The following is an 856,628-nucleotide window of genomic DNA, read 5'->3' on the forward strand; positions in this document are numbered from 1 at the left end:
CATGGTCGATTTTGCCGAGCGGCTGATGCTGCCCTGGCATGTCTCGCAGCGCTAGGGCCGGGACCCGAGCCAGGGAGCCCGAGGTTCGTCTCAGCCACGCCCGACATAGGGCATCTGGGTGGCCATCAGCGTCTGGAACAGCACATTGGCCGACAGGGGCAGTTCGGCCATCTGCATGACCGCGTCGGCGACATGTGCGATATCGAAGCTCGGCGGCTCCTTCTCGCCCTTCTGGCGCGCCTGGGCGGCGATATCGTCGAGCAGCGGTGTCAGGGCATTGCCGATGTCGATCTGGCCGCAGGCGATGTCGAACGGCCGGCCATCCAGCGCCAGCTGTCGGGTCAGGCCGGTAACACCGTGCTTCGTGGTGGTGTAGGTGACGGCGCCGGGACGCGGCGTGTGGGCCGAGATCGAGCCATTGTTGATGATGCGCCCGCCTTGCGGGGCCTGGCGGCGCATCTGTGCGAAGGCGGCGCGGGCGCAGTAAAACATTCCCGACAGATTGACGGCGAGCGCTTTCGACCAGTCCTCGATGGGAATCTCGTCGATTGGTCCGGCGGGCGTGAAAATGCCGGCATTGTTGAACAGGACGTCGAGCCGCCCAAAGGCCTCGACGTGGCGCGCGAAGGCCTGTTCGACAGCCGCCGCATCCGTGACGTCGCAGGCCAGGACAAGCGCCTCAGGATGGTCAGCGGCGATTTCTTCGAGCAGATCGGCGCGGCGCGCCAGCAATCCGACCTGCCAGCCTGCGCCGAGAAAGCGTTCGGCAATGGCCCTGCCGATGCCGGAACTGGCGCCGGTGACGAGAATGGACTTGGTCATGCGTTTCCTTTCCGTGCCTGCGGTCCGCATCGGGCCGTGACAGGCTCGCCCTGGCTGGGGTTTGGCGTCCTCTTAAATTTCCGTCGCGCTTGTGCCCGCATCGGGTGCGGCGCGCCATTGCGCTGCGCGCGCGCCGAGTGCGGCAGCGAGGATGCGATAATCCATGCCGACCAGCGCAAAGTCCACCGGCCCTTCGGGATCGCGCGTCAAGACAGCCGGAGACGAGGCGCCGGCAAGGCCGAAATATTTTCCGGCCGCACGCGTGGCGCAGCCGATGCGGGCGATGGCGTCGACCATCTGTGGCGCATCGCTGCGACCCATGACGCCGAGGTCGATCGACAGATCGACGCAGCCGATCAGGACGGCGTCGAGGCCGTGCACGCCGACAATGTCATCGATCGCGTCGATACCGCGCGCCGATTCGATCATCACGGCGGCGAGCGTGGCCGCGTTGCCAGCCTCCATCAATTCACCCGAGGGTTTTTGCGGATAGCCCAGTTGTGGCGAGGCCCCGCCCCAGGAGCGCTGGCCAAGGGGCGCATATTTACACAATTGCACCAGTTCGCGCGCTTCGTCCGAGGTCTCGACATGCGGGCGGATGATCCCACTGACGCCGCTGTCGAGCAGGCGGGCGACATCAAACAAGCCGTTTTTGGGAATGCGGGCGAGAGGGGTGATTTGCTGCAGAGCGAGCAGATGTGCAAGCGTGGCGACGGTCTCGGGACTGAGAAGCGTGTGCTCAAGGTCGATGAAAGCCCAGTCGAAACCCGACTGGCGGGCGAACATCGGGACCTGCGCGGCGGGCGGCAAGGTGACACCCAGACCGATGGCGGTCTCCCCTGCCCGCATTTTTGCAATCATCGGATTGTCAACGGTCATTGAACAGGCTCCTGGCGCTGCGGCATTACTGGAAAACGGTGCCCGGCAGCCATTGCGAGATTGCCGGCACGGCGGACAGGGCGAACAGACAGACAAGCATGACCGCATAAAACGGCAGGATCGAACGCAGGATCTCGCCAAGCTTGAGGCCGCTGACCGAGGCCACGGCGAAAATGCTGAGCCCGAAGGGCGGCGTCATCATGCCGATCATGGTGTTGAAGACCATGACGATGCCCAGTTGCTCGGGCTGGATGCCGAGCGACAGGGCGATCGGCATCAGGACCGGCGTCAGCAGGATGATGATCGTCAGGCCATCGATGAACATGCCGACGATGATCAGCAGCAGATTGATGATCAGGAAGAAGACCAGCGGATTGTCGCCGATATTGTCAAAGGCGGAAGCGGCAAGCTGGCTGATCCCCTCATTGACCATGATGGTCGAATAGAGCGAGCCGGCGGCCAGCAGGATGACGACGGCCGATGAACTGACGATCGCGGCGCGAAAGGCGAGCCACATCTTGCCCAGGGTGAAGCGGCCATAGGCGAAGGCCAGAACGAGAATATAGACCACCGCCGCGGCGCCGACCTCGGAGGGACTGAGGAGGCCGAAGATCATGCCGCCGGTGATGGCCGGAATGATCGACAATGTCGGCAGCGACAGCGCCAGATCGCGCCAGAACGGCGTTTGCGCCGCGCCGCCGATCTCACCGATTGCCGGCTCGGTCCCGGACGAGCCCGAGGTGTGCGTGTCCGTCTTGAGAGCTTGCGGCGTCGGAGTCGCATTGGTGTGGCGACGGCGCAGCATGGCGATGTAGATGCTGACGAAGATGTACAGGATGGCGGCGATGGCGATGGCGGGCACCACCCCGGCGATCAACATGCGCACGCTCGAGGTATTGGCAGCAATGGCGTAGACCAGGAGCGGGATGCTCGGCGGAAAGATCGGCCCGATGGTGGCGCTGGCCATGGTCAGGCCGGCGGCGAAAGGCTTACGGATGCCCTCGCGATCGGAGGCATTGATCAGCATGCGCCCGGTGGCGCCGATGTCGGCGATGGCCGAGCCGGACATTCCCGAAAAGATCAGGCTGAGAATTACGTTCAGCCGCAGCGAATAACCGAATTTCTCGCGAAACATGCGCCGCGTGATGCGAATGATGTCGGCGGCGAAGCCGAAACGCGACAGCAATTCCCCCATGAAGATGAACATCGGGATGGCGACGATGGTGAAGGTGTTGAGCGTCTTGTACATCGTGTAGGGCACGATGGTCAGGGGAAAACCGCTCACATAGAAGTAAGCGAAGGCGATGGCGATCAGAGCCAGCACGATGGGCACCTGAACAAGCATCAGGAGCACAAAGGCGAGAAGGATCGCGGCGCCGGTCATTGCGGTGCTCCGGCCTTGTCGGACTGGCCGGCCAGCAACTCGGCCCGCGCGGTCTCTAGACCTTTCGGATCATCCGCATCGGGGATGAAAAACTCGAGCAGCAGCAGGATGATCCAGCTGACGATGCCGTAAATCATCAGATAGTAGACATAGCGGACCGGGATCTGGGCGGCGGTCGAATAGGTGTTCATGACACTTTCGAGCATCCTGATCGCATAAAGGCCCAGCACGGCCAGGGTCGCCAGACCGACCAGACGGCTGACGACATCGAACCACTTTTCGGTGCGCCTGCCTACCAATCCCGCAATGTAGTCAATGCGGAAATGCTGCCTGTCGCGCGCCGCCGCGGCAGCGCCGATGAAGACCATGGCGATGACGGCGAATTGCGACAATTCGATCGACCAGAGGTTGGGATTGTTCTGGTAGCGCATGATAATCTGGACCACGACGCTGAAGGTGGCGATGAACAGCATGAAAGCCGCGACGATGGCAGCCGACATGCTGACGAATTGGCGCAACCGGTTCATGACCCCTCCTTCAACGTGGCATCTGCGTTATCGAACCGCTTTTCGCTCAGAGCAGGAGGCGCGGAAACAGCTCTCCCACGCCCCCTCTCAGACCCGGCCCTAGAGGCGTGCCACAACCTCTTTCAGTTCGCTTTCAGTCAGCCGGTTATAAGCTACCGCACCGAGATCCTTCTGGATATTGTCGATGGTCAGCAGGCGCGTCACATCATAGGGGCGCGGTTCGATGATCACGGACGGATCATATTCCCACTCGATCTCGAGCACCGTTTCAGGCTGCTGCAGCAGGAAGGTGATCTTCTTGTATTCGAAGTTCTCGCTGGTCAGGGCGCCTCCGACATCGCCGCGGAAGGTGATGTCAACGGCCCGATCGACGACCCAGCCGCGCTTGCGCAGGGCGGCCAGCCCGCGCTTGGCAACTTCTTCGGGATGAACGCCCATGCGGACCACCAGATGCCCGTGCTTGTTGCGCTGGACATTGTAGACCATCAATTCGAGAAGCCGGTGCCAGGCGGAGGATTCAAAGAAGTCATCGACCTCCTTTTCGGCCGCTTCATCAAATGGCCGGAACTCGAATTTCTTGTAGTAGTCGGCCATGTAGGCGTCGTCCCAGATGTCGATGTTCTTGCCGCCGATCGCCTCCTCGGGGGGCATCGGCTCGATGATCACTTCAGGATTGTAGCGCTGCATGATCTCGAAATGGCAGCGGGTTTCCGGCGCAATGTAATAGCAATTGGAAAACCCCGGCCCCTCGCTGGTCAGCCAGATCGAGCGCCGCAGCGGCTCGTTCTGCTTCTTGAAATAGGCCCGCGTCAGGTAGAGAAGATTGGCGGGATGGACCGAGGAATCCACGGACAGATGCGCGTGACGGACACCCTTCTTCAGTTCGATCTCATCGAGAAACGAGCGCCAGAAATCCGATTTGTAGAAATTCTCGAGCTCTCTCTGGATTACCTTTTTCATGTCTTCACTCCGTATTCCTGAACGATGGTCTGAATGGCTGTGGGCGCCGCGGCGTGATCAGAGATCGACATAGGCGCCGTTGTTGTTGATGCTCTGCTCGACCGCCATCGCCGCCTCGAGAGCGCACCGGCTGGCGTCAATCCCCGGCCCTTCCCTGGTTCCGGCGCGGATGTCGGCCACGAAGGCTTCGAGGCGCGGGAAATAGCCGTTCTGATGGAAGCTCTGATACTCGAGCAGACTGATATTGCTGTAGTTCGGCTCGTGATATTGCGCCGGCGCAGGGATTTCGACGCCGGACTGGTGCGAGGACGCATTGCCGCGCACCGACAGCGGCGGCTTCTGCCAGGTCAGCTCGCGCAGATTGACCAGAGTGATGAAATTCCGGTCGCCGCGGATCTCCATGGATTCGGCGCCCTTTGCCGACCACAGGCCCAGCGAGGAGAGGAAGAAGTTGCCGACGGCGCCGCTCTCGAACGCGACATTGACGGCGATGTGTGCCTGCCCGGGCTGCTTCTCGTAGGAAATCGCCGACAGGCGCGCCAAGGGACCGAAGAGGTAGCGGGCGAGATCGAAATAGTGGATGGCGCCGACACGCAACAGATCGGTGGCGCCATTGCGGTAGCCGCCGGCAAATTTCGCGAAGAAATAGGAGGGCTGTCCGAAATCTTCGCGGCCGATGATCGACTTGATTTCCTGGACATAAGGCGAATAGCGCTTGTTGAAGGTGACCGAGACGTTGAGGTCGGGCCGGGCGGCGGCGGCCTTTTCGACAGCAACCACCTCATCGGGCGTAACGAACATCGGCTTTTCAATGAAGACATGCAGACCGGCCTCGATGCACTGACGGGTCAGCTTAGCGTGCACGAAAGGCGGCGCGACGATGATCGCGGCCTCGGCATCGACCTTTTCAAGAAGTGCGGCGGGGTCGGTGAAGTGCGGACAGCTGCCGAAGCGGCGCGAAGCGCTCGCAGCACGCTGAGCGTCAAGATCGCAGACGGCCACGACCTCGATGCCTGGCATCAGGCTGGCCGAGGTGTGGATTACGACCGTGGCATGCTCGCCGCAGCCGATCAGGACAGTGCGGACCGGTTCAACGCTCTGGGTATTGATGGACTTCGACACGGGTTCACCGATGGTTTCGATCCGGCGGCCTGCGAGGATCCCGTGGGATCAGCGGACAGGCGCTGGCGCTTGCCGCCGGGAAAGTCCCGGCCGCCGGATCAGGTTCATAAGGGTTGATTGGTTGGTGAGAGGGTCGGGCCTTGAGGCCCGGCCGTCTTTATTTCATGTCTTTGATGGTCGTCACCCAGTCGCCCCAGGTGTCCTTGTAATCGACATAGAGCTGGTCGGCCTGATCGATGAAGGCCTGGCGGTCGAGCCCGTCCTCCTCGCGGACGATGGTCACGCCCTTGTCTTTCAGGAAGTCTTCATACTCGGCCAGCTTCTTCGGGTTGTACTCGGTCTGGAACCAGGTCTTGGCCTTGTCGAAGGCGTCGTTGAGCGCCGTCTGCTGGTCTTCCGACATGGAATTCCACTTGCCGGCATTCATCCAGACGCCGGCGAAGGTAACGACGTGCTCTGTCTTCATCAGGTACTTGTTGACGTCGTAAATGCCCTTGCCAATGATGTCATGCCACTGATTTTCCTGGCCTTCAATGACATTGGTGAGGATGGCTGAAACCGTCTCGGTGCTGGGCATCGGTACGGGCACGGCGCCGAAGTTCTTCCACATGTCGCTCCACAGCGGCGAGGGAATAACGCGCATGCGCTTGCCGGAAAGCTCGTCCGGATTGAGCACCGGTTCCTTCATGGTCAGATCGCGAACGCCGAAGTTGAAAAAGCCGAGCAACTTGATGTTGTCGCCCATCATCTTCTCTTCGATTTCCTTGAAGACGACGCTGTCACGCGCTGTGACATTGTCAAAATGCTCATCAGATTCAATCAGATAAGGCGCTTCAAGGAGCGAAATCCACGGCAGGACATCGGCGGCCAGGGTCGGCGAAACCTGCGTGATGTCGGCAATGCCGGCGCGAACCGGCTCCAGGCTGTAGCCGGCAAGCGTGCCGCCCGGATGCACGACGATCTTGATGGACCCGTCGGACATCTCGGCCGCATATTCCGAGAACTGCTTGGCAAATGCGATCTGCGCTTCGGCAGGACCGGCAGTGTCGGAGTAGTTGAGGGTGATCTGCTCATCGGCAGCATGTGCCGCGGTGACGGCGGTGAGTGCGAAAGCGCAGCTGCCGATCAGCAGGGCTGCAGCCTTGCCTTTCCAGGTGGTTGTTTCCATTCGAGCCATGTTCTCCTCCTTTATGGCGTTGAATTGGGTTGTCGCTGCTCCTCCAGCCGCGACACCTTGCTAGTCGTCGGTCTGTGATTTGTGGGCGACGATGTTTGCCAGCTTCTGCTCGGCCTCGAGCTTGCTGGAGAAATCGAAATGTTCGCGCAGCTTGCGCTCGGCGAGGTTCTCATCCCTGAGAATGATGGCCTTGTAGATGTCGCGGTGGCACTCGATGAGATCGGGGATCAGTTCCGGCTTGATCGTCGTGTTGCGGCGCCGGCTGAGATGGCTGTGACGCATCAGTTCCGAAATCGCGCGATAGACGGTGATCAGGGAGGCGCTGTGGCTGGCCTCGACCAGCGCGCAGTGAAAGCGGAAATCCGCTTCTGCACCCGATGTGGCGTCGAGCGCGGTGTCGTGCAGATCGGCCAGGCACCGTTCGATGACGGTGAGATCGCTGGAGGTCGAGAACGAGCAGGCCAGCCGGACAGCCTGCGACTCGATGGCGATGCGCGACTGGATGATGTCGGACAGGGCATCGCTGTTCTGAGCGAGGTAGAAGGTGAAATACTCGGAAAAGGACTCGATGCTGATGCGGCCGACATAGGTGCCGTCGCCCTGGCGCGTCTCGAGGATTCCAAGGATCGACAGCGAACGAATGACCTCACGCAGCAGCGGCCGGCCAACATCGAGCTGGCGCGCCAGTTCGCGCTCGTTGAGCAGGCGGTCTCCCGGTTTCAGCGCGCCGGTGATGATCGCATCGCGAATGCTGGCGATGATCTTTTCCGACTTGGATGTCTCGGTCACAGCTTTCATCATATTGCCCTTACCTTGGTAATACCAATTTATGGTCAGGCGCGCGGCGGTGTCAATCCCATCTCTGTAATCGGACAAATTCTCGTGTGGATGCAGATTCAGCGCCGAACCCGAAGTGGCTTTATCTGATTGTTTTTGTTTGCAATATTACATCCGCAACGCTCAGGCGTCTTGGGTAGCTGCCGAACCTGGCAAGGAAGCCGTTGCAATGTCAGCGCCGCCCGGCGCGCGCGCCGGCATCCGCCAATTTGGGATTTGGTGGTCCGCTGCCCGCCAGAGAAAGCGCGTGTGCAGACGGCGCAACCGGGCGTCGGTCGATGTGCGGCTGACTGGACATGAAGGTCGATCCGGCCCAAGCTGGAACGAAGTGGCAACCGGCGATTTATAGGACAGAGGAACCAAGCTGTCCTCTCTTCGCCCCCCACCTCGCGCCCTCATCTGGAGAAGCCCAATTTTTATTGCCGGCATCATTTTCGCCACCCTGTCATTGCTGTGCCTGCTGGCCACCGCCCTGCCGGCGGTGCGGCTGGCGCACGGCTTTTTCCGGACGCTGGAATTCCCGCGCAGCCAGCTGGCAACGTTGTCGCTGATTGCCGCTATTGGCTGTGGGCTGACCCTGACGGGCTGGCCACAAGTCGTGTTCACGCTGATGAGCGTCGTGGCGCTGGGCGTGCAACTCTTCCACATCATTCGCTTCACGCCACTGTGGTCGAAGCAGTCCCCGGATGCGCCAGTCCTGTCCGAAGGCGCGCCATCATGGACGGTTTCCATCCTGGCCTGCAACGTCAAGGAATCGAACCGGGAATTTGACCGCATGAAAGCCCGCATCACCGAAGCAGATGCGGATCTCGTCTTGTTGATGGAGACAACACCCGACTGGGTGGAGGCGATGCGGCCGGCGCTGGAGGCCTACAAGTACCGGGTCGAACGACCGCAGACCAACGGCTATGGAATGATGTTTGCCAGCCGGGAGGAGCCGCTCGAATGCGAAGTGCGGCATCTGCTCAACGAGGAAGTGCCCAGCATCCATTTGACGCTCGCCGGCCCGAAAGGCGGACCGGATGTGCGGGTGATCATGCTGCATCCGGAGCCGCCCATACCCGCCGACAACACCTATGGCCGCGATGCCGAGATTGCCAAGGTGGCGGAGATTGCCCGCGAAATCGATTCACCGATCATCGTCACCGGCGATCTCAACGACGTGGCCTGGTCGCTGACAACGCGCCGCTTCCTGCGCATTTCCAAGCTGCTTGATCCGCGCCAGGGCCGCGGCATGTTCAATTCGTTCGATGCCCGCTACCCGTTCCTGCGCTGGCCGCTCGATCATATCTTCCATTCGGCGCATTTCAGTGTGCTCAAACTTAAGCGCCTGAAGCATGTCGGATCGGACCATTTTCCGATGTTCTTCGCATTCGCCCTGACCGACCCTGGCGCCGTCGACGAGGACGAGGCGCGCCCCGAGGATCTTGAAGAGGCGGACGAGCTGATCTCCATCGAGAAAAAGCGCGACAGCCGGCCGCATGGGGTCGATTGGGAAATCTGACGCTCAGGCGTTGAGGGCAGCCAGCGGCTGTCCGGTCACCGCACCAGGAACGGCATCGATCAAGGCCGAGAAAATCCGCTGATGGCCAGAGGAGAACGGCAGGTACTCCGGATGCCACTGGACGCCGAGGACGAACTGCTCGTTGGTGGTGCTCTCGATTGCCTGGACGATGCCGAATTCATCGTGGGCGACGACGTGCAGCCCTTCGCCCAGGCGGTCGATGGCCTGGTGATGCAATGAGTTGACCTTCAACCGCTTCACTTCGAAGAGCCGGGCCAGCCGGCTCGGAGACTCAATAGTGACCATCTTGCGCGGCAGCAGCTGGCGTCCGGTCGGCGCTTCCGGCCATACGGTAGAGATCTCCTGGTGCAGGCCGCCGCCGCGATGCACATTGATCATCTGAGCGCCGCGGCAGATGCCCAGCACCGGTATGCCGCGTGCGTCGGCGCGGTCCAGCATGTCCTGCTCGAGTCGGTCGCGGTCAGCGTCAAAGCGCGCTTCAGGGACAATCTTGCCGTCATAGAGGGAAGCGGAAATATCATCGCCGCCGCCAACAATGAGCGCATCAAGCTGCGGGCGCTCGCGGCTGCTGGCTGTCAGGCGCAGCGGCTTGCCGCCCGCCCGCCAGACCGCCAGTGCATTGAACCACCAGGAGGTCAGACTGCCCTTGACGGAGGTGGTGACCCCGACGAGCGGCCGGCTCATTGCGGCAACCTTGTCTTGTCGAGGATTTCTTCAATGCGCGCCGCCCAGTTGTCCCTGGCGGCCGAGCGTCGCTCAATGCACAGCTTTTCCAGAAGCGCATCATCCTCGGCAAGGCGTTCCACCGCAACCCAGGCATTCCAGTTGCCCGTTACCAGACCGCCGGACCCGGAGAAATTGCTGTCGGGCAGGCGGTAGTGAAAGGTGGGACGCGCCTTGACCAGGTCACTCAGCTTGAAGTCTTGCAGCGCCGCCGGTTCGAACTCGGCGAACAGCGGCAACATGTCGAGATCGAAATCACGGCCACCGACATTTTCGACGTAGTCGGCCGCCAGACGTGCCCGGTCCGGCCAGTAGTCGGCGGCCAGCAACAGTTCCACATAGTCGGCCGGCCAGGCACCGATCCAGCCCATGCGCTGGCGCGTCTGATCGATCTCGCTGTGGCGGCGGATGACCGGCTGCAGCAGGGCAAACGCTTTCATGATCGCCGTGATGTGCGCCACATCGCTGCTGGCAACTTCCGGATTGAGATGCAGTCCGAAGGCGAACAGAACCGACTGATGGGTGTCGCGCGCACCGGCCTCGCCCAATCGCTCGGCGAGGTGATCGAGGCGCCCCAGTTCGTCCCATGGCACCGGTGCCGTGACGATTTCGAGAGGCGTCACCGGCTTGATCAAGGTGCCGACCGTCTCGCCGAACTTGCGCTTCAGCCGGCCGGCGGCATTTTTCTTCGAGCCGATATGCGCGATGCGCGCGTCAAGCATGATCTCGATGTCACCCAATTGCGTGTCGCGCAGTATGATGGCGTGGTCATCCTGCTTGTCCGGCGTGCCGCCCAGCACCTCGACGGTGAGTTCGGCGGCCCGCGCGGTCGGCAACCCGGCAAATTCGATCTCCACACCGACGCTGCGTGTTTCACCATCGGCGTTCTCGGGCCTTGGCGGGGCCAACGGTCCGTCGCGGATTTCGCGTTCCGGCATAAGACTCATGAGTGCTCCCCGCTGCAGGATTCGCCTGTTTTTCGAAAATCATTCGAAGGACTAACGTCGACCGTGCGGCTTCGTTCCGGGGCACTGTTCCGGGGCACAGGGGTGAGGTCCGCAACCGGCTCACACACCGAAATAGATCGGTGCGGCAATGGCGGCGGCGATGAACAGGACGGCGAAAGTGGCAAACAGCCCGTCGCGTGCCAGCAGGGCAATGGCCATCACCGACACGGCGGCCCCGAGAATCGATGATGAAAACGGCACGAGTTCGAGCATCGGCATCGCCAATCCGCAGCACAGACAGGCCAGATGCAGGATGGATGCCATGGGCCGATGAACGAGAACCGTCAGCCTGCGCGCAGTGATGCTGTCGAGGACTGCGACGGGCTTGTCCATCCAGTTGAGTGCCTTTTGATATTTGTGCCGCGAGACCTGTCGATGCATCAGCCAGCCGGGCAGCCAGAGATGCTTGCGTCCGATGAGAAGCTGGGCGGAAATCAGCGCGATGGCAATGCCCATTGCGGAAGACACACCGGGAACGCCTGACAAGGGCGTGACAACAAGCAGGGCCGGTATCAGGAGGACCGGCACCAGTGAATGTTCACCGGCCGTATCGAGGATTTCAGAGACACGAATGTCGTCCCCCTCGCCTGCGTCATGCAGCGCCTCGATGATCTTTCTGATGTCGCCCATGGACCTCGGGTTTCCCATTCGTTTGCTGCTGGCCGAGCAGCTTGAACGAACAGGCGCAGCTGCGGGTGGTGAAAGCCAAACGTATGAGCGGGTGCAGCGTTCCTTTACTGGCAAGCGGCAGCGCGGGGAACCGCACACCGTTCGGCACGTTGTTTCTCAGAACCCTGAAAGATTGAAGTGGAGCAAGCCCATGGCCGATGACAAACTCACCGAAACCGATCTCGCCAACCAGAAGATGGGTGACAACGATTTGCAGGGCAATGACCAATCGAATGTCCACAACCAGCGGCACGCCCAGCCCGACGCCAAGAAGAAGGCCGACGACGGCGTGGTCGACAGCCTGGAAAAGATGGATAAGGATCGCCGGGCTGAGGAGGAACTGGGCAAGGGCAATCGCAGCGGCGGCTGAATTTCAGCGGAGATTGGCGCCGGCGTTGGCGGTGAGCTAGGTTTTCCCTGACGTTGGCCTGCGGGAAGACCGGTGTCGGCCGCTTCGAGAAAGCCAGCGTTCCAGCACCTGCCTTTTCACCGGCAGACTGAGGGGTCTGGAGGTCACATGTGATCAAGGCGGGGACACGCCGGAAAACAAGGATCGGACGCATGCGTGCCGCCGTTGTGGCGGCGCTTTTGCCGTGGTTATCGGCCTGCAGCGCGCCGTCCTATCTTGGCGAATTCACCGAGGGCGTCACAGCCTTGTTTGACCTCGGCGACGTGATGCGGCCGGCGGGCCGCGAAGCGGAGCAGATCGCCCAACTCGCCTGGGTGCTGTTCATCGGCGCCGCCATATTGTGGCTCCTGGTGATGGCGCTGTTTGTCTATATCACCAAGCAGAATCCGCGCCCCCTGTCGCGCCGCTGGGCCGAGGCCCTGATCATCGGCGGCGGGGGCATTTTCCCCGTCATTGTGCTCGGTATCCTGCTTGTCTGGACATTGCCGCTGATGCCGGCCCAGCGGATGCCCGGCGACGGCCTGACCATTCGGGTGACGGGCAAGCAATGGTGGTGGAAGGTCGAATATCTCGATGCGAACGGCGATGAAGCGAACACGGTGGTCAGCGCCAACGAGATCCGGCTGCCGAAAGGGCGGCGCACGGAAATCGTACTGGCTGCAGATCGGGTGATCCACTCTTTCTGGATCCCGGCCCTGGCGGGCAAGACCGACATGATCCCGGGACAAACGACGCGCATGGCGCTGGAGCCGACGAAGACCGGCACGTTTCGCGGTGTCTGCGCCGAGTTTTGCGGTGAAAGCCACGCCCTGATGGCATTTGACGCCGTGGTACTGGAAGAACCGGCGTTCAAAGCCTGGCTCGCCGCCGAACGCGAGCCGGCGGATGCACCCAGGACCGCGGCTGAACGGCGCGGCGCGGAGGTGTTCTTGACGCAAGGCTGCGGGGCCTGCCATGCGGTGCGCGGTACGCCGGCGCAGGCGCAGATTGGCCCGGATCTCACGCATTTCGGCAGCCGCCTGACCCTCGGCGCCGGCTCATTTGATAACAGAAGCGCCGAACGGCAATCCTGGGTGGCGCATGCGGCGGCCATGAAACCGGGGGCCCGAATGCCGGCCTACGCCTCGCTGTCAGACGAGGATCTGGCGGCGCTCGACCGCTATCTCGAGGGGCTGAAATGATGCGGGACGCCGAAAAAACACCAAATTCCGACCGCGAGCCGCAGGGCCCCTACCCGCCCAGCGAGGCGATGCTCGCCGAGCAAGTCGAGCCGCGCGTGACCGCCGAAGGCGCCGCGCAGCTGCGCGCTGCATGGAAAACGCCGCAGGGCGTCAAATATCTCACCGCCGTGAACAATTCCGAAGTCGGCCTATGGTACGCGCTGACCTGTTTCTTCTTCATGATGGCCGCTGGCGTGCTCGCCTTGTTGATGCGCGTGCAGCTGGCATTTCCCGGCAATGATTTCCTGTCGGCCGACCGCTTCAACCAGTTCTTCACGATGCACGGTTCGGCCATGATGTTCCTGTTTGCCGTGCCGATGTTCGAGGCGATGGCGATCCTGTTGCTGCCGGCCTTTCTCGGAGCGCGCGACATGCCCTTTCCGCGGCTGTCAGCCTTCGGCTACTGGTGTTTTCTGATCGGCGGCGTGTTCGTCTTCGGATCAGTGCTGTTTGATGCGGCGCCGAGCTCGGGCTGGTTCATGTATCCGCCGCTCGCTACCCAGTCGGAGGGGGTCGGCTCGGATATCTGGCTGCTCGGCCTGTCCTTCATCGAGGTGGCGTCGATCGCGGCCGCGGTCGAACTGATCGTCGGTGTCCTGAAATGTCGGCCGCCGGGGATGCGCATCAATCTGATGCCGCTTTACGGCTGGTACGTTCTGGTGGTCGGCGGCATGATCCTGTTCGCCTTCCCGCCGCTGATTGCCGGCGATTTCCTGTTCGAACTGGAGCGCAGTTTTAACTGGCCGTTCTTCGATCCCGAGCGCGGCGGCAATCCGCTTTTGTGGCAGCACCTGTTCTGGATTTTCGGGCATCCGGAGGTCTACATCATCTTCCTGCCGTCGATCGCCATCGCGGCGATGATCGTGCCGACCGTGGCAAACCGGCCGATCGTCGGCTATTCGTGGATCGTGCTGTCAGCGGTCGGGACCGGCTTTCTGTCGTTCGGCCTGTGGGTGCACCACATGTTCACGACCGGCCTGCCCTCGCTATCCCTGGGCTTTTTCTCGGCCGCCTCGGAATCGGTGGTCATCCCCACCGGCATCCAGCTGTTCGCCTTTCTCGCAACGCTGATGGTGGGCCGGCTGACACTGTCGGTGCCGATGCTGTTCATTGCCGGCGCGCTGGCGATCTTCGTGTTCGGCGGGTTGACCGGCATCATGCTGGCGCTGGTGCCGTTCGACTGGCAGGTGCACGACAGCTATTTCATCGTCGCGCATCTGCACTACACGCTGTTTGGCGGTATGGTGTTTCCGGTGCTTGCCGGGGTCTATTACTTCTATCCGTTCCTGCGCAAGAAGATGCTGTCCGAGCGCATCGGCAAATGGGTGTTCTGGCTGATCTTCATCGGCTTCAATGTCACCTTCCTGCCGATGCATCTGAGCGGGCTGCGCGGCATGCCGCGGCGGGTATTCACCTATCCCGACGAGCCGGGGCTCAATCTTCTCAACCTGATCTCGACCGTCGGCGCGTTCATCATCGCCATCGGTTTCCTGCTGTTTGCCTGGGATCTACTGCGGCCGCGCCGAAAACACCCTCTGGCCCCGCTCAATCCCTGGAATGCGGGGACGCTGGAATGGTCCAACGATGTGCCGGCGGAAGCCTGGGGGTCGCGATCCATTCCCTACGTCACCAGCCGATATCCGCTGTGGGATCAGACCAAACTGGTGGAGCGGATGCATGCCGGCCGCTACTATCTCCCCGATGCCCCCGAGCACAAGCGCGAGACGCTGATCACCACGGTGCTCGACGCACGGCCGATCCAGTGCATGCGGGTCACGGGTCCGGCGTGGATCACGCTCGCCGCGGCCGGCTTTACCGGCGGCGCCTTCATTTTCCCGACCTTCCACGTCTACTGGCCGGCGATCGTCTGTGCGGCCTTCGCCATTGTCTGCATTCTCTACTGGCTATGGACCAGTACCGCGCCGATCCCGCCGAAGGAGATGCGCGACGTCGGACTGGGGCTGAAGCTGCCGATCTATGCCGCCGGCCCGGCATCTGCCGGCTGGTGGGGCGTGTGGATCACGATGCTTGGCGACACGACGGCCTTCGCCAGCCTCGTCTTCGGCTATTTCTTCTACTGGACGGCGAGCGCCGACTACCCGCCGGCAGACGCCGTGCATGCCAATGGACCGCTGATCTTTACGGCCTCGCTCGTGCTTCTTTGCAGCTGGGCGCTGACCGTGGCGGCGCGCGAGGTCAACAGGCGCGGCCGGGTGGCAATGGCCCGGGTTCTGCTGATCGCCGCGCCGCTTTGCGCCGTCGGCGGTATCGCCGCGCTGATCGCCTCGGTGCTGGTGGCCGGGCTGGATCCGGTCAGCCACGTCTATCCGGCCACGGTCTGGGCGTTCATGGTCTGGGCATGCGTGCATATGGGCGCCGGAATCATCATGCAGCTCTACTGCCTGGCGCGCAGCCTCGCCGGGCGCATGACGCCGACCCACGATGCTGATTTATGGAACGTGACGCTGTACTGGCACTTCATGGCGCTGACGGCGGCAGTGACGGGCCTGGTGATCGGCCTGTTTCCGAGGATGATGTGATGAACAGCCCGCAACAGGACGAGGAACGCCGGACTTTCCGAGAAGAAGCGAGCAGCCTCTGGCTGATCACGCTCGGCCCGGCTTTGTGGGCCGTACACTTCACCGTTGTCTACGCCGCCACCGCCGTTGTCTGCGCCAAGCTGGGCACCGCCTATCTGCCGTATCTGCGACTGGGCATTGCGGCGCTGACACTGATTGCCGTCGGCGCGATCGCGGTGATTGCCTGGCGATCCTGGCGGCAATGGAATTATATGACCAACCAGGAATACTCGCACGGTCAGCCGACGGGTGAGCATCGCCACGAATTTCTCGGCCATGCCGCCTTCCTGCTCGCGGTTCTCGCTGCCATCGCCACCTTGTATACGGCGCTGCCGGCTGTTTTCATCGCGGGGTGCGGTTGATGCCAGGACCGTCCATCCGCTCCCTGCTGGCGGTGGCGATCGCCGCCGGCGTATGGCTGTCGCCGCTTCGCAGCTTCGGCCTGGAGCCGTTCACGATCCACATGATCCGCCACATGGCGCTGATCGCCATTGTCGCGCCACTGGCGGCACCGGCCGCGGTTCGCCTTGCAGAACGGGCAGGACTTGCCGGAAGCGATCGCGACGCCTGGCCGGGCGGCCTGCTGCTTGCTGCGACGGTGCTCGAATTTCTGGTTGTGTGGGGCTGGCACCTGCCGGCGCTGCACGAATGGGCGGCGGTCAGCGTGTCGGGTTTTGTTCTCGAGCAGATAAGCTTCTTGCTGGCCGGGCTGCTGTTGTGGGTCTCGGTGTTGCGCGCCGAAAACGGCCTCGCGGCGGCGGGCGGGCTGCTTCTGACCTCAATGCACATGACCCTGCTCGGGGCGTTGCTGATCCTTGCCGGTCGGCCCCTTTATGCCGCAATTTGCTTCGGAGCGGCGCCCCTTGCCGATCAGCAGATGGGCGGCATGCTGATGCTGGCGATCGGCACGCCGATCTACCTGGCGGCCGGCGTTCTGCTGGTGCGGCGTGAGCTCGAAACGAGCGAGGAGGTGCAGCCATGATGCGTTACCTGCTGCCCATCGGCGTGCTGGCGGTGCTCGGCGCCCTCGGCGGCATCGCGGTGGTCGCGTTCGGCCTGTACAATGTTTCCGCTTCCAGCGGGCATTTGCCGGGCGTGTCCTGGGTGCTGAACACAACGTTTCGCAATTCGGTGCGGCTGCGGGCGCCGGAGCCCGAGAGCGTCCCGGATCTGTCGATCCCGGGCTATGCGGCGCTCGGGGCCCGCCATTACGACAGTGCCTGCAAGATGTGCCACGGAGCGCCCGGCGAGCCGCGCAGCGCCACGGTACTGAGCATGGTGCCGCAGCCGCCGCCGCTGGCATCCGCCGTGTCGCACTGGCAGCCGAACGAATTGTTCTGGATCGTGCGGCACGGCATCAAGATGAGCGGCATGCCGGCTTGGCCGGCGGAGCGCGACGATGACGTCTGGCCGGTGGTTGCCTTTCTGGCGCAGGCGGAAGATCTGTCCGTGGAGGGCTACCGGGAGCTGGCCGGTCTGCCCCAGTCACCCGGAATATCACCCGGAATGTCACCCGGAATGGCGCCCGGCACGGCCGACGCAGCGGATACCGGCGATCCCATCGCGTCGTTGGCTGCCAGCTGCGTTGCATGTCATGGCAGCGTCGATGAAGCCCCGGTCAGCCCGGCAGCGCCGCGGCTCGATATTCTTTCCGCCGAGTATATGGCTTCGTCCCTGCAAGCCTATCGCGAGGGACGCCGGTTCAGCGGCATGATGGAGCAGGCGGCAAGCGATCTCAGCGACCAGCAGATTACAGCGCTGGCAGACCATTTCACCGCGCCCGGCGGCGCACAGGCCGCCCGCACCCTTGCCGCACCGCCCGAGGACATCGCGGCGATCGTCCTGGGCGGGACCGGTGAAACGCAAACGCCGGCCTGTGCCGCCTGTCACGGACCCTGGCCGCAACCGCTGCCCGCCGGCAATCCGCCCCTTGCCGGGCAGAACCGCCTCTATCTCGCCGACCAGATGAAGGCGTTCAAGGCCAGCACCCGCGGCGGCACCGATCGCGCCTATCTGATGCACCGGATGATCGATGACCTCGACAGCGCAACGATCGAGGCGCTCGCCGCCTATTATGCGTCGGCACGTTAGCAAGAAGAGCAACTCCACCCTCAGGGCCGCGCTTGACTTTCATCGACCGGACCGTCGATCATCGGCGCGCATAAGGGGCATGACGACGAGACATGGTGATGCATTCGACAGGAATGGCGCCGCAGCCGGGCATGGTGCGAGGGCTCTGCGGCGCGGCCGGCCTGGCGCTAATGGTCCTGTTGGCTGCGCCGCAGCCGGTGCACGCGCAGGGCGCGGCTGCCGATAGAACCAGTGCCGAGCAGATCTGCGCACTGATCGGCAGCGAAGCGCGCCGCAATGGTCTTCCCGAAAGCTTCTTCGCGCGCCTGATCTGGAAAGAAAGCCGGTTCGACACCGGCGCCGTCTCGCCGGCGGGCGCTGAGGGCATTGCGCAGTTCATGCCGGCCACGGCGCGTTTGCGCGGCCTGAGCGACAGTTTCGACATTGCGCAGGCACTGCCCGCCTCGGCGCGCTATCTCGCCGAGCTGAAAAACCGGTTCGGCAATCTCGGACTGGCGGCGGCGGCCTACAATGCCGGCGAGCGCCGCGTCGAGCGCTGGCTGACGAGTGGCGGATTCCTGCCGCTGGAGACCGAAGACTATGTGCGCGATATCACCGGCGAGGCGGCCGATACCTTTGCCGATCGCGCCCGCCGCATCCGCCTGCGGCCGCTTGATGCCAAGCTGTCGTTCGACGAGGCCTGCCGCGCCCTGCCGGTGATCATGACGCGAACGACACCGATGGCGGAAGTGTCGCGCAAGCCCTGGGCGGTGCTGGTGGCCGGGCACTTCGACCGGGCGGTGGCGCTGAAGCAATGGCAGCGCATGCGGCAGGCGACGGGCGTGACAGTGGCGAGCGAGGATGTCTATGTCAGCCGAAAACGCACCGGAATGGCACGCAGCGGCGTGCATTCAGTGCGCATTGGCGTGCAAACGCGCGGCCGGGCCGAGGCGATCTGCTCGGAGCTGCGCGCCAAGGGCGGCGCCTGCGTCGTCTTGAAGAACAGCTGATCAGGAATCGGCGCCGCGGCAGTCGGCGCAAAGGCCGCGCAATTCGACGATCGAGCGGCTCGGACGAAAGCCGCTTTCGGCGGTCAGCTTGTGCAATCGGCTTTCCAGGCCCTGATCGGACAGTTCCGCCACCCGGCCACAGGTCTCGCAGATGGCAAAGACCGTCGCCGCATGCGTGGTGCAGGCGTGATCATTGCAGGCGACGAAGGCATTCATGCTTTCCAGGCGGTGGACCAGCCCCAGCTCCAACAGTTTGTCGAGGGCGCGGTAGACCTGCAGGGGGGCACGAAACCCCTCATCGCGCAGCCGGTCAAGAATGCGATAGGCCGAAAGCGGCCCCTCGGCGCCGGTCAGTTCACCGAGAACCAGCATCTGGTTGCGTGTCAGCGGCGTATCGGATGGCGCGGCAGCGTGCATCATTGCTCCTCCCCGGCATCGGCATGGTCAGGGATTTGCGGCGCGCGCCGGCGGGCCGGGTTCAGCCGGCCGGGCAGCGGGGTCAGGCTGATCAGGAACAGCGCCAGCGCTGCAACGACGATGGCCGGACCGGAGGGCGGATCCCACAAGCGCGAGGCCGCGAGCCCTGAACTCACTGCCAGCACGCCGAACACAGCTGCCAACAGCGCCATCTGTTCCGGACTGCGGGCAAAGCGGCGGGCGGTGGCCGCCGGTATGATCAACATCGCCGTGATCAGCAGAACACCGACGATCTTGATGGCAATGGCTATGACGACGGCCATCAGCAGCATGAACACCGTATTGACGCGGTCGGTCGACACCCCTTCGCCGGCCGCCAGTTCCGGGCTGACGGTGGTGGCAAACAGGCCGCGCCAGATCAGGGCCAGGACCGCCAGAACAGCCAGGCCGCCGGCCCATATCAGCGCGATGTCGAGGCGCGAGACCGAAAGGATATCGCCAAAAAGCAGCCCCATGAGATCAACGCGCAACCAGGTCATGGCGCTCATGACGATGATGCCGAGTGCCAGAGAGGAATGCGACAGAATCCCAAGCAGGGAATCGGCGGCCAAACCGGCGCGCCGTTCCATGGCCAGCAGCGCAACCGCAATGAGCGCGGCGACGGCAAACACGGCGAAAGTGACGTTGACTTCGAGCAGAAATGCAAGCGCAACCCCCAGCAGCGCGGCATGGGCCAGCGTTTCACCGAAATAGGCGAGCCGGCGCCAGACAATGAAGCAACCGAGTGGCCCGGCGACGAGCGCCATGCCGATGCCGGCAAGCAGAGCGCGGACGAGATAATCGTCAAGCATCGGGCTTGCCTCCCTTCACCTCGGGCGCAGCGGCAGATGTCGGCGCATGGTCATGGTCGTGGTCATGGTCGGGGCCATGAGCATGATCGGTGAGGCGGCCATCGGCGTCGAGAACGCTGCCGTCGGGCAGATGGGTGTGGTCATGGTGATGGCGATACAGCGCCAGCGCCGCCGTTCCGTTTCCGAAGAGCTGGCGATAGGCCCGGCTTTCCACGACGGCGGTCGGCGTGCCTTCGCAGCAGACATGGCCATTCAGGCAGATCACCCGGTCGGTGGCGGCCATCACAACATGCAGATCGTGCGAGATCAGCAAGACGGCGCAGCCAAGCTCGTCGCGAATGCGGCGGATCAGCTCGTACAGCGCCACTTCGCCGGCAAAATCGACCCCCTGGACCGGTTCATCGAGCACGAGAAAATCGGGCTTGCGGGCAATGGCACGGGCCAGCATGGCGCGCTGAAACTCGCCGCCCGACAAGTTGCGGACCTCGGCATCGCGTAGATGGGCGATACCAGTCGCCTCGAGGGCGGCGCGCATTTCCCCGTCGGTGAGTTTAGTGGTCAGGCGCATGAAGCGCTGCACGGTCAGCGGCAAGGTCCAGTCGATCTGGATCTTCTGCGGCACATAGCTGACCTTCAGACGGCGGCGGCGATGCACCGTACCGGCATGCGGCTTGAGAATGCCGAGCGCCAGTTTGGCCGTCGTCGACTTGCCGGAGCCGTTGGGTCCGATCAGCGTCACGATCTCGCCGGGAGCGATTGCGAGATCAACGCCGCGCACCAGCCAGCGGTCGGGACCGCGAAAGCCGACACCCCGCAGGTCCACCAGCGGCTCGTCTCGTAAAGATGCGGATGCTCCCGCCGCGCCGGTGCGCCGTGTACTGACGGATGCCCGGCCCGATGGCGCGTCCTTTTCAGGCAAGACCGACGTCGGACGCGCATTCTCCTGGCTCGATGGGTTCATGAATGCACCGTAAAATTTGCGATTGCGCAGCTATGGCACAGCCTGTATGACGTGGCAATGTAATATTATAACATGACACCTGGAGCCTGCCGATGCGTCACTCGATCCGATCTTCCTCCACCCCGGTGCACAAGAACCTGTTGGCTGCATCCGCCGCAGCGCTTGTCTTGCTTTCGGCTGTTTTCGCCGGTGGTTCAGCTCTCGCTGCGCCGCGCGTCGTGGCGACCATCAAGCCGCTGCATTCGCTGGTTGCGGCGGTGATGGATGGTGTTGCGGTCCCCGACCTGTTGATAGACGGGGGCGGCTCACCGCATGGATACCAGTTGAAGCCATCGCAGGCGGCGGCGCTGCAGGATGCCGATCTGGTCGTCTGGATCGGCCCCGAACTGGAAGGCTTCATGGTCAAGGCGCTGGGCACCATTGCCACCAATGCCGAGGCCCTAGCCATGCGCGACGTCGAGGGCGTCATTCTGCGCGCACCGCGCGCGGGCGGTGCATTCGAGCAGCATAGGGATGCCCATGACGACGCGACCGGTCATACGGATGATGATCACGGCAGTGACGATGACGATCATCGGTATGCCACATCCCATGCTGAAGAGCATGCGGGGCACGAAGGCGATGAAGATGACGGGCACGCTCATGACGATGACCATGCCGATGCCATCGACCCGCATCTCTGGCTTGATCCTGAAAACGGGCGCGAGCTGCTCGAGGCCGTGGCGGTGGCGCTTGCCAAGCTCGATCCGGACAATCGTGCGACCTACCAGGCCAATGCGGAGACGCAGAGCGAACGCCTTGCCGAAATCAGCGCCGACATCGGATCGAAACTGCGGCCCCTTGAGGGTCAGCCCTACATCGTCTTTCACGATGCGTATCATTATTTCGAAGCGCGATTCGGGCTGACTACAGCCGGGGCGATCACGATCAATCCGGAGCTGAAGCCCGGCGCCGAACGGATCGCCGAAATTCGCGATCTCATCCAGCGTTCGGATACAGTCTGCGTCTTTTCCGAGCCGCAATTTGCTCCTGGGGTCATCGAGCTCGTCACCGAGGGGACCGGTGCACGCCGCGGCGTCATTGATCCGCTCGGCGCCACGCTGTCTCCCGGCCCGGAAATGTATGGCGCCCTGCTCGAGGACATGGCCGCGACAATGGAGACATGCCTGTCCGACAGCTAGGTTTAAAAACGCGTTGCCGCATCAACGGCGATCACGTCGACCGCGTGGGTCGATTGCTGCTCGCCGGTGGTGCGGACGGCGCCGCGGATCGGAGCGACATCGGCATAATCGCGCCCGCGGGCGATGAAGATGTGCTCGGCATCGACCTGCACCGCGTTGGTTGGATCATAGTCGATCCAGCCAGCCGCGGCTCCGCACCAGGCTGACACCCAGGCATGCATGGCGTCGGCGCCTTCCAGACGGGGCTGGCCGGGCGGCGGCTGGGTGCGCAGGACACCGCTGACATAGCCGGCGGGGATGCCAAGGCTGCGCAGGGCGATGATCATGATATGGGTAAAATCCTGACACACGCCATGGCGGGCGCGAAAAGCTTCGGCGGCCGGGGTATCGACGGTCGTCGCCTCGGGATCGAACCGCATATCGCGGTGCAAGGCGCGCCCGAGGGCAAAGACCGCTTCGGCGCAATTGCCGGCCCCTCGTGTGACCTCAAGGGCATAGGCGGCGATTTCTGCCACCTCCGGGGTGCGCGGCGTCGGCGCGATGAAGTGCAGCGGTGAAGCTGGTCCGAGATCACGGCAGGCGGAAAGCTCGCGCGGCAGATCCTCAAGGGCGGCGGAAAGATCGATGGCCGACGCCGGTCCGGTGACTTCAACGCGCGCCGAGACCTTGAACAAGAGATCCTCCAGCGGCGCATCAAAGGCAACCGAGCTGTAGGCATTGCCAAAGAAATCGATGGCATCGCCGCGATGCGCGGGGGGCGGCGTGATGGTCAGGCCGGCGGCGATCAGGCGCTGATGTCCGGGCCGGGCGGCCGGCATGAGGCGCAACATCTGGCGCACGCCGACGGCGATGTGCGGATAGTGATGCGAGATGATCAGGCGGACATCGTAAAGCATGAAGACGGTTTGAAGCGCGGCATGTCCGACAGCGTTGACCACGGGCAAGGCGATGGTGGTGTTCAGGCCGGTGCGCTTGCTGCTCCTTTGTCTTCGGGGGCTTCAGATCTGGTGAAAATAAGTGGCTTCGATCTGTTCCGACAAGGCCGTGATCTGGTCAGCAACGACCGACAGGGCGGAAGGATCGAGACTGTCCGTGGTGTGGACGGCAAGATCGGTCGACAGGCGCAAGGCAGTGCGGGCCAGGGGTGAGAGCTGGCGGTTTTCGGCGGCACCCGGCAAGAGGCTGATCTGTTCGCGGATCTCTTCGGCGTGAAACGCCACCGAGCGCGGGTTGAGCGGGTCGAGGGCGATCAGGTCGACCAGCGATGCGCGGCTGGTATGCACGGAATAGCGGCGGCGGTGGGTCATGACGCTGTCGGCAACCTCGATGCACAGCTCATAGGCTTCGGGCGTTGTCGGTCCGGCCAGATCGAGCAGCAGGCGTGTCGTTGCCAGCGCCCGCTCGACCGACCGGCCGAGTGTGAGGAACCGCCAGCCGGAAAAACGGTACATGTTTTCATGCACCAGGCCGGTAAAGCCGGCGATCTTGCGCAGCAGCACGCCAAGCGCCAGCGCCGCGTCGTCGCCCGGCTGGACGACACCGCGCATCTTCTTGACGGTGTTTTGCAGATCGGCGAGCGCCGACCAGGCGTCGACGGAGAACCGGTCGCGCAGCCGCCCGGCGCTGCCGGTGGCGGCAGAGAGCATTTCGACCAGAGCATCGGGAATCCCCTTCCCCGTGCCCAGGTCGCGGGCGGCAAAGATCGTCTCGAGAAGGGTCAGGACATTCGCCGTGCCGTCGGGCATTTCATCAAGGCGACCATGATAGGCACGCAACAGACGCATGGTCCCCTCGGCACGCTCGATATAGCGGCCGAGCCAGAAAAGATTGTCGGCAGCGCGCCCCGGCAGCAGACCCGCGGATGGCCGATAGGGGCGTATCGGCGGGCTTTCAGTGACCGCCTCGGAGACCGACGCCTGTCCGGAAGCCACCCAGACATCGGCCACGGAGCCGCCGCGCCGCAGCGACACGGCCGAGGGATCAGCGCCAGCAGCAATGCGCGCATAGCCGCCGGGCATGGCCTGCCAGCCATCTTCAGTGCGGGCGAGAAAGACGCGCAGCGTCATGGCCCGCGGTTGCAGTCTGCCATCCGCCCATACCGGGGTCGTCGACAGGCGCACGACCTCCTGGCCGACCAGATCCGCACCGGAACTTTCAAGCCACTCGGCGAGCGGCTGATCGGCGGCACTGCGGTTCTCGCCGCCCAGGCTGATGCGGGGATCCGGCTCCAGCGTCATGTGCGCAGCGTTGGCCGGGCCGATCATCAACGAGGCCGCATTCTGGCTCACGTGATCGCGCTCGGCTTTCGAGCCGCACCACCAGGTGGCCACATTCGGCATGGCGAGCGGCGCGCCGAGCAGGATCTCGCTGAGACGCGGCAGAAAGGCGAGGAAGGCGCGCGCCTCCAGAACACCGGCGCCAAGGGAATTGACCATTGAAAGCTGGCCATTGCGCAGGGCGGCAACGAGGCCCGGCGTGCCGATCTGCGAGGCTTCCTCAAGCTCCTGCGGATCGGCCCAGTTGGCGTCCATGCGGCGCCACAGCACGCCAATCGGCTGCAGCCCGGAGATGGTGCGCACCATCAATTCGCCGTTGGAAACGGTGAGATCCTCGCCCTCGAGAAGCGGCAGGCCGAGATAGCGGGCGATGTAGGCATGCTCGAAATAGCCATCGTTCATCGGACCGGGCGTCAAGATGCCGGCGCGGTTGGCGCCGCTCAGCGCGTTCAGACTGTCGCGGAAGGCCTTGAAAAATTCCGCGATGCGCTGCACGCGGGCACTGCGGTAAAAGCCGGCGAAACTGTGCAGCGAGGCCATGCGGTTTTCCAGGGCATAGCCCGCCCCGGAGGGCGCCTGGGTGCGGTCGCCGAGCACCCACCAGCGGCCATCGCGACGGCGGCCGATGTCGAATGCGATGAAATGCAGGTGATGACCGGACGCCGGACGCACGCCGACCAGCGGACGCAGCCATTCCGGATTGGCGGCGATCAGCCGCGCCGGCAGGTGGCCCTCGCGGGTCAGCCGGTTCTCCCCGTACAGATCGGCGAGCACCGCTTCGAGAAGGTCGGCGCGTTGCTTGAGCGCGCTTTCGATGCCGCTCCACTCACTGGCCGAAAGCAGAACCGGTATCGGGTCCAGCGGCCAGTCGCGCTCGTCCTGGCCCGTGCCACCATATTGACGGTAGAACACGCCGGCCTCGCGCAGATAGCTGGCGCCGCGCGCAAATTGGGCCTCGAGTGCTTCGGGGCTGTGTCGCGCCAGATGGCTGATCAGATCGCGCCAGACGGGACGCATCTGCCCGTCGGCATCGAGCAGCTCATCCGGCAGGCCGTCAAGCGGCGTATAGTCGGCGAGCAGGCCCGCCGATGCGTCGGCGTTTGCCGGATGAAGAATATTTTCGCTCCAGGTCATCTCAAAGCATCGGCGGACGCCGCAGATCGAGCGTCATCGGAAATTCCGGATGGGCGGTTTCAACCGGCGGCGTGTAGGCTCCAGGCTGGTGGCCATGCGGTTCGAAACGCGCCAGCCGGCGGGCTTCCGCCTCGTTGTTGTTGACCGGAAACGTCTCGTAGCTGCGGCCGCCAGGATGGGCGACATGATATACGCAGCCGCCGATGGCGCGGCCCGACCAATTATCGTAGATATCGAAGGTCAGCGGGGCATGAACCGGGACCTTCGGGTGCAGGGCCATGGCCGGCTTCCACGCCTTGTAGCGCACCCCGGCGACGGCTACGCCGTTGGTCGCGGTTCTTGCCAGCGGCACGCGGCGCCCATTGCACGCCACGGAATAGCGTTCCGGGTCTGCGGTGGACAGGCGCACCTGCAGGCGCTCTGTGGAGCTGTCGGTGTAGCGCACCGTGCCGCCTATGGCACCGGTTTCACCGAGCACATGCCAGGGTTCTAGCGCCTGACGCAGTTCGAGCGCCACATCATCGAGCTCGACGGCGCCGCAAAAGGGAAAGCGGAATTCGGCCTGGGCTTCATACCAGTCGGGCCGCAGGCTGAAGCCGTTGAGCTCGAGATCTTCGAGCACATCGCGAAAATCCTCCCACAGGAAGTGCGGCAGCATGAAGCGGTCGTTGAGTGTGGTGCCCCAGCGCGTGAACTTGCCGCGCACCGGATTGTCCCACATGCGCGCGATGATGGCGCGCAGCAGCACCTGCTGTGCCAGGCTCATGCGCGCGTCCGGCGGCATCTCGAAGCCGCGGAACTCGACGAGACCGAGCCGGCCGGTCGGGCCGTCCGGTGAATAGAGCTTGTCGATGCAGATCTCGGCGCGATGGGTGTTGCCGGTGACATCGACGAGAAGGTTGCGCAACAGCCGGTCGACCAGCCAGGGCGACGGCGGCGGGCCATCGCCGGGTCGCGGTATCTGGCTGAGCGCGATCTCCAATTCGTACAGGCTGTCATGGCGGCCTTCATCGACACGCGGCGCCTGGCTGGTCGGGCCGATGAACATGCCGGAGAACAGATAGGACAGGCTCGGATGGCGTTGCCAATGCAGGATCAGGCTGGCGAGGAGATCGGGGCGGCGCAGGAAGGGGCTGTCGAGCGGCGTCGCGCCGCCAACAACCACGTGATTGCCGCCGCCGGTCCCGGTATGGCGGCCATCGATCATGAACTTGTCGGCACCGAGGCGGCACTGGCGGGCGTCCTCATAAACGCCCTCGGTGATCGCGACGCACTCTTCCCAGGAGGCGGCAGGATGGATGTTGACCTCGATCACGCCGGGATCCGGGGCAACACGAATGACATTCATGCGCGGATCGTGCGGCGGGGCATAACCTTCGATATGCAGCGGCAGATCAAGTTCGACGGCGGCCTGTTCGGCGGCGGCGATCAGTTCGAGATAGTCCTCAAGCTTGACCACCGGCGGCATGAAGACACACAGCCGGCCGTCGCGCGGCTCGACCGAGATGGCGGTGCGCACGGTGCCTTCCAGTTCACTCACTTCTTGCTCGACCCGCTCCTGCCCGGCCGGGGTGGCGGTGAAATGCGCGGCGGCCTGGGGGCGCTCGCGCCGGTCTGCGGCCGGTTCGCTCGCTTCGGAAGACCCTTCCAGGCCCGGCTGGCGCAGCGTCTCAGGATCGGGAAGCGTGCCGCGCGGTTCGGTCGGATCCTGCGGATTGATGAAGGGATAGTCGTTTTCCTCGACATGCGGCAAGGAGCCGAGCGGCAGGCGGTAGCCGACGGGACTGTCACCGGGGACGAGGAAAATGTGGTCGCGCCGCAGTTTCCATTTCTCCGACTGCCAGCGCGGCCCGGTGCTTTTCGCCTGCCAGCGCTGAACCGGCAGGACATATCCCGACGGCTTGCCCAATCCGCGGGCGAAGACGCTGATCATGCGATGGCGTTCCTCGGCATCGTCAATCTTCGGATTTTGCGGCGTCACATTGTCCGGCAACTCGCCTTCCTTGAGGATCCAGAGGGCGGGATCCTCGAAGGCCGGCTGCACGTTCTCGGTCTCGACGCCGAGACGGGCCGCGATGTTGACAAGCAGAGCCTCGGCATTGGCCGGGGTCGCGGCAGCATGTTCGCTGCCCTCCTCGGCGATCAGGGCGGGGTCCGACCAGATCGGCTTGCCATCGCGCCGCCAATAGAGCGAGAAGGTCCAGCGCGGCAGCGTTTCGCCCGGATACCACTTGCCCTGGCCGTAATGCAGAAACCCGCCCGGCGCGAAACGGTCGCGCAGGCGGCGTATCAGCTTGTCAGCCAGTTGCCGCTTTTGCGGACCGACCGCGGCGGTGTTCCATTCTTCGCTCTCAAAATCGTCGATCGACACGAAGGTCGGTTCGCCGCCCATGGTCAGCCGCACATCGCCAGCCTTCAGTTGCGCATCGACCTTGCGGCCGAGCGCATTGAGATCGGTCCAGGCATCGTCGCTGAACGGCCGGGTGATGCGCGGATGCTCGGCAATGCGCTCGACCTGCATGTCGAAGTCGAATTCGATCGCCGGCTCGCCAACCGCCGTGTAGCCCCCGGAGATGGGGGCGGCATTGCGATAATGCGGCGTTGCGGCCAGCGGGATGTGGCTTTCGCCGGTGAGCAGTCCGGAGGTCGGGTCGAGCCCGATCCAGCCGGCGCCAGGAAGATAGACCTCGCACCAGGCATGCAGGTCGGTGAAATCGTGATCCGTGCCGGAAGGACCGTCGAGCGCCTCGAGGTCAGGCTTGAGCTGGATGAGATATCCGGACACGAAACGGGCGGCCAGGCCAAGATTGCGCAGCACCTGGACGAGCAGCCAGCTGGTGTCGCGGCACGAGCCGGTTCCCGCCGTGAAAGTCTCTTCCGGCGTCTGTACGCCCGGCTCCATGCGGATCACATAGCCAATCTCGCTGGCCAGCCGGGCATTGAGGCCAACGACGAAATCGACGCTGCGCTGCGGGGCGCGCGATACGCTCTCGAGGAAGCTTTGCAATTGCGGGCCGACCGGTTCCGGCGTGCGGTAGATCGACAGATCGGCAAGAATGTCGTCGGCATAGGTGAATGGCCAGGTCTCACCGCTGTCCTCAACGAAGAAGTCGAACGGATTGTAGACGGTCATGTCGGCGACAAGATCGACCTCGATCTTCAACTCGCGCACCGGGTCGGGAAATACGAAGCGCGACTGCCAGTTGCCATAGGGGTCTTGCTGGTGATTGACGAAGTGCGTGTCGGGGAACACCTTCAAGGAATGGGAAATCACGCGCGTTCGACTGTGCGGCGCCGGGCGCAGACGAATGATCTGCGGACCGAGATTGACGGGCCGGTCGTATTGATAATGGGTGCGGTGATAAATGCTTGCAAGAATGGCCATGGAGGCTTCCGGTTGAGGTTCACGCGCAGGGGCCCGATATCGGACCGCCCGGACGGGTCTGTTCGCAGAGTGCGATCGCCGGAATCAGGATGCAACGGCGAAGCGGCGGGTGTCCACCGACATTTGCCCTTGCCGCGGAACACAAGTGAACGGTTTTTTAAGAGTTTGCGCTTGTCCATAGAGCATGGCCAATCGGGGTGGGCAAAAAGTTTATCGCGAGAGTATGGCGCCGTTGCGGCGGCATGCGCTGACCCAACTCGGTGATGGACTCGAGCGGCGGCAGTTTTTTCGCCGCGACGCCATCTGCCCGGTGCTGCTGTTCCTGGTCAGCCAGGACCGGCGCCAGAAACATGTGGTGGCGGCGCGACTGGTCAATCTTTCGGAAGGCGGGTGCATGGTCGCCGATGATGCATTCCCCTGGCGCGATGATGACCTTTCGGCGGCACGGCTCGCCGAGCGCAGCTTTCCGCGGCTTGGCGAAACCATCATCATGCGCGTGCCGTGGATCGACATGTCGTTTTCAGGCAGCATTCGGCGGCAGGGCAACTATACACTGAATATCGAATTTACCGAGCTGGTGCCGACGCCGCTTGTCGAACGCATGAGCGCAATGGAGTCAGCGGCATCGGGCGCTTCGTCCTGAGGGCGACGGAAAAAGCCGGCACGGGGACCGCGCCGGCTTGAATGAACGAGATGTTGCTGCGAATTCAGGCGGCGATCTGACCGATCTCCTCGAGGACCGCACCGAGATCGAGATGCGAGATCATCGCATCCTCCTGGGAGATAATCGCCGAGGTCATGGTCTGCACAGCGCTGGCGCCGACCTCCGGAACCGTTTGCATCTGTGCCGGATCGACGGTGATCATGTCGGAAACATATTCGACAAGCAGCCCGACAAGCTGACCGTGCGTATCGGCGACGATGATCGCCGAGCGTTCCGTGGGCTCGATGGGCGGCAGGCCAAGGCGGATGGCCATGTCGATCACCGGAATGACGGTACCACGCAGGTTGATGACGCCGAGCACGTGGTTCGGCGAATGCGCCAGCGGCGTCACCGGCGCCCAGCCGCGGATCTCGCGCACCGACATGATATTGACGCTGAATACCTGATCGCCAAGATGAAACGAAATGATTTCCAGTCCGTCGCCCTTGGTCGAATTCTGATAAAAACTCATGATGTACCCCGGTACCGTTCGTGTGTTGCAGACGGCGCTGTTGGCACGGCCGCCATCGGAATCCGCTTCATGCATCGGGCGGAAATGCCCGTTCCCTGCCGCATTGAACATCAAGGAGGTTAACAATGGTGTAAGTCGCAACAGGGCCTGCCGCGCTGGCAACTGGCTGCACATTGCAAATAATTAATTTGTGAATCCTGCCCTTTGCGCTGCACAATACGGGAAGAAAAATCAGCCTGACATCGCCGGCGCCGGCCGGCATCGTCTTCATCGAGCGGATATCCGCCAGGATCATTTATGTCCTTGTTGAAACAGCTTCTGGCGAGCATCGCCGTTCTCCTCGTCGCGGTCCTTGGCTGGATCATGCTCGATCCGCAGGCTGCGAGCCTTCTCGGCAAGGCCGGCGTGCCGGTGCCGGCAATGCTCGCTGCAGCTCCGGAAGCAAGCGAAGGCGATGCAAGGGCGGGCGCGGGACCGGGACGGCGCCGCGGCGGCGGCGCGGCGCTGGTGGTCACGGCACCAGTCACGGAAGCCACGATCAACGACCGGTTTTCGGCGATCGGCACCGGTGCGCCGGCGCGCACCGTCTCGGTGCAGCCACAGGTGGCCGGGCAGATTGCCGCCATCGAGGTGAGCTCGGGCAGCCGCGTTGCGGCCGGGGATGTCCTGGTGCGTCTTGACTCCACCGAAGAAGAAATTGCCCGTGACCAGGCGCAGCTGGCGCTGACCACCGCAGAGGAAAAACTCGAGCGGACCGAAAACCTGCTGCGCCAGAAGACCATCAGTTCGGTGGAGGCGGGAAATGCACGCAGCGAGGCGCAGAATGCCCGGCTGGTGCTGCGCCAGGCTGAACTCGATCTGGCGCGCCGGACGATCCACGCGCCGATCGACGGCACGATCGGCATCCTGAATGTCAGCCGGGGCGATTTCGTCACCAACCAGACGGTGATTTCGACGATCGATGACCGGGACCGGATCATTGTCGACTTCTATGTGCCGGAGCGGCTTGTCGCGTCCATCGCCATCGGTGCGCCAGTCGAAGCGCAGTCGATTGCCCGTCCGGGCGAGGTGTTTGACGGAACCGTCAGTGCCCTCGACAACCGCCTCGACGAGGCCAGCCGCACGCTGCGCGTGCGTGCCGAAATTGCCAATGACGAGGACCGGTTGCGGGCCGGGATGTCGTTCCAGGTGCGCATGCGCTTTGCCGGCGAGACCTATCCGGCGGTTGATCCCCTCGCCATCCAGTGGGGCGCGGATGGTGCCTATGTCTGGCGGGTCAAAGACGGCATTGCGGAAAAGGTCGCGGTCAGCATCATTCAGCGCAACGCCGAAGCGGTGCTGGTCGAGGCCGCGCTTGCTCCGGGCGAGGTCGTGGTCACCGAGGGTGTGCAAAGCGTGCGCGCCAACGGCCCGGTGCGGGAATTGTCACAGGACGGGGCGCAGGTTTCCCCCGGTGCCGGCCAGCGTCAGCCTTCCGCTGATGGTTCCGCGGATGGGCGCGATGGCGAACAGAACGGCGGACGACGGAGGGCCGGATGATGTCGGAGACTGTTCCTCCCGCGGCGGAGACGGCCAAGGCAAAGCCGGGTTCGGGCGGCCTCTTCGTAAGGCGCCCCGTGCTGGCGATCGTTGTCAGCCTGCTGATCGTGGTGGCCGGTCTCGCCGGTATCCTCGGCGGGGAAATCCGCGAGTTGCCGGATGTCGACCAACCGATCGTGTCGATCACAACGACCTATACCGGCGCCGCCCCGGAAACCATCGACCGGGAGGTGACCGCCATCGTCGAGGGCGCCGTGGCGCGCGTGTCGGGCGTCACCAATATTTCCTCCTCGTCGTCATTCGGCCGCAGCCGCGTGACGGTCGAACTGTCCGACAACACCGATCTGTCCGACGCCGCCGCGGATATCCGCGATGCGCTGGGCCAGGTACAGCGCAACATGCCCGACGGGGCCGACGAGCCACGCATCGTCAAGGCGGATGCCAATGCGGATCCGGTGATGCGTCTGGCCGTCACCTCCAACGAACTCTCGGTGCAGGACATGACCGTACTCGTCGAGGACGAGGTGGTCGACCGGCTGGCCTCCGTGCCCGGGGTCGCCGACGTGCAGGTATATGGCGACCGCGACAAGATATTTCGCGTCGATATCGATCCCATCCGCCTGGCGGCGCTCGGACTGACCGTCGGCAACATCAAGTCAACGCTCGACAATGTATCCTTCGACGTGCCGGCCGGGACATTGACGGCGGCGACGCAGGATATCGTCGTGCGGGCCACGGCGGATGTGTCGACGCCGGAGGATTTCGAGAGCCTGTACATCAACGACAGGGTTCGCCTTGGCGATGTGGCGGCGGTAACGCTTGGCGGTGATCCCGGCGATTCAACCTTGCGGGCGAATGGCCGTACCGGCATCGGGATGGGAATCATCCGGCAGGCCAAGTCAAACACACTGGAGATTTCGCAGGGCATCGAAGCGGCGGTGAGCGACCTGCGCGGCATCCTGCCCGAGACGGTCGATATCCGCGTGACGAGTGACGATGCGACATTCATCAGCGGCGCCATCGAAGAAGTGGTGTTCTCGCTGGGAATTGCCACCGGGGTGGTCATCCTCGTCATCTTCGTCTTTCTGCTCGACTGGCGCGCCACCCTGATTCCGGCGGTCACGCTGCCGGTGGCGCTGGTCGGCACTTTCGCGGCGATCTTCCTGATGGGCTTTTCCATCAACATCCTGACATTGCTGGCGCTGGTCCTGGCCACCGGAATGGTGGTCGATGATGCCATCGTCGTTTTGGAAAACATCGTGCGCAAACGCGATGAGGGGCTCGGAATCCGCGCCGCGGCGGTGGTCGGCACCGGCGAGGTCTTCTTCGCGGTGATCGCCACCACGGCGACGCTGGCAGCCGTGTTCGTGCCGCTGTCGTTCCTGCCCGGACAGGCGGGCAGCCTGTTCCAGGAGTTCGGCTTCGTGCTCGCCTTTGCCGTCTTGTTGTCGAGCGTGGTTGCCCTGACGCTGTGCCCGATGCTGGCCTCGCGGCTGATCAAGCCGAAACGACCGCCGGTCTCGTCGGCGCCGGCAGGGACCGACCCCGCCGCAATGAAGACCGCGGCGCCCGAGCGTCAGTCTCGCACCGGGCCGCTGGCGCGTTTCGGCAACCGGCTGAGCGCGCTCTATACGCGCCTGTTGCGACTGGCACTGGACCTGCCGCTGGTGGTGGCGCTGATTGCCGTGCTTGTCTGCGGTGCCGCCCTGGCCCTGCTGTCGAGCGTGGCGCAGGAGCTGACGCCGCGTGAGGACCGGGCCATCGCACTGATGCGCATTTCCGCGCCGCAGGGGGTGAGTCTCGATTTCACCTCGGCGCAGATGCGAGAACTGGAACGCCGTCTCGAGCCGCTCAGGGCTGGCGGTGAGGTGACGAACATGTTCTCGATGGCCGGGCGCGGGAGCAGCAATAGCGGCTTCATCGTGCTGACCCTGGCGCCGTGGGAGGACCGCGAGCGCTCGCAGGCGGAGATTGCCGGTGAGATCAACCGCATTGCGGCCGGCATTCCCGGCATTCGCGCCTTTGCCTTCCAGCCCAACAGCCTTGGCATCCGCGGTGCCGGCCAGGGGTTGCAGTTCGCCTTTGTCGGCAACAACTACCAGTCGCTGGGTGCGGCGGCGGCAGAGATGGTGACTGTCCTGGAAGACGATCCGCGCTTCGAGCAGGTGCGGCTGTCCTATGAGACAACACAGCCGCAACTGGCCGTGCAGATCGACCGCGAGCGGGCCAATGATCTCGGCATCGACATCAACGGGCTGGCGGAAGCCATGCAGGCGCTGCTTGACGGCAGCGAAGTCACGCAGGTCTTCATCAATGACCGCTCCTTCCCGGTGAAACTGATCTCGACCACCTCGCCGATCAACGATCCAACCGATCTCGAGAGCCTGTTTCTGAAAACCGGCGATGGCCGCATGGTGCCGATGTCGACAATTGCGACACTGACCGAAAAGGCCGTTTCGCCGTCCCTGAACCGCGAGGAGCAGTTGCGCGCGGTGTCGATCACCACGGCGCTGTCCGACGGGCTGGCGCTTGGCGATGCCTTTGCTGAAGTCGAACAGATGGCGGAGTCCCTGCTGCCGCCGGGCGCCCGGGTGATACCGCTGGCCGAGGCGGCGACCCTCGACCAGTCATCGCGCGACATGCTGGCGACCTTCGCGATTGCCATCGTCGTCGTGCTTCTGGTGCTGGCGGCGCAATTTGAAAGTTTCGTCTCGGCGCTGATCATCATGGCGACCGTGCCCCTCGGACTGGCCTGCGCGATCTTTGCAATTCTGCTGACCGGCGGCACGCTGAATGTCTACAGCCAGATCGGCCTGGTGCTGCTTGTCGGGGTAATGGCGAAAAACGGCATCCTGATCGTCGAATTTGCCAATCAGCTGCGCAATGAGGGACTGGGCGTGCGCCAGGCCATCGAGCAGGCCTCACTGATCCGGCTGCGGCCGGTGATGATGACGATGGTGTCGACCGTTCTCGGCGCTTTGCCGTTGGTCCTTGCCTTCGGCGCCGGGGCCGAAGCGCGTACCGCACTCGGCTGGGTGATTGTCGGCGGGCTGGGCCTTGCGACGCTGGCGACGCTGTTCGTCACGCCGGTCGCCTATCTGGCACTGGCGCGATTCTCACGGCCGACAGTCGAAGAAGAAGCCCGTTTGCGCCGGGAGCTGGCCGATGCGGGACAGCACCGCGCCTAGGCTCAGCGGATCGCCTGGTAGCGGTAGCGCACTCCGCCGGCGACAACGACTGCGAACACGGCGATGGAGTAAACCAGCGCGGCGCGCAGCGCCTCGATGAAGAGGGCCGGCGGCGCGGCGCTGGCCTGGCCGGCGAAATGCGCAAAGAAGATCTGCCCCATCACGGCAACGCCGAGTGCAGCCCCGGCCTGCTGAAACGCCTGCAGGCTGCCCGAGGCCGACCCGGCATCCTTTCCCTCGACATTGGCCAGCACGGTCTGGAACAGCGCCGGGATCGTCGTGCCGAGGCCAAGGCCGCCGATGAGCAGCGGCGGCAACAGCGTGATGGTGTTCAGTCCGCCGTCGATGGCACCGATGACATAGCGCAGATAGATCATGCCGATCACCTGCAGTGTCCCACCGATGATGACGCGGCGGCGCGGCCAGCGGCTGGCGAGGCGATTGGCCAGCAGCGAAGCCAGTAGAACGCCGACCGAGAAGGGAATCGTGGTCAGGCCCGACTGCAGCGGCGTCAGACCGAATCCAACCTGCAGAAAGATTGCGAGCACAAGAAACAGTCCCGGGATCGATGAGAACAGCAGCGTCGTCATGACGGCACCGGTCATGAATTGCGGATTGCGCAGCACGCTGGCGGGCATCAGTTGCGGCCGCCCGGCACCGGCACTGGCGATCTGCCAGCGGGCAAAGGCGTATGCCGAGGGCAGGCTGGCTGCCAGCATGGCGAAGATCCACAGCGGCCAGCCGAAATTGCGCCCCTCGACGAGCGGAAAGACGATGAGAACGACGGTCAGCATGGCGAGCATGATGCCGATGCCGTCGATCCCCACATCGCGGCGCCCGCGCCCCTTGGGCAGGTATCTCAAGGCCAGTCCCAGTGTAACAAGCCCGACGGGGATGTTGACGAGAAAGACCGGCCGCCACGTCAGATCGAAAATGTTCAGGCCGATCAGAACGCCGCCGAGCAGCGGTCCCGTCACCGTCGCCATGCCGGCGGTCAGGCCGAACATCGACAGGGCCGAGCCGCGCTCGCGCGGTGCAAAGATGATCTGGGCGATGGCCAGGGTCTGCGGCGTCATCATGGCGGCTGAAATACCCTGAAAAATACGCGCCACGACGAGCCATCCGATCGACGGCGCCAGACCACAGACGGCGGAAGCGATGGTGAAGCAGCTTACACCCGCCAGAAACATCGTGCGACGACCCAGCATGTCGCCAAGCCGTCCGAAGGGAAGCAGCCCGACGGCGTAAAACAGGATATAGGCGGCCGCCACCCATTCGATGGCCGTGTCGGAGGCGCCAAGATCCCGCTGCAGGCTGGGCAGGGCGACATTGACGATCGTGACATCGATCAGATTCATGAAATTGGCGGCGAGCATCACGTAAAGTGCAATCCAGCGCCCCGGATACGAAACTTCGGTGCCGGGATCGGAGCGCGGGCGGGATGCTGAGGCTGGCGGCTGGGACATCGGCTGATCCGATTGCAAGACCCCCGCGGGAATAGGCGGTTGCCTGGCCGGAGGCAAGCATGCTTGTGTTTCTGCCGGTCATGTCTATGAGGGAACATGGCTTTCGACTGGGATGACATCCGCGTGTTTCTGGCCGTGGCGCGCGCCGGGCAGATTCTGGCGGCGTCGCGGCGCCTGAAACTGAACCATGCCACCACGGCGCGGCGGATTTCGGCGCTCGAGAGCGCGCTTGACAGTCAGTTGCTGATCCGCCGCACCAATGGATGCGTGCTGACCGAGGCCGGCGAGGCGCTGCTGGCGCATGCGGAGCGGATGGAAGCGGAGATGCTGGCGGCGCAGGGCAGCCTGGGGCGCACCGACAGCACGATAGCCGGCACCGTGCGCATCGGCGCGCCGGACGGATTCGGCGTTTCCTTTCTTGCCAAGCGTCTGGGAGCCCTGACGGCGCGACATCCGGACCTCAAACTGCAACTGGTGCCGGTGCCGCGGTCCTTCTCTCTGCCGCAACGGGAAGCCGACATCGCCATCACCGTGGAACAGCCGGCAATGGGGCGACTGGTGTCACGAAAGCTCCTGGACTATTCGCTGTCGCTGTATGCCTCAAAGTCCTATCTGGAGGAAATGGGCCGTCCGAAGAGCGCCGACGATCTGCGCGCGCACCGGCTGATCAGCTATGTGGAAGATCTGATCTTCTCGCCCAGCCTGCATTTCACACGCGAGATCCTGCGCAACTGGTCGGCGCATTTCGAAATCTCCAGCGCCATAGGACAGGTCGAGGCCGTGCGCTCGGGCGCCGGCATTGCCGTATTGCATGACTTCATCGCGCCCGATCATCCGGAGCTCGAGCGGGTGTTGCCCGACTACCGCATCGAACGCAGCTATTACATGGTCTATCATGAGGCGGCGCGCGAGCTTGCGCGGCTGCGGACGGTCGCTGACTTCATCACCGAGGCCGCCGCGGCCGAGCGATTGCGATTTCTGCCGTCGGGACCGAAAGGTGGTTTGCAGAAATGAAAACACCCGCCCGGACAAGCCGGAGCGGGTGCTTCAGTTCGTCGCCCGAGCCAGTGAAGCGAGCCTGGAGGGAGAAGCCCGCATCGCTCAAAGGCGGCGTCTGCCGGGGGACCTTTGGGGGAGGAGGGAGAGTGCCCCCGGCGTTGAACTGGATATGGGAAACTTCCCTACGCGATGCAATAGGCAAGAGATATTTTTTGTGCCTGATACAGGGATAGCTTCTACCCCCCATCGCTGAAGGCGATCGGGCCGCCTTTACACCCACCACCCCTGCCCCATATGGCGGGGTAAAAGAGAGGCCAATTTGTCTGATCAATCCCCCCGAAGTGATGGGATACCAAACGCGCAAGATGCCGCCGCGGACGGGGCAAACAGTGCATCGGCGGTGACCACCGTGCGGCGCGGGGCGCGCGACGACCGATGCGCCACCTACCGTCCGGACGTTCGCCATACGCGGCTGGGCAATGCCTTTTACGATGTGGTCAAAGCGGCCGATTTCCCGCAGGCGCGGCTGCGGTTCCGCAATGATGACGCGGCAGCCCAGATCGGGCTTGACGGACTTGATGACGCAGCGTGGGTACAGCATTTCGCACGCTTTGAGCCCCTGCCCGACAATCTGCCGGAGCCTTTGGCGCTGCGCTATCACGGCCATCAGTTCCGGGTCTATAATCCGGATCTGGGCGACGGGCGCGGTTTTCTGTTCGCGCAGATGCGCGATGATCAGGGCCGGCTGATGGATCTTGGCACCAAGGGATCGGGGCGCACACCCTGGTCGCGCGGCGGCGATGGCCGGCTGACGCTGAAGGGCGGCGTGCGCGAAATTCTTGCCACCGAGATGCTGGAGGCGCTTGGCGTGACCACGTCGCGCACACTCAGCCTGGTCGAAACCGGCGAGGCGTTGCAGCGCGGCGATGAACCCTCCCCCACCCGCTCCAGCGTTCTGGTGCGGCTCAACCACAGCAATGTGCGCATCGGCACCTTCCAGCGGCTTTTGTACCAGGACAAGCATGAGGAAATGCAGCGGCTGGTCGATTACTGCATAGCCGAGTACTGGCCCGCCGCGGGCGGCGTCGACGGGTTTCTCGATGCCGTCACCGGGGCTGTTGCCCGGCTCGGGGCCGAGTGGTTCATGGCCGGCTTCGTGCATGGGGTCCTGAACACCGACAACATCACGATCACCGGCGAAAGCTTCGATTACGGACCATGGCGCTTTCTGCCGGTGCTCGATCCGCAGTTCACGGCCGCCTATTTCGATCACCAGGGCCTTTACGCCTTTGGCCGGCAGCCCGACACCTTGTTGTGGAATCTGGCGCGGCTGGCGGAATGCCTGGTGCCATTGTGCGACATCGAGGCGCTGCAAGCGGTGCTCGAGACCTATCCGGCGCGATTTGAAGCGGCCTTGGGCGAACGGTTCCTGTGGCGGCTCGGCTTACGCGCCAAAACGGCGGAGGATGGCTACCGCCTGGCCAGCCAGGTGTTCGGTGCGATGACCGAAAGCCGGCTTGCCTTCGCCCAGACGTTGCATGACCTGGCCGGCGGCGGCGGCGCCGGGCGGATTGCCGCCAGTCCGCAGGCCGCCGGGTATGATACGCCGCGGTGGCAGGAGGCGCTGGCCGCCCTGCGCCGGTGTGACCGCGCCGCGGGCGCCAGCGAGCCTGGATTGGAAGCGCTGGGGGCAGTGCCGCCGACCCTGTTGATCGACGAGGTGGAATCCCTATGGGCCGCGATCGTCAGGGACGACGACTGGCAGCCTCTGGCCGGCAAACTCGATGATGTGCAGCGCTATGGAGAGGCCTTGCGGCAGCTGGCCACCGGAGCGGGCGTGGAGACGCCGGCGGGATCCCGCTAGAACGTCGCCGCGCTCGCGCGGCGACCTGATGCAATTGCGTCCTGAATGCGATTAATCGATCCAGCCGTTGCGCAGGGCAAACGCCACCGTCTGGGTGCGGTTGACCGTCCCGCTCTTGCGGGTGGCATTGTTGAGATAGTGATTGACCGTGTGTTCCGACAGGCTGAGTATCTTGGCGATCTCGACGCTGGTCTTGCCAGCGGCTGTCCAGACCAGGCATTCCAGCTCGCGTTCGGTCAGGGGCGAGGCGATCGACTTCTCGGGTGCCGAAACCTGGGCGAGACGATCCTGAACCATCGACGCCAGCAAGCACAATTCAGCGAGTTTCGGAGTGCCGACGGGCCCACGGTCGCCCAGGAAGGAGATGATCGCGGCGCCCTGCCCGGGGGTAAAGACGGGAATCGCCAGCCAGCTCGAAATGTCGTACTCGCCAAGCACCTCGCGAATCTTGGCGAGATCGGGATCCTCCTCACCAGCGGCCGAGGTTCCGAAAACCCATTGCACGGGGGCACCGCTTTTTTGCGCCTTGGCAAGGACAGGATTCTTCGAAACCCGGTCATATTCGTCATGACGCATAACCAGATCAGACGGCGCTGAGGTGATGATCACCGAATCCGACAAACGCAGCCTGCCATCACGCGGCAAGGAGTTCACGGAAAAATACCGGTAGTTGTAGTGATCGGTGATTTCGCGAAGGGAGCGAAACACATCGAACTGCGAGGCGGACAGCTCGATTTGCTTGATCAGCCGTGCCGGCAAGCACGCTTCGATCGACCGATCATCCATACGATGTTCCGATAAGCACGACGATTCTCATGGAGAGCCCATTCTTTTTGTTGGTTTTCTTCCGCCGCATTCATTTTTTAGCATAAGTTTTTCCACAAGGCGACGTTGAACTGCATTTTTGTCGAATTCTTTTTTTGTTGTTGCAGACAGGACTCATTTTCTTGCCGATCAAGACGATGTTGTTCTGGAGTTCCAGCACACAACTGAAGCCTTCCGTTACGGCGCATTAGCTGTTGTGCGAACCCCGCCGATCACTAGAATGCGCGCCGGGAAACGCACGAAAACAGATGGAATCTAGATGCTTGGTTTGATGCAGGACTGGCCGTTGCTCGCGCATACGGTCATCGACCACGCCGCCCGTTCGCATGGGGATCGCGAAGTCATTTCACGCTCGGTCGAAGGACCGATTCACCGCACGACCTATCGGGAGGTGCGCCGCCGTTCGCTGCAGCTCGCCAAACGCCTGCAGGCGGATGGCGTTCAGATGGGCGATCGCGTCGCGACGATGGCCTGGAACACATGGCGCCACTTCGAGAGCTGGTACGGCATCATGGGGATCGGCGCCATCTATCATACGCTCAACCCCAGGCTGTTTCCCGAGCAGATTGCCTGGATCATGAATGATGCCGAGGACAGGCTGCTTTTCGTTGATCTGACCTTCGTGCCGTTGATGGAATCCATCGCGGCGAAGGTGCCGTCCTTGAAAAAAGTGGTCATCCTGACCGACGATGCCCACATGCCGGAGACCAGTCTGCCGGGCGCCGTCTCCTACGAGACCTATCTCGGTGAGGCCGACGACGACTTCGAATGGCTGAAGTTCGATGAAAACACGGCCGCCGGCATGTGCTACACGTCCGGCACGACGGGTGATCCCAAGGGTGTGCTCTACTCGCACCGTTCGAACGTGCTGCACGGCCTGACCACGGTCCAGCCGGACATGCTCAATGTCAGGGCGAGTGACCGGCTGATGCCGGTGGTGCCGCTGTTTCATGCCAATGGCTGGTCGACGGCCTTCGCGGTGCCGCTGGTCGGCGCGACGATGGTGTTCCCCGGCCCCGCGATGGACGGAAAATCGATCTACGAACTTCTGACCAGCGAGCGGGTGACGATCACGGCCGCCGTCCCGACGGTGTGGCTGATGCTCTTGCAGCATATGGAAGCAAATGGCGGCAGTCTCCCCGACCTCAGTCACGTGGTGATTGGCGGATCGGCATGTCCGCCAGCGATGATCCGCACATTCCAGGAGAAGTACGACGTCAATGTGATGCACGCCTGGGGCATGACGGAAATGAGCCCGGTCGGAACCGTCTGCTCGCTGAAGCCGGAATATGCCGAGCTTGAAGGCGATGCGCGGATTGCCGTGCAAAGCAAACAGGGACACGCGCCCTACATGGTGGAGATCAAGATCACCGATGACGACAATGAGGAGATGCCATGGGATGGCAAGACCTTCGGTCGTCTGAAAGTGAGGGGGCCGACGATCGCCCGCGCCTATTACAAGGAGCGCGGCGCCGATCAGTTTGACGATGATGGCTGGTTCGATACTGGCGATGTGGCGCATATGGATCGCTATGGCTACATGCAGATCACCGATCGATCGAAGGATGTCATCAAGTCGGGCGGGGAGTGGATTTCCTCAATCGACATCGAGAATCTGGCGGTCGGGCATCCGGACGTCGCCGAGGCGGCGGTGATTGGTATCGCGCACCCGAAATGGTCCGAGCGTCCGCTTCTGATCGTTGTGCGCAAGGAGGGCACAACGCCCACCAAGGAGGATGTGCTCGGCTTTCTCGATGGCAAGATTGCCAAGTGGTGGACACCTGACGATGTGGTGTTTGTCGAGGAAATCCCGCACACCGCGACCGGCAAAATTCAGAAGGTCGCGCTGCGCGAACAATTCGCCGATTATGCCTTTCCGACCGCGTAATCGAAGCGTAGCGGCGGCGCCGGGTGTCTTCACGCCGCGCCGCCGGTTCCTGAGCCCTTGATGGGTCCGGCAGCAAGCGTCGCGGCTGTCGCACTGGAGCGTTGGCGCCAGCGGATATGGGTGCTGAGCCGGGATGGCACCATCCTGGCTGAAATGGTCAGCGATCCGCCGGATGACCTGGATGCTCTGAATTTACGACTGGCGCAGATGCACGTGCCAGCGGATCTGCCGGCGATCATCTGCGGCGAGGCCGGCGGTTCACAGCATCTGCCTGACGCCGGCTATCAGGACCTTCCGTTAACGCTCGCCGCGCTTGCAGCGGCGCATCTTGAGGTGCGTGCGGGGGACCGGCAAATCCTGCTTCTTCCCGGCGTTGCCCGGCACAGCGACGACGAGCCGGATCTTCTCGATGGGCAGGCGACGGCCCTGCTCGGTGCGGCGCTGGAAGGCGGCGGCGAGCTGTACTGTCTGCCCGGATCGCCTTGCGCCTGGGCCACGGTTTCCGGCGCCAGCCTCATGCAATTTCGCAGCTATGCCACGCAGGATCTGGTGCATGGACTTGCCTCCCACAGGAGGCTGCAGGGCGCCGGTGCCTCGACGCAACCCGAAGCCATCGCCGCGCCGGAGGCGGCCCGCGCGCCGGCGTTTCTGACGGGTGTTCGCGACGGCTTTCTCGCCCCCGAACGTCTTACCCACCTGATCCAGGGGATCTCGGCGGCGTCCCGGCTTTATAAACGGACTCCTGTCGACAACGATCACCGGCTGGCCGGTTTGCTGATCGGTGCCGAGATCGCGGCCGCCGAGGGCGGCGCGCAACAGGTGACGCTGGTGGCGAGCGGTGATGCCGCGCAACTTTACGAGGCAGCGCTCTCGGCCTGCGGCAGCAAGGTGCGGCTGATCGACGAAGATCTCGCCATGCAACGTGGCTTGCTTGAATGCTGGCTGACAATCGACGCGGATCGGTGAGCGAGAGCGCCGGATGGCGGTCCTATCGCCTGGTCTGCAGGCGCCGTGTTTCGGCGGATTCGCTGCCATTGGCGCGTTCACGCGCGCGGATCAGGCGGTCCTGCTCTTCGCGGATCATCGCAAAGGATCTGTCGGCGCCGGCTGCCTTGCCAAACAGGTAACCCTGCCCGACGTCGCAGCCGAGTTCGAGCAATTTGGCGGCCTGTTCCGGCGTCTCGATGCCTTCGGCGATCGGCATCAGGTGCAACCCCTCACACATGGCGAGGACGGCCCGCACGATATGCTCGGCGGAGCGATCCACGGTGATCTCGCTGATGAACGAGCGGTCGATCTTGACCTTGTCAAAGGCGAAATCACGCAGGCGACCCAGGCTCGACTGGCCGGTGCCGAAATCGTCAAGCGCGATGCGGATGCCGACGGCGCGCAATTCGTTGATCACCTTGGCGGCGGTTTCGGGATCACTCATCACCGCCGTTTCGGTGATTTCAAGCTCGAGCCGGCGCGGGTCCAGCCCCACCGAATTCAGGATCGCCAGAACGTTCAAGCTTGTCGTCGGATCGGTCAGCTGTACCGAGGACAGGTTGAACGACAAAAACACGTTGGCCGGCCAGTCCTTCGCCGTCCGTGCGGCCTTGCGCAACAGGGTTTCCGTCAGGGAATCGATGAAGCCGCGCTCCTCGGCGAGCGGAATGAAGACGCCCGGAGAGACAAAGCCCAATTCGCGATCGGTCCAGCGCGCCAGCGCTTCGAAGCCGCGGATCGTGCCGTCCCTGATGCAGACGATCGGCTGGAAATGCACAGCCATCTCGTCGGCGATAATGGCGCGGCGCAGGGCCTGCTCGACCTCCGTGCCGAAGCGCATTTCCTCGGCGATCTCCTCGGAATAGACGGTTATCTGGCTGCGGCCGCGGCGTTTGGATCGATACAGCGCCGTATCGGCACTTTTCATCAGTTCGGCGAACTGTTCGCCGGCAAATGGATAGATGGCAAAACCGAAGGATGCTGACAGACGAACGTTGCGATCCCCCAGATCATAGGGCGCGGAAAGCACTTCCTTGAACATCCGGCCGATCTTCTCGGCGCCCTTCTTTTCGAAGACCAAGGGCAGCACGAAGCAGAATTCATCGCTGTCGATGCGCGCGACAAAGCCGCCATCAGGCAGACAGGCGCGCAGCCGGTGCGCGATCTGGCAGAGGATTTCATCACCAGCAGCGTGCCCGAACAGGTCGTTGATCGGCTTGAAGCCGTCGATATTGGCAATACCGATCGTGAAGGGCGCCGGATCTTCGGCCCGTTCGGCGGCCAGTTTGCGGATCTTGTCCATCAGGCGCCGCTTGTTGCCCAGGCCCGTCAGTGGATCGGTCATTCCGGAGACCAATAGGTCCTGCCCCCCCGCTTCTCCGAAATCGAATTCGGCTTCGCTCACAATCTCTTGCCCCAACTGCGTTTCGTGCACACAAAGTGCACGCAATTTCCTAACGTAGTCCTACTACGAAGTACTAATACGCATCGAAACTGAACAGCTTCAGTTTCAAGCGGGACTGTCACGATGTATCCGGCGACCCGCCCAAGTATCGATGGCCAGTTGCAGCTTTTCCGGACTGATCGGCTTGGTGAGATAGTCGTCCATCCCGGCTGCGAAGCACTCAGCACAATCACCAGCCAATGCATGCGCCGTTATGGCGAGTATCGGCACATGAAAATCTGCTTTTCCCTCGGCATTTTCCGCGGCGCGAATGGTACGCGTGGCGTCGTGGCCGCTCATTATCGGCATCGAGACGTCCATCAAGATGAGATCCGGCTTGTGATCGCGCCAGGCCACGACGGCATCGCGGCCATTGCCGACCAGACGGTAATCGACACCAATATCATCAAGGATCTGCTGGAAGACGACCTGGTTGATTTCATTGTCTTCGGCGACCAGCACCCGGGGGCGCTGGTCTGCGGCGTCAGTCCGCCGGCCTCTCAGGACCCCGGCACTTGCCGCGCGGGTTGCGGGCGCTGCAGTTGCGCCGTGAGAGGACCCGGACGGCTGCGACTGCGCCAGCGCCGGTCTGTCCGGGTGGATCCGACCGACGCCGACAATCGGCATTTCCTCGATCAAGGTCCCGGCGGCGCGCAGAGCAGTCAATGCGTCATTGACCGGCGCTTCCATGCCCGCGTCCAGTTGAGCCTGAATGTCCGGAGACAGTTCAAGACGATCAATGGTAATGGCCATGCGGTTGGCCATGGCGAGAAAAGAGGGTAACCGGGCGAGATCGGGAAGCGGCAGGGCGTCGTTGCCCTTGCGCCGCAAGTCATCGACGCGGGCGGCGGCACGCGCGGCATTGACGTCGACGACCAGAACCCGGCGTCCATCGATTGCTGATGCCGACGCGGATTGGCCTCCGTCCGGCCCGGTCATCGCACCGGAGGCACAGTCAGCTGGCTGGGGCTGCTCCGGCGCTGCCGCGGCTACGGGCTGGCTGGCGATCGGATTGATCGAGACCGTGATGAAGTAACTGAAAGCACTGCCGGTTCTCTGCTTGCGCGTCATCGACTGCAAGACGCTGCCATCCGCCTGCTGAATATCCTCGCGATATTCGACGGGCGTGCCGGTCACCAGCAGTTCCCGCTCATTGGCTTCGAAGCGCGCGGCAGCCTCCGGCCCGACAAGATCACTGGCGGTCCGGCCGATAATGGCATGGGAATCCAGCCCGAGCAGCCGGCAGAAAGCTTCGTTGACAAGAATGTAGCGCAGCCGCGAATCCTTGACGAGAATGGGGTTGGGCAATTTGTCGAGGATGTGCTGGGCAAGTTCGCTGCGCGCGCTCATGTGGCTGAGATGACGCTCGCGCTGCATTTGCTCGGTGATATCGACAACGTAGCTCAGCGCCACACCGCTTGGCAGCCGGCGCTTGCCCAGTTTGACCCAGCGTCCATCGACCAGTTGTTCCACCTGTTCGTGGCGCTCGCGCCAGTGCAGAGCGGTGCGTTCGGCTATCCAGTCATGGCGCGAGATCTCGCTGTCACTGCAATTCTGCATCCCCGGGCGCACGCCGCTGTCATAGACGGCTCCCAGAAAATCACGCAGACGAATGCCCGGCACCAGCGCAGCGTCGGGGATCGGATAGAAGCACTGCATATCGGCGGACGCATACAGCAAGACATCATTTCGGTCGAAAACGCACAAGGCCGCCCCGACAGCGCAACCCAGCGCCTGCAAGAGCGAGACATGATCCGTTTCGGAAAAAATATCGTGTGTGTTCAACACGAGGCCCCTGACGCTGAACATTCAAAAGTTTGCGCATCCGTGCTGCATCATGCGGCCAGGCCATCTTCGCCTGCAGGGGCGCAGGTCGATCATTTGATGTCCCGTCGTTCATGCCCCATGCAGACAATGGAGCAAGGGTGTTAAACGAAACTTAACCACACGCGCAATTGCGCGGTCTTGCCGCTTGCTACGGCAGGGAGAGAATGAGTCGGAGTTCCTTGATATCGGTGCAGGTGGAGGCAGAAACGCTTTCCGGCGGGGACGATGCAAGCCAGCTTGCGCATTTTCGCCGGTATTTCGTGGCGCGCACGTTGCGCGGCGACGCGAATCCGGGAACATGAGGCATGACCATCCAGCAGCTGCCCGAAACACTGATCAATCAGATTGCCGCCGGCGAGGTGATCGAGCGGCCCGCCAGTGTCGTCAAGGAACTGCTCGAAAACGCCATCGACGCCGGCGCCCGGCGGATCGAGATCGCAACGGCAGCGGGCGGCAAGGCGCTCGTGCGCGTCGTGGACGATGGGCATGGCATGTCGCCCGAAGACCTGCAACTGGCCATTCGCCGGCATTGCACGTCCAAGATGGCTGGCGGGCTGAACGCCATTCGCACGCTCGGCTTTCGCGGCGAGGCGCTTCCGTCGATCGGCTCGGTGTCCAAACTGACGATCACAAGCCGGGTGGCCGGCGCCGACAGCGGGTTCGAGGTGGGGCTCGACGGCGGTGCGGACCGACCGCTGCGCCCCGCTTCGGCCAATCCCGGCACGATGATCGAAGTGCGGGATCTGTTTTTCGCCACACCGGCGCGTCTGAAGTTCCTGAAGGGAGAGCGTGCCGAGGCGGGCGCGATCACCGAAGTCGTGCGGCGGATGGCGATCGCCTTTCCGGGCGTGCGCCTGGTGCTGTCGGGCAGCGACCGGATGACCAGCGAGTTTGCCGCCACCGACGATGCCCTCGAGCGGATCCGGCAGGTGCTCGGACGCGAGTTTGCCGACAATGCGATTGCTGTCGACGCCATGCGGGAGGGGGTGCGCCTGTGGGGGCATATCAGTGTTCCGACCTTCAATCGCGCCAACTCGCTGGGACAGTATGTGTTCGTCAATGGCCGGCCGGTTCAGGACAGGCAGATCCTTTCGGCGGTCAGAGCCGCCTATTCCGATCGGCTGCCGCGCGGGCGTTTCCCGGTGGTGGTGCTGCGTCTCGAGCTCGATCCCGTCCTGGTCGATGTCAATGTGCATCCGGCCAAGGCCGATGTGCGCTTCCGCGATGCCGGCCTGGTGCGGGGGCTGATCGTCGGCGCCCTGCGGCAGACGCTGGAGGCGGAAGGCGACCGGGCATCGACACTCGCCTCAAAGGGCCTGCAGCAGGCCTTTCGACCGATGCCCACCCACAGTTCCGGCAGCGGCGCGGCGCCGATCGGTCTGCGTGAGCCGCAGCGCCTTTGGACCGCGGAAACCTCGCCGTACCGACCGCAGGCCAGCGAGGCCGAACCGCAATTTTCGGATAAGGTGGCTCCTTCGGCGCGCAGCGAGCCGCAGGATGAGGTGCAAAGTGCGACAATCGCGCATCCGCTCGGCGCGGCGCGGGCGCAGGTGCACGAGAACTACATCGTCAGCCAAACCGAGGACGGACTGGTGATCGTCGATCAGCATGCCGCGCATGAGCGCCTGGTGTTTCAGCGTCTCAAGCAAGCCCTGCACAGCGGACCGGTGCCCTCGCAAATGCTGTTGCTGCCGGAGATCGTCGACCTGCCGGAAGATGATTGCGACCGGCTGGCAGAACAGGCCGACACATTCGCAACCCTCGGTCTGGCGCTCGAACGGTTCGGGCCCGGGGCGATCGCCGTGCGCGCGACGCCGGCCCTGCTGGGCGAGACCGATATTGCCGGATTGCTGCGCGATCTCGCGGAGGAATTGGCCGAATGGGGCGACAGCAGCGGCCTGCAGGAGCGTCTGGAAGCCGTCGCCTCAACGATGGCGTGCCACGGCTCGGTACGCTCCGGCCGGCGGCTTCAGGCGGAGGAAATGAATGCCCTGCTGCGGCAGATGGAGGCGACCCCGGGGTCGGGGCAGTGCAATCATGGCCGCCCCACCTATGTGACCTTGAAGCTTGCCGACATCGAGCGGCTTTTCGCGCGCCGCTAGAGTGCGGCGGCCTTGTTTTTCCGAACCGAGCGTGGGAAAATGACCTTATCACATCGCGCGCCCGATGATCGTGGCGCATCAAGCAACAGCGCTGACGGCGTTCTGCCGGCGGCCAGCAGATGATCTTCGCATGAACCGTTTTGAAGGACCCGGCTCGCACCCGGCACAGATCCGATATCTGGATGGAGACATCCAAGTTCTTTCGCCGGGCAATTTCGTTGTCTGCGCGGTGACCGAGGAGCGTATTCCCGTCGATGAACTGAAATATTGGAGCGTGGCGCGGCAGGAAGCCTATGTCGATGTCAATGCATCCTACGAAGCCGAGAAGAAGGCAGGTTCAACGCCTGCCTAATGCAGTGCGTTTCAGGTAACCGCCGCTTTTCTCGCGCTGCCGGCGGGTGATGACCACCTGCCCGTAGCGGTCGGTTCAGGTTGTCCGATATACCCGACAATTCAGGCCGACCGGCTGCGCCGTTCAAAACGCTTGAGCGCCTGCTTGACGATCGCCGCTGCGGCCTCGGGTTGATCAAACTCCAGGTCGATCTCCAGCACCTCGACTTTTTCTGCCAATTCGCCGACACGACCGAGGCCGCCGCGCAGCCGGACAAAATCCTTTGCCGTGGTGACAAGGCCAAGGCTCAGAGTTTCGGCTTCATCGAGCAATTCAGCCGCCTGTTCGCTGCTGAAATGGTGGTGATCCCCGAAACTGCGCGTGCGGGCCGCATCGACGGAGGCTTGCCGCAGGGTCTCGAAAAACTTCTGCGGATCACCGATGGCGGCGAAGGCCAGCCAATGGCGGCCATGCAAGCGCTCCGCCTGCAATGGCACCAGCCTGGCGCTGTAAACCGGCTTGGCGGCGCGGGCAGCAATACGGATGAGCGGATCGGCCCCCTCGCCCTTGCCGACGACGAGCAGCGAATCGGCCAGGCGCATCTGATCGATGATCGGTGCGCGGACCGGACCGGCAGGGAAGATCAGGCCGTTGCCAAGCCCGCGCCGGGCATCCACCACGAGCACGGCGTGATCGAATATCAGGCGGGCGCTCTGGAAGCCGTCATCCATGATGATCACGTCGACGCCCTCGCGCACCAGCAGTTCGGCACCCGCGGCCCGGTCCGGCGCGACCACGGTCGGGGCGCGGCGCGCCAGCAGCATGGATTCATCGCCAACCAGCCGGGCCAGATGCCGTTCCGGATCGACCAGCGTGGGGTGGCGAACCGCGCCGCCATAGCCGCGTGTGAGAAATCCCGGGCGCAGGCCCCGCGCCTCGACGGCAGAGGCCAGCGCAAGGGCGGTCGGCGTCTTGCCGGAACCGCCGACGGTCAGATTGCCGACGCAGATCACCGGGACGGGAACAGCATGCCGCTGCCGGCGCTCCATGATGCGGCGCGCGATGCGGCCATAGACAAAGCCGAAAGGCACCAGCGCCGCAGCCCTCAGGCCGGGCCGCTCCCACCAGAAGGGCGGCGCCTCGGTTACCATTGGCTGCGCCCGCGGTGGGCGCGATCATGCGGGCCGCGGGTCTGCAGCCGCGCCTTGACCGTCAGGGGGTTGAGATAGGGTTCAAGCGCACGAATGGTCGACTTCAATCCGCCGCGCAACTGCCTGATGGTCTTCTCGCCGCCGGCAGCCATCCGCGGGTGAGCGGCGGGATCGGAAAGGAGAAAATGAACTTCCTCGATCAATTCGGTGGTATCTGCGACGAAGCGTCCTCCGCCGTTCTCGATCAGGCGCGCATAGATGTCGCGAAAATTCTGCACATTGGGTCCGGAAACGATGGCGCAGCCCATCATGGCGGGTTCGAGCGGGTTCTGACCGCCTTCGCCGGTCAGCGACTTACCGATGAAGGCGATCGATGCAAGGCTGAGATACAGGCCCATTTCCCCGATCGTGTCGCCGAGAAACACATCGGTTTCCGGTGTGATGTCATCGTCATGCGATCGGCGGGCGACGGTCAATCCGCGTGCGGCTAGCATGGCCGCGATGGCGTCCCCACGTTCAGGATGCCGCGGAACGATGATGGTCAGCTGGCCATGATGCGGCTCCAGCGCGGCGTGGACATCAACGGCGATTTCATCTTCGCCTTCGAAGGTGGAAATGGCCGCCCAAACGGGACGCCGGCCAATCTGCCGTCGGTAGCGATCGCGGTCCTCGATGTTGCAGGGGGGCGCCTGGGTATCGACCTTGAGATTGCCGGACACCGCCACCTGCTGGGCGCCGAGATCGGCAAAGCGTTTGGCATCGACCTCGGATTGCGCAACGACCAGCGACAGATTCTCGAACAGGGCATCGGCGAGATGCGGGCTGCGCAGCCAGCGCTGATAGGAGCGATCCGACAGCCGGCCATTGACAAGGATCTGCGGCGTATGGCGGGCGCCCAGCTCGAGAATGGTCATCGGCCAGATCTCTGATTCAGCAATGATCGCCATGTCCGGACGCCAGTGATCGAGAAATCGCGAGACCGGTGTCTTGATGTCGATCGGCACATATTGGTGGATGATCGTCTCGTCGAGCCGCTCTCGCGCGATCGCTGCCGATGTCACGGTTCCGGTGGTCAGTACCACCTGGATGCCACGGCGCTGGACTTCCTTGATCAAAGGGACCACGGCGCTGGTCTCGCCGACACTGGCGGCATGGAACCAGATCAGCGGTCCCTCCGGACGGGCGACGGCGGTTCGGCCATAGCGCTCGCGGCGGCGCCCGCCCTCTTCCTTGCCGCGCGCGGTGCGGACGGCGAGATAGGGCCAGAGCAGAGGAAACAGGACTGCCCCAAGCCATCGATAGGAAAACAGCGCCGCGCGCGCCCAGCCGCTGCTCAAGAGGATTTCTCCACGGCGGCGTACACCTCTTCGGTCAGACGGTTGAGCGATGCGGTTACCGCCTCACGCGCCGCGTCCAGCGTCTGCTGCGCGCCGTCGGCGGCCACCTCGATCGGCGCACCGATCCGGACGCAGCGCTTGCCGAAGGGAAGATTGATCGTGGTCTTGTCCCAGCTCTTCTCGATTACATGGTACCGGCTGGTTGCGACCGCGACGGGCAGGATCGGGCGCCCGGACAGGCGGGCCAGGCGAACAATGCCTTCGCCGGCGCGGCGCGGTTCGCCCTTGGAAATGTCGGCGATCATCACAACGCTGGAGCCGGCGTTCAGAGCATTGCAGAGGGCCAGGGTGGCGCTCACTCCGCCCTTCTTCGCTGCCGAAGCCGACCGCTGGTGGCGGCCACCTGATCCGCGCACGACGGTGAAGCCCATGCGCTGCACGATGCGCGCATTGATCTCGGCATCGGCACTGCGCGAGAAGAGGCAGGCAAAGTCCTGCTCGGGGGGAGCCAGGAACGGCACCAGAAGCTGTTGGCCATGCCACAATGCGATGATGACAGGCCAGCGATCGCCGACCACGGCATTGAGATCGTCACTGCCGAGCATTTCAGGGTTGCTGGCGCAGGTGAAGCGGAACCAGCGCTCAACGAGCAAGGCGGCAGTGCTCTGGAAACTGTTCGATCTGAGAATCGTCCGTCCCAGGCGGCGGAGAACCCCTTTTCGCCGGGTTTTCGCCCTACCGACCGTCGTTGCTGATTTCATGTCGCTCATGATCCCCACCATGGCGATCAGGCGCCGGGCTTACCATCCTGGTCGGGATCCATCAGACGGTGCATGTGCACGATGAAATACCGCATATGCGCATTGTCCACCGTCATCTGCGCTTTCGCTTTCCAGGCTGCATGGGCGGCGGCATAGCTTGGAAAGATGCCGACGATGTCGAGTGCGTTGAGATCGCGAAACTCGGTTGACTGCAGGCTTTCGAGTTCGCCTCCGAAAACGAGATGCAGCAATTGCTTGGATTCGCCATCCGCCATGGGGGTGTTCTCCGATTTCATGCTGATGTCCCTGTGCGCGGTTTGCGGTAATTTGCCCAAAAGGTCAATGCCCCGGCCCCGAGCGGTCACCCGTCGAGAAACAGGCCAAGAGACGTCCGGTTTCGGCCGGCGCCGCGGCGACAAGGATGCCGCGCGAGGGATCGGCGGCGTTGTAGGTGACGCGCGTGCCGTGTTCATCGACGAGGCAACGGCCGGTTTCGCCGAGAAGCACATTGGCCGCGGCCAGATCCCATTCGTTCGATCGGGGGCGGACGAGCACCGCATCCAGTTCGCCGGACGCCACGCGCGCAATACGCAGCGCCAGCGAAGGTCCGCCCGGGGCGCGCTCGATGTCATCGCCAAACCGCGCAATGGCTTCGGGCGCGAGGGAATCGGGCATTGACACGACCAGCGGCACCGGCGGGGATGAAGGCGCCGCCTCGAGTGCCACGCCATTGCGCGTTGCCCCCTGGCCGAGCGCGGCGGCCCAGATCTCATCCCGGGCCGGGACCGCCAGGACACCGGCTACGGGAACACCTTGATGAACGATGGCGACCGAAATGCACCAGTCGCGTTTGCCGGCGATGAAACCGCGCGTGCCGTCAATCGGATCGACAACGAAGATCGTCTCGTTGGACAGGCGCGCCGGATCGTCGAGCGTTTCTTCGGAAAGCCAGCCGTAATTGGGGCGGGCGCCGAGCAAGGTGTCACGCAGGAGCTTGTCGACGGCGTAATCCGCCTCGCTGACCGGCGAGCGCTCCTGGCCCTTGTACCAGGTCTTGAGTTGCTGCCCGAAATAGCCATGCGCAATGGCGCCCGCCTGGCGCGCCACATCAAGCAGAAGAGGCAGATCGTCTTTGTGCCAGTTGGTCATGAGGCGATCCGCAGTCCCTTTTCGTGAGTGTCAGACATTCGGCAGACCAGGGTCAATCGCCCGCGAGGGTCATGCCTTCAACGGCGATGGTCGGTGCGGCAATGGCGTATTTCGGATCGATGTCATCGGCGAGTATCATATGCGCGAACATGTGGCGCAAGTTCGAAGCGATGGTCACCTCGGAGACCGGATAGGCAATCTCGCCGTCTTCAATCCAGAAACCGGATGCGCCACGGCTGTATTCCCCGGTCAGTAGATTGACCCCCTGGCCAATCAGTTCGGTGACATACAGACCCGTGCCAACCGAGCGGATCATTTCTTCGGGCGTGACCTCGCCCGGCGCGATGCGCACATTGGTCGGCGAGGGTGTTGCACCGCCGGCGCCGCGCGAGGCGCGGCCATTGGTGGTCAATCCCAGTTCGCGAGCTGTCGGCGATGCCAGATACCATTGCTGGAGAATGCCGTCCTCGATCATGGTCAGCGGTGCGGCCGCCACGCCCTCGCCGTCGAAGGGGCGTGAGGCGGAGCCACGGCGAACCCTGGGGTCGTCGCGCAAAGTCAATGCCGGCGTGGCCACCGATTTGCCGAGAGAATCGCGCAGGAAGGTCGACTTGCGCGCCACTGCGGCGCCGTTGATGGCACCCACCAGATGGCCGATCAGGCCGCGCGCAACGCGCGGGTCAAATACCACCGTGATGTCGGAGGCCGTCGACAACCGGCGCGGATTGACCCGTCTGGCGGCTCGTTCGCCCGCCATGCGGCCCAGCTGGGCAGCCGGATCGAGATCGTCGTAGAAGACCCGACTGTCAAAATCGTAATCGCGCTCCATGCGGGTGCCCTCGCCGGCAATCACGGCAACGGAACGGGAAAAGCCCGAGCGTTGATAGGCCCCGGCGAAACCGTGCGAGGTGGCGAGAACCAGTCCGGCCATGCCCGAGGACGCACCGGCGCCGACGGAGGCGGAAACGCCCTCGACCCCGAGCGCCACCTCCTCCATCTCCCGCGCTGTCTCGGTGAGGGCGTCCGCTCCCGGCTCGGTGGCGTCAAACAGGTCCAGGTCCGGCCAGTCGGTTGCCAGATATTCCTTGTCGGCAAGCCCGGCATAGGGGTCTTCGGGCGACACACGCGCCATGGCGACCGCCCGGGCGGCAAGAGCGTCCTCGTCGGCCCCCTCTCCCGCCGAGACGCTGCCGACCCGCTGGCCGACGAACACCCGCAGGCTGAAGTCATCGGCTTCGGCGGAATTTGTATTCTCGACCTGACCGTTGCGTACGGAGACCGATGTCGAACGATGCCGGACAACCACCGCATCGGCCTGATCGGCTCCCGCCGCAATCGCCCGGTCGATGAGTTTGCCAGCTTTTTCGAGAAGCGCTTCTGATGGGGTCAAAACTGCCATTCCATTTCGCGGATTGATCGGTCATCATGTATGGCTCGCACGGCCCGGCATCAACCCCGGAACCCGCCCTGTGGGCCGCCAGCACTTGTCGCGAGAGTACACGATGGTCGAAAGCAGCAGCGAACTGTATGTCGAGGGTTTGCTGCTGTTGGGCGGCGCGCTTATTGCCGCCCCGTTGTTCAAGCGGATCGGGCTCGGGACCATTCTCGGCTATCTGGCCGCCGGCGTGGTCATCGGGCCCGTGCTGCGGCTTATCCTCGATGGCGAGGAGATCCTGCACTTCGCCGAGCTCGGCGTTGTCCTGCTGCTGTTCCTGATCGGGCTGGAGCTGAAACCGCGACAACTCAAACAGATGCGCATGGACATTTTCGGGCTTGGCGCCTCGCAGGTGCTGGTCTCCGGCCTGCTGCTCGGCCTGATGGCCTATTTCCTGGCGCGCCAGGGCCTTGCCGCGTCGATCATCATCGGGTTGGGGCTGGCCCTGTCTTCGACGGCGTTCGCCCTGCAATTGCTTGATGAATATGGCGATCTGAACACAGGGTACGGCCAGAAATCGTTCTCGATCCTGTTGTTTCAGGATCTGGCCATCGTGCCGCTGCTGGCCCTGGTGTCCATCCTCGCACCCTTCAGCAGCGATGATGGCGGATCTGTTCTGACGGATACCGGCATCGCCATCGGCGCGATCGCCGCCTTGCTGCTGGTCGGGCGCTATCTGCTCAACCCCCTGTTCCAGATCATCGCCAATACCGGCGCGCACGAAGCGATGATCGCAGCGGCGCTGTTCGTCGTTCTGGCGGCGGCGACGCTGATGGAGCTGGCCGGACTGTCGATGGCGCTCGGCGCGTTTCTGGCCGGGGTTCTGCTGGCGGAATCCCGCTACCGGCACGAATTGCGCGCCGATATCGAACCGTTCCGCGGCATCTTGCTCGGCCTGTTCTTCATGGCGGTCGGCATGTCGCTGGATCTCGGCGTTCTCGGTGAGAACTGGCTGCTGATCGCGGTGGCGGTGCCGGCGATCATGCTGTCAAAATCCATCGTCCTGTACTGGCTGACGCGTGCCTTTGGCAGCCCGCACAACGATTCGGCGCGGGTGTCCGGACTGTTGCCGCAGGGCGGCGAATTCGGGTTCGTGATCTTCACCGCGGCGGCCAGCCAGGGGATCTTTTCCTCTGAAATGTCCTCGCTGCTGGTAGCGATCGTGACGCTGACCATGGCGTTGACGCCGGTGGTGGCCGCCGTTTCGCGCCGTCTGATGCGCAAGGCCGAGCGCGAACAGATGGACGAGACCTTCGAGGGGGCCGGGTCGGACGTGTTGATGGTCGGGTTTTCGCGTTTCGGCCAGATCGCCGCGCAGGTGCTTCTCGCCGGTGGCTCCGACGTGACCATCATCGACTATTCGGCCGATCGCATTCGCGCTGCCTCGAAGTTCGGCTTTCGCATCTATTTCGGCGATGGCACCCGCAAGGAAGTGCTGATTGCCGCCGGCATCGCGCGGGCCCGGGTGGTGGCGGTCTGCACGCAGAAAAAGGAAGCGACGGATCAGGTGGTGGACCTGATCCAGGCCGAATTTCCCAACACGAAACTGTATGTGCGGGCCTATGATCGCGCCCATACGCTCTCGCTGCGCGATCGCGGCGTGTCCTATGAGCTGCGCGAGACCCTCGAATCCGGTTTGAAGTTCGGCCGCAAGACACTGGAGGCGATCGGCGCTGCGGAGGACCGGGCGCGCGACGTCGAGGATCTGATCCGCCGGCTCGACGAGGAACGGCTGGAGATGCAGGCCGTCGATGGATTCCATGCCGGAAGCGAAAAGGTTCTGACCAAGCCGCTCACTCCCGAACCATTGATCCGCCCGGCCAACCGCGAGGATGCATCGGGGCGAAACCGAACCGATGCCTATGACGACCCGTCGGTGACGGAGCGGGAGACGAAAGAGGACGCGACCGCCAGTCCGACGGGCCTCAACTGACAAGACCGATCAGTATCAATCCGTGCCGGCACTGCGCCGGAAGGCGAAGGCGGCGTCGATGTCCCGCTTTAACTGCTCGCCGATTTCCTTCGACGCTTCAAGGATCTCGCGCGCCTTGAGGAAATCGAGAACCCGGAACTGGTGCACCTCGGGACGCAGGAATATGTGCGGCGGGGCCGCCTTGCGACGCAGTTCGATGATCGATTGCATCATCAGTTGGCTGGAGCCGAACATCAGATCGACGGTCGTCAGCTTTTCGCCGGGGCCGCCGGCGGGAAGTCCAACGACATCGATGCCGACCACGATATCGGCCAGCCCGGCGAGATGATCGAACGGCACCGGATTGTAGATGCCGCCGTCAACATAGATCCGGCCGTCCCGCTCGACCGGACGGAAGACCGCCGGGATCGCCGCCGAGGCGGCTATGGCGTTTTTCAGATCGCCGGTCTCGCAGACACATTCGCAGTGGTCGAAATAGTCGGTGATGATGATCTTGGTGGGGATCTGCAGATCCTCGAACCGGGCCGGCACCTGTTCGGGCAGAAAAGCGCCGACGATTCGCTCGATGTTGAACTGGCCGAGCCGCCAGCCGCCCTCGACCGCGGCACGCATGGTCTGTGGCCGGGCCTTCCAGAAATGGGCGATGGCCGTGGTCGGGCTTCCGAGCGTGGCAAGTGTATGTTCGCGGATCTCCTTGCCGCTCATGCCGGCAGCCATGCCGGCGCCCATCAGTGCCCCGATCGATGAGCCGGCGATGGCGCGCGGCTTGAGGCCGAGATCGTCAAGGGCTTCGATGACATGAATGTGGGCAAGGCCGCGGGCACCGCCGCCACCGAAGGCGACGGCAACCGTCGGATCACTGCCATCCCGCGCGGCCGGGATCTGCGGCGTGGGTGATTTCTCTCCGGTCACTGTTTCGGCGGCGGCCGCCGAGATGGCCGCATCCTGCTTGTCGACTGCGTTCATCGCTGTTCCTTTCGCCGCCTCGCCGTAACAAGCGCGTGCGGCGCGATTCAGGTTCCATCATAGCGGAAAAACCACAGGCGTGTATCACCGAAGTCGCGTGTCTCCAAAGGTGCAAAGGCGGGATCGCGGCCGGGCTGCACATTGGCGCGTTCCTCAAGGATGACGAGGGCGCCGGGCGCCAGCCAGTCACCGGCCGACAAGCTGGCCAGAGCACGTTCGCCCAGTCCCTTGCCATAGGGCGGATCGGCGAAAACGAAGTCAAATGGCGCGTCGATGCCGGCCTGTTGCCGCGCGCCGAGGCGCGTAGCATCGCGGCGCAATATGCTGGCCTTGGTGGTGAGGGACAGGGCCGCCAGGTTGCCGCCGATCAGGCCTTCTCCCTCGGCGCCGCGCTCGACGAACAACACGAAGGCGCAACCGCGCGACAAGGCTTCGCAGCCGACCGCACCGGTGCCCGCAAACAGATCGAGCATGCGCGCGCCGTCAAGCGCCTGTGGGTAGCCATGTTCGAGAATGTTGAACAGGCTTTCGCGGGTGCGGTCACTTGTGGGCCGGATGCTGCGTCCCTTGGGGGTCAAGAGGACGCGGCGGCGCAATTCACCGCCGACGATCCGCACCCGGGCCTCCCCGCCCCCGCGGTGCGCTGCGCGGGCCGCGCGCGGCATCGCCGGGCCGTCCGCCTGCCTTCGTGCCTGCCTTCGTGCTTGCCTTCGGGCCGCTCTTTGCGCCGCCTGCCGGCCCGGACTTGCCGTATCCCTGGCCCTGAGCCTTGCCCGGCCCCTTGCCATATCCCTGGCCCTGAGCCTTGCCAGGACCCTTTCCCTGTCCGGGCGGCCCGGCCTTGGCGGGGCTCCTGGAGCCGCTCTTGATGGCGGTCTTGGTGCGATCGCCGCGCGGGCCGCGCGATGGGCCCTCCCCGGCAGGGCCGCGCTCGGTCTTGTCGCGTTCCTTGCGCGCTTCCTGGGCAGCTGCCTTTTTGGCGCCGACCGGGCGCGCTCCCGGCGCCATCCAGACATTGGCGGAGCGGTTCTGGCGGACCGGAGCGCGTTTGCGTTCGCCGCCGGCAGCCTCGCGCTTGTCGTCGCGTCCGCCAGCAAACTTGTCATCGCGCCGGTTCGGACCGCGGTCATCACGACCGCCCGGCTTGCGGTCATCACGGCCACCTGGCTTGCGGTCATCACGGCCACCCGGCCTGCGTCCATCGCGCTTGGCAAAGGCATCGGGGCGGGTATCAAGGCGATCACGGGCCTTTTCGCGGCGCTCGGATGCGGAGATCCACTCGCGCTCTTCCTTCTTCGCCGGACGTTTCTCGTCGGATGCCGCCGGTTGCGCGGCAGCCTTGGCATGATCGATGAGGGGCGCATCGAAATTCAGCCCAGCCTCCTCGATCAGACGGGGACCAAGCTGGTCGCGCAGGGTCTTGCTCTTGATCTCGACCGCTTCGCCCTCCGGCAGGTCGCCAAGCTGGAACGGACCGAAGGACACGCGGATCAGGCGGTTGACGTCGAGCCCGAGGGCGCCGAGAACATTCTTGATCTCGCGGTTCTTGCCTTCGCGCAGGCCCATGGTCAGCCAGACATTGTGGCCCTGCTGGCGGTCCAGCGTCGCTTCGATCGCACCGTACAGCACGCCCTCGACCGCGATGCCGTCCTTGAGTTCATCAAGCCGTTCCTGGGTGATGGCGCCATGCGCGCGGACGCGGTAGCGACGCAACCAGCCGGTGCTCGGCAATTCGAGCGCGCGCGCCAGACCGCCATCATTGGTCAACAGCAACAGACCCTCGGTGTTGATGTCGAGACGCCCGATGGAGACGACGCGCGGCAAGATGGCCGGCAGATTGTCAAACACAGTGGCGCGGCCCTCGGGATCGCGGTTGGTGGTCACCAGTCCGGTCGGCTTGTGATAGATCCAGAGCCGCGTGCGCTCGATGGCCTGAACCGGCGCGCCATCGACCTCGATGCGGTCCGAAGCGGAGACGACAACCGCAGGTGTGTCGAGCAGCTTGCCGTTCACCTTGACGCGGCCTTCCAGGATCATCCGCTCGGCATCGCGCCGCGAGGCGACACCGGCGCGCGCCAGGAACTTGGAAATGCGCCCGGTACCGATGCCGTCAGCGTCATCGGCACCAGGGGCACCAGCGGCGCCAGGGGCACTAAAGGCGCTCGACGGCCCATCGGCGCGCGCGGCTTTTTTCGGCCGGGTTTTCTTGCCGCCCTTCGGCGGCTGATCGTGATCGCGCATTTTGTATTTGCCTGCTTTTGGCGCTATCGAGAACTCTAGTGCACCGGTTAAGGGAAATCATCTCACGTGTCGAGCAAATCCGGCTTCATGGACTTGGCGCTCAGCGAGGCGCATGCGGCCGCAAAGCGCGGCGAGGTTCCTGTCGGCGCCGTGCTGGTGCAGGATGGCGCGGTGATCGCCCGTGACGGCAACCGCACGCGCGAATACAACGATGTCACGGCGCATGCCGAGATACTGGTGATCCGCCAGGCCGCGAGCCGGCTTGGCAGCGAACGCCTGGGCGGAGCCGACCTGTACGTGACGCTCGAGCCCTGCACAATGTGTGCGGCGGCCATTTCATTCGCCAGGATCAGGCGGCTCTACTACGGCGCGGAGGATCCGAAAGGCGGCGGGGTGGCGCATGGCGCGCAGTTTTTCCGGCAACCGACCTGCCACCATGCGCCGGAGATCTACAGCGGTCTTGCGGAACGCGACGCGGCGCTGCTTCTGAAGGACTTTTTTCAGGCGCGGCGCTCGTCATGAGCAGTTGCCCGCAACAGGCCATTGATCCGGTGGTGCAGGGATCCGGCGGTGCAGAGCGCGTTTTCGCAACCGGGCCGGCGGGGTATTACCAGGGCAGCGGGATCTTGAACCAGCCGCCGCTTTTTTCCCTCTTTGCAGCAGCGATGCGTTCGCGTTCCTTCTCGCGCTCCGACTTGCCGACGTCACCGGCGGCGGCGGTCTGAGCCGGCTGGCGATAATCGACGGGCGGATCGGAGAGGAAGCGGCGGCGATCCGTATAGGCGCCCTTGTTGACCTTCAGATTCTCGCGAAAGCGATCTTCTTCCTGCTTGGCGCGCACCAGATCGACCGAGCTCGGGCCGGCCTCCTGCGCACGAATGCTGGCGCCGACCTTGCGCGGGCCCGACGATGAGACCGTCGACTTGCGCGCCAGCGGCGAGCGGTAGGTCTGCGATTGCGGGTTGGCATCGGCCTCGGCGACCAGGCGCGCACGGGTTTCCTCGGGGGCCTCGACCCAGGCCGGGTTGTCCTCCGAGACGCTGCGCTGCGGCTCCGGCAAGACGGCGGTTTCCGGCGGACGGACGATCGCCGGCCGCGGTGTGTAGGCGACGCCGGTATTCTTCGGACGCTTGATCGTCGCCATGTTGCTGACATCCTCGACAAGCTGCTCGGTGGCGGTCTTGTCGGTACCGTATGTCGGCCCGAGGCACGCCGTCACTGACATGGCCATGGCAACAAGCAGGGCCGCCCTGAGGGCGGCGCGTTGGCCTGTGTCGATCTGCATATGCTGTATCCCGTCCTGAACCCATACCGGAAGTCGCCTGTCATAGCGCACATTCGGGCCTTTTTCGGGCACCCTTCTACCGGATTGCGGTTTCCGGTGCAATTGGAGGGGTGCCGTGCTGACAGGGCGGCACCGGTTTTCCCCGGCGCCGCCCGGGAGCGTATCCTGTCAGCTTGCCACAGGCGTGACGCCGAGTTCGCGCAGGGCTGCGGCATCGCGCGCCGAGACATCGGGGAAGGCCGGATCGGTGCCGACATCATCGGTGATGCGCCAGGAGCGCGCGCATTTGCGGCCCCGGGCCTCGGCGGGGATCACGGCGACCGTGGCGATCTCGTCGAGGCTGAACGCACCTTCCGGCGCCGCATCGGCGCTGAGCGTGATTCCCGACGTGATGCAGACTTCCGCGAAATCCGTGTCTTTGACGGCGGCGAGCAGGTCCGGATCGGTGACATGCACCACCGGTGCCGCCTCCAGCGACGAGCCGATGCGTTTTTCCCGGCGTTCGACCTCCAGAGCGCCGGTGACGACGCGGCGAACGGTGCGCACCTTTTTCCACTTGGCGGTCAGCTGCGCATCGATCCAGGTTTCCGGCAGGTCGTCGAACTGCTCGAGATGCAGCGATTCGGCGTGCGGATGGCGCGACAGCCAGGCTTCCTCCATGGTGAAGGGCAGCATTGGCGCCAGCCATTTGACCAGGCAGTCAAAAGTCGTGCGGATGACCTGCAGGGCTGCGCGCCGGCGCAGGCTCGAGGGTGGATCGCAATACAGGGCATCCTTGCGGATATCGAAGTAAAAGGCGGACAGTTCGATATTGGCGAAATCGATCAGGCTGCGGGTGATGCGCTTGAAATCGAAATCATCGTAGCCCTTGCGCACGACGCGATCGAGTTCGGCCAGGCGCGACAGCATCAGCCGTTCGAGTTCCGGCATGTCGGCATGGGGAACCGTTTCGCCCTGATCATGCGCGAGGGTGCCGAGCATCCAGCGGATGGTGTTCCTGAGCTTGCGGTAGCTGTCGATGTTGGTCTGGATGATGGTCTGGCCGAGACGCTGGTCCTCCCAATAATCGGTGGTCATGACCCACAAGCGAAGGATATCGGCCCCGGATTTGGCCATGACGTCCTGGGGAACGACCGTGTTGCCCTTGGATTTGGACATTTTCTCGCCCTTTTCATCCATGGTGAAGCCATGGGTGATGACGGCGTCATAGGGCGCCCGGCCACGCGTGGCGCAGCTTTCAAGCAGCGACGAATGGAACCAGCCGCGATGCTGATCCGAGCCTTCGAGATAGACGTCGGCGGGCCACTTCAGGTCATCGCGATCCTCAAGGGTAAAAGTGTGGGTCGACCCGGAATCGAACCAGACGTCGAGAATGTCGCGCACCTGCTTCCAGTTTTCGCCGGCGCGCTCACCGAGAAAGCGCTCACGCGCGCCATCGGCGAACCAGGCGTCGGCACCTTCCGTCTCAAAGGCTTCGAGAATGCGGGCATTGACCGCATCGTCGACCAGCACAGCGCCGTCCTCGTCGACAAAGACACAGATCGGCACGCCCCAGGCGCGCTGGCGCGAAAGCACCCAGTCGGGCCGCGTTTCGATCATCGTGCGCAGGCGATGCTGGCCGGCGCCGGGGACGAAACGGGTCGAGTCGATGGCCTTGAGCGCACGCGACCGCAGGGTCGAGCCGTCGCCGAGATCCTTGTCCATATAGACAAACCATTGCGGCGTGTTGCGGAAGATGACCGGCTTTTTCGAGCGCCAGGAATGCGGATAGGTGTGCTTCAGGCGGCCGCGGGCAAACAGCTTGTCCGCCGCAATCAACTCGGCGATGACCGCCTTGTTGGCGTCGCCCTTTTTGCCCTTGTCGTCGATGACGCGGGCCGCACCGCCATCGCGGTCCGGACCGAAGCCGGGCGCGTCGCGGGTGAAAAAGCCGGCGTCGTCGACGGTGAACGGGATCTGCGCCGAGATGCCGCGGCTTTCCAGGTCGCGCGCATGGTCCATCCAGGCATCGAAGTCCTCGCGGCCGTGACCGGGCGCCGTGTGGACGAAACCGGTGCCGGCATCGTCGGTGACATGATCGCCCTCGATCAGCGGCACGCGGAAGTCATAGCCGCCGCCGAAGCCCTTGAGCGGATGGTCGCAGGTGAGGTTTTGCAGATCCTCGGCGCCGACATCGTGCAGTCGGGTAAATTCCAGTTTGGCCTTGGCAAAACTCTCTTCCGCAAGTGCATCGGCGAAGATCAGCTTCTCGCCGGGCTGCGGGCCGAAGTCATTCTCGGCGGCGGTCACCTCGTAGAGGCCATAGGCAATCCTCGAGGAATAGGAGATTGCCCGGTTGCCGGGGATGGTCCAGGGCGTGGTGGTCCAGATGACGATCGATGCCCCGGCCAGATCGGAGCCGGTCATCACTCCGGTTGCCGCCAGGGCATTGTCGCCGGCCTTCTCGGAGACCATGCCGCCTGAAGCGATTGGAAATTTCACCCAGATCGTGTCGCTTTCATAGTCGTGGTATTCGACCTCCGCCTCGGCGAGGGCCGTGCGTTCGACCACCGACCACATCACCGGCTTGGAGCCGCGATAAAGCTGGCCGGAGCGGGCGATCTTCAACAGTTCGCCAGCGATGCGCGCTTCGGCATGGAAGTTCATCGTGGTGTAGGGATTGTCGAAATCGCCCTCGATACCGAGCCGCTTGAACTCCTCGGATTGCACGCCGATCCAGTGAGCGGCGAAATCGCGGCATTCCTTGCGGAATTCGTTGATCGGCACATCGTCCTTGTTCTTGCCCTTGGCGCGGTAGGCTTCCTCGATCTTCCATTCGATCGGCAGGCCGTGGCAATCCCAACCGGGCACATAGTTGGAATCATAGCCGCGCATCTGGAACGAGCGGGTGATGACATCCTTGAGGATCTTGTTCAGCGCGTGGCCGATATGGATGTTGCCGTTGGCATAGGGCGGACCGTCATGCAGGACGTATTTCGGCCGGCCGGCGGCCGAGGCCCGAAGCTTCTTGTAAAGGTCCATCTGCTGCCAGCGGGCCACCAGTTCCGGTTCCTTTTTCGGCAGGCCGCCGCGCATCGGGAAGTCGGTCTGCGGCAGAAAAAGGGTCTTCGAGTAATCGATCTTTTCGCTCTGTTCGCTCATCAGGTCCTGTCTTTCAGGCATTCAGCCCGGGTCGAGCCGTGGCGCCACGCTAAGGGCGCCGTCACAATCTGAAGGATGGCGGCATTGCCGAAAGCCCGGCCCCCTGCCCGGCTCACGCCGAACGGGAGACCGGGTTGATAATTCGCATCGTATCCGCCCGACCAGCGTTGGCGGCAGGCGCGACATGGCGTTGCAAGGGATCAGTGGTCCACATGGGCGCGGTTCATACAGCGTTTCGCGCGGTGTGCAAAGCGGCCACAACGCAAGGATTTGGCAAGCCATCGCGCGTGAATACACCAGACGGCATCGCCAGACACGCAAAGGTGGTATTGGCGGGGAACCGAGCGCACCCCGGGGCGTTCATATGCATGACCTGGGTGCTGTTGTTCATCGCTGTCGCGGCCGTCGCCATTCTCGGCGTCATTCATCATTCCGGCATTCTGTTGTTGCGCAAATCAACGCCGCTGGCGCGCAATGCCCCGCACATTGCCGTTCTGTTTGCCTTTCAGGGCTTGTTGCTGCTGCACCTCGTCGAAATCGGGCTGTTTGCCGGGCTCTACGGGCTGCTTTTGAACTTTTCGGCAGCCGGCGGCTTCAGCGGCGAATGGACCGGGTCGCTGGTTGATCATATCGTTTTCTCGGGCGTGACCTTCGCGACATTGGGGATGACGGATATCAAGGTGGAAGGCCCGTTGCGTCTGGTGGTGTTCGCGCAAGCGCTGGGCGGTTTCATGGTCATCACCTGGTCGGCGACCTTTCTCTACTCCCTCTGGAGCCGGCCCTGGGACTAGAAGCGTGGCAATGACGTGTCCGGCGCGGCGCAATGGCTCAGAAGGTGAGCTGGCGGTCGAGCGGCGAGATGGGCGTCACGCCGGCAAGCAGAGCGCGGGCTTCCGCCTCATCGGTCTTCATCTGGGACTTCAGCGCTTCAAGATCGTCGAATTTCTCTTCACCGCGCAGATAGCCGAAGAACGATACGGTGCATGTCTCGCCGTACAGGTCGGGAGCGGCATCGAAGACAAAAGTCTCAAGCAACAGGGGCGCATCGGCATCGGCGACTGTCGGGCGGCGACCAAAACTGGCGACACCGTCAAACAGCGTGCCGTCCGCCCGTCGCAGGCGCACGGCGTAGATGCCGGGCTGCAGCGTGGTTTGCGGCGGCAGTGCCATATTCGCGGTCGGATATCCAAGGGTGCGGCCAAGCTTCTGGCCATGCATCACCTCGGCTTGCAGGGAAAAACGATAGCCGAGAAGGCCGGCAGCCGCGACGACATCGCCGCCGGAGAGCAATTCGCGGATCCGGCTTGAAGATATTGTCTTGCCGGCTTCGCCTTCGAAAGCACCGACGCGGGTGACCCCGAAACCGTGGCGCCGGCCGGCGTCAGCGAGGAAGGCCGCATCGCCCTGGCGGTTCTTGCCGAAGTGGAAATTGAATCCGGTGACGACATGCACGGCATCGAGATCGCGCCGCAGCACGGTTTCGATGAAGGTCTCGGCGTCGAGCGCCGCAAAGTTTTTGTCGAAGGCTTGCTCGTAGACCGCCGCGAAACCCATCAGCCCGAGAATGCGCGCGCGCATGGGGGCCGGCGTCAGACGGAACACCGGCTGCTCGGGGCGAAACAGAGTGCGCGGATGCGGCTCGAAGGTCAGGACGCTGGCTTTCGTGCCGGCCTGCTCGGCGGTCTCGAGGGCCTGCGCCAGCACAGCCTGGTGGCCGCGATGCACGCCATCGAAATTGCCGATCGCCACAACGCCAGCTGAAAGATTTGCCGGGATCCTGGTAAAATCTGTGAAGCGCCGCGCCACCTTTGCCCTCATTTGCCCCAGGACAACCCCTCCGACCAGTAGGTCGGCAGGGCAGATCGATGATGCTCGAAGAAGGTGGCCAGGCGGTCTTCATCGACCCGGTTGCCCTGGTAGTAGTCCGCGGCATGAATGCCGCGGGCGATGAACAGGGCGTCGAGGCCGGCATCGACAGCGCCGCGGATGTCGGTCCCCATGCCGTCGCCGACAGCCAGCATGCGCGCTTTCGCCGTCTCGCCGCGCAGAGCTTCGACCCGGCGTATGGCTTCATCGTAAATGGGGCGGTGCGGCTTGCCGGCGATGCGGGTGACGCCACCGATCGCCTCATAGGCCGAACCGAGGGCGCCGGCACAATAGATGATGCGCTCCCCGCGCTCGACGACCTGATCGGGGTTGGCGCAGTAGAAGGGCAGGTCGCGCGCCTTGAAGCGGGAGAGCATGGCGGCGTAGTCGTCCGGCGTCTCGGTCTCGTCATGGAACGGACCGGTGCACAGCACGGCTTCGGCCTGATCCTCATCGACCAATTCGACATCAAGCCCATCGACAAGGGCGCGGTCGCGCTCCGGGCCGATATAAAACAGCTTGCGCGGCGCGTTCTCCACCAGGCTTCGCGTCACATCGCCGGAGGTGACGATGTCGTCCCAGGCCTCAGCGTCGACGCCGATTGCGGCGAACTGACCGATGACTCCCTCGGCGGGGCGGGGGGAATTGGTGATCATCACCACGGTCTTGCCGGCGCGGCGCGCGGCGACAAGCGCCTCGATGGCTTGAGGAAAGGGATTGATACCGTTATGGACAACGCCCCAGACGTCGCAAAGAAGCACGTCGAAGGCGGAAGCGATCTCGTCCAGTCGGTCAATTTTGCGCGGCATGCCTGGTCTTTCCTGTGGGTTGCCCTCGGATCCTGCCCGGCGCGCGGCGCCGACAGCCTCGGCGACATAACCTTCCGCGCCGCTGCGAACAACGTCTAATTCTCTCAGCGCGTTCTTGACAGTCCGCCCCGCACCTCTTATCTCCGCCTTCGTTAGCACTCTCCATGGGTGAGTGCTAACAGCTGAATTCGGGGTCTCTGGCCCTTACATGTCATTCGATCAAGGGAAAAGACAATGGCACTCAACTTCCGTCCGCTGCACGACCGCGTGGTCGTACGCCGCGTCGAATCTGAAGAAAAAACCGCCGGTGGCATCATCATCCCCGACACCGCCAAGGAAAAGCCGCAGGAAGGCGAAGTCGTCGCCGTCGGTTCGGGCGCCCGCGACGAGAACGGCAAGGTTGTCGAACTCGACGTCAAGCAGGGCGACCGCGTCCTGTTCGGCAAATGGTCCGGCACCGAAGTCAAGCTCAATGGCGAGGATCTCCTGATCATGAAGGAATCCGACATCATGGGCATCGTCGGCTGATCTCATTCGCACCTATCAACCAGATCATGAGGGCCCGCGGGCCCGGGAGTTTTAAAACATGGCTGCTAAAGAAGTAAAATTCGGTCGCACCGCGCGTGAGAAGATGCTGAAAGGTGTCGATATTCTCGCTGATGCGGTCAAGGTGACCCTTGGCCCGAAAGGCCGCAATGTCGTCATTGACAAATCGTTCGGTGCACCGCGCATCACCAAGGACGGCGTGACGGTCGCCAAGGAAATCGAACTCGAAGACAAGTTCGAGAACATGGGCGCCCAGATGGTCCGCGAAGTCGCTTCGAAGACCAACGACACGGCCGGCGACGGCACGACCACTGCAACTGTCCTGGCCCAGTCGATTGTCAAGGAAGGCGCCAAGGCGGTTGCCGCCGGCATGAACCCGATGGACCTGAAGCGCGGCGTCGATCTTGCCGTCACCGAGGTTCTCGAAAACCTGCGGAAAAAGGCCAAGAAGATCGAAACCTCCGACGAGGTCGCTCAGGTCGGCACGATTTCAGCGAATGGCGAAAAGCAGATCGGCAAGGATATTGCCGAGGCGATGCAGAAGGTCGGCAACGAGGGTGTCATCACCGTCGAGGAAGCCAAGACTGCCGAAACCGAGCTGGAAGTCGTTGAAGGCATGCAGTTCGATCGCGGCTACCTGTCGCCGTATTTTGTCACCAATCCCGACAAGATGATCGCCGAGCTGGAAGACTGCTACATCCTCCTGCACGAGAAGAAGCTTTCCAATCTGCAGGCGATGCTGCCGGTGCTCGAATCGGTCGTTCAGTCGTCGAAGCCGCTTCTGATCATCGCGGAAGATGTCGAAGGCGAAGCGCTCGCAACGCTGGTGGTCAACAAGCTGCGTGGCGGCCTGAAGATTGCCGCCGTGAAGGCTCCGGGCTTCGGTGATCGCCGCAAGGCCATGCTCGAGGACATCGCCATCCTGACCGGTGGTCAGGTGATTTCCGAGGACATCGGCATCAAGCTCGAAAATGTCACCCTCGACATGCTCGGCACCGCCAAGAAGATTGCCATCACCAAGGAAACGACGACGATCGTCGACGGTGCCGGCAAGAAGGCCGAAATCGAAGGCCGCATCTCGCAGATCAAGGCGCAGATCGAGGAGACCTCCTCGGACTACGACCGTGAAAAGCTGCAGGAACGTCTTGCCAAGCTGGCCGGCGGTGTTGCCGTGATCCGCGTCGGCGGCGCCACCGAAGTGGAAGTCAAGGAACGCAAGGATCGCGTCGACGACGCGCTGAATGCGACCCGCGCTGCCGTTCAGGAAGGCATCGTCTCGGGCGGCGGCACCGCGCTGCTGCGCGCTTCCAGAGCCATCACGGTCAAGGGCGAGAATGCCGATCAGGACGCTGGCATCAACATCGTGCGGCGTGCGCTGGAAGCCCCGGCCCGCCAGATCGCCACGAATGCTGGTGACGAAGCTTCGATCATCGTCGGCAAGATCCTCGAGAACTCCGACGACAGCTTCGGCTACAACGCCCAGACCGGCGAATATGGCAACATGATCACGATGGGTATCGTCGATCCGGTCAAGGTTGTGCGCACTGCATTGCAGGATGCCGCTTCCGTTGCCGGTCTGCTGATCACCACCGAAGCCATGATCGCCGAATTGCCGAAGAAGGATGCTCCGGGCGGCGGCGGCATGCCCGACATGGGCGGCATGGGCGGCATGGGCGGCATGATGTAAGCCTGTCCCCATCGGACGATATGAAGGGCGGCCCAACGGGTCGCCCTTTTTTCATCTGATGCAGATGATTGCCGTCACCGTGCTGCCGCTGATGCCAGCCCCGACCACCCCTCCCCGAGCCGCGCCGCACGAGACAAAAAAACGCTCGCAACGGTTGTATTTCTGTTATACATAATACCGATTAATTTGCCATCGAGTACGAAGAGAGCCGCATGGAACCCGTGCGTCGGCTGTTTGTCGCTCAAATTTTATTAGCCTTAACCAAACGTAAAGGGTGGGTGCGGTCTTATCGTTGCACTGATTTGGTAGGACAGGACTCACTCCGCAGCTTGCAACATCGTGGCATCAGCAAATGACGGATGGGCCGGATCGACCGGTATGACCTGATACAAGCTTGGGGCCTTAAGCGCCGATGCCGCAAATTTCATAAACGCGACGATCGAATTTGGAGCGGGTTTTTGTTCAAGATTGCAAAGACGGACATTCAGGAGAACTGGACTTCATCGTTTGAAGTCCCCGCTGAATGCGATCAGCAAACAATGGCCCGGTTCTGCCATGCCGAGAGCTGGAGCGCTGATTTCAGCACCGGGCTGTTTGATATCGGACCATTTGCAAGGCAACAGCACGGCCTGGCCCCGGAGGGAATGTGCGGCCTGCTGTCGCTGGTGCGCAATTATCCCAATGAGGATCGCTGTCGCGTCCTGTCGCTGTTCGAAAAGGCAGCGCTGACCCCCTCCTCCTTCTGCTTTTCGACCAAGATTGTTCGCAGCGGCCGGGAGAGCTGGCCGATGATGTGCCTCGGGGAATCCACGCATGACGTGAAACCGGGGACAGGAAGCATCAGCGGTCTCTTCATCTTTCCGCGTATCGGTCCCAAGCACCTCGCCTGCTCGACCGTACAGTAGCCCGACTGCGTACCTGGCGCCGACTGAGCTAGGCGCGCCCGTTGCGATCCGCCGCGTCGCGCAATTGCGCCAGCAGCGCGGCAAGGTCTGCATCCGTATCGTGCGCCGGTTTGCGAGCGCGGACCAGGCACGCCTGCGACCGCAGAATGATGCCATCCTCAAGGATGCGCAGATGATTGGCCCTCAGCGTCGAGCCGGTGCTGGTGATGTCGATGATGATGTCGGCAGCGCCGGTCGCCGGTGCTCCTTCCGTCGCCCCGAGACTTTCGACAATGCGATAGAGCTGAATGCCGTGACGCGTCGAGAGGAAACCGCGCGTCAGCCGATGATATTTGGTTGCAACAGCAAGGCGGCGGCCATGCCGGGCGCGGAACTCGGCGGCGACGTCACCGAGATCGGCCATGGTGGTGACATCGAGCCAGATGTCGGGAACAGCGACGACGACATCGGCATGGCCAAAGCCCAGCCGCGCCTCGAAGGCGACGCGCTGATCGGCGTTTTCGAGGCCTTCGCGCACCAGATCCTCGCCGGTGACGCCGAGATCAATACCGCCGGTGCCGATCTCACGGGCGATTTCGGAGGCCGACAGGAAGGCGATGGCAAGGTCGTCGCGCCCTTCAATGCGGCCGCGATAGGACCGGTCGTCACCGTTCAGGCGCACCGGCAGACCCGCAGCGGCCATCACCGCCATCGCCTCTTCCTTCATGCGCCCCTTCGAGGGCAGCGCAATGGTCAGCGTCATGATCCGCTCCTGGCAGCTGCGATGCGATCGATCCAGAGCGCAAATCCGACGGCCGGGATCGGCTGCGCGGCACCAAGCAGGGTCATCATCCGGTCATAGCGACCGCCACCGGCCAGCACCGCGCCCTCCAGCCGCGAAGAGACTTCGAAGACAAGACCGGTGTAGTAATCAAGCGGCCGTCCGAAGGCGGCCCGCCAGGTCATCCCGTCGAGGTCGATGCCCTTCCCGGCGAGCCGGTCACAGCGGGCGGAAAAAGGCTCGAGCGCCGAGGTGATATCGAGCCCGACCTCGTCGGCAAACGCCTGCAGTCTTGCGGTGGCTTGGGACAACGGAGTCTCGAGCGCCAGAAATCTCTTCAATGCAGCCAGCGCCGGGGCGGACAGACGGGTGCGCTCGAGCAGCCGCTTGGCGAGCAGCCGGGCGGCGATCTCGTCGGGCGTGCGACCAGCCGACAGTGACAGGCCCTGGTCGGTCATCACGGCGGCGATGTGACGCGCCAGCGCCGCCTGGTCGCCGCGATCAACCAGAGCCGCCGCGGTTTTATCGCTTAGGCCCGTCTGCGGCGGCGAAGCGAGGCGAGCCATCGTCTGCTCAAGCGCGTCGGCATCGCCAAAGGCATGCACCAGCCGGGCCTGCCAGCCGGCGGGCACGCCGAGGCCGGCGACAACCGATTCGAAGATCGCCTGGTCGCCGAGCGTGACCGTCAGCTGCTCCGCCGGCACGACCGCGGCGAGCAGGTCGAGGGCTTCGGCAATGGCGCGCGCGTCTGCCGCCGGCCTGTCGGCATGGCCGAGATCCTCGATACCGCCCTGGTAGAAGGCGCTGTCGCCCTGACGTCTCTGGCGGAAGACCTGACCGAAATAGGCATAACGACGCGGCGTGCTGAAGGCCTGTTCAATGTGGCTGCGGCATACGGGAATGGTGAATTCGGGTCGCAGGCAGAGGCTGTCCCCCTGCTCATTCTCGGTGAGGAAGATGCGCCGGCGCAGATCTTCGCCGGCCATGTCGAGAAACGGCTCTGCGGGCTGGATCACCGCGATATCGATCAGCGACGCTTCCAGCGCGGCCATGCGGGCGAGCATGGTGTCGGCAAAATCCGGCCAGCTTGCGGCGCCAAGACCGGGCGCCAGCGCGGCACTTAATTGCTGCGGCATCGTGCGACTAGCCTCCGCGTCCAAGCAGGCCGTGACGGGCAAGGACCGAGCGCACCGTGGTGATCAGATCCGCTTCGTCCACGAGCTGTTCGCCGGCCTTGGCTTCCCGCCATTCGGCATTGTCGGTGATGGTCTCGGCGATCTTCTTGCCTTCGATCAGATCCTTGACGATCAGCTTGCCGGCTTCCTTTTCGTTGCCGCCCTGGATGACGGCGACGGGGGCGCCGCGCCGGTCGGCATAGCGCAATTGCTTGGCAAAGTCCTTCGGATTGCCCTGGAACAGTTCGACCGGGATGCCGGCCCCCATGACACGGCCATCCTCATCGACCGGGTTGAGAGCGCCGCGCAGTTTTTGCGCCAGGCGGGCATAGTCTTGCATGCGGTCACGATCCATGACGGTGACCAGCACCGGTCCGAAGTGATCCTGGGACGACAGTTTGCCAAGATTTTTCAAGGCGGTCATCAGACGCGATACGCCGATGGAAAAACCGGTCGCCGGCACCGGCTGGCCCATGAAGCGCGAGACAAGCCCATCGTAGCGACCGCCGCCGCCGACCGAGCCGAACTGCACTTTCTGCCCCTTCTCGTTGGTCACATCGAACAACAGCTCGGCCTCGTAAACCGGGCCGGTGTAATATTCGAGACCGCGAACGACAGAGGGATCGATCTTGATGCGGTCGGGACCATAGCCGGAGGCACGCACAATTGCCGAGATCGTCGCGAGTTCACTGGCGCCCTCGCCGGCATTGCGGTTGTCGGCAAACCGCTTCTGGATGGCTGCCAGGGTCGCATCGGAATCGGAGCCTTGATTGTCTGCCAAAAATCCGATCACCTGGTCGATGTTTTGCGGTGCCAGCCCCGCGCCGGGCGTGAAATCACCCTCCCCTTCGCGGCCACCATCCCAACGGCCCTCGCCGAGCAGCAATCGCACACCGTCGACGCCGAACTTGTCGAGCTTGTCGATGGCACGCAGCACCGTCAGCCGCTTTGCGGCATTGTCATCACCGCTCAGGCCGATGGCCTCGAGCACACCGTCCAGCACCTTGCGGTTGTTGACACGGATCACATACTGACCGCGCTGAATGCCGAGCGCTTCCATGGTGTCGGCCATCATCATGCACATTTCCGCATCGGCGGCGACGCCGGGCGCTCCCGCGATGTCGGCATCAAACTGCATGAACTGGCGGAAACGGCCCGGTCCCGGCTTTTCGTTGCGGAACACCCACCCTGCCCGATAGGTGCGGTAGGGCAACTGGATATCGTTGAAATTCTCGGCAATGTGGCGGGCCAGCGGCGCGGTCAGGTCGTAGCGCAGCGACAGCCATTGCTCGTCGTCGTCCTGAAAGGAAAACACGCCTTCGTTGGGACGATCGGAATCGGGCAGGAACTTGCCGAGGGCATCGGTGTATTCGACGAAGGGAGTCTCGATCGGCTGATAGCCGTAGCGTTCGTAGACCTGCCTAATCTGCGCCATCATCCTGTCGGTGGCGCGGATGTCGCCTGGCGAACGGTCGGGAAACCCGCGGGCCAGCCGAGGCTTCAGCTTTTGCGGTTTCTTCTTTTTTGCGGACATGGACGGGCCTGAGCGTGACGGGTGAATTCCGTCGCATCTCCTAAACGACCCTACCGGCCCCCGCAAGTCGCCCGGGCGGACGGAGCGGGGGCCGGCAGCATGTGGCTATGCGTTCAGCCCATCAATAGTAAGGCGAGCGGCACTGACGGCGCGGCCCATGATAAGGCTGGAAGGTGTTGTCCGAACGGCGATACGACCGGTAGCGGTCATAGCACCAGGACACATGGCTCGGGTTGCGGTAGCCGGGACGCACGCCGCCCGAATAGGTCTGCGAGCCTATGATGGCGCCCAGCGCAAAAGCAGCCGGCGGGAACCAGAAACCGTTGTGATAGCGGTAACCGGCGTGGCGCTGGCGATAGCCGCGATGACCGCGATACCAGCCCCGCTTGCCGTGGCGATGAAAGCTGCGGCGGTGACGCACCTCTGTCACGCCGTTCATTTGAGCATTGGAGCTCTCAGCTGTTATCGGCTTTTGCGGCATGACCGGCCCGGCGGCGACCGGCGCCATCATGGACAGCGTTATCGCTGCTGCGGCGCAACTCGAAGTGAAGAATTTCAGCATTGGCTTCTCCTTCAAAAACGGGTGAATAACGTGTTTTAATAATCAGTGGGGGTGTAACGGCCCAGGCGTAGGCCAAGTTCCGCGCCTCTCCCAGCTTTCCGGTAACATAATGTAACATACAGATTGCGACAGTGCGGCGCCTCGCCGTGCCCGGGTCAGGTCCGGGCTGCGGCCGGGCGGGCGAAAGCCTGGCGTTCCGCCTCGACAAGATCTCGATGTGCGCAGCCCTGAATATGGTCATTGACCAGTCCCATCGCCTGCATGAAAGCATAGACCGTTGTCGGCCCGACAAAGGTCCAGCCGCGCCTCTTGAGATCCTTGGACAGGCGCGTCGAAGCGGCCGTCGTCGGATTGGCCGTCAGCGTCTGATAGTCGACGATGTCGGGACGCTCGCGGACCGGCGGCTCGAAACTCCAGAAATAGGCGGCGAGCGAGCCGTGTTCCGCGGCCAGTTCTTTGGCGCGCGCGGCGTTGTTGATGGTGGAGACGATCTTGCCGCGATGACGCACGATGCCCTTGTCGGCCAACAGACGGGCAATGTCCGCCTCGCCAAAGCTCGCCACCTGACGGAAGTCAAAACCGGCAAAGGCGGCGCGAAAATTCTCGCGCTTGCGCAAAATCGTCAGCCAGGACAGACCGGCCTGGAACCCCTCGAGGCAGATCTTTTCAAACAGGCGCGCATCATCGCCCACGGGACGCCCCCACTCGCTGTCGTGATAGGCGATATAGTCGGGCAGCGCACCCGGCCAGGCACAGCGCGGAGTGTCGTCTTCGCCAATGATTATGCCCTCTGTCTGCGCCATACCGGCTCCCTCATGCGTTGTTTTTAGCTGCGCGGCGCTGGTTAACGGCGATTCCGCCCGGATTTACGCGGCGGTAACCTCACTTCTCAAGCGCGCGGTAACTCTACCGAAAGCTTTCGTCGGTGACGGGCATTTTATCAAGCCGGATTCATCATTTGGTTTGCCGGCTGCGCCACGGTTGAGAGCGACACGGCCGCGGTTGTGATGCCAATGCCGTCCGGTTCGACAAGTCTGGAGTTCGACACCATGCGTATCGCCTTATCTTTCGCCACAGCCGGCCTGTTGGCCGCGATGACCGTTTCCGCCTTCGCCGGTGAGCGCTACGGACAACGTCCGCCGGTGGTTCTCAGCCCCGATCTCTCCGCCCCGTGGGTGATGCAGCTTTCCAGTCCGGCGGCGCCGCGCGGCGGGGTTGTCTACCGCACCGCCCCGCGGGTGCAGAAGCGCGCCGTACACGTGCCGCGGCAACGCACCGTTGTTCGCCAGCGGCAAGTGCAGCCGGTGCAACGCGCCGCTTACAGTGCGCCCAAGCCAAAGCCGGCGGCAACGGCACAACTCAATTCCAGGTTCCTGCCGCAGACGATCGACTACCCGACCTCGGAAAAGGCCGGGACGATCGTCATCGATACCAATGCCCGGCATCTGTATCTGGTGCTCGGCAACGGCAAGGCCCGGCGCTACGGCGTCGGTGTCGGCAAACCGGGTTTCGAATGGGCGGGCACGCACCGCATCACGCAGAAGCGCGAGTGGCCGGGCTGGACGCCGCCCAAGGAAATGATCGAACGGGTGCGCGTCCAGGAGGGCCGCATTCTGCCCAAGCACATGAAGGGTGGCCCGGGCAATCCGCTCGGTGCACGCGCCATGTATCTGGGATCGACACTTTACCGGATTCACGGCACCAACCAGCCCTGGACCATCGGACAAGCGGTCTCATCGGGCTGTATCCGCATGCGTAACGAAGATGTGATCGACCTCTATGAACGGGCCAAGGTCGGCGCCAAAGTCATCGTCAGTTAAACCTCGGATTCGTATCTGAGCGTCTTTCTCGCCCGCCAATCCCATGATTTGGCGGGCGAATCTTGTCTGACCTGATCCTCCTTGCGAAGCCGGGCCATCGCAGCGCAGAAGCCAATGCCACCACGTCCCGCCCCTTTTCCGCCACTTTTTTTCCCGTCGCCGGAATGATAGCCTCGGCCAGGGTCCATCAAGCTGTTGGGAGTTTGTCCGTGTTTGTGAATCGCCTTTTCCTTGCCATCGGCGCCGTCATTCTGGCGCTCGCAGTGAGCATTTCCGCCCACGCCACTCCGATGACCAGCCGGGCCCCCGCGGTGCCGGAAAGCCAGCCTGTGCTGCCGGTTGTTGAAGTGGCTTCGAAAAAGCCGAAGGCCGAATTCTGGCGCAAGAAAGTGCGTTTCGAAACGCGTGAACGGCCCGGCACGATCATCATCAACACCAACACCAAGTATCTGTATTACGTGGAAGGCAACAATCGTGCGACGCGCTACGGCGTCGGTGTCGGGCGCGATGGCTTCGGCTGGTCAGGCACCGTCAAGGTCGGACGCAAGGCGCAATGGCCCGACTGGCGGCCGCCGGCGACGATGATCGCCCGCGAAGCGCGCAAGGGTCGCAAATTGCCGCGACTGGTCAAGGGCGGCATCAACAATCCGCTCGGGGCGCGTGCGCTGTATCTTTATCGCGGCGGTCGCGACACGATCTACCGCATCCACGGCACCAATCAGCCCTGGACGATCGGCCGCAACATGTCGTCGGGCTGCATCCGGATGATGAATGAAGACGTTAAGCATTTGTACAAGCGGGCGGGGATCGGCACCAAGGTCATCGTCATCGGGCCGAGCGGTCGTGGCGCGTCGAAGATCTACACCGAGCGCGGGATGGACTTTTTCGGCACCCTGTTTGGGGGCTGATCCGATTTCAACGGATCGATGAGGGGCGCCGCGGCGCCCCTTTTTTCGTTGCTACCTCAGCGTTCAGCCGTCTTGCGTGACAAGCTGAGGCTGACCATCCCGGCTTTCTGATCCCGCCGCAGCACCCAGCGCGCGTGGCGGCGGTCCGCCATGCGCCCAGTCGAGCAGTTCGACCGTGTGCACCACCGGAATTTTGGTGGCGCTGCCGATTTGCGTCATGCAGCCAATATTGCCGGCGGCGATCAGGTCGGGGCGGGTGCGTTCGATGTTCGCCATCTTGCGGTCGCGCAACTGTGCGCTGATTTCCGGCTGCATGATGTTGTAGGTGCCGGCGGATCCGCAGCACAGATGGCTCTCGGCGGGTTCCCGCACGGCAAAGCCGGCGGCACGCAACAGCGCCTTGGGCTGCAACGTGACCTTCTGGCCATGCTGCAGCGAACAGGCGGCATGATAGGCGATGGTCAGCGGCGGAATGTCCGCGACCGGCGGCAGGTCGATGGAGGCGAGATATTCCGTAATGTCCCTCGCCAGGGCAGAGACCCGCGCGGCCTTGCCGGCATAGGCGGCATCATGGCGCAGCATATGGCCATAGTCCTTGATGGTCGTGCCGCAGCCCGAGGTGGTGATCAGGATTGCATCAAGGCCGCCGGCTTCGATCTCACGCGTCCATGCATCGACATTGCGGCGGGCGGCTTCAAGCGAATCCGCCTCGCGCCCCATGTGGTGGACCAGCGCCCCGCAACAGCCCTCCCCCTCGGGAACGACGATCTCGACCCCGGACCGGCCGAGCAGCCGGCGGGCAGCGGCGTTGATGCCCGGGTCGAGCACCGACTGTGCGCATCCGGCGAGAATGGCAACGCGTCCCTGCGGCGCGGTGCCGGCCACAGGCGCCATGGATTGCGGCGTCTCGGCCGGCGGCACCTTTCGCGGCGCCAGCGCGATCATCGCCGCCAGCGGGCGCAGCGGCCGAATGGCGCGCATAAGCGGCACGAAGGGCCGGCCCAGCGCAGAGGCTTTCAGCGCCAGGCGGAAGCGGCGCGGATAAGGCAGGACATGGGCGAGCAGGGAACGGATCAGGCGGTCGGGCCAGGGGCGGGTGTAGGTGTTTTCGATATGGGCGCGCGCATGATCGACCAGATGCATGTAGTCGACCCCGGACGGACAGGTGGTGACACAGGACAGGCAGGACAGGCAGCGGTCGATATGGGTGACGACCTGCTTGTCGGCGGGCCGGTCGTTCTCGAGCATGTCCTTGATCAGGTAGATCCGGCCGCGCGGGCTGTCGAGCTCGTTGCCGAGCGTGACATAGGTCGGACAGGTTGCCGTGCAGAAGCCGCAATGGACGCATTTGCGCAGGATCTTTTCAGATTCGGCAACGGCCGGATCCTGCAATTGCGCGGCGGTGAAGTTGGTCTGCATGCGAAAGGTCCTGCTGTTGCCTTAGAGCGTGATGCGGCCAGGGTTGAAGATGTTGTGCGGATCGATCGCCGCCTTGATGCGCGCCGAGAGCATGGCAAGCGGCTTGGGCTGCGGTTCAAATACCGGCACACTGGCGCGCATATCCGCAGAGGCACGCACGAGTGTGGCATGACCACCACCCAGCTGGGCAATAGCGGCGCGCAGCAGGGTGGCTTCCGGATCCTGCTCCATGGCCAGCCAGACAAGACCGCCCTGCCAGTCGTAAAAGGCATCGACGCCCGTCTGCAGGCGCAATGCAGCAACCAGCACATGGCCGGCGGAGGGGGTGACGGATACGCGCCAGAGCGGCTTGTCGCGCCGGTCTGCAAAGGGGCGGACATTGCTGATGTCGCACCAGAGCTTCTCGCCCCGCTCTTGGTCGATCACCGTCACGGGACCCTTATCTGCCATGGCGGCGAGGAGTTTTTCGCGGCGCACATCGACGGACTCGGTCAATCCCTCCAGTCGCAGGCAGGTGGCCGGCGCATTGGCCAGATCGCCGTTCAGGACACGGCCAACGACACTTTCAGGCAAGTGAGCGGCGGCGGACACCTCGACCGGCAGCGCCATGGCTTCTGCCATCGCGGCCGCGGCTTCGGCATCGTTGAGCCCGGAAACGACGATGGTCGCCGCGGTTTCCGGTTTCGGCAGGACCTTGAAAGTGACTGTGGAGAACACGCCGAGCGTGCCATAGGAGCCGGCGAGCAGCTTGACGAGGTCAAGGCCGGTGACATTTTTCATCACGCGGCCGCCGCTTTGTATCACCTCGCCCATACCGTTGATGAAGCGCACCCCGAGCAGATTATCGCGCGCGGCCCCGGCGAGGATGCGGCGCGGACCAGATGCGTTGACGGCAAAGACTCCGCCGATGGTCGGTGTGCCGCTGCCGCCGTAGAGCGGCCGGTGATCCATCGGCTCGAAGGTCAGCATCTGCGCATTGGCGTCAAGCGCGGCCGTGATCTCGGCAAGCGGCGTTCCGGCCCGCGCGGTCATCACCAGTTCGGCAGGATTGTAGCTGACGATGCCGGTCAGCGCCGACAGATCGAGCTTGGCTTCGCAGGCAACCGGGTTTCCGAGACCGTCGCGCGTTCCGCCGCCGCGGATGTTCAGGGGCGTGGCGACGGCGGCGGCGTCCGCGATGCAGGCAATGAGCTCATCCTCATTGGCCGGCTGGTACATGTGCTCGCTCATGTGGCATTGCCGGCAGCGGAGCGGGGCCGGTTTTCGAGTGGGAAAACCTTGGACGGATTGAAAATCCAGCGGGGATCGAACGCGGCCCGGACGTGCATCTGCTGATCGAGATCGGCGCGGGAATATTGATGGGTCATCAGATCGCGCTTTTCGATACCGACGCCGTGTTCGCCGGTCAGGCAGCCCCCGGCGTCGACGCACAGGCGCAGAATGTCATTTCCGGCCAGTTCGGCCTTGCGCGCCTCCTCCGGATCATTGGCATCAAACAGGATCAGCGGATGCATGTTGCCGTCGCCGGCGTGAAACACATTGGCGACGCGCAGACCGTAGCGGGCGATGATGCGGCTGGTCTCAGACAGCACATAGGACAATTGCCCGAGCGGCACGGTTCCATCCATGCAGATGTAATCGGAGATGCGGCCCGTCGCGCCGAAGGCCGATTTGCGCCCCTTCCAGATCAGGGCGGCTTCGGTGGCCGACTGGCTTTCCTTGACCGTGCTGACGCCGTGCCGTTTGGCAATATCGATGATGCGCGCGAGCATCGCCTCCATTTCCTCGTCCGAGCCTTCGACCTCTACGATCAGCAGCGCCTCGACATCCATCGGGTAGCCGGCCTGTGCGAAGGCCTCGCAGATCTCGATCGCCGGTTTGTCCATATATTCGATGGCCACCGGGATGATGCCCGCACCGATGATTTCGGACACGCAGGCGCCGGCCGCTTCGGAGGTGGGGAACCCGAACAGAACCGGGCGGGCACCCTCGGGCTTGGCAATCAGCCGCACCGTGGCTTCGGTGACGATGCCGAGCTGACCTTCCGAACCGCAGACGAGGCCGAGCAGATCATATCCGGCGGCATCGAGCGCCTTGCCCCCGATCTCGACGATCTCACCATCGAACATCACCATGCGCACGCCGAGCAGGTTGTTGGTGGTAACCCCGTATTTCAAGCAATGGGCACCCCCGGAATTCATGCCGATATTGCCGCCGATGGTGCAGGCGAGCTGCGATGAAGGATCGGGCGCGTAGAAGAAGCCATCGGCATCGACGGCCTGTGAAATGGCAATGTTGGTGACGCCCGCCTCAACGCGCGCACAGCGATTGGGCAGGTCGACCTCGAGAATGCGGTTGAGCTTCGAGACCCCGATGACGAGAGCATCTTCCTGGGGGATGGCGCCGCCCGACAGGGAGGTGCCGGCGCCGCGCGGGATCACCGGGATATTGAAGCGATGACAGTAGCGCACCAGAGCCGCGACCTGTTCTGTGCTTTGCGGCAAGGCGACGGCAAGCGGCAGACGGCGGTAAGCGACAAAGGCGTCAGTCTCGAACGGCACCAGTTCGCGTTCTTCTGTCACGAGGCAATCGGCGGGCAGAAGGTCGGCAAGATCGGCAAGGATCTCCGTTCGGCGCTCGAGTATGGCCTGATCCGGTTCGCGGAATGCAATGATGTCGCTCATACACTCTCCCAATGCTGCGCCCGCTGCAGTGCAGGCGGCTGCGAGCGGCCTGCACTCACCGCGGCCCGGCCACGGCGTGCCATCGTACGTGGTAACTATTCTTGACCAATCCAGATTGCCGTTCAAGCCCTCTGTTCAAATTGGTTTGTACCGATAGCCGCTTGGTCGGCGGGAGTCGCGCTGATCCGTGCAGGGCTTGCGCCGCACAGGCGATTGCGTCCATAGCGTTCGCACGGGAACGCACTGACAGACGGAAGCGGCACGGTGGGCAGACTTGAAGACATGGAGATCTTTATGCGCGTCGTCGCCAATGGATCTCTTTCGGCGGCGGGACGGGAGGTCGGTCTGTCGCCGGCAGCCGTGTCGAAACGGTTGCGCCGGCTGGAGGAGACGCTTGGCGCGCGGCTGCTTGAGCGCACCACCCGGCAACTGGCGCTGACGGAAGCCGGGCAGGCGTTTCATGCGCGCATCGGGCCACTGCTGGCCGGCATCGAGGAAGCCGAAAATCTGGTGACCGAGCGCTCGGCCGACATGCGCGGTACGCTGAAAGTTTCTGCCCCGACCTCGTTCGGACGCATGCTAATCGCGCCGCATATGCAAGGCTTCATGGCCGCCCATCCGCAGCTTTCAATCAACCTGCAACTGAGCGACGAATTCGTTGACATTGTCGGCGAAGGTTTTGATTTGGCGATACGAATCGGCGAAATGCGAGATTCCAGCCTGATGTGCCGCAAGCTTGGACCGGTGCGGCGCGTTCTGTGTGCCTCGCCCGGCTATCTGGATCGGCACGGCACGCCGAAAGATCTCTCTGACCTTGGCCGGCACATCTGCTTGCCGCCCCACAACAACGACAGCTGGAACCTCGAGGGGCCGGACGGCACCATTTCGTATCGTCCCAGCGGGCCGCTGCGCTCCAATTCGAGCGAAGTCATCCGCGAGGCCGTGCTCGGCGGGGCGGGAATTGCCCTGCGCTCGACATGGGATGTGGGCGCAGAGCTCAATGATGGCCGACTGGTGCGGGTTCTGAACGCCTATGAGGGACGGCGCGGTCTCGGTATTTACGCCTTGTATCCCAGCCGGGAGTTCATGCCGGCGAAGGTGCGGTCCTTCATCGATTTCCTGCACGCCCTGTACGCTCCGTTGTTCGGAACGGACGCGCAAACTGGATAATATTATTGACCATGTTCTCCGGCGCTTGTTAGGGTCCGGCGATGGAGGATGGCATGAGCGATACCATTTTCGCCCGGGTCGAGCACGGGCGCACGGCCGACGAGGTGGTTCACCAGATCGAGATCCTGATTCTGGAAGGCATCTTGCGGGTCGGTGACCGGCTGCCCGGCGAACGGGAGCTGTCGCGGCGCTTCGAGGTTTCGCGGCCGATTCTGCGCGAAGCATTGAAGGTGCTCGAGACACGGGGCCTGCTGGTGGCGCGCCACGGCGGCGGCACCTTTGTCGCCGATGTCATTGGTCAGGTGTTTACCCGCCCGGTGATGGAACTGATCGCCCGGCACAGCAAGGCGACGCAGGATTACCTTGAATATCGCCGCGAGGTTGAAGGCGTGGCTGCGGAATTTGCGGCGCTGCGCGCCACAGACGATGACAAGGCGCTGCTGACGCGAATCATTACGGCAATGAAAGATGCACACGAGAAGGACGACTTCGCGGAAGAGGCGGCGATCGACGTCGAATTTCACAATGCGATCGGCGAATGCGCGCATAACATCATTCTGCTGCACACCTTGCGCTCCTGCTATCGGCTGTTGACCGAGGGCGTGTTTTACAACCGCGCCATGATCTACACTCTGGCCGGGGCACGGGCAAAGCTGCTGGCGCAACATATGGCGGTCTACGAAGCGGTGATGGAGGGCGATCCGGCGGCAGCGCGCCAGGCGGCGCAAGCGCACATGGATTTCGTCGTCAAGTCCATGGCGGAAGCCCAGCGCACCGGAGAATGGGAGCGGATCTCGCGGCTGCGCCTGCAGCAAAGGGTCCCCTCCCCCTCCAGCCGTCCGAAGGTCCGGCGCACGGCAGCCTCGGAGGCGGCGCATTGAGCGTGAAGAATTCTGAAAGCCTGGCGCCGACGCCCGAGGGCGCGGCGACACCGCAGGCAGATTCGGCGCGCCCGCCGCGCGTCGGGCTGTTTGCCACCTGTCTGGTCGACCTGTTTCGCCCGTCGATCGGCTTTTCGGCAGTAAAATTGCTGGAGAAGGCTGGATGCGAGGTGCATGTGCCCATCGCCCAGACCTGTTGCGGCCAGCCCGCCTACAATTCCGGTGATCGAGCCGACAGCCGCGCCATCGCCGAGCAGGTGATCGAAGCGTTCGAAGCTTTCGATTATGTTGTCGCACCGTCGGGATCCTGCGCTGCGATGCTGCGCAAGCACTATCCCGGTCTTTTTTCGCAGGATGGCGATCAGCAAACGGGCTGGGCGCAGCGGGCCACGGCATTTTCCGAGAAATGTTTCGAGCTGATTTCCTTTCTCAGCGACGTGATGAAGGTCGAGACGACCGGGGAGACGTTCAAGGGCACGGTCACCTACCACGATTCCTGTTCCGGACTGCGCGAACTGCAGATCCGGGATCAACCGCGCAAGCTTCTTGCCGGAATCGACGGACTGGCGATGACGGAAATGAAGGATCCGGATGTGTGTTGCGGTTTCGGCGGCACGTTCTGCGTCAAATATGCCGAGATCTCCAATGCGATCGTCAGCAAGAAGGTCAGTTCCATCGAGACGACGGGCGCCGACACGCTGCTGGCTGGTGATCTCGGCTGCCTGATGAACATGGCCGGCAAGTTGAAGCGGTCCGGCTCCGCCATGGAGGTCAGACATGTGGCTGAAGTGCTGGCAGGAATGACCGAGCAACCCCCGATCGCCGGTCGCAAGTAAGAGCGCCGCTGCCCGGTCGTCCACACCGGTGGGCAGGAGGGCAAGGCTTGGCGCTCAGGAGCAACGTGATGGAACTGAGTTCGCACAAGTTCAAGGAACAGGCCGGCCGGGCGCTGGGCAACGCGCAATTGCAGAAGGCGTTGCTGAATGTCGAAAAGGGGTTTGTCGCCAAGCGACAACTGGCTGTCGACGCGCTGCCGGAATTCGACGCGCTGCGCGACAATGCGCGCGACATCAAGAATCATGTTCTGGCGCATCTGGATCTGTATCTGGAAGCCTATGAGAAGAAGGTCGTTGCATCGGGCGGCGTCGTGCATTGGGCCGAGACGGCGGAGGATGCGCGACGCATCGTGCTGGAGATCTGCCGCAAGGCCAATGCCAGGACGGTGACCAAGGGCAAGTCGATGATCACCGAAGAGATCGCTCTGAATGATCATCTGACGGCGAACGGCATCGAGCCGGTGGAGACCGATCTCGGCGAATATATCATCCAGCTGCGCGGCGAGCACCCGAGCCACATCATTGCGCCGGCGGTGCATCTTAACAAATCGCAGGTCGAAGGTGACTTTCGCCGGGTCCACACGCATTTGCGGGAGGACCGCGACCTGTCGGAGCCGGTATCCCTGCTCGGCGAAGCGCGCGACGTGCTGCGCCAGCGCTATCTCTCCGCTGATGTCGGCATCACCGGCGCCAATTTTCTCGTGGCCGAGACCGGCAGTTCGGTGATCGTCACCAATGAGGGCAATGGCGACCTGACGCAGACGCTCGGCAAGGTGCACATCGTGATGGCATCGATCGAGAAGATCGTTCCGACACTCGAAGATACGGCGCAGATCCTGCGCGTGCTGGCGCGCTCGGCGACTGGACAGGACATGAGCGTGTATACGACGTTCTCGACCGGGCCGCGGCGTGCGGACGATCCGGACGGGCCGGAAGAGTATCATGTGGTTCTGCTCGACAACGGCCGCTCGTCAATGCTCGGCACCGAGTACCAGGACATGCTGCGCTGTATCCGGTGCGGCGCCTGCATGAACCACTGCCCGGTCTACCACGCGGTGGGCGGCCATGCCTATGGATCGGTTTATCCCGGGCCGATGGGTGCCGTGCTGACACCGTCGTTGAACGGCATCGAGAAGACAGGGCAATTGCCGAATGCCTCGACCTTTTGCGGGCGCTGCGAGTCCGTCTGCCCGATGCGCATTCCGCTGCCGAAAATGATGCGCCACTGGCGCGAACGCGAATTCGAACGCCACCTGACACCGGCCGCGCAGCGCTATGGTCTGAAATTCTGGGCATTTTTTGCGCGGCGCCCCAGGCTTTACCGCGCCGCGGTGGCCGTGGCGATGCCGATCCTTGCGCGGTTCGGCGGCTCAAAGCGCCGGTTTTCGCATCTGCCGCTGGCCGGCGGCTGGACGCGCCACCGCGATCTGCCGGCGCCTGAAGGCAAGACCTTCGTGCAGCAATGGCAACAGCGTGGCCATAGGCGGAGTGAGGTGGCGCAATGAGCGCGCGCGAGGCGATATTGCGGCGCATCCGCAGCGCCACTCTCGGGCCGGATGGCAGGTCTGCGGGCGAAAGGGCCGGTGACGAGCAAAGGAAAGCTGGCGTTCGCGCGCGGCTCGAGACCGCACCGCGCGGCGTCATTCCAGCACGCGGGCAATTGCCGAGGGCCGAACGGGTGGCCCTGTTCGAAGAGATGGCCAGCGCCGCCAGCGCGACGATCGCCCGGCTCTCCTCCTATGAGGAGGTCGCAGCCGAGGTGAGCAATTATCTGCGCGAGCGCAACCTGCCGGCCGCAATACGCATGGGTGAGGATGGACGGCTGGCGCGGGTGCCGTGGGCGCGGGAGAAAACTCTGGACGTACGCAAGGGCCCCTCGGAGGGAACGGATCTCGTCGGTGTCAGCCATGCCTTTGCGGCGATCGCCGAGACGGGCAGCGTGGTGCTGCACTCGGGTGCTGACAACCCGACGACCCTCAATTTCCTGCCCGAACATCATGTCGTGATCGTCGATGCGGACGCTATTGCCGGCGACATGGAAAGTGTCTGGAGCGCTCTTCGCAACGAAACGGATCGCGAGAACTTGGCGGGCGGCCGCTCTGCTGGCGGCGGGCAAGATGCGGCGAAGATGCCGCGAACGGTGAATGTCATCACCGGGCCCTCCCGCTCCGGCGACATCGAACAGACCATTCTGCTTGGCGCCCACGGCCCGCGCGCACTGCATCTGATCATCGTTGATACATGACGACCGGCATCTCGTTCGAGACGGCAGAGCCGCCGGCCGGCATGCGGATCGTGGCGATTGGCGATGTGCACGGCTGCCGCGAGCAACTGGCGCGGCTGCTCGACCGTGTCGAGGCGGAAATTGCCCGCGACGGGCCGGAAGAGTGGCGCATTGTCATGCTGGGTGACTATGTCGACCGCGGGCCGGAGTCGCGCGGCGTGCTCGACCTTTTGACCGAGCGCAGCAGGGATCCTCGGTTCATCTGCCTGGCCGGCAATCATGACGACCGCATGCTCGAATTCCTGCGCGACAGCGCGCAAAAAGACTTCTTTCTGCGCTTTGGCGGCCGGCAGACCGCTGAAAGCTACGGCGTCAATCTGGATGAGCGGTCCGAAGCCGCCTTTGCCGCCTCGCGGCAGGCCCTGGCAGCGACCGTACCGGCGCAGCATCTGCGCTTCCTCGAGGCTTTGCCCGCCAGCGCCGAGTTTGGCGATTTCTTCTTCTGCCATGCGGGCATTCGTCCCGGTGTTTCGCTGGCGCAGCAAAGCCGCAATGATCTGACCTGGATTCGCCGCGAGTTTCTGGACTTTGAGGGGCCGCACCCGCGGCTGATCGTGCATGGCCACACGCCGCATGCGGCGGTGCAACTGCGCCGCAATCGTGTCAATATCGACACCTGCGCATTCGACACCGGAGTGCTGACGGCACTGGTGGCCGAGGGGCGGCGCAAATGGCTGCTGCAGACCGGACCGGATGGTGCGCGAAGCGTGCCTATCCCGGGTCCTCGCAGTGCGGAGCAATGAGGTCATGGCTGTCAGACGGATCGTACGCAATGTTCAGGTGGCCGACCCGGCTGTGGCCCAGGCCTTTTATGGCGATGTGCTGGGCATGGAGCCGGCCATGGATATGGGCTGGATTGTCACCTTTTTCAGCCCGGCGGCTGCGTGCGAAGGCCCCTCGCCCGTGCAGATCAGCTTTGCCACGCAAGGCGGATCGGGCACCGGCGTGCCGGACCTTTCGATCGAGGTCGACGACTTTGATGCGGTCCTGGCGCGCGTGATGGAACGCGGCTACGAGGTGACCTATGGCCCCGTCGACGAGCCGTGGGGCGTGCGGCGTTTCTTCGTGCGCGATCCGGCCGGGCAAATTGTCAATATCCTGACGCACACATAGACTTGCCCTGACTTGCCCTGACTTGCCCTGACGGGCCGGGGCGGGCCGGCCGCGCGGACATCTTGACCATTCCCTTTTTTTGCGGCTTGGCTGTTGCAGCACGTTGGTGAACGCTCTGCGGAGGACAGGCCTTGGATATCTCGATTGCTCATTTCGGTGCCTTCGTCATCGCCAGCCTCCTCGTGCTTCTGGTTCCGGGGCCGACGGTGATGCTGGTGATCAGTCAGGCACTGGCCGATGGTCGCCGTGTGGCCTTCGCCAGCGTCGCCGGTGTGGCGGCCGGCGATCTTCTGGCCACCAGCCTGTCACTGGCCGGAGCCGGAGCCGTGCTCGCCACCTCGGCCAGCCTGTTCCAGGCTCTCAAACTGGCCGGCGCCGCCTATCTGATCTGGATCGGCATAAGGATGTGGCGCAATCCGCCGCGCCTCGGAGCCGATTTGGATGTCGCGGCTGCCGGCGACGGGCGGGCCCTGCGCACGGTGTTCCGCGATGCCTTTCTGGTCACGGCCCTCAACCCGAAGGGGATCTTGTTCTTCGTGGCCTTTGTGCCGCAATTTATCGATCCGGCGCTGGCATACGGGCCGCAGGCGGCACTCTACGTCATCACCTTCACGCTGCTCGGAGTGGTCAATGCCGGCGCCTATGGCCTGGCCGCTGCATCGGCGCGGCGCATGGTGCGACGGCCCGGAACCATGCGCGCCATCGGCCGGGGCGGCGGTGCGGTGCTGATCCTGGCTGGAGCGGCCACCGGAATGAGCCGGGCCGGCGCATAGGCATGCCGCTCGGCAACCGGTGCGATCCATCCGGGGCACTGCATGCGACGCCAGCGCGCGGCGAATGGACGGGCAATCGCGGCAGCATTCATGACCCGGTGACACGCAGCCGGCTCGGCCGGCGCTGGTCGACACACGCCTGGATCTGCTGCAGCCTGTCCTACAAGGGGCAACGGCGCGACGTCTGGGGTCGGAACGGCGGGCCTGGAAGCGCCGGCGCTGGCTGGAGCGAATTGTTCTTTCTTGATGAGGTGACAGCACTGGCGGCGGGTCACCGTCCATGTTTTCTCTGCCGGCGCGCTGCCGCACTCGATTTTCAAAGCGGCTGGCAAAGCGGCCTGATGGGTGGCCGTGCGGCCACGCCCGTCCGCGCGCCTGAGATGGACGCCGTGCTGCACCGGGAGCGGTGGCAATCGCGACGCGCAGCGCCGGAGATCCTTTCAACCGATGCGCTTGCCGACCTGCCGGATGGCACGGTGGTGGCAGCGGGATCGCGATGGCTGGCCCTGCGCGAAGGGGCTGCGCGCGCCTGGTCATTTTCGGGCTACGGGGCGCCCGAAGCGCTGAATGACCGTGCCGCGGGCTTCGATCTGCCGTTGCGGCTGGTGACGCCGAGAGCGATCATCGAAGTCCTGCGGGCCGGCTATCAACCGGGCTGGCACTCTTCAGCAGCATAGTTGCACCCACTTGACGGAGGCCACCAGGCTGGCCATTGCTTGCGGCCATGCGAGCCAATTACAAACTCAGGCGGCTTTTCGTCATGCAAAGCCTATCGGAAGATGTCCGTATCGCCGCGGACCGGGCGCAGAGCCACTATCTGCTGCATGTTTTGCGGATGGAGAGCGGCCGTGAACTGCTGGTGTTCAATGGTCGGGATGGCGAATGGCGGGCGCGGATCGAGATCCCGTCGCGCAAGGCGGTGACGCTGGTTCCTGTCCGGCGCGAACGGCCACAGCCGGAAGCTGCCGATCTCGTGTTCTGTTTTGCGCCGATCAAGGCGGGCCGACTGGACTGGCTTGTCGAAAAAGCCGTCGAGATGGGCGCCGGCGCGATCCAGCCGGTGATCACCGACTTCACCCAGAATGCGCGCCTCAATTCCGGCAAGATGGAGAGCTGGATCATCGAGGCGGCGACGCAATGCGGGGTGCTGGCAGTGCCCGAGCTGCGGCCGGTCGTCCGGCTCGACAGCTTGCTGGAGGGCTGGCCGGAAGATCGGGCGCTGATTTTCTGCGACGAGGATCGCGGCACAGACAATCCGGCACCGGCGCTGTCGGCGGTCCGGCACGACCATCTCGGTGTGCTGATCGGGCCGGAGGGCGGCTTTTCCGATGACGAACGCGAGCGCCTGCGCGCCCTGCCCTTCGTCACCGCCATTCCGCTCGGACCGCGCATCCTGCGCGCCGATACGGCAGCTGTCGCCGCATTGACGGCGGTACAGATGCTGCTCGGCGACTGGCAGCACCAAGGCCGCGGCGCAGCGTCTCTGTCTCGCAGCGAGGACCCGCCGCCCGGTGCCCCTTGACGGTTTGTGTCAAACACCTTTGAACGATGTTCAGCCCTTTTGACTTGCAGCAGGCGGAAAACCGGTCCAAGCAGGGGCCACAATCTTATTCCCGCCATGCGGCGGGGCAGCACGCCGTAGCGGCCCCTTACCAACGGAACCTTCATGGCACGCGACACGACTGATGAAACGCCGATCGGCTCGATCGACGAGTTGAGCGCCTATCTCGCCAGCGGCTGCAAACCGCGCTCGCAATGGCGGATTGGCACCGAGCACGAAAAATTCGCCTTTTTCGCCGAGGACAACACACCCGTTCCCTATGATGGCGAGCGTTCGATCCGCAGTCTGCTGGTCGGCATGTCGGAGATCCTCGGCTGGGAACCGATCGTCGATGAGGGCAACATCATCGGTCTTGTCGAACCGACCGGCCAGGGCGCCATCAGTCTTGAACCGGGCGGCCAGTTCGAGTTGTCAGGTGCGGCGCTGGAGACCATTCACCAGACCTGCCGCGAATCGAACGCGCATCTGGCGCAATTGCGCGAGATTGCTGATCCGCTCGGCATCCGCTTTCTCGGCATGGGCGGCAGTCCGAAATGGCGGCGGGACGAGACACCGCGGATGCCGAAATCGCGGTATGACATCATGACCCGCTACATGCCGAAGGTCGGCAGCCAGGGCCTCGACATGATGTACCGGACCTGCACGATCCAGGTGAATCTCGATTTCGCCACGGAAGCCGACATGCGACGCAAGATGCAGGTCGGCATGAAGCTGCAGCCCCTTTCGACAGCGCTGTTCGCCTCCTCGCCCTTCACCGACGGTCGGCCGAACGGGCTGGTGTCCTGGCGCGGCGATATCTGGCGCGATACGGACAACCAGCGGGCGGGCCTGCTGGACTTCACGTTCCGCGATGATTTCGGCTTTGCCGACTACACGCAATGGGCCCTCGACGTGCCGATGTATTTCATCATTCGCAATGGGCGTTATCACGATGCCACGCATGTCACCTTCCGGCAGTTCATGAATGGCGCGCTGAAAGGCGAAATCGACCAGCCGGAGCCGACACTGGGCGATTGGACCAACCACATCTCGACGCTGTTTCCCGATGTGCGACTGAAGCGTTTTCTCGAAATGCGCGGCGCCGATGGCGGGCCGTGGCGGCGCATCTGTGCGCTGCCGGCCTTCTGGGTCGGGCTGCTTTATGACGATGCGGCCCTTGATGCGATCTGCGATCTGACCGGCGACTGGAGCGTGGCCGAAGTGCAGGACATGCGCGATGTGGTGCCGCGCGACGGGCTGAAGACCGCCTTTCGCGGCCGCACGCTGCAGAACCTTGCCAAGGAGGTGCTGGCGATCTCCCGGCAGGGACTGGTCAACCGGGCCCGGCTGAACAGCGAAGGTCATGACGAGAGCCATTTCCTGGCGCCTCTCGAGGAAACGGTGGCGCGCGGCACGACGATCGCCGAGGAGATGCTGGCGCTGTATCACGGCCGCTGGAATGGATCGGTCGATCCGCTGTTTGGCGAATTCGCCTATTAGGCACCTGCTTCCGCCGGGTCTGCATCCGCTGCTGTTGCTCGCGCCATCGGGCTCGGCAAGAGCACGCTGCGTTCGGCGGAACCGCGTCGACGGTCAGACATTCTCCCATCTGAGTGGACGCGTTGCGGCACGTCGTGCCGAGGTATAAGCTTTCCGGTCTATGTTGCACTAAACCCGCGCTTATGGCGCACTAACTCCGCGCTTATGGCGCACAATTCCGCGCTTAGGCGCAGCAATGGGAGACGCCGCCGATGATGCCGCTGTACGAGATGATGACGCGGGCCCAGAATGGCGAGGCCATGCAATTGATGGCGCGTCAGTTCGGGCTGTCGCAAGCGCAGGTCACGCAGGCCATGGAAGCGCTGATGCCGGCTTTCTCCGCCGGGCTGAAGCGTAACGTGCAAAATCCCATGGATATGGGGCAATTCCTGCAGGCGCTGGCGAGTGGCAATCACGTGCAGTATTTCGATGATCTGCGCCGCGCCTTCACGCCGGCCGGCGCTGCCGAGGGCAACAATATACTCGGCCATCTGTTCGGGTCCAAGGATGTCAGCCGGGCGGTCGCTGCGCAGGCGGAAATGGTGACCGGCATCACGGAAACGATCTACAAGCAGATGTTGCCGGCGGTCGCCGCGGCGATCATGGGCGGTCTGTTCAAACAGGCGACCGGACAGATGGCCGGCGGCGGGATGGGTGCAACGGATACCGCAACCGGAAAATACGGCCAGGCGGTCAGCGATATCATCTCGGAGATGATGAAGGGTGACTTTGCCGCCGCCGGGCGGCGTCAGATGGAGGCGGGCCAGGCGGCGCTGGAGACGCCGTTCGGCCAAGCGATGAAGGGCATGGTCGATGGAGCGTTCGGACAGCCACAGACTTCGCGCGCCGCCGAGACGAAGCAGCCGGATTTCGCCGAAGCCTTGAACGCAAATCCCTTCATGCAGGCGTGGCGCGACATGCTGACGGCGGGCACTCAAGACAGCAGCAGTGCCGGTTCCGCGAAAAGCGGTGCGAAAACACGCAAGGGCAGCGCGGCGGGCGATGGCCAGGAAGGCAGCGCAAGCAGTGCGGCTTCGCCTGCCGATATTTTCGGCCCGATGTTCGAGGCGGGCCGCGAGGTGCAGCGTGGCTATCAAAAGCAGATCGAGACGATATTCGACCAATATATGAAAGGTATGGACCCGAAGCGCTGACGTCCAGGGTGCAAAAAGCCCGGCCGCCGCAGCGACCGGGCAAATGACGGGGTCAATACAGGGTCTGCACTTCCCCGCCGGGGACTTCGAAGGGCTAGCGAAGCCCCGATTGCGCGTTAAGTCGGGCCCGTCGCGCCAGTTCACGCGTAAAGTCACCCTGAGATTCAGCTCTGATGCTTGCTGCGAGATCGTGGCGGGTCAGCCCAATATCGGCCAGTTGCTCGGGGGTCATCTCCGCCAGTATTCGCGCCGCGCGTCGGTTGCGCGCGCGCAGCCGCATTGCTCCCACGCCAAGCACCAGGATCCGGGTTGCATATGAGGTCAATCCTGCCAGAGGGGACTTGGCCGCCGGGCTTCTCGAAACGGTCGCTGACTGTGCCATGGCGTTCTCCCTGATGTTGCGGCCACCTTTGGACGGGCACGCCGAGGCGCGCCTGCAAGGCACCGCCCGTCCGCCCGTTTTCGAGAGGAAATTGCCGCGAATGGATTGATCAGTCCAACGAATGTTTCTAATCATGTCCATCAATATTCTTGATGGGAGGCCCAGATGCCGGCACCGCTCGATATCGATCAACTGCAAACCTTCATCGCGATTGTGGATACCGGCAGTTTCACCCGGGCGGCTGACCGCGTCTGCAAGACCCAGTCGGCCGTTTCGATGCAGATGCGGCGGCTGGAAGAACGGCTCGGCAAAGATCTGTTCGTCAAGGATGGGCGGACCAACCGGCTCTCGGAGGAAGGGGAGCGGCTGATCGGCTATGCGCGGCGGATGATCAAGCTGAACAATGAGACGATGGTCGCCTTCGATGACAACAAGCTGGAAGGCGCGATGCGGGTCGGGACGCCGGACGACTATGCAGACCGCTACATGCCGGGGATCATCGCCCGCTTTGCCAAGACACATCCGGGTGTTGAACTCTACATCGAATGCGAGCCGTCCGTGGAACTGGCGGCGCGGCTGCAGCGCGGCGAACTGGATGTTGCTCTGGTGACCCACGATCCGAGCCTGCGCGGTTCGGAAGTGGTGCGCACCGAGCCGCTGTACTGGGTGTCATCGATGAGCCACGCGGTGCATGAAGAGGCCGTTGTGCCGCTGGCGGTCGGACGCCCGCATTGCCGCTGGCGCTCGCTAGCCTGCGCAGCGCTCGATTCGGCAGAGCGCGAGTACCAGATCCTGTTTACCAGCTGGTCGGCCACGGTGGTGGCTTCTGCGGTACTTTCGGGGCTTGCGGTGTCGTTGTTGCCCGAATGCGCCGTGCGACCGGGAATGCGCATTCTCTCGCAGGCCGACGGTTTTCCCGCTCTTATGCCGGCGCAAATCGGTCTGATGCGGCGCCAAGGTGCACCGGCGGCGCTGGTCAATGCCCTGTGCGGGCACATTGCCGCCAGCCTCGACAATATTTCCTCGCCGACGATCGAGGAGGCCGAGTCCAGTCCGGGAATCAAGCGTGAGCGCGGCTTGCAGGACGAGATCCCGTCCTTCGCGGCCTGGTAGGACGCGCTTGAAACAAAAAAACCGGGGCGCCGCGACGCCCCGGTCGATGACATTACGAACCTGCCTCAGGCGTGCAGATCGTAGCGGTCGGCGTTCATCACCTTGGTCCATGCGGCGATGAAATCGTCGACAAATTTGCCGCCGGCATCATCCGCGGCGTAGATCTCGCCAAGGGCGCGAAGCTGCGAATTCGATCCGAAGACGAGATCGACCCGGCTTGCCTGCCACTTCACTTCCTCGGTGGCACGATCGCGTCCCTCATAGACATGTTCATTGTCCTCGGACTGTTTCCAGGCCACGCCCATGTCGAGGAGATTGACAAAGAAGTCATTGCTCAGCGTGCCGGGCCGATCGGTGAAGACGCCGTAGGGGGTTGCTCCGTGATTGGCGCCGAGGACCCGCAATCCGCCGATCAACACGGTCATTTCCGGTGCCGACAGACCGAGCAGTTGCGACCGGTCGACCAGCAATTGTTCGGTCGGGATGGTCTTCTGGTCGGCATGGACATAATTGCGGAATCCATCGGCCTTCGGCTCGAGCGGTCCGAACGATTCCGTATCGGTCATTTCCGCTGTGGCGTCCGTGCGGCCCGGGGCGAACGGCACCGTGACGTCGTGTCCGGCGTCGCGCGCCGCCTTCTCGATCGCCGCCGCGCCGCCCAGGACGATCAGATCGGCCATGGACACTTTCTTGCCGCCCGATGCGGCGCTGTCAAAATCGTTCCGGATGCTCTCGAGAGCATCGAGGACGCCGGCGAGTTGCGCCGGTTCATTGACCTCCCAGTCCTTTTGCGGGGCCAGACGGATGCGGGCCCCGTTGGCACCGCCGCGCTTGTCGGAAATGCGAAAGGTGGCCGCTGAAGCCCAGGCGGCAGAAATCAGGGCGTGCGGGGCAACGCCCGAGGCGAGAATCTTTTCCTTCAGATCGGCAATGTCAGCCTCGTCGATCAGCGGATGATCGGCGGCCGGCACCGGATCCTGCCAGAGCAGATCTTCGGCTGGCACTTCCGGCCCGAGATAACGCACCTTCGGGCCCATGTCGCGATGGGTGAGCTTGAACCAGGCGCGGGCAAAAGCGTCGGCAAACTCCTCTGGGTTCTCGTAGAAGCGACGCGATATCTTCTCGTAGACGGGGTCGAAGCGCAGCGCCAGATCGGTGGTCAGCATGTTCGGCGTGCGGCGCTTGCCCGGCTCATGCGGGTCCTCGATGGTGTCATAAGCCTCGGAATTCTTTGGCTGCCACTGGTGGGCACCGGCCGGGCTTTTAGTCAGTTCCCACTCATAGGCGAACAGGTTGTGAAAGAAGCCATTGCCCCATTTGGTCGGGGTGTCGGTCCAGATCACCTCGAGGCCGGAGGTGAAGGCCTCGTTGCCCTTGCCGCCGGTGGTCCAGCCAAAGCCCTGCTCGGTGATATCGGCACCCTCCGGCTCAGCGCCGACTGTCGTGGGATCGCCATTGCCATGGGTCTTGCCGAAGGTATGGCCGCCGGCGATCAGCGCCACGGTCTCTTCGTCGTTCATCGCCATGCGGCCGAACGTCTCGCGGATGTCTTTTGCCGCGGCGACCGGATCCGGATTGCCGTTGGGCCCCTCCGGATTGACGTAGATCAAGCCCATCTGAACGGCGGCGAGCGGATTTTCCAGTGCCCTGCCCTCGCTGTAGCGCTTGTCGCCGAGCCATTCTTCCTCGGTGCCCCAGTACACGTCCTCCTGCGGCTCATAGACATCCTCGCGGCCGCCACCGAACCCGAAGGTCTTGAAGCCCATCGACTCCAGGGCGCAGTTGCCGGTCAGGATCATCAGATCGGCCCAGGAGAGCTTCTTGCCGTATTTCTTCTTGACCGGCCAGAGCAGGCGCCGCGCCTTGTCAAGATTGGCATTGTCCGGCCAGCTGTTGAGCGGCGCGAAACGTTGGCTGCCGGAGGACGAGCCGCCACGGCCATCGCCGATCCGATAGGTGCCGGCCGAATGCCAGGCCATGCGGATCATGAACGGGCCGTAGTGGCCCCAATCGGCCGGCCACCAGTCCTGGCTGTCGGTGAGCACCTGGAAGATGTCCTGCTTGACTGCATCGAGATCGAGCGACTTGAAAGCTTCGGCGTAGTCGAAGTCGGGATCCATCGGATTGCCGGCAGGCGCATTCTGGTGAAGGATCTTGAGATTGAGATGATTGGGCCACCAATCCTTGTTGCCGCGTCCCTTGAACGTGGTGTGCATGACTGGACATTTTTCGACCTTGGCGTCCATCTGTTCCTCCAACTGATGTTCTGAATGAAGCCCGTCACTGCGAGCCTTGTCCGGCAGAATGGGGGAGGTTCTCAATAGATTCCAATTGTATTTTCAGAAAGTTTCGATAGTTTTTCGTTATCGTGATCACGTTCAAGCAAATGCTCTATTTCGATGCACTGGCGCGGCGGCTGCATTTTGGCCAGGCTGCGGCCGAGGTGCATGTCTCCCAGCCGGCCCTGTCGACGCAGATTGCCGAACTGGAAAATCGGCTGGACTGCAAACTGGTGGAGCGCACGCGCGGCGCCGTCGTGCTGACCGATGCGGGGCGGCGTTTTCTGCCGGCATTCCGCCGCATCCTCGACGAAGTGCGGTCGATCGAGGAACAGGCGCGGCAGGTCGGCGGCCTGCTGCAGGGACCGTTGACGCTCGGCATGATCCCGACATTGGCACCCTACCTGCTGCCGGCTCTGGCACCTGAAATCGGGCGACGCTATCCGAGCCTGGAACTGCGCGTGCGCGAGACCATCACCGACACGCTGATCGAGCAATTGCAGACCGGAGGCATCGATGCGGCGATCGCCGCCTTGCCGATCACAGAACGGTGGCTTGGACACATCCCGCTGTTCACCGACCGCTTTTTCCTGGTCGCCGGTGCGTCCGACCCGGTCGGACGCGATGCGCCGCTGGCGCCGCGGGGCGCGGGTTTCGACCGGTTGCTGCTGCTCGAGGAGGGCCATTGCCTGCGCGATCAGGCGCTGGCCTTGTGCGACGGCGGAGCGGCCAGCGCGCTGGTCAATTTCGGCGCGACATCGCTGACAACGCTGTTGCAGATGGTCGCGAACGGCATGGGTCGGACCCTGGTCCCCGAGATTGCCATCCCCGCCGAGGCGGCAGAACGCAGCGATATCCGGGTGGTGGCGTTTGCCGCACCGGCTCCGCAACGTGAAATCGCGCTGCTGTACCGCAAGGGCAGTCATCGCCAGGCAGATTTCAATGTCCTGGCGGAGCTGTGCCGCACGACGGCCAAGAGCCTGCTGGCGCAATCGCGGCGGATGGTGGCGCGGGCGAGTTAACTTCGAGGCCACACGCTCGTTCGCCGGGAGATCGGATTGGCGATCGGCCCGGCTACGGCCCAGGCCCTTAAAGGCCGAGCCCGAGCAAATGCAAAGCGAGCAGCCCCCACAGGGCGAATACGGCGGCAAAACCGACAATGAACAGCGGCCGGCGATGGCGCAGCCGATTGCTGGTCAGATGCACATAGCTGTGCACATAGCGCGAAACGACGAACAGCCAGGCCAGCACGAGCGTCAGGATACTGACGCCGGCAGCCATCTGCAATGACAGGCAGGCGGCGAAGAACAGGACCGGCAACTCGAACTGGTTGATCAGGTTGCGCACCGCCGTCGCGCTCGGCTGCGGCTCGGTGAACGGCACATAGAAATCACCGGCCTTGGCCGCGCCACTGCGAACGGCACCGAAGCGCCGGCGCGACACCACGACATAAACCAGGAAAATCAGCAGGACCTGGGCGATCATCGGCCAGAAAATGGCGGTGCTCATGCAGCTTACTCCTCTAACACGTGGAGCCGTCAGGCGCCGCCTGGATAGTTCGGGCTTTCGCGGGTGATGGTGACATCGTGGGCGTGGCTTTCGCGCAAGCCGGCATTGGAAATGCGCACAAAGGTGGCGCGCTCGTGAAAGCTCGCAAGATCGGCCGCGCCGACATAGCCCATCGCGGCGCGCAGACCGCCGGCGAGCTGGTGCAACACGCCAGAGACCGGTCCCTTGTAGGGCACCTGGCCTTCGATGCCTTCCGGGACAAGTTTCAGCGTATCGCGCACCTCGGCCTGGAAATAGCGGTCGGCGGACCCGCGTGCCATGGCCCCGACGCTGCCCATGCCGCGATAGGCCTTGAAGGAGCGGCCCTGGTGCAGATAGACCTCGCCAGGGCTTTCATCGGTGCCGGCGAGCAGCGAGCCAACCATCGCCGCCGACGCACCGGCGGCAATGGCCTTGGCGAGATCACCGGAAAACTTGATGCCACCATCGGCGATCACCGGCACATCCTGTTTCTGCGCGGCCTCGACCGCCGACATGATGGCGGAAAGCTGCGGCACGCCGACACCGGCGACAATGCGCGTCGTGCAGATCGAGCCCGGGCCGATGCCGACCTTGACCGCGTCGGCGCCGGCATCGATCAGGGCTTTCGTCGCCTCGGCGGTCGCGACATTGCCGGCCATGATGCGCACGGAGTTCGAGAGCGTCTTGACGCGCGAGACGGCATCGAGAACACGCTGCGAATGGCCGTGCGCGGTATCGATGACAATCATGTCGATGCCGGCGTCAAGCAGCCGCTCGGCCCGCTCGTAGCCATCGTCGCCGACACTGATTGCCGCGGCGGCGCGCAGGCGGCCCTGGGCATCCTTGGATGCATTCGGGTTGAGCTGTGACTTTTCGATATCCTTGACGGTGATCAGCCCGACGCACAGCCCGTTGCCATCGACGACCAGCAGCTTTTCGATGCGGTGCGAGTGCAACAGCCGCTTGGCCTCGGCGAGATCGACTGTCTCGTTGACTGTCACCAGATTCTCGCGGGTCATCAACTCGCTGACCGGCTGCGCCGGATCCGAGGCAAAACGCACGTCGCGATGGGTCAGGATGCCGACAAGGCGGCCGGGGCCGTTGCGATCAAGGCCATGGTGTTCAACGACCGGGATGCCAGAAATACGGTGCATCTTCATCAATTCGAGCGCATCCGACAGGCGGGCATCCGGATGAATGGTCACCGGGTTGACGACCATGCCGCTCTCGAACTTCTTGACCTGGCGTACCTCTTCGGCCTGTTCGGCCGGCGTGAGGTTGCGGTGAATGACGCCGATGCCGCCGGCCTGGGCCATGGCGATCGCCAGATGACTTTCCGTCACCGTGTCCATGGCCGAGGACAGGATCGGTAGATTGAGATCGAAATCGCGGGCAATGCGGGTTGCGATATTTGTCTGACCGGGCATGATTTCCGAATGGCCGGGCTGAAGCAGCACGTCGTCGAAGGTCAGCGCCAGTGCGCCGGTCGAATATTCAATGATCTTTGCCATCGCTGTTGGTCCTGTCGGGAAATAGGGAGCCGAAAGCGGCATCCTGCGTTGGCAAGGGCTGGTACCATGGCTCTTGCCAATGCGGAAGGGCACGGGGGCGGCAAATGACAGAAAGTTGTTATCGAGGGGCCATGGGCGCCGCGGCGAGCGGCCCCTGAAGAGCGGGTTGAGCGCAGGCGCCCGGTACTACCGGCACGTCCGGCCCCGGCAGAAGCCGGAGCCGGGCCGAAGAATCAGCCGTACCAATCGCCCATGCGGACCTCGATCTCATCGCTCACCAGTTCGGCAAATTCCGCCGGGTCCTGGGTGCCACCGTCGCGGCCGCGGTAGTGGTAGGGATAGACATATTTCGGCTTGAATGCCGACACGGCATCGGCGGCCTGTTTGACATCCATGGTGAAAGGCAGGTTCATGCACAGGAAAGCCAGATCGATATCCTGCAGCGCCTTCATTTCCGGTGTGTTCTCGGTGTCACCGGAAATGTAGACGCGAAAGCCGTCGAAATTCAGCACATAGCCGTTGTCGCGGCCCTCGGGATGAAATTTCTGGCGCTCCTCGGTGATGTTGTAGGCGGGTATCGCCTCGATCTGCATGCCGCCAAACAGGATATTCTCGCCATTGGAGACCAGGCGCGCCCGTTCCTTCAGCGTCTGCGGCAGCATGGCGTGCACGGCCGGGTTGGCAATGATTTCGGTTTTGTCCCCAACCAGGGCGGCGAGCGTATCCGCATTGTAGTGGTCGCCATGCTCATGCGTGATGAGGATGAGATCCGGCGCCGGCAGGTCTGCGTATTGCGCGGGCTCGCCGACAGGGTCGACGTGAATGACGCCCAGCGGTGTTTCCATGACAAACGAGGCGTGACTGATCGGATGCACCGAAATGTCGCCAGCCCCGGTCTCGAAGGTATCGGTCGCGGCAGCGGCGTGATTGTCGGCTCGGGCCTGCCACGGCAGAAGCACGAGGGTCGCTCCGGCTGCGGCACTGTGGATGAGATGGCGGCGGGTGAGTGTCATCGAATTTCTCCTGCAGGGGTTGCATGGTGAACGACAGCACCGGACGATACCGTTCTGTGCGCCGGGACGGCCGCGCGGTCCTTGCGAGTATGTGGCACCGGATGCGGCAGTGGCAAGTTTTTAACCCGTGACGCCCCGCCTGCCGGCATGCGCGATCAGTCCGAACCATCCTCGGCGCCAGCAGAGCGGAGCGTGGCTCCGTTCTCCGTCCCGGCCTCTTCTTCGGCATCGTGTTCCGACGCACGCCGCCCCTTGAAGCCCTTGGCGAGGACGAACATTTCAACGGATTCGGAGCGGCTGGCGGGCGGCTTGACATGAATGACGGAGCGGAAATTCTGCTTGAGGAAGGTCAAGAGTTCGCGTTCGGTCCCGCCTTGAAATGTCTTGGCGAGGAAGTGCCCGCCGGGCCGCAACACATCGACCGCGAAATGTGCCGCGACTTCACACAGATACATGGTCCGCAGATGATCCGTGCTGGCATGGCCGGTGGTCGGCGCCGCCATGTCGGACAGGACGAGATCAGGCGCGCCGCCGAGTGCCTGCATCAACTTTTCCGGTGCTGCATCGTCGAGAAAGTCCATCTGCAGAAACCGCACGCCGGGCAGCGCGTCCATCTCGAGAAAATCGATTGCCGCAACACGCGGATGGTCCTCATCGGATCCCGTGACCCGCGCGGCAATCTGCGACCAGCCACCCGGTGCGGCGCCGAGATCAATGATCCTTCGGGCGCCCTTGAGGATCTGGTGCTTTTCGTCGATCTCGAGCAGCTTGTAGACGGCGCGGGAGCGATAGCCTTCCTGTTTGGACCGCTGCACATAGGGATCGTTGAGATGCCGCTCCAGCCAGCGGCGCGAAGAGGCTTTGAGCTTGCCCTTCTTGATCTTCTGACCGAGCTTGCGACCGCCCGGCTTGGAACGCGAAGGCGGCTGGCTCATGGCTTGGATCCCCCGTGCTGATACAGGGGTGCGGCGCGCAGCTTGGACCGGTAGCGGCGGCCGGCACGCCGCCACGCACCATCCTGTCCCATCATTTCGTTGAGCAGGCCTTCCCGCAAGCCGCGGTCGGCAACGCGCATGCGCTCGGACGGCCAGCGCTTGCGGATGGCCTCGAGAATGGCGCAGCCCGCCAGAACCAGATCGGCGCGGTCGGCGCCGATGCAGGGATTGGCGGCGCGCTGGTTGAAATCCCAGGTCAACAGACGTTCGAGCGTGCGATCGACATCGTCGCGAGACAGCCAGACGCCATCAACCTTGCGGCGATCATAGCGGGGCAGTTCCAGATGCAGGCCGGCGAGCGTCGTCACCGTTCCAGAGGTGCCAAGCAGATGAAAGCAGGCGGGATCGGCATCCGGCGCGAAGGCCGGCAGATCGGGCGGCATGAAGCGAGCCAGCATGGTCTCGACCTCGGCGACCATGGCCTCAAAGGACTGCCGGGTGACTGTGCTGCCGCCATGGCGTTCGGACAGCGTGACAACGCCGACCGGCAGCGAAGTCCAGGCGCGAATGTGATTGGCCAGACGATTGGAGCGGTTTTCACTCAGATCGATCATGGCGATCTCAGAAGACCCGCCGCCGATGTCGAACAGGACCAGCCCCTTGGTGTCGCGATCGATCAGCGAGGAACAGCCGGCGACGGCCAGGCGTGCCTCGGTTTCCCTGTCGACAACCTCCAGTTCAAGCGCCGTCTCGCGGCGCACCCGTTCGAGGAATTCCGCTCCATTGCCGGCGGCGCGACAGGCCTCGGTGGCAATCAGCCGCTTCATGCGCACGCGGCGGCTGCCCAGCTTGCCGGCGCATACCCGCAAAGCCTCGATCGAACGGTTCATGGCATCATCGGAAAGGCGGCCATTGGCGGCCAGCCCCTCGCCGAGGCGGACAATCCGCGAAAAGGCATCGACGACGCGAAACTGGCCGGGACGGGTTGGCTGCGCAACCAGCAGGCGGCAATTGTTGGTGCCGAGATCGAGAGCGGCATAAAGATCATCCGCATCGCGACGCGGCCGCGCGCCGCCGCGCGGTGGAAAGCGGGGTGCGGCGTGGCGCGCGGACCCTGGTTGATCGCCGGATACGGCCGTCGCGCCTTCGGCTTTGTCCTTGCGGGGGCCTCTTGGGTCGGACTGGTCGGCGGCGGGCACGGGTGCGGCCTCACCACAGCGCAACGGCGTGCCCTGCAGTTCGCGGGTCTGCTTGCGGGCCCGACCGCGACGGCGCTTGCGGCGTGACTTGCCGGACGGCGCGTCCTCGCCTGCAACTGCGTTTTCCTGCGAATGTCCGCCCGTGGCAGAACTTGCTTGGCCAGAGCGCGCGCTGGCAGAATTGCCGGCCGTGTCCCGCTTTTCATTGTGCTCGTGCGCTTCCGACTGCAAGGGAGCTGAAGAGTGTTCCGTATGCGATGATTGATTTTCCGCTTTGTGCCGAGATCCCTTGCCGCGCCGCTTGCGGCGGCGGCGGCGGCGTGAGGGCTCGTCCGTTCCCGGCGAGGACGGCGAAGCACCATTGGGAGAGAGGGGCGCACCAGACGTGGGTGCGGGCTCCGATTGAACGGTCTCGGGAGATCCGGTGGCATGGGGCCGGCCTGACGGAGTCCCGCTGTGGGCCGACCCTTGAGAGACACGGGTGGCGTCTCCCTTCTGCGCTGCCTCTGCCGCTGCCGCCTTTTCTGGTGCGGCGCCTGCGGAGGAGTGCCTGCCGTTCCGTATCTCCCCCTGCTGCGGCCTCAGGCCGTCGGGAGAGTCGGTCACGATGCGTCCTTTGCGCCAGCAGCGGCGAAGTATCCGGCGGCGCAGCTGTGTGTTGCGTTGCCGTCAGCCTAGCAAAGACGACGCTTTTCACAAAACGGTTTCTCAGCAGGAACCAGTTAACGCGGCGCTGCGGGCGGGCGCCAGACGCGCCTGCCGCACCCACAATGCGCTGTCAATCAAGGAGCCAGGTGGTCTGGGAGGCACCGCCCGCAAATGCGGGTCACTCGGCGACGGCGGGGCTGGGTGCGCCGGTGGCAACGCTTTCTTCGACTTCGGGCTCGAGGGCGGCATTGTAATAGACCTCGGCGGCAATCCAGACGATGGCGGCGGCGGCCAGCGAGCCGACGAGGACGAGAAGAATGCGGCCGGTGGGGCTTCCCTGACGGGCGGTCTTGCGGTCAAATTCACGGGTCATAGCGTTCATCCATCAAAGCGAGAAAATTGCCGAGCGATCGGCGTCATGCCGGGCTATCTACGCCCCTTGGTGGGCAGGCGGCTCCATGCGTCCGGACCGCTCTTTGGTGACGTGCATCGTCATCCCTGTCAGATGCAGAACCGCACGGCCGTCGAAAGGTTCCTTGGCCACGCCGCGTCCGGCCGGAGCGCGAGCATAAGCCGCGGCCGCACGAGCCGGGCGCCACCGGCATGCCCGATTGCCGCCAGAATGGGCGCTAAAATCACCCTCAGCGTACAACTAGGCCTTGATCATGGCACCTGATATGCTACAAGGCCGGCGCTTGCCGGCGTCCTGAGCGCGATGGCGGCGCCCGGTGATGGGGAATAGGTTAACGGTAGACCCACGGACTCTGACTCCGTTAGTCCTGGTTCGAATCCAGGTTCCCCAGCCACTCTTTCCATGCTTTTCAATGCCTTACGTTATCCTCCGGAATTGCGTCCATTTTTCAGCGACTTGTAAGCTTGCAGTTCCGACTGAGACCCGATGCGAGCCTTCATAACGGCTCGAAATCGCCGAGAGTCTCAGTCGGCCAATTCGGGGCTGACAGTTTGCCAAAAGCGGTTGCTCTGGAGCATCTGGTTCTTGAGCTTGTCGGTTGTCTGCAGCTGACTAGAGCGCAGCAATGATGCGGCGCTGGGCCTGCCAGTCGGATGGCAGCGGATTGATACCCAGCCATTTCGCGGTGAGACCCGCGGGCTGATCACCTTGGAGGATCTGCTTCACAATTTCGGGAGCGAGGAAGGCAAGCTCAATGACCTGCATGATCCGACGCTTGGACAGGCATTCGCTTTCGGCGATCTCTTCGAACGTCTGGCCGCTTTTGATCGCATCGTAATATGCATGCGCCTTGGCGATGTTGCGGATCAGGATGACGTCAACTTGCTGCGATGTCTCGGCGCCGATCACGAGCTTCGTTTCGACTCCACGCTTTCTGAACTGGAACGGCAGTTCGAATGTCCATACGTCCGGGTTCAGCTCATCCTCCGATATCTCAATTGCATCGGCGATCGCTTCCGGCGAGAGATTGATCTCGATCGCCCCCGGGCTGATCGTTGCCTGCTCTGTGCAGAACAAGATTGCGCTCGCATCCTTCGTGCGGGATTGGGCGTCGAGCAAATCGAGCTGGCTGCCGATCTTCGAGAATGCATCAGCTGTTGGATTGATCAGCAGATCCGTCGGGAGACGATCTCGTAGATGGGACAAGATTGCACCAGCGATCTGATCCTCAAGCGGCTTGGCAGGAAGACGCCAGCCGCCCGCCTTCTTTTGATTTTCGTTCTTGCGAGCCCCACCGATCAGCCGGCTGGAGATGTAATAGCGGTGGCGTGTGCCATTCTTGTTGGTATGGGTGGGTGTGAGCTTGTCGCCCATCTCATCGACAAGCTTGCCGGCAAGCAGGCTGATGGTTGCTCTTCCGCCCCTCCGCTTGCCCCGCTTTTTGGAACCAGCATCCTTTAGGTGCGCCTGGACCTGATCCCAAGCATCCGGATCGATGATTGGCGGATGTTGTCCTTCATGAATCGTCTGCTTGTGCCGGATCCGTCCGGCATAGACCGGGTTGGTCAGCAGGTAATGGAGTGCTGCGCGTTCGATGGAGGGTCCAGCGGCGCTCGGTGCACTGGCAGGCGCGGCGACGTCGGCTAAGAGTGTATAAGGTTCTCCGGCGCTCTTCTCCGATTTTCCGACCTTTGCCTTCCCACGTAACTTGAGCCGTTTCGCTTCGTTCACGACTGCCACTAGTGACCGGTGGTGGAGGTAGAGATTGAAGAGCGTTCTGACTGTCTCAGCTTCTTCCGGCACGATCTTTAGCGTTCGACCAACGGGCTCGTATCCCACGGGAACCGTGCCGCCCATCCAGAACCCCTTCTTCTTCGACGCTGCGATCTTGTCCCTGATCCGCTCAGCCGTGACTTCGCGTTCGAACTGAGCAAAGGAGAGAAGCACGTTGAGTGTCAATCGTCCCATGCTGGTCGCGGTGTTGAACGATTGGGTTACAGAAACAAAGGACGCATCAGCTGCGTCAAGCCGATCGACCAGCTTGGCAAAATCAGCGAGCGATCTCGTCAGCCGGTCGATTTTATAGACGACGATCTGATCGACCAATCCATCATCGACATGCTGGAGCAGTTTCCTGAGCCCTGCCCTTTCCAGCGTCCCACCTGAGATGCCGCCATCATCGTAGTGCTCAGACAAGGCTACCCATCCCTCATGCTTCTGACTTGAGATGTAGGCTGCGCAGGCTTCTCTCTGGGCGTGGAGGGAGTTGAACTGCTGATCCAACCCCTCCTCCGAGGATTTTCTGGTATAGATGGCACATCGGATCTTCTTCATGGTCGATCTACCCCAGTCCGAAGAACCGTGGCCCCGACCAGTGAGCGTCTGTAATCTTTTTGGCGATGGCGCTTAGCGAGCGATAGCGTTTGCCATCCATCCGGAAGCCATCCTCCAGAACCTCGACCTGATAGGTCCTGCCGTTCCATTCGCGAACAAGATGGGTTCCAGGCCTGAGAGACGATCGGAGCGCCAGCTTTGGTTGGCCTCCCGTTTCAGATGCTCTTTGAGAGGTCTTCAATGCAGCTTTGAGAGCCTTTCGAACCACGCTTGCATGGCCACCATTCGCTTTGATCTGCGCTTCATACGCGAGCGCACTCCGCATGAACTGCACCGATACGTATTTGAGCGACTGGTCGCCGATCGTTCGCCGCCATTCACCGATGCAGCCCTCCCGGGGCATGGTCTCAAAGCGAACGGTTTCGGCAAGCTCTCCTGCCCTTACCACCCGGCTCATGACGACGCTCCCACAGCATTAGTTTTGTCATCCTGCTGCTTCGCACTGATCGCATAGACGAGCTCACCGGACTTGGGTGACTTCGAGCTCACGACTGCATGGCCTTTTTTGCGCAGACTAGAGATTGCAGCCCGCACCGTATGGGACTGCCATCCCAGCCGGTCCGAGATCACCGAGATCCGCACGCCATTCGGCTTGGACAGAAGCGCGACCAACTGATCCTGCTTAGTTTTGGTTCTCGATTTGCCCGATTTTGCGGACTTGGTCGCGCGCGTCAGCTTACAGACCTTTTCCGGTGTACCATCGGCCACGGTGCTGACATCTGCAGTATTCTTGATTATTTGAACAGTCACTTTGTTCTCCACTCAGCTTCAACGACCAGAACATCTGGCCTCGCACTGAATGAAGCCCGCGCGGCGGGCAGGCAGCCGGTGACTGTTCTCGGCCGACCCGACAACAGCAATGCTTGCTTCAACGCTGAAGTCCACTCGGCAACACACGAGTTGGCGAATGGGGTATGCTGGCAAAAAGCGATGCTCGCGCTGCGGCGATCTATCCCTCAACAACCTAGTAGCTGATGACCGGACTGGGGCCGACCCCAGACTGTCTGGTTAAGGGGCGCGCGAGGCAGTAAGCTGCCGCCGGATCTGGGCGATTGGGAAGAGTTTAGCCGGCCAGATTGCGTACGTTGCTATGGGCGTGGCGGCAAAACAGACAGTTATGTATGACAGGGCATATGAAACGGTCTCAGCGGCATTGTAACTCGATAGCAGCCGGGTTTGGTGGGGATCGCATCAACACTGCCTCTAATGCGGTCCATTGGCTTCACGCGCACTTCGCTCTTCAGGGGGCCGCCGTGGCAGACGGCGTTAGGACCCCTTGTTGAAGCAGAAGCGGTTTCCCGTCTCCCCGTTCACGACACACAAGGTGTAGCTGGCCAGGGGCACGGCATAGGCCGGCTTGCCGTTGAGGGTGAGATTAGTCCCGTCCTTCAGGAGAACGGTCTTCGATCCAGACGGCCAAATGAACTCGTACCCTCCGATATCGTCTCCGGAACCGTTGCGCGCCGATATCGGCCTTGCTTCGCAAGGCTCCTGTTCGACCGTGCCCGTCGGCGCGATGACCACGCACGCTCCGCTGCCCGCAGTCATTGACTCAGTCCACCGCGGCGCATGGGCAGCAAGCATCCGGATCGGCGTAGAAGGCTTGAAAGCCGCCAACGGCGATACCCACTGGCTTCTCTCGTAGAAGTCCGCAAGGGTACACTGGCTCAGGCCAAGCGAGATATTGTACATGCCGTTGAAGCCGCAGCCGAGGAAATAGTCGTCCTTCTGGCCGATTAAGCACCCTGCCTCGGAATATCCCGCGTCGCCGCTGGTCACAGAGTAGATGGTGAGGCCTCCCTTGTCTTGGACGACCTTGGAGACAGGCTGGTAGGCGCCCAGCGACTGCACCAGATTGGCGTAGTCAGTATCTTTGCCGATGAGGCCGACCTTCCAGTGGAATGAGTTCTCGCAGGCGTAATAGGAGCGTTCCGCGGTCAATTCGGTCGGCCTGTCGTAGCCGAAGAGCTCGATCTCGAAACGGCCGGCCTTCTCGACAGTGTCGATGTAGTAGAAATCGTTCCCGACGTGCGTCAGCATCAACTGGATGAGGTCCGGGCGCATCATCGTGCTGGCCGACCACGGCACCTGGCTATTTGCGAGGATCATGAGTTCCATCATTGCCTCCATTGCCCAATCGTGAGCGACGGGAAGTGCCCTTGCGCTGACCAATTCGTCTGAATCGAGGGCCAGATACGGACGGTGGAAGCCGAGCGTGCCCGTGACATGGAGCCTGCGGTTCACGAAGTTGACTTCTGGACCCTGCGCAATACCCATCATGAACATGATCGCGCACATCGAATGGCATTCGGCTCCGGCTGGGATGACTGTTCCTACGCCCTGTTTGTAAAACTGCTTTGCAAGGTTCACGCCTTCAAGCACGCTGCCCCCAGGGCTGTTGAGGCAGATCGTGTCAGCCGAAGAGCTCTCGCCGTCGACCCCTTTGAACTCGGCGGCAGCTAGCTGCATGAACCGCGCGAAATCGCCCGCTATGATTTCACCCTCGAGTTTAAGAACGCAAACGTCGTTGTCCGATTTCGTTATCGTGGCGCCGTATGCGCAGCCAGTGAAACTGGCCGCTAGCGTCAGGGCAAAAGCGAAGAATGCAGTCGTCGATCTCAAAAGCTCCCCCATCAGTTCGGAGGACTGTAGCATATACGACGCTAGAAATCGGCGACGCCTAACGTCCGCAGTGCGCTCGCGTATAGCGTACTACTTGGAGATCGAGGACATTGTGAAGTTTTCGGTCTACAACTACCTGGAAAGCAAGCAGGGCTTCGAAACGCTGCCGGGGTTTCGGGCCGCGCAGAAGAAGGCCATGCTACCCTGGATTGTAACAAATGAGGGGCATCTATTCGGCGGCAGCATGCCGAAGCGGATCATCTACCCTGCGGTCGGGATCGAGTATCGTCCTCGGTCTTGAAGTTTGGCCAGTTCCATGCTTGATCTGGCTTCGAGGGAGGGTGCATGTCGAAGAGAGAGATCGAGGTGCCGGCCGAGCTTATCGAAGAGCTCGAAGAGAGCTTCTTTCAGGGTCCGATGCTCAATGAGAGCGGCATTCGGAACTTGAACGAGGAACAGGTCGCTCGTATCAAAAAGATGTCCGTCAAGATCTGGCCCGACGAGCACCCGCCGCCGCACTTCCACGTAAGGTTCGCTGGCGAGGATGCGAGCTTTGGCATTGCCGATTGCATGCGCCTCCCCGGTGTGAAAGGGCTTGAGAAGTTCGAGCACAACATCAAGGCTTGGTGGAAGGGTAACCGCTGCAGGCTAATCGACGTCTGGAATTCCACCAGGCCGGCAGACTGTCAGGTCGCCCGATCCCTGTTCCCCCGGAGTGTGCACCAAAGCCTCAGACCAGACCTTAGGCGAAGCGCCAGAAGGCAATCCGGCTCCAGCGGGGTGCCTGCCCATGCTGACATGGCGATGACCTCCACCTGGATGCCACCCTCAAGAGCGCAACTGCTCTATGGGTCGTGAACGGGTCCGGCAGTTTTTGTCCGCTTCGATGCACCTGTCGTCTAAAAGCAGACGGGCAGAAAGCCACCCCATGATGGCCGAAACAGCCCATCATCCCGCATTTCATGAGCGGCCATCCGCGCTGGGTTCGAATGGCCGCTCCAGGTCAGATCTCGGTTCCCTCGGCCAAGAGGAGCGGGTCCTCCGCGTCGACGCCCAGATAGCGCACCGTGTTTTCGATCTTGGAGTGATCAAGCAGGATCTGGATGGCACGGATGTTTCCTGTCGCTCGGTAGATCATCGACGCCTTCGTGCGTTGAAGCGAGTGTGTTCCATACTCGTCCGAACGTAGATCGATTGCGGTCACCCATTCATCGACCAGGCGCGCGTACTGCCTCGTGCTCATGTGGCGGGTATGATCAATCCGGCTCGGGAAGGCATAATCCCCGGCCGAGCCTCCACGTCGTTCGAGCCAGGCCAGAAGGCTGGCTCTCACGTCGCCGGTGATCTCGAACTGGGCGGGGCGACCAGTCTTCTGCTGAACGACGATCGCACGAGCCCTTATGTCCGCTCCGGCTACCACATCGCGTATCCTGATCTTAACCAGGTCGCAGCCCCGAAGCTTGCTGTCGATCGCTAGATCGAACAGGGCTCCGTCCCGAATGCGTCTCTCGCAGTCAAGGAAGAAGCGGATGGCCCAGATCTGCTTCTGGGTGAACGGACGCTTGGTGCCGACCTTTTTCCCGGCATTCCAAGCTGTGCGCTCGCGGCTAGCATCATCGAATTGAGAATGGCCCATGTGAGTTCTCCTCGGCCGTGATTGGCCGAGAGAGAAACGTTGCAGGGCACTACCGCTGGGGCCGATCGGGGGCCGAGAGCGGACTGTCCGGTTGTGGCTGCGAAATCGACAAAGTTGCCATTCGGCTCCCGACCCCGTTGTAGCCTTTTGGCGCGCTTCCATCATCACTCGAAATCGGTCGCGCGTTCCGCTCCGACCTGAAGACCCTGAGCGCAACCACACAACATAGCTCTTGCGAGAGTACAGCAAAGGGGATTTCAACCGCAAGGCACTTTGCTATTATCATACGCGAGGAGCAGGTATCGGGTTAGAATGTGCTGGGGGCGCATGGCTACAATCGAGACTATAAGGACACTAAGCGGCGTCGGCATCCTGGCTGACAAGGCTGCACGTGAAAACATCCCACCATTCCGCCGGTATAATCTTGTTTACGGTTTTAATGGATCCGGCAAGAGTACGTTATCGAGGGTATTTGCCTGTCTTGAGGCGGGCAAACATCACAAAGATCTTCCCACAAACTGTAGCTTCGAGATTGCGCTCGATGATGGCGCAACCTTCAAGGCACCAAACGCGCTGGAAGGCCTTGAGAGCCGCATCTGCGTATTTAATGAGGACTTCATCGCGCGGAATCTGTGGTGGCAGGAGGGCCGCGCCTCGTCGATATTCTATATCAGTGAAGAACAGTCTGACCTTGCGGCCGAACTCCGTGAATTCCGAACGACTCTCACGGAGAAAGTGCGGTTGCGGGAAACCGAAAAAAAAATTGTGGCCGAGCGCGAACGGACTTTGAAGAGCTACCGCACTGAACGGGCCAAGCTTGTTGCTGCTTCCCTGCATCTCGGCAACCGCAGGTACGAGGCCGGACAACTGGAGAAGGACTACGAGAAGTTGTCCTACAACAAGGGTTCACAGTTGGAGAAAGAAGACCTAGATCTGCTTGTCGACGTAGCCCGCCTCTCGGCGCCACCGCCCGCGCTGAAACCCATCGCGATTGACTTCGATGGCGTCCGCAAAACGATGGAAGGCGCACGGCACTTCGCTGAACTGAGTATCGGCACAATGGTGCTAGACGAAATGGAAAACCACCCCTCGATGGTCCCCTGGTTGAAGACCGGCCATGATTATCACAGCGTGAACGGCCTTGAGAGCTGCCTGCTTTGCGGCAGTTCAATAAGTGATGTACGGAAGAAAAAACTTGCTGAGGCACTGGACGATCGGCTCTCGATGCTCATTTCCGACCTACAAGAAGCTAATATGAAAGCGTCAGTACTTCTGAGCAGGATCATGTCTGCTGCTGGAGTTTGGCCCAAGACTGCCGAAATCGAACTGCAGCTTAGGGGGCGATACACAGCCGCTTGCCACAACACAGAAAACGCCTTGCTCGGCCTCATCTCTCTCCTTGAGGAAGCGTCTCGAATATTTACCGCCCGCTTGGAGCAGCCAACCACCGCCGTGGCGCACACACTGCCTGCCCGCGAGGAGATCGCAACGCTGTGCAAAGCCCTTGAAGACGCAATCGCTGTACAGAACGCCGTTGTTGGCGAACATAACGACACTTTTGAAAATTTTTCTAAACGTCAAGAAGACGCCCGGGAGGCCATTCGAAAGCACTATTTAGCCGAAGGGCACGACAAGTATAAGGAACTCATGCAATCGCTGGCGCGAGCGAACAAAACAGTCAGCTTCATCTCAGAAGAGATCAACAAGCTCGAAGGCGCTATTGCTGAACTCAGCGGCAAGGTGCGAACTCACGGCCCCGCTGCTGATCGAATCACCAAGCTCATACGCGCCTACCTGGGCCACGGTGAACTAACGATATTTGCGGCCGCCGAGGGGTATGAGTTGCGCCGTCGAGACAAGATCGTTAAAGGGGCGCCCAGCGAGGGCGAGAAGACTGCCATAGCGCTCTGCTACTTCATCTCATCGCTAGAAGCCGACGGGCGGTCGCTCACAGACCTGATCCTCGTAATCGACGATCCCATCTCAAGCCTTGACACCAAGGCGATGAACTTTGCTTGCTCACTTATCCGCTCGCGTCTGAGCTCGGCGGCCCAGCTATTTATCTTGACACATAATCAACACTGTATGAACGAATTCAAGAAAGGGTGGCGGAACCAGACTAAGGCCGAACCTCCGACAGCCACGCTGCTATACCTCGATGTTTCAATGCCCGATGGCTCGGAGGCTAGGAGTACCCGCATAATCGGCCTGCCGCCTCACTTATCCGCCTACGACTCTGAATACCACTTCCTGTGCCACAAAGTGCTTCAGTTCGAAGCCTCTGGCTCCGGCTACTCAGAGTATTGGTTTATGATGCCCAACGTGATGCGGCGGGTTCTTGAAATATTTCTCGCCTTCAAAGTTCCAGGAAGCCATCCCCTGCAGCAGAAGCTTGAATCGCTGGCGAAGAAATGCCTTGGCATCGACGAGGTCCGCATCAAGGCGCTGGAACGCCTCATCCAAGTAGAGTCACACTCCGACAGTCTCGATGATCTTATCTCGCATTCCTCGATGACGATCGAGGAGACGCGGGACGCGAATGCCGCCCTGCTCGAGCTGATGGCCGCTTCTGACGCCGATCATACCAAAGCGATCCGTAGGCAATGCAAGGCGATATCATAAATTGTGACACCTTGGTCACTGCGGCGGTCGCTCGGATGTCGAGTCAGACCGAAACGGAGCCTGTCCAACTGGATCGGGATCGCTCGTACCGGCGGTTCGCCGTGCTCGGCCACCCTAGCATCAGCGACGATCCCTTTGCGGCCATCGTCCGCCACGATGAGATTCCCGAACCGTGCTGGCGGGAGATCGGCAAGCGCGATCTCACGGCCAACAATACTTGGTTCTACCAGTGCTGGCGTGACGACATTCCCGTCATTTACGTCAGCAACGCGCGCAAGTACGTCCGTCTCGCATGTGACTGTATCTCGAACAACGGGAACGGTGACAAAAAGGCGACCGGGAAAGCCAGCAATGCACTTGGCAATGGGATGTTCGGCTCCTTCCAGCGCCTCGCCATTCATGACAGCGGAAAGGCGATGTATCGGGGATGGCCGTTCGGGGGCACGATCGAAGCGTTCGTCCCCTCAACTGCCTTCGCCATTGCCGACACGTTTTTCGCGACTCTGTTCCACCCGACGCGTGCTGCCTCGCCGAAGTCGGTCACTCAGGTCGACGGACAAACCTTCGGTGAGGTCGCCGATGGCGTATGACTTCACCACGCTTTCGCCAGCCGACTTCGAAGACCTCTGCCGCGACTTGGTCGGTCGCGAAATCGGTATCCAGTTTGAGGCATTCACGCCTGGACCTGATGGTGGGATCGACGGCCGACATGCACTGTCGACAAAAAGCACGATCCTGCAGGTCAAACACCTGGTCGGATCGCACTTCGCCAAACTCAAATCCACGATGAAAGGCGAACGGGCATCCATCGATAAGCTTGAACCCGACCGCTACATCTTGGCTACGTCGCGCGGTCTGACGCCGGCGAACAAGGAAGCACTCGCCGCCGAGATCGGGCCTGCTCTGCGCAACCAGGGCGACATCTATGGTGCGAGCGAGCTTAACGCGCTGCTTCGCAAGTTTCCTGATATCGAAAAGTCTCACATCAAGCTTTGGCTGTCCGGAACTGCCGTGCTTGAGCGAGTACTTTGGAGTGCAGCTCATACCTTCACCGAGCTCTCCAAATCCGAGATAGAGGGGAAGGTTCGGGTCTATGCGCACAACCCGAGCTTCCCAGCGGCGCAAAAGATTCTGGAGAGCCAGCACGTCCTTATTATTTCGGGGCCTCCTGGCGTCGGTAAAACCACCCTCGCCGAAATGCTGGTCTACACCTACCTTGCGGAAGGGTGGGAGCTTGTCGCGGTCCGAGCTTTGGAGGATGGTTTCGGCACCATCGATGATGCAAAAAAGCAAGTGTTCTTGTTCGACGACTTCCTCGGGAAGATTGCGCTCGACGAACAAGCTCTCGCCGCAAAAGATTCCGATTTGGCGCGCTTCATGCGGCGTGTTCGCACCTCGCCTAATGCGCGGTTCCTCCTCACCACTCGCGCCTATATCTTCGAGGAGGCGCGCCGAGCTTCCGAGTACCTTGCGGACCAGCGGCTGGACATCAGCCGCTACCTTCTGGATGTGGGCGTCTACACTCGCCGCATTCGCGCGAGGATTCTTTACAATCACCTACTCATCGCCGGCACCCCGATGCCGCTGGTTCGAGCGCTGATCGAAACCGGGGCCGTCAAATCCATCGTCGACCACCGGAACTACAATCCCCGGGTCATCGAATGGATGACGGACGCGGACCGCCTGCACGGCAAGACCCCCGAAGCCTATCCGGCATCCTTCATCACCGCGCTAGATAATCCGAGCCAGCTTTGGGATACGGCATTCCGCAAGCACATTCCGGATAAGTGCCGGCATCTGCTGCTCACCATGTACTTTTGTTCCGAGTACGGCGTGGAACTCGATGAACTTCGCACGCAGTACGAGGCGCTTCACCGCGATCTAAGCGCCAAGTACGGCACTGCTCGCGATCCGAAGGATTTCGAGGAAAGCGTCCGCATCTTAGAAGGAGGGTTTATCACTCTCCGTGGGACGCACGTCTCCTACGTGAACCCCTCGTTTCGCGATTACATGAGCGGCTACGTTAACGACGCCGCACTTCTCGCCGACTGTGCAGCCGCAGCGCAAACCGCAAATTGGGCCGATAAAGTCTGGAAATCTGTTCATTCCGCCCCCCTCCCTCCCAAGCAGCGGCGTCATGTGGCGACTTCGTTCCGCGAGATCTCGACGCAATTCTTAGATCTGCCCACATGGAAGAAAACAAGCAGGCACTCTTATTCGTGCGCCGACTTGGACAATGTCCGCCGCCTTCAGCTCTTGCTCGCATGGTGGACTGAAACAGGCGACCACCACTTCTCCGAATTGGTGATGAAACTCGCACAGCACCCGCCTGCGCCCAGAGGTTGGTCAGGCTACAGCGGGTGGCGGGAAGGCGCCGAACTCATCGATCTGACCGGCAAACTACGCGATGAGGACTACTTTTCGGACTTTCCGTTTGCTGATGACCTAGCAAACCTGCTCGAAGATGACATAGTCGAGCTGCTTGAACACGGAATGGCATTTGACGAGTTAGAGGGCATGCTGGAAGCGGTAGAGGATGCCTATCCGGCTGCGAGCCAGCGGATCCAAGAGGCTGCGCATGCAGCCATTCGCCGTGAAATCTACGAGGTCGAGGTTTCCATTTCCGACCTCGATTCAGAATCAGCTTTGGAGGATTACGCTGAGACGTTGGAGAAGTTTGCTTCGCGAGCTAGCGTCCCCCCAGATGCTTTGGTTCGTGCCCTGTCGAAGGTGAAGGACCGGATCGACGAGATTGCGGAATGGACGTCGGTTGCTAGTTCACCCTCGCCTCGTTCAACTCCCAGAGAGTCCGACAGTTTCGACGATGCAGCGCTGGCCAGTCTCTTTGTCTCCCTCTTGCGAAAGGGCTGACCGCTGCTCATCTCGCACGCTGGGCGGCTTTCACGGACTCTCCTGCCAAACTGCGGTGATGAATACCTAGCTCGCTTCCTTCACGTCGTAATTTGCACCCGAACCCACCTGTGGCGCTTGATGGGGGGCCTGTGTCCCACCCGCTGATGCGGTCCGCGGGACGCTTTGCTAGAACGCACAAAGTCCTTTGCGGCGATAGGTTGAAAAATTGCGCAATCGGCGTTGATGGGTCAAATCGCCTGGATTTCGAAGGCATACGTTCAAGCAACCGAGTGACGCCCAGCTGTTTCATAAGTAACGTCGGATATCGGGAAGTCGCCAGTGCCGCTCGAATGTCAGGAATGAGGGCGCAAAGCTGTCATTCCGGGTCTCGGTCGTAACGCCGCTCATCAGCTTGAGCAGTGCCAGCCTGTAAAACTGAAATTAAGGCGGATTTATGCCACTCACTTGTGTGGGACATACAGCTAGAAGCGCGTGTAACTGCACACACGGTCATCGCGCGGTTACCCTCGGGCGTTCGAGTCGCCTCGCCCGCTCCAGTTTCTTCAAAAAGGTTCGATAATCGCCAGGCCCCGGTTCCCGGGGCTTTCTTGCGTTTGGACACGAGAGCGCAAGAGCTAAGTCCAACAGGTCCGGTCGGCTCGGGTCTCCGCGCGGTCACCGCCGGGTTACACGCTTGCGATGTCGACGCGGCGTGAAGTCGCCGCGTCGCTGGGATTTGAAGCCGCTTCGGCATCTCCGTCAGCCGCAATCTCCGTTTAGCGGGCCACGCAGCGCCGTAGGCACGGATGACGTGGGCTTCTTCGGGATGAAGAGAACATCACGTTACGCCTGCACCTGCTTCTTCGGCGATGCACAATTAGGCTTTAGCCGAAGCGGGCAACCGCCGTCTGACTGGCCTGATCCGTTTCGATGATCGCGCCGTTCTTGGCCAGGAGATTGCGCAGCTCGGACACATCGAGCGCCGAGAGCTTGCTGTTTGAACGAACCGACATGGCTGCCGCTGTTCCCGCCGCCTCGCCGATCGCAAAGCAGGTGCTCATCGCACGGATCAAGCCGAGCGGATAGGGTTTGGCTGAAATGCACCGACCGCTGGCCAGTAGTCCGTCGATATTCTTGGAAACCAGGCAGCCGTAGGGAACGCCGATCGCATGCTCCGAAGGCTGCAGAACGATGCCGACGCCGGTGTGAATGTCGAGGTTGTAACCCGCCAGCGCGATGGTGTCTTCCGGGACGAGTGACTCGTTGACGGCATTGTCTTCCAGCGTCTTGATTCCGACGATGCGCCGACTTTCCCGGGCATAGGTGCCGGCAGCTATATTGGCAAGGAAGCAATTCTCGAACCCGGGGCAGTATTTCTTGAAGAAATTGATCAGCGTTGCCACCTGACGATGCGCGACGGCTTCGGCCTTGCTCATGCTGACTGGGTCGGTCGGATCGACGTCACTGACGCGCACGGCGTTGACGACCACTTCGTTGCTGTTGGGTTGCTTGGCAAAAATCACGCGATCGCGGGGAACATCGAACTCGCCGTTTTCCCGGGCCTTTGTGATGAATTCCTCAAAACCGGTGAAGTAGAACGAGCGAGAATCAAGGAAATAATCAAGCGTGTAGTGGACACCATAGGTCGGCGGGTTCGCGAACGTTTCCGGATGGCTCTTGATGTAGTCCAGCACCGCGTCGATATCGACATCTCCAAGCGAAAAAACCAGCGACACCGGCTGGACCCGTGTGTCCTCGCCCTGGCCCATTTCGTACTCTGCGCCGGCAAGGAATGCTGCCGTGCCGTCGCCGGTGGAATCGATAAGAACTTTCGTTCTGGCGGTGTAGTTTCGACCTCTAGAAAATAGCGAAACGCCAGTAACGCGTGAGTCCTCGACCGCAACATTCAGGACTTCCGTCGAGAACAGCAGGTCAACACCCGCTTCCTCGCACATCTTGGCGGCCTCGATCCGCAACCAGAATGGATTGACCGGTGTGATCGAATTGTGGATCGGGCAGGGAATGGCGCCATCGAAGGTTGCGCCCACTTGCCCCAGGCGGCGGACGAGTTCGTCGCCTATGCCGCCGACAACCTGGGTGCCGGTTCGATCATAGAAGGCGAGCAAGGGCAGCCCGGTGGCCGCAACGCCGCCGAGAAAGCCATTGCGCTCCACCAGCAGCGTTTTAGAGCCTTCGCGCGCTGCGGCGATTGCTGCGGGAAGGCCGCCGGGGCCTCCGCCTATGACAACTACGTCATATATTCCGAGATCATTACTATCCATCATTGGAGCTCTCCGTAGCAGATTTGTCTGTATCTTTCGCGGCGCGCGGGCCTCGGTCAGAATTTGATGACTGACGGCAAGTAGGTTGTAAGAAGCGGCACGAGTGAAATCAGGATGAGGGTGACAAACAGGGCCAGATAGAAGGGGATCATTTCTCTTGCGACCGCCATCATTGGCACGCGAGCGAGGTCGCTGACGATGTACAGACAAATGCCGACCGGCGGCGTGTTCAAGCCAATCATGCAGGCGAGAACCAACACCACGCCCATCTGTGTCAGATCGATGCCGAATGCGAGTGCGATCGGAACCACGACTGGCGTCATCATGATCAACAGGGACAAAGCGTCGATGAAGCAGCCCGCCAGTAACATCGCCAAGCCGATCAACAACAATGCGGTGTGCTTGTCGGCAGTTATCGAAAGAAGCATGTCGGCGACGAACCGCGGAAATCCGTAGCGGGTGAGGACCCAACCGAACAAACTTGCCGCGGCGACGATGAATGTGACCTGTGCGGTTGTCAGCAGGGCTTCGACGACCATGGCGCCGATGTTGTGCCAGCGTATCCCGCCGTAAATTACACCAAGGATGAGCGCGTACAGCGCCGCCACCGCCCCGGCTTCGGTCGGGGTGAACACGCCCGAGAAGATGCCGCCGAGGATGACCACGGGAGCAAGCAGCGCCCAGAAGGAACCGAGAAAACTCGACGCGATGTCACCGACCGAAGACCGGCCCTCGACGGGGTGCTTTTCTTTTCGCAGAACGATTGCGATGACCACCATGATGGCTACGCCCATCAGCAGTCCCGGCACGATCCCAGCAATAAACAGCTCCCCGACGGAAACCTGTGCCATCACGCCGTAAACGATCAGGGGAACGCTGGGGGGGACAATCGGTCCGATTGTCGAGGATGCGGCGGTGACTGCGGCAGCGAATTCTGGTCGGTAGCCGCTCTTTTTCATTGCTTCGATTTCGATTGCACCGAGACCCGCAGCATCGGCCGTCGCGGCACCGGACATGCCGGCGAAAACCACGCTTGCCATCACGTTGACATAGGCCAAACCGCCGCGGATGTGGCCGAGCAAGGTGAGGAAGAATTGGAAAATGGCTTCAGCGCCACCCCCGTGATTCATCAACACGCCGGCGAACACGAAAAAGGGGATCGCAAGCAGCGGGAAGCTTTCCAGCCCGCCCCACAGCCGTTGGGGGATGACGATCATGGGGACCGTTCCGTCGACCAGCAGGGTCAGGATCGATGCAATGATCATGGCGAGGGCGACAGGTACGCGAAGCGCCAGGAGAACCAGCAGGCAGACGCCGATAACGAGGTACAGGGTCATGCCTGGCCGTCCTGTTTCGCAAAGGATTGAATCGTGAAGACCATGCTCGACACCATCATCGCCGCAACCGAAATGATCAGCGGAATCATGATCAGCCAGCTCGGGACCGAAAGCGCCCCGCCCAGATTGTGGCCGAGCGCCTGCTGGCGCAGCATGAACTGCCACGAAAGGTTGAGGAGATAGCCAAGTGAAATCAGAACGATGAGACTGCTGGCCGCCTGGCAGACCCGCTGAGCCGGGGGCGGAAGAAGCGCAACTATGGTGTCAATGCTGATGAGGATCTTTCTCTCGTACAAAATGGCCGCGCCAAGAAATGTGATCCAGATGAACAAGAACACTGCCAGATCCTCGGCCCATTCCAACGGGCTGTGGAGAAACCTCCGCATGAAGACCTGTGTCAGCGTAGTGACGAAGATCACCACCAAGGCCAGCGCGCAGGCGGACGTCAGAAAACGGAAAAACTGCCGCTTGGTTTTGAGTAGAAGATTGACGGTCTGCATGAGAAATTGCTGGTAATCCGTGGCGAGGGAGGGTCACGACCACGCGGCCATGACCCTCAATGAGGCCTTTGTTTACTTGATCGCTTGAATCCGATCATACAAACCGGGAGTCCAGAACCCGGTATCCTCCGAGTCCTTGATCACCGGCTCCAGCATCTCCTGGAATGGACCGGTGTCGACTTCGCTGATCGTCGCTCCTTCGTCGATCATTTTCTGTCGGTCCTCACTGAACTGGGTCCGCACCAGTTCCTGGAAATGTTCGCCGGCTTCCACAGCGGCCTGGGCAAGAATGTCCTTGAGGTCGTCGGGAAGCCCCGCATAGACGTCTTCATTCACGGCCACACTGAAAGCCTGCTGCAGATGGTTTGTCAGCGTGATATTTGGCGCAGCCTCATAGAACTTGGTGGCGTACATCTGATCCAAGGGGCCTTCGGCGGCATCGACTGTACCGGTTTTCAGGGCAAGGTAGACTTCTGGCCAGGCAACGCGGGTGGGATTGGTTCCGAGACCGCGCCACACTTTCAGGTATGTCTCGATTTCAGGAACGCGCATGTTGATATTTGCGATGTCGTCCGGCGAACTCACCGGCGTCTTCGATACCAGCACCCGGGGAAGTCCGATCCAGTTGGCCGCTAGAACCCTGACGTTCATTTTCTCCAAGATCTGCTGCTTCATTTCATCGAACACGTCCGATTCGATGAAACTCGTGAAGTGGTCCGTGTCCCTGAAGGTGAACCCCATTCCATAGACGTTCAGATCTTTGACGAAAGGCGCGTACCATTCGAGCACCATCGACACCATATCCACGGTCCCGATGCTCACGCCTTCCATGATCTGCAGCCCATTTCCGAGCGTGCCACCCGGGTTGGGATTGATCTTCAGTCGGCCCTCACTTCGCTCGGCCACGAGATCCGCCATAAACTGCACCGTCTTGGTGCTGGGCGCCTCGACCGGCTCGAGGCTCGCGATGGCCAGTTCATATGTTTTCGATTCGGCGGCGATTGCAGTACCGCTCCAAACCAACATCAGCAGCCCAGCGGCAAGCCGGCCTACACTCGTTACTAATGTCATTTCGGGGCTCCTCCTCCTGATTGTACTAAACGCAAAATGTTCACGTGTACATTTAAGTTACAATTGAATTGCAAGCATTGTCAATTGAATTCCGATTAGCCGCAATCTCACGCATAACTTATTGTTTTTGCTATTATTTGTATATCTTCAGGACCAGTCGGGTTCCTAATTGCCGAGGCGTCAAAGGCGCGAAACATGAATCTCCGAACTTTCAAAATGTTCACGTGTACCTTTGACCCGTCCATATCAAAGTGCTTATGTCATGCTGCGCGAAAAGGGCACCTTTATCCGGCTGAAAAGTCGGTCGTGCTACATCACTTTAGGAACAATCGAGGCACCCATGCCCTATGCTAGGCCAAACCGGAACGGACCGACCATCAAGGATATTGCGGCAGCACTCGGCGTGTCGCATGTCACCGTATCTAGGGCGCTCAATGACTCCCCTTTGGTCACCGAAGAAACGAAGAAGCGGTTGCGGGAAGCAGCCGCCAGTATGGGCTACATCCCTGATGCGGCCGCAAAGCAGTTGCGCGGCGGTCGATCGAACATCGTTGGCTTTATTCTCCCCGACGTGGAGAATCATTTCTTCAGCGCGATAGCGAGGGTCATCGCGGAAACTCTCGCAGCGTCCGGAATGCAGCTCGTCCTGTCCATATCGGAAGACGATCCGGACCTCGAATTACGCCACGTACGCTCGCTCTGCGAGGCCCGCCCTAAGGGAATCATCATCACACCGGTGGTCAACATGCATCGGGAGACAGCGGATCTGCTTGCCAACATCCCGTGCAAGCAACTGGTGCGGCGCCATCCGCTCGTTGAATCTGACGTTATCGTCTCGGAGGACAAGACCGCGACCCGCCTCGCGGCACAACGATTGATTGATCTCGGCCACCGGCACATTGCCTATATCGGCAACGGAAGCGAGACCTTGTCGACCGGGGCGGACCGCGCCGAGGGCTTCTATCAGGCCGTATGGGCCGCCCCGGAGGTCAAGGCGACAATCAAGCTCGGGCCTCCTGGACCCGGCCACGGTTATGAAACTGCGATCGAACTTCTGACCGACCCGAAAAGGCCCACAGCGATTGTCCTGGGAAGCGCCCTCTTTACCATCGGCACCCTCCAGGCGATCCGTGAAACGGGCCTGGAGGTACCGCGCGACATCTCGCTCATCGGCTACGACGATCCCGATTGGTTCAAAGTTTGGGGAGCAGGTATTACCACGGTCGCGTTACCTATCCGGGAAATGGCGATGATGGCGGCCTCGCTGGTCGGTGAATCTGCTCTTGAACCAGCTCTTGAGCCCGCGATCACCTCCATAGACGGCACTTCGTGCAAAAGGCTGACCTTTCCCGTCAACCTCGTCCAGCGAGGCAGCGACCGGCAATTTCGAGATAGAAACCAAGAGGTCTAAACCTCAAAACTCTCCGCCGCCATAAATACGCGCGCGATTCTCGACGTTCGCACGCGACCGCCAGTCTGAATTGTCGGCACAGTTCCAAGCCACCGTCCGTCGAATTGAATCATTGTGATTCTCGTCAACAGGCCAGCTCATGGCTTTGCTCCGGCAATTTAGCGCTTTCCACTATCGTATACCTGCAGTGACTTGCCACTGAACTTTCATCCAGCGGCGATTAGAGCCTCGGCCGTTTCTGTTACGCCGTAGGGCGCGGGTTGAGCAACTGGTGCAGACGCGAAGCCCTTGTCGAGCGAATCGTCGTAGCCGGTTGCGGTGAGGGTTTCGGCGAATGTCGCCGGGGTCTGGTAGCCGAGGGAGGAGTGTGGCCTCGCGGTGTTGAAATCCTCTCTACTTTCGGCGATGGCGCTGCGCGCATGAGGTTCTGTCGGTGGATCGGTCGAGCGTTCGTTACTGCAGCGTGCGGCCTGATGATACATCCATTCGGGAAGCAGTGAGGAAGGTGGCGGCTGAGCGCCGCCGCTTCGCCTATCGCCGCATCCATGTCATGCTTGGCCGACAGGGGATCGTCATGAACCTGAAGAAGCTCAAGCGGCTTTACCGTGAAGAGAAACTGACCGTTCGCAAGCGCGGCGGCTGCAAGCGGGCCTTGGGGACGAGACGTCCTCTGGCTCTGCCGTCGCGTCCCAACGAGCGCTGGAGCCTGGATTTCGTCGGCGATGCCTTCACCGACGGCCGCCGCTTTCGGGTGCTGGCGGTCGTCGACGACTTCACCCGCGAATGCCTGTGCCTGATCGCCGACACATCCCTGTCAGGCGCAAGGCTTGCCCGCGAGCTGGACAGTCTCATAGCCAGGCGGGGAAAGCCGAGGACAATTGTCTCGGACAACGGCACGGAGATGACCAGTACGGCCATCCTCAAATGGTGCCAGGAGACGAAAGTCGAATGGCGCTACATCGCCCCCGGCAAGCCGATGCAAATTGGCTTCGTCGAAAGTTTCAACGGCGACGAGTGCCTCAACGAAACCCTGTTCTCGTCGCTTCCCCAAGCACGAGACGCAATCACCGCATGGAAGGAGGACTACAACTGAAACAGACCCCACTCATCGTTGGGCAACATCACGGCCAACGAGTTTGCAATAAAAGCGGCTATGGAAAAACAGGCCGCATGAGGCCAGATTAGAAACCCAAGATTCTCCCGAAAACTGGAGGGAACTCGGGTCACAGGTCAACAACGATTCTTTCAGGTAGGTTTCACACCCTCATGACTAAATAATAACAGTGGTGCGACATATTTTGAAGAAAACAAAACCCACGACCATTGAGTCAGAAACACTGCGTACTGCGGGGCGGCTCGGGCGTGTTGTCCGCAGTGAATTCGATGCAGACGCACTGATACGCTACGAGCGACTGAGGCGGCATTCTCTTCATGCGATACTACCCAAATTGTCGCGATTGGCGCAAAATCAAAGGTTGATTACGACAAAGAGCCTTAACGTCATTTATGGGCTATCAAGGGATCATCACTCCTTTGACGCGCCGACGTTGAATTGGGGCTTCGGCTTAACCGAACCGCAGTCGACAAAAGCAATGGCACATCTGCTGAATAGGGGCCCGACGCATGTTCGAGGTAAACGTATAACAGCTCTTTTGTGCGCAATGAACTCGCCCAACATTCCCACAGAGGGTGAAGCGCGAACTGCAATTGTTGAGGCGGAGATTAACCGAATTGATTTAGCGATTAAATATAGGAAAGAGGGTGCCGAAAAATACACTGCAGTAATTGTAGAGGCAAAATTTGGCCATGTCATTACACAGGGCCAACTAAAGAAATACCGTCAAATTGTTAACGCCGACCGGGGCATTGAGTTCGGACAAACTGATTGGGTGGTGTTGGGGATCGATGAAAGCGCAAGGTGGGGACTGAGGGGAAATCAATGGAACACTTGGCGGTTTGTTTCATGGCGGGAATTGTGGCTTCGTTTTGAAAAGTTGAGGCCTGTTGAGGATGATCCAAACCTGGCAGTTTTCCTGAAATTGCTTTGGAAGCGGATAGGATTGTACAGTTGAAGGAATATCTGAATGGCTGAATTTGAAGTTCCGGACAGCTTGGAAAACTATTTCTCAGACAAAAAAATTGCTACTGCGGTTGATGATCTGGTCGAAAAACTAGATGGCGACAACATGATTGAATGCGATTGGACTGAAGCAAGGAATTATAATCAAGCATTGCTTTTTGCCGCCCAGGTCCGAGCAGACCTTATAGAGCTACTTTTCAGAATTTGGGAAAATACGTTTGGAACATGCAGTCCGGAAACACTGGGAGAGGCATACTTCCTCAGCGAAAGCGCTACACCAGCATACTTGTGGGAAGAGCGGACGGTAGAGGTATCATACTATCGCGATAGTTCTCCTGACGATGGCGGCAGAAGCGAAGCCCTTTTAGTTATCCTATCAGATGCCCAGATATGTCTGTGGGTTTTCCGCTTTGAAAATGAAGAGCAATTTGCAGGGCTCGGTGGGGCACAGGGCGTTGAGGGGTGGCAGCTTGAAACTGAAGAACGTGGAAGTTATCTTTCCAACATCCCCGTGAAAATTGTTGATATGATTGCTGATCCCGACGCAATTATCACACGCTTTCGGGACGACGCCAAGCGGATGATTGAAGCGCTCTCTGCAAATTGAGAAGGACGGCTTAAACGCGACCAAGGGCTCACTCGACCTTAATCCAAGCGAAGCGAAAGTCCGCTCGCCGCCCACACTCGACCTTTGCCGTGTCGCAACGAACGGCTGCTTTCAGGATCCAAGACGTGAACTCTAGCGACTGGAATGGGGGCGCAAAGGCAAGGACGACAAGCAGATCGCCGATATCGACGACCTGCTCGCCAGCGACAAGTGCGACGTCCTCATGGTGACACCGAACACCACCGCCGCATTGACGCCGGCCGTGGAGCGGGCATGCGAGGAACTGCCGGTGATCGTGTTTTCCCGCGGCGTTGCAACCGAATGCCCGGTCACTTTCATCACGCCGATCGGCGGATACGCCTTTGGCGCCCAGGCGGCGCGCTTCGTGGTGGACGCACTTCCCGATGGCGGCAATGTGCTTGCGCTGCGCATCTCGCCGGGTGTCGACGTCTTGGAAACTCGATGGTCGGCTGCCGAGCGGATATTTGCCGAGAATGACAACATCAACGTGATCGGCTCCGAGTTCACCAATGATGACCGGGCGATCGCCAAGTCGATAGTCGAGGATTATCTGCAGCGCTTCGGAAAGATCGATGCGGTGTGGATGGACGCCGGCGCCACATCTGCCGCGGCAATCGAGGCCTTCGAGGATATCGGAGCGGAGATTCCGGTGTTCACAGGCGAAGATCAGCAGGATTTTCTGAAGAAGTGGAAAGAGGAGGGCCTGACCGCCATCGCTCCGACCTATCCCACCTTCCAGTGGCGTACCGCGATCATCGCGGCTGAAATGATCTTGAAGGGCGAGGATGTGCCGGGACCGATCTGGTATCTGCCGCAGCCGACGATTACCAACGAGAATCTGGATGAGTTCCTGCAGGCCGACATGCCGCCCCAGCATTATGCGCTGTGCGGCTGCCAGGACATGGAAGGATATCCGGAAAACTGGGGTGAGGAAGCGAACTGACCGGCGCGAGCTGAGAAATGGGCGGCGGTTGCGCCGCCCGTTTCTCGCATCAATACCGGTTGAACGAAGAGGCGGGGCACACCTTCAGATGACGCGAACGGCGACCACTTCGGACACGAGATTGGGCACCAATCTCGGCGATGCCAAGCTGCACAATCGGCGCGTCGTTCTCGAGACGATCCGCCAGAGGCGCGAGATTTCCCGTGCCGACATTCGTCGTGCGACCCAGCTGTCTCTACAGACGGTGTCCAACATCGTCGACGAGTTGCTCGCGGCAAAGATGCTCAACGAGGTGCAGTCCGTCCGCAAGCTTCAGGGCAAACCGCCCAAGATGCTGTCGATCAATGCCGACGGCGCCTATTCGATCGGTCTTCACCTGGACCACGGCAGACTGCGCGGCAACGTCCTCGACTTCGAAGGCAAGCTTCGGGCACGCGCAGAACGGACAGTCGACCGCCCGAACCCGCAGACCGGCCTGCCGCTTCTGGCGGAGATCACGGAAAAACTGATCGCTTCGGCCAACGTCTCGCGCCAACTGGTTTGCGGCGTCGGCGTCGTGATGCCCGGGCCGTTCGCGACTCATTCCACGCTCGCGCACGGTCCGACCGTGCTGCCCGGCTGGCAGGGTATCGATGTCGAGACCGTGCTGTCGGAAAAGTTCGCCCTGCCCGTCTATCTGGAGAACGACGCAACGGCCGCCGCTCTCGGTGAAAGCTATTTTGGCGTTGCACGCGAGTTCTCGGATGTCTGCTGCATATTCATCGGCACGGGGCTGGGCGGCGGCATCCTGATCAACGGTCAGCCGTTCCGTGGTCGCTATGGCAATTCGGGAGAAATCGGACACGTCCCGATCTATCCGTCCGGGCGGGCGTGCTATTGCGGCGGCCGCGGCTGTGCAGAGCAGTATCTTTCCGTATTTTCGGCTTTCGCGCAGCACTTCACTCAGGAAACGGATCGCAGCGCAGAACGGCTCGATGCAATCGTCGCAAGCGGAGATCCGCGCATAAAAGCGTGGCTCGATGAGGCGGCAGCCGCACTTAGGTTGTTGATTGCCACGCTCGAGAACATTCTCGACACCGAAGCGATCATTCTTTCCGGGCTCGTCAACAAGCAGGTCCTGCGTGCCCTTTTTAAGACCATGGACAGGCCGATCGTCACGGTGGCGCACCGGAACGATGGTGCCTCCCGCCTTCTGCTGGGCACGGCCGGGCCTGATGTGGTGGCACTGGGGGCCGCCGTCTACCCGTTCTACAACCTATTTGGCTCGACTGACCTCGCCCCACACTCGGCTGCGCGGGGAACCAGCAATGTGAAGACGCTCTAGAGGAGGAAGCATGCAATTCGGGATGAACACGGGCTTCGCCATGAAACGCTGGCCGGAGCCGGAACGCTGGAGCGATCTCCTGCGCCATCACATCGGGGCCGATCATGCCCAGCTTTCCCTCGACATGGTGTCCCTGGAAGGAGGATGGCTGGACATCCGCCGCCAGGCCGACCGCATTCGAAGCGCCTGTAGGCGGGCGGATCTTCCGCTCACCAGCGTGTTCTCGGGCCTCGTTGACTATTCCCAGAGCATGCTGCTCCACCCTGACAGAAGCATGCGCGAACAGGCGTTCGAGCGCTACAAGCGGGCAATCGATCTGACCGCGATGCTGGAAGCTCCCGTCTTCGGGGGGCACATGGGCGCGTGCAGCACATCCGATTTCGGCGATGAGGCGAGGCGAAAGACCGTCCGCGACGAGCAAATCGAACTCGTTTCGAAACTCGCAGGGATCGCCGGCGATTGCGGGCTAAAGCAGCTGCTGTGGGAACCGATGCCGGTGGCGCGAGAATGGCCGAGCTCGATCGAGGAATGCCTCGACTACGCGAAGGTGTTCGAGCAGATGGCCGGCGCCAAACTGGGATACTGCCTGGACGTTGGCCATTGCTGCAGGCCCGACCTTCCGGAAGCCGAGCGCGATCCCTATCTCTGGATCGAGAAGCTCGCTGTGTTCAGCCCGATCCTTCACCTGCAGCAGACCGACGGGCGTGGCGACCGCCACTGGTGCTTCACTGAGGAAACCAAAGCCGACGGCATCATTTCACCGGCAAAGGTTCTCGACGCCATTGCCGCCTCTGCAAGGCAGGACATGCCTCAGCTGGTGTTCGAGGTCTTCCCACCCTTTGAAGCCGAGGACGAAAAGGTGCTCGCCGATGTGACAGAGAGCGTCCGCTACTGGCGAGAGGGGACAGCCGCCAACGCATGAAACCGCTGCGCCGCGCAAAGTTGCAAAGATACGCGTCGATCCAAATCGGCACAGCGAATTCATCACGTCATTCGCGTTCCTTGTTGCCTGAACCATGATTGGCCCGTGGAACGAGAACTGCACCTCGTTCAAGAGTTCATCGCGAATGCGCCAGTTGCACCGCAGCACCCGCTCTCATCCATCACAGCAAGCGGTATTCGCGCAGTACCCCTGCCCCCGTCTTTTATTCAGCCCAGCGTAGAATCCGGGGTTGTTTTGGCCGTAGTGAGCCTGGTGGAAGACGGGAGTTTGGGTGGATCTGGCCCATGTTGTTTTGTGCAAAACGCGGCGGCAGCCATGCGCAAAGCTGTGCCACGCACGAGGTGTTCAGATGAATATCTTGTGAAGGTTGTTTTGGAGCAGGCGGTCCCGCACGGGCTCAACGTCGATTTGGATAGCGGCAACTCAGAGTTCCGGGGGATCAATTCACCGGATTAATATTACCGGTTTGGGACCCGGCTGTGAATTTCCGGAGGCTCGCGGCCGCCCATAAGCCTACATCCACGCACGAGAGTAGGATCGATTGGTCTCGGCAACACTGACCGGATGGTCAGCGACCGGTTTCCTGATCAAATCGACAAGGAACGATGCCGCACCGCCTCAATTCCGTTCTGGACCGACTGTCGTCAGACGCAAGCCAACCGTCTCATGTCCATGGAAACGGTAGGACCGCGCCATTCTTTCGAGATAAAGCTATCCCGCGCCAAAGAGGGTCTCTGGCGCCTGTCGATGTTCCTCCGACACAGATGGCATCGGCCTGTGGTTCCAGAGCAAAACATGCGAGATCATTCGTCCCATAGCGTTCTTCTGGCTTTCCGGCGAGGGACTAGTTCCTTTCACCTGAACCCCGCACGTATCGGCCATGCGAGGCCAAAGTCGCAAAGCTGGTCGGCAGCAGCGATACCCTCTCGTGCAAAACGCTCGGGTGATCGAAGCAGTTAGTGCCGAAGTGAGAGCCCGCGAGGGATTAAGTCGGCGTCGGCGCGTCGCCCCTGATCAGGCCCTCGGTCTGCAACTGTTCCCAGAAATCCTTCGGGATGCTGTGGTTGATGAGGTCAACATTCTGGTCGAGATGCGTCTTGGTGCGGGTCCCTGGAATATTGGTGGCGATCGCCGGATGGGCCAATACAAACTGGAGCGCCGCGGCCGCAAGCGGAACACCGTGCTGGGCGCAGACGGCCTCAATCTTTGACACGCGCTCGAGGATCTCCGGTTCGGCCTCGCTGTAGTTGTAGTGCGCGCCCTTGACCGCACCCGTAGCCAGAATGCCGCTGTTGAAACCGCCGCCGAGAACCACTGAGACGTTGCGTTCCTCACACAATGGCAAAAAGCTGTCGAGCGCATCCTGTTCGAGTAGCGTGTAGCGCCCGGCGAGCAGGAAGCAGTCAAAATCGCGCTCGCGCAGCGCCGCCTCACAAACCTGCCATTCGTTGCAGCCGACGCCGATCGCCTTGACCACTCCCTGCGAACGCAGGCTCTCCAAGGCCTTGTAGCCACTGTCCATGGCGGTGCGAAAGTGCTCCTTCTGCAGTTCTTCTCCGTGGGAAAACGTATCGATGTCGTGAATGAAGAGCATGTCGAGGCGAGACACGCCGAGACGCTGCATACTGTCCTCGAATGAACGCATGATGCCGTCATAGCTATAGTCGTGAACCACTTCGAAAGGTGGCATGTCGACCCAGAAGAACGAGGTGAGGTTGCCCTCCGGAACGGGTTTGAGCAACCTTCCGACCTTGCTGGAGAGTACATATTCATCTCGTGGAAACGCGCGCAAGGACTCGCCGAGCCGACGTTCCGAAAGGCCATGACCATACATCGGCGCCGTATCGAAATAGCGAAGGCCGGACGCCCAGGCACGTTGAATGACGTATCGTACGTCCTGCTCCGGTACGGCGCGGAACTGATTGCCGATCGGCGCAGTTCCAAATCCCATGGCCGTGACCTCGATATCGGTTCGGCCGAACTTGCGCTTGCTTGACGCCTCCATGATCTATCTTAACCAGGTGCAGATCTTCGGCGTCTCGCACGGCACGCGCGCCGAAGCGCAACGCCTCGTCGGCTGGATCCGTGATGGCGCGCTGAAGCCTGTCCTTCACCGGGCGTTCCGTCTCTCCGACATTCATAGAGCCGAGCGCTACTTCATGAACCGGGATCTGGACTTCGTCGGCAAGATCGTCCTCGTGCCCGATGCACTATGGGAGCAGCATGGCGCCCGTTTCGTCGCCCCGGAAGCGATTGCCCGTTCGCTCTGCATGTAGCCAAAGATCATGTTGTTTGACGAACCGACTTCTGCATTGGATCCTGAGATGATCAAGGAGGTTCTCGATACCATGATCGAACTCGCCAGCGAAGGCATGACAATGCTTTGCGTGACACATGAGATGGATTTTGCCCAGCGCGTGGCGGATCGGATCGTCTTCATGGATGGCGGCCAAATCGTCCAACAGAGCGACCCGGCTTTCTTTTTCGATGCACCTCGGAAACGAACTGGTAATTTCCTCAAACAGCTCTTGCACTAAAGACCGGCGGATATCTCAATCATGTCGACAACGCTCGCTCCGCTGAGATAGATGGCGATCGCAGCAGCTTTATTGATCCCCCCGGTCGATGCAGGATAGGAAGCCTTCCCTGTTGCGGAAGCTGCGAATACACGGTTTGTTCGCCGCTCGGCGCTCATTCGGCTGTCCAGCCGCCATCGACCCGCAGCGCGGTGCCGGTCACAAGTGCGGCGGCGTCGGAGGCGAGGTAGAGCACCGCACCCATCACGTCCTCGGTTTCGCCGATGCGCCCGATCTTGATCTTTTCAGAAATCCAGGCCCGGCGCTCAGGATCGGCGAAGGTCTGTTCGGTCAGCGGCGTGCGAATGAATGTGGGGCAGACCGTGTTGACCCGAATGCCGCGCGGACCCCACTCAATGGCCATAGATTTGGTGAACCCTTCCAGGGCATGCTTGGTGGCGCAGTAAACGGCGCGATCCATGCCGCCGACATGCCCCATTTGAGAGGAGATATTGATCAGCGACCCCGGCCGCCCCGCGGCCAGCAGGCCCTTTGCCACGGCCTGCGTGACGAAAAACGCACCGCGGAAATTAATGGCCGCGACGGCATCAAAATCCTCCGGCGTGGTCTCGCTTGCCGGGCCGTGGCGCGCATGCCCGGCGCTGTTGACCAGCACGTCGAAGGGACCTTCCCGGTCCACCGCACCAGCGGCGGCTTCAACATCGGCGATGTCGAGTGTCATAGCGCGAGCGCGAAAACCCTTCGCGCGGAGGGACTCGACGGCAAGAGCCAGTCGGTCGGGATCGCGGGCCGCCAAAACCACGTCCGCTCCTGCGGAAGCGAGCGCGGCGGCGCAACCGAACCCCAGGCCGGAGGAACCTCCGGTCACCAAGGCGCGCTTGCCGTCAAGCCGGAAGGAAGGAGTTTGTGGAACCGGGATCATTCCGCGGCCTGGCCGTATCCGACATTGCCACCGCCGTAGCGGCGAACGCGCAGATTGGCTTGTTCCGCATGGCCGACGAAGCCCTCAAGCAGGCACAAACGCGAACAATAGGCCCCGATCTCAGCTGCCGCTTCGTCGCTCTGTACTTTCTGATAGCTGTGGGTCTTCAAGAACTTGCCAACCCAGAGACCGCCGGTATAGCGGCCGGCCTTCCTGGTCGGCAAAGTATGATTGGTGCCGATGACCTTGTCGCCGTTGGCCACGTTGGTTCGGGCGCCAAGAAAGAGCGCGCCGTAGGAATGCATATGCTCGAGAAACCAGTCGTCGCGATCGGTCATCACCTGCACATGCTCGGAAGCATAGTCATTGGCGACTTCCAGCATCTCTTCGTGGGTGTCGCAGACGATCACCTCGCCATAGTCGGCCCAACTGACGCTCGCGGTCTCTGCCGTCGGCAGCATTTTCAGCAGGCGTTCGATCTCTGAAAGCGTAGCGACCGCGAGTCGACGTGAGTTGGTCAGCAGCACCGCCGGAGAATTATAGCCGTGCTCGGCCTGGCCGAGCAGGTCGGTGGCACAAATCTCGGCATCAACGGTCTCGTCGGCAATCACCATGGTTTCAGTTGGTCCTGCGAAGAGGTCGATTCCGACCCGACCGAAGAGCTGGCGCTTGGCCTCGGCAACGAAGGCGTTGCCCGGACCTACCAGCATATCCACGGCGTCGATTGTGTCCGTTCCGAGCGCCATGGCGCCAACGGCCTGGATCCCACCCAGCACGTAGATCTCGTCAGCCCCGCCCATGTGCATCGCCGCAACGATTGCCGGGTGCGGCGCACCCTTGACGGGCGGCGCCGACGCCAAGATCCGCGGCACCCCGGCCACCGAGGCGGTCACGACCGACATATGCGCCGAAGCTACCATGGGAAACTTCCCGCCCGGCACATAGCAACCGACCGACTGGACCGGGATGTTCTTGTGCCCCAGAATTACACCGGGGCGGGTTTCAACCTCAATATCTGTCATCGACGCGCGTTGCGCCTCGGCGAACCGGCGGATCTGCGCCTGCGCGAACTCGATGTCGGCCATGTCACGCACCGAAACCTTCTGCATCACCGCTTCGATTTCGGATTGCGAGAGGCGGAAGGTGGCGGGCGCATAGCCGTCGAATTTTTGTGACAACTCGCGCACTGCCTCGTCGCCGCGCATCTCGATGTCCTTCAAAGTCGCTTCCACGACGGTGCGCACCTTCACGTCCTCTTCGGACCTCTCAGCTTCGAGTTTGCCGCGCTTGAGATGTTCGATTGCCATTGTGCTATCCTTCCTCGATCTCGAGATGCGGCAGCGTCCTTCCGTCTCTGTCGGCGGCTGCGCTGTCGAAGCCGGCACGCAGCAACGCCGCACCGCTTTGAATCAGAGCGTGCTCGGAGCCGGTGACGGCGAAGCTGGCGCCGGCGCTCATCCAACGCGCCGCGTCCTCGCCGGGGGCGCAATAAAGTCCGGTGGCAACGTTTGGAAGCGCCAGGACACGTTGGGTCATCGTGGTCACCTCGGGGGAGTGGAAATCGTCCTCCCCTGTGGCGACAGCGAGATCGGCGCGACCGACAAATAGGGCATCGACGCCCTCGATTTCGGCGATGGCAGACGCGTTACCAACTGCTCGTGGGCTCTCGATCTGGCACATCACCGTGACTTCAGAATCGGCCTCGCGCCGATGCTGGGCAAGGCTGCGCTGTCCATAGCCGGCGGCGCGCGTGGTGCCGGCAAAGCCGCGGCCGCGCTCGTATCGTGCCGCGGCAACAACAGCCTTTGCCTGCTCCGATGTGTCGACATGGGGAACCAGAATACCGGCGGCCCCGCTGTCGAGAACCGCAAGAATGGTAGCGGGTGAACCATCCGGCACCCGAACGATAACCGGACAATCGACGGCTCGTGCGGCGAGAACGCACAGATCAATGGAAGCTCTCTCGAACGGAGCATGCTCTCCATCGAGGACAAGAAAGTCAAAGCCGCTCGCGCCGATCACCTCGATAAGATTGGGGTGCGGCGTCTTAACGAAGGTCGCCAGCAGGGGCTGCTTTCCCCGCAGCTTATCACGAAATTCTCGGTTTCTACCTGCCATCGGTGACACCGTCGCCATCGTAAACCGTGGTGCACCAGTCGGAAGCCTCCTCGCCTGTTCCGCGGGCGTTGGCCTCGTAGCGAGCCCAGAGCTTGCGCGTAACCTGGCCGACCGTGCCGTCGCCGATCTCTAGCCGGTCTATGCTCGTGACTGGCGCAATCTCGACGCCGGTCCCACAAAAGAAAGCTTCGCTGGCGAAATAGAGCTCTGTCCGATCGATCGAGCGCTCCTCGGTGGGTATTCCCAGTGTCAACGCGATGTCGAGAATTGCCTGACGGGTGATGCTCTCAAGAATGCCATCGGTCCGGGTCGGGGTGACCAATACGCCGTCACGCACCATCATCAGGCAAGAACCTGCGCCCTCGGCTACATGTCCCTGCTGAGTCAAAAAGATCGCTTCGTCATAGCCGTTGGTCTCGGCCTCGATGCTGCCAAGGCGGGCATTGTGATAATTGGCGGCAACCTTCAGCCGGGGCGGCATGGAACTGTCGCTGATGCGGCGCCAGGATACCACGCCAGCAGCGACCGCCTTGTCCTCAATGGGCCCGGAGCCGCGACCGTAGGCGGCACACATCAGGCTGATGGGTCCGCGCGAATTGTATAGCGCGGTTCCCTCGACATAAGCAGCAAGGCGTAGATGAACATCGCTGCGTACCTCGTTGGCGCGCAGCGTGCTTACTACTGTCTCCACCAGCTCCTCGTCGGTGTAGGACGCGTCGAAGCGCATGGCCTTAATCGTCGCATGAAAACGAGCGAGATGTTCTGGAAGTTTGACCACGTAAAGCTGTTCATGTTCGCTATTCCAATAGGCACGCAGGCCTTCGAACACGAGCGCACCGTACTTCACCGTGGGCGTGAGAACATGCACTTTCGCATCCGCATAGGGCACAAGTTCACCATTCATGGTGATGTATTTCGGTTGGTTCATTTTTCGCTCCTGATTTTTGCCGCGACTACTCGTCCTGATAGCCGTAAAATTCCTGCGCGGATTCGCGGGTTACATAGCCGTCAGCGATGTCGTCGCTGATCGCCTGCCGGTCGCGCGCGCGAGGGTCGCCATAACCACCGCCGCCGGGTAATCCCAGCACCAACCGCCGCCCCGCCGGGATGCTCTGCAGCCCCTTGGCCCTGAGACGCGTGCCATCGTCCAGATGTACCTGTCCTGCAAGGCCTTCCCTGCCGCCCTGTCGTCCGCCAGCCGGATTGTCGACCCGGTCGAACATTCCCTGGAAACGCAGGTCGGATCCGTCGGACGCACCGATCTCCACATGCTGTCCGAGGCCTCCGCGGTAGCGACCGGGACCGCCGGAGTCTTCACGCAATTCCTTGCGGTAAAAGCGGATGGGAGCCACCGCTTCGGCGGCCTCCACGGGGATATTCTTGATGCCGCTCGGAAACGCGGTGGCCGAAAGCCCGTCCTGTCCCGGTCGTCCGCCCGTCCCGCCGGCGTTGAACAGAAAAAGTTCCCAAGGAGCCACACCGCTGCTGCGGCGCCGCTCGCCGCGAAGATAGGGATTCCACATCATGCCGCTTTCAGCCGGGCAACCGCGGTCGAGGCATTGCTCGAGACAGCCGAACACCACGTCCGGCAGTGCGTGGCCGATGATGTGGCGAGCCGAAACCGGTGCCGGGCGCAAGGCATTGACGATTGTGCCTTCCGGGGCAACCACTTCGAAACAACTCATGGACCCGTAATTGTTGGGGATTTGCGGCGCCGCTGCGCAAAGCATTCCGTAGGTCGAATAGGCGGCGGTATAGGTGGCGGCCACGTTGATGCCCTTGGAGCTCTGCGGCGAACTGCCGGCAAAGTCGAGGTGCAGTCCCTCTTCTCGCACCGTCAGCCGTGCCTTCAAGACCACCGGGCTGTCATAGCCGTCAATGGTCATGGTGCTTTCGAATTCGCCCCGTTGCAAGTTGCTCAGGGCAGTGAGTGTGGCCGCTCTGGTCTGGGAGATGATCATTTCGGCCAGTTCCTCGAGCCCAACGATCTCGAACTCCTCAAGCATGCCCGACAGCCGGCGCGCGCCTTCATGACCAGCGGCGATAATGGCTAGTATGTCGCCGCGCACCTGAAATGGCTCGCGGCTATTGGCAAGCATGATGGTCAACAGGTCGGCGTTAAGTTCGCCCTTTCGCACCAGCGGCATGATAGGGATCAGGACACCCTCCTCGAACACGTCGTTGCCGTCGGGGCCCATACCGCGCCCCCCTACGTCGACCACGTGCACCGTGGCAGCGAACAGACCGACAGCACGTCCCTTGTAGAAAGCGGGGGAAACGATAGTCACGTCGTGCAGGTGGCCCGAGGCGAGCCAGGGATCATTGGTGATATAGACGTCACCGGGCGCCATCTCATCGATAGGATAGCTGCTAAGGAAATGCCGCACTGCCGTTGCCATTGTGTTGACATGGCCGGGCGTGCCGGTCACCGCTTGGGCGAGCATCCGCCCCTGGCGGTCAAAAACGCCAGCAGAAAGATCGCCCCCTTCACGCACTGCCGGACTGAAAGCCGCACGAACCATGGTTCGAGCCTGCTCCTCCACGACCGCAATCAGGCGATTCCACATAATCTGGTGGCGTATAACCTTGACGGCACTCATTTCGGAACTCCAATTCTCTGGCAATCTATGATTCCGAACGCACCGATGGTGGCGTTAAAACTCTCCGGAACATAGGTCGATGTTTCATCTTCAATGATGATGGCCGGGCCGCTAATTCCGGCACCTGCCGTGAGATCTGTGCGCAAATAGACATGGCAATCCCCTGCCTGACCTGTGCGCGGATCGATCACGCGGCGTGTGCCAAGACACTGGGGCGCGCCGCCCGCCGCGACGGATGAATCCTTACTTCCGGTTGCCTGGCTGTGAGAGGTCGCGACGGTGACTGACCATGTCAGGCACTCGATTCTGCCTTCCGGAACGAGCCGTCCATAGAAGCCGATATACGCCTCCTCGAAAGCCCGGTTGAGTTCAACTGCCATATTGTCATCGCGCTCGGGCATCGCCACCTCGATCTCATGACCCTGTCCGACATAGCGCATGGACACTTTTCGCACGACATTGAGCTCGGCTGTCCCCGCCGCCTTCCGCACGATGTCTGCCGCTTCGCCGTGTGCCTTCTCCAGCAGATTGCGTACCGCGACCTCATCGAGCTCATCGACCAACTGATGCAGGCTTTGCACAACTTCGAACGAGATCGGCGCGCGCAGAAAGCCGATCGCCGAACCGACGCCGGCCCCCTTGGGAATCACCACCCGGTCAATACCCAGCTTCTCCGCCATCCGCAGAGCGTGAACCGGCGCTGCGCCGCCAAAAGCGATCATTGTACGGTCCGTCATGTCGTAGCCACGCTCCACGGCGTGGACCCGCGCGGCTGAGCTCATATTTTCCTCAACCATCTCGACGACGCTGAGGGCGGCGTGTTCGGCTTCCAAGTCCAGCCGGATGCCTATCTGGGAGATCAGGCTTTCGCTGGCTTTGTCCTCGACTAGTGCCATCTTGCCGCCGGCAAAATTCTTACCGTCGAGCCGGCCGAGGATCAGGTCGGCGTCAGTGACCGTGGGATGCGTCCCGCCGCGTCCGTAACACGCCGGCCCTGGCTCGGACCCGGCGCTCTTCGGACCAACGGTGACGCGACCCAAGGCATCAACGCCAGCAATGCTTCCGCCACCCGCGCCGATTTCAACCATCTCGATCACCGGAATGCGCAGCGGCAATCCGGATCCCTTGCGGAACCGCCACATGCGGTCCACTTCGAAATCGCGGCTGCGGTGTGGCACCCCGCCATCAATCAGGCAAAGCTTGGCCGTCGTACCGCCCATGTCGAAGGATAGGACGTCTCCCAAACCGCACCGCACGGCAATGTCGGCAGCAAATGCTGCGCCGCCGGCGGGACCGGATTCGACCAAGCGCACCGGAAATCTCTTTGCCACGTCGATCGTGGTGAGGCCGCCTCCCGAAAGCATTAGCAACAGCGGGCAGGTAAATTCGAGGGCATTCAGCCGCGCCTGCAAGCGGTCGAGATAGCGGGCCATCAAGGGCTGCACATAGGCATTGGCGGCAGCGGTGGAGAACCGGTCGTATTCCCGCATCTCCGGCGCAACTTCGCTGGAAATGCTGAAGCTGACCTCCGGCAGGCTGTACGACAACACTTCGCGGGCGCGGCGCTCGTGCACGCCGTTGCGGTAGCTGTGCAGGAAGCCGATGGCCACGGCCTCGGCTCCAGCCTCTGCCAGCGCTTCGCCAACACGTTCGAGTTCGGCCTCGTCGAGGGGCCGGAAGACGGTGCCGTCCGCATTCATGCGCTCGGGAACGGTGAAACGCAGCCGACGTGGGATTAGAGGACGGGGCAATTCGATTGTCAGATCATACTGCTCATAGCGATCCTCGCCGCGGATTTCCAGTACATCGCGAAATCCCTCGGTCGTGACCAGAGCGGTCCGGGCGCCTTTCCGCTCAATCAATGCATTGGTAGCCAGCGTAGTGCCGTGGATGACCAGTCCAACATCTGATGGTGCGATACCTGCAGCCTCGACCACCTCGGTCAGGCCTGCGAGCACCCCCTCCTCTGGGGCGGTGTGAGTGGTCAGTTTCTTGACCGTATATCGCTCGTCTGCGACTTCGAGCGCCACATCGGTGAAGGTTCCACCGATGTCAACGCCAATGCGCGCCTTGTCTTTCATAACTGCCTCAGTTGGTTCATCACGACGTCAGGCAGCCACAGAGCGATGTGCGGAAAAGCTGCAAGCAGAAATGCTGCGGCCACCATGATCAGGAGGAATGGGACGGCATCCATCGCCACGCGGCCGATGCTCTGACCGGTGAGGGACTGGATGATGAAAAGATTGAAGCCAACCGGCGGCGTGATCTGTGCCATTTCAATCGTCACAACAACGAAGACGCCGAACCAGATCGGGTCAAACCCTGCCTGAACAATAAGCGGCAGGGTGATCGGCAGCGTCAGAACCAGCGAGGCCATACCCTCAAGGAACATGCCGAGCACAAGATAGAAGACGACCAGTGTCGCGATCAGAGCCATCGGTGAGAGATCGAGCGCGGCAATGCCGGCGGCGATGGTGCGGGGAATACCGAGATACCCCATGCCGAGCGCAAGAAAGCTCGCGCCGGCAACGATCAGGCCAATCATACTGGTCGTACGGGCCGCTCGCAGAAAGGCCTCCGACAGGCGCCCGAAACTGAGAGACCCGGACAAAAGCGCAATGAGAAGCGCGCCAAAAACGCCCATGGCCGCAGCTTCGGTAGGGCTTGCGATCCCGCCATACATGGATCCGAGGACGCTAAGCATGAGTGCCGAGATTGGCAGCAAGTGAACCAGCGAGCGAAAGCGGTCCGACCAGCTGTAGGCTTCACTCTCACTCGGCACAAGAGCCGGATTGGCAATTGCCCGCACGCCTGTGAAGATCATGAACCCGGCGGCGATCATAAGGCCCGGAACGACGCCGGCGAGGAATAGCCGCAGCAGCGAAACATCCGCGAGCACCGCATAAATGATCATGACGATGGAAGGCGGGATGAGAAAACCCAGCGTGCCGGCACCGGCCAGCGTTCCGCTGATCAATGAGCGATCGTAACCGCGCCGTCCGAGTTCGGCCAGGCTGATGCGGCCGATCGTCATGGTGGTGGCTGCCGACGAGCCGGAAACGGTGGCAAAAATTGTGCAAGCCAGCACGTTAATATGCGCCAACCGCCCCGGCAACAGCGCGGCCCAGGGCGAAAGCCCGCGCATCAACTGGTCAGAGACGCGCGTGAGAAACAACACCTCCGCCATCAGAATGAACAGAGGGAGCGCCAGTAATTCGGGACTGGTCAGCGAATTCCAGACACTCTGCGACAGGATTTTGTCGATGGGCAACGTCTTGAAGAAACTCAACCCGAGTGCGCTGACGACAAAGAGGGACAGGGATACCCATAGGCCGCTGGCAAGAATGATAAGCAGCAGCACAGCGACGACGACGGTCGGAAGGATCATCTCAAAGTCCTCCCGCCGGCGTCTCATGGCTTGCAGCCGGCGCATAGCCGCCGACGATCCGTGCAAAGCGCAGGATCAGTTGCAGCGCAAAGATCGCCGCACCCAGCGCCGAGGCCGTCTGAGGCAAGTAGAGCGGGATGCCGAAACCCGACCAGGACATGGTGTTGTTGCTGAACGAGGTGTACGCCAGAACGCCTACGAAATAGGCAATCCATGCCGCGACCGCGAAGCCGACAAGGGTGACGGCGGCGTCGAGCAGGCGACCCGCACGCGGACCAATCAGTTCAAACAGGGCCGATACCCGAACATGCACGTCGTGCTGGAGCGCAGAGCCGGCCGTCAAAAAGACGACGGCCGACATTAAGTAACTGCTGATCTCCCAGGTAATGTGGAGGGAGCGATTTAGCATGTTGCGGCTTACGAGTTCCGCCAGCATGAGAAGCAGCAGGACCGCCAGGCAGACAGCACCTAGAATTCCGGCGGCGGAAACGATCCGTTCGCCGAGATTCATCCATGCAGGACGGGTCCGCGCCATAGTCTTAAGCTCCTATTTACCGACTTTTTCACGGTATTCGGAGATGGCGTCCGCGGCCCTGTCACCGGCCTGCTCGGCGAACTGGTCCCAGATCTTCTCCGATTGCTCGGCGATCTGCCCGGCCAATTCAGGCGAGACATCCGACACATCCATGCCGTTCTCACGAAGCTTCGCAAGATTGCCCTCGTCCTCCTCACGCGCCACATCCCAGAACTGAGGCTCGAGTTTCGCCGCCAGTTCAGTGATCGCCGCCTGGTCTTCTTCAGAGAGGGCGTTCCAAGAATCGAGATTAACGGTCACGACAGAGAGCGGATTGGCCCAATCGAAGCGTGTGTAATCGCTCAAAAACTCCCAGAATTTGCCGTCCACTCCGGAGGAAGAGGAGGTTGAAACGCCCTTGACGACGCCGGTGGCCAGCGACGGAACGACTTCGGCCCAGGGCAGCAGGACCGGAGCGGCGCCGAGCGCTTCGAAGAATTCCACGGCGCGAGCATTGGCTGCGCGGATCTTGTAACCGGCGAGATCGTCGACCTGTTCGATGGGCCGGTCGGCATAGACCCCCTGTCCAGGCCAAGGCACGACGTAAAGAAGCTTCTGGTTGTTCTCCTGGAAAATCTCTTCCATCGCCGGACGGATGGTGTCGACGAGTGTACGGGTTTCCTTGAACCCCATGGCAAGGCCAGGCATGGCACCGAGGCTGGCAAAGGGCACTTCCCCGTTCTGTTGCTCGAAGGAATATTCGGCGATCGGAACGATCCCGTCGCGTACCGAAGACAGTGCTTCAGGCCCCTTGATCCCGAGAGCGCCGCCGGAATGCACGGTGATGTTGACTTCGCCATCGGTGACGCGCGAGACCTCCTCGGCAAATTTCTTGGCATTCTTGACGTGGAAATTCGTCTCTGGAAATGCCGATGACATGTCCCATGTCACCGCGTGGGCGGCCTGCGCCACCATCAGTGCAGCTGCCGCGGCAGTTACGTAAACCAGTTTCCTCATTTTCTTCTTCCCATGTTGTCGGGCGGCCGCGAGGCGCTGCCGGCCCTCGGTTGCAGACGGCTCACCCCAGGGTGCCCGTCCGGTGATCTGTGGATTTCATCAATGCGGCGAGCGTCTCTGCTTCCTCTTTAAGAAGGGCTCCGACCTCCTCAATGCGATCCTCGGTCATTCGCTCGCTGATCGCAGCGATGCTGAGTGAGGCGACAATTTCGCCATCCGGACCTCTCAGCGGTATTCCAACACCGGTCACGCCCGGCAGGACGATGTTGCGGTCAATGCTGTAGCCGTGCTTGCGCGCCTCGGCGCACAGGGCAGCCACGCGATCGCGATCCAGGTTGAAGCGCGAATACTGATCGGCGCAGGCCTTCAGCACCAACTTCTGCTCAGCCTCGGAGAGAAACGCCATGATCGCCAAGCCGCCGGCCCCGACGCCAAGCGGCCGGGTCGAGCCAACCTCTAGGGTGAGCACCTTAACGGGGAAGGAGCCCTCCGTTCGCGCCGAGCAAATCATGCTGGCGCCGATCCGGGTCGTGAGAAAGATTGTATCGCCGGTGCGCTCGCTCAGGCGCGCCCTGGACTGCAGGGTCAGCCGCTCAAGGCCAAAGCGCTCGGAAGCCTGCTCGGAGAGATGGATCAGCCACACACCGAGGAAATAACGGGACGCAACAGTGTCCTGCTCAAGGAGACGTGTGGCCACAAGTGCCTGCAGGAGACGATGCGCCGTGGCGCGCGTCAGGCCGGTCTCACCCACAACGTCGGCCAGTTTTGCGCCGGTGGCAGAGTGTTTTGAAACCGCCCGGAGGATGTCCGCTGCCCTGTCGATGCTCTGTACTGCGCTGGCGCCAAGCTTGGTCGATGTGCTGTCCATATGAAGACGCTAGTTCGTTTCATCCCACGATGCAATACATTCTGTCTCAATAATCGACATTGGGCGAGCTTGCAGTGTGTTCCAGCGTCGTCGTAACCTCCGATAGCTCAGCTGCGCCGAGCGATGTCGACCCGGGATACGTTGAGAAATCGCTTCGAAGCGGTTGTTGGTACTGAAGTGGCGCGACCGAAATTTCGCAAAAAACTCATGATGAATTGAGGTCCACGGTGCGGTGCCCAAGAAGTATGAAATGCGGCCTCAAGCCAAGCTTGACGAATTCACCTGGGGGGAGCGGCTCAGCGCGCCGGTCAAGAATGCGGAGAGGTGAATCCTATTGATGGCAAGCTGTTTGGCGATATCGGCGCGGCCGATTCTCGTCGAGGCCTGCAAGATCAAGCGTACTTGGCAGCAAAGACCCGAACTTGACGGGAACACCGCGCAGCATGCGACTTGTTGACTGATCTTTCGCCTATCTTACTGTCTGCGCGTCCTGAAAACCGGGAAACTGGACAGAGACCAGCTCACGGCCGACTGTGTCCCCAGCCACTCCTTCCAGACTTTTCCCTACACTTCCTATTTTGCCAGAATTACGCCGACTTTTCAGCGGCTTGCAAGCTTGGGATTCCGCGTGAGACGCAATGCGAGCCTCCATATCGGCTCGAAATCGCCGAGAGTCTCAGTCGGCCAATTCGGGGCTGACAGTTTGCCAAAGACGGTTGCTCTGGAGCATCAGGTTCTTGAGGTTGTCGAGAGTCTGGAGCTGACTAGAGCGTAGCAACAATGCGGCGCTGGGCCTGCCAGTCAAATGGCAGCGGATTGATGCCGAGCCATTTTGCGGTGAGGCCCGCGGGCTGATCGCCCTGGACGACCTGCTTTACAATGTCGGGAGCGAGGAAGACCAGATCGATGACCTGCATGATCCTACGCTTGGACAGATTTTCGCTTTCGGCGATCTCTTCGAACGTCTGACCGCTTTTGATCGCGTCGTAATATTCATGCGCCTTGGCGATGCTGCGGATCAGGGTGGTGTCGATCGGTTGCGATGTTTCGGCACCGATCACGAGTTTCGTTTCGACCCCACGCTTTCTGAACTGGAACGGCAGTTCGAATGTCCGTACATCCAGGTTTAGATCGTCTTCCGATATCTCGATTGCATCGGCGATCGCCTCCAGCGACAGGCTTACCTCGATAGCCCCCGGGCTGATCGTTGCCTGCTCTATGCAAGACAGGATTGCCCTCGCATCCTTCGGGCGGGACTGCGCGTCGACCAGATCAAGCTGGCTGCCGATCTTCGAGATTGCATCCGTTGTTGTATTGATCAGCAGATCGACCGGAAGGCGATCTCGTAGATGGGACAGGATTGCCCTAGCGATCTGATCCTCAAGTGGCTTGGCCGGCAGGCGCCAACCGCCGATCTTCTTCTGATCCTCGTCTTTGCCAGAACCACCGATCAATCGGCTGGAGATATAATAGCGATGGCGGGTGCCATTCTTGTTCGTGTGGGTGGGTGTGAGCTTGTCGCCCGTCTCATCGACAAGCTTGCTGGCAAGCAGGCTGATGGTTGCGCGTCGTCCCCTCCCCTTGCCCCGCTTTCTTGAAGACGTTTCCTTGAGGTGCTGCTGGACCTCTTCCCAAACATCTGGATCGATGATCGGCGGATGCTGTCCCTCATGAACTATCTCCTTGTGCCGGATCCGTCCGGCATAGACCGGATTGGTCAGCAGGTAATGAAGCGTTGCCCGTTCGATGGAGAAGCCAGCCGCGCATGGTGTGTTCGCAGGTGTTGCACTGGCTGCTTCGGATCCCGGCACGTCGGGTTGTATCTTGCCCTCCTCCCGCGTTCCGACCTTTGCCTTTCCACGCAGCCCGAGCCGCTTCGCATGATCCATGACAGCAGCGAGTGAGCGATGTTGGCGGTAGAGATCATAAAGCGTCCTAACGGTCTCGGCTTCTTCCGGTATGATTTTGAGCGTTCGACCATCAGGCTCGTATCCCAGGGGGATGGCGCCACCCATCCATAGCCCCTTCTTCTTCGATGCTGCGATCTTATCCCTGATCCGCTCTGCCGTGACCTCCCGTTCGAACTGCGCGAACGAGAGAAGCACGTTGAGCGTCAATCGCCCCATGCTGGTGGCCGTGTTGAAGGATTGAGTGACAGACACGAAGGATGCATCGGCTGCATCAAGGCGATCGACCAACTTCGCGAAATCGGCAAGCGATCTCGTCAGCCGGTCAATCTTGTAGACAACAATCTGATTGACCAGTCCATCATCGACATGCTGGAGCAGTTTCTTAAGCCCTGCCCGTTCCAGCGTCCCACCTGAGATGCCACCATCATCATAGTGCTCAGGTAACGCCACCCAACCTTCATGCTTCTGACTTGAGATATAGGCGGCACAGGCTTCCCTTTGCGCATGGAGGGAGTTGAACTCCTGGTCCAACCCCTCCTCCGATGACTTTCTGGTGTAGATGGCGCAGCGGATCTTCTTCATGGCCGATCTATCCCAGTCCGAAAAACCGTGGCCCCGACCAATGCGCGTCCGTGATCTTTTTAGCGATGGCACTCAGTGAGCGATATTGTTTGCCATCCATCTGGAAGCCATCCTCCAGAACCTCGACCTGATAGGTTCGGCCATTCCATTCCCGGACCAGATGCGTTCCGGGGCGAAGAGCAGTTTGAAGTGATGACTTCGATCTACCGCCCGCATCGGACGCTTTTTGATCAGTCTTCAAAGCGGCTTTGAGGACCTTTCGAACGGCTCTTGAATGACCGCCGTGAGCTTTGATCTGCGCCTCATAGGCGAGCGCGCTACGCATAAACTGGACGGAGACATACTTGAGTGAATGACCGCCGATTGTTCGTCGCCACTCATCGATACAGCCTTCCCGGGACAGGGCTTCAAAGCGAGCGGTATCAACGAGCTCCCCTGCCCTTACCGTGCGGCTCATGACGACGCACCTGCAGGAGCAGTTTCATCGTCCATCGACTTGGCGTTGATCGCGTAGATCAGTTCACCGGTTTTGGGTGACTTCGAGGTCACGACATCATGACCCCGTTTACGCAGACCCGAGATCGCAGCTCGCACCGTATGTGCTTGCCATCCCAGTTTTTGGGTGATGGTCGAAATCCGGGCGCCGTTCGGTTTGGACAGCAGCGCGACAAGCTGATCGTGCTTGGTCTTGGCTCCCGATTTGGCTGACTTCGCGGGCTTGGCTACGCGTGCCGGCTTGTGGTCATTGGCAGCCGTCGCATCGGGGCCGGCGCTCTGATCTTCAGCTTTTTCGATTTCTTGGATAGTCACTTTGGTCTCCACCCAGCTTCATCGACCAGGACATCTGGCCTTGCACTGAGTGAAGCCCGCGCTGCGGGCGGGTCAGCGGTTAGGTGTATCGGCGACCCGCCGACAACAATGCTTGCTTTGCCGCGGAAGTCCAGTGCAAAGCTGACTTCGCAGGTCTATCGTTGCAGCCTGAATTTGGCCCGAAGCGGAACTTCGTTCAGCCCGGGTTATATTGTCTTGGCTGGTGGGTACGCATTCATGTGAAGTAGCCCGTCATCCCCGATCTTTGCCATGACTGCTTGTCCGTGACCGAAAGAACCACCGGCCCGAGCAGCCGATAGATAGTGAAACACCAGTATTTCTTCCCATTTATCGCCATCGAGATCGGCCCTCATAGATTCCCGCATCATCACGTCTAGGCCATTGTGAACGGTGAATCTGACTTCGTGATCTCCAAGACTTTCGACTTCGCAGATGCCGGCGTTCACCACATCTGCGACGGTTATCAGGCCAACAGGTCCCTCCACGTCTTCTGGCTCGAAAAGTCCTTCTGTCACCCATTCTGCCGCCCAGCGATCAAAATGCTTCAGCTTCACGATTGGCTCACGCAATGCGGACTCCTCGGCGAACGACGAGTCGCGGATGGCCCGCAACGCTTCGGTCGTTTCATTGGCCATGCTGGCTATCTTCACTTCAGTCTGCGTTTGCGCGAAGTAGCCCAGTTCTTGAGCACGAATAAACTCGTTGCTTGTCCTGCAGGAGACTGAGTCGCCGTTCGATGAATGTAAGATGACTTCGCTAACGGTGCCGCGGCCCAGGGCAAACGGCTTATCCATAAGTGTCCCGGCTACAGACGAATTGGCAGTGGCGGACTGTGCCCCTTCGATCTCCGGCGTAATACGCAAAGTCACGGTGCCGTCGAACTGGTGAGCGAAGACACTGACCATTTCCTCCGGAGAGACGTCATTTTTCTCGGATGCTGCCTTCAGGGCGAGATAGGACTTGATCTCATCATTCGACTTGAGTCGCGCAGCCAGGCGGTTCACAATTTCTGGCTTTTTCTCCCGGGCAAGCTCAAGATAATAGACTAGGGCGGGTTCTCCCATCTGCTTGGCAGATTTGCCCTGATTTTGAAAGTTAATGGATGGCAACAGGTTCTCGAAGCCGTCGATATCAAAATCGTCCGGGACTAGATTCTTGGCGTTAAGTGCTTCCAGTAGTTCTGGCTTAGTAATCGGAATAACGTGATCTATGTGTAGCTGAGTCCACATCACGGGCTCGCCGGTATAAGCCGACTTCTTGTCCCACACCTCCCATATTGCCCGTCTCACTTCAGTTGAAACTTGTTTTCGCTTTGCGCCCATGCGAATTCAATCCTACCTAGCTTTCGCCCATAAACGTACGACTTCACGCCGACCGCGCCCAAGCCGCGCCCCCTTTATAAGGAATTCCTCTGTTCGACACAGCAGCAAGATGGTTGGACTGACGACGTCTGTAGTGCGCTTATTGCGCATAGGCGGCAGGGCCTCGTTGCAAGCGACGTCCGCTTTTAGGTACGGGCCGGTGCCTCCTGTAAGTCCGAGTTGGGGGCGCATTTCGGTACGGCCGCTTTGCGCCCCCATTCCGGACGTTCGAGGGGCACTGGCGACTTCCCGAAAGCCGACATTACTTATGACACAGCCGAGCGCCACCCGATTACTTCGACGTATATGTTCGAAATCCACCCTCTCCGCCATTTTGATTTGCAAGCGATTGATAATTCGCGGTTTTTTGTTGCAATCGGAATTCATCCCTAACCGCCTCCCTAACTGTTAGTCGCGCGGGTAAAGGGATTTTGGGCAACCCGTGCTGCGCAAGAAGCCGAACGGTCCGATCATTAAAGGCGCGCATGCGGTCGATCGCGTGTATCGCGTGCTCGAAGCGTTCCATCCGGCGGGCGACTCGGTTCCCCGGCCCATCCTCTTTTAGGAAAACCCTGAGCTTATCGGTAACCCGAGTTGGCGGGCGCATTTGAGCTTGAGCTTGAGATAGATCTGTACGTCTGGCTGGGATCTACAATGGCACTGCCGTGGGCGGCATCCTCTCCCACGAGACACGAGCGCTCAGCTACGCCGTCGGCGAGTATCGGTTCGAAACGCAGAGTCATTGGCCACTCCTCTGCCGCAAGGAACATGCCGAGTTTCCATGGGTTCCGGACGCGCCATTGGTCAAGCACCCTCCGGGACCCGACCATGAAACTGCTCCATCTGAGCGGTTCTCGATCATTTACCTGCTTTGGGTTGGCGCCGAAGCAACCCTTATCACGAACGTGTGCGCTCGACTGGCGGGAGCTCCAGCAGCGCATTGGCAGCGGCGACATCGGTGATCAGCATGCGTGCGCCGGTCGCGAGGAGGCCGGCACGGATGGCCTGCACCTTGCGCACGCCTCCTGAGGCGATCACCACCTTCGGCACCTGCCGCAGGACCGTCGGATCGATCGCCATCACCCGCCGGTTGACCGGATGGTCGATGACGACTCCGGTCTGGTCGACGAAGTGGCAGAGCACGTCGCCGACCGCGCCAGCATCGCGCAGGCTCTTTCCGTCTTCTGGCTGCAGGATGCCGCGCCTGAAGATGGACGCCTGCGTGCTCACGTCACCCACGCTGAGCAGGGCAATGTCGACGGATCGGGCGCGCTCCCTGAGTTGCCGGAAATCCTCCTGCGCCCACAGGGCCTCCGCTAGGCCCTCATCCGGCACGAAGACCGGGGCCGTGATCTGGTAGAGTTCCGACTGGTAGAAATCAGCTAGACGCCAGGCAACGGATGACGGGTTGTAGGCGGAGGCCCGGGTCAGACCGCCCAGTAACGACACGACCGTCAGGCCTTCGGCTTCGCGCCACGTCAATGCGCGCATACAGGCTTGCAGCGATCCACCCCAGCCGATGCCCACCGACAATCCGTCCGACACCTGGTCGGAGAGAAAGCGCGCGGCGGCGTATCCGACAACACTGGCGATAGTGGCCTCTCCCTGATCCGAGGCCGGAACCACGACCGCCTCGTAAAGGCCGAGATGCTTTTCCAGCGCCCGCTGAAGGGCGAGAAACGACTGCGCCTGGGAATTGATGATGACCTGCACGGTGCCTTCGTCGCGCGTCGCGGCGAGAAGGCGGAGAACCTTCAGCCGGCTGATCCCCAGATTGTGCGCAACCTGTTCCTGGGTCATCCCCTCGACGTAGTAGAGCCAGGCGCAACGGAGCTTGAATTCCTCCTGGTTGGCCTGAAAGCTGGTGCGCTTCGATTTCGTCCTGGCTGTCACAGCCCTGCTTCGCTCTCGTTTCGGGTTCTGCCATGCGATCCGATCCATAGCACAAACTCGGACGTTGCATACTGAACAAAAATGCATGAAAAAGAAGAAATGTTCAAAAAAATGCTCGCGGGTCGTCGACAAGCACGCGCGCGCGCCGAAGATGCTGGCTCACCACGGAGAATTGCAGATATGAGAATCCTGATCTCGAACGATGACGGTATCGATGCACCCGGTCTCGGAATGCTCGAACAAGCCGCAAAGCTGATCAGCGACGATGTCTGGGTGGTGGCGCCCGACGGCAATCGCAGCGGCTACGGACATTCCATCACGCTGCGCAAGAGCTTCCGCATCGAGCGGCGCGCCGAGCGCCGGTTTGCGTGCTCAGGAACGCCGGCAGACTGCGTCATCGCCGCGATGAAGTGGGTATTCGACGGTGCCAGGAAGCCGGACCTGATCCTCTCCGGGATCAATGAAGGGCGCAACGTGGCTGAGGATGTGGCCTATTCCGGCACCATGGCCGTGGCCCGCGAAGCCGCCCTGCTCGGCATCCCGGGAGTCGCCTTCTCGATGCCGCGGGTCGCGGGACCGGCGGATAGCACTGGGGTTCAATGGCTTGCGGATCGGATCGAGGGCTTCTGGCGTACTCGCGCGGAATGGGCCTCGGAGGGCCACTGGCTCAGCGTCAACCTCCCCACCCAATTGCCTGCTCCCCTGCGTGCAGCGCGCCTAGGCCGCGACAAGGTGGCCAAGCGAGTCATCATCCATCGCGAGGATGCCCACTCCGCCGATATCGAGCCTCTGGCCGACCGGGACTACGCCACGCAGCCCGGGGATGAGAACAGTCTGCTCCAGGGTGGGGCCGCAAGCGTCACCTGCCTGCACTGGATGGGCCATGCCAGCGTGCCGGCCTCGCTGCTGTGGGAGGAGGCCGCAGAGGTGCGCCAGGCCTGAGTCCACACACCTCAAACAGGATTTCACGCGAAGGGATAGACGACGCCGATGCAGTCGTCGAGGTGGCTGTTCTGGAAGTCGGGATGCGTGCGGACCTGCGTCGCCACACTGCCATCGTCATGAAAAACATGCTCAAGGTAGCCGACCTGGCGCTGCCCGCCCATTTCGGGAACGAGTTGCTCGCGGGTCGTGAAGGCAACCGAGGGACACCAGATCAGCTCTACGGAACCGAAACGGCGCGCGCGCTGCTGATGCAGGTGGCCGCTTGCGATCACCTTCAGGTTGGGGTGCTCCATCAGGAAGCGCAGGGATTCCCGCCCCTCGGGGTCCACCGTCCAGTAGCTCAGTTCGATCGGATCCGGTTCGTCGACAAAGAACGGCTGGTGGGTGAAGAGGGCGAGGTGCCGGTCGCCAACGTTTTCAAGGACATTGCGCACCCACTCTTCCTGTTCCTGTTCGCGCGGGAGCCCCGTGCCGACAAGCAGCGAATTGATACCGACCATCCGCCACGAAGCGCGGTCGATGGTCCAGCGATCGGTGCCGTAGTAGGCCAGGTAGCGCTCCATGCGCTCCTGGCTGATCGCGCTCCCGTTCTCCGACTGCGGCCGACCCAGCCTCGGATTGTCGCCGACATCGTGATTGCCGGGGATGTAGTGAATCTCCCGTGAAAGGTCGCCGTAGAATGATTGGCAGAACTGGAAATCCTTTTCGTGCCGTATCCCGTCGAGTGTGATGTCTCCGGTGTGGATGATGAGGTCGTGGTCGGATTTCTGCAGCACGTCCAGCATCAGTTCGTTGTTGCGACGGAAATGATCGAACCGGTCCGACAGATGGGTGTCCGAAAGATGCAGCATGCTGAAGGCGGTCATCAGAGGTCTCCTCGCTTGGCTCAGCCAAGGGAATAACCCCGGCGAGCAGTTTTGAACATTTGTATTGACGACCGAATTTTCGTTCAATAGCTTTCTTGCGATTGTCCCGCATGGCCGCACGGGCTTTCGAAGGGTGGAGTAAAGATCGGAATGTCAGGAATTCATGTCAGCGAGCTCAGCAAGCGGTGGGGGGATGTCCACGCTGTTCACGATGTGAGCTTCGAGGTCGAGCCCGGTACGCTCACGGTACTGCTTGGGCCGTCCGGCTGCGGCAAGTCCACCACCCTCCGACTGATCGCCGGTTTGGACGACGTGAGTTCCGGTACCATCCAGATCGGCGGTCGCGACGTGACGAACGCCCCTCCCGCCGAGCATGGCGTCGCCATGGTATTTCAGTCCTATGCACTGTTTCCGCATCTGAGTGTACGCGAGAACATCATCTTCGGCCTGAAGGTCCGGCGCGTGGATGCGGCCGAACGTGACCGCCGGCTGAAACGTGCCAGCGAATTGCTGAACCTCAGCGAGCTTCTGGACCGGCGGCCGAACCAGCTTTCGGGCGGTCAGCAGCAGCGCGTGGCCCTCGGCCGGGCTATCGTCGCCGAAGCGCCCGTCTGCCTGATGGACGAGCCGCTGTCCAACCTCGACGCCAAGCTGCGAGCCGACATGCGGGTCGAGATCCGCGCGCTGCAGCAGCGTCTCGGTCTGACGATGGTTTACGTGACCCACGACCAAGTCGAAGCCATGACGATGGCCGACACGATCGTGGTCATGAATCAGGGCCGCATCGAGCAAATCGCGAGTCCGCGGGAACTCTACACCCGTCCTGCGACGACCTTCTGCGCGCGATTCATCGGCACGCCGCCGATGAACCTGATCCCATCCGAACATGTGCATGGCCATGAGGAGCTGCCACCGGGCAGCGCCATTGGCGTGCGTGCGGAAGACCTGCACCTGGACAGCGCCGGTGTTCCGGCGACGGTGGAGAGCGTTGAGTATCTCGGCGCCGACGAGCTCATCACCGCCCGCATCGGCGCGGCAAAAGTTGTTGTCCGGCAACCGGCGCGGGCTGACACCCCGTCCGGCACCGTTGGCTTGGCGTGGTCGCCAGGCGTGGCGCACGTTTTCGGCCCGGACGGCAAGCGCCTTGAAGAGGCGCAGGGAATCTAAAACTGGGAGGAAACCCTATGAGACACCTACTGAAGACCTCGACCCTATCCGGTGCACTGCTCGGACTCTCGATGTCCACCGCGCTTGCGGTCGATCTCGAATTCTACTTCCCCGTCGCTGTTGGTGGAGACGCCGCCGCGACGATCCAGGCGATGACCGAGGAGTACATGTCGGCAAACCCCGACGTGAACATCAATGCCATTTACACCGGCAGCTACGCCGACACGACGACGCGCGCCATCACTGCGGCACGCGGCGGCAACCCGCCGCATCTGGCGATCCTGTCCGCGGTGGACGTTTTCATGCTCATCGATGAAGATCTCATCGAGACCTGGGACCAGCATCTCAGCGAGGAAGAACTCAAGAACTGGGTTGGCGGCTTCTACGACGCGTTCCGCGCCAACACCCACAAGGAAGGCAAGACCTGGGGCATTCCCTTCCAGCGCTCGACCCCGGTGATGTACTACAACAAGGACGCCTTCAAGGAGGCCGGTCTCGATCCGGAATCGCCGCCGGCGACCTGGGAAGAACTGGTCGAAATGGGCAAGAAGCTGACGGTCCGCGACGACAGTGGCAACGCCACCCAGTGGGGCATCCGCATCCCCTCCTCCGGCTTCCCCTACTGGCCGTTCCAGGCCCTGGCCATTGCCAACGGCGCAGAGCTGATGAACGAGGCTGGCACCGAGGTGTATTTTGACCAGCCGGCGGTGGTCGAGGCGCTCGAGTTCTTCGTCGACCTGTCGAAGGAACACGAGATCATGGCGCCCGGCATTGTCGACTGGGGTGCCACACCGAAGGCCTTCCTCGATGGCGAAACGGCGATGGCCATCACCACCACCGGCAACCTCACCAACATCCGCACCAATGCCACCTTCGACCTCGGCGTGGCGATGCTGCCGAAGAACAAGCAGTACGGCGTCGCAACCGGCGGCGGCGACTTCTTCCTGTTCAAGGGGCATGGTGAGGAAGAGACCCGCGCGGCGATCGACTTCGTGAAGTGGGCCACCGCGCCCGAACAGGCTGCGGCGTGGTCGATTGCGACGGGCTACGTCGCACCGCGTCCGGACATCTGGGAAACCGAGAAGATGAAAGCCTATGTCGAGGAAGCACCGGGCGCTCTGGTCGCGCGCAACCAGCTTGAACACGCAGTGGCTGAATTCTCGGTCTACGAGAACGCCCGTGTGCGCCAGATCCTCAACGATGCGATCGCCGCCGCCATCGTGGGCGACAAGACGCCCGAGCAGGCGCTGAGCGATGCGCAGAGCGAAGCTGACGAAGTGCTGAAGATCTATCGCCAGTAACCTCACCGGGGACGGCCGTCCGCGGCTGTCCCCGCCTCATCCCCACAAAGGTTGCGAAGCATGATCAAACGCGAGTGGATACACGCCTGGTTGCTGCTGGCGCCCGCGCTGCTGCTGCTGTTCGCGTTCACCCATCTGCCGGCCGTGCAGACCGTGTTCGACAGCTTCTGGTCGACCCCGCGCGGACGTCGTCCCGCTGTCTTTGTCGGTCTGGACAACTACCAACGGATGCTCGCCGATCCGATCTTCATCAAGGCGATGGTCAACAATGCCATCTACGCTCTGATCACCATTCCGGCCTCCATCGCCCTCGCGCTCTCCATGGCGCTGTTCGTGTCCGGCAAGATCCGCGGCCGCGGCACGCTGCGCATGGCCTATTTCACGCCGACCGTACTGCCGCTGATCGCGGTGGCCAACATCTGGCTGTTCTTTTACCTCCCCGGGTTTGGCCTGTTTGACCAGATCCGCGGACTCTTCGGCTTCGGACCGATCAACTGGGTCGGGCAGCCGACGACCGCGCTCTACGCCATCACCGCGGTGACCATCTGGAACCAGGCGGGCTTCTTCATGATCTTCTTTCTCGCCGCGTTGCAGACGATCCCGGAGAGTCTGCGAGAAGCCGCGGCCCTCGAGGGCGCTTCGCGGTGGACTATCTTCTGGCGAATTACCTGGCCGCTGATCATGCCGACGACGCTGTTCGTATCGGTCAACGCCACCATCAATGCGTTCCGCATGGTCGATCATGTCTTCATCATGACGCAAGGCGGGCCGAACAACGCCTCCATTCTGCTGCTCTACTATATCTACGACCAGGGCTTCCGGTTCTGGGACACCGCCTACGCGGCAACGCTGACGGTGGTCATGGTGGCCATTCTCTGCGTTGTCGGCATCGGCCAGTTCTTCCTGCTCGACCGTCGGGTACACTACAGATGACAACCACCGCCCTTGCCCAGGACCGATCTTCGTCCGTGTCCCTGTCCTCCCGGCTGGAGACGGATCGCATCCTTTTCGTGGTTGGTGCCTGGGCGCTGGCACTGGTCTGGCTGCTGCCCCTGCTCTACGCCGTGTGGACGGCCGTTCACCCGTCCGCCTACGAGACCCGCTTCGACCTGCTGGCCCCGTTGACGCTGGACAACTTCGTCCAGGCGTGGAATGCGGCGCCCTTCGCTCGCTACTTCCTCAACACGATCCTGCTGGTCACGATGATCCTCGTGGCGCAGCTGGTGCTGTGCACCCTGGCCGGTTTCGCCTTCGCCCGTCTGGAATTCCCGGGCAAGAACTTCCTGTTCACGCTCGTCCTGCTGCAATTGCTTGTGATGCCGGACATCCTCATCGTGCGTAACTATGCCACCATGAGCGCCTTGGGGCTGGTCGACACCATTCTTGCCATCGGACTTCCCTACTTTGCCTCCGGTTTTGCCATCTTCCTCCTGCGGCAGACCTTCAAGACCATTCCGAAGGAACTCGACGAGGCCGCGCGAATCGAGGGCTGCAGCCTGCTGGGGCTGATGTGGCGCGTCTATGTCCCCCTGGCCAAGCCGACCATGCTGGCCTTCGGGCTGGTCTCGGTATCGCACCACTGGAACAACTTCATCTGGCCGCTCATCATCACGTCTTCTGCCGAAACCCGGCCGCTGACCGTCGGCCTGTCAATCTTCGCGACGACCGACAGCGGGGTTCAGTGGTCGATCATCAACGCTGCCACCCTGATCACGTCGGGCCCGCTGCTCATCGGCTTCCTGCTGTTCCAGCGGCAGTTCGTGCAGAGCTTCATGCGCGCCGGCATCAAGTAGCGCACGATCGAGACGGGTTGACGCCGCCAACCCATCAAGGGCACGATCACGCATGAACGGTTCAGTATTCTTCCTGCACATGGCCGGCTCGGTCGCGCTTTTGCTGTGGGCCACGCGCATGGTGCGCACTGGGGTCGAGTGGGCCTATGGCAACGTGCTGCGCCAGCGCCTGCGCAAGACGCTGGGCGACCCGTTCATGGTGGCGCTGATGGGCGTGGCCATGGCGGTGGCGCTGCAAAGCTAGACCGCGGTGACGCTGCTGGTCGGTTCCTTCGCCGGGCTCGGCACCGTCACCGGGCTCGCCGGCATCTTCGCCGTGCGCGGCGCCTGGCAATAGGCTCGCCCGGGTTCGGCTAAAACAACCTGAAGAAACGCCACAGCAGTTCGAGAATGCACGGTAGATGCCTCCGAGCCTTCCAGGGGTGCAGCTAGGCGCAAATCGCGTTCCTGCGCCTCGTGGCGGCGAAGCAGAGCGCAGTCAGTTTGAGGTCAATCTCAACGTCAAGCATATCGACGAACGGCCGTTCCTATGAAGCCCATACCCCGCGGGATTGGGATCAGCAATTGTCAGCAGTCGGTGGGCGGGGGCGGTAAGATAGCCTCACAACGAGCAGACACGCCAAGGTATCAACTAGCCCTCTGCGCCTGCAGGGAGATGGTGGCGGCGAGTCCGTGCGGATCGCAGTTCCTTAGCGCAAGGGTGCCTGCCATTCTCGCGACAGCTTCCTGCGCGATCGCGAGACCCAGGCCGCTTCCGGTCTGCGAATGTGTGCGGCCGCGAAAGAATCGTTCGGACACGCGTGGAAGATCATCGGCGGCTATCCCAGGGCCGTCATCCTCGACCACGATTTCCAAATGTTCGCCGGCTTCTCTCACCCGAACCACAACCTTTCCCTCTGAGTGGAAAAGAGCGTTCTCGATGAGGTTGCGCAGTGCCAAGGTAAGCAATACAAGATCGAAGCGCGCGACTGCCTTGTCATCAGTTTCAACGACTACGCGCTCGTCGGCTGCGGGCATATCCGCCAAAATTCGCCCTAGAATGTCCGAGAGCGCCGCCGCCGAATGCGGGGCTCTTTCCGCCCCTTCGACCGCTGCCAGGTCGAGCAATTGACGGACGAGTCTCGATGTTCGGTCCACGCCAGCGACCATCTGGCGCAGTGCATTCTCTCGAACCTCTCCGTTTTGGCTGGCAAGCGCCACCTGAGCCTGCGTCTTCAGTCCCGCAAGCGGCGTCTTCAGCTCATGGGCTGCAAAGGCGGTAAAACTCTTCTCGCGCTCTCGCGCCGGAAACTAGATCATCGCCCTTGATCGCAAGTCTCAGCCAGTGGATCGTCACATCGTCCCGGTCGATGCTGGCGGATCAGGAAAAACGCATTTCCTCATCATAGCCGCGCACATCAGCGATCCAATCGGCAAACTCAGCGTCTGTTCACGGAAATGGATTGCGGGTGATAGATGATATGGAAGGCCGCGGTTTCTATCGGTTTTCGCCCACAACCCGGCGCTGGCTCTGATCGAAGGATCGGATTTCCAGAAAGACCGATTGGTCCAGTATGACCTGACACCCGTTTCTTCCTCCAATTTTGGGTAGGTTTCGTCGCCTGTTGCTACGCTCCCCCAGCTTGGACCGCCGGATGATGGGGATTTCCGGGGGCAGAGCACGCCAAGCGGCGGCAAAATTCACTTTCCTTTGCCATAACGCGCGCTGTCGCCAGGCGGCGGAGTCGCGCCGAATCCACCTTTGGAGATGACTGCTTCGCGCCCGCCGTGGCGGTCAACCAGATTGGCCTGATCAGCCTTCGCCATTTTGTCGATCTGCTCCGGATCCAAATATCGGCGCAGGCGTCGTTCGCCCTCTGCACATGCCTTGGCGGCGGCAGGGTCATTGCTCCTGTCGCTGCGCTCCTGTGGATCGGTAGGCAAATGAAACAATTGCGAAGGGTATCCACCGGCATATGCAATATATTTCCAATCGCCGTACCGGATCATATAGGCCCCGCTTGCGGCGCCACCGCCGTGGAACTGCGAGAGCACGTCTTCCGGCGGTTCGGCTCTCCCCTGAGCCATGGCCAGAAGATCGGTTCCTTCCGGCCCGGCTCTCGGAAGTCCGAAAGCCTCGCGTACGGTCCGGTCGATATCGGCCAGTCCGACCCGCGCGGAAATCTCTTGTGCCGGCACATCCGGCCCCGCAATGATCAGCGGTACGGCGGCCGATTCCTCATAGAGCGTGGACTTTCCCCAGAGATCCCGCTTGCCGAGTGCTTCGCCATGGTCGGACAGGTAAATCACGCGGGTGTTCGAGGCCAATCCGGATTGATCCAGCGAGTCCAGCACCCGGCCCACATTTGCGTCCATGAAGCTCGTGAGCGCGTAATAGGCTGCGACGGCCTGCCGACGTTTGGTCCCGTCGAAACCGTCGTCCCAATTGAGACTTTGGCGCATTTGCGCGAACCACGGATGACCGCGTTCGCTGGCCGTGGCAGAAAAGGGAAGTGGCATGGTCTCATAGGGATAAAGGGCGGCAAACTCTTCCGGCGCGGTGAGTGGGAAATGCGGCGCCACGAACGAGACGAACATCAACCATGGCCTGGCCGCCTCACCCTGTTTCGCGCGCCCCAGTATCTCGCCACAGGCCGCATCGGCGATGGCCCGGTCGTAACGAGTCGTAGACGTTTCGCCCGTACCAACGCCCTTGGCCAGGGAGCGACCTTTCGCCCGTTTGGGCAGCGGGTTGCGCACCGATCCGAGGACATCGCCACGACCATCGACGACATGCATCGGCAGAAGAGTCCGACTGAAACCCGTATCAACCTCCGGGGACCGGTAATGCAGCTTTCCGATGGAGAGTGTTTCGTAACCGGCATCACGCACGGCGTGTGCCCACCCTGCCGGTGAATAGCCCCTAGATTCGTAGACGCCTTCTTCGCTAATTTTCAGGCAAGGAGGCCATGATGGGCAAAGTCAATTTCAGCGATGATTTCAAGCGGGACGCGGTAGCGCAGATCACTGAGCGGGGCTATCCGGTTGCGGAGGTTTCGAAGCGGCTAGGCGTCAGTCCGTACTCGCTCTACGCGTGGAAGAAGAATTTTTCACAGCCATCGGGCGGCGACGACAAGGATGCCGAGATCAGACGGCTGAAGCGCGAACTGACCAGGGTCACCGAGGAGCGCGACATCCTAAAAAAAGCCACCGCGTATTTCGCCAAGGATGCAAAGTGAGATACGCGTTCGTTGTCGAGCATCGTCCGCTGTTCTCAGTGCGGGCGATGTGTCGCTGCCTGCGCATCCAACCGAGTGGCTTCTATGCCTGGCTGAAGAACCCGCTGAGCAAACGGGCGAAGGAAGACGCTCGCCAGACCGAGCTCCTCCGGAAGGCCTGGAAGGAAAGCGGCAGGGTGTATGGGTATCGCAAGCTCCACGATGATCTGCTGGATCAGGGCGAGACGATTTGCCCGAACCGCGTTGCGCGTCTCGCCAGTTTGGCAGGCATCAAGGCCCAGGTCGGCTACAAGCGCCGGCCGGGCGGCCATGGCGGCAAGCCGTCATTGGTCGTCGACAACACATTGGACCGGCAGTTCGATGTGGATGCGCCGGACCGGGTCTGGGTTACCGACATCACCTACATCAGGACGCTGGAAGGCTTCGCCTATCTGGCTGTCATCATCGATCTCTATTCCCGCCGCGTCGTCGGCTGGTCGATGCAGAGCCGTCAGACGACAGACATGGTCCTGCAGGCGCTGCTCATGGCCGTATGGCGCAGAAAGCCAAGGAACAAGGTGCTGATCCATTCGGACCAGGGTTCCCAGTTTACCAGTATGGACTGGACATCATTCCTCAGGGCTCACAATCTGCAGCACTCGATGAGCCGGCGCGGGAACTGCCACAACAATGCTGTCGCCGAGAGCTTCTTCAACCTGCTCAAGCGCGAGCGAATACGGCGTCGGACCTACAAGACGCGCGCCGAGGCAAGGCAGGACGTGTTCGACTACATCGAGATGTTCTATAATCCGAAACGCAAGCACGTCAGGAACGGGATGCTGTCGCCCGTCGAGTTCGAAAGGCAGCAGGAAATGAGAACCGAAGGCGTGTAGAAAACTCGGGGCTATTCAGACAGATCCCGTAAGCCATTCAGTCGCAATATTTCTGTGATGTCGTTCTCCCCGAAATGAGCCTTCCGAAACGCCTGAAAGTCGACCTCTCCGTTGCAAACGAGCGTTATGCGGCGTCCTTTCACGAGGCGAGATAAGATCTTCGAATGCGGTGCTAAGGTGGTCACACCAACATACAGAATTACCAGCAGGCCAGTGGCTGCGAGGGTGGGAAGCAGTGGGGCGTTTCCAGTGAGGGCGCGGCTCAGGCTTGATCCTAAGATAACAGTCAAGACGATATCTTGGGCCGACAGGTTCAGAAATGATCTCCGCGGCGCCATCCTGTAGAGCAGGATGGCGTAGGCGAAGATGATTCCAGCGCGGATACTCATCTGCCACCAAGCGATACGAGGCGTATCCTGCCCTATCAGGTAGTAAAATGTCTCCACTATCGAGGCTCTCTCCGACTCCTTATGCAAGATGTGCACGGTCGCCGGTCAGACACAACCGGATTTGAAGCGATCGCTCGTAGAATGCGCAGGGAACTTCCGCTTCCGCGCACCTTACCGTTGCCCTTCGCGGCGCGGCAAACACCGACATGCGCGGCGAACGGAAGGAAGGTGTGGTCAGCCGTCGTACGCAGTCGATTGATCGGCTGCGGCGGATTTGCGGTCGTCCCTCTACTATGCTCCTTTGGCCAGCAGATTCACTTTCGGGTTAGGCAGCTTAGATAGTGAGAAACCGATGTTTTCAGATCATATTGTGCAATGTACCCGAAATCTTTACGAGACCTCGAACAATCGACGGATTCCGGCCAAGGGTTTATACCTCCATCTGCAACACCAATACATGCATCTGGCAAAATTCTTCTAACTTCGTTTGCAAGATCTCGCACACGGGTGCTAAAACCACCAACGTTATAAAAGGCGTTGAGCTTCCGCGGAGACTGTAACGCGAGAACACACGCAGCGGCAGCGTCCGGCCCATAGACCATATCCACTCTCCGATCGCCTTCGGCAACACTGACCGGCTCGCCAGCGACCGGTTTCCTGAAAAGATCGACAACGAACGAGGCGGCGCCGCCTCGATCTCGTTCCGGACCGAAAACTGTCGTCAAGCGCAAGCCAACCGTCTCAAGTCCGAGTGAACGGTAGGACCGTGCCATCTTCTCGAGATAAAGCTTTCCCGCGCCGTAGAAGGTCTCTGGCGCCTGTTGATGTTCCTCCGACACAGGACCGCCACTCCTATCAGGAGCGTAAGTCATGACCGAACTGCCCCACACCACTCGTCGACAACCGGTTTCCATTGCGGATTGGAAAACATTGGCGGTGCCGACGATATTGACGGAAACACTCTCGAACGGCCGCTCGCCATCGATGTCGATCAAATGGGCAAGATGGATGATCCCACCGACACCATCGACCGCTCTCTGAACAAGTTTCGGATCTGCAATCGAACCTTCGTAGATGTCGTGACGAGGATGTTCGCGTTCGAATTGGACGTCCAGCAAGCGAAGCGGCTGGCCAGCTTTTTCGAGCTTCTTGACGACCTGTCGTCCAATAAATCCGGATGCGCCGGTTACCAACACAGGGGCGCCGCTCATTGATAGCTCTCACTGTTAAGAACTGTCCAATCGTGGCCTGGCAAAATCAGGTCACAAAATTCTCTGCTCCGCGCGCTCGCCGCATACCAGTCCGGCAAACTGTGAACGATACCGGTTGGTATATTTTGCTCAATGTTCTCAAATAGCGGAAAATGATCCGATCCAAGCAAGATACGTCGATCCCCTGTTTGCACCAAGACTCCCTGCAAGCCTGGCGTATGACCTGGCATCAGCACCGTTCTTACTCCTCTGCAGACATCGAAATCCCCATCGACGAGTTCAAAACTTTCTACGCCGACCATGTATGGCGGCGGGTTGATATCGCATTCGTAGATGGGTCGGTCGCAATGGAGCGGATCTTTTGCATACTCGAACTCGGAGCGTTGCACGACAAAGCGCGCGCGGGGCAGTAGGTGGTTTCCGTAGCAATGGTCCCAATGCAGGTGCGTGAGTACAACTGTCCTGATTTCACTCGGCGAGATTCCATGTCTCGCGAGTTGGCGCTCGAGGGATTGTCTATCCGCGCAAGCGAAGGGATTGTGGTAGCGAGTACCCCAATCGACATCGGGTTTGGGTCCAGTGTCGACGAGGACGGGTTCGGCGCCGCCCAGTATCAACCAAGCCAGACAGGAAATCTGCAGCTTGTTGCCGAGTCCCGTTCTTAGCGTGAGACCGCTGCGGTCGACAGTCAACGTCCCGAGGTCCAAGGGATGAATAGTCAAGGTCATACTCAAATAAATCCAAGCCAAGAAGGGACAAGTAGAGTGAAGACAGGGAACACGCTAATCAGAATCAGGACCACCAGTTCCACGATCAAATAGGGCCAGATGCGTCTGATTAATTGGCCGAAATGGATTTCAGCAACAGCCGCTGTGGAAAATAGGCAGAGCCCGACTGGCGGCGTTATCAGCCCGATGACGAGGTTGATCACCATAACCACGCCGAGTTGTATGGGATCCAAGCCGACAGCCGCTCCCGCGGGTATCAGAATAGGTCCGAGGATGAGAATGTTCGCGGTGGTCTCCAAAAACATGCCGGCGATCAGCAGCATGAGATTGATCATTAACAGCACCACGATCGGATTATCGCTGATGCCGACCAAAAAAGCGGCGACCGTTTGCGGCATCTGATTGACTGACAGGATCCAAGAAAATGGATTCGCTGCAGCAACGATCAACATGATCATACAGGTGCCTTTGACTGTCTCCAGCATTGCTTCCCACAATTGTGAAGCAGACAGCGAACGATAGACAAAAAGACCGATGACAAGCGCGTAAACAACCGCAACCGCACCCGCTTCAGTCGGCGTGAAAACGCCTCCCAAAATTCCGCCTATCAGAATCACCGGCAATGTCAGGGGAATGATCGCATGGATAAAAGTTATGATCATGACCCGGATGCTGAACCGAGTGGAAGCGACCGCAGAGTTGTTCCGATTTGCCCAGAAGCTGGCGAGCATCAAGCCGGCGCCAATCATGACCCCGGGCACAAGGCCGCCGGCAAAAAGGCCGCTGATCGAAATGCCGACGGTTGAGCCAAGAACGATCATCGGGATTGACGGCGGGATAATCGGCCCGATAACCGAAGAAGCGGCAGTTATTGCAGCCGCATCGCGACGGTCGAATCCGGCTTTTTCCATCGCCGGGATCATCACCTTGCCGATGGCCACCGAATCCGCGATCGCCGATCCGCTGATGCCCGCGAACAGCATGCTGGCCAGCACGTTCGCATGTGCAAGGCCGCCGCGAATCCATCCAATGCTCGCCTGACTGAAATTGACAATCGCATTTGTCAGATTCGCCCTCGTCATCAACTCGCCGGCGAGTAGAAAAAACGGAATGGCAAGCAGCGGAAAGCTGTCTGCGGCCGTGTACATCTGCTGGGCAAGCGCTGTGAGCGGTGGATGACCGGTAAAGAGCAGATACAGCATGACCGGTACTGCGAGAGCGAAAACGATCGGCATCCCCAATATCAGCAGGATGAAAAATCCGAGAAGAAAGAGCGTCATACCGAATCTCTATCCAAATGACGCAGCCGCGAGAGTGACATCATCAGCTTGGGGAAGAGATTAACCAGCATCAGAAAACCGCCTACCGGCAGCGCGAACCGCGGGATTGATTGCGAGATGCCGCTGCCGAGAGAAATAAATCCGATGTACCGGCCGGCCAACCCGGTAGACACCCAAATGAAGACCACCAGAAAAGCCGCGACAAGAAACTGAAGAATGCATTCGTTTACCGCGCGAATCCGAGGCGGGAGCGTCTCGGAAATTGCCTCGATGCGGGGATGTCCCTCCGTGCTCAGAACCAATCCACCAGCTGCAAATGAAAGCCAGACCAACAGGTAGCGCGCAACTTCCTCGGACCATATCAGCGGCTCCAGAAGAACGTAGCGGAAGAAAACCTGCAAAGCTGAAACAGCGACGAGAACGGACAGCATGACGACGCTGAGAATTGCGGTAGCTTTGTTCACAGATGCCACGCTGCATCGTACTGAAAACGACATCGATCCGTCCCTGGTTCTTGCGGCGCTGGCTGGATGCGCCCCGGACGCCGGTTTGCGGATGAAAAGGAGTCGCCCTGTACGTTTCAGGCCGACTCCCCTCGTCGGTTTTTTACTCGACAGCGCCAGAGACTGATTTGACGCTCTCCAAGAGTTCAGGATCCACTTTTCCGTCAAGTTCGCCCCAGACCGGCAGCGCAGCATCCCTCCAGGCAGTCAGTTCCCCCTCCGTGGGCTCATAGATGGACACCCCCTGCTCTTTCAGCTTCGTGATGAACTCCTCTTCCGACTGAGCGTCAAATTCGTTTGCAGCCCTCTGCGCCACCTCGGCTGCGCTCATCACCGCTTCCTGCTCCTCTGGAGACAGGGAGTTCCACAGATCAAGGTTCATTTGCGCTACGTGAAAAGCCATGACGGCTTTGTTGCGAGTGGCGAACTTGATGGTCTGACCAAATCCGGTGAGGAACGTCCAGCTGGGTTGGAGGTTCAGCCCGTCCACGACACCCTGCTGTACGGCGGTGAACGTCTCGGCCCAAGCCACGGGCGTCGGCAATCCGCCCCAAGCCTTGATGGTGGCAATGTCGATTGGCGAGGCGGTCGCGCGAAACTTGAGACCCGCCGCATCGGCCGGAGTCTTGAGCTCCCGCTTTGTATTCTGCAGCATACGAAAGCCGCCAACCTGAATATAGGCAAGAACCTTGGTACCAACGGAACCTTCGACTTTCGGCTCGAGTGCCTCCGCTATATCATTATCAGCGAAGACTTCATCGGCATGCTCCCTTGAAGAAAACACATACGGAAGGTCCGTCCAAAGGAACGCATCCGTCATGGAGCCCATATTCGCCGTGGCTGCACTGGTAACATCGATTGTCCCGATCCCGATCTGTTGCAGCAACTGGTCATCGCCTCCAAGTTCACCGCTGGGGTGCACTTTGCCGGTGAGAGACCCGTTCGTTCGCTCTTCCATTTCTTTCGTGAACACTTCGAAAAACGTGTAAACGGAGTTTCCCTCTGTCCCGGTATGGGCGATTGTCAGCGGGCGTGCGTTTGCCATGTTAGCGAAGCTCATTCCAGCCACTATAACGCAGGACACGGCCATTCTTCTGATAACAACGTTCATTCCTTCATCCTCCATATTTCTTCAAGATGACAACAGTTTTTATAATCTAGTTTATTTTTATCTAAAACAACATCCCATCAGATATAGTTGAACCAAAACCATACGAGAATATTAAATAAATCGCAGCCAAGAATACAACCGCCGCGCACGCCGTTTTCAAAAGAACGTTTCGCGATATGTTCTTTTTATCCGTCAATATACTTATAATAATGACGCAAAGAAAGCTACTCGGGTAGAAGCCTATTACTTCAACGAGAAGAACATAAATTATTGCTACAAAAGCGACATAAAATGTTCTGAATGTCGGGAGAAAGCGTTCTTGCGGACGCTCGAACCGTCGCGATTGGAGAATCGCGCGCAATCCGATCAGGGCGCTGAGGAGCAATATCGTGATGCTGACAAGCAACGGAAAGACTTTAGATGGGTAGCCCAGTCGGTTGGCCTCCAAGGCCAGCCCCGCTCCAATCAGCACACCGAAGCCGCCGAGTGCTGCGTCTTTGTGAAGTCGTGACGAAGACATCATGAAGCCTCCGCGAATTTACGCAGGCGATACTTTTCCTGCACGATCGGTAGAACGAGCGAAACGACTGTCAGAGTAATGAATAGCAAGGACACCGGTCGCATGAAGAAGATTTCGAAATAATCTCCTCTTGCTTGTGCGAGTTGCAGGCTGACATTGAGTGAATTCTCGATGATTGGACCGAGCACCAATCCGAGCGCCATCGGACCCGTACTGATTCCCACGCGGCTCAACAGGAACGCCCCGACGCCGCAGCCGATCATTACATATACATCAACCATGCTGCTGTGCAGCGAGTAGGTCCCCATGACCGCTATGACGACCACCATCGGAATGATCCAGCGCATTGGCATGCGGAGCAAATTGGCCGACAGGCGTAGCATGAAGAAGCCGATGAAGATGAGAAGAATATTAGCGATCAGTAGAGAAGTGATGAAAGTATAAGCGACATCAGCTGACTCGGTCAGCAAGGCAGGACCAGGAATGATCCCGTGAACCAAGAGGCCGCCCATGACAATGGCAGCCGTTGGGCATCCGGGGATACCCAGCCCGAGCATCGGAATCAAAGAGGCGCCAATCACTGCGTTGTTCGCCGACTCGGAAGCAACAATACCTTCGGTAATTCCGGTGCCAAAGCGCTGCGGATCCTGGTCCCAACGCTTGGCTTCATTATAGGATATGAGTGAAGCAACCGGTCCGCCGGCGCCCGGCAGCATGCCGATGAAGGTGCCAATAAGAGACGAGCGCATCAGGTTCATCTTGCGTTTCTGCGCAAGCTCCCCCAACACGCTTCGCAAAAGGTGGGGTATCGCTTTGTACTCGCCGATGAGCGCACTTCGTTGCTCGGTCAGTTGGAGTACCTGGGAAAATGCGAATATTCCGATAAGGGCAGGAACAAGCTGGATACCCTCGACCAGGGCATCGACGCCGAATGTGAACCGTGGCGTACCAATGACCGGGTCCAACCCGACGGTCCCGATCATGAGACCAATACCGCCGCTGAGCAGACCTTTCATGCTGTTGCCGTAGGACAGCGAAGCGATCGTACTTAGACCGAAGATACATAGCCAAAAATACTCGGGGGAACCGATGCGCACGGAAAGCTCGGCAAGCGGCGCGAAAGCGACCAGCAAGATCAAGACACCAACCACTCCGCCGAACACTGAGGCAAAAAGGGCGATACACATGGCTCGCTCTGCCTCACCCTTCTGGGTCATCGGATAGCCTTCGAACGCCGTGGCGATGGACGAAGGTGTGCCGGGTATATTGAGCAGGCACGCGGCATTCGAGCCGCCATAGATCGCAGCTGTCCAGATTGACCCCAGCAGAATGAGACCGGTGGCCGGCTCCATCGCGAAGGTGAACGGCACAAGCAATGCGCACGCTGTTGTCGATGAGATGCCAGGCAGCGCACCCACGGCAATTCCGACGGCAACACCGATGAAGCAGACGAGGAGATTATACGGAGTCACGGCATTGAGGAGACCGCTCCATACAAGTGCAAAGAACCCGTCAATCATCGTGAATATCCTTCAGCACATTCACAGAAATCGGGGCGCCCCTCGAGATTAAGAGGCACCCCCGGTAAGCTCAGCTGCCGGTTTTCTCATAAATTTCGAGAGCGTGCTGCTTGCGTTCCTCAAGGTATGGGCGAACTTCTGTCCCATCCATCCACTTCATGCCGAAGCGCATTTCCGCCGCGCGGTCCTGGAACCCCTCCTTGTGCCAGATTTTTTTGAAACCATCGCGCAAGATCTGCAAACGCTCCTCGGGCACGCCTTCCGGCGCCATGAACACGCGTTCCACGGAGGTGACGGCATCTACACCCAGTTCCTTGAAGGTCGGCACATTTGGAAGGAACGAAACACGCTCTTGTGCAGTCACGCCCAGCACGTTCAGTTTATCAATCGAACCATAAACGGGGCCGATATTGGTCACAGCAGCGTCGATCTGCTTTCCGAGCAAGGCGGCATTCAGTGCCGCTCCGCCCTGATAAGTGACCACGGTGAAACCTAGATCTTCCACATCATTGATGACGTTATACGCCAGCCATGTCTCACTTAGCGGCGACGGAATCCCGAGCGTAAGCGCGCCTGGGTCCGATTTGGCTGCTGCCTTCAGTTCCTCGTAGGTCGCAAATTCACTGCCTTCCGGCGTCACCATCAGCTGTGGCTCGGAAGCAACGAGAGCAATGAAGTCGAAATCATCCAATGAATACTGACCGGCGCCGGCTGCCGGCTGAAGAAACATGTGCGGCAGGCTTCCCATCCCGATGGTGTAACCGTCGTTACCAGCACGCGCCAATGCAGTCGTGCCAACAGCACCGCCGGCACCGGGCTTATAGGTGATGATGAAATTGTCTCCGAATACCTCCTCCGAGAACATGTCGAAGGCGCGGGTGAGCATATCGGTCCCCCCGCCCGGGCCGAATGGCAACTGGATCGTTATGGCGGACTCGGGGAAATCTGCGCTAACTGCAGGCGTTGTGGTCGCTGCGGTCACAGCCACCACGGCACCAACTGCACTCAAAAGAAAGTTGTTCATTAGTTCTCCTCCCATTTCACCGCTTGGAAATTTGTGCCGGTGATTGCGCGTATCTGAAGTAAATTTCTGGCTCCTAAGTTTGCTCGTGGATCTTTGCGACGATTTTAACGGCGTCTACGGTTCCGGCGATCATCGCTCTGACCGTACGATCGACTTGGCCAAGTGAAATTTCCGTGCTGATGATCGGTAGAAACACTTCCGGATGGGCAGCAATTAGTGTGATCGCCTCAGCAAAATCATCAGATGTATATGTAAAGCTACCGATGATCCGGTGCTCCTTGAGCCTGCTTTTGTCGATATCGACCACACCGGGTCTGTTGAATTGGCCGAGCAGGAGAATCACGCCTCGGGGCCGTGTGATGCGGAAGCTCTGATTGATCAGATCATGGTCGGACGCAGCTATGAAAACCGTGTCCACCATTGTGATTCCAGCTGCTTCGAATTGCTCCGGTGCTTCTACCTTGCGCGTGTTCAGCACAATATCCGCGCCGTGCCGGCGTGCTTCCGTCAGGTTAAATTCCTTCAGATCGCAAACTATAGCCCGGCTTGCGCCTTTGAGCCGGCAAACAGCGAGTACCAAGCTTCCTATTCCGCCTGCTCCAATAAGAGCCATGCTCTGGCCCTTGCAAAAGCCTGCCTGCCGTACGGCATGAACCGCGACAGCCAGCGGCTCCACCAGCGCGCCCAGCCTTATCGGCACGCCAGCAGGCAGTTCGAACAAGCTATCGACGGGGGCGCAAAAATAACCGGCGAAACCGCCTGGCCATTTTGAAGTTCCCAGCAAGGTCTTCGAGGCGCAAAGGTTCGGCCAGCCCGAGTGACAGGCCTCACATTCGCCGCATCCGCGCTCGGGCAGGACGACCACTGGCGTACCCAATTCGGGTGCCGTGACTCCGTCTCCGCGTGCGTCAATCGTACCGCAGGTCTCATGGCCCGGAATCAACGGAAGGGCACGGCGGGCGTGATGACCGCCATAGGCATGCAAGTCGGAACCACAGATGCCGCAAAAAGCGGTGCGAATCCGCACCTCCCCAGCCCCCGGCTGCGGCAGCGGCAACTCGACCAGCTCGCCTTTGCCGCACTCCTGCATGCAATAGGCCGTCATGGAGATCTCCGACCGAGATCGCGTTGTACTGGCGCTATAAACCTGCATTTGCCGTGAAACCCCCGTCTATCGGAATGGTGGTCCCCGTGACATAACGTGACATGTCCGAGACGTAGAAGAGCATCGCCCCCATCAAATCCTCGGGGGCGCCCAACCTTCTCATCGGCGTCATTGCCACAATTTCCTGCCCACGCCACGCCAAGCTCCCGTCCACGTTCGTCATGGTTCCGCGATTGTGCGGTCCTGGAAAGAACCCGGGAGCGATGCAATTCACTCGGATCATGGGGTTGAAATCGTTGGCCAAGTGGCAGGCCAACCATTGAGTGAAATTGGCAACACCTGATTTTGCCGCCGCGTAGGAAGCACGCCCCCGTAACGGGCGATAGGCATTCATGGAACTGATATTGACAATCGACCCGCCCTCGGGGTTGTCCAGCATTTTCTTGCAATAGTAGTAGCAAGGCCACATGCACCCCGACATCAGATTGAAACTGACATTGGCTCGCATGACCTCAGGATCGAGATCGAAGAAGGTGAGGTCCCCATCACTGATCGAGTTCGGCAGATGTCCACCGGCGCAGTTCACTACGATGTCGATAGCGCCAAACTCATCTACGACCCTATCGGCATGCGCTTCTATCTCGGGCAATTTGGTGTAATCCACCTTATGAGCTGCCAACATGCCAGTTGCATTCTGCATGCGGCGGATCCGGTCCTCGACGGGTGCGCGATTGGTATTGTAGGTCATCGCCACGTTGGCACCGCTCTCAATCAGCTTCTCGGCAATTTGACCGCCGATAACGCCGGACGCGCCGGAGACGATCGCGCTCTTGCCTGATAGATCGCAATGAAAGCCCGATGCCATTGATCTACTTCGCCTCTAGGAGCAGGGATTCGAGATCGGCCCGCGTTGTTGTACGCGGATTGGGGCCGCTGTTGGCAATCGCCACTTCGCTGACCGCCGCAACGTCGATTCCATCGAGCCCAACTTCGGAAAACGTCGTGGGGATTCCGAGGTCGGCGCACATTCGAAACAGTTCCCCAACCACCAGGTCGCAGACGGTGGAATCGCTGCAGCGATCCACCGGAAGCCCCAGAATTCTCCCAAAATTTCTATATTTCGCGGGATGAGCGATGAAATTGAACCGGACGACGTAGGGAAACATCATCGAACAAGCCAGTCCGTGCGGCAGATCGTAAATTCCCCCGAGCGCTCTCGCGAGCGCGTGCACATTGCCGGTACCGGTATTGCCGATGACGGTTCCGGCGAACATGCTGCCGATGAGCATTTTTTCTGCGGCGATGGGATCTGCGCGATTAGCGACGAACGGTCGTATGTTGGGGCAGAGATACTCCAGCGACTGGATCGAAAGGCCTTCCGATAGGCTGTTTGCACGGTTCGATGTGTAGGATTCTAGCCCATGAATGATCGCATCCATGCTGCTTTCTGCCGCGATCTTTACCGGGAGACTCGCAAGCAGGCTTGGATCCAAGATTGCCAATGACGGGATTATGGCAGGCGAACGCAAAGACATCTTGTAATGGCGTGCGGCATCGGTAATCGCCGCATTGGACGTGACTTCGCTTCCGGTTCCGGCCGTCGTCGGGATCGCGACAATCGGCAAAGCTCCGTTCTTGATTTTGCCAGGCCCGTCATAGGCGTTGAGCTTTCCACCATTGCGGGCGAGTACGGCTATTGCCTTCGCTCCATCCATGGCACTGCCACCACCCAACCCGATGACCGCCTCGATGCATTCGTCCTTAACCGAATCCCAGACCGCCTCCATCGAGGAATCGCGCGGGTTCGGTTCAATGCTGTCAAAAACCTCGTACTCGACGCCGGCACGCTTTAGAGAGTCGGTTCCTCTTGCGCTGATTCCGGTCTTTGCCAATCCAGGATCGGTGACAAAGAGTACCCTGCCGTAGCCAAGCTCACGGACTTCGTCGCCGAGTTCATCGACAATGCCGCGGCCACATTTGACGTTTATCGACGTTCTGAAGGCAAACATCATCTATCCTCAATACGGCGCTTGGTTTTTCAGGTGCATGATGACGGTCCGTGACTCCGTCAATTCCTCGATCGCATAGCGCGGACCTTCCTTGCCCATCCCACTGTCCTTCAGCCCTCCATTGGGCATGTGGTCAACGCGCCATCGGCTGGCAGAATTGATATGCATGATCCCGGATTTTATCTTTCGGGCGACATACATCGCATTGTCCAGATTTTCGGTGAAAAGGCCGGCTGCCAGCCCGTAATTGGTGTCGTTGGCACCTGCAATTGCTTCCTCCACATCGGTGAAGGGAATAAATCCGATCGCCGGCCCGAAAAGCTCCTCGCGGTAAATTCGCATTGACGGCTTCACATCTGCGACGACGGCCGGGCGAACAAAGTTGCCGTTACGTCTGCCCGCATCCGGACCGAGAACGCGAGCACCCTCTTCAGCGGCACCGAGTATGGTTTCTGAGACTCGCACCGCGTCCTTTTCACGTATGAGAGGGCCCATCGTGGTACTTTCGTTAAGAGGATCGCCCTGCTCGAATTCGGCGATCCTTGTGGCCAAGCCGTTTACAACTTCTTCATAAATGTCCTTGTGCACGAAGGCGCGTTGGGTGGCGACGCAGGATTGTCCGGCCATCCCGTAGCCCCCTTGGACAAGCGAATTCACCACGTGGTCGACGTTGGCATCCGCCATTACCACCACGGGACAATTGCCACCCAGCTCCATCGTAACCTTCTTCAGACCCGCCGTTCTGCAGATGGTGTCCCCCACCTCAAAACTGCCGGTGAAGGTGATTTTGCGGATGCGCGGATCCGGACAAAGTTGCGATCCAATTTTAGATCCGGAGCCAGTGATCAGCTGAATTGCCGTTTCGGGAAGACCAGCATCCAGAAAGGCCTTGACCAGATGGGCAGTCGACAGGGGCGTGTCGTAGGCGGGTTTCAGGATGACCGAATTGCCGGCAGCGAAAGCCGCACCGATCTTGTGTGCCGCCAGGTTTACGGGAACATTGAATGGCGTGATCGCCAGCACCACTCCACACGGAACCCGAAAGGTGAAGCCGAACTTGTTCTCGATGTTGGGCACTTGACGCGCCGTCAGCGGGAGCACCTCACCCGATATTTCACGCGCAGCGTCGGCCGCAGCGAAGAGAGTCATGGAAGCGCGTCCGACCTCGCCTCGAGCTTCCGTTATCGTCTTGCCGTTTTCCCGCGTGATGAGTTCTGCGATCTTTTCCTTGCGTTCCAGTAACAACTCACCGGCGCGGTGGATGATTTCGCTCCGCCGGTAATAGGGCATATCTTCCATGACCTGGGTGGCGGCATAGGCGCTTGCAACTGCATCTTCCGCATCCTGTGCATCCGCCAAGGGCGCCTTGTCGATGACCGAACGATCATAAGGACTGCAGATATCGATCGAGCTCTTGCCCTCGCGCCAGGCTCCGTCAATAAACATTTTCATGGGCTGTCTTCTCACTACTTCTCTTAAACAGCTTCAGCAGACGCTGTAGCGTTCAAGAATCTCTTCGTTAATATCGATGCCGATACCGGGACGGTCCGCCCGGGGCGCGTGGAGGAAGCCATTCTCGAAAGCATCGTAAGGCTCAGTCAGCAAGTCGTGACGCAGCGGATTACGATCCTGCTTCGACCAGTCCGAGCGCATGACTTCAAAGGTCAAGAGATTTGGAAGTGCTGTGGCGATGTGGAGCGAAACGGCCAAACACAAGGCTGAACAGCTACCCGTATGCGGTGCATAGGGCACATGGAAGGCCTGCGACATGTGGGCGATCTTAGCGATCTCGGTGAGACCGCCGACACGGCACGGATTGGGTTGCACGATATCGACGGCACGCTCGGAAAACATGTTGGCGAAGTCGAAGCGCGTGAAAGAGCTCTCACCCCAAGCAATTGCCATATCGAGATGATCGGTCAAATATTTGTATCCATACATATTGTCGGGACTGATCGGCTCTTCGAACCAGTAAATTCCGAGCCTTTCCAGCTCGCGACCCACGCGGAGCGCCAGCTTGTAATCCTCGTGATAGGCGCAATTGGCGTCCACGGTCAGAACGACATCGTCGCCAACCTTTTTGCGGATTTCCTCGACCAGCCTGATGTCCTGGATGTAACCTTCTGGGTTTTTTCCCAACTTGATTTTTATCGAACGGAAGCCGGCATCTAAGAACTGCTGGGCAGTGTCGAGCACGATGCTTTTTTCACGCATTCTCAAGCTTGACGCGTAGGACGGAATCTTATCCCGCTGCCGTCCGCCGAGGAACATATACAATGGCTGGTTGTAAATCCTGGCGCGCAAATCCCACAATGCAACATCGATGCCGCTGATGGCTTCGATAAAGAACCCGCGATTGTGACCCCGATTCATCATTGTCGCATACATGATTTCCCACGTATGCTCAGGCTGGAGTGGATCGGTACCTATCACGACCGGCGCGATCTCTTCGATAATCTTTTTCAGCGCTGCCGGAGCAAAGCGCGTCATGCACTCCCCATAGCCAACAAGTCCTTCGTCAGTGGTCACCCGGACAATAGTTGCGCGATAACCACCAAACACAATGTGCTGCACTTTGTCGGCATGCGGGATGCTGACCGGGGCCTCGATTGACTGCGAGAGCGGCACGAAAAGGGGGAAAACTTCGACCTTGCTGACTTTCATTCCGTTTGTTCTTTTCTGCTTTAATTCGATAAAGAGACCGATATCACTTGGTATTGTTATTGAACCAATTAATTGAAGGCGTCAACCCACCCTTCCCGATTTTTGCGCTTAACAGGAAAATTCGTTTATGTTTTTGTTTTAAAACATAATTTTGCGCTAGATTCACACGCAAATGGAAAGAACGTATGCGCCTGCCAGAACAATTGGGTCATTTATTGAACCCAGAAAGGCGGATACTATCATGCGAAAGGAGCGCCCCATTGAAACATTAGCTGCGTTGCGCAATGATTGGTCAGACGCTTAGGAACTCGTAACTATGTCGAGACCAAGTCGGTTTTTCGAGTTTTCGAGATGACGCGTGAAGGCTCTGAAGATGAAATATTCATCTTGTGTGCGCATAGCCGCAATGATCTGCTGATGCTCAGAAAGGCTTTCGCGCAGCACGTCAGCATTGTAGATATTTTGCTTGATTGCATTCCAAAGGGGTTGTCGCGCAGTATCTATCACTGGAATGACTAGAGAGATTATAATATCGTTGCGCGTCGCAAACGCTAGCGCTTTGTGTAATCTGTTGTCCGAGTCGCGGTAATCTTCAACACTACCCTGCTCTGCAGCTATCTTCATTTCCTCGACTAAGCCGTCGAATTTTTCCCAATCATCCTCGGTAGCGGATCGCGCCGCCATTATGGCAACTCCAGGCTCTAGAGCGATACGGGCATCAATCGCGGACTGGGAATCAGAGAACCGACCGAAGCCAGCTTCGTCGAGCCACTGCCGTACATCGCCTACGTTCGGCAGTGCTGCGAGATAGATCCCGCTGCTGCGGCGTACCTCTAAAACCCCCGCCATTTGCAACATCGCAATTGCTTCGCGGAGAGTATTTCGGCTGACGTCCATCGATTTTGCCATTTCTCGCTCGGGGGCGAGCTTGTCACCGACCTGCATTTCAGAATCGAGGATCTTGGAGACAATTTTTTCGGCGACAATTTGGCTTCTGAATATAGGCGTCACGCGATCGAACATTGGCTTTCCTGTACCTTAAGTGATGATAGCTTTCTATCAGACTACACAAAGATATGGTACTTATTTTGAACCAAATAGGGCTTCCGGAATGTGAGACGTGAACTGTGGTTTCCGATAAGGTTGTCGCGACCAGAGCCCCAATCGGCTGATTGGCGCTTGGAAGTCCTTGCCGCCATTTTCTCTTTCGTAATTATTGATGCAGAGCCATTTGCGAAGCCATTGGTTGCGTTCATTTAAGGTGTTATCGGCTCGCTCATAAGCCCATTCCTCTCGCAGGGCTCTGATGAAGCATTCGGCCTTTCGATTTGTGTTGGGCGTCTATGGCCGCGTGCGGATGTTACACCGGCCAAGCGCGAGTGCCGCACCGCGGAAGGTATGGGAGATGTATCCGACGCCACTATTGCTCATGACGCGGTGCATGGTGACGGCGCGCCTGCCAAACCATCGTGACTCTTGCCAGGAAGTGGACGGGTATCGCTCACTATAGGCCAGTCTCGAATGATCGCCGATGGCGACATGGCTAGGGCCATAGCTCCGATGGCGCGAGCGTTTGCGCCGATGACGGCCAGCAATGCGATGGCCCGTTTGCTCACAGCACTCTAGCGTCTGATGTCGCGATGGATGAGATCGCAGCGGCGTTCTCGCTCGTGTCGGCGCACCGGCTGCGGTGGATTGAGAGCGCGAAAACCAGTCTTTAGAATTCAATGCAACTAACGACCTCATTGGAACATTACAGCCAAGGTCACGATGCTGGGCTTCAAAGCCCACGTGCAGACATTCTTGCTACCCCCCGGGATTATGTGGCGCTCTCCTTCCCGGTTCTGCCTGTAAAATTCCCGATTACCCCGGCACGGGAAATCCATCTTAAATGACTGATTTTTGCCTATTTTCCTCTCTGCGTCTCCTGAAAAGCGTGAAAACCTTCAGATTTTCCCGGTTATTTCCGTGAAAACCGGGAAACTAAACAGAGACTAGTTCGCAGTCGACTGCGTCCCCAGCCACTCCTTCCACGCTTTTCAATCCCTTGCTGTTTCCGGTTAAAATGTGCCGTCTTTTCAGGTACTTGGAATCTTTGTGTTCCGACTGAGACTCGATACCGGGCTCCATTTTTGCTTGGGATAGCCGAGAGTCTCGACCGGCGAATTCGCCGCGAGTTCGGGCCGCGCTTCCGGGCACGCTTACCAAACGGCGCCGTACCTTCCGCCCGAGTTCTCTAAGCCGGGAAACTGGCATGGTGGCTCGGTGGAGCCGACCCGGCCGAGTGGAGCGCTACGCCTGCATGGCTCAAGGAGCGGTGCGGCACGCAACCTGCGTATGAATTCTCTGCACGAGCTCATCTACCAGGAGATCAAACGGCTGGCCTATGTCAATCTCCAGGCTCAGTTCGTCTTTCTCAGGCACCTCAAGGGCGTCGAACTGGCTATCGAGCAGAGATAAAGGCATAAAGTGGTCGCTGCGAGAGGAAATACGCCGCGCGATAACCGAGCGATCGCCCTTCAGGTGGATGAAGCAGACGCGCTTTTCCGCTTCCGCGCGAATCCAATCGCGATACAGCCGCTTCAAGGCCGAGCATCCGACCACCATGGGCACCGTTGATCGCGAGATCCGTTCGCCGATCGCTCTCAGCCAGGGTTCCCGATCCGCATCGTTCAGCGGAATCGCCGATCTCATTTTCTTGATGTTTTCGAAAGAATGCAGCGTGTCACCGTCCAGAAAAGGCAAGGATAGCCGTGACGCCAACACCTTCCCAACTGAGGTCTTTCCACAGCCGGAGACACCCATAACAATATAGGTCATCATCGTATCTTGTTGGACGACGGCGTCATGGATCATAGCCTTTGTCTATTTATTCAATCCCCACGGCAATCAGTCGTTCATCCTTCCCGCTGAAGATACAGGCTCGAGATTTATCGATACGGAAGTTCACCTTCGTATCGATATCCCAATTGGCATGTGCAGGAGCCTTGGCAATCAGGGGCACAGTGCCAACGCGCAGATGGACGAGAGTTTCCGGGCCCAGATATTCGAGAACTTCAATCACGCCCTGCGTGCCAGTTTCCTCCTGCTCAACAACGACGATGTGCTCCGGACGAATCCCGACAGCGACCTCTCGACCCGACTGTGTTTCAATCTTCTTCGCAAGACGGTCGGATATCGGGATCCTGAAGCTTCCCTGGGATAGAAAGTGATCCCCACCCGTGCTTTCGACAGTGCACGGAACGAGATTTATTCCCAACCCTCCGACAAAACCAGCCACAAACTGGTTGGCGGGTCGTTCATAGACCTCACGGGGCGTGCCAATCTGCTGGAGCTTGCCGTCCCACAGTACGGCAACACGGTCCGACAACGTCATCGCCTCTGCCTGGTCGTGGGTCACATAGACGATCGTGGTCCGAACCTGGTTGTGAAGGCGTTTCAGCTCAGCCCGCATGGCCACCCTTAACCTGGCATCCAGATTGGAAAGAGGCTCGTCCATCAGAAACGCTCGCGGGTCTCTGACGAGCGCCCGCCCCAAAGCCACGCGCTGTCTCTGCCCGCCGCTCAGATCGCTTGGAAAGCGATCCGTAAGTTCGGCCATTCCTAACGTTTGGCAAACATCTTCAACCCGCGATCTGATGATCTGATCGCCCAGCTTTTGCGCCTTCAGCGGAAATGAGAGGTTCTCGAAAACGTTCATATGCGGATACAGCGCATAGTCCTGGAACACCATTGCCACCTGGCGATGGCGCGGCGCAACGCCGTTGACCACTTGACCGTCGATCAGGATCTCGCCGTAACTCGGTTCCAACAGACCAGAGATAAGGTTGAGCGTCGTCGACTTGCCACATCCTGACGGACCCAGAAGAGTCAGAAATTCATTCTCCTCCACTTCAATAGAGAAATTTGAGAGCACATCATTGTTCTCGTATCGAAGACCCACTTCCTGAAGCTCAATTTTTGCCATTTTACTAACCTTTCATCGCCCCAGATGTAAGTCCGTAGATGAACCATTTCTGAAGAAGAATAAACAGGAGAAGAACTGGAATTGTTGACAGGACAACTGCAGCTGTAAGCTCTCCCCATTGAATTCCGAATTGTGAAATATAATATTTCAGCCCAACCTGAGCCAACCGCATCTCGTCACTTGATGTAAGCGTGAGCGCAATGACAAATTCATTCCACGCATAGACGAAGACAACGATCGCCGCGGCAGCAAGACCGGGTTTGCTCAAGGGAACCACCACCCGATACATCGCGCCAAGCCTCGAATAGCCATCGACCATTGCGGCCTTGTCCAGCGACTGCGGCACGTTTTGCAGAAACCCTTGGATCAGCCAGACCACCAAGGGGGTTTGCCACATGCTGTAAACGAGGATCAGGACAATGTAGGTGTCGAGCAGGTTCATCTTGCTCGCCAGGAGATACGTTGGAACCAGGTTCGCGACCCCGGGAATCATATGACTGGCAATGAGCAGAAACATGAACACGTTCATGCCACGAAACTTGAACCTGGATACCGCATAGGCCGCATGGATCGAGACTATGAGAGTCAAGATGATTGATCCGACTGCCACAATCGTGCTGTTGAACAAGTAGAGTGGCATGTTCGATGCCCAAACGGCCTGGTAATTCTCCAAAGTAACCGGACTCGGCACCCATTCCGGAGGAAAGACATACACTTGCGATTCCGGCTTGAGCGAAGTGATGATCACCCAGATGAAGGGCAGGAGCATCAAGACCGTAATGCCGCTGAGCGTCAGGAAAAGGATTCCATGCCGCAATTTTTGCCTCAGGATATAGGGTTTCATCGCCGCCCCCTCATGGATGCAAGATAGGCAAATGTGAGCAACACATTCACGAAGAACAAAATTATTGCGATTGCGGAAGCGGTATCCATGTTGAAGTAAGTGAATGCTTCACGATACAATCGAAGACTGATCAAATCAGTGCTGTCCAACGGTCCGCCACCGGTTAATACGAGGGGCAGAGCAACGATATTGAAGTCGCTCAGGGTCAGGACGATGACACACACAAGCAGCGTTGGCCGCAGCATTGGTATCGTCACCCGCGTCAGCGTCGTGAACCAGGAGACTCCATCGACCCGGGCGGCCCGGTAAAGATTTTCCGGGATGCCTTGAAGCGCCGCAAGCAGCAAAATCATCGGGAACGCCACGGATCGCCATACATTGGTGAGGATCAGCGCAGCCATAGCAAAACGCGGATCACCAAGAGGATCGAGCCTTGGAAGCCCCAAATCCAGCAAGGCCATCGATACCGGACCGTAATCCGCGTTCAGCAACCATCGCCAGACCATTGCGGCGACCACTTGGGAGACGACCCACGGCACGAGGATCCCGGTCCTGAACGTCGTCCGGAAGGCAATTCGCTGGTTCAGCAGGAGCGCCAAGGCCAGGCCCAGGCCCACAGCGAGGAACACAGAGCCTGCTACGAAGATGAGCGACGCCGTCATGTTCCACCAACTGGCCGGATCGGAAATCAGCCGCCAGTAATTTTCAAATCCGACGAATTCCCCTGTCACCATCAGGGCGGATTCATGCAGACTGAGGTGAAATGCGTAGAACATCGGGTAGAGAGCGACGGCGAAAACAAGCGCCGAAGCGGGTAAGATCAAGACATATGGAAACATTGGGAACCCCTGCGCCAGGCTAGCTGCAACCGCCTGTCAAAGAACGACGTTTTGCGCTGCGAGTGTGGTCCGCAACTGTTCAATGTCCAGTTCAGCAGGAGAAATTGCGTTCCCCCGCGCTGAAAGGGCGGCAGCCGTCCCTGCTGCTTGACCAGTTGCTACGCAGCACGGCATCGAACGCGTTGAAGCGTGGGCTTCATGCGATGCGGAAATGCATCGTCCCCCGAGCAGCATGCCATCCAGATCCTGCGGAACGAGACAGCTGTAGGGGATTTCGTAGAATCCTCCGGGCTGCAAGACCGTCCAACTGTGGCTGTTTGGGTTCTCGGCGGGCCCGTGATTGTCCATCGGAAAGAAATTTCGCGCCACGGCACTCTCGAAACGCCGTTCTGCGAGAATATCCTCTTTTGTCAGCATATACCGGCCTATGATGCGACGCGATTCACGCACGCCGATTGAGGCAGCAGTATCGATCAGGTGAGCGTCCGCGAAGCCCGGCAGGTTGTCCTTCATGAAACGGACAACAGAAGCAGCCTGCTTTCGCGCATCGACTTCTGCTTTCGTCAGATCGCCTGCATCGACCGCATCCAAACCTTGCACGCGTGTCGCATTGACGAGGATCTGACCTGTGTTGGGGAGCGCCTGAAGCCCCATCGATTCACGGGCCAGATACAGCCCGCCGCTCTCCTTTGCCTTTTTGATAAGACTGAAGAAACCGGCAAACACGAACAATGGCGGGTCGCGATCCTCTTCCAGAAGACACTTCATCGGCTCCTGGTAAAACTCGTCGGGATTCGCCTTGTAATATTCGATGAGTTGCTTCGTATCGACATTGCCCATGCGAAACATGAGGGTCATCGGCTGTCCGGCGTTCCCGTCGGGCCGTCTGGACTCAAAAGCCGCACCAGCGGAAGCGGCCACATCGCCGTCGCCCGTGCAATCAACGACGACTTTTGCCGAGATGGTTTTTATTCCGGATTTGGTCACGAAGCGAACACCTTCGATCCGCTGGTTCTCGACAACGGAGTCGAGGACCCAGGAATGCAATAGGAGCCGCACACCAGCTTCGGAGACCATTTCCAGGGCAACTGTTTTGAACAATTCCGGATCGAAGGGCGTGTAAAGCCCTTCGATCGAACCGCCAACTGCTTTTAGGCGGTCGAGAAACTCCCACATGATTCCGCCGATTATGGACCTGTCAACGCCCATGAAGGAACACATGAGCCCGGCGGTTGCGACCCCGCCGAGCGTCCCTCCTCTCTCCACGAGAGTGACCTCAGCGCCGGTACGTGCGGCGGCAACTGCTGCCGCAATACCCGCCATACCACCGCCTGCAACGAGTACGTCAGTGGAATGAGAGACTTCTGAATGCTGAATTGTCATGTGGGAGATTCCTTACTCGTCAGCGACTAGAGGCTGCGGTTGTATTTGGATGCAGCGTTATCGAGCGCTTGCTGCACGGACACATCGCGAAGAATCGCTTCCTGAATCGCCAGATTGAACAGTTCGATAAGCAGATCCAGGTTTGTTGCCTGCGGGAATTCGCTTGAAGCCGTCGCAATGTAGTCGAGGATGAATTTCAGGTTCTCACCCTCCTCGGACTCAAAGAATGCATCTTCGGCCACCGACTTGCGGGCGGGCACCTGGCCTGCAACCTCTGCATTGAGAAGTTGCGACTCGTAGCTCAAGGCGTGGGAAAGAAATTCCCAGGCAGCCTCTTTGTTCTCCGAGGTCGCTCCAATGCCGATATCCCAGCCGGTCACAGGAGTGGGGGCAGGTTTGTCGACACTCCACCCCGGGATGGGAACAAGCCCAACCTTTCCTTCGATAACGGGCGATGTCTGGGTTCGCTCATAGCGATGCATCCCTTCGATCGCCATCGCGTATTTGCCTGCCATGAACCCCTGCAGTCTCTCGTCATAAGTGAGGTTGACCACATCCGGCGGCATGGCTTCGTGCACCTTGACAAGATCGACGAACGACTGGACCGCCTTGACGCCCGCCGGACTGTTGAACGTCGCTTTGCCGTCCGGCCCTATGATGGTTTCGCCGGATGCCCAGATCAGCGGGAAAAGAAAGCGGTGCGCGAATGGTTGACTGCGCGCGATCCCCTCCGCGAAACCCCACTGATCTATTTTGCCGTCGCCATCGGTATCGACCGTAAGCGCCTTCGCGGCGGTCGTGAACTCGTCCATCGAGCGCGGTGGCTCCAGACCCGCTTCATCGAAGAGATCCTTCCGGTAGAAGAGAGCGCTCCCATTCGACCACATGTTGAGCGCATAGGTCTTCCCGTCATAGACACGCTCCTGCGGATGATAGAAATCATCAAGCGCCCCCGCGTCCCAGGTCTCAATGTACTCATCAAGAGGCGCCAGTATATTGCCGCGCGCCAGCGTTTGCCGGAGGTTGGTCTCCACCAGCGTCACATCCGGACCGCGGCCGGCAGAAACCGAGACAATGAGCTTTGATGAAATCTCGTTCCAAGGGAAAATTTCCGGCTGGATTTTGATCCCGGGATGCTCGTCCTCGAAGGTTTTGATAATTTGAGCCCACGCGCTCTCACGCGGACCGTTTTTATTTGGATCCAAAAAAGTCCAAAACTTGAGTGTCGTTTCTTCCTGGGCCCCAGCTGTGCCGGGGGCCAGACAAACGATCGACGCCGATACAATCAGCGACAGCCAAAATCCACCTTGTCTACATTTCATGCTGAACTCCTCCCTTGGTCTGAATGCTCCGCCTTGAACGGATTTTTTCGTTGGTTCGAACCCTAGGTTCGCCTCGCATTGACATATGCCCGCCACGCAAATCTGACGTGTCGTTGAACCGATCTCAGGAAAAACGTTACACCTCTGATATAGCAGGCTTTATCCTCCCATATGCGAATTGGTAAATCGTTACACTAAATTTTTGTCCTGTCAAGTTCGCGGCGCCAGAAAACACGTGCGCGAGTGAGCGGCTGCGGCTCTCGTGTCCTTACCCGGGAAGACGCTTCACCCTGCCCCATGCCGCGGCACGGACGAGGTCAAGCAACTTCAATTGCAAGATTGGCCGGGGCTTTCTGAAAGGCGCCCCCCAAACGGATGCACACAGCCCACCGGCGCGCTCGGCGGGGCGATCAGCAAATTTGATGCCGAGAAAATCGCGATCACGGGACAGGTTGCGGCGCTTGGCAGCAGATAATGTGCTATTTGCCCGGAGGGGCGGAAGACTGCCGGCAGACCAGCTTCGGAACAATGATCTCTTCCACCGCCGGTCCTTCCTCACCCTCAAATCTGCGATCAACGAGCTCGACAGCCGCGCTGGCTATCTTGTCGAAGGGCTGCCGTATGGTCGTCAACGCCGGATAGGCCAAGGACGCCATGTTGATGTCATCGATGCCGACGATTGAAATATCTTGCGGAAGATTAAGTCCAGCCTCGCGAAATTCGGCGATGAGTCCGAGCGCGGTTATATCGTTCAACGCGACAATTGCCGTCGGTCGCCTTTCCAGTTTCAGGACTTCGGCGGCCGCTTTGCGACCGATGGCCTGCATCGATGTGTCGCCGAATGCGGCCGTTCCATCGGACAGATCGACAGTGATAACCGTATCGTCCGCCAACCCGTGCCGGCGGATCGCTTCGCGGAATCCTTCCAGGCGGGCCGAACGGCTGAGGGTTTGGTTGGGTGCGTTCACGTAAGCGATTTGGCGATGTCCGAGCGAGACGAGGTGATCCACGGCCATGCGGGTTGCCGCCATGTTGTCGATCGTCACGACATCCACTCTTTCCGACTGAATCTCTGCAAGAGTGACATCAAGTGCGACCATCGCGACCCGCGTTCGCTGCAGAATTTTCACCAACTCGGGGTCGGAGAGGGCAGACGCCGTGATGAGACCGCGCACACCGAACGTTATGAGCTCCTCCGCAAACTCACGCTCGCGTTGCCGGTCGCGCAAAGTGTTGCACAACAAAACCCGATAGCCATGAGCCTGGGCAGCCTGCTCGACCTCCACTGCAAGCTCTCCGAAAAACGGGTTTGCCACTGTTGGGACCAAAAGCCCGATGATTGGAGAATGACCGATCTTCAATTGCCGGGCGGCGTTGTTGGGCCGGTACCGCAACTCGTCGATAACGGTCTGTATTCTCTGACGCGTTTTCAAGCCAAGGCGAGCATGATTGCCGTTCAGATAATTTGAAACGCTCGACGGGGAGACCCCCGCCTGCCTCGCCACATCAAGTATAGTCGCGCTGGTTTTTTTATCTTTCACGGCCATCACTGCTATCTGACTAGTACAACCCTGCCCCGCCATTGACATGGATTGTCTCGCCCGTCACGAATCTTGCCGCATCAGAGGACAGAAAGACGACGACTTCCGCGACATCATCCGGCTGTCCCTCACGGCCCAACGGGGTCTTCTCTACGGTGGCCTGCCGCCCTTGGGAAGTGGAAAATACATCATGAAAACGGGTGGCGATCAGTCCCGGGGCAACACCGTTGACCCGGATGCCCAACTGCCCGACGTCTTTCGCCAATGCTCTTGTGTAGGTCACGATTGCCCCCTTGCTGGCGGCGTAGTGGGCAGCCCCGTGGCCGCCGCCGTCAAAAGCCGCCTGCGAAGCAACGGTCACGATAGCGCCTGACCGATTCTTCTCCATCACCTTCAATGCCGCCTGACAACAAAGGTGTGTAGAAGTGAGATTGAGGGCGAGCGCTTTCTCCCACAGCGACAGCGGCGTATCGACCACCCTGCTGCGCTGCAGAAGGCCTCCGGCGTTGGTGACCAGTATATCGAGCGACCCGAAACGCCCATCGACCTCGGCGACTGTATCTGCAACGACCTGCGGGTCACTGAGATCCGCCTGCATAGGATGGATGGAGCCGCCGGAGGACGCAATTTCATCACGAAGAGCCTCCGCCTCGGCTTCGCTTGAATTGTAGGTAAGGGCAACTTTTGCACCGGCACTTGCAAAGCGTCGCGTGATGGCTGCGCCGATGCCCGAAGCTCCGCCCGTGACCAAAACGACTTTGTTTTCCAAATTCACAGTATTCTCCATGACTGTTTTACGTGATTATTTGCGTGCTTTTTCAATATCCGAAGAAAACATAAAGTCATCTGCACCTTAGGCCGCGGGTTTCGCAATCCGCCGGCCGACAGATAGATCGCGTTCGACTCCTTCTCATCTCGTCGCGTTCTTCGCATTCCTCTCGGCTCCGAAAACACTCAGGGCAAGGGTGATGCCATCCCTGAACTTTTGCCGAGGAAGCCCCTTGTGCTGCAGACAGCGAGACGTCACCAGACCGGTTTGCATCCAACTGTGCCATCGAGCAGATCCGCTCAAATTTTGCCTTTTCGGTGCCGAGAATAGGTATTTGATAAATCGTTGCACCTTTCGCCGAACGATGTCAAGGTGCCTGCGTGCCAGCAACGCGCGGTCCGTACGCATGCAGAATTTATAGTTTAATTTTTTTTTGAAGAATTTTCAATGGCTTATGAGTGTCGATAGTTATTCGAACCGACAATCATACACGCTTCGCCAGCCCCAATCCTTCGTCGGCCTGTCACAGCGCGCAGTCTGGTGGCTGCGCCTCCTATCCAGATCCAGAGCACCGGCTCCTGTCATTGTCATGACGAGTGCCGATATGCGGTGAGAACGCTTGAATTGAGCTTCGGTACGTCGGCGGAGCGCCCGCGATGCCAGGACGGCAAGGCGCGCCGCGCGGTGAAGACGCAGCAATGGTGCTGGAGGATCTGCGGTTCCCGCCCGGCAATGGCCTTGAAGCGTTGTCCGGCGATCGTTCGGGACAGCATTCGGTGCGCATCAACCGGCAATGGCGCATTTGTTTTGTTTGGACCGATCAGGGGCCGGCGGACGTTGAGATCGTGGATTGTCACGGTGGTACGACCATGAGCATTATCAGCAATCCAGTTCATCCTGGGGAAGTGCTGCGGGAGCTGTTTTTGGAGTCTCTCGACATCAGCGCCGGTGCATTGGCGCGGCGCCTGAACGTACCGCGCACACGCATTGAGCGCCTGGTGAAGGGAGAGACGGCATTGACGGCTGACACCGCCCTGCGGCTGTCAGCCTTCTTCGGCAATACACCGGAATTTTGGCTCAACCTGCAGCGTGCCCGCGATATTGCCGACGCACGCCCAAGGGTGGACGTCTCCGCGATCAAGCCGATGGAAGCCGCTTGAACGACGGCAAAGGCACGTCGACGAACGGCAGGGGCGAGGGCGAGGAGAAATTGGCTTCGGTCTTCGACCATGTGGATGCGAGGGCAAGCGCCGGCTTGCCTCAGTCGGCGTTGATCAGCCCCACGTCTTGGATTTGCCGTAGCGACCTATCAGACGCCGGTATTCTTCTTCCGGCTTGCCGTAGACATCGGCGGCAAAAGCTTCAAGCATGTCCCGGTCGCGGATGATGATGGTGCCGCGCAGGTTCTTGATGAACAGATTGCCTTCAAGCACGTGAAGCGCGGTCGTTACACTCGGTCTGCGCACCGCCAGCATCAAGGACAAGAACTCGTGCGTGATGGCGATTTCATCCCCTTCCACACGGTCGTGGCACATCAAGAGCCATCGCGCCAAGCGCTCGTCAATGTGGTGAACGGCGTTCGAAAGTGCGGTGAAGGCCGTTTGCGTGGTGAGGGTCTGCACATAGCGGCGGAGCAGTTTCTCAAAGCGCGGGAGAGCAGCCAGTTGTTGACCGAACACGGAGGCCTCGATCCTGTAGCCGTGACCGGGCAACTGCATGAAGATGTCGAAGCCGTTGTTCTCAGATTCCAGCAGGAGTGTAACGGGGGCGAACCCGTCAAAGCCGAACAGCCCCGCTTCTACGCGCTGTCCTTCGGGAGACTCCGCCACGATCGATCCGATACCGCTGTCCAGGAAATAAGCATAATCGATTGTTGTACCGGCGCGCGCCAGTTCAAACCTCTGCGGAAGTTCGACCGGCTGCAGGTGCGGTGAAAGCTGGTGAAAGTCATCTACATCAAGCAACGCCAACAGACGGTTGCGCACAAGGGATTGCTCGATATGAGACATCACTCTCTCCCGTGACAGGGCAAGAGCAATTATGTCCCTCAGCCGTTCGCGCCCCGTAAGTCAGCAAACGATGGTCGAATCTGCGTCTTTATAAGCAAGTACGCAAGTGTTTCGACCGTTGGGTACGGTATCAGACCCAGCAGTGATCACGGGTCAATGGAGCTTAAACTCGCTGCACAATGCAGGTATGATGTGTGAACGGGCGAAAATCAGAATTGATGGTGGCCGGAACGAAGGGAGGTCAGACATGCCGTGGAACGGTCTTATTGTTTATCCTGCCTCTCAAGCTGCCCTGGAAGCTCTGATCAGCCATTTTGCCCTGTGCGATCCCAGGGATTCAGTCGTTTCAGTGAAACGCGCCGTGGCAGCCATTCGCGAAGCTGTGCCGCAGTCGAAATTTTCAGATGAATATCTTGTCAATGTTGTCTTGGAACAGGCGGTCCTGCACGGGCTCAATGTCGATCTGGATACCGGCAAATCGAACTTCCTGGGGACCAGATCACTGGATTCACATTAGCGGTTTGGGACTGTGACCCACTAGGGGGCCGTAGCACTTGAGCTTCGCCGTCCTGCGGCACCGACGCGGCCCAAGTGCAAGGGCCACTCAGATCGCTTCGGCCTGGCGCAGATTTTCGACCGCCTGGTCATCGAGCTGCAGCCAGTCGCGCAGGACTTCGGCCGTGTGCTGGCCGACCACCGGCGGCGCGTGACGCAACTCTCCCGGCGTGTCGCTAAGGCGGACCGGAATGCCTGCCATGGTCAGCTTGCCGTAGGCCGGATTGTCCACCTCCATCAGCTGCCCGCGGGAGCGCAACTGCTCATTCTCGAAGATTTCGCTCATGCTGGCGACACGGGCGCAGGGCACCCCGGCCTCGTCCATGGTCGCAAGGACCGCGTCGGAGTCGCGCGCCACGGTCCATCCCGAGACGATCGCCTCCACCTCGGAGATGCGCTCCATGCGGGCGGCGTTGGTGGAAAATTTCGGGTCTTCGAGCAGATGCGCCAGCCCGGTCGCCGCCGCAAAGCGCGGAAACAGGCTGTCGCTGCCGGCATTGATATGCACCCACCGGCCATCCTTGCATTCGAAATTCGCGGCCGGAGTGGAGTAGCGGTCGCGGCTGCCGCCGCGCGTCATCTCCCGTCCCATCAATGCGAATTCCGGGATCGCCGTCATGAGCAGCGAGATCGTGCAGTCGAGCATCGCCAGATCGACCAGTTGCCCCCTGCCCGTGGAATGGCGCGCCTCGACGGCAGACAAAATCCCGATGCAGGCGTAAAGGGAGGTCACATAGTCGGCGATGAAGGTGCCCGCCGGCATGGGGGCGCGCCCCGCCTCGCCGGTTATTTCCATCAGTCCGCCGGCGGCCTGGGCGATGGCATCAAAGCATGGCTTGCTTCCCCATGGTCCGGTTTGACCGTAGCCGGAAATCCGCACGAGGATCAGCCGCTCGTTCAGCGCTTTCAATGTCTCCCAGTCACACCCCATCTTCTCGAGGGTTCCTGGGCGGAAATTCTCGATCACCACATCGGCCTCGGCAATGAGCTGGCGCAACAGCTTCTGTCCCTCGGGGTTGCGGAAGTTGAGCGTCATGGCCCGCTTATTGCGGTTGAAGACAAGCGGGTAAATGGCGTGATCGCCGATCTTCGGCGGCAGCAGCCGGGTTTCCTCGCCGCGACCGGGGCTTTCGACCTTGATGACGTCGGCGCCCTGATCACCAAGGATCATGCCGCAGTTCGGACCGGCGATGTAGCGCGAGAGATCGAGGACCTTCAAATTCTTCAATGCTTGCATGGGACGACTTTCAAATCTTTCAGAACTGCGTGCGGGTCGGCGGATTACCTGTTGAACACGAGGTTGGGAACGAAGGTGACCGCCTCCGGGACGAACATCAGGAAAATGCAGACGAGGAGCTGCGCGCCCACAAACCACGCGACTGTCCCGACAACGCGGGTCAGCGGGATGTTGGCGATGCTGCACCCGATCAGCAGCAGGGTGCCGACGGGCGGCGTGCAGGCGCCAAGGAGCGAGACCATGACGATAATGACCCCGAAGTGAATAGGATCGAAACCAAGCGTCAGGCCGATGGCCGAAAGCGGTGCGGCGAACATGATCAGCATGGCTGTCACGTCGAGAACAAAGCCCAGGACGAAAAGCATCAGCAGGATCAGCGTCAGGTAGACGTAGCGGTTCTCGCTCACCATGCCGATATTTCCAAGCAGCCAGTTCTGGAAATCGTTGCGCGTGAGAATGTCGGAAAACAGGGTCGAGAAGGCAATGATCGCCATGACGACGGCGGTCAGAAGGGCGGTGCGATACGACGCCTCGTAAATCCTGCGCCAGCTCAGGGTGCGGTAGAAGAACAGTCCCGCGATCAATGCGCAGGCGACGGCGAGAACGCCGGCCTCGGTCGGAGTCGCAAATCCGCCGACGATGCCGCCGACGATGATCAGCGGGATGATCAGCGCGATCGAGGCGGAACGGAAGGCACGCAGCAGCTCTTTCCAGTAGGGGCCTTCGGATGCGCCGGCGACGTCCGAGATACGAAAGTCATAGCCGCGCAGCCGCCCGACCACATAGGCCACGATCATCAGGGTCGCCCCGAAGAGAAAGCCGGGGACAATTCCGCCAAGAAAGAGCTGACCCACCGAGAGGCTGGTGAGCGAGCCGTACAGGACCATGAGAATGGAGGGCGGGATCAGGGCCCCGATCGTTCCCGATGTCGCCGTGACCGCGACCGCGTAATCCGAATCATAGCCCTCCTTCTTCATCGACGGGATCAGCAATGAGCCCATCGCGGCGCTATCAGCCGTGATCGAGCCGGACACACCGGCGAAGATCATGCTCGAGAGGATGTTCACATAGGCCAGTCCGACGCGGAAGAAGCGCCCGACAAGGACATTCGCGAAATGGACGATGCGCGCAGTCAGCCCGCTTTCCGTACAGAGTTCACCGGCGAAGATGAAGAACGGGATTGCGAGCAAGGTGAAGGAGTCGATGCCGGCGAAAAATTTCGAGGTCACGATGTAGGCGAGCAATGTCGGATCAAGTGCGATGATCAGGAGCGACGCCACACCGACGGCGAACGCGATCGGCATGCCGAGCGCAAGAAGCGCAAAGAAACTGATGAACAGGATGGTAATCGTCATAGCGAGACGTCCTCGGCTGCCGGGCGGATTTCCTTGCCGAGCAGGGCCCTGACCAGAAAGATGGAGGATTGGAGAAACACGAGCGCACCGCAGATCGGGATCCCGGCATAGATGTAGGACATGGGGATCTCCATTGCGGCGGAGAGCTGGTCAAAGTTCCAGGTGATCATCTGGATGCCGAAATGGATGAGAACGGCGGCGAGGATCAGCACCCCGACATGGCTGATGATCGTCGCGATCCGCTGCAGCGGCGCCGGCAGTGCCTCAATGACGATTGTCAGGCTGAAATGCGCCCCGGTGTGGAGCGCCACTCCGATGCCAAGACAGGTGATCCAGAAATTGAGATAGCGCGTGGCCTCACCCGACCAGTAGATGCTGGGCAACACCGGAAACAGCCGGGCCATCGTCGCGACGAAAGTGATCAGCGCCATGGCCAGGAAAAGAAAGACGATTATCGGTTTGAGCACTCTGACGAGATAGGACATGGGTCTCTCCTCCTACGGCTGAAGGACGGCGGCCCGCAAGGTCGCCGCCCTTCGTTCAGACTGCCGCCAGGTTTGGCTGCAGGCCTCGGGCTGCCGACAGGGCCCCGCCGGGGCGCCTGCCGGACCGTCTGGCTCTACTCTTCTGCAAGGACTTCACGAATCTTGGCGAGCAGATTGACGGCATCGTCGCCGATGCTCTTGGCATATTCCTCGGAGAAAGGCTTGAGGACGTCGCGGAATTTTTCGGCTTCGCCCGGCGCCAGTTCGACGACGGTCAGACCCTCATCCTTCATCTTGGCCATGACCTCGTCATTCGACTTCAAGACATCCTCCAGCATGATGTCGGTCGAGCGCTTGCCGGCATCGCGAAACACCTGCTGATACTCTTCCGGCAACGCATTGAAATAATCGAGATTGATGGCCAGGTAGCACGGATTGACGATGTGCTCTGTCTGCACATAGTAGGGTGCAACCTCGAAGAACTTGTTGTTGTAGGTCGTGCTCGGCCCGGATTCCATGCCGTCGGCGACACCCGTCTGCAGCGATGTGTAGGCTTCGGTGAAGGCAGTGGGCGTCGGGATCGCGCCGAGTGCCTTTGCCATGCCGACGTAGAGCGGCGCTTCCGGGATGCGCAGCTTGTAGTTTTCCATCTCGGCCAGTGTGTCAAAGGATTCCACCGAGTTGATGCTGCGCGGTCCCTCATAGCCGAAACCGAGGATTTCAAAGCCGCGCTTGTTGGCGAGATCGTTGATGTCGTCGATCAACGCCCAGGTCACGTCATTGATGCGCCGGGTTTCGGGGTAGAGGAACGGCAGTTCCAGCGTGTAGAACTCAGGAACGAAGCGTCCGAGGCCGCCGCCGCCGCTCATCACCATCTCAAGCGAACCGCGGCGCACGCCTTCAGAGGCCTCGCGCTCATTGCCGAGCTGATTGTTGCAGTAGACTTCAACCTTGACGTTGCCGTCAGTGCCTTCCTCGACGAACTTGGCAAAGTTGTTTGTCTGAATGCACATCGGATGGTTTTCGGGATACAGGTTCGACAGGCGAATATTGTAGGTGTCTGCCATGGCCTGAGGGGCCATCGTGCCCATCGCCAGCGCGAAAATGCTGGCAGCGAAAGCCTTGCGGCCCTTGTGACGAAGTTCGATATTCATTTTCTCTTCTCCTCCTTTGAAATTCGGGACTTGTCCCAGTGATTGCCGCCGCCGGAGCGGCAGCGGCAGCGTTTGCGCCCGCGCCCACAGGCTGCGGGGCCATTTCCTATCCAGCGGTTTCAGATGGTTGCGGCTCGTCTTGATCCGGCACCGTGCAACTTGCCCAGCCGACCGTGGTCAGCTTTCCGTCGCACAGCCGGCGAATCCAGACTTCCAACTCGATCCTGGTGCCATCCGGTCCCTTTTTGACATCGGTGACGAGTGCCGTGGCGCTCATCGGTTCAAACACTTCGATCGTGTTGAGAAACTTGACCCGCAGCCAACCGGCGGTGAACCAGGACTTGCCGAAAGCGCCCGTGAGGCATTCACTCAGCACGCTGACCTGCTGCTGCCCCTGCACGATCGGCACCCGCAACCCGCCTCCGCGCGCCGTCTGCAGATCGCTGTGCACATTGCGCACATATTCTCCGATCCGCGAGAACACGGCCGCCTGCTCGGCGGCAATGATTTTCTCAAAGCCGGTCAGCACGTCGCCAGGCTGGCTGTCGGGTCCAAACCCGTCGACCTTGCGGGTGTGTTCCGGCAACTCGCCGGTGACCCTGCGCTCTGGCGTGCTGCTGCCGCGTCCGGCAAGGGTGCCCGGCATCGTGCGCAGGATCTCCACACCCCGATGCCGGATGATCGAGCGGCCGTCTTCGCCGACCGCCTGCGCCTCCATCACGACGTAGCCCTGGCCGCGCCGCTGATAGGATTCGACATAGGTGCCCGAAAGTGTCACCCGCTCGCCGAGATAGACCGGGCTGTCGAACCACATCTGTTCTTCGGTGTGGAATCCGACGGTCTGGGAGCCGGCATAGACCAGCGTGAAGAGTTGCAGCAGATCGTTGCCCAGCAGGGCGGCATGGCCAATCCGGCGACCGTCAAAGGGACTTTCTGCAAAGGCCCAGGGGTTATAGTCGTTCTGCGTGAAGGCAAACCGCTTTATCTTGTGATCATCGACGGTGATGGTCACCGGACCGAGCTTCTCAGGAATTTCGAGATTCTCGAAAATCGGTTCTTTCAGACCCGCCTCGAGATCCTCCACCTCAACCGCCCGCCGAGGATCGGTCAGGTCGCGCCACGGGGCAGGCTGCTTGACGCTTGATGCGGCAGGCTCCGGCCGCTTGTCATGTGCGTGCGACATCGTCCATCTCCTTGTTGTCGAGCAACAGCGCGAGCGCCAGCATGCCCGGATCATCGGCGCCGATGCTGCGTTCCGGGAACATGCGGGCGCGTCCGATCCGGCACTGCCGGTCGCGAAATTCATCGAGAGCCGTTTTTGCGGCGCGCGAGGCCGTCTGAAGGGTGACCGGCCCGCCTTCAAGCGCCTTGGCAATGGCTGCCAGGCTGTCGAGTACGGTCTTGTCCCCTTCCTGCGCCTTGCCGCGCGCGGCCACCGCATCGCGCATGCCGCCCACCGTTTCCGCTATCTGGTCCTGCTGCAGGTCGCCGCCATTTGCCTTGGCCTGCTTGGCCAGCGACATCAGCGCCGTCACGACCAGCGTGCCGAGGCTGGAGCCGGTCTGTTTCATCGTGGCCTGGGCGAGCGTCGAGGCGCCGGACGCCAGATCATCAGCCGCGGCAAGGTCGACTTCGGACATGGCGGCCATGATGCGCGTGAGCATCGAGCCGGTATCGCCGTCGCCGAGCCTTGCATCCGCTTCATTCAGACGCTGCTCCGCCGACTGCGCCGCCTGGTGCATCCGGGCCACGAGGCCAGCGAGGTCCTGGGTCGTGACCGTCATGGCGAGACCTGCCAGAACGGGCAGCAGGCCGGCGCGCGGATCAGGCGTTCGAGTTCCTCGTCCAGCACCATGAGCGACAGGGAGGCGCCGGCCATTTCCATGGAGGTGACGTAATTGCCGACCAGCGGCGCAATGATCTGCATGTCCCGCTCAGCCAGACGCGCTGCCACGCGCCGGTAGAGGATGAAGAGTTCTTCGAGCGGCGTGGCTCCCAGGCCGTTGACGAGGGCCACCAGGCGGCTGCCGGGTGGGGGCTGCAATTCGGCCAGCAGACGGTCGAGCATGTCGTCGGCGACCTCGTCGGCGCTGGCAACCGGCGCACGCCAAATACCAGGCTCTCCGTGGATTCCCATGCCCATTTCCATTTCGGAATCGCCCAGCTCGAAATTCGGCTTGGAAGCGGTCGGCACCCGGCAAGGCGACAAGGCCACGCCGATGGAGCGGGTTTGAGCCGCCGCCTTGCGCGTGACTTCGGCAACATCCGCCAGCGAACGCCCCTCTTCGGCGGCCGCACCGGCGACCTTGTAGAGCAGCACGATGCCGGCGACGCCGCGGCGCTTTTCCGCCTCTTCCGGCGGCGCGCTGGCGACATCGTCGGCCCCGAGCACGGTTTCGGTGACAATTTCATCGAGTTCGACCATCTCGGCGGCCATCTCGAAATTCATCCGGTCGCCGCCATAGTTGCCAAAGAGGCACAGGACGCCGGCACCGTGATCGGCGGCGCGGATGGCATCGACACAGGACTGGACACTCGGGCCCTCGAACACGTTGCCGATGGCACAGGCATCAAGCAACCCGTCGCCAACATAGCCTGTGAACAACGGCAGGTGCCCGGACCCTCCACCCGTGGCTATCCCGACCTTGCCACTGCGCGCCGGCGTGCTGCGCGAGATGCAGCGGCCGCTTTCGCCGCCCAAGACCAGGCTAGGGTAGGCGGAGACCAGACCTTCGAGCATTTCCGGGACGTAGTTCCGGGGATCATTGATCAATTTTTTCATCGCTGCGCTCCTCCGCCGCCGTTAGTAGTTCAGGCTTTGCTCATCCTCGAACATGGTGATTGGCGGATAGGCCCTTTCGTCGGTCACCACGTCAATGACAGTGGTGAGATCGGCTGCCATGGCCTTTTCCAGCGCCGGCAAGAATTCCGCCTGCCGCTCGACCCGCACGCCTTGCAGACCGCAGGCGCGGGCGATCGCGGCATGATCGACAGCGTTGAAATCAACTACGTCGCTATGGTCGCCCCAGATCACCTTCTCAGCATGTTTCTGGTAGCCAAGGATCTGGTTGTTGAGGACGATCAGTGTTACCGGCAGACCCATTCGCCGCGAGGTTTCGAGCTCGGACCAGACATGCGCAAAGCCGCCATCGCCGACCAGACCGACAACGCGCGCGTCCGGACGCGCCGCCTTGGCGCCGATGGCATAGGGAAGGCCCCAGCCAAGCCCCGCCAGTCCGCGCGGCGTGAGAATGCGCTGCCCGGCCTGACGTATGGTGAGAAAGTTGGCGACCCAGATGGACGAGTAGCTGGCGTCCGCGACCACGATGTCATTGGCACGCAGCAGGCCGTCGAGGTCACGCATTACGCCCTCTGGCCGCAATGGGCCGTCCCGATCAACCGCAAGGGCATCAAGCTCCTGGCGATGCGAAGAGAGCCCGGCGGCAATCTGCTCCTCCACCGCGGCACGGGCGCCTTCGCGCTGACTGCGGTCGCGCCCGGCGATCTCGGCTGCGAGCGCCTCCAGCGCCAGGCGTGCATCGGCGACGATCCGGACATCGGCTTCATAGTTGCGACCGATCTCCTGGGGATCGATGTCGATGTGTATGTATTGCGCTCCCTTGGGATAGAGCTGCCAGCTATCGGTTCCGTTCTGGTTCGTTCGATTGCCGACCAGCAGGACGACGTCAGCATCGGCGACCATATCGCGCAGGTATTTGCAGCGCCCGCGGGTGCCCATGAAATAGCCGACCGGTCCAAGCGACAGCGGATGGGTTTCGAGAATCGTGCCTTTACCCATCGCGGTTGTCGCCACTGGCAGCGCGGCGGTCTCCTGCAGCTTTGCCAGCGCCTCGCAGGCCCCGGAGACATGCACACCACCTCCGGCGATGACAATCGGCCGCTTCGCAGCAAGCAGCAGGTCGGCGGCGCGAGAAATAGCTTCCGGGTCGGCGCCCATCCGGTCCAGCGGAAAGGTGCCCAGATCGGCACGGCGCGGATGTTCGTAGCGGTCCGCGATCTCATCGAACATGTCGATCGGCGCGATCAGAACCGCCGGTCCCGGTCGCCCGGAAGCCGCGGCGGTGAAAGCCATGTCGACATAGTCGTCGATGCGCGACGTTTCGCTGACGCGCCGGACCCATTTCGACACGCCTTTGAACAGCTCGAGATGATCGAGCTCCTGGAAGGCATTTCGATCGGTCATGGCTCGATGCACATCCTGCACGATGGCAACCACGGGGATCGACGCCTTGAAGGCTTCGGCAAGACCCGCGACCAGCAAAGTCGCGGCCGGACCGTTCTGCCCGGTCACCACCGGCACCTTGTGGCTCACCCGCGCATAGGCGTCGGCCATCGCCGCTCCGGCATTCTCGGTGCGGTATCCGACCTGCCGGATGCCATATTCCGGCGCGGCAAGAAACAGCGCGGAGGGGATCGACTGACCGAAGATCACCTCGACGCCATGCCGTTTGAGAGCGGCCGCGAAAACATGGGCGCCGCTGGCATTGGCCTTGGCCGCATAAGGTAGATTCATGACTGCGTAACTCCGACGTGGGGGCACGGAGACCCCTGAGATTTTCCTGATGGCGCGGGGAACAGCTGATGGTCCTGATGCGGCACGAGGGCCGACGAGGGAAACGGCGCACTGGTCAGCGCGCACTCGTGCAGAAACGACATCAGGATAGCCCCTCCCCGTGCGCGCACCTCCATTCGCGCGCCGTATAAAACGAATTTTCGAAACGTTTTTATTTCGCGAATGCGGAGGGCGTCAATCCCTTTCGCGAAACTTTTTGTGCAATCAGCTGCTGACGACCGGGGCCGTCGTTCCCCTGACGATCAGCTTGGTGGGCACGATTACCCTGGCAGCAGGGGCTTCCGGTGTATCGATCCGCCGCAGCAACAGGGCAGCAGCTTCGGCGCCGATATTGCGCTTCTCAAGGCGAATGGTTGTGAGATCGATCGCCTTGATGCGCGCCAGCTCGATATCATCGAGTCCGACAACCGAAATATCCTTCGGCACATCCAGCCCGCGTTCGCCGAGACCCTGGATCAGGCCAATGGCGCTCATGTCGTTGCTGGCGAGGATGCATGTGGGCGGGCGTCGCATGCCGGAGAAAAAGCCGGCGGCCTCCATGCCGGCTTCGAGGCTGTACCGCCCCTCATAGGTCAGGCTTTCGGCATCCTCGAGTCCGAGTTCATCGACGCCCCTGCGGAACGCCTCGAGGCGTTCCCGCGCGGAGCTGGAGACACGCGGCCCGGTCAGAAAACCGATGCGGCGATGCCCGAGCCCATGCACATAGCGCAGCGCTTCGAGGATGCCGTCGGAATTGTCCCCACCGACATAGTCCAGATCGAGGTCAGGATCGCACCGCTGCACGAGAACCGCTGGTACGTCTCCGCCGAGTATTTCGCGAATCCGGGCATCCGCCAGGTGCTGGGAAATGAGAACGAGACCATCAACGTCACGGTCCAGAAGGGTGTTCATGGCAGCCACCTGCCGCTCAAGATCGCCGTCGGTATTGGCCAGCAGCAGCGTGCAGCCGGCGCGGTTGACGACATCCTCGACGCCCCTGACGAAGGCGGAGGCGGACGGGTTGGCCACATCCTCGATCAGCACGCCGATGGCATAGCTGCGCTGCGATCTGAGCGTGCGGGCTGCGATGGACGCGCGATAGCCAAGTTTTTGCGCCACCGCCACGACATGACTGCGGGTTTCCGGCCTGACGAGCGCTTTTCCGGCCAGGGCATTCGACACTGTGGACAGCGCGAGGCCGGATTCCCGCGCCACATCCTTGATGGTGATTTTCTTGCGACCCACCACCCATATCTCCCGTGATCGCTTTGTAATAAAATCGTTTCTATACCGCAACCCGCGGTTGGGCAAGGCTCTGCACCCGGGCAGACCGTTTTTCTTGGATGCATCCGCGCTGGGTATCACGGCAGTGCGCCAAGAGGAGGGACGGATACCGGCGAAAGTGATTAGCCGTCAGGATTGCCGGCACGCGTTGCATCGATGGTCGCCTGGATGCCGCGCTGGAGATCATACTGCGGCCGGTAGCCAAGTTCGGACTTCGCGCGGCTGATATCCAGTGCACCCTTTTCGGCGCTGACAATATGTTCGAGCTTGTACTTGCCGCCGCTGTCGCCGACGGTGATTTGCGCGCCGGGGATCGCAGTGTTAACCGCCTCGGCCACTTGCGCTATCGATGACGCCACTCCGGTTGCAATGTTGTACGCATGGAAGCGATGTTCAGGCTTGTCGAGCGCCAGAAGCACTCCGGCCACCGTATCATCGATATAGACCTGATCCACCGCAAAATGTGCACCGTCGTCCTGATGGAACGGCTCGCCGCGCAGCGCGGCCTCGATGAAGGTGCGTGGCAGGCGCAGACGCGGCAAATGCGGACCGTAAACCCAGCAGGTGCGCACATTGATGCATTCGAGGCCATGATTGCGTGAATAGACCAGCCCGTAATGCTCGGCGGCGAGCTTGGTGAGACCATAGACACTGACCGGCCTCTGCGGATGATCCTCATCAATCACCGGCGCGAGGAAATCGCCATAGGTCTCTTCGGTGCTGACATGCACAATACGCCTAACGCCCTTCAGCCGCATTGCCTCGAACAGGTTGACCGCGTTGCCGACATTGGCCTGCATCGCCTTGAGCGGAATGTCAGCGGTCTGCAACACGCCGACGATGGCTGCGGCGTGGACCACTGCATCGATTCTGTGCCGCTCAAACACACGCAGCAGCGCGGCCCACTCCCCGAGATCAGCCTGTTCCAGCGTCAAGCCGCTCTCGCGCCCGGCGAGCAGCTGCATCGCCGGTGGAATAGAAAGATCCGTGGCGATCACCCGATCCCCCCGGGCCAGCAGAGCACGCACGACCGCCGAGCCGAGCCAGCCGCAGCCGCCTGTTACCAATATTGTCCGGCTCATTGTGTTTTCCTCATTGCAACTGACTGGTGATCATTCTCGTCCGGCGCGTTCTTCAGACCGGTTGTCCCCAGTGATCAGATGTCTCTGATCGTAACGGGCGGTAAAGCCGAGCCCTCGGGCAGCGTGCGTCAGGTCGTAGAGCGGCGCGAAGGGCTCATTCTCGTAGACGGCACGGTTGCGAATTTCGATCGTTCCCCCATGCAGACGCTGCAACCGGTCCAATGTCGGTTCCGGCGACAGGGTGACTGTCGAGGACAGGTAGAAACACTCATAGCGAGGGCTCGGCATGGACATTTGCAGTGCCAGGCGAAACGCCCGGGCCACGTCCCGCGGGTCGATATGGTGATACAGGGGTCCGCCTCCCGCCGAAGAGGGGCCGCCTGCGGCAGGTCCACGATAGTTGTGCGGATCTTTCGCGCGGGCCTCGATCTCTGCCGCCATTTCCGGATAGGCGATGAACACCGTGCGCAACGCCACCGCCGAAAGTCCGCGCAACACATAGGCACGGACAAGGTCCTCACCCAGGATCTTGCTGATGGCGTAGGGGTCGGTTGCCTGCAGGGGATGATCGAGGTCGATCGGCGCATAGAGCGGCGCGAGCATCCTGCCTTCGCGGACGGTGTAGCCGGCGACGGAATCGCTGGAGCAAAAGACGAAACGGCCAACCCCAGCCGCTTCTGCCGCTTCAAGGACTGTATATGTCCCCTGCACATTGACCTGCATTATCGTCCGGCCGTCGCCGGACCATATGTTCGGAACGGCGGCAATATGCAGTATTGCGTCCATATCCTCGACAGCGGTGCGCACGGCCACCGGATCGGTAACGTCGCCGATGTGCCAGTCAATTCCGGCATCGCCGCGCTGTCTGTCGAAGCCGCGCACCGAATAACCGTTTGCAACGCACTCATTGACGACATAACGACCGAGGAGGCCAGCGGCGCCGGTTATCAATACGCGGGAACCCATGAACGCGAACGCCCTTTCGACCGAGAAAGCCTAGATCAGGCCGCCATTGGGCTGCACGATCTGGCCGTGTATCCAGCTGGCCCGCTGCGAAGCAAGAAAGGCCACCACTTCGGCGATCTCCGCTGGCTGTCCGACGCGCCCAAGCGGGCTCATCGAGGCTGACCGCTGAAGCGCCGCCTCGTCCTTGCCGGCACGAAAGAGATCCGTGTCGACGGGACCCGGAGCCACCGCGTTGACGCGTATGCCGCGCGGCGCCAATTCCTTCGCCATTGAGCGCACCAGGCATTCGACAGCCGCCTTGGTGGCGCTGTAGGGGCCAACCCCGGGCACTGCGTGGCGCACCAGCGAGGTGGTCAGGGCTATGATCGTGCCATTGTCCGGCACTTGCCGCGCTGCTTCCGCGAGGACATTGAACGCACCGACAATATTGACTTCCACGAGACGGCGGAAATTGTCGGCGTCGAACTGCGCAAGCGGGGCGGGAGGAACATTGATGCCGGCATTGGCGACGACACACAGCGGCGCTGCACCGAAATCACTTTTGACGGCCTCGAACGCATTTGTGACGCTGCCGGCATCGGTGATATCAGCCTGATAAGCCCGAATTGTCGCGTCGGCATGGCGCAGCTGCTCCGCCGGCTGTTGGCTGACATAGGTATAGGCCACATCAAATCCGGCGTCGGCCAGCGCCGTGATGCAGGCCTCGCCGATTCCGCGCGATCCGCCGAATACTAGAGCAGTTTTTTTGGTCATGACATGTCCTCATGCGCTGTCGTTTGATGTCTTGCATCCATGCCGCGCTCAGGCGGTGATGGTGATGATTCGTTCCTCGGTCATTTCCTGGATGGCGTAATGCGGACCTTCCCGGCCAAAGCCGCTGTCCTTTGAGCCGCCATAGGGCATCAGATCAACACGAGAACTGGATGTTTCGTTGATATGCACGCCGCCGACACGCATCCGGCGGGCCGAAGCGAGTGCCGCGTCCAGCCCATTGGTGAACAGGCCGGTGGCAAGCCCGTAGGGCGTGGAATTGACCCGCGCTATGGCCTCATCGAGTCTCGAGAACCTCTCAATACATACGACCGGTCCGAAGATTTCGCGGCACCCCACGGCCATTTCCGGGTTGATGTCGGCCAGCAATGTTGGCGGCACCACCGTCCCCTGACGATCGCCGCCGGCCAGTTTGCGCGCCCCGCCCGCAACCGCATCTTCAATCCAGTTCGCGATGCGCTTGGCATCGCCCTCGCTGATCAGCGGCCCGACGACCGTTTCCGATTGATGTGGATCACCATAGGGAAGATCGGCAACCAGTGGAGCCAAGCGTTGCTCGACCTGGTCGGCGATCGCCTCATGAACCAGCAGGATCTGCACGGAGGTACAGACCTGCCCCGCCTTGCGATAGCCCGCCGAAGCGATCTTAGGCAGCGCGCGGTCGAGATCGGCATCATCACAAAGCACGGTAAATGCGATTGAGCCGAGTTCCATCTGACTGCGGCGCAGGCCGGCTGAGCGCTGAATCTCGCGCCCGACCTCGGTTGACCCGGTAAATGCGAAAAACCGGATTCGCTGATCGGCCAGCAGGGTACGCGCAACCTCCGCGCCCCCGTGAACGAGGGAGAGGAAACCATCCGGCATCCCCGCCTCGACCAGAATTTCGCAGAGCTTGGCAGCGGTGAAGGGCGTGTTGCTTGATGGCTTTAGAACCACCGGGTTGCCGGCGGCAAAGGCCGGAGCGAGCTTGTGTGTGACGGTGTTGAGCGGAGAGTTGAACGGCGTAATTGCCGCCACGACGCCGATCGGCAGGCGCAGGGTGAAAGCCAGCCGTCCAGCTTGACCCGGTGCGCCTTCGAGCGGCACCACATCGCCCTTGAGCCGGCGCGCCTCCTCCGCCGACAGTTTCAGCGTCTGGATACACCGCTTCACCTCGCCGGCGGCGTCGGCTTCGGTGAAACCGGCCTCCGCCTGCATCGTGCGGACGAGGATGCCCGTCTGTATCTCGACCAGCGCGGCGGCGCGGTCGAGTATCTCACCCCGTTCCCAGGGGGTCGGCGCGCCGTCCTCAAATGCAGCGTGAGCGGCCGCGACAGCGGCGGCAATCTGCTCGTCGCTGGCGGTTTCGAGAGGTGCGAGTTCAGCACAAGTGTATTTGTCGAGCACCTGGCGCGTCGGGCCGTTGCCGCGTTGCCATATGCCGGCAATGAGCAGGCGTCGCTCGACCTCCAGCGCAGGACCGTTCCCGGTCCGAGTTTCCGTTTTCGCAGCCATGGCGTCCTCACACACAGTTAGAGCCAAAGGATTTCTTTGCGGTAGTCCAGATCTTCCAGCAGCGGTCTGGCCGGTCCTTCGTGGAAGACGGCACCGCGTTCGAGCGCGAAGGCCCGGTCGGAAAGCGCCAGCACCAGATCGAGATTGTGTTCAACAATGATGATCGGCACTTCGCGGCGGATCTGATCGAAGACAGTGAACAGTTCCTCGACCACCGCCGGCGACAGGCCTTCGAAGGGCTCGTCGAGCAACAACAGGCGGACGTTGCCCGAAAGGGCGCGTGCCACCGCCAGCATTTGTTGTTCACCACCCGAAAGATAGTCGGCGTAGGTGCGGTAGCGCTCCTTCAGACGCGGGAACATCTCGAAGATCTTCTCTTCGCTCCAGACAGTTCCCTTTTCCGCCTCGGTGGCGCGCGCCAAGCGCCCGAGCGAGAGATTTTCGGCCACGGTCATGCCAGCGAAAAGTCCCCTGCCCTGCGGCACATAGCCGATCCCGGCGCGGGCGATATCAGCGGCGGGCTTGCCGGCAATCTGCTGGCCGTCAAAGGTAATCTGACCAGACCGCGGAGGCACCAGCCCGGCGATCGACTTCAGCAGCGTGGACTTGCCGGCGCCGTTGCGGCCGAGCAGCGCGACAATCTCGCCTTGGCGGATATCGATCGAAGCGTCGTTGAGGATGTGGCTCTTGCCATAGAAGGTATTGATGTTTCTCACCTGCAGCAGCATCGGCTGCGCGCTGGCATCTCCGGCAAGCCGTCCAGTGACCGGCGGCGTGCCTGTACCGGTGTAGACTTCCTGAACCTTTTTGTTGGCGCGGACCTCCTCGGGTGTGCCGCTCATGAGGACCTCGCCCTCGGTCATCACCGTCACGCGCTGCGAAAAGCCGAGCACGCGGTCAATATCGTGCTCGACGATCAGAACCGGGATGTGCCGGGAAATGGCGGCAACGAGATTGCCGATGCGCTCGCGTTCGGCTGCGGCAAGACCGGCAAGCGGTTCATCAAGCAACAACACCTGCGGTTTGGAAGCCAGGGCAATGCCGAGGTCGACAAGTCGCTGCCCGCCATAGGACAGATCAGCGCCCTTCACCTGTTCCATGCCGGCCAGGCCGAGGAACTGCATCAATTCGTCGGTTTCGCTGTTGATCTGGTCAATATCCTCGACGTCGCGCCAGAGATTGAAGCGTGAGGCATGCTTGGCCTGGACCGAGAGGCGGATGTTCTCGCGGACGTTGATGCCTTCGAACAGATTGGTGATCTGAAAGGAGCGTGCCAGACCTGCCTGACAGATGGCGTCGGGCGTTTTTCCCTGAATTTCCCGGCCGTGCAAACGGACACTGCCGGAACTGGGGACGAAACGACCGCTGATCAGATTGAAGAAGGTCGTCTTGCCGGCGCCGTTCGGGCCGATCAGGGCGTGAATCTGACCAGGTTCGACACTGAGCCCGGCATTGCTGACAGCGCGTATTCCGCCGAAATGCTTGGCCAGTCCGCTTGCTTCAAGCACAGTTTCGGATGACATTTTCGGCTGCAGGAATGCAGGAATGTCCATCCCTTCGCGTATCTTGCGGCCAGCCATGGCGGCTGCCTCTTCGGGTTCCGGCCGCAGGCGCCTTGTCACCTGTTGCCAGATTCCGACGAGCCCGCCTGGCGAGAACATCACAAAACCGACGAAGATCAGTCCAAACCACAGCAGCCAGTTCTCCGTCCAGATGGAAAACCATTCCCGGAACAGGGTGTAGAACAGGACGCCGACGGCCGGGCCGAGAAAGTTGTGCATGCCGCCGATCACGACCATCGCCAGCAATTCGCCGGAGAAAACCACGGCCGTCGGCTCGGCGGAGACGATGTAGTTGAGGAAACCAACCAGTCCACCGGCCAGACCCGTCACCATGGCTGAAAGCACAAATGTTAGCAGCTTGTAGCGTTGCACCGGGTAGCCCTGGAACGTGGCGCGTTCCTGGTTCTCGCGAATCGCCACCAGGACGTGCCCAAAGGGAGAGCGCACCAGCCTGAGTTGGGCGTAGAGGACGAGAAGGCCAATTAGTGCGACAAAGCAATAGTAGGTGATGCCGTCATCGAGATCGAACATCAGCAGGGTGCCGCGGTCGAAACCGCCGAGACCATCCTCTCCGCCGGTGACAGCCGTCCAGCGAAAGGCAATGGTGAAGGCAAGCGCCGACAGGGCCAAGGTCATGAGTGCAAAATAGACCCCGCGGCGCCGCAGCATCAGCAGACCAATCGGCCACGCCATTGCGCCAACCACCAGCATGCCGACCAAGAGCGAGGCGACGACGTTCGAACCGAACCAGTGAAGCTGCGACAGGGCAGCACCATAGGCGCCGATGCCGAACCACGCTCCGTGGCCGAAGGAGACCAGTCCGGTGTAGCCCATCAGCATGTTGAGCCCGAGGGTGGCGATCACCAAGGCAATGATCAGGGTGGCCGTGTTGAGAGTGAGCCCCAGCAGCGGAAGGATGAAGGGCAGAACGATCACGCCCGCCAGCCCGAGCAGCATGGGCCTAAATCTTGCGAAAGACGTCAGGGTCATTTTTCAAACTTCTCGATCGGTTCGCCCAGCAGACCCCGTGGGCGCAGCAGCAGGACAAGGAACATGAGCACATACATCGAGGCTTCGCCGGCAGCGGGATAGAAGTGGATGGTCACACCGCGGACAACGCCGACCAGCAGCGCCGCTGCGACCACGCCCCAGAAACTGCCCAGACCGCCGATGATCACGACGACGAAAGCGACCGTGATGATTTCATCGCCCATGGCGGGATGAACGATGGTGATGGGCGCGAAAAGGGCGCCGCCGAGTGCTGCAAGGCCGACGCCCAGCATGACAATCGCCGTCATGTAGGGCTGGAGGCGGATGCCCAGGGCAGCAACCATATCCGGCTTCTGGATGCCGGCGCGCACGACGCGGCCGAACGAGGTGCGCTGCAGGATCAGCCAGAGGGCAAGGAGAATGAGCGCCACAACGCCGAGCATCAGCAAGCGGTAGCGGGAGAACAGGAAGTCACCGATGATGACCGATCCCTTGAGATCGGGCGGCAAGGAGGCCAGCAGCGGCGCTCCGCCCCAGATGATGCGGATGGACTGTTCGGCCACCAGGGCCAGGCCGAAGGTGACAAGCAGGCTGAGGATCGGATCCTCGTCATAAAACCGTCTGAGGATCAGCCTCTCAAAGAGGATTCCGAGGCATGCGACCAGCACCGGCGAAATCACTGCCGCGCCGGCAAAGCCGAAGGTTGGCAACATCTCGACGAAGAGATAGGCGCCGAGGGCGTAAAAGGCCCCGTGTGAAAGATTGACGATGCCTCCGACGCTGAAAATCAGCGACAGTCCCAGGGCGATCAGCAGGTAATAGCCGCCAAGGACCAGGCCGTTGACGACCTGCTCGAAGAAAAAAACGATTTGCATGTGTCAGGTCCGTGCTTGAACGGGGTCGCAACCCTCTGGCCGTCGAGCTGCCCTGTGCTGCGGAGGCCGACACAGCCGGCCTCCGCAGCATTTGGCATTCTTACAGACTGCAGCCGCTCTGCTCGCGTGTCGGATAGATGAGGGTCAGGTCCTGATCCGGACCCGGAACCGCTTGTCCGAGTTCCATCAGTTCGAGCACGTCGGACACTTCATCAGGATCGCGTGCGGTGACCGTATAGGCTTCCTGGATCAGCTGATGATCCCAGTCGCGGAAATAGGCCTTGCGGTTCTTGAGGATGTCGAATTCGGCGCCCGATGCGAGGTAGTCCACCAGTTCCTCGTTGTCGACCGATTGGGTCTCCTCCATCGCCTTGGCCAGGATCTTCATGGCGATGTAGTCGATCCAGGCATGGTTCTCGGGTGTCTTGCCGAACTTCGCCCTGAAGCGCTCGACAAATTCAAGCGAGGCGGGAACATCGAGGGTATGGTACCAAACTGCCGGCCACGTGCCGGTGATGTTGCCCGGACCGGCGGCCCATCCATCGACCGTGTTGAAACCGAAGCCGACGGTCGGGAACGGCAAGCCGAACTCGGCATATTGCTTGGCAAAGTTCGGCACCTGGTTGCCCGCCAAATTGAGGCAGACCACGTCGGGCTGCGCCTGGCGGATCTTGAGGATGAACGGACTGAAATCGGTCAGATCGGTTGCAATCAGTTCGTTGCCGACAAGCTCTGCGTTGTTGGCCTCGAAAAAGCGCTCGGCTGCTTCCAAGAGATCGTGGCCGAAAACGTAGTCCGCGGTCAGGGTGAAGAACTTGCGGCCATCGACCATGTTGTCGCGTTTCAGACTTTCACCGACGACGTTGACATTCACGGTGTTGGGAATGTCGGTGCAGAACATATAGCGGTTGCAGCTTTCGCCGCGCAACACGTCCGAGCGCGGACCAGTGGCAATGAACAGCTTCTTGTTGCGCTCTGCGACCTGACCGATTGCCAGGGTGGAAGCCGAGCTGATTTCGCCAAGGATCACGTCCTTGTTGTCGCGTTCGATCATGCGCTGCGCCTTGGTGGCAGCGTTCTCCGGATTGATGGAATCCTCTGTCTGAACATCAACCTGGCGCCCCAGCACGCCTCCGGCGGCATTGATCTCCTCGGCAGCGAGCTGGACGCCAAGAGAGGCCCACTCTCCCATCACGCCAAGAAATCCGGTCAGCGGCGTCAGGTGGCCAATCTGGATGGGCCCCGACTGGGCGCGCAGATAACCCGGCATGGCGAGCGTCGCGGCGCCAGCCGCCGCCGTGCCAAGTACGGTGCGGCGCGAAATCAGATTGGATTTGTCTAGCTTGCTCATTTTATCCCTCCCTAGGATCAGAAATCGTGCGGAAGCCGCCCCCGAGCGACGACCTACGGGCCTCCTACCCGTCGATTTGGCGGGACTATAGCGAACCGCAACAGCGAGCAGAAATACGCGATTCCGAGACTAGGTATAAGGTTTACTTATATGGCAAATCCGGCCTAGTATTCCCGCCATTATGGACATCAGACAGCTTCGATATTTTGTGCAGATCGTCGACAGCGGCAGCCTTTCGAAGGCTTCTCGCGCGTTCCACATCGCCCAGCCGGCACTCAGTCAACAGATAGCCAAGCTCGAGGAACAGGTCGGCAAGCCGCTCCTGAACCGGACACACAAGGGCGTCACACCGACTGACAACGGTCTGGCGCTGTATCATCACGCGCGCTTCATGCTGCGCCAACTCGACCAGGCACTTTCGATCGCCAGAAGCGAGACCGCCGAAGTGCAAGGCATGGTGACCGTCGGTTTGCCGGCGACCACCGTGGCCGCCATGGGCCTGCCACTGGTGCGGCGAATTCGCGAGCGGTATCCCGGTATCCTTCTCAATGTTGTGGAGGGCATGAGCGGCCACATCGGGCATCTGATGCGCATGGGACAACTCGATCTGGCTGTCCTGTTCAGCCAGGAACTGGCGCCGGACGTTTCGGTGGAGGCGCTCCTCTCGGAAGAACTGTTTCTCATCATTCCCGAACACAGCCAGTTGGTCGCCAAGGACAAGAGCAGCGTCTCGACAAGCGAGGTGGCAGATATTCCGCTTATCCTGCCGACCTCGTCACATGGGCTGCGCCAGCGCATTACCGCAGTGTTTGAAAACCGCGGGCTGAGCACAAAGGTGGTGGCGGAAATCGATTCCCTGTCGCTGTTGATGGACGCTGTGCACGACGATATCGGCGCCACGATCAAACCGATCGGCGCCGTGATGAAAGAGGGAGGGCACGGACGTGCCTGGCGGTTCCTGACGTTCTCCGATGTCAGTTTCCGCAGACGCAATTTTCTGCATTTTCTGCCGCCGGAACGCCTGACAACAGCTGCAGCAATGGTCGCGGGCGAGTTAAAGCAGGTGGCGCGTGAACTCACGCTGCAGAAGAAATGGCCGGGTTTCGAACCGATCGGCGCACCCAACCGCGAAGCAATAGAGAAGCCCGCGATCATCGCATCAAAATGACCGGCGGGCGCACAAAGCGCTGAACCGGTGTCGCGAACTCCGGGCGACGCTGCGAGGCATATAACCGCTCCCGACTTTCGTGCCATATTTTCCGCAAGAGACGCGATACCGGCCATCCGGGTCGTCTGTTGGCGCGTGCAAGACGCTCCGCCCGGCGGAGCGAGATGATTTCCGAGCCAAACATGTTGACATGGCAGTACAATGTGTGGCCTGAAATACGATATTATGAAATCCAACTCCACAATATTAACAAAAGAAGGGGCGAGCACGCCGTTTGATCCGCGCGAGCGACCGGATCTCAGTTCCCTGCGCGAGGTTGATCTGATCATTCTGGGGAGTGGAGCGGCGGGCCTCACAGCAGCCTTGACCGGGCTGCTCGCGGGGCTGCAGGTGGTGGTTCTGGAAAAGGCTCCGGTGCTCGGCGGCACTTCGGCGCGATCCTCGGGCACGGTCTGGATTCCGGACAACCAATACATGCGGGCTGCCGGGATCAGTGACGACCGGACGCGCGCCGCAACCTATCTTGAGAAGCTGGTCGGTGCGCGCGGCCCGCGCCAACCCTGGGAGGTCTTCCTGGACACGGCGCCACGCATGGAGGCCGACCTGGCAGAAAGCGCCGACATTCGTTTCCGGCCAATGCCGACTGCCGCGGACTACCGATCGGAAATCGACGGGGCTGGCGAGGGCTGGCGGCCGCTGGAACCGCTGCCCTTCGACGGACGCAAACTCGGCGGCTATTTTTCCCTGCTGGCGCCGCCGATCCGGGAACTGACTGTGTTTGGCGGAATGATGGTCAGCCGTGCCGAAGCCGGAGAGCTCATTCATTTCGACAGGTCGCCGAGGGCTGCCTTGAAAGGCGCACGCCTCACCCTGCGCTATCTACGCGACCGGATATCCTACAATCGCGGCACGCGTCTGGTTATGGGGAATGGCCTCGTCGGACGGCTCTTATGGCAATTGCTGCGCCGTGACGGCCTGATTTGGGAAAATGTCACCGTCACGTCGCTCGAGCGTGATGGCGATCGCATTAACGGTGTCCAATATGCGCTTGGCACGCGCGAAGGCATGCTGAAAGCCCGCAGAGGCGTGGTGCTTGCCGGCGGCGGCTACCCATCCAGTGGAAAATGGCGCGAGAGCCAACTGCCGAAGCCCACGCCTCGTTACACTCCGGCCGCCCCGCATGCGGCTGGGTCGAGTGTGGAACTGGGCCTCGCGGCAGGCGCTGCGCTAGGCCCTCCGGGCTTGGATAACGGGCTGTGGTTTCCTTCCTCGATCCGTCGCCGGAAGGATGGCAGCCTCGCTGTCTATCCGCATATCGTGCTCGATCGCGCCAAACCCGGCTGCATTATCGTTGACAGCCAGGGCCAACGTTTCGCAAATGAAGCGCTGTCCTACCACGATTTCGTGCGCTCGATGTATGTCGCAAACGCCGATGTGCCTTGCATCCCAGCCTGGCTAATCGGTGATCGCGACTTCCTGCGCCGGTACGGTATGGGCATCGTGCGCCCGCGCACGCCGTTTCTGGGCAGCTATCGCAAGGATGGCTATCTCAAATACGGGGCCGACATCGCCGGGCTGGCTCAGGCGATTAACGTTCCGGCGGATGCCCTGCGCGACACCATCGCGCGTTTCAACAGCTTTGCCGCGCGTGGAGTCGACGAGGACTTCGGCCGCGGCACAACGGTCTATCAGCGCGCCAATGGCGATCCGCGGCACAAGCCCAATCCCTGTCTTGGTCCGGTGGGTTCACGCGAGCTTTATGCCGTGGAACTGCATCCGACGCCGCTTGGCACCAGCCGCGGCCTGGCCGCCTCGCCGGACGGCGAAGTGCTCGATGAAACGGGCGCGCCGATCCCGGGCCTGTATGTCTGCGGCAATGACATGCAGTCGTGTTTTTCAGGGGAGTATCCCGGTGCCGGAGCGCAAATCGGCATGGGGATGACGTTTGGCTGGCGCGTCGCGCGGCATGCGGCCGGCAAGAATTGAATGCGAAAGGAAACGAGAATGACCAAGCAGAAAGGCGGCGCGTATATCGCCGAGGCTCTTGTCCGGGAAGGCATACCCTACATTTTCGGGGTGTGCGGCCACGGTACGGTCGGCCTGATCGACCATCTCTACGATGTGCGGGACGACATAAAGATGGTTTCGCCGCGTCATGAGCAAACCGCGGTTCACATGGCTGATGGGTATTTCCGCGTCGCACACCGCGCCGCCGCTACCTTGACATCCACAGGTCCGGGCTCGGCCAACCAGATCATGGGGCTGGCGGTAGCGCAAACCGACAGTTCGGCGATCCTGTCGATCACCGCCAACGTTCCGACGCAGCAGTTCAATCGCGGTCCGTTTCAGGAATTGAACCTGCACAATCAGGCTGATTTCAACAATGTCATCAAGCCTGTGGTCAAACGCAGCTTTCAGCCGACCCGCGCCGAGATGCTGCCGGTGCAGATCCGCCAGGCTTGTGCCACGATGACCACAGGACGTCCCGGTCCGGTCAATCTCGACATTCCCTACAACCTCTTCCAGGAGGAGGCCGACCTTTCAGCGGAGGTGATCGGCAGCGCCTTCGGTGAGCGTCGCTCGGGCGCCAGCCCCGACGATGTGACCGACGTCGTCGACCGGCTGCTTGCTGCCCGGCGGCCGGTGCTGTTCGTCGGCCACGGCATGACGTTGTCCGAGGGGGAGAAGGAGCTGACCCGCCTCGCCCGCTGGCTCAACATTCCGGTGATTTCATCGCCGAACGGCATGGGCACGATCGACATGCAGGATCCGCTCTCGCTCGGGTTCATCGGCCGCAACGGCGCCTATCAGGCCAATCAGGCCGGCCGGCATGCGGATCTGGTGATCGCCATCGGCGTGCGCTTCGATGACCGTTCCGCCTCGAGCTGGAAACCCGGTTACTCCTGGAACTTTCCCGAGACGGCGCTCGTGCATGTGGATCTCGACCATGCGGAACTGACCCGCAATTACACGCCCGATATTGCCATACTTGCCGATGCGCGCACGTTCCTGCGCCAGGTGCTGGCCGAGCTGTCGGAACGCGGGATTGATGAAAGTCCGAGGCTGGAAGACTGGCAGGCCGACATCGCCGGCTGGCGGCAGGAGTGGGAGGCGTTTCTGGCGCCCAACTGGGGCCAGCACACGGCACCGATCGCGCCCTACCGCATCGTCGAGGACTGTTTGAAGGTCTTGCCCGCCAACGCCATCCTCTCTCTGGATTCAGGGGTGCATCACAATTGGTACATGCAGTTCTGGAAGGCGCGCGGACCGCGCAGCATGCTCAATACCTGGGGCTATTCGGGCATGGGTTTCGGACCGAGCTCCATTCTCGGCGCCAAGCTGGCGGCGCCCGACCGCCCATGTATCAGCATCTGCGGCGATGGTGGCTTTACCATGGTGCCGCACGTCTTGTGCACCGCCGTGGAATACAACATCCCGGTTGTGTGGGTGGTCTGGAACAATTTCGTCTGGGGCGCGATCCGCGATCTTCAATACGGCTATTTCGAGGGCCGCGAATATGGAACCGGTTTCTATCGCGGTGATAACGCCGAACCTTACAATCCCGATTTTGCAGCCTGGGCCCGGGCCGCAGGCGTTGAGGGACATACGGTCACGAAGTCGGAGGATTTCGCCGGGGTGCTGGAAGCAGCAATCGCATCCGGCAAGCCGAGCCTGATCGATGTGCATGTCGACGGAAACATTCGCCCGCCCGCCACTGGCACCTGGGAATTGCCGCCGCTCACACCGAAGGAGCCGGTTTTCGGCAACGCCTGGCGGCCTTAACAAACGAAAGGAAGAGTGAAATGAACAAGGACAATACTGAAGCGAGCGTGGAAAGAAAGTCGGTCATCCGCAACATCGCGGAGGTGCCGTGGAAGGAATTCCCCGCTCATCACGGCTCGGCACTTTCCAAGCCGCTGGTGCATCCTACGACAACCGGCTCGCATCAACTTGACTACCGCATTTCGACATATCAGCCGATGGCCTATGTCGAGCGCCACGTGCACGACGTGCAGGAGCAGGTCTATCACGTGCTCGACGGCGAGGGGCTGATGGAAATTGATGGAGAGAAACGCGTCGTGAGAAAAAATGATATCATCTTTCTCGCACCCGGGTCCTGGCATAGCATCGAAAATACCGGTCTCGGCGACCTGACCTTCATCGTCGTGACGACACCGATCAACGACATCTGACGGGCGCAATGGCCGGCACGCGAGAAAAGACAGAGAAATCCGGTGGACCCGCAAAGGGCGGCATTCAGTCGCTCGAGCGGGCTGCTGCGATCATTGATGTGGTGGACGCGGGTGGCGAGCATGGGGCCAGCCTGACCGACATGGCGGAAGCCACGGGCCTGCACAACTCCACCATTTTTCATCTCGTCAAAACGCTTGATCAACTCGGCTACCTCGCGCGCCTGGACGAGGGAAAACAGTACTTTGTTGGCCCGCGCATCTTTTCCCTGGCAGCGGGCGCACCGCAGATGCGCCTTCTGGCACTTACTGGTCAGCCGGTCCTGGAAGAACTCAGTGCAATGACCGGCGAAGCCGCGCATCTTGCGGTGCGCACCGGCAGCCGGGTGATTGTCGTCGCCCGGGCTGATGCGCCCGGGATGATTCAAATTTCCTATGGCAAGGGACAGACCCGGCCCATTCATGCAACGGCGATCGGCAAGATGCTGCTGTCGCGATGCAGCCCGGAGGATCGCGACGCGATCGTCAAGTCGATCAGCTATGAGGCTTACACCCCGTATACCATTCGGGATGCGGCCGCACTTCGCACCGAGATTGAAAGGGTATGTGAGCTGGGCTTTGCCGAGGACCGCTGCGAATTCGATGAAAATGTGCGCTGCCTCGCCATCATCGTGCCCGGCCTGTCTTCCCGTCTGAATGTTTCAATTGGCATATCCGGGCCGGTCTGGCGCATGACCGACGATGCGGTGGCCGCCCATCTGCCGATCCTTCACAAACAGGCTGATGTGCTCAGTCGTCGCCTCGGCGGCCTTGTCACATCCTGACCATCGAACAAATCACGCCGCATCCCGACCGGCGCTGATGATCATGTCTCTGAGCCGCCGTGCCGAAGGCGAGCAGGCGGCGTCCGTCTTGTCGATCAAGCCAATCGTTCTGGAGATTGCCGGATGCGTCAACTCGCATGTGACGATTCCCCCCTCTCCGCTGATCGGAATGGCTGATCTTGGCAGCGGGGCGATTCCCAATCCGCTGCGGACAAGTTCGAGGGCTGTCGATGTGCGCGGCACTTCGTAATTCCAAAACAGGCTGCGCTGCGCACGCGCCATGGCCTGATCAATCAGTGCTCGATTGCCGCTTCCCTGCGAGGGCAGGATCAGCGGGTGCGCGGACAATGTCTCCCATTTGACCGATTGCTGTGATGCAAGTGGATGCTCGCGCAGGACAGCCAGAACGACCCGGTCATCGACAAGTGGCTCGAATACCACGCTTCGGTCGGAGACCGGCAAGGATGAGACACCGAAATCCGCCTTTCCCTCTGCGACCGCGTTCGTGACGTCATGGGCAAGAAAGTCGAGAATTCGAACCCGCGCTTCGCTTGGGCCGGTTCTGAACAATCGAAGCGCCGGCATGACGATGCGCGGGATGGCGCTCGGCACGGCGGCGATCGTGACGATGGCACGGTTCTGGTGGGCGAAGCGGGCCGTGTCATCGCGCAGTTCGTGCATTGTTTCTCGGGCGTTTTCCACCATCGCCTGTGCCCTTGGCTGCAACCTCTTGGCTGCAAGTGTAGGGCGAACCGAACGGGTGGTGCGCTCGAAAAGCATCGCGCCTAACGCGGTTTCCAGCTTGTGAATGCGCCGGGTCAGCGCTGATTGAGACACGCCGAGATACCGCGCGGCGGCAACGAAAGATCGCGTTTCCAGAAGGACAAGAAACGCCTCCAGTTCAGCAAATTCGAAATTGATGCGCATAGCGGCACAATTGCAATAATTTTTGCATTTATCAATTCTACAAGGAGAAGGTAGGGGCAGAGAATGATTCAGGATCAGCCATGACACAGCCGACCGAGCACTATGACATCGTGATCGTCGGCGGGGGCAATGCGGCGCTCTGTGCTGCAATGACCGCCGCCGAAGACGGGGCCAAGGTTCTCATTCTGGAAGCCGCGCCGAAGGACTATCGGGGCGGCAACTCGCGGCACACCCGCAACTTTCGCTGCATGCATGACGGTCCGCTTTCGGTTCTCGTCGACAGCTATGACGAGCAGGAATATTTCAGCGATCTGATCAAGGTCACCGATGGCAAGACCGATGAGGGTCTGGCACGGATGGTCATTCGCGCCTCGCAGGAATGTCTGCCGTGGATGGAGGCGCACGGCGTGCGGTTCCAGCCGTCGCTCTCGGGAACATTGTCTCTGGCGCGCACCAATGCTTTCTTCATGGGCGGCGGAAAGGCACTGGTCAACGCCTATTACCGCACCGCGGCAGCGCTGGGCGTCGACGTGCTTTATGAGGCGCCCGTGCGCCATCTGCAGCTTCAGGGCAACAGGATCGAGCGCGTCGACTACGAGTATGAAGGCGTCGCGTATTCGGCAGAACCGCGCGCCGTGATCGTGGCGTCCGGAGGCTTTCAAGCCGATCTCGATTGGCTCGCCGATGCCTGGGGACCGCCAGCGCGCAATTTCCTGATCCGCGGCACGCCCTACAATCGCGGCACCGTCCTGAAGAACCTTCTCGACCAGGGCGTGACGTCCATCGGCGATCCAACACAATGTCACGCGGTGGCGATCGATGGCCGGGCGCCGAAATTCGATGGCGGGATCGTGACCCGCCTCGACTGCGTTCCGTTCTCGGTCGTGGTCAACAGACGCGGCGAACGGTTCTACGACGAAGGCGAGGATGTGTGGCCGAAGCGCTATGCAATCTGGGGGCGGCTGGTTGCACAACAGCCGGATCAGGTGGCCTATGCCATCGTGGATTCGCGCGCCATTCCGCTTTTCATGCCGTCCGTATTTCCGGCCATCCAGGCCGACACCCTCGAGGAACTGGCGGAAAAAATGGATCTCCCACCGGAGGCCGTCACTCAGACGATCGCCAGCTACAATGCGGCCTGCGGGGACACATCGGCGTTTCATCCCACCGAGCGCGACGGCGTGCACACCTCGGGTATCGAGCCGGCCAAGACCAATTGGGCACGACCGATCAGCGAGCCACCGTTTTACGGCTACAGCCTGCGCACCGGCGTCACCTTCACCTATCTCGGTTTGAAGGTGGACGAGAACGCCCAGTGCCAGACCGACGCCGGGCCGGTTGAAAATCTCTGGGCCGCCGGGGAAACGATGGCCGGTTCGATTCTCGGACAAGGCTACCTTGCCGGCTATGGCATGACGATCGGAACTGTCTTTGGACGCATTGCGGGCCGGGAGGCTGCCAATTATGTACGCTGATCCAGTTGAGGAGGCGCGTCGCCAGGCGCAGATCTGCAATTCCTGTCGCTACTGCGAAGGATATTGCGCCGTCTTTCCTTCCATGCACATTCACCGCTCGTTTTCCGAGGGTGACATCACGCAGCTCGCCAATCTCTGTCACAACTGCCAGAACTGCTATGACGCCTGCCAGTACACGGCACCGCACGAATTTGCCCTGAACCTGCCGGGCGTTCTTGCCGAAGTGCGTCAGGAGAGCTGGGAGCAAACGGCTTTTCCCGCTGCGATGGGCAAGGCATTTCACCGCAACGGTACGTTGATTGCGTTGTTTTCCGCTCTGGGAATGGGTCTTCTATTCTGGGCCGCGCGGCGCCTGCCCGGCGGCGGCGAGGGTTTTTATGCGGTCCTTGCGCACAACGCCATGGTGGCCATCTTTCTGCCTGCGTTCCTGTTTCCGTTGTTGGCTCTTGCGATCGGGCTCAAACGCTATTGGAAACGGGTCGATGGCATGCCGGTGCGGCTTGGCGACATCACCGCGGCGTTCGGATCGGCGGCAACCATGCGCAATCTGGCCGGCGGTCACGGGGACGGCTGTACCTATGAGGACGACGATCGCTTTTCGCATAAACGGCGCGTCCTGCACCAACTGGTGATGTACGGCTTTCTGCTTTGTTTCGCAGCCACCGCGAGCGGCACAATCCTGCACTATGCGTTTGCCATGCCCGCGCCCTATGGTCTTTTCTCGATTCCGAAGGCGCTCGGACTGCCAGGCGGAATCATGCTGTGCATCGGCACTGCCGGGATGATGTGGCTGAAGGCGGAAGGCCGACCGCATCTGCAAGATCTGCGCGTCCGCGGCGGCGAGTTCGGCTTCATCCTGCTCTTGTTCATCGTCAGCTTTACCGGTCTCGCGCTCTATCTTTTTCGCGACACAGCCGGCCTTGAGGCGCTGCTGGCAATCCATCTCGGATCCGTTCTGGCCTTCTTCCTGCTGACGCCCTATTCCAAGATGGCGCACGGGTTTTACCGCCTGGCGGCATTGGTGCGCGATGCGCAGCGGCGCCGCTCAACGTCCTGATTGGTCGGTGCCTAGTAAAGTTTGAAATCCGCCCGGATTGCCGCCAGATCGTGTTTCGCAGCCAGTGCCAGCATGAGCAGGATACGAGCTTTCTGAGGCGTGAGATCGTCGGCGGCAATCCAGTGCTTGTCTTCGAGGTAGCAGCGCGGCGCGACGCGTCCCGATCCTACCCTGCTTGACTGGACGACGGCCACCCCACTTGCGGCGCATTGTTCCAGAAACCGGCGTTCCAACGGGGTTGGCATTCCTGGCGCGAAGCCGGCCGATACTATTCCGGATGCGCCGGCCTCGAGGAAGGCGGAGGCTGCCGTTGCATCGGCGCCTGCATAGGAATAGCTGATATCGACACGGGGCAAATCCGCATCAGCCGTGATGCGGAACGGCGTGGCGGCTGTATGCGCGCGCAGCGGCGCGCGATGGAAATGTACCCGGTCAGCATCGACCACGCCGATCGGTCCCCAGCCAACCGAACGAAAGGCATCGAGCCGATAGGTCGAGGTCTTCGTGACATCCCGCGCACAGTGGATCTCGTCGTTGAGCACGACCATGACGCCCTTGCCTCGCGCCTCCGGCGAAAGAACGGTCCTGACAGCAGCCGCAAAATTGACGACCGCATCGGTCCCGATCGTGTTCAGCGGGCGTTGTGCACCAACGAACGCGACTGGCAGATCGGTGTTCAGGGTGAGATGCAGGAAGTAGGCGGATTCCTCCAGGGTGGCTGTCCCATGCACAACCACGACGCCGGCAAGGTCGGTCGCACCGGCGGCGAGTTCATCGATGATCCCGGCAAGCGCCGCCCATTCGCCCGGACCGATGGCGCTGCTTCCGACCGCACGGAAAGGAATCGGAACATAGGCGGCAAGCTCATGCACAGCCTCGGGCAGTGCTGCCAGAACCTCGTCGATCTCAAGCTTTCGCCCTGTCTCGGGATAATCTATGAAATCCAAGGGCGTGGCCGCTTCCGTCGAAATCGTCCCACCGCAACCGATGACCGCTACGCGCAGTTTGCTGTCCGCCATCCGAGAGTTCCTTTTTTCAATGCTGTCGTTTGATCGCCGGTCATGCCACACGCAGCCGGTAGCGTCGTTCAGTCAGCCAGGCAATTGTGAGAAGCACTCCCCCGACAATCCAGAAAGCCTCCGCAACATCCCACATCTGCACCACGAGCCCCATGGTGATCGGGAGCACGACCGACGCAAGGCGATTTGCCGTCGCGCGCACTCCGGCGGTCAGCCCTTGCGTCTCGGCTGAAATGCCGCTGGAGAGCAGTGTGAAGATAATCGGCATCGAGACGCCGAGACCAAAACCATAGATCGCCATGCCGGCGGCCAGCATCCAGAAGCCGTGCAGAAACGGCGCGATGGTCACGCCGAGGATCGTCAGAGCGACAGCTGCAGCCAGCGCTTGTCGCGGCGACCCGAAAAGCCTTGTCCAATGGTCAGCCACCAACACCGAGGGTGAACTCACGAGGTTGCCGATCGCGAAAAGGGTTCCGATGGCAGCGGCCGAATAGCCGACGCCCTGCAGAAGAACGGGATAGAAGGATTCCAGCATGCTCAAGCTGCCAAGTCTCAGGAATGCGCAGATGACAACAAATGCGGCAAGCGGTTGCTTCAAGACCCGCATTGCCTCGAGGTAAGTGTCGAGGCGCGGTATGAAGACTTCCCAGGATAGGAGGCGTTTGCGGTCACGACGTGCTGGCATGACCAGCGAGATGAGGAACAGCACAGCTCCCCAGGCCGCGATCAGGGAATACCCGGCCTGTCCGCCGCCCTGATCCCAGATCCAGCCCAACAGCAGTGGACCAAGCACTGCCCCAGTCGAAGTGCAGAACGAAAAGACTCCGGTTCGGCGCGCATCCCCTGCCGCCAGGCGTGCGATGGCTGTTTGCGACGCCAGCCAAATGGTCGCGGCCGCGAGCCCGAGCGCCAGTTGCAGGATCATGAACGCCACCGGATTCGGGATCAGTGGATAGCAGAGCGGCAACAGCGCACAGAGGGCGGCAAAGAACAGCATTACCCGGCGCACACCCAGGACGTCCATCAAGGCGCCGAAATGTACCGAGTAGATGAGCGGCGTGATGGACCTGAGCCCGGCGGCAAGTCCAAGCATGAATGCCGAGAGCCCGAGATGGGTGCCCCAGAGCGGCGTCGCCAATGCCACCATCTGCAACAGGCTGAGCGAAAAGAAACTGCCGGCATAGGTGGCGAGCAGCGCCCGTCCGGTCTGCTGGGCCGTCACCATATCAAAGCGACGGCCAGGACGGTGCGGGAATCAGAAGTGCCGGACTCACTTCTTTGGAGGACATTGGGATGCGAAATGCCGGGCGATTTCTCCGGGCGTGGTGATCCAGAGTTCGTCGCGATGCTCGAGAATATGGGCGAGCGCGCGTCTGAGGGCGCGCAGGCGAAACGGTTGCCCGATCACGAAGGGGTGCAAGACGATCGTATAAACGAGCGGCCATTTTCGCGATTGCAACAGCATCTCGTCGAACTGATCGACCATTGTGGCCTCGAAAGCCGCTGCGCTCTCCTGGCGGAAAACCATCGACGGCGAATCGTTGACCTCGATCGAGTACGGTACGGACAACAGGGGCCCGGACCGCGTCCGCATCCAGAAGGGCTGATCGTCGGCCGGCCAATCCAGCACATAGCCAAAACCAGCTTCCTTCAGCAGATCCAGGGTTACTGGCGTCTGGGCGAGGTAGGGGCCGAGCCAACCACTGGGTGACTTGCCCGTGTAGCGGTGAATTGCATCGCGTGCCTCCTCGATCAATGACTGTTCGGCCTCTTCGCCAAGCACATCCTGCCGCTCGGCGTTCGTGCGCCCGTGACCGACGAATTCGTCCCCACGCGCGATGATGCGGTCGGCAATCTGCGGACAATGCTCGAACAGCAGCGAGTTGAAGTTGTGGGATGCGGGAAGGTCGAATTCATCCAGAAGGTCAAAGAGATACCACTGGCCGACGCGGTTTCCGTAATCACGCCATGCGTAGTTTCGGGTGGTTTGCGGCGCCGTGAGGGAAGCGCTGTCGCTGCCCAGGCCATCGAGGAAACTGAACACCTCGATGTTGTTGCATATGGCAACAGCCAGGCGTTTGTTGCCGGGCCAGGAAAAGTCGGGCCGATCGATGATCGGGACAAAGGGATAGCGCGCGTGCGTCTTCAGGTCGAGAAGGCTCATCGGGCAGCCTCCGGCACAGCCGACGCCTTTTCCTTGAAGGTGTCGATCGCCGCGCGCACGGCACGGATAATGTTCTGGTAGCCCGTGCAGCGGCACAGGTTGGAGGAAAGAAGGTGGCGCAATTCCGCGTCGGAGAGCTCTTCGCCGCGTTCCACAGCACCCTTGACGAGCATCAGAAAGCCCGGCGTGCAGAAACCGCATTGCAGAGCATGATGCTCCGCGAAGGCTTCCTGCAGGACGTGCAACTCGCCCTCCTTTTCGAGGCTTTCGACCGTCTCGATTTCCATGCCTTCTGCCTGATGGGCGAACATCAGGCACGAACGCACGGCCTTGCCCTCAACGACGACGGTGCATGCTCCACATACGCCGTGCTCGCAGCCAACATGCGTGCCGGTCAGTCCGCAATCCTCACGCAGCGTATCGGCGAGTGTCTTACGGAATTCGGTCTCGACCGCATAAGGCTTCCCGTTGACGGTCAAATTGAGTGGATGGCGTTCCATCGGTTCCTCGTTTCTATCGGCTCGTCTGTGCGGATGACGATGCCGCAGCGGCGGCCAGCGCCCGTTCCACACATACGGCAGTCAGGTCTCGGCGATACTCGGCACTGGTGGTGGCGTCTTCCATCGGATCAACACTTTCGGCGGCGGCGCGGCCGGCGTCCGCAAACAGCGACTGCGTCGGACGCTGTCCTTCCAGGACTGCCTCCGCGGCGGAATTGCGAGCCGCTCGGTCCTCGATTCCGCCCAGGCCCACGCGAACGTTGCGCATGAGGCCATCGTCGTCATCATAGGCTGCCAGCGCCATACCCAGCGCGAAGTCGCCGGCGCGCCGATTGAACTCATAAAACCCTGCCCGTGCGGAGGGAGCAAGAAGAGGCAGGCGAGCTTGTGCCAGCAACTCGGTCGGTTCGCGTGTCGTCGACATGGCACCGTCGATGAATTCCCCTGCCTCGACGATCCGCTCGCCCGTCTGGCTGACAAGCACCAGTTTCGCCCCGAGAGTGGCGGCAACGAGACACCATTCCGAAGCGGGATCGGCATGGGCGAGACTGCCACAAAACGTTCCCCGCTCGCGGATCGGATGGTGCGCGATGTGGTGTACGATGCTGGTCAGCAACCGGCCAAGGGGACCGGGCTCGACCGGATCGTAAAATCGTGCATGCCGCACCGTGGCGCCGATCGCCAGTTCTTCATTTTCGACCGAAATGTTCTGCAGTTCTTCAATGCCATTGATATCGACCAGATCCGAGGGATAGGCCACCCGCAGCGCCATCATCGGGACGAGGCTCTGTCCACCGGCAAGGACGAGTCCGTCTTCGCCTATATCTGCAAGATGGGCGACGGCTTCGGAGACAGTTTTCGGACTGTGAAGGACAAAGGGTGCTGGCTTCATGTATCGGTGGTCCTTTCGGCCGCGACCATGCGGCGCTGCAAGCGGGTCATGCGGCTCCTCCGGCCTGACGCACGGCGCGCCGCACGGTCTGCGGCGACAACGGCGCGCTGGTGATGCTGACACCGAAGGGCGCCAGTGCGTTCTCCACCGCAGAAGCGATTGCAGGCGCGGTCGGGATCACGCCCGATTCGCCGACGCCCTTGACGCCCAGCGCGTTGAGCGGGCTCGGAGATTCGGTGTGAACAATATGGATCTGCGGCATTTCTGCTGCAGAAACGAGCAGGTAATCTGCAAGAGTTGTCGTCAGTGGCTGGCCATCTTCATCAAAGACCATCTGTTCATAAAGCGCATTGCCGATCCCGTGCGCGATGCCACCGAGTATCTGCCCATCGACCAGTTTCGGATTGACCATGCGGCCACAATCGTGGGCAAGCACGAAGTTCAGCAAGCAAACCTGCCCCGTCCTCGGATCAACCTCGACCTCAGCGACCGCAGTGCCGTTCGAATAGGTCATGTCGTCGATCACAACCTGGTCACTGGACAGGAGGCCGGGTTGCTTGATCCCCGGGAGCTTGAACCCGGGCAATCCCAAGGCAGCACCCGCCAGGTCAGCGAATGGCAGATGGCGCCCGCGCACACCCTTCAGGGCAACCGTGTTGTCAACGATTTCCAGATCTGCTGCATCGGCTTCCAGCAGATCCGCTGCGACAGCGAGGAGCTTTTCCCGAACCGTACAGGCCGCCTGGTGGGCCGATGCGCCCGCCACCACAGTTTGCCGTGAGTTGAACCCGCCAAAGCCCAGAGAGCCCGTCGTATCCCCCGTCCTGACCGTGATGTTGGCCATGTCGCCGCCGAGCTGTTCGGCAACGATCTGAGCGAGCATCGTCTCGGTCCCCTGCCCCATTGCCGCAGCCCCGGTGGTGACAAGGATCCTCCCGGTTCTCTGCACCTCGACACTGACCGTTTCGTAAGGGCCACGCCCGGTGCCTTCGACATAGTTGGCCAGTCCGATACCGAGGTAGCGTCCTTCGGCAAGAGCGGCCTTCTGCCGGGCGGGAAACTCCTGCCACCCGGCCTTGTCGAGCGCCAGGGCCTGGGTCGCAGGATAATCGCCGCTGTCGAGCGTGATGTTGGTGCCGCCGCGCAACTTGAGCGGCTTGACACAGGGCATCTGATCCGCACGGACCAGATTGAGAGCACGGATTTCGGACCGATCCATACCGATGGTTTCCGCTGCAGCGTCGAGCATCCGTTCCATGACAAAAGCCGCCTGGGGTTGTCCCGCACCGCGCAGCGGAGCCACCGGCACCTTGTTGGTCAGGACTACCTGGACGTCGAGCTTGTATGCGTTGATGTTGTAGGGCAGCGGAACCGTTACGGCCGATCCATAGGGAATATTCAGCCCGCGTGCCGTGTAGGCACCGTGGTCGTGAATCAGCGCACCCCGCAAGCCGCGTATCCGGCCGTCGGCCTCCAGCGCCATCTCCATGTCCCAGAGCTGATCCCGCTCCTGTGCGGTTGCGACGAAATGCTCCCGCCGGTCCTCGACCCATTTCAGCGGGCGCCCGATTTTCAGCGCCGCCGCTGTCGTGGCGATCTCCTCCGGATAGGTCACCAGTTTCGGCCCGAACCCGCCGCCGAGATCGGGCGTCCTGACCTTGATCCCAAGCGGGTCCAGACCCAGCATCTGACACAGCTGCGTCTTGAGTGCCTGAGGCGTCTGTGTCGAACTCCAGACTGAGAGAACACCATCGAGATCGGGCGGCACGGCGAGCACGCCGCGGCCTTCCAATGACATGGCAGCGCCGCGATGGACGTCGAAACTGCGCCTGACGATGTGTGCCGCATCGGCAAATGCCTGGTCGACGTCGCCAAAGGAAAAGCCGAAACTGGCAAGGCAGTTGTGATCGTGGGACTGGTGAACTGTCGGGGAGTCGGGCTCCAAGGCTGCGCGACAGTCGCTCACGACGTCGAGAGGCTCGTAGTCAATGTCGAGCGCCTCCGCTGCATCCTCCGCCGCGGCGCGATTCTCGGCAATGACCAGAGCAACAGGCTCGCCGACATGCACGACCTCGTCAATCGCCAGGACCGGTCGATCAACCTTTAGAGTGATCGCAGCGCTGGGAAGGCCGACGACGAGGCGATCATTGCGCAAGTGGGGAGCGAGATCGGCGTGGGACATCACCGCAATCACACCCGGCATTGCCAATGCGGCATCCTTGTCAATCGTCGTAAAACTCGCGTGCGCGTATGGGCTACGCGCGAAGGCGACGCTGAGACAACCGGGCGGCTGCAGATCGTCAAGATAGCGACCCTTGCCGGTCAACAAAGCTCTATCTTCCACTCTGCGTACGGATTGCCCGAATGTGGCCTTTTCATTCCTCATGGCGCACCCTGCCCGGAAAGCGAACCAAGCGCTTCATCGTATTGCTGCATGCGCCGCCGCAGATATTGCGGGGTGACAGGCAGACGATCGACCAGACCCGGTCGTTGCAGCGCGTCGTCAACCGCTGATGCAATCGCTGCACCGGCGGCGGTTACACCCCCCTCGCCCGCTCCCTTGATGCCCAGGGGATTGAGGGGGGAAGGCGCATCTTCCAGGATGAGGACGTCGACCGGCGGCATCTCGGTGGCGCCGACCATCATGTAGTCGGCAAGCGTGACGGAAAGCGGCTGCCCGGACTGGTCGTAGAGGAATTCTTCAAAGAGCGCACCGCCAAGCCCTTGCGCCAGTCCACCCACGATCTGTCCCTCAATCATCGCCGGGTTGATGGCGCGTCCGACATCGTAAGTGATGGCGTACCGCTCGACAGCCACATGTCCCGTCGCCTGATCAATTCGCACCTGCGCGATATGCGCGCCGTAAGGGTAATTCATGTGCTTGTTGTGGAACCATGCCGATGCCGAGAGACCGGGTTCACGATCTCCCCTCGCGGGTGATGCGGGATGTAGCTGGCGGGCAAGATCGGCAAGCGTGACGGAAGGGCCTTCCTTGCCATCCTGAACCACCCCGCCGACGATTTCGAGCTGATTTACGTGCCGCTGCAGGAGTTCGGCCGCGAACTCGAGCGCCTTCGTCCTGACAATCTCGCTGGCACGCCGTGTCGCCTCGCCGGTCATCACACTGACACGCGAGGCGTGCGCACCGAAGCCGAATGCGATGCGATTGGTGTCGCCGTGCAGCACGCGAACGCGGCGATAGTCAACGCCCAAGGTCTCTGCGCAGATCTGGGCAATGGCCGTTTCCATTCCTTGTCCCAGCGACGCTGCTCCGGTGACGACGGTGACGCTGCCATCGGCTTCAACACGCATCTCCACGAGTTCCGACGGCCCGAGCCCGCTCTTTTCGACGAAGAGGCCGAAGCCAACGCCAACGCTTTCGCCTTGCGCGCGACGCCGTTCCGCCTCGCGCCGCAGTTCGTCCCAGCCCGAAAATGCCAGCGACTTTTCGATCAGGCCTGCATAGTCACCGGAATCGAGCACGACATCGGTCTCAAGCGCGGAGAGGTTCCGCTCATAGGGCATTTCCGACGAGGCGATCAGATTGACCCGGCGCACTTCCATCGGATCAAGCGACAGCCTAACGGCGATCGCCTCGACAAGCCGCTCGCGCACGAAAGTGCCTTCAAAGCGACCGGGGGCACGATAGGTGGCGGCGGGCGTCTTGTTGGTCAGCCGGTAGTGCGCTTTCGCGCGATAGGCCGGTACGCGATACGGCCCGAGAAGCAATCCGATCGTCATATCGGCGACACGCGCGCCGTGGGTGCGCACATAGGCGCCCTGATCGTGGAACAGCGTCTCGTCCAATGCCGCAATGCGACCCTTCTGATCGACCGCGGCATGGATGCGATGGGTCTGTTCGCGCGAATGGTTGGTCGCCATCAGATGCTCGCGGCGATCTTCGATCCACTTGACCGGCCGCTTGAGCACGAGGGCGGCATGGCAAAGGATGAGATCTTCGGGATACAGTTCGCCGCGCACCCCGAAACCGCCGCCAACGCTGTTTTCGTAAAGTTCGATCGAAGCCGGGCTCAGCTTGAAGAGATCCGCCAACTGGTCGCGGTTCCAGTGGGGTCGCTTGGCCGCCCCATGCAGCTCAAGCACGTCGCGCGCCGTGTCATATCGGGCAAGGAGGCCGCGCGTTTCCATCGGCACGGCAGAATGGCGCCCGGTTTTCAGTTCCAGTTCCACCACGGCAAAGGCAGTGCTGAAAGCCTCATCGACGTCGCCATATCCCTTCTCGATCACGGTGGGCTCGCAAGACAGGGACGGGGCAAAGGACGCGGGCTCGCATGCGGCGTCAAGGTAAGGTTCATGCTCGTCGATGTCGATCATCACGAGATCGGCAGCATCCTCAGCAATGTAGGGATCCTCGGCGATCACGACCGCCACCGGTTCCCCGACATAGCGAACCATTCCGCGCGCGACAGCCGGCTGACAATAGGGGGTCAGTCCCTTGATCGCCGTGGCTCGGAACGGGATCGGAGGCAAATGCTGAAGATCATCGCCAGCCCAGACGGCTACCACGCCAGGAAGTGCCTGCGCCGCCTGCGTATCGACCTCGACAATCGCACCGTGTGCGACGGGCGAGCGTACGATCCGCGCGTGAAGCTGGCCGGGAAAATTCAGATCTCCCACGAACCGGGCCCGTCCAGCGAGCAGCGGCGGATCCTCAAGGCGCTTGACCGAACGACCGATGAAGCGATTGGCCTCGGGTGGCTGGCGCAGATCATGATCACCCAAGATGACGTTCCTTCTCGGCCACGACCAACCGCGTCTGATGGTTCCGGTAGGCAAGTCCCGCACCGATCAACGTAATGATCAAGCCCACAAGAACGATCTCGAACCTTGGTGCCAGGAGCGCCAGCGCGCCGCAACCGAGAGTGAGCCTGCTTGCCATGCTGATACGCTGGCGGATGAACCCTTCAACAGACATCGAAATCGCGACCACCGCTGCTGCCGTGGAAACCACGTCAATCAGGATGTTGGGTACGGTATCAAGAAGCAGGATACCGGGCGCGAACATGAAGGCAAAGGGCAAGAGAAATGCGGCAACGGCAAGCCTGCAGGCCGTGACGGCGATCATGAAAGGGTTTGCGTCGGCAATTGCCGAAGCCGCATAAGCCGCCACCGCGACGGGGGGAGTCATTGCCGAGAGAACCGCGAAGTACAGGAGAAAGAGATGCGACTGCATCAACGAGAAACCAAATTCACCCGTCAGGGTGGGCCCCAGAAGAGCCGCGGCAAGCGCGTAGGCGGCGGGGGTTGGCATGCCCATGCCGAGCAGGATTGTCATCGCCGCCGCAATGATCAGCGTCACCAGGGAATTGCTGCCGGCAATGAGGATCAGAAGCTCCGAGACCTTTCCAGCGAGCCCTGTCATGGTGATGCCGCCGATGACCAGGCCTGCTGCCGCACAGGCGCCAGTCACCGCCACCATGTTGAATGAGGTTTGCGAGATGCCGTCGTAGAGCGCGCGGAGAGAGAAGGTCGACCATTTGAGAAGCCAGACCGCCAGCAATGCGACAAGTCCAAACAGCGCGACATAGGTCGGCGTGTAGTGCTGCGCGAGCGCGACGGTGAGCGCAACAAGGGGAAAGAGAAACAGCCACCCGCCCTTTATGGCCTGGGTAAAGCGCGGCAATTCACTCTCGCTCAAACCGAGAAGGCCGAGTTTTCGCGAGCGGAAATCGACCTGAAGAAATACGCAGACGTAATACAGCACCGCCGGAATGATGCTGGCGACGACGATGCTGGTGTAAGGGATGCCCGTGAACTCTGCCATGATAAACACCGCGGCGCCCATGACCGGCGGCATGATGCTGCCGCCTGTGGACGCAGCAACTTCGACGCCGCCCGCAAGCGTCGGCGAATAGCCCAGCCGCTTCATTACCGGGATCGTCACGGAACCGGTCGTCACCACATCGGCTGTGGGACTGCCCGAGACCATTCCGAACAACCCCGATGAGCAGACTGCGACCTTGGCGGGTCCACCGGGGCGGCGGCCGGTCAAGGACGCAGCCAGATCGAAAAAGAACTGCCCACCGCCAGCGCGCTCAAGGAGCGTGCCGAACATGACGAAAAGAAACGCATAGGTCGCCGTCACCTGGACCGGGACACCAAATATCCCGTCGGTGGTGAAAACGCTGATGTCGAGCAGATGAGCCAAACTGATATAGCCATGACGCAGCGGACCATCGAAATGGTGCCCCCACAGATTGTAGGCCATGATCACCAGGACAATCGACGTCAGCCCCAAGCCGACCGTGCGCCGCGCCGCTTCCAGCGCCAGGAGCAGCAGCGCATAGCCAAAGAACCAGTAGGAGAGCGGGAGCGGATCGAAAAGCGTGATGCGCTGCGCCACTTCATCCATTTCCACGGTGAAAAAGACGAGGCAGGCCAGACTCAGCGCCGACAGCGCGTAATCCGGAATGGACGGACGCAGCGGATCGGAATCCTCAGACGCCCCGACCAGCAGGAACAGCATGGTGAGCATCAATGTCAGGAAAATGATGGTGCGCGCCAGAACATCCCATGTCGAAAGCGTCGCGGCGTAGACCGTGTATACCGCCGTGGCGAAGGCAAACATTCTCAATATGGAGCCGAAACGCCCATCGAGCTTGCGGCGTACGCCTGTCGTAATGGCATGTCTGGCAATATTCTTCATGGAACTTGGATTCCAGCAGCGGATGATCGGACATGGGAGGATCCGCGTTCCCGCAGCCATGCGCGGCCGGGAACGCGGAACGCTCAAGCGTCAGGACGACGCTTACATCAGACCGGCTTCCTTGTAGGCCCGCACGGCTCCGGGATGGAACGGCACGGCGTCCTGCTCTTTCATGCCTTCCGGCTTGAAGCGTTTCATCGCATCCGAAACGGCTGCCATACGATCCGGGTTCTCGATCATCGACTTGGTGATGCCATAGACGAGTTCCTCGTCCACGTCGGCCCGGGTGAACAGAATGATGCTGGTGGTGACGGTCTTGACCTCGTTGTCGCCCCAAGGGTTGGCGTCGGCCGAAATCGTCCAGGGTTGCAGACCGTATTTCTCGATGACCGCCTCGGCGGCATCGTCGGGAACCCCGATCAGCTTGAGGTCTACCGCCTCGCCCATCTGTGTCAACGAGCGATGCCCCTCAAACAGGGTGTTGGCCAGCATATCGACGCGACCATCCTGCATCAGGCTGGACTGTTCTCCCGATGCCTGAAACTGGACCGAACCTCCCCACTCGCTGATGTCGTCGAGCGAAACCCCGACTGCTTCAAGAGTGCTCTCGGTAATCGCCGAGGTGAGAAGCCCACGGCGGTTGAAAACCAATCGCATGGGAGGCTTGGCTTCGGCCAGGTCCGCCAGCGTCTCGATGCCGTGCTCCTCTGCAAAATCGGCGCGCGCGATCCACCAGACGGGAGCCCAATCATAAAGAACCGCGATGGCCGTCAGGCCTTCAACGGGCGCCTTAAACGGCTCGACGCCCTTGCTTGCAAAGACCAAATCGCCGTCATTCGCCATACCGAAAGCGCAACTGCCGGCGACCACCTGAGGCACGTTGGCAAGGCCGCCGCTCGAGGTCTGGTAAGTAATCGTCGAGCCGGGATACTGTGCCTTCACCGCGGCATCGAGCCCAGCTCCGACCAGTGACCACAGTCCTCCGGGACTGGCGCCACAAATGGATTCGTTGATTGTCTGTGCCTGCGCAGCCGAGGCCAGCGCACAGGACACGCCAACAATCGCTGCTACTGCAATATGCTTCATCTCGTTCCCCTTTTGGATGGACAAAAACCACCGATCTTCGCGCCGGATACGGGCCTCAGCGGGCTGCCAGCAGCTTCGCGGAAAGCCGATCCGATCCACGCATGAGAACAGAAAACGAGCGGCCGGGCAAGCAAATTCCCAAAATTGGTACAAAGTCCGTTTTAACAACATTCCTGGGGATTCGGAGATTATTCAGCCCTTCACACGCTCCAGGCTCCGCAGTCTCAGGGCATCACGCTCCATCAACCGATGCGACCAGCTGGCGCAGGTAGTCAGCCGCCTCCCGGCCTTTCAAAGCGTGGGCCCACATGTCCTCGACCACCCGCTCGTGCAATGCGACCGCTTCTGCATTTTCGGTGATCATTGCGACGCCGAGCCGGATGTTGGGCTGCTCGCCCAAGCGAAAGGGACTGATGGACAGAGTTTTCTGGTCTCCCGTCCGGAAAATCTGAAAGCCCGTATGCGGCAGCGTTCCTGTCACAATGCCGATTTGTATGCCGATCGGTTCGGCTTCGATGAGTTCGACAAAATGCATTATTTCCGCGCGGGCCCGCTCCCGCCGCTCGCGAATGTGGTCATTGGACACAAAAGGCCGCCCGACAAAGCCCGAGCGCAGCAATCGCTCGATATCCAGCGCCGACATCAGATTGACCACGGCGGGTCGTCGCTGATCGTACGTTCTTTTTCTTTCCTTCAGGACATCAATGATCCGCTCAACGTCCTGGACGAGGCGATCCTGCTGTCCATTCGCGTCAGAAATGCTTTCCTTCAACAATTCTTCCAGGGAGGCGCGAAAGGCATCGGAGGCGAGAAGAAACGAAATCGGCCCGGCCAGGACAATCAATCGGTCGGCCACCTCTTCAATCTGCCGCAGACGCTCAAAATAGGTGACCGCCGACGAAATATACTCGATCTCGACCCCGAGCAGCGTAGCGAGTGAAACACCGAGAAGATCGGCAAGACTGGCCAGCGTTTCGATTTTGACCACTTCGCCCTTTTCAAATCTGTAAACCGCTGTGCGAGAAATCCCGACGCGCTTGGCAATCTCATCAGCGCTCATGCCAGATCCGAGGCGAAAGGCCCTTAATCGCCTGCCAATTTCGTCATATCGAATCGTCATTGCGCACGTAGCCCCGCTCCAACTTCTCACTCCGTCGTAATTAGCATCTCTAGACGTTGCAGGCGCGGCGAGAAAGCCCCGCCAGCCCTCCAGCATTCCGAAATTGGACGAACACCATCCGCACAAGCACAAAATACCAAATTTTGGATATTTCGCTTTTTTAGCATTGATTTTGGAACTAGGATGGGATTGATGACCAGCGATGTAGTCCGTCCGTAACGTGGGGAACCCAGAATGGCCAAATCTTCGGAGCCACCGGCGCAGAACCTGCTTACCCGCTTAAGTGCCGGAACCGCGGCGCATTTTTATCGCACCGGGGACTGGGCGGATGAGACGATCTACGCCCGTGCTGTGGCCAATGCCCGCTCTGACGGAGACAAAATCGCCATCCGCGACCGCTTCGTTGCCTTGAGCTTCAGCGAACTTGTCGGTCTTGCGGATCGCCTCGCCATCGATCTCGCCATGCAGGGCCTGAAACCTGGCGACCGTATCGCCGCATGGCTGTCGAGCCGGGCGGAGCTTGCGATCGTCCTCCTCGCCGCGTCACGAAACCGCTATGTGCTGTGCCCCTCCCTGCATCGCAATCATACAGTCGATGATATTTTTACACTGTTGAAGCGGGCGTCGGTCCGGGCGCTGGTCGGAGAGATCGGCTATGGTGCCGACAGCGACAAAGCGGATATCTTTGATAGGGTCAAGGAACTCAAGACGGTCCGGAAGATCTATCGGCTTGAGCCTCCGGTCGAGCGCTCCGCCGCGGACATCGCCACCGCCATGGGCCTGGACGCGATCGAAAAGACATCGGATCAGCCGGCGGCATCGAGCGCTGATGATATTGTCTATCTCGCCTTTACCAGCGGCACGACCGGAGAGCCGAAAGGTGTCATGCATTCGAACAATACGCTCCTGGCGAACGCGCGGGCGATTGCAAGCGACTGGAACTTTGATGACGCTTCGGTGATCTATACACTCAGCCCGCTCAGCCACAATCTGGGCTTTGGCGCACTTGTGCTGGGCCTGCATGTCGGAGCGCAAACCGTGCTGCACGACGTCCAGCGGGGTGCAAGCTTGCTGGATCGGTTGCGCGAGACCGGCGCCACCTTCGTCTTCGGCGTGCCGGCCCATGCCATGGATCTGCTTGGCGAGATAGAAGCGGCAGGCGAAGCCAACCTTCCTAAGATGCGGGGTTTTCGGATATCGGGAGCGGCGGCATCGACATCCGTGGTGGAAGGATTGCTGTCGTATGGCATCGTTCCGCAAAGCGGCTACGGCATGACCGAAGCCTGCTCGCATCATTACACGCTCCCGGACGATACGCCGAAGCGGATCATCAACACTTCGGGGCGCGCCTGCTCGAATTACGAAGTTCAGATCTTCGCGCCGGATGATCCCGACCGTCAACTGCCAACGGGTGAAATTGGGCACATCGGCGGGCGCGGTGCCAGCCTGATGCTCGGCTATTTCGATGATCAGACCAATACGGAGAATGCCTTCAACCGTGCCGGCTGGTTCATGACCGGAGATCTCGGTCGTCTTGACGAAGACGGATACCTGCAGATCACCGGACGGCTGAAGGACATCATCATCCGGGGCGGCCACAATATTCATCCCTCGCGCATCGAACAGTTGACGATGCGATATCCCGAAGTTGAGAGGGCGGCAGCCCTTCCCGTCAAGGATGAACGGATGGGAGAGAAAGTGTGTTTGGTCGTGATGGCGAAGAACGGCGCAGACGTCGACCCGCACCAGCTTCTTGCGCATCTGGACCGGCTCGGCCTGTCGAAATACGACATGCCGGAATACTTCCTCCAGGTAGACGAGATTCCCCTGAGTGCGAGCGGCAAGATGCTCAAGCGAGCCCTGCAACCCGCACTGGCCAACGGCACTCTCTCCCCGCAGCCAATCCGCTTTGAAGGTTGAACGCATGCTGACGGATCGATTGCGCGAGGAAATGACACGGCCACCCTTCAACGAATGGCTCGGCCCCGTGGCGATCGAAGCTGACGAGGTGGAAAAACGCATTGCTGTCGAACTGCCCTTTCGTCCGGAATTCAGTCACCAAACGGGCGCGACAGTGTTTCACGGCGGTGTCATCGCGGCCCTGGCCGACATCACGGGCCATGCCGCGGTTGCCGTCTTCCACGGCGCCGTCACGCCGACGATCAGCCTCAGTACCGAATTTCTCGCGCCGGCCATCGGCGACCGGCTGCGCGCAGTGGGACGACTGCGCAAGAAGGGGCGAACAATTGCGCGTGCCGATGTTGATCTGTTTGTGGGCGATCGCCTTGTTGCCCTGGCGCGCGGCACATTCAGTACGAAAGGATAAGTGCAGATGAAAGCCGTTGTCATCCACGATTTCGGTCCCGTCGGCTCGGCGCCTGTCGAAGACATCGCGACGCCCGAGCCTGGCAGGGGAGAAGTATTGGTCAGAATCGCTGCGGTCGCAGCCAACTTCGTCGACACGCTCGTCCTGACAGGCAAGTACCAGTTTCTTCCCCAGCGTCCGTTCACTCCCGGTAAACTGCCGGTCGGAACCGTTGAGGCGGTCGGGCCTGACGTTGCCGACATCAAGGTCGGCGATCGTGTTCTGACGCTCGCAGAACACGGCGGCTATGCCGAAGCGATCAGCGTCGGGGCCGACCAGTGTATTCTGCTGCCAGACACGCTTTCGTTCCCGGATGCGGCGTCCATGGCTCTCGCCTATGACACTGCCTGGTTCGCGCTGATGGAACGGGCGCGCCTGGAAAAGGGCAACACTGTGCTGGTTCTCGGCGCCACCGGAGCCGTTGGCCTTGCTGCCATGCAATTGGCCCGGGCCAAGGGGTGCCGCGTCCTGGCCGGGATTTCCTCTGCGAAGAAGACCGACCTGGTTCGCAAGGCTGGTGCGGACGAACTGATCGATCTCTCAGGCGACAATTTGCGCGACAGCCTTCGCGAACAGGTGCATTCCGCGACCGACGGCCGCGGCGCCGACATCATCGTTGATGCTCTGGGGGGGGATTTCTTTGACGCCGCTCTGCGCGCCCTGGCTTGGCGCGGACGGCTTGTCGTCATCGGCTTTGCTTCGGGCCGTATTCCCGAGGTCAAAGCGAACTATCTGCTGTTGAAGAATATCGAGGTCAGCGGCCTGCAAATCAGCGATTACCGCAAGCGGATGCCGGAGCTGATGCGGCAGTGCTTTGTCGATATCTTCAGCCTCTATGAACGTGGCGCGATCGCCGCAGCCCCGCCGACAATTTTCACCCTGTCAGATTACCACGTGGCTTTGACCGGACTGCTCGAGAGGCGGATCGCAGGACGTGCGGTCATCTGTCCCTAGTCTCCACCAGAAGAAACCCGAACGAGGGAGAGTACATCAATGGACTTGAAGGGGACCGAGCAGATTGCTGCCTCAAAGGACGCCGTGTGGGCTGCCCTGAATGATCCGAATGTTCTGAAAGACTGCATACCCGGCTGCCAATCCCTCGAGAAGATTGACGAGCAGTCGATGAAGGCCACCGTCAAGCTCAAGATTGGCGTGGTCTCGGCAAGATTCAATGGCGCAGTATCCCTCAAGAATATCGACCCTCCAAATGCCTATCGCATCGAGGGCGAGGGGAAAGGTGGCGTTGCCGGTTTTGCTAGCGGTGGCGCCGATGTCGTCCTGACTGCAATCGACGCCTCGACGACCGAATTGCATTATGACTGCCAGGCGCGGGTCGGCGGCAAGATCGCGCAAATGGGCAGTCGGTTGATCGACAGTACCGCCCGCAAGCTGGCGGCACAGTTTTTCACGCGCTTCAATGAGATCGTCTCGGAGACCGCCGACAGGTAGCGCGGATCGGGGTACCCTGCCACTGGCGAGGCAGGCCACCTGCGGATCAATCAGTCGGCTTGACGGAGGAAACACGATGGCGCGGCAACGACCGACCGAACTGATCGAACATCTGGTGACGGGGACGGGTATCCTCGTTAACGAGGGAATAATGGACGTGTTCGGTCACGTCGCTGTCCGCGATCCAGACGAAGCCGGCATATTCTGGTTGGCCCGGGCCTGTGCGCCAGCCAGACTTCGCGCAGACGATCTCTTGCCCTTCGATCTCGACGGATCGCCAATCGACGAGACGGGGGATGCACTGTACTCCGAGCGTTTCATTCACGCGGCCGTATTCCGAGCTGATCCTACCGCGACTGCCAGCTGCCATCACCATGCGGCGTCGATCATGCCCTTTTGCATGGGCGGTCAGACACTCCACGCCGTCAGCCAGACCGGTGCCTGGATGGGCTGTGCGGTGCCGCTGTGGGACAGCCGCACGAAATTCGGCGATACGGCCATGCTCGTCAACGACATGGAGCAGGCCGCCGATCTCGCATCGACGCTGGCGGAGCAGCGCATAGTGCTGATGCGAGGGCATGGCGCCCTCGTGACTGGCACGTCGATCCAGGACGTGATTTTCCGTTCGATCCACGCGTGCCGGGAAGCCGATACGCTGGCTGCGGCGCTGCGCATCGGCTCGGTGACCAAACTTTCAGAGGGTGAGATAAAGCGCGTCGGGACCCCATCGCCGGCAGCGGTCGAACGGGCCTGGGCGCACTGGACGGCGCGTCTTGAGATTGCGAAAGCGACGGAAAATTGATCAGATCGGCCAGGACGCGAACGTTTTCAGGAAGCAGATGATGACCAAAGTCTGGGATGCCTTCGTTTCGGAACGCGACCGCAGGATCTTCCGGGCTGCAGGCTACGGCGTGCAAGGCGAAAAGCCCGCCCGTCCGGCGCTCTTGCTGATCGGTTTCGAACAGCGACATCTCGAAGGTCCCGACGCCGTAGCCGGGGCACGGGAGGCCGGAGAGAAGGCGCGGCGCCTGATGGTGCAATGCCGGGCAAAAGGCCTGCCGGTCATTCACGTTGCCGGTCCAACCCCAAGCGACGGTCATCCCGGACCGCACGAAAATGGAGAGGCAACCTCCCCCGTTGGCGGAAGCGACTTTGCGGCCAACATGATGCCTGAACCGCGTGACATTGTTCTCAGGCGGCACGCACCGTCCGCGTTTTTCGATAGTGATCTGATGAGCTTTCTCAATCTGCTCGGCGCCGACGGTCTGATCCTCGCCGGCGGGCAGACGGCCGGCGCTTTACGCGCTACGGCTATCGACGCGTTCAGTCTCAACCTGCGGGTCGTCATCGCCGACGACGCCTGCTTCGACATGTGGCAGGCAAGCCATGCCATCGCGCTTTGCGATCTGGACGCCAAATATGCAGACCCAGCGTCGGTCGAAATGCTGGCGGAGTGGATTGAAACGCTGCCGGCGAATGCATTTGCCCTGCCCGCCGGTGAAAGGGTCAAACCATGATCTGGGACCAATTCCTCTCCGAAGCGGATCGGCGGAAACTCGGACAGATCGGCCGCACCGGTCCTGACGGCCTGGGACAGCGGCCGGCGATCATGGTCATTGACGTCTCTTGGGGATTTGCCGGCGATGAGCCAGGCGAGGACATTCTCGCCAGCATCAAGCGGTGGCCAAATTCGTGTGGCGCCGAAAGCTGGCAGGCTATCGAACGGATCCAGATCCTGTGCGATGCAGCGCGGGCGCAGGGTGTTCCGATCATTTATACCACGGGCCAGGCTCGCGCCGATGCCTGGGATATCGGAAGCTGGGCCTGGAAGAATTCGCGGACGCGAGAGCAGGTCCCGGTTTCGGTTCAGGAGCGGGATGCAAACGAGATCGTCGCGCCGCTGGCCCCGACGTCTTCCGATGCCGTGATCTACAAGCGCAAGCCGTCTGCCTTTTTCGGTGCGCCGACCGCAACACATCTCCGGCGGCTGGGCTGCGACAGTGTTCTTCTGACCGGCACCACCACATCCGGTTGCGTCCGGGCCAGCGCCGTCGATGCCTTCAGTCACGGGTTCAAGGTTGCTGCCGTCAGTGACGGCTGCTTTGACCGTGTACAGGCCAGCCATGCGCTTGCTCTATTCGACATTGCGATGCGTTACGGCACCGTGCTCGACACGCAGGCAGGCATCAGCCATCTCAACGGGCTGGCCGATCAGAGAACTGCAGGCTGAGCTGACAGCGGCGGGTCCGACCGCGGAAAGGCATGGGCCGCCCGGCTCTTCTCCGGGCCGCAGCATGGCGTCACCGCATCAGCGATGGCAGGAACGTGACCAGCGGCGGGTAGATCGCCATGATCGCCATGCCAAGCACGAATAACCCGATGAACGGCCAGGTCGAACGAAAGATCGTTGTGAGGCTCTCTTCCGGCGCTGCACCCTTCAATGCGAAAAGAACATAGCCGAAGGGCGGCGTGATGCCGCCGAGGGTGATATTGACGAGGAAAAGAAGCCAGAACCAGAGCGGATCATAACCGATCGCATGCACCAGCGGCAGATAGATCGGCACCACAATGAGCATCAGTGCGATCTGATCGAGGAACATGCACATCACGAAGGGAAATGCCATCAACACGATCAGCATGGCCCAGGTGGAAAGGTCCAGCCCCCCAATCAGCGAGGTGAGGGCCGAGACGCCACCGGTCATCGCCAATAGCTGGCTGAACATCTTCGAGGATGCCATGATGAGGAGGATCATCGCAGAGATCTTTGCCGCCGAAAACACCGCCTCAAGCAAGGTCCGCAGTGCCAGACGCTCGTAGATGAAAGCGGTAACCAGTGCACCGAGGACGCCCGTCGCAGCCGCCTCGGAGGGCGTGGCGATCCCGGCCATGATGAACCCCATGATCGCACCGATAATGATCGTGAAGGGTGCGAGGTGAAGAAGGGCCTGAACAACTTCGCCGGCGTTGCGCTGACGGTACGGCGCGTCAATCTCACTGGTATCGAGGCTTGGATTCAGCCTGACCCGGATCAGGATATAGACGATGAAGAGCGTCGAAAGCAAAAGTCCGGGAACGATGCCGGCCACCAAGAGATCACCGATCGAAACACCGGCCAGAGTGCCGACGATGATTGCCAGCAAGGAGGGGGGAATGATCGGTGCCAGTGACGCTCCGGACACAATCGCACCCATTGCCAGCGAGGACGAGCCGCCCCGCGCCTTGATGCCCGGCAGCAAAGTTTTCCCCAGCATCGCAGCTACGCCCATCGCTGCGCCGGACAGGGCGCCGAAGACGGTCGAAAGGATGATGGCGAGGACGAATTGGCGCCCCCGCAGACGGCCGACGAGCACGTCGATCGATTCGAACATGACCTTGAGTGCGCGTCCGCGAAACAACAATTCGCCGAGAAGAATGAAGAGCGGGATGGCAGTCAATGACCCCGTCGTGGCTGTGTCATAGATGGAGTTGGCGAGCAGGGTGAACCCGTTCGTGCCGAGCACCATGACTGTTCCCGCCAGGTTGACGACCAGAAAGGCAACGAAAATCGGCAGGCCGGAAGCAAACAGGATCAGGAGGGCGCCGGCGAGGACGAAGACAGCTTCGATGCCGGTCATCAGTGCGCAACCTCATGCCGGGCGTGCCACTGTGCCCTCAGTTTGAGCAGCAGGACGATACCAGACAGGAGAAATCCATAGGCAATCGGTGCGGCGACGGTCCATTTGGGAACCGCAGCCAGAGACATCGTATCGATGCCACGGACGAAATTGTAATGGGTCTGTTTCAGCGCCAGCCAGCCCACGAAGAAGCAGATGAACGCCGAGATCGACAGGCCGATGGGGATTGCCAGGCGCAGGATGACAGCAGGCAGGCTGCTTTGAAGCACGGTCACCGCAACATGCGAGCCTTCGCGGGTCAGCTGCGGCATGGTCAGGAACACCGAAGCGCACAGGAAATAGGTCACGTAGTCGCTGGCCCAGGAGGTTGGTGCGTTCAGGACGTAACGCATGAATACCTCAATGGAATAGCAAGCAAGGATAGCCACCACGCAGAGCCCGCCCGCTCCTGCCCCAAGAAACGCAATCCCGAAAACGACGCGTTCGACGCCGTTGCGTTTGGTGGCATTCATGCCGCACCCCTTTTGCGCGCCTATCGCGGTATTTTCACCTCCCGCGCGGAACGCGGGAGGTGGTCAGCAACGGGACGGGTCCGCAATGTGATCAGAATGCCAAACCGGCTTCCGTAACAGCTTCCTTCAATGCCTTCACGCGCTCACCGCCGCGCTCGATTCCGAGCGCCCAGACACCTTCAGCCCAATCATGCTCGACGGTTTGGGCCTTGTCCCCGCAGATCGAAGTCGCCTGCATACCGCGTTCTTTGAGCGCCGCCTCCTCCTTGTTGGCGACCTCGGCCAATTTCACGATGGCCTGCTTCTCGAGAGCCACGCCCTGATCAAGAAGAAGCGTCTGCTCGGCTTCGTCAAGACTGTCCCATTTTTCGAGATTCATGAGAATCATGTAGGTCCCGGTTCCGAATGCCGGACGGAGGAAATAATCGGCGACTTCGAACCAGCCGTAATCCAACGCGCCGATAACCGGCCATGCCGCACCATCAACGACGCCCTTTTCCAGCGCGGAGTAGATTTCCGCCGGGGGCAGGACGACCGGCTGCGCACCGAGCGACTGGATCAAGGAGGTGTAGGTCGCGGTGCCGCGAATTTTCAGGCCAGCCAGATCACAGCTTTCGCCGATTGGTTCGCGGAGCAAGAGATTGTAGCCTTCGGGAAGGGTGGGCAGGGCAATGAGTTTAAGGCCCAGTTCCTGATAAGCAGCATCGACCTTGTCCCACACGCCAGAACTGCGCCGGCCATCGGGATCGCCCTGCACCGCATCCATCACCAGGCCCATCGACGTTTCATTGGAATGGTAAGCGCCAGAGGTGAACAGGAGGTCGAAAACACCGGAAGCAACAGGTTGAAGCTGCTCGAACGGCGGCACCGCCTCCGGACCTGTCATTGAAATCGTCGTTTGTTCATCGGAGGCTTCTTTCACCATTTCCATGTAAACTTCCGCAACATTCGGAACCACAGGATAGGTGCCATTCCAGCTCGCGAGCATGCGAAAATCCGTCGCTGCGGCCGGACCAGTTAACAAGCCCGCCGTCAGCACCACAGCCAAAGCGGAAAGACCAGATTTATTCGCAACACGCACCATTTCAAACCTCCGATTTTTGTAAGCGTACTTTTATTGGCACATTTTGCCTGTGTGTAGCAATATCTGGGAGGTTGTATCTTTTTTAGAATTTACTTGGAAGGCGCGCAGGATCGAAGGTTGGTTTTGAGCTCAGCCAGCGCCATGGCGGGTTCTCGGGGGGAGTGCAAAGAGGCCCATCATTGGAGGTGGGAGCCCTTGAAAAGAATTCGACAGAAGCCGAAAGGCGACGATGAGAAGTGAACCCTCGGTCTGCCCCGTTGTCATGAGCCGCGCACGTCGTGGGAGGTGGCTTGAATTGACCGTCCCAACCGGCCCGTTGGCCCAGGTCGCTTGCCTATGGAAGCTCTGGGAGGTGGGGTATTTTACGGAGTTCTCGCTGCATCCTTCCCGACCGGCCGTCTGCCGATACCGGTGTCACGCCATGCCGGCCTTAGCAAAACGACGAAAGCCATTGCACGGCGCAGAGGAGCGGCTCACATGCCCAAACGGTTCAAAGCGCGCAGCCAGCGGGGATAGAAGTCGCGATAGACCCGGTTGTTGGGCGGCAGGTTGCGGACCGTCCCGGGATCGGTGCGCCACGCAGCAAGAAAGTGCGGCGCCGCGCGCAGGCGGCTGGACCGCTGGACGATCACCGCAGCGCACAGGCTTGCCATGGCCCGAGCACGGCGTTCGAGCTCAGGGGACAGGGGCTTGCCGGCTTCGTGCTGGCGGGCGATGGCGGAACGTATCACCGAAATATGCTCCCGAGCCAGGCGAACATCCTTGGAATGGGTGGCGTTGGTCTGATGGTGCCGCCAGCAGGCGCCGATCTCCGGGACATGAAGCAACTTTCCCTGCAGTTGCAGCCGGGTCCAGAACTCGTAATCAGCGGTGAAGCGATAAGCGACATCGCGGCCACCGATCGCCTTGGCAACGGCTGTGCGGAAAATGGTTCCGACCCCCGGAAGACACCAGTGATCGGCAATCAGGCGCTCGGGCGTGCAGTCGGCGAGCTGGTGATGTTCCAGGTGATTGCCTTGGTCGTCGATCACCAGCCAATCGGGGAACACCGCCACCGCGTCCTCTTGCGACTGCAGCACCGCGACACCCTTCTCCGGCCATTGCGGCAGGACGAGGTCGTCATCGCTCAGGATCAGCGTGTAGGGGGTGCGCACATGCGCCAAGCCGAGATTGACGGCCGCCGATTCCCCACCATTTTCCTGGGAGACGAAATCGACGAAGGGCGCATAGGGCGCGACGATCGCCGGGATCCGCTGCTCGGGGGCGCTGCCGTCGTCGACGACGAGGACCCGGGTGCGGCGCGGACGCCCTGCGCACAAGGCGGCAAGGCAGGACATCAGCCATGCCGGGCGATTGTAGGTCGGCACGACGATCGTCAAGAGAGGCTCTGCAGAATCCAGTTCCGAGTAGGGTGAGGGTTCGAGCGATGGCGCGATCAATCGCGCAAAGCACTGACGGACAGGCGTCGCGCCGGCCGCTTCGGCCGGATCCGGACGATCCATGGTGGCGCCGTGCGGGTCCGGGCTGAGAGGGTTGTGCTCCTCAACAGGCGTCGCGTGGCCATAGACATCGGCAATAAAGTTCCGTTCCGGCTCCGGCCACGGCTCTCTTGCCAGCGCGGCGCGGAAGGTCTGGAGATTGGCGGGATAGTCGGCGAGAAAGCGACCAAGGGTCTCCGCTGCCTCGGGAATCGCATCGGGTGCCATGGTCATGATCGGCAGGTCCGGATGTTCCTCACGCAGGAATTCGCACGCTCCGGCCGCCTCTGACACCATGACCGGCGCGCCCCCGGACAATGCCTCCAGCGCCACGTAGTTGAATGTGTCGCTGCGCGAGGGAATGATGACGACGGACGTCGGCGCAAAGGCGCGGCTGGCGAGATCCTCGCTGCTCAGCGCGCCTTCATAGGACATCTCGACGCCCTTCTCGGCAGCCCGGCGTCTGAGCAGATCGGACCAGGCGCCCAGATCGCCGCCCATCTCGGCATCGGGGCCGCTGACATAGCATTTCCCGTACAAGTGACGCGGCACCTCGGCCACGATGTCGACGAACAGGTCGGGACCCTTGTTGCGGTCGAGCCGGCCGACGTACCAGATGTCAGGCAGGTCGGTGGGCGGCGCCTCCAGCGGCGGAGGCGGCTGCAGCGGCTCCAGCGCGTTGTGCATGTCGATGATGACGGGTTGATGCAGGCCGGCACTTTCCGAGGCGCTGTATTGGCGCGAGATGGCGTAGGTCAGGTCTGCGGCCCCAAGCATCTCGCCTTCCAACCGCTTGAATTCGGCGATCAGAGCGCCGTGGTGCTCCGCATTGTAGCCATTGCCGATGCCGACGCTCAGCCAGCCGAGCAGCGACACGACCAGCCGGTCGCGGGTGACGCCAAACAGGGGCAGTGCCTGGTCGATACAGCCCCCGACCGGCACGTAGGACGGCACATCGATGACATCAAAATGCCGCCCCTTCACGGCGGCAGCCATCCTCAAGGCGAATGTTTCGAAATAGGCCGCGTAAGGTATTTCCGAAAGCGCGACGGCAAAAGGATCGATAGAAAAAGTCTCGTCGATGAAGACCGGATGCGCGTTGCCGGGCAGTTCTCCGGCGTTCTTTTTCTCAAGATCCGGACCGCGGCTGAAATAGGTGAAGGAGATGTCCGGACAAAAGCGGATGACCCGGGCATAAAATGTCTGTCCCCCGCCGATTGTCGTGAACATATCAAAGTCGGCAATGAGGACTTTCTTCATTGTATAACGCAGCTTTATCCGGGTCTTTGTTCTTGGTCTTCGCGGCAACGCCCCGTCATTGGCTGCGGAACATATGTTGATCGCCCGAGCAAGACAACGGCAATATCCACCTTTCTTCCGTGGTTTTTTCACGATAAGAACCTCGCCCGACACCACGGAGACGAAATGGCCAACGACCAGAAACTGATCCTTTTTTCCCATATCCCCAAAACCGCTGGCTGGACGCTCAATCATGAGTTCCTGCGGGTTCTGGGGGATCGAGCCATCGTCGCCAACGGCTTTATCCCGCTCAAATCGACATTGGCCGGGCGCACGGAAGAAGCGCGTCAGCGAATCAGATACATCGGTGGCCATGTGACCTGCGATCAGTACGCCGAGGCCCTGTCGGTCTCTGTCGGCGAGCATTTTCTGATTTCGCTGATTCGCGATCCCCTGCGCCGTGCCATCTCCTATTATCTGTTCATCCTGCGCAATGACGTTCCGCCGATGAAGCGGATCCGCGATCCGTTTGTCGGCAAGTCCTTCGAGTATTTCGTCGAGCATTCGGCCGAGACCCAGCCCGAACTGATCGTCAATGCCCAGTGCAAGTATTTCTGCGGCGAAGCCGATGCCGACAAGGCAATGCAGGCCATCGACACGCACTACGCTCTGGTGGCCAATTCGCGTCGCTTTCCGGAATTCTATAACCGCGTACGGCAAGAGAGCGGCGATATACTTTCGCCCTGGTCGGATGATCGGTCGCTGAACGTGACGCCCCCGGCGCAGAGCGAGGCCGAGGTGCAGATGGGTCGCATGCCCGCTGACCTGTCGACGATCGCGCCGCCGCATGTGGTGCGCAAGGTGGAAGAGATCGCGGCAGCCGACTTCGAACTGGTCGAGCAATTCGAGAACCGGTACCAGGGCTACTACGAGCGAGGATCCCGGCCCGCATGACCAGCCTGCTTGCAGCCTTCGCAAAGCGGGTCCGCCTGCGTTGGGCACCCCGGGCTTCGCGCCGGAGTGCAAAGGTCTCGGTGATCATGCCGGTCTACAACGGCGCCGCCTACATCGAAGAAGCGCTGGCGAGCGCGAAGGCTCAGAGCTATCGTGACATCGAGATCATCGTCGTTGATGACGGATCAACCGACGAGACGGCGAATATCGTGGCGCGGATGGCGCAAGGCGACCCTCGCGTGCACATCCTGACAAAGGACAATGGCGGCGTTGCCAGTGCCCTCAACCGGGGGATCAAAGCGGCGACGGGCGTTTTCATCTGCTGGCTCAGCCACGACGATGTGTTCCGACCGGAAAAAACGGCCGTCCAGGTGGAGCGATTTGCAGCACTTGACGATCCGAAGACGATCCTGTGCAGCAACTATGATCTGATCGACGCAAACGGTGAACTGCTGGGTAAACCGCGCCTTGACGGCGCGATGATTGCGACCAAGCCGGAATATGCCGTGCTGCGCGGCTGCGTCAATGGCTGCACGATCTTCGCACCGCGCGCCATGTTCGACGAGATCGGCCTGTTCGACGAATCGCTGCCCTCGACCCAGGACTACGACCTGTGGCTACGGGCGCTGGACAGCTATCGGTTCGTTTTCATGCCTGAAGTGCTGGTCTCTACCCGGCAGCATTCGGAGCAGGGATCGAAACAGGCGGACTATACGACCGAATTCAACGCTTTCTGGATCAAGGCCGTCGATCGCATCAGTCCCAAGCGTGCCGCCGAACTGGAAGGGAGCACGGTCGAGTTCTACGCCGCCATGGCCCGGTTTCTTGAAGCGGCCGACGCGCAGGAGGCGGCGGCACATGCGCGCCGGCGCGCCCGCCGCCAGATCGCTTCCGGGCATGATCAGCCGCTGGTCTCTGTCGTCATCCCCTTTCATTCGGGCATAGACCTGTTGCGGGCGGCCATTTATTCGGTGCGAGCCCAGACCCACCGCAATATTGAAATCATACTGGTGCACGACACACCGGAGACCGACCCCTCACCCTACCTGCCGCAACCCGCCGAGGGCGAACCGAGCGTCACGGTCTATTGCCAGGACGGCCGCGGTGCCGGCATGGCGCGCAATTACGGGAAGAAGCGAGCCAAGGGCGAATACGTGGCCTTTCTCGATGCCGACGACCAGTACTTGCCGACAAAGGTCGAGAGGCAACTGGCCCTGATGCGGTCCGCGGACGCGGCGATTTCACACACGTCCTATTTTATCCACGGCATCGACCTCAATCGGCCATCCGCCTTTCAGAACAGCGGCGTCGTGTCCGGGACGGTGTTCCCGGAGATCATCAGCTACAATCCGGTGGCCATGCCGACCGTGATGGTGCGGCGCGACATTGCCGAGCGTTTCGATTTTCCGGACGCGCCCGGATGCGAGGATTTTCTCTGGCTGCTCAATGTCGTCTACGAACACGACCTGCACAGCACGATGGAACCGCTGTCGGTGGTCCGTGTCTCGACGGACAGCGTGGCCTATAATCCACAAAAGCAGAGCCGATCGCTCCGGGCGATCGTCGCCCGGCTCGAGGCCGATCCGCGCTTTGATGATTATCGCAGCCATATAGATCACCTGAAAGCCCTTGCCAGCGACCTTGAAATGAAGCTTGCCGGCTGAGTTGCCGCCTACGGAGCCCCCATGCCACCCAAAAGGTCGATCGTCTTCACTCATGTGCCGCGGACGGCGGGATCGTCTATCCACTACGCTTTCCTGCGTGCCAGCGCCGAGAAGCGCGCCCATGTCTATGCGACCGGTTTTCTGCTGAAGCCAAACAAGGACTCGATCGATCGCGCCTTCGCAGAGGGCCAGCTTTACCTCGGCGGGCATTTCTCGCTGGAGGAAGTTGAGACGGCAACCGCGGTGAATTGCGATGAAACGATCAATTTCCTGACGCTCCGCGATCCCCTTGAACGGTTTCTCTCGCACCACGCGCTGATCCAAAGCGATGAGCGCGCAACCAATATCCCCAGCCTTCGCAATACCACCATTTCCGCGTTTCTCGCCGAGCTCAAACGCTTCGAGCAGATGCGCATGATCGACAATCCCCATTGCGTGACGATCTGCGGCGAACCGAGTTTCGAAGCGGCAAAGGCGGCGATCGCGGAGCGTTACGACTTCGCCTGCGTGACCGCGAGGGTAGCGGACGTCGTCGAGCAGGTGACGGATCTCGCTGCGCGACCGGAATGGCCTGGTGGCCGGCCGGCGCTTCCAGACTTTCCGCACAACAGCGTTTCGCACGAACTGCGGGCGGTTCCCAGCGAAGCAGAGCGCGCGCAGCTGGAGCCATTCCTGGCCGAGGATCGCAAGCTTCTCGACTGGGTGCAACAGGCGGGCGGCCTTGTGCCAACGCGGCGCCGCGCTCGCAGAGCCGTCTAGCGGCGATTGCGCAGCGGCGCTGCCGGCAGTTCGTCGAGCAGAACGGCGCGGCCTTTTTCCAGTTTGAGAAACCGGTTGCAGCTGGCGCGCAACAGGCCGTGATTGTGGCTGGCGAGAACGATGATCCCGGCCTTCTCCGCCAGTTCAGCCATCCGTTTCCGCGCCTTGTGCTGAAAGTCCGTGTCGCCGGCGCCGATCCATTCGTCCATCAACAGGATTTCGGGGTTCATGCAGGTGGCGATCGAGAACGCCAGACGGGCGGCCATGCCCTGACTGTAGCTCTTGAACGGTAGGTCGATGAAATCGCCAAGTTCGCTGAAGGCGATGATGTCCTCCATATGATGGTCGATTTGTGCGGGCGACCAGCCATTGATCAGGCCCCGCATGATGATGTTGCGCCGGCCAGTGGCTTCATGGCGGAAACCGAGGCTGATGTTGAACAATGCATCGACGCGACCCTGCGTGTGGACGGTCCCGGCGCTCGGCTCCAGGGTGCCGTACAGCACATGCAGGAGGGTCGTCTTGCCGGCGCCGTTGGAGCCGACCAGTCCAAGCCGGTCCCCTGCCCGCAAATTAAATGTGACATCGTCCAGAGCCGTGATCCAGCGTGTCCGGCCACGCTTCTTGATCTGACTGTGGCCTGACACCCGGCGATCCGCCATTTCCAGGGAAAACCCCTGACGCAGGCGATAGACGAGTTTCAGGTTCTTGACGTCGATCGAAACCATCAGAGCACGAAAACCAGTTTGCGTCGCAGTGTCCCGAGCAGCAGCAACCCGATCAGCCAGAGCACCACGGTGATGATCGCGCAAATTCCCAGCGCGAGCAGCGGCATGCTCTGGTTGAGCATCGGCTGACGCACGATCTCGAGGAAGTAGGTAAAGGGGTTCCAGTGGTAGAAGAGACTGCGCACACCGCCGCCGGCAGTCTCGAGACGCCAGAAGACGGGCGTCAGAAACATGCCGATCCGCATGATGTTGGCGACGAAAAACTGACTGTCCGGGACATAGGCACCGAGAAAGCCGAAGACAAGAATCGCACCGGGGGTTGCAAGGAGCAGCAACAGGACACCCGGCAATGCCAGAAGCCAGCCGACATGGATGGAATCACCGGCGAGCAGAAGGATGATCACACAACCGGCCAGTGCATAGAGCGTCCGGATCACGGACTGCATGGCGAGACGCATGACATAGACTGTCAGCGGCAGGCGGGTGCCCTTGATGAAGCTTTTCTCGCGAACGAACACCGTCATGGCCTGGGTGATCGTCTCCATGATGTACAGCCAGACAAGCAGGCCGACGGCAACGTAGGTCGGATAATGGTCGGAGCCGGAACTGCTGCTACGGAAGACGAAGATGAAGGTGCCCGCGAAAGTCATGTAATTGAACAACAGCCAGAACGGACCGAGAGTTGTCCGGCGATGCTGGTCGCCAATGTCCTCGCGGGCAAGAGCCCACCAGACGCGTCTCTTCTCGTAGCCTTCGGCCAGGTCGGCAAACGCATTCGTCAGGGCACCGGGCATCCATCACCTCATTTTCGTGGCGCTGCTATCACGCGATCCTGCATCTGCCAACACGGAACGTTGCGGCGCCATCCGGCGGGGTCGACTCCGGCAAATTTGGCGCAGGGAAATCGATCACCCCGTGAAAGCTGAGGATGGAAGAATCTAGGGGTTGATGCAGCAACTTGAACCGCTTATCTCCCACAAGCCTCGCTTTTCGCAATTGATTTAACTTTTCACTGACCATCGCGCCGACGAAGTATTGCGAATCGTTAAAATTCTCTCACAAAAGGCACGAATCATTGGAATCACTGCGGTTCCTTTCTGAAAACAAGCTTTCTTTACGTGATGCATGGAATGATCGACCCCTTCAACGGCAAAACTCTCCTGATCACCGGCGGCACCGGTTCCTTCGGAAATGCGGTCCTCGGCGGGTTCCTCGATTCGTCTCTCGCGGAAATTCGCATTCTCAGCCGCGACGAGAAAAAACAGGAGGACATGCGCAACAAGTTCAGGAGCTCGAAGGTCAAGTTCTACATCGGTGATGTGCGCGACCGGGATTGCCTGCGCGCGGTCACCCGCGATGTGAATTTCGTCTTTCACGCCGCCGCGCTGAAGCAGGTGCCGTCCTGCGAGTTTCACCCGATGGAAGCAGTGAAGACAAATGTCATCGGCACCGAGAATGTGCTGGAGGCCGCCATCGCCAATCAGGTGGAGCGCGTGGTCTGCCTTTCGACCGACAAGGCGGTCTATCCCATCAACGCGATGGGCGTCTCGAAGGCGATGATGGAAAAGGTCATGGTCGCCAAGTCCCGCGAGTTGCGGCCGGGACAGACGGTGATCTGCGGCACGCGTTATGGAAACGTCATGGCATCGCGCGGCTCGGTGCTGCCGCTGTTTGCCGAGCAGGTTCTGGCCGAGCGTCCCCTGACGATCACCGATCCGAAGATGACCCGGTTCATGATGTCGCTGCATGACGCTGTGGCTCTGGTTTTGTACGCCTTTACGAACGGCTCGAACGGCGACATCTTTGTACAAAAGTCGCCTGCGGCGACGATCGAGACGATCGCCAGAGGGCTGCTCGACTTTCTCGATCGGCCGAATCATCCGATCAACGTGATCGGAACGCGTCACGGCGAGAAGCTCTATGAGACCTTGCTCAGCCGCGAGGAAATGGTGCGCTCTGAAGATTGCGGAGCTTACTTCCGTATTCCCGCCGATCTGCGTGACCTGAACTACGAGAAATTCACTGCCGTCGGCAAGACCAACATTTCGATGTCAGAGGACTACACCTCGCACAACACGCGCCAGCTCAACCTTTCCGAATTCACCGAGCTGATTGAACAGCTGGACTATTTCCAAGACTACCTCGGCGAGCACCGCCTCGGGGCTGTCGCCTGAATGCGGCTCTGGCCCTCCTTGCATGAGGACGCGACAGCACGGAGCCGGAGGTGATGAAGAAAATGAAGGTTATGACCGTGCTCGGCACGCGCCCGGAGGTCATCAGGCTGTCCCGCACAATTGAGAAGCTGGACCGCTATTGCGATCATCTGCTTGTTCACACGGGACAGAATTACGACTACGAGCTGAACGAAATCTTCTTTCAGGATCTGGAGGTCCGCCGGCCCGACATCTTTCTCGAAGCGGCGGGAGAAACCGCGGCGGAGACGATCGGCAAGGTCATCATGGCCTTTGACCGCGTACTCGCGGACCACCAACCGGAAGCCGTGGTGATCCTTGGCGACACCAACAGTGCATTGGCGGCAATTCCAGCAAAACGTCGGCGCGTGCCGATCTTCCACCTCGAAGCGGGAAATCGCTGTTTCGACGACCGCGTCCCCGAGGAAATCAACCGTCGTATCGTCGATCATCTCGCGGATATCAACCTGACCTATTCGACAATCGCGCGAGACTATCTGCTGCGTGAAGGTCTCAGTCCGGATCGGGTCATCAAGATCGGCTCGCCGCTGCGCGAAGTGCTCGAGCATTACAGCGACGGCATTGCCCGCTCGGACGTCTGCGAGCGGCTGGAGATCACCCCCTCGAACTATGTTCTGGTCAGCGCGCACCGTGAGGAAAACATCGACTCGGAGCGAAACTTCGCCCGGCTCGTGGACTGCCTGAACGGCGTCGCCGACCATCTCGGCCTGCCGGTGATCGTCTCCACCCATCCCCGGACACGCAAGCGGATCGCGCAGTCGGAGACCGAGTTCCACCCGTTGATCCAACTTCTCAAGCCCTTGGGGTTCAAGGACTACGTTAAGTTGCAGACGGAAGCGCGCGTCGTTCTGTCCGACAGCGGGACGATTACCGAGGAATCCTCAATCCTCAACTTCCCGCCTTTGAATATCCGCGAGGCGCACGAGCGGCCGGAGGGCATGGAGGAAGCAGCGGTCATCATGACCGGCCTCGAGTTGCAGCGGATCTTGCAGGGGCTGGCCGTGCTCTCCGATCAAAAACGCGGAGCAGAACGGACGCTGCATCCGGTTGCCGACTATGCTGCCGACAATGTCTCGGAGAAAGTCGTCCGCCTGATTCTGAGTTATCGCGACTATGTCATGCGGACTGTCTGGCGCGAGCAGGACAGCCCGGGGCGATGAAGATCCTTGTGGTTACCCAGTACTTCTGGCCCGAGACCTTCAAGATCAATGAGCTGGTGGCACATCTCGTCGGTCAAGGGCACACGGTCACGGTTCTGACCGGTCCCCCCAACTACCCCGGCGGAGGGATCTTTGCCGAGTTTCGCGAGAACCCCGATCGTTTCGCGCGCTACGAGGGCGCGGAAGTGTTGCGTGTTCCGCTCGTGGCACGCGGCAATCGCGGCCTGACGCTGATGGCCAACTATCTGTCCTTTGCGCTAACTGGCAGCCTGTTGGGTCCCTGGAAGCTGCGCGGCCGGAAACAGGATGCCATACTGGTGTTCGCCCCCTCTCCCAGCACAGTCGGCCTGCCGGCACTGGCAGCGCGGCTCTTTCTCGGTGGCAGGGTGATCTACTGGCTGCAGGATTTGTGGCCCGAATCCCTGCGCGCGGTCGGCGCGTTGCGGCCGGGCCCGACGCTTTCAATGCTGAATGCGGTTAGCCGCTTCATCTATCGTCGATGCGACCTGCTTTTGGCCCCGGCGCGCAGCCTTTGCCGGCAGCTGGCAACGGAGTTCGGCTCGTCCGTGCGCGTCGAGTATCTGCCGAACTGGGTTGATAAAGCAGCGGATGATGATGTCGTCGCACAGCCTGCTGCGGGGCCGCCGAAGGACCCTTCGATCTTCGATATCGTCTACGCCGGAAACATTGGCGATGCGCAGGACCTGCCGGCCCTCCTGGATGCGGCGGAGGCGCTGCGCGACGAGCCGGTCCGCTGGCTGGTTGCCGGGACGGGCCGGCGCGCGGCATGGCTGGAAGAGGCCATTCGCAATCGAGATCTTACCGCGCAGGTTCGACTCATCGGGGTGTATCCGCGCGACCAGATGCCTGCCATTTTCCGCAGGGCCGATGCGCTGATCGTCTCGCTGAAACGCGATCCGGTGTTTGCGGCAACGGTGCCGACCCGGCTGCAGAGCTATCTCGCGGCCGGCCGGCCGATTCTCGGCATGATCGACGGCGAAGCGGCCGATATCATTGAGCGGTCAGGCGCCGGCCTTGCCTGTCCGGCCGGCAACTGGCAGCGTCTTGCGCACAATGTGCGGTCTCTGATGTCGATGGATGCGGATGTGCGGGACGCGATGGGCGCGCGCGGCCAGGCGTTCGCCCGCCAGGAGTTTGACCGCAGCACCCAGCTTGCACGGCTCGATGCCTGGCTGTCCGAAACAAATTCCCCGGCATCGCGAGAGCAAGAGCGAGGACAGGACCGCTCTTTCACCCGGTGAATTGCAACAGGGCAGCGGCGCACCCCTTCAAGCTTCGCGAACGGGCTCCCGGCTATGCGGACAAAAAGAGTTGCCGCCGCTCCTCGAACATCGACTGGGCGACGGCATAATCTTCCGGCCGGCCGATGTCGAGCCACTGGCAGTCCTGCTTGGTGCAGTGAACCTTCTTGCCGTCCGCCAATAGCGTGCGCAGGAGTTGCGGCATATCGAGATAGCGGCCCTCAACAAGATGCGGCGCCACGGCGTGGCTCTCGAGAACATAGAGCCCCATGCTGACGAGATGGCGATAGGACGGCTTCTCCCGATAGGCCATCAGGCGCATGTCTGCATCCGCCTCCACCAACCCGAAGTCGATCGGGAACTCGCGCTCGGCTACTGCGACTGATGCGGCGCCACCCTCGCGAACATGCTCTCTGACCATGGCCGCGACATCGAAACTGGTCAGGAGATCACCGTTGGTGACGATGAACCGCTCGCCGAGCTGGTCGAGCACCGAGGCGATCGGGCCGGCTGTGCCAAGCGGCTTGTCTTCCAGACTATAGGAAATCTTCAGCCCGAACTTTCGTCCGTCGCCGCAAAAGGCCCGGATCAGATGATGCAGATGGTTGACCGCCAACACCACCTCGTCGACCCCGGCCGCCTGCAGTTGCCGCAGCAAGAGTTCGATGACCGGCATGTCGCCAATCGGCACCAGCGGCTTGGGCAGCACAGCAGTATAGGGTCCGAGACGGGTTCCTTTCCCGCCTGCCATGACAACTGCCTTCATCGGCCAAACTCCCGGTCCCTCAAATCCATAACATCACACGCCGTATTCATCGCTGCGGTAAGATTCAATGTTTTCGCGCAGGTAATCGATCGTGGCGTTCAATCCATCGTCAAGGGACGTTGTCGGCTCCCAGCCGAGCCGCGCCTTTGCCCTGGAATTGTCGGAGATCAGCTTCTTGACTTCGCTGGCCGCCGGTCGGATGCGCGCGCTGTCCACGCGGATTGGCTTGTCGACACCCATCAGCGCAAGAATGCGTTCGGCGAACCAGCCAATACTGTGGGTCTCACCGCATCCGAGATTGCAGGTCTCGCCTTCGACCCCTTCAGCCAGGCCAGCGCGCAGAAAGCCGGCAGCAGTGTCGGTGACAAAGGTCATGTCGCGTTCTGGATCCAGAGCGCCAAGCATGATCGTGTCGCGGCTGAGCGCCTGGGAGATGATCGTCGGAATGAACGCACGGTTCGATTGCCGCGGACCATAGGTGTTGAAGGGACGCACGGTGGTGACCGGCACCCCGAAGGACCGATGATAGCTCTCGGCGATCTTGTCGGCGCCGATCTTCGAGGCTGAATAGGGCGACTGCCCCTGCAACGGGTGATCCTCATCAATCGGCGTGCGCAAAGCCGTTCCGTAAACCTCTGATGTCGAGGTGTGGACGACGCGGCTTGTGCCCAGCCGGCGGGCCGCCTCAAGCACGTTGAGCGTGCCCTCGACATTGGTTCGCACATAGCTGCGTGGCGCCAGATACGAATAGGGAATGGCGATCAACGCTGCGAGATGAAAGACGATGTCATGGCCGGCGACGGCCGACATGACGAAATCCGAATCATCGACGGTGCCGCTGACGATCTTGATTTCGGCTCGCATTTCAGGCGCCAGTTGGGCAAGCATGCCGCGATCGCCGCTCGAATTGTAGCGGACCATCGCGGTAACCGATGCCCCTTCACGGACAAGAGCTTCGGTCAGGTGGCTGCCGATAAAGCCGCCAGCTCCAGTGACGAGCACCTTTCTTCCTGCATAATTCACTTGAATTTGGCCCCCGCCTGCCGGTCACGACACCTACCACAGTGCAGCGATATCCAGAGTGTCTAATGTTCGATTCTACCGGCAGGGGCAACAGCGCATTGTTTCGTCGAGGTCACAGTGCAGAATATTCCGGTGCTTCATCCCAGTAAAATACGCGAAATCGTGAACTGGCGTTGCTGTCCTGCGAAGCCCAAGTGCGAGTATCTTGCACACTGGCTGGCAACCCGATATCAGCGCCGTCATGTTCTATCTGCAATGCACCGGCCGTTCCGGCTCGACCTTTCTGCGCGATCTGCTGAATTCTCACCCGTCCATCCGGATGAAGGGGGAATTCCTCAATCCCAATCCCAACGCCCGCAACACCTTGCACGACTTCTGGGCGCAACTGGTGCAGGACGATCGCGCGTGGATCGTGCCTGTTCGCCGCGCGGAAATGGTGTCTCGATTTTTCGAGGCTCAATGCTCGGATGGCGGCGATGTCGTGGGTTACGATCTCAAGCTGGAATACCTCGCCGGCGAACCGACACTGTTCAACCCGCTTTTCGCGCATGTCGATCGGGTGGTGCTTCTGAAACGTCGAAATCTGCTGCATCAACTGGTATCAAATGACACCATGCGAGCGCGGATTGCGTCCGGAGTGACTGCTGTCCACAGCTCGGAGACGCCGGCCCCCGTCAAGATTTCGCTTGATCCCGTTCATGCTGTTGCGAGGATGCGCGCAACATCGCGTCTGGTCTCGCAATACGAGGCGAAAGTGCGGGAGATCAAGCCAGTCTTCGAGATCTTCTATGAAGACCTGGCGCAGGCGAACCGGGCTGAACTGCTTGGCGAATTGCAGGCTTTTCTCGGCGTCGAACCCCGCCAACTCACGTCATCACTGAGCAAGCAGAACCCCTATCCTCTCGAGGAAACGATTGCCAATTTTCCGGCCGTGGCTGCGGCGCTCGCCGAAACTGAATTCGCCAGCTTTCTGGAGGGCAGATGATGCCCTTGGATGGCGCTGGGCGGCTTGCCAGCGCGCATAGGGCTTACCCTGCGGCATGATGAAAAGTGCAGCACCCGTGTTGGTTGTCGGCGCCGCCGGTTTCATCGGATCCCAAGTCTGTCAGGCGTTGCGGAGCCGCGGACTGCCTTTCTTCGGGATTTCCCGCGATGCGATCTTCACCCCGCAAAACCACGGCCTTTGCCGCACCCCTGGCGACCCACTGAAATTTGTGGGCAGCCGCAGGTGGAAAGCGGTCATATTTGTCGCTGGCTCGCCGTTGGCACATGATGCGCCGGACGCGACTGACGCGCAGGCCCGGTCCGTCGATCGCCTTCTGATGCAGCTTTCTCCGGACAGCCGGCCGGTTTTCGTCTATGCCAGTTCAGCCCTGGTTTATGGTCGCCGCAAGACGGTTCAGCCGCTGGCCGAAAGCGCCGCGCTGCAGCCCGGATCGCCCTATGCCGAAAGCAAGCTGATCTGTGAGGATCTGCTGTTGCAGGAGGAGAGCGGAAAAAACCGCGCTGCCGTCCGCATCGCGCGGCTGTTCAATGTGGCGGGCCGCGGTCAGCAGGTCGGGATCATTGCCGACCTAGCCGGGCAGGTGGCGGAGATGCGGCACGGCAATCGCGAGACATTCTTCCTGCGTTCGGATGGTTTTATCCTCGATCTGACCGACGTCAGGGACGTGGCCAACGGGCTGATCGATTTCGCCTGCGCCCCAAAGGCGCCAACGATCGTCAATCTCTGCTCGGGCCGGCCTTTGCACGCCGCCGATCTGGTCGAAGCCGCCCAAAGGGTGGCAGGGCGCCCGGCGCCATGCGAATTCGGCTCTCGCGGTGGTCCCGCTGAAGCTCTGATTGGAGATGGCAAACTGGCCGCAGATACGCTGGGTTGGCGCCCGCATTATACGGTCGACGAGACGCTGGACGACGCTGCCAGCAATCACCCGGCCGCCGGCTGCGTTCAATGAGCTCGGCTGGTGACGCAATGGCCAGCCAGCCGCGCAATGGTTCGGCCCCTTTGCAGGTTCTTCTGATCGATTTCGACCTGTTCTCGACAATCGGCGGCGGCCAGTCCTTCTATCGGAAGATCATCGAACGCTGCCCGGGCATAGAGTTCACCTATTTCAGCACCGGTGCCGACCTGATGCGCGCCGATCTACCCGCCAACGCCAGACCGTTGCGGCTCGCAGAACCGCGGGGGGTTGGGCGGTATCGCCGGCGTCTCGACACACGCGACATGGTCACGTGGCTGCAGATCCGCGCCTATGCAATTGCTGCCACCGTGGAAGGCCAGCATTACGATTGTGTCGAGATCCCCGCCTATGTCCCGATCGGGGCGCTGCTGGCGGAGACATTCCCGTTGTTTGGTGTCACTGCCGAGCGTTGGGTCGTCGCTCTTCTGGGCTGGTTGAGCGTGGGCATGGCCAACGGTTACGACGCAAAGGCGCTGGCGCCGGTCATCAGCGACGTTGCGACCCTGGAACACGACATGCTGGCGATGGCGGACGTAACCTATGCCATTTCCGACCTGTATGCCGACCACGAGCCGGGCGGCCGCCGTTCGATTGTCATCGACATGCATGACACCACCACATTGGGCCCCCTGCCCGCCCCCCGCAGCGCCGTCAAGGCGCGGCCTGACATCTGGTTCGTCGGACGCCTTGACCGCAACAAGGGGCCGGATCTGTTCGTAGATTTAATGGCCGATATCCCGCCCGCACTTTACGGCAGCTGCCTTGTGGCGGGACCTGACATGGTGAAGGAGAGCGGGGAATCCTGGTCGAGAACGCTGACGGCGCAGGCCGCTGGCAAAGGCCTGCAGTTGAGCTACGCGGGAACAATGACGGACGCAGAGCTGCAGGAGCGCGTGTTCGACGGTATCAACGTGGTGGTCGTGCCCTCGCGCACCGATACCTTCAACTATGTCGCGCTGGAGGCGGTCGAACGCGGCAACCCGCTTGTGGTATCGCGCCGGGCGGGCGTGCACGAATTCTTGAGCACGCATCATCCTGACCTGCCGGTGATTGCGCTCGATCCCGAAGACCTCGGACCCGCAGCCCAGGCACTGACAAGCTTCCTCGAGCATTTCCAAAGCCGCCATTCCGCCTATCGCGCCGCCCGCGCGGCGATGGACTGGCGCGCTCCCCGCTCCGACTTCATGCTGACAGTCTACCGCGCCGCGCCGGTGCCTAGCTCACGACGGCGACGCGGGTCAGCGGCATTCCTGCGCAAGCCGCGCTCGCGCGCCTCACACGTGGTGCATAGCCTCCGGCACGCTGCGCGCCGTGCTCCAGGATGGCTGGCGCGCCGTTGGCGCAAGATGCGCAGCAGGAGCTGACAGCGCAGGCCCATTTGGTCTCGGACTGCCGGGATGCTTCTTAACCGAACACCCTCATTGCCTCGATGAGATCTGGCCAGGCTGGGGGCACGTAGCCTGTTGCAATACTGAACCGGCTGGCGTCGAGCGACCGGTCGATGACGACGCCCGGGTCGGGCTTAATCGTCACCGGAGAGCCATAGGTGCGCTTGAACAGCTGCAACAGGTCGTGCTTGGCGATTGGTTGCCCGGCGACATGATAGAGGCCGCTGATGTCGGGTTTCGGCAGAACGTGATCCCGGATCAGCCGCGCGAGTTCCACGGTCGGCAAGCCGGAGAAAATGGCACGGGTGTAGCCCGACACTTCGCCGTTCTGTGCCAGAAACCACTGCAAGAGGCCATTGTTTCCCTCAAGTTCCGGGCCGATGATCGAAGTGCGCAGCGTCAGCGCTCCGCCCTCGGTGGTCTCCCCGAGCAACTTCGACAGGCCGTAGACATCTCGTGCCGTCGGCGCGTCCATTTCGCTGTAGGCGCCGCATGCGCCATCGAAGACGCAGTCCGTGCTGATATGGATAAACCGCGCGCCCCGCTCTTGGCAGACCCGGGCCATCTGGTGGGGAAACAGCGCATTAAGGGGAATGGCTGCGAGCGGATCGGCGCCGGTCGCCCGCTGCTTGATCAGGCCGATACAGTTGATCACCGCCTCGGGTTCCAGCTTGGCAATCAGCGCTGCAACGCCGCCGGGGTCGCCGGCATCGACTCCGGAGATCAGACGAGGTTGCAGCGCCTCAGGCAGACGCTCTGCAAGACGGGGGCTACGGCATGTTCCCCACACGTCGAGATGCTGCGCATCCGACAACAAGCGGAAAGCCACATGGCCCAACATGCCGGTTGCGCCCAGAACCAGAACCTTCATCGGCAATCCTCATTTCTTCGTCGCGTCTGCCGGCTTGTGTAGCCAACACGCTGCCCGACAGCAAATAGCGGTGGTGAGTGGCCGATTGAACTGCTGAGGTGCTTGCCCGGCCTATAATCTGTGGAGCATGCGGCGGCGGATGTACCATGCCCGCGCCCGGCGCCATGTCGTGGCTGGTCCCAGGCGCAGCAGGCTTGTGGTGCCGCGGCGCAGCAGCCGCCAGATGTCGGTGGCCGCCAACGGCAGCGCGAACGGCGATCTCCAGATCTTTTTGTGCTGCACGAGCGAAGATGCGCCACGGCGCAGATCGAGGCTCAGTGCCTCGGCGAGCTGGCTCAGTTCGGGCTTATGGCCCGCATGGGCCGGATGCTGGAGACAATGGGCGAGAATATTGGCGATGCCGGCGCGATAGCGTTGGGGATCGACGCTCGCCGATTGTCGCGACAGGCGGACGCGGGTCAATGCCGCGGGTATCGCGCCTAGTGCATGATGCGCGGCAATATCGATCCAGGCGACGCCATCCTCGCCGACCGTCAAAGCCTCGGGAAAGGGATGGTGCAGCGCAACGTCGCGGCGCAGCATGACCGTCGGGGTGGCGATCGGGCATGTCGCGATGATGGCCGGATAGACCTGCCCGGCGAAATAGCTCGTGTCGATCGTCTCGGCCGAGCCTTCCTCGCGGCTGACCTCATAGGATGTGTGGCTGAAGGCCAGATCCTCGCGCAGCATGTGGGCCAGTTGCAGCGACAGCTTGCCATCGCAGAAACGATCATCGGAATCGAGAAAGGCAACGTAGCTGCCGCGCGCCTGGCGAACGCCAAAATTGCGCGCTGATGCGGCGCCCATGGGCGCCTGGCGAAAGCAACGAAGGCGAGGGTCGCTTTCGGCGATGTCACGGAGGGGACCGACATCGTCGTCCGATCCATCATCAACGAGAAGCAGTTCGAGATTGCGATGATCCTGGGCGAGGACAGAGCGAACGGCTTCGATGGTCCAGTCGATGCGGTTCCGGAAGGGAATGATCACCGAAATCAAGGTGGACTGCAAAACCTTCCTCGCCGTGTCGCTGGCCAATGGCGCGACCGCGGCGTAGGGGGTGGCCGCAAGGAAGGCCGCCAGATGCATCAGATAGCGGTAATGCGTTCCTTCGGTCCGTTCCGCCTCAGCCGGAGAGACTTCGGTGACGAAGCGGCGCCAGAGTGCTTCCCCCTCCTCCACCGCGGTCGGGATGGTCTTGCTGCCCTGAGCCGGATGCACGCGCGACTGCACGAGTATCGCTGGATCGTAATGAACGGCGGCGCGCGGAAACATCCGCAACCACAGGTCATAATCCTGAGTGCAGGCCAGACTCTCGTCAAAAGGCCGGTCTGACGGGAAGCAGGTGCGCGGGATCAGCAATGTGCAGCCATGCACCGCACCGCGGCTGAGGGCGAAGAGAGGCTTTGATAGCTGCTCATGTGAAGCGGTCTCGTGGGGACAAACGAAACCCTTGGAGCGGTCGTTCTCATCGATCAGTTGATAGGGGCCGAACAGAATTGTCTGCCGATCTTCCAGGCTGCACAGGACGGAAACCTGGTGCGCCACCTTCGTCGGAAGGTAGAGATCATCATGGCTGAGCCAGGAGAAATATGAGCCTGACATGGCCGCGATGCCAGCATTCAGCGCCGAGCCGCAGCCGCCGTTTTCCTTCTCGATATAGGAAATCCGCGATCCGTATCGGCGGGCGATGGCGGCGGTGGCACCCTCATCGCTTGATCCGTCATTGACGACGATGATCTCGATGCGGGGATAAGTCTGGGCGAGGGCACTGTCGATGGCGCGCGCGAGATAATTGGCACCGTTGTAGACGGGGATGACAATCGACACGAGGGGTTCAAATTCGCCTGCTGGCATGCAGAGGCCCTAACGAGTGGCTAGCGATCGTTCGCAAGCGCCAGGTGCGGCGATGGAGATCTTGATGATTGCACGATTGCCGGTCGATACCACGAATCGGTGCCGGAAAAAACGGGCCGACGCCGCCATCGTAGCTGTGGCGTGCACAGCCGACGGCCCAGGTTTTCCGCTTTGCTATTCACGGCTACTTCAATGCGGCAAAGATCGCGTCGAGGATCCTGAGGTGATCCTCGGGATCGTCGCCCTCCGACACGGCGAGGGCCGCCCGGTCAAAGAGCGCCGAGAGCTGGACCGTCAGCGCCTCGAGGGGCAAGCGCTGGATGTGACCGGCGTCCATCGCTTCTGACAGTCCCGTTCGCAATGCGTCGGCCGAAGTCTCCCGATCAATCTGGCTCAACTCCGATTGCCCGAGAACAGCCGGTCCATCGAGCAGCATGATCCGAACACGTCCCTTGTCGGACATTGCCTTGAGATAACCGCGGCTGCCGTCGCGCAGGGCGTCGAGAGCTGATCCCGGCTGCTCCCCTACCGCGGTCGTAATCTCATCGGCGACGGCAGCGTATTCCTGCCGGACCACAGCGCGGAAAAGCGCCAGCTTGTCCTCGAAGTGATGATAGAGCGCGCCGCGTGTGACCCCCGCCGCCGTGACGATCTCAGGCGTCGAGGTTTCGGCATATCCCTTTTCGGAAAACAATCTCCTCGCAGCGCTTATCAGTGCCAAGCGGGTTGCTTCGGTGCGGGCTTTGTTGGAGCGACTCTCATTTTTCTGTTGCATGCATACAGCCTGTATGTATATTGAGCGGTGACATACAGACTGTATGTATCATAGGTAGGAGAAGCAAGATGAAATGCACGCAATTTTATCCGGTGATCCAGACCGGCGACGTCGCGGCGACGAAAGCCTTCTACGTCGACAATTTCCGTTTCAAGGTGAGTTTTGACGCAGACTGGTACTGCCATCTGCAATCGGGCGAAGATCCGAACGTCAACATCGCCATCCTCAAGGAGGATCATGAGACCATCCCCGAGCAAGGGCGCGGCGCGGTCGGCGGCCTGATCCTGAATTTCGAAGTCGAAGATGTCGATGCCGAGTATCAGCGTGCCCAGGCTGCGGATCTGCCCATTCTGAAGTCGCTGAGAGACGAAGAGTTCGGCCAACGGCACTTCATCACCCGCGATCCGAACGGCGTGCTGATCGATGTCATCAAGCCCATTCCGCCGGCGGGCGAGTTTGTCGAGCAGTATGCGCCCGAGGCTTTGCCGGCCGGGTGAATTGAGTAACGTTGCGGGAGGCGCCGCCGCGGCCGGCCCTCACCTCCTGCGTTCGCCCTGCGCCATCGATGCGTTTGCCAGTTGGCCAACGCAGGATGAACCGTCATCGACGCAGCAGCGCCATGACACATCAGGCACCAGCTTCGCTGACCTGATACTCGATCGGCTTATAGCGAAAATTGTTGGACTGTCCGGCCGAACAGGCGGTCAGGGCGATGATGAGGTCCATCTCGGCGCGGAAGACGGTTTTCTGCCCGGGCTTGCTCTTTGGCGGCAGAACGGCGATCTCGCCGGTGTCGCCATCGACAGAAACATGCATGAAAATGTTAAACGCTGTGGGGATGTCGTCCGGGCCGATGCCATAGGGCGCCAGAGCCTTTTCCAGATTGCCCTGGCAGCCATGATGGGGATCGCTGTCCCCATAGATGATGCGAAAGGTGTCATGTGAGCAGGGCGTCAGGGTGAAATCGTGCCGCCCAACCTCGTCCTCGACAATGGTCAGCATCGGGCGCGAGCGGTTGGAATACAGAATGTCATTTGTGCTCAGAAAAAGACGCGAGGCATAGTCGATCGATCGGCCGGAAGACAGGTGCTCGCGCCGGTCGGCCAGATTGTAGGCCAGCATGTCCGACACCTGTTCGCCTTCGGGGTCGATGACACTCAGCAATTGACCGCTCTTGAGCTCGAACGCCGTACCGCTGCGCGGTGGGATGCGCGTGGTCATGTCAGGCGATTTCCTTTTGGGCGAAGGGGCATCTCCAGTCCGAGTCAACCACGCGGCCGCTGTACTGTCGCGCCTCCGAGGCGCGCCCATGATCGCTCAGCATCGGGTTGACGCTGCCGGCCAGGGCAGCGTCGCGTTGCCGGATGATCGACTTCATCTTGTCGTAGCGCCCATCGGCGCGCAGCTTTTCAAACTGCAGATGGGAATTGAACACCAGGGCCGGTTTGTGAAAGCGGCGGGCGGGGCGCGAGGCATGCGGATGCAGACCAATGACGAAGAAAGGCTCACCGCCGACGCTCAGCGAAAAATGCGGTGAGGCCGGGTCCCGGTCGACGGCGTCATGCCACGGCTGGCCAGTCACCACGTCAAGATTATGCAGGCACTGCAACCGGTTCCACAGCGCCTTCTCGAAAGCCTCTTCATCGAGAGTCTCGGGCCCCTCGAAGATAACCACAAAGGAGCGCACTATCGGGCTCTGGGGATCCAGTTCGCGCGAAAAGGCCGCAAGGGCGCGGTGAATGTCGACATCATCGGCCGGACTGTCGATGTCGGAGGCAGTGAACATGCTCAGCGCATCACGCGCCAAAGCGGATTTTGCGCCGACACAGGGGAAATCCGAATTCTCGATAAAACTCTGAAAAGATTTGGTTATGTCTTTGCTGGCAGTCATTCTCGATCTCCTGCGGCGGTGGTCGCCGGCCTGACCAGAACAACGTGTTTGACGCTGACGAGGTTCCGGTCGCGGCGGAAAATTCAGGGCTCGTGCGTCCGGTTCCGCAATACGGATCCCTGCGGCCTGTGGCCGGTCTTTCCGGTTTACTTTTCAGGGCCGTCGCCAAGAGGCGGTGATGGGTTATGTGGCGTTCGCCTGGACGTCGAAGGATCGGCCTCGCTTTCGGCCAGCGGCCTGCGGTCCTCCGCTTCGAGACTGCCCGCCAATGTGACAACGCGCCAGGCGTGTGGGCCGAAAAGACGCTCCGCCTCGGCCGGGTCGGGGCGAAGGGCCGTGTCGGAGCCGAGGACCACATGCAGGTAGCGCCCCGCTTCGCGTATTTTTACCTCGACTGCGCCAGCCGGCAGATGGCGATCCTCCGCAATGCGCTGGTTCAGCTGATCGACGACCTGCTGGTTGGCATTGTTGTCAAGCTGTCGCGGGGCGCCATCGAGGAGTTCTGCGACCGAGGTGCGCAGACTCTTGAGCCCGTCCTTGAGAATATCAAAACCGATCAGACCCGCGGCGACTGCGTCGGCCCACCACAGTCCAAAGGCGATGCCGGTCAATCCAAGAATGCCGGCAAGCCCGGTCTTCCAGTCGGCAGCATTCATCTGGGCGTCGGCGTGCAGGACCTTGTCCTGCAGCGGTCGGGCGAGCTTGGCTTTCCTGCGCCCCAGCACCACAGGCGGAACGACCGAGTAAACGAGGGCCGCCATCATCAGCCATCCCATCCAGACCTGTGTGCCGAACAGCTGCATCGAGCCGATCGTCGGGTGTTCCTGCCGCAACAAGACAGAGGCGGCGTCATAAACCAGATAACCGCCCATCACGGACAAGGCCGCGGCCGCCAGGGCAAAGGCCAGAGTCCCGGCCCGATGCAGAACGTATGGATATTTCCGGTTCGGCGGGACGCGTTCAATTCGCGCGGTGACGAGGAACAGAATGGGAGGAATGAGGCTGAGCATGTCCTCGATCCAGGCTGATTTCATCGCCTGACTGTTGCCCATGACCAGATAGATGAGGACTACGATGCTGACCATCCAGATCAGCGTCCACCATTCTAGACGGCGGGCGCGCCGCAGCTTTTCTTCCAGATCCTGTGGCAGCGGCGGATAATTGCTCATAGCTGCGCCTTTTTCGTGAGATCGCGGATGGCGCGATTGATTTCGAGCAGAAAGCGGTTCTCCCCCTTGCGGATCAGCATGACGCGTTCGATGCGATCGGAGCCGAGCGTGACATGGCCGATCGGATTGGTGGTGCCGGCGTGCTTCTTAAACACGGTGTCCACCGAAATATCGCCCAGCAGCAACTGAATCTCGCCTTGCCGCAATTGCTCGACCAGGTGGTGCGGATCGCCGCGGTGGTATTCGATGCGCGCTTGCAGTACAGCGGCGACCTGCTCGGCTGCCGTGCGATCGGTTGTGTCCAGGGGGTCTGCCAGCACACCGACTTTCAGAAGGTTGCCGCGCACCGCCTGTGTCGTGCCTTCGCTATCGCGTGGAAGGTCACATGCTAGCAGAAGCAAAGGCAGGAGCGCGATCAGGCACCAGCGGGCCATGCGGATCTCCTTGGCGGCAATTGCATCACACAGGTTTCAAGGCTGCAACGCCGGGCATCGCGCTTCGTTCCGAGCGTTGCCGGCAACTTTCGCCGGCATGCGGCGTTTTGCAGAACGATCCCCGAAGCATCGACAGAAGGAGAGGATCATGAGCATTGCCTCCGACACGGCCAACCCAAGGCCCGGTCCCCTCGGCAGTCCGGCACCGGAATCCACTGCCGCTCAACACGAGGTGGGCGAACTGACTGACGTGCCGAAATCAGCAGATGCCGGCGCCACACATGCAGGGACGACCAGCGGCGCCCCGAACGACCACGCCGCCTCAGGCACCCAGCCATTGCGCATCTTTCATCTTGTGCCGATCGCCGCGCCGGATGATCCGAATTGGGATAACGCTGCAAATCACGGCACGGTCAGCGTCTGTGCCCACTCTCCGGCCGATGCCCGCATCGTCGCCGCGGAGGCCGAGACGGATTTTCTCGACATCAGCGCCAAGCCCGGTGATGGCACGACCACTGATTTCGCCAGCGCGTTCCGCAATGACAAGCTGTACACGGTTCAAGAAGCCGAGGAGGCGGATGCCGAGCCCTCTCAACGCGGGCTTATCCGGCGGGACTGAGACGCCGCGCCCGATCCGGCCTTAGCGCCTCAATTTGAACGATCGTTTTGGTTTGGGCGCTGCGCCTTCCACTCCGGATAAGGGCATGAGCGGCAGGATGTGATTGATCGTCACGGCGACCACCAGCAGCAAGGGGACGGCGACGAAGCCGCCAATGGGCCCCCACATCCACAGCCAGTAGATAACCGTGAGAAAAACGATGAACGGTGAGATGGTCAGCTGTCGCCCCAACACGCTGGGCGTGATGAATTGGGCTTCAACAAAGTTGAGGAGCAGATAGGTCAGCATCGGGTAAAACATTGCGGGCATTGTCGAATAGGTCGCCAACCCGACGGCCAGCAGGATCAACGCCATCAATGCGGGTCCGATATAGATAATGTAATTCAGGCTCGCGGCGAGCAGTCCCCACAAGAACGGCGAGGGCACTCCGAGGGCAAACATCGCCATCGAAACAAGTACTCCCAAGCCCACATTGATGATGGTGATGGAGATGAGATAGCGCGACACCAGGGTCTCTGCGTCGCGAAATATATGGGCCATGCGCCAGCGCAGCCGACGCGTCATGCACAGCCGCAGGACAGCGGCGCGGATGGCGTGCCGGGAAGACAGATAGAAATAGAGACTGGCGAGAAATATCAGCACTCCACCGATGATTCCGGGCGCAAGAAAGGCAATTTCCGCCGCCGCATTCGTGTCATCGACGGTCACCTCCATTTTCGTTTCGGCACCAGTTAGGTCCTTGAGCTGCGCCCCGAGTGAACTGACCGAATCCATGACGCCCTGCCAGTCGGCAATGATGCTCTGGACCCGCTGCCAGATCAGCGGCAGGCGATTGACCCAATCGCTCAGAGGAACGGCAAAGCCCGTGATGAAGAACATCAGCAAGATGAGGAAGGTCAGGACCACGACGGCCGCAGAAAGCGGAGGCGGCAGGCCTAGTCGCTCCAGCCGATCAGCAAACGGCCCGAACATCAGGCCGACCACGAGAGCCAGAGCCACAGGCGACAGGACCGCCTCGCCGAAATACAGAAGTGCATTCAGACCGAGCAGGCCGAGCAGAATCAGGGAAATGGTTGCGGTCTGACTGAGGATCTTGTCCAGACCCGTTTTCGGGGGCAGGCGCACGATCGGTGGCCGCAATCTCTCGTAGCGCATGCAGGTAATCCTTTGCGAGGCAAACGCGGGCGGATCGGTTTGGTTCCTGCCACCAGGTGCCGCGGTCAGGCCAGGGCTGTTGCGCAACTGACAGCTAAGTGATGCGGAACTCTCCCCGCTCAAACGCGTTCAACCACCGGCCCTCCCGAACCGCTGGGCTAGTGCATCAAACGACGCAAAATCTAAGGAGACGATCATGAACTGGGACCGCATCGAAGGCAATTGGGAGCAATTCAAGGGCAATGTCAGGCAGCAGTGGGGCAAGCTCACCGATGACGACATGGACAACATCCAGGGCAAGCGCCAGGAACTCTCCGGAAAGATCCAGGAGCGCTACGGCAAATCGAAGGATGAAGCCGATCGCGAAATCGATGATTGGGTGGCCCGCCACTAATCAATTTTTTTTTGGAACCTTCCGCAGACACGTGCATTTAACTCTCAACTGCCGAGACCCCGTCCCCCACCCCGCGGCAGTTGCTTCCAGCCCACCCCGCTGGAAATGGCCCGGCCTTGGTCCCCCCAACCATCGCCGGGCCCTTATTTTTTCAGCACCCGTATTCACACGCAGCCTAACCTTCATGCGCCGCATCTCAAAAGCGGGGCGGAAGCAATCGTGAACTCGAGGGGGATTGTGCCCCGTGGGAGCGGCGATCGGCACGTGCACCTAATAATCTGCGACGCGGAATTCCAACTGGTAGGAAACGAAGTGCGGCTCGATGTCGTAGTCGGCATCTCCCTCAAGCGCTGAGGGCACAACTCGCTCGAGCACAGTGCTGCCGAACTGTTTGCGACTGGCGACGTCGGTCTCTTCCTTTGCAAGAGGCGTTTTTGCCAAACCGGTCCGCTCCTCCCAACTTATGACATAGCGGCCATCCTCCAAGCGCTTGCAGTCGAGCGCGAGGGTGCCAGCCTTGTTTGAAAGTGCGCCGAACGCGACCGAATTGGTGATCAGCTCATGCAGCGCCAAGCCGACATGCGTCGCGCCATTGGGCGACAGCAGGACATCCTCGCCAGTGATCGACACCCGGCGATCTCCCTTTTCGATGTAGCGCATGAACTGGTGCTGGGCGAGACTCTTGAACTGAGCGCCGCGCCAATTTGATTCGGTTACCAGATCTTGAGCCGAAGACAGCGCTGCCAAGCGACCGCGGAATTTGGTGAGGAAGAAGTCCAGCCCCTCGCTGGTCCGCGCCGTCTGGGCCGCAATGCTCTGGACGATCGCGAGAAGATTTTTCGATCGGTGGCTGACCTCGCGCAACAGAGCCTTGAGGGCGTCTTCGCGCTTGCGCTCCGGCGTCAGGTCGACAAATGTGATGAGAATGGCAGGCGCCAGACCGTCGGCCTCGTAGCGCTCAATGGTGCATTCGCAGGCGCAATATTGCGAATTGGTGGTGCGCACCAGTTCGACGACCGAGCGCTTGCCGGTGGCAAGGACCTGCCGCTGTCCCTCCTGCATCAGCTTCAGCCAGTCGTCCGCAAACAGACTTTCGTCGCTCGCCTCGCTCAGGTCGATGGACGGAAAATACTCAGGCAGACCGGAGGCATACAGATAGCTTCCGTCCTCGGCCTTCACGACAACCCCCACCTGGGCATTGTTGAGGGCCATGAACAATAACGGCGCAACCGCCCCCCGGGTCTGGCTCGACAGCCTGGCTGGCATGGAATCCCTTTACAGGTCTACTGTTCAAACTGCAGCTTGGCAGGCGGCTCAAAGCGAACCGCCTGCCGTTTTAGCGAGGGGCGCTCGGGCTCAAGCGCGACGGAAGATGTTTGCCACCAGAGAGATGACCAGCAAGGCCAGAAACACGAAAAAGAGGATCTGCGCTATGCCGGCTGAAGCACCGGCAATCCCTCCAAAGCCCAACACGCCTGCGATGATAGCGACCACAAGAAAAACAAGGGCATAATACAACATTTGAACTCTCCCTGCCTGTTGATGAGAGACAAACGGCCTTGGCACCCAATGGTTCCGCTCACGCCGCTGTGCAAGTGTCCCTTACGCCGCCTCCGCGTCCGAGCGCTCGAAAAACAGCGCCTGCGAAATCAGCGCCTTGACCATCTCCGGGTTGAAGGGTTTGGTCACGAGGAACGCTGGCTCCGGGCGGTCGCCCGTGAGAAGCCGCTCAGGAAAGGCCGTGATGAAAATCACCGGAACATCGGCGGTCTTGAGAATGTCGTTGACCGCGTCGATGCCCGAGCTGCCATCAGCGAGCTGAATGTCAGCCAGGACCATTTTCGGCTTGGTTGTTTCGAACAGTTTCAACGCTTCGGAATGCGTACGGGCAATTCCGGTCACTTTGTGCCCGAGCGACTGCACCATGTCCTCGATATCCATGGCAATCAGCGGTTCATCCTCAATGATGAGAATGTCCGTGGCCACCTGGTCGGAAATCTCGCGAGAGGCTTCATTGAGCAGATCCGCTGTTTCCTGCATCGTGGTGTCAAGAATCTCGCACACCTGCTCTTCACTGAATCCTTCGACGGCGACCAGCAGAAAAGCCTGACGCGGGCGGGGCGCAAGATGCATCAGATTCTGCGCGGCGCGCTTTTCCCAAGCGTAGGGAGAAACCGCTTCTCCGACGTCGATGGTGATGGAACCAAACAAAGCGACGAAAAGTTTATACAATGACAAGCGATCGTTAGAGGCGTCAGGAAAGATGGAGATATCTGCGATCAAGGCCTCAAGGACGGCGGCAACGTATGCGTCACCGGATGTTTGGGACCCCGTTACCGACCGTGCAAAACGACGGAGGTAGGGAATATGAGGCGCAATGCGCGCGGCTATTGACATCAATTGACTCCTTGATGGTGGCATATGGTTGTCCAAGGTGATAACCAATCAGGCGAAAAAAAGCTCCATTGATCGGGAACTTTTTTTTGCCAGACGCATTTCGTCGTGAATGGATGACCAAAGAGTGAGCAATATGCCGCATGAGCATGCCGGGAAAAGCAAGGAACGCCTTAACGGGCAGAATGACCCGAATCGGATAATCAGCAAGAAGCTCAAGGAGCTGTATTCTGCGGTCGAGGAAGAAGGTATCCCCGACCGTTTTTTGAGCTTGCTGGAAAAGCTTGATGCCGCCGAAAAGAACGGCGCGCCTGCTGCGAAACATGCCGATGAGTGAAGCATCAGATCCGTTCAAACGCGAATTGTTGTCGGTCTTACCCAACCTTCGCGCTTTCGCCGTGTCGCTGTGCGGCAATTCCGATCGCGCCGACGATCTGGTTCAGGACGCGATCTTGAAAGCATGGGGAGCCCAGGATCGCTTCGAGATGGGCACCAACATCAAGGCTTGGGTGTTTACCATTCTTCGCAACGAGTTTTACAGCCAGGCCCGCAAGAAGGGCCGCGAGGTGCAGGACAGCGACGGCCTGTTTACCGAGCGGATGGCTGTGCATCCCGGTCAGTACGGCTCGCTCGACCTGAAAGACTTCGCCAAGGCATTGACCCAGCTCCCCGAGGACCAGCGCGAGGCGCTACTGCTCGTCGGCGCCTCCGGGTTTGCCTATGAGGAAGTGGCCGAAATCTGCGGCTGTCGCGTCGGAACGATCAAGAGCCGCGTCAGCCGGGCACGCTCCCGCCTTTTGGAGATCATGCAAATCGACGGTGAAATGGATTTCGGTCCTGATAAATCGTCCGCGTCTTCGACCCTGCGCTCTTTCGTCTGATTGCAGGGTCCGGATCCGTTTTCTAAAAACTGGCCGCCTGTTCGCGGGCGGTTCAGCATATTTTTATGGGAAGCCACGCAATACCCCGCTATGAAGGAGGCTGAGGTGTCGCCGGGTCATGGCGGGGAGATGACATGGAAAAAAGCCTGCCAACAACCAAATGCCGGGCCTGTCCGCTGCGGCATTCGGAATATTTCCGCGATTTCAATCCAGATCAACTGGCTTTCATGAGCGACTTCAAATCCGGCGAGCTGAATGTCGCGGCCGGAACAAGTATTCTCACCGAAGGCTTCCGCAACGCCAACCTCTTCACGATCCAGTCGGGGTGGGCGTTTCGCTCCAAGACCTTGCCCGACGGGCGACGGCAGATCATGAACTTCATGGTGCCCGGAGATCTGCTCGGCCTGCAGGGCAGCATGTTCGATGAAATGCAGCACACTGTGGAAGCGCTTTCCGCCGTCCGCCTCTGCGTCTTCGAGCGGCGCCGGCTGGCGGAAATCTACACGCAGCATCCGACGCTGGCTTTCGATATCACATGGCTGGCGGCTCAGGAGGAACGAATCCTCGATGAGAATCTTTTAAGTGTCGGGCGCCGCTCAGCGCTCGAGCGGGCCGCCTATCTTCTGGCCTTTTTGTATCAGCGCGGCAAGAACGCGGGAATGGTCGGAGATGGCCGGATGACGATGCCGATCACCCAACAGCACGTGGCCGATACGCTCGGCCTTTCGATCGTGCATACCAATAAGACACTCCGCAAGCTCGCGGACCGGAAGCTGGTTCGCTGGGGCGAGCGTGGTTACGAAATTCTCGATGAGGCACGGCTGATGGAGCTTTCGGGATGGGAAGGTCTACCGGAGATCGAACGTCCATTTCTTTAAGCGCCAATGAGGCTTCCCCATGCGTGTCTGCGTGATACTGAACAAGGATGGGGGAACCCTGAAAAGCCTCGATATGGAGGCACTCACCACGGATATCGAGGCGCGTTTTGTCGCGCACGGCCATGAGGTGGACTGCCGGGCTGTCGCTGGCGAAGATCTCATGCAAGCGCTCAGCGATGCCTTTGACAATACTGAGATCGAGGCCGTGGTCGCCGGGGGAGGCGACGGTACGATTTCAGCAGCGGCCGGTTTGGCATGGAAGGCGCAGAAACCCCTCGGCATCCTGCCGGCCGGCACGATGAATCTGTACGCACGGGCACTGGGCATGCCGCTGGATCTTGACGCGGCTGTCGCGGCGCTGGCGGCCGGAACAGTGGGAGCCAGCGACATCGCCACGGCCAATGGTCGGCCCTACCTGCACCAGTTCGCCGTCGGTTTTCATCGCCGCATGATCGAGGAGCGAAATCAGCAGCCCTATGAGACCCGGCTCGGCAAGATCAAGGCGTCGGTGGTCGCCGCGCTGGACACGATCCGCCGTCCCCCCAGCCTCGAAGTTCACATCAACATCGATGGCGTGCAGCATAGGGAGCGTGTCAGTTCGTTGTCCGTGTCCAACAATCCTTACGGCGAAGGCCACCTGCCCTACGCGGACGCGGTGCTGTCCGGAGAGCTGGGGATCTACTATGCGCGGCCGGCGACGGTGGCGGCAAACGCTAAGATGCTTGCCGACATCACGCTCGGAACCTGGCGCAACAATCCGGACATCATCGAAAAGCGCGGACGGGAGGTGGTCCTGACTTTTACGCGCCGCAAGCGGGTGCACACGGTGATCGACGGTGAACTGGTCGATATCAAGGATCCCGTGACCTTGCGCATTCATCCCGGCGAATTGCCGGTCATCCTTCCAGGAGAAGCCCATTTATGAGCATGCGAGAAGGGCTGAAAAGCGTCCCGCAATCGATCTTCATGCTGCTGACAGTGCCTTCGCTGATCGCGCTTGGCATCGCCGCGCTGCCCGTGCCGCTTTACTATATCGATTCGAATTTTGCCGAGGGGTTCATGAGCCCCTTCGTGTTGCAGATCGATCCGCAAAGCGCGCATACCTTGTTGGCGGCAGTGGCGACCGGGGCTGTGACGGCATTGAGCTTGACCTACTCCCTGGTCCTGGTGGTCTTCACCCTGGCGGCCGGCAATATCGGTCCGCGACTGCTGCGGCGCTTCACGACTGAACCGGTCAACCAGGTGACAGCAGGCATCCTCGGGGGCACCTTTCTCTACAGCCTCGTGACGATCATGATGATCCGCCAGGACTTTCTGCCAAAATTCACGATCTCGATCGCCGGCTTCCTGGCCATTCTGTCGGTTCTGCAATTGATCTATTTCGTACGTCATGTCTCGACATCCGTGACCATCGATGACGAGATTGCCGCGATCTCACGCAAGATGGCGAAGAGTATCCGCGTCTTGATGAAACAGGATGCCGATCGCTATTCCGGCGAAGATGAGCATGATTATCACTACGCGATCCGGTCCGAGACAACGGGCTATGTCGGACACATCGATGAGAACGCCGCCATCAGCCTCGCCACCGAGCAGGACCTCGCCGTGCGACTGGCCCAGCCAGCAGGATTCTATCTGCTGCGCGGCGAACAGCTTCTGCTTTTGAACAAGGAGGTCGACGAGGACATTGCAGCAAAATTGCTGGCGCTGGTCACCATCGAACAATCGCGCTCGGATGCACGCAATATCGAATTCTCGATCAATCTGCTGATCGAGATCGCGCTGCGGGCGCTGTCGCCCGGCATTAATGACACCTATACCGCTCGCGCTTGCCTGGACAGCATCACCTCCGCCCTTTCGGAACCGGCACGGCAAGGTCTGCCGACCTATCGTCGCTGCGATGACGAGGGCAAGCTGCGCCTCGTGGTTCCCGGCCTGTCGCTGCAGTCGATGCTCGACACGGCGTTCCATCCGCTGCGGCGCGCCTCGCGCAATAATGTGATGATGGCAATTTCCGTGGCGCAAGCACTGGAGCGCCTGGCCAATGTCGGGACCGAAGAGACGCGCGCCCTGGTCCAGGTGCACGAAAAATTGTTGATGAAGACGCTCGAGGACGCCGGTCACCACGAGGAGGATCTGGCGCAGGTGCGCGCGCATCTCTCCGCCTATCGGTAACGGGGCTCCTCGTCTTTCGGTGTTCTCGTGCGCGAGATGACCGCGAGATCAGGTTTCAGGCCTGCGTCAGGCCCCCGGGTAAGCCCGCGATCATTCTTCGTCCTCGACATCGCCGGACAGGAAACCGCCGACGCCCAACGCTTTGGCCAGAAGCAATCCGCCCCCCGCCACCAGGGCCACGGAAAGGAGCGGCTTGGAGCGCACGATCGCCGGCAGGGTCAGGGCGGCTGTCGTGGCATACAGCGAACGCTTTGACTGGCGCAGGCGCGCCTTCCGCAAGGCACGACGATCGATGATCATCATCACGGCAATCAGCATCAATGCCGTGGCCGCCAATACGGCGGCCACCAGCATCGTTGCAGTGAGCGGGTCCGTTTCAGCGGCAATCGCTATCACGACGGCCACCACGCCGACGGCCCAGGCCGTGACCAGCAGAAACCCGGCTATCGACAGGAAAAGCAGCTTGCGTTTCAGGCGGCTGGCCCAGAAACCGGCCTCTCCGCTGAACAAGCCGAGAACCATGGAAATGGCGACATTGCCCCGCATCGAGCGGCCGTCAGCGACGGGTCAGAAGGGCGATCAGAAAACCGACCCCGGCAGCTGCGGCAATCGACGCCAGGGGGCGTTCGCGCACGTGGCCGGATACCTGCCGCTCTATTTCGTCGAGTTGCTCCCGCAAATCCGCGAGGGTTTCCTGCGAGGTCTGGCGCAACTGGCGCGAACGCACCCGGGCATTGCCCTTGACATCGGTCGCGATCACCGAGCCGGCGTTGGACACAGCTTCAGCCAGCTTCGCCATCTCACCCTTCAGATGAGAGATCTGCGCTTCGACATCCGCTCCGATGTCACCGGTAGCGCCTGGCCGGTCGGACGCGCCTGAAACGTCTGCCTTTGTCCGTGCCGCTGTTGCGCGTGCCATGTGTATCTCCTTTAAAATATTTCGTGATGCGATCGTTCAGGTAACGCGCCTGCGCCCGCAAAGTTCCAAATAGAAAAGCCGGCCCCGAAGGACCGGCTTCCAGATTCAGTTCTGTAACAGACTATGAGACGAGTGCCTTACGAGCGGGTGGCGCGCAGAGCACCATTTTCCCGGTCATTCCGGTAGGTCTCTTCATCGTAGGCCTGCTGCTGTTCCAGCTGGTCCTGGGTGAACGGGGTGAAGATCATCAGATCATCACCATCGTCCTTGCGGAAATCGATATCCTGCGAGCTGACAGCAACCTGCTTTTCGCCGATGCCGAGGAAGCCGCCGATATCCAGAACGAAGGCTTCAACCTGGCCTTCATCCGAAAGGATCACATCGTTGACTTCACCGATGGACTCGTTCTCACTGTTGTAGACCCAGGCACCGAGGAGTTCGTCAGCCGAAACCTGCGAGACATCAACCGGCTGCATGCTTTCGCGATCCACCATCCGGTCATCCGGATTGATGGCGCCGGTGGTCGTTTCGCGGTCGGTCTTCTCGACGGCGGCAGTTTCAGCCGGTTCGCCGACTGCCGGATCGGTAGCGGTTGCCGGAGCAACTGCCGTGGTTTCGGCGACACCGTCAGTGGCCATCGTGCCGACGGCATCGTCCGAGCGCTCAGCAACTTCGCGGGTTTCATCCACGGTGGTCATCGCGGCGGTGTCGAAGGTCGGGGCCGATTCCAGCTGTTCCTTAGAGGCTTCCACGACGATGCGCTCGTCGCCCTGCTCGCCGGTCCAGGAGATGCGGTCGAACTCAACGGCAACGTTCTTCTCGCCGATGCCGAGGAACCCGCCGACGCCGATGATCACGGCTTCGGTCTGGCCGTCCTGAGCGAGCACAAGATCGTTGATGTCGCCGATGGATTCGGCATCTTCACCCATGCCGTTGTACACGGTCTTGCCGATCAGCTTGTTGGCGAGAATTTCGCCGCTGGTGGCGGTGTAGTAACCGTCGATGCCTCCGGCATTGCCCTGGGTCGAAGCAGCCGTTTCTTCATCCACAGCCGTCTTCATCTCGGCATCTGCCTTCATCTCGGCATCAGCTTCGGTTGCAGCGTCTGCTTTCATCTCAGCATTCGCATCGACATCAGCAGACGCGTTGGCGTTGACATCAGCCGACTGTTCGATCTCGGAAGCTTCGTTCAGGGGCTTCTTTGTCTCTGTATCCTGCGCCCAGGCGCCGGTCTGAAGGACGGCGACCATTGCAGTGGTAGTCAAAAGGGTGCGCAACATGATATCTTCTCCTTGTATGTCTGATCGATATACTGACCGGCTTGGCATTCCGTTTTGCAGAGCAGAGGGCCGAGCCGGTCCTTTTCGTTTCGCCATTGAGCAACGTAGGGCGCGACCATTCGTTCCGCGCCGGGTTGCGAATTATTGCTCCGCGGGCCTCAACCAGCTTTGTCAGACAAGGCCGCGAGACGGCGAATAAGTTGTATTACGCATGTCTTTTTTAATAGCCGTGAGCAGCGGTTCGGCAGTAGGTGCGCTTATCAGATGACCCTACGTCATCCCGGCAATCCTTCAGCCAAAGAGGTTCATGTCCTTGTACCGACTGTTCTATGTCAGCACTGCCGTCCCCGATTTCCACAAGTCCGATGTCACAGCGCTGGCCGACAAGGCCGCACAGCGCTATGGCAAGGCCGGCATCACGGGATCCTTACGCTTCAACGGCATCAACTTTGCAGAAGTGCTCGAAGGGGAGAAAGCCGATCTTGACGCCCTGATGAGTGAGATCCGCGCTGACCAGCGGCATACTGGGGTGATCGTGATTGCGATGATCGAGATTGAAGAACGGATGTTTGGGACCTGGTCGGCGTCGATTGTCGACGGGCTCGATTTTCAGGATTTTGTTGAAGCCATGATCTTGCGCACCACCGCGGCCTGAACGCGCTACGTTCGGCGCTCCAATTCAGGCGGGCGCTCCCCTCAGTGGCTGCCCCCTTATATAAAGAAGTCTCTTCGCCCCCTTGTCTACCCTCGACGAGGTACTCGGTGTCCAGTGGGACACCGGGCATCGTCGCGTCTCTCTTCCTGCAAATCGCACTTATTTTGGCAATTTACCGGCTGGTCTGGAACTTTAAGCGGGGCCGCCCGTTTTCCGCTTGTCGAATGCAAAAACACGAGGTCGGGACGAACCCGATCCCTTACAAACAAGTAGAAACCAAAGGATCAGACATGAACACTCTTATCAAAATCGCCGCCGCTTCCGCGTTCGCCCTTTCAGCCGTTGCTCCGGCCCTGGCCGACAGCTCGGGTGCGCTCGATACGACGACCTACTGGGAAGAAAACGCTGTTGAAGTCGATCCGGGCGTGTATCGCCTGATGTACGATGCCGACAACAAGATGATGCGTTCCGATGATGACTTCGCCGCCATGTGGGCCGAAGCCACCGAAGAAGAGCAGACCGCTTTCCGCACTTCCTGCGCCGAGTGGGAGAAGGACAATGCGTTGTTCTCCGATCGCGTGCGTCAGCGTTGTGAGATGGCTGCTCCTTACAACTAAGAGCAGAACATTTTACAGAGAAGCGCCGGGCCCTTGGGTCCGGCGTTTTTCGTTTGCGGTGAATTGCGTGAGCAAGATCAGCAGACCGGGCCCGGCCAAAAAGCCATCACGCGCGCCAGGCAAGCAGCCATTTCTCGGTGCGTCCGATCAGCCAGGCGACGGTCAGGCCCAGCACGGACAACAGCGCGACGCCGGCGATCAACTGATCGATGGCGTATAATGCTCCGGCCATCAGGATGTAGGCTCCGATGCCGAATTCAGCGCCGATCATTTCGGCTGCGACCAGCAATATGATGGCGATCGAGGCGGAAATGCGAAACCCCGACAGGATGGACGGCAGTGCGCCGGGCACGATGATCTTGCGCACGATCGAACGCCAGCTCAAGCCGAAGGATTGGCCCATGCGGATCAGGTTGCGGTCGACATTGTCGACACCGGCATAGGTGGCAATGACAGTCGGGAAAAATGTGCCGAACAGAATCGTGGCGACCTTCGAGCCTTCGCCGATGCCGAACCAGACGATAAAAAGGGGCAGCAAGGCGATCTTCGGGATCGGAAACAGGGCCGCCACCAGCGGCGCCAATCCGGCCCGCACGGTCGAGGACAGGCCAATTGCCAGACCGAGTGTGACGCCGAGCAATGTGCCCAAGGTCCAACCGGCCGAGAGGCGAAAAAGACTGGCGGACAGGTGCTTCCACAACATGCCGGTGGTGACCAGATCAGCCAGGGCACCAGCCGCCTCTGAAGGAGCGGGCAGCGAAATGGGCGAGATCACGCCGGTGCGCGAACCGATCTCCCACAGCGCGATAAGAACGATGAACAGAAGCGGGGCGATGATGCGGCGTGGTCGCGCGACAAAGCCGCCGCCGCGAAAGGGCACGGGTTGCAGCGGTGCGGCAGCTGCCGCTCCCTCGGTGTCAGGCTGATCGGCAGCAAAGTCTTGTTTGTTTGGCAGGATCATCTCAGGCGGCATCGGTGATCTCCCGGTCGGCGGCGCGTGCCTCCTCGCGCATCAGGTTCCAGAGCCGATCCTGAATTTCGGATAGTTCCTTGCCGCGCCCGGCGCGCTCGGCGATGGGAATGTCGATTTCCACAACATCACGGATGCGCCCCGGGCGGCGCGACATGACGACAATACGGTGTCCGAGGCGCACGGCCTCGGCCAGATTATGCGTGATGTAGCACGCCGAGAAGCGGACATCGGTCCACAGATCAACCAGGTCGTCCATCAGCAGCTCGCGCGTCTGGCTGTCGAGCGCCGAAAGCGGCTCGTCCATCAGCATGACGGCGGGATTGACGGCGAGTGCTCTTGCGATGGCAACCCGCTGTTTCATGCCGCCGGACAACTGACGCGGATAGGCCGCGGCAAATTCGGCGAGCTTGGTGCGCGCCAGCACATCGGCGATGATGGCGGCGCGGCGGCCCGCGGCCATGGCGTGGTCCTCCAGCACCAGGCTGACATTGCCCGCGACAGTGCGCCATGGAAGCAGGGCGAAATCCTGAAAGATGTAGGTCAGCGGATTGAGGCTGTCCGCGGGCGGCGACCCGGAGATCAGCACAGAGCCTGAAGTTGCCCGCTCGAGGCCGCCGAGCAAGCGCAGCAGGGTCGACTTGCCGCAGCCGGACGGGCCGACGACACAGACGATTTCAGCGTCGCCGATCGTCAGCGAGACATCGCTGAGAACTTCAACCGTGTCGTAGGCGTGCGTGATGGACCGGGCAATCAGTTGCATGTCGCTCTCCATGCGAGACGCTGGAACCGGCGGCGACCGCCGGCTCGCATGACGGATCGTTCAGCCGTGCGGCAACCGATCGGATCAATAGGTTTCAACAAAGCTCGGGTCGACGAGCATATCCACGGTCACGCTGTCGGGCACCAGCTTTTCCGACTTGAACCACTCAAGCTGATCTTCGACACTTTGCATGTTGAGCCGGGCATCCGCATTGATGCGCATGGCGCCCGCCTTGATGCGCGGCGCGGCCTTCTCGATCGGCTGATCCGCATAGACATAGCGGTGCACGATGGCGACAATTTCATCCACCTCGTCATCGGAGAGGGAAGCATCGACGAACGCCGCGTTGTAATCGGCGATGCCGCGCGACAGGCCTTTGAGGAAACGCTTGACCAGCTCCTGATCTTCGCTGGCATGGCGCGTCGAGGTGAAGACCGTCGTGACCTGGTAATTCTCGATATAATCGGCGACACTGCCGATCTCGACGATCTCCTCTCCGCGGGTCAGCGCACCGGCGATATTGGGAACGATCGACCAGGCATCGATCTGACCGGTTTTCAAGGCAGCGATAACGGCCGGCACCTTCTGCAGCGGCGTGATCTTGATCTCGGCTCGGTCAAAACCCGCCTTGTCCGCGATCTTGTGGGCCATGTAGTGGAAGGAGGAGCCTTGTGTCGTCACACCGAATTTATGACCAGCAAGCTTTTCCGGGCTGGTCAGGCCGGCGTCATAGGCAGCTTTCGAGGCAAGGATCTTCTGGCCGTCAATGTCGTCACTCTCCTGCAGGGCGCCGCCGATAATCTTGACCGCTCCCTTGTCTGCGAGGCTGATCAGACCGGCGGAAATCGCCGTCATGCCGAAATCGATGTCGCCCGAAGCAATCGCAACGGCCATCGGTTGCGCGGCTTGGAAGGAGACGAATTCGACGTCGAGGTCGTTCTCATCGAAGTAGCCTTTGGCCTCGGCGATCATGCTGGGCGAATGCGATGTGAAGGCAAGAATGCCGATTTTGATCTGGTCTGCGGCGAGGGCCGGCGTTCCGGCCGCAAATCCAGCGGCAGCAGCAAGCGAGACAGCGGCGAGGCCGTGCAAGGCCAGGCGACGTGCAACAGTGAACATGTGAACCTCCAGGAGATGTCAGCGACAACAGCCGAGACAATTTGGCCCGGCTATCGCCCGGGCGGTGAAGCTGACACCTATTGCAAGCTCGGGACGGGCGCAAGCACAGCCCGCGAGACCGGCAATTGACAAAGTGGCCAGCGTCGCACACACCGAGGCATGGCCAAGCCAATCCGTATTCTTGTCGATGCCGACGCCTGTCCTGTCAAAGACGAAGCCATCCGTGTGGCGCTGCGCCACGGCCTGGCGATCATCTTTGTCGCCAACGCCTATCTGCGGCTTGAGAAGGACCCGCTGATCAGCCTCGAGGTGGTGCCGGGCAATTTCGATGCCGCCGATGATCGCATCGTCGAACTGGCCGATGACCGCTCTATCGTTGTCACCACGGACATCTTGCTTGCCGAACGGTGTCTGGCCAAGGGCGTCGGCTCGGTGCTGTCGCCGAAGGGCAAGGCGTTCACCCAAAATTCGATTGGCATGGCGGTGGCCACCCGCTCGATCATGTCGGATCTGCGTGCCGGGGGCGCACAGGTCGGCGGTCCGGCGCCCTTCTCGCGACGCGATAGATCGGCATTTCTCTCCGCCCTCGACCTTGCCATCGTGCAGAGCAAGCGCAACGCCTGAATAGACACTGATCCGCGTAGCTCCCCTGCCCCACCGGGCAAAAGATCAAGAGCCAGGACGCGCGCATCACAAGGATGACACAAGCTTGAATTGACAGGTTCAGGGCACACGATTTCGGGAACCCGGCATGATCAATCTGACTATCTGTGTGCCGACGCGCAATAGACAGCGCTACTGCATGGAGACCTTGCGTGCCCTTGCCGGTTGCGAGGGGGCCGATTTCGAGGTCGTCGTTGCGGACAACTCCGATGATGGCGCGGTTCTCGATAATTTCTTCGAGAACACGCTCGCCGATGCGCGGTTCCGGCGGCTGGCACCTGAAAACAGCGTGCTGTCGATGGTCGACAACTGGGAACGGACGATTGCCGAGACGCGCGGGCGGTGGATCTGCTTTATCGGGGATGATGATTATCTCGATCCGCGCCTCAGTCAGGTCTTGCAGTATTACGAGAAACTGCATCCCGATGTCGATGTTGTTGGCTGGAACCGGATGCATTTCAACTGGCCGGACAACCGTCCGATGCAGACCCTGGCTTCCGTGCCGGTGACGTCCGGGACGCTGGTGGTCGACAAGGCCGATCTCCACGACCGCCTGTTCCGGTGGTCGGAAGGACTGCGGCGGCCTTCAGTAAGTTTCGGCGTCTATCATGGCGCCGTACGCCGGTCGGTGCTGGAACGCATCAAGGCCCGTTTCGGGGGGCGCTATTTCGAACATCCGAATGTCGATTATGACAGCGCCTGCAAGGTAATCCTCGAAGCTAACAAGATCGTGCATTCAAACCGTGCGCTTTCGGTGCTCGGCGCCTGCGCTGCTTCGAACTCGGCTGGCGTGCAATCGCAGTCGGTCATGTCGCAACGGTTGCGCACATTTAACGCGGAAAGCCGCCACAACATCCCGGTCGAGCATCCGGACTTTCCCTTCCCTCTCGATGCAAGCAATGCGTCACTGAGCGTGACGATCGCGCACACGATCGTGTGGTTCTGCACCACCTACAATGTGGACATGACAGGTTTTGCAGAGAATTTCGCCAGGGCGGCAGCCAACGAATGCCTCTACAGCCGCAGCGAGGAGCAATATGCCGCGCAGGTGGCCACTTTCCGACGCGGTTTTGCGCAGTGGCACGACGGCCGCTATGCCGAGTATTTCCGGCCTGCGCCCTACATCGCGGACAAAGTCATCAACAAGGCCAGCGGGCTGCATCAGGGCACGGTCTATTTCAACGAGCGCAAGCTCGCCGCCGAAACCCCGGCCGCATTCTATCACTTCGGTGAGCATGCGATGCTGCCTCTGAGGGACGTTCTCTCCGGTGCCAGAGCGTTCGTCCGATGACGCGCCTGTCGATCTGCATACCGACCCGCAACCGACAGGCCTTTGCCATCGACGCGGTGCGTCACATGCTGCAGTCGCCACGCGAAGATTTCGAGGTGATCGTGGCCGACAACTCCGATGACGCAGCGCCGTTGGCCGACTTTGCGCAGGCCAACACCGATTCACGGTTCAGGTTGATCGCGCCAGCTGCGCAGCCGCTGAGCACGGGCGGAAACTGGTCGCGTTTGATCCCCGCCTCGCGCGGTGAATGGATCACCGTCATCGCCGATGACGACTACCTCGACCCCGAGCTGAGTGAAGTTATTCGTCTGGCGGAAAGCGTCGTGCCGAAGGTCGACGCAATCTCCTGGGGCCGTACCCCCTACACATGGCCGGATGCGCGATCGGAACGCGAGATCAGCACCATTCCGACGACAAGCCACCTGCGCACCTACAAGACGCAGGACATGATGAAGCGCCTCTTTTTCTGGGACAAGGCCACCGACCGGCCGGCCTGTCCGTTCGGCATCTATCACGGCGCGTTGAAGCGTGACCTGATCGAGCGAATCCGCGACGCTTTCTCCGGGACGTATTTCGAACAGGGCAATGTCGATTACGACAATATTTGCAAGACGGTGATGCTGGCCGAGGGCTTTGTCTACTGGGAGCGGCCCCTGTCGGTGATGGGAACCTGCCATGCGTCAAACGCGATGGGCATGCGGGAGAGCAAAATCGGCCAGGAGCGCGCGGCGGCTGGCGGCAACGAGCCTGCAGAAGATTTCAAGGCAGCCGACTTTCCGTTTCCAACTGACCTCGGGCTTGCCGCTTCCATCGGCCATACGATTGAACGCTTCAAGCAGCGCTACGGGATCGAACTGACCGGCTGGGAGGACAATTTCATCCAGGCCTGCGCGCGCGATGTCGAAACCTCCACGGACCGTGCTGAATTTTCCTTGCGCAAGAAAACCTACAGCAAGGCGATTGCCGCGTGGCGCGGCAGCAAAGCAGCCAAGACCTTTCAGCCCCACTATAAATGGCAGCCCGGAATGGCGCGTTTCATTGGCGCCGCGGACGACATGCTGTATTTCGACATGGATATGGGCAACACACGCAGCGCCGGCGAATTTTACCGGATGGTCGATGCCATGCTGTTTCCGGTCGAACTGCTGGAATCGCGGCTGAACTGATCTGCGGCACGGACCATCTGAGCCTGAAGGAAAAGCAATGACAGCCGATGACGCCTTTCGCGCCGAAGTGGCGGACAACATCGCCTCGCTCGGACGAGATCGCGATCTGCAGGCTCTGTCGCGGATCTGGACGCGGGAAGTCGCCCCCCACAAATGGTCCTATAACTTCCGCTGGCTCGGCCGGCCAGCGATCCAGTATCCGAACGATGCCTGGGCTCTGCAGGAGTTGATCCATGCAATCCGCCCGGATCTGATCATCGAAACGGGGATCGCTCATGGCGGCTCGCTGGTGTTTTCCGCCTCGATGCTGGCGCTGCTTGATTACAGCGAGGCGAGCGAGCGCGGCGAAACGCTTGATCCGCGGGCACCGAAACGAAAAGTGCTCGGCATCGACATCGACATTCGCGCGCACAACCGCGATGCCATCGAAAGCCACCCGATGGCACCGCGTATCGACATGATCGAGGGTTCGAGTATCGATCCGGCGATTGTCGATGAGGTGAAAGCGCGCGCCGCCGGCTCAGAGCGGGTCCTGGTCTGTCTCGATTCCAACCATACGCACGATCATGTGCTTGGCGAGTTGGAGGCTTACGCGCCGCTGGTGTCGCCGGGCAGCTACATCATCGTCTACGACACGATTATCGATGATCTGCCGGAGGCGTTGATCGGCAACCGCCCGTGGGGAGCCGGCAGCAATCCGAAAACCGCCGTGCATGCATTTCTGCAAACGCACCCGGACTTCGTCATTGACGAGGAAATCGATCATAAATTGCAGATCAGCGTCGCGCCACAGGGCTTTCTGCGGCGTGTTGCCTGATCTCTGCGGCTAGAAGCCAGAATCTCGCCACCTGACGAGATGGGAAATTTTTCCAATTTGCCCGGAAATCCGGGCATTACTTACTGTTTTCAGATGAATTCTCGGTCAATTTTTCCCGATTTATGGAATTTCTGAGGATTCCCCCCAAATTCCGAATTTTTGCTTTGCGACCGGCGTAATCTTGTGAAAGATGGCGACCGGGGAAAGCGGCCACCAGAAAACGGCCGCACAAAAAACATAAAGCAGGGGACCATTTTAATGGAATACCTGATCCAGCAGCTCATCAACGGGCTGACTCTCGGTTCGATCTACGGGTTGATCGCCATCGGCTACACGATGGTCTACGGCATCATCGGCATGATCAACTTCGCGCATGGCGATGTGTTCATGGTCGGCTCGTTCATCGCCCTGGCGGTGTTTTTGATCCTGACCACCGTTTTCGGTTTCACCTTTCTGCCGATCGTCCTCCTGCTTGTGCTGGTCGTGTCGATGATCTTCACCTCCGCCTGGGGGTGGACCGTGGAGCGACTGGCTTACCGGCCTTTGCGCGGCTCCTTCCGGCTGGCGCCGCTGATCACCGCCATCGGCATGTCGATCGTCCTGCAGAACTTCGTGCAGATCACGCAAGGGGCGCGCGTCAAGCCGCTGCCGCCGCAGATCTCCGGTGGCGTGCAGCTGATGGAAGGAAGCACCGTGACAGGCGCGATTTCCGTTCAGCTGTCTTACATGCAGATGATCATCATCGGCCTGACTTTCGTGCTGATGGTCGGCTTCTCGCTGCTGATCGCCAAGACGCCGCTCGGCCGGGCGCAGCGCTCCTGTGAGCAGGACCAGAAGATGGCGGCGCTGCTTGGCGTCAATGTCGACCGGACGATTTCGCTGACTTTCGTGATGGGTGCCGCCCTGGCTGCGGTGGCGGGCATGATGTTCCTGCTGCTTTATGGCGTCGTCGATTTCTACATCGGCTTCCTGGCCGGGGTGAAGGCATTCACGGCAGCGGTTCTCGGTGGCATCGGCTCATTGCCGGGGGCCATGCTGGGGGGCTTGCTGATCGGTCTGATCGAAACCTTCTGGTCCGGTTATTTCTCCGTTGAGTACAAGGACGTCGCAGCCTTCTCCATTCTGGCGATCGTTCTGATCTTCATGCCCTCGGGCCTGCTCGGAAAGCCTGAAGTCGAGAAAGTCTGATGACAAGCACCGATAACCAACCGGCAAACCTCAATCGGCCGGAAGGCGCCCAGGTGAAGCGCGAGGAGCGTCTGGCTGCGCCGAACCGGCCGACCGGACGCCCCGGATCATCCGCTCACCCGCTCGCCGCAGCCTTGAAGGATTCAGTGATTGCCGCCTTGCTGGTGGCCGTACTGGGTTTCTTCTTTTTCGCCATCCGCACCGAGATCGCGCCCGGCGGGCTGGACGTCACGACCCGCTGGATGCTGTGGATCGTCTCGATCCTGGTGGTGTTTTTCGGCCGCCTCCTGATCCAGGTGTTCATTCTTGACGAGCAATCGCGCGGTCTGAAAATCGCCGTTTCGGCGGCCCTCGTGGCGGCGCTGACGGCAATCTTCGTCATCAATTCCTCGCCGGGTGACCGGATCGGGTCGGTTATTTTCGGCGTGCTGATCGGCCTTGCCGCTGTCGGACTGGTCGCCGCGTTTGCGCATTTTCGCGGCAATGAGAAAGCCGCGTCATCGATCGCTGTTCCCGGGCTCGGCAAATGGCTGGGACGGGCACTGTTCGTGTTCGCGCTGGTGCTGCCCTTCTTCTTCACCTACTTCTTTCCGGCGCGCGATCGGCAGTTCATCGATCTAGCCATTCTGATCATGACGTACATCATGCTGGGCTGGGGCTTGAATATCGTTGTCGGCCTCGCCGGCCTTCTCGATCTCGGCTATGTCGCGTTCTACGCGGTCGGCGCCTATTCCTTTGCGCTGCTGTCGACCCATTACGAGTTCATCGGCTTCTGGGTCGCCTTGCCGCTGGCCGGCATTCTCGCCGCCTTCTGGGGCGTCATTCTCGGGTTTCCGGTGCTGAGGCTGCGGGGGGATTATCTGGCGATTGTCACATTGGCGTTCGGGGAGATCATCCGCGTCGTGCTGTTGAACTGGTACCAGTTCACCGGCGGTCCGGATGGCATTTCCGGTATTCCGAAACCGACCCTGTTCGGTCTCGAGTTCAAGCGCGGCGAAGGCGGTTTCGCGGACTTTTTCGGGATGGATTACGATTCCATTCAGCGCTTCATCTTCCTGTATTATATCATTTTCGTGCTGGCGATCCTGACCAACATCATCACCATGCGACTGCGCAAGATGCCGATCGGGCGGGCCTGGGAGGCCCTGCGCGAAGATGAGATTGCCTGTCGTTCGCTGGGGATCAACACCACCAACACGAAGCTGACCGCCTTTGCAACGGGTGCGATGTTCGGCGGATTTGCCGGATCCTTCTTCGCCACGCGGCAAGGGTTCATCTCGCCGGAAAGCTTCACCTTCCTTGAATCCGCAATCATCCTGGCGATCGTCGTGCTCGGCGGACTGGGCTCGCAGATCGGCGTCGTTATCGCCTCGGTGGCGATGATCGGCGGCATCGAACTGTTGCGCAATCTCGATTTCCTGCAGGCAGTTTTCGGCACCGGGTTCGACCCGACCCAGTATCGCATGCTGATTTTCGGCCTGGCGATGGTTCTGATCATGGTGTGGAAGCCGCGCGGCCTCGTCTCGTCGCGTGAGCCTTCGGCCGTCTACAAGGAGAAGAAGACCATCGGCGCGGACATGGTCGCCCAAGGTGAGGGGCATTGATGATGACAGATGTGACATCCATGCCCGCGCAGGGCGGCACCCTTTCGTCGTGGGATGACGATCCCGTATTGACGGTCGAACACCTGACGATGCGCTTTGGCGGGCTTGTCGCCGTCAATGACCTGTCCTTCAATGTCGGCCGCGGTGACATCACGGCTCTGATTGGTCCGAATGGCGCCGGCAAGACGACCGTCTTCAACTGCGTGACCGGGTTTTACAAGCCGACCGAGGGCCGGATCGTCATGCGGCACGGCCGCAACGTTCCGGAAAGCCTGATCGCTTCGGTGACCAATTCGGGCGAACAGCATCACCATGAAGATGGCTCGGGTGTCTTCCTGCTCGAACGCATGCCGGATTTCATGATCTCGCGGCGTGCCAAGGTGGCGCGAACGTTTCAGAACATCCGCCTGTTCGCCGGCATGACGGTGCTCGAGAACCTTCTGGTGGCGCAGCACAATCCGCTGATGGTGGCCTCGAACTTCACCATTGGCGGACTGATCGGCTTGCCGGGCTACAAGAAGTCGCGGGCTGAATCGATCGACAAGGCTGTCTACTGGATGGAACAGGTGCGACTGATCGACCGCGCCGACGACCCGGCCGGCGATCTGCCTTATGGCGCACAGCGCCGGCTCGAGATCGCCCGCGCCATGTGCACCGACCCGCATCTTCTGTGCCTTGACGAACCGGCGGCCGGTCTCAATCCGCGGGAATCCGCCGAACTCAACGAGCTGTTGCAATTCATCCGGCAAAAGCACGGCACATCGATCCTGCTGATCGAGCACGACATGGGCGTCGTGATGCAAATATCCGACCACATCGTGGTGCTCGACTACGGCGAAAAGATCTCGGATGGCGATGCCGAATTCGTCCGCAACGACCCGAAGGTGATTGCCGCCTATCTCGGCGTTGAAGATGAGGAAGAGGTCGAGGAAGTGCTCGAGGAGGATGCCGCGCTGGCGGCCGGCAAGTCAGTCGGGGAGGCTCCTGGCGAGGACAGCCCGGAGAGGCCTCTTGGCACAACGCAGACGGATGTGACCGGCGACGAGAGCGGGCCTGTGCCGAAGTCGGCTGAACTCGATCCGATCCCGCCTGCGGCGGCCGCCAGTGCAGCGGCTCTCGGCGAGCCGGCGGATGGGCCTGCCGCCGATGCGGCGCAGACGCCGATGGCTGGCGCTCTTTCCACCGCGCGCGACGGGCGCCCGGACAAGCTGACGCGTATCAGTGGCATTGGTCCGGTAAATGAGCACAAGCTCAACGCCCACGGCATCTTTCACTTCGACCAGATTGCCGCATGGACCGCTGAAGATGTGAAACAGGCGGAAAGCTATCTCGCCTTTGACGGCCGCATTGCGCGCGAGGATTGGGTGGGACAGGCGCGTCAGCTTGCCGCCGGGGAAGACACCGAATTCTCGCGGCGGGAAGACAGGAAAACGTCCCCGCGTGACCCCAATGGCAAGGGAGGCGCCAAGTGACCGCTGACACGGCTCCGCTTCTGTCGGTTTCCGGCGTGGAAACCTATTACGGCAACATTGTCGCGTTGCGCGGCGTCGATATCGATGTGCAACCTGGTGAAATCGTCACGCTGATCGGTGCCAACGGGGCCGGCAAGTCGACCCTGATGATGACGATATGCGGCAATCCGCGCGCCCGTGCCGGCCGCATCGTCTATGACGGCACCGACATCACCCGCATGCCGACGCATGAGATCATGCGTCTGGGTATCGCACAGTCCCCCGAAGGGCGGCGGATCTTTCCGCGCATGACGGTGATGGAAAACCTGCAGATGGGCGCCCAACTCGTCGATGACAAGCATTTCGACGACGATGTCCGGCGGGTGTTCGATCTGTTTCCGCGCCTGAAGGAGCGGCAGGTGCAACGCGGCGGCACGCTGTCGGGCGGCGAGCAGCAGATGCTGGCTATCGGACGCGCCCTGATGAGCCGGCCGAAACTGCTGTTGCTCGATGAACCGTCGCTGGGCCTGGCGCCGCTGATCGTCCGGCAGATTTTCGAGATTATCGGCGAACTGAACCGCAATGAGGGATTGACCGTGTTTCTGGTCGAACAGAACGCATTTCACGCCCTGAAGCTGGCGCATCGCGGCCATGTGATGGTGAACGGTGCGATCACCATGAGCGGCACCGGACAGGAATTGCTGAAGCGCGAGGAGGTCCGGGCGGCCTATCTCGAAGGCGGCGCACACTAGGATTGGCATGATGGAATCTGCAAATACAAACGCCAACGCGTTACTTTGGGAAGTCTCTGCTTTCGAGTTCATTCTTGTCACCGTGATCCTTGGCGGCGCCGCCGCCTGGATGACCGGACGGGCGCTGGCACAATCCTGGGGCTCGAACTGGGTGCTGGGATTTTATATCGTGCTGCTGACCGCGGCAGTGCGCTTCATCCATTTTTCGCTGTATGGCGGGACGCTACTGACCATCCAGTACTACCTGATCGATCTGGTCGTCCTGCTGGGAATCGCTTTTGCTGCAAAGCGCTATGTACGCGCTGGCCAGATGGCGAGCCAGTACCGCTTCCTGTTTGATCGCAGCGGGCCGTTCGGCTGGAGAAATCGCTGAGCTGAAGCGGGCTGCCCGGCCATCCATGCATGTTTCATTCCGGTTCGCGCAGAGGGGCGAAGCGGTGTTTCGGCGTGTCCGGGGGCAGAAGGCCGTGGCAGTAACCAAACGTGCAGTCAGCAGGAAAAAATACTGCAAATCCTCTTTCAATCGCCCGAATTTTGCGATTTGATGCGCCGCAAGCGAGGAGGAAACCTCGCAGTAATATTGGCAGGGAGGACAAACACCGACCGATCTGCCGCTTGTTCAACCGGTGTATTAATTTAAGGGAGCAACCATGAAAAAGGTACTCTTGGCTGGTGCTGCACTGAGCCTTGTGATGTCGTCCTCCGCTCTGGCCGATATCACCATCGCGACGGCAGGACCGATGACCGGCCAATACGCATCCTTCGGTCAGCAGATGAAAGCAGGCGCCGAACAGGCCGTTGCCGACATCAACGCCGCCGGCGGCGTCAACGGCGAGATGCTGAAGCTGGAAGTGGGCGACGACGCTTGCGATCCGAAGCAGGCCGTGGCCGTGGCCAACCAGTTTGCCGGTGAAGGCGTTGTCTTCGTGGCAGGCCACTTCTGCTCCGGTTCTTCGATCCCGGCTTCTGCTGTGTATGCCGACGAAGGCATCATTCAGATCACCCCGGCCTCGACCAACCCGAAGTTCACCGACGAGCGTCCGGGCGACGGCGTCTTCCGCGTCTGCGGCCGTGACGACCAGCAGGGCGATGTTGCCGGCAAGTATCTTGTCGACAATTTCGGCGATAAGAAAGTTGCCTTCGTTCACGACAAGACCGCCTATGGCAAGGGCCTCGCCGATGCCACGATGGCTGCCTATGAAGCAGCTGGCGGCGAGCCGGCCATGTACGAAGCCTATACGGCTGGTGAAAAGGACTATTCGGCGCTGGTTTCCAAGCTGAAGTCGGAAGGCGTTGGCGTTCTCTATGTCGGCGGTTACCACACGGAAGCCGGCCTGATGGCTCGCCAGGCCAAGGAACAGGGCATGGACCTGCAGATCGTCTCGGGTGACGCACTGGTCACCGACGAATACTGGGCGATCACCGGCGATGCCGGCGAAGGCACGCTGATGACGTTCTCGCCCGATCCGCGCGGCTATGAAACCGCCGCCAAGGTCGTCGAGAAACTCGAAGCTGATGGCAAGCCGACGGAAGGCTACGTGCTTTACACCTATGCTGCCATCCAGGCCTGGGCCGATGCGGTCAAGGCTGCCGGCTCAACTGACTTTGATGCCGTCGTCTCGGCATTGAACGAGGGCGAGTTCTCGACGGTGCTCGGCGATCTGTCCTTCGATGACAAGGGCGACGTGTCACTGCCAGGCTATGTCTTCTACGAATGGTCGGACGGCAAATACACGCAGATCAACTGATCGTGTGAGCCGATCGGCAGGTGACGCCCGAGGGCGCCACGCCAATTGACACCCGAGGCCCCGGCGAATTTTCGCCGGGGCCTTTTTCGTGACCTGGGCCGACCGGGCAAGAATTTGCCATTTCGGCGCTCCGGTCGCATGGTGAAGCATCGAGACCCGGTGCCCGTGCACTCTCTTTGGGAGGATATTCTCATGCGTTATCTGCTGCTTGCCGCTTTATCCCTGCTGTTTGTTTCCGCCGCCACCGCCGAACCGGTGGGCATTGACCGGGAACGCATGTCGGTGACCGTGGAAACGGACAAGGGTCCCTATGAAATTCGCCGCGAGCAGGACAATGCAGCCGTCATCAGCGGCGAGTTCGCGCGCACCTCGCGCCCCTGCCCGCCCTTCTGCATCCAACCGATGCAGCCGGCCGAGGGGGTGACGACGATTGGCGAACTTGAACTTTTGGCCATGCTCGAGGATCCGGAGGTGACGGTGATCGACAGCCGTACCAATGACTGGTTTACCGGCGGCACCATTCCCGGCGCCCGGCACATGGCCTGGGATCGCATCAGTGAACGGCTTAATGAACTCGGCTGCGAACCGGACTTCGATGGATGGGACTGTCAGGCGGCGCACAAGGTGGCGCTGTTTTGCAACGGGCCGTGGTGCGGCCAGTCACCGACGGCGATCCGGGCGATGATCACCGCCGGCTACCCGGCCGATAGGATCAGCTATTACCGTGGCGGCATGCAGGTCTGGCGGATGCTGGGACTGCCGGTGGTTACCCCGGCGAACTGAGAGCGGCGCTGGCATTCCGGCCAGGAGACACAGCGCCTCGCCTGCAATTGCGAATGAGTTGCAACTGACTTGACAGTGGCGCGGGCGCTGCTATGTCTGGAATGCAACTCATTTGCAGGAGCAAACATGCGTTCTTTGTTCATCGCGGGCGCCTTCGCGGCCGCTCTCGTTACCGCGGCCATCGGGCCGGCAGCGGCGGCACCGCTCAAGGTTTTGACAAGTTTCACGATTTTCGCCGACATGGCGCGCAATGTCGCCGGCGACAAGGCCGAGATCGTGTCGATCACACGTCCGGGCGTTGATATCCATACCTTCCGCCCGACGCCGGCCGATATCCGGCGCGGACTGGGGGCGCAGCTTGTTTTGTGGAATGGCCTCAATCTGGAAATCTGGCTTGAGCGGTATCTGGAGAATCTTGGTGGCGCAAAGCTGGTCACGCTGTCGGACGGGGTGGAGCCGATCCTGATCGCCGAGGGCGACTACGAAGGCAGAACCAATCCGCATGCCTGGATGTCGCCGGATGCGGCGCTGGTCTATGTGGACAACATCATCGCCGCGCTGAGCGAGGCCGATCCGGACAATGCCGAGAGCTACGCCGCCAATGGCGCAGCCTACAAAGCCGAGATCGAGGCAACGGTGGCGCCGATCCGCGAGCGGCTCGCTTCGATACCGGACGACAAGCGCTGGCTGGTGACCAGCGAAGGCGCGTTCAGCTATCTGGCGCGCGATTTTGATCTGAAGGAGGCCTGGCTGTGGGCGGTCAATTCCGAGCAGCAGGGCACACCGCAACAGGTCAAGAAAGTGATTGATCTGATCAAGGCGCACGAGATACCGGTCATCTTTTCTGAGAGCACCGTTTCGCCAAAGCCAGCCGAGCAGGTGGCGCGCGAAACCGGCGCGCGCTACGGCGGGGTGCTGTATGTGGATTCCCTGAGCGAGGAAGGCGGACCGGTGCCGACCTATCTCGACCTGTTGCGGGTCACCAGCGAGACTATTGCCGAGGGGTTGGCGCAATCCTCATGACCGGTTCCGGCACGTCTGTTCTCGACAGCGCCAATGCGGGCCGTGAAAAATCGGTCGGCCTCGAAGTGCGCGCTGTCAGCGTCGTCTATCGAAATGGCAACAAGGCGCTTGATCAGGCATCCTTTGCCGTGCCGCGCGGCTCGATCACCGCCCTCGTCGGGATCAACGGCTCCGGGAAATCGACGCTGTTCAAGTCGATCATGGGATTTCTGCCGTTGATGTCCGGTGAAATCCGCATTCTGGGCCTCAGCGTTGCAGAAGCGTTGAAGCGCAATCTCGTCGCCTATGTGCCGCAGAGCGAGGAAGTTGACTGGAGTTTTCCGGTGCTGGTCGAGGATGTGGTGACGATGGGTCGCTACGGCCACATGAATTTCTTGCGCATGGCGCGAGCCGAGGATCGGCGCAAGGTGGATATCGCCCTCGAACGGGTCGGCATGAGCGCCTATCGCAAGCGGCAGATCGGCGAATTGTCGGGAGGTCAGAAGAAGCGCGTCTTCCTGGCCCGCGCCCTGGCACAGGAAGGGCGCGTCATTCTCCTCGATGAACCGTTCACCGGTGTCGATGTGACAACCGAGACGCAGATCATCACGCTGCTGCGTGAACTGCGCGATGAGGGTCACGTGATGCTTGTCTCGACACACAATCTCGGCAGTGTGCCGGAATTCTGTGACCGGGCCGTGCTGATCAATCGCACCGTGCTGGCGGAAGGGCCGACCGATGACGTGTTCACCGCGCAAAATCTGCAGGCGGCATTCGGCGGCGTGCTGCGGCATTTCGTGCTCAGCGGCAAGGATCTGCATCACGACCATGTCGACGACGACCGACAGCTGACGGTGCTGACGGACGACGAACGGCCCTTCATCATCTACGGGGACGACGCCCGCAAAGCCGGCGGCGAGCCTGGTTCCGAATGAGCATGCTGCTTGAACCCTTCGCCTATGATTACATGGTCACAGCGATGTGGGTCTCGGCGCTGACCGGCGGCATATGCGCATTCCTGTCCTGTTACCTGATGTTGAAAGGCTGGTCGCTGATCGGTGATGCGCTGTCGCACTCGATCGTGCCGGGGGTGGCGGGCGCCTACATGCTGGGCCTGCCCTTTTCCGTTGGCGCCTTTCTCGCCGGCGGGCTCGCGGCTGCGGCAATGCTTCTCATCCGCGCCCGCACGCTGCTGCGGGAAGATGCGGTGATCGGCATGATCTTCGTTTCGTTCTTTGCGCTCGGCCTGTTCATGGTCTCCGTTTCCGCAACACCGATCGACGTGCAGCGCATCGTTTTGGGCAATATTCTGGCGATCACGCCAGCGGACACATTGCAACTGGCGATCATTGGCGGTGTCACCATGGCGGTGCTGCTGATCGTCTGGAAAGACCTGATGGTGGTGTTTTTCGATGAAAGCCACGCCCGCGCCATCGGTTTGCGCGTCGGCCTGCTGAAGGGGCTGTTCTTCACGCTGCTCAGCGCCTCGACGGTGGCGGCGATGCAGACGGTCGGTGCGTTTCTCGTCATCTCGCTGGTGGTGACGCCCGGCGCAACCGCATGGCTCTTGACCGACCGCTTTCCGCGGCTGATCGTCATTGCCGTGACAATCGGCGCCCTGACCTGCCTGATCGGCACCTATCTGAGCTATTTCCTTGATGGCGCCACCGGCGGTGTCGTCATCGTTCTGCAGACCCTGCTGTTTCTCTCGGCCTTTGTACTGGCGCCGCGGCACGGCATTCTGGCGCAACGGCGTCGTGCCCACGCGGCGATGGAGGGCGCGTGATGGAGGCCAGTGGCATGCTCGGCTTTTTCATTGAACCCTTCGCCTATGTCTACATGCAGAAGGCGTTTCTGATCACCTTGATCGTTGCCGTGCCGATGGCGATGATGAGCTGCCTGATGGTGCTAAAAGGCTGGTCGCTGATGGGCGATGCCATGGCGCACGCCGTGCTGCCCGGGATCGTGCTTGCCTTCATCGCCGGCCTGCCGCTGGCACTTGGCGCGTTTGCCGCCGGTCTCTTTTGCGCTGTCGCGACCGGATTTCTCGATGCCAACAGCCGCATCAAGGCCGATACCGTTCTCGGCATCGTGTTTTCGGGAATGTTCGGTCTTGGACTGGTGCTCTATGTCAGCATACGGACCAGCCTGCATCTCGATCATATTTTGTTCGGCGACATGCTCGGCATCGCCTGGGCCGACATTGGCACGACGGCGTTGCTGGCAGTGCTTTGCGGTGGTTTCTTCATCACCAAACGTCGCGATCTGCTGCTGCAAGCCTTTGACGAAGGCCATGCCAGGGCCATCGGTCTGCCGACAAAATTCCTGCACTATGCATTGCTGACCGCAATCGCCCTGATGATCGTTGCGAGCCTGAAGGCCGTTGGCATCATCCTTTCAATCGCCCTGCTGGTGGCCCCCGGCGCGATCGCCTTCCTTGTGGCGCGGACTTTCGCGGGCATGGTGGTGCTGGCGGTGGCGGCAACCTGTTTTTCGGCAATCACCGGCATTTTCGCCAGCTTCCATCTGGCCAGCGAACCGGCTCCGACGATGGTGCTGGTGCTCAGCCTGTTGTTTTTACTGGCGCTGCTGCGTGCGCTGCTCTCGGCCCGGCTTACGCGCTCGGTGGGTTCTCACGCCCGCGCCATGCGCGAAGATTCCGGTGCAGGGCGCAGCTCCTGAGGCAAAGCCCCTTGCTTTCGCAGCGTGATTGAGCAAAGTTTCGGTGACCTGTTGGGAGAAGTCGGCTGACGCCGGTGCCGAAGGAGCAACCGCCCCGGAAACTCTCAGGCAAAAGGACCAGCAGGCAGACACACTCTGGAGACAGGCGTTCAGGCGCCGGCCGAAGGGATAGCAATCTCAGGCGAAGGGACAGAGGGGGTTGGAAACGGACAGGTTGAGATTGTCCGCATCATCAACTCCGCGCGCCCGGAACCGCGCCCATCCCGCAGCGAGATCTCACGTGACATCCGAATCGGCTCTTTTAAAAACCCCGCTCCACCCGCTGCATCTGGAACTTGGCGCGCGCATGGTGCCGTTCGCCGGCTACGCGATGCCGGTTCACTATCCTCTCGGGGTGTTGAAGGAACATTTACACACGCGCGCCCGCGCCGGCTTGTTCGACGTGTCACATATGGGCCAGCTGCTTGTCAGACCGAAGAGCGGCACGCTCGATGATGCCGCCCTGGCGCTAGAGACCATCACGCCGGTGTCAGTCAAGGGCCTGAAGGAGGGACGGCAGCGCTATGGACTGCTGACGAATGCCGATGGCGGTCTCGCCGATGATCTGATGATCGCCAATCGCGGCGATCATTTCTACCTGGTGGTCAATGCGGCCTGCAAAGCGCAGGACATGGCGCTGATCGAAGCGGCATGCGGCGCCAGCTGCATGGTGGAGGCGCAGTTCGACAGGGCCCTGTTGGCATTGCAGGGTCCGGACGCTGCGGCGGTGCTGAAAGACATGGCACCGCAGGCCGCCGAGATGCGGTTCATGGACGTGCGCAGCATCGATCTCGATGGCATCAACGCGGTCGTGTCGCGATCCGGATATACGGGCGAAGACGGCTACGAGATTTCGGTGGCGGCGGGAGACGGCGAGAAACTGGCGCGGCGACTGCTCTCGCATCCGGCTGTCGAAGCCATTGGCCTCGGGGCGCGCGATTCGCTGCGACTGGAAGCCGGCCTTTGCCTCTATGGTCACGACATCGATGCCGAAACCACGCCCGTCGAAGCCGGTCTGAACTGGGCGATCCAGAAAGTGCGCCGAGCCGATGGCGAGCGAGCCGGCGGATTTCCCGGCGCTGATGTCATTCTTGCGCAATTGCAGGACGGGCCGGAACGGCTGCGCGTTGGCCTGGCTCCGGAAGGCCGGGCGCCGGTGCGCGAGGGCGCGAGCCTTTATCGCAATGAAACCGATGACAAGCCGGTCGGGCGCGTGACGTCTGGAGGGTTCGGACCCTCCTACGGCGGACCTGTTGCGATGGGCTATGTACCGCATGAACTGAGCGATGCCGGAACGGTGCTCTACGCCGAAGTGCGCGGCAAACGCCTTGCGGTGCGCGTCGCCGCCCTGCCCTTCGTTCCTCACAGCTACCATCGTTGAAGCCTCAGACAGGAATAGATCATGACGATAAAATATACCTCCGACCATGAATGGCTGAAAATCGAAGGCGACATTGCCACCGTCGGCATCACGGCCCATGCCGCCGAGCAGCTTGGCGATCTGGTGTTCGTCGAATTGCCGGAGCCCGGCACGACGCTTGAAAAAGGTGCCGAGGCGGCGACGGTGGAATCGGTCAAGGCGGCGTCGGAGGTCTATTGTCCGCTCGATGGCGAGATCACCGAGGCCAATGAGGCGATCTCAAGCGATCCGGCGCTGGTCAATTCAGACCCGACCGGCGATGGCTGGTTCTTCACACTGAAGCTCTCCAATGCGGCCGATGCCGATGAGCTTCTCGACGAAGCTGCCTACAAGGCTCTGATTGACTGAGGTGGAAAATGGCCGTCGAACTGCCGGACTACAATCCCTATGACTTTGCCAATCGACGGCATATCGGTCCCTCCCCCGAGGAGATCGACGCCATGCTCGAAACAATCGGGGCCGCATCGGTCGACAGCCTGATCGACGAGACGCTGCCGCCATCGATCCGCCAGAAGGAGCCGCTTGACTGGGGCGAACCGATGAGCGAACGCGGCGTGCTTGACCATTTGCGTGCCACGGCGGCGCGCAACAAGGTGATGACCTCGATGATCGGCCAGGGTTATTACGGCACCGTGATGCCGCCGGTCATCCAGCGCACGATCCTTGAGAATCCGGCCTGGTACACGGCCTATACGCCCTATCAGCCGGAAATCAGCCAGGGCCGGCTGGAAGCCTTGTTGAATTTTCAGACGATGATCGCCGATCTGACCGGGCTCGACATCGCCAATGCCTCGCTGCTTGACGAGGCGACGGCGGCTGCCGAAGCCATGGCGATGGCACAACGGGTGTCGAAATCAAAGAGTACGGCCTTCTTTGTCGACCGCAATTGCCACCCGCAGACCATCAGCGTCATCGAAACGCGCGCCGCGCCGCTTGGGCTTAAGGTCATTGTCGGCGATCCCTTCGCTGATCTCGACGCCGAGACGGTCTATGGCGCCATCTTCCAGTATCCGGGCACGGACGGCGCAGTGCACGATTTCAGCCCGTTGATCGAACGCCTGCACGCCGCCAAGGCGATCGCCGTGATGGCGGCAGATCCGCTGGCGTTGGCGCTGCTCAAATCGCCGGGAGAGATGGGCGCGGACATTGCCATCGGCTCGGCGCAGCGATTTGGTGTGCCCATGGGCTATGGCGGGCCACATGCGGCCTACATGGCCGTGCGCGATGCCTGGAAGCGCTCGATGCCGGGACGGCTGGTCGGAGTGACGATCGACGCACGCGGCAACAAGGCCTACCGTCTGGCGCTGCAAACGCGCGAGCAGCATATCCGGCGTGAGAAGGCGACCTCCAACATCTGCACGGCGCAGGTGCTCCTGGCAGTGATCGCCTCGATGTACGGCGTGTTTCACGGACCGCTCGGGATCAAGGCGATCGCGGCGCGCATCCACATGAAAGCAGCGCGCCTGGCTGCCGGGCTGCAGCAATTGGGTTTCGACGTTGAGACGGAGACATTTTTCGACACCATCACCGTTGCGGTCGGCGACAAACAGAATGTCATCGTCGGCGCGGCCCTTGGCGAGAAGATCAATCTGCGCCGCGTCGGCGATGACCGGATCGGGATTTCCTGCGACGAGTTGACCCGGCCGCATGTCATCGAATCCGTATGGCGCGCCTTTGGTGGCAGCCTGAAATTCGATGCCGTGGCGGCAGAACCGCGCTTTTCGGAAGCGATGGCACGCACCAGCCCGTTCATGCAGCATCCGGTTTTCCACATGAACCGGGCCGAAAGCGAAATGACACGCTACATCCGCCGTCTGTCGGACAAGGACCTGGCGCTCGACCGGGCGATGATCCCGCTTGGATCATGCACGATGAAACTCAATGCCACGGCGGAAATGCTGGCGATCAGCTGGCCGGAATTTGCCGAAATGCATCCGTTTGCGCCCGCCGACCAGGCCGAGGGCTATCGTTTTCTGATCGAAGATTTCTCGGCCAAACTGTGCGATATCACCGGCTATGACGCCATATCCATGCAGCCGAATTCCGGCGCGCAGGGTGAATATGCCGGCCTGATGACGATCCGCGCCTGGCATGCCTCACGCGGCGAGGCAGAGCGCACGGTCTGCCTGATTCCAACCTCGGCGCATGGCACCAATCCGGCCTCGGCGCAGATGGCCGGCATGGTGGTCGTGCCGGTCGGCACCCGCGAAAACGGCGATATCGATCTCGACGATTTCCGTGCCAAGGCCGAGAAACACCGCGAGCGGCTGTCGTGCTGCATGATCACCTATCCCTCCACCCATGGCGTGTTCGAGGACACGGTCGAAGAGGTGTGCCGGATCACGCACGACAATGGCGGTCAGGTTTATCTCGATGGTGCCAATCTGAATGCGATGGTCGGCTTGTCGCGGCCCGGCGATATCGGCGCCGATGTCAGCCATCTCAATCTGCACAAGACCTTCTGCATTCCGCATGGCGGCGGAGGGCCCGGCATGGGGCCGATCGGCGTCAAGGCGCATTTGCAGCCGTATCTGCCGGGTCATCCGGCCACGGACGGACGGCCAGGCGCCGTGTCTGCGGCACCATTCGGATCCGCATCGATCCTGCCGATCTCCTGGGCCTATTGCCTGATGATGGGCGGCGAGGGGCTGACCCAGGCGACACGCATCGCCATTCTTTCGGCCAATTACATCGCTGCACGGCTGAGTGGCGCCTACGATATTCTCTACACCTCGCAACAGGGCCGGGTGGCGCATGAGTGCATCGTGGACACGCGGCCGCTGTCCGACAGCGCAGGCGTCAGCGTTGAAGATGTAGCCAAACGGCTGATCGATTGCGGCTTTCATGCGCCAACGATGAGCTGGCCGGTGGCCGGCACGCTGATGATTGAGCCGACAGAGTCGGAGACCAAGGCGGAGATCGATCGTTTCTGCGCGGCGATGCTGGCAATCCGCGCCGAGGCGCAGGCCATCGAGGACGGGCAGATGCATGCCGACAACAATCCGCTCAAGCGCGCACCGCACACGATCGAGGATCTGGTGGGCGACTGGGATCGCCCTTACGGGAGAGAGGAAGCCTGCTTTCCGCCGGGAGCGATGCGCAACGCCAAATATTTCGCGCCGGTCAATCGGGTCGACAATGTCTATGGCGATCGCAATCTGATCTGCTCCTGCCCGCCGATGAGCGAGTATCTCGACGTCGCAGAATAGCCGCCCTTAGACCGGGAATGCCCTCAACGGCCGGAATACGGATCCGGCCGGTTCCGGCACGTATTTGCACTGTGATTCCTCCGTCTCCGGCCCGGATCGCGCACCGCGCTAGCCCTGTTACACGCATTGCGCGTCGCAGAGGCCAATGCACCCTCTTGCTGAATGAATATTCATTCACTATACTGGCGCGATTGCATTAGCCGCATGGAAGAGGGTGAAGATGGACGCTCCGGCGATGGGTCATGGCAACCCGAAAGTGCTCGACATTCTGCATGCCGCAAAATCCGTATTTGCGCGCAAGGGCTTCGACGGCGCCTCTATGCAGGACCTTGCGCAAGCGGCGCAGATGAGCGTCGGCAATTTTTACCGCTACTTTCCATCAAAGAATGCCATCATCCAGGCGCTGGTGCAGCGCGATCTCGAAGATATGCAGGCGGAGTTCGAACAGATCCGGACTTCGCCCGATCCGCGCGCCGAATTTCTGGCGCGTCTGAGAAACAGGCTCGAGCACCTGTCGATGGAAGATGCCGCCCTGTGGACAGAGATCCAGGCGGCCTCGTTCCGGTTTCCAGAAATTGCCGAATTGAAACACGAGATGGAAGAAACCATCCGTGGCCACATCGTTGCGGCCCTGCAGCGCATCGAGAACGGTGCCGGCGAGGCCGACCCGGCACGCTACGATCGTCACGCCCACCTCATCATGCTGATGGTGCACGGCTTTGCGCAGCGCCGTTTCTGCTCTCGCGCCCTGGAGGACGAGGCGGCGACGAAGGCGCTGGCGGACCTCGTCCTGAGCACGTTGCGCCTGGCTTTTGAACATTCCGCTAACGGCGCCCGCGCCCAATAGGTCATTGCTATGTTGAAGTTCACCCTCCCCCTGTTGTTCGCCAGTCTCGTTCTGGTCCCATCGGAAGGTGGTGCCCGGGCCGCGGAGGCGGCCGTGGACGCCGACAGTGGGAGCCGCGCTGAGAAACTGGCGCCAGCTATCGTTGCCGTGCGTGCCGAGCGCGCTCTGGTCGCCGACAAGGCGCTGGTCAACGGATTGATCGCCCCTGTCGAGGAAATTCTCGTGCAGCCACAGATCGAAGGCTTGCGGATCGATGCCCTTCTCGTTGACGTCGGGGACGAGGTTCGCGCCGGCGACGTGATGGCACGGCTCTCCGACGATCAGCTTGTGCTGCAGAAGAGCCAGCTTCTGGCCAGCAAGGCGAAGGCGGAAGCAGCCCTGGCCCAGATGCAGGCGCAGCTCAGCGAAGCGCAAGCCAATTCGGGTGAACTGGAGAAGACCGCCCGACGGGCGCGGCAGCTCGCCGACAAGGGGACCTATTCACGCGTGCAGGCCGAGCAGGCGGAGGCGCAGGCCGTGGCCGGGCTTGCACGGGTGCGCGCCATGGCCGAAACAGTCAAGGTCGGTGAAGCCGACATCAAGGTGGTGCAGGCGCAAATCGATGATCTGGACCTGAAGCTGGCGCGCACCGAGGTGAAAGCCCCCGCCGATGGTCTTGTGACCCGGCGCGATGCGAAAATCGGAACCATAGCCAGTGCGGCCTCGGGGGCGATGTTCGCCCTGATCCGCGATGGCGCGCTGGAGCTGCGCGCAGATGTCGCCGAGACCGATTTGCTGAAGCTTGCGGCAGGCCAGAAGGCGGCAATTTCCGTGGCGGGCTTGCGCGAACCGCTTACCGGCAGCGTCCGGCTGGTCGAGCCGACATTGTCGCAGCAGACGCGGCTGGGAACGGTCCGCATCGACATCGATGCCGCGGATAAGCTCAAATCGGGCCTGTTTGCCGAAGCAATCATCGTCATCACCGAGCGCGAGGGTGTTGTCGTGCCCATTACGTCGGTGCAGATCGGCAACGGGTCTGCCAGCGTGCTCGTGTTGCGCGACGGCTGGGCGCACCGCGTCGAAGTCGAAACAGGTATCCGCGACGGCGGGCGTATCGAAGTGACCGAGGGGCTTGCCGCCGGTGACATGATCGTCGCCAAGGCGGGCGCTTTCGTGCGCGATGGCGACCGCGTCAATCCGGTGATCGAGGACGATGCCGATTCAACAGCGTTCGTCGGCGAATAGGAGACCACGCATGAATTTTTCAGCCTGGGCCATTCGCAACCCCATCGCTCCGATCCTCGGATTTGCGCTGATCGTTCTGCTCGGTGTGCAAGCCTTTTTCGAGCTTCCGATCACCCGTTTCCCGAATATCGACGTGCCCCTCGTTGCCGTCACCGTGACGCAGTCCGGAGCGGCGCCGTCGGAACTCGAGGCGCAGGTCACCAAGGAAATCGAGGATTCGCTGGCGAGCGTCAACGGCGTCGATGATATCAGTTCGACGATCTCCGACGGCGTTTCGCAGACGACGATCCTGTTCGAGATGGAAGTGCCGACCAACCAGGCCGTGCAGGACGTCAAGGACGCGATCGACAAGATCCGCGGCGACCTGCCGGCCGGAATCGAAGAGCCGATCGTCTCGCGCATCGATGTCGAAGGCCAGGCCATTCTCACTTTCGCGGTGCATGCGCCGAACCTGACACTGGAAGAGGCGTCCTGGTTTGTCGATGATACGATCAAGCGCGCCTTGCAGGGCGCCGAGGGGGTCGGGCGGGTCGACCGCTATGGCGGCGCCGATCGCGAAGTACTGGTCGAACTCGATCCGGCACGGCTTGATTCCTACGGCATTACGGCTGCGGCGGTAAATGCACAATTGCGCGCCACCAATGTCAATCTTGGCGGTGGCCGCGGCGAGATCGGGGCGCGCGAGCAGACAATCCGCACCTTGGGCGATGCCGCAAAACCGGAAGACCTCGCAGCGATGACGATCGCTCTGCCGAATGGGCGCTTCGTCCGCCTCTCCGAGCTCGGCAGCATTCGCGACAGCTATCAGGAATTGCGGTCCTTCTCGCGCCACGACGGCAGCCAATTGGTGTCGTTCGCGGTGTTTCGGGCAAAGGGTGCGAGCGAGGTGACGGTCGATGAGGCGGTGCGCGCCGAGCTCGATGATATCCGCGCCGCGCATCCCGAGATCGAAATCCTGCCGGTCGATGACACAGTGTTCTTCACCTATGGCAACTATGAAGCGGCACTGGAAACGCTGGTCGAGGGCGCGCTGCTGGCGGTTCTCGTCGTTTTCGTGTTTCTGCGCAACTGGCGCGCAACGCTGATTGCCGCGGTGGCGTTGCCACTTTCGGCGATTCCGACCTTTTACGTCATGGATCTGTTGGGTTTCTCGCTCAACCTTGTCAGCCTGCTGGCGATCACGCTGGCAACGGGCATCTTGGTGGATGACGCGATCGTGGAGGTGGAAAACATCTCGCGACACATCAAGATGGGCAAGAGCCCCTATCGTGCCTCCATCGACGCTGCGGACGAAATCGGCCTGGCGGTGATCGCCACGACGTTCACGATCATTGCGGTGTTTGTGCCGGTGTCCTTCATGCCCGGAATTCCGGGGCAATATTTCGAGCAGTTCGGCATGACCGTTGCGGTCTCGGTGTTCTTCTCGCTGCTCGTGGCGCGGCTGATCACCCCGATGATGGCAGCCTACCTGATGCGTGCCAGCGACGCCCATGAGGAGAACGAGAGCGACGGCTTGATAATGCGTGCTTATCGCGGCCTGATCTCGCACACGCTGCGCTGGCGCTACACGACGCTGCTGACGGCGATCGCGTCGCTGGTTGTGGCGATCTATTTCATGGCGCAGATCCCCGGTTCTTTCCTGCCGCCGGACGATGTGTCGCGGATCAGCGTGAGCGTCGAGTTGCCCCCGGGCGCGACGCTCGCCGATACCGATCGGACCACCGAGCAGATGCGCCGCATCATCGCGCCGATCGATGGTGTCGACAGTGTTTTTGTGCTTGGCGGATCCTCGCCGCGCGGCGAACAGGACATTCGCCGGGCCTCTCTGGCGGTGCTTCTCGTGCGCAAGGAACACTCGATGGTCAAGACGCTGGTCAATGGCTTTGTCGACAACGTGCCATTTGCCAGTACCCTGTTGCCGCGCATGCAGGAGAGCGGCCGCGTGCGCTCGCAGGCCGAGATCGAGGCTGAGGTGTTCGACAAGCTTGCCGTGGTGCCCGACATCCGCGCCTACAAGCTCAATGATCGCGGCGAGCGCGACATTGCCTACAACGTCATTTCCGAGAACGAGGCGGACATCGATGCAGCTGTCGCGGCGCTTGAACCGAAATTGCGGCAGGATCCGCTGCTGACCGGTGTCAGCGTCTCGGGTGCCTTACCCCGACCGGAGATTCAGGTGCGGCCGAAAACCGACGAGGCCGCGCGGCTGGGTGTGACTACGGCGCAGATCGCGGAGACCGTGCGCGTTGCGACCATCGGCGAGAACAGTGTGGCGCTGGCGAAGATCTCGCTCGATGACCGGCAGATCCCGATCCGCGTGCAGCTGGCGCGCAGCTATCGTGGCGATCTTGACCGTCTGGCGAGCCTGCGGGTGCCGACGGCCGGTGGTGCCAGCGTGCCGCTGAAAACCGTGGCGGATATCGAGATTACCGAAGGGCCGAGCACGATCACGCGCTTTGACCGGCGGCGGCAGGCGACGATCGGTGCCAGCCTGCCGATCGGCGTGGCGCTGGATACGGCGAAGCAACGGTTCGTCGAAATCGTCGAGACGACCGATCTGCCGGCCTCGGTGCAGGTTCTGGAGAGCGGCGACGCCGAGGTGCAGGCGGAATTGCTGGTCAGTTTTCAGAACGCCATGCTGATGGGGCTGTTATTGGTGCTGACCGTGCTGATCTTGTTGTTCAAGGACGTTATCCAGCCTTTCACTATCCTGTTCTCGCTGCCGCTCGCCATCGGCGGTGTGGCGGCCGGCCTGATCCTGACCGGATATTCCGTGTCGATGCCGGTGCTGATCGGGATCCTGATGCTGATGGGGATCGTCACCAAGAACGCCATCCTGCTCGTCGATTTCGCCATCGAGATGATCCGCGCCGGCAAGGATCGGGTCACAGCGATGATGGAGGCGGGCGAGAAGCGCGCACGACCTATTGTGATGACTTCGATCGCCATGTCGGCCGGAATGCTGCCGAGCGCGCTGGGTGTCGGTGAAGGTGGTTCCTTCCGCTCGCCGATGGCGGTGGCCGTGATCGGCGGCATCATCGTCTCTACGCTCCTCAGCCTGGTGGTCGTGCCCTCGTTCTTCCTGATCATGGACGATCTGTCATGGTTGCTGGGTCGCATCTTCTCGCGCTTCGTCGGGCCGAAGGACGAGGAAGAGGATGTCGACACGGAAGCGTTGATGGCGGGTGAGATCGCCGCCAACCGCGCCGAAATCTCGGCGTTGCGGCGCCGGTTGTTGCAGGTGGAGAAGCGTGAGCTGATCAAGCCGAAGCTGGTGGTCGACCGGGATGCTGCCGAGTAGAGGCCTCGCCTCTCGAGGCGGGTTACCGCGCCGCGTGCAGCCAAGAGGCTTGCCGGCCAGGCGAAAACAGTGCATCGAAGGCTGAATCCGGCAGGGGCTGCCGGACGAAGATCGGAGGCGCACACATGCAATGCTTTTTTGTCGAATTTCGCTGTGAGCTGGGCAAGGCCTACAAGGTCGCCGACGAATTGGCCAACCGCGAGATCGCCTCGGAGATCTATTCGGTCAGCGGCCCGTTCGATCTTCTCGCCAAATTCTATGTCGAGGATACGATCGACATCGGCCATTTCGTCGCCGAGAACATCCACTCGATCGCCGGTATCGAGCGCACGCAGACGACCCTGACCTTCAAGGCTTTCTGATCTCCGCCAGAGCAGCGATCGAACAATCTGTGGTGGGAAGAGCCTCAAGCGGGCGGAGGGCGAGGACGGTCCGGCGGCGCCGAGCCGGGCGGTGGTGGTACGATTGGCTGGAATTGAACCAGCGACCTCCGGATCCACAATCCGGCGCTCTAACCAACTGAGCTACAATCGCACAGACGAGGCGGCAGCAGCCGCTCGTTCCACCAAGCGCTCACATACTTTTCCGCGACCATTTTGGCAAGGGGACAGTGCGGGATTCCCTGGCGAAATGATGCCTTCCGCACAGGCAGGCAGCAAAAAGGCCGGGGTGGTTCCCCGGCCTTGTCAAATCGCCTTCGAACTGCAGCCGATTAACCGGCCTTTGCAGCCTTGGCTTCGGTCTCGACGTTGGCCATCACCTTTTCAGTGGCGTCCTTGGCGGGCTTCGAGACATCCCCGGCGACCTTGCGCACGGCTTCCTGCATGATCTTGGTTTGATCAACCATCAGTTCGCTCTGCTTGCGCATGAAGGTGCTTTGCAGCTCGATCATTTCGGCAATGGAACGTACGCCGAGCAGGGCTTCAACATGCGAAAGTGCATTCTCGGTGCCCTGGCGCACGCCATCGATGGCCTTCAGGCTGAGTTCGACGGTGCCGGCCTGGGCATTTTCGAGGGTTGATTCAACCGTCTGCGTCGCGCTCTCAGAGGCCTGCTTGATCTTGGCGTAGCTCTCGCGCGACTGGGTCATCGCCCGATCGGCGTATTCGCGGTAGGATTCCGATACCTGACCCATATCAAAGGTCGGGAATTTGAACATTTCTGCGGATTTCTGCGTTTTGCTGTTGGCCATGTCGTATCTCCTTTAGTGAGGCTTTGCCCCGTCCACTGACCCCCATATAACCCTTCTCATGGTGCATTGCAACATTTTTGTGCACTGCAGCATCAATTAACCTCAAATCGACAAAGAAGGGCCGCAAAAGCTTGGTCTGCTGGACCGGCCTTGCGGGCCAAGCTATTAATAAGCCGTTAACGCAATGCCCTGGAGACGGCTGCGGGGGTCCCGGCGGGCTCGCGACACGGGACACAGATAAAACATGCAACATACTCGCTACCCTTTTATCGATCTGGCTGTACACGACGCCATCAGGGAGCGCTTTGCCGCCGGTGAGGCGCTGGCCGTGGCCAGTCCCGATCTGTCGGTCATCCACTGGGCCAACGGCGCAGCAGCGGATCTGTTCGGGCACGCAGCAATCTATGATCTGATCGAGGATGGGCTGGAGGCGCAGCCGGCGTTGAAACGTCAGATCGCCGCCGCAGTGGCTGGCCTTGCGCGCAAGGGCGGACAGGACTTTCTGATGCGGGTGACGCGCGGTTTCCGCCGTCTGGTGATTGGCGCGCATGTGCAATTGATCACCATGCCGGGGGGCGGAGCCGGGGTGCTGATTTCCTCCGATGGCGTCGAGCCGGTGCGCGGAACCGAAGCGCGCGCCCGGCAGATCATCAGCGGGTTCGAAGGCACCGACACCCATGTCGCCGTGCTTGATGAGGCGGGGAAGACTATCGCCGCATCGCCATCTTTCGGGGAAGCAGCCTTGGCCGCCGACGCCTTGATGCGCATGGTGCGGGACGTGGCCGAAGAACCTGACCGTCTGGTCAAGCGGCGGGTGGATGGCACCGGGGGACCGATGCCAGCGGCGATCGGCCGGCTGACGGACAATCCGGCGCTGCATCTGCTGCTTGCCGTCGAAGCCGATGAAGCCGCATCCGCCATCACTGAGAACCGCAGCCACCCTGCCGGTCGGGAGGGAGGGCTCGACATCGCCCGGGTGCGCGAGGAACTGCGCGAGACCGGGTTCGCGGCGGCATCGGATGCCGACCAGGGGGCTGACCGGGCCGCGGGCAAGCCGACTTCCGGCGACGACAAGGCCGGATTGCCGCTCCCATTCGACGAAGCCCGGCATGTGACGCAGGGCGGCATTGAGCATGGCCGCGATAGCGATACCGACGATGGGTTATGGGCGGCTGTGCCGTCGCAGCTTTCATCCGACATGACAGATGAAGAGCGGTCTGCGCCCGACGCTGCAACCACCCAGTCCGCAGGCGATCTTCCACAGGCATCAGGTGCGAAACGCGCCGTCGGCGATCTGTCTCCGTCCGATGACACGGCAGAGGCGGACAACGCCGAGGACGAGGAGTTCGTTTTCGACCCGGCCGGCCGGCCGGTGCGCTTTGTCTGGAAAATGAATCGGGATGGTGCGTTCAGCGAGGTGTCGGGCGAGTTTGCAGCGGCTGTCGGCCCGCATGCCGCCGATATTGTCGGACGGCAGTTCCCGGACATTGCGCGGGTCTTCAACCTCGATCCGGATCATGCAATCAGCGATCTGCTGACGCGGCGCGACACATGGTCCGGCAAGACCGTGCTGTGGCCGGTGCAGGGCACCGATCTGGTCGTGCCGATCGACCTGGCGGCTTTGCCAACCTATACGCGTGATCGCCGTTTTGACGGGTTCCGGGGTTTCGGAATCGTCCGCATTGCAGAAGCCCGATCCGATAAGGAAGCAATCGGGCTGGCTCTGACTCCAGGGGGATGGAAGGGTCCGCTGAGCCGCGGCACGGGAACGGCCGGTGAAGAAGAAGTCGAAGCGGGCCCGCGCGAAACCGGACCCGCTGCAACGGGTCAGATCGACGCCGAGAGAGCGAGCACAGCGGGGACTAACCCCGCTTCTGCTGATGGGAACACGCCATCCGAAGCGGCGGAAGGCGACCATGACCATGTGGCAGCCATTCCGGAAATGCCGTTCGATGCGTCGCGGCTGCACCGGAAGCTTGGCGCTTCTGCCGAAACCGTCGCGGCCTCGCTGGATAAAGGAAACGAAGGCATGCGCGAGGTGGCATCCGACAAGGGCGCGCCTTCAGGGGTGCATAAGGAAGCCGCCAATGACGCCGCGGCGCCGCATGACGGGCGGGTCGCCGAGGAGGCCTCATCCGAGTCGCGTCTGCCTCCCACGATCACCCCGGATGACCCATTTCAAGGCGAGGCACCGGCACTGAAAGTGACGCCGACGGCGCGGAGACGGGAGAGCGACAAGGTCATCGATCTGGAAGCGCGTCGCGCGCGCAGCCGCGAGACCCTGACCCCGCTGGAACGGGCCGCATTTGAGGAGATCGGTGAACGGCTGGGCACCAGCCTGGAGGCGGAATCCTCCGACGCGGCGATCCCCCCCACATCGAAAGAAGCAGACGATCAGCCGCCGGCGTCCTCTACCGGAGACAAGCGGGCGGACACACGCACATCTCACCTCGACGCGGAGGAGCATGTTGCTCCGGCGGCCGGAAAGGCGAGCGCGGCCGCTGATGACGTCATCGAGCCGGACGAGACGGCGGACGCAGAGGAGTCGCGTGACCACAGTCTGGCGCATGCGGCGGCTGAAGGGTCCGACACGCCAGAGGCACGGGACCCCGAGGGAGAGGCAATTAACGGGGCGCCGGAAACCGAAACCGATGCTCCGAGCGAGGTATCAACGGATACACGAGCCGCGGTGGAGCCAAGCCGTCAGAAGCGTCAGACGAAGCTTTCCGCATCCGTGGAACTGCCGCCGCGCACGGCCATGCCGCAAGGGTTCACGCCGGACATGATCGACATGATCCCGGCGGCGCTGCTCGTTCACAGCGGTGACACGCTGCTGCATGCCAACGCCGATTTCTTCGAGCTGACCGGGTATGACTCCCTGGAAAAGCTGGTGGATGCCGGCGGCCTGCACAGCCTGTTGGACCAGTTCCCGGAACCGCATGACGCCGGGACTGAGCATTCCGAGGAAGCGATATCCGACCCCGGCGGCAATGCGGCGGCCGCGGATTCAGGACCATGCGCGCCTGCGGCCCGAGAGGGCGCCTCGGTGCTGCGCCGCGCCGATGGCAGCACGGTGCCGGTGCGGGCCAATCTCCGCTCGATCAAGTGGCAGGGCGGACGGGCGCTGCTGTTCGCGCTGACCCTGCCCGGGGGCGAGATTGCTACCGACCAGGAAAGCGCCGTGCCGGCCGCGGCACCGCCAACACCTGCAGAAGCACATGGGGAAGAGACTGCGGACAAGGATGGCCAAGCCGCCGCCGCCAGCGCCGCCGCCGAGAGCGACGAGGAATCCTCAGCCTCCGAGACGCGGGACGCTGACGCGGAGACGGAAGCGCGCCTTGCGGCGATGACCGTCGAGGCGGGGGAATTGCGCTCCATACTCGAGACTGCAACGGACGGCGTGGTGCTGATCGGCGAAGACAATACAATCCGTTCAATGAATGGTGCGGCCTGTGCCCTGTTCGGCTACGACGATGCGCAGACGCTGGATCAGCCATTCGCCATGCTGTTTGCCCATGAGAGCCAGCGGGCCGTGATGGACTATCTTGGCGGTCTGGCGGAACATGGTGTGTCCAGTGTTTTAAATGACGGGCGCGAGGTGATCGGCCGGGAAGCAAATGGCGGCATGCTGCCGCTGTTCATGACCATCGGGCGGCTGTCGCAGTCGCGCGGCTATTGCGCTGTTCTTCGCGACATCACACAGTGGAAACGCAGTGAGGAAGAGTTGCGTGCGGCGAAGCGGGCGGCGGAAACGGCCAGCTCGCACAAGAGCGATTTTCTGGCCCGCGTCAGCCACGAGATCCGCACGCCACTGAACGCCATTATCGGCTTTTCGGAAATGATGGTCGAGGAACGCTTCGGGCCGATCGGCAGCCCGCGCTATCTCGAATATGCGCATGACATTGGCAGTTCCGGCAAGCATGTGCTCGACATCGTCAACGACCTTCTCGACATTTCAAAGATCGAAGCCGGCGAGATCGACCTCGATTTCGGCTCCGTGTCGCTCAATGAGCAACTTGCCGAATGCGTGTCGATGCTGCAACCGATGGCCAACAGCCAGCGGGTCATCATCCGCACAAGCCTGTCGGGGTCGGTGCCGGAAGTGGTTGCCGACACCCGCTCGATCAAACAGATTGCTCTCAATCTCTTGTCGAATGCCATCCGCTATACGCCGGCGGGCGGACAGATCGTCGTCTCGACCGCTTATGAAGCGAATGGCAGCGTTGTCCTGCGCATTCGCGACACGGGCATCGGCATGAGCCGCAAGGAGCTTGAGCAGGCGATGAAGCCCTTCGGCCAGGTCGGACCGGCGCCGCGCCAGCGTGGGGATGGAACAGGGCTGGGACTGCCGCTGACCAAGGCGATGGTCGAGGCCAACCGCGCCCGGTTCGATATCGTCTCGGCGCCGAAGGAAGGCACCCTGGTTACGATTTCGTTTCCCTCGCAGCGGGTGCTCGCCGAATAGGTGGAGGGTGCCGGGAACCAGCCTTTGCGGGAGCCTGCCAAGGGGCCGCGGCAGAGGCGCGACGGGTCAAAAAAAAGAGGCCGAAGCCCCTTTGAAAAATTTGCTGACCAACACTCCGGCAAGGGATAATCGCGCCGCGGTTGCATTCGAATATGCTCGGTAAACCTTTCTGACATATTGCCAGAGCAGGTTGCATTTGAACAATTGGACGTCCTTGTCAGGCAGTGGTTAACCCGGCTGGTAAGACTTTGTTCATCTTTGACGACGCCGTTCAGGACTGCAAGATCGGCAGATTGGCGAACAATTCAAGCGCGCCGGGATTTGCCAATGCTTCCTGATTCTTCACCGGGCGTCCATGAACAACGTCCCGCACTGCCAATTCGGTGATCTTGCCTGATTTTGTGCGCGGAATATCGGCAACCGCGACGATGCGCGCCGGCACGTGGCGGGGGGACGCGCCGGTACGGATTGCGGTTCTGATCTTCTGCTCTAAAGCCGCGTCCAGTTCTGCGCCTTCGGCCAGGCGAACAAACAGGACAACGCGCACATCATCCTGCCACTCCTGGCCGATACACAATGCTTCAAGCACCTCGTCGAGCTTTTCCACCTGATTGTAGATTTCGGCGGTGCCGATGCGCACCCCGCCTGGGTTCAATGTCGCATCGGAGCGGCCATGGATGATGATGCCGTCATGCTCGGTCCATTGCGCGAAATCGCCATGGCACCAGGTGTTGGCAAAACGTTCGAAATAGGCGGCGTGATAGCGGCTGCCGTCAGCGTCGTTCCAGAAGCCCAGCGGCATTGCCGGAAAAGGCTTGGTACAAACGAGTTCCCCCTTCTCGCCGCGCAACGGGCGACCCTCATCATCCCAGACATCGACCGCCATCCCGAGTCCGGGACCCTGAATTTCGCCTTTCCACACCGGTTTGACGGGGTTGCCGAGAACAAAGCAGGAGACGATGTCGGTGCCGCCCGAGATCGAGGCCAGGTGCAGATCCGGCTTGATGCCGTCATACACAAAATCAAATCCTTCCGGAGACAGGGGCGAACCGGTCGAAGCCATCAGGCGGAGGCTGGCCAGATCATGGCTGCGCCGTGGTTCAAGACCTGCCTTGCGCACGGCATCGATGAACTTCGCTGAAGTGCCGAAGACCGCGAACCGTTCCGCGGCGGCATAGTCAAACAGGACGTTGCCGTCCGGATAGAAGGGCGAACCGTCATACAGGCACAATGTTGCGCCGGCAGCCAGTCCGGAGACCAGCCAGTTCCACATCATCCAGCCGCAAGTGGTGAAATAGAACAGGCGCTCGCCGGGCACCAGACCACAATGGATGCGATGCTCCTTGAGATGCTGCAACAGCGTGCCGCCGGCGGAATGGACGATGCATTTGGGCACGCCCGTCGTGCCCGAGGAAAACAGGATATAGAGCGGGTGATCGAAAGACAGGCGTTCGAAGGTGAGCGGACGGGGCTCCTGCCCGGCCATGAATTCCGCCTGGGTGATGGCACCTTCCAGGTCTGACGCCACCCTTTCATCGCAGCCAAGCAGCGGCACGATAATTGTCGTCCGGGGAGCGATGGCGGCGGCGATCGGGCCGAGCTTTCCGGCGACCTCTTGCTGCTTGCCATTGTACCAATAGCCATCGCAGGCAACCAGGAATTTCGGCTCGATCTGTCCGAAGCGGTCGACCACGCCCTGGATGCCGAAATCCGGCGAGCAGGACGACCAGACGCCACCGAGCGAAACGACCGCAAGCATGTGTGCGATGGTTTCCGGCATGTTCGGCATCATCGCGGCGACGCGATCCCCGGCTTGCAGCCCGCCGGCCCGGTACGCCTGCTGCAGGCGCGAGACCAGATGGCGCAATTCACCCCAGCTTATCCGGGTCGATGCAGCATCTTCGGCGCGGAACAGAAGTGCGGGACGATCGTCATCCGCCCCATCGGCGCCGTGCAGCAGATTCTCGGCAAAGTTGAGCTTGGCCTGGGGGAAAAACCGCGCGCCTGGCATGGCATCGCCATTGTCGATGATGGTCTCGCCCTTGGTCCCGATGACACCGGTAAAATCCCAGATCGCGGACCAGAATGCGGCGCGATCATCAATCGACCAGGCATGCAACTGGTCGGGATCGCTCAGATCGCGACCGGCGCGCTGTCCCGCAAAGCGCGCGAAAGCCATCCACTCGCTCGTGGCAATTCGGTCGGCATCGGGGCTCCACAAAGCATCATGGGTCAATTTCGCTCTCCTGAAAGGCTGATCCGCCGGTGCTGGTCGCGTTTGCAATCTGCCGTTCGACCTTTTATCCAGTTTGTGCAGCGATCCGCAACAGATCCGGAGAACATGATGGCGAGCCCATGCTGAGGCGCTGGCGGTTCGGCCGCTCAATTTTCGCAATCGCCGGATTGGCGGCGGCCGGGACGGCCCTTGTTCTGCTTCTCCTGGCTTTCGCGGTCTCAAGCGATGTGATGCGCGACAAGCTGGAGCGCGACATCGGCAACTGGGCCGGGCACCGTGTGGCTCTTGGCGATGCCCCGAAGCTGAGCTTCTGGCCGGTGCCGACAATCCAACTCGACAAGGTCAGCATCCTGCCGCTGAACAACGGTGACAGCGATCCGGTGATGCGTGCGGATTCGATCATCGCAGACTTCAATCTGTTCTCGGCAGCGCTCGGTACGCCGAGCTACTCGGAGTTTCGGCTGATCCGGCCGACATTCAATCTGGAAATCTATCCGGACGGATCGTCCAACTGGACCTCGCGGCAAGGGGCGCTGTCACGCGGCATCGCCGCCGCCGTGGAACGCCAGGCGGCAGAGAACGGTGAACAGTCGGCTGACAGCGCTATCACCATTCCGGAATCAGCCGCGATCGGAGCAGTCACGCTGGTCGATGGGACGCTGAACTGGACGCGCGATCCCGGTGCCCCGACAGAACGTATCTCCGCCATCAACGGCACCATCTCCTGGCCATCGCCGACGGCGAGTGCGCGTGCCAATCTCGATGCGATCTTCAGAGGCGAACAGTTGCACATCGAGGGTGTCGCATCGGCGCCCCTGCTCATTCTCGGCCAGCGCATCGCGCCGCTCGAACTGTCCATTAGTTCGGCGCCTTTGAACCTCACATTCGATGGCGAGATCAACACGGCCCCCGAGGCTTTTGCGGACGGCACCTTGACCCTCGAGAGCCCGTCGGTGCGTCGCACGCTTGAATGGTCGGGCACCGAGATCAAGCCTGGCGAAGCTATTGGCGCGCTGCAATTGTCGGCGGAGGTAACAACCAGCGAGAACGTCACCAAGCTTGATGATCTGATCGTCGTGATCGATGAGAATCGCGGCATTGGCGTGCTCGACGTGACACTCGACGAGGAGGCGCCGCCGGTGATCGCCGGAACGCTGGCGTTCAACTCCCTGGATATCACATCATTCCTGGCGGCTTTCACGCCGCTGCCTCATAGCGGTGCCGAGATCGCCTCTACGATCGACACGCGTTTCTTGCGCGAACTCGGGCTTGATCTGAGGCTGTCGGCGCAGTCAGCCCGTTTCGGGCCGATCTCCATGACCAATCTGGCGGCTGCGGCGCGGGTCGACAGTGGCCGCGCCACCTTCGATCTTGGTGATGCCACCGCCTATGGTGGCAGCCTGATCGGCCGGATCGCCATCTCCGAAGCCGGGACCAATGGCGGTGGCACGCTGCAGGTGACGGCGCGCGATGTGGATATCGGTGCCCTGCTTGAAGCCGGCGGGCTGTCCGGCCCGCTGCCGCGCGGGCGCGGAACGCTCGATCTGCAACTGCACACACCCTACCCCGCCTGGGCGACGACAAGCACGGACATGACCGGTCATTTTTCCATGTTCGTGCAGGACGGCGCCATTGCCGATCTGAGCCTCGCAACCCTGCGGGAGCTGGCGGAGAGCCGGCCGTATTTTCGTCTTGACGAACTGGCCGATGGCTCCTCCTTTGCCTTTCATACGGCGCGCTTCGCAGCGCGTATCGCCAATGGGCAGGCTGAGATCACCGAAGCACGTATTGTCGGCGAGGACGAGCTCATCCAATTGAGCGGCATCGTGCCCTACACGCGCGGCAGCCTGGCGGTGTCCGGTACATTGGCCAGTGCGACCTCAACACCCGCGGATACCGCGGACGGGACGCTCTCGGAGGCGCCCGCGGCAGACAGCGTCGATATCAGCGCCTCAGAGGGGACGACGGGGGGCGATAGCGATGAAGCACCGCCTTTGCGTTTTTTCCTCGGCGGTTCGTGGCCGGAGCCGGTGATTTCGCCGTTCTTCAACGATCGCCGACCCAGCGCGGCGCAATAACGTAATGCCGTGCGTCATGCGAATTCGTCGAAGGCTGTCTGCTCATCGCGGCGGCGGCGGACAGCACGGCGCTTGTTGGCGACGGCAGCGATCAAGACGCCAATGGCGACAATGCCAATCAGGATCGTGCAGACCGCATTGATCTCGGGCGTGACGCCAAGGCGCACCTGTGAATAGATCTTCATCGGCAGCGTCGTCGCGCCTGGTCCCGAGTTGAACGAGGCGATGACGAGATCATCGAGCGAGAGCGTGAAGGCCAGCATCCAGCCGGAAAGCACCGCCGGCAGGATCACCGGCAAGGTGATCTTGTAGAAGGCCTGAAACGGCGGACAGCCGAGATCCTGCGCAGCCTCCTCGAGCGACATGTCGAAATTGACCAGGCGCGATTGAACCACGACGGCGACGAAACACAAAGAGAAGGTGATATGCGCCAGTGTCACGGTCCAGAAGCCGCGATCGAAACCGATGGCGACAAACAGCAAGAGCAGCGACAGCCCGGTGATCACTTCCGGCATGACCAGTGGCGCATAGACCATGCCGGTGAACAGGGTGCGACCGTTGAAACGGGTGTAGCGCACCAACGCGAGCGCGGCCAATGTTCCCAGAACCGTTGCGATGCTGGCCGAAAGGAAAGCAACCCGAAGCGTGACCCAGGCAGCATTGATAAGGCCCTGGTTGTTGAACAGCTCGCGATACCACTTCGTCGAGAAGCCAGCCCAGACCGTCACAAGGCGCGATTCATTGAAGGAAAAGATCACCAGCAGAACGATCGGCAAATAAAGGAATGCGAAGCCGAGAACCACCGAGGTGATGTTGAACCGGGTCCAGCGTCCACTCATTTCTGTCGCTCCGTCGCCTTGGCCTGGGCATTCTGAAACAACACGATCGGCACCACGAGTACGGTGAGCAGCACCATGGCGAGCGCCGAGGAGATCGTCCAATCGCCATTGTTGAAGAACTCGGTCCACAGCACCTTGCCGATCATCAGCGTGCGTGACCCTCCGAGCAGGTCGGGAATGACGAATTCACCGACGGCGGGGATGAAGACCAGCAGGCAACCGGCGGCGATGCCCGGCACCGACAAACGCAATGTCACTTTCCAGAAAGCGGCGAGCGCCGTGCATCCGAGATCCTGGGCCGCCTCGATCAGCGCATAGTCGAGCTTTTCAAGCGTGGCATAGATCGGCAGTACCATGAACGGCAGGTAGGAATAGACGATACCGATATAGACGGCGGTATTGGTGTTCAGGATGGTCAGCGGCGCGTCGATCACGCCCAGCCATAGGAGAAGCTGGTTGAGCAGACCTTCGGGCTTGAGAATGCCGATCCAGGCATAGACCCGGATCAGAAAGCTGGTCCAGAAGGGCAGGATAACGAGCATCAAGAGGATCGGACGCAGACCTTCACTGGCGCGGGCCATGCCGTAGGCCAGCGGAAAGCCGATCGCCAGTGTCATCAGCGTCGAGAAAAAGGCGATGGTCAGCGAGGAAATATAGGCATTGCGGTACAGCGCATCGGTGGCAAGAAACTGATAGTTCTCGAAGTTGAGCAGGCGCAGATTGTCCCAGAAACCGGACCAGCCGGCAGAAAGATCGAACTGCGGCACATAGGGCGGGCTGCCATATTCCAGAATCGACAGGGAGATGCGGAAGACGATCAGAAAAGGCAGCAGAAAGAAGACGAGCAGCCAGAAATAGGGAATGAAGATGGTGATGCGTCTGAAAGCGTTGCCCATCCGTCCTGCCTCACTCGTCCAGAAGGGAACCGCCATCCGGCGCAAAGGAGATCCAGATCTGTTCGTCATAACCGATCGGATTGTCGACCGAGCGCTGGCGGTTCAGGGTCGAGGCACGCACCATCTTGCCGCCATCAAGCTTGACGATATAGTTGGTCACGTCGCCCATATAGGCGATCTCCCAGGCCTCACCCGAGGCAGCATTGCCTGATTCAGGCCTGTGCCGCGATAGGGTGATCTTTTCCGGCCGAATGGCGAGTGCCACCTGGCTGCCGGTCGCGAAGTCGCGGTCATCGGCGACCTCAATATCGAAGCCATCGGGGCCGGCAAGCCGCACCGTGCCATTTGCCGTGCCGGCGACGGTGCCCTCAAACAGGTTCACCGACCCAATAAAGTCGGCGACATAGCGGGAATTGGGTGCTTCGTAGACTTCAGCCGGAGTGCCGATCTGGCTGACGACACCAGCATCCATGACCGCAATACGGTCTGACATCGTCATCGCCTCGTCCTGGTCGTGCGTGACGATGATGAATGTCAGGCCGAGTTCCTGCTGCAAATCCATCAGCTCGAACTGCGTTTCCTCGCGCAACTTCTTGTCGAGTGCGCCGAGCGGCTCGTCAAGCAGCAACAGTTTCGGCCGTTTGGCAACCGATCGTGCCAGCGCGACGCGCTGACGCTGGCCGCCGGACAGTTGATGCGGTTTGCGCTTGGCGAAGCGTTCAAGCTTGACCAGCTTCAGCATCTGCTCGACACGTTCCTTGATGTCTGCGCGCGCCATCCCTTCCTGCCGAAGCCCGAAAGCGACATTCGCTTCGACCGACATGTGCGGGAAAAGCGCGTAGGACTGGAACATCATGTTGACCGGACGCTTGTAGGGCGGCACGCCCTTGAGCGGCTGACCATCGAGATAGATCTCGCCGGAAGTCGGCTCTTCAAAGCCGGCGAGCATGCGCAGCAAGGTGGTCTTGCCGCAGCCGGATGGTCCTAGAAGGGAAAAGAACTCCCGCTCGTAGACGTCGAGCGAGAGATCCTGGATGGCGATGAAATCGCCGAAGCGCTTGGTGATTTTGTCAAAGCGGATATACGGCTTCGCCTCCGGATCTTCCCAGGGTGCGTAAGAGCGGCGTACATTTCCAAGCGATTTCATGAGACTGATTTCCGAAGAAGGAAAAGCCCCGGACGCTTGCGCCCGGGGCTGACTTGTCACTGACCGGTTTTGACCTCGGTCCAGAGCCGGTTCAGGCTACGCTTCTCGCGGGCGGTCTCGGGAGAAACCGTATAGAGCCGCGACATGGCTTCATCGGTCGGATAGATCGCCGGATCGCCGCTGACCTCTTCGTCAAGGAACTCCATCGATGCCTTGTTGCCATTGGCGTAGTAGACATAGTTCGACGCCTTCGCCATCACTTCCGGCCGCATCATGTAGTTGAGGAATTCATGGGCTTCCTCAACATGCTCGGCATCGGTCGGAATGGCCATGTTGTCGAACCACATCAGAGCGCCTTCCTTGGGGATGATGTACTCCACATTCACCCCGGCGTCGGCCTCGGCGGCACGGTCGCGGGCCTGCAGGACATCACCCGACCAGCCCATCGCCATGCAGATATCGCCATTGGCCAGAGCGTTGATATATTCCGAGGAATGGAACTTGCGGATGTTCGGGCGGACCTCAAGCAACAGTTCCTGCGCCTTTTCGAGCGATTCCTGGTCCTTCAGATCGGGATCCATGCCGAGATAGTTCTTGGCCGCCGGGAAGGTCTCGGTCGGGGCATCCAGCATGTGAATGCCGCAATCCTGCAATTTTGCTGCCGTGTCGGCGTCAAACAGAAGATCCCAGCTGTCGAGTGCCGCATCCTCGCCGAGACGCTCCTTGACCATATCGACATTGATGCCAAGCCCGGTGGTGCCCCACATGTAGTTGACCGCATACTCGTTGCCGGGGTCATATTTCTCCAGACGCTTGGAAATCGCCGGATCCATGTTCGACAGATTGGGCAGTTTTGACTTGTCGAGCTTCTGGAACACCCCCGCCTTGATCTGGTTGGCGAGGAAGGTGCCTGTCGGCACGACGATATCGTAACCGGTGCCACCGGCAAGAAGTTTGGTTTCGAGCACCTCGTTGGAATCGAAGACGTCGTAGACCACCTCGATGCCGGTCTCCTCGGTGAAATCCGTGAGGATTTCTTCATCGATGTAATCGGACCAGTTGTAGATGTTGACGACCCGGTCCTGGGCCTGAACCAGAACGGTCGAAGCGGCGAGCATCGCCGCGGCAGCAATCAGTTGGGACTTCAGATGCATCACTAGTTCCTCTTTGTTGCTTTTCATCTCTCCCGCCAGCGGCGGGTGGAGACGGGTTGCTTTTGTGCCCTTGCCGGCGAGGTGGCAAACAGGGTGGTACCGCAGCGCACTTCAAGCGGCTGCGATACCCTTGCCGCAACCCTAGGAAGGTTTTCGAAACGCGACAAGGGGGCGCCGTGCGATGGCCTCGCAAATTGCTGTGCATCCGCAGCCCTCCAGATAATTTGCGGGGAAATACAGCTGCCGCCAATTCACTGAAAGTCGAAGGCTGATAGTCCTGTCACCATTTCGTCCAACCCAAGCGGGCGGGTGATCGGCGGCTCGGCTCTGGCCAGGCAGCCGGCGCGCTCGCACAGCCGACAAGCGGGACCGATGGGCACGGTCAGTGGCCGAATGTCGCCACCGCCGCCGGCCGCAGGTTCCAATGTCGCCCGCGGGAGCGTGTCGCCATACACAATGTCCTTGTATGCGGCGAGATCGCAGCCGAGAAGCAATGCGGTGCGGCGCGGACGTTCGGCGAAAGCGCCCTGCGGCCCTTCCAGCGTTCGGGCAAGCGTGAGGAAAGCGGCGCCACCAGGCATTTCCACGGCTTCGACCAAAATCTGGCCCGGCTGGGCGAAGGCGGTATGCAGCGAAAGTTTCGGGCATTCGCCGCCAAAACGCTGGCGCGGGAACCCTTGCGCTCCGGCGCAACGGAAGCGGTGACCGGCGACATCGACCTCGAGCATGAAAAACGGCACACCGGCCGCGCCGTCCCGCGCCAGAGTGGTCAGGCGGTTGGCTGCCTGCTCGAAGGACGCAGCAAAGCGTGAGCGCAACACATCCACATCATAGCGGCAACGGGTGGCGGCGGCGAGGAAGGCGCCATAGGGCATCATCAGAGCGTGGGCGGCGTATCGTGCCATCTCGAACCGGGCGATACGCCGCGCCTCGTCGCTGGCCAATTCGAGGCCGGCAACCGCCGCAGAGATTGCGACATGCATGCGGATCAGCGACGCCTCCATCGCGACTTCGCGCAGCTGGTCATATGGCGACAGCCGCTCGGAAATGAACAGGCGATGCGAATGGCGATCATAACGGCGGCGCCAATTGGGCATTGTGGCCACAGGCAATGTGCGCACAACGATGCCATGTTCGCTTTTCAGCCACGCCTTGAGGGCCGTCATCAGGTCGTCTCCGGGCGCCAGCAATGCGTGAAAAGCCTCCGCTTCCGCCTCGATCTCCGGGAAATGATTGGGACCGGTTTCGAGAACGTGGCGCACCTCGTCGATCGGCAGCCGGGTGGCGGGCAGCGCTGCGGCCCGGCCCTCGCCGGCCAGCAGGGTCGACAGATCGCTCAGCCTTTCGGCCTGTTCGCGATAGGCGCGGTACAGTTTGACAACGGCAGCGGCGGCATTTGGGGCTGCCTCGGCAATTTCCACCACTTCCTGGTCACCCGGAAGCTCACCGACCAGCAGCGGATCGGCAAAGACTTCCTTCAGCGCAACCAGTGAAGCACCGCCCTCGCCCTGCAGATCTTCCGGCTCGACCTTGTAGACGCTGGCCAGCTTGAGGATGAGCTGGACGGTCAGCGGCCGCTGATTGCGCTCGATCAGATTGAGGTAGGACGGCGATATGCCAAGCGCCTCAGCCATCGCGGTCTGAGTGAGGCCGCGTGCGTTGCGGATGCGGCGGATGCGCGGACCAGCAAATATCTTCTGTTCAGCCATGGCAGGCTCCGGGCGTTACAAATCTTGACAAAACATCGAGGACAGCATCACGCAGCGTCATTGACAATTTTTACAAATTTACAGCCACGCTTTGTCAAAGACAAGACCGTATGACATCAATTTCATCCCAGTATCGCGGGTTCTTCTGGCCTTTGTGCAAGCGCAATGTAAATCTTGTCACATCAACGCAGACGCCTCATCCGGTCTCGGGGGCGAGCTGCCAGAACATTGCATACGCGGAGAAACACAATGACTGATTTTTACAACCTTGTTCCGAGCGCCCCGGCAGGCCGTTTCGATGGTGTCGAGCGGCCGTACTCCGCCGCCGATGTCACAAAGCTGCGCGGCTCGGTGCAGATCCGGCATACGCTGGCCGAAAACGGTGCCAACCGCCTGTGGGATCTCATCCGCAACGAGGATTTCGTCAATGCGCTTGGCGCCCTGTCGGGAAACCAGGCGATGCAGATGGTGCGCGCCGGGCTGAAGGCGATCTACCTGTCGGGCTGGCAGGTTGCCGCCGACGCCAATACAGCCTCAGCCATGTATCCGGACCAGTCGCTCTATCCGGCCAATGCCGGTCCGGAACTTGCCAAGCGGATCAACCGCACCCTGCAGCGCGCCGACCAGATCGAGACAGCGGAAGGCAACGGGCTGTCGGTCGAGACCTGGTTCGCTCCGATTGTCGCCGATGCGGAAGCCGGTTTCGGCGGGCCGCTCAACGCGTTCGAGTTGATGAAGGCCTATATCGAAGCGGGCGCTGCCGGCGTTCACTATGAAGATCAGCTGGCTTCGGAGAAAAAGTGCGGCCATCTGGGCGGCAAGGTTCTCATTCCGACCGCACAGCATGTGCGCAATCTCGACGCGGCGCGCCTGGCCGCCGATGTGATGGGCACGCCGACGCTGGTTATCGCCCGCACGGATGCCGAGGCGGCGAAACTCCTGACTTCGGACATCGATGAGCGCGACCGGCCATTTGTCGACTATGATGCCGGCCGCACGGCGGAAGGCTTCTATCACGTCAAGAACGGTCTCGACTCCTGCATCGAACGGGCCAAGGCCTATGCGCCGCATGCGGACTTGATCTGGTGCGAGACGTCGAAGCCCGACCTCGAGCAGGCGCGCAAATTCGCCGAAGGTGTGCGCCGCGAGTTCCCGGACCAGATGCTGGCCTACAACTGTTCGCCGTCGTTCAACTGGAAAAAGAACCTCGACGACGCGACGATCGCCAAGTTTCAGCGCGAGCTGGGCGCCATGGGCTACAAGTTCCAGTTCATTACCCTGGCCGGTTTCCACCAGCTCAACCACGGCATGTACGAGCTGGCGCGCGGCTACAAGGACCGGCAGATGGCGGCCTACTCGGAACTGCAGGAAGCCGAATTTGCCTCGGAAGCCAATGGTTACACCGCCACCAAGCACCAGCGCGAGGTCGGCACCGGCTATTTCGATGCCGTTTCGATGGCCATCACCGGTGGCCAGTCATCGACCACGGCAATGGGCGAATCGACGGAAGCGGCGCAATTCAAGCCGGCCGCCGAGTAACAGACCAACCTGCTGCGGGGGCCAGGCCCACTGCCCCCGTGGCATCGCTGCAACGCCAGAAACGAAGGAGCATTCCCATGGCACCGCAGACACGCGTAAAGGAACGGGCCGAGGAGCAGTCATCGGCCATGTCCACAGACCAGCAGGCCGCAATCCGTATGGTGGCCAATGACTTGCATCGCCTCAACCACTCCGTGATGAAAGCGGTGGATGCGGGTGTGTCGGTGGAGCTTGTCCGCTCGGCACGCCATCATGGCGAAGGCAACTGGGGCGATCTTCTGATCCCGGTGATTGTCACCCAGGGGCGCGGCTGACTTTTTCGCAACCCCCGACAGGTTCAAGCCGCCGCGGAGCACTCCGCGGCGGCTTTTTCATCAGGGATTCTTCTTATTCGCTTTTGACAGGGACCGCAGCTGCCACTGAGACCATCACGTCAGATTGAAAACGAAAAATATTGTATAAGACATATAATATATGCTTGTATGATACTTCTTTCATGACGAGGAGGATAACTGATGAAACTTTCGATCGCTTTTATATCCGCATTGCTCATTCTGGTCCCGACTTTGGCATTTGCTCATAGCGGGGGCACAGACTCTTCAGGATGCCATCACAATCGGAAAACTGGTGGGTATCATTGCCACTAATGTTTCCTCACTCCTGCAAAGCTCGGGCGGCTGCTCTACCCATACAAAATCATCGAAAACATTGGTTGAATTCACCCGCTGAATCAGACCCAGGCAGGGCAGCAATACACTTAGTCCTAGCTCCATAGACGAATACTTGGCTTACTGACCGTTCACCATGGCGAAGGCAACTGGGGCGACCTTTTGATCCCGGTGATTGTCACCCAGGGGCGCGGCTGACTTTTTCGCAACCCCCGACAGGTTCAAGCCGCCGCGGAGCACTCCGCGGCGGCTTTTCTGTCCTGGAGCGCGCTTCAGGCCGCCGGAGTCAGGCGGCGGCCGGAGACCACCGTTGCCACCATGACCGCACAACACAAGGCTGCACAAACCGCGATGCTCGCGACCAGCGGCAGCGGCGAGCCGTCGAAGAACGGCGCGACGACGATCGTCATGACGCCGCCGATGACCATCTGCAGCATGCCGCCAAGCGATGAGGCAAGTCCGGCGATGGCGCCATGATCGTCCAGCGCCATCACCATGCTCGTCGGGATCACCAGACCGAGACAGGCATTGGCAAGAACCAGCACCAGGATGAGCAGCCAGAGCGCGCCAAAACCCGCGGCAACGAGCGCCACGATCAGCAGCGCGAAAGCGAGAAAGCCGGTGGCGGCCCAGAGCATCATGCGGGTCATGCCGAAGCGCTCACCGAGCGGGGCGGCAAATTGCGAGGCGCCGAAGAAGCCCAGGGCATTGATGGAAAAGGCCAGGCTCATCGTCGTCGGCGACAGATCGTAATGGCCGATATAGACGAAAGGCGCGCTGGCCAGGAAAACGAAAAAGCTGGCCATGCCGAACCCGCCGACAAAGGTCAGGCCCATGAAGACCGGATCGGAGGCAAGCTGACGGGTGCCGACGCCGATGGCACGCAGACGTACTGGAACGCGCTTTTCCGGCGGCAGGGTTTCCGGCTGGACGAACAACGTCATCAGGATCGACAGGATGGCGGCCAGCGCCAGCACGACGAAGATGAGCCGCCAGCTGCCGAAAAGCAGAATGACGCTGCCGGCAAGCGGCGCCAGCATCGGCGAGACGGAAATCACCAACATCACCAGCGCCATCAGCCGCGTCGCCGCAACACCGGTATGCATATCGCGAATGATGGCACGCGGGATGACCATGATCGCGGCCGCTCCGAGACCCTGCAACAACCGGCTTGCGAGAAACAGCGGCATGTCCGGCGCGAAGACACATCCCACCGAGCCGATGAAGAACAGCACCAGACCGACGGTCAGCGGTCGCAGTCGACCATACATGTCGGCGAGCGGGCCATAGACGATCTGCGCCAGCCCGAAAGCGAGAAAAAAGACCGTGACGGTCATCTGGGTGGCCTGGACGGAAGCCCCGAGATCGGCGCCGACCGCCGGCATGGCCGGCAGATACATGTCGATCGTGATGGGTCCGACGCAGGACAGAAGGCCGAGAACGAGAGCGGAGCGCAGGAAAGAGCGCGTCATGGGATGAACCTTTCTCAGTTGCGCAGAATCCCGAGTATTGCCGGAAAGCGCACAAACCTGATTGCAATGGAAGACTGTCAGGGCCGGTCAGATTGAGCCGCCGCGCGCGCCGGGCTCGACCTGATCCGTCAGAGCGCCGGGCTATGCAACGAAAACCGTACCGTGCGGAATAAGCGCCGCGGCGCAAGATCAGCGCACGCTGGCGCCCGGATGGGCCGGGTGGCTAGGACACCTGCGGAGAATTGTTCATCGGTCCACTCGCTCAAATGCAGGATCAGCGCCGCAGTGAAAACAGGCGCGCTGACAGGTCGCCAAACTACGAAGGCACAGGCGCCCCGCCAAGAGCAAAATCAGCCTGACGGGGCGCGAGAGAAAGGTTTTTGATCGGCTGTTGTAAATCGGCCATCAGCGGATGGCCCTGTTCACACGCTTCACGCCGCTTGGTCGTGCCGGCCGCCCGTGTCCGGCGCGGTTTCTGATGCCGCCTCGATCCGGAACTGTTGAACCAGCGCCATCAGCGCATCGGATTCAGCGGCCAGTTGGTGGCTGGCGGCGCTGGTCTGCTCGACCATGGCGGCATTCTGCTGGGTCATCTGATCCATCTGGCCGACGGAAGTGTTGACCTCGGCCAGACCAACCGACTGCTCACGTCCGGCCTGGGCCAGACGCGTGATGTGCACGGTGATCTCGCCAATGCGCTCGTTGATGCGGGACATCGCAGCGCCGGTCTCGTTGACCAGTGAGACACCGTGCGTCACCTCGCTGGACGAATCGGCGATCAACGACTTGATCTCGCGGGCGGCATTGGCGGACCGTCCGGCCAGCTCACGCACTTCCTGTGCGACGACGGCAAAGCCGCGCCCCGCATCGCCGGCGCGGGCTGCCTCGACACCTGCGTTGAGCGCCAGAAGATTGGTCTGGAAGGCAATACCGTCGATCACCGTGATGATCTGCGCTATCTTGCTCGACGCAGTTTCTATGCGCTCCATCGCCGCAACGGCGCGCTTGACGACCTCTTCCGAGGCAACGGCATCGTCGCGGGTCGCCAAGGCCAGCTTGTCAGTCTCGGCGGCGCCTTCCGAGGTGGTGCGGACAGTGGTCGAGATCTGCTCGACAGCGGCAGCCACTTCTTCAAGCGAGGCGGCTTGCTGCTCGGTGCGGCGCGCCAGATCGTCAGCGGCGGCCCGCATCTGGCCACCATTTGACTGGATCGACAGGGCATTGTCGCGGATGTGCGACAGGGCATCGCGCACCCGTTCGACCGATTCGTTGAAATCCACACGCAATTGATCAAGGTTGCCTTCGAAGGGCGTTTCAATACGTGCCACGAGGTTGCCGTCAGCGAGATTGCGCAGCGCCTCGCCAAGGGCGCCGACCGCCTGTTGCAGCGCTTCCTCGGCGCGCGCTTTCTCGGCATCGGCGCGGGCCTTTTCTGCGGCGGTCAGGCGGCGCGCATCCTCGCTCTCCTGCTCGATGCGAATCTTGTCGACGGCATTCGTCTTGAATACATCAAGAGCGCGGGCCATTTCGCCGATCTCATCGCGCCGCGCGGCATCGATAATCTCGACGTCGAGTTCGCCGCGGGCGACGGTGCGCATGGTCGCTACAAGGCGCAGGATCGGCCCCTTGAGCGCGGCGATCAGCAACAGGGCGGCAAAGACGGCCCCGAGGGCTGCGGCGATGGCGCTGCCAAGCGTAATGCCATTGGCACGCGAACGGGTTTCGACGGCGCCGGTGCGCTGGCTGTCCGCAAAGCTGATGACCGACTGCCAGGCATCGCCGATTTCGGCTGCGGCACTAGCAAATTCCATGCGGCGGGCAAGATTCTTGTTAAGCAGTGCAGTCGCGGTCGCCGACAGGGACAGCGCCTCTTCGAAGACTTCTTCGCCAATCACAGTCAGCAGTTCCGTGCCGCTGTCATCGAGTTCGAAAGCCTTGCGATCATCGATGATTTTCCTCACCGACATGGCGAGCGCTTCCGACCGGGCCCGGCTTGGACGCCCGAGATATTCCGTGACCTGAAGTTGCAGGTCGCCGACGTGACGGGCGAACCGCTGCGCCTTCTCAACGAGCCCGCGGCCCCGCGTGATCAATGGATCGATCTCGCCAAAACGCGCGGCGGCTTCGATCGCGGCTTGCGCCGACAGCCCTTGCAGGCGCAGACCTGCGGGTCGCATTCCATTGGCATAGCGCTGCAGCTTGTCGAGCGAGGACTGGGTCTCGCCGCCATCTTTCAGCAGCGCGACAATGCTATCGATATTGTCGAGCACCATGTTGCGCAAACCAGGCTGATTTTCAGGGAGCGATCGGTCGAGCATCCGGCCGGCAGCGCTGATTTCCGCCAGCATTTCGCGTCCTATGACGAAAATCTCTTCCGGGCTGCTCACTCCGTTAAAGCTGGTCGAAACGGCGGCGATGGTCCGGGCGCCGGCACCGATTTCTTCCGCCCGGCGCAGCATGCCCTTGGCTTCCGCTTCCTGGGCGGCGATTTCCGCCAGACTGCTTTCGGCCCGCTCGGTAACCCGTCCGCGGGCATCCACCACCTTGGCGAGCGTTTCGGAGATTTCGGCGCGGATCGACAGTTCCTCACCGTGCAGTTGCCAGAGTTCATCGACGCGGTCGCGCAGGTCGTTTGCCACCATGCGCGCCTTTTCAAGCGCCTGGCGCTCCGCTTCGGTTTCTGCAAGGGCAAGGACAGCTTCGAGCTTGACCACCTGCTGCTCTAGCTGGTCGATCACCTCATCGCGCTTTTGCGGAGTGGTGGTGCCGAGAAACTCGTTCATGCCCGAATAAGCGCGCTGAAAGCCGCTCAGCGACTGAATGGAAGCGCCGGTGCCGTCCAGACGTTGGCCGAGGAGGCTGCCAGTATAGAGATTGATGACGGCCAGTCCGATTATCCCGCTCAAAAGCGGAACGACAAAGACGAGCACTTTGGTCTGAATGGAAAAGCGTGACAGCAGACGATCGATCAACATTCTCAACACCGGTCTCTAATTGCGTGCAACATGCTCATATGAGCGCCGGGTTGAAATGCATCATGCCAAGCCGACCCGCTACGCGGTTGTCGGCTGCCCCCTGCCTAGGATTCCCGCATGCAGGTTAAAATTGATTGAAAGCAGATTGTAATTTCTCGTTGAGGTGGAGTTGCGGTTGCCGCGACATGCTGATTTCAATCGTTGTTGTATGGCGAAAGCTCTCGGAAAAGCGCCGCGAAGGCCGCCTGGCGAAGCTGGCTTCCCACATGAAAAGCGCTATGATGCGCGGCAGAAGCAGCAATTATGGTGATTTATGACAGCAACGAGGGTGAAGCGGTCGGCGCGAGGCTCGGCGAGCCCGCGCCAGCGCAAACTGGCGCATATCGAATCCAAGCGTGGCGTCAGGGACTGGAAGCAGGCCGGTGAGTGGCTGCGTGCACGCGGCATCGAGGACATTGAGTGCATTACGCCGGATCTCGCAGGGGTGCCGCGCGGCAAAATGATGCCGACCTCGAAATTCACGTCAAACACCTCGCTTTCCCTGCCATCGTCGGTGTTCAAGCAAACCATTTCCGGCGATTATCCCGCCGAGACCGGCGAATTTCGCTATGATCCGCTCGACGGAGATCTGAAGCTGGTCCCCGATCTGTCGACGCTAACCAGCGTGCCATGGGAAAGCGATCCGACAGCGCAGGTGATCTGCGACATTGTCGACAAGAATGGCAAGCCGGTGGCCTATGCGCCACGCAGCGTGTTGCGGCATGTGCTCGACCTTTATGCCGAGCGCGGCTGGCGAGCGGTGGTGGCGCCGGAAATCGAATTCTATCTCGTCGCCAAGCATGAAGACCCGGACTATCCGCTGAAACCGCCGCGCGGGCGTTCAGGTCGAACGATTGTGGGCGGTCAGTCCTACACCATCGCCGGGGTCAACGAGTTCGATGAACTGGTCGATGACATCTATGACTTTTCAGAAAAGCAGGGACTCGAGATCGACACGCTGATTCACGAGGACGGCCCGGCGCAACTGGAAATCAATCTGCGCCACGGCGATCCGATCGAGCTCGCAGATCAGGTTTTCATGTTCAAGCGGACCATTCGCGAGGCGGCCCTGAAACACGGGGTCTATGCGACATTCATGGCCAAGCCCATGCAGGAAGAACCCGGCTCGGCAATGCATATCCATCAATCGGTGGTCGACGCCAAGACCGGCGCCAATATTTTCAGCAACGACGATGGCAGCCCGAGCGAGGCATTCTTTCACTTCATCGGCGGGATGCAGCACTTCGTACCCAAAGCGCTGGTGATGATGGCACCCTATGTCAATTCGTATCGGCGCATGGCGCCGGAAATGGCCTGCCCGGTCAACAATGCCTGGGGCTATGACAACCGCACGACGGCTTTCCGGGTGCCCACCTCCGATGCGGCAGCTCGGCGGGTCGAGAACCGTCTGCCCTCATCGGATGCCAATCCCTATCTGGCACTGGCCGCGTCGCTGGCCTGTGGCTGGATCGGCATGGTCAACCATGTTGTCCCCGGCAGCCCGGCTGACCGCGCCGTCAATGAAGGCTCGGTGGATCTGCCACGCGGATTGCTCGACGCGGTGGCACAGCTGGAGGGCGAACCCTATTTCAGCAAGGTCTACAGCCAGGAATTCGTCGATACCTATGCGGGCATCAAGCGCGGCGAATTCGAAACCTTCATGCGCGTGATCAGCCCGTGGGAACGCGAATTCCTCCTGCTCAACGTCTAGGGCCACACATCATGAGCTATCAAAGCCCGATTGCCCCGGGGGTCAGCTTTTACGAGGCGACGCTCGACCACCGACCTGTCTATCCGGCGCTGCAAGGCACGTTGGAGGCGGACGTGGTGATCGTCGGTGGCGGGTTCACTGGCCAGCAGGCGGCCTTTTACCTGGCGCGCGGCGGCAAGTCGGTGGTGTTGATCGAGGCGGCGCGTTTTGGCGACGGCGCCTCGGGACGCAATGGCGGGCAACTTGGCACCGGCCAACGCTCCTGGCCCGAGGAGCAGGAGGCGGAGCTTGGCCGTGAACGGGCGAAAAATCTGTTCGCGCTGGCCGAACGCGCCAAGGCGCATCTGCACGATTTCGCGCGCCAGAATGGCATCGACGCCGATTTCCGGCCCGGACAGATCTCCGGCGCGCACAAGGCGGCCTATGTCGATGAATACCGTGACCATGCGTCCTTGATGGCGGAGCGCTTCGGCTATCCGCATCTGCGGTTTCTTGATCGGGAGGAGATGGCGGCAACCATCGGCTCGCAGCGTTATCATTGCGGGGTCTATGATTCCGGGACCGGCCACATCAATCCGCTGAAATATCTCGTCGGCGTGGCGCAAGCGGCGCAAGCGGCCGGAGCGCAATTGTTTGAAAACACGCGCGCCACGGCGATTGATTCGAGCAAGGGCGCCGTGACTGTGACTACCGCGCAAGGGACGGTGCGGGCCGGCAAGGCTCTGCTTGCCTGCAACGCCTATATTGACGGGCTGGAGCGTAAGACGGCGGCGCATGTCATGCCGATCCGTTCATTCATCGGAGCCACCAAACCGCTGCCCGACCGCTCCCCGGTCCTGCCCGGCGGCGAGTCGGTCGACGATTCGCGGTTCGTCGTCCGCTATTTTCGCAAGAGCGTCGATGGGCGGCTGCTGTTCGGCGGACGCGAGGCTTATACCGCCGATAATCCGCGCGATATTGCCCGCCATATCCGCCGGCAGATCAGCGAGATCTATCCAGGCCTTGCCGATATCGAAATCGACTACGCCTGGGGCGGGTCGGTCGGCATCACGCTGCCCCGACGACCCTATGTGGCGGAGGTGATGGACAATGTCACAGCGATTGGCGGCTACTCCGGACATGGCGTGATGTTGTCAAATTTCTGCGGCAAGCTCTATGCGGATTTCGTGCTTGGCGGTTCGGACGACCTCGAGGCGCTGCGCGCGCTGAACGTGCCGGCATTTCCAGGCGGCACTGCCTTGCGCAAGCCGCTGCTTCTTGCGGCGCTGACCTGGTATGCGCTGCGCGACCGCTTCTGACAGTGCCTCGGTTTGACCACCAGTCAAAGGGCTTTATCGAGCGGGGCTGGCCTTTTTAAATCGATTAGATTATGGTCCCGCCGACTTCCAACGGATGAGCGCCATGAGCAGTCAGATAATTCCTGTCGAGCCCTTCGATTACGTCGTCTTCGGCGGCACGGGCGATCTTGCAGAGCGCAAGCTATTGCCGGCGCTGTACCATCGCCAGCGCGCCGGCCAGTTGACGGATCCGACGCGGATCATTGGCGCCTCGCGCACTGAAATGGATGACGCGGCCTATCGTGACTACGCGCGCACGGCGCTGGAAGACCATGTCGCGCCGGCGGATCGCGACCTGGATAACATTGAAGAATTCCTGCAGCGACTGCATTACGTGTCGATCGACGCGCGATCCGAGCGCGGCTGGGATCAGCTGCAGACGCTGCTCGCCGAGGGAAATGAGCGCGTGCGGGCCTTTTATCTGGCGGTGCGGCCAGCGCTGTTCGGGGATATCGCGACGCAGATCCGCGACAACGGCCTGATTACGGACAAGACGCGCATTGTCGTCGAAAAGCCGATCGGCCGCGATCTTGGTTCTGCGCAAAAGCTCAATGACGTGATCGGCTCGGTGTTCGCCGAAGAGCAGATCTTTCGCATCGATCATTATCTCGGCAAGGAAACGGTGCAGAACCTGATGGCGCTGCGCTTTGCCAATGCGCTGTACGAGCCGTTGTGGAATTCGGCCCATATCGACCATGTGCAGATCACGGTGGCGGAATCGGTTGGCCTCGAGGGGCGCGCCGATTATTACGACACCGCCGGAGCACTGCGTGACATGGTGCAAAACCACATGCTGCAGCTTCTCTGCCTGGTGGCCATGGAGGCCCCTTCCTCGCTGGAGGCGGAAAGCGTCCGCGACGAAAAGCTGAAAGTGCTGCGTGCGCTGAAGCCGGTCGACAGCGGCAACAGCGACCGGGTGACAGTGCGCGGACAGTACCGGGCCGGCGCCTCGGCCGGCGGCGCGGTGAAGGGCTATCTCGACGAACTGGAAACGGGCGTTTCCGATACCGAGACCTTTGTCGCCATCAAGGCGGAGGTCGAGAACTGGCGCTGGGCCGGCGTGCCGTTCTACTTGCGCACCGGCAAACGGCTGGCCGCCCGGATGTCGGAGATCGTCATATCCTTCAAGCCGATCCCGCACTCGATTTTCGACGACACGGCGGGCCGGGTGATCGCCAATCAGCTGGTCATCCGACTGCAACCGGATGAGGGTGTCAAACAATGGCTGATGATCAAGGATCCGGGACCAGGCGGCATGCGCCTGCGGCACGTGCCGCTCGACATGAGCTTTGCCGGCAGCTTTGCTACGCGCAATCCCGATGCCTATGAGCGTCTGTTGCTGGACGTGGTGCGCTCCAACCAGACACTGTTCATGCGGCGTGACGAGGTTGAGGCGGCGTGGCGTTGGGTTGACCCGATTCTGGCGGCCTGGGAGGAGAACGGTGACAAGGTGCAGGGCTATACGGCGGGCACCTGGGGACCGAGCCATGCGATTGCCCTGATCGAACGCGACGGCAGGACCTGGCATGAAAGCGACTGACAACGAGAAAATGGCCGTCGATCTGAACGCTTTCGATGACCGCGAAATGCTCGCGGAGCGCCTGGCGGCGCGCATTGCCGAGGCGCTGGAGAGCGCTATCGCGGCGCGCGGCCGGGCGCAGATGGCGGTCTCGGGCGGCGGAACGCCGGTCAGGCTTTTTGAAACGCTGTCGCGCCTGCCGCTCGACTGGGCGAAGGTGACGATCACACTGGTGGATGAGCGCATGGTCCCACCCGATCACGCACGCTCCAATGAGAAGCTGGTGGTTGATCATCTCTTGAAGAACGAAGCCTTGCAGGCGCGGTTCCTGCCATTGTGGAGCGACATGTCGGAGAAGGTAGAAACGGTCGCCATGCATGCATCGGAAGCGATCGTAAAACTGCCGCAGCCCTTTGATATTGTCATTCTCGGCATGGGGACAGACGGCCACACCGCGTCCTTCTTTCCCGATGGCAGCCATCTGGAGACCGCCATCGATCCGCATTGTGAGGACGCCGTCGTCGCGATGATGGCTCCCGGCGCCGGCGAACCGCGCTTAACGCTCAGCCTGCCGTGCCTCGTTGCTGCCCGGTTGCTGGTGCTTCATATCGAAGGCAGTGAGAAACGCCGGGTGCTCGAAGCTGCCCTGTCGGGTGGCGCAGACAGCGAAATGCCGGTGCGCGCCGTCCTGCGCAACGCGCCAGCGCCGGTTTCCGTTTATTGGGCGCCCTGAGACCATCAGCGGGTCCGTGCCCGGCCGCGAAATCTTGAGGAAGAGGATCATCATGTCCGCCATGTCCGTTGACAGCCGCATCGCCACAGTCACGCGCCGCATTATCGAGCGCTCCAAGCCGAGCCGCGAAGTCTATCTCGATCGGGTGCGCGCGGCCGTCGAGAAAGGGCCGCATCGCTCGGTCTTGTCATGCGGCAACCTGGCGCACGGTTTCGCGGCCTGCGGGGTGAGCGACAAGGCACGGCTGGCGGGCGACGCGGTGCCGAACATCGGCATCATCACGGCTTACAACGACATGCTTTCGGCGCATCAACCGTTCGAAACATATCCGGCGATCATCCGCGAGGAAGCCCGCGCCGCCGGTGGGGTGGCACAGGTTGCCGGCGGTGTGCCAGCGATGTGCGATGGCGTCACGCAGGGACAGACGGGCATGGAGCTGTCGCTGATTTCGCGCGATGTTATCGCCATGGCGGCAGCGATCGGCCTGTCGCACAACATGTTCGACGCGGCAATCTATCTCGGGGTCTGCGACAAGATCGTGCCTGGACTGGTGATTGCGGCCCTGTCGTTCGGCCATCTGCCGTCAATCTTCGTGCCGGCGGGGCCGATGCCTTCGGGTCTGCCGAATGACGAGAAAGCGCGGCAGCGGCAGCTCTATGCGGAAGGCAAGATCGGTCGTGCCGAATTGCTCGAAGCGGAATCGAAATCCTATCACAGCCCCGGCACCTGCACCTTTTACGGCACCGCCAATTCCAATCAGATGCTGATGGAGATGATGGGCCTGCACATGCCGGGTGCGACATTCATCAATCCGGGCACACCGTTGCGCGAGGCGCTGACACGCGAGGCCGCCCGACGGGCGCTGGCGATCACCGCGCTGGGCAATGAAGCGACGCCGGTTGGCGAGATGATTGATGAACGCTCTGTCGTCAACGGGGTCGTCGGGTTGCACGCCACGGGCGGTTCGACCAACCACACGCTGCATCTGGTGGCGATGGCGCGGGCCGCCGGAATCATCCTGACCTGGCAGGACATTTCCGACCTGTCGGACGCGGTGCCGCTGCTGGCGCGGGTGTATCCCAACAGCCTCGCCGATGTGAATCATTTCCACGCCGCCGGCGGCATGGGCTATCTGATCTCGCAGTTGCTGAAGGGCGGACTGGTGCACGAGGACGTGCGGACAATTGTCGGCCAGGGGCTGTCTGCCTATGCGGTCGAGGCCAAGCTTGCGGACGACGGGGGCGTGACGCGCGTCCCCTCCCCCGCCGAGAGCGGCGACGCGAAGGTGATCAGCCCGATCGACCGTCCGTTCCAACCGAATGGCGGGTTGAAGATGCTCAAGGGCAATCTCGGCACCGGCGTGATCAAGATTTCGGCGGTCAAGCCGGAGCGGCACGTCATCGAGGCCCCGGCGAGGATCTTTCACAGTCAGCACGATCTGCAGGACGCCTTCAAGGCCGGGAGCCTTACCGGCGATTTCGTCGCCGTTGTCCGCTTCCAGGGGCCGCGCACCAACGGCATGCCGGAATTGCACAAATTGACGCCTGCGCTCGGCGTGCTGCAAGATCGCGGGCAGCGGATCGCGCTGGTCACCGATGGACGCATGTCCGGGGCCTCCGGCAAGGTTCCGGCCGCCATCCACGTCACCCCGGAAGCGCTTGATGGCGGCCCCATCGCCAAGATCAGGGAAGGCGACATGGTGCGCCTTGATGCCGAGGCCGGCACGCTGGAGGTTCTGATCGATGCCGAGGAACTGGCGGCGCGCGACGCTGCGACATGCGATGTCAGCCATTATGAGACCGGCATGGGGCGGGAGCTGTTCGCTCAGTTCCGCGCCACGGCGGCCCCGGCAGACCAGGGCGCCGGGTTGCTTGTCTTCTAAGAGGAAATGTCTTCTTTCAAGTCAGCGAAATAGGCGTCATAAGCCGGGATGACGATCGTCCCGTCCGGGCGCTTGATGCCGGAGAAGCAATGCTGCTCGACCGGTGACAGGGTGCCGGGCGCAGCCTCGATCTGCCGTTCCGTTTCGCTGAAATTGAAGGCGCAAAACAGCGTCTCGCCCTCAAATCTGCGTGTGAAGCTGAGGATGGAATCGTCGACCTGCAGAAACTCGATGTCGCCTTTGATGAGGGCCGGGTGCGCGGCGCGGAACTGTAGCATGGCACGGTAGTGATTGAGCAACGATGCGTGCAGATGATCCTGTACGTCGACCGCTAATTGCCGATGTTCGGTGGGCAAAGGGAGCCATGGCTGGCCATCGGTGAACCCGGCGCTGTCGGCGTGCTCTGACCAGACCATCGGTGTTCGGCAACCGTCGCGGCCCTTGAAATCCGGCCAGAACTGAATGCCGTAGGGATCGCGCAGATCCTCGAAGGACAGCTCAGCCTCGGTCAGGCCAAGCTCCTCGCCCTGATAAAGGCAGACCGATCCGCGCAGCGACAGAAGGACGCCGGCGAGCAGCTTGAGGTAGTGATCCCGGTCGGCAACGCGGTTGCCCCAGCGGCTGGCATGGCGCACGACATCATGGTTCGAGAAGGCCCAGCAGGCCCACCCCTCCGGCGCCGCCGCACCGAACTTTTCAACAACATTGCGAACCCGTTGCGGCGACAAAGGCTCGTTGGCGAGAAAGTCAAACGCATAGCACATCTGCATCTTGTCGCCACCGGAGGTGTAGTCGGCAACGATCTGCAGCCCGTATTGCGCATCGCCGACTTCACCCACCGCGGCGATGGCCGGATATTCATCCATCAGGGACCGGAAACGCCGAAGGAAGTCGAGGTTCTCCGGACGGTTCTTGTCATAAAGGTGGTTCTGGTAATTGTAGGGATTGACGCTCGGCGCGATGGAATCATTGCGTTCATCGATCGCCAGCGCCGGATTGTCGCGCAGTTCGGCGTCACAGAAATAGAAGTTGATCGTGTCGAGCCGGAAGCCGTCAACGCCGCGATCGAGCCAGAAGCGCGCGGCGTCGAGCACGGCCTGCTGGACTTCGGGATTGTGAAAATTGAGATCCGGCTGCGAGACCAGGAAATTGTGCTGGTAGTATTGCAGGCGGGAGGGGTCCCAGGCCCAGGCCGAGCCGCCGAAGATCGCCAGCCAGTTGTTGGGCGGCGTGCCGTCCGGCTTCGGGTCGGCCCAGACGTACCAGTCCGCCTTGGGGTTGTCGCGGCTCGAACGGCTCTCGACAAACCACGGATGACTGTCGGCCGTGTGCGAGATCACAAGGTCGATCATCACGCGAATGCCAAGGCGATGCGCCTCGCGGATCAGATGGTCGAAATCGCCCAGCGTGCCGAACATCGGGTCGACGTTGTTGTAGTCGGAAATGTCGTATCCGAAGTCCTTCATCGGAGAGGTGAAAAAGGGCGAGACCCAGATGGCATCAACTCCAAGCGAGGCGACGTAGGGCAAGCGCTGCGCAATCCCCATGAGATCGCCAATGCCGTCGCCGCTGGTGTCCTGGAAGGAGCGGGGATAAATCTGGTAGATCACTGCGCCGCGCCACCAGTCGCGATCCTCGGCGGGGGAAGCCTGGAGCGCCGAAGTTTTGTCTGCCAAGGTCATCTTGTCGCTATCCTGTCATCGAAGCTGTCACCTTTCAAAGGCGCATGGCGGGGTTGATCAGCTGATAATCGTTGTGTCAGGCCGGTTGGTTTGTCGCTGACGCTCTGCGTGGCGTGCGCAGAATGCCGATCTGGCAGCCGCATTGCAACATTGCTATCGCAATGCAACATCAGATGGCAATCCGGGTGCGGCGCGCCGCTAGAAGCGCGGAGCCGGCACTCCCTCGGCACGGGCCGCGGCTGTCATCGTGTTGGCCATCAGCATGGCGATCGTCATCGGCCCGACGCCGCCCGGCACCGGGGTGATCGCCGCGGCCTGTTCGGCGCATTCCTCGAATGCGCAATCACCGACCAGCCGGGTCTTGCCTTCGCCCCGCTCGGGCGCGGGGATCCGGTTTATGCCGACATCAATGACGGTCGCACCCGGTTTGACCCAGTCGCCGCGGACCATTTGCGGACGACCTACTGCCGCGACGAGAATATCGGCGCGACGGCAGGCAGCGGCGAGATCCCTCGTTCGCGAATGGGTCATGGTGACCGTTGCATTGGCGTTGAGCAGAAGCGCGCCCATCGGCTTGCCGAAAAGGTTCGAGCGGCCGATGACGACGGCATCGAGGCCGGAGAGATCGGTGCCATTGACCCGGCGGACGAGATGCATGGCACCGGCCGGCGTGCACGAGATGAGGCCGGTCTCGAGGTCGCCGCTCATCAGCTTGCCGGCGTTGACCACATGCAGGCCATCGACATCTTTGTCTGGATGTATCGCCTGAATCACGCGCCCGGAATCAATATGACCGGGAAGCGGCAGCTGGACGAGGATGCCGTGGATGTCCGGATCGTTGTTCAAAGTCGCCACCAGGGACAGCAGGTCAGCTTCGCTGGTCGTTTCGGGTAACGTGTGCTGCACGGAGGCGAAGCCGCATTCGCGCGCGGTGCGCCCCTTTGAGGCAACGTAGATTTGCGAGGCGGGATCGGTCCCGACGAGAATGACTGCCAACCCGGGCTGGCGGCCACGCTCGGCCGCAAGCTCGGCGGCTGCCGCCTTCACCTGATCGATCACCGAAGCCGCGATCGCTTTCCCGTCAATCACTTCTGCCATCCCCGCTCCTTCCGGCCTTCTTACACAGCAACCGAGGCGCCGCCGCATCCTCATGCGCCCGAGCCTCCCGGTCGGCGTCCTTCTGGTGCAATTCGTGCCGCAGGTAAAGGGAAAGATGTGATGTTGCTTCAGGCCGAGCGCGCGGTGTGGGCAATGCGCCGGCGCAGCGCCTCCATCTGCTCACGGATCGTGGCGATTTCTCTACCCTGGTCGGCGGCGCCGGACCCAGGATTTGCGCCAGAAGGCGGATATGCAACCGATTGGCCTTGCGCATCGCGGGCGAACGGCATGCGCTGGGCGGCGCGACGCACTGATTGACCATTCGGAGCGCGGCGCTGATAGGAGGCGGGCGCATTGCCGGGAATGCCGGCGCCGGCTGCCGGTTCGGCGTCGCCGAATGGCGCAGTGGGTGCTGAAGGCTGCATCGGCGGCAGATCGACCCCTGGAACCGCCGCGCTCGAAGGAGACCAGCCAGCATGGGGATTGGCATGTGAGGGAACGGGAACCGGAACGTAGGCGGCCGGGTGATAGGCCCATGGCCCGCCGAGCCCGGGATGCGGCGCGACGACGTAGCCAATCGCGAAAGGATGCGGGGCAGAGAAGGCGGCGGGATGGACAAAGTGCGGCGCCGGTCCGGGCGTCATGGGGGCATGCGGGACAGCATGGGCCGGTGCATACGGGGTCTGCATCGCGTGACCCGCAAACGCAGCCGGATGCAACTGCGGCCCAGGCGTGAGCAGGCTGGGGTTTAATTGGCTGTACTGCTGAGGCTGTGGCGCGGCGTCTGTGGCTTCGGATTGTGCCGGGGCGAACGGCGCGTCCGCATAGTGGCTCAGATCGACATGCGTGAAATCGAGGTCAGAATGGTCCGATATCTCGTCCTCGGTGCCCTGTCCGGCACTGCCGGCGCTCGCTGCAGGGGGCGATGAAGCCGGTTCGGATTCTCGACGAATAGCATCGCGAGTTTTCGAAGGCGTTGCCAAAGGGGCGCGCCCATCGACGGAAATCTCCGCCTGTTTGTTGCCTTCTCTGCTCGGCACACTGTCCGGCGCATCAGCGTCCGAGTGCAGCTCGTTTCCCTTCTCGCGCATCGCCCGCTCCACGATCTCACGCAACGAGAATGTCGGGTGCGCTGTTTCGCCCGCTGTGGTCGCCGGGCGCTCTGGCGCGACGAGGTGCAGCAAGGGCGGAGAGAATTCCGGGATCGTCGATGCGAGCGGCGGCGTAGACGACGATTTCGCCACATCGGCGGCCGGTGCAGCACGCTCTCGCCTGGCGGCAGCCGGCACGGCAGGTGGCGCCGTATCGCGCTGCTGCGCCGCCGGCGTGGCTGGCGCCGGATCGGGCATCTGGCCCGTCTGCCGTGAACCGTAGGCATCGCGGTCTTCGGGGTGGCCGGGCGTGTGCGGCTCCTGGGGGCGTCGGCCCGACCCGCCAGGTCCATCATAGGGACCGGGAATGAAGCGCCCGATGCTCTCGGCCGCCCCTAGCAGCAGCGCAATGACAAGTCCGGCCAGAAAGCCGAGAATCATGCCGCCCAGCGCGATAGACTTGCGCGACATGCCGCTTGGACGCAGCGGCGGCTCGGCGGGCGAGATGATGCGGGCATTCTGGGTGTAGAGATTGCCGCGCTCGCTTGCTTCGCGGGAGCGCTTGAGAAAGGTTTCATAGATCTGGCGGGTCGCCGCAGCCTTGCGTTCCAGTTCACGCAACATCACAAGGTCGCCGGAATTGTCGAGCGACCGGCTCCTGGCGACGGCGAGCTGGCTGGCAAGTTCCTGCTCGGTTTCGACAGCACGCTGCAGTTCGGCCTGCGATGAGGCGACGATGCGGCGCAATTCGCTGCGGATCTGGCTTCTTGAAGATTCGAGGCTGGATTGAGCCGCGATGATTTGCGGGTGGCGCGGACCGAGCCGGGAGCTGAGCGAATCGGCGTTTGATTTCGCCAGACTGTACTGCTTGCGCAATTCGATCAGGTTGGCCGAGAGAAACTCCTCGGGGAACGCTCCGTTGATCACATCATCGACATTGGCGCGCCGGAGACCCTCGGCCTTGACGCGCACTGCCACCTTGTTGGCGCGCGCGTTGGAAAGCTGCTGGCTGAGCGCGACAACCTGCTGATCATCAATCAGTTCGGCACCAACGGCGACAAGATCATTTTCGGCTCGGTATCGCTCCACCGCCTGTTCCGCGGCATTGAGGTCGGCGCGCAAGGATTCGAGGCGCTGATCAATGGCGTCCGAGGTGCGTTCCATCAGGCCGGACTGGGCGTTGCCTTCAAAGCGGAGATAGGTTGTGACGATCGTGTTTGATATGCGCGCCGCCTTGTCAGGATCGCGTGATTTGGCGCCGATATTGATAACAAAGGTTTTCGGATCACGTGCGACATTCAGGGCATCGCGAAGATTGACCAGCGTCTCGATATCGGTGGGACCGCCATCGCTGCTTCCGAACAGCAGATCCTTGAGCACCGAAATGCCGCCGGAGATGCCCCCGGGGTTCATATTGCCGTTGAATTCCGGGTCATTTCTAAGGTCAAGCTGCGTGATCACCTCGTTCAGCACACTGGTCGACGAGAGAATGGCCATCTGGCTGTCGGTCATGGCGAGCATCGCCTCGGTCGACAGAATGGGATTGCGCAGATCGTCATCGGTCAGTCGTATTTCGCGCGGATCGACGAACAGACTTGTCTCGGCGTAGTAGCTCTTCGGCGTGCTCAGGGCGATGGCCACTCCCGCAAGCGCCCCTATGAAGGCTCCGGCGACGAGCCAATTGCGGCGCGCGACCACCGATGCAACGAGGATGGACATATCGATCAAGGGGCGGTCGAGATCTGGGCCGCCACGATCGTCAATCCCCTGATCGCGGGGATGGCTGGCGACGAAGTGAGGACGGCCTGCCGGGCTGGCCGTGTAGCCGGTGGACGGTGATCCCGACCTGCGGTCACGCCGGAGGAAGCCGGACAAATAGCTGCCGAAGCGGCCGGCGGCGCGGCGCGCCGCAGGCATGGCCGAAGAAGGGGCAGGCGAATCGAGCGGTGGCTGCGATCCAGTGCCAGCTTCGGCCGCCCCAGATCTTGAACGCGCAAAGCGCTGTTCTGTCCGCTCAGCGAAGCGCTGCCGGGTGAGCCGCGGACTGCCGGTACGGATGTTGAGGAGAGCGGGGTCCGAATGCGCCACGGAGCCGTCGTCCGATGCGTCCTGCGCCGGATTCGCAGATCCTGCCGGGGCGAGATCGAGAAGAGATCCGCGCGCCGCTGCGGGTCTTGGCAATGGTTTGTCGGGGTCCGGCATAACGGGCAGCAGCACCTTCCAGCGGCCAATGTGGTTAACGCAATCTATGAATCTTAGGGTAACAAATGGTTAACGCGCCCCTGCCGGCGCGGCCGGTCGCGATACGCCCCCCTTCATCGCACTTTTTCCGCTGTAAAATCGGCAATGCCGATGCCGGTCATTGAAGCGCAATTAACATATGCGCTGCAAAATACACCGATGTCGCGCGGTTTCGAGCAGGACGAGCTTGCCTCCCCTCCCCGCCCGGACGGAGTGATCCGCCGGGTGGCGATGCTTGTCGCGCAGAATCGCCAACTCGTTGGCGCCTACCTGTCCATGACCGGCGGATCGGCTGGTCGCCTCGTCATTTCCCTGGCCTATTTCATTGCCGTGGCGAACACGCTTTCGATCGGCGATTTCGGGCTGTTTGCCACCGCCTCGGCCTGCGGCATCATGCTGTCCCGGCTCCTGGCCTTCGGCTTCGTCTCGCCGCTTTATCGCATCGCCACGGTGCGCAAGCGGCTGCTCGGGGCCTATACGGCCGGGTTCATCGGTGGCGCCTTGTTGTCTCTGCCGGCCATCGCGCTGGCCAGCGGGCTGACTTTCATGCTGGTCTTCTCGGGCGATCTCGCGCTGGCGCCCTTTGTGCGGATTCTCGCGGCGGAGATCCTGTTCTGGCGGGTGATGGAGATCGTGGTCATCGTCACCTACGGCCTGAACCGTTTTGCAGCCGGTTCGGCACTGGTGGTCATCGGCACGGCATTAAAAGCGATCGTGGCCGTGGCCTTCGCATGGTCCGGCGCCACGTCACTTGAGACCTGGAGCTGGTTCTATGTGGCCGCAACCGCGGCCGCTGCGGTGACGGCCATCGTCTTCTTCTATCCGCGCGTCCGGCTGCGTTGGGTGCCGCGTCTGTACATCCGGCGTTGGGTCGACGCGGTTTCGGTGGCCGGCGCCGAGATGCTGTTTTACGTGCAGTCGGAACTCGACAAGATCCTGGTGCTGGGACTCGGAGGCCCGGAAACCGCAGGCATTTACGCGATGATCATGCGTCTGGTCGATCTGACGGCGCTGCCGGTGCGTTCGTTCCTGACCATCCTGGTCCAGAAACTGATGCGCGCCCCGCAATTGCTGGACCGGTTGCCGCTGCGCATCGGCTTCGAGGCGCTGGTGGCTGTCGTCTCGACTGCCGGACTGCTGGCGATGGCCCTCGTGCTGGCGCTCTTTCCCATGGCGCTGGGCGCCAATGTCGCCGAGGCAGCGCCGCTGCTGATCCTGGTCCTGAGCGTGCCGGCCCTGCGCAACCTTCTCGAATATCATTCCGAACTGCTCTACGGCACCGGGCGCACGGTGATCCGCGCCATCGTTCTGGCTTCACTGGCCGCCACCAAAGCGCTCCTGCTCACCCTGGTGCTGACGCAGGGATACTCGGAAGCGCAGTGGGTGCCTTTGGTCAATGCGGTCTTCGTGGCCCTATATCTGCAATCGGCGCTGATGACCTACCGGGCATTGAAAGCGCGCAAGCGGCGCGTGATCTGAGCCTATTGCGAGGGAACCGCGCGACCGACCGGTTGCGTTACGCCCGAGACCGAGCGTTCGCCCTTGCGCATATTGGCGCGGATATCCTGCTTGTTGAGAAAATCGATCTGTTCGACGATGACATCATGGAAGATTTCCTCGCCAAGACGGCTGTTCACAGCCGAGCGGATCGTTTCCCGAAAAGTATCGATATTGAATTTTCGCAAGCTGGCGAGATCGATCTCCTCGCTGCCGATCAGCGCCGAGTAAAGCGCGTCGGTAATCAGCTGATCGGCCGGGACCGACAGGGTGGCGATTTCCGATGCCACGGCGGTGTAGGACAGGCGGGTGATGAAATAGCCCTGGACGGCACCCTCGGAGATGACGGGGACGGAGACAATGTCGCCGCGCACGGTCTCGAGGCCGCGCCTGAGATTGGGCTTCTGGTCGCTGCCATCATCCTTGATGGCAACCTGCACCGAAAAATACACCGATCCGAGAGTGACAAGGCAGACCCACAATCCGGTGCCGATCAGTTTGATCATCAGAATTCGTAGCCCATGAACTGGTCAGCGGTGTAGGTGCCGTCGGCGTCGGCCGCCGTCGCTACATCCTTGAGCAGTGTGGTGACCTGACGCACGGCTTCCATATGCGCTTCGACACGTTTGCGGTTGTGTTCGAGTTTCTGCCGTATGGCAGCGAGCTGCCGGGCGTGGCTGCGCTGCAAGGCGGCGGTCCGTCCGTCGCGCATCAGCATCGCCATGTCATAGAGACAGCGGCTCTTGAGCGCATTGGACTGCTCAAGATCAAGCGTGGCGTCGCGGCCGATGCGTTCGTTCTCATTGTCGAGCACGGATTCCAGCCGGGTCAGGAGAGCGGACAACCGGCCATCATGGGGCGGAGGCGCGGATGCGGTGCGAATGTCGTTGGCGGGGGCCGATTGTTGCTGCGAGGGTGTCATGCCTGATCCTCATCCTTGAGTGCCAGCCGTCCTAGATCGCCGAGAATGGCCATCTGCACCTGATTGACCATGCTGGCGGCGCGATTGACGGTGTTCTCGGCAAATTCATCCGCCGGAACGACCTTGCCGGCGGCACGTGAGGCCATGCGTTCGGCGATGCCGACACCGCCGTCTTCAGCCATCACCTGTCCGATCTTTTCGGCCATCATGCCTTTCCAGATTTCGCCGGCAGTGCCCTTGCCGAAAACCTCTTCATTGTCGGAGGGCAGCATGGACTGGACAAAGGAGCCGAGTACCATGGCTTCAAATTCACGATAGGCTTCGGGCACCTCGTCCGACTGCGCCGGGGCCTGCGCCGCCAGGCGGGCGCGCAGATCGACCGCCGCCGCCTCGTTCAGGCCGGCAATCTGACGCTCGAACAGTCCCGACGCGGCATTCGCCTCGGCCTTCCGGCCCGCGGCGGCCTGCAAAACCGACTTTGCCTGCTGGGCGACCTCGGGCGCTGCGGCCTTGACAACATCGAGTATCAGATCTGTGGCGATAGCAACGGCCAAGCGAGCCTCCAGCGGTTTCATGCGGCGCCAAGCAAAAGGAGGCTGGCGCGCGCCTGCGGAAAATGTCGCATGCGAAGCTTACGCTGGGCTGGACCGCCGGCCCTGCGGCAATACCATATCAAGCAGATCGAGAAGCGCCTCGTCCTCGGCGCCGCGCGCTTCGGCTTCGCGCGCCTCTCCGGCGGTCTCGTCGAGACGGTCAGCTTTGGTCCGCTCGATCAGCAGGCGCTTTTCCTGCATCTTCTGCATCGCCTCGAGCCGCTGACTGCGCGCGTCGAGACCGCGGAACCCATCGGAATAGGTGGATGCCATGGCCTGATGCAGCGGCGAAAAGGTGGCAAGGGCGGTGATCGTGGCTTCACGGCGCTCGTCGAGGCGGGCGCGTTCGCGGGTGACGTGCAAAAGGTCGTTCTCGGCCATCCGCTCGAGCTGCCGCTGCAGGCGGACCAAACGCGTCAGACGGGCGGCACGGGACTCTTCCATCAGCCGGCCCGCCCGGCGTAGAGGGGTGCGAAAGCATCGAGGAACAAGGTGAAGAATTCGCCGGCACCGAAATAGAAGAGAATGAGACCGCCGGTGAGAATGAACGGGATCGAAATGAAGTAGATCGGGATCTGCGGCGCCAGCTTGTTGACCAGTCCGATCGCCACATTGAAAATCAGACCGAAAAGAATGAACGGGCTCGACAGGCGCAGCATCAGCAGGAAGGATGCGGCCAGTGTGTCGGTCAGCGTGACCAGCGCGTGGCGGGCGGCGAAGGGGGAGCCGAGCGGCATGAAATTATAGGAGGCGACAAGCGTCCTGATTACCACATGGTGGAAGTCGACCATGAAAAGGACGAGCAGACCGGTCAGCGTGATGAGAGCTGTCAGCTGCCCCTCCTGCTCGCCTTCCGTGATCGACATGCCGCCGGACATGTTGAAGCCGATGACCATCTGAATCGATGTGCCGGCAAACTGCAGGGCGAGGACGATAAAGCGGGCAATCAGGCCGAAGGTGACGCCGATCAGCAGTTCCGAGGCGACGAGAAAGATGAAGGCGGCGCCCGGATCCTGAACGCGCGGGTAGAGCGTGTCCCAAAGCAGCGGCGTCAGGGCCATCGACAAGGCGACGGCGGTGAACAGGCGGACCTGGACAGGCACGCGGAAACTCGAGAAACCCGGCAAGACCATCAGGCACCCGCCGATCCGGCAGAAGGCTGCAAAGACCGCAAGGATCGAGCCCTGCGGGTCCTCGATCAAGATATCGCTCCGAGCAGCTTGATCTCGATGCCCTTCGCCAGTTCGACATGCGAGAGCACCGGCAAGGTGGCGAAGATGCGCTCTATGATCATGCGAACATAGGGGCGCGCCTCGGGCGAGGTGACGAGAACGAAGGGAACGCCCTTGTCCATATGCGTGCGAATGACGGTCGTTGCTTCCTCGGTAAACTCTTCGAGCTGGCGCGGGTCGATGTCGAACTCGACGATTTCGCCCTTCGGATCCCGCTTGAGTGCCTGATGAAACGCCATGTCCCAGCGGTTGCCGAGACGCAGCACGTTGAGCACGCCATTGCGGGAAATGTCGCCGCACAGCTGTTGCGACATGCGGATGCGGACATGTTCGACGATCTGTTCGGTCTTGCGCACATGCGGCGCCAGTTCAGCGACGGCTTCAAGGATCAGATGCAGGTTGCGGATCGAGACCCGTTCGGCCAGCAACAATTTGAGAACGGCCTGAAAGCCGGAATAGGTCATGTGCTGGGTGCAGATTTCGTCCGCCAGCTTGCGATACTCCTGGTCGAGCCGTTCGATCAGCACCTTCATGTCCTTGTAGGAGAGAAGCTGCGGCAGGTTGTTGCGGATCACCTCGCTGAGATGGGTGAGAACGACCGAGACGGCGTCGATCGGCTGGAACCCTTCACGCTTGAGATCCTCGGCAAAGCTTTCAGGCAACGACATTGCAGGCAGTCCAAAGGCCGGTTCACGCATCTCGTCCCCGGGCAGGCTCGGACGACGTTTGCCCGAGAGCACCACCATGACCTCGCCGACGCGCAGTTCATTGGCGGCAATCGTCGTGCCGTGAATGCGGATCTGGTACTCCTTGTCCCGGACGCTGAGATCGTCGCTGACCTTGATCTCCGGAACAACGAAGCCGTACTGCTCGGCAAATTTCTTGCGCATCTTGGCGACCCGGAATGCCAATTCCTCGTGGCTGCCGAGCACACGCGCGGCCACCTGCTTGCCGAGCACCAGTTCGATTTCCGCCGTTTTGAGGATCGTCTTGACCGAGGCGTCCTCCTTGTCCTTCTGTTCCTGTTCCTGGCGGTGGACTTCCTGTGCCTCGGCACGGGCCACGGCGTCGCGTCGGCGCGGGATGGCCCAACTGGCGAACGCCATGCCGCCCGCCAGGACAGCGAAGGGAAGGAAGGGAAGGCCGGGCATCAAAGCCAGCACGGCAAGCAAGCCGGAGGCGGCGAACAGCGCACGCGGATAGGCACCAAGCTGATCGATGACCGCCTCGTCGGTCGAGCCGAGCTGGCCACCGCGGGATACCAGCAGACCGGCGGCAAGCGAGACGATCAGGGCCGGGATCTGCGATACCAGACCATCGCCGACCGACAGGCGGACAAAGGCATCGGCAGCCTCGCCGATCTGCATGTCATAGCGGGCATAGCCGATGACGATGCCGCCCACCATGTTGATGCCGGTGATCAGCAGGCCGGCGATGGCATCACCGCGGACAAATTTGGAGGCGCCGTCCATCGAACCGAAGAACGAACTCTCCTGCTCGAGAATGCTGCGCCGGTCGCGGGCCTGCTTTTCGTCGATCAACCCGGCCGACAGGTCAGCATCGATGGCCATCTGCTTGCCGGGGATGGCATCGAGGGTAAAGCGGGCGCCGACTTCCGCGATACGGGTGGCGCCCTTGGTGATGACGATGAAATTGACCGTCACCAGGATCAGAAAGACGATCAGGCCGATGACGAAGTCTCCGGACATGACCAGTTGCGAGAAACCACCGATGACTTGGCCGGCGGCATCGACACCGGAATGGCCCTCCGAAAGAATGACGCGCGTCGTGGCGATGTTCAGAGACAACCGCATCATCGTCGCGATCAGCAAGATTGTCGGGAAGGATGAGAAATCGAGCGGCGTGCGTATCCACAGGGCAACCATCAGGATCAGCACGGAAAACGAGATCGAAAAGGCCAGTCCGATGTCGATCAGAAATGACGGGATCGGCAGGAACAGGATCGACAGGATGGTGACAATGCCGAACGCAAAGCCCAGATCCTTGCCCTGAAACCGCTTGGGAAGCGCCAGTGCGGGACTTTCAGCCATATGGTTTCATCTCCACCGGTTCGCCGCCATCATGTCGGCCCGGTCCGCAAACACCCTGCGCGTCCATGACGCGGCGCGAGGATGACCCTAGGCGGCGAAACTTGCGCGAAGGTGACAGCACTCGTTGCAGTGACAGGGGCTAGAAGCCGGTTTCGATGCGTTGGAAGACGACGTTTGTGAAGGTGGAAATCTGCGCGCCGACGAAGGGCGCGGAAATGGCGACGGTGATCAGAATGGCAACAATTTTCGGAACGAAGGTCAGCGTGATTTCCTGCACCTGCGTCAGCGCCTGGACGAAGGCGATGGTCACCCCGACCAGCATGGCGACAAGCACCGCCGGACCGGAGGCCAGGAGCACCGTCCAGATTGCCGACTGGACGATATCGAGCGCATCAGCTTCGTTCATCGATGGCCCCTTGTGGCGATCGTTGCGGCTCAGCGTACCGTGACGCCGGCTCCGACTGCAACTTCCGCGCCATTGGCCAAAATAGCCGTCAACCCGTCAGCGAGCACGCGCACCTCGGTGACCACGCCAGAAGCGCTGCCGTCAGCACTGGTCAGCGTTCGGCCGATGATCGCGCCGGCCTGGCTGAGATTGGAGCTCTGCAACAGCTTCTCGAGACTCTTGTTGGTCTGAATCGTCTGCTCGACCTGTGAGAAGGTCGCCAATTGCGCGATCTGCTCCGTCGAGTCCATCGGTTCGGTCGGATCCTGGTTCTTCAGCTGTGCAACCAGCAGAGTCAGAAAGGTATCGTAATCCATCGCGGTCTTCGATGCGGCGGTATCAGCGGCGCTCTGGACCTGGGTGGATGTGCCAACAGCGTTTACGACCATGGGGATAGCTCCTTGCGGATCTGTTCGACCGTTGCGGCAGGCATGGACGGCGTATTGAGAACGCGTTCTTCGACCGGGAACAGCGCCCGGATCGCCTTCAGCGCCTCGAAGGCCCGGCCCTGGGTGACCATGCCATCAATATGCTTGAGCTCGGTGAGCACCTCGTCATCCTTAAAACAGGCCAGCAGCATGACAATCGACTTGCGGAACATGCTCATCGCCTGTGTCGCCCCTTCCGGGTTGATCAGCATCATCTGGACGATGAAATAAAGCTGGCGCAGCGGCGTCTTGGCATCCTCGGGCTGAAGAACGTGGTTTTCCAGCAGGAAGGTGACGTCATTGAGAAATTCGAGTGCCACCTTGCGATCGACCCGCAGGACCGCGCCATTGATGAAGATGCGCTCGCCAGCCTTCAGGGAAATGCGCAGAGAGCTTTTCATTTCAGCCCCTCACGAATGATCTCGGAAATATCGATGATGCCCTGAAAATTCTCGGAATCGCCGTGCCGGATGCGTTCCGCTTCCTTGATGATCCAGATGCCGATGGAAATCAGATTGGCCTTCAACTCATCCGGCAGTTCATTCTCCGGTGATGCGAGGTCCTCGACAAAACGCACCCAGAGGCGGTTGACGAAATGGATTGCGTCACTCCCCTCGCGCGTGTTGCGCCCTTTCTTGATCGCCAGCCGCAACAGATTGATGGAATGGTTGATCGCCTCGCGCTCACGTTCCCGCGCTTCGGCGACCCCATCCTCCTGTACGTCAGCGTATGAAAACTGGTACATTCAAGTGCCCCTTTGCTTCCGGTTGGTTGTCATAACCCCGGCTCCACCCGTTAGAGGAAGTTTGTCAGACTGAGCTGGGTCAGTCTGGCAGTCAGCTGGTAGGAGGTTTCCACCTGTGCCAGCAGTGAACTCATGCGGGTCGATGCTTCATAGGCATCAACCCCTTCCAGGTCTCCAATATGCAGTTCAACGACCTTGATCTGCAGATCCAATGAGACATTGGCCTTGTCGACGCGGCTTTGCGAAATGCCGAGGCCGCTTCGAATATTGTCAATGCCGGTAACGGCTTCGCCGGCATGCTGAATGGCGCGGGAATTGACCAGTGCGCGGACATCCTCGCCTATCGCCGTATCAAGAAGTTCGAGACCAATGACCGCGGCCAGAGCGAAGCTACGCATGCCGTCTGCATTGGCATTGGCATTGCTGTCGACCAGTTCGTTGGCCGAAATCCGGCTGGTGATATTGGTGTCGGAGGCGTTCGACCAATCGGTATTCCACTGAGCTCCGTTGAACATCGGCGCCAGAGTGTTGGTGAGAAAGTCATCCATCTGGGCGGTTGTGATGGTGGCAGCCGAAGCGCTCGATTGGGCGAAGCCGAAATAGCCGAGAAAGGCGGCGTCGAAGCTGGCCTTGGCGGCGGAACCGGCGGCCTGGTAATCCGCCAGGGGCTCGGTGTCGGTGTTGACGCCGCCGAAAAGATACTCGCCGTTTGACGATGAGTTGACCGCGTCGGTGAAGGCGTCGAGGGCATTGGCGACATCCGATTTGGCAATGCGAATGCGGGTCGCATCATCGGAACCCGTCAGCGAAATGAAGGCGTCGAGCATGCCTTGCGCGTTGTCGCTCATCAGGTTGAGAGAGAGTTGCGAGGCGGAAAGCCTTTGCGTGACGAGCGCATTGGAATCGCGGATCGTCTCGAGCCGCTGAACTTCGCGGTTCAGCGCGACACTGCGTCCGGCGGACGCTCCCAGTGCGACGCCGATGTCGTGATGCCGGCCGGTGACGATCTCCTTCTGCAATGTCTGAATCTCGGACTGGCCACGCTGGATGGTCAGGCGCATCGCGTTCTGCACGGCGAGGGTTGATATGAAGCTGGTCTTCATGGCCTGTCCCCCTACGCCGCCGCCAGCAATGCCTGCAGCATCTCGTCGACGGCTGAAATGAGCCGCGCCGATGCCTTGTAGGATTGCTCGAGTTCAAGAAGGAGTGACATCTCTTCATCGAGAGAGACGCCGGTGGCGTTGAAATAGGATTCCGTCGTGCGGAAGCGATAGGCTTCACGCACCTCGGCGGCCGAGGACGCTTCACTTCGGTTCTGCTCAAGCCAGCCGATCGAATCCGCCGCGAAACCGGTCAGGCTGGCCGATGCGCCAAGGCTGGCGGCGCTGTCGAAGGTCAGCGGGACTTCAAAGGCCTGGACATACGCGTCCAGCTGCTGTGCGAAGCTGGCATTTGCGGCCGGATTGACACTGTAGGCCGCGCCGTTGATACCGCCGTCACGCAACAGGGAGGGATTGCCGCCCTTTGAGCTCAGCACTGCCGGATTGACGGTGATCGAGGCTGCGATTCCCTTCTGCAGCGTGCCCGTCGATGGCACGGTACCGCCAGCCCAGGTGAAGAGGCCGGGCATGTCGGGAAGGGTCGGAGTCGCGGACTGATCGCTTTCAGCAAATACCGTTACCAGTCCGCGAGCGATCTCATCGAGCTGATTTTGCAGGGTCGGCGCGTAAGTGTCGCGGATCTGCAGATGCGCCTGCAGGCTGCCGGCACCGTTTGTCGAGGCGCCTTCGCCCGGCGGAAGCGCTGCCCCGTCAATATAAACCGCGTTGCCGGTCAGCGTCGCGGAATAGCCCGAGGAAGGCACAAAGGTGACGGGCCGCGGGACCCGCTCGAAAAGGGTCAGCCCATCGGTTGTGTAAATGGCCAGATCATTGCCGCTGCGCGTGACGGTGCTGACAGAGACGATGCCGGAAATCTCCTTGAGCAGCTTTTCGCGAACGTCGAGCTCGTTGTTGATATCGCTGCCCGCTTGCGTGCCGCGCACGATCGCATCATTGGCCTTCTGAAATTCACCGAGAAGGCTGTTGAGCTGGTCGACATCGCGCGCGATCTGCTGATCTGCGGAATAGCGCGCGTCCTGCACCGCGGCGGATGCGGTCTGCAATCCTCGCGCCAATTGCACGGCGTCCGCGATCGCCGTTTCGGCCAGAGTGTTTTCCGATGGCTTGACCGCATAGGTCGACAAGGTGTCGCGGAAACCTGCGAGCAGCGACGCGGGTGAGGTTTCGTAGTCATTGCCGCCGAAAATCGACTGCAGCCTGCTCAACCCATCGAGCAGCGTCTGTTGACTGGCGGCGGCGGCGGTGCCGGTCAGGCTTTCGCGCAGCAAGGTCTCGTTCTGGCTGCGCTGGGTCGTGGCCACGCTGGCACCGGCCCAGGTGGTCATCAGCACGGCGCTGCGCCGGTTGTAGTCCGGGTTGGCGGCGTTGGAGATGTTGCGCGAAATTACGGATGTCTTCGTCGACGTGTTCGACAGCGAAGACTGTGCCGTATTGATCGCCTGAGACAGTGACATTTCCTGCGCGCCCTTTCACCGGCCTCTTACGATGCTAGCGCTTGAGGTTGACCAACACGTCCATCAGATCGGAACCGGTCTGAAATACCTTCGAATTGGCCGTATAGCTGCGTTGTGACTCGATCATGTTGGTCAGCTCCTCGGCGATATCGACGTTCGAGCTTTCCAGCGCGCCGGAAACGATGGCGCCGAAATTGCTTGATCCCGCGAAGCCGGTGCGGATGACGCCGGAATCCTGGCCCTGAGCATAAACGTTCCCCTCGAGCGGGCGCAGCTGGTCCGGGCTCGGCACGTCCGCCATGGCGATGCGGTAGATCGGTTCGAGCGTGCCGTTCTCGTACTGGGCGTAGACAATCCCGTCTTCCGAGATCTCAACCCGGACAACGGTTGACGGCACGCTGCCATCCACCGTGGCGCTTTGCACGGAAAACGGATAGTCGAGCTGGCTCATCTCCGCCAGGTCGATGGTCATGGCGTTGCCATTCGGGACGTTGACGGTCAGGGTGCTGGTGCTGGTGCTGGTCAGCAGACCGTTGGTGGGATCGAAATCCAGCGTCCCCGTTGCAAGCGGGCCGGAGGCGTAAGGGAAGGAAGAATTCGGCGCCGCATCGGCACGGTCAAACACAGCCACTTCCCAGGTGTCATTGGCCGATTTGGTGTAGTAGAAATCAAGCAGCACCTCGCCGCCGAGATTGTCGTAAACGACGAGCGAGCTCTTGTGCGAATAGTCCGCCGTAGCCGTATTGCCAGACGGCAGGTCGGCTGCTGCGACAGCGGCCTCGCTGGCGTTCAGGTTGGCGGTGAACACGCCGTTCGACGAGGCTTCCGCTGTCAGGCTGCCGGCGGAGACGTTGACCGGAACAAGCCCGTCGAAACCATTGACGACCGGCGCCGGGATGCCGCTTTGATAGTCGTAACCAAGCAGGGTGAAGCCCGCCGTATTGACAAGGTTGCCCTCGGCGTCAGGCACAAACGAGCCGGCCCGGGTCAGGTAGGGAACATCGGCAGCGTCGGAGACGATGAAGAAACCGGAGCCGTTGATCGCCAGATCCGTGCTTGATGAGGTGAATTCGAGCGGACCGCGCTGCGAGATGCCGTAGCGCACTTCGGCATTGACACCGCCGGAGTTGTAGGCGCCGGCGCTGGATGACAGCACCAGTGACGAGAATTCGGTCGAGGCTTTCTTGTATCCGGTGGTGTTGGCGTTGGCGATATTGTCAGCCACGGTTCCCAGGCGACTGGCCTGGGCGTTCATGCCCGATGCACCGGTTCTCATCATTCCAGACAGGCTCATGGCAAATCCCCTATTTCAAAGCGGGTTCAGTTTAGCTGCCGGGCCTTGTGTGAAGCTGTTTCGCGAGCGGGAGGACGTCAGGTCAGGTCAGTCCCAGTCGATCATGTAGCCAAGGAAGCGCTTTGAATCGATCGGATCGTAGTTGAGGCGCTTGCGCAGTTTCTTGCGCAGCTTGGAAATGTGACTTTCGACCACGTTCTCTTCAACGTCCTCATCGAAAATGCCGTAGATCGCGTTGAAGATCTGCTGCTTGGTGACGCGGCGGCCACGGTTGGCAACCAGATATTCGAGGATGCGGCGTTCACGGCGCGGCAGCGCGAAGGTCGTGCCTTCGATTTCGGGATCGCGGCCATCGGAATAGACGCGGATCGGGCCGATATCGGTGTGATGCGAAAGCGCCTTCAAGCGCCGACGGATGGCGGCGGCGCGGGCGAGGATTTCCCGCGGATGTACGGGTTTGCGCACAACATCATCGACACCGCTGTCGAAAAAGGCGAGCGTCGATTCCAGGGAAGGCGTGTCCGAGACGGCAATCACCGGCGCCTGAGATCGGTCACGGATGGTGCGCGGAAGATTGAGCGTATGGTCCCCCTGGCCGATCAGGAAAGCTTCGACGGCGGCAAGATCGGTCTCCGCCGCCGTGTTGACCCATTCACTGAACTCGGCCGTATCGAACCCGGCCGAAGGGACACCTTCACGGCCGAAAAGAGAAGTGTATCCCTTTTTGACCAAGTCCCGGTCATCAACCACTACGATCATTCGCCCCGCCTCCGAATCAATTTCGTCCCACCTGTTAACCAAGTGGTAAGGAGACCCCGAATCAGCAGCAACTACAGGATTGTTTCACCCTATTTTCAGAGTTGATTAACCATGATTGCCGCTGATTTGCCCATATATGGTGCTTGAGGTGTGGAAAAGCACTAAAACGGGGCGAATTCGTTAACGACAGGTTAATTTTTTGCTTGATTCTGGAAGCGCTTTTTTGTTGCCGCCTTTCGGCAAATTGCGCCAGTTTTTAGACTGAACTGCATCTAGCGGTTGTATTTGTCACCGCCGAGATTGTGCGCTCAATTGCAAAATGCACGGGCTTGCGGCGTCCACCCGCCATGGCCGACCACGACAAGATTGCGAATAACGCGGCAGATGTAGCGCCGCTGGGCGGGGTCGTTGTCCGGCCCGGCATGATAACGCGCGACAGCCATTGTCCAGGACTGGTGTCGCTGGTGGAGCTTGTGCAGAAAGCGGGCCGCGTAATCGACGTTCTGTTCCGGGTCGAGCATGTCGGCGGGCGACGCAAATTCAGCGCCATGATAGTGGTAGTTGATCTGCATGCAGCCAAGGTCGATCAGATCCTGCCCTTGGGCGCGGGCACGCTTGAACTCGCGTAGCGCCTGCTGACGGGACTCGGCGAACACGGTGCGGCCGGCAATGTTCAGAGCATAGGGATGCAGAACACCCCTCCGGCCACTTTCGATCAGGCCGACCGAATGCAGGATACCGGCAGGAACCTGCCATTTTGCGGCTGCAGCGAGGATCATCGCCTCACAGGCATTCTGCCGTGGGGCCGCCGCAGCGTTCGGTGCCGCAATAATCTCAGAGATAAACCCCATCAGAACGAGAACCAGAAGTGCCGGAAGCTGCCATCGTGTCATCGCCGCTATCTCTCGTTTGGGGCTGTCGCGGCGAAGATTTCTGCTCTTCGCCATTTCGGGCATTGCCACCGCCATGCGCGGCAGCGTTGTCGCTCTGGGACTGGAAGGCCTGTCCGGCACTCGATGCGCCCTGCCCGGTGGTGGTTGGCCGGTCGGGAAGGACATGCTGCACGGAGACGTTTTCAACGCCGAATCCCTGAGCGCGCAGGGCCTTGATGATCGAAGCTGAATCGCTGCTGAGCTGGCGATAGGCCTCGGCGGTCTCGACCTTGAGCTGGACGTTCAGTTCCTCGCCGGACAGCCGCAACACGGCGGTCACCTGCCCGAGTGACAACGGGTTGAGCTGCAGTTTCAGCGTATGAACTTTCTGGCCTGCCGGGCTGGCTGCAGATGGAGACTGCGCAGCGGTGGCGGCGGTGCTGGCGTTTGCGGCTGCCCCCGGGGCGGGCTTGCCGCCGGGAGGCGTGAGCATGGCCCCGACCTCGCGACCCATGCTGCGAACGAGAAGATCGGCATTGCGCGAAGGTTCGGGGGCCAGGAATGAACGACGCTCGATAACCTTGACGCCTTCCAAGGCTCCCTCGCGCTCGTTGGCGGCTGTCGAAGCGACGCGCACCTTGTGCAGTGTCTCGGCCTGGCTGCGTGGCTGCTCGCGGTCGCCGGATGCCTCACCTTGCGTTTGTGCATCGGATGCGGCGGCAATGATGTCCATTCCGCTTGCGGCGGCGCGTGCGCCTGTCGGCGCTGCGAGTGGTGCCGCGTCAGCTTTACCGGGTCCCGAGCGCGCCGGTCGATTGGCGGCAACTGCGTTGGCCATGACCTGATCCGCAGGCGCCGGACCGCCGGCGCTGTGCCGCACGCTCTCGCCAGACGGCATTCCGCCTGGGGCCGGTTCGAGGCCGGTCGCCATCGCCTGACGGGCATCGGCGGGCGATGCAAGGAGGGGATCAACCGGCGCTGCATTGATCTCGATATCGGCTACCGGAGTGGCGGGGACATTGCCTGCATCGCCTGCGTGTGCATCAGGCTGCGGATCTTCGCTGTCATCTGTACGTGTCGGGCGCGCGGAGGGGGTCAGCCGCCCTTCGAGGATGGCCGCAAGAGATTCTTCTGAAAGACGTTGGCCGGTACGCCGCGGATTCTCCGATCCCAGAGTAATGGGTGCCTCTGTATCCGGGTCGATTGCATCGCCAAGATCATCGCCCTGCTTGTCGGCTGCCAGCGCTTCCCGTTCAGCCTTGCGCGACTGGCCGGAAAGCGCCGCGGCAAAGCCGTTCTCACGCGACAGATTGGACGAAGCTTCCTTGTCATTGCCGCTCCGGTCGGCGGCGCCGCCGGGGACCTGGCGGACAAAAAGCGCATCAAGGGCGTTCATGCTCCGTCGTCTCCTATTCAATCTTCAACAGACCGTCGATTTCGGCAAGCAGTTGTTCCCGGTCATCGAGATAGGTCTGAAATCCGGGATCGGCATCGGGATCATCCCGTTGCGAGCCGGCCGTTCCGGGATCCTGCTGCGCCATTGCCGCAGCAGTGCCTTCCTCGGCTTGACCCGGCAGAGTTTCATCCAGCTCTGGCAGCTTAGGCGCAGGTGCTTGCGTGAGGCTGGCGGGTTCCGGCGGACGGACGATCTCATGGGCGACCCGGCGGACCGCATTGCGCAGCGCCTCATCACGGGGCGACAGGCGAACTTCTTCCAGGCTTTCCATGAAGCGGTCAATCTCCAATACCTTGTCGCTGGGTATCGCGGCCAAACCCGAATAAAGACCCGCCAATGCAATCGGCGCCTTGTCATTTTTTTCTGCCAGCCCTCGCGCCCGGTCGGCAGCCTGCAAAGCCAGTTCCGTCAGCCCGTTGATCACCGCCTTGCGGGAAATGCGCAGATAGACCTCGCGCTGGCGCGGCTTGTCGATATGGACGAGCATGCGTTCAATCTGGCCCGCTTCCATTCGGTCATGCTGGTCGACGACCAGCATGACGAGCTGGTCGAGAAACTCTTCGGCGTAGGGCGAGTCGGGAAAGCGCCGCGAATACAGCATGGCGTAGTGGATCGCTTCGTCGATCAGATCACGCTGATTGGCGACGAAGATCGCCCGTCGCAATGCAGCCTCCTCGACGATGGTTCCGGGCGCCCCAAGCCGGGCGAGGTCAAACAGTTCAAGCGCGCGCCGATCGCCCAGACCGGCTTTCACATTGGCGGCAACCAGGGCGAGATAAGGCCCGATGGTCTGATTGCCGTACAGTTTTGCGACCTCGTCTAGCGCGTCCTTGCTGCGCGCCGCCTGACCGTCCAGATAGGCCTGAACGACAGCGGTGACTTCCGTGTCGAAATTGCCGAAGCGATCGCGAAGCGCCAGGAGATCGAGCGTGGCGGGATTGCCGCCGCTCATGGCATAGATCAGCGCCGCGTCGACATTGCGCGGATCGTCGAAGACAGTCTGCTCGGCCTTGCGCAGGCGCTGATCAATGACGCCAAGCAGGAAACGCTGCATCTCAAGGGCGGCATGATCGCCCATGACCACCGCGTCCTGCACCTTCTGCAGCGAACGTATGAGCTGATAGGGCTGCAGCTCGGCGAAGGCGTGCGGGGCCTTGGTGGCAGAAGGCGCCGATGCGTCGGAGGAGGCGGATGCAGGCGCGGGAGCTTGTGTGGTTTGTGCCGCGACGAGGGCTGGCGCGAAAAACGCCAGGCCTGTCAGGCAGATGCGCAGGCTGAGCGGCGAGAGCACCAGAGAAGCGATCTTTGCTGCCATCCCCATGGGTCAGCTCTCATCGAAGCGGATAAGAATTTCGATGCGCCGGTTGGCCTCGGCGAACGGATTGTCGAGATCTTTCAGATCGCGCTCGGCAAACCCGGACAATTGCCTGATGCGTTCCTCGGCAACACCGCCGCGAACCAGCATGAAGAACGCCGAATGCGCCCGCTCCATGGACAGGCGCCAATTATCATCGGTCCCATCGGTAAACGGGCGCGCATCCGTGTGACCCCGGATCGAGATCGTGCCGTCGCGCTCGGCAAGCACCTTGCCTATTTCGTCCATGGCGAGGACAAGGGGCCGCTCGGGGACGGCCGAACCGACCCTGAACATTTCCACATCGAGCTGGTCGGTGAGCGAGACCAGCAATCCGCCGTCGGAAGGAACAACGCTCAAGCCGTCGGCGAGCTTGCCGATCTGCGCCTCATCAAACGCCGCGCTGAGCTGATCCTCAAGGCGCCGCGCCTCATCCTCGGATGCGTCCTGCTGCTCCCCGTCCGCAAGGTCGGTCCCGGCCTGTTCGGCCGCAGCGTTCCCTGCCTCCGCGGCGTCTTGCGCTGGCTGGCTCTCTTCGCCGGTCTGGTTCGGCGGTGGCGCCTTCTTCTTGTACTGCTCGCGCAGCAGCGCCTCGCTGCTGGCGATCACATCCTTTGCGGCATCGTCCTCCTCGATCTGACGCGCCCAGAAATCCGGCTCGAACGGATCGCGAAAGGCTTCCCCGCCACTCGCTCCAGTGGCGGAACCGGCGAGAGAGACACCGCCATCTCCCTTGTCGGACAGGTTCGACTTGATACCGGTTTCCTGAATGATCTCGGCAAGAACAGCGTAAGGATCCTTGAAATAGTCAGCCTCGGAATAGTCGGTTTTTTCTCCGGCCGAGGAGGTTTGCTGCTCACCGGTTGCGGCGGATTCGCCTTTTGCCTCGGCGTCACCGATCGACTGGGAACGCGGTGCGTTGAGCTCGCCGTCAGCGTTGTTGCCGACCTGTTTGATGCCCCGCTCGGCGGGACGGGAATCGGTCAGCTTGATCGGGTTGAAGTAGCTGGCGACTGCGGCCTTGGTTTCCTCATTGGCGGCATTGATCAGCCACATGACCAAAAAGAAAGCCATCATCGCGGTCATGAAATCCGCGTAAGCGATTTTCCAGGATCCGCCATGCGGCGAATCTTCACCGTTGCTGCGACGGCGAACGATGATGATCTCGTTCTTGCCCTCGTGAATGGCGGCGTCGTCACTCACCGCAACGCCTCCTCAAAGGCTTGCGCCAGCTCCGAGAAACGGCTTTTCAGCCGCGTCTCGTCAATCATCAATTCAATGTCTGCGGTTTCAGCGTCAACGAAATCGACGGACGCACCGTCATGGCCAAGCTGATCCCGCATGGCCGCCAGGAAAATTTCGGGCCCGCGCACGACGATGCGGGCCGCGTGTTCGAGGTCGAGCGCGGCGCGGACCTCCTCACCAAGACGCGCGACCATCTGGCGGCGCAGCGCCTCTTCGACAAGTGGCGCCAGAAGACCAGCGACATCGTCGGCGAGATGGTCGGCAACGGCGGCGGCGCGTGCGGATATTCGTTCCGGAAGCGCTGCAGCCAAATTCCGGGCCAGTTGATCGGCCTGTTGCTGCATCTGCTCGGCGTGCTGCGCCACAAGGCCGGAAATCTCCTCGGCATGCCGCGCCGCGAGCCTTGTTTCAGCCGCCTGATGCCCCTCTTCCCACGCTTGCGCCCGCACGCTCTCGAGCCGTGCCTCCCAATCCTGGCGTTCATCGCGCGACGCGGATTGGGCCGGTTGCGGCGCGCCGGTCCGGGCACCCTTCCGTTCCGGAGCGGCCAGCCGGTCAAATTCCGGGAGCAATCGGGAAAGGGCCAGCGACATTGAGTGTTCCGCTCCATCTTGTTCGCCGCCGACAGCGGACCCAGCACCGGAGCAGACCATGCAACTGACGCAGGCATCCGTCGGGGGACGGTCGATTTGCGGACAAATCTAGGAAATCAAACTTGTGCGAACATGAACGAAATGAACCGCGCCAAGGGCAATTTGGCGCGGTTCACAGTACTGCCATAACCGATGACCGGCGGCACGGCAGGAGGTCGCCTGGTCTCACTTACTCTGTCGGGCCGGAAGCCACTAGTTCTGGAAGAGCGAGAGGATGTTCTGCGAGTTGGAATTGGCAATCGACAGGGACTGGATGCCCAGTTGCTGCTGTGTCTGCAACGCCTTGAGCCGGGTCGACTCCTCGTTCATGTCAGCATCGACGAGCATGCCAACGCCCTTGTCGATCGAATCCATCAGATTGGACACGAAATCCTGCTGCATGGTGACACGCTTCTGAATCGCGCCGAGGCTGGATGCCGCATCTGTCATGGCCGCGAACATGGCGTCGACCGAGCGGATCATGTCTTCGACTTCCGCGTCCGTGGTCGTCGATGACAGGCTGATTTCCGTGCCGGTTGCTGGGGTGCCCGTTGTCGAGCCCGTATCGATCAAGAAGTAGTTGCGGGCCGTCGTCCCGGTGGCGTCCGGGTCAAGCGCATTGGCGTCGTAATCCTTGGTCAGAATGCCGAGGCTCTCGTTCGCGGCTCCGACCAGTGTGAGATTGGAGACCGTGATGTCGAGCGTGGTGATCGTCACCTGGCCGCTGACATTGCGGTTGAAGCCGCCAACGATGGATTTGTCGCCGGCAATCGTCGCGCCGGTGTGATTGAGCCAGTTTTCGCCGGAGAATGATGCAGATTCAGCGATCGAGGAGAGTTGATTTTTCAGTTCGGCGATTTCGCTGTCGATCTTGGTCTTGTCGACGCCTGGCTCGCGCGCTGCGACCAGCTTCGCCTTGACCTCGGAAACGACATCGATGGCCGAATTCATCGCGGTGTAGGCGACATCGATCTTGGCGGCGCCGAGTCCAAGGGCGTCCTTGACCGTCGAAAGTGCCTTGTTGTCGGAGCGCATCGTCGATGCGATCGACCAATAGGCCGCGTTGTCGGCGGCTGATTCGACGCGGTAGCCGGAAGACACACGCGCCTGCGTCGTCTCCATTTCGCTGTTGATTGCACGGAGGGTCTGCAAGGCGGCCATTGCCGCCGGATTCGTCATGATGCTGGCCATTAGTCAGCCCCTTTAAATTGCCCGAGGGGAAATGCCGGCCTGCCGGCAACGACGAAATTCGCATCATGCGGACCGGCATTTTTGCCCTGCCGGCTTGTCGTTGGTTAGCTTGTTGTAAACAAGCATGGTTAATCGTGGGTTAACACGGATTCACAGAGTTGCAAAAGAGAAAGGGCCGCTGTGACAGCGGCCCCTGGTATCGACCCCGGCGCGGCCGGGCTAAATCATCGCTGCTATCTGAACAGCGAGAGAATGTTCTGCGAGTTCGAATTGGCGATCGACAGCGACTGGATGCCCAGCTGCTGTTGCGTCTGCAACGCCTTCAGCCGGGTTGATTCCTCGTTCATGTCGGCATCGACCAACATGCCGACGCCCTTGTCGATGGAATCCATCAGCGTCGAAACGAAGTCTTTCTGCATCGAAACACGCTTGTTGATTGCGCCGAGGCTGGACGCCGCATCGGTCATGTCGGCGAACATTGCGTCGACGACGCGGATCATGTCCTCGACTTCAGAGTCGGTCGTCGTCGATGTCAGGGCGACACCCGTTCCCGTCGCGGCGGTACCGGTCGTGGTGCCCGTGTCGATCAGGTAATAATTGCGGGTTGTAGTACCGGTGGCGTCGGGATCAAGCGCGTTGGCGTCGTAATCCTTGGTCAGAATGCCAAGGCTTTCGTTGTCGGCACCAACCAGGGTCAAACTTGAGACCGAGATATCGAGGGTCGTGATCGTCACCTGACCGCTGACATTGCGGTTGAAGCCACCAACGATCGATTTGTCCGTGGCGGTTGCAGTGCCGGTATGATTCAGCCAGTTCTCACCGGAAAATGAGGCCGATTCAGCAATGGAAGAAAGCTGATTCTTCAACTCGGTGATTTCGCTGTTGATCTTGGTCTTGTCGACACCCGGTTCGCGCGCTGCGACCAGCTTGGCCTTGATTTCGGAGACCACCTCGATAGCCGAGTTCATCCCGGTGTAGGCGACGTCGACCTTAGCGGCACCGAGCCCAAGCGCGTCGTTGACCGTTGAAAGGGCCTTGTTGTCGGACCGCATGGTGGTGGCGATCGACCAATAGGCGGAGTTGTCGGCGGCAGAGCCGACGCGATAGCCAGAGGAAATACGCGCTTGCGTCGTTTCCATCTCGGCGTTGATCGTGCGCATGGTCTGCAAGGCAGCCATTGCAGCGGTATTCGTCATAATACTTGTCATGGGCGTGTCCCCCGTACGACTTACTGGGACATTCCGGAGTGTTTCTACCGGAAATAGCGGAAAGACATCATGCCAGCCAAGCTCAACGCATGTTTCGCTTTGGCCCACCATTCAATAGCCTATTAATAGGGGGTTAGGGTTACCGAAGGTTTAAAGCACTGAGATTGACGTCGCCGCTGAAATTTAAACTGATCGGCCCGCTACAGCGGCTTCGAGGGCCGCGATGTCAATCTTCTGCATCGTCATCATCGCAGTCATGGCCCGTTGCGCCGTACCGATGTCAGCCGATGTCGTCAATTGCATCAGGCGGATCGGCGTGATCTGCCAGGAATGACCCCAACGGTCCTTGCACCAGCCGCAGGCACTCTCACGACCGCCATTGCCGACAATGGCGTTCCAGTAGCGGTCGGTTTCCTCCTGATCCTCGGTCAGAACCATGAAACTGACCGCTTCGTTCGGTGTGAAGGTTGGTCCCCCGTTCAATCCGAGAAACGACCTGCCGAGTACGGTGAATTCGACGGTCAGATCATCGCCCTTCTGCCCGCCAGGGTAGTCCGTCGGCGCGGCATTGACGCGATCGACGTGGCTATCAGGAAATATCGCGGCATAGAACTCGGCCGCCTTGCGCGCTTCGCCGTGGTCAAACCACAGGCAGTTGACCAGTTTGCTCATGTCATTTCTCCTCGAGGAACTGAAGGCCGGTGCTGACCATGTATGCTCGCATGCGCACGACCTTGCCCGCTTGTTTATTCAAGGAGGCTGTTCGTATCTTTCTATACCAACTGGTCGGTATGTTTCAAGTGAACAAAAAACCACGCCAGGACCGGATCCTGGCGTGGTTCACCGACTGGAGGTCGGGCGGTCGTCGCTTATCGGAACAGCGACAGAACGTTCTGCGAGTTGGAGTTGGCAATCGACAGCGCCTGGATGCCGAGCTGTTGCTGGGTCTGCAGCGCCTTGAGCCGGGTCGATTCCTCGTTCATATCGGCATCAACCAACATGCCGACACCCTTGTCGATCGAATCCATCAGGTTGGAGACGAAGTCCTTCTGCATCGACACCCGCTTGTTGACCGCACCAAGGTTGGAGGCGGAGTCGGTCATGTCGGCAAGCATTGAATCGACGACACGGATCATATCCTCGACTTCGGAGTCGGTCGTCGTGTCTGACAGTGACACCCCTGCACCCGTCGCCGCCGTTCCCGTAGTCGTACCCGTATCGATCAGGTAATAGTTGCGGGTTGTGGTACCGGTGGCGTCCGGATCAAGCGCATTGGCATCATAATCCTTGGTCAGAATGCCGAGGCTCTCGTTGGCGGCGCCGATCAGCGTGGTGCCGCTCACATCGACATCAAGCGTGGTCAGCGACACGAGGCCAGCGGAATCGCGGTTGAAGCCACCAATGATTTCCTTGGTGCCAGCAGCGGTGGTTGACGTGTTGTTCAGCCAGTTTTCGCCAGAGAACGACGCGGATTCAGCGATCGACGAGAGCTGGTTCTTCAGCTCGGTCAGCTCGGCATCGATCTTGGTCTTGTCGACGCCGGGCTCGCGCGCGGCAACCAGCTTGGCCTTGATCTCGGTGACGACCTCAATGGCCGACTCCATACCGGTGTAGGCGACATCGACCTTGGCGGCGCCAAGTCCGAGGGCGTCCTGCACTGTCGACAGGGCCTTGTTGTCGGAACGCATGGTGGTGGCAATCGACCAGTAGGCCGAGTTGTCAGCAGCCGAATTCACCCGGTAACCGGAGGAAATGCGCGACTGTGTGGTGTCCATATCGGTGCTGATGGAGCGCAGAGTCTGCAACGCCGCCATGGCCGAACTGTTGGTCAGAATGCTTGTCATTGGGAGTGTCCCCTTAATTATGCAATACTTGAGAGGGACATACCGGACTAACTCGTCTACCGGTGATGACGGTCGGCATCATGCCTGAAAGATCCCGTCACTTCCGACCCGGATCCGCTGTGTCATGTTGGCAACATAGTTGCATCGCGCCCTTTCAGATTGATTAATCCAGAAGCACAACCAGCGATAATTTATTTATGCTTTACAGAGCGTTAAGCCGCTGGTTCGGCACCTTTCGAACGGGCTGAACCGCCGGACACTGCAAAGGCAGAGAGAGTGCTCAGGTGAAAGAGCGCACCAGACTGCCGACGAGCAAATTCCAACCATCGATCAAGACAAAAAAGAGGATCTTGAACGGCAAGGAGATCGCGGTCGGCGGCAGCATCATCATGCCCATCGACATGGTGATGGTCGCAACCACAAGGTCAATCACCAGAAATGGCAGGACGACAAGAAACCCGATCTCAAAGCCGCGCCGGATTTCCGAGATCATGAAGGCGGGAATGAGGACCCGAAGATCGACCACGCCCTCGGTTTCGGTCGCCTGGCCGCGCTCGTCGGCGAGGTCGACAAACAGGTTGAGATCCTTGGGTCGCGTGTTGATCAGCATAAAGTCGCGGAACGGGTCCGAAATCCGGCTCAGCGCTTCCTGCTCGGTGATCTGGTTCTCGAGCAGCGGATTGATGCCCTCGTTCCAGGCGCGGTCAAAGGTCGGCGCCATGACGTAGAAGGTCATGAACAATGCGAGGCTGACGAGAATCATGTTCGCCGGCGTTGATTGCAGGCCCATGCCAGAGCGCAGGATCGCAAAGGCGATGATGAAGCGCGGAAAACTGGTGACCATGATGAGAATGCCGGGCGCGATCGACAGAATGGTCAGCAGCCCGAAGGTCCGGATGATCCAGCTGGCCACCGACCCATCGACCGGCGTCTGGAACAGGCCGGGGTCAAATCCCTGCGCCAGGGCGGCAGTCGGAGCGGCCACCACACCGGCAAGGATGATCAGAAAGCGGATCATTCGATCACAAAGGTCCGGATTATCACGTCGGTCACCTGACCCTCCGAGCGCAGCCGCGCCCGCTCTGCAATATCCTCACGCAAATAGTGGAAACCGCGTGGTCCATCAATCTGCTGAAGGGATACAGTGCGCAAATAAGCAAGGATATCCTCGGAAATCTCGTCGGCGATCCGCTGGTCGGGGGCGTCGCGAAACAACAGGGCCGCCTCAATGCGCACCCAGTTGTCGGCCGGATAGGACAGGTTGGTCGTCAACGGCTCCAGTCCGAACAGATTGGGGCGCAGCGGCTCGTCGTCCTCGCCGCGCTTGTCCTTGGAACTGTAGCCGACCATCTGCGCCTGCTCGACAGGCTCTTGGCGGTTTTCGACCGATGGGGCCAGTACCGTGCCGAGCATCCAGCCGCCGCCGATGCCGAGAAGGGACAGCACGGTGACAGCCGCGAGAGTGAACAGCAGCCCGGATTTCCTTTCGGGCGGCGTATCCTCTCCAAAATTCGCGATGTCGGCTTCGGCCATGCTCGGATCCGCTGTTAAATCGGCGACAATATGTCGATCAGCTGCTGGCCGACCGGCGGCTGCTGTACCTCGGTCAGACGGCCGCGACCGCCGTAGGAGACGCGTGCTTCCGCAATCTTGTCATAGGCCACGGTGTTGTTGTGGTCGACATCCTGCGGCCGGACGATGCCGGCGATGTTCAAGATGCGAAGTTCATGGTTGACCCGGACCTCCTGGGAGCCAGAAATGACAAGATTGCCATTCTGCAGGATGCCGGTGACAACCGCGGCAATCTTCAACTGCAGTTTTTCCGAGCGGACGGTAGAGCCGGCCCCTGACGTCGATGTATTGGAGCCGTAATCAACACTGCCCTCGCCTTCCGCGCCGAAGGTCGGAATGGCAACGCCGGCGCTGATCCCGCTGGAATTGACGCGACTGCGGTCCGTGGCGTTGTCGAAGCTGGCCTGATCGTTGACCTGCAGATCGACCGTGAGAATGTCGCCAATGGCGTTGGCGCGCGCATCGGTGAAAAGTTTCGACTGCCGGTCGTCCCAGAGTGAAAAGGTGCTGGCGCGGTGCGGCGGCTTTTTCGGATACATCGCCATTTCGGGGGTCGAAGCGTAGGCCAGGCCGGCGCCGACCGGGCTCATATCCGGCGCTCTTCCAACCTCTTTCAACGTTTGGGAACTGCACCCCGCGAGCAGCAGTCCTGCAGCAATGAGAGTAGCCTGCTTGATCATGTCGGATCCTTCGGCAGTTCTCTGGACGCCGCATCTGCGATGATGCTGGCCAGCGACGCTGCCTTCTTGGCTTCCATTTCATTGAGGATCTGACTGGAGAGCCGGGGGCTGAGTTTCATGACGATGGCGGCGGCGACCGACGGATGGATGAGCGAAAGCTGCTCGGCCGCCGAATCGGGCCGCATTTTCTGATAGATCTCGGTGAGCGTGCCTTCGGCGACCTCGAGAAACTTCTCCCGCTTGGCCAGCCATTCGCGATAATAATCGCTGCGTTGTTGCATCAGGGCGATCCGCTCATCGACGCGCTTTTGCAGGTCTTCAAGCTCCTGTTTCTGACGCAGGTAACGCTGGTCGCGGGCCTCATCGACGATATTGGCGCAATAGTTTTCGACTTCGCTGCCCGTGGTCTGCGGCAGTTGCGGATCGAGCTTGCCGCCCAGCCGGTCGTTCGGATTGGCCTCGGCGCTTTGCGCCTCGACAGTCTCCGCCCCTGCCGTATCTTCGGCGGCGAAAGCATGCGTTGCCGCCAGCACACAGAGCGCGGCGGCTGCCAGGCGCAGTCCGGCCCATGCCGACCAAGGGAGCGCGCCGCCGGTCATTGCAGAACCAGTTCGGCTTGCAACGCACCAGCCGACTTGATGCCCTGCAGTATGGCGATGATGCCGTCCGGCTTAACGCCGATCGAATTGAGACCGGCCACCAGCGTACGCAGGTCGGGTCCGTCTATGATGGCGACCTGGCCGCCTTCAACGCCGGCGGTGATCTCGGTCAGGGGCTCGACGGCCGTGACCCCGTCGGAGAAGGGCGCCGGCTGCACGATCGTCGGCGTTTCATTGACCTTTACGGTCAGCGTGCCATGGCTGACCGCCACTTGCGAGACGCGCACATCATTGCCAATGACGATGGTGCCCGTGCGTTCATTCACCACGACGCGTGCAGGTGTGTCCGTCTCGACGATGAGATTTTCGAGTTCCGCCATGAGCCTTGCCAGATCGGCACGTGCGGGCTTGCGCACGCCGATGGTTGTCGAATCGCGCGCTTCGGCGATCGCCTGGCCATAGCGGGTCGAAGCATAGGCATTGATCACGTCGGCAATCCCGACCGCCGTGCTGAAGTCGGGGTTGCGGAGCTGGAAGACCAGTCCGTCGACCTGCTTGAAATGCGCCGGGATCTCGCGTTCGATGGTGGCGCCGGCGGGCAGGCGGCCGCTGGTTGCAATGCCCTGCTGCAAGGTGGCGGCGTCCCCTTCTGCGGTCAGTCCGGAGACGATCACCGAGCCTTGCGCAACCGCGTAGACATGGCCATCAGCACCCGACAGCGAAGTCATCACCAATGTGCCGCCGCGCAGCGAGGTCGCATCGCCCAGCGAGGAGACGCTGACGTCGATCCGTGCACCAATGGTAGCAAAGGGCGGCAGGTTGGCGGTCACGATAACTGCTGCGATATTGTTCGAGCGGCTGGCACCGCCCTCTGTCGAAATGCCGAGATTCTGCAGCATGGCGCGCAATGATTGCTCGGTAAACGGCGAATTGCGCAGGCTGTCGCCGGTGCCCTGGAGGCCGACGACGAGGCCGTAACCGATCAGCTGGTTATCGCGCGCCGCCTGCAAAGCGGCGATGTCCTTGATGCGCGATGCGGACTGTGCCGGCTGGTGCAGGCCGGCCGAGACAATGAACAGCGAGATTATAACCGCGCGACAGGCCTGCCAGAGCGTCATTTGCGCACCACCTTGATCGTGCCGTCGTTCATGATGGTTCCGGAGACGATGACGCCGCTATCGGTGTTGCGGACGCGGACGAGATCGCCGACGGCGCCATTTTCCAATGGCGTGCCGGGCGCCGTGATGAACAGGCCGGAATCAGCGAAGATCAACACCACCGGCGCGCCGCGCTCGACAGCCCAGGCCTGGCGCAGGGTGGCGACCGGAATCGTGCGGCCGGGCAGCAATGTGCGGGTGGCGACCATGCCCTGGATTTCATCCAGCTGAGAGGCGTAGCCGGCGGCGAGGTTTGGATTGAGCACTTCGACCGGGCGAACCATCTGACCGGTCAATTCTTCGCCGGGATAGATGACGCGTTCGGGAACGAGGGCAATCTTCGGTGCGGCGGCTGCGGGACCGGCCGCGGCGAGCAGCACAGCCAGCGTCAGCGCCAGAAGCGGCGCTGTGCAGGCTGGAAAGATCTTGATGGTGCGGCCAAACATCATGTTCGCCCCGGCTCCCGCTATCTGAGATTTTTGCTGACGATCGACGCCATTTCATCGGCCGCCTGAATGATCTTGGAATTCATCTCATAGGCGCGCTGCGCTGAAATCAGATCGGTGATCTCCTTCACCGGATCGACATTGGATGCTTCCAGATATCCCTGCTGAATATGCGCGAAGCCCGGATCGTCGGGAACGCCGACGATGGCATCGCCGGAGGCTTCGGTGGCGGCAAAGAGATTGTCGCCCATCGGCTCAAGACCGGCTTCGTTGACGAAGTTGGCAAGGGTCAACTGGCCAAGCTCCTGCAGTTCGACATCATTGCCGAGACGGGCGAAAATCTGGCCGCTGCGGGTGATCACTACCTCGCTGGTGTCTTCGGGAAAGGTGACACCGGGAACAACCGTATAACCGTCGATGGTCACCAATTGCCCTTCGGCATTGGTGTTGAACGTTCCGGCCCGCGTGTAAAGGGTGTTGCCCGCCGGATCCTCGATCTGAAACCAGCCGCGGCCGATCAGAGCCATGTCGAGCTTGTTGGAAGTGCCGATGAGCGAGCCTTGAATGTGCAGATTGCGCACGGCCGCGGTCTTCACACCAAGACCGATATGAGCGCCCTCCGGGACGATCGCCTGATTGGCCGCATTGGGCACACCCTGATTGCGCTCGACCTGATACAGAAGATCGGAAAATTCAGCGCGGGCGCGCTTGAAACCCGTGGTGTTGATATTCGCCACGTTGTTGGCGATCACCTCGAGATTGAGCTGCTGGGCGTTCATGCCAGTGGCAGCGATGGCGAGTGCCTTCATGGCGTCATCCTCAGATTTGCATTCGTGAGATTTCGAGATAGGCGGTGACAAGCTTGTCGCGGATAGCGATGGCGGTCTGCAGCGATTGCTCGGCATTCATCAGGGAATCGACAAGCTCGCGGGGGTTCGCTTCTCCGGCCACCGCGCGAAAGGATTGCGTTTCCGCTCCCTTGAGATCGGCCACGACCCCGTTTCCGACAGACTGCAAGGCGTCGAAGAAGGAGGGGCCGGTCGCGGTGCCTGCAGAGGGGGCCGCTGGCGTATTGCCGGTGGTGTCGAGTACCTCTTTGAGGATCTGGCTTGCCGCTTTGCCCGCGACGCCGCCGACGAGGTCTATCATTGTGAGGCCCTCAGCAGATCTAGTGTCATGGAAATCAACTCACGCGTCTGTTTGATGGTCTGCAGGTTGGCCTCATAGGCGCGGTTGGCCTCGCGCATGTCCGACAGCTCGATCAGCATGTTGACATTCGGCAATTTCACCATGCCCTGGTCGTCCGCAGCCGGGTGTCCCGGGTCGTATTCGACCTCGAAATCGGTCTGGTCCTGCGTCACGCGCCCGATCTCGGCCAGCGATGCGCCAGTGGCTCGATCCAGATGCGCAGCAAAGGAAATTGTCTTGCGGCGATAGGGATCGGCACCTGCCGTTTCGCCGGTCGACTGAGCATTTGCCATGTTCTCGGAAATGATACGCAGCCTGGTTTCCTGGACCTTCAGGCCGGAAGACGCGATGCGCGAAGAAAGCGTAAGAGGGTCCATTGTCAGCGCCTCACCGTCATCAGCATCATCCGATGAAAGCTCTTCATGAGGCCGGTGTTCATCTCGTAGGCCCGTTTGATTTCCGATGTCTTGGCGATCTCATCAGGCAGATTGACGCTATTGCCGGACGGCAGCACCTCGGTGTCAGCCACGATGCTCGCCGTCTTCACCGAGCTGCGCATGGAGTCATCGGCCAGGTGAGCCGGATGCGTCGTCGCCATGCGAATGCCGGTGTCCTGCAATACGCTCTCGAAGGGCTCTACCTCCCGGGCCGCATAGCCGGAGGTGTTGACGTTGGCGATGTTGCCGGCAACCACGGACTGCCGAAGAGACAGCCAGTGCGCCTGTTCTGAAGCTATGGCAAAGAGCTGGATCGGCTGCATGAATTGATCGTCCTTCCTGAAGCATCAAGGCTAGGGCAGCAGGCTTGTGTGTAACTTGCCATCACTCACACCACGGCGCCGGGCGCGGCTGGGACGGCAAGCATCGGCAGAATCACTGCTGGCTGACGACCTGGCCTCGTGATGTGACGAGCACCCAGCGGCCCTGCCGCTCCTCCATTGCCGTCAGCGTAGACTGATCAGGCAGCACCGAGCCCTGGCGGACAACGAATATTCCGGAAGCGTCCTCAATCAAGGCACGACCGTTGGCGACGTGCAGCAACCGGAAATCGCGGACCGCTGGAAAGGGTTGCGAGAGGGGATCCTCCAGCAATTGCGGGCGCGGCCCCTTGGCATCGCTTTCGGACGGCTCTCCGACCGTCGCGGTGGTGATGTCGTCGAAATCGCGGACCGCATCCTTGTCGGTCGCGCTGCCGGCTCGCGGCACTGCATCAGCGAGAACCCGTCCCGGCTTTTCCGGCAAACCCTGGGATCTGTTCCACAGGGCCGGGACCGCGCTGAACTGTCCGTGGTTGAAGAAGACATACCACGGGAAGAGTGCGGCGGCGGCGGCGATGGTGAAACCGACCACAATCAAGACGCGATCGCTGTCGCGACGTGGCTGCCTGCGCATGTGGCGATCGGGCTCCACATCATGGTCGCTCATGGCGCTCTGGTCCTCCGTCTGTCCGTCGCTGTGTTTCATCGTTGTCCCTTCGGCACGCCGGCGGCGGTCTTCATCGCTTCTGCCAGTTCGGCGAATGCATCCGGGCATGGCGGGTCATCCGGCCCCTGGCGCAGGGTCTGGTAGATCACCGGGGCCTGCTTGACGGCCATGTCGAGATCGGGATCGGTCCCCGCGCGGTACCCACCCAGGAGGCGGAGATCGCTGGTTTCCTCATAGCGATGAATCAGCTGCCGAAGCTTGATGGCGAGCGTTTCCTCATCGCCGCGCCAGGCTTTGCGGGCCAGGCGGGAGATCGAGGTCAACGGATTGACCGGCGGGTAGCGTCCCTCATCGGCAAGACGCCGGTCGAGCACCAGATGACCATCGAGAATGCCGCGTGCGGAATCGGCCACCGGATCATTGTGATTGTCGCCGTCAACCAGCACCGAGACGATGGCGGTGATGGCACCCTTGCCCTGTCGCCCGGGACCGGCGCGCTCCAAGAGGCCGGGCAAGGCGGTGAACACCGAGGCCGGATACCCGCGCGCCACCGGTGGCTCGCCGGCCGCCATCCCCACCTCGCGCAAGGCATGGGCGAAGCGCGTCAGGCTGTCGACGATCAGCAGGACGTTTTCGCCGGCGTCGCGAAAATGCTCTGCAACGGTCATCGCCGTGAGCGGCGCCATCTTGCGCAGCATCGGACTTTCATCGCTGGTGGCGACAACAGCCACGGTCTTGGCCATGTGCGGGCCGAGTGTGTCCTCGATGAATTCGCGCACTTCGCGTCCGCGTTCCCCCACCAGCGCGATGACGGCCCGGTCGAAGTCGGCGGCGCGAGCGAACATCGACAGCAGCGTCGATTTGCCGACTCCCGACCCGGCAAATACGCCAAGCCGCTGTCCGCGACAGATCGGCGTGAAAATATCGACCACCTTGACGCCGGTGCGGATCGGCTCATTCACCCGGTCGCGCTGCATGGATTGGGGCGGCGGCGCGTCGATCCGGCGGTCGTGGGCGCCGGCGATGAGGGGACCAAGGCCGTCAACCGGTTCGCCGAGCGCAGATATGGTGCGGCCACACCAGCTTGGATCGGGAGCGATCGTGAACGGGCCGCGGCGCCACACCCGTTCGCCGATGGCCGCTGCATCGCCTGCCGCTCCCTCGATCGGACAGACGGTGGCCAGGTCGGGATCCAAACGCACGACTTCCGCCAGGCGGCGTGAGCCCCGGCGGCGAAACTCGACAAGTTCTCCAAGCCGCAGATGACGCGACAGACCCGAGACCGTATAGTTTCCGGCAGCAGCAGCGGACACCTTGCCGGATATCTCGATGCTCCGTCCGGCGTCGGCGAACTGGTCGGTCACCTCTGCCAAAGCCTGCAATGTTGCCCGACCCGCCATCAGTCTTGCCCTGTCATTTTACTGAAGCCCGAGGCGCGATGCTCGCATCATTCATGGCACAATCCGTCCCGTGCCCACCGGTCAACGACCGCTGCCCAGCACCTTGATCGCTTCCTTCAGGGACGCCTCGGAATCGCGCATCATGATCGAGGTGTTCTCGAAAGCGCGTGACACCATGATCAAACGGGTCATCTCCGAGACGGGATTGACGTTGGAATCCTCGAGGTATCCCTGTGTGACACCCACATCCGTACGGTCGACCACCGGTTCGGGATCGATGGCCGAGAGGACGCCGAGGGAACCGACACGCTGAAATCCCTGTGAAAAGTCGGCGGTAAACAGGCCGAGCTGGCCAGCTCGGCGGCCATCCTGATAGATGCCGCCATCCTTGCCAACTTCAGGCGCCCCCGCCGCCGGGTTGAGCTGTATAGGCGCGCCGCCGACATCAAGCACCGGATGGCCTGCGAGCGTGACAAGTTCACCTTCCGCGGACATGCTGAAACGACCGTCACGGGTCAGGATCTGGCCGGTCGGGGTTTCAACCTGGAACCACGCATCACCGTTGATTGCGAAGTCGAAGGCATTGCCTGTCTGCCGCAGTCCGCCGCTGATCGTCGAGAGAAAATCTTCGCCGCGGCTGACATAGGAAACATCGTCGGCGCCGAGGCTCGAGACCATCTCACCGAAAGTCAGTTTGGTGGCGCGAAAGCCGACCGTATTGGCATTGGCGACATTGTCGGCAATCGTCGTCAGGCGGCGCTCCAGCGCCAGTTGCGCCGACATCGAGACATAAAGGGACGATTCCATCAGCGGCCTCCCAGCTTGAGTGTGTTGATGGCAAGCATCAGATCCTCGGAAATGCCGAAACCCGTCGATGATGACAGCATCAAGCTGGTATCGAAGCTGCCATAGGAGGGGTTGTCGATCTCCCACATGGCGGTGAAACGCTGCAGAGATCGCGTTACTTTGTCCGGATCCTGAAAATCCTCGATGTCGATCTTGCTCTCGAGAAAGTCGGCCTGCTTGTCGACGTCCGATCCGGCGAATTCATCGGGAATCCCGAGTGCCGTGCGGACGACCTGGTAAATCGCCTCATCGGCAAGGATGCCATAGGCGGAGGTGATGTCGGCTGCGCTGCGCTCGAAGTAGAGCGCCAGGCGCACACCGGTGTTGTCCTCCCCGACCTCCTCTTCGAGCGTCTGGCGCAAATACTTGTCAACGACGTCCTGCTGGGCGCGGCCGAAGACTGTGGCTGCTCCACCATGCCGGGCAAAATTGAAGGCCTCGACAAAAGCGGTGTACTTGCTGTCGGACAATTGCTTGGCAAAGGCGTCGTCATTGTCGACCCCTTCGGTCAGCGCCTTGCGCATGAACGCCTTGGCGTAGGTCATGTCTTCGAGACCAAACGCTTTCATCGCATAGTTGTAGATGCGGTCGTCGGCCATGAAATCATCGATCGACTTAATCTCGCCGATCCGGCTGAGGTAGTATTCCGTCTCCCGCTCGACCTGCGGTTCTTGCGCGACGCGCTCGATGGATCTCGCCAAGTCGTTGGTGATCAAGGTGTAACTCGTGTAGGTCGTCGTCACAGCCGGTTGTCCCCACCTGGTTTTGTCACCGACCGCAGACGGATCACAGTTGCCGCGCGGTCATATGGTTCGCCCGGCCATCCTGAGGGATTTGTCTTGTGCGAGGCTGTCGATTCTGCCGCCAGCCAGCCCTCGCCAGCCAGTTTCACACAAGCCTGACCGCCTAGAAAACTGTCAAAGGTTCAACTGGCGGTCACTGACATGAACATAATCATCGGCCTCGTGATTACCCTGGGCTGCATCATCGGCGGCTACATGGCCATGGGCGGCCATCTCGATGTGCTGTTCCAGCCATTCGAACTGGTGATCATCGGCGGCGCGGCGATCGGCGGCTTCATCATGGCCAACCCGGTGAAGACCATCAAGGATACCGGCAAGGCGCTCGGCGAAGCGTTCACCTACAAGGTCCCGAAGGAACGTCAGTATCTCGACACGCTCGGCATTCTCTACACCTTGATGCGGGATCTGCGCACCAAATCGCGCAACGAGATCGAGACGCACATCGACAATCCCGAGGAAAGCGAGCTGTTTCAATCGGCGCCCACCGTTCTGAAGAACAAGGAACTGACCAGTTTCATCTGCGATTACGTGCGGCTGATCATTGTCGGCAATGCCCGCCCGCACGAAATCGAAGCCTTGATGGATGAGGAGATCCAGACGATCTCCACCGACAAGCTGAAGACCTACAACGCGGTCTCGGTGATGTCGGAATCCTGCCCGGCGATCGGCATCGTTGCCGCTGTTCTCGGCGTCATCAAGGCAATGGGATCGATCAACGAATCGCCGGAGGTGCTCGGCGGCAAGATCGGGGCAGCACTGGTGGGCACGATGCTCGGCGTCTTCCTGTCCTATTCGGTTTTCTCGCCAATCGCCAACAACATCAAGGTTGTCCGCACCAAGCAAAACCGCCTGTATGTCATCGTCAAACAGACGCTGATCGCCTACATGAACGGATCGGTGCCGCAGGTGGCGCTCGAGCACGGGCGCAAGACCATTTCCGCCTATGAGCGCCCGTCGATCGACGCCGTCGAGCAGGAAATGATGAATCCGGGCGGCAGCGACGCCAAGGCGGCGTGACGCCATGGCCACCCGCAGCGTAAAACAACCCCCTGCCGCAACCGCCAGCGATGCAACGCGCATGCCGGCCGATCTGCTCGACCGTATGACGCGCAAGCTCGGTACCGCAAGCGAGATGCGCGAGCGCGGTGCGCTGTACCAGGCATCGATCGGCCCGGCCCTGCAAGAGGCGCTGGGGCGTGCCACCGGACTTGAGATCGATGTCCGCAGCGGGCCGGTTACCACAGGCCGGCGCCGCGCCCTGTGGGGCGAAAAGATCACCGAAGCGGCCTTTTGTCCGGCCGCCTTGCGGGGTTGGTCTGACGGGCTTGGCCTGTTCTGCGGGGCTCCAATCATCACCGTGCTGGTCGAATGCCTGCTGGGTGGCGCTGATCCCGAGGCGGTGCAGATTACCGAACGGCCGTTGTCGACGATCGAACTTGAGATGTCAGTGGTGATCTTCGAACAGGTGACCGCGACGTTGCGGGCAGCGATTGGCATCGACGATGGCCGGTCGCGCAACGCTGCCGGCAAGCCGAAACTGCAGATTCCGGATGCCGAAGACGACTTGCTCGAAGACTTTCATGCCGCCGCGATTGGCTTCACGCTCGAATTCGCGTCCTTCAGCGTGCCGCTGACCATCGTCGCGCCGCAATCGGCGCTGCTGCGCGTGCGGCCGGCGCCGCGGCTCCGGCTGAAACCCGAGGAAGTGAAAGCGCAAGCCGATTGGAAGGAGCGCCTGAACAAGCGTCTGGCTGGATCGACCGTCAAACTCGAGGCACGGATCGAGCTTGACCACCTGCGGCTGGAGCGGCTGAGCCAGTTGCAGCCCGGCGACATCATCCCGTTCAACGAGGACGGTGGCATGGCGGTGACGCTCGGCAGCAATGGCAAGGACATCTACCGCTGTGCCCTGGGCCGCAAGGGGCAGCGCTACATGGTGCGCATCGAGGGTCCGGCCGGGCCGGATGATGAATGGCGTGAAGCCTTCGTCTAGCGGTACCGGCGCTTCGATGGCCCGAACGCCGTCGGCCGCACAGGGTCCGGGCAAGCTTCACACGGGATAACAGGCACATGGCACAAGAGAATTCTCTCGACGAATTTACCGACACCGCAGCGGATGTTTCCGCGGGCGCTGAAGCGCCACATGACCAAGAGATCGACCAGCAAGTCGACGGTCTGCGCGGCGTTCTGAAGAAGGACGCGGGAGAGCTGCCGATCGTGAATGATGAAGAGGCGGAATTGATGGGTGGTGCAGAAGCCTCGAAAAGTGAGATCGGTGCAGATTTCGCGGCGGATGACGGGGCCCCGGACCTGACTGGCGACGGCGGGCTGGGCGGTGATTTCCCTGATCTCGGTGCAGAACCGGACGCGTTCGCAGCCGGTGCTGCCGGCGCAGATTTCGGTGCTGATTTTGCAGATACTGGCGCCACGCCGAGCGATCCCTTCGATCTTGGCGATTCGCCGGAGGGGAGCAGCCAGGGCGGGCTCGGCGGACTTGACGATTTCAGCGCCGCATCGGCCAGCACATTTGCAGCAGCCGGCTCGCGGGCCGGCAGCGCTCCGGGTGGCGCAACGACGCGCATGGATGTCATTCTCGATATTCCGGTCGATGTTCAGATCATCCTCGGTTCGAGCCGGATGTCCGTGTCCGCGCTGATGGATCTGTCAGAAGGCGCGACCATCGCACTTGACCGCAAGATCGGCGAACCCGTGGAAATCACGGTCAACGGGAAACTGATCGGACGCGGCGAAATCACGGTGCTCGAAGACGACGAGACACGCTTCGGCATCAAGATGATCGAAGTCTACGGCACGCCTGCGAAAAAGGACTGAAGCCATGGATGCTTTCGCAGACGGTACCTACAATTCGCTCGGCGTCACCCCCCTGTCAGCCCCCGAAAAGGCTGCGGCAGTGCTTTTGGCGATGGGCAAACCCGTCGCGGGCAAACTGTTGAAATTCTTCGCGCACGAAGAGTTGCAGGAGATCATCAAGCGCGCTCAGAACCTGCGCACGATCCCACCGCAGGAACTGGTGCAACTGGTCAACGAATTTGAAGATTTGTTCAGCGAAGGCACCGGCCTGATGGACAATGCCAAGGCGATGGAGGGCATTCTCGAAGAGGGCCTGACACCCGACGAAGTCGATGGTCTGCTGGGACGCCGGACGCAGTTCCAGTCTCTGGAAATGACTGTCTGGGACCGGCTGCAGGAGGCCGACCCTGCGCGCGTCGGCCAGTTCCTGGAAAGCGAACACCCGCAGACGGCCGCCTATGTCGTTTCAATGCTGCCCTCGGCTTTCGCCGGCAAGACGCTGATGAAGCTCGCCGACGAGCGGCGCAGCGACATCGTGCACCGGGCCGTCAATCTCAAACAGGTCAATCCGCGCGCAGCACGGATTATCGAGGAACGGGTTGCCGAACTGGTCAGCGAACTGGAAGCGGAGAAGGCAAGCCTGGGCACGGCCAAGGTGGCGGATATCATGAACGAGTTGTCCAAGACGGAAGTGGACAGCCTGCTCGGAGATCTGGAAACGATCAGCAAGCGCGACGTCGAAAAAGTCCGTCCGCGCATCTTCCTGTTCGACGATCTGCGCAACATGCCGGCGCGCAGCCGCGCCACCTTGCTCAACGATATCTCCGGCGATGTCATTCTCATGGCGCTGCGCGGTACGGATGACACCTTGCGCGAAGCAGTGCTGTCGGCAATCGGTGCCCGGCAGCGGCGGATGATAGAATCCGATCTGGCAGCCGGCGACAGCAACATCAACCCGCGCGAAATCGCCGTGGCGCGCCGAACCATTGCACAGGAGGCCATTCGCCTGGCAGGCGAGGGACAACTGACGCTGCGTGAAGAGCCCGCCGCCGACAAGGCTGCCGCCTGACCTCAGTCAGGCAGCCAATGCGATGAGCGAAGCGCCCGACAAAGAAAGCAAAACCGAGGAACCGACCGAAAAGAAGATTCGCGATGCGGTCGACAAGGGCAATGTGCCGTTTTCGCGCGAAGTGCCGATCTTTGCCTCGACGCTGGCCATCCTGATTTATGTTATCTTCTTCCTGCCCGGAGCCGCCGGTGGTTTTGCCGAGCAGTTGAAGGATGTCTTCGAGAAATCCGATGACCTGCGGCTGACCAACGGCGGCGATGCCGTCGCACTGTTCTCCAACCTTTTCGGAGCGTCGAGCCAGATCTTGCTGCCCGCCTTTGCTTTGCTGATGGGATTCGGCATCGCTGCATCGGTGTTGCAGAACATGCCGAGCCCGGTGCTTGATCGTATTCAGCCAAAGCTCGAGCGCGTTTCCCTGTTTGGTGGTTTCAAGCGCATCTATGGTCCCAAGGGACTGTTCGAATTCGGCAAGTCGCTGGTCAAGATCCTTGTTGTGTCCGCCGTCATTGCCATGGTCATGCGGGGAGAATATTTCGCCGCATTGAGCGACATGTTCTCCGATCCGAGAATCATCGCGCCGGAAATGGCCCGTCTGGCGGCGAAGGTGCTTTCGGTCGTCCTCGCTGCAACCGCCATTCTCGCCGTGCTCGACGTGCTCTGGACCCGTTACACCTGGCATACGGATCTGAAGATGACGCGTCAGGAAATCAAGGACGAGATGAAGCAGTCGGATGGCGACCCGATCCTGAAGGCGCGGCAACGCTCACTGGCGCGCGACCGGGCGCGCAAGCGGATGATGGCGCAGGTGCCGCGGGCGACGCTGGTTATCGCCAATCCGACCCACTACGCCGTGGCGCTGCGATATGTGCCTGGTGAAGGCGGGGCGCCGGTGGTCGTGGCCAAGGGTGTCGACCTGATTGCGCTGAAGATCCGCGAGATTGCCGAGGACAACGACATTCCGGTTTTCGAGGATCCACCTTTGGCACGCTCAATGTTTGCGCAAGTCTCGGTGGATAGTTTCATCCCGGCGGCGTTCTACAAGGCGGTCGCTGAATTGGTGCACCGCATCTATTCCCAGAATTCGAAATCACCAAATGCGAGCCACAACCGATGAAGCCCAGTTTCCAGTCCCGGGATCGCGAAAAGATCATTGCTGACGCTCTCTGGCCAGTGGCCAGCGAATTGCGCATGATCGATGTCGCTGACCTGATCTCGATGCTTCGTTTTGAACGTCACGCGGACCTGTCTGACCTCGTCGCCACGGCAGCAGAGCTGTTCTTTCTGCCCGGCATCGTGACGTTGGGGATCGGCGGTGATTATGCCCTCGACTGGAGCGGTGAGCCGAAGATCGTTCTCGATCTGGAAATCCGGCCGGCCGGCGTTACCATCTATGTCCGCCTGACACTGGAACATGAGCGCGCCGGTGTCGAAATCAGCCATATCACGTTTGACGACCCCGCCTGTGACGCGGCGACGAACACGTCATTTCTTGTCGAAGCTCTTGCCAGCGTTGTTTACCGGCCCTTGCCGGGAGCGATGGTGATTGGTGCCCATCCAGGCGCTTGACCCTCGCCCTGGCCCGGGCCGTCAGGCCACATCACGCCGGTGGTCTGTTTAGCCGATCAGACCAAGCCGGATCGCCTTGGCGATCGCCTGGATCCTGTTGACCGCATCAAGCTTGCTGGTTGCGGAGCTCAGATAGGCGTTGACGGTATGGACAGAAAGCTTGAGCCGCGCGCCGATGGCTTCGCTTTTCAAACCATCGCCGACCAGTTGCAGGCATTCGATTTCCCGATCGCTGAGCACATCGCCGGTTGCCAGGGACGAGAATTCGAGCTTGAGAACCTCACGCAGCAAGGTCACTGACTTGCGGTGCAGATCAATGCAGAAATCCGCCGTCACTTCGGTCCGGATGCCAAAAAGCGCCGTGTAGCCATTTCCCATCGCGCCGAGATGGACCGGGAAAGCCATGCCGAAAGGGGCTCCGCCATCCGACACCGAAAGTGCCGCCGCACTATCGGCCGGGGCCAGGGGCCGAATCGTCCGGGCATCGAAATAAAGCGGCACCGGTGACTTCCACAGATGCGACAGCAGTGTCGGGCGATGCAGCGAAAGCATTTCGTCAAGAGCCGCCGCAGGCGCCTCGCTGCCGCTTTCGAGCAACACCGTATGCTGGCCGGGACTGATCGCGGTCGCAGCGCGAACGGAAAGCAGAGCAAAGGCTTCGGCATTGGCGATGCGCTGAAGAGAAGCAGCGCGCGGGTACAAATCGGAGATCGCGCCGACGATGCGCGGCACGGGCGGGCCAGCCGGATTGTCATTGGTGACATTGTCGACATACGCCATACCGGTCCCTTCCCTTCGTCTAGATGATCTGGTGACGCACACCAAACGCAACCGCTTCGGAGCGGGTGCGAGCGCCGGTCTTGTTCATGATCGAGGTGATGTAATTGTTCACGGTGTTGCGCGATATCCCGATAATCAACGCGATCTCATCGCTTGTCTTGCCTTCGCCGATCCACGAGAGGCATTCGATCTCGCGTTCAGTGAGTTCGGCCGCCTGGTTCGAGCGCCCGGTCGCGCTTGGAAAATTGGCGGCGTGATAGGACACCGCGACGGCAACATCGCGCAAACGGTCGTTGGACAGAAACAGGCCATCTGCAAACAGGACCAGAAGGATCAGACGGGCCTCGCCGGCATTGAACGGAAGCTGACATACCCGCCGGGAGAGACCAGGCGGTACCGCAAATTCCGGTCCGGCTTCTGTGAATGTGGGTTCATAGGCAGCAATGCAGCGCTGAAACTCATTGTTGCGGACATAGGCGTTGATCAAAGAGATGCCGAGCGTCCGGACCAGATCGAATGGCCAGTTCGAACACAGGATGCTGTCCATCTGGCGGTCCGTCTGGTGATCATATCGGGCGACAAGATAGTGGGAGGCGCTGGCGTATTCGCAGACGAGATCCATCCCAGCGCTCATCCGTCCGCAGTCCTGCGTTCGATGCAACGATTCCAGAAATGTGCCCCGCGTTAACACAACGTCCCCTTGTTCCATCCGCCTCGGTCCCATCGAAGCGGTCGTGCCCCTCACGCCGGGTCGGCAATGCCTCAGCCATCGGACCAAGAGAGGATGGCCCCGCCGCCGTCCTGACCACCGATACGTCGATCACCCGGACCCGGGCGAATCACTACTGCACACACGATATGTTCTGGTGCTACCAAAAAATCAGAATAGTTTCTTGGATATTACAGAGGAAATATTCTGTCAGCTGCTCAGGCGAATTGCTTGACGCAGAGTCACTTCAACAATCTAGCGATGGTCTTCGTTGCCGCAACTCTCTTCCATCTTGTTGAAAGAATGCAGATTTTCGCTCGCCAGATCAAGCGCGCCATGCTTGCAGCCGACCGGCGCAAAGCTGCAATTCAATATGCTGTGAATTTCAAATTTATTGGCGGGCAAGGCTGCGTATAGCCACGCTCGCCGCCCGCTACCAACTGATCGTCGGCGCCAGACGGGTTTGGCATCTCTATTACGCTGCGTCGGAGGCCCATTGCCTGAGGATCTTTGCGGCACGTTCCTCGTTGATTTCGACCATGCGTGCCAGACGGCGCTCGGGGCCTTCCTTGACACGCTTGTTGAAGGTGCTGCTTTCTTCGACCTCGAGTTCGCCGGCCGGCTCTTCCTCGGTGAAGCCGAAATCAGCGCCGAAACCCTCGATCGGCACGCCGGTGCCGGAACCCATGGTCGGCGGACTGAAGTCGGGCAGCTCGAGGCCGATATCATCCGCGTCCTCTTCGCTTTCCGGTGCCGCAATCGCCTTGCGGCCGAATGTCGTGCCGAGCAGCGGGCGGAAACCGAAGAACACCAGCAGCGCGGCGACCGCGATGAAGGCCAGGGCGTTGATCAATGTACCGATCTGCGTCGCGAGGGCATCAAAGAAGCCCGGCTTGGCGGCATCGGCGGTCAGCAACTCGCTGGCAAGAAACTCCATCGTCGTGATCGAGGCATTGTCGCCGCGCTCGGTATTCAGGCCGGCAGCCGTATCGACGATGCGGCGCAGCTCGGCCATGTAGGCGTTGATCTGCTCCTCGGTCGGATCGCCACCGAGCATGGCCGCCACGCGCGCCTGGTTGACGACGACGGCGATCGAGAGCTTTTCGACCGAATAGCTGTTGCGCACGGTGTTGATGGTCTTCTGGTTGATTTCGTAGTTGGTCTGCTCTTCCTTGCGTTCAGCCTGGTCACTGGATTTCGGCCCGGCGGTGGCAGCAGGCACCTGATCAGGAATGTTCTGCTCCACCGAAGACGGAGCCTGGGTGGCGGACTGGTTGGACTGCTGGTTTTCGCGCGTGACCCGCGTTGACCGCTCGACGCGTGATTCAGGATCAAAGATCGTTTCCTGAATCTGCTGCGTGTCGGTGTTGACATTGGCCGTGACGCTGGTGCGGAAGTTCTCGACCCCAAGGAACGGCGCCAGGGCCCGGTCAATGTTGTTCTGCACTTCATTCTGGACAAGCTGAACGATCGACAAGGAACGATTGACGTTGGAATTGGAAAAATCATCGCCCGAAGCGAGCAGCTTGCCAGTGGCATCGAGAACGGTGACATCATCGATGCTCAACCCCGGCACGGAAGAAGCCACCAGATGACGGATCGAATCAGCGGTGCGGTTGACCCCGGCATTGTTGGTGCGCACCATCACCGAGGCTGACGGTTTTTCCTCGCCGCGCCGGAAGTTGCCGCGATCGGCCATGACGATGTGCACACGTGCCGCGGAAATGCCATTGATGGCCTGGATGGTACGGGCGATCTCGCCTTCGAGCGCGCGCACCCGTGTCACCTCCTGCATGAAGCTGGTCAGGCCGAGCGATCCGACCTGATCGAAGAGCTCATAGCCGGACGTGTTCGAGGATGGCAGGCCACGTTCGGCGAGCAACATGCGCGCCTTGCCGGTCATACCGGCCGGGACCATGATGCTGGCACCGTCGGAACCGGTGCTGAAGTCGATATTGGCTTCGGCCAGCGCTTGCGAGATCTGCGCCACGTCTTCACCGGACAGGCCGATATAAAGCGTCTCGCTGGTCGGTTTGTTGAGAAAGATTCCGGCTGTGATGATCAGCATCAGTGCAGCAAGGCCGACACCGGCAAGGCCGATAAGCCGCGCCTGACCCAATCCAGCCAGATTTTTACCGATTTGTGATAGCTGTTCCGACAGATTCATTCTGTAGTCACGCCCGCCAATTTGCCTCGGGGATCGACTGCCCCCGATGGACTCCCCGCGCACCGTAGAAAGTGAAACTTGCGCGAGGGTTTTCTGCGGCACATGCGAGCTGCCTTGCGGCTCCGCAATTCATACACGGCGAGAGTGCGTATCCGTCCGGCGCGTGGGCAGGGCAATCAGGGGTGGCAGTCAGGGGGTGACGGGCGAAGCGGCTTTCTAGAAGAAGTCGAGATCGCCGGCGGCCACCTTGCAGGGTTCGGCGGAAACGGCCGGCTCCGCATGCTCGATGCGAGGCGCCTGCAGCCGGCGCTTCATGTCGGCGAGGGTCACCAGATTGAGCGCCGTGGTGATGTCGACGATTTCCTCGACGGCGATGTCAGAGCCGATGCAATCAATGAAGGCAGCCAGACCCCGCGCCTTTTGCACCGCCAGATCGATGCCCTGCACGAGCCGCATATGCTCCGGCGTGCGCAAATATTCGGTTGAGCGCTCGTTCGACAGCATCGGCTCGAGACGCTCGATCAGCAGAGCGACATCGCGCAGTTCGTTTCCGACCCGCCCGAGAACGTCGAACAACGGGTCGCCAACGCCTTTGCCGCTGTCTTTCGTGGTCGTCATGCTGGCGCCTTTCCCTAAAAGAATTCGATCGTTGTTTCGACCGGTTTGTCTGCCTGTGGCCGCGGTTTCGCGTTTTCCTCGGCGACGGTTTTTTGTGTTTCAGCGCCGGTCAGGGGGATCTGCCGGGCGCGGCCGCTGACGGGCCAGTATTCGAGCTTGCGTCCATAGTCCCCGCCGATGTTGGAGCCGACAATGCGGATGCCCTCATCACGCAGGAAGCTGCGGGCGAACACGGCGTTCTGCTCACCGACATTGGAGAATGTGGCGATGGTCCGGGCGCCTCCGATGATCTTCGCTTCCAGCCGGTCGCGGTCGGCGCCGGCCTTCAACAGACCGTTGATCAGCAACTCCATCAGATGCACGCCGTAGCGTGTCGCCTCGCTGCCGGTTGACAGGCCGGAGGATTCCGCCGTCCCGGGGAGGAGAAAATGGTTCATGCCGCCAATGCCTGCCACCGGATCACGCAGGCAGGCGGCGACACAGGAGCCGAGAATGGTGCAGAGGACGACCGATGGATCGTCCGAGACCTTGAACTCGCCCTGGATGACATGGATCCGCCGCGGCGGCACTGTTTGATTCACTTAAGAGCCCCGAATACCGCTTCGATAGCGGCCTGCATTTTTTCGATGGTGAATGGCTTGGCGAGAACATTGTTGGCGCCGAGAGCCGCCGCTTTCTGCACCAGCGCGCGGTCGCCCTGGGCGGTGAGCATGATGAATGCCGCCCGCTTTGTTGCCGGCGACGATCGCACTGCGTGAAGCAGGCCGAGCCCGTCCATTTTCGGCATGTTGAAGTCCGAGATGATGAGATGATGCGGCTGCTGCTGCATGATCTTCAAACCCTGTTCTCCGTCGCCGGCAACAGTGATCTGCTTGAAACCAAGCTGTTGCAGTGCGTCGCCGAGCAAAAGGCGACTGGTGACCTGGTCGTCGACAATGAGAACCTTGATCTTCTGTGCGATAGACATTTACGCGACCCTATCCTTGCGAGCAGTGGTTGATCGAAGAATTTCCTCTCCAATCGCATTAAGCGGTAATTGTGTGACGACGGCGCCTTCCTCGAAGGCCACCCGCGGCATGCCGTAGACGACACAGGATTTTTCGTTCTGACCGATCGTGTGAGCACCGGCGCTGCGCATGCGCATCAGGCCGCGGGCGCCATCGCGCCCCATGCCGGTGAGAATGGCGCCAACGGCCCGGCTGCCTGCCAGTTCGGCGATGGAGTTGAACAGAACATCGACGGATGGGCGATGGCCATTGACCGTATCTCGTGCCACCAAGCGGCAGGTTGGCGCTGCGGGATTGGTGACTTCGAGATGACGTTCGCCGCCGGGAGCCAGATAGACGCGACCAATCTCCAGGCGATCACCGTCTTCGGCTTCCTTGACGATCGGCTTGCTCAGGCGGTTCAGCCGCTCAGCGAAACTGCGGGTGAAGGACGCCGGCATGTGCTGGGTAATGACCGTCGGCGGGCAGTTGGCCGGGAATTTCGTAAGCACCGCAATCAGAGCCTCGACACCACCGGTCGAGGCACCGATGCCGACGATCTTGCGGGACGGCCGATAGCTGTCACCTGCCACCGCGGGAGGAGCGCCGGGTGCCGGAGGCGAGATCTCGGCGACTTCCGGGCTGCGATGGCGCTGCGACCGGGCCGCCGCCTTGACCTTCTCGGCCAGTTGCGCAAACGGGGCGGCCTCGCCGGGGATCGGCTTTCCCACGCAGTCGAAGGCGCCGATCTCGAGTGCAGCCAGCGTCGCCTCAGCGCCGCGATGGGTCAGGGTCGAGACCATGATGACCGGCATGGGCCGCAATTGCATGATCTTTTCAAGAAATTCGAGCCCGTTCATATTCGGCATCTCGACATCGAGTGTGATGACATCGGGATTGAGTTTCTTGATGGCGGCGCGCGCCTCCATCGCGTCGCCGGCCTCTCCGACGACATCAATCTCGCGATCATCGGCCAGAACCGCGCGGATCAAGCCGCGCATGGTGGGTGAATCATCGACTATGAGAACGGTGGCTCTGCTCATTTCGGGTTCTCCCCCTGGCAGCGACGGTAGGTGGTGATGCCCACATTTTCGAAACAGGCTTTCGCTTCGCCCCACAAGCGTTCGGAGTGGCCGATGAAGAGATGTCCGCCGGGCGCCAGCATGTCTGCATAGCGCCGCCAGATGCGCACCTGTGTCGGCTCATCGAAATAGATCACGACATTGCGGCAGAAGATGATGTCGAACGGGCCTCTGAAGGGCCATTGCGACATCAGATTGAGTTCGCGATAGGTGATCAACGCCTTGACCTTGCCGTCAATGCCAAAAGCGCTGTCGGATACCTTGCGGAAAAGCTGTTTGCGGGTCAGAGGATCGACCGTCTCGAGTGCCGCAGTCTCGTAGACACCGGCTCGGGCCTTGTCGAGGATCTTCGGATCAATGTCGGTGGCGAGAATCTTGAAATCTGCGGAGGCCGCTTCCGGCATTGCCCGCAGCACTGTCAGGGCGATCGAATAGGGTTCGGAGCCGTCGGAACAGCCGGCCGACCAGATCCGCACCCGGCCGCCGGCCCGGGCCCGCGCCACGAGGGGCGGCAGGACGGTGCGCTCGAGATATTCGAAATGGTGGTTTTCTCGAAAGAACTTGGTGAAATTCGTGGTCAGCGACGAGAGCATTTCGCGGCGTTCCGCCTGCCCCTCATTCGTACCGACGAACTGGCAATAGTCGCGAAAACTTGTCAATCCGATGCGCCGCAGGCGTTTCGACAGACGCGAATAGACCAGTGACGCCTTGCCTTCGTTGAGCGCGATGCCGGCATCAGCATGAATCAGCGCGGCAATTTCCGACAGGTCGCGGCGGGTCAGAGGGTATTCGCCACTGACCAGGCATTCCTCCGGACTTCCCGCCGACAATATCGCTTTGGCATTCATCGTTTGCTGATCTTTCCATTCGCGCCACGGGCGCAGTTGTAACCTGTGTTCAACTTGCCGCCGCCAGCGCCGTTTCCTGACGCATCGATTGGCCGCGCGAGGCGGCAACGACCGAATCCACGTCGAGGATCAGTGCCACCCTTCCGTCACCAAGGATGGTCGCTGCAGCGATCCCCGGAACGGAGGAGTAGTTGGCTTCCAGCGACTTGATGACCACCTGGCGCTGGCCCTGAATGGCATCGACCATGAGAGCGCGCTGACCGCCGCCTTCGCTCTCGACCAGCAGTGCGACACCCTTGACCGGATCGGCGGTCTCGGCGCGGAAATTGAGAAGCTGTCCGACATCGACCAGCGGGCAGAAGCTGTCGCGGATGGCGATCAGGCGCTGGCTCGATCCGAAGGAGTGCACATCGCTCTTTTCCGGTTGCAGCGTTTCGATGATGGCGGTCAGCGGGACGACCAGCGTCTGATCGGCCACCGAAACGACCATGCCGTCAAGCACTGCCAGCGTCAGCGGCAGACTCATGGTGAACACCGAGCCCTGTCCCGGAGTCGACTGGATCGAAATGCGGCCACCCAGCAACTGGATCGACCGCTTGACGACATCCATGCCAACACCGCGGCCGGAAATATCCGACACCTTCTCGGCCGTGGAAAAGCCCGGATGGAAGATCAGGTTGTCGATCTCCTCATCAGCGAGCGTGGAATCCTCTGAGATCAGACCGTTCTCTATCGCCTTCCGGCGCACCCGCTCGCGGTTGATCCCGGCGCCGTCATCGGCGATCTCGATCACGATGCGGCCGGAGCGGTGCTTGGCGGACAGCCGCAACACGCCTTCCCCGTTCTTGCCATTCGCGATCCGTGGTTCGGGGGTCTCCAGACCGTGATCGACGGCATTGCGGATCATGTGGGTCAGCGGTTCGGCAAGCTTGTCGATGACGGTCTTGTCGACCTCGGTGTTTTCGCCTTCGGTGACAAGGCGCACCGTCTTGCCGGTCATATCAGCGATCTCGCGGACGATCCGCGACATGCGCTGGAACACCGGTTTGACCGGCTGGGCGCGGATCGCCATCACCGAATCCTGAATTTCACGCGTCAACTGCTGCAATTCGTCCAGGCCGAGATTGATGGCGGCGGAGCCGCCGGTCTCGTTCTCGACGACGCTTTGGGCCAGCATTGCCTGGTTGATGACCAGTTCACCGACAAGATTGATCAGCCGATCGACCCGATCGAGATCGACGCGGATCGTCTGCGGTGCCGCGGCAACAGTGGTGGGCTTGGCGGTCTGCCGCTCGGCATTGGCCTGGATGGCCTTTTCAGCAATGGGCAGACTGGGTGCCGGCTGCTCAGCCGTTGCCACTGCGCCGGGATCGGGAGCGTCATTGGCCGCTTGCGGTGCGCCCTCGACGGCCGCCGAGGCGGCGGCATCCTCGTCGGTCCCGTCGCCATCAAGCAATGTCAGGTCAAACGGCACCGGGGCCATCGGCTGATCGGTCTCGGCGGACGCTTGGGTCTCGGCGGTCGGCTCGATCTCCGTGTCAGAGGCAGTTGCGGTCTCGCCCTTGGTGATCTCAAGGCGACAATCCCATTCGGCGAACTCGAAAACGGCGCGGATATCTGTCTCGCTGGCACTTGTTTGCAGCGTGATCGTCCAGGCGAGGTAGGCAGCCTCGGGATCAAGCTGATCAATCGGCGGCAGATCGCTGGCGTCGCATTCAACCGTCATCGTTCCAAGCGTCGCGAGTTCCCGGAACAGCAGCACCGTTTCATTGCCCTTGGCATACAGGTCGGATTGCGGTTTGAAACGGATTGTGAACAATCCGGCGTCTGAGGTGACAGGCTGGGCCGCAGCTTCGGCCTCGGAGGGTGCCTCCACACCGGGTGCCGTCTCCTCGTCGGCGAAATCCTCAAATGAGAAGGGGATTGGTTCGAATGCATCGTTGGCTGCCAGGTCTGCTTCTGTCTCGGCTGAACTGGTCGCGGGCAGCGGCGTGTCGGTCTGCGGTTGAACGGTTTCGTCCGCATGCTGAGCGTCGTCAGGGGCAGCGGTGCCGGAGGTCAAGCTCTCACCGCGGGCCAGCGCCTCAAGCTCGAGGCTCAGAGCGCTGGTGCGATCGGCATCGACCGACCCGCCTTCACGGGCGGCGGCGGTCAGATCTGCCAGCACATCCGCCGAGCGCAGCATGACCTTCAGAACTTCGGGCGTTGCCTCGAGCTGACTGGACCGGACCCCATCCAGAGTGGTCTCGAACACATGGGCGAACGAGACAAGATCATCGAGACCGAATGCGCCGGCTCCTCCCTTGATGGAATGAACGGCACGGAAGACGGCATTGACTGTTTCCGGGTCAGTCTCTCCGTCATTCAGAGCGAGTAGACCTGATTCCAGTTCCGCGAGTTGCTCCTCGCACTCCTGGAAAAAGATCTCCTTGATTTCGTTCATATCCATGGAATCAATCCTGTCAGGCGGTTACCCGCTCGATTGCGGCGATGAGCTTGGTGGGGTCGAATGGCTTGACGATCCAGCCGGTGGCGCCAGCCTGGCGTGCCCTGTTCTTCTTCTCGGCATCGCTTTCCGTGGTCAGCACAAGGATCGGGACGGCGCGATAGCGATCATGCTGACGGACGCCCTCGATGAAGCCGAACCCATCAAGACGCGGCATATTGATGTCGGTGACGATGACGTCGGGATTTGATTCTTCAAGCACCTCAAGTCCTTCAACGCCATCTTCGGCCTGTACGGTCTCGAAGCCGGCGTCGTTGAGCGTGAGCAAGAGCATGTTGCGGATGGTCCGTGAATCATCAACGGTCAGAACTTTTTTCTTCATTGCGCAATCTCCATTGAAATGATTGATTCGTCCGTCACGCCGAGCACTGTCAGCGTCTTGGCAAAAATCTCGGAGGAATGTTTCACGGTGAATTGGCGATCTGCCGCCCGCCAGCTGGCTGCGGCGGAGAGCAAGACCTGAACACACTGCGCGCCGACGCGAGAGACTTCCGAGGCATCTATCGCGACGTCCTTGTCCTGAAGAGCCAGGACCTGCTCATGCAAGCGGCTGGCGGCGTTGAGATCGAGTATGGCGGGCAGCTTAAGAATATGAGGCCCCTCATTCAGTTCTGTCATCTGCGTTCCCCCATGGACGCGGCAGCCCGCGCCTCGTTTTGCTGCTTGTTGCAGCGGCTTTGTCATGCAGCGCTGTCACGCCACCTTTGTATTGTCGGGTTCGGCGCAGCACCCGGTTGACTGGCTGGCCGAGGCGCCTGCGGGCCGCCGGCGTCACGCGGCGCCGTTTCCGCCGCAGCAAGGCGGCCCAGCCGATGATCGCGAATGCGGGCACCGAGTTCAGCGATCACATCGCCAAGATCGGTGCTTGTTTCGCTCATTTCCGAGATCGCCTGCCGTCCGGCGCTGAGCCGCTCAGCCGCGATCCCCAGTGCCGAAGCGGTGTCGTCAATCTCGCCTGCTTGCTGGATTCCTTCTGTCCCGACGCCGGAAACCGCATCGCTGATACGCCCGACCTGTGTGACCAGGGCGCCGATCACCGAGCGGGTCTCATCGACCAGTTCAACGCCGCGACCCACCTGCCCCTTGGTGCCGTTGACCAGTGTCTTGATTTCGTCGGCAGCGCCGGCAGATCGTTGGGCCAAGGCGCGAACCTCAGTGGCAACGACGGCAAATCCGCGCCCTGCCTCGCCGGCGCGCGCCGCTTCAATGCCGGCATTGAGCGCCAGAAGGTTGGTTTGAAAAGCAATTTCGTCAATCACCGTGATGATCTTGCCGATTTCTTCGGCCGACGCCTCGACGCCTGCCATGGCCTCGATCGCGCGGGCCACCACCCGATCGCTTTCTTGCGCGCTGTCGCGCGCCACGGTGATCGCTTCTTCGGCGTTGCGGGCACTGGTGGCCGCGGCACGCACCTTCTCGGCGATCGTGCTCAAGCGATCACATCCGCCTTCCAATGCATGGTTGGCGTCGTCGAGTTTGGCGCTGCTGCCGGCGATTGTGTCCTGAATGGCTTCAATCTGGACAGCACTTTCGTCAGAGACCTGCTCGGCCGTATCGAGCATCGCGGTCAGATCAGTGATCATGGCATTGAAGCGGGCAGCAACATCTTCTTGCGATGTTGCGGCGCTGACGTCGATGCGCGCCGAAAGATCACCGGCGGCGAGCGCATCGATCACCGCCCCGAAACTGGCCGCCACCCTTTGCTGCTGCGCTTCGATCTCGGCAGCATGGCGACTTTCACGCTCGCGCGCTTCGGCATCGAGCCGGTGTGTCATCTGCAGGTCGATGTCGAGCAGGGCCGCCTTGACGACCGCAATGACGTCCTCGGCGAATTCGCGACGCTCGGACTTGCCCTTCAGGACACCGCGCAAACCGCCGGGGGAGCGCTCAGCCAAGCTGCGAATGATCGTTTCCAGCACCAGCGCATGACCGCCGATCGACCATCCGGGCGCCAATCCGATCTTCTGACGGACATCGCCAAGAATGACCGAGCGATCGGCGTACAGGGTGTCGAAGCGTGCGTCTGAGAGGATCGACCAATGGGCAATCTCAAGTTCCTGAAGGCGATCTATCTGGCGGGGAGATGAAAACAGGCCGGTCATCGCCGGATTGCCCTGAAGGCGCTGAAAATAGGTCGCAAGGGCTTGCCGGGCGGCATCTTCCACGGCTGGGCGAATGCGGCGCAGGCGGTCACGACCGGCCGCGTCCATTTCAGTCAGTCCAATCCGCGCTTGCAGACCGGCAACTGCTGCCGGATCTCGCGCCATTTGTCGGACTTGCCCCACGTCTTTACTACCCCTCTTCACGCTGATCCAACGCGCAGCGCTCGCCGCATTCACAAGGTGCGCCCCCACACCGCAATATTCGCGTTCGCGATAAAGACTTGCTGGTAGCTGTGCGTGTCGGCCTGGATGCGAGACATCCGGACGGTTCCGGGCGTCGATGCGGCTTCATGCCTTTGCAGCCAAGGTCTTGGAGCCCTGATCTTGCAATCCGACGAGTCCCGGCATTTTTATGGTTAATTCCTTGCCCGAAGGTTAACGGCGGGTTTCCAAATTGCGGCAGATTTGCAGCATCTGTCTGGCGAAACGGAAGCGGGCCGGCGGTGTTGATCTGGCCGTTGGCGTTGCAAGCTCCGCGCAAGGCGTCCGACCGATAGTGCCCGCGAGTGGGACAATGACGTCTCGGAGGTACGAACAATGACTGTTCTCGGTTTTGGCGCAATTTTCATTGCGAGCGCAACGCTGACTGCATTCTGCCTGTTGCGACACTCGATCGTTGCCCGCCCGCACCAGACCCCCGTCTTCTGACGGTCTGACGGTTTTCCAAGCCACCCGATCTTCCCGCACCTGCAGCGCCCATGCGCGGTTTCTCAGACGCGCGCGCCGCGCCGGGAAAAGTGCGTCCTGAAACGCCGCGGACCGCCATTCGGCAGTCCGGCCGCAAGAACATTATGATTTGCATTCCTTGGCGTGGAATCGTATTAGGTAATCATTACTCTAGTAATGTCAGCGCTGCGTTTGATACTCGCGCTAAATTTTTTTGCTTGTATACTTATATTAATATATTTTTTTTCACGCATATATTGGTTGCTATTTTATGATGACTCTCGAGCTTGAAACCGCGAAAATGTATGAGCGGGCCGAAGACGCGTCCAATCTGTTGCAGGCGATGGCCAACAAGAACCGGTTGTTGATCCTGTGTAACCTTGTCGAAGGTGAAGCCAGCGTGACCGAACTGATCGGCCGGGTGGGCATGAACCAGTCGGCATTGTCACAGCAACTGGCGAAATTGCGAGCCGCCAACCTCGTCGCGACACGCCGCGACGGCCAGTTGGTGTATTATCGCCTGGCCTCGCGCAATGTCGAACGCGTGCTTGGCCTGCTCTACGAACTGTATTGCAAGGGCCATTGAGCCTGACATAGGTCTGGCCGGCCCGGCCAGGTCAACGGGACAGGTGCAGGATGAGCTGGCGCTGGTGCGGCCGGGTGCGGTGCTCGTACAGGTACAATCCCTGCCAGGTGCCAAGGGTGAGACGCGACCGGGCGACCGGGATCGACAGGGTCGTGGCTGTCAGGGCGGATCTGATATGAGCCGGCATGTCGTCAGTGCCCTCGGCGCGATGGCGTATCCAGTTCATTGAAGGATCATCGGCGGCGGGCACGAGGCGCCGGAAGAAGGTTTGCAGGTCCGTCTGTACATCGGGATCGGCATTTTCCTGGATCAGCAGCGCGCACGAGGTGTGGCGGACAAAGACCGTCAGTAGCCCGAGATCTGTCGGACCCGCGTCAGTGACGAATGCCTGGGCGCTATCCGTGAATTCGTACAGGCCGGGACCGGTTGTCGCCATCTCCAGTGTCGTCTGCGCGTGCGGCATGCTGGTTTCCTACTGCCATCTCCCCGTGCCATCGACGTGGCGCTGCTCTGAACCGGGTGGTCGAGTGACGTTCACGCCATTGATACGGTCGGTGGACGATCGACTGCGACAATCGGTCCGCATTCCGAATTGCATTGTTTTGCTAGGAAGAGCAATGCGCCAACCCAAGATCCTGTCCACGATGCATAGCTACAGCTGGCCGCTGTTCCTCAGGGATATTCTTGCCGGCGCATCAGTGGCCATGGTGGCGCTTCCACTCAGCCTGGCGATCGCTATCGCCTCCGGTGCCGACCCGGGAGACGGACTGGTCACCGCCATCATCGCAGGTTTTTTGATCTCCCTGCTTGGCGGCAGCCGGGTGCAAGTCGGCGGTCCGACCGGTGCATTCATAGTCGTCGTCTTCGGCGTGATTGCGCAGCATGGGTATGACGGCTTGGTACTTGCCACATTCATGGCCGGACTGATTCTCCTGGTGGCCGGCTATCTGAGAGCTGGAAACCTGATCGCCTATGTCCCGGAAGCGGTCGTCAACGGCTTCACGATAGGTATCGGCGTGATCATTGCCGCAAGTCAGATCAATGACTTCTTCGGACTCGCGCTCGATTCGGTGCCCGCCGATTTTGTCGAACGGCTGCCCGTGCTCTGGCAAGCCCGGATGCAAGTCAACCCGGCGGCCCTGGCGGTCGGGCTCTTCGCCCTGGTGCTGATCGTCTGGTTGCGACGCCTTGCGCCGCGCTTTCCCGGCCTGATCATTGCGGTCGGTCTTGGCTCGCTTTGTGTCGCCCTGCTCGACCTGCCGGTCGACACGCTGATGTCCCGCTTCGGCGCATTGCCGGACCGGCTGCCGTGGCCCGAGATGCCGGATCTTTCATTTTCGCGACTCATCACATTGTTGCCTTCGGCAGTGGTGATCGCCTTCCTCGCCGGCGTCGAATCCCTGTTGTCGGCCATGGTTGCCGACCAGATGATCGCCGGCCAGCACCGCCCAAATGCCGAATTGACGGCGCAGGGCGTAGCCAACATCGCTTCATCGCTGTTTGGCGGATTGCCGGCCACCGGTGCCATCGCACGAACGGCGACCAATATCCATGCCGGCGCGCAAACACCGGTGGCGGGAATTGTGCATGCGGTCATCCTGCTGCTGATCATGCTTGTGGCCGCGCCTGTCGCCGGCTTTCTCGCTCTGCCAGCACTGGCCGCCCTTCTCATACTGACCGCCTGGAACATGATCGAACCGCAGAAATGGCGTTCGCATCTGCAGCGCCCGGCCGGCGATATCGGCTTGTTGCTGTTGACGCTGGTCCTGACGGTGCTTGTTGATCTGACTGTCGCCATCGGTGTTGGGGTGGCGCTTGGCCTGGCCCTCCGGCTTGCCAGGCGCAAGGATGTCGAAAGCGACTGGCGCGCTCCAAAAAGATAAGGCTCGCCCGTAATTGTGTCAGTGTTCGCATGCAACGGCTCCCGCCCGATATGGGAGCAGCGGCGTTGCAGTACGCTGGCACTACCGGAAGCCCATGCAAACGCGGGCCGGGGTGCTTGCCGGGGCGGAACCGAAGGGGCGGTTTGGCGTTATCCCAAGTCCCCGGGAAATGGAATCGCACATGGGCCTCGTCAACCTCCACGAACGCCCGGCGGGCGAAAAGCCCATCCGCCAGGAATTCTGGTCCGATGAAAGCTATCGCCAGACCTTTTCACAACTGGCGCAATCGGAGATCAAGGATCCGCCCGATCTTTCCGCGCTTGATTTCTTCCGGCGGCTTGACGGCAACCAAGAGGCCATTCGCGGCAACTATCTGGAGATTGCCCGCGCCGCCGACGCCAAGGCCAATCTGACCCCTGCCGCCGAATGGCTGCTGGACAACCACCACATCATCGATGAGAATTTCCGGCATCTCAAGCGGGACATGCCGAAGCGCTTCTATGCGCAGTTGCCATTGTCGGAGTCGGCACCGGGGCGCGTGCCGCGCACGCTGGTGCTTGCCTGGCATTATGTGGCGTGCAGCAATTCAGACCTCTCGCTGCAGACATTGCGCGAAGCGGTTGAAGGCTTCCAGGCGTCGGCGCCGCTGACTATCGGCGAGGTCTGGGCCATCCCGGCCATGCTGCGCTTTGTGCTGCTCGAGAACCTGCGGCGGCTTTCGGACCGGGTCGAGCGGGCGCGCCGGCGGCGTAGCGAGGCGAACGCGCTTGCTGACCGGATCGGGTCGGATGTTGCCAATGGAGCGCAACTTCTCGATGCGGCGGCAGACCAGCTCGCAGACGACACCTTTGCCGTGCAACTTCTCTACCGGTTGCGGGACGGCAACGAAGACCATGTCAGTTCCATCGCCGACAAGCTCCTCGCGACTTTCGATGGCACAGCCGATGCCGCCATTCAACGAGAACATGCGCGGCAATCTTCCGGCAACGTGACCACCGGCAATATTGTCCGCAGCTTGCGGCGTATCGATGATATTGACTGGCTGGCCTTTTTCGAGAGCGTCAGCATTGTCGATCGCATCCTGGCGGAAGCACCGGACTATGCGCAGCTCGACAAGCAAACCCGCAATCAGTACCGCACGCTGATCGAACGGACGGCACGGCGTTCCCCGCAGAGCGAGGAAGCTGTCGCCCGTATGGCGGCTGAAAACGCGAAAGAACAAGATCCGCACAGGCATCCGCTGTCGCGCGGCGGTCAGCGTTACCTCCAGGAGCAGGCCGGCTATCGGCGGTCACTCGGCGAAATGCTTTACGTCGGTTTGCGGCGGTTGGGCTGGATCGCGCTGTTCGGCCCGGCGCTGTTTCTCTCTCTGCTCCTGACCGCCGTCGGCCTGTCGGTCATGCCGCCGGACGCCCCGCTCTGGCTGTTGCTGGTCTTTGGCCTCGTCCTGCTGCTGCCCGCGACGGACGCGGCCTTCGGGCTGTTCAACTTTATCGCACTCAAGCTTGCACCGCCGCGTCGTCTTCCCGCCTTCGACTTCTCGGAGGGCCTGCCGGAGAATGTGCGAACCCTTGTCGTCATCCCGGCGCTGCTGACAAGCCATGACACGATCGATGATCTCGTTCTCAATCTTGAGCTGCACCATCTTGCCAATCCGCAGACGAACATCCTGTTTGCCCTGGCAACCGATTGGCCGGATTCTGTCACCGAAACCAGCGAGAACGATGAAGAGCTGCTTGACTATGCGCGCCGCTCAATTGCCCTCTTGAGCCGGAAATACGCTCATTCCGCCCCCGAGAAGCGGTTCTTCCTGTTCCATCGCCGCCGGCTGCACAATCCGCAGGAAGGCGTCTGGATGGGATGGGAGCGCAAGCGCGGCAAGCTGAGCGAGCTCAATCAGCTGTTGCGGGGCGACAGCGACACGACCTTTGTCCCCGACGGCGATACGCCTCCGGACACCATCCGTTACGTTCTGACGCTTGATGCGGACACGCGGCTTGACCGCGGCGCCGTGGCGCAACTGGCGGGAAAGCTGGCGCATCCGGTCAACGCGCCGATCTCTGATCCGCGGTCCGGTCTGGTGACAGGCGGCCACGCCCTGTTGCAACCGCGCGTTACAGCCTCGTTGACGACCGGTGCGGAAGCGTCGATCTATCAACGCACCTTTTCCGTCAATCGCGGCATAGACCCTTACGTGTTCGCCGTATCCGATATTTACCAGGACCTGTTCGACGAGGGCAGCTTCACCGGCAAGGGACTTTACGATCTCGACCATTTCGAACGCGCGACAGCGGGTCGCTTGCCGGAGAATACCGTTCTCAGTCACGACCTGCTCGAAGGCGCCCTGGCGCGCGCTGCGCTGGTGACGGATGTGCAGTTCATCGAGGATTTCCCGGTGCGCTATGACGTCGACATGGCGCGACAACACCGCTGGGCGCGCGGGGACTGGCAATTGCTGCCCTTCATTGTCAATCCCGGCAACGGCTTGAGCGGTGTTTCGCGCCTGAAAATGGTCGACAACCTGCGCCGCACGCTGGTTCCGATCGCCTGGGTGGTCGCCTCACTGCTCGGGTGGCTGATGCTCGACCGTCCGCATGCTGCCCTGTGGCAAACGGTGCTGATGGCCAGTCTGCTGCTGACCCCGATCATGAACTTCAACGCCGCCCTGCTGCCGCAGCAGCGCGACGCCTCGCTGGCGCGTCATCTGGTGGTGCTGGGTGGAGATTTTGCCGCCCTGGCGGCCGAAGCGGCGCTGCGACTGACATTCATGGCGCATGGTGCGACGGTGATGGCTGACGCGATCTTGCGCACCTTGTATCGTCTCTTTGTCAGTCGGCGCCATCTTCTGGAATGGAAGACGGCGCAGCAGGTTCATCAGGCCGGTTCGGGCTCCGTAGCGGCCGCCTTCGCGATGATGCGGCCCTCGGTGCTCCTGGCCGTCGTGGCCTTTGCGGCCACGCTGGTCTTCAATCGCGAGACGGCACTGATCGCCGCTCCCTTTCTCGTCCTGTGGGGCGGCGCGCCGATTGCAGCCTGGTATGTCAGCCGTTCCGCAGAGACCGAAGACCGGCTCGAGCTTTCCGACACCCATCGTGCCGAACTCCGGCGCTTGGCACGGGAAACCTGGCGCTATTTCGAGACTTTCGCACGCGAAGAAGATCATTTTCTGCCCCCGGATAATTTTCAGGAGGATCCCAAAGCAAAGCTGGCGCGACGTACCTCGCCGACCAATATCGGCCTGTATCTCCTGTCGCTTCTCTCGGCCCGCGATTTCGGCTGGATGAGCTTTCAGCACACAATCGGTGCCATCGAGCGCACGATCAATTCGGTCGAGCGCCTCGAAAAATATCAGGGTCACCTGTTCAACTGGTATGACACGGAAACATTGGATGCACTGCATCCACGCTATGTTTCCGCCGTCGACAGCGGCAATCTGGCGGGACATCTGATCACGCTGGCCAGTGCCCTGCGCAGCTGGGCGGAAAACCCAAGCGTCCATGCGCTTGAGGACATGCAGGGGATTGGCGACACTTTCGGCGTGCTGCGAGACAAATTCGCGATGTTGCCGCCCTCGCGGCGCGTTGTGCGCCCCTTGCGATCACGCCTCGACCAGCGGCTTGCCGGGTTTGCGCAGAGCTACGAGCAATATCTCAACGAGCCGCACCAAGCCGCGGTGCGTTCAATCAACCTGACGGTCATCGCCGAGGACATCCGACGCCTGGCGCGTGATCTGCACACGGAGACCGACAAGCGGGAAACAGGCGAAATCGTCTGGTGGGCCGATGCCCTGAAGCGGAACTGCTACGGGCTGACGGAAGACGCGACAATCGATCGTCCGGGTGCCGAACACAAGGCACGGCTTGCTGCCTTGTCGGAGCGGATCCGTAAACTGGCTTTCGACATGCGGTTTGATTGCCTATTCGATCCCGAGCGAAAATTGCTCTCGATCGGGTTCCGGCCCGACGAGGGCGAACGGGACAGAAGCTGTTACGATCTTCTCGCTTCGGAGGCGCGACTGGCAAGCTTCTTTGCCATTGCCAAAGGGGATCTGCCGAATGAGCACTGGTATCATCTGGGCCGGCCGGTGGTTCCTCTCGGCGTCAGCGGTGCGCTGCTTTCCTGGTCCGGCTCGATGTTCGAATACCTCATGCCGCCGCTCATCATGCATGAACCCGTCGGCAGCACGCTGAACCTGTCGAACAGCGCGGCCGTGCAAACCCAGATCCGCGAGGGACGGCGGCGCGGGCTGCCGTGGGGTGTATCCGAAAGCGCCTTCAATGCGCGCGACCGGGACATGAATTACCAGTATCATGCCTTCGGTATTGCAGCGCTTGGTCTCAAGCGCGATTTGGCCGACGATCTTGTGGTCGCCCCTTATGCATCAATCCTCGCTGCTCAGTTCCGGCCAGCGGAAGCGGTGGCCAATCTGAGGCGGCTGTCGCAAAACGGGGCGCGCGGCATTTATGGCTTCTACGATGCGATCGACTATACGCCGCAACGGCTGCTCGAAGGACAGGAGTTTGCGGTCGTTCGCAACTACATGGCGCACCATCACGGCATGAGCATCGTGGCGATTGCCAATGCGGTCTTTGAAGGCATTCATCGCCAGCGTTTTCATGCTGACCCGGTGGTCAAGGCGGCAGAACTGTTGCTGCAGGAAAAGGCGCCGCGGGAGATCGTGCCGGTGACCCGTCCACCGGAACGTCCGGCAAAAGGCGGACAGTCAGCCGAATTTGCCGAGCCGCCCAGCAGCTTCGTTGCCGACCCGATCTCCAGCCCGCGCGAGATTGCGGTCCTGTCCAACGGTCGCTACAGCGCCCTGATTTCGTCGCTCGGGACCGGGGTCGGCCGTTTTGAAGACCTTGCTGTGACGCGCTGGCGCGCTGATCCAACACTCGACACCTATGGCTCACACATCTTTCTGCGCGATGTGGAAAGCCAGGTCTGGTGGTCGGCCACACCGTGGCTGACACGGGTTGGAGAGCAGGCCCACGCCACCCTTCACGATCACAAGGCAGAGTTTGTCAAGAAAGCAGAGGGTCTTGAGACGGTGCTCGAATGCATTGTCTGCCATGAGGCTGATGCCGAAGGCCGACGCCTGACCATTCGCAATCGCAGTGATCAGGACCGCTTCATCGAGGTGACGTCCTATGGCGAGATCGTGCTCGAAAAGGCGGATGCGGACCTGGCGCATCCGGCATTCTCGAAAATGTTCGTCGAAACGGATGTCATCCTCCCGGACGGCGTCATTCTGGCGCGCCGCAAGCAACGCAATGTGGATGACCAGCCCATCTATTTCGCGCATCTGTTCTCGGACAGCGTCAATGTGGCCGGCCTGGAAGCGGAAACCGACCGGCGTGCCTTTATCGGCCGTGGCCGTGATATCAGTGATCCGCAGGCAATGGATCAGGGTTGTGAACTGGGCGGCTCCGACGGTTTCACGCTTGATCCGATCTATGCTCTGCGGCGGACAATCCGCGTGCCGGCTTTCAAGAGCGCAACGCTGACGATGTGGAACATTGTCAACCGCGATGCCAAGGCCCGCGACCAGGCCGTAGCCCATTATCGGCGCGGCGAGATGTTCGAACATGAGCTGCGGCTGAGCTGGACCTATTCGCAAATCCAGCTGCGCCACCAGGGGATCAGTGTCGAAGATGCCAATCTGTTTCGCTCATTTGCCAGCTTGCTTGTCTATCCGGACAGCCGGCTGGCGGCGGGAGATGCCACGGTGCGGGACGCGGCCGGTCGGCAATCCCTGCTGTGGGGACAGGGTATCTCCGGTGATGCGCCGATCTTCGCGCTGAGGATCGATGATGAGGCCGATCTGCCGGTGGCGCGCAAGGCGGCAATGCTTGTTCACTATCTGCGCCAGCGCGGTGTCTCGGTCGATCTGGCGCTGGTCAACGAGCGGCGGTCCTCCTATGTGCAGGACCTCAATGACGCGCTGAACGCTATTGCCGAACAGGCAGCTCAGCGTGATGGCGGGGTGCGGCAGGTTTTCGTCGTGCGCCGCGATCTGTTGGGGGATGCCGGCTGGCAGGCGCTGCTTGCAGCGGCGCGCATCGTGTTGCATGCCCGCAATGGCAAATTGTCCGAGCAGATTTCGCGGCTGCCCAGCCAGGACGCCGATCTGGCACCGAGCGATGACGTGCCGGTCGCCGTGGATGGCGCGGCTGCAGTTGCCATCGCCGGCTCTGATTTCGACGCGCCGGCAGCGCAGCAGGAGAGCCTCGATACCGCCGCTGGCGAAGCCACAAGCGCCACCGCGGGGCCCGGCGATATGACGCATGCGGACGCTGCGGAACTGAGTTTTTTCAACGGCTATGGCGGTTTCGCCAAATCGGGTCGCGAATATGTCGTGCAACTCAGGCATGGCGAACGGACCCCGCAGCCCTGGATCAATGTCGTGGCGCGCGGCGAATTCGGTTTTCACACCTCCGCCGAGGGTGCGAGCTACTCCTGGGCGCTCAATTCACGCGATTTTCAGATCACGCCCTGGTCGAACGATCCGGTCAGCAACCGGCCCGGCGAAACCATCCATGTTGTCGACCTGGGGACCGGGCGCGTGGCCACCCCCTATGCGGCTTTGTCCAGTGATCCGGACAGCCGCTACGAAGCGCGGTTCGGCATGGGATACTGCGACTTCCGCAGTACCACCGACTGGCTGTCGCTGCAGGCCGTGCAGACACTCGCCGAAGATGAGAACAGCAAGCTGATCGAGCTGACGCTGCGCAATCCGACAGCCGCGCCGCTGCAGCTGCGTGTTTTCGGCTATGTCGAATTGGTGCTGGGCAACAACCGCGCCCGCAACGCGACGCATGTGCAGGTGCGTCCCAGCCCGGATGGCCGTGGATTGCTGGCTCGCAACCCGTTCTCCAACGATTTCGGAGACACGGAGATCAGCTTCAGCCTTGATCGGCCGGCCAGGCTCCTGACAGCCTCACGCGGCGCCTTCATCGGACGCAACGGCACGATGCGGCTGCCGGCGGCGCTGGCCGGCGGTGCGCTGCCAGCGATTGAGGACAGCGGCGGAGATCCCTGCATGGCGCTCGGCTGCGATATCGCTCTGGCCGCCGGCGCAGAAACCCGTTTGCTGCTCAAACTAAGTGCGTTGCCCCATGATGACCGGGAAGGTGGCGCCGCCGAGCGGGCGGTCACCGCCGGCACGTCAGCAGTCAATCGCGGTCTGGCTGCGGCGAAGTCAGAATGGGACGCCCTTCTCGGGACTTTGCAGGTGGCGACGCCGGACGAGAAACTTGACCTGATGGTCAATACCTGGCTGCCCTATCAGAGCATCGCCTGCCGTATCCGGGCCCGCAGTGCCTTCTACCAGGCCTCCGGGGCCTATGGTTTTCGCGACCAGTTGCAGGATACGTCGGCCCTCCTGCTGCAGGACCCCGGCCTGGCCAGGGCGCAGATTCTCAATGCCGCCGGCAGGCAGTTTCCGGAGGGGGATTTCCAGCACTGGTGGTTGCCGCGCAGCGGTGCGGGCGTTCGCACGATGATCTCCGATGACGTGGTCTGGCTGCCGCACATGGTGGCTCGCTATTTGCGGTTCACCGGCGACCAGGCCCTGCTCGATGAAGCGATACCGTTTATCGAAGGGCGGGAACTGGCCGAAGGTGAACATGATGCCTTCTACCAGCCGGACGTTTCCGCCACGAGCGTCAGCCTGTTCGAGCACTGCGTCCGGGCCCTGAACCTGGCTATCGCGCGCACCGGGCCGAACGGCCTGCCCCTCATTCTCGGGGGTGACTGGAATGACGGGATGAACCGCGTCGGCGAAGAGGGCCGCGGCGAGAGCGTCTGGCTTGGCTGGTTCCTCGGCGACACATTGCAAAGCTTTATCGAGATGACCGGCGATCATCTCGATGCCGGGCTCAAAAAGCGCTGGCAACTGCACCGCGAGCAGCTCGCTGCGGCCCTGGAGACAGCCGGCTGGGATGGTCAGTGGTACCGGCGTGGCACGTTTGATGACGGCGCTCCGCTCGGGTCAAGCGAGAGCGACGAATGCCAGATCGACTCGATCGCACAAAGCTGGAGCGTCATTTCCGGCATGGCGCCGCCGGAGCGCGCGCAACAGGCGATGGATTCGCTGATGGCCCGGCTTGCGGACCGGCAGCATGGCCTGATCAAGCTTTTCACGCCTCCGTTTGAAAACACGCCGCGCAATCCCGGCTACATCAAAGGTTATCCGCCGGGCGTACGGGAGAATGGCGGGCAGTATACGCACGCCGCCAGCTGGGTGGTTTATGCATTGGCACGCATGGGCCGCGGCGATGCGGCGCATGCCGCCTTCGACATGATCAATCCTATCTCGCATTCGCTCGACCGGAATGCCGCCGATCACTACCGCACCGAGCCCTATGTGGTGGCAGCCGATATCTACGGGGAAGGTGTGCGCGCCGGACGCGGCGGCTGGACCTGGTACACCGGTTCGGCCGGCTGGCTCTATCGCGCCGCGGTGGAAGGCATTCTCGGTCTGACGCTGTGTGAAGGTAAATGGCTGGAGGTGCGACCGGCGCTTCCCGAGGCATGGCCGGGCTACAGCGCCGATCTGCAGCTGGGCGGCCGGCAGAGGCATCTCGATGTGCAGCGCGACGGCGCAAATTTGTCGATCACGCTGGACGGCGAGGCTCCTGATGCGGAAGGCCGCTTCCGCATCTAGGGTCAGGACCCTCGGAACTTCTCCCTGCCCAAGCTGTGTTTATCGCGGACAACGCGCCTGGGCGGTCGACACAAGCCGGCGCGGCAGTTATTTGCGATATATCGCGGATGATTGCTGCAACCGCACCGGGAGAAGTACACCCTATGCCACGTTTGTATGCCAGCCGAAAAAGAGTGCTCGTCACCGGCGGGGCCGGGTTTCTCGGTTCGCATCTGATCGACCGGCTGCTCGAAGAGGGGCATGAAGTCCTGTGCGTCGACAATCTGTTCACCGGTACAAAGGAAAACCTCGATCATCTGCATGGCCATGCGCGTTTCGAGTTCATGCGTCACGACATCTGCTTTCCGCTGTATGTCGAAGTCGATGAGATCTGGAACCTCGCATGTCCTGCTTCCCCGGTGCATTATCAGCATGACCCCGTGCAGACCGCCAAGACCTGCGTGCACGGCGCGATCAACATGCTCGGCCTGGCCAAACGGCTACGTTGCCCGATCTTCCAGGCCTCGACAAGCGAAGTCTATGGCGATCCGGCAATGCATCCGCAGTCCGAGGCCTATTGGGGCAATGTCAATCCGATCGGCATCCGCTCCTGCTATGACGAGGGCAAGCGGTGTGCCGAGACCCTGTTTTTCGATTATTGGCGCCAGCACGAGGTCGAGATCAAGGTGGCGCGCATTTTCAACACCTATGGACCGCGAATGCATCTGAATGACGGGCGGGTCGTCTCCGCGTTCATCATGCAGGCGCTGCGCGGCGACGAGATCACGATCTTCGGGGATGGCAGCCAGACACGATCGTTTTGTTATGTGGACGACATGATCGAAGGCTTTGTCCGTCTGATGAACTCCGAAAAGAGTGTCACCGGACCGATCAATCTCGGCAATCCGGGTGAGTACTCGATGATCCAGCTTGCCGAGTTGATCGTGCAGAAGACGGGGTCACGGTCGCAGCTGAGCTTCAAGCCCCTGCCCTTTGATGATCCCAAACGCCGCAAGCCAGATATCTCGCTGGCCCAGTCCACACTCGGCTGGCAACCACAGATTGGTGTCGACGAGGGACTGGCGCAGACGATCGACTATTTCCGGTCTCACCAATCAGGGCATTAATTGCCCCAGCTTGAATTGCTGCGATCAGCTGAAACCTGTGCCGGGAAGATTTCCCTAAAAGGACGACTTGGCCAAGGTCATGTCGGGGCGCTTATCGCTTCCTGCAATGCAGCGATGACTTTCTCGACATCCTGGCTGGAATAGGGTTTGGCAAGATGGTCGGCCTGATAGGCGGCGTCGATATGACTGGTGTCATGGCCGGTCATGAAGGCGAACGGGATGTGACGCGAGGTCAGCAGGTCAGCGACCGGATAGACGGTCTTGCCGCTGACATTGATGTCCAGGAGGGCCACGTCAAAATTCTCTGCCGTATCGCTCGTGACTGCAGCTTCCGCCTTGGCCACTTGATCGAAGGGGCCGACAACCTCGCAATCCAGATCGAAAAGCATGTCCTCAAGCGTCATGGCAATAAGAGGTTCATCCTCGACCACCAGCACGCGCAGCTTCTGCCGGGTGGATTGCGGCGGTGACGGTTCGGCGCCAGCCGGTTGGTCAGCCTTTGGCGGCCGGCCCGCGCCTGCCGCATGCGCCATCGCTTTGCCGATCGCCGCGATGACCTCCTCGGCGCTGTAGGGTTTGCGCACCAAAAGGAACTCATTTTTCGATCCGTCTTCCGTGGCCCGCGACTGGGCTGTAAATCCGGACGTCAGGAGGACCGCCAAATCCGGACGACGGCGTCGCGCTTCCTGGGCAAGGTCAATGCCACTCATTCCGCGCGGCATGACGATGTCGGTAAAGAGCAATTGGATATCGGCTCGCCGTTGCAACTGATCGAGACCATCATGCCCGTTGCTGGCTTCGATGACCGTATGACCAAGGTCGGTCAGAAGGTCCGTTGCCAGCTGACGGACATCGTCATCGTCCTCCACGACGAGAATAACAAGGGGCTCGGTGTCAAGGTGAGGGCTGGCGGCGGAGCGCTCGTTGTCGATGCTCGCCGTATCCGTCCAGGGAAGATAGAGATGAACGGTCGTTCCGCGACCTGGCGCACTGTCGAGGACGACATAGCCATTTGACTGGCGGGCAAAGCCATAGACCATCGACAGTCCAAGCCCCGAGCCCTTGCCCACCTCCTTGGTGGTGTAAAACGGTTCGAAAACCCGGGCCTGCACCTGGGGGGACATCCCTTCTCCTTCGTCGGCCACAGTAACGCGAACGTACCGGCCGGGGACCAGATCAGGGATCATGGATGACGATCCGTCGGCGCTCGCCGTTTCCGGAAGTGTGACATTCGCCGTCGCAAGGGTCAGGCGCCCGCCGCGCGGCATGGCATCTCTTGCGTTGATGACGAGATTGAGGATCGCGGATTCGAAAAGATTGACGTCGCACCAGCAATGCCAGAGCCCGTCGCCAGCCTGAACTTCGACCTCGATTTCCTCGCCCACGGTCCGCTCGATCAAATGTCTGAGTTCCGGCAAACGATCATTGACGGAAAAGGCCTGCGCCTGCAGCGTCTGGCGCCGTGAAAAGGCAAGCAATTGCTGCGTCAGCCCGGCGCCACGCTGGGCGGCCTGACTGGCGTGGGTAATCTGACGCAGGAGCGAGGCGTCGGTGACCCTGAGGCGAGCGCGTTCCAGATTGCCGAGTATCACGGTCAGGAGATTGTTGAAATCGTGCGCCAATCCGCCGGTCAGTTGTCCGACAGCCTCCATTTTCTGTGCCTGGCGAAGCTGATCTTCCAGGAGGCGCTGGTCGGTGATGTCGGTCACGACACCCGCCATCGAGGCGGCCCGCCCATTGGCGAAATAGGTGCGCCCCTTGCCACGGATCCACCGCACCTCACCGTCATTGGCGCGCCGAATGCGGCACTCGAACTCCAGCTGTCCGGTTTGCATCGCCGTGTCGAAACTGCTGATCACGGTTTCCCGGTCTTCGGCGAGCACGTGCTCGAGAAACAGCTCGCGGCTCCAGTGGTCAAGCGGGGTGGAATATCCGAATATCTCGTCGTGCCGCGCCGAGCGGCGCGCAATGTCACCGACCAGATCGAGCTCCCAGCTTCCCATATCGGAGGCCTCAAGGGCAATCTGCTGACCTTCCTCGGCGATCCGGCGCTGGCGTTGCTGGGTCAGATCCGTGACGATGCCGCACAGGACCCGGTTTCCCTCGGTGGGAAGATCGACGAACGAAAGATAGACGGGGACCAGTTCGCCATCTTCACGGCGAAGCTCAAATTCACCATTGCCGCCGCCATGGGCGCTCTGCCGCATTAACCGAGCCAGAGCGCTGGCCTGCGAGGCCCGGACATACTGGTGGATGGAGGTTCCGATGAGCCGCTCATGGCGGAAGCCGGAAATCTCTGCGAAACGCCGATTGCAGTAGAGGATCGTGCCATCGACAGAGAGGGTCAGAGCCCCTTCCTGCATCTGTTCGACCAAGATGCGGTATGGTCGATCCGCATTGTCGAGCGTGTAGACCTTCTGAGCTTCAGGTCCGCCGATGATGACGGCATCGACCTCGCCGCTGCGGATGGCATCGAGGGTTTCATCGGCTTCGCGGAGGCGTTCTTCCAGTTCAGCAATCCTCCGGCGGAGATCTTCAGCATCCGGGCCGTCGGAGCTCATCCCTGCGTTCCTCCGGGAGGTGACGTGGCGGGAACGAGATTAAGCCCCGCCAGCACCCGGTCGCTGTTGGAAAGGTCACCGATGATCCGCCGGAGCGGCTCCGGCAGGATCTTGACCAGGGTCGGCGCGGCGATGATCTGAGCGTCGCGGGCGGCTTGTGGGTTTTGGTAAATGTCGATCACCTCAAGGTCATAGCGGCCGTTCAAACGCTCTTCACAGACGCGTCGGATAATCTCCACGGCCCGCGTCGAGCGCGGCGTTGAACCCGTTACATAAAGGCGCAGAACGAAGTGTGTACCGGAATGATCACCGTCTGCCTCTTCCCACCAGGGCGTTTGCGAATTACCGGTCATGGTCCTTTGCTCTGGCTGCGAATGTCGAGGCCGACCAACACACGCTCCTGATTGGACAGATCTCCAATGATCTTCTTCAATGGCGGCGGCAAACGGCGCACCAGAGTCGGCAAAGCCAGGATCTGATCGCCAGCTGCCAATTGCGGATTCTGACTGAGATCGACGACCTCAATGTCATACTGACCGGCCAGATGATCCTCGCAAAGCTTCTTGAGATTGGCGACGGCTGACAATGATTTCGGGGTCTGTCCGGCGACATAGAGCCGCAAATTGTAAAATGTGCCATCTGGCGCGCGGCCATCCTCATCGGTTGTATCTTCCAGAGGCGCGATGCCCTTGCGCTCGGAGGTCATTCATCCACTCCCCTGCTTCTCGCCATCACCTGCCGGTCATGGTTAACCAATTCGGCGTCGAGTCGTTCCGCTTCGGACAGGTCGTCGATCTCGGCCTCCTGCATGGCCAGCGTTGCCTGCAATTCAGCAATCTGACCTTCGAGAACGAGGCGCTTGCGCTCCAATTTTCGGCGGCGACAGGCGATTTCACGCTGCCGCTGCGTTTCCAGGGTCCTTGCACGCCATTCCTGCGCAATGCGGGCACTGCCCGTCAGCATGCCGTCCGGGCCCATATACATGTCGCTCAATTGCACACCGTTCGATGTCAGACGGTATTCCCTGATCTGGTTCGAATTGGACATGCCGCGCGATTTCAGCACGTATAGACCGCGGTTGCGCTCGCCACTGCTTTCAATATCGAGCAATGAAATCCAGGTGTCCATCAGGGATGAGACGCCGCGATCGGCATCGCTCATCAGCCGCTCGTCCGCCGGTGTCAGACTGGTGAACACCGCCGTAATGCCTCTGGCCTTCAACATATCGACCACGCGCAGCAGCGTCGAATGCACCTCTTCGGCGGGGCCTCGGAAAGCTGAAATCGGATCAATGACGACTATCGTCGGCTTGAATGTCTCGACAATGCGATGCAGGCGCGTCAGATGCATTTCGAAGCCGTAGAAGCTGGGTCTTGCGGCTTCGAACCGCAACAGATCGGCATCGATGTGATGCTGCAAATCCAATCCCACCGAGCGCACATTGCGCACGATCTGGCTCGGCGATTCCTCGAGTGCCACGTAAAGGCAGTGCTCGCCGCGGGCACAGGCGGCATTGGCAAAGTGAGCGCTGAAGATGGTCTTGCCGGTGCCCGCAGAACCCGAGATCAGTACGCTTGAGCCCCGGTAATAGCCGCCGATGCTGAGCATCGCGTCGAGGTCTTCCACGCCCGTGGGGACCGGCTCCTCGGAGACGTCATAGGACAGGCCCGCCGACGTGATCGGCAACACCGTGATGCCGTGATCGTCGATCAGGAACGGATATTCGTTCGTACCGTGCGCTGACCCCCGATACTTGACCACCCGCAGCCGCCGTGTGGTGATCTGGTCTTCAACGCGATTCTCGAGCAAAATCACGCAGTCGGAGACATATTCTTCCAGACCGTGCCGGGTCAGCTGGCCCTCGCCGCGCTCTGCGGTGACGATTGCCGTTATCCCCTTCTGCTTGATCCACTCGAACAGGCGCCGCAACTCCGAGCGCAACACGGCCACGTTGTCGAGGCCGGCAAACAGGGTCTCCAGGGTATCCAGAACGATGCGCTTGGCGCCTATGGAATCGATGGCATAACCGAGCCGGACAAACAGACCTTCGAGATCATATTCGCCCGCTTCCTCGATTTCGCTGCGGTCGACCCTGACGTGGTCGATGACGAGCTTTTTCTCGTCGATCAGCTTATCGACCTCATAGCCGAGCGATGCGACATTGACGGCGAGATCCGGGGCTGTTTCCTCGAAACTGACGAAAACGCCGGGTTCGTCGCGCCGAACCGCACCATCAACGAGAAAAGTCATGCCAAAAAGCGTCTTGCCGCACCCTGCCGCGCCGCACAGCAAGGTCGGACGACCTGTCGGCAGCCCACCGGCCGTGATGTCATCAAGACCGGATATGCCTGTGAGCGACTTCGGCAGCAATTTCGAACTTCCAGGAGATTGGCTGCCGTGATTCATCGATGCTGATCCGGGAGAAAGTGCAAGAGTGCTGAATTCCTACGTTATTTTCGCTGACCTCGCAACGCGGCAAACTGGGGAGAGAGCGTCGCATCTCACCTTCTGACGCGCGTTGTCCGACGGCAGTTGCCTGCTTCTCGGCCACCGACAACATGGCGCAAGATAGGTCAGTTGGCACCATATCCAACCCCTCAAAGTGGCTGCCTTCGAAATTTTCTGCAGAGAAGACTTGAGCCCGCAGGTGCGCGTAGCGTGGTCCGCTAGCGGCCGCAGCGCGCGCTTAGGACTGCATCATCGACAGTCTCCAGATCGATCGACAGACTGGCGAAGGCCAATGTCTCTTCAAGTCGCAGCTTGCGTGCCAGGCACAGACCCGGACGATCTTCGCAGTAGAGGATGATCTTCGGCCGCTTGCCGGTTTGTTGGGCGTAATGCAACGCCTGTCCGATCGCCTGTGCCCAGCCTGCCGTCTTGTCGACTTCGATGGCATGGGTCGCCGAAACGCAATCTGCACGAGCGCCGCTTTCGAGCGCCACCTCGGTGTCCATTCCCTGGCAAACGCATTGTTGCACCGAGCGCTCCGAGACCGCGGCATTGGCCAGGGACCCAGGAATGAGGCATGCCACGATCGCAAAACCGAGGGCAGTGCTCAAGCGTTTGAACAGGGCTGCTGCATCGACGCAGTTTCCCGGCGGCGGCTCAAAACCATCGACTTCACTCTCACTTTTCATCGGCGCAGGGTGGCCTGGAAAGCAGTGGATTTACCAGTGTGATTTAAGGGGAACGAATTGTTGGATCAGCACCAGAGCGGCGGGTCCATTTCAGACCCTTTGCGGAGGCTCAGTCCGCGCCGGCGGCCGCATGCAGCTTTTCCGAAAGATTTTCCGTCGTCTCGCGCTCTGCATACAGGCGCAGAAACAGATCCATGCCGACCAAACGCATGCGCGATCCCGGATCTTGTGCGGCAAGGCCGATCATGTCCGTGACGGATGCCGCCGGCCATTTCAATACCTCGCGCAGCGGGCCATTGATGAGAATGCGCTCCGCTCCGGCGGACAGATCCGAGGAAATGCCGAAGCCGTTCTTGCGAGCGTAGATGTTGCTTTTGGGCACGTAGCGTTCGGCAACCTTCTTGAGCAGCCATTTGCCGGTGCCGCGCCGATGCTTGAAGCGGCGCGGCAGATGCAGGGCGAAGTCGATCATCGCGTTCTCGATAAAGGGCACGCGAAGCTCCACCGAGGCTGCCATGCTCATGCGGTCGTGCCGGTTCAGGAGATCCCCGAGATGGGCATAGAGATCGTAGATGCAGCCGGCGAGGAATGCGCGGTCGCTGAGCGATGCAACCGGCTGCAGGTGATCGAACAGTCGCTTTGGCAAAAAACCCAGCTCGGGGGAAAGCGCGCGCCGGAGGGGATTGATCCTGTCCGCGTTCGGTCCACCCCAGGATGGCGAGAAAGGATCCTGTCCACCCTTGCGCAACCGGCTGGCGATCAGGCGGCGGGGGAGCAACCTGTCAAACGGCGGCGAGATCGGCCGCCACTGGCGGGTGCGCTTGGCCTGAAAAGGGTAGCCGCCAAACAGTTCGTCGGCGCCCTCCCCTGTCAGCAACACCTTGACCCCATCGGCTCGGCACTGCTGCGCCAAAGCGAGCAGGGCGACGCGGCTGCCGTGCCAGCCGTCGCTTTCGAGATGCCAGACCATTTGCGGCCAGAGATCGAACATCTGCGCGCGCCCGAACGGCACCCGGCGCAATTCGACACCTGCCGCGCGGGCCGTCAGTTCTGCACCCTCGGCCTCGCTCCGGCCCATCTGCGGGTCGACGACATAAGCATGCAGGTCCGGCCGGCGACGTTTGGACAGCACCGTGATGACCCCGGAATCCACCCCGCTGCTGCAGGCCGATGCAATCGCGGTATCGGCAATGCAATGAAGGTCAATGCTTTGCTGCAAAAGCGCCTCGAGCCTGTCGTGATGCTCTGCGTCGGTGCCATAGTCATTGATGATACGGTCGACGTTGACGGACCCGATCGGATCCCAGAAGATCGATTTCTCGATGCCGCTGCCGTCGATCCGCCACAATCCGCCGGACGGAACCCTTTCGATGCTGTCGAACAGGCTGAAGCCTGAATCGCGGTATTGGGATGCCAGGCGAAGCATGATCTCACGCTTGTCGACCGTGCGGTCAAATCCGTCACAGGCCAGGAGAGCCTTGTCTTCGGAGGCAAACAGAATGCGCTCGGATGTCTCGGCGACGGACAGCGGCTTGATGCCAAGTCGATCGCGTGCCAGCCAGAGATCGCCGGTGCGAAGGTCCACATAGGCAATGGCGAACATGCCATTGAAAAGCGGGATGGCCTTGCGTGGCCCCCAGTGATGCAGAGCGTTGAGGACGACTTCGGTATCGCATGCCGTCTGGAATGCGATTCCTTCGGCGCGCAGCTCGGCGCGCAGAGCGTGAAAGTTGTAGACCTCGCCGTTGAAGATCAGCACGCCATCGCCACTCTGCACCTGCATCGGCTGGCGGGCCTTGCGCGATGTATCGATGATGGCCAGGCGCTGATGGCCGAATGCCAGCCGCCCATTGGACCAGGTGCCGCTGTCGTCCGGGCCACGATGGACGATCGCCCGCATCATGCTCGCAACATCGGCCAGATCGGATTGACCAAGCGGACTGTGCTTGCGCCAGATCCCTGCTATTCCGCACATAGATTTACTCCGGTGCGAAAGGAACCATGGCGCAGGAGAATTGTCACGCGAAACCAATGTAATTTTTAGGTTTTTTTGGCACTGGATCGATCTCCGCAAAGGCGGAGTGCGCGTGGAACCCGCGAGATCCTGGAAAACCTAAGTGAGCGACCCGAGACAAACTGGGGCCACTTCGTTCCGGAGACATAGGTCACACTCTTGGCCATTTGGGAGCGCCCGCTGCCCTGACAAGAGATTGCGTCGTGACCGGACGGAACGGCTGATTGGCGCTTTCACGACTTTCGGCGCACGGCGCCAGCGGGAATGGCGAAGCTCGGCGTGCTGCCCCATGTGATTGACGCTGTGACGAACCACAAATCAGGGGTCGTCTCAGACTTTGGCGCAACTTACAATCGTTACACCTATTTCAACGAGAAGCGAGAGGCGCTGGAGCTGTGGGCGAAGAAGGTCGAGGAGATCCCGTGGTCGGGCCCACTTGGCAGTTCCTGCTCGGTCTAGACAATCCATTGAAATTAGATCAATCCCGACCACTAACCCTTGCGAAACGTCTCTGAGGAAAACGAGGAAGTGCGCTGATAGGAGACATTGTTGAGGATTGCCAGCGTTACAACTCGAATTTTCCGCCCGCGAGCTTTCTTCTCTTATGTTGAGAAGACCAAGAAATGCGAGATGACTTGATGACACCGAATCTCAACGTCGAATCCAGCCCGCTGATCGAGCGCAATTGCTCGGTTCGCAGCACCGTGGAGATTGTGCTCGATAGCTGGAGCTTCTTAATTATCAGGGAAGCGTTTTTCGGCGTCCGCCGATTCGACACTTTTCAATCAAGACTGGCGATACCCCGCCAAACCTTGTCGGCCCGCCTCGCAGCTCTGGTCGAGAACGACATATTCGTGATCGGTCGTCGGCCGAACGAGCCGGGGCGGCAATACTTCTTTACCGCGCGTGGCAAAGATCTCTTTCCAGCGATGCTGTCGCTCATGGAATTCGGCGACAAGAGGCTGACGAATGGTGCAGCTCCGCCGCTCCGCCTCTTCCACACGTCGTGTGGCAACGAGTGCCATCCGACGACAGTCTGTTCCGAATGCAAGCAACCCGTGCGCGCGCACGAGGTTCATTTCCGCGATGGACCCGGCGCCGGCTTTTCCTCAGCGGAGCGCCGCTCGAAAACGCGCCGAAGTTCCGATCCGAAATTGTTGCAGCGCGTGCGCCCGTGCTCGGTCGCCCGCAGCCTGATGATTATCGGCGACAAATGGAGCTTTCTCATCCTCCGAGAAGCTTGGTTCGGTGTGCGCCGCTATGACGAAATGCGTGAAAAGCTCGGCATCGCCAGCAATGTGTTGGCCGATCGCCTCAGTCGACTGGTCGATGAAGGTATTCTGCGCAAAACCTCTTACGGAAACTCACGCAACCGTTTCGAATATCGCCTAACCGAAATGGGCCACGATCTCTACAAGCCGATGATCGTCATGATGGCATGGGGCGATCGTTGGATTAATGACGGGCGTCCGCCTCTTCGACTGCGCCATCGCAGCTGCGGACAGGACTTTGTGCCGCAGGTGGTTTGCGACCATTGCCTGAAACCGATCCAGGCAAGCGAGACCGACTACATTCTAAACTATGATTTGCCCGTGAAATGACGTCAGTTAGGCCCGGTCGCGCTCGACTATGGCTTTCAGGCGGGCCCGGGTCTCGCCGTAAACGCCGCGTCTGAACAGCATGACGCACCCCATGAAAATGACCCCCACCACGAGCGAGATTGGCAGACCGCTGGTCGCAAGCATATGCTCCAGCGTCACAACGAAGGCCGATCCGATGATCGGCCCGACGAATGTGCCCATCCCGCCAATGAGGGTCATGAGGACGACTTCACCCGACAGATGCCAAGACACATTGGACAGTGAGGCGAGCTGAAAGGCGATCACCTTGAGCGATCCCGCCAATCCGGAAAGCGTCGCCGATAAAACGAAAGCGATCAGCTTGTAGCGGGCGACGTCGAGCCCGAGGGAAATTGCCCGCGGTTCGTTCTCACGGATCGCAGCGAGGATGTGCCCAAAAGGCGAATGAAGCGTTCGCCACAGGAAGAGAATTCCTGCAACGGTCGCACCCAGAACGACATAATACATTGCCGCTATGTCGTTGAGATCCACAATCCCCAGGAACGTTCCGCGTGGAACGGCCTGGATCCCGTCTTCGCCGCCGGTGAAAGGCATCTGAACGGCAAGGAAATAGATCATCTGCGCGAGTGCAAGCGTGATCATGGCGAAGTAGATGCCATATCTGCGGATACCGATGAGGCCGAAAACGAGACCGAGCAGGCCGGCAAATGCCGTGCCCAGAAGGACCGCGACTTCGAATGGCATCTCCCAGACCTTTGCAGCATGGGCAGTAACATATGCGGCGCCACCGAAGAACGCGGCATGCCCCAGGGACAAAAGACCCGCGTAGCCAAGCACGAGGTTCAGGGCCGATGCGAATAATATGAAGCAAAGAATGTTTATCAGGAACAGCGGGTAGACGAGATGGGGCGCGAGCAAGAGCGCAACAGCAATCGCCACCGCCGCGAACCCTGCTATCCAGCGTCTCTCGACAGTTGCCACAACCACGTTTTGAAGGAGAGTAGACACGATCAATTTTCCTTCCCGAAGAGGCCGGATGGACGGAGAAGGAGCACAAGCACCATCACGAGGAACACCACGATGGTCGATGCGGACGGGTAGAACACTTTCGTGAGTCCTTCTATGACGCCGAGACCCAGACCGGTCAGTATCGCGCCGCCGATCGAGCCAAGCCCGCCGATGACCACGACAGCAAAGACGATGATGATCAGGTTGGACCCCATGCCCGGACTGACCTGATAAATCGGCGCGGCGAGGACGCCCGCGAAACCCGCGAGCCCGACGCAAAAGCCATAGGTCAGCGTGAGCATGAGTGGTACATTTATGCCGAACGCGGTGACCAGGGAGGGATTTTCGGTTGCCGCGCGTAGCCAGGCGCCGAGCTTTGTCTTCTCGATCACCAGCCAGACGGCAACACAGACGGTGACGGCTGCCACGATAACCCAGGCGCGGTAGATCGGCAGGATCATGAAGCCGAGCTTGAAGACGCCTGTGAGCTCCTGCGGGACGGGATAAGGCTTGCCTGCCGCGCCGAAGATGTAGCGAAATAGCCCTTCCAGAGCGAGTGCGAGCCCGAAAGTAAACAGCAGACTGTAAAGGTGATCGATCCGGTAGAGATGCCGCAGGAAAAGACGTTCGATGACTATTCCGAACGCCCCGACGACAAGGGGGACAACGACAAGCGCCGCCCAGTAGTTGAGCCCCAGTTGCGACAGGCAGAGCCACGTCACGAATGCGCCCATCATGTACAACGCGCCATGGGCAAAGTTGATGATGTTGAGCATCCCGAAAATGATCGCCAGCCCCAGGCTTAACACCGCATAGAAAGAGCCGTTGATCAGGCCCAACAGAATTTGGCCGAGCAGCACCACGACCGGAACGCCGAATATCTCAGGCATTCTTCCCTCCCCTAAACGCCGAGATAAGCGTTGATCCGCGCCATGTCTGAAAGAAGCGCTTCGTTACTGAATTCGTCGACGATCCGGCCTTGTTCCATCACATAGTGCCGATCGGCGCTGGCCGTGGCGAACTGGATATTCTGTTCGACCAGAATGATCGTCAGACCCAGATTTTTCAGTTCTCCGAGCACACGAGCAATATCTTCAACGATCACCGGCGCGAGGCCCTCGGTTGGCTCATCGAGCAGAATGAAGTCGGCCCCGGTTCTCAGGATTCGCGCGATCGCGAGCATCTGCTGTTCGCCGCCTGAGAGCCTGGTGCCGACTGTCGAGTCGCGCCCTTTCAGATTCGGGAACAATTCGTAGATGTGTTCGATGCTCATTCCACCGGCCTTGACGACCGGCGGGAGGACCAGGTTTTCGGCGACATTTAGCGAAGAGAAGATTCCGCGCTCTTCCGGGACATAGCCCAGTCCCAGTCGGGCGACGCGATGGGCCGGCGTGGACATCAGGTCGTGACCATCGAAAACCAGCTTGCCTTTGCGTTGTCTTACGACGCCGGCAAGCGTGCGCATCATGGTGGTCTTTCCAGCGCCGTTGCGCCCGAGCAAGGTGACGATCTCGCCCTTGCTGACCTTCATCGTTGCGCCGTGAAGTATGTGGCTTTCGTCGTACCAGCTGTGCAGATTCTCGACCTCAAGGCGCGTTGCATCCTCAATCATGAGAGCCTCCAATATAGGCCTGCTGAACCTCGCGATCGGACGAAATCTCTGCGTAGCTTCCCTCGGCGATGACCTCGCCGCGGCGCAGGACCGTGATGCGGTCGGATATGTCGGCGACTACCGAGAGATTGTGTTCCACCATGACGATCGTCGTCTGCTCGCCGACCCGCCTGATAAGCTTGGACGTGCGATCGATGTCTTCCTGGCCCATCCCGGCCATCGGTTCATCGAGAAGAATGACCTGCGGGCGCATCGCCAGAGTCGTAGCCAGTTCGAGGGCGCGTTTGCGACCATAGGGCAGTTCGACGGCAAGGCGCCGGGAATAGTCCGCCAGACCCACTTCGGTGAGCAAGGCCATGATTTCCGCATCGTGGCGGGAAAGGGCGCTGTCGGATCGCCAGAAGCTGAACGTTTCCCGATCTTTCGACTGCAAGGCGATCCTGATGTTCTCATGGACTGACAGGTGCGGGAACACAGACGAAATCTGGAATGAGCGGACAAGTCCCTTGCGCGCCACGGAGGCCGCCGGGACGTTGCTGATGTCTTCACCCTTGAACCTGATTGTCCCTCTGCTGGGCGAGAGAAACCGCGTCAGCAGGTTGAACAGGGTGCTTTTACCGGCGCCATTCGGCCCGATCAGCGCATGAAGTGATCCGGCACTGACCGTGAAGTCCACATTGTTGACCGCCACGAAGCCATTGAACTCGCGAGACAGGCCTCGTGTCTCAAGTATCGGCATCACCGTCTTCGTCCTCCTCCTGCCGTCCCAAAGGCGCTCTCCAGCCGGCGCATACGCAAACGAACGTTTGATCCGGCGCCTCATATTCGCTTTGGGGCTTGACTCAGAAAACCAGATTAAGTCTATTAGTGCAAGTTAAAAGATGGCAGTCGCAAAAACTAGTGCGAATAGGAGGCTCCATTTTTTAGCTCAGAATGGAGGGTATCCGCAGGTTTTTATCGGACACTCAGTCTATTAGAGCAATCTTGAATGTCGGCGTTAGGACTGACATGGGAGGAAACGATGATCATGAAGAAGATTCTGAGCGCAGGCATTGCCGCGCTGATGTGTTCAACCACCGCTGGAATGGCGCTAGCTGACGATGGACAGGTGAAGATCGGCGTGCTGACCGACATGAGCGGTCAGTTCAGTCACGAGTCCGGCAAAGGCGCCGTCACGGCGATCGAGATGGCGGTCGAGGACTTCGGTGGTGAAGTGCTTGGCAAGCCGATCGAGGTTGTCGTGGCCGACCACCAGAACAAGCCAGAGATCGCGGCATCCACGGCACAGGAGTGGTATGAAAATTCGGGTGTCACCCTGATCGGCAATCTGATCAATTCCGGCATTGCTTTGTCCGTCGCGCAGATTGCGGCCGAGAAGGACGGCATTGCCATCGTCACCGGGTCCGGCTCGTCCAAGCTGTCCGGTGCCGGATGCACGCCGAACTCAATCCACTATTCCTATGACACCTATGCGTTGGCGAACGGCACGGCCAACCAGCTGGTCAGTCAAGGCATGAAGGACTGGTATTTCCTGACGGCTGACTACGCCTTCGGTCATGCCCTGGAAGCCGATGCCTCCGCTATAGTCGAAAAGGCCGGCGGTACGGTCGTCGGCAATGCGCTTTATCCAATCGAGACATCCGACCATTCCGCATACATGCTTCAGGCCCAGGCGTCCCCGGCGCAGGTAGTCGCGATCGCCGGATCGGGAACGACCTTCATCAACGCCGTCAAGTCAGCGCGTGAATTCGGCCTGGCCGATACGGGCAAGCTCACGGCCGGTTTGCTCGTCTGGCTGACGGACGTCAAAGCGCTCGGCCTTGATGTTGCCCAGGGCATGATCCTGACAAACGGGTTCTACTGGGACCGCGACGACGAAACCCGTGCCTTTGCGGAGCGGTTCAAGGAGCGCATGGGCGTCATGCCGCATATGGGCGACGCGGGCGACTACTCCTCGACGATGCATTATCTGAAAGCTGTCGAGGCGACCGGTACGACGGATGCGAAGGCCGTGATGGCCAAAATGCGGGAAATGCCTATCGACGACTTCTTCGCGCAGGGCGGCGAGATCCGTGAGGACGGTCGCATGGTGCATGACATGTATGTTTACCAGGTAAAGACTCCGGAAGAGTCCACCGGCGAATGGGATGTCTACAAGCTGGTTGAAACGATCCCGGGCGACAAGGCTTTTCGCCCGCTCTCAGAAAGTGAGTGCCCGCTCGTCAAGCAGTAAATCGCTTCGAGCATCCTCCCAGACCGGGGCGGGTTCGCCCGCTCCGGAACCTTTCCCTTCGTTGATTTGGTGGTGCCATGAATTTCAAGGATTCGGTGACAATTCCGTGCGACCGGGCGACGGTCTGGTCGGCCCTGAACGATCCCGGGGTCTTGCGCCAATGCATTCCAGGCTGTGAAGAGCTGGAACAGCAGACGGCAGATCACATGACCGCGAAAGTGTCGCTGAAGATCGGGCCGATCAAGGCGCGCTTCACCGGCGCGGTTGATCTCACCGATATCAAACCGCCCGAGAGTTACGTTCTCTCAGGTGAAGGCAAGGGCGGCATTGCCGGCTTTGCGAAGGGGTCGGCGCATGTCCGACTTGAGGAAACGGGTCCGCTCGAAACCGTTCTGCACTACGAGGCGGCAGCCGATGTCGGCGGCAAGGTCGCGCAGCTCGGATCCCGCCTGCTCGATTCCACGGCGAAAAAGCTGGCGCGACAGTTCTTTGACGATTTCCAGGCTGTCGTCACCGCTTCGAAAGCTGAACCCCAATGAACGATATTGCAATCAGTACCAATGACGGAATCGCGACGGTGACTATCAATCGGCCGGCCCAGCGTAATTCCGTGTCCTATGCGATGTGGAACGCCTTCGGCGATATCTTTGCCGAACTGTCCGCTGATCGCGACGTGCGAGCGATCATACTGACCGGCGCCGGTTCTGATTTTTCCGCTGGAGCGGACATAGCGGAATTTGCGTCGGTGCGCGACGACCTCGGCCAGTCCCGCGCCTATGAGGTCGCTGTCGATTACGGATGTGCCGGGATTACCCATGCCAGCAAGCCGGTGATCGCGGTCAATCTCGGATACACTCTCGGTGGCGGCGCACATCTGGCAATGTCGGCCGATTTCCGATTTGCGCATACCAAGGCGATTTTCGGCATTCCTGCCGCGCGGCTTTCGATCGTTTACGGCGTGCAAGCGACACGGAAACTCCTGGGCCTGGTCGGGCTGACCAACGCCAAACGCATTCTCTATTCCGCCGAACGGTTCGGCGCAGAGGAAGCCCTTGCGATGGGGTTTGTCGACAAGGTGAGCGACGACCCGATGGCCGATGCAATCGCTTTCGCAAGATCTCTCTCGGGCAATGCACCATTGTCGATGGGAGGCGCGAAATACATCCTCAACGGAATTTCGCAGGGAAGCTTCGACCCTGGTCACGCCCAATCGCTGATAGATCAAGCCTCGACAAGTGACGATTATCGCGAGGGCCGAGACGCCTTTGCGGAAAAACGCGCTCCAAAGTTCAAGGCGAGTTGAGATGAAGCCCGCTGCCTTCGAATTTTGCCGCCCCTCGACGTTGGAGGAAGCATTGGCCGCGCTTCAGCATGACGACGCCAAGATTCTCGCCGGCGGGCAGAGCCTCGTGCCGATGATGAACTTCAGGCTGGTGCGGCCCGAGCGGCTGGTCGACATCAACAACCTGTCCGATCTTTGCGATATTCGCGATGAGGGAGATGCAATCCGGATCGGCGCTCTGGTGCGCCATGCACAGGCCGCGGCCAGCACGGAGCTTTGTGGCGCCTTCCCGATTGTCACGGAGGCCATGGCCCATGTGGCCCATGTTGCCATCCGCAATCGCGGTACGATCGGAGGTAGCCTGGCTCACGCGGACCCGTCGGCCGAATGGCCCCTGCTCATCACCTTGCTGGACGGCGAGATCGAGATCGCCGGAAGCGACGGCACCAGAATCGTCGGCGCCGAAGAATTTTTCTTCGCGCCATTGGTGACGGCGATCGAAGAAACCGAGATCCTCGTTTCGATAAAGCTTCAGAAACCGACGGCAGGAACAGGCATGGCGTTCACTGAGGTCGCTCAGCGGGCTGGCGATTTCGCTGTCGTGGCTGCCGCGGCGACTGTGCACACGAAGAACGGATTGATCACCCGCGCAAGATTGGCGCTTGGCGGTGTGGGCGACTTTCCCCTCCGCATGAAGGACGTCGAAGAAAAGCTCGAAGGCATGCCACCGGACGCGATCGACGAGGCGATTCGCGGCTGCGCGGATGTGCTCGAGCCCAATGACGACATGCATGCGTCGTCGCACTATCGCAGATCGCTTGTGCCGACCCTTGCGTCCCGCGTTCTCAAACAGGCGGCGATCCGAGCCGCAGGCGTGACATGACAAACGAGACAAACATCACTCTGACCCTGAATGGCGAGAAAGTCAGTGCGAAAGCGGAACCTCGGATGCTGGCCTCCGACTTCATACGCGATGTGCTGTTCATGTCCGGCACCCATGTTGGCTGTGAACACGGCGTCTGCGGGGCATGCACGATAAGGTTCAATGGCAAGACGGCCCGCTCATGCCTGCTTTTCGCAGCGCAACTGGATGGGGCGAATGTGGAAACTGTCGAGAGCCTTGGCACGGCGATCGACATGCATCGCATCCAGAAGGCGTTTCGCAAGCACCACGCGCTTCAGTGCGGCTTTTGCACTCCAGGCTTTCTGATGACGGTCTCGGAGATCCTCGAAACCTTGCCGCTGTCCACCGATGACGAGATACGCGACGCCTTGTCCGGAAATTTGTGTCGCTGCACCGGCTACGAGCACATCGTTCGGGCCGTGCGAGAACTTGTCGACGAGCGTGATGGAGTCCCGGCATGAAAATGCATATTCTCGATGGTGGCCGGTTGCGGATGCGCAAACGCATCTATGTACCCGAAGCCGACAAGTCTGAAGCGATCGAACTGCCAGTCATCGCCGTCCTGTTTGCCCATGAAACGGGCTACGTTCTCTACGACACCGGCTGTCATCCGAGCGTTTCGGACGATGCCGAGGCGCGATGGGGGAAACTCGCACAGGTGATGACGCCTATCGGCGGACACTCCGCAAATGTTATCGACGCGCTTGCGGAACTCGGCCTATCGCCCGATGACATCGACGTGGTCGTCAATTCCCATTTCCATCCCGATCACTGCGGCTGCAACGAATTCTTCCGCAAGGCCCGCTTCATCTGCCATGAGGCGGAGCTCGCATCAGCGAAGTCTGACGGCGCCGAGATGCAAGGTTATCTGCGCGTCGAGTGGGACCACCCGATGCCGATGCAGGCCGTCGGCGAAGGGCACGATGTCCTCGGTGACGGGCGACTCGTCACCGTTGCATTGCCGGGTCACACTCCTGGCCTGATGGGGCTGCTCGCGAAGCTCGACAGCACCGGCGATGTGCTGCTGGTCTCCGATGCGGTGAGCCTGCGCCGCAATCTCGACAATGACGAGATACCCAGAAATGCGGTCGATGGCGATGCGCTGCTGAAATCCTACGCAAAGATCCGGCGGTACGAAGCGGGCGGCGCAATGATCATCTGCGGCCACGACGATGCCCAATGGCAGACACTGCGCAAGGGGAGCGATGGATATGAATGATGTCTCATCGCAGCGCGGTGTGGATTCAATCCCGTCAAAAATCAGCCGGCCCAAATATATCGGCGAACCGGTTCAGAGACTTGAGGATCCGCGCCTGCTGACCGGAGCCGGTCGGTTCACCTCAGACATCCGTCTCGAACGCATGGTGCATCTCGCCTTTGTCCGCTCCGACCAGGCTCATGCGAAAATCTCCGAGATCGATTTCGGCGATGCGCTGGAAATGCCCGGGGTTCTCGCGATCTACACTGCAGGGGACTTCACGGACATTCCGGACATATCGGCCCCATCGCGCATGAAGAATTATCACGCGACGCACTGCCCGGTCCTTGCCCGGGACGTTGTCCGCTATGTTGGCGAGCCGGTGGCCGTCGTCGTCGCGACGGACCGCTACCTGGCCGAGGATGCGGCGACCTCGATCGTGGTCGAATACGAGCCGCTCGGCGCGTCATCGAATGTCGATGGCGCGCTTGCAGCCGGTGCGGTGCAGCTGCATGACGATGTTCCCGGCAACCTCGTACTCGAGCGCGTCTTCGCCACCGGTGAAGCCCCGGAACAAATCGCCGCTGCTTCTCATGTCGTCGAAGGCCGCTTTCGCCTGAAGCGCAAATCCCCTCTCGCGATGGAAAACAGAGCCTACGTCGTCGACTATGATCGCGGCCGGGACGCCCTGACGCTGTATGGCTCGACACAGATTCCCGGCGTCGTCCGTGACGAGCTTTCCCGGCTGCTTGGCATGCCGGGGAACAGGATCCGTGTCGTCGCCCCGGATGTGGGTGGCGGCTTCGGCGGCAAGGGCTCGATTTACCCCGAAGAAATTCTCGTTGTCGCCATCGCGCGCAGGCTGGCAAGACCTGTCAAGTATGTCAGCGATCGCCTCGAAGATCTTACATCCACCAGCCAGGGCTTCGACGAAGTCGTCAAAGCGCGGCTCGCATTCGACGACGACGGAACGTTCATCGCCCTGGAAGCCGAGGTGATCGGCGACATCGGCGCTTACTCCATCTACCCGTGGACTGCCGCACTCGAACCGGTTCAGGTCGCGAGTTTCCTGCCCGGTCCATACCGCACACCCCATTATTGGGGCCGCGTTCGCGCGGTCTGCACGCCCAAGCCTCCGACCGGCCCATATCGTGGTGTCGGTCGCCCGATGGCCGTGTTTGCGCTCGAACGCCTCGTCGACAAAGCCGCTGCCCATCTTGGGATGGATCGGGCCGAAATCAGGCGTCGAAACCTCGTGCGCCCCGAGGAGTTTCCGCATCGGATCGGGTCGGGGATCATCTGGAACCGGTCCGGTTTCATGGAGTGCCTGGAAGCCGCTGTCGAAACGATCGACTATGCCGGTTTCAAGAAGCGACAGGAGGCGGCCCGAAAGGAAGGGCGCTGGATTGGGCAGGGCATCGGCACCTATGCGGAATTGACAGGGATCGGATCGCGTATCGCGGTCGCGCCCGGCATGCCGATCAACACCGGCAGCGAAACGGCCACGGTGCGGATCGATGCGACAGGGGCTGTCGTCGCGATGTTCGCCACTGCATCCCACGGTCAAAGCCTGGAAACCACATTGGCGCAAATCGTGGCTGAAGAACTGGGGGTCCGTCCCGAAGACGTGCAGATCATGCAAGGTGACACGGCCGTTGCTGTGCACGGCACCGGCACCTATGCAAGCCGCAGCGCGGTGATTGGTGGTGGCGCCGCGATCAAGTCCACTCGGTCCCTGCTGACCAAGGTCAAACGCGTCGCGGGACGGCTGTTCGATGTTGACCCCGACCGCGTTGAAACAGGCGACGGTGAGATCTTCGTACCCGGCACCAACCATCGGATTCGGTTTGCGGACTTAGCCCGTGCTGTCTATTCGGACATGGCGACGTTACCGCTCGATGCGCGCGAAACACTCGAGTCGCAGGAAAGTTTTGACCCTTATCTGGGCACGACTACGTCCTCCACGCATATCGCGGAGGTCGAAATCGACCCGGAAACGCTCGCCATACGGCTGACCCGTTTCGTCGTGGCCGAAGACTGCGGCAAGATGATCAACCCGCAGGTCGTCGACGGCCAGGTCCACGGCGGTGTGGCACAGGGCGTCGGCGTCGCATTGCTGGAAGAGCTGCAATATGATGAGACGGGCCAATTGCTGTCCGCAAGTCTTGCCGACTACCTGATCCCGACGTCGGCCGAAGTTCCGCATATCGAAGTCATCCACCTCGAAACCGAACTGCCGGACAATCCCGGCGGCTTCCGTGGAATGGGCGAAGGTGGGACGATCGGCGCACCGGCGGCCATCGCAAATGCCGTCGCCGATGCACTCGCACATCTCGATCTGGATATCACCGAATTACCGATAACACCCAGCAAGCTTCATCGGCTGATCGTCGACAAGCGGGCTACGAAAGATATGGAGTAAACAGATGCAATTTGGACTGAACGGAAAAGTCGCTCTCGTGACCGGCGGCGGCCGTGATACTGGCGCTGAAATCTGCAAGCTTCTGGCCGCCGAAGGCGCGACGATAGCCGTCAACTACCGAAAATCGGCGGATGAGGCCGCCGCTGTCGTCGATGACATCACCGCATCGGGCGGGACCGCGAAATCATTTCAGGCCGACATCAGCGATTACGAGCAGGTGAAGTCAATGGTTGATGCGATCGTCAGCGATTTCGGACGCGTCGACATCCTCGTCAACAACGCGGGTTACGTGAAATACCAGCGCTTTGTCGAGAGCACACCAGAAGATTGGAAGGCGCAAATCGATACCTGCCTTTATGGCGCGATCCACTGCTGCCACGCCGTTGCGCCGCACATGATCGCTCAGAACACCGGCCGGATCATCAGTCTGATCGGCGACAGTTCCAGGATAGGCGAGGCAAATCTCGCAATGGCCGCTGCCGCGCGCGCCGGGACCGTGGCGCTGGGCAAGTCGCTCGCCCGCGAACTCGGCCGTGCCAATGTCTGCGTCAACGCCGTCTCGCTGGGACTGGTCCAGACCGCACACTCGGATGCGGATTTTCTTGCCAAGAACATGGACAAGATCGTCAAGGCCTATCCGCTCCGCCGGATTGGCACGCCCGATGACGTGGCTCCGCTCGTCGCTTTCCTGGCGTCGGACCAGGCCTCCTGGATCACCGGTCAGGTGATCAGCGCGAACGGCGGCTTCTCGATGGTCTGATGAGCGGGTAACGGGAGGCATAAGATGATCAGACTGGATCTCATCGCGCCCTTGGCGGAATTGTTGCGGCGGCAATCCGCGGACCATCCTGACAAGATTGCGTTCGAAGACAAGACACGCAGCATAACCTACCGGGACCTCGCGAATGAGGTGAATACCCTTGCCTCGAACCTGATCGCCCGCGGCTTACCACCCGGCGGATCGGTCGGTATCTGGTTACCGAACTCGGTGGATTGGGTTGTTGCGACGCTCGCTGCCATTCGTGCAGGCGGCGTCGCCGTTCCGATCGCCTTTGACGCAAAACAGGCAGAGATGGACTACCGGGTGGAAGATGCCGGCATCCGGATCATCGTAAGTCGCATCGAAAAGCGCGAAGCGATCGCAACGTCGGGCAAGATTGACCCATCTGCCGTGATTTTGACCGACGACGCGGATTCAGAAAACGGTTTCAAGTCCCTGTGTCCACGCACTGCCAGCGAGATCGCCCTGAAGGACGACGATATCGATGACGTATCAATGATCGTCTATACGTCGGGCACCACGGGGTCGCCCAAAGGGGTGATGCTGACGACACGATCGATGCTCTGGGTCAATGCCGCCTGCTGGGCCCCGATCTTCGGTATGGGACCTGACGATACGATCTTGTCACCGCTGCCGCTGTTCCACTCCTACGCGCTGAATTTTTGCGTCCTGTCGATCGTCGCCAATGGCGCCACCGAGTATGTGATGGAGCGGTTTTCCACGCATGAAGCGATGGATCTGCTTGGCTCCGGGCGTTTTACCAAGATGCCCGGCGTTCCGACAATGTTCCACTATCTCATGCTGGCGGCCAAGGAAGCCGGGACCAATCCATTCTCGTCGGTTAGCCGTTGCGTGTCGGCGGGCGCGATCATGCCCGCCGCCCTCAACAACGCGTTCGAGGAGCGTTTCGGGGTCGAACTGCTCGACGGCTACGGCATTACCGAAACCTCCACCATGGTGACGATGAACTGGCCGGGACAGGCCCGCATCGCAGGATCATGCGGCCTTCCACTGCCCGGTCTTGCAGTCCGTATCATTGATCCGGCTACTGGGAAGGATGTGCCCCAGGGAGACGAAGGCGAGCTGGTCGTCCGCGGCCCGAATGTCATGAAGGGCTACCATAACAAACCCAACGAAACGGCGTCGGCTCTCAAGAACGGCTGGTACCACACAGGTGACCTGGCCCGGGCGGATGCAAACAGCTTCCTGACCATTACGGGGCGCCTGAAGGAATTGATTATCCGGGGTGGGCAAAACATTTCTCCGGCCGAAGTCGAAGAAACCATCGTGGTCATGGACGGTGTGCGCGATTGCGCCGTGGTCGGAGTCTCGCATGACACGCTCGGCGAAGTTCCGGTGGCGTTTATTGTCGCCGAGGAAACGGCGCCGGATATCGACAGCATCAAGGCGTTCTGCAGCGAACGCCTGTCATCCTACAAGATCCCACATGATCTCGTGATTATCGAAACCATTCCGCGCACGGGGTCGGGAAAAATCATTCGGTTTCAGCTGCGCGAGCACTATGAGAACGCAGGTCAGGGCAGGTGAGCACAGTCATGAATCCATTTGTATTCAACACAACCAAGTCACTCGTTTTCCGTCCGGGAGCGGCGGCGAAACTGGCCTCAACGGCAGGCGACCTCCTCGGCAGGGCATCTCTGTTCGTAACAGATCCGGGCTTGCGCAAACTCGGTCTATGCGATCCCGCCATCGCCTCGTTTGAAGCGGCGGGGATCGCTGTCACCCTATTTGATAGTGTCGAGGCCGATCCCAGCCTTGCAACGCTCATGGCAGCGGTCGAAGCAGGGAGAAATGGCGCTGTTACCAGCGTGGTCGGATTTGGTGGAGGCTCCTCGCTGGATGTGGCCAAGCTTTCCGCGCTCCTGCTTGGCTCAGAAGAGGATCTCGATGAAGTCTGGGGTGTCGGCAACGCGAAAGGCCCTCGCCTGCCGCTCATCCTGGTGCCGACGACGGCCGGCACGGGATCGGAGGTCACTCCGATCTCGATCATCACCGTTGGCGAGGAGGAAAAGCGGGGCGTGTCCTCGGCTGTCATCCTTCCCGATCTCGCGGTACTGGATGCCAATTTGACCCTGGGCCTGCCGTCGGCGATCACGGCCGCGACCGGTGTCGACGCGATGGTGCACGCGATCGAGGCTTACGCTTCAAAGAGTGCCAACAACAATCCCATGTCCCGGCTTCTGGCGCGCGAAGCACTTCGTCTGCTGGGCGCGAATATCGAGACAGCGGTACTCGACGGCGGCAATGTCGAAGCGCGCGGCGCAATGCTGCTCGGATCCATGCTCGCCGGCCAGGCTTTCGCCAATTCACCCGTCGCCGCCGTCCATGCGCTTGCCTATCCGATTGGCGGGACGTTCCATGTCCCGCACGGTCTCTCCAATGCGCTGGTCCTGCCGCATGTGCTCCGTTTCAACGCACCGGACGCAGCTTCCCTCTACGCCGAGATTGCCCACGATGCTTTCCCGCACCTGGAACGCGAAACCGGCGCACAGTCGCTCTGTGCCGCTTTTATCGAAGAACTGGCGATCCTGCCAAAGAAGCTCGGCATGCAGACGCGGCTGCGCGACGTGGATATCCCCGAGACGGCGCTTCCCAAGCTGGCTTCGCACGCGATGCTTCAGCAGCGCTTGTTGATCAACAATCCACGCGAAGTATCCGAACAGGACGCCCTTTCGATCTACAAGGCAGCCTGGTAATGACCGACCGCGCCGCCCCCTCAAAGCGTAGTGACTATGCGGACTTCTGCATCATCCAGACCCGCTGGATGGACAATGACGTCTACGGCCATATGAACAATGTTGTTCACTATTCACTCTTCGATACGGCAGTAAACGGCTGGCTGATCAGACGGGGATTGCTTGACCCCCGGTCCAGCGAGACCTTCGGTCTGGTCGTTGAGACCGGCTGCAGATATTTTGCGGAAATGGCGTTTCCTGACGAAGTGACCGCCGGCATCCGCGTATCAAAGCTTGGCACCAGTTCGGTCCGCTACGAGGTCGGACTTTTTCGAAATAACGAAGACAGCGCTTCGGCTGAAGGTTTTTTCGTTCACGTCTATGTCGATGCAAAGACAAGAAGGCCGACTGCAGTTGATGAAACGCGGCGCGAGGCACTCCAAACCCTGATACTGCCCGGACATGGCATATGAGGTCGAACCCGCCATCTGCGAAGACGATCTCCTCGCAAACCGCCGAGCATAATCGCTCGCCCGGGCGATCACATCGGAAACCTTGAGACGCGCCGCCAATGACGTGGACATCGTCATGCAGCGTGGCGAAACAAGCCGGTCGGTCTGGTCGCTGCCGTAACCCAAAGATCGACTTCTGAGAAGCACGCCAATCACGTTCTGGCGGGCGATTTTCAATCCACTTGTTCAAAAGTCACTCACGTACATGAGTTTTGAACAAGTGGATTTTTTCAGGCCTGTGAAGGTGCCACCCTGACAGCCTGACCAGGCCAAAAAACACCCAAACGGCACCCAGTGCGATTCTTCTCGCATGAGCGCGCGGGCGAGAATTTGATAACTCGCTGATTTATTTAGGGAAAAATGGTGCCCAGACGCGGATTCGAACCACGGACACGCGGATTTTCAATCCGCTGCTCTACCAACTGAGCTATCTGGGCATCCCGCTGCCAGTGCCGGCAACTTTGCTTCCCGCCGGCCTGCACCACGCCGGAAGCGAGCGCGTTATAGCATCTTGCTCTGCGCTGTCCAGCACCTTTTCGGCTGGAATGAGCCGGCCGGTGCGGCAATGGCGGTCAGGTGCTTTTTCGCGTTCTGCCCGCTGGTGTGGACGGGGGTGTTTCTGCGGGCCCCCGCCCCTTCGCGTGCCAGCCCTGCAGCGGCGCATGGGCCGCGGCGAGCGCCTTCTGATCTGCTGCCGTCCAGGTCTTCAACCGCGATCGTCGGGGTCAACCTCGGAATTTTCTTCCGCCTCGGTCACCGGGATGGCGTAGCTGCCCGACAGCCAGCGATTGAGATCGAGCGCGCGGCAACGCTCGGAACAGAACGGATAGCTGTCGCGGGCCGAGGGCCGGCCGCATTCCGGGCAGGGCTGCGGCTTGCGCAGCGGCGTGACCTTGGCCGGTTCGGTCATCAGGCTTCCTCCGCCCAGCGGGTGTGGACATCGTAGCCCTCGCCCGAGAGCAGTTGCACGGTCTCGTAGAGCGGCAGGCCGACCACATTGGAATACGAACCAACCAGCTTGACGACAAAGGTGCCCGCCAAGCCCTGGATGGCATAGGCTCCGGCTTTCCCGCGCCATTGCCCGGATGCCAGGTAGCTCTCGATCTCCCGGCGCGAAAGGCGCTTGAAGCGGACCCGCGTCTCGACGACTTTCTGGCGGGCGCGCTTTTCCGGAGTGATAACGCACACGCCGGTGAAGACACGATGGGTGCGGCCGGACAGAAGATAGAGAGCCTCGGACGCTTCCTCGACCCGTTCGGCCTTTCCAACCAGGCGGCGGCCAACGGCGACGACGGTATCGGCGGCAAGAATATGGGTTCCGACCCAGCCATAGTCGCCCTTCAGGGCCGACAGGGCCGCCTCGGCCTTGTTGCGGCTCAGGCGGCGCGCCAATGAGCGCGGATGCTCGCTCGGCCCGGGAGTCTCATCAAGATCCATAGGCATGAGACGGTCCGCGACAATGCCGGCCTGACCCAGAAGCTCAACCCGGCGCGGCGACCCGGAGGCCAAGATCAGTTTCTGCGGTTCAACCATGGACGGTGCGGACTTGTCCGTTTGCGCGAGATGCCGCCTTAGCGGAAGCGATAGGTGATGCGACCCTTGGTCAGATCATAGGGTGTCATCTCGACCTGAACCTTGTCGCCGGCAAGCACGCGGATGCGGTTCTTGCGCATGCGGCCGGCCGTATGGGCAATGATTTCGTGATCGTTTTCAAGCCGCACGCGGAATGTCGCGTTGGGCAGCAATTCAACCACAGTGCCCGGAAATTCGAGAACTTCTTCTTTCGCCATATTAGTTTCAATCGTCCTTTGAGGGCGGCGCGCGCAAAAGTCCCAACGGGCACAGTGCGCGGGCCGGCGCCGAGAATTGGCCGGAACCTACACAAACCCGAGGCATTTGTGAACACTCTTGTTCCAACGTCCTAACCGGGTCGGCTTGCCCGTCCTGAGGCTCAGGCGAGCCGGTCTTCAATGCGCTGCCGGATCATCTCGCGTACCTGGCGATAGGCGGCAAGAATCTGCTCGCGGGTGCCGGTTGCCACGGTGGGATCCGGGGTCGGCCAATATTCGACACTGACAGCGGTCGACCGGGTGCGCTCGAGCGCCTGATGATGCGCCTCCGGTGCAAGGGTGACGATGAGATCGAAATAGTCGTCTTCCAGTTCTTCGAGCATCTGCGGTTGCCGCTCGGCCAGATCGAGGCCGATCTCGGAGAGGACCGCATCGACGAACGGGTCCCGCTTGCCCGGCCTCACACCGGCCGAAGCGATATAGGTGCCCCTCGGCAACGTGGCACGGGCAATCACCTCCGCCATCGGCGAGCGGATGGCGTTCATGCCGCAGACGAACAATATGGCGCCTGGTCGTGCCGGCGGGCCGCCGCTTGCCTGCCCCGTCAATGCGCTGCCCCTACCCGCGCCAGTGCAGCACGCAGACAAGCGTGAAAAGGCGGCGGGCGGTGTCGAAATCCATATTGATCTTGCCTTCGAGACGATCCATGAGCGTTTGCGAGCCCTCATTGTGCACGCCGCGACGGCCCATGTCGATCGCCTCGATCTGGCTCGGACTGGACGTGCGGATGGCCTCGTAATAGCTCTCGCAAATGAGAAAATAGTCCTTGACGATGCGGCGGAACGGCGTCAGCGACAGGATATGCGTGGCCACGGCCGCGCCCGCCTGGGTGGTGATCGTCAGGACCAGCCGGGAATCAACCAGGGAAAGGTTGAGGCGGTAGGGACCTTCACTGTGCCCCACCGGCTCAAAGACATTTTCCTCGAGCAGATCGAAAATCGCCACGGCGCGCTCATGCTCGATGTCGGGCGTGGCACGGCCGATGGTCTCGTCGAGAACCACATCGCACAGGCACTGGCTGGCTCGCGTCATTCCCGGTCCTCGAGGTTGAGGCGGATGGCCACCGAACGGGCATGCGCTTTTAGGCCTTCAGCTTCAGCAAGGGCGATGGCGGCCGGCGCCAGCTGGCGCAACTGCTCCGGACCAAGCTTCAGGATCGATGTGCGCTTCATGTAATCGAGCACCGAGAGGCCGGAGGAAAAGCGCGCCGAGCGGGCCGTCGGCAGCACATGATTGGAGCCGCCGACATAGTCCCCAATGACCTCGGGCGTGTGCCGGCCGAGAAAGATGGCCCCGGCGTTGCGAATGTGATCGACCCATTGTTCCGGATCAGCGGTTGCGATCTCGAGATGCTCGGCTGCAATGCGATTGACCAGGGGGATCGCCGTCGGCCAGTCGGGCACAAGGATGATCGCTCCGAAGTCCAGCCAGCTTCGCCGTGCCGTCTCAGCCCGCGGCAGCATCGCCAATTGCCGCTCGACTGCGGCAGCGACGGCTTCGGCAAAGTCCCGGTCGGGCGTCATCAGGATCGATTGTGCGCCAGCGTCGTGTTCGGCCTGGGCGAGAAGATCGGCGGCGATCCAGTCGGGATCATTGTCTCCATCGGCCATCACCAGCACTTCCGACGGCCCGGCGATCATGTCGATGCCGACGGTGCCGAACACCTGACGCTTGGCGGCCGCCACCCAGGCATTGCCGGGACCGACGATTTTCGAAACCGGCGCGATGGTTTGCGTGCCGTAGGCCAAAGCTGCGACGGCCTGGGCGCCGCCGACGCGGTAGATCTCGTCGATACCGGCGATCTTCGCTGCCGCGAGGACCACCGGGTTCAACTCGCCCTGGCGCGCCGGAACGACCATGACGATGCGTTCGACCCCGGCGACACGGGCCGGCACGGCGTTCATCAGCACAGAGCTCGGATAGCTTGCAGTGCCGCCCGGAACATAGAGGCCGACCGCCTCGACCGCCGTCCATCGCGTGCCAAGGTCGACACCGAGCGCATCCTGATAGCGATCATTGCCGGGCAGCTGCCGACGATGATGGCTGGCGATGCGGTCATGGGCAAAGTGCAGTGCGGCGCGCAGATCCGGATCGAGTGCCTCGTAAGCGGCCTCGATGTCAGCGGCCGCAACGGACAGACCGGCCGCGCGGGTATCGAGTCCATCAAACCGCAGGGTGAAATCGTGCAGGGCGTCATCGCCACGCTGGCGTACGGCATCAATGATGGCACGCACATCCGCATCCACATCGGCTGAAACTTCCCGTTTCGTGGTCAGGAACGCCGCGAACCGATCGGCAAAGTCCGGATCGCCGTGATCGAGCCTTAAAACCACTGTCTTGTCTCCCTCTTCGGACGCCCTTGAGCGGTCGCCTCAGCGCCGCCCCTTCAGGCCGCGGGTGCCGTTACCAGTCCATTGGCCGATCGCTGGCCGGATGCGGGTCAATTCAGCGGATGACGGGGGCGAAATGCCGTGCCCCAGGAGCCGCTGAGGTCGCCAAGCTGAACTTCGATGCATTCGACATCGACCGAGATCGCGCCGCCACCCGCAAGCACGATCTCGATGGTGCCGCCCGGCCCCTCGGCGCCGGGGAGAAAACGCAACGCCAGAATGGCATGGACCGCATCAGGCTTGGCGCGGTCGACGCCGCGCGAGCGCACTGCCTCGGCTCTCTTGATCGCCAACAGGGCGCGACGGCGTTCAAAAGCCTCACCCTTTTTCGGCTTGCCCTCGGCGCTCTCCCAGACAAAACGGTTCGCTTCGAGGGTCAATTGCCCGTTTGTGTAGGCCAGGTCCCCGGCCCGAAAAACCGCATCCTGCAGGCAGGCGGAGACGATCGCGATATCCGCCTCGTCCAGCGCCAACAGTTTCAGCCGTTCCATCGGTCGTCCTCCACTTGCCATCTCATCCCCTCCGTGCGCCGGTCATTGTCAGACCCGAGGCGTCGCGGCGGAACCAAGGCGTTGCTGCGATGCAACATAGGGTCATCACAGGGCCAAGACAATGGGCGGCGTTGCGCGGCGGCAAGCGGCATTTTCCCCGTCGTCAGTGCCACTGCGCCAGCGGCAAAGCCTTCTTGTCCGGGACTATTCGCTGACCCGCTCGACATGTGCGCCACACCGGGTGAGTTTTTCTTCCAAACGTTCGAAGCCGCGATCGAGGTGGTAGACGCGGTTGACCACCGTTTCGCCTTCGGCAGCAAGTCCGGCGATGACAAGTGACACCGAGGCGCGCAGATCGGTGGCCATCACCTGTGCGCCCTTCAGGCGCTGCACGCCGTTTATCGTCGCCACCTGGCCGGAAAGCGAGATGTCGGCGCCGAGGCGGGCGAGTTCCTGCACATGCATGAAACGGTTCTCGAAAATGGTTTCCGTGATGCGCGCAGTGCCATCAGCGCGGGACATCAAGGCCATGAATTGCGCCTGCAGGTCGGTGGGAAAGCCCGGGAACGGATCGGTGACAATGTCCACCGGCCGGATCGGCCCGCCATCCTTGCGCACGCGGATGCCACCTTCGACATCGGTTACATCGGCGCCAGCTTCGCGCAGTGCCACCAGCGCCGTGTCAAGCAGATGCGAAGCGGTATTGGCAAGGGTCACGTCGCCACCGGTCATGGCGACGGCCATGGCATAGGTGCCGGTCTCGATGCGATCGGGCAGCACGCTGTGGCGGGCGCCAGACAGGGACGAGACGCCCTGAATGGTGATGGTCTGGGTGCCGGCCCCCGAGATCTTGGCGCCCATCGCTGTCAGGCAGGCGGCGAGATCGGCCACTTCCGGCTCGCGGGCGGCGTTTTCGATGATTGTTTCGCCCTTGGCAAGGGTCGCCGCCATCATCAGAACGTGGGTGGCGCCGACAGAGACCTTGGGGAAGGTGTAGCGCGCGCCGACCAGTCCTTTTGGCGCGCGCGCATTGATGTAACCGGCGTCGATGCGGATTTCGGCACCGAGAGCCTCGAGCCCGTGGATGAACAGGTCGACCGGCCGGGTGCCAATGGCGCAGCCGCCAGGCAGCGACACGCGTGCCTCGCCCATGCGGGCGAGAAGCGGCCCGATGACCCAGAAGCTGGCGCGCATGCGCGAGACCAGTTCATAGGGCGCGGTGGTGTCGACAATGGTGCGGGCGGTGAAATGCACGGTTCGGGCATGGCCGCTGTCCTGGCGCTGGCGGCGGCCGACCACCGAGATATCGACGCCATGATTGCCGAGGATGCGCTGCAACTGCTCGACATCGGCAAGATGCGGCAGGTTTTCCAGCGTCAGCGTATCGTCGGTCAGGAGCGATGCGATCATCAATGGCAGGGCGGCATTCTTGGCACCGGAGATCGGGATGGTCCCGTTAAGTGGGTTACCACCGATAATTCTGATACGGTCCATATGACCCTCGAAGGTTGGCAGAGCGCTGTGCGCAAGATGAAAAGCGGCTGTCGGGCGCTGTTTAGACGATCAGCGGAGATACGGCAATCATCGAAGCAAGGTCGCTGGCGCCACCCTGTCGCATGGCGCTCGGCAGCCCGTCGTCAGCTGGAGTCGCCTGGCTTATGTGGATGGTCGCCGGATGTCGTATCGGCAGCCGGCAGACCGTCGGTCTCGTCAGCCAGTCCCTCGCGACGGGCACGGCTTTGCTGCTTGCGGCGCTGCAGATTGGCGCGCAGTTCCGCGGCGAGGCGTGCGGCGCGGCGCTGCTGTCGGTCGTTTTTCGGATCGTCCGTCATGTCTGGCGCATAGCGCAAAACAACGGCGCGGGGAAGGTTGATGGCGGCATCGGCCGACCCGGCGTGCTGCGAGCGCGGTGTACACCTGCGCCATGCCGGCAGGCGTGACTCGACAGGGGCGGCCCGCCAGGCTGGTTGGCAGGGGTCGCAAAAGCATCCCTCAAGGGCTTGCGCTGCCCGGAAAGCTGTGGCAAGAGCGAGCCGCTTTCAGACGTTGCGGCGCACCCCGCCCCGACGCTGGTCTTGGCGCCGCAGCGCCAGTGCCTCCGACTGATCGCCAGGCTGCCGTAGCTCAGGGGTAGAGCACTCCCTTGGTAAGGGAGAGGTCGAGAGTTCAAATCTCTCCGGCAGCACCAGTTTTTGTCTGACGTCACTCCTATTAAATCGCTCAGAGACTTTTATCCGCGATTGCCAGGTGAGGAAACTTGTCCCGTTCGGGTGGCGATCTCAGCGCGCCGATTACCAAGAAAAATTAATTGCCCGTCTACGCCGGTGTCCGCCGCTCACCCGTGCGCCCGCACCTCTTGATTGATTTTAATCAATATGAAACCGGCCCCAACCTATACCCATGGTGTTGAAAAAGCCGATCTTTCGGCTGCGAAGTTGGGGCAAATACAATGATGAATGTGCTGGCGTGTATCGTAACCGAACACGATCCGTGGCTGGTTCTGGTTGCGGCGATCATCTGCGTCGTCGGGGCCTGGGCGACATTGCAGCTGTTTTACCGTGCCTGCGCGACCACCGCGATCGAACGCGCCGCCTGGCTGGTTCTGACAGCGGTGATCGCCGGCGCGGCGATCTGGTGCACGCATTTCATCGCCATGCTCGGCTACGAGCCCGGCCTGCCGGTCGGGTTCGATCCCGTGCTGACCATCGTGTCGCTGCTCGTGGCGATTACCGGGGTGGCCGGCGGGTTCTGGGTTGCCGCCAATGGTTCACAACGCGCAGCAGCGGCGCTCGGCGGCGCGATCGTCGGACTGGCCATCGCCGTCATGCATTACACCGGCATGTACGCCTACCGCATCCAGGGTATCGTGACATGGAATGAGACCTATCTTTCGGCTTCGCTGGTCTTGTCTGTTGTCCTTTCCGCCGCTGCGCTGCACGTCTCGCGCCATGCGCGCGCCGCTCGTCGCAAGGAATTCGCCGCCGGCCTTTTGGTGCTGGCGATTGTCGGACTGCATTTCACCGGGATGACGGCCTTCAAGGTGGATCCGCTGCATGTCGATGCGGCGTTCTCCAATCCCGCTGCGCTGCGTGCAATGGCGCTTGCGGTGGCTGCGGTCGGCCTGGTGATTGTCGGCGCCTGCTGGGCAAGCAGCCTGATCGACACCCGCGCGCGCGCCGAGGCGGCGGACGCGCTTGCCAACATGTCGAACGGTCTGGTGATGGTCTCGCATGACGGTACGGTGCAGCTCTTCAACCGCCGCGTCCTCGACCTGTTCGACCTTGACCCGGCGAAGGTCGCGATCGGCATGCCGTTCGACGACCTGCTCGGCCTGATCAGCAGCACGCAGGGGTGGGACGCGGCGCGAAGTGAACGCATCGCCAGCACGCAGGGGCGGTGGCGCACGGAAAACCTCGCGGTGCGGCTCGATCATCATCTGAGCGACGGCACCGTCTTGAACATTGCCTGCCAGCCGATGGATGGCGGCGGCGCGATCTTCACCTATGATGATGTCACGGAGATGCGTGAAAGCCAGAAGAAGGTGGCGCATCTCGCCTTTCATGACGCGCTGACGGGGCTGGCCAATCGCCGCCGCTTTGCCGATGAACTTAGCAAGCTTGCCGGCGCCCGCTTTGCGCTGCTGCTGATTGATCTCGACCGGTTCAAATTCGTCAACGACACTTTCGGGCACGCGGTCGGCGACAATCTGCTGGTTGCTGTCGCGGATCGTCTGCGTGCGGTGTGCAAGGATGTCGGTCAGCCGTTCCGGCTCGGCGGCGACGAGATCAGCCTGCTGATTGTTGATGACACCGGCAGCGCCATCGAGATTGGCGAGGAGATCGTCCGCGTGCTGTCGATCCCCTTCGAGATCGGCAGTGAGATGGTGTCCGTCGGCTGCAGCGTCGGCGTCGCCTTCAGCGATACGGAGACCGATCAGGATACGATCCAGCAGATGGCGGATCTGGCCCTGTATGATGCCAAGGACAAGGGACGCGGGCGGCTGGCGATCTATCAGGACGGGATGATGGAAGAGGCTGTGCGGCGCCGACGCCTTGAAGCCGACCTCTGGGTCGCCGTCGAGAAGGGGCAGTTCGAGCTGCACTATCAGCCCCTGTACCAGCTGCCGGACCGCAAGGTCTGCGGTTTCGAGGCGCTGATTCGCTGGCAGCATCCTGAAAACGGGTTGATCCCGCCGAACGACTTCATTCCCGTTGCCGAGCAGTCCGGCGCCATTCTCGACATTGGCGGCTGGGTGATCAACGAGGCATGCCGGCAACTGGCAGAGTGGCCGGATGACATCTATGTGTCGATCAATGTTTCGCCGGTGCAGTTGCGCAGCGCCAATATCCTGCAACAGGTCACCAAAGCCCTCGCAGACCATCAATTGCTGCCGCAGCGGGTGGAGATCGAATTGACCGAAACGGCGATGGTGGAAAGCAACGGGGAAATCGCCGCTGCGCTGTCCGGGCTGCGTGCTCTCGGTGTGCGGGTGGCGATGGATGATTTCGGCACCGGCTATTCGTCGCTGGCGCATCTGCGCAGCTTTGAACTGGACCGCATCAAGATCGACCGCAGTTTCGTCAGCGTCTCGCAAACCGACGCCGGCGCTGCAGCCGTCGTACGCGCAATCACCGGCATGGCCCGCGATCTGGCAATCGAAACCACCGGCGAGGGTGTGGAAACCGAAGATCAACTGAGCAAGCTGATCTCACTCGGATGCGGCACGGCGCAGGGATTTTTCCTCGGCAAGCCGGTCCGCTCCGAGCAGGCCACCCGACTGGCGCGTGCGGATCGCCCCGCAACCGGCGGCGCGGCGCGCGAGATCGCCTGAGCGAACCGGCCCCGGGCAGACGGACAAGAGCAGCGGAGCTGGCGCGAAATTCAGTACCGGCGAACGCCGCGCCTGTCAGGCCCGCACCACATACACCGAGCAGTCGGAATGGCGCACGACGCGGGCGGCGTTGGGGCCAAGCAGATAGTCCTTGAAGTCCGGCTTGTGAGCACCGATCACGATGAGATCGGTGCCGGCGTCCCTGGCCACCTTGAGAATCTGCTCATAAGCGTTGCCGGTGCCGACGATATGGCGCACCTTCTCGTCGGCGCCGGCGCCAAGCGTGGCGGTAACCGACTTCTTCAAGAGCTTGCGGGCATGATCGACGACCTTCTCGTGATGTGCCTTGTCGAAAAACTGCCCGACGACGCTCATGCCGAAATCGGGGACGACGGTCATCACATCGACCGCGGCATCGTAGGCCTCGGCCAGTTTCCAGGCGGCGCGCAGTACCTCCGACCCCGCCTCGGCCTGGCTGACATCTATGGCGCAGAGAATGGACTTGATCATGCGAGTGCCTCCCCTTTGCTGGTCGTATCCGCGGGATCCGCCGGATCCTCCTTGCGGGCCCGGCCCCGCTGCAGCCAGGCGATGAACCCGAGCAGGAGCAACGCCGGAATGTAGATCAGTTCCTTCGGCGGCTGCTGATTGGTGACCTGCACCGTGGCAACGGTCACCGGCTCGTCGCCGTAGAAGTCGAAATCACTCATCTTTTCGAAATACGGCGTGCCGGGGAACGGCTCGTCAAGCGTGACGACATCGCCGTCGGCCATGGTCGCAAGTCCCAGCGCCTCAAGGCGTGCTTCGCCGCCCTCGGCATCGCTTGCCGGCAGGACAAGGGTCTTTTCGGATGGCTCGCCGGTGTCGAAATCCGGACCGGTGACGATGATCCGGACCTCTTCGCCCGGTGCTGCCTCGCCAAGCGCCGCCGTCAGATCTGCCGGAGCCACCTGACGATAGGGCGGCTCGATGTAATCCATGAAGAACCCCGGCCGGAACAGGGCGAAGGCGACGAGGATCAGTGCCACGCTTTCCCACAGGCGCGAGCGGGCAAGAAACCAGCCCATGGTGCCGGCGGTGAAGATCAATATGGCGATGGTGGCGACCACGGCGACCGTCAGGCCTTCCACCCAGCCGACATCGATCAGCAGAAGATCGGTGTTGAAGATGAACAGGAAGGGCAGCACGATGGTACGCAGCGAATAGAAGAAGGCGATGAAGCCGGTGCGGATGGCATCGCCCCCCGAGACCGCAGCTGCGGCGAAACTTGCCAGGCCGACCGGCGGCGTGACGTCCGCCATGATGCCGAAATAGAAGACGAAGAGATGAACGGCGATCAGCGGCACGATGAGACCGGACTGGGCGCCCAATTCGACAACCACCCCGGCCATCAGCGAGGACACGACGATGTAGTTGGCGGTGGTCGGCAGGCCCATGCCAAGGATGAGCGAGAGCAGTCCGACCATCACCAGCATCAGGATCAGGTTGCCGGCGGAGAGAAACTCGACCAGATCAGCCATCACCTGGCCGACGCCGGTCAGCGTTACGGTGCCGACAATGACGCCGGCGGCGGCGGTTGCCAGTCCGATGCCGATCATGTTGCGGGCGCCGGTGATCAGTCCGTCAAGCAGATCGGTTCCGCCGCGCATGAAGGCGTTGGCATAGTCGTTCTGACCGCGGAACAGGGTTTTCAGCGGCCGCTGGGTCAGCAGGATGACGAACATCAGGGCGCTGGCCCAGAACGCCGACAGTCCCGGCGATTTCTGCTCGATCATCAGGAAGTAGACGAGGACGACAATCGGCAGCAGATAATAGAGCCCGGATTTGTAGATTTCGGAGATTTCCGGCAGTTCGACAACTTCGGCCTCCGGATCGTCCGGCTCAAGATCGGGTCCCTGCGCTGCGAGCCAGACCAGAGCCATGTAAGCGAGGAAGACAAGCAGGGCGAGCACCCAGCCGGCGCCCTCGGGCACCAGGGCCGTGACCCAGGCCACGGGGTATTGCACCGCGTAGCAGATGGCCGCGAAGAGAATGAAGAAGGCCGCCATGCCGCCGACGGTCTTGCCGACATTGGCCACCTTGTTGCCGAGCGTCGGCATGTTCTGCTTCACCGCCTCAAGATGGACGATATAGACCAGCGCGATGTAGGAGATCGCCGCAGGAATAAAGGCGTGAGTGATCACCTCGACATAGGAAATGCCGACATATTCGACCATCAGGAAGGCGGCCGCGCCCATCACCGGCGGCATGATCTGGCCATTGACCGACGAGGCGACCTCGACCGATCCGGCCTTCTCGGCGCTGAAGCCGACGCGCTTCATCAAGGGAATGGTAAAGGTGCCGGTGGTCACCACATTGGCGATCGAGGACCCGGAGATCAGACCGGTGGCGGCGGAACCTACAACGGCGGCCTTGGCCGGCCCGCCCTTCATGTGGCCGAGCGCGCCAAAGGCCATCTTGATGAAATAATTGCCGGCGCCGGCCTTGTCGAGCAGGGCACCGAATAGGACGAACAGGAAGACGAACTTGGTCGACACGCCAAGGGCGATACCGAAGACACCTTCCGAGGTGATCCACATGTGGCTCATCGCCTTTTGCAGCGAAGCCCCCTTCCAGCGAATGACCTCGGGCACCCAGGGCGAAGCGCCGAAAAAGACGTAGAGCAGAAAGATGGTGGCGATGATCGCCATGGCCGGGCCGAGGGCGCGGCGTGCCGCTTCGAACAGAAGGATCAGCCCGACAAGCGCCACCCATTTGTCGGTGTCATCGGCAAGACCTCCGGAATCGACGATCTTGTCATAGAAGAAATAGCCGTACAGAGCGATGAATGCCGCGACGATGCCCATCACCCAGTCCTGGATCGGGATATAGGCGCGCGGACTCGACTTGAGCGCCGGATAGGCCATGAAGGCCAGGAAGACGGCGAAGGCGAGGTGGAACTGGCGGGAATTGTTGATGATATCGCCCGGCAGCACGATGTTGGAGACCGGCGAGGCCAGCAGCACCTGAAACAGAGACCAGATCAGCGCCACGACGGCCAGAAAGACCGCGACGGTCCCTGTCGGATTGCGCGCGCCGGCATCCGTGGAACTGACTAGCTCCTGCAGTTCCGCTTCGCTCAAGGGTGTGCCGCTTTGCTTTGAATTGTCTGCCATGTGCTGATCCCCGACGGCTGTGCCGTTCCGTGCCGACGCTTGATGCGCCGGTCATTTCCCCCCGCATGGAGACGAAGCGGCGAACCGCTTCGTCCTTGTTCAGGTCCGGATTACATCCAGCCCTTTTCCTTGTAGTACTTCTCGGCACCCGGATGAAGCGGGGCGGAGAGGCCGTCCTTGATCATTTCCTCGGGCTTGAGGTTGGCAAAGGCCGGATGCAGCTTCTTGAAATCGTCGAAGTTCTCGAAGACCGCTGAGACGACAGCATAAACGGCATCTTCCGAGACATCGGTGGAGGAAACAAGCGTGGCGCCCACACCGAATGTTGCGGTGTCTTCATCCGTGCCGCGATACATGCCGCCCGGGACCGTCGCCTTGCGGTAGAAGGGGTTGTCGGCGATCAGCGCATCGATCTCTTCGCCGCTGACTTCCACCAGAACCGATTCGCAAGCGGTCGTGGCTTCCTGGATGGTGCCCGAGGGGTGGCCGACAGTGAAGACGATGGCGTCAACCTGATTGTCGCACAGTGCGGCGGACTGCTCAGCCGGCTTCAGTTCGGCGGCAAGAGCGAAATCATCGGTCGACCAGCCTTTTTCTTCCAGCACCACCTCGAATGTGCCGCGTGCGCCGGAACCGGGGTTGCCGAGATTGACGCGCTTGCCCTTCAGGTCGTCAAACGACTTGATGCCGCTGTCGGCCCGGGCAACAACGGTGAACGGTTCCGGGTGGATGGAAAAAACGGCGCGCAGATTTTCGAACTTGCCGTCGGATTCGAATTTCGATGTGCCGTTATAAGCGTGATACTGCCAGTCGGACTGGGCGACACCGAACTCCAGTTCGCCGGCGCGAATGGTGTTGAGGTTGTAGACCGAACCGCCGGTCGATTCGACCGAGCAGCGCACGCCGGTTTCCTTGCGGTTCTTGTTGACCAGCCGACAGATGGCGCCACCGGTCGGATAGTAGACGCCGGTCACGCCACCGGTGCCGATGGTGATGAACTCCTCGGCCACGGCCGCAGTGCCGGCCATGGCGCAAAGGGCCGTTCCGGCGATTGCCAGTTTCACTTTGTCGAGCATTATCATTCTCCCTGTACTCTGACGTGGTGGTTCAGCCGTCCCAGACCTCCTGGAGACGGCGGTTCTTCTCCTCGACGGCGGCAATGCGTTCGCTGCCGCGCGGCCCAGCCAGTGCAACGAGCATGCCGACCAGCACCTCGACCAGCACCAGCGTCGCCGCATAGGATGAAAAGAAGTTTGGAGATTCGGTCGGGACCCGGAACGCCGTATCGGCGAAGCGCAGGGCCGGTGATTCCGGTGCATCGCAGATGACGATGACATGGATGCCCTGGCGGCTGGCAAGCTCAGCCGCGGCGACCGATCGGCGCGCATAAGGCGCCTTGGTGATCAGCAACAGAACATCACGATGATCCATGTCGACCAGCGAGGCGGCAATCGAGGCGCCGCCATGCCCGGCCATGGCCCAATTTCCACCGACAAAGTTCATCTGGTAGACCATATATTCCGCGATGCCCTGCGACCCCAGGTTGCCGGAGACCAGTATGCTGCGCGCCGCATGAAGCTTCGCAACCGCGGCAGTGAGCTGTGTGCGATCAATGGCGGCCGTCATCTGCTGAAGATTGTCGAGACAGGCGATGGCATGGGCGTCGAGAAGCTCGCGGCCGCCAGCGGCCTGACCGGTCTGCAATCGACGGGCGCGATCGGAAAAGCTGTTGATGCGCTCCTCAAGCGCATGCCGCATCTCTTCGCGCAACTGTTCGAAACTATCGTATTGAAGGGCTTGCGACAGGCGGCTGAACGTGGCCGGAGGCAGCTTGCTCTCACCGGCCAGCGACCGAAGGCTGCGGGTGGCGACCGCGATCTTGTTGCCGGCAATATAATCGGCGGCTGCCCGCAGGCGCTCGCTCAGGTCTCGGTAGTGTTCGGTCAAGCGGGCTTCGAAGGCCGACATCATGCCACCAGAATTACGCGAAAACGCAGGGTGGCAACTGTTTCATCCGTTTCAAAGCTTGTCAACACATGAAACATATGTTTCGAATGCTGCAACGGAAGGAACCGGCGGTGTCCCACATTTTTGCAAGAGCCTGTGCAGGCGATCTGCCTGAAGTCGCGCGCGGCGACGGGGTGTATCTTTTCGACAAAAGCGGCAAGCGTTATCTCGACGGTTCGGGCGGCGCTGCCGTGTCGTGCCTTGGACACAGCGACCCAGACGTCCTGGCGGCGATGACGGCGCAGATGAAGGCAGTGGCCTTTGCGCACACAGGTTTCTTCACCAGTGCTGCCGCAGAGGCCCTGGCCGACAAACTGGTGGCACATACCCCGCCCGGTCTGGATCGCGTATGGCTGGTCTCGGGAGGGTCAGAAGCCATCGAAGCCGCCCTGAAACTGGCGCGCCAGTATTTCATCGAGGTTGGTCAACCGACGCGGCATCGGGTCATCGCGCGGCGGCAAAGTTACCATGGCAACACGCTTGGAGCGCTTGCCTCCGGCGGCAATATGTGGCGCCGGCAACCATTCGATCCGCTGTTGATGCCGAGCAGCCACATCGCACCTTGCTACGCCTATCGCGATCAGCGTCCTGACGAGGATACCGAGGCCTACGGCCAGCGCGTCGCCGATGAACTGGAAAGCGAAATCCTGCGGCTCGGGAACGAACAGGTAATGGCGTTCATCGCCGAGCCGGTGGTCGGCGCGACAGCCGGCGCCCTTCCGGCAGTGCCCGGCTATTTCCGCCGCATCCGCGAGATCTGCGATCGCTACGGTGTGCTGTTGATCCTCGATGAGGTGATGTGCGGAATGGGGCGCACCGGAACGCTGTTCGCGTCGGAGCAGGAGGGCATTTCACCCGACATCACGGTGATCGCCAAGGGGCTCGGGGCCGGCTACCAGCCGATCGGCGCGATGATGTGCCAGGGGCGGATCTATCAGGCGATCGCCGAGGGTTCGGGGGCTTTTCAGCACGGTCACACCTATATGGGACATCCGGTGGCTGCAGCGGCAGCCCTGGCGGTCGTCACGAAGCTCACCGATGGCGGCCTGGTCAAGCGGTCGGCGGCGATGGGTGAGGTGCTGGCTGAACGCCTGTTGGCGCAATTTGGCCAGCATCCGCATGTCGGCGACATTCGCGGACGTGGCTTGTTCATGGCGCTCGAACTGGTTGCCGATCGCGACAGCAAGGCGCCCTTTGACAGCGCTGACAAGATCGCAGGACGGATCAAGAAGGCCGCTTTCGCACGCGGTCTGATCTGCTACCCGATGGCCGGAACCATCGACGGGCAGAGAGGCGATCACGTCTTGCTCGCGCCGCCCTTCATCATCAGCGAGAGCGAGATTGACGAGCTGGTCGACAAGCTGGCCATGGCGCTCAACGACGTGGTGCCAGAGAGACGCGCATGACGCCAGCCCCCCTGCCCGCCATCATGGTCGCGCCGAACGGCGCCCGGCTGTCCAAGCGCGATCATCCGGCGATACCGATGACGATCGGCGAGATCGTTGCGTGCGCACGCGACTGCCACACGGCCGGCGCCGGCGGGATGCATGTGCATGTGCGCGATGCGGCGGGCCGCCATGTCCTCGATGCCGGGCTCTACCGGGAAGTCCTGGCCGAGCTGGCACAGGCCGTCCCCGGCATGGCCGTGCAGGTCACCACGGAGGCAGCCGGGCGCTACGAAGCCCCAGCGCAGCGGCAACTGGTACGCCATCTTCGCCCGGCGAACGTGTCGATCTCGGTGCGCGAGATGCTGTCTGACGGCGCGCGAAGCGCCGCACTCGATCTTTATCACTGGTGCCTGGAGGCGGGAATTGCCGTTCAGCACATTCTCTACGACCTTGCCGATCTGCGCCTTTTCTCAGAGCTCGACTTGCCAGACCCGAAGCCGCAGCTTCTTTTCGTGCTCGGGCGGTACGGCGCGCGCGGCGGTCAGCCCGGTGATCTGCAGCCCTTTCTAGCCGAGCTGAAAAAAATTGGCCTCGACGCCGACTGGGCAGCATGTGCGTTCGGCAGCCAGGAAATCGCCTGTCTGCTGGAAGCGGCACGCAACGGCGGCAAGATGCGGATCGGCTTCGAGAACAATTGCCTGGATCCAGAGGGCCACCCGGCCACGGGCAACGCAGCGCGGGTGGCCGAACTGGTGGCCGCGCTCAGCGCGGCTGGGCTTCAAAGATGATGCCTGTACTTAGTCTGCCTGGCGGCGCCGGCGAACGGGAGGCAATCAGAGGGCCGCAGCATAGGCGGCGATGCGGCGTGCCGCCTCCTCCACCTCATCGGTGCGCCGGAGAAAACAGGCGCGCAGATACTGCTCGCCGCCGGGTCCGAAGGCGGTGCCGGCAGCAAGTCCGACATTCGCACGATCGACGATATCAAGGGCGGCGCTGCGGGTATCGGTGATGCCGTCAATCTTGAAGAAGGCATAAAACGCGCCGTCCGGCGGGCGCAGTCTCACCCGCTCGGAGGCGCGCAGAATCTCGGTGAAAACCGACCGCGCTTCTTCGGCCTGTGCCACCTGCTGGTCGACAAACGCATCTCCGTCATTGATCGCCGCGATGGCCCCCTTCTGCAAGAATTGCGGCACACCGGAGTTTGAGTATTGCACCAGATTTTCAAAGACCTGACCGAGATCCTCCGGAGCCACCAGCCAGCCGACCCGCCACCCGGTCATGGCCCAGTTCTTGGAAAAGGAATTGACATAGATCACGCGGTCGCTTGGCGCAGCGACATCGAGAAAGGACGGCGCACGGCGTTCGCTGCCATAGAAGAAGCGGGAATAGATCTCGTCTGCGATGATCCACACATTCTTGCGGCGACACAGATCGAGGACAGCGGCAAGTTCATCGATGGTCGCGACCCAGCCGGTCGGATTGGACGGTGAATTGACGAACAGGGCGCGGGTCTTCGGCGTGAGCGCCTGTTCCAAACGATTGAGGTCAAGCTGCCACCCGCCATCATTTTCGATCAACGGGAACGGCACCGGCACGGCTCCGGACACGGCGGTTGCTGCCGGCAGGTTGGGCCATGCCGGGGTCAGATAGACCAGTTCGTCGCCGGGTGCCGTGACCGCCTCGGCTGCCAGCTTGATTGCGTGCATCCCCGATCCCGTCACCGTGAAATCCCCAATCGGGCGTTCGACGGCAAACTGGCGCCGGTAGTAGTCCGACAGTCCCTGGCGCAAGGTCACGATGCCGCGTTGCAGCGTGTAAAAGGTTTCTCCGGCCGCCAACGCGTCGGCAGCAGCCTCGCAGATGAATTTCGGGGTCGAACGGTCGCCCTCTCCGGCCCAAAGCGGGATCAGGCCGGGGCGTTGCCAGCCATGATTGATGACCTCGACAATACCGCTTTCCGGCGCGGCGCGCGCACGCGCACTCAGTTGCGAGACGCCGGACCCCGCACCGGCAGATGGCCATGAATCAGCAGGCGCGGATTTGCCCGGTGCCGTTGCGCACATGCGTAGTCTCCCGAGGGCGCTCAATCCTCACCTTGATCGCCGGATCGGGACGGCCTGTCCAGCCGTCCCCTTAGATCGATTGATGCATTTTTGTGATGCGTGGCGATCAGGCGCTGGTGCCGGGACCGGTGCGGGAGCCCGTGCCGGGGGCGGATCCGCCGGCCAGCAGATCGCGTATTTCCGTCAGCAATTTGACATCAGCCGGCGGCGGGGCGGGGGCCGGTTCCGGCTTGGCTTCTTCCTCGGCGCGGATCCGGTTGACCATCTTGACCATCAGAAAAATGATCCAGGCAAGGATCAGGAAGTTGAGAATGACCGTGATGAAGCTGCCATAGGCGAGCACCGCACCCTGCTCGCGCGCCGCTTCCAGCGTGTCGGCGGTCACGCCGCCAGCCAATGGCAGAAAATAGTCGGAAAAGTCGAACCCACCGAAGATGGCGCCGACCACCGGCATGATGATGTCATCTGTCAGGGAGTTGACGATCAGGCTGAACGCGCCTCCAATTATGACACCAACCGCCAGGTCCATCACATTGCCCTTGGCAATGAATGCCTTGAATTCCTCAATCATGCAGTGCTCCACCGGCGCGTTGTTTCATCAGCCAGGTTCACCGCGCCCCCCTGAACCGGCTGGGTGCTTTCGTAACACAACTAATTACGTGTTTGGAATTTGTTGATTCTGCATGCGGCGAAGGGAGGACTTGTGTCACCGCCGGGCGAGGATATCCTTCCATTCACGGGCGGGCCGTCTCGGCACAGCGGGCGCCGCGGCTGGTGTGGGACCGGGGAGGACATTTCATGCTGCCAGGCTGGCTGATCTTCTCATCGGCCCTTTTGTACATGGCGCTCTTGTTTGTCATCGCCGCCTTTGGTGACCGGCGAGCGTCCCGGCGTCTGCGACAAAACCGAGGCCGGCCCATCATCTATGCACTCAGCCTGGCCATCTACTGCACGTCGTGGACCTATTATGGCGGCGTCGGCCTTGCAGCCAATCGCGGCCTTGAGTTTATCGCGATCTATGTCGGCCCGGTGTTGATGTTCACCGTCGGCATGCCACTGATCCGACGGATCGTGATGCTCGCCAAATCCGAGCGGATCACTTCGATCGCCGATTTCATGGCGGCGCGATACGGCAAGAATCCCGCCGTCGCAGCAATCGTGGCATTGATCGCGTTGATCGGCTCGGTGCCCTACATCGCTCTGCAACTGAAAGCCGTATCCGGCTCGGTGTCGGCGATGATCGACATCGATCAGTTCCACGTGCTGACCGATACCTTCGTCTTCGCCGATATCTCGCTGTTCGTGACCATCGCGCTGGCGATCTTCGCGATGATCTTCGGAACGCGCCACACCGATGCAACCGAACATCAGGATGGACTGATCCTTGCCGTGGCGATGGAATCGCTGGTCAAGCTGGTTGCCTTCACGGTTATCGGGCTGACGGTGGTTTTTCTTTTGTATTCGGGTCCGGGGGACCTGATGCGTGCCGCAGCGGCCCGGGAGGAAGTCAGGGCGGTTCTGAACTATGAGACGAGCCCGGCCCGGTGGCTGCTGCTCATCCTGCTGTCGGCGGCGGCAATCATCCTGCTGCCGCGGCAGTTTCACGTCACAGTGGTGGAGAATCGGACACCCTCCGAACTGAAGCTGGCGCGCTGGCTGCTGCCTCTTTATCTGGTGGCGATCAACCTGTTCGTTCTGCCGGTCGCCATCGCCGGGCTGATCCAGTTCGGTAGCAGCGAGCAGTCCGATCTTTTCGTGTTGTCGCTGCCGCTCGCCAACGACATGCCGGTGGTGGCGCTGATCGCGTTCATTGGCGGGTTCTCGGCGGCCACCGCAATGGTCATCGTGGCTTCGGTGGCGGTGGCGATCATGGTGTCAAATGATCTGGTCGTGCCGCTGGTGCTGCGCAACCGCGACAGACGGTTGCCGGGCCGGCTGCCGGAAGAGGACTTTTCGCGCACCATCTTATGGATCCGCAGAACGGCGATCGGCGGAATTCTTTTTCTCGGCTTTGCCTATTACAGGGCCACCGACATCAATGCCGGGCTGGCCTCGATCGGATTGCTGTCTTTCGCCGCCATCGCCCAGCTGGCCCCCGCCTTCTTCGGCGGATTGTTCTGGCGCCACGCCACGGCGCGCGGCGCCATTGCCGGTCTGGTCAGCGGTATTCTTGTCTGGGCATACATGCTGTTGCTGCCCAGTCTTGGCGGTCCGGATAATTCTCCGATCGCCGCTGCCATTCTCAGCTTCATCGTTCCGGGTATCGAGCAGCTTGGCGGCAGCAACGACCCGCTATTCAATGCCGTGGCGCTGAGCCTGATCGTCAACTGCCTGTTTTACGTGCTTGGCTCCCTGATGCGGCGGCCGCGCTCGGTCGAACGCGTGCAGGCCGCGGTGTTCATTCCCGAAAGCCGGCGCCCGAAAGTTTCCGGCAATGGCTGGAAATCAAAAGTCACAGTCGGCGATCTGAAACAGACGATCAGTCGCTATCTCGGCGCCGAGCGCACCGACCGGTCGTTCCTGACCTACGAGCAGACCCTCGGCCAGCCGGTCAGGGACGACGACCCGGCCGATATGGGACTGTTGCGGTTTTCCGAGCAGCTTCTGGGCAGCGCGGTCGGCTCATCATCGGCACGGCTGGTGCTGACCTTGCTGTTTCAGCGCGCCGACGAACTGCCTGGCGAGGCTGCGCGCCTGCTCAACGAAGCCTCGAACGCACTGCAATACAATCGCGACCTGCTGCAGACCGCGCTTGGCCAGCTCGACACCGGTATCACGGTGTTCGATAGCTCCAACCAGCTGATCATCTGGAACCGACGCTTCCGGGAAATGTTCAATCTGCCGGAGAGTGTGGGCCAGGTCGGCACGCCGCTTGAGAGCATCCTGCGCATCCTCAGCGAGCGCGGCGACATCCCCAAAGGCATGCAAACAGAGACGCTGCAAAGCTTCCTGACCATGGATCGCCCCTTCACCATCACCACGAGACCTGGCACGCGCGGGGGGAACGCGGGGGCAGACCAAAAAGGCTTCGATGACGGAAAGCGGATTGTCGAAATTCGCTCAAACCCGATGCCGGGTTCCGGCTTCGTGACGAGCTATTCCGATATCACCGAAAGGGTGGCAGCCGATGCGGCCCTGAAACAAGTAAACGAAACGCTGGAGCAGCGCGTCGAGGAGCGCACGGCGGAACTTACCCGGGTGAATGTCGCGCTGGAGAAGGCACAGCAGGCCGCCGAAGACGCCAATCTCGGAAAGACGCGATTTCTTGCTGCCGCAGGCCATGACATCCTGCAGCCCCTCAACGCGGCGCGGCTGTATTCGTCGACCCTCGTTGAACGGCTCGGCGAGACCGGGGACCGCGAGCTGGTCGCCAACATCGACTCTTCCCTTGAATCGGTGGAGACAATTTTGGGGGCGGTGCTCGACATTTCGCGCCTTGACGGTGTGATGAAGCCGCAGATCAGCAGCTTTCCGCTACAGGACGTTCTGGCGCGTGTGAAGACCGACTTCGCGCCGGTGGCCAAGGAGAAAAACCTGCGGTTCACCGCCATGCCGACCGGCTTGCACGTGTACACGGACCCCAATCTGCTGCGCCGGCTGATCCAGAACCTCGTGTCGAATGCGATCAAATATACCCGGCAGGGCCGCGTGGTGATCGGCGTACGACGCCGGGGCACCGACGCGGTGGTGCAGGTTCTCGACACCGGGATCGGGATACCCTCTTCGAAGTTCACGACCGTTTTCAAGGAATTCGCCCGGCTCGACGAGGGTGTGCGGACGGCCGATGGTCTCGGTCTCGGACTGTCGATCGTCGATCGTATTGCGGCTGTGCTCAAGCTGGATGTCACAATTGCCTCGACGCCCGGCAAGGGCACGGAAATTCGCGTGCGTGTACCGCTCGCGGCAGCAGGCACGGCGCGCCGCCCGGCGCAACCACACAGCGTGCGACCGGCGCCCGACCGCCTCGACGGAATGAGGGTTCTCTGCATCGACAACGAGGAGAAGATCCTCGAAGGCATGCAACTGCTGCTGTCAGGCTGGGGGTGCGTCGTGACGACCGCGTCGTCGCTCGATATGGCGATGCAAGCGGCTGTGCGACCCGAAGTCATCCTGGCGGACTACCATCTCGATGATGGTCTTGGCACCGAGGCGATCATCGCCTTGCGCCGGCACTGGAACAGTGACATCCCCGGGCTGCTGGTCACGGCGGACCGTACGTCTGAAGTTCGCGTTTCGGCCGAGGCCGCGGGCATTGCCGTGCAACACAAGCCGATCAAGCCGGCGTCGTTACGCGCCTTTCTGGCGCGTTTTGCAGCCCAGGGCCGCAGCGCCGCGGAATAGCGCTCTCTCTCGCTCCGAAGACGGAGCTGGCCCTAGTCCTGCGGATCGAGAACGGCGGCGCCGATTTTCGAGAGCTGGATCACCGCCTGGGTGCGGCTGTCGACCGAAAGCTTTTGCAGGATTGCCGAGACATGCGCCTTGATCGTGGCTTCGGAAACACCGAGTTCGTAGGCAATCTGCTTGTTGAGCAGTCCCTGGGCCAGCATGCCGAGCACGCGGCCCTGTTGTGGTGTCAGGGTCTTCATGCGTGAGATCAGCGCGGCAATCTCGGAGTCATGTTCAGCGCCGAGATCGATGCCGGCCGGCGTGTAGACCTCGCCTGCCAAAACGGTCGCAATGGCCGAACGAATGTCATCAATACTGGCGGATTTCGAAACGAAGCCCGTTGCCCCCAGTTCGAGCGCCCGGCGAATGGTGGCCGGATCATCGCTGGCAGAGACGACAACCGCCGGAAGACTGGCAAATTCGGCACGAAAGGCCACCAGTCCCGACAGGCCACTGACACCCGGCATCGCCAGATCGAGCAATATCAGATCTGCTTCAGGATGATCACTGGCCGCACGGCGGGCGTGATCGAGATCGCCAGCCTCAATGATGACCGCCCCGCCGTCGATCCCTTCGAGAGCCTGGCGCATTGCCCCGCGAAACAAGGGATGATCGTCGGCAATGATAAAGGTCGACTGCATCCTGTGAACTCCCCCGCAAGCGGAAATAGCCGCTAATCCGGCCGCTGGCAAGAAGCGCGCGTCCCTGCGGTGCCTTTCGGTGCAAGCAAGTCTGCTTTAGCGGGCTGACAGCCGTTCCCTGATGAGCGGCAATCGCCAGATGAACCAGACAAGTGTCCAGAGATTGCCGAGTATCGGCAGTGGAATGATCCACAAGAGGGCTGTGCCGCGTGCGGGTTCGAACCACCAGATGATCAGTGCCAACACGATGAAACCGCTATAGAGATCGACCAAGGTGACCAGACCCCAGAGCTGCGAGGTCAGCCAGGCTGCGGCGATGGAAAAGGAGCCATCGCCAACAGCCAGCCAGATCAGGCTGCCCAGTCCGAGCGCCAGGGCTGTCAGCAGCAGACGTAAAACTGCCATTGGTCGAGCCTTTTCTTCGCATGTGGCGTTCAGATGCCCACACGCAGATAAGTAAGCCTGCGCTTACAATGCGATGCGTCAGGTCTTCTCGGGCAGAGGCTCGACCGGGCTTTCACCTGGTGCACTTTCCGGCGTTTGATCCGGCATCGGAGCCCGGTATGTGTCATCGAGATCGCGGAATACGCCCATAAAGCGGTGCAGGAAACGCTCCATCAAGGAGAAAGCCTCGTCAAGTTCCTCGTCCGAGGGCAGCCCGTTCAGCGATGAGCCAGGCGCGTCATTCGTGTCGGCATCCGCAGCCCGGCGTTCCAGCGCTTCGACGCGCGCTTCAAGTTCGGCAAGACGCTGGCGCAGCCGGGATGCCTGCCGGTCATGCGGCGCGAGTTCACCTTCAGCATTTCCGCAGTCGAATCGTCCGTCGGTTTCCAGACACCGGGAAATCTCGCCGGTCACCGTATCAAGCCGCACCCAGCCTTGCTCGCTGCTTTCCAGTTGGTAGCGGGGTGACTGTTGGCCGGCGCCATCCTGTGCCGCCGCTGGCGTCATCGCCCCCAGGCTTGCCAGCAGAAACAAGGCCGGCGCCACGGCCCATACCCGTTGATCTGTCGCACGCATATACTCTCCTTTCCGGCTATTTCGCGGCTCGCGGCCGTTCGTTTGCTGCTAGTGCTGGATCACCAGGCATGAAACCGGCGCCGTTTGCAGCGCAACTGACGAATTCATGCGCATTTGCGTTCCGACCTTGATCGTAGCATGCAATCTGGTCGCAATTGCGTTAGGTGTATGCCGATCCCTCAGACGCATACGGGCAGAGACTCATGACGACCACCATATACAAGATCGCCACCCGCGCGCAGTGGAAGGCGGCAGAAGAGGCCGGCGCCTTTGACGGCGCTCCGATCGACCACCAGGACGGCTTCATCCACCTCTCAACCGCCGATCAAGTGATCGAGACGGCGGAAAAACATTTCAGCGGTCAGGGCGATTTGCTGTTGATTGCGGTGGACACCGAGGCGCTCGGCGACGCCTTGCGATACGAACCGTCGCGCGGCGGCGCCCTCTTTCCGCATCTCTATGCACCGCTCGACCTGCGGTCCGTGCGCTGGGTCAAACCTTTGCCGGTGGGCGCCGATGGCTCGCACTCGTTTCCGGAGCTGGAGCGATGAGCGGCAGACTGGCCGAGTGGGGCGGAACGGCTTTGTTCGCCCTGCCGCCGGAGGCGGCCCACACAGCTGCGATCACGGCGCTTGCAAAGGGATTGGGGCCACGCCCGCCGGCGCATGCAGATCACCGTTTGAGGGTTGAAATCGCCGGACTGCGCTTCGCCAATCCCCTCGGACTGGCGGCCGGTTTCGACAAGAATGCGCAGGCCGCTCCGGCATTGTTCGGGCTGGGCTTCGGGGCCGTCGAAATCGGCACCGTGACGCCGCGGCCGCAACCCGGCAATCCCAAGCCGCGCTTGTTCCGGCTGGCCAGCCATCACGCGATCATAAACCGTCTCGGGTTCAACAATGACGGCCACGCGGTGGTGCGTGAACGGCTGGGAACTCAGCACCACGCCGGTGTTCTCGGGATCAATATCGGGGCCAACAAGGACAGCGGCGACCGGGTGGAGGACTATGTGCAGGGGATCGGTGCCTTTCACGACATTGCCGATTACTTCACGGTCAATATCTCCTCGCCGAACACCCCGGGGTTGCGCCAGCTGCAGGACCGCACGGCGCTGGCTGAGCTGCTCGAAAGGGTTCTCGCCAAGCGCGACGGCCAGACAGAAAGACGACCGGTTTTCGTCAAGATCGCACCCGACCTGAGCGAGAGCGAACTGGACGCTATCGCGGCCGAATGCCAGGACAAAAAGATCGATGGCGTGGTGGTTTCCAACACGACCCTGTCGCGCAGCGAGATCGCCGGCGCCCGGCATTTCGGCGAGGCAGGCGGCCTGTCGGGGCGGCCGCTGTTTGCGCGCTCGACGATCGTGCTGGCGAAGATGCGGCAACGGCTCGGGCCGAAGATGCCGTTGATTGGCGCCGGCGGCGTCGAAAGCGCCGAGACAGCCGCCGAGAAAATGCGCGCCGGGGCGGACCTCGTCCAGGTCTATACAGGCTTCATCTATGGCGGACCGTCGCTCCCCCAGTCCATCCTGGAGGGATTGTCGCAACTGTGTGATCGCGAGGGACTGGAGCATATCGGTGCATTGCGCGATCGCCAGGTCGAAGCCTACGCTTCGCGTCCGCTCCCGGCGGAGTCCTGAAAAGTCTGGCGCAGGCGACGTGGCAACATCGCCAGCAGACCAAAACCGCGGCTGAGAAGAAACAGATTGAGCGCCGCCCACAGACCGTGATTGCCGAAGGCAGTTCCCAAAAGGTGGGCGCAGAGCACGAACAAGACCAGCGAGGCCAGCATCATGTTGCGCATGTCGCGCGACCAAGTGGCGCCGATATAGACCCCGTCCATCTGGAAGGCGAGCACGCCGGAAAGGGCCGTCAGCGCTGCCCAGGGCAAAAACTGCCCCGCCACAGCCCGCACCTCCGGCACGGTGGTCAAAAGGCCGATGACCGCGTCACCAAAGACCAGGAAAAACGCCGTAGTCAGCGCAGCAAGCGCGGTCCCCCAGCCAATCGTTAGACGCGCCGCACGCAGGAAGGCGACACGGCGGCCGGCGCCGATGGCGCGTCCGACGATCGTTTCAGCCGCTGTTGCGAGGCCGTCGAGATAATAGCCGGCAACCAGGAAGAAGTTCATCAAAATGGCATTTGCAGCAAGCTGCAATTCGCCGAACTGCGAGCCGAGGCGGGTGAACCATGCGAATGCAAAGACCAGCGCCAGGGTGCGCACCATGATGTCGAAGTTCAGCGACAGCAGACGCTTTAACGCGGCCACGTTGAATATGCGGCGCAGTCCCGGCGCCGGCGTCGTCCGGAAGCCTGCAAGCAGAATGGCGCAACCCAGTACAGCGCCGGTGGTTTCGGCGATCACCGTCGCCCAGGCTACGCCCGGCAGGCCCCATCCCAAGCTGAGACCAAGCCAGATAGAAAGCACGATGTTAACGCCATTGATCACCGATTGCAGCAGCAGACCGAGCCCCGACCGGCTCTCGCCAAGCACGTAGCCAAGCACCACATAATTTGCGAGCGCCAGTGGCGTCGCATACAGCCGGATCACCAGATAGGCTGCTGCCGCTGCGGCCACTTCACCGCCGGGAGCCATGAAGGCAAGGCCGCCGGCGATCACCAGCGGGCCGGCAAGGACGACAAGGATACCGACGGCCAGCGCCGAGAGCATCGCACGCCAGAAGATCGCCTGCTTTTCAAGCGCATCGCCACGTCCGAAAGCTTGCGCCACCAGACCGGTGGTCGAGGAGCGAAAGAAATTCAGTGCGCCAAAGACGAGATCGAACAAGGCGGCGCCAATCGCCAGACCACCGATCAGTGCCGCATTGCCAAGCCGTCCGACGACCGCCGTGTCGACCAGGCCGAGCAAGGGCGTGGTCAGGAATGCCAGCGTCATTGGCGCGGCGATGGAAAACACCATGCGATGGGTGACTTCAAAGGTGTCGGCGCGGAATGCCCCTGTCTGTCGTGTCGCGTCCATAGGTGTCTTTCGTCTACGGCTGCCGCCGGCCTTTGCTCTTTGCTCGTCTGGTGGCGCATCTGCAGCGGCGAGTAAAGCCGGCAATCGACAGCGGGAAAGAAATTCGGTAGCCGCGGTTGCGCTCTCGATCCGGTTAAGCCTTGCTGCACGGGTCCGCTGTAGGAAAGCACGATGTCACGTCTGCCGATCATCCATTCGCCGTTCTACGACGCGCAGTTCGACCCAAACCATCGGTTTCCGATGGGAAAATACAGCCATATCCGCACGCTGATTCTCGACCGCGGGCTGGCGCAACCGGAGACGCTTCTGGAGCCGGTCGCAGCGCCGCGTTCATGGCTCGAGCTGGCGCATGCGCCACGCTATGTCGATCAGGTTCTTTCCTGCACAGTGCCAGCATCGATTGCGCGGGAGATCGGGTTCGAAGTGACCGAACAGGTGGCACGCCGCGCGCGACTGGCCTCGGCCGGCACCGTGCTGGCGGCGCGGCTGGCAATGGACTGCGGCGTCGCCTGCAACGCAGCCGGCGGCAGCCATCATGCGCGATATGACAGCGGCGCCGGGTTCTGCGTCTTCAACGATGTGGCCGTGGCGGCGCGGCTGCTGCTGGCGGAAGGAATGGTGTCGCGGGTTCTGGTGATCGATCTCGATGTGCACCAGGGCGACGGTACAGCGCTGCTTTGCGCCGACGAGCCACGCATTCGCACCGTCTCGATGCATGCCGAGCGCAATTATCCGGCGCGCAAGCAGCTCTCATCGCTGGATTTCGACCTGCCGGACGGCCTTGGTGATAGCGCCTATCTGGATGTGCTCGGCCGGGTGCTGCCGCAAACGCTTGCGGGTTTCGAACCGGACATCGTGTTCTACAATGCCGGTGTCGACCCGCATGCGAGCGACCGGCTGGGGCGCCTGTGTCTCAGCGATCACGGCCTGCGACAGCGCGACCATGCGGTTTTTGCGTTCTATCGCCAGCGGCAGATCCCCGTTGTGTCGGTGATGGGCGGCGGCTACGGCTTTGATGCCATGGCCGTGGCCGAGCGCCATCTGATCACCTTCGAGGTGGCGGCCGAATTCACCTGACCGGCGACATTCAACGGCGGTAGTTGACCAAGCGCAGGAGGAGGAAGATCGGGATGACGATGGTGGCGCCGAGAACAAGGTAGCTGCCGAACCGGCCAAGAGCGGCAAAGCCGGTCTCCCACAGATGCACCACCATATCGCGCAGCCAGAAATAGATGTCGACCGGATACCAGTTGATGGCACTCATGACGACGCCGACAATGAAAGAGATGACGAGCAGTTTGAGAAGGGTGCGCAAGGGTGAATCGCCGAGAAATCGGTTGAGCCGTTCGGCCATCAGACAGTCTCCATCAATCGTTGCTCCCAGATAGGCACTCGCAGCGGCGAGAGCAAGGCTGATCACATTGTGGTCGTCCGGGCGGTCTTCGGGGCGGTCTTCAGGTCGTTCAGTCGGCGCCATTGTCTGATGCAAGAAGCACCTCAAGAGCCTCAAGTGTATCGGCCTCGGCGGGCGGCTTGTCCCAGCGCAAGCGGCTGATGCGGGGAAAGCGCATGGCGAGCCCGGATTTGTGCCGCGTCGAACGGTTCAGTCCTTCGAAAGCCACTTCGAGAACCAGTCCCTTCGTGGCGTCGGCACGCACGGAGCGTACCGGACCAAAGCGTTCGACGGTGTTGTTGCGGACAAACTTGTCGATGGCCTTGAGCTCTTCGTCGGTGAAGCCGAAATAGGCCTTGCCGACGGGCACCAGTTCGCGGTGGCCCGCCTCTTCGCGCCAGACACCGAACGTGTAGTCCGAATAAAAGCCTGACCGCTTGCCATGACCGCGCTGAGCGTACATCAGCACGGCGTCGATGAGGAACGGATCGCGCTTCCACTTGAACCATTCGCCGCGCGGCCTGCCGGCAAGATACGGTGCCTGCCGGCGCTTGATCATCACACCTTCGATGATCGGCAGAGGCGGTTCGGCGCGCAAGGCGGCAAGGTCCTCCCAGCTGTCAAACGGGATCAGCGGCGACAGATCGAAGCGGGTCGGATCGAAATCGCCGGCATGCATCTCAAGCCGGCTGCGGCGCGCTTCAAAGGGCAAATCGCGCAAATCCTCGCCGGCGTGAAAGAGCAGATCATAGACCCGCAGAAACGCCGGATGATCCTCGAGATGCCGGGGCAACAGCTTCTTGCGGTTGAGGCGTTGCTGAAGGTCGGAGAACGTTCCGATCGTCACGCTCTGCTCGGCGCCAACGCCGGCGGGACGCGCGATCAGCAGTTCGCCGTCGATTGTGCCCTCAAAAGCCAGGGCATCAACAAGATCAGGGAAAGCCGGCGAAATGTCGTCGCCGGTGCGGCTGTATAGACGCTTGATGCCGCGGTCGAGGCTCGCCTGCACCCTTATGCCGTCCCATTTCCATTCGGCCACGAAATCCTCGGGGTTCAGTTTGGCAAAGTCGCCCTCCTCAAGCGGATGCGACAACATCACCGGGCGAAATGGTGCGAGGGCGGCGCTGACCGGCTTTTCGGCAAAGCCCTCAAGCCAGGCAAACAGGCTCTCATAGGGAATGTCGAGACCGTGCCAGAGCTCCTCGATCTCGTGAACCGGCACGTTGCCGAAACCGGCAAGAGCCTGCTTGGCCAGTCGCGCCGACAGACCGATGCGGAACCCGCCGGTGACCAGTTTGGTCAGCGCATAGCGGCCCGAGGGGTCAAGGCGGTCGAGCCAGCCTTCGATCAGCGCCGGACCTTCGCGGCGCGAGGCGGCCTGCAGTTGCGTGACCACTTCCGTCAGGCTCGGCATGTCGTTGCGGCCATGAGGAATGCTGCGCGCCGGATGATCCGCTGCATCCGGCCAGATGAGCGCAACGGTTTCGCCGAGATCGCCGACGTAGTCATAGGAGAGGCGAAAGAGTTCCTCGTCGATGCGGGTGGTCACGAGCTGGCGCAGAAGAGCCGGTTTGACAGACGGGATATCGAGTTCGCGGGTCAAGGCCGCGAGGGCATAGCCGCGTTCGGGATCCGGGACTGATCGAAAGAAATCGATCATCAGCCGCAATTTACCATTGCGCGAAGGGGTCAGGATCAAGGTCTCGAGGAGATCGGCGAAACGCTTCATTCGTTCTCGTCCTCGTAACCGACCATGTGCAAAGGCCGGGCCCGGCGGCCGTTGAGGGCGCACCAGCGCACCAGGGCCTCTTCGCGGCCATGGGTGACCCAGACTTCTTCCGGCGCAACGGTGTTGATTGTGGCTGTCAGCTCGTCCCAATCCGCGTGATCGGAGATGACCAGCGGCAATTCGACCCCGCGCTGGCGTGCGCGCTGGCGGATCTGCATCCAGCCGGACGCGAAGGAAATGAGGGGTTCGGGAAAGCGGCGCACCCAGGGCTCGCCGAACGCCGAGGGCGGACCGAGGACGACGGCCCCGGCAAAGTCGCCCTTTCCGCCGCGGGCAACCGTGGCTGGCTGCAGATCGCCGAGATCGATGCCTTGCTGCTGATAATAATCGCAGAGCTTCTTCAACGCACCGTGGATGAAAATCGGCGCCTGATATCCGCCGTCGCGCAACAGGCGGATGACCCGCTGCGCCTTGCCAAGCGAATAGGCGCCGATCAGATGCGCCCGGTCGGGGTTGCGGCGTACGGATGCCAGAAGCCGTTGCACCTCGGCCGCCGCGTCGGGATGGCGAAACACGGGAAGGCCAAATGTCGCCTCGGTGATAAAAACATCACAGGCCACCGGTTCAAACGGCGCGCAGGTGGGATCGGGGCGCGGCTTGTAATCGCCGGATGCAACGATTTTCATTCCCTTCCAGGTCACGGCAATCTGCGCCGAGCCGAGAACATGCCCGGCGGGATGGAAGCGCAATGCGACATCGCCGATTGTGATGTCCTCCCCAAGAGCGGCAGCCTGGGTCTGGCCCGCATGTTCGGCGCCGTAGCGGATGGCCATGATGTCGAGCGTCTGAGTGGTGGCAAGCACATGATGATGGCCGGCGCGAGCGTGGTCGGCATGTCCGTGGGTGATCAAAGCTCGATCGACCGGGCGCACCGGATCGATGAAGAAATCGCCGGGCGGGCAATAGAGCCCCTCGGGACGGGGAACCAACAGCTGTTCGAAACGCTTTGACATCTGCGCTCATCTAGGGCCGGCCTCGCCGTGGGAAACCGCCACATACCACCTTTAAGGCAATCCGGAGAACCGTGATATCGGCACGGGCGACGCGATTGCGACAGAACGATCCGATAGGCTAGGTTTGCTTCGTGACCCCACAGCCCCCCACACCGACGCCTGACGGAACATCGCCCACGATGCGCCTTCCCGAACCGTTTGCCGGATGGTTCGCGGCGCGTGGCTGGCGGCCCCGCCCGCACCAGCTCGGGCTGGTGCAATCGGCGGCTGTCGAGCGCCGTTCTATGCTGTTGATTGCGCCGACCGGCGCCGGCAAGACGCTGGCCGGCTTCCTGCCGGCCCTGACAGAGCTGGCGCCAACCGGTCGGCGCAATCGCCCGGAGCCGGGTGCCGCGGCGACAGGTGTACACACGCTGTATATTTCGCCGCTGAAGGCGCTGGCCGTCGATATCGAGCGCAACCTAGCGCAGCCCGTTGCCGAAATGGACCTGCCTGTGCGAATCGAGACACGGACCGGCGACACGCCGCAGCACAAGCGCCAGCGCCAGCGCAGCGCCCCGCCCGAGATCCTGCTGACAACGCCGGAGCAGGTGTCGCTGTTGCTTGCCAATCCGCATGCCGAGCGCATGTTCTCGGATCTGCGCTATGTCATCTTCGACGAGTTGCACTCGCTCGTCACCTCCAAGCGTGGCCATCTGCTGGCCCTGGCGCTGGCGCGCTTGCGCCGGCTGGCGCCGGACCTTGTGACGATCGGCCTTTCGGCCACGGTGGCAGCGCCGGAAGATCTGCGGCGCTGGCTGGTCGCGCAGCCGCGCGAGGGCACGGCGATGGCCGGGCTGATCGAAATCGCCGGCGGTGCAAAGCCGGACATTTCGTTGCTGGAGGCAAGCGAACGCATTCCGTGGTCCGGCCATTCGGCGCGCTACGCCATTCCCGGGATCTACGCGGCGATAAAGGCGCACAGAACAGCATTGATTTTCGTCAACACGCGCAGCCAGGCGGAGCGGCTGTTTCAGGATCTGTGGCGCATCAATGACGACAATCTGCCGATTGCCCTGCATCACGGCTCGCTGGATGCAGGACAACGCCGGCGGGTGGAGGCCGCAATGGCGCGCAACGAATTGCGCGCCGTGGTGGCGACGTCGACCCTCGATCTCGGCATCGACTGGGGTGATATCGATCTGGTGATCCATGTCGGGGCACCGAAAGGGGCCAGCCGCCTGGCGCAGCGCATCGGCCGCGCCAACCACCGGATGGACGAGCCGAGCAAGGCGATCCTCGTGCCCTCCAACCGCTTTGAAGTGCTTGAGTGCCGGGCGGCGATCGAGGCCAGCAGGGTCGGCGCGCAGGATACGCCGCCGCCGCTGTCCGGCTCGCTCGACGTCCTGGCGCAGCATGTGCTCGGAATGGCTTGCGCCGCCCCGTTCGCTGCCAGCGACCTTTATGCCGAGGTGATCAGCGCCGATCCTTACGCCGATCTGGACGAAGCGACATTCGAGCGGATCATCGCCTTTGTCGCGACCGGCGGCTATGCGCTGCGCAGCTATGAGCGCTATGCGCGCATCAGGCAGCGGCCGGATGGGTTGTGGCGGGTTGCAAATCCGCAGGTGGCGCAGCAGTACCGGCTCAATCTCGGCACAATCATCGAAGCGCCGATGCTCAACGTGCGACTGGCCAGCCGCAAGACAGGGAATGCGGGGCCACGCGTCGGGCGGGGCGGACCGGTTCTCGGCCAGGTCGAGGAGTATTTTCTCGAACAACTGACGGCCGGAGATACTTTTCTTTTCGCCGGCAAGATCCTCCGGTTTGAAGGCATTCGTGAGAATGAATGCCTGGTCAGCAATGCTTACAACGAGGATCCGAAGGTTCCCTCCTACGCCGGGGGCAAGTTTCCGCTGTCGACCTACCTCGCCGACCGGGTCCGCTCGATGCTTGCCGATCCCGACAGCTGGCAGGCGCTGCCGGATCAGGTGCATGAATGGCTCGATCTGCAGAAGGGCGCGTCGATGCTTCCGCGGCGGGACGAATTGCTGATCGAAACCTTCCCCGAAGGAAAACGGCATTTCCTCGTGGCCTACCCGTTCGAAGGACGCCTGGCCCACCAGACCCTCGGCATGCTTCTGACACGCCGGCTCGAACGCGCCGGTGCGAGGCCGCTCGGTTTTGTGGCAACCGAATATTCCCTCGCCGTGTGGGCCATCGCGGATATCGGCGCGATGATCGGCAGCGGGCGGCTGGATCTGGTCGATCTCTTCGATGAGGACATGCTGGGCGACGATCTCGATGCCTGGCTGGCCGATTCCTGGATGCTGAAGCGAACGTTTCGCAATTGCGCCGTGATCTCCGGGTTGATCGAACGCCGCCATCCGGGCAAGGAAAAAACCGGCCGCCAGGTCACGGTCTCCGCTGACCTGATCTATGACGTTCTGCGCAGTCACGAACCCGATCATATCCTGCTGCAGGCGACCCGGTCGGATGCGGCCACAGGGCTTTTGGATATTCGCCGACTTGGCGATATGCTGAAGCGAATCAAGGGACATCTGGTGCACCGGCCGCTCAGCCGCGTATCGCCTCTGGCGATTCCGGTGATGCTGGAAATCGGCCGGGAAATTGTCTCCGGGGAAGCGCAGGACGCAATTCTCGCAGAGGCGGCGGACGAGTTGCTGGCGACAGCGCTTGGCGATCAGCAGACCGGGCCGGATGAACCGTGATGACGATGCGGATCAAGTGGAAGATCAGGGTCAGGACCCAAAGCAGGGCATACGGAAGCAGTGAATCAGGCGACATATCGGGCGGCGGCGCGCGAACCGGCAGACGACATGCGGCAAAGCGAGATTGAACTGAATGGCACGGCCGCTGTGTGTGCCTGCGAGGGCGTGCTTTACCTGCCCGGCTCACAGCTTCTCGCCGTGTCTGACCTGCATCTGGAGAAAGGCGCGGCTTTTGCACGGCGCGGCCTGTTGCTGCCGCCCTATGACACCGCAGCAACGCTGTCTCGGCTCAACGCGGCGATCACACGCTTCCAGCCGAAAGTTGTCCTGAGCCTCGGCGACAGTTTTCACGACCGGACTGGCTCCGCACATCTCCCTGACCTGTATCGCACGGCGCTTCAGGCGCTGCAGCGCGGTCGCGACTGGATCTGGATCGAGGGCAACCACGATCCTGATCCGCCTGTCGGACTGGACGGCGAGTGCTGCCGTGAATTCAATGTCGAGACGCTGGTGTTCCGCCACGAGCCGCTGCCACGGGCGACGACCAGCGAGGCGACGATGGCGGCCGGAACGGCGGGGGCCGGAACGGCGGGTGAAGTGGCGGGCCATCTGCATCCGGTCGCACGCGTCGTACGGCGCGGGAAAGGCGTGCGCCGCGCCTGTTTTGCGACGGACGGGAAGCGTATGCTGATGCCCGCCTTCGGTGCGACGACGGGTGGGTTGCTGCTCGAGCATCCGGCAATCCGGCCGTTGTTCGATCCGGCCCGTCTTGTTGCGCATCTGATCGGCGGCCAGCGCATTTATTCCATCCCGGCACGGCGGCTGGCCGGCTAAACTATCAGTCCTTGCGAAAGATGATGCTGCTCAGCCAGCCTGTCAGAATGGCGAAAGCGACCGCAAGGCAGCCATACAGAAACGCGTGTCGGTGCGCCAGATTGTAGGTGAACTGCTCGAGTCCGGTCTTGACCACGCGCAGGTGAATTCGCCGCTCCGTGACGAATTCGCCGTGCCGATAGAGCTCGGCGCGCACCGTGTGCAGTCCGACCGGAATGCTGGCGGGCAGCCGGACCGAGGCGCGGAACAGGCTTTGTGAAATGAACTGCACGCCGGATGGATCGCGCTGATAGAGACCACTGGCTTGCATGATGCGGCGCAGGGCTTCGCGAAATTCAGCGATGCGACTGCCATCGCCGAGTGCGCCTGTCGGACTGAGCCGGATATTGTTGATGCCGACATCATGGGCGGCGAGCGCAAGCGGCGGGGCGATCTTGTCAAGCGGACGGGTCGAGGAGATCGAATAGGAGGCCGGAATCGGCTCGAAGCTTGTCGAGTGCCGGTTGATCCAGATACCGGCGACCCGCTCCTTGCGGCGCACGGTTGCTGGTTTGCGCGGCCCTTCCAGCGCGACGATGACATCATAAGAGCCGATGGCGAGGAGAAACTGGTCGGCACCATCGATCGCCCCGAACACGGTGATGTCCGCGCCGGAGAAGTCCGATGCGATCGCTATTTCGTGGGTGGAGATGCCGATATCGAGCCGCTCGGTGAATTTCGGCGCCCCCGTCCGGGTTGGTGCAGACCCGGCAGGGCCGGGCTGGGCGATCGCCACACCCAGTTCTGCCGACAGGACGACAAGCGCGCCCGCGATCAAGCGCCAGCCGTTCATCCGAACCCTCCCGTGACCACGGAGTAGATCTCGTCGGGCGGGATGACCAGGTCCAGCCCGAGGCGGATGCCGACCGCCAGAACCAGCAGTGCAAGACCGGCGCGCAATTGCTCGCCGCGCATCTTCTGGCCGACCCGCACGCCGTACTGGGCACCGACCACACCGGCAATCATCAAGAGGCCGGCAAGGACGATATCGACGGCATGATTGGCCGTGGCCTGGACAATGGTGGTGAAGGCGGTGACGAAGATGATCTGGAACAGCGACGTTCCGATGACGACATTGGTCGGCACGCGCAGCAGATAGATCATCGCCGGAACCATGATGAAACCGCCGCCGACCCCCATGATCGAGGTCAGCATGCCAATCGCAAAACCCAGCACCACAACCGGTATGACACTGAGGTAAAGCCGGGAGCGCTTGAAGCGCATCTTCCAGGGCAGACGATGGACCCAATTGTGCTGCCCGGGCTTGCGGAAGGCGACGGTCTCGTTCCGGGCCGCGCGGCGTAGCGAGAGAACGCTCTCCCACAGCATCAGGCCGCCGACTGTGCCGAGAAAGACGACGTAGAGCAGCGAGATGATCAGATCGAGCTGGCCGAGCCGGCGCAAGGTAATGAAGACCTGAATGCCGACCGTCGCCCCCAACAGACCGCCGACCAGGAGAACGGCGCCCAGCTTGACGTCGAGCGTGCCGCGGCGGAAATGCGTCAAAGCACCGGATACGGAGGAGGCCACCACCTGGTTGGCACCGGTGGCTACGGCGACTGCCGGAGGGATGTTGTAGAAGATCAGCAGGGGTGTGATCAGAAAACCGCCGCCGACGCCGAACATGCCAGAGAGGAAACCGACAGCCGCGCCCATGCCGAGAATGACAAAGATATTGACCGACAATTCGGCAATCGGGAGGTAAATCGACACCTGACGCTCCGGAACATCTCGACCATGAACGCGGATCCGGCCGGACTTCTTCAGGCGTTTTGCGCGTTTCGACAGGCCAAGTCAAATTTGTAGGCGGATCATGGCAAACAACGCTCGATCCGTTTTCTCTGGCGCCGGCGGCAGGCTTTTAACCGTTGCGCTCCAACAGCTTGCGGACGAGAGCGTCGGTCACCTTGCCATTCGGCTCAAGTCCCTCGGCCTTCTGGAAGGCCTTGATCGCTGCCACTGTCTTGGCGCCCATAATGCCATCCGGCTTGCCGGCATCGTAGCCATTATTGTTGAGGATCGCCTGAATGTTTCGGATCGCCTTGGTCATGTCGACCGAAGCCGTGCGGGTCTCGGTCCCCTGCCACTCCGGCGGAATATCGACAATATTGGCGGCACGGTCGAGTTCACCGGCCTCGAAATCGGCCACGAGCTGGCGGGCCGCCTCGGCCTGATCGGGTTGCAGGGCGTTGAACACTTCGTCGCGCTTGGCTGCCGCGTCGCTGTCGCCTTCGGCTGCGGCAACGGCGAACCACTTGTAGGAACTCTCCAGATCGCGCGCGACGCCATCGCCGCGGGCGTACAGAATTGCGAGATTGACCTGACTGTCGCGGACGCCGAGTGCGGCGGCGCGTTCGAACCAGCGCGCAGCGGATTCGAAATCCGGTGCTGCACCGGCGGTGGCATAAAGGACCGCCAGGTTGTGCATGGCGCTGGCATTGCCCTGCTCGGCGGCAAGCTGGTACCATTTCTTGGCAGCGCTGACATCACGCTTCAGGCCGCTGCCCTTTTCGAAAAAGTTGGCGAGACGGTATTGCGACGGCGCATGGCCGAGATCTGCGGCACGCTGGTACCAGCTGGCGGCACGAGACAGATCGATTTCACTGCCGCGGCCCTCGGTAAAGCGGGCGCCGATCTCGTAAAAGGCGATCGGATCGAGGTCCTCGGCGGCCTGACGCAGACTGCCGGGAACCATGTCCTGCGGAAGCGCATCGAGATCGGCGATCAGGGCGGCGCGGTCCTCGCTCTCGCCGGTTGCCTCTGTGAGGACAGCGGCGGGTTCGTCGGCGACCGCTTCGGTGGGTGCCGTCAGCGCAGCCGTCTGCATGTTTGAGACCTCGGCTCGGGAAGCCGGCGCGCCCTGATCGGTTGCGATTTCGGCCGGATCCTCGGGCTCGACGACCCGCACCGGCGGCACGGTCACGGCAGGGCTGGAGGCGGCGAGGGACGGCGCAGCCGCGTCGGGTGAGGCGGCAGGTTCGCTGCTCGCCGGCGCATCGGACGTATCTTGCGGCGCTTGTGCTGCCTGCTCGACCACCGGTGAAGTCTTCGCTGCCTGCTGCGGGCCGTCCTCGCTGGTCAGCAGATCGGCAAGAAGGGGCATGCTCATTACGGCCAGCAACACCGCGCCGACGGCCATCAGGATCGGCTTTCGCCGCTGCTTGATGGCGCCTGTGAGCCCGGTGCCGCTCTGTTTGCTGCCGCGACCGCCGGACAAGGTTTCAGCTTCTGCAGCCGCTGCCTGTGCCGCGCGACGGGCGGAAGCAAGAAATTCAGCGCTCGTCGCGCTTCTTGCATCGCCGCGGCCGCCTTCCGCCTGCGATTCGCGCACGCGCTGCAGAATCCGGTTGATGTCCGGCGCGCCGGAACCGGGCTCCAGCGGCACATTGGCGATTGCCTCGTCCAGTTCGAGATCCGGCTCAAGCGGAGGCGTTTGTTCTTCCGTGAAGCGCGGTTCGTTCGCCGGAGAAGCATCATCGCGCTTCTTTGCGCGGATGCGAGAGGTTAGTCCGGCAAGGAAGGACTTGCCGCCGTCTTCCGTTGCGGCCTCGTCTGCATCGTCGCTTTGCTGAGAGCGTGTGTCCGAACTGGCGAAGTCAGCCGCCATCGCAGCAGCCTCAGCCGGTGAACGCGCCGGCGCATTATCGTCAAGCGGTCCTTCGTTCTCATGCGCGCTGGCGTCGGCGTGAGCAACTTCGTGGTCTTTGTCCGACGCCAGAGCATCGGCGCGCGGCATCCGAGCGGCGGCAACGTCTTCCGACTCGGGCAACCGGCCAGCCGGTACGGACTGCAACCGCTCAAGCCGGTCGGCAATCTTGTAGAGCGTCTCCTGGACACCTTCGAAGGCGCGAAGGTTGCGATCATCGCTCTGACGAGCCACGGTTTCCAAAGCCTTCAGATCGTCGGCCAGGGCGGTGATGATCTCAAGATTGTCGATGCCCGGTGTGCCCGGCCCGCCCTGCCCCGGCCTGGCAGTACCGGCATAGGCAGAAAGGGCGGCGTCGGCAGCCTGGCGGGCCGCCTCGATGATGTACTCGTCATTCGTTGCCAGGCTCTCCTCGATGCCCTCGAGGCGGCTGTCAATTCGCGCGTACCCGTCCGCGGACGGGGTGGCGGAAATCTGTCGTGACAGATTGGCGATCTGATCTTCGAGACTGCGCAGTGCCTCGTCGCCTTCGACACCAGTGGCGGTCCCGGCACGATCGAGCTTTGCCGAGATTTCCGCGAGATGTGCCTCCAGCGCTCCAACGAGAGCGGTGTCGCCGCTCGCCGCCGGACGATCGAGCCGCGCGGCGATGTCATCGAGACGCGCTTCGACCTGCTGCAAGGCTGGCTCGACAGTGTTGGCGGCCGGTGCGGCGGCTTCATTGAGACGCGCGGATATTTCTGCAAGGCGGGCGTCAAGCGATTGCATGCCAGGCAGCGGATCGCTGATCGTGCGCTCCTCAACCCGGCCGATCAGCGCCTCGAGCCGGCCAATCACGGCATCGGGCACGTTCCGGTGCTGTTCGGCCTGATCCTGCAGAGCGTCGATGCGGATAGCCAGATCATCGAGACGGTGGGCGAGATGCTCACCGATTTCGTTATTGCCGACATGTTCCAGCCGTTCGGCGATGGTCGCGATGTGGTGCGTAAGTTCCGGAAGCGCCGCATTGTTCGCCGCCTCTCCATAGCCTCTTTCCACCAATGACTGCAGATCCGCGAGGCGCCGATCGAGACGGCCCACAGCGTCTTCGTCGGATATGCGGTCGAGACGGGCGGCTACCGCTTCCAGACGGGCGCCCATTTCGCCCCCGGCATGATCGCCGTGCATGGCGTCAAGTCTTTCCGCGATGGATGCGATGCGCGTTTCCAGGCGGTCGAACGGCGCAGCGTCAGTGGAGCGGCCGCCCTGATCCTGCAAGGTGACGACCGCACCGGCAATCTCGTCGAGACGCTCGCCGATCGCCTGGAAATATTCGACGAACTGGCCGGGTGGCATTTCGGAACGGCGCGCCAGTTCCTCGATTGCCGCCGAGATCGTTTCGATGCCGGATTCCAGTTCGTTCGACGCTGGCGAGGCCGGCAGGTTGGACACGACGTCGCGAATGTCATCGACACGGTGCGCGAGCTTGACGAGATCGTCGCGCACACCTGCAATATCGATATCGGCGACCCGGCTCTCGACACTCTCCCAGCGATTGTGAAGGTCACGGATGCTGTCTTCCCGGGCGAGCCCGTCGATCATCAGGCGCAGCGAATCGAGATCGAGGCGGAGCTTATCGATGTTGCCCCCCGATTGGCCGAGGCTCTCTACCCGCTCGGCGATGCTCGCCAATTCACGATTGAGGCTGTCCGGCAGACCGAGCTCCCGCGATTGAAGGGTGAGATCGCGAACTTCGTGGCGGATCGCCCCGAGTTCGCGGGTCAGACTGTCGCGTATTTCCGCTTTCAGTTCCTGCCGCATGGCGGCGATCGAGCCCGCCAGGTCGCGCAGCCCCTCGCCGCTGTCCCGCGTCGTCGTCGGGCTGGACGAGCTGCCCGCGCCCGGCGAAAGGTGAGAGGAGGTGTCGCCCCTGTACAGGCTGCGCGCATCCGTGGTCCGCGCAGCGCGCGGGGGTGTTTCTGTACGGCGACCGGCAATCTGGTCCTGGCGTGCGCGAATGGCGGCAAGCGGATCGGTATTTCCAAGTCCGGGCAAACGGGCGGGGTGCGCCGCCGTTGCCGGTTGGCGCCCGGGCGCTCGGGGCGAGTCGCGATGCGTTGGTTCAGAGGTTTTACGGCCACTCTGTCCCATCATTTGCTCGAGGCGCGCTTCCAGACCCTCGATGGTCCGGTTTAGAGCTTCCAGCGATGGGCCCCGACCGTCGGCCTGCCTGTCGTAGTTGCGCGATCCGTTCATTGTCCTGCCCGCTCCACCCGATGTGCGACTGCCGTCTGACCGGGTTTTCTCGGCTATCTCGGTGCATCGAAGCGGTCAGTCACCATGATGCTCCGTGCCTTGGAAATTCTACCTGACCCGGGGAATCCAGCTTGACCCCTTGCACCGCACATTCTGTTAAACATGGTAAACAAGGTGTTAACCAAGGTTACTTTTTTCTGATTGCAGCGAGATTTTTTTGGCGACTTGCGATGCCGAACCGCCTAAGTTGCCACGCATCTGGGACCTGCGCTGGATCCGCCGAGCTGCGGATGAATTGATTCTATGAACGACAAAGACGCCGAAAACGACGACGCAATCTTCCGGATCGGCGACCTTGCGAAAGAATTCGACGTCAGCCTGCGGACCCTGCGCTTTTACGAGGACAAGGGACTTCTGCGTCCGGACCGTGATGGTGTCACGCGGCTTTACAGCAAGCGCGACCGGGCGCGGCTGAAACTGATCCTTCTTGGCAAGCGGCTTGGCTTCACCCTGGCAGAAGTCAAACGGATGATCGAACTTTACGATCCGCACGGCAAGAACGAGACGCAGTTGAAAGTGGCCCTCGAAAAAGGCGAAGCGCAGATGCGTGTGCTCGAAGAGCAACGGGCGCACATCGAGACGGCCATCGGCGAGTTGCAGCGGACGATCGACATCGTCCGGGACATGCTTGGCGGCAAGCGCTAAGCCCGGCCCGAACCGTCTGCGCCCGGGCGCGATCCACTAGCAAAAATCAGGAACAATCCGGTACGGACGCGGCCAGCGCTACTCACTGTGCCTGCGCCGCCAGCGGCTGAGTTCGCCTTCCTCCCGACACGGAACACGGTGCGGAATGCGCCGATAGGGGCTCGGAACACTGGCCTTTTGCGAACGCGGAACCATATCAGGTCCATGGCGATCGCAAGGCAGCACGGCCGCGTGGGAATGGCAACGTATTGTCTGCGGCACATGGCCGTAAAACATTCGGGATTTTTAGCCTCGTCTGCGTCGATTTCCTTGAAAAATCGCTTATTTTTCCGAGTTGCAGATCGAAACTAGCAGAAAACGCCTCAATCCAGAATTTTTTACGTTTACGCAAACGTCAAAATTCGCTATGCATCCGACAGAGGTCCAGACCGGGAGATCAGGGCCGACGCGGACAACCAGGTGAGGATTTCGATGCCCGTTTTCAAAGCCCCCGTCGACGATACGCTTTTCATTCTGCACGAAGTGCTCAATCTCGACCGCTACGCCAACATGCCGGGCTTCTCCGATGCCAGCGCCGATGTGGTCGAGGCAATCATTCAGGAAGCAGCGCGCTTCTCGGAAGAAGTCCTGTTTCCGCTTAATCAGGTGGGCGATCAGGAAGGCTGCAAGCGCAGCGATGATGGCTCGGTAACGACCCCGACGGGTTTCAAGGGCGCCTATGACGCCTACCGGGAAGGTGGATGGCTGGGCCTGCCTGCCGATCCGGAATATGGCGGCCAGGGTCTGCCCTATACCCTGCACACCGCGGTGGGCGAGTACATGTCGGCGGCCAACATGTCGCTGATGATGTATCCCGGCCTGACCCAGGGCGCCATCGCCGCAATTCAGGTGCATGGCACCGACGATCAGAAGTCGGCGTATCTGCCAAAAATGATCGAGGGCGAATGGACCGGCACGATGAACCTGACGGAACCGCATTGCGGCACCGATCTCGGTCTTCTGCGCACCAAGGCCACGCCGAATGGTGACGGCAGCTACAAGATCTCAGGACAGAAGATCTTCATTTCCGCCGGCGAACACGACATGGCTGACAACATCATCCATCTGGTGCTGGCCCGCATCGAAGGTGCCCCGGAAGGCACCAAGGGGATTTCGCTGTTCATCGTGCCGAAGTTCGTCCTCGACGACAATGGCGCGCCGGGGGATCGCAATGGCGTGACTTGCGGTTCTCTTGAAGAAAAGATGGGCATTCACGGCAATTCGACATGCGTGATGAATTATGACGAAGCGACAGGCTATCTGATCGGTGGCGAGAACGCCGGGCTGCGGGCGATGTTCGTGATGATGAACGAGGCGCGCCTCGGAGTGGGTCTGCAAGGTCAGGCGGTTTCCGAGGTCGCTTATCAGAATGCCGCCGAATATGCGCGCGAACGTCTGCAAGGGCGGGCGCTGTCCGGGGCGAAGGCTCCCGAGCAGAAGGCCGATCCGATCATCGTGCATCCCGATGTGCGGCGCACACTCATGACCATCCGCTCGTTCAACGAAGCGGGCCGGGCCTTCCTGTTGTGGACGGCACTGAAATCGGACATCGCGCATCGCTCGGAAGACGAGGGTGATGCACAGGCGGCAGACGATATTCTCGGGCTGGTGACCCCGGTGGTCAAGGGCGTGCTGACCGACCGCGGATTTGATCACGCGGTGATGGCGCAACAAATCTATGGCGGGCACGGCTACATCGAGGAATGGGGCATGAGCCAGTATGTCCGCGACGCGCGTATCGCCATGATCTACGAAGGGGCCAATGGTATCCAGGCGCTTGATCTTGTTGGCCGCAAGCTGGGCATGAACAATGGCCGTGCAGTGATGGCGCTGTTCAAGGAGATCGGCGATTTCTGCGAGGCCAATCGCGGCGACGAAGCGATGACCCCGCATACCAAGGCGATCAAGAAGGGTCTTGGTGATCTGCAGGCTTCATCGATGTGGCTGATGGAAAACGGCATGAAAGATCCCGACAATGCCGGGGCTGCTTCGACAGATTTCATGCATCTGTTCGGTCTCGTTGTGCTCGGCTACATGTGGGGTCTGATGGCCAAGGCAGCCAGCGACAAACTGGCCGAAGGCGCCGGTGAGAAGGCCGCATTCTACGAGAACAAGCTGACCACGGCACGGTTCTTCATGCAGCGTGTGCTGCCGGAAACGGCCCTGCGGCGCGCCAGGATCGAAACCGGCGCTGAATCGATGATGGCGCTGAAAGCCGAGGCGTTTTAAGCGCGGCTCTGACGCCTGGTTGCAGCTCTTGCCGCAGCATTGATGCGGACTGCACCCCTCGATGGAGGATCGAGACAATGACACGGCCACAAGATGTTCTTGGTGTACCACAGCCGATGTGGATGGATGACGATGTCGTCATGCTTTCGGATATGGCCAATCGCTGGCTTCAGGCGGAGATCGAGCCGGACTACGAGCGCTTCGAAAAGCAGGAAATGGTCGACCGCAGCGCCTGGGAAGCCGCCGGTGCCGCGGGGCTGCTTTGCGCCTCGATGCCGGAAGAGTTCGGCGGTTCAGGCGGCACCTACGCGCATGAGGCAGCCATCACGGAAGCGCTCGGGCATGTCGGCGTCGATGGTTTCGGCATTGCCTTGCACAATGCCATCGTGGCCCCGTACATCCTGCATTTCGGCTCCGAGGAGCAGAAACGCAACTGGCTGCCGCGCATGGCCACGGGCGAGTTGATCGGCGCTATCGCGATGACGGAACCGGGTGCGGGATCGGATCTTCAGGGCGTCAAGACAACCGCCAAGAAGGACGGCAACCATTATGTTCTCAATGGCTCGAAGACGTTCATCACGAACGGCCAGCACGCCAATCTGATCATCGTTGTCGCAAAGACCGATCCGTCACTGGGCGCCAAGGGCACGTCGCTGATGATCGTCGAAACCGACGAGGTGGAAGGTTTCCGGCGCGGCCGCAACCTCGACAAGGTTGGCCTGAAGGCCAATGACACGTCGGAACTGTTTTTCGATGATGTGCGCATTCCGACAGCCAATCTGCTCGGCTCCGAAGAAGGCCAGGGATTTATCCAGCTGATGACGGAATTGCCACAGGAGCGCTTGCTGATCGGCAATCAGGCCATCGCAATGATCGAGCGGGCGCTCGCCGAAACCATTGCCTATGTCAAGGAACGCAAGGCGTTCGGCAAGGCGGTGATGGATTTTCAGAACACCCAGTTCAAGCTTGCCGAACTGAAGAGCGAAGCCCATATGGCGCGGGTGTTCGTCAATCATTGCGTCGACCTGCATCTGAAAGGCGAGCTGGATGCGGCGACGGCCTCGATGGTCAAGTATCTGACGACCGATCTGCAATGCAAGGTGGTCGACGAATGCGTGCAGCTGCACGGCGGCTACGGCTATATGAACGAATATCCGATCGCCCGCATGTTCCGGGACGCGCGCGTTCAGCGGATCTACGGCGGCACCAACGAGATTATGAAACTGCTGATCGCCCGCAGCCTCTGACAGGCGCAGGCCAAGTCAAACCAATCTCCGGTCGCCCGACACCGCGGCGAGCGGCAAAGAACCGACAGTCAAGGGAGTTCCCATGCCAGACGCTTTCATTTTCGATCATGTGCGCACGCCGCGCGGCCGCGGCAAGAAGGATGGCAGCCTGCACGAGGTACCGTCGGTGCGGCTCGCCGCTGGCGTGCTCGATGCCCTGCGCGAACGCAACGAGCTACCGACGGACAAGGTGGATGACGTCATTCTCGGCTGCGTTGACGCGGTCGGCGAGGCCGGCGGTGACATCGCCCGTGCCGCGGTTTTCGAAGCGGGCTATGCCACCGAGGCGCCAGGCATGCAGATCAACCGCTTCTGCGCGTCCGGCCTTGATGCGGTCAATTTCGGGGCGGCCAAGATTGCCCAGGGCGCCGACGATATCGTCATTGCCGGCGGCGTTGAATCCATGTCGCGCATCGGCATCGGCGCACAAGGCGGCGCATGGTTCATGGATCCCTCGGTCAATCTGCCATCCTACTTCATGCCGCAGGGTGTTTCGGCCGATCTGATCGCCACCAAATACGGCTTCTCGCGCGATGATGTCGACGCTTATGCGGTCGAGAGCCAGAAGCGGGCTGCCAAGGCCTGGGAAAAGGGCTATTTCGACAAGTCAGTCGTGCCGGTAACGGATGTCAACGGTCTGACCATTCTCGCCCGTGACGAGCACATGCGGCCCGGCACCGACATGCAAAATCTCGCCAGCCTCAACGCATCGTTTCAGATGCCGGCGGAAATGGGCGGCTTCGGCGCTGTCGCAATCCAGGCGCATCCGGAGGTCGAGACGCTCAATCACGTCCACCATGCCGGCAACTCATCAGGCATCGTCGATGGCGCCGGGGTGGTTCTGCTCGGCTCGAAGCGCGGCGGCAAGAAGATGGGACTGACCCCACGGGCGCGCATCAAGGCCTTTGCCAATATCGGCTCCGACCCGGCGCTGATGCTGACCGGGCCGGTCGATGTCACCGAGAAGCTCCTGAAGAATGCCCGTATGAAGCTGACAGATATCGATCTGTTCGAGCTGAACGAGGCCTTCGCGGCGGTGGTGCTGCGCTATTGCCAAGCCTTCGACATTCCGTCCGACAAGATTAATGTCAATGGTGGCGCCATTGCCATGGGGCACCCCCTCGGAGCCACTGGAGCGATGATCCTCGGCACTGTTCTTGATGAGCTTGAACGCCGCGATCTCAACACGGCCCTCGTCACCTTGTGCATTGGTGCCGGCATGGGCACGGCTACGATCATCGAACGCGTCTGAGCGAGGAGAAAGTTACATGACCGATTACACCAACTTTTCATTCGAGACTGACGCCGACGGTATTGCGCTGATCACGTGGGACATGCCCGACAGGTCGATGAACGTGTTCACGCTTGAGGTTCTCGAGGAACTCGATGCGATGACCGACCGGGTTGTGGCAGCGGACGACATCAAGGGTGTTGTCTTCACCTCCGGCAAATCAAGCTTCTCGGGCGGTGCCGATCTGACGATGATCACGGCCATGTTCGAGACCGCCAAGAAGGAAATGGCCAAGGACCCGGAGGCGGCGCAGCAGATCATCTTTGATCTGGTCGGCCGTATGACCTGGCTGTACCGCAAGATCGAAACCTGCGGCAAACCGTGGGTCTCGGCGATCAACGGCACCTGCATGGGCGGCGCGTTTGAATTGTCGCTGGCCTGCCACGGCCGGGTCGCGGCCGATGCGCCGTCGGTCAAGATGGCACTGCCGGAAGTCAAGGTTGGCATTTTCCCGGGCGCCGGCGGCACGCAGCGTGTGCCACGCCTGACCAACGCACAGGATGCGTTGCAGATGATGACCACCGGTCAGTCGCTTGATCCGAAGCGCGCCAAGGCGATGGGGCTGATCCACGAGATCGCCGAGCCGAAGAAGCTGGTCGAAACGGCCAAGGCGATGATCCGCGACGGCCTCAAGCCGGTGCAGCCCTGGGACGAAAAGGGCTTCAAGGCACCCGGCGGTCCCGTCTGGTCGAAGCAGGGCGCGCAATTGTGGCCGGCCGCCTCGGCGATCCTCAGGCGCGAGACGCAAGGCAACTACCCGGCGGCAACTGCCATTCTGAAATCGGTCTTTGAAGGTCTGCAGGTGCCGATCGATCTCGGCCTGAGAATCGAGCAACGCTATTTCGCGCATATCCTGCAAACGCCGGAAGCGCGGGCGATGATCCGCTCGCTGTTCATCTCGCTGCAGGAATTGAACAAGGGCGCGCGCCGTCCCGATGACGTCAAGCCGACGAAACTGCGCAAGATCGGGGTTGTCGGTGCCGGCTTCATGGGTGCCGGCATTGCCTATGTCACGGCCAAGGCCGGCTTGCCGGTGGTGCTGATCGATCGCGAGATGGCGGCAGCCGAAAAGGGCAAGGCCTATTCGGAGAACCTCGTCAAAAAGGGCGTGCAGCGCGGCAAGACGAGCAAGGAGGCCGGCGAGAAGCTGCTGTCGCTGATCACGCCGTCGACCGACTATGCCGATCTCAGTGACGTCGATCTGGTGATTGAGGCGGTGTTTGAGGACCGCGAGATCAAGAAAGCCGTGACCGAGGCGGTCGAGGCGCATATCCGGCCCTCCTGTATCTATGCCTCGAATACCTCGACGCTGCCGATCAGCGGCCTTGCGAAAAACTCCAAGCGGGCGAAGAATTTCATCGGCATTCATTTCTTCTCGCCGGTCGACAAGATGATGCTGACCGAGATCATCCTCGGGCGGCGGACCTCGGACAAGGCGCTTGCCGTGGCGCTGGACTATGTGGCGGCGATCAGAAAGACGCCGATTGTCGTCAACGACACGCGCGGCTTCTTCGTCAATCGCTGCGTGCTGCGCTACATGAACGAAGCCTACAACATGCTGATCGAAGGCGTGCCGCCGGCGATGATCGAGAACGCGGCGAAAATGGCCGGCATGCCGGTCGGCCCGTTGTCGCTCAGCGACGAGGTGGCAATTGACCTCAACCTGAAGATCATGCGTGCCGCCATTGCCGATCTCGGCGACAAGGCGGTCGATCCGGGCCATCTCGAACTCATCGAGACCATGGTCGAAAAGGAAGGCCGGCTCGGGCGCAAGAACGGCAAGGGCTTTTATGATTATCCGGAGAAGCCGGCGAAGAAGCACCTGTGGCCGCAGCTGAAGACCCTTTATCCGCAGCAGGATGCCGATGCCATCTCGATCGAGGAACTGAAGGCTCGCTTTCTGGTCACCATCGCGCTGGAAGCGGCCCGCACCATGGAGGAAGGCATCGTCACTGACCCCCGCGAGGCTGACGTTGGCACCATTCTCGGCTTCGGATTTGCGCCTTACACCGGCGGCGCGCTGTCGTATATCGACGAGATGGGCGCCGCTGATTTCGTCGCGTTGTGCAAGCGTCTGCAACGGAAATATGGCAAGCAGTTCAAGGCACCGAAGCTGCTCGTCGAGATGGCGGAAAAGGGTCAGACCTTCTACGAGCGGTTCGACCCCTATGGCAGCCAAAAGGTGGCCGCCTAGGGGGGTCGCCGGATCGCCTTGGGAAATGACGGGCCTTCGGGCCCGTTTTCCATGGGGGAAAGCCGACATTCGGGCCGGTTGCCGCGGCCGGCTTGCCAGTGCGCGCCGCAAGGCGCAATCTGCTGCGAGACATTGCCCTGGGAGTTCCATATGGCGGCCATCGATTATTACTTCTACAGCGCCTCCCCCTTCACCTATCTCGGTCATCGCCTGATCTGCGACGTTGCGGAGCGGCACAAGGCCGAATTGCGTTTCAAGCCGGTCAATCTGGCGCGCATCTGGGAGGTTTCGGGGGCCAAGCCGCTCCAGGAACGGCCAGCTGTGCGGCAGCGCTTGCGATTGATTGAACTGCAGCGCCTGGCCAGTTTTCGCAATGTGCCGCTGAATCCGAAACCGAAGCACTTCCCCGTCGACGCATCGCTGGCCGATTGCGTGGCCATCGCATTGCATCAAGATGGCCAGGATCCACGTTATTTTGTCGGCAAGGTGCTGGCCGGCGTGTGGGCCGAAGAGGACAATGTCGCCGATGAGGCCGTGCTCGCCTCCTACCTGTCGCAGTGTGGTTTCGATCCGGTCCCTGCGCTTGCCGAGGCGAAAACCGAACGCATCAAAGATATTCGGGACCGCAACTCACAGGAGGCGGTGGAAGCGGACGTCGTTGGCGTGCCAGCTTACGTCTATCAGGGCGAGCCGTTCTGGGGTCAGGATCGTATCGAACATCTCGATGCGGCCTTGGCGAGCGGCAGAGCGGCCTTTCGAGTGCCCTCCTGAGGTCGCTTGTCGCGATAAAGCGGACCCGGTGCTGGCGGTGATTTTCGAGGACAATTTTCCTATTGGCCTTTACGATGGCGTGTGCATTCGGCTAGTATGGCGCTTCGAATGACAACAACGGACATCACGATGCTTTCGCATGACCGCATCTGGGAGGCGATCGACAGACTGGCGGCATCGCACGGGCTGACCGCTTCCGGTCTGGCGCGGCGCGCCGGACTTGATCCGACATCTTTCAACAAATCGAAGCGCTGTGGCAGTGACGGTCGGGCCCGGTGGCCGTCAACGGAATCGCTGTCCAAGGTGCTGCAGGCCACCGGCAGTTCCCTGGACGCCTTTTTCGAGCTTAACGGAGCGGCAGCGCACGATCATGCTGACGCAGAACGGTCGGCGGGAGAGGGAAAACAGGCTGAGACAGGCAAGATGCCGGAGAGCGAAGACCTTATCCCGCACGGGCTCTTTCCGCCGCAGCAAAGTTCCATTCCGCTGCTGGGCTTTGCTCAGGCCGGTGCCGGCGGGTTTTTCGACGATGGCGGTTTCCCGGCCGGCCAGGGCTGGGACATGGTGGATTTTCCGGCGCATCCATCGGCCGGGACCGGCGTCTACGCGCTTGAGGTGCAGGGCGACAGCATGATGCCGTTATACCGGGATGGCGACATCCTGATTGTCGAACCGGGTGCGCAGGTGCGGCGCGGCGATCGTGTCGTGGTGCGCTCGCGCGAGGGCGAGGTGATGGCCAAGGTGCTGCAACGCAACGGGCCGCGGGGCATCGAACTGACTTCCCTCAATCCCGATCATCCAAACCGGAGCTTCAAGCCCAGCGAGATCGACTGGATGGCGCGCATCGTGTGGGCCAGCCAGTAGCTGCGTGGCCGCACCGCAATTGCAGGGGTTTTGCGCGGACTCTATGTCCCGGGCACCTGGCCTGGTCTTGTGGCCCGGCCTGCGAATACCTATTGTCTGATCACCCGCAAAGATCCGGAAGGTCAGCATGTCCAAGCAAGTCACCCCGCAGGAAGCCCTGATCTATCTGATGGTCATGATGTCTGCCGTCGATACGGCGATGAACGATGCGGAAATGGCGCGAATCGGCCGGCTGGTGCAGTTCCTGCCCGTCTTCAAGGGTTTTGACGAGAACCGTCTGGTCGATGTCTGTCGCGATTGCGCCCGGCTGCTCGAGGGTCCGGAAGGGTTGGACATCGTGCTCGAGGTGATCCGTGACACGGTGCCGCACCGGCTGATCGATACGGCCTATGCGCTGGCGGTCGAAATCGCCGCTGCTGACTACAACATCCAGCAGGAGGAAATCCGGCTCCTGCAGCTGCTGCGTGACCGCCTGGGTCTCGACAAGCTGACCTGCGCGGCGATCGAGCGTGGCGCGATGGCCCGTTTCCGGCACGCCTGACTGCCGGCGCCGACCTGACATCACCGTTTCGTGTCTGGAACGATGGTGACTTTGCCTCAAGATGATGTGGCGAGACGGTGCGCTTTGCATGGTCAATGAGGAACAGCATGGACGAGCTTTCACTATTCGGCTTCAGCGAGCCGCTTGCGCGCCTGGGCGCCTTTGCCACCATCTTCCTGGCCCTGACGGTGCTCGAACTGGCGGCACCTCGGCTTGAACGGGCGGAACTGGCGGGCGCATTGAAATCGCGGCGCTGGTTTACCAATCTGTCGATCGTTCTTCTGTCGTCGCTGGCCTTGCGTCTGGTCTTCCCGCTGGCGGCCGTCGGTACCGCGCTGTGGGCGCAGGAGGCTCAGATCGGCCTGTTTGCGCATCTCGCCCTGCCCGGCTGGCTGGCTGGCCTCATCGCCTTTGTGGTACTCGATTTCGTTATCTGGCTCGAGCATCTGGCAAGTCACAAATGGTCCCTCTTGTGGCGCATCCACCAGATGCACCATGCGGATACCGGGATCGATCTGACGACGGCGCTCCGCTTCCATCCACTCGAAATCGTCCTGTCGATGGTCTGGAAAGCAGCCATCATCATCGCGCTGGGTGCCCCGCCCATTGCTGTCCTTTTGTTCGAGATCGTTTTGAACGGAGCGGCGATGTTCAACCATGCCAATCTCTACCTGCCGCCATCCGTTGACAGAGTGCTGCGCCTGGTGATCGTCACGCCCGACATGCACCGCACCCATCATTCCACGGATCGGCGCGAGACCGACAGCAATTACGGCTTCAACTTTTCGTTCTGGGATCGCCTGTTTGCCACTTATACGGCACGACCGCGGCGGGGAGAGAGAGATATCGAGGTCGGGCTGAAGGAATGGCGCGGGAAGGAGCCGATGCAATTGTGGTGGTCGCTGCTGCTGCCGTTCCGGCACCGGGCGCGTTAGTACAATCCGGCAGGGAACCATCGCAGATAGAGTTCGGCAAAGCGTCCATTGCGGTTGAGCTGCCACAGGGCATGGTCGAATGCGGCGGCCAGCTCCTTGTCTTCAGGGGCAACGGCGATGGCGAGACCCTCGCCAAGGAAGTGCGCGGAACGATAAGGCCCGCCAAGGAAGCGGCAGCAGCCCGCCGCAGCACGGCTTTGCAGCCAGAAGGACAATTGCACGCCATCTGCGAAAAGCGCATCGACATTGTCCTCGCGCAAGGCATCATGCGCCCATTGGAGGCGCTCGAAGGTGACGGGCCGCAACGCCGGAAACCAGCTGCGCAACATCGCCTCATGCGCCGAGCCGGCGATGACACCGACCCGTTTGCCATCCAGCGCCATGATGACCTCAGCGTCGGCACTCTGCATTTTGTCAGGGACGACAAAGCGCGCCGGCAGCTCGAGATACGGGCGGGTGAAGCGAAAGGAATTGCGCGTCTCGGCGGTGACAGCGGTGCCGGCTATGATGGCTTCACCCTGGCCGCTGGTGAGCGCCAGTTCCAATTCGGTCCAGGGAAGCGCCTGAATCTGGCAGACTTCGAGAGCCTCGAGCACCTCGCAGATGGCGCGCGCCAGATCGACGTTGAAACCGGCAAGCCGCTGCGACTGATCGAGAAAATTGAACGGTGGAAAATCAACGGTGGTGAGAAAGCGAAGCCGCGTTCGCGTCGACAGTTCAGGGGCGCTGAGGCGCTCATCCGGATCGACGTAGTTGGGGATTTGCGGCGCGGCCGCAAGCGGTGTGACGAGCATAAGAAGGCATAAAAATGCACTCACCCACCGGAACGGGCCGCTTTCCCCCCTCAATGGCAGGGATGCCCCATTTGCAGCTTCTGCTACCATCACGGTTGTACGTCTCCCCTTCCCTCTTGGTGTGTAGCAGAGTCATGGCGCCAAACAAGCCAGTGCCCACCGTCCCGTCTGCCGGAGCAAGCCGCGCGCATCTGCGGTTGGTGAGCGATTTTGCTTCCGACGCCGGTTCTGACCCGGCCCTTGAGGAGGAGGTTCATCTCTTCAAGAGCTGCGGCCTGGGTAAACCGGCCATCTGCGCTGCCGCGCGCGCAGCGCAGTACAATGGCACGAGCGTCGAAGCCGAATTGCTGGCCGCCGGGACCCTCGACCCCGATGTCTATTACCGTTGGTGCGCACAGCAACTCGGTGTTCGTCATCTCGAGCATATCGAGCCCGACAGCCTGCTCGTCAACCGCCATGCCGACATCCTTTTGCGCCGGAACGGGCCGGTGCGGGCCGTGGTGGATGGGGAGGTCCTGACGGTCATCACGCCAACCGCACGCGATTTCGCGCGTGAAAAAAATCGCGTGCTGGTGCACCCGAACATCAAAAGGCGATTGGCGGTGGCGGCGCCCGACGTCATCCGCCGGGCCGTCTGGCAGGCTGGTGAAGGCGAGCGCATTCGCATGACCACCGGTGCGCTGCATGAGCAGCATCGGCGCGCCAGTGCCCGCGACGTCGTGTCGGGTGGGCAGGCCTATGTGCTGGGTCTGCTGCAATGGGGTGTGCTGGCTGCGGTGCTGTTCTGGCCGCGGGCAAGCCTGCTGGGCGCGCATCTGGCACTGACGGTTTTCTTCCTGGTGTCGAATGGATTGCGTCTGACGGCAGCCATTGTCGGACGGCGGCCGCCGCGACCGGACCTTGGCAATTGCCTGCCGCCCGGCCTGCCGGTTTACACCATCCTTGTGGCTCTGAAGGATGAGGCGGCAATGGTGCCGCAACTGACGCGCGGGCTTGCACAATTGCACTGGCCCAAGAGCCGCCTGGACATCAAGTTCGTCTGCGAAAGCGACGACGAAGCGACGATCGCGGCTCTCAAGGCGCATGCCCGCGGACCGCAATACGAGATCGTCCTCGTACCGCCGCACGGGCCGGCCACCAAGCCAAAGGCCTTGCAATATGCCTTGGCGGGCGCTCGGGGTGAGTTTCTGACAATTTATGATGCCGAGGACGTCCCGGCGCCGGCGCAATTGCTTGAGGCCTGGACGCTCTTCCAGAAGGGCGATGAGACGCTCGGCTGCGTTCAGGCGCCGCTGGCCGTTGCCAATTACCGCAGGAACTGGCTTACCGCGTTGTTTGCTCTGGAATACGGCGGCTGGTTTCGCGGTGTGGTTCCCATCCTGTCGCGTTGCCGTCTGCCGATTCCCCTGGGCGGTACGTCAAATCATTTCCGCACGGCGACGCTGATCGCCATAGGTGGCTGGGATCCCTATAATGTCACGGAGGATGCGGATGTCGGCTTTCGTCTCAGCATGGCCGGCTACCGAACGCAGGCGGCGCATTTCGCGACAATTGAAGCGGCCCCCGAGACGCTCGGAGTCTGGATGAAACAGCGCAGCCGCTGGCTGAAAGGCTGGGCCCAGACCTGGCTCGTCCTGTTGCGGCAACCGCTGCGCCTGTCGGCATGCTTTGGCGTATCCGGTTCTGTGATGATGCAGGTCATCATCGGCGGCATGCTGATCTCGGCCCTGGCGCATCCGCTGATGTATCTGCTGGTCGGTGGGGTATTGGTGCAACATTGGGTCGGGGTGGCCTTCGATCCGCTGCGCAGCACGCTGTTGGCTGTCGATGTCTTCAATATTCTCGGCAGCTATCTCAGTTTCTGGCTGCTTGGCAATCAACTGACATCGGTCGAGCGCCAGGGAATCGGGTGGCGGCGCATCCCGATGGTGCCGCTTTACTGGCTGGCGATGTCGGCATCCGCCTGGACTGCGATCGGAGAATTGCTGTGGCGGCCACACCACTGGTCCAAGACGCCGCATCCGGCGCGTCAGGATGACACGCCGGATGCGGCCGATAAGAACGGCAGTCAACAGCCCGGCTAGAGGGTCAGGTTGGCCACGAGCGCGGTTCTTCGGGAACCGCCAGGCTGGCCAGATCGCCTGGCTAGGAGTTTCCGAAGTCGGCCCCGGGCCAGACGGCCGGCGCGGCACGCTGGTACTGGACAGGTCTTGCGACCTCGGCGCCAAGCGCCCGCGCAGCCAGCCAGCCCCAGTGCGGGTTGTCGAGAAAGGCGCGTCCGAGAGCCACCATGTCTGCCTGGCCGGAACTCACCGCCTCTTCGGCCTGCTGCGGCGTGGCAATGAGCCCGACAGCGCGTGTCGCAAGGCCTGAGGCCTGGCGCACCGCTTCGGCCATGGCCAATTGATAGCCCGGAAAGACCTCGGGCCGCGCCGTGGCCGAAATTCCGCCGCTCGACACACAAACGAAATCGACACCAACGGCCTTCAGTTGCACGGCAAAGGCGCAGGCGTCTTCAAGGGTGATGCCGCCATCCACCCAATCACGCCCCGTGATCCGCACGCCCAGCGGCCGGTCGTCCGGCCAGACCTCCCGTACCGCCTTGATCACGAGCAGCGGATAGCGCATGCGCGCTGCAAGGCTGCCGCCAAACTCGTCCTCACGATGATTGGCAATTGGCGAGAAGAATTCGTGCATAAGATAGCCATGTGCTGCATGCACCTCCAACGCGTCGAAGCCAAGTCGCAGAGCGCGGCGCGCGGCGGAAACATGGGCATCACGGATGCGGTCGAGATCCGCGCTCGTCATAGCCCGCGGCGTATGCCAGCCATCGGCAAACGGCTGTGCTGAGGGAGCGATCGTCTCCCACGGCTGTTCATCGCTGCCAAGTGGACCACCGCCTTCCCAGGGCCGCTGTGCGGAAGCCTTGCGTCCGGCATGGCCGATCTGGATGCCAAGGCGCGCATCGCCATGCGCCCGGCAATGGGCGACCACGCGGCCGAGCGCTTGTTCGTTGGCGTCGGAATACAGACCGAGATCGCCGTGCGAGATCCGACCCTCGGCCGACACGGCGGTCGCTTCGACCACCAAAAGTCCGGCGCCGGATGCGCTGAGCGTGCCCAGATGCTGCAGATGCCAGTCGGTGGCGCTGCCATCCTCGGCGCTGTACTGGCACATCGGCGAGACGACAATGCGGTTTTCAAGCTCAAGCTTTTTCAGGCGGAGGGGGGAAAACAGGGAGGTTGGCAAGATGGTGCTCCTGATCGTCTTTGCCGCTCAGTCGACGGCAAGGGTTTGAAACGTTTTCGACATTGCCATTGCATGCATCAAGGCGGCGCGCGGGGCGATGGTCGAGACGAGAATATGTTCGTGCAGCGCATGCGCGCCGCCACCGCTGCAACCGAGACCATCGAGCACGGGCTTTCCAAGCGCCGCGGCAAAATTCCCGTCCGAGACGCCGCCGCGCGAGGCTTCGGCCATCGGCAATTTCAGATATTTCGCCAGCGCACAGGTGGCTTCATAGAGCCGATGTACGGCGGGAGAGCGCACGAAGGGCGGGCGGTTCAACCCGCCTGAGACGTGCAGCGCGATATCCTTGCCGACGGCGCGACGATCGAGCATTTCAGCAATCAGACGCTCGGCCGTCGGCATGTCCTCAACCCGCATATCGATTTCAATGGCCGCATGATCCGGCACGACATTGGCCCGTGTTCCGCCGGCCACCGTTCCGACATTGAAGCTGGCTGCGGGTTCGGTGTCGTTGAGGCTCTCGATCTGCAGAATATGCTGGGCGATTTCTCGAATGGCGCTGCGCCCGTCGGCGAGATTGCCACCGGCATGCGCGGAGACCCCTTGGGCGACCAGCGAGAACCGGGCCCATCCCTTGCGCGCCGTCACCACCGTGCCGGCTGCGCCGACGGACGGTTCGGGGACCAGAACCAGGGCGGCCTCCCGAGCAAGCTCTTCGATCGTGTCACGCGAGGTCAGGCTGCCAATTTCCTCGTCTGCATTGAGATAGACGATGATTGGCCGGGGCGGTATCAGGCCGGCAGCCGCGATGCGACGCACCGTTTCGGTGGCAAGATAGGAGCCGGCCTTCATGTCGAAAATGCCAGGCCCAAAGACCTGATCTCCCTCGCGCCGCACCGGTCGCTCGGCCAGGGTGCCGGCATCCCAGACGGTATCGACATGCCCCATGAACAGCAGCGGCGCGCCAGAGACACCGGCCGGAGCGTAGCGCAGGATCAGTTGTCCGCCACAGCCATCGCGTCCGGGAACGCGGCGGCGCTGCACCGGCAGGCCTTCGAAGCTCGCCTCGACACTGTCGAGCAGCACGTCGATCAGGTCCGGACGGTCGCTCGGAGTTTCCATCTCGACCCAATCGACGATGCCGCGCAACAACGGCGCCGCGTCGATGGCTTCGCTGGGCGGCAGATCGCTTTCAAATGACAACGTCATGCGCCTGCGCCTTGCAGGAGCGTGAGGCTGGTCTGGTGCCGGATGACGCCGCGTATCGGGACTGTCAGGCTGGATATCCTACCGCGCAGCATGTCGTCTCAGTTGCCGTCTTCGACGGGCGTTCCCAGATAGGCGGCGATGACCTTGGGATTGTTGACCACCTCGCGCGGTGTTCCCTCGGCGATCTTGCGTCCGGCATCGATGACGATGATGCGGTCGCAAATGCTGGTCACCGCCCGCATATCGTGTTCAACCAGCCAGACGGTGGTGCCACGCTCGCGCACATTACGCAGGCATTGCACCATTTCCTCGGTTTCGGTGGGATTGAGGCCAGCACACGGCTCGTCGGCCAGCAACAGCTTTGGCCGCGTCGCCACGGCGCGGGCAATCTCCAGCTTGCGCAGCGCGCCCACCGTCAGACCTTCCGCTGTCCGGTCGGCGAGCTCGGTGATGCCGGCAATGGACAGGGCCTCATCCGTCACGATGTCAAAATTGGTGCGCTCCGGCTTACCGAACATGGCGCCGACACGCACATTCTCGCGCACTGTCAGGGCCGGGAATGGCTTGGAAATCTGAAAGGCGCGAGCGATACCTGCCTGGTTGCGCCGATAGGTCGGCAGCGAAGCCAGATCCCTGTCGAAAAAACGAATCTCGCCGCTGGTCAGCGCATAGTAGCCGGTGATCAGGTTGAACAAGGTCGACTTGCCGGCGCCGTTGGGTCCGATGAGACCGTAGATGGCGCCTTCCGGGATGTCGAACTCGACGTCTTCGATCGCCGTCAGTCCGCGGAACTTCTTGGTAACCGCACGGCCTGATAAAATTGTCTTGCTCATGACTGCACCTTCGCGGCGGGCTCTGCCTTGCTGGCGCTGGCGCGCCTTTTCGGGCGCAGCGCTCCGAGTATGCCTCCCGGCATGATCAGGATGATGGCCACCACGATCACGCCGGTGATCAGGAGGTGGATGTCGAGGAAGCCGGAGAGCAGCACCTGCGTCAGCAACAGCATCACCGCCGTGCCAATGACGGGGCCGAACAGCGTGCCGATGCCGCCGATCAGACAGAACACGATCATGTTCAGCGAGAAGTCGAGCCGGAACACGCTGGAGGTGGTGAAGTAGCCAACCGTGTAGCCGTAGACGGCGCCAAGAAGTCCGACGAGGACCGCCGACATCACGAAGGCGGCGATCTTGTAGCGCTCGGTGGCCACGCCAAGCATCATTGCCGTATCCTCGTCCTCGCGGATCGCCAGCAACGCATAACCGAAACGAGAATGGCGCACCCAGAACGAGACCGCCAGACACAAGATCAGCAACCCTGCGAAGAGATAGTAGAAAAACTGCTCCGGCGGCATGCCTTGCGGGACGGGTGCTGCGAGAAACACGCCGACGCCCCCCTGGAACCAGGAAATGTTGGTGACCAGTTCACCGACCACCTGACCGACGCCCAGCATCGCAATGGCGAAATAGATGCCGCGCAACCGCAGGATCGGATAGGCGAGGATAGCTGCAAACAGGCCGCAGATCAGTCCCGACAGCAAGACGGGAACAACCATTGACCATGGCCCGGATCCGAACGGGCCGAGATGGGTGACAAGATGCGCCGAGGCGAAGGCGCCGATGCCGATGAAGACGGTGTGACCGAAGCTCCAATAGCCGGTGTATCCGCCCAGAATGTTCCAGGCCGTGGCGAGCGCCGCGGAGAAGAAGAAGAGCTGGACAACACGGGTGTAAAAAGGTGGCATCCAGAGCGGCAACACCGCAATGACAATGAGGGCGGCCAGTGCTGCAATGATGGCAAGGGACCGGTTCATCGGCTTTCCCCGAAAGCATTGCCCAAAAGTCCGTTCGGGCGGAGAAGGAGCATCAAAACAAGCACCAGGAACATTGCCGCCTGGGTCAGTGACGGACCGATATACTGAGCGGTGTAAGCATTGATGAGCCCGAGCAGGATACCGCCGACCAGAGCCCCGGCGGGGCTTCCGATGCCTCCGAGCACCACCACGATGAACGCGTTCAGGGTCCAGGCGACCTCGCTGGCGGGCGTGAAGGGCTGGACAATGCCGATGATCGCACCGGATGCACCGGCCAAGGCGGCGCTGATGCCGAAGGTCAGGCCATGCAGGCGTTGCACGTTAAGGCCGGAAAGCTCCGCTGCCAGCGGCTGCTGCGCCGTGGCGCGGACGGCACGGCCGAAATGCGTCTTGGCGAGCACCAGCGCCAGCAGCAACAGCAGAACGAGGCTCGCGCCAAGCGCCACCACGCGCACCACATCGATCTGCAGGGGTCCGAAGGTCAGGCTGCTGAAACTGTAGCTCGGAGTGATCGAATGCGCGTCGGGACCGAAGGTCAACTGCATCAGATTGCGCCCGATCATCGCCACCCCGAAGGTCACGACCAGGGAGGCCACCAGAGAAGCACGCGAAATTGCCCAGTGGATGACCGTGCGCTGATAAATATAGCCAACCGCAAACAGCACGATGCCGACCGGCAGCATGGCCAGCAGCGGGTCGAGCCCGAACTCGTTGTAGAGCACCAGCGCGCCGAACGCGCCGGCCACGACGAAGATGCCATGCGTCAGATTGACGATGCCGAGGACGCCGAAGATCAGCGAAAACCCCACTGCGGCGAGCGAATAGAGCCCGCCGAGCACCAGTCCGTTCAACGTGGTTTGAAGGAAAAGAAACATTTCGGATCCTACGCGCCTTCCAGCCCGGCCCAGGCCGATGCCACTTCCGATCCGGTGGCAAACCAGACATCCGGGTGACGCCGCACGAAGGCGATGAATTCACGCAGCATGGCCAGCCGCGATGGCCGGCCGATGATTTGCGGATGGGTGACGATATTGACGAGTCCGCCCCAGCGATAGATTTCGCTGAACTCTTCCTTCCAGACGCTCAGAATGTGTTCATTGGTGAAAATCGGGCGCGGAGTCTTGATCGCGAAAAGAGCGTAGGGCGCGTCGTCGAGACTCCAGTGCCATGGCAGTTCGACCGGGCCGCGTGAGCCGTCATCGAGCGTATGGCGATAGGGGCTGATATGGTCCATCAGCGAACTGTCATAAAGGAAGCCGTATTCCTGCAGCAGGCCGATCATGTTCCCGGACGTCTCGCCGGCCGGAGAGCGGTAGCCTTTCGGCTTGACGCCAACGGTCCTTTGCAAGGACTCCAGCCCTTTCTCGAGTGCCTCGCGTTCCTTGTCCGGATAGTCCGGATCGATCCATTCATGCAGATAGCCATGATGCCCGATTTCATGTCCGCCGGCGGCAATGGCTTCCATCCGGTCCTGGTACTTGTCGGCCGTCCACCCGGGCACGAAGAAGGTCCCCTTCAAATCCTCTTCCCGCAGCAGTTCCAGTATTTTCGGCACCCCTGTCCTGGCGCCATAAATGCCCTGCGACAGCACCCCGGGACGCCGCGCATTGTCCGGATCCCGCGACAGCCAAAGTGTTTCCGCATCGAAATCGAAGGTCAGCATGACGGCGCAGCGCGCGCCATTCGGCCAGGAGATGGGTGTCATGTCGTCCATGGAAAAACTCCTCTCAAGCGGCGTCGGAACGGACGGCGCCAGGTTCGAGTGGGAAAGCCTGCAACTCGGCCTCGCAAGGGGGCCCGTCCGTGGCGTACAGCACGCGCTCGTTGAGATCGATGACGATTGCCGCCACAGTGATCACGCGCTTGGCACGCGGCAGCGCTTCATCGGCGTGGCGGCATACGGCGGCCGGCCAGGAGAAATGATCGGTGATCGCTGCCTTGATCTCGGGCAGACCGATCTTGCCAATGTCGCGGCGCAGGTGACGATCGACCCGTGCACCGCGATACAGCGAATTGGGAGCGATACGCTCCATCTCCGATGTGGTGCGGTTTTCGCGAACCAGGTGATTGGCATGCACGACAAGACCATCGGTGGGATGGATATAGGCACAGTGACGCGGCGTGGCCTCGATATCGATGATCTCGCCGTCGGCGTGGCCGATCAGGAAGTTGCTGGACGCCGTACGATCGGTCTGCACGATCGGCAACAGGGCCTGGTCAAAGCGCCAGGCATCGAGAATTTCGCGGCAGCGAACATGGAAGGGCTTGCGCATGCCGGTGGTGCCATCCTCACCGCTGACCAGACCGTTGACGCAAAGTCCGATCCCGGCGGCATTGACGCCCATTTTGGAGCCGACAATGCCGGCCTCGCTGAAGCCGATGAAATCCGGCTTGCCATTGCCTGGCGCGCCGCCGCGCGTCACCCGCTGAATAAATGTGCGGCCCCTGACCTGCTGCAGCCAGTCCCAGTTCTGGCACAGCAGCGTGTGGCCCGAGGCGGACGCTTCCGGCATCAGGCCAAATGAGGTGCAGCCTTCCTGCTCGAGCTTCTGGTTGACCGCCGATGCTTCCGAACCGAAGGCCAGATAGGTGATTTCGTAGCGCGCATTGAGCATTGCCACTTCGACCAGCGGAATATTGGAGGCTTCGGCAATTCCCTCCATCTCCTCGGCATATTCGACGTTCTCGCGGCGGATGCAGCCCAGCCACGCCTCGGCCTGCTGCATGACATCGGAACGGCTGGCGCCGGCTTCGGCAAAGCGCGCCAGATAGGTTTCGACATTGGCCCGGACGGCATCGGCCAGGCTTTCGCCATGCACCCGACCGCGCTCGCGCGGATCGGGACCGAGTTCGAGAATGGGCAAGGCGCTCATGCAAAGACCTTTTCAGGGCGGATGGTATCGCCGGGTGGGCATTGGTGGAGCTGCCGGCGGCCAAGGCCGCCGGCAGGGGATCGTGGGGTCAGGCCCGTTCTTCCCAGGTCGGGGCCGGGTAGATCGGCTCGGCCGACGCGCCTTCGGCCGGCGCGATGACTTCCATCTCGCCGTCCTGGCGCTGGATGAGAAGCGGACCAAGCAATGCCGCATCGCCGTCGCCATCCTCGGTGAAGCGGATCTGGCCATAGAAGCACTCGAAGTCGAGGGCCGCCAGGGCATCGCGAACCGCGCCCACCTCAAGCGTGCCGGCATTCTTTGCCGCCTGCACGTAGGACACGATGCACGCCGCGCCGCTGGCCATGTGATAGGTCAGTTCGCGTTCGAAGTTTGCGTTGTAGTACTTGGCGAAGTCCGCTGCCGACCCGAAGTAATCGCCGGAATAGGGCGCGCGCTCGGACCAGTAGGCCTGGGTGACGACACCGTTGGCGTAGTTGCCGAGCGCATCGCGGTAGCCGGCCGTCTGCGGGCCGAGCGTCTGGTAGAGCATCGGCACATTGGTGTTGGTCGCCACCATCTGCCGGGCGATCAGGATCGAGGGCTCGTCATGGGTGGTGCAGACCAGCACGTCCGGCGTGTTTTCACGGATCGTTGTCAGGACGTTGGAGACATCGTTGACCTGGGCCGGCAGGGCGATGAAATCAAGCACCTTGATCCCAGCCTCTTCCAGGCTGGTGCGCGCGCCCTCGGCCTGGAACTTCGAGAAGGCGTTGTTGGTATAGAGGATGCTGACCGTCTCCACCTTCGGATCAAGCGAGGTGAACATGTTGACCGAAGAGACGAACTGTTTCGAAGCGCGCGGGAAGATGCCGAACACGCGCTCGCGGCCCTGGGTGAAGATCAGGTCGGAGCCACCGCCAGCCTGAACCATGATGCGTCCGGCCGCCTCGGTGATGGCGCATGTCGGCAGCACGATGCTCGAACCGAAAGAGCCGAGGAAGAAGTCGATGCCTTCATCGACCTGACTCTGAATGAGGGTGGTGGCACGGGAGGGGTCGCTGGCATCGTCGAAAAGGTTCAGCGCCAGCTGGTACTTTTCGCCGCCGATCTCGGCGCCTCCCATTTCCTCATTGATGTACTTCACGGCACAGCGATAACCGTTGAGAACGTTGAGCCCGGTCTCTGCTGCTCCGCCGGTCATCGGTATGGAGCCGCCGAAGGTGATGGTGTTGTCCTGTGCGAATGCCATGCGTGGCAGGGTGGAGCTCAGAGCGAGCGCACCGCTTGTTGCGAGAAAATTGCGTCTGTCCATGTGTATTCTCCCCTTGATCGGGCCGGCGTCAGGCCAGCCCCAGATAGGCTTCCTTCACTTTCGGATCGTCGAGGAGTCTGCGCCCCTCTCCCTGTTGGACGATCCGACCTTTTTCGAGCACGTAGGCGTAGTCCGCGATGGCCAGCGTCTGGTGCACGTTCTGTTCGACGAGTAGAACGCTGATGCCGTCCTCGTTCAGGCGTTTGACGAGCGAGAAGATCGAACCGACCAGGATCGGGCTCAGGCCCAGCGACGGCTCGTCAAGGATCAGCAAGCGCGGCATGGTCATCAGCCCGCGTCCGATTGCCAGCATCTGCTGCTCGCCGCCCGAAAGAGAGCCGGCATTTTGCTGGCGCCGCTCGCGGAGACGGGGAAACAGGTCAAAGACGCGCTCGATGTTCTGCTTGCAGGCCGTGCGCGCTCGCGCCACATGCCCGGCGAGCAGAAGGTTTTCGTGAACACTGAGATGCTGGAAGACCAGCCTTCCTTCCGGGACCAGGGCCAGGCCGCGGTCAACGATCTGGTGCGCCGGCATGCCGGTAATGTCGTGCCCGTCGAAAGAGACCCGGCCGCTGCGCGGCCTGAGCGCGCCGGCGATCATCTTGACGCTGGTGCTCTTGCCGGCGCCGTTGCCACCGATCAGCGCTGCGATACCGCCGCGGGGAATATCCAGCGTGCAATCTTCGACAGCACCCATCCCGGCATAGTCATAGGAAAGCCCCTCCACGCGCAGCAGAGAATTGTCGCTCGCCTCAGCCGGGGTGCCGGTAGAAGTCATTCCATCTCCGTTCGTATTGCACATCGATACGATCGCACTGCAATTTATGATAGGGCGGCGGTTATCGCGCTGTCAAGCGGCTGGTTTGTCGCTCGGTTTCGGGAACTGGTTGTTCTCGACGGTCTTCAGGACTGTCGAAGTCCGGCCGCGGCGGCGGAAACCAGAGGTCCGGCGCGCGATACGAATTCATCGGGTTGCCATTCGGCGAGAGAACCGGCCACATGGATCGCCCCAACCGGTCGCCCGGCCCCATCGAGCACGGCCGCGGCGACCGCGATCTCGCCCACCAGCACCTCTTCAATAGCCAGCGAATAGCCGCTCGCCCGTACCGCTTCGACATGGCGCAGAATGTCGTCGATCTGTGTCGTCGTGTGCGGCGTCAGCTTGCGCCGGTTCGAGCGTTGCAGCAGGTCAAGCACCTCGTCATCCGGCAAATGACTGAGGACCGCACGGCCACCGGAGGTGCAGTAAGTCGGCACCCGCCGGCCGATCAGATGGGCATAGAAAGTGTCCCGCTTGCTTTGCATTCGAATGACGTAAAGCATTGACAAATCATCGAAAAGACTGAGATCAACGCGCTCCTTAACCGTTCTGCGCAGATCGGCGATGATCGGCACGGCACGATGCACGAGCGGGTTGGAGCGCAAATAGTCGAAGGACCGCTCGAGCAGCTTGCGGCCCGGCACGACGCCCCCGGGACCCTTCTCCAGATAACCCAGCTGCACGAAGGTGTGGACAAGCCGCTGCACGCCGCTCTTGTCGAGCTGGGTCAGGGTTGCAATCCGCGCCAGGGACATGGGCTCTGGGTGATCGGCGAATGCCTCCAGCACGCTCATCCCCCGCGCAAGAGCATCGACGAATAGACGATCGCCCGCCCCCGCAGCGCTCTTCTTCGTACTCGTCTGCGGTGTCGACGGGGTGCCTTCCTCCCTTGGTGCCATTGTCGTCTCCCTGCGTTTGACGAGGCTGTGATGCTCATTGTACGCTACCAACGATTTGTACACATTGCAGAGCGATACGCAAATGCCGAAAATTTCCTCCAGAACGCTGTTCAACGCCCGCGATTTGCCTTTTGACAGCGGAGCCATGGCCGCAGATCTCAAGCGCTGGGTCGATCAGGAAAGTCCCACCTACGATGCTGATGCCGTCAACCGCATGATGGACGTCGCCAGCCGCGATCTGGCCATGCTCGGTGCCGATCTGCAACGTCTCCCCGGGCACGGGGGCTATGGCGACTGCGTCAAGGCCACCTTGCCGCATAGCCGGCGTGGCGCGCCGGGCATCCTGGTTCTCGGGCACATGGATACGGTTCACCCGGTCGGCACCATCGCGCATTTCCCTTTCCGCGAGGAGAAAGATCGATGCTACGGCCCCGGCATCCTCGACATGAAGGCCGGAAATTTTCTTTCGCTTGAGGCCATCCGGCAGTTGCAGCGCGCCGGAATTGATACGCCGCTTCCCATCACGGTGATGTTTACCAGCGACGAGGAGGTCGGCAGCCCGAGCACGCGGGCGCTGATCGAGGCGGAAGCGCGCAGACATCGCTTTGTTCTGGTGCCGGAACCGGCGCGGCGTAATGGTGGCGTCGTTACCGGGCGGTACGCCATTGCCCGCTTTCGCATCACCACGGTGGGGCAGCCCAGCCATGCCGGCTTGCGCTTGTCGGAAGGCGTCTCCGCCATCCGAGAGATGGCGCAACAGATCATCGCCATCGAAGCCATGACCGACAAGGAGAGCGGCTTCAGCGTTGGAGTGGTCCGGGGCGGCGAATGGGCCAATTGCGTGGCAACCACGTGCCATGCCGAAGTGCTCGTGTCGGCCACGACCCATGCGGTGCTTGAGCGTGCGATCGAACGCATGCATGGCTTGAAGCCGAAGGGCGCCGGCTCGATGGTCAAGGTCGAGCAGAGCGTCGTGCGGCCGGTCTGGGAAAAAACAGCGGCCTCCTGGGCGGTCTATGAAACGGCCAAGGGACTGGCGGCGGATCTCGGTTTCGATCTCCCCTTCGAGGTTTCAGGTGGTGGTTCGGATGGCAATTTCACCGGTGCCCTCGGCGTGCCAACGCTGGACGGGCTGGGGGCGCGCGGGGACGGGCCGCACACGCTGGAAGAGCATATCGTCACCGAAAGCCTTGCCGAACGCGGGCGCCTGATGGCGGCGCTGCTGGCAACCTTGGACTGAGGCAGAGGCGCTGCGACATTGTCGCGGCAATCCACAAATTTTTCAGGAGCTGGCTGGAGCGGGTGAAGGGAATCGAACCCTCGTCGTCAGCTTGGGAAGCTGCTGCTCTACCATTGAGCTACACCCGCGTGTCGCCTCGATACCACGGCCCGTGCACGGACGGCAATCGCTAACGGTGCGGGACTGCACCGGACAGACTGCCTATGCAGACGCCCCGTTTTTTAGCGCGAGATAACCGCGCTGCCGGCCATTAGTGGACACATCCGCGCGATCGGCTAGATTGCCGTTCGAGGGCGAGATAAATGAGGACGGCTATCATGCGGCTTACGGCGCTTGCGGTCACCAGCGTAATGTCGATGCTTGTTTCGGTTCCACATTCGTCCGCGGACGGAACACCCGGCGTTGTACTGGCCGGAGAACGGATCGGCGACATCATCGAACGATGGCACATGTTCAGCGAATTGTGTCAAGGCGGCTCAGGCGATGATCCCGCAACGCTGAAAGCCTGCGAAGGACGTAGCATGATCTCCCAGCAACTTGAAGGAATGGGCTACTGCCTCGGCAAGGAGCACCAGTCACGCTCGCAGCATCGCTGGCATCGCTGCGGAGCAGGTTCGATCAGAAGCATGTGAAGGCGAAGCGGTGAACTCGCGGCAGTTGAAGAGCGCGCTGCGCACGACACGGGGGCGACTGCGGGCCTGGAGAATAAGGTTGCGGCACCACCGGCGAGCGCGCCGGACCGTCCGCCAGATCGACATGCTGCAGGCGGCGAAGCCCCTGCTTCGTGACCCGCAGTATCAGGATTTTCTAAAGGATATCGACCGGTACTGGCGAGCGCATTTCGGCCACGAGGTCACCCGGGTCTGGCATCTGGCATTTGCACGCGGAACGGGCCTTCAGGATGTCCGGTTCATCCCGGCGCAAATCTATGCGGACGCGATCTTGCCGCATTTAAACGACCTGCCTTTGCGGCCCGCATACCGCGACAAGAATCTCAGCGACGTTCTGGTGAAAACCGACAGGCGCCCGTCGACACCCTTGCGAAGGATCCAAGGCAGCTATTTCTCCGGGACGACCGTCTTGCAGCGGCAGGACATCCTTTCGCATCTGGCAGCGCTCGAGGGACGGCCATTGATCATCAAGGGCAGCCGGACCGACAATGGCGTTGGTATCCGCAGTCTGAGCATTGTGGCAGGAAAGCCGGTAATCGACGGACAGACATGCGGGCTCAGCGACCTGGAGCAGCTCTACGGCACCGACTATCTGATCCAGGAGCGGATCATCCAACACGACCAGATTGCCGCAATCCACCCGCAATCGCTGAATACGCTCAGGATCGTCACGCTGCGCTGGCAGGGTCGCATTCACAAGCTCGTCTCGTTCCTGCGTGTCGGATGCAACGGACAGGTGACCGACAATCTGTCACGCGGAGGATTGGGCTGCGGCATTGATGCCGATGGCCGCTTCCGAGAGATCGCGTTCGACTTTTGCGGCAATGGCTATCGCGCGCATCCGAATACGGGCTATGTGTTTGCCACCGCGCCGCCGGTGCCGGGCCATGCCGCCGCCTGTCAGTTCGCCTGCGATCTGCACCGCCAGGTCTTTCATTTCGATCTGATATCCTGGGATATCGCCATTTCGGCGTCTGGCGAGCCGGTCTTTCTGGAAATGAATTTTCGCGGCCCGTCCGACAGCTATCAACTGACGTCGGGGCAGCCGCTGTTCGGCGCGCTGACGGCGGAGGTGCTCGAGGCTGTCAGGGACGGCCGGCATTCGGGCTCGTAAGGCTGCACCGCAAGCGGGCTACCGGGCGGCGCGAAAATGCTTGGACAGCTTCAGCCCCTGCGCCTGGTAGTTCGAAGCCAGGCCGCTGCCATAAAGCATCTGCGGCTGCGCCTGCATATGTTCATAGACGAGGCGGCCGACGATCTGGCCATGTTCGAGGATGAACGGCACTTCGTGCGAGCGCACCTCAAGAACCGCACGGCTGCCGGTGCCGCCGGCGGGCGCATGGCCAAAACCGGGATCGAAAAAACCGGCATAATGGACGCGAAATTCTCCGACCAGCGGATCAAACGGCGTCATCTCGGCGGCATAGAGCGGCGGCACATGCACCGCCTCGCGCGAGACCAGAATGTAGAACTCATCGGGATCCAGAACCAGTTCGGCCGTGCCGGGATTGTAGAGCGGCTCCCAGAAATCCTCGATCTCGTAGGCATTCTTGCGGTCGACGTCGATCAGGGCGGTGTGATGCTTGCCGCGATAGCCGACCAGGTGTCCCGGTCCGGCGCCTTCAAGATCAATCGACAGGGCGATGCCATTGCCGGAGACATTCGGATGATCGGCGGCGATCAGGGTCTCGCTGTCGTGCAGGCGGCGCAATTCGTCCTCTTCGAGGAGACTGCCCCCGGCACGGAAACGGATCTGCGACAGGCGCGATCCGCTGCGCACGACGATCGGAAACGTGCGCGGGCTCACCTCGAGCCACAGGGGCCCGTGATAACCGGACCGGATCTGGTCGAACTCCTGCCCGAAATCGGTCAGGACACGGGTGAAGATGTCGAGCCGCCCGGTTGAACTTTTCGGATTGGTCGAGGCGGAGATCGCCTCCGGCAAAGTCAAAGCCTCGTGCAGTTCGATCATGTAGACACAACCGGTCTCGAGGACGGCGCCTTCGCTCAGATCGATGCGATGCATGGCAAGGCGCTCGAGCTTCTGGTGCACGGTGTGGTCGGGGCCGGGCAGGAAGCTGGCGCGCACCCGATGCGCGACCGCGCCCAGACGGAGATCGAGACTGGCAGGCTGCACCTGATCTTCGTCGAACGGCGTCAAACAGGCAAGCGCACCATCGGCATGAAGTTTGCGGATCGCCTCGTCGGTCAGGATACCTGTGGTTCTCGTCATGGCAGCCGCCCCCGTTTGTGTGCGCTCCCGATTATCGTGGTTCTTGTCTTGCCGACGGGGTGCATTTGACGCAAGCGCCGCCGGAGTATAAAGCCATTTTATCCCATGGTGATTTGGCCGACCGGCTTGCAGCCATGTTAAACAAGTTGCTAAAAGGTCGGGCGTTCGAGCACCGGCTGGCATCTTGGCAGCCGGTTTTTTATTGGACGCTGGAACGATGACCACACGCAAATTGAAAGCCGCAACGCAACTGGTGCATGGCGGTACGGCGCGCAGCGCCTACGGCGAGACCTCTGAAGCCCTGTATCTGACACAAGGCTTCGTCTATGACAGCGCCGAGGCCGCGGAAGCGCGTTTCAAGGGTGAAGAGCCGGGTTTCATCTACTCGCGCTACGCCAATCCGACCACCGAAATGTTCGAAAAGCGCATGTGTCTGCTCGAGGGCGCGGAAGATGCCCGCGCTACAGCCTCCGGAATGGCGGCGGTTAGCGCTGCGTTGATGTGTCAGTTGCAGGCGGGCGATCACGTTGTCTCAGCGCGCGCCCTGTTCGGCTCCTGCCGCTGGGTGGTTGAACAACTGATGCCGCGCTACGGCATCGAGGTGACGTTCGTCGACGGGCGCGATCTCAGCGCCTGGGAACAAGCGATCCGGCCGAATACGCGGGTTCTGTTCCTTGAAAGCCCGACGAACCCGACCCTCGAGGTGGTCGATATCGCCGCTGTCGCCGCGTTGTCACGACAGGCCGGTGCGACGCTCGTGGTCGACAATGTGTTTGCGACGCCACTGTGGCAGCGACCGCTGGAGCTCGGCGCCGATGTGGTCGCCTATTCGGCAACCAAACACATTGACGGCCAAGGGCGCTGCCTGGGCGGGATCATCTTGTCTTCGAAAGACTGGATCGATGAACATCTTCACGATTATTTTCGTCACACCGGCCCGTCAATGTCGCCATTCAACGCCTGGACTTTGCTCAAGGGCCTCGAGACGTTGCCTCTGCGCGTTGCGCAACAGACCACCAGTGCCGGACGCATCGCTGACATATTGGCCGATGAAGCAAAAATCGCGCGTGTCATCTATCCCGGCCGCAACGATCATCCGCAGGCGGCGATCTGCGCCCGACAGATGCAGGCCGGCTCGACCATGGTCGCATTCGAGTTGAAAGGCGGCAAAGCGGCGGCCTATGCGCTGCAGAATGCGCTGGAGATCATTCGCATTTCCAACAATCTCGGCGATGCGAAAAGCCTGATCACCCACCCGGCGACGACGACACACAAGAATCTCAGCGAGGACATTCGCACTGAGCTGGGCATCGGGCCGGGACTATTGCGCCTGTCGGTCGGTCTCGAAGATGTCGATGATCTGATCGAGGATCTGAGCGTTGCCCTGTCAAAGGTCTGAAGTGGGCTTTGCGAAGGCGCGATGCGCCAGAACGAGGCGGGCCGCTGCGGTGTAGAGGCAAATCAGCGCGAAGATGCCGGCCGTGACGGGAAAATGCTGCGGCCACAGGCAGAAAATCGCGAAAGCCAGGTAGGTTTCCGTCGCCTCCGCCAGCCCGGTGGTGAAGTAGAAGGACTTGCGTCCGCGCGCCTCGGTGCGCTGGCCGCGTTTTTCGGCAATCGCCGCATAGGCGAGGAAGCTTGCGCCATTGATGTAGAAGGCCAGCAGAAGCAGGGCGCCGGCGATCGCATTGGCCTCGGGGTCGTGCAGGATGAAGGCCAGCGGAATAACACCGTAGAACGCGAAATCGAACACGATGTCGATCAGGCCGCCAAAGTCGGTCGGACGCGTCAGCCGTGCCAGAGCGCCGTCGATCCCGTCGCCGAGGCGGCTTGCAAGCAACAGCGCAAGGCCAAGCAATGGATGGCCCAGCGCGATAAGGGCGGCCGCCGCAAGCCCGACAAGAAACGCGATCAGGGTGACGGCATTGGCGGTGATGCCGTATCGATGCAACACGGTGGCCGCGCGCGTGAGCAGCGGATCGATACGATGTTTCAAGGCGCCGTCGAGCATCTTAGTCCTTCTGCTTGCGGCCAGCGGCGTTCGTCGCAATGGCCATAGGGCCGTCGTTGCATTAGCCATAGAGCCTACGTTGCATTGGCCATAGAACGGGCGGCCGCGCGGTGCCAGCCACATTCGCGTGAGCGATGCCGTGCCTTGGCTCACGCTTGTCCTTCTTCCCTGCGGGCAAGCTTCACGAGACGGTGGCCCTTGCGTCATGATACAGGCCTCGGCTAGAGGTTTTAATCCTGTAAGCGGAAGAGTGCCATGTATCGCGCGGTCACCCGCGGCATCGAAATCACCGTCGAACCCTATTTTCTCGAGGACCAGTCAGACCCCGAGGAAGGACGCTATGTCTGGGGATATCGCATCGTCATCGTCAACCAGTCGGATGCCCTGGTGCAGTTGTGCAGCCGCTATTGGCGCATCACGGACGAAAACGGCGTGGTCGATGAGGTGCGTGGACCGGGCGTGGTCGGCGAGCAGCCGGTTCTTGGCCCTGGCGACAGCTACGAGTACAGTTCGGGATGCCCGCTTGATGCGCCCTCGGGCATGATGGTGGGCTGCTACCAGATGCAGTCAGAAGACGGCGAATTGTTCGATGTCGAAATCCCAGCATTTTCGCTGGATATTCCCGGCACCGTGCGGACCCTGAACTGATCAGGCGGCGCCGTAGTCCGCATCACTGACCGGCTCAAACCAATCGACGGTCTTGCCATCGAGCGCCTCGTGCACGGCAATATGTGTCATTGCGGTGTCCGGCCCTGCGCCATGCCAATGTTTCTCGCCCGGCGCAAAAGCGACCACGTCGCCAGGACGGATTTCCTCGATCGCGCCGCCCTCGCGCTGGGCGCGGCCGCAGCCTGCCGTGACGATCAATGTCTGGCCAAGCGGATGCGTGTGCCAGGCGGTGCGGGCGCCGGGTTCAAAGGTCACCGACATTATTGCTGCGCGGGCGGGCGCCTCCGGCTGAAACAGCGGATCCATGCGCACCGTCCCGGTGAACCATTCTGCCGGCGGATTCACTGAGGGTTGGCTGCCGCAGCGTTTGATGTCCATGGTCTGTTGCCTTTGTCTTATTCGGGCGGCGCGGTTGCCGGTCCTGTTCAGCGAGAATTCGAGAATTCCGCCGGATCGAAATCATAGGCGGTCGAGCAGAATTCGCAAACGACCGAGATGCGGCCATCCTCGGTGCTGTCACGGATTTCCTCGGCGCTGAAATTCTGCAGCACTTCGGCCAGCTTGTCGCGCGAACAGGAACACCGGTCAGCGACCGCGGTCGGCGGGAAAACGCGCACGCCATGCTCGTTGAACAACCGGTAGAGAAGCCGCTCCGAACCAACCTCGGGATCGGCCAGTTCGTCGGCCTCAATGGTTTCGACCAAAGCGCGCGCCTCGGCCCACGCATCGTCATCGGGCCGGGTGGGCACGCTCACCCCTTCGGGAACGTCGCCACCCGGAAGATCGTTCTGGCGCATGCGTTCCGGCGCGGAAGGCAAAAACTGCACGACCATGCCGCCGGCCCGCCAGCGGCGCCGTGTCTTGCCATCTGCATCGGGCGTGAACAGTTCGCCCACGGCCATGCGCAACAGGGTCGGAATTTGCTCGGACTGCCGGAAATAGGTCTCCGCCATCTCAGCGAGGCTGCCGCCGGTCATTTCGACAATGCCCTGATAGCGCTGCATGTAAGCGCCCTGGTCAATGGTAAAGGCGAGAATGCCACTGCCGAGCAACTGCGCCGGAGAGGTGTGACCCTCGGCAATCGCTGCCTCGAGCCGGGCCTCGTCATAGCGGGCATAGGCGCGCATATCGCCGGGCGTCGAAAAATCGGCGACGACGAAATCGATCGGCCCATCTCCCTTGGTCTGGGCGATCAGCTTGCCTTCGAACTTCAGGGAGGTGCCGAGAAGCACCGTCAGGGTAATCAGTTCAGCGAGCAGGCGAGCCACCGGCTCAGGATAGTCATGGCGTCCGAGTATGGTATCGAGCATCGGGCCGAGCTGAACGGCGCGACCGCGCACATCGAGCCCGGCAACCTCGAAGGGCACCACATTGTCGTCGCCGGCGAAACCGATATCGCCGAGGCTGAGATTGCTGTCTGTCATGTTGTAACCGCCGTCAGAGTGTCTGCGGGCCTATATGTCGGTCCGGGCCCATGTCATTGCAAGGGTTGCGGCCACGCTTGGCGCGGAACCGCCCCGGCGGCCCGCATAGCGACGCTAAAGATCACCAAGACACCAGCGCAGCACGGCCTTTTGCGCATGCAGGCGATTCTCAGCCTCGTCGAAAACCACCGATTGCGGACCGTCGATCACTTCATCGGTGACTTCCTCGCCGCGGTGAGCGGGCAGGCAGTGCATGAACAGCGCCTCGGGATCTGCCTGAGACATCAGGTCTTGATTGACCTGAAAAGGCTGAAAGACGTTATTTCCGCGGGCGCGGTGTTCCTGGTTCATCGAAACCCAGGTGTCGGTGATGACACAATCGGCGCCTTTGACGGCAGCCTGCGGATCTGCACCGAGCGTGACGGTGCCACCCTCGTTGCGCGCCCAGTCGATAAAGCGCTGCTCAGGCTCCGAGCCCTCCGGCACGGCGATCTGCATGTGATAGCCGAAGCGGGCGGCCCCCTCGATCAGCGAGTGCAGGACATTGTTGCCATCGCCGGTCCAGGCCAGCGTCTTGCCCTGTATCGAGCCGCGATGGTCTTCAAAGGTCAGGACATCCGCCATCACCTGACACGGATGGGTGTCATCGGTCAGCGCGTTGATCACGGGAACCGTGGCGTATTCCGCCATCTCCAACATGCGTGCATGGTCGAGGGTGCGGATCATGATCGCATCAACATAACGTGACAGGACACGCGCCGTATCGGCGATGGTCTCGGCCCGGCCGAGCTGCATTTCCGTCCCCGAGAGAAACAGCGTCTCGCCGCCAAGCTGGCGCATGCCAACATCAAAGGAAACACGTGTACGGGTGGACGGCTTTTCGAAGATCATCGCCAGCGTCTTGCCCGCCAGTGGCGCGGCTTTGGCGTGACCGCTCTCGGCCTGTTTTGCGGTCCGGGCCGCATCGATCATGCTGCGCAGATCAGCGGCGGAAACGGCCGAGAGATCGAGAAAGTGTCTGGGGTGACTGGATGTGTTCATGAGACGGGACGTCCACTTCAGTTGGTCTTGGCCATTGGAGCGATCATTTCGAGAGCCGCCTCCATACGGCGCAACGCGTCACGGGCTTCTTCAGCCGTAACCGTCAGTGGCGGCAAAAGCCGCACGACATTGTCGCCGGCCGGGACGGTGAGAAGGGATTCATTGCGGAAGGCCTGCACCATCTCGCCATTGTTGCCGACACAGCGAATGCCGAGCATAAGGCCGGTGCCGCGTATATCGGCGATGAGGCCGGGATAGCGCTCCTTCAGCGACAGCAATCCCTGCGACAACGCATTGCCGGTGGTTTGCACCTGATCGAGAAATCCATCGGCCAGTACGACGTCGAGAACGGCGTTGCCGACGGCCATGGCCAGCGGATTGCCGCCGAAAGTAGTGCCGTGCGTGCCCGGCGTCATGCCGTCTGCAGCCGCGTCCGTGGCAAGACAGGCGCCCAGGGGAAAGCCGCCGCCGATGCCCTTGGCAATTGCCATCAGGTCGGGCGTGATACCGGCCCATTCATGCGCGAACAGGCGACCGGTGCGACCGATGCCCGACTGCACCTCGTCGAGGATCAGCAGCACGCCGTGGTCATCGCAAAGAGCACGGATCTGGCGCAACACATCGGGATCGAGCGGCCGGATGCCGCCCTCGCCCTGCACCGGCTCGATGAGCACGGCTGCCGCGGTATCATCAAGGGCAGCGGTCAGGGCCTCGATGTCGCCGAACGGAACCTGATCGAACCCGACGGCCTTGGGGCCGAACCCTTCGAGATATTTCGCCTGGCCGCCGGCGGCGATGGTTGCCAGCGTACGGCCGTGGAAGGCGCCCTCCATGGTAATGATACGCACGCGCTCAGGCTGGCCGTTGACGTAAAAATGCCGCCGCGCCGTCTTGATCGCACATTCCAGAGCCTCGGCCCCGGAATTGGTAAAAAAGACGCTGTCGGCAAAGGTCGCGGCCACCAGCCGTTCGGCCAGGCGCTCCTGCCCGGGAATTTCATAAAGGTTGGACAGATGCCAGAGCTTCTGCGCCTGCCCGGTCAAGGCGGCGACGAGATGCGGATGCGCATGGCCAAGCGAGTTGACGGCGATACCGGCGGCGAAATCGAGATAGCGCGCGCCCTTTTCATCGAACAGCCAGACGCCCTCGCCGCGCTCGAAGCGCAGCGGTGTCCGGCTATAGGTCGTAAAAAGCGGCGCCGTGTTCGCCATGGTATCGTGCTCCTGTCCGGCATCCGGGCCCGGACCGCCGGTCCGGGCGTTCCCGAATTGCATTCGAAACCCGGCCTGATCAAAATCAAAAAAGCCGCCTGGCAGGCGGCGCGCCGGCACTATTTACGCATCCCCTTTCAAAGTCAACGCCGGGGCGGCCCCCAGCGACAGCTGGTTTCCTTCTCGATTTCCGGCCAAGTTTTCCCCTTCAATGGCGCTCTCTCCACCGTCCTTTGACGCAGGACCAGGCGGTGCGAGACTGATCTCAATTTCGCCAAAGAAGGCGGGCATGAAGCGCGGCATCGGCGTTTGCCTGTCGGCGAAGTGGCCTTGCCCGGTAAGTTGGGGAAAACCAAGAAATCGAATCCTGACGATTCGGCTGACTCTTGTCAGTGAGTCAAGCGGTCACTAGGTTGGTTCTCAGAGCTAGATGTCGGGGCGGACGCTAGTCACTTAAGCAGTATCAGCGTGCAACGGGTTGCGGCCTTGTCGTGATCACGAAGAATGATTCCGCCAATCCCAGATGGATTATTCGGGATGAATGGAGAAAAAAAGATGAACTGGACGGATGAACGGGTTGAAATGCTCAAAAAGCTTTGGGCAGACGGGCTGAGCGCAAGCCAGATCGCTGCACAACTTGGAGGCGTCAGCCGCAATGCCGTGATCGGCAAGGTTCATCGCCTGAACCTGCCCGGGCGCGCCAAGAGCGGTGGTCAGGCGAAAGTCCGGACCAAACGGCCGGCGGCGACGACGCCACGCGCTCCGAACTATGCGTCACGGACGACGACCCGCAGCGTTGGGCGTTCGTCGGGTGCGACCGCCCTGAAGGCCGACACGGAAGTCGTGGCCTATCAGCACATCGATACGCGTCCAGTCGAGGATGTGGTGGTGCCGATCTCGCGGCGGCTGGAACTGGTGCAATTGACGGAAAAGACCTGCAAGTGGCCAAATGGTGATCCGCTGCAGGACGACTTTCATTTCTGCGGCAATGACTCCGATGAATCCTCGCCCTATTGCGGCTATCACGCCAAGCTGGCGTTCCAACCGTCGAGCGAGCGCAAGCGCAGCCGGTAACGGCGCGCTGATCACACGCAGCATTCCGTAAGTCGTCCTGATCCGGCCCTCGCAAGAGGCGCCGGATTTTTCTTATGCAGGGGACGCGGCTGCTGGATAGCGCCGCTGCGGTCGGATCTCAGCCGTCGATGGCGTAGCCGGCGCCGCGCACCGTGCGGACGACATCGCGCATGTTGGACAGGTTCAGCGCCTTGCGCAGGCGCCCGACATGCACGTCGACGGTGCGCTCGTCGACATAGACATCATGGCCCCAGACCCCGTCCAGGAGCTGAGCCCGGGAATAGACCCGGTTCGGTGCGCTCATCAGAAATTCGAGCAGCCGGAATTCGGTCGGACCGAGGCGGATCTCGCGGCCACGCCGGTGCACGCGGTGGGTTTCCCGGTCCAGCTCGATGTCTCCGACCTTCAGTTGCGTCGAGATGGTCTCGGGCCGCGCCCGGCGCAGCATGGCGCGGACACGCGCCAGAAGCTCGGGCGTCGAGAACGGCTTGACGACATAATCGTCGGCGCCGGTCGACAGGCCACGGATGCGCTCGCTTTCCTCGCCGCGCGCCGTTAGCATGATGATCGGCAACCGCTCGGTCTCGTCCCGAAGGCGCAGGCGGCGGCACAGTTCGATGCCGGAAATGCCCGGCAGCATCCAGTCGAGCAGCAAGAGATCCGGGACGCGCTCACGCAGCCGGATTTCCGCCTCGTCGCCGCGGGCAACGGTTTCGACCTCATATCCTTCGGCCTCGAGATTGTACCGCAGAAGAACGCTGAGTGCTTCTTCATCCTCGACAACCGTGATGCGCGGGACCATGGCCATTTCTGGTTTTCTCCGTCAGAGTGTCGATGATCAGTCGTCGACCGGCGGCGCCATCACATTGGCGGTGTCGTCATCCTTTGGCCGCTCATCGGAGAGCTGCTCGCCGGTGGCAACATAGAACACGGTCTCGGCGATGTTGGTGGCGTGGTCGCCGATGCGTTCGATGTTCTTTGCACAAAAGAGAAGATGCGTGCAGGCGGTGATGTTGCGCGGATCCTCCATCATGTAGGTCAGCAATTCGCGGAACAGCGAGGTGTAGATCGCGTCAATCTCGTCATCGCGCTCGCGGATCGAGACAGCGAGGTCGGAGGATTTGCTCGAAAATGCATCGAGCACCTCCTTGAGCTGCGTCAACGCCAGTTCGGACAGGTGTTCGAGGCCGCGCACCAGGCTTTTCGGCTGCGCCATGGTGTGGACGGCGATCACCCGCTTGGCGATGTTCTTGCCAAGATCGCCCACGCGCTCGAGATCGGCGGCGATACGAATGGAGCCGATGATCTCGCGCAGATCCGAGGCCATCGGCTGGCGCTTGGCGATCACCAGAACCGCTTTTTCGGAAATTTCGCGCTCGGCGCGGTCTAAAAGCACATCCTCAGAAATGACGCGTTGGGCGAGAGCGGTATCGGCCTCAATCAAAGCCTTGAGAGAATCTGCGACCATGCCCTCGGCAAGACCGCCCATCTCCGAGATGCGGCGCATCAGCCAGCGCAGTTCGTCGTCATAAGCGGTCACGGTGTGGGTGGCGGGCATCGGTTCTGTTCCTGGTTGAAGGGATCGTGGCGCCAGACGGTCAGCCGAAGCGGCCGGTGATGTAATCCTGCGTCAGCGGATCCTCGGGATTGGTGAAGATCTTGTCGGTGTCCGCTTCCTCGACCAGATTGCCGAGGTGGAACATCGCCGTGCGCTGGGACACGCGGGCTGCCTGCTGCATGGAATGCGTGACGATGACAATGGTGAAGTTCTCGCGCAGTTCGTGGATCAGTTCCTCGACAGTCGCCGTGGCAATCGGATCAAGCGCCGAGCACGGCTCGTCCATCAAGATCACTTCCGGGCTGACGGCAATGGCGCGGGCGATGCACAGGCGTTGCTGCTGGCCACCCGAAAGGCCGGTGCCGGGCTCATGCAGGCGGTCCTTGACCTCCTTGAACAGGCCGGCGCGCGTGAGGCTTCTTTCGACAACTTCGTCGGTTTCCTGCCGGTTGCGCACCAGACCATGGATGCGCGGGCCGTAAGCGACGTTCTCGTAGATCGACTTTGGAAAAGGATTGGGCTTCTGAAACACCATGCCGACACGGGCGCGCAGTTCGACCACATCGATTGCCGGATCGTAGATGTCCTCGGCGTCGAGAGTGACGTCGCCGACAATGCGGCAGGAATCGATGGTGTCGTTCATTCGGTTGAGGCAGCGCATGAAGGTCGACTTGCCGCAGCCGGACGGTCCGATCAACGCCATGACCGCATGCCTGGGAATCTCGAGATCGACGCCGAACAGGGCCTGCTTCTGACCATAGAATACGCTGACGCCGCGCGCACGCATCTTGATGTCCCGCTCCTCCTCCTGGGTGGAAAGCCGGGCTTCGACCGCTGCGTCTGACATTATGTTCATCTCCGTGCTTCCTTGTTCGGATTGTAGGGTCGAGTTTCTCATAGCGTCCCGGCTTTTTCCATTACCAGCGCCGTTCAAAGCGCTGGCGCAGGAAGATGGCGATGGCATTCATCAATGCGAGGAAACCCAGAAGGACGAGGATTGCCGCAGATGTGCGTGCCACGAAGCCGCGTTCGGGACTGTCGGCCCAGATGTAGATTTGTGTCGGCAGCGCCGTGGATGCCTCGAAAATGCCGTCCGGGGGACTGGTGATGAAGGCGTTCATGCCGATCAGCAGCAGCGGCGCGGTTTCTCCGAGTGCCTGGGCCAGTCCGATGATCGTGCCTGTCATCACGGTCGGCATGGCCAGGGGCAGAACATGGTGAAAGATCACCTCATGCTTGGAAGCGCCAACCCCGAGCGCCGCCTCGCGAATGGCCATCGGCACGGATTTCAGCGACGCACGCGTGACGATGATCAGCGTCGGCAAGGTCATCAGCGACAAGACAAGGCCGCCGACAAAGGGCGCCGAGCGGGGCAGGCCGAACCATCCGAGGAATACCGCGAGGCCGAGCATCCCGAAGACCACCGACGGTACGGCGGCGAGATTGTTGATGTTGATCTCGATCAGGTCGGTCCAGCGGTTCTTCGGCGCGAATTCCTCGAGATAGATGGCCGCGGCGATGCCGACCGGGAAGGAAATCAGGAAACAGACGAGCAGCGCCCAGAATGAGCCGGAGATTGCTCCCGCAAGGCCTGCGAGTTCGGGAAAGCGACTATCGGCGTTGAAGAACAGGCCCCAGTTGAACGGCTGGGAAATCATGCCGCGCGCATCGAGCACCTCGTAGAGTTCGAGCTGCGCATTGCTGACCCGCCGCTGATCCTCGGGCAGATCGGGGTTCACTTCGCCCTTGGCAAACTGATCGAGCGGATCAGCCAGAGGAATATGAAAGGTTGTGGTTCCATCGAGCAGCGCCGGGTTGTCGAGGACGCGGTCGCGCACGAGATAATGTGCCGACGAGGTGAAAATCTTGAAGAATTCTCGCTCCTCGGCCCGCGACAGATCAGGAAATTCCTGCCGCACGGCGTCGCGGAAGATGCTGCGCCAATTGGCTTCGCGGATATCGGTGCGGTCGATGTCCTGGGCGGCAAGGTTGATCTCGACACTGGCCGTCGTCTGCACGAAGGCCTTGTAGCCGGTGAAGGCAAGCGTTGTCAGAAGAATCGCCAGGAAGCCGAGCGCGAAGATGATTCCGGCCAGTCCGTACATCTGCAGCCGCCGGTCGGCGGCGTAGCGCGCCTTGCGGCGGTCGGCCATTTCCTGCGATTTCCACAGAACCGGTGCCTGCGGGGAGCGGCCAGGCGCGGCGGCGGTGGCGGATTGTGACATCAGTATTGCTCCCGGTATTTGCGGACCGTGCGCAGGGCGATGAGGTTCAGGCCGAGCGTGATGATGAACAGGACGAGACCGAGGGCGAAAGCCGCCAGCGTCTTCGGATTGTCGAATTCGCTGTCGCCGATGAGGAGCGTGACGATCTGCACGGTGACAGTGGTTACGGATTCGAACGGGTTGGCGGTGATCTTGGCGATCAGGCCGGCGGCCATCACGACAATCATCGTCTCGCCGATCGCCCGGCTGAGAGCGAGCAGGATGCCGCCGACGATGCCGGGAAGCGCGGCAGGGAGCAGGACCTTGCGAATGGTCTCCCCCTTGGTGGCGCCCAGCGCAAAAGATCCCTCGCGGATGGCGCGCGGAACGGCCGCGAAGGCATCATCGGAGAGTGAGGAGATGAAGGGAATCAGCATGACACCCATGACACCGCCCGCCGCCAGGGCGCTGTTGGGCGAGGCGTTGATGCCAATGCTCTGACCAAGGTCGCGGATCAGGGGGGCGACGGTCAGCACCGCAAAGAAGCCGTAAACGATGGTCGGGATGCCGGCGAGAATCTCAAGCAGCGGCTTGACGACGGCGCGGAAGCGGGCGCCGGCATACTCGGTCAGATAAATTGCGGAGAAGACGCCAACCGGGATCGCCACCGCCATTGCGAGCATCGAAATGACGAATGTGCCGAAGAGGACCGGCAGCATGCCAAAAGCCCCCTGCCCGGCCACCTGGTCGGCGCGGATGGCAATCTGCGGCTCCCAGCGCAGACCGAACAGAAACTCCTGAATCGGCACCTTGGCGAAGAATGCCAGCGCTTCATAAAGAAGCGAGCCGACGATGCCGGCTGTCGTCAGGATGGCAACCAGCGAGGAAAACAGCATGAACCAGGTGATCGAGCGCTCGACGCTGTGGCGTGCCCGAAAACGCGTCTTGACGACACGGAAGCCGACATAGGCGCCGATCGCCGCCAGTGCGGCGGCGACGGCGACCAGCGCCCAGACCGCCAGGCTCTCAAGAAACTGCAGATGAACGGCGGCGTCACGAACCTCGGGGGTGGGTTCCTTGAAGATCGTGCCGGCGGCCACCTGGCGGATTTCGCTGAGAAGGAGATCGGCCTCTGACTCGCTCAGAGCCTCGGCACCCGGATGGGAGGCCAGCACCAGCATGTCGATAATCGGCCCCTTGAACAGAGCCCAGAGAATGAGAAAGATCAGCGCCGGCACGCCGGTCCAGATGGCGGCGTTCAGGCCGTGGTAGATGGGGCGAGAATGGGTTTTCACCGCCGCCGAGTCACGGACGCGCCGCGCTCTTCGGATACCGACAAGGGCAGCGATCACTGCCGCAGCGGCGAGAAATATCAACAAAAAGCCAGTCATCGCACCATCCAAACATCAGGAATGGCCGCCCGTATCCCGGGCGACCACTTTTCCGTCGATCGATCAGCCGCCGATCATTTCACCGTCGAGAACGGCCTTCTGAACCTGCTGGCGCTTTTCGTCGTCAAGCGGGGTCAGGCCGCGCTCGGCGAGATAGCCGTCCGGCCCGAGCGCTTCCTCGGACATGTACTCTTCGAGGAACTCGTTCATGCCCGGAATGACATCGCGGTGGGCGTTCTTGACGTAGAAATACAGCGGACGAGCAACCGGATAGGAGCCATCGGCAATGGTGTCGAAGGACGGCTCGATGCCGTTGACTGCCACCGGCTTGAGCTTGTCGGCGTTCTCGTACAGGAACGAGTAGCCGAAGATGCCGATGGCGTTGGCATCGGATTCCAGCCGCTGGACAATCAGATTGTCGTTCTCGCCGGCTTCGACGAACGGGCCGTCCTGGCGCATGCGCGAGCAGACTTCTTCCCACTTGTCCTCATCGGTTTCTTCCAGTTCGGCCATGCCGGGCAGGTTCTTGCAGCCGTCATGCATGACGAGTTCGACGAAGGCGTCGCGGGTGCCGGAGGTCGGCGGAGGGCCGAAGGCGGTGATTTCGAAATCCGGCAGCGAAGCGTCGATGTCCGACCACTTCTTGTTCGGGTTGGCGATGAAGCCGCCATTGCCGTCCGGAAGCTCGGCGGCGAGGGCCTGGAAAATCTGCTCTTCCGTCAGGTCCATGTCGGGAGCGGAGCGGGCATGGGCGATCGACAGGCCGTCATAACCGATCAGGGCCTCGGAGATGTCCGTCACGCCATTGCCGGCGCACAGTTCCTTTTCCGAATCCTTGATGGCGCGCGAGGCGCCGGTGAGGTCGGCGTGGTCTTCGCCGATGCCGGCGCAGAACGCCTTGAAGCCACCGCCGGTGCCCGTCGATTCAACGACCGGAGCCGGGTTGCCGGTCTTGTTGGCGAATTCCTCGGAGACAGCCTGCGTATAGGGGAACACGGTGGAGGATCCGACGGTCTTGATCTGGTCGCGGGCGGAAGCCGCGCCGGCAAGAGCGACGGAAGCCGCGAGCGTAGCGGCGGCAATCTTGAGTGTATTCATCTGAATTCTCCCGTAGAGGGCTAGGGTTTCGGGTCCTCTTGAGACCCTTCGAGTGCACACCGCCCGAAAGCGGCTGTTGAGCGCTGCGCAGCGGCCTTGACCGCTTGACTGCGTGCTCTTTCTAGGCCCGTCAGGATTCTGTTTTATGACAGGTAAGACACTGTTTTATGACAGTTCAAATATATGAAATTTAATGCTTTTCTACCGAGCGTCCGGACGGGTGTCGGCATTCGCATCGGGAAATCTGACAGCAAAGGTCGATCCCTCGCCCGGTTCCGACCGGACAATCAGCCGGGCGCGATGGCGGGTGAGGATGTGCTTGACGATTGCAAGACCAAGGCCAGTGCCCTTCTTGGCGCGGCTTTCGCCGACATCGGCCCGGTAGAAACGCTCGGTCAGCCGCGGCACGTGCTGGCGTTCGATGCCAGGGCCGTAGTCCTGCACCTCGACGAGGGGTCCGGTGGAGCCGGAGGAACTGCCCGCACCGCCGGCTACGATACGGACGTCGACGCGCCCGCCGCTCTGTCCGTATTTGCAGGCATTCTCGACGAGGTTCTCGAGCACCTGGATCAGTTCGTCGCGATCGCCGATGACCGTGGCGTCGCCGTCCGGACCCGCCAAGGCGATCTCGACGCCAATCTCGGCTGCCATCGGACGCAGGGCGTCGACCACATGCAATGCCACTTCGCCGAGATCGACCGTGTCGCGCAGAGGCACGTGGGCGCGCATTTCCAGGCGCGAAAGTGACAGGAGATCGTCGATCAATCGCGCCATGCGCGAGGCCTGTTCCAGCATGATCGCAAGGAAACGCTCCTGCGCCTTGAGATCGCCCCGCGCCGGCCCCTGCATCGTTTCGACAAAACCCATCAGCGAGGCCAGAGGGGTGCGCAGTTCATGCGAGGCGTTGGCCACGAAGTCGGTGCGCATGCGGTCCATGCGCCGAGCCTCGGTCAGGTCCCGGAAACTGAGAATGAAGTACTTTACAGTCTCAGGGCCCGGACTTGTGGACGTTTTCCCACGGTTTTGAAGGCCTTTTTCCGTCCGGTCCGCTGCCTCGGGGACAGGCTCCGGCGGAACCGTCGCAACGCGGATCTCGAACCAGCGCTCGGCGGGCACTCGCTCGGCATGTTCCATGGTGCGGGCCTCGCCGTCGGCGATGACGCGGTCCACCATATCGAGAATCTGCGGCGAGCGGATGCGCGCCGACAGGAGGGCATTGGCCGGATAGGCGCCCAGATGTTCTTCTGCCGCGGCGTTCGCGAAGATCACCGCAGTTTCACTGTCGATAACGATGACCGGCGTATCCAGCGCCGCCAGGAAGGAGAATGCCTGGCGCGCGACAAGCGGACCGTCAAAGCTGTCCGGCATACTGGGAACCCTTGCTTGCTGTCGATTGTTTTACCGCAACTGCTTGAAATCACAATCCCGATATGGCCTCCTGACCATGTGAAGTGAATATCCGGATCATGACAGCAGCGTGAAGGCCCTCACCAAGGCCGGCAACGGGAACAGACAGCGGGGAGCACGACCGTATGGCCACATCGAAAACCGCCGGCCTGACGATCAATGTGGACGGCAAGGAGCGCACGCTCGATATCGACGATCCGAAATTGCCCGACTGGGTCAAGGACGAAGCGATCGGATCCGGCGGTTATCCCTACAAGAAGAAGCTCGACCGGGATGAATACGAGGATACGCTTCGCACCCTGCAGATCGAACTCGTCAAGGTGCAGGCCTGGCTGGGCGCCAGTGGCCATCGCGTGATGGCGCTGTTTGAGGGACGCGATGCCGCCGGCAAGGGCGGCTCGATCAACGCCACACGCGCGTACATGAACCCGCGTTCGGCACGCGTCGTGGCCCTGCCGAAACCGACGGAGACCGAGCGCGGACAGTGGTACTACCAGCGTTACATCAAGCATTTCCCGACCAGTGGCGAATTCGTCCTGTTTGACCGGTCCTGGTATAATCGGGCCGGCGTTGAGCCGGTGATGGGGTTCTGCACGCCGGAAGAACATGCGCATTTCCTTGAGGAAACGCCGAACTTCGAACGCATGCTCGTGGATTCGGGAATATTCCTGTTCAAGTTCTGGCTGAATATCGGCCGCGAGATGCAGATCAAGCGGTTTCACGATCGCCGGCATGATCCGTTGAAGGTGTGGAAGCTGTCGCCAATGGATATCGCCAGCCTCGATCGCTGGCAGGACTATACAGACAAGCGCAACCAGATGCTTGAAGCAACCCATACGCCGCAGGCGCCCTGGACGGTCGTGCGCTCCAATGACAAGCGGCGGGCCCGCATCAATCTCATCCGCCGCCTTCTGATGGGTCTGCCGTATGCGGACAAGGACGAGAAGGCGATTGGCGACATTGATGGCAAGGTGCTCGGCGAAGGCTATTCGGCGATCATGAATTGGGGCAATGACTGAACTCGCCACAACGCGAAGCGGTGCCCCACTCCCCAGTTGACGTAAACGTCAACTAAACGTTGCCCCGCACCATGCCCTGCAGTAGATTGCCTGGGAGAGGCGGATGCGGAGTGCATCCGGAGTCAATGGCGGCACGAGGAGCGCCGGCCAGCAATCGAGGGAGCGAGGCATGAATACAACTGCAGCGAAAGAACGTATCTGGCTAAAATCCTATGCGGATATCACGCCGGCGGAAATCGGCGATTTCGCATATCCGTCCGTTGCAGCGCTGATAGAGGACAGCTGCCGGAAATACGCCTCCCGGCCGGCGTTCTCCTGCATGGGCAAGTCGATTTCCTATGAGGATCTCGGAAATTATTCGCGCGCGATCGGCGTCTGGCTGCAGAGCCTCGGGCTCGAAAAGGGCGATCGTGTCGCCGTGATGATGCCGAATATCCTGCAGACCCCTGTCGCGATGACGGCCATCCTCAGGGCCGGCTATACGGTGGTCAATGTCAACCCGCTGTATACGCCGCGTGAATTGCAGCACCAACTCAGCGATTCCGGCGCCAAGGCGATCATCATCCTGGAGAATTTCGCCTCAACCCTCGAACAGATCGCCGGCCGCACGCCGGTCGAGCATGTCTGTGTGGCCAGCATGGGCGACATGCTCGGGCTGAAGGGCCATATCGTCAATTTCGTCGTTCGCCGGGTCAAGAAAATGGTGCCAGACTGGTCCCTCCCCGGCCACGTTTCCTTCAAGGATGCGCTGGCGAAAGGCAAGGAAGGACAATTGAAGGACATGAATGTCGGCCTCGATGACGTTGCCTTCCTGCAGTACACTGGCGGGACAACGGGCGTGTCCAAGGGCGCGACGCTGCTGAACTCGAACATCCTTGCCAATACCAAGCAAAACGAGATCTGGCTGGAGACCGCCTATATCCACGAGCCGAAGCCGGACGACCTGGTCTATGTCTGCGCCTTGCCGCTGTATCACATCTTCGCCCTGACGGTGAACGCGCTGGTCGGCATGAAGCTTGGGGCGCTGAACGTGCTGATCCCCAATCCGCGTGACCTGCCGACCTTTGTGAAAACGTTGCAGGGTCTGAAGTTCAACGTCTTCCCCGGGCTGACGACGCTGTTCAACGGGCTGCTCAACAACGAGGATTTCCGCAAGCTCGATTTTTCCTCACTGCGGCTGACCCTGGGTGGCGGTATGGCAGTGCAGCGTCCGGTCGCCGAGCGCTGGCAGGAAGTCACGGGCTGTCCGATTGCCGAGGGCTACGGGTTGTCGGAGACTTCGCCGGTGGCGACAGCCAATCGCTTCGACAAGAAGGAATTCACCGGCACGATTGGCCTGCCGCTGCCATCGACAGACATTGATATTCGCGACGATGACGGCCAGTCGGTGCCGCTTGGCGAGGTCGGTGAAATCTGCATCCGCGGGCCGCAGGTGATGGCCGGATACTGGAACCGTCCGGACGAGACCGCAAAGGTGATGACGGCGGACGGCTATTTTCGCTCCGGTGACATGGGCATCATGGACGAGAATGGATACACCAAGATCGTCGACCGCAAGAAGGACATGATCCTTGTTTCGGGATTCAATGTCTATCCGAACGAGATCGAGGAAGTGGTTGCCGGACATCCCGGCATCGTCGAGGCAGCCGCCGTCGCGGCCCCCGATGAGCATTCGGGCGAAGTGGTGAAGCTGTTCGTGGTGCGCAAGGATCCGTCTGTCACGGAGGACGATGTAAGGGACTACTGCGCCAAGCAGCTGACCAATTACAAGCGGCCGAAACACATTGTCTTCCGCGACGAACTGCCGAAGTCGAATGTCGGCAAGATCCTGCGCCGCGAACTGCGCGATTCAGAGGCGGAGCAAAAGGCTTCACAGACTTGATCTGACCGGGACAAATGCCCATAGATGGGGTCACAGGAGAATAGCCTTGACCCCATCCACCCGCTCGCTGATCGACCAGTTGAAATCGCGCCGCGCCGTGCACGGCGTCATCGATCTGCCAGACGCGTTCGCGCAGGATCCTGAGCGTTTCGAACGGTTTCACATTGCCGATGACGACCTGACGATGGACTATTCGAAATGCGCCGTCGATGCCGAAACCATTGATTTGCTGGTGTCGGTGGCACGATCGGCGAAGGTTGAAGAGCGGCGCGATGCGATGCTGTCCGGGACAGCAATCAATACAACCGAGGATCGCGCCGTGCTGCACACGGCGCTGCGAGCTCCCAGCGATGCCACCATCGTGTCCGCGGGGACCAATGTCGTCCCTCTGGTTCACGAGGTGCTCGAGGCGATGGCGACGTTCGCGCAAGGAGTGCGTGAGGGCACGATCTGCGGCTCGACGGGGCAGCCGATTACCGATGTGGTCAATATCGGCATAGGCGGATCAGATCTCGGACCGGCGATGGCAACACAGGCGATGGCGCCTTACCATGACGGGCCGCGGATACACTTCGTGTCCAATGTCGATGGCGCGCACATCGCTGACACACTGGCCAGACTGGCGCCTGAGACGACTTTGATCATTGTCGCCTCCAAGACATTCACGACCATCGAAACGATGACCAATGCCCGCACGGCGCGGCGCTGGATCGTGGCGGCGCTCGGCGAAGAGGCCGTCGGAGCCCATTTTGCGGCCGTGTCGACGGCCCTCGACAAGGTTGGCGAATTCGGCCTGGGAGAAGAGCGGGTCTTCGGCTTCTGGGACTGGGTCGGCGGTCGCTATTCGATATGGTCGGCGATCGGGCTGCCGCTGATGATCGCGATCGGACCGGAACAGTTCAAGTCTTTCCTCGCCGGAGCGCATGCAATGGACCGGCACTTCGCCGCGGCGCCCCTTGAAAGGAACATGCCCGTGGTGCTCGGTCTGATCGGCATCTGGCATCGCGTTGTCTGCGAATATCCAAGCCGGGCGATCATCCCCTATGATCAGCGGCTGGCGCGCTTTCCCGCCTATCTGCAGCAGCTTGACATGGAATCCAATGGCAAGCGGGTCACCATCGATGGCGAGCCGCTCGACACGCCGTCCGGACCGATTGTCTGGGGCGAACCCGGCACCAATGGCCAGCACGCCTTTTTCCAGCTGTTGCACCAGGGCACCGATATCGTGCCGGTGGAGTTCATGATCGCGGCGCGGGGCCACGAGCCGGAGCTCAGCGATCAGCACCTGCTGCTGGTCGCCAATTGCCTGGCACAATCGGAAGCACTGATGTGCGGTCGCTCCTTCGCCGAGACGAGCAATCAGATGGCGATGAAGAAAACCCCGGCCGAGGCGATCGAGACGCTGGCGCCGCACCGGGTCTTTCCCGGCAACCGACCATCGGTGACACTGATCTACGATCAGTTGACACCGTTCGCGCTTGGCCGGCTGATCGCGTTGTATGAACACCGTGTTTTCGTCGAGGCGCAGATTTTCGGTATCAACGCCTTCGATCAATGGGGGGTTGAACTGGGCAAGGAGATGGCGACGCAACTGCTGCCGGTGCTGCGCGGTGACAGCGATGGCACCGCCCACGACGGTTCGACACGCGGCCTGGCGGCGCGGATCAGCACCTTGCGGAGCTGAGCTCACAGAGTTGAGTCAGGCGGGGGAAAATCGCCGCATTTGCTACTCGGATAGTTCGTGGCGCCAGGGCGGATCGGCTCCGGGACGCCCGACGGTCACTGCGGCGGCCCTGCAGGCAAAGCGCAAGACATCGGCTATGTCGTCGGCGGCCAATTGAGACAAGGCGGACTTTCGCAACGCGCCCTTTCTGTGCAAGGCATCGAGCAAGGCTGCATTGACCGTGTCGCCAGCGCCAACGGTGTCCGCGACCGAGCCGCGCTCGGCGGCAATGGCGATGCGATGATTGGCGGAATAGGCGACAATGCCTTTCGATCCGCGGGTGATCACGATCAGTTGGGGACCGGACGCAAGCCAGGGGCGCACCATCTCATCCATCGTCGCATTGCCGAACCATGCCAGGTCCTCATCGGACAGTTTGAGGATGTCGGACAGCGCAATGAGGCGTTCAAGACGGGCGCGATAAGATCCCTCATCTTCAATCAGCGCAGGACGGATATTCGGATCCAGCGAGATGACGCAATCGGGTGCGGCGCGGCGCAGCAGTCGTTCATAGACGGGCCCCGCTGACTCGCGAACCAGCCCGATGTCGCCGCAATGGATGGCGGAGATGGTCGACGTCACCTGCGGCAGATGCTGCTTAGTGAAGAATTGCCCGACCGAGTTCTGATCAAAAAAGGCATAGCGCGGCTGACCCGCATCCAGAGCAACGAAAGCCAGCGTGGTTGAATGGTCAACCGTAACGCACCAGCGATCATCGACATCGCTGGCAGCGAGTGACCGGCGCAGCATGTCGCCGAACAGGTCGCTCGACAGGGCTGAACAATACCCGACATCGGCCCCGAGACGGCCAAGGGCGATGGCCGTGGTGAAGACTGAACCACCGGTCCGCGGCGCGAAGACCGGCAGTGCCGCCTCGCTATTCACCGGGATCATGTCGATCACCGCCTCGCCGCAACACAGGATCACCGGTGCGCGGCATGCAGCGCGCATGGTCAGCTGCGCGGCAGTTCGGCAGCGCCACCATGCAGCGCCGACCATTCAAGCGGCGCATCAAGAAAGGCTCCGACCGCGTCCAGTGTCTCTGCATCGAAGCTTTGGCGATCAGTGGCGGCACGAAGCACATCGCGCCATGTGGCAAGGTGGTGCAGGGTGACATTGCCAGCCCGAAAACGCGCGACGGCTTCCTCGAAAATGTCATAGAAGAACAGCGCCATGCCATGCTCGACGACACCGCCTGCAGCGCGAATCGCGTCGATGAACTGGAACATCGAACCGCCGGCGGTGGTCAGGTCCTCGATCACCAGGACGCGTGCGCCGTCCGGCAACACGCCCTCGATCTGGGCGTTGCGACCGTGGCCTTTCGGTTTCTTGCGGACATAGATCATCGGCAGGCCGAGGCGTTCCGCGAGAAAGGCCGCGAATGGAATGCCGGCCGTTTCACCGCCGGCAACGCAATCAAATTGCTCGAACCCGGCCTGGCGAAGCACGGTCGCAGCGGCAAAGTCCATGACCGTTGAGCGGATCCGCGGGTAGGAAATCAGCTTGCGGCAATCGATATAAACGGGGCTGACCATGCCGGATGCCAGGCGATAGGGATCCTTCGCATTGAAATGCACGGCGCCGATCTCCAGCAGCTGTCCGGCGAAGATCTCGGCCATGACGGCGGGCTCGGGAAAGCTGCTTGGTGTCATCGGTCGTCCTTTCATCTCAGCGCCAGCCCCAGGTGGCGGCCAGTCGTCGGCGCCTTGCGCAGCGGGGCCCGGGTTCACCTGACCTGCCAGTAAACGGGCACCATCGGGTCGAATACGGTCACGGCCCCGGCGGCGGTCTCGATCTTGTCCGGAAAGGTGACCGGCGTCTCGCTGCGCACCAGTGTGATCGTGTCCGCGTTGGGCGGCAGACCATACCAGGCCGGACCGTTCAACGAAGCGAAGGCGGCCAGTTTGTCGAGCGCTTTTTCCTCTTCGAAGACCTGCGCAAGGCAGGACATGGTGTTCGGAGCCGAGAAGATACCGGCGCAGCCACAGGGGCTTTCTTTCAAGCGATCATCATGCGGCGCCGAGTCTGTTCCCAGGAAGAAGCGCTGGTCGCCAGAGGTGGCGGCGGCGCGCAGCGCCAGGCGGTGCTTCTCGCGCTTGGCTACCGGCAGACAATAATAATGCGGGCGGATGCCTCCGGCGAGGATGGCATTGCGATTGATCATCAGGTGATGCGTGGTGATGGTTGCCGCGAGGTTGCTGTCGGCGGCGCGGACATAGGCTACGCCTTCCTCGGTTGTGATGTGCTCGAGGGTGATCTTTAATTCGGGCAGGCGCTGACGCAACGGGGCGAGCACGGTGTCGATGAACACCCGTTCCCGATCGAAGATGTCGATCTCGGGATCGGTTACCTCGCCGTGGATGCACAGGACCATGCCGATCTCCGCCATGGTCTCCATGACATCCATGACCTTGTCGAGCTGGCGCACGCCACTGGCAGAATTGGTCGTCGCGCCGGCCGGGTAAAGCTTGACGGCCATCGCTACGCCGGCGCGGAAGGCCTCGGCAACGTCATGTGCATCGGTCGCTTCAGTCAGGTAAAGCGTCATCAGGGGCTCGAAATCAGAACCGGCGGGCCGGGCGGCGAGGATGCGGCGGCGATAGGCTTCGGCATCGGCCCGTGTTACAACCGGCGGAACCAGGTTCGGCATGATGACCGCCCGCGCGAAATGCTGGGCGGTGGCCGGCAACACCCCTGCCAGCATATCGCCGTCGCGCAGATGCAGGTGCCAGTCATCCGGTCGCGGAATCTCGATCGTTGTCACTTGTTCCCCCGCCTGAGACAGAGCACCGCCTCCCGCTTGCTTGCCGTTTCGTGTTCATTCGGCTTTAAGCGCCCTACCGGCAGGGCGCAAGTTGCGCGATGCTGCATTCACAGATGACAGGAGGAAAAAGATGGATCTCGGTTTGAAGGAGAAAGGCGCACTGGTGCTTTCCTCATCGCGCGGGCTGGGGCTTGGCATTGCCCGGGCGCTGGCGGCGGAAGGGGCCAATGTCGTCCTGTGCGGGCGCGATGCAGCCCGGCTCGAAACGGAAACCGATGCCATCAACGGGCTGGGTGGCGGCCGGGCGCGGTTCATCACCGCCGATCTTGCGGAGGCGGCGACACCGGGCCGGCTGTTCGAGGAGGCGCGCGCGATGCTTGGCCATATCGACATTCTGGTCAACAACACCGGAGGGCCGCCGCCCGGCGCCATGTCAGACGCTGGCGTCGATGCCGTTCGCTCAAATTACGAGGTGATGGTGCTGCGGCTCATCGAATTGACAGGGCTGGTATTGCCGGCAATGCGCGAGAAAGGATGGGGACGCGTGTTGACCGTGGCCTCGTCCGGGGTCATCGAGCCGATCGCAAATCTCGGCCTTTCGAACGCCATCCGCGCCTCGCTTGTGGGCTGGTCGAAGTCGATGGCCAATGAGGTGGCCCGCGATGGCGTCACCTTCAACATGCTGCTGCCGGGGCAGATCGATACGGATCGCCTGCGCCAGTTGCTGGCGATGCGCGCCGAAAACAGCGGGCAGGATGCCGATAGTGTCGCCCGCAGCGGACAGGCGGCGATCCCCGTCGGGCGCTATGGCACACCCGAGGAATTCGGCGCTGTCGCGGCATTTCTGGTTTCCGAAAAGGCCAGCTACATCAACGGCTCGCAGATCCGCTGCGACGGCGGGGCGATACGATCCGTGTAGGCGTTGGCAAGAGAACGTACCGGGCGGCGCTTACAGCAGACGCTTGCGGCTTTCCGCAATGTAGTGCTGGCGCAACTGAGTGGCGACCGGCCCGGGCTTGCCGTCCGAAAGATTGATGCCGTCGATCGAAACAACAGGGCCGACGAACATCGACGCCGAGGTGACAAAGGCTTCGGCAGCCTGGTGAGCTTCGGCAACGGTGAAGGCGCGTTCCTCGATGCGAACGCCGGTGGTCGCCGCATACTCCATCAGCGTCGCACGGGTAATCCCGTGCAGGATGCCGTTGGACAGGGGCCGGGTGATGATGGCGCCCTCGCTGGTGACGATAAAGGCATTGTTGGACGTTCCCTCCATGATGTGCCCGTCGCGCACCAGCCAGGCATCGTCGGCGCCACTGGCTTTGGCCTGCATCTTGGCAAGCGAGGGATAGAGCAATTGCGTGGTCTTGATGTCGCACCTGCCCCAGCGCAGATCCTCGATCGTCACAACCTTCAGGCCGTTTCGCGCCACGGGCGTGTCGATGAGCTCCTTTTTCAGGGTGAACAGAACAAGTCCTGGGGTCATCGCATCGGTGTCGAAAGCGAAATCGCGGTCCGCGGCGCCGCGGGTCAGCTGCATATAGACCTGTCCCTGCTCGATGCCGTTGCGCTCGACAAGCGTGCGGTGGATGTCCAGCAGCGCATCATCGGATATGTCAACGCGCATCCCGAGTTCGCCCGCCGATCGGTGCAGCCGGCGAAGATGGGCGGGAAAATCGACCAGTTTGCCGTCAAGGACGGCAGCGACCTCGTAAATGGCGTCGGCGAACAGAAAGCCGCGATCGAACACTGAGATTCGCGCCTCGCTCTCGGGTACGTAATCGCCATTCACATAGACCGTTCGCATATCACTCTCCTGTCGTGGTGGCGCTTTCTTGCCAGATTTATCAGTTCCGGGCCACGCAAAAAGACGGCATGGTGCATAATCTCCGCGCAGGTTCAGGCTGCTAGAATCGCGGCGCCTGGGCGGAGCCAGCCATCGCCGCTGGCGGATGAACTGCATGATCCGGAGTGCCGCAGATGACAGCACCATACGCCGCTACCGAGCCGGCCCCCTCGCCGGTGGCCTATACCAGGCCCTCGATCACGGAACTCGAGGTCAGCTACGCGACGGATGCGGCGCGCAATGGCTGGGGTCCGCGGTGTTACGACTATATCAAACGGCTTGAGGCCGGCTTTGCAGAGCATCTCGAGGTGGCGCACGCGACGGCGACGTCCAGTTGCACCGGCGCAATGCAGCTCGGACTGGCAGCGCTCGGCATCGGCGCTGGCGATGAAGTGATACTTGCGGACACCAACTGGATCGCCACGGCAGCGCCCCTCGTCCATCTCGGCGCCACGCCTGTTTTCGTCGATATTCTCGCCGACAGCTGGTGCATCGATCCGTCGGCGGCCGAACAGGCGATCACTGACCGGACAAAGGCCATTGTCGCCACGCATCTGTATGGTTCGATGTGCGACATGGACGCGTTGCAGGCGCTGTGCCGGCGATATGGCATCGCCTTGATCGAGGATGCCGCAGAGGCGATCGGTTCCGCCTGGCGCGGGCGGAAAGCCGGTAGCATGGGGACGTTCGGGGTGTTCTCGTTTCATGGAACAAAGACGATGACGACCGGCGAGGGTGGCATGATTGCCACGCGAGATCCCGAGCTGCATTCCCGGATTTCGCAGCTCGCCGATCATGGCCGGGACCCTGGCGAGCCGCGGCAATTCCATCCGACGATCACCGGCTACAAGTTCAAGATGGCCAATGTCCAGGCGGCGATCGGTTGCGCCCAGCTGGAGCGCATTGACGACCTGATCGCTGGCAAGCGGCGGGTGATGGCGCGCTACCGGGACCTGCTTTCAGGTTGTGCCGGACTGACGCTGAATACGGAACCGGCCGGTACGCAAAACGGCTACTGGATGCCGAATGTCGTCTTTGATCGCGATCTCGGCATTACGCGCGAAAAACTACTTGCCGCGTTCAAAGCGGAGAAGATCGACGCCCGGGTGTTCTTCTGGCCCCTGTCGAGCCTGCCGATGTTTGAATCGCAACCGCAGAACATCAATGCCTGGGATATCCCGGAACGGGCAGTCAATCTGCCAAGTTTTCATGACATGGATGCTGCTACGCAGGAGCGCGTCTGCGCGGTGATCGAGGGCCTGCTGCCAGCATGAGATAGCGTTTTGCGGCCTGATCTCTGTGTGCGGCCGGCGGCGCGGTCAGGCGTGCACCTTGAGCGTGGGAATGGCTGTCACAAAGCGCCCACCCCATTCGGTGACATAGGCGAGCTGCGACTTGATTTCCGCTTCCAGGTTCCATGGCAGGATCAAAACTCGATCCGGGCGGCGCGCGGCAAGCTCCGCCTCGCTGACCACGGGAATATGCGAGCCCGGCAGCAGCTGTCCCTGCTTGTGCGGATTGCGGTCAGCGACAAATGCGATGTCTTCGGCCGTCACGCCGCTGAAATTGAGCAGGGTGTTGCCCTTGGCGGCGGCACCGTAGGCGGCGACCTGCAGACCCTCGCGCCGGGCGGCGGCCAGGAATGTTCTCAGTTCTTCACGGACCCGGTCGGCATGCGGCTGCAGACGGCCATAGAATGCCGCCCCGCGCATTCCGGCCTCAACCTCGCGGCGGCGCGTCGCTGCGACGGCGGCAGAGGTCTTGTGGATGCGCGCCGCCGCACGGCAGGCAAAAACCCGCAGGCTGCCGCCGTGCCAGGGCGTGGTCTCGATGTCAAAGATGCGCAAACCGGCAGCCGCAAAAATGCGCTCGACAGCACACAGCGACAAATAGGAGTAATGCTCGTGATAGGCGGTATCGAACTGAGCGCCCTCGACCATCTCAAGCAGATGCGGAAATTCGAACGTGGCGACGCCCTCCGGCTTCAAAAGCGTCGCGAAGCCGGCGGCAAAATCGTTGATGTCCGGCACGTGAGCCAGCACGTTGTTGGCGACCATCAGATCGGCGCGCCGGTTATCGGCAGCCAGTTTCGTGGCCAGTGCCCGGCCGAAGAAGGCTTCAACCATCTCGATGCCGAGAGCCCGTGCCGCCGCTGCTGTCCCCGCCGTCGGCTCGATGCCGTAACAGCGAATGCCGGCAGCCTGCACATAGCGCAGGAGATATCCGTCATTGGCAGCCACCTCGCAGACGAGACTGTCGGGTCCGAGGGCGAAGCGGTGCCGCATCATGGCGACATACGCCTCGGCATGGGCCAGCCAGGTGGGCGAAAAGGATGAGAAATAGGCGTATTCCGGCGTGAAGAATGTTTCGCGAGCGGCGAAATCACGCGTCTGGGTCAGCCAGCAGCAGCGGCAGGTGCGAACCTCAAGCGGATAGGATTTTTCCGCCGCAATGGTGCGAGGGTCGATATAGGCATTGGAGGGGGGCGCCGCGCCGAGGTTGAGAAAGGGCAAGAAATCCGCACCGCCGCAATGGCGGCAACGCATCGGCTCTTTTCGTCCTGCACGTTTTTGATCCACGCCGGCGCCGGTCATGAGCCTTGCCGATGGCCAATCAGCGGCCAGGCGCGGTCCTGCTCCGAGCAGTGCTTCAGCGGCAAGGGCCAGGAGATGGAGAGCGCCGGATCATCGGGCCGCAAACCTCTCGCGGCAGCCGGTGCGTAGGCGGCGGAATGCAGGTACAGAAGGGCGACATCGTCGGTCAGGGTCTGGAATCCGTGGGCGAACCCTTGCGGGATCAGCAGCGCAGTGCCGGTCTCCGCCGACAACTCGACCGTCAGCGGCAAAAAGCGGTTCGGGCTGTCCTTACGCATGTCGACAATCACATCGAAGATCTTGCCCTGCAGCACCGTGACCAGTTTCATCTCCGCATGCGGCGGTTCCTGAAAATGCAGACCGCGCACCGTGCCGGCATGCGGGGTGGCGGAGTGATTGATATGAGCAATCCCGTCGCTCCAGCCGAACGGCGCAAGCTCTTCCAGCGCAAAAAGGCGACTGAAGACACCGCGCGCGTCGCGAAACGCGCTGCGCCGCACCAGCGCGGGAACAGGGGATGGCCCGCCCTGCAATGGCGTTACCTCGAGCTTCATGCAACTTCCGCCGGACAGTCTTGCAATGTCTTGAGAAAGGCATCGCGGTCATCTGCGCACAGCCTCGCCGCATCCGCTCCGTCCGCATGGGCGCGGTACCAGGCCATGGTGCGGTCAATGGTTTCGAGAAGGTTCCAGACCGGCGCCACGCCGAGCTCACGCCCGGCCTTGCTCGCATCGAGCGCCAGCGTGGCGGCCTCATTCGGACCGTTCGGTGTGCTGGCGAATTCCACGTCGGACACCGGGAAATGCTGCTGCGCCCGGTGCAGCACAGCGCGCACGCTCGCCGGCGCATCGGACGGGCCGAAATTGTAAGCCGTGGACGGCTGCGACTCGACCGCTTTCGGGCCATGCCCGGCGAGCCGTTCGGCGAGGATCAGGTAGCCGCGCAGCGGCTCGAGCACGTGCTGCCAGGGACGGGTCGCTTCCGGTCGGCGGACCTTCAGCGCCGCGCCCTGTCGCCAGGCTCTTACCGCATCCGGGATCAACCGATCTTCAGCCCAGTCGCCGCCCCCGATAACATTGCCGGCGCGAGCGGTGGCAATGGCACAGCCGGCGCGGGCCAGCGCCGGCCGCCATCCATCAACCAGCATCTCGCATGCGGCCTTGCTGGCCGAGTAGGGATCGGTGCCGCCGAGCGGATCGGTCTCGACAAAACGATGTCCGCCGCCATCATTGGCGTAGACCTTGTCGGTGGTGGTGACGACGATAGCGCGCGGGCCATTGCCGGGGACCGCGATCGCCGCCAAGGCTTCAAGCAGATGAAGGGTGCCGCCGACATTGATCGCCATGGTGGCGGCCGGGTCGGCGTGTCCGCGCCGCACCAGCGATTGCGCGGCAAGATGAAATACGATCTCCGGCCGCGCGGCCATGACCTGAGCGTGTACAGCGGCGCGGTCGCGCAGATCGATGAATTCGCCCGAGCCGGGCCGTTTTGCGAACAGGTTTGAATACAGCGCGTCCGGCGCTTCGGGCGGCAACGCCAGCCCCGTCACCTTGGCGCCCATGAAGAGCAGCCAATCGAGAAGCCAGCTTCCCTTGAAGCCGGTGTGACCCGTCAACAGCACCCGGCGCCCGGACCAGAACGCAGGATCAGGCCGAACGGAGCCGGTCCCAGTCATTGCCGGATCGAAAGGAAGTCGGCGGTGCAGGATCATCGTTACCAACACTTCCAGGGCGCGTTGCCGCTGGCCCAGAGATCTTCGAGAACATTCTTGTCGCGCAGGGTATCCATGGGCTGCCAGAAGCCACGGTGCAGGTATGCGCGCAGCTGGTCGGCCTCGGCCAGCGCGACCACCGGCTCGTTTTCGAAACTGGTGCGATCGCCCTCGATCCGGTCCAGGACGCTTTGCGACAACACGAAAAAACCGCCATTGATGAAGCCGCCTTCGCCGGCCGGCTTTTCGACGAAGCCGTTCACCCGGTCGCCGTCGAGGTCGAGGGCGCCGAAGCGGGCGGGCGGGCGCACCGCGGTGATCGTCGCCTGACGGCCATGACTTCTGTGAAAGGCAATGGTGGCCGCAATGTCGAGGTCGGCGAGACCATCGCCATAAGTGAAACAGAAATCCTCGTCGTCCGCGAGATAGGATGCAACCCGCTTCAAGCGACCGCCGGTCAGCGTCGTTTCGCCGGTGTCCACCAGGGTTACCCGCCAGTCCTCGGCATCCTGACGGTGAAAATGAATGCTGCCCGCCTGCATATCGAAGGTCATGTCCGACATGTGCAGGGCGTAGTTGGCGAAGTATTCCTTGATGACATAGCCACGGAAGCCGCAGCAGATGATGAACTCACGAATGCCGTGCGCATGATAGAGCTTCATGATGTGCCAAAGGATCGGCCGACCGCCGATCTCGACCATCGGCTTGGGTTTCAGCTGCGTTTCCTCGGACAATCGCGAACCAAGGCCGCCGGCGAGAAGTACCGCCTTCATGCCGCAGCCTTACCGTTCCACGTCGTCGCGGCAAGGCGCGCATCGTCCGGTCGCATCTGTCGGATCTGCTGTAGCAGACCTGCTGAACTTAGCTGCGCTCTCATCGGCCCGCGTCAGATCCCCTCGAATACTTGGATGATTTCTATTCCGACAAGCTTTTGCGAAGCTTATTGTTCGATACCTGGCACGATGGCGCAAGTCGGCGCGCTGCGATGAGGGACTCGGCCGGCATTCAGTCCTGGCCCTAGTGGGGCCGACCCCTGAGTTTCTGCAGTATGCGGCGCAGCTTGTGACGCTTTAACTGCAATTTGCGCACTTTCCGGCCATCACGTCGGACCGCCGTCTTCGGGACTTCGCTGGTGGTCGCAATTGGCAGCGTGAATACGGCCGGCAGTTCCGAGGGGCGGCCCAGCCGCTCCCAATGGATCAGGCCGCGCATGATCTGATCCCACGCCATGATGGTCGCAAGGGCTCCCGACAGTTCGCCGTCGGCGTGGGGATCGAAGCGGCGGGCATATTGCAGATAGGCGCGCGAGACATACTCGTTGAAATCGAAAGTGTCCTGATCCGTGTCGTAGTGATCCGTCAGCGCGTAGTGAAGCTGTTTGCCGATCAACTCCTCCAGGTTGCGATAGGCGGCATGATGAATATGAAGACTGCCCTCGGGCGGCAGTTTGACAATCCGTCCTGGCCCCCCGACCGCCTCGGGGCGGCGGTGATGACCCTGCTGCCAGCGCAGCGTACCGGTCTTGAACAGCCGGATCTGATGGTCGGGGTACCAAAGGGAGCCGTGCAGATGACCATCGCCCAGCATATTGTAGCGTGGCAGGCCGATGGCATCGTGGCTCGGACCATAGCGGGTGATCAGATCGGCGATCGCCTGTTCGGCGCCAGCCGGCAGAAATTCATCGGAATCGAGTACCAGGGTCCACTCGGTCTCGACCATATCGAGAAATTCGTTGCGGATTTCATCAACCGCATCGACCAGCGGGGCATCGATGATCTCACAGCCGGCGGCAGCGGCGATGTCTCGAGTGCCATCATTGCTGTGCATGTCGACAATGATGCGCCGGGCCGCCCAGCCCGTCGTCCCGAGAAGGCGCGGCAAGGTTTTAGCAGAATTGCGCGTGTGGGTGATCAGCGTCACCTGGCTCAGCATTTGTACAGGCCCTCCTCGGTATCGCTGGTACAGCGGCCGGCCCAGCGCGCCTCAAATATGGCTCGGGATTCATCTTCATGGCGAAATCGACCCGGCGTCATGGATGCAAAATGAACGGAATCGACCGCTTGAGCGCAGGTTATACGGTGCCCCTTCTGGCGGGCGCGCAGGCAGAAATCGACGTCTTCATAGGCAAAGGGGTAGCACTCATCGAGGCCGCCAAGCTCGTCATAGAGTGCATGATCGATGATCATCGCTGCGCCGGTCACGGCCTGATAGGTGCGCAGCCTGCGAGAGACGAGGGGTGTCGGTGTGTGGATATGCTCATGGTAGGGGATCGGCCGGGGGCCACCGATCCGCACGCCGCAATGCTGGATGGTGTCATCGGGAAACACCAGGCGGGCGCCGGACACAGCTGCCTTCGCAGCCTGTTTGGCGGCCAACATCTCGGCGATGGCGCGCGGATGCAGCAGCACGTCATTGTTGAGGAGAAAGACATGGCGGCACCCCTGCGCGGCACCGCGGCGAACTCCGGCATTGCAGGCATGGGAAAAGGATTGCGGAACATCGAAACGCAGGATTTCAACCTGCGGCCCGAACCGGTCCGAAGCAAAAGGATGGGGCGTGGCATTGTCGACCACCACGATGCGGTGATCGCTGATGCCGGCCTCGGCCAGGGCCACATGCAGCAACCTGAGGCATGCGGTGAGCAGCGCAGCAAGGCCACGCGAGGGGATGACGATTGTCATTTCCATGAAACCAGCTCCTCCAATGGTCCCGCGATCTGCCGTTTGAGAAGGCGCAAGTGCCGCGACCTGCGATAGCGATAGGCGGTGGCAAGGCCCTGCTGGCGCAAGGCGGCACGGCGGGCGGCCTGCGCTTTGCCGGTCACGGCGCTGGCGGCGGCAGGCAGATCGTCCGGGGGCGCGAGCAGGCAATTAAAGCCCGGTTCGAGATAGTCCATGCCGCCGATCACCGGCACCGAGGCGACGAGACAGCCGGCAGCCATCGCCTCAAGGGCCGGCAGACCGAAAAACTCGCCCGGCGCAGTGGCAAGGTACCAGCCGGCTCGCTTCATGGCATAGGCACAGTCGGATTCGTTGAGACCGGAAATCTCCTCGAAGCGATGGCGGCGCATCCGTCTGCGGCAGTCTTGCGCGATGTCGCGCCCGCGGCGCGGCATGTAGGCGACGACAGTATCGCCCTTCGGCTCGCCGTCGTAGAAAAAGCAGTCGGAGACGGAAATGCCGACATTGCTGACCGGGCGACCGGTTTTCTCCCGCATGAAGCGCTCGGCTTGCGGCCAGCAGGCGAGGAGCGCAAGAGCCGGGTCCGCGATTACCGGCTCGATCAGCGGATCGGTGCCCTGACAGTGAAAAATCCGGCGTGCCGGCAGGGGCGCGAGCCAGTCGTGATCTGCGGGGAGCGAGAAGAACACGCTGTCGTCAGCGCTCACGGCTGCCTCGAAATCGGACCGCGCGATGACAGCGACGGTCGAGGGAAACCACAGGGGGGCCTGCCCGTCGGGCGTGACGGCGAGAATGGGAAGACCCAGTTCGGCTAGCATATCGCAGAACTGGAAACCAACCTTGATGCCGCCGAAAATGCCGGTGCCGGGAAACATGTAGTAGTTCATAGCGCAGCGCCCGGCGAGCGGGACATCCCCTTGCCTCCCGGTGCGAGCCATCGGCAGAGTGCGGCGGAGACGGGGCCGAAGGCGAGCCGGGCATAGGTGAGCCGGGCGGCATTGAGGTAACGCGCACGCCGGGTGTCATCAACAGCGGCACCTTTGGCGGAAAAATGCGCGACGTCGCAAGCAAGCGCTCGGGTCGGCACACCCAGCCGGGCAGCCATCCGTCCGAGCCAGACGTCTTCCATATACAGCCAGAAGCGTTCATCGAAGCCGCCGATCCGTCGGAAATCATCGGCGGAGGCGAACAGGCAGGCGGCAAGCGGCCAGTGCCAGGAGCGGTCATGGTACATCGGCAGGTGTGCAAATGCGCGTGACAGCCGGCGGCCAAGGCTGCCGCGCAGTCCGCGGCGGCCGGTGGCCAGCATGTCACTGAGGAGCTTGAGCCGGGTGTAGCCAGGCTGGCGGCCTTCGACGCAGCGGCCCGACCATTCGCGATAACGCGGCACATACAGGCCCGGCTCGCGGCGCGAAAATTGTGCTAGAGCGGCGGCAAGGACCTTTTCGGTCAGCAGACAGTCAGGATTGAGAAAGCACAGATAGGCGGTCTTTGCTGCCGCGGCGCCGATATTGGCGGCCCGCGCAAAGCCGAGATTGGCGGCATTGGGAATGACGCTGGCGCCGGCGGCAGTGGCAAGTGCGATGCTGTCATCGTGCGAGCCGTTGTCCACCACGATCACCGGGCATTTGTAGGGGGTAAGGAATTCCAGGCAATGGGGCAGAACCGCAGCCGAGTTGCAGGTGACGATGATGATCGTCAGCTCGGCGGGCTGGGCTGCCGCTTCGTCTTCATGTGCCTGGCCCGCCGGCAGTGCGCGGTGCGGTGTTTCAGGCGCAGGCGGCGGCGGATAGGCGGCGCTGGCCTGTTTCAGCCGGAACAACGTCTCGAAGGTCGGGCCATTGCAGTAATTGGAGAAATGCAGGATCGCGGCATCGGGGCGCGGAAAGTCGCCGTGCCACAACGCACAGTGGTTCATGGTTGCGGGCAATTCGGCGCAGATGCCGGGCCGGACGGAATTGCACCAGACCTGCAGGAAATCCTGATCGGCAATCAGGCGCCCCTTGTAACGCGCAACATCCGGGTGCCGGCGCTCGATTGCCCGCGCCCAGGCGAGAAACTCCGTGAGCGCCGCGCGGCGAAATAGCGCTACACCGGCATTGTGATAACGGAAGGTTGCGAGATCAGGTGCGGATGCCTGTGAGCCCGGCACAGACTTGCCCGTCTCGCTTCGCAGAACGGCCGGGAGGGAGACCTGTCGGTAGTGGCGGAACAGATCTTCGCGGCTGGTGCCATCGGGGATGGTGCAGTTCTGCTCGGCCATGGCAATACCGCATATGCCAAGATAGGCATCGAGATCGGCATGGGTAATCGGCCGGACAAGCATGGCATCAACGTCGAGCATGAGAATGAGATCATCGTCACTTGCTGCCAGCGCCGCTTCGAGAGCCGTAAATTTCTCCAGGAAGTGAGCGCCGCGCGGCGCGTTCGTGATGGCCTGCAGGTGATGGAGGTGGATGCGCGGGCTGTGCGGCAGCAGCAGCGCACCGACGTCATCGCAGCTGATATGGATGTCGAAATCCGTCCAGGCGAGCACGGATTGCACGGCCTGGCGCGCCGCAAAGGCATAGCCAACAGAGCCGGTGGCGAGCATTGCGACTATTGCCATGGCGCAGCCGAGACAGTGACCGGCGCGCGGGGCTCACGCGGTCGCAGCGCGGCGCATAAAGGTTTGCGTGATGCGACGGCACAGCGCGTTGACGTCAAGCCCATTGGTGCTCCCGGTTCGCCCCTCGCTCCCCTTCGGCCCCGGCGGTTTGCAACCGGGTTCACCCTGTTATTCCACCGCAATGCGCCAAGGTCACCCCTCTCACCATCGAAAATTTGTATATTATAATACTCGTATCGCCTCGGGCGCTGGCGGGATCCATTTCGCGCGCCGGAGCGGGCGTTTGCAGCAGCGCGCCGAACAGTCGGCCGATGAACCACTGGCGCTCGTCGGGCCGTGCTTCTATGCTGCGGTGTCCGCCGCTGCACCGGGCCGGACGGGAGGCATATGTGTCAAAAGTCGTCATTCTAGGGGTATTTCTGGCCGATGCGGCCTTTCGCGCCGAGCGACTGCCACGGCTGGGGGAGACGTTGCACGGCTCGGGATTTGCGCTCGGGCCAGGCGGCAAGGGCTCGAACCAGGCGGTGGCGGCAGCCCGTGCCGGTGCGAAAACGCATTTCATCACCCGTCTGGGGACCGACAATTTCGGCGATATGGCCGTTGATCTGTGGCGCCGAGCCGGTGTCGAGCCGGTGATCGAACGCCACGCCGAGCATCCGACCGGCGCCGCCTTCATCTTCATCGAAGCGCATAGCGGCAACAATGCGATCATCATCTCGCCGGGGGTGGCCGAGACCATCTCGGTGGCCGACATCGAGGCGCAACAGGCGCTGATCTCGGGCGCCGATGTGTTCGTGACACAGTTCGAACAACCGCTGCCCCCGGCTCGCCGGGCACTGGAGATCGCCCGCGAAGGCAAGGCGCTGACCATTCTCAACCCGGCGCCGGCGACGGATATCAGCAACGACCTGCTGGCGCTGTGCGACATCGTCACGCCGAACGAGACCGAGGCGGAGCTGCTGACCGGCGTCAAGGTGGTGTCGATCGCCGATGCGCAACAGGCAGCGATGGCACTGGTGGCGCGCGGCGCCGGCGCAGCGATCATCACGCTGGGAGAAAAGGGCGCCCTGTACAACAATGGCGCCGAGAGCGTTCACGTTTCAGCGGTCAATGCCGGTGCGGCGGTCGACACCACCGGGGCCGGCGATGCCTTCAATGGCGCCCTGGCTGCGGCCCTTGCCCGCAAGTGGCCGGCCGAGCGGGCGCTGCGCTATGCCTCTGCGGCGGCGGCCATCTCGGTGACCCGGCATGGCACGGCGCCGGCCATGGCCAGCGACGCGGAGATCAACGCCCTGCTCGAGCGGCAATGAAAGGCTCGGCTTAGCAGGGAAAGGCTGACCTCAGCGGGCCGGGCGGGAGCGGATGGCGTAGAGATAAAGCCCGTTGCCGGCGCCGCTGACATCGCTGTTGAGGATGATCTCGCCACCCTCGGCGGGGGCCAATTTCTGGCGGAAATCGACTTCCAGCAGCGCGTCGGTCAATTCGTTGCCGGCATCGAAACGCCTGCGGCCACAGCCGCCGAGGCTGCCGAAATCACATTTGACGTAAAACTGTGTGCCCTCGGCGTCGATGGCATGCACCGACAGCGCCAGGGTGGCGCGGCGTCCGGCCAATTGCTCGAGCACGGAGCGTGCGATGGGCAGGCGCACTTCGCCCGCCTCGCCGCTGTCGCTCGAGATGATCTCGAGAACGGATCCCTCTTCGCCGGCCGCCGCGTCCGTCTCGCCCGGCTCGAGCAGGCGCACCGTGACATTTTCGCCCATGCGGATGGCATTGCGATCGCCGCTGGCCCCCGGCGTATAGAATGGTGTCCAGGCGCGCGAGAATCCGGCGGCGGGATTAAGCGGCCGGGGCCCCTCGCCGTCATAATCCTCCACCGAGACCTGCGGCGGCGGGTTGGGCACGGAGGTGTCCCGCTCAAGGGCGCTCTGCAGCGCCCCGCTTTGAACCACCCACCAGAAGCCGATGCCGAGAAACGACATCAACACCAGGCCGGAAAACAGCGTTGCCGCCAGATGCCGGCCGCTGCGCCGGCGCCTGTGCCGCGCATCGGGTGCGCCCGAGCGCTTGCCGGGTTTGCCGGGTTTGCCGCTTTTGGCACCGGGGGCAGTGCCGCGCCGATCCTGCGGCGGCAAAGTCAGGCCATCGTCGAGCACCGGGTCGGCAGCAGGCGCGGTGCGAGCAGCCCTCTCCGGCGCATCAAGACGTGGCGAAGGGGCGGAGAATTTCGGCTCGCGCCGCTGCGGGCTGATCTCGGGACCAACGGGCGCGGCAGCCGGACGGGAGACCGGGGCAATATCGGGCGTCGGTTCCGCACGCGGCCCGGAAGGGGCGCGGGCATCCGGATTGACCACAGGACTGGAAACCGGGCTGGCAACCGGACTGGCAACCGGGCTTTCATCCAGGCTGGCGTCCAGGCTGGCCTCCGGGCCTTGCACCGGCCCGGCTGTGGGTACGGGAGGCGCGTATTCCGCCTCGATGCGGGCGATCAGATCATTGAGCCGGGCCTGTTGCGCGGCGGCGTGTTCGGGATCGACACCGCCCTTGCGCTCGAGACCGCGCTGCAAGGCGACCCGCGCCGACTGATAGATGCGCAGCCGTGCCTGCTCGTCCGGCCGCTCGACCTTGGCGAGGGCGTTGCGGATCGCCGTTTCCATGCCCGTCAAAACTGCACTCCTCGCCCCGTCCCGCTTCGTCGGTCTGTCGGCGCTGCCTTCGAGGCCTTGTTCATGCCGATGCCTGCTTTGAAAAGTTGTTTCCTATAGCTAAGGAATACTTGCCAAAGGTAAAGCCCGCCGGAGCCGCCGGGCGGCGCCATCCCCTGCCAATTGCCCGATTTTGCGCGTCGCGGCACAAAAAGCCGCCTCCCGCGGCGGCCCACGCGGCAAAGTGCAAAAATGCTTTCGCCGCCGGGCCGGCTTTGCTATAGGCATTGACGTTCGCGTAAACGTCAAAAAAAGCGACGGGGTCCCATGACGCTTCCAGCCATTCTCAAGGACAATCTGCGCCTGCCGGTCGTCGGCTCGCCGCTGTTCATCATCTCGCATCCGCCGCTGGTGCTGGCGCAGTGCAAGGCCGGCATTGTCGGCTCCTTCCCGGCGCTGAATGCGCGCCCGGAAGCGCAGCTCGACGAATGGCTGGCCGAGATCACCGAGGAACTGGCGGCGCATGATGCGAAGAACCCGGAGCGCAAGGCGGCGCCCTTCGCGGTCAACCAGATCGTGCACAAGTCGAACAAGCGGCTCGAACACGATCTGCAGATGTGCGTGAAATACAAGGTGCCGATCGTCATTTCCTCGCTCGGGGCGGTGCCCGAGGTCAATGCCGCCATCCACTCCTATGGGGGCATTGTTCTGCACGACATCATCTCGGTGCGGCACGCGCATTCGGCCATCAACAAGGGCGCCGACGGGCTGATCGCCGTGGCGGCCGGCGCAGGCGGGCATGCCGGACCGCTGTCGCCCTTCGCGCTGATCCAGGAAATCCGCGCATGGTTCGATGGCCCGTTGCTGCTGGCCGGCGCCATTGCCACCGGCGAAGCCGTGCTGGCCGCCGAGGCAATGGGGGCCGACATGGCCTATATCGGCTCGCCCTTCATCGCCACGCCGGAAGCCCGCGCCGTCGACGACTACAAGCAGATGATCGCCAGCGCCGAAGCCAAGGACGTGGTGTATTCCAACTATTTCACCGGCATTCCCGGCAATTATCTCAAGGGCTCGATCACCCGCGCCGGCATGGATCCCGACAATCTGCCCGAGGCCGATCCGAGCAAGATGAACTTCGAGGGCGGCCAGTCGGACGCCAAGGCCTGGAAGGACATCTGGGGCTCGGGCCAGGGGATCGGCGCGATCAGCGACGTGGTGCCGGTGGCCGAGCGGGTCGACCGGCTGGAACGCGAATACAGGGCGGCCCGCCAGCGCCTGGCGCTGTAGACGCGCAGACTTCGTGCTTCACAATTTGCGGCGGACACGCTTTCGCTGCTTGAAATCGGCGCGTTTTCGGGCTATCTGCCGCACGTCCGCCGCGCCATCCAAGGTGCCCCGGCAACGCCGCCTTAGCTCAGTTGGTAGAGCATCGCATTCGTAATGCGGGGGTCACGTGTTCGAGTCACGTAGGCGGCACCAGCAAACTTTTTAAATCCTCAAGCTTATGCATAAAATTTGCTCGGCTCATCTGAGGTTGGATTGTCTTTAGCCCATTGAAGACACCCGATCAGCGCGCACCGTGCAAGCATCTCCGCCAAATTCCTCATTTCAGACAAATCATGTGAGAGGCTATAGCTGACGCCGTGTACTATGCGGCTACGACCCTCACCATAGACGCGGTTGACTGCCTGTTTTAGCGTCAGACTTTGGTTCTTGAGTATCTGGTCATCGGCTTTCCATCCAATACGCGCAGACAACAACTTTCGAATCTCTTGCTCACCATTGCCGCCTGCAAGCCCATCTAAAGTCGAAACGAACTTTACGACAGCCATAGCGTCAACCGCCTCTCTACAAGCTTCATGAAACCAGAGTATCGCCTGCATCAAAACGTTACTGATCGCTGGGCGGGGCACCGCGCCTGTCTCGTGAACTACGTATTGTAAAACCTCTCCAACAATATCGAAGATGGGTGCGCGCTTCTCAGCACCTTGATCCCACTCGCCCGGCTCAAACCTGTAACCCATAGGCAAATGAGAAAGCTTGAAACCTGCCAAAGTCACCTTGCCGGGTTCGAAAGTGAGGACTTTAAACCGCCGTAAATTCTGATCTACTTGAAGTCGAAAGCCATCCAGTGCAGCAGACGGCTTGGCCCACTCTAGGGAAATCACGGCTAACGCCATCCTGCCCGCTATGAGAGCTTTCTGCTTACCCGACTCGGGAGGCAGACCGTTCGTGCTGACACTACATACAAAGGGACACGTTCCAACTATTTGAAGAATGTCCTTTTCCCGAATCTGATCTATTGCGTTCTTCCGCTTAGGTAGTTTTTTGCCTGCCCATTTTCTTCGCACCCGCCGCTCGATAATCTTGTCAATTTTGTCCTCTGCGGCCATACGCGAAAGCCAGCGAAGACGCGGCTCTATTTGCACTGGACCGATGTTGATGGGCTCAATGTCGACATTTTCAAAAAGGGTGCAACCAACGGCATACTCTCGGAAGCCGTGCCCATCCCGGGTCCTGCCAATTGCGTTGCGAACAGCCATCCGAACACGATTCGCCGCGCTCGGGTCATGAAGATCAACCTCCGCTAGAGGCTTTCCCAAAGATCGCCTGACGAGGTTTCTCCACTCGGTATTGCTAAACTGCCGAGCGGCACCTTTATCGTTCTGCAACAAGATATCCGAGATTTTCGATATTGACTGCTCTATCGCCTGACTAACCAGAATCGATCCTTTGTCGCCGGCATCTATAAGCCCCGGAAAACCATCCTCCTCACGAGGGAACCGGGGATCGACCCTAATCCTCCTCAGCTCTGCCAGTACGTCTTCAATGTGCTCCAATAAACTCGTCAATGCTTGAACTCATTTCTTGCGAGCTTTTTCCGGATCTTCGAATAGTAAAGAAGGCTCGATATCCAATGCATCGGCTATCCTTCCAATAATTTTCACTGTCGGGTTGCGATACCCGGTCTCAATCCCGCTGACATAGGTCGCGTGCAGTTGCGCTCGGTCCGCCAGCTCTTCCTGCGACAGACCACGCTTTTTCCGCCAGTAGCGAACATTCTGACCGAATTTCTTCTCGAGGCTCATTGCACCAGCGGGCAATGAACCCTATGAGAATGCCATAGACTATGAGTAAGGTTTCTTCATACTGGATGCAAGTTCGACACTTCCCACAGCGGAGGGCAGAAACAGAGGACCGCTAGGATGGGCCCCAACAATCTCAGGCAGGATTTTTCCGACTCCTCCCGTTCCCCGTCCGACGAACCGCTCTCTTCGGTGCAGCGCGATGCCGACATCTCGGTGTCTGCCGGGCGGCAGGCGAAGTCCGGAACAGGCGGGGAGAGCTGAGCATGGGGTATTTTGAACAGATCGGCGACGCCAACCGCGCCTTTCGGCGCAAGCGCTCCGCCCTGCATCCCGTCCGGCGCCGGCTGGGCGATCTGATTTCGACCACGCTGACCACCGCTGTTGGCATCCTCCTATGGATCGTCCTCCTGTCGCCGCTGTGGCTGCTGTGGCTGCGGTAGCGGCCTGGATTTTCGGCCAGGCGGCTCTGGCGCTCAGACCTCGAAGGCGCGCAGTCGGTCAGTAAGCGTTATACAGCAAAAGATTCTATTGCTGTATAATCGGATATCAAGTAGTTATACAGCACAAAATGTTTTTGCTGTATAACGAACATGCCTGACATCAGCCATCACAGCCAGATCGCGCTGGCCGCCTATCATGATCTGCTGCGCAACCTGCAAGACGAGCGCGCAGCCGAGATCGTCGGCACGCCGACGCGGGTGACCGTCAAGAATCGCATTTTCTGGTACGATAAGTACCGGGTCGGCACCGACATGGCGCAACGCTATATCGGGCCGGATTCGGAGGCGCTTCGTCAGCGGTTCGAAAGGCTGGACGGGCTCAAGGCCGAGGCGGAACGACGCCGCGCCGAGCGGACCCGGCTGGTCCGCATCCTGCGCGCCGAGGGTTTTGCGCCGCTCGATGCCAAAACCGGCAGCCTGCTGTCGGCATTCGCGCGGGTCGGTGTCTTCCGCTCAGGCGGGACGCTGATCGGCACGGTGGCCTTCCGCCATTATGAGGGCGAATTGGGGGTCAGACTGGGCTTCGACCAGCTTGCCCAGACCGGCGGCATCGATGTCGGCAGCTTCGAGCGGCTTTCATTTGCCATCGGCGACAGCGTCAGTGAGCCGCTGGAGAAGGTCTTTTCCGAACTGAAATTCCGGCCGATGCCTGCTCTCGAGCGTGGCCGCGTCTGGCGCTGGGAGCAGACGAGCGGAGAGACGCTGGTCGAATTCCTCATGCCCGCGCATGGCGAGGAAGGCATTCGTGAGCTTCCGGCGCTCGGCGTCAGCGCGCAGGCCCTGCATCATCTCGACTATCTGCTCGCCGACCCCATTCCGGCGATCTCGCTGTACCGGTCGGGCGTCCTGGTCCAGATCCCGCGACCGGAGCGTTTCGCCATCCACAAGCTCATCGTCGCGGAGCGCAGGCAGGGCGGCGCGGACGATCTGAAGGCGCGCAAGGATCGGGCCCAGGCCGATTTCCTGATCTCCGCTCTTGCCGAATTGCGGCCCGACGAATTGCGCGAAGCGCATGCCGAGGCGGAGGAGCGCGGCCCGCGCTGGCGCGAACGGATCGCCGCGAGCCTTGAACGATTGCCAGATGCTGCAAGACATCTGCGCGAGATTGCCCGCTAGCGGCCCCGCCGGTCTGGCGCAACCACAGCCTCACCCTCCGCGCGGTTAATGGCAAAATGATTCATCCGCGCGGAGGCGTGAAAAATGGCACCAGCGTGACGGTCTCGTGATCATGCTGTGGCGGGCGGTCAAACCTCTATTTCAACGCGAAAAACGATGTGTTTCCAATGCACTGAAGTTTTTTGGAACGATCGGTGGAGGGCTTGCATTGTGGGACATCGGAAACGGAAAAAAGGAGTTTTCCCATGAAGAAGTTTCTCGCACTGACCACCACCGCCGCCCTTCTCGCCAGCGCCTCGCTGACGGCGCCGGCCTTTGCCGCCAGCGAAGGAACGGCAGCCGCAGGTGCCTCCGGCATCATCAAGAAGGACGATAACGGCGTGAAGGCACGCGGCAATGTTTCCGGCGACGTGAAAGCCTCGAGCGACGCTGCCGATCTCGATGCAACCGGCAAGGTCAAGACATCGAGCGAAATGAGCGCCTCGAGCGAAGCTCCCGGCCAAGTGAAGAAGACGGCGGAAGGCGTTGAAGCCACCGACCGCGCACCGGGCCAATTGAAGAAGAATGACGTTGTCGATGCCGCCAAGGACGTGGCGCCCGGCCAGATGAAACCCTCGAAGGAAACCACGGCCAGCGTCCGCGTCGATGCCGAGAAGGAAGACCGGCTGCGCACGGTGTTTGCCGAGGCCGAGACTGACCCGGTCGATGTCGATTTCGAAGTGACGATCGGCGCAACCGTGCCGGATACGGTGGTGCTCAATCCGCTGCCGGCCACGGCCATCGAAGTGGTGCCGGTCTATTCGAACTACCGCTACTTCGTGACTGCCACCGGCGAGACGGTGATCGTGGCGCCGTCCACCAACGAGATCGTCTACGTGATCTCGTAAAACGGCAGACCCTGCGACGCCCCAAGTACGGGGCACGCAACCCCGGTGGCGCAGGCCGCCGGGGTTTTTTTTGGCTCACGACATGGCTTCGACAAGGTTCCTGTGAAGTTTGACACGCGCCAATACGTGTTTATTACAACTAATATTATGATTTCCCAGCGAATTTTCTCGGATAAGCGCTTATCGAAAAGGTTTTATTAGCTCCTGTGCAGATAGATTGTCCGGGTATCGTTCCCGGCGGGGAGCTTCCGTTCCCATCGCGCAGGGGCAGTAATGGTCACGAGAAAAAGTTACACGCGTAAAATTACCCGGATTCTTCTGCGTCCAAGCACGATTGCAGTGGTGATTGCGCTTTGTGTCAGCGTCATTGCCGGGATGTTTGCCGAGCATCAGAACCGAATGGTGCATGACCAGAGCGCGCGCGCTCGCGTCAACGAACAGCTCGGAGCGCTGCGTGCGCGGCTGGAAATGCATATCAATTCCAACCTGCAACTGGTGCGCGGCCTTGTCGCCGTCATTGCCACGCAGCCGAATCTGAACCAGGAGCAGTTCAGCGCCATGGCTGCCAATCTGCTCGGCGAGCATTCACAATTGCGCAACATCGCCGCCGCGCCAGGGCTGGTGATCAGCCTGATGCATCCGATGGAAGGCAATGAGAAGGCGATCGGACTGAATTATCGCAAGAGCGGGGCGCAATGGGCCGCGGCGGAGCAGGCGATCAATTCGCGGCAGATGGTGCTGGCCGGGCCGGTGGACCTGTTGCAGGGCGGCCAGGGCTTTATCGGCCGGTTCCCGGTTTTCGTCAGGGATCGTGATAACCGGGAGCGGCTGTGGGGGCTGGTGTCGGCGGTGGTCGATGTCGATAAACTCTATTCCGCCAGCGGGCTGCTTGACCCCGAACTCGCCCTCGACGTGGCGCTTTCCGGCCGCGATACCGATGTCAGCAATCCGGAGGTGTTTTTCGGTACGCAAGCGGTGCTGGACAGCGATCCGGTGCAATTCGAGGTTTCGCTGCCGAGCGGGGCCTGGCGCCTTTCGGCAATCCCGAAGGGGGGCTGGGCGCCAACTCCCGACGGCGTCTGGGAGATCCGCCTGCTGGTGCTTTTGGCGGCGCTTCTGGTGATCTCGCCGATTGCCGCCGCCGGCTATCTCTACGACCAGCGCCGCGCGCATCTGCGCGAGCTCAACCGCCGGCAGCAGGAAATGCTGAAACTGTCGCAACGGCTGAATGTGGCGCTCGACACATCGCGGATCGCAGTCTGGGAACTCAATCTCGACACATCGGAGCTGCGCTGGGACGAGCGGATGCGCGAGCTTTACGGCATCGACAGCTCTGTCGAGACGATCGAGGTGGATCACTGGGCCAATGCCATCCATCCCAATGACAAGGAACAGGCGATCCGCGATTTCGAGGAGGCGATTTCGGCCGACGGCACCTATCACTCGGAGTTCAGGGTGCGTCTGCCGAATGGCGCGACGCGCTGGATCCGCACCATCGGCGCCGTGCACGATAATATCGGCGGTCATCGCTTCATCATCGGCGTCAACTGGGACGTTTCAGCAGACATCGAAATGAAGACGCGGCTGGTCGATGCGCGGCAGAACGCCGAGTGGCGCAATCGCCAGCTGGAGGAAGCGCGGGCCCAGATGGAGCACAACGCGCTGCATGACGCCCTGACCGGCCTGCCCAATCGCCGCTTTCTCGACCGGCTGCTGGACGGGCGCGAGGGTTGTCGGCCGACCGCCCTGATGCATGTCGATCTCGACCGCTTCAAACAGATCAACGACACGCTCGGCCATGCCGCCGGTGATGCGATGCTCATTCACGCCGCCGGCATCCTGAAAGCCAACATGCGGGATTGCGATCATGTGATGCGCATCGGCGGTGATGAATTCGTGATTGCGACCATGTCCTCCATCGTCGAGGCAGACCTTGCCGAGCGGGCGGGCCGGATGGTCGAAGAGATGCGCAAACCGGTGCCCTTCCAGGGACATGCGTGCCGTTTCGGGGCGAGCATCGGCATCGTCATGGCGGGCGAGGACAGCGAGAAAGAGGGCAGCCGGCTGCTGGTTGACGCCGATATCGCGCTGTACCGGGCCAAGAGCGAAGGCCGCAACCGCGTCGAATTTTTCTCAAGCAGCCTGAAGACGGAAGTCGTGCGCGACAAGCAGGTCGCCGACGAGATCCTCAACGGGCTCGATCGCGGCGAATTCCTGCCCTATTTCCAGCCGCAGTTCGATGCCCAGACGCTCGACATCACCGGTGTGGAGGCGCTGGCGCGCTGGGAGCATCCCGAGGAGGGCGTGCTGCCACCGGAAAATTTCCTGCGTGTCGCTGACGAGCTGAACGTCGTGCCGATGATCGACCGCACCATTCTCGAACAGGCGCTGTGGCAAAACACGCGCTGGCGGGCCGCAGGCCTGAACATCCCGAAAATGTCGGTCAATATCTCCGCCGGGCAGCTCAATGACGGGGAACTGCTTGATCGCCTGGATAAGCTGAATATCGAACCGGGGACCCTGTCTTTCGAATTGCTGGAATCGATCTTCCTCGACGACAGCAACGAGATCGCGACACAGAATATCGAGCGCATCAAGGCATTGGGGATCGAGATCGAGATCGATGATTTCGGCACCGGCTACGCCTCGATCATCAGTCTGCTGCAGCTGCGTCCGACGCGGCTGAAGATCGACCGGCGCCTGATCGAGCCGATCGTTGCCTCGTCCAGTCAGCGCCGGCTGGTGGCGTCGATCATCGAGATCGGGCATTCGCTGGATATCAAGGTCGTCGCCGAAGGGGTCGAAACGCGCGATCATGTCGACATCCTGCGCGATCTGGGCTGCGATACGCTGCAGGGTTTTGCGTTTGCGCCGCCGATGCCTGCAGGGCGGCTGATGGCGTTCGTGCAGGCGGAGCGCTGGCGCGACGTTGCCTGACGGTATTTGATCAGCGCTGACCGGCGCTGATCGCCCCCTCCAGATTGGGAGGCGTAAACCCTCGCCGATCAGATGTTGCGCCGCACGCCTTCAATGCGTGCCAGGACGGCCGCGGCCGCATCAAGCACATTCGAACCCGGCCCGAAAATCTCGGCAACCCCTGCCTGGCGGAGGAAGTCGTAATCCTGTTCGGGGATGACCCCGCCGACAACCACGGTGACCTCCTCTCCGCCCGCGTCGCGCAACCGCCGGATCAGATCGGGCACGAGCGATTTGTGGCCGGCTGCCAGCGACGACACACCGACCACGTCAACGCCGAGCGCCAGCGCCTTGTCGCAAACCTCCTGCGGGGTCTCGAACATGTCGGTGATATCGACCTTGAAGCCCATATCGGCAAAGGCGGTGGCAATCACCTTGGCGCCGCGGTCATGGCCATCCTGCCCCATCTTGGCCACCAGCACATGCGGCTGGCGGCCGTTTTCAGCGCGATAGGCGGCAATACGCTCGCGGATGATGCCGTATTGCGGATCATCGCCATAGGCATCGTCATAGACACCGGAGATCACCCGTGTGACGGCGACATGGCGGCCGCCGAAGCCGCGTTCCATGGCATCTGAAATCTCCCCGAGCGAAGCGCGGGCGCGCGCCGCATCGACGGCGGCGGCAAGCAGATTGCCCTTTGCCGAGCGCGCCACGTCCTCAAGCGCCGCGAGCGCTTTCTCACATATCTGCGGATCGCGGCTGTCGCGCATTTTCTGCAGCCGCGCCACTTGCGACTGGCGCACCTTGTCGGTGTCGATGTTGAGAATATCGACGGGAAGTTCATCCTCGAGCCGGAACCGGTTGACCCCGACAATGACATCGTCGCCGCGATCGACGCGTGCCTGACGGCGGGCGGCCGCTTCCTCGATGCGCATTTTCGGCAGGCCCTGCTCGACCGCCTTCGTCATGCCGCCGGCGGCCTCGACCTCCTGGATCAGTTCCCAGGCCTTATCGACAAGATCTTTGGTCAGCGCTTCGACATAGAAGGAGCCGCCGAGCGGGTCGACAACCTTCGTCACGCCGGTTTCGTGCGCGAGAATCAGCTGCGTATTGCGCGCAATGCGCGCCGAGAACTCGGTCGGCAGGGCGATCGCCTCGTCAAAGGAATTGGTGTGCAGCGACTGGGTGCCGCCGAGCACGGCGGCCATCGCCTCGAAGGCGGTGCGCACGACGTTGTTGTAGGGGTCCTGCTCGGTCAGCGACACGCCGGAGGTCTGGCAATGGGTGCGCAGCATTTTCGAACGGTCGGACTTGGCGCCGAACTCGGTCATGATCTTTGCCCAGAGCTGGCGGGCGGCGCGCAGCTTGGCCGCTTCCATGAAGAAATTCATGCCAATGCAGAAGAAAAACGACAGCCGGCCGGCAAAGGCATCGATGTCGAGGCCCTTGGCCATGGCGGCGCGGACATATTCCATGCCATCTGCGAGCGTGTAGGCCAGTTCCTGCGCCAGCGTCGCCCCGGCTTCCTGCATGTGATAGCCGGAGATTGAAATGGAGTTGAAGCGCGGCATCTCTTCAGCCGTGTAGGCGATGATGTCCGCGACGATGCGCATCGAGGGTTCGGGCGGGTAGATATAGGTGTTGCGGACCATGAACTCCTTGAGAATGTCGTTCTGCACCGTGCCCGTCAGCGCCTTGCGGTCGACCCCCTGTTCCTCGCCGGCGACGATGAACATGGCGAGCACCGGGATAATGGCGCCATTCATGGTCATCGACACACTCATCTCGCCGAGCGGAATGCCATCGAACAGGATTTTCATGTCCTCGACAGAATCAATCGCGACACCCGCCTTGCCGACATCGCCGAGAACACGCGGATGATCGGAATCATAGCCGCGATGGGTGGCGAGATCGAAGGCGACCGACAGCCCCTTCTGCCCCGCTGCGAGGTTCTTGCGGTAGAAGGCGTTGGATTCCTCGGCGGTGGAAAAGCCGGCATATTGGCGAATGGTCCAGGGCCGGCCGGCATACATGGTTGAGCGTATGCCGCGCGTGAAGGGCGCGAAACCGGGCAGCTCTTCCAAAGCCGCCTGCGGCACGTCCTCGGAGGTGTAAAGCGGCTTGACGGTGATGCCTTCGGGCGTGTGCCAGTCCAGGCTTTGCGGATCGGTGCCCTTGAGGTCCTTGCTGGCAAGGTCGAGCCAGTCGCGCTTGGTCGGCGTCATTTTTCGAACTCCATGATCACCTCATCAACGGCCAGACTGTCGCCAGCCTGCACCGGGATGCGGGCAACTTTGGCTTTCTTCTCAGCCTTCAGCACATTCTCCATCTTCATTGCCTCGACAATGGCGAGTGTCTGGCCTTCCTCGACCTCGTCACCCTCGGCAACGTGGAGCGAGACGATCAGGCCAGGCATCGGGCAAAGCAGCAGGTTGGACGTGTCCGGCGCGAGTTTCTCCGGCATCAGAGCAGCGAGTTCGGCGATGCGCGGCGCATAAACCTGTGCCTTCAGATCGATACCGGCATGACGCAGGCTGAAACCACCGGCGATCGGCTTGACCTTGTAGACCACGGTGCGGTCGCCGGTGGCGATTTCGGCCAAACTATCGCCCGGCATCCAGGATGTCGCAACGGGGCCGACCGGCTCACCTTCCAAGGCAACGTCAAACGCTCCGTCCGCATCGCTGATGGAGACACGCAGGTCGCGACCGGCCAGGCGAACCACCTTCTCCTCGCGGGCACGGCGCGCTGCCTGATTGAAGCGGGCACCGGAAATGCGTGCATTGCGCTCGCCCTGGATGTGAGCGAGCAGAGCCGCTGCGACGGCAAAATCGCGGGTCTGCGCAGCGTCCGGCGCCGGGGGCGCGAAGCCTTCGGGATATTCCTCGGCGATAAAGGCCGTCGTGATATCGCCGCGGCGCCAGCGCGGATGCGCCATGAGGGCGGAGAGAAACGGGATGTTGTGACCGATGCCCTCGACCTCGAAGCGGTCGAGCGCTTCCGCCATGGCATCGATCGCCGTCAGGCGGTCGGGCGCATGGGTGCAGAGCTTGGCGATCATCGGATCATAGAACATCGAAATCTCGGATCCCTCGGTGACGCCGGTGTCATTGCGCACATTCTCGTCCTCCTCGCTGATCTCCTGAGGCGGGCGATAGCGGGTCAGGCGGCCGATGGAGGGCAGGAAATTGCGATAGGGATCCTCGGCGTACAGCCGGCATTCGATGGCCCAACCATTGATCTTCACATCGTCCTGACCGATGGCCAGATGTTCTCCGGCGGCAATGCGGATCATCTGCTCGACGAGATCAATGCCGGTGATCAGCTCTGTCACCGGGTGCTCCACCTGAAGGCGGGTGTTCATTTCGAGAAAGTAGAAATTGCGGTTCTTGTCGACGATGAACTCGACCGTGCCCGCCGACTGGTACTCGACAGCCTGGGCGAGCGCCACCGATTGGGCGCCCATCGCGCGGCGTGTCTCGGCATCGAGAAAGGGAGAAGGCGCTTCCTCGACGACCTTCTGGTTGCGGCGCTGGATGGAGCATTCACGCTCATTGAGATAAATGGCGTTGCCATGGGCATCGGCGAGCACCTGGATCTCGATGTGGCGGGGCTCCTCGATGAATTTCTCGATGAAGATGCGGTCATCACCGAAAGACGACGCCGCCTCCGATTTCGAACGCTCGTAGCCCTCGCGCGCCTCGGCATCGCTCCAGGCGATGCGCATGCCCTTGCCGCCGCCGCCAGCCGAGGCCTTGATCATCACCGGATAGCCGATCTCGCCGGCAATTTCTGCGGCGTGGGCGGCATTCTCGATCAGGCCCATGAAACCCGGCACCGTGCTGACGCCGGCCTCGGCGGCGATCTTCTTGGAGGTGATCTTGTCACCCATCGCCTCAATGGCGCGCGGCTTGGGTCCGATGAAGATGATGCCTTCCTTCTCCAGCGCGGCGCAAAACGAGGCGCGCTCGGACAGGAACCCATAGCCGGGGTGCACCGCCTCGGCGCCGGTCTGCCGACAGGCGGCGATGATCTTCTCGGCCACGAGATAGGACTGGTTGGCCGGCGGCGGGCCGATATGCACGGCCTCATGGGCCATTTTGACATGCTCGGCATCGCGATCGGCATCCGAATAGACGGCGACGGTCTGGATACCCATCTGGCGCGCGGTGCGGATCACCCGGCAGGCGATCTCGCCGCGATTGGCGATGAGGATCTTGGAGAAGGGTTTGTCGGTCATACTTCGAGGACTTCCTGGAAGGCGGCGGGATGGGTTTTGCGCGCGACGGATTCGTCGATCCGCAAAAGCGCTTCGTAGGATTGCGGATCAAACGGATTTTCGGCCGGCACCAATTCACGGCCAAAGAGCCACGAGATGCGGCCGGCATCGAGATTTCCGCGTTCGAAAGGCTCGGCGCCGAACTGGTGCCAGATGGCATGCAGGAAGGCGGTGTCAGCCAGTTTCTCGGTGGCTGTGCGATCATGCATGCGCGGGCGCTGGAAAATCTTCGTGGCGCCCTTCGGATTGGCGCGCCGGACGGTGAACTGGAACCCGGTGCCCGGCAATCCGGAGGGAAAGCCGCGGTGCTTTGTCATCGGCGGGAGTTTTGGCATCTGGACCCCTACAGCGGAATGTTGTCGTGCTTCTTCGCCGGCGCCGTGACCTTCTTGGTCTTGAGCATCTCGAAGGCACGGAGCACACGGCGGCGGGTGGAATGGGGCAGGATCACCTCATCGATAAAACCACGCTGCGCAGCAACGAAAGGATTGGCAAACCTGTCCTCGTATTCCCTGGTGCGGGCGGCAATCTTGTCTTCATCGCCCAGTTCCGAACGATACAGGATCTCGGTCGCGCCCTTGGCGCCCATAACGGCAATCTGCGCCGTCGGCCAGGCGTAGTTGACATCGGCGCGAATGTGTTTGGAGGCCATGACGTCGTAGGCGCCGCCATAGGCCTTGCGGGTGATGACGGTGACCTTCGGCACTGTCGCCTCGGCATAGGCGAACAGCAATTTGGCGCCATGCTTGATGATGCCGCCATATTCCTGGCTGGTGCCGGGCAGGAAGCCGGGAACATCGACCAGGGTGAGGATCGGAATGTTGAAGGCGTCGCAGAAGCGGACGAAGCGGCCGGCCTTCTTGGCTGAATCGATATCGAGACAGCCGGCGAGAACCATCGGTTGGTTGGCGACAACGCCGACGGTCGAGCCGTTGAGACGGATGAAGCCGCAGAGAATATTGCGGGCATGGTCGGCCTGAATCTCGAAGAACTCGGACTCATCGGCAACCTTGGCGATCACCTCCTGCATATCATAGGGCTTGTTCGGATTATCGGGGATCAAGGTGTCGAGCGACATTTCCTCGCGATCGGGGTCGTCATTGACCGGTATGACCGGGGTTGCTTCGCGATTGGAGAGCGGCAGGAAGTCGAACATGCGGCGAATTTCCAGCAGGGCCTCGACATCATTATCGAACGCGCCGTCGGCAACCGATGACTTCTTGGTGTGGGTCGAGGCGCCACCCAGTTCTTCGGCTGTCACGACCTCGTTGGTGACCGTCTTGACCACATCAGGACCGGTGACGAACATGTAGGAGGTGTCGCGCACCATGAAGATGAAATCGGTCATCGCCGGCGAATAGACGGCACCGCCGGCGCAAGGTCCCATGATCACCGAGATCTGCGGGATGACGCCGGACGCCTGCACATTGCGCCAGAACACCTCAGCATACCCGCCAAGCGAGGCCACGCCTTCCTGGATGCGGGCGCCGCCGGAATCGTTCAGCCCGATCAACGGTGCACCGTTCTGCACGGCGAGATCCATGATCTTGCAGATCTTCTCGGCATGGGTTTCCGAGAGAGAACCGCCGAAGACGGTAAAATCCTGAGAAAACACGTAGACCGGACGGCCGTTGATGGTGCCCCAGCCGGTAATCACCCCGTCGCCGGGGATGGTTTGCTCGGCCATGCCGAAGTCGACGCATCGATGCGTCTTGTACATGTCGTATTCTTCAAACGAGCCGTCATCGAGAAGCACGTCGAGCCGCTCGCGCGCCGTCAACTTGCCCTTGGCGTGTTGCGCGTCGATACGCCGCTGGCCACCCCCGAGGCGCGCCTGGGCGCGGCGCTCTTCCAGTTGGGCGATTATTTCCTGCATGCACGTCTCCCTGACGTCGTTAAAGGGCGTGAAGAACTTCACCGAAGCCAATGATGGTTTTGGCTGATGGTCACTTTTTCATACCTTAGCGCGGCGGGGCGCCGCGAAACAGGGTTGAAAGTGTGAAGACGTTGATTTAGCAAATATTGCATACAGCAAATAGCAAAGTTGCAAATATGCGGGCGCGCAAGCTTTTCATCGGCGGCAAGATCCGCGCCATCCGGACAACGGAGGGCCTGACGCAGGCGGCCTTCGCCAGCAAGCTCGGCATCTCGACGAGCTATCTCAACCAGATCGAAAACAATCAGCGGCATGTCAGTGCCAGCGTCCTGCTGGCGCTGGCCGAGAACTTCGCCGTTGATATTGCCAGTCTTTCGGACCAGGATACGGCGCGCATGCTTGCCGACGTCTCCGAGGCGCTGGCGGATCCGCTGGTTGGCGCGGCACAGCCAAGCGCGGCCGACGTCAAATTGGTCGTGCAGAACGCGCCGACATTCGCGCGCGCCTTCCTGACCATGCATCAGGCGATGCGGCGGGCCGGCGAACAGCTTGCCGAGCTCGATGAAACGCTGGAGCGCAGCGGCGCCTTGAATGAACCGACTCCCTACGAGGAAGTGCGCGACTTCTTTCATTATGTCGACAACTATATCCACGAACTCGATCTTGCCGGCGAGCGGCTGGGGGCGCAGATCGAGAAAAGCCGCGGCAGCCCGCTGCGTGGCCTGGCCGATCACATCGAGCGTCAGCATCGCGTGCGCGTGACGATTGGCAGCGACGCGGAGGAGAACGGCCGTCTGCGGCGCTTCGAGCCGGTCAGCCGGGTGCTGTGGTTGAACGGGCGGATGGCCGGTTCGACACAGGCGTTCCAGATCGCGCATCAGATCGGACTGATCGAGCACGAGGCGATGATGACGGAAATCATCGAGAAAGCGGCGTTCCGCTCCGAGGATGCCAAGGCGATCTGCCGCATCGGCCTGGCAAATTATTTCGCCGGCGCCGCGATCCTGCCCTATCAGCGCTTTGTCGAAGCGGCGGGGGCGCTGCGGCATGACCTCACGCTTCTGGCCGACCGGTTCGGCACGTCGATCGAGCAGGTGGCGCATCGGCTGTCGACACTGCAGCGGCCAGGACTGAAGGGCGTGCCATTCTTTTTTGCGCGCGTCGATCAGGCTGGCAACATCACCAAGCGGCATTCGGCGACGAAACTGCAATTCGCGCGCTTTGGCTCGGCCTGTCCGCTGTGGAATGCGCACCGTGCCTTCGAGACCCCGAACCGCATTATCCGGCAGTTGGCGGAAACACCCGATGGCAGCCGCTATCTGTGTCTGGCGCTGGCGGTGACCAAGGCCTCCGGTGGCTGGCGCGACCCGGTTCAGACCTACGCCCTGGCACTCGGGTGCGAGATCAGCCATGCCAGTGCACTGGTCTATGGCGATGATCTCGACCCGAGCCAGGCGGCGAGTTTCGAACCGATCGGCATTTCCTGCCGCATTTGCGAGCGTCCCAATTGCCACCAACGCGCGGTGCCGCCGTTGAAGCGCCGGCTGCATGTCGATGCCAACCAGCGCGGCACCGTCCCCTACACGCTCGACTGAGCTTTCCGGCCAGCTTCTGACCGAGCCGTGCGACAGGGCGGCGCCTTGACGCTGCGGGCCGAAAGTAGGACAGACAGGGTGATGTTCGGTGAACGGCGCAGCCGCTCGAGGACGTTCGGACGATGAAAGGCCGCTGCCGTGACGAAGACGATCCTTATACTCAATGGTCCCAATCTCAATCTGCTCGGCAAGCGGCAGCCCGAGATCTACGGCACGGGAACACTGGACGATGTGCACTCTGCTTGCGCCGAGAAAGCGCGCGAGCTCGACCTCGAGATCGATTTCCAACAGTCCAACAGCGAGGGCGAACTGGTCGATCTGATCCAGGGAGCGAACGAGAGATGCGCGGCGATCATTATCAATCCCGCCGCTTACTCCCACAGTTCCGTGGCCATTCTCGATGCGCTGAACGCCTATGACGGGCCGGTGATCGAGGTGCACATTTCCAACATCCACAAGCGTGAAGCCTTCCGCCACCACTCTTATGTGTCGGCACGCGCCGACGGGGTGATCGCCGGATGCGGAACGCAGGGCTATGTGCTGGCGCTTGATCGGGTGGCAGCACTGATCAACACCTGAAGCGAGGAATGTGCAATGAACGCCAGCCCGCCTGCCCCCACTGACCGGGTCGACATGGATCTGCACCCGGACGTGACCGCGTTTTTTGACGCGGAAAGCAACACGATCAGCTATGTGGTGCGCGACCCGGCATCGACCGCCTGCGCCGTCATCGATCCGGTGCTCGACATGGACCATGCTGCGGGGCGAATTGCGCATGACAGCGCGGATCGGATCATTGCGCATGTCCGCAATGCCGGCCTGACACTTGAATGGATCATCGAGACGCATGTGCATGCCGACCATCTGTCCGCGGCGCCGTATATCCAAGAGAAACTCGGCGGCCAGATCGGCATTGGCGAGAAAATTCTGGTGGTGCAGGAGACGTTCGGCAAGATTTTCAACGAGGGCACGGAATTCCAGCGGGACGGCTCACAGTTCGATCGCCTGTTTGCGGATGGCGACAGCTACCAGATCGGCAACATGCAGGCGTTTGCAATGCACACGCCCGGACATACGCCGGCCTGTATGGTGCATGTGATCGGCGATGCGTCCTTTGTCGGCGATACGCTGTTCATGCCGGACGGCGGTTCGGCGCGCGCCGATTTTCCAGGCGGAGATGCCGGCGAACTCTACGATTCGATTCAGAAGGTGCTGGCGCTGCCTGAGCAAATGCGGTTGTTCATGTGCCACGATTACGGGCCGAATGGCCGCGACATCCGCTGGGAAACCACGGTCGGTGAAGAAAAGCGGCACAATATTCATGTCGGCGGGGGCCGGTCACGCGAGGATTTCATCGCCTTCCGGACAAAACGCGATGCCTCGCTGTCGATGCCGAAACTGATCCTGCCATCCTTGCAGGTGAATATGCGCGCCGGAGAGGTGCCCCGCGATGCCGAAGGTCGCGCGATGCTGAAGCTGCCGATCAACGCGCTGTGATGCAATCGCTGCTCGCGCCCCTTGTGGCGGCGCTGGCGAAGGACCACATCGGAGCCACGACAAGCAACCGAGAAAGGATTAATCATGACCTTGCGTATTGGCGATACAGCCCCGAATTTTCAGGTCGACACGACCGCCGGGCCGATCGATTTTCACGAGTGGGCCGGGGATTCATGGGTGTTCTTTTTCAGCCATCCGGCGGACTTCACGCCTGTTTGCACCACCGAGATGGGCCGCACGGCCAAGCTTGGTGACGCGTTCTCCCAGCGCAATGTCAAACCGCTCGGCCTTTCCACGGACACGGTGTCGGAACATGAAAAATGGACATCCGATATCAACGACACGCAGAACACGACCCTCAATTTCCCGATCGTCGCCGACAAGGATCTGAAGGTCGCCCAGCTCTACGACATGATCCATCCCAATGAGAGCGTCACGGCCACCGTGCGCTCGGTGTTCATCATCGATCCGAAGAAAAAGGTGCGCCTGACGCTGACCTACCCGATGAATGTCGGGCGTAATTTCGATGAGATCCTGCGGGTGATCGACGCCCTGCAACTGGCCGACAAGAATTCGGTGGCAACGCCCGCCGACTGGCGACCGGGCGACAAGGTGATCATCCCGCCGTCGATCAGCAATGAGCAGGCCAAGGATCTCTTCCCGCAGGGCTGGAACGAGATCCGCCCCTATCTGCGCGTGACCGAAGTCAAATAAGCGCATTGCATCGCTTCAATTGCAAATGGCCGGCGAACGCGTTTTCGCCGGCTTTTTTTGTGGCATGCGGCAATTGAGCCGTTAAGGTGGGCCAGTCATACGCAAGATGTGATCTGAGGGAGAAGAGCATGAAGATGATGATAGCGCGCACCAGCGCAGTGTTGGCGGCACTCGCCTTTGCCGGCGAGGCCATGGCGGTTGAATGGAATGTGTCCTTGTGGGGCAAGCGGCGGGCCTTCACCGAACATGTCGAAAAGCTTGCGGAGCTGGTCGATCAGAAGACCAATGGCGATTTCACGCTCAATCTGAGCTATGGCGGACTGTCGAAGAACCGTGAAAATCTCGACGGCATTTCCATCGGTGCCTTTGAAATGGCCCAATTCTGCGCCGGCTATCACCGCGACAAGAACCCATCGATCACCGTGCTCGAACTGCCGTTCCTCGGTGTCTCGACACTCGAGCAGGAGCGCGACGTGTCGATGGCGGTCTATGAGCACCCGGCGGTGCAGGAGGATCTGGCGCGCTGGAATGCGACGTTGCTGATGCCGTCGCCATTGCCCCAATACAACATCGTAGGTGTCGGCGAGGCGCCCCGGGCGCTTGCCGATTTCGAAGGTCTGACGGTGCGCGCCACCGGCGGTATCGGCTCGGCGATGGAAGCGGTGGGCGCCGTTCCGCAGTCGATGTCGGCGACGGAAGTGCGCCAGGCGATGGATTCCGGTGTCATCAAGGCAGCCAGCTTCGCGCCCCACGCGCATATGTCTTTCGGCACCATCGAGAATGCCAATTGGTGGACGACCAATCTCAATCCCGGAACGGTCAATTGCCCGGTGGTGGTCAACACCGATGCGCTGGAAGCCCTTTCGGATGAGCATCGTGACGCCCTGATGGGCTCCGTCGATGAAGCGCTTGATCATTACATCGAGTTCTACAACGAAAAGACGATGGCTGCCTGGGGGCCGGCGCTTGAAGAGCGCGGGATCGAAAAGGTGACCTTCTCCGATGAAGAGATCGCCTCCTTCAAGGACAAGGTGGCCGGCCCGGCATCCGAGGCCTGGATCGAGGAAATGTCAGAGCGCGGCCTGCCGGCGCAGGAGCTCTACGATCTGGTCAATGAAAAACTCGGCCAGTCGAACTGATCGGCACGCGGTCGCGGCACCTGAATGGGAGCCGCGACCGTTTCAAGCGATGACAAGTGCGGGGGAACATCATGGCCGGCGGTGCGCGTGTTCTTAGCGACGACAGCCGGCTGAGCCGGGTCGATCGTGCGCTCTATGCGCTCGAGCGGCAGCTCGCTCTGCTGAGCGGCCTGGCGATCTTCTCGCTGATGCTGCTTGCTGTGCTTTCAGTCGGCGGTCGCAACATCATCAGCCAGCCGCTGCCCGGCTATGTCGACTGGATCGAACAGGCGATGCCGCTGATTGCCTTTATGGGCATTTCCTTTGCGCAGCGCGACGGCGGTCACATCCGCATGGACATGTTCATCTCGATGCTTGAAGGGCGTGCTTTGTATGCCGTCGAACTGATCACCACCGTGGCGTTGCTTGTTCTGATGCTTCTGCTGGTGTGGGGGTCCTGGGCGCATTTTGCCCGCAGCTTCGACTTTGCCGCGCCGCTGTGGAGCCGCGACAGCACGATGGATATCGCCCTGCCGATCTGGCCGGCAAAGCTGCTTGCGCCGGTGGCGTTTTTCGTATTGTGCCTTCGGCTTGTGCTGCAGGTCTGGGCCTATGGCCGGGCGGTCGTTACCGGCACCGCAACGCCGGTCGCCGTGCCGCTGATTGTCGATGCCGCGGCGCAGGCCGCCATGGAAGCCGAACACTTGTCAGATGCCGGCAGCCGGGGTCAACGCCCATGAGCTCCATCGATATCGGCCTCGTCGTGACCGGCTTTCTTCTCCTTCTGGTCGTGCTTGGCATGCGCGTGGCCTTTGCCGCCGCGCTGTCCGGCCTCGTCGGACTGATCTGGATCTTCTGGTCGAAGCGCGGCTATGATCCGGACTCCTTCTTCTGGGCGCTGACAGTGGCGACCAAGACGGCCGGGCAAATTCCCCATTCGAAGCTGGCCAGCCAGGCGTTGAGCCTGATTCCGACCTTCATCCTGATCGGCTATCTCGCCTATCACGCCGGGCTGACCAAGGCGTTGTTCGAAGCAGCCAAACGCTGGATGGCGTGGGTGCCGGGCGGGTTGGCAGTTTCCACGGTGTTTGCCACAGCCGGTTTTGCCGCCGTGTCGGGGGCCTCGATCGCGACCTCCGCGGTGTTCGCGCGCATCGCCATTCCCGAAATGCTGGCGATCGGCTACGACAAGCGCTTCGCAGCCGGGGTGGTGGCGGCCGGAGGGACGCTCGCAAGTCTGATCCCGCCGTCGGCGATCCTCGTCATCTACGCGATCATTGTCGAGCAGGATGTCGGCCGCCTGCTGCTTGCGGGATTCCTGCCGGGCATTTTTTCCGCCTTTGTCTATGCGGCGCTGATCATCGGCATGGCGCTGATGATCAAGGGCTTCGGACCGCCGGTGCGCGGTTTCACCTGGGGTCAACGCTTTGCTTCGCTGCCGCCGGTTCTGCCGATCCTGTTCGTTGTCGTGACCATCATCTTCTTCGTCTACAATCCATTTGGCGGCGACGCGTGGGGCACGCCGACGGAAGGCGGAGCACTTGGCGCCTTCGTGGTCTTCGTGATGGCGTTGATCAAGGGGATGCGCTGGCCGCAACTGAAAGATGCGCTGCTGGAATCAGCAAAATTGTCGGTGATGATCTTCACCATCATCTGGGGCGTCCTGATCTATGTGCGCTTTCTTGGATTTGCCGACCTGCCGGGCGCCTTTTCCGATTGGATCACGTCGTTGACCCTGCCGCCGATGCTGATCCTTGTCTGCATCCTCTTATCCTATGCGGTGCTCGGCATGTTCATGGATGCGATCGGCATGATGCTGCTGACGCTGCCGGTGGTCTATCCGGCGGTAATGGCGCTGAATGGCGGCGAGGCCGTTTCAGCGGCCGAGAGCACCTTTGGTATGTCGGGAACGATGTGCGCTGTCTGGTTCGGCATTCTCGTGGTCAAGATGGCGGAATTCTGCCTGATCACACCGCCGATCGGGCTCAACTGTTTCGTGGTCGCCGGCGTGCGCGATGATCTGACGGTGCAGGATGTCTTCCGCGGCGTCACGCCGTTCTTCCTCGCCGATGCGGTCACCATTGCCCTGCTCGTGGCGTTCCCGGCCATCGTCCTGTGGCTGCCAAGCCAGATTTAGGCGGCGATCTCGATCATAGCCGCAGCACCGAGGCGCCCTGGGTTCTGCCGCTTTCAATGGCGGCATGGGCATTGCCGGCTTCCTCCAGCGGGAAAACCGCGGGGGCGTCGATCGTCAGATGACCCTGGGCCAGCGCCTCGAACAGACGGCCCGATTGCCGTTGCATGGTGGTGCGATCGAAAACGTAGTGGCCATAATTGGGCCGCGACAGGGTGATGGATTTCGACGCCAGCGGACCGATTTCGCGCGGTCCGATATCGCCGGACGCCTGACCGTAGCTGACCAGGTGTCCACGTATGGCCAGCGCGTCCAGCGAGGCGGAAAAGCTGTCGCGGCCGATCGCGTCGTAGATAACGTCGGCGCCGCGCCCGTCCGTGAGATCGCGCACGCCGTCAAGAAATTCGTGTCCACGCCCGATCAGAACCTCGCGTGCTCCATTGGCATAGGCTGCCTGCGCCTTGTCGCGGGTCGAGACCGTGCCGATGACGAGGGCGCCAAGTGCTGACGCCCACTGAGTGAGGAGCGAGCCGGCGCCGCCGGCAGCAGCGTGGACGACAACGATCTCACCGGGCCGGACCGGGTGCACATCGTGCAAGAGGAATCCGGCGGTCATGCCTTTCAGGAGGCCGGCAGCAGCACGCTCGTCCGGCAATGCATCCGGCAACCGGGCGACGAGCGCCGCATCCATGGTGCGCAACGAGACATAGGCTCCCGGCGGGGCACAGGCGTAGCCAACCCGGTCTCCGACGGCGAGATGCGACACCGCCGGGCCGACGCTTTCAACAATGCCGACAGCCTCCATGCCGGGGATGCCGGGCGGCGCAACCAGATCGAAATAGCCGGTGCGGCAATAGATGTCGATGAAGTTCACCCCGGCATAGGTCTGGCGTATGCGCACTTCGCCCGGGCCGGGCGGCGCCACACTGACATGGCGCTGTACCAGGACTTCCGGGCCGCCATGCCGGTCTATCAGGATGGCGCTCCCCATAGCCGGGCCAGGCGCCAGGCCGGCCGTCGAGCCAGGTGCCGAAGCGGGTGCTGCGATCGCGGCGGCGGTTCGTGGAGGGGTCGCGCTGTCCGGTCTGGTATCCAGCCTATCAGATTGGCTGACGCCCTGCGCCCGCGCGACGCGAAGAGTGGCCCCAGCCGCCCCCGCCCCCTTTCGAATATGGGTCTCGAGGCCGCGCATGCCGGCGCGATAAATGTCTTTGGCAACCAGAGCCGAAAGTTCGGCGCGACGTTCGGGCGGCGGATCGAATGTCGACCGCCATTCCCAGAAAGTCGCGCCCCCTTGATGCGCCGGGTCGGTCACCGGCCGCAGCCGGATCGTGGCGACATAATTGTATAGGGGCAGCGGCGAATCGAGCAGGCAGTAGGTGAGTTCACGGGCCTGATCGTCGAGCTGCAGCAGCTGTTCGCGCAACCGGCCGCCATCTTGAAGGCTGAAGGAGCGGACCGCTCCGACCTCATCCGAGGGAGCGTCGTCCTCGATGGCGCTCGTCGCAATGGCCGGATGCCATTCGACATGCGAATTGAAGTCGCGCAGCCAATGCCAGAGCGTGTCGATCGGCACGTTGACGATCGCCGTCTCGACGACCCGCGTCATGCGCCGAGCTCTTGAGAGGCCGCACGCTGAACGCTGCTCATCATCGTCATCACCGCCCGCCGAAAGCCGACTTGAGCGCGTTGAATGCGTTCTGGAAGACATGCGTGCCGATTTGTTCGATCAGCGCACGCTCGCGATCGGGGGGACAGTCGAAATCAGCCTGCCATTCGGCAAAGGTCCGGTTGCCATCCGTGATCGGCGTCAGGCTCAGTTTGGCGATATAGTTTTCGACCCCCATCGGGCTTTCGAGAATCGCATAGGTGCAATTCAAGTCGTAGTCCGACAGGCCAAGCAGTTGCTCGCGGATGCGCCCGCCGTCCTTGAGCGTAAAATTGCGGATGCAACCGATCTTGTCGGATGGCAGACCCTGTTCGATGCGACTTTCCGCGACGAAGGGCGTCCATTCCGGCAGAGCATTGAAGTCGCGGATCCGCGCCCAGACGCTGGCCGCCGGAGCGTGGATCACGCTGGAGACGTATACGCGTGGCATGGGTCCTCCTCAGCGGTCCCGGTCGCGGTCGCGGTCATCGTCATCCGCGTCCTTTCCGGAGCCGGCTTTGCCTTTCTTCCTGTCCTCAGCCTTTTGCACCAGATTGGTCATGTCCTTGGCGTCGCGCAGCACGTCGGTCATGCGGCCCATGGAGCCCCCCTCGATGCCGATCTCCTTCATCAGATTGTCGATCATCGGCGCCTGGACCCGGTAGCGCAGCGCCGAGTCGATCACCTCGTCCGTGACGTTCCTGCCGCCCCCGTCATGACCATTGATGCCATCCACGTGCAGGATCTTGATGCCTTCGATCTTCTCCATCGGGCGAACGCTTTCGCGAACGATGCCCTCGATCCGGTCAAGCAATTTCTCGCGGATACGGGCCTGGCGCGCGGGCTCGGACAGGACGTTCTCGGATTCGTTGAGGGCGCGCCGACCGGCAGCGTCGACCTGATACCGTTCGCTGGAGGCAAGAGCAGCAATCTTCTCAGCCTCCGCCTGGGCGTTGGCGGCAATCGTCTGAGCCTCGGCGAGGCTCTTGGCCGCCTTCATCTCGGCTTCGGCCTTGGCCGTGATGCGGATCGTCTCGCGCTCAACCTCGCGCTCGGTGGAGATGCGCTCGGTCAACTTGCGGCGTTCGGCGATTTCCTTCTCGCGGGCGGTGAGTGCCTGTTCCTCAGCCTGGTAGACCTTGGCGCGCACTGCGGCGGCAGCGGCGAGAGCGGCTGAGCGTTCCTGGGACTTCTTGGCAAGCTCGACCGCCTTGTCGACCTCGGCAAGTTCGAGAATGCGATCGCGCTCGATATGCGCCTTGCGGATCTCGCGCTCGTTGACGACGCGCGCCTCGGCAACGGCCCGGTCGGTTGCCAGGCGGGCCCGCTCGACCTCCTCCTGCATGGCGATCTCGGCTTCCTCGAACGCCTGCTGCTTGGCCAGTTGCAAGGCATCAAGACGGCGTTCGCGCTCGATGCGGATCTCGTCAAGCGCCCGATCCTGGGCGACGCGCTCGGCCGCGGTCAGCTGTTCCTGAACGATCTCGTTGCGCTTCTTCTCGGCCTCGGCCTGGGCCAGTTCGACGGCCTTGGCGGCGATGGTGATCTGCCGCTCGAGCGCATGGATCTCGATGGCTTTTTCGCTGGCGATCTCCCGCTCGCGGCGCTCGAGATCGCGCTGGATTCGGACCTTTTCCAGCTCGAGTTCCAGATGCAGCTGCTCGCGTTCGGTCGCTTCGCGGCTCTTGATTTCCGCTTCATCGATCGCACGACGGCGAGCGATCTCGCGACGCTGGGTCTCCTCCTCGGACTTGATCCGCTCGTCGGTAATGGCCCGCTCCTGGGCAAGCCGCGCTTTCTCGATCGCTTCGCGCGAGGTGAGTTGCGCCTGCTCTGATTCCTGTTCCTTCAGGGCGCGTTCGCGCACCAGTTCGCTGCGCTGCGCCGCCCGGCGGATCTCCAGTTCGCGTTCCTGTTCAAGGCGGGCATATTCCTGGTCGCGGTCAATTTCCAGCACCTGCTTCTGAGCCGTCAGGTTCTGCGACCGGATCTCAACCAGCGTGCGCTGTTCGATCTCGTTGCGCATCTTGCGGCGCGCCTCGATCGATTCGGTGATCTGGGTCAGACCTTCAGCGTCGAAAGCGTTGGAAGGGTCGAAATATTCGAGCCCGGTCTGGTCGAGATCGGCGATGGCGACGGCGTCGAGTTCAAGGCCGTTGCGGATAAGCGCCTGGGCTGCAAGCTCCTTGACCGCTTCGGCAAACTCGCCGCGCTGCTCGTGCATCTCCTCAAGCGTCATGCGCGCTGCGATGGTGCGCATGGCGGAGGCGAACTTGCCCTCAAGCAGCGTGATCAGGCCGTCCTCCTGCATCGTGCGGGCACCGAGCGTCTGGGCAGCTGCGGCAACCGCCGATTTCGTCGCCCCCACCTCGACGAAGAACTCGGCGGTGATGTCGACGCGCATGCGGTTCTTGGTGATCAATGCCTGCTCATTGCGGCGCGGCACCTCGATGCGCATGACATTCATGTTGACAGGCGTGATCTCATGCAGGACCGGAATGACGAAGGCGCCGCCATTGACGACCACCTTTTCACCGAGAAAGCCGGTGCGAACGAAGGCGATTTCCTTGGTCGAGCGCCGGTACAACCAGCGCAGGATGTACACTGCAACGACGATGGCGATGACGATGGCGACGAGCCAGATCAATGCCGTCCCGATCAATTCCCCTGACATGAGTAGTCCTCCCTGAAAGTCATGGTGACGCGGCGCGAGCGCCTCAGAATGTCACCGACTTGAACTTGCGTGTCTGTTCGGTCAGCGCGGTTTCCGTCGGCAGCCGCTCCATCGATGAGGCGCCGTAGAAACCGTGACAGTTTTCGGTCTTATTGAGAACGAAGCCAGCGTCGTCGGGCGAAGCGACGGGGCCGCCATGCACAAGCACGATGGCATCCTTGTTGACCTTGAGCGCCGCCTCGGCCCATTCGTCGACCATCGCCGGACAGTCTTCAAGCTTCAGCGCCGTTTCCGCGCCGATCGAGCCGCCGGTGGTCAGGCCGAGATGGCAGACGATAATGTCGGCGCCTGCGCGCGCCATCTCGGTGGCTTCCTCGGCACTGAACACATAGGGCGTTGTCAGCATGTCGAGACCATTGGCCATGCGCACCAGGTCAATCTCCTGGCCGTAGGACATGCCGGTCTCCTCGAGATTGGCGCGAAATGTGCCGTCGATCAGGCCGACGGTCGGAAAATTCTGGATCCCGGCGAAACCCATCTCCTTCAGCTTGGGCAGAAAGCTGTCGAACATGCAGAACGGATCCGTGCCGTTGACGCCGGCGAGCACCGGTGTGCGCTTGACGACCGGCAGGATTTCGCTGGCCATCTCGACTACGATCTCATTGGCATTGCCATAGGCAAGCAGACCGGACAAGGAGCCGCGGCCGGCCATGCGATAGCGGCCGGAATTGTAGATGACGATCAGATCGATGCCGCCTTCTTCCTCGCACTTGGCCGACAGTCCGGTGCCGGCACCACCACCGATGATCGGCACGCGGTCGCGTTTCATCTTCTGAAACTTCTGCATCAGCGCGTGGCGTTCAAATCTTGGCATCAGGCGGACCTCCTCACGGGGCTGGCAATTGACTGGTAGGCGGCGACAAGGGCCTGCGAGAACGCCGGATCATTGAGATTGGCCTTGACGCGGATGATCTGACGTCGGGCCGTCTGGCGGACCGTGGCTTCAAGCGCCTCGAACAAGGCCGCATTGGCTGCCGGATCGTGAAACGGCGCGTCGGGCCTGTCGAGGACGGAAACGCCGCCTTCCGGGATGAGAAAGCGGACCGGACCTTCCATGCGGTTGATGCGTTCGCCGATCCATTCGCCGAAACGGCGGTTTTCCTCGGCGGTGGTGCGCATCAGGGTCACGGATGGGTTGTGAATGACGAATTTGCGGCTGTTGAACTTTTCCGGAACGCTGGCGCGCGGGCCGAAATTGACCATGTCGAGGGCGCCACAGGAGCCAACCCAGGGCAGCCCTGTGTCGATCACCGCGCCAAAGCGGTCTTCATCGGCGGGGAACACGCCGCCGACCAGCATGTCCGCGACCTCGGTCGTGGTGATGTCGATGATGCCTGCCAACAATCCCGAGCGTGCGAGGTTTTCCATGGCCCGGCCACCCGTGCCGGTGGCATGAAAGACGAGGCAGTCATAGTCGTCCTGCAGCGTTTTCTGCACAGCCTGAACGCAAGGCGTGGTGACGCCGAACATGGTCAGGCCAAGAGCCGGCCGCGCCCTCGCCTGCCGGGCAGCCATCTCTCGGCCATCCGGCAAGCGCGCCACCATGCCGGCCATGGCATGCGCAGCATTGGCCAGCACGCGCTCGGAAATCAGGTTAAGCCCCTGAACATCAGTCACCGAGTAGAACATGTTGATGTCGGCGGCACCGACATAGGGGCGGGTATCGCCGGCCGCGACGGTTGAGACCATGACTTTCGGAATGCCGACCGGCAGGGCGCGCATGCCGGCTGTCGCCAGTGTCGTCCCGCCCGAGCCGCCCGCCGAAATGATGCCGCCAACCCCGCGTTCCCGCGCCATGAACCTGGCAAAGGCCTCGGCCATGGCCGTGACCGACTGGCCGCGATCCTCGCCGAATACCGCCGCCGGACCGCCGGGGTGATGCCCTGCGACCTGCAGCGGCGTGACATCGCAGCGCGAGGGGGCTCGCGTTGTCGACAGATCGACGGTCTTCACCGCCATTCCCACATCTTTCAGGCAATCGCGGACATAGCCGAGCTCGCGGCTCTTGGTGTCAAACGTGCCGGCCACGTAGATGGTGCGGCCGATCCGCTCGGCGAAAGGGATCGCAAAAACCGCCTCATCGGCGCGGCGAGCGGCTGTCTTGCCGGCATCGTGGCTGCGCACGCGCTCATCGCGCAAGCTGGCGGCTGGCAGGTTCCAGCGGTTCGGCAAAGCACTCATTGTTTGCAGGCCGCCCGCTTCGGCCGTTCCCGAGCCGGCCCCCTGGCGAGAGACGACATAGACTTCCGCCAGACGCTCGCGCACGGTCTCGTCGGGCAGCGTAGGGGTTGCGTCGTCCTGGTCGTCTTCCTCGCCGTGACGCCCGACACCGAGCAGCCGCTGCTGCAGTTCCCGGTCGGCGGCAAGCAGGCCAGCCTCCATGGTGCGGTTGATCTGGCCGTTGACCATGATCGCCACCGTGTCGGAGACGGAGGTTGCCACACCGATATTCTGTTCGATGACAAGGATGGCCATTTCGCCTTCCTGGCCAAGCTCGATGAGCATTTCAGCGACCTGATCGACAATTACCGGGGCAAGCCCCTCGGTCGGTTCGTCCATCACCAGCAATTTGGGGTTGGCCAGCAGAGCACGTGAGATGGCCAGCATCTGCTGTTCGCCGCCGGACAGTTGCGAGCCGCCATTCGTGCGCCGCTCGAAAAGGCGCGGGAACGTCTGATAGATGCGATCAAGCGTCCAGGCGGCATCCGCGCCACCTTCGGCGGCCAGACGCAGGTGTTCGTCAACACTAAGACTTGGCCAGACACGCCGGCCCTGCGGCACATAGGCAATGCCGGCATGATGGATCTGGTGCGGCTCCAGACGCGATATCTCGCGGCCATGCAGACGGATGGAGCCGGAGCGCGCCTCTTTCAGGCCGGTAATGGTGTTGCACAGCGTCGACTTGCCCATGCCGTTGCGGCCAACGACACTCATGACACCCTGTTCCAGTTTGAGCGAGACACCCTGCACGACATGGGCCTCCCCATAGAAGACGTGCAGATCATCGATCGCGAGGGCGGCCCGGGGTTTTGATGCGGATTGTCTAGCCATGCCCGCCTCCGAGATAGATCTGCTGCACCGCCGGATCGTTCTCGATCTCGTCGGGGGTGCCCTCGGTGAACACCGTTCCATTGTGCATCATCGAGACGTATTCGGAGACGCGCAGCGCGACATCAAGATCGTGTTCGATGATGATGTAACCGATGTGGTGCGGCAGAGCGTTGAGAATGGCTATGAGGTCGCGGCGTTCTGTCGGCGACAAGCCGGCCGCCGGTTCGTCAAACAGTATGAATCGCGGTGCGCCGGCCAGTGCCAGGCCGATTTCCAACTGGCGCTGCTGACCGTGCGACAAGGTGCCGACCAGCGTATCGGCATCATCATCCATATGCACGGCGTGGACAATTGATTCCGCCTGCGCCATGGCGCCGTCAGACGGGCTGGGGCGGAACAAGGAAAAGCGCCGCCGCGATACGCCGCGGCACGCGAGATAGACCGATTCCCGCACCGTGAGATTGGTGAACAACTGGGAGATCTGGTAGGTGCGCCGCAGCCCGCGACGGATGCGCTCATGGGCCGCTAGCGTGGTGATCTCCTCGCCGAAGAAGCGGATACGACCGCTGGTCGGATAGAAATCGCCGGTAATGGTGTTGAACAGCGTTGTCTTGCCGGCGCCGTTCGAACCGAGGACCGCGCGCCGCTCACCGGCCGCGATCCTCATATTGATGCCGGAGAGAGCCGACAGGGCACCGAATTGCCGGCCGACGCCTTCAAGGTCCAGCGCGTGCGCGCCGGTGCCCTGCAATCGCGAAGCGGCGATATTCTGTGCCATGACTGCCCTCTCCGGCCTAAGCCCTACTCGCAGCTCGGATTGTCGCGGCTGACCGCGCCGAGCGCCATGAACTCATCCCTGTCGATGCCGAGGGTCTGGTTGACCTGGGGCGTCGTCTTGATGAGCTTGTTGACCAGTTCGCCGTTTTCGTTCTCGGTGACTTCAGTCAGATAGATATCGGCTATGGCATTGCGGTTCTCGTCGAGAGAGACCATTCCGGTCGGCGTCTCGAATTCGAGATCGGCAAGGGCTGCGCGGAACTTCTCGCCGCCGTCGGAGAGATCGCCTTCAACTTCATTCAGCGCCAGGATCGCGGCTTTCATGCCGACGTAATAGGCATGTGCGAACAGCGAAGGCGAAGGAAAGGCTCCCTCCTGCTTCTTGTAGTCCTCGACGAACTTGGTCCAGGCCGGATCGTCATTGGTGTCGGCGGTCGGCCCGGCGGCCGGTGTGCCAATCAGCACGTCGCGCAACTTGCCCTTGGCGGTCAGGACGGTCTGGTCAACGGTGATCGAACCACCGATCAACGGCGCCTGCCCGCCCGCATCATTGTACTGCGACAGGAAGTTGACGGCGTCGGCGCCGCCAAGCGCGACGTAGATGGCATCGACTTCATCCGGGATTGCGGCGATGACCGAGGAATAGTCCTTGTTGCCGATCGGCACCCAGGATTTCGACGGCACCTTGCCGCCGGCCTTGCAGAAGGCGGCCATGAAGCCGAAGACCTGGGTGTAGGGGAATGAATAATCCTCGGCGACGGTGGCGACGCTGCGGTAGCCCTTCTCGTCATAGACATACTCTCCGAGGCCGGCCATCCACTGGGCACCGTCGGTCGAGAAGCGGAAGAAGTTTTCTGCCGGATCGCGCAGGGTGGTATCCTGGGCCGCCGACGAGCCGTTGATGAAGGTCACGTCAGGATGGGTCTTGGCAAAATCCTTGACGGCGATGCCTTCATCACCCGAGAGCGGGCCGACGAGGATCTTCACGCCGTCCTGTTCGACCAGCTTGCGGGCGGCGCGCACGGCGCTGTCGGGCGAGGCATCGGACGAACCCCGGACAATCTCGATGTCCTTGCCGCCGGCGGTACCGTCAAATTCCTCGACGGCCGTCATGGCGCCGCGCGCGGAATCTTCGCCGAGCACCGCGAACGCGCCTTCAAAGGTGGCGAGCAAGCCGATCTTGACCGATTCCGCCTGCGCCACGGCAAAGGCCGGGGCGGTCAGGCCGGTTGCCAGCGCCAGGGCCAGCAGAGTGCGTTTGTTGATCATTGCATTTTCCTCCCGTTAAGTTTTCGTCTTGTCCGACCGTCCTTTGACAAAAGACGACCAGTCCTCCCCTCCCGTGCGAGGCTTGAAGCGCTCCCACAGGCCGAGAATTCCATCCGGCGAAACAAAGACAATCGCCAGAAACACCAGTCCGATCAGGGTATTAAAGCGCTCGGCGCCAACGATATCGATGGCGAAAGTCTGCATCATCACGACCACGACGGCGCCGAGGAACGGCCCGATGGGGTGGCGCAGACCGCCGATGATCGCGATCACCAGAATGTTGATGGCGGGGCCCACCGAGATGGTGCCCGGCGAGATGCGCCCGTTGAACCAGACCAGCAACACGCCGGCGGCGCCGGCGATCAGACCAGCCAGCCACCAGGCAAAGACCTTGTGGGCCGTGACATCGAACCCGATGGCGCGCATGCGGCGAGGATTGTCGCGGATCGCCTGTAGCGACAGCCCGAAGGTGGAGCGGGCCGCATAAAGGACTGCCGCATAGGCGATGGTGGCAGTGGCAAGGCACAGATAGTAGTACGGCACCGGATCCCGCCAATAGACACCGAAGGCTTCAGGGGCGCGCAGGCCGTTATAGCCGGGGAACCCATTGAACAGCGCATAGTTCTGCTGGGCGAAATAGAAGCACGCGGTGGCAACAGCCAGCGTGATCATGATCGTGTAGATGCCCTCGGTCCGCACTGCGATCCAGCCGATCAGGGCCGACATCAGCGAGGCGAGGAGGATGGCGAAGGGAGCATAGAGCCACCAGGGCCAGCCGAAGCCGTAGATGCCGGAATTGTTCTCGCCGAAAATTGCCACCGTATAGCCGGCGGCCCCGGCCACGGTGATCTGCGCCAGCGATACCATGCCGCCATAGCCGGCCAGCAGCATCAGCGACAAGGCAATCATGCCGAGAACGAGAGAGTAGCCACCGATCTGGGTGAGAAAAAAGTCCGATGCCATCAGTGGATAGATGAGCAGGAAGACAGCGAGCAGGATATGCCCGGTGCCAATCCGTTCCAGCCACGACCGAGCGGGCAGAGAAGTGTTCCTTCCGGCACTGGCGAGATCCGTCACAGCGACCTCCCCATGATGCCCTGCGGCCGCAAAGCCAGCGTCACCACCATGATGACAAAGGTCAAGACGACGCCGTAGGTCGGGAAATAGACGAGGCCGATCTGTTCGGCGAGGCCGATGATCAGGGCGCCGACAGCGGCGCCGGTGATCGAGCCCATACCGCCAACGATGACAACGACCAGCGAGGCGAGCAGATAGCGCACGTCTTCGCCGGGAGCCACCGAGAGTGCCGAACCGCCGACGACGCCGGCAAGGCCGGCAAGAGCAGCGCCGAGGGCAAAGACGATGGCGAAGACGAAATGCACATTGACACCCGATGCAGAGAGCATGTCACGGTCATCGACCCCGGCGCGGATCATCGAGCCGACGCGTGTGCGGTTGATCAACAGCCAGAGCCCGATACCGATGACGATGGCGGCAGCAAGCACCACCAATCGGTAGAACGGATAGACGAGGAAGACCTCGGTGCCGTTCGAGCGGACAGCGGTGACAACAGGCAGCTTGATGGCGCCGCTGAGCCAGTCGGGGGTCAGGATCTGATAGGTGTTGCCGCCCCAAAAGGCGAGCATCAGATCGGCAGCGACGACGGAAATGCCTATGGTCACCAGGGTCTGCCGCAGATCATCGCCCTCAAGACGGCGAAAGACGACGATCTGCATGATCAGGCCGACAATTGCGAGCACGAGAAAGCCGGCGGCGACGCCAACCAGCCAATAGCCGGTGAGTTCGGCCGCTTCATAGCCGATATAGGCGCCGAGCAGATAGAGTGAGCCGTGCGCCAGATTGACGTTGCGCATCAGCCCGAAGACCAGGGTGAAACCGCTGGCGACAAGAAAATACAGCCCAGCGAGAGTCAGGCCGTTGAGAATGGCGCTGAGAAAGGCCTTCTTCGAGATCAGCAGGCCCTTGAGCCAATCGGGCCACTGCGCGAAAACCAGCCAGATGAAAATGCCGACCGCAATCAGCCCCGCGAACCAGGCAAGCTGGCGGGTGGTGAGCGTGGCGCTCTGGGCGAGCGGGCCCTTGCTGGCTGATGTGCTGTCGGTCATGGCGATCAGGCAGTCAAACGCCGCCGGGCGTCCTGAGCGCGCGGGGCCTTGTGAAACTGTCCGTCCTTCATGATGGCAAGCAGGCGATCCTTGTTTTGCAGAATGCGCACATCGGCGAGCGGATCACCATCGACCAGCAGCAAGTCGGCAAGATAGCCTTCCTTGATCATGCCGAGCTCATTTTCCATCTCCATGATCTGACCGCCATATTTGGTGGCCGCCAGAATGGCCTCCATCGGCGAGAATCCGAGCACTTCAACGAAGGTCTGAATGTCGCGGGCATTGGTGCCCTGCGGGGTCCAGGCAAAGCCATAGTCCCCGCCGATCAAAATGCGGATGCCGCGCCGGTGCATCTTCTTCATGGATTCGATGCACATTTCCAGTTCGCGCTCATAGAGCATGGCGATCTTTGAGCCGGGCTTGATGCCCCAGGCTTCGGCCTCGCGGGCCGTGTTGATCAGCCAGGCAATCCCGGGAGCAACGAAGTGCCTGTCTTTCGCAGCCTCGAGCATGTCGAGCGCTTCCTCGTCCGCAAACGAGGCATGATAGATGTTGGTGATGCCGTGGCGCACGCACTGCTTGACGGAGTTGGCCGAGCGCGCATGGGCGGAAACCACCTTGTTGCGGCGCTTTGCCTCGCTCACCGCCATTGCCACTTCTTCTTCCGACATCGGCGTTTCCTCGGCGCCCATGCCGGTGATTTCCTCGCCGGACAGGTTGAGCTTGATGGAATCGACGCCGTATTTGATCAATGTGCGCACGACGCGGCGGATCTCTTCCGGGCCGGATACGACAAGGCCGAGGTTCAGCCCTTCATGCGGAATATGTGAAGGCGCGGAATCTCCCAGGCCGCCAACCGTGGTGATTTCCGGGCCGGCCGCCGTATAGCGCGGGCCGGGAAAACGACCCTCATTGATGAAGCGCTTGGCAACAACATCAAGGCGCGGCTTGGCGGCCGCTGCACCGCGACCGGCGGTGAAGCCGGCGTCGATGACCAGCTTGGCCATCTCCATGGTGACCAGCATGTGTTCCTCGACTTCCATCATCTGGATCGGCTCGATGCCGGGAGCATTGTTCCAGGAAAGATGCAGATGCGCGTCGATCATGCCCGGCATCAATGTGGCGCCCATGCCGTCAATGACGGTGGCGCCGGATGAGGTCATCGGCGCGGAAAAACGCGATGAGCCGCGGGTGATCTGCTTGATGCGGTTGCCCTGAACCAGCACTTCGCCGGAAAATGGCTGCTCCCCGGTGGCATCGAGGATGCGCACATTGGTGAACAAAACGGATCCGCTGCCGTTCCAGCCGTTGGAATGATCGGCCATAAAAGTCTCCTCCCTGTCGCGGCGGTTCTCTCCCGGAACACAGCCGCCTGCCCTTGTCGCCGCGCCCTAGGTGCCGCCGACGAATTCGCTCAGCAACCGCCGGCACTCGGCGGGTTTCTCGATCGGTGTCCAATGGCCGCATTGCGGCAGGATGACAGCGCGTCCCTGGCGCAACCCATCAGCCAGTTGATGTGCCGTCGATGGCGGTCCGACCGCATCTTCCTCCCCGGTCACGACCAGCACCGGCATCGTCAGAGCCTTGAGATCCGCTGGTCCCGCCTCGGCCAGCGCTTCACAGGATTTGGCGAAGCCCTCGGCGCTCTGGCGCATGTGGCTTTCCCGCACGAAGGCATAGGCGGCGGGATTGGTGTCGGCAGTGCCGGTGGCGGTGCTTGCGGACGTCACCTGATCTGCGACGGTATCCATGCCTTGCTGGCGCGCCAGTTCGGCGCGCGCCTTGAGACGCTCGCGGGCTGCATCGGCCGGCTCGATGATCGGGCCGAACAAGGTCAGCGTGCGGGCCAGCGCCGGCCGCGCCTGGGCGACATGCTGGGCAATCAGCGAACCGAAAGAATGGCCGACGAGATCGGCGCTGTCGACGCCAAGATCGAAGGTGGCACGGATCAACGTGTCCACCAGCAAACGCATGTCGATCTTGCCGCGCGGCGTCGGTGAACGCCCAGCGCCCGGCAGGTCGGGCCGAATGATGCGACGGCCGCGCAGGGCCGGCACCAGCGGCTGAAAACTGTTGGAGGAGCCGCCCAAGCCATGCAGAAGAATGATCGCGCGGCCCTCGCCCTCCTGCTCGATGGTCATGCCGGCGGTGATCGTGGTGCTCATGAACGACGCTCCACGAAACGGTTCTCGAGAGATCCGATACCGGAGATATCGATGCGGACGACGTCACCATCACGCAGGTATTTCGGCGGCTTGAAGCCGATGCCGACGCCGGCCGGCGTGCCGGTGGCGATGATGTCGCCAGGCTGCAGCGTCACCCCGGCGGAGATCGTCTCGATCAAAGTCGGGATATCGAAAATCAGATCGCAGGTGTTGGCGTCCTGGCGCAGTTCGCCGTTGACATAGCATTGCACCGTCGTGTCGCCGATGTCGATTTCATCGGCGGTGACCGCAAAGGGGCCCATGGGGCAGAAGGTGTCCTGTGACTTGCCGAGCAGCCACTGGCTGTAGCGGCCCTGAAGGTCGCGCGCGGTGACGTCATTTATGATCGTGTAACCCCAGACATGCTGCATGGCATCCGCCGCACGAATGCCGCGGCCGCCGGCGCCGATGATCACCGCCAGTTCGGCCTCATAGTCAATGGCGGCGGAAACGGCGGGATCGATGACAACCGCCGCATCTGATGCGACGACACATTCGGGCACCTTGGAAAAGACGATCGGAAAAGGCGGCACTTCGCCTTGAGCGGCCGAGGAGTCAAAACCGCTGTCGGTAAACTCCTTGGCGTGGGCCCTGTAATTCTTTCCAACGCAGAAAATGTTGCGGGCGGGACGCGGGAACGGCGCTTCGATCTCGACATCGGCAATATCGACCGGCGACAATGTCTCGAGATCCGCTGTCCGGCGCCCAATGAGGCTTGCGACGCCCTCTTGGGCTTCCTGCAACGTCAACGCGAATGGCGCAATCTGCCGATCGCCCGCAAGCACCTGCCCCACATGCCGCTCGCCGGCAAATCGATATGCCGCTACCTTCATAACCCTCCCCCATAAGTGAGCCAATTCCCTATTGGTCTCACTGTGATATTAGCTTACGGAGAGAAAACTCGGGGATCAAGCTCTTTTTTCTGGCCTTTTGTGAACCATTTCGCATATAATCGGATAAATTGGTTCTTCTTATTTGAACCTCCGACTTAATGGACCATGGACCGCAATGCCTGCAAAAAAAGCCGAAACAGTTGCAATCGACCTGCGCCGACGGCTGAACGACGGCGAATGGAAACCTGGTACTATGTTGCCCGACGAGCGGTCTTTGGCGGGCACCTATGCCGTCGCCCGCAACACCATCCGCAAGGCGTTTGACGCCTTGGAGGCCGAAGGGCTGATCGAGCGGCATGTGGGTCGCGGCACCTTCGTCAGCGAAAAACCGGCCATGCAATTTGCCGGAATTCTCGATCATTTCCTTGATGCCAGCCCGATTGACATCCTCAACCTGCGGATCTTCATCGAGCCGCATTCAGCCGAGGCGGCCGCCAGCCACGCCTCTTCCAGCGAACTTGATGCCATTCTCGAGGCCGAGGCCAAGGCAGCGGAAGTGCGCGATCTTGACGCCTATGAAGCGTGGGACAATGAGTTTCACCGGAGGATCTACGCGGCCGCGCACAATCGCTTTCTCAGCGATTTCTTTGATCTGTTGTCGATCATCCGCTACCAGGCGCCGATGATGGAGATCCGGCGGCGTGCTTTCAACGAGGATATGCGCCTTGGCTACAATCAGGAACACCAGCAGATCACCGAGGCGCTGCGCAACTGGGATGGCAAGGCTGCCGGCCATGCCATGCGGACGCACCTGCTGTCGCGACGCCGCAACTATTTCGGCCAGTGATGCGAAAGGTTGAAACCATGCCGCAAGTCCCTGCTTCACCGCCAGCCTCCGAGATGGTCGCGCCACAGAAATTGCGCAATATCGTCTCGACGGCCGGCACGACACGCGACTTTCTCGCCATCGTCAAGCGGCTGGCCGGCGCCAGCCCGGCTGAAATTCTCGGCGTGCGGCTGATCATCGAGCCACTGGCGGCAGCAACGGCCGTGTCCAGTGCGACCGGCGCCGACCTCAAGGGCATTCGCGCTGCGCACACACAGGCGGTAATGCAGAGCGAGCTCACCGGATTCGAGCATTGGGATGCCGAGTTGCACAGCCGGATCTACGCGGCCACACGCAACGAATTGTTGATCAGCCTGAATGCGCTGCTGGGCGATATCCGCACCCGGGCGCCGTGGATCCGCCTGAAGCGCAAAGTCATCACCGATGTGAAACGCCGGGAATATTGCGGGCATCACGAGGCTATTGTCGATGCGATCACGCAACGCGACAGCGAGGGCGCCAAGGCGGCCATGCATCGACATATTTCGATCATCATCGACGACCTCTTTCCGAAATAGGTGACTGCCCCTCTCGTCGCGGGATGCAGACCCCTTCTTTGCTTTGGGAATATGGGTGCCTTTCGGCACGGCATTGGCACTTTCGGCCGAGCTTGGACCGGCCTCTGGTTCGCGCTCATCACATGAAGCGGAGCGAGAATTGCCGGGTTAGCGCGTGAAAACCACATTGAAATCGATTTCAATGTGTGATTTCGTGAGAGCATTCTCAGGGAGGTGCTAATGAGAACTCTAGCAAAAATCACACTCGCATCCGTTTCCGCGCTGACCATCACCGCGTTTGCGGCGCAGGCGGAAGATTACAAGATCGGCCTGTCAAATGGCTGGGTCGGCTCTGAATGGCGGACCCAGATGATCGATGAAGCGAAGGCCGCCGCCGAAGCCTGGGGCGAAAAAGGTGTCGAGGTCGAAGTTGTCGTGCAAAGCGCCAATGTCGATGTTCCGGGCCAGATCGCGCATGTGCGCAACTTCATCAGTCAGGGCGTCGATGCCATCATCATCAACCCCAACAGCCCGACGGCATTCGATCCTGTGTTCGCTCAGGCCAAGGAGGCCGGGATACTTGTCATTTCGACCGACGCCGAGGTCTCGTCGCCTGATGCGATCTATGTCGGCATCGACCAGAAGACCTGGGCGATGGAAAGCGCCAAGTGGCTGGCTGAAACGCTCGAAGGCGAAGGCAAGGTTGTCGCCATCAACGGCGTCTCGGGTCACCCGGCCAATGAGATGCGCGTGAGCGGCTATCGCGAAGTCTTCGAAGGCTATGACGGCATCGAAATCGTCAACGAGGTGAATGCCAACTGGGATCAGGCGCAGGGCCAGCAGGCGATGCAGAACCTGCTTGCCACCTATCCCGACATTGATGGCGTCTGGGTGCAGGATGGCATGGCCGCCGGCGCCTGGCGGTCGATCATGGATGCCGGCAAGGTCGAGGACATTGCCGCGACCGGCGAGATCCGCAAGGACTTCATCGACCTGTGGGTCGAGAATGACTTCACCTCGGGCGCCTCGGTCAATCCGCCCGGCGTCATGGCCAGTGCGCTGAACGTCGCTGTCTTGATGCTGCAGGGCAAGGAGTTGAAGGAGGCCGCGGACAAGGGTCAGTACGGCAACGCCATGTATCTGCCGATCCCGTTCATCGACGGCGACAATGTCGAGGACGTGGCCGGGGAACTTGACGGCAAGCCGGGCTACTACTCCTTCACGAGCGCATTGTCGATCGAAGACGCCGAGGCGCTGTTCAACTAGGTCGCGCCAACACGACAGGGGACGGACGCCGGCTGGCAGCCGGCGACCGTTTCCGCGCGCAACGGCAGGGAGGCAGCCAGATGAGCAAGCTGGTGTTGCGCGATGTGCGCAAAGCCTACGGGGCGACCGTGGCGCTGGCCAATGGCGCCCTCGAGCTGGCAGAAGGCGAAGTGCATGTGCTCATCGGCTCGAACGGGTCGGGCAAGAGCACGCTGTGCAAGATCGTTGCCGGCAGCGTCCGTCCCGATGGCGGCGAGGTGCTGCTCGATGGGCAGCCGGTGACCGTTTCCGGACCGCAAGCCTCGCATGCCCTCGGTATCGGCATTTTTTATCAGGAGCTCAGCCTGGCAGCGCATCGCACCGTGGCGGAGAACATTTCGCTGGCGCGCTTGCCGGTCAAGGGCGGCCTGTTCGTCGACCGCCAGCGCGCCAGAACGATCGCCGCGCGCTATATCGCTCCCTTCGCGGACGTCGTCGGCGCCGGCTTTTCGCCGGATGCGGAGGTCGGCAGCCTGCGTGCCGACCAGCGGCAACTTGTGGAAATCATGAAGACGCTGGCCAGCGAAGCGCCGGTGCTGATTTTCGATGAACCGACATCGGCGCTTGACCGTGCCCAGGTGGACCGCTTTTTCGAAGAGTTGCGGCGGCTGCGGGGCGAAGGCCGCTCGATCGTCTTCATTTCACATCGCATGGACGAAATTTTCAACATTGGCGACCGGGTCACGGTGATCCGCGACGGGCGTACGGTCGCGACGAAGACGATCGCCGAGACGAACCAGGCGGAGGTGATTGCCGCGATGGTCGGGGAAAATCGCGAATTCGCCATTCCTGCAACCTCTGATGAAGGCGCAGCAACAGGCAATGAGCTGCAGGCGCCGGACGGGGCGCCGCAGAGCGAGGGCGAGTCGGCGCGTCCCGTGGCACTTCAGGTCGAGAACTTGACGGGAAGCGGATTCGCGGACGTGTCCTTCAGCTTGCACGAGGGCGAGATCCTCGGATTCGGCGGGCTGCATGGGCAGGGCCAGTCGGCGGTGCTGCGGGCCTTGTATGGAACCGACACAACGCTTTCAGGAACGATCTCGCTCGCAGGACGGCAGTCCGAGGTCTCCTCACCCCGCCGCGCTATCCGCGAGGGATTCGGCTATGTCTCCGGTGACCGCGGCCGGGATGGCGTGATCTCCGGCCGGCCGATCCTCGAAAATGTCATGCCCGTCCACTTCGTCAAGAGCCGTAGACCGCTTGCCGTGCCAAGCCGGCTCAACGAACAGGCAATACCGGCGCTGAGCGCATTGCGAACGAAATTTGCAACGTTGATGCATCCGATCTCATCGCTGTCGGGCGGCAATCAGCAGAAAGTGGTCATCGCACGCTGGCTGATCGACCGGCCGCGCGTGTTGCTGCTTGATGATCCGACCAAGGGGATCGATCTTTCCACCAAGACCGAACTGTTCGCGCTGATCCGGGAACTGGCTGCCGAAGGCATGGCCATCCTCCTCTATTCATCGGAAGATGCGGAACTGCTCGGCAATGCCGATCGGATCCTGGTCTTCAATGGCGGCGCCATCAGCCGGGAACTGCAAGGTGCGGCGCGCACCCGGTTCAACCTTTATGAGGCGGCCTACAGCGCTGCCGAGCGGGCGGCATCATGACCCAGGCGTCCTTTTTTCCGGGCGGCTCACAGGCCGCACGCGGTCTTTTGGCCCGTTTTCCCTTCATGCCCGCCCTCTTGATCCTCATCGCATTGATCGTGCTGAACGGCGTGTTTGAGCCCAACAGCCTGTCCTACCGCGCCATTCGCGGCTTGGTTTCCACCTATCTGGCACTGATGCTGCTGGCCGTGGCGCAGACCTATGTCGTCTATGCCGCCGATATCGACCTGTCGATTGGCGCCATACTGTCCCTGGTCAATGTCAGCGTGATCGTGCTGCTCGACATCTTCGGCGGCAGTCCCGCCATGGTTCTGCTTGCCTGCGTCGCCGGGGTTGGCATTGGCGCTCTTTGCGGTCTGGTCAACGGGCTTGTGGTTGCGGGACTGCGATTGCAGGCGATTGTTGCGACATTCGCCACGAGTATTCTGTTCACCGGGCTGGCTCTGTACGTTCTGCCCGTTGCCGGAACGCCGGCGCCGGCAGCATTCTGGCGCACCTATGGCGGCAGCTTTTTCGGTGTGCCCTTCGTTTTCGCGGCGGCGGTGGTGACGGCCATTGTCCTTTATCTTCTGGCCCGGGCGCGGTTGATCACACAGTTGCTGGCCGTCGGCGATGACGCTCAGGCGGCCTTCCAGAGCGGCCTGCCGGTAACGGCCATTCGCATCAAGGGATATGTGCTGTGCGGCGTCTTCGCGGCACTGGCGGCTTTATGCGTGACGGGCGACACGGCGAGCGGTGACCCGCTGGTCGGCGGCAAGATGGTGCTCAATTCGGTGGCTGCGGTGGTGCTGGGCGGCACGGCACTGTCGGGCGGCTTCGGTTCGGTCGTCGGCTCGGTCATCGGCGCTCTGATCATCGGCCTGATCAGTTCGCTGGTGTTCTTTGTCGGCACCCCGTCGGAATGGCAAAACCTGGTGCAGGGCCTGGCCATCCTGATTGCCCTGATGGTCGGCGTGCTCGTCGGCCGAAAGGACAAATCATGAGCGCGGCACCACAAACCTCGGCTTCGGGTACCGGTCAGTTTGCGCAGTCTGCGGCGGTCGCCAAACGACCGCTTGTCATCGCCCTCGGATTGATCGCCCTCCTGCTTTTTACCGGCGAGCAACTGTCACCGGGCTTTGCCTCGCTTGACCAGATCCTGAGGCTCTTGATCGTCGCCGCCCTGCTCGGCATCGTCGCGGCGGGGCAGAACCTCGTCATTCTCGGGGGGCGCGAGGGCATCGACCTATCGGTTGGCGGTATCGTGTCCTTAAGTGCCATCATTGCCGGCAATGTGATGGCCGGCGAGAATGGCGGCATTGTGCCGGCAATCCTCGCCTGCCTTCTGGCGGGCAGTTTTTTCGGGCTCTTGAACGGCATCGGCGTGACATTGCTGCGCATTCCGCCGCTGGTGATGACGCTCGGCATGCTCGGTGTGCTGCAAGGCCTCCTGGTGGTGATCCGCCAGGGCATTCCCTCCGGCCGTGCAGCGCCGGCCCTGTCTGAGTTCGTCTCGCAGCCCGTGTTCCTGGGTCTGCCCGGCATCATCTGGCTGTGGTTGGGCATCGGTCTGTTGATGGCCTTCCTGTTGCGGCGAACTGTGTTCGGTTACCGCATCTACGCCATCGGCTCGAATGAGCATGCTGCCTATATGGCTGGCGTGCCGGTGAGGCTCATCCGCATCGCGCTGTTCGTCCTTTCATCGATGTTTGCGGCGGTGGCCGGCATTTGCCTGCTTGGCTATTCGGGTTCGTCATTTGCCAATGTGGGCGAGCAGTACATGCTGCCGTCGATCATCGCCGTGGTGTTTGGCGGCACGCCGCTTTCCGGCGGCAAGGGCGGATATACGGGCACCATGGCCGGCGCCGTGCTTCTGGTGGTGCTGCAAAGCATCCTGACGACGATCAATATCGACGAATCCGGCCGGCAGATCGTATTCGGCGCCACGCTTTTGCTGCTGATGCTGTTTTACGGCCGCGGTGCCCGGATGCGAGGCTGACATGCAGTCAAAAGCGCGCATCAAGGACATTGCCGAGCATAGCGGTGTTTCGCCGGCAACCGTGTCGCGGGCGCTCAACGGCAGTTCGCTGGTCGCCGAGCCCACCCTCAGCCGCATCCGCGAGACGGCGCGCCGCCTCGGCTACCGGCCCAACGTCAACGCCCGCAATCTGAGAACGCAGCGCTCGATGTCGGTGCTGATGCTGGTGCGCGATGTCGGCAATCCGTTCTATCTCGAAGTGTTCAAGGGGATTGAAGCGGCAGCGCGAGACGCCGGCTATGTCGTCTTGATGGGCAACACGGAAAACGACGCCGAGCGTGAGGCAGAGTATTTCAACATGCTCGACGATGGCCGTGCGGACGGCATGATTCTGATGACCGGCACATTGCCCGCACCGGAACGCCTGGTTTCAGCGGCATCCGAGCAATCGGTCGTCGTGGCGCTGGAGATGATCGAGAATTCGACATTTCCGCATGTCATCATCGACAATGAACGGGCGGCCGCCGAAGCGGTAGAGCATCTGATCAGCCTCGGGCATCGCCGCATCGCCCACATCGCCGGGCCTTTGCCCGAGGAGATGAGCACGCGCCGGCTGGCCGGCTACCGGCGGGCGATGCAAGCGGCCGGACTTGATATGCCGGCAGAGCTGGTGCGTACCGGTGATTTCAGCCTCAAATCAGGCGAACTGCAAGGTCAGCTCCTGTTCGAGCAGTCGGAGCCGCCCACAGCGATTTTCGCGGCCAATGACGAGATGGCGTTCGGTGCCATCCAGGCCATGGCGGCACGCGGCCTGACAGTGCCCGAGGATGTCTCGGTCGTCGGTTTCGACGATCTGTCCCTGAGCAAGGCTTTCCAGCCGCCTTTGACCACGGTCAGCCAACCGCGCATCGAGATCGGACGAACGGCGATGCTTCGGTTGCTGGACCTGATCGAACAGGGCGAGACCAGTCAAGCCGTCACGGTGCTTGGAACTGAATTGATCATTCGCGGCACAACGGCGCCGCCACGTCACAACTGACAACAGGGAGTATCGGAAATGACTGAGTTTCCAAAGAAGACATTGCGCATCGGGCTGATCGGCTCCGGCTTCATCGCGGAATTCCATCTGCGCTCGATGATCGGCGTACGCAATGTCGAAGTGACCGGAGTTTACAGCCGCAATGCCGAGAACCGGCAGCGGATCTGCACGCTGGTCACCCAATTGGAACTTGGCGATTGCACGTCCTACGGTTCCCTGAGCGAGATGCTGCAAAGTGATGATATCGACGCGGTCTGGCTGCTTTCACCCAATCACACGCGGCTCGATACGATGCGCACCATCCATGAAGAGGTGACCGCCGGGCGCAGCAAGATATTCGCTGTCGCCTGTGAAAAGCCGCTCGGCCGCACCGTCAGCGAGGCGCGGGAGATGCTGCGCCTCGTCGAGGACGCCAAGCTCAATCACGGTTATCTCGAGAACCAGGTGTTCTCGACGGCCGTGTTGCGGGGCAAGGAGATCATCTGGCGACGCGCTGCATCAACCACCGGTCGCCCCTATCTGGCGCGCGCGGCGGAAGAGCATTCCGGCCCGCATGCGGCGTGGTTCTGGCAAGGCGACAAGCAGGGCGGCGGGGTGCTGAACGACATGATGTGTCACTCGGTCGAGGTGTCGCGGCATCTGCTCACCGAACCGGGCAAACCGCGCAATTCACTGAAGGTGAAATCGGTCAATGGCACGGTGGCGACGCTAAAATGGAACCGGCCGCGCTATGCGGACGAACTGAAGGCGCGTTACGGCGCCGAGGTCGATTATCGCAACCGGCCTTCCGAGGATTTCGCGCGCGGCACGGTGGTTCTCGAGGACGAGACGGGCCAGGAGCTGATCATCGAGGCCACGACATCCTGGGCCTATGTCGGTGCCGGGCTGCGCATCCAGCTGGAACTGCTCGGCCCGGAATACGCGATGGAATTCAACACCCTCGGGACCGGGCTGAAGATCTTCATGTCGCGTGAAGTGCAGGGCTCGGAAGGTGAGGATCTGGTCGAAAAGCAGAATGCGGAACAGGGCCAGATGCCGGTGCTCGAGGATGAGGCCGGCGTCTACGGCTACACCGACGAGAACCGCCACATGGTCGAGTGCTTCCGCAAGGGAGAGACGCCGCTGGAGACCTTCCACGACGGGCTTGCCGTCGTCGAGATCCTGATCGGCCTGTACAAGTCGGCGGAGACCGGGCAGACGGTGCACTTCCCGGCGCCAGATCTCGAAGACTATGTGCCGCTGGTGGCACGCCCGGCGTGATGGCAGCGTGAGGGGCGCACATGGCTGAACCGGCGCTGCTGGTCACCGGCAATGTCAATGTCGATCTCGTTCTCGGCGAGATCGACGGCTGGCCGCAGATCGGTACGGAAATCGAAGTCGATCGGGCGGAAACCCGAGCCGGTGGATCGGCGGGGAACACGGCGTTGGCTCTCTGCGGCCTCGGCGTGCCGCACCGCCTGATTTCGTCGGTCGGGACGGACAGCTATGGCGATTGGCTGAAGGCCGCTTTCGATGACGCGATGTGTGACTGGATCAAGGATCCCGGCGCCACCACGGTCACCGTCGGCATAGTCCACAAGGGCGGCGACCGCGCCTTCTTCACGACACCCGGGCATCTGCAGACAATGCGTGCCGGCGATGTGATTGCACGCTTGCCGGCCGCTCCGCATGCCCGGTCCATGGCGCTGATTTCCGGTGGTTTTCTCATGCCGGATATCATTGAAGGCAGCGACCGGCTGATCGGCGCAATGAAGCAGCGCGGCTGGCGGGTGGCGATCGATCCCGGCTGGCCGCCAGCCGGCTGGACGGAAACCATGCGCGCAAAGATGCTCGGCTGGCTCGGGCAATGCGACATGGCGCTCATCAACGAGGACGAGTTGCATGGTCTCCTGCAAGCCACCCCGACGACCGGCGGCGGACTGGACGCGCTTGTTGCTCGCTTACCTGCCGGTCCGCTGCATGTGATCAAGCAAGGGGCCGAGGGCGCCAGCGTTTGGCGGGAAGGTCGCCGAGTGGCATCGGCGCGGTCGCCGGAAGTTTCCGTGATCGACACGGTTGGTGCCGGCGATACCTTCAATGCCGCGTTGCTGGCGCGATTGACGGAAAACGATGATCTTGCGGTTGCCCTGGAAGCCGGCGTGCAGACCGCAGCGCGGGCCATCACGAGCTATCCGAGACGCTACCGGTAAGGCGATCTCTACGCCCCTCTCCGGCTGCGGCCATTGCGCAACGCGGCCCGGACCTTCGAAGCACCACCTTGCGAAATGAAGACGCCGACAAGAATGACGGACAGGGCGGTGGCGGTCTGCGGCCCCGGACGCTCGGCCAGGAACACCATGCCCCAGAGTAGTCCGAACAGCGGCACCAGATAATTGTTGAGCGCCAGAAAGGAGGCCTTGTGCGTCTCGAGGATCTTGAGCACCAGGATCTGAGCCAGTGCGGTGGCCACCAGGCCGAGAATGGCGATCGAAACAATTGCGGCCGGATCGGGCGCCAATGTCCAGGGGCGATCGACAATCAGCGCCGCAGGGACGATGAACAGGCTGGCAACCAGCATTATGGCCGCAGAGGACTGCAGCTTCGGCAGAGCGCGCAGACGCCGGCTGTAGATGGTGGACAGGGCATAGCCGAGCGCACCACCGACGATCATCAATTGCCCCATGGCCTGGCTGCCGAGCTGCAGCAGCAGCGCAGGTCCGAACAAGAGCACAATGCCGCCAAGACCGATTGCAACGCCGATGACCTTTTGCAGATTCAATGGTTCATCATTGGTGAGGAAATGCGCAAGCAGGATGGTGAACAGGGGCACGGTCGATACCAGAATGGCAGCAAGGCTTGAATCGATGCTGCGTTCGCCAAAGCTGATCAGCGAGAACGGTATGACATTGCCCAGCAACGCGATGGCGATGATGACGGGCCAGTGAGCGCCGCGCGGCGGCAGGCCGTGGCCGGCGAGACGGGCCACGGACGCAAGCACAATAGCCGCAAGGCCAATCCGCCCGGCCGCGATGGTCAGTGGCGTCACCGTGCCGAGCGCCACCTTGATGAACAGGAACGAAGCGCCCCAGATGGCGGCCAGCAAAACAAGCAGCAGGTAACCAAAAATCTGGTTGCGCATAAAAATCTCTCTTCCGCGCGGGCTTGATAACGGATTGCGCCCGGTCCCGCCGCCCGCCGTTTCTGGCGCACAGCGTCCAGAATCACAAGGGAAATTGATCCTGGATGGAGCGGCGAAACGGACAGCATGCTGCGTCAACTGTCCGGGCGCTCCGAGCTTTTAAGTGCTGCGACCCTTGAACTCTGACATGCTCTCGTAGATCCCGAAGAAACGCCCGACGATGACGTCAAACATTCGTGCCGGAAGGATGCCGCGCACCAGGGGGAGGATATTGACGATCGCGGGCATCCGCAGGAAAATGCGGTTGCGCTCGATGGCCCGGACGATCTTCCTTGCCGTCGGTTCGGCTTGCAGGATCGGGATCACCGGTGATTTGACGCCATCGAACATGCCGGTATCAATGTAGTAGGGCAGAACCGTCGTGACGCGCACGCCGTTCTTCTTTGCCTCCATTTCAAGCCGAAGCGAATCCGACCATCCGATCACCGCCCACTTGCTGGCACAATAAACCGACATGCCCGGATTGGACACCAGACCAGCGGCAGAGGCGATGTTGACCACGTGACCCGAGCCACGCCTGACCAGCCCTGGCAGCAAGGTGAGCGTCAGGTGCATGATCGCCGTGGTGTTGACCTGCATCGTCCTGTCGATGTCGGCGTGGCTGTGTTCGGCAAAATGTCGGCCGACGACGATGCCGGCATTGTTGATGAGGATGTCGACGGGCGGTCCCGCCTCCTCGTTGCGCGCGGCCATCGCCACCACGGCAGCTGTGTCGGTCACGTCGATACGGTGAAATTCGGCCCTGGGGCCCAGGCGCTTGGCAGCCGACGCAATATTTTGCTCGCTCATGTCCCAGACGATGAGGCGCTTCAGTCCTTTGCTGAGTAGAATTTCACCCATCAACAGGCCGATGCCCGAGGCCCCTCCGGTGATGAGGGCAGTGCGGCCGGTAATGACGGTCATGGAAGATTCCCCCGTTCAGCGGCCCAGAATACGAACGGCAAGGTCCGCCAAGCGGCCATAAGGCGGGCCAAGGCGCTCAAAGGTGTTGATGAAGCCGGGTTTGTAGACCGATCGCGCATGGCTCATGCGGCGAAATCCGTCGCGCCCGTGATAGGCGCCGATGCCACTCTTTCCGACACCGCCGAAGGGCAGATTGTCCTGCGCGACGTGCAACAGTGTTCCATTCAGCGTCACCCCGCCGGAAATGGCCCCATCGAGGATCGTCCTGCGCGCCTCACCGTCATCGGTGAAAACGTAAAGGGCCAGCGGCCGCGAGCGGCGATGGATGAAAGCAAGCGCCTCATCAAGCGTTCTGTAGGTCACGATAGGAAGAATCGGGCCGAAGATCTCCTCGCTGAGAAGGAGCCCCTCCTCCGGCGCGTTGATCACCAGTGTCGGCGGAAACTTCTCGCCGTAATCCCCGGAGGGCCGGAGGATGGCCGCGCCGCTGTCCCGTGCCTCCTGCACAGCCTCAAGGAGACGTGTCCGGTGGCGCTCGGTGATGATGCTGGCATAACCGCTCTCCGACCTTTCGGCTGGATAGGCGGTCTCGATACCGCTGATGATCTCGCGCGCGAGGGCATCGGCCTTTGCCTCTGGCACCAGCACATAGTCCGGGGCGATGCAGGTCTGCCCGGCATTGCTGAATTTGCCGAGAACGATGGAGCGCGCGGCTTTGTCCAGAGGGTAGTCGGGGGCGAGAACGGCCGGAGACTTGCCGCCCAGTTCCAGGGTCACGGGCGTGAGGTTGGCCGCCGCCGCCTGCATCACTTTGCGGCCCACGCTCGTCGAACCGGTGAAGAACAGATGATCGAACGGGAGCGCCGAGAAGGCCTGCGCGACCTCCACACCGCCGGTCTCGACGGCGACAACATCCGCATCGAAATATGCCGAGACGAGCCGCTGCAGCAGATCGGAAAAGCCGGGCGTTATTTCGGACGGCTTGATCAGGGCGCGGTTGCCGGCAGCGAGCACATCGACCAGGGGACCGAGGGCGAGAAACAATGGATAGTTCCAGGGTGAGATGATGCCGACGATCCCGAGCGGCTCGTAGCGTACCCAGGCAGTGCCGGGCTGGAACGGCCAGGCAACATGGCGAGATTCATCGCGCATCCACTTTTTGAGATGAGCCGAGGTCGACCTTAAGCCTTTGAGAAGCGGCACAATTTCGAGAAGCTCCGTCTCCTGCCGGGGCCGCCCGCCGAAGTCTGTATCAATGACCCGGGCGATCTCTTCGCGGTTCTCGATCACCATGCGCCGGAGGCAGGCAAGGCGTTCCCTGCGCGTTGCCAGATCAGGCACACGCTCTTGCCGGGAAGCCTGCCGGATGAGGTGGAAGGCCGGAAACTCAGAGTCAGCTGCATCTTGCATGGATGGACTTTCACTTGCGCGAGGCCGGAAGCATTGCAGTCCAAGCGCTCAAGCGCCAGGCACACTGAACCGTAGCCGGCGAGCCGGCCAGTTGACGTTAGTGAATAATTGGTAAACTTGCACGGACATTCAAGGTCTGGTTGTCGCGCCTGTTCAGGCCCCGTCAAGGGCAGAGTGCCGATCAGATCCAGAGACGTGGATCAGGTTTTCGTTATGCCATCTTGGCTTGCTTCCGGCTGCGCCCTGCTTCCATAAGAAAGCGCTATCGTCATATGCTGATGGCAATAAGCGGACACCGGAGTGGATACCTTAACTGATCGCCCCAGATGACGGACTGAGTGCATCCTTTCGGAATGCCGACTTTGCAACCGAGTTTCAGCGGCGGTTCAGGGCGCTTTGAACCAACCGGCAACGGACAACCTCCCCAGCAGAAAGACGCAGGATCCAACGATGAGCGATGAAACCGAACAGCTCAGCTTCGAAGATGATCGGGGCACCTCCCGCTCCACATGGCTCGCGGCGGGGCTGGTCGCGGCAATCGTCGTGTGGATGGGCAGCGGCTATTTTCTGCCGTCGGGAAGCGAGGTTGCACCGCCACCTGCCGACAAGCGGGTCGAGGCGGCGGTCACGGTCACCAGATCCTCGGCACAGCCCGTCACGCTTTTCTTCCACGCGGAAGGCCAGGCACTGCCGGACCGTGACACGTCGATCCGCGCCGAGAGTTCAGGCGATGTGGCCGAAGTGCTGGTGTCGAAAGGCGATGACGTTGAAAACGGCGCCGTCATTGCACGGCTTTCGGCAACCCGGGCCGAGGCAGAGCTTGCGCGCGCTCGCGAAGAGCTTGTCCGCGCGCAGCGGGAATTCGACAATGCATCGCAGTTGCTCGATCGCGGTGTCGCGACGGCGGACCGGGTCAGCGATGCGCGCGCCAGTCTGGCGGGAGCCGAGGCGGCTGTCACCGCCGCCGAGGAGACGATCCGGTCGCTGGAGATCATCGCACCGTTTGCCGGGCGCATCGAGACGCTATCGCTCGACCCGGGCGAATTCATGCAGGCTGGCGCGGAGGTGGGGCGCATTGTCGATAATCGTCCGTTGACGGTTGCCATCCAGGTGCCGCAGCAAGCTCTTCGCCGTATTCAGAATGGCCAGACTGCTGCGGTCAACTTCATCACCGGCGAAGAGCGCCAGGGCGTCGTCAGCTTCGTGGGCACCTCCGCCAATGCCGAAACCAGGACGTTTCTCGCCGAAATCGATGTGGCGAACGAGGATGGCGCCATCCCCGCCGGGATCTCCGCCGAGATTCGCATTCCGACGGGCGAGGCCGAGGCGCATTTTCTTCAGCCGTCAACGGTGTCTCTCAGTCCCACGGGACGGCTGGGCGTCAAGTCGGTCGGCGAGGACAATGTCGTCGTTTTCCATCCCATAACGATCGTGCGCGCCGAGATCGACGGCATCTGGGTGACCGGGCTGCCGGATGAGGCAAATGTCATCACGGTCGGACAGGGCTTCGTCAATGAAGGCGAGACGGTCAGACCATCAACCGCGCCAGAGCCGCTTGAAGAACCGGCGCAGGAGACTGCCCGGTGAACGCCCTGATTGACGCTTCCTTCTCACGCGGCCGCGTGGTGCTCATTGCTCTCGTGATGATCCTCGGTTTCGGCGCCTTTGCCTATGTCTCCATCCCGAAAGAAGCCAATCCCGAAGTGCCGCTGCCGCTGGTCTACGTGTCAACGGGTCTTGAAGGGATCAGTCCGACGGACGCCGAACGGCTTTTGGTCGAACCGATGGAGTCCGAATTCGCGGCGATCACCGGACTGGAACGGATTGAAAGCCATGCCTCGGAAGGCTTTGCCAGCGTGCAGCTTGAATTTGCGCCCGGCGGCGACATCGACGAAGCGCTCGACAAGGTGCGCGAGGCCGCAGACCGGGTCAAAAACGACCTGCCCGAGGACGCATCCGAGCTGACCATCACCGAGATCAACACGGCGCTTTTCCCGATCATCACCGCGATCATTTCAGGGCCTGTGCCGGAGCGCGCGCTCAACGATCTTGCCAAGGCGGCACAGGAGGCCATCGAAGCCTTGCCCGGAGTGCTCGAGGTCGATCTCGGCGGCGCTCGCGATGAGTTCCTGGAAGTGCTCATCGATCCGACGGTGTTCCAGACCTATAATCTGAGCTTCGACGAACTGATCGGGCAGCTGCAACGCAACAATCGCCTGATCGCGGCCGGGGCCATCGAAACGGGCGGCGGCCGCATCGTCTTGAAGGTGCCGGGGCTGATCGAAGATCCCGAGGATGTGATGGAAATGCCGGTCAAGGTGCGCGGCGATGCCGTCGTCACGTTCGCGGATGTGGCAACGATCCGGCGCAGCTTCGAGGATCCGACGAGTTTTGCGCGCATTGATGGACAGCCGGCGCTGGCGCTCGAGGTCAAGAAGCGGTCGGGAGCCAATATCATCAACACGGTTGCGGCGACAAAAGCGGCCGTGGAGGCTCTGAGCTCCGACTGGCCGGACAGCATCGAAGTCACCTATCTTCAGGACCAGTCAGAGCAGGTGGACACGCTTCTCGCCGACCTTGAAGCAAATGTGATCGCCGCGGTGATCCTCGTGATGACCGTCATCATCTTTGCGCTCGGGATGCGATCGGCAATCCTTGTCGGCCTGGCAATACCCGGCGCCTTTCTCGCTGGTGTCAGCGCCTTGTGGGCGATGGGATACACGATGAACATCGTCGTCTTGTTCTCCCTCATCTTGGTCGTCGGCATGCTGGTCGACGGTGCGATCGTGACCACCGAACTGGCGGACCGGCGACTGCAGGAAGGCGCCTCGCCGCGCGAGGCCTATGCGGCGGCGGCCAAGCGCATGGCCTGGCCGATCATCGCTTCCACCGCGACAACGCTCAGCGTGTTCTTTCCGCTGCTGTTCTGGACCGGCATGGTCGGCGAATTCATGAAATTTCTGCCGGTGACCGTCATTCTGACCCTGTTTGCCTCGCTGTTCATGGCACTGATCTTCATCCCCGTGCTTGGCAGCGTCATCGGCCGGCGGCAGCCGCAAAGCGCCGCGGCCAAACGCAGCCTCTATGAGGCCGAACGGGGCGACCCGCGGCGCATCGGCGGTCTGACGGGCGTTTATGTCCGGATGCTGGAATGGGCCATCCTGCGTCCTGCGGCGACCGCGCTGCTCGCTCTGGCGCTGCTGTTGGGCGGCTTCGGTCTCTACGGGCAGTTCGGCAAGGGCCTGACCTTCTTTCCCTCGGTGGAGCCCGAATTCATGCAGGTGCAGGTGCGGGCCGGTGACAATTTCTCGATCTACAACAGGGACGCACTGGTGCGGCGGGTGGAGGAGCGACTTCTGAAATATGAGGAGATAGCCACCGTCTATGCTCGCTCGACGATGAGCGCCGGCGGCGGCGATGACGAGACGATCGGCACGCTGCAACTGGAGCTGACCGACTGGGACACGCGCCGCCCGGCCGAACAGATCGGCGCCGACATTCGCCGAGACGTGGCCGACATCGCCGGAATCGACGTGCAGGTGCAAACCGAGAGCGGCGGCCCGACCAGCGGCAAACCGGTCAATCTGAGGATTGCCGCGCGCAACCCGGCCGTCCAGTCCGACAGCGTCGATCAGGTTCTGTCTGTGATGCAGCAGATCGGCGGCTTCACGGATGTCACCGACAGCCGTCCCGTTCCCGGAGTGGAAGTCTCGATCAATGTGGACCGGGCGGAAGCGGCGCGTTACGGCGCCGATGTCAGCCTGCTGGGCCAGGCGGTGCAGCTTCTCACCCGCGGCATTGCGGTCGCCGACTATCGCCCCGATGATGCCGATGGCGAACTTGATATCCGCGTGCGCTTCCCGGCTGAAGAGCGGTCATTGTCTGAACTCGGCAATCTGCGTGTGCCGACCTCTGCCGGCCTTGTGCCGATTTCCAACTTCGTGACATTCGCGCCCGCAGAGCGCACCGGCACGATCACGCGGATCGATGAGCAACGGGTGGTCTCGATCGAGGCGAATGTCGCGCCCGGCGTTCTCGTCAATGATCAGATCACCGCGATCCGGGCTGCGCTCGACCGCGCAGAATGGCCGGACGGCGTGACCTACAGCTTTGCCGGCGAAGCGGAGGATCAGGCCGAGACGATGGCGTTTCTGGGCGGCGCCTTCGTTGCCGCGATCCTCTTGATGCTGATCATCCTGGTCTTGCAGTTCAACAATTTCTACCAGGCCTTCGTGGTGATGAGCGCCATCGTCTTCTCGGTGGCGGGCGTGCTGCTCGGGCTGCTCATCACCGGCCGCCCTTTTGGCGTCGTCATGGGCGGTATCGGGGTGATCGCGCTTGCCGGTATCGTGGTCAACAACAATATCGTGCTGATCGATACCTATAACGATCTCAAGCGCGGCGGACTGGCTCCGCGCGAGGCCGCTCTTCGCACCGGCGCGCAACGCCTGCGGCCTGTGATGCTGACCTCGGTGACAACCGCGCTTGGCCTGATGCCGATGGTGCTCGGCGCCAATCTGAATTTCTTCACCCGCGAGATCGTGTTCGGTGCCCCCTCGACGCAATACTGGACGGAGCTTTCCAGCGCCATCGTTGGCGGATTGCTGGTGGCGACGCTGCTGACCCTGGTGCTCACACCGGCCCTGTTGATGCTGGGTGAAATAAGTCTCTGGCGCCGAAAGAAGGCGAAGGCTGATCCGGCACCCGTCCAGGATTCGGATGGAGCGCCGCCGGAGGGCGCAACGCAAATTTGAGCCGCCGTGGCTTTTGCTTTCGCGAGGTGGGTCACGGATCAGGCCCGTCTGAGGTGGCCCACCCGAAACGGCGGAGCACAGGATTACAGGTCCGCTGCAATCGGCGTCCCGAAACGCTCGAATGACCTGATCAATGAAAAATGAAGAAATGGCGCACCCGAAGAGATTCGAACTCCTGACCCCCAGATTCGTAGTCTGGTGCTCTATCCAGCTGAGCTACGGGTGCGCTGGCGGACCGCAAGGATCGAAAACCCTGTTGAGCCGCGAGGCGTTCACCTAGCGCTTTGAAGCGGTGAATGCAAGCGCCTGGCCGTGAAAAATTCGCTTCTCACCTGACCGAGAGCGGCGCCAGCGCGCGGCGCCGGCGAGCAATGCTGCCGGCCCGGCGGACAGTGCGATGCGCCGTATTCATTTCCTCAGGCGCGGGCCCGGAAGGTGTCCAGCGGCACGGGCCGGTCGGGCAACTGGATGTGGAAGGTGGTGCCATGATCGGCGGTTTCGGCCAGCGCGATGCTGCCGCCATGGGCCAGCACCAGTTCGCGGGCGATGGCCAGACCGAGGCCGGTGCCGCCGGCGCGGGCGGAGCCGCGAAACGGCTTGAAGAGGTGCTCGCGGGCGCGTTGCGGCATGCCCGGCCCGGTATCGGACACGGTGATTTCGACCACCCCGCCGCGGCGCGAGGCGCGCAACTCTATGCGCCGCACCAAAGCCGCATCATCGGCCATGTCGGCGCGCAGTGCTTCCACGGCGTTGCGGCACAGATTGTATAGGACCCGGAACAGCTGTTCGGAATCGGCCTCGACCTCGAGATCCTCGGGAATGGCGAGGAGGAACTCGATGCCGCTGCCGGCTTCTTCGGCAAGAATGTCGCGCACTTCGTTGGCGAGTGCCGCAAGATTGATGAAGCGGCGCCTGGGCTCGGCCTCGCGGGCGCGGCCATAGGCCATCACCTCGCCCGAATAGGCGACCGCGCGGTCGATGGTGCGCAGCAATTTGGGCGCCAGCATGCGCACCATGGGGTCGGCAAGATTGGCGAGGCGGTCAGAAATCAGCTGCGCCGATGTCAGGATGTTGCGCATGTCATGGTTGATCTTCGACACGGCGAGGCCGAGATCGGCAAGATGGCGTTGCTGGCGCAATGTGCCCTGCAGCTGCATCTGCATGGCGGCAAGGTGCCGCTCGGCAAGACCCAACTCATCCTTGACCCCGCGCGGTGAAATGATCAGCGCGGGATTCTCGGGGTCGCTGGAAAAGGCCTGCATGTTGACGGTCATGTGGCGTATCGGCCGGATCAGCAGGCGATTGATCGCGAAAAACACCAGTCCGGCCGTGAACACCGAAATCAGCACCGAGAGAAAGAAGATGTTGCGCGCATAGCTCGCCATGGCCTGACGCAGCGGCGCATCGGCCATGACGATGTCGATGATCAGATCCGGATGCCCGGCGATCGGCCCGTAGACACGGATGATACGGTCGCCGCCAAACAGCAGTTCGTCAAAGGCGTCGACCACGGCATCAAGTGGTGAAACGGCCGCCAGATCATATTGGCGATCGACTTCCAGCGGCATATCGGCGGAAATCAACATGCGCGACATGCCGTCCTTCTTCAGGGCGATCGCCTTGGTGCCGGTCGCCATCAACGTGTCTTCACGGATCGGCTGCGGCAGGCGCATTTCCTGCATCCCGTCCAGCACGACGCTGGCGGCGCCGGCCGTGTTGAGACGGTCCTGCAGCCAGCGCATGCGGGTGTTGGCCACCGAGGGCACGAAGATCAGCACTTCGGCAAGCATGACGAACAGGATGGTCAGCGACAAAAGCTTGGTCGACAGGCCACGCGCCGGCGGAGGCTGAGCCAGATCCGGTGCGCCAGTCTCGCCGTGACGCGATGCCTCCAAACTATCCGAGGGCAGATCAGTCACGTGCTCGGTGTCCGCAGGCTGTCCGGCGTCCGTCTTCATTTTCTCACCCACCGAATCGACCTCCCCTGCCACGACGCTTCCCTGAAGACGGCCTGTTTTACCCGAAGCGGCGCAGGATGCCGAGCAGCCGGCGGACCCAGCGATTGCGGGTAAGCGGCGCATAATAGGTGATGGCCGCACGTTTTCCAATTTCAGTCATCGTCGGATAGGGCGGGACATAGGCGCGAATGTCCGACAAGGACATCTTCTTGCTGACCGCCAGCGTCCACAGATTGATCATTTCGCCAGCGCCGGCTCCGACGATCGAGGCGCCGAGGATGCGCGCCCTGCGGTCGGCGATCACCTTGATCCTCCCTTCCGTCCTGCGCTCGGCCTGCGCGCGGTCGTTCTCGGCATAGGGGAAACGCAGCACCTCGAGACGGTCGCCGTGCTCCTTACGCGCCTCGGCCTCCGTGAGCCCGACATGCGCCAGTTCCGGATCGGTGAATGTGACGCGGGGCATCAGGGCGGGGCGGAAACTGGCCGGCAGGCGAAACAGGATCTGCTGCACGACGAGCCCGGCATGATAGCCGGCCACGTGGGTAAACTGCAAACCGCCGGCAATGTCACCAATGGCGAAGATGCGGCGGTTGCTGGTTTTCAGGTTCGACCCGACCTTGATGCCGGCGCGGTCAAACTCGACACCGGCGGCCGGGAGATCAAGCGCTTCAAGATTGGGCTTGCGGCCGGTGGCCACGAGCAGATGACTGCCATCGACCTTGAAGGAAGCACCATCGCCATCTTCGCAGGTCAATTCGATGCCGGCGGACGCTTCACCGTTCCGCGCTGAAGGTGCGATACGCGTGACCTTGGCGCCCTCGATGATCCGGATGCCTTCGACGCGCAGGCGTTCTAGAACGATCGCCGTCAGTTCCGGATCTTCCTTGCCGAGCGCGATCTGGCCCTCCACCACCGTCACCTGTGAACCGAGGCGCCGGTGCGCCTGGGCCATTTCCATGCCGATCGGGCCGCCGCCGATGACCAGCAGATGTGCGGGGCGCTGTTTGACGTCGAACAGGGTTTCATTGGTCAGATACTCGACATCGTCCAGTCCGGGTATCGGCGGCACCAGCGGCGACGAGCCGGTGGCGATGACGAAGCGGCGGGCCGCGATCTCGAATTCACCGGCGCGGACCGTGTCGTGGTCGATGAATCGCGCTTCAGCCTCGATGACATTTACCCCGAGGCCACGAAACCGTTCGACCGAATCATTGGGTGCGATCGCGGCGATCACTTCGTGAACATGGTCATGGACCCGTTGCCCATCGACCCTTATCTCACCCGCGCCGATACCAACTCCAAAGTCGGAGGCCTGGCGGATCGCCTCAGCATGCTTGCCGGCGGCGATCAGCGCTTTTGATGGAACACAGCCGTAATTGAGACAGTCGCCGCCCATCTTGCCGCGCTCGATCAGCACAACCTCAACGCCGAAGGCCGCGGCGGCAGCGGCAACTGTCAAGCCACCTGATCCGGCGCCGATGACGCAGATGTCGGGAGTCAGGCGCTGCGTCATGAGATCTCCTCCGAAGTCCGGTCCGCTCAGGCGGAACGACGGCGCAGACGGCGCACCAGGGGCGGAATGATGGCAACCAATGCCAGAAGGGCGAATGCAGCGGTGATGTCCGGCGTCACGAGATCACCGAGGGCGACGTCGCGCCCGCTTGCCGCCGCCGCGACGATGACACTGTCTAATCCCTGTCCGAGCCAGGAATAGGCAAAGGTCCCCGGCAGGATGCCGAAAAATGTGGCGATCAGATAGGTTCTCAGTGGTACGCCGAAGATGGCCGGCGCGATGTTGGTCACGAAAAACGGTACCACCGGCGCCAGGCGCAAGGCGAACATGTAGCTGAGCGCATCGCGGTCAAAACCGGCGGCGAGCTTGGCGATGAAGGGTCCGGCGCGCTTGCGCAAGACATCACCGAAAGCCGTTTTGGCGGTCAGGAAGATCGATACGGCTCCGGTTGTCGCGGCAAAGGCGGTCACGATGCCACCAACCAGCCAGCCGAAAAGGAAACCGCCAAAGACGGTCAGCGCCGATGCGGCGGGAAAGGAAATGGCCGTGGCGAGCACATAGACGGTCGCATAGATGGCGATGGCTGTAACGAAATTGTTCTCGACAAAGGCGCGCAGACTGTCGCGCTGGTCGGCAAGGGCTTTGAAGGACAGATAGTCCTGCAGGCCAAAGGAATAGGCGAGGATCAAGGCGGCAGCAACGACGGCGATCGGGATGAAGCGACGCCATGTCGCACTGCCCGCGGTTTCGGGCGCCTGTTTGTCAGGGCGCTTCGTCTCGACATCGCCTGTCATTTGCGCGTTCAGCTCCGTATCGACCGTCATTCACCTTGCTCCACTCTCGGCTGTCAACGTAATGGCGGCGGCGCCAATTGGCCAATGACGTTGTGCCCGGTCTTGTCAAAAGCTTTGTGAAGCGGCGCGGTTCGTGTCTCACGAAGGCGTGAGGCGCCAAGTCTGGTCAGGGCGTGAGGGCATCCAGCCACCGCGAACCCCTGCCTGGGGGTGGTGCGCGGCGGCGGTTCGTCACACGGCCAGGCGGAGAGCGCAATTGACTTTTCGGCGTCTTCGCGCCTATAAGCCGCTCGTCTTCGAATGATCGCGCCTTATGGGCGCACGTTCCGACGACCAACAGTCCCAACGCATATGTTCCAAGAAGGGCCGCACGCCGCGGTAGCTAAATAAATGACAAAGCGTACCTATCAACCTTCCAAGCTTGTTCGCAAGCGGCGCCACGGTTTCCGATCGCGCATGGCAAAAGTCGGCGGCCGCAAGGTCATCGCTTCACGCCGCGTTCGCGGCCGCAAGCGCCTTTCCGCCTGATTTCCGGGCTCGAAACCGCTTCGCAAGGGGGTCATGTGGCACACCTGACCCAACCCCTGTCAGAATCGACAAGACCCGGGCGGCTGAAACGCCGGCCGGACTTTCTTGCCGTGCAGAAAGGCCTGCGTCTGCGTGGGCCCTTCTTTCAGCTTGAACTGCTTGATCGCCACCGTCCAGACGAGCCGCCACGCGTCGGCCTCACGGTCACCCGCCGGCAAGGCAACTCGGTGGAACGCAACCGCATGAAACGGCGCTTGCGCGAGGCGGTTCGCACGGCCGAAGGGGTTTCATTCCGCGCCGGGCACGATTATGTGCTTGTCGCACGCCGCGAAACACTCAGCGCTTCCTTTGATCGCCTGACCGAGGCGTTGGCGGCTCGGGTCGCCGAAGGCCACCGTAAGATCTCGAACCCGGATGCCGCCGCAGGCAGGAGGCCGGGAGCCCAATCAACTGCAAAGGCGCCTGCCTGACAGCCGCTGCGCCCGGGACGATGTGATGGAAAACAACCGCAACTACATGGTGGCAATCGTATTGTCGGTGCTGGTGCTGATCGCCTGGCAGTTCTTCTACATCTCGCCGAAGCTGGAGGCCGAACGGCAGGCGGCGCAGCAGGAGCAGGCGCTGTCACCGACAGGCACCCAGCCCGGTGCGCAGGGCACGTCGCAGGGTGACATTCCGGCTGCCACGCCGGGCACGGCGGCGCAAAACGGACAGGCGATCCCCGGTGGCCAGACCGCTGCGCCGGCAGCCAGCCGCGACGAAGCCGTTGCCGGCAGTGCACGGGTGGTCATCGATACACCGGCGTTGACAGGATCCATCAATTTGACCGGGGCCCGGATCGATGATCTGCGGCTGAAAGAATATCATGAGGCCGTCGACCCGGAGAGTCCGATCATCACCCTGCTCAGCCCGGTCGGCACCGGCCGCGGTTATTTTGCCGAGGTCGGCTATGTCAGCGGGTCAGCCGACCAGGCGGTTCCCGGTCCCGGCACCCAGTGGACTGTCGAGGGCAATGCGACGCTGACGCCGGATCAACCGGTCATTCTGAGCTGGGACAATGGAAGCGGGCTGACCTTTACACGCACGATTGCCGTCGATCCGAATTTCCTGTTCACGTTCAACGATTCGGTACGCAATGACAGTGGGACGGCCGTTGATCTTGCAAATTATGGCCGGGTGACGCGGTTCTTCAAGCCGGTCACCGCCGGCATCTATGTGCTGCATGAGGGGCTGATCGGTGTCGCCGGCGAAAATGGCCTGCAGGAAATCGACTATGATGATGTCGAGGATGATCAGGTCATCGCTCCCGGTCCCGCGACCGGCGGCTGGTTGGGGATCACCGACAAATACTGGGCGACGGCCGTCATTCCGCAGCCGGGAACCCGCTTCGAGCCGCGCTTTTCCTATTTCTCCGACGGGCAGGCGCGTTATCAATCGGACTTCAAGGCTGACGCCGTATCGGTGGCGCCGGGGACTTCGGCCGAGACCACGACCTATATCTTTGCCGGCGCCAAGGAAGTGCCGGTGATCGATGGCTATGGCGAGCAGCTGAACATCCTGAATTTCGACCGGATGATCGATTGGGGCTGGTTCTATTTCATCACCAAGCCGATGTTCTGGCTGCTTGATTTCTTCTTCCGACTTGTCGGCAATTTCGGCGTGTCGATCCTGATCACGACGGTGGTTATCAAGCTGTTCTTCTTCCCCCTCGCCAACAAGTCCTACGCTTCAATGGCGAACATGAAGAAAGTGCAGCCGAAGATGGCCGAGCTGAAGGAAAAGTTCGGTGATGACCGAATGGCCCTGCAGCAGGCAATGATGGAGCTGTACAAAAAGGAAAAGATCAACCCGGTTGCCGGCTGCTGGCCGGTGCTCTTGCAAATCCCGGTGTTCTTCGCGCTCTACAAGGTCATCTACATCACCATCGAGATGCGGCATGCGCCGTTCTTCGGCTGGATCCAGGACCTGTCGGCGCCGGACCCGACGTCGCTGTTCAACCTGTTCGGACTGCTGCCCTACGATGTGCCATCATTCCTGATGATCGGCGTCTGGCCGCTGATCATGGGCATCACGATGTTCCTGCAGATGCGCATGAACCCGACGCCGCCCGATCCCACCCAGGCGATGATCTTCACCTGGATGCCCGTGGTGTTCACGTTCATGCTGGCGACCTTCCCGGCGGGTCTGGTGATCTACTGGGCGTGGAACAACACGCTGTCGATCATTCAGCAGGGCGTGATCATGAAGCGGCAGGGCGTCAAGATCGAATTGTGGGGAAATCTGCGCGACGTCTTTTCGCGCAAGAAGCAAGCCTCCTGAAAACCTCCGCACAGCTGAATGCAGAGCAAGAGAACGAAAGGGCGGCTTAGGGCCGCCCTTTCCTGTTGGCTGCGGGGTGAACCGATGTGCCGGCAAGCTTGACAAGGCGGCGCGAAACGCCGATGCCGCAAGGCTGAAAGTCTAGGAGCCGTGCATGTCCGACCGCCCGCAAGATGGTGCCACCCACTCGCCTTTTCCCGCCCCCTGGGTGTTCATTCGCGGCGTGCCGTCCTTGAAATTCCTGCCGCCCGAAGGCCCGCCGGAAGTGGCCTTCGCGGGACGGTCGAATGTCGGAAAGTCGTCGCTGATCAACGCTCTGGTCAAGACCAAGGGACTGGCGCGCACATCCAACACACCAGGCCGCACGCAGGAGCTCAACTATTTCGTGCCCGACGGGCATGCCGGCACCAGGGACGACTTGCCGCCGCTGGCGCTGGTCGACATGCCCGGCTATGGCTATGCCAAGGCACCGAAGGAAAAGGTCGATGAATGGACCCGGCTAGTGTTCGACTATCTGCGCGGCCGCTCGACGCTGAAGCGTGTCTATCTGCTGATTGATTCCCGGCATGGCCTGAAGGCCAACGACGAGGAGGTCATGCAGTTGCTCGACAAGGCCGCGGTTTCCTACCAGGTGGTGCTGACCAAAACCGACAAGATCAAGGAGGCCGGCGTGCCCCGCCTGATCGAGGCGACATTGGCCGGCATCCGGCGGCATCCGGCCGCCTTTCCGGAGGTGATTGCGACCTCATCGGAACGCGGCCTTGGCATCGAGGAATTGCGCGCTGCCATCATGAAAGCAATCTCGGTGTGATGGTCCCGTCACGGTGAGCGCGCCTTTGAAATATTGATGCCCCCGTGGAATGCCGTTACAGGATGCGGGCTGATCTCGCCGCTGCCACAGGAAATACGTCAATGAGTGAAACGACCGAAAGCAATCCCGCCACACAGGCCCGGCTTCTCGCCGAGGCGCTGCCTTTCATGCAGCGCTACGAGGGAAAGTCGATCGTCGTCAAATATGGCGGGCACGCCATGGGCGACGCGGATCTTGGCACCGCTTTCGCGCAGGACATTGCGCTGCTGAAACAGTCAGGCGTCAATCCGATTGTCGTGCATGGGGGCGGCCCGCAGATCGCTGCCATGCTGAAAAAGATGGGAATCGAATCGCGTTTTGAAGGCGGGTTGCGCGTCACCGACGAAAAGACCGTCGAAATCGTCGAAATGGTGCTGGCCGGGTCGATCAACAAGGACATCGTCCGGATGATCAACGGCACCGGGGAATGGGCGATCGGGCTGTGTGGCAAGGATGGCAACATGGTCTATGCTGAAAAGGCTGAGAAGACCGTCATTGACGCCGACTCGAACATCGAGCGGGTCCTCGACCTCGGCTTTGTCGGCGAGCCTGTCGAGGTCGACCGGACATTGCTCGACCTGCTTGCCAAGTCCGAGATGATTCCGGTCATTGCACCGGTTGCGCCCGGCCGGGACGGCCACACCTACAACATCAATGCCGATACCTTCGCCGGCGCCATCGCAGGGGCCCTGACGGCAACCCGCCTGCTGTTTCTGACCGACGTGCCGGGCGTGCTCGACAAGCAAGGCGAACTGATTGATGAATTGACCGTCGCGGAGGCCCGCGCGCTGATCGCCGACGGGACCATCTCCGGCGGCATGATCCCGAAGGTCGAGACCTGCATCGATGCGATCGAACGCGGCGTGAAGGGTGTCGTCATCCTTAACGGCAAGACCCCACATGCTGTCCTTCTCGAGATCTTCACCGAGCACGGCGCGGGCACGCTGATCATACCCTGACCGCCTTTATATCTTGCGCTGCCTCAGCCGCCACTGCCGAGTGCCGGGCCACAGGCACTGCCGCCGCTTGCGCAGGCGGGATCGGCACGCGGCGCGCGCCGGGAACGCGGCACCGGCACGGCGCCTCTCAGCGACGAATTGAGATTTTCGCCGAAGCGATCGACCTGTGCATCGAGATTGTCGCGGGTCGACGGATCGACGATCGAGATCGGCACGGACACTGCGACACCCGCTGCAGAGCCTACGGTGTTGGTAATTGACAACGCAGTCGCACCAAGCTCTGCTCCCAGCCCGATATCCTGATCGGTGATCGTCTGGCCGGCAATCAGGCGATCGCCAAGCAAACGGACGACTTCCGGACTTTCGGAAAATTTGGAGTGATTGAGGCGGTCGCCGCCCTGCAGCTTGGAAAGATCAAGGACCGTGATGCCCTCCTGCTCAAGCTGGCTGCGAATTGCCGGGTCCTCGATGTCGACCTGGCCAAGACGATCAATATTGCCGGAGATGCGGCGCGAGACACTGAGCGCGCGGTCATCGCGAGACACGAAAATCGTGAATTTCGGCCGGTCGGGCCCCATATCGGCCAATTGCTGACGAAAGACATCGATGTCGAGATCGGGAGCGGCGAGAATGACGTTGGAGATCTTCCTGGGGATACGCCCCTCACGGATCGCCAATTGGCGCAGAGCCTCAACCGTCAGCCAGGTTCCCATTGAGTGCGCCAGCACGGTCACCTCGTCGACCGCGCTCTCGTCGGCGGCGGCGGCGAGCACAGCCTCGAGTGCCGAGCGGGAATAGTTGGTGCTCTCCTTGTCATAGCCATAGGCGAAGACCGAGCCGCGCGACGGCCAGGTGAACAGCAGCGGCGTGGCGCCGGTGCCGCTGTCATGGGTGATCTGGGCAAAGCGGTAGACGGCATCCTCGTAACGGTTGTTGAAGCCGTGCACGAAGACGAGCAGGCGGCCATTCGACGCACGCTGCGTCTTGAACCAGGAACTGGCCTCGGATCTTCCCTCGAGATTGCGTGTCGTCAGGGTCGCGAAATCCGTTTCGGGATCCGGCGGCAACTTCTTTGGCCATTGCACTTCGCCAATGGTGCGATTGCGCTCGGGCGGAATGGAGACCTCCACGGCGTCGAGCTCGACAGCCTCGCCGCGTTCGCCGGAATAAGGCTGGCCGATATCGCCGGAGCCGGCGCGGGTCGTGGCAACCAGCATCGCGACGGTCGAGGCGCCCGGAACGGTGCCGCCGATCGGCGTCATGACGGAGGTCGGTGTGGAAACGCAGCCGGCGAGCACCAGCAGCAACGGCAGCACGAGCGACCACACCGCGCCGGAAGGCAGCGCGCCACGCCGCCACTGTGCGGGCGCCCGATACACGGTTCTTCTGAGCAAGCGTCGTCCCCTTCGGCGCGTCTTCGGTTGCCGGGCGCGCGCGGCCCGCTGAGGCGATGAAAGATCTAGACCAGCAGCAAGACCACAATCCCGGCGACAATAAGGAGACAACCGAGGATTTCGAGCTTGTTGATATGTTCGCGGAAGATCAGCACCGTTGAAGCGAAGGTGAAGATCATCTCGACTTGTGCCAGCGCCTTGACGACAGCGGCGGTCTGCAGCGTCATCGCCATGAACCAGCCGAACGACGCGGAGGCTCCGACCAGCCCAACCGCGAGCGAGATTTTCCAGGCCGCCCTGATGCGGGCCAGTTCGCCGGGATCGCGCCACAGCATCCAGGCCAGCATCAGGCCGGTCTGCAGGCCGATGCCGACCAGAAGGGTGAAGGCGGCCTGCATGACGAAGTTCGGCGCCCCGAGGGACAAGGATGCGGCGCGGTAGCCGACTGCCGCAATTCCGAAGAATGTTCCCGATGCGAGACCGATCCCGGCGCTGCGCGTAAACACCGAGGTGACCAGGGAGGCCGGACTGACAGCTGTCCGGGCGACCGAGATCAGCATGACGCCGATGAGCGAGATGGCGATGGCAAGTACGGTGGCGCCGCTGACAGCGTCCGAGAGAAACAGCAGCCCGAAAATTGCGGCCTGCGCCGGCTCGGTCCGCGAATAGGCGGTCCCGACGGCGAAGTTGCGATGGCTGAACAGCTGGATGAGCAAAGCCTGGGCAATGATTTGCGCCACCGCGGCAATGGCTACCCAGCCGAAAAAGGACGCTTGCAGCGGCGGCAGAGGATCGCCGACGCCAAAGTGAAGCAGGACAACGAACAGGGCGGCGAACGGCAGGCCGAAACCGAAGCGGACAAAGGTGGCGCCGGTCGTGCCCATCACGCTCTTGAGGTGCTTCTGCAAAACCGAGCGAATGTTCTGCAGAAAGGCGGCGGTGACGGTGATCAGGATCCAGACGGGCATGGCAAGGCCGATAGCACGCAGCTGTACTCATCCGCCAGCGATTGATCGGCCAAGCCTGTGCATGAAAAGCCCGCACACCAGCTTGCCTTTGCCATCTCACGTGCCATAACGCAGGAATGACCCGCAAGCCCCGCCTTCCCCAGCCTGACGCCTTCGCCACGGTCCGTGAATGGGTGTTCGACCTCGACAACACGCTCTATCCGCGCGACATCGATTTGTTCGCGCAGATCGATGTCAAGATGACCGACTATGTGCGGCGGTTGCTCGATCTGGATCACACGGCGGCACGCAAGCTGCAGAAGCAGTATTACCGGGATCACGGCACGACCTTGCAGGGACTGATGATCCACCACGGCATCGATGCCAATGCTTTCCTGGAGGCGGTGCACGATATCGACTATTCGGTATTGTCTCCCGATCCCGCACTCGGCGCGGCCATCCGCTCGCTGCCTGGACGCAAATTTATCTTTACGAACGGGGATACGCCGCATGCCGAACGCACGGCGCGCGCGCTTGGCATACTCGAGGATTTCGACGACATCTTCGATATCCTTGCCGCGGATATGAACCCCAAACCCGCCGCGCCAACCTATCGCCGTTTTCTCGAGACGCACGGCGTGCATCCGGAACGTGCGGCCATGTTCGAGGATCTGCCGCGTAACCTGGCAGTGCCGCACCAACTCGGCATGCGCACCGTCCTGATCGTGCCGCAAAACGTGAAGCCGGTTCTCGACGAGGCCTGGGAGCATGAGGGACACGATGCCGAACACGTGCATTATGTCACTGATGATCTTTCCGCATTTCTGACGTCGGCGCGTTTGTCCTCGCCCGGGAGCGCACCGGGTTAACCCTTATTGATTGTATATCTCCTACACATCTTCTTTCGGTTGCATTTTTCCTTTCGCGCTGTATCCTTTGCCGAATAATAAGGATTTCCGAAGATGTTTTTCAAAAAATATTTTATATTGCTTCTTGTATCCTGTTCCGTTGCTGCCTTTCCTGCAAAACATTCTTTCTCCGCAGATCTTTTGCCCAGTTATTCTCCTGAACACGCTTCCGGGTGCCTGCTAAACCAGCCAGACTGCGGAACGAAGCCCCGCAGAAAGCACAGGCCGCACCGCGACAAGCCTGGCATGAAGGATCCTCCCGGGCGTGGACCAGGTGCTGAAGGCCCTGAGGGGCCGCACGGCCCGCCTGGCGGCCCGAGAGGCGGGGGGCGCCGACCTTGACGTCCTGCGGCACGAACCCTGGCATCTTGCGGGATTGACCCCGGGGCGGCTTGCCGCACCCGGGCGGCGACTACCTTTCCGAAGTTTAATGCATGTTACCGAGCTTTAAGTAGCGAAGAGGCGGGCAGCGCGCCATCTTCTTGACATCGCAACACGAAAGGATGTCCCCATGACAACGACCCCCGTGACCCATCTGAGCAAGAAGATCATCGCTGCCTCCATCGGCGCAGCGCTGCTGACCAGTGTCGCCCTTCCCGCCTTCGCTGCGGGTTCGTCCGATGACGACCGCAACGGACGTCACGAGCGCCGCGGCGCGATGATCGAGCAGATCCTCAACAAGGTCGACAGCGATGGCGACGGCAAGGTTACGCTGGAAGAGGCGCAGGAGCACCACGCCGAGATGTTCGCTGGCATCGATGCCGACAGTGACGGCAGTGTAAGCCGCGATGAAATGCGTGACTGGCACAAGTCGCGTGCCGAGGACCGCCGCGCCGAAGTTTTCGCCAAGGCCGACAAGGACGGCGACGGCAGCCTGTCGCTTGAGGAGTTTTCGGAACTGCGCGAATCGCGGGGCGGCAAGGGCCGCGGCATGCATCACGGCATGCGCAAGGGCCATCATGGCGAACGCGGCGATCGCGCTGAGCGGCGTGATGATGAAGGCCGGCGTGGTGACCATGCAGACCGCAAGCAAGCCATGCATGGCAAGAAGGACGGCAAGCGCGGTGGTGGTTTCGCGCGACTGGACAAGGATGGCAACGGTTCGGTGAGTGCCGAGGAGTTTTCGGCACGCGGCGAGCGGATGTTCGCGCGGATGGATCGCAACGATGATGGTGTCATCGACCAGAGCGATTTCATGCGCAAGTCGCGCGGCTCCGCTGCAGAGACGACCACGCCAGCCCCCGAGAAGGCCGAATAACAATCGGGCGAGCGATGAGATGGCGAAGACCGGGCAGCGATGTCCGGCCTTTTTTCTTTTTCAGCGCGGCGCCAAAGATCGGTCTGATCAGGGGATGCGGTAGTGGGCAGCGATCGCTTTCCAGGCTTCCTCAGCCGTGTCGACATAGCGGATCAGGTCGGTGTCATCGGGTGAAATGGTACCGAACTCGGCCAGCGCCTCGAAATCAATCATGCGGCTCCAGAATTCCTTGCCGAACAGCAAGAGTGGAATGCGCTCCATCCGGCCGGTCTGGATCAGCGTCAAGGTCTCGAACAGCTCGTCCATGGTGCCAAAACCACCGGGGAAAATGGTGATCGCCTTGGCACGGATCAGGAAGTGCATCTTGCGGATGGCGAAATAGTGGAAGTTGAAGGACAGTTCGGGTGTGACATATTCGTTCGGCGCCTGCTCATGCGGCAGGATAATGTTCAGCCCGATGGAGTCGGCGCCGGCATCACAGGCCCCGCGATTTCCCGCCTCCATGACGCCCGGCCCGCCACCGGTGCAGATCACATATTCAGCGCCGCCATGGGTGAGTGAATGCTGCGAACAGATGCGTGCGAAATTGCGTGCTTCCTCGTAGTAGCGGGCCGCCGCAGTCAGGTTCTTTGCCTGGATCTCGTTCTTCGCGGCCCAGGGGTCGCCGCCAGGTTCGGGGATGCGGGCACCACCGAACATGACAACCGTCGACTTGACCCCATGCTCCTCGAGCATCATTCCGGCCTTGAGCAGTTCCAGTTGCAGGCGTACGGGCCGCAGTTCCTCGCGGCAGAGGAAGTCCATATCGGCATAGGCGAGGCGATAGGCCGGCGATTCCGTCTGCGGCGTGACCGGTTGACGTTCGGCGCGCTCCCGGTCGGAGTGACTGTCGGAGAGCGGATCCCAGGTGCCATCAGGACGGCGTGCATTCATGGCGGTGCTCCTTGCTGATCTTCTTTCTAGTGCCGCGCATTTTAAGAAAGGATTAAGCATTTCCGGTGGCCTGCATCCGGCGCCGCGGCCGAGCCCGGACCTCTTGCTTGATTTTCCTGCTGCGCCACGCGATTTGACCCGGTCGCCGCTCTCGCTTAGGAGAGAAGCCGCCGTGCGGGAGTCCCGTTCCGCCCGCCTGCCGCGCAAGACCAACCGAGTTTCAAGGACCCCATCATGGCCCAGGATCATAACGCCCTCGCCGCGACGATCGAAGATGCTTTCGAGGCGCGCGATACGATTTCCACCTCGACGACCGGCGAAGTGCGCGAGGCTGTGCGAGAGGCGCTCGATCTGCTCGACAGGGGCGAGATGCGCGTTGCCAGCCGAGAGGAAGACGGCAACTGGACCGTGCATCAGTGGCTGAAGAAGGCGGTGCTGTTGTCTTTCCGCCTGACCCCGATGGACGTGATTAAGGGCGGCCCCGGCGGTGCGGTCTGGTGGGACAAGGTCGCCTCGAAGTTCGATGGCTGGGCAGCGAATGACTTTGAAACAGCGGGTTTCCGCGCCGTGCCCAACGCGGTGGTGCGGCGTTCGGCGCATATCGGCAAGAATGTCGTCCTGATGCCCTCCTTCGTCAATCTCGGCGCCTATGTCGACGAGGGCACCATGGTCGATACCTGGGCCACCGTCGGCTCCTGTGCGCAGATCGGCAAGAATGTGCACCTTTCGGGCGGCGTGGGGATTGGCGGCGTGCTCGAACCGATGCAGGCCGGGCCGACGATCATCGAAGACAATTGCTTCATCGGCGCCCGCTCGGAGGTGGTCGAAGGCTGCATCGTGCGCGAGGGATCGGTTCTCGGCATGGGCGTGTTCATCGGTCAGTCGACGCGCATCGTCCATCGCGAGACCGGCGAGATCCTTTTTGGTGAAGTGCCGCCCTATTCGGTGGTGGTCGCCGGTTCGATGCCTTCATCAGGGGCGATGGCCGAGATGGGCAACGGGGCCCCTGCACCGCATCTTTATTGCGCCGTGATCGTCAAGACCGTTGATGAACGGACCCGGTCGAAGACCGGCATCAACGAGTTGCTGCGCACCTGATGCAGCGGGGCAGCCGATGAACCTGACCGACCCGACCGAGATTCTCGCAACGCTGGTGCGCTGTCCTTCCGTCACCCCGGAAGAGGGTGGCGCGCTTGATGCGCTCGACACGATGCTCGGTGAGCTCGGCTTCAGGCGCGACCGGGTCACGTTCCAGGAGGCTGAGACGCCGGATGTCGACAATCTCTATGCGAGACTGGGTGAAGATGGTCCGCATCTGATGTTCGCGGGCCACACGGACGTGGTCCCGCCTGGCCCTGCTGAAGATTGGACGCACGGCCCGTTTTCCGGCGAGATCGCTGAGGGGCGGCTTTACGGACGCGGCGCGGTGGACATGAAGGGCGGCATCGCCTGCTTTATTGCGGCTCTGGCACGCCTCCTGTCTGAAAACGACAAGCTGCCCGGTTCGGTGTCCCTGCTGATCACCGGCGACGAGGAAGGGCCCGCGATCAACGGCACCGTCAAGCTGCTTGAGCACGCGGCGGCGTCGGGCGAGCGCTGGGACGCGGCCCTGGTCGGCGAGCCGACCAATCCGAATGAACTCGGCGAGATGATCAAGGTCGGACGGCGCGGCAGCCTGTCGGCCCGGCTGATCGTGGAGGGGACCCAGGGGCATGTCGCCTATCCGCATCTTGCCGACAATCCGCTGCGCGCCCTCATCTCCTTCGCCGATGCGCTGACAGAACCGCCGCTCGATACCGGTAATGACCGGTTCCCGCCGTCGAACCTGGAGCTCACCTCGATCGACACAGGCAACACGGCAACGAATGTCATTCCCGCATCCACGGAGATGCGCTTCAATGTGCGGTTCAATGATCTGTGGAGTGCTGAAAGCCTGGAAGGAGAGCTGCGCGCGCGTCTGGAAGTGGCGTCCATGGCTCTCAAATACCGCTCGGGGCAGCCGCCGATGCGCTATCAGCTCTCGTTTCAAGAGCGTCCGTCGCCGTCCTTCCTGACACGCGATGATCGACTTGTTGCCACCCTCTCGGGGGCCGTGGCGGCCGTCACCGGGCAAACCCCGACGCTGTCAACCACGGGGGGAACATCGGACGCGCGCTTCATCAAAGACTATTGCCCGGTGGTCGAATTCGGCCTTGTCGGGCAGACCATGCACAAGGTCGATGAGCATGTGGAGATTGACGATCTCGAAACGCTGACCCTGATCTACAAGGCTTTTATCGAGAACTGGTTCGCCGCCACACAGCGCGCGGGCTGACGGCGGTGCGGCCGCCCTCTCTCGCCGAAGCCGGGCGGGCTCTCTCAGGCGTGCTTGGGTTGATGGAGCGCGATGCCGGTGCTCTGGCACGCATCGACACCAGTGTGACCGGCACCTTGCGCTCTTTCCTCGTCTATCTGTGGTGCTGGCCGGCTCAAGCCTTTCTGTGGACCGGCATATGGCGCGATCTGCCCGACAGCCGCCCGGAAACGGTAGGCGGAACGCTGCGCTTTTTCGCGGTCGGCAGCCTGTTTGATGTCTTTTCATGGATCCTGCCGGCGCTGATCCTGCTGCCCGTGTCGAGGATGTTCGACTTTCGCGCGCGCTATCTGCCGCTGGTGGCGGCGAGCAACTGGTTTGCGCTGGTCGCCACCTATCTGGCTTTCCTACCGGCGACGGTGAAGTATTTCGCGCCGGTGCCCGACGGAATCGCCGGGCTGATGTCGCTGGCAGTCTACGGGTTGACGCTGGGTTTTTATTTCCGCATGGCGCGAGTGATCCTGGGCGGCGAAGCGTTGCTTGCGGCGCTGGTCGTGCTGATCAGCCTGATGAGCAGCCTGCTTCTGTCGTCGCTGGCTTTTTCGACTCTGAGCCTGTGACAGGCCGATCGCCGCTCAGTGCCTCTGCCCAAACGCAAACAGGCCCGCTCGAGGCGGGCCTTTCGACAAAGTCAGGTCGCTGTTTTTAAGGTGCCCTTCAGGCAGCCAGTTCCTCGCTGTTGGGGAACAGGGCATCGAGATCCAGATAGCAGATCATCTGGTCCTCGACCGGGATAATCGCCCGTGTCAGGGCTCGCTCTGCCTCAGGCATCACTTTCGGAGCGGGCTGCAGCTGCGCGTTTTCAACGGTGATCATGTCCGAAACATTTTCGACGAGCAGGCCGACAAGCTTGCCGGCGATGTTGGTGACAATGATCGCGGAGCGTTCCGTGGGTTCGATGGCCGGCAGACCAAGGCGTGCGGCCATGTCGATCACCGGGATGACCGAGCCGCGCAGGTTGATCACGCCCAGCACATGCGACGGTGTGTGCGGCAGTGCCGTCGAGGGCGCCCAACCGCGGATCTCGCGCACCGCCATGATGTTGACGCAGAAGATCTGGCCGCCGAGATGGAAGGATATGATCTCAAGCGAACCGGTGGCATCGACATCCGGGGATTGCGCTTCAGTATGATGTGTCATCGAAAATTACCCCCATAGGACACGCCGCAGGAAGAAGGCCTGGGACCGGCGGCGCACAGGGTGTCAAAATGACACAGCCCCTCTTACAATTTCGTTAACCGGCCCCGTCACCCAGCCACGACCGGCTATTCGTGCTCAGTAATCGACGCTCATGAAATACAGCCCCTCAGGCGGCGCCACGGTGCCACAAGCGGTGCGGTCGCAGGCCTTCAGCGCCGCGGCCACGTCCTCCCGGCTCCATTTGCCTTCTCCGACATGTTTGAGCGTACCGGCAAAGGAGCGGATCTGATTGTGAAGGAAACTCGGCGCCGTGGCGTGCAGTTCGACGGCGCCGTCAGCGGCGTTGATCCGCACATCGAGCCGATCGAGGGTCTTGACCGGCGACTTGGCCTGACAGTGAACAGAGCGAAACGTCGTGAAGTCGTGGCGACCGACCAGCACCTGCGCCGCGGCGTGCATCGCAGCGGCGTCAAGAGGCACGTTCACGCGCCAGGCGCGTTGCCGGTCGAGGATGAGCGGCGGTCGGCGTATGATGAAGCGGTAAAGATAATGCCGCCGCCGCGCGGAAAAGCGGGCATGAAAATCGGCCGCGGCAAAGCGCGCATCGAGCACCGCAATGCGTTCACGCGCCATGGCGAGATGCGCGTTGGTGGCATCACGCACCGTTTTCAGGTCCCATTCGCGCTGCAGGTCAAAATGGGCGACCTGTCCCCTGGCGTGGACGCCGGCGTCCGTGCGACCGGCGCCGTGCACCGTGATTTTCTCGCCGCTATAGGCGGCGATCGCGGTTTCCAGCGCTTGCTGGATGCTCGGCGCGGCGCGCTGGCGTTGCCAACCGGCATAGTTGCTGCCGTCATATTCGACGGTGATCCGGTAGCGTGGCATCAGCAGGCGCCGCCACTGTCTGACCGCGCGCCAAGCTGGGTGCCGGGCGGCAGTGCCGCGCCGCGCAGGAAACTTGCGGCGTCCAGCGGTTTGCCACCAGCCTTCTGCAAGGTCAGAAAGCGCACGCTGCCGGGATTGCAGGCGATGGAGAGGTCATCGGCCAGAACGGTGCCCGGCGCGGCTGTGGCGGCAGGCGCGGCAGCGATGACCTCGGATCGCAGGATCTTGATGCGCTCACTGCGGCCGGCGATCTCGGCCTCGGTCCAGGCTCCGGGAAACGGCGAGAGGGCGCGAATGTGATTGTGCACCACGTCCGCCGGGCGGTTGAAGTCGACGCGCGTCTCCGACTTGTCGATCTTGGCCGCATAGGTCACGCCCTCGACCTCTTGCGGTTCGGCCGAAAGCGTACCCTGTTCGAGGCGGGCCACTGCATCGACCATCATTTTCGCAGTCAGCGCGGCCATGCGGTCGTGCAGCATGCCGGCGGTCAGGTCGGCGTCAATCGGCAGGCGCTCGGTCAAGGCCACCGGCCCGGTGTCGAGCCCCTTCTCCATGCGCATGATCATCACGCCGGTTTCGGTATCGCCAGCCATGATGGCGCGCTGAATCGGGGCGGCGCCGCGCCAGCGCGGCAGCAGCGAACCGTGTCCGTTCCAGGCTCCGAGCGGTGTCGCGTCAAGAATGGCGGGAGGCAGGAGCAAGCCGTAGGCGACGACAATCGTGGCGTCAGCCTGCAAGTCGGCGAAGCGCTTCAGCTCCTCTGTGCTCTTCAAGCTGGTCGGCGTTCGCACTTCGATGCCATGGCGCGCGGCGGCGGCGTGAACAGGCGAGGGACGCTGTTGCAAGCCGCGGCGTCCAGCCGGACGCGGCGGCTGTGAATAGACCGCGGCGACCTCGTGTCCAGCCGCAATCAGTCCCTCAAGCGTGGGAACGGCATAGTCGGGTGTGCCCATGTAAATCAGTCGCATCACAGGTCCCCTCTTGCATGGCCTGGTCGATTTATCGGCGCGAACAATCGACCCGAAGCAGCTGCCCTATGGGGCTGTCAGGCGGTCAGGCGCTGACGCGCCAGCTTGGTGAATTTGCGCACCACCATATCCCGCTTGAGCTTGGAAATGTGGTCGATGAACAAAACACCATCGAGGTGATCTATCTCGTGCTGCAGACAGGTTGCGAGCAGCCCCTCGGCTTCAATCTCGCGGTCGGCGCCGGTGAGATCCTGATAGGTGACTGTCACCCGCGCCGGGCGCTCGACTTCGGCAAAGTAATCGGGGATCGACAGGCAGCCTTCTTCATAAGTGCCCACGTCGTCGCTGCGGCTGACGATGACGGGATTGATGAACACCTGCGGCGCCCGCCCCTCCTCCTTGTCGGCAATGTCAATGGTGATCACCCGGCGCGTTTCGCCAATCTGCACGGCAGCCAGGCCGATGCCCGGGGCCTCGTACATGGTTTCAAGCATATCGTCGGCAAACCGGCTCAATGCATCATCGAACCGCTCCACGGGAAGCGATGGTTGACGCAGGATCGGATCGGGCAACAGTACAAGCGGCTTGATTGTCATGGCGCCTAGATATTATGCGTCCGCGCCGGTTGCAACCGGGCCGGGGCAGAGATCGTCCCGACGCGGTGCAAGGCCGTCAAGAAACCGGATATTTCACTCAGGCAACCTGCTTCCGGCTATCCAGATCAACCAGCCGGCCGTTGCCGCGCCGGTCACTTGTTGCCGGTCGGGTGCAATCGCGGTCGACCACACGGGTGCGCAGGCCGCGGAGCGCTTCGGACATCCGTTCCACTTCCCCGACCATGCGCGTGATGTGGCCCGAGGTGTCGTCGACCATCGTTGCATTGCTTTGCGTCAGCGTATCCATCTCACTGATCGCTGCCGACACCTGTGACAGGCCGGCCGACTGCTCGCTCGTGGCGCCGGCGATACCGGCGATGATCGCGTTGAGATCCTCGACCCGCTTGACGATGTCCTCAAGCGACGAGCCGGACTGGCTGACGAGGTCGACACCCGTCTTCACCTGGGCGCTGCTATCGGCGATGATCTTCTTGATCTCCTTGGCGGCGCCCGCAGAGCGCTGCGCCAATTCGCGTACTTCCTGAGCGACGACGGCAAATCCGCGCCCGGCCTCGCCGGCACGCGCGGCTTCAACGCCGGCATTCAGAGCCAGCAGGTTGGTCTGGAAGGCGATGTCATCGATCACCGAAATGAATTTCGATATCTCACCGGAAGACCGCGCAATGGCGTCCATCGCCGAAACGGCCTCGCCGACGATCTTTCCCGAGGATTGCGCCACCGAAAGCGTTTCACCGGTCACATCCGAGGCTTGCCGCGTCCGCCCGGCGGTGGCGGTGACGCTTTCCGCAAGTTCATGCAGTGCCGCCGAGCTTTCTTCGACGCTGGCGGCCTGCTGCTCGGTGCGCTTGGCCAATTGGCCGGAGCTTTCGGAAAGAACGTGCGAGGCCGACAGGATCTGTTCGGCGGAATCGCGCACCATGGCAATCGATTTGCGCAGGTTCTCGACCGAAGCATTATAGTCGCCGCCCATCCGCTCGAAGGCACCGGGCAGGCCGGATGGCATCCGCGTTTCAAGATCACCGTCTGCCAGGTTGGCGAGAACAGCGGCGAGTTGGTTCAATGCTTCCGTCTGCTCTTCGGCTGCTGCGAGGCGAGCTTGTTCGGCGCGCCGGCGCTCGGCTGCCAGTTCCTCCAGATACACGCTGATCGCATAGTCCATATCGAGCAGCGCCGCCTTGACGATCACGGAGACATCTTCGGCGACATCTTCGGCCTTGCGGCGCCGGAATGCACTCGGCCAGCGCTCCTTGACGACCGCATGGATCAATTGCTCGACGATCAACCCGTAGCCGCCGATGTACCAGCGCGGCTCAAGTCCGATGCGGGCATGCACCTTTCCGATGGTGGTCACCCCTTCAACATATTCGGCATCGAATTTACCCTCGGAGAGGTGCGTCCAGTGCCCGGCCTGTCGCTCCTTGGCCGAGGAAATATGCTCCTGGTCCTTGAAGAACTGGCGGGTGTGCTCGGTCTCGGCAATCTTGCGGTAGAAAACGTCAAGCGCCGGACCGATGGCGCGTGCGATAATCGGCTTGAGTTCACGCAGGCGCGTGCGTTGGGTGTTGATCAGTCCAAGAAAAGCTGTGCGCTGTTCAATGGCCGAGGTGCGGGTTGTTTCAGATGTCATGAGCGCTCTACCTAACTGGAAAGCCCGGACCGGGCCGCTGCCAGCACCATGTCGCGGCCATGGTTAACACGCGCCTGTGATGTCCCCGTCAAATATGAGAGGCAGCACCGATGGGAGCGCCGTAAATTGCAACGAATTGCCCTCAGAAACTGCGGGTATTGCGAGCGTTGCCGGAACCAGTTGCAATTTATTTCCGCATTCAGTGACGCTCTGCAGCACGCTGGCGAATCTGCTAGAAGGTGCCATGATGAATTTATTCGATCCGGGCGCTGCCCCCTTGTTTTCCATCGGCGGCCTGGCGATTACCGCTGCCCATCTCCTTTTGGCCGCCGGCTTAGTGCTGCTCGTGCTGCTGTTCGGTCTGCTCCAGGGGGTTCGTCGTGGTCGCCGGCAAGCCGAGGCCCTGGCGCGGCAGCAGGCCGAAATGGCGGAAGACCGGCTTGATGCGGTGTTGGCGGCGCAGGCGGAGCTGCAGGGTCGTATGGCAGCGATGTCGGAGATGTTCGGCGCCCGTCAGGCGGAATTCAACCAGGCGATCAACCAGCGCCTGGACGGCATGGGCCAGCGTATTGGCGCCTCGCTTTCTGAACAGACCAAGGCCACGCATGAGAACCTGACCCGGCTGCAGGAGCGGCTGGCGGTGATCGACACGGCGCAGAACAATATTCAGACTTTGGCGCGCGATGTCGTCGGGCTGCAAGCGATACTGTCGAACAAGCAGACCCGCGGCGCTTTCGGACAATCGCGGATGGAGACCATCATTCAGGATGGTCTGCCGTTCGGCAGTTATGAGTTCCAACCGACGCTGAGCAACGGCAAGCGTCCCGATTGCACGATCATCATGCCGAACGAAGCGCCGCCTCTGGTGATTGATGCCAAGTTTCCACTCGAAGCCTGGAACAGCATGCGCGAGGGCAAGGAAAGCGAGGGCGCGTCCGGCGACGGCGCGGCAGCGGCCAAGCAGCGTTTCCGGCAGGACATGGATGTGCATATCCGGGACATTGCCGAGAAATATCTCTTGAGCGGCGAGACGCAGGACACGGCTTTTTTGTTCGTGCCATCGGAATCGATCTTCGCGGAGATCCACGAGAATTTCGAGGCGATCGTGCAGCGGGCGCACCGGGCGCGCGTGGTGATCGTCTCTCCATCGCTGCTGATGCTTTCGGTGCAGGTGGTGCAGGCCTTGTTGAAAGATGCCCGCATGCGTGAACAGGCGCATCTCATTCAGGGTGAAGTTGCGCGTCTGATGGATGATCTGGGGCGGCTGGACACGCGGGTGCAGAAACTGCAGACGCATTTCGGGCAGACGCAGGGCGATATCGACCAGATCCTGATTTCGACGGCGAAACTGAGCAAGCGCGGCGCCAAGATTGGCGAACTGGATTTCCAGCCGGGCCCCGCAACAGCAGCGGCACCAGCCGACGCGATCTCGACCAAGCGGCCGAAAGAGCCGCAGGCGGAGGCTGCCGACCTCGCCGAAGGCGCACAGGCCGGACCCGGCAACGAGTCTGGCCGGCTTCGCTTGCGCGTGGTTGACGAAGACCAGACTTAAAGGCGCGCCAACCGCTCGATCAGCAGGTCGAAGAAGCCGTCCGCGTCGATGTCGCGCATGACCATCGCATTGCGCTTGCGGTCCGTGACATGCCACCAGTCAATGACCGTCATGCCAAGCGTCAGGTCGGATTTCGTTTCGATCTCGACATTGCATTGGCGTCCGGAGAAAAGATCCGGGCGCAACAGATAGGCAATGACCGTCGGATCATGCAGCGGGCCGCCCTCGGTGCCATATTTCTGTTCGTCATACCGTTCAAAGAATTCGAGCATGTCGGCCATCACCGCGGCCGGCCGCCCACCGCTGCGGCGCAGACGGGCGATGCGATCGCCGCTGGTCAGTGCCTTGTGCGTGACATCGAGCGGCATCATGGTCAGCGGTACGCCCGCAGCAAACACTTCCGCCGCGGCTTCCGGGTCGACAAAGACATTGAATTCGGCAGCAGGGGTAATGTTGCCGCCTTCGAAAAATCCGCCGCCCATCAGGACGATCTCTTCAATCCGATCAGCCACATCTGGCGCCTGGCGCAACGCCATGGCGATATTGGTGAGCGGACCGAGTGGACAGAGCGTGACCGTGCCCGGCGCTTGCCGGCGCAGAGTGTCGATTATGAAATCGATGGCATGGCCTTGTGCCAGCGGCGCTGCCGGCTCGAAAAGCTCGACGCCATCGAGGCCGCTTTTGCCGTGCACATTTTCCGCAGTGACCAGCGGTCGGGCCAGCGGCGCATCGGCACCGGCATAGACCGGGATATCCGGCCGATGGGCGATCTCGAGAATCAGGCGGGCGTTGCGCGACGTCAGCTGCAGCGGCACATTGCCGGCAACCGTCGTCAGACCCAGAACCTCGAGCTCAGGACTGGCCACGGCCAACATGATGGCGGCGGCATCGTCCTGGCCCGGATCCGTGTCGATAATGATCTTGCGCGTCATGAGCATATCCGGACAGAGGGCAGACCGCTCATTTCTACAAATTCCCGCCGGTCAGGTCTATGGCCGGGGGCTTCTTGCGCCGCGGCGGCTGCATCCCCATATTTCAAAGGTCCGGAGCGCCACGTTTGGGCCCGGACGCCATTGTCGCTTGTAATGAGGACAGGACATGACGCGCATAACACCGTTTTCGAGCCCGTTGCTGCTCGGTTTTGACACCATCGAGAAATCACTCGAACGGATCGCCAAGGGGTCGGACGGCTATCCACCCTATAATATCGAGAGAATTCGCGGTTCCGAGGACGGCGCCGTCGCCGAACGCCTGCGCATCACGCTGGCGGTCGCCGGATTCCTGGATGAGGATCTCGAGGTGACGACCGAGGAAAATCAGTTGGTTATCCAGGGTCGCCAGAGCGATGCGGATGAGCGCGATTACCTGTATCGCGGCATTGCGGCGCGCCAGTTCCGGCGCACTTTCGTACTTGCTGAAGGGATGCAGGTGGTCGGTGCAACCTTGAAGAACGGGCTGCTCTCCGTCGACCTTATCCGTCCCGAACCGGAACGGATGGTGCGGAAAATTAACATTTCAGTCCGAGACTGAATGCCTGACGTCAGGCAAGTCTTGCGTTTCATGTCCTCCAAGGAGGTTAATTCGATGTTTGCCAAGCCAATTCGAGAAGTAACAGACGCGACGGCGGTCAGCGCCGCTGAACTGGCGGCGCTCGGCGCCGGCCAGGTGGGCTATATCCGCCGCATGACCTCCGAGGAGGTGAATGCACGCTTTCCCGATTCGCCGAAGCTCGGGCCAGGGTTGGAACTGTGGGCGCTTTTCGGTGCCGACGGCACGCCTATTCTGCTGACCGACGATCGCTCGAGCACGTTCTATCGTGCTGCCGAAGATGAATTGAAGACTGTCAGCGTGCACTGAGCCGCATTGTCATGCCGGGCAGCGCTTCTGTCCGGCAGGCACTCTTCACGCCGCGTTGGACGCCTGCGATTCGTTGAGAAAGGCATAGAGCGTTGCCGCATCGCTGGTCGTGCGCATCTTGTCGACCAATTCGCCGTCGCGCATCACCCGGGCAATACGTGAAAGAGCCTTAAGATGGTCGGCGCCTGCACCTTCCGGCGCCAGCAACAATACCACCAGATCCACCGGCTGATCGTCGAGAGCCTCGAAATCGACCGGGGTTTCCAGACGCGCGAAGATGCCGACAATCTCGTTGAGGCTCGGCATCTTGCCATGCGGGATGGCGATGCCGTTGCCAACCCCGGTTGACCCCAGGCGTTCGCGCTGCAGGACGACATCGAAAATCTCGCGCTCGGGCAGACCGGTCAGTTGTGCAGCGGCAGCCGACATTTCCTGCAGAAGCTGTTTTTTCGAATTTGCCCTGAGTGCCGGCAACACAGCATTCTGCTTGATCAGATCAGCAAGCGCCATAATGTCATTTCCCCGTTGTCTGCCGGCAGTTGACGGCATGCGAAGTCGAGATCGCGCCCGGCCCGGTTTATTGCGACTTGACGCTCCCGGCGTCGATCCAGCCGATGTTGCCGTCGTTGCGGCGGTAGACAACGTTCAACGCATCGTTGCCGGCATTCTTGAACATCAAGATGCGCTCATCGGTCATATCGAGAGCCATCACCGCCGAGGCTACGGTCATCGTGCCGACCTGGCGGGTACTCTCGGCAATGATCGCCGGAGCATAGTCTTCCGGGATCTCTTCTTCATGGTCACGTTCGCCTTCGACGACCGCATAGGCAATCTCATGGCCATTGTGACCCAAATGATGGTCTTTCAACCGCCGCTTGTAGCGGCGCAGTCTTTTTTCCACACGCTCCGCGGCGGCGTCGAAAGCCGGTTGCGGATCCTGTGCCTCGCCGGTTGCCTGCAGAATGACACCGGTATCCAGGTGAATCCTGCAGTCAGCGGTAAAACGGGAGCCGGATTTCTCTACAAGGACCTGTGCCGAATAGCCGCCATCGAAGTACTTGTTCACGGCTTCATCGATCTGGTCTTCGATTCGAGCCCGGAAGGCCTCGCCGATTTCCATCTGTTTTCCCGAGACGCGCACGTTCATGGATCAACCCTTCTTTTTGCAGTTATGGGTTTTCAGTCTAAGCCATGCCTCGGGATGTTCCAAGCATTTGAACACCCGGCAGGCAGCAAATTCCACGAGCGGACCAGTTTCGGAATTTCTTTCCGGCGCGTCATCCCGCCGGAGCGGCCAAGCTTCTACGCGCGCCACCCCGATATGTCAAGCTAAGCCACAATATGGCGGGTTCTCGTAATACTTTCAGCTATTTATGGCCGATGCTGCCCGCGCTCTGGCTCGTTTCTCGCGGCGCCGCTGCACCGAAGAGGGGATCGACAAGGCGTCGCGATACTTGGCAACCGTGCGCCGGGCGATGGCGATTCCGTCTTCCTTGAGGCGCCGGACCAGGTCATCGTCGGAAAGGACCGCGAAGGGGTCCTCGGCATCTACAAGCGTGCGGATGCGATGGCGTACGGCCGCGGCCGAATGCGTCTCGCCGCCCTCGTCATGCGAAGCAATGGCGGCGGTAAAGAAATATTTCAGCTCGAACAGCCCACGCGGCGTCATCATGAATTTGTTGGAGGTGACCCGGCTGACGGTGGATTCGTGCATGCCGATCGCTTCGGCGACCGTCTTCAGGTTCAGCGGCCGCAACCGGTCGATGCCATGCAGCAGGAAGGCGTCCTGGTGCCGGACGATCTCACTGGCCACCTTGATGATGGTGCGGGCACGCTGATCGAGGGCGCGGGTCAGCCAATTGGCAGTCTGCAGGCATTCATTGAGAAAATCCCGCTCCTTGTCGGCGGGCGAGAGGTGGGCAGACACGCGGGCGCAATAGGCGTGGTCCACAAGAACGCGCGGCAATGCGTCGGGGTTGAGTTCAACGGCCCAGCTTCCATCCCCGGCAGCGCGAACGATCACTTCCGGTACAACGAGCACGCTCTGGCCGGTTTCATACCGGCTGCCGGGCTTGGGATCGAGCGCACGAATTTCCGCCAGCATGTCGAGCAAATCATCTTCACCGACCCCGCAGAGGCGGGAAAGAGCGGTGAAATCGCGCCGGGCCAGCAAATCCAGATGCTCGAGCAGCGTTTCCATGGCCGGGTCAAGGCGGTTCTTGCGCTGCAGCTGCAGTCTCAGGCAGTCCGACAGGGATCGCGCGAAAAGGCCTGGCGGATCAAGCTCCTGCAAGCGCAGCAACACGTCGTCGACCCGCGCCGGCGCAACGCCAAGGCGCAGGGCAATTTCCAGCGGGTTTCCGTCGAGATAGCCTGCCGCGTCGAGGTGATCGGCAAGTTCACTGGCGATCAGGCGATCGCGATCATCCGAAAAGGCAAAGACAATCTGTTCTCCGACAATGTCACGCAGGCTGGGCGAAGCGGCCGCAAAATGGTCCATGTCCGGTTCGCCGGCTGCCCGGTTCGAGGAGGCGCCCGGCATTGACTTCCAACTGGCGACGAGTTGCGGCGCCTCGATCGAAGACGTTTCATCGGGGAAGACATTGCCGAGGTCGATGTCGAGCGGCGATTCTGCCCGCTCGTCACGCCCATCGGGCAGTCCGTCGGGCCCTTTGTCGCTGTGCGCGCGCTCCTGTTGCAACTCGGTTGTGAGCGGGCCATCGAAACCTTTGCCAGCCGGTTCGCCGTCCGAGCCGCCCTCAGCCAGCTCCAGCAGCGGATTGCGCTCGACCTCCTGTTCGATGAAACTCTGCAACTGGGCATGACCGAACTGCAGCAACCGGATTGATTGCATCAATTGCGGCGTCATGACCAAGGATTGGCTCTGACGCAATTGCAGGTTTGCCGACAAAGCCATCAGACGCATATACTCCGTAAAATTGCATCCGCCTCACGCGAAGCGACTCATGGCCGTGCCGCCAGGTTCCTTCACCGGGTGACAGCCATTGATGTGGCCCGATCCTTGCTTGTTTTGATTTTTGCGTCAAGCGAGAGCACTCCTCGCCTCATGATGATCCGACCAAAAGGTGTCTCAGGGACGGCTGCCATTCACAGCGAGAACTGCTCACCGAGATAGAGTTTGCGCACATCGCTGTGGGCGACAATCTCCTGAGGTCGCCCGTGGGTCAGAACATGGCCCTGATGGATGATATAGGCGCGGTCGATCAGGCCGAGCGTCTCGCGCACGTTGTGATCGGTGATCAAAACGCCGATGCCGCGACGCGTGAGATGGCGCACGAGATTCTGAATATCGGAAACGGCAATGGGATCGACCCCGGCAAACGGCTCGTCGAGAAGCATGAAAGTGGGATCCGACGCGAGGGCCCTGGCGATTTCCAGGCGCCGTCGCTCGCCGCCCGACAAGGAGATCGAGGCCGCACTGCGCAGATGCGCGATGTGAAATTCCTCAAGCAGATCGTTGAGCTTGGCGGTGCGTTGTGCCGCCTTCGGCTCGACCACCTCGAGAACCGCACGGATATTCTGCTCGACCGTCAGGCCGCGAAAGATCGAGGCTTCCTGCGGCAGATATCCCACCCCGAGGCGGGATCGCCGGTACATGGGAAGGCCAGTTACATCATTGCCGTCGATCTCGATGGTTCCGGCATCGACCGGCACGAGACCGGTAATCATGTAAAAGCAGGTGGTCTTGCCGGCTCCGTTCGGGCCGAGGAGACCGACGGCCTCGCCACGACGCACGCCGATCGACACACCATCGACAACCCGGCGGGACTTGTAGCTCTTGACCAGATTGCGGGCGATCAAAGTGCCCTTGTAGCGGCTGGTCGCCAGCTGCGGCGCTCGCCGTTTCTTCGTCCCCGGGATGAGGGCAGCAATATTCATGATCTTCACTGTTGCGGACGGGATTTCGGATCAAGTTGAATTCGCACGCGGCCACCGCAACTCTCGAGGCGCGCCTCGCTGGAGCGCATGTTCACGGTCATGCGGCACCCGATGAAAATGTTGTCGCCCTGGGTCAACACGACCTTTTCGCCCTCGAGAACGGCAATTTCACGGGCCATGTCAAAATGGCCGCGGTCGGCGCTGGCGGTCTGGGTCTCGGTCTTCAGCAGCACTTTGTCGGACACTTCGATGCGGTCAATGTCCGCGCCGCCGGAGGACATCGCGCCGCCCGTACCGCCCTTGTAAAACACCGTCATCGCACCCGATTGCAGCAGCGTGTCGCCTTGGCTGACCTTGACGTTGCCGGTGAATACCGCCTTCTTTTCAGCTTCCTTGATCTCCAGCTTGTCACTCTCGATCTGGATCGGCTGGTCATTGGAAATGGCCAGTCCCGGCATGCTGGTGCTCGAGCTTTGCGCCATGGCCGGCAGCGCGGGCAAGGCAATGAGAGCCGCCGCCAGACAAGCCGCCGCCAGACAAGCCACCGACAGGCGCCGACCGCTAGCGTGCAAAGCACCGGACCCGGCCGCGATCGGGCCTTCGCGAAAATCTTGTATCCATCTCATTTTGTTGTCGTGTCCTTTTCACTGCCTCTGTCGAGCGCCTTGGGATCGATCGTCATGCGCACCTTGTGCTCGAAAATGATAGTTCCGCCCTTGTCCAGGAGGCGCATTGACTCCGCATCAACGCGAACTTGCGAGGTCCTGATTTCCACCGGCCCGTCGCTGGCAACCTCGCCGGCAGCAATGTCGATAACAGCGGCCTGCAGATCCGCTGTCATACCGTCATCTGTCTCGACCCGAAAAGGCTGGTCGAAGCGCAGGGTCTCGGCTTCGCGGTCGACCGTTCCGCTTTGCGCCGTCAGGCTGGCGAACTGGTCGTCGGCGATCGGAACCCGCGCCACGATCTCCTGCAGCGCAAAGATATCCGGCGTCGTCAGATCCTGGACGGCCCGGGCAGCGCGCAGCTCGTAGGCCTGGTTCCTGCCGTTCTCTCCGGTCAGGGTCGGGCGGTACATCACCAGCTTACCGTCCTCGATCGCGGTTGCCGTGACCGTGACACCGTCGGGCACCTGGTTGGCCAGCCATGACACTGCAAAAAAACCGGCAATCAGCAAAGCCGAGAGCATCGGCAACAAAATCTTCAACCGCCCTACTGTCCGCGAGTGGCGCAGCGCCTTGCGGTACTGCCGGTCTGAGCGTTCCGACGCGCCCGCAACCGCTGCGGCGGCGTGCACTCCGGTACTCATGGGTGATTCACTCGCGGCATTCAGTCGAAAACCCTTCATGACGCCTGGCGTCCAGTGCTCGGTTGCAAATGCTCTGTTCGACACGAACCTGGACGACACGGAACGCTGTTCGCCAAGATGCAGCGGCCTGGCTGTTCCAAGATCGGCATGGGCACAAAGCATCCCCGTCTCGGCTCACCCGCATGCCACGCCCCTTGAGCGCGACAGTAACCGGAAAGTCTTCAATTTTCATTTCAATATGGTGTTTTTGCGGTAAACACCAGACGAAGCTCGCGGGAAGTGCGCGCCGCCTGCCATCGACCCGCCTTAAGGCGGGCTAGCAATTTGCAGCACTGGGCGATGGATTTGACGATTTCCGCGTGCCAATACGGCGGCAATGAAAGGACAGAAGATGGATGCTGATTCCCTGATCGACCGGCGCCGGCTGCGCCGCAAGCTCGGCTTCTGGAGGGCGGCGGCGATCCTCGTCGCCGTGCTGGCGATCGGCGCCACACTGTGGTGGTCGCTGCCAGGACGGTCGGCCGGTGCTCACATTGCCCGCATCAGCATCTCCGGCGTGGTGACCGACGACACGAAGCTGCTCGCCACGATCGAGAAGGCAGCGGCAAGCGATGCCGTCAAAGCCATCGTTGTCTCGTTATCGACGCCGGGCGGCACAACCTACGGCGGCGAACGGATCTATCGCGCCATCGAGGCGGCGCGGGCCAGCAAGCCGGTGGTGGCCGATGTGCGCAGCCTGGCCGCTTCGGCGGGCTACATGATCGCGGCGGCAGCAGATCATATCGTTGCCGGCGAAACCTCCATCGTCGGCTCGATCGGCGTGTTGTTCCAGTATCCGCAGGTCAGCGAATTGATGGACAAGATCGGTGTCGAACTGAAAGAGATCAAATCGGCGCCGCTGAAAGCCGAACCCTCCCCCTTTCATCCCGCCAGCCCGGCCGCCGAAGCGATGATCCGCGCCATGGTGATGGACAGCTATGACTGGTTCGTTGATCTGGTCGCCGAACGGCGCGGCATGCCGCGTGACGAGGTGCTGCGCCTGGCCGACGGCTCGATCTACACCGGGCGCCAATCGCTTGAAAACGGTCTGGTCGATGCGCTGGGCGGCGAAGCCGCCATTCGCGCCTATCTGACAAGCCGGGAGATTGATGCGGAGCTGGAATTCGTTGACTGGAAGCCGCGGGGCGAGCGCTCCTTCGGCGTGCTGCCAGAGATACTGGCCGGGGTTCAGGCCTTGGTGCGGCGCAATGCACCCATCGTTTCGATCAGCGATGAAATTGACCGTCTCGGGGGCGGCAAGTTGTTCCTTGACGGTCTGGTGTCAAATTGGCAGGCTGGCGCGCCGTCGCCCTAGGGCTAGAGGCAGGGGATCGAACCCGTCAGTGTAAGGGCTCGGCACAAAAGGGGCACGGGAGGCCAAACATGATCAAATCGGAACTGGTTCAGGCCGTTGCGGCACGCAACCCACATCTCTACCACCGCGATGTCGAAAATATCGTCAATGCCGTGCTCGACGAGATCACAGAGGCGTTGGCGGATGGCAATCGCGTCGAGCTGCGGGGGTTCGGAGCCTTTTCCGTGAAAAACCGGCCGCCGCGGTCGGGCCGCAATCCACGTACTGGCGAGCCGGTTTTCGTGGAAGAAAAATGGGTGCCATTCTTCAAGACCGGCAAGGAATTGCGCGAGCGGCTCAACCCCGACAGCCCCGACGCTTGAACCCGCCTGCCCGTCGCACCCGCACGCCTCGACAGGGCCACGCAGGGGCGCTGGAAGAACGGTGGAACGGCACTAGATTGAACAACAGCTTGATTGGCGGTGTCACTGTGCACCGGCAACATTGTCTTTGACAGAACGAGCGACAGGAACACGGCGCGCCATGATCAAACGTATTCTCAGCCTGATAATCCTTATTCCGCTTGCTGTTGTGCTGATCACGCTCTCGGTGACCAATCGGCAGACCGTGACTTTGGCGCTCAACCCGTTCGATCCGAGCGACCAAGTGCTCTCGGTGGCCGCTCCCTTCTTCGTCTTTCTTTTCGCAGCCCTGATGCTTGGAATGGTGCTCGGATCGCTGGCGACCTGGTTCCGGCAGGGCCGCTACCGGTCACGGGCGCGGCGCAACAAGCGCGAAGCGGTGAAATGGCACCGCGAAGCCGACAAGCTGAAAGCCGATCAGGCGCCAGAGCATCAGCCGGGTGATCTGCCGGCCATCCCCGCCCGCAGCCATTAAGGCCGCGCGGCAGACCGGCACTCAGGCGCCGGCGTTGTCGCTGACGATTTCGTTGAAGCGGGTAAAGAACTGGCCGGCCAATTTCTTCGAGGTCGAATCGATCAGCCGCGAGCCCATTTGCGCCAGTTTGCCGCCGACCTGGGCCTTGACGTCGTAAGTCAACAGCGTCTGCGCTCCCTCGTCGATCAAGTTGACGTCGGCGCCACCCTTGGCGAAGCCGGCAATGCCACCCTTGCCTTCGCCGACGATGGTGTAGCTGTTGGGGGCGTCGATATTCTCGAGCGTGACATGGCCTTTGAAGGCTGCCGAGACCGGACCTATCTTGATCTTCACCGCGGCCGTCATCTCGTTTTCTGAGATCTTTTCAAGCGACTGACACCCGGGGATGCACTGCCGAAGAACCTCCGGGTCGTTGAGCGCTTCCCAGACCTTCTGGCGCGGCGCGTCGATGCGTTCCTCACCCAGCATTTCCATCGTCATACCTCCTTCTGCCAGCTTCGCCCGGAATCCGCTTTGCCAATGACATGGCGGATTGCTATGTGCTGACACATAACGGTTCGATCGGGCCGTGCAAGAACAATCCGAACAGGTCTCGTGTGGCAAGCAGAAAACGGCAAAAAGGGGGGCAGACGGGAGGCGCGAATGTCGGCGCTTCCGGTCGCTCGCGTGCCAAACCACGCGGCAAGCCGCAAGGCAAGGGTCCGACATCTGTAAAGGCAGCGGGCAAGATCCGGCCGACGCCGCGCGGCACTGCTGCCAAAGCGACCGGCGCCAAGGCTACTGGCGCCAAGGCGACCGGTGTCAGGGTGACAACGACGGGCGACGACTCCGCTTCGCTCGCGCATCCGGCTCGCCCGTTGCGCCGCCACGCCGGTGCATTGCCGGCCGAACACGTTCCGCTGATCCTCGAGACGGGCGCCGATCCGGGCTACGAATTGCTCGATTCCGGCGATGCGGAAAAGCTCGAGCGTTACGGTAGCCTGACCGTCGTGCGGCCGGAGGCACAGGCGCTGTGGCCGCGTCGGCGCGGCGAAACGGAATGGGCGCTTGCCGATGCGACTTTCACCGGCAATACGGACGAGGATGGTGCCGGACGCTGGGCGTTCGGCCGAGAGCCGCTTGGCGAGACCTGGCCGATGAACCTGATGGGCGTCGATTTCTGGGGGCGGCTGACCTCCTTCCGCCATGTCGGCGTTTTTCCCGAACAACTGGCGCATTGGCGCTATATGGCCGAGCAGATCCGCACCCGGCAGGGACCGGTGCGCGTGCTCAACCTTTTCGGCTATACGGGTGTTGCCACGCTGATTGGCGCGCAAGCCGGCGCTGAAGTCACGCATGTGGATGCGTCGAAGAAAGCGATTGGCTGGGCACGCGAGAACCAGGCTTTGGCCGGGCTGGACCGCAAGCCGATCCGCTGGATTTGCGACGATGCGATGAAATTTCTCCTGCGCGAAGAGCGGCGCGGACATCACTACGATCTGATCCTGACCGACCCTCCAAAGTTCGGGCGTGGCCCGAATGGAGAGGTCTGGCAGCTCTTCGATCATCTGCCGCTGATGCTTGATCTGTGCCGCGCGCTGCTGACGCCGCGGCCGATTGGCCTGGTGCTGACGGCCTATTCGATCCGCGCCTCGTTCTATTCGATTCATGAGCTGATGCGCGAGACAATGCGCGGCGCCGGCGGCCTGGTGGAATCCGGCGAACTCGTGCTCCGCGAGGCCGAGGCAGGACCGCAGGAGGCGCGCACCCTGTCGACCTCGCTTTTTTCCCGATGGACCCCTGATGGCTGAGTATCATGGCTGAGAACCACAAAAGACAACGCGTCGGCCAGGTCAAGGAGATCACCAGCCTCGCCAATCCGGTCATCAAGGACATCCGCGCCCTGGCCCAGAAGAAACGCCGGGACGAGACCGGCACGTTTCTCGCCGAAGGGCGGAAACTCGTGATCGATGCGCTGGAGCTTGGCTGGCAGATCCGCACTCTGATCTATGCCAAGGCGCTGCGGGGTCAGCCACAGGTGGAGGCGATCGCCGCGAAGACCGTGGCGCGCGGCGGACTGGTACTCGAGGTGAGCGAGAAAGTGCTGACGGCGATCACCCGCCGCGACAATCCGCAGGCGGTCATCGGGGTGTTCGACCAGCAATATAGTCCGCTTGATGCGGCAGAAATGGGTGCAAACGACACCTGGGTGGCGCTCGACCGGGTGCGCGACCCGGGCAATCTCGGCACGATCGTCCGCACCGCCGATGCGGCAGGCGTAAGGCGCATCGTGCTGGTTGGCGAAACGGTCGATCCCTTCTCGATGGAGGCGGTTCGGGCAACGATGGGTTCGATTTTCGCAGTGTCCCTCAGTCGGGCTTCAGCCGCGGAGCTGCTCGCCTGGCATCGCACAAGCGGCGCCCAGCTGGTGGGCAGCCATCTGGCCGGCAGCAGTGATTACCGGAGCATCGACTATGCCGGCAGGCCGCAGGTTCTGCTGATGGGCAACGAGCAGGCGGGGCTGCCCGAGGGACTGGCCCGGGCCTGCGACCGCCTGGCGCGCATTCCGCAAGCCGGGCGCGCGGATTCGCTCAATCTGGCCATTGCAACGGGACTTATGATATTTGAAGCGCGGCGCCATCTCCTGTCGCTCGACGTGACCGAGGCGGATGTGTCCCGATGAAGCGGCTTAGCGGTTGGGCAGGGTTTTCCACCCTCGTTGCATTGGCCGTCATCCTTGATCAGGCGATCAAGGCGCTCGTGGAAGCCTCCCTGCCGCTCCACCAAGTGGTCCCGGTCCTGCCGTTCCTCGCCTGGTACCGCACCTATAATGAGGGCATCGCCTTCTCGCTGTTGTCCGGATTTGGCGATCTCGGCCTTATCATCTTGTCGGTTGTCGTCGTCGGCTTCGTTCTGGTCCTCAAAGCCCAGACCAGCAAGGCGCGAACGCTCGCGCATCTGGGTTTTGCATTCATCATCGGCGGCGCCATCGGCAATCTGATTGACCGTGTTCTGCATGGCTATGTGATCGACTATGTCCTCGTTCATGCCGGACGGTGGTCGTTTGCCGTGTTCAACCTGGCGGATGCGTTCATCACGATTGGCGCCGCGCTGATCATCCTCGAAGAACTGATGGCCTGGCAGCGCAGCCGGGCCGGAGGGCGCAGCGCAGACAATGGCGATGACGCGCCTGGTGAGAGCTGAAGCGGATTGAGCATTGCGGTTCACGCCAGGTGAGCCGTTTCCCTAAAATGCGATGTATCGGCTGAAATCTTTCTTGACCGGCGCCTGCTAGGCTCTTCTCATGCCAGTCAAAGCGCAACAATTAAAGGATCTGCCACCGCCCTCGCCGGCGTCCGGCGCCGCAACCCGCGGCGGGCTGGCGGATTCTGCTGCCAGCGGACGCGCAGCTGCTGCGGATCGGAGCAAGCTTAGCCGTAGGTCGCAAAATAGCGGATCCCGGGAACTCGTCCTGGCCGCGGCGCTGCTCACCGTTGCCGCTGCAGCCATTGCCTTTGAAACGCCGTGGCTGGTGGCGATCGCCGGCGGTGTGATCGGCCTATACGCATTTCAGCAGGCGTTACGCGCGGGCCGCGGCCGGGTGGCGCTCGGCGCATATGCGCAACCTCACATCGAGGAAGAGCAACTGGACGCGCGCTGGGAGGCCGGCGAAGCCACAGCACAGATGGCTGATTTGTTTGATGCTCTTGGCGACATGTTCGCAGCCCTCGACGAAAGCGGCAGGCTCATTGCTGTCAACCACACTTTGCGCGAAGCGTGCAGCGCCGAGGGCGACGTTCAAGGCTTCCGGCTGGCCGATCTCGGGTTGATCCTTCAGGACACCGCGAACGGGCTGGAAGCGCGCACCGGCGGCGGCGGCAAGGAGCGCCTTTGGGCGATCCGAAAATCGTCCTGCCGGTCTGGGAGCAGCGGCGCGCTGATCACCCATGTTACCGGCCGTGACATCACCAGCGAGAGGCAGGCCGATGCTTTGGTGGCGGCAGCACGCAGCAAGGCCGAGGCAGCAAACGAGGCCAAGACGCGTTATCTGGCGACCGTCAGCCACGAGGTGCGCACACCGCTGAACGGTATTCTCGGCATGACGCATCTGCTCAGTCAGACGGCGGTGACCGCGGAACAGGAAAGCTACCTCGAAAGCGTACGCGAGAGCGGCCGGGCCCTTCTGCACCTGATCGAGGATCTGCTCGATGTCAGCGCCATCGAGGCGGGACGGTTCGAATTGCGCAATGGCGAATGTTCGGTCCGCGATCTGGTGCAGTCAAGTTGCGAACTGATGGCAGCGCAGGCGCATGCAAAGGGCCTGGAAATCGCCGCGCATGTGGATTTCGATGTGCCGGCGACGATTCACAGCGATGCCGGACGGCTGAAGCAGGTGCTGTTCAATCTGATCGGCAATGCGATCAAATTCACCGAACAAGGCGGCATCCTGGTCGAGGCCGAGCGGCGTGGCGCAATGCTGGCAATTTGCGTGCACGACAGCGGTGCCGGCTTGCGGGAGACCGATCAGCAAAGGGTGTTCGAGGAATTCGAACGCGTCGAGACCGATGGCGATCACGAGCAGACCGGCGCCGGGCTCGGCCTGTCGATATCGGCGCGAATCGTTGCAGCAATGGGGGGCAGCATCGCAGTAGACAGCGAAAGCGGCGCAGGCAGCTGCTTTACCTTTACTGTGCCGCTCAGCGCCGAGTGCCCGTCGCGCGACGAGGACTTTGCCACCGGCGCGCTCAGCGAACGGCGCGCCCTGGTCCTGGCACCCGATGGTCCTGTGGCGCAGACCTTGCTGCGCTCGATCAGCGAACTTGGCGGCACGGCGCTCTATGCCGGCGACGAAGAGACGGCGCTGGCCGCGTTGCAATCGCTGACCGCTTGCAACGATGACGCTGCGCCCGCAACAGCGGGAGCGCTAACCGATCTGATCATCGACCGGCGTCTGGCCAGAAGCGAGCCCGAATTGATGGCGCGGCTCGTGGCGCTGGCTGGAGCGAGCGCAGAGACAACCCTGATCATCGCGCCGGAGGATGATCGTGAATTGCGCCTGTCGCCGGAACTGGCGGCAAGCAAATGGCTGGTGCGGCCGATCCGCGCCGCGTCCCTCGTCGATGTGCTGAATCGCCGCGACGACCGCGGCGAGCGCAGCCGCCTCGACGGAGCGATTTCCACTCCGTCCCTGCTTCGACCATCGGACACGCCGACCTTCGATATCCTTCTGGCCGAAGATGATCCGGTCAACGCCCTGGTGGTGCGGACCATGCTGGCGCGCGAAGGCCACCGGGTGAGCCTTGTCGAGAATGGCCGCGAACTGGTCGATCTGGCGCTGGAGCGGCCCGACGGACGCTGCCGCTATGATCTGGTCATTACCGATCTGTCGATGCCGAAACTTGACGGCGAATCAGCAATTGCCGAGATCCGCGCCGTGGAATCTGCCGAACGGCTGCAACGGCTGCCGGTGATCGTTCTCAGCGGCGATGGCCAGGCTGATCGGCGCGACAGTCTTCTGGCAGCCGGTGCCGATGGCCACGCGGAAAAGCCGGTGGATCCCGACTGGCTGCGTTCGCTGGTGGGCATGACCGCGGCGCGCGGTCGCAGTGCGCGGGAAGCGTGACCGGCGAACACCGGCGAACCTCAGTAGCTATCCAGTTTTCATAGACCCCTAAGACCTGCCGGGAGACTTTGTCACGCGGTTGTCTTAGACTTCTGGTTAATGCACGCCATGTCCAACCATTGAGGCTGACCGACATGAACCCGGCGACCGAAAATTCGCATCGCTTCACCGCCTTGAACCCCTCCCTGTTGTCGCGCCGCGAAATCTCGCTGCTCGGGCGGATCGGCGCACTGGAGGTACGCAGGGCCATTTCCAGGCGCGAGATCGCCGCCGCGCAGGCGCTCCGCTACAAGGTGTTCGTCGAGGAAATGGGCGCTGTATTGCCGGCGGCCGCCATGCGCGCGCGCCGGGATTGCGATCATGTCGACAGCTATTGCGACCATCTCCTGGTTATCGACACTGGGATTGAAGGCGCCGTCGAAGACCAGATCGTCGGGACCTACCGACTGCTGCGGCAGGATGTGGCGGCACGCCATGCAGGCTTTTACTCGCAAAGCGAATATGACGTCGCGGCAATGATGCGGCGACAGCCCGGCAAGCGTTTCATGGAACTCGGCCGGTCCTGCGTGCTGCCGGCCTATCGCACACGACGGACCATCGAACTGTTGTGGCAGGGCAATTGGGCCTATGCGCTGGCGCACGGAATCGACGCAATGTTCGGCTGCGCCTCCTTTCCCGGAGCCCGACCGCACGCACATGCGCTGGCGCTGTCATTTCTGTACCACAACGCAGCGGCCGAGGGGATTTGGGACGTCAAACCGATCGATGGACTTGGCGTGGGAATGGACATGATGCCGCCCGAAGCCATCATGCCACGCGCCGCGATCAACACCATGCCGCCGCTGATCAAGGGCTATCTGAGGCTCGGGGCCCGCACATCGCGCGCGGCGGTGGCGGATGTTGCCTTCAACACGACGGACATTCTCGTCGTCTTGCCGGTTGGCGAGATCAACCCGCGCTATGTCAACCATTATGGTTCCGATGCCGGACGCTTCGCCGCCTGACGGCGGCGGCCGACCGGCAGTCAATTCATCGCATTGTAGGCGGCGATTGCCGCCATATTGACGATATCGGAATCCTTGGCGCCCATGGAGACGATCTGCACCGACTTGTCGAGGCCGACCAACATCGGCCCGATGACCGTCGAGCCGCCCAGTTCCTGCAGCATCTTGGTCGAGATCGAAGCTGAATGGAACGCCGGCATCACGAGGACATTGGCGGTGCCGGACAGCCGGCAGAACGGGTACTGTTCCATGATGTCGGCATTCAGCGCGACATCCGCGGCCATCTCGCCGTCATACTCGAAATCAACACGCCGCCGGTCGAGGATGCGCACCGCCTCGCGCACGCGTTCGGCGCGTTCCCCGGTCGGGTGGCCGAAGGTCGAATAGGCGAGCATGGCAACCCGTGGCTCGTAGCCCAGCCGGCGCGCCATGCCGGCGGCTTCCTCGGCAATATCGGCGAGTTCGACCGAATCCGGCATGTCGATCACCGCAGTATCGGCGACCAGCACCGTGCGGCCACGGCATAGCGCCAGTGACACGCCGATCACGCGGTGGCCGGGACGCACGTCGATGCAGCGGCGAATGTCCTCAAGTGCCGTGGAATAATTGCGGGTGATGCCCGTCACCATGGCATCCGCATCGCCCAGCGCCACCATGGCGGCGGCGAAGTGGTTGCGGTCGGTCTTGATCAGCCGCTGGCAGTCGCGGTGCAGATACCCCTTGCGCTGCAGGCGCGAATAAAGATGATCCGTATAGGCCTCAACCCGCCGTGAAATGCGGGCATTGATCAGTTCGATGCCTTCGCGTTCGAGGTCGATGCCGGCGGATCTCGCCGTTTCACGCACTTCCTCATCGCGGCCGAGGAGGAAGGCGGTGCCAAGTCCCTGATTGGCGTAGGCGACGGCGGCGCGCATCACCTGTTCTTCCTCGCCCTCGGCAAATACCGTGCGTTTCGGTCTGCGGCGGACTTTCGTGTAAATACGCTGAAGCGTCGAGGCGAGCGGATCGCGGCGGGCCGACAATTCGTGGGCGTAGGCGTCGAAATTGACAATCGGCTTGGTGGCGACGCCCGAGTCCATCGCAGCGCGTGCGACAGCCGGCGGCACGGCCGTGATCAGACGCGGGTCGAACGGAACGGGGATGATGTATTCCGGCCCGAAACGTGGCCGATTGCCGCGATAGGCGGCCGCGACATCATCAGGCACGTCTTCGCGGGCGAGATTGGCAAGCGCCTCGACGGCAGCGATTTTCATGTCGTCATTGATGGTGCTGGCGCGTACATCGAGCGCACCGCGGAAGATGTAGGGAAAGCCGAGAACATTGTTGACCTGGTTGGGATAGTCGGAGCGACCCGTTGCCATGATGGCGTCGTCGCGAATCGTCGCAACTTCCTCGGGGGTGATCTCCGGGTCCGGATTGGCCATGGCGAAAATGATCGGATTGGCCGCCATGGAGGCGACCATCTTGTCGGTCAGTGCGCCCTTGACCGACAGGCCGAAAAAAACGTCCGCCCCCTCGAGAGCCTCGGCGAGATCGCGGCGGTCGGTCTTCACGGCGTGAGCCGACTTCCACTGGTTCATCCCGGCCTCGCGGCCCTGATAGATCACACCCTTGGTATCGCAGAGAATGATGTTTTCCGGCGCGAAACCCATCGCCTTGATCAGTTCGACGCACGCAATGGCCGCGGCGCCGGCGCCGTTGCAGACCAGCTTGGTTGTCTTGAGGTCGCGGCCGGTGAGATGCAGCGCGTTGATCAGACCGGCAGCGGCGATAATGGCAGTGCCATGCTGGTCGTCATGGAAGACCGGAATGTCCATGACCTCGCGGAGACGCTGTTCGATGATGAAGCATTCGGGCGCCTTGATGTCCTCGAGATTGATGCCGCCGAAGCTCGGCCCGAGAAAGCGCACGCAATTGACGAATTCGTCGGCATCTTCGGTCTCGATCTCGAGATCGATGGAATCGACGTCGGCGAAACGCTTGAAGAGCACCGACTTGCCTTCCATCACCGGCTTGGCGGCCAGCGCCCCGAGATTGCCAAGCCCGAGAATGGCGGTGCCGTTGGTGATGACCGCCACCATGTTGCCGCGGGTGGTGTAGTCGAAGGCGCGCGAGGGATCATCGGCGATGGCTTGAACCGGAACGGCAACGCCCGGCGAATAGGCCAATGACAAGTCGCGTTGCGTTGTCATGGGCTTGGTGGGCACGATCTCCAGCTTTCCCGGCCGGCCGCGGGAATGAAAATCCAGCGCTTCCTGGGTGGTGACGGTGGTTGCCGAACGATCGGGCTTTTTCGTCCCTGCCATGTTTACCCTTCCCCCTGTGGGCGAGCGTTGATCGCTGCCTCATTGATGTTGATCTCGTAGGTTGTCCTTCGTTAGGGTGCTTGGCAAGTGCTGTAAAGGCAGACGGCTGTTTCGCCCGATCGCCTGCCGATCCGACATCGCCAACCCTGCAACGGCAGTTTTCCGCTTGAATGACTCCGCGCCTCTCTCCGCCCGCACCCTGAAGGTGGCCGAACTGGCCACCGAGGAAAGCCGTGCGGCGGCGACGCCGATGATGGAACAATATATCGAGATCAAGGCAGCGAATCCCGATTGCCTGCTGTTCTACCGTATGGGCGATTTTTACGAATTGTTCTTCGAGGATGCGGTCGATGCAGCGCGCGCGCTCGGTATCACCCTGACCAAGCGCGGCCAGCATCTCGGACAGGCGATCGAGATGTGCGGCGTGCCGGTGCATGCCGCCGATGATTACCTGCAAAAGCTGATCCAGCTTGGATTTCGGGTGGCGGTCTGCGAACAGGTTGAAGATCCGGCCGAGGCGAAGAAGCGTGGCGGAAAATCCGTGGTGCGGCGGGACGTCGTACGTCTGGTCACGCCCGGCACCTTGACCGAAGACAAGTTGCTGTCGCCATCGCAATCGAACCATTTGATGGCGCTGGCCCGCATTCGTGGTGGCGAGGAAGCACAGTTCGGACTTGCCTGGATCGACATTTCGACCGGCAGCTTTCGCGTCGCCGAAAGTCGCCCGGCGCGCGTACTGGCCGACATCATGCGCGTCGAGCCCAGTGAAATCATTCTTGCCGACAGCCTGTTTGAAGATCCCGAGGCAAAGCCGCTGATCGAGCAACTGGGCCAGCGGGCCGTACCGCAGCCGCAGGTGCTGTTCGACAGCTCCTGCGCCGAGAGCCGCATTTGCCGCTATTTCGCGGTGGCTTCGCTTGAAGGCTACGGCAATTTCTCGCGCGCCGAGTTGGCGGCCGCAGCGGCGGCGCTGGCATATGTCGAAAAGACACAGTTCAACGAGCGGCCACCGCTCGAGGTGCCTCTGCGCGAAGAGGACGGTGCAAGCTTGTTCATCGATCCCGCGACGCGCGCCAATCTCGAATTGAGCCGCACCCTGGCCGGCGAGCGCCAGGGCAGTCTGTTGAAAGCCATTGACCGTACCGTAACCGGCGGCGGTGGCCGCAAGCTTTGCGAGTGGCTGATGTCGCCGCTGACCGATCCCGAGGAGATCAACAGCCGGCTCGACGCGGTCGCCTGGCTGATCCGCGAAAGCCGGCTATGCGAGGATGTGCGGACCGCATTGCGCCGGCTTGCCGACATGCCGCGAGCGCTGTCGCGGTTGGCGATGAACCGTGGCGGGCCCCGGGATCTGAGCGCATTGCGCGATGGCGCGCGCGCGGCAGAGGTGGTGGCGGCACTGTTTGCAGAACGGGAGACACCCGAGCTTATCAAAGAGGCACTTGCTGCGATCGCCGCCTTCCCGGACGAATTGCGCGCGTTGCTGGCAGACTGCCTGAGCGATGAAGTGCCGCTGCTCAAACGCGAGGGTGGCTTCGTACGGCATGGTCACGCGGCAGAACTCGATGAGTTGCGTGCGCTGCGCGATGAATCGCGGCGCGTGATCGCCGGTCTGCAACTGTCCTATGCCGAGGACACCGGCGTCCGGTCGTTGAAGATCAAGCACAACAATGTTCTGGGCTATTTCATCGAGGTGACAGCAGCCAACGCGGCACCGCTGCAGGAGGGCGAGACGGCCCGCGGCCGGTTCATTCACCGGCAGACAATGGCCAATGCGCTGCGTTTCACCACAACCGAGCTTTCTGATCTGGAAACGCGCATCGCCAATGCCGCCGATCAGGCGCTGCGCATCGAACTGGGGCTGTTCGAAGACATGGTGCTGTGTGCTGTCGGCGCAGCGCCGGCAATCAAGGCGGCGGCGGAGGCGCTGGCCGTTATCGATGTCTATGCGGCGTTGGCGGTGCTTGCCGAAGAGCAGGGATATGCCCGGCCGCGGGTCGACGACAGCATGGCATTCGAAATTGTCGGCGGCCGGCATCCGGTGGTCGAGCAGGCCCTCAGGCGGCAGGCGGCGCAGCCCTTTGTCGCCAATGACTGCGATCTTTCCCCGCCCGGCGAAGGTGTGACGCCGTCACCAGCTACAGGAAGCGGAGCGGAGCAGGCCGGCGCCATCTGGCTGTTGACCGGTCCGAATATGGGCGGCAAGTCAACGTTCCTGCGGCAGAACGCCTTGATCGCCATCATGGCGCAGATGGGGTCCTTCGTGCCTGCTGGTGCGGCACATATCGGGGTCGTCGACCGGCTGTTCTCACGGGTCGGGGCTTCCGACGATCTGGCGCGCGGTCGCTCGACCTTCATGGTCGAAATGGTCGAGACCGCAGCCATTCTCAATCTCGCCACGGCGCGCTCGCTGGTCATTCTTGACGAAATCGGCCGCGGCACCGCGACCTTTGACGGGTTGTCGATCGCCTGGGCGGCGGTGGAGCATCTGCACGAGGTCAACCGGTGCCGCAGCCTTTTCGCCACGCATTTTCATGAGCTGACAGCGCTGGCCGACAAGCTCGACCGGCTGGCCAATGTGACGATGAAGGTCAAGGAGTGGAAGGGCGACGTCGTTTTCCTGCACGAGGTGGCGCCGGGCGCCGCGGATCGATCCTACGGCATTCAGGTGGCCCGGCTGGCCGGACTGCCCGAAGCCGTGGTGACGCGCGCCCGTGATGTCCTGGCGCAGCTGGAATCCAGCGAGCGCGACAATCCGGCGCTCACTCTGGTCGATGACCTTCCGCTGTTCGCTGCACATCTGAAGAGTGCGCAGGCAAAGCCATCCGAGACTTCCGCCCTGCCCCCCGAACTAGCAGCACGGCTGGCAGAATTGCATCCGGACGATTTAAGCCCGCGGCAAGCACTTGAAGCACTTTACGAGATCAAGCGCCTCGCCGCCGGCGACAAAAGCGGCTAAGGCAGGGCGGCCCTGATCTCCTCGGCAATTTTCCACGTCCCTTCTTCGAAAGGCCCTCATGAGTCAGTTTGATATTCTGTGTATCGGCAATGCCATTGTCGACATCATTGCCCGTTGCGAAGACAGTTTTCTCGAGGAAAACGCGATCATCAAAGGCGCAATGAACCTGATCGATGCCGAACGGGCCGAGACGCTCTATGCACGGATGGGTCCGGCGATCGAAATGTCCGGGGGCAGCGCCGGCAACACCGCCGCGGGTATTGCCAGTCTCGGCGGCCGTGCGGCCTTTTTCGGCAAGGTGGCCGATGATCAGCTGGGACAGATCTTCAGCCACGACATTCGCGCCCAGGGCGTGCATTTTCAGACACCGGCGCTCACCGGCACACCGCCGACGGCGCGCTCGATGATTTTCGTGACGCCGGATGGCGAACGCTCGATGAATACCTATCTCGGTGCCTGCGTGGAACTGGGTCCCGAGGATGTTGAAGAGGATGTGGTCGCGGCGAGCCCCATCACTTATTTCGAGGGCTATCTGTGGGACCCACCGCGCGCCAAGGATGCGATCCGTCGCACCGCAGAGATTGCGCATGCGCACGGTCGACAGATGTCGATGACGCTGTCAGATCCGTTTTGTGTCGATCGCTACCGCGATGAATTTCTCGAGCTGATGCGCTCGGGCACCGTCGATATCGTCTTTGCCAATGAAGACGAGGTGAAGTCCCTCTATCAGACGCACGATCTCGAGACGGCGATCGCGGCAATCGCGGGCGATTGCCAGATTGCCGCGGTGACACGCTCGGAGAAGGGATCGGTAGCGATCGCCGGCGACGCGCGGCACGAGATCCCGGCGATTAAGGTGCGCGAGGTGGTCGACACCACCGGCGCCGGTGATCTCTATGCAGCGGGTTTCCTGCACGGACTGGCGCAGGACAAGCCCCTCGATGCGTGTGGCCGGCTGGGCAGTCTGGCTGCCGGACTGGTGATCGAGCAGATCGGACCGCGGCTGCAATTCTCGCTGGCCGAAGCGGCGCGCAAGAATGGATTGCTCTAGCGCGGCACGCGCCAGCGAGCACCGATAACGTCACTGCGGCCAGATTGCATCGCCAGGAGGAACCGGCGGCGCTGGTTTATCAGCCCGCGAGTTCTCAGGCGTCCTTCTCGGCCTGCGGATTGGGCGGGCCGGGCTCGGCAGCGGGCTCCTTCGGACCGCCCTTGGCGACCCCGACCATGGCCGGCCGCAGCACCCGTTCGCCGATAACGAAACCCGGCTGGACCACTTCAATCACGGTGTTGTTCGGGAACTCCGGATTGGGAACCTCGAACATCGCCTGGTGGAAGTGCGGATCGAACTTTTCGCCCTTCGGATTGATCTTGCGGACCTGATGTTTTTCAAGCGCCGCCAGCATCGTGCGTTCAGTCAGCTCGACGCCTTCGAACAGTGTCTTCAGATCGCCCTCTTCGGCCGTTGCATCGTCTCCCACCGATTCAATGGCGCGGCGCAGATTATCTGCCACCTGAAGCATCTCGCGGGCAAAGCCGGCGACTGAATAGCTTTTGGCATCAGCGACATCGCGGCTGGTGCGGCGACGCAGATTTTCCATTTCGGCGGCAAGGCGCAGATAGCGATCCTTCAGATCGGCATTCTCGGCCTGCAATGCCTCGATATCGGCCAAAGGCTGATCGCCCTCTTCGGCGGGAGCGGCCTCGGCTTCAGTCTCTTCGTACCGCCGGTCTTGCTGCTCATCACTCGTCATCATTCACAGTCCCTGCACATTTCATCAAAGGAAGCTGGATCGCATATCATTGTTCGAACCACAAAAATCAAGGCCCGGACCACGTTTCCAGCGGTGAGAAGAGATGTTTCGGCGGATTGCCGGGAACGTTTTGCAGATGTCTGCATCCAAGGCTTCGAGTGCGGAATTTGCCGCACCGGCAATGCTGAAAGGAAACATCATGCTCAAGCCACTCATCTTTGCTGGCCTGTTTACGCTCTCCGCCGCTTCTGCGGCCCCGGCCCTCGACGCGGATGCGGTCAATCAATCACCGCCGGGTGAGCCGTTCGTCCAGGTGAGCGAAGCGCTGCCTCTGCCGGAATTCATTCCCGGTCTCGGCACGCTGTTTGTCGATCCGGCACAACTTCCCGCGGGCCCGTTTCTTGCCTATGACCATGCAGGAAAGCTCAGCGCCACGGTGTACATGACGCCGCTCAAAGCCTTGCAGGATGGCACCGCTTTCGACGGTTTGGCCGTTGGGTCAAGCACCGTCAGCGCCGTGGACATTTACTATAATGGCGGCCATCCAGGCGTTGATGAACCGCACGCACATGTGGTGCTGTTTCATGACGCCGAAGCCAAGGCGAGGCTCGCCGAATGATGCTGAAACGACGTCAGGCGTTGTCCAGCGGGGGTGGCGTGCTCGCCGCCCTTGCCTGCCCCCGCCTTCTTGCCGCGGCCCCGCTGAAGACAATTTTCATGCGCGGCAGCGCGCGTGGGGAGCGGATATGGTTTGATCCCGTGGGGCTGGCCGTCGCGCCCGGCACGCGGTTGCGGTTTATCAATCGCGACCAGGGCAACAGCCACACCGCAACGAGCTATCATCCGGACAACTACGACCGCGAGCGACGAATCCCGGTGCGGGCAACGCCCTGGGACAGCGGGTTCCTGCTGCCGGGCGACAGCTTTGAAGTGACGCTGACCGCGCCCGGGGTCTATGACTATTATTGCATTCCCCATGAAATGGCGGGGATGGTCGGCCGTATCGTCGTTGGCATGCCGGAAGATCCCCTCTGGGAGGGAGCGCGCGGTGACAGCGATGATCTTGCAGCACAAGCGGCAGCCGGGTTTCCGAGCGTTGAAACCATTCTGCGGCACAGGGCGATCAGTCAGGAGGCGAAACCATGAATGTGCCGACAGCACGCTGTGCACCGACTGATCCAACGGCTACCAGCGACCGTGCCTCGCTTGTCCGACGGGCGCGCGGGCGGGACGAGCAGGCGATCCGCGAACTCATCCGCCAGATGAACCCCCGGCTTTTTCGCGTGGCCCGGGGCATGGCCGGCAGCGATGCCGAGGCGGAGGAGATCGTCCAGGAGACCTATCTCCTCGCCTTCACGCGCCTCGACGGTTTTCGCGGCGAGGCGCAATTTGCGACGTGGATCACGCGAATTGCCATCAATTGCGCGCTGATGCAGCGTCGGCGTGCGCAACCGAGCAAGGAGTATGACACGGTGAAGGAGGAAGAAGCGGACGGTGTACTGCCTTTTCCGGTTCAGCACACAGAGTTGCCGGAGGCGGCCCTGGGACGTGCACAAATCCGCGCACTGCTCGAAGATGCCGTCTCTCAGCTGCCGCCGGACCTGCGCCTGCCGTTCGTGATGCGCGAGGCCGAAGGGTTGAGCGTGGGCATCATCGCGCGCCAGCTTGATCTGTCCAGCGTGACGGTGCGAACGCGCCTGTTTCGTGCGCGGCGAAAATTGCGCGCCGTGCTTGAACAACGCGTCGCTGGCGGCTTTGAAAGCATCTATCCCTTTGATGGCGCCCGTTGCTCGAACATGGCTGACCGCGTGATTGCCGGTCTCGCCCTAAACCATGTGGGGCGCTAGCGCAGGATGCGCGAGACGAGTTGCGCCGTGTAATCGACCATCGGGACGATGCGGGCGTAATTGAGCCGCGTCGGACCTATGATACCGACCGCGCCGACCACCTGGTTTTCGCCGTCGCGGTAGGGTGCGACAATCAGCGACGATCCCGACAATGAGAAGAGCTTGTTTTCCGATCCGATGAAGATGCGTACGCCGGAGCCCTCTTCGGCGAGGGTCATCAATTCAATCAGGTTCTCCTTGCGCTCCAACTCATCAAACAGCAGACGCAGCCGATCAAGTTCTTCACCGGCCGCGAGGCTGTCGAGCAGATTGGCACGGCCGCGCACGATCATCCGGGCCGCCCCGCCCTGTTCCGAGCCGGCCCAGACCGCCAGACCGCGCTCGACCAGATCGCTCGACAATTCATCGAGTTCGCGGCGCAGCTCGGCCTGAAGACCGCGCAATTCACCGCGTGCCTCGCTCATCGTGCGGCCGGCCAGATGGGCATTGAGATAATTGGCCGCCTCGGTCAACTGGCTGGCGGTGACGCCGGCGGGCAGTTCCATGACGCGGTTCTCAACCTCGTCATTGTCGCCAACCAGCACCACCAGGGCGCGTTGCGGATCGAGGCGGATGAACTCAATGTGCCGGATCGCGTGGTCGGTCTTTGCCGCAATCACCAGGCCGGCACCGCGCGACAGGCCTGAGAGCATCTGGCTGGCCTCGGTGAGCACAGTCTCCACCGGACGGCCGGCCGAGGTGCGGCGCACCTGACTCTCGATTTCGTGGCGCAGGTCCGGTTGCAGATCACCCACCTGCATGAATGCATCGACGAAAAAGCGCAGACCCTTTTGCGTGGGCAGCCGCCCGGCGCTGATATGCGGCGCGTAGATCAGGCCGAGTTCCTCGAGATCGCTCATCACATTGCGCACCGAGGCTGGCGACAGCGATGCGGTGAGCATGCGCGCCAGTGTGCGCGAACCGAGCGGTTCACCTGACTCGAGATAGGTCTCGACGATGTTGCGGAAGATCTCGCGGGACCGGTCGTCGAGGTTCGACATGAGGTCGGCCGCTGCAAACTGATTGACCGTCATGACGATTGTTTTTGAACTCCTCAGCAGCACATTGCACAGTCCATTAAACTATAGGGTCTCGGCAGGCCGAGTAAAAGAGGCAAGCGCACGAGCGGTGATGTCTTGAGCCGTTTTGACGCGGCTTTTGCAGGCGGCGGCGCGGAACCGCTTCCATCTGCCCGGCAAACGCTCTAGAAGCAGCGCCACAGCAAACAAGGAGACTTCATATGCGTCCTTCCGGTCGTAAAACGGATCAGATGCGGGCCGTCAGCTTCGAGCGCGGATTTTCAAAACACGCCGAGGGCTCGTGCCTGGTCAAGTTTGGCGACACGCATGTTCTGTGCACCGCCAGTCTGGAAGAACGGGTACCGCCGTGGCTGCGCAATGCCGGGCGTGGCTGGGTTACCGCCGAATACGGCATGCTGCCCCGGGCGACGGGCGATCGCATGCGGCGGGAAGCATCGGCCGGCAAACAGGGTGGCCGCACCCAGGAAATCCAGAGATTGATCGGTCGGTCGCTGCGTGCGGTCGTCGATCTCGAGGCCCTCGGCGAACGCCAGATCACCGTGGACTGCGATGTGTTGCAGGCTGATGGGGGGACGCGCACGGCTGCGATCACCGGCGCATGGGTAGCGCTGCGCGACTGTCTTGGCTGGATGGAAGCGCGGCAGATGGTCAAGGCCGACAAGGTGCTGAAGGACCATGTCGCCGCCATTTCCTGCGGCATCTTCGCCGGGCAATCGGTGATCGATCTCGATTATCTCGAGGATTCAGCCGCGGAGACGGATGCCAATTTCGTCATGACCGGCGCCGGCGGCATCGTCGAAATTCAGGGCACGGCGGAAGGCGAACCGTTCAGCCAGGAGCAGTTTCTGACCCTGCTGTCGCTGGCCGGCACGGGAATCGGAGAGCTCGTTGAGATGCAGAAAAAGGTCCTCTCGGACACTTCTGCAGCCTGACAGCAGACACAGCGCAAGGAACGGATGTGACGACGGCAAAGACCATACTCGTGGCCAGCCACAACGCCGGCAAGATCGCCGAGTTCAGCGCGTTGTTCACGCCGCTCGGCGTGACGGTGACGTCGGCTGCGGAACGGGGTCTGGCGGAACCTGTGGAGGAGGGTGAGACCTTCGAGGCAAATGCCGCCACCAAGGCGCTGGCGGCAGCGCGCGCCTCGGGCCTGCCGGCCTTGTCCGACGATTCCGGGCTGATGGTCGACGGACTGGATGGCGCGCCGGGCGTTTACACTGCCGACTGGGCGACGCTGCCGGACGGAGGGCGCGATTTCAACGTGGCGATGCAGAAGGTCGAAGCGGCACTGCAAGCGCGCAACCTGCAGACGCCCGCGCAGCGCGGCGCACGGTTCGTCAGCGTGTTGTGTCTTGCCGACCCCGACGGCTCGACCGCATTTTACCGCGGCGAGATTGCCGGCCATCTCGTCTGGCCGCCGCGCGGCGATAAGGGTTTCGGCTACGACCCGGTGTTTCAGCCGGAAGGACACCAGCGGACCTTCGGCGAAATGTCGTCCGATGAGAAGCATGGCTGGAAACCGGGCGATGCGACCGCTCTTTCGCATCGGGCGCGTGCCTTCAAGCAATTTGTCGAGGAGGGCCTCGGTCTGCCGAGCGACACCAGCCGATGAGTGAGTTTCCCAGGCGCCAGAGACCAGCATCTGGCCTGACGCGATCGGCGCCCGAGCCGCGCCAACGCAGTGTCGCGCAGATGCGGCGCGCGGCCAATGATGGCGGCGGTGTCAATCGTGATGACGGAACGCCAGGGTTCGGGATCTATCTGCACTGGCCGTTCTGCGCGGCCAAATGTCCCTATTGCGATTTCAACAGCCATGTCCGGCATCAAGAGGTTGATCAGTCTGCTTACAGTGCTGCCTTCGCCCGGGAGATCGCTCATATGCGGCAAATGTCCGGACCCCGCGAGGTGACGAGTATTTTCATCGGAGGCGGAACGCCTTCGCTGATGCAGCCCGAGACGGTCGGCACCCTCCTGGAAGCGGTCGCGCAGGCCTGGCACGTGCCGGACGGGATTGAAATCACCATGGAGGCCAACCCCTCCAGCGTCGAAGCGGCGCGCTTTCACGGCTACCGAGCGGCCGGCGTCAACCGGCTGTCGATGGGTGTGCAGGCGCTCAACGATGCCGACCTGAAGAAGCTCGGCCGTCTGCATGATGTTGCCGGGGCGCTGGAAGCGATCGGCCTGGCGCGCCAGATCTTTCCGCGCATGTCGTTTGATCTGATTTATGCAAGGCCCGGCCAGTCCAGCGCCGCCTGGGAGGCTGAATTGGAGCAAGCGATCGGCCTGGCCGCCGACCATCTCTCCCTCTACCAGCTGACAATCGAGGAAGGGACGCCGTTTTTCGGCCTGCACACTGCGGGCAAACTGATCGTGCCGGACGGGGAAGCGTCGGCGGAACTGTACGAAGTGACCCAGGCGATCACTGCCGCGCACGGGCTGCCGGCCTACGAGATTTCAAACCATGCGCGACCGGGGGCGGAAAGCCGCCACAATCTGACCTATTGGCGCTATGGCGACTATGCCGGCATCGGCCCGGGAGCGCATGGGCGGCTGACGATCGCCGGGAGAAAAATCGCCACCGCCACGCTGCGGCACCCGGAAAGCTGGCTCGCGCAGGTGGGCGAACAAGGGCATGGCATCGATGAGGAGGAATGGCTCGACAGCGCCACCCAGGCCGATGAGTTGCTGCTGATGGGATTGCGGCTTACGGAGGGTCTCGACCTGGCGCGCTGGCGGGCGCTGGCAGGCCGGGAGCTCGACACCGACCGTGTCGCCTTTCTGGACAATCTGGGATTGATTGAAGGGTTGGGTCCAAACCGGCTGCGCTGCACGCCACGCGGCATGCTGGTGCTCGACGCCGTGGTGGCCGATCTCGCCTTTTGACGCTGTTTCGGGCAAGCTGGCGGGCGCGCAGCGGCGACTGCTCGCCATGTCCGATTGCGGATGCTGCGCGGCAAGGAGTTCCGAGCTAGTTGCATGACCGATAACCCCCCCGCTCGCCCTGCGCCAAAAGGCGTTGCCAGCAAGAGTTTTACGATCGCCGGTGCCGAACTGGCGGCGCGGCCGCTCGATGCGGCATTGTATCTTGTGTCGACACCCATCGGAAATCTCGGCGACATGACCCTGCGCGGGCTGGAAACGCTGGCCGCTGCCGATGTGATCGCCTGCGAGGACACGCGCGTGTCACGCGTGCTTCTGGAACGCTACGGCATTGCGGGACGTCCCTATGCCTATCATGAACACAATGCCGATGCGGTGGGCCCGAAACTGATCGCACGCATTTGCGGGGGCGAAAGCGTCGCCCTGATCTCTGACGCCGGTACGCCGCTCGTCTCCGATCCGGGCTATCGGCTGACCCAGTTGGCACTGGACGCCGGGCTGAGGGTGATCCCGGTGCCCGGCGCCTCGGCGCCGCTGGCGGCGCTGGTGGCTTCCGGCCTGCCCAATGACGCTTTTCTGTTCGGCGGTTTCTTGCCGCAGAAGGACAAGGCGAAACGCGACCGCTTGCGCGCCTTTGCGGATGTGGCCGCAACACTGGTATTTTTCGACAGCCCGAACCGCATCGGCGCCACCTTGCAAGCCGCCGCCGAGGAACTGGGCGCAACGCGGCCGGCGGCCGTGTGCCGCGAACTGACCAAGGCTTTTGAAGAGGTCCGGCGGGACACGTTGGGCGGCCTTGCGGAGGCCTATGCCGATACTACGACAAAGGGGGAAATCGTTCTTGTCATCGCACCGGGCGAATACAGTCCCCCAAGCGCGCAGGAGGTGGACAGCATTCTCGCCGAGCTGATCACCGATCTTCCAGCCGGCAAGGCCGCAACGGAGGCATCGCACCGCACCGGCCTGCCGCGCAAGGTGCTGTATGACCGATTGCTGGCGATGAAGGACGAGAGGTGATGGCGGGCAGGGAGCGCGGACCGCGCGCCACGCCCACCCTGCATCAGCGACCCACGCGGCGCCGACGCGATGCGGAGCGGCGCGGGCGACGGGCGGAGTGGATGGCGGCCTGCGCCTTGCTTGCCAAGGGTTATAAAATTGCCGCCCTGCGCTACCGCTGCGCGCAGGGCGAGGTCGATCTGATCGCCCGGCGCGGTGATCTGGTGGCTTTCGTCGAGGTCAAGGCGCGCCGTGACCTCGCAGGCGGCATTGACGCGGTCACCGCTACGGCTCAGCGGCGCATTGCGGCCGCCGGATGCCATTGGCTGGCGCGGCAAGGCGATCGTGATCGGTTGTCCTGGCGTCTCGATCTGGTGGTGGTGCGTCCATGGCGCTGGCCCTTGCACCTGCCCGGAGCCTTCGAGGCAGGATGACAATTTGCACCGGCGCTTAGCGGTGTACGGTTGCACCGGCGGTACGGCCCGCGTATCTACTGACCACGCTGCATGGAGACCGCGCAATGCCCGAGATCAAGACCGTCGCCGTCCAGATGGACCATGTCTCATCGATCCATATCGCGGGCGATTCGACCTTCGCCATGTGCATGGAAGCGCAGAATCGCGGCTATGAGCTGTTTCACTATACGCCCGACCAGCTTTCGATGCGTGACGGCGAGGTGTTCGCGACCGTCGAACCCATGCAATTGCGCGAGGAAGTGGGGCGGCATTTCGAACTGGGCGAGCCGCAGCGTGTCGATCTGGCGACGATGGACGTCGTGCTGCTGCGGCAAGACCCGCCCTTTGATATGAACTACATCACGACCACGCACCTGCTGGAGCGCATTCATCCTCAGACGCTGGTGGTCAATGACCCGGCATGGGTGCGCAATTCGCCCGAAAAAATCTTCGTCACCGAATTCGCCGACCTGATGCCGAAGACGCTGATCACCCGCGATCCGGCGGCCGTCGCGGCCTTCCGCGCCGAGATTGGCGACATCATCGTCAAGCCGCTCTACGGCAATGGCGGGGCCGGCGTGTTCCATCTGCGGCCCGACGATCGCAATCTGTCCTCACTGCTTGAGATGTTCGATGCGAGCTTTCGCGAGCCGTATATCGTGCAGGAATATCTGCCGGCCGTGCGTGCTGGAGACAAGCGGATCATCCTGATCGACGGCGAGCCGGTGGGAGCTATCAACCGCGTGCCGGCAGAGCACGATTCGCGCTCGAACATGCATGTTGGCGGCCGCGCCGAGGGCAGCGAACTGACGGACCGAGAGCAGGAGATCTGTGCGCGGATCGGTCCCGCGCTGCGCGAACGCGGCTTCCTGCTGGTCGGCATCGACGTGATCGGCGACAAGCTGACAGAGATCAATGTCACCTCGCCGACCGGCATTCGCGAAATCAAGAAATTTGGCGGTGCCGATATTGCCGCTCTGTTCTGGGACGCGATCGAGCGGCGCTGACCGTGGCGCTTTTTGCTGCATAAAGAGCCCCGGGTCAGCAGCAAACAAGCCTGCTTGGCCCCGACGTTAGCCTGTCGGCTGCGGACACGAACAGAACACAGTCGCCAGTTGCCGTGCGCCGCCCGATCTTGCCCGCATTACCCCAGAGGCACAGAGATCGGCGAAGTTCGAAACGCAAATTTACGCGTTCTGGTTGCGTTCCACGCCGTTCTGTTTTTTCTACCTGGCACAACCATAACACACCTATAGCGCGCATTTGTTTCTTTTTTGTTCTTGTTTTTTTCCTTATGACGTGCATTGATAAGCCTAGTATCGCCTTAGACGGGTATTCCAACACGTCGTGAGCGCGGCTCGTCCAGCGGCCGACCTGCGGTGCGGTGCCGACTGAGGGCGACAGGGAACAGACGTCAGTTGCGGGTCACAGGAGGCGTGGACAAGCGGCACGCGGAGAGGAGGCGAATGATGGTCGCCAGGGTGGCAACGGTAGCATTTCAGGGCATCGAGGCGGTGCCCGTGGATGTGCAGGTGATGGTGGCGCCGGGCAAGGTCGGGATGCAGATCGTCGGCCTGCCGGACAAGGCGGTGGCGGAAAGTCGGGAACGGGTTCAGGCCGCCCTGCACGCCTCTGGGCTGGCGATGCCGGCAAAGCGGGTGACAATCAATCTGGCGCCGGCCGATCTGCCGAAGGAAGGCAGTCATTTCGATCTGCCGATTGCGCTCGGGCTGATGGCGGCGCTGGGCGCGCTGCCGGCCGATCAGCTGCAGGATTATGTGGTGCTCGGCGAGTTGTCGCTCGATGGTGGAATCGCGGCAGTCGCCGGGGTTCTGCCGGCGGCGATCGGCGCCAATGCTCTGGGCAAGGGTCTGATCTGTCCGCATGACAGCGGTGCCGAGGCGGCCTGGGCGGGCGAGGAGGTCGATATTCTGGCGCCCCGCAGCCTGATTGCGCTCGCCAATCATTTTCGCGGCACGCAGGTGTTGTCGCGGCCCGAACCGGCGCGTCGCAGCGACCCTTCGGACCTGCCTGACCTGGCCGACATCAGGGGACAGGAGAGCGCGCGGCGGGCGCTGGAAGTGGCGGCAGCTGGGGGCCACAACCTTCTGATGTGCGGCCCGCCGGGTTCAGGCAAATCGATGCTGGCGGCACGGTTGCCGTCCATCCTTCCGAGCCTGGCGCCGGCGGAACTTCTGGAAGTTTCGATGATCCATTCGATCGCCGGACAGATCGGAGGCGGCCAGTTGTCCGATCGACGGCCGTTCCGGGCGCCCCATCACTCGGCATCGATGGCGGCCATGGTCGGCGGCGGCTTCCGGGCGCGTCCCGGCGAGGTTTCCCTGGCGCATCGCGGCGTGCTGTTTCTCGACGAGTTTCCGGAGTTCTCGCCGCAGGTGCTCGATTCGCTGCGCCAACCGCTGGAAGCCGGCGAGAGCGTGATTGCGCGCGCCAATCACCGGGTCACCTATCCCGCGCAGATTCAGCTGATTGCGGCGATGAATCCCTGCCGCTGCGGCAGGGCCGGCGAGCCGGGATACAGCTGCGCGCGCGGACCGCGATGCCAGGCTGATTATCAGGCGCGCATCTCAGGACCGCTGCTCGACCGCATTGATATCCGCATCGACGTGCCCGCCGTTCAGACCCGCGATCTCATCGGAAAGCAGGAGGCGGAGGCAAGCGCCGCAGTGGCCAAACGCGTGCTGGCAGCCCGCGAAACGCAGGTTGCGCGGTACCGGGAGCTCGGCCTGCCGCATGTGCGTATGAATGCCCATTGCTCGACCGCTCTGATCGAAACCGTCGCCGCGCCAGATGCGGGGGGCCAGGCGCTGCTGCATGAGGCAGCGGAGAAATTGCGTCTCTCGGCGCGCGCTTACCACCGCATCTTGAAGGTGGCGCGAACCCTCGCCGATCTGGAGGGGCTTGAAACGGTTGGGCGTATCCACCTGGCGGAAGCCATTTCCTATCGCGTGGCCGCCGAACCGTTGCGCGCGGCGGCCTGACCGTTTCTTCCGCGATCCGGCAGCGCAATGGCTGGACCGGGTGGATGCCGCCCGCTGAGGCGCTTCATGAACGGCATTCGCTCGGCGCGAAACAGCCTGCCATCAGCGGCGTTGTTCGCAAAAAATGCTCTTCACCGAGCTGCGCCGTCTTGCACTTTGCAGCATGCCCGGCATGCACCCCGACTGTGATCAAGCGCTGCCGGTCGAACCGAATCCGCCCTCGCCGCGTGCCGTATCATCCAGCCGGAGCCGCACTTCGAGGGGCAGCTGGACGACAGGCGCGATGACCATCTGGGCGATACGCAGGCCGCGCTCGATGACAAACGGCTCAGCACCCAGATTGATCAGCAGCACCTTGATCTCGCCGCGATAGTCACTGTCGATGGTGCCGGGCGTGTTGAGACAGGTCAGACCGTGCTTATAGGCCAGTCCGGAGCGCGGGCGGATCTGCGCCTCGAACCCGTCCGGGATCTGCATTTTCAAGCCGGTCGGCACCAGCAGACGGGCGCCGGCCTCCAGCGTGAGCGGCGCTTCACCGGCAATGGCAGCACGTAGATCCATGCCAGCGGAACCGCGCGTCTCATAGGCAGGCAGTTGCAGGCCCTCGCCATGCGGCAGCACCTCGATTCCGAGAGATGGCATGTGCGTGTCACCGGCGGGGATGTGGGATGGTGGTCTGGACATGCGTCACCTTCCTGCGCGGGCATGTCAGGGTCAATTGCAAGTGGCGCGGCGACAAGCTAGAAGGTGCCGCCATCAACAGGATTCCGAACGCTATGCCCGAAAGCATCGCCGCGGCGGTGGCACGCCGCCGCACCTTTGCCATCATCTCGCACCCGGACGCGGGCAAGACGACGCTGACCGAAAAGCTTCTGCTGTTTGGCGGCGCCATCCAGCTCGCCGGGGAAGTGAAAGCGAAGAAGGACCGCATTCAAACGCGCTCGGACTGGATGAAGATCGAGCGCGAGCGCGGCATCTCCGTGGTCACCTCGGTGATGACCTTCGAATATGGCGATCACGTCTACAACCTGCTCGACACGCCGGGCCACGAGGATTTTGCCGACGACACGTACCGGACGCTGACAGCGGTCGATGCGGCGGTGATGGTCATCGATGCGGCGAAAGGCATCGAACCGCGGACGCTGAAGCTGTTCGAGGTGTGCCGGCTGCGCGACATTCCGATCGTCACCTTCGTCAACAAGATGGACCGGGAAGCGCGCAACCCGTTCGAAATTCTCGACGAAGTGGAACAGAAGCTGGCGCTTGATACGGCGCCGATCACCTGGCCGATCGGCCAGGGCAAGAGTTTTTGCGGCACCTATCACCTGGCGAAGAGCGCGGTGCGCGGCTCCGATACGCAGCGTGACCTGACGCCGGTCAACGGGCCGGAAGCCAGCCAGGCCGCCGGGCAGCTGCCGGAAAATGAGCGCGAGACCTTCATCGAAGAATGCGGCCTGGCCGCCGAGGCCTGTCAGCCATTCGACCTGGCGGCGTTTCGGGAAGGGCATCTCACGCCGGTGTTCTTCGGATCGGCGCTGAAGAATTTCGGCGTCCGAGACCTGATCGATGCGCTCGGCGCCTATGCCCCGCCGCCGCGCGATCAGGTGGCCGACACCCGCACCGTCGAGGCGACGGATGAAAAGATGACCGCGTTCGTGTTCAAGATTCAGGCGAATATGGACCCCAATCACCGCGATCGTATCGCCTTCGTGCGTGTGTGTTCGGGCAAGTTGCAGCGCGGCATGAAGGCGCGGCTGGCACGCACCGGCAAGCAGATGGGCCTGTCGGCACCGCAATTCTTCTTTGCCTCGCAGCGGCAACTGGCCGACACGGCTTTTGCCGGCGACGTCGTCGGCATTCCCAACCACGGTTCGCTGCGCATCGGCGACACCCTGACCGAGGGCGAATCCCTCGTCTTCCAGGGTGTGCCGAACTTTGCGCCGGAAATCCTGCGGCGTGTGCGTCTGGGCGATGCGATGAAGGCGAAGAAGCTGAAGGAGGCGCTGCAGCAGATGGCCGAAGAAGGCGTCGTGCAATTGTTCACGCCAGAAGACGGCTCGCCCGCCATTGTCGGCGTGGTCGGTGCCCTGCAGCTCGACGTTCTGAAAGAGCGGCTGAACAATGAATACGGTCTGCCGGTTGATTTCGAGATGGCGCGGTTTTCCGTCTGCCGGTGGATTACGGCGCCGGACAAGGCGGAACTCGAAAATTTCATCGACCGGCATCGCGGCGACATCGCCCGCGACCTCGACGGCGACCCGGTGTTTCTTGCCGCGGACGGGTTCTCCCTCAATTACGAGGCGGAGCGCTATCCCGGCATCAAGATGATCGCGATCAAGGAATATCACGTCGCCAAAGCGGCATAAGGGGCGCCCGTAGCACTCTTTCTATTCGCCCAGCGCGATTCCCTCGCGGCGCGGATCCGCCCCGCCGTACAGACCATCTTCGCCGATGCGGATCGCATGTAGCCCCGAATTCATCTCGCGCAACGCCACCGTGAAGCCGAGCGCCTCGAGCTGCGGCTGCAGCGCAACCACGGCGGTATCCTTTTCGAGTTCGAAGGGGCCGAAACGATTGTTGCGGTGCGGCCGGGCGAGAGCCTGCTGGACGTTCATGTTCCAGTCGAGCGTATTGAGAATGGCCTGCGCCACATAGCCGATGATGGCACTGCCCCCCGGCGAGCCGATGACCAGCACTGGCCGGCCGTCGCGCAATACGATGGTTGGGGCCATGGAGGACCGCGGCCTTTTGCCCGGTTCGACACGATTGGCGATGGGGACGCCGTCGCGATGGCTGCGGAAGGAAAAATCGGTCAATTCATTGTTGAGTAGGAAACCGCGCACCATCAGCCGCGATCCGAAGGCATTTTCAATCGTCGTGGTCATCGACAGCGCATTGCCGGCCTGGTCGACAATGGAAATATGACTGGTTGAAGGCAGTTCCAGCGCGTCATCGTCGGCATATAACAGCGCATGGTCGAAGGCGGGCTGGCCGGGCGCCACCGTCTCGAGGGCTTTTTCACCGGCAAGCAGCGCGGCGCGCGTCGCCAGATAATCCGGATCAAGCAAACCCTTCAGCGGCATCGGCACGAAATCGATATCGGCCATGTAGCGGCCGCGATCGGCGAACGCCAGACGCGCAGCATCGCCGAAGATCCGCCAGGTCTCCGCGTCATCCGGCGAACGCCCTGCCAGATTGAAGGGCTCGATGAGCTTGAAGATCTGCCCAACCGTCAGTCCGCCCGAGGATGGCGGTCCCATGCCGCATATCTCGTAGATCCGATAGGATACACAGACCGGCGGGCGCTGCTTGACGCGGTAGCCGGCGAAATCCTGCATCGAAAGAACGCCGGGATTGGCATCGCTTTGCACCGCTGTGACGATATCGGTCGCGATGGAACCGGAATAGAAGGCCTCCGGCCCTCGGACGGCAAGCGAGCGCAATGTCTCGGCGTAGCCCGCGTTTTTTACGAGCGTGCCGGCCTGCAACGGTGCGCCGCCCGGCAGAAAATAGGCTGCGGTGGCCGGGTTGCGCGCCAGTCGCTCGGCATCACCGGCAATCATCGCAGCCAAACGCGCGGAGGCCGGGAAGCCGTTTTCGGCCAATTCGATGGCTCTGTCGAACAGACCGGCCCAGGGGGCGCGTCCCCAGCGCTGATGGGCCTGATGCATCAGCATCGGTGTTCCCGGCACGCCAACCGACCGTCCGCCGACCACCGCATCGAAGAATTTCAAGGGTGTTCCCTGCCCGTCCTGGAACAGGGTCGGCGTCGCCGCGGCAGGGGCCGTCTCGCGGCCGTCCAGCGTGGTCACTTCTCCGCTGGCTGCATCGTACCAGACGAGGAAAGCGCCACCACCGAGACCCGAGGATTGCGGTTCGACGAGACCGAGTACGGATTGCACGGCAACCATCGCGTCGGCAGCCGAACCGCCCTTCTGCAGGATATCGGCGCCGGCCTCGACCGCCAGTGGATGTGCGGCGGCGATCATCCAGTCTCTTGCCACCACGGGTACGCCCCTGGCCTTGGCCGCGAGCGCCTCACTGACGCGCGGCGAGGCGGTGGCAAATGCACCCGTTGTCGTGGCTTGTTCGGGGGCAATCGCATCGGCTTCCTGCTGGGCGCCGGCCGGCGTGATCGAGGCTCCGCAGACCAGCAGTCCGACTGCGAGCGCGGCGCGGCCGGCCTGATATCGAAGCTGCATGCCCTACTCTCCCCTGAAACGCGGCCGAACACCCGCGGCTGATCGGGCAGGCAGAGTGGACCGCAATCGCTGATCCTGCAAGCGATGACGGGCAGCATCCACGGCGCCGCCGGATCAATGATCCGGCGACGTGTTCAAAGGAGGCGGGACGATGTTCAGCGCTGGATGAATGTGCCGGCGCGCAGTTCGTTGACGGCCTGTATCAATTCCGCCTGGGTGTTCATGACGATTGGCCCATGCCAGGCGACAGGCTCCTCGATCGGTTTGCCAGAGACCAGCAGGAATCGAATGCCCTCGTCGCCGGCCTGCACGGTGATCTCGTCGCCGGTATCGAAAACCACCAGCGTGCGATCGCCGGTCTGGTCGCGAAGCTGGATCTCCTCGCCGGCAACCTCCTTCTCGACCAGCACACCGACCGGGTTCGAGGCATCGCGGAAACTGCCCGAGCCGGCAAAGATATAGGCGAAGGCCGAACGATAGGTGTCGACCTTGAAGGTCTTCCTGACATTCGGCGGCACGGAAATGTCAACATAGCCAGGTTCGGCGGCAATGCCGTCGACCGGGCCGCTCTTGCCCCAGAATTCGCCGCAGACGATGCGGGCGACGGTGCCATCATCATCGATCTCGACCGGAATGTCGGTGGCAGAAATATCCTGATAGCGCGGCGCGGTCATCTTGAGCGAGGACGGCAGATTGGCCCACAGCTGAAAGCCGTGCATCCGTCCGTCGGCGTCTCCCTTCGGCATTTCCTTGTGCATGATGCCGCTGCCTGCGGTCATCCACTGCACATCCCCGGCGCCGAGCGTGCCGACATTGCCGAGGCTGTCGCCGTGATCGACCGAGCCGGCGAGCACATAGGTGATCGTCTCGATGCCGCGATGCGGATGCCAGGGGAACCCCTTGAGATAATCCTCGGGGCGGTCATTGCGAAAATCATCGAACATCAGAAACGGATCCGTCAGCGACGGATCGCCAAAACCGAACGCCCGGCGCAACTGTACGCCGGCGCCTTCGAGATGCGGAACTGCCTGTGCAGTATGCTTGATGGGTCGTATTGACATGCTTGCTCCTTGCTGCGGGCCGCAATCGGGAACCGGCGCCCGCCTGTTGGCGCTGATGTAGCGATTGGCCCGGCAAATTATAAGGGGCCCTGCACAGAGGCAGAGGCGCCCAGGCGATCAGCCGCATCATGGAACGAAACCGACAGCGATGCCGTTTTTCCTGAGGCAAGCAAGGAGAATGCGTCATGGCACCACCAACCGAGAGAACCCCTGACCGGGTGTCCACCGATCCTGCGCTGTCGCGCGAGCAAAAGCTCGAGCAATTGCGCGACATGAAATACGACCTGAAACGCTACGCGACGATGAACGAGACAAATGTCGATGACGTCGAAGAGAAGGTCGTGGCGTTGCGCTCGGAAATCGACCGCGTGCAGCGCGACACCTGATGGCGACAGCGCGTACGGCGCTTCCTTCAACGCGGTTTTTCAAATGCGCTTCCTGCCCCGCGGCGCGCCGCACTGTTTTTGCGTGCGCGAGGTCAGATGGAATGGATTGTGGCGCGGCCCCGCCCTTTCAGGGCATAAAACAGCACCCTTTTCGCGATGATCTCTGCCAAACTCCCGGCGTCTGCTTCCCCGGCTGCTGTAATTTCGCTGGCCGGTGAAGCTTTGTTAACCCTGGGGAAAATCTTTGCTGCTAGTCTCGACGTGAAGACGCAAGCTGTTGCGGCATGGTTTGGAGCAGATCGCAGATGTGTCGTTGGGCCGCCTACCGTGGGACGCCGGTCCCTCTCGAACTGATTGTCTCGGCGCCGGGACATTCGCTGATCGAACAGTCGCATTGCGCCACCGAGGCGAAGACGGCGACGAATGGCGACGGCTTCGGCATTGCCTGGTATGGCGACCACCCCGAGCCGGGCCTTTACCGTGACGTGCTGCCGGCGTGGTCCGACTGCAATCTGCGGTCGCTTGCCCGTCAGATCCGTTCGCCGCTGTTTCTCGCGCATGTGCGCGCCTCGACCGGTGGCGCCACCAGCCGCGACAATTGCCATCCCTTCGTGCAGGGCCGCTGGTCCTTCATGCACAATGGCCAGGTCGCCGGTTTCGACAAGATGCGGCGCGCGCTGGAAAACCGCCTCAGCGACCACCTGTTCGAACGTCGGGCCGGCACCACCGATTCGGAACTCCTTTTTCTGCTGGCGCTGGAATTCGGCCTCGAAAGCGACCCGGCCGCCGCCTTCCGCGAAGCCATCCGCTTCACGCTGGAGCAGGCGGCGCGTGCCGGGCTGAGCCAACTGGTACGTTTCACCGCCGCGTTTTCCGATGGCGAGACGTTGTATGCCATCCGCTATGCCACCGACGCGCATGCGCCGAGCCTTTATGCGGCACCCTTCGTCCGAAGCGGCAGCGCAGCCGGCGGCCATTGCCTCGTCTCCGAGCCGTTCCGCGACCCGGCGACACAATGGGGCGAAATCCCGCCCGGCACGTTCGTGAAACTTGGCGCCGAGGGTTTGACAAGCACTGCTTTTGCGCCCGGCGAAGCGATGGCTCTGGCAATGACCGCCTGAGTGCAGCATCGGGCATGCCGGCCGTGCACGCCGATGGTGAGTGGTCTGGCCACCTGACAGGCGCCGAGGTCAGCGAGAACCCTGCTGCAACGCCCCGCCTGCCTCGTTCCCCACCAGAGCCGAGGCGATGCGCTCAGCCAACCGCATCGCCACCTCCTGCTTGTCGAGATCGGGCCATGTCTCGACACCGGTCGGCGAAACGATACGGACCGCATTGCGCGTGCCGCCCATGACGCCGCTATCCGGCGAGACATCGTTGGCGACGATGAAATCGGCACCCTTTCTTTGCAGCTTTGCCTGGGCATTGGCCAGGACATTCGCCGTTTCAGCGGCAAACCCGACGACAATGGCGGGACGATCGTCGGCATGTCCGACGGCCTTGAGGATATCGGGGTTTTCTTCCAGTTCCAGAGGCTCTGGTCCTTCGCCCGGCTTCTTCTTGATCTTGTTGTCGGCGGCATGCACCACCCGCCAATCGGCAACGGCGGCGACCATCACCGCGATGTCGGCAGGCATGGCGTGCTCAACCGCAGTCAGCATCTGGCGCGCCGTCTCGACATGGACCATGGTGACACCGGCAGGATCCTCGATCGTCACCGGCCCGGAGATGAGCGTGACCTCGGCTCCAAGCTTGGCCAGAGCGGCTGCGATGGCGTGTCCCTGGCGACCGGAAGACCGATTGGCAATGTAGCGAACGGGGTCGATCGGCTCGTGTGTCGGGCCGGAGGTTACGATGGCCTTGCGGCCCTTCAGCGGCCGTCGTCCGGGAACCAGATGGCGAATAATGGCCTCGGCGATCTGTAGTGGCTCGGCCATCCGGCCACGGCCTGTTTCGCAGCTCTCGGCCATCTCGCCCGTCTCCGGGCCAATCAGCGCAATGCCGTCGGCTTGCAATTGCGCAACATTGCGGCGCGTTGCGGCATGCGACCACATGACCGGATTCATTGCCGGCGCCAGAAGCACCGGCCGATCGGTGGCCAGCAGGACCGCCGTGGCAAGATCATCGGCGAGGCCCGCGGCCATCTTGGCCATCAGATCAGCGGTGGCAGGCGCGACCACGATAAGATCACACTGACGCGCCAGCCGGATATGGCCGACATCCTGCTCGTCTTCACGTGAGAACAGGTCGGTATAGACCTTGTCGGCGGCGAGGGCGCCCACGGCCAGTGGCGTCACGAACTCGCAAGCCCCTGCCGTCATGATAACGCGGACGCGCGCGCCGCGCTCGCGTAGCCGACGAATGAGATCCAGTGCCTTGTAGGCGGCAATTCCACCGGAGATGATGAGCAGGATGCGCTTGCCGGCCAGCACCGTTCGGTCGGCCTCTCGCAAAGGGGTCGGGCCGAGCGCGGTGGCGGCTGTATCCTGGCTGTCATCTCCGGAAGCAGGGTGGTCGAGTGCGCCGAGGAGCGCCCGGGCTTCCTCCTCCATCGAACGGCCATTACGGGCAGCCCGCTCACGCAGGCGCTGTTTGGCACCCGCATCGAGATTGCGGATTGTGAGACTGGCCATACGATGCCTCCCGAATGATCACGGATGCGATGAAATCACTCTCGGAGGAAAAATGCAATCATTGCATTCATCGCACATGCAACTGCGCTGCTAGAAGGGGTGCAGGCTGATGGCGATCCACACCACGGCAGCGGCAATGATCCATAATGCGATACGCCCGGAGCGCGTGTGGCGGGCCTCGGCGCGGCCGATAGCCTCGCTGGTCTCGCGGTCGAACCGCAAGCCGTTTTCCGCCATGGCGCTCATTTCGTGTGCCAATTTTTCGGAGCGCGCCGCCAGGTCGGGAAGCTGTTCGCCGAGCCGCAGGGCCGCCTGCATCCCGTCGCGCACATCGACCAGAAGGCGCTTCGGTCCGAGATTGTCACGGATCCAGTCACCGACGACGGGTTCGGCCGCCTTCCACATGTTAAAGCGCGGATTGAGAGTGCGGGCGACGCCCTCGACGACGACCATGGTTTTTTGCAGCATCACCAGTTCCGGCCGGGTCTGCATGTCGAACAATTCCGTGACTTCGAACAGGAGCGTCAACAGCCGGGCCATCGATATGGTTTCGGCCGGCTGGCCGTGAATCGGCTCCCCAATCGCGCGAATGGCCTGAGCAAAGCTCGCCGGATCATAATTGGCCGACACATAGCCGGCCTCGAAATGCACGTCGGCGACACGGCGGTAGTCGCGGCTGATGAAACCGTAGAGTATCTCGGCAAGGAACCGACGCTCCTTCTTGCCGAGCCGGCTGACGATGCCCATGTCGACGGCGACGATGTCGCCGATTGCATCGACGAAGAGATTGCCCTGGTGCATGTCGGCGTGGAAGAAGCCATCGCGCAGGGTGTGCCGCAGGAACGACTGGATCAGCGTTTCCGCAAGCGCGTCGAGATCAAACCCGGCGTTCCGCAGCGCCGCGATATCGCTCATCTTGATGCCGTCGATCCATTCCATCGTGACGCAATCGCGGCCGGTGCGTTCCCAATCAACGCGCGGCACGCGAAAGCCGGGATCAGCCTTGATGTTTTCCGCCATCTCCGACAGCGCGGCGGCTTCAAGCCGCAAGTCCATCTCGATCTTGGTGGTCTGCTCGAGCGTGCGTGTCACCTCGACCGGGCGTAGCCGGCGACTGGCCGGCAGCAGCCGCTCCTGCCATTCGGCCACCAGATAGAAGACCTCGAGATCGCGGCGAAAGCGCTTGCGCACACCCGGACGGATGACCTTGACGGCAACCTTTTCCGGCCCGTCGGGCGTGATCACCTCCGCCGGATGGACCTGAGCGATCGAAGCCGCGGCGATCGGCGGATCGAAACGCGCAAACAGCTCCTGCAGAGGACGGCCGAGCGAGGCCTCGATTTCCTCTACCGCCTGAGATTGCGGAAAGGTCGTCATGCGGTCCTGCAAGGCCGCCAGATCGTCGGCGATCTCGGCGCCGACCACATCCGGACGGGTGGCGAGGAACTGTCCGAGCTTGACCCAGGAGGGACCCAGCCGGGCAACGGCACGGGCCAGCCGGTCGCTGCGGTCGGCGTTGAGTGCACGGCGCCGCGCCACGAGCCCGGCCATGCGGTGCGCCAGTTGCAGATGCGCCGGCAGCTCTTCGGCCGGCAGGGCCGAGATGACCCCCTCACGCACGAGAATATAGCCGGCCCGCGCCAGCCGCAGATAGGTCAATGGTCCTGGCACGTCAGATCTTCCATCCCGAATGCAGAGCCGCGATGCCGCCGGTGTAATCCGTCCAGCCAACACGCGCAAAGCCAGCGCGGCGGATCATCGCCGCGAAGTCTGGCTGCGAGGGAAACTTGCGGATCGATTCAACGAGGTAGCGATACGGCTCGCCATCACCGGCAATGGCCTGGCCGAGGCGCGGGATGCCGTGGAATGACCAGGCTTCGTAGACTTTATCGAGAATCGGCATCTGCACCTCGGAGAATTCCAGACAGAGAAAGCGGCCGCCGCGCCTTAGAACGCGGCTGGCTTCCGCCAGGGCCTTGTCGATGTCAGGCACGTTGCGAATCCCGAAGGCGATCGTATAGGCATCGAAGCTGTTGTCCGGAAATGGCAGGTTTTCCGCATTGGCTTCGACGAATTCGAGATTGTCGGCAAGCCGCCGCTTGCCGGCCCGCTCAGCGCCGACAGCAAGCATTGAGCCATTGATGTCAAGGACGACACCGGACGCCTGGCGCGACGATGCCTCGACGATGCGGAAGGCGACATCGCCGGTGCCGCCTGCCACATCGAGGAAGCGCCAGCCGGGCTTGCGCGGCGGATTGAGGGCGGCGACCATGGCATCTTTCCAGGCGCGGTGCAGGCCGCCGGACATCACGTCATTCATCACGTCATAGCGCTTGGCCACACGATGGAAAACATCGTTGACGAGCTGTTGCTTCTCGCCTTCATCGACCGGGGTAAACCCGTAGGAGGTTGCCATTCCGCCCTCGGCGGTCACGCGGCTCTTGGACATTACAAATCCCATTCTCAATCAGGCACAGTTTCCCCCGGCCCCGACATTCGCATCATCGTCATCACCGGCTATCGCCCCTTTGCCATTTAGGCCACAAGGCGAAGGCGACCATAGCGAAAGCGGTGCCGGGACGCTATCTACATCGGTGCGGCAAAGCGTGCTGCTTATAGGCCAGCCAAGCGCCGCGGGCCAAGCTGCTTGTCCGGAGCAATTGCATGGCTGTGCTGAACAACGGAGATCCTTGTGCCTGAACTGCCTGAAGTCGAAACTGTGCGCCGCGGCCTTGCTCCGGTGCTGGAAGGGGCACAGATCAACGCGGTTGAGCAACGGCGCCCCGATCTGCGATTTCCGTTTCCCACCGATTTCGCGAGCCGGCTGACGGGGCGCAGGGTGCTGCGGCTGGGGCGACGCGCCAAATATCTGCTCTTCACCCTCGATGATGACACTGTTTTGATCAGCCATCTCGGCATGTCCGGCTCCTTTCGGATCCTTCTTGACAGCGAGGATGACGAGGCTGGTGGAACGATGCCGGGAGCGTTCGCGCAGCCGCGTGGCAAGTCCAGCCTGCACGATCACCTGGTTTTAAGGATCGAGGGGCCGCTCGGTCCGGCCACGATCACCTATAATGATCCGCGCCGTTTCGGTTTCATGGAGCTGACTTGCGTCGATGGACTCGATGCGCATCCGCGTTTCGCGTCGCTGGGCGTCGAGCCGACCGGCAACGAACTTTCGGCGCCATATCTCGCACAACGGCTGGCCGGCAAGTCGTCGCCGCTGAAGACTGCGCTGATGGATCAGTCGATTATCGCAGGGCTCGGCAATATCTATGTGTGCGAAGCCCTTTGGCGCGCCGGCCTGTCGCCGACGGCTCCGGCTAAGCGCCTGGTGCGCAAGGCCGGCAGGCCCACGGCGCGACTGGAAACATTGACGGCCACCATCCGGGCCGTCATTCATGAAGCGATCGCGGCGGGCGGCTCCTCGCTGCGTGATCACATCCGCACCGATGGATCGCTGGGGTATTTTCAGCATCGGTTTTCCGTCTATGGACGCGAGGGAGAACCTTGCGCCGGCGCCGGGTGCAATAATACGGTCCGCCGCATCTCACAGGCGGGGCGGTCGACGTTCTATTGCCCGCGCTGCCAAAAACACTAGGTTAGCGGCCGGGCTCCCCTGCCAGCACAATACAGAGGATACTTCCATGGCACCAAAATCGCTCAGGATCGAAATCCGCGGCCGCGTCGCATTGCTGACGCTGAATCGCCCGGAAGCGCTGAATGCCTTGAACAGCGAGATGATGGATGAGGTGTGCGATACGGTCGCCAAATACGGCACCGACGACAAGATCGGCGCCTTTGTGCTGACCGGCTCCGAGAAGGCATTTGCGGCCGGCGCGGACATCAAGGAGATGCAGCCCCAAGGGTACATGGACATGTACATGTCCGATTTCTTCAACCGCTGGAACGAACTGGCGGCGCTGCGCAAGCCCGTTATCGCCGCCGTCTCCGGCTATGCACTCGGGGGCGGCTGCGAACTGGCGATGATGTGTGATTTCATCATCGCCGCCGACACGGCAAAATTCGGCCAGCCAGAGATCACACTCGGCGTCATACCCGGGATGGGCGGCAGCCAGCGCCTGACCCGTGCTGTCGGCAAGGCCAAGGCGATGGATCTGTGTCTGACCGGCCGGATGATGGATGCCGAAGAGGCGGAACGGGCCGGACTGGTGTCGCGCATCGTGCCGGCGGGCGAACTTTTGGAGACCGCTCTTGCGGCGGCCGAGAAGATTGCCGGCTTTTCGTTGCCTGCCACGATGATGGCCAAGGAAGCGGTCAACCGGTCATTCGAGGTGACCCTTGAGGAAGGGTTGCGCTTTGAGCGGCGGCTGTTCCACTCGCTGTTTGCGACCGAAGACCAGAAAGAAGGCATGAGCGCATTCGTCGAGAAGCGCAAGGCGGCCTTCAAGCATCGCTGAACCGCTTCGCCGGAAGGGTAGAACAGGCGATTTTCGCGTTGACGGAATGGTTTTTTGCCGGTATACGCCCGCCATCCCGTGATGGTGCATCGGCCCCGTCATGACTAGTTTTGCCCTACCGTTAGTTTGATCCTCCGCCCGCATGGGCGATCGACGGACGGTTGCAGGGCTCCGCAAGAACCGAGAGGCATCCATGGCCAATACAACTTCGGCGAAAAAGGCGACCCGCAAGATTGCCCGCCGCACTGCAGTCAACAAATCACGTCGTTCGCGTGTCCGCGGCTATCTGCGCAAGGTGGAAGAAGCAATCAGCGCTGGCGACAAGGCTGCGGCGTCCGAAGCGTTGCGTGCCGCGCAGCCGGAACTGATGCGCGCCGCCTCCAAGGGCGTCCTGCACGGCAACACTGCCTCCCGCAAAGTTTCGCGCCTGGCGCAGCGGGTGAAGGCCATCGAGGCCTGAGCATTCTCGCCAGACTGTTGTAAATTGAAGGCCCGGCATCGTCCGGGCCTTTTTTCGTAAAACTGTCAGTAACTTGTCATCAAACCGTCATGCCGGGCGCCGGGCAAATGCAGAAATCGCACAAGTTCTCCTGAGATTTCAGAGACTTGCGAGAGGTTGCAGTTTGCATGCAATCGGGTCGCGGAAAAATACAGCCGGGGCGGAAAAAAGAATCAAGCGGCGCCATTCCTGTCATCGCGGCGGGGGAATCGGCGCCGGATTTGGAAACGCCAATGAATCCAACAAACTGCTGATGACGGGGTTTTGAGGCGCCGTGCAGGCTGGGGTCGAGTCAAGCGTGATTCGTTAAAAATCTCTAAATTTGTCGCTTGATCTGCCGATCTCAAACTGCCTAAAAAGGGTCATCGAAGGGCGCGGGAAACTCCGGTCTCCACAGAAATTTTTGCGGTCGCGTGACCGTGAAAATACGCCTGCCCTTCGAGTGTGATCCCTGATCACACGCATCCTAAAAGTCTGGTCTTGCTGTGCCGGGGGCTTTGCCGCGGACGGCGAAGCCATGTCGATTGACGGCTAAAGACGACCGTCCAACCGTCGGCCAAGTCGGTCGAGGGCAGGCGGATGTTTGGCCGCAGGGGCGAGAGGGTTTCGGTGTCCGGGCGTGGGCCGGCACCGGGCCTTAAGAAGATCGAGGGCCGGCATCAGGCCCTGGAACAAGGGGACGCCGATGGTGGCGGAGGCCGATGAATGGCCTTCAACGGCCGGCTGGCGACGTGACGAAGGGGGTGACGGCAAACTCGGAGAGACGCAGTGGCGCGCCGTTTCAGCTGGGACCGAAACGGGCGGCGCAGAAATGACACGGGCGGTGAAGTTCGCCGGCTCCAGATCGGGGCAGACGATATTCACCAAATTCGACCGGGCAGTGGCCTGGTCTGCGAACAGGGGACGGCGGGACATGCACTTGAAACTGGCGGCACAGAAAAATGACAGCGGGCAGGCCGAAGGGGCTGATCCGGTGCAGATGGAGAGCGCTGCGGGCTCGGGATCGTCAGCCGGGGCGGCAATGAAAGATCAGGAAGAACTCTTTGCAAGGGTACGCGCGAAACTGAAAACCCAGGTTGGAGCCGAAGTGTTCGCCAGTTGGTTCGGCCGCCTGAAGCTGCATTCGATGTCGAAGAGCGTGGTGCGCCTGTCGGTGCCGACCACCTTTCTCAAGTCCTGGATCAACAACAAGTATCTCGAGCAGATCACCGCTTTGTTCCAGGCCGAAGACAGCCGCATCTTGAAGGTCGAGATCGTCGCCCGCTCCGCCACTCGTCCGGCGCGAGCCGGCATTGATGCGGGAGAAGTGGAAGTGCAAGCCGCCAATCAGCCGGTGGCCGGCGGTGTGGCGCGCAAGGAGGCAGCCGCACTGCGCGGCGGGGCCACCCATATCTCGACGCCCGTGCGCGCCATCGCGCCGGCCAATCCCGTGCTCGGCTCGCCGCTTGACGGCCGCTACACCTTTGAGAGCTTCGTCGAGGGTGCCTCGAACCGGGTCGGGCTCGCCGCGGCCAAGACAATCGCGGAAGCAGGCACCGGTGCGGTACGATTCAATCCGCTATTCCTGCATGCCAGTGTCGGCCTCGGCAAGACCCATCTTCTGCAGGCGATCGCGGCGGCGGCCAGCCAGCACGCGCGCAGTCCGCGCGTGGTCTATCTGACGGCCGAATATTTCATGTGGCGTTTCGCCACGGCCATCCGCGACAATGATGCGCTCTCGTTCAAGGAATCCTTGCGCAACATCGATCTGCTGATCATCGACGACATGCAGTTCCTGCAGGGCAAGTCGATCCAGCATGAGTTTTGCCACTTGCTGAACATGCTGCTCGATTCGGCGCGCCAGGTTGTTGTCGCGGCTGACCGGGCGCCGTGGGAGCTGGAATCGCTCGATCCTCGAGTGCGTTCGCGCCTGCAGGGTGGTGTGGCGATCGAGATCGAAGCGCCCGACTATGAGATGCGGCTTGAAATGCTGCGTCAGCGCCTGGCCACGGCACAGATCGAGGATGCGACGCTCGAGATCGAAGACGATGTTCTGGCGCATGTCGCGCGGATGGTCACGTCGAGCGGCCGCGAGCTGGAAGGCGCTTTCAACCAGCTGCTGTTCCGCCGCAGTTTCGAACCGGACCTGACCATCGATCGTGTGGAGCAGCTGCTTGGCCACCTGGTGGGGGCCGGCGAGCCGAAGCGGGTGCGGATCGAAGATATCCAGCGGGCCGTGTCACGTCACTACAATGTCTCCAAGCAGGAATTGATCTCCAACCGGCGCACACGTGTCATCGTCAAGCCACGCCAGATCGCCATGTATCTTGCCAAGACGATGACGCCACGTTCCTTTCCGGAAATTGGCCGGCGATTTGGCGGACGCGATCACACGACCGTGCTGCATGCAGTGCGAAAGATCGAGGACCTGATCGGCAGCGACACCAAGCTCGGCCACGAGATCGAATTGCTGAAGCGGCTGATTCTCGAATAGGAAGCGTTTGGCGAGTGTGCTGACGGCTGGCGGTTGCCTGCGATCCGAGCATGAAGGTCGCAGGCAAACTTCGCGAACACTGCCGTATCAGCGCACGGCGTCGCCGTTTTCCCCAAAAACCCGGAGGGAGCCCCGCTCCCTCGGCTGGTTTCCCTTGCAATGTCGGGCGAAGTTCTGCCATTTTGCCGAGAGCAGTGGACGGCGCGGCTTTGTCCGATCCCTTTCGGGAACGACGCCGGGCAGCGGTCCGTTTCCAGTCCCTCCAGCCCGCCAAGGCTGGACTTTTCGAGCAATGGTAGCCAGCATCATGCGAGTCACACTCGAGCGTTCGAACCTTCTCAAGTCGCTCAACCATGTTCACCGGGTCGTCGAGCGCCGCAACACGATCCCGATCCTTTCCAACGTGCTTTTGAAGGCCGATGGCGCATCGGTCGAGATGAAAGCCACTGATCTTGATCTCGAAATCACCGAGGCCACTGCGGCGATGGTCGAGCAAGCCGGCGCGACGACGGTTCCCGCGCATCTGCTTTACGAGATCGTGCGCAAATTGTCGGACGGCTCGGAAGTCCTGCTGGCCACGAACCCGGATGGCACGTCGATGACGGTGGCCGCCGGTCGGTCGAAATTCTCGCTTCAGTGCCTGCCGGAAGCGGATTTCCCGGATCTGACCGCAGGCAGCTTCACGCACACTTTCCAGTTGCCGGCGCAAGATCTGAAAATGCTGATCGACCGGACGCAGTTTGCGATTTCCACCGAGGAAACGCGCTATTATCTCAACGGCATCTATATGCACACGATCGAGGGCGATGCGGGCCTGAAGCTGCGGACGGTCGCGACCGATGGTCACCGCCTGGCACGCGCCGATCTCGAAGCGCCGTCCGGGTCCGAAGGCATGCCGGGTATCATCATTCCACGCAAGACCGTGGGGGAACTGCAAAAGCTGGTCGACGACCCTGACCTGAAGGTGAGGCTGGAGGTCTCGGACGCCAAGATCCGCTTCACCATCGGCAGCGTCATCATGACCTCCAAGTTGATCGATGGCACATTTCCGGATTACCAGCGGGTGATCCCGACCGGCAACGACAAGGAACTGACCGTCGATTGCCAGAGCTTTGCCCAGGCGGTTGACCGGGTTTCCACCATTTCTTCGGAGCGCGGTCGCGCCGTCAAGCTGGCGCTGGAAGCGGGACAGCTGACATTGACGGTCAACAATCCGGATTCCGGCAGCGCGACGGAAGAACTGGCGGTCGGCTATGATTTCGATCCGCTGGAAATCGGTTTCAACGCCAAGTACCTGCTCGACATTACCAACCAGCTGTCCGGCTCGGATGCCGTCTTTCTGCTGGCTGATCCCGGATCACCGACACTGGTGCGCGATACCGCCGGCGACGACGCGCTGTATGTGTTGATGCCGATGCGGGTGTAGCGGTCAACACCCCCTCGCCGCTCATCGACGTCTGCCACCAGGGGTCGGAACCGGATGGCGGATGGAGCCACCGATGCATATCAGCCGGCTGAAACTGGGCGATTTCCGCAACTATGCGCGGGCCGAGCTGGTCTTGTCCTCGCGCCACGTGGTTCTCACCGGTCACAATGGCGCCGGCAAGACCAACCTGATGGAAGCCGTGTCGCTGCTCAGTCCCGGCCGCGGGATGCGGCGGGCCGCTTATGGCGATCTGGTTCGTTCCGGTGCGCCCGGCGGATTCAGCGTGTTCGCAGAAGTCGACGGCATGGAGGGGCCCGTCGAAATCGGCACCGGTCATAATCCGCAGGAGGATTCGGGACGGCAGGTGCGCATCAACGGCACGCCGGCACGCGGCGCCGACGAACTTCTCGATCACAGCCGTATTCTCTGGCTGACCCCGGCAATGGACGGGCTGTTTACCGGACCGGCGGCCGATCGCCGCCGCTTTCTCGACCGGCTGGTGCTGTCGATTGATCCGGCGCACGGCAAGCGCGCTCTGGACTTCGAGCGGGCCATGCGCTCGCGCAACCGGTTGCTTGCCGAGGGGCGGACGGACCGAAGCTGGCTCGACGGTCTCGAGGCGCAGATGGCGGAGCTTGGCGTCGCGATGCTGATTGCCCGGCGTGAACTGGTCGGTCTGCTGACGCAGCTGATCGACACTCAGGATCAGGGCTCCTGTTTCCCGCGCGCCCTGCTCGCGCTGGAAGGGTTCGAGAGCGTGGCGGCGATCGCCGGAGCGGGGGACGCGGAAGCCGCCTATGCCACGGCTCTGGAGCACGGGCGGGGGCGTGATCAGGCGGCCGGTCGGACGCTGGAAGGCCCGCATCGCATGGATCTCGCCGTCAGTCATCGCGGCAAGGCGATTGCCGCGGCCCTGTGTTCCACGGGGGAACAAAAGGCTTTGATGATTGGCCTTATCCTGGCTCACGCCGGGCTGGTGCGCAATCTGGTGCGGCAACCGCCGCTGCTGCTTCTTGATGAGATCGCCGCGCATCTGGATGCTGAACGGCGCGTGGCGCTGTTTGATCTGATCGACGAACTGGGTGGCCAGGCCTTCATGACGGGCACTGATCGGTCGTTGTTTGAGGCGCTCGATGAACGCGGGCAGTTTCTCGATGTTCAGGACGGGTTGGTGACGCCACTTTCATGAAAGCGATGACAAGGCATGTCCGGGACCGGTGCAGGCGTTGATGTGATTGACACCGGTGCGCGGCGGCGCTTTGCTGCGCCAGCCGGACGCGGGCAAGCGGCAAGCCGCAGAGCGAAAAATGGACAGGGCATGGATCAGAATGAGCGGGAACTGAATGCGCAGGAAGTGCAGCGATACGCCCGCCATATCGTCTTGAAGGAGATCGGCGGGCCGGGTCAGGCGAAGCTGAAGGCCGCGCGGGTGCTGGTGGTTGGCGCCGGCGGGCTTGGCTCGCCCGTGCTGAGCTATCTGGCTGCAGCCGGCGTCGGCCAGCTCGGAATCGCCGATGACGACACCGTTAGCCTGTCCAACCTGCAGCGGCAGATCGTGCATGACAGCGCTCATCTGGGCTGGAAGAAAACGCGCAGCGCAGCCGTTGCTTTGCAGCGCATCAATCCGCACGTGACAACCATCGAACACGATTTGCGGATTGATCGCGCCAACGCCGCCGATTTGTTCTCCGGATATGATCTGGTCGTGGATGGCACGGACAGTTTCGACACGCGTGTCCATCTCGCCGAGGCGGCTGAACGCTGTGCAATTCCCATGGTTATGGCGGCGGTCGGGCGGTTTGATGGCACATTGACGGTGTTGGCGCCGCATCAGCGCGACGCGGAAGGCCGAAGTAACCCGCGACTTACCGATCTTTTTCCGCAAGCCCCGCCGCCAGGCGCCGTGCCTGCTTGCGCGGAGGCAGGAATCGTCGGCGCCTTGACGGGTGTGATGGGTACCTTGCAGGCGATGGAGGTCATCAAGCTGATCACCGGCAGCGGCACGCCACTGATCGGCCGGCTTCTTCTCTACAACGGGCTGGATGCCAGCTTCGAGACGATCAGCTATCGCCGCCAAGCAGAGTGAGCCTGCTGCAGAGCGTGTGGAGCGCTGTGGCTCTAAATTCCTGGTGAATTTCAAGCCCGTTGCGGTAGCACCCGGTCGGGCGGCCGGTGGCCGTCGAAGAAGGTGCGGATATTGATGATCACCTTGTCGCCCATGTCGATGCGCCCCTCGATGGTGGCCGATCCCATATGCGGCAACAGGACGACGCGCCCCTCTTCAGCGAGGCGCCGCAACCGCTTGTCAACAGCGGGTTCATGCTCGAACACATCGAGACCAGCGCCAGACAGGCGCTTTTCGGTCAGCGCCGCGATCAACGCGTCCTCGTCGATAATGCCGCCGCGAGCCGTGTTGACAATGTAAGCGCCGGGCTTCATCAGCGCCAACCGGCGAGCCGATAGCAAATGAAAGGTCGCAGGTGTCGAGGGGCAATGGACGGAGACGATGTCGACGCGCGCCAGCATCTGATCAAGGCTGTCCCAGTAGGTCGTCTCCAGCTCTTCCTCGGTCGCCGGATTGACGCGCTGACGGTTGTGGTAGTGGATCGATAGGCCGAATGCCTTGGCGCGGCGCGCCACGGCGGTGCCGATACGCCCCATGCCGACAATTCCAAGACGCTTGCCACCGAGCCGGTGACCCAGCATCCAGGTCGGCGACCAGCCCTTCCAGCCAGAGGCATCACCGGTCAGCAGCTTGGCCCCCTCGGTCAGCCGCCGCGGCACGGCGAGTATCAGCGCCATGGTCATGTCGGCGGTGTCTTCGCTCAGAACATTCGGGGTGTTGGTGACGGTGATGCCTTTCTTCTGGGCGGCCTCGATGTCGATATTGTCGACACCATTGCCGAAATTGGCGATCAGGCGCAGATCCGGCCCCGCCTGCTCGATCAGCGCCGCGTCGATCCGGTCGGTGACCGTCGGAACGAGAACGTCACAGGCCCGCATGGCGGCCACCAGTTCCGGCTGGCTGCGCGGCGTGTCTTCAATATTGAGTTCGGCGTCGAAGAGTTCGCACATGCGCGTCTCCACCTGATCGGGCAGACGGCGCGTGACAAACACCTTCGGTTTCTTCCTGACTGTCATATTTCCCGGTCCAGCGTTGAGAGGTTTTTAACCAAACTCGGCGATTGTGTTTTCATGTCGGCTTTTCTAACAGACCATCCGCCATTGACAATCAAAACCCGTCGGGCTTTCGCCGCCGATGGCGCCGCTCTGCACAGCTTGCTGCGCTTCGCCGTCGCTGCCAGCGCGCCGGCAATGCGGTGAGATCAGCGGTTTGCGCAGTGCCCGCGGAAAGCGAAATTGCCGCGCGGTCGTGAGAAAAGCGAACGAAGAAATAGCGCCTTAAACGCGCATCGAAAAAAGGTTGTAGGTAATGCGTCGCCTTTTCCCCCTCGCCCTTGCCACCGCGGTGCTGATGACCGCATCGGCGCTGCTGGTCTCGACGGTCCCGAGCCTGGCGCAGGGCGCCGGCAGGGGCGCAAGCGGCCTGCCACTGCCACGTTTTGTCAGCATCAAGGCGCAACGGGTCAATCTGCGTGTCGGGCCAGGCCGCGCCTACGCGGTTTCGTGGATGTACACACGGCCCGGGGTGCCGATGGAGATCATTCAGGAATACGACAACTGGCGGCGGGTGCGCGATGCCGACGGGACGGAGGGCTGGATCTATCAGTCACTGCTTTCGGGCACGCGCACCGGTGTTGCCGCGCCGTGGAAGCGGACCGCTGATGACGTGTCGCTGATTGCCATGCACCGAGAGGCGCGTGCCGGTTCGAAGCTGATCGCCCAACTGGAGCCAGGCGTCATCCTGACCATGCTCGAGTGCAACGGCAACTGGTGCCGGGTCGAGGCGGGCGGCGCGAATGGCTGGGTGGCGCAGAACGAAATCTGGGGCGCGTATCCGGGCGAAGCCTTCAAGGATTGATGGCGCGGATTTTGTCGTCGCCGCGCTTCAGCGCTTGGGCCGAAGCCGGATCACCACGTCGACATGGGCGATCTCCAGCCCCTCGGGCGGATCGGGCAGGTTGCCAACCGTGATCGTGCCATCCGGAACATCAAACACCTCATTCGTGTCATCGACGACAAAATGGTGATGATCGGAAATGTTGGTGTCGAAATACGTCTTTGCGGATTCCAGTGACAGGACCCGCAGCAGACCGGCCTCGGTAAACTGGTGAAGAGTGTTGTAGATCGTTGCCAGCGAGCAGGGCACGCCGGCAAGCAAGGCATCCTCGTGCAATTCCTCAGCCGTTAGATGGCGATCCCCCTTGGCGAACAGAAGATCGGCAAGGGCGACACGCTGGCGGGTAGGACGCAGACCGGCATGGCGCAGCCTTTGCGCGGATTCGGTCATTGCCGCCTTCGCCTCATCCTCGGAAAATGCTGGGTCCGATGCCATTGTCACGGTCGCCTTCTGAGCTAAGTAGCTTGATACATATATCTTTGCTGCGGCCGCCTTTCAATAGAGCGGTCTTCGCCATCGGGAACACATGGGGGACCAGGCGGGGGAACACGCAGGGGAGCACGGGCGAGAACATGCGGGCGCACATACGGGGATCGGTTTCACATTGATTGCCCCTTTCGCTCGGCTGTCTCATCGGCTATGCGAATTGTCCGGATGCCCCGGTTTTTCCGTTTGGTGCCCTGTGCTAGCTTGCAAAGCCGCGAGCGCGCGGGCGTTGACCGGTCAAGCGCCCCGAGACGAAGGGCGGTCCGGCGATACAGAGGAGACGCGCATTCCATGGTCGAACAGAAATCCAGCTATTCCTACGAGGAAATCCTGACATGCGGACGCGGCGAGATGTTCGGTCCGGGCAATGCCCAATTGCCATTGCCGCCGATGCTGATGCTGCATCGTATCACCGAGATTTCAGAGGATGGCGGTGAGCACGGCAAGGGCTTTGCACGGGCGGAGTTCGACATCACTCCAGATCTCTGGTTTTTCCCCTGCCATTTCGTGGGTGATCCAGTCATGCCTGGATGCCTGGGGCTCGATGCACTTTGGCAACTCACCGGTTTTTACCTCGGCTGGCTGGGCGAACCTGGAAAGGGTCGCGCCATTTCCACCGGCGAAGTGAAATTCACCGGGCAGATCACACCGGCGACCAAACTTGTCGAGTTCGGCATCGATTTCAAACGGGTCATGCGCGGCCGGCTGGTGCTGGGCACGGCCAATGGCTGGGTCAAGGCCGACGGTGAAACCGTGTTCACGGCCAACGATCTGCGCGTTGGCCTCTTCAAGGAAAAATCCGAGGGCTGACGATGTCTGGCTGCTGTAATGGTGAGGCGATCTTGCCGGCGGCAAACCCGGCCATTGAAACAGGCTGATCCAAGAGGACAATATGATGAGACGAGTTGTTGTGACTGGGATGGGAATTGTCTCTTCCATCGGCAATTCCACCGAAGAAGTCACAGAATCGCTGCGAGTGGCCCGGTCGGGGATCTCCCGGTCGGAAGATTTCGCCGAACACGGGTTCCGCAGCCAGGTCTGGGGCGCCCCCGATCTTGATCCGAAAGAACTGGTGGACCGGCGCGCCATGCGCTTCCTGTCGCGCGGTGGCGCCTGGAATCATATCGCCATGGAGCAAGCGATCAGCGATTCCGGACTTGCGCAGGACGACATCACCAATGAGCGCACCGGCATCATCATGGGGTCGGGCGGTCCTTCGACGCGGATGATCATCGATGCGGCCGAAGTGACGCTCAAGAACAACAGCCCGAAACGAATCGGTCCGTTCGCGGTGCCGAAGGCGATGTCCTCCACGGCTTCGGCGACGCTGGCGACCTGGTTCAAGATCCATGGCGTCAACTATTCGATCTCGTCCGCCTGTTCGACATCTGCGCATTGCATCGGCAATGCAGCCGAGATGATCCAGTGGGGCAAACAGGACGTGATGTTTGCCGGCGGACATGAAGATCTCGACTGGACGATGTCGAACATGTTCGATGCGATGGGCGCCATGTCGTCCAAGCACAACGACACGCCCGAGACGGCTAGCCGCGCCTATGACGCAACCCGCGACGGCTTCGTCATTGCCGGCGGTGCCGGCGTGCTGGTTCTCGAGGAACTCGAGCATGCGAAGGCGCGCGGCGCGAAGATCTACGCCGAGCTGGTCGGGTACGGTGCCACTTCGGATGGGTATGACATGGTGCAGCCGTCCGGCGAAGGCGCCGTGCGCTGCATGAAGCAAGCGCTGGCAACGGTTGAGGGCAAGGTCGATTACATCAATGCGCACGGAACCGCGACGGAAGTTGGCGACAGTCGCGAGGTCAGCGCCATCCGCGAGGTGTTTGGCGCGGACATGCCGCACATCTCGTCGACCAAGTCCCTGACAGGCCATTCACTGGGCGCGGCGGGCGCTCAGGAAACGATTTATACGCTGTTGATGATGGACAATGACTTCATCGGCGAGAGTGCCCACATTACCGAGCTCGACCCGGAATTTGACGGCGTGCCGATCGTGCGAGAGCGCATCGAGAAATCGTTCGACACGGCGCTCTCGAATTCATTCGGCTTCGGCGGCACCAATGCCACCCTGGCTTTCCAACGCTATACGGGGTGACGGGCATGACGGGTTTGATGCAGGGCAAGCGTGGCCTGATCATGGGTGTGGCCAATGATCATTCGATCGCCTGGGGCATTGCCCAGGCGGTTGCGGCGCAAGGGGCAGAACTTGCCTTCAGTTATCAGGGGGAGGCATTCGGGCGCCGCGTCAAGCCACTGGCGGATTCGGTCAACGCCAAGCTTCTGCTGCCATGCGACGTCGAGGATCTGAGCACCGTTGACCAGATGTTCGAGACGATCAAGGCGGAGTGGGGCGAGATCGATTTTCTCGTCCATGCCATCGGATTTTCCGACAGGAACGAACTGAAGGGCCTGTACGCGGATACGTCGCGGGACAATTTCACGCGCACCATGGTGATCTCCTGCTTTTCATTCACGGAAGTGGCCAAGCGCGCCGCGGCATTGATGAGTGGCGAAGGCAGCCTGCTGACGCTGACCTATGGCGGCGCGACGCGGTCGATGCCGAATTACAATGTGATGGGCGTGGCAAAAGCGGCGCTCGAGGCGAGTGTGCGCTATCTCGCTGCCGACTATGGACCACGCGGCATCCGGGTCAATGCCATCTCGGCCGGCCCGGTGCGGACCCTGGCCGGTGCCGGCATTGCCGACGCGCGGGCGATGTTCGCATGGCAGCAGCGCAATTCACCGCTGCGCCGCTCGGTGACCATTGAGGATGTTGGCAATTCCGGGCTGTATCTTCTGTCGGACCTGTCGCGCAGCGTCACCGGCGAAATTCATTTCGTCGATTCGGGTTACAGCACGACTTCGATGCCCTGCCTCGAGCAATTGAAGCAACAGCCGGAGGCCTGACCGGCCGAGAGCTGGCGCCGCAAGGTCAAAATCGGGCGGCAGCCCGCGAAGTCCTGGCACATAAACCGATCACCCAAAAGCAAAACCCCGCCGGTGCCGCACCGGCGGGGTTTTTCATTTCATTGCAAGCAGTTGCTGAAAAGGATCAGCCTTCGCTTTTCTCGCGGGTGATTTCCTTGCCGGTTTCCTGATCGACAACCTTCATCGACAGACGAACCTTGCCGCGCTCGTCGAAGCCAAGCAGCTTGACCCAAACCTTGTCGCCTTCCTTGACGACATCGGAGGTCTTGCCGACGCGTTCGGCGGCGAGCTGCGAGATGTGGACGAGGCCATCCTTGGGGCCGAAGAAGTTCACGAAAGCGCCGAAATCGGCAACCTTCACGACCGTGCCTTCGTAAATGACGCCGACTTCCGGCTCGGCGACAATGGAATGGATCCACTTCTGAGCCGCTTCGATCTCCTTGGCCGACGAGGAAGCGATCTTGATCGTGCCGTCGTCCTCGATATTGACCTTGGCGCCGGTCTTCTCGACGATCTCGCGGATGACCTTGCCGCCTGTGCCGATCACGTCACGGATCTTGTCGGTCGGGATGGTCATCACCTCGATACGCGGGGCAAACTCGCCGAGCTGGCCACGGCTTTCCGAAAGGGCCTTGCCCATTTCATCGAGGATGTGCAGACGGCCGTCGCGCGCCTGGCCGAGGGCGATGTTCATGATTTCCTCGGTGATGCCGTCGATCTTGATATCCATCTGCAGGGCGGTGATGCCCTCGGTGGTGCCGGCGACCTTGAAATCCATGTCGCCGAGGTGATCCTCATCGCCAAGGATGTCGGACAGCACGGCGTAGCGATCATCTTCCTTGATCAGGCCCATGGCAATGCCGGCGACAGGCTTGCCCAGCGGCACGCCAGCATCCATCAGCGCCAGCGAGGTGCCGCAGACAGTGGCCATCGACGAAGAGCCATTGGATTCGGTGATCTCGGAGACGACGCGCAGCGTGTAGGGGAACTGGTCGGCGGCCGGGAGAACCGGACGGATGGCGCGCCAGGCCAATTTGCCGTGGCCGATCTCGCGGCGTCCCGGGGACCCCATGCGGCCGGTCTCACCGACCGAATAGGGCGGGAAGTTGTAGTGCAGCATGAAGGTCGCCTTGAAGGTGCCCGTCAGGCTGTCGACATATTGCTCGTCTTCGCCGGTGCCGAGCGTCGCAACGACGATCGCCTGAGTTTCGCCACGGGTGAACAGGGCCGAGCCGTGCGTGCGCGGCAGCAGACCGACTTCCGAGACGATCGGACGGACCGTCGAAAGGTCACGACCATCGATGCGGCCCTTGGTGTCGAGGATGTTCCAGCGGACGATCTTGGCCTGCAGAGACTTGAAGACGGCGCCGATCTCTTCCTTGGAATAGGTCGGCTCTTCGCCTTCAGCCGGGGCAAAATGCTCCTTGACCTTGGTCTTGACCGCATCAACAGCATCGTAACGCGCTGCCTTGTCGGTGATCTTGTAGGCGTCGCGCAGATCCGCCTCGGCCAGCGAAAGCATCTCCTTCTCGAGCGCCGAGTGATCCGGAGCGGCAAATTCGCGCGGTTCCTTGGCAGCGGCTTCCGCCAGCTGGATGATCGCGTCGATCACCGGCTGCATGCTCTTGTGGCCGAACATGACGGCCCCGAGCATGACGTCTTCCGATAGCTCCTTGGCCTCGGATTCGACCATCAGAACGGCTTCCGAGGTGCCGGCGACAATGAGGTCGAGCGCGGTTTCCGGCATTTCGTCAACATGCGGGTTGAGCACGTATTCGCCGTTGATGTAGCCGACGCGCGCACCACCGATCGGGCCCATGAAGGGGACGCCGGAAAGAGTCAGCGCCGCGGAGGCTGCGACCAGCGAGAGGATGTCCGGATTGTTTTCCAGATCATGCTGGATGACCGTGAGAACAACCTGGGTCTCGTTCTTGTAGCCATCGGGGAACAGCGGGCGGATCGGCCGGTCGATAAGGCGCGAGACCAGGGTCTCGTTTTCGCTCGGACGCCCTTCGCGCTTGAAATAACCGCCCGGGATCTTGCCGGCTGCGTAGGTTTTTTCCTGGTAGTTGACGGTCAGCGGAAAGAAATCCTGGCCAGGCTTGGCTTCCTTGGCGGAAACAACCGTGGCGAGCACGACGGATTCGCCGTAGGTGGCAAGCACGGCGCCATCAGCCTGACGGGCGATCTTGCCGGTTTCGAGAGTGAGCGGACGGCCGCCCCATTCGATTTCGACCTTGTGGGTATCGAACATGTCATGTCCTTCGTATTCGTCGGTCCGCCGATGCAAATCTGGCGGCGACGTTTCAAGTTGATGCGGGCGCATCACGGGCAAGACGACAGGAGGCTTTCCAGACCGGTTCCGTCTGAGGCGGTGCCGCACCGAGCGGCGGCGAAAGCATCCGGCAATCCTGCCCCGTGACGGGCGGTCGCTCGAGACCCTGGCGCAGCCACTAGGGCTTGCCGGGGCATTTGCTGCAGGGTTCGCCGAACCGGCATCAGCCGGCGACAGCGCGCCTGCCGGCGCAGTGCGAGAGGACTTCACCCCTCAATGGCAGCGGGCGGATCGGCGAAGGCCGATCCGCCCGTTTTTTCCTATCGGCGAATGCCGAGGCGCTTGATCAGGTCGGCGTAGCGCGCATGATCTTTACGCTTGACGTAGTCGAGAAGGGACCGGCGCGAAGAGACGAGCTTGAGCAGCCCGCGGCGCGAGTGGTTGTCCTTCTTGTGACCCTTGAAGTGTTCCGTCAGATTGGTAATCCGCTCGGTCAGAACGGCGATCTGAACTTCCGGAGAGCCGGTATCGCCCGGCTTGGTGGCATATTCTTTGATGAGCTCAGCCTTGCGCTCAGCGGTAATCGACATCGGACAGTCCTTTCACTGGAGGATTTTAAAGGTGCCGGCGGCCGGGATGTCGTCCAGCGGCGGCCTCGATCATCTGTCGGCTGTGCCGATCAGACCGGTGCGCTATAGGGCAAAACGCCGGCAAAGGAAAGTAAAATATGGCTTCGACACCGCGGGTGCGATCCGCCCACCGGGCCCCTTTGCCTCAATGGCGGGTCAGCCCGGGTCAGCATGGGTCGCGAAAACACGTCGCGGCTGGAATTCGCCACCAGAGACTTCGCCCAGCGCGACCAGACGGCCGGCCGCGAATGCGCAGATTTCCTCGCAAGCGACAGGCGCATCGCGGCCGCGCAAGATGACCGGATTGCCAAGCCGCAGGCGCTGCGCCTGATCTGCACTCACGTCGATGCGCGGCAGCATTGACAGAGCAGCGCCGATATCGATCAGGTGAGCATCGAGAGCCGCGAGCCGCTCGTCCTCATCGGCAATCTCCTCCAACGCCAGCAGATTGGCGAGCGGCACCATATCCGGCTCTTCAAACGGGGCCACGGCAAGACGGCGCAGGGCGCTGACATGACCGAAACAGCCCAGTTCGCGGCCGAGATCGCGGGCGATCGCACGCACATAGGTGCCCTTGCCGCATTCCACCTCGAACACCGTGTGGTCAGGGTCCGGACAGTCAACGATGTCGATGCGATGGATCTCCACCTGTCGGGACGGGATCTCGACGTCATCCCCATCGCGCGCAATATCATAGGCCCGTTCGCCATCGATCTTGACCGCCGAGAAACGCGGCGGGACCTGTTCGATAAGGCCAAGATAGGCGCCGAGACATTGCGCAATCACCTCGCGCGTCGGCCGCTCTTCGGAGGTGCGCACGACAGCGCCCTCAAGGTCGTCGGTATCGCGCTCCTCTCCCCAGGCGACGGTAAACCGGTAAATCTTGCGGCCGTCGACAACATAGGGAACGGTCTTGGTGGCATCACCGAAAGCGACTGGCAGCATACCGGAGGCCAGCGGATCAAGTGTACCGGCATGGCCGGCCTTGCTGGCCTTGAACAGCCAGCGCAATTTGGAGACCGCCTCGGTCGAACCGAAATCCCAAGGTTTGTCGAGGATCAGCCAGCCTGCGACCGGTCGGCCCTTGCGCTTGCGTTGTCTGCCCATATCCGGGTCCTGTTCTCACTGGGGGGGGCCGCTGGCCGGTTTAACCGGCTGCGTCCGATGCCTTCCTAGCGGCCGCTGTCGTCGCGATCGACCGCGGCGCCGGTTTCACTATCGCCCGCAGCATCGCTGTCCACATCGCCGGAGGCCGAATGCGCGTTTTCCTCGGCGAGATCGCGCGCCACTTGCGGCGAGCGCAGCAGCGTGTCGATCTTCTCGTAATTGTCGAAGCTGGTATCCGGGCGGAAACGGAATTCCGGCATGTATTTCATTTGCCGAAGTTCGCGAGCCAGCGCGCCGCGAATAAATTTCGCATGTCTTGCCAGCGCCTTGACGATCGGCTGCATGTCGTTCTGGCCGAATGCCGCGACATAGACGGTGGCGATCTTCAGATCCGGTGACATGCGGACTTCGGTCACCGAAAGGACGATGCCGGCCAGATCAGGATCGACAATCTCGCCACGCTGGATCAAACGGGTGACGGCATGACGCACATTCTCGCCGACCCGCAACTGGCGCTGAGATGGCTGTTTCATGACTGCTTCTCCGATATCTTCACCGGCCGATCTCAGTGATTGTGACAGAGCATCAAATCTGATGCTCCTCCGTCACCAAACGCCGTTCGGTGACTCTGCGAACAGATCAGGACGCGATGAAAGCCGCAAGGGTGGCAAAGCTGATGCGAGACTCCGACCCGCCAGCCTGAGGGCCCGGCGGGTCGCTTTGCTCAGAGGGTGCGGGTGACGTGTTCGACGCGGAAACACTCGATCACGTCGCCGGCGCGGATGTCCTCGTAGTTTTCGAAGGCCATGCCGCATTCCTGACCGGCCGGCACTTCAGCGACTTCATCCTTGAACCGCTTGAGGGTTTTCAGCTTGCCCTCGTGGATGACAACGTTGTCGCGGATCAGGCGAACGCCTGCGCCGCGCTCGACCTTGCCTTCCGAGACACGGCAACCGGCGACCTTGCCGGTCTTGGAAATCGAGAAGACCTCGAGAATCTCGGCATTGCCAAGGAAAGTCTCGCGGCGCTCCGGCGACAGCAGGCCCGACATCGCCGCTTTCACATCATCGACCAGATCGTAAATGATGTTGTAGTAACGGATCTCGAGACCGGTGCGTTCCGCCGCATCGCGCGCCTGCTTGTTGGCACGCACATTGAAGCCGATGACCGCCGCACCCGACGCCTCGGCCAGCGAGATGTCGGATTCGGTGATGGCGCCGGCGCCCGAATGGATGACGCGCGCGCGCACTTCGTCCGTACCGAGCTTTTCAATGGCGCCAGCGATGGCTTCGATCGAGCCCTGAACATCCCCCTTGACGAGCAGCGGGAATTCCTTGACGCCGGCATCGGACAGCTGGGTCATCATCTGCTCGAGCGAGCCGCGCGATCCCGACTGGCGTGCTGCCGCCTTGTCGCGCGACAGACGCTGACGATATTCGGCGACTTCGCGGGCGCGGGCCTCGTTTTCGACGACGGCAAACCGGTCACCGGCCTGCGGCGTGCCTTGAAGTCCAAGAATCTCCACTGGCATCGACGGACCGGCCTCCTTGACCTGATCGCCACGATCATCGACCAGGGCGCGCACCCGGCCCCACTCGTCACCGGCAACGAGAATGTCACCGGTTTTCAGAGTGCCGGCCTGGACCAGCACCGTGGCCACCGGGCCGCGGCCCTTGTCGAGCTGCGCCTCGACCACCACGCCCTCGGCGGTGCGATCGGCATTCGCCTTGAGATCAAGGATCTCCGACTGCAGCAGGATCGCGTCAAGCAGTGCGTCGAGGTTCTGATTCTTCAGCGCGGAGACTTCAACGTCGAGCGTCTCGCCGCCCATGGACTCGGTGAAGACCTCATGCTGAAGCAGTTCGGTGCGCACCTTGTTGGCATCGGCTGCCGGCTTGTCGATCTTGTTGATGGCGACAATCATCGGAACGCCGGCTTCCTTGGCGTGGGCGATCGACTCGATCGTCTGCGGCATGACGCTGTCGTCGGCGGCAACCACCAGAATGGCGATATCGGTCGACTGAGCGCCGCGGGCCCGCATGGCGGTGAATGCAGCGTGGCCCGGCGTGTCGATGAAGGTGATCTTCTGACCATTCTTCTCGACCTGGTAGGCGCCGATATGCTGGGTGATACCACCTGCTTCTCCGGCCACCACATTGGCGTTGCGGATGGCGTCGAGCAACGATGTCTTGCCGTGGTCGACATGGCCCATGATGGTGACCACAGGCGGGCGTGCCACCTTGGCGGCCTGATCATCCTCGATGTTGAAAATCCCCAGTTCGACGTCGGACTCGGACACACGCTTGACCGTGTGGCCAAAGTCCGTGGCGATGATTTCGGCCAGATCGGCGTCGATGACGTCGCCGGGCTTCATCATCTGACCTTCTTTCATCAGATGCTTGATGACATCGACGGAGCGTTCGGCCATGCGCTGGGACAATTCCTGGATGGTGATCGTCTCGGGCAGGGTCACTTCGCGGACCACCTTTTCGCGCGCCTCGTTCGAATGGGCGCTGCGGCGCATCTTCTCCTGGCGGCGGCGCATGGCGGAAAGCGAGCGACCGCGGTTGCCGCGATCCTCATCGAGCGCAGCGGTCAGGGTCAACTTGCCCCGGCGACGATCCGCTTCGCCCTTTGGACGACTTGGCTTCGGCGTTTCAGGACGACCGGGCTTGGCGCTGCCGCGGCTCGGCGCACCAGGACGCCCCTCAGCTTCCGCGCCGTCACGACGACCACGCGCGGTATCTGCCTGCTTGGCGGCAGGAGCTTCCTTCGGACTGCGGGCGGCGGCGCTTTCGGCAGCCTGCAACTCGACCGCCTCGCGCGCTATGCGCTCCTGCTCTTCCTTCTCGCGCTGGGCTTCCTCTTCACGCTCCTTGGCGCGAATGGCTTCCTCTTCGGCGCGACGCTTCGCCTCTTCCTCGGCGCGTTTGGCATCTTCGGCATCGCGAACACGCGAATCCTGAAGTGCACGACGCCGCGCTTCCATCTCATTGGCCGACAGCTGGTTGAGAACAACACCGGGCTTGGCCGGATTGGCCGCGGGCGCCTTGGACGGCGCCGGTGAGGCCGGCTTGGCCTCAGGGCGTGCACTGGACGCCGGCGCTGGACGCGGCTTCAGGTTGATCTTCTGTACCGGATTTTCATCTTCGGGACGGTTGATCCGCCGCTTGCGCGTCTCGACAACCACGGCTTTGGAACGGCCGCGGCCCATCTCCTGGCGCACCGTACCCTGCTCTATCGAAGGGCGCTTCAGCGAAAGCGGTTTTTTACCGGAGACGCTGATTGTCTTGTCGTCGTTCGTATCGTTCATCTACCATCCGTTTCCGGAGGCCGGCAGCACCTGTTGCGCCAGCCCCGATTTTTTGTTCGCCGGCATCAGCCGGCCGTCGCGATCTCAATCTTCCGCAGGAGGGACATCGGCAGCTCCCGCAGCAGCCCTGCCCTTTCTGCCGTAACCCTTTCCAGCACCATTGCTGCCGGAGCCAGCATTCCCACCGGATAGGCCGGGGGTTTCGATCTGAGCCTGCACCGGCGCCGTGGCACGAAAATCGACGAGCCTCTTTGCGCGCTTCACTACACCCTCACCGGCCTGCCCTGCAAGCGCAGTTGCATGGATAAACGCCCCATCACCCAGCGCGCGCTCCATTTCCTCCCTTGCAAGAAGGCGAAAGACCGGTATTTCCGGCTCGTCCAAGGTCAGAGCGCGCGCCTTGATGGCCTGCGCCAGCTTGCGCACACCGTCGGCGGCGGCGTGCGCTGCATGGAACAGACCTATGGCGTCTCCCGATCGGATCGCAGCATCCGCCTTGGATGCGCCGGACACGAACTGGCCGGATTTCCTTGCCAATCCCATCATGCCAGCGAGATCAGCTAAAAGCAAAGCATCAATCCGGTCGCCGAGATCTTGCGGCGGGGTTACAGCTGTCTTCAGCGCCCGCGCAAAAAGATTCTTCCGCACCGCCGTCTCGACAGCCGCACGATCGGCGCGCAACCAGCAGCCACGACCCGGCAATCGCTGCCTCAGGTCAGGGATGACCGTGCCGTCCGGACCGCCAACGAAGCGGATCAGATCAGCGCTGTCGCCGCGCGCCCGCGTCAGGATGCACATGCGGTCATTCAATGGCTCGATCCTGACCTTCACCGCCCGTCACCCTGGTCTGGCGCGTTCGTTACGCCTGCTCCGCAGGTGCGTCGGGGGCACTGGCTTCAGCTTCGGCGGTCTCACCCTCTTCGCCGGCATCCTCTTCGGTTTCCACCTGCATGTCCTCGAGTTCGTCTTCGGTGATCCAACCGACGGCGAGACGCGCCGCAAGGATCATCGTCTCGGCCTCGGGCCGCGAGACATCGAGAGACGAGAACAGACCTTCGTGGCGTGTGGTCTCGCCATCCTTGGCTTCCGTCCAGCCGCACAAGTCATCGACGGCGCAGCCGGCAAAGTCCTCAAGCGACTTGATGCCGTCCTCGCCGAGCGCGACCATCATCGCCGTCGTCATGCCGCCGACCGACCGCACTTCGTCCTCAACGCCCATTTCCTTGCGCTTGGCATCCAGTTCGGCTTCGATCTTTTCGAGATATTCCCGGGCCCGGGTCTGCAATTCCTCGGCCGTTTCCTCGTCGAACCCTTCGATCGAGGTGATTTCGTCGAGGTCCACATAGGCCACTTCTTCGACCTGGCTGAAGCCTTCGGAGGCCAAGACCTGGCCGACCATCTCGTCGACGTCGAGCGCCTCCATGAACAGGGCCGTGCGCTCGTTGAACTCTTTCTGGCGGCGCTGGCTTTCCTCGTCCTCGGTCAGGATGTCAATGTCCCAGCCGGTCAGCTGAGAGGCCAGACGGACGTTCTGGCCGCGACGGCCGATCGCCAGGGAAAGCTGCTCATCGGGGACGACGACCTCGATTCGCTCGGCATCCTCATCGAGAACGACCTTGGCGACCTCGGCCGGCTGCAGCGCGTTGACAATGAAGGTAGCCGGCGAAGGCGACCACGGAATGATATCGATCTTCTCGCCCTGCAATTCGCCGACAACGGCCTGGACACGCGAGCCGCGCATGCCGACGCAGGCGCCGACAGGATCAATCGAGGAATCATTGGAGATGACGGCAATCTTGGCGCGCGAACCCGGATCGCGGGCGACCGAACGGATCTCGATGATGCCATCATAGATTTCCGGCACCTCCATGGTGAACAGCTTGACCATGAATTGCGGATGCGTGCGCGAGAGGAAGATCTGCGGGCCCCGTTGTTCGCGGCGCACATCGTAGAGAAAGGCACGGACACGATCGCCGTAGCGGAAGTTCTCGCGCGGGATGGTCTCATCGCGGCGGATGATCGCCTCGCCGCGGCCAAGATCAACGATGACATTGCCGTATTCGACCCGCTTGACGGTGCCGTTGACGATCTCGCCAATGCGGTCCTTGTATTCCTCGAACTGATGGTCGCGCTCGGCTTCGCGGACTTTCTGGACTATGACCTGCTTGGCCGACTGGGCGGCGATGCGGCCAAAGTCCATCGGCGGCAGCGGATCGGCGATGAAATCGCCAAGCTGGGCATCGGGATTGCGATCGCGTGCCAATGTCAGCGGGATCTGCGTCGAGTAGTCATCGGCATGATCAACCACCTCGAGAAGCCGCTGCAGGCGGATCTCGCCAGTGCGCGAATTGATGTCGGCGCGGATATTCGACTCGCTGCCATAGCGCGAGCGCGCCGCCTTCTGAATGGCGTCCGCCATGGCGCCGATGACAATCTCACGATCGATGTTCTTCTCCCGCGCCACCGCGTCGGCGATTTGCAGAAGTTCAAGCCTGTTGGCGCTGACTGCCATTGTCTTCTCCATCTGTTCCTGCCGGAAGTTGCCCTGCAGGTGGGTGCTGAGGCGCCACGCGGGCGCTGATCCGGAGGCCGGCCGGCCTCCCCTTCAAATTGTCTTGGCTGCCGATACTCATCCCGCCGATCTTCGCTGGCGGGCATGGCAGTTCCTACGCGTTGTCTCCGTCGCCGGCAGAACCCTCCGGCGATTCGAGATCGCTGGCATTGCGGGCCTGCTTGGCGGCCTTGTCGGCACGCAGCGATTCACGCACCAGTTCATCGGTCAGCACAAGCTTGGCTTCGGCGAGCGCGGAAAACGGGATCTGCGAGCGCGTTTCCTCGCCATAGGCGGGCTGATCGCGCTCGATGACGAAATGCGTGTCGCTGACATCGCGGATATAGCCGCGGAACCGCTTGCGGCCATCGAGCATCTGCGAGGTGTCGACCCGGGCAAGGAAGCCTTCCCAGCGCTTGAAGTCCTCAACGCGGACCAGTGGCCGATCAATCCCCGGCGAGGAAATCTCCAGATGATAGGCCTTGTCGAGCGGGTCCTCGACATCAAGGACCGGCGAGATCGCACGCGACACCGCCTCGCAATCCTCCACCGTCATCGTTCCGTCGGGACGTTCAGCCATGATCTGCAAGGTCATGCCGTTTTGACCAGAAACGCGGACCCGCACCAACCGGTACTGCAGTGCAGCCAGAACCGGCTCAATGATCGCGGCGATGCGCGCATCAACACCTGTTTCCGTCACTATCCGGGGCTGGCTATCGTCGTTCTGCGTCATTGGCTCTTTCTGCATCCGCCGGGACTCATCCGTCCTGATGTCGCGATTGCGTTCTCCGACCCCTGATCCGCCTAACAAAAAAGAGCGGGTCCGGCGGGGCCCACTCTTGTCCAAAGCGATCAAGATGTGGGGTGGATATAATCCTTTTCGCACGGCGATGCAAGCCGGAGCGCGGAGAGCATGCCAAGCGGTCGTGGCCCGGTCGGACAGAGCGTGTCATCGCCGTTCGGGGGCGCCGTTCGCGGGGGGCTCGGCTCAGAGACGCACGAAGCTTAGATATGCCGGCGTGCGTCCCTCGCGGATCGCCTTGGCCTCATAGCGGGTTCCCGGCCAACCGGCCCATGCGGTCTGCCAGTCGGCGGCACTTTGCGCCTGCCAGTCGAAACGCTGGTCGGCGATGAGATGCTGCAGGGTCCAGTTGACGTAAGTGTCGATATCGGAGGCAAAGCAAAAGCTGCCTCCCGGCTTGAGGACGCGGGCAAAGCGCTCGATGTTGGCTGGATTGACGAAGCGACGTTTCCAGTGGCGCTTCTTCGGCCAGGGATCGGGATAAAGCAGATCGATGCGGTCGAGGGAGGCGCTCGGCAGCCAGTCGAGCACCCGCGTGGCATCGTCTGTATAGACCCGCACATTGTCCGGGTTGCGATCTTGCAAGGCGAGCAGGAATTTACCCATTGAGTTGACGAAGGGTTCAACGCCGATGAACCCGGTCCGCGGGTTTTCCGAGACGCGATGCAACAGATGCTCGCCGGCGCCGAAACCGATTTCCATCCGGATCGTGTCGATGGCGACCGGCCACAGACCTGCCAGATCCCGTGGCGGCGGCGTGTCCAGATCGAGCCCGATGCGCGGCAGCAGCTCGGCCATCGCCTGGCGCTGGCTGTCGCGCAGATGTTTGCCCTTGCGGCGGCCGAAAAAAGCTTCCGTGGCGCGCTGTCGGCGGGGCTCGTTCATGGTGCATCTCGCTGCCGGCTGGCTCGGCCGGATCGATATATGAGTGGCGGTTGGCGCAATCAGCCCTTTGCAGCTTCCTTGAGGGTCTTTACCAGGTCGGTCTTTTCCCATGCGAAAGCGCCGCCGCGCGCCTTGCGTCCGAAATGGCCGTAGGCGGCTGTTCGGGCATAAATTGGCCGGTTCAGGTCAAGATGCCGGCGGATGCCTGTCGGCGACAGATCCATCGAGGCGCGGATGGCTTTTTCGACAGTCGCTTCATCGACCTTGCCGGTGCCATGCAGATCAACGTAGACCGAAAGCGGCTGTGCCACGCCGATGGCATAGGAGAGCTGGATGGTGCAGCGCTCGGCCAGGCGAGCAGCGACCACGTTCTTGGCCAGATAGCGGGCCGCATAGGCGGCGGAGCGATCAACCTTGGTGGTATCCTTGCCGGAAAAGGCACCACCGCCGTGCGGCGCGGCGCCGCCATAGGTGTCGACGATGATCTTGCGGCCGGTGAGACCAGCATCGCCATCCGGACCGCCGATCACGAATTTTCCGGTCGGGTTGATGTACCAGACGCAGTCATCGGCGATGGCCAGGTTGCCGAGAGCCAGGGCCTGGCGCACATAGGGCTCGACCACCTGCCGAACCTTGGCGGAATCCCAATTGGGATCGAGATGCTGCGTTGACAACACGATCGACGTGACCGCAACCGGTTCGCCGTTCTCATAGCGTACGGTGATCTGCGTTTTGGCATCGGGGCCAAGCCGGGCGGCATCGCCGACCCCGGACTTGCGCGCCTCGGCCAACAATTCGAGAATCTTGTGCGCGTAGTAGATCGGTGCAGGCATGAGGTCGGGCGTTTCGCGGCAGGCAAAACCGAACATGATGCCCTGATCACCAGCCCCCTCTTCGCCCTGCCGATCGGCGGCGTTGTCGACGCCCTGGGCAATCTCGGCCGACTGGGCATGCAGCAGCACATCGATCTTGCAGGTCTTCCAGTGGAAGCCGTCCTGCTCATAGCCGATGTCACGGATGGCGCGCCGCGCCGCGGAGCGAAAGCGCCCAGGCGCAATCAGGGGATTGCCATGGTCATCGGTGACGACGTTCCCGGCCTTGTCCCTGCGGCACAGGGTTTCCGGAACGCGGACTTCGCCAGCGATGACCACACGGTTGGTTGTGGCCAAAGTTTCGCAGGCTACCCGCACAGTCCATGGGTCCAGGCCGGTCTTCTTCGCTTCCCGATAGACCAGATCGACAATCTCGTCGGAAATACGATCGCAAACCTTGTCGGGGTGTCCTTCAGAGACCGATTCAGATGTGAACAGGTAGTTCGAACGCCCCATGCCGTGGCTCCATACTCGCGCGTTGACCCCGCCTGTTTAGAGAAGGGACCAATGTCTGGCAAGTGGCACAACGATATAAAGATGTCTTGATATCGCTTCACGAAGCGGCCGAAATCCCGGCTTGGAACGCGATGCAAGCAGCACCGGTACCATCAACCCGAATTGCAGTACTGGTTTATGGGAGCAGTATGACTGTCAGTCGCCGTCTTCTTCGGCGGCCAGCACCTTGACGAGATCAACGATCTTGCGGCGCACCTTCGGATCGCCGATTTTCACGAAAGCCCGGTTAAGCTGCAATCCTTCGGAGGACGACAGGAAATCGACCACATAGTTCGATGAATTGGCTTCGGCCATGCCCCCCTGGGCGGTCCCCACGTCGCTCGGGGCATCTTCGAAGAAGAACGACACCGGCACATTGAGAATGGTCGAGATATTCTGCAACCGGCTGGCCCCGACCCGGTTCGTCCCCTTCTCGTATTTCTGGATCTGCTGAAAGGTGATGCCAAGCGCTTCGCCAAGCTTTTCCTGGCTCATGCCGAGCATGGTGCGGCGCAAACGCACACGGCTGCCGACATGGACGTCGATCGGATTGGGTTTCTTCTTCGTCTCAATCATCTGGAATATCCTGCACGAGGCGATGCTTCGCCCCTTCGTTATCGTTAGGCCCCGTTCTCGTTTGCGCAAAAAGCCCCAAGAATCAGTGCAAGGATACACGGGACGCGGGTTGACAGAGGAACTATGCAATTTCAGGGGTTTTCCGTCAATCACGCGCCGACCACTTACTCCCGCGAGCAAACAGCCCGATCAACACCATTATGGCGAATAGGCTCCAAAAGTTAAGTTGTCTTTTCGCATAGCTCGATCGCGCACTGTTTTCCGTGCTGATTGCCATGTCGAGATTGCCGCGCTGACCAAGCGGCAGGACGCCCAGCAAGCGGCCGCGAGCGTCGATGATTGACGAGATACCAGAGTTGGCAGCCCGCAGCATGGGCCTGCCGACCTCGACAGCGCGCAAACGCGCCTGCTGCAGGTGCTGATAGGGTCCCGGAGTGGCGCCGAACCAGCCGTCATTGGTGACATTGATCAGCATATCGCCGCTGTTCCCTTCGATCTCCGCCTGAGCCGGAAAGATGGCCTCATAGCAGATCAGCGGCAGGGCACGCCGGTCGCCGGGAAGCGTCAGGAATTGACGGTTCGGTGCGGCGGAAAATCCGCCGAAGCTCTCGGCGATGGTGCGCAATCCGAACCAGCCGAGCACAGATTCGAATGGCAGATATTCGCCGAAGGGAACAAGGTGCACCTTGTCGGCAGCAGCAACGATCTCGCCGGCGTCGTCAATCGCATAGACAGAATTGTAGTAACGCGGTTCCGTGCTCGCGGCATCTTCAACGCGCACCGCGCCGGCAAGCAGTAGCTGTCCGGCCTGCAAGGTCTGGGCAATGCGGGCCAGAGCTTCGGGATTGCTGGTCAGCAGAAACGGCACGGCCGTTTCCGGCCATATGATCAGGTCCGGCTTTCCCGGACCCTCCGCGGATGCCTTTTCCAGTCCGTCTCCCGGCGGCGCCGCTGTCAGGGTGAGAAGACCTGCAAAGATCGCCTCGCGGTCGGCTGGCTCCCACTTGGCCGCCTGATCTACTGCCGGCTGCACGATGCGCACGCGCAAGGCATCATTGCCTGCCAGCTCAGATGGGCCGTCGCGCAGCGCGTAGAAGCCATAACCGAGATGAGCGCTGAACAAGGCAGCCGCCAGGAGCAGTCCGGGCGTGCGCCCGCGCCGGGTGACAAGGAGCGCCGGCGCAGCGAAAATGAACACAGCAAGGAGGTTGAGGCCGTCAAGACCGATCAAGCCCGCGGTCTGCATCATCAGCGGCACCGGCGCGATCGTTTGCCCGAGCGCGTTCCAGGGAAAACCGGTGAGAAGAAACTGGCGCGCATATTCGAGAAGAGCAAAGGACACGGAAAAAAGCGCGATCCGTCCGAAACCATCGTTCCAGAACAGGCGTGCCAAGGCGGTGGCTGCTCCGTAAAAGAGCGCGAGAACGGCCGGCAGGCCAATCACGGCCAGTGGCAGCGCCCAGGCGAATTGATCGGCATCGGCAAGCAACGCATTGCCCAGCCACCAGAGGCCGGCGATGAAATAGCCGAAGCCGAACCACCAACCCACCATGAAGGCGGGGCGCATGCGCATCACAAGACCGCCGTGGCCTTCACTGCTGGCGCCGTCGAGCAGCCAAACAAGCACCGGCAGCGAGATGAACATTACCGCGAAGAAGTTGACGGGTGCCAGCGCTAGTGCGCCGAGAGCGCCAGCAACAAAGGCAAGCGAGGCACGACGCCAGCCGCAGGCGAGCATGATTTTTTCAGCCAGACGATCCACTTCGACCCCCGCGCCGCATCCTTGGCAGCGAATCAGTGCGCGCAGTGTTTCAGAAACGGCCGAATTTGAAAGCCGGTTGTAACCGCCAGGCGCGAAGCCGCCTGGCGATCTTAACTTGAACCGCTGTCCCCCGACCGCACCGTCGTAGAACGTACCTGCGAAGCGGATCCTGACGCCGAATTCTGACCCGGGCCGGTAGCGGTTGCTGATGCTGGATCAGCGCGATGAAGCCGACGCCGCGCGAGATGTCGGCCGCGCAGGATTCGGACCCGCTTGATACGGCGGGGATCAGCGTCGAGAACCTGGAACTCGAAACCCGGGATGGTCTGAACCACCTCGCCGCGCGCCGGGATGCGGCCAAGCTCGGAAAAGATCAGGCCCCCAAGCGTATCAACGTCTTCACTCTGTTCCGCCACATCGAAATCAGATCCGATCACCTCGACGAGGTCATCCAGTTCGACCCTGGCGTCGGCGGTCCAGATATCATCGCCGGTGCGCTTGATCATGTTCTCCTCGTCGAGATCATGTTCGTCGGCGATATCCCCGACAACCATTTCGACAATGTCCTCGAGCGAGACAAGACCGTCCGTGCCGCCATATTCGTCGATCACCAGCGCCATCTGGATCCGTCTGGCTTGCATGTGTTGCATGAGATCGGAAGCCAACATGGAAGCGGGCACGAACAACACGTTGCGGACGAGACCCGATTGCTGCAGCGTCATTGTCAAATCAACCTGAGACAGATCGAGCTTTTCCGGCGCCTTGTCGCCCCGTTTGCGGGCGCCGCCCGCTGCGGCAGGCCGACCGTTTCCATTGCGCCCATTGCCGTTGCGAGCGTTGCCGTTGCTTGGGCGCGCACTGCCGCTGGCACGGCGCTTGGTGCGGTTCTGCTTGATCAGCCAGCCCAGCAGATCGCGGATATGGATCATGCCGCGCGGATCATCCAACGTCTCGGAATAAACCGGCATGCGCGACCGGCCGGAGTCCTCGAACAGCTTTAACAACGCGCCGATGGTGGTTGATTCCTCTACAGCCTCGATATCGGCGCGCGGCACCATGATATCATCGACGCGGACTTCGCGCAGACGCAGGATGTTATTGAGCATGGCGCGTTCGCCGGGGCTGAACGCCTCATGCAGATCACCGCCAAGCTGCAACGCATCGGTAAGGTTTTCACGCAGGGCCTCGCCATCGGACGGCGGAAAAAGCATGCGCCGCAAGCGTTGCAGGAGACCGCCCGAGGGACCGATGGAATTCGCGACGGACTTCGCGCTGCGTGCATCCGCCCGCTCATCGGCGGGCCGCGGTGCCTGCGCTGAAGGAGGATCGGCGGCCGCCGCTTCCGGACCGTCAGAGTCCAAAGAGGGCGGCCTCGCAGATTGACTACTGTCGCCGTCGTCGCTGCCGGCCCCATCGGGGTCCGGCGTTGGTTCGGTGCCTGGCACCGACGTCTCTACCTTGTTCATTGTCGCTTCATGTCACTCGGGCTGAAATTCGCCATAGGGATCAGATAGGCCAAGTTCAGCCAGAATGCTACTCTCCAGAGATTCCATTTCGTGTGCTTCGTCATGTTCGATGTGATCATAACCGAGCAGATGAAGAAAACCATGAACAAGAAGATGGGCGAGATGATGGTCGGTCGGCTTGCCGAGATCGGCCGCTTCCCGCTCGATGGTGGTCCGCGCCAGCACGATGTCGCCGAGAACCGGCCCCGGCATGTCGCCGGGCAACAGCGGAAAAGCCGGAAACGACAGGACATTGGTCGGCTTCGACATGTTCCGCCAGCGGGCGTTGAGTTCTTCCATCGGGCCGTCATCGGTAAACAGCAGCGAGATCTCGGTGGGTTCGACAGGAAAGGGCTGATTTTCGTGAACAGCAAGAAACCCGGCCGCGGCCTCTAAGATCAGCTCCGCCTGATCCCTCAGGGCGGACTCATCAACCCAGGCGCCGGCCTCAGCCATCGCCGCGCAGGCAATCAGCTTGCGGCTCATTGCTGTTCGGGCTGGGGCCGGCTCTCGGCCTTTGCATCATAAGCCTCGACAATGCGTTGCACCAGCGGATGGCGCACCACATCGACCGCGCGGAACCGGCAGGTGATGATGCCCTCGACATCGCCGAGAACGGCGAGCGCCTCGACGAGGCCGGATTTGACGCCGCGCGGCAAATCGATCTGGCTCGGGTCGCCGGTGATGACCATGCGGCCACCTTCACCCAGCCGGGTCAAAAACATCTTCATCTGCATCTGCGTGGTGTTCTGCGCCTCGTCGAGAATGATTGCCGCATTGGCCAGGGTGCGACCGCGCATGAAGGCCAGCGGCGCGATCTCGATAACGCCGGATGCCAAGGCTCGCTCCACACGCTCCCCGGGGATCATGTCATACAGGGCATCGTAAAGCGGCCGGAGATAGGGATCGACCTTTTCCTTCATGTCGCCGGGAAGAAATCCGAGGCGCTCGCCCGCTTCCACGGCAGGGCGGGTCAAAATGATCCGCTCCACCGACCCGCGTTCCAGCAACTGTGCGGCATGAGCCACAGCCAGATACGTCTTGCCGGTGCCGGCCGGGCCGACGCCGAAGACCAGTTCGGCGCGCTCCATGGCGCGAATATAGGCGTCCTGGGTGGGCGTGCGGGCGGTCACTGTCTTGCGCCGGGTCGATATCTGCGCCAAGGCCAGCTTTCCTTTTTTCTCCATGGTCGGCAGCACCAATTGATCATCGGCGGCAAGGACCATGCGAATGGCGCCCTCGACATCGGAGGCGTCGACGGAAGCTCCCTTGAGAAGCCGGTCATAGAGATAATCGAGCGTGCGGCGGGCCTGGTTGGTCGTCACCGCATTGCCGGTCAGCGTCACCGTATTGCCGCGCGCCCGCGCATCGACCTGCAATTTCTGCTCGATCAAGGCGAGATTCTGGTCGAACTGGCCGAACAGTTCGCTGGCGAGCCGGTTGTTCTCGAATGTCAGGGCGATGTGGGTCGCATCAGAGGCGCCGGAGGCGGCGGCCCGCTCGGCGGGCACAGACAGGGATGGCGCTGTCAAACGATCTGGCTCCTGGCGTTTCTAGCAGGGAGAGAAGGCTCGGTAGATCTCACCAGATGACCTGCTCCGCTGCCGTACCATGGCCCGCTTCCCACCCCTGCCGCTCAGTCGGCGAAGAGGCTGTTCGGGCCCGTATGCGTGATTCGCACATTAACAATGTCGCCTATTTCGCCGTGTTTTGCATCAACAATTACCGGCTGCAGCCAGGGCGAGCGGCCAATCAGTTGTCCGGGTTCGCGCCCCGGCTTTTCGAGAAGCAGATCGATCTGGCGGCCGACGAGACTTGCGGCAAAGGCGCGCTGCTGGCGGGTCAGCAGCGTTTTCAGACGTTCAAGACGCTCCGACTTGACGGCTTCCGGCACCTGATCTTCCAGTTCGGCGCCCGGCGTGCCCGGCCGCGGCGAGTATTTGAAGAAATAAGCCTGGGCATATTTAACGGTGTCGATCAGCTGGAGGGTCGCCTCGAAATCGGCTTCTGTCTCACCGGGAAAGCCGACGATAAAATCGCCGGACAGGGCGATATCTGGATTGGCGCTGCGAATGCGTTTGACCAGCCGCAGATAATCGGCCGCCGTGTGGCGACGGTTCATCGCCTTGAGAATCCGATCCGATCCGGACTGCACCGGAAGATGCAGATAGGGCATCAGCGCTGCCAGATCTCGGTGGGCGGCGATCAATCCGTCATCCATGTCGCGCGGGTGGCTGGTGGTGTAGCGCAACCGATCGATGCCCCCGATCTCGCTCAGGCGCCAGAGCAATTCGCCGAGCCCCCATTCGCGCCCATCGGCGCCGGTGCCGTGCCAGGCATTGACGTTCTGGCCGAGCAAAGTGATCTCGCGCACGCCGGCGGCGGCAAGACGTTCGGCTTCCTTGACGATTTCCGCCACCGGACGGGAGACTTCGGCGCCCCGCGTATAGGGCACGACGCAGAAGGTGCAGAATTTGTCGCAGCCTTCCTGAACCGTCAGAAAGGCCGTGACGCCACGGCGGCGGATGGCCGGGGCGGGTGCGGCAGGCAGGGCTGCGAATTTGTCATCGACGGGAAAGTCGGTGGCGACGACCTTTTCTCCCTGACGGGCACGGGCCAGCGCCTCGGGCAGGCGATGGTAGGTCTGCGGGCCGATCACCACATCGACGACCGGCGCGCGACGGGCGATCTCGCGCCCCTCGGCCTGCGCCACACAGCCGGTCACAGCCACCATCAGATCCGAACCGGCTTTGCGACGCGCCGATTTCAACCGGTCGAGACGGCCGAGTTGCGAATACACTTTCTCGGCCGCTTTCTCGCGAATATGGCAGGTGTTGATCAGCACCAGATCCGCTTCTTCGGCGCTCATGGCCGGTTGGTAGCCATCACGCGTCAGGGCGTCGCTCATGCGCTCGCTGTCATAGACGTTCATCTGGCAGCCATAGGTCTTGATAAAGACCTTGCGCCCGTCTGCAGTAGGGCCGGCCTGATCATGGCGCGGGGCGACATCGGCGGACTCCACCGCGGCGGCCGCCGGCGCAAGATTTGCTTCATAACTGTCGGTCATGGGGCGGCTTTTACCTTTCAGGGCGCGTCGTGGCAATCGGCATTTGCCGCCTCACCGGCTGGCTGCCGCGGATGCGGCCCTTGTTGCAGCGAGCCGGCGAGCATTTCAGTGATCTGCGCTTCAAGACGGCGCGCCGCGCGCTTGCGATCGGTAGTTTCGTCAAATGCCAGGGGTTCCCCGAAGCAGACCTCGATATCGAGCGCGCCGTATTGCAGCACCCTGAGAAGATGCGGAGCCAGCGGAATATCGCCCGGCCAGGCGGCAACCGGCCGGTGGTAGCGCCCCATCGGCAGTCCGTGCAGACCAAGATAGGCGATCGACACCGGCTGGACATGCACCCGGCGATCGGGCACCGCCTGCAGCGCGGCGGTGGCCGCCCCAAACAGTGCCGTCTTGAACGGCAGGGTGCGGTTGCCGTCGGAGGTCGTGCCTTCCGGGAAAAGCACGAGGATTTCGCCGGCGGTCAGCCGGGCAGCCATCTCGCCGATCTGAACGCCGGTTGTGCGGCGGCGCTGGCGGTCAATGAAAACCGAGCGCTGCAGCCGCGCCAGCCAGCCGAAGACCGGCCATGTGCGCACTTCCGACTTGGCGACGAAGACAACATCGGTGATTGCTCCGAGGATGATGATGTCCTTCCACGACACATGATTGGAGATCAGGAGCAGCGGCCGCCGGTCAGCCGGTGCGCCGCGGACAGCGATCCTGAATCCGATCGTTCTGGCCATCACCCGATGCCAGTGACGCGGCAGGCGGCGGCGGATCTCGTGCCCGGTGGCGATAGCGAGAAGTTGCAGCGGCAAAAGCAGCAGGGTCAGAACAAGGAACACCAGGCCGACGCCGATCAGCCGCAGGGCCGTCATCGATTTTGCACGGCAGCCTGCCGCGCGAGCATTGCGTCGTCAGCCATCGCTCGAGCGCTTCTTTTCATGCAACGGGATGGCATAGAGTTCGAGACGATGGTCCACGAGACGAAAACCGTGCTCACGGGCAATGCGCTCCTGCAAGGCTTCGATCTCAGGGGAGTGAAACTCGACGACGCGGCCGGTGCGCAGATCAATCAGATGGTCATGATGCTCCTCGGGCATGGTCTCGTAGCGTGAGCGACCATCGCGAAAGTCATGACGCTCGATGATCTCCATGTCCTCGAACAGCTTTACGGTGCGATAGACCGTCGACATGGAAATGCGCGGATCGATGGCAGAGGCACGGCGATACAGTTCCTCGACATCCGGGTGATCACTGGCATCATCAAGTACGCGGGCGATGATGCGCCGCTGCTCGGTCATGCGCAGGCCGCGTTCCGCACACAGGGCCTCGAGGTTCTTGCCGTCGTCCATCCCGCGCCTCTTTCCTAGGAGACCAACCTGCCGCCGCTTTTCCGGCAAAGCAAGGCGCAATACCGTGTCGAGGCCGGCAAGTCCATGTCTTCACTCAGTCAATCATGGTGCTGCACCGGTAGATGTCTCGGGGTTCAATGTCATGCGCATGATCCAGGCGGCACTTTGCTCTCCCTGGCGGTGCTGATAATAGGCGGTGCGTTCTCCCACCTTGGTGAAACCGAGCCGGCGGTAGAGCGCGATCGCAGCCCCATTGTGCTCGTCGACCTCGAGAAACAGCTCCTCCGCCCCACGGTTCGCCGCTTCGCGAATGGCCGCCAGCATCAGCCGCCACCCTAGGCTGCGGCGGCGCACCGCCGGATGAACCGCTATCGACAGGATTTCCGCTTCGCCGGCGGCTTCGCGCGCCAGCACAAAACCACTAGCGCGTATCCGCGGCAAACTGGGATCAGCGGCGAGAAACCCGAAGGTTGCAGGCTGGCTGAGCAGCGAAAAGAACTCGCCATCACCCCACGGGCGCGAAAAAGCCTGCAGATGCAGCGCTGCGGCAATCGCCGCGTCGCTGGTCTGCATTGGCAGAATTTCGTAGGGAGAGCCGCGAGCGCGGCCTGCGAAGAAGCGCCCCAGCATGGCTAAGTCGCCTTGCGAGCGACAGCGAATGCAGTTTGAGGCTTGGCGTCAGGAGCGCGCAGATAGGCCGGCTCTGCCGGATAGTCGGCGGGATTGCAGGTTACAGCCATGCGCGCGACGTCAAGGATCTCCGGCGCGGCAATCACACGATCGGCCGTAACAAGCGCCGGGTTCAATTCCGCGAGAATCGGCGCCGCGGTGCCGCAGACCAGTGCTTGCGCCCGGCCGGCAATCGCCGCGGCCGCTTCCGGCGTGAACTCACCGGGAGCAAGCAGCTCATTCCCGTCAGGATCGAGAAGCAGTGCCCATACCCGCTGACGCCGGGCATCGATCGCCGCCATGACCGATCGCTGTTCGGCCCGGGCGACCGGCTCTGCGATGGCGCGCAATGAGGAAATCCCGATGGATGGAATCGCGAGCGCCAGAGCCAGTCCGCGCGCGAAAGCCACACCAACGCGTATACCGGCAAACGAGCCGGGGCCGATCGTGACCGCGATGCGCTGTATTTCTGGATAGCCGACCGAGGCTGCCGTCATCACTTCGTCAACCAAGCCCGGCAACCGCTCAGCATGGCCGCGGCCGATATCGGGCGCCCGTACAGCCAGCATCTTGTCTGCATGGCTGTCGAAAAGACCTACGGCGCAGAGGGTGTGGGCACAATCGATGGCAAGCAGGCGCACTGTATCTTCCCGGTCGGCGAAACGGATGCTGCCCTAACAGCTGTCCGTTCTTCATCACAGCTGTCGGTTGAACGCAACCGCTGCCACGTCAGGCCGAGGGCCGGCATCGCCTTCCCTCAAAGAAGAGGTCAATCACACAGCTTCGACTTCCCGGACCTCCGGGATAAAGTGACGCAGCAGGTTCTGGATACCGTGTTTCAACGTTGCGGTCGACGACGGGCACCCGGCGCAGGCGCCCTTCATGTACAGATAGACCTTGCCGTCCTTGAAGCCCCGGAAGGTGATATCCCCGCCATCCTGAGCGACGGCTGGCCGCACGCGGGTGTCGAGCAATTCCTTGATCGTGGCGACGATCGTGCCGTCTGCATCGTCGAAAAACTCCTCGTCAGGCAGACGATTGTCGCTGCCGGACTCACTGAGCACCGGGGCGCCGGACATGAAATGCTCCATGATGGCGCCGAGAATGGCTGGCTTGAGGTGCTGCCAGTCGGGCGCATCTTCCTCGTCGCTATTCTTGGACACGGTTATGAAATCATAGCCATAGAAGACGCCCGTGATGCCGGGAATCGCGAACAGTTTCGCAGCAAGCGGCGAGACGGTTGCCGCTTCGTCCGCGTCGCGAAACTCTGCGGTGCCGTCGGCCATCACAACCTTGCCCGGCAGGAATTTCAAGGTGGCCGGATTCGGCGTGGCTTCGGTCTGAATGAACATGATTGGCACTCCCAGCTGTACGGGGTTCAAGGCCCCGACGCTACTTTAGAATTCTTCAAAAGAAGATATGCCTCGTCGCGGTCGCAATCAAGGGGCAGTTTCTGCCCTCCAACGACGAAATTGCCGCCGACCGCTTACCTTTTTCGAAACAACCTGTTGCAGTCCGTTGCCATGCCCGAGGCGGAAACTCAACAGCTCAGCACAACGCGTCGATCTCTTCATCCGTGAGTGTGTCGGGAACGACCGTGACAGGGATAGGGAAGGCAGCGCCACGGCCGGCGATGGACGAGACCAGAGGTCCGGGGCCCTCCTTGGCGGACCCGGCGGCGAGAACCAGGATGGCGACGTCCCGATCTTCTTCGATCACGGCGTGGATCTCCTCGGTGGCCTTGCCTTCGCGGATGCACTTTTCCGGATCAACGCCGACGGTTTGACGCAATCGTTCAGCAGCCTTGGCCAGGGTCGCCTCGGCTTCCTGCAGCGCCTCGGCACGCATGATTTCCTCGACACCGAGCCAATGCTGAAAATCACCGGGACTGATGATGTAAACCAGGACCAGGCCACCGCCGGAATTCTTGGCACGCATGGCGGCATACCGCATGGCGCGGTCGCATTCGGGGGTGTCATCGACGACGGCCATGAATTTGCGCCGGTGACCCGCTTCGCGAGATAATCGTGGTGATACCATGGGCGGGACCTTGCCATCCGAGCCTGCGGGTCGCAAGCCACAATTGAACGGTATTTGCCGTGCGATCCGCTCGGCCTCAGAGCAGGCCGATGATCTCGTTGACCTCACTGATCGTTTGTTGAGCCCGCACATTGGCGCGCTCGGCGCCATCCTTCAGGACCGCATCGATGTGACCGGGATCGGCCTTCAACCGCCGCATTTCGGCGTTGATTGGCTCCAGGACTGAGACCGCAAGTTCAGCGAGAGCAGGTTTGAAGGTCGAGAACGGCTGGCCGCCGAACTCGTCGAGAACGCGCTGCGCCGTCCGGTCACTGAGTGCAGCGTAGATGCCAACCAGATTGCGTGCTTCCGGCCGCTCTTCCAGCTGGTCGACACTTTCCGGCAATGGCTCGGGATCGGTCTTGGCCTTGCGGATCTTGCGGGTGATCGTCTCCGCATCATCGGTGAGATTGATGCGCGACAGATCGGAAGGATCGGACTTGGACATCTTCTTGCGGCCATCGCGCAAGCTCATGATGCGCGGCGCCGGCCCCTCGATCAGCGGCTCGGCCATCGGGAAGTAGCCATTGATCACCTCGTCGCCGTTTGTCAGTTCGACGCCGTGGCCGCTTGCCGCGATCCGCGCCGAAAAGTCGATATTGAATTTCTGCGCGATGTCGCGGGTCAGTTCCAGGTGCTGCTTCTGATCGTCGCCGACCGGCACATGGGTGGCGCGGTACAGGAGGATATCGGCGGCCATCAGGCTCGGATAGGCCAGCAGCCCGAGCGAAGCGTTTTCGCGATCCTTGCCCGCCTTGTCCTTGAACTGGGTCATGCGGTTCATCCAGCCGATGCGCGCCACACAGTTGAAAATCCAGGCGAGTTGCGCGTGGCCGGGAACGGCAGCCTGATTGAAGACGATGTGTTTTTCCGGATCAATGCCGGCAGCCAGGTAGGCGGCGGCGATCTCGCGGGTCTGGTCCTTGAGATCTTCATGCACCAGCTGAGCGGTAAGCGCGTGCAGATCGACAACGCAGAACAGGCAATCCATCTGGTCCTGCAGCACGACGAATTTCCGTATGGCCCCAAGGTAATTGCCCAGATGCAGGTTTCCGGTCGGCTGAACTCCGGAAAAGACGAGCGGTTTGAACGGCATGTGATACTCCCTGGCGGCGCGCGGCGGGTCCGACGGCCGCCGTGAAAACGCTGCGGGTTATGGGGCGGTGCCGGGGACCCGTCAAGCCTTCAGGACCAAACGGGGCGGGCGACGGCGGTTGGCGATGTTCAGCCTGAGGCGCGAGGCTTGCGTTTCAGGCCGCCTTTCAGGGCAGCAAGGTCAGCGCCGCCGATCCCGAAGGCGATTGCCAGATAAAGAACAAAACTGCCGGACAGCAACACCAGCACGGCGGCGAGTTGGGCAAGAAGCGGCGTGTCCGGACGAAGATATGGCGCGGCATAGGGAAGAGTGAAATAAAGGCCTAACGCCATCAGCCCGGCTGCAAGAACCAGCCGCGGCACCCGGGTCAGCGTGCCGGAATCAAACTCCCAATGACGCCGCCGCACCAGGGTCAAGAACAACAGGGTGGCATTGGTCCAGCCGGAACAGATTTCCGCTGTGGCGATGCCGCGCTCACCCATCGTCGGAAACAGCAACAGGGCCAGGGCAATGTTGATGACGACGGAGACACCGGCAAACATCATCGGCGTGCGGGTATCCTCACGGGCAAAGAATCCAGGTGTGAAAACCTTGATCAGAACGAAGGCCGGAAGACCGATGGCAAAAATGGCGAGGACACCACCGACGATTTCGGTCGTCTCCGCGACAAAGGCCCCACGCTCGTAAAGCAGCCTGACGATGGGGCCCGAGATGATCAGCAGCGCAGCGGTGGCCGGCAAGGTCAGGAAGAGAGCGAACTCCACCGAGCGGTTCTGCAAGGTTCGCGCCTGATTGCCGTGGCCGGCCTTCAGAGCGCGCGCCAATTCAGGCAACAGCACGACGCCGACCGCGATGCCGACGACGCCGAGAGGAAGCTGATAGACGCGGTCGGCGTATTGCAGCACGGAGATCGCCCCATCCTTGCTTGAGGCGATGATCTGGCCGATCACAAGGTTGATCTGGGTGATGCCACCGGTGATCGCCGCTGGCAGCGCCAGCCACAAGAGGCGCTTGACACTCTTGGTCAGACGTGGCCGCCGCAGGCCGATGCGCAAGCCTGCCTTGCGGACCGCATAGGCCACGATCAGCAATTGCAACAGTCCGGCGGCGACAACGCCCCATGCCATCCGATCAGCAACGCTGAGCGCCGGCGTGCCGCCATAGAGCGCAGCGGCCAGAATGGTGATGAGAATAACGTTGAAGAACACCGGGGCAATCGCCGCGACAAAATATTTGTGCAGCGAGTTGAGAATGCCGCTCATCATCGCCGCAAGCGACATGCAGATCAGATAGGGGAACATGATGATGGCGAGGCGCACCGTGAGGGCGAACTTGTCGGGATCATCGGCAAAGCCCGGCGCGATGATCGTGCGCACCAGAAACGGCATCGCCAGTTCCATGGCGATGGTGAGAATGAGCAGCACCGAGAACAGGATGCCGAACACCTCCTCGCTGAAGCGCCGCGCGCCCTCGGCGCCGTTGCCCTCGAGTTCCTTGGCAAACAGCGGCACGAAGGCGGCGTTGAAGGCGCCCTCGGCAAACAAGCGGCGAAACAGATTGGGAAAGCGGAAGGCAGCGTAGAAGGCGTCGGAGACGGGACCGACACCGAGAACCGCGGCGATCAGTGCCTCGCGCACGAAGCCGAGCATGCGGCTCAACATGGTGGCCGCGCCGACGCTCATGAATTTGGATAGGAGGTTCATGGTCTCAAGCCGCTTTGCTGCGGGGCGTGAGCCTGCCGCGTTCTCGCATTGCCGCGGGGCGCGTGGCGTCGGTCCTGTCTCATGCCTGACGCAACCGACGCGGACGGCGCGGACGACGGATCTCGGCTGTAGGGGCGATCACGCCTGACGGCATCCGGTCGCGCGCCTCATCCTGCTTGTCGGCCAGCACCGCGGCGACACGCGCCATGATGTTGGCCTGGCGCGTTTCATTGGTGATCTTCATGCCCACCAAATCGCGGACATAGAAGGAATCGACGACCTTCTCGCCAAAGGTGGTGATATGAGCGGAAAGGATATCCAGCGACAGGTCCGAAAGCACCGAGGTGATGTCGGACAACAGGCCGGGGCGATCGAGACATTCAACCTCGATGACGGTCAGCTTGTTGGACAGAGTGTTGGAGATGGTCACGCGCGGCTTGACCCGGAATGCCTTCGACTTGCGACGTGCCGTGCGCTTGCGCTCGATCTCGTCGGGCAGCGAAGCCGTGCCGATCAGCGTCTCCTCGATCGTCCGGCGAATTGCTCCGGCGCGGCGCAATTCATCTTCATCGCGGCTGAACGCGCGGTTGATCAGCACGGTATCGAGCGCGCGGCCGTCGCGTGTCGTGTAGATCTGTGCATCGGCGATATTGGCGCCGGCAGCAGCGCAGGCGCCGGCGATGATCGACAGCAGGCGGGGATGGTCGGGCGCCAACAGGGTGATCTCGGTGATGGCATGAAACGCGTGCGTGCGCACCATCGAGTCGAGCCGCCGGCCGGCACGGTCTGCGGCACGGATGAACTCGGCGTGGCGCACCTGATCGTCATGCGAGACCGAGAGAAGATAGTTGTCGTAGGGCAGACGGATGTAGGATTTGCATTCACGCTCGCTCCATCCGGCCTTGGACAGCGCTTCGAGAAGCAGGAGGCGTGACTGGCGCACGCGCTCCTTGCGCGAGGCTTCCGAAAAGCCGCCGGAAATCACCAGTTCCGTCTCGTAATAGAGGGTGCGCAGCAATTGCCCCTTCCACCCGTTCCAGACGCCGGGTCCCACGGCGCGGATATCACACACGGTAAGGATAAGCAGGAGCTTCAGGCGATCGAGTGTCTGAACCCGATCGGCGAAATCAACAATCGTCTTGCGGTCGTTGAGATCACGCGTCTGGGCGACCATCGACATGGTCAGGTGTTCCTGCACAAGCCAGGCCACCAACTCCGTTTCCATCGGCGACATGCCGAAGCGCGGACACAGTTTGCGTGCAACCTTGGCGCCGGCGATCGAATGGTCTTCGGGACGGCCCTTGGCAATATCATGGATCAGGACGGCGACGTACAGCACCTCGCGCTGCGCGATGCCGGGCATCAGCTTTGTGGCGAGCGGGATTTCGTCAGACTGCTTGCCCTTGTCGATGGCGGAAAGGGCGCCGACGGCGCGCAGCAGATGCTCGTCCACCGTGAAGTGGTGGTACATGTTGAACTGCATCATGGCGACGATCTTGCCGAACTCGGGAATGAAGCGGCCGAGAACGCCCGCCTCGTTCATGCGGCGCAACGTGTCGGCGGGCTCGCGCGGCGAGGTCAGGATCGACATGAACAGGCGATTGGCCTCTTCGTCCTCGCGCAGTGCCGGGTTGATCAGCTTGAGCGAGCGGGTGACCTGGCGCAGCGTGTCGGGGTGAATGTCCAGTGCGCGCAGGTCGGCGAGATGGAACAGGCGGATCAGATTGACCGGATCGTTGCGGAAGACCGCCTTGTCGGCAAGCGTGATGCGGCCGCGATCATCGAGGAAATCGAGCGTACCGGGGATACGGCGCGGCTTGCCGGCAAAACGTCCGATCACGCCGTTGATAAGGCCCGGCGCCAGCTTGGCCTGCTGATCCTCAAGGCCGGCACAGAGGATACGGGTCAGGTCGCCGACATCCTTGGCGACGAGAAAATAGTGCTTCATGAAGCGCTCGACGGCGGACAGGCCGGGATGGGCCTGATAGCCGAGGGCATTGGCGATGTCGCGCTGAATATCGAAGGACAGCCGTTCTTCGGCCTTGCCGACGAGAAAATGCATATGGCAGCGCACCGCCCACAGGAAGTCCTCGGCCTTGGCGAACAGATTGTACTCGCGCCGCGACAGCACGCCGATATCGACCAGGTCGGCGGTGGCTCCAATGCGGTAATAATAGCGGGCAATCCAGAACAGGGTGTTCAGGTCGCGCAGGCCGCCCTTGCCTTCCTTGACGTTCGGTTCGACCAGGTAGCGCGTGTCTCCGATCTTCTTGTGCCGCTCATCGCGCTCGGCCAGCTTGGCGGCGATGAATTCCGGGCCGGTGTCTTCGACCACCTCGTTGCGGAAGCGCTTCGCAAGCTCATCGAAGAGGGTCAATTCCCCGCAAATGAAGCGCAGCTCGAGAATGGCGGTGCGGATCGTCATGTCGGTGCGCGACAGGCGCAGGCATTCATCGATGTTGCGGGTCGCATGGCCGACCTTCTGCCCCATGTCCCAGAGCATGTAGAGCATCCATTCGACCACCTGCTCGGTCCACGGCGTCTTGCGATAGGGCAGCACGAACAACAGATCGATGTCAGAGCCCGGAGCGAGGGTGCCACGGCCATAGCCGCCGACGGCAGCGATCACCATACGTTCGGACGTCGAGGGGTTTTCCACCCGATAGACATGGGTCGTGGCGAAATCAAACAGGGCAGTGATCACCACGTCTTCGAGATGGGATATGCGCATGGCGCACAGCCGGCCACTGCCGTCTTCATCGAGCATGGCGCGGGCACGGGCGCGTCCTTCGGTATCGGTTTGCTTGACCAGCGCGAGTACGGCGCGGCGCGCCTCCTGGCTGTTGCCGCCATGCTGCGCGGCAATGGCGTGAAGGTCTTGTTTCAGGCGATCCGGGTCGACGACCTCGTCAAAACGCTGCCCGTCCTCGATGTCTGTAGCCATTGGCATTCCGTTTTGCGTCGCTTTGGCCCTGGTCCCGCCGGGAGCAAGGAGGCTTGGTGAAGGACCGCTCGAAAGACCGGCGCCAGGGGCGCCTGGCCCGACTGGCTATAGAGGTTTTGCGACGCCTGTGAAAGACCGGGGCGGTGTTCAACTGGCGAGGCGGTCGATGAACCAGCGGGTCAGCCGAATCCAGACTTCATCCTTCTCGCCGGCATCCTCGACACCATGATCGAGATTGGGATTATCATTGACCTCGATCACAAATACGCCGGCATCGGTCTCCTTCAGATCGACGCCATAAAGCCCGTCGCCGATGCAGCGCGCAGCGCGCAGGCCGGCATCGAGAACCTGCGGCGGCGTCGCGGCCAGCGAGACGCTGCGAAAGCCGCCTTCGACCGGGCGCCCGCCAGGATCGTGGCGGACGATCTGCCAGTGCTTCTTGGCCATCAGATAATGAACGGCGAACAGCGGCTCACCACCAAGCACGCCGATGCGCCAATCAAATTTGGTGGGCATGTATTTCTGCGCGATCAGAAGATCGGAATCGCGCAGCCAGTCATCAACAAGCCGGGTCAGTTCCTGGCGGTCGGAGACCTTCGACACACCACGCGAAAAGGACGAATCCGGCACCTTGACGACCATCGGGAAACCGATCTGATCGGCGGCGCGCTCCAGATCTCCGTTGCCGATCAGCATCACCGTCTCGGGCACCGGAATCGCGTTGGCACGCATCAATTCGTCGAGATACACCTTGTTGGTGCAGCGGATCATCGAGACGGGATCGTCGATGACCGGCATGCCTTCCTGCTGGGCGCGCCGGGCAAAACGGTAGGTGTGGTTGGAAATCGAGGTCGTCTCGCGGATGAACAGCGCATCGAAGTTGGCGAGACGAGGCAGATCCTTGCGGCCGATCGGCTCGACGGCGACACCGAGACGGGCCGCAACCCGCGACCAGTGCTTGAGGCTGGCAATCGAGGAAGGCGGAAGTTCCTCGTCGGCATTCACAAGGGTGGCGAAACTGTAGCGCGCCGGCGCACGCAAGACGGCTTCGCGCCACTGCCGGCCGGTGTAGCGCTCCATGGCGGCAAAGAAGGCCGTCCGCTCCGCGGCGTCCAGGCGGGTCGTCGGCTGCAAGGCAATGCGCTTGATGGCGCACCAGGGCCCGGGTCTCAGCGTCAGTTCAAGCAGTGGGGCGCGGAACCAGTCGAAGAGCAGGCGGGCGAATTTCTCGAGACGGCGATCTTGCGAGGTGCCGAAATAAAAGCGCAGCCTTTGCGGGGCTGTCGCCGCCTCGCCACCGAGGCCCTTGTTGAGGCTGTCTTCCAGTTCGGGGATGGCGTTTTCATAGAGTTTGCGCTGTGACAGGTCGATGATTGTCTCGACGGAGGGTATGACCCGCTGGCCGCGCGCCGCGGCAAGCAGCGAGGCGTAGTAGCCGCGGCTCTGGTAGGCATAGGAGCGCGACAGGTTGATGATGTTCGGCCGGCTGCCGGAGAACAATTCGGGCCCGGCGAGGTAATCGCGGGTGGACAGCACCTTGTGGCGCGTCGCCGCATGATCGAAACCGGCGACGGCGCTTGCGAGGATGATCCAATCAGACATCGGCCGTTGTTCCTTCCAGGATAACGGTGGCGCGCAACCCGGAGGTCCCGAAGCGGGAGATGCGCTCGAAAATGGCATAGGGGACCGGCATGTTGGTGACGTCGGCCGGGGTTTCGCCGCGTTCGGCCTCGACCCAGGGATCATGCAGGATGATGTGGCGGCCATCGTCGGCATGGGCCAGCACCCAGTGCGGGACTTTCGACCCCATCATCAGATAGCCGCTGACCAGAACCAGGGCGACACGCCCGGCCGCCAGGTGGCGGCGCACGGCGGCAAGGCTGAGGGTGGCCTGGTGTGCGACGATACCGGCGGCCTTGGCGCGGTTGCGAAAATCCCGCTGTGCCAGTTCCATGACACGGCGCTTTTCGGGATCGCGCACCGTCTCCAGGAACAAATAGTGGCGGACACTGCACCAGATTTCGGCGCGCAGACCATGGTCGGCGGCGACCACCGCAAGGCCATAGGGCTCGCAGCCGCCCGGCCCCGATAGCATGAAGACCGTAGTTGCCTCGCGCCAGAAGCGCACCTCCCAGACCGGGTCGAGAAATTTGCCGGAGGCGAAGTGGCCGAAAGCCATGCAGAGGCAGGCGGCGCCACAGGTAAAGTCCGTGCTCTGCTCATAGAAAGGCGGGGTGACACCCGAGAGCGCGGCATGGCCGCGGATCGCCTTTTCGAAGCGCAATGCGGCACAGCCGTCGGCGTAATAGTCGGCGACGCGGCCGATCTGGCGATAGCGCGACGCGGCGTACAGGGCGATGGCAGCCTTGTTGTCCTCTCGCACCTCGAGGCGCAGAAACAGACGATCATGGGCAAAGGCAGCCTCTTCGGCGGCGGCGAGCAATTGCGCGCCTATTCCCTTGCCGGTACGGACCGGATCGACGGCCAGCGAGTACAACCGCGCCATGCCCGTGCCGTTGCGGAACAGGATCATGGCGTAGCCGGCGATGGCCGGTTCCGAGTGGTCTTCCGCAATCAGCGTCTCGGCGGTGCCGCGGCCGAGGAGCGCGCGAAAAGAGCGGCGCGAGATCCGGTCACTGGAAAACGCCCGGCTCTCGAGATCACACAGTCCATCAATGTCATCGAGTGTCGCTGGTCGGATCCGCAGGGCGGACATGGTCTTTCCGTTCTGGCAAGACGCGGACGCCATGTCCGTGCGTTTTTCTGACGCGCCGCGATCATGGCGGAATTGTGGTGCGGCGCCGGGCAAGGAGAAAGCTGGGATCGCCAAAGGATGTCTTTAATTTCTAAATTTCTTGATATATAGATGGATGTTCTTTGTCAGCCGAATAGACGGCGCTGCATGTCCTGGCGGACACGGCAGTGCCAGACCGCTGGAAATCCTCCTCATTGCCAACCGAAAGACCCTATACCGCCCATGCATGATCTTCCGAACATCGATCCAGAGCGGCTTCAGCCGGTCGATCCATCTCTGTACACCGCAGCCGGCGATCCGCACCATGCGCCACGTATCCTGTTGCTCTATGGCTCGCTGCGGCAGCGGTCCTTCTCACGTCTGGTGGCTCTCGAGGCAGAGCGGCTTTTGCATTGGCACGGCTGCGAGTCCCGGGTGTTCAATCCCAGTGGCCTGCCCCTTCCGGATGACGCCGATACGCGCGATCCCAAGGTGCAGGAACTGCGCGAACTGGCGATGTGGGCAGAGGGCATGGTCTGGGTGTCGCCAGAGCGGCACGGCGCAATGACCGGCATCATGAAAGCGCAGATCGACTGGATCCCGCTTTCCGTCGGGGCGGTGCGGCCGACCCAGGGCAAGACGCTGGCGGTCATGCAGGTCAGCGGGGGTTCCCAGAGCTTCAATGCGGTCAACCAGCTGCGCGTGCTCGGCCGCTGGATGCGGATGGTGACGATTCCCAATCAGTCCTCGGTGCCGAAAGCCTTTCTGGAGTTTGACGAGCACGATCGCATGAAGCCCTCCAGCGCCTATGACCGGATTGTCGACGTCACCGAGGAGCTGGTCAAATTCACCTATATGGTACGCGGCAGGGCCGCGGCGCTGGTAGACCGCTATTCCGAGCGTGTGGAATCGGCACAGGCCCTCTCGCAGCGCGTCAACCAGCGCGCCCTCTGAGGATCTGACCGAACACGGATGGCCGTTGAAAACGGGCCAGGCTGCGCCCACATGCACAGGGTCAAGCGGAGCACCCCCATGATCCTTGAAGCGGCACGACGCGGCGCCAACAATCTTTTCTCTCCCGCATCGCGTTCGGCGCTGTGGAAATCTCTCGGTATTACAGTGCTGATCCTGATCGGCCTGTGGTTTGGTCTTGGCAGCAGTTTCGAGCATTTCGCGATGCCCTATCTCGAGGCGCTGCTCCCCGGCCTGCCCTCATGGGCCGGATTTCTCGGAACACTGGCGGCCATCATCGCCGGCCTTGGCCTTGCTCTCGGCCTCGGCATGCTGATTGCTCCGATCACCGCGATTGTCGCCGGGCTGTTTCTTGACGATGTTGCCGAGGTGATCGAACGGAACGACTACGCCGAGGACAGTCCCGGCCGGGCGATGCCGCTTGGACCGGCACTGGTGCAATCCCTCAAGTTTCTGTTCGTCGTGATTGTCGGCAACCTGCTGGCGTTGCTGCTTCTTCTGGTGCCCGGGATCAACATCGCGGCATTCTTCATCGTCAATGGCTATCTGCTGGGGCGCGAATATTTCGAATTTGCGGCCATGCGCTTTCACACGCCGGCGGAAGCGCGGGCCTTGCGCTCGCGCCACAGGGTACGCGTGTTCCTGGCGGGAATGGTGATCGCCGCGTTCCTGTCGGTGCCGCTGCTCAATTTGCTGACGCCGATGTTTGCAGCGGCGATGATGGTGCATCTTTACAAGATGACGGCGCGCCAATCTCTGCCCGCTTCGACCAGAGGCAAAGGTGCACGGCGGCCGCGTCCGCCCGGCGATCCATCACCGCCGCAGCTGCCCACGGCGTGAAAACATTCTGTCAGACAGCGCCCTGAGAGCCGCCGATCTCCTGCGGCGGCAAGGGCGTGAGCGGCGCCGGGATGTCGGTGGTCTTTTCCTTTGACTTGCACAGATCGGCGATGATGCAGCGTTCGCAATCGGGCTTGCGCGCCTTGCAGACATATCGGCCGTGCAGAATCAGCCAGTGATGGGCGTGAAACAGATAGGTCTCGGGGATGATCCGCAAAAACGCCGCCTCGACCTCGTCCGGCGTTTTTCCCGGTGCCAGGCGCAGACGATTGCCGAGACGGAAAATATGGGTGTCGACCGCGATGGTTGGAATGCCGAAAGCCATGGACAGGACGACATTGGCGGTCTTGCGGCCGACGCCGGGAAGAGTGACCAGTTCCTCGCGGCTGCGCGGCACCTGGCCACCAAATTCATCAACAAGCTTGCGCGACAAGGCGATGACGTTCTTCGCCTTGTTGCGAAAGAGACCGATCGTCTTGATGTGCTCGCGCACCCGGTCCTCGCCGAGCGCCAGCATTTTTTCCGGAGTGTCAGCGACGGCAAAGAGGTCCCGCGTGGCGCGATTGACACCGGCGTCGGTCGCTTGCGCGGAAAGTGCCACGGCGACGACGAGTGTGAAGGGGTTGACGTGTTCCAGCTCGCCCTTCGGCTCCGGCCTCTGCACGGAGAAGCGACGGAAGATCTCGGCAATTTCGGCCCGGGTGTAGGGGATGCGGGGGCGCCGAAGCGGGCGCACTGCGCGAACCGGCTTATTGCTCTTGTTTTTTGAGGTCGGCTTATCCATCCTTCTGTCTATACGTTCTGCCCCAGCCGCTTTGCAATCGGTGCCGTGCCATGACTGACAAACCCGTGTTCGAAGCCGTCCTCAGCCCCTATCGTTCGCTTGGCCGCGCCGGTCTGGCGGTGCTGGTCGTGCTCACCTTCGCTGTAACGATTTTTCACCTCGTTGTCTTTGTCGCGGCCGGGGCCTGGCCGGTGGCCGGATTCTTCGGCCTCGACCTCGTCCTCCTGTATGGCGCCTTCTGGCTCAACGGCCGCGCCGGACGCGCGCGTGAGTATGTTCGCGTTTCGCCAACCCAGGTGTTGGTCGAGAAATTGACACCCTCCGGGCGGCGCAGCGCCTTTCGCTGCAATCCGTTCTGGGCACGCTTTTCAGTGGAACGGCACGAGGAGATCGGGATCGTTGCGATGCGGGTGTCAGAACGGCATCAAGGCGGAACGGCGATCGGTGCCTTTCTCAATCCCGAAGACAAGGAAAGCTTCGCCGCGGCCTTCTCATCGGCACTGGCGCGGGTGCATGGACGATAGCAACGCGAACGCCCGGTGCCGGGCTCTCTGCGGTGCCGGAATCGGGTGGCGGCGGGCGAATCAATATGGTTGTCTCGGTCGTGAAGGAGAAACGCCATGACGATCCCGTTGCGACTGGACCAGGAGATTACGCCCGAGGGGAACGATTACGCCCTTATCAGCCATGTCATCGAGCGGATATCGCTTGATTACCGCAGTCAGCCGACGCTCGAGGAACTGGCCGCGGATCTGCAGATTGCCCCCGCGCAGTTGCAACGCACCTTCAGTCGCTGGGCTGGCCTCTCCCCGAAAGCGTTTCTGCAGGCGGTCACGCTTGATCACGCCCGCCGGCTGATCGGCGAAGAGCGCCTGCCGCTCCTGGAGGCGAGCCACGAGCTGGGCCTTTCGGGTCCGGGACGCCTGCATGATCTATTCGTCACGCATGAAGCGATGAGTCCCGGCGACTTCAAATCCGGGGGCGCACAGCTGCAAATTCAGTACGGCTTTCATCCCTCACCCTTCGGCACAGCGCTGGTGATGGCTACCGAGCGCGGCCTTTGTGGCGTCGGATTTGCCGATCCAGACGGCGAGGATGCGGCGCTCGATGACATGGCACGGCGTTGGCCGGCGGCGCGCCTGGTGCATGACCATGCGGCCACCGCCGGCTATGTCGCGCGGATCTTCGCACCCGAAAACTGGCGCGCCGATCAACCGCTGAGGATCGTGCTCATCGGCACCGATTTTCAGGTGCGGGTGTGGCAGGCCCTGCTGCAGATCCCGCTTGGTCAGGCGCAAAGCTATGCCGATGTGGCGCGCAGCATCGGCCAGCCGAAAGCGGCCCGCGCCGTCGGTGCAGCGATCGGCCGCAATCCGATCTCGTTCGTCGTGCCGTGTCACCGGGCCCTCGGAAAATCGGGTGCATTGACCGGTTATCACTGGGGGCTGACGCGCAAGCGCGCCATGCTTGGCTGGGAAACGGGCCGCGTGGCCGCGGCCTCGCAGCAGGCCTGCTGATTGTCGCGCGCCCGACGGCCGCCGGGTGCGGCGCCCGCCTCTCCCCGGTGATCAATGGTGCCCGGCGTCAATGGGCGGCGGACATGTCTCCCAGGACCGTCTTTTCGGCCACGGTGGAATCCGCATTGAGGCGATAAACCATCGGCACGCCGGTGGCGAGGTTGAGCGAGGTGATCTCATCGCGCCCCATCCGGTCGAGGACCATCACCAGGGCGCGCAGCGAATTGCCATGCGCGGCGACCAGAACGGTTTTTCCCGAAAGCACGCGTGGCAGGATTTCAGTCATGTAATAGGGCCAGACGCGTGCGCCGGTGTCCTTCAGGCTCTCGCCGCCGGGCGGCGGCACATCATAGGAGCGGCGCCAGATGTGCACCTGCTCCTCACCCCATTTCTCGCGGGCATCATCCTTGTTCAGCCCGGACAGATCCCCATAGTCCCGCTCGTTCAGAGCCTCGTCGCGAATGGTTTCAAGCCCCGTCTGGCCAATATCTTCGAGGATGAGATCGAGCGTGTGCTGGGCACGCGTCAATACGGAGGTGAAGGCAATGTCGAATGTCAGACCGTGATCTTTCAAGGCGGCAGCCCCGGTCCTGGCTTCGGCAATGCCCTTCTCGGTCAATGCCGGATCGCGCCAGCCGGTGAACAGATTCTTCAGGTTCCATTCACTTTGCCCGTGGCGGACAAGAACGAGAGTGCCGGACATGGTGTTTCCTTTGACGGTTTAGCGTGGAGACGAAAGGCCGAGGACGTCGCGCATCGAGTACAGGCCAGGCGACTTGCCGCGTCCCCAGAGCGCGGCCTTGACGGCGCCGCGCGCAAAGATCGAGCGATCGAGCGCGCGATGGGTGAGTTCGATCATTTCACCTTCGCCGGCAAACAGAACCTCGTGTTCGCCGACAACCGAGCCGCCCCGCAAGGTGGCAAAGCCGATTGCCTGGTCCGGGCGTGCGCCGGTCTGCCCATCGCGGCTGCGGACGGCATGGTCGGCCAGGGCGATCCCGCGTCCCGCGGCAGCGGCCTCGCCGAGCAGCAGGGCGGTGCCCGACGGTGCGTCGACCTTGTGCCGGTGGTGCATCTCGAGCACTTCGATGTCCCAGTCCGCGGCTGCCAAAGCCCGGGCGGCCTGTTCGACAAGTTCGGAAAGAAGATTGACGCCGAGGCTCATATTTCCCGATTTGACGATGCAGGCGCGATCGGCGGCGCTGCGCAAGGGTGCGTCGCAGTCCGGCCCCATCCCGGTTGTGCCAAGCACATGGACGATGCCGGCCTCGGCTGCCAGTGCGGCAAAATTCAGCGAAGCCTGAGGCGCGGTGAAATCGACCACACCCTCAGCCTTGCCAAAGGCGGTGGCGGCATCGTCAGTGACGAGCACCTCGTTGCGCGGCAAGCCGGCCAGCTCGCCGGCATCGCACCCAAGCGCGGCGCTCCCCGGCTGCTCAAGCGCAGCAGCGAGATACACGCCATCCATCGCCGCGATCGTCTCGATCAGGGACCGGCCCATGCGCCCGGCGGCGCCAACGACGACCAGTCCCATGTTGCCGGCGTTCTCAGTCATAGGGTCTTCTCCGGAGCACCCGGCTCCCTTTCTGTTTCACCTGGAACGGCGTTGTCGCCGGCCAATTTCTGGAGTCTCGCATAGACGCCCTCGTCGCGAGCGGCAAGTTCCTCGTGCGTCCCGGTCTGCACCACCTTGCCATTCTCGATGACCACGATCATGTGCGACCGGTAAATGGTCGACAGCCGGTGCGCGATCACAAGAACTGTACGTCCCTCCATCGCCGTTTCCAGAGCCTGTTGCACCAGCGCCTCGGATTCGTTGTCGAGGGACGATGTGGCTTCGTCGAGCAACAGGATCGGGGCGTCGCGCACGAGGGCACGCGCGATTGAAAGCCGCTGGCGCTGACCGCCGGAAAGATTGGCGCCGTTTTCACCAAGCGGCGTGTCATAGCCATTGGGCTGCGCAAGTATGAAGTCATGCGCCTGCGCCAGGCGGGCCACCTCTTCTATCTCGGCATCGGTCACCTCCGGGCGGCCATAGCGGATATTGTCACGGATGGTGCCCTCGAAGAGATAGGGCTGCTGCGAGACATAGGCGATATTCTTGCGCAGCGACTGCTTGGTGACACTGGTGATGTCGGTACCGTCGATCAGGATGCGGCCCTCCTGCGCATCGTAGAAGCGCGGCAGAAGATTGATCAAGGTCGATTTGCCCGCTCCGGAGGGACCGACAACGGCGGTCATGCGGCCGGGCTCGACGGTAAAACTGACGCCGTCCAGCACCTTTTCGCCGTCGTGGTAGGCAAAACTGACATTGTCGAACTCAATGCCGCCGGCCTCAACCTCCAGGTCGGCAGCCCCCGGCGGATCGGCCTGCCCCGGCTCGGTATCGAGAATCTCGTAGAGCATGCGCGCATTGACTGCGGCGCGCTCGAGATTGACCTGCAGCCGGGCGAGACGGCGCGCCGGATCGTAGGCGAGCAGCAGAGCGGTGATGAAGGCAAAGGTGGCTCCGGGCAACTCGTCGCCGTAGATCGTCTGGAACGAGGCGTAGGCGATGACCCCGGAGATCGCAATGCCGGCAATCGACTCGGTCAGCGGCGATGTCCGCTCGGACAGTCGGGCGATGCGGTTGTTGCGCTCCTCGGCGGCGCGGATCAACTGGCCGGTGCGCGCCGAGATCTGCTCCTCCATGGTGAAGGCCTTGACGATGGCGATCCCCTGGACGCTTTCCTGCATGGCGCCAAGCACGCGGGTGTTCAGTTCCACCGCCTGGCGCGTCGCCCCGCGCAGCCGCTTGGCGATGTAGCGCAGCGAGAGTACCACCGGCGGCGCGATCAGCACCGACATCATCGACAGCACCGGTTCCTTGATGACCATGACGATGATCAGGCCGAAAAGCGTAATCAGGTCGCGGGCAAGAGAGGTCACTGTCAGATTCATCACATCGCGCACGCCGCCGACATTCTGGGCGATCTGAGCGGCGATCTGCGCCGAGCGGGTCGTGGAGAACCACGTCATGTTCAGGCTGACGAGATGATCGATCAGGCGCTGCTGGTAATGCGCCACTATCGAGTTGCCGACGGCGGCCAGCGTCACCGATTGCACATAGGCCGCCGCGCCCCGGACCAGAAAAGCGAGGAGAACGGCAATGCAGATCATCCAGACGACATCGGCGTTCTTGTTGGCGAAGGCCTCGTTGACGACATCCTCGATGATCCACGCCGTGAAAGCCGTGGTCGCGGCCACCACCAGCATGCTGATGATGGCAATGGTGTACTGACGGACATAGTTGCGGCCCGTCTCGCGCATGATCCGCGCGATGATCTCCCGCAATGTCTCGAGTTCGACCGGCCGATTTCTGCGAACACGGAACTTCAACAACGTCACCAGAAGCACTTTCCAATTCGGCAGCAGCCAAGATTCGCCCCGGCCATCCGGCCCGTGGCAGCTATCGGCGGGTTCTATAGACGGTTTGCTGCGTTTTGCCTATGCCCGTCCGACATTGGCAGCCAGCGTCGACGTCGGGCTTAAATCCGGCGCTGCAGGGGCCTGAGCGGTGGCCGCGACCAGATGCCGCGCTGCCCGCTCCTTCCGGCTTCAGGCAGAAAATCGCCGGCCCTCGGTCATTACGCCAAAGCGCGCCGGCGTTCTGGCATAGGCGGCCAGACCGCTCAGAGCAGCCAGCGGATGGGTCGCAACGAACGTCGGAATATCGCGCAGAATGCTGCTGTGAGGCGCTTTGTCCTCGAAGGCGGCGCGGAATTCCGGCTGCTGCAGGACGGGCAGGATGATACGGGCGATGCCGCCAGAGAGGTAGACCCCGCCCCGCGCCATGAAGACCAGAGCCAGATCACCTGCGACCCGGCCAAGATAGGTGGCGAACAGCTGCAGTGTTTCGACCGCCGCGTCATCGCTCCCGTCAAGGCCGGCGGCGGTCACTTCGGCTGGGTCTTGCGCACTCGCAGACTGCCCGGCATGGGCACAGACGGCACGGTAGATGTTGACGAGGCCGCGGCCACACAACAATTGTTCACAGGACACCCGGCCATCGATGCGCTGATACAGCGGAAACAACTGGAAATCGCGATCGCTGCGCGGTCCGATATCCATATGCCCACCCTCGCCGGCCACGGGAAACCAGGTATGGCGCGCATGAATCAGGCCGGCGACACCGAGGCCGGTGCCCGGACCGAGGATGACGCGCGCAGATGCCGGCTTGACGCTGCCCGGTCCGATTTTCTCGAGATATTCCGGCTCCAGCGAAGTGGTCGCCATTGCCTGCGCCTCGAAATCATTGATCAGCGTGACATCGCGAAAGCCGAGTTCCGCGATGAGATTTCGCGGTCGCACCACCCAGGGTGAATTGGTCAGGTCGATCTCGCCGCCGCGCATCGGCCCGGCAACGGCCAGAACGATAGAGCGAGGCTGCAGCGACGTCTTGTCGAGGACGCCCTCCTGGATAGCGGCGTCGATCGACGGATAGTCTTCGGTTCGCAGGACCGGAAATTCCCTGGCCTCGGCATAGGCATCGACCAGGATCGCGAAGCGTGCATGGGTGCCGCCGATATCGCCGATCAGTATGGGATAAGCGATGGCGCTGTCGTCACCTCCCGGTTGCATGGTGATCCATCCCTTTCATGAGTGCATATTGATGCACCAATTCGTCCGAAGTCCTGGTTCCGTCCCTATGCTTTGCAGCGCACGGCCCAAAGAGGGGTGCTGCCGCGATCCCGCCATGCAGACCGCCACTCACGGTTTCGGCCGCGGCGTGGGAACAGGGATATCGACCGGGGCCGCTCCGCTCTGTTCGCGCAATTCGGGCGGGTTGGCATAGCCGATCCCGTAGGTCGCGGCAGCCGCCGACGGCGGTGCGCCGGCATCGATGACCCGCGCGCAGGCGCCTGGCAAGTCAGCGAGCCGGATTTCCGGTTTCGGTTTCGGCTTCTGCCCCTTTTTCGGCGGCTCAGCCGGTTTCCACGGCTCGTCGCCAAACCACCAGGCCAACGATTTGCCGCATCCGTCGCCGTTTCCAATGCCGGCCTGTGGCCGGCAGTTGACCGCATCATCGGGGCAGCGCATGCGAATATGGAAGTGGTAATGATGCCCCCAATAGGGCCGCAGCTTGCCAAGATTGGTGCGGTCTCCCTCCCAGGTGTCGCAAAGCTTCTTCTTGATGCCAGGATGCACGAATATGCGTTGGACTTGCGGATAGCTGGCGGCACGCAGCAACAGACGCGCGTGCGCCGTGGTCCATTTCTCCGGGTCGACGTGGAGCGTCCCCTCCTTCAGCATCGAGACCGCGGAGACGGATTCGCGCCGTTCCTTGGTGTAGCGCTGCGCCGGCATCGGATTGAGCCAGATATCCGCATCGAGGCCCAATTGGTGCGAAGCGTGTCCAGAGGTCATCGGTCCGCCGCGCGGCTGGGCAATGTCACCGACAAGCAGGCCCGGCCAGCCATCCTCGGCGGCTGCTTCGCGCGACAGTCTTTCGACCAGGGCAATCATATCAGGATGTCCCCAGCGACGGTTGCGCGACAAGCGCATGGCCTGCCAGGTGGGTCCGTCGGTGGGAAGCGCGACACCGCCCGCCAGACACCCCTTGGTGTAAAAACCATAGGGCTGGGCCGGAAGCGAGGCGGGCAGAGAGGCGGCGCCGAACAGTTGCTTGGCCGGCACAGCGTTGTCGGCTGCGGCGGCGGCCGTCAGGGCGGCGATGAGTGTACCGATCAGCGCCAGACGGCCGGCACACTGCAGGATAAAGGTCGAATTCAACAGCGAACTCCATGGGGAGGGCAAATCACTTGGACGCAGAATAGCGCCTGGCGGTCGGCATTGAAACCGCTGCCTCTATGATGAACTCCGCTCTCGGCGCACAAACGCTGTGGCGAGAGCGGGACGTTATCTATCGCGGGACAGGCGGCGTGACGACCGCGAAGAGACGCAAGGGACTGCCGGCTTCCTTACCTACCGGCTGCAAATAGGCCGGCAGGTCATTCCTTAAAAGACGCGCATACAGCCCGTCGGGCGCCTCGGCGGCGAGCAAGCCGGTCTCCGGATCGGCGGCGCAGAAGGCGACGAGCGTCACACCGGCAGAACGCAATTGCGCAAGGCTGTCGCCGGATCCGCTCATTCCTATCCTGAGTTGGGCCAGCATGCCCGCCTGATTGCGGTGGTAGGGCGCGGCGAGAACACGGTGCGGTGAGTAGCGGAGGATCGACGCACCGAGATTGGATGGCGAGGCAACAACGCCGACAGGCTGGCTGGCAAGCGGCTTCAACGCCGTTTCGCTGCGGCACAAGGCCGGCTTTTCGGCGGCAGCCGCCTTGTCAATCGGCATCGGGGAGCCGTTCAGTTGCGCAACAGCGAGTTGCACCAGGGTCGCGGCGATGTGCCAGACGATCGGCAGCGAGATCAAAGCCATCCCCGCAAAGGCAAAGCCAGACGAGAGCCGGCTGGGATCGCGGCGATAGCGCGCCCGCAGCCGCGCCACCTGAGGCGCAAGAACCAGTATTGCCGGAAGATTGGCAAAGACAGCGCCGCGCAGCTGAACCAATGCGATGGCAAAGGACATCACGATCAACGCCGCGAGAACAGCATCGGCGAAGCCGGCGCGCCCTTGGACCAAACGCACGCCAAGAACGATGAAGGCCAGCACCGGGACCATGAAGTCGCCGGGCAGCCGCCAGGGATCGCGCGCCAGCAAATCGAATGCCGATTGGGCTTCATGGACATGCGACAGCCACAAAGTCTCAAGCAACGGGTCGAGACCAGCCAGCGGATTTCCCAGGCAATGGGGCGCGACCAGTACTGCGGCTGCCGCCGTTGTTGCGGCGACAGCGGCCAAGCCGGCAGCGCGAACGGGAAGCGATTTCGCCGACAGCGTAGAAGCGACAAGAAACAGCCCGCCCGCGCCGATAACGCCAAGACTGTAAAAGCCCGTCGACAGCGAATCGCATGTGACGAAAGCGTAGGCGGTGGGCGGTACCGTCACGAAATAGACCAGCGTCAGCGCAGCCGCCATCGCCAGCGCGAAAGCTCGGGTGGCCGATCGTGCCGCCGGTCCGGCGATCAACCAGGCCACGGCAACCACAGCGCAGGCGAGCGCGACATGTGGTGTCGTTTCGGCGCCGATGGCGATTGCCAAAGCCGCGGCGACGCCGGCCAGTCGCCACGCCCTGGCCGGATATCCCGGCTGCACCAGGCAGGCGGCAATGATCGCGTACAGCACCAGCTGCACATTGTGATGGTCGATGCCGCCCGGCTGGAAGCGACTGACCATCAGTGTGAACAACAACCCGGCGAGAAGCGCCAGCACGACCGTTGTCCGGCGGTTTTCGGGCGCCGCCACGCCAGCCGCTCCGGCTGCCAGAGCATAAAAGAGCGGCAGGGCGGTGAGCACCGGCCAGACGAACAGCGCCGCCGCTTCGGCCTGAAGCGGTTCCAGTCCGACCGAGAACAGGGATATGAGCAAGGCGATCGGCAGGTCGACCAGCCGCGACCAGTGCATCAGGGTGCCGCCTTCCAGCCCGAGTCGATACTGGATGAGGTCGTACCAGCCCTGACCGGCCAGCAAGTCGCGAACCTGAACGAGCCGCATCACATCGTCATTGTCTTGGCCGACGTAATCCGAGAACGAAAACACTGACAGCAATACGCAGGCGATGACAAAAGCGGTGAAGACGATCCAGACGGGCCGGTGCAGATCGCTCAGCACATTGCGAGCGGCGGAAGCATTCGCAGGGTGTGGGGGACGCGACAGAGGGGACGCGGCCGAGGCCGGGGCGACGTCGATTTGATGCGGCAAGGGCGTCTCCCTCCTGAATGGGGCAGGCCATCTGCGGACTGTCACGGCCAAGGTTTTTCGACGCGCGCAACCTAGCCTTAACCTTCTCAAGAAATAGTAAAACCCATTCACGGCACGGGCCGTTGTTGGGAGCGCATGATGAAAGACGGTTTGCTGGACGGACTGGAGATTGCGGTTCTGATCCCCTGCTACAACGAGGCCGAAACGATCACGGCGGTGGTTGCAGGATTTCGCACAGCTCTGCCAGGGGCGCGGATCCATGTCTACGACAACAATTCCGATGACCAGACGGCACTGCGGGCCGCGCTTGCCGGAGCCTTCGTGACGCGCGAAACGCGCCAGGGAAAGGGCCATGTCGTGCGCCGCATGTTTGCCGACATAGAGGCGGACATTTATCTGATGGCCGACGGCGACGGCACCTACGCACCGGAAGACGGGGCCGACCTGATCCGCACGCTGCTGACCGAAGGCAGCGATATGGTTGTGGGAACGCGCCGCGATGTGACGCGCGATGCCGGACGGCGCGGCCATGCTTTGGGCAACGCCTTGTTCAACCGCCTTTACCGTGCGATCTTCGGCAAGGATTTCTCTGACATCTTTTCCGGCTACCGTGCCTTCAGCCGTCGGTTCGTGAAGAGCTTTCCCGCGATCTCCAACGGCTTCGAGATCGAGACCGAGATGAGCGTGCACGCTTCATCATTGCGGCTGCCCGTCTCCGAGCTGGAGCTCGATTACGGTCGCCGCCCGGAAGGCTCGTCATCCAAGCTGTCGACATGGCGCGATGGCGGCAAGATTCTCTGGATGCTCAGCATGCTGATGAAGGAAACGCGTCCTTTTGCCTTTTTCAGCGCGATCAGCCTGGCAATGTCGGCCCTGTCGATCGTGCTGATGGTCCCGGTGGTGAGTGAATATTTCGCGACCGGCCTGGTGCCGAAACTGCCGACCTGGATGCTGGCAATCGGTCTGATGTTAATGGCCCTTGTGGTCCTCGCCGCCGGAATTATTCTCGATTCGGTGGCGCGTGGCCGCGTCGAGCAAAAGCGGATGGTCTATCTGGCCCTGCCAGCTTTGGGCGGGCAACGACAGCGCGCGCGCGACAACGCCCGTCTGCCTGCGTCTTTCCACGGCCCCGCGGACGAAAAAGCGGATGCTGAAGACGACGGTCGGGCGAAACCGATCCGCGCTGCCTGATCCTCCGCAGCCACAGGATGTTTGAGTATCGTAAACCGCGAAACCACCAGCCGTATCCGCTTGGTTCTGGAGGCCCTGCTGCCGCCGACGCAGCACTATGTGCGGTCTTTTTTGCAGCCGGTCTTGGCGTCCATGATGATAGGGGCCTTGATGCTGACAAATCTGATGCTATTTTGCCCCCGCGCCTGCAGCCCCTTCTGCGGGTGTGAAGCGGGCCCGTCACCTCGATCCCGCCGCAGAAACGCGGGATTTGTGTGATGAAGCAATGGCGAGCCGAAACTGACCGGTGCGCGCCGCCACGGCCATTGCAGAACGCGGTCGATCCGAAAAGGACTGCCGAAATGGGACAGCATGAGCTGACGGCAGACCGGGGCGAGAACGTTCAAGGTTCCACAGAGCAGAAAGGCCGCATGAAAAAGCTCTTCTTCTTCAGCGTCGCCGGCAGTATCGGATTTATCGTCGATGTCGCCGTGCTGCACTTCGTGTTGCGCTACACCTCGTTCGGCCCCTATTTCGGCCGCGCGCTGGCCATCGCCGCGGCGAATGCCTGCACCTGGTATTTCAACCGGCGCTTCACTTTTGATGCCTCGGGACGCTCACTGGCTGCCGAGGGCGCGCGTTATGGCAGCGTCGGAGTCACTTCCGCGGGGATCAATTTCGGCAGCTATTCGCTGATGTTGCTGGCCATCCCGACGATCTCACCCTACATCGCGCTTATTCTCGCCTCGTCCTCGGCAATGGCCTTTTCGTATATGGGCTATTCTCGTTTCGTTTTCGCCAGTGTGTCGGCCGAATCGGATCGATCCGCGGCCTATCGGGCCTTGCGCCGCCGCGCCGATCCGGGAGAGTAACGCCGCCGCGCGCGCCTGCCTGGATTATCTCCTTTCCAGGATCCCGGTCACGGCTGTTCCAATCATTCGGGGTTGGCGCGGGCGCGAATCTCCGACAGCTTCCAATCTGCAAGCAAGGCGCCGTTCTCCCAGACCGGGCGCAGCAGGTTCTGGCGCTCGCCGATTTCCTTCAAGGGGACGGCTCGCAGCATGTCGCCGTCACGGACAACGGCCTGCCGATAGCGCTTCGAAGCCTTGCCGGGATCGGTCTTCGGGTTCTTGTTGATGCCGTGCCAGGCACCAGCCGCATCCTGTCTGGCGTTGGCCTTCATTGCAAAGCGCAGCGTATCGCGGTTGACCTTCTGCAGCAGCCCGGCGCCCATGCCGAAGGCGATGTTTTCCGCTGACCAACCCTGATCCTCAAGACGACCGAGGATAATGCGGATCGCTTCCGGCGTGACGCCGTCGCCCTGAATGACCCGCACGGCTGGATTGAGAACCCGGTATCCCTTGCTGTTGACCGTCGATCCGAAGATCTCGCCGAGCATTTCAACGGTATCGATCGGGACGCGCGTCGCATCCCCGGAATCCGGGCGCACGACAAGTGTGCCGCCCGAGGCCTCGACTTCAGCTTTCAGTTCTTCGCCCCAGATCGTCTTGACCGCCCGGTAAAGATCGTAGGAATCCGACACGACGGCGACCATTTTGCCGGGCGCTGCGAACTGCGCCAACATGTTGCGGTAGGCGTCGGTTTCGCGGTCTTCGCCCCAGCTTGTCATCGTCGAGTGCTCGGCCGCGGGTATGGAGAAGCCGGCCATCTCCTCGTGATAGTAGCGGCGCGCGTAGACCAGGGCTGCAACGGTGTCCGTGCCAAGAAAATTGACCAGATGGGCAACGCCTCCTATTCCGGCCTGTTCGGCACTGGTGGTGCCGCGGGCACCGAAATCATGCAGGCGGAAGGGCAGGATGCCGGCGGGGTCGTCGCAGGTGCGCTGCAACGAGCCGGCAATGATCTTGCGCACGCCATGCGAGACGGTGGCAACGGTCGAGGGATACCATACGGCCCGCAGCAAGGCGGTCTCGATGAAGGTCGGCAACCAGAAGAAATCGGGATCGGTGTTGCGCACCTGCACCAACGGTGTGCCGACGGGCGCCAGCGTGCCTTCGGGTAATGCTTCGATCAGCAGCGGCAGGCGGCCATCATGGCGTGTAACCAGCAACTCCCAACCTTGACGATGGAACGGCAGGCCGTGGGCCCGTATCATCTCTTCCGCTTCATCGACATCGGCCATGGTGACCGGACGGGACAGATACTCCTTGAGAAACATCTGCAATCCGAAGAAGAGCACCTGTTCATGGGCGCCGCCGCGCCGCGCCTCGATATAGGCCGAAATTGCCGCGGTTTCCGGCGGATACTGGGCGAAATGCGAGTATTTGTAGCTGTCGGAATTGAGAATCAGGTTCATTGCGGCTCACCGGCTTGGACGATTGCCGGTTTATAGCGCAGCTTGCCCGCCAACTGCCACCGGAGAGTGAAGCGGCGATGCATCCCGCCGCCTCATCTTGACTGTCAGTTCCGCAAGGTCCCGCCGGTCGCCTTCTCGACACTGCCGACTATGGCAGCCGAGATGCGGTCAAGATCCTCGTCGGTCAGCGTCCTGTCGCGCGGCTGCAGCGTCACCTCGATGGCCACCGACTTGCGACCCGTCCCGAGGCTCTCGCCTTCGAAAATATCGAACACCTTGACGTCGGATACCATCTGCTTGTCGGCCCCGGCGGCGGCACGGACAATGTCTCCAGCCGCGGTTTCGGTGCCGACGACAAAGGCGAAATCGCGGCGCACGGCCTGGAAAGGCGACAGGGAGAGCACCGGCTTGGTGCGGGTCGCCTTGCGGCGCGGCTCGGGAATGGCGTCTATGAAAATCTCGAAGCCGCAGAGGGGTCCGGTGACATCAAGCGCTTCGAGCGCGGCGGGATGGAATTCCCCGAAGTAGCCGAGCACAGCCTTTGGACCGAGCTTGATGGCTCCGGATCGGCCCGGATGATACCAATCGGGAGCATCGCGCGTGACCTGCAATCTGCCAACCGGCGCACCGCAAGCCTCGAGGGCGGCGAAAGCATCAGCCTTGGCGTCGAAGACACCGACGGTTTCGCCGGGGGCGTTCCAATCTCGTCCGGAACCGGTCAGGGTCGCGGTGCCGCGGCGAATGCCGCCGGCGACCCGCCGCTGCCCGTCCGCATTATCGCTTTCATAGGTCCCCGCCACCTCGAACATGGCCACGTCGCCGAACCCGCGGTCGGCATTGCGACCGGCGGCAGCGAGCAGGCCTGGCAGCAGCGAGGGGCGCATATCCGACATGTCAGCCGAGATCGGATTGGACAAAGCGAGCGCCGGCTTGCCGCCACCGAAGGCCTTGGCATGCGCGTGGGGAATGAAGGACCAGGTCACTGCTTCTGCCATGCCACGCGCGGCGAGCGCCCGGCGTGCCAGACGCGAACGGATCTGCAATGTCGTGAGGATGCGCGTGCCTACGGATCCCTGACTGGGCAGGGGTACAGGAGCGATCTCGTTGACGCCGTGAATGCGCATGACTTCCTCGACCAGATCAGCCTTGCCTTCCACGTCGGGACGCCAGGACGGGACGATAAAGCGAACGCTCTCGGAGGCGGCCGCATCCGTACTATTGGCGTTGTCGGTTGTCCTGGGCGCAAATCCGAGACGCCCGAGAATGGCGATGCTGGCCTCGCGCCCAACGTCGAGCCCGGTCAGACGCCGGGTTTCAGCAAGGGGAAAATCAACCTCGCGGAAATGGTGACCGGTGCTGCCTACGATGGTGCCGTCGGTAGCGGTCGGTGTGCCGAGAACGACCTGCGCCTTTGTCGGACTGCCACCACATAATTCGGTGACAAGGTGGGTCGCCAGATCGAGGCCGGGCACCATGAATTCCGGATCTACGCCGCGCTCGAAGCGGTAGCGGGCGTCGGTGATGATGCCGAGATCGCGGCCGCTGCGCGCAACATTCATCGGATCCCACAGTGCCGATTCGATCAGCACGTCCGTGGTGGTCTCGTCGCAGCCGGTATGGGCGCCGCCAATGATGCCGGCAATCGATTCAACGCCGCGATCATCGGCAATGACACAGTTGTCGGGGCCGAGTTGGTAGTCCCGGCCGTCGAGCGCCAGAAGTTCTTCGCCCTCGAGAGCACGCCGGACAACGAGGTTGCCTTCAACCTTCCTCGCATCGAAGACATGCAGCGGGCGGCCGCGGTCGAAAGTGACATAGTTGGTAATATCGACAAGCGCATTGATCGGTCGCATGCCGATGGCCATCAGACGTTGCTGCATCCAGGCCGGCGAAGGACCGTTCCTGACGTCGCGCACCAGCCGCAGGGCAAATCCGGGGCACAGCTCCGGCGCCTCGAGACGCACGTCGACCGGGCAGTCGCCCTCGTCGCTGACCGCTTCGACCGCGCCGCTCTTGAGGCGGCCCAGGCCGGCGGCGGCCAGATCGCGGGCGATACCGGAGACACCGGTGCAATCGGGGCGGTTAGGGGTCAGGCCGATCTCGATTACCGGATCGTCGAGCCCCGCATAGGCGGCAAAGGACGTGCCGACCGGGGCATCATCGGGCAGGTCGATGATGCCTTCGTGATTGTCGGACATCTGCAGCTCGCGCTCCGAGCACATCATGCCGAAGCTTTCGACACCCCGGATCGACGCCGCGCCGAGGGTGATGTCGATACCCGGCACATAGGTGCCCGGTGCGGCAAAGGCCCCGATCAGACCTGTGCGCGCATTCGGAGCGCCGCAGACGACCTGAACCGGCGCACCGTTGTTACAGTCCGGTCCGGCATCGACCTTCAGGATCTGCAGCTTGTCCGCATCGGGATGCGGTTCTGCCGAGACGACCCGGGCAATGGTGAAGGGCCGGAACGCTGCCTTGTCATCGACCGCCTCAACCTCGAGGCCGATCATCGTCAAAGTCTCGACGATGCGGTTGAGCGTGGCATCGGTCTCAAGGTGGTCCTTAAGCCAGGAGAGGGTGAATTTCATCGGTCGGTTCCAGTTGTCTTGAACTTAATGCGAACGGCGGGTGCAAAAGCGCTTGCGATTCATTCGGGCCGGGACGGCGGCTTTATCCTTGATACGGCCAGCGCTCCGGTTTGCCGGTCTCCAAGATCGGTGAGGAGAGAAAAATCACCATCCGTCTCGAGTACGATCGCCTTGACTTTCTTCAGGTCGCTGACGCCGTGGCTGCGCATGATGTAATGCAATTCCTTTTCGGCAATGCGCTCAGCTTTCAGATTGGCTTCCAGTGGCTTGCCTTCGTAAAGCAGCAAGGTCGGTTCGGATTTCACGATGGTCTGGAAAAACGAAGAACGCGAGACGAGGAAGCTGGTCAGTGCAGCGAGACCGAGCAGGACACACAAGGACACGAGACCCTCGGCGACGGTGACCGTATCCGAGACGATCATACTGGCGAGCAGAGAGCCGACCGTGAAGGTGATCACCATGTCAAAGGCGTTCAACTTGGCGAGCAGGCGTTTGCCGCCGATGCGGATCATGAAAACCAGGCCAACGAAACCAATCGTTGCCTTGGCGGCGATCTCCGCCAGCGAAGTCCAATCCTCAAACCACATGTGTCGCTCCTTTCATGCCGCCCGAACCATTCGCCAGACGATCACCCACTCAATCCGGCGAACAGGGTTGGGATATCGAGCGGCCGGAAGCCATAATGATCGATCCAGCGCACGTCCGCATCGAAGAAATCGCGCAGATCCGGCATGCCGTATTTCAGCATGGCGATACGATCGATGCCCATGCCCCAGGCAAAACCCTGATATTCGTCCGGATCCAGGCCGCTGGAACGCAACACATTGGGGTGCACCATGCCGCACCCGAGAATTTCCATCCAGTCGTTGCCCTCTCCGAACCGGACCTCTCCCGGCTTCGATCGATCACACTGAATATCGACTTCGAGGCTCGGCTCGGTGAAGGGGAAGAAGGATGGCCGAAACCGCATGTTCAGTGACGGCACTTCAAAGAACGACTTGCAGAATTCCTGAAGCACCCATTTCATGTTGGCGACATTGGCAGACTTGTCGATCACCAGCCCCTCGAGCTGGTGGAACATCGGCGAATGGGTGGCATCGGAATCCTGGCGATAGGTTTTGCCGGGAATGACGATGCGTATTGGTGGCTTCTGCGCCTCCATGGTGTGTATCTGCACCGGGGAGGTATGGGTGCGCAAAAGCTTGCGCTTTCCCTCGCTGTCGGGCGGAAAGAAGAACGTGTCATGCATTTCGCGGGCCGGGTGACCCTCCGGAAAATTGAGCGCCGTGAAATTGTAATAATCGGTCTCGATGTCCGGACCTTCGGCGACCGCAAAGCCCATATCGGCAAATATGGCGGTGATCTCATCGATGACCTGGCTGATCGGATGGATGCGCCCCCTTTCGGCCGGCGAAACGCGCACGGGCAGGGTGATATCGACTGTTTCGCTGGCCAGACGGTCGGCAATCGCCGCCTGCCGGAGTTCGGCCTTGCGGGCGGCGATGGCATCGGTGATGCGCCGCTTCAAAGTGTTGATGGCCGGGCCTGCGGTCTTGCGCTCATCGGCGCTCATGCTTCCCAAGCTTTTCAGCTTTTCGGTGATGACGCCCTTCTTGCCGAGAACGGCGACACGCACCGCCTCGATCTGCTGCTCATCACCGGCATCGGCAACACGCGTCATCAATGATTGTTCGAGATCTGCCAGTTCCGTCATTCTCATTCCTCTCCGGCTTGTCCGGTTTGTGCGCCGTGCGGGCGCCGGGGCGCAGTATTTCTTTGCGAGACCGCGTCCCGCAGACACCGCGTGGCACGCAATGCGCGCTGGGCGTCCTTGCCCAGCACACGGTGCTCGAGCGGTCCGAGCAACGGCACGAGTGGCGAAAGGAAGCGCAGAAAACGCCGCAATTCGTCCAGGATGCCATCCGGCTGGTCGACAAGATAGGCATCGAAGGCAAGCCCGGGTGTTTGCGGCGTTCTGGCCACGGTGCAGATCTGCAGAAACAGCAACCAGACGTCGCGCGCCTGTGCGGTCCGCATCGGCATCACCGCCTCAGGCTCTTCCTCGAAATCGAAAAAACCGATCTGGTCGTCGGCGGCCAGAAACATGTCGCGCGGATGCGGACGACCGTGACACAGCCCACGGCGATGAACCTCCCCCAGCGCGCTGGCCAGGCGAATGAGAAGCGCATCATACGCGCCCTCCTTACCGGCGGCTTCCAGGCGCATAAGCTCTCGCTCGCAGATGCGTCCGGCATCCGATAGAACAAGCGTCTCGTCGTTGCTGAAGAGCACATCGGGCACACCGAGGCCCGCCTGGCGAAATGCATGGATCTTTCGAGTTTCACGATGCACCGAACCGGCCGGGTCGAGGGGCGGTGACGAGCGCATAGCGGGCACCGGCATCAAAGCCGAAAGCCTCGCCCAGCTTCGCTTGATCAGGCGATTGTGACCGAGATCATACCGCTTGATCCAGACCACATGTCCGGCCAGATCAGCACGCGAAATGCGCTCCTCGACGCGGCCGGCAAGCAAATGCTCCAGCGTTGCCGCGGCCTCCGGCGACAGAGTCTCTCCCGCAATGTCGGTCTTCTCGTACATGCTACCCACTAAAAAAATCCCGCGCCAGTCGTGCCGGCGCGGGATCCCGATTGGTCAGATTGAATGCCTTCGGGGGAAGCGCCGGTCTAGCGAACAGCGCCTTCAAACTCGTTTGGCATTCCGTCTTTAAGATATTCGAGCGACTTCTTCGCCGCCGAGACGAGAGCACCGAATGCTTCCGGCTCGTGGATCGCCATATCCGAGAGAACCTTGCGATCGACCTCGATACCGGCCTTGCCAAGCCCGTCGATGAAGCGACCATAGGTCAGGCCGTGTTCGCGGACTGCAGCGTTAATGCGCTGGATCCACAGGGCGCGGAAGTTGCGCTTGCGCGCCTTGCGGTCGCGATAGGCATACTGCATCGACTTGTCGACGGCAGCCTTGGCGGTGCGGATGGTGTTCTTGCGACGACCGTAGAAACCCTTGGCCTTCTTGAGAACTTTCTTGTGCTTGGCGTGGGCGGTGACGCCCCGTTTGACGCGTGCCATATCATGATCTCCTTGGTAGCAGGTCCGTCAGCTCAAAGGCTGTTCGGCATGAACTTCTTGACGATGCGGGCATCGGGTTCGGCGAGAACCATGGTGCCGCGGGCGTCGCGAATGAACTTGTTGGACCGCTTGATCATGCCGTGGCGTTTGCCGGCCTGGGCGGATTTCACCTTGCCGGAAGCGGTGATCTTGAACCGCTTCTTGCACGAGGATTTCGTCTTCATCTTGGGCATTTCGCTACTCCTTGCAGGCGCCGCCAGCCCTTCAGGCCGCGTTGGAACGCCAATCGTGTTTGGTTGGGACGGCTGAAGTGGACCGTCGAGCGTTTCAAACCGCCTCGGCATGCCCTGCCGGACGGTTCGGACGCGGCCTTATAGGGGGATCGGGGTCAACATGCAAGCCCGCATTCCCTGCCCTGACCGGCGTTTTCCGAAGGGTTTCTCCCCGGAAAATGAAAAGGACCGCACGCAGCGGTCCTTTTCCGTCAGATGTCTTGCCGGATCGCGGCAGGTCGCTCAGCGCGGCGCCAGCACCATCATCATCTGGCGCCCTTCAAGCTTGGGCTCGGCCTCGACCTTGGCTATCTCCTCGGTATCGCCCTTGACCTTCTGGAGAAGCTCGTAGCCGAGTTGCTGGTGAGCCATCTCGCGGCCGCGGAAACGCAGGGTGACCTTGACCTTGTCGCCGTCATCGAAAAAGCGGCGCACTGCCTTCATCTTCACCTCATAATCATGGGTGTCGATGTTCGGACGCATCTTGATCTCCTTGATCTCGACCGTCTTCTGCTTCTTGCGGGCCTCGGAGGCCTTCTTCTGAGATTGGTATTTCAGCTTCCCCAGATCGACGATCTTGCAGACCGGAACGTCGCCGTTGGAATTCATCTCGACAAGGTCGAGACCGGCCTCCTCGGCGCGCGCAAGCGCATCGGCTGTGGGAATAAGACCCTGGTTGTTGCCCTCTTCGTCGATGAGCTGAACATTGGGTGCACGGATATCACGGTTGGCGCGGGGGCCGTCATTTGTCGGCGGCGGCGCTCTGAACGGTCTGCGAATGGGCTTCGTCTCCTGAATGTTGATCGGATCGGTTTGAACAGCGGAATCGGCAATGGGAACGCCTCAAGCTGTTCCGCACCATTGCCAATGTCGCTATGTAACGCCGGTGTCAATAGCATGGTTGCAGGAGAAAATCACCTGCCAATGGTGGTGGACGCCGGATTGTCATCAGCGACCCGCGGAATGGCGAGGGCGAAAGACCAACCGGCCAGTATCGGAGAAACAAAGCATGGAACAATTGCAAGAGGAAACCGTGACTGTCGGGGACGGCGCTAGGGCGCGTGAAATCGCTGTCCTGCGACGCCGTGGCGAGGATCCGGCACAAGCCGGCACTGTCTGGCTGGGCGGCTATCGGTCGGACATGACCGGATCGAAAGCCGAGGCGATCTGCGATCATCAGGCCGCCTGCGGCGGTGCCTGCCTGCGCTTTGACTATTCCGGTCACGGCGCCTCCGGCGGCGCTTTCACGGACGGGACCATCTCGCGATGGCTCGAGGAGGCACTTGTGGTTTTCGAGCGTTTCAGCGCGGGGCCGCAGATACTCGTCGGCTCGTCGATGGGCTCTTGGATCGCACTGCGCATGGTTCAAGAGCTGACCCGCAGAGGCGAGGCGGAGCGGATCGCCGGTTTGCTGCTGATCGCCCCGGCGCCGGATTTCACGATGGAACTGATGGAACCGGAGCTGACGGACCAGCAAAAAGACGCACTGGCGGAGCATGGCCGGTTCGAGGAGCCGACGCCCTACGGACCGGACCCGAACATCTACACGCGGGCCTTGTTCGAGGATGGCCGCAAGAACCGCGTGCTTGACGGCATCCTCGATATCAAGGCGCCGGTGCGCATCCTGCAGGGCATGGATGATCCCGATGTGCCGTGGCGGCACGCGCTGAAGCTCGTCGAGCACCTGCCATCGAGCCGCGTCGAACTGACCTTGATTCGCGATGGCGATCACCGGCTGTCGCGACCCTCGGATATCGCCGCGATCCTCGGCGCCATCGAGCAATTGAAGGCCGCCGGTGCAACAGCGGATGGCGCAACAGTGTGACCAATTGAGCGCACCCGCCCGCCGGCGGTAACCATAGAAGCAAGAGAGATCCCCTGCAGAATTGACAGGCCGCCTCTGAAAAACTTAACCTTTCGTTAAGTATCGGGGGTTTGCAGGGGGAACAGTCTGGCATGAGGCAGCTGTCGAAAATCGTCGTCATAGGAGCCGGGCTGGCTGCCGGGCTCCTGTTTGGGCTTCCTGGAAAGAAGGCGCAAGCAACGCCCGGCGAGGCAATGACCGTCCGGGCGAAGTCGATGGTTATCGGCCAGATCACCTCGCAACCGATCGGCCATTACGAGTTCTGCAAGGTCTACAATGAGGAATGTCAGCCACTCGGCATGGCCGCCGCGGCACCGCGGGTGACCGATTACGGCTGGGAGATTGTCCGGGAAGTCAACGAGCAGGTGAACCTGTCGGTGATGCCCAGGACCGATCTTGAACTGTTCGGGCGCGAGGAAGTCTGGACCTACCCCGAAATCGCCGGTGATTGCGAAGACTATGTGCTGCTCAAGCGGCATATGCTGATCGAGCGGGGTTTCTCGCCGTCCGATCTCTTGATCACTGTGGTGCGCAAGCCTGACGGCGAGGGGCACGCAGTGCTGACGCTGCGCAGCACCGAAGGGGACTATATCCTCGACAACCTCAATGATCAGGTGAGTTCGTGGACGGAAACGCCCTATCGCTATCTCAAGCGGCAATCCTCGGCCAATGCCGGGCGCTGGGTGACGATCGAGGACGGCAGTGAACTGACCGTCGGTTCGGTGCGCTGATACGGCCTGTCAGACTATTGATCCTCTTCCGCTGAGATGTTTTTCGCCTCGGGGCGAAGCCGCAGTTCGACACTCACCAGTGCGAGGGCCGTTACGAGGCCGGCGGCAGCGACCGTGCCAAGCAGCGTAAATGCTGCGCCGACGCCGAATGTTTCGAGACAGATGGTTGTGAAAAAGGGGCCGGCAGCGGTGAAGGCCAGGCGCACGGCGGCAAGATTGCCGGTGACCCTCCCATAGCCGTGCGTGCCGAACAGCCGCGCCGGCAGTATGGCGCGCGCCACGAAGGTCAACCCCTGCCCGATCCCGAAAGCTGCAGCGAATACAATCACCGGCAGCGTTGCAAAATTGCCCCAGGCCAAGACCAGCAGGCCGATGCCGAGCGCCATGGCGCCGTTCGAAATCAGTCCGACAAGCGAGGCGGCGACACGGCCGCCGGAGAGAAGTTCGAGGAGACGAGCGCCAACCTGCATCGGCCCGATGATGGCACCGGCAAGGGCGGCAAGGGCCGCGTCGCGTCCGATGGCACCAAGCAGGAGAAAGAACGAGGTGTGAACCGCCGACATCAGAAATCCGCCGCAGGCGAAGGACAGCGCCATCAACACATAAGGCAGCAAGCGGCGATTTGGCGGCAACAGACCGGGCTGCGGCGGATTGGCTGGTTGGGCAACTTGCAGCTTCGGTGACGGCGGCGGAGCGCGGAGGCCGGCGACCATCTGCCGGCCGGAGCGGGGCAGCAGCCAGTGGATCGGCAGGGCGATGCATGCATTGATCGCGGCGAGAACCAGAAAGACGCCGCGCCAGTCCATCACCGTCAGCATAGCGTGGATGAGGGGCCAGAAGATCGTCGAGGCAAAGCCGGCGATCAGCGTCACATGGGTGATGTGTCGGCGCGCCTTGAGCCCGTGCATGGCCGTCAAAGCCGCGAAACAGGCATCGTAAAGCACCATGACGCTGAGGCACTCGGCGAGGAGAATCGCTGCGATGAACGATGCACGGCCGGATATCTGCGACAGCCAGACCAGGCAGGCTGCCACGAGGGCCGAGCCGAGCATCAACACCGGGCGGGCACCGACGCGGTCGAGCAGGCGCCCGGCCAGTGGCGCTGCGAGCGCACTGGACAACAAGGCTATGGAAAACACGCCGAAGACAAAACTGTCGGCCCAGCCGAAATGGCGGGCGATCTCCGGTCCGAGGATGGCGAAGGGGTAGTAGAGCGTGCCGTAGCCGATGGTCATGGTGACACCGAGACCGAAGGTCATCGGAGCCATCAGGCGGGACGGGACCAGCAAGCCGGTCCGCGGCCACATCATCAATTCAGCCCGCCGAGCGGTTGAGGACAATCAGCCGGAATTGGCATCAGACAAGCCGGTGGCGCATCAAAATTTCAGAGCCGAGAGATCGGGGCGATTGTCCATCGCCTGCCGGATCACGGCTTCGGCAGCGCTGCGGGCGGCGCCGGACAAGGGCAGCCGCGGCAGGCGGACCCGGTCATTCGAGCCGGTGACAAGTGCTTCGACAAGTTTGATGTTCTGGACAAGGCGCAGCGATACATCCAGATCGAGGAGCGGCCGGAACCAGCGATAGATGGCGCGCGCTTCCTCGAAGCGGCCGGCGCGGACCAGGCGGGTTATGGCCACCGTCTCATGCGGGAAGGCTACGACAAGGCCGGCGACCCATCCGGTTGCGCCCATCATCAGGCTTTCCAACGCCAGATTGTCGACACCGGTGAAAATATCGAAACGGTCGCCGAAGCGGCTGACCACCTCCGAGACGCGGCGCACATCGTCGGTCGATTCCTTCATGGCGACGACGCGGTCGTCGTCCGCCAGGGTCTCGAACATGTCGGGCGTGACGTCGACGCCATAGGCCACCGGGTTGTTGTAGATCATCGCCGGCAGGCCGGACGCGTCGAGAACCGCCTTGAAATGGGCCAGGGTCTCGTCGGGCAGAGATTTGTAGGGCACACCAGGCAGCACCATCAGGCCATCAGCGCCGGCGGCGGTCGCCTTGCTAGCGGACAGGGCGGCGCGCGCCGTGGCACTGTCGCAAATGGTCATGAGCACCGGTCTGCCGGCGGAAACAGAGCGGGCAATCGCGAGGATTTCAAGCTTCTCTTCAGGCTCCAGCGTCATCGCCTCGCCAAGCGAACCGCAGACAATCAGGCCGTCGACGCCTGCCTCGATCTGCAGCGCGAAGCAGCGCTCCATCTCGGCGGCATCCAGCGATCCGTCCTCATTGAACTTGGTGGTGACGGCGGGAAAAACACCCTGCCACATGGCAAACCTCACTGCTTCGTCGACCGATGATGCGAACGCCGGCACACTAGCCGTGCGCCATTCTGGCTGGCAAGCGGCAATCGGCACGGAAAGCGCTGCTTGCATCGCAGCAGGCGGTTGCGATCACACGCTGCCGATCAGCATGCCGGCCGCAAAGACCAGAGCGCCCCCCAAAACGACCTGGAAAATGGCACGGCTCCAAGGCGTCTCCATCCAGCGGTTCTGGATCCAGGCGATGGCCCAGAGTTCGATGAAGACGATGATGATGGCCACGGTCGTGGCCGTGCCGAAATGCGGGATCAGGTAAGGCAGGGCGTGACCGAGGCCGCCGATCGCCGTCATGATGCCGGACGCCAGACCGCGCTTGACCGGCGAGCCGCGCCCCGAAATCACCCCGTCATCATGAGCGGCTTCGGTGAACCCCATCGAGATGCCGGCGCCGACCGAAGCGGAGAGGCCAACGAGAAATGTGGTGTGCGTGCTGCCGGTGGCGAAGGCCGTGGCAAAGATCGGCGCCAGGGTGGACACGGATCCGTCCATCAGACCAGCAAGGCCAGGCTGCACATAGGTGAGGATGAACTGGCGCCGCTCGGTGGCCCCCTCCTCGGCGCGCACTTCTTCCGGCGTGTGCCGGTCGCCAAGCCGCCGCGCCAGCGATTCGTGAGCTTTCTCCTGCAGCGCCAGATCGCCCAGCAGTTTGCGCGTCTCGGCATCCTCGGTCCGTTGCGCGGCGGCGAGGTAGAAGCGGTGCGCCTGCTCCTCCATGCGTTCAGCCTGGGCGCGGATTTCCTCAAGCGCCAGATTGCGAACCAGCCAGTCGGGCCGGCGTTCATAGTAGCCGCGCACATGTTCGCGGCGAATCAACGGAATTCGCTCCCCGAATTTTTCGCGGTGCCGGTTGATCAGGCGCTCCCGGTGCACATTCTCTTCAGCCGCCATGTCTTCGAAAATGCGCGCTGATTGCGGAAACTGCGCGCGCAGCGTGTCCGCATAGGCGAGGTAAATGCGCGCATCATCCTCCTCCGAGGCGATGGCCAGGGCCAGGACTTCCTGTTCGCTGAGAGAGGCAAAAGACCGTCTGCCGAGACCGAAGAAACGTGACCACATGGCGCCCTCTTGTTTAGAACTGTTCTAATCAATAGCGATCACGGCCTGTCGGTCAAGCCTCTCTGGCAGACGTTTGCGCGGGCCGTGAAGGGCATTGAACTTGAACAATCGAGCCGAGCGCGGCAAGACAGGGCATGAGCGAAAGAATGACCAGAACGACCGACAGTCTTCTTGATCGCATCGGACGGCTAATTGCCAGATGGCTTGATACACCGACATCGGGGTATGAGCCGTACACGCCCTCCGATCCGGAAACCCTGGCGCGCACCTTGCGCGAGGGCGATATCCTGCTGGTCGAGGGCAACCGGCGCATCTCGCAGTCGATCAAGTATCTCACTCAATCAACCTTTTCGCATGCAGCCATCTATGTTGGCGGCGCACTGCGTACTTCGCCCGAAGGTCCGGGCAGGGAGACGGGCGCAGAAACCGGCGCACAATCCGGGGGGACGGCCCCGGAAACTCCCGTCGATCAGCCGCGAGACGATTGGCCATCCCTGATCGAGGTCAATCTGGGCGAGGGCTGCGTCGCCGTGCCGTTGAGCAAATACGCGACCTACAACACGCGCATCTGTCGGCCGGTCGGGCTGACCCCGGAAGACCGCGACCGGGTGGTCGCCTTCATGGTGTCGAAGATTGGCCTGAAATACGACATGAAGAACATCTTCGATCTGCTGCGCTACTCGCTCGGCACGCCCCCGGTGCCCGTGGCATGGCGGCGGCGAATGCTCGCTTTCGGCTCCGGCGACCCGACCCGGGCCATCTGCTCCTCCTTGATCGCACAGGCCTTTCAAGCCGTTGGCTATCCGATCCTGCCGGATATCGTTCGCCTGCCCGGCCATGCGGCGGCGCAATCGGACTATTCGCGGCGGGAGATCATGCACATTCGTCATCACTCGCTGTTCACGCCGCGTGACTTCGATCTGTCGCCCTATTTTCGTATCGTCAAGCCGACGATTGAATTCGGTTTCGACTACAAGTCCATCGAATGGCGCGAGCGGAAGGTTGACTAGCCTGGCTCCTGCCGGACAAACCGTTATCGTCCTTGCCAAAACACAAGGCGTTTGCAAGAAGGCGGGCGGCTGGCCACAGGGCTGGCAGGGCGAGGTATGCTGATGCCTTCGATCGAGGGTTTGAATTGCTATCTGATCAATCTCGACCGGGCACCGGCACGGCTGGCCTTCATGGATGCCCAGTTGCAGTCACTCGGCCTGCCCTACCAGCGGGTGAGTGCTGTCGACAAGAACAGTATCGGGCCAACCGTCGAGGGCTATGATGCGGCGGCCTATCGCCGGTTGCATGGCCGGCGGTTTCATGCAGGCGAGATCGCCTGTTATCTCAGTCACGTGGCCTGCCTGCGCGCGTTTCTGGCGAGCGAAGCGGCGCATGCCCTCATCCTTGAGGACGATGCCCGGCTGCCGGAGGATCTGCCGCAGCTTCTGACAGCGGCGCTTGGCGCTGCGGATGAATGGGATCTGTTGCGTTTGTCGACGGTCAATTCCGGGATACGGGCGCCCTACCGCCCTCTCGTGGGTCGTTACCAGATGGCAATCGCTCTGACACGCGAGAAAGGTGCGGGGGCCTATCTCGTCAACCGGCGCTGCGCGCAAACCCTGCTGGCGCGCGAAATGCCGATCCGACTTGCATGGGACATCGCTTTCGATCTCGAATTCCGGCATGGGCTGCGCGGGGCATTCATCGTGCCGATTCCGGTCGACCAGTGCACCGGGATGGAGACCCAGATCCAGCATCAAACAGCGGAAGCGAAGCTGCCGGCATCGCGCTACCTGACCGTCTTTCCCTTCCGCGCGATGGTGGAAACACAGAGGTTCCTAAAGCGCGGCAGCCGGCTGATCTGGCTGAAGGCGCGGCAACTGCGCACGCCTGCAGGTCCTACAGGGTGAGCGGGCGAGTTCGCCGCGGCCGGATGTTTCGGCACCTTTTGTGGCGGCGACGCCTTGATCCCGTGCTGTTGAGCCTTGCCATGGCGGCCATGGTTCTTGACCTTGCCATCGCACCGTATCTGTTCGGCGTCTTCGCCGGGGTCGGCGTTTATCTGATCATCGGCAGGCCGTGGCGTCTGAATCGACTTGATCGTGGCTATCTCCTTGCGGCAGCCCTGTTTGCCGCCGGCTCGGTGCTGATCGGCTTAGCCAATGGCAGCCTGCTTGCCGATCCGCGGTTTGCGACCTATCCGCTGTATTATCTGGCAATGGCGCCCCTGGCTGTGGGCTTGGTGCTGGTCGATGATCCGCTTGAGCGGCTCGTGCTCGGCGCCCGCATCGGTCTGATCCTGCTGTTCTTCTGGGGGCTTGCCGCCGCCTTTGCACAACTCCAGCGCTACGGCTTCGGCTCCAACCCGGCAAATGCCGCCTTCTCCATCACCTTCATCGCCATTCTGTCTCGCTTGACAGTCCGTCCCGGAGTGGCGAGGGCCGGAGGCGTTCTGGCCCGCCTGCCGGCGGCATTGCGGCGAACCTGGTCGCAAATGATCGGCCTTCCCTGTCTCGCCTTCTATCTCGCTTTGCTGCCGGTCGTGGTTACGGGCACGCGTGCGGTGCTGCCGGTTTTTGCCATCGCGGCGCTGTTCGATTTCTGGCGGCTCGTTCGCGGCACCGCCTGGCGGCGACGGATGGGATTGCCTTTTGCCGGACTGGTCGTGGCCGCTCTGGCGGCAGCCTGGCTGTTGGCGCCGTTTGCCACCGCCCGCTTTGAGGCCACGATGAATGAACTGCGCGTCTTGTCGGATAGCGCTGTACCGCTGGCCGGACCGCAGACCTCCTCGCCATCGGACGCATCGGAAATCAGCGGGCTGAGGGTCGATGGCCGCTGGGTCGGCGGCATGCCGTTGCGGATGATACAGTGGCGCGCCGCGGCCGAAGTACTTGCCGATCATCCAGTTCTCGGAGTCGGCAGTCATCGCCTTGGCGAAGCGCTCCTTGATGCCAGCCCGCCAGCCTACCGCGCAGTTCTGGAGCCGTTCAGTTTCACGCACAACATGATCCTGGATGAAGGTCTGCAGCGCGGCCTGGCCGGTATCCTTCTGAGCACCGGGTTCTTTGTCTTTGCCTTTGCTCGCCTGTGGCGGCGCGGTGCGGCAGATGTGCGCGAAAACCTCGGGCTGCTGGCCGGCCTGACCGTATGCTTCGGAATGCTGCACTATATTTTTCTGGTCGACAGGCATGTGGCGCTCTACTCACTCTATTTCCTTGTGCTGACGACGACTTTGAAGAAGCGGCGAAACGAACAGGGTCAGCTGCCCGGCGCGGCTTCTCCGGCTTGAGGCGCGCACGAAAGCGGCTTCCCTTCGCGCCCGAAGTGCTCTAAATCCGCCGGCATGACCGACACCCCGCTTTCCAACATCCGCAACTTTTCCATCGTCGCCCATATCGACCATGGCAAGTCGACCCTCGCCGACCGGCTGATACAGATGACCGGCTCGCTGGAGGAGCGCGAGATGAAGGAGCAGGTGCTCGATTTCATGGATATCGAGCGCGAGCGCGGCATCACCATCAAGGCGCAGGCGGTGCGCCTGGAATATGACGCGCGCAACGGCGAGCATTATGTTCTCAACCTGATCGACACTCCGGGGCATGTGGATTTTGCCTATGAGGTGTCACGTTCCCTGTCGGCCTGCGAGGGGTCGCTCCTGGTGGTCGACGCCTCGCAAGGGGTGGAAGCGCAGACCCTGGCCAATGTCTACCAGGCGATCGACAACAACCACGAGATTGTCACGGTGCTGAACAAGGTTGACCTGCCGGCAGCCGATGAGGAGCGGGTCAAGGAACAGATCGAGGAAGTGATCGGGCTTGATGCCAGCGACGCGGTGCCAATCTCGGCGAAGACCGGGCTTGGCGTCGCAGAGGTGCTCGAAGCGATCGTCAACCGTTTGCCAGCGCCTTCGGCCGGAGATGCGACGGCGCCGCTGAAGGCCCTGCTGGTCGACAGCTGGTACGATGCCTATCTTGGCGTCATCGTTCTGGTGCGGGTGATCGACGGCCGGCTGAAAAAGGGGCAATCGATCCGCATGATGGGCACCGACGCCAGATATCCGGTCGACCGGGTCGGCGTCGTGACGCCGAAGATGGTGATGGTCGAGGATCTCGGGCCGGGTGAGATCGGTTTCATCACCGCATCGATCAAGGAAGTGGCTGACACCCGCGTCGGCGACACGATCACCGAGGACAAGAAGCCGACCGCGGCGGCCCTGCCCGGTTTCAAGCCGGCGCAACCGGTGGTCTTTTGCGGCCTGTTCCCGGTCGATGCCGGCGACTTCGAGGATCTGCGCGCCGCTGTCGGCAAATTGCGGCTCAACGATGCATCATTTTCTTATGAGATGGAGACTTCGGCAGCGCTCGGATTCGGCTTCCGCTGCGGCTTTCTTGGGCTGCTGCATCTCGAGATCGTGCAGGAACGGCTGGAGCGCGAGTTCAATCTCGACCTGATCGCCACGGCGCCCTCGGTCGTCTACCACATGAACATGACGAACGGCGAGACGCTGGATCTGCACAACCCGGCGGATATGCCGGACGTCGTCAAGATTGCATCGATCGAAGAGCCCTGGATCAAGGCGACGATCATGACGCCGGACGACTATCTCGGCGCCATCCTGAAATTGTGCCAGGAGCGGCGCGGCCTGCAGATCGATCTGTCCTATGTGGGCAGCCGCGCAATGGTCACCTATGAACTGCCGCTCAACGAGGTGGTGTTCGATTTCTACGACCGGCTGAAGTCGATTTCCAAGGGCTATGCCAGCTTCGACTACCAGATCATCGGCAATCGCGAGGGGGACCTCGTCAAAATGTCGATCCTGGTCAATGAGGAGCCGGTCGACGCTTTGTCGATGCTGGTGCATCGCGGGGCGGCGGAAAAGCGTGGCCGGGCCATGTGCGAGAAGCTGAAGGATCTGATCCCGCGGCACATGTTCAAGATCCCGATCCAGGCGGCGATCGGCGGCCGGGTGGTGGCGCGCGAGACGATCTCGGCGATGCGCAAGGATGTGACGGCGAAATGCTATGGTGGTGACGCCTCGCGCAAACGCAAGCTGCTTGACAAGCAGAAGGCCGGCAAGAAGCGGATGCGGCAGTTCGGCAAGGTCGAAATCCCGCAGGAAGCCTTCATCGCAGCCTTGAAGATCGGCGAATAGGCCGCGTCGCATCGGATTTCTGCGTCAGCGGCCGCTGCCTCGCCCAGGCGCCGGGCTGAGCACCGGCGCGAGGGCTGCGTCGAGTCAATCGGCACGGCGGCGGGCTGCAAGGCACCCTGACGCCGCTCTTCGGTGACAAGCGCGGAATTTCCTTCGCAAGCCCGATTCCCGCATTGACATGCGACGGCGCAACGCCTAAATCGCACCGACTTGCCCAGATGGCGGAATTGGTAGACGCGCCAGCTTCAGGTGCTGGTACTCGCAAGGGTGTGGAGGTTCGAGTCCTCTTCTGGGCACCATTCATTCGTTTCAGACTGTTGTATCGGCTTGTCCGAGACAGTCCGGAAACACCAGTCAAAGCCCCGCGAAAGCGGGGTTTTTTCGATTCACAGGTCGAGTCGGCTGGTACCGTGCGATAGACGTCAGGTGCGGTTAGTGCGAACCGAACGGTGGAGCCCTCCCCCGCAACGTGGCTGCCACGCTGGCGGCATCAGCGTCCCAGAAAAATAGCGATCCTGTTGATCATTGCACCCAGGCGCGTACCCGCTCTTCAGCCTCGTGAAACAGGCTTTCGGCAGCGCTCTGGCTTTCCGCCTCCGTGTAAATGCGCAATTCCGGTGCATTGCCCGAGGGGCGGAGGTGGAGAATGCGATTGCCGGCAAGTGTCAGGCGCAGGCCGTCGGTGCTATCGCGCGCCTCTTCCCGTCCGAAAGGCGCCAGAAATTCGGCGCGCGCCGCCGCGTCACTTGTCAATTCGGCGACCAATCTCTGACCTTTTTCCGTGGCAAAATGTTCGATGCGCCCCGAGAAAGCGACGGGCAATGCCAGTTCCTCGACGAGGGCCGATAGCGTGCCGCCCGCCAGTCTTGCGGCACTGAGGGCAGCGAGCACCGGGAACACACAATCGCGTGTGGGCAAGGCGTCCATCCGTGTTGCGCCGGTGTTCACCGCCGTGCCGAGAAGAACCCCGCCATTGGCCTCGAAGCCGACAATGCGGGCGGCGCCCTCGGCGCGCGCGGTCTCGATGCCGGCAATGACATGCGGGGAGCCGACACGGGTGCGCATGACGCGCGCAGCCGTCTTTGCCTCGATGCCCGAGTTGGAGGTGACCGGGGTCACGATGCAGTCGGCTTCGACAAGGCGCGCACCGATCAGCCCGAGCGCATCGCCGCGGATGCACGTGCCCGTTTCGTCGGCCAGCAGCGGCCGGTCGGCATCGCCATCGGCGGAAATCAGCGCATCCAGCCCGTGGTGCTGCGTCCAGTCGTGGATACGCTCGCGGGTTTTTGCACTGACTGCCTCGGTATCGACGGGGACGAAAATGTCCGAGCGCCCGAGCGGGATGATCTCCGCCCCGGACGGGGCGAGGATGCGGGCGAACAGATCGCGTCCGACGGTGGAATGCTGATAGATACCGATGCGGCGGCCGCGCAGCGCACCGTCCGGGATGAAACCGACAAAGCGCGCCGCGAACGCATCGAGCGCGGCATCTTCCTCGTGCGGCGGCTTATGACGCGGGGCGGCCCGCATACGGTCCCGGTCGCGCTTTTCTACGCCTTGCGCGACGGCCGCCTCGTCAGCCTTGTCGATCTCGCCGTCCGGCCGGTAAAGCTTGATGCCGTTGCGGTCAGCGGGAATATGCGAGCCGGTCACCATGATCGCCGCCGCCCGCCGGGCCATGGCAAAGGCCGCAAGCGCGGGGGTTGGCAAAGCGCCGCAATCAACCGGCTGCATTCCCTCATCTTCAGCGGCGGCCATGCATTGCGCAGCGATCTCGGCACTGGAGGCGCGCAGATCCTGGCCGATGTAAATCCGCTCCCCCGTTGCAACCTGACCGCTACTCTTGAGATGATCGACAAAGGCGGCGACATGCACCGCGGCGGTCCCGTCGGCAAGTTCCTCGACCAGGCCGCGAAGCCCGCTGGTGCCGAATTTTGCGGCCATTGCAGATCCTTTCCACTTTGCCCTTGAGTGCCTTGGAAAGCCGTCGCGCGCGGCTTACTTCACCGGCGGCAAAGCCTTCTCATAATCGAGATACTCAACCAGAGCACAGAAGACGTGATAGAATGAGCTGGTGGGCATGGTGGTGGAGATCACCCGCCCGCGCGCGTCAAGCTGATCATACCAGCCACCCTTGACCGGCGCCGTGAGATAGCGGTTGAAGATGACGTCCAACATGCGGATGAACAGGGTCTCATCGCCGGGCAGACCAGCGGCGCGAACCCGCAAGCCGGCCTTCAAAGCCTCCGTTTGCGGCCAGAGACGCGAAGTTTCCGACATCTGCGAGCCGTCAGGGGCCATGTGATCGCAGACCGCATCCGTGCCGCGCAAGTGGCCGAAGGCGTGGCTGGTGGCATAGAGCTTGCGGCAATAGTCGCGCACCTGACGATCGCCGGCGACCTCCCCATAGCGCAAAAGCAGCCAGATCCACTCATAGTGATGCCCCGGTTCGATGCGGGCATCGGCGCCGGTCTTCTCGCTCCAGCCGTGGCCGAAATATTCGGTGACGCTCCAGGTCGCGTCGTTGAAGAAGTGCCGCCGGAACAGGTCCACAAGCTTGGTGGCCCGATCGAGAAATTGCCTCTCGCCAGTGGCATCGTACCAGGCCAGCATGGCCTCGAGCGCATGCATATGCGGGTTGGCGCGGCGGTAGTCAACGCGCCGGGTCGTCTCGAAAAAGCCGCCATCGACAGGGTCGGAGAGGTGCTGATCGACGAATTCAAGGGTGCGATCGGCCCATTCCCGCGCCGCTGGCCACTTCTTGGCGCGCCACAGCCAGGCCAGCGCGAACAGGACGAAAAACTGATCATAGGCGTCGCGCTGGTCATCGAGCACGCTGCCATCCGGGTTGAAGCGGTGGATCCAGCCGCCATCGGCATGCCAGCCGGTGCCGGTCAGCGTATCAAAGCAGTGATGCAGCACCGAATCCGACGGGCCATCCCAGCCGATCATCGAGGCATGGGCGAAACAGTAGATCTGGCGCGCCAGCACGCGCAGGCGCTTGTAGCCGAGGTCAGCCGGCGTGCCATCGTGCGTGAGCGCCTCGTGCACACCTCCGCCGACGAAGTCGATCCCGCTCGTCGACCAGCGCGGCAAGGCGTGATCGAACAGCCATTTGCGGATGTTGGCCACGGCGGGAACCGGACGTCCCGAATGGGCCACGGCAAGCGGCGGCCAATCGATGCCGCGCACCATCTCAGCGAGGTTCTTGACCATGTAGGCGCGCTCGCGATGGGTGATCAACAGGGCATCGGGCTGCGACACCACAACCAGGTCGTTGAGGCCCGCAACGGCGAGAAGCCGATCCTCGGAACGCAGATAGCTGTTGTTGACATCGATGGTCAGGACGTTGCCAAAGCGGGCATTGCCATGCTCATCGCGCTGCGATGCTTCGTGCAACTGGGTCCAGGAGCCCAGGTCGCTCCACTCGAAGCTGGCTTCCACGACGCCGATTTTCTCCGCCTTTTCCATGATGGCATAATCAATGGATATCTTGGGTGCCGCTTCAAAAGCCGTCCGGTCGAGCCGCAGGCACTTGTCATGCCGCGTTGCGTTGTCGACTGCCGCGGCGGCGTGACCCCACACATCCGGCTGTTGGCGCTCGAATTCAGCCGCCATTTCGCCGGCGCGAAACATGAAGATGCCCCCATTCCAGAAGAAGCGCCCCGAGCGCAGGAATCGCTGTGCAGTGCCGAGATCCGGCTTCTCGCGAAAGCGCAGGACGTCATAAATCGGGCCATCGCCGTCGCCGCGCTCGATGTATCCATACTGCGTTTCCGGCCGGGTCGGCGCTATGCCGATGGTCATGATGCCGCCGCGTGCGGCAAGCGCCTCGGCGGCGGTGCGGAGCACCCGGTGAAAACCGGCGAAATCCGGGATCTCATGATCGGAAGGCAGGATGAGAATGATGCGACCCGGATCGTCACGGGCAAGATCGACGATTGCGGCAGCAATCGCCGCCGCCGTGTCGCGGATCGCCGGTTCAAGGATGTATTTTTCAACTTCGGTGATGCTGGCTTCGCCCTGTTCGACCAGCAATTCCTCGAATCCCGCTCCGCCAACGATGCGCGCGGGCAGATAATCCATGCCCTTGCCGCGATAGGCAACGCGCTCCAATGTGTTGACCAGCAGGGACTTGTCGTTGATGAAACTGTGGAATTGCTTGGGCCGGGAGTCCCGCGACATCGGCCAGAGCCGGGAGCCGGCACCGCCGCACAGGATAACGGGTGTCAAGGCGAGCTTGTCGGCCATGATATGTCAGTCTCCCCACAGATGCGGCCGGCGCCTGTCGTCCGTCTTCAGCGCGGCACAGCGGCTGAACGTTTGCACGAACACCAGCCCCGGCGCCCTATAGCAGTTGAGAGGAGCCGGGCAAACACGCGCCCGACGCCGCCTATATGCCTTCTGGTGCAGGGCACGATAACCGAAAAAGCTTTCCAATCTCCTGAAAGTTCGAAACGTCGCTCGGAGACCCCTTAATTTACCGGGCTGCAGTCTGGAATCTTTCTAAACAAGAGAATTTGACTCCTGTTTCATCCCCTTTTATGCAGTTCTTCGATTTCAGCCCGGCGGCGCCGCGGCTTGGGGAAACGGATTTGGCCATGCTGATCTGCCAGTGCAACATCATTGCAAAAAGGGAAATCGAAGCCACCGTGCGTGGCTTTCTCGACGATGATCCGTGGCAGATCATCACACCCCTGCGGGTCTATCACGCGCTGCACAAGCGTGGACGGTGCTGCGGCTGCTTCCCCGATGTCGTCGGGGTCATCGTCGAGACGACGCAGGCCTGGCACCGCGATCAGGCCAGTCCGGAAGACAAGATCGTCGATTTCGTCGCCCGCCTGAAAGCCGAGCATGCCCGTCTCGCGCAATTACAGGCCGAAAACCGGGCCCGGATGAAAAGGGCGCGCGGCGCCGCCTGAAACTCCTTCCGCCGCCTGCCCTGCGAGCCCGCGAGCGCTGCCCCAGGTCCGCCAGCCTAGAGAAACGGCGGTCGGTAGAGATGTTGAAACACGCTGTCCCGCCTTGCCAAACCCCGCAGTGAGCCCAGTTGTCTTGGCGTGGCCGCACACGTCGCGGCGATTCGAAAACCTCCTCGCGGCCCATTCGCTGGCGCCTCGTGACATTCAAGGACATGATCATGGAAGTTACGGCTCTCTCCCCTTTACTGGCACTGCTCGCCGGCATCCTCATTCTCGTGGTGCCGCGGCTTTTGAACTACATCGTGGCGCTCTATCTCATCCTGGTCGGACTGATGGGTCTGTTTCCAGGTTTCATGAACAATCTCGGCGGCTGACGCGACGTCGCGAAATATGGCGGCCTCCCAGCCTCTGCCTCATTGCAGACGCAAAAAAGACAGTGCTGTGATTATTCCGAGGAACTGAGTGGGCGGCTCCGGCGTTGGTGGGGCAAAGGAGATAAACATGCCCGCCACCGCTTTCGTCCTCACTGTTCTCGCCTGTTCGCAGAATGGCCTCGTGTGCCGTGAGGCACAGCCCGCAATGACTTTCGAGAGTGCCGAGCGTTGCGAAGCGGCGATCACGGAGACCCTTGATCGTGTGTCGCGTCGTGGGCCGGAAGTGAAGGCTGGCTGCGTTGCCGAAGAGGTCGCCGAGCGGTCCGGCCGCAAGTGGGCGATCACCGCCACGCGCCAGTTTGCTTCAAGTTTCGAGCGTGTTCCCTTCGAGCCAACCGCGCCGGCCGAAATGGCGGTCACAGAGCCTGCGCCTGCCCCGGAAGCGCGGGAGACAGCGAGCAACAGCTTCGTCCTCCCCTCCTTCGTCGACATGACGACAACCGCGTCGCTGACCCCGGTCGGTTCCGGCCCGGTCGAGACAACGGGACGGGTCAGCATGACGATCGAAATGGCTCAGAAATAAGCTGCTTCCGCACGCCATCTGTATTTCCAGGATACGCCTGAAAGGCTGTTAGTCGATGCGCCGGAGCCCGACATTCTGTACCCGGTATGTCGGCGCTACGGGATCAAGAGCCGGATCAAGAAGGCGAGGATGGCGACGGCCCCGACGCCCGCCAGCCAGAGAGCCAGAAACCAGACAAGGCGGCGTGCCCGGATATTGGGCGCGCCATTGCTCGTCTGTCCGGCTGTGCCCTCGTGCCTCGGATGAGACATCAGTGATACCCGGCTTCGGGGTCGACCTTGCCCCGGAAGACCCAGTAGGCATAGGCGGTGTAGGCCAGGATGATCGGTATCAGAATGCCGGCGCCAATCAGCATGAATATCTGCGCATTGCGGGGCGCCGCGGCTTCATAGATCGTAACCTCGGTCGGCACGATATAGGGGAACATGGATACGCCCAGTCCGATGAAGCACAGCGCGAATATCGCCAGAGAAATGAAGAAGGGCCAGTAATCGTGACGCTGCACGTGCAGCGCGCGGAATAAAAGCGCGGCCAGGGCGAGGACAGCGAGGGCGACGAAGCCCGCCATAGCAATGCCCCAGCCTTGGAACCAGCGACTGTAGTAGCCCTCCTGAAGAAAGGGCGTCCAGAGGCTGACGATACCGATGAACGCGACCGTCCCGAGGCCGAGGAACCAGGCGCGCCGACGCATGCGTTCGCGCAATCCATCCGTTGTCTTCATGATCAGCCAGGTGGCGCCAAGAAGCATGTAGCCAATGGCCACGGCCACTCCGACAGTCAGCGAAAACGGCGTCAGCCAGTCCCACCAGCCGCCGGCATAGGTGCGCCCGCCTTCATCAATATCAATTCCCTGCAACAATGCGCCCAGCGCGATCCCCTGCGCCAGGGAAGCGACGGTCGATCCGCCGATGAAAGCAATGTCCCAGACGCTGCGCCATCGTTCTGTGCGCCAGCGGAATTCGAAGGCCACACCGCGGAAGATCAAGGCCAGCAGCATCGCCGTCAAGGGGGCATAGAGGGCCGGCAGAATCAACGCATAGGCCAGGGGAAAGGCTGCGAGCAGACCGCCGCCGCCGAGCACCAGCCAGGTTTCGTTGCCGTCCCAGACCGGGGCGACGGAGTTCATCATGATGTCGCGATCGCCGCGCCGACGCTCGACCGCAAAAAGCATGCCGAGTCCAAGGTCGAATCCGTCGAGGACGACATAAACGAGGACCGCGAAGGCGATAAGAAATGCCCAGATGAAAGTCAGATCGAAGGAGACACCATCGGCAAGTGGCATGGTCATTCTCCCTTTCTCGGATCTTGCGGCCGCCGGCTGGTTTGCTCAGGGGCCGGAGTGATGCCGGCCGCGCGGATCGGCCCGTCGCTGACATCCTTGAGCCGGGGTTCGTCGAAGACCGGCGGGCGCCCCATCAACCGCAGAATATAAAAGGTGCCGGCGCCGAAGACCGCGAAGTAGATCACGATGAAGGCAATGAGCGAAGCGCCGACAGCTGGTGCGGCGAGCGGCGCGACGCTGTCGCTGGTGCGCAGCAGCCCGTAGACGGTGAAGGGCTGACGCCCGACCTCCGTGGTGATCCAGCCGGCGAGAACGGCGATCAGTCCGGAAGGCGCCATGAGGACGGCTGCACGGTGCAGGCCGGAGTCCTCGAAGAGCCGGCCGCGCCAGCGCGCCCAAAGCGACCAAAGCCCTATTCCAAGCATGGCGAAGCCGAGTGCCACCATGATGCGGAACGCCCAGAAAACGATTGCCACAGGCGGCTGGTCGGCATCGGGGACGGTGTCCAGACCCGCCATCGGGGCGTTCAATTCGTGTCGCAGGATCAGAGAGCTGAGCTTCGGGATGCCGAAGGCATAATCAAGTCGCTGCTCGCGATCGTTGGGAATGCCGAAGAGATAGAGCGGCGCCCCATCCGGGTAGCTCTGATAGTGGCCTTCCATGGCCATCACCTTGGCCGGCTGATGTTCCAGCGTATTCAGACCATGCAGATCTCCCAGGAAGATCTGCAGGGGAGCGACGATGACCGCCATCCACATGGCCATGGAGAACATCGTCCGGGTTGCGGCGCTGGCCTCTTCACGGCGCCGGCGCCGGCGCAACAGGTGCCAGGCACCGACGCCGCCGACGATAAAGGCCGTCGTCAGATAGGCCGCGGTCACGGTGTGCAGAAGGCGGTAGGGGAAGGACGGGTTGAAGATGACTTTCCAGAAATCCTCCGGAAGGAACTGTCCGGTCTGCGGGTCGATCGAGAAGCCGGCAGGGGTATGCATCCAGCTGTTGACGCTGAGGATCCAGAAGGCGGAAAAGAACGTACCGAAGGCGACGGCGGCGCAGGCCGCCATGTGCAGGGCCGGCCCGACCCGGTCGCGGCCGAACAGCATGATGCCGAGAAATCCGGCTTCGAGGAAAAAGGCCGAAAGCACTTCATAGGCCATCGGCGCGCCGATCACCGGGCCGGCGCGATCGGAGAACACCGACCAGTTGGTGCCGAACTGGTAGGACATGACGATCCCCGATACGACGCCCATGGCAAAGGCCAGCGCGAAGATCTTGACCCAGTAGCGGAAGAGATCGAGATATTTGTGGTCCTTCGTGAACAGCCAGAGTCCGTTAAGGACGGCGAGATAGCTCGCCAGGCCGATGGTGAAGGCGGGGAAAAGGAAATGAAAGCTGACAGTGAAGGCGAACTGGATGCGGGCGAGAAGAACGGCATCGAAGGATGCGAGCATGGTTTGCCTCTCTCGTTTCGCGCCGCCGGCGCGCGGATGTCTGCTGACCCCAAGCCTTCAGCAGGACGTGCTCTTCAGCTACTGAAGTCACCGCCGGCTGCATCCGGCAGCTTTTGTGTTCGCGTGAGCATGCGCCCCGCACACCATCGACGTCAACGGATCCACCGGCGGTTGCGTCAAAATGCAGCGCCGCGCCTTGGGGCGTAAGATGTCGATCGCCGCATCGCGCGGCCGCAAGACCGGGTCTCGCGTCGACGACAGTGCGGTCCACCGTTCCAGGATCAGGCCTGTTGGGCGCCCCCGAGGTATCCGGAGATGCGGTCTTCGATGGCGCGGACGACACGCGCCGCCGTTTCGGCATCCGCGGCGTCGGCATGGGGCGCGCTGAAGCGGCCGGCGTCATTGTCGAAATATTTCCCGGACGCGCCGGCGAATTCATCCGACAGGGCGGCGCGGAACAGGATGTCCGCTCCGATGCCGACATCGTTGCCGGAAATGCCGTAACCCTGCCGCACCATGTTGGTTGCCAGAAGCGAGCCCGGATTGACGGCGACGGTCACCGGGCCATCCTGGCGGCGTTCGCCGGCGAGGGCCGCGCTCCACATCGTCAGCGCCAGCTTGCTCTGGGCATAGGCCTGCATTGCCTCCAGTCGCCTGCGTCCGGACATCGCATCAAGGTCTACCGGCGCCTGTGCGGCGGAGGACAGATGCACGATGCGACCATCCGCCGGCATCAGCTGCAGGAGGAGCCGCGTCAGGAGCGCCGGGGCGAATGTATTGACGAGGAAGCGGACATCTTCTCCGCCGGAGGTGACCGGATGGTCCGTCTTCAGGACGCCGGCATTGTTGATCAGCACGTCGATGCGCTCGTGCTTTTGTCTTACAGCGCCGGCCAGCCGCGCCACATCGCCGAGATCGGAGAGGTCAGCCTGAAAGGTCTCGACTCCGGCTGATCCTGAAAGGGCCTGCAATTCTTGCGCCGTCGTCGCCAGCTTTTCCTGGTTTCGCCCGTGGATCAACAGGACGTGCCCTGCTTTGCCAAGTCTGAGCGCCGCGGCGCGACCGATGCCGTCCGTTGCGCCGGTGATCAGGATTGTCTTGGTCATGTCGATCCTTTCGCGAACCGGGGCGTCGCCGAGCTCAGACAATACCCGTTTAACGATCAATCGCCGATAGCGGCTCCTGTGACAAGGTGCGGAAGGACAAACAGGTCATTTGACGGTTTGGCACCGACACGCAACTGGCAGCCAAATGTTTCAGATAGTGCAGCGTCCGTCATGGCCAATTGAGGAGGCCCTGAAGCGACCACCTGGCCTCGCGACAACAACACGACGTGATTGGCGAACATGGCGGTCAGGTTCAGGTCGTGCATGACGGCGATCACGCCGCCGCCGCGCCGCGCATAATCGGCCGCCAGTTCCATGACGCCGATCTGATGTCTGATATCCAGGCTCGACACTGGCTCGTCGAGAAACAGCCAACGCGGACCGCTTGCATCCACAGGCTCCCAGATCTGGCACAGGACCCGCGCCAGCTGCACGCGCTGGCGCTCGCCTCCGGAAAGTTCCTGATAGAAGCGACCGGCAAAGCCCTCCAGATCGACTGCCGCCAGTGCCTCGGCCACCCTGCGCTTGCGGCAGACATGACGATCTGACGGCTCTCCAAGCGCGGAGATGCCAATGCGCACAACCTCGGACACCGTAAAGGGAAAGCTGAGCTTTGTTTCCTGGGCAAGAACACCGCGGCGGTCCGCCATCTGGTGCGCCTTGAGACCCCTGATGTCGCGGCCATTGAGGCGAATTGTTCCTGAATGCGGCAGGTCGCCACACAGTGCTTTCAAAAGCGTTGTTTTACCGGAGCCGTTCGGCCCTGCGATCACGGTCAACCCTCCCGCCTTCGCCGCGAAATCGATTCCGCGGAGGATGACTCGACGAGCAAACTGTACGGTCAGGCCCTCTGCTTCAACCATGATCGTGGTCCTCAAAGGTCGATGATCCCGCGCCGGCGCAGCAGGATCCAAAGGAAGAATGGTGCGCCGATGGCGGCGGTGACAATGCCGATCGGCAATTCCGCCGGCGGAACGACGGTCCTGCTGATGCAATCAGCGAAGATGAGAAACACGGCACCCAGCAAGCCGGAGGCCGGAAGCAGGTACCGATGATCCGGACCAATCAGAAGCCTGAGAACATGCGGCACGATGATGCCGACAAAGCCGATGCCCCCGGAAACGGCGACGGAGGCGCCGGTTGCCGCGGCAATTGCGAAGATGGCGGTGTTCTTCACCGCCTGCAGTGAAACCCCCATGTGAACCGCGGCCGCTTCGCCAAAAGCCAGCGCATTGAGCCCGCGCGCGAGATAGACGCTGGCGGCCAGCGACGGGGCGATGATCGGGAGCACAGAGAATACCTTCTCCCACGTTGCACCGGCCAGCGAACCCAGGCTCCAGAATGAAATCTGGCGAAGTTGCTGATCGTCGGCAACGAAGATCAGCAAGCCGGTCATGGCAAGCGCAAAGGCGCCAAGCGCGATGCCGGCAAGCAGCATCGTCGCTACCGACGTGCGGCGCTCGCGCGTGGCGATGCTGTAGAGGATGTAAGTCGAGGCAAGACCGCCGAGAAAGGCTGCGAAGGGCAACGCGTTCGATCCTGCCCACCCGGCGTAGGAGGCAAACACCGTGCCGCCGAGAACAATGATGGAAACCGCGCCCAGGCTCGCTCCGGCGGATACGCCGACGATTCCCGGGTCTGCAAGCGGATTGCGAAACAGGCCCTGCATGACGGCGCCGGACATGGCGAGAGCAGCGCCGACCATTCCCCCCATGATCACACGCGGCAAACGGACACTCAGGATCACGATCCGGTCCACCTCCCGCAGTCCTTGCCCGTCGTCCAGGCCGGCCCAGGTCATGAGAATAGGAAGGGTTGGCGCATCGAATGCGCCGACATGCAGCGCGGCGCCTGCGCTTACAACCGTCATCGCCGCCAGGACGAGAAGAACGAAACGAGCTCGCACGGACCGATCGCCTTCGAGAGGAGCCTGAGGGGCCAGCGCCGCTTGACCTGAGAATCGGTGCTGAAGCATGCTCAATCGCCGGAGGCCGGGCTGCTCTTGTAGAGCGCTTCACTCAATTCGCGCGCCGCCTGAGCGGTTCGCGGCCCATATCCCAGGATGAACAGACCATCCATGCCGATGACCTTGCCGTGTTTGCCGGCGGGGGTTGCGGCAATTGTCGGATGAGCAAGCACTTCGGCGTCACTCGACGCATCACGGCCGCCGCGCATCCTCAGAATCAGATCGGGCGCCGCCTCGATCACGGCTTCATGGGACACCTCCTTGTAGCCGTCGAACCCGGACAGAGCATTGACGCCGCCCGCGAGCGCAATGATGCCATCCGCATGGGTCTGGCTTCCGCTTGCCATCAGTCTTCCCCCCTGGACGGAGAGAAGAAACAGCACTCGGCGCTTGTCTTTTCTCCCGGACGCAACGGCTTTCGCAGCCGCGAGGTCGGCGGCAACTTTCTCGGCCAGTTCGGCTCCCGCCTGCTCGCGTCCCAGCGCCTTGGCCGTGGCATGGATCTTGGCGAGGATGGACGTGCTTTCGTAGCCATCGGGAATGACGACGACCGGAATACCTGCCTGGGAGATAACCTTGGCAGCTTCCGGCGGCCCGAAGCCCTCGAGAGCGAGGATCAAGTCCGGATTGACCGACAGAACGCCCTCGGGCGAAAGCTGGCGGATATAGCCGACATCGGGAAGGTCTTTGGCCGCCTCGGGATATACGCTTGTGCTGTCGCGTGCGATCATCCGGTCTTCCTCACCCAGGGCATAGATGATTTCCGTGAGTGAGCCTCCAATGACGGCGATGCGGCTGGGCTGGCCAGCCCTGGCAGGAAGGGCGTTCAGTGCCAGGCACGAAAAGACCAGGGCTGTTAATATGCCTGTCAGTTGGTTCGATTTCAGTCTTCGTGCCGGATTCATGCTGTCATCGCCCTCTCTTCGTGGGGGAGCGGCAGTTGTTCCATGATCCGGCGCCAAACCGCGTTTTCATCCTGACCTTCAACACGCTTGCCGAAAAACTGGACGATGAGATTGCCGGCCTCGTCATAGGCTTCCAGCGAGGTGACATGCCCCTTGTCGGTTGGCTTGCGGACAGCCCAAACCTCTTTGACGTGGTCCTGGCGCAGGTGCAGGTTGAAGCCCGGATCGAGCACATTCAGCCACGGCCCCATTTCCTTGATCGTTTCAATCGGACCGGAATGGATCTGGATGCACCCGGGATTGCCGACAAAGCACATGATCGGCAGTTTCTCGGTTGCCGAGAGCTGGAGCATGGCGCCGATGGAGGCGTTGTCGATCCGCCATGCAAAATCGTCGCCGACAGCACGCACGGCGGCGATGCGGTCCAAATCCAGTTCCCTGAGTATCGAGACGAACTGGTGGGTATCGGTCATGCGACGCCAGCGATCGCGCAGTTCATCCAAGGGAATTTCTGCATCCGGTCGTCCGGAGATGGGGGACTTGGATTCAAGCGCGACGCTGGCTGACTGGTCATCATGGGCAAATCTGGCGACGAGGTCATGCCAGGCAGCAAGCCTGGTGGCCGGGCGCGAATGGATCTTGTGAACCGCCTCGCCACAGGCATCAAAGAACTGCAGGCTATGGCGAAGGATGTCGCCGTCGCGCGATTCCACCGCGAATGCATGAACCCAATGCTTGGCGAACATGCGCATATCGATGGCCTCGCCCAGCATCATCGCGGCAAACTTTCCGCCATGGAAATTGTCATAGACGCCGATCTTCTCGTGGACGGCACTTTCGTTTCGAGTGAGGGCCATCACCTCGCCGAGGGCCTCAAGTTCCTGAAAGATCAGATTGAAATCAAGCTTCAGGCGCGTTGTCCCTTGGCCGCACCAGGCTGCCACATAGGTCGCTTCGGCGATGTTGAGGGAAGTTGCCAGATCGCGTGCGCGCATTGCCGGATTGGCCGCCGCCGCCGCTCGTATCGCGGCAGGGTCGAGTGTTCTTGTCATTGCCGAAGCCTCTTATTTGTTGAGAATCAATCTGTCTTGCCGCGTGATCTTCAGGCGGTAGAGCGCCCCCTGGTGGGTGATTCCGATCTCGTTGGACGTCCCGAACAATTGCTTGCTGTCAAAGACCGGGATCTGTGGCGCAAAGGATGCAGGCGTCGCCGGCGCGGGAATCGACTCGGACGATGATGCGCGATCGCGATCAGTCTGGCTGTTGATGTCACTCATACTGGAAATTTCCCTCGTCTCGCTGGGCTGGCGGCATGCTGGCTGGGCGAGGGTTGATGGTCATGCGTTATTTCTTGACAAGAATTATCATGTTTTATATCGAACACAATAGGTGAGTGAAAAAATCATGTTTTTGCTCACGCCACAAATGCCAGCAAGCCCACGCCAGCCAGCACTCAACGTTCTTCCAGGAGTAGGGTTATGGGTTTGGCTACGCGCCGCAGTGCGCATCTCAGGTGTGGTATCGCATTATTTGTTGTGGCGATCGGACAGGATGTCCTTGCCCAGGAGTCTTTCGGACAGGAAACGGACGCTGCCTTGACACAGGCGTCAGGCATGACGCTGCTCGAAAGGCTGGTCGTTGGCGCCGGCCAGGAGAAGGTTGCAATAGACACGCCCCAGGCGGTGACCGTCGTCGGCCAGCAAGACATTGACCGGGAACAGGCGACGCTTATCGGTGATGTGCTCAAGCGTATTCCCGGCGTCAACACGTCCGGGTCCGATCGGGCCTTCGGGCAGACCTTCAACATCCGCGGGATCGGAGCCCCCGAGAACGCCGGCGAGGAAGGCCGGATCATTGTCAATGTCGATGGTGTCAACAAGTTTTACGAACAGTACCGGATGGGCGGGTTCTTTTCCGATCCCGAGCTTTACAAGAAGGTGGAGGTGCTGCGCGGGCCAGCGTCCTCGACGCTCTACGGTTCCGGCGCGCTTGGCGGCGTCATCAATTTCACCACCAAGGACGCCTCGGATTTCATCGACCCCGGCAAGAATGGCGCCTTGAGGCTGAAGGGAAGCTATTCCTCCAATGAACAGGGCTGGCTCAGTTCCTTCGTACTGGCTCAACGGCTAAGTTCGGACGCCGAAGTCCTGCTGACCGGCAACTATCGCACAGCCGACAATTACACCGCCGGCGACGGTACCGAGATCCGCTCCACCTTCTTCGACACCTGGTCGGGCCTTGCCAAGGTCACAGCGAATGTCGGCGATGAAGGCCGTGCACGACTGTCCTACCAGCGGTGGGACTCCGATGCCGACGGACAGGATTACGCCCAATCGGGTTCGGATGCCGTTGTCATGGGCACCCCCACTTTCGGCTATGTCGACCGGCATGTGGTGGACGACACGATCGTGGCTTCCTACGAAAACCCCTTCTCCGGCAATGATTGGCTGGATCTGAAGCTTTCGGCCTCCTACTCGAACACCACGACCGAGCAGCGCAATGCCACCGGCAATCCGATGTTCGGCCTCACCTGCGCAAGCAGCGCACTGTTCTGCGACACGGACTACGGCTATCTCACCGCTCAGTTCAACATCGAGAACACCTCGGAATTTCATGGCGACAACTGGGACAGCTATCTGACCTATGGCTGGCAGTTTGCTCACCAGGAAAGGTCGGCGGACGTTCTGACCGAATCGGCCAGCAGCATCGAATTTCACCCCGGCGGCAGCGACCTGCGCAACGGCTTGTTCGTTCAGAATGAGTTCCTCTTGGGCGAGAGTTTCACGCTTGTCACCGGAGTTCGTTTTGACACCCGACGACTTTCTCCCGACGCTTCAACCGGCGTCAGTGGCGAGTTCACCGACACCGCCGTCTCGCCGAAAGTCGCCGCGCATTACCGGTTCAATGACACCGTGGCCGTCTTCGGCTCCTTCGCTCATACCGAACGCTTTCCGACGATCGATGAGGTCTTCTCGACGACATCGAGCCGATCCGCATTCCTTCCGAGCTTCGGACTGGAAAAGGAGAAATCGGACAATTGGGAAGGCGGGATTGCGTTGTCGGGTTACGATGTCTTCCGCCCCGGCGACAGCGTTCAGATGAAGGCCACCTATTTCAACAATACCATCCAGGATCTGATCGCCCTCAACCCCGCTCTCGTGCCTGGCTTCAATAATACGCAAGGCTACGTGAATATCGATCGCGCCCGCATCCACGGCGTGGAGATCGAGCTCGCCTACGATTCCGAATATGTCTTCGGGTCAGTCGGCTATTCCCATGTCATTGGGCGCAACACCACCAATGATCAGTATCTGACCACAATCGCCCCGGACGAACTTTCCTTCACCATCGGCGGTCGACTACCCGACCGGGGAATCGAGTTCGGCCTGAAATCGCGCCTTGTTGCCGATCCGCAGGATTCGTGCCGCCAGTCCACTGTGTCTGTCACCTGCCCTGGCGCCAGCGCAAGTCGCTTCTCTCAGTCCTTCAACGTTCACGACGTCTATCTCACCTGGGCGCCGAAAGACGGACAGTTTGCCGGATGGGAAACGCAATTCGGCATCGACAACATCTTTGACCGCAATCACAAGGAATTTCTCAATAACGACTACGCCAAGGGTCGGACGTTCAAGATCTCACTCGCCAAGAAATTCGGATGGTGAGAATGACCCGAGCATTCGCACGTCTGATCTTTCTCATTGCGCTGTCAGCGTTGCTGTCGGCGCCAAGCGCCAACGCTCAGGAAGGGCCGGCGCATGCTGGCCTTTCCCTGGAACTCAACCGGCTTGAGCAGAATGGCCCGGCCTGCCGCGCGACCTTCGTCGCAACGAATGGCTTTGATGAAAATCTCAAGGAGACCGCCTTCGAGGTGGTGACGTTTGATCGAAGGGGTCTCATCGACCTCATGACGGTGATCGATTTCGGCGCCTTGCCTGAAGGCAAGACCATGGTCCGCCGGTTCGATCTGCCGCAAACCGTTTGTGGCGAGATGTCGCGCATTCTCGTCAATTCTGTTTCCCGCTGCGCCGGGGAAACCGTCGACATCGCCCGCTGCCGGGCAAGTTTCACCACCGAAAATCATGCCGAAATCAAGTTCGGCCTCTAATCTCACAAGGCTTTCTGTCCATGACTGACATTATCGTTTCGCAAATGGGCGCGCTCATCGATCTCGGCGGCCCCGTGGTCGTCATTCTTCTCGCGGGCTCGATCCTCAGTCTGGCGGTTATCCTTCTGAAGATTTTTCATTTCTCCTACGCGGGCGTCGGATCACACCGCCATTCAGCACAGGCGGCCTCCCTCTGGGCCGCCGGCCGTTCGCGCGAAGCCTTCGACCTCGCATCACAGGGTCGCAACCCGGCCGCCAAGACAGTTGCCGAAGCGATCGCCCTGAGGATGACCAAACGCATCGACAAGGAGGCCATCGAGGAACGGCTTGGCCGACTGGCCACCGAGCAGCTGCACGATCTGCAGTCGGGATTTCGCTTCCTCGATGCCATCGCGCAACTTGCGCCGCTGTTGGGGCTTTTCGGAACGGTTCTCGGCATGATCGAAGCTTTCAAGCAATTGCAGTCAGCGGGCAATGCAGTGGATCCATCGATCCTTGCGGGCGGCATTTGGGTCGCGTTGCTGACAACCGCGGTTGGGCTGGCCGTGGCCATGCCAACGTCGCTGGTCCTCACATGGCTGGAGACGCGGGTCGAGAATGAACGCGTCGCGATCCAAACCCTGACAACCGACATCCTGGCTGGAACCGCTCTGCCGGCAGATGTCGTGCAGCGCAAGGGGCTTGCCGCGGAGGCTCAGCTTGCAAGTTGATGTTCCGATCCGGCGCCATTCGAAGCTCTCGCTCACACCGCTTATCGATGTGATCTTCCTATTGCTGCTGTTTTTCATGCTGTCCTCCACTTTCTCCAGCTATGCGGAGATCAGCCTTTCGACAGGTGGGGGGAAGACGACGCCCCCGGCGCGGCCCGACATCATTCTTTTCGTGGCAAAGGGGGAACTCAAGCTGAACGGCATCGTCTCTCGCCCGGCTATGATCGGCGATCAACTGGAGGCATTGAGGGAGTCCGGCGCCGAACGCCTGCTGGTCCTTGTCGAGGCGAATGCAGCATCGCAGGATTTCGTGGCGGTTATTGCGGAAGCGAACAAGGTCAACATGCCGGTGACCGTCGCGAGGCAGCGGAGATAATGCGCATCGCAACCACCCGCAGATTGCCAAAACCGGAAAACACGGTCGCCTTGATCAACGTCGTCTTCCTGATGCTGATCTTTTTCCTGGTCGCCGGCACGCTGGCGCCTGGCCCGGACCGCGATGTCGATTTCATAACACTCGCCGCAACGGACCCGGCGGCCCCGCCAGACATGCTGTTTGTGCGTGCCGACGGAACACTGACGTGGCGCGGCGAAGCATTGCCTCTCCACGATCATGTTGGGCGCTGGCAGAACCTGCAGTCCGAAGCGTCGGAACCGCATCCGCTGCGGATCGCTGCCGATCGGCGACTGCCCGCCATTGAGCTGCTTGAGAAGCTCGACGATCTTCGCAATGCGGGTGTCGACCAGATCGTTCTCATTGCCGAGCGTAGGCCTCAATGACGCTCACCCGAACGCATTTCCTCACGGCGGTGGCGCTTTCGCTGGCCGTGCATTTCGTAGGCGCGGCGATCTTCACCGAACCGCGGGGAAGCATCGAGGTCGCCGGTGGAGCCGCGACCAGCGAGCTTGTCCTGGGAACTGCGTTTAACGACAGCCTGATGGCGGGGACACCCACTGAAGCCCTGCAGCCGGTCGAGGCACTTTCCGCCGTTCAACCCGTGGAAGCATCGGTAGCGAATGCCGTGACTGTTGAAGCCGCGAACAGCGGCACGGAGAGTCAAATCTCAAACTCAATTGAGCCTGCTCAAACGGAAAACCTGCTGGCTGCAAACGAAACGCCTGCCGAAACGGTGATGTCGCCATTGATCGAGGCAGTCCCTGTCCGATCGGAGGAACTGTCGGCATCTCTCGCGACAACAGCGATCGCACCTGTGCCGGAACCGCAACTGGCCCTACCGGATAATATTCCGGTGCCGGCGCCGCGCCCAGAGCGGGCGGAAAACAGGGCCTCGAAAACCAAAGCTGCCGCGTCCGACCGGCAGAAGACAAGGGCGCCGCGGCCCAAGCCGCGCATATCAAGCTCGGCAAAGCGCGACACGCCCCGCGCGTCATCCAACCGGTCGTCAGCAGGAGACGGGGGGCGGCAGAAAGCGACGACCAGCAAGTCCTCCAGCGGCACTGCGGCAGCAAAGCGGACCAAGGCGTCCGGGAATGCTGCAATTTCCAATTATCCGGGAAAGGTCGCCTCCAAGCTTCGCCGGGCATTGCGCTTTCCCCGCGAAGCCCGGCGGCAGCGGCTAAAGGGCGATGTGGTCGTCTCCTTTGTCGTGGCGGGAAACGGCGGAGTCAGCAGCATCCGAATTGCAAGAAGCTCCGGCGTTGCGATCCTCGATGAAGCGGCCAGGGAGGCCGTGCGCCGCGCCGCGCCTTTCCCACCGATTCCGCGCGAGGCGGGCCGCAAGTCATGGCGATTTTCCGTTCCGCTCGGCTTCACCCGGTAGGTCAGAGGCGCGCAGTGGCAATCAGCGATGGCGCGCCTGTTGGCTGCGGATGATCCGGCCGACGTGCCTGAATTCGCTCCTGGGCCGTGCCGGCAGCGCCCGAAAACTTCATCGCGCGAACCAAAGAAGCGTTCGCACGTTTGCTCTTCAAAGGCCGGCGGCCCGAGCGCCCCCTCCCCGGGGGCGCGCTACCCGTCAGGCGCTCTTGCCGCAACCTGCAGCAGCGTTCCCAATCCGGCGATGAGGAGTTTCGATAATGAAGATGAACAGCCGAACGATCGATGGCATTCCGATGCGCTGGAAGGAGCATGGCGAGGGGATACCGCTGGTGCTGGTCCACGGTATTCCGACCGGACCCGATCTGTGGCGGCATGTGCTGCCAAAAATCGAAGGCGCGCGTTGTCTCGCCTGGGAGATGGTTGGCTATGCCGGCTCGATTGCTGCCGGGCGCGAGCGCAACATCTCGGTGGCGCAGCAGGCGGCGTATCTTCTTGCCTTCATGGACGCTCTCGGCCTCGACAATGCAGTGCTGGCCGGGCACGATCTCGGTGGCGGCGTCGCGCAGATCGCTGCCGTGCGCGAGCGCGATCGGTTCGCCGGCCTCTTTCTCACCAACGCGATCTGTTATGATTCCTGGCCGATCCCCAGCGTGAAGGCGATGCAGGCCACGAAAGGACTTGTGCGGCATCTTCCCGACGCCGCCCTGAAACTGATGATGAAGATGCTGTTGCAGCGCGGGCATGACACGACAGAGCATGCGAAAGAGGCGCTGGAAACACATTTCCCCTTCTATGCGAACTCTGATGGGGCCGCGGCGATGGCGCGCCAGGTGGCGGCGCTCGACGTGCGCGACACGGAGGCGGTGGCGCCGGACCTGCCGGGCCTCAAACTGCCGGCGCGTCTCGCCTGGGGCGCCGCGGACGCCTTTCAGAAACTGCATTACGGCGAGCGTCTGGCCAAGGATCTCGACGCGCCGCTGCGCCGTATCGATGGCGGCAAGCATTTCACGCCGGAAGACCACCCGGACGTAATTGCCGAGGAAATCAACTTGCTGCTCAACGATGTCCGTTCTGCCGGCAGGGCGCATGGCGCTCCCGCAAACCAAGGAAAAGGGCAGGCCGGTTGAACCGCGCCTAGAAGGTATAGTCCCCCGAGGTGGGGGGCCGCGGTTCCCGCCGCGCCCGATCAGGCCAGGCGCCGGTTCTCGGCAGTCCTGGTTCGATCCTGTTCAATAGGTGCTATGCTGCGGTGTAGTGTTGATCGCGCACCGCACGTGCAGATGGCTGTGCGAACTGGACCGGTTCGGGGATATCTTCGAACGATACCGCGTGCGGCAGCGGTCGCGGCACCGATGCAAGCAACCGCTGTGTGTACTCATGCCGGGGCGCGTGCAGCACCTGCGCGGTTTCGCCCGTCTCGACGATTTCGCCGCGGAACATCACGGCGACGCGATGGCTAATGCGTTCGATGACCGCGATATCGTGCGATATGAAGAGGAAGGCGATGCCATCCCGCTCCTGGATCTCCTGCATCAAGCGGGTCACCCTAGCGGCGGTCGAGACATCAAGGGCGGAGACGGCCTCATCCGCAATAATGACCTTCGGGGAAACGGAAAGCGCCCGAGCGAGGCACAGCCTCTGGCGCTGGCCGCCGGAAAACTGATGCGGATACCGGTCGGCTGCGGCGGGATCGAGCGTCACCTTTTCCAGAAGGTTCTCGGCCATTTCCGTCCGCTCCTTGCCGGAGATCCCCTTGTGAAGAAACGCAGGCTCGGTGATCAGGTCGCGCACCCGCATGCGCGGATTGAGACTGGCGAAGGGATCTTGAAACACCATCTGCACATTGGCGCGTGCCTCCTGCAGGCGGCGAGGACAAAGTCCGGTCAACTCGCGTCCCGCCAGGATCACGCGCCCCGCATCCGGCTCGATCAGCCGCATCAGAGCGCGCGAAAGGGTAGATTTTCCGCAGCCTGACTCCCCCACCAGCCCCAGGGTTTCACCCGGCCGGATGTCCAAGGAGACATTGTTGACGGCAGGTACTCTGACCTTCGGCCTGAGGAAGCCGTCGCTCCTTGCGAAGCTCTTGGACAGGCCTTCAACTTTCAGCACCGGCTCCACCAACGGCACCTGAGGCCGCAATGGCGAGTGGCCAAGCCGGGGCGTCGCCCGCATGAGATCGCGCGCATAGCTCGATTGCGGCGCCTTGAAGAGCGCGCGTGTTGAGGCGACCTCCTCGGTATTGCCATGCCGCATCACCACCACACGGTCAGCAATTTCGCCAACAGCACCCATATCGTGGGTGATGAAGAGGATTGCCATGCCGATCTCTTTTTGCAGATTTTTGAGAAGCTTCAGCACCTCGGCCTGCGTGGTGACGTCCAGCGCCGTGGTTGGTTCATCGGCAATCAACACATCGGGCCGGCAGGCCAGAGCGATGGCGATCATCACCCGCTGGCGCAGGCCGCCGGAAAGTTCGTGCGGATACTGCTCCAGCCTCCGGCCGGGGTCGGGAACGCGGACCCGCGCAAGTGCCTGTTCGGCGGCGGTGCGCGCTGCCGCGCGGCTAAGCCCCTGGTGCCGACGCAACACCTCCCCCAGCTGCTCGCCGATCCGCATGACCGGATTGAGCGATGTCATCGGCTCCTGGAAAATCATCGAGATGCGGTTGCCGCGGTAGACTTGCATCTCACGATCGGACAGGCGTGCCAGATCGACCGCTTGCTTGCTCCCGAGCCAGATCTCGCCTTGGGAAATGCGCCCGCCCTCGCGTTCGATCAAGCGCAGAACCGACAATGCGGTGGCCGATTTCCCGGAACCCGATTCGCCGACCAATGCCAAGGTTTCGCCGGATCGAATATCGAAGGAAAGATCGCGCACGGCCGTATGGCTGCCGAATGCGACACTCAGGGATTTGACGGAGAGTACGGGCGCATCAATCATGGTTCAGAACGGCTCCAGTCGGGGCGTCCAGCGCCCGGGTTTCGGAGTAAGTCGCGCTTCGAAAGGATCCGCGCCGAAGATCTGCCAATGCACGGTGTCAGAAAGTGCGATCATGCCCCAGGCGCCTGCGGGCGCACCCTGGGTGGTGAAGCTTTCCGTCAGGCTTTGCTGGGTCAGATGAGCAATGCCGTCAATTGTCGTGACCGTGTTCCAGTGCACATGCCCGGAAATGCAAACAGCCGGCACTTTTGCATGGGAGAGCGCCTGGCGGACGCGGGCGCTCTCCGGGTAGCGCGAGACCTCGGGGTTCCGCTCGAAATAATAGTTGCCAATCTGGCTGTGGCCGGAAACCGGGACGTGGCTGACGATCAATGTCGGCTTTTCGGCCGCCTGCAACGTGCGCGACAGCCAGAGCAGGTCGGTTTCGGGCAAGCTGAACCCGTAGGATCCGGGCGAGCGGGTGATCTTGGGATCGGCGCGCCACAAGGCAATCTGCCAATCGCCGCAATCGAGCAGTTCATTCTGCAGGCTTTGACCGAGAATGTCCTCATTCTGCGCGGTGCTGAGATGATTGCGGTCATGATTGCCGCAGATATGGTGGATCGGCGCCTTCACCGCCTTGAAGGCCTCGGCCACCTCGGCCTCGAGCCGCAGGTCTGTTTCTTCATCGACGTCGGAAATCCGATCGCCGAGGTCAAGCACAAGATCGGGCGATTCAGAGTTTGCCCATTGTGCGAAGTCGCTCATCAGGGCGAGCGCGGTATCGCCGCGCTTTGTGTGCGAGGGCTGGCCGTGGTGAATGTCAGCGATGGTGGCAATGCGGAGCGTCATTTCGGTTGTCCTGCGAAGAAAAGGCGGCGCGCCCCTGGGAGGGCGCGCCGAAAGGGCTTAGCTGTCGGCAAGCGAGATGGCGCCAGCGCGGAAATCGAGCACGTAGGGGATATGACCCGGCTGCGGCTTCCAGTTGATGCCTTGGTGCATGCCCCAGCTCTCAAAAGGACGGTACAGCGGCAGAACCGGCGGATCCTGCTTGATCCGGTCCATCAGCTCGACATAGGCGGCCTTGCGGTCCTCGAGGTCGGCGGAGAAGCGGAAGCGATCCCAGATCTCGCGATATTCCTCGTCGGTGTTGAAGCGACCAGCTCCCTCGGAGGCGGCATCTGGCGCCCACATCACCCCGAACGAGCCGAAGGGATCGGCGAAATACATCGGGTTGGACCAGCTGCGGGTCATCATTTCCGGGCTGGAGCCGGTCCACTGCTCGCTGACATTGACGCGGCCCTTGATGCCGACCTCGGCCCACATCTCGGTAATGGCCTGCGCGGCGAGCACACCGTTGGTGTAATAGACCGGATAAGCATCAAAGACGATTTCCTCACCATCATAGGAGGATTCCGCAAGCAGCTTGCGGGCCTGCTCGGGATCGTATTCGAAGGTGGTCAGCTCAGGCATGTGCAGCTCGCCCATCTCTTCCATCGTGTGGCTCGAGGGAACGACAGCCTTGCCCAGCCAGAGCGCATCGTTCAAGAGATCGCGGTCGATCGCCAGCGACAGCGCCTGCCGGAGCTTCGGATCGGTCAGGTTGGGGTGATTGACGTTCATAATCATGACGTGGAACAGGGCGGTGGCGCTGCCCTCGGTCTTGAGGTTGGGATCGGCATTGATCAGATCCAGCTGATCGGGCGCGATGTTGGTCACGATATCCGCCTCGCCGGTCTTCAGGGCGGTGATGCGGCTTGCGGTTTCGGGAATGCGGATGACTGTCGCCTGTTCAAGCGGCGCCTGCTCGCCCCAGAAACCGTCGAAGCGGGAATAGATCAGCTTCTGGCCCGGAACGAATTCCGAGATCGCGTAAGGACCCGTCCCGACGGGTGCCAGCGAGAAGGCTTCGAAGTCGCCGTCTTCGGCCACTTCCGGGTCGCCCGAAAGGGCCTTGGTGTAGTCCTCGGGGATGATCATGACCTGCTGCAGCGAGACCAGCGTCTCCCACAGCGGCTCGGGACGCTCGACCTTGATCTGCACGGTGTAATTGTCGACTTTCACCGCTTCGGCGAAGTTGCTCAGGCGGTCCTTCGAGCGAACGAGATAGGGTGCGAATGTTGCCTGGTACATCCGGTTAAGGGAGAAGATCACATCATCGGCGGTCATGTCTTCGCCGTTGTGGAACTTGACGCCTTCGCGCAGCTTCAGCTCCATCGTGGTGTCGTCGAGCAGCTTCCACTCGGTGGCCAGAGCCGGCACCCACTCGGGCTCGAGCTTGGAATGGTCCCGGTCGATCAGCGTGTCGAAGCTGTTGTAGTAGAACTGCGATCCAACGTTGGAATGATCGCGGCCCGGATCGAGATAGTCCGAGATATTGGCCGCGCCGACGGTGATCGACTGAGCGAATGCCGTGCCGGCCAGCAGCGTGGCGGCCATGGTCATCAGAATGGTTTTCATGATTGTCTCCAGTGGATGAGGATGAAGGGCATCTTCGGCCTCTTGGTTAGCGAACGCGCAGGCGAACGTCGGCGCGATCACGCAACCAGTCGCCGAGGATCTGCACGGAAAAGGTGATGAGGACGATCAGCGCGGCCGGTGCGATCACCAGCCAGGGGGCCGTGGGCATGTAGTCGCGGCCGTAACCCACCATGGTGCCAAGCGTGGCGGTCGGCGGCTGCACGCCGAGCCCGAGGAAGGACAAGGTCGATTCGAGGATCACGATGTTCGAGAATGACAGGGTGAACTGCACCACCAACGGCGAGACGATGTTGGGCAGAACATGGGTCAGCGCGACATAACGCTGACCACCGCCGGAGGCGCGCGCCGCCTCGATGAAAGGCAGTTCGGTGATCTTGCGGACCTCGGCTCGCACGATCCGCGCATACTGCTCCCATCCGGCAATGCCGAGGACGCAGACCATGACCGTCAGGGACGTTCCGAACAGCGCCAGGATCAACAGCGCCAGCAGTGTGAAGGGCACGGCGATCTGAAGGTCGACCGCAGCCATGGTCACATCCTCCGCCCAGCCGCGGCGCAGTCCCGCCAATAGTCCCAGCGTGCCGCCGATCAACAGGCCGAGGCAGGCACCGGCCAGCGCCAGACCAAGCGTTAGTTGCAGACCGAACAGACTGCGTGAAAGGACATCGCGGCCAAGTTCGTCGGTGCCCAGCAGGAATCCCGGTTTGTGGCGCTCGAACCCCTGGGGCGGACGCAGGCGCGATATGAGACTTTGTTGCAGCGGATCGTAAGGCGCAATGGCCTGTGCCAGCACAGCCATCAGAACGAGGGTGACGCCGATCAGCGCGGCCGCCTTTTGGACGGCGTTGGCATCACGCCAGAACGAGCCGAACACACCGACGCGAGAGGGAATGTGTGTGGTGGCGGTCATGTTCTAACCTTTCGCCATGCGGATGCGCGGATCGGCGATGACATAAGCGATGTCGGTCAGGGCATTGATGGTGACCACCGCGAAGGCCACGGCAATCACGCCGAACTGCAGCACCGGGTAATCCCGGATGATCGCCGCCGATACCAACAACTCACCAATTCCCGGCCAGCTGAAGATCGCTTCGATCACGACATTGCCTGCGGCCGCCATGCCGGCGATCTGAAGACCCAGGACCGACAGGACGGTGACGCCGGCATTGCGCAGCCCGTGCTTCAGGATCACAACCGTCTCCGGCAGGCCCTTGGCACGCGCGGTGCGCATGAAATCCTGGCCCAACACGTCAAGCATCGCATTGCGGGTGAAGCGGGTGAGCGCCGCGATCAGCACGCCCGACATGGCGATTGTTGGCATGATGAAGTGCAGAGCGGTGCCATTGCCAACGACCGGCAGCCAGTTCAGCACAAAGGCGAAAATCAGGACCATGAATGTGGCGATGACGAAATTCGGCACTGCATATCCGGTGAAGGCGAGCGCCATCACGGCGCTGCCGACCCAGCTGTCGCGCCACAGGGCGGCGACGACCCCGAGCGGGACGGAAACCGCCAGCGTCAGAGCAATGGCGCTGCCCAGCAGCTGCAATGAGGGGCCGATGCGTTCGGCGACGATCTCGGCCACCGGACGGCGTTCCATGAATGAAAGACCGAAGTTGCCGTCGAGAATGCCGCGGAGATAGGCGATATACTGGTGCCAGACAGAGCGCTCCAAACCGAAATATTCGATCATCAGAGCCCTGTCTTCCTCAGTCAGGCCGTCGCCAAGAAAGGTGTCCAGCGGACTGCCGGACAGACGGGCGGCAAAGAAGACCAGCGTGATGATGGTGAGCAGCGTCAGCGCCATCTTCGCCAGAGTTCGGAGAACGTAGAGGGTCATGCGGGGACGCCCTTGCGCTGCAACTGAATGAAGCGGATCCCGATGGCCCGTGCGATGGCTCCATCGGTGGCGGGATTGTCGCCGACAAAGACAGCGTCTTTTGCATTCACGCCAGACTTTGCGAGGGCGAGCGCGGCAAGATGCGGATGCGGCTTGCCTATACTTTCGTATTGCACCCGGTTCAGCATGGCCCTTAAGGCGGCGATCAGCGCGCCCGTCTCGGCGATCGGCTGACCTTTGTGCCCGGGATGCGCGTTGTCGGTGTTTGCAACCCAGAATTCCGCGCCTCCGTGGATGAGGGCGGCCATGGAATTCAGGCGCTCGAGCGTCAGCTGGATATCGCGGCACAGCAAAGCGAGGTCGGGCGTTTCGGTTGTCAGCCGAAAGCCAAGTCGGCTTGCCTCAGCTTCCATCGCCGGGCTGGCAAAAAGCGCAAGCCGTGCGCCGGGATAAAGCTGCGCCAGATGCACCAGCGTCTGTTCGCCGGCCAGAAGAATGCGGCTGGCCGGGACCGTCAGGCCGCCGGCGGCCAGGGCGGCGCTGAGATCAGCGGCGCAATGGGTCGAATTGTTCGAGACGAGCCAGAGCCGATCGCCACAGGCGTCAAGAAATGCCGCAGAATCCGCATAGGCCCGACCCTCAGAGACCAGGCAGCCATCGAGGTCGCACAGCACGAGACGGTCTTCGTCGACCAGACCGGGCGAGAGGTGGAGGGCGATTTCGGCGGTATTGGTCCGTTCGAGCATCACGTAAAAGGTCCTGGTTCCCGGCCACGCATGTCGTAAATTGTCCCGTCGATCATTCGGGCTTTGCGAATGCGAGCGCGGATCTGCTGTCGGGATCGGTTTGACTTGCGGCTGTGACAGGGCTGTGACAAATGAAAGCTAGGATTTGCTCAACTCAAACAGGGGCTATGATCTGTCGTGACTTTTTCTCTTCGCGCACTGGAAGCGCTGCGCGCGGTGGCCGAAACCGGCTCCTATGCCGCCGCGGCCCGGCAAATCGGGATTACACAGCCGGGAATTTCGCAACAGGTGCGCAAACTGGAAGCGCAATATGGCATTGCGTTTTTCGTCCGCGAGCAAGGCCGGCTGCGGCCGACACCGCTTTGCGAGCGGGTCTGCGATGCGGCGGAGCGGGTCATCACCGAACATCAGACGCTCGAGCAGATGTTGGTGCGTCACGGATCGCTGGCCAAGGGCGAATTGTCCGTCGGGCTCGGCAACGCCATGCCGGGAATGTCTGTTATTGCCGCGTTCAACAAGGCTTACCCGCATGTCTCGCTGCAGGTTACGACCGGTTCGCACGACAAGATCATGCGGCAGGTGATCAATCACACCGTCGACGTCGGCATCCTGCCCGAGGTTCCGAAAGACGGGCGGTTTCGTCGCAAGGAGCTTTTGACCAATCACGTGGTTGCCATTGTCGCGCTTTCGCATCCGCTTGCACAAAACGATGCGGTGAACTGCGAAGAGCTATTGGACCAACGATTGATCTTTCGCACGTCGGGTTCATCGACCCAGAAGGTGCTCGACCGATATTTTCGTCGCCACACGGTCGCGCCCTCGCCGTTTTTGACGCTCGATACGCGCGACGGTGTCTATGAAGCGGTGGTCAACGGACTGGGTATCGGCTTTGTCTGGCGCACGGGGACGGGCCGCAACGACGACGTGAAACAGCTGCAGCTGCTTGGAGCGGATACCACCAGCACCGAAACGGTCTTTGCGCCGGTCGAGCGTGAAATGGAAACCCTGAACGCACTGTTCCGGCTTGTCGAGACCATGCCGCTGCGTTGACGTTCGGATGCCGTGCCAGGATGGGATTGAATGTACTCAACGCCCGTCTGCTTATCGACCGTTGCTTTTTATCCCGGCGGTCTGCTTCGTAAATCCGCTCAGGGCCAGAGAACATAGACATAAACGACATATCCGGCGAGAAGCGCCACGCCTTCCCAACGCGCGATCCTGAGGCCCGTCCAGGCGAAGGCGACAAGCGCGAGCGACACGCCAATCATGACAAGGTTGTCGAAGCTCACAATATCTGCCGGAACCTCGCCGGGCGCAATCACGGCCGTCGTCCCTCCGATGAAAAGGATGTTGTAGATGTTCGACCCGACGATGTTGCCAAAGGCAACATCGCCTTGCCTGCGGAAGGCCGCCAGCACAGACGTCACGAGTTCAGGCAGGGACGTGCCGACAGCGACGATCGTCAGGCCGATCACTGTTTCCGAAATACCGAGGGACTGGGCGAGGGTGACGGCCCCATCCACGAGCAGCACACCGCCCAGCACGACCAGAACGAGGCCGCCAAGCGTGATCAAAACAGGGGTTAGTATCGAACTCGAAGAAGCAGGCTGCGGTGCGGTGCCCGGATCAGTGGCCTGAAGTGCGATGCTCTTGTCGTAGACGGCGCCGTGGTCCAACGCCGCTGTGGGCCTGCGTTCCTGACGAAATGCGATGAAGACGTAGACCCCGAGCGCAGCGACGAAGATCGCGCCGAGCCACCGGTCCATCGGCATCAATGCCGCGATTATCGAAAAGACCAGAGCCGCTGCGATCATTACCATGCCGTCCCGCCGCAGTGCTGCCGATGTTACGACCATTGGATAGATGATTGCCGAAACGCCAACGATCAACAGGATATTGGCGATATTGGATCCCACGATGTTGCCGTAGGCGATGCCTGGCGAGCCCACCAGAGCGGCCTGTACTGTTGTCACGAGTTCCGGGGTCGACGTACCGAACCCGACGAGCGTCAGTCCGATTGCCAACGGCGAGACACCGGCCCTGCTGGCCACCTGAACAGCGCCGCGCACAAGCAGATCGCCGCCGCCAACCAAGAAGAAAAAACCGCCTATGAGCGGAAGCCAGATCTCAAACATCGGAACAGCCTGATTGCGTTGAAGCTCTGGCGGTTGCCCGCCCGCCCCGCAGCATGGTCCTGTCGATCGCGCGCGCGCATCACATCGCAACCCGTGCGCCGTATACCACCATGCGGTGACGCGGCAGGCGATAGAAGCGCCGGGGTTGTGGCAAAGTGTCTCTCGATCTGCTGTACCTTGAGAGCGGTGTCATCTCGCAAGAGCACCAAATTTCAGAGGCGGACGCGTGTCATTATGCACTGTGTCGGGAGCGAAAAGGTCGCGGCTTGGCGCGGGCATCTTCAGAATGCTCTACCCACCAGACGAACGACACCATTCTATACTGGCTCACCTGCTATAAACAGCAAGCTATTTTTCAAAATGGCGGAGAGAGAGTCCGCCGCATCGCAGTGCGCTGTCATCCCATATTGTTCGTCAACCGGCTGTATTGCTTAGCTTTACGTCACTCTATCGATTGCCGCTGTCCATCTATGGTCGCCTTTATCCCTAACTTGTGTTAGGGAGAGAGTTAGGGTCGGAGTGCGACATGTCGCCTCCGTTGCGCTGGGGAGAGAAAGATGCCAAGGGCGGTTCACAAGCTTTCGGACGTGCAGTGCCGGACAGCCAGCCGGCCAGGCCTGCTTGGAGATGGCGGCGGACTCTATCTCAACATAAAAACCTCGGGATCCCGCTCTTGGGTGTTCGTCTGGCGCTCGCGCGGCAAGCGTTCTGAGATGGGGCTCGGACCCTATCCTACCGTTTCGCTCGCGAAGGCGCGGCGCTTGGCTGCTGTTGCCCGCGAAGCAGTGCAGGAAGGGCGCAACCCGATCGCGGAAAAACGCAAGACCGAGGAGCCGAGCTTTGGTGAGTGCATGGAGCTGTTTCTCAGTTCGATGGAGCATCAGTGGCGCAACGACAAGCACCGCGCGCAATGGCGAGCAACGCTGACCACCTATGCCAAGCCCCTGCACGGCAAGAAGCCATCGGAGATTGGCACCGATGATGTGCTGCAGGTGCTCTCGCCGATCTGGCAGGAGATCCCCGAGACGGCCTCCCGCTTGCGCGGCCGGATCGAGCGCGTGCTCGACTTCGCCAAGGCCCGTGGATGGCGCTCGGGCGAGAACGTCGCGGCCTGGCGCGGGCACTTGAAAAACGTCCTTCCAAGCAGACAAAAGCTGACAAGAGGCCACCACGCGGCGATTGCGCATCAGGATGTGCCTTCATTCATGGCCATCCTTCGCAATTCGGAGGCCATGGCTGCCCGTGCGCTGGAGTTCCTGATCCTCACCGCGGCGCGCTCCGGCGAGGTTATCAGTGCCCGCTGGGACGAGATCGATCGCGATCAGGCCCTGTGGATCGTCCCCGCCAGCCGCATGAAGGCAGGCCGCGAGCATCGGGTGCCGCTGAGCGACCGTGCACTGGAAATCCTCGATGACCTTCATCCGCTCCGACAGTCGGAGTTCGTCTTTCCTGGTGCCAAGCCGGGCAGGCCGCTGTCGCCAATGGCGATGCAGATGCTGATGCGCCGCCTGGGCCAGAGCGCATATACTGTGCACGGCTTCCGCTCCTCGTTCCGTGACTGGGCAGGGGACGCGACCAGCTTCCCCCGCGAGGTGGCCGAGCAGGCGCTGGCGCACAGGGTCGGCGATGCCACCGAACGGGCTTATCGCCGCGCTGACGCGCTGTCGAAGCGACGGAGGCTGATGGAGGCTTGGGGAACGTGGTGTAGCCAGACGGAGAATAAAGGGAAGGTGGTGGTGCTCAATGCGAACAATTGATGACACGCATCCATTTGCTATTGCAGCCCACGTTGCTTGGCCAAGAGATGCTGAGAAGCGCAAAGCCTTCTTCAGTCTGATTTCGGCCGCAAAGCAAACCCACTTAGAGACCGCTGTAGCCGACGAACGATACTCCGATATCAATCCCGCTCAGAAGGAGTGGATAATTGCCTTCTTCGAGGGCAAACTGGACCGGAAGGCAGTATACGCAACCATCAGCTCAGGAGTGGGCCTGGACGCACTTTATGCTGATGCAAGGAGGGGGGTTCAGGATGCCTATTTTGCTGGTGCCTCCGCCCTTTTTCTAATCTCCATGATTGTCAACCATGTTGAAGACGAGCGTTTGAGGAAGGGGCCTAGCTTGGTTAAGGCTCAGAAAGCGTTGGCGAAGAAGGAACTACTAGCGTTGACCACCCTCAAGAACGCTTGGCAGAGTTTCAGTTCTATAGCGCCGCTTGCTGCGGCGTGCGTCGCCATCTCCGATCACAAAATTTCCACCTTTCTGCAGAACCTTCTAACACCGCCTGCCAATCTACCGGTAGCGACCGGGCATTACGCCTATTTTTTGACAACTTTTGTGCCCCACTCCCGGAAGAGTTCTTGGCTTCGAGCGGAGGATCTGTGGGTGCCTCGGGGCACGGTGATCAGCGATTGGAGTTGGCTCATGAGTGTCCCGCGGCTTCCAGATGACATCCTCCAAGATCTTGACTAACTTCGACCGCACGTCGACTTGGTCATAGTTAAGTTGACCAAGTGGACCACTGTGCATCCAGGTGATTGATGGGGAGCGGGCTTACGGTTGTGTGAGCTCGCGCACTGGCCGCCTTGCCAGCGGAAATCACCAAACATGGACAAGATCGCTCTCACTCTGCCGGAAGCCATCGCAGTCTCCGGCCTCGGCCGCTCCACCCTCTACAAGCTTTTCAATGAAGGCAAGCTGACACCGCGCAAGTGCGGCAAGCGCACGCTCATCCTCGTCGAGGAGCTTGAGGCCTACCTGCGGGATCTGCCTCGCGGCTGCCTTTAGAGAGGGCGCGGTGATGAACCCCTTTCACCGCTCCCCGGATCACTCGCCGGAAGAAGCCGCTGCTTCTCCATTCAACCCTGGCTTTGCGCAGGGCTGCGCAAAGCCGAGCGCGAAGGACCCACCTTCTTCCAGCCGCAGGGAAGAAGCTGACGGCTACTACAAGATTGTCGCAGTGCTCAACGAGCGCTGGCGCGTCATTGAATGCGGTGGCGACCTGCAATGGATCCTCCAACGTCGTGTGGGAAGGAGGAATGGACGAGCGCGTTGGCGCTCTGACAAGTACCTCCGCACCAAAAAAGCGCTGATCCGTTTCGTCCACGTCCAGGCGGGCGAAATTGACCCCGTCGCACAGGAGGTCCTCGAAAATCTGCCTGATTGGTTTGGAGGGGAGCCATGAGTGGGCTCCCTCCTACACGCTCGGGTCTTGGCCTGAGCATGGCACGCATCCTCGACCGTGACCTCGCGGACCGGATCGGGGGCCCCAAGGTCCGCCTGGATTTCGATTTTTCATGCCGGCTCCTGTCACCGAGCTTGGCAGCGGAGGCCTGATCGTGGGTAGGGACAAGCACGAGCGACTGCGCCGGGGCGAGGTCGGCTCCAGCAAGGCGGGGCGCTATGCCACGCCACCGCGCGGTGAGTCATGGATCTGGCTGACTTTCTCTTTCCTCGATAGCGTGGCGTTCGGTGCGCTCTCGCGCAGCGCCATAATGGCACTTATGCGACTTCTCTTGGAGCACATGGCGCATGCTGGGACGATGAACGGTCGCCTGGTCGTGACCCACAGACAGTTTGCCGATTATGGAATTCGACAGGCCTCTGTTGCCGGCGCCATCCGGGAGCTGGAGTACTTCGGCTTCATCGACGTGGAACGCGGCCGGGCTTATCGGGGACAACGCGAGCCCAGCATTTTCCGCCTTACGTGCTATGCCGACCACATGGGGGCTCCCGCAACCAACCGCTGGAAGGCCGTCACAAGCAAGCATGTCGAAAATTGGAAGAAGAAGCGCAAGGATCGCCGCTGCTGCGGGACTTAAATGCTCTGACCCTTGCGACGGGACGTCGCCGTTGCGGTGCCGATTCGTTGGTAGTGGACGCCACCCCTGGTGGAGATATTATAAGTAGACGCGTTTTCGCGTCTCGTTATGGACCAACATTTCGGATGGCACGAGGGCTCACGAGACGCTTTTTTGCGTCCCGCCGAATGCAAATGCGAGCCTAGATTGCCACGTTACTTCCATCACCGCGCATGCGCCAACGATGCAGATGGCGCCTCTTGGCCCGATGAATGCTGACATATGATGACTTAGCGACACAGGGAGTACGGACCTCGTCCGAGTTGCACGCCATCCACACACCTCCTAACCTGTGATCTGACTTGCTCTGCTTCGCGCTCCCCCGCGGGACTATCAGGGGTCTGGGGTGAAGGGTTTTGAATGGATGCGTGCCAGGAGACAATTCCAACCGAAAGCCGCAATTGTAGATGGTGGCTGAAGTGATCTCCTCGATTACCTCTGTTTCGCCCACAGGAGGCACAGGAAAGCAAATTGCGCCTACCTGCACCCAATAAACCTTGGAGGCATTTACCGCGCAATCTCGTGCTGCTGTGCGCGAACCAGGCCTCAAGCTGAAGTCAGACTGCTCTACTTCGCTCTCCCCCGACCGACAACTGCCAGAGCCCGGCTCAGCCAGGGTAAGCACCGAAACTTGTGCGCGGGGCCGCCCATCCAGTCCTCGATCATCGAGGCCGGCGCGCCGCTTCTGGCGGATGAACCAGCGTCGTCCGGCAGGGATCGAGGGAACTACGGCGGCGGCCTCCCGTTGAAGGTTTTATACACCGGAATGATCATCAGTTCTCGATCGCCGCAGCGGGCAACACAGAAGAATGGCTGGCCAACTTCCTCTTAGGCCCGGTTGGGGCGACCGTCCGTTCGCAACACGACCGCTATGGATCGCTGAAACCTGGCGATTTCAGGCTATCCACCAGCCGGACGGAGGAGGGGTAGGCCGGGACACCGGGACGGTACCAATACTCTCCACCCCGAGTCCTATTTTCATTGTCGCAACCCCGTCATCGCTCCCGCGCGGCCTCGCGCATCAGTCCGCATCCCGCTCTCCTCCATGTCCATAGAGGCTGGCATTCTGGTGGGCCCGATCCTGTCGCTCGAGCTCAAGCGTCGAGTGCGTGATGCCGAATTCGCTCTCGAGCACCCGCTTTATCGCGTGCTTGATGTCCTCGAGGCGATCCCATGAATTCACCTCGATCACCACATGTGTGTCGAGCGCCGCAGCATGCTCTTCCATCTGCCAGAAATGGACGTGGTGGATGTCAGCCAGCCCGTCGATGCCACGCAACGCAGCCACAACCGCATCGTTGTCGATGTCCGGCGGGCTGCCGAGCATCAGGGTCCGGATCGGCCCACCGATCTCGGTGAAAGCCAGGTAGAGGATATAGAGCGCGATAGCGATGGTGATCGCCGGATCGACCCATCGCATGTCGTAAAGGATGATCAGCGCGCCACCCACGATCACGGCGACCGATGCCAAGGCGTCCGACAGGTTGTGCAGGAACAGCGCGCGAATGTTCACACTGTGCTTCTGCATTGAATAGGTGAGCAGTGCGGTCAACGTGTCCACGACAAGCGCCACGCCGCCAAGGATCACGACCGTCCAGCCGGCGACCTCGGGCGGATCGATCATCCGCATACCACCTTCGTAAATCAGGTAGAAGCCAACGAGGATCAACGTGGTGTAGTTGATCAGGGCCGCGACAATCTCGATCCGACCGTACCCGAAGGTCATGCGCTTGTCCGCCGGCCGCCGTGCGATCTTGCGCGCGGCGAAGGCGATGACCAGCGAGGCCATGTCGGAGAAGTTGTGAAGCGCGTCCGCGATCAGGGCGAGGCTTCCGGACAGCATGCCACCGATGATTTGGGCGACGGTCAGAAGCGCGTTGGCCCATATCGCAATAGAGACCCGCCGGTCACCGGACTTGGGGTCAATATGGGCGTGGCCGTGGTCGTAGTCGTGGTCGTGGTCGTGGTCGTGGTCGTGAGACATCGTGTTCTCTCTCATTTTCTGGCGTCACCTTGGTGAACGGCCTTGTGGTGCTCACCATGCGCGTCGCGCAGGATTCCGATCCCGCCCCAGGCGGCGACGCCGGCAACCGCGATGCCGACCACGAGGTCGGGCCAGTTGCTGCCCAGCCACCAGACAAGACCGCCTGCTACGAGAATCCCGCCGTTTGAAGTGAAGTCGTTGCGACTGAAGGTGTTGGCCGCCCTGACGTTCACGTCCGGGTCCTCGAGCCGGCTAAGAAGCCAGATGCAGATGCCGTTCACGACCGCTGCAATGAGGGCCATGGAAATCATGAGCGGGCCGAGCGGCTCGGAGCCGGTGTAGTAGCGGCGAACAGCATCGATCAGGATGCCAGCCGCGAAGATCAGCAGCAGCCCTCCCGACACGTTGGCGGCCCCGCGTTTCCATTTGTCCGAACGAGACAGGGCGAAAAGGCTGATGGCGTACACGAAACTGTCGGAGGTGTTGTCCAGTCCGTTGGCGATCAGCGCACTGGAGTCGCCCAATGCGCCTGTCGCAAAAAAGCCGATGGCGATGGCCGCATTCAGCAGCAGAACCGTCCAGAGCGTACGGCGCTGACGTTCATCCGGATCCTCTGGCAGTACTTTGGTCATTAGTTCGCTTCCCCTCCTTGCTGACCTTCCAACGCACGCTTCACCTTGCCCTGCATGCGCAAGCCACTCGATCCTCCCCAAAAAAAGCAGCAGCCTGCTGCCCCAAGAAACAGCCGAGAGGCAGTTCTAGTTCCTCTAGTCGCTAGAGGTTCAAGGGCTGCGTGCGGATTCATGTCTAGACGCCGCGCGGGGCGAACAGGATCAGGGCCGTGCCCGCAGGGCAAACGACGCCGCCTGTGAGGTCCCAGTGGTCGGGTCGCTCGCCTTCGGCCAGCCACATCCAGAGCGCGGACGCCACGATGTAGACGCCTCCGTAGGCTGCGTAGGCGCGCCCGGCGAAAGCCAAGTCGATCTGCGCCAGGAGCCAGCCGAAGGCGATCAGGCTCGCAATGCCCGGAACCAGCCAAGCTACCGAGGCGCCACCAAGCCCAGATCGCGAAACAGCCCGCAATTTCGGCCAGAGCCGCGGCGGCATAGATCGCCAGGTCGGCAGCGCCGTCATTCGGCGGCCTCGGACGTCCTGTGGTCCTGCGCGCAATGTGAATGATCGCTCAGCACCTCGATCACGCGGCAGTCGGCCACGGTACCCTGTGCGCATTGCGTGATCATGCGCTTGAGCTCAGCTTCCAGCGCCGTCAGCCGCACGATGCGCGCCTTCACCGCAGCGAGCTGCTTTTTCGCAATGACGTCGGCGGCTGCGCAGGATTGGCCGGGGTTGTCGGTGAGGCTCAGAAGGTCGCGGATAGCCTCCAGCGGAAAACCGAGCTCCCGCGCATGGCGGATGAAGGCTAGCCGATCCAGGGCCGACTGCCCATAGAGCCGCTGGTTCCCGGCACTGCGATCTGGCTCCGGCAGGAGCCCGATCTGCTCGTAGTAGCGGATCGTTGGAACCTTCACGCCGGCCGCTTCGCCCAATTTTCCGATGGTGAGCATCAAATTTCCTCTTGAAGCTATAGCTACTAGAGACCTTAGGTTTCCGACTCAGCAAATACAATGTTGCCCGCTGGGCGGGGTGGAAGGGTGTGATGACGGCGAACGACAGTGCAACCTACGAATGGACGGTTACCGGGATGGACTGTGCGTCATGCGCCGGCAAGGTCCGGGGTGCGGTCGAACGCCTGCCCGGCGTGAGCGACGTCGATGTGGCGCTGATGACCGAGCGGCTTCGGCTGACACTCGATGAAGCGCAGACCGCTCGCGACCAGATCGAGGCGATCGTCAAGCGGCTCGGCTACGGGATCGCGGCGAAAGGATCGAGCCCCGATCGGAAACGCTTCGTGCTGCCGGCGGGCGCCCGCTCGTTCTCCCCCGACGGCGCGCAGGATGCAGCAGGGTTTGAGCCCGACACTGGATCGACAGAGCCCGAGAGCCAGCCCGCGCCCGGTTCGCGTTGGTATCGGACCGTGAAGGGCAGACTGGTCATCGGCACCGGTCTCCTCCTCGCGGCGGCATGGGCCGTGAAACTGTTCGCTTCCCAGGACGTGGCGACTTGGGCGTTCGTCCTCGCCACGCTCGTCGGCGTCGCCCCTATCGCACGCCGCGCCGTCGCGTCCGCCAGAGCGGGGATGCCGTTCACGATCGAGATGCTGATGACAATCGCCGCCAGCGGCGCGCTCGTCATCGACGCCGCCGAGGAAGCGGCGCTCGTCGTCTTCCTCTTCGCCGTCGGGGAGGTTCTCGAAGGTGTTGCGGCGAACAAGGCTCGCGACGGGATCCGGGCGCTCGCTCGTCTGGTACCGAAGACCGCGATCCTGGAGATCGGCGGCCGGACTCGGGTGATACCAGCCGACCAGCTGCAGGTGGACCAGATCGTTCTGGTGCGCCCGGGCGACCGGGTCCCGGCAGATGGCGAAGTTATCGAGGGCACCTCGGGCGTCGATGAGAGCGCCGTCACGGGCGAGAGTGTGCCGAAGCTGAAGGAACCCGGTGCCTCCGTCTTTGCCGGCTCCATCAATTCCGAGGCGGCGCTGCGTGTTCGGGTCACCAAGTCGGCCGAGGACAACACCATTGCCCGTATCATCCGGCTGGTTGAGGAAGCGGAAAGCGCCCGAGCCCCGACCGAGCGCTTCATCGACCGTTTCAGCCGTATCTACATGCCGGCCGTCGTCGGAGTTGCGGTGCTGGTGGCCATCGTCCCGCCCCTCGCGTTCGGGCAAGGCTGGGATACGTGGATCTACCGGGCGCTCGCGCTTCTCCTGATCGGATGCCCCTGCGCGCTGGTGATCTCGGTACCGGCTTCCATCGCCTCTGCGCTCTCTTCAGGCGCGCGTCGCGGGCTGCTGATGAAAGGAGGCGCCGTGATCGAGGCCGCGGCGGCCACCACGCATGTCGCATTCGACAAGACCGGAACCCTGACCCACGGACGGCCGCGCGTCACGGACGTGGTGCCGATCTCGGGATCGGAGACGGAGGTGCTGGCGCTGGCTGCCGCCGTCGAAGCGGGGTCGAGCCATCCTCTGGCGGAGGCGATCCTGTCCCGCGCGGAAGCTGCGGGAGCGCCGTTCCTGGCCGCGACCGCCGCCAAAGCGCTTCCGGGCAAAGGGGCCGAAGCAGTCGTTGAGGGTGAAACCGCCTGGGTGGGCTCTCCACGGTTCGCCGGGGAGCGCGGTGTGTTGGACGACCACGCGCTCGGGGCGGTGGTCGGCATGGAAGATGAAGGCAAGACAGTCGTCGCGGTCTTCCGCCGGAGCCAGTTGGTCGGACTCGTAGCGCTCCGGGACGAACCCCGGGAGGATGCCGCCCGCGCGGTGCAGCAACTCAAGGCGCTTGGCATCGCGTCTGTGATGCTGACCGGCGACAACCGGCGCACGGCAGCAGCCATTTCCGCTGGGCTGGGCATTGACCATCGCGCCGAATTGATGCCCGAAGGCAAGGTCGCGGCGATCCGCGAGATGACGGCCGCGGGCCATGTCATGATGGTGGGCGACGGCATCAATGATGCCCCAGCGCTCGCCACCGCCCACATCGGCGTGGCTATGGGCTCGGGAACGGATGTCGCGCTCGAAACCGCGGACGCTGCGATCCTGCGCAATCGGGTAACCGACGTAGCCGGCAAGATTCGGCTTGCTCGCGCAGCCATGACGAACATCAGGCAGAACGTGGCAATCGCGCTCGGGCTCAAGGCGGTGTTTCTGGTGACCACCATCTTCGGGATCACCGGGCTCTGGATCGCCATCCTTGCCGATACTGGCGCGACAGTTCTTGTAACACTGAATGCCCTCCGGCTTCTCACCTTCAACCCCGAACGAACGGGTTGAGGCAGCAGCGTCGATTCAGCCAATTCGTTCAAGGACTGGAAAAACATCGAGGAGCCAATACGAGAAGGCACTCAGGCGGCCTGATATCATTGCGAGGCCCATCAGAACCATTACACCCCCAGCGACCTGATGCAGACGGCGTCCAACTCGGCCGATGACCCGCAGCTTTCCCGCGATGGTGTCCGTGAACGCGGCCACGACCAGAAACGGGATCCCGAGGCCGGCCGAGTAGACGAGCGACACAGGGAGTACGAACCTCGTCCGAGCTGCACGCCATCCACACACCTCCTAATCTGCGATCTGACTTGCTCTGCTTCGACCTCCCCCGCGGGACTATCAGGGGTCTGGGGTGAAAGGTTTTGAATGGATGCGTGCCAGGAGACAATTCCAACCGAAAGCCGCAATTGTAGATGGTGGCTGAAGTAATCTCATCGATTACCTCTGTTTCACCCACAGGAGACACAGGAAAGCAAATTGCGCCTAATTGCACCTCCAAGGCCCAAGGCTTGGAGGCAAAGCCAGAAAGGTTACGATTATTCATGGTCCTTTGGTCGCCCTTGACATCCCTGCGATGACGATGGTGTTCCGGGCCGACAAGGACCTGATCGCCAAAATGTCTGAAGGTCAGGACATCGAGTTCGTCGCTGACCGGGTCAATGGAAAGCTTACCGTGACCGCTCTCAAGTAACGCAATGTCAGGGAGCGTCTGGTGAATCCGGCGCGCCCGGTTCGATGCCGTGCTGCCAACGCGAAGCCTTCGGCGCACAAGCGCGCGATGCGGTAAGGACGCCGCGCGACAGGGAAGGAGATGGAACCTCGGATGGGCCCCTGGTTTAGCCAACTCCTTGCCCGTTGCTCAAGCCATCGACGTAGGGGACGAGGCGCGTTCTGATGAATTCGGTCTTCGCTCCAACTCAGGTAATGGGGCGCCCGGGTTTCGGCCCGGGCAGCCGTCCTGCGACCCGGATTCGGACGCCTGCATCTGCTGGTTTGGCGGCATTGGTGCAGAGCCATTTGCAAAAGAAGCCCTTTGACGCACGATCCGCCCCTGCAAAGAAAAAACGCGCTCTTCGCCGGGCATGACGCAGGCGCGCAAAACTGGGCATTGCTCGCGTCACTCTTTGAAGCCTGCAAATTGAACCAGTTCGAGCCACACGGCTATCTGACCGGCGTCCTTACAGCTAGCGTTAAAGGCCATACACAGAAAGACAGCGATCAACTGCTACCCTGGAACTTCAAATGCTGAACAACGCTTACGAAGAGACAGGGAATTCACCCGCCAAATAGAGTAAGGTTCGATCGGCAGCCTCGAATTCAGATGGAGAACACATCATGAAGAGACGCAGTTTCATCGCAGGCTCGATGGCGGCGATTGCCGCTCCCGGCTTGGTGGGTCGCGTCCGAGCGCAGCCCGTCTTCGGAGGACAGTTGCCTATTCCTCCCCTGATGGAGGTGGGCGAGGAGTCCGGTAACCGGCTCGATGCCATCGAGGGAACGCATGCATTTATCGAAGGAGAGCAGGCTCAAACCCTGGGGTGGTCACAGGATCACTTGGGCCCTACCCTGCGGATGCGACGGGGGCGGACGGCCCGACTGACCATCGGCAACCGGCTTGAGAGTGAGATCACGTCCCATTGGCACGGCTTGCACGTTCCCGGCTGGCTCGACGGCGGCCCGCAATCCCTGATCGCTTCGGGCAGGAATATTGAACAGGCATTGGATATCGACCAGCCAGCGGGCACGTTCTGGTATCATTCGCATCCACACGGTCGCACCGGAGACCAGGTCTATCGCGGCCTCGCCGGCCTGCTGTTGATCGAGGACGACCGGGCGGACACGAGCGTGCTACCCTCGGCATATGGGGTCGATGACATTCCTCTCATCATTCAGGACAAAGCATTTACGCGGCGGGGCAACCTTCAATACGATGACGGCGGAATGGCCGCGATGCAGGGATTCCGCGGTGATCGTATTGCGGTCAACGGAGCGCTCGAACCGGTGGCTCATGTACCACAAGGGTTGGTGCGTTTTCGGCTTCTGAATGCCTCCAACGCGCGCGTCTACGTCTTGAGCTTTGACGATGGTCGGCGTTTTCATCAGATCGCCAGCGATGCCGGTCTTCTTCCGGCCCCCGTGAGCCGTAGCCAGCTTCAGCTTGCGCCTGCGGAACGTGCGGAGATCCTCGTGGATTTCTCAAACGGCGCGGAAGCGCGTCTCGTATCCCAGGATGTCCCGGTGCAGATGATGGGCGGCATGATGGGTGGTGGTATGATGGGTGGTGGTTCCGATCTTGAGGTCCTGAAAGTGGTTGTTGGTGGGAGTCGACCTGCTACCGTCTCTGAGCTGCCGCAAGAGTTCAGCGGCGCTTACCTCCCGGTTTTCGGCGAGCCAGTCCGACGGCGCGAATTCCGGCTCAACATGATGATGGGCATGGGAATGATGCGGGCCATGTTCGGCGGCCGGCCGACGTTCGGGATCAACGGACAAGCCTATGACATGGGACGCATCGATCAACAGTTGCGCAGGGGCGAGACAGAGATCTGGGAAATATCAGCTGACATGATGTCACACCCTTTCCATGTTCATGGCACTTCCTTCCAAGTGCTCACTCAGAACGGCATATCCGTCGATTTCGCTGAAACGGGCATGAAGGACGTGGTCTGGATCGAAAACAGCGCCGAGATCCTGGTTCGCTTCGATCACCCTGCAACTCCGGAGGCGCCCTACATGTATCATTGCCACATCCTGGAACATGAGGATTCCGGCATGATGGGACAGTTCACTGTGAGCTAACATGCCGGATACTATACTCCTAGGTTTTCTGGTTCAGTTCTTGGTGAGATCCGGCTCTCCGGCCGGATTGCTCTTGCTCGTGCAAGATTTCGAGTTACTCTGCATGCAGAGCCCGAGCCCGAGCCCGCACATCAGGGTGCAAGGGGCGAGGCTCAGGATCAGCGGCGCCGCACCCACGGCGGTGAGCCACCCCCAGTTTAGGGCGAGACCAGCCGCAATAAGCGTCATCGCTGACAACACCAAGCCCCGGCGGCCAAGCGGCAGGCTCCGGGGAAAGGCTCGCGGTGTCCCGGGCACGGTTGTTGTCTCGTTCATGGGTGCTGGTTCCTTTCGTTAATATGGTGCTGGATTTGAGCGACGGCTTTAGGACCGAAGGGTGGATACCAGAAGGCACAGATGTCCAGGAGCACAATGCGACCTTCAGACTCCGCAGACGTCGGTTCACGCCCACCTCCGCCCACGAAAGGCGGCGACCAGAGATTGCGCAGAGCCCATGCAGGGCCATCGTTGATCGGGCGACCGTGGGCGCTATCAATCTGTTTGTTCGCCACTCTTCATGAGCCGCGCTCGGACTGCAACCGGCGAATCCGCGCTCATGATCCGCCTTGGTCATTTGCGGTGACGTTCGCCTGAAAGGCGCGCTCTCGGTCCGGCCATGTGCTCTTGATGAAAACGAGGACCGCCCGGATCTCTTCGTCTGTCAGCACGCCTTCATAGGCGGGCATGTCGCTCTCGTAGCCCGGCACGACGCCGCCGACGCCGAGTTTCGTGATAGTGAACAGATCCCGGTCTGCATGATGCCAGGTATGGCCGCTCTCGTCATGCGGTGGCGCGGGCATCCTTCCCGTGTCAAGCCGCCGCTTCCAGTCCGGCTGGCCCCCAAGGCTGGCGCCGTGACAGGAGGCGCAGTTTGCCGCGTAGACTTCCTGGCCACGGGCGATCTCGTCCGTCGTCACGGGCTCGCCCATGAAGCTCAGGCCGTCTACAGGCGCCTCGCTAACCTGTTTTTGTGTGAATACGGCGATGGCCGCCAGGCCCACAACTGCGATGCCGAAAAGGATGGTCGATTTGCGCTTCATCTCGCCCCCCGCAGGTATTTCACCAGCGCCACGAGGCTGAGGACGAGGACCGTGACGACCAGAAGCAGAACCAGCCCGCCGCCGATCATCATCGCGCCCATCATCGGCCCGTTCATCATTCCCATCATACAGTCATTCATCGGAATACACCGTGATACCGTTCTTGCCGAAGGCGTAGGTCTTCAACGTGCCGGACTTCTCTCGGGCCATGCCCGGAGCATTCGCCGGCATGCCGGGGAGCGTAATGCCGGCAATTTGCGGACGCTCGGTCACCAACCGCTCGATGATCTCCTCTGGCACGAGCCCGCTGACGTAGTAGCCGTCGATTTTGGCGAGGTGGCAGCCGAGTCCCTGCTCGGGAACCCCTGCCTCGACGGAGCGCCGATCGAAAGCCGGGTCGTCGACACGCGCCACCTGATAGCCCTTTTCTTCGAGGTATGTGGCGTAGGAATCACAGCATCCGCAGCTCGGATCGCGCCAGATCGTGATCTGCTTCGAGGACACCGCCTGTTCCGAGACGGCGGCATCAGCATTGATCGACCGGCTTGAATCCTGTGCTGACGAATACGTGGCGAAGGCAAGGCCTCCAGCAACCGCGATGGTTGCGATTGAGGTGAGTGCAAATGCGTTCTTCATGGTAAGCTCCTTCATATGACCGCAAGCGCGGACCAGGTGGCGCCGCCATCGCGGCTCTGCTTCAGGCCGCCATCCAGCGCAGCGACGATGTGGTTGGGATCGACCGGGTGGACCGCCACCGCGGAGGCGTACCCGTACACGAGGTGCGACCAGACGACGCCGCCGTCGCGGGAGGTCCAGATGCCCGACGGCAGGGCCGCGTAAAGCGTCTCTGGCGCGGACGGCGCGCTGGCCAGCGCATGGATCGGATCGCCCGCCGGAAGCGGCGCTTCCGATGGCGGCGCATCGCCGGACACCAGAGCATCCATCGCGTCGCCCGGCTGGACATCCTGCCAGCGACAGAAGCAGTCGGGAACGCGGGTCAGGCCCGCTGGGGTGCCGGCATAGATCCAGATTCCACCCATGCCCGTAGCCAGATCCACCGAGGTGAGTGCAAGCAGGTCGCGTTCGGCGTCCGCGAGCCAGGGGCGGTCCATGGCAAGGCTCCAGTTTTGACCGACGTCCTCGCTCTTCCAGAGCCCGTCGCCCTGGACCGAGGCATAGATCATGTCAGGCTGCCCGGCCGCCATGGCCACAGCGTCGACTTTTCCTTCGGTGAGACCGCGGGAGCGGCCTTCCCAGGTGCGTCCACCATCTTCAGACAGCGCGACGCCACCAGATGCGAGACCGGCAATGATCCGGCCGGGCCGTTCGGGGTGCGTCGCGAGAGCCGGGACGACGGCAGGGACCGGCAGCGCCGTCCATGAGCTTCCGCCATCATCGCTGCGGAGCAGGTCTGAACCCGCCGCAAGCAAAGCGTCACCGTCGAAGGCGAGCGTCACCATTGCTGGCTTCACCGGTTCAGCGGCATTAAGAACCTTCGGTAGTGCCAATACGCCTACCGCGGTCCCGGAATACAGTAGGAAGCTGCGACGTCTCAGCGTCGGATAAGTTGGGCCGGGCATGGTAACTCCTGATCAAACCCTTGGTCCTCCGCCGCGGCCGGAAGGCACGCGATACGGGAAAGGACTGCACTTCGGGGCGCATTCGCCGCCGAGGCGTTCGATGACATGCCGACTGCGCAGGTGCCGCCGCACATCAGATCAGATGAGGGTTCGAGGAGGGTGCTTGGCTGGGGGGCTCGAAAGGCCGCAGAAGTCCTGCGTCACCGCTGGCCCAAGCGCCTTACGTGGAGACGAAACGATGCCGTATGCCTGCGGCGCAACCACAGCTGCGAAACTGCCGGTTCCGCAGACGAGGTCGCACGCGAGACCCGTTTCGCCCGCGCCGGTGTCATCACAGGCGTCGCAGTCGGACATCGGCATCGCAGCACCACCGGAGGCGATCATGGCGGCAGCCATATCTGCCGAGCCCGCCGCATGCGCAACCGAACTCCCCGCGAACACGGCGAGGACGGCAACGAGAATCAGGCGGGCTACGAACTTCATTTGGGTACTCTATTCCGCGTTGGGCCCGGTTCCACCGAGCGGTGTACGCAATCGTCGGATGAATGACTGGACGTCATCGGTCTTCGGATATTTGGTCCATTCAGGCCGTTCCGGAACATGCGAACTCGTTCATGATGCGACGATCAGGACGGTCGTCGCACTGACAGCGCTTCCTTCCCACACATCACCCATGTTCAAGGCCGAGTCTTCTTTTACACTATCCTTAAGCGAACACATAGGGCTTCCAGCCACTGGAGGGTCAAGCAAGGGTCCAAAAATTTCTTCGGTCGCCGCCACAAAACCTGTGCCGGCGAATCTGGTGAACACTGCTCCGCCCTCAGGAATCGTCGTTCTGCGGAGAGGCTGAGTTCGAGGATCTGCATCAAACGATATACCTGTCCCAACTTCCATAGTGCTCCTTGCTGCGGCGCCCGTGTGGAAGGCTCAGCGGTATCAGGGCAAGGCCAGCCGCCATCCCCACAAGACTTCCCGCTATGGTTCCGCCTTCCAGAAAGAGCGGGGCGACGATCAGCCACACACCAAAAAGGATATTGAGAAACCTCAGCGGACGCGCCACCTCGGCCCAAGCGATGACTGCAGTGGTCAGGACCAGCGCTCCTATGAGGTGATCGCTGTTCGCGAGCGCGGCTTGATTGCCGAAAATTGCGCGCGAGAGCATCAGCATGGTTCCGATCCCGGCGCTAAGCCCCAAGGTCCAGGGCACGGTGACGCCACGCGCGCTCTGCCGGAGGATCTCCATGGGTCTCGCGTCGAAGCTCATCTCTCCGCCCGTGCGGCCACCCGGCAGCGCGTCGCCCTTGAAGAAGGCACGCCAGAAGGGCCGGCCACGCCGCGTGTTCCAAACCATGAACTGGATCATGGCCACAATTTCATCCAGCGAGAAGGGGATCATGATCAACATCGCCAGCGCCGCCATGAGGCAGAGTGTGCAATAGGTCCCGATGGCGATCGGCTGGATGATGATAAAGTAAATACTGACAACGCCCAATGGTCCCACCACAATTCCGAAGAGCGCCACCATCCAGGGCATGGTGCGCCAGCGCAGGCGGCTTCCCATGACCCCCATCAGGATCTCGAACATGTAGCTCATGGCGCCAAGTCCGCCATCTGCTATCGGCCAAGCCTTCGAAACGTCGGAGGTGATGATGTATTCGGTGCCGTTGAGCGCCGAGGGCGCTGAAAAGAAGGGTTCCCACACGCCGACGATGTGTCCGAGCTGATAGGCCGTAAGGATTCGCGACAGGATGAAGCCGATTGCCCCCAGGGCAATGATAGGAAGGCGCTGGACATAGGTCGAGGGGCAGTAGGTCCATCCCGGTGGAATGTCCGTATTGTCCATCATGCCTTCGCGTGACATGCCGGGCATCATCGGGATCAGGATGGTCAGCGCGATCACCAGTGCGCCGATGAGCGTATCATTGGCATATACCGCCGCATCCGGGGTCCAGAAGACAATCGGCGCGGCCAGGAGCCAGACGCCTAGTCCGGCATTCGCCCATTGCGCCCAGCCCATGCCGGGGCGGAGCGAAAGGGCGGCGAAGATCATGATGGCGAGTCCGGTGAAGACGTCGTTCCAGGCTGTCAGCCAGCTTCGCGTGGCGGCGGCCCAGAGACCGCGATCCTCGGTCACGCGCAGGACAGCGGCGCTGAATTCGGTCTGGTCGAAGGTGCCGAAGACCGACGGCGCCGTGGCAAGCCAGAGCCCCAGCCCCATGACCAGCCAGTGCACCCAAAGCATCGAGAAATGCATCTGCCGCATGTGAGCCGCATGCTCGCGGTTGGCCAGATCTTGCTCGGCGGGGGGCGGCACCTCGTCAGCCTCTTCTTTGGCGGCGGCCTTCTCGACCTTCGCACCAGAGACGCGGGCAGCGTTCAGGCCGTTGCTGCGATACCAGTCGAAGGGGTCGTCCTTCAGTTTCTCGACGATGCGGGGGATGTCGTCGCGCAGGCTGTGCCGCGGCGTCCATCCGAGCTGCTCCTTGGCGGCCGTGAGGTCGAGCTCGTAGTGATCGCTGGAAATGTCCACCATCCATGCACGGATGAATGCGTTCTCGCCGAGCACCTGGTTCTCCATCCAGGCTCCCAACTTGGCCAGCCGCGGCGGAATATTCCAGGTGACCCAGTCTTCGCCGTGCAGCTCCCGGCCGATCAGGCGCTGGAGCTCACCGAAGGGCACGGGTTCCTCTTCGCCCAGCAGCAGCGGTAGAACCGCAGGGAGATCGGAACGCCGGTCGACGATGCGCTCCACCGCATCAAGCAGGTCTTCGAGATGCAGGAAGGCCTGCCCTCGTGCCAGATCGCCGGGGTAAACCTTGCCGCTGAACCGCCGCTCGGAAATGCGGGCGATCTGATGGGCGAGGAAGGTCGAATGGCCAGCGTCGTCATAGACGCCGGCCGGGCGCATTAGCACAAGCTTCTCCTTGCCCCGCTCCGCGCGCAACATGGCTTCCGTGCGGATCTTCGAGGCGCGATAGGGCAGCTTCGCGTCGAAGGGGTGATCTTCGGCGATCGGCCGCCCCGGCGCGGTCGGGGCGTGGGCGAGCATGGTCGAGGCGAAGACGAACTGCTCCAGCTCGAACTCCTGGAGCCCCGTCAGAAGACGCTTGGTTCCCTCTACCGTCACCGCGTCGTAGGCACCGCTTTCCTCCCCCGTCAGGTCGAAATAGGCGGCGAGGTGAATGCAGGCGGCGATGCGGTCGCCATAGGCAAGGCGCACGCGGGCAAGCGCCTTGTCGACGCTCGCCTGATCGGTGATGTCGAAACAGACGCATTCAGCCTGATGCGGCGGGTGGGGCGGCGAGTGCCGGTCCAGTCCGACGACCCGGTGGCGGTCGTGCAGCCGCCGTACCACCGCAGATCCCAGAAACCCGCTTGATCCGGTGACGATGACTACGGATTTTTCGTGCTTATCCAATGGCTCGCCAGCCTCATTTGCGGAGGTACTTGACCAACGCAACGACGATGAGGATCAGCACCACCGCTATGAGCAGCCAGACAAGACCCATGCCGAACATCATGCCGCCGCCCATCATTCCATCCATCATGCTCCTGCCTCCTGCTTCGTTTCAGATCCGGTCGGTGTTCACTCGGCTCTTCCATCAGGTTCCAGCGCCCGATGTGGGGCCGCCCGTCTCGTCTGGCACGCGAAGTGGACCTGATCGCGCCCTCATTTCGTCAGCAGCAGCCCGATTTGCGCTCGGGCTTCGAAATCTCCTGAACGAGATCGGCCGTTTCCTGACCGCTGGCACCGCGCGCAACGTCGGCCTGGGCGACCATCCCGCAGCACTTTCCGTTCCCATCCGTAACGATTGCGCGCCGCACCTGGTGCTCCTCCATCTTGTCGCAGCACGCCGAGACGTCCTCCTCCGGAGTCGTGGTCATGACGTCGGTGGTCATGATCTCGGACACCGGGGTGTCGCTTCCTTTTCCCTCCGCGACGGCGCGGCAGCAGATGTCGCGGTCGGTGACGATGCCCACCGGCTTTTCCTCTTCGTCAAGAACCGGGAGGGAACCGACCGACTTCTCGGCCATAATGATGGCGGCATCGCGGATCGGGTCGGTGCGACGGCAGCAGGCCGGGTCGCGGCTCATGATTTCGTGAACTTGCATGGCGTGTCTCCTTGGCTAACTGTCCAAGAACGGCTCAATTCCCGGCAGGTTCCAAGCCAGCGCCTGCGGCGCGGCTGACAGATCAAAAACGGGCCCGCCTACAGGAAAGCGCACCGCCGCGATCAGGGCTGCGCCTCATCACCTCTGGCGCCAAGCCCCCGGATGAAGGCTCGCATGATGGCCCGCATGGTTCCCATGCTTGCCGGCCTTGTCGGCGCCGGGGCCCTGGCCGGCTGGCTGGCTGCTCGCGGCAGCCGGCGAACCTGACTAGAGGAGTTTTACGATGAGCAAGACCTACGACGTGATTGTTATCGGCAGCGGCACCGCTGCGACCACCGTGGCAAAGCGTGTCAGCGCCGCGGGCCGAAGCGTTGCCGTGACGGATTTTCGCCCCTATGGCGGCACCTGTGCACTTCGCGGCTGCGATCCCAAGAAGATGCTGATCGGGGGCACCTCTGCCGCCGACCACGCCCGCCGGATGCAGGGCAAGGGAGTCGAGGGCGACGTGCGGATCGACTGGCACGAACTGCTGGAGTTCAAGCGCGGCTTCACGGACCCTGTGCCGGAGAAGAAGGAGAAGAGCTTCTCCGAAAGCGGCATCGCGACCTTCCACGGGCAGGCCCGCTTCGTTGGCCCAAACGCTGTTGAGGTCGATGGCGAAACGCTGGAGGCCAAGCACATCGTCCTGGCGGCCGGGGCGGAGCCGATGAAGCTGGGCATCCCCGGTGAGGAGCACCTGATCGACAACAAGGGCTTCCTTGAGATGGAAAGCCTGCCGCGCCGGATCGTGCTGGTCGGCGGAGGCTACATCGCCGCCGAGTTCTCCCATATCGCCGCGCGAGCCGGGGCCGAGGTCACGATCCTCCAGCACGGTGAGCGGATGCTCAAGGGCTTCGATCCGGACCTGGTCGGATGGCTGATGGAGAAGTACGAAGAGATCGGCGTGACCCTGCACACCGGCACCGAGGTCAAGCGCATCGAGAAGACCGGCGACGCCTTCCGCATCACCGCAGCCGGCGACGACGGTTCTGAAATCTTCGAAGCGGACCTGGTCGTGCATGCCGCTGGCCGCAAGCCCGACTTCGAGCCGCTCGACCTTGAGGCCGGTGGGGTGGAACTGCGGGACGGCAAGCTGGCCCTCAACGAATACCTGCAGAGCACGTCGAACCGGGCCGTCTATGCCGCCGGCGACACTGCCCAGATGGGCCCGCCGCTGACTCCCGTGTCCAATCACGACGGCAATGTGGTTGTGGCGAACCTGCTGGAAGGCAATCACAGCACGCCGAACTACAAGGGCGTTCCTTCGGTCGCCTTCACCCTGCCGTCGATTGCTCGTGTGGGGCTCGACGAGGCCGAGGCCCATGGACAGGGATTGAAGTTTCGCATGCAGTGCGACCGGACGCCCGGCTGGTTCTCGACGCGCCAACAGGCGGAATCCGTCTCGGGTTACAAGGTCCTGGTCGAGGAAGGCAGCGAGCGCATCCTGGGCGCCCACCTGCTGGGACCGCACGCCGACGAGGTCATCAATGTCTTCACCCTGGCCGTGCGGCACGGGCTCACGGCCGACCAGCTCAAGGACACGATGTTCGCCTATCCCACCGGGGCGTCTGACATCTCGTCGATGCTCTGAGTGAGTTCCGCGAGCCGGACGAGACTCCGACAGCGCCCATCTTTCCGCCGACCTGCGCGTTGAAGGCATCGCGCTGCGAGCCTCGGTTTTTTCATCGTGCCTATCGGGACCGGACGTTCTGGTCCCCACGTTCCCCGAGTAACCGGCTCATTCGGGGCCAAAAAGCAGACGCCGTCGAGCGAGCGGCATCAGCAGCTCGATCGGCGGGCGGCAGCAAAGCGGAACAGACGGAGTGGGAAATCGGGCGCCGGGAAAGACAGAGGCAGGCCAATTGCGCCGTGAAAAACGGCGGCGGTAGAGCGGAGCGCGAAGCTTCAAATCCCTGCGCCAGCGCAGATGAATGTTAGGGACGGTGTTGGGGAGGATCTCCTGCCGATCAGAATCACAAAGCAGAAACAACCTGTTAAAAAGAAGGATGGCGGAGAGAGAGGGATTCGAACCCTCGAGACGGTTACCCGCCTACACACTTTCCAGGCGTGCGCCTTCGACCACTCGGCCACCTCTCCGCTTTCACCGGCGCGCCCCCTCAGACATACAAGCTTGAACAGGGCGCGGCGACGTATCCGGCGCAATGGTCCGGAACGCGCGGCACTATAGTCGGAACACTTGCAATGGCAACCGCTAATTCGCGTGCTTTTCAAGGCTTTTGCGGTCCTGTCGGCGGGCGGCGTTGCACTGGCGCGCCGCCACCCCTATTTCTAGTCGAGCAGCATCGAAATATGCGGGGGAGATCCGGGTGCGTTTCGTTCTCAGGCTCATCAGTTTGTTCTTTCTGGTCATCGCGGTGATCACCGGCGTCGTCGATGCCATACAGTCGGTCAGCAGCGGGATGTTCGACCCGACGATACTGGGACAGGCCTGGTTTGAATTCAGTCCCGGCACCCTAAATCAACTGCAGGCGGTGGTGCAGCGCTACGTGCATCCGCTGGTCTGGGACCCGGGCGCGCAATGGCTGCTGACGCAGCCGGCAGCGGCGGTGTTCCTGGCGCTGTCCTTGCTGTTTTATCTGCTGGGCTATCGTCGCCGGAAAGCCGCCGGCCGGTTCGCAGCCTGAATGAAGGGGCCATTTCGCGGCCCGAATCCGATGAGTGGCCCGAAAGGATGAATGATGTTTGCAAGTGCAGCAATGAACAAGAAAACACGCATGCCGGAAGCCAGCGAAGCGCTGCCGGGCCGGGCGGAAGCGATTGCCACAGCCGAACGGAATTTTGTCACTGGCGCAGCCTTGAAAGCGGACGTGACCGCGGGGCACGAAGAAGCCTTTTTCGGCATGGGATGCTTTTGGGGTGCCGAGCGCCTTTTCTGGGAAACGCCCGGGGTGATCTCGACGGCAGTCGGATATGCCGGCGGCCTGACGCCCAATCCAACCTATCGCGAAACGGTGACCGGTTTGACCGGGCATGCTGAAATCGTCCGCGTCGTCTTCGATCCGGCGGTCGTCGGTTATGAGAGATTGCTGGCGCTCTTTTTCGAGGCGCACGATCCGACCCAGGGCATGCGCCAGGGCAATGATGTCGGCACCACCTATCGCTCGGCCCTATACACGACCAGCGAAGCGCAGCTGCAGGCAGCACGCGACGCAGCCGAGGCTTACCAGAAGGCTCTTGACGATGCCGGCCATGGGGGCCGGGTGACGACCGAGATCCAGCCGGCGCCCGCGTTCTTTTATGCCGAAGAAGAGCATCAGCAGTATCTGGCGAAGAATCCGCAGGGCTATTGCGGGCTGCGCGGCACCGGCATCGCCTGCCCGATTCCTTCCTCTAGGGAAGCTGCCGGGTGAGGATGCCGCGGTTCGCGATGGCAGGTGGCAAGGCCGCGCACACCCGTGAAATCAACGTTGGAATCTGAGCAAAGCCGTGCAAGGATGCGGCGACCGGCACCCCTGCCTGCGAGATGATCGGTATGCGCCGATATCGTCTGCCAGGCGGGAGCGCGACGGGGAACAAAGAGCTATGTGAAAACACAGCGTGAGATTGCGCGGCAATGAACCGCGCCCATCTCCCAATAACCACAGGGTCGCATCCTATGAAACGCACACTCCTCAGTCTTCTGACGATTTCCGCCATGGCCGCCACGTCGGCAATGGCTATTGTCCCGGCGTCCGCCGAGGATATCAAACCGGCGCTGATCTACGATCTGGGCGGCAAGTTCGACAAATCGTTCAACGAGGCCGCCTATAACGGAGCCGAGAAATTCAAGGAAGAAACGGGCATCGAGTATCGCGAGTTCGAGATCGCCAATGATTCGCAGCGCGAACAGGCCCTGCGCCGCTTCGCCCGGGATGGCAACAACCCGATCGTCATGGCCGGCTTCTCCTGGGCCTCGGCGTTGGAAAAAGTGGCCGCTGAGTATCCCGATCTTGATTTCGCGATCATCGATTCATCGGTCGATCTGCCCAATGTTCGCTCCGTCGAATTCAAGGAACAGGAAGGCTCCTATCTGGTTGGCGTGCTGGCGGCGAAGGCGTCCGAGACCGGCACCGTCAGCTTTGTCGGCGGCATGGACATCTCGCTGATCCGCAAGTTCTCCTGTGGGTACAAGGGCGGCGTGTTGGCGACCAATCCCGATGCCAAGGTGCTCGAGGCGATGACCGGCACGACGCCGGATGCCTGGAACGACCCGGTCAAGGGCGGTGAAATTGCCAAGTCGCAGATGGACCAGGGCTCGGATGTGATCTACGCCGCCGCCGGTGGCACAGGATTGGGCGTGCTGCAGGCTGCCGCCGACGCGGGCAAGCTGGGCATCGGGGTCGATTCCAACCAGAACGGCGAGCAGCCGGGCTCGGTCCTCACCTCGATGATCAAGCGGGTCGATGTGGCCGTCTATGATGCCTTCATGGATGCCAAGAATGGCGAGTTCGACTACGGCGCCAGCGTGCTCGGTCTCGCGGAAGACGGTGTCGGCTACGCCATGGACGAGCACAACAAGGATCTGGTGACCGACGAAATGAAAGCTGCGGCGGAAGAAGCGCGGGAAGCGATCATCGCCGGCGATATCGAAGTGCACAATTACATGTCGGACGAGTCCTGCCCCTACTAAGGCAGACCGAGCCGATCAGGTAATCATCATGCCAAGCGGCCGGGTCCTGTGACCCGGCCGTTTTCTCATGCCGGGGGCCGACGATCGCCTGCGCATTTGCCGGTTCGGCGAATTGCTCTATAGCCGGAGGCTCAACAGGGCCGGAAGCTCAACAGGGAATAACTCGATGACTGAAATCAGACTGCACAAGGGTGACATCAGCGCCGCGGACGCGGCCCGCTATACCGGCGATATCGCGATTGATACGGAAACGCTGGGGCTGATCCCACGCCGCGACCGCCTCTGCGTGGTGCAGCTCTCACCCGGAGACGGCACGGCCGACGTGATTCAGATCGCCGCCGGTCAGCGCCAAGCACCGCATCTTACCGCCCTGCTCGCCGATCCGGCGCGGCGCAAGCTGTTTCATTTCGGCCGTTTTGACATTGCTGTGTTGTTTCACAGTTTCGGCGTGACCTGTGCGCCGGTGTTCTGCACCAAGATCGCCTCGAAACTGACCCGCACCTATACCGACCGGCACGGGTTGAAGGATGTCACCCGGGAGCTTCTGGACATTGATCTGTCGAAGCACCAGCAGTCTTCGGACTGGGCGGCCGACACTCTCAGCCAGGCGCAACTGGATTATGCCGCATCGGACGTGCTGCACCTGCATGCGCTGGTGGACAAACTCAGCGAGCGACTTGCGCGCGAGGGCCGGAGCGAGATTGCAGCAGCCTGTTTCGATTTTCTGCCGACACGGGCCAAGCTTGATCTGATGGGCTGGGACGACACCGACATTTTCGCGCACAGTTAGGATCGGCAAGGCCATGGGCTCGTTCCCGCACGCCACCGGCCCGTGGCTGGAGCCGTTGCGGCAGCGCATCAGGACGCTGATCGCCCGGCTGCCGCCGGCGCTTGCGGAGTTTCTGATGTTTGGCCTGAAGCAGGCCTGGGCCTGTCTGTTTGCGGCCATCATGCTGGCGCTGCTGATCCTGACCCACCTTGTCTGGGCAGATGACTGGCCGGTCAGCCGCTATGACGCGCTGTTTGTCGCCGCCATTGTCGTGCAGATTGCCTTTCTTGCCTTCAAGCTCGAGAGCCTTGATGAGCTCAAGGTGATTGTCCTTTACCATGTCAGTGGCACGGTGATGGAGATCTTCAAGGTGCGCATGGGCTCGTGGAGCTATCCCGAACCGGCAGTGTTTGCCATCCTTGGCGTGCCGCTGTTTTCCGGCTTCATGTACGGCTCGGTCGGCAGTTTCATCGCCCGCACAATGCGCATTTTCGACATGCGGTTCACGCACTATCCTCCGGTGTGGCTGACCCTGGTGCTTGCCGCCGCGATCTATCTGAATTTCTTCAGCCATCACTTCCTCCCGGATCTGCGCTACGTGCTGATGGCCGCGACTGTCATTGTGTATGCGCGGGTCTCGATCTATTTCACACCGGACCGGCTGACATTGCGCATGCCCCTGGTGATCGCGGCGCTGCTGACGGCCATTTTCCTGTGGCTGGCAGAGAATATCGGCACCGTGACCGGCACCTGGATCTACCCCTCCGAGAGCGGATGGCAGCCGGTGTCGCTGGGCAAATTCGGATCCTGGTATCTGCTGATCTATGTCAGCTTCGTTCTGGTGACGCTGGTGATCCGGCCGGTGCCCCCGGGTGCTCGCACAAAAAGCTCGCAGCGATGAAGGGGCCGGAACCCTTTGCCTTTTCGCGACTTTCCACCCTGCCTGTCCGCATGACAACCGGACATGATCGGTGTGGCTAACTGGGCCTTTTTCCGGTTTCGGTCCAGGGCGGAATTTTCGTTCCGCTGCAATGTTGTTCCCGATCTGCGGACAGCACCTCTCGTTTCCCCAAGACGAGATTGTCTGCCCATTCCTGGTCCTCGAGCGGTCTGTTCCTCCAGCCCGGCCGCCCGAGGAGCCCGGTCAGGCCTACGCCCCCCAAACTCGCATGCCGTTGATGCCACTTCTTGCGGCGCGCTTCCTACAGCGCGCGTCGGTCGCCGACAGGGGCAATAAAAAACCCGCCGGATCGCTCCGGCGGGTTGGTGATGCAAAACGTCGCTGACGCTTATTCGTCGTCGTTCTGCTTCTTCAGGGCAGCGCCGAGAATGTCGCCAAGCGATGCGCCGGAATCGGATGAACCAAACTGGGCAACCGCTTCCTTCTCCTCGGCGATTTCCAGCGCCTTGATGGAGAGCGAGACCTTGCGGTCGCGCTTGGAGAAGTTGGTGACACGCGCGTCGACCGTCTGACCGACCGAGAAACGCTCGGGGCGCTGCTCGTCACGATCACGCGACAGGTCGGAACGGCGGATGAAGGCCGAGACGTCCTCGTGATCGACGAGCGCCACCTCGACGCCGCCATCGGTGATGCCGGTGACCTTGGCAGAGACGATGGCGCCCTTGCGCAGTTCGCCGGAGGCTGCGGCGTCGCCAAGTGCATCCTTGCCGAGCTGCTTGATGCCAAGCGAGATGCGTTCCTTGTCGGTGTCGACGTCAAGAACGACGGCCTTGACCATGTCGCCCTTGTTGAACTCCTCGATGACCTGCTCGCCCGGACGGTTCCAGTCGAGATCGGAAAGGTGGACCATGCCGTCGACATCGCCTTCCAGTCCGATGAACAGACCGAACTCGGTCTTGTTCTTGACCTCGCCCTCGACCTCGGTACCGGTCGGATGGCTTTGCGCGAAAACCTCCCACGGATTTTCGAGCGTCTGCTTGAGACCGAGCGAAATGCGGCGCTTGTTCGGATCGACCTCGAGAACGACGACATCGACTTCCTGGGTCGTCGAAAGGATCTTGCCGGGATGAACGTTCTTCTTCGTCCAGGACATCTCGGAGACGTGGATCAGGCCTTCGATGCCCGGCTCCAGCTCAACAAATGCACCATAGTCGGTGATGTTGGTCACGGTGCCGGTGATGCGCTTGCCCGACGGATACTTGACGCCGATGCCATCCCACGGATCGCTTTCCAGCTGCTTCATGCCGAGCGAGATGCGGTGGGTTTCCTGATTGATCCGGATGATCTGGATCTTGACCGTCTGACCGATCGACAGGATTTCCGTCGGGTGGTTGACGCGGCGCCAGGCCATGTCGGTGACATGCAGCAGGCCATCGATGCCGCCGAGATCGACGAAGGCACCATAATCGGTGATGTTCTTGACGACGCCTTCGACGACCTGACCCTCTTCGAGGTTCTGGACGATCTCCGAACGCTGTTCCGCCCGACTCTCCTCAAGCACGGTGCGGCGCGAAACGACGATATTGCCGCGGCGCTTGTCCATCTTGAGGATTTCGAATGGCTGCGGGATGTTCATCAACGGGCTGACATCGCGGATCGGCCGGATGTCGACCTGGCTGCGCGGCAGGAAGGCAACAGCGCCGTCGAGATCAACGGTGAAGCCACCCTTGACCTGGTTGAAAATGACGCCTTCGACGCGTTCGTTGTCGTTGAACTTCGCTTCGAGACGAATCCAGCTTTCCTCGCGCCGCGCCTTCTCGCGCGACAGAACCGCTTCACCGAGCGCATTCTCGATGCGTTCGACATAGACTTCGACCTCGTCGCCAGGCACCAGTGTGCCGTCCTTCGACTTGGCGCCGAATTCCTTCAGCGGGACGCGGCCTTCAACCTTGAGGCCGACGTCGACAACAGCGACGTCCTTCTCGATGGCGGTGATGATGCCCTTGGCAACATAACCTTCGGCCAGATCCTGATCGGCGATGGATTCGGCAAAGAGGGAGGCGAAATCCTCCTTCTCGGAAACAGCTTGTGACATGAAATCTCCTGGAAGCCGCTGTGCAGCGGCTGAGAGCGCCGGGTTGGTGTTGATCGGGACCTGCGACGCCGCCTGCCCGGTCCCGGTTGTCGGGGCGTGGGGCGGTAATGGCGCTCGTGACGGTGTCGCTGGCTATGGTTCGAGGCGATCGACAGGCGATCCCCTCAAGCACTGCCCAGGGCGGCGTCTGCGATGGCGCGCGCTGCCTTGAACGCCGCTTCTATAGACATTTCGGTGGTATCGATCAAGTGGGCATCGGCAGCGGGCCGCAGGGGCGAGTCGCTGCGGCCCATATCGCGGGCATCGCGCGCGCGGATATCGGCGAGAATTTCGTCATACAGGGCGGGCGTGCCGGCATCGCGGATCTCGGCGGTGCGGCGGAGGGCGCGCGTCTCCGGCGAAGCGGTGACGAACAACTTTACCGGCGCATCCGGACAGACGACTGTGCCGATATCGCGGCCATCGAGGACGGCGCCCGGTGATCTGGCGGAAAACCGCCGTTGCGCCTCGACCAGAGCACGGCGCACCGCCGGCATGACGGCGACCCGTGAAGCAGCCTCGCCGATAGAGTGGTCCGCGAGTATGGCGCGATCGAGGGCGGCAAGATCAAGGACCAAGGCGGTCGCGGCAGCAACATCTTCGCGATCAAGCGGCTGGCCCGCCAGCCGCAAGGCATGCGCGACGCCGCGATAGGTCAAACCGGTGTCGAGATGATGGAATCCGTAATGAGCGGCCAGACGCCGTGCCAGCGTGCCCTTGCCGGATGCCGCCGGCCCATCAATGGCGATGATCCGGTTTGCCTTATCGCGGTCCGCTGGTGCCTCGGTCACTGCCCGACTCCCCCTCCCTGTCTTCGCGCTGTTCACACCTTGCGTTCAATACCGATCCGGACCTGCTCAAGCGCCGCATAGGGCGGGCGGGCAAACAGATCATCATCCTCCAGCCAGGCTTGCAACATGGGCATGGAATCGACGCCCCAGAATACCGGCGCATGATCGCCGGCGGGGACGAATGCCGGAACGCCGAAGACACCTGCAGAGATTGCCTGTTCCGTGTTGGCACGCAGCCTTGCCTTGGCCGCCTCGTCACTGGCAAGAGCGACAGGAACATCGATCCATTCAGCAAACGCCGCCAGCTCGGACGCTTCGTCGGGAGCCCGGCCATGTTCGAAGATGAACTCAAATGCCTTGCGCACGGTGGCCAGGTCGGCGCCGGCTCCGTCGTTGGCGCCGGCGAGAAGCCGCAATGCACCGAGAGGATTGAAGGGATGGCGTGGCGGGAACCGCATGGCGAGGCCTGCTTGTTCAGCAAGAAAGCAGGCGAGGCGATAGGTATGCAGCCGCTTGGCGGAAATCTCTGCCGGTCCCTTCTGGCCCCAGTGACCGAGTATGGCGCCGAGCAGGACCGGTACCGGCCGTATCTCATAGGCTTCCGGAAATTGCTTCAGCCGGGCCAGGGCGACATGCGCGAAGGGCGAGATCAGATCATAATAAAAATCGATCGCGCGTTGCATGATCACACCTCTTCAATCGCCGCGCCGAGTTCGCCCATCAACTGCATGAATTCCGGGAAGCTGGTGGCGATGATGGCGCAATCATCGACCGTCACCGGATGTTGGCTGGCCAACCCCATAATGAGAAAACTCATGGCGATGCGATGGTCAAGATGGGTAGCGACGGCTTCGCCTTTCGCATTTCCCAATCCCTTGCCGTCCGGTCGCCCGCGAACACTGAGCCAATCCTCGCCTTCCGTGCAATCGACACCGTTGAGTTCGAGGCCACGGGCGACCGCGGCGAGGCGGTCACTCTCCTTGACGCGCAGTTCGTCGAGGCCGCGCATGACGGTTTCGCCCTCGGCAAAGGCGGAGGCAACGGCGAGCACGGGATATTCATCGATCATCGAAGGGGCACGATCGGGAGGCACAGTGATCCCCTTCAGGCGCGAGCCGCGAACGCGCAGATCAGCGACATCTTCCCCGCCGGCAAGACGCGGATCAAGAACTTCGATCGAGCCGCCCATCTCGCGCAATGTCTGGATCAGCCCGGTGCGGGTCGGATTCATCAGCACATTGCGAATCAGAACATCGGAACCATCGGCGAGCAGGGCCGCGACCAGCGGAAACGCTGTCGAGGAGGGGTCTCCCGGCACATCAATATGTTGACCGGTCAACGCGCCCTGCCCCTCAAGCCGTATGGTGCGAACGCCATCCGGCCCGGTTTCAACATCGAGGGCGGCGCCGAAGCCCTGCAGCATTTTTTCCGTATGGTCGCGCGTCATCACCGGCTCAATGACGCTGGTGATGCCGGGCGTGTTGAGACCAGCCAGCAGAACCGCCGATTTGACCTGAGCCGACGGCATCGGAACGCGGTAGGCGATCGGCGCGGCAACGCGGGGACCACGCAGGGTCACCGGCAGACGGTCGCCCGGTTGTGCGGTGACCTGAACACCCATCAACCGCAAGGGATCGATCACCCGGCCCATCGGACGGCGCGACAGCGAAGCATCGCCCACAAAGGTGGTGTCAAAGTCATAGACACCGACGAGCCCCATCGTCAGGCGGCAACCGGTGCCTGCATTGCCGAAATCCAAAGGACCATCCGGCGCCAGCAGGCAGCCATTGCCGGTGCCGTTGATCACCCAGCAATCGTCTTCCTTGCGCAGCGTGGCGCCCATTGCCGCCATTGCCTTGCCGGTGTTGAGTACATCTTCGCCTTCGAGAAGGCCGGTAATGCGTGTCTCGCCGCGCGCCAGGCCGCCGAACATGAAGGCGCGATGCGAAATCGATTTGTCGCCAGCAATGCGAATGTCGCCGGAAAGAGCCGTGGAGCGGCGCGCGCGGGCCGGACGAAGAGTTTGTGCGTGTGCGGTCATCGTTCCACTCGAAACCAGGTCATGTGATGGCCCCGCCTGCGGGCGGCATGTGCACGGAAGGCAGCAATAGCAAGCGCGGGCCGATGGATCAGGTTGCGCGGCCTGCCTAGCACAGGCACCATGAGCCGTCATCCATTCTCTGGCATGATTTAAATGTGTCGCGGCGCACAATCTAGATAGGCTTTGACAGAGCTTGCCAAGATGATTATGGGGACCTCCGAACGCGGAAAGCAGGCTTGCAAGACATCCGGCTTTCCATAATGGCAAGAGGGTTTTCTCAAGTGGCTAAACCGGAACTCGGAAGCAAGCGCGTCTGCCCGGAAACGGGTCGGAAGTTCTATGATCTGAACAAGGATCCGATCGTCTCGCCCTATACAGGCAAGGAATATCCTCTCTCTTATTTCGAGGACACCGCTGTCAGCAAGGTGCCCGAAAAAGAAGAACCGGCCGTCGCGGAAGTGGACGATGAGAACGAGGCCGAAGTGGTCGAAGTTGTTTCTCTCGAAGAAGCCGATGACGAAACCACGAAAACCGGCAGCAAGGACGCCGACATTCCCGATTTGGATGACGACGATGGCGTTGAAATCGAGGATGATGACGAGGATGACACGTTCCTCGCAGATGACGATGATGATGACGACGACGTCAGCGACATCATCAATGTGAATGACGACGACGACGACAGCTAGGGTTGCTGTCATGCGGTGCAGAAAGTTACGTCGGCGCCGCATTTGGTCTTGATCTTGTGATCATGCGGACGTAATAAGCCGCACCGTCGGTCCGGACATCAGCGATGCACCGACCGGCAATCCCGGAGGATCGTTTCGATCCATTTGGCTTGGGGCCATAGCTCAGCTGGGAGAGCGCCTGCATGGCATGCAGGAGGTCAGCGGTTCGATCCCGCTTGGCTCCACCACCAACCTTCCGTAGAAATTTCGCCTGGAACGACCCGCCTAGCGGCGGTGAAGCCAGGTGATGCCGCGGCCGTTCTGTCCGAGGATCAGCCCGGCCACAAGTCCGACCATGCCGCCGAGAATAAAGGCCGAGGACACCGTGCCGGGATTGTCGCGCACAGCGCCGGAAACGCCTTGAGCCTGCGTCTTGAGCGCGGTGCCAGCGGAAGCGGCGCGATTGGCCATGGCCCGATTGATCTCGCCGATCTCATCGCGCAGTTGCGCAATCTGGTTCTGCAATGCCTGGAGGGTGCCGCCATTCTCGCTGTCAGCGAGCTGGCTTTCAGGTGTCAAACGGGGTTCATTGGAAGGATTGGCCATTTCGAGCTCCTCGCTGGGGGTATCCTGACTTAACGATACCCCCGCTTCCCGGTTCCCTGTCGCATCAGTGCAAATAAGCCGGCATGAGCGCGGCGAGCGGGGCCGGGTGCAAAGCGCGCCTTTCAGCGCAGCATTTGCGCTGTGGGGAAACAGGTCTGACGCTTGCCATTCTTTTCCTGCCACTCGCCGATCGAACGCCTGGTCTTGTAGCCTGGAAGACCATCGGCGCCGCCCACATCATAGCCGGCTTTCTCGAGGGATCGCTGCAAGGTTGCGATGTCAGATCGCAGCATCGCTCCGAGGTTCTGCCATGAGGTTACAAAGCCGCCGGAGCCATAGGAGATACGGTCGGCGAGATTGCCTATGAACAGGGCGTAGAGGTCGGAATTGTTGTATTCCTTTATGACGTAGAAATTCGGTGTGACGATGAATTGCGGCCCATAGATGCCCGCCGGCACCAGCATCATGCCAGACGCTTGCCGCTCATGAGCGGGAAACGGCCGGCCTGAAATCCGGATGATGCCTGCCTCGGTCCATTGTGCGATCGTTCGGGAGCGATCCATTCCCTCGAATGCGCAGGACATGCGCTCGGGGATAACCACTTCGAACCCCCAATCGCGGCCGCGCACCCAGCCTTTTCGGGCCAGGTAATTGGCGATGGAGGCAAGCGTGTCCGGAACCGAATTCCAGATGTCGGCGCGGCCGTCTCCATCAAAGTCAACGGCATGCTCGAGATAGCTTGAGGGCAGAAATTGCGGCTGGCCCATCGCGCCGGCCCAGGATGATTTCATTTGCGCCGGCGTGACGTGACCCTTCTCAACGATCCGGAGGGCGGCAAGCAGCTCCTTGCGAAACAGTTCCGGGCGCGTCGACATGAATGCTTTGGTGGCCAGAACTTCGAAGGCGGAGTGCGGGATACTTGCGGATCCGTAGCCGGATTCGCGTCCCCATATGGCGACAATGATGCCGGCAGGAACGCCCCATTTGCGCTCAATCGCTGCGAGCGTGGCGGCATGGCGGCGGGCCAGCGCGGCGCCGGTGGACGCCAGTGACCGCATGCGTTTCTCGGCGAAATAGGCTCCGGGGCTGCGAAATTCAGCCTGGCTTTGGGCGCGCTTCTTCGGCGCCGGAAAGCCGGGCGGGGCGAGGTCGGGCAGCTTCCAGTTGAGGTCGACCGATGCGAGCGCTCGGTCGAAAGTGCGCCGCGAGACGCCCGCCTGGCGAGCCTCTGGCCACAGATCACGTTCGAGCCATTGCTGGTATTGCCTTTCGACGGCGGCGCGGCTTTGCGCGCTCGCGGCGTGTGGGATCCACGCAGCAAGGCACAGGGCGGTGAGGGCCGGCAGACAAGCGCGGATGATGCGGACCAGATAGCGAATCATCCGGCGAGTCTAGCGCAAGCGACAGGCGGCGCGAAGCAGCCCGTTCGCGACCGAACGGCGTCTCATGGCCTGCTATTTGTAGAAATCGAGAATGCGCTCACAGACACGGTGCACATCCTCCTCGGAGAGATAAGGGTTCATCGGCAGGCTCAGCACACGATCGGCGAGGCGTTCGCTGACCGGCACCGAACCGACGCCCTCGCCATGCGCTTCGTAAGCCTTCTGAAGGTGCATCGGCTTGGCATAAAAGACCATGCTGACAAGATTGTCTTCAGCGAGATGCGCGCGCAACGCGTCGCGGTCGTCGGCCTGGACGGTGTATTGCGCCCAGGCGGAACGGGAATCGGGCACCCGCGCGGGGATTGTGACGACGTCTTTCAAATGCGCGTCATAGATTCTTGCCACCCGCTCACGGGCATCGAGCTCATCTTCGAAAATCTGCAGCTTCGCCGAGAGCACAGCGGCCTGAATGGAATCGAGACGGGCGTTCATGCCGAGGCGGACAACATCATAGCGGTGCTCACCTTCGCCATGGGCGCGGATCGAGCGGTATATCTCGGCCAATCTGTCATTGTCGGTGAAGATCATGCCGCCATCCCCGTAACAGCCCAGTGGCTTGGTGGGGTAGAAGCTGGTGGTCGTGCAGTCGGCGAGACTTCCGATCATCCGGTTGCCGGATTTGCCGCCGATCGACTGCGCCGCATCGGCAATCACGAAAAGGTCGTGTGCGGCGGCCAGTTCGCCGAGCGCCGTGTAATCGGCCGGCTGGCCGAAGAGATCGACCGCGATGACGGCGCGCGGCGTCAGTTTTCCAGCTTTTTTCACCGCTTCGATGCGTGCTTCCAGATCCGCGAGATCAATGTTGAAGGTTTTCTCGTCGACATCGACAAACACCGGCGTGGCATTGCCCATCAGAATTGCTTCGGCGGTGGCGACATAGGTAAAGGATGGGACGAAGACGGCATCCTTCGGTGTCAGTTCGAGACCAAGCAATGCCATGATAATGGCGTCGGTGCCGTTCGAGACCCCGATGGCGTGACGGACATTGAGATATTCGCCAATCTCAGTCTCGAAATCCTTGACCGCCTGGCCAAGCACATATTGGCCGCTGTCGAGAACGGCGGCGATGTTGCCATCGATACGGTCCTTGAGCCGGGCATATTGCGATTTGAGATCGATGTACTGGACCATGACAAGCCTTTTTAGCAACGTGCCCGCCGGCCGGGCCTTTCGGAGCCGGTGCGGTATCCCGGCCGGTTGTGCTTAGCAAAGGAAAGTTAAGAAAGGCCAGTGCCGAATTGCTGCAGGCTGTTGCGGCGCGTGAAGCGCGCCTTTCGAAACGCGCACCGGCTCAAAAGGATGTCCGCGAGCGCAGGGCCGCTGCCAGAGTGCCTTCATCGAGATAGTCCAGTTCCCCGCCAACCGGAACGCCATGCGCGAGACGGGTGATGGTGACATCTGAACCGGCGAGCTGATCAGTGATGTAATGCGCAGTGGTCTGGCCTTCGACCGTGGCATTGACGGCGATGATGATTTCCTTGATCGCGCCGCCGGCAACCCGTTCGACCAGCGGGCCGATCGTCAGATCCTCGGGACCGATGCCATCGAGCGGCGACAGCGTCCCGCCCAGGACATGGTAGGCGGCATTCATCGCAGCGGCGCGCTCCAATGCCCACAGATCGGACACATCTTCCACGACGATCAGTACATTCTGGTCGCGGCTGGGATCGGTGCAGATGGTGCAGGGATCGGAGGTGTCGGCGTTGCCGCAGGTCGAGCACATGACCACGCGGTCATTGGCTTCGCTCATCGCGATGGCCAGCGGGGCCAGCAATTGCTCCTTCTTCTTGATCAGGTGCAAAGCCGCCCGTCGTGCCGAGCGGGGACCGAGACCGGGCACGCGCGCCAGAAGCTGGATCAGCCGCTCGATTTCGGGTCCGGTGACTTTCTTGGCCATAGCTTCGCCTTCAACGCCTCAGAATCGTTCTGCACCAGCCGGACAGGCCTTCGGGAGCGGCCCGCTGCAGGCGTCCCGCCTGCCCGGCGGCTCTCCTCCAGTGCATCGCTTAAAAGGGCAGTTTCATACCGGGCGGGATCGGCAGTCCGGCAGTCACTTCCTGTGTTTTTGCGGCGATCGCCTCTTCGAGACGCGTGCGGGCATCGTTATGCGCCGCGAGGATCAGGTCTTCGAGGATCTCGACCTCGTCTTCCTTGAACAGCGACGGATCGATCGACAGCGACTGCATGTCTCCCTTGCCAGCCAGTCCGACGCGGACAAGGCCGCCGCCGGCAACGCCTTCGGCCCGCAGCTCGGCAATCTCGCCTTGCAGGCCCTGCATCTTCGACTGGACATCTTTCAGCTTGCCCATCATGCCCATGAGATCTTTCATCGGCCTCTCCTTGTTTCATGTGTGTTGGTTGAGTGCAGCCGGCTGAGGCTACAGCATGTCGTCAGGTTCGCCATCGGCCGCCGGCAGAATGTCGCCTTCGTCGGTTTCGCTGACGAGGTCAGCGGACAGGTTTTCTTCTGTGTCAAAGATGCGCACATCGGTAATACGCGCACCCGGGAACTGGCTGAGGATGGCAGCCACGTCAACATCCTGACGCGCGTCGCTGACCAGCGCATCGCGGCGCGCCGCCTCACCTTCCGCCAGTGTTGGTGCCCCGGCTTCACGGCTCAGCGCCACGGTCCATTTGACGCCGGTCCAGTCGCGCAGCTTCTTGATCAGCTCACCGGGCAGCGTCGGACTGGCATCTTCCGTCAGGTTGATCTCGATGCGGCCCGGCTCGATCCGCACCAGCCGCACCATGGTGCGGATCTGCACCTTGATGGCGATGTCCCGATGCTGTTCGGCAAGAGCAACCAGATCATCCAGCGAGCGTATCGGCACCGTTTCGGCATGTGGCGCGGCGCCGGGGGCGGGTGAGGTGTCCTGAGCCGGCTCGGCGGAATGAGCCAGATGCATGTGCGGTGCGGCGCGGGGAAGGCTGTCAGCGGCGGTGGCCGGTGACATTTCCTGTGGCGCGTGGTGCAGATCGGACCCGACGGCGCGACGGGCAGAGACGCCGGGTTGCGGCGCGGGCGGAGCTGATGCAGCGGGCGGGGCGTCTGCGGCGGCGCCGGCGCGGCCATCGGCAATCAGTTTCGCCGCCTCTTCCGGAGAGGGCAATCCGGCGGCATGGGCAATGCGTATCAGGGTCATTTCCGCAGCGGCGGACTGGCGCGTTGCGGCCTCGGTTTCGCTGATCCCCTTCAAGAGCATCTGCCAGGTTCGCGATAGCACCGAGGTCGACAATGTCGTTGCAAATTCCGCACCGCGCTGGCGCTCGATTTCGGTCAGCGAGGCATCCGACGCTTCGGGGACGAATTTCAACCGTGTAACCAGATGGGTCAGATCCGCAAGGTCGGTGAGCACGACAAGCGGGCTGGCGCCGGCGTCATACTGCTCGCGGTACTGGGCCAGCGTGGCGGCGACGTCACCGGCCATCAGGCGATCGAACAGATCGACGACGCGCGAGCGATCGGCGAGGCCGAGCATGGTGCGCACCGTATCGGCGTCAACGGAGCCGCCGCCATGGGCGATCGCCTGGTCAAGCAGCGACAGTCCGTCGCGCACCGAGCCCTCGGCGGCGCGGGCGATCATGGCAAGCGACTCGCTGTCAACTTCGACGGCTTCCTGGCGTGCGATGGCGCTGAAATGCTCCGCCAGAACGGCAGTGTCGATGCGGCGAAGATCGAAGCGCTGGCAGCGCGACAGCACGGTGATCGGCACCTTGCGGATCTCGGTCGTCGCGAAAATGAACTTGACGTGGGAGGGCGGTTCCTCGAGCGTTTTCAGCAGACCGTTGAAGGCCTGCGTCGAAAGCATGTGAACCTCATCGATGATGTAGACTTTATAGCGCGCCGCAACGGGCCGGTAGCGCACCTGCTCGATGATGTCGCGGATGTCGTCGATCCCCGTATGGGAGGCGGCATCCATTTCAATGACATCAACGTGCCGGCCGTCCATGATGGCCTGGCAATGCACGCCAAGCTCAGACAATTCGACCGTCGGCTGATCGACGGTCTCCGATTGATAATTCAAGGCTCGGGCGAGAATGCGCGCGGTTGTCGTCTTGCCGACACCACGCACGCCTGTCAGCATCCACGCCTGGGCGATGCGACCGGTCTCAAAAGCATTTGTCAGGGTGCGGACCATCGGCGCCTGGCCGATGAGGTCGGAGAAATCGCGGGGACGATACTTGCGAGCAAGAACGCGGTAGCCGTCGGGATCGGCCCCGGCGGCCCGTACCGCCGTGTTCGGACCGGCCTGATCATCCATGCGCCGCACAATTCCTCTTGAACGCGAATACGATTCCGGAAGACGATCTCGACAGTGGTCTCGAATCCGCTCCCGGACAAGGGCGAAAAGTATAGGGTGGGAGGCTGGCACGGTGACCCGTGCCTGGCTCGTTAGGGCTGCTTCCTTCCGGACCTGACCCGGTTGGCGAGTGGCGCGTCCACCACCAACCTCCCGGCCCACATATCGTCAATCAAGGTGGCAAAAGCAAGCCAAAGCCCGGAAAAAATGCTAGGGGATTGGCTGGGGGCATTGGCTGAGGCGACACACAGACGAGGATCATTCATGGTCAAATTTTCGCTCGACCCTCAACTGGCGGCCGACAGTCAGGCAATCAGTCGGCTTGGTCTGTGTGAATTGCGGCTGGTCAATGACAGCCGCTGGCCGTGGATTCTCCTGGTGCCGCAACGTCCGGCGATCGTCGAGCTGTTTGACCTGACACCGCTCGACCAGACGCTTCTGACCTTCGAAACCGCAATGGCGGCAGAAGCACTGAAGGCGGCCAGCGGTGCGGCAAAAGTCAATATCGCTGCAATCGGAAATGTCGTTTCGCAGTTTCACCTGCACCTGGTGGCCCGCAACGTGGATGATGAGAACTGGCCAAAGCCGATCTGGGGTCACGGCAGCGCAGTGGCATGGGAGACCGGGCCGCGACAGGCCTTTGTGCAGCGTCTGCTTGAGGCGCTATGAGCGCAGGCGGCGCTACCATTATTCGCATTGATGGATTGCACATGATGAACGCGGTTCGGCAGCCCGGCTTGCCGAATCGGGCGCGATCGGGCCATCTGCCGGCACCGCAAGTCGCAGCAAGGGATTCTGTCTGACAATGCCTGCCTCCATTTTCGACACCGCCGCTCCGCATGGAGAGGCCAGCCGCCTTGTCGCCTTCGCCGGCAACAGGCTCGATCGGCAATCTGAACATCGCAGCGAAACCGATCTCCCGGATGCCCTCGCGGAGGAGGCGACGCGTTGTTTCGCAATCAGCGGCGGCCGCCTAGTGATGCGGCTTGAGGCGGAACGTCCGGTCGGCGAATTGTCGCTTGCCGAGATCGATGCCTTTGAACCCGATCTCGGTGAAGCGATCCTGCTTGGCCGTGATGAGCAGGGCACGGCGCGGGTGGCCGTGCCTCTGAATATTGCGCCTGAGGCGCTTCCGGAGAATTACAAAGCGATCGACGGGCGTTCGGTCTACAAACAGCAATTGCTCGATCAGCCGATGCTTGGCGCCTATGCGCAAGCCAGCAGCCTGCTGGCATGGGCGGGATCGACGCGGTTTTGCGGCCGGTGCGCCGAACCGATGACTGCCGAGGCGGGGGGCTACCGGCGGCGTTGCGGTGCATGCGGCGGCCTTGCATTTCCCCGCACCGATCCGGTGGTCATCATGATGGTCATCGACACGGCGTCCGAGCAGTGCCTGCTCGGTCGCAGCCCGCATTTTGCCGCCGGGATGTATTCCTGCCTGGCGGGCTTCGTCGAGCCGGGAGAAACCATCGAGGACGCGGTCCGGCGCGAGACATTCGAGGAGTCGGGCATCCGCGTCGGCAAGGTGCGCTACCACGCCAGCCAGCCCTGGCCGATGCCGCACACGCTGATGATCGGAGTTTTCGCCGAGGCGCTGAGCCGGGAGATCGTCGCCGACACGGCGGAACTTGAAGATTGCCGCTGGTTCGATAGGGCGGATACGGCGGCGATGCTGTCGACGTCGCTCGGCGAAGCGGCGGAGACGCCGCCGCCCGGGGCCATCGCGCATCGGCTGATGCGTGACTGGCTGGACTGGCCGCGAGAATAAGGGACGCGCCGAAGCTATAGTGCGCTGTCCTCGCCATGCTCGGTCAGCGGCTTACTGCCCTTCCGCGCTGTCCTCGCCATGCTCGGTCAGCGGCTTACTGCCCTTCCGCGCTGTCCTCGCCATGCTCGGTCAGCGACTGGCGAAACGGATGTGCCGGATAAACGCCAAGGATGTTGATCTCGCGTGAGAAAAAGCCGAGCTCCTCGAGTGCGCGGGCGACGTTCGGCTGATCGGGATGGCCATTAATATCGGCATAAAACTGAGTGGCAAAGAACTTGCCGCCAAGCTGGTAGCTCTCCAGCTTGGTCATGTTGACGCCATTGGTCGCGAAGCCGCCCATGGCCTTGTAAAGCGCCGCGGGCAAGTTGCGAACACGAAACACGAAGGTGGTGACGACAATCTCTCCTTCCTTCGGAACCGGCGGCGTTACCGGTTGGCGCGAAAGCACGACAAAGCGGGTGACATTGGTTTCGGTGTCCTCGACATCTTCTTCGAGAATATCGAGACCGTAGAGTCCGGCTGCAAGGCGCGGCGCCAGGGCCGCCATCGAGCGGTCACGGGTCTCGGCGATCAGCTTGGCGGCGCCAGCCGTATCGCCGGCCACCACCGGTTTCCAGCGATTGTCGCGAATGATTTTGCGGCACTGGCCCAGCGCATGGATGTGACTGTGGACGGTGCGAATCTCGTCGCGGCCAACCCCCGGCAGAGCCATCAGCTGAAAATGGATCGGCATGAAATATTCGCCGACAATGTGCAGCCGCGACTCGGGCAGCAGATGATGGATGTCGGCAACACGGCCGGCGATGGTGTTTTCGATCGGGATCATGGCCAGATCGGCCTCGCCCTGCTCAAGCGCGATGAAGGCATCCTCGAAGGTGGCACAGGGCAAGGGCTGCATGTCCGGGAACATGTCGCGGCAGGCCATGTCGGAATTGGCCCCGAACTCGCCCTGGAAGGCAATGCGATTGGTTATTTCTTTAGCCATGGGCACGTCCTCGCTGCGTGGATGCATCTGTCATGCGCGGCCTGCGCAAGTCACCGGGATCAGCCGCCGAGAATTCGGCGCGCCTTCTCGAGGTCGTCCGGGGTATCAACGCCAAGCGGGACGGAGTCAACGATAGCGACATCGATGCGCATGCCGTTTTCCAGAGCCCGGAGCTGTTCAAGCGATTCGCGGCGCTCCAGATGGCCGGGCGGCAATGCCACAAATCGCTCAAGAGCAGCGCGGCGATAGGCATAAAGACCGATGTGATGATACAGTGGTCCATCCCCCCATGGCGCGGTGGCGCGGGTGAAATACAGCGCCCGCAGACGCGTTTCGCCGCTGTCATTCCCGCCTGTGCAGGGGGTCCCGACCACCTTGACGATATTGGGGTTCGTCTTCTCCGCCTCATCGGTGATCTCGACAGCAATCGTGGCGATATCAACGTCGGGATTGTCGAGCGGCGAGACGACTTTGCGGATAGCCTCAGGCTCGATGGCCGGGATATCGCCCTGCACATTGATGATGGTGTCGATGGTTCCCTCGCCATCAATTGCGGCGAGCGCTTCGGCAATGCGGTCGGAACCGGAGAGATGATCGTCACGAGTCATCACGGCCCGCACCCCCTCGGCCTGCAGGCACTCGACAATCCTCGGCGAATCGGTTGCGACAACCACCTCGCCGATGCCGGCTTGCTTTGCCCGGCGTGCGACGTGCAAAATCATCGGTCGATCCCCGATCATTGCCAGCGGCTTGCCGGGCAGCCGCGTCGACTGCATGCGGGCGGGGATGATCAGCACTGTCCTGCCGGCGGGGCTTGCCATTCTGTGCGAAATCCTCAATGAAGCGGCCAAGGTACCAAAATGTCTCACCCAGCGGGCGACAAACGCGGTTGCAACAGCCACGCAAAAGACATAGGTTCCGCGCGATTTCAAGCCCGGTCCGGGTATCGAGGACCCGGATATGAATGGGAGCGATGCTCATGAACTCCTCTTACCTGAACGCTGCCGCGGGTGCTTTCCTCGGTGTCGTTTTCGTCGTGATGACCCTGTCGATTGTCTCCGAGGGCCTGTTCCACTCGGAAGCTCCGGAACAGGCCGGCTTCGCCATCGTCGCTGATGAAAGCGCCGGCAGCGGTGATGCGGCCCCGGCTGAGGAAGGCCTGCCGGAAATTGCACCGCTGATGGCTTCCGCCGACCCGGCAGCCGGCGAGAACGTCTTCAAGAAATGCGCGGCCTGTCACACGGTTGATCCCAGCGGCACCAACAAGGTGGGCCCCGGCCTCTACAATGTGGTCGGCGCCGAGATCGCGGCGCATGAGGGCTTCAACTACTCCTCGGCCCTACAGGAATATGCAGAAGGCCGGCAGTGGGATTACGAGCATCTGAACCGCTTCCTGTTTGCGCCCAAGAAGGAAGTGCGTGGAACGGCGATGGGCTTTGCCGGCCTCAAGAAAGAAGAGGATCGCGCCAATGTGATCGCCTATCTTCGCGAGCAGTCGGATAGCCCTGCACCACTGCCGAGCCCGGAAGAAGCGGCGGCTGATGACGATGCAGCAGCCGATGACGAGGCGGCTGCAGGTGACGAGGAGACCGTTGCTGGCGACGAGGCTGCGTCCGAGGAAACGGATACTCCGGCGACCGATGATGCTCCGGCGACGGCGGACACCGCGGCTTCGGAGGATGACGGGGTCGCCGCAAGGGTGAGCGAGGAAAGCGAGACCGAAGCCGACCCGGAGGCAACGCCGGACGGCGTGATCTCCGACGAGACGGCTCCTGAGGACATCGCCGAAACATCGACCGAATCGGATCCGGTTGCAGAGGACTCCCCGGCCGAGGTGGTGACACCGGCCGAGGCTGAAGCCGACGAAGAAACCGATGCGTCGATCGAGCCAGAGACGGCCGAGGAACTGACCCCTCTCGAAAAGCCGGTCTCGGCCGAGTAGGACCAGGGTAGCCGCAAGCTGCAAAGAGAATTTGGGTAGCCGGGCAACAGCCCGGCTATTTTTTGTTTGCTCTGCCTTTTTATTGAGCGGCGAGGCCGTGCATTACGCGGCTTGACAACTTGGCGGCCTGTTTTTGGCCGCAGACTGCACTAGTGTGGAGATCGATGCCCCTTCGGGGAGAGCCTGAAACCGGAGCCCGCCCATGACCCATCGTCTCGTTCCTCTTCTCTCACTTGCCGCGCTCGCCCTGAGCGTGGTGCTGCCCGTAACACGCGCAGCGGAGAATGTCGGCGGGTGGACACACGCCATGGCGATCGTCGGTGAGCCGAAATATGCGGAGGGCTTTGCACGGTTCGATTACGTCAATCCGGAGGCGCCCAAAGGCGGTCATCTGGACCTGTCGGAAATGGGGTCTTTCGATACGCTCAATCCGTTGCCGGCGAAGGGCGATCTCGCGGTTGGTCTGGGTCTCGTGCTCGAACCTCTGATGATGGCGACGGAAGACGAAATCGCGACCAGCTACGGGCTGCTGGCGGAAGCGGTGAAGTATCCGGCTGATTTTTCCTCTGTCACCTTCAGGCTGCGTCAGGGAGCACGATGGCACGATGGCGAACCGGTAACTGTTGAGGACGTCATATGGTCATTTGAACAGACTGTTGAGAACAACCCGTCGCGGCAGATCTACTACCGGCATGTCAAAAGCGCCGAGAAGACGGGGGCGCGCGAAGTCACTTTCACCTTCGACGAGGTCAACAATCGCGAATTGCCGAAGATTGTCGGCGATCTGCTGATCCATCCGCGGCACTGGTGGGAATCCGAGGGACCGGATGGGGAAAAGCGCGATATCTCCGCGACCACGCTGGAGCCGATCATGGGCTCGGGTCCTTACCGCATCTCCTCTGTGCGGCCGGGCGACAGCATGACCTTTGAACGGGTCGAGGATTACTGGGGCGCAGATCTCAATGTCAATGTCGGCCGGCACAATTTCGCGTCAATCCAGTACACCTATTTCGGCGACCGCAACGTCGAGTTCGAGTCCTTCAAGGCCGGTGACACGGATTTCTGGAGCGAGAACGAGGCCAAGCGCTGGGCCACGGCCTACGATTTCCCGGCCGCAACGAATGGCGAGATCATTCGCGAGGAAGTGGACAATCCCTATCGCTCGGTGGGCGTGATGGTCGGGTTCATTCCCAATCAGCGGCGCGCAAGGTTTCAGGATCAACGTGTGCGGCAGGCGTTGAACTATGCCTTCGACTTCGAAACCCTGAACCGGTCGATCTTCTACGGCCAGTATCAGCGGATCAGCAGCTACTTTCACGGCACGGAGCTCGCCGCATCGGGGTTGCCGACGGGCCGCGAGCTGGAGATCCTCGAAAGCGTCCGCGACAAGTTGCCCGAGCGGGTCTTTACGCAACCCTATGAAAACCCGGTAGCCGGTGATCGTACACAGCTGCGCGAGAACCTGCGCAAGGCGGTGGAGCTGTTCAAGCAGGCCGGCTATGAGTTGCGCGGCTCACAGATGGTCAATGCGGCGACCGGTGAACCCTTCACACTGGAAATCCTGCTCAACTCGCCGATCATCGAACGGGTCGCCCTGCCCTATACCCAGACCTTGAAGCTGATCGGTATCGCCGCGACGGTGCGCTCGGTCGATTCGGCGGAATACACCAACCGGCTGCGCAGCCGCGATTTCGACGTCACCTATAATGGCTGGGGTCAATCGCTGTCACCCGGCAACGAGCAGCGCGAATACTGGGGAACGGAAGCCGCCGATCGCGAAGGCTCGCTAAACTATGCCGGCATCAAGAACGAGGCGATCGACACGCTGGTGCGTCAAGTCGTGCTGGCGAAGGATCGCGACGATCTGGTGGCGGCCACCCGCGCGCTCGACCGGGCGCTTCTGGCGCACCACTATGTTATCCCGAGCTACACGCGTCGCTCGCAGCCGATCGCCTATTGGACAAAGCTGCAGCGGCCAGCCGAATTGCCCCATTACGGGCTCGGTTTTCCGGACGCCTGGTGGATGGCCAAAGAGCGTTGAGGCGGTTTGAGGCTTGCGCGGCCGGGCACATTCGATTCTGTATGGGCAGGATCGAATCAGACCAGACTTCACAGATCACATGCGCGCATCATCCGGTGCTTGAGGGACATGAGGACATCGTGACGAGACGCAGGGACCAAGGCTGATGGGCGCCTATATTCTGCGCCGCCTGCTGTTGATGATCCCGACGCTGCTCGGGATCATGGCGCTGTCCTTTGCGGTGGTGCAATTCGCACCCGGTGGCCCGGTCGAGCAGGTCATTGCCGAGCTGACGGGCCAGGGCGATTCAAGCACGCAACGGATTTCCGGGGGCAGCGACCTGCAGGGCGCCGGCGAACAGTTCGGCGATGATCTGAATGGTCAGTATCGCGGCGCCCAGGGCCTCGACCCGGAATTCATCAAGAAGCTTGAAAAGCAATTCGGCTTCGACAAGCCGCCGCTCGAACGGTTCGGCTTGATGATCTGGGATTACGCCCGGTTCGATTTCGGTGAAAGCTTCTTTCGCAACATCTCGGTTATCGAACTGATTGGCGAGAAACTGCCAGTTTCGATCTCGCTTGGGGTGTGGATCCTGCTTCTGTCCTATCTGATCTCCATACCGCTCGGCATCCGCAAGGCGGTCAGCGATGGTTCGCGCTTCGATATCTGGACCTCCGGCTTGATCATCGTCGCTTACGCGGTCCCGGGTTTTCTGTTTGCGATCATGCTGATCGTCGTTTTCGCCGGCGGCTCTTTTCTCGACTGGTTCCCGCTGCGCGGGCTGACCTCGGAGAACTTTGCTTCGATGAGCTGGCCGGAGAAGATCCTCGACTATTTCTGGCACCTGGCATTGCCGCTGATTTCGCTGTCGCTGGCTGCCTTTGCGACAACGACGCTATTGACCAAGAACTCGTTCATCGACGAGATCCGCAAGCAATATGTGACGACGGCGCGCGCCAAGGGTCTGACCGAGCGGCAAGTGCTCTACAAGCACGTCTTCCGCAATGCGATGCTGATCATCATCGCGGGTTTCCCCGGAGCCTTCATCACGGCATTCTTTTCCGGTTCGCTGCTGATCGAGACGATCTTCTCCCTCGACGGCCTCGGACGGCTGGGGTTCGATTCGGTGGTCAAGCGTGATTATCCGGTGGTGTTTGCAACGCTCTACATCTTTTCCCTGATGGGCCTGGTGATCGGCCTCATCTCCGACCTGATCTACACCTGGGTTGATCCGCGCATCGACTTCGAGAAGCGGGACGTGTGATGGCGGCGGGATTGCAGACAGCGGACGAACAGGTGGTGGCGCAACGCCCGAAGGGCTGGCTGTCGCCGACCAACAAACGGCGCTGGGCAAATTTCAAGGCCAATCGGCGCGGCTACTGGTCGCTCTGGATCTTTGCTGTGCTGTTCATCCTCAGCCTCGGGGCCGAGTTCATCGCCAATGACCGGCCGATCATCGCGTCCTACAAGGGCGAGATCCTGATGCCGGTCTTTGTCGATTATCCGGAGGAGAAATTCGGCGGTTTCCTGGCCCACACGAATTACCGCGATCCTTTCATTCGTGACGAGATCGAGGCGAATGGCTGGATGGTCTGGCCTCCGGTACGCTATTCCTATCTGACCGCCAATTCCTACATTCCCCATTCGGCACCCACGGCGCCCTTCTGGACGATGAGCCGCGCCGAATATTGTGGCGGCTATCCGCAAGGGGAAGACGATCCCGAATGCATGCTGGGCAATCTGAACTGGCTGGGAACCGACGACAGCGCCCGCGACGTCTTGGCGCGGATGATCTACGGGTTTCGCATCTCGGTGCTGTTCGGGCTGGCGCTGACGCTGTTTTCAGCATTGATCGGCGTGACGGCAGGGGCGATCCAGGGGTATTTCGGCGGCTGGACGGATCTGCTGCTGCAACGGTTCATTGAGATCTGGTCGGCGATGCCGGTGCTCTACGTGCTGCTGATCATCGCGGCGATCCTGCCGCCGGGTTTCTGGGTGTTGCTCGGCATCATGCTGTTGTTTTCTTGGACGGCCTTTGTCGGTGTGGTGCGGGCCGAATTTCTGCGGGCGCGCAACTTCGAATATGTCAACGCGGCACGGGCGCTCGGCGTTGGCAATGGCACGATCATGTTCCGTCATTTGCTGCCCAATGCGATGGTGGCAACATTGACCTTCCTGCCGTTCATCCTGTCGGGTTCGATCACGACCCTGACCTCGCTCGACTTCCTCGGCTTCGGACTGCCGCCGGGATCGCCCTCGCTGGGTGAAATGATCGCGCAGGGCAAGCGCAATCTGCAGGCGCCATGGCTCGGCTTGACCGCCTTCTTCACGATCTCGATCATGCTGTCCCTGCTGATCTTCATCGGCGAAGCGACACGCGACGCCTTCGATCCGCGAAAGACTTTCCGATGAGCGGGGCGGCGACTGATCCGATCCTCTCGGTGCGTGATCTGAGAGTGGATTTTCATCAGGAGGGCGTGGCGCAACGCGCCGTTGACGGCGTCTCCTTCGACATTCATCGCGGTGAGACGGTGGCGCTGGTCGGCGAGTCCGGGTCAGGCAAGTCGGTCTCGGCCTTGTCGATTCTCAAGTTGCTGCCCTACCCGGCGGCCAGTCATCCCTCCGGTCAGATCCTGTTCAAGGGCCGTGATCTGCTGTCGGCCTCGGAGAAAGACCTGCGCGCCGTGCGCGGCAACGACATCACGATGATCTTCCAGGAGCCGATGACATCGCTGAACCCGCTGCATTCGGTGGAAAGGCAGCTGGCCGAAATCCTGGCGATGCATCAGGGAATCCGGCAGTCGGCGGCGCGGCCGCAGATCATCGAGCTTCTCGACCAGGTGGGCATCCGCGATCCGGCCTCTCGGTTGAATGCCTATCCGCATGAATTGTCGGGCGGCCAACGGCAGCGGGTGATGATCGCCATGTCCCTGGCGAACCGCCCGGAACTGTTGATTGCCGATGAGCCGACGACAGCGCTGGATGTCACCGTGCAGGCGCAGATTCTCGAGCTGCTTGCGGACCTGAAAAAGACGCATGGCATGGCGATGCTGTTCATCACCCATGATCTCGGCATTGTGCGCAAATTTGCCGATCGGGTGTGCGTGATGACCGGCGGCAAGATTGTCGAGACCGGTAAAACCGCCGAAATTTTCAACAACCCGCAACACGCCTATACGCGGCATCTGCTGGCCGCCGAACCGAAGGGTGATCCGCTGGCCGCGGAAGGCGCCGCCAGGACAGTGATGCAGGCGGAGGATGTGAAGGTCTGGTTTCCGATCCGCAAGGGGTTTCTGCGCAAGACCGTCGATCACGTCAAGGCGGTGGATGGTGTCTCGCTGGAATTGCGCGCCGGCCGGACGCTAGGCGTCGTCGGGGAATCAGGGTCGGGCAAGACGACACTCGGGCTGGCGCTGATGCGGCTGATCCGTTCGCAGGGCTCAATTCGATTCGAGGGAGAGCCCATAGACAGTCGGTCATTCGCTGAAATGCGGCCGTTGCGCCACCGGATGCAGGTGGTCTTTCAGGATCCCTTCGGTTCCCTGTCGCCACGCATGTCGATCGCCGAAATCGTCGGCGAGGGATTGCGCATTCACGCTTCGGACCTGACGGCGAAACAACGCGATGAGCGGGTGGCAGAAGCGCTCGAGGAGGTCGGGCTCGATGCTTCGACCCGCTGGCGCTACCCGCATGAATTTTCCGGCGGCCAGAGGCAGCGTGTGGCGATCGCCCGCGCGATCGTCCTCAAACCGCGCTTCCTGATGCTTGACGAGCCCACATCGGCTCTGGACATGAGCGTGCAGGCACAGGTGGTCGATCTGCTGCGCGAATTGCAGGACAAGCATGATCTCGCCTATCTGTTCATCAGCCACGATCTGAAAGTGGTGCGGGCGCTGGCGCACGAGGTGATGGTGATGCGGCTCGGCCAAATCGTCGAAGAGGGACCGGCCGACAAGATTTTCGACCGGCCGGAGACCGACTATACCAAGGCCCTGATGGCGGCCGCCTTCGATCTCGAGGCAGTGCCCGGCGACGCGGTGAGCGATTAGTCCAAGCAATAGGGAGGCAGGCCGGATGGCAGAGCGCGGGCACATATTGCTGGCGGTGACCGGTTGGGATCCACAACCCTGGCAGGCGGCACTGGCGCGCCATGCGCCGGACCGACGCGTCGTTCTGGCGCCGGACGGCGCGCAGGATCCTGCCATCGATTATGCTCTGGTGTGGAACCAGCAAGCCGGGCTGCTGACGCATCTGCCGAACCTGAAGGCGATCTTCTCCCTTGGTGCTGGCGTCGATCACATTTTCAATGATCCGGAGCTGCCCGAGGTACCGATCGCGCGCGTGGTGTCGCCGGATCTCACCGAGCGCATGAGCGAATATGTAGCCTGGCAGGTGCTTGATCATCACCGACGCGGTCCGGCCTATCGAAAGCAGCAGGAGGGGTGCGTCTGGCACGAATTTCTGCCGCAGCCGGCGGCGAGCGAGATGACTGTCGGCATCATGGGACTGGGAGAACTGGGGCGGGATGCCGCTCGCAAACTCAGGAGCCTCGGTTTCCGGGTCAGCGGCTGGTCGCGGCGTGCACAGCAGATCGAGGGGATTGATGTGTATGCCGGGGCGGAGCAGATGCCGGATTTTCTTGCCTCTGCGGAAATCTTCGTCGTGCTTCTGCCTCTAACGCCGGAGACGCGCGGCATTCTCAATCACGGCACATTCGCGGCCATGACACGCCGCGAGCACCTTGCGGCGCCGGTTCTGATCAATGCCGGACGCGGCGGTCTGCAGGTCGAAAGCGATATCGTGGCTGCCCTCGATATGGGACTTCTGTCGGCGGCCAGCCTCGATGTTTTCGAGACCGAACCGCTTGATGCTGCCAGCCCGCTGTGGGGTCACGCCAAGATCACGGTCACGCCGCACGCGGCCGCTGCCTCAAGCCCGGACCAACTGGTCGGGCCCATCATTGCGCAGATCGAAGCATTCGAGCGTGGCGCGCGCCTCGACAACCTGGTCGATCGCCGTGCCGGCTACTGATCGCCGGCGCTGCTGGCCGCCTGTTTCACCATGCGAGGTGCGCGCGGTGCGGACGGAATGGGGAAGAGCACATCGTAGACCCAATTGAAGATGAAGGTGTAGACCAGGTAGAACGCGGCGAAGGACACATCCATCAACAGCGCCTGCATCAGCGAGACACCGAGATACCAGGCGATGAACGGCAGCAGAACGATCAGCAACCCGCCCTCGAACATCAGGGCATGGATGATGCGCAGGGCGAGAGACTTGCGCGGCGATCCGCGCAGGCGGAGCAAGGCATGATCGAAGCCGAGATTGAAAAGATAGTTCCAACCGGTGGCGATGGTGGCACTCACCACGGCCACCAGACCAATGTCGTGCAGTGGCGTGCCGAAGGCCCAGGCGCCGAGCGGTGTGACCAGCAACAGCCCGATCAGCTCAAACGATATGGCGTGGCGGATGCGGTCCCTGACGCTGCGCATAGTCCTGCTCCCTGAAAAAGATGCGTCTGGCGCCGGGTCGTCCCGACTTGTGTTCCCTTCAGGGGGAGGCCGTCCTCACTTGTGGCGTTATATGGCCGGACGGAGAGGCCAAGACAAGGGCCCGCAAGACGCTCGGTGCGCGCCGGCTTGTCAGGGGCGGCGAAACCCTGTCGGCGCGCCGTAAAGAGGGCGGATCCGCTCGATCGCGTCGGCGAGCGGCTCACGCGTGACCGTCATCGTGCCGCCGGAGGCATGCAGAATGGTGTTCTCATCCTCCAGCAGAGCCACATGTCCGCCCCAGAAAACAAGATCGCCGCGGCAAAGCCCATCGCGTCCGGGTTCGATCGGTTGGCCGAGACATTCGGACTGCATGTCGGAATCGCGCGGTGCCGGCCGGCCCGTCATGTTCAGCGCCATCTGCACGAGACCGGAACAATCGATCCCGAAGCCGGATCGGCCGCCCCACAGATAGGGTGTTTCGAGAAACAATGCCGCGACCGCCAGCGCATCATCGGCCCTGGGCGCATCGAGACTGTCGCAGTGGACGGCAATGAGCGCCTCGCCGCTCGGCAGGAGAAAATAATCGGTATCGCGTGTGGTGGCTGACCCGGCAATCGTTAGCCGGCTTGCCATCGACAGGGCGCGCGTCGGCGGCAATTTGAGGTCGGGGCCCGGATAGAGGAATGTGCGCGGCCGCGAGACAATGTGCGTCGTTGCGGCCTGGGGGGCATCGGCCAAGCCGGTCTCCGCGACATAGCCGACAAAGCCATCATGCGCGCATTGCACCCACGCCCATCCTTCCTGCCGGTCAAAGACGCGCACGTCTTCGCCAAACAGAAGCTGAGTTTCGATGCCGGCATCATGACGCGGACGGGAGCGCAGATCGAGAATGGCTGCGGTGACGCGCGCAGACTGACCCTCGACGAAGCGGGACGCGTGAACACGTCCGGCGAGCGCGCTATCCGCAAGGTCGGGGCGATAGGCGTTGAGGCGGTGATCGAGTTCCTTCATGCGACGCCGCCATCCCACGGCAGCGCCCGGGCCTCACGGATGATCGTGTCGCCGAGCCGCTCGACAAACAGAGCACCTTCAACCGTGCGCTTGATGATGACATTGCGGCGATCGCGATCATCGCGCACGCGGCGCACGAGACCGAGGTTGCCCATGCTGTCGAGCGCCCGGGTGATGACCGGCTTGGTCACGCCGAGCCGGCTGGCGAGGCCACGCACGGTGTGCGGCGGCGGTTTCAGATAGATGTGCAGCAGGATCACCATCTGGCGCAAGGTGAGATCAGGGCCAACGAAGGCCAGATGCGACAGGGTGGCAGCATGCCACAGTCCCAAAGCCTGGGCGGGCCGGAGATCGATGGACATGACGTGCGTTGCCGGTTTCGTTTCGGTTCCGGTCCATTGTCGCGGAAATATAGGCCTACCGCAAGTCTCGCGGCGGGTAGCGCTGAGCGAGCACGGTGAAGAGCGCGCGGATTCCATAGGCCTGGCCGCCGATCGGCGCATGCGGCTGGGCTTTCGGCATCCATCCGAAGATATCGAAATGGCACCAGGAGATGTGCGGCTCGACAAATTGCTGCAGAAACAGAGCGGCTGTAATGGCGCCGGCAAAACCGCCGGCCGGCGCGTTGGTCAGGTCCGCCACCGGCGTTTCGAGCATTGCCTTGTAGGGCGGATAAAGCGGCATGCGCCACAGCGGGTCGCCCACCGCTTCAGCGGCGCCTGCGAGTTCGCCGGCGAGGGCATCGTCATCGGTGAAGAGCGGCGGCAGTTCCGGCCCCAGCGCCACGCGGGCCGCTCCTGTCAGTGTCGCCATGTCGATGACCAGGGCGGGGGACTCCTCGCAGGCCAGCGTCAGCGCATCGGCGAGCACCAGGCGGCCTTCGGCATCGGTGTTGTCGACCTGGATGGTCGGCCCCTTGCGGCTTTGCAGAATGTCGCCGGGGCGGAAGGCGTTGCCGGCAACGGAGTTCTCCACGGCCGGTATCAGAACGCGCAGATCGATATCAAGCCCGGCATCCATGATCATCAGGGCCAGGCCGAGGACGTTGGCGGCACCCCCCATGTCCTTCTTCATCAGGAGCATGGATGAGGACGGCTTGAGATCGAGACCGCCCGTGTCGAAACATACGCCTTTGCCGACAAGCGTCACCTTGGCGGCGCCGGGGCGGGCCAATCGCAGATCGAGGAGACGTGGCGCCTCGGCCGCCGCCCGGCCGACCGCATGGATCAGCGGCAGGTTGTGCGCCAAAAGCTTTTCGCCGCTGGTCACGGTCAGATCCGCACCATAATGGCCGGCCAGGCCGTGGGTCACCGCTTCCAGTGCAGCCGGGCCCATGTGGTTGGCGGGTGTATTGATCAGGTCGCGTGCCAGATCGACGCCGGCCACGATGCGCTCGACATCATCGCGCAATGAGCTGTCATCGACCGCCAGTCGGACCGATTTGTCGCGCGGCTTGCGGAACGTCTCGAAGCGATAGGCGCCCATGGCGAAACCAAGCGCGTGGCGGGCCGCATCGGAACCGGCATTTTCCAGATGCCATGTGCCCTCCGGCAGCAGATCGGCCAGTTTGCCGGCGATGAAGGGATGGCGCTCCCGCGAAGGGCTGTCGCGATCGCCCAGCCCGAACAGGGCTCCGGCAAGTTCACCCTCACCACCGGGCACCAACAAAAATCTGCCCTCGGTTCCGGTAAAGCCGGCGCTGTCCGCCCATTGCCTAACCTGAGCAGGAAGATCCACCTGACCGGCCTCTCCCTTGCCAAGCAGCCAGATCGGCAGGCTGTCCTCGCCTTGCGAAACCAGAGGGAAATCACGAGAGATAAAGCGATATGGCGCCATGGTTGAGCCTTCTAAACTGCCCCGGCCGCCTCAGTCTGGCGGTGCGCAGACCAAACGTCTTGCCGGGGGAATCACGCGTTAAGGTTTGGTTAGGGTTAACAGATTATTGATCGGATGAGGAAGCGGCGGCCGGGCTGGAATGATGGCGCCACGGGGTACCAGGTCTCCACCGGCACCGGCCCGGTGGAAGGGATGACCATCGATGATCAGAAATTCGTTTTGCAAGACAACGGGGCGCAGATTGCGCAGTTCGGCGGCGATCATCCTGATCGCCACGGCACTGGCCGGCTGCGCCGCCAAGGCGCCGCTGACGACCGGCTCAATCGGCAATTCCGGCAAGGCCGTGGAATCCATGAACGCGCATGAGCTGCGCGCAGCGACCGAACGCTATGGGCGGGCTTACGAGAAAAATCCTGCAGATGCGGCGACCGGCATGCGGTATGCCGAAATGCTGCGCATGTCCGGCCGCAACGACCAGGCGCTGGCCGTGATGCAACAGGTGGCGATCCACAATCCCGAAGAACGCACGGTGCTGGCCGCTTATGGCAAGGCGCTGGCGGGCGCCGGACAATTGCAGAAGGCGCTGGAAACGATCCGCCGGGCGCAAACCCCGGACCGCCCGAACTGGCAGCTGCTATCGGCTGAAGGCGCGGTGCTCGATCAGCTCGGCAATGCCGGCGAGGCACGCGAGCGGTATCGCAAGGCGCTCGATTTAAAGCCAAACGAGCCCTCGATCCTCTCCAATCTCGGCATATCCTATCTGCTGGCAGGCGACCTGCGCACCTCAGAAACCTACATGCGCAAGGCTTCAACGCTGCCCGGCGCCGACAGCCGCGTGCGGCAGAATCTGGCGCTCGTCGTCGGCCTGCAGGGTCGGTTCGCGGAAGCCGAGCAAATCGCGCGCGCCGAACTGGCGCCGGATCAGGCGGAAGCCAACGTCGCCTATCTGCGGGCGATGCTGTCGCAGCAGAATGCCTGGGCGCAACTGTCCGATCAGGATGGCGACGCCGGCAACACCAATTAAGCCGGCTTCCTTCGCCGGTTTCGAGAGACCGGCCGGCGACCCGGCGAACCGGACCCGACGCCCCTCCCCTAATCAAAAACAGTGCACGGGGTTGTGCCGCGCGGCCGGATTACCCGGCCGGCCGCCGCCTGGCGGCGATGTGGACAGATGCGCTGCTGCGCGTCGGCGGCGAGCCGCTTTCTACTGAAAGGTATCCATCACCTGAATGATGGCCGGGCCGAGAATAACGCCGATCAGCACCGGCAGGAAAAACAGGATCATCGGCACGGTGAGCTTGGGCGGCAGTGCGGCCGCCTTTTTCTCGGCCTCCGTCATGCGCGCATCGCGGCTTTCAGCGGCCAGCACCCGCAGCGCCTGCGCGATCGGCGTGCCGTAGCGTTCCGATTGGATCAACGCCTGGGTCACCGACTTGACCGCCTCGAGATTGGTGCGCGATCCGAGATGCTCGAAGGCCATGCGCCGATCCTGAAGATAGGAGAGTTCGGCGGTGGTGAGCAGGAATTCCTCGGCGAGCGCCGTCGACTGCAGGGCGATCTCCTCGGCGACACGCTTCATCGCCGCTTCGATCGAAACGCCCGATTCAACGCAGATCAGCAGGAGATCGAGTGCGTCGGGCCAGGCCTGCTTGATTGATTTTTGCCGCTTTCCGGCCCGGTTGGATACATACAGATTGGGCAGGTAGAAACCGGCATAGGCCGCGACGATGCAGGCCAGAAGACGAACGGTAAATGGCTTTTCCCCGAGGTAACCAAGCCCGAAAATATAGACTATGGCTGCGCCAAGCACGACGAAGGGCGTAATCAATCGCGCGAACAGAAAGACGTTCAGCGCATTCTGGGTGCGAAAGCCGGCAACCCGCAGTTTGGCAACAGTCGCATCATCAGCCAGGGCCTTGCGCAGATTGAGCTGATCGACGATCTGGCGGATCGACTTGTTGTCACGGGTGCGCAGCCCGGCAACCTTGTTGTTCTTTGCTTCGGCATTGAGGCGCGAGCGCTCGCGCGCACGGATCTCCTCGCGTTCAAGCGCCACGGATCGCATGCGGGCGTCAAGATCACTGCGCTCGAACAACGGCATCAGCAACGTGAAAAGAGTTGCGAACACCGCAATCGAGACCAGAACCGGCACCAGGAAGACCGGATCAGTGATTGAGCTCATGACATCCATCAGCCGATCCTTTCCTAGAGTTCAAAATTGATCATGTTGCGCATGACGAGAATGCCGATCGACATCCAGATGCCGGAGGCGATCATGATCAGATGGCCGCGCGGGTCGGTGAACAGGAGCATCATGTAGTCGGGCGAGGTGAGATAGACGAGGAGAGCAACGATAAAGGGCAGCGAGCCGATGATGACTGCCGAGGCCTTGGCTTCCATCGACAGAGCATTGACCTTGGCTTTCATCTTCTTGCGGTCACGCAGAACGCGGGAGAGATTGCCGAGGGCTTCCGACAGATTGCCCCCCGCCTGTGCCTGGATCATGATGACGATGGCAAAGAAATTTGCTTCCGCGAGCGGCACGCGCAAATAGAGGCGGGCGCAGGCTTCGGGGACGGTCAGTCCGATCTGCTGGGCTTCGACGATACGGCGAAACTCGGTGCGCACCGGCTCCTGTCCGTCGCTGGCAATCATGCGGATGGCATCGTTGAGCGGCAGGCCGGACTTGATCGATCGCACCATGATGTCGAGGGCGTTGGGGAATTCGTTGAGGAAGGCTTTCAGGCGGCGATTGCGCAGAAAGCGGATGACCCAGCGCGGAAAGCCGAAGGAGGCGGCGATCCAGGCGCCGACCGCCACGGGCACGTTGCCCTGAGAGGCAAGCGCGAACAGGGCCACAACCGTGCCGAAGACGATGGACCAGACATAGAATTTGCGAACCGACATCGTCAGGCCGGCCTGCTGCAGACGGGCGCTCAGCGGCGGTGATTTATGACGGTCCTTCTCGCGCTGCTTGTCTTCCAGCGTCTTGAGCGAATCCTGCATGGATTTGCGCCGTTTATTGGCTTCCACCATACGGTCGCGGGCGGCATTGACCTTGGTGCGATCGGTTTCCGCCGACTTGACGCGGCTGAGCCGGCTGGCCGACTTCTTTTCCGCTTCAAGGCGATTGTAGAGCACGCCATAGCCAAGCCCGCCGGCTGCCAGGGCGGCCAGTCCGATAACGGCAAGTAGCGTGAGATCAAAACCGAACACGGGTGGGCTCCTACTGCGACATCTTTTCCATGGCGTCGAGGGCGGCGGCGAGCCGCTGATCCTCGCCGTAGTAACGGGCGCGGTCCCAGAAGGCGGGGCGGCCGATGCCGGTTGAGCGGTGTTCGCCGGTGAGACGGCCATGAGCGTCTTCGCCGAGAATGTCGTAGCGCATCAGATCCTGGGTGATGATCACATCGCCCTCCATGCCGGTCACCTCGGTAATGTGCGTGATGCGGCGTGAACCGTCGCGCAGGCGCGCCGCCTGTATGACGACATCGACCGATCCGGCAATCATCTCGCGCACCGTCTTGGCGGGAAGAGTGTAGCCGCCCATGGCAATCATCGATTCCATGCGGCTCAGGCACTCTCGCGGGCTGTTGGCGTGGATGGTTCCCATCGAGCCATCGTGGCCGGTGTTCATGGCCTGCAGCAGATCGAAGACCTCAGGGCCACGCACCTCACCGACGATGATGCGCTCGGGGCGCATGCGCAGACAGTTCTTGACGAGGTCGCGCATGGTGACCTCCCCTTCGCCCTCGATATTGGGTGGCCGGGTCTCGAGGCGCACGACATGTGGCTGCTGCAATTGCAGCTCGGCCGAATCTTCGCAGGTGATGATGCGCTCATCAGCGTCGATCGAACCAGTCAGACAGTTAAGAAGGGTCGTCTTGCCCGAGCCGGTTCCCCCGGAGATGACAACATTGCATCGGCTGCGGCCGATGATCTGCAGGATCTGCGCCCCTTCGGGGGTAATCGCACCGAAGCGGACAAGCTGGTCGAGGGTCAGCTTGTCTTTCTTGAACTTGCGGATGGTCAGGCAGGCACCATCGATGGCGAGCGGCGGCGCGATCACATTGACGCGGCTGCCGTCGGGCAGGCGCGCGTCACAGATCGGACTGGATTCGTCGACGCGACGGCCGACCTGGCTGACAATACGCTGGCAAATTGACAGCAATTGCCCTGCATCACGAAACCGTACGTCGGTTTCCTGCATCTTGCCTTCGACCTCGATATAGGTGGTGCCTGCCCCATTGACCATGATGTCGGCGATATCGTCGCGCGCCAGCAGAGGTTCGAGCGGGCCGTAACCCAGAACGTCGTTGCAGATGTCGTCGAGCAGTTCTTCCTGCTCCGCGATCGACAGCGCGAAGTTCTTGATGGTGATGATATCGTTGACGATATCACGAATTTCCTCGCGGGCGCTGTCAGCATCGAGCTTGGCCAGTTGCGACAGATCGATGGTGTCGATCAATGCCGAGAAGACCTGCGACTTGGTGTCGTAATAGGCTTCGTTGCGGTTGGCCTTGCGGCGTGCCGGCTCTTCACGGCGCGGTATCGCGGAGCCGGCAGAAGATGCCTTGCCCGCGGCGGGCGTGGCAGCAGCGGGCGCCGCTGTACTTGCTGCGGGCCGCGGCTCGGCGGCTGCTTCCCGGGGAGCGACCCCCTCCAGCGCTTCGCGTTCGATCGGCACTGCGGCAGCGTCGCCTGCTTCAACGGTGCCGGCGTCAGGAACGGCCCGTTGTGTCGCCGGCGCCGGTTTGCTGGCGGGTGGACGAGCGGACGGCTGGGGCGGTCTTGGCGAGCCTCCGGATGGACGTTTTCCAAACATTCGTGACTTCCACCTAACGGTTGGCGGCCTAGCGGCCGAGCAATCCCATCAGCCCAGACAGGCCTGATTTCTTGCGTTTTTTGACTTCCGAGCGGCCGGTGACGATGTGCGCCAGTTGCGAAATCGATTCAGCAATCGGCGAACGCGCATTGGCTTCGGCGATCATCAGGCCGGAATTGGCCGCATCGCCAAAAATCTGCGGCTCAAACGGCAGGATGGCCACCGGCTCAACCCCCAGCGGTTCGCAAAAGACGTCGACGGCGATCTCCGGCCGTTTGGCAATGCCCACCTGGTTGAGCACGAACAGCGGCGGCGTATCGTTCGGCCGGAGCTTTGCAAGCGTGTCGAACAGGTTCTTGGTGTTGCGCAGATTGGCAAGATCCGGGGTCGCGGTGATGACGATCTCGTCGACGCTGGAGAGAAGCTGGCGCGTCCAGTCGGTCCACAGATGCGGCACATCGAGGACGCAGACCGGCGCATTGCGTTGAATGACGTCAAGAACCGGGAGGAAGGCATCGCCGCCAAAATCATAGACACGGTCGAGCATGGACGGCGCTGCGAGCATCGACAGATGCTCCGAGCACTTGGCGAGCAAACGGTCGAGAAAGACCTCATCGAGCCGGTCGGGAGAAAAGACGGCCTCGGCCATGCCCTGGGCCGGATCGTTGTTGAAGTCGAGATTGGCCGTGCCGAAAGGCAGATCGAGATCGGCAAGAATGGTCTCGCTCTCGAAAAGCTCGGAGATCGCCCAGGCGCAGTTATGAGCCAGCGTCGAGGAACCGACACCGCCCTTGGCGCCGAGAAAGGCAATGGACCGGCCCAAAGGCTCGGCGTCCGGATCGACGAAGATGGTCGAGATGACGCCGATAATGTCGGCCATGGACACCGGCGCGACGATATATTCGGAGATGCCGTTGCGGATCAGCTCGCGGTAGAGCGTGACATCATTGACGTGACCGACGATGACCACCCGCGTGTCGGGATCGCATACCTCAGCCAGCTGGGCGAGATCACCCATCAGGTCCTCGGTGTCCTGGCGCGATTCCAGGATCAGCAGATTGGGTGTCGCGGAACTGGCATACATGCTCGCCGCCGCCGGTACGCCGCCGGAATTGATGCGGGCGTGTACCTTCGCCATGCGGCGATCTTCGGTACAGCGCTCAAGCGTCTTGGCGAGGCTGTCGGTTTCGCAAAACGCATGGATGGAAATGCGCGGCAGCGGGCGGATGCGCTCGAAATCGCTGCGCTCTTCGCTTGCCCCTTCGAGCTCCACTTCCGGCGCGGCTGCGTATTCAATATTCGTCATCGGTCGATTCCTGCTTCTCAAGCGGTTGCCGCGGCGGCCTATTCAATGGTGCCGCTGCCATCCTCACGGTAGCCTTCAATGACTGTGGCACGCCGCGATGCATCAATCGGTGACATGCCGCGCGGTCCGAGCAGATCGCCGGGATTGGCTATCTGCGCGGCAAGGTTGCTCTGGCTCGAACACCCGAAATTCTCGTAGTTGCGGTTTTCATCGGGTTCGCTGAGCATGTCCTCCGGCCATCGGCCACACGGCCCCGCGGAGGCGGAGGTCGCGAGGAAGGCAATGCGGATTGGCGCGGCATCATCGGCGGTGGCCGTGGCGTAGGTGGTTGTCAGCATGCGTTCGCGCGGAATGCCTTCGGCACTGAGCACGTCAATGACCTCGCCGCGCAGGTAAGAGGCGGCGCCGGCATTGGCCGAGCCGACCGGTGTCATGATGTAGAGCGAGCCCGAGGAGAGCTGGCGGTAGCGGTCGGCCGCACCGCGCACGGATTCGCGCTTGGCGGTGGTCAGCGTGCGATCGCCGGAGGCCACGGGAATATCAAATGCGTGCTCCTTCTCGGAGATAATGATCGGATGGCGTGTCCGGTAATCGTCCGGTATGGCGCCAACCTCCACATGCTGCGTTTTGAAGGCCCCACAGCCGGTCAGCATAAGCACTGCCATGGCGGTGATGCCGACAGCGGCAGGGCGGCGCCGACGCGCCTTCGTGGCGGGCGAATGGGGTGTGGTCATGCGTGTCATCATCCGGCCCTCGATCACTTGTAGATATAGCCGACGGCGCCATGGTAGCGGCCGGGTGGCAGGTTGGTTTCCATCCGGCCATAAACGCGGTTGACGCGGCCGAGGAAGAAGCCTGCACCGTCACTTGGCGGATTGAGATTGTCATCGGGCCGCGACAGCTGCGCACGCGCCACCGGCTTGACGAGATAGGGCGTGGCTATGATCACCAGTTCGGTTTCGTTGCGCACAAAATCGCGGCTGCGGAACAGGGTGCCGAGTACCGGGACCTTCGACAGCCCGGGAAAGCCGGACATGGCCTGGCGGAAATTGTCCTGAACAAGTCCGGCGAGAACGATCGATCCACCGGACGGAAGCTCGACCGTCGTTTCGGCCTCGCGCCGCTTGATCGCAACGCTGGTCAGGCCCGGATTGCTGCCGGCGCCCTGCAAGCTCGTGGACCCCTGAAATGTTGGCTCGGACACTTCCGTCATGATCTTCAGGGAAATGCGGCCCGGAGACAGCACCACCGGCAGGAAATTCAGCCGGATGCCATATTCGACCTCGGTATCCGTGTAGGTGGCGCGACCGGTCTCGTCGTCATAGGTGACTTCGCTGCGCACCTTGAACTCGCCGCCGACGTAAAACTTCGCGGCTTCACCGGAAATCGCCGTCAGGCTGGGCTCTGCCAGGGTGCGCATGACGCCGGCCTGTTCCATGGCATTGACATAGGAGGCGATGTTGGTGCCGCCGATCGAGCCCGCCAGCCGGGCAAAATTGAGCCCCGTATTCATCGCTCCGAAGTTCTGCGGGTTGGAATTGTAGAAGCTGGAATTGCCGCCGGTGATGGATGAATTGAAGCCGAGCTGCTTGAGCACCTGCCGGCTGACTTCGGCGACCGTCACCTTCAAGGTCACCTGGTCCTCGCCGTCGATCTTCAACATGTTGACGATCTGTGACTTTTGCCGATTCTCGGCAAAGATTGCCGCATCGCCGCCCTCGGAAGTGGCGGTGATGTTGCGGGTGGTGGCCTCGCCGCCGGTGAGGAAAATTTCAGCCAGGCGAACGGCCTGAGCGGCATCCTGCGGCGTGCGCACGCTGCCGGTGAGCACGATGTTGTCGGAGATTATCTCCACGTCGATGGCCGAGTCGGGAATGAAGCGCGCCAGATGCGCCTGCAGGCCAGCGACATCCCGCTCGATTTCGAGCTCAATGGACACGATTTCCTCGCCATTGGCGCCGAAAACGAAAATGTTGGTCTGACCGACCGTCTTGCCGAACAGATAGATGCGGCGCGACGTGCGCGTGACCGCATCAGCCAGCGACGGGTCTGCAACGAGAATGTCATGCGCATCGGTCGGCAGGTCGATGACAAGCGCCTTGTTCAAACCGAGCTTGACCCTCTGCTCGACCCCGGGCCCAGCGCGACGGATCTTGATGACATTGGAACTTGCGGCGGCCGGCGCGATGAGGTGACCGGACATCGGGTTCGCCGACAGACCGACAATCGCTGTGCCGGCGAGAAGTGCGAGGCCGGTCAGGGAGGCGGTGATGTTCTTCACTTTGATGCGCATGTTCGATCTCCCGACTTAATTCGCGGCGGAAATGTTGGACACCGCGCCGGAGCGGATCACCTGGATGGCGGGCGAACCCTTGTCGCCGCTGAGAAGATAGTCGGCGCCGCCGGTATCGGCTTCCTGAACATCGGCGACGCTGCGCAGGGCCAGCGTCAGGCGGTTGGCCATCTGCTGGGCGACGGTAATGATCTTTGCCTGCTCGGGATCAAGCTCGAGTGTCGCTGTCGTTCCGACGGCTGTCCGCTCGCCATTGGCGCTTTCCTCGACGCGCTGATCGATGGCAAGAACGCGCACATTCGACAGGATCACCTCGGTGGTGTAGCCCTCGCCCTCTATCTGGCGACGCACCATGATGACATCGACACGATCATTGGGAAGAATGAAGCCGCCGGCGCTGGTAGCGACGGAGATTTCAGTGGCGACAGCGCGCTTGCCGGCCGGAAGAAGCGCGGACATGACACGCGACGAGGAATCGACAATCTTCTCGCTGCGCACCGGTTCGCCTTCGAACAGCGGCAGGCGTACGATCGCGCCGGTCAGCTCGGCGATGGCCTCGGGACGCTGATCCTGGCGGATCAGACCGTCGACAATTCCATTTTCCGGCCAGTCGGCCCAGATCAGCGTTTCCGGATTGAGGCGTGCGCCGACCGGAAGCGAGGCTTTCGATGCAAGCACCTGGACGGTAGGCGCCTTTTCGACGACCACATTGGGGGCCGCCGCCTGCGGGGCGGGCTGGCTGGTCAGCTTGAGGGCCAGATAGCCGGCTCCTCCAGCTGCCAGGACAGCAACAGCCATGACGATGACGCGTGCAGGTTTCATGCTTCTACCCCAAACGGAATTCGCTTCGTTGCGGAGAGAATGCGCCGGCAATCGTCAAATTATGGTTAATGCAGCGTTTCCAGGACTGGTAAACGAAAAGTTTCGGGCAAGGGGCGCCGAGCGCGTTGCCGCGATGACGGCACTGCCGCAGAAAGGGTTGGAGAAGGAAGGCTCAGCTCAAAGCAACCGCTGAATGGCAAGACGCATCAACGGCGAATCGGGATAGCTGACCAGTCCGGCCAGGCCGATTGCAATGCCGTAGGGAACGCCCTTTTGCGGATTGAGCAGGGACATGGGCAGTTGCACCGGCAGTGCAACGAGAACATGGTCCTTGCTGCGCAACAGCAGAACCAACGCCGTCAGGGCGCCCCCGAAGATGCCGATCAGCGTCATGTAGGCCAGCAAATCGGTGCCGAACCCGAACCAGATGGAACTGGCCGCCAGGATCTTTGCATCGCCTCCGCCCATTGCGTTCAGGGCAAACAGCGCAAAGCAGACGACGAAAACCAGCAATCCGGCGGCCAGATGCCATCCTATTGCTGCAAGGGTCAGGCCGCTGAAGGGCGCAATCAGCACGAAGGCAAGCGCGAGAATGATCGAGACGCGATTCGGTATCGTCATCGAAAACATGTCGGAGAAGGCAGCCACGGCCATCAAAAGCGGGAAAATGACGAAAATTGCGGCGTCGGTCATGGGATCCTCCCGAAGTGAAGCCCAGTCTAAGCGCAAGCGCTTAACAATCGGCGAACACGGCAAGGGACCATCGCCTTTGCAGCTGGCGCCTCAAAAATTGCAACAGCAAAAAGGCCGCCGAAAGGCGGCCTTCACGCGCGTTCGAAATGAACGGCTTAATTACATATTGGTGTTGGCCGTAGACATCTTGGTCGAAATACCGGTGAAGATGTTGCCCAGCGTGTTGCCAAGTGTGGTGGCGCCGGTGATCAGCGCGACGGAGATCAGGGCGGCGATCAGGCCATACTCGATGGCAGTTGCGCCGGATTCGTCTTTTGCGAAGCGTACGATCAGCTTGCTCATGGGGTTACTCCTTGTTCCGCATGGTGGTTTCAGCACGTCCTCCAGGTGTTTCCCTGGTCGGATGGCGTCACACTACCGGCGCGCCTTTGCGATCGGCTTAAGAAACAAGGTTAGCGAAATCTTGCGGTTCTTTCCGCCCATCTATGGTGAATGACCCGCTAATTTTCGCAGCTCCATACAAGGGAGTCGCCGAAGCGTTCTGACGGCAGCATCTGTCTTTATTCTGGCGCGCATGCCGGCCATCGGGACCGACCAGGTCGGGACGAATGGCGAGGCCGCGGGCCTTATCGGCCTGCAGGAACCGCCCGGCTGAACCTTTACCAATAATTCACCATTGCGCGTGATTTTAAGGGGGAACCGTGCGAGGGAAAACAGCATCATGGCCATACTCAGTGAAGCGGCGAAACGCATCTTGCCGATCCTTTCCGCCAGCGGCCTGCTGTTTGCTTCCTTCAGCTCCCCGGCCTTCGCCCAAGGAGCGGAAGACGTCATCCGCGTCTTCATGAATCACGCCCGCATCATCAAGATCGACCGCAATATCAGCAAGGTTATCATCGGCAGTTCGGACGTGGCTGACGTCGCTGTCGCTGATTCCAATACGATTGTTCTGACCGGAAAGTCCTACGGCACAACCAATCTGGTCATCCTCGACGAGCAGGGCGAGGCAATTGTCGATGAGCGAATCCTCGTCTCGGTTGATGAAGCCAATACGCTGCGCGTGTACAAACAGACCGGTCGGGCGATCTACTCGTGCACGCCCTATTGTGAAGAACATGCAGGTGGCGCCGGCACAACGACGGGCACTCCCTAAGTTTGAGCGGGTGCGATCGGTAAGGCGCACGATGCCGCTTTATAGATCTCTGACCAGATTGTAGCTGGCCGGGCCGTTCGCAGCGGCGTCTCGGCAATGGCATCGTTCAATTTCGTGCCAGGTTCGTTACGATTTGTTCAGCGCTGCCGAGTTAATGTGATGCGACAATTTGTGTGGCTTAGGAGCATTCTCATGACGTCCAGCAGGGACGGCGCAACGGCTTTTGCCGACACAGTGAAGCGTCCTCTTTGGCGGCGTTTCCGGCGCGATCAGGATGGTACTGCAGTCATCGAATTCGGTATTCTGGCCATACCGTTCTTTTTGCTGATCTTCGCGACGATCGAATCCTTCATCGCCTTCGCCGGCGAACAATTGCTCGACAATGCCGTTGCAACAATGGCGCGCGAATTGAGGACCGGACGGATTACCACCGGGACCGGCACATCGACAGACATGTCGGAAACCGAGTTCAAAGCTGCGTTCTGCGATGAAATCAAGCTGATGATGACCTGCGACGACGAGACCGACGCGGCGCTGGCCAATCTGGTCCTGGATGTACGTGAATTTTCGGACTTTGCCAGCATCCCCACCGGCGTGCCACGCAGCGGTGACGAGACCAGCGAGCTCGACACCTCCTCCTTCGGCTATTCACCCGGAGGCGCCGGCTCGATCAATGTGGTGCGGGCCTACTATCGGTGGGAGGTCATGACGGACCTTGTGCGTCCCTACATCACCAATGTCGCCACCGGTTCGACGTCCACACCGGACTACTTTTTGATGGTCGCGACAGCGGCCTTCCAGAACGAGGATTACCCCTGAGGAGTGCCCGGGTTTGAGGGAGCACTTGCGAGGTTTGAATTTAGGATCGACGACCATGGGTGCGAAAGTGCACGGTTCTGCAAAGACGCTGAGACGGCTGATCAATGATCGAGCTGGCGTTGGAGCTGTCGAATTTGCGCTGATCGCACCGCTGCTGCTGATCCTGTACGTTGGCGCGCTTGAGGTCTCGGTCGCCATGTCGATCGACAAGAAGGTGTCTCGCGCGACCGCCAGCATTGCCGACATCGTTACCCAGCAGGCCGAAGTCAACGAAACCTTCCTCGGCACGATGACGTCGGTCGCGGAAAGCATTATCTCGCCCTACATCAGCTCCGGCCTGACGATCAAAGTGACCGGCATTGCCGTTGATTCCTCCGGCGACGCGACGGTCGCCTGGTCTTGGGACGAGAGCAACGGTGAACCCTACAGCGTCGACAGCGCCGTGACCTTGCCAACAAATCTCGACAAGCCCGACACATTCTTGGTGCGCAGCGAACTGACCCTGTCGCACAATCTTTTCCTGCTGCTGCCGGGATCGGATTCGGGCACGCGGACGATCAATCTCGGCAATACACACTATATGCGCCAACGCATCGGCGATTCGATCGACTGCACCGATTGCGGCTAGGTTCAACGGTCCGGATTGCCATTCGATGCCTCTTGTCCGGCGGGGTATGTAACCTCTCCGGTGTCGCTCTCTGCCAGCCCGGCGGCTTCGCTTCCCGCGGGATCGACCAGGGCCATCACGGACCGATAATCTTCAGTGGTCGCCGGAGCGTAGCCCCCCGCGACGATGGGTTCGATGATATCAAGAAGGCCAGGGGCATTTTGCGGCATGGCGTCGAGGAAGGCACCGAGACGCTGGGCCAGATCCGTAGGGATGTCGCGGTGCAGGGCATGCGGGCCGTGATAAACCGGGGCTGATTGCCAGACAATTTCCATGTCGCCGCGTTGGTACAGCAATCCGGCGTAACGACCGGCAAACAGCCGCTCGGGCAACGGCACGTTTTCCTCATTCGCGCCGACGGGCACCCAGGCGAAGAATCCGTTCACGGTGCCATCGGCGAAGCGCTCGGCGACGGCCCGGACCGATCCGACTTCAAATGTCATGAGTTCCGGCAGTGCCCCTGCCCTGTCGGCTGCGGCCGGCAGCAACCAGCCGGACAGCGAACGGCGGGTTGAATAAGCGACGCGCAGTATCTCGGTGGTCTGAGCCGGGGGGCTGGCCCGAACCAGGACTGACCTGAACCCCACAATTCCTTCGGCACCGACCGGGCGGCGCAGCGCCTCGACACATGCGCAGACGGCCCGTGTGGCGGCGAAGGACAGCGCCGTATGCGGGGCGTAGTCGATGCGTCCGCTGGCGTGCGCATCGACCAGTGCTCCAAGGGTTGCAAATGCGATGACGGTCACGGGCAGATCGAGCGCGGTCGAAAACCCGCGTTCGATCGCGGCGAGCTGCATCGGCTCGGCCATCGCCGGATGGCTGTGCAGCAGTCCGATGCGCAGGCCGGCACGCGCTGCATCCCCTGCTGGCACTGGTTCGGTGGAGGTGGGTTCGGCCCGGCAGGGCACTGCCAGCAGGACGAACAGAACCAGGAAACGGATCATGAATTGGCCTTCGCAAAAGGGTTCTGTACCCTTTTAGCACAAGGGGGTGACAGCCGGAATCGCCCATTGCGCGAGCGGCCGGTGCGGTTGACAATTGCGGCAATAAGGGCGACGCCATTTCCGTCAGTTTCCGGAGAGGGCGTATGGCACGGGCGTTTCTGCTTCTTCTCGATTCCTTCGGCATCGGCGGTGCGCCAGACGCCGCCGATTACGGTGATCTCGGCTCCGATACGCTGGGGCACATTGCGGAATATTGCGCAGCCGGACTGGGAGATCGTACCGGATTGCGCAAGGGTCCGTTGTCGGTGCCGCACATGGTCTCGCTCGGCCTTGTCGAGTCGGCACGCATGGCCAGCGGCAGCCGACCGGCGGGGATCGAAGAGCCGGCACGCCAACGCGGATTGTTCGGCGCCGCCACCGAGATTTCGCGCGGCAAGGATACACCGTCCGGTCACTGGGAGATCGCCGGGCAGCCGGTGCAGTTCGAGTGGGGATATTTCCCTGACGAAGGCGATGCCTTCGACGAGGAGTTGGTCGCATCCTTTATAGAACAGGGCGGAATCCCGGGAATTCTCGGAAACTGCCATGCTTCGGGAACGGTGATCATCAAGGAGTTCGGTGCGGCGCATATGAAGTCCGGGAAGCCGATCTTCTACACCTCCAGTGACTCGGTGGTGCAGATCGCGGCGCACGAAGAGAGTTTCGGACTTGAGCAATTGTATGAGCTGTGCTGGACCGTCCGCAAGATCGTCGATCCGCTCAACATCGGACGGGTGATTGCCCGGCCCTTCTTGGGTTCGGTGGAGAATGGTTTCAAGCGCACCGGAAACCGCCGCGATTTTTCCGTGCCGCCGCCCGGGCCCACGCTTCTCGATGTCGCCAGCGCGCACGAGCGAGAAGTCATCGCGATTGGCAAGATCAGCGATATCTATGCCCATCACGGCGTGACGGACATGCGCAAGGCGAACGGCAACGAAGCCCTGTTCAATGAGACCCTCACCGCCATGGACGATGCGGAGGACGGTGATCTGGTGTTCACCAATTTCGTCGATTTCGACATGCTCTACGGGCATCGGCGCGATGTGCCGGGCTACGCGGCTGCGCTCGAGGCGTTTGATCGCGGCCTGCCGCAGATTGCCAAGAAAATGAAGCCCGGCGATCTGGCACTGATCACAGCCGATCATGGCTGCGATCCGACCTGGCGGGGGACCGACCATACCCGCGAGCGGGTGCCGATCCTCGGTTTCGGCCCAGGCATCAAGGGCCACTCGGTCGGCGTGCGCGACAGTTTCGCCGATATCGGCGCTTCGCTTGCGCGGCATCTGAGCTTGCCTGCACTGGCGCATGGGCGGAGTTTTCTGTGATGGATACGCTTATCGCAGATGTGAAGAAGGCAGAGATCCATTGTCATATCGAGGGCGCGGTGCCGGCTGATCTGGTGCTGCGCCAAGCTGCGAAATACGGCGTCGACACGACGCCCTTCCTTGCGGAGGGGTCGTATGTCTGGTCGGACTTCACTTCCTTTCTCAGCGCCTATGATCAGACCGCGCAGCTCTTCAGGACGCCGGAGGACTACGCGGCCCTGGCCGCGGGCTACCTGACCGGAATCGCCGCCGAAGGGGCCATCTACGCGGAAATCTTCATCTCGCCCGATCATGCGCGGCAGGCGGGTCTGTCGCCCGAGGCCTATTTCGAGGGATTGGGGGAGGGCATCATGCAGGCACGCCAGCGCTGCGGCATCGAATGCCGGATGATCGTCACGGGTATTCGCCATTTTGGCGCCGAGGCCGTGGAAGCAGCGGCGCTGCTGACCGCCCGGCGACCGCATCCGCTGATCACCGGGTTCGGCATGGCCGGCGAAGAGCGCTGCGGCCGCGCGCGGGACTATGCACGCGCCTTCGACATCGCCCGCGACGCCGACCTCGGTCTGACCGTTCACGCCGGTGAACTGGCCGGCCCGGAGAGCGTGCGCGATGCGCTTGATGCGCTCCGGCCATCCCGCATCGGGCATGGTGTACGGGCAATTGACGACAGCGGACTTGTGGCACGGCTTGCGTCCGAGGGCATCATTCTCGAGGTTTGTCCCGGTTCCAACGTTAAGCTCGGGGTCTATGCCGACTGGCCGTCGCACCCCTTCGAGAGGCTGCGCCAGGCCGGCGTACGGGTGACACTGAGTTCCGACGACCCGCCGCACTTCGACTCATCGATCGGTCATGAATATGCGATGGCAGCGCAGACATGGGGTTATGATGCATCCACGCTGACACAATTCACGCAGACCGCGCTCGAAACGGCGTTCGTCGATGAACCGACGCGGCAAAAACTATTGGGACAGCTCGGCTGACGCTAGAGTTAGCGGGTTGCCCGCGACACCGGTTCGGTGTTTCATCGCATCGAACCTCGCAAGGACAGCATTCATGGATACGGTTACCGTCATCAAGCATCCGCTGGTGCAGCACAAGCTGACGATCATGCGCAAGAAAGACACTTCGACCGCCGGGTTTCGGCGGCTGCTGCGCGAAATCTCAACCTTGTTGTGCTACGAGATCACCCGCGATCTCGACATGACGATGGAGACCATCGAGACGCCACTGGCCCGCATCGAGGCGCCGGTGCTGGAAGGTAAGAAACTGGTCTTTGCCTCCATTCTGCGCGCTGGCAATGGCCTGCTGGAAGGCATGCTCGATCTGGTTCCCTCGGCGCGTGTCGCGCATATCGGCGTCTATCGTGACCATGAGACGCTCGAGGCGATCGAATATTACTTCAAGGCACCCGAGGACATCGGCAACCGGCTGGTCGTGGTCGTGGATCCGATGCTGGCCACGGGCAATTCGTCGATCGCCTCGGTGGAAAAACTGAAGGAACGCGGCGCGCGCAACATGCGCTTTCTCTGCCTTCTGGCCGCACCCGAGGGGATCAAGAATTTTCAGGCCGCGCATCCGGATGTGCCGATCTTCACGGCATCGATCGACAGCCATCTGAATGAGAAAGGCTACATCGTTCCGGGTCTGGGCGATGCCGGCGATCGGATGTACGGCACGAAATGAGCCGCTGCAGCGGGGTTTTACTTTCCGGAAACCGCGTCGCACAAAAGAGCGCACGACGCCATTGCATTAACCTCATCGGCACTGGAGAGCGCTAGACTGGCGGGCAAACGGAGCCATGCCAGTGTACAGAAAGATCTTCATCATCGGCTGCGCCGCTCTGGCGATCGCCGGTGTGCCCAACTATATCGAAACAGCAAGGGAAGCGGCACCGGACACAGATCGGCAATCGCCCCTGTCCACGGGTGGCAGCCGGCAGAGCGCCAGTTCGTCCGAAGACACGCCAGCTGCAAACATGCTGGCAGCGACTGGCAACCAGGCTCCATCCTCCTATGTCACCGGCCGCAAGAATGCACAGATCAGCGTTGATGGCAGCGGGCATTTCGCCACCACATTCTACCTGAACGGCCGGCCGATCCCTGCCGTCGTCGATACGGGCGCCACCTTCGTGGCAGTCAATGTCTCGACGGCCAAGCGCATCGGCGCGGTTCCGAGCGCGGCAGATTTCCGCCACGAGGTGCGCACCGCCAACGGCACGATTCGGGCTGCGCGCATCGCGCTCGACAGCATCGAAATCGGCGGCATTCTTGTCCGCGATGTCAATGCATTCGTCCTGCCGGACGCCGCCCTCTCGGCGACCCTGATCGGCATGAGCTTCATGAACCGCCTCGCATCCTACAAGGTCGAAAACGCCACACTGTACATGCAGAACTGAGGCGTTCGGCGCGCGAGCTGTCCGTCACTCCAGCCTTTCGAGGATGACAGGGTGCGCTTCGCAAGGGGTATCCTGCAGCGTGATGGCTTTCCTTACACGCTGGCGGGCGGCGTCCAGGTCTGCGGGGTTGCGCGCCAGAATGGAACACAGGGGCTCGCCCCTCTCGACTCTGCTTCCGACCGGCAACAGGCCGGTCAGGCCAACGGCAGGATCGACACTGTCCTGCGGCTGGTGCCGACCGCCGCCGAGCGACACCACCGCCATGCCGATTTCGCGTGTCTGATACCCAGTAATATAGCCATCTTCCGGGGCAGCGACGATGTCGATAATCGGCGCTTGGGGAAGGTGCCGGCGATAATCTGACAGGAAATCGGCCGGCCCGCCAAGGGCGGCGACCATGCGTTGGAAATGTTCAGCGGCGCTGCCGTCATCCAGCGCTTGACGCGCCTTTTCTGCGCCCGCCGACACCGACTCAACGACACCGCCGGCCAACAGCATTTCCGCGGCGAGCGCCAGGGTCACGTCGCGCAGCCTCGCATCCTGTTTGGTGCCGGTCAGGAACTCGACCGCATTGGCCACTTCCACGGCATTGCCAGCGGCCGAGGCCAGGGGGGCGGACATATCGGTGAGCAAGGCGGACGTCGGCATGCCGGCGCCATTGGCGACATCGACCAGGGCGCGCGCGAGATCCCGCGCGGCGCTGGTGGTGCCCATGAATGCGCCACTGCCGCATTTGACGTCAAGAACCAGGCCCGACAGACCCGCTGCGAGCTTTTTGGATAAAATGGAGGCTGTGATCAGCGGGATCGATTCAACGGTGGCGGTGACATCGCGGATCGCATAGAGCCGCTTGTCGGCCGGGGCGAGATCCCCCGTCTGGCCGATAATGGCGCAGCCCACCTCCTTGACGATCTGGCGAAATTTGGCGTTCGAAGGCGTGACGGTGTAGCCCGGTATGGATTCGAGCTTGTCGAGTGTACCGCCCGTATGGGCAAGCCCGCGGCCAGAGATCATCGGCACGGCCAGGCCGCAAGCGGCAGCAATCGGGGCCAGCATCAGGGAAACATTGTCGCCCACGCCACCGGTGGAATGCTTGTCGATGACCGGACGGTCAATTTCCGGCCATGCGAGCACATCTCCGGAATCGCGCATGGCCAGCGTCAGGGCGACGGCTTCGTCACGGTTCATACCATTGAGGAAGACCGCCATGGCGAAAGCTGCTGCCTGGCCCTCGCTGACATTTCCATCGGTCAGGCCAGCGATGAAGGCGGCGATGGCGTCGGCGTCGAGCGTCTTGCCGTCCCTCTTGTGCCGTATGATCTCTTGCGGCAGCACGCTCAATAGTCACCTTCCGCCCGTGCAGCGGTGTTGCCTTCAAGAGTAGCGAGGATATCGGTCAGCAATCCAGAAGCACCGATGCGGAAGCGGGCCGGCGCCACCCAGCCGCGGCCCATGATCCGCTCACAAAGCGCAAAATAGGCCGCTGCATCGGCGACCGTGCGGATACCACCGGCTGGTTTCAGGCCGGCATGCCCGCCAGACGACGCGCTGTGCTGACGCAGGACTTCGAGCATGATCTCGGCGGTTTCGAGCGTTGCATTGACCTTCACCTTGCCGGTCGAGGACTTGATGAAATCGGCGCCGCTGGCGAGCGCGATATGGGCGGCCTTCTCGACAAGTTCGGGATCATCCAGTTCCCCGGTTTCGAGAATCGTCTTGAGCAAAGCCGGACGCGGCGTGGCAGCGCGGACGACGGAAACGAGATCGGCCAGTTTCGCCATGTCTCCCGCTTTTACCGCGCGCCAGGGGATGACCATGTCGATCTCGTCGGCGCCGTCGGCAATGGCGCCGACCGTTTCGCCGACCACCGTATCGACCGGCAAATCGCCGGACGGAAAATTGACCACTGTTGCGATGCGCACCGGAGCGAGCGGCCCGAGATGCCGGCGTGCAGCAGCGACAAAACGTGGCCAGATGCAGATCGCGGCGGTGGGCCCGAAGGCGGTCATGGCACGATCGCACAGGGCGCGCACGGCATCCTCGGTGCTGTCATCGTTCAGATCGGTCAGATCCAGGCAGGCGAGCGCCATGCGCGCTACCGCTTGTTGGTCGTATTCGTGCGCCTCGCGTTTCATCCGCTCTCTCCTGTGCCCCGTATGCCGCCTGCCTCTCGAGAGGTGAACATCTCCGACAGGATGGCGGCCAGGCGCACTCCGCCCCGGGGCGCCATGTCCTTGGTCTCGTGATGGCTCAGTTCCGAGCCCGTCATGCCGGCTCCGTAATTGGTGATCACTGACGCTGCGACAACGGAAAAGCCGAGGAAACGGGCCAATATGACTTCCGGGACAGTCGACATTCCGACCGCATCGGCGCCGAAGCCGCGGGCCATGCGGATTTCTGCCGGTGTTTCGAAACTGGGGCCGGAAAACCACATATAAATGCCGTGATGCAGATCGGTACCGCTGCGCTCGGCGGCGGCGTCGAACGACGCACCGAGCTGCGCGTCATAGGCGGAGGTCATGCCAACGAAGCGGTCATCGCTCGGTTCACCGATCAACGGATTGGCGCCTGAAAAATTGATGTGGTCGGTGATGCGCATCACGGAACCGGGCGGCATGTCCTGGCGCAGCGAGCCGGCGGAGTTGGTCAGAAACAATTGCCGTATGCCAAGAGCATGCAGGATCTCGAGCGGCGCACGCATGGCATCGGCCTTGCCATGTTCATAGTAATGGACCCGGCCCGACAGCATCAGAACCGGTGTCGAACCCAAATGTCCTGCAACCACCTCGCCCGCATGTCCGCTGACCCCGCTTGCCGGGAAGCCGGGCAATTCGTCGTAGGAGATGCGGCGCGCATCTTGCAGCGTTTCGACAAGTGACCCGAGGCCCGAGCCGAGGATCATCGCGGCTTCGGGTTTCAAGCCATCGAGACAATGTTCGAGTCTCTGGCGGGCGGCGTTCATCCGATGGCCTCCGTGGCAAAGGCCAGCGGCAACAGATCCGCCATGGTCAGCGTCTTTTTCACACCCTCATGATCACACAGGTGTACCAGCGTCTCGGCGGCAGCGAATTCGGCCAGGCGCTGGCGGCAGCCGCCGCAGGGCGAACACAGCGGCAGCTTCTCGGCGATGACGGCGACCTCGGCAATGTGCCGGCCACCGGCCATGATCATGTGAGCGATCGCTGTGGTCTCGGCGCACCACCCTTCGGGAAACGAAATCACCTCGATATTGGCGCCGCAATGGATATTGCCTTCATCATCGCGGATGGCGGCGCCCACCGGGAATTTCGAGTAGGGCGCGTGGCACTTGTGCATCGCCGCACGAGCAGCGCGGAACAGATCGTCCGGCGCGTCGGCGGGCGCCGATGCGGATGATGTGTCTGCGGTCGCGCCGCCCATCTCAACGCTCCTTGGTGTAGGGCACGCCGCCGGCCTTGGGCGGTATGGCCTTGCCGATGAAGCCGGCCAGGAGGACCACGGTCAGCACATAGGGCAGTGCCTGCATGAACTGGCTCGGCACTTGCCCGATGATCGGCAGGGGATTGCCCTGCATGCGGATGGCCGCGGCATCAAGAAAACCGAAAAGCAGGCAGGCGAACATCACATTGACGGGCTTCCACTTGGCAAAAATCAAGGCTGCCAATGCGATAAAGCCCTTGCCTGCTGTCATTCCCTTGACGAAACCGGCCGTCATGGCAAGCGACAGATAAGCGCCGGCAACACCTGTCAGAATTCCGCAGCAGATGACGGCGCGATAGCGCAACCAGGCCACCGAGATTCCGGCCGTGTCAACGGCGCCGGGATTCTCGCCGACCGCACGCAGGCGGAGACCGAAGCGCGTGCGAAACAGCACCCACCAGGTGAACGGCACCAGGGCGAAGGCGAAGTAGGTCAGAACATAGTGACCCGACAGAAGATTGGCGTAGATCGGTCCGAGGATCGGAATGTCGCGTAACGCGTCCGCGAATGGCAACTCGATGGTGCGAAACCGCGCTTCACCGCCCAAAGGCGGGGTTCGACCGCCCTGCCGGAACCAGGCCTGACCGAGAATCACCGTGGCGCCGGCGGCGATGAAATTGATGGCCACGCCGGACACGATCTGGTTGCCGCGCTGGGTGATCGACGCAAAGGCGTGGACCAATGCCAGCGCGACCGCGACGAGAACTGCGGCGCCCATCCCCAGCCAGGCCGAACCGGTCAGCGCCGCGATGGCGCCACCGCCAAATGCGGCACCCAGCATCTTCCCTTCCAGGCCGATGTCAAAAATACCAGAGCGTTCGGAATACAATCCCGCCAATGCGGCGAGGATCAGCGGCACCGAAACGCGGACCGTTGATTGCAGCAGCACGATCAGCGTGTCGAAATACTGCATGGCTCTACTCCGACGCTGGCGCCGCAGGGACGCCGGAGCGTCCGCCGAAGGCGATGAAGAAACTGGCGATGGCCGGGCGGAACATGTGCTCCATGGCACCGGCGAACAGAATGACGAGACCCTGAATGATGACGATCATGTCGCGCGAGATCTGCGGCATCTCGAACGAGATCTCGGCGCCGCCCTGGTAGAGCATGCCGAACAGGATCGCGGCGGGAATGATGCCGGCGGGGTGCGAGCGGCCCATCAGCGCCACGGCAATGCCGACGAACCCCGCGCCGCCGACGAAATCCAGTTGCATGCGGTATTGTTCGCCCATGATCGGGTTGATGGCCATCATGCCGGCGAGGGCGCCGGACAACATCATGGTGACGATGATGATGCGCGCTTCCTTCATGCCGGCATAGCGCGCCGCGGAGGGCGAAAAACCGCGCGTGCGAATTTCGTAACCGAGGCGGGTGCGCCAGACGATCAGCCAGACCACAAAGCTGGCGACAAGGGCGAGCAGAAAGGAAAGGTTGAAGGGGGCTCCGCCGATATTGAGACCAAAAATCTCCAGCAGCCAGTCGAGACGCGGCAATTGCCCGCCCTCCTCGAAGGTGCGGGTCTCCGGCGACATCGAGCCGCGCGGCTTGAGAACGTCGACGAGCAGGTAGACCATCAGGCTGGAGGCGATAAAGTTGAACATGATGGTGGTGATGACGACATGGCTGCCGCGTTTGGCCTGCAGATAGCCGGGAATGAGCGCCCAGAGCGCCCCGAAAAACATCGAGCCGAGGATCACCAGCGGAAAGGTCAGGTACCAGGGCAGGATCGTGTCGAACCACAGACACGGCAGCGCCACGCCGAGCCCGCCGACATAGGCCTGGCCCTCGCCGCCGATGTTGAAAAGTCCGCAGTGAAAGGCAATGGCCACCGCCAAGCCGGTGAAGATGAAATTCGTGGCGTAATACAGGGTGAAGCCGATGCCCTCGCCATACCCGAAGGCGCCTTCGACCAGCAGCCCGGCGGCACGGATCGGATTCTCGCCGACAAGGAGGACCACAAGGCCGGCAACCAGAAATGCGACGATGAGATTGATCAGCGGGATCAGTCCGAAATCGACCCATGCCGGCAGCTTGGCGTAAGGCGCGCTCATTGCACAGCCTCCTCCGTCTCGCTGACGCCGGCCATCAGAAGGCCCAGCGCGCCCTCGTCGGTTTCCGGTGAGCGCTCGCCGACAATGCGGCCATCAAACATGACGAGAACCCGATCGGAGAGGGCGCGGATCTCGTCGAGTTCGACTGACACGAGCAGCACGGCCTTGCCGGCATCGCGCATTTCGATGATGCGCTTATGGATGAATTCAATGGCTCCGACATCGACGCCGCGGGTCGGCTGCCCGACCAGAATGACGTCCGGATCGCGCTCCATCTCGCGGGCAAGAACGATCTTTTGCTGGTTGCCGCCGGAAAAATTGGCCGTCTTCAGGCGCACATCCGGTGGCCGGATATCGTATTGCCGGCATTTCTCGGCCGCATCAGCCCGGATTGCATCGATATCGAGGAACATCCCCTTGAGATATTTCGGATCGTCGTGATAGCCGAGGATCGCGTTCTCGTTCTCCTCGAATTTGAGCACCAGACCCATGTGATGCCGGTCCTCGGGCACATGCGCCAGACCGCGACGCCGCAGCGCGGCGGGGTCGGCCTCACCGGCGACGCCGATCGGCTCTCCGTTCAACAGAACGCGGCCCTTCTCCGCCTTGCGAATGCCGGCGATGGCCTGCAGCAATTCCGACTGACCGTTGCCGGCGACCCCGGCGATACCGAGGATCTCGCCCTCACGTACTTTCAGCGAGACGTTCTTGACCATGGCGACGCCGCGCGAGTCGCGCACCGTCAGGTTCTCCACCTCAAGGCGCACCTTGCCGGGATTGGCCACCCCCTTGTCGACCTGGAGGAGAACGCGGCGGCCGACCATCAATTCGGCCAGTTCCTCGACGGAGGTTTCGGCGGTCTTGCGGGTGGCAACCATTTCGCCGCGCCGCATCACCGACACCTCGTCGGTAATCGCCATGATCTCGCGCAGCTTGTGCGTGATCAGGATGATCGTCTTGCCCTGCGACTTGAGCTGATCGAGAATGCGGAACAGATGATCGGCTTCGGCCGGGGTCAGCACCCCGGTCGGCTCGTCGAGTATCAGGATTTCGGCACCGCGATAGAGCGCCTTGAGGATCTCGACGCGTTGCTGAATGCCGACCGGCAAATCTTCGATGATGGCGTCGGCATCGACTTCCAGACCGTATTCCGCTTCAAGGCGCAACAACTCGGCGCGCACCTTGGCAATGCCGGCATTGAGGATCTGGCCCTCCTCGGCGCCAAGCATGATGTTTTCCAGAACGCTGAAGTTCTCGACCAGCATGAAATGCTGATGGACCATGCCGATCCCCTTGGCAATGGCGACGCTCGGACCGGAGATTTCGACCTCATTGTTGTCAACGAAAATGGCACCGTTGTCGGCCTGGTAAAAACCGTAGAGAATCGACATCAAGGTGGATTTGCCGGCGCCGTTCTCGCCGATAATGCCGTGGATAGTCCCCTTGCGGACGACGAGATTGATGTCGCGATTGGCCTGGACGAGACCGAAACTCTTGTCGATCCCCTTCAACTCGATGGCGATATCACTCATATAGCTCCGTCCGCGCCCGCTGCGCATCCTGACCCTGCCCTGCCTGCCGTTCGCCTTGCAGTCTCGACACTTCTCGATACAAAGTCCAGAATCAATTGTGGTTGACGGGATCGCGGCGATGAACACCCTGGCCCTTGGATCCGCGCGGCTGGCATAAGGACGGACATGACTCGCCCGACACCCACATCCCTGTCCGATTACGGCCTGCATCGCCACGTGCCGACCCGTTGGTCCGACAATGACATCTACGGCCACATGAACAATGTGACGCATTACATGCTGTTCGATACGGCGATAAACGGCTGGCTGATCGAAGCGGGCCTTCTCGATCTTGACGACGGCGATCCGATCGGACTGGTGGTTGAAACGGGCTGCCACTTTCACGGGCCGGCGGCATTTCCCGACCAGATCACAGCCGGAATTGGCGTAGAGCGCATTGGCCGTTCATCGGTCAGCTATCGCGTCGGGCTGTTTCGCAACAGCGAAGAGACATCTTTCGCCGATGGCCGGTTCGTCCACGTCTATGTTGACCGGCTCGCGCGTCGGCCGATGCCGCTTTCCGAGCGCTGGCGGCAGGAACTGGGAAAGCTGATATCATGAGCGATACGGTCGAAGCGCGCCTTCTGGCGCTTGAGGAACTGGCCGCACATCAGGCCGAGACCATTGAAGACCTGTCCGCACAACTGGCACAGCAGTGGAGGCTGATCGAACGGCTGCAACAACGTTTCGGCGACATGGCCGACCGGTTCGAGGACATCGAGGACCAGACGCGCGCCGCTCAGCCGACACAGAAACCGCCGCACTGGTGACGGCTTAATGTCAGTCATCGCTTACCGATTGCGAAAGGAAACGCCGTGATGAGCTCGGTAGCCATGGAGGTTTGTGGTTGGAGATGACGATTTTCGACGAAACTCCCAGCAACGCCGCGGAATTCACCGTCAGCGAACTCTCGGGCGCGCTGCGCCGGACGGTCGAAGATGCCTATGGCCATGTCCGGGTGCGCGGCGAGGTCGGGCGTTTGAGCCGTCCGGGATCCGGCCACGTCTATTTCGATCTGAAGGATGAAAACGCCGTGCTCTCGGCGGTGGCCTGGAAAGGCGTCGTGGGGCGCTGGACATTCTTTCCCGAACAGGGCCTTGAAGTGGTGGCTACCGGACGGCTGAGCACCTTCCCGGGGCAGTCGCGCTACCAGATCATTGTCGAGAAGGTCGAGCCGGCCGGTGCCGGAGCCCTGATGGCGCTCCTGGAGGATCGGCGCAAGCGACTGGCGGCGGAAGGACTGTTCGCCGACGCTCGCAAGCAATTGCTCCCTTTCATGCCGCGCGTCATCGGGGTCGTCACCTCGCCGACCGGTGCTGTGATCCGCGATATCCTGCACCGCCTGGCCGATCGTTTTCCTCTGCATGTGGTCGTGTGGCCGGTGCGGGTGCAGGGGGAGACGTGCGGAGCCGAGGTGAGCAGAGCCGTTGCCGGCTTCAACGCCCTGGAACCGGGCGGGCCGGTGGCGCGGCCGGATGTGATCATCGTGGCGCGCGGCGGCGGCAGCCTCGAAGATCTGTGGGGTTTCAATGATGAGACGGCGGTGCGCGCGGTGGCGGCCTCGGAGATTCCGGTCATTGCGGCCGTCGGACATGAAACCGACTGGACGCTGATCGACCATGCGGCCGACCGGCGCGCGCCGACCCCGACCGGGGCTGCCGAAATGGCCGTGCCGGTAAAGGCCGATCTGATAGCCCATCTGGCGACGCTCGGCGCCCGGCTGCAAGGCGCAAAACGCCGCTCGATCCAGCGGCGGCTTGAAACCTTGCGAGGGCTGACACGCGGTCTGCCAACGCTTGACAGCCTGTTGGCCCTGCCCCGCCAACGTTTGGACCGGAGCAGTGACCTGCTTGGCAAGGCTCTGATTTTCAATACGGCCAACCATCGTCGTCATTTTGAACGGCAAGCGGCGCGGGTGGTCCCCTCTGCGCTGCAAGCGGCGCTGCGGGAAAAGCGCCAGACGGTCGGTGAGCGGGCCAACCGTAATCGGCTGGCGGTGCGGCGGAGTCTGGAACGGTGTCACGGGGTGCTGGACCGGCGAAGAGCTATGCTGGCAGCAATGCCGCGGCATCTTTTGAGCAGCGTCGGGCGGCAGAAGGACCGGCTGCGAGAAACAGCTTTGCGCAGCGATAGGGCGACATCGCGGCTGGTGGCGCAGTACCGCCGCAATCTTGCGGCACAGGAGCGGATGCTTGGATCGCTGTCGCACAAGAGCATTCTCAATCGCGGTTTTGCCCTGGTTTGGAACGAGGCCGATGATTTGGTCACGCGCGTCGAGCATTTGACGGCTGGCGAGAAGATCGCGTTGCAATTTGTCGACGGCCGCACCGCAGCAAGCGTTGGCCCACCCGGACCAGATGCAGCCGTTGCAGCCGCCGATACCCCTGAAGCGCCGAGGCCTGGAACCAAGTCACCGAAGGCGGCGTCAAGCCGCAAGTCCGCAGCGGGCAAGGGACAGGGGTCACTGTTCGACTGAGCGGACCCCGGACGGGCGCGGTTACCACGACCTGGACGCTAAACGAGAGAAATGGCGCGACGCCGAGCACCCCGTGCTTGCCGCCACGAGAAGATCAGGGCCGTCATCTGCCGTTAAAGCTACTTCGCCATATCCTCTGATATGCTGCGGATCTTCTCAGCCAGCGCATCCATCTGAAATGGTTTCGTCATGACATGCATCCCGAGTTCGAGATGACCGTGACTGAGCACCGCGTTCTCGGCATAGCCGGTGATGAACAAGACCTTCACCTCCGGCTGCATTTGCCGCGCCGCTTCGGCGATCTGGCGGCCGTTCATGCCATTCGGCAGCCCGACATCGGTGATCAGCAGGTCAATCTGCTTGCCCGAGCGAAGGATCGCCATGGCTTCCGGACCATCGCCGGCCTCGAGCACCTGACAATCGAGCTCTTCGAGGACATCGACCACCAGCATTCGGACCAAGGGCTCGTCATCGACAACCAGAACCGTGCGACCGACATTCGCGGCCGTGCGCTCGGTTTCTGAGCGATCGGGTTCCTCGACGGGTTCGATGCCTTCATGGCGCGGCAAATAGAGGGAAATCGTCGTGCCGTGCCCGACCTCTGAGACGATACGGACCTGACCGCCGGACTGACGGGCGAAGCCATAGGTCATCGACAGGCCGAGGCCGGTGCCCAGTCCGATCGGCTTGGTGGTGAAGAACGGATCGAAGGCCCGTTCGATGACATCGAGAGGCATGCCAGAGCCGGTGTCGGCGACGGTCATGGCGATGTAGGATCCGGCGGCGAGATCGATCTCGCGGGCCGCTCGTTCGTCAAGGACTTCATTGCTCGTGCGGATAGCCAATTTTCCCCCATCGGGCATGGCGTCGCGGGCATTTATACACAAATTCAGAAGCGCGTTTTCAAGCTGATTGGGATCCACCAGAGTGGCCCATAGATCCGACTGAGACTGCGTTTCAACGGCAATGGCCGGTCCCATGGTGCGGCGGATCAACTCCTCCATCCCGGCAATGAGCTGGTCAACCCGAGTCGGTTTCGGGTCGAGCGTCTGGCGGCGGGAAAAGGCGAGTAGACGATGAGTAAGCGCGGCGGCCCGACGCGCCGATTCCTGTGCGGCCGTCAAATAGCGATCAATCTCGACGACGCGCCCCTGTGAAAGCCGTGTCTGCATCAATTCCAGACTGCCTGACATGCCGGCGAGCAGATTGTTGAAATCGTGGGCCAGACCGCCGGTCAGTTGCCCGACCGCTTCCATTTTCTGCGATTGTCGCAGCGCTTCCTGCGCCTGGGTCAGTTCGGTCTCGGCGCGCAGCCGGGCGGTGACATCGCGGGCGTGGTGAAATGCGCCGACGATTTCACCGTCCTGGTTTCGCAAGGGCGTGTAGCTGATCTCGAAGCAGGTTTTGTCTCCGCCTGCAGGGCCGAATTCCTCTATGACGGTAAAGGTCTCACCGGCCAGAGCCCGATCCATCAAGCCTGTCAGAAGCGCCGCCTGCCCTTGCGGCATGTGATCAGGCAAGTGGTCGCCGACTTTCGGTTTGCGGCCGAAGAGCTGAGAATAGGCTTTGGCGTGCGCGCTGTTGAACGCAATCACGCGGCGATTGCGGTCGAAAGCGACGACCGGAGCTTCATCCGACTGGACAATGTTCTCATAAAGCCGCAGCGCATCTTCGGTACGCGCCAACTCTGCCTGGCGCTGGCGCTCGGCGGTGACGTCACGGCCGGAACCGTAGGTCAGGCCGCCCTCGTTCTGAGCGAGCCATGAGATCAACCGAAAACCGCCGTCACGATGACGAAAGCGGATATCAACCGTGGACGAGGAGGTGTCCGCTGTTTCCTCTGTCTCGCCTATCCGCGCCGACTCGCCGGATGCCCTTTCAAGGACCTGCCGGCAGGCAGCAATGTCATCGGGGTGCGTAAATTCAGTCCAGTTCCGCCCGATCACCGTATCGGCTCGCCAACCGAGGATGCTGTCCCACGCTTCGTTGGCGGCACGGAAAACACCATCCGGGCCAATCACGACCTGCAGGTCGCGCGAATTCTTCCAGGCGCGATCGCGTTCGGCGGTGCGCTCTGCAACACGCGTTTCCAGGGTCTCGTTGAGTTCCCGCAGTTCCAGTTCGACACGGCGGCGATGAGAGATATCAGTGAACAACACGGCGACCCGCTGCTCCTCGGGCTCGCCGGTTCGGAAAGCGTGGACATCATACCAGCGGCCAAAGGTTTTGGCCTCGTTCTCGAAGCGCACGGCCTTGCCGGTCAGCGCAACGCCGCCATAGATGTCAAACCAATGGCGCTCGAGTTCCGGGGCCGTTTCGCTCACCCACTTTCCAATCGCGTCGACCAGCCCGGTCTGGCGCTCGAAGGCAGGGTTGCCCTCAACAATACGGTAGTCGATGGCGTTGTCCTCGTCATCAAACTTCATCTCGAGCACGCAAAAGCCAGCTTCGACATTCTCGAAAAGCGTGCGATAGCGCTCTTCGCCCTGGCGCAATTTTTCCTCGGCGATCTTGCGTTCGATTGCCAGCGACGCCAGACGGATACAGTATTCGGCAAGTTCGAGATCTTCCCTGGAAGGGGCGCGCTGCGCGGCGTAATACATGGCGAATGTGCCGAGCAGCCGCTCGTCTGCACCAAAAATGGGAGCCGACCAGCACGATCGCAGACCATGCGGGAGCGCCAAATCAGCAAAATTGACCCACAGCGGATCGTTGGCGATGTCTGCGACATAGACCGCTTCGCCGCGCCAGGCCGCGGTGCCGCAGGACCCCGCCTGGGGCCCGATCTCCAGCCCATCAACTGCCTCGGTATAGGCAGTTGGAAGACTTGGAGCAGCCCCATGACACAAGCGGCTGCCTTCCTCGTTCGCGAGTAGAATCGAGGCCTTCATATCCGCGGAAGACTGGTCTTCCGCGGTGCGCAACAGCATATCGAGCGTGTCGTTCAGCGACGCATTGCTCAATGCCGATTCAAGGATGGCATTTTGCGCTGTACGCAACCTCTCGGCACGCGTGCGTTCGGTGACATCAACGCCCTCAAGGAAAATCCCGGTGGCCTTGCCGTCAGCGTCGGTCATCGGTTGATAAACGAAATCGACATATAGTCGCTCGACCGGGGCATCAGGCCTGTGCTGCAACGAGACTTCCACCGCCGTTCCGACAAAGGCTGTGGCGGACTGATAGACTTGATCGAGCAGTTCGATAAAGCCCTGGTCAACGACTTCCGGCAGGGCGTCACGCGCCGCCTTGCCGAGAATGTCGCGATGACCGACAAGCTTGCGGTAAGCTGGATTTGCCAATTCGAAGACATGGTCGGGACCGCGCAGCAGCGCCATGAATCCCGGCGCCTGTTCGAACATCTGCGCCAGGCGCCGCTGCTCCTCGGCATGACGGCGCTCGGCGAGAACGCGCTCTGAAGTCTCGTTGACGATGGCCAGCACGCCACCGGGCTTGCCGCTTTCATCGAGAACGGGCGAATAGCTGAGATCAAGCCAGGCTTTTTCAGAGTTCTTGCCGCGATGCAGCGTCAATTGCTGATCGCTGTAGGCCAAGGTCTCACCGCTTAGCACGACCTTCATCACATGGTCGTTGAAGTCGCGGATCTCCGGCCAGGCCTCTCGCACCGGGCACCCAAGCACAGCGGGATGACGGCTACCGGCGATTACCGAATATCCGTCATTGTAAATCATGAGGCCGGCTTCGCCCCAGAGCAAAGCCATCGGAAGACGCGAGCGCAAAAGAATGGCCGTCGCGGTCTTCAAGCTCTGGGGCCAGCTGTCGATCGGACCGAGCGGCGTCGATGCCCAATCATGCTCCCGAATCAACCGCGCCATGGCGCCGCCTCCGGCGAGAAAGGCCGCTTGTCGTCGGAGATCGTCGTCGTTCACAGTCAACGGGTGCCTCTCTGCCCTGGCCGCATGTTCAAGCCCAACCCCTTTGTGTCAGCAGCACCTTCGCGTTCAAGGCGCTATGAATTCTGCTTGCCGAGCATTCGTAAAGGATGCGAACAGCCGAATATGAATAGCCATATACTGTTGATAATCCAGCAGGCAATCGTTGACAGAGCCGTCAGCCGTTTTCTTGCGCCAACAAATCGTTTTTGACAGGCGGGTTACGCGATGCTTCCTACCGGGCTAGCGCCAACCGGATTTGCCGGATCGCGCTATGCGACTTTGCATTCAGTTGGAAGTTCCGGCGGCCAGCGCCGCTTCGACTGCCGGTCCAAAGCTGAGCACATCCTCGTCCCGTCCCGATGCCGCCGAAAGAAGAAAGCCCGTCGGCATCTGATTTTCGTCGACACCGTTCGGCATTGCCAAGCCGGGCAGATCGAGAAAATTGCCCACCATCGTATTGCGCAAGGTTTTCAGATTGACCCGGTGAAACAGCTCCTTATCGGCTTCCAGCGGCGCGATTTGAGGCGCTATATGGGCGACCGTCGGCATGGCCACGAGGGCACCATCCAGCCAGGAGCGCAGCTCGGCAACCAGATCCCGGCGCGCCCGCTGCAGCATGATCAGGTCATGGGCCGTCATCTTCTTGCCGCCCATAATGCGGTCCACGACACGGCTGTCGATACGGGAGACATCGGGGCCGTCGACCAGTTCACGATGTTCGGCGTAGGCGTCGGCAGCGGCAATCGATCCGTACCGGGCGGCGAGTTCCACGGTCCGCGCAAAGATTGGCAGCGGACCAGAGCGGATCGTGGCGCCGTGTTGCTCGAGGCGCCGCAAAGACGCCTCGAAATTGGCCATGACAGCAGGGTCGACCGCGTCGAGAACAACGGTCTCGGCGACGAAGATCGACAATTCGTGCAGTGGTCTGCGCACCATTGCCGGTGCGGTGGCGCCACGCAAGGCGGCATCAAGCAGGATGCAGTCTTCCACCGAACGGGCCAGCGGACCAATGGTATCGAGCGAGCGCGACAGGGGGAACACACGGGTGTCATCAATGCGGCCGCCCGAAGGCTTGAAGCCGGTGATGCCGTTGAAGGCCGCGGGTATTCGGATCGAGCCGCCCGTGTCGGTGCCAATGGCGCACGGCACCATCCCCGACGCGACGGCGACGCCGCAGCCCGACGACGATCCACCCGGTACGCGCGGTGCGCCATTGCCATGCGGATTAACCGGCGTTCCGAAATGCGGATTGAGCCCGAGGCCCGAATAGGCAAACTCCGTAAGATTTAACTTACCTAAAGTGACCATGCCGGCGCCAGCGAGATGCGTCACGACGGGGGCATCACGGGTCGCCGCGGCTTGATCACGGTAGACGGCCGAACCGGCGGTCGTTGGAACGCCTTCCACATCAATCAGGTCCTTCCACGCGACCGGGACACCGTCGAGCGGGGACAGGGGGCGATTGTCCGCCAGACGCTGCTCTGCGGCGCGCGCTTCCGTCCGGGCGCGCTCGGCGGTGACGGCAAGAAAAACGGGCGAGCTCTGATCGGAAATCGTCTCGAGCAGATGTTCGACAAGCGCCACCGGTGTGGTTTCGCCGGCCTGAAGAGCTCGGCCAATGGCGGCGGCGGACCGGCTGGCGATGGCTTGCAGATCGGGCATGGCTGTCCTTTGTTTGCTTGTGTCGGCTTTGCGATCGCAGGGACCTCAAGCCACTTCGCTTCTTGGCCCCAATGCGCGCGCCTTGGCGAGAAAGGCATTGAGGGAGCGGCGAACCCGCTGCTCGTCAATGCCGCGCGTGATGAAGACGATCTTAGAGCTGTGGTCTTCGTCCGGCCAATGATCAAGATGCATTGGCGGGTGAACCACATGCTGAACGCCGTGCAGGACAACCGGCGTCTGCGATTCCGCGACCTGAAGGATGCCCTTGACCCGCAGGATGCGTTCGCCATGCGCGTGCAAAAGCGCGGTCAGCCATATGCCGAAGGCGGTCCAGTCGATCGGCTCGGGAAAGCGCAGCACGAAGGCATTGGTGTCTGCATCGCCATGCAAGCCGCCGTGGGAGCCGCCGTGCGCGCCATGGTGATGGGTATGCGTGCCCGCATGCTCATGCGAGGGCACTTCCCTCTCGCGTTCAAGCGCTTCGGCGCTGGCGATCCAACGCTGAACCTCGGCGGCGCGGCGCAATTCGTCGCCCACATCTGCCCCGAACAGGAAATCCGCATCAAACCCGGAGCCGGACGATGTGGCGACCGGCGCAGCGGGATTGAGGCGCGCAAGCTGCCTTTTCAGGGTTTCGACGCTGTCGGTTTCAGCCAGGTCGACCTTGGTGATCAGAAGACGATCAGCCACCGCGATCTGCTTGCCGGCCTCGTCGTGGGCAGCGATCGTGCGGGCGCCGTTGAGCGCGTCAATGGTGCAGATCAGATTGGCGATCCGGTAGTGGTTGCGAATGATCGGATCGGCGGCGATGGTCGACAGGATCGGCGCCGGATCGGCGAGGCCCGTGGTCTCGACCACCACACGCGCGAAACGCGGGATGTCGCCGCGAGCCGCCTTGTCGTGCAGGCTGCGGATTGTTTCCTTGAGATCCGAGCGGATGGTGCAACAGATGCAGCCGGACTCAAGAAGCAATACGCCTTCCTCGACCTCTTCAAGCAGCAGATGATCAAGACCGACCTCGCCGAACTCATTGACGATGACGGCCGTGTCAGAAAATCGCGGACTGGCCAACACCTCGCGCAACAAGGTGGTCTTGCCGGAGCCGAGAAAGCCGGTGACGACATTGACCGGGATCACGGTTCCGATCCCTCGATCTGGGCGATCCAGGCCTCATCAAGGACATCGATCGGGGCGCCACGCAGCTGGTCGACAGCGCTCCAGACGCTCTGCAAATCATCGACGATCGCCTGTTTGCCGGTTGGCGAGCGGACAATGTAGCTGGTGGCCTGGAAGTCGGACAGCTTGAGTCGCGCCGCGGCCAGGGCCTGATTGACCAGAGCGGCGCGATGCAGGCGCTCAGCGCGAATGGTGCGGCGTCCGGCGCCCGTGAAGGCATTCGGATGAGCGGACGTCTCCGTCCAGTGAACGGTTCCCAATAGGCCGCACAGCCCGCACATGCTCGTTCCTTTTCGAAATATGAGGAAGCGGGCGGCGGCCCGCTTCTCCCTTTTGCCGCAGGGTCTGACCCTAGCGTGGATAACGGCTGGCGAAGTCGTCAGCGATGGCATCAAAGGTGGTGAACTCCACCCCCTCATGGCTCATGATGTGCTCGTAAAGCCGTTCAAGCATCAGCAACACCTGCGGCTTGCCGGACACATCCGGGTGGATGGTCAGAGTATAGACCGCATAGTCCATCTCGCGATAAACCCAGTCGAACTGATCCCGCCACATTTCCTCGAGGTGGCGCGGATTGACGAAGCCGTGGCTGTTGGGAGCCGCCTTCATGAACATCATCGGCGGCAGATCGTCGAGATACCAGGAGGCGGGAATCTCGATCAGGTCGGTCTCCTCGCCGCGCACCAGTGGCTTCATCCACTCCTCGGCCTTCTTCGAATAGTCGATCTTGGTCCAGCTGTCGCCGACCCGCACGCGGTAGGGCGTGAAGTCGTTGTGCATGAGTGAATGGTCGTATTTGATGCCTTTCTTCAGCAGCAACTCGTTGGAGACCGGCGAAAATTCCCACCAGGGAGCCACGTAGCCGGTCGGACGACGGCCGCAAAGCTCCTCGATCAGGCCGATCGACTTGTCCATCACCGCCTCTTCCTGCTCCGGCGTCATGGCGATGGGATTCTCATGGCTGTAGCCATGCATGCCGATTTCGTGCCCCGCCTCGGCAACGGCCTTCATCTGATCGGGGAAGGTCTCGATCGAATGGCCGGGAATAAACCATGTGGTCTTGATGCCCCAGCGCTTGAAGAGTTCCAGCAGGCGCATCGAACCGACCTCGCCGGAAAACATGCCACGGCTGATATCGCAGGGACTGTCCTCACCGCCATAGGATCCAAGCCAGCCGCCGACGGCGTCGACGTCGACGCCGAAGGCGCAGTAAATCTTCTTGGTCATTCTCAAGTCCTCCATTTGCAAAGTGGATAGATGCCGGTTCGGCGCGCGCGCATCGGCGAACTCACGCCTCGCCCAGCACGATAGTGGCGCGCTCTGGTTTCCAGCGCAGCTCGACTGCTGATCCCGGAACGATGCCGCGGCCTTCAATTCGCTCGCGGTAAGCCTCGATGCGCATCGGGACGAGGCCCGGAAGCTCCACACCGATATAAACCACCTGGCCGACCGGCTCGACGCTGGTCACGGTGCCGCGAGCGCGATCCAGCGCCGCATCTCCTGCGGGTTCAGCCGCGGGCACGATGTCGATATATTCCGAAGGCGCGACAACCATTGCTTTCTGGCCGACCGTACCGGAACCGGCCTTGAAACTCGGCACACCGGAGAACCGGCCAAGGGGTGTTGTCACCGAAGCCCGATTGCCATCGATGTCCGCAAGCTCACCCGGAATGATCTTGTTGCGGCCGATGAATCTTGCAACGAAGCCGGATTGTGGGCGGGTGTACAGTTCAAACGGCGAGGACACCTGCTCGACCCGGCCGGCGTTCATGACGACGACGCGGTCGCCCATCGACAGGGCCTCCGACTGGGCGTGGGTGACAAAAACGAATGTGATGTTGAGTTCACGCTGGAGGATCTTCAGTTCCTCCTGAATGGATTTGCGCAGATTGGCGTCGAGCGCACCCAAGGGTTCATCGAGCAGCAGGATATCCGGTTCCGTCACCAGACCGCGCGCCAGCGAAAGCCGTTGTTTCTGGCCGCCGGACAGCGCGCCTTCGCGCGCATCGACAACATCGCCCAATTGCAGCTTGTCGATGATCGCATCGGTGCGTTTCTTGATTTCGGAAGCGCTCAGATTGCGCACATGCAGACCGAACTCGATGTTCTGGCGCACGGTCATATGCGGAAAAATGGCGTAGTTCTGAAAAATGGTCGCCGTCGGCCGGCGCTCGGTCGGCACGTGGGTGAAATTCTTGCCGCGGATGATCAGATCCCCGGAGGTGATCGATTCCAGTCCTGCAATCATGCGCAGCGTGGTCGTCTTGCCGCAACCGGAGGGGCCGACGAAGGATATGAATTCACCCCGCTTGACCTCAAGATCAAACGCCTCGACGGCCACGGTTCCACCCGGGTAAATCTTCCGCAGCCTGACCAGTTCGAGGTCGGTGTCAGTCATGAGGCATCCTCGGCTTTTCTGGTGGTGACGCGCGGACTCCGTGGTCCGCGCGCCTTGAACGTTGCAGGTCAGGCGCTCAGGAATTCGTCCCAGCGCATGATCAGATGATCGTACTCATCCGGCCACTGATGCCAGTAGCTGACATGGCTGGCCCGCTCTTCGAGCGATCCACCATCGCGCAGATCGCCCGGCTTGATGCCGCGCTCTTCCGGACCTTCCCACGGCTTGCCCTCGTACCAGAAGCCGTATTTCTCCGGCGCCATGACATCCTTGATCGTCGTGGTCGGCGAGTAGTAGCCCTGCTCGGAAACGATGACGCCCGGGTCCCCGGACAGCCAGTAGTCGGCGTAGGCGCGCACGGCCTCGGCGTTTTCGCTGGAGGCGATCTGCGAGATGCCGATGGCCCAGGCGCGATACCCTTCCTTGGGAACGGCATAGGAGCATTCGATACCCTGCGCCTTGACCGCCATGACAGCCGGCTGCCAGGCATCGGCAAGGATCATTTCGCCCGAAGCAAGCAGGTTGACCAGCTCGCCGAAGTCGCCCCAGAGAGCGCGGAACTGTCCGCCCTTCTTCTTCGAGATCAGGAACTTGGAGGCTTCGTCGATCTGTTCCTTGGTCGGGTTGCCAGGATTTGGCACATCGAGCAGGCCGAGCGAGTTCATTGCCAGGATGGCCTGACCGAAGGCGATCAGCGGGTCGACATTGAGGCCGGTCTTGCCCTTGAACTTGTCATCGAACAGCGCCGTCCAGGTGTTGGCTTCCTCTGCACTGACGAGGTCCGGGCGATAGCCGATCGAATCGAAGTTGTAGACCGTCGGAACCATCCACAATTCGCTCTGGGCATCGTCAGCCCAGATCTGGCCGGAAATCTGGGCACGGGCTTCCATCTTGGAATCGGCCTCGGTGAAGATCGGCCGGATCGAATTCCAGTTGGACAGGCTGGAGGTCGGGATCGGCGCGATGGTTTTGGTTTCGGTCATTGCCGGCAGGCGCTCGCCAATAATCTCCCAGCAATCATAGGCGTTCGAGCCAGACAGCAATTCGGTCTGGGTGTTGGGGAAGATATCGGCTTTGCCGGAAACCGAACCGACCCCGGACTTGGCCTTGAAGTCGTTGAGAATGCGTTCCTGCACGGTCACCGACAAACCAACGGTTCGCAGTTCCTGATTGCCAAGTTCCTGAGCCCAGAGCATGTCCGGACGGATCAAGGCAGAACTTCCGGCAAGGGCACCGACCCCTGCTACGAAGCTACGACGGGATATGGGCATATTACTCATTGAAATGTTCCCTGTTTTTTTGAGTTGCGTAAAACTTTTCTTGGGCCGGCCATCAGTAGCGGCCGACCAACAATCCCCCATCCACGGTCACGACTTGGCCGGTGATGTACCGGGCCTGCTCCGAGGCGAGGAATTTGATGACGTCAGCGATGTCTTCCGGCTCGCCGACGCGTCCTATGGGAATGAAATCCGCAGCCTTCTCGAGTCCGGCCGGTCCCAACGAATGTTTCTCCGACAGGGCCTGGGCGGTGCGGATATAGCCGGGCGCCACGCCGTTAACGCGAATGCCGGCGCGGGCCAGTTCGACGGCGAGGCCGCGCACCAGCCCCACGACGCCAGCCTTGGCGGCGGAATAATGAACATGCTCGTCCCAGCCATAGGCTACGCCCATGATGGAGGAGAGACAGACAATGGCGCCCTTGCCCGATTTTCGCATCGCCGGAGCTGCGGCGCGCACCAGGCGCATCATGCCCTTGAGATCGATGTCGAAGGTGTGATCCCACTTTTCGTCGCTCAACTCTGCGAGCGGAATCCTGTGGGCTATGCCGGCGTTGCAGACGATGCAGTCGAGTGCGCCATAGGCGGCTTCAATGTCGGCGACCAACTGATCGGTCATCGCCGTCGAGGTGACATCAAGCTTGTGAAACTCAGCCTTGCCGCCCGAGCCGAGAATGGAATCGGCGACTGCCTTGCCCTCGCTCTCAAGGACATCGGTGACAAAGACGCGGTCGCCGTTGTGGCCGAAGGCCTTGGCCGTTGCGCGGCCTATGCCGATGCCGGCTCCCGTTATCAAGACATTTCTCATCGCTCTGGCTCCTAAAGCATCACATCGCCGGAGTTCGGCCCGAGGGTCTGGCCGACATAGGTGGCAGCCTCATCGGAAGCGAGGAAGGCCACCGTTGCCGCCACATCCTCCACTTCCCCGAAACGTCCGAGTGGCAGTTCGCCAGCCTTGCGGCTGCGCCATTCGTCCGACAACGCCATCACCAATTCCGTGTTGATCGGCCCTGGTGCGACGGCGTTGACGCGCACTCCAGCGGCACTGACCTCCCGCGCCATCGCCTTGGTCAGGCCGATAATTCCTGCCTTGGCAGCGCTGTAATGGGCCAATTCGATGCCGCCGATCTGCCCAAGCTGCGAGGCGATATTGATGATGGCACCGTTTTTAGCCTGCAGCATCGGTCCGATGGCGCGGCGGCAGCCGAGAAAACAGCCGCGGAGATGAACGGCGATCATTCTGTCGAATTCCTCGACGCTCATATCGGCAAGACGGACCTGCTGAACAATGCCGGCGTTGTTGACGGCAAGCGTGCAGGCACCCCAGGCTTCCTCACAGGCAGAGAAGGCGCGGTCGATGTCGCCCGGGTCGGAGACGTCGCCGGCCACGACAAGGGCCGTGCCACCAGCCTCTGCGATCATGTCGACGGTGTGCTGCGCGGTGGATTGATCAAGGTCCTGGACGACCACTTTTGCACCCTCGGCCGCGAGCCGCACGGCAATGGCCCGGCCAATGCCGGCCCCGGCGCCGGTTACCACAGCATTGTGCTTTGCCAGCCGGCTCACTCGATGTCCTCCTGAACGCCGATACCCTTTGTCTTGGCGCGCCGCACGGAGGCGGCCATCAACAGTCCGTAGACGGAAAGGAGAGCAAAGGAGAAGACGGTGGTGAGCACACCGAACGCGAACAGGTTCGGATGGATCTCGACGGCGAAGGTGCCATAGATGGCGATCGGCATCGTCACCTCGGAGCCACCCGTAAACAAGGTGCGCGGGAATTCATCGTAGCTGAGCGTGAAGGCGAACAGCATGGCCGACAGCACGCCGGGAAAGATCAGCGGAAAGGTGATCTTGCGGAAGGTGCGGCCTGGCGGCACGCCAAGCGCCCATGCGGCTTCCTCGACCGAGCTGTCGAAGCGGTTGAAGATGGCGAGCATCACCAGAAAGGCGAAGGGATAGGTGTAAACGACGTGCAAGACGAACGCCGTGCCCCACCAGGTGCGCGCGATACCCACCTGATCGGCAACAAGCGCCATGCCAAGTCCGAGGAGGACGCCAGGCACCATCATGCCGAGCACGACGAGATAGAAGACGAAGCCGGAACCCTTGAAATGACGGCGAAATGCCTGAGCGGTCAGCGTTCCGAGCACCGTCGAGACGACCATCGTGGCAAACGCCAGGGTCAATGAACGGGTCAGGGCCTCGGCAATCGGAAGCGGCGCAACGCGTGATGGCGGCGCGATGCCGAGCACATGCTGGTACCAATAGGTCGACCATTCAATGATCGGAAATTGCGGTCCGCCTTCGGGACCTGCCTGAAAGCTGAGTATGCCCATCACCACGAATGGCGCGTAGAGAAAGGTGATGAACAGAGCGGTGTAGAAACCGAGGCCCGCTTTGAGAAAATTGAAGTTTCGCATGGTTATCAGCCCCTGTTTGCCATCACAATTCACGCCGCAGATTGACGACGCGCAGCAGGCCGATGATCACGACCGCCATAACGAACGTCAGAACGACACCGATGACAGCGGCAAAAGCCCATTTGAGCGAACCGACCTGCGTGACGATGATGTTGCCGAGCAGATTGACCTTGCGGCCCGAGAGTGCAGAAGCCGTGGCGAATTCGCCGAGCACCATGACCGAGACGAAGATCGCACCGACGACAACACCCGGCAGGCTGAGCGGAAAGATCACCTTGCGAAAGATTCGCCAGGAGGATGCGCCAAGATCGCGCGCCGCTTCGATCAGGCTGTCATCGATGCGCGCCAGCATGAAGGCGATCGGGCCGACCATGAAGACGACGTAGATCTGCACCATGCCGATGATCACCGACAATTCGGTGAACAACAGAACTTCGATCGGCTGTGAAATCAGCCCGAATTTCTGCAGCACGATGTTGATGGCGCCTTCTTTGCCGAGCATCGGGCGCCAGGCGAGAACGCGAATGAGAAACGAGGTCCAGAACGGGATCACGCAGGCAACAAGAAGGATCGTCTGAACCGTCTTGTTGCGCACATGCTGGCCGATAAACAGCGCCGCCGGATAGCCGATGACGAAGGTCAGGACAAGCACGGTCAGCCAGATGCGCAATGTCCTGAGCAAAGCTCCGAAATAGGTTTCGGAGCTGAAGAAGGTCACCCAGGACTTGACCGTCAGATCTGGCGAAATCGAAAAGGTCGACTGCGTCCAGAAGCTGACATAGAGCATCATCAGCAGAGGGACGACGAGAAACAGGATCATCCAGATCACGCCGGGGGCAAGCAACAGGAAATGCCCGTATTTCTGCATGAAACCGGATCGATCAGCCGCATGTCCGGCGGAGTCGGCAGGCTCGACTGCACTCATCAGGCCGCTCCCCTCATTGAATTGTCCATAACCAACCGCCCTTTCACGTCGAAAAGCAATGCGTCGGCGGCGTGCCAACAGATTGTGCATTGCTGGTCGCGCTCATAGCTGGCGGGATCTTCGCGACTGAGGTGGCGCACCACCTCGAAGGTGCCTCCGTCGATGCGGCGGAAGATATAAATGATCTGGCTGCCCATAAATTCGCTGGCGATGAACCGCGCCGACATGCTGGCGCTGCCGTCCGGCACCATCTCACCCGGCGCAAGGACATGCGCGGCATCATAACGAACAGCGTAATAGCCAAGTTCGGGAACGTCACCGACAACCGGGAAAGCACCGTTGCTGCTTGTAAACCGGCCATCCGAAAGCGTGCCGCTGAGAATGTTGTAGGCATTGATATAGCGGGCGACGTCAATGGTGGCTGGCACAGTGAAGATCGTATCCGGCGGATCGACCTGCAGCAGGCGGCCGCGGTCGAGAACAATCATCCGATCGCCCATGGCGATCGCTTCCGCCTCATTGCCGGTCACATGCATGAAAGTGACCCCGAGCGCACGACGGATCTTCTGCAACTCCACGGTCATGCGTTCGCGCAGATTGGCATCGAGAGCGCCGAGCGGCTCGTCGAGCAGACAGACCTTTGGCTCGGTCACGAGTGTGCGCGCCAGAGAAACCCGCTGCTTCTGACCACCGGAAAGTTGCCCGACCATGCGACCACCGAGATCGGTCAGGCCGACGAGTTCGAGGATATCCGCAACCCGTTTCTCGACACGCGCGGGGTCGGTGACCGGATCGAGCTCACGATGCCGGAGTCCGAACGCCACATTGTCGATGACATTCAGATGCGGAAACAGGGCGTATTTCTGCTGCACGAAGCCCAGATTGCGCATGTGGGTCGGCTGCGTGGTGATATCGACGCCGTTAAGCCAGATTGAACCGGAATCCGGTTTTTCCAACCCGGCGAGAAGGCGCAGCAAGGTCGACTTTCCCGATCCGGAGGGGCCAAGAAGGGTCAGATACTCGTCGGCATGCACTTGCAGGCTGAATTCGTCGATCGCCTTGACGCCAGAAAAGGCTTTCGCCAACGCCCGCACTTCCATCATCTGCACATTCCTCGCACGCCCCGACAGGATCCGAGGCCGACTGAAGCATAAATGCACTTCGTATGCAAAGGAAAAATCAATGCGGACATTACCCGATTTTCCAATGGGCTTTCTCTGCACATACAGCTAATTATAGGAGGATGAAGCATGATATCGCGAAATTTTATTGTATCTTGTTGTCAAGTGCATTTTACAGATAGTCCGGTTGCGCAGAAAGGAATTTTTGGTCATGGGAATTGAACGATGAAAAACGATTCCCGCACTGCGCCGCGCTACGAGCGCATCGAGGCTGCCTTGCTCGACGCCATTGCCGACGGTCGGCTGGCGGAGGGCACGGTGCTGAACGAAGGCCCTGTTGCCAACGTCTTCAAAACCAGTCGGACGCCGGTACGCAAAGCCCTTGCCGAACTCAATGCGAAGGGCGCGCTGGCGCGCTTCGACGGGCGCGGTTTCATTGTTGCCGGCCAGAACAACGGGGCGATGCAGCATGTGCGGCGGCTGAAACTGTCGGCGGAGATGCTCGGCGCGGCGAGTGAGGCTGAGTATGAGACGCCGCGCGCCAGCGCCGCGATCATTGCCGAGGATTTCGAGCGCGAGATCGTCAATGCCATGCCGTTCGGGCTGTACCGCATCAATGAGATGGCGGCGGCCGAGCACTATCAGGTCAGCCGCACGATTATCCGCGAATTGCTGCAGCGGCTGCAGGATCGCGGGCTGGTGCGCAAGGACCGGCGGTCGCATTGGGTCGTCGGCCCGCTGACGGCGCGCGACGTGGCGCACTATTTTTCAATCCGCCAGAAACTGGAGCCGCTGGCCCTGCGCGAAAGCGCGCCGGAAATGGCGCTCGATGACATTTGTGAGATGGTCACACGGACCCGGGAGGCGCTTGAGTCCGGCGATGACGTCATGGGGGAGCGGGTCGACGCGCTGGAGCGTGATATTCACTGGCGCCTGCTGCGCCAGACCTCGAACCAGCATTTGCTGCGCATGATCGAGCAGAGCCAGATCGCGCTCGTGGTCAATAAGGTGTTTTCCAGTTCGATCGGCGCCCGGCCGTTCCGGCAACCGCTGGAAGAGCATGCGATCATTCTCGAATTTGTCATACGCGGTTCGCATGATGCCGCCGCGAATGCCCTCGAGGAACATTTGCGGCTGTCGGCGGATCGCACCGGCAAACGGTTGATGGCGCTTTCCGTATTCCCGACACCGGATTTCCACGGCTATCTGAAGCCGGAGAGCCGGTTTACCGATTGAGCACGTTTTCCCAGCGGCGCACCAGGTAATTGTGCTCTTTCATCACGGTGTCCCAGACGGCGACGCGTGACATGCGCTGCTCGTAAGCGCCCCCCTCGCGGCGTTCGCCCTTGGAAAAGACGATCGTGCCATCGGCATCGCGGATATCGCAGGCCGCCGTTGTACCGCGGTACCAGAACTCCCATTCCTCCTGCGACAGATATTTTCGCACGGCTGCGCGGCCCGTCATGTAAGCGCCATTGCGCGACATCAATGCGCCGGCGCGGCCGTCGAACCACCAGTTGATATAGTCATAGGCGGCATCGACTGCCCAAGCGTCGGCCTTGACCGAGAGAGCCAGTCCGCCAAACCAGCCGCGATAGCCGAAATCGGGGGTGACCATGTTGACGGGGATGCCGCGGGCGCGAAGCTTGGTGAAGCCCGACCACCACAGGGATCCGATTGCGCGCTGGCCTTCGCCAAAGGCCTCAATCGCCTGCGCCTCGTCGGCCCAGAGACAGCGAAAATGGCCGGCCGCACGGTAGGCATGCAGGCGATCAACCAGAGCATCGATTTCCTCGAGACTGAGATCGCCGGCATCGCCTGCGACCAGTTCGCCGGTGGCGTGCAATGCAAGCAGCATGTCGAGACTGCCGATCGCGGCGTCGGTCTGCAGCACGACGGCGCCGGCCCATTTCGGGTCCAGCAGTGCCCCCCAGCTTCTGATCTCGCCGGGATCGGATCCGATCACCGCGAAACTGTCGGCATTATGGACCGTGGGGACCATGGATATCTGTCGCGTCTCGCGGCTGCCGAGCGTGCCGTCGAGCTGCACGAAGAGGCGCTGAGAGGGGTCACTGCCGGGCGCGGAAAGCGGCGTACCGCCGACCATGGTCGACGCCGGCAGCCGTTCGATCTGATCCCAGCGCTGAATACGGGTGACGTCAATCGCGCGGATCGATCCGGTCGGCCAGATCAGGTCGATGTCATGAAACCACTGATCGTAGACGTCAAAAGTATCAGGATAGAGCGCGCCGCGCCGTTGCGATGCGGTGCCGTCAAGCGAAATGAATTCGAAACGATCGCCAAGATCCTCGATGGCCGCCTTCTTGAGAGCATCAACCTGGGTGACGGTCGTGCCAAGGACGCGCAAGGGATCACGCGCCCGATTGACGAAAGGCGTCTGTATTTTCGCCGCCGCGCCGCTCATGGCTGGCTGTCCATCGATGTCCCCCCGCCTGCCGCGCATGATTGCGCAGATCGGGCGCTCACGCCAGTGACTGGCGTATTTGTTCAATCAACCTTGTTCTTTGCTGTCTTGCTTCCAGGGCGGTTTTCATATCGACCTTGATGAAGCGTGTTGCGGTATGGGGCTGCATCTGACCGATGAGGTCCATGTCGGCGGAGATGACGGTTCCGATCATGAAGTATCCGCCGCCGGAGACGGCGTCGCGGTGCAGTATGATCGGTTCGGTGCCGCTGGGGACCTGGACGGAGCCGTAGGGGTAGCAGGCATCGGTGATGTTGGAGGGATCTGCGCCGGCGCCGAAGGGCTGCCTGCGCTCGACGAATTCGAGCTTGCGGCCGCCCTGGAAGCGATAGCCCATGCGATCGGCCTCGTTGGCGACCTTCCACTCATCGGCAAAGAAGTTGTCTTGCGCCTGTTCGGTGATGCGGTGCCAGTAGAGGCCGGGCAGAACGCGCAGTTCGGCCGGGTTGCCGGGGCCGCGGCGCAGCGCCTCGGGGACGCTGCGGCCGGGCATTGCCGCGTTGTGGGAAGACGGGCCGACCGGCAGGGTGTCGCCGGGCTGGACGGCGCGCCCGTCAATGCCGCCCAGGGCGCCGATGGCATAGGTCGAACGGCTGCCGAGCATAGGCGGGGTGTCGATGCCGCCGGAGATGGCGATATAGGCGCGGGAGCCCGACTGCAGGAAGTCGAAGGAGAGCACCTGGCCGGCCTTGACCTTTAGAGCCGTCCAGGTCGGGCAGGTCTCGCCGTCGATCCTGGGCGGCAGTTCGGCGCCGCAGACGGCGACCAGGGCATCTTCGGTGAATTCGAGTTCGGGTCCGACAAACACCGATTCAAGACCGGCGGCGCCCTCGTCATTGCCGACCAGAAGGTTGGCGGCGCGCAGGGCCAGACGGTCCATGGCCCCGCCCATGGGAATGCCGAGGTGATAATAGCCCGGCCGCCCCAGGTCCTGGATGGTGGTGGCGATGCCGGCGGAGAGAACGTTAATCGGCATGAAGAGCCTCCAGCAGTCTGGCATTGGTGCCGTCGATATCGGCGTTGTAGTCATTGAGCGAGAAGCGCACCTTGGCGATGCGCGGCGCATAGGTTCCCGCCTGCACCTGTGCGACCGCCGCATCGTATTCCTGCCGGTCGATCGGCTTCCACTTGACGATGTCGCCGGGCTTGAAGAAGACCATGAAGTCCTCGAGATAGGAGACGGTCTGCTCGGGATCGAAGATCGGCATCGGGGTGATGCCGAACATCTGGTAGCCGCCGGCGCCGCGCACCGAATAGACACAGGAGAAGCAGCCGCCATAGCCGACGGTCAGTTTGGGCGTGTCGGTGCGCGGGCGCAGATATTTGGGGACCTGGATCTGCCGCTCGCGGTCGACCATCTGATACAGGAACGGCAGGCCGGAGACGAAGCCGACCATGGAGACGAACCAGGGCGCGCCCGAATGGGCCTCAATGAAGGCGGCGACGCTGTCATAGCCGTTGATCCTGGCGGCATATTCGATGTCAGTGGCCTCGGGGTCCTGGTGGCGCTCGCGAAAGCGCATCAGGGTCTCGTGGGTCCAGGGGTCCTGATAATAGACCGGGATCTCGACAATGCGCGTGTCGAGCACCGGCTCGGCGGTCTCGGCGGTCTCTTCAAGCTCCTTGAGCCGGGCCATCAGATCGTCGGGATGGATGCGGTCGGGGTCGAACTTGACCTGGAAGGAGGCATTGGCCGGACAGATCTCGGTGACGCCGTCAATCTGCGCCTCGCGGATGGCGTTGGTCATCGACAGGCTGACGAAGAAGGCGTCGAGCGACATCGCCTCGTCGACCTCGACGAAGATGTGTTCATCGCCCCCGAATGTATAGCGGCTACTCATCGGCCGGGCCCTTCCTTGTTCTGATGGTGTCGAGATTGGCCTCGAGCCATGGCTCGAGCCAGCGGGTGTGGACCGCATTGGCGCGCACATCCTGGCTGGAAAGAAGTGCTGCAAACAGCGGCGCGGTGGTCGGCAGGCCGTCAATGCGCAACTCGCCGAGGGCCCGGCCAAGCCGGCTGAGCGCCTTGTCGCGATCCTCGCCCCAGACGATCAGCTTGCCCAGGAGCGAATCGTAGAAGGGCGGGATCTG

Annotated in this window: 770 protein-coding genes, 10 tRNA genes, 1 other RNA gene, 13 pseudogenes and 2 riboswitches (1 of these 796 only partly in view); of the genes and pseudogenes, 323 read left to right on the top strand and 471 right to left on the bottom strand. The window is 61.7% G+C overall.

Annotation, left to right across the window (positions count from 1 at the left end; translation table 11 throughout):
- Positions 1 to 55, top strand: partial view of an ABC transporter permease gene (locus tag KY465_RS07120; RefSeq protein ID WP_219200992.1) — the 3' end only. 725 nt of this gene lie to the left of the window's left edge; the window shows 55 of its 780 coding nt (coding positions 726–780); its start codon lies off the left edge, out of view; the stop codon is at positions 53 to 55.
- A 35-nt stretch (positions 56 to 90) separates the two neighbouring features.
- On the opposite strand, the gene KY465_RS07125 is transcribed toward KY465_RS07120, so the two are convergent.
- The 8 genes from KY465_RS07125 to KY465_RS07160 form a co-directional block, all read right to left on the bottom strand.
- Positions 91 to 822, bottom strand: a complete 732-nt coding sequence (locus KY465_RS07125; protein WP_219200993.1) for an SDR family oxidoreductase — start codon at positions 820 to 822, stop codon at positions 91 to 93.
- 72 nt (positions 823 to 894) lie between these two features.
- The gene (locus KY465_RS07130) at positions 895 to 1,701 is read right to left on the bottom strand and encodes an HpcH/HpaI aldolase family protein (RefSeq protein WP_219200994.1); all 807 of its coding nucleotides are present in this window, start codon (positions 1,699 to 1,701) and stop codon (positions 895 to 897) included.
- Between the two features lie 25 nt (positions 1,702 to 1,726).
- Positions 1,727 to 3,085, bottom strand: a complete 1,359-nt coding sequence (locus tag KY465_RS07135) for a TRAP transporter large permease (RefSeq protein WP_219200995.1) — start codon at positions 3,083 to 3,085, stop codon at positions 1,727 to 1,729.
- Entirely contained in the window at positions 3,082 to 3,612 is a 531-nt protein-coding gene (locus tag KY465_RS07140) for a TRAP transporter small permease (RefSeq protein ID WP_219200996.1), read from the bottom strand. The genes KY465_RS07135 and KY465_RS07140 overlap by 4 nt, the downstream gene beginning before the upstream one ends.
- A gap of 99 nt (positions 3,613 to 3,711) precedes the next feature.
- A complete protein-coding gene (locus KY465_RS07145) occupies positions 3,712 to 4,572 on the bottom strand; it encodes a hypothetical protein (RefSeq protein ID WP_219200997.1) in 861 nt (286 codons plus the stop codon).
- Positions 4,573 to 4,629: 57 nt separating this feature from the next.
- The gene (locus KY465_RS07150; RefSeq protein WP_219200998.1) at positions 4,630 to 5,694 is read right to left on the bottom strand and encodes a Gfo/Idh/MocA family oxidoreductase; all 1,065 of its coding nucleotides are present in this window, start codon (positions 5,692 to 5,694) and stop codon (positions 4,630 to 4,632) included.
- A gap of 157 nt (positions 5,695 to 5,851) precedes the next feature.
- Positions 5,852 to 6,871, bottom strand: a complete 1,020-nt coding sequence (locus KY465_RS07155; protein WP_219200999.1) for a TRAP transporter substrate-binding protein — start codon at positions 6,869 to 6,871, stop codon at positions 5,852 to 5,854.
- 60 nt (positions 6,872 to 6,931) lie between these two features.
- Positions 6,932 to 7,669: a FadR/GntR family transcriptional regulator gene (locus KY465_RS07160; protein WP_219201000.1), complete on the bottom strand. Its 738-nt coding sequence runs from the start codon at positions 7,667 to 7,669 to the stop codon at positions 6,932 to 6,934.
- A gap of 487 nt (positions 7,670 to 8,156) precedes the next feature.
- Here KY465_RS07160 and KY465_RS07165 point away from each other — a divergent pair, with 487 nt between their 5' ends.
- Positions 8,157 to 9,212: an endonuclease/exonuclease/phosphatase family protein gene (locus KY465_RS07165; RefSeq protein ID WP_219201001.1), complete on the top strand. Its 1,056-nt coding sequence runs from the start codon at positions 8,157 to 8,159 to the stop codon at positions 9,210 to 9,212.
- 3 nt (positions 9,213 to 9,215) lie between these two features.
- Here KY465_RS07165 and KY465_RS07170 read toward each other — a convergent pair whose 3' ends face one another.
- The 3 genes from KY465_RS07170 to KY465_RS07180 all read right to left on the bottom strand — a co-directional run bounded on the left by KY465_RS07170 (position 9,216) and on the right by KY465_RS07180 (position 11,593).
- Positions 9,216 to 9,917, bottom strand: coding sequence for a gamma-glutamyl-gamma-aminobutyrate hydrolase family protein (locus tag KY465_RS07170; RefSeq protein WP_219201002.1), 702 nt, complete (start codon positions 9,915 to 9,917; stop codon positions 9,216 to 9,218).
- Positions 9,914 to 10,903: an amidoligase family protein gene (locus tag KY465_RS07175; protein WP_219201003.1), complete on the bottom strand. Its 990-nt coding sequence runs from the start codon at positions 10,901 to 10,903 to the stop codon at positions 9,914 to 9,916. Before KY465_RS07175 ends, KY465_RS07170 begins: the two co-directional genes overlap by 4 nt.
- Before the next feature lie 120 nt (positions 10,904 to 11,023).
- The gene (locus tag KY465_RS07180; protein ID WP_219201004.1) at positions 11,024 to 11,593 is read right to left on the bottom strand and encodes an exopolysaccharide biosynthesis protein; all 570 of its coding nucleotides are present in this window, start codon (positions 11,591 to 11,593) and stop codon (positions 11,024 to 11,026) included.
- Between KY465_RS07180 and KY465_RS07185 the strand changes: the two genes are divergently transcribed.
- From KY465_RS07185 to KY465_RS07215, 7 genes are all read left to right on the top strand, one after another.
- Complete coding sequence (locus KY465_RS07185) at positions 11,583 to 12,002, top strand: hypothetical protein (RefSeq protein WP_219201005.1); 420 nt, start codon at positions 11,583 to 11,585, stop codon at positions 12,000 to 12,002. The two genes, KY465_RS07180 and KY465_RS07185, sit on opposite strands and share 11 nt — an antisense overlap.
- A gap of 191 nt (positions 12,003 to 12,193) precedes the next feature.
- Entirely contained in the window at positions 12,194 to 13,222 is a 1,029-nt protein-coding gene (coxB, locus tag KY465_RS07190; protein WP_255561516.1) for a cytochrome c oxidase subunit II, read from the top strand.
- Positions 13,223 to 13,290: 68 nt separating this feature from the next.
- Complete coding sequence (gene ctaD, locus KY465_RS07195) at positions 13,291 to 15,801, top strand: cytochrome c oxidase subunit I (RefSeq protein ID WP_219201714.1); 2,511 nt, start codon at positions 13,291 to 13,293, stop codon at positions 15,799 to 15,801.
- The gene (locus KY465_RS07200) at positions 15,801 to 16,202 is read left to right on the top strand and encodes a hypothetical protein (RefSeq protein WP_219201006.1); all 402 of its coding nucleotides are present in this window, start codon (positions 15,801 to 15,803) and stop codon (positions 16,200 to 16,202) included. The genes ctaD and KY465_RS07200 overlap by 1 nt, the downstream gene beginning before the upstream one ends.
- Entirely contained in the window at positions 16,202 to 16,822 is a 621-nt protein-coding gene (locus tag KY465_RS07205; protein WP_219201007.1) for a cytochrome c oxidase assembly protein, read from the top strand. Before KY465_RS07200 ends, KY465_RS07205 begins: the two co-directional genes overlap by 1 nt.
- A complete protein-coding gene (locus tag KY465_RS07210; protein ID WP_219201008.1) occupies positions 16,819 to 17,931 on the top strand; it encodes a c-type cytochrome in 1,113 nt (370 codons plus the stop codon). The genes KY465_RS07205 and KY465_RS07210 overlap by 4 nt, the downstream gene beginning before the upstream one ends.
- 98 nt (positions 17,932 to 18,029) lie before the next feature.
- The gene (locus KY465_RS07215; protein ID WP_255561517.1) at positions 18,030 to 18,920 is read left to right on the top strand and encodes a lytic transglycosylase domain-containing protein; all 891 of its coding nucleotides are present in this window, start codon (positions 18,030 to 18,032) and stop codon (positions 18,918 to 18,920) included.
- Here the strand turns inward: KY465_RS07215 and KY465_RS07220 are convergent, their stop codons facing one another.
- The 3 genes from KY465_RS07220 to KY465_RS07230 are packed head-to-tail and all read right to left on the bottom strand — an operon-like array spanning position 18,921 to position 21,149.
- Positions 18,921 to 19,340, bottom strand: a complete 420-nt coding sequence (locus KY465_RS07220) for a Fur family transcriptional regulator (RefSeq protein ID WP_428982957.1) — start codon at positions 19,338 to 19,340, stop codon at positions 18,921 to 18,923. It abuts the gene before it with no gap.
- Entirely contained in the window at positions 19,337 to 20,188 is an 852-nt protein-coding gene (locus KY465_RS07225; RefSeq protein WP_219201009.1) for a metal ABC transporter permease, read from the bottom strand. Before KY465_RS07225 ends, KY465_RS07220 begins: the two co-directional genes overlap by 4 nt.
- Positions 20,181 to 21,149, bottom strand: coding sequence for an ATP-binding cassette domain-containing protein (locus KY465_RS07230; protein ID WP_219201010.1), 969 nt, complete (start codon positions 21,147 to 21,149; stop codon positions 20,181 to 20,183). The genes KY465_RS07225 and KY465_RS07230 overlap by 8 nt, the downstream gene beginning before the upstream one ends.
- Before the next feature lie 92 nt (positions 21,150 to 21,241).
- Here KY465_RS07230 and KY465_RS07235 point away from each other — a divergent pair, with 92 nt between their 5' ends.
- Positions 21,242 to 22,330, top strand: a complete 1,089-nt coding sequence (locus tag KY465_RS07235; protein ID WP_219201011.1) for a zinc ABC transporter substrate-binding protein — start codon at positions 21,242 to 21,244, stop codon at positions 22,328 to 22,330.
- A 2-nt stretch (positions 22,331 to 22,332) separates the two neighbouring features.
- Here KY465_RS07235 and KY465_RS07240 read toward each other — a convergent pair whose 3' ends face one another.
- The 3 genes from KY465_RS07240 to KY465_RS07250 all read right to left on the bottom strand — a co-directional run bounded on the left by KY465_RS07240 (position 22,333) and on the right by KY465_RS07250 (position 29,125).
- A complete protein-coding gene (locus tag KY465_RS07240; protein WP_219201012.1) occupies positions 22,333 to 23,226 on the bottom strand; it encodes a transglutaminase family protein in 894 nt (297 codons plus the stop codon).
- Positions 23,227 to 23,328: 102 nt separating this feature from the next.
- Complete coding sequence (locus tag KY465_RS07245; RefSeq protein WP_219201013.1) at positions 23,329 to 25,740, bottom strand: circularly permuted type 2 ATP-grasp protein; 2,412 nt, start codon at positions 25,738 to 25,740, stop codon at positions 23,329 to 23,331.
- Position 25,741: 1 nt separating this feature from the next.
- A complete protein-coding gene (locus tag KY465_RS07250) occupies positions 25,742 to 29,125 on the bottom strand; it encodes a transglutaminase family protein (RefSeq protein ID WP_219201014.1) in 3,384 nt (1,127 codons plus the stop codon).
- Between the two features lie 223 nt (positions 29,126 to 29,348).
- On the opposite strand from KY465_RS07250, the gene KY465_RS07255 reads away from it, so the two are divergent.
- On the top strand, positions 29,349 to 29,768 hold the full coding sequence (locus KY465_RS07255) for a PilZ domain-containing protein (protein WP_219201015.1): 420 nt from the start codon (positions 29,349 to 29,351) through the stop codon (positions 29,766 to 29,768).
- 64 nt (positions 29,769 to 29,832) lie between these two features.
- Here KY465_RS07255 and KY465_RS07260 read toward each other — a convergent pair whose 3' ends face one another.
- Both KY465_RS07260 and KY465_RS07265 read right to left on the bottom strand, forming a co-directional pair.
- Positions 29,833 to 30,300 carry a chemotaxis protein CheW gene (locus tag KY465_RS07260; RefSeq protein ID WP_219201016.1) on the bottom strand — a complete coding sequence of 156 codons (468 nt, stop codon included), beginning with the start codon at positions 30,298 to 30,300 and terminating at the stop codon, positions 29,833 to 29,835.
- A gap of 67 nt (positions 30,301 to 30,367) precedes the next feature.
- A complete protein-coding gene (locus tag KY465_RS07265; RefSeq protein WP_219201017.1) occupies positions 30,368 to 30,595 on the bottom strand; it encodes a hypothetical protein in 228 nt (75 codons plus the stop codon).
- Between the two features lie 2 nt (positions 30,596 to 30,597).
- On the opposite strand from KY465_RS07265, the gene KY465_RS07270 reads away from it, so the two are divergent.
- Together KY465_RS07270 and KY465_RS07275 are read left to right on the top strand one after the other, a co-directional pair.
- Positions 30,598 to 31,839, top strand: coding sequence for an efflux RND transporter periplasmic adaptor subunit (locus KY465_RS07270; RefSeq protein ID WP_219201018.1), 1,242 nt, complete (start codon positions 30,598 to 30,600; stop codon positions 31,837 to 31,839).
- A complete protein-coding gene (locus KY465_RS07275) occupies positions 31,839 to 35,027 on the top strand; it encodes an efflux RND transporter permease subunit (RefSeq protein WP_219201717.1) in 3,189 nt (1,062 codons plus the stop codon). Before KY465_RS07270 ends, KY465_RS07275 begins: the two co-directional genes overlap by 1 nt.
- Before the next feature lie 2 nt (positions 35,028 to 35,029).
- Here KY465_RS07275 and KY465_RS07280 read toward each other — a convergent pair whose 3' ends face one another.
- Complete coding sequence (locus KY465_RS07280; protein WP_219201019.1) at positions 35,030 to 36,493, bottom strand: MFS transporter; 1,464 nt, start codon at positions 36,491 to 36,493, stop codon at positions 35,030 to 35,032.
- Positions 36,494 to 36,589: 96 nt separating this feature from the next.
- Between KY465_RS07280 and KY465_RS07285 the strand changes: the two genes are divergently transcribed.
- Both KY465_RS07285 and KY465_RS07290 read left to right on the top strand, forming a co-directional pair.
- Entirely contained in the window at positions 36,590 to 37,507 is a 918-nt protein-coding gene (locus KY465_RS07285) for a LysR family transcriptional regulator (protein WP_219201020.1), read from the top strand.
- 385 nt (positions 37,508 to 37,892) lie between these two features.
- The gene (locus KY465_RS07290) at positions 37,893 to 39,356 is read left to right on the top strand and encodes a protein adenylyltransferase SelO (protein ID WP_346432609.1); all 1,464 of its coding nucleotides are present in this window, start codon (positions 37,893 to 37,895) and stop codon (positions 39,354 to 39,356) included.
- Between the two features lie 51 nt (positions 39,357 to 39,407).
- On the opposite strand, the gene KY465_RS07295 is transcribed toward KY465_RS07290, so the two are convergent.
- The gene (locus KY465_RS07295; protein ID WP_219201021.1) at positions 39,408 to 40,142 is read right to left on the bottom strand and encodes a helix-turn-helix transcriptional regulator; all 735 of its coding nucleotides are present in this window, start codon (positions 40,140 to 40,142) and stop codon (positions 39,408 to 39,410) included.
- 298 nt (positions 40,143 to 40,440) lie between these two features.
- Here KY465_RS07295 and KY465_RS07300 point away from each other — a divergent pair, with 298 nt between their 5' ends.
- Both KY465_RS07300 and KY465_RS07305 read left to right on the top strand, forming a co-directional pair.
- Complete coding sequence (locus KY465_RS07300) at positions 40,441 to 42,069, top strand: long-chain-fatty-acid--CoA ligase (protein ID WP_219201022.1); 1,629 nt, start codon at positions 40,441 to 40,443, stop codon at positions 42,067 to 42,069.
- 60 nt (positions 42,070 to 42,129) lie between these two features.
- Complete coding sequence (locus tag KY465_RS07305) at positions 42,130 to 43,035, top strand: 2-dehydro-3-deoxygalactonokinase (protein WP_219201023.1); 906 nt, start codon at positions 42,130 to 42,132, stop codon at positions 43,033 to 43,035.
- 22 nt (positions 43,036 to 43,057) lie between these two features.
- On the opposite strand, the gene KY465_RS07310 is transcribed toward KY465_RS07305, so the two are convergent.
- Together KY465_RS07310 and KY465_RS07315 are read right to left on the bottom strand one after the other, a co-directional pair.
- Positions 43,058 to 44,464 (bottom strand): putative bifunctional diguanylate cyclase/phosphodiesterase, encoded by a 1,407-nt coding sequence (locus KY465_RS07310; RefSeq protein WP_428982985.1) that lies wholly within the window; start codon positions 44,462 to 44,464, stop codon positions 43,058 to 43,060.
- 102 nt (positions 44,465 to 44,566) lie between these two features.
- A complete protein-coding gene (locus KY465_RS07315) occupies positions 44,567 to 46,285 on the bottom strand; it encodes a response regulator (protein WP_219201024.1) in 1,719 nt (572 codons plus the stop codon).
- Between the two features lie 347 nt (positions 46,286 to 46,632).
- Between KY465_RS07315 and mutL the strand changes: the two genes are divergently transcribed.
- Both mutL and KY465_RS07325 read left to right on the top strand, forming a co-directional pair.
- Positions 46,633 to 48,429: a DNA mismatch repair endonuclease MutL gene (mutL, locus tag KY465_RS07320; RefSeq protein ID WP_219201025.1), complete on the top strand. Its 1,797-nt coding sequence runs from the start codon at positions 46,633 to 46,635 to the stop codon at positions 48,427 to 48,429.
- 130 nt (positions 48,430 to 48,559) lie between these two features.
- Positions 48,560 to 48,781: a DUF2093 domain-containing protein gene (locus KY465_RS07325; protein ID WP_219201026.1), complete on the top strand. Its 222-nt coding sequence runs from the start codon at positions 48,560 to 48,562 to the stop codon at positions 48,779 to 48,781.
- A 101-nt stretch (positions 48,782 to 48,882) separates the two neighbouring features.
- Here the strand turns inward: KY465_RS07325 and lpxK are convergent, their stop codons facing one another.
- From lpxK to KY465_RS07355, 6 genes are all read right to left on the bottom strand, one after another.
- Complete coding sequence (lpxK, locus tag KY465_RS07330) at positions 48,883 to 49,911, bottom strand: tetraacyldisaccharide 4'-kinase (RefSeq protein ID WP_219201027.1); 1,029 nt, start codon at positions 49,909 to 49,911, stop codon at positions 48,883 to 48,885.
- Positions 49,905 to 51,248 (bottom strand): lipid IV(A) 3-deoxy-D-manno-octulosonic acid transferase, encoded by a 1,344-nt coding sequence (gene waaA, locus KY465_RS07335; protein ID WP_219201028.1) that lies wholly within the window; start codon positions 51,246 to 51,248, stop codon positions 49,905 to 49,907. Before waaA ends, lpxK begins: the two co-directional genes overlap by 7 nt.
- Positions 51,245 to 52,018: a lysophospholipid acyltransferase family protein gene (locus KY465_RS07340; protein ID WP_219201029.1), complete on the bottom strand. Its 774-nt coding sequence runs from the start codon at positions 52,016 to 52,018 to the stop codon at positions 51,245 to 51,247. The genes waaA and KY465_RS07340 overlap by 4 nt, the downstream gene beginning before the upstream one ends.
- A 17-nt stretch (positions 52,019 to 52,035) precedes the next feature.
- On the bottom strand, positions 52,036 to 52,284 hold the full coding sequence (locus KY465_RS07345; RefSeq protein ID WP_219201720.1) for a DUF4170 domain-containing protein: 249 nt from the start codon (positions 52,282 to 52,284) through the stop codon (positions 52,036 to 52,038).
- Between the two features lie 64 nt (positions 52,285 to 52,348).
- Complete coding sequence (locus KY465_RS07350; protein ID WP_219201030.1) at positions 52,349 to 53,158, bottom strand: 3'(2'),5'-bisphosphate nucleotidase CysQ; 810 nt, start codon at positions 53,156 to 53,158, stop codon at positions 52,349 to 52,351.
- A 52-nt stretch (positions 53,159 to 53,210) separates the two neighbouring features.
- Entirely contained in the window at positions 53,211 to 54,557 is a 1,347-nt protein-coding gene (locus KY465_RS07355) for a TldD/PmbA family protein (protein ID WP_219201031.1), read from the bottom strand.
- 103 nt (positions 54,558 to 54,660) lie between these two features.
- On the opposite strand from KY465_RS07355, the gene KY465_RS07360 reads away from it, so the two are divergent.
- On the top strand, positions 54,661 to 56,526 hold the full coding sequence (locus KY465_RS07360; protein WP_219201032.1) for a monovalent cation:proton antiporter-2 (CPA2) family protein: 1,866 nt from the start codon (positions 54,661 to 54,663) through the stop codon (positions 56,524 to 56,526).
- 15 nt (positions 56,527 to 56,541) lie between these two features.
- Here the strand turns inward: KY465_RS07360 and KY465_RS07365 are convergent, their stop codons facing one another.
- The 3 genes and pseudogenes from KY465_RS07365 to KY465_RS07375 all read right to left on the bottom strand — a co-directional run.
- Positions 56,542 to 57,492, bottom strand: coding sequence for a patatin-like phospholipase family protein (locus KY465_RS07365; protein ID WP_219201033.1), 951 nt, complete (start codon positions 57,490 to 57,492; stop codon positions 56,542 to 56,544).
- 47 nt (positions 57,493 to 57,539) lie between these two features.
- Positions 57,540 to 58,109, bottom strand: a complete 570-nt coding sequence (rsmD, locus tag KY465_RS07370; protein ID WP_219201034.1) for a 16S rRNA (guanine(966)-N(2))-methyltransferase RsmD — start codon at positions 58,107 to 58,109, stop codon at positions 57,540 to 57,542.
- 109 nt (positions 58,110 to 58,218) lie between these two features.
- A pseudogene (locus KY465_RS07375) lies at positions 58,219 to 59,733 on the bottom strand (pseudouridine synthase); the annotation flags it as partial.
- An 87-nt stretch (positions 59,734 to 59,820) separates the two neighbouring features.
- Between KY465_RS07375 and KY465_RS07380 the strand changes: the two are divergent.
- Positions 59,821 to 60,255: a nucleoside deaminase gene (locus KY465_RS07380; protein ID WP_219201721.1), complete on the top strand. Its 435-nt coding sequence runs from the start codon at positions 59,821 to 59,823 to the stop codon at positions 60,253 to 60,255.
- An 85-nt stretch (positions 60,256 to 60,340) separates the two neighbouring features.
- On the opposite strand, the gene KY465_RS07385 is transcribed toward KY465_RS07380, so the two are convergent.
- Complete coding sequence (locus tag KY465_RS07385) at positions 60,341 to 61,018, bottom strand: hypothetical protein (protein ID WP_219201036.1); 678 nt, start codon at positions 61,016 to 61,018, stop codon at positions 60,341 to 60,343.
- Positions 61,019 to 61,186: 168 nt separating this feature from the next.
- Positions 61,187 to 64,159, bottom strand: a complete 2,973-nt coding sequence (ileS, locus tag KY465_RS07390; protein ID WP_219201037.1) for an isoleucine--tRNA ligase — start codon at positions 64,157 to 64,159, stop codon at positions 61,187 to 61,189.
- Positions 64,160 to 64,527: 368 nt separating this feature from the next.
- Between ileS and KY465_RS07395 the strand changes: the two genes are divergently transcribed.
- Positions 64,528 to 64,950, top strand: coding sequence for an ion channel (locus KY465_RS07395; RefSeq protein ID WP_219201038.1), 423 nt, complete (start codon positions 64,528 to 64,530; stop codon positions 64,948 to 64,950).
- A gap of 37 nt (positions 64,951 to 64,987) precedes the next feature.
- Here KY465_RS07395 and KY465_RS07400 read toward each other — a convergent pair whose 3' ends face one another.
- Both KY465_RS07400 and KY465_RS07405 read right to left on the bottom strand, forming a co-directional pair.
- Positions 64,988 to 65,977, bottom strand: coding sequence for a bifunctional riboflavin kinase/FAD synthetase (locus tag KY465_RS07400; RefSeq protein ID WP_219201039.1), 990 nt, complete (start codon positions 65,975 to 65,977; stop codon positions 64,988 to 64,990).
- Positions 65,974 to 66,834, bottom strand: coding sequence for a TIGR01459 family HAD-type hydrolase (locus tag KY465_RS07405; protein WP_219201040.1), 861 nt, complete (start codon positions 66,832 to 66,834; stop codon positions 65,974 to 65,976). Before KY465_RS07405 ends, KY465_RS07400 begins: the two co-directional genes overlap by 4 nt.
- Positions 66,835 to 67,068: 234 nt before the next feature.
- Between KY465_RS07405 and groES the strand changes: the two genes are divergently transcribed.
- The 3 genes from groES to KY465_RS07420 all read left to right on the top strand — a co-directional run bounded on the left by groES (position 67,069) and on the right by KY465_RS07420 (position 69,972).
- Positions 67,069 to 67,362 (top strand): co-chaperone GroES, encoded by a 294-nt coding sequence (gene groES / locus KY465_RS07410; RefSeq protein ID WP_219201041.1) that lies wholly within the window; start codon positions 67,069 to 67,071, stop codon positions 67,360 to 67,362.
- Positions 67,363 to 67,420: 58 nt separating this feature from the next.
- The gene (gene groL / locus KY465_RS07415; RefSeq protein ID WP_219201042.1) at positions 67,421 to 69,067 is read left to right on the top strand and encodes a chaperonin GroEL; all 1,647 of its coding nucleotides are present in this window, start codon (positions 67,421 to 67,423) and stop codon (positions 69,065 to 69,067) included.
- Positions 69,068 to 69,426: 359 nt separating this feature from the next.
- Complete coding sequence (locus KY465_RS07420) at positions 69,427 to 69,972, top strand: hypothetical protein (RefSeq protein WP_219201043.1); 546 nt, start codon at positions 69,427 to 69,429, stop codon at positions 69,970 to 69,972.
- A 28-nt stretch (positions 69,973 to 70,000) separates the two neighbouring features.
- Here KY465_RS07420 and hisG read toward each other — a convergent pair whose 3' ends face one another.
- The 5 genes from hisG to KY465_RS07445 all read right to left on the bottom strand — a co-directional run bounded on the left by hisG (position 70,001) and on the right by KY465_RS07445 (position 74,806).
- A complete protein-coding gene (gene hisG / locus KY465_RS07425) occupies positions 70,001 to 70,714 on the bottom strand; it encodes an ATP phosphoribosyltransferase (RefSeq protein WP_219201044.1) in 714 nt (237 codons plus the stop codon).
- Positions 70,711 to 71,868, bottom strand: a complete 1,158-nt coding sequence (locus KY465_RS07430) for an ATP phosphoribosyltransferase regulatory subunit (protein WP_219201045.1) — start codon at positions 71,866 to 71,868, stop codon at positions 70,711 to 70,713. Before KY465_RS07430 ends, hisG begins: the two co-directional genes overlap by 4 nt.
- Before the next feature lie 7 nt (positions 71,869 to 71,875).
- Positions 71,876 to 73,441: a histidine--tRNA ligase gene (hisS, locus tag KY465_RS07435; protein ID WP_219201046.1), complete on the bottom strand. Its 1,566-nt coding sequence runs from the start codon at positions 73,439 to 73,441 to the stop codon at positions 71,876 to 71,878.
- A 121-nt stretch (positions 73,442 to 73,562) separates the two neighbouring features.
- The gene (locus KY465_RS07440; RefSeq protein WP_219201047.1) at positions 73,563 to 74,003 is read right to left on the bottom strand and encodes a BA14K family protein; all 441 of its coding nucleotides are present in this window, start codon (positions 74,001 to 74,003) and stop codon (positions 73,563 to 73,565) included.
- A 155-nt stretch (positions 74,004 to 74,158) separates the two neighbouring features.
- Positions 74,159 to 74,806: a DNA-3-methyladenine glycosylase I gene (locus tag KY465_RS07445; protein ID WP_219201048.1), complete on the bottom strand. Its 648-nt coding sequence runs from the start codon at positions 74,804 to 74,806 to the stop codon at positions 74,159 to 74,161.
- 246 nt (positions 74,807 to 75,052) lie between these two features.
- On the opposite strand from KY465_RS07445, the gene KY465_RS07450 reads away from it, so the two are divergent.
- Positions 75,053 to 75,823, top strand: a complete 771-nt coding sequence (locus KY465_RS07450) for a L,D-transpeptidase (protein WP_219201049.1) — start codon at positions 75,053 to 75,055, stop codon at positions 75,821 to 75,823.
- Positions 75,824 to 76,113: 290 nt separating this feature from the next.
- The gene (locus tag KY465_RS07455; protein ID WP_255561586.1) at positions 76,114 to 76,731 is read left to right on the top strand and encodes a L,D-transpeptidase; all 618 of its coding nucleotides are present in this window, start codon (positions 76,114 to 76,116) and stop codon (positions 76,729 to 76,731) included.
- A gap of 63 nt (positions 76,732 to 76,794) precedes the next feature.
- Here KY465_RS07455 and glcF read toward each other — a convergent pair whose 3' ends face one another.
- From glcF to KY465_RS07470, 3 genes are read right to left on the bottom strand one after another with little or no spacing between them, the layout of a single operon-like run.
- On the bottom strand, positions 76,795 to 78,150 hold the full coding sequence (gene glcF / locus KY465_RS07460) for a glycolate oxidase subunit GlcF (protein WP_219201050.1): 1,356 nt from the start codon (positions 78,148 to 78,150) through the stop codon (positions 76,795 to 76,797).
- A 21-nt stretch (positions 78,151 to 78,171) separates the two neighbouring features.
- Positions 78,172 to 79,380, bottom strand: coding sequence for a glycolate oxidase subunit GlcE (glcE, locus tag KY465_RS07465; protein ID WP_219201051.1), 1,209 nt, complete (start codon positions 79,378 to 79,380; stop codon positions 78,172 to 78,174).
- Positions 79,377 to 80,834 carry an FAD-linked oxidase C-terminal domain-containing protein gene (locus KY465_RS07470; RefSeq protein WP_219201052.1) on the bottom strand — a complete coding sequence of 486 codons (1,458 nt, stop codon included), beginning with the start codon at positions 80,832 to 80,834 and terminating at the stop codon, positions 79,377 to 79,379. Before KY465_RS07470 ends, glcE begins: the two co-directional genes overlap by 4 nt.
- Before the next feature lie 264 nt (positions 80,835 to 81,098).
- Here KY465_RS07470 and KY465_RS07475 point away from each other — a divergent pair, with 264 nt between their 5' ends.
- The 12 genes from KY465_RS07475 (at position 81,099) to KY465_RS07530 (ending at position 92,124) form a co-directional block, all read left to right on the top strand.
- The gene (locus KY465_RS07475) at positions 81,099 to 82,004 is read left to right on the top strand and encodes a LysR family transcriptional regulator (RefSeq protein ID WP_219201053.1); all 906 of its coding nucleotides are present in this window, start codon (positions 81,099 to 81,101) and stop codon (positions 82,002 to 82,004) included.
- 53 nt (positions 82,005 to 82,057) lie between these two features.
- Positions 82,058 to 82,885: an FCD domain-containing protein gene (locus KY465_RS07480; RefSeq protein WP_219201054.1), complete on the top strand. Its 828-nt coding sequence runs from the start codon at positions 82,058 to 82,060 to the stop codon at positions 82,883 to 82,885.
- 20 nt (positions 82,886 to 82,905) lie between these two features.
- The gene (locus KY465_RS07485) at positions 82,906 to 83,721 is read left to right on the top strand and encodes a (Fe-S)-binding protein (RefSeq protein WP_255561588.1); all 816 of its coding nucleotides are present in this window, start codon (positions 82,906 to 82,908) and stop codon (positions 83,719 to 83,721) included.
- Positions 83,722 to 83,789: 68 nt separating this feature from the next.
- Entirely contained in the window at positions 83,790 to 85,226 is a 1,437-nt protein-coding gene (locus tag KY465_RS07490) for a LutB/LldF family L-lactate oxidation iron-sulfur protein (RefSeq protein ID WP_219201056.1), read from the top strand.
- Entirely contained in the window at positions 85,223 to 85,966 is a 744-nt protein-coding gene (locus KY465_RS07495) for a LutC/YkgG family protein (protein WP_219201057.1), read from the top strand. Before KY465_RS07490 ends, KY465_RS07495 begins: the two co-directional genes overlap by 4 nt.
- On the top strand, positions 85,963 to 86,748 hold the full coding sequence (locus KY465_RS07500; protein ID WP_219201058.1) for a metallophosphoesterase family protein: 786 nt from the start codon (positions 85,963 to 85,965) through the stop codon (positions 86,746 to 86,748). The genes KY465_RS07495 and KY465_RS07500 overlap by 4 nt, the downstream gene beginning before the upstream one ends.
- Positions 86,749 to 86,752: 4 nt before the next feature.
- A complete protein-coding gene (locus KY465_RS07505; protein ID WP_219201059.1) occupies positions 86,753 to 87,118 on the top strand; it encodes a VOC family protein in 366 nt (121 codons plus the stop codon).
- 137 nt (positions 87,119 to 87,255) lie between these two features.
- Entirely contained in the window at positions 87,256 to 87,891 is a 636-nt protein-coding gene (locus KY465_RS07510; RefSeq protein WP_219201723.1) for a LysE family translocator, read from the top strand.
- Positions 87,892 to 87,893: 2 nt separating this feature from the next.
- The gene (locus KY465_RS07515; protein ID WP_219201060.1) at positions 87,894 to 88,568 is read left to right on the top strand and encodes a hypothetical protein; all 675 of its coding nucleotides are present in this window, start codon (positions 87,894 to 87,896) and stop codon (positions 88,566 to 88,568) included.
- Between the two features lie 47 nt (positions 88,569 to 88,615).
- On the top strand, positions 88,616 to 89,413 hold the full coding sequence (locus tag KY465_RS07520) for a 16S rRNA (uracil(1498)-N(3))-methyltransferase (protein ID WP_219201061.1): 798 nt from the start codon (positions 88,616 to 88,618) through the stop codon (positions 89,411 to 89,413).
- Positions 89,414 to 89,557: 144 nt separating this feature from the next.
- Positions 89,558 to 90,931, top strand: a complete 1,374-nt coding sequence (locus KY465_RS07525) for a glutamate--cysteine ligase (RefSeq protein WP_219201062.1) — start codon at positions 89,558 to 89,560, stop codon at positions 90,929 to 90,931.
- Between the two features lie 251 nt (positions 90,932 to 91,182).
- Positions 91,183 to 92,124 (top strand): DUF937 domain-containing protein, encoded by a 942-nt coding sequence (locus KY465_RS07530; RefSeq protein ID WP_219201063.1) that lies wholly within the window; start codon positions 91,183 to 91,185, stop codon positions 92,122 to 92,124.
- Between the two features lie 94 nt (positions 92,125 to 92,218).
- Here the strand turns inward: KY465_RS07530 and KY465_RS18840 are convergent, their stop codons facing one another.
- Positions 92,219 to 92,647, bottom strand: coding sequence for a YjiS-like domain-containing protein (locus KY465_RS18840; RefSeq protein WP_428982986.1), 429 nt, complete (start codon positions 92,645 to 92,647; stop codon positions 92,219 to 92,221).
- Between the two features lie 24 nt (positions 92,648 to 92,671).
- Between KY465_RS18840 and KY465_RS07540 the strand changes: the two genes are divergently transcribed.
- On the top strand, positions 92,672 to 93,619 hold the full coding sequence (locus tag KY465_RS07540; protein WP_219201065.1) for a LysR substrate-binding domain-containing protein: 948 nt from the start codon (positions 92,672 to 92,674) through the stop codon (positions 93,617 to 93,619).
- Between the two features lie 65 nt (positions 93,620 to 93,684).
- Here the strand turns inward: KY465_RS07540 and katG are convergent, their stop codons facing one another.
- A complete protein-coding gene (katG, locus tag KY465_RS07545) occupies positions 93,685 to 95,865 on the bottom strand; it encodes a catalase/peroxidase HPI (protein ID WP_219201066.1) in 2,181 nt (726 codons plus the stop codon).
- A gap of 140 nt (positions 95,866 to 96,005) precedes the next feature.
- On the opposite strand from katG, the gene KY465_RS07550 reads away from it, so the two are divergent.
- The gene (locus tag KY465_RS07550; RefSeq protein WP_255561519.1) at positions 96,006 to 96,920 is read left to right on the top strand and encodes a hydrogen peroxide-inducible genes activator; all 915 of its coding nucleotides are present in this window, start codon (positions 96,006 to 96,008) and stop codon (positions 96,918 to 96,920) included.
- A gap of 67 nt (positions 96,921 to 96,987) precedes the next feature.
- Here the strand turns inward: KY465_RS07550 and KY465_RS07555 are convergent, their stop codons facing one another.
- From KY465_RS07555 to KY465_RS07580, 6 genes are all read right to left on the bottom strand, one after another.
- The gene (locus tag KY465_RS07555) at positions 96,988 to 97,407 is read right to left on the bottom strand and encodes an MAPEG family protein (protein ID WP_219201068.1); all 420 of its coding nucleotides are present in this window, start codon (positions 97,405 to 97,407) and stop codon (positions 96,988 to 96,990) included.
- Positions 97,408 to 97,436: 29 nt separating this feature from the next.
- Complete coding sequence (gene guaB, locus KY465_RS07560) at positions 97,437 to 98,939, bottom strand: IMP dehydrogenase (protein WP_219201069.1); 1,503 nt, start codon at positions 98,937 to 98,939, stop codon at positions 97,437 to 97,439.
- A 233-nt stretch (positions 98,940 to 99,172) separates the two neighbouring features.
- A complete protein-coding gene (locus tag KY465_RS07565; RefSeq protein WP_219201070.1) occupies positions 99,173 to 99,952 on the bottom strand; it encodes an MBL fold metallo-hydrolase in 780 nt (259 codons plus the stop codon).
- Positions 99,953 to 100,107: 155 nt separating this feature from the next.
- Positions 100,108 to 100,887 (bottom strand): RlmE family RNA methyltransferase, encoded by a 780-nt coding sequence (locus tag KY465_RS07570; protein WP_219201071.1) that lies wholly within the window; start codon positions 100,885 to 100,887, stop codon positions 100,108 to 100,110.
- A complete protein-coding gene (locus KY465_RS07575) occupies positions 100,884 to 102,650 on the bottom strand; it encodes a Ppx/GppA phosphatase family protein (RefSeq protein WP_219201724.1) in 1,767 nt (588 codons plus the stop codon). The genes KY465_RS07570 and KY465_RS07575 overlap by 4 nt, the downstream gene beginning before the upstream one ends.
- Positions 102,651 to 102,912: 262 nt before the next feature.
- Positions 102,913 to 103,107, bottom strand: a complete 195-nt coding sequence (locus KY465_RS07580; RefSeq protein ID WP_219201072.1) for a hypothetical protein — start codon at positions 103,105 to 103,107, stop codon at positions 102,913 to 102,915.
- 359 nt (positions 103,108 to 103,466) lie between these two features.
- Between KY465_RS07580 and KY465_RS07585 the strand changes: the two genes are divergently transcribed.
- Positions 103,467 to 103,540 (top strand) — tRNA-Gln (locus KY465_RS07585).
- A gap of 218 nt (positions 103,541 to 103,758) precedes the next feature.
- Here the strand turns inward: KY465_RS07585 and KY465_RS07590 are convergent.
- From KY465_RS07590 to KY465_RS07605, 4 genes are all read right to left on the bottom strand, one after another.
- A complete protein-coding gene (locus tag KY465_RS07590; RefSeq protein WP_219201073.1) occupies positions 103,759 to 105,480 on the bottom strand; it encodes a recombinase family protein in 1,722 nt (573 codons plus the stop codon).
- A gap of 7 nt (positions 105,481 to 105,487) precedes the next feature.
- Complete coding sequence (locus KY465_RS07595; protein ID WP_219201074.1) at positions 105,488 to 105,937, bottom strand: DUF2924 domain-containing protein; 450 nt, start codon at positions 105,935 to 105,937, stop codon at positions 105,488 to 105,490.
- On the bottom strand, positions 105,934 to 106,290 hold the full coding sequence (locus KY465_RS07600; RefSeq protein ID WP_346432611.1) for a DUF3489 domain-containing protein: 357 nt from the start codon (positions 106,288 to 106,290) through the stop codon (positions 105,934 to 105,936). Before KY465_RS07600 ends, KY465_RS07595 begins: the two co-directional genes overlap by 4 nt.
- 516 nt (positions 106,291 to 106,806) lie before the next feature.
- Positions 106,807 to 108,195 (bottom strand): COG3904 family protein, encoded by a 1,389-nt coding sequence (locus tag KY465_RS07605; RefSeq protein WP_255561520.1) that lies wholly within the window; start codon positions 108,193 to 108,195, stop codon positions 106,807 to 106,809.
- Between the two features lie 61 nt (positions 108,196 to 108,256).
- Here KY465_RS07605 and KY465_RS07610 point away from each other — a divergent pair, with 61 nt between their 5' ends.
- A complete protein-coding gene (locus KY465_RS07610) occupies positions 108,257 to 108,463 on the top strand; it encodes a hypothetical protein (protein WP_219201076.1) in 207 nt (68 codons plus the stop codon).
- 44 nt (positions 108,464 to 108,507) lie between these two features.
- Positions 108,508 to 109,020: a DUF4160 domain-containing protein gene (locus KY465_RS07615; protein WP_219201077.1), complete on the top strand. Its 513-nt coding sequence runs from the start codon at positions 108,508 to 108,510 to the stop codon at positions 109,018 to 109,020.
- A gap of 145 nt (positions 109,021 to 109,165) precedes the next feature.
- Here the strand turns inward: KY465_RS07615 and KY465_RS07620 are convergent, their stop codons facing one another.
- The gene (locus KY465_RS07620; RefSeq protein ID WP_219201078.1) at positions 109,166 to 109,798 is read right to left on the bottom strand and encodes a tyrosine-type recombinase/integrase; all 633 of its coding nucleotides are present in this window, start codon (positions 109,796 to 109,798) and stop codon (positions 109,166 to 109,168) included.
- A 327-nt stretch (positions 109,799 to 110,125) separates the two neighbouring features.
- Here KY465_RS07620 and KY465_RS07625 point away from each other — a divergent pair, with 327 nt between their 5' ends.
- Genes KY465_RS07625 through KY465_RS07635 form a run of 3 tightly spaced genes read left to right on the top strand, consistent with a single transcriptional unit; the run spans position 110,126 to position 115,291 of the window.
- On the top strand, positions 110,126 to 112,420 hold the full coding sequence (locus tag KY465_RS07625; RefSeq protein WP_219201079.1) for an AAA family ATPase: 2,295 nt from the start codon (positions 110,126 to 110,128) through the stop codon (positions 112,418 to 112,420).
- A gap of 35 nt (positions 112,421 to 112,455) precedes the next feature.
- On the top strand, positions 112,456 to 113,010 hold the full coding sequence (locus KY465_RS07630) for a hypothetical protein (RefSeq protein ID WP_219201080.1): 555 nt from the start codon (positions 112,456 to 112,458) through the stop codon (positions 113,008 to 113,010).
- Positions 113,000 to 115,291, top strand: coding sequence for an nSTAND3 domain-containing NTPase (locus KY465_RS07635; RefSeq protein WP_219201081.1), 2,292 nt, complete (start codon positions 113,000 to 113,002; stop codon positions 115,289 to 115,291). The genes KY465_RS07630 and KY465_RS07635 overlap by 11 nt, the downstream gene beginning before the upstream one ends.
- Before the next feature lie 866 nt (positions 115,292 to 116,157).
- Here the strand turns inward: KY465_RS07635 and KY465_RS07640 are convergent.
- From KY465_RS07640 to KY465_RS07655, 4 genes are all read right to left on the bottom strand, one after another.
- Entirely contained in the window at positions 116,158 to 117,558 is a 1,401-nt protein-coding gene (locus tag KY465_RS07640; RefSeq protein WP_219201082.1) for an FAD-dependent oxidoreductase, read from the bottom strand.
- A gap of 53 nt (positions 117,559 to 117,611) precedes the next feature.
- Positions 117,612 to 118,892, bottom strand: coding sequence for a TRAP transporter large permease (locus KY465_RS07645; RefSeq protein ID WP_219201083.1), 1,281 nt, complete (start codon positions 118,890 to 118,892; stop codon positions 117,612 to 117,614).
- Complete coding sequence (locus tag KY465_RS07650) at positions 118,889 to 119,392, bottom strand: TRAP transporter small permease (protein ID WP_219201084.1); 504 nt, start codon at positions 119,390 to 119,392, stop codon at positions 118,889 to 118,891. The genes KY465_RS07645 and KY465_RS07650 overlap by 4 nt, the downstream gene beginning before the upstream one ends.
- 72 nt (positions 119,393 to 119,464) lie before the next feature.
- Positions 119,465 to 120,463 (bottom strand): TRAP transporter substrate-binding protein, encoded by a 999-nt coding sequence (locus KY465_RS07655; RefSeq protein WP_219201085.1) that lies wholly within the window; start codon positions 120,461 to 120,463, stop codon positions 119,465 to 119,467.
- 262 nt (positions 120,464 to 120,725) lie between these two features.
- Here KY465_RS07655 and KY465_RS07660 point away from each other — a divergent pair, with 262 nt between their 5' ends.
- Positions 120,726 to 121,874, top strand: coding sequence for a LacI family DNA-binding transcriptional regulator (locus KY465_RS07660; RefSeq protein WP_219201086.1), 1,149 nt, complete (start codon positions 120,726 to 120,728; stop codon positions 121,872 to 121,874).
- Positions 121,875 to 122,080: 206 nt separating this feature from the next.
- Here KY465_RS07660 and KY465_RS07665 read toward each other — a convergent pair.
- A pseudogene (locus tag KY465_RS07665) lies at positions 122,081 to 122,296 on the bottom strand (integrase core domain-containing protein); the annotation flags it as partial.
- On the opposite strand from KY465_RS07665, the pseudogene KY465_RS07670 reads away from it, so the two are divergent.
- The 7 genes and pseudogenes from KY465_RS07670 to KY465_RS07700 form a co-directional block, all read left to right on the top strand.
- Positions 122,284 to 123,048 (top strand): annotated as a pseudogene (locus KY465_RS07670) (IS3 family transposase); the annotation flags it as partial. The pseudogenes KY465_RS07665 and KY465_RS07670 overlap by 13 nt on opposite strands.
- 112 nt (positions 123,049 to 123,160) lie before the next feature.
- Entirely contained in the window at positions 123,161 to 123,946 is a 786-nt protein-coding gene (locus KY465_RS18780) for a PD-(D/E)XK nuclease family protein (RefSeq protein ID WP_219201089.1), read from the top strand.
- Between the two features lie 12 nt (positions 123,947 to 123,958).
- A complete protein-coding gene (locus tag KY465_RS07680) occupies positions 123,959 to 124,561 on the top strand; it encodes a hypothetical protein (RefSeq protein ID WP_219201090.1) in 603 nt (200 codons plus the stop codon).
- 139 nt (positions 124,562 to 124,700) lie between these two features.
- Complete coding sequence (locus tag KY465_RS07685) at positions 124,701 to 125,525, top strand: substrate-binding domain-containing protein (protein WP_219201726.1); 825 nt, start codon at positions 124,701 to 124,703, stop codon at positions 125,523 to 125,525.
- A gap of 244 nt (positions 125,526 to 125,769) precedes the next feature.
- Positions 125,770 to 126,849 (top strand): ROK family protein, encoded by a 1,080-nt coding sequence (locus tag KY465_RS07690; RefSeq protein ID WP_219201091.1) that lies wholly within the window; start codon positions 125,770 to 125,772, stop codon positions 126,847 to 126,849.
- 10 nt (positions 126,850 to 126,859) lie between these two features.
- Positions 126,860 to 127,771 (top strand): sugar phosphate isomerase/epimerase family protein, encoded by a 912-nt coding sequence (locus KY465_RS07695; protein ID WP_219201092.1) that lies wholly within the window; start codon positions 126,860 to 126,862, stop codon positions 127,769 to 127,771.
- A gap of 105 nt (positions 127,772 to 127,876) precedes the next feature.
- On the top strand, positions 127,877 to 128,248 hold the full coding sequence (locus tag KY465_RS07700) for a hypothetical protein (RefSeq protein ID WP_219201093.1): 372 nt from the start codon (positions 127,877 to 127,879) through the stop codon (positions 128,246 to 128,248).
- A gap of 529 nt (positions 128,249 to 128,777) precedes the next feature.
- Here KY465_RS07700 and KY465_RS07705 read toward each other — a convergent pair.
- Complete coding sequence (locus KY465_RS07705; RefSeq protein WP_219201094.1) at positions 128,778 to 129,797, bottom strand: aldo/keto reductase; 1,020 nt, start codon at positions 129,795 to 129,797, stop codon at positions 128,778 to 128,780.
- Here KY465_RS07705 and KY465_RS07710 point away from each other — a divergent pair.
- Together KY465_RS07710 and KY465_RS07715 are read left to right on the top strand one after the other, a co-directional pair.
- Positions 129,796 to 130,068 carry a hypothetical protein gene (locus KY465_RS07710; RefSeq protein WP_346432628.1) on the top strand — a complete coding sequence of 91 codons (273 nt, stop codon included), beginning with the start codon at positions 129,796 to 129,798 and terminating at the stop codon, positions 130,066 to 130,068. The two genes, KY465_RS07705 and KY465_RS07710, sit on opposite strands and share 2 nt — an antisense overlap.
- Positions 130,042 to 130,329, top strand: a pseudogene (locus KY465_RS07715) (AAA family ATPase); the annotation flags it as partial. The gene KY465_RS07710 and the pseudogene KY465_RS07715, both read left to right, overlap by 27 nt.
- 154 nt (positions 130,330 to 130,483) lie before the next feature.
- Here the strand turns inward: KY465_RS07715 and KY465_RS07720 are convergent.
- From KY465_RS07720 to KY465_RS07785, 14 genes are all read right to left on the bottom strand, one after another.
- The gene (locus KY465_RS07720; protein ID WP_219201095.1) at positions 130,484 to 131,251 is read right to left on the bottom strand and encodes an SDR family NAD(P)-dependent oxidoreductase; all 768 of its coding nucleotides are present in this window, start codon (positions 131,249 to 131,251) and stop codon (positions 130,484 to 130,486) included.
- The gene (gene hisD / locus KY465_RS07725; protein WP_219201096.1) at positions 131,248 to 132,558 is read right to left on the bottom strand and encodes a histidinol dehydrogenase; all 1,311 of its coding nucleotides are present in this window, start codon (positions 132,556 to 132,558) and stop codon (positions 131,248 to 131,250) included. Before hisD (KY465_RS07725) ends, KY465_RS07720 begins: the two co-directional genes overlap by 4 nt.
- 4 nt (positions 132,559 to 132,562) lie before the next feature.
- Positions 132,563 to 133,369 carry an HpcH/HpaI aldolase family protein gene (locus tag KY465_RS07730; protein ID WP_219201097.1) on the bottom strand — a complete coding sequence of 269 codons (807 nt, stop codon included), beginning with the start codon at positions 133,367 to 133,369 and terminating at the stop codon, positions 132,563 to 132,565.
- Entirely contained in the window at positions 133,359 to 134,297 is a 939-nt protein-coding gene (locus tag KY465_RS07735; RefSeq protein WP_219201098.1) for a branched-chain amino acid transaminase, read from the bottom strand. Before KY465_RS07735 ends, KY465_RS07730 begins: the two co-directional genes overlap by 11 nt.
- Positions 134,298 to 134,322: 25 nt before the next feature.
- Positions 134,323 to 135,969: a hydantoinase B/oxoprolinase family protein gene (locus KY465_RS07740; RefSeq protein ID WP_219201099.1), complete on the bottom strand. Its 1,647-nt coding sequence runs from the start codon at positions 135,967 to 135,969 to the stop codon at positions 134,323 to 134,325.
- Positions 135,966 to 138,050 (bottom strand): hydantoinase/oxoprolinase family protein, encoded by a 2,085-nt coding sequence (locus KY465_RS07745; RefSeq protein ID WP_219201100.1) that lies wholly within the window; start codon positions 138,048 to 138,050, stop codon positions 135,966 to 135,968. Before KY465_RS07745 ends, KY465_RS07740 begins: the two co-directional genes overlap by 4 nt.
- On the bottom strand, positions 138,047 to 139,357 hold the full coding sequence (locus KY465_RS07750; protein WP_219201101.1) for a TRAP transporter large permease: 1,311 nt from the start codon (positions 139,355 to 139,357) through the stop codon (positions 138,047 to 138,049). The genes KY465_RS07745 and KY465_RS07750 overlap by 4 nt, the downstream gene beginning before the upstream one ends.
- 1 nt (position 139,358) lies before the next feature.
- Positions 139,359 to 139,892, bottom strand: coding sequence for a TRAP transporter small permease subunit (locus KY465_RS07755; RefSeq protein WP_219201102.1), 534 nt, complete (start codon positions 139,890 to 139,892; stop codon positions 139,359 to 139,361).
- Positions 139,893 to 139,904: 12 nt separating this feature from the next.
- Complete coding sequence (locus KY465_RS07760; RefSeq protein ID WP_219201103.1) at positions 139,905 to 140,888, bottom strand: TRAP transporter substrate-binding protein; 984 nt, start codon at positions 140,886 to 140,888, stop codon at positions 139,905 to 139,907.
- Between the two features lie 61 nt (positions 140,889 to 140,949).
- The gene (locus KY465_RS07765; protein ID WP_219201104.1) at positions 140,950 to 141,756 is read right to left on the bottom strand and encodes an IclR family transcriptional regulator; all 807 of its coding nucleotides are present in this window, start codon (positions 141,754 to 141,756) and stop codon (positions 140,950 to 140,952) included.
- Between the two features lie 764 nt (positions 141,757 to 142,520).
- On the bottom strand, positions 142,521 to 144,248 hold the full coding sequence (locus KY465_RS07770; protein WP_219201105.1) for a recombinase family protein: 1,728 nt from the start codon (positions 144,246 to 144,248) through the stop codon (positions 142,521 to 142,523).
- A gap of 7 nt (positions 144,249 to 144,255) precedes the next feature.
- Positions 144,256 to 144,705: a DUF2924 domain-containing protein gene (locus KY465_RS07775; RefSeq protein WP_219201106.1), complete on the bottom strand. Its 450-nt coding sequence runs from the start codon at positions 144,703 to 144,705 to the stop codon at positions 144,256 to 144,258.
- Positions 144,702 to 145,058, bottom strand: coding sequence for a DUF3489 domain-containing protein (locus KY465_RS18785; RefSeq protein WP_346432612.1), 357 nt, complete (start codon positions 145,056 to 145,058; stop codon positions 144,702 to 144,704). Before KY465_RS18785 ends, KY465_RS07775 begins: the two co-directional genes overlap by 4 nt.
- Before the next feature lie 206 nt (positions 145,059 to 145,264).
- On the bottom strand, positions 145,265 to 146,401 hold the full coding sequence (locus KY465_RS07785; RefSeq protein WP_219201108.1) for an HNH endonuclease: 1,137 nt from the start codon (positions 146,399 to 146,401) through the stop codon (positions 145,265 to 145,267).
- 481 nt (positions 146,402 to 146,882) lie between these two features.
- Here KY465_RS07785 and KY465_RS18635 point away from each other — a divergent pair, with 481 nt between their 5' ends.
- Positions 146,883 to 147,005, top strand: coding sequence for a hypothetical protein (locus KY465_RS18635; RefSeq protein WP_255561521.1), 123 nt, complete (start codon positions 146,883 to 146,885; stop codon positions 147,003 to 147,005).
- Between the two features lie 332 nt (positions 147,006 to 147,337).
- On the opposite strand, the gene KY465_RS07790 is transcribed toward KY465_RS18635, so the two are convergent.
- Positions 147,338 to 148,381 (bottom strand): sugar-binding transcriptional regulator, encoded by a 1,044-nt coding sequence (locus tag KY465_RS07790; protein WP_219201109.1) that lies wholly within the window; start codon positions 148,379 to 148,381, stop codon positions 147,338 to 147,340.
- Positions 148,382 to 148,414: 33 nt separating this feature from the next.
- Here KY465_RS07790 and surE point away from each other — a divergent pair, with 33 nt between their 5' ends.
- Positions 148,415 to 149,275, top strand: coding sequence for a 5'/3'-nucleotidase SurE (surE, locus tag KY465_RS07795; RefSeq protein WP_346432613.1), 861 nt, complete (start codon positions 148,415 to 148,417; stop codon positions 149,273 to 149,275).
- A 23-nt stretch (positions 149,276 to 149,298) separates the two neighbouring features.
- Here surE and KY465_RS07800 read toward each other — a convergent pair whose 3' ends face one another.
- Entirely contained in the window at positions 149,299 to 150,144 is an 846-nt protein-coding gene (locus KY465_RS07800; protein ID WP_219201110.1) for a metallophosphoesterase family protein, read from the bottom strand.
- 150 nt (positions 150,145 to 150,294) lie between these two features.
- On the opposite strand from KY465_RS07800, the gene KY465_RS07805 reads away from it, so the two are divergent.
- From KY465_RS07805 to KY465_RS07825, 5 genes and pseudogenes are all read left to right on the top strand, one after another.
- Entirely contained in the window at positions 150,295 to 151,311 is a 1,017-nt protein-coding gene (locus KY465_RS07805) for an ABC transporter ATP-binding protein (protein WP_219201111.1), read from the top strand.
- A gap of 17 nt (positions 151,312 to 151,328) precedes the next feature.
- The gene (locus tag KY465_RS07810; protein ID WP_219201112.1) at positions 151,329 to 152,612 is read left to right on the top strand and encodes an ABC transporter substrate-binding protein; all 1,284 of its coding nucleotides are present in this window, start codon (positions 151,329 to 151,331) and stop codon (positions 152,610 to 152,612) included.
- Between the two features lie 60 nt (positions 152,613 to 152,672).
- Complete coding sequence (locus KY465_RS07815) at positions 152,673 to 153,545, top strand: carbohydrate ABC transporter permease (RefSeq protein ID WP_219201113.1); 873 nt, start codon at positions 152,673 to 152,675, stop codon at positions 153,543 to 153,545.
- Positions 153,542 to 154,405 carry a carbohydrate ABC transporter permease gene (locus KY465_RS07820; RefSeq protein WP_219201114.1) on the top strand — a complete coding sequence of 288 codons (864 nt, stop codon included), beginning with the start codon at positions 153,542 to 153,544 and terminating at the stop codon, positions 154,403 to 154,405. The genes KY465_RS07815 and KY465_RS07820 overlap by 4 nt, the downstream gene beginning before the upstream one ends.
- A 52-nt stretch (positions 154,406 to 154,457) precedes the next feature.
- Positions 154,458 to 154,727 (top strand): annotated as a pseudogene (locus KY465_RS07825) (Na/Pi cotransporter family protein); the annotation flags it as partial.
- Between the two features lie 305 nt (positions 154,728 to 155,032).
- On the opposite strand, the gene KY465_RS07830 reads toward KY465_RS07825, so the two are convergent.
- The 3 genes and pseudogenes from KY465_RS07830 to KY465_RS07835 all read right to left on the bottom strand — a co-directional run bounded on the left by KY465_RS07830 (position 155,033) and on the right by KY465_RS07835 (position 157,342).
- Positions 155,033 to 155,422, bottom strand: a complete 390-nt coding sequence (locus KY465_RS07830; protein ID WP_255561592.1) for an ATP-binding protein — start codon at positions 155,420 to 155,422, stop codon at positions 155,033 to 155,035.
- Positions 155,423 to 155,500: 78 nt separating this feature from the next.
- A pseudogene (locus KY465_RS18640) lies at positions 155,501 to 155,659 on the bottom strand (histidine kinase dimerization/phospho-acceptor domain-containing protein); the annotation flags it as partial.
- A gap of 426 nt (positions 155,660 to 156,085) precedes the next feature.
- Entirely contained in the window at positions 156,086 to 157,342 is a 1,257-nt protein-coding gene (locus KY465_RS07835) for a sulfatase-like hydrolase/transferase (protein ID WP_255561593.1), read from the bottom strand.
- Positions 157,343 to 157,356: 14 nt separating this feature from the next.
- Here KY465_RS07835 and KY465_RS07840 point away from each other — a divergent pair.
- A protein-coding gene (locus KY465_RS07840; protein ID WP_219201117.1) for an IS3 family transposase occupies positions 157,357 to 158,495 on the top strand; the annotation gives its coding sequence in 2 pieces (ribosomal slippage) (positions 157,357 to 157,594 and positions 157,594 to 158,495; 1,140 coding nt in all).
- Between the two features lie 703 nt (positions 158,496 to 159,198).
- On the opposite strand, the gene KY465_RS07845 is transcribed toward KY465_RS07840, so the two are convergent.
- From KY465_RS07845 to KY465_RS07950, 22 genes are all read right to left on the bottom strand, one after another.
- Positions 159,199 to 160,095, bottom strand: a complete 897-nt coding sequence (locus KY465_RS07845; RefSeq protein ID WP_219201118.1) for an NAD-dependent epimerase/dehydratase family protein — start codon at positions 160,093 to 160,095, stop codon at positions 159,199 to 159,201.
- Positions 160,092 to 160,823 carry an N-acyl homoserine lactonase family protein gene (locus KY465_RS07850; RefSeq protein WP_219201119.1) on the bottom strand — a complete coding sequence of 244 codons (732 nt, stop codon included), beginning with the start codon at positions 160,821 to 160,823 and terminating at the stop codon, positions 160,092 to 160,094. The genes KY465_RS07845 and KY465_RS07850 overlap by 4 nt, the downstream gene beginning before the upstream one ends.
- A gap of 2 nt (positions 160,824 to 160,825) precedes the next feature.
- Complete coding sequence (locus tag KY465_RS07855) at positions 160,826 to 162,103, bottom strand: TRAP transporter large permease (RefSeq protein ID WP_219201120.1); 1,278 nt, start codon at positions 162,101 to 162,103, stop codon at positions 160,826 to 160,828.
- Positions 162,100 to 162,600: a TRAP transporter small permease gene (locus KY465_RS07860; RefSeq protein WP_219201121.1), complete on the bottom strand. Its 501-nt coding sequence runs from the start codon at positions 162,598 to 162,600 to the stop codon at positions 162,100 to 162,102. The genes KY465_RS07855 and KY465_RS07860 overlap by 4 nt, the downstream gene beginning before the upstream one ends.
- A 109-nt stretch (positions 162,601 to 162,709) precedes the next feature.
- The gene (locus tag KY465_RS07865) at positions 162,710 to 163,717 is read right to left on the bottom strand and encodes a TRAP transporter substrate-binding protein (RefSeq protein ID WP_219201122.1); all 1,008 of its coding nucleotides are present in this window, start codon (positions 163,715 to 163,717) and stop codon (positions 162,710 to 162,712) included.
- Between the two features lie 61 nt (positions 163,718 to 163,778).
- On the bottom strand, positions 163,779 to 164,240 hold the full coding sequence (locus KY465_RS07870) for a tripartite tricarboxylate transporter TctB family protein (RefSeq protein WP_219201123.1): 462 nt from the start codon (positions 164,238 to 164,240) through the stop codon (positions 163,779 to 163,781).
- Entirely contained in the window at positions 164,237 to 165,757 is a 1,521-nt protein-coding gene (locus KY465_RS07875) for a tripartite tricarboxylate transporter permease (protein WP_219201124.1), read from the bottom strand. The genes KY465_RS07870 and KY465_RS07875 overlap by 4 nt, the downstream gene beginning before the upstream one ends.
- Positions 165,758 to 165,827: 70 nt before the next feature.
- Complete coding sequence (locus KY465_RS07880) at positions 165,828 to 166,781, bottom strand: tripartite tricarboxylate transporter substrate binding protein (RefSeq protein ID WP_219201125.1); 954 nt, start codon at positions 166,779 to 166,781, stop codon at positions 165,828 to 165,830.
- A gap of 73 nt (positions 166,782 to 166,854) precedes the next feature.
- Positions 166,855 to 167,886: a zinc-dependent alcohol dehydrogenase gene (locus tag KY465_RS07885; protein ID WP_219201126.1), complete on the bottom strand. Its 1,032-nt coding sequence runs from the start codon at positions 167,884 to 167,886 to the stop codon at positions 166,855 to 166,857.
- A gap of 34 nt (positions 167,887 to 167,920) precedes the next feature.
- Positions 167,921 to 168,751: an SDR family oxidoreductase gene (locus KY465_RS07890; RefSeq protein ID WP_219201127.1), complete on the bottom strand. Its 831-nt coding sequence runs from the start codon at positions 168,749 to 168,751 to the stop codon at positions 167,921 to 167,923.
- A 4-nt stretch (positions 168,752 to 168,755) separates the two neighbouring features.
- Entirely contained in the window at positions 168,756 to 169,895 is a 1,140-nt protein-coding gene (locus tag KY465_RS07895; protein ID WP_219201128.1) for an iron-containing alcohol dehydrogenase, read from the bottom strand.
- 9 nt (positions 169,896 to 169,904) lie between these two features.
- Positions 169,905 to 171,347, bottom strand: coding sequence for an aldehyde dehydrogenase family protein (locus KY465_RS07900; RefSeq protein ID WP_219201129.1), 1,443 nt, complete (start codon positions 171,345 to 171,347; stop codon positions 169,905 to 169,907).
- Positions 171,348 to 171,380: 33 nt separating this feature from the next.
- On the bottom strand, positions 171,381 to 172,559 hold the full coding sequence (locus KY465_RS07905) for a mandelate racemase/muconate lactonizing enzyme family protein (RefSeq protein ID WP_219201130.1): 1,179 nt from the start codon (positions 172,557 to 172,559) through the stop codon (positions 171,381 to 171,383).
- Between the two features lie 300 nt (positions 172,560 to 172,859).
- Positions 172,860 to 173,582 (bottom strand): FadR/GntR family transcriptional regulator, encoded by a 723-nt coding sequence (locus tag KY465_RS07910; protein ID WP_219201131.1) that lies wholly within the window; start codon positions 173,580 to 173,582, stop codon positions 172,860 to 172,862.
- 1,284 nt (positions 173,583 to 174,866) lie between these two features.
- Complete coding sequence (locus KY465_RS07915) at positions 174,867 to 175,379, bottom strand: gluconokinase (RefSeq protein ID WP_346432614.1); 513 nt, start codon at positions 175,377 to 175,379, stop codon at positions 174,867 to 174,869.
- Between the two features lie 49 nt (positions 175,380 to 175,428).
- On the bottom strand, positions 175,429 to 176,526 hold the full coding sequence (locus tag KY465_RS07920; RefSeq protein WP_219201132.1) for an ABC transporter ATP-binding protein: 1,098 nt from the start codon (positions 176,524 to 176,526) through the stop codon (positions 175,429 to 175,431).
- A 4-nt stretch (positions 176,527 to 176,530) separates the two neighbouring features.
- A complete protein-coding gene (locus KY465_RS07925) occupies positions 176,531 to 177,370 on the bottom strand; it encodes a carbohydrate ABC transporter permease (protein WP_219201133.1) in 840 nt (279 codons plus the stop codon).
- A complete protein-coding gene (locus KY465_RS07930; protein WP_219201134.1) occupies positions 177,367 to 178,209 on the bottom strand; it encodes a carbohydrate ABC transporter permease in 843 nt (280 codons plus the stop codon). Before KY465_RS07930 ends, KY465_RS07925 begins: the two co-directional genes overlap by 4 nt.
- Positions 178,210 to 178,245: 36 nt before the next feature.
- Positions 178,246 to 179,592, bottom strand: coding sequence for an FAD-dependent oxidoreductase (locus KY465_RS07935; RefSeq protein WP_219201135.1), 1,347 nt, complete (start codon positions 179,590 to 179,592; stop codon positions 178,246 to 178,248).
- 26 nt (positions 179,593 to 179,618) lie between these two features.
- Positions 179,619 to 180,914 carry an ABC transporter substrate-binding protein gene (locus KY465_RS07940; RefSeq protein ID WP_219201136.1) on the bottom strand — a complete coding sequence of 432 codons (1,296 nt, stop codon included), beginning with the start codon at positions 180,912 to 180,914 and terminating at the stop codon, positions 179,619 to 179,621.
- Between the two features lie 479 nt (positions 180,915 to 181,393).
- On the bottom strand, positions 181,394 to 182,461 hold the full coding sequence (locus tag KY465_RS07945) for a LacI family DNA-binding transcriptional regulator (RefSeq protein ID WP_219201137.1): 1,068 nt from the start codon (positions 182,459 to 182,461) through the stop codon (positions 181,394 to 181,396).
- 13 nt (positions 182,462 to 182,474) lie between these two features.
- On the bottom strand, positions 182,475 to 183,242 hold the full coding sequence (locus KY465_RS07950) for an SDR family NAD(P)-dependent oxidoreductase (RefSeq protein WP_219201138.1): 768 nt from the start codon (positions 183,240 to 183,242) through the stop codon (positions 182,475 to 182,477).
- Between the two features lie 671 nt (positions 183,243 to 183,913).
- Between KY465_RS07950 and KY465_RS18645 the strand changes: the two are divergent.
- Positions 183,914 to 184,081 (top strand): annotated as a pseudogene (locus KY465_RS18645) (type II toxin-antitoxin system RelE/ParE family toxin); the annotation flags it as partial.
- Positions 184,082 to 184,120: 39 nt separating this feature from the next.
- Positions 184,121 to 184,384: pseudogene (locus KY465_RS18650) on the top strand (HigA family addiction module antitoxin); the annotation flags it as partial.
- 114 nt (positions 184,385 to 184,498) lie between these two features.
- Here the strand turns inward: KY465_RS18650 and KY465_RS07960 are convergent.
- Complete coding sequence (locus KY465_RS07960; protein WP_219201140.1) at positions 184,499 to 185,233, bottom strand: Crp/Fnr family transcriptional regulator; 735 nt, start codon at positions 185,231 to 185,233, stop codon at positions 184,499 to 184,501.
- A gap of 247 nt (positions 185,234 to 185,480) precedes the next feature.
- On the opposite strand from KY465_RS07960, the gene KY465_RS07965 reads away from it, so the two are divergent.
- Entirely contained in the window at positions 185,481 to 185,750 is a 270-nt protein-coding gene (locus KY465_RS07965; protein ID WP_219201141.1) for a hypothetical protein, read from the top strand.
- A gap of 87 nt (positions 185,751 to 185,837) precedes the next feature.
- Here KY465_RS07965 and KY465_RS07970 read toward each other — a convergent pair whose 3' ends face one another.
- From KY465_RS07970 to KY465_RS08045, 16 genes are all read right to left on the bottom strand, one after another.
- Entirely contained in the window at positions 185,838 to 187,025 is a 1,188-nt protein-coding gene (locus KY465_RS07970; RefSeq protein WP_219201142.1) for a CaiB/BaiF CoA transferase family protein, read from the bottom strand.
- Between the two features lie 44 nt (positions 187,026 to 187,069).
- Complete coding sequence (locus tag KY465_RS07975; protein WP_219201143.1) at positions 187,070 to 188,380, bottom strand: TRAP transporter large permease; 1,311 nt, start codon at positions 188,378 to 188,380, stop codon at positions 187,070 to 187,072.
- On the bottom strand, positions 188,377 to 188,865 hold the full coding sequence (locus tag KY465_RS07980; RefSeq protein WP_219201144.1) for a TRAP transporter small permease: 489 nt from the start codon (positions 188,863 to 188,865) through the stop codon (positions 188,377 to 188,379). Before KY465_RS07980 ends, KY465_RS07975 begins: the two co-directional genes overlap by 4 nt.
- A gap of 134 nt (positions 188,866 to 188,999) precedes the next feature.
- The gene (locus KY465_RS07985; RefSeq protein ID WP_219201145.1) at positions 189,000 to 190,019 is read right to left on the bottom strand and encodes a TRAP transporter substrate-binding protein; all 1,020 of its coding nucleotides are present in this window, start codon (positions 190,017 to 190,019) and stop codon (positions 189,000 to 189,002) included.
- A 106-nt stretch (positions 190,020 to 190,125) separates the two neighbouring features.
- Positions 190,126 to 191,202, bottom strand: a complete 1,077-nt coding sequence (locus KY465_RS07990) for a MaoC family dehydratase (protein WP_219201146.1) — start codon at positions 191,200 to 191,202, stop codon at positions 190,126 to 190,128.
- Positions 191,186 to 191,803 (bottom strand): DAK2 domain-containing protein, encoded by a 618-nt coding sequence (locus KY465_RS07995; RefSeq protein ID WP_219201147.1) that lies wholly within the window; start codon positions 191,801 to 191,803, stop codon positions 191,186 to 191,188. The genes KY465_RS07990 and KY465_RS07995 overlap by 17 nt, the downstream gene beginning before the upstream one ends.
- Entirely contained in the window at positions 191,800 to 192,801 is a 1,002-nt protein-coding gene (locus KY465_RS08000; RefSeq protein ID WP_219201148.1) for a dihydroxyacetone kinase subunit DhaK, read from the bottom strand. Before KY465_RS08000 ends, KY465_RS07995 begins: the two co-directional genes overlap by 4 nt.
- A gap of 21 nt (positions 192,802 to 192,822) precedes the next feature.
- Entirely contained in the window at positions 192,823 to 194,553 is a 1,731-nt protein-coding gene (locus tag KY465_RS08005) for an acetolactate synthase catalytic subunit (RefSeq protein WP_219201149.1), read from the bottom strand.
- 264 nt (positions 194,554 to 194,817) lie between these two features.
- Positions 194,818 to 195,837 (bottom strand): LacI family DNA-binding transcriptional regulator, encoded by a 1,020-nt coding sequence (locus KY465_RS08010; RefSeq protein ID WP_219201150.1) that lies wholly within the window; start codon positions 195,835 to 195,837, stop codon positions 194,818 to 194,820.
- Between the two features lie 161 nt (positions 195,838 to 195,998).
- The gene (locus KY465_RS08015; RefSeq protein WP_219201151.1) at positions 195,999 to 196,958 is read right to left on the bottom strand and encodes an NAD-dependent epimerase/dehydratase family protein; all 960 of its coding nucleotides are present in this window, start codon (positions 196,956 to 196,958) and stop codon (positions 195,999 to 196,001) included.
- A 30-nt stretch (positions 196,959 to 196,988) separates the two neighbouring features.
- On the bottom strand, positions 196,989 to 197,924 hold the full coding sequence (locus KY465_RS08020; RefSeq protein ID WP_219201152.1) for an NAD-dependent epimerase/dehydratase family protein: 936 nt from the start codon (positions 197,922 to 197,924) through the stop codon (positions 196,989 to 196,991).
- A 30-nt stretch (positions 197,925 to 197,954) separates the two neighbouring features.
- Complete coding sequence (locus tag KY465_RS08025) at positions 197,955 to 198,677, bottom strand: SDR family NAD(P)-dependent oxidoreductase (protein WP_219201153.1); 723 nt, start codon at positions 198,675 to 198,677, stop codon at positions 197,955 to 197,957.
- 48 nt (positions 198,678 to 198,725) lie between these two features.
- Positions 198,726 to 200,189, bottom strand: a complete 1,464-nt coding sequence (locus KY465_RS08030) for an aldehyde dehydrogenase family protein (RefSeq protein WP_219201154.1) — start codon at positions 200,187 to 200,189, stop codon at positions 198,726 to 198,728.
- 17 nt (positions 200,190 to 200,206) lie between these two features.
- Positions 200,207 to 202,741, bottom strand: a complete 2,535-nt coding sequence (locus KY465_RS08035; protein ID WP_219201155.1) for a branched-chain amino acid ABC transporter ATP-binding protein/permease — start codon at positions 202,739 to 202,741, stop codon at positions 200,207 to 200,209.
- The gene (locus KY465_RS08040) at positions 202,738 to 203,616 is read right to left on the bottom strand and encodes a branched-chain amino acid ABC transporter permease (RefSeq protein ID WP_219201156.1); all 879 of its coding nucleotides are present in this window, start codon (positions 203,614 to 203,616) and stop codon (positions 202,738 to 202,740) included. Before KY465_RS08040 ends, KY465_RS08035 begins: the two co-directional genes overlap by 4 nt.
- Before the next feature lie 100 nt (positions 203,617 to 203,716).
- Positions 203,717 to 204,967, bottom strand: a complete 1,251-nt coding sequence (locus KY465_RS08045; protein WP_219201157.1) for an ABC transporter substrate-binding protein — start codon at positions 204,965 to 204,967, stop codon at positions 203,717 to 203,719.
- 181 nt (positions 204,968 to 205,148) lie between these two features.
- Between KY465_RS08045 and KY465_RS08050 the strand changes: the two genes are divergently transcribed.
- From KY465_RS08050 to KY465_RS08070, 5 genes are all read left to right on the top strand, one after another.
- Entirely contained in the window at positions 205,149 to 206,135 is a 987-nt protein-coding gene (locus KY465_RS08050) for a LysR substrate-binding domain-containing protein (RefSeq protein WP_219201158.1), read from the top strand.
- Between the two features lie 225 nt (positions 206,136 to 206,360).
- Positions 206,361 to 208,121 carry an FAD-dependent oxidoreductase gene (locus KY465_RS08055; protein WP_219201159.1) on the top strand — a complete coding sequence of 587 codons (1,761 nt, stop codon included), beginning with the start codon at positions 206,361 to 206,363 and terminating at the stop codon, positions 208,119 to 208,121.
- Between the two features lie 18 nt (positions 208,122 to 208,139).
- Positions 208,140 to 209,918 (top strand): thiamine pyrophosphate-binding protein, encoded by a 1,779-nt coding sequence (locus tag KY465_RS08060; protein WP_219201160.1) that lies wholly within the window; start codon positions 208,140 to 208,142, stop codon positions 209,916 to 209,918.
- A gap of 20 nt (positions 209,919 to 209,938) precedes the next feature.
- Complete coding sequence (locus KY465_RS08065) at positions 209,939 to 210,328, top strand: cupin domain-containing protein (RefSeq protein ID WP_219201161.1); 390 nt, start codon at positions 209,939 to 209,941, stop codon at positions 210,326 to 210,328.
- Positions 210,329 to 210,336: 8 nt separating this feature from the next.
- Positions 210,337 to 211,149 (top strand): IclR family transcriptional regulator, encoded by an 813-nt coding sequence (locus KY465_RS08070; RefSeq protein WP_219201162.1) that lies wholly within the window; start codon positions 210,337 to 210,339, stop codon positions 211,147 to 211,149.
- Between the two features lie 12 nt (positions 211,150 to 211,161).
- Here KY465_RS08070 and KY465_RS08075 read toward each other — a convergent pair whose 3' ends face one another.
- Positions 211,162 to 212,076, bottom strand: a complete 915-nt coding sequence (locus tag KY465_RS08075; protein ID WP_219201163.1) for a LysR family transcriptional regulator — start codon at positions 212,074 to 212,076, stop codon at positions 211,162 to 211,164.
- Positions 212,077 to 212,156: 80 nt separating this feature from the next.
- Here KY465_RS08075 and tcuA point away from each other — a divergent pair, with 80 nt between their 5' ends.
- Positions 212,157 to 213,551, top strand: coding sequence for an FAD-dependent tricarballylate dehydrogenase TcuA (tcuA, locus tag KY465_RS08080; protein WP_219201164.1), 1,395 nt, complete (start codon positions 212,157 to 212,159; stop codon positions 213,549 to 213,551).
- Entirely contained in the window at positions 213,541 to 214,608 is a 1,068-nt protein-coding gene (gene tcuB / locus KY465_RS08085) for a tricarballylate utilization 4Fe-4S protein TcuB (RefSeq protein ID WP_219201165.1), read from the top strand. The genes tcuA and tcuB overlap by 11 nt, the downstream gene beginning before the upstream one ends.
- 11 nt (positions 214,609 to 214,619) lie before the next feature.
- On the opposite strand, the gene KY465_RS08090 is transcribed toward tcuB, so the two are convergent.
- The 10 genes from KY465_RS08090 to KY465_RS08135 form a co-directional block, all read right to left on the bottom strand.
- Positions 214,620 to 215,627, bottom strand: coding sequence for an asparaginase (locus KY465_RS08090; RefSeq protein ID WP_219201166.1), 1,008 nt, complete (start codon positions 215,625 to 215,627; stop codon positions 214,620 to 214,622).
- A gap of 40 nt (positions 215,628 to 215,667) precedes the next feature.
- Complete coding sequence (locus KY465_RS08095; protein WP_219201167.1) at positions 215,668 to 216,852, bottom strand: MFS transporter; 1,185 nt, start codon at positions 216,850 to 216,852, stop codon at positions 215,668 to 215,670.
- Positions 216,853 to 216,897: 45 nt separating this feature from the next.
- Positions 216,898 to 217,791, bottom strand: coding sequence for a polysaccharide deacetylase family protein (locus tag KY465_RS08100; RefSeq protein WP_219201168.1), 894 nt, complete (start codon positions 217,789 to 217,791; stop codon positions 216,898 to 216,900).
- Positions 217,788 to 218,291 (bottom strand): (2Fe-2S)-binding protein, encoded by a 504-nt coding sequence (locus KY465_RS08105; RefSeq protein ID WP_219201169.1) that lies wholly within the window; start codon positions 218,289 to 218,291, stop codon positions 217,788 to 217,790. The genes KY465_RS08100 and KY465_RS08105 overlap by 4 nt, the downstream gene beginning before the upstream one ends.
- Positions 218,292 to 218,304: 13 nt before the next feature.
- On the bottom strand, positions 218,305 to 219,183 hold the full coding sequence (locus KY465_RS08110) for an FAD binding domain-containing protein (RefSeq protein WP_219201170.1): 879 nt from the start codon (positions 219,181 to 219,183) through the stop codon (positions 218,305 to 218,307).
- Between the two features lie 46 nt (positions 219,184 to 219,229).
- Positions 219,230 to 221,569 carry a xanthine dehydrogenase family protein molybdopterin-binding subunit gene (locus KY465_RS08115; protein WP_219201171.1) on the bottom strand — a complete coding sequence of 780 codons (2,340 nt, stop codon included), beginning with the start codon at positions 221,567 to 221,569 and terminating at the stop codon, positions 219,230 to 219,232.
- On the bottom strand, positions 221,566 to 223,926 hold the full coding sequence (locus KY465_RS08120) for a xanthine dehydrogenase family protein molybdopterin-binding subunit (RefSeq protein ID WP_255561524.1): 2,361 nt from the start codon (positions 223,924 to 223,926) through the stop codon (positions 221,566 to 221,568). Before KY465_RS08120 ends, KY465_RS08115 begins: the two co-directional genes overlap by 4 nt.
- Entirely contained in the window at positions 223,919 to 225,850 is a 1,932-nt protein-coding gene (locus tag KY465_RS08125; RefSeq protein WP_219201172.1) for a TRAP transporter permease, read from the bottom strand. Before KY465_RS08125 ends, KY465_RS08120 begins: the two co-directional genes overlap by 8 nt.
- 102 nt (positions 225,851 to 225,952) lie before the next feature.
- Entirely contained in the window at positions 225,953 to 227,107 is a 1,155-nt protein-coding gene (locus KY465_RS08130; RefSeq protein ID WP_219201173.1) for a TAXI family TRAP transporter solute-binding subunit, read from the bottom strand.
- A 61-nt stretch (positions 227,108 to 227,168) separates the two neighbouring features.
- Positions 227,169 to 228,152 (bottom strand): helix-turn-helix domain-containing protein, encoded by a 984-nt coding sequence (locus tag KY465_RS08135; protein WP_219201174.1) that lies wholly within the window; start codon positions 228,150 to 228,152, stop codon positions 227,169 to 227,171.
- Positions 228,153 to 228,290: 138 nt separating this feature from the next.
- On the opposite strand from KY465_RS08135, the gene KY465_RS08140 reads away from it, so the two are divergent.
- The 7 genes from KY465_RS08140 (at position 228,291) to KY465_RS08170 (ending at position 234,100) form a co-directional block, all read left to right on the top strand.
- Positions 228,291 to 229,976, top strand: coding sequence for a class I adenylate-forming enzyme family protein (locus KY465_RS08140; protein WP_219201175.1), 1,686 nt, complete (start codon positions 228,291 to 228,293; stop codon positions 229,974 to 229,976).
- Positions 229,977 to 229,980: 4 nt separating this feature from the next.
- Complete coding sequence (locus KY465_RS08145; protein WP_219201176.1) at positions 229,981 to 230,382, top strand: PaaI family thioesterase; 402 nt, start codon at positions 229,981 to 229,983, stop codon at positions 230,380 to 230,382.
- A 6-nt stretch (positions 230,383 to 230,388) separates the two neighbouring features.
- Positions 230,389 to 231,375 carry an NADPH:quinone oxidoreductase family protein gene (locus KY465_RS08150; protein WP_219201177.1) on the top strand — a complete coding sequence of 329 codons (987 nt, stop codon included), beginning with the start codon at positions 230,389 to 230,391 and terminating at the stop codon, positions 231,373 to 231,375.
- 39 nt (positions 231,376 to 231,414) lie between these two features.
- Positions 231,415 to 231,870: an SRPBCC family protein gene (locus tag KY465_RS08155; protein WP_219201178.1), complete on the top strand. Its 456-nt coding sequence runs from the start codon at positions 231,415 to 231,417 to the stop codon at positions 231,868 to 231,870.
- 76 nt (positions 231,871 to 231,946) lie between these two features.
- Positions 231,947 to 232,672, top strand: a complete 726-nt coding sequence (locus tag KY465_RS08160) for a class II aldolase/adducin family protein (protein WP_219201179.1) — start codon at positions 231,947 to 231,949, stop codon at positions 232,670 to 232,672.
- A gap of 40 nt (positions 232,673 to 232,712) precedes the next feature.
- Complete coding sequence (locus KY465_RS08165; RefSeq protein ID WP_219201180.1) at positions 232,713 to 233,387, top strand: cysteine hydrolase family protein; 675 nt, start codon at positions 232,713 to 232,715, stop codon at positions 233,385 to 233,387.
- Positions 233,384 to 234,100, top strand: a complete 717-nt coding sequence (locus KY465_RS08170; protein ID WP_219201181.1) for an isochorismatase family protein — start codon at positions 233,384 to 233,386, stop codon at positions 234,098 to 234,100. The genes KY465_RS08165 and KY465_RS08170 overlap by 4 nt, the downstream gene beginning before the upstream one ends.
- A gap of 70 nt (positions 234,101 to 234,170) precedes the next feature.
- Here the strand turns inward: KY465_RS08170 and KY465_RS08175 are convergent, their stop codons facing one another.
- The 4 genes from KY465_RS08175 to KY465_RS08190 form a co-directional block, all read right to left on the bottom strand.
- The gene (locus KY465_RS08175; RefSeq protein WP_219201182.1) at positions 234,171 to 235,484 is read right to left on the bottom strand and encodes a TRAP transporter large permease; all 1,314 of its coding nucleotides are present in this window, start codon (positions 235,482 to 235,484) and stop codon (positions 234,171 to 234,173) included.
- Positions 235,484 to 235,996, bottom strand: coding sequence for a TRAP transporter small permease (locus KY465_RS08180; protein ID WP_219201183.1), 513 nt, complete (start codon positions 235,994 to 235,996; stop codon positions 235,484 to 235,486). The genes KY465_RS08175 and KY465_RS08180 overlap by 1 nt, the downstream gene beginning before the upstream one ends.
- A 91-nt stretch (positions 235,997 to 236,087) precedes the next feature.
- Complete coding sequence (gene dctP / locus KY465_RS08185) at positions 236,088 to 237,080, bottom strand: TRAP transporter substrate-binding protein DctP (RefSeq protein ID WP_219201184.1); 993 nt, start codon at positions 237,078 to 237,080, stop codon at positions 236,088 to 236,090.
- A 473-nt stretch (positions 237,081 to 237,553) separates the two neighbouring features.
- Positions 237,554 to 239,818 carry a glycosyltransferase gene (locus tag KY465_RS08190; protein ID WP_219201185.1) on the bottom strand — a complete coding sequence of 755 codons (2,265 nt, stop codon included), beginning with the start codon at positions 239,816 to 239,818 and terminating at the stop codon, positions 237,554 to 237,556.
- 165 nt (positions 239,819 to 239,983) lie between these two features.
- On the opposite strand from KY465_RS08190, the gene KY465_RS08195 reads away from it, so the two are divergent.
- Genes KY465_RS08195 through KY465_RS08205 form a run of 3 tightly spaced genes read left to right on the top strand, consistent with a single transcriptional unit; the run spans position 239,984 to position 243,174 of the window.
- The gene (locus KY465_RS08195; RefSeq protein WP_219201186.1) at positions 239,984 to 240,751 is read left to right on the top strand and encodes a sulfotransferase family 2 domain-containing protein; all 768 of its coding nucleotides are present in this window, start codon (positions 239,984 to 239,986) and stop codon (positions 240,749 to 240,751) included.
- Positions 240,748 to 242,415, top strand: a complete 1,668-nt coding sequence (locus KY465_RS08200) for a glycosyltransferase family 2 protein (RefSeq protein WP_219201187.1) — start codon at positions 240,748 to 240,750, stop codon at positions 242,413 to 242,415. The genes KY465_RS08195 and KY465_RS08200 overlap by 4 nt, the downstream gene beginning before the upstream one ends.
- 21 nt (positions 242,416 to 242,436) lie before the next feature.
- Positions 242,437 to 243,174, top strand: coding sequence for a sulfotransferase family 2 domain-containing protein (locus KY465_RS08205; RefSeq protein ID WP_219201188.1), 738 nt, complete (start codon positions 242,437 to 242,439; stop codon positions 243,172 to 243,174).
- Here the strand turns inward: KY465_RS08205 and KY465_RS08210 are convergent.
- The gene (locus KY465_RS08210; protein WP_219201189.1) at positions 243,171 to 243,902 is read right to left on the bottom strand and encodes an ABC transporter ATP-binding protein; all 732 of its coding nucleotides are present in this window, start codon (positions 243,900 to 243,902) and stop codon (positions 243,171 to 243,173) included. The two genes, KY465_RS08205 and KY465_RS08210, sit on opposite strands and share 4 nt — an antisense overlap.
- Positions 243,902 to 244,696 carry an ABC transporter permease gene (locus tag KY465_RS08215; protein WP_219201190.1) on the bottom strand — a complete coding sequence of 265 codons (795 nt, stop codon included), beginning with the start codon at positions 244,694 to 244,696 and terminating at the stop codon, positions 243,902 to 243,904. Before KY465_RS08215 ends, KY465_RS08210 begins: the two co-directional genes overlap by 1 nt.
- Before the next feature lie 327 nt (positions 244,697 to 245,023).
- Here KY465_RS08215 and KY465_RS08220 point away from each other — a divergent pair, with 327 nt between their 5' ends.
- From KY465_RS08220 to KY465_RS08230, 3 genes are read left to right on the top strand one after another with little or no spacing between them, the layout of a single operon-like run.
- A complete protein-coding gene (locus KY465_RS08220; protein ID WP_428982961.1) occupies positions 245,024 to 246,076 on the top strand; it encodes a polysaccharide biosynthesis protein in 1,053 nt (350 codons plus the stop codon).
- A gap of 53 nt (positions 246,077 to 246,129) precedes the next feature.
- Positions 246,130 to 247,275: a non-hydrolyzing UDP-N-acetylglucosamine 2-epimerase gene (wecB, locus tag KY465_RS08225; RefSeq protein ID WP_219201192.1), complete on the top strand. Its 1,146-nt coding sequence runs from the start codon at positions 246,130 to 246,132 to the stop codon at positions 247,273 to 247,275.
- Positions 247,272 to 248,537 carry a glycosyltransferase family 4 protein gene (locus tag KY465_RS08230; protein WP_219201193.1) on the top strand — a complete coding sequence of 422 codons (1,266 nt, stop codon included), beginning with the start codon at positions 247,272 to 247,274 and terminating at the stop codon, positions 248,535 to 248,537. The genes wecB and KY465_RS08230 overlap by 4 nt, the downstream gene beginning before the upstream one ends.
- Before the next feature lie 52 nt (positions 248,538 to 248,589).
- On the opposite strand, the gene KY465_RS08235 is transcribed toward KY465_RS08230, so the two are convergent.
- Together KY465_RS08235 and KY465_RS08240 are read right to left on the bottom strand one after the other, a co-directional pair.
- On the bottom strand, positions 248,590 to 249,288 hold the full coding sequence (locus KY465_RS08235; protein ID WP_255561525.1) for a sugar phosphate nucleotidyltransferase: 699 nt from the start codon (positions 249,286 to 249,288) through the stop codon (positions 248,590 to 248,592).
- 48 nt (positions 249,289 to 249,336) lie between these two features.
- Positions 249,337 to 250,326 carry a GDP-mannose 4,6-dehydratase gene (locus tag KY465_RS08240; RefSeq protein ID WP_219201195.1) on the bottom strand — a complete coding sequence of 330 codons (990 nt, stop codon included), beginning with the start codon at positions 250,324 to 250,326 and terminating at the stop codon, positions 249,337 to 249,339.
- Between the two features lie 241 nt (positions 250,327 to 250,567).
- Between KY465_RS08240 and KY465_RS08245 the strand changes: the two genes are divergently transcribed.
- From KY465_RS08245 to KY465_RS08255, 3 genes are read left to right on the top strand one after another with little or no spacing between them, the layout of a single operon-like run.
- Positions 250,568 to 251,311, top strand: coding sequence for a sulfotransferase (locus KY465_RS08245; RefSeq protein ID WP_219201196.1), 744 nt, complete (start codon positions 250,568 to 250,570; stop codon positions 251,309 to 251,311).
- 58 nt (positions 251,312 to 251,369) lie between these two features.
- A complete protein-coding gene (locus KY465_RS08250) occupies positions 251,370 to 252,281 on the top strand; it encodes an NAD-dependent epimerase/dehydratase family protein (protein ID WP_255561596.1) in 912 nt (303 codons plus the stop codon).
- Between the two features lie 17 nt (positions 252,282 to 252,298).
- Entirely contained in the window at positions 252,299 to 253,651 is a 1,353-nt protein-coding gene (locus tag KY465_RS08255; protein WP_219201198.1) for a glycosyltransferase, read from the top strand.
- Between the two features lie 40 nt (positions 253,652 to 253,691).
- Here KY465_RS08255 and KY465_RS08260 read toward each other — a convergent pair whose 3' ends face one another.
- The 3 genes from KY465_RS08260 to KY465_RS08270 all read right to left on the bottom strand — a co-directional run bounded on the left by KY465_RS08260 (position 253,692) and on the right by KY465_RS08270 (position 257,214).
- The gene (locus KY465_RS08260) at positions 253,692 to 254,546 is read right to left on the bottom strand and encodes a dTDP-4-dehydrorhamnose reductase family protein (protein ID WP_219201199.1); all 855 of its coding nucleotides are present in this window, start codon (positions 254,544 to 254,546) and stop codon (positions 253,692 to 253,694) included.
- Positions 254,547 to 254,657: 111 nt separating this feature from the next.
- Positions 254,658 to 256,439 carry a glycosyltransferase family 2 protein gene (locus KY465_RS08265; protein ID WP_219201200.1) on the bottom strand — a complete coding sequence of 594 codons (1,782 nt, stop codon included), beginning with the start codon at positions 256,437 to 256,439 and terminating at the stop codon, positions 254,658 to 254,660.
- 184 nt (positions 256,440 to 256,623) lie between these two features.
- Positions 256,624 to 257,214 (bottom strand): TetR/AcrR family transcriptional regulator, encoded by a 591-nt coding sequence (locus tag KY465_RS08270; protein WP_219201201.1) that lies wholly within the window; start codon positions 257,212 to 257,214, stop codon positions 256,624 to 256,626.
- A gap of 68 nt (positions 257,215 to 257,282) precedes the next feature.
- Here KY465_RS08270 and KY465_RS08275 point away from each other — a divergent pair, with 68 nt between their 5' ends.
- Positions 257,283 to 257,711 (top strand): VOC family protein, encoded by a 429-nt coding sequence (locus tag KY465_RS08275; RefSeq protein ID WP_219201202.1) that lies wholly within the window; start codon positions 257,283 to 257,285, stop codon positions 257,709 to 257,711.
- Positions 257,712 to 257,841: 130 nt separating this feature from the next.
- On the opposite strand, the gene KY465_RS08280 is transcribed toward KY465_RS08275, so the two are convergent.
- The 4 genes from KY465_RS08280 to KY465_RS08295 form a co-directional block, all read right to left on the bottom strand.
- A complete protein-coding gene (locus KY465_RS08280; RefSeq protein ID WP_219201203.1) occupies positions 257,842 to 258,435 on the bottom strand; it encodes a DUF1989 domain-containing protein in 594 nt (197 codons plus the stop codon).
- A gap of 1 nt (position 258,436) precedes the next feature.
- Positions 258,437 to 259,105: a guanitoxin biosynthesis heme-dependent pre-guanitoxin N-hydroxylase GntA gene (gntA, locus tag KY465_RS08285; RefSeq protein WP_219201204.1), complete on the bottom strand. Its 669-nt coding sequence runs from the start codon at positions 259,103 to 259,105 to the stop codon at positions 258,437 to 258,439.
- A 146-nt stretch (positions 259,106 to 259,251) separates the two neighbouring features.
- Positions 259,252 to 260,274, bottom strand: coding sequence for a cation efflux transmembrane domain-containing protein (locus tag KY465_RS08290; RefSeq protein ID WP_219201205.1), 1,023 nt, complete (start codon positions 260,272 to 260,274; stop codon positions 259,252 to 259,254).
- A complete protein-coding gene (locus KY465_RS08295) occupies positions 260,271 to 260,621 on the bottom strand; it encodes a hypothetical protein (RefSeq protein WP_219201206.1) in 351 nt (116 codons plus the stop codon). The genes KY465_RS08290 and KY465_RS08295 overlap by 4 nt, the downstream gene beginning before the upstream one ends.
- Positions 260,622 to 260,856: 235 nt before the next feature.
- Between KY465_RS08295 and KY465_RS18655 the strand changes: the two genes are divergently transcribed.
- On the top strand, positions 260,857 to 261,327 hold the full coding sequence (locus KY465_RS18655; protein WP_255561526.1) for a hypothetical protein: 471 nt from the start codon (positions 260,857 to 260,859) through the stop codon (positions 261,325 to 261,327).
- 21 nt (positions 261,328 to 261,348) lie between these two features.
- On the opposite strand, the gene KY465_RS08305 is transcribed toward KY465_RS18655, so the two are convergent.
- On the bottom strand, positions 261,349 to 262,482 hold the full coding sequence (locus tag KY465_RS08305; protein ID WP_219201207.1) for an AI-2E family transporter: 1,134 nt from the start codon (positions 262,480 to 262,482) through the stop codon (positions 261,349 to 261,351).
- Between the two features lie 196 nt (positions 262,483 to 262,678).
- Here KY465_RS08305 and KY465_RS08310 point away from each other — a divergent pair, with 196 nt between their 5' ends.
- Entirely contained in the window at positions 262,679 to 262,876 is a 198-nt protein-coding gene (locus KY465_RS08310; protein WP_219201208.1) for a CsbD family protein, read from the top strand.
- A gap of 270 nt (positions 262,877 to 263,146) precedes the next feature.
- Here the strand turns inward: KY465_RS08310 and KY465_RS08315 are convergent, their stop codons facing one another.
- From KY465_RS08315 to KY465_RS08325, 3 genes are all read right to left on the bottom strand, one after another.
- Positions 263,147 to 264,088 (bottom strand): PAS domain-containing sensor histidine kinase, encoded by a 942-nt coding sequence (locus KY465_RS08315; protein WP_219201209.1) that lies wholly within the window; start codon positions 264,086 to 264,088, stop codon positions 263,147 to 263,149.
- A 144-nt stretch (positions 264,089 to 264,232) separates the two neighbouring features.
- Positions 264,233 to 264,397, bottom strand: a complete 165-nt coding sequence (locus KY465_RS08320) for a DUF1328 domain-containing protein (RefSeq protein WP_219201210.1) — start codon at positions 264,395 to 264,397, stop codon at positions 264,233 to 264,235.
- An 81-nt stretch (positions 264,398 to 264,478) separates the two neighbouring features.
- Positions 264,479 to 265,273 carry a response regulator gene (locus KY465_RS08325; protein WP_219201731.1) on the bottom strand — a complete coding sequence of 265 codons (795 nt, stop codon included), beginning with the start codon at positions 265,271 to 265,273 and terminating at the stop codon, positions 264,479 to 264,481.
- 133 nt (positions 265,274 to 265,406) lie between these two features.
- On the opposite strand from KY465_RS08325, the gene KY465_RS08330 reads away from it, so the two are divergent.
- The 6 genes and pseudogenes from KY465_RS08330 to KY465_RS18850 form a co-directional block, all read left to right on the top strand.
- Positions 265,407 to 265,607, top strand: coding sequence for a NepR family anti-sigma factor (locus KY465_RS08330; RefSeq protein ID WP_219201732.1), 201 nt, complete (start codon positions 265,407 to 265,409; stop codon positions 265,605 to 265,607).
- Positions 265,594 to 266,151, top strand: a complete 558-nt coding sequence (locus tag KY465_RS08335; RefSeq protein WP_428982989.1) for an RNA polymerase sigma factor — start codon at positions 265,594 to 265,596, stop codon at positions 266,149 to 266,151. Before KY465_RS08330 ends, KY465_RS08335 begins: the two co-directional genes overlap by 14 nt.
- A 134-nt stretch (positions 266,152 to 266,285) precedes the next feature.
- Complete coding sequence (locus KY465_RS08340; RefSeq protein WP_219201212.1) at positions 266,286 to 267,029, top strand: Crp/Fnr family transcriptional regulator; 744 nt, start codon at positions 266,286 to 266,288, stop codon at positions 267,027 to 267,029.
- Between the two features lie 19 nt (positions 267,030 to 267,048).
- Positions 267,049 to 267,954, top strand: a complete 906-nt coding sequence (locus tag KY465_RS08345) for a diacylglycerol/lipid kinase family protein (RefSeq protein ID WP_219201213.1) — start codon at positions 267,049 to 267,051, stop codon at positions 267,952 to 267,954.
- Positions 267,951 to 269,204: a DUF2254 domain-containing protein gene (locus tag KY465_RS08350; RefSeq protein ID WP_219201214.1), complete on the top strand. Its 1,254-nt coding sequence runs from the start codon at positions 267,951 to 267,953 to the stop codon at positions 269,202 to 269,204. Before KY465_RS08345 ends, KY465_RS08350 begins: the two co-directional genes overlap by 4 nt.
- Positions 269,205 to 269,496: 292 nt before the next feature.
- Positions 269,497 to 269,568 (top strand): annotated as a pseudogene (locus KY465_RS18850) (hypothetical protein); the annotation flags it as partial.
- 192 nt (positions 269,569 to 269,760) lie between these two features.
- On the opposite strand, the gene KY465_RS08360 reads toward KY465_RS18850, so the two are convergent.
- Positions 269,761 to 270,123: an ElaB/YgaM/YqjD family protein gene (locus KY465_RS08360; protein ID WP_219201215.1), complete on the bottom strand. Its 363-nt coding sequence runs from the start codon at positions 270,121 to 270,123 to the stop codon at positions 269,761 to 269,763.
- A 137-nt stretch (positions 270,124 to 270,260) separates the two neighbouring features.
- The gene (locus KY465_RS08365) at positions 270,261 to 271,403 is read right to left on the bottom strand and encodes a PRC-barrel domain-containing protein (protein ID WP_219201216.1); all 1,143 of its coding nucleotides are present in this window, start codon (positions 271,401 to 271,403) and stop codon (positions 270,261 to 270,263) included.
- A gap of 307 nt (positions 271,404 to 271,710) precedes the next feature.
- Here KY465_RS08365 and KY465_RS08370 point away from each other — a divergent pair, with 307 nt between their 5' ends.
- Positions 271,711 to 272,058, top strand: a complete 348-nt coding sequence (locus KY465_RS08370) for a BLUF domain-containing protein (RefSeq protein WP_219201217.1) — start codon at positions 271,711 to 271,713, stop codon at positions 272,056 to 272,058.
- Between the two features lie 107 nt (positions 272,059 to 272,165).
- Positions 272,166 to 272,675, top strand: a complete 510-nt coding sequence (locus tag KY465_RS08375) for a hypothetical protein (protein ID WP_219201218.1) — start codon at positions 272,166 to 272,168, stop codon at positions 272,673 to 272,675.
- A 106-nt stretch (positions 272,676 to 272,781) separates the two neighbouring features.
- On the opposite strand, the gene KY465_RS08380 is transcribed toward KY465_RS08375, so the two are convergent.
- The 3 genes from KY465_RS08380 to KY465_RS08390 all read right to left on the bottom strand — a co-directional run bounded on the left by KY465_RS08380 (position 272,782) and on the right by KY465_RS08390 (position 275,527).
- Complete coding sequence (locus KY465_RS08380) at positions 272,782 to 273,648, bottom strand: ABC transporter permease (RefSeq protein ID WP_255561528.1); 867 nt, start codon at positions 273,646 to 273,648, stop codon at positions 272,782 to 272,784.
- Positions 273,638 to 274,408, bottom strand: a complete 771-nt coding sequence (locus KY465_RS08385) for an ABC transporter ATP-binding protein (RefSeq protein ID WP_219201219.1) — start codon at positions 274,406 to 274,408, stop codon at positions 273,638 to 273,640. The genes KY465_RS08380 and KY465_RS08385 overlap by 11 nt, the downstream gene beginning before the upstream one ends.
- 84 nt (positions 274,409 to 274,492) lie before the next feature.
- Positions 274,493 to 275,527 (bottom strand): ABC transporter substrate-binding protein, encoded by a 1,035-nt coding sequence (locus KY465_RS08390; RefSeq protein WP_219201220.1) that lies wholly within the window; start codon positions 275,525 to 275,527, stop codon positions 274,493 to 274,495.
- A gap of 159 nt (positions 275,528 to 275,686) precedes the next feature.
- Between KY465_RS08390 and KY465_RS08395 the strand changes: the two genes are divergently transcribed.
- The 22 genes from KY465_RS08395 to KY465_RS08500 all read left to right on the top strand — a co-directional run bounded on the left by KY465_RS08395 (position 275,687) and on the right by KY465_RS08500 (position 301,076).
- A complete protein-coding gene (locus KY465_RS08395) occupies positions 275,687 to 276,151 on the top strand; it encodes a YaiI/YqxD family protein (RefSeq protein WP_219201221.1) in 465 nt (154 codons plus the stop codon).
- Positions 276,152 to 276,278: 127 nt separating this feature from the next.
- Positions 276,279 to 277,481, top strand: a complete 1,203-nt coding sequence (locus tag KY465_RS08400; RefSeq protein WP_219201222.1) for a glycosyltransferase family 2 protein — start codon at positions 276,279 to 276,281, stop codon at positions 277,479 to 277,481.
- A complete protein-coding gene (locus tag KY465_RS08405; protein ID WP_219201223.1) occupies positions 277,478 to 278,647 on the top strand; it encodes a glycosyltransferase in 1,170 nt (389 codons plus the stop codon). The genes KY465_RS08400 and KY465_RS08405 overlap by 4 nt, the downstream gene beginning before the upstream one ends.
- A 37-nt stretch (positions 278,648 to 278,684) precedes the next feature.
- Positions 278,685 to 279,464, top strand: coding sequence for a cephalosporin hydroxylase family protein (locus KY465_RS08410; protein ID WP_219201224.1), 780 nt, complete (start codon positions 278,685 to 278,687; stop codon positions 279,462 to 279,464).
- Between the two features lie 258 nt (positions 279,465 to 279,722).
- Positions 279,723 to 280,652, top strand: a complete 930-nt coding sequence (locus tag KY465_RS08415) for an ABC transporter permease subunit (RefSeq protein ID WP_219201225.1) — start codon at positions 279,723 to 279,725, stop codon at positions 280,650 to 280,652.
- Entirely contained in the window at positions 280,652 to 282,256 is a 1,605-nt protein-coding gene (gene livM / locus KY465_RS08420) for a high-affinity branched-chain amino acid ABC transporter permease LivM (RefSeq protein ID WP_255561529.1), read from the top strand. Before KY465_RS08415 ends, livM begins: the two co-directional genes overlap by 1 nt.
- Before the next feature lie 2 nt (positions 282,257 to 282,258).
- Positions 282,259 to 283,728, top strand: coding sequence for an ATP-binding cassette domain-containing protein (locus KY465_RS08425; RefSeq protein ID WP_428982962.1), 1,470 nt, complete (start codon positions 282,259 to 282,261; stop codon positions 283,726 to 283,728).
- Positions 283,725 to 284,459 (top strand): ABC transporter ATP-binding protein, encoded by a 735-nt coding sequence (locus tag KY465_RS08430; RefSeq protein WP_219201226.1) that lies wholly within the window; start codon positions 283,725 to 283,727, stop codon positions 284,457 to 284,459. The genes KY465_RS08425 and KY465_RS08430 overlap by 4 nt, the downstream gene beginning before the upstream one ends.
- 10 nt (positions 284,460 to 284,469) lie before the next feature.
- Complete coding sequence (locus KY465_RS08435) at positions 284,470 to 284,832, top strand: DUF6867 family protein (RefSeq protein WP_219201227.1); 363 nt, start codon at positions 284,470 to 284,472, stop codon at positions 284,830 to 284,832.
- Positions 284,833 to 285,109: 277 nt separating this feature from the next.
- Complete coding sequence (locus KY465_RS08440) at positions 285,110 to 286,207, top strand: branched-chain amino acid ABC transporter substrate-binding protein (protein ID WP_219201228.1); 1,098 nt, start codon at positions 285,110 to 285,112, stop codon at positions 286,205 to 286,207.
- A gap of 192 nt (positions 286,208 to 286,399) precedes the next feature.
- A complete protein-coding gene (locus KY465_RS08445; RefSeq protein ID WP_219201229.1) occupies positions 286,400 to 286,990 on the top strand; it encodes a rhodanese-like domain-containing protein in 591 nt (196 codons plus the stop codon).
- Between the two features lie 126 nt (positions 286,991 to 287,116).
- The gene (locus tag KY465_RS08450) at positions 287,117 to 288,013 is read left to right on the top strand and encodes a metal ABC transporter substrate-binding protein (RefSeq protein ID WP_219201230.1); all 897 of its coding nucleotides are present in this window, start codon (positions 287,117 to 287,119) and stop codon (positions 288,011 to 288,013) included.
- Positions 288,010 to 288,927: a manganese/iron ABC transporter ATP-binding protein gene (locus KY465_RS08455; protein ID WP_219201231.1), complete on the top strand. Its 918-nt coding sequence runs from the start codon at positions 288,010 to 288,012 to the stop codon at positions 288,925 to 288,927. Before KY465_RS08450 ends, KY465_RS08455 begins: the two co-directional genes overlap by 4 nt.
- Entirely contained in the window at positions 288,924 to 289,778 is an 855-nt protein-coding gene (locus KY465_RS08460; RefSeq protein ID WP_219201232.1) for a metal ABC transporter permease, read from the top strand. Before KY465_RS08455 ends, KY465_RS08460 begins: the two co-directional genes overlap by 4 nt.
- Positions 289,778 to 290,674: a metal ABC transporter permease gene (locus KY465_RS08465; RefSeq protein WP_255561598.1), complete on the top strand. Its 897-nt coding sequence runs from the start codon at positions 289,778 to 289,780 to the stop codon at positions 290,672 to 290,674. The genes KY465_RS08460 and KY465_RS08465 overlap by 1 nt, the downstream gene beginning before the upstream one ends.
- 42 nt (positions 290,675 to 290,716) lie before the next feature.
- A riboswitch (glycine riboswitch) is annotated at positions 290,717 to 290,804 on the top strand.
- 150 nt (positions 290,805 to 290,954) lie between these two features.
- Entirely contained in the window at positions 290,955 to 292,094 is a 1,140-nt protein-coding gene (gene gcvT, locus KY465_RS08470; RefSeq protein WP_219201233.1) for a glycine cleavage system aminomethyltransferase GcvT, read from the top strand.
- Positions 292,095 to 292,115: 21 nt separating this feature from the next.
- Positions 292,116 to 292,481, top strand: a complete 366-nt coding sequence (gene gcvH, locus KY465_RS08475; RefSeq protein WP_219201234.1) for a glycine cleavage system protein GcvH — start codon at positions 292,116 to 292,118, stop codon at positions 292,479 to 292,481.
- An 8-nt stretch (positions 292,482 to 292,489) separates the two neighbouring features.
- The gene (gcvP, locus tag KY465_RS08480; protein ID WP_219201235.1) at positions 292,490 to 295,342 is read left to right on the top strand and encodes an aminomethyl-transferring glycine dehydrogenase; all 2,853 of its coding nucleotides are present in this window, start codon (positions 292,490 to 292,492) and stop codon (positions 295,340 to 295,342) included.
- A gap of 220 nt (positions 295,343 to 295,562) precedes the next feature.
- On the top strand, positions 295,563 to 296,189 hold the full coding sequence (locus tag KY465_RS08485; protein ID WP_219201236.1) for a TetR/AcrR family transcriptional regulator: 627 nt from the start codon (positions 295,563 to 295,565) through the stop codon (positions 296,187 to 296,189).
- 9 nt (positions 296,190 to 296,198) lie between these two features.
- On the top strand, positions 296,199 to 297,413 hold the full coding sequence (locus KY465_RS08490; protein WP_219201237.1) for an efflux RND transporter periplasmic adaptor subunit: 1,215 nt from the start codon (positions 296,199 to 296,201) through the stop codon (positions 297,411 to 297,413).
- Between the two features lie 10 nt (positions 297,414 to 297,423).
- Positions 297,424 to 300,714 carry an efflux RND transporter permease subunit gene (locus KY465_RS08495; RefSeq protein WP_219201238.1) on the top strand — a complete coding sequence of 1,097 codons (3,291 nt, stop codon included), beginning with the start codon at positions 297,424 to 297,426 and terminating at the stop codon, positions 300,712 to 300,714.
- A 125-nt stretch (positions 300,715 to 300,839) separates the two neighbouring features.
- Positions 300,840 to 301,076, top strand: coding sequence for an Lrp/AsnC ligand binding domain-containing protein (locus tag KY465_RS08500; protein ID WP_219201239.1), 237 nt, complete (start codon positions 300,840 to 300,842; stop codon positions 301,074 to 301,076).
- A gap of 95 nt (positions 301,077 to 301,171) precedes the next feature.
- Here the strand turns inward: KY465_RS08500 and KY465_RS08505 are convergent.
- Together KY465_RS08505 and KY465_RS08510 are read right to left on the bottom strand one after the other, a co-directional pair.
- Positions 301,172 to 301,248, bottom strand: a tRNA-His gene (locus KY465_RS08505).
- 178 nt (positions 301,249 to 301,426) lie between these two features.
- Positions 301,427 to 301,906 carry a phasin family protein gene (locus KY465_RS08510; RefSeq protein ID WP_219201240.1) on the bottom strand — a complete coding sequence of 160 codons (480 nt, stop codon included), beginning with the start codon at positions 301,904 to 301,906 and terminating at the stop codon, positions 301,427 to 301,429.
- A gap of 244 nt (positions 301,907 to 302,150) precedes the next feature.
- Here KY465_RS08510 and KY465_RS08515 point away from each other — a divergent pair, with 244 nt between their 5' ends.
- Positions 302,151 to 306,371: a sensor histidine kinase gene (locus KY465_RS08515; protein ID WP_219201241.1), complete on the top strand. Its 4,221-nt coding sequence runs from the start codon at positions 302,151 to 302,153 to the stop codon at positions 306,369 to 306,371.
- A 271-nt stretch (positions 306,372 to 306,642) separates the two neighbouring features.
- Here the strand turns inward: KY465_RS08515 and KY465_RS08520 are convergent, their stop codons facing one another.
- Entirely contained in the window at positions 306,643 to 308,550 is a 1,908-nt protein-coding gene (locus tag KY465_RS08520; protein ID WP_428982990.1) for an acetoacetate--CoA ligase, read from the bottom strand.
- 176 nt (positions 308,551 to 308,726) lie between these two features.
- Between KY465_RS08520 and KY465_RS08525 the strand changes: the two genes are divergently transcribed.
- On the top strand, positions 308,727 to 310,685 hold the full coding sequence (locus tag KY465_RS08525) for an AsmA family protein (RefSeq protein ID WP_219201243.1): 1,959 nt from the start codon (positions 308,727 to 308,729) through the stop codon (positions 310,683 to 310,685).
- A gap of 14 nt (positions 310,686 to 310,699) precedes the next feature.
- Here KY465_RS08525 and KY465_RS08530 read toward each other — a convergent pair whose 3' ends face one another.
- From KY465_RS08530 to KY465_RS08550, 5 genes are all read right to left on the bottom strand, one after another.
- A complete protein-coding gene (locus tag KY465_RS08530) occupies positions 310,700 to 311,524 on the bottom strand; it encodes an ABC transporter permease (RefSeq protein ID WP_219201244.1) in 825 nt (274 codons plus the stop codon).
- Entirely contained in the window at positions 311,521 to 312,420 is a 900-nt protein-coding gene (locus KY465_RS08535; protein ID WP_219201245.1) for an ABC transporter permease subunit, read from the bottom strand. Before KY465_RS08535 ends, KY465_RS08530 begins: the two co-directional genes overlap by 4 nt.
- 10 nt (positions 312,421 to 312,430) lie before the next feature.
- On the bottom strand, positions 312,431 to 313,567 hold the full coding sequence (locus tag KY465_RS08540) for an ABC transporter ATP-binding protein (protein WP_219201246.1): 1,137 nt from the start codon (positions 313,565 to 313,567) through the stop codon (positions 312,431 to 312,433).
- Positions 313,568 to 313,623: 56 nt separating this feature from the next.
- On the bottom strand, positions 313,624 to 314,721 hold the full coding sequence (locus KY465_RS08545) for a polyamine ABC transporter substrate-binding protein (protein WP_219201737.1): 1,098 nt from the start codon (positions 314,719 to 314,721) through the stop codon (positions 313,624 to 313,626).
- 251 nt (positions 314,722 to 314,972) lie between these two features.
- Positions 314,973 to 316,430: a helix-turn-helix domain-containing protein gene (locus tag KY465_RS08550; RefSeq protein WP_219201247.1), complete on the bottom strand. Its 1,458-nt coding sequence runs from the start codon at positions 316,428 to 316,430 to the stop codon at positions 314,973 to 314,975.
- Between the two features lie 249 nt (positions 316,431 to 316,679).
- Between KY465_RS08550 and aceA the strand changes: the two genes are divergently transcribed.
- The 3 genes from aceA (at position 316,680) to KY465_RS18750 (ending at position 318,616) form a co-directional block, all read left to right on the top strand.
- Positions 316,680 to 317,969: an isocitrate lyase gene (gene aceA / locus KY465_RS08555; RefSeq protein ID WP_219201248.1), complete on the top strand. Its 1,290-nt coding sequence runs from the start codon at positions 316,680 to 316,682 to the stop codon at positions 317,967 to 317,969.
- A gap of 77 nt (positions 317,970 to 318,046) precedes the next feature.
- The gene (locus tag KY465_RS08560; RefSeq protein ID WP_219201249.1) at positions 318,047 to 318,283 is read left to right on the top strand and encodes an SMc00767 family acetate metabolism repressor; all 237 of its coding nucleotides are present in this window, start codon (positions 318,047 to 318,049) and stop codon (positions 318,281 to 318,283) included.
- Between the two features lie 201 nt (positions 318,284 to 318,484).
- Positions 318,485 to 318,616: a YHYH domain-containing protein gene (locus KY465_RS18750; protein ID WP_219201250.1), complete on the top strand. Its 132-nt coding sequence runs from the start codon at positions 318,485 to 318,487 to the stop codon at positions 318,614 to 318,616.
- Between the two features lie 293 nt (positions 318,617 to 318,909).
- Here the strand turns inward: KY465_RS18750 and KY465_RS08570 are convergent, their stop codons facing one another.
- Positions 318,910 to 320,109 carry a multidrug effflux MFS transporter gene (locus KY465_RS08570; protein WP_219201251.1) on the bottom strand — a complete coding sequence of 400 codons (1,200 nt, stop codon included), beginning with the start codon at positions 320,107 to 320,109 and terminating at the stop codon, positions 318,910 to 318,912.
- A gap of 431 nt (positions 320,110 to 320,540) precedes the next feature.
- A complete protein-coding gene (locus KY465_RS08575; protein WP_219201252.1) occupies positions 320,541 to 323,084 on the bottom strand; it encodes a methyl-accepting chemotaxis protein in 2,544 nt (847 codons plus the stop codon).
- Positions 323,085 to 323,397: 313 nt separating this feature from the next.
- On the opposite strand from KY465_RS08575, the gene KY465_RS08580 reads away from it, so the two are divergent.
- The 5 genes from KY465_RS08580 to edd all read left to right on the top strand — a co-directional run bounded on the left by KY465_RS08580 (position 323,398) and on the right by edd (position 330,305).
- Positions 323,398 to 324,834: a glutamine synthetase family protein gene (locus KY465_RS08580; protein WP_219201253.1), complete on the top strand. Its 1,437-nt coding sequence runs from the start codon at positions 323,398 to 323,400 to the stop codon at positions 324,832 to 324,834.
- An 11-nt stretch (positions 324,835 to 324,845) separates the two neighbouring features.
- A complete protein-coding gene (locus tag KY465_RS08585; RefSeq protein ID WP_219201254.1) occupies positions 324,846 to 326,132 on the top strand; it encodes an NAD(P)/FAD-dependent oxidoreductase in 1,287 nt (428 codons plus the stop codon).
- Between the two features lie 103 nt (positions 326,133 to 326,235).
- A complete protein-coding gene (gene zwf, locus KY465_RS08590) occupies positions 326,236 to 327,711 on the top strand; it encodes a glucose-6-phosphate dehydrogenase (RefSeq protein WP_219201255.1) in 1,476 nt (491 codons plus the stop codon).
- Positions 327,712 to 327,721: 10 nt separating this feature from the next.
- Positions 327,722 to 328,423 carry a 6-phosphogluconolactonase gene (pgl, locus tag KY465_RS08595; RefSeq protein WP_219201738.1) on the top strand — a complete coding sequence of 234 codons (702 nt, stop codon included), beginning with the start codon at positions 327,722 to 327,724 and terminating at the stop codon, positions 328,421 to 328,423.
- Between the two features lie 61 nt (positions 328,424 to 328,484).
- Positions 328,485 to 330,305: a phosphogluconate dehydratase gene (edd, locus tag KY465_RS08600; protein ID WP_219201739.1), complete on the top strand. Its 1,821-nt coding sequence runs from the start codon at positions 328,485 to 328,487 to the stop codon at positions 330,303 to 330,305.
- On the opposite strand, the gene bglA is transcribed toward edd, so the two are convergent.
- The 3 genes from bglA to KY465_RS08615 form a co-directional block, all read right to left on the bottom strand.
- Positions 330,302 to 331,987, bottom strand: coding sequence for a beta-galactosidase BglA (gene bglA, locus KY465_RS08605; protein WP_219201256.1), 1,686 nt, complete (start codon positions 331,985 to 331,987; stop codon positions 330,302 to 330,304). The genes edd and bglA overlap by 4 nt on opposite strands.
- Before the next feature lie 198 nt (positions 331,988 to 332,185).
- Positions 332,186 to 333,085, bottom strand: a complete 900-nt coding sequence (gene folD / locus KY465_RS08610) for a bifunctional methylenetetrahydrofolate dehydrogenase/methenyltetrahydrofolate cyclohydrolase FolD (RefSeq protein ID WP_219201257.1) — start codon at positions 333,083 to 333,085, stop codon at positions 332,186 to 332,188.
- Positions 333,086 to 333,213: 128 nt separating this feature from the next.
- On the bottom strand, positions 333,214 to 336,051 hold the full coding sequence (locus KY465_RS08615; protein WP_219201258.1) for a GumC family protein: 2,838 nt from the start codon (positions 336,049 to 336,051) through the stop codon (positions 333,214 to 333,216).
- Between the two features lie 525 nt (positions 336,052 to 336,576).
- On the opposite strand from KY465_RS08615, the gene KY465_RS08620 reads away from it, so the two are divergent.
- Positions 336,577 to 337,896, top strand: a complete 1,320-nt coding sequence (locus KY465_RS08620; RefSeq protein ID WP_255561530.1) for a lipopolysaccharide biosynthesis protein — start codon at positions 336,577 to 336,579, stop codon at positions 337,894 to 337,896.
- A 2-nt stretch (positions 337,897 to 337,898) separates the two neighbouring features.
- On the opposite strand, the gene KY465_RS08625 is transcribed toward KY465_RS08620, so the two are convergent.
- From KY465_RS08625 to KY465_RS08805, 37 genes are all read right to left on the bottom strand, one after another.
- Entirely contained in the window at positions 337,899 to 338,420 is a 522-nt protein-coding gene (locus tag KY465_RS08625) for a hypothetical protein (protein WP_219201259.1), read from the bottom strand.
- Entirely contained in the window at positions 338,420 to 338,836 is a 417-nt protein-coding gene (locus KY465_RS08630) for a hypothetical protein (RefSeq protein WP_255561531.1), read from the bottom strand. Before KY465_RS08630 ends, KY465_RS08625 begins: the two co-directional genes overlap by 1 nt.
- Positions 338,833 to 339,390, bottom strand: coding sequence for a rod-binding protein (locus KY465_RS08635; protein ID WP_219201260.1), 558 nt, complete (start codon positions 339,388 to 339,390; stop codon positions 338,833 to 338,835). Before KY465_RS08635 ends, KY465_RS08630 begins: the two co-directional genes overlap by 4 nt.
- A gap of 78 nt (positions 339,391 to 339,468) precedes the next feature.
- Positions 339,469 to 339,873, bottom strand: a complete 405-nt coding sequence (locus KY465_RS08640; RefSeq protein WP_219201261.1) for a hypothetical protein — start codon at positions 339,871 to 339,873, stop codon at positions 339,469 to 339,471.
- Positions 339,873 to 340,631 carry a flagellar biosynthetic protein FliR gene (gene fliR, locus KY465_RS08645; protein ID WP_219201262.1) on the bottom strand — a complete coding sequence of 253 codons (759 nt, stop codon included), beginning with the start codon at positions 340,629 to 340,631 and terminating at the stop codon, positions 339,873 to 339,875. Before fliR ends, KY465_RS08640 begins: the two co-directional genes overlap by 1 nt.
- On the bottom strand, positions 340,628 to 342,712 hold the full coding sequence (flhA, locus tag KY465_RS08650) for a flagellar biosynthesis protein FlhA (protein WP_219201263.1): 2,085 nt from the start codon (positions 342,710 to 342,712) through the stop codon (positions 340,628 to 340,630). Before flhA ends, fliR begins: the two co-directional genes overlap by 4 nt.
- 139 nt (positions 342,713 to 342,851) lie before the next feature.
- Positions 342,852 to 343,118, bottom strand: a complete 267-nt coding sequence (gene fliQ / locus KY465_RS08655; RefSeq protein ID WP_219201264.1) for a flagellar biosynthesis protein FliQ — start codon at positions 343,116 to 343,118, stop codon at positions 342,852 to 342,854.
- Between the two features lie 29 nt (positions 343,119 to 343,147).
- The gene (gene flgD / locus KY465_RS08660) at positions 343,148 to 343,546 is read right to left on the bottom strand and encodes a flagellar hook assembly protein FlgD (protein ID WP_219201265.1); all 399 of its coding nucleotides are present in this window, start codon (positions 343,544 to 343,546) and stop codon (positions 343,148 to 343,150) included.
- Positions 343,537 to 343,986 carry a flagellar biosynthesis repressor FlbT gene (gene flbT / locus KY465_RS08665; protein WP_219201266.1) on the bottom strand — a complete coding sequence of 150 codons (450 nt, stop codon included), beginning with the start codon at positions 343,984 to 343,986 and terminating at the stop codon, positions 343,537 to 343,539. Before flbT ends, flgD begins: the two co-directional genes overlap by 10 nt.
- Complete coding sequence (gene flaF / locus KY465_RS08670) at positions 343,983 to 344,330, bottom strand: flagellar biosynthesis regulator FlaF (protein ID WP_219201267.1); 348 nt, start codon at positions 344,328 to 344,330, stop codon at positions 343,983 to 343,985. Before flaF ends, flbT begins: the two co-directional genes overlap by 4 nt.
- A gap of 50 nt (positions 344,331 to 344,380) precedes the next feature.
- Positions 344,381 to 345,433, bottom strand: a complete 1,053-nt coding sequence (locus KY465_RS08675) for a flagellar hook-associated family protein (RefSeq protein WP_219201268.1) — start codon at positions 345,431 to 345,433, stop codon at positions 344,381 to 344,383.
- An 11-nt stretch (positions 345,434 to 345,444) separates the two neighbouring features.
- The gene (gene flgK / locus KY465_RS08680; RefSeq protein WP_219201269.1) at positions 345,445 to 346,905 is read right to left on the bottom strand and encodes a flagellar hook-associated protein FlgK; all 1,461 of its coding nucleotides are present in this window, start codon (positions 346,903 to 346,905) and stop codon (positions 345,445 to 345,447) included.
- 34 nt (positions 346,906 to 346,939) lie between these two features.
- The gene (locus tag KY465_RS08685) at positions 346,940 to 348,199 is read right to left on the bottom strand and encodes a flagellar hook protein FlgE (RefSeq protein WP_219201270.1); all 1,260 of its coding nucleotides are present in this window, start codon (positions 348,197 to 348,199) and stop codon (positions 346,940 to 346,942) included.
- An 87-nt stretch (positions 348,200 to 348,286) separates the two neighbouring features.
- Positions 348,287 to 348,958, bottom strand: coding sequence for a response regulator transcription factor (locus KY465_RS08690; protein WP_219201271.1), 672 nt, complete (start codon positions 348,956 to 348,958; stop codon positions 348,287 to 348,289).
- A gap of 308 nt (positions 348,959 to 349,266) precedes the next feature.
- On the bottom strand, positions 349,267 to 349,851 hold the full coding sequence (locus KY465_RS08695; protein ID WP_255561532.1) for a transglycosylase SLT domain-containing protein: 585 nt from the start codon (positions 349,849 to 349,851) through the stop codon (positions 349,267 to 349,269).
- Positions 349,793 to 351,226, bottom strand: coding sequence for a flagellar hook-length control protein FliK (fliK, locus tag KY465_RS08700; protein ID WP_219201272.1), 1,434 nt, complete (start codon positions 351,224 to 351,226; stop codon positions 349,793 to 349,795). Before fliK ends, KY465_RS08695 begins: the two co-directional genes overlap by 59 nt.
- A 13-nt stretch (positions 351,227 to 351,239) precedes the next feature.
- On the bottom strand, positions 351,240 to 352,607 hold the full coding sequence (locus KY465_RS08705; RefSeq protein WP_219201273.1) for a chemotaxis protein: 1,368 nt from the start codon (positions 352,605 to 352,607) through the stop codon (positions 351,240 to 351,242).
- 3 nt (positions 352,608 to 352,610) lie between these two features.
- Entirely contained in the window at positions 352,611 to 353,843 is a 1,233-nt protein-coding gene (locus tag KY465_RS08710; RefSeq protein ID WP_219201274.1) for a MotB family protein, read from the bottom strand.
- Entirely contained in the window at positions 353,840 to 354,478 is a 639-nt protein-coding gene (locus KY465_RS08715) for a hypothetical protein (protein WP_219201275.1), read from the bottom strand. Before KY465_RS08715 ends, KY465_RS08710 begins: the two co-directional genes overlap by 4 nt.
- Positions 354,479 to 354,730: 252 nt before the next feature.
- On the bottom strand, positions 354,731 to 355,708 hold the full coding sequence (locus KY465_RS08720) for a flagellin N-terminal helical domain-containing protein (protein ID WP_219201276.1): 978 nt from the start codon (positions 355,706 to 355,708) through the stop codon (positions 354,731 to 354,733).
- A 233-nt stretch (positions 355,709 to 355,941) separates the two neighbouring features.
- Positions 355,942 to 356,916, bottom strand: coding sequence for a flagellin N-terminal helical domain-containing protein (locus tag KY465_RS08725; RefSeq protein WP_219201277.1), 975 nt, complete (start codon positions 356,914 to 356,916; stop codon positions 355,942 to 355,944).
- Between the two features lie 183 nt (positions 356,917 to 357,099).
- Positions 357,100 to 357,588, bottom strand: a complete 489-nt coding sequence (locus KY465_RS08730; protein ID WP_219201278.1) for a VOC family protein — start codon at positions 357,586 to 357,588, stop codon at positions 357,100 to 357,102.
- Positions 357,589 to 357,785: 197 nt separating this feature from the next.
- Positions 357,786 to 358,760, bottom strand: a complete 975-nt coding sequence (locus tag KY465_RS08735) for a flagellin N-terminal helical domain-containing protein (RefSeq protein WP_219201279.1) — start codon at positions 358,758 to 358,760, stop codon at positions 357,786 to 357,788.
- 280 nt (positions 358,761 to 359,040) lie between these two features.
- Positions 359,041 to 359,778, bottom strand: a complete 738-nt coding sequence (fliP, locus tag KY465_RS08740; protein ID WP_219201280.1) for a flagellar type III secretion system pore protein FliP — start codon at positions 359,776 to 359,778, stop codon at positions 359,041 to 359,043.
- A complete protein-coding gene (locus KY465_RS08745; RefSeq protein WP_219201281.1) occupies positions 359,775 to 360,293 on the bottom strand; it encodes a flagellar basal body-associated FliL family protein in 519 nt (172 codons plus the stop codon). The genes fliP and KY465_RS08745 overlap by 4 nt, the downstream gene beginning before the upstream one ends.
- A gap of 14 nt (positions 360,294 to 360,307) precedes the next feature.
- Positions 360,308 to 361,012 (bottom strand): flagellar basal body L-ring protein FlgH, encoded by a 705-nt coding sequence (gene flgH / locus KY465_RS08750; protein ID WP_219201282.1) that lies wholly within the window; start codon positions 361,010 to 361,012, stop codon positions 360,308 to 360,310.
- A complete protein-coding gene (locus KY465_RS08755) occupies positions 361,009 to 361,611 on the bottom strand; it encodes a MotE family protein (protein ID WP_219201283.1) in 603 nt (200 codons plus the stop codon). The genes flgH and KY465_RS08755 overlap by 4 nt, the downstream gene beginning before the upstream one ends.
- Entirely contained in the window at positions 361,608 to 362,729 is a 1,122-nt protein-coding gene (locus KY465_RS08760; RefSeq protein WP_219201284.1) for a flagellar basal body P-ring protein FlgI, read from the bottom strand. Before KY465_RS08760 ends, KY465_RS08755 begins: the two co-directional genes overlap by 4 nt.
- The gene (gene flgA / locus KY465_RS08765; RefSeq protein WP_255561533.1) at positions 362,726 to 363,217 is read right to left on the bottom strand and encodes a flagellar basal body P-ring formation chaperone FlgA; all 492 of its coding nucleotides are present in this window, start codon (positions 363,215 to 363,217) and stop codon (positions 362,726 to 362,728) included. Before flgA ends, KY465_RS08760 begins: the two co-directional genes overlap by 4 nt.
- Before the next feature lie 17 nt (positions 363,218 to 363,234).
- Positions 363,235 to 364,023 carry a flagellar basal-body rod protein FlgG gene (flgG, locus tag KY465_RS08770; protein ID WP_219201285.1) on the bottom strand — a complete coding sequence of 263 codons (789 nt, stop codon included), beginning with the start codon at positions 364,021 to 364,023 and terminating at the stop codon, positions 363,235 to 363,237.
- A 10-nt stretch (positions 364,024 to 364,033) separates the two neighbouring features.
- Positions 364,034 to 364,363 (bottom strand): flagellar hook-basal body complex protein FliE, encoded by a 330-nt coding sequence (gene fliE, locus KY465_RS08775; protein WP_219201286.1) that lies wholly within the window; start codon positions 364,361 to 364,363, stop codon positions 364,034 to 364,036.
- Positions 364,360 to 364,779, bottom strand: a complete 420-nt coding sequence (flgC, locus tag KY465_RS08780) for a flagellar basal body rod protein FlgC (protein ID WP_219201287.1) — start codon at positions 364,777 to 364,779, stop codon at positions 364,360 to 364,362. The genes fliE and flgC overlap by 4 nt, the downstream gene beginning before the upstream one ends.
- 2 nt (positions 364,780 to 364,781) lie before the next feature.
- Positions 364,782 to 365,162: a flagellar basal body rod protein FlgB gene (gene flgB / locus KY465_RS08785; protein WP_219201288.1), complete on the bottom strand. Its 381-nt coding sequence runs from the start codon at positions 365,160 to 365,162 to the stop codon at positions 364,782 to 364,784.
- 112 nt (positions 365,163 to 365,274) lie between these two features.
- Positions 365,275 to 365,865 (bottom strand): flagellar protein, encoded by a 591-nt coding sequence (locus KY465_RS08790; protein ID WP_255561534.1) that lies wholly within the window; start codon positions 365,863 to 365,865, stop codon positions 365,275 to 365,277.
- Positions 365,862 to 367,226 carry a flagellar protein export ATPase FliI gene (gene fliI / locus KY465_RS08795; RefSeq protein ID WP_219201289.1) on the bottom strand — a complete coding sequence of 455 codons (1,365 nt, stop codon included), beginning with the start codon at positions 367,224 to 367,226 and terminating at the stop codon, positions 365,862 to 365,864. The genes KY465_RS08790 and fliI overlap by 4 nt, the downstream gene beginning before the upstream one ends.
- Positions 367,227 to 367,307: 81 nt before the next feature.
- A complete protein-coding gene (gene flgF, locus KY465_RS08800; protein WP_219201290.1) occupies positions 367,308 to 368,033 on the bottom strand; it encodes a flagellar basal-body rod protein FlgF in 726 nt (241 codons plus the stop codon).
- Positions 368,033 to 368,815, bottom strand: coding sequence for a DUF1217 domain-containing protein (locus KY465_RS08805; RefSeq protein ID WP_219201291.1), 783 nt, complete (start codon positions 368,813 to 368,815; stop codon positions 368,033 to 368,035). Before KY465_RS08805 ends, flgF begins: the two co-directional genes overlap by 1 nt.
- Before the next feature lie 201 nt (positions 368,816 to 369,016).
- On the opposite strand from KY465_RS08805, the gene motA reads away from it, so the two are divergent.
- The 6 genes from motA (at position 369,017) to KY465_RS08835 (ending at position 374,321) form a co-directional block, all read left to right on the top strand.
- On the top strand, positions 369,017 to 369,892 hold the full coding sequence (motA, locus tag KY465_RS08810) for a flagellar motor stator protein MotA (RefSeq protein WP_219201292.1): 876 nt from the start codon (positions 369,017 to 369,019) through the stop codon (positions 369,890 to 369,892).
- 4 nt (positions 369,893 to 369,896) lie between these two features.
- The gene (locus KY465_RS08815; protein ID WP_219201293.1) at positions 369,897 to 370,868 is read left to right on the top strand and encodes a FliM/FliN family flagellar motor switch protein; all 972 of its coding nucleotides are present in this window, start codon (positions 369,897 to 369,899) and stop codon (positions 370,866 to 370,868) included.
- Positions 370,869 to 370,945: 77 nt separating this feature from the next.
- Positions 370,946 to 371,707, top strand: a complete 762-nt coding sequence (fliN, locus tag KY465_RS08820; RefSeq protein WP_219201294.1) for a flagellar motor switch protein FliN — start codon at positions 370,946 to 370,948, stop codon at positions 371,705 to 371,707.
- Between the two features lie 4 nt (positions 371,708 to 371,711).
- Complete coding sequence (locus KY465_RS08825) at positions 371,712 to 372,755, top strand: flagellar motor switch protein FliG (RefSeq protein ID WP_219201295.1); 1,044 nt, start codon at positions 371,712 to 371,714, stop codon at positions 372,753 to 372,755.
- A 22-nt stretch (positions 372,756 to 372,777) separates the two neighbouring features.
- Positions 372,778 to 373,869, top strand: coding sequence for a flagellar biosynthesis protein FlhB (gene flhB / locus KY465_RS08830; protein WP_219201296.1), 1,092 nt, complete (start codon positions 372,778 to 372,780; stop codon positions 373,867 to 373,869).
- Positions 373,866 to 374,321 (top strand): hypothetical protein, encoded by a 456-nt coding sequence (locus tag KY465_RS08835; protein WP_219201297.1) that lies wholly within the window; start codon positions 373,866 to 373,868, stop codon positions 374,319 to 374,321. The genes flhB and KY465_RS08835 overlap by 4 nt, the downstream gene beginning before the upstream one ends.
- Before the next feature lie 48 nt (positions 374,322 to 374,369).
- Here the strand turns inward: KY465_RS08835 and KY465_RS08840 are convergent, their stop codons facing one another.
- Complete coding sequence (locus KY465_RS08840) at positions 374,370 to 375,101, bottom strand: helix-turn-helix transcriptional regulator (protein WP_219201298.1); 732 nt, start codon at positions 375,099 to 375,101, stop codon at positions 374,370 to 374,372.
- A gap of 19 nt (positions 375,102 to 375,120) precedes the next feature.
- On the bottom strand, positions 375,121 to 375,825 hold the full coding sequence (gene visN / locus KY465_RS08845) for a transcriptional regulator VisN (RefSeq protein ID WP_428982966.1): 705 nt from the start codon (positions 375,823 to 375,825) through the stop codon (positions 375,121 to 375,123).
- Between the two features lie 216 nt (positions 375,826 to 376,041).
- Here visN and KY465_RS08850 point away from each other — a divergent pair, with 216 nt between their 5' ends.
- On the top strand, positions 376,042 to 376,227 hold the full coding sequence (locus KY465_RS08850; RefSeq protein WP_219201300.1) for a hypothetical protein: 186 nt from the start codon (positions 376,042 to 376,044) through the stop codon (positions 376,225 to 376,227).
- A gap of 58 nt (positions 376,228 to 376,285) precedes the next feature.
- Here the strand turns inward: KY465_RS08850 and fliF are convergent, their stop codons facing one another.
- The 10 genes from fliF to KY465_RS08900 form a co-directional block, all read right to left on the bottom strand.
- Positions 376,286 to 377,977, bottom strand: a complete 1,692-nt coding sequence (fliF, locus tag KY465_RS08855; RefSeq protein WP_219201301.1) for a flagellar basal-body MS-ring/collar protein FliF — start codon at positions 377,975 to 377,977, stop codon at positions 376,286 to 376,288.
- Between the two features lie 216 nt (positions 377,978 to 378,193).
- On the bottom strand, positions 378,194 to 378,595 hold the full coding sequence (locus tag KY465_RS08860) for a hypothetical protein (protein WP_219201302.1): 402 nt from the start codon (positions 378,593 to 378,595) through the stop codon (positions 378,194 to 378,196).
- A 14-nt stretch (positions 378,596 to 378,609) separates the two neighbouring features.
- Positions 378,610 to 379,176: a chemoreceptor glutamine deamidase CheD gene (gene cheD / locus KY465_RS08865; RefSeq protein ID WP_219201303.1), complete on the bottom strand. Its 567-nt coding sequence runs from the start codon at positions 379,174 to 379,176 to the stop codon at positions 378,610 to 378,612.
- Complete coding sequence (locus KY465_RS08870; protein WP_219201304.1) at positions 379,173 to 379,562, bottom strand: response regulator; 390 nt, start codon at positions 379,560 to 379,562, stop codon at positions 379,173 to 379,175. Before KY465_RS08870 ends, cheD begins: the two co-directional genes overlap by 4 nt.
- Complete coding sequence (locus KY465_RS08875; protein ID WP_219201305.1) at positions 379,563 to 380,624, bottom strand: protein-glutamate methylesterase/protein-glutamine glutaminase; 1,062 nt, start codon at positions 380,622 to 380,624, stop codon at positions 379,563 to 379,565. It lies immediately after the preceding gene.
- Positions 380,621 to 381,511, bottom strand: a complete 891-nt coding sequence (locus KY465_RS08880; protein WP_219201306.1) for a protein-glutamate O-methyltransferase — start codon at positions 381,509 to 381,511, stop codon at positions 380,621 to 380,623. The genes KY465_RS08875 and KY465_RS08880 overlap by 4 nt, the downstream gene beginning before the upstream one ends.
- 49 nt (positions 381,512 to 381,560) lie before the next feature.
- Complete coding sequence (locus tag KY465_RS08885; RefSeq protein WP_219201307.1) at positions 381,561 to 383,960, bottom strand: chemotaxis protein CheA; 2,400 nt, start codon at positions 383,958 to 383,960, stop codon at positions 381,561 to 381,563.
- 13 nt (positions 383,961 to 383,973) lie between these two features.
- Positions 383,974 to 384,339: a response regulator gene (locus KY465_RS08890; RefSeq protein ID WP_219201308.1), complete on the bottom strand. Its 366-nt coding sequence runs from the start codon at positions 384,337 to 384,339 to the stop codon at positions 383,974 to 383,976.
- On the bottom strand, positions 384,336 to 384,635 hold the full coding sequence (locus KY465_RS08895) for an STAS domain-containing protein (RefSeq protein ID WP_219201309.1): 300 nt from the start codon (positions 384,633 to 384,635) through the stop codon (positions 384,336 to 384,338). Before KY465_RS08895 ends, KY465_RS08890 begins: the two co-directional genes overlap by 4 nt.
- 62 nt (positions 384,636 to 384,697) lie before the next feature.
- Complete coding sequence (locus KY465_RS08900; RefSeq protein WP_255561535.1) at positions 384,698 to 386,284, bottom strand: methyl-accepting chemotaxis protein; 1,587 nt, start codon at positions 386,282 to 386,284, stop codon at positions 384,698 to 384,700.
- 832 nt (positions 386,285 to 387,116) lie between these two features.
- Here KY465_RS08900 and KY465_RS08905 point away from each other — a divergent pair.
- Entirely contained in the window at positions 387,117 to 387,431 is a 315-nt protein-coding gene (locus KY465_RS08905; RefSeq protein WP_219201311.1) for an ArsR/SmtB family transcription factor, read from the top strand.
- 31 nt (positions 387,432 to 387,462) lie between these two features.
- Here KY465_RS08905 and KY465_RS08910 read toward each other — a convergent pair whose 3' ends face one another.
- Positions 387,463 to 387,894, bottom strand: a complete 432-nt coding sequence (locus tag KY465_RS08910) for a secondary thiamine-phosphate synthase enzyme YjbQ (RefSeq protein ID WP_219201312.1) — start codon at positions 387,892 to 387,894, stop codon at positions 387,463 to 387,465.
- Between the two features lie 154 nt (positions 387,895 to 388,048).
- Here KY465_RS08910 and KY465_RS08915 point away from each other — a divergent pair, with 154 nt between their 5' ends.
- From KY465_RS08915 to KY465_RS08925, 3 genes are all read left to right on the top strand, one after another.
- Positions 388,049 to 389,314: a SulP family inorganic anion transporter gene (locus tag KY465_RS08915; RefSeq protein ID WP_219201313.1), complete on the top strand. Its 1,266-nt coding sequence runs from the start codon at positions 388,049 to 388,051 to the stop codon at positions 389,312 to 389,314.
- A 181-nt stretch (positions 389,315 to 389,495) separates the two neighbouring features.
- Positions 389,496 to 397,982, top strand: a complete 8,487-nt coding sequence (locus KY465_RS08920; RefSeq protein WP_219201314.1) for a glycoside hydrolase family 94 protein — start codon at positions 389,496 to 389,498, stop codon at positions 397,980 to 397,982.
- 143 nt (positions 397,983 to 398,125) lie between these two features.
- A complete protein-coding gene (locus KY465_RS08925) occupies positions 398,126 to 399,088 on the top strand; it encodes a UDP-glucuronic acid decarboxylase family protein (protein WP_219201315.1) in 963 nt (320 codons plus the stop codon).
- A 77-nt stretch (positions 399,089 to 399,165) separates the two neighbouring features.
- On the opposite strand, the gene KY465_RS08930 is transcribed toward KY465_RS08925, so the two are convergent.
- The 6 genes from KY465_RS08930 to asnB form a co-directional block, all read right to left on the bottom strand.
- Complete coding sequence (locus tag KY465_RS08930) at positions 399,166 to 401,649, bottom strand: response regulator (RefSeq protein WP_219201316.1); 2,484 nt, start codon at positions 401,647 to 401,649, stop codon at positions 399,166 to 399,168.
- Positions 401,646 to 402,002, bottom strand: coding sequence for a circadian clock KaiB family protein (locus KY465_RS08935; RefSeq protein ID WP_219201317.1), 357 nt, complete (start codon positions 402,000 to 402,002; stop codon positions 401,646 to 401,648). Before KY465_RS08935 ends, KY465_RS08930 begins: the two co-directional genes overlap by 4 nt.
- Entirely contained in the window at positions 401,999 to 402,355 is a 357-nt protein-coding gene (locus KY465_RS08940) for a circadian clock KaiB family protein (RefSeq protein ID WP_219201318.1), read from the bottom strand. The genes KY465_RS08935 and KY465_RS08940 overlap by 4 nt, the downstream gene beginning before the upstream one ends.
- A complete protein-coding gene (gene kaiC / locus KY465_RS08945; RefSeq protein ID WP_219201319.1) occupies positions 402,352 to 404,055 on the bottom strand; it encodes a circadian clock protein KaiC in 1,704 nt (567 codons plus the stop codon). Before kaiC ends, KY465_RS08940 begins: the two co-directional genes overlap by 4 nt.
- Before the next feature lie 260 nt (positions 404,056 to 404,315).
- Positions 404,316 to 404,786 (bottom strand): hypothetical protein, encoded by a 471-nt coding sequence (locus KY465_RS08950; protein ID WP_219201320.1) that lies wholly within the window; start codon positions 404,784 to 404,786, stop codon positions 404,316 to 404,318.
- Between the two features lie 109 nt (positions 404,787 to 404,895).
- Positions 404,896 to 406,761 (bottom strand): asparagine synthase (glutamine-hydrolyzing), encoded by a 1,866-nt coding sequence (gene asnB, locus KY465_RS08955; protein WP_219201321.1) that lies wholly within the window; start codon positions 406,759 to 406,761, stop codon positions 404,896 to 404,898.
- Positions 406,762 to 407,064: 303 nt separating this feature from the next.
- On the opposite strand from asnB, the gene KY465_RS08960 reads away from it, so the two are divergent.
- Positions 407,065 to 407,259, top strand: a complete 195-nt coding sequence (locus tag KY465_RS08960) for a site-specific integrase (RefSeq protein ID WP_219201322.1) — start codon at positions 407,065 to 407,067, stop codon at positions 407,257 to 407,259.
- Between the two features lie 179 nt (positions 407,260 to 407,438).
- Positions 407,439 to 408,401 carry a winged helix-turn-helix transcriptional regulator gene (locus tag KY465_RS08965; protein ID WP_255561536.1) on the top strand — a complete coding sequence of 321 codons (963 nt, stop codon included), beginning with the start codon at positions 407,439 to 407,441 and terminating at the stop codon, positions 408,399 to 408,401.
- Between the two features lie 6 nt (positions 408,402 to 408,407).
- Here KY465_RS08965 and KY465_RS08970 read toward each other — a convergent pair whose 3' ends face one another.
- Genes KY465_RS08970 through KY465_RS08985 form a run of 4 tightly spaced genes read right to left on the bottom strand, consistent with a single transcriptional unit; the run spans position 408,408 to position 411,739 of the window.
- Positions 408,408 to 409,337, bottom strand: a complete 930-nt coding sequence (locus KY465_RS08970) for a branched-chain amino acid ABC transporter permease (protein ID WP_428982991.1) — start codon at positions 409,335 to 409,337, stop codon at positions 408,408 to 408,410.
- A gap of 53 nt (positions 409,338 to 409,390) precedes the next feature.
- Positions 409,391 to 410,278 (bottom strand): branched-chain amino acid ABC transporter permease, encoded by an 888-nt coding sequence (locus KY465_RS08975; protein WP_219201324.1) that lies wholly within the window; start codon positions 410,276 to 410,278, stop codon positions 409,391 to 409,393.
- Positions 410,279 to 410,289: 11 nt separating this feature from the next.
- The gene (locus KY465_RS08980) at positions 410,290 to 411,000 is read right to left on the bottom strand and encodes an ABC transporter ATP-binding protein (protein WP_219201325.1); all 711 of its coding nucleotides are present in this window, start codon (positions 410,998 to 411,000) and stop codon (positions 410,290 to 410,292) included.
- Positions 410,993 to 411,739 (bottom strand): ABC transporter ATP-binding protein, encoded by a 747-nt coding sequence (locus tag KY465_RS08985; RefSeq protein ID WP_219201326.1) that lies wholly within the window; start codon positions 411,737 to 411,739, stop codon positions 410,993 to 410,995. The genes KY465_RS08980 and KY465_RS08985 overlap by 8 nt, the downstream gene beginning before the upstream one ends.
- A 288-nt stretch (positions 411,740 to 412,027) precedes the next feature.
- On the opposite strand from KY465_RS08985, the gene KY465_RS08990 reads away from it, so the two are divergent.
- From KY465_RS08990 to KY465_RS09040, 11 genes are all read left to right on the top strand, one after another.
- A complete protein-coding gene (locus KY465_RS08990) occupies positions 412,028 to 413,233 on the top strand; it encodes an ABC transporter substrate-binding protein (RefSeq protein WP_219201327.1) in 1,206 nt (401 codons plus the stop codon).
- 77 nt (positions 413,234 to 413,310) lie between these two features.
- Complete coding sequence (locus tag KY465_RS08995; RefSeq protein ID WP_219201328.1) at positions 413,311 to 413,772, top strand: SRPBCC family protein; 462 nt, start codon at positions 413,311 to 413,313, stop codon at positions 413,770 to 413,772.
- On the top strand, positions 413,769 to 414,536 hold the full coding sequence (locus KY465_RS09000) for an enoyl-CoA hydratase-related protein (RefSeq protein WP_219201329.1): 768 nt from the start codon (positions 413,769 to 413,771) through the stop codon (positions 414,534 to 414,536). Before KY465_RS08995 ends, KY465_RS09000 begins: the two co-directional genes overlap by 4 nt.
- 1 nt (position 414,537) lies before the next feature.
- Positions 414,538 to 415,398 carry an FAD binding domain-containing protein gene (locus tag KY465_RS09005; RefSeq protein WP_219201330.1) on the top strand — a complete coding sequence of 287 codons (861 nt, stop codon included), beginning with the start codon at positions 414,538 to 414,540 and terminating at the stop codon, positions 415,396 to 415,398.
- The gene (locus tag KY465_RS09010; RefSeq protein WP_219201331.1) at positions 415,395 to 415,880 is read left to right on the top strand and encodes a (2Fe-2S)-binding protein; all 486 of its coding nucleotides are present in this window, start codon (positions 415,395 to 415,397) and stop codon (positions 415,878 to 415,880) included. The genes KY465_RS09005 and KY465_RS09010 overlap by 4 nt, the downstream gene beginning before the upstream one ends.
- Positions 415,877 to 416,638: an N-acyl homoserine lactonase family protein gene (locus tag KY465_RS09015; RefSeq protein WP_219201332.1), complete on the top strand. Its 762-nt coding sequence runs from the start codon at positions 415,877 to 415,879 to the stop codon at positions 416,636 to 416,638. Before KY465_RS09010 ends, KY465_RS09015 begins: the two co-directional genes overlap by 4 nt.
- On the top strand, positions 416,631 to 419,039 hold the full coding sequence (locus tag KY465_RS09020) for a xanthine dehydrogenase family protein molybdopterin-binding subunit (RefSeq protein WP_219201333.1): 2,409 nt from the start codon (positions 416,631 to 416,633) through the stop codon (positions 419,037 to 419,039). The genes KY465_RS09015 and KY465_RS09020 overlap by 8 nt, the downstream gene beginning before the upstream one ends.
- 4 nt (positions 419,040 to 419,043) lie before the next feature.
- Positions 419,044 to 419,799, top strand: coding sequence for an SDR family NAD(P)-dependent oxidoreductase (locus KY465_RS09025; protein ID WP_219201334.1), 756 nt, complete (start codon positions 419,044 to 419,046; stop codon positions 419,797 to 419,799).
- 24 nt (positions 419,800 to 419,823) lie between these two features.
- The gene (locus KY465_RS09030) at positions 419,824 to 421,368 is read left to right on the top strand and encodes a class I adenylate-forming enzyme family protein (protein ID WP_219201335.1); all 1,545 of its coding nucleotides are present in this window, start codon (positions 419,824 to 419,826) and stop codon (positions 421,366 to 421,368) included.
- Between the two features lie 8 nt (positions 421,369 to 421,376).
- Positions 421,377 to 422,537 carry an iron-containing alcohol dehydrogenase gene (locus KY465_RS09035; RefSeq protein ID WP_219201336.1) on the top strand — a complete coding sequence of 387 codons (1,161 nt, stop codon included), beginning with the start codon at positions 421,377 to 421,379 and terminating at the stop codon, positions 422,535 to 422,537.
- Positions 422,537 to 422,989: an acyl-CoA thioesterase gene (locus KY465_RS09040; protein WP_219201337.1), complete on the top strand. Its 453-nt coding sequence runs from the start codon at positions 422,537 to 422,539 to the stop codon at positions 422,987 to 422,989. The genes KY465_RS09035 and KY465_RS09040 overlap by 1 nt, the downstream gene beginning before the upstream one ends.
- A 400-nt stretch (positions 422,990 to 423,389) precedes the next feature.
- Here KY465_RS09040 and KY465_RS09045 read toward each other — a convergent pair.
- From KY465_RS09045 to KY465_RS09090, 10 genes are all read right to left on the bottom strand, one after another.
- Positions 423,390 to 423,465, bottom strand: a tRNA-Phe gene (locus KY465_RS09045).
- A gap of 269 nt (positions 423,466 to 423,734) precedes the next feature.
- Positions 423,735 to 423,938, bottom strand: coding sequence for a DNA gyrase inhibitor YacG (gene yacG / locus KY465_RS09050; protein ID WP_219201338.1), 204 nt, complete (start codon positions 423,936 to 423,938; stop codon positions 423,735 to 423,737).
- Positions 423,938 to 424,561, bottom strand: coding sequence for a Maf-like protein (locus KY465_RS09055; RefSeq protein WP_219201339.1), 624 nt, complete (start codon positions 424,559 to 424,561; stop codon positions 423,938 to 423,940). The genes yacG and KY465_RS09055 overlap by 1 nt, the downstream gene beginning before the upstream one ends.
- A 38-nt stretch (positions 424,562 to 424,599) precedes the next feature.
- A complete protein-coding gene (gene infA, locus KY465_RS09060) occupies positions 424,600 to 424,818 on the bottom strand; it encodes a translation initiation factor IF-1 (protein ID WP_219201340.1) in 219 nt (72 codons plus the stop codon).
- A 161-nt stretch (positions 424,819 to 424,979) separates the two neighbouring features.
- The gene (locus tag KY465_RS09065; RefSeq protein ID WP_255561537.1) at positions 424,980 to 425,426 is read right to left on the bottom strand and encodes an arsenate-mycothiol transferase ArsC; all 447 of its coding nucleotides are present in this window, start codon (positions 425,424 to 425,426) and stop codon (positions 424,980 to 424,982) included.
- A 10-nt stretch (positions 425,427 to 425,436) separates the two neighbouring features.
- Entirely contained in the window at positions 425,437 to 425,910 is a 474-nt protein-coding gene (locus KY465_RS09070) for a UPF0262 family protein (RefSeq protein ID WP_219201342.1), read from the bottom strand.
- The gene (gene hisD / locus KY465_RS09075) at positions 425,907 to 427,211 is read right to left on the bottom strand and encodes a histidinol dehydrogenase (protein ID WP_219201343.1); all 1,305 of its coding nucleotides are present in this window, start codon (positions 427,209 to 427,211) and stop codon (positions 425,907 to 425,909) included. Before hisD (KY465_RS09075) ends, KY465_RS09070 begins: the two co-directional genes overlap by 4 nt.
- 107 nt (positions 427,212 to 427,318) lie before the next feature.
- A complete protein-coding gene (locus KY465_RS09080; RefSeq protein ID WP_219201344.1) occupies positions 427,319 to 427,759 on the bottom strand; it encodes a DUF2948 family protein in 441 nt (146 codons plus the stop codon).
- Between the two features lie 204 nt (positions 427,760 to 427,963).
- Positions 427,964 to 429,253, bottom strand: a complete 1,290-nt coding sequence (gene murA / locus KY465_RS09085; RefSeq protein ID WP_219201345.1) for a UDP-N-acetylglucosamine 1-carboxyvinyltransferase — start codon at positions 429,251 to 429,253, stop codon at positions 427,964 to 427,966.
- Positions 429,254 to 429,396: 143 nt separating this feature from the next.
- A complete protein-coding gene (locus KY465_RS09090; protein WP_219201346.1) occupies positions 429,397 to 429,591 on the bottom strand; it encodes a hypothetical protein in 195 nt (64 codons plus the stop codon).
- Positions 429,592 to 429,872: 281 nt separating this feature from the next.
- Between KY465_RS09090 and KY465_RS09095 the strand changes: the two genes are divergently transcribed.
- A tRNA-Thr gene (locus KY465_RS09095) sits at positions 429,873 to 429,947 on the top strand.
- Between the two features lie 261 nt (positions 429,948 to 430,208).
- Positions 430,209 to 432,590, top strand: coding sequence for a bifunctional diguanylate cyclase/phosphodiesterase (locus KY465_RS09100; RefSeq protein ID WP_219201347.1), 2,382 nt, complete (start codon positions 430,209 to 430,211; stop codon positions 432,588 to 432,590).
- A gap of 75 nt (positions 432,591 to 432,665) precedes the next feature.
- Here KY465_RS09100 and KY465_RS09105 read toward each other — a convergent pair whose 3' ends face one another.
- The 4 genes from KY465_RS09105 to KY465_RS09120 form a co-directional block, all read right to left on the bottom strand.
- Positions 432,666 to 433,100 carry a universal stress protein gene (locus KY465_RS09105; RefSeq protein ID WP_219201348.1) on the bottom strand — a complete coding sequence of 145 codons (435 nt, stop codon included), beginning with the start codon at positions 433,098 to 433,100 and terminating at the stop codon, positions 432,666 to 432,668.
- Entirely contained in the window at positions 433,097 to 435,745 is a 2,649-nt protein-coding gene (locus tag KY465_RS09110) for a TRAP transporter permease (protein ID WP_219201349.1), read from the bottom strand. Before KY465_RS09110 ends, KY465_RS09105 begins: the two co-directional genes overlap by 4 nt.
- Positions 435,746 to 435,855: 110 nt before the next feature.
- The gene (locus KY465_RS09115; protein ID WP_428982967.1) at positions 435,856 to 436,827 is read right to left on the bottom strand and encodes a TAXI family TRAP transporter solute-binding subunit; all 972 of its coding nucleotides are present in this window, start codon (positions 436,825 to 436,827) and stop codon (positions 435,856 to 435,858) included.
- A gap of 25 nt (positions 436,828 to 436,852) precedes the next feature.
- Positions 436,853 to 437,713: a MurR/RpiR family transcriptional regulator gene (locus KY465_RS09120; protein WP_219201351.1), complete on the bottom strand. Its 861-nt coding sequence runs from the start codon at positions 437,711 to 437,713 to the stop codon at positions 436,853 to 436,855.
- 110 nt (positions 437,714 to 437,823) lie between these two features.
- Here KY465_RS09120 and KY465_RS09125 point away from each other — a divergent pair, with 110 nt between their 5' ends.
- Both KY465_RS09125 and KY465_RS09130 read left to right on the top strand, forming a co-directional pair.
- On the top strand, positions 437,824 to 439,158 hold the full coding sequence (locus tag KY465_RS09125) for an aspartate aminotransferase family protein (protein WP_346432615.1): 1,335 nt from the start codon (positions 437,824 to 437,826) through the stop codon (positions 439,156 to 439,158).
- A complete protein-coding gene (locus KY465_RS09130) occupies positions 439,155 to 439,928 on the top strand; it encodes a beta-keto acid cleavage family enzyme (protein WP_219201353.1) in 774 nt (257 codons plus the stop codon). Before KY465_RS09125 ends, KY465_RS09130 begins: the two co-directional genes overlap by 4 nt.
- A 45-nt stretch (positions 439,929 to 439,973) precedes the next feature.
- On the opposite strand, the gene KY465_RS09135 is transcribed toward KY465_RS09130, so the two are convergent.
- Both KY465_RS09135 and mscL read right to left on the bottom strand, forming a co-directional pair.
- Entirely contained in the window at positions 439,974 to 441,203 is a 1,230-nt protein-coding gene (locus KY465_RS09135) for a pyridoxal phosphate-dependent aminotransferase (RefSeq protein WP_219201354.1), read from the bottom strand.
- A 106-nt stretch (positions 441,204 to 441,309) separates the two neighbouring features.
- Positions 441,310 to 441,774 carry a large conductance mechanosensitive channel protein MscL gene (gene mscL / locus KY465_RS09140; RefSeq protein WP_219201355.1) on the bottom strand — a complete coding sequence of 155 codons (465 nt, stop codon included), beginning with the start codon at positions 441,772 to 441,774 and terminating at the stop codon, positions 441,310 to 441,312.
- A 227-nt stretch (positions 441,775 to 442,001) separates the two neighbouring features.
- On the opposite strand from mscL, the gene KY465_RS09145 reads away from it, so the two are divergent.
- A complete protein-coding gene (locus KY465_RS09145) occupies positions 442,002 to 445,544 on the top strand; it encodes a PAS domain-containing hybrid sensor histidine kinase/response regulator (RefSeq protein WP_219201356.1) in 3,543 nt (1,180 codons plus the stop codon).
- Between the two features lie 32 nt (positions 445,545 to 445,576).
- Here KY465_RS09145 and KY465_RS09150 read toward each other — a convergent pair whose 3' ends face one another.
- From KY465_RS09150 to KY465_RS09160, 3 genes are all read right to left on the bottom strand, one after another.
- On the bottom strand, positions 445,577 to 446,230 hold the full coding sequence (locus KY465_RS09150) for a response regulator (protein WP_219201357.1): 654 nt from the start codon (positions 446,228 to 446,230) through the stop codon (positions 445,577 to 445,579).
- A 96-nt stretch (positions 446,231 to 446,326) separates the two neighbouring features.
- Complete coding sequence (locus tag KY465_RS09155) at positions 446,327 to 446,635, bottom strand: hypothetical protein (RefSeq protein ID WP_219201358.1); 309 nt, start codon at positions 446,633 to 446,635, stop codon at positions 446,327 to 446,329.
- A 78-nt stretch (positions 446,636 to 446,713) separates the two neighbouring features.
- Positions 446,714 to 447,250 carry a coiled-coil domain-containing protein gene (locus KY465_RS09160; RefSeq protein WP_219201359.1) on the bottom strand — a complete coding sequence of 179 codons (537 nt, stop codon included), beginning with the start codon at positions 447,248 to 447,250 and terminating at the stop codon, positions 446,714 to 446,716.
- Between the two features lie 203 nt (positions 447,251 to 447,453).
- Here KY465_RS09160 and KY465_RS09165 point away from each other — a divergent pair, with 203 nt between their 5' ends.
- The gene (locus KY465_RS09165) at positions 447,454 to 447,801 is read left to right on the top strand and encodes a DUF952 domain-containing protein (RefSeq protein ID WP_219201360.1); all 348 of its coding nucleotides are present in this window, start codon (positions 447,454 to 447,456) and stop codon (positions 447,799 to 447,801) included.
- The gene (locus KY465_RS09170) at positions 447,798 to 448,886 is read left to right on the top strand and encodes a quinone-dependent dihydroorotate dehydrogenase (RefSeq protein WP_219201361.1); all 1,089 of its coding nucleotides are present in this window, start codon (positions 447,798 to 447,800) and stop codon (positions 448,884 to 448,886) included. Before KY465_RS09165 ends, KY465_RS09170 begins: the two co-directional genes overlap by 4 nt.
- Here KY465_RS09170 and KY465_RS09175 read toward each other — a convergent pair.
- The gene (locus KY465_RS09175) at positions 448,853 to 450,226 is read right to left on the bottom strand and encodes an MATE family efflux transporter (protein WP_219201362.1); all 1,374 of its coding nucleotides are present in this window, start codon (positions 450,224 to 450,226) and stop codon (positions 448,853 to 448,855) included. The genes KY465_RS09170 and KY465_RS09175 overlap by 34 nt on opposite strands.
- Before the next feature lie 171 nt (positions 450,227 to 450,397).
- Between KY465_RS09175 and KY465_RS09180 the strand changes: the two genes are divergently transcribed.
- Positions 450,398 to 451,303 carry a histone deacetylase family protein gene (locus KY465_RS09180; RefSeq protein ID WP_255561539.1) on the top strand — a complete coding sequence of 302 codons (906 nt, stop codon included), beginning with the start codon at positions 450,398 to 450,400 and terminating at the stop codon, positions 451,301 to 451,303.
- 10 nt (positions 451,304 to 451,313) lie between these two features.
- Here KY465_RS09180 and KY465_RS09185 read toward each other — a convergent pair whose 3' ends face one another.
- The 3 genes from KY465_RS09185 to KY465_RS09195 form a co-directional block, all read right to left on the bottom strand.
- Positions 451,314 to 451,580, bottom strand: a complete 267-nt coding sequence (locus KY465_RS09185; RefSeq protein ID WP_219201747.1) for a DUF6460 domain-containing protein — start codon at positions 451,578 to 451,580, stop codon at positions 451,314 to 451,316.
- A 109-nt stretch (positions 451,581 to 451,689) separates the two neighbouring features.
- Positions 451,690 to 453,348, bottom strand: a complete 1,659-nt coding sequence (locus tag KY465_RS09190) for a cisplatin damage response ATP-dependent DNA ligase (RefSeq protein ID WP_219201363.1) — start codon at positions 453,346 to 453,348, stop codon at positions 451,690 to 451,692.
- Complete coding sequence (locus KY465_RS09195; protein WP_219201364.1) at positions 453,345 to 454,361, bottom strand: ligase-associated DNA damage response exonuclease; 1,017 nt, start codon at positions 454,359 to 454,361, stop codon at positions 453,345 to 453,347. The genes KY465_RS09190 and KY465_RS09195 overlap by 4 nt, the downstream gene beginning before the upstream one ends.
- A 179-nt stretch (positions 454,362 to 454,540) precedes the next feature.
- Here KY465_RS09195 and KY465_RS09200 point away from each other — a divergent pair, with 179 nt between their 5' ends.
- Together KY465_RS09200 and pdeM are read left to right on the top strand one after the other, a co-directional pair.
- Positions 454,541 to 457,072, top strand: coding sequence for a ligase-associated DNA damage response DEXH box helicase (locus KY465_RS09200; RefSeq protein WP_219201365.1), 2,532 nt, complete (start codon positions 454,541 to 454,543; stop codon positions 457,070 to 457,072).
- Between the two features lie 108 nt (positions 457,073 to 457,180).
- Positions 457,181 to 457,906 (top strand): ligase-associated DNA damage response endonuclease PdeM, encoded by a 726-nt coding sequence (gene pdeM, locus KY465_RS09205; protein ID WP_219201748.1) that lies wholly within the window; start codon positions 457,181 to 457,183, stop codon positions 457,904 to 457,906.
- A gap of 4 nt (positions 457,907 to 457,910) precedes the next feature.
- Here the strand turns inward: pdeM and KY465_RS09210 are convergent, their stop codons facing one another.
- The 3 genes from KY465_RS09210 to KY465_RS09220 form a co-directional block, all read right to left on the bottom strand.
- Positions 457,911 to 458,738 carry a TIGR02186 family protein gene (locus KY465_RS09210; protein ID WP_255561541.1) on the bottom strand — a complete coding sequence of 276 codons (828 nt, stop codon included), beginning with the start codon at positions 458,736 to 458,738 and terminating at the stop codon, positions 457,911 to 457,913.
- Entirely contained in the window at positions 458,735 to 459,658 is a 924-nt protein-coding gene (locus KY465_RS09215) for a sulfite exporter TauE/SafE family protein (protein ID WP_219201366.1), read from the bottom strand. The genes KY465_RS09210 and KY465_RS09215 overlap by 4 nt, the downstream gene beginning before the upstream one ends.
- Positions 459,659 to 459,806: 148 nt before the next feature.
- Entirely contained in the window at positions 459,807 to 463,826 is a 4,020-nt protein-coding gene (locus KY465_RS09220) for a peptidoglycan-binding protein (protein WP_219201367.1), read from the bottom strand.
- Between the two features lie 303 nt (positions 463,827 to 464,129).
- On the opposite strand from KY465_RS09220, the gene KY465_RS09225 reads away from it, so the two are divergent.
- The 9 genes from KY465_RS09225 (at position 464,130) to KY465_RS09265 (ending at position 474,681) form a co-directional block, all read left to right on the top strand.
- Positions 464,130 to 464,531, top strand: coding sequence for a MerR family transcriptional regulator (locus KY465_RS09225; RefSeq protein WP_219201368.1), 402 nt, complete (start codon positions 464,130 to 464,132; stop codon positions 464,529 to 464,531).
- Between the two features lie 471 nt (positions 464,532 to 465,002).
- Positions 465,003 to 466,799, top strand: a complete 1,797-nt coding sequence (locus KY465_RS09230) for an acyl-CoA dehydrogenase C-terminal domain-containing protein (RefSeq protein ID WP_219201369.1) — start codon at positions 465,003 to 465,005, stop codon at positions 466,797 to 466,799.
- Between the two features lie 77 nt (positions 466,800 to 466,876).
- Positions 466,877 to 468,046: an acyl-CoA dehydrogenase family protein gene (locus KY465_RS09235; protein ID WP_219201370.1), complete on the top strand. Its 1,170-nt coding sequence runs from the start codon at positions 466,877 to 466,879 to the stop codon at positions 468,044 to 468,046.
- Between the two features lie 82 nt (positions 468,047 to 468,128).
- Positions 468,129 to 469,337, top strand: coding sequence for an acetyl-CoA C-acetyltransferase (locus KY465_RS09240; RefSeq protein WP_219201371.1), 1,209 nt, complete (start codon positions 468,129 to 468,131; stop codon positions 469,335 to 469,337).
- A gap of 16 nt (positions 469,338 to 469,353) precedes the next feature.
- Positions 469,354 to 471,570: a 3-hydroxyacyl-CoA dehydrogenase NAD-binding domain-containing protein gene (locus KY465_RS09245; RefSeq protein ID WP_219201372.1), complete on the top strand. Its 2,217-nt coding sequence runs from the start codon at positions 469,354 to 469,356 to the stop codon at positions 471,568 to 471,570.
- Between the two features lie 150 nt (positions 471,571 to 471,720).
- A complete protein-coding gene (locus KY465_RS09250; RefSeq protein WP_219201373.1) occupies positions 471,721 to 472,341 on the top strand; it encodes a 2-hydroxychromene-2-carboxylate isomerase in 621 nt (206 codons plus the stop codon).
- Positions 472,342 to 472,470: 129 nt separating this feature from the next.
- Positions 472,471 to 473,205 (top strand): S24 family peptidase, encoded by a 735-nt coding sequence (locus tag KY465_RS09255; protein ID WP_219201750.1) that lies wholly within the window; start codon positions 472,471 to 472,473, stop codon positions 473,203 to 473,205.
- Positions 473,206 to 473,332: 127 nt separating this feature from the next.
- Positions 473,333 to 473,746 (top strand): tellurite resistance TerB family protein, encoded by a 414-nt coding sequence (locus KY465_RS09260; RefSeq protein ID WP_219201374.1) that lies wholly within the window; start codon positions 473,333 to 473,335, stop codon positions 473,744 to 473,746.
- Positions 473,747 to 473,853: 107 nt separating this feature from the next.
- On the top strand, positions 473,854 to 474,681 hold the full coding sequence (locus tag KY465_RS09265) for a sterol desaturase family protein (protein WP_219201375.1): 828 nt from the start codon (positions 473,854 to 473,856) through the stop codon (positions 474,679 to 474,681).
- Here the strand turns inward: KY465_RS09265 and KY465_RS09270 are convergent.
- Positions 474,678 to 475,475 carry a transporter substrate-binding domain-containing protein gene (locus tag KY465_RS09270; protein ID WP_219201376.1) on the bottom strand — a complete coding sequence of 266 codons (798 nt, stop codon included), beginning with the start codon at positions 475,473 to 475,475 and terminating at the stop codon, positions 474,678 to 474,680. The two genes, KY465_RS09265 and KY465_RS09270, sit on opposite strands and share 4 nt — an antisense overlap.
- A 200-nt stretch (positions 475,476 to 475,675) precedes the next feature.
- Here KY465_RS09270 and KY465_RS09275 point away from each other — a divergent pair, with 200 nt between their 5' ends.
- Positions 475,676 to 477,559 (top strand): glycosyltransferase, encoded by a 1,884-nt coding sequence (locus KY465_RS09275; protein WP_219201377.1) that lies wholly within the window; start codon positions 475,676 to 475,678, stop codon positions 477,557 to 477,559.
- 61 nt (positions 477,560 to 477,620) lie between these two features.
- On the opposite strand, the gene KY465_RS09280 is transcribed toward KY465_RS09275, so the two are convergent.
- The 10 genes from KY465_RS09280 to KY465_RS09325 all read right to left on the bottom strand — a co-directional run bounded on the left by KY465_RS09280 (position 477,621) and on the right by KY465_RS09325 (position 487,647).
- Positions 477,621 to 478,727, bottom strand: a complete 1,107-nt coding sequence (locus tag KY465_RS09280) for an NADH:flavin oxidoreductase/NADH oxidase (protein WP_428982992.1) — start codon at positions 478,725 to 478,727, stop codon at positions 477,621 to 477,623.
- Between the two features lie 24 nt (positions 478,728 to 478,751).
- Complete coding sequence (locus tag KY465_RS09285) at positions 478,752 to 479,933, bottom strand: M20 family metallopeptidase (RefSeq protein WP_219201379.1); 1,182 nt, start codon at positions 479,931 to 479,933, stop codon at positions 478,752 to 478,754.
- A 98-nt stretch (positions 479,934 to 480,031) separates the two neighbouring features.
- On the bottom strand, positions 480,032 to 480,766 hold the full coding sequence (locus KY465_RS09290) for an ABC transporter ATP-binding protein (protein WP_219201380.1): 735 nt from the start codon (positions 480,764 to 480,766) through the stop codon (positions 480,032 to 480,034).
- Positions 480,763 to 481,743 (bottom strand): branched-chain amino acid ABC transporter permease, encoded by a 981-nt coding sequence (locus tag KY465_RS09295; protein ID WP_219201381.1) that lies wholly within the window; start codon positions 481,741 to 481,743, stop codon positions 480,763 to 480,765. The genes KY465_RS09290 and KY465_RS09295 overlap by 4 nt, the downstream gene beginning before the upstream one ends.
- Positions 481,740 to 482,618 (bottom strand): branched-chain amino acid ABC transporter permease, encoded by an 879-nt coding sequence (locus KY465_RS09300; protein ID WP_219201382.1) that lies wholly within the window; start codon positions 482,616 to 482,618, stop codon positions 481,740 to 481,742. Before KY465_RS09300 ends, KY465_RS09295 begins: the two co-directional genes overlap by 4 nt.
- 8 nt (positions 482,619 to 482,626) lie before the next feature.
- Positions 482,627 to 483,457, bottom strand: coding sequence for a polysaccharide deacetylase family protein (locus KY465_RS09305; RefSeq protein ID WP_255561542.1), 831 nt, complete (start codon positions 483,455 to 483,457; stop codon positions 482,627 to 482,629).
- 13 nt (positions 483,458 to 483,470) lie between these two features.
- Positions 483,471 to 484,616 (bottom strand): C45 family autoproteolytic acyltransferase/hydrolase, encoded by a 1,146-nt coding sequence (locus tag KY465_RS09310; protein WP_219201383.1) that lies wholly within the window; start codon positions 484,614 to 484,616, stop codon positions 483,471 to 483,473.
- 88 nt (positions 484,617 to 484,704) lie between these two features.
- Positions 484,705 to 485,928 (bottom strand): amino acid ABC transporter substrate-binding protein, encoded by a 1,224-nt coding sequence (locus tag KY465_RS09315; protein ID WP_219201384.1) that lies wholly within the window; start codon positions 485,926 to 485,928, stop codon positions 484,705 to 484,707.
- Positions 485,929 to 485,956: 28 nt separating this feature from the next.
- Positions 485,957 to 486,706, bottom strand: a complete 750-nt coding sequence (locus tag KY465_RS09320; RefSeq protein ID WP_255561544.1) for an ABC transporter ATP-binding protein — start codon at positions 486,704 to 486,706, stop codon at positions 485,957 to 485,959.
- Between the two features lie 125 nt (positions 486,707 to 486,831).
- Complete coding sequence (locus KY465_RS09325) at positions 486,832 to 487,647, bottom strand: IclR family transcriptional regulator (RefSeq protein WP_219201385.1); 816 nt, start codon at positions 487,645 to 487,647, stop codon at positions 486,832 to 486,834.
- An 82-nt stretch (positions 487,648 to 487,729) separates the two neighbouring features.
- Here KY465_RS09325 and KY465_RS09330 point away from each other — a divergent pair, with 82 nt between their 5' ends.
- Positions 487,730 to 488,887 (top strand): M20/M25/M40 family metallo-hydrolase, encoded by a 1,158-nt coding sequence (locus tag KY465_RS09330; RefSeq protein WP_219201386.1) that lies wholly within the window; start codon positions 487,730 to 487,732, stop codon positions 488,885 to 488,887.
- 54 nt (positions 488,888 to 488,941) lie between these two features.
- Here KY465_RS09330 and KY465_RS09335 read toward each other — a convergent pair.
- Positions 488,942 to 489,015: transfer RNA gene (locus tag KY465_RS09335), tRNA-Gly, on the bottom strand.
- 189 nt (positions 489,016 to 489,204) lie between these two features.
- On the opposite strand from KY465_RS09335, the gene KY465_RS09340 reads away from it, so the two are divergent.
- Complete coding sequence (locus tag KY465_RS09340) at positions 489,205 to 489,519, top strand: hypothetical protein (protein ID WP_219201387.1); 315 nt, start codon at positions 489,205 to 489,207, stop codon at positions 489,517 to 489,519.
- A 10-nt stretch (positions 489,520 to 489,529) separates the two neighbouring features.
- On the top strand, positions 489,530 to 490,672 hold the full coding sequence (locus KY465_RS09345) for a sugar-transfer associated ATP-grasp domain-containing protein (protein ID WP_219201388.1): 1,143 nt from the start codon (positions 489,530 to 489,532) through the stop codon (positions 490,670 to 490,672).
- Between the two features lie 18 nt (positions 490,673 to 490,690).
- Here KY465_RS09345 and KY465_RS09350 read toward each other — a convergent pair whose 3' ends face one another.
- Entirely contained in the window at positions 490,691 to 491,791 is a 1,101-nt protein-coding gene (locus tag KY465_RS09350) for a 2'-deoxycytidine 5'-triphosphate deaminase (RefSeq protein ID WP_219201389.1), read from the bottom strand.
- Between the two features lie 95 nt (positions 491,792 to 491,886).
- Positions 491,887 to 491,964: riboswitch (SAM riboswitch) on the top strand.
- 44 nt (positions 491,965 to 492,008) lie between these two features.
- Between KY465_RS09350 and KY465_RS09355 the strand changes: the two genes are divergently transcribed.
- Positions 492,009 to 493,190, top strand: a complete 1,182-nt coding sequence (locus tag KY465_RS09355; protein WP_219201390.1) for an O-succinylhomoserine sulfhydrylase — start codon at positions 492,009 to 492,011, stop codon at positions 493,188 to 493,190.
- Here KY465_RS09355 and KY465_RS09360 read toward each other — a convergent pair.
- Positions 493,179 to 493,802, bottom strand: a complete 624-nt coding sequence (locus KY465_RS09360) for a CDP-alcohol phosphatidyltransferase family protein (protein WP_219201391.1) — start codon at positions 493,800 to 493,802, stop codon at positions 493,179 to 493,181. The genes KY465_RS09355 and KY465_RS09360 overlap by 12 nt on opposite strands.
- Positions 493,803 to 494,057: 255 nt before the next feature.
- Here KY465_RS09360 and apaG point away from each other — a divergent pair, with 255 nt between their 5' ends.
- Positions 494,058 to 494,450, top strand: coding sequence for a Co2+/Mg2+ efflux protein ApaG (gene apaG, locus KY465_RS09365; protein WP_219201392.1), 393 nt, complete (start codon positions 494,058 to 494,060; stop codon positions 494,448 to 494,450).
- On the opposite strand, the gene KY465_RS09370 is transcribed toward apaG, so the two are convergent.
- The 4 genes from KY465_RS09370 to KY465_RS09385 all read right to left on the bottom strand — a co-directional run bounded on the left by KY465_RS09370 (position 494,451) and on the right by KY465_RS09385 (position 498,147).
- Positions 494,451 to 494,849, bottom strand: a complete 399-nt coding sequence (locus tag KY465_RS09370) for a (R)-mandelonitrile lyase (RefSeq protein WP_219201393.1) — start codon at positions 494,847 to 494,849, stop codon at positions 494,451 to 494,453.
- A gap of 47 nt (positions 494,850 to 494,896) precedes the next feature.
- The gene (locus tag KY465_RS09375) at positions 494,897 to 495,895 is read right to left on the bottom strand and encodes an Hsp33 family molecular chaperone (RefSeq protein WP_219201394.1); all 999 of its coding nucleotides are present in this window, start codon (positions 495,893 to 495,895) and stop codon (positions 494,897 to 494,899) included.
- 114 nt (positions 495,896 to 496,009) lie between these two features.
- Entirely contained in the window at positions 496,010 to 496,936 is a 927-nt protein-coding gene (gene argF / locus KY465_RS09380) for an ornithine carbamoyltransferase (RefSeq protein ID WP_219201395.1), read from the bottom strand.
- 17 nt (positions 496,937 to 496,953) lie between these two features.
- Positions 496,954 to 498,147 (bottom strand): aspartate aminotransferase family protein, encoded by a 1,194-nt coding sequence (locus tag KY465_RS09385; protein WP_219201396.1) that lies wholly within the window; start codon positions 498,145 to 498,147, stop codon positions 496,954 to 496,956.
- A 555-nt stretch (positions 498,148 to 498,702) separates the two neighbouring features.
- On the opposite strand from KY465_RS09385, the gene KY465_RS09390 reads away from it, so the two are divergent.
- Positions 498,703 to 499,221 (top strand): GcrA family cell cycle regulator, encoded by a 519-nt coding sequence (locus KY465_RS09390; protein WP_219201397.1) that lies wholly within the window; start codon positions 498,703 to 498,705, stop codon positions 499,219 to 499,221.
- Positions 499,222 to 499,339: 118 nt separating this feature from the next.
- On the opposite strand, the gene phoB is transcribed toward KY465_RS09390, so the two are convergent.
- The 7 genes from phoB to KY465_RS09425 form a co-directional block, all read right to left on the bottom strand.
- Positions 499,340 to 500,023 (bottom strand): phosphate regulon transcriptional regulator PhoB, encoded by a 684-nt coding sequence (gene phoB, locus KY465_RS09395; RefSeq protein ID WP_219201753.1) that lies wholly within the window; start codon positions 500,021 to 500,023, stop codon positions 499,340 to 499,342.
- Between the two features lie 36 nt (positions 500,024 to 500,059).
- Entirely contained in the window at positions 500,060 to 500,779 is a 720-nt protein-coding gene (phoU, locus tag KY465_RS09400) for a phosphate signaling complex protein PhoU (protein WP_219201398.1), read from the bottom strand.
- 40 nt (positions 500,780 to 500,819) lie between these two features.
- Positions 500,820 to 501,635, bottom strand: coding sequence for a phosphate ABC transporter ATP-binding protein PstB (gene pstB / locus KY465_RS09405; protein ID WP_219201399.1), 816 nt, complete (start codon positions 501,633 to 501,635; stop codon positions 500,820 to 500,822).
- Between the two features lie 61 nt (positions 501,636 to 501,696).
- Entirely contained in the window at positions 501,697 to 503,004 is a 1,308-nt protein-coding gene (gene pstA, locus KY465_RS09410; RefSeq protein ID WP_219201400.1) for a phosphate ABC transporter permease PstA, read from the bottom strand.
- Positions 503,004 to 504,374: a phosphate ABC transporter permease subunit PstC gene (gene pstC / locus KY465_RS09415; RefSeq protein ID WP_219201401.1), complete on the bottom strand. Its 1,371-nt coding sequence runs from the start codon at positions 504,372 to 504,374 to the stop codon at positions 503,004 to 503,006. Before pstC ends, pstA begins: the two co-directional genes overlap by 1 nt.
- Positions 504,375 to 504,437: 63 nt before the next feature.
- The gene (locus tag KY465_RS09420) at positions 504,438 to 505,472 is read right to left on the bottom strand and encodes a substrate-binding domain-containing protein (protein WP_219201402.1); all 1,035 of its coding nucleotides are present in this window, start codon (positions 505,470 to 505,472) and stop codon (positions 504,438 to 504,440) included.
- 201 nt (positions 505,473 to 505,673) lie between these two features.
- Positions 505,674 to 506,840 (bottom strand): ATP-binding protein, encoded by a 1,167-nt coding sequence (locus KY465_RS09425; RefSeq protein ID WP_219201403.1) that lies wholly within the window; start codon positions 506,838 to 506,840, stop codon positions 505,674 to 505,676.
- Between the two features lie 164 nt (positions 506,841 to 507,004).
- On the opposite strand from KY465_RS09425, the gene ppk2 reads away from it, so the two are divergent.
- The 3 genes from ppk2 (at position 507,005) to pgi (ending at position 511,464) form a co-directional block, all read left to right on the top strand.
- Positions 507,005 to 507,898, top strand: coding sequence for a polyphosphate kinase 2 (gene ppk2, locus KY465_RS09430; protein ID WP_219201404.1), 894 nt, complete (start codon positions 507,005 to 507,007; stop codon positions 507,896 to 507,898).
- A 169-nt stretch (positions 507,899 to 508,067) separates the two neighbouring features.
- A complete protein-coding gene (locus KY465_RS09435) occupies positions 508,068 to 509,780 on the top strand; it encodes a long-chain fatty acid--CoA ligase (RefSeq protein ID WP_219201405.1) in 1,713 nt (570 codons plus the stop codon).
- Between the two features lie 46 nt (positions 509,781 to 509,826).
- Positions 509,827 to 511,464, top strand: a complete 1,638-nt coding sequence (gene pgi, locus KY465_RS09440) for a glucose-6-phosphate isomerase (protein WP_428982969.1) — start codon at positions 509,827 to 509,829, stop codon at positions 511,462 to 511,464.
- A gap of 42 nt (positions 511,465 to 511,506) precedes the next feature.
- Here the strand turns inward: pgi and KY465_RS09445 are convergent, their stop codons facing one another.
- From KY465_RS09445 to pyrC, 3 genes are all read right to left on the bottom strand, one after another.
- Complete coding sequence (locus tag KY465_RS09445; protein WP_219201754.1) at positions 511,507 to 512,430, bottom strand: carbohydrate kinase family protein; 924 nt, start codon at positions 512,428 to 512,430, stop codon at positions 511,507 to 511,509.
- A 26-nt stretch (positions 512,431 to 512,456) separates the two neighbouring features.
- Positions 512,457 to 513,155 (bottom strand): orotate phosphoribosyltransferase, encoded by a 699-nt coding sequence (locus KY465_RS09450; RefSeq protein ID WP_219201407.1) that lies wholly within the window; start codon positions 513,153 to 513,155, stop codon positions 512,457 to 512,459.
- 74 nt (positions 513,156 to 513,229) lie between these two features.
- Positions 513,230 to 514,267, bottom strand: a complete 1,038-nt coding sequence (pyrC, locus tag KY465_RS09455) for a dihydroorotase (protein WP_219201408.1) — start codon at positions 514,265 to 514,267, stop codon at positions 513,230 to 513,232.
- Between the two features lie 130 nt (positions 514,268 to 514,397).
- Here pyrC and KY465_RS09460 point away from each other — a divergent pair, with 130 nt between their 5' ends.
- On the top strand, positions 514,398 to 515,186 hold the full coding sequence (locus KY465_RS09460; RefSeq protein WP_219201409.1) for an SDR family oxidoreductase: 789 nt from the start codon (positions 514,398 to 514,400) through the stop codon (positions 515,184 to 515,186).
- A gap of 30 nt (positions 515,187 to 515,216) precedes the next feature.
- Here the strand turns inward: KY465_RS09460 and KY465_RS09465 are convergent, their stop codons facing one another.
- Positions 515,217 to 516,071 (bottom strand): D-amino-acid transaminase, encoded by an 855-nt coding sequence (locus KY465_RS09465; protein WP_219201410.1) that lies wholly within the window; start codon positions 516,069 to 516,071, stop codon positions 515,217 to 515,219.
- Between the two features lie 173 nt (positions 516,072 to 516,244).
- Here KY465_RS09465 and KY465_RS09470 point away from each other — a divergent pair, with 173 nt between their 5' ends.
- Entirely contained in the window at positions 516,245 to 517,384 is a 1,140-nt protein-coding gene (locus KY465_RS09470; RefSeq protein ID WP_219201411.1) for a DegT/DnrJ/EryC1/StrS family aminotransferase, read from the top strand.
- A 45-nt stretch (positions 517,385 to 517,429) separates the two neighbouring features.
- On the opposite strand, the gene KY465_RS09475 is transcribed toward KY465_RS09470, so the two are convergent.
- From KY465_RS09475 to KY465_RS09510, 8 genes are all read right to left on the bottom strand, one after another.
- Positions 517,430 to 518,704 (bottom strand): class I SAM-dependent methyltransferase, encoded by a 1,275-nt coding sequence (locus tag KY465_RS09475; RefSeq protein WP_346432616.1) that lies wholly within the window; start codon positions 518,702 to 518,704, stop codon positions 517,430 to 517,432.
- Positions 518,701 to 519,258 carry a dTDP-4-dehydrorhamnose 3,5-epimerase family protein gene (locus tag KY465_RS09480; RefSeq protein WP_219201413.1) on the bottom strand — a complete coding sequence of 186 codons (558 nt, stop codon included), beginning with the start codon at positions 519,256 to 519,258 and terminating at the stop codon, positions 518,701 to 518,703. Before KY465_RS09480 ends, KY465_RS09475 begins: the two co-directional genes overlap by 4 nt.
- A complete protein-coding gene (gene rfbG / locus KY465_RS09485) occupies positions 519,255 to 520,379 on the bottom strand; it encodes a CDP-glucose 4,6-dehydratase (RefSeq protein WP_219201414.1) in 1,125 nt (374 codons plus the stop codon). The genes KY465_RS09480 and rfbG overlap by 4 nt, the downstream gene beginning before the upstream one ends.
- Positions 520,380 to 520,417: 38 nt before the next feature.
- The gene (rfbF, locus tag KY465_RS09490; RefSeq protein WP_219201415.1) at positions 520,418 to 521,188 is read right to left on the bottom strand and encodes a glucose-1-phosphate cytidylyltransferase; all 771 of its coding nucleotides are present in this window, start codon (positions 521,186 to 521,188) and stop codon (positions 520,418 to 520,420) included.
- A gap of 244 nt (positions 521,189 to 521,432) precedes the next feature.
- On the bottom strand, positions 521,433 to 522,347 hold the full coding sequence (locus tag KY465_RS09495) for a glycosyltransferase family protein (RefSeq protein ID WP_219201416.1): 915 nt from the start codon (positions 522,345 to 522,347) through the stop codon (positions 521,433 to 521,435).
- Entirely contained in the window at positions 522,341 to 523,102 is a 762-nt protein-coding gene (locus KY465_RS09500; protein ID WP_219201417.1) for a glycosyltransferase family 2 protein, read from the bottom strand. The genes KY465_RS09495 and KY465_RS09500 overlap by 7 nt, the downstream gene beginning before the upstream one ends.
- Positions 523,093 to 523,983, bottom strand: a complete 891-nt coding sequence (locus KY465_RS09505; RefSeq protein ID WP_219201418.1) for a glycosyltransferase — start codon at positions 523,981 to 523,983, stop codon at positions 523,093 to 523,095. The genes KY465_RS09500 and KY465_RS09505 overlap by 10 nt, the downstream gene beginning before the upstream one ends.
- Complete coding sequence (locus KY465_RS09510) at positions 523,980 to 525,704, bottom strand: glycosyltransferase family 2 protein (protein WP_219201419.1); 1,725 nt, start codon at positions 525,702 to 525,704, stop codon at positions 523,980 to 523,982. The genes KY465_RS09505 and KY465_RS09510 overlap by 4 nt, the downstream gene beginning before the upstream one ends.
- A gap of 344 nt (positions 525,705 to 526,048) precedes the next feature.
- On the opposite strand from KY465_RS09510, the gene rbsK reads away from it, so the two are divergent.
- Complete coding sequence (gene rbsK / locus KY465_RS09515; protein WP_219201755.1) at positions 526,049 to 527,014, top strand: ribokinase; 966 nt, start codon at positions 526,049 to 526,051, stop codon at positions 527,012 to 527,014.
- 30 nt (positions 527,015 to 527,044) lie between these two features.
- Here rbsK and KY465_RS09520 read toward each other — a convergent pair whose 3' ends face one another.
- The gene (locus tag KY465_RS09520; RefSeq protein ID WP_219201420.1) at positions 527,045 to 528,370 is read right to left on the bottom strand and encodes a hypothetical protein; all 1,326 of its coding nucleotides are present in this window, start codon (positions 528,368 to 528,370) and stop codon (positions 527,045 to 527,047) included.
- Between the two features lie 306 nt (positions 528,371 to 528,676).
- On the opposite strand from KY465_RS09520, the gene KY465_RS09525 reads away from it, so the two are divergent.
- Entirely contained in the window at positions 528,677 to 529,636 is a 960-nt protein-coding gene (locus KY465_RS09525; RefSeq protein ID WP_219201421.1) for an NAD(P)H-dependent flavin oxidoreductase, read from the top strand.
- 116 nt (positions 529,637 to 529,752) lie between these two features.
- Positions 529,753 to 529,828, top strand: a tRNA-Thr gene (locus KY465_RS09530).
- Between the two features lie 23 nt (positions 529,829 to 529,851).
- On the opposite strand, the gene KY465_RS09535 is transcribed toward KY465_RS09530, so the two are convergent.
- Both KY465_RS09535 and KY465_RS09540 read right to left on the bottom strand, forming a co-directional pair.
- The gene (locus KY465_RS09535; RefSeq protein WP_219201422.1) at positions 529,852 to 531,201 is read right to left on the bottom strand and encodes a hypothetical protein; all 1,350 of its coding nucleotides are present in this window, start codon (positions 531,199 to 531,201) and stop codon (positions 529,852 to 529,854) included.
- Positions 531,202 to 531,210: 9 nt separating this feature from the next.
- Positions 531,211 to 531,438, bottom strand: coding sequence for a helix-turn-helix domain-containing protein (locus KY465_RS09540; RefSeq protein WP_219201423.1), 228 nt, complete (start codon positions 531,436 to 531,438; stop codon positions 531,211 to 531,213).
- 263 nt (positions 531,439 to 531,701) lie between these two features.
- Between KY465_RS09540 and KY465_RS09545 the strand changes: the two genes are divergently transcribed.
- The 4 genes from KY465_RS09545 (at position 531,702) to KY465_RS09560 (ending at position 536,878) form a co-directional block, all read left to right on the top strand.
- Positions 531,702 to 531,878: a hypothetical protein gene (locus KY465_RS09545; RefSeq protein ID WP_219201424.1), complete on the top strand. Its 177-nt coding sequence runs from the start codon at positions 531,702 to 531,704 to the stop codon at positions 531,876 to 531,878.
- 150 nt (positions 531,879 to 532,028) lie between these two features.
- A complete protein-coding gene (locus KY465_RS09550; RefSeq protein ID WP_219201425.1) occupies positions 532,029 to 533,054 on the top strand; it encodes a nucleotidyltransferase family protein in 1,026 nt (341 codons plus the stop codon).
- A gap of 245 nt (positions 533,055 to 533,299) precedes the next feature.
- Positions 533,300 to 533,941 (top strand): DUF1236 domain-containing protein, encoded by a 642-nt coding sequence (locus KY465_RS09555; protein WP_219201426.1) that lies wholly within the window; start codon positions 533,300 to 533,302, stop codon positions 533,939 to 533,941.
- Between the two features lie 342 nt (positions 533,942 to 534,283).
- Positions 534,284 to 536,878, top strand: a complete 2,595-nt coding sequence (locus KY465_RS09560) for a bifunctional diguanylate cyclase/phosphodiesterase (RefSeq protein ID WP_346432618.1) — start codon at positions 534,284 to 534,286, stop codon at positions 536,876 to 536,878.
- Between the two features lie 68 nt (positions 536,879 to 536,946).
- Here the strand turns inward: KY465_RS09560 and scpA are convergent, their stop codons facing one another.
- The 4 genes from scpA to KY465_RS09580 are packed head-to-tail and all read right to left on the bottom strand — an operon-like array spanning position 536,947 to position 543,015.
- On the bottom strand, positions 536,947 to 539,085 hold the full coding sequence (scpA, locus tag KY465_RS09565) for a methylmalonyl-CoA mutase (protein WP_219201428.1): 2,139 nt from the start codon (positions 539,083 to 539,085) through the stop codon (positions 536,947 to 536,949).
- Positions 539,082 to 541,100: an acetyl-CoA carboxylase biotin carboxylase subunit gene (locus tag KY465_RS09570; protein WP_219201429.1), complete on the bottom strand. Its 2,019-nt coding sequence runs from the start codon at positions 541,098 to 541,100 to the stop codon at positions 539,082 to 539,084. Before KY465_RS09570 ends, scpA begins: the two co-directional genes overlap by 4 nt.
- Positions 541,097 to 541,474 (bottom strand): hypothetical protein, encoded by a 378-nt coding sequence (locus KY465_RS09575; protein WP_219201430.1) that lies wholly within the window; start codon positions 541,472 to 541,474, stop codon positions 541,097 to 541,099. Before KY465_RS09575 ends, KY465_RS09570 begins: the two co-directional genes overlap by 4 nt.
- An 8-nt stretch (positions 541,475 to 541,482) precedes the next feature.
- Positions 541,483 to 543,015 (bottom strand): acyl-CoA carboxylase subunit beta, encoded by a 1,533-nt coding sequence (locus KY465_RS09580; protein ID WP_219201431.1) that lies wholly within the window; start codon positions 543,013 to 543,015, stop codon positions 541,483 to 541,485.
- A gap of 176 nt (positions 543,016 to 543,191) precedes the next feature.
- Between KY465_RS09580 and KY465_RS09585 the strand changes: the two genes are divergently transcribed.
- The 7 genes from KY465_RS09585 (at position 543,192) to KY465_RS09615 (ending at position 550,076) form a co-directional block, all read left to right on the top strand.
- On the top strand, positions 543,192 to 544,610 hold the full coding sequence (locus KY465_RS09585; protein WP_219201432.1) for a helix-turn-helix domain-containing protein: 1,419 nt from the start codon (positions 543,192 to 543,194) through the stop codon (positions 544,608 to 544,610).
- 138 nt (positions 544,611 to 544,748) lie between these two features.
- Positions 544,749 to 545,189: a type II 3-dehydroquinate dehydratase gene (gene aroQ / locus KY465_RS09590; protein WP_219201433.1), complete on the top strand. Its 441-nt coding sequence runs from the start codon at positions 544,749 to 544,751 to the stop codon at positions 545,187 to 545,189.
- Between the two features lie 15 nt (positions 545,190 to 545,204).
- Positions 545,205 to 546,107: an MBL fold metallo-hydrolase gene (locus tag KY465_RS09595; RefSeq protein ID WP_255561550.1), complete on the top strand. Its 903-nt coding sequence runs from the start codon at positions 545,205 to 545,207 to the stop codon at positions 546,105 to 546,107.
- Between the two features lie 84 nt (positions 546,108 to 546,191).
- The gene (locus KY465_RS09600; protein ID WP_219201434.1) at positions 546,192 to 546,821 is read left to right on the top strand and encodes a peroxiredoxin; all 630 of its coding nucleotides are present in this window, start codon (positions 546,192 to 546,194) and stop codon (positions 546,819 to 546,821) included.
- A 128-nt stretch (positions 546,822 to 546,949) separates the two neighbouring features.
- A complete protein-coding gene (locus KY465_RS09605) occupies positions 546,950 to 547,960 on the top strand; it encodes a C4-dicarboxylate TRAP transporter substrate-binding protein (protein ID WP_219201435.1) in 1,011 nt (336 codons plus the stop codon).
- A 71-nt stretch (positions 547,961 to 548,031) separates the two neighbouring features.
- Positions 548,032 to 548,679 carry a TRAP transporter small permease subunit gene (locus KY465_RS09610; protein WP_219201436.1) on the top strand — a complete coding sequence of 216 codons (648 nt, stop codon included), beginning with the start codon at positions 548,032 to 548,034 and terminating at the stop codon, positions 548,677 to 548,679.
- Positions 548,676 to 550,076 (top strand): TRAP transporter large permease, encoded by a 1,401-nt coding sequence (locus KY465_RS09615; protein WP_219201437.1) that lies wholly within the window; start codon positions 548,676 to 548,678, stop codon positions 550,074 to 550,076. Before KY465_RS09610 ends, KY465_RS09615 begins: the two co-directional genes overlap by 4 nt.
- 13 nt (positions 550,077 to 550,089) lie before the next feature.
- On the opposite strand, the gene KY465_RS09620 is transcribed toward KY465_RS09615, so the two are convergent.
- The 12 genes from KY465_RS09620 to KY465_RS09675 all read right to left on the bottom strand — a co-directional run bounded on the left by KY465_RS09620 (position 550,090) and on the right by KY465_RS09675 (position 564,715).
- A complete protein-coding gene (locus tag KY465_RS09620; RefSeq protein ID WP_219201438.1) occupies positions 550,090 to 551,682 on the bottom strand; it encodes an SRPBCC family protein in 1,593 nt (530 codons plus the stop codon).
- Between the two features lie 49 nt (positions 551,683 to 551,731).
- Positions 551,732 to 552,172, bottom strand: coding sequence for an SRPBCC family protein (locus tag KY465_RS09625; protein ID WP_219201439.1), 441 nt, complete (start codon positions 552,170 to 552,172; stop codon positions 551,732 to 551,734).
- A gap of 9 nt (positions 552,173 to 552,181) precedes the next feature.
- Positions 552,182 to 554,395 (bottom strand): flotillin family protein, encoded by a 2,214-nt coding sequence (locus KY465_RS09630; protein ID WP_219201440.1) that lies wholly within the window; start codon positions 554,393 to 554,395, stop codon positions 552,182 to 552,184.
- A 43-nt stretch (positions 554,396 to 554,438) separates the two neighbouring features.
- The gene (locus KY465_RS09635; RefSeq protein WP_219201441.1) at positions 554,439 to 555,269 is read right to left on the bottom strand and encodes a phosphoenolpyruvate hydrolase family protein; all 831 of its coding nucleotides are present in this window, start codon (positions 555,267 to 555,269) and stop codon (positions 554,439 to 554,441) included.
- Complete coding sequence (locus KY465_RS09640) at positions 555,269 to 557,506, bottom strand: ABC transporter permease (RefSeq protein ID WP_219201442.1); 2,238 nt, start codon at positions 557,504 to 557,506, stop codon at positions 555,269 to 555,271. The genes KY465_RS09635 and KY465_RS09640 overlap by 1 nt, the downstream gene beginning before the upstream one ends.
- Positions 557,499 to 558,284: an ABC transporter ATP-binding protein gene (locus tag KY465_RS09645; RefSeq protein WP_219201443.1), complete on the bottom strand. Its 786-nt coding sequence runs from the start codon at positions 558,282 to 558,284 to the stop codon at positions 557,499 to 557,501. The genes KY465_RS09640 and KY465_RS09645 overlap by 8 nt, the downstream gene beginning before the upstream one ends.
- A 23-nt stretch (positions 558,285 to 558,307) precedes the next feature.
- Complete coding sequence (locus KY465_RS09650) at positions 558,308 to 559,552, bottom strand: ABC transporter substrate-binding protein (protein ID WP_219201444.1); 1,245 nt, start codon at positions 559,550 to 559,552, stop codon at positions 558,308 to 558,310.
- 15 nt (positions 559,553 to 559,567) lie between these two features.
- On the bottom strand, positions 559,568 to 560,629 hold the full coding sequence (locus tag KY465_RS09655) for a branched-chain amino acid ABC transporter permease (RefSeq protein WP_346432619.1): 1,062 nt from the start codon (positions 560,627 to 560,629) through the stop codon (positions 559,568 to 559,570).
- The gene (locus KY465_RS09660) at positions 560,626 to 561,678 is read right to left on the bottom strand and encodes a branched-chain amino acid ABC transporter permease (protein WP_219201445.1); all 1,053 of its coding nucleotides are present in this window, start codon (positions 561,676 to 561,678) and stop codon (positions 560,626 to 560,628) included. Before KY465_RS09660 ends, KY465_RS09655 begins: the two co-directional genes overlap by 4 nt.
- Positions 561,679 to 561,683: 5 nt before the next feature.
- Entirely contained in the window at positions 561,684 to 563,003 is a 1,320-nt protein-coding gene (locus tag KY465_RS09665; RefSeq protein ID WP_219201446.1) for a metal-dependent hydrolase family protein, read from the bottom strand.
- 66 nt (positions 563,004 to 563,069) lie between these two features.
- Positions 563,070 to 563,843 (bottom strand): alpha/beta fold hydrolase, encoded by a 774-nt coding sequence (locus KY465_RS09670; protein ID WP_219201447.1) that lies wholly within the window; start codon positions 563,841 to 563,843, stop codon positions 563,070 to 563,072.
- Entirely contained in the window at positions 563,840 to 564,715 is an 876-nt protein-coding gene (locus KY465_RS09675) for a fumarylacetoacetate hydrolase family protein (protein ID WP_219201448.1), read from the bottom strand. Before KY465_RS09675 ends, KY465_RS09670 begins: the two co-directional genes overlap by 4 nt.
- Positions 564,716 to 564,890: 175 nt before the next feature.
- Here KY465_RS09675 and KY465_RS09680 point away from each other — a divergent pair, with 175 nt between their 5' ends.
- From KY465_RS09680 to KY465_RS09720, 9 genes are all read left to right on the top strand, one after another.
- Entirely contained in the window at positions 564,891 to 565,562 is a 672-nt protein-coding gene (locus KY465_RS09680) for a FadR/GntR family transcriptional regulator (RefSeq protein ID WP_219201449.1), read from the top strand.
- Positions 565,563 to 565,579: 17 nt separating this feature from the next.
- A complete protein-coding gene (locus KY465_RS09685; protein ID WP_219201450.1) occupies positions 565,580 to 566,119 on the top strand; it encodes a FadR/GntR family transcriptional regulator in 540 nt (179 codons plus the stop codon).
- Positions 566,120 to 566,338: 219 nt separating this feature from the next.
- Positions 566,339 to 567,364, top strand: coding sequence for an ABC transporter substrate-binding protein (locus tag KY465_RS09690; RefSeq protein WP_219201451.1), 1,026 nt, complete (start codon positions 566,339 to 566,341; stop codon positions 567,362 to 567,364).
- Between the two features lie 80 nt (positions 567,365 to 567,444).
- Positions 567,445 to 569,013, top strand: coding sequence for a sugar ABC transporter ATP-binding protein (locus KY465_RS09695; RefSeq protein ID WP_219201452.1), 1,569 nt, complete (start codon positions 567,445 to 567,447; stop codon positions 569,011 to 569,013).
- Positions 569,010 to 569,996, top strand: coding sequence for an ABC transporter permease (locus KY465_RS09700; RefSeq protein WP_219201453.1), 987 nt, complete (start codon positions 569,010 to 569,012; stop codon positions 569,994 to 569,996). The genes KY465_RS09695 and KY465_RS09700 overlap by 4 nt, the downstream gene beginning before the upstream one ends.
- Positions 569,993 to 570,991 carry an ABC transporter permease gene (locus KY465_RS09705; RefSeq protein ID WP_219201454.1) on the top strand — a complete coding sequence of 333 codons (999 nt, stop codon included), beginning with the start codon at positions 569,993 to 569,995 and terminating at the stop codon, positions 570,989 to 570,991. Before KY465_RS09700 ends, KY465_RS09705 begins: the two co-directional genes overlap by 4 nt.
- Before the next feature lies 1 nt (position 570,992).
- Positions 570,993 to 572,009, top strand: coding sequence for a LacI family DNA-binding transcriptional regulator (locus KY465_RS09710; RefSeq protein WP_219201455.1), 1,017 nt, complete (start codon positions 570,993 to 570,995; stop codon positions 572,007 to 572,009).
- 18 nt (positions 572,010 to 572,027) lie between these two features.
- Positions 572,028 to 573,269 carry a Gfo/Idh/MocA family protein gene (locus KY465_RS09715; RefSeq protein WP_219201456.1) on the top strand — a complete coding sequence of 414 codons (1,242 nt, stop codon included), beginning with the start codon at positions 572,028 to 572,030 and terminating at the stop codon, positions 573,267 to 573,269.
- A 20-nt stretch (positions 573,270 to 573,289) separates the two neighbouring features.
- Entirely contained in the window at positions 573,290 to 574,198 is a 909-nt protein-coding gene (locus KY465_RS09720) for a carbohydrate kinase family protein (protein ID WP_219201457.1), read from the top strand.
- An 8-nt stretch (positions 574,199 to 574,206) separates the two neighbouring features.
- On the opposite strand, the gene KY465_RS09725 is transcribed toward KY465_RS09720, so the two are convergent.
- From KY465_RS09725 to KY465_RS09735, 3 genes are all read right to left on the bottom strand, one after another.
- Positions 574,207 to 575,127, bottom strand: coding sequence for a DMT family transporter (locus KY465_RS09725; protein ID WP_219201458.1), 921 nt, complete (start codon positions 575,125 to 575,127; stop codon positions 574,207 to 574,209).
- 159 nt (positions 575,128 to 575,286) lie between these two features.
- Positions 575,287 to 576,090, bottom strand: a complete 804-nt coding sequence (locus KY465_RS09730; RefSeq protein WP_219201459.1) for an SDR family oxidoreductase — start codon at positions 576,088 to 576,090, stop codon at positions 575,287 to 575,289.
- A 15-nt stretch (positions 576,091 to 576,105) separates the two neighbouring features.
- Positions 576,106 to 577,431, bottom strand: coding sequence for a coniferyl aldehyde dehydrogenase (locus tag KY465_RS09735; RefSeq protein ID WP_219201460.1), 1,326 nt, complete (start codon positions 577,429 to 577,431; stop codon positions 576,106 to 576,108).
- A gap of 519 nt (positions 577,432 to 577,950) precedes the next feature.
- Here KY465_RS09735 and KY465_RS09740 point away from each other — a divergent pair.
- Both KY465_RS09740 and KY465_RS09745 read left to right on the top strand, forming a co-directional pair.
- Positions 577,951 to 579,087 carry an efflux RND transporter periplasmic adaptor subunit gene (locus KY465_RS09740; RefSeq protein ID WP_219201461.1) on the top strand — a complete coding sequence of 379 codons (1,137 nt, stop codon included), beginning with the start codon at positions 577,951 to 577,953 and terminating at the stop codon, positions 579,085 to 579,087.
- Positions 579,084 to 582,254 carry an efflux RND transporter permease subunit gene (locus tag KY465_RS09745; RefSeq protein WP_219201462.1) on the top strand — a complete coding sequence of 1,057 codons (3,171 nt, stop codon included), beginning with the start codon at positions 579,084 to 579,086 and terminating at the stop codon, positions 582,252 to 582,254. Before KY465_RS09740 ends, KY465_RS09745 begins: the two co-directional genes overlap by 4 nt.
- A gap of 149 nt (positions 582,255 to 582,403) precedes the next feature.
- Here the strand turns inward: KY465_RS09745 and KY465_RS09750 are convergent.
- The 4 genes from KY465_RS09750 to KY465_RS09765 all read right to left on the bottom strand — a co-directional run bounded on the left by KY465_RS09750 (position 582,404) and on the right by KY465_RS09765 (position 586,549).
- Positions 582,404 to 582,480 (bottom strand) — tRNA-Arg (locus KY465_RS09750).
- A gap of 190 nt (positions 582,481 to 582,670) precedes the next feature.
- Complete coding sequence (locus tag KY465_RS09755) at positions 582,671 to 584,212, bottom strand: ATP-binding protein (protein WP_219201463.1); 1,542 nt, start codon at positions 584,210 to 584,212, stop codon at positions 582,671 to 582,673.
- A gap of 58 nt (positions 584,213 to 584,270) precedes the next feature.
- Complete coding sequence (locus tag KY465_RS09760; RefSeq protein ID WP_219201464.1) at positions 584,271 to 585,725, bottom strand: dihydrolipoyl dehydrogenase family protein; 1,455 nt, start codon at positions 585,723 to 585,725, stop codon at positions 584,271 to 584,273.
- A gap of 26 nt (positions 585,726 to 585,751) precedes the next feature.
- Positions 585,752 to 586,549: a TVP38/TMEM64 family protein gene (locus tag KY465_RS09765; protein ID WP_255561553.1), complete on the bottom strand. Its 798-nt coding sequence runs from the start codon at positions 586,547 to 586,549 to the stop codon at positions 585,752 to 585,754.
- A gap of 360 nt (positions 586,550 to 586,909) precedes the next feature.
- Between KY465_RS09765 and rpmH the strand changes: the two genes are divergently transcribed.
- The 5 genes from rpmH (at position 586,910) to argB (ending at position 591,175) form a co-directional block, all read left to right on the top strand.
- The gene (gene rpmH / locus KY465_RS09770) at positions 586,910 to 587,047 is read left to right on the top strand and encodes a 50S ribosomal protein L34 (RefSeq protein ID WP_219201465.1); all 138 of its coding nucleotides are present in this window, start codon (positions 586,910 to 586,912) and stop codon (positions 587,045 to 587,047) included.
- Between the two features lie 56 nt (positions 587,048 to 587,103).
- Positions 587,104 to 587,517, top strand: a complete 414-nt coding sequence (gene rnpA / locus KY465_RS09775; protein WP_219201759.1) for a ribonuclease P protein component — start codon at positions 587,104 to 587,106, stop codon at positions 587,515 to 587,517.
- Positions 587,518 to 587,542: 25 nt separating this feature from the next.
- Positions 587,543 to 589,366: a membrane protein insertase YidC gene (yidC, locus tag KY465_RS09780; protein ID WP_219201466.1), complete on the top strand. Its 1,824-nt coding sequence runs from the start codon at positions 587,543 to 587,545 to the stop codon at positions 589,364 to 589,366.
- Positions 589,367 to 589,520: 154 nt separating this feature from the next.
- Positions 589,521 to 590,177, top strand: a complete 657-nt coding sequence (gene yihA, locus KY465_RS09785) for a ribosome biogenesis GTP-binding protein YihA/YsxC (protein WP_219201467.1) — start codon at positions 589,521 to 589,523, stop codon at positions 590,175 to 590,177.
- Between the two features lie 101 nt (positions 590,178 to 590,278).
- Positions 590,279 to 591,175, top strand: coding sequence for an acetylglutamate kinase (argB, locus tag KY465_RS09790; protein WP_219201468.1), 897 nt, complete (start codon positions 590,279 to 590,281; stop codon positions 591,173 to 591,175).
- 23 nt (positions 591,176 to 591,198) lie between these two features.
- Here the strand turns inward: argB and KY465_RS09795 are convergent, their stop codons facing one another.
- Positions 591,199 to 592,437, bottom strand: a complete 1,239-nt coding sequence (locus KY465_RS09795) for an alpha/beta hydrolase (protein ID WP_219201760.1) — start codon at positions 592,435 to 592,437, stop codon at positions 591,199 to 591,201.
- Positions 592,438 to 592,634: 197 nt separating this feature from the next.
- Entirely contained in the window at positions 592,635 to 593,537 is a 903-nt protein-coding gene (locus KY465_RS09800; protein WP_219201469.1) for a DMT family transporter, read from the bottom strand.
- Positions 593,538 to 593,653: 116 nt separating this feature from the next.
- Here KY465_RS09800 and KY465_RS09805 point away from each other — a divergent pair, with 116 nt between their 5' ends.
- Positions 593,654 to 594,385 (top strand): pyrimidine 5'-nucleotidase, encoded by a 732-nt coding sequence (locus KY465_RS09805; protein ID WP_219201470.1) that lies wholly within the window; start codon positions 593,654 to 593,656, stop codon positions 594,383 to 594,385.
- Between the two features lie 550 nt (positions 594,386 to 594,935).
- Entirely contained in the window at positions 594,936 to 595,682 is a 747-nt protein-coding gene (locus tag KY465_RS09810; protein ID WP_219201471.1) for an EF-hand domain-containing protein, read from the top strand.
- Positions 595,683 to 595,769: 87 nt separating this feature from the next.
- Here the strand turns inward: KY465_RS09810 and KY465_RS09815 are convergent, their stop codons facing one another.
- On the bottom strand, positions 595,770 to 596,615 hold the full coding sequence (locus KY465_RS09815; protein WP_219201472.1) for an LOG family protein: 846 nt from the start codon (positions 596,613 to 596,615) through the stop codon (positions 595,770 to 595,772).
- 234 nt (positions 596,616 to 596,849) lie between these two features.
- Between KY465_RS09815 and dapD the strand changes: the two genes are divergently transcribed.
- The 3 genes from dapD to KY465_RS09830 are packed head-to-tail and all read left to right on the top strand — an operon-like array spanning position 596,850 to position 599,528.
- Positions 596,850 to 597,713, top strand: coding sequence for a 2,3,4,5-tetrahydropyridine-2,6-dicarboxylate N-succinyltransferase (gene dapD / locus KY465_RS09820; protein WP_219201473.1), 864 nt, complete (start codon positions 596,850 to 596,852; stop codon positions 597,711 to 597,713).
- A gap of 16 nt (positions 597,714 to 597,729) precedes the next feature.
- Positions 597,730 to 598,929: a succinyl-diaminopimelate desuccinylase gene (dapE, locus tag KY465_RS09825; protein WP_219201474.1), complete on the top strand. Its 1,200-nt coding sequence runs from the start codon at positions 597,730 to 597,732 to the stop codon at positions 598,927 to 598,929.
- A 5-nt stretch (positions 598,930 to 598,934) separates the two neighbouring features.
- Positions 598,935 to 599,528, top strand: a complete 594-nt coding sequence (locus KY465_RS09830; RefSeq protein WP_219201475.1) for a hypothetical protein — start codon at positions 598,935 to 598,937, stop codon at positions 599,526 to 599,528.
- Between the two features lie 97 nt (positions 599,529 to 599,625).
- On the opposite strand, the gene KY465_RS09835 is transcribed toward KY465_RS09830, so the two are convergent.
- The 5 genes from KY465_RS09835 to KY465_RS09855 form a co-directional block, all read right to left on the bottom strand.
- Entirely contained in the window at positions 599,626 to 600,108 is a 483-nt protein-coding gene (locus KY465_RS09835; protein WP_219201476.1) for a chemotaxis protein CheW, read from the bottom strand.
- A 135-nt stretch (positions 600,109 to 600,243) separates the two neighbouring features.
- Positions 600,244 to 600,993 (bottom strand): tRNA pseudouridine(38-40) synthase TruA, encoded by a 750-nt coding sequence (gene truA, locus KY465_RS09840; protein WP_219201477.1) that lies wholly within the window; start codon positions 600,991 to 600,993, stop codon positions 600,244 to 600,246.
- A complete protein-coding gene (fmt, locus tag KY465_RS09845; protein ID WP_219201478.1) occupies positions 600,993 to 601,961 on the bottom strand; it encodes a methionyl-tRNA formyltransferase in 969 nt (322 codons plus the stop codon). The genes truA and fmt overlap by 1 nt, the downstream gene beginning before the upstream one ends.
- A 77-nt stretch (positions 601,962 to 602,038) precedes the next feature.
- Positions 602,039 to 602,557, bottom strand: coding sequence for a peptide deformylase (gene def, locus KY465_RS09850; protein ID WP_219201479.1), 519 nt, complete (start codon positions 602,555 to 602,557; stop codon positions 602,039 to 602,041).
- Between the two features lie 97 nt (positions 602,558 to 602,654).
- Positions 602,655 to 604,205 carry a methyl-accepting chemotaxis protein gene (locus tag KY465_RS09855; protein ID WP_219201480.1) on the bottom strand — a complete coding sequence of 517 codons (1,551 nt, stop codon included), beginning with the start codon at positions 604,203 to 604,205 and terminating at the stop codon, positions 602,655 to 602,657.
- 244 nt (positions 604,206 to 604,449) lie between these two features.
- On the opposite strand from KY465_RS09855, the gene KY465_RS09860 reads away from it, so the two are divergent.
- Positions 604,450 to 605,757, top strand: a complete 1,308-nt coding sequence (locus tag KY465_RS09860) for a DNA recombination protein RmuC (RefSeq protein ID WP_219201481.1) — start codon at positions 604,450 to 604,452, stop codon at positions 605,755 to 605,757.
- Here KY465_RS09860 and KY465_RS09865 read toward each other — a convergent pair.
- Positions 605,754 to 606,695, bottom strand: a complete 942-nt coding sequence (locus tag KY465_RS09865; protein ID WP_219201482.1) for a nucleoside hydrolase — start codon at positions 606,693 to 606,695, stop codon at positions 605,754 to 605,756. The two genes, KY465_RS09860 and KY465_RS09865, sit on opposite strands and share 4 nt — an antisense overlap.
- Positions 606,696 to 606,855: 160 nt before the next feature.
- Here KY465_RS09865 and KY465_RS09870 point away from each other — a divergent pair, with 160 nt between their 5' ends.
- Together KY465_RS09870 and KY465_RS09875 are read left to right on the top strand one after the other, a co-directional pair.
- Positions 606,856 to 607,287 carry an Hsp20 family protein gene (locus KY465_RS09870; protein ID WP_219201483.1) on the top strand — a complete coding sequence of 144 codons (432 nt, stop codon included), beginning with the start codon at positions 606,856 to 606,858 and terminating at the stop codon, positions 607,285 to 607,287.
- A gap of 54 nt (positions 607,288 to 607,341) precedes the next feature.
- Complete coding sequence (locus KY465_RS09875) at positions 607,342 to 607,614, top strand: BQ00720 family protein (RefSeq protein WP_219201761.1); 273 nt, start codon at positions 607,342 to 607,344, stop codon at positions 607,612 to 607,614.
- Positions 607,615 to 607,659: 45 nt separating this feature from the next.
- On the opposite strand, the gene ptsN is transcribed toward KY465_RS09875, so the two are convergent.
- The 6 genes from ptsN to lptC form a co-directional block, all read right to left on the bottom strand.
- A complete protein-coding gene (ptsN, locus tag KY465_RS09880) occupies positions 607,660 to 608,124 on the bottom strand; it encodes a PTS IIA-like nitrogen regulatory protein PtsN (protein ID WP_219201484.1) in 465 nt (154 codons plus the stop codon).
- 67 nt (positions 608,125 to 608,191) lie between these two features.
- Entirely contained in the window at positions 608,192 to 608,761 is a 570-nt protein-coding gene (gene hpf, locus KY465_RS09885) for a ribosome hibernation-promoting factor, HPF/YfiA family (RefSeq protein WP_219201485.1), read from the bottom strand.
- A gap of 216 nt (positions 608,762 to 608,977) precedes the next feature.
- Positions 608,978 to 610,531, bottom strand: coding sequence for an RNA polymerase factor sigma-54 (rpoN, locus tag KY465_RS09890; protein WP_219201486.1), 1,554 nt, complete (start codon positions 610,529 to 610,531; stop codon positions 608,978 to 608,980).
- Between the two features lie 191 nt (positions 610,532 to 610,722).
- The gene (lptB, locus tag KY465_RS09895; protein WP_219201487.1) at positions 610,723 to 611,514 is read right to left on the bottom strand and encodes an LPS export ABC transporter ATP-binding protein; all 792 of its coding nucleotides are present in this window, start codon (positions 611,512 to 611,514) and stop codon (positions 610,723 to 610,725) included.
- Between the two features lie 5 nt (positions 611,515 to 611,519).
- Positions 611,520 to 612,140, bottom strand: coding sequence for an LptA/OstA family protein (locus KY465_RS09900; protein ID WP_219201488.1), 621 nt, complete (start codon positions 612,138 to 612,140; stop codon positions 611,520 to 611,522).
- Complete coding sequence (gene lptC / locus KY465_RS09905; protein ID WP_219201489.1) at positions 612,137 to 612,823, bottom strand: LPS export ABC transporter periplasmic protein LptC; 687 nt, start codon at positions 612,821 to 612,823, stop codon at positions 612,137 to 612,139. The genes KY465_RS09900 and lptC overlap by 4 nt, the downstream gene beginning before the upstream one ends.
- A gap of 391 nt (positions 612,824 to 613,214) precedes the next feature.
- Here lptC and sppA point away from each other — a divergent pair, with 391 nt between their 5' ends.
- The 3 genes from sppA to KY465_RS09920 all read left to right on the top strand — a co-directional run bounded on the left by sppA (position 613,215) and on the right by KY465_RS09920 (position 615,053).
- Positions 613,215 to 614,177 (top strand): signal peptide peptidase SppA, encoded by a 963-nt coding sequence (gene sppA / locus KY465_RS09910; protein WP_219201490.1) that lies wholly within the window; start codon positions 613,215 to 613,217, stop codon positions 614,175 to 614,177.
- A gap of 68 nt (positions 614,178 to 614,245) precedes the next feature.
- Entirely contained in the window at positions 614,246 to 614,539 is a 294-nt protein-coding gene (locus tag KY465_RS09915) for an integration host factor subunit beta (protein ID WP_219201491.1), read from the top strand.
- A gap of 160 nt (positions 614,540 to 614,699) precedes the next feature.
- A complete protein-coding gene (locus tag KY465_RS09920) occupies positions 614,700 to 615,053 on the top strand; it encodes a LapA family protein (RefSeq protein WP_219201492.1) in 354 nt (117 codons plus the stop codon).
- Positions 615,054 to 615,074: 21 nt separating this feature from the next.
- Here the strand turns inward: KY465_RS09920 and KY465_RS09925 are convergent, their stop codons facing one another.
- Positions 615,075 to 615,527 (bottom strand): SRPBCC family protein, encoded by a 453-nt coding sequence (locus KY465_RS09925; RefSeq protein ID WP_219201493.1) that lies wholly within the window; start codon positions 615,525 to 615,527, stop codon positions 615,075 to 615,077.
- 122 nt (positions 615,528 to 615,649) lie between these two features.
- Here KY465_RS09925 and KY465_RS09930 point away from each other — a divergent pair, with 122 nt between their 5' ends.
- The 5 genes from KY465_RS09930 to olsB all read left to right on the top strand — a co-directional run bounded on the left by KY465_RS09930 (position 615,650) and on the right by olsB (position 621,659).
- A complete protein-coding gene (locus KY465_RS09930) occupies positions 615,650 to 616,843 on the top strand; it encodes a class I SAM-dependent methyltransferase (RefSeq protein ID WP_346432620.1) in 1,194 nt (397 codons plus the stop codon).
- Positions 616,844 to 616,848: 5 nt separating this feature from the next.
- Positions 616,849 to 617,715 carry a TrmH family RNA methyltransferase gene (locus tag KY465_RS09935; RefSeq protein ID WP_219201495.1) on the top strand — a complete coding sequence of 289 codons (867 nt, stop codon included), beginning with the start codon at positions 616,849 to 616,851 and terminating at the stop codon, positions 617,713 to 617,715.
- Complete coding sequence (gene lspA, locus KY465_RS09940) at positions 617,712 to 618,236, top strand: signal peptidase II (protein ID WP_219201496.1); 525 nt, start codon at positions 617,712 to 617,714, stop codon at positions 618,234 to 618,236. Before KY465_RS09935 ends, lspA begins: the two co-directional genes overlap by 4 nt.
- Before the next feature lie 100 nt (positions 618,237 to 618,336).
- The gene (locus KY465_RS09945; RefSeq protein ID WP_219201497.1) at positions 618,337 to 620,655 is read left to right on the top strand and encodes a hybrid sensor histidine kinase/response regulator; all 2,319 of its coding nucleotides are present in this window, start codon (positions 618,337 to 618,339) and stop codon (positions 620,653 to 620,655) included.
- 134 nt (positions 620,656 to 620,789) lie between these two features.
- Positions 620,790 to 621,659, top strand: coding sequence for a l-ornithine N(alpha)-acyltransferase (gene olsB, locus KY465_RS09950; protein ID WP_219201498.1), 870 nt, complete (start codon positions 620,790 to 620,792; stop codon positions 621,657 to 621,659).
- Between the two features lie 20 nt (positions 621,660 to 621,679).
- Here the strand turns inward: olsB and KY465_RS09955 are convergent, their stop codons facing one another.
- On the bottom strand, positions 621,680 to 623,965 hold the full coding sequence (locus KY465_RS09955; RefSeq protein ID WP_219201499.1) for an NADP-dependent malic enzyme: 2,286 nt from the start codon (positions 623,963 to 623,965) through the stop codon (positions 621,680 to 621,682).
- A 166-nt stretch (positions 623,966 to 624,131) separates the two neighbouring features.
- Here KY465_RS09955 and mutS point away from each other — a divergent pair, with 166 nt between their 5' ends.
- Positions 624,132 to 626,924, top strand: a complete 2,793-nt coding sequence (gene mutS, locus KY465_RS09960; RefSeq protein WP_255561555.1) for a DNA mismatch repair protein MutS — start codon at positions 624,132 to 624,134, stop codon at positions 626,922 to 626,924.
- Between the two features lie 58 nt (positions 626,925 to 626,982).
- Positions 626,983 to 627,975, top strand: a complete 993-nt coding sequence (locus tag KY465_RS09965; RefSeq protein WP_219201500.1) for an adenosine kinase — start codon at positions 626,983 to 626,985, stop codon at positions 627,973 to 627,975.
- A gap of 94 nt (positions 627,976 to 628,069) precedes the next feature.
- Here the strand turns inward: KY465_RS09965 and grpE are convergent, their stop codons facing one another.
- Positions 628,070 to 628,681, bottom strand: coding sequence for a nucleotide exchange factor GrpE (gene grpE, locus KY465_RS09970; protein ID WP_428982970.1), 612 nt, complete (start codon positions 628,679 to 628,681; stop codon positions 628,070 to 628,072).
- A 196-nt stretch (positions 628,682 to 628,877) separates the two neighbouring features.
- Here grpE and KY465_RS09975 point away from each other — a divergent pair, with 196 nt between their 5' ends.
- Genes KY465_RS09975 through KY465_RS09985 form a run of 3 tightly spaced genes read left to right on the top strand, consistent with a single transcriptional unit; the run spans position 628,878 to position 630,525 of the window.
- A complete protein-coding gene (locus KY465_RS09975; RefSeq protein WP_219201501.1) occupies positions 628,878 to 629,297 on the top strand; it encodes a hypothetical protein in 420 nt (139 codons plus the stop codon).
- A complete protein-coding gene (locus tag KY465_RS09980) occupies positions 629,294 to 629,824 on the top strand; it encodes a plastocyanin/azurin family copper-binding protein (RefSeq protein WP_219201502.1) in 531 nt (176 codons plus the stop codon). Before KY465_RS09975 ends, KY465_RS09980 begins: the two co-directional genes overlap by 4 nt.
- On the top strand, positions 629,821 to 630,525 hold the full coding sequence (locus tag KY465_RS09985; protein ID WP_219201503.1) for an RNA polymerase sigma factor: 705 nt from the start codon (positions 629,821 to 629,823) through the stop codon (positions 630,523 to 630,525). The genes KY465_RS09980 and KY465_RS09985 overlap by 4 nt, the downstream gene beginning before the upstream one ends.
- Here the strand turns inward: KY465_RS09985 and hrcA are convergent.
- The gene (gene hrcA, locus KY465_RS09990) at positions 630,522 to 631,598 is read right to left on the bottom strand and encodes a heat-inducible transcriptional repressor HrcA (RefSeq protein WP_219201504.1); all 1,077 of its coding nucleotides are present in this window, start codon (positions 631,596 to 631,598) and stop codon (positions 630,522 to 630,524) included. The genes KY465_RS09985 and hrcA overlap by 4 nt on opposite strands.
- Positions 631,599 to 631,804: 206 nt before the next feature.
- Between hrcA and rph the strand changes: the two genes are divergently transcribed.
- The 7 genes from rph to KY465_RS10025 all read left to right on the top strand — a co-directional run bounded on the left by rph (position 631,805) and on the right by KY465_RS10025 (position 638,940).
- On the top strand, positions 631,805 to 632,536 hold the full coding sequence (gene rph, locus KY465_RS09995) for a ribonuclease PH (protein WP_219201505.1): 732 nt from the start codon (positions 631,805 to 631,807) through the stop codon (positions 632,534 to 632,536).
- A 26-nt stretch (positions 632,537 to 632,562) separates the two neighbouring features.
- Positions 632,563 to 633,219 (top strand): non-canonical purine NTP pyrophosphatase, encoded by a 657-nt coding sequence (locus KY465_RS10000; protein WP_219201506.1) that lies wholly within the window; start codon positions 632,563 to 632,565, stop codon positions 633,217 to 633,219.
- A gap of 80 nt (positions 633,220 to 633,299) precedes the next feature.
- Complete coding sequence (gene hemW / locus KY465_RS10005) at positions 633,300 to 634,490, top strand: radical SAM family heme chaperone HemW (RefSeq protein ID WP_219201764.1); 1,191 nt, start codon at positions 633,300 to 633,302, stop codon at positions 634,488 to 634,490.
- A gap of 93 nt (positions 634,491 to 634,583) precedes the next feature.
- Entirely contained in the window at positions 634,584 to 635,504 is a 921-nt protein-coding gene (gene rsmI, locus KY465_RS10010) for a 16S rRNA (cytidine(1402)-2'-O)-methyltransferase (protein WP_219201507.1), read from the top strand.
- Complete coding sequence (locus tag KY465_RS10015) at positions 635,504 to 635,917, top strand: YraN family protein (protein ID WP_219201508.1); 414 nt, start codon at positions 635,504 to 635,506, stop codon at positions 635,915 to 635,917. The genes rsmI and KY465_RS10015 overlap by 1 nt, the downstream gene beginning before the upstream one ends.
- An 86-nt stretch (positions 635,918 to 636,003) precedes the next feature.
- Positions 636,004 to 636,945 carry a glutathione synthase gene (gene gshB / locus KY465_RS10020; RefSeq protein ID WP_219201509.1) on the top strand — a complete coding sequence of 314 codons (942 nt, stop codon included), beginning with the start codon at positions 636,004 to 636,006 and terminating at the stop codon, positions 636,943 to 636,945.
- 462 nt (positions 636,946 to 637,407) lie between these two features.
- A complete protein-coding gene (locus tag KY465_RS10025) occupies positions 637,408 to 638,940 on the top strand; it encodes a YifB family Mg chelatase-like AAA ATPase (protein WP_219201765.1) in 1,533 nt (510 codons plus the stop codon).
- A 189-nt stretch (positions 638,941 to 639,129) separates the two neighbouring features.
- On the opposite strand, the gene dut is transcribed toward KY465_RS10025, so the two are convergent.
- Entirely contained in the window at positions 639,130 to 639,603 is a 474-nt protein-coding gene (dut, locus tag KY465_RS10030) for a dUTP diphosphatase (RefSeq protein ID WP_428982993.1), read from the bottom strand.
- A gap of 113 nt (positions 639,604 to 639,716) precedes the next feature.
- On the opposite strand from dut, the gene KY465_RS10035 reads away from it, so the two are divergent.
- A complete protein-coding gene (locus KY465_RS10035; RefSeq protein ID WP_219201767.1) occupies positions 639,717 to 641,306 on the top strand; it encodes a peptide chain release factor 3 in 1,590 nt (529 codons plus the stop codon).
- Positions 641,307 to 641,327: 21 nt separating this feature from the next.
- Here the strand turns inward: KY465_RS10035 and ggt are convergent, their stop codons facing one another.
- Positions 641,328 to 643,142, bottom strand: coding sequence for a gamma-glutamyltransferase (gene ggt / locus KY465_RS10040; protein ID WP_219201510.1), 1,815 nt, complete (start codon positions 643,140 to 643,142; stop codon positions 641,328 to 641,330).
- Between the two features lie 155 nt (positions 643,143 to 643,297).
- Complete coding sequence (locus KY465_RS10045) at positions 643,298 to 644,203, bottom strand: pirin family protein (protein ID WP_219201511.1); 906 nt, start codon at positions 644,201 to 644,203, stop codon at positions 643,298 to 643,300.
- Positions 644,204 to 644,388: 185 nt separating this feature from the next.
- Here KY465_RS10045 and KY465_RS10050 point away from each other — a divergent pair, with 185 nt between their 5' ends.
- Complete coding sequence (locus tag KY465_RS10050) at positions 644,389 to 644,589, top strand: hypothetical protein (RefSeq protein ID WP_219201512.1); 201 nt, start codon at positions 644,389 to 644,391, stop codon at positions 644,587 to 644,589.
- Positions 644,590 to 644,894: 305 nt separating this feature from the next.
- Complete coding sequence (locus tag KY465_RS10055) at positions 644,895 to 645,710, top strand: class II glutamine amidotransferase (RefSeq protein WP_219201513.1); 816 nt, start codon at positions 644,895 to 644,897, stop codon at positions 645,708 to 645,710.
- 69 nt (positions 645,711 to 645,779) lie between these two features.
- Here the strand turns inward: KY465_RS10055 and coaBC are convergent, their stop codons facing one another.
- From coaBC to ubiE, 3 genes are all read right to left on the bottom strand, one after another.
- Positions 645,780 to 647,222, bottom strand: a complete 1,443-nt coding sequence (gene coaBC, locus KY465_RS10060) for a bifunctional phosphopantothenoylcysteine decarboxylase/phosphopantothenate--cysteine ligase CoaBC (RefSeq protein ID WP_219201514.1) — start codon at positions 647,220 to 647,222, stop codon at positions 645,780 to 645,782.
- 90 nt (positions 647,223 to 647,312) lie between these two features.
- Positions 647,313 to 648,893: a 2-polyprenylphenol 6-hydroxylase gene (gene ubiB / locus KY465_RS10065; protein ID WP_219201515.1), complete on the bottom strand. Its 1,581-nt coding sequence runs from the start codon at positions 648,891 to 648,893 to the stop codon at positions 647,313 to 647,315.
- A 1-nt stretch (position 648,894) separates the two neighbouring features.
- The gene (gene ubiE / locus KY465_RS10070; protein ID WP_219201516.1) at positions 648,895 to 649,671 is read right to left on the bottom strand and encodes a bifunctional demethylmenaquinone methyltransferase/2-methoxy-6-polyprenyl-1,4-benzoquinol methylase UbiE; all 777 of its coding nucleotides are present in this window, start codon (positions 649,669 to 649,671) and stop codon (positions 648,895 to 648,897) included.
- 243 nt (positions 649,672 to 649,914) lie between these two features.
- On the opposite strand from ubiE, the gene mutM reads away from it, so the two are divergent.
- The 7 genes from mutM to moeB all read left to right on the top strand — a co-directional run bounded on the left by mutM (position 649,915) and on the right by moeB (position 658,127).
- Positions 649,915 to 650,823, top strand: coding sequence for a bifunctional DNA-formamidopyrimidine glycosylase/DNA-(apurinic or apyrimidinic site) lyase (gene mutM / locus KY465_RS10075; protein ID WP_219201517.1), 909 nt, complete (start codon positions 649,915 to 649,917; stop codon positions 650,821 to 650,823).
- Positions 650,824 to 650,869: 46 nt separating this feature from the next.
- The gene (locus KY465_RS10080) at positions 650,870 to 651,643 is read left to right on the top strand and encodes an enoyl-CoA hydratase (protein WP_219201518.1); all 774 of its coding nucleotides are present in this window, start codon (positions 650,870 to 650,872) and stop codon (positions 651,641 to 651,643) included.
- 193 nt (positions 651,644 to 651,836) lie between these two features.
- Entirely contained in the window at positions 651,837 to 652,103 is a 267-nt protein-coding gene (rpsT, locus tag KY465_RS10085) for a 30S ribosomal protein S20 (RefSeq protein WP_219201519.1), read from the top strand.
- A gap of 1,018 nt (positions 652,104 to 653,121) precedes the next feature.
- Positions 653,122 to 654,615, top strand: a complete 1,494-nt coding sequence (dnaA, locus tag KY465_RS10090; RefSeq protein WP_255561614.1) for a chromosomal replication initiator protein DnaA — start codon at positions 653,122 to 653,124, stop codon at positions 654,613 to 654,615.
- Between the two features lie 307 nt (positions 654,616 to 654,922).
- On the top strand, positions 654,923 to 656,041 hold the full coding sequence (gene dnaN / locus KY465_RS10095; RefSeq protein WP_219201520.1) for a DNA polymerase III subunit beta: 1,119 nt from the start codon (positions 654,923 to 654,925) through the stop codon (positions 656,039 to 656,041).
- Between the two features lie 61 nt (positions 656,042 to 656,102).
- Positions 656,103 to 657,230 carry a DNA replication/repair protein RecF gene (gene recF, locus KY465_RS10100; protein ID WP_219201521.1) on the top strand — a complete coding sequence of 376 codons (1,128 nt, stop codon included), beginning with the start codon at positions 656,103 to 656,105 and terminating at the stop codon, positions 657,228 to 657,230.
- A 129-nt stretch (positions 657,231 to 657,359) separates the two neighbouring features.
- Complete coding sequence (gene moeB, locus KY465_RS10105) at positions 657,360 to 658,127, top strand: molybdopterin-synthase adenylyltransferase MoeB (RefSeq protein WP_219201522.1); 768 nt, start codon at positions 657,360 to 657,362, stop codon at positions 658,125 to 658,127.
- Between the two features lie 50 nt (positions 658,128 to 658,177).
- Here the strand turns inward: moeB and KY465_RS10110 are convergent, their stop codons facing one another.
- A complete protein-coding gene (locus tag KY465_RS10110) occupies positions 658,178 to 659,182 on the bottom strand; it encodes a 2-hydroxyacid dehydrogenase (protein ID WP_219201523.1) in 1,005 nt (334 codons plus the stop codon).
- 292 nt (positions 659,183 to 659,474) lie between these two features.
- On the opposite strand from KY465_RS10110, the gene KY465_RS10115 reads away from it, so the two are divergent.
- Positions 659,475 to 660,023 carry an SH3 domain-containing protein gene (locus KY465_RS10115; protein ID WP_219201524.1) on the top strand — a complete coding sequence of 183 codons (549 nt, stop codon included), beginning with the start codon at positions 659,475 to 659,477 and terminating at the stop codon, positions 660,021 to 660,023.
- Between the two features lie 27 nt (positions 660,024 to 660,050).
- On the opposite strand, the gene irrA is transcribed toward KY465_RS10115, so the two are convergent.
- Positions 660,051 to 660,452: an iron response transcriptional regulator IrrA gene (irrA, locus tag KY465_RS10120; protein WP_219201769.1), complete on the bottom strand. Its 402-nt coding sequence runs from the start codon at positions 660,450 to 660,452 to the stop codon at positions 660,051 to 660,053.
- A gap of 387 nt (positions 660,453 to 660,839) precedes the next feature.
- On the opposite strand from irrA, the gene fabA reads away from it, so the two are divergent.
- The 3 genes from fabA (at position 660,840) to fabI (ending at position 663,473) form a co-directional block, all read left to right on the top strand.
- On the top strand, positions 660,840 to 661,358 hold the full coding sequence (gene fabA, locus KY465_RS10125) for a 3-hydroxyacyl-[acyl-carrier-protein] dehydratase FabA (protein WP_219201525.1): 519 nt from the start codon (positions 660,840 to 660,842) through the stop codon (positions 661,356 to 661,358).
- Positions 661,359 to 661,443: 85 nt separating this feature from the next.
- Positions 661,444 to 662,661 carry a beta-ketoacyl-ACP synthase I gene (gene fabB / locus KY465_RS10130; protein ID WP_219201526.1) on the top strand — a complete coding sequence of 406 codons (1,218 nt, stop codon included), beginning with the start codon at positions 661,444 to 661,446 and terminating at the stop codon, positions 662,659 to 662,661.
- A gap of 5 nt (positions 662,662 to 662,666) precedes the next feature.
- Positions 662,667 to 663,473, top strand: coding sequence for an enoyl-ACP reductase FabI (gene fabI, locus KY465_RS10135; protein ID WP_219201527.1), 807 nt, complete (start codon positions 662,667 to 662,669; stop codon positions 663,471 to 663,473).
- Positions 663,474 to 663,618: 145 nt separating this feature from the next.
- Here the strand turns inward: fabI and pnp are convergent, their stop codons facing one another.
- From pnp to KY465_RS10270, 27 genes are all read right to left on the bottom strand, one after another.
- Entirely contained in the window at positions 663,619 to 665,748 is a 2,130-nt protein-coding gene (gene pnp, locus KY465_RS10140; RefSeq protein ID WP_219201528.1) for a polyribonucleotide nucleotidyltransferase, read from the bottom strand.
- 341 nt (positions 665,749 to 666,089) lie between these two features.
- A complete protein-coding gene (gene rpsO, locus KY465_RS10145) occupies positions 666,090 to 666,359 on the bottom strand; it encodes a 30S ribosomal protein S15 (RefSeq protein ID WP_219201529.1) in 270 nt (89 codons plus the stop codon).
- Positions 666,360 to 666,554: 195 nt separating this feature from the next.
- Positions 666,555 to 667,505 carry a tRNA pseudouridine(55) synthase TruB gene (gene truB / locus KY465_RS10150; RefSeq protein ID WP_219201530.1) on the bottom strand — a complete coding sequence of 317 codons (951 nt, stop codon included), beginning with the start codon at positions 667,503 to 667,505 and terminating at the stop codon, positions 666,555 to 666,557.
- A gap of 65 nt (positions 667,506 to 667,570) precedes the next feature.
- Entirely contained in the window at positions 667,571 to 668,038 is a 468-nt protein-coding gene (rbfA, locus tag KY465_RS10155) for a 30S ribosome-binding factor RbfA (RefSeq protein ID WP_219201531.1), read from the bottom strand.
- A gap of 191 nt (positions 668,039 to 668,229) precedes the next feature.
- Entirely contained in the window at positions 668,230 to 670,818 is a 2,589-nt protein-coding gene (gene infB / locus KY465_RS10160) for a translation initiation factor IF-2 (RefSeq protein WP_219201532.1), read from the bottom strand.
- An 84-nt stretch (positions 670,819 to 670,902) separates the two neighbouring features.
- Positions 670,903 to 671,616: an RNA-binding protein gene (locus KY465_RS10165; RefSeq protein ID WP_219201770.1), complete on the bottom strand. Its 714-nt coding sequence runs from the start codon at positions 671,614 to 671,616 to the stop codon at positions 670,903 to 670,905.
- 61 nt (positions 671,617 to 671,677) lie between these two features.
- Positions 671,678 to 673,330, bottom strand: a complete 1,653-nt coding sequence (nusA, locus tag KY465_RS10170; RefSeq protein ID WP_219201533.1) for a transcription termination factor NusA — start codon at positions 673,328 to 673,330, stop codon at positions 671,678 to 671,680.
- Positions 673,331 to 673,484: 154 nt separating this feature from the next.
- Positions 673,485 to 674,102, bottom strand: coding sequence for a ribosome maturation factor RimP (rimP, locus tag KY465_RS10175; protein WP_219201534.1), 618 nt, complete (start codon positions 674,100 to 674,102; stop codon positions 673,485 to 673,487).
- Positions 674,103 to 674,357: 255 nt separating this feature from the next.
- Positions 674,358 to 675,056 carry a tRNA (guanine(46)-N(7))-methyltransferase TrmB gene (gene trmB, locus KY465_RS10180; RefSeq protein WP_219201535.1) on the bottom strand — a complete coding sequence of 233 codons (699 nt, stop codon included), beginning with the start codon at positions 675,054 to 675,056 and terminating at the stop codon, positions 674,358 to 674,360.
- 59 nt (positions 675,057 to 675,115) lie between these two features.
- Entirely contained in the window at positions 675,116 to 676,384 is a 1,269-nt protein-coding gene (gene metK, locus KY465_RS10185) for a methionine adenosyltransferase (protein WP_219201536.1), read from the bottom strand.
- Positions 676,385 to 676,579: 195 nt separating this feature from the next.
- Complete coding sequence (locus KY465_RS10190; RefSeq protein ID WP_219201537.1) at positions 676,580 to 676,999, bottom strand: helix-turn-helix domain-containing protein; 420 nt, start codon at positions 676,997 to 676,999, stop codon at positions 676,580 to 676,582.
- A gap of 145 nt (positions 677,000 to 677,144) precedes the next feature.
- Entirely contained in the window at positions 677,145 to 678,761 is a 1,617-nt protein-coding gene (gene lnt, locus KY465_RS10195) for an apolipoprotein N-acyltransferase (protein WP_219201538.1), read from the bottom strand.
- Positions 678,762 to 678,871: 110 nt separating this feature from the next.
- Positions 678,872 to 680,227, bottom strand: a complete 1,356-nt coding sequence (locus KY465_RS10200) for a hemolysin family protein (protein WP_428982972.1) — start codon at positions 680,225 to 680,227, stop codon at positions 678,872 to 678,874.
- 12 nt (positions 680,228 to 680,239) lie between these two features.
- Positions 680,240 to 680,752 carry an rRNA maturation RNase YbeY gene (ybeY, locus tag KY465_RS10205; RefSeq protein ID WP_219201540.1) on the bottom strand — a complete coding sequence of 171 codons (513 nt, stop codon included), beginning with the start codon at positions 680,750 to 680,752 and terminating at the stop codon, positions 680,240 to 680,242.
- Positions 680,749 to 681,798 carry a PhoH family protein gene (locus KY465_RS10210; protein WP_428982973.1) on the bottom strand — a complete coding sequence of 350 codons (1,050 nt, stop codon included), beginning with the start codon at positions 681,796 to 681,798 and terminating at the stop codon, positions 680,749 to 680,751. Before KY465_RS10210 ends, ybeY begins: the two co-directional genes overlap by 4 nt.
- Positions 681,799 to 681,902: 104 nt before the next feature.
- Positions 681,903 to 683,333 (bottom strand): tRNA (N6-isopentenyl adenosine(37)-C2)-methylthiotransferase MiaB, encoded by a 1,431-nt coding sequence (gene miaB, locus KY465_RS10215; RefSeq protein ID WP_219201541.1) that lies wholly within the window; start codon positions 683,331 to 683,333, stop codon positions 681,903 to 681,905.
- Between the two features lie 17 nt (positions 683,334 to 683,350).
- Complete coding sequence (gene olsA / locus KY465_RS10220; protein WP_219201542.1) at positions 683,351 to 684,193, bottom strand: lyso-ornithine lipid O-acyltransferase; 843 nt, start codon at positions 684,191 to 684,193, stop codon at positions 683,351 to 683,353.
- 39 nt (positions 684,194 to 684,232) lie between these two features.
- A complete protein-coding gene (locus KY465_RS10225) occupies positions 684,233 to 684,670 on the bottom strand; it encodes a Fur family transcriptional regulator (protein ID WP_219201543.1) in 438 nt (145 codons plus the stop codon).
- 102 nt (positions 684,671 to 684,772) lie between these two features.
- Positions 684,773 to 685,243, bottom strand: coding sequence for a GNAT family N-acetyltransferase (locus tag KY465_RS10230; RefSeq protein WP_428982974.1), 471 nt, complete (start codon positions 685,241 to 685,243; stop codon positions 684,773 to 684,775).
- Positions 685,244 to 685,302: 59 nt separating this feature from the next.
- Positions 685,303 to 685,980, bottom strand: a complete 678-nt coding sequence (tsaB, locus tag KY465_RS10235) for a tRNA (adenosine(37)-N6)-threonylcarbamoyltransferase complex dimerization subunit type 1 TsaB (RefSeq protein ID WP_219201545.1) — start codon at positions 685,978 to 685,980, stop codon at positions 685,303 to 685,305.
- A 132-nt stretch (positions 685,981 to 686,112) separates the two neighbouring features.
- Positions 686,113 to 686,691: a NifU family protein gene (locus KY465_RS10240; RefSeq protein ID WP_219201546.1), complete on the bottom strand. Its 579-nt coding sequence runs from the start codon at positions 686,689 to 686,691 to the stop codon at positions 686,113 to 686,115.
- 196 nt (positions 686,692 to 686,887) lie between these two features.
- Complete coding sequence (locus KY465_RS10245) at positions 686,888 to 687,379, bottom strand: universal stress protein (RefSeq protein ID WP_219201547.1); 492 nt, start codon at positions 687,377 to 687,379, stop codon at positions 686,888 to 686,890.
- 76 nt (positions 687,380 to 687,455) lie between these two features.
- On the bottom strand, positions 687,456 to 688,514 hold the full coding sequence (gene trpS, locus KY465_RS10250; protein WP_219201548.1) for a tryptophan--tRNA ligase: 1,059 nt from the start codon (positions 688,512 to 688,514) through the stop codon (positions 687,456 to 687,458).
- Between the two features lie 128 nt (positions 688,515 to 688,642).
- A complete protein-coding gene (gene murJ / locus KY465_RS10255) occupies positions 688,643 to 690,217 on the bottom strand; it encodes a murein biosynthesis integral membrane protein MurJ (RefSeq protein WP_219201549.1) in 1,575 nt (524 codons plus the stop codon).
- 79 nt (positions 690,218 to 690,296) lie between these two features.
- Positions 690,297 to 693,161, bottom strand: coding sequence for a [protein-PII] uridylyltransferase (locus KY465_RS10260; RefSeq protein WP_428982975.1), 2,865 nt, complete (start codon positions 693,159 to 693,161; stop codon positions 690,297 to 690,299).
- A gap of 147 nt (positions 693,162 to 693,308) precedes the next feature.
- Positions 693,309 to 694,763, bottom strand: a complete 1,455-nt coding sequence (locus KY465_RS10265; RefSeq protein WP_219201551.1) for a RimK family ATP-grasp domain-containing protein — start codon at positions 694,761 to 694,763, stop codon at positions 693,309 to 693,311.
- Positions 694,756 to 695,877: a GNAT family N-acetyltransferase/peptidase C39 family protein gene (locus KY465_RS10270; protein ID WP_219201552.1), complete on the bottom strand. Its 1,122-nt coding sequence runs from the start codon at positions 695,875 to 695,877 to the stop codon at positions 694,756 to 694,758. Before KY465_RS10270 ends, KY465_RS10265 begins: the two co-directional genes overlap by 8 nt.
- Before the next feature lie 261 nt (positions 695,878 to 696,138).
- Between KY465_RS10270 and arsH the strand changes: the two genes are divergently transcribed.
- Together arsH and KY465_RS10280 are read left to right on the top strand one after the other, a co-directional pair.
- Positions 696,139 to 696,849 carry an arsenical resistance protein ArsH gene (arsH, locus tag KY465_RS10275; protein ID WP_219201553.1) on the top strand — a complete coding sequence of 237 codons (711 nt, stop codon included), beginning with the start codon at positions 696,139 to 696,141 and terminating at the stop codon, positions 696,847 to 696,849.
- 78 nt (positions 696,850 to 696,927) lie between these two features.
- Positions 696,928 to 697,707: a sulfate transporter family protein gene (locus tag KY465_RS10280; protein WP_219201554.1), complete on the top strand. Its 780-nt coding sequence runs from the start codon at positions 696,928 to 696,930 to the stop codon at positions 697,705 to 697,707.
- Between the two features lie 10 nt (positions 697,708 to 697,717).
- Here the strand turns inward: KY465_RS10280 and nth are convergent, their stop codons facing one another.
- Positions 697,718 to 698,491 (bottom strand): endonuclease III, encoded by a 774-nt coding sequence (gene nth / locus KY465_RS10285; protein WP_219201555.1) that lies wholly within the window; start codon positions 698,489 to 698,491, stop codon positions 697,718 to 697,720.
- A 50-nt stretch (positions 698,492 to 698,541) separates the two neighbouring features.
- Between nth and KY465_RS10290 the strand changes: the two genes are divergently transcribed.
- Positions 698,542 to 699,015: a DUF2244 domain-containing protein gene (locus KY465_RS10290; protein WP_219201556.1), complete on the top strand. Its 474-nt coding sequence runs from the start codon at positions 698,542 to 698,544 to the stop codon at positions 699,013 to 699,015.
- 96 nt (positions 699,016 to 699,111) lie between these two features.
- Positions 699,112 to 700,008 carry a methylated-DNA--[protein]-cysteine S-methyltransferase gene (locus tag KY465_RS10295; RefSeq protein WP_219201557.1) on the top strand — a complete coding sequence of 299 codons (897 nt, stop codon included), beginning with the start codon at positions 699,112 to 699,114 and terminating at the stop codon, positions 700,006 to 700,008.
- A gap of 67 nt (positions 700,009 to 700,075) precedes the next feature.
- Here KY465_RS10295 and KY465_RS10300 read toward each other — a convergent pair whose 3' ends face one another.
- From KY465_RS10300 to KY465_RS10325, 6 genes are all read right to left on the bottom strand, one after another.
- Positions 700,076 to 700,711: a 2,3-bisphosphoglycerate-dependent phosphoglycerate mutase gene (locus tag KY465_RS10300; protein WP_219201558.1), complete on the bottom strand. Its 636-nt coding sequence runs from the start codon at positions 700,709 to 700,711 to the stop codon at positions 700,076 to 700,078.
- An 18-nt stretch (positions 700,712 to 700,729) separates the two neighbouring features.
- On the bottom strand, positions 700,730 to 701,563 hold the full coding sequence (dapB, locus tag KY465_RS10305) for a 4-hydroxy-tetrahydrodipicolinate reductase (RefSeq protein ID WP_255561556.1): 834 nt from the start codon (positions 701,561 to 701,563) through the stop codon (positions 700,730 to 700,732).
- The gene (locus tag KY465_RS10310; protein WP_219201773.1) at positions 701,560 to 703,386 is read right to left on the bottom strand and encodes an ABC transporter ATP-binding protein; all 1,827 of its coding nucleotides are present in this window, start codon (positions 703,384 to 703,386) and stop codon (positions 701,560 to 701,562) included. Before KY465_RS10310 ends, dapB begins: the two co-directional genes overlap by 4 nt.
- A 219-nt stretch (positions 703,387 to 703,605) precedes the next feature.
- Positions 703,606 to 704,628 carry a glucokinase gene (locus KY465_RS10315; protein ID WP_219201559.1) on the bottom strand — a complete coding sequence of 341 codons (1,023 nt, stop codon included), beginning with the start codon at positions 704,626 to 704,628 and terminating at the stop codon, positions 703,606 to 703,608.
- A 129-nt stretch (positions 704,629 to 704,757) separates the two neighbouring features.
- Positions 704,758 to 705,780 carry a penicillin-insensitive murein endopeptidase gene (mepA, locus tag KY465_RS10320; protein WP_428982976.1) on the bottom strand — a complete coding sequence of 341 codons (1,023 nt, stop codon included), beginning with the start codon at positions 705,778 to 705,780 and terminating at the stop codon, positions 704,758 to 704,760.
- A gap of 130 nt (positions 705,781 to 705,910) precedes the next feature.
- Entirely contained in the window at positions 705,911 to 707,812 is a 1,902-nt protein-coding gene (locus KY465_RS10325) for a hypothetical protein (RefSeq protein ID WP_219201560.1), read from the bottom strand.
- A gap of 138 nt (positions 707,813 to 707,950) precedes the next feature.
- Here KY465_RS10325 and KY465_RS10330 point away from each other — a divergent pair, with 138 nt between their 5' ends.
- Entirely contained in the window at positions 707,951 to 709,003 is a 1,053-nt protein-coding gene (locus tag KY465_RS10330; RefSeq protein WP_219201561.1) for a glycosyltransferase, read from the top strand.
- Positions 709,004 to 709,413: 410 nt separating this feature from the next.
- Complete coding sequence (locus KY465_RS10335) at positions 709,414 to 709,854, top strand: GtrA family protein (protein ID WP_219201562.1); 441 nt, start codon at positions 709,414 to 709,416, stop codon at positions 709,852 to 709,854.
- 62 nt (positions 709,855 to 709,916) lie between these two features.
- Here KY465_RS10335 and KY465_RS10340 read toward each other — a convergent pair whose 3' ends face one another.
- The 8 genes from KY465_RS10340 to infC form a co-directional block, all read right to left on the bottom strand.
- Complete coding sequence (locus KY465_RS10340) at positions 709,917 to 711,299, bottom strand: nicotinate phosphoribosyltransferase (protein WP_219201563.1); 1,383 nt, start codon at positions 711,297 to 711,299, stop codon at positions 709,917 to 709,919.
- A 104-nt stretch (positions 711,300 to 711,403) separates the two neighbouring features.
- Complete coding sequence (gene pheT, locus KY465_RS10345; protein ID WP_219201564.1) at positions 711,404 to 713,887, bottom strand: phenylalanine--tRNA ligase subunit beta; 2,484 nt, start codon at positions 713,885 to 713,887, stop codon at positions 711,404 to 711,406.
- Positions 713,888 to 713,946: 59 nt separating this feature from the next.
- Positions 713,947 to 714,474 (bottom strand): DUF421 domain-containing protein, encoded by a 528-nt coding sequence (locus tag KY465_RS10350; protein WP_219201565.1) that lies wholly within the window; start codon positions 714,472 to 714,474, stop codon positions 713,947 to 713,949.
- A 41-nt stretch (positions 714,475 to 714,515) separates the two neighbouring features.
- Positions 714,516 to 715,601 (bottom strand): phenylalanine--tRNA ligase subunit alpha, encoded by a 1,086-nt coding sequence (gene pheS / locus KY465_RS10355; RefSeq protein ID WP_219201566.1) that lies wholly within the window; start codon positions 715,599 to 715,601, stop codon positions 714,516 to 714,518.
- Positions 715,602 to 715,603: 2 nt separating this feature from the next.
- Complete coding sequence (locus KY465_RS10360) at positions 715,604 to 716,485, bottom strand: BUD32 family EKC/KEOPS complex subunit (RefSeq protein WP_219201567.1); 882 nt, start codon at positions 716,483 to 716,485, stop codon at positions 715,604 to 715,606.
- Positions 716,486 to 716,571: 86 nt separating this feature from the next.
- Positions 716,572 to 716,973 (bottom strand): 50S ribosomal protein L20, encoded by a 402-nt coding sequence (gene rplT, locus KY465_RS10365; protein WP_219201568.1) that lies wholly within the window; start codon positions 716,971 to 716,973, stop codon positions 716,572 to 716,574.
- A 32-nt stretch (positions 716,974 to 717,005) separates the two neighbouring features.
- Complete coding sequence (rpmI, locus tag KY465_RS10370) at positions 717,006 to 717,206, bottom strand: 50S ribosomal protein L35 (protein ID WP_219201569.1); 201 nt, start codon at positions 717,204 to 717,206, stop codon at positions 717,006 to 717,008.
- Positions 717,207 to 717,488: 282 nt separating this feature from the next.
- Positions 717,489 to 718,025, bottom strand: a complete 537-nt coding sequence (gene infC / locus KY465_RS10375) for a translation initiation factor IF-3 (protein WP_219201775.1) — start codon at positions 718,023 to 718,025, stop codon at positions 717,489 to 717,491.
- A 229-nt stretch (positions 718,026 to 718,254) separates the two neighbouring features.
- On the opposite strand from infC, the gene KY465_RS10380 reads away from it, so the two are divergent.
- Both KY465_RS10380 and KY465_RS10385 read left to right on the top strand, forming a co-directional pair.
- Positions 718,255 to 719,070, top strand: coding sequence for an alpha/beta hydrolase (locus KY465_RS10380; RefSeq protein ID WP_219201570.1), 816 nt, complete (start codon positions 718,255 to 718,257; stop codon positions 719,068 to 719,070).
- 131 nt (positions 719,071 to 719,201) lie between these two features.
- Complete coding sequence (locus KY465_RS10385) at positions 719,202 to 719,840, top strand: transglutaminase-like cysteine peptidase (RefSeq protein ID WP_219201571.1); 639 nt, start codon at positions 719,202 to 719,204, stop codon at positions 719,838 to 719,840.
- A gap of 14 nt (positions 719,841 to 719,854) precedes the next feature.
- Here the strand turns inward: KY465_RS10385 and KY465_RS10390 are convergent, their stop codons facing one another.
- From KY465_RS10390 to mbfA, 3 genes are all read right to left on the bottom strand, one after another.
- Complete coding sequence (locus KY465_RS10390) at positions 719,855 to 721,150, bottom strand: MFS transporter (protein ID WP_219201572.1); 1,296 nt, start codon at positions 721,148 to 721,150, stop codon at positions 719,855 to 719,857.
- 66 nt (positions 721,151 to 721,216) lie between these two features.
- Entirely contained in the window at positions 721,217 to 722,116 is a 900-nt protein-coding gene (locus tag KY465_RS10395; protein WP_219201573.1) for a dihydrodipicolinate synthase family protein, read from the bottom strand.
- 123 nt (positions 722,117 to 722,239) lie between these two features.
- Entirely contained in the window at positions 722,240 to 723,223 is a 984-nt protein-coding gene (mbfA, locus tag KY465_RS10400; protein WP_219201574.1) for an iron exporter MbfA, read from the bottom strand.
- 146 nt (positions 723,224 to 723,369) lie between these two features.
- Here mbfA and KY465_RS10405 point away from each other — a divergent pair, with 146 nt between their 5' ends.
- The 5 genes from KY465_RS10405 (at position 723,370) to KY465_RS10425 (ending at position 728,665) form a co-directional block, all read left to right on the top strand.
- The gene (locus KY465_RS10405) at positions 723,370 to 724,233 is read left to right on the top strand and encodes a C40 family peptidase (protein ID WP_219201575.1); all 864 of its coding nucleotides are present in this window, start codon (positions 723,370 to 723,372) and stop codon (positions 724,231 to 724,233) included.
- Positions 724,234 to 724,335: 102 nt separating this feature from the next.
- Entirely contained in the window at positions 724,336 to 725,124 is a 789-nt protein-coding gene (locus KY465_RS10410) for a glycosyltransferase family 25 protein (RefSeq protein ID WP_255561557.1), read from the top strand.
- 80 nt (positions 725,125 to 725,204) lie between these two features.
- Positions 725,205 to 726,503, top strand: coding sequence for an O-antigen ligase family protein (locus KY465_RS10415; protein WP_219201577.1), 1,299 nt, complete (start codon positions 725,205 to 725,207; stop codon positions 726,501 to 726,503).
- Between the two features lie 54 nt (positions 726,504 to 726,557).
- Positions 726,558 to 728,366: a translation elongation factor 4 gene (lepA, locus tag KY465_RS10420; RefSeq protein WP_219201578.1), complete on the top strand. Its 1,809-nt coding sequence runs from the start codon at positions 726,558 to 726,560 to the stop codon at positions 728,364 to 728,366.
- Positions 728,367 to 728,578: 212 nt separating this feature from the next.
- A tRNA-Leu gene (locus tag KY465_RS10425) sits at positions 728,579 to 728,665 on the top strand.
- A 223-nt stretch (positions 728,666 to 728,888) separates the two neighbouring features.
- On the opposite strand, the gene KY465_RS10430 is transcribed toward KY465_RS10425, so the two are convergent.
- Together KY465_RS10430 and KY465_RS10435 are read right to left on the bottom strand one after the other, a co-directional pair.
- A complete protein-coding gene (locus KY465_RS10430; protein ID WP_219201579.1) occupies positions 728,889 to 730,310 on the bottom strand; it encodes a phosphohexomutase domain-containing protein in 1,422 nt (473 codons plus the stop codon).
- A gap of 54 nt (positions 730,311 to 730,364) precedes the next feature.
- Complete coding sequence (locus KY465_RS10435) at positions 730,365 to 732,617, bottom strand: AGE family epimerase/isomerase (protein WP_219201580.1); 2,253 nt, start codon at positions 732,615 to 732,617, stop codon at positions 730,365 to 730,367.
- Positions 732,618 to 732,967: 350 nt separating this feature from the next.
- On the opposite strand from KY465_RS10435, the gene KY465_RS10440 reads away from it, so the two are divergent.
- The 3 genes from KY465_RS10440 to KY465_RS10450 all read left to right on the top strand — a co-directional run bounded on the left by KY465_RS10440 (position 732,968) and on the right by KY465_RS10450 (position 734,245).
- The gene (locus tag KY465_RS10440; RefSeq protein ID WP_219201581.1) at positions 732,968 to 733,288 is read left to right on the top strand and encodes a (2Fe-2S)-binding protein; all 321 of its coding nucleotides are present in this window, start codon (positions 732,968 to 732,970) and stop codon (positions 733,286 to 733,288) included.
- A 212-nt stretch (positions 733,289 to 733,500) separates the two neighbouring features.
- Complete coding sequence (locus tag KY465_RS10445) at positions 733,501 to 733,662, top strand: DUF3096 domain-containing protein (protein ID WP_219201582.1); 162 nt, start codon at positions 733,501 to 733,503, stop codon at positions 733,660 to 733,662.
- 127 nt (positions 733,663 to 733,789) lie between these two features.
- Positions 733,790 to 734,245 (top strand): hypothetical protein, encoded by a 456-nt coding sequence (locus tag KY465_RS10450; RefSeq protein ID WP_219201583.1) that lies wholly within the window; start codon positions 733,790 to 733,792, stop codon positions 734,243 to 734,245.
- Between the two features lie 95 nt (positions 734,246 to 734,340).
- Here KY465_RS10450 and KY465_RS10455 read toward each other — a convergent pair whose 3' ends face one another.
- The 9 genes from KY465_RS10455 to hemP all read right to left on the bottom strand — a co-directional run bounded on the left by KY465_RS10455 (position 734,341) and on the right by hemP (position 742,232).
- Complete coding sequence (locus KY465_RS10455) at positions 734,341 to 734,496, bottom strand: DUF2474 domain-containing protein (RefSeq protein WP_219201787.1); 156 nt, start codon at positions 734,494 to 734,496, stop codon at positions 734,341 to 734,343.
- Entirely contained in the window at positions 734,496 to 735,533 is a 1,038-nt protein-coding gene (gene cydB, locus KY465_RS10460) for a cytochrome d ubiquinol oxidase subunit II (RefSeq protein WP_428982977.1), read from the bottom strand. Before cydB ends, KY465_RS10455 begins: the two co-directional genes overlap by 1 nt.
- On the bottom strand, positions 735,530 to 736,978 hold the full coding sequence (locus tag KY465_RS10465; RefSeq protein ID WP_219201584.1) for a cytochrome ubiquinol oxidase subunit I: 1,449 nt from the start codon (positions 736,976 to 736,978) through the stop codon (positions 735,530 to 735,532). The genes cydB and KY465_RS10465 overlap by 4 nt, the downstream gene beginning before the upstream one ends.
- Before the next feature lie 281 nt (positions 736,979 to 737,259).
- On the bottom strand, positions 737,260 to 738,084 hold the full coding sequence (locus KY465_RS10470) for an SDR family NAD(P)-dependent oxidoreductase (protein ID WP_219201585.1): 825 nt from the start codon (positions 738,082 to 738,084) through the stop codon (positions 737,260 to 737,262).
- A gap of 56 nt (positions 738,085 to 738,140) precedes the next feature.
- Positions 738,141 to 738,947: a heme ABC transporter ATP-binding protein gene (locus tag KY465_RS10475; protein WP_219201777.1), complete on the bottom strand. Its 807-nt coding sequence runs from the start codon at positions 738,945 to 738,947 to the stop codon at positions 738,141 to 738,143.
- A gap of 11 nt (positions 738,948 to 738,958) precedes the next feature.
- Entirely contained in the window at positions 738,959 to 740,059 is a 1,101-nt protein-coding gene (locus KY465_RS10480; protein WP_219201586.1) for a FecCD family ABC transporter permease, read from the bottom strand.
- 2 nt (positions 740,060 to 740,061) lie between these two features.
- Positions 740,062 to 740,955, bottom strand: coding sequence for a heme/hemin ABC transporter substrate-binding protein (locus KY465_RS10485; RefSeq protein ID WP_219201587.1), 894 nt, complete (start codon positions 740,953 to 740,955; stop codon positions 740,062 to 740,064).
- On the bottom strand, positions 740,952 to 742,007 hold the full coding sequence (locus KY465_RS10490; RefSeq protein ID WP_219201588.1) for a hemin-degrading factor: 1,056 nt from the start codon (positions 742,005 to 742,007) through the stop codon (positions 740,952 to 740,954). Before KY465_RS10490 ends, KY465_RS10485 begins: the two co-directional genes overlap by 4 nt.
- 12 nt (positions 742,008 to 742,019) lie before the next feature.
- The gene (hemP, locus tag KY465_RS10495; protein WP_219201589.1) at positions 742,020 to 742,232 is read right to left on the bottom strand and encodes a hemin uptake protein HemP; all 213 of its coding nucleotides are present in this window, start codon (positions 742,230 to 742,232) and stop codon (positions 742,020 to 742,022) included.
- Between the two features lie 336 nt (positions 742,233 to 742,568).
- Between hemP and KY465_RS10500 the strand changes: the two genes are divergently transcribed.
- The 7 genes from KY465_RS10500 (at position 742,569) to KY465_RS10530 (ending at position 748,677) form a co-directional block, all read left to right on the top strand.
- Positions 742,569 to 744,617, top strand: a complete 2,049-nt coding sequence (locus tag KY465_RS10500; protein ID WP_219201590.1) for a TonB-dependent hemoglobin/transferrin/lactoferrin family receptor — start codon at positions 742,569 to 742,571, stop codon at positions 744,615 to 744,617.
- Positions 744,618 to 744,619: 2 nt separating this feature from the next.
- On the top strand, positions 744,620 to 745,060 hold the full coding sequence (locus tag KY465_RS10505; RefSeq protein ID WP_219201591.1) for a hypothetical protein: 441 nt from the start codon (positions 744,620 to 744,622) through the stop codon (positions 745,058 to 745,060).
- 20 nt (positions 745,061 to 745,080) lie between these two features.
- The gene (locus KY465_RS10510; protein WP_219201592.1) at positions 745,081 to 745,770 is read left to right on the top strand and encodes a MotA/TolQ/ExbB proton channel family protein; all 690 of its coding nucleotides are present in this window, start codon (positions 745,081 to 745,083) and stop codon (positions 745,768 to 745,770) included.
- On the top strand, positions 745,760 to 746,146 hold the full coding sequence (locus KY465_RS10515; RefSeq protein ID WP_219201593.1) for a biopolymer transporter ExbD: 387 nt from the start codon (positions 745,760 to 745,762) through the stop codon (positions 746,144 to 746,146). The genes KY465_RS10510 and KY465_RS10515 overlap by 11 nt, the downstream gene beginning before the upstream one ends.
- Positions 746,146 to 746,550, top strand: a complete 405-nt coding sequence (locus tag KY465_RS10520; protein WP_219201594.1) for an ExbD/TolR family protein — start codon at positions 746,146 to 746,148, stop codon at positions 746,548 to 746,550. The genes KY465_RS10515 and KY465_RS10520 overlap by 1 nt, the downstream gene beginning before the upstream one ends.
- Positions 746,547 to 747,551 (top strand): energy transducer TonB, encoded by a 1,005-nt coding sequence (locus KY465_RS10525; RefSeq protein WP_219201595.1) that lies wholly within the window; start codon positions 746,547 to 746,549, stop codon positions 747,549 to 747,551. The genes KY465_RS10520 and KY465_RS10525 overlap by 4 nt, the downstream gene beginning before the upstream one ends.
- A 256-nt stretch (positions 747,552 to 747,807) precedes the next feature.
- Positions 747,808 to 748,677 carry an alpha/beta fold hydrolase gene (locus KY465_RS10530; protein WP_219201596.1) on the top strand — a complete coding sequence of 290 codons (870 nt, stop codon included), beginning with the start codon at positions 747,808 to 747,810 and terminating at the stop codon, positions 748,675 to 748,677.
- Positions 748,678 to 748,789: 112 nt separating this feature from the next.
- Here the strand turns inward: KY465_RS10530 and KY465_RS10535 are convergent, their stop codons facing one another.
- From KY465_RS10535 to KY465_RS10560, 6 genes are read right to left on the bottom strand one after another with little or no spacing between them, the layout of a single operon-like run.
- Positions 748,790 to 750,490, bottom strand: a complete 1,701-nt coding sequence (locus KY465_RS10535) for an ABC transporter ATP-binding protein (RefSeq protein ID WP_255561558.1) — start codon at positions 750,488 to 750,490, stop codon at positions 748,790 to 748,792.
- Positions 750,491 to 750,493: 3 nt separating this feature from the next.
- On the bottom strand, positions 750,494 to 751,321 hold the full coding sequence (locus tag KY465_RS10540; protein ID WP_219201597.1) for a metallophosphoesterase family protein: 828 nt from the start codon (positions 751,319 to 751,321) through the stop codon (positions 750,494 to 750,496).
- 57 nt (positions 751,322 to 751,378) lie between these two features.
- Positions 751,379 to 752,929 (bottom strand): ABC transporter substrate-binding protein, encoded by a 1,551-nt coding sequence (locus KY465_RS10545; RefSeq protein WP_219201598.1) that lies wholly within the window; start codon positions 752,927 to 752,929, stop codon positions 751,379 to 751,381.
- Positions 752,930 to 752,975: 46 nt separating this feature from the next.
- Positions 752,976 to 753,860: an ABC transporter permease gene (locus KY465_RS10550; protein WP_219201599.1), complete on the bottom strand. Its 885-nt coding sequence runs from the start codon at positions 753,858 to 753,860 to the stop codon at positions 752,976 to 752,978.
- Positions 753,861 to 753,863: 3 nt separating this feature from the next.
- Entirely contained in the window at positions 753,864 to 754,790 is a 927-nt protein-coding gene (locus KY465_RS10555; protein WP_219201600.1) for an ABC transporter permease, read from the bottom strand.
- Positions 754,787 to 755,536, bottom strand: a complete 750-nt coding sequence (locus tag KY465_RS10560) for an HAD family hydrolase (RefSeq protein ID WP_255561620.1) — start codon at positions 755,534 to 755,536, stop codon at positions 754,787 to 754,789. The genes KY465_RS10555 and KY465_RS10560 overlap by 4 nt, the downstream gene beginning before the upstream one ends.
- Positions 755,537 to 755,713: 177 nt before the next feature.
- Between KY465_RS10560 and KY465_RS10565 the strand changes: the two genes are divergently transcribed.
- Positions 755,714 to 756,586 carry a LysR family transcriptional regulator gene (locus tag KY465_RS10565; protein WP_219201602.1) on the top strand — a complete coding sequence of 291 codons (873 nt, stop codon included), beginning with the start codon at positions 755,714 to 755,716 and terminating at the stop codon, positions 756,584 to 756,586.
- A gap of 98 nt (positions 756,587 to 756,684) precedes the next feature.
- On the opposite strand, the gene KY465_RS10570 is transcribed toward KY465_RS10565, so the two are convergent.
- On the bottom strand, positions 756,685 to 757,671 hold the full coding sequence (locus KY465_RS10570; RefSeq protein WP_219201603.1) for a calcium/sodium antiporter: 987 nt from the start codon (positions 757,669 to 757,671) through the stop codon (positions 756,685 to 756,687).
- A gap of 557 nt (positions 757,672 to 758,228) precedes the next feature.
- Between KY465_RS10570 and KY465_RS10575 the strand changes: the two genes are divergently transcribed.
- The 5 genes from KY465_RS10575 to KY465_RS10595 all read left to right on the top strand — a co-directional run bounded on the left by KY465_RS10575 (position 758,229) and on the right by KY465_RS10595 (position 761,489).
- Positions 758,229 to 759,428 (top strand): tyrosine-type recombinase/integrase, encoded by a 1,200-nt coding sequence (locus tag KY465_RS10575; protein ID WP_219201604.1) that lies wholly within the window; start codon positions 758,229 to 758,231, stop codon positions 759,426 to 759,428.
- Positions 759,415 to 760,140 carry a hypothetical protein gene (locus KY465_RS10580; RefSeq protein ID WP_219201605.1) on the top strand — a complete coding sequence of 242 codons (726 nt, stop codon included), beginning with the start codon at positions 759,415 to 759,417 and terminating at the stop codon, positions 760,138 to 760,140. Before KY465_RS10575 ends, KY465_RS10580 begins: the two co-directional genes overlap by 14 nt.
- A gap of 135 nt (positions 760,141 to 760,275) precedes the next feature.
- Positions 760,276 to 760,455 carry a helix-turn-helix transcriptional regulator gene (locus KY465_RS10585; RefSeq protein ID WP_219201606.1) on the top strand — a complete coding sequence of 60 codons (180 nt, stop codon included), beginning with the start codon at positions 760,276 to 760,278 and terminating at the stop codon, positions 760,453 to 760,455.
- A gap of 13 nt (positions 760,456 to 760,468) precedes the next feature.
- Complete coding sequence (locus KY465_RS10590) at positions 760,469 to 760,852, top strand: hypothetical protein (protein ID WP_219201607.1); 384 nt, start codon at positions 760,469 to 760,471, stop codon at positions 760,850 to 760,852.
- A 112-nt stretch (positions 760,853 to 760,964) separates the two neighbouring features.
- Positions 760,965 to 761,489, top strand: a complete 525-nt coding sequence (locus tag KY465_RS10595) for a hypothetical protein (RefSeq protein ID WP_219201608.1) — start codon at positions 760,965 to 760,967, stop codon at positions 761,487 to 761,489.
- A 1,060-nt stretch (positions 761,490 to 762,549) separates the two neighbouring features.
- Here KY465_RS10595 and KY465_RS10600 read toward each other — a convergent pair.
- From KY465_RS10600 to KY465_RS10615, 4 genes and pseudogenes are all read right to left on the bottom strand, one after another.
- Positions 762,550 to 763,527 (bottom strand): cation diffusion facilitator family transporter, encoded by a 978-nt coding sequence (locus tag KY465_RS10600; protein WP_255561559.1) that lies wholly within the window; start codon positions 763,525 to 763,527, stop codon positions 762,550 to 762,552.
- Positions 763,524 to 764,144: a cation efflux transmembrane domain-containing protein gene (locus KY465_RS10605; RefSeq protein ID WP_219201609.1), complete on the bottom strand. Its 621-nt coding sequence runs from the start codon at positions 764,142 to 764,144 to the stop codon at positions 763,524 to 763,526. The genes KY465_RS10600 and KY465_RS10605 overlap by 4 nt, the downstream gene beginning before the upstream one ends.
- 175 nt (positions 764,145 to 764,319) lie before the next feature.
- Positions 764,320 to 764,629, bottom strand: a pseudogene (locus KY465_RS10610) (YnfA family protein).
- Between the two features lie 13 nt (positions 764,630 to 764,642).
- Positions 764,643 to 765,077 (bottom strand): MerR family transcriptional regulator, encoded by a 435-nt coding sequence (locus KY465_RS10615; RefSeq protein WP_219201610.1) that lies wholly within the window; start codon positions 765,075 to 765,077, stop codon positions 764,643 to 764,645.
- Positions 765,078 to 765,169: 92 nt separating this feature from the next.
- Between KY465_RS10615 and KY465_RS10620 the strand changes: the two genes are divergently transcribed.
- The 4 genes and pseudogenes from KY465_RS10620 (at position 765,170) to KY465_RS10640 (ending at position 770,194) form a co-directional block, all read left to right on the top strand.
- Positions 765,170 to 767,401: a heavy metal translocating P-type ATPase gene (locus KY465_RS10620; protein WP_219201611.1), complete on the top strand. Its 2,232-nt coding sequence runs from the start codon at positions 765,170 to 765,172 to the stop codon at positions 767,399 to 767,401.
- Between the two features lie 502 nt (positions 767,402 to 767,903).
- Positions 767,904 to 768,089 (top strand): annotated as a pseudogene (locus KY465_RS10630) (copper-binding protein); the annotation flags it as partial.
- Positions 768,090 to 768,449: 360 nt separating this feature from the next.
- Positions 768,450 to 768,647 (top strand): annotated as a pseudogene (locus tag KY465_RS10635) (transposase domain-containing protein); the annotation flags it as partial.
- An 86-nt stretch (positions 768,648 to 768,733) separates the two neighbouring features.
- Positions 768,734 to 770,194, top strand: coding sequence for a multicopper oxidase family protein (locus KY465_RS10640; RefSeq protein WP_219201615.1), 1,461 nt, complete (start codon positions 768,734 to 768,736; stop codon positions 770,192 to 770,194).
- 33 nt (positions 770,195 to 770,227) lie between these two features.
- Here KY465_RS10640 and KY465_RS10645 read toward each other — a convergent pair whose 3' ends face one another.
- From KY465_RS10645 to KY465_RS10680, 8 genes are all read right to left on the bottom strand, one after another.
- Positions 770,228 to 770,509, bottom strand: a complete 282-nt coding sequence (locus KY465_RS10645; RefSeq protein WP_219201616.1) for a hypothetical protein — start codon at positions 770,507 to 770,509, stop codon at positions 770,228 to 770,230.
- Between the two features lie 278 nt (positions 770,510 to 770,787).
- Complete coding sequence (locus KY465_RS10650; protein WP_219201617.1) at positions 770,788 to 771,273, bottom strand: c-type cytochrome; 486 nt, start codon at positions 771,271 to 771,273, stop codon at positions 770,788 to 770,790.
- Positions 771,270 to 771,413 carry a hypothetical protein gene (locus KY465_RS10655; RefSeq protein ID WP_219201618.1) on the bottom strand — a complete coding sequence of 48 codons (144 nt, stop codon included), beginning with the start codon at positions 771,411 to 771,413 and terminating at the stop codon, positions 771,270 to 771,272. Before KY465_RS10655 ends, KY465_RS10650 begins: the two co-directional genes overlap by 4 nt.
- Complete coding sequence (locus KY465_RS10660) at positions 771,406 to 771,909, bottom strand: DUF411 domain-containing protein (RefSeq protein ID WP_219201619.1); 504 nt, start codon at positions 771,907 to 771,909, stop codon at positions 771,406 to 771,408. Before KY465_RS10660 ends, KY465_RS10655 begins: the two co-directional genes overlap by 8 nt.
- Before the next feature lie 11 nt (positions 771,910 to 771,920).
- The gene (locus tag KY465_RS10665) at positions 771,921 to 772,733 is read right to left on the bottom strand and encodes a WD40/YVTN/BNR-like repeat-containing protein (protein ID WP_219201620.1); all 813 of its coding nucleotides are present in this window, start codon (positions 772,731 to 772,733) and stop codon (positions 771,921 to 771,923) included.
- A 258-nt stretch (positions 772,734 to 772,991) separates the two neighbouring features.
- Positions 772,992 to 773,336 carry a hypothetical protein gene (locus KY465_RS10670; protein WP_219201621.1) on the bottom strand — a complete coding sequence of 115 codons (345 nt, stop codon included), beginning with the start codon at positions 773,334 to 773,336 and terminating at the stop codon, positions 772,992 to 772,994.
- A 382-nt stretch (positions 773,337 to 773,718) separates the two neighbouring features.
- Positions 773,719 to 776,313: an NAD-dependent epimerase/dehydratase family protein gene (locus KY465_RS10675; protein WP_428982979.1), complete on the bottom strand. Its 2,595-nt coding sequence runs from the start codon at positions 776,311 to 776,313 to the stop codon at positions 773,719 to 773,721.
- A gap of 218 nt (positions 776,314 to 776,531) precedes the next feature.
- Positions 776,532 to 776,966 carry a CBS domain-containing protein gene (locus tag KY465_RS10680; protein WP_219201623.1) on the bottom strand — a complete coding sequence of 145 codons (435 nt, stop codon included), beginning with the start codon at positions 776,964 to 776,966 and terminating at the stop codon, positions 776,532 to 776,534.
- A 283-nt stretch (positions 776,967 to 777,249) separates the two neighbouring features.
- Between KY465_RS10680 and KY465_RS10685 the strand changes: the two genes are divergently transcribed.
- Entirely contained in the window at positions 777,250 to 778,596 is a 1,347-nt protein-coding gene (locus tag KY465_RS10685; RefSeq protein WP_219201624.1) for a dihydrolipoyl dehydrogenase family protein, read from the top strand.
- Positions 778,597 to 779,012: 416 nt separating this feature from the next.
- Here KY465_RS10685 and KY465_RS10690 read toward each other — a convergent pair.
- Positions 779,013 to 779,102: transfer RNA gene (locus tag KY465_RS10690), tRNA-Ser, on the bottom strand.
- 230 nt (positions 779,103 to 779,332) lie between these two features.
- Here KY465_RS10690 and KY465_RS10695 point away from each other — a divergent pair.
- From KY465_RS10695 to KY465_RS10715, 5 genes are all read left to right on the top strand, one after another.
- On the top strand, positions 779,333 to 779,650 hold the full coding sequence (locus tag KY465_RS10695) for a hypothetical protein (RefSeq protein WP_219201625.1): 318 nt from the start codon (positions 779,333 to 779,335) through the stop codon (positions 779,648 to 779,650).
- A 54-nt stretch (positions 779,651 to 779,704) separates the two neighbouring features.
- On the top strand, positions 779,705 to 780,376 hold the full coding sequence (gene msrA, locus KY465_RS10700) for a peptide-methionine (S)-S-oxide reductase MsrA (protein ID WP_219201626.1): 672 nt from the start codon (positions 779,705 to 779,707) through the stop codon (positions 780,374 to 780,376).
- A gap of 245 nt (positions 780,377 to 780,621) precedes the next feature.
- Positions 780,622 to 781,635: a BMP family lipoprotein gene (locus KY465_RS10705; protein ID WP_219201627.1), complete on the top strand. Its 1,014-nt coding sequence runs from the start codon at positions 780,622 to 780,624 to the stop codon at positions 781,633 to 781,635.
- Positions 781,636 to 781,801: 166 nt separating this feature from the next.
- A complete protein-coding gene (locus tag KY465_RS10710) occupies positions 781,802 to 782,425 on the top strand; it encodes a ribonuclease D (protein ID WP_219201628.1) in 624 nt (207 codons plus the stop codon).
- Positions 782,426 to 782,438: 13 nt separating this feature from the next.
- Entirely contained in the window at positions 782,439 to 783,305 is an 867-nt protein-coding gene (locus tag KY465_RS10715; protein WP_219201629.1) for a DUF817 domain-containing protein, read from the top strand.
- A 388-nt stretch (positions 783,306 to 783,693) separates the two neighbouring features.
- Here KY465_RS10715 and rpsA read toward each other — a convergent pair whose 3' ends face one another.
- From rpsA to aroA, 4 genes are all read right to left on the bottom strand, one after another.
- Entirely contained in the window at positions 783,694 to 785,400 is a 1,707-nt protein-coding gene (rpsA, locus tag KY465_RS10720; RefSeq protein WP_219201630.1) for a 30S ribosomal protein S1, read from the bottom strand.
- A gap of 164 nt (positions 785,401 to 785,564) precedes the next feature.
- The gene (cmk, locus tag KY465_RS10725; RefSeq protein ID WP_346432623.1) at positions 785,565 to 786,230 is read right to left on the bottom strand and encodes a (d)CMP kinase; all 666 of its coding nucleotides are present in this window, start codon (positions 786,228 to 786,230) and stop codon (positions 785,565 to 785,567) included.
- A 32-nt stretch (positions 786,231 to 786,262) separates the two neighbouring features.
- Positions 786,263 to 786,913 carry a 2-hydroxychromene-2-carboxylate isomerase gene (locus tag KY465_RS10730; RefSeq protein ID WP_219201631.1) on the bottom strand — a complete coding sequence of 217 codons (651 nt, stop codon included), beginning with the start codon at positions 786,911 to 786,913 and terminating at the stop codon, positions 786,263 to 786,265.
- Positions 786,914 to 786,915: 2 nt separating this feature from the next.
- Positions 786,916 to 788,271, bottom strand: a complete 1,356-nt coding sequence (gene aroA / locus KY465_RS10735) for a 3-phosphoshikimate 1-carboxyvinyltransferase (protein WP_219201632.1) — start codon at positions 788,269 to 788,271, stop codon at positions 786,916 to 786,918.
- Positions 788,272 to 788,552: 281 nt separating this feature from the next.
- Between aroA and KY465_RS10740 the strand changes: the two genes are divergently transcribed.
- Positions 788,553 to 788,960, top strand: a complete 408-nt coding sequence (locus tag KY465_RS10740) for a TIGR02300 family protein (protein WP_219201781.1) — start codon at positions 788,553 to 788,555, stop codon at positions 788,958 to 788,960.
- A gap of 151 nt (positions 788,961 to 789,111) precedes the next feature.
- Positions 789,112 to 789,187, top strand: a tRNA-Ala gene (locus tag KY465_RS10745).
- Between the two features lie 37 nt (positions 789,188 to 789,224).
- Here KY465_RS10745 and KY465_RS10750 read toward each other — a convergent pair.
- The 7 genes from KY465_RS10750 to ffs form a co-directional block, all read right to left on the bottom strand.
- A complete protein-coding gene (locus KY465_RS10750; RefSeq protein WP_219201633.1) occupies positions 789,225 to 789,545 on the bottom strand; it encodes a hypothetical protein in 321 nt (106 codons plus the stop codon).
- 122 nt (positions 789,546 to 789,667) lie between these two features.
- Entirely contained in the window at positions 789,668 to 790,927 is a 1,260-nt protein-coding gene (locus KY465_RS10755) for a lytic murein transglycosylase (protein ID WP_219201634.1), read from the bottom strand.
- Between the two features lie 72 nt (positions 790,928 to 790,999).
- Entirely contained in the window at positions 791,000 to 792,118 is a 1,119-nt protein-coding gene (locus KY465_RS10760) for a DegT/DnrJ/EryC1/StrS family aminotransferase (protein ID WP_219201635.1), read from the bottom strand.
- Between the two features lie 160 nt (positions 792,119 to 792,278).
- Positions 792,279 to 792,884, bottom strand: a complete 606-nt coding sequence (recR, locus tag KY465_RS10765; RefSeq protein WP_219201636.1) for a recombination mediator RecR — start codon at positions 792,882 to 792,884, stop codon at positions 792,279 to 792,281.
- A gap of 109 nt (positions 792,885 to 792,993) precedes the next feature.
- Positions 792,994 to 793,317 carry a YbaB/EbfC family nucleoid-associated protein gene (locus KY465_RS10770; RefSeq protein ID WP_219201637.1) on the bottom strand — a complete coding sequence of 108 codons (324 nt, stop codon included), beginning with the start codon at positions 793,315 to 793,317 and terminating at the stop codon, positions 792,994 to 792,996.
- 48 nt (positions 793,318 to 793,365) lie between these two features.
- Complete coding sequence (locus KY465_RS10775; RefSeq protein WP_219201638.1) at positions 793,366 to 795,249, bottom strand: DNA polymerase III subunit gamma/tau; 1,884 nt, start codon at positions 795,247 to 795,249, stop codon at positions 793,366 to 793,368.
- 96 nt (positions 795,250 to 795,345) lie between these two features.
- Positions 795,346 to 795,442, bottom strand: an RNA gene (gene ffs / locus KY465_RS10780) — signal recognition particle sRNA small type.
- Positions 795,443 to 795,552: 110 nt separating this feature from the next.
- Between ffs and KY465_RS10785 the strand changes: the two genes are divergently transcribed.
- On the top strand, positions 795,553 to 795,957 hold the full coding sequence (locus tag KY465_RS10785) for an HIT domain-containing protein (protein WP_219201639.1): 405 nt from the start codon (positions 795,553 to 795,555) through the stop codon (positions 795,955 to 795,957).
- Positions 795,958 to 796,093: 136 nt separating this feature from the next.
- A complete protein-coding gene (gene nudC / locus KY465_RS10790) occupies positions 796,094 to 797,056 on the top strand; it encodes an NAD(+) diphosphatase (protein ID WP_219201640.1) in 963 nt (320 codons plus the stop codon).
- Positions 797,057 to 797,150: 94 nt separating this feature from the next.
- On the opposite strand, the gene KY465_RS10795 is transcribed toward nudC, so the two are convergent.
- Together KY465_RS10795 and KY465_RS10800 are read right to left on the bottom strand one after the other, a co-directional pair.
- Positions 797,151 to 798,041, bottom strand: a complete 891-nt coding sequence (locus KY465_RS10795) for a prephenate dehydratase (protein ID WP_219201641.1) — start codon at positions 798,039 to 798,041, stop codon at positions 797,151 to 797,153.
- A 59-nt stretch (positions 798,042 to 798,100) separates the two neighbouring features.
- The gene (locus tag KY465_RS10800) at positions 798,101 to 798,862 is read right to left on the bottom strand and encodes a 3-deoxy-manno-octulosonate cytidylyltransferase (protein WP_219201642.1); all 762 of its coding nucleotides are present in this window, start codon (positions 798,860 to 798,862) and stop codon (positions 798,101 to 798,103) included.
- Positions 798,863 to 799,020: 158 nt separating this feature from the next.
- Between KY465_RS10800 and KY465_RS18860 the strand changes: the two genes are divergently transcribed.
- From KY465_RS18860 to KY465_RS10830, 6 genes are all read left to right on the top strand, one after another.
- Positions 799,021 to 799,983: a c-type cytochrome gene (locus KY465_RS18860; protein ID WP_219201643.1), complete on the top strand. Its 963-nt coding sequence runs from the start codon at positions 799,021 to 799,023 to the stop codon at positions 799,981 to 799,983.
- 202 nt (positions 799,984 to 800,185) lie between these two features.
- The gene (locus tag KY465_RS10810; RefSeq protein ID WP_219201644.1) at positions 800,186 to 802,024 is read left to right on the top strand and encodes an extracellular solute-binding protein; all 1,839 of its coding nucleotides are present in this window, start codon (positions 800,186 to 800,188) and stop codon (positions 802,022 to 802,024) included.
- 145 nt (positions 802,025 to 802,169) lie between these two features.
- Positions 802,170 to 803,267, top strand: coding sequence for a microcin C ABC transporter permease YejB (locus KY465_RS10815; RefSeq protein WP_219201645.1), 1,098 nt, complete (start codon positions 802,170 to 802,172; stop codon positions 803,265 to 803,267).
- Entirely contained in the window at positions 803,267 to 804,415 is a 1,149-nt protein-coding gene (locus KY465_RS10820; RefSeq protein WP_219201646.1) for an ABC transporter permease, read from the top strand. Before KY465_RS10815 ends, KY465_RS10820 begins: the two co-directional genes overlap by 1 nt.
- The gene (locus KY465_RS10825; protein ID WP_219201647.1) at positions 804,412 to 806,052 is read left to right on the top strand and encodes an ABC transporter ATP-binding protein; all 1,641 of its coding nucleotides are present in this window, start codon (positions 804,412 to 804,414) and stop codon (positions 806,050 to 806,052) included. Before KY465_RS10820 ends, KY465_RS10825 begins: the two co-directional genes overlap by 4 nt.
- Positions 806,053 to 806,077: 25 nt before the next feature.
- A complete protein-coding gene (locus KY465_RS10830) occupies positions 806,078 to 807,034 on the top strand; it encodes a 2-hydroxyacid dehydrogenase (RefSeq protein ID WP_219201648.1) in 957 nt (318 codons plus the stop codon).
- Here KY465_RS10830 and KY465_RS10835 read toward each other — a convergent pair.
- From KY465_RS10835 to KY465_RS10850, 4 genes are all read right to left on the bottom strand, one after another.
- Positions 807,028 to 807,495, bottom strand: coding sequence for a PACE efflux transporter (locus KY465_RS10835; RefSeq protein WP_219201649.1), 468 nt, complete (start codon positions 807,493 to 807,495; stop codon positions 807,028 to 807,030). The two genes, KY465_RS10830 and KY465_RS10835, sit on opposite strands and share 7 nt — an antisense overlap.
- Before the next feature lie 150 nt (positions 807,496 to 807,645).
- A complete protein-coding gene (locus KY465_RS10840) occupies positions 807,646 to 808,506 on the bottom strand; it encodes a C40 family peptidase (protein WP_219201650.1) in 861 nt (286 codons plus the stop codon).
- Positions 808,503 to 808,868: a MarR family transcriptional regulator gene (locus tag KY465_RS10845; protein WP_219201651.1), complete on the bottom strand. Its 366-nt coding sequence runs from the start codon at positions 808,866 to 808,868 to the stop codon at positions 808,503 to 808,505. Before KY465_RS10845 ends, KY465_RS10840 begins: the two co-directional genes overlap by 4 nt.
- 55 nt (positions 808,869 to 808,923) lie before the next feature.
- Positions 808,924 to 810,342 carry a leucyl aminopeptidase family protein gene (locus tag KY465_RS10850; protein WP_219201652.1) on the bottom strand — a complete coding sequence of 473 codons (1,419 nt, stop codon included), beginning with the start codon at positions 810,340 to 810,342 and terminating at the stop codon, positions 808,924 to 808,926.
- A gap of 202 nt (positions 810,343 to 810,544) precedes the next feature.
- On the opposite strand from KY465_RS10850, the gene KY465_RS10855 reads away from it, so the two are divergent.
- Entirely contained in the window at positions 810,545 to 811,366 is an 822-nt protein-coding gene (locus KY465_RS10855; RefSeq protein WP_219201653.1) for a tetratricopeptide repeat protein, read from the top strand.
- 180 nt (positions 811,367 to 811,546) lie between these two features.
- On the opposite strand, the gene KY465_RS10860 is transcribed toward KY465_RS10855, so the two are convergent.
- The 9 genes from KY465_RS10860 to KY465_RS10900 all read right to left on the bottom strand — a co-directional run bounded on the left by KY465_RS10860 (position 811,547) and on the right by KY465_RS10900 (position 820,623).
- Positions 811,547 to 812,533 carry a type II secretion system F family protein gene (locus KY465_RS10860; RefSeq protein ID WP_219201654.1) on the bottom strand — a complete coding sequence of 329 codons (987 nt, stop codon included), beginning with the start codon at positions 812,531 to 812,533 and terminating at the stop codon, positions 811,547 to 811,549.
- A 14-nt stretch (positions 812,534 to 812,547) separates the two neighbouring features.
- Positions 812,548 to 813,558, bottom strand: a complete 1,011-nt coding sequence (locus tag KY465_RS10865) for a type II secretion system F family protein (RefSeq protein ID WP_219201655.1) — start codon at positions 813,556 to 813,558, stop codon at positions 812,548 to 812,550.
- Between the two features lie 10 nt (positions 813,559 to 813,568).
- On the bottom strand, positions 813,569 to 815,167 hold the full coding sequence (locus KY465_RS10870; protein WP_255561560.1) for a TadA family conjugal transfer-associated ATPase: 1,599 nt from the start codon (positions 815,165 to 815,167) through the stop codon (positions 813,569 to 813,571).
- 28 nt (positions 815,168 to 815,195) lie between these two features.
- Positions 815,196 to 816,473, bottom strand: coding sequence for a CpaE/TadZ family protein (locus KY465_RS10875; RefSeq protein ID WP_219201656.1), 1,278 nt, complete (start codon positions 816,471 to 816,473; stop codon positions 815,196 to 815,198).
- 38 nt (positions 816,474 to 816,511) lie between these two features.
- On the bottom strand, positions 816,512 to 817,216 hold the full coding sequence (locus KY465_RS10880; protein ID WP_255561561.1) for a CpaD family pilus assembly protein: 705 nt from the start codon (positions 817,214 to 817,216) through the stop codon (positions 816,512 to 816,514).
- 14 nt (positions 817,217 to 817,230) lie between these two features.
- Positions 817,231 to 818,766 carry a type II and III secretion system protein family protein gene (locus tag KY465_RS10885; RefSeq protein ID WP_219201658.1) on the bottom strand — a complete coding sequence of 512 codons (1,536 nt, stop codon included), beginning with the start codon at positions 818,764 to 818,766 and terminating at the stop codon, positions 817,231 to 817,233.
- Positions 818,767 to 818,781: 15 nt separating this feature from the next.
- A complete protein-coding gene (gene cpaB, locus KY465_RS10890) occupies positions 818,782 to 819,588 on the bottom strand; it encodes a Flp pilus assembly protein CpaB (RefSeq protein ID WP_219201659.1) in 807 nt (268 codons plus the stop codon).
- Positions 819,589 to 819,765: 177 nt separating this feature from the next.
- A complete protein-coding gene (locus KY465_RS10895; protein WP_219201660.1) occupies positions 819,766 to 820,281 on the bottom strand; it encodes an A24 family peptidase in 516 nt (171 codons plus the stop codon).
- Positions 820,282 to 820,440: 159 nt separating this feature from the next.
- The gene (locus KY465_RS10900; RefSeq protein WP_219201661.1) at positions 820,441 to 820,623 is read right to left on the bottom strand and encodes a Flp family type IVb pilin; all 183 of its coding nucleotides are present in this window, start codon (positions 820,621 to 820,623) and stop codon (positions 820,441 to 820,443) included.
- A gap of 379 nt (positions 820,624 to 821,002) precedes the next feature.
- Here KY465_RS10900 and KY465_RS10905 point away from each other — a divergent pair, with 379 nt between their 5' ends.
- The 3 genes from KY465_RS10905 to KY465_RS10915 all read left to right on the top strand — a co-directional run bounded on the left by KY465_RS10905 (position 821,003) and on the right by KY465_RS10915 (position 822,881).
- On the top strand, positions 821,003 to 821,434 hold the full coding sequence (locus KY465_RS10905) for a pilus assembly protein N-terminal domain-containing protein (protein WP_219201662.1): 432 nt from the start codon (positions 821,003 to 821,005) through the stop codon (positions 821,432 to 821,434).
- A gap of 192 nt (positions 821,435 to 821,626) precedes the next feature.
- Entirely contained in the window at positions 821,627 to 822,253 is a 627-nt protein-coding gene (locus KY465_RS10910) for a TadE/TadG family type IV pilus assembly protein (RefSeq protein WP_219201663.1), read from the top strand.
- 55 nt (positions 822,254 to 822,308) lie between these two features.
- A complete protein-coding gene (locus KY465_RS10915; RefSeq protein ID WP_219201664.1) occupies positions 822,309 to 822,881 on the top strand; it encodes a TadE/TadG family type IV pilus assembly protein in 573 nt (190 codons plus the stop codon).
- A 2-nt stretch (positions 822,882 to 822,883) separates the two neighbouring features.
- Here the strand turns inward: KY465_RS10915 and KY465_RS10920 are convergent, their stop codons facing one another.
- Complete coding sequence (locus KY465_RS10920; protein ID WP_219201665.1) at positions 822,884 to 823,864, bottom strand: phosphate/phosphite/phosphonate ABC transporter substrate-binding protein; 981 nt, start codon at positions 823,862 to 823,864, stop codon at positions 822,884 to 822,886.
- 143 nt (positions 823,865 to 824,007) lie between these two features.
- Between KY465_RS10920 and KY465_RS10925 the strand changes: the two genes are divergently transcribed.
- The 4 genes from KY465_RS10925 to KY465_RS10940 all read left to right on the top strand — a co-directional run bounded on the left by KY465_RS10925 (position 824,008) and on the right by KY465_RS10940 (position 827,623).
- Entirely contained in the window at positions 824,008 to 825,228 is a 1,221-nt protein-coding gene (locus tag KY465_RS10925) for a phosphopentomutase (RefSeq protein WP_219201666.1), read from the top strand.
- Positions 825,228 to 826,208, top strand: coding sequence for an adenosine deaminase (locus KY465_RS10930; protein ID WP_219201667.1), 981 nt, complete (start codon positions 825,228 to 825,230; stop codon positions 826,206 to 826,208). The genes KY465_RS10925 and KY465_RS10930 overlap by 1 nt, the downstream gene beginning before the upstream one ends.
- A 73-nt stretch (positions 826,209 to 826,281) precedes the next feature.
- Positions 826,282 to 826,911: a uracil phosphoribosyltransferase gene (upp, locus tag KY465_RS10935; protein WP_219201668.1), complete on the top strand. Its 630-nt coding sequence runs from the start codon at positions 826,282 to 826,284 to the stop codon at positions 826,909 to 826,911.
- A 115-nt stretch (positions 826,912 to 827,026) separates the two neighbouring features.
- Entirely contained in the window at positions 827,027 to 827,623 is a 597-nt protein-coding gene (locus KY465_RS10940; RefSeq protein ID WP_219201669.1) for a retropepsin-like aspartic protease family protein, read from the top strand.
- Between the two features lie 24 nt (positions 827,624 to 827,647).
- Here the strand turns inward: KY465_RS10940 and deoA are convergent, their stop codons facing one another.
- Genes deoA through KY465_RS10975 form a run of 7 tightly spaced genes read right to left on the bottom strand, consistent with a single transcriptional unit; the run spans position 827,648 to position 834,665 of the window.
- Entirely contained in the window at positions 827,648 to 828,958 is a 1,311-nt protein-coding gene (deoA, locus tag KY465_RS10945) for a thymidine phosphorylase (RefSeq protein ID WP_219201783.1), read from the bottom strand.
- A gap of 2 nt (positions 828,959 to 828,960) precedes the next feature.
- Positions 828,961 to 829,758 (bottom strand): deoxyribose-phosphate aldolase, encoded by a 798-nt coding sequence (gene deoC, locus KY465_RS10950; protein WP_219201670.1) that lies wholly within the window; start codon positions 829,756 to 829,758, stop codon positions 828,961 to 828,963.
- Positions 829,755 to 830,585, bottom strand: coding sequence for a purine-nucleoside phosphorylase (locus KY465_RS10955; RefSeq protein ID WP_219201671.1), 831 nt, complete (start codon positions 830,583 to 830,585; stop codon positions 829,755 to 829,757). The genes deoC and KY465_RS10955 overlap by 4 nt, the downstream gene beginning before the upstream one ends.
- Entirely contained in the window at positions 830,582 to 831,022 is a 441-nt protein-coding gene (locus KY465_RS10960; protein ID WP_219201672.1) for a cytidine deaminase, read from the bottom strand. The genes KY465_RS10955 and KY465_RS10960 overlap by 4 nt, the downstream gene beginning before the upstream one ends.
- A gap of 1 nt (position 831,023) precedes the next feature.
- Positions 831,024 to 831,995 carry an ABC transporter permease gene (locus KY465_RS10965; protein WP_219201673.1) on the bottom strand — a complete coding sequence of 324 codons (972 nt, stop codon included), beginning with the start codon at positions 831,993 to 831,995 and terminating at the stop codon, positions 831,024 to 831,026.
- 4 nt (positions 831,996 to 831,999) lie between these two features.
- Positions 832,000 to 833,133, bottom strand: a complete 1,134-nt coding sequence (locus tag KY465_RS10970) for an ABC transporter permease (protein ID WP_219201674.1) — start codon at positions 833,131 to 833,133, stop codon at positions 832,000 to 832,002.
- A complete protein-coding gene (locus tag KY465_RS10975; protein WP_219201675.1) occupies positions 833,130 to 834,665 on the bottom strand; it encodes an ABC transporter ATP-binding protein in 1,536 nt (511 codons plus the stop codon). The genes KY465_RS10970 and KY465_RS10975 overlap by 4 nt, the downstream gene beginning before the upstream one ends.
- Positions 834,666 to 834,830: 165 nt before the next feature.
- Between KY465_RS10975 and KY465_RS10980 the strand changes: the two genes are divergently transcribed.
- The 3 genes from KY465_RS10980 to xseA all read left to right on the top strand — a co-directional run bounded on the left by KY465_RS10980 (position 834,831) and on the right by xseA (position 837,180).
- Positions 834,831 to 835,265: an acyl-CoA thioesterase gene (locus KY465_RS10980; protein WP_219201676.1), complete on the top strand. Its 435-nt coding sequence runs from the start codon at positions 834,831 to 834,833 to the stop codon at positions 835,263 to 835,265.
- On the top strand, positions 835,262 to 835,474 hold the full coding sequence (locus KY465_RS10985; RefSeq protein ID WP_219201677.1) for a SlyX family protein: 213 nt from the start codon (positions 835,262 to 835,264) through the stop codon (positions 835,472 to 835,474). Before KY465_RS10980 ends, KY465_RS10985 begins: the two co-directional genes overlap by 4 nt.
- Before the next feature lie 83 nt (positions 835,475 to 835,557).
- Positions 835,558 to 837,180, top strand: coding sequence for an exodeoxyribonuclease VII large subunit (xseA, locus tag KY465_RS10990; protein ID WP_219201678.1), 1,623 nt, complete (start codon positions 835,558 to 835,560; stop codon positions 837,178 to 837,180).
- Between the two features lie 119 nt (positions 837,181 to 837,299).
- Here xseA and KY465_RS18670 read toward each other — a convergent pair whose 3' ends face one another.
- The 12 genes from KY465_RS18670 to KY465_RS11060 all read right to left on the bottom strand — a co-directional run bounded on the left by KY465_RS18670 (position 837,300) and on the right by KY465_RS11060 (position 852,034).
- Complete coding sequence (locus KY465_RS18670; RefSeq protein ID WP_255561563.1) at positions 837,300 to 841,013, bottom strand: PAS domain-containing protein; 3,714 nt, start codon at positions 841,011 to 841,013, stop codon at positions 837,300 to 837,302.
- Between the two features lie 345 nt (positions 841,014 to 841,358).
- On the bottom strand, positions 841,359 to 842,735 hold the full coding sequence (locus tag KY465_RS11010) for an amidase (protein ID WP_219201679.1): 1,377 nt from the start codon (positions 842,733 to 842,735) through the stop codon (positions 841,359 to 841,361).
- A gap of 45 nt (positions 842,736 to 842,780) precedes the next feature.
- On the bottom strand, positions 842,781 to 843,872 hold the full coding sequence (locus KY465_RS11015; protein WP_219201680.1) for a CobW family GTP-binding protein: 1,092 nt from the start codon (positions 843,870 to 843,872) through the stop codon (positions 842,781 to 842,783).
- Positions 843,869 to 844,192 carry a hypothetical protein gene (locus KY465_RS11020; protein ID WP_219201681.1) on the bottom strand — a complete coding sequence of 108 codons (324 nt, stop codon included), beginning with the start codon at positions 844,190 to 844,192 and terminating at the stop codon, positions 843,869 to 843,871. Before KY465_RS11020 ends, KY465_RS11015 begins: the two co-directional genes overlap by 4 nt.
- Before the next feature lie 70 nt (positions 844,193 to 844,262).
- Entirely contained in the window at positions 844,263 to 845,138 is an 876-nt protein-coding gene (locus KY465_RS11025) for a polysaccharide deacetylase family protein (RefSeq protein WP_219201682.1), read from the bottom strand.
- A gap of 61 nt (positions 845,139 to 845,199) precedes the next feature.
- Positions 845,200 to 846,309 carry an ABC transporter ATP-binding protein gene (locus KY465_RS11030; protein ID WP_219201683.1) on the bottom strand — a complete coding sequence of 370 codons (1,110 nt, stop codon included), beginning with the start codon at positions 846,307 to 846,309 and terminating at the stop codon, positions 845,200 to 845,202.
- Between the two features lie 68 nt (positions 846,310 to 846,377).
- Positions 846,378 to 847,589 carry an ABC transporter substrate-binding protein gene (locus KY465_RS11035; protein WP_219201684.1) on the bottom strand — a complete coding sequence of 404 codons (1,212 nt, stop codon included), beginning with the start codon at positions 847,587 to 847,589 and terminating at the stop codon, positions 846,378 to 846,380.
- 52 nt (positions 847,590 to 847,641) lie between these two features.
- On the bottom strand, positions 847,642 to 848,394 hold the full coding sequence (locus tag KY465_RS11040; protein ID WP_219201685.1) for an SDR family NAD(P)-dependent oxidoreductase: 753 nt from the start codon (positions 848,392 to 848,394) through the stop codon (positions 847,642 to 847,644).
- 11 nt (positions 848,395 to 848,405) lie between these two features.
- The gene (locus KY465_RS11045) at positions 848,406 to 849,143 is read right to left on the bottom strand and encodes an SDR family NAD(P)-dependent oxidoreductase (protein ID WP_219201785.1); all 738 of its coding nucleotides are present in this window, start codon (positions 849,141 to 849,143) and stop codon (positions 848,406 to 848,408) included.
- 5 nt (positions 849,144 to 849,148) lie between these two features.
- Positions 849,149 to 850,006, bottom strand: a complete 858-nt coding sequence (locus KY465_RS11050; RefSeq protein WP_219201686.1) for an ABC transporter permease — start codon at positions 850,004 to 850,006, stop codon at positions 849,149 to 849,151.
- Positions 850,007 to 850,028: 22 nt separating this feature from the next.
- On the bottom strand, positions 850,029 to 850,874 hold the full coding sequence (locus KY465_RS11055; RefSeq protein WP_219201786.1) for an ABC transporter permease: 846 nt from the start codon (positions 850,872 to 850,874) through the stop codon (positions 850,029 to 850,031).
- Positions 850,875 to 850,930: 56 nt separating this feature from the next.
- A complete protein-coding gene (locus KY465_RS11060) occupies positions 850,931 to 852,034 on the bottom strand; it encodes an ABC transporter ATP-binding protein (protein ID WP_219201687.1) in 1,104 nt (367 codons plus the stop codon).
- A gap of 243 nt (positions 852,035 to 852,277) precedes the next feature.
- On the opposite strand from KY465_RS11060, the gene KY465_RS11065 reads away from it, so the two are divergent.
- A complete protein-coding gene (locus KY465_RS11065; protein ID WP_219201688.1) occupies positions 852,278 to 853,288 on the top strand; it encodes a GntR family transcriptional regulator in 1,011 nt (336 codons plus the stop codon).
- Here KY465_RS11065 and KY465_RS11070 read toward each other — a convergent pair.
- From KY465_RS11070 to KY465_RS11085, 4 genes and pseudogenes are all read right to left on the bottom strand, one after another.
- Complete coding sequence (locus KY465_RS11070) at positions 853,278 to 854,477, bottom strand: ABC transporter substrate-binding protein (RefSeq protein ID WP_219201689.1); 1,200 nt, start codon at positions 854,475 to 854,477, stop codon at positions 853,278 to 853,280. The two genes, KY465_RS11065 and KY465_RS11070, sit on opposite strands and share 11 nt — an antisense overlap.
- Before the next feature lie 58 nt (positions 854,478 to 854,535).
- Positions 854,536 to 855,513 carry a 5-oxoprolinase subunit C family protein gene (locus KY465_RS11075; protein WP_219201690.1) on the bottom strand — a complete coding sequence of 326 codons (978 nt, stop codon included), beginning with the start codon at positions 855,511 to 855,513 and terminating at the stop codon, positions 854,536 to 854,538.
- A complete protein-coding gene (locus KY465_RS11080; RefSeq protein ID WP_219201691.1) occupies positions 855,503 to 856,378 on the bottom strand; it encodes a 5-oxoprolinase subunit B family protein in 876 nt (291 codons plus the stop codon). The genes KY465_RS11075 and KY465_RS11080 overlap by 11 nt, the downstream gene beginning before the upstream one ends.
- Positions 856,371 to 856,628 (bottom strand): annotated as a pseudogene (locus KY465_RS11085) (acetyl-CoA carboxylase biotin carboxylase subunit); the annotation flags it as partial. The pseudogene KY465_RS11085 and the gene KY465_RS11080, both read right to left, overlap by 8 nt.

The sequence above is a fragment of the Neohoeflea coraliihabitans genome, from assembly GCF_019334345.1.
GTDB lineage: Bacteria > Pseudomonadota > Alphaproteobacteria > Rhizobiales > Rhizobiaceae > Pseudohoeflea > Pseudohoeflea coraliihabitans.

Bases quoted from the DNA above. Each gene is read 5' to 3' on its own strand.
- KY465_RS07125 (WP_219200993.1), bottom strand. From the start codon at position 822: ATGACCAAGTCCATTCTCGTCACCGGCGCCAGTTCCGGCATCGGCAGG.
- KY465_RS07130 (WP_219200994.1), bottom strand. From the start codon at position 1,701: ATGACCGTTGACAATCCGATGATTGCAAAAATGCGGGCAGGGGAGACC.
- KY465_RS07135 (WP_219200995.1), bottom strand. From the start codon at position 3,085: ATGACCGGCGCCGCGATCCTTCTCGCCTTTGTGCTCCTGATGCTTGTT.
- KY465_RS07140 (WP_219200996.1), bottom strand. From the start codon at position 3,612: ATGAACCGGTTGCGCCAATTCGTCAGCATGTCGGCTGCCATCGTCGCG.
- KY465_RS07145 (WP_219200997.1), bottom strand. From the start codon at position 4,572: ATGAAAAAGGTAATCCAGAGAGAGCTCGAGAATTTCTACAAATCGGAT.
- KY465_RS07155 (WP_219200999.1), bottom strand. From the start codon at position 6,871: ATGGCTCGAATGGAAACAACCACCTGGAAAGGCAAGGCTGCAGCCCTG.
- KY465_RS07160 (WP_219201000.1), bottom strand. From the start codon at position 7,669: ATGAAAGCTGTGACCGAGACATCCAAGTCGGAAAAGATCATCGCCAGC.
- KY465_RS07170 (WP_219201002.1), bottom strand. From the start codon at position 9,917: ATGAGCCGGCCGCTCGTCGGGGTCACCACCTCCGTCAAGGGCAGTCTG.
- KY465_RS07175 (WP_219201003.1), bottom strand. From the start codon at position 10,903: ATGAGTCTTATGCCGGAACGCGAAATCCGCGACGGACCGTTGGCCCCG.
- KY465_RS07185 (WP_219201005.1), top strand. From the start codon at position 11,583: ATGTCGCCCATGGACCTCGGGTTTCCCATTCGTTTGCTGCTGGCCGAG.
- KY465_RS07180 (WP_219201004.1), bottom strand. From the start codon at position 11,593: ATGGGCGACATCAGAAAGATCATCGAGGCGCTGCATGACGCAGGCGAG.
- coxB (WP_255561516.1), top strand. From the start codon at position 12,194: ATGCGTGCCGCCGTTGTGGCGGCGCTTTTGCCGTGGTTATCGGCCTGC.
- ctaD (WP_219201714.1), top strand. From the start codon at position 13,291: ATGCTCGCCGAGCAAGTCGAGCCGCGCGTGACCGCCGAAGGCGCCGCG.
- KY465_RS07200 (WP_219201006.1), top strand. From the start codon at position 15,801: ATGAACAGCCCGCAACAGGACGAGGAACGCCGGACTTTCCGAGAAGAA.
- KY465_RS07205 (WP_219201007.1), top strand. From the start codon at position 16,202: ATGCCAGGACCGTCCATCCGCTCCCTGCTGGCGGTGGCGATCGCCGCC.
- KY465_RS07210 (WP_219201008.1), top strand. From the start codon at position 16,819: ATGATGCGTTACCTGCTGCCCATCGGCGTGCTGGCGGTGCTCGGCGCC.
- KY465_RS07215 (WP_255561517.1), top strand. From the start codon at position 18,030: ATGCATTCGACAGGAATGGCGCCGCAGCCGGGCATGGTGCGAGGGCTC.
- KY465_RS07220 (WP_428982957.1), bottom strand. From the start codon at position 19,340: ATGATGCACGCTGCCGCGCCATCCGATACGCCGCTGACACGCAACCAG.
- KY465_RS07225 (WP_219201009.1), bottom strand. From the start codon at position 20,188: ATGCTTGACGATTATCTCGTCCGCGCTCTGCTTGCCGGCATCGGCATG.
- KY465_RS07230 (WP_219201010.1), bottom strand. From the start codon at position 21,149: ATGAACCCATCGAGCCAGGAGAATGCGCGTCCGACGTCGGTCTTGCCT.
- KY465_RS07235 (WP_219201011.1), top strand. From the start codon at position 21,242: ATGCGTCACTCGATCCGATCTTCCTCCACCCCGGTGCACAAGAACCTG.
- KY465_RS07240 (WP_219201012.1), bottom strand. From the start codon at position 23,226: ATGCTTTACGATGTCCGCCTGATCATCTCGCATCACTATCCGCACATC.
- KY465_RS07245 (WP_219201013.1), bottom strand. From the start codon at position 25,740: ATGACCTGGAGCGAAAATATTCTTCATCCGGCAAACGCCGACGCATCG.
- KY465_RS07250 (WP_219201014.1), bottom strand. From the start codon at position 29,125: ATGGCCATTCTTGCAAGCATTTATCACCGCACCCATTATCAATACGAC.
- KY465_RS07255 (WP_219201015.1), top strand. From the start codon at position 29,349: ATGGCGCCGTTGCGGCGGCATGCGCTGACCCAACTCGGTGATGGACTC.
- KY465_RS07260 (WP_219201016.1), bottom strand. From the start codon at position 30,300: ATGAGTTTTTATCAGAATTCGACCAAGGGCGACGGACTGGAAATCATT.
- KY465_RS07265 (WP_219201017.1), bottom strand. From the start codon at position 30,595: ATGATCCTGGCGGATATCCGCTCGATGAAGACGATGCCGGCCGGCGCC.
- KY465_RS07270 (WP_219201018.1), top strand. From the start codon at position 30,598: ATGTCCTTGTTGAAACAGCTTCTGGCGAGCATCGCCGTTCTCCTCGTC.
- KY465_RS07275 (WP_219201717.1), top strand. From the start codon at position 31,839: ATGTCGGAGACTGTTCCTCCCGCGGCGGAGACGGCCAAGGCAAAGCCG.
- KY465_RS07280 (WP_219201019.1), bottom strand. From the start codon at position 36,493: ATGTCCCAGCCGCCAGCCTCAGCATCCCGCCCGCGCTCCGATCCCGGC.
- KY465_RS07285 (WP_219201020.1), top strand. From the start codon at position 36,590: ATGGCTTTCGACTGGGATGACATCCGCGTGTTTCTGGCCGTGGCGCGC.
- KY465_RS07295 (WP_219201021.1), bottom strand. From the start codon at position 40,142: ATGGATGATCGGTCGATCGAAGCGTGCTTGCCGGCACGGCTGATCAAG.
- KY465_RS07300 (WP_219201022.1), top strand. From the start codon at position 40,441: ATGCTTGGTTTGATGCAGGACTGGCCGTTGCTCGCGCATACGGTCATC.
- KY465_RS07305 (WP_219201023.1), top strand. From the start codon at position 42,130: ATGGGTCCGGCAGCAAGCGTCGCGGCTGTCGCACTGGAGCGTTGGCGC.
- mutL (WP_219201025.1), top strand. From the start codon at position 46,633: ATGACCATCCAGCAGCTGCCCGAAACACTGATCAATCAGATTGCCGCC.
- KY465_RS07325 (WP_219201026.1), top strand. From the start codon at position 48,560: ATGAACCGTTTTGAAGGACCCGGCTCGCACCCGGCACAGATCCGATAT.
- lpxK (WP_219201027.1), bottom strand. From the start codon at position 49,911: ATGGTAACCGAGGCGCCGCCCTTCTGGTGGGAGCGGCCCGGCCTGAGG.
- KY465_RS07340 (WP_219201029.1), bottom strand. From the start codon at position 52,018: ATGAGCGACATGAAATCAGCAACGACGGTCGGTAGGGCGAAAACCCGG.
- KY465_RS07345 (WP_219201720.1), bottom strand. From the start codon at position 52,284: ATGGCGGATGGCGAATCCAAGCAATTGCTGCATCTCGTTTTCGGAGGC.
- KY465_RS07350 (WP_219201030.1), bottom strand. From the start codon at position 53,158: ATGACCAACTGGCACAAAGACGATCTGCCTCTTCTGCTTGATGTGGCG.
- KY465_RS07355 (WP_219201031.1), bottom strand. From the start codon at position 54,557: ATGGCAGTTTTGACCCCATCAGAAGCGCTTCTCGAAAAAGCTGGCAAA.
- KY465_RS07360 (WP_219201032.1), top strand. From the start codon at position 54,661: ATGGTCGAAAGCAGCAGCGAACTGTATGTCGAGGGTTTGCTGCTGTTG.
- KY465_RS07365 (WP_219201033.1), bottom strand. From the start codon at position 57,492: ATGAACGCAGTCGACAAGCAGGATGCGGCCATCTCGGCGGCCGCCGCC.
- KY465_RS07380 (WP_219201721.1), top strand. From the start codon at position 59,821: ATGGACTTGGCGCTCAGCGAGGCGCATGCGGCCGCAAAGCGCGGCGAG.
- KY465_RS07385 (WP_219201036.1), bottom strand. From the start codon at position 61,018: ATGCAGATCGACACAGGCCAACGCGCCGCCCTCAGGGCGGCCCTGCTT.
- ileS (WP_219201037.1), bottom strand. From the start codon at position 64,159: ATGAGCGAACAGAGCGAAAAGATCGATTACTCGAAGACCCTTTTTCTG.
- KY465_RS07395 (WP_219201038.1), top strand. From the start codon at position 64,528: ATGACCTGGGTGCTGTTGTTCATCGCTGTCGCGGCCGTCGCCATTCTC.
- KY465_RS07400 (WP_219201039.1), bottom strand. From the start codon at position 65,977: ATGAGGGCAAAGGTGGCGCGGCGCTTCACAGATTTTACCAGGATCCCG.
- KY465_RS07405 (WP_219201040.1), bottom strand. From the start codon at position 66,834: ATGCCGCGCAAAATTGACCGACTGGACGAGATCGCTTCCGCCTTCGAC.
- groES (WP_219201041.1), top strand. From the start codon at position 67,069: ATGGCACTCAACTTCCGTCCGCTGCACGACCGCGTGGTCGTACGCCGC.
- groL (WP_219201042.1), top strand. From the start codon at position 67,421: ATGGCTGCTAAAGAAGTAAAATTCGGTCGCACCGCGCGTGAGAAGATG.
- KY465_RS07420 (WP_219201043.1), top strand. From the start codon at position 69,427: ATGGGCCGGATCGACCGGTATGACCTGATACAAGCTTGGGGCCTTAAG.
- hisG (WP_219201044.1), bottom strand. From the start codon at position 70,714: ATGACGCTGACCATTGCGCTGCCCTCGAAGGGGCGCATGAAGGAAGAG.
- KY465_RS07430 (WP_219201045.1), bottom strand. From the start codon at position 71,868: ATGCCGCAGCAATTAAGTGCCGCGCTGGCGCCCGGTCTTGGCGCCGCA.
- hisS (WP_219201046.1), bottom strand. From the start codon at position 73,441: ATGTCCGCAAAAAAGAAGAAACCGCAAAAGCTGAAGCCTCGGCTGGCC.
- KY465_RS07440 (WP_219201047.1), bottom strand. From the start codon at position 74,003: ATGCTGAAATTCTTCACTTCGAGTTGCGCCGCAGCAGCGATAACGCTG.
- KY465_RS07445 (WP_219201048.1), bottom strand. From the start codon at position 74,806: ATGGCGCAGACAGAGGGCATAATCATTGGCGAAGACGACACTCCGCGC.
- KY465_RS07450 (WP_219201049.1), top strand. From the start codon at position 75,053: ATGCGTATCGCCTTATCTTTCGCCACAGCCGGCCTGTTGGCCGCGATG.
- KY465_RS07455 (WP_255561586.1), top strand. From the start codon at position 76,114: ATGACCAGCCGGGCCCCCGCGGTGCCGGAAAGCCAGCCTGTGCTGCCG.
- glcF (WP_219201050.1), bottom strand. From the start codon at position 78,150: ATGCAGACCAACTTCACCGCCGCGCAATTGCAGGATCCGGCCGTTGCC.
- glcE (WP_219201051.1), bottom strand. From the start codon at position 79,380: ATGAGCGAGCACATGTACCAGCCGGCCAATGAGGATGAGCTCATTGCC.
- KY465_RS07470 (WP_219201052.1), bottom strand. From the start codon at position 80,834: ATGAGCGACATCATTGCATTCCGCGAACCGGATCAGGCCATACTCGAG.
- KY465_RS07480 (WP_219201054.1), top strand. From the start codon at position 82,058: ATGAGCGATACCATTTTCGCCCGGGTCGAGCACGGGCGCACGGCCGAC.
- KY465_RS07490 (WP_219201056.1), top strand. From the start codon at position 83,790: ATGGAACTGAGTTCGCACAAGTTCAAGGAACAGGCCGGCCGGGCGCTG.
- KY465_RS07495 (WP_219201057.1), top strand. From the start codon at position 85,223: ATGAGCGCGCGCGAGGCGATATTGCGGCGCATCCGCAGCGCCACTCTC.
- KY465_RS07500 (WP_219201058.1), top strand. From the start codon at position 85,963: ATGACGACCGGCATCTCGTTCGAGACGGCAGAGCCGCCGGCCGGCATG.
- KY465_RS07505 (WP_219201059.1), top strand. From the start codon at position 86,753: ATGGCTGTCAGACGGATCGTACGCAATGTTCAGGTGGCCGACCCGGCT.
- KY465_RS07515 (WP_219201060.1), top strand. From the start codon at position 87,894: ATGCCGCTCGGCAACCGGTGCGATCCATCCGGGGCACTGCATGCGACG.
- KY465_RS07520 (WP_219201061.1), top strand. From the start codon at position 88,616: ATGCGAGCCAATTACAAACTCAGGCGGCTTTTCGTCATGCAAAGCCTA.
- KY465_RS07525 (WP_219201062.1), top strand. From the start codon at position 89,558: ATGGCACGCGACACGACTGATGAAACGCCGATCGGCTCGATCGACGAG.
- KY465_RS07530 (WP_219201063.1), top strand. From the start codon at position 91,183: ATGATGCCGCTGTACGAGATGATGACGCGGGCCCAGAATGGCGAGGCC.
- KY465_RS18840 (WP_428982986.1), bottom strand. From the start codon at position 92,647: ATGGACATGATTAGAAACATTCGTTGGACTGATCAATCCATTCGCGGC.
- KY465_RS07540 (WP_219201065.1), top strand. From the start codon at position 92,672: ATGCCGGCACCGCTCGATATCGATCAACTGCAAACCTTCATCGCGATT.
- katG (WP_219201066.1), bottom strand. From the start codon at position 95,865: ATGGACGCCAAGGTCGAAAAATGTCCAGTCATGCACACCACGTTCAAG.
- KY465_RS07550 (WP_255561519.1), top strand. From the start codon at position 96,006: ATGCTCTATTTCGATGCACTGGCGCGGCGGCTGCATTTTGGCCAGGCT.
- KY465_RS07555 (WP_219201068.1), bottom strand. From the start codon at position 97,407: ATGAGCACCGCCATTTTCTGGCCGATGATCGCCCAGGTCCTGCTGATT.
- guaB (WP_219201069.1), bottom strand. From the start codon at position 98,939: ATGGCAAAGATCATTGAATATTCGACCGGCGCACTGGCGCTGACCTTC.
- KY465_RS07565 (WP_219201070.1), bottom strand. From the start codon at position 99,952: ATGACACTCACCCGCCGCCATCTCATCCACAGTGCCGCAGCCGGAGCG.
- KY465_RS07570 (WP_219201071.1), bottom strand. From the start codon at position 100,887: ATGAGCCAGCCGCCTTCGCGTTCCAAGCCGGGCGGTCGCAAGCTCGGT.
- KY465_RS07580 (WP_219201072.1), bottom strand. From the start codon at position 103,107: ATGACCCGTGAATTTGACCGCAAGACCGCCCGTCAGGGAAGCCCCACC.
- KY465_RS07590 (WP_219201073.1), bottom strand. From the start codon at position 105,480: ATGAAGAAGATCCGATGTGCCATCTATACCAGAAAATCCTCGGAGGAG.
- KY465_RS07595 (WP_219201074.1), bottom strand. From the start codon at position 105,937: ATGAGCCGGGTGGTAAGGGCAGGAGAGCTTGCCGAAACCGTTCGCTTT.
- KY465_RS07605 (WP_255561520.1), bottom strand. From the start codon at position 108,195: ATGCTACAGTCCTCCGAACTGATGGGGGAGCTTTTGAGATCGACGACT.
- KY465_RS07615 (WP_219201077.1), top strand. From the start codon at position 108,508: ATGTCGAAGAGAGAGATCGAGGTGCCGGCCGAGCTTATCGAAGAGCTC.
- KY465_RS07620 (WP_219201078.1), bottom strand. From the start codon at position 109,798: ATGGGCCATTCTCAATTCGATGATGCTAGCCGCGAGCGCACAGCTTGG.
- KY465_RS07625 (WP_219201079.1), top strand. From the start codon at position 110,126: ATGGCTACAATCGAGACTATAAGGACACTAAGCGGCGTCGGCATCCTG.
- KY465_RS07630 (WP_219201080.1), top strand. From the start codon at position 112,456: ATGTCGAGTCAGACCGAAACGGAGCCTGTCCAACTGGATCGGGATCGC.
- KY465_RS07635 (WP_219201081.1), top strand. From the start codon at position 113,000: ATGGCGTATGACTTCACCACGCTTTCGCCAGCCGACTTCGAAGACCTC.
- KY465_RS07640 (WP_219201082.1), bottom strand. From the start codon at position 117,558: ATGATGGATAGTAATGATCTCGGAATATATGACGTAGTTGTCATAGGC.
- KY465_RS07645 (WP_219201083.1), bottom strand. From the start codon at position 118,892: ATGACCCTGTACCTCGTTATCGGCGTCTGCCTGCTGGTTCTCCTGGCG.
- KY465_RS07650 (WP_219201084.1), bottom strand. From the start codon at position 119,392: ATGCAGACCGTCAATCTTCTACTCAAAACCAAGCGGCAGTTTTTCCGT.
- KY465_RS07655 (WP_219201085.1), bottom strand. From the start codon at position 120,463: ATGACATTAGTAACGAGTGTAGGCCGGCTTGCCGCTGGGCTGCTGATG.
- KY465_RS07660 (WP_219201086.1), top strand. From the start codon at position 120,726: ATGCTGCGCGAAAAGGGCACCTTTATCCGGCTGAAAAGTCGGTCGTGC.
- KY465_RS07680 (WP_219201090.1), top strand. From the start codon at position 123,959: ATGGCTGAATTTGAAGTTCCGGACAGCTTGGAAAACTATTTCTCAGAC.
- KY465_RS07695 (WP_219201092.1), top strand. From the start codon at position 126,860: ATGCAATTCGGGATGAACACGGGCTTCGCCATGAAACGCTGGCCGGAG.
- KY465_RS07710 (WP_346432628.1), top strand. From the start codon at position 129,796: ATGATCTATCTTAACCAGGTGCAGATCTTCGGCGTCTCGCACGGCACG.
- KY465_RS07705 (WP_219201094.1), bottom strand. From the start codon at position 129,797: ATGGAGGCGTCAAGCAAGCGCAAGTTCGGCCGAACCGATATCGAGGTC.
- KY465_RS07720 (WP_219201095.1), bottom strand. From the start codon at position 131,251: ATGATCCCGGTTCCACAAACTCCTTCCTTCCGGCTTGACGGCAAGCGC.
- hisD (WP_219201096.1), bottom strand. From the start codon at position 132,558: ATGGCAATCGAACATCTCAAGCGCGGCAAACTCGAAGCTGAGAGGTCC.
- KY465_RS07730 (WP_219201097.1), bottom strand. From the start codon at position 133,369: ATGGCAGGTAGAAACCGAGAATTTCGTGATAAGCTGCGGGGAAAGCAG.
- KY465_RS07735 (WP_219201098.1), bottom strand. From the start codon at position 134,297: ATGAACCAACCGAAATACATCACCATGAATGGTGAACTTGTGCCCTAT.
- KY465_RS07740 (WP_219201099.1), bottom strand. From the start codon at position 135,969: ATGAGTGCCGTCAAGGTTATACGCCACCAGATTATGTGGAATCGCCTG.
- KY465_RS07745 (WP_219201100.1), bottom strand. From the start codon at position 138,050: ATGAAAGACAAGGCGCGCATTGGCGTTGACATCGGTGGAACCTTCACC.
- KY465_RS07750 (WP_219201101.1), bottom strand. From the start codon at position 139,357: ATGATCCTTCCGACCGTCGTCGTCGCTGTGCTGCTGCTTATCATTCTT.
- KY465_RS07755 (WP_219201102.1), bottom strand. From the start codon at position 139,892: ATGGCGCGGACCCGTCCTGCATGGATGAATCTCGGCGAACGGATCGTT.
- KY465_RS07760 (WP_219201103.1), bottom strand. From the start codon at position 140,888: ATGAGGAAACTGGTTTACGTAACTGCCGCGGCAGCTGCACTGATGGTG.
- KY465_RS07765 (WP_219201104.1), bottom strand. From the start codon at position 141,756: ATGGACAGCACATCGACCAAGCTTGGCGCCAGCGCAGTACAGAGCATC.
- KY465_RS07770 (WP_219201105.1), bottom strand. From the start codon at position 144,248: ATGAAGAAGATCCGCTGCGCCATCTACACCAGAAAGTCATCGGAGGAG.
- KY465_RS07775 (WP_219201106.1), bottom strand. From the start codon at position 144,705: ATGAGCCGCACGGTAAGGGCAGGGGAGCTCGTTGATACCGCTCGCTTT.
- KY465_RS07785 (WP_219201108.1), bottom strand. From the start codon at position 146,401: ATGGGCGCAAAGCGAAAACAAGTTTCAACTGAAGTGAGACGGGCAATA.
- KY465_RS07790 (WP_219201109.1), bottom strand. From the start codon at position 148,381: ATGGATCGGATCGCATGGCAGAACCCGAAACGAGAGCGAAGCAGGGCT.
- surE (WP_346432613.1), top strand. From the start codon at position 148,415: ATGCATGAAAAAGAAGAAATGTTCAAAAAAATGCTCGCGGGTCGTCGA.
- KY465_RS07800 (WP_219201110.1), bottom strand. From the start codon at position 150,144: ATGACCGCCTTCAGCATGCTGCATCTTTCGGACACCCATCTGTCGGAC.
- KY465_RS07805 (WP_219201111.1), top strand. From the start codon at position 150,295: ATGTCAGGAATTCATGTCAGCGAGCTCAGCAAGCGGTGGGGGGATGTC.
- KY465_RS07810 (WP_219201112.1), top strand. From the start codon at position 151,329: ATGAGACACCTACTGAAGACCTCGACCCTATCCGGTGCACTGCTCGGA.
- KY465_RS07815 (WP_219201113.1), top strand. From the start codon at position 152,673: ATGATCAAACGCGAGTGGATACACGCCTGGTTGCTGCTGGCGCCCGCG.
- KY465_RS07820 (WP_219201114.1), top strand. From the start codon at position 153,542: ATGACAACCACCGCCCTTGCCCAGGACCGATCTTCGTCCGTGTCCCTG.
- KY465_RS07830 (WP_255561592.1), bottom strand. From the start codon at position 155,422: ATGCCCGCAGCCGACGAGCGCGTAGTCGTTGAAACTGATGACAAGGCA.
- KY465_RS07845 (WP_219201118.1), bottom strand. From the start codon at position 160,095: ATGAGCGGCGCCCCTGTGTTGGTAACCGGCGCATCCGGATTTATTGGA.
- KY465_RS07850 (WP_219201119.1), bottom strand. From the start codon at position 160,823: ATGACCTTGACTATTCATCCCTTGGACCTCGGGACGTTGACTGTCGAC.
- KY465_RS07855 (WP_219201120.1), bottom strand. From the start codon at position 162,103: ATGACGCTCTTTCTTCTCGGATTTTTCATCCTGCTGATATTGGGGATG.
- KY465_RS07860 (WP_219201121.1), bottom strand. From the start codon at position 162,600: ATGTCGTTTTCAGTACGATGCAGCGTGGCATCTGTGAACAAAGCTACC.
- KY465_RS07865 (WP_219201122.1), bottom strand. From the start codon at position 163,717: ATGAACGTTGTTATCAGAAGAATGGCCGTGTCCTGCGTTATAGTGGCT.
- KY465_RS07870 (WP_219201123.1), bottom strand. From the start codon at position 164,240: ATGATGTCTTCGTCACGACTTCACAAAGACGCAGCACTCGGCGGCTTC.
- KY465_RS07875 (WP_219201124.1), bottom strand. From the start codon at position 165,757: ATGATTGACGGGTTCTTTGCACTTGTATGGAGCGGTCTCCTCAATGCC.
- KY465_RS07880 (WP_219201125.1), bottom strand. From the start codon at position 166,781: ATGAACAACTTTCTTTTGAGTGCAGTTGGTGCCGTGGTGGCTGTGACC.
- KY465_RS07885 (WP_219201126.1), bottom strand. From the start codon at position 167,886: ATGACGGCCTATTGCATGCAGGAGTGCGGCAAAGGCGAGCTGGTCGAG.
- KY465_RS07890 (WP_219201127.1), bottom strand. From the start codon at position 168,751: ATGGCATCGGGCTTTCATTGCGATCTATCAGGCAAGAGCGCGATCGTC.
- KY465_RS07895 (WP_219201128.1), bottom strand. From the start codon at position 169,895: ATGTTTGCCTTCAGAACGTCGATAAACGTCAAATGTGGCCGCGGCATT.
- KY465_RS07900 (WP_219201129.1), bottom strand. From the start codon at position 171,347: ATGAAAATGTTTATTGACGGAGCCTGGCGCGAGGGCAAGAGCTCGATC.
- KY465_RS07905 (WP_219201130.1), bottom strand. From the start codon at position 172,559: ATGAAAGTCAGCAAGGTCGAAGTTTTCCCCCTTTTCGTGCCGCTCTCG.
- KY465_RS07910 (WP_219201131.1), bottom strand. From the start codon at position 173,582: ATGTTCGATCGCGTGACGCCTATATTCAGAAGCCAAATTGTCGCCGAA.
- KY465_RS07915 (WP_346432614.1), bottom strand. From the start codon at position 175,379: ATGACCTATATTGTTATGGGTGTCTCCGGCTGTGGAAAGACCTCAGTT.
- KY465_RS07920 (WP_219201132.1), bottom strand. From the start codon at position 176,526: ATGGCAAAAATTGAGCTTCAGGAAGTGGGTCTTCGATACGAGAACAAT.
- KY465_RS07925 (WP_219201133.1), bottom strand. From the start codon at position 177,370: ATGAAACCCTATATCCTGAGGCAAAAATTGCGGCATGGAATCCTTTTC.
- KY465_RS07930 (WP_219201134.1), bottom strand. From the start codon at position 178,209: ATGTTTCCATATGTCTTGATCTTACCCGCTTCGGCGCTTGTTTTCGCC.
- KY465_RS07935 (WP_219201135.1), bottom strand. From the start codon at position 179,592: ATGACAATTCAGCATTCAGAAGTCTCTCATTCCACTGACGTACTCGTT.
- KY465_RS07940 (WP_219201136.1), bottom strand. From the start codon at position 180,914: ATGAAATGTAGACAAGGTGGATTTTGGCTGTCGCTGATTGTATCGGCG.
- KY465_RS07945 (WP_219201137.1), bottom strand. From the start codon at position 182,461: ATGGCCGTGAAAGATAAAAAAACCAGCGCGACTATACTTGATGTGGCG.
- KY465_RS07950 (WP_219201138.1), bottom strand. From the start codon at position 183,242: ATGGAGAATACTGTGAATTTGGAAAACAAAGTCGTTTTGGTCACGGGC.
- KY465_RS07960 (WP_219201140.1), bottom strand. From the start codon at position 185,233: ATGTCTCATATCGAGCAATCCCTTGTGCGCAACCGTCTGTTGGCGTTG.
- KY465_RS07965 (WP_219201141.1), top strand. From the start codon at position 185,481: ATGCCGTGGAACGGTCTTATTGTTTATCCTGCCTCTCAAGCTGCCCTG.
- KY465_RS07970 (WP_219201142.1), bottom strand. From the start codon at position 187,025: ATGCAAGCATTGAAGAATTTGAAGGTCCTCGATCTCTCGCGCTACATC.
- KY465_RS07975 (WP_219201143.1), bottom strand. From the start codon at position 188,380: ATGACGATTACCATCCTGTTCATCAGTTTCTTTGCGCTTCTTGCGCTC.
- KY465_RS07980 (WP_219201144.1), bottom strand. From the start codon at position 188,865: ATGTCCTATCTCGTCAGAGTGCTCAAACCGATAATCGTCTTTCTTTTC.
- KY465_RS07985 (WP_219201145.1), bottom strand. From the start codon at position 190,019: ATGAATATCGAACTTCGTCACAAGGGCCGCAAGGCTTTCGCTGCCAGC.
- KY465_RS07990 (WP_219201146.1), bottom strand. From the start codon at position 191,202: ATGTCGCACGCACATGACAAGCGGCCGGAGCCTGCCGCATCAAGCGTC.
- KY465_RS07995 (WP_219201147.1), bottom strand. From the start codon at position 191,803: ATGACGGTCACGACCCAGGACCTCGCTGGCCTCGTGGCCCGGATGCAC.
- KY465_RS08000 (WP_219201148.1), bottom strand. From the start codon at position 192,801: ATGAAAAAATTGATCAATGATCCCCGGAACTACGTCCCGGAAATGCTC.
- KY465_RS08005 (WP_219201149.1), bottom strand. From the start codon at position 194,553: ATGAATCTACCTTATGCGGCCAAGGCCAATGCCAGCGGCGCCCATGTT.
- KY465_RS08015 (WP_219201151.1), bottom strand. From the start codon at position 196,958: ATGAGCCGGACAATATTGGTAACAGGCGGCTGCGGCTGGCTCGGCTCG.
- KY465_RS08020 (WP_219201152.1), bottom strand. From the start codon at position 197,924: ATGGGTTCCCGCGTATTGATAACCGGCGCCGCTGGCCTCCTCGGTCGT.
- KY465_RS08025 (WP_219201153.1), bottom strand. From the start codon at position 198,677: ATGACCAAAAAAACTGCTCTAGTATTCGGCGGATCGCGCGGAATCGGC.
- KY465_RS08030 (WP_219201154.1), bottom strand. From the start codon at position 200,189: ATGGCTGCGAAAACGGAAACTCGGACCGGGAACGGTCCTGCGCTGGAG.
- KY465_RS08035 (WP_219201155.1), bottom strand. From the start codon at position 202,741: ATGACCCTGACGTCTTTCGCAAGATTTAGGCCCATGCTGCTCGGGCTG.
- KY465_RS08040 (WP_219201156.1), bottom strand. From the start codon at position 203,616: ATGCAAATCGTTTTTTTCTTCGAGCAGGTCGTCAACGGCCTGGTCCTT.
- KY465_RS08045 (WP_219201157.1), bottom strand. From the start codon at position 204,967: ATGAGCAAGCTAGACAAATCCAATCTGATTTCGCGCCGCACCGTACTT.
- KY465_RS08050 (WP_219201158.1), top strand. From the start codon at position 205,149: ATGGACATCAGACAGCTTCGATATTTTGTGCAGATCGTCGACAGCGGC.
- KY465_RS08055 (WP_219201159.1), top strand. From the start codon at position 206,361: ATGAAATCCAACTCCACAATATTAACAAAAGAAGGGGCGAGCACGCCG.
- KY465_RS08060 (WP_219201160.1), top strand. From the start codon at position 208,140: ATGACCAAGCAGAAAGGCGGCGCGTATATCGCCGAGGCTCTTGTCCGG.
- KY465_RS08065 (WP_219201161.1), top strand. From the start codon at position 209,939: ATGAACAAGGACAATACTGAAGCGAGCGTGGAAAGAAAGTCGGTCATC.
- KY465_RS08070 (WP_219201162.1), top strand. From the start codon at position 210,337: ATGGCCGGCACGCGAGAAAAGACAGAGAAATCCGGTGGACCCGCAAAG.
- KY465_RS08075 (WP_219201163.1), bottom strand. From the start codon at position 212,076: ATGCGCATCAATTTCGAATTTGCTGAACTGGAGGCGTTTCTTGTCCTT.
- tcuA (WP_219201164.1), top strand. From the start codon at position 212,157: ATGACACAGCCGACCGAGCACTATGACATCGTGATCGTCGGCGGGGGC.
- tcuB (WP_219201165.1), top strand. From the start codon at position 213,541: ATGTACGCTGATCCAGTTGAGGAGGCGCGTCGCCAGGCGCAGATCTGC.
- KY465_RS08090 (WP_219201166.1), bottom strand. From the start codon at position 215,627: ATGGCGGACAGCAAACTGCGCGTAGCGGTCATCGGTTGCGGTGGGACG.
- KY465_RS08095 (WP_219201167.1), bottom strand. From the start codon at position 216,852: ATGGTGACGGCCCAGCAGACCGGACGGGCGCTGCTCGCCACCTATGCC.
- KY465_RS08100 (WP_219201168.1), bottom strand. From the start codon at position 217,791: ATGAGCCTTCTCGACCTGAAGACGCACGCGCGCTATCCCTTTGTCCCG.
- KY465_RS08105 (WP_219201169.1), bottom strand. From the start codon at position 218,291: ATGGAACGCCATCCACTCAATTTGACCGTCAACGGGAAGCCTTATGCG.
- KY465_RS08110 (WP_219201170.1), bottom strand. From the start codon at position 219,183: ATGAAGCCAGCACCCTTTGTCCTTCACAGTCCGAAAACTGTCTCCGAA.
- KY465_RS08115 (WP_219201171.1), bottom strand. From the start codon at position 221,569: ATGAGGAATGAAAAGGCCACATTCGGGCAATCCGTACGCAGAGTGGAA.
- KY465_RS08125 (WP_219201172.1), bottom strand. From the start codon at position 225,850: ATGAAGAATATTGCCAGACATGCCATTACGACAGGCGTACGCCGCAAG.
- KY465_RS08130 (WP_219201173.1), bottom strand. From the start codon at position 227,107: ATGTTGTTAAAACGGACTTTGTACCAATTTTGGGAATTTGCTTGCCCG.
- KY465_RS08135 (WP_219201174.1), bottom strand. From the start codon at position 228,152: ATGCTGGAGGGCTGGCGGGGCTTTCTCGCCGCGCCTGCAACGTCTAGA.
- KY465_RS08140 (WP_219201175.1), top strand. From the start codon at position 228,291: ATGGCCAAATCTTCGGAGCCACCGGCGCAGAACCTGCTTACCCGCTTA.
- KY465_RS08145 (WP_219201176.1), top strand. From the start codon at position 229,981: ATGCTGACGGATCGATTGCGCGAGGAAATGACACGGCCACCCTTCAAC.
- KY465_RS08150 (WP_219201177.1), top strand. From the start codon at position 230,389: ATGAAAGCCGTTGTCATCCACGATTTCGGTCCCGTCGGCTCGGCGCCT.
- KY465_RS08155 (WP_219201178.1), top strand. From the start codon at position 231,415: ATGGACTTGAAGGGGACCGAGCAGATTGCTGCCTCAAAGGACGCCGTG.
- KY465_RS08160 (WP_219201179.1), top strand. From the start codon at position 231,947: ATGGCGCGGCAACGACCGACCGAACTGATCGAACATCTGGTGACGGGG.
- KY465_RS08165 (WP_219201180.1), top strand. From the start codon at position 232,713: ATGACCAAAGTCTGGGATGCCTTCGTTTCGGAACGCGACCGCAGGATC.
- KY465_RS08170 (WP_219201181.1), top strand. From the start codon at position 233,384: ATGATCTGGGACCAATTCCTCTCCGAAGCGGATCGGCGGAAACTCGGA.
- KY465_RS08175 (WP_219201182.1), bottom strand. From the start codon at position 235,484: ATGACCGGCATCGAAGCTGTCTTCGTCCTCGCCGGCGCCCTCCTGATC.
- KY465_RS08180 (WP_219201183.1), bottom strand. From the start codon at position 235,996: ATGAATGCCACCAAACGCAACGGCGTCGAACGCGTCGTTTTCGGGATT.
- dctP (WP_219201184.1), bottom strand. From the start codon at position 237,080: ATGGTGCGTGTTGCGAATAAATCTGGTCTTTCCGCTTTGGCTGTGGTG.
- KY465_RS08190 (WP_219201185.1), bottom strand. From the start codon at position 239,818: ATGAAGAAAGTCCTCATTGCCGACTTTGATATGTTCACGACAATCGGC.
- KY465_RS08195 (WP_219201186.1), top strand. From the start codon at position 239,984: ATGGCCAACGACCAGAAACTGATCCTTTTTTCCCATATCCCCAAAACC.
- KY465_RS08200 (WP_219201187.1), top strand. From the start codon at position 240,748: ATGACCAGCCTGCTTGCAGCCTTCGCAAAGCGGGTCCGCCTGCGTTGG.
- KY465_RS08205 (WP_219201188.1), top strand. From the start codon at position 242,437: ATGCCACCCAAAAGGTCGATCGTCTTCACTCATGTGCCGCGGACGGCG.
- KY465_RS08210 (WP_219201189.1), bottom strand. From the start codon at position 243,902: ATGGTTTCGATCGACGTCAAGAACCTGAAACTCGTCTATCGCCTGCGT.
- KY465_RS08215 (WP_219201190.1), bottom strand. From the start codon at position 244,696: ATGCCCGGTGCCCTGACGAATGCGTTTGCCGACCTGGCCGAAGGCTAC.
- KY465_RS08220 (WP_428982961.1), top strand. From the start codon at position 245,024: ATGCATGGAATGATCGACCCCTTCAACGGCAAAACTCTCCTGATCACC.
- wecB (WP_219201192.1), top strand. From the start codon at position 246,130: ATGAAGAAAATGAAGGTTATGACCGTGCTCGGCACGCGCCCGGAGGTC.
- KY465_RS08230 (WP_219201193.1), top strand. From the start codon at position 247,272: ATGAAGATCCTTGTGGTTACCCAGTACTTCTGGCCCGAGACCTTCAAG.
- KY465_RS08235 (WP_255561525.1), bottom strand. From the start codon at position 249,288: ATGGCAGGCGGGAAAGGAACCCGTCTCGGACCCTATACTGCTGTGCTG.
- KY465_RS08245 (WP_219201196.1), top strand. From the start codon at position 250,568: ATGTTCTATCTGCAATGCACCGGCCGTTCCGGCTCGACCTTTCTGCGC.
- KY465_RS08250 (WP_255561596.1), top strand. From the start codon at position 251,370: ATGAAAAGTGCAGCACCCGTGTTGGTTGTCGGCGCCGCCGGTTTCATC.
- KY465_RS08255 (WP_219201198.1), top strand. From the start codon at position 252,299: ATGGCCAGCCAGCCGCGCAATGGTTCGGCCCCTTTGCAGGTTCTTCTG.
- KY465_RS08260 (WP_219201199.1), bottom strand. From the start codon at position 254,546: ATGAAGGTTCTGGTTCTGGGCGCAACCGGCATGTTGGGCCATGTGGCT.
- KY465_RS08265 (WP_219201200.1), bottom strand. From the start codon at position 256,439: ATGCCAGCAGGCGAATTTGAACCCCTCGTGTCGATTGTCATCCCCGTC.
- KY465_RS08270 (WP_219201201.1), bottom strand. From the start codon at position 257,214: ATGCAACAGAAAAATGAGAGTCGCTCCAACAAAGCCCGCACCGAAGCA.
- KY465_RS08275 (WP_219201202.1), top strand. From the start codon at position 257,283: ATGAAATGCACGCAATTTTATCCGGTGATCCAGACCGGCGACGTCGCG.
- KY465_RS08280 (WP_219201203.1), bottom strand. From the start codon at position 258,435: ATGACCACGCGCATCCCACCGCGCAGCGGTACGGCGTTCGAGCTCAAG.
- gntA (WP_219201204.1), bottom strand. From the start codon at position 259,105: ATGACTGCCAGCAAAGACATAACCAAATCTTTTCAGAGTTTTATCGAG.
- KY465_RS08290 (WP_219201205.1), bottom strand. From the start codon at position 260,274: ATGAGCAATTATCCGCCGCTGCCACAGGATCTGGAAGAAAAGCTGCGG.
- KY465_RS18655 (WP_255561526.1), top strand. From the start codon at position 260,857: ATGAGCATTGCCTCCGACACGGCCAACCCAAGGCCCGGTCCCCTCGGC.
- KY465_RS08305 (WP_219201207.1), bottom strand. From the start codon at position 262,482: ATGCGCTACGAGAGATTGCGGCCACCGATCGTGCGCCTGCCCCCGAAA.
- KY465_RS08310 (WP_219201208.1), top strand. From the start codon at position 262,679: ATGAACTGGGACCGCATCGAAGGCAATTGGGAGCAATTCAAGGGCAAT.
- KY465_RS08315 (WP_219201209.1), bottom strand. From the start codon at position 264,088: ATGGCCCTCAACAATGCCCAGGTGGGGGTTGTCGTGAAGGCCGAGGAC.
- KY465_RS08320 (WP_219201210.1), bottom strand. From the start codon at position 264,397: ATGTTGTATTATGCCCTTGTTTTTCTTGTGGTCGCTATCATCGCAGGC.
- KY465_RS08325 (WP_219201731.1), bottom strand. From the start codon at position 265,273: ATGTCAATAGCCGCGCGCATTGCGCCTCATATTCCCTACCTCCGTCGT.
- KY465_RS08330 (WP_219201732.1), top strand. From the start codon at position 265,407: ATGCCGCATGAGCATGCCGGGAAAAGCAAGGAACGCCTTAACGGGCAG.
- KY465_RS08335 (WP_428982989.1), top strand. From the start codon at position 265,594: ATGCCGATGAGTGAAGCATCAGATCCGTTCAAACGCGAATTGTTGTCG.
- KY465_RS08340 (WP_219201212.1), top strand. From the start codon at position 266,286: ATGGAAAAAAGCCTGCCAACAACCAAATGCCGGGCCTGTCCGCTGCGG.
- KY465_RS08345 (WP_219201213.1), top strand. From the start codon at position 267,049: ATGCGTGTCTGCGTGATACTGAACAAGGATGGGGGAACCCTGAAAAGC.
- KY465_RS08350 (WP_219201214.1), top strand. From the start codon at position 267,951: ATGAGCATGCGAGAAGGGCTGAAAAGCGTCCCGCAATCGATCTTCATG.
- KY465_RS08360 (WP_219201215.1), bottom strand. From the start codon at position 270,123: ATGGCACGCGCAACAGCGGCACGGACAAAGGCAGACGTTTCAGGCGCG.
- KY465_RS08365 (WP_219201216.1), bottom strand. From the start codon at position 271,403: ATGTTGCGCACCCTTTTGACTACCACTGCAATGGTCGCCGTCCTTCAG.
- KY465_RS08370 (WP_219201217.1), top strand. From the start codon at position 271,711: ATGTCCTTGTACCGACTGTTCTATGTCAGCACTGCCGTCCCCGATTTC.
- KY465_RS08380 (WP_255561528.1), bottom strand. From the start codon at position 273,648: ATGCCGCCTGAGATGATCCTGCCAAACAAACAAGACTTTGCTGCCGAT.
- KY465_RS08385 (WP_219201219.1), bottom strand. From the start codon at position 274,408: ATGCAACTGATTGCCCGGTCCATCACGCACGCCTACGACACGGTTGAA.
- KY465_RS08390 (WP_219201220.1), bottom strand. From the start codon at position 275,527: ATGTTCACTGTTGCACGTCGCCTGGCCTTGCACGGCCTCGCCGCTGTC.
- KY465_RS08395 (WP_219201221.1), top strand. From the start codon at position 275,687: ATGGCCAAGCCAATCCGTATTCTTGTCGATGCCGACGCCTGTCCTGTC.
- KY465_RS08400 (WP_219201222.1), top strand. From the start codon at position 276,279: ATGATCAATCTGACTATCTGTGTGCCGACGCGCAATAGACAGCGCTAC.
- KY465_RS08405 (WP_219201223.1), top strand. From the start codon at position 277,478: ATGACGCGCCTGTCGATCTGCATACCGACCCGCAACCGACAGGCCTTT.
- KY465_RS08410 (WP_219201224.1), top strand. From the start codon at position 278,685: ATGACAGCCGATGACGCCTTTCGCGCCGAAGTGGCGGACAACATCGCC.
- KY465_RS08415 (WP_219201225.1), top strand. From the start codon at position 279,723: ATGGAATACCTGATCCAGCAGCTCATCAACGGGCTGACTCTCGGTTCG.
- livM (WP_255561529.1), top strand. From the start codon at position 280,652: ATGACAAGCACCGATAACCAACCGGCAAACCTCAATCGGCCGGAAGGC.
- KY465_RS08425 (WP_428982962.1), top strand. From the start codon at position 282,259: ATGACAGATGTGACATCCATGCCCGCGCAGGGCGGCACCCTTTCGTCG.
- KY465_RS08435 (WP_219201227.1), top strand. From the start codon at position 284,470: ATGGAATCTGCAAATACAAACGCCAACGCGTTACTTTGGGAAGTCTCT.
- KY465_RS08440 (WP_219201228.1), top strand. From the start codon at position 285,110: ATGAAAAAGGTACTCTTGGCTGGTGCTGCACTGAGCCTTGTGATGTCG.
- KY465_RS08445 (WP_219201229.1), top strand. From the start codon at position 286,400: ATGCGTTATCTGCTGCTTGCCGCTTTATCCCTGCTGTTTGTTTCCGCC.
- KY465_RS08450 (WP_219201230.1), top strand. From the start codon at position 287,117: ATGCGTTCTTTGTTCATCGCGGGCGCCTTCGCGGCCGCTCTCGTTACC.
- KY465_RS08455 (WP_219201231.1), top strand. From the start codon at position 288,010: ATGACCGGTTCCGGCACGTCTGTTCTCGACAGCGCCAATGCGGGCCGT.
- KY465_RS08460 (WP_219201232.1), top strand. From the start codon at position 288,924: ATGAGCATGCTGCTTGAACCCTTCGCCTATGATTACATGGTCACAGCG.
- KY465_RS08465 (WP_255561598.1), top strand. From the start codon at position 289,778: ATGGAGGCCAGTGGCATGCTCGGCTTTTTCATTGAACCCTTCGCCTAT.
- gcvH (WP_219201234.1), top strand. From the start codon at position 292,116: ATGACGATAAAATATACCTCCGACCATGAATGGCTGAAAATCGAAGGC.
- gcvP (WP_219201235.1), top strand. From the start codon at position 292,490: ATGGCCGTCGAACTGCCGGACTACAATCCCTATGACTTTGCCAATCGA.
- KY465_RS08485 (WP_219201236.1), top strand. From the start codon at position 295,563: ATGGACGCTCCGGCGATGGGTCATGGCAACCCGAAAGTGCTCGACATT.
- KY465_RS08490 (WP_219201237.1), top strand. From the start codon at position 296,199: ATGTTGAAGTTCACCCTCCCCCTGTTGTTCGCCAGTCTCGTTCTGGTC.
- KY465_RS08495 (WP_219201238.1), top strand. From the start codon at position 297,424: ATGAATTTTTCAGCCTGGGCCATTCGCAACCCCATCGCTCCGATCCTC.
- KY465_RS08500 (WP_219201239.1), top strand. From the start codon at position 300,840: ATGCAATGCTTTTTTGTCGAATTTCGCTGTGAGCTGGGCAAGGCCTAC.
- KY465_RS08510 (WP_219201240.1), bottom strand. From the start codon at position 301,906: ATGGCCAACAGCAAAACGCAGAAATCCGCAGAAATGTTCAAATTCCCG.
- KY465_RS08515 (WP_219201241.1), top strand. From the start codon at position 302,151: ATGCAACATACTCGCTACCCTTTTATCGATCTGGCTGTACACGACGCC.
- KY465_RS08520 (WP_428982990.1), bottom strand. From the start codon at position 308,550: ATGGCTTTCGCGCGCTTTGCGGGACAGCGCGCCGGTCGCGATCTGAGC.
- KY465_RS08525 (WP_219201243.1), top strand. From the start codon at position 308,727: ATGCTGAGGCGCTGGCGGTTCGGCCGCTCAATTTTCGCAATCGCCGGA.
- KY465_RS08530 (WP_219201244.1), bottom strand. From the start codon at position 311,524: ATGAGTGGACGCTGGACCCGGTTCAACATCACCTCGGTGGTTCTCGGC.
- KY465_RS08535 (WP_219201245.1), bottom strand. From the start codon at position 312,420: ATGGGCAACGCTTTCAGACGCATCACCATCTTCATTCCCTATTTCTGG.
- KY465_RS08540 (WP_219201246.1), bottom strand. From the start codon at position 313,567: ATGAAATCGCTTGGAAATGTACGCCGCTCTTACGCACCCTGGGAAGAT.
- KY465_RS08545 (WP_219201737.1), bottom strand. From the start codon at position 314,721: ATGCATCTGAAGTCCCAACTGATTGCTGCCGCGGCGATGCTCGCCGCT.
- KY465_RS08550 (WP_219201247.1), bottom strand. From the start codon at position 316,430: ATGGCTGAACAGAAGATATTTGCTGGTCCGCGCATCCGCCGCATCCGC.
- aceA (WP_219201248.1), top strand. From the start codon at position 316,680: ATGACTGATTTTTACAACCTTGTTCCGAGCGCCCCGGCAGGCCGTTTC.
- KY465_RS08560 (WP_219201249.1), top strand. From the start codon at position 318,047: ATGGCACCGCAGACACGCGTAAAGGAACGGGCCGAGGAGCAGTCATCG.
- KY465_RS18750 (WP_219201250.1), top strand. From the start codon at position 318,485: ATGAAACTTTCGATCGCTTTTATATCCGCATTGCTCATTCTGGTCCCG.
- KY465_RS08570 (WP_219201251.1), bottom strand. From the start codon at position 320,109: ATGACGCGCTCTTTCCTGCGCTCCGCTCTCGTTCTCGGCCTTCTGTCC.
- KY465_RS08575 (WP_219201252.1), bottom strand. From the start codon at position 323,084: ATGTTGATCGATCGTCTGCTGTCACGCTTTTCCATTCAGACCAAAGTG.
- KY465_RS08580 (WP_219201253.1), top strand. From the start codon at position 323,398: ATGACAGCAACGAGGGTGAAGCGGTCGGCGCGAGGCTCGGCGAGCCCG.
- KY465_RS08585 (WP_219201254.1), top strand. From the start codon at position 324,846: ATGAGCTATCAAAGCCCGATTGCCCCGGGGGTCAGCTTTTACGAGGCG.
- zwf (WP_219201255.1), top strand. From the start codon at position 326,236: ATGAGCAGTCAGATAATTCCTGTCGAGCCCTTCGATTACGTCGTCTTC.
- pgl (WP_219201738.1), top strand. From the start codon at position 327,722: ATGGCCGTCGATCTGAACGCTTTCGATGACCGCGAAATGCTCGCGGAG.
- edd (WP_219201739.1), top strand. From the start codon at position 328,485: ATGTCCGTTGACAGCCGCATCGCCACAGTCACGCGCCGCATTATCGAG.
- bglA (WP_219201256.1), bottom strand. From the start codon at position 331,987: ATGACCTTGGCAGACAAAACTTCGGCGCTCCAGGCTTCCCCCGCCGAG.
- folD (WP_219201257.1), bottom strand. From the start codon at position 333,085: ATGGCAGAAGTGATTGACGGGAAAGCGATCGCGGCTTCGGTGATCGAT.
- KY465_RS08620 (WP_255561530.1), top strand. From the start codon at position 336,577: ATGTCGCGCGGTTTCGAGCAGGACGAGCTTGCCTCCCCTCCCCGCCCG.
- KY465_RS08625 (WP_219201259.1), bottom strand. From the start codon at position 338,420: ATGATCAAACTGATCGGCACCGGATTGTGGGTCTGCCTTGTCACTCTC.
- KY465_RS08630 (WP_255561531.1), bottom strand. From the start codon at position 338,836: ATGACACCCTCGCAGCAACAATCGGCCCCCGCCAACGACATTCGCACC.
- KY465_RS08640 (WP_219201261.1), bottom strand. From the start codon at position 339,873: ATGGAAGAGTCCCGTGCCGCCCGTCTGACGCGTTTGGTCCGCCTGCAG.
- flhA (WP_219201263.1), bottom strand. From the start codon at position 342,712: ATGGCTGAAAGTCCCGCACTGGCGCTTCCCAAGCGGTTTCAGGGCAAG.
- fliQ (WP_219201264.1), bottom strand. From the start codon at position 343,118: ATGAACGAAGCTGATGCGCTCGATATCGTCCAGTCGGCAATCTGGACG.
- flgD (WP_219201265.1), bottom strand. From the start codon at position 343,546: ATGGTCGTAAACGCTGTTGGCACATCCACCCAGGTCCAGAGCGCCGCT.
- flbT (WP_219201266.1), bottom strand. From the start codon at position 343,986: ATGAAAAGCTCTCTGCGCATTTCCCTGAAGGCTGGCGAGCGCATCTTC.
- flaF (WP_219201267.1), bottom strand. From the start codon at position 344,330: ATGTACCAGTTTTCATACGCTGACGTACAGGAGGATGGGGTCGCCGAA.
- KY465_RS08675 (WP_219201268.1), bottom strand. From the start codon at position 345,433: ATGAAGACCAGCTTCATATCAACCCTCGCCGTGCAGAACGCGATGCGC.
- flgK (WP_219201269.1), bottom strand. From the start codon at position 346,905: ATGTCACTGTCTCAGGCGATCAATACGGCACAGTCTTCGCTGTCGAAC.
- KY465_RS08685 (WP_219201270.1), bottom strand. From the start codon at position 348,199: ATGAGCCTGTCTGGAATGATGAGAACCGGTGCATCGGGCATGAACGCC.
- KY465_RS08690 (WP_219201271.1), bottom strand. From the start codon at position 348,958: ATGATCGTAGTGGTTGATGACCGGGACTTGGTCAAAAAGGGATACACT.
- KY465_RS08695 (WP_255561532.1), bottom strand. From the start codon at position 349,851: ATGACACGATGGCAGCTTCCGGCACTTCTGGTTCTCGTTCTGATGGGG.
- fliK (WP_219201272.1), bottom strand. From the start codon at position 351,226: ATGAACGCCCTTGATGCGCTTTTTGTCCGCCAGGTCCCCGGCGGCGCC.
- KY465_RS08705 (WP_219201273.1), bottom strand. From the start codon at position 352,607: ATGGGGATGGCAGCAAAGATCGCTTCTCTGGTGCTCTCGCCGCTCAGC.
- KY465_RS08715 (WP_219201275.1), bottom strand. From the start codon at position 354,478: ATGTCGCTGGCCCTTTCCCGATTGCTCCCGGAATTTGACCGGCTGGCC.
- KY465_RS08720 (WP_219201276.1), bottom strand. From the start codon at position 355,708: ATGGCCAGCATCATGACGAATCCGGCGGCAATGGCCGCCTTGCAGACC.
- KY465_RS08725 (WP_219201277.1), bottom strand. From the start codon at position 356,916: ATGACAAGTATTATGACGAATACCGCTGCAATGGCTGCCTTGCAGACC.
- KY465_RS08730 (WP_219201278.1), bottom strand. From the start codon at position 357,588: ATGAGCAAACTGGTCAACTGCCTGTGGTTTGACCACGGCGAAGCGCGC.
- KY465_RS08735 (WP_219201279.1), bottom strand. From the start codon at position 358,760: ATGACAAGCATTCTGACCAACAGTTCGGCCATGGCGGCGTTGCAGACT.
- fliP (WP_219201280.1), bottom strand. From the start codon at position 359,778: ATGATCCGCTTTCTGATCATCCTTGCCGGTGTGGTGGCCGCTCCGACT.
- KY465_RS08745 (WP_219201281.1), bottom strand. From the start codon at position 360,293: ATGGCCGAAGCCGACATCGCGAATTTTGGAGAGGATACGCCGCCCGAA.
- flgH (WP_219201282.1), bottom strand. From the start codon at position 361,012: ATGATCAAGCAGGCTACTCTCATTGCTGCAGGACTGCTGCTCGCGGGG.
- KY465_RS08755 (WP_219201283.1), bottom strand. From the start codon at position 361,611: ATGACCGGCGGCGCGCTCCCTTGGTCGGCATGGGCCGGACTGCGCCTG.
- KY465_RS08760 (WP_219201284.1), bottom strand. From the start codon at position 362,729: ATGACGCTCTGGCAGGCCTGTCGCGCGGTTATAATCTCGCTGTTCATT.
- flgA (WP_255561533.1), bottom strand. From the start codon at position 363,217: ATGATGTTTGGCCGCACCATCAAGATCTTTCCAGCCTGCACAGCGCCG.
- flgG (WP_219201285.1), bottom strand. From the start codon at position 364,023: ATGAAGGCACTCGCCATCGCTGCCACTGGCATGAACGCCCAGCAGCTC.
- fliE (WP_219201286.1), bottom strand. From the start codon at position 364,363: ATGATAGACCTCGTCGGCGGCGTCGCGGGCAAAGCGGCAAGCCAGATC.
- flgC (WP_219201287.1), bottom strand. From the start codon at position 364,779: ATGGACCCTCTTACGCTTTCTTCGCGCATCGCGTCTTCCGGCCTGAAG.
- flgB (WP_219201288.1), bottom strand. From the start codon at position 365,162: ATGCAGCCGATCCAGCTCTTTGCCATAGCTTCAGAACAGGCGCACTGG.
- KY465_RS08790 (WP_255561534.1), bottom strand. From the start codon at position 365,865: ATGAAACACAGCGACGGACAGACGGAGGACCAGAGCGCCATGAGCGAC.
- fliI (WP_219201289.1), bottom strand. From the start codon at position 367,226: ATGGCGGGTCGGGCAACATTGCAGGCTTTGGCAGAGGTGACCGACCAG.
- flgF (WP_219201290.1), bottom strand. From the start codon at position 368,033: ATGGAATCGTCCCTTTATGTCTCGATGTCGGCGCAACTGGCGCTGGAG.
- motA (WP_219201292.1), top strand. From the start codon at position 369,017: ATGAACATAATCATCGGCCTCGTGATTACCCTGGGCTGCATCATCGGC.
- KY465_RS08815 (WP_219201293.1), top strand. From the start codon at position 369,897: ATGGCCACCCGCAGCGTAAAACAACCCCCTGCCGCAACCGCCAGCGAT.
- fliN (WP_219201294.1), top strand. From the start codon at position 370,946: ATGGCACAAGAGAATTCTCTCGACGAATTTACCGACACCGCAGCGGAT.
- KY465_RS08825 (WP_219201295.1), top strand. From the start codon at position 371,712: ATGGATGCTTTCGCAGACGGTACCTACAATTCGCTCGGCGTCACCCCC.
- flhB (WP_219201296.1), top strand. From the start codon at position 372,778: ATGAGCGAAGCGCCCGACAAAGAAAGCAAAACCGAGGAACCGACCGAA.
- KY465_RS08835 (WP_219201297.1), top strand. From the start codon at position 373,866: ATGAAGCCCAGTTTCCAGTCCCGGGATCGCGAAAAGATCATTGCTGAC.
- KY465_RS08840 (WP_219201298.1), bottom strand. From the start codon at position 375,101: ATGGCGTATGTCGACAATGTCACCAATGACAATCCGGCTGGCCCGCCC.
- visN (WP_428982966.1), bottom strand. From the start codon at position 375,825: ATGGGACCGAGGCGGATGGAACAAGGGGACGTTGTGTTAACGCGGGGC.
- fliF (WP_219201301.1), bottom strand. From the start codon at position 377,977: ATGAATCTGTCGGAACAGCTATCACAAATCGGTAAAAATCTGGCTGGA.
- KY465_RS08860 (WP_219201302.1), bottom strand. From the start codon at position 378,595: ATGACGACCACGAAAGACAGCGGCAAAGGCGTTGGCGACCCGTTGTTC.
- KY465_RS08870 (WP_219201304.1), bottom strand. From the start codon at position 379,562: ATGTCTATCGCACAGAAGATCAAGGTTCTCATTGTCGACGACCAGGTC.
- KY465_RS08875 (WP_219201305.1), bottom strand. From the start codon at position 380,624: ATGAGCAGAGCCACCGTTCTCATAGTCGATGATTCACCCACCATGCGC.
- KY465_RS08880 (WP_219201306.1), bottom strand. From the start codon at position 381,511: ATGAATGCCAAAGCGATATTGTCGGCGGGAAGTCCGGAGGAATGCCTG.
- KY465_RS08885 (WP_219201307.1), bottom strand. From the start codon at position 383,960: ATGGATATGAACGAAATCAAGGAGATCTTTTTCCAGGAGTGCGAGGAG.
- KY465_RS08890 (WP_219201308.1), bottom strand. From the start codon at position 384,339: ATGAAGAAAAAAGTTCTGACCGTTGATGATTCACGGACCATCCGCAAC.
- KY465_RS08895 (WP_219201309.1), bottom strand. From the start codon at position 384,635: ATGACAGAACTGAATGAGGGGCCTCATATTCTTAAGCTGCCCGCCATA.
- KY465_RS08900 (WP_255561535.1), bottom strand. From the start codon at position 386,284: ATGGCGCGAGATCCGGCAGCAGTTGCCGGTCTGCAAGCGCGGATTGGA.
- KY465_RS08905 (WP_219201311.1), top strand. From the start codon at position 387,117: ATGATGACTCTCGAGCTTGAAACCGCGAAAATGTATGAGCGGGCCGAA.
- KY465_RS08910 (WP_219201312.1), bottom strand. From the start codon at position 387,894: ATGCCGCACGCGCAGACGACACTGGAGATGGCGACAACCGGTCCCGGC.
- KY465_RS08915 (WP_219201313.1), top strand. From the start codon at position 388,049: ATGCGCCAACCCAAGATCCTGTCCACGATGCATAGCTACAGCTGGCCG.
- KY465_RS08920 (WP_219201314.1), top strand. From the start codon at position 389,496: ATGGGCCTCGTCAACCTCCACGAACGCCCGGCGGGCGAAAAGCCCATC.
- KY465_RS08925 (WP_219201315.1), top strand. From the start codon at position 398,126: ATGCCACGTTTGTATGCCAGCCGAAAAAGAGTGCTCGTCACCGGCGGG.
- KY465_RS08930 (WP_219201316.1), bottom strand. From the start codon at position 401,649: ATGAGCTCCGACGGCCCGGATGCTGAAGATCTCCGCCGGAGGATTGCT.
- KY465_RS08935 (WP_219201317.1), bottom strand. From the start codon at position 402,002: ATGACCGGTAATTCGCAAACGCCCTGGTGGGAAGAGGCAGACGGTGAT.
- KY465_RS08940 (WP_219201318.1), bottom strand. From the start codon at position 402,355: ATGACCTCCGAGCGCAAGGGCATCGCGCCTCTGGAAGATACAACCGAT.
- kaiC (WP_219201319.1), bottom strand. From the start codon at position 404,055: ATGAATCACGGCAGCCAATCTCCTGGAAGTTCGAAATTGCTGCCGAAG.
- KY465_RS08950 (WP_219201320.1), bottom strand. From the start codon at position 404,786: ATGAAAAGTGAGAGTGAAGTCGATGGTTTTGAGCCGCCGCCGGGAAAC.
- asnB (WP_219201321.1), bottom strand. From the start codon at position 406,761: ATGTGCGGAATAGCAGGGATCTGGCGCAAGCACAGTCCGCTTGGTCAA.
- KY465_RS08960 (WP_219201322.1), top strand. From the start codon at position 407,065: ATGGCGAAGCTCGGCGTGCTGCCCCATGTGATTGACGCTGTGACGAAC.
- KY465_RS08965 (WP_255561536.1), top strand. From the start codon at position 407,439: ATGACACCGAATCTCAACGTCGAATCCAGCCCGCTGATCGAGCGCAAT.
- KY465_RS08975 (WP_219201324.1), bottom strand. From the start codon at position 410,278: ATGCCTGAGATATTCGGCGTTCCGGTCGTGGTGCTGCTCGGCCAAATT.
- KY465_RS08980 (WP_219201325.1), bottom strand. From the start codon at position 411,000: ATGATTGAGGATGCAACGCGCCTTGAGGTCGAGAATCTGCACAGCTGG.
- KY465_RS08985 (WP_219201326.1), bottom strand. From the start codon at position 411,739: ATGCCGATACTTGAGACACGAGGCCTGTCTCGCGAGTTCAATGGCTTC.
- KY465_RS08990 (WP_219201327.1), top strand. From the start codon at position 412,028: ATGAAGAAGATTCTGAGCGCAGGCATTGCCGCGCTGATGTGTTCAACC.
- KY465_RS08995 (WP_219201328.1), top strand. From the start codon at position 413,311: ATGAATTTCAAGGATTCGGTGACAATTCCGTGCGACCGGGCGACGGTC.
- KY465_RS09000 (WP_219201329.1), top strand. From the start codon at position 413,769: ATGAACGATATTGCAATCAGTACCAATGACGGAATCGCGACGGTGACT.
- KY465_RS09005 (WP_219201330.1), top strand. From the start codon at position 414,538: ATGAAGCCCGCTGCCTTCGAATTTTGCCGCCCCTCGACGTTGGAGGAA.
- KY465_RS09010 (WP_219201331.1), top strand. From the start codon at position 415,395: ATGACAAACGAGACAAACATCACTCTGACCCTGAATGGCGAGAAAGTC.
- KY465_RS09015 (WP_219201332.1), top strand. From the start codon at position 415,877: ATGAAAATGCATATTCTCGATGGTGGCCGGTTGCGGATGCGCAAACGC.
- KY465_RS09020 (WP_219201333.1), top strand. From the start codon at position 416,631: ATGAATGATGTCTCATCGCAGCGCGGTGTGGATTCAATCCCGTCAAAA.
- KY465_RS09025 (WP_219201334.1), top strand. From the start codon at position 419,044: ATGCAATTTGGACTGAACGGAAAAGTCGCTCTCGTGACCGGCGGCGGC.
- KY465_RS09030 (WP_219201335.1), top strand. From the start codon at position 419,824: ATGATCAGACTGGATCTCATCGCGCCCTTGGCGGAATTGTTGCGGCGG.
- KY465_RS09035 (WP_219201336.1), top strand. From the start codon at position 421,377: ATGAATCCATTTGTATTCAACACAACCAAGTCACTCGTTTTCCGTCCG.
- KY465_RS09040 (WP_219201337.1), top strand. From the start codon at position 422,537: ATGACCGACCGCGCCGCCCCCTCAAAGCGTAGTGACTATGCGGACTTC.
- yacG (WP_219201338.1), bottom strand. From the start codon at position 423,938: ATGACCGAACCGGCCAAGGTCACGCCGCTGCGCAAGCCGCAGCCCTGC.
- KY465_RS09055 (WP_219201339.1), bottom strand. From the start codon at position 424,561: ATGGTTGAACCGCAGAAACTGATCTTGGCCTCCGGGTCGCCGCGCCGG.
- infA (WP_219201340.1), bottom strand. From the start codon at position 424,818: ATGGCGAAAGAAGAAGTTCTCGAATTTCCGGGCACTGTGGTTGAATTG.
- KY465_RS09070 (WP_219201342.1), bottom strand. From the start codon at position 425,910: ATGACGCGAGCCAGCCAGTGCCTGTGCGATGTGGTTCTCGACGAGACC.
- KY465_RS09080 (WP_219201344.1), bottom strand. From the start codon at position 427,759: ATGGAACGGCTGAAACTGTTGGCGCTGGACGAGGCGGATATCGCGATC.
- murA (WP_219201345.1), bottom strand. From the start codon at position 429,253: ATGGACCGTATCAGAATTATCGGTGGTAACCCACTTAACGGGACCATC.
- KY465_RS09090 (WP_219201346.1), bottom strand. From the start codon at position 429,591: ATGACGGACGATCCGAAAAACGACCGACAGCAGCGCCGCGCCGCACGC.
- KY465_RS09100 (WP_219201347.1), top strand. From the start codon at position 430,209: ATGATGAATGTGCTGGCGTGTATCGTAACCGAACACGATCCGTGGCTG.
- KY465_RS09105 (WP_219201348.1), bottom strand. From the start codon at position 433,100: ATGATCAAGTCCATTCTCTGCGCCATAGATGTCAGCCAGGCCGAGGCG.
- KY465_RS09110 (WP_219201349.1), bottom strand. From the start codon at position 435,745: ATGGCAGACAATTCAAAGCAAAGCGGCACACCCTTGAGCGAAGCGGAA.
- KY465_RS09115 (WP_428982967.1), bottom strand. From the start codon at position 436,827: ATGATAATGCTCGACAAAGTGAAACTGGCAATCGCCGGAACGGCCCTT.
- KY465_RS09120 (WP_219201351.1), bottom strand. From the start codon at position 437,713: ATGTCGGCCTTCGAAGCCCGCTTGACCGAACACTACCGAGACCTGAGC.
- KY465_RS09130 (WP_219201353.1), top strand. From the start codon at position 439,155: ATGACGCCAGCCCCCCTGCCCGCCATCATGGTCGCGCCGAACGGCGCC.
- KY465_RS09135 (WP_219201354.1), bottom strand. From the start codon at position 441,203: ATGTGCGCAACGGCACCGGGCAAATCCGCGCCTGCTGATTCATGGCCA.
- mscL (WP_219201355.1), bottom strand. From the start codon at position 441,774: ATGATTGAGGAATTCAAGGCATTCATTGCCAAGGGCAATGTGATGGAC.
- KY465_RS09145 (WP_219201356.1), top strand. From the start codon at position 442,002: ATGCTGCCAGGCTGGCTGATCTTCTCATCGGCCCTTTTGTACATGGCG.
- KY465_RS09150 (WP_219201357.1), bottom strand. From the start codon at position 446,230: ATGCAGTCGACCTTTATCATTGCCGACGATCATCCCTTGTTTCGCGGG.
- KY465_RS09155 (WP_219201358.1), bottom strand. From the start codon at position 446,635: ATGGCAGTTTTACGTCTGCTGCTGACAGCCCTGGCGCTCGGACTGGGC.
- KY465_RS09160 (WP_219201359.1), bottom strand. From the start codon at position 447,250: ATGCGTGCGACAGATCAACGGGTATGGGCCGTGGCGCCGGCCTTGTTT.
- KY465_RS09165 (WP_219201360.1), top strand. From the start codon at position 447,454: ATGACGACCACCATATACAAGATCGCCACCCGCGCGCAGTGGAAGGCG.
- KY465_RS09170 (WP_219201361.1), top strand. From the start codon at position 447,798: ATGAGCGGCAGACTGGCCGAGTGGGGCGGAACGGCTTTGTTCGCCCTG.
- KY465_RS09175 (WP_219201362.1), bottom strand. From the start codon at position 450,226: ATGGACGCGACACGACAGACAGGGGCATTCCGCGCCGACACCTTTGAA.
- KY465_RS09180 (WP_255561539.1), top strand. From the start codon at position 450,398: ATGTCACGTCTGCCGATCATCCATTCGCCGTTCTACGACGCGCAGTTC.
- KY465_RS09185 (WP_219201747.1), bottom strand. From the start codon at position 451,580: ATGGCCGAACGGCTCAACCGATTTCTCGGCGATTCACCCTTGCGCACC.
- KY465_RS09190 (WP_219201363.1), bottom strand. From the start codon at position 453,348: ATGAAGCGTTTCGCCGATCTCCTCGAGACCTTGATCCTGACCCCTTCG.
- KY465_RS09195 (WP_219201364.1), bottom strand. From the start codon at position 454,361: ATGTCAAAGCGTTTCGAACAGCTGTTGGTTCCCCGTCCCGAGGGGCTC.
- KY465_RS09200 (WP_219201365.1), top strand. From the start codon at position 454,541: ATGCGCCTTCCCGAACCGTTTGCCGGATGGTTCGCGGCGCGTGGCTGG.
- pdeM (WP_219201748.1), top strand. From the start codon at position 457,181: ATGCGGCAAAGCGAGATTGAACTGAATGGCACGGCCGCTGTGTGTGCC.
- KY465_RS09210 (WP_255561541.1), bottom strand. From the start codon at position 458,738: ATGAACGGCTGGCGCTTGATCGCGGGCGCGCTTGTCGTCCTGTCGGCA.
- KY465_RS09220 (WP_219201367.1), bottom strand. From the start codon at position 463,826: ATGAACGGATCGCGCAACTACGACAGGCAGGCCGACGGTCGGGGCCCA.
- KY465_RS09225 (WP_219201368.1), top strand. From the start codon at position 464,130: ATGAACGACAAAGACGCCGAAAACGACGACGCAATCTTCCGGATCGGC.
- KY465_RS09230 (WP_219201369.1), top strand. From the start codon at position 465,003: ATGCCCGTTTTCAAAGCCCCCGTCGACGATACGCTTTTCATTCTGCAC.
- KY465_RS09235 (WP_219201370.1), top strand. From the start codon at position 466,877: ATGACACGGCCACAAGATGTTCTTGGTGTACCACAGCCGATGTGGATG.
- KY465_RS09240 (WP_219201371.1), top strand. From the start codon at position 468,129: ATGCCAGACGCTTTCATTTTCGATCATGTGCGCACGCCGCGCGGCCGC.
- KY465_RS09245 (WP_219201372.1), top strand. From the start codon at position 469,354: ATGACCGATTACACCAACTTTTCATTCGAGACTGACGCCGACGGTATT.
- KY465_RS09250 (WP_219201373.1), top strand. From the start codon at position 471,721: ATGGCGGCCATCGATTATTACTTCTACAGCGCCTCCCCCTTCACCTAT.
- KY465_RS09255 (WP_219201750.1), top strand. From the start codon at position 472,471: ATGCTTTCGCATGACCGCATCTGGGAGGCGATCGACAGACTGGCGGCA.
- KY465_RS09260 (WP_219201374.1), top strand. From the start codon at position 473,333: ATGTCCAAGCAAGTCACCCCGCAGGAAGCCCTGATCTATCTGATGGTC.
- KY465_RS09265 (WP_219201375.1), top strand. From the start codon at position 473,854: ATGGACGAGCTTTCACTATTCGGCTTCAGCGAGCCGCTTGCGCGCCTG.
- KY465_RS09270 (WP_219201376.1), bottom strand. From the start codon at position 475,475: ATGCTCGTCACACCGCTTGCGGCCGCGCCGCAAATCCCCAACTACGTC.
- KY465_RS09285 (WP_219201379.1), bottom strand. From the start codon at position 479,933: ATGACGTTGTCATTTGAAAGCGATCTGCCGCCCAGCGAAGCCATCGAC.
- KY465_RS09290 (WP_219201380.1), bottom strand. From the start codon at position 480,766: ATGAGCAAGACAATTTTATCAGGCCGTGCGGTTACCAAGAAGTTCCGC.
- KY465_RS09295 (WP_219201381.1), bottom strand. From the start codon at position 481,743: ATGAACCGGTCCCTTGCCATCATTGCAGCACTGGCCGCCCTCATTGTC.
- KY465_RS09300 (WP_219201382.1), bottom strand. From the start codon at position 482,618: ATGTTTCTTTTCCTTCAAACCACGTTGAACGGACTGGTGCTCGGCGGG.
- KY465_RS09305 (WP_255561542.1), bottom strand. From the start codon at position 483,457: ATGGACGACATGACACCCATCTCCTGGCCGAATGGCGCGCGCTGCGCC.
- KY465_RS09310 (WP_219201383.1), bottom strand. From the start codon at position 484,616: ATGAGCGCCTTGCCCATTCTCGAACTCGGTCCCGATCCGCGCGAGCGC.
- KY465_RS09315 (WP_219201384.1), bottom strand. From the start codon at position 485,928: ATGGACAGACGCAATTTTCTCGCAACAAGCGGTGCGCTCGCTCTGAGC.
- KY465_RS09320 (WP_255561544.1), bottom strand. From the start codon at position 486,706: ATGACTTCTACCGGCACCCCGGCTGAGGCGAGCGACAATTCTCTGCTG.
- KY465_RS09325 (WP_219201385.1), bottom strand. From the start codon at position 487,647: ATGGCACCAAGGGAGGAAGGCACCCCGTCGACACCGCAGACGAGTACG.
- KY465_RS09330 (WP_219201386.1), top strand. From the start codon at position 487,730: ATGCCGAAAATTTCCTCCAGAACGCTGTTCAACGCCCGCGATTTGCCT.
- KY465_RS09340 (WP_219201387.1), top strand. From the start codon at position 489,205: ATGCGGCTTACGGCGCTTGCGGTCACCAGCGTAATGTCGATGCTTGTT.
- KY465_RS09350 (WP_219201389.1), bottom strand. From the start codon at position 491,791: ATGACGAGAACCACAGGTATCCTGACCGACGAGGCGATCCGCAAACTT.
- KY465_RS09355 (WP_219201390.1), top strand. From the start codon at position 492,009: ATGACCACACGCAAATTGAAAGCCGCAACGCAACTGGTGCATGGCGGT.
- KY465_RS09360 (WP_219201391.1), bottom strand. From the start codon at position 493,802: ATGCTCGACGGCGCCTTGAAACATCGTATCGATCCGCTGCTCACGCGC.
- apaG (WP_219201392.1), top strand. From the start codon at position 494,058: ATGTATCGCGCGGTCACCCGCGGCATCGAAATCACCGTCGAACCCTAT.
- KY465_RS09370 (WP_219201393.1), bottom strand. From the start codon at position 494,849: ATGGACATCAAACGCTGCGGCAGCCAACCCTCAGTGAATCCGCCGGCA.
- KY465_RS09375 (WP_219201394.1), bottom strand. From the start codon at position 495,895: ATGACAGACAGCAATCTCAGCCTCGGCGATATCGGTTTCGCCGGCGAC.
- argF (WP_219201395.1), bottom strand. From the start codon at position 496,936: ATGAACACATCCAGTCACCCCAGACACTTTCTCGATCTCTCGGCCGTT.
- KY465_RS09385 (WP_219201396.1), bottom strand. From the start codon at position 498,147: ATGGCGAACACGGCGCCGCTTTTTACGACCTATAGCCGGACACCGCTG.
- KY465_RS09390 (WP_219201397.1), top strand. From the start codon at position 498,703: ATGAACTGGACGGATGAACGGGTTGAAATGCTCAAAAAGCTTTGGGCA.
- phoB (WP_219201753.1), bottom strand. From the start codon at position 500,023: ATGGTCCCGCGCATCACGGTTGTCGAGGATGAAGAAGCACTCAGCGTT.
- phoU (WP_219201398.1), bottom strand. From the start codon at position 500,779: ATGCCCGCCACCCACACCGTGACCGCTTATGACGACGAACTGCGCTGG.
- pstB (WP_219201399.1), bottom strand. From the start codon at position 501,635: ATGAACATAATGTCAGACGCAGCGGTCGAAGCCCGGCTTTCCACCCAG.
- pstA (WP_219201400.1), bottom strand. From the start codon at position 503,004: ATGTCACAATCCGCCACCGCCGCCGCGCCTGGCCGCTCCCCGCAGGCA.
- pstC (WP_219201401.1), bottom strand. From the start codon at position 504,374: ATGACTGGCTTTTTGTTGATATTTCTCGCCGCTGCGGCAGTGATCGCT.
- KY465_RS09420 (WP_219201402.1), bottom strand. From the start codon at position 505,472: ATGAATACACTCAAGATTGCCGCCGCTACGCTCGCGGCTTCCGTCGCT.
- KY465_RS09425 (WP_219201403.1), bottom strand. From the start codon at position 506,840: ATGCCGGACAGCTTTGACGGTCCGCTTGTCGCGCGCCAGGCATTCTCC.
- ppk2 (WP_219201404.1), top strand. From the start codon at position 507,005: ATGGCCACATCGAAAACCGCCGGCCTGACGATCAATGTGGACGGCAAG.
- KY465_RS09435 (WP_219201405.1), top strand. From the start codon at position 508,068: ATGAATACAACTGCAGCGAAAGAACGTATCTGGCTAAAATCCTATGCG.
- KY465_RS09450 (WP_219201407.1), bottom strand. From the start codon at position 513,155: ATGACACCAAGCAGCTTTCCCGAGCCCGCCGTCATGGCCGAGATCTTC.
- KY465_RS09460 (WP_219201409.1), top strand. From the start codon at position 514,398: ATGGATCTCGGTTTGAAGGAGAAAGGCGCACTGGTGCTTTCCTCATCG.
- KY465_RS09465 (WP_219201410.1), bottom strand. From the start codon at position 516,071: ATGCGAACGGTCTATGTGAATGGCGATTACGTACCCGAGAGCGAGGCG.
- KY465_RS09470 (WP_219201411.1), top strand. From the start codon at position 516,245: ATGACAGCACCATACGCCGCTACCGAGCCGGCCCCCTCGCCGGTGGCC.
- KY465_RS09475 (WP_346432616.1), bottom strand. From the start codon at position 518,704: ATGACCGGCGCCGGCGTGGATCAAAAACGTGCAGGACGAAAAGAGCCG.
- KY465_RS09480 (WP_219201413.1), bottom strand. From the start codon at position 519,258: ATGAAGCTCGAGGTAACGCCATTGCAGGGCGGGCCATCCCCTGTTCCC.
- rfbG (WP_219201414.1), bottom strand. From the start codon at position 520,379: ATGACTGGGACCGGCTCCGTTCGGCCTGATCCTGCGTTCTGGTCCGGG.
- rfbF (WP_219201415.1), bottom strand. From the start codon at position 521,188: ATGAAGGCGGTACTTCTCGCCGGCGGCCTTGGTTCGCGATTGTCCGAG.
- KY465_RS09495 (WP_219201416.1), bottom strand. From the start codon at position 522,347: ATGCTGAGCCAGGTGACGCTGATCACCCACACGCGCAATTCTGCTAAA.
- KY465_RS09500 (WP_219201417.1), bottom strand. From the start codon at position 523,102: ATGGAAATGACAATCGTCATCCCCTCGCGTGGCCTTGCTGCGCTGCTC.
- KY465_RS09505 (WP_219201418.1), bottom strand. From the start codon at position 523,983: ATGAACTACTACATGTTTCCCGGCACCGGCATTTTCGGCGGCATCAAG.
- KY465_RS09510 (WP_219201419.1), bottom strand. From the start codon at position 525,704: ATGGCAATAGTCGCAATGCTCGCCACCGGCTCTGTTGGCTATGCCTTT.
- rbsK (WP_219201755.1), top strand. From the start codon at position 526,049: ATGCTGCGGTGTCCGCCGCTGCACCGGGCCGGACGGGAGGCATATGTG.
- KY465_RS09525 (WP_219201421.1), top strand. From the start codon at position 528,677: ATGACGCTTCCAGCCATTCTCAAGGACAATCTGCGCCTGCCGGTCGTC.
- KY465_RS09540 (WP_219201423.1), bottom strand. From the start codon at position 531,438: ATGAGCCTCGAGAAGAAATTCGGTCAGAATGTTCGCTACTGGCGGAAA.
- KY465_RS09545 (WP_219201424.1), top strand. From the start codon at position 531,702: ATGGGGTATTTTGAACAGATCGGCGACGCCAACCGCGCCTTTCGGCGC.
- KY465_RS09550 (WP_219201425.1), top strand. From the start codon at position 532,029: ATGCCTGACATCAGCCATCACAGCCAGATCGCGCTGGCCGCCTATCAT.
- KY465_RS09555 (WP_219201426.1), top strand. From the start codon at position 533,300: ATGAAGAAGTTTCTCGCACTGACCACCACCGCCGCCCTTCTCGCCAGC.
- scpA (WP_219201428.1), bottom strand. From the start codon at position 539,085: ATGACGCCGACCAAGCGCGACTGGCTCGACCTTGCCAGCAAGGACCTC.
- KY465_RS09570 (WP_219201429.1), bottom strand. From the start codon at position 541,100: ATGACCGACAAACCCTTCTCCAAGATCCTCATCGCCAATCGCGGCGAG.
- KY465_RS09575 (WP_219201430.1), bottom strand. From the start codon at position 541,474: ATGCCAAAACTCCCGCCGATGACAAAGCACCGCGGCTTTCCCTCCGGA.
- KY465_RS09580 (WP_219201431.1), bottom strand. From the start codon at position 543,015: ATGCAGGAAATAATCGCCCAACTGGAAGAGCGCCGCGCCCAGGCGCGC.
- KY465_RS09585 (WP_219201432.1), top strand. From the start codon at position 543,192: ATGCGGGCGCGCAAGCTTTTCATCGGCGGCAAGATCCGCGCCATCCGG.
- KY465_RS09595 (WP_255561550.1), top strand. From the start codon at position 545,205: ATGAACGCCAGCCCGCCTGCCCCCACTGACCGGGTCGACATGGATCTG.
- KY465_RS09600 (WP_219201434.1), top strand. From the start codon at position 546,192: ATGACCTTGCGTATTGGCGATACAGCCCCGAATTTTCAGGTCGACACG.
- KY465_RS09605 (WP_219201435.1), top strand. From the start codon at position 546,950: ATGAAGATGATGATAGCGCGCACCAGCGCAGTGTTGGCGGCACTCGCC.
- KY465_RS09610 (WP_219201436.1), top strand. From the start codon at position 548,032: ATGGCCGGCGGTGCGCGTGTTCTTAGCGACGACAGCCGGCTGAGCCGG.
- KY465_RS09615 (WP_219201437.1), top strand. From the start codon at position 548,676: ATGAGCTCCATCGATATCGGCCTCGTCGTGACCGGCTTTCTTCTCCTT.
- KY465_RS09620 (WP_219201438.1), bottom strand. From the start codon at position 551,682: ATGACGCGGGTCGTCGAGACGGCGATCGTCAACGTGCCGATCGACACG.
- KY465_RS09625 (WP_219201439.1), bottom strand. From the start codon at position 552,172: ATGCCACGCGTATACGTCTCCAGCGTGATCCACGCTCCGGCGGCCAGC.
- KY465_RS09630 (WP_219201440.1), bottom strand. From the start codon at position 554,395: ATGTCAGGGGAATTGATCGGGACGGCATTGATCTGGCTCGTCGCCATC.
- KY465_RS09635 (WP_219201441.1), bottom strand. From the start codon at position 555,269: ATGCCAAGATTTGAACGCCACGCGCTGATGCAGAAGTTTCAGAAGATG.
- KY465_RS09640 (WP_219201442.1), bottom strand. From the start codon at position 557,506: ATGGCTAGACAATCCGCATCAAAACCCCGGGCCGCCCTCGCGATCGAT.
- KY465_RS09645 (WP_219201443.1), bottom strand. From the start codon at position 558,284: ATGGCACAGAATATCGCCGCTTCGCGATTGCAGGGCACCGGCGCGCAC.
- KY465_RS09650 (WP_219201444.1), bottom strand. From the start codon at position 559,552: ATGATCAACAAACGCACTCTGCTGGCCCTGGCGCTGGCAACCGGCCTG.
- KY465_RS09660 (WP_219201445.1), bottom strand. From the start codon at position 561,678: ATGACCGACAGCACATCAGCCAGCAAGGGCCCGCTCGCCCAGAGCGCC.
- KY465_RS09665 (WP_219201446.1), bottom strand. From the start codon at position 563,003: ATGGCCGATCATTCCAACGGCTGGAACGGCAGCGGATCCGTTTTGTTC.
- KY465_RS09670 (WP_219201447.1), bottom strand. From the start codon at position 563,843: ATGAGCACCACGATCACCGCCGGCATGACCATCGAGCAGGAGGGCGAG.
- KY465_RS09675 (WP_219201448.1), bottom strand. From the start codon at position 564,715: ATGAAGGTAGCGGCATATCGATTTGCCGGCGAGCGGCATGTGGGGCAG.
- KY465_RS09680 (WP_219201449.1), top strand. From the start codon at position 564,891: ATGCCTGCAAAAAAAGCCGAAACAGTTGCAATCGACCTGCGCCGACGG.
- KY465_RS09685 (WP_219201450.1), top strand. From the start codon at position 565,580: ATGCCGCAAGTCCCTGCTTCACCGCCAGCCTCCGAGATGGTCGCGCCA.
- KY465_RS09690 (WP_219201451.1), top strand. From the start codon at position 566,339: ATGAGAACTCTAGCAAAAATCACACTCGCATCCGTTTCCGCGCTGACC.
- KY465_RS09695 (WP_219201452.1), top strand. From the start codon at position 567,445: ATGAGCAAGCTGGTGTTGCGCGATGTGCGCAAAGCCTACGGGGCGACC.
- KY465_RS09700 (WP_219201453.1), top strand. From the start codon at position 569,010: ATGACCCAGGCGTCCTTTTTTCCGGGCGGCTCACAGGCCGCACGCGGT.
- KY465_RS09705 (WP_219201454.1), top strand. From the start codon at position 569,993: ATGAGCGCGGCACCACAAACCTCGGCTTCGGGTACCGGTCAGTTTGCG.
- KY465_RS09710 (WP_219201455.1), top strand. From the start codon at position 570,993: ATGCAGTCAAAAGCGCGCATCAAGGACATTGCCGAGCATAGCGGTGTT.
- KY465_RS09715 (WP_219201456.1), top strand. From the start codon at position 572,028: ATGACTGAGTTTCCAAAGAAGACATTGCGCATCGGGCTGATCGGCTCC.
- KY465_RS09720 (WP_219201457.1), top strand. From the start codon at position 573,290: ATGGCTGAACCGGCGCTGCTGGTCACCGGCAATGTCAATGTCGATCTC.
- KY465_RS09725 (WP_219201458.1), bottom strand. From the start codon at position 575,127: ATGCGCAACCAGATTTTTGGTTACCTGCTGCTTGTTTTGCTGGCCGCC.
- KY465_RS09730 (WP_219201459.1), bottom strand. From the start codon at position 576,090: ATGACCGTCATTACCGGCCGCACTGCCCTCATCACCGGAGGGGCCTCG.
- KY465_RS09740 (WP_219201461.1), top strand. From the start codon at position 577,951: ATGAGCGATGAAACCGAACAGCTCAGCTTCGAAGATGATCGGGGCACC.
- KY465_RS09755 (WP_219201463.1), bottom strand. From the start codon at position 584,212: ATGAAGACGGACGCCGGACAGCCTGCGGACACCGAGCACGTGACTGAT.
- KY465_RS09760 (WP_219201464.1), bottom strand. From the start codon at position 585,725: ATGACGCAGCGCCTGACTCCCGACATCTGCGTCATCGGCGCCGGATCA.
- KY465_RS09765 (WP_255561553.1), bottom strand. From the start codon at position 586,549: ATGACGGTCGATACGGAGCTGAACGCGCAAATGACAGGCGATGTCGAG.
- rpmH (WP_219201465.1), top strand. From the start codon at position 586,910: ATGACAAAGCGTACCTATCAACCTTCCAAGCTTGTTCGCAAGCGGCGC.
- yidC (WP_219201466.1), top strand. From the start codon at position 587,543: ATGGAAAACAACCGCAACTACATGGTGGCAATCGTATTGTCGGTGCTG.
- yihA (WP_219201467.1), top strand. From the start codon at position 589,521: ATGTCCGACCGCCCGCAAGATGGTGCCACCCACTCGCCTTTTCCCGCC.
- argB (WP_219201468.1), top strand. From the start codon at position 590,279: ATGAGTGAAACGACCGAAAGCAATCCCGCCACACAGGCCCGGCTTCTC.
- KY465_RS09795 (WP_219201760.1), bottom strand. From the start codon at position 592,437: ATGACGCCGATCGGCGGCACCGTTCCGGGCGCCTCGACCGTCGCGATG.
- KY465_RS09800 (WP_219201469.1), bottom strand. From the start codon at position 593,537: ATGCCCGTCTGGATCCTGATCACCGTCACCGCCGCCTTTCTGCAGAAC.
- KY465_RS09805 (WP_219201470.1), top strand. From the start codon at position 593,654: ATGACCCGCAAGCCCCGCCTTCCCCAGCCTGACGCCTTCGCCACGGTC.
- KY465_RS09810 (WP_219201471.1), top strand. From the start codon at position 594,936: ATGACAACGACCCCCGTGACCCATCTGAGCAAGAAGATCATCGCTGCC.
- KY465_RS09815 (WP_219201472.1), bottom strand. From the start codon at position 596,615: ATGAATGCACGCCGTCCTGATGGCACCTGGGATCCGCTCTCCGACAGT.
- dapD (WP_219201473.1), top strand. From the start codon at position 596,850: ATGGCCCAGGATCATAACGCCCTCGCCGCGACGATCGAAGATGCTTTC.
- dapE (WP_219201474.1), top strand. From the start codon at position 597,730: ATGAACCTGACCGACCCGACCGAGATTCTCGCAACGCTGGTGCGCTGT.
- KY465_RS09835 (WP_219201476.1), bottom strand. From the start codon at position 600,108: ATGACACATCATACTGAAGCGCAATCCCCGGATGTCGATGCCACCGGT.
- truA (WP_219201477.1), bottom strand. From the start codon at position 600,993: ATGCCACGCTACCGGATCACCGTCGAATATGACGGCAGCAACTATGCC.
- fmt (WP_219201478.1), bottom strand. From the start codon at position 601,961: ATGCGACTGATTTACATGGGCACACCCGACTATGCCGTTCCCACGCTT.
- def (WP_219201479.1), bottom strand. From the start codon at position 602,557: ATGACAATCAAGCCGCTTGTACTGTTGCCCGATCCGATCCTGCGTCAA.
- KY465_RS09855 (WP_219201480.1), bottom strand. From the start codon at position 604,205: ATGACATCTGAAACAACCCGCACCTCGGCCATTGAACAGCGCACAGCT.
- KY465_RS09860 (WP_219201481.1), top strand. From the start codon at position 604,450: ATGATGAATTTATTCGATCCGGGCGCTGCCCCCTTGTTTTCCATCGGC.
- KY465_RS09865 (WP_219201482.1), bottom strand. From the start codon at position 606,695: ATGCTCATGACGCGCAAGATCATTATCGACACGGATCCGGGCCAGGAC.
- KY465_RS09870 (WP_219201483.1), top strand. From the start codon at position 606,856: ATGACGCGCATAACACCGTTTTCGAGCCCGTTGCTGCTCGGTTTTGAC.
- KY465_RS09875 (WP_219201761.1), top strand. From the start codon at position 607,342: ATGTTTGCCAAGCCAATTCGAGAAGTAACAGACGCGACGGCGGTCAGC.
- ptsN (WP_219201484.1), bottom strand. From the start codon at position 608,124: ATGGCGCTTGCTGATCTGATCAAGCAGAATGCTGTGTTGCCGGCACTC.
- hpf (WP_219201485.1), bottom strand. From the start codon at position 608,761: ATGAACGTGCGCGTCTCGGGAAAACAGATGGAAATCGGCGAGGCCTTC.
- rpoN (WP_219201486.1), bottom strand. From the start codon at position 610,531: ATGGCTTTGTCGGCAAACCTGCAATTGCGTCAGAGCCAATCCTTGGTC.
- lptB (WP_219201487.1), bottom strand. From the start codon at position 611,514: ATGAATATTGCTGCCCTCATCCCGGGGACGAAGAAACGGCGAGCGCCG.
- KY465_RS09900 (WP_219201488.1), bottom strand. From the start codon at position 612,140: ATGAGATGGATACAAGATTTTCGCGAAGGCCCGATCGCGGCCGGGTCC.
- lptC (WP_219201489.1), bottom strand. From the start codon at position 612,823: ATGAGTACCGGAGTGCACGCCGCCGCAGCGGTTGCGGGCGCGTCGGAA.
- sppA (WP_219201490.1), top strand. From the start codon at position 613,215: ATGGATGCTGATTCCCTGATCGACCGGCGCCGGCTGCGCCGCAAGCTC.
- KY465_RS09915 (WP_219201491.1), top strand. From the start codon at position 614,246: ATGATCAAATCGGAACTGGTTCAGGCCGTTGCGGCACGCAACCCACAT.
- KY465_RS09920 (WP_219201492.1), top strand. From the start codon at position 614,700: ATGATCAAACGTATTCTCAGCCTGATAATCCTTATTCCGCTTGCTGTT.
- KY465_RS09925 (WP_219201493.1), bottom strand. From the start codon at position 615,527: ATGGAAATGCTGGGTGAGGAACGCATCGACGCGCCGCGCCAGAAGGTC.
- KY465_RS09935 (WP_219201495.1), top strand. From the start codon at position 616,849: ATGGCTGAGAACCACAAAAGACAACGCGTCGGCCAGGTCAAGGAGATC.
- lspA (WP_219201496.1), top strand. From the start codon at position 617,712: ATGAAGCGGCTTAGCGGTTGGGCAGGGTTTTCCACCCTCGTTGCATTG.
- KY465_RS09945 (WP_219201497.1), top strand. From the start codon at position 618,337: ATGCCAGTCAAAGCGCAACAATTAAAGGATCTGCCACCGCCCTCGCCG.
- olsB (WP_219201498.1), top strand. From the start codon at position 620,790: ATGAACCCGGCGACCGAAAATTCGCATCGCTTCACCGCCTTGAACCCC.
- KY465_RS09955 (WP_219201499.1), bottom strand. From the start codon at position 623,965: ATGGCAGGGACGAAAAAGCCCGATCGTTCGGCAACCACCGTCACCACC.
- KY465_RS09965 (WP_219201500.1), top strand. From the start codon at position 626,983: ATGAGTCAGTTTGATATTCTGTGTATCGGCAATGCCATTGTCGACATC.
- grpE (WP_428982970.1), bottom strand. From the start codon at position 628,681: ATGATGACGAGTGATGAGCAGCAAGACCGGCGGTACGAAGAGACTGAA.
- KY465_RS09975 (WP_219201501.1), top strand. From the start codon at position 628,878: ATGCTCAAGCCACTCATCTTTGCTGGCCTGTTTACGCTCTCCGCCGCT.
- KY465_RS09980 (WP_219201502.1), top strand. From the start codon at position 629,294: ATGATGCTGAAACGACGTCAGGCGTTGTCCAGCGGGGGTGGCGTGCTC.
- KY465_RS09985 (WP_219201503.1), top strand. From the start codon at position 629,821: ATGAATGTGCCGACAGCACGCTGTGCACCGACTGATCCAACGGCTACC.
- hrcA (WP_219201504.1), bottom strand. From the start codon at position 631,598: ATGACGGTCAATCAGTTTGCAGCGGCCGACCTCATGTCGAACCTCGAC.
- rph (WP_219201505.1), top strand. From the start codon at position 631,805: ATGCGTCCTTCCGGTCGTAAAACGGATCAGATGCGGGCCGTCAGCTTC.
- hemW (WP_219201764.1), top strand. From the start codon at position 633,300: ATGCGGCGCGCGGCCAATGATGGCGGCGGTGTCAATCGTGATGACGGA.
- rsmI (WP_219201507.1), top strand. From the start codon at position 634,584: ATGACCGATAACCCCCCCGCTCGCCCTGCGCCAAAAGGCGTTGCCAGC.
- KY465_RS10015 (WP_219201508.1), top strand. From the start codon at position 635,504: ATGGCGGGCAGGGAGCGCGGACCGCGCGCCACGCCCACCCTGCATCAG.
- gshB (WP_219201509.1), top strand. From the start codon at position 636,004: ATGCCCGAGATCAAGACCGTCGCCGTCCAGATGGACCATGTCTCATCG.
- KY465_RS10025 (WP_219201765.1), top strand. From the start codon at position 637,408: ATGGTCGCCAGGGTGGCAACGGTAGCATTTCAGGGCATCGAGGCGGTG.
- KY465_RS10035 (WP_219201767.1), top strand. From the start codon at position 639,717: ATGCCCGAAAGCATCGCCGCGGCGGTGGCACGCCGCCGCACCTTTGCC.
- ggt (WP_219201510.1), bottom strand. From the start codon at position 643,142: ATGCAGCTTCGATATCAGGCCGGCCGCGCCGCGCTCGCAGTCGGACTG.
- KY465_RS10045 (WP_219201511.1), bottom strand. From the start codon at position 644,203: ATGTCAATACGACCCATCAAGCATACTGCACAGGCAGTTCCGCATCTC.
- KY465_RS10050 (WP_219201512.1), top strand. From the start codon at position 644,389: ATGGCACCACCAACCGAGAGAACCCCTGACCGGGTGTCCACCGATCCT.
- KY465_RS10055 (WP_219201513.1), top strand. From the start codon at position 644,895: ATGTGTCGTTGGGCCGCCTACCGTGGGACGCCGGTCCCTCTCGAACTG.
- coaBC (WP_219201514.1), bottom strand. From the start codon at position 647,222: ATGGCCAGTCTCACAATCCGCAATCTCGATGCGGGTGCCAAACAGCGC.
- ubiE (WP_219201516.1), bottom strand. From the start codon at position 649,671: ATGTCCAAGAGCCGCGTGACCGCCGAGGGCGGAATGGCAACCTCCTAC.
- KY465_RS10080 (WP_219201518.1), top strand. From the start codon at position 650,870: ATGGCACCAAAATCGCTCAGGATCGAAATCCGCGGCCGCGTCGCATTG.
- rpsT (WP_219201519.1), top strand. From the start codon at position 651,837: ATGGCCAATACAACTTCGGCGAAAAAGGCGACCCGCAAGATTGCCCGC.
- dnaA (WP_255561614.1), top strand. From the start codon at position 653,122: ATGGAGAGCGCTGCGGGCTCGGGATCGTCAGCCGGGGCGGCAATGAAA.
- dnaN (WP_219201520.1), top strand. From the start codon at position 654,923: ATGCGAGTCACACTCGAGCGTTCGAACCTTCTCAAGTCGCTCAACCAT.
- recF (WP_219201521.1), top strand. From the start codon at position 656,103: ATGGAGCCACCGATGCATATCAGCCGGCTGAAACTGGGCGATTTCCGC.
- moeB (WP_219201522.1), top strand. From the start codon at position 657,360: ATGGATCAGAATGAGCGGGAACTGAATGCGCAGGAAGTGCAGCGATAC.
- KY465_RS10110 (WP_219201523.1), bottom strand. From the start codon at position 659,182: ATGACAGTCAGGAAGAAACCGAAGGTGTTTGTCACGCGCCGTCTGCCC.
- KY465_RS10115 (WP_219201524.1), top strand. From the start codon at position 659,475: ATGCGTCGCCTTTTCCCCCTCGCCCTTGCCACCGCGGTGCTGATGACC.
- irrA (WP_219201769.1), bottom strand. From the start codon at position 660,452: ATGACCGAATCCGCGCAAAGGCTGCGCCATGCCGGTCTGCGTCCTACC.
- fabA (WP_219201525.1), top strand. From the start codon at position 660,840: ATGGTCGAACAGAAATCCAGCTATTCCTACGAGGAAATCCTGACATGC.
- fabB (WP_219201526.1), top strand. From the start codon at position 661,444: ATGAGACGAGTTGTTGTGACTGGGATGGGAATTGTCTCTTCCATCGGC.
- fabI (WP_219201527.1), top strand. From the start codon at position 662,667: ATGACGGGTTTGATGCAGGGCAAGCGTGGCCTGATCATGGGTGTGGCC.
- pnp (WP_219201528.1), bottom strand. From the start codon at position 665,748: ATGTTCGATACCCACAAGGTCGAAATCGAATGGGGCGGCCGTCCGCTC.
- rpsO (WP_219201529.1), bottom strand. From the start codon at position 666,359: ATGTCGATTACCGCTGAGCGCAAGGCTGAGCTCATCAAAGAATATGCC.
- truB (WP_219201530.1), bottom strand. From the start codon at position 667,505: ATGGGCAGACAACGCAAGCGCAAGGGCCGACCGGTCGCAGGCTGGCTG.
- rbfA (WP_219201531.1), bottom strand. From the start codon at position 668,038: ATGAAACAGCCATCTCAGCGCCAGTTGCGGGTCGGCGAGAATGTGCGT.
- infB (WP_219201532.1), bottom strand. From the start codon at position 670,818: ATGAACGATACGAACGACGACAAGACAATCAGCGTCTCCGGTAAAAAA.
- KY465_RS10165 (WP_219201770.1), bottom strand. From the start codon at position 671,616: ATGTGCATCCTGACGCGGGCGCGCGGCGACAGCGCTGATCTGATCCGC.
- nusA (WP_219201533.1), bottom strand. From the start codon at position 673,330: ATGGCAGTCAGCGCCAACAGGCTTGAACTTCTGCAAATCGCCGACGCG.
- rimP (WP_219201534.1), bottom strand. From the start codon at position 674,102: ATGACGCAGAACGACGATAGCCAGCCCCGGATAGTGACGGAAACAGGT.
- trmB (WP_219201535.1), bottom strand. From the start codon at position 675,056: ATGAACGAGCCCCGCCGACAGCGCGCCACGGAAGCTTTTTTCGGCCGC.
- metK (WP_219201536.1), bottom strand. From the start codon at position 676,384: ATGGGGCGTTCGAACTACCTGTTCACATCTGAATCGGTCTCTGAAGGA.
- KY465_RS10190 (WP_219201537.1), bottom strand. From the start codon at position 676,999: ATGATTGAGACGAAGAAGAAACCCAATCCGATCGACGTCCATGTCGGC.
- KY465_RS10200 (WP_428982972.1), bottom strand. From the start codon at position 680,227: ATGAACAAGGTAGAGACGTCGGTGCCAGGCACCGAACCAACGCCGGAC.
- ybeY (WP_219201540.1), bottom strand. From the start codon at position 680,752: ATGAGCCGCAAGCTGATTGCCTGCGCGGCGATGGCTGAGGCCGGCGCC.
- miaB (WP_219201541.1), bottom strand. From the start codon at position 683,333: ATGACCGACAGTTATGAAGCAAATCTTGCGCCGGCGGCCGCCGCGGTG.
- olsA (WP_219201542.1), bottom strand. From the start codon at position 684,193: ATGACGGCCCTGCGGCTGATCGGCGTCGGCCTGGTGTTCCTTGTTCTG.
- KY465_RS10225 (WP_219201543.1), bottom strand. From the start codon at position 684,670: ATGGACGACGGCAAGAACCTCGAGGCCCTGTGTGCGGAACGCGGCCTG.
- KY465_RS10230 (WP_428982974.1), bottom strand. From the start codon at position 685,243: ATGCAGACCAGCGACGCGGCGATTGCCGCAGCGCTGCATCTGCAGGCT.
- KY465_RS10240 (WP_219201546.1), bottom strand. From the start codon at position 686,691: ATGTTCATTCAGACCGAAGCCACGCCGAATCCGGCCACCTTGAAATTC.
- KY465_RS10245 (WP_219201547.1), bottom strand. From the start codon at position 687,379: ATGGTATCACCACGATTATCTCGCGAAGCGGGTCACCGGCGCAAATTC.
- trpS (WP_219201548.1), bottom strand. From the start codon at position 688,514: ATGCCGTTCAAACCGCTCGTCTTTTCCGGAGTTCAGCCGACCGGAAAC.
- murJ (WP_219201549.1), bottom strand. From the start codon at position 690,217: ATGAACCTCCTATCCAAATTCATGAGCGTCGGCGCGGCCACCATGTTG.
- KY465_RS10260 (WP_428982975.1), bottom strand. From the start codon at position 693,161: ATGGCTACAGACATCGAGGACGGGCAGCGTTTTGACGAGGTCGTCGAC.
- KY465_RS10265 (WP_219201551.1), bottom strand. From the start codon at position 694,763: ATGTCTGATTGGATCATCCTCGCAAGCGCCGTCGCCGGTTTCGATCAT.
- KY465_RS10270 (WP_219201552.1), bottom strand. From the start codon at position 695,877: ATGTCCGCCCTGCGGATCCGACCAGCGACACTCGATGACATTGATGGA.
- arsH (WP_219201553.1), top strand. From the start codon at position 696,139: ATGCATGATCTTCCGAACATCGATCCAGAGCGGCTTCAGCCGGTCGAT.
- KY465_RS10280 (WP_219201554.1), top strand. From the start codon at position 696,928: ATGATCCTTGAAGCGGCACGACGCGGCGCCAACAATCTTTTCTCTCCC.
- nth (WP_219201555.1), bottom strand. From the start codon at position 698,491: ATGGATAAGCCGACCTCAAAAAACAAGAGCAATAAGCCGGTTCGCGCA.
- KY465_RS10290 (WP_219201556.1), top strand. From the start codon at position 698,542: ATGACTGACAAACCCGTGTTCGAAGCCGTCCTCAGCCCCTATCGTTCG.
- KY465_RS10295 (WP_219201557.1), top strand. From the start codon at position 699,112: ATGACGATCCCGTTGCGACTGGACCAGGAGATTACGCCCGAGGGGAAC.
- KY465_RS10300 (WP_219201558.1), bottom strand. From the start codon at position 700,711: ATGTCCGGCACTCTCGTTCTTGTCCGCCACGGGCAAAGTGAATGGAAC.
- dapB (WP_255561556.1), bottom strand. From the start codon at position 701,563: ATGACTGAGAACGCCGGCAACATGGGACTGGTCGTCGTTGGCGCCGCC.
- KY465_RS10315 (WP_219201559.1), bottom strand. From the start codon at position 704,628: ATGCAACCGGGAGGTGACGACAGCGCCATCGCTTATCCCATACTGATC.
- KY465_RS10330 (WP_219201561.1), top strand. From the start codon at position 707,951: ATGAAAGACGGTTTGCTGGACGGACTGGAGATTGCGGTTCTGATCCCC.
- KY465_RS10335 (WP_219201562.1), top strand. From the start codon at position 709,414: ATGAAAAAGCTCTTCTTCTTCAGCGTCGCCGGCAGTATCGGATTTATC.
- KY465_RS10340 (WP_219201563.1), bottom strand. From the start codon at position 711,299: ATGAACCTGATTCTCAATTCCGACAGCTACAAATACTCGCATTTCGCC.
- pheT (WP_219201564.1), bottom strand. From the start codon at position 713,887: ATGAAATTCACCCTCTCCTGGCTTAAGGACCACCTTGAGACCGATGCC.
- KY465_RS10350 (WP_219201565.1), bottom strand. From the start codon at position 714,474: ATGTGGTTTGAGGATTGGACTTCGCTGGCGGAGATCGCCGCCAAGGCA.
- pheS (WP_219201566.1), bottom strand. From the start codon at position 715,601: ATGACGGAACTGGCAGATCTCGAACAATCATTGATGACGCGTGTTGCC.
- KY465_RS10360 (WP_219201567.1), bottom strand. From the start codon at position 716,485: ATGTACGAGAAGACCGACATTGCGGGAGAGACTCTGTCGCCGGAGGCC.
- rplT (WP_219201568.1), bottom strand. From the start codon at position 716,973: ATGGCACGCGTCAAACGGGGCGTCACCGCCCACGCCAAGCACAAGAAA.
- rpmI (WP_219201569.1), bottom strand. From the start codon at position 717,206: ATGCCCAAGATGAAGACGAAATCCTCGTGCAAGAAGCGGTTCAAGATC.
- KY465_RS10380 (WP_219201570.1), top strand. From the start codon at position 718,255: ATGGAACAATTGCAAGAGGAAACCGTGACTGTCGGGGACGGCGCTAGG.
- KY465_RS10385 (WP_219201571.1), top strand. From the start codon at position 719,202: ATGAGGCAGCTGTCGAAAATCGTCGTCATAGGAGCCGGGCTGGCTGCC.
- KY465_RS10390 (WP_219201572.1), bottom strand. From the start codon at position 721,150: ATGATGTGGCCGCGGACCGGCTTGCTGGTCCCGTCCCGCCTGATGGCT.
- KY465_RS10395 (WP_219201573.1), bottom strand. From the start codon at position 722,116: ATGTGGCAGGGTGTTTTTCCCGCCGTCACCACCAAGTTCAATGAGGAC.
- mbfA (WP_219201574.1), bottom strand. From the start codon at position 723,223: ATGTGGTCACGTTTCTTCGGTCTCGGCAGACGGTCTTTTGCCTCTCTC.
- KY465_RS10405 (WP_219201575.1), top strand. From the start codon at position 723,370: ATGACCAGAACGACCGACAGTCTTCTTGATCGCATCGGACGGCTAATT.
- KY465_RS10410 (WP_255561557.1), top strand. From the start codon at position 724,336: ATGCCTTCGATCGAGGGTTTGAATTGCTATCTGATCAATCTCGACCGG.
- KY465_RS10415 (WP_219201577.1), top strand. From the start codon at position 725,205: ATGGCGGCCATGGTTCTTGACCTTGCCATCGCACCGTATCTGTTCGGC.
- lepA (WP_219201578.1), top strand. From the start codon at position 726,558: ATGACCGACACCCCGCTTTCCAACATCCGCAACTTTTCCATCGTCGCC.
- KY465_RS10430 (WP_219201579.1), bottom strand. From the start codon at position 730,310: ATGGCCGCAAAATTCGGCACCAGCGGGCTTCGCGGCCTGGTCGAGGAA.
- KY465_RS10435 (WP_219201580.1), bottom strand. From the start codon at position 732,617: ATGGCCGACAAGCTCGCCTTGACACCCGTTATCCTGTGCGGCGGTGCC.
- KY465_RS10440 (WP_219201581.1), top strand. From the start codon at position 732,968: ATGCTGATCTGCCAGTGCAACATCATTGCAAAAAGGGAAATCGAAGCC.
- KY465_RS10445 (WP_219201582.1), top strand. From the start codon at position 733,501: ATGATCATGGAAGTTACGGCTCTCTCCCCTTTACTGGCACTGCTCGCC.
- KY465_RS10450 (WP_219201583.1), top strand. From the start codon at position 733,790: ATGCCCGCCACCGCTTTCGTCCTCACTGTTCTCGCCTGTTCGCAGAAT.
- KY465_RS10455 (WP_219201787.1), bottom strand. From the start codon at position 734,496: ATGTCTCATCCGAGGCACGAGGGCACAGCCGGACAGACGAGCAATGGC.
- cydB (WP_428982977.1), bottom strand. From the start codon at position 735,533: ATGACCATGCCACTTGCCGATGGTGTCTCCTTCGATCTGACTTTCATC.
- KY465_RS10465 (WP_219201584.1), bottom strand. From the start codon at position 736,978: ATGCTCGCATCCTTCGATGCCGTTCTTCTCGCCCGCATCCAGTTCGCC.
- KY465_RS10470 (WP_219201585.1), bottom strand. From the start codon at position 738,084: ATGACCAAGACAATCCTGATCACCGGCGCAACGGACGGCATCGGTCGC.
- KY465_RS10475 (WP_219201777.1), bottom strand. From the start codon at position 738,947: ATGGTTGAAGCAGAGGGCCTGACCGTACAGTTTGCTCGTCGAGTCATC.
- KY465_RS10480 (WP_219201586.1), bottom strand. From the start codon at position 740,059: ATGCTTCAGCACCGATTCTCAGGTCAAGCGGCGCTGGCCCCTCAGGCT.
- KY465_RS10485 (WP_219201587.1), bottom strand. From the start codon at position 740,955: ATGAATCCGGCACGAAGACTGAAATCGAACCAACTGACAGGCATATTA.
- KY465_RS10490 (WP_219201588.1), bottom strand. From the start codon at position 742,007: ATGACAAGAACACTCGACCCTGCCGCGATACGAGCGGCGGCGGCGGCC.
- hemP (WP_219201589.1), bottom strand. From the start codon at position 742,232: ATGAGTGACATCAACAGCCAGACTGATCGCGATCGCGCATCATCGTCC.
- KY465_RS10500 (WP_219201590.1), top strand. From the start codon at position 742,569: ATGACGCTGCTCGAAAGGCTGGTCGTTGGCGCCGGCCAGGAGAAGGTT.
- KY465_RS10505 (WP_219201591.1), top strand. From the start codon at position 744,620: ATGACCCGAGCATTCGCACGTCTGATCTTTCTCATTGCGCTGTCAGCG.
- KY465_RS10510 (WP_219201592.1), top strand. From the start codon at position 745,081: ATGACTGACATTATCGTTTCGCAAATGGGCGCGCTCATCGATCTCGGC.
- KY465_RS10520 (WP_219201594.1), top strand. From the start codon at position 746,146: ATGCGCATCGCAACCACCCGCAGATTGCCAAAACCGGAAAACACGGTC.
- KY465_RS10525 (WP_219201595.1), top strand. From the start codon at position 746,547: ATGACGCTCACCCGAACGCATTTCCTCACGGCGGTGGCGCTTTCGCTG.
- KY465_RS10530 (WP_219201596.1), top strand. From the start codon at position 747,808: ATGAAGATGAACAGCCGAACGATCGATGGCATTCCGATGCGCTGGAAG.
- KY465_RS10535 (WP_255561558.1), bottom strand. From the start codon at position 750,490: ATGATTGATGCGCCCGTACTCTCCGTCAAATCCCTGAGTGTCGCATTC.
- KY465_RS10540 (WP_219201597.1), bottom strand. From the start codon at position 751,321: ATGACGCTCCGCATTGCCACCATCGCTGACATTCACCACGGCCAGCCC.
- KY465_RS10545 (WP_219201598.1), bottom strand. From the start codon at position 752,929: ATGAAAACCATTCTGATGACCATGGCCGCCACGCTGCTGGCCGGCACG.
- KY465_RS10550 (WP_219201599.1), bottom strand. From the start codon at position 753,860: ATGACCGCCACCACACACATTCCCTCTCGCGTCGGTGTGTTCGGCTCG.
- KY465_RS10555 (WP_219201600.1), bottom strand. From the start codon at position 754,790: ATGACCCTCTACGTTCTCCGAACTCTGGCGAAGATGGCGCTGACGCTG.
- KY465_RS10560 (WP_255561620.1), bottom strand. From the start codon at position 755,536: ATGCTCGAACGGACCAATACCGCCGAAATCGCCCTCCACCTCTCGCCC.
- KY465_RS10570 (WP_219201603.1), bottom strand. From the start codon at position 757,671: ATGTTTGAGATCTGGCTTCCGCTCATAGGCGGTTTTTTCTTCTTGGTT.
- KY465_RS10575 (WP_219201604.1), top strand. From the start codon at position 758,229: ATGCCAAGGGCGGTTCACAAGCTTTCGGACGTGCAGTGCCGGACAGCC.
- KY465_RS10580 (WP_219201605.1), top strand. From the start codon at position 759,415: ATGCGAACAATTGATGACACGCATCCATTTGCTATTGCAGCCCACGTT.
- KY465_RS10585 (WP_219201606.1), top strand. From the start codon at position 760,276: ATGGACAAGATCGCTCTCACTCTGCCGGAAGCCATCGCAGTCTCCGGC.
- KY465_RS10590 (WP_219201607.1), top strand. From the start codon at position 760,469: ATGAACCCCTTTCACCGCTCCCCGGATCACTCGCCGGAAGAAGCCGCT.
- KY465_RS10595 (WP_219201608.1), top strand. From the start codon at position 760,965: ATGCCGGCTCCTGTCACCGAGCTTGGCAGCGGAGGCCTGATCGTGGGT.
- KY465_RS10600 (WP_255561559.1), bottom strand. From the start codon at position 763,527: ATGAGAGAGAACACGATGTCTCACGACCACGACCACGACCACGACCAC.
- KY465_RS10605 (WP_219201609.1), bottom strand. From the start codon at position 764,144: ATGACCAAAGTACTGCCAGAGGATCCGGATGAACGTCAGCGCCGTACG.
- KY465_RS10615 (WP_219201610.1), bottom strand. From the start codon at position 765,077: ATGCTCACCATCGGAAAATTGGGCGAAGCGGCCGGCGTGAAGGTTCCA.
- KY465_RS10620 (WP_219201611.1), top strand. From the start codon at position 765,170: ATGACGGCGAACGACAGTGCAACCTACGAATGGACGGTTACCGGGATG.
- KY465_RS10640 (WP_219201615.1), top strand. From the start codon at position 768,734: ATGAAGAGACGCAGTTTCATCGCAGGCTCGATGGCGGCGATTGCCGCT.
- KY465_RS10645 (WP_219201616.1), bottom strand. From the start codon at position 770,509: ATGAACGAGACAACAACCGTGCCCGGGACACCGCGAGCCTTTCCCCGG.
- KY465_RS10650 (WP_219201617.1), bottom strand. From the start codon at position 771,273: ATGAAGCGCAAATCGACCATCCTTTTCGGCATCGCAGTTGTGGGCCTG.
- KY465_RS10655 (WP_219201618.1), bottom strand. From the start codon at position 771,413: ATGAATGACTGTATGATGGGAATGATGAACGGGCCGATGATGGGCGCG.
- KY465_RS10660 (WP_219201619.1), bottom strand. From the start codon at position 771,909: ATGAAGAACGCATTTGCACTCACCTCAATCGCAACCATCGCGGTTGCT.
- KY465_RS10665 (WP_219201620.1), bottom strand. From the start codon at position 772,733: ATGGTGACGCTCGCCTTCGACGGTGACGCTTTGCTTGCGGCGGGTTCA.
- KY465_RS10670 (WP_219201621.1), bottom strand. From the start codon at position 773,336: ATGAAGTTCGTAGCCCGCCTGATTCTCGTTGCCGTCCTCGCCGTGTTC.
- KY465_RS10680 (WP_219201623.1), bottom strand. From the start codon at position 776,966: ATGCAAGTTCACGAAATCATGAGCCGCGACCCGGCCTGCTGCCGTCGC.
- KY465_RS10685 (WP_219201624.1), top strand. From the start codon at position 777,250: ATGAGCAAGACCTACGACGTGATTGTTATCGGCAGCGGCACCGCTGCG.
- msrA (WP_219201626.1), top strand. From the start codon at position 779,705: ATGTTTGCAAGTGCAGCAATGAACAAGAAAACACGCATGCCGGAAGCC.
- KY465_RS10705 (WP_219201627.1), top strand. From the start codon at position 780,622: ATGAAACGCACACTCCTCAGTCTTCTGACGATTTCCGCCATGGCCGCC.
- KY465_RS10710 (WP_219201628.1), top strand. From the start codon at position 781,802: ATGACTGAAATCAGACTGCACAAGGGTGACATCAGCGCCGCGGACGCG.
- KY465_RS10715 (WP_219201629.1), top strand. From the start codon at position 782,439: ATGGGCTCGTTCCCGCACGCCACCGGCCCGTGGCTGGAGCCGTTGCGG.
- rpsA (WP_219201630.1), bottom strand. From the start codon at position 785,400: ATGTCACAAGCTGTTTCCGAGAAGGAGGATTTCGCCTCCCTCTTTGCC.
- KY465_RS10730 (WP_219201631.1), bottom strand. From the start codon at position 786,913: ATGCAACGCGCGATCGATTTTTATTATGATCTGATCTCGCCCTTCGCG.
- aroA (WP_219201632.1), bottom strand. From the start codon at position 788,271: ATGACCGCACACGCACAAACTCTTCGTCCGGCCCGCGCGCGCCGCTCC.
- KY465_RS10750 (WP_219201633.1), bottom strand. From the start codon at position 789,545: ATGGCCAATCCTTCCAATGAACCCCGTTTGACACCTGAAAGCCAGCTC.
- KY465_RS10755 (WP_219201634.1), bottom strand. From the start codon at position 790,927: ATGATTCGCTATCTGGTCCGCATCATCCGCGCTTGTCTGCCGGCCCTC.
- KY465_RS10760 (WP_219201635.1), bottom strand. From the start codon at position 792,118: ATGGTCCAGTACATCGATCTCAAATCGCAATATGCCCGGCTCAAGGAC.
- recR (WP_219201636.1), bottom strand. From the start codon at position 792,884: ATGGCCAAGAAAGTCACCGGACCCGAAATCGAGCGGCTGATCCAGCTT.
- KY465_RS10770 (WP_219201637.1), bottom strand. From the start codon at position 793,317: ATGAAAGATCTCATGGGCATGATGGGCAAGCTGAAAGATGTCCAGTCG.
- KY465_RS10775 (WP_219201638.1), bottom strand. From the start codon at position 795,249: ATGGATGATCAGGCCGGTCCGAACACGGCGGTACGGGCCGCCGGGGCC.
- KY465_RS10785 (WP_219201639.1), top strand. From the start codon at position 795,553: ATGGTCAAATTTTCGCTCGACCCTCAACTGGCGGCCGACAGTCAGGCA.
- nudC (WP_219201640.1), top strand. From the start codon at position 796,094: ATGCCTGCCTCCATTTTCGACACCGCCGCTCCGCATGGAGAGGCCAGC.
- KY465_RS10795 (WP_219201641.1), bottom strand. From the start codon at position 798,041: ATGGCTAAAGAAATAACCAATCGCATTGCCTTCCAGGGCGAGTTCGGG.
- KY465_RS10800 (WP_219201642.1), bottom strand. From the start codon at position 798,862: ATGGCAAGCCCCGCCGGCAGGACAGTGCTGATCATCCCCGCCCGCATG.
- KY465_RS18860 (WP_219201643.1), top strand. From the start codon at position 799,021: ATGAACTCCTCTTACCTGAACGCTGCCGCGGGTGCTTTCCTCGGTGTC.
- KY465_RS10810 (WP_219201644.1), top strand. From the start codon at position 800,186: ATGACCCATCGTCTCGTTCCTCTTCTCTCACTTGCCGCGCTCGCCCTG.
- KY465_RS10815 (WP_219201645.1), top strand. From the start codon at position 802,170: ATGGGCGCCTATATTCTGCGCCGCCTGCTGTTGATGATCCCGACGCTG.
- KY465_RS10820 (WP_219201646.1), top strand. From the start codon at position 803,267: ATGGCGGCGGGATTGCAGACAGCGGACGAACAGGTGGTGGCGCAACGC.
- KY465_RS10825 (WP_219201647.1), top strand. From the start codon at position 804,412: ATGAGCGGGGCGGCGACTGATCCGATCCTCTCGGTGCGTGATCTGAGA.
- KY465_RS10830 (WP_219201648.1), top strand. From the start codon at position 806,078: ATGGCAGAGCGCGGGCACATATTGCTGGCGGTGACCGGTTGGGATCCA.
- KY465_RS10835 (WP_219201649.1), bottom strand. From the start codon at position 807,495: ATGCGCAGCGTCAGGGACCGCATCCGCCACGCCATATCGTTTGAGCTG.
- KY465_RS10840 (WP_219201650.1), bottom strand. From the start codon at position 808,506: ATGAAGGAACTCGATCACCGCCTCAACGCCTATCGCCCCGACCTTGCG.
- KY465_RS10845 (WP_219201651.1), bottom strand. From the start codon at position 808,868: ATGTCCATCGATCTCCGGCCCGCCCAGGCTTTGGGACTGTGGCATGCT.
- KY465_RS10850 (WP_219201652.1), bottom strand. From the start codon at position 810,342: ATGGCGCCATATCGCTTTATCTCTCGTGATTTCCCTCTGGTTTCGCAA.
- KY465_RS10855 (WP_219201653.1), top strand. From the start codon at position 810,545: ATGATCAGAAATTCGTTTTGCAAGACAACGGGGCGCAGATTGCGCAGT.
- KY465_RS10860 (WP_219201654.1), bottom strand. From the start codon at position 812,533: ATGGATGTCATGAGCTCAATCACTGATCCGGTCTTCCTGGTGCCGGTT.
- KY465_RS10870 (WP_255561560.1), bottom strand. From the start codon at position 815,167: ATGTTTGGAAAACGTCCATCCGGAGGCTCGCCAAGACCGCCCCAGCCG.
- KY465_RS10875 (WP_219201656.1), bottom strand. From the start codon at position 816,473: ATGACGAATATTGAATACGCAGCCGCGCCGGAAGTGGAGCTCGAAGGG.
- KY465_RS10880 (WP_255561561.1), bottom strand. From the start codon at position 817,216: ATGACACGCATGACCACACCCCATTCGCCCGCCACGAAGGCGCGTCGG.
- KY465_RS10885 (WP_219201658.1), bottom strand. From the start codon at position 818,766: ATGCGCATCAAAGTGAAGAACATCACCGCCTCCCTGACCGGCCTCGCA.
- cpaB (WP_219201659.1), bottom strand. From the start codon at position 819,588: ATGAAACCTGCACGCGTCATCGTCATGGCTGTTGCTGTCCTGGCAGCT.
- KY465_RS10895 (WP_219201660.1), bottom strand. From the start codon at position 820,281: ATGACCGACGCCGCAATTTTCGTCATTTTCCCGCTTTTGATGGCCGTG.
- KY465_RS10900 (WP_219201661.1), bottom strand. From the start codon at position 820,623: ATGAGCAAGCTGATCGTACGCTTCGCAAAAGACGAATCCGGCGCAACT.
- KY465_RS10905 (WP_219201662.1), top strand. From the start codon at position 821,003: ATGGCCATACTCAGTGAAGCGGCGAAACGCATCTTGCCGATCCTTTCC.
- KY465_RS10910 (WP_219201663.1), top strand. From the start codon at position 821,627: ATGACGTCCAGCAGGGACGGCGCAACGGCTTTTGCCGACACAGTGAAG.
- KY465_RS10915 (WP_219201664.1), top strand. From the start codon at position 822,309: ATGGGTGCGAAAGTGCACGGTTCTGCAAAGACGCTGAGACGGCTGATC.
- KY465_RS10920 (WP_219201665.1), bottom strand. From the start codon at position 823,864: ATGATCCGTTTCCTGGTTCTGTTCGTCCTGCTGGCAGTGCCCTGCCGG.
- KY465_RS10925 (WP_219201666.1), top strand. From the start codon at position 824,008: ATGGCACGGGCGTTTCTGCTTCTTCTCGATTCCTTCGGCATCGGCGGT.
- KY465_RS10930 (WP_219201667.1), top strand. From the start codon at position 825,228: ATGGATACGCTTATCGCAGATGTGAAGAAGGCAGAGATCCATTGTCAT.
- upp (WP_219201668.1), top strand. From the start codon at position 826,282: ATGGATACGGTTACCGTCATCAAGCATCCGCTGGTGCAGCACAAGCTG.
- KY465_RS10940 (WP_219201669.1), top strand. From the start codon at position 827,027: ATGCCAGTGTACAGAAAGATCTTCATCATCGGCTGCGCCGCTCTGGCG.
- deoC (WP_219201670.1), bottom strand. From the start codon at position 829,758: ATGAAACGCGAGGCGCACGAATACGACCAACAAGCGGTAGCGCGCATG.
- KY465_RS10955 (WP_219201671.1), bottom strand. From the start codon at position 830,585: ATGAACGCCGCCCGCCAGAGACTCGAACATTGTCTCGATGGCTTGAAA.
- KY465_RS10960 (WP_219201672.1), bottom strand. From the start codon at position 831,022: ATGGGCGGCGCGACCGCAGACACATCATCCGCATCGGCGCCCGCCGAC.
- KY465_RS10965 (WP_219201673.1), bottom strand. From the start codon at position 831,995: ATGCAGTATTTCGACACGCTGATCGTGCTGCTGCAATCAACGGTCCGC.
- KY465_RS10970 (WP_219201674.1), bottom strand. From the start codon at position 833,133: ATGAGCGCGCCTTACGCCAAGCTGCCGGCATGGGTCGATTTCGGACTG.
- KY465_RS10975 (WP_219201675.1), bottom strand. From the start codon at position 834,665: ATGAGTGATATCGCCATCGAGTTGAAGGGGATCGACAAGAGTTTCGGT.
- KY465_RS10980 (WP_219201676.1), top strand. From the start codon at position 834,831: ATGACTCGCCCGACACCCACATCCCTGTCCGATTACGGCCTGCATCGC.
- KY465_RS10985 (WP_219201677.1), top strand. From the start codon at position 835,262: ATGAGCGATACGGTCGAAGCGCGCCTTCTGGCGCTTGAGGAACTGGCC.
- xseA (WP_219201678.1), top strand. From the start codon at position 835,558: ATGACGATTTTCGACGAAACTCCCAGCAACGCCGCGGAATTCACCGTC.
- KY465_RS18670 (WP_255561563.1), bottom strand. From the start codon at position 841,013: ATGGCGCGGTTGATTCGGGAGCATGATTGGGCATCGACGCCGCTCGGT.
- KY465_RS11010 (WP_219201679.1), bottom strand. From the start codon at position 842,735: ATGCCCGATCTGCAAGCCATCGCCAGCCGGTCCGCCGCCGCCATTGGC.
- KY465_RS11020 (WP_219201681.1), bottom strand. From the start codon at position 844,192: ATGTGCGGGCTGTGCGGCCTATTGGGAACCGTTCACTGGACGGAGACG.
- KY465_RS11025 (WP_219201682.1), bottom strand. From the start codon at position 845,138: ATGACCAAGAAGATTTACTGCGCCTTCGGCGTCGACGTCGACGCCGTC.
- KY465_RS11030 (WP_219201683.1), bottom strand. From the start codon at position 846,309: ATGACTGACACCGACCTCGAACTGGTCAGGCTGCGGAAGATTTACCCG.
- KY465_RS11035 (WP_219201684.1), bottom strand. From the start codon at position 847,589: ATGAGTAATATGCCCATATCCCGTCGTAGCTTCGTAGCAGGGGTCGGT.
- KY465_RS11040 (WP_219201685.1), bottom strand. From the start codon at position 848,394: ATGAGAAATGTCTTGATAACGGGAGCCGGCATCGGCATAGGCCGCGCA.
- KY465_RS11050 (WP_219201686.1), bottom strand. From the start codon at position 850,006: ATGCGAAACTTCAATTTTCTCAAAGCGGGCCTCGGTTTCTACACCGCT.
- KY465_RS11055 (WP_219201786.1), bottom strand. From the start codon at position 850,874: ATGCAGAAATACGGGCATTTCCTGTTGCTTGCCCCCGGCGTGATCTGG.
- KY465_RS11060 (WP_219201687.1), bottom strand. From the start codon at position 852,034: ATGATGGAAGTGCGGGCGTTGGCGAAAGCCTTTTCTGGCGTCAAGGCG.
- KY465_RS11065 (WP_219201688.1), top strand. From the start codon at position 852,278: ATGAAAAACGATTCCCGCACTGCGCCGCGCTACGAGCGCATCGAGGCT.
- KY465_RS11070 (WP_219201689.1), bottom strand. From the start codon at position 854,477: ATGAGCGGCGCGGCGGCGAAAATACAGACGCCTTTCGTCAATCGGGCG.
- KY465_RS11075 (WP_219201690.1), bottom strand. From the start codon at position 855,513: ATGCCGATTAACGTTCTCTCCGCCGGCATCGCCACCACCATCCAGGAC.
- KY465_RS11080 (WP_219201691.1), bottom strand. From the start codon at position 856,378: ATGAGTAGCCGCTATACATTCGGGGGCGATGAACACATCTTCGTCGAG.